Origin of the sequence: Janthinobacterium aestuarii (assembly GCF_046113285.1) — a bacterium.
Taxonomy (GTDB): Bacteria; Pseudomonadota; Gammaproteobacteria; order Burkholderiales; family Burkholderiaceae_D; genus Janthinobacterium.
On the sequence record NZ_CP142524.1, the window covers coordinates 515525 to 1430757 of the forward strand.

The 915233-nt window shown below is 63.1% G+C and carries 821 protein-coding genes, 9 tRNA genes, 1 other RNA gene and 6 pseudogenes (2 of these 837 running past the window's edge); 442 read left to right on the forward strand and 395 right to left on the reverse strand.

Going from position 1 to position 915233, the window contains the following annotated elements:
* The 17 genes from leuS to OX462_RS02320 all read left to right on the forward strand — a co-directional run.
* Nucleotides 1-1588 carry the 3' portion of a leucine--tRNA ligase gene (gene leuS / locus OX462_RS02240; RefSeq protein ID WP_070311735.1) on the forward strand. The gene continues 1052 nt to the left of window position 1, outside the view, so only the last 1588 of its 2640 coding nucleotides appear in the window; its start codon lies off the left edge, out of view; its stop codon occupies nucleotides 1586-1588.
* Nucleotides 1589-1590: 2 nt separating this feature from the next.
* Complete coding sequence (gene lptE / locus OX462_RS02245) at nucleotides 1591-2181, forward strand: LPS-assembly lipoprotein LptE (RefSeq protein WP_070311734.1); 591 nt, start codon at nucleotides 1591-1593, stop codon at nucleotides 2179-2181.
* Nucleotides 2182-2191: 10 nt separating this feature from the next.
* The gene (gene holA, locus OX462_RS02250; RefSeq protein WP_058048018.1) at nucleotides 2192-3208 is read left to right on the forward strand and encodes a DNA polymerase III subunit delta; all 1017 of its coding nucleotides are present in this window, start codon (nucleotides 2192-2194) and stop codon (nucleotides 3206-3208) included.
* A gap of 11 nt (nucleotides 3209-3219) precedes the next feature.
* Nucleotides 3220-4503, forward strand: a complete 1284-nt coding sequence (locus OX462_RS02255) for a glutamate-5-semialdehyde dehydrogenase (RefSeq protein ID WP_409027669.1) — start codon at nucleotides 3220-3222, stop codon at nucleotides 4501-4503.
* Between the two features lie 70 nt (nucleotides 4504-4573).
* On the forward strand, nucleotides 4574-5011 hold the full coding sequence (locus OX462_RS02260; protein WP_070220518.1) for a CopD family protein: 438 nt from the start codon (nucleotides 4574-4576) through the stop codon (nucleotides 5009-5011).
* Between the two features lie 10 nt (nucleotides 5012-5021).
* Nucleotides 5022-5636: a 2-hydroxychromene-2-carboxylate isomerase gene (locus OX462_RS02265; protein WP_070220516.1), complete on the forward strand. Its 615-nt coding sequence runs from the start codon at nucleotides 5022-5024 to the stop codon at nucleotides 5634-5636.
* A gap of 238 nt (nucleotides 5637-5874) precedes the next feature.
* On the forward strand, nucleotides 5875-7077 hold the full coding sequence (locus tag OX462_RS02270) for a THUMP domain-containing class I SAM-dependent RNA methyltransferase (protein ID WP_373631582.1): 1203 nt from the start codon (nucleotides 5875-5877) through the stop codon (nucleotides 7075-7077).
* A 189-nt stretch (nucleotides 7078-7266) separates the two neighbouring features.
* Nucleotides 7267-8547 (forward strand): multidrug effflux MFS transporter, encoded by a 1281-nt coding sequence (locus OX462_RS02275; RefSeq protein WP_200880291.1) that lies wholly within the window; start codon nucleotides 7267-7269, stop codon nucleotides 8545-8547.
* Nucleotides 8548-8750: 203 nt separating this feature from the next.
* Entirely contained in the window at nucleotides 8751-10904 is a 2154-nt protein-coding gene (locus OX462_RS02280; RefSeq protein WP_070220757.1) for an HDOD domain-containing protein, read from the forward strand.
* 5 nt (nucleotides 10905-10909) lie between these two features.
* Nucleotides 10910-13114, forward strand: coding sequence for an EAL domain-containing response regulator (locus OX462_RS02285; protein ID WP_070220512.1), 2205 nt, complete (start codon nucleotides 10910-10912; stop codon nucleotides 13112-13114).
* A gap of 2 nt (nucleotides 13115-13116) precedes the next feature.
* Nucleotides 13117-14691, forward strand: coding sequence for an SEL1-like repeat protein (locus OX462_RS02290; protein WP_240453464.1), 1575 nt, complete (start codon nucleotides 13117-13119; stop codon nucleotides 14689-14691).
* Between the two features lie 270 nt (nucleotides 14692-14961).
* On the forward strand, nucleotides 14962-16041 hold the full coding sequence (gene rfbB, locus OX462_RS02295) for a dTDP-glucose 4,6-dehydratase (RefSeq protein WP_070220508.1): 1080 nt from the start codon (nucleotides 14962-14964) through the stop codon (nucleotides 16039-16041).
* Complete coding sequence (rfbA, locus tag OX462_RS02300; RefSeq protein WP_070220506.1) at nucleotides 16041-16934, forward strand: glucose-1-phosphate thymidylyltransferase RfbA; 894 nt, start codon at nucleotides 16041-16043, stop codon at nucleotides 16932-16934. The genes rfbB and rfbA overlap by 1 nt, the downstream gene beginning before the upstream one ends.
* 44 nt (nucleotides 16935-16978) lie before the next feature.
* Nucleotides 16979-17524 carry a dTDP-4-dehydrorhamnose 3,5-epimerase gene (gene rfbC / locus OX462_RS02305; RefSeq protein WP_070220504.1) on the forward strand — a complete coding sequence of 182 codons (546 nt, stop codon included), beginning with the start codon at nucleotides 16979-16981 and terminating at the stop codon, nucleotides 17522-17524.
* Nucleotides 17525-17563: 39 nt separating this feature from the next.
* Nucleotides 17564-18436, forward strand: coding sequence for a dTDP-4-dehydrorhamnose reductase (gene rfbD, locus OX462_RS02310; RefSeq protein WP_409027670.1), 873 nt, complete (start codon nucleotides 17564-17566; stop codon nucleotides 18434-18436).
* 246 nt (nucleotides 18437-18682) lie between these two features.
* Nucleotides 18683-18756: transfer RNA gene (locus tag OX462_RS02315), tRNA-Gly, on the forward strand.
* Between the two features lie 340 nt (nucleotides 18757-19096).
* Nucleotides 19097-20254 carry a Fic family protein gene (locus OX462_RS02320; protein WP_121670606.1) on the forward strand — a complete coding sequence of 386 codons (1158 nt, stop codon included), beginning with the start codon at nucleotides 19097-19099 and terminating at the stop codon, nucleotides 20252-20254.
* A gap of 18 nt (nucleotides 20255-20272) precedes the next feature.
* Here the strand turns inward: OX462_RS02320 and OX462_RS02325 are convergent, their stop codons facing one another.
* The 12 genes from OX462_RS02325 to OX462_RS02380 form a co-directional block, all read right to left on the reverse strand.
* Nucleotides 20273-21262 carry a tyrosine-type recombinase/integrase gene (locus OX462_RS02325; RefSeq protein ID WP_240453463.1) on the reverse strand — a complete coding sequence of 330 codons (990 nt, stop codon included), beginning with the start codon at nucleotides 21260-21262 and terminating at the stop codon, nucleotides 20273-20275.
* Nucleotides 21263-21281: 19 nt separating this feature from the next.
* On the reverse strand, nucleotides 21282-21506 hold the full coding sequence (locus OX462_RS02330; protein ID WP_121670604.1) for a DUF4224 domain-containing protein: 225 nt from the start codon (nucleotides 21504-21506) through the stop codon (nucleotides 21282-21284).
* A 10-nt stretch (nucleotides 21507-21516) separates the two neighbouring features.
* On the reverse strand, nucleotides 21517-22131 hold the full coding sequence (locus tag OX462_RS02335) for a hypothetical protein (RefSeq protein WP_205602302.1): 615 nt from the start codon (nucleotides 22129-22131) through the stop codon (nucleotides 21517-21519).
* A complete protein-coding gene (locus OX462_RS02340; RefSeq protein WP_121670603.1) occupies nucleotides 22128-22367 on the reverse strand; it encodes a hypothetical protein in 240 nt (79 codons plus the stop codon). Before OX462_RS02340 ends, OX462_RS02335 begins: the two co-directional genes overlap by 4 nt.
* Nucleotides 22361-22513: a hypothetical protein gene (locus OX462_RS02345; protein ID WP_162995787.1), complete on the reverse strand. Its 153-nt coding sequence runs from the start codon at nucleotides 22511-22513 to the stop codon at nucleotides 22361-22363. The genes OX462_RS02340 and OX462_RS02345 overlap by 7 nt, the downstream gene beginning before the upstream one ends.
* On the reverse strand, nucleotides 22510-24348 hold the full coding sequence (locus tag OX462_RS02350) for a replication endonuclease (protein ID WP_409027671.1): 1839 nt from the start codon (nucleotides 24346-24348) through the stop codon (nucleotides 22510-22512). Before OX462_RS02350 ends, OX462_RS02345 begins: the two co-directional genes overlap by 4 nt.
* Nucleotides 24338-24691, reverse strand: coding sequence for a hypothetical protein (locus tag OX462_RS02355; protein WP_034745810.1), 354 nt, complete (start codon nucleotides 24689-24691; stop codon nucleotides 24338-24340). Before OX462_RS02355 ends, OX462_RS02350 begins: the two co-directional genes overlap by 11 nt.
* 101 nt (nucleotides 24692-24792) lie before the next feature.
* Nucleotides 24793-25194 carry a hypothetical protein gene (locus OX462_RS02360; RefSeq protein WP_409027672.1) on the reverse strand — a complete coding sequence of 134 codons (402 nt, stop codon included), beginning with the start codon at nucleotides 25192-25194 and terminating at the stop codon, nucleotides 24793-24795.
* 120 nt (nucleotides 25195-25314) lie between these two features.
* Nucleotides 25315-25578 (reverse strand): Ogr/Delta-like zinc finger protein, encoded by a 264-nt coding sequence (locus OX462_RS02365; protein ID WP_034745818.1) that lies wholly within the window; start codon nucleotides 25576-25578, stop codon nucleotides 25315-25317.
* Entirely contained in the window at nucleotides 25575-25763 is a 189-nt protein-coding gene (locus OX462_RS02370; protein WP_035825591.1) for a hypothetical protein, read from the reverse strand. Before OX462_RS02370 ends, OX462_RS02365 begins: the two co-directional genes overlap by 4 nt.
* Nucleotides 25764-25800: 37 nt before the next feature.
* The gene (locus OX462_RS02375; protein ID WP_035820909.1) at nucleotides 25801-26004 is read right to left on the reverse strand and encodes a hypothetical protein; all 204 of its coding nucleotides are present in this window, start codon (nucleotides 26002-26004) and stop codon (nucleotides 25801-25803) included.
* Nucleotides 26005-26014: 10 nt separating this feature from the next.
* On the reverse strand, nucleotides 26015-26218 hold the full coding sequence (locus tag OX462_RS02380) for a YlcI/YnfO family protein (protein WP_409027673.1): 204 nt from the start codon (nucleotides 26216-26218) through the stop codon (nucleotides 26015-26017).
* 73 nt (nucleotides 26219-26291) lie between these two features.
* Between OX462_RS02380 and OX462_RS02385 the strand changes: the two genes are divergently transcribed.
* Together OX462_RS02385 and OX462_RS02390 are read left to right on the forward strand one after the other, a co-directional pair.
* The gene (locus tag OX462_RS02385) at nucleotides 26292-26744 is read left to right on the forward strand and encodes a helix-turn-helix domain-containing protein (protein WP_409027674.1); all 453 of its coding nucleotides are present in this window, start codon (nucleotides 26292-26294) and stop codon (nucleotides 26742-26744) included.
* 334 nt (nucleotides 26745-27078) lie between these two features.
* Nucleotides 27079-27657: a hypothetical protein gene (locus OX462_RS02390; protein ID WP_409027675.1), complete on the forward strand. Its 579-nt coding sequence runs from the start codon at nucleotides 27079-27081 to the stop codon at nucleotides 27655-27657.
* Between the two features lie 368 nt (nucleotides 27658-28025).
* Here OX462_RS02390 and OX462_RS02395 read toward each other — a convergent pair whose 3' ends face one another.
* The 14 genes from OX462_RS02395 to OX462_RS02460 form a co-directional block, all read right to left on the reverse strand.
* Nucleotides 28026-28859, reverse strand: a complete 834-nt coding sequence (locus tag OX462_RS02395) for a hypothetical protein (protein WP_409027676.1) — start codon at nucleotides 28857-28859, stop codon at nucleotides 28026-28028.
* A gap of 748 nt (nucleotides 28860-29607) precedes the next feature.
* The gene (locus OX462_RS02400) at nucleotides 29608-30879 is read right to left on the reverse strand and encodes a phage late control D family tail protein (protein ID WP_409027677.1); all 1272 of its coding nucleotides are present in this window, start codon (nucleotides 30877-30879) and stop codon (nucleotides 29608-29610) included.
* A complete protein-coding gene (locus tag OX462_RS02405; protein WP_409027678.1) occupies nucleotides 30876-31484 on the reverse strand; it encodes a phage tail protein in 609 nt (202 codons plus the stop codon). Before OX462_RS02405 ends, OX462_RS02400 begins: the two co-directional genes overlap by 4 nt.
* 15 nt (nucleotides 31485-31499) lie before the next feature.
* Complete coding sequence (locus tag OX462_RS02410) at nucleotides 31500-34370, reverse strand: phage tail tape measure protein (protein WP_409027679.1); 2871 nt, start codon at nucleotides 34368-34370, stop codon at nucleotides 31500-31502.
* The gene (locus OX462_RS02415; protein ID WP_071650284.1) at nucleotides 34371-34484 is read right to left on the reverse strand and encodes a GpE family phage tail protein; all 114 of its coding nucleotides are present in this window, start codon (nucleotides 34482-34484) and stop codon (nucleotides 34371-34373) included.
* A gap of 8 nt (nucleotides 34485-34492) precedes the next feature.
* Complete coding sequence (locus tag OX462_RS02420) at nucleotides 34493-34801, reverse strand: phage tail assembly protein (RefSeq protein WP_409027680.1); 309 nt, start codon at nucleotides 34799-34801, stop codon at nucleotides 34493-34495.
* A 39-nt stretch (nucleotides 34802-34840) separates the two neighbouring features.
* Nucleotides 34841-35350 carry a phage major tail tube protein gene (locus OX462_RS02425; RefSeq protein WP_409027681.1) on the reverse strand — a complete coding sequence of 170 codons (510 nt, stop codon included), beginning with the start codon at nucleotides 35348-35350 and terminating at the stop codon, nucleotides 34841-34843.
* 60 nt (nucleotides 35351-35410) lie between these two features.
* Complete coding sequence (locus OX462_RS02430; RefSeq protein ID WP_409027682.1) at nucleotides 35411-36586, reverse strand: phage tail sheath protein; 1176 nt, start codon at nucleotides 36584-36586, stop codon at nucleotides 35411-35413.
* Nucleotides 36587-36616: 30 nt separating this feature from the next.
* On the reverse strand, nucleotides 36617-37105 hold the full coding sequence (locus OX462_RS02435; protein WP_409027683.1) for a hypothetical protein: 489 nt from the start codon (nucleotides 37103-37105) through the stop codon (nucleotides 36617-36619).
* 2 nt (nucleotides 37106-37107) lie between these two features.
* Nucleotides 37108-38361: a phage tail protein gene (locus OX462_RS02440; protein ID WP_409027684.1), complete on the reverse strand. Its 1254-nt coding sequence runs from the start codon at nucleotides 38359-38361 to the stop codon at nucleotides 37108-37110.
* The gene (locus tag OX462_RS02445) at nucleotides 38358-38978 is read right to left on the reverse strand and encodes a phage tail protein I (protein ID WP_409027685.1); all 621 of its coding nucleotides are present in this window, start codon (nucleotides 38976-38978) and stop codon (nucleotides 38358-38360) included. Before OX462_RS02445 ends, OX462_RS02440 begins: the two co-directional genes overlap by 4 nt.
* Nucleotides 38971-39882 (reverse strand): baseplate assembly protein, encoded by a 912-nt coding sequence (locus OX462_RS02450; protein WP_409027686.1) that lies wholly within the window; start codon nucleotides 39880-39882, stop codon nucleotides 38971-38973. Before OX462_RS02450 ends, OX462_RS02445 begins: the two co-directional genes overlap by 8 nt.
* Entirely contained in the window at nucleotides 39879-40214 is a 336-nt protein-coding gene (locus OX462_RS02455; RefSeq protein ID WP_409027687.1) for a GPW/gp25 family protein, read from the reverse strand. Before OX462_RS02455 ends, OX462_RS02450 begins: the two co-directional genes overlap by 4 nt.
* A 5-nt stretch (nucleotides 40215-40219) precedes the next feature.
* Nucleotides 40220-40891, reverse strand: a complete 672-nt coding sequence (locus OX462_RS02460) for a phage baseplate assembly protein V (RefSeq protein WP_409027688.1) — start codon at nucleotides 40889-40891, stop codon at nucleotides 40220-40222.
* Nucleotides 40892-41057: 166 nt separating this feature from the next.
* Between OX462_RS02460 and OX462_RS02465 the strand changes: the two genes are divergently transcribed.
* A complete protein-coding gene (locus OX462_RS02465) occupies nucleotides 41058-42014 on the forward strand; it encodes a hypothetical protein (protein WP_409027689.1) in 957 nt (318 codons plus the stop codon).
* Nucleotides 42015-42050: 36 nt separating this feature from the next.
* On the opposite strand, the gene OX462_RS02470 is transcribed toward OX462_RS02465, so the two are convergent.
* The 10 genes from OX462_RS02470 to OX462_RS02515 all read right to left on the reverse strand — a co-directional run bounded on the left by OX462_RS02470 (nucleotide 42051) and on the right by OX462_RS02515 (nucleotide 47879).
* Nucleotides 42051-42530, reverse strand: a complete 480-nt coding sequence (locus tag OX462_RS02470) for a phage virion morphogenesis protein (RefSeq protein WP_409027690.1) — start codon at nucleotides 42528-42530, stop codon at nucleotides 42051-42053.
* A complete protein-coding gene (locus OX462_RS02475; RefSeq protein ID WP_409027691.1) occupies nucleotides 42527-43015 on the reverse strand; it encodes a phage tail protein in 489 nt (162 codons plus the stop codon). The genes OX462_RS02470 and OX462_RS02475 overlap by 4 nt, the downstream gene beginning before the upstream one ends.
* Nucleotides 42999-43511 carry a lysis system i-spanin subunit Rz gene (locus tag OX462_RS02480; protein ID WP_409027692.1) on the reverse strand — a complete coding sequence of 171 codons (513 nt, stop codon included), beginning with the start codon at nucleotides 43509-43511 and terminating at the stop codon, nucleotides 42999-43001. Before OX462_RS02480 ends, OX462_RS02475 begins: the two co-directional genes overlap by 17 nt.
* Entirely contained in the window at nucleotides 43508-44068 is a 561-nt protein-coding gene (locus tag OX462_RS02485) for a glycoside hydrolase family 108 protein (protein ID WP_409027693.1), read from the reverse strand. Before OX462_RS02485 ends, OX462_RS02480 begins: the two co-directional genes overlap by 4 nt.
* A complete protein-coding gene (locus OX462_RS02490; protein WP_035820867.1) occupies nucleotides 44068-44439 on the reverse strand; it encodes a hypothetical protein in 372 nt (123 codons plus the stop codon). Before OX462_RS02490 ends, OX462_RS02485 begins: the two co-directional genes overlap by 1 nt.
* Before the next feature lie 65 nt (nucleotides 44440-44504).
* Nucleotides 44505-44714 carry a tail protein X gene (locus OX462_RS02495; RefSeq protein WP_409027694.1) on the reverse strand — a complete coding sequence of 70 codons (210 nt, stop codon included), beginning with the start codon at nucleotides 44712-44714 and terminating at the stop codon, nucleotides 44505-44507.
* Nucleotides 44714-45217, reverse strand: a complete 504-nt coding sequence (locus OX462_RS02500) for a head completion/stabilization protein (protein ID WP_409027695.1) — start codon at nucleotides 45215-45217, stop codon at nucleotides 44714-44716. Before OX462_RS02500 ends, OX462_RS02495 begins: the two co-directional genes overlap by 1 nt.
* Before the next feature lie 95 nt (nucleotides 45218-45312).
* The gene (gpM, locus tag OX462_RS02505; protein ID WP_409027696.1) at nucleotides 45313-46029 is read right to left on the reverse strand and encodes a phage terminase small subunit; all 717 of its coding nucleotides are present in this window, start codon (nucleotides 46027-46029) and stop codon (nucleotides 45313-45315) included.
* Complete coding sequence (locus tag OX462_RS02510) at nucleotides 46029-47048, reverse strand: phage major capsid protein, P2 family (protein ID WP_409027697.1); 1020 nt, start codon at nucleotides 47046-47048, stop codon at nucleotides 46029-46031. The genes gpM and OX462_RS02510 overlap by 1 nt, the downstream gene beginning before the upstream one ends.
* A gap of 45 nt (nucleotides 47049-47093) precedes the next feature.
* Complete coding sequence (locus OX462_RS02515) at nucleotides 47094-47879, reverse strand: GPO family capsid scaffolding protein (RefSeq protein ID WP_409027698.1); 786 nt, start codon at nucleotides 47877-47879, stop codon at nucleotides 47094-47096.
* A 136-nt stretch (nucleotides 47880-48015) separates the two neighbouring features.
* On the opposite strand from OX462_RS02515, the gene OX462_RS02520 reads away from it, so the two are divergent.
* From OX462_RS02520 to OX462_RS02530, 3 genes are read left to right on the forward strand one after another with little or no spacing between them, the layout of a single operon-like run.
* The gene (locus OX462_RS02520; protein WP_409027699.1) at nucleotides 48016-49815 is read left to right on the forward strand and encodes a terminase ATPase subunit family protein; all 1800 of its coding nucleotides are present in this window, start codon (nucleotides 48016-48018) and stop codon (nucleotides 49813-49815) included.
* Nucleotides 49812-50882 carry a phage portal protein gene (locus OX462_RS02525; RefSeq protein ID WP_409027700.1) on the forward strand — a complete coding sequence of 357 codons (1071 nt, stop codon included), beginning with the start codon at nucleotides 49812-49814 and terminating at the stop codon, nucleotides 50880-50882. Before OX462_RS02520 ends, OX462_RS02525 begins: the two co-directional genes overlap by 4 nt.
* Nucleotides 50879-51094, forward strand: coding sequence for a hypothetical protein (locus tag OX462_RS02530; RefSeq protein ID WP_409027701.1), 216 nt, complete (start codon nucleotides 50879-50881; stop codon nucleotides 51092-51094). Before OX462_RS02525 ends, OX462_RS02530 begins: the two co-directional genes overlap by 4 nt.
* 582 nt (nucleotides 51095-51676) lie before the next feature.
* Here OX462_RS02530 and vsr read toward each other — a convergent pair.
* Nucleotides 51677-53053: a DNA mismatch endonuclease Vsr gene (gene vsr, locus OX462_RS02535; protein ID WP_409028718.1), complete on the reverse strand. Its 1377-nt coding sequence runs from the start codon at nucleotides 53051-53053 to the stop codon at nucleotides 51677-51679.
* A gap of 23 nt (nucleotides 53054-53076) precedes the next feature.
* A complete protein-coding gene (locus OX462_RS02540; protein WP_409027702.1) occupies nucleotides 53077-54159 on the reverse strand; it encodes a DNA cytosine methyltransferase in 1083 nt (360 codons plus the stop codon).
* A 700-nt stretch (nucleotides 54160-54859) separates the two neighbouring features.
* Here OX462_RS02540 and trmB point away from each other — a divergent pair.
* Nucleotides 54860-55540 carry a tRNA (guanosine(46)-N7)-methyltransferase TrmB gene (trmB, locus tag OX462_RS02545; protein WP_409027703.1) on the forward strand — a complete coding sequence of 227 codons (681 nt, stop codon included), beginning with the start codon at nucleotides 54860-54862 and terminating at the stop codon, nucleotides 55538-55540.
* A gap of 156 nt (nucleotides 55541-55696) precedes the next feature.
* On the forward strand, nucleotides 55697-56716 hold the full coding sequence (gene galE, locus OX462_RS02550; RefSeq protein WP_070220498.1) for a UDP-glucose 4-epimerase GalE: 1020 nt from the start codon (nucleotides 55697-55699) through the stop codon (nucleotides 56714-56716).
* Between the two features lie 178 nt (nucleotides 56717-56894).
* Here galE and OX462_RS02555 read toward each other — a convergent pair whose 3' ends face one another.
* The 8 genes from OX462_RS02555 to gcvA form a co-directional block, all read right to left on the reverse strand.
* Nucleotides 56895-58181, reverse strand: a complete 1287-nt coding sequence (locus tag OX462_RS02555; RefSeq protein ID WP_070220497.1) for a Glu/Leu/Phe/Val family dehydrogenase — start codon at nucleotides 58179-58181, stop codon at nucleotides 56895-56897.
* Between the two features lie 277 nt (nucleotides 58182-58458).
* Nucleotides 58459-59439, reverse strand: coding sequence for a LysR family transcriptional regulator (locus OX462_RS02560; RefSeq protein ID WP_070290862.1), 981 nt, complete (start codon nucleotides 59437-59439; stop codon nucleotides 58459-58461).
* Between the two features lie 44 nt (nucleotides 59440-59483).
* The gene (locus OX462_RS02565; protein ID WP_070290863.1) at nucleotides 59484-59966 is read right to left on the reverse strand and encodes a hypothetical protein; all 483 of its coding nucleotides are present in this window, start codon (nucleotides 59964-59966) and stop codon (nucleotides 59484-59486) included.
* A complete protein-coding gene (gene recQ / locus OX462_RS02570; protein ID WP_070220494.1) occupies nucleotides 59966-61789 on the reverse strand; it encodes a DNA helicase RecQ in 1824 nt (607 codons plus the stop codon). The genes OX462_RS02565 and recQ overlap by 1 nt, the downstream gene beginning before the upstream one ends.
* 6 nt (nucleotides 61790-61795) lie before the next feature.
* Complete coding sequence (locus OX462_RS02575; protein ID WP_070220493.1) at nucleotides 61796-62641, reverse strand: undecaprenyl-diphosphate phosphatase; 846 nt, start codon at nucleotides 62639-62641, stop codon at nucleotides 61796-61798.
* Nucleotides 62642-62796: 155 nt separating this feature from the next.
* Nucleotides 62797-63945, reverse strand: coding sequence for an MFS transporter (locus OX462_RS02580; RefSeq protein ID WP_070290864.1), 1149 nt, complete (start codon nucleotides 63943-63945; stop codon nucleotides 62797-62799).
* 32 nt (nucleotides 63946-63977) lie between these two features.
* Nucleotides 63978-64748, reverse strand: a complete 771-nt coding sequence (locus OX462_RS02585) for a DeoR/GlpR family DNA-binding transcription regulator (RefSeq protein ID WP_409027704.1) — start codon at nucleotides 64746-64748, stop codon at nucleotides 63978-63980.
* A 95-nt stretch (nucleotides 64749-64843) separates the two neighbouring features.
* The gene (gcvA, locus tag OX462_RS02590; protein ID WP_121670571.1) at nucleotides 64844-65776 is read right to left on the reverse strand and encodes a transcriptional regulator GcvA; all 933 of its coding nucleotides are present in this window, start codon (nucleotides 65774-65776) and stop codon (nucleotides 64844-64846) included.
* Nucleotides 65777-65999: 223 nt separating this feature from the next.
* Here gcvA and OX462_RS02595 point away from each other — a divergent pair, with 223 nt between their 5' ends.
* From OX462_RS02595 to OX462_RS02620, 6 genes are read left to right on the forward strand one after another with little or no spacing between them, the layout of a single operon-like run.
* A complete protein-coding gene (locus OX462_RS02595; RefSeq protein ID WP_070220755.1) occupies nucleotides 66000-66773 on the forward strand; it encodes an SDR family NAD(P)-dependent oxidoreductase in 774 nt (257 codons plus the stop codon).
* Nucleotides 66774-66833: 60 nt separating this feature from the next.
* Nucleotides 66834-67115 carry a hypothetical protein gene (locus tag OX462_RS02600; RefSeq protein WP_070220486.1) on the forward strand — a complete coding sequence of 94 codons (282 nt, stop codon included), beginning with the start codon at nucleotides 66834-66836 and terminating at the stop codon, nucleotides 67113-67115.
* 51 nt (nucleotides 67116-67166) lie between these two features.
* Nucleotides 67167-67511 carry a carboxymuconolactone decarboxylase family protein gene (locus OX462_RS02605; protein WP_070311714.1) on the forward strand — a complete coding sequence of 115 codons (345 nt, stop codon included), beginning with the start codon at nucleotides 67167-67169 and terminating at the stop codon, nucleotides 67509-67511.
* A 35-nt stretch (nucleotides 67512-67546) separates the two neighbouring features.
* Nucleotides 67547-68257, forward strand: coding sequence for a cupin domain-containing protein (locus tag OX462_RS02610; protein WP_409027705.1), 711 nt, complete (start codon nucleotides 67547-67549; stop codon nucleotides 68255-68257).
* Nucleotides 68218-69330, forward strand: coding sequence for a flavin monoamine oxidase family protein (locus OX462_RS02615; protein ID WP_409027706.1), 1113 nt, complete (start codon nucleotides 68218-68220; stop codon nucleotides 69328-69330). The genes OX462_RS02610 and OX462_RS02615 overlap by 40 nt, the downstream gene beginning before the upstream one ends.
* A 26-nt stretch (nucleotides 69331-69356) precedes the next feature.
* Complete coding sequence (locus tag OX462_RS02620) at nucleotides 69357-70385, forward strand: alcohol dehydrogenase (protein ID WP_409027707.1); 1029 nt, start codon at nucleotides 69357-69359, stop codon at nucleotides 70383-70385.
* A 9-nt stretch (nucleotides 70386-70394) separates the two neighbouring features.
* Here the strand turns inward: OX462_RS02620 and OX462_RS02625 are convergent, their stop codons facing one another.
* From OX462_RS02625 to OX462_RS02655, 7 genes are all read right to left on the reverse strand, one after another.
* Complete coding sequence (locus OX462_RS02625; protein WP_070220477.1) at nucleotides 70395-70655, reverse strand: YkgJ family cysteine cluster protein; 261 nt, start codon at nucleotides 70653-70655, stop codon at nucleotides 70395-70397.
* Nucleotides 70656-70792: 137 nt separating this feature from the next.
* Nucleotides 70793-71662, reverse strand: a complete 870-nt coding sequence (locus OX462_RS02630; RefSeq protein ID WP_409027708.1) for a head GIN domain-containing protein — start codon at nucleotides 71660-71662, stop codon at nucleotides 70793-70795.
* Nucleotides 71663-72953: 1291 nt separating this feature from the next.
* On the reverse strand, nucleotides 72954-74060 hold the full coding sequence (locus OX462_RS02635; RefSeq protein WP_409027709.1) for a TniQ family protein: 1107 nt from the start codon (nucleotides 74058-74060) through the stop codon (nucleotides 72954-72956).
* The gene (locus OX462_RS02640; protein ID WP_409027710.1) at nucleotides 74057-75010 is read right to left on the reverse strand and encodes a TniB family NTP-binding protein; all 954 of its coding nucleotides are present in this window, start codon (nucleotides 75008-75010) and stop codon (nucleotides 74057-74059) included. Before OX462_RS02640 ends, OX462_RS02635 begins: the two co-directional genes overlap by 4 nt.
* 3 nt (nucleotides 75011-75013) lie before the next feature.
* On the reverse strand, nucleotides 75014-76918 hold the full coding sequence (locus OX462_RS02645) for a TnsB C-terminal domain-containing protein (protein ID WP_409027711.1): 1905 nt from the start codon (nucleotides 76916-76918) through the stop codon (nucleotides 75014-75016).
* On the reverse strand, nucleotides 76915-77607 hold the full coding sequence (locus OX462_RS02650) for a hypothetical protein (RefSeq protein ID WP_409027712.1): 693 nt from the start codon (nucleotides 77605-77607) through the stop codon (nucleotides 76915-76917). Before OX462_RS02650 ends, OX462_RS02645 begins: the two co-directional genes overlap by 4 nt.
* Nucleotides 77608-77895: 288 nt before the next feature.
* Complete coding sequence (locus tag OX462_RS02655; protein ID WP_409027713.1) at nucleotides 77896-78123, reverse strand: BcepMu_gp16 family phage-derived protein; 228 nt, start codon at nucleotides 78121-78123, stop codon at nucleotides 77896-77898.
* Between the two features lie 182 nt (nucleotides 78124-78305).
* Here OX462_RS02655 and OX462_RS02660 point away from each other — a divergent pair.
* Nucleotides 78306-78734 (forward strand): annotated as a pseudogene (locus tag OX462_RS02660) (transposase); the annotation flags it as partial.
* Between the two features lie 395 nt (nucleotides 78735-79129).
* Here the strand turns inward: OX462_RS02660 and OX462_RS02665 are convergent.
* The 4 genes from OX462_RS02665 to OX462_RS02680 all read right to left on the reverse strand — a co-directional run bounded on the left by OX462_RS02665 (nucleotide 79130) and on the right by OX462_RS02680 (nucleotide 84926).
* Complete coding sequence (locus OX462_RS02665; protein ID WP_409027714.1) at nucleotides 79130-80344, reverse strand: restriction endonuclease; 1215 nt, start codon at nucleotides 80342-80344, stop codon at nucleotides 79130-79132.
* Nucleotides 80345-80906: 562 nt separating this feature from the next.
* On the reverse strand, nucleotides 80907-83057 hold the full coding sequence (drt3b, locus tag OX462_RS02670; RefSeq protein WP_409027715.1) for an antiviral reverse transcriptase Drt3b: 2151 nt from the start codon (nucleotides 83055-83057) through the stop codon (nucleotides 80907-80909).
* Complete coding sequence (gene drt3a / locus OX462_RS02675) at nucleotides 83054-84286, reverse strand: antiviral reverse transcriptase Drt3a (RefSeq protein ID WP_409027716.1); 1233 nt, start codon at nucleotides 84284-84286, stop codon at nucleotides 83054-83056. Before drt3a ends, drt3b begins: the two co-directional genes overlap by 4 nt.
* Nucleotides 84287-84716: 430 nt before the next feature.
* Nucleotides 84717-84926 carry a hypothetical protein gene (locus OX462_RS02680; protein ID WP_409027717.1) on the reverse strand — a complete coding sequence of 70 codons (210 nt, stop codon included), beginning with the start codon at nucleotides 84924-84926 and terminating at the stop codon, nucleotides 84717-84719.
* 567 nt (nucleotides 84927-85493) lie between these two features.
* Here OX462_RS02680 and OX462_RS02685 point away from each other — a divergent pair.
* From OX462_RS02685 to OX462_RS02700, 4 genes are all read left to right on the forward strand, one after another.
* Entirely contained in the window at nucleotides 85494-86144 is a 651-nt protein-coding gene (locus OX462_RS02685; protein ID WP_326459767.1) for a TetR/AcrR family transcriptional regulator, read from the forward strand.
* Between the two features lie 170 nt (nucleotides 86145-86314).
* Nucleotides 86315-86965 (forward strand): protein-L-isoaspartate O-methyltransferase family protein, encoded by a 651-nt coding sequence (locus OX462_RS02690; protein ID WP_070220472.1) that lies wholly within the window; start codon nucleotides 86315-86317, stop codon nucleotides 86963-86965.
* A gap of 13 nt (nucleotides 86966-86978) precedes the next feature.
* The gene (locus OX462_RS02695; RefSeq protein WP_034788759.1) at nucleotides 86979-87302 is read left to right on the forward strand and encodes a rhodanese-like domain-containing protein; all 324 of its coding nucleotides are present in this window, start codon (nucleotides 86979-86981) and stop codon (nucleotides 87300-87302) included.
* A gap of 146 nt (nucleotides 87303-87448) precedes the next feature.
* A complete protein-coding gene (locus OX462_RS02700) occupies nucleotides 87449-88789 on the forward strand; it encodes a TolC family outer membrane protein (RefSeq protein WP_070290871.1) in 1341 nt (446 codons plus the stop codon).
* 68 nt (nucleotides 88790-88857) lie between these two features.
* Here the strand turns inward: OX462_RS02700 and OX462_RS02705 are convergent, their stop codons facing one another.
* Nucleotides 88858-89325, reverse strand: a complete 468-nt coding sequence (locus OX462_RS02705; RefSeq protein ID WP_070220468.1) for a DMT family transporter — start codon at nucleotides 89323-89325, stop codon at nucleotides 88858-88860.
* 93 nt (nucleotides 89326-89418) lie between these two features.
* Here OX462_RS02705 and OX462_RS02710 point away from each other — a divergent pair, with 93 nt between their 5' ends.
* Nucleotides 89419-90324 carry a LysR substrate-binding domain-containing protein gene (locus OX462_RS02710; RefSeq protein ID WP_070290873.1) on the forward strand — a complete coding sequence of 302 codons (906 nt, stop codon included), beginning with the start codon at nucleotides 89419-89421 and terminating at the stop codon, nucleotides 90322-90324.
* Nucleotides 90325-90328: 4 nt separating this feature from the next.
* Here the strand turns inward: OX462_RS02710 and gloA are convergent, their stop codons facing one another.
* The 4 genes from gloA to OX462_RS02730 form a co-directional block, all read right to left on the reverse strand.
* The gene (gloA, locus tag OX462_RS02715) at nucleotides 90329-90736 is read right to left on the reverse strand and encodes a lactoylglutathione lyase (RefSeq protein ID WP_070290874.1); all 408 of its coding nucleotides are present in this window, start codon (nucleotides 90734-90736) and stop codon (nucleotides 90329-90331) included.
* Between the two features lie 112 nt (nucleotides 90737-90848).
* Nucleotides 90849-91271 carry an OsmC family protein gene (locus OX462_RS02720; RefSeq protein ID WP_070220462.1) on the reverse strand — a complete coding sequence of 141 codons (423 nt, stop codon included), beginning with the start codon at nucleotides 91269-91271 and terminating at the stop codon, nucleotides 90849-90851.
* A 101-nt stretch (nucleotides 91272-91372) separates the two neighbouring features.
* A complete protein-coding gene (locus tag OX462_RS02725; protein ID WP_409027718.1) occupies nucleotides 91373-92683 on the reverse strand; it encodes a PQQ-dependent sugar dehydrogenase in 1311 nt (436 codons plus the stop codon).
* A 51-nt stretch (nucleotides 92684-92734) separates the two neighbouring features.
* A complete protein-coding gene (locus OX462_RS02730) occupies nucleotides 92735-93001 on the reverse strand; it encodes a hypothetical protein (RefSeq protein ID WP_070220458.1) in 267 nt (88 codons plus the stop codon).
* A 263-nt stretch (nucleotides 93002-93264) separates the two neighbouring features.
* On the opposite strand from OX462_RS02730, the gene OX462_RS02735 reads away from it, so the two are divergent.
* From OX462_RS02735 to can, 7 genes are all read left to right on the forward strand, one after another.
* Nucleotides 93265-94236, forward strand: a complete 972-nt coding sequence (locus tag OX462_RS02735; RefSeq protein WP_227742053.1) for an NAD kinase — start codon at nucleotides 93265-93267, stop codon at nucleotides 94234-94236.
* A 47-nt stretch (nucleotides 94237-94283) separates the two neighbouring features.
* Complete coding sequence (gene recN, locus OX462_RS02740; RefSeq protein ID WP_070290876.1) at nucleotides 94284-95951, forward strand: DNA repair protein RecN; 1668 nt, start codon at nucleotides 94284-94286, stop codon at nucleotides 95949-95951.
* A gap of 143 nt (nucleotides 95952-96094) precedes the next feature.
* A complete protein-coding gene (gene hemH, locus OX462_RS02745; RefSeq protein ID WP_409027719.1) occupies nucleotides 96095-97204 on the forward strand; it encodes a ferrochelatase in 1110 nt (369 codons plus the stop codon).
* Between the two features lie 344 nt (nucleotides 97205-97548).
* Nucleotides 97549-98085 (forward strand): nucleotide exchange factor GrpE, encoded by a 537-nt coding sequence (grpE, locus tag OX462_RS02750; RefSeq protein ID WP_034788734.1) that lies wholly within the window; start codon nucleotides 97549-97551, stop codon nucleotides 98083-98085.
* Between the two features lie 91 nt (nucleotides 98086-98176).
* The gene (gene dnaK / locus OX462_RS02755) at nucleotides 98177-100120 is read left to right on the forward strand and encodes a molecular chaperone DnaK (protein WP_070290878.1); all 1944 of its coding nucleotides are present in this window, start codon (nucleotides 98177-98179) and stop codon (nucleotides 100118-100120) included.
* 161 nt (nucleotides 100121-100281) lie between these two features.
* On the forward strand, nucleotides 100282-101415 hold the full coding sequence (gene dnaJ / locus OX462_RS02760) for a molecular chaperone DnaJ (protein WP_034745985.1): 1134 nt from the start codon (nucleotides 100282-100284) through the stop codon (nucleotides 101413-101415).
* Nucleotides 101416-101551: 136 nt separating this feature from the next.
* A complete protein-coding gene (gene can, locus OX462_RS02765; protein ID WP_034788731.1) occupies nucleotides 101552-102223 on the forward strand; it encodes a carbonate dehydratase in 672 nt (223 codons plus the stop codon).
* An 18-nt stretch (nucleotides 102224-102241) separates the two neighbouring features.
* On the opposite strand, the gene OX462_RS02770 is transcribed toward can, so the two are convergent.
* A complete protein-coding gene (locus OX462_RS02770) occupies nucleotides 102242-102727 on the reverse strand; it encodes a tetratricopeptide repeat protein (protein ID WP_409027720.1) in 486 nt (161 codons plus the stop codon).
* Between the two features lie 211 nt (nucleotides 102728-102938).
* On the opposite strand from OX462_RS02770, the gene OX462_RS02775 reads away from it, so the two are divergent.
* The 4 genes from OX462_RS02775 to OX462_RS02790 all read left to right on the forward strand — a co-directional run bounded on the left by OX462_RS02775 (nucleotide 102939) and on the right by OX462_RS02790 (nucleotide 106587).
* A complete protein-coding gene (locus tag OX462_RS02775) occupies nucleotides 102939-103823 on the forward strand; it encodes a TauD/TfdA dioxygenase family protein (RefSeq protein ID WP_409027721.1) in 885 nt (294 codons plus the stop codon).
* 82 nt (nucleotides 103824-103905) lie between these two features.
* Nucleotides 103906-104871, forward strand: coding sequence for an ABC transporter substrate-binding protein (locus OX462_RS02780; protein WP_409028719.1), 966 nt, complete (start codon nucleotides 103906-103908; stop codon nucleotides 104869-104871).
* Nucleotide 104872: 1 nt separating this feature from the next.
* Nucleotides 104873-105718, forward strand: coding sequence for an ABC transporter ATP-binding protein (locus OX462_RS02785; RefSeq protein WP_070311703.1), 846 nt, complete (start codon nucleotides 104873-104875; stop codon nucleotides 105716-105718).
* Complete coding sequence (locus OX462_RS02790; protein WP_070311702.1) at nucleotides 105715-106587, forward strand: ABC transporter permease; 873 nt, start codon at nucleotides 105715-105717, stop codon at nucleotides 106585-106587. Before OX462_RS02785 ends, OX462_RS02790 begins: the two co-directional genes overlap by 4 nt.
* Here OX462_RS02790 and OX462_RS02795 read toward each other — a convergent pair whose 3' ends face one another.
* Nucleotides 106588-107481, reverse strand: a complete 894-nt coding sequence (locus OX462_RS02795) for an HTH-type transcriptional regulator ArgP (RefSeq protein ID WP_409027722.1) — start codon at nucleotides 107479-107481, stop codon at nucleotides 106588-106590.
* A 143-nt stretch (nucleotides 107482-107624) separates the two neighbouring features.
* Here OX462_RS02795 and OX462_RS02800 point away from each other — a divergent pair, with 143 nt between their 5' ends.
* Complete coding sequence (locus tag OX462_RS02800; RefSeq protein WP_409027723.1) at nucleotides 107625-110063, forward strand: penicillin-binding protein 1A; 2439 nt, start codon at nucleotides 107625-107627, stop codon at nucleotides 110061-110063.
* A gap of 4 nt (nucleotides 110064-110067) precedes the next feature.
* A complete protein-coding gene (locus tag OX462_RS02805; protein ID WP_070220436.1) occupies nucleotides 110068-110691 on the forward strand; it encodes a trimeric intracellular cation channel family protein in 624 nt (207 codons plus the stop codon).
* 23 nt (nucleotides 110692-110714) lie between these two features.
* Here OX462_RS02805 and gabD read toward each other — a convergent pair whose 3' ends face one another.
* A complete protein-coding gene (gene gabD / locus OX462_RS02810; RefSeq protein WP_121670564.1) occupies nucleotides 110715-112169 on the reverse strand; it encodes an NADP-dependent succinate-semialdehyde dehydrogenase in 1455 nt (484 codons plus the stop codon).
* Nucleotides 112170-112341: 172 nt separating this feature from the next.
* Here gabD and OX462_RS02815 point away from each other — a divergent pair, with 172 nt between their 5' ends.
* The 3 genes from OX462_RS02815 to OX462_RS02825 are packed head-to-tail and all read left to right on the forward strand — an operon-like array spanning nucleotide 112342 to nucleotide 115662.
* The gene (locus tag OX462_RS02815) at nucleotides 112342-114237 is read left to right on the forward strand and encodes a beta-propeller domain-containing protein (protein WP_409027724.1); all 1896 of its coding nucleotides are present in this window, start codon (nucleotides 112342-112344) and stop codon (nucleotides 114235-114237) included.
* A gap of 49 nt (nucleotides 114238-114286) precedes the next feature.
* Complete coding sequence (locus OX462_RS02820; protein ID WP_070311697.1) at nucleotides 114287-114853, forward strand: sigma-70 family RNA polymerase sigma factor; 567 nt, start codon at nucleotides 114287-114289, stop codon at nucleotides 114851-114853.
* The gene (locus OX462_RS02825; protein ID WP_070290889.1) at nucleotides 114850-115662 is read left to right on the forward strand and encodes a hypothetical protein; all 813 of its coding nucleotides are present in this window, start codon (nucleotides 114850-114852) and stop codon (nucleotides 115660-115662) included. Before OX462_RS02820 ends, OX462_RS02825 begins: the two co-directional genes overlap by 4 nt.
* 4 nt (nucleotides 115663-115666) lie before the next feature.
* Here the strand turns inward: OX462_RS02825 and OX462_RS02830 are convergent, their stop codons facing one another.
* On the reverse strand, nucleotides 115667-116812 hold the full coding sequence (locus OX462_RS02830; protein ID WP_409027725.1) for an MFS transporter: 1146 nt from the start codon (nucleotides 116810-116812) through the stop codon (nucleotides 115667-115669).
* Between the two features lie 282 nt (nucleotides 116813-117094).
* On the opposite strand from OX462_RS02830, the gene OX462_RS02835 reads away from it, so the two are divergent.
* The 9 genes from OX462_RS02835 (at nucleotide 117095) to OX462_RS02875 (ending at nucleotide 127205) form a co-directional block, all read left to right on the forward strand.
* Nucleotides 117095-117859: a gamma-glutamyl-gamma-aminobutyrate hydrolase family protein gene (locus OX462_RS02835; protein WP_409027726.1), complete on the forward strand. Its 765-nt coding sequence runs from the start codon at nucleotides 117095-117097 to the stop codon at nucleotides 117857-117859.
* 54 nt (nucleotides 117860-117913) lie between these two features.
* Nucleotides 117914-119284: a glutamine synthetase family protein gene (locus OX462_RS02840; RefSeq protein WP_035822563.1), complete on the forward strand. Its 1371-nt coding sequence runs from the start codon at nucleotides 117914-117916 to the stop codon at nucleotides 119282-119284.
* A gap of 11 nt (nucleotides 119285-119295) precedes the next feature.
* On the forward strand, nucleotides 119296-120756 hold the full coding sequence (locus tag OX462_RS02845) for an aspartate aminotransferase family protein (protein ID WP_409027727.1): 1461 nt from the start codon (nucleotides 119296-119298) through the stop codon (nucleotides 120754-120756).
* 195 nt (nucleotides 120757-120951) lie between these two features.
* Nucleotides 120952-122100 (forward strand): ABC transporter ATP-binding protein, encoded by a 1149-nt coding sequence (locus tag OX462_RS02850; RefSeq protein ID WP_409027728.1) that lies wholly within the window; start codon nucleotides 120952-120954, stop codon nucleotides 122098-122100.
* Between the two features lie 7 nt (nucleotides 122101-122107).
* Nucleotides 122108-123037, forward strand: coding sequence for an ABC transporter permease subunit (locus OX462_RS02855; RefSeq protein WP_409027729.1), 930 nt, complete (start codon nucleotides 122108-122110; stop codon nucleotides 123035-123037).
* Nucleotides 123034-123885: an ABC transporter permease gene (locus tag OX462_RS02860; RefSeq protein WP_409027730.1), complete on the forward strand. Its 852-nt coding sequence runs from the start codon at nucleotides 123034-123036 to the stop codon at nucleotides 123883-123885. Before OX462_RS02855 ends, OX462_RS02860 begins: the two co-directional genes overlap by 4 nt.
* Before the next feature lie 30 nt (nucleotides 123886-123915).
* Nucleotides 123916-125403 (forward strand): aldehyde dehydrogenase, encoded by a 1488-nt coding sequence (locus OX462_RS02865; RefSeq protein WP_070290895.1) that lies wholly within the window; start codon nucleotides 123916-123918, stop codon nucleotides 125401-125403.
* Between the two features lie 175 nt (nucleotides 125404-125578).
* Nucleotides 125579-126871 carry a type II toxin-antitoxin system HipA family toxin gene (locus OX462_RS02870; protein WP_254679545.1) on the forward strand — a complete coding sequence of 431 codons (1293 nt, stop codon included), beginning with the start codon at nucleotides 125579-125581 and terminating at the stop codon, nucleotides 126869-126871.
* Between the two features lies 1 nt (nucleotide 126872).
* Nucleotides 126873-127205, forward strand: a complete 333-nt coding sequence (locus OX462_RS02875; protein ID WP_409027731.1) for a helix-turn-helix transcriptional regulator — start codon at nucleotides 126873-126875, stop codon at nucleotides 127203-127205.
* A 6-nt stretch (nucleotides 127206-127211) separates the two neighbouring features.
* Here the strand turns inward: OX462_RS02875 and panB are convergent, their stop codons facing one another.
* From panB to OX462_RS02905, 6 genes are all read right to left on the reverse strand, one after another.
* Entirely contained in the window at nucleotides 127212-128087 is an 876-nt protein-coding gene (gene panB / locus OX462_RS02880; RefSeq protein ID WP_175445216.1) for a 3-methyl-2-oxobutanoate hydroxymethyltransferase, read from the reverse strand.
* Between the two features lie 108 nt (nucleotides 128088-128195).
* Nucleotides 128196-128672, reverse strand: a complete 477-nt coding sequence (folK, locus tag OX462_RS02885; protein WP_409027732.1) for a 2-amino-4-hydroxy-6-hydroxymethyldihydropteridine diphosphokinase — start codon at nucleotides 128670-128672, stop codon at nucleotides 128196-128198.
* Nucleotides 128672-130051 carry a polynucleotide adenylyltransferase PcnB gene (pcnB, locus tag OX462_RS02890; protein WP_230501830.1) on the reverse strand — a complete coding sequence of 460 codons (1380 nt, stop codon included), beginning with the start codon at nucleotides 130049-130051 and terminating at the stop codon, nucleotides 128672-128674. Before pcnB ends, folK begins: the two co-directional genes overlap by 1 nt.
* Complete coding sequence (locus OX462_RS02895) at nucleotides 130044-130715, reverse strand: histidinol-phosphatase (protein WP_070220747.1); 672 nt, start codon at nucleotides 130713-130715, stop codon at nucleotides 130044-130046. The genes pcnB and OX462_RS02895 overlap by 8 nt, the downstream gene beginning before the upstream one ends.
* Nucleotides 130715-131383 (reverse strand): DnaA regulatory inactivator Hda, encoded by a 669-nt coding sequence (hda, locus tag OX462_RS02900; protein ID WP_058048421.1) that lies wholly within the window; start codon nucleotides 131381-131383, stop codon nucleotides 130715-130717. Before hda ends, OX462_RS02895 begins: the two co-directional genes overlap by 1 nt.
* A 76-nt stretch (nucleotides 131384-131459) precedes the next feature.
* Nucleotides 131460-132542: an AI-2E family transporter gene (locus tag OX462_RS02905; RefSeq protein ID WP_326458754.1), complete on the reverse strand. Its 1083-nt coding sequence runs from the start codon at nucleotides 132540-132542 to the stop codon at nucleotides 131460-131462.
* A gap of 188 nt (nucleotides 132543-132730) precedes the next feature.
* Between OX462_RS02905 and purM the strand changes: the two genes are divergently transcribed.
* Nucleotides 132731-133774, forward strand: coding sequence for a phosphoribosylformylglycinamidine cyclo-ligase (purM, locus tag OX462_RS02910; protein ID WP_034788683.1), 1044 nt, complete (start codon nucleotides 132731-132733; stop codon nucleotides 133772-133774).
* 64 nt (nucleotides 133775-133838) lie between these two features.
* Here the strand turns inward: purM and OX462_RS02915 are convergent, their stop codons facing one another.
* Both OX462_RS02915 and OX462_RS02920 read right to left on the reverse strand, forming a co-directional pair.
* A complete protein-coding gene (locus tag OX462_RS02915) occupies nucleotides 133839-135170 on the reverse strand; it encodes an MFS transporter (RefSeq protein WP_409027733.1) in 1332 nt (443 codons plus the stop codon).
* Between the two features lie 118 nt (nucleotides 135171-135288).
* Nucleotides 135289-136905: a GMC family oxidoreductase gene (locus OX462_RS02920; RefSeq protein WP_409027734.1), complete on the reverse strand. Its 1617-nt coding sequence runs from the start codon at nucleotides 136903-136905 to the stop codon at nucleotides 135289-135291.
* Nucleotides 136906-137068: 163 nt separating this feature from the next.
* Here OX462_RS02920 and OX462_RS02925 point away from each other — a divergent pair, with 163 nt between their 5' ends.
* Nucleotides 137069-137926, forward strand: a complete 858-nt coding sequence (locus tag OX462_RS02925; protein ID WP_409027735.1) for an IclR family transcriptional regulator — start codon at nucleotides 137069-137071, stop codon at nucleotides 137924-137926.
* Nucleotides 137927-138049: 123 nt separating this feature from the next.
* On the opposite strand, the gene OX462_RS02930 is transcribed toward OX462_RS02925, so the two are convergent.
* The 5 genes from OX462_RS02930 to OX462_RS02950 form a co-directional block, all read right to left on the reverse strand.
* Entirely contained in the window at nucleotides 138050-139276 is a 1227-nt protein-coding gene (locus tag OX462_RS02930; protein ID WP_070290904.1) for a 6-phosphofructokinase, read from the reverse strand.
* A 109-nt stretch (nucleotides 139277-139385) separates the two neighbouring features.
* The gene (locus OX462_RS02935; RefSeq protein WP_070311680.1) at nucleotides 139386-141434 is read right to left on the reverse strand and encodes a sodium:solute symporter family protein; all 2049 of its coding nucleotides are present in this window, start codon (nucleotides 141432-141434) and stop codon (nucleotides 139386-139388) included.
* Nucleotides 141431-141745 carry a DUF4212 domain-containing protein gene (locus OX462_RS02940; RefSeq protein WP_409027736.1) on the reverse strand — a complete coding sequence of 105 codons (315 nt, stop codon included), beginning with the start codon at nucleotides 141743-141745 and terminating at the stop codon, nucleotides 141431-141433. Before OX462_RS02940 ends, OX462_RS02935 begins: the two co-directional genes overlap by 4 nt.
* Nucleotides 141738-143276 carry a sensor histidine kinase gene (locus tag OX462_RS02945; RefSeq protein ID WP_409027737.1) on the reverse strand — a complete coding sequence of 513 codons (1539 nt, stop codon included), beginning with the start codon at nucleotides 143274-143276 and terminating at the stop codon, nucleotides 141738-141740. Before OX462_RS02945 ends, OX462_RS02940 begins: the two co-directional genes overlap by 8 nt.
* On the reverse strand, nucleotides 143273-144007 hold the full coding sequence (locus tag OX462_RS02950; RefSeq protein WP_409027738.1) for a response regulator: 735 nt from the start codon (nucleotides 144005-144007) through the stop codon (nucleotides 143273-143275). The genes OX462_RS02945 and OX462_RS02950 overlap by 4 nt, the downstream gene beginning before the upstream one ends.
* A 254-nt stretch (nucleotides 144008-144261) precedes the next feature.
* Here OX462_RS02950 and recA point away from each other — a divergent pair, with 254 nt between their 5' ends.
* From recA to OX462_RS02985, 7 genes are all read left to right on the forward strand, one after another.
* The gene (gene recA / locus OX462_RS02955) at nucleotides 144262-145365 is read left to right on the forward strand and encodes a recombinase RecA (protein WP_070220389.1); all 1104 of its coding nucleotides are present in this window, start codon (nucleotides 144262-144264) and stop codon (nucleotides 145363-145365) included.
* 227 nt (nucleotides 145366-145592) lie between these two features.
* The gene (gene recX / locus OX462_RS02960) at nucleotides 145593-146048 is read left to right on the forward strand and encodes a recombination regulator RecX (RefSeq protein ID WP_034788658.1); all 456 of its coding nucleotides are present in this window, start codon (nucleotides 145593-145595) and stop codon (nucleotides 146046-146048) included.
* A gap of 155 nt (nucleotides 146049-146203) precedes the next feature.
* Nucleotides 146204-147742, forward strand: coding sequence for a methyltransferase regulatory domain-containing protein (locus tag OX462_RS02965; RefSeq protein WP_409027739.1), 1539 nt, complete (start codon nucleotides 146204-146206; stop codon nucleotides 147740-147742).
* Between the two features lie 278 nt (nucleotides 147743-148020).
* Nucleotides 148021-148581 (forward strand): DUF2889 domain-containing protein, encoded by a 561-nt coding sequence (locus OX462_RS02970; RefSeq protein WP_070220385.1) that lies wholly within the window; start codon nucleotides 148021-148023, stop codon nucleotides 148579-148581.
* Between the two features lie 75 nt (nucleotides 148582-148656).
* Nucleotides 148657-149826 carry an ADP-forming succinate--CoA ligase subunit beta gene (gene sucC / locus OX462_RS02975; protein ID WP_070220383.1) on the forward strand — a complete coding sequence of 390 codons (1170 nt, stop codon included), beginning with the start codon at nucleotides 148657-148659 and terminating at the stop codon, nucleotides 149824-149826.
* 13 nt (nucleotides 149827-149839) lie between these two features.
* Nucleotides 149840-150721, forward strand: coding sequence for a succinate--CoA ligase subunit alpha (gene sucD, locus OX462_RS02980; protein WP_034746085.1), 882 nt, complete (start codon nucleotides 149840-149842; stop codon nucleotides 150719-150721).
* 215 nt (nucleotides 150722-150936) lie between these two features.
* Nucleotides 150937-151401, forward strand: coding sequence for a pilin (locus OX462_RS02985; protein ID WP_409027740.1), 465 nt, complete (start codon nucleotides 150937-150939; stop codon nucleotides 151399-151401).
* A 21-nt stretch (nucleotides 151402-151422) separates the two neighbouring features.
* Here the strand turns inward: OX462_RS02985 and OX462_RS02990 are convergent, their stop codons facing one another.
* The gene (locus tag OX462_RS02990) at nucleotides 151423-152145 is read right to left on the reverse strand and encodes a flagellar brake protein (protein ID WP_409027741.1); all 723 of its coding nucleotides are present in this window, start codon (nucleotides 152143-152145) and stop codon (nucleotides 151423-151425) included.
* A 163-nt stretch (nucleotides 152146-152308) separates the two neighbouring features.
* Between OX462_RS02990 and OX462_RS02995 the strand changes: the two genes are divergently transcribed.
* Complete coding sequence (locus tag OX462_RS02995; protein ID WP_409027742.1) at nucleotides 152309-152689, forward strand: DUF6713 family protein; 381 nt, start codon at nucleotides 152309-152311, stop codon at nucleotides 152687-152689.
* Here OX462_RS02995 and moaC read toward each other — a convergent pair whose 3' ends face one another.
* Nucleotides 152690-153196 carry a cyclic pyranopterin monophosphate synthase MoaC gene (gene moaC / locus OX462_RS03000; RefSeq protein ID WP_070220374.1) on the reverse strand — a complete coding sequence of 169 codons (507 nt, stop codon included), beginning with the start codon at nucleotides 153194-153196 and terminating at the stop codon, nucleotides 152690-152692. It abuts the gene before it with no gap.
* Between the two features lie 185 nt (nucleotides 153197-153381).
* Here moaC and OX462_RS03005 point away from each other — a divergent pair, with 185 nt between their 5' ends.
* A complete protein-coding gene (locus OX462_RS03005; protein WP_070220741.1) occupies nucleotides 153382-154971 on the forward strand; it encodes a M48 family metalloprotease in 1590 nt (529 codons plus the stop codon).
* A gap of 3 nt (nucleotides 154972-154974) precedes the next feature.
* Here the strand turns inward: OX462_RS03005 and OX462_RS03010 are convergent, their stop codons facing one another.
* The 4 genes from OX462_RS03010 to OX462_RS03025 all read right to left on the reverse strand — a co-directional run bounded on the left by OX462_RS03010 (nucleotide 154975) and on the right by OX462_RS03025 (nucleotide 157287).
* Entirely contained in the window at nucleotides 154975-155565 is a 591-nt protein-coding gene (locus OX462_RS03010) for a DUF2946 family protein (protein ID WP_070220372.1), read from the reverse strand.
* Nucleotides 155558-156595: a YheT family hydrolase gene (locus OX462_RS03015; protein ID WP_070220370.1), complete on the reverse strand. Its 1038-nt coding sequence runs from the start codon at nucleotides 156593-156595 to the stop codon at nucleotides 155558-155560. The genes OX462_RS03010 and OX462_RS03015 overlap by 8 nt, the downstream gene beginning before the upstream one ends.
* Nucleotides 156595-157020, reverse strand: coding sequence for a YybH family protein (locus OX462_RS03020; RefSeq protein ID WP_070220368.1), 426 nt, complete (start codon nucleotides 157018-157020; stop codon nucleotides 156595-156597). The genes OX462_RS03015 and OX462_RS03020 overlap by 1 nt, the downstream gene beginning before the upstream one ends.
* Nucleotides 157021-157092: 72 nt before the next feature.
* Complete coding sequence (locus OX462_RS03025) at nucleotides 157093-157287, reverse strand: zinc-finger domain-containing protein (RefSeq protein WP_070220739.1); 195 nt, start codon at nucleotides 157285-157287, stop codon at nucleotides 157093-157095.
* Between the two features lie 258 nt (nucleotides 157288-157545).
* Here OX462_RS03025 and OX462_RS03030 point away from each other — a divergent pair, with 258 nt between their 5' ends.
* The 11 genes from OX462_RS03030 to OX462_RS03080 all read left to right on the forward strand — a co-directional run bounded on the left by OX462_RS03030 (nucleotide 157546) and on the right by OX462_RS03080 (nucleotide 168778).
* Nucleotides 157546-158292 (forward strand): AzlC family ABC transporter permease, encoded by a 747-nt coding sequence (locus OX462_RS03030; protein ID WP_162995784.1) that lies wholly within the window; start codon nucleotides 157546-157548, stop codon nucleotides 158290-158292.
* Nucleotides 158285-158635: a branched-chain amino acid transport AzlD family protein gene (locus OX462_RS03035; RefSeq protein WP_070220364.1), complete on the forward strand. Its 351-nt coding sequence runs from the start codon at nucleotides 158285-158287 to the stop codon at nucleotides 158633-158635. Before OX462_RS03030 ends, OX462_RS03035 begins: the two co-directional genes overlap by 8 nt.
* 77 nt (nucleotides 158636-158712) lie before the next feature.
* The gene (locus OX462_RS03040; RefSeq protein ID WP_409027743.1) at nucleotides 158713-159924 is read left to right on the forward strand and encodes a phosphoglycerate kinase; all 1212 of its coding nucleotides are present in this window, start codon (nucleotides 158713-158715) and stop codon (nucleotides 159922-159924) included.
* 113 nt (nucleotides 159925-160037) lie between these two features.
* Nucleotides 160038-161486, forward strand: coding sequence for a pyruvate kinase (pyk, locus tag OX462_RS03045; RefSeq protein ID WP_070220360.1), 1449 nt, complete (start codon nucleotides 160038-160040; stop codon nucleotides 161484-161486).
* Nucleotides 161487-161568: 82 nt separating this feature from the next.
* Nucleotides 161569-162633, forward strand: coding sequence for a class II fructose-bisphosphate aldolase (fba, locus tag OX462_RS03050; RefSeq protein ID WP_010401625.1), 1065 nt, complete (start codon nucleotides 161569-161571; stop codon nucleotides 162631-162633).
* Nucleotides 162634-162739: 106 nt separating this feature from the next.
* A complete protein-coding gene (locus OX462_RS03055) occupies nucleotides 162740-163633 on the forward strand; it encodes a phosphoribosylaminoimidazolesuccinocarboxamide synthase (protein ID WP_070220356.1) in 894 nt (297 codons plus the stop codon).
* Between the two features lies 1 nt (nucleotide 163634).
* Entirely contained in the window at nucleotides 163635-164132 is a 498-nt protein-coding gene (purE, locus tag OX462_RS03060; RefSeq protein WP_070220354.1) for a 5-(carboxyamino)imidazole ribonucleotide mutase, read from the forward strand.
* A gap of 15 nt (nucleotides 164133-164147) precedes the next feature.
* Nucleotides 164148-165344 (forward strand): 5-(carboxyamino)imidazole ribonucleotide synthase, encoded by a 1197-nt coding sequence (locus OX462_RS03065; RefSeq protein ID WP_409027744.1) that lies wholly within the window; start codon nucleotides 164148-164150, stop codon nucleotides 165342-165344.
* Nucleotides 165341-166360 carry an L-threonylcarbamoyladenylate synthase gene (locus tag OX462_RS03070; RefSeq protein WP_070220350.1) on the forward strand — a complete coding sequence of 340 codons (1020 nt, stop codon included), beginning with the start codon at nucleotides 165341-165343 and terminating at the stop codon, nucleotides 166358-166360. The genes OX462_RS03065 and OX462_RS03070 overlap by 4 nt, the downstream gene beginning before the upstream one ends.
* Nucleotides 166361-166601: 241 nt before the next feature.
* Nucleotides 166602-167993 (forward strand): SGNH/GDSL hydrolase family protein, encoded by a 1392-nt coding sequence (locus OX462_RS03075; RefSeq protein ID WP_409027745.1) that lies wholly within the window; start codon nucleotides 166602-166604, stop codon nucleotides 167991-167993.
* Between the two features lie 98 nt (nucleotides 167994-168091).
* Nucleotides 168092-168778 carry an OmpW/AlkL family protein gene (locus tag OX462_RS03080; RefSeq protein WP_409027746.1) on the forward strand — a complete coding sequence of 229 codons (687 nt, stop codon included), beginning with the start codon at nucleotides 168092-168094 and terminating at the stop codon, nucleotides 168776-168778.
* Between the two features lie 39 nt (nucleotides 168779-168817).
* Here the strand turns inward: OX462_RS03080 and OX462_RS03085 are convergent, their stop codons facing one another.
* A complete protein-coding gene (locus OX462_RS03085; RefSeq protein WP_070290921.1) occupies nucleotides 168818-169324 on the reverse strand; it encodes a flavin reductase family protein in 507 nt (168 codons plus the stop codon).
* A gap of 177 nt (nucleotides 169325-169501) precedes the next feature.
* On the opposite strand from OX462_RS03085, the gene msrA reads away from it, so the two are divergent.
* On the forward strand, nucleotides 169502-170035 hold the full coding sequence (gene msrA, locus OX462_RS03090; protein ID WP_409027747.1) for a peptide-methionine (S)-S-oxide reductase MsrA: 534 nt from the start codon (nucleotides 169502-169504) through the stop codon (nucleotides 170033-170035).
* A 22-nt stretch (nucleotides 170036-170057) separates the two neighbouring features.
* Here msrA and OX462_RS03095 read toward each other — a convergent pair whose 3' ends face one another.
* Nucleotides 170058-171293, reverse strand: a complete 1236-nt coding sequence (locus tag OX462_RS03095) for a class I SAM-dependent methyltransferase (protein ID WP_409027748.1) — start codon at nucleotides 171291-171293, stop codon at nucleotides 170058-170060.
* 127 nt (nucleotides 171294-171420) lie between these two features.
* Nucleotides 171421-172629 (reverse strand): pyridoxamine 5'-phosphate oxidase, encoded by a 1209-nt coding sequence (gene pdxH / locus OX462_RS03100; RefSeq protein ID WP_070220338.1) that lies wholly within the window; start codon nucleotides 172627-172629, stop codon nucleotides 171421-171423.
* A gap of 113 nt (nucleotides 172630-172742) precedes the next feature.
* Here pdxH and OX462_RS03105 point away from each other — a divergent pair, with 113 nt between their 5' ends.
* Entirely contained in the window at nucleotides 172743-173600 is an 858-nt protein-coding gene (locus OX462_RS03105; RefSeq protein ID WP_409027749.1) for a tRNA threonylcarbamoyladenosine dehydratase, read from the forward strand.
* A 24-nt stretch (nucleotides 173601-173624) separates the two neighbouring features.
* On the opposite strand, the gene thpR is transcribed toward OX462_RS03105, so the two are convergent.
* The gene (gene thpR, locus OX462_RS03110; protein ID WP_409027750.1) at nucleotides 173625-174143 is read right to left on the reverse strand and encodes an RNA 2',3'-cyclic phosphodiesterase; all 519 of its coding nucleotides are present in this window, start codon (nucleotides 174141-174143) and stop codon (nucleotides 173625-173627) included.
* A gap of 94 nt (nucleotides 174144-174237) precedes the next feature.
* On the opposite strand from thpR, the gene OX462_RS03115 reads away from it, so the two are divergent.
* Entirely contained in the window at nucleotides 174238-174702 is a 465-nt protein-coding gene (locus OX462_RS03115; RefSeq protein ID WP_034780576.1) for an FKBP-type peptidyl-prolyl cis-trans isomerase, read from the forward strand.
* A gap of 85 nt (nucleotides 174703-174787) precedes the next feature.
* Nucleotides 174788-175720 (forward strand): cysteine synthase A, encoded by a 933-nt coding sequence (cysK, locus tag OX462_RS03120; protein ID WP_099409091.1) that lies wholly within the window; start codon nucleotides 174788-174790, stop codon nucleotides 175718-175720.
* Here cysK and OX462_RS03125 read toward each other — a convergent pair.
* Complete coding sequence (locus OX462_RS03125) at nucleotides 175681-176976, reverse strand: SGNH/GDSL hydrolase family protein (protein ID WP_409027751.1); 1296 nt, start codon at nucleotides 176974-176976, stop codon at nucleotides 175681-175683. The genes cysK and OX462_RS03125 overlap by 40 nt on opposite strands.
* A 99-nt stretch (nucleotides 176977-177075) precedes the next feature.
* On the opposite strand from OX462_RS03125, the gene OX462_RS03130 reads away from it, so the two are divergent.
* Together OX462_RS03130 and OX462_RS03135 are read left to right on the forward strand one after the other, a co-directional pair.
* Nucleotides 177076-177981, forward strand: a complete 906-nt coding sequence (locus OX462_RS03130; RefSeq protein WP_409027752.1) for a LysR family transcriptional regulator — start codon at nucleotides 177076-177078, stop codon at nucleotides 177979-177981.
* 89 nt (nucleotides 177982-178070) lie between these two features.
* On the forward strand, nucleotides 178071-178472 hold the full coding sequence (locus OX462_RS03135; protein ID WP_230501879.1) for a ribosomal maturation YjgA family protein: 402 nt from the start codon (nucleotides 178071-178073) through the stop codon (nucleotides 178470-178472).
* Between the two features lie 6 nt (nucleotides 178473-178478).
* On the opposite strand, the gene OX462_RS03140 is transcribed toward OX462_RS03135, so the two are convergent.
* The 3 genes from OX462_RS03140 to OX462_RS03150 form a co-directional block, all read right to left on the reverse strand.
* Nucleotides 178479-181292, reverse strand: coding sequence for a M16 family metallopeptidase (locus OX462_RS03140; RefSeq protein ID WP_409027753.1), 2814 nt, complete (start codon nucleotides 181290-181292; stop codon nucleotides 178479-178481).
* A gap of 78 nt (nucleotides 181293-181370) precedes the next feature.
* A complete protein-coding gene (locus tag OX462_RS03145; RefSeq protein WP_070220322.1) occupies nucleotides 181371-181724 on the reverse strand; it encodes a conjugal transfer transcriptional regulator TraM in 354 nt (117 codons plus the stop codon).
* Entirely contained in the window at nucleotides 181725-182453 is a 729-nt protein-coding gene (locus tag OX462_RS03150) for a P-loop NTPase family protein (protein WP_070220320.1), read from the reverse strand.
* Between the two features lie 212 nt (nucleotides 182454-182665).
* Between OX462_RS03150 and OX462_RS03155 the strand changes: the two genes are divergently transcribed.
* The gene (locus OX462_RS03155; RefSeq protein WP_070291064.1) at nucleotides 182666-184438 is read left to right on the forward strand and encodes a GGDEF domain-containing protein; all 1773 of its coding nucleotides are present in this window, start codon (nucleotides 182666-182668) and stop codon (nucleotides 184436-184438) included.
* Here OX462_RS03155 and OX462_RS03160 read toward each other — a convergent pair.
* A complete protein-coding gene (locus tag OX462_RS03160) occupies nucleotides 184428-184910 on the reverse strand; it encodes a CinA family protein (protein WP_070220318.1) in 483 nt (160 codons plus the stop codon). The genes OX462_RS03155 and OX462_RS03160 overlap by 11 nt on opposite strands.
* A gap of 223 nt (nucleotides 184911-185133) precedes the next feature.
* Here OX462_RS03160 and OX462_RS03165 point away from each other — a divergent pair, with 223 nt between their 5' ends.
* The 3 genes from OX462_RS03165 to OX462_RS03175 are packed head-to-tail and all read left to right on the forward strand — an operon-like array spanning nucleotide 185134 to nucleotide 190355.
* Complete coding sequence (locus tag OX462_RS03165) at nucleotides 185134-185751, forward strand: TOL_0243 family YfiR-like periplasmic protein (protein ID WP_162995783.1); 618 nt, start codon at nucleotides 185134-185136, stop codon at nucleotides 185749-185751.
* Nucleotides 185752-187782, forward strand: a complete 2031-nt coding sequence (locus tag OX462_RS03170) for a sensor histidine kinase, YfiR-like protein-associated (protein WP_409027754.1) — start codon at nucleotides 185752-185754, stop codon at nucleotides 187780-187782. It begins immediately after the preceding gene.
* Nucleotides 187779-190355: an EAL domain-containing protein gene (locus OX462_RS03175; RefSeq protein ID WP_409027755.1), complete on the forward strand. Its 2577-nt coding sequence runs from the start codon at nucleotides 187779-187781 to the stop codon at nucleotides 190353-190355. The genes OX462_RS03170 and OX462_RS03175 overlap by 4 nt, the downstream gene beginning before the upstream one ends.
* 1 nt (nucleotide 190356) lies before the next feature.
* Here OX462_RS03175 and thiL read toward each other — a convergent pair whose 3' ends face one another.
* Nucleotides 190357-191337: a thiamine-phosphate kinase gene (gene thiL, locus OX462_RS03180; protein ID WP_409027756.1), complete on the reverse strand. Its 981-nt coding sequence runs from the start codon at nucleotides 191335-191337 to the stop codon at nucleotides 190357-190359.
* 89 nt (nucleotides 191338-191426) lie between these two features.
* On the opposite strand from thiL, the gene OX462_RS03185 reads away from it, so the two are divergent.
* Entirely contained in the window at nucleotides 191427-192035 is a 609-nt protein-coding gene (locus tag OX462_RS03185) for a hypothetical protein (RefSeq protein WP_409027757.1), read from the forward strand.
* Here OX462_RS03185 and OX462_RS03190 read toward each other — a convergent pair.
* Nucleotides 192032-192553, reverse strand: a complete 522-nt coding sequence (locus OX462_RS03190) for a MarR family winged helix-turn-helix transcriptional regulator (RefSeq protein WP_409027758.1) — start codon at nucleotides 192551-192553, stop codon at nucleotides 192032-192034. The two genes, OX462_RS03185 and OX462_RS03190, sit on opposite strands and share 4 nt — an antisense overlap.
* Nucleotides 192554-192675: 122 nt before the next feature.
* Here OX462_RS03190 and OX462_RS03195 point away from each other — a divergent pair, with 122 nt between their 5' ends.
* The 4 genes from OX462_RS03195 to OX462_RS03210 all read left to right on the forward strand — a co-directional run bounded on the left by OX462_RS03195 (nucleotide 192676) and on the right by OX462_RS03210 (nucleotide 197359).
* Entirely contained in the window at nucleotides 192676-193863 is a 1188-nt protein-coding gene (locus OX462_RS03195) for an MFS transporter (RefSeq protein WP_409027759.1), read from the forward strand.
* A gap of 39 nt (nucleotides 193864-193902) precedes the next feature.
* Nucleotides 193903-194496 carry an SMI1/KNR4 family protein gene (locus OX462_RS03200; RefSeq protein ID WP_409027760.1) on the forward strand — a complete coding sequence of 198 codons (594 nt, stop codon included), beginning with the start codon at nucleotides 193903-193905 and terminating at the stop codon, nucleotides 194494-194496.
* Nucleotides 194480-194842 carry a hypothetical protein gene (locus tag OX462_RS03205; protein WP_217494230.1) on the forward strand — a complete coding sequence of 121 codons (363 nt, stop codon included), beginning with the start codon at nucleotides 194480-194482 and terminating at the stop codon, nucleotides 194840-194842. The genes OX462_RS03200 and OX462_RS03205 overlap by 17 nt, the downstream gene beginning before the upstream one ends.
* 198 nt (nucleotides 194843-195040) lie before the next feature.
* A complete protein-coding gene (locus OX462_RS03210) occupies nucleotides 195041-197359 on the forward strand; it encodes an NADP-dependent malic enzyme (protein WP_070220307.1) in 2319 nt (772 codons plus the stop codon).
* Nucleotides 197360-197410: 51 nt separating this feature from the next.
* On the opposite strand, the gene OX462_RS03215 is transcribed toward OX462_RS03210, so the two are convergent.
* Both OX462_RS03215 and OX462_RS03220 read right to left on the reverse strand, forming a co-directional pair.
* Complete coding sequence (locus OX462_RS03215; protein WP_409027761.1) at nucleotides 197411-198280, reverse strand: hypothetical protein; 870 nt, start codon at nucleotides 198278-198280, stop codon at nucleotides 197411-197413.
* 69 nt (nucleotides 198281-198349) lie between these two features.
* Complete coding sequence (locus OX462_RS03220; protein ID WP_409027762.1) at nucleotides 198350-199186, reverse strand: universal stress protein; 837 nt, start codon at nucleotides 199184-199186, stop codon at nucleotides 198350-198352.
* 411 nt (nucleotides 199187-199597) lie between these two features.
* On the opposite strand from OX462_RS03220, the gene OX462_RS03225 reads away from it, so the two are divergent.
* Nucleotides 199598-200413, forward strand: a complete 816-nt coding sequence (locus tag OX462_RS03225; RefSeq protein WP_070290941.1) for a class I SAM-dependent methyltransferase — start codon at nucleotides 199598-199600, stop codon at nucleotides 200411-200413.
* 6 nt (nucleotides 200414-200419) lie between these two features.
* Here OX462_RS03225 and OX462_RS03230 read toward each other — a convergent pair whose 3' ends face one another.
* From OX462_RS03230 to OX462_RS03240, 3 genes are all read right to left on the reverse strand, one after another.
* Nucleotides 200420-200920 (reverse strand): hypothetical protein, encoded by a 501-nt coding sequence (locus OX462_RS03230; RefSeq protein ID WP_070220299.1) that lies wholly within the window; start codon nucleotides 200918-200920, stop codon nucleotides 200420-200422.
* A gap of 64 nt (nucleotides 200921-200984) precedes the next feature.
* Complete coding sequence (locus OX462_RS03235; RefSeq protein WP_409027763.1) at nucleotides 200985-201731, reverse strand: M56 family metallopeptidase; 747 nt, start codon at nucleotides 201729-201731, stop codon at nucleotides 200985-200987.
* Nucleotides 201732-201738: 7 nt separating this feature from the next.
* The gene (locus tag OX462_RS03240) at nucleotides 201739-202155 is read right to left on the reverse strand and encodes a GNAT family N-acetyltransferase (protein ID WP_409027764.1); all 417 of its coding nucleotides are present in this window, start codon (nucleotides 202153-202155) and stop codon (nucleotides 201739-201741) included.
* Between the two features lie 145 nt (nucleotides 202156-202300).
* Here OX462_RS03240 and OX462_RS03245 point away from each other — a divergent pair, with 145 nt between their 5' ends.
* Nucleotides 202301-202693 (forward strand): Imm10 family immunity protein, encoded by a 393-nt coding sequence (locus OX462_RS03245; protein WP_070290944.1) that lies wholly within the window; start codon nucleotides 202301-202303, stop codon nucleotides 202691-202693.
* A gap of 69 nt (nucleotides 202694-202762) precedes the next feature.
* The gene (locus OX462_RS03250; protein WP_070311647.1) at nucleotides 202763-203341 is read left to right on the forward strand and encodes an NnrU family protein; all 579 of its coding nucleotides are present in this window, start codon (nucleotides 202763-202765) and stop codon (nucleotides 203339-203341) included.
* A gap of 144 nt (nucleotides 203342-203485) precedes the next feature.
* On the opposite strand, the gene OX462_RS03255 is transcribed toward OX462_RS03250, so the two are convergent.
* A tRNA-Leu gene (locus OX462_RS03255) sits at nucleotides 203486-203572 on the reverse strand.
* 174 nt (nucleotides 203573-203746) lie between these two features.
* Here OX462_RS03255 and OX462_RS03260 point away from each other — a divergent pair.
* Nucleotides 203747-204511: an SDR family oxidoreductase gene (locus OX462_RS03260; protein ID WP_409027765.1), complete on the forward strand. Its 765-nt coding sequence runs from the start codon at nucleotides 203747-203749 to the stop codon at nucleotides 204509-204511.
* Nucleotides 204512-204590: 79 nt separating this feature from the next.
* Here OX462_RS03260 and OX462_RS03265 read toward each other — a convergent pair whose 3' ends face one another.
* Together OX462_RS03265 and OX462_RS03270 are read right to left on the reverse strand one after the other, a co-directional pair.
* Nucleotides 204591-205907, reverse strand: coding sequence for an enoyl ACP reductase FabMG family protein (locus OX462_RS03265; RefSeq protein WP_409027766.1), 1317 nt, complete (start codon nucleotides 205905-205907; stop codon nucleotides 204591-204593).
* A 263-nt stretch (nucleotides 205908-206170) separates the two neighbouring features.
* Nucleotides 206171-208534, reverse strand: coding sequence for a DNA polymerase II (locus tag OX462_RS03270; RefSeq protein WP_409027767.1), 2364 nt, complete (start codon nucleotides 208532-208534; stop codon nucleotides 206171-206173).
* A 132-nt stretch (nucleotides 208535-208666) separates the two neighbouring features.
* On the opposite strand from OX462_RS03270, the gene OX462_RS03275 reads away from it, so the two are divergent.
* Nucleotides 208667-210346: an AMP-binding protein gene (locus tag OX462_RS03275; protein WP_409027768.1), complete on the forward strand. Its 1680-nt coding sequence runs from the start codon at nucleotides 208667-208669 to the stop codon at nucleotides 210344-210346.
* Between the two features lie 74 nt (nucleotides 210347-210420).
* On the opposite strand, the gene OX462_RS03280 is transcribed toward OX462_RS03275, so the two are convergent.
* The 8 genes from OX462_RS03280 to hutC all read right to left on the reverse strand — a co-directional run bounded on the left by OX462_RS03280 (nucleotide 210421) and on the right by hutC (nucleotide 221138).
* On the reverse strand, nucleotides 210421-211401 hold the full coding sequence (locus OX462_RS03280; protein ID WP_409027769.1) for a choice-of-anchor A family protein: 981 nt from the start codon (nucleotides 211399-211401) through the stop codon (nucleotides 210421-210423).
* 199 nt (nucleotides 211402-211600) lie between these two features.
* A complete protein-coding gene (locus tag OX462_RS03285) occupies nucleotides 211601-213325 on the reverse strand; it encodes an ArnT family glycosyltransferase (protein WP_409027770.1) in 1725 nt (574 codons plus the stop codon).
* A 152-nt stretch (nucleotides 213326-213477) separates the two neighbouring features.
* Nucleotides 213478-213747, reverse strand: a complete 270-nt coding sequence (locus OX462_RS03290) for a type B 50S ribosomal protein L31 (RefSeq protein WP_034746247.1) — start codon at nucleotides 213745-213747, stop codon at nucleotides 213478-213480.
* A gap of 305 nt (nucleotides 213748-214052) precedes the next feature.
* Nucleotides 214053-215315 carry a transcription termination factor Rho gene (gene rho / locus OX462_RS03295; RefSeq protein WP_034746249.1) on the reverse strand — a complete coding sequence of 421 codons (1263 nt, stop codon included), beginning with the start codon at nucleotides 215313-215315 and terminating at the stop codon, nucleotides 214053-214055.
* 155 nt (nucleotides 215316-215470) lie between these two features.
* Nucleotides 215471-215797: a thioredoxin TrxA gene (trxA, locus tag OX462_RS03300; protein ID WP_070224200.1), complete on the reverse strand. Its 327-nt coding sequence runs from the start codon at nucleotides 215795-215797 to the stop codon at nucleotides 215471-215473.
* 314 nt (nucleotides 215798-216111) lie between these two features.
* Nucleotides 216112-216570, reverse strand: coding sequence for a response regulator (locus OX462_RS03305; RefSeq protein WP_070224201.1), 459 nt, complete (start codon nucleotides 216568-216570; stop codon nucleotides 216112-216114).
* Between the two features lie 73 nt (nucleotides 216571-216643).
* Nucleotides 216644-219967, reverse strand: a complete 3324-nt coding sequence (locus tag OX462_RS03310) for a PAS domain-containing hybrid sensor histidine kinase/response regulator (RefSeq protein WP_070224301.1) — start codon at nucleotides 219965-219967, stop codon at nucleotides 216644-216646.
* Between the two features lie 451 nt (nucleotides 219968-220418).
* Complete coding sequence (gene hutC / locus OX462_RS03315) at nucleotides 220419-221138, reverse strand: histidine utilization transcriptional repressor HutC (RefSeq protein ID WP_409027771.1); 720 nt, start codon at nucleotides 221136-221138, stop codon at nucleotides 220419-220421.
* 181 nt (nucleotides 221139-221319) lie between these two features.
* On the opposite strand from hutC, the gene ada reads away from it, so the two are divergent.
* The 3 genes from ada (at nucleotide 221320) to OX462_RS03330 (ending at nucleotide 224812) form a co-directional block, all read left to right on the forward strand.
* A complete protein-coding gene (gene ada / locus OX462_RS03320; protein ID WP_070224302.1) occupies nucleotides 221320-222375 on the forward strand; it encodes a bifunctional DNA-binding transcriptional regulator/O6-methylguanine-DNA methyltransferase Ada in 1056 nt (351 codons plus the stop codon).
* Nucleotides 222372-223061 carry a 2OG-Fe(II) oxygenase gene (locus OX462_RS03325; protein ID WP_070224203.1) on the forward strand — a complete coding sequence of 230 codons (690 nt, stop codon included), beginning with the start codon at nucleotides 222372-222374 and terminating at the stop codon, nucleotides 223059-223061. The genes ada and OX462_RS03325 overlap by 4 nt, the downstream gene beginning before the upstream one ends.
* A gap of 74 nt (nucleotides 223062-223135) precedes the next feature.
* Nucleotides 223136-224812 (forward strand): mechanosensitive ion channel family protein, encoded by a 1677-nt coding sequence (locus OX462_RS03330; protein WP_070311642.1) that lies wholly within the window; start codon nucleotides 223136-223138, stop codon nucleotides 224810-224812.
* Nucleotides 224813-224854: 42 nt separating this feature from the next.
* On the opposite strand, the gene OX462_RS03335 is transcribed toward OX462_RS03330, so the two are convergent.
* From OX462_RS03335 to OX462_RS03375, 9 genes are read right to left on the reverse strand one after another with little or no spacing between them, the layout of a single operon-like run.
* Nucleotides 224855-225358 (reverse strand): hypothetical protein, encoded by a 504-nt coding sequence (locus OX462_RS03335; RefSeq protein WP_409027772.1) that lies wholly within the window; start codon nucleotides 225356-225358, stop codon nucleotides 224855-224857.
* A 13-nt stretch (nucleotides 225359-225371) separates the two neighbouring features.
* Nucleotides 225372-225896: a hypothetical protein gene (locus tag OX462_RS03340; RefSeq protein WP_409027773.1), complete on the reverse strand. Its 525-nt coding sequence runs from the start codon at nucleotides 225894-225896 to the stop codon at nucleotides 225372-225374.
* Nucleotides 225871-226368 (reverse strand): hypothetical protein, encoded by a 498-nt coding sequence (locus OX462_RS03345; RefSeq protein ID WP_139143575.1) that lies wholly within the window; start codon nucleotides 226366-226368, stop codon nucleotides 225871-225873. Before OX462_RS03345 ends, OX462_RS03340 begins: the two co-directional genes overlap by 26 nt.
* A gap of 13 nt (nucleotides 226369-226381) precedes the next feature.
* Nucleotides 226382-226891: a hypothetical protein gene (locus OX462_RS03350; protein ID WP_070308411.1), complete on the reverse strand. Its 510-nt coding sequence runs from the start codon at nucleotides 226889-226891 to the stop codon at nucleotides 226382-226384.
* Between the two features lie 7 nt (nucleotides 226892-226898).
* On the reverse strand, nucleotides 226899-227354 hold the full coding sequence (locus OX462_RS03355) for a hypothetical protein (protein ID WP_139143574.1): 456 nt from the start codon (nucleotides 227352-227354) through the stop codon (nucleotides 226899-226901).
* A gap of 47 nt (nucleotides 227355-227401) precedes the next feature.
* Entirely contained in the window at nucleotides 227402-227917 is a 516-nt protein-coding gene (locus OX462_RS03360) for a hypothetical protein (protein ID WP_070224208.1), read from the reverse strand.
* 13 nt (nucleotides 227918-227930) lie between these two features.
* Nucleotides 227931-228455 carry a hypothetical protein gene (locus OX462_RS03365; protein WP_409027773.1) on the reverse strand — a complete coding sequence of 175 codons (525 nt, stop codon included), beginning with the start codon at nucleotides 228453-228455 and terminating at the stop codon, nucleotides 227931-227933.
* Nucleotides 228430-228900: a hypothetical protein gene (locus OX462_RS03370; protein ID WP_409027774.1), complete on the reverse strand. Its 471-nt coding sequence runs from the start codon at nucleotides 228898-228900 to the stop codon at nucleotides 228430-228432. Before OX462_RS03370 ends, OX462_RS03365 begins: the two co-directional genes overlap by 26 nt.
* A complete protein-coding gene (locus OX462_RS03375; protein WP_139143572.1) occupies nucleotides 228875-229945 on the reverse strand; it encodes a hypothetical protein in 1071 nt (356 codons plus the stop codon). Before OX462_RS03375 ends, OX462_RS03370 begins: the two co-directional genes overlap by 26 nt.
* 125 nt (nucleotides 229946-230070) lie before the next feature.
* Here OX462_RS03375 and OX462_RS03380 point away from each other — a divergent pair, with 125 nt between their 5' ends.
* From OX462_RS03380 to OX462_RS03420, 9 genes are all read left to right on the forward strand, one after another.
* Entirely contained in the window at nucleotides 230071-230685 is a 615-nt protein-coding gene (locus OX462_RS03380) for a GNAT family N-acetyltransferase (protein WP_409027775.1), read from the forward strand.
* A 67-nt stretch (nucleotides 230686-230752) separates the two neighbouring features.
* Nucleotides 230753-232426 (forward strand): amidohydrolase, encoded by a 1674-nt coding sequence (locus OX462_RS03385; protein ID WP_409027776.1) that lies wholly within the window; start codon nucleotides 230753-230755, stop codon nucleotides 232424-232426.
* Nucleotides 232427-232553: 127 nt separating this feature from the next.
* Entirely contained in the window at nucleotides 232554-234257 is a 1704-nt protein-coding gene (gene hutU / locus OX462_RS03390; protein WP_121670522.1) for a urocanate hydratase, read from the forward strand.
* A gap of 19 nt (nucleotides 234258-234276) precedes the next feature.
* Nucleotides 234277-235836 (forward strand): histidine ammonia-lyase, encoded by a 1560-nt coding sequence (gene hutH, locus OX462_RS03395; protein ID WP_070291008.1) that lies wholly within the window; start codon nucleotides 234277-234279, stop codon nucleotides 235834-235836.
* Between the two features lie 20 nt (nucleotides 235837-235856).
* A complete protein-coding gene (hutG, locus tag OX462_RS03400; protein WP_409027777.1) occupies nucleotides 235857-236660 on the forward strand; it encodes an N-formylglutamate deformylase in 804 nt (267 codons plus the stop codon).
* Entirely contained in the window at nucleotides 236645-238021 is a 1377-nt protein-coding gene (locus tag OX462_RS03405; protein ID WP_409027778.1) for a formimidoylglutamate deiminase, read from the forward strand. Before hutG ends, OX462_RS03405 begins: the two co-directional genes overlap by 16 nt.
* Nucleotides 238021-238596: a HutD/Ves family protein gene (locus OX462_RS03410; RefSeq protein WP_409027779.1), complete on the forward strand. Its 576-nt coding sequence runs from the start codon at nucleotides 238021-238023 to the stop codon at nucleotides 238594-238596. Before OX462_RS03405 ends, OX462_RS03410 begins: the two co-directional genes overlap by 1 nt.
* A 12-nt stretch (nucleotides 238597-238608) precedes the next feature.
* Nucleotides 238609-239835 (forward strand): imidazolonepropionase, encoded by a 1227-nt coding sequence (gene hutI, locus OX462_RS03415; RefSeq protein ID WP_070291012.1) that lies wholly within the window; start codon nucleotides 238609-238611, stop codon nucleotides 239833-239835.
* Nucleotides 239836-239916: 81 nt separating this feature from the next.
* A complete protein-coding gene (locus tag OX462_RS03420) occupies nucleotides 239917-241362 on the forward strand; it encodes a glycine betaine ABC transporter substrate-binding protein (protein WP_409028720.1) in 1446 nt (481 codons plus the stop codon).
* Nucleotides 241363-241373: 11 nt separating this feature from the next.
* Here OX462_RS03420 and OX462_RS03425 read toward each other — a convergent pair whose 3' ends face one another.
* A complete protein-coding gene (locus OX462_RS03425; protein WP_034746290.1) occupies nucleotides 241374-241553 on the reverse strand; it encodes a hypothetical protein in 180 nt (59 codons plus the stop codon).
* Between the two features lie 215 nt (nucleotides 241554-241768).
* Here OX462_RS03425 and OX462_RS03430 point away from each other — a divergent pair, with 215 nt between their 5' ends.
* Nucleotides 241769-241906 carry a hypothetical protein gene (locus OX462_RS03430; protein ID WP_409027780.1) on the forward strand — a complete coding sequence of 46 codons (138 nt, stop codon included), beginning with the start codon at nucleotides 241769-241771 and terminating at the stop codon, nucleotides 241904-241906.
* Nucleotides 241907-242109: 203 nt separating this feature from the next.
* On the opposite strand, the gene OX462_RS03435 is transcribed toward OX462_RS03430, so the two are convergent.
* The 4 genes from OX462_RS03435 to OX462_RS03450 all read right to left on the reverse strand — a co-directional run bounded on the left by OX462_RS03435 (nucleotide 242110) and on the right by OX462_RS03450 (nucleotide 244949).
* Nucleotides 242110-242634: a GNAT family N-acetyltransferase gene (locus OX462_RS03435; RefSeq protein ID WP_070224219.1), complete on the reverse strand. Its 525-nt coding sequence runs from the start codon at nucleotides 242632-242634 to the stop codon at nucleotides 242110-242112.
* Nucleotides 242631-243575, reverse strand: coding sequence for a DMT family transporter (locus OX462_RS03440; protein ID WP_070224220.1), 945 nt, complete (start codon nucleotides 243573-243575; stop codon nucleotides 242631-242633). The genes OX462_RS03435 and OX462_RS03440 overlap by 4 nt, the downstream gene beginning before the upstream one ends.
* 342 nt (nucleotides 243576-243917) lie before the next feature.
* On the reverse strand, nucleotides 243918-244367 hold the full coding sequence (locus OX462_RS03445) for an outer membrane lipoprotein (RefSeq protein WP_034780449.1): 450 nt from the start codon (nucleotides 244365-244367) through the stop codon (nucleotides 243918-243920).
* Nucleotides 244368-244520: 153 nt separating this feature from the next.
* Nucleotides 244521-244949, reverse strand: a complete 429-nt coding sequence (locus tag OX462_RS03450; RefSeq protein WP_070224221.1) for an Mpo1 family 2-hydroxy fatty acid dioxygenase — start codon at nucleotides 244947-244949, stop codon at nucleotides 244521-244523.
* On the opposite strand from OX462_RS03450, the gene OX462_RS03455 reads away from it, so the two are divergent.
* Both OX462_RS03455 and OX462_RS03460 read left to right on the forward strand, forming a co-directional pair.
* Nucleotides 244948-245988, forward strand: a complete 1041-nt coding sequence (locus tag OX462_RS03455; protein ID WP_409027781.1) for a hypothetical protein — start codon at nucleotides 244948-244950, stop codon at nucleotides 245986-245988. The genes OX462_RS03450 and OX462_RS03455 overlap by 2 nt on opposite strands.
* A 66-nt stretch (nucleotides 245989-246054) precedes the next feature.
* Complete coding sequence (locus tag OX462_RS03460) at nucleotides 246055-246567, forward strand: DNA-deoxyinosine glycosylase (protein WP_121670512.1); 513 nt, start codon at nucleotides 246055-246057, stop codon at nucleotides 246565-246567.
* Between the two features lie 15 nt (nucleotides 246568-246582).
* Here OX462_RS03460 and OX462_RS03465 read toward each other — a convergent pair whose 3' ends face one another.
* Both OX462_RS03465 and OX462_RS03470 read right to left on the reverse strand, forming a co-directional pair.
* Nucleotides 246583-247791 carry a hypothetical protein gene (locus OX462_RS03465; protein WP_409027782.1) on the reverse strand — a complete coding sequence of 403 codons (1209 nt, stop codon included), beginning with the start codon at nucleotides 247789-247791 and terminating at the stop codon, nucleotides 246583-246585.
* A 106-nt stretch (nucleotides 247792-247897) separates the two neighbouring features.
* Entirely contained in the window at nucleotides 247898-248764 is an 867-nt protein-coding gene (locus OX462_RS03470; RefSeq protein ID WP_070224224.1) for an HDOD domain-containing protein, read from the reverse strand.
* 289 nt (nucleotides 248765-249053) lie between these two features.
* Here OX462_RS03470 and OX462_RS03475 point away from each other — a divergent pair, with 289 nt between their 5' ends.
* Complete coding sequence (locus tag OX462_RS03475; protein ID WP_409027783.1) at nucleotides 249054-249644, forward strand: DNA-3-methyladenine glycosylase; 591 nt, start codon at nucleotides 249054-249056, stop codon at nucleotides 249642-249644.
* Here OX462_RS03475 and OX462_RS03480 read toward each other — a convergent pair.
* Complete coding sequence (locus OX462_RS03480; protein ID WP_409027784.1) at nucleotides 249641-251338, reverse strand: methyl-accepting chemotaxis protein; 1698 nt, start codon at nucleotides 251336-251338, stop codon at nucleotides 249641-249643. The genes OX462_RS03475 and OX462_RS03480 overlap by 4 nt on opposite strands.
* A gap of 64 nt (nucleotides 251339-251402) precedes the next feature.
* Nucleotides 251403-251861 carry a cache domain-containing protein gene (locus OX462_RS03485; RefSeq protein ID WP_034780434.1) on the reverse strand — a complete coding sequence of 153 codons (459 nt, stop codon included), beginning with the start codon at nucleotides 251859-251861 and terminating at the stop codon, nucleotides 251403-251405.
* 281 nt (nucleotides 251862-252142) lie between these two features.
* Between OX462_RS03485 and OX462_RS03490 the strand changes: the two genes are divergently transcribed.
* From OX462_RS03490 to OX462_RS03510, 5 genes are all read left to right on the forward strand, one after another.
* The gene (locus tag OX462_RS03490) at nucleotides 252143-253507 is read left to right on the forward strand and encodes a KamA family radical SAM protein (RefSeq protein ID WP_409027785.1); all 1365 of its coding nucleotides are present in this window, start codon (nucleotides 252143-252145) and stop codon (nucleotides 253505-253507) included.
* Between the two features lie 2 nt (nucleotides 253508-253509).
* Complete coding sequence (locus tag OX462_RS03495; protein ID WP_409027786.1) at nucleotides 253510-254859, forward strand: MFS transporter; 1350 nt, start codon at nucleotides 253510-253512, stop codon at nucleotides 254857-254859.
* The gene (locus OX462_RS03500) at nucleotides 254804-255652 is read left to right on the forward strand and encodes a fumarylacetoacetate hydrolase family protein (protein WP_070291020.1); all 849 of its coding nucleotides are present in this window, start codon (nucleotides 254804-254806) and stop codon (nucleotides 255650-255652) included. Before OX462_RS03495 ends, OX462_RS03500 begins: the two co-directional genes overlap by 56 nt.
* Nucleotides 255652-256218: a carboxymuconolactone decarboxylase family protein gene (locus OX462_RS03505; protein WP_409027787.1), complete on the forward strand. Its 567-nt coding sequence runs from the start codon at nucleotides 255652-255654 to the stop codon at nucleotides 256216-256218. The genes OX462_RS03500 and OX462_RS03505 overlap by 1 nt, the downstream gene beginning before the upstream one ends.
* A 90-nt stretch (nucleotides 256219-256308) precedes the next feature.
* Nucleotides 256309-257856 (forward strand): S1C family serine protease, encoded by a 1548-nt coding sequence (locus tag OX462_RS03510; protein WP_240453456.1) that lies wholly within the window; start codon nucleotides 256309-256311, stop codon nucleotides 257854-257856.
* A 70-nt stretch (nucleotides 257857-257926) separates the two neighbouring features.
* On the opposite strand, the gene OX462_RS03515 is transcribed toward OX462_RS03510, so the two are convergent.
* The 3 genes from OX462_RS03515 to yjgA all read right to left on the reverse strand — a co-directional run bounded on the left by OX462_RS03515 (nucleotide 257927) and on the right by yjgA (nucleotide 259910).
* Complete coding sequence (locus OX462_RS03515) at nucleotides 257927-258595, reverse strand: alpha/beta hydrolase (protein WP_409027788.1); 669 nt, start codon at nucleotides 258593-258595, stop codon at nucleotides 257927-257929.
* Nucleotides 258592-259221, reverse strand: a complete 630-nt coding sequence (gene mog, locus OX462_RS03520; RefSeq protein ID WP_099409141.1) for a molybdopterin adenylyltransferase — start codon at nucleotides 259219-259221, stop codon at nucleotides 258592-258594. Before mog ends, OX462_RS03515 begins: the two co-directional genes overlap by 4 nt.
* Nucleotides 259222-259310: 89 nt before the next feature.
* Nucleotides 259311-259910, reverse strand: coding sequence for a ribosome biogenesis factor YjgA (gene yjgA, locus OX462_RS03525; protein ID WP_070224233.1), 600 nt, complete (start codon nucleotides 259908-259910; stop codon nucleotides 259311-259313).
* Nucleotides 259911-260002: 92 nt separating this feature from the next.
* Here yjgA and pmbA point away from each other — a divergent pair, with 92 nt between their 5' ends.
* Nucleotides 260003-261355 (forward strand): metalloprotease PmbA, encoded by a 1353-nt coding sequence (gene pmbA, locus OX462_RS03530; RefSeq protein ID WP_230501975.1) that lies wholly within the window; start codon nucleotides 260003-260005, stop codon nucleotides 261353-261355.
* Nucleotides 261356-261401: 46 nt separating this feature from the next.
* On the opposite strand, the gene OX462_RS03535 is transcribed toward pmbA, so the two are convergent.
* The 3 genes from OX462_RS03535 to OX462_RS03545 form a co-directional block, all read right to left on the reverse strand.
* Nucleotides 261402-262544, reverse strand: a complete 1143-nt coding sequence (locus OX462_RS03535; protein ID WP_409027789.1) for a cytochrome-c peroxidase — start codon at nucleotides 262542-262544, stop codon at nucleotides 261402-261404.
* Between the two features lie 388 nt (nucleotides 262545-262932).
* A complete protein-coding gene (locus OX462_RS03540) occupies nucleotides 262933-264642 on the reverse strand; it encodes a methyl-accepting chemotaxis protein (RefSeq protein WP_409027790.1) in 1710 nt (569 codons plus the stop codon).
* A 368-nt stretch (nucleotides 264643-265010) separates the two neighbouring features.
* The gene (locus tag OX462_RS03545) at nucleotides 265011-266135 is read right to left on the reverse strand and encodes a M14 family metallopeptidase (RefSeq protein WP_086137170.1); all 1125 of its coding nucleotides are present in this window, start codon (nucleotides 266133-266135) and stop codon (nucleotides 265011-265013) included.
* Between the two features lie 141 nt (nucleotides 266136-266276).
* Between OX462_RS03545 and OX462_RS03550 the strand changes: the two genes are divergently transcribed.
* Nucleotides 266277-266531, forward strand: coding sequence for a hypothetical protein (locus OX462_RS03550; RefSeq protein ID WP_070224236.1), 255 nt, complete (start codon nucleotides 266277-266279; stop codon nucleotides 266529-266531).
* 235 nt (nucleotides 266532-266766) lie between these two features.
* On the opposite strand, the gene paaX is transcribed toward OX462_RS03550, so the two are convergent.
* Nucleotides 266767-267696: a phenylacetic acid degradation operon negative regulatory protein PaaX gene (gene paaX, locus OX462_RS03555; protein WP_409027791.1), complete on the reverse strand. Its 930-nt coding sequence runs from the start codon at nucleotides 267694-267696 to the stop codon at nucleotides 266767-266769.
* Nucleotides 267697-267963: 267 nt separating this feature from the next.
* Between paaX and paaA the strand changes: the two genes are divergently transcribed.
* The 20 genes from paaA to OX462_RS03655 all read left to right on the forward strand — a co-directional run bounded on the left by paaA (nucleotide 267964) and on the right by OX462_RS03655 (nucleotide 288404).
* Nucleotides 267964-268953 carry a 1,2-phenylacetyl-CoA epoxidase subunit PaaA gene (gene paaA, locus OX462_RS03560; RefSeq protein WP_070311619.1) on the forward strand — a complete coding sequence of 330 codons (990 nt, stop codon included), beginning with the start codon at nucleotides 267964-267966 and terminating at the stop codon, nucleotides 268951-268953.
* Nucleotides 268954-268981: 28 nt separating this feature from the next.
* Nucleotides 268982-269266: a 1,2-phenylacetyl-CoA epoxidase subunit PaaB gene (gene paaB / locus OX462_RS03565; protein WP_034746356.1), complete on the forward strand. Its 285-nt coding sequence runs from the start codon at nucleotides 268982-268984 to the stop codon at nucleotides 269264-269266.
* Between the two features lie 14 nt (nucleotides 269267-269280).
* Complete coding sequence (gene paaC / locus OX462_RS03570) at nucleotides 269281-270033, forward strand: 1,2-phenylacetyl-CoA epoxidase subunit PaaC (RefSeq protein WP_409028721.1); 753 nt, start codon at nucleotides 269281-269283, stop codon at nucleotides 270031-270033.
* Complete coding sequence (gene paaD, locus OX462_RS03575; RefSeq protein ID WP_070224241.1) at nucleotides 270033-270560, forward strand: 1,2-phenylacetyl-CoA epoxidase subunit PaaD; 528 nt, start codon at nucleotides 270033-270035, stop codon at nucleotides 270558-270560. The genes paaC and paaD overlap by 1 nt, the downstream gene beginning before the upstream one ends.
* A 40-nt stretch (nucleotides 270561-270600) precedes the next feature.
* The gene (gene paaE / locus OX462_RS03580) at nucleotides 270601-271680 is read left to right on the forward strand and encodes a 1,2-phenylacetyl-CoA epoxidase subunit PaaE (RefSeq protein ID WP_070224242.1); all 1080 of its coding nucleotides are present in this window, start codon (nucleotides 270601-270603) and stop codon (nucleotides 271678-271680) included.
* A gap of 74 nt (nucleotides 271681-271754) precedes the next feature.
* Nucleotides 271755-272546: a 2-(1,2-epoxy-1,2-dihydrophenyl)acetyl-CoA isomerase PaaG gene (gene paaG, locus OX462_RS03585; RefSeq protein WP_070224243.1), complete on the forward strand. Its 792-nt coding sequence runs from the start codon at nucleotides 271755-271757 to the stop codon at nucleotides 272544-272546.
* Nucleotide 272547: 1 nt separating this feature from the next.
* On the forward strand, nucleotides 272548-274113 hold the full coding sequence (gene paaH / locus OX462_RS03590) for a 3-hydroxyacyl-CoA dehydrogenase PaaH (RefSeq protein ID WP_070224244.1): 1566 nt from the start codon (nucleotides 272548-272550) through the stop codon (nucleotides 274111-274113).
* Nucleotides 274106-274558, forward strand: coding sequence for a hydroxyphenylacetyl-CoA thioesterase PaaI (paaI, locus tag OX462_RS03595; RefSeq protein WP_070224245.1), 453 nt, complete (start codon nucleotides 274106-274108; stop codon nucleotides 274556-274558). The genes paaH and paaI overlap by 8 nt, the downstream gene beginning before the upstream one ends.
* A 47-nt stretch (nucleotides 274559-274605) precedes the next feature.
* Entirely contained in the window at nucleotides 274606-275934 is a 1329-nt protein-coding gene (paaK, locus tag OX462_RS03600; protein WP_070311615.1) for a phenylacetate--CoA ligase PaaK, read from the forward strand.
* A 22-nt stretch (nucleotides 275935-275956) separates the two neighbouring features.
* Entirely contained in the window at nucleotides 275957-277162 is a 1206-nt protein-coding gene (gene pcaF, locus OX462_RS03605) for a 3-oxoadipyl-CoA thiolase (RefSeq protein WP_070291034.1), read from the forward strand.
* An 84-nt stretch (nucleotides 277163-277246) separates the two neighbouring features.
* Entirely contained in the window at nucleotides 277247-278398 is a 1152-nt protein-coding gene (locus OX462_RS03610) for an ABC transporter substrate-binding protein (protein ID WP_070311614.1), read from the forward strand.
* 72 nt (nucleotides 278399-278470) lie between these two features.
* On the forward strand, nucleotides 278471-279349 hold the full coding sequence (locus tag OX462_RS03615; protein ID WP_070224249.1) for a branched-chain amino acid ABC transporter permease: 879 nt from the start codon (nucleotides 278471-278473) through the stop codon (nucleotides 279347-279349).
* A complete protein-coding gene (locus OX462_RS03620; protein ID WP_070224250.1) occupies nucleotides 279346-280329 on the forward strand; it encodes a branched-chain amino acid ABC transporter permease in 984 nt (327 codons plus the stop codon). Before OX462_RS03615 ends, OX462_RS03620 begins: the two co-directional genes overlap by 4 nt.
* Nucleotide 280330: 1 nt before the next feature.
* Nucleotides 280331-281086 (forward strand): ABC transporter ATP-binding protein, encoded by a 756-nt coding sequence (locus OX462_RS03625; RefSeq protein WP_070311613.1) that lies wholly within the window; start codon nucleotides 280331-280333, stop codon nucleotides 281084-281086.
* Nucleotides 281086-281817 (forward strand): ABC transporter ATP-binding protein, encoded by a 732-nt coding sequence (locus tag OX462_RS03630; RefSeq protein ID WP_070291038.1) that lies wholly within the window; start codon nucleotides 281086-281088, stop codon nucleotides 281815-281817. The genes OX462_RS03625 and OX462_RS03630 overlap by 1 nt, the downstream gene beginning before the upstream one ends.
* 102 nt (nucleotides 281818-281919) lie before the next feature.
* Nucleotides 281920-282534 carry a phenylacetic acid degradation protein PaaY gene (gene paaY, locus OX462_RS03635; RefSeq protein ID WP_070224253.1) on the forward strand — a complete coding sequence of 205 codons (615 nt, stop codon included), beginning with the start codon at nucleotides 281920-281922 and terminating at the stop codon, nucleotides 282532-282534.
* A gap of 96 nt (nucleotides 282535-282630) precedes the next feature.
* Nucleotides 282631-284682: a phenylacetic acid degradation bifunctional protein PaaZ gene (gene paaZ / locus OX462_RS03640; RefSeq protein WP_409027792.1), complete on the forward strand. Its 2052-nt coding sequence runs from the start codon at nucleotides 282631-282633 to the stop codon at nucleotides 284680-284682.
* Between the two features lie 405 nt (nucleotides 284683-285087).
* On the forward strand, nucleotides 285088-286350 hold the full coding sequence (locus OX462_RS03645) for a hypothetical protein (RefSeq protein ID WP_070291041.1): 1263 nt from the start codon (nucleotides 285088-285090) through the stop codon (nucleotides 286348-286350).
* A gap of 10 nt (nucleotides 286351-286360) precedes the next feature.
* Entirely contained in the window at nucleotides 286361-286768 is a 408-nt protein-coding gene (locus tag OX462_RS03650; protein ID WP_070291042.1) for a type 2 periplasmic-binding domain-containing protein, read from the forward strand.
* 61 nt (nucleotides 286769-286829) lie between these two features.
* A complete protein-coding gene (locus OX462_RS03655; protein ID WP_409027793.1) occupies nucleotides 286830-288404 on the forward strand; it encodes a methyl-accepting chemotaxis protein in 1575 nt (524 codons plus the stop codon).
* A gap of 78 nt (nucleotides 288405-288482) precedes the next feature.
* On the opposite strand, the gene OX462_RS03660 is transcribed toward OX462_RS03655, so the two are convergent.
* The 12 genes from OX462_RS03660 to OX462_RS03715 form a co-directional block, all read right to left on the reverse strand.
* Entirely contained in the window at nucleotides 288483-289706 is a 1224-nt protein-coding gene (locus OX462_RS03660; protein WP_409027794.1) for a M24 family metallopeptidase, read from the reverse strand.
* Between the two features lie 45 nt (nucleotides 289707-289751).
* Nucleotides 289752-290288, reverse strand: coding sequence for a type II secretion system protein (locus OX462_RS03665; protein WP_409027795.1), 537 nt, complete (start codon nucleotides 290286-290288; stop codon nucleotides 289752-289754).
* A complete protein-coding gene (locus OX462_RS03670; RefSeq protein ID WP_257217990.1) occupies nucleotides 290275-290658 on the reverse strand; it encodes a type II secretion system protein in 384 nt (127 codons plus the stop codon). Before OX462_RS03670 ends, OX462_RS03665 begins: the two co-directional genes overlap by 14 nt.
* Before the next feature lie 5 nt (nucleotides 290659-290663).
* Complete coding sequence (locus OX462_RS03675) at nucleotides 290664-291146, reverse strand: type II secretion system protein (RefSeq protein WP_071654440.1); 483 nt, start codon at nucleotides 291144-291146, stop codon at nucleotides 290664-290666.
* A complete protein-coding gene (locus tag OX462_RS03680) occupies nucleotides 291143-293035 on the reverse strand; it encodes a secretin GspD/PilQ domain-containing protein (protein ID WP_409027796.1) in 1893 nt (630 codons plus the stop codon). Before OX462_RS03680 ends, OX462_RS03675 begins: the two co-directional genes overlap by 4 nt.
* Complete coding sequence (locus OX462_RS03685; protein WP_409027797.1) at nucleotides 293032-293571, reverse strand: hypothetical protein; 540 nt, start codon at nucleotides 293569-293571, stop codon at nucleotides 293032-293034. Before OX462_RS03685 ends, OX462_RS03680 begins: the two co-directional genes overlap by 4 nt.
* A complete protein-coding gene (locus OX462_RS03690; protein WP_409027798.1) occupies nucleotides 293568-294194 on the reverse strand; it encodes a hypothetical protein in 627 nt (208 codons plus the stop codon). The genes OX462_RS03685 and OX462_RS03690 overlap by 4 nt, the downstream gene beginning before the upstream one ends.
* Nucleotides 294182-294730: a hypothetical protein gene (locus tag OX462_RS03695; RefSeq protein WP_409027799.1), complete on the reverse strand. Its 549-nt coding sequence runs from the start codon at nucleotides 294728-294730 to the stop codon at nucleotides 294182-294184. Before OX462_RS03695 ends, OX462_RS03690 begins: the two co-directional genes overlap by 13 nt.
* Nucleotides 294721-295524: a hypothetical protein gene (locus tag OX462_RS03700; RefSeq protein WP_409027800.1), complete on the reverse strand. Its 804-nt coding sequence runs from the start codon at nucleotides 295522-295524 to the stop codon at nucleotides 294721-294723. Before OX462_RS03700 ends, OX462_RS03695 begins: the two co-directional genes overlap by 10 nt.
* Nucleotides 295511-297208 carry a GspE/PulE family protein gene (locus OX462_RS03705; protein WP_409027801.1) on the reverse strand — a complete coding sequence of 566 codons (1698 nt, stop codon included), beginning with the start codon at nucleotides 297206-297208 and terminating at the stop codon, nucleotides 295511-295513. The genes OX462_RS03700 and OX462_RS03705 overlap by 14 nt, the downstream gene beginning before the upstream one ends.
* Before the next feature lie 22 nt (nucleotides 297209-297230).
* Nucleotides 297231-298424, reverse strand: coding sequence for a type II secretion system F family protein (locus OX462_RS03710; RefSeq protein ID WP_409027802.1), 1194 nt, complete (start codon nucleotides 298422-298424; stop codon nucleotides 297231-297233).
* Nucleotides 298425-298666: 242 nt separating this feature from the next.
* Complete coding sequence (locus OX462_RS03715) at nucleotides 298667-301198, reverse strand: M4 family metallopeptidase (RefSeq protein ID WP_409027803.1); 2532 nt, start codon at nucleotides 301196-301198, stop codon at nucleotides 298667-298669.
* A 673-nt stretch (nucleotides 301199-301871) separates the two neighbouring features.
* On the opposite strand from OX462_RS03715, the gene OX462_RS03720 reads away from it, so the two are divergent.
* Entirely contained in the window at nucleotides 301872-302528 is a 657-nt protein-coding gene (locus tag OX462_RS03720; protein ID WP_070224268.1) for a hypothetical protein, read from the forward strand.
* A 53-nt stretch (nucleotides 302529-302581) separates the two neighbouring features.
* On the opposite strand, the gene argH is transcribed toward OX462_RS03720, so the two are convergent.
* Nucleotides 302582-303979 carry an argininosuccinate lyase gene (argH, locus tag OX462_RS03725; RefSeq protein ID WP_070288641.1) on the reverse strand — a complete coding sequence of 466 codons (1398 nt, stop codon included), beginning with the start codon at nucleotides 303977-303979 and terminating at the stop codon, nucleotides 302582-302584.
* Nucleotides 303980-304244: 265 nt separating this feature from the next.
* Here argH and OX462_RS03730 point away from each other — a divergent pair, with 265 nt between their 5' ends.
* On the forward strand, nucleotides 304245-304442 hold the full coding sequence (locus OX462_RS03730) for a hypothetical protein (protein ID WP_070224271.1): 198 nt from the start codon (nucleotides 304245-304247) through the stop codon (nucleotides 304440-304442).
* Nucleotides 304443-304607: 165 nt separating this feature from the next.
* On the forward strand, nucleotides 304608-305033 hold the full coding sequence (locus OX462_RS03735) for a GNAT family N-acetyltransferase (RefSeq protein WP_409027804.1): 426 nt from the start codon (nucleotides 304608-304610) through the stop codon (nucleotides 305031-305033).
* A gap of 24 nt (nucleotides 305034-305057) precedes the next feature.
* On the opposite strand, the gene OX462_RS03740 is transcribed toward OX462_RS03735, so the two are convergent.
* Both OX462_RS03740 and OX462_RS03745 read right to left on the reverse strand, forming a co-directional pair.
* Entirely contained in the window at nucleotides 305058-306446 is a 1389-nt protein-coding gene (locus OX462_RS03740; RefSeq protein ID WP_162995779.1) for a YfcC family protein, read from the reverse strand.
* 18 nt (nucleotides 306447-306464) lie between these two features.
* Nucleotides 306465-307601 carry a succinylglutamate desuccinylase/aspartoacylase family protein gene (locus OX462_RS03745; RefSeq protein ID WP_409027805.1) on the reverse strand — a complete coding sequence of 379 codons (1137 nt, stop codon included), beginning with the start codon at nucleotides 307599-307601 and terminating at the stop codon, nucleotides 306465-306467.
* A 199-nt stretch (nucleotides 307602-307800) separates the two neighbouring features.
* On the opposite strand from OX462_RS03745, the gene OX462_RS03750 reads away from it, so the two are divergent.
* The 3 genes from OX462_RS03750 to OX462_RS03760 all read left to right on the forward strand — a co-directional run bounded on the left by OX462_RS03750 (nucleotide 307801) and on the right by OX462_RS03760 (nucleotide 312996).
* Entirely contained in the window at nucleotides 307801-308802 is a 1002-nt protein-coding gene (locus tag OX462_RS03750; protein WP_099409166.1) for a MurR/RpiR family transcriptional regulator, read from the forward strand.
* 32 nt (nucleotides 308803-308834) lie between these two features.
* Nucleotides 308835-311594, forward strand: coding sequence for a TonB-dependent receptor (locus OX462_RS03755; RefSeq protein ID WP_070288637.1), 2760 nt, complete (start codon nucleotides 308835-308837; stop codon nucleotides 311592-311594).
* A gap of 148 nt (nucleotides 311595-311742) precedes the next feature.
* Nucleotides 311743-312996 (forward strand): cyanophycinase, encoded by a 1254-nt coding sequence (locus OX462_RS03760; RefSeq protein WP_070224311.1) that lies wholly within the window; start codon nucleotides 311743-311745, stop codon nucleotides 312994-312996.
* Here the strand turns inward: OX462_RS03760 and OX462_RS03765 are convergent.
* Both OX462_RS03765 and OX462_RS03770 read right to left on the reverse strand, forming a co-directional pair.
* The gene (locus OX462_RS03765; protein ID WP_409027806.1) at nucleotides 312987-314189 is read right to left on the reverse strand and encodes a DUF418 domain-containing protein; all 1203 of its coding nucleotides are present in this window, start codon (nucleotides 314187-314189) and stop codon (nucleotides 312987-312989) included. The two genes, OX462_RS03760 and OX462_RS03765, sit on opposite strands and share 10 nt — an antisense overlap.
* Before the next feature lie 8 nt (nucleotides 314190-314197).
* Complete coding sequence (locus tag OX462_RS03770) at nucleotides 314198-314800, reverse strand: TetR/AcrR family transcriptional regulator (protein WP_409027807.1); 603 nt, start codon at nucleotides 314798-314800, stop codon at nucleotides 314198-314200.
* A 213-nt stretch (nucleotides 314801-315013) separates the two neighbouring features.
* On the opposite strand from OX462_RS03770, the gene OX462_RS03775 reads away from it, so the two are divergent.
* From OX462_RS03775 to OX462_RS03835, 13 genes are all read left to right on the forward strand, one after another.
* Nucleotides 315014-316456, forward strand: a complete 1443-nt coding sequence (locus OX462_RS03775) for an IgA Peptidase M64 (protein ID WP_409027808.1) — start codon at nucleotides 315014-315016, stop codon at nucleotides 316454-316456.
* Between the two features lie 428 nt (nucleotides 316457-316884).
* The gene (locus OX462_RS03780; protein WP_070224279.1) at nucleotides 316885-317070 is read left to right on the forward strand and encodes a hypothetical protein; all 186 of its coding nucleotides are present in this window, start codon (nucleotides 316885-316887) and stop codon (nucleotides 317068-317070) included.
* Entirely contained in the window at nucleotides 317067-317852 is a 786-nt protein-coding gene (fabI, locus tag OX462_RS03785; RefSeq protein ID WP_409028722.1) for an enoyl-ACP reductase FabI, read from the forward strand. The genes OX462_RS03780 and fabI overlap by 4 nt, the downstream gene beginning before the upstream one ends.
* 10 nt (nucleotides 317853-317862) lie before the next feature.
* On the forward strand, nucleotides 317863-319308 hold the full coding sequence (locus OX462_RS03790; RefSeq protein WP_409027809.1) for an efflux transporter outer membrane subunit: 1446 nt from the start codon (nucleotides 317863-317865) through the stop codon (nucleotides 319306-319308).
* Between the two features lie 18 nt (nucleotides 319309-319326).
* A complete protein-coding gene (locus tag OX462_RS03795) occupies nucleotides 319327-320400 on the forward strand; it encodes an HlyD family secretion protein (protein WP_070224282.1) in 1074 nt (357 codons plus the stop codon).
* 2 nt (nucleotides 320401-320402) lie between these two features.
* The gene (rbbA, locus tag OX462_RS03800; RefSeq protein WP_409027810.1) at nucleotides 320403-323144 is read left to right on the forward strand and encodes a ribosome-associated ATPase/putative transporter RbbA; all 2742 of its coding nucleotides are present in this window, start codon (nucleotides 320403-320405) and stop codon (nucleotides 323142-323144) included.
* Between the two features lies 1 nt (nucleotide 323145).
* On the forward strand, nucleotides 323146-324270 hold the full coding sequence (locus OX462_RS03805) for an ABC transporter permease (protein WP_070224284.1): 1125 nt from the start codon (nucleotides 323146-323148) through the stop codon (nucleotides 324268-324270).
* A 48-nt stretch (nucleotides 324271-324318) separates the two neighbouring features.
* Complete coding sequence (locus tag OX462_RS03810; RefSeq protein WP_409027811.1) at nucleotides 324319-326583, forward strand: DUF3141 domain-containing protein; 2265 nt, start codon at nucleotides 324319-324321, stop codon at nucleotides 326581-326583.
* 9 nt (nucleotides 326584-326592) lie between these two features.
* On the forward strand, nucleotides 326593-328008 hold the full coding sequence (locus tag OX462_RS03815) for a bifunctional enoyl-CoA hydratase/phosphate acetyltransferase (protein WP_121670481.1): 1416 nt from the start codon (nucleotides 326593-326595) through the stop codon (nucleotides 328006-328008).
* Complete coding sequence (locus OX462_RS03820; protein WP_409027812.1) at nucleotides 328005-329222, forward strand: acetate/propionate family kinase; 1218 nt, start codon at nucleotides 328005-328007, stop codon at nucleotides 329220-329222. The genes OX462_RS03815 and OX462_RS03820 overlap by 4 nt, the downstream gene beginning before the upstream one ends.
* Before the next feature lie 215 nt (nucleotides 329223-329437).
* Nucleotides 329438-329914: a hypothetical protein gene (locus tag OX462_RS03825; RefSeq protein WP_070224288.1), complete on the forward strand. Its 477-nt coding sequence runs from the start codon at nucleotides 329438-329440 to the stop codon at nucleotides 329912-329914.
* A 163-nt stretch (nucleotides 329915-330077) separates the two neighbouring features.
* The gene (locus OX462_RS03830) at nucleotides 330078-332408 is read left to right on the forward strand and encodes a DUF8189 domain-containing protein (RefSeq protein ID WP_409027813.1); all 2331 of its coding nucleotides are present in this window, start codon (nucleotides 330078-330080) and stop codon (nucleotides 332406-332408) included.
* A gap of 34 nt (nucleotides 332409-332442) precedes the next feature.
* The gene (locus tag OX462_RS03835; protein WP_409027814.1) at nucleotides 332443-332790 is read left to right on the forward strand and encodes a hypothetical protein; all 348 of its coding nucleotides are present in this window, start codon (nucleotides 332443-332445) and stop codon (nucleotides 332788-332790) included.
* Here OX462_RS03835 and OX462_RS03840 read toward each other — a convergent pair.
* The 5 genes from OX462_RS03840 to OX462_RS03860 all read right to left on the reverse strand — a co-directional run bounded on the left by OX462_RS03840 (nucleotide 332787) and on the right by OX462_RS03860 (nucleotide 341093).
* Nucleotides 332787-332975, reverse strand: coding sequence for a helix-turn-helix domain-containing protein (locus OX462_RS03840; RefSeq protein ID WP_121670477.1), 189 nt, complete (start codon nucleotides 332973-332975; stop codon nucleotides 332787-332789). The genes OX462_RS03835 and OX462_RS03840 overlap by 4 nt on opposite strands.
* Nucleotides 332976-333159: 184 nt before the next feature.
* Nucleotides 333160-335514, reverse strand: a complete 2355-nt coding sequence (gene parC / locus OX462_RS03845; protein ID WP_070288627.1) for a DNA topoisomerase IV subunit A — start codon at nucleotides 335512-335514, stop codon at nucleotides 333160-333162.
* Between the two features lie 48 nt (nucleotides 335515-335562).
* Nucleotides 335563-337374, reverse strand: a complete 1812-nt coding sequence (locus OX462_RS03850) for a hypothetical protein (RefSeq protein ID WP_409027815.1) — start codon at nucleotides 337372-337374, stop codon at nucleotides 335563-335565.
* A gap of 12 nt (nucleotides 337375-337386) precedes the next feature.
* Nucleotides 337387-339096 (reverse strand): molecular chaperone HscC, encoded by a 1710-nt coding sequence (locus OX462_RS03855; protein ID WP_070288625.1) that lies wholly within the window; start codon nucleotides 339094-339096, stop codon nucleotides 337387-337389.
* Entirely contained in the window at nucleotides 339096-341093 is a 1998-nt protein-coding gene (locus OX462_RS03860) for a DNA topoisomerase IV subunit B (RefSeq protein ID WP_230502052.1), read from the reverse strand. Before OX462_RS03860 ends, OX462_RS03855 begins: the two co-directional genes overlap by 1 nt.
* Nucleotides 341094-341555: 462 nt before the next feature.
* Here OX462_RS03860 and kdpF point away from each other — a divergent pair, with 462 nt between their 5' ends.
* The 7 genes from kdpF to OX462_RS03895 all read left to right on the forward strand — a co-directional run bounded on the left by kdpF (nucleotide 341556) and on the right by OX462_RS03895 (nucleotide 350641).
* Entirely contained in the window at nucleotides 341556-341645 is a 90-nt protein-coding gene (kdpF, locus tag OX462_RS03865; RefSeq protein WP_034746483.1) for a K(+)-transporting ATPase subunit F, read from the forward strand.
* Nucleotides 341645-343450 (forward strand): potassium-transporting ATPase subunit KdpA, encoded by a 1806-nt coding sequence (kdpA, locus tag OX462_RS03870; protein WP_409027816.1) that lies wholly within the window; start codon nucleotides 341645-341647, stop codon nucleotides 343448-343450. Before kdpF ends, kdpA begins: the two co-directional genes overlap by 1 nt.
* Nucleotides 343451-343459: 9 nt before the next feature.
* Nucleotides 343460-345544: a potassium-transporting ATPase subunit KdpB gene (gene kdpB, locus OX462_RS03875; protein WP_409027817.1), complete on the forward strand. Its 2085-nt coding sequence runs from the start codon at nucleotides 343460-343462 to the stop codon at nucleotides 345542-345544.
* 10 nt (nucleotides 345545-345554) lie between these two features.
* Entirely contained in the window at nucleotides 345555-346130 is a 576-nt protein-coding gene (gene kdpC / locus OX462_RS03880) for a potassium-transporting ATPase subunit KdpC (RefSeq protein WP_070288621.1), read from the forward strand.
* Between the two features lie 179 nt (nucleotides 346131-346309).
* Nucleotides 346310-349051, forward strand: coding sequence for a DUF4118 domain-containing protein (locus OX462_RS03885; protein WP_409027818.1), 2742 nt, complete (start codon nucleotides 346310-346312; stop codon nucleotides 349049-349051).
* A complete protein-coding gene (gene kdpE, locus OX462_RS03890; RefSeq protein ID WP_034746496.1) occupies nucleotides 349048-349746 on the forward strand; it encodes a two-component system response regulator KdpE in 699 nt (232 codons plus the stop codon). Before OX462_RS03885 ends, kdpE begins: the two co-directional genes overlap by 4 nt.
* Before the next feature lie 145 nt (nucleotides 349747-349891).
* Nucleotides 349892-350641: a TorF family putative porin gene (locus tag OX462_RS03895; protein WP_409027819.1), complete on the forward strand. Its 750-nt coding sequence runs from the start codon at nucleotides 349892-349894 to the stop codon at nucleotides 350639-350641.
* An 87-nt stretch (nucleotides 350642-350728) separates the two neighbouring features.
* Here the strand turns inward: OX462_RS03895 and OX462_RS03900 are convergent, their stop codons facing one another.
* Genes OX462_RS03900 through OX462_RS03910 form a run of 3 tightly spaced genes read right to left on the reverse strand, consistent with a single transcriptional unit; the run spans nucleotide 350729 to nucleotide 352600 of the window.
* Nucleotides 350729-351247, reverse strand: a complete 519-nt coding sequence (locus tag OX462_RS03900) for a P-loop NTPase family protein (protein ID WP_409027820.1) — start codon at nucleotides 351245-351247, stop codon at nucleotides 350729-350731.
* A 10-nt stretch (nucleotides 351248-351257) separates the two neighbouring features.
* A complete protein-coding gene (gene dapA, locus OX462_RS03905; protein WP_409027821.1) occupies nucleotides 351258-352295 on the reverse strand; it encodes a 4-hydroxy-tetrahydrodipicolinate synthase in 1038 nt (345 codons plus the stop codon).
* Nucleotides 352292-352600, reverse strand: a complete 309-nt coding sequence (locus OX462_RS03910) for a hypothetical protein (RefSeq protein WP_409027822.1) — start codon at nucleotides 352598-352600, stop codon at nucleotides 352292-352294. Before OX462_RS03910 ends, dapA begins: the two co-directional genes overlap by 4 nt.
* Before the next feature lie 218 nt (nucleotides 352601-352818).
* Between OX462_RS03910 and OX462_RS03915 the strand changes: the two genes are divergently transcribed.
* Together OX462_RS03915 and OX462_RS03920 are read left to right on the forward strand one after the other, a co-directional pair.
* Nucleotides 352819-353820, forward strand: a complete 1002-nt coding sequence (locus OX462_RS03915) for a gamma-glutamyl-gamma-aminobutyrate hydrolase family protein (protein ID WP_409027823.1) — start codon at nucleotides 352819-352821, stop codon at nucleotides 353818-353820.
* Nucleotides 353817-354914: an alginate lyase family protein gene (locus OX462_RS03920; RefSeq protein WP_409027824.1), complete on the forward strand. Its 1098-nt coding sequence runs from the start codon at nucleotides 353817-353819 to the stop codon at nucleotides 354912-354914. The genes OX462_RS03915 and OX462_RS03920 overlap by 4 nt, the downstream gene beginning before the upstream one ends.
* On the opposite strand, the gene OX462_RS03925 is transcribed toward OX462_RS03920, so the two are convergent.
* From OX462_RS03925 to OX462_RS03960, 8 genes and pseudogenes are all read right to left on the reverse strand, one after another.
* Nucleotides 354911-357382 (reverse strand): TonB-dependent siderophore receptor, encoded by a 2472-nt coding sequence (locus OX462_RS03925; RefSeq protein WP_409027825.1) that lies wholly within the window; start codon nucleotides 357380-357382, stop codon nucleotides 354911-354913. The two genes, OX462_RS03920 and OX462_RS03925, sit on opposite strands and share 4 nt — an antisense overlap.
* Nucleotides 357383-357477: 95 nt before the next feature.
* Nucleotides 357478-358284: a FecR family protein gene (locus OX462_RS03930; protein WP_409028723.1), complete on the reverse strand. Its 807-nt coding sequence runs from the start codon at nucleotides 358282-358284 to the stop codon at nucleotides 357478-357480.
* Between the two features lie 27 nt (nucleotides 358285-358311).
* A pseudogene (locus OX462_RS03935) lies at nucleotides 358312-358794 on the reverse strand (sigma-70 family RNA polymerase sigma factor); the annotation flags it as partial.
* A gap of 236 nt (nucleotides 358795-359030) precedes the next feature.
* Entirely contained in the window at nucleotides 359031-360161 is a 1131-nt protein-coding gene (locus tag OX462_RS03940; RefSeq protein ID WP_409027826.1) for a YbdK family carboxylate-amine ligase, read from the reverse strand.
* Nucleotides 360162-361349, reverse strand: a complete 1188-nt coding sequence (locus OX462_RS03945) for a cation:proton antiporter (RefSeq protein ID WP_409027827.1) — start codon at nucleotides 361347-361349, stop codon at nucleotides 360162-360164. It abuts the gene before it with no gap.
* Nucleotides 361350-361662: 313 nt separating this feature from the next.
* Nucleotides 361663-362832, reverse strand: a complete 1170-nt coding sequence (locus OX462_RS03950) for a vWA domain-containing protein (protein ID WP_409027828.1) — start codon at nucleotides 362830-362832, stop codon at nucleotides 361663-361665.
* Nucleotides 362826-363443 carry a GNAT family N-acetyltransferase gene (locus OX462_RS03955; protein ID WP_409028724.1) on the reverse strand — a complete coding sequence of 206 codons (618 nt, stop codon included), beginning with the start codon at nucleotides 363441-363443 and terminating at the stop codon, nucleotides 362826-362828. The genes OX462_RS03950 and OX462_RS03955 overlap by 7 nt, the downstream gene beginning before the upstream one ends.
* Nucleotides 363444-363473: 30 nt before the next feature.
* A complete protein-coding gene (locus OX462_RS03960; RefSeq protein ID WP_034746522.1) occupies nucleotides 363474-364343 on the reverse strand; it encodes an AAA family ATPase in 870 nt (289 codons plus the stop codon).
* Between the two features lie 233 nt (nucleotides 364344-364576).
* Between OX462_RS03960 and OX462_RS03965 the strand changes: the two genes are divergently transcribed.
* A complete protein-coding gene (locus OX462_RS03965) occupies nucleotides 364577-364906 on the forward strand; it encodes a c-type cytochrome (protein ID WP_046684254.1) in 330 nt (109 codons plus the stop codon).
* A gap of 14 nt (nucleotides 364907-364920) precedes the next feature.
* Nucleotides 364921-365262 carry a c-type cytochrome gene (locus OX462_RS03970; RefSeq protein ID WP_409028725.1) on the forward strand — a complete coding sequence of 114 codons (342 nt, stop codon included), beginning with the start codon at nucleotides 364921-364923 and terminating at the stop codon, nucleotides 365260-365262.
* 14 nt (nucleotides 365263-365276) lie between these two features.
* Here the strand turns inward: OX462_RS03970 and norR are convergent, their stop codons facing one another.
* A complete protein-coding gene (norR, locus tag OX462_RS03975; RefSeq protein ID WP_070288612.1) occupies nucleotides 365277-366833 on the reverse strand; it encodes a nitric oxide reductase transcriptional regulator NorR in 1557 nt (518 codons plus the stop codon).
* A gap of 150 nt (nucleotides 366834-366983) precedes the next feature.
* Here norR and nirK point away from each other — a divergent pair, with 150 nt between their 5' ends.
* From nirK to OX462_RS03990, 3 genes are read left to right on the forward strand one after another with little or no spacing between them, the layout of a single operon-like run.
* The gene (nirK, locus tag OX462_RS03980) at nucleotides 366984-368480 is read left to right on the forward strand and encodes a copper-containing nitrite reductase (protein ID WP_409027829.1); all 1497 of its coding nucleotides are present in this window, start codon (nucleotides 366984-366986) and stop codon (nucleotides 368478-368480) included.
* Between the two features lie 32 nt (nucleotides 368481-368512).
* Nucleotides 368513-369190 (forward strand): iron-sulfur cluster repair protein YtfE, encoded by a 678-nt coding sequence (gene ytfE, locus OX462_RS03985; protein WP_409027830.1) that lies wholly within the window; start codon nucleotides 368513-368515, stop codon nucleotides 369188-369190.
* A gap of 14 nt (nucleotides 369191-369204) precedes the next feature.
* Nucleotides 369205-371475, forward strand: a complete 2271-nt coding sequence (locus OX462_RS03990; RefSeq protein ID WP_409027831.1) for a nitric-oxide reductase large subunit — start codon at nucleotides 369205-369207, stop codon at nucleotides 371473-371475.
* Between the two features lie 5 nt (nucleotides 371476-371480).
* Here OX462_RS03990 and OX462_RS03995 read toward each other — a convergent pair whose 3' ends face one another.
* On the reverse strand, nucleotides 371481-371903 hold the full coding sequence (locus tag OX462_RS03995; protein WP_070218599.1) for a DUF1841 family protein: 423 nt from the start codon (nucleotides 371901-371903) through the stop codon (nucleotides 371481-371483).
* 304 nt (nucleotides 371904-372207) lie between these two features.
* Between OX462_RS03995 and OX462_RS04000 the strand changes: the two genes are divergently transcribed.
* Nucleotides 372208-372354 carry a hypothetical protein gene (locus OX462_RS04000; RefSeq protein WP_409027832.1) on the forward strand — a complete coding sequence of 49 codons (147 nt, stop codon included), beginning with the start codon at nucleotides 372208-372210 and terminating at the stop codon, nucleotides 372352-372354.
* Complete coding sequence (gene mqo, locus OX462_RS04005; protein WP_409027833.1) at nucleotides 372347-373945, forward strand: malate dehydrogenase (quinone); 1599 nt, start codon at nucleotides 372347-372349, stop codon at nucleotides 373943-373945. The genes OX462_RS04000 and mqo overlap by 8 nt, the downstream gene beginning before the upstream one ends.
* Nucleotides 373946-374045: 100 nt before the next feature.
* On the opposite strand, the gene OX462_RS04010 is transcribed toward mqo, so the two are convergent.
* Nucleotides 374046-374678, reverse strand: coding sequence for an RNA pyrophosphohydrolase (locus OX462_RS04010; protein WP_409027834.1), 633 nt, complete (start codon nucleotides 374676-374678; stop codon nucleotides 374046-374048).
* A 204-nt stretch (nucleotides 374679-374882) separates the two neighbouring features.
* On the opposite strand from OX462_RS04010, the gene OX462_RS04015 reads away from it, so the two are divergent.
* Both OX462_RS04015 and OX462_RS04020 read left to right on the forward strand, forming a co-directional pair.
* Nucleotides 374883-376622 carry a proline--tRNA ligase gene (locus tag OX462_RS04015; RefSeq protein ID WP_409027835.1) on the forward strand — a complete coding sequence of 580 codons (1740 nt, stop codon included), beginning with the start codon at nucleotides 374883-374885 and terminating at the stop codon, nucleotides 376620-376622.
* The gene (locus OX462_RS04020) at nucleotides 376619-377236 is read left to right on the forward strand and encodes a lytic transglycosylase domain-containing protein (protein ID WP_409027836.1); all 618 of its coding nucleotides are present in this window, start codon (nucleotides 376619-376621) and stop codon (nucleotides 377234-377236) included. The genes OX462_RS04015 and OX462_RS04020 overlap by 4 nt, the downstream gene beginning before the upstream one ends.
* Before the next feature lie 211 nt (nucleotides 377237-377447).
* Here OX462_RS04020 and OX462_RS04025 read toward each other — a convergent pair whose 3' ends face one another.
* Together OX462_RS04025 and ffh are read right to left on the reverse strand one after the other, a co-directional pair.
* On the reverse strand, nucleotides 377448-377843 hold the full coding sequence (locus OX462_RS04025) for an SWIB/MDM2 domain-containing protein (protein WP_071650146.1): 396 nt from the start codon (nucleotides 377841-377843) through the stop codon (nucleotides 377448-377450).
* Between the two features lie 436 nt (nucleotides 377844-378279).
* Nucleotides 378280-379647 (reverse strand): signal recognition particle protein, encoded by a 1368-nt coding sequence (ffh, locus tag OX462_RS04030; protein WP_034746567.1) that lies wholly within the window; start codon nucleotides 379645-379647, stop codon nucleotides 378280-378282.
* 239 nt (nucleotides 379648-379886) lie between these two features.
* Between ffh and OX462_RS04035 the strand changes: the two genes are divergently transcribed.
* The 9 genes from OX462_RS04035 to OX462_RS04075 all read left to right on the forward strand — a co-directional run bounded on the left by OX462_RS04035 (nucleotide 379887) and on the right by OX462_RS04075 (nucleotide 390596).
* Complete coding sequence (locus OX462_RS04035) at nucleotides 379887-380396, forward strand: sigma-70 family RNA polymerase sigma factor (RefSeq protein WP_099410760.1); 510 nt, start codon at nucleotides 379887-379889, stop codon at nucleotides 380394-380396.
* Nucleotides 380393-381385, forward strand: coding sequence for a FecR domain-containing protein (locus tag OX462_RS04040; RefSeq protein ID WP_409027837.1), 993 nt, complete (start codon nucleotides 380393-380395; stop codon nucleotides 381383-381385). Before OX462_RS04035 ends, OX462_RS04040 begins: the two co-directional genes overlap by 4 nt.
* 115 nt (nucleotides 381386-381500) lie before the next feature.
* Complete coding sequence (locus tag OX462_RS04045) at nucleotides 381501-383699, forward strand: TonB-dependent siderophore receptor (RefSeq protein ID WP_409027838.1); 2199 nt, start codon at nucleotides 381501-381503, stop codon at nucleotides 383697-383699.
* A gap of 116 nt (nucleotides 383700-383815) precedes the next feature.
* Nucleotides 383816-384097 carry a hypothetical protein gene (locus OX462_RS04050; RefSeq protein ID WP_083287002.1) on the forward strand — a complete coding sequence of 94 codons (282 nt, stop codon included), beginning with the start codon at nucleotides 383816-383818 and terminating at the stop codon, nucleotides 384095-384097.
* Nucleotides 384094-385797 carry a PepSY-associated TM helix domain-containing protein gene (locus OX462_RS04055; RefSeq protein ID WP_409027839.1) on the forward strand — a complete coding sequence of 568 codons (1704 nt, stop codon included), beginning with the start codon at nucleotides 384094-384096 and terminating at the stop codon, nucleotides 385795-385797. Before OX462_RS04050 ends, OX462_RS04055 begins: the two co-directional genes overlap by 4 nt.
* Nucleotides 385794-386135, forward strand: a complete 342-nt coding sequence (locus OX462_RS04060) for a DUF3325 domain-containing protein (protein ID WP_070218591.1) — start codon at nucleotides 385794-385796, stop codon at nucleotides 386133-386135. The genes OX462_RS04055 and OX462_RS04060 overlap by 4 nt, the downstream gene beginning before the upstream one ends.
* Before the next feature lie 91 nt (nucleotides 386136-386226).
* Nucleotides 386227-387414 carry an efflux RND transporter periplasmic adaptor subunit gene (locus tag OX462_RS04065; protein ID WP_099410762.1) on the forward strand — a complete coding sequence of 396 codons (1188 nt, stop codon included), beginning with the start codon at nucleotides 386227-386229 and terminating at the stop codon, nucleotides 387412-387414.
* Nucleotides 387415-387419: 5 nt separating this feature from the next.
* Nucleotides 387420-389414: a MacB family efflux pump subunit gene (locus OX462_RS04070; protein ID WP_409028726.1), complete on the forward strand. Its 1995-nt coding sequence runs from the start codon at nucleotides 387420-387422 to the stop codon at nucleotides 389412-389414.
* Between the two features lie 192 nt (nucleotides 389415-389606).
* Nucleotides 389607-390596 carry an ABC transporter substrate-binding protein gene (locus OX462_RS04075; RefSeq protein WP_409027840.1) on the forward strand — a complete coding sequence of 330 codons (990 nt, stop codon included), beginning with the start codon at nucleotides 389607-389609 and terminating at the stop codon, nucleotides 390594-390596.
* 68 nt (nucleotides 390597-390664) lie between these two features.
* Here the strand turns inward: OX462_RS04075 and OX462_RS04080 are convergent, their stop codons facing one another.
* Nucleotides 390665-391273, reverse strand: a complete 609-nt coding sequence (locus OX462_RS04080; RefSeq protein ID WP_409027841.1) for a hypothetical protein — start codon at nucleotides 391271-391273, stop codon at nucleotides 390665-390667.
* 263 nt (nucleotides 391274-391536) lie between these two features.
* Here OX462_RS04080 and OX462_RS04085 point away from each other — a divergent pair, with 263 nt between their 5' ends.
* From OX462_RS04085 to OX462_RS04110, 6 genes are all read left to right on the forward strand, one after another.
* Complete coding sequence (locus OX462_RS04085; RefSeq protein ID WP_070288603.1) at nucleotides 391537-392340, forward strand: cytochrome C assembly family protein; 804 nt, start codon at nucleotides 391537-391539, stop codon at nucleotides 392338-392340.
* Nucleotides 392337-392591 (forward strand): PP0621 family protein, encoded by a 255-nt coding sequence (locus OX462_RS04090; RefSeq protein WP_070218586.1) that lies wholly within the window; start codon nucleotides 392337-392339, stop codon nucleotides 392589-392591. Before OX462_RS04085 ends, OX462_RS04090 begins: the two co-directional genes overlap by 4 nt.
* Before the next feature lie 119 nt (nucleotides 392592-392710).
* A complete protein-coding gene (locus tag OX462_RS04095) occupies nucleotides 392711-393790 on the forward strand; it encodes a sigma 54-interacting transcriptional regulator (protein WP_409027842.1) in 1080 nt (359 codons plus the stop codon).
* Nucleotides 393768-394379 carry a 1,6-anhydro-N-acetylmuramyl-L-alanine amidase AmpD gene (ampD, locus tag OX462_RS04100; protein WP_070310136.1) on the forward strand — a complete coding sequence of 204 codons (612 nt, stop codon included), beginning with the start codon at nucleotides 393768-393770 and terminating at the stop codon, nucleotides 394377-394379. The genes OX462_RS04095 and ampD overlap by 23 nt, the downstream gene beginning before the upstream one ends.
* 391 nt (nucleotides 394380-394770) lie before the next feature.
* On the forward strand, nucleotides 394771-397722 hold the full coding sequence (locus OX462_RS04105; RefSeq protein WP_070218583.1) for a ribonucleoside-diphosphate reductase subunit alpha: 2952 nt from the start codon (nucleotides 394771-394773) through the stop codon (nucleotides 397720-397722).
* Nucleotides 397723-397840: 118 nt separating this feature from the next.
* Nucleotides 397841-398992: a ribonucleotide-diphosphate reductase subunit beta gene (locus OX462_RS04110; protein WP_034780261.1), complete on the forward strand. Its 1152-nt coding sequence runs from the start codon at nucleotides 397841-397843 to the stop codon at nucleotides 398990-398992.
* A gap of 718 nt (nucleotides 398993-399710) precedes the next feature.
* Here the strand turns inward: OX462_RS04110 and OX462_RS04115 are convergent.
* A complete protein-coding gene (locus tag OX462_RS04115; protein ID WP_409027843.1) occupies nucleotides 399711-400733 on the reverse strand; it encodes a hypothetical protein in 1023 nt (340 codons plus the stop codon).
* A 367-nt stretch (nucleotides 400734-401100) separates the two neighbouring features.
* Between OX462_RS04115 and OX462_RS04120 the strand changes: the two genes are divergently transcribed.
* Nucleotides 401101-401634 carry a YggT family protein gene (locus OX462_RS04120; protein ID WP_227742044.1) on the forward strand — a complete coding sequence of 178 codons (534 nt, stop codon included), beginning with the start codon at nucleotides 401101-401103 and terminating at the stop codon, nucleotides 401632-401634.
* 69 nt (nucleotides 401635-401703) lie between these two features.
* Here the strand turns inward: OX462_RS04120 and OX462_RS04125 are convergent, their stop codons facing one another.
* The 8 genes from OX462_RS04125 to OX462_RS04160 form a co-directional block, all read right to left on the reverse strand.
* On the reverse strand, nucleotides 401704-402642 hold the full coding sequence (locus OX462_RS04125) for a carbohydrate kinase family protein (RefSeq protein ID WP_034780255.1): 939 nt from the start codon (nucleotides 402640-402642) through the stop codon (nucleotides 401704-401706).
* 11 nt (nucleotides 402643-402653) lie between these two features.
* Nucleotides 402654-403913, reverse strand: coding sequence for a DUF3426 domain-containing protein (locus tag OX462_RS04130; RefSeq protein ID WP_409027844.1), 1260 nt, complete (start codon nucleotides 403911-403913; stop codon nucleotides 402654-402656).
* Nucleotides 403914-403921: 8 nt separating this feature from the next.
* A complete protein-coding gene (gene prmA / locus OX462_RS04135; RefSeq protein WP_070310144.1) occupies nucleotides 403922-404866 on the reverse strand; it encodes a 50S ribosomal protein L11 methyltransferase in 945 nt (314 codons plus the stop codon).
* Nucleotides 404863-406278, reverse strand: a complete 1416-nt coding sequence (accC, locus tag OX462_RS04140) for an acetyl-CoA carboxylase biotin carboxylase subunit (RefSeq protein WP_070222157.1) — start codon at nucleotides 406276-406278, stop codon at nucleotides 404863-404865. Before accC ends, prmA begins: the two co-directional genes overlap by 4 nt.
* Nucleotides 406279-406379: 101 nt before the next feature.
* Complete coding sequence (gene accB, locus OX462_RS04145; RefSeq protein WP_070222155.1) at nucleotides 406380-406844, reverse strand: acetyl-CoA carboxylase biotin carboxyl carrier protein; 465 nt, start codon at nucleotides 406842-406844, stop codon at nucleotides 406380-406382.
* 91 nt (nucleotides 406845-406935) lie between these two features.
* A complete protein-coding gene (aroQ, locus tag OX462_RS04150; protein WP_034746628.1) occupies nucleotides 406936-407373 on the reverse strand; it encodes a type II 3-dehydroquinate dehydratase in 438 nt (145 codons plus the stop codon).
* A gap of 82 nt (nucleotides 407374-407455) precedes the next feature.
* Entirely contained in the window at nucleotides 407456-408010 is a 555-nt protein-coding gene (locus OX462_RS04155; RefSeq protein ID WP_070222153.1) for a TlpA family protein disulfide reductase, read from the reverse strand.
* Between the two features lie 19 nt (nucleotides 408011-408029).
* On the reverse strand, nucleotides 408030-408668 hold the full coding sequence (locus OX462_RS04160) for a hypothetical protein (protein ID WP_070222151.1): 639 nt from the start codon (nucleotides 408666-408668) through the stop codon (nucleotides 408030-408032).
* 115 nt (nucleotides 408669-408783) lie between these two features.
* On the opposite strand from OX462_RS04160, the gene mpl reads away from it, so the two are divergent.
* The 9 genes from mpl to OX462_RS04205 all read left to right on the forward strand — a co-directional run bounded on the left by mpl (nucleotide 408784) and on the right by OX462_RS04205 (nucleotide 418180).
* Nucleotides 408784-410160, forward strand: a complete 1377-nt coding sequence (mpl, locus tag OX462_RS04165) for a UDP-N-acetylmuramate:L-alanyl-gamma-D-glutamyl-meso-diaminopimelate ligase (protein ID WP_409027845.1) — start codon at nucleotides 408784-408786, stop codon at nucleotides 410158-410160.
* Entirely contained in the window at nucleotides 410157-410741 is a 585-nt protein-coding gene (locus tag OX462_RS04170) for a YqiA/YcfP family alpha/beta fold hydrolase (protein ID WP_409027846.1), read from the forward strand. The genes mpl and OX462_RS04170 overlap by 4 nt, the downstream gene beginning before the upstream one ends.
* Nucleotides 410738-411352, forward strand: coding sequence for a chorismate--pyruvate lyase family protein (locus tag OX462_RS04175; protein WP_070222145.1), 615 nt, complete (start codon nucleotides 410738-410740; stop codon nucleotides 411350-411352). Before OX462_RS04170 ends, OX462_RS04175 begins: the two co-directional genes overlap by 4 nt.
* Before the next feature lie 2 nt (nucleotides 411353-411354).
* On the forward strand, nucleotides 411355-413442 hold the full coding sequence (locus tag OX462_RS04180) for a ribonuclease catalytic domain-containing protein (protein WP_409027847.1): 2088 nt from the start codon (nucleotides 411355-411357) through the stop codon (nucleotides 413440-413442).
* A 137-nt stretch (nucleotides 413443-413579) separates the two neighbouring features.
* Nucleotides 413580-414437, forward strand: a complete 858-nt coding sequence (locus OX462_RS04185) for an energy transducer TonB family protein (RefSeq protein WP_099410775.1) — start codon at nucleotides 413580-413582, stop codon at nucleotides 414435-414437.
* Between the two features lie 11 nt (nucleotides 414438-414448).
* Nucleotides 414449-415276 carry a shikimate dehydrogenase gene (aroE, locus tag OX462_RS04190; protein ID WP_409027848.1) on the forward strand — a complete coding sequence of 276 codons (828 nt, stop codon included), beginning with the start codon at nucleotides 414449-414451 and terminating at the stop codon, nucleotides 415274-415276.
* Nucleotides 415258-415998 carry a monofunctional biosynthetic peptidoglycan transglycosylase gene (gene mtgA, locus OX462_RS04195; RefSeq protein ID WP_409028727.1) on the forward strand — a complete coding sequence of 247 codons (741 nt, stop codon included), beginning with the start codon at nucleotides 415258-415260 and terminating at the stop codon, nucleotides 415996-415998. Before aroE ends, mtgA begins: the two co-directional genes overlap by 19 nt.
* A 221-nt stretch (nucleotides 415999-416219) precedes the next feature.
* The gene (gene corA / locus OX462_RS04200; protein WP_034746658.1) at nucleotides 416220-417185 is read left to right on the forward strand and encodes a magnesium/cobalt transporter CorA; all 966 of its coding nucleotides are present in this window, start codon (nucleotides 416220-416222) and stop codon (nucleotides 417183-417185) included.
* Nucleotides 417186-417463: 278 nt separating this feature from the next.
* Nucleotides 417464-418180 carry an HAD family hydrolase gene (locus tag OX462_RS04205; RefSeq protein WP_070290488.1) on the forward strand — a complete coding sequence of 239 codons (717 nt, stop codon included), beginning with the start codon at nucleotides 417464-417466 and terminating at the stop codon, nucleotides 418178-418180.
* Between the two features lie 2 nt (nucleotides 418181-418182).
* On the opposite strand, the gene hemL is transcribed toward OX462_RS04205, so the two are convergent.
* Complete coding sequence (gene hemL / locus OX462_RS04210) at nucleotides 418183-419472, reverse strand: glutamate-1-semialdehyde 2,1-aminomutase (RefSeq protein WP_121670446.1); 1290 nt, start codon at nucleotides 419470-419472, stop codon at nucleotides 418183-418185.
* Between the two features lie 59 nt (nucleotides 419473-419531).
* Nucleotides 419532-420389, reverse strand: coding sequence for a bifunctional hydroxymethylpyrimidine kinase/phosphomethylpyrimidine kinase (locus OX462_RS04215; RefSeq protein WP_035822099.1), 858 nt, complete (start codon nucleotides 420387-420389; stop codon nucleotides 419532-419534).
* 96 nt (nucleotides 420390-420485) lie between these two features.
* On the opposite strand from OX462_RS04215, the gene OX462_RS04220 reads away from it, so the two are divergent.
* The 6 genes from OX462_RS04220 to OX462_RS04245 all read left to right on the forward strand — a co-directional run bounded on the left by OX462_RS04220 (nucleotide 420486) and on the right by OX462_RS04245 (nucleotide 429662).
* The gene (locus tag OX462_RS04220) at nucleotides 420486-420638 is read left to right on the forward strand and encodes a rubredoxin (protein ID WP_010401308.1); all 153 of its coding nucleotides are present in this window, start codon (nucleotides 420486-420488) and stop codon (nucleotides 420636-420638) included.
* An 84-nt stretch (nucleotides 420639-420722) separates the two neighbouring features.
* Nucleotides 420723-421145, forward strand: a complete 423-nt coding sequence (locus OX462_RS04225; protein WP_099410777.1) for a response regulator — start codon at nucleotides 420723-420725, stop codon at nucleotides 421143-421145.
* 36 nt (nucleotides 421146-421181) lie between these two features.
* Nucleotides 421182-421547, forward strand: a complete 366-nt coding sequence (locus OX462_RS04230; RefSeq protein WP_070222135.1) for a response regulator transcription factor — start codon at nucleotides 421182-421184, stop codon at nucleotides 421545-421547.
* A gap of 26 nt (nucleotides 421548-421573) precedes the next feature.
* Entirely contained in the window at nucleotides 421574-422179 is a 606-nt protein-coding gene (locus OX462_RS04235; RefSeq protein WP_346428562.1) for a chemotaxis protein CheW, read from the forward strand.
* Complete coding sequence (locus OX462_RS04240; protein ID WP_121670444.1) at nucleotides 422179-424416, forward strand: methyl-accepting chemotaxis protein; 2238 nt, start codon at nucleotides 422179-422181, stop codon at nucleotides 424414-424416. Before OX462_RS04235 ends, OX462_RS04240 begins: the two co-directional genes overlap by 1 nt.
* A 41-nt stretch (nucleotides 424417-424457) precedes the next feature.
* Nucleotides 424458-429662 carry an Hpt domain-containing protein gene (locus OX462_RS04245; protein WP_409027849.1) on the forward strand — a complete coding sequence of 1735 codons (5205 nt, stop codon included), beginning with the start codon at nucleotides 424458-424460 and terminating at the stop codon, nucleotides 429660-429662.
* A gap of 123 nt (nucleotides 429663-429785) precedes the next feature.
* Here the strand turns inward: OX462_RS04245 and OX462_RS04250 are convergent, their stop codons facing one another.
* A complete protein-coding gene (locus OX462_RS04250; protein ID WP_409027850.1) occupies nucleotides 429786-431249 on the reverse strand; it encodes a cryptochrome/photolyase family protein in 1464 nt (487 codons plus the stop codon).
* Between the two features lie 386 nt (nucleotides 431250-431635).
* Here OX462_RS04250 and OX462_RS04255 point away from each other — a divergent pair, with 386 nt between their 5' ends.
* The 6 genes from OX462_RS04255 (at nucleotide 431636) to OX462_RS04280 (ending at nucleotide 436375) form a co-directional block, all read left to right on the forward strand.
* Complete coding sequence (locus tag OX462_RS04255) at nucleotides 431636-432238, forward strand: YqgE/AlgH family protein (protein ID WP_070222127.1); 603 nt, start codon at nucleotides 431636-431638, stop codon at nucleotides 432236-432238.
* Nucleotides 432235-432633, forward strand: coding sequence for a Holliday junction resolvase RuvX (ruvX, locus tag OX462_RS04260; protein ID WP_227742041.1), 399 nt, complete (start codon nucleotides 432235-432237; stop codon nucleotides 432631-432633). Before OX462_RS04255 ends, ruvX begins: the two co-directional genes overlap by 4 nt.
* A gap of 39 nt (nucleotides 432634-432672) precedes the next feature.
* Nucleotides 432673-433197, forward strand: coding sequence for a bifunctional pyr operon transcriptional regulator/uracil phosphoribosyltransferase PyrR (gene pyrR, locus OX462_RS04265; protein ID WP_070222125.1), 525 nt, complete (start codon nucleotides 432673-432675; stop codon nucleotides 433195-433197).
* Nucleotides 433190-434155 (forward strand): aspartate carbamoyltransferase catalytic subunit, encoded by a 966-nt coding sequence (locus tag OX462_RS04270; protein WP_034746695.1) that lies wholly within the window; start codon nucleotides 433190-433192, stop codon nucleotides 434153-434155. The genes pyrR and OX462_RS04270 overlap by 8 nt, the downstream gene beginning before the upstream one ends.
* A 24-nt stretch (nucleotides 434156-434179) precedes the next feature.
* A complete protein-coding gene (locus tag OX462_RS04275; RefSeq protein WP_409027851.1) occupies nucleotides 434180-435481 on the forward strand; it encodes a dihydroorotase in 1302 nt (433 codons plus the stop codon).
* A gap of 147 nt (nucleotides 435482-435628) precedes the next feature.
* Entirely contained in the window at nucleotides 435629-436375 is a 747-nt protein-coding gene (locus OX462_RS04280; RefSeq protein ID WP_070300501.1) for a lysophospholipid acyltransferase family protein, read from the forward strand.
* On the opposite strand, the gene OX462_RS04285 is transcribed toward OX462_RS04280, so the two are convergent.
* From OX462_RS04285 to OX462_RS04315, 7 genes are all read right to left on the reverse strand, one after another.
* A complete protein-coding gene (locus tag OX462_RS04285) occupies nucleotides 436372-437136 on the reverse strand; it encodes an ABC transporter permease (protein ID WP_070222119.1) in 765 nt (254 codons plus the stop codon). The genes OX462_RS04280 and OX462_RS04285 overlap by 4 nt on opposite strands.
* 2 nt (nucleotides 437137-437138) lie before the next feature.
* Nucleotides 437139-438383 (reverse strand): ABC transporter substrate-binding protein, encoded by a 1245-nt coding sequence (locus OX462_RS04290; protein WP_070222116.1) that lies wholly within the window; start codon nucleotides 438381-438383, stop codon nucleotides 437139-437141.
* A gap of 20 nt (nucleotides 438384-438403) precedes the next feature.
* A complete protein-coding gene (locus tag OX462_RS04295; RefSeq protein ID WP_070222114.1) occupies nucleotides 438404-439192 on the reverse strand; it encodes an ABC transporter ATP-binding protein in 789 nt (262 codons plus the stop codon).
* A complete protein-coding gene (locus tag OX462_RS04300; protein ID WP_409027852.1) occupies nucleotides 439189-440268 on the reverse strand; it encodes an acyl-CoA dehydrogenase family protein in 1080 nt (359 codons plus the stop codon). The genes OX462_RS04295 and OX462_RS04300 overlap by 4 nt, the downstream gene beginning before the upstream one ends.
* A 1-nt stretch (nucleotide 440269) precedes the next feature.
* Entirely contained in the window at nucleotides 440270-440824 is a 555-nt protein-coding gene (locus OX462_RS04305; RefSeq protein WP_409027853.1) for a carboxymuconolactone decarboxylase family protein, read from the reverse strand.
* 129 nt (nucleotides 440825-440953) lie between these two features.
* A complete protein-coding gene (locus OX462_RS04310) occupies nucleotides 440954-441874 on the reverse strand; it encodes an AraC family transcriptional regulator (RefSeq protein WP_070222108.1) in 921 nt (306 codons plus the stop codon).
* A 93-nt stretch (nucleotides 441875-441967) separates the two neighbouring features.
* Complete coding sequence (locus OX462_RS04315; RefSeq protein WP_409027854.1) at nucleotides 441968-442807, reverse strand: symmetrical bis(5'-nucleosyl)-tetraphosphatase; 840 nt, start codon at nucleotides 442805-442807, stop codon at nucleotides 441968-441970.
* Nucleotides 442808-443255: 448 nt separating this feature from the next.
* Between OX462_RS04315 and OX462_RS04320 the strand changes: the two genes are divergently transcribed.
* The 4 genes from OX462_RS04320 (at nucleotide 443256) to waaA (ending at nucleotide 447371) form a co-directional block, all read left to right on the forward strand.
* Nucleotides 443256-443564: an H-NS histone family protein gene (locus OX462_RS04320; RefSeq protein ID WP_070290469.1), complete on the forward strand. Its 309-nt coding sequence runs from the start codon at nucleotides 443256-443258 to the stop codon at nucleotides 443562-443564.
* Between the two features lie 90 nt (nucleotides 443565-443654).
* Nucleotides 443655-445037, forward strand: a complete 1383-nt coding sequence (locus OX462_RS04325) for a phosphomannomutase/phosphoglucomutase (protein WP_409027855.1) — start codon at nucleotides 443655-443657, stop codon at nucleotides 445035-445037.
* Nucleotides 445038-445041: 4 nt separating this feature from the next.
* Nucleotides 445042-446064: a lipopolysaccharide heptosyltransferase I gene (waaC, locus tag OX462_RS04330; protein WP_409027856.1), complete on the forward strand. Its 1023-nt coding sequence runs from the start codon at nucleotides 445042-445044 to the stop codon at nucleotides 446062-446064.
* Nucleotides 446065-446096: 32 nt separating this feature from the next.
* The gene (waaA, locus tag OX462_RS04335) at nucleotides 446097-447371 is read left to right on the forward strand and encodes a lipid IV(A) 3-deoxy-D-manno-octulosonic acid transferase (protein WP_409027857.1); all 1275 of its coding nucleotides are present in this window, start codon (nucleotides 446097-446099) and stop codon (nucleotides 447369-447371) included.
* 126 nt (nucleotides 447372-447497) lie between these two features.
* Here waaA and OX462_RS04340 read toward each other — a convergent pair whose 3' ends face one another.
* The 11 genes from OX462_RS04340 to miaB form a co-directional block, all read right to left on the reverse strand.
* Nucleotides 447498-448421 carry a M48 family metallopeptidase gene (locus OX462_RS04340; protein ID WP_070310185.1) on the reverse strand — a complete coding sequence of 308 codons (924 nt, stop codon included), beginning with the start codon at nucleotides 448419-448421 and terminating at the stop codon, nucleotides 447498-447500.
* A 44-nt stretch (nucleotides 448422-448465) separates the two neighbouring features.
* Entirely contained in the window at nucleotides 448466-449206 is a 741-nt protein-coding gene (locus tag OX462_RS04345; RefSeq protein WP_034746739.1) for a lysophospholipid acyltransferase family protein, read from the reverse strand.
* 16 nt (nucleotides 449207-449222) lie between these two features.
* The gene (gene gmhB / locus OX462_RS04350; protein ID WP_083287342.1) at nucleotides 449223-449810 is read right to left on the reverse strand and encodes a D-glycero-beta-D-manno-heptose 1,7-bisphosphate 7-phosphatase; all 588 of its coding nucleotides are present in this window, start codon (nucleotides 449808-449810) and stop codon (nucleotides 449223-449225) included.
* Entirely contained in the window at nucleotides 449810-451912 is a 2103-nt protein-coding gene (gene glyS / locus OX462_RS04355; protein ID WP_409027858.1) for a glycine--tRNA ligase subunit beta, read from the reverse strand. The genes gmhB and glyS overlap by 1 nt, the downstream gene beginning before the upstream one ends.
* Before the next feature lie 37 nt (nucleotides 451913-451949).
* The gene (gene glyQ, locus OX462_RS04360) at nucleotides 451950-452864 is read right to left on the reverse strand and encodes a glycine--tRNA ligase subunit alpha (protein WP_070290459.1); all 915 of its coding nucleotides are present in this window, start codon (nucleotides 452862-452864) and stop codon (nucleotides 451950-451952) included.
* A 146-nt stretch (nucleotides 452865-453010) separates the two neighbouring features.
* Nucleotides 453011-454600: an apolipoprotein N-acyltransferase gene (gene lnt, locus OX462_RS04365; RefSeq protein ID WP_409027859.1), complete on the reverse strand. Its 1590-nt coding sequence runs from the start codon at nucleotides 454598-454600 to the stop codon at nucleotides 453011-453013.
* Between the two features lie 16 nt (nucleotides 454601-454616).
* Nucleotides 454617-455495, reverse strand: coding sequence for a CorC family transporter (locus OX462_RS04370; protein WP_034746750.1), 879 nt, complete (start codon nucleotides 455493-455495; stop codon nucleotides 454617-454619).
* A 117-nt stretch (nucleotides 455496-455612) separates the two neighbouring features.
* Nucleotides 455613-456038, reverse strand: a complete 426-nt coding sequence (locus OX462_RS04375) for a DUF4259 domain-containing protein (protein WP_409027860.1) — start codon at nucleotides 456036-456038, stop codon at nucleotides 455613-455615.
* A 171-nt stretch (nucleotides 456039-456209) separates the two neighbouring features.
* A complete protein-coding gene (gene ybeY, locus OX462_RS04380; RefSeq protein WP_409027861.1) occupies nucleotides 456210-456680 on the reverse strand; it encodes an rRNA maturation RNase YbeY in 471 nt (156 codons plus the stop codon).
* Nucleotides 456664-457728 carry a PhoH family protein gene (locus tag OX462_RS04385; RefSeq protein ID WP_034746759.1) on the reverse strand — a complete coding sequence of 355 codons (1065 nt, stop codon included), beginning with the start codon at nucleotides 457726-457728 and terminating at the stop codon, nucleotides 456664-456666. Before OX462_RS04385 ends, ybeY begins: the two co-directional genes overlap by 17 nt.
* Entirely contained in the window at nucleotides 457725-459092 is a 1368-nt protein-coding gene (miaB, locus tag OX462_RS04390) for a tRNA (N6-isopentenyl adenosine(37)-C2)-methylthiotransferase MiaB (RefSeq protein ID WP_070310193.1), read from the reverse strand. The genes OX462_RS04385 and miaB overlap by 4 nt, the downstream gene beginning before the upstream one ends.
* A gap of 650 nt (nucleotides 459093-459742) precedes the next feature.
* Here miaB and OX462_RS04395 point away from each other — a divergent pair.
* Nucleotides 459743-460069 carry a hypothetical protein gene (locus OX462_RS04395; protein ID WP_034746769.1) on the forward strand — a complete coding sequence of 109 codons (327 nt, stop codon included), beginning with the start codon at nucleotides 459743-459745 and terminating at the stop codon, nucleotides 460067-460069.
* Between the two features lie 166 nt (nucleotides 460070-460235).
* Here OX462_RS04395 and OX462_RS04400 read toward each other — a convergent pair whose 3' ends face one another.
* Both OX462_RS04400 and OX462_RS04405 read right to left on the reverse strand, forming a co-directional pair.
* On the reverse strand, nucleotides 460236-461081 hold the full coding sequence (locus OX462_RS04400) for an HDOD domain-containing protein (RefSeq protein ID WP_070221006.1): 846 nt from the start codon (nucleotides 461079-461081) through the stop codon (nucleotides 460236-460238).
* Nucleotides 461078-461416 (reverse strand): hypothetical protein, encoded by a 339-nt coding sequence (locus tag OX462_RS04405; protein WP_070221004.1) that lies wholly within the window; start codon nucleotides 461414-461416, stop codon nucleotides 461078-461080. Before OX462_RS04405 ends, OX462_RS04400 begins: the two co-directional genes overlap by 4 nt.
* Nucleotides 461417-461623: 207 nt before the next feature.
* Between OX462_RS04405 and OX462_RS04410 the strand changes: the two genes are divergently transcribed.
* From OX462_RS04410 to OX462_RS04425, 4 genes are read left to right on the forward strand one after another with little or no spacing between them, the layout of a single operon-like run.
* Nucleotides 461624-463189: a sensor histidine kinase gene (locus tag OX462_RS04410; protein WP_070221002.1), complete on the forward strand. Its 1566-nt coding sequence runs from the start codon at nucleotides 461624-461626 to the stop codon at nucleotides 463187-463189.
* 13 nt (nucleotides 463190-463202) lie between these two features.
* Nucleotides 463203-463790, forward strand: a complete 588-nt coding sequence (locus OX462_RS04415) for a DUF1697 domain-containing protein (RefSeq protein ID WP_070290442.1) — start codon at nucleotides 463203-463205, stop codon at nucleotides 463788-463790.
* On the forward strand, nucleotides 463790-464191 hold the full coding sequence (locus tag OX462_RS04420; RefSeq protein WP_409027862.1) for a DUF3224 domain-containing protein: 402 nt from the start codon (nucleotides 463790-463792) through the stop codon (nucleotides 464189-464191). Before OX462_RS04415 ends, OX462_RS04420 begins: the two co-directional genes overlap by 1 nt.
* Nucleotides 464188-464367 carry a hypothetical protein gene (locus OX462_RS04425; RefSeq protein WP_409027863.1) on the forward strand — a complete coding sequence of 60 codons (180 nt, stop codon included), beginning with the start codon at nucleotides 464188-464190 and terminating at the stop codon, nucleotides 464365-464367. The genes OX462_RS04420 and OX462_RS04425 overlap by 4 nt, the downstream gene beginning before the upstream one ends.
* Before the next feature lie 71 nt (nucleotides 464368-464438).
* Here the strand turns inward: OX462_RS04425 and OX462_RS04430 are convergent, their stop codons facing one another.
* On the reverse strand, nucleotides 464439-464843 hold the full coding sequence (locus tag OX462_RS04430) for a PEP-CTERM sorting domain-containing protein (RefSeq protein ID WP_409027864.1): 405 nt from the start codon (nucleotides 464841-464843) through the stop codon (nucleotides 464439-464441).
* A gap of 333 nt (nucleotides 464844-465176) precedes the next feature.
* Here OX462_RS04430 and OX462_RS04435 point away from each other — a divergent pair, with 333 nt between their 5' ends.
* Genes OX462_RS04435 through OX462_RS04450 form a run of 4 tightly spaced genes read left to right on the forward strand, consistent with a single transcriptional unit; the run spans nucleotide 465177 to nucleotide 467303 of the window.
* Nucleotides 465177-465530: an ArsR/SmtB family transcription factor gene (locus OX462_RS04435; protein WP_070310209.1), complete on the forward strand. Its 354-nt coding sequence runs from the start codon at nucleotides 465177-465179 to the stop codon at nucleotides 465528-465530.
* 7 nt (nucleotides 465531-465537) lie between these two features.
* The gene (locus OX462_RS04440) at nucleotides 465538-465963 is read left to right on the forward strand and encodes a YeeE/YedE family protein (protein WP_070310211.1); all 426 of its coding nucleotides are present in this window, start codon (nucleotides 465538-465540) and stop codon (nucleotides 465961-465963) included.
* A gap of 8 nt (nucleotides 465964-465971) precedes the next feature.
* Entirely contained in the window at nucleotides 465972-466403 is a 432-nt protein-coding gene (locus OX462_RS04445; protein WP_230502148.1) for a YeeE/YedE family protein, read from the forward strand.
* Nucleotides 466404-466445: 42 nt separating this feature from the next.
* On the forward strand, nucleotides 466446-467303 hold the full coding sequence (locus OX462_RS04450; RefSeq protein WP_409027865.1) for a ChaN family lipoprotein: 858 nt from the start codon (nucleotides 466446-466448) through the stop codon (nucleotides 467301-467303).
* Here the strand turns inward: OX462_RS04450 and OX462_RS04455 are convergent, their stop codons facing one another.
* Nucleotides 467304-468131 carry an IclR family transcriptional regulator domain-containing protein gene (locus tag OX462_RS04455; RefSeq protein ID WP_083287340.1) on the reverse strand — a complete coding sequence of 276 codons (828 nt, stop codon included), beginning with the start codon at nucleotides 468129-468131 and terminating at the stop codon, nucleotides 467304-467306.
* 165 nt (nucleotides 468132-468296) lie between these two features.
* Here OX462_RS04455 and OX462_RS04460 point away from each other — a divergent pair, with 165 nt between their 5' ends.
* The 18 genes from OX462_RS04460 to OX462_RS04545 all read left to right on the forward strand — a co-directional run bounded on the left by OX462_RS04460 (nucleotide 468297) and on the right by OX462_RS04545 (nucleotide 490181).
* Nucleotides 468297-468995: a 3-oxoacid CoA-transferase subunit A gene (locus OX462_RS04460; protein ID WP_070220986.1), complete on the forward strand. Its 699-nt coding sequence runs from the start codon at nucleotides 468297-468299 to the stop codon at nucleotides 468993-468995.
* A gap of 11 nt (nucleotides 468996-469006) precedes the next feature.
* Nucleotides 469007-469648: a 3-oxoacid CoA-transferase subunit B gene (locus OX462_RS04465; RefSeq protein ID WP_409027866.1), complete on the forward strand. Its 642-nt coding sequence runs from the start codon at nucleotides 469007-469009 to the stop codon at nucleotides 469646-469648.
* 34 nt (nucleotides 469649-469682) lie between these two features.
* Nucleotides 469683-470885, forward strand: coding sequence for a 3-oxoadipyl-CoA thiolase (gene pcaF, locus OX462_RS04470; RefSeq protein ID WP_070290427.1), 1203 nt, complete (start codon nucleotides 469683-469685; stop codon nucleotides 470883-470885).
* A gap of 153 nt (nucleotides 470886-471038) precedes the next feature.
* Complete coding sequence (locus tag OX462_RS04475) at nucleotides 471039-472334, forward strand: MFS family transporter (RefSeq protein WP_070221044.1); 1296 nt, start codon at nucleotides 471039-471041, stop codon at nucleotides 472332-472334.
* A gap of 90 nt (nucleotides 472335-472424) precedes the next feature.
* Nucleotides 472425-473120: a fumarylacetoacetate hydrolase family protein gene (locus tag OX462_RS04480; RefSeq protein ID WP_070290426.1), complete on the forward strand. Its 696-nt coding sequence runs from the start codon at nucleotides 472425-472427 to the stop codon at nucleotides 473118-473120.
* 18 nt (nucleotides 473121-473138) lie between these two features.
* A complete protein-coding gene (locus OX462_RS04485) occupies nucleotides 473139-473462 on the forward strand; it encodes a thioredoxin family protein (RefSeq protein WP_409027867.1) in 324 nt (107 codons plus the stop codon).
* Nucleotides 473463-474047: 585 nt separating this feature from the next.
* Nucleotides 474048-475346: an MFS transporter gene (locus tag OX462_RS04490; RefSeq protein ID WP_070310222.1), complete on the forward strand. Its 1299-nt coding sequence runs from the start codon at nucleotides 474048-474050 to the stop codon at nucleotides 475344-475346.
* A 247-nt stretch (nucleotides 475347-475593) separates the two neighbouring features.
* Nucleotides 475594-476613: an ABC transporter substrate-binding protein gene (locus OX462_RS04495; protein WP_099410802.1), complete on the forward strand. Its 1020-nt coding sequence runs from the start codon at nucleotides 475594-475596 to the stop codon at nucleotides 476611-476613.
* A gap of 203 nt (nucleotides 476614-476816) precedes the next feature.
* The gene (locus OX462_RS04500) at nucleotides 476817-478991 is read left to right on the forward strand and encodes an ABC transporter permease (RefSeq protein WP_230502165.1); all 2175 of its coding nucleotides are present in this window, start codon (nucleotides 476817-476819) and stop codon (nucleotides 478989-478991) included.
* Nucleotides 478988-480073: an ABC transporter ATP-binding protein gene (locus tag OX462_RS04505; RefSeq protein ID WP_409027868.1), complete on the forward strand. Its 1086-nt coding sequence runs from the start codon at nucleotides 478988-478990 to the stop codon at nucleotides 480071-480073. The genes OX462_RS04500 and OX462_RS04505 overlap by 4 nt, the downstream gene beginning before the upstream one ends.
* Entirely contained in the window at nucleotides 480070-480903 is an 834-nt protein-coding gene (locus OX462_RS04510) for an inositol monophosphatase family protein (RefSeq protein ID WP_076573113.1), read from the forward strand. Before OX462_RS04505 ends, OX462_RS04510 begins: the two co-directional genes overlap by 4 nt.
* 111 nt (nucleotides 480904-481014) lie before the next feature.
* Complete coding sequence (locus OX462_RS04515) at nucleotides 481015-482115, forward strand: porin (protein WP_083287339.1); 1101 nt, start codon at nucleotides 481015-481017, stop codon at nucleotides 482113-482115.
* A 70-nt stretch (nucleotides 482116-482185) separates the two neighbouring features.
* Nucleotides 482186-483175, forward strand: a complete 990-nt coding sequence (iolG, locus tag OX462_RS04520; protein WP_083287742.1) for an inositol 2-dehydrogenase — start codon at nucleotides 482186-482188, stop codon at nucleotides 483173-483175.
* A gap of 12 nt (nucleotides 483176-483187) precedes the next feature.
* Nucleotides 483188-485134 carry a bifunctional 5-dehydro-2-deoxygluconokinase/5-dehydro-2-deoxyphosphogluconate aldolase gene (iolC, locus tag OX462_RS04525; protein ID WP_409027869.1) on the forward strand — a complete coding sequence of 649 codons (1947 nt, stop codon included), beginning with the start codon at nucleotides 483188-483190 and terminating at the stop codon, nucleotides 485132-485134.
* Complete coding sequence (iolD, locus tag OX462_RS04530; RefSeq protein ID WP_409027870.1) at nucleotides 485131-486960, forward strand: 3D-(3,5/4)-trihydroxycyclohexane-1,2-dione acylhydrolase (decyclizing); 1830 nt, start codon at nucleotides 485131-485133, stop codon at nucleotides 486958-486960. Before iolC ends, iolD begins: the two co-directional genes overlap by 4 nt.
* Before the next feature lies 1 nt (nucleotide 486961).
* The gene (gene iolE, locus OX462_RS04535) at nucleotides 486962-487876 is read left to right on the forward strand and encodes a myo-inosose-2 dehydratase (protein ID WP_409027871.1); all 915 of its coding nucleotides are present in this window, start codon (nucleotides 486962-486964) and stop codon (nucleotides 487874-487876) included.
* Nucleotides 487873-488667 (forward strand): 5-deoxy-glucuronate isomerase, encoded by a 795-nt coding sequence (gene iolB / locus OX462_RS04540; RefSeq protein ID WP_409027872.1) that lies wholly within the window; start codon nucleotides 487873-487875, stop codon nucleotides 488665-488667. The genes iolE and iolB overlap by 4 nt, the downstream gene beginning before the upstream one ends.
* Before the next feature lie 14 nt (nucleotides 488668-488681).
* Entirely contained in the window at nucleotides 488682-490181 is a 1500-nt protein-coding gene (locus tag OX462_RS04545) for a CoA-acylating methylmalonate-semialdehyde dehydrogenase (RefSeq protein ID WP_409027873.1), read from the forward strand.
* A gap of 30 nt (nucleotides 490182-490211) precedes the next feature.
* Here the strand turns inward: OX462_RS04545 and OX462_RS04550 are convergent, their stop codons facing one another.
* From OX462_RS04550 to OX462_RS04605, 12 genes are all read right to left on the reverse strand, one after another.
* Entirely contained in the window at nucleotides 490212-491798 is a 1587-nt protein-coding gene (locus OX462_RS04550; protein ID WP_409027874.1) for a histidine-type phosphatase, read from the reverse strand.
* 95 nt (nucleotides 491799-491893) lie between these two features.
* Nucleotides 491894-493516 carry a histidine-type phosphatase gene (locus OX462_RS04555; protein ID WP_409027875.1) on the reverse strand — a complete coding sequence of 541 codons (1623 nt, stop codon included), beginning with the start codon at nucleotides 493514-493516 and terminating at the stop codon, nucleotides 491894-491896.
* 80 nt (nucleotides 493517-493596) lie between these two features.
* Entirely contained in the window at nucleotides 493597-494997 is a 1401-nt protein-coding gene (locus OX462_RS04560) for an alkaline phosphatase family protein (RefSeq protein WP_070220788.1), read from the reverse strand.
* A 240-nt stretch (nucleotides 494998-495237) separates the two neighbouring features.
* Nucleotides 495238-496257 carry a LacI family DNA-binding transcriptional regulator gene (locus OX462_RS04565; RefSeq protein ID WP_121670411.1) on the reverse strand — a complete coding sequence of 340 codons (1020 nt, stop codon included), beginning with the start codon at nucleotides 496255-496257 and terminating at the stop codon, nucleotides 495238-495240.
* Between the two features lie 161 nt (nucleotides 496258-496418).
* On the reverse strand, nucleotides 496419-498893 hold the full coding sequence (locus OX462_RS04570) for a TonB-dependent siderophore receptor (RefSeq protein ID WP_409027876.1): 2475 nt from the start codon (nucleotides 498891-498893) through the stop codon (nucleotides 496419-496421).
* A gap of 73 nt (nucleotides 498894-498966) precedes the next feature.
* Nucleotides 498967-499971, reverse strand: a complete 1005-nt coding sequence (locus OX462_RS04575) for a FecR family protein (RefSeq protein WP_070300266.1) — start codon at nucleotides 499969-499971, stop codon at nucleotides 498967-498969.
* Nucleotides 499968-500495 carry a sigma-70 family RNA polymerase sigma factor gene (locus OX462_RS04580; protein ID WP_070223020.1) on the reverse strand — a complete coding sequence of 176 codons (528 nt, stop codon included), beginning with the start codon at nucleotides 500493-500495 and terminating at the stop codon, nucleotides 499968-499970. Before OX462_RS04580 ends, OX462_RS04575 begins: the two co-directional genes overlap by 4 nt.
* Before the next feature lie 180 nt (nucleotides 500496-500675).
* Nucleotides 500676-500752 (reverse strand) — tRNA-Met (locus OX462_RS04585).
* A 59-nt stretch (nucleotides 500753-500811) separates the two neighbouring features.
* Nucleotides 500812-500888: transfer RNA gene (locus OX462_RS04590), tRNA-Met, on the reverse strand.
* Between the two features lie 227 nt (nucleotides 500889-501115).
* Nucleotides 501116-502063 (reverse strand): tRNA (adenosine(37)-N6)-dimethylallyltransferase MiaA, encoded by a 948-nt coding sequence (gene miaA / locus OX462_RS04595; RefSeq protein ID WP_409027877.1) that lies wholly within the window; start codon nucleotides 502061-502063, stop codon nucleotides 501116-501118.
* A 99-nt stretch (nucleotides 502064-502162) separates the two neighbouring features.
* Complete coding sequence (gene mutL, locus OX462_RS04600) at nucleotides 502163-504076, reverse strand: DNA mismatch repair endonuclease MutL (RefSeq protein ID WP_409027878.1); 1914 nt, start codon at nucleotides 504074-504076, stop codon at nucleotides 502163-502165.
* 143 nt (nucleotides 504077-504219) lie between these two features.
* Nucleotides 504220-505158, reverse strand: coding sequence for a peptidylprolyl isomerase (locus OX462_RS04605; protein WP_409027879.1), 939 nt, complete (start codon nucleotides 505156-505158; stop codon nucleotides 504220-504222).
* Nucleotides 505159-505406: 248 nt separating this feature from the next.
* On the opposite strand from OX462_RS04605, the gene OX462_RS04610 reads away from it, so the two are divergent.
* Together OX462_RS04610 and OX462_RS04615 are read left to right on the forward strand one after the other, a co-directional pair.
* Nucleotides 505407-506057 carry a VTT domain-containing protein gene (locus tag OX462_RS04610; RefSeq protein ID WP_070223029.1) on the forward strand — a complete coding sequence of 217 codons (651 nt, stop codon included), beginning with the start codon at nucleotides 505407-505409 and terminating at the stop codon, nucleotides 506055-506057.
* A 208-nt stretch (nucleotides 506058-506265) separates the two neighbouring features.
* A complete protein-coding gene (locus tag OX462_RS04615) occupies nucleotides 506266-507246 on the forward strand; it encodes a carbonic anhydrase (protein ID WP_409027880.1) in 981 nt (326 codons plus the stop codon).
* A 98-nt stretch (nucleotides 507247-507344) separates the two neighbouring features.
* Here OX462_RS04615 and OX462_RS04620 read toward each other — a convergent pair whose 3' ends face one another.
* The 3 genes from OX462_RS04620 to tsaE are packed head-to-tail and all read right to left on the reverse strand — an operon-like array spanning nucleotide 507345 to nucleotide 510045.
* Entirely contained in the window at nucleotides 507345-508181 is an 837-nt protein-coding gene (locus OX462_RS04620) for a D-hexose-6-phosphate mutarotase (RefSeq protein WP_409027881.1), read from the reverse strand.
* A 14-nt stretch (nucleotides 508182-508195) separates the two neighbouring features.
* Nucleotides 508196-509593 carry an N-acetylmuramoyl-L-alanine amidase gene (locus tag OX462_RS04625; protein ID WP_070223035.1) on the reverse strand — a complete coding sequence of 466 codons (1398 nt, stop codon included), beginning with the start codon at nucleotides 509591-509593 and terminating at the stop codon, nucleotides 508196-508198.
* Nucleotides 509557-510045, reverse strand: a complete 489-nt coding sequence (gene tsaE, locus OX462_RS04630; RefSeq protein WP_070312279.1) for a tRNA (adenosine(37)-N6)-threonylcarbamoyltransferase complex ATPase subunit type 1 TsaE — start codon at nucleotides 510043-510045, stop codon at nucleotides 509557-509559. Before tsaE ends, OX462_RS04625 begins: the two co-directional genes overlap by 37 nt.
* A gap of 78 nt (nucleotides 510046-510123) precedes the next feature.
* Between tsaE and queG the strand changes: the two genes are divergently transcribed.
* Entirely contained in the window at nucleotides 510124-511215 is a 1092-nt protein-coding gene (gene queG / locus OX462_RS04635; protein WP_409027882.1) for a tRNA epoxyqueuosine(34) reductase QueG, read from the forward strand.
* Nucleotides 511216-511221: 6 nt separating this feature from the next.
* Here the strand turns inward: queG and OX462_RS04640 are convergent, their stop codons facing one another.
* A complete protein-coding gene (locus OX462_RS04640; RefSeq protein WP_230502195.1) occupies nucleotides 511222-511566 on the reverse strand; it encodes a DUF3052 family protein in 345 nt (114 codons plus the stop codon).
* A 242-nt stretch (nucleotides 511567-511808) separates the two neighbouring features.
* Here OX462_RS04640 and OX462_RS04645 point away from each other — a divergent pair, with 242 nt between their 5' ends.
* Complete coding sequence (locus tag OX462_RS04645) at nucleotides 511809-512360, forward strand: PadR family transcriptional regulator (protein ID WP_409027883.1); 552 nt, start codon at nucleotides 511809-511811, stop codon at nucleotides 512358-512360.
* Between the two features lie 22 nt (nucleotides 512361-512382).
* The gene (locus tag OX462_RS04650; RefSeq protein ID WP_409027884.1) at nucleotides 512383-513210 is read left to right on the forward strand and encodes a siderophore-interacting protein; all 828 of its coding nucleotides are present in this window, start codon (nucleotides 512383-512385) and stop codon (nucleotides 513208-513210) included.
* 95 nt (nucleotides 513211-513305) lie between these two features.
* Here OX462_RS04650 and OX462_RS04655 read toward each other — a convergent pair whose 3' ends face one another.
* Both OX462_RS04655 and OX462_RS04660 read right to left on the reverse strand, forming a co-directional pair.
* The gene (locus OX462_RS04655; RefSeq protein ID WP_070287725.1) at nucleotides 513306-513890 is read right to left on the reverse strand and encodes a response regulator transcription factor; all 585 of its coding nucleotides are present in this window, start codon (nucleotides 513888-513890) and stop codon (nucleotides 513306-513308) included.
* A gap of 26 nt (nucleotides 513891-513916) precedes the next feature.
* Nucleotides 513917-515941, reverse strand: a complete 2025-nt coding sequence (locus OX462_RS04660; RefSeq protein ID WP_070287727.1) for a sensor histidine kinase — start codon at nucleotides 515939-515941, stop codon at nucleotides 513917-513919.
* A 136-nt stretch (nucleotides 515942-516077) separates the two neighbouring features.
* On the opposite strand from OX462_RS04660, the gene OX462_RS04665 reads away from it, so the two are divergent.
* The 6 genes from OX462_RS04665 to OX462_RS04690 all read left to right on the forward strand — a co-directional run bounded on the left by OX462_RS04665 (nucleotide 516078) and on the right by OX462_RS04690 (nucleotide 521166).
* Nucleotides 516078-517070 carry a TRAP transporter substrate-binding protein gene (locus OX462_RS04665; RefSeq protein ID WP_409028728.1) on the forward strand — a complete coding sequence of 331 codons (993 nt, stop codon included), beginning with the start codon at nucleotides 516078-516080 and terminating at the stop codon, nucleotides 517068-517070.
* A gap of 119 nt (nucleotides 517071-517189) precedes the next feature.
* Nucleotides 517190-517762 (forward strand): TRAP transporter small permease, encoded by a 573-nt coding sequence (locus tag OX462_RS04670; RefSeq protein WP_070312269.1) that lies wholly within the window; start codon nucleotides 517190-517192, stop codon nucleotides 517760-517762.
* Nucleotides 517759-519039, forward strand: coding sequence for a TRAP transporter large permease (locus OX462_RS04675; RefSeq protein ID WP_070223052.1), 1281 nt, complete (start codon nucleotides 517759-517761; stop codon nucleotides 519037-519039). The genes OX462_RS04670 and OX462_RS04675 overlap by 4 nt, the downstream gene beginning before the upstream one ends.
* 425 nt (nucleotides 519040-519464) lie before the next feature.
* Nucleotides 519465-519965 (forward strand): methylated-DNA--[protein]-cysteine S-methyltransferase, encoded by a 501-nt coding sequence (locus OX462_RS04680; protein ID WP_409027885.1) that lies wholly within the window; start codon nucleotides 519465-519467, stop codon nucleotides 519963-519965.
* A complete protein-coding gene (xerD, locus tag OX462_RS04685) occupies nucleotides 519962-520879 on the forward strand; it encodes a site-specific tyrosine recombinase XerD (RefSeq protein WP_409027886.1) in 918 nt (305 codons plus the stop codon). Before OX462_RS04680 ends, xerD begins: the two co-directional genes overlap by 4 nt.
* 80 nt (nucleotides 520880-520959) lie before the next feature.
* Entirely contained in the window at nucleotides 520960-521166 is a 207-nt protein-coding gene (locus tag OX462_RS04690; RefSeq protein WP_070223057.1) for a hypothetical protein, read from the forward strand.
* Between the two features lie 66 nt (nucleotides 521167-521232).
* On the opposite strand, the gene OX462_RS04695 is transcribed toward OX462_RS04690, so the two are convergent.
* Genes OX462_RS04695 through OX462_RS04705 form a run of 3 tightly spaced genes read right to left on the reverse strand, consistent with a single transcriptional unit; the run spans nucleotide 521233 to nucleotide 526727 of the window.
* Entirely contained in the window at nucleotides 521233-522510 is a 1278-nt protein-coding gene (locus OX462_RS04695) for a TolC family protein (protein WP_409027887.1), read from the reverse strand.
* Nucleotides 522497-525601, reverse strand: coding sequence for an efflux RND transporter permease subunit (locus OX462_RS04700; protein ID WP_409027888.1), 3105 nt, complete (start codon nucleotides 525599-525601; stop codon nucleotides 522497-522499). The genes OX462_RS04695 and OX462_RS04700 overlap by 14 nt, the downstream gene beginning before the upstream one ends.
* Nucleotides 525594-526727, reverse strand: coding sequence for an efflux RND transporter periplasmic adaptor subunit (locus OX462_RS04705; protein WP_409027889.1), 1134 nt, complete (start codon nucleotides 526725-526727; stop codon nucleotides 525594-525596). Before OX462_RS04705 ends, OX462_RS04700 begins: the two co-directional genes overlap by 8 nt.
* Before the next feature lie 238 nt (nucleotides 526728-526965).
* On the opposite strand from OX462_RS04705, the gene OX462_RS04710 reads away from it, so the two are divergent.
* Both OX462_RS04710 and OX462_RS04715 read left to right on the forward strand, forming a co-directional pair.
* Complete coding sequence (locus tag OX462_RS04710; RefSeq protein ID WP_070287908.1) at nucleotides 526966-527646, forward strand: response regulator transcription factor; 681 nt, start codon at nucleotides 526966-526968, stop codon at nucleotides 527644-527646.
* Complete coding sequence (locus OX462_RS04715; RefSeq protein ID WP_409028729.1) at nucleotides 527639-529036, forward strand: sensor histidine kinase; 1398 nt, start codon at nucleotides 527639-527641, stop codon at nucleotides 529034-529036. Before OX462_RS04710 ends, OX462_RS04715 begins: the two co-directional genes overlap by 8 nt.
* Here OX462_RS04715 and OX462_RS04720 read toward each other — a convergent pair.
* From OX462_RS04720 to OX462_RS04735, 4 genes are all read right to left on the reverse strand, one after another.
* Entirely contained in the window at nucleotides 529028-529339 is a 312-nt protein-coding gene (locus OX462_RS04720) for a hypothetical protein (RefSeq protein WP_070287737.1), read from the reverse strand. The two genes, OX462_RS04715 and OX462_RS04720, sit on opposite strands and share 9 nt — an antisense overlap.
* On the reverse strand, nucleotides 529339-530061 hold the full coding sequence (locus OX462_RS04725; RefSeq protein ID WP_070223069.1) for an MgtC/SapB family protein: 723 nt from the start codon (nucleotides 530059-530061) through the stop codon (nucleotides 529339-529341). Before OX462_RS04725 ends, OX462_RS04720 begins: the two co-directional genes overlap by 1 nt.
* 358 nt (nucleotides 530062-530419) lie before the next feature.
* Nucleotides 530420-533533, reverse strand: coding sequence for an efflux RND transporter permease subunit (locus OX462_RS04730; RefSeq protein ID WP_409027890.1), 3114 nt, complete (start codon nucleotides 533531-533533; stop codon nucleotides 530420-530422).
* 3 nt (nucleotides 533534-533536) lie between these two features.
* A complete protein-coding gene (locus tag OX462_RS04735) occupies nucleotides 533537-534775 on the reverse strand; it encodes an efflux RND transporter periplasmic adaptor subunit (RefSeq protein WP_070223073.1) in 1239 nt (412 codons plus the stop codon).
* A gap of 393 nt (nucleotides 534776-535168) precedes the next feature.
* On the opposite strand from OX462_RS04735, the gene OX462_RS04740 reads away from it, so the two are divergent.
* Nucleotides 535169-537703 carry a sensor domain-containing protein gene (locus OX462_RS04740; RefSeq protein ID WP_409027891.1) on the forward strand — a complete coding sequence of 845 codons (2535 nt, stop codon included), beginning with the start codon at nucleotides 535169-535171 and terminating at the stop codon, nucleotides 537701-537703.
* On the opposite strand, the gene OX462_RS04745 is transcribed toward OX462_RS04740, so the two are convergent.
* On the reverse strand, nucleotides 537700-538677 hold the full coding sequence (locus OX462_RS04745) for an endonuclease/exonuclease/phosphatase family protein (RefSeq protein WP_070223077.1): 978 nt from the start codon (nucleotides 538675-538677) through the stop codon (nucleotides 537700-537702). The two genes, OX462_RS04740 and OX462_RS04745, sit on opposite strands and share 4 nt — an antisense overlap.
* Nucleotides 538678-538714: 37 nt before the next feature.
* Here OX462_RS04745 and ybaK point away from each other — a divergent pair, with 37 nt between their 5' ends.
* From ybaK to eutC, 21 genes are all read left to right on the forward strand, one after another.
* Nucleotides 538715-539206, forward strand: a complete 492-nt coding sequence (ybaK, locus tag OX462_RS04750; protein ID WP_070223079.1) for a Cys-tRNA(Pro) deacylase — start codon at nucleotides 538715-538717, stop codon at nucleotides 539204-539206.
* Between the two features lie 97 nt (nucleotides 539207-539303).
* Nucleotides 539304-539948: a glycerol-3-phosphate 1-O-acyltransferase PlsY gene (gene plsY, locus OX462_RS04755; protein ID WP_409027892.1), complete on the forward strand. Its 645-nt coding sequence runs from the start codon at nucleotides 539304-539306 to the stop codon at nucleotides 539946-539948.
* A 90-nt stretch (nucleotides 539949-540038) separates the two neighbouring features.
* A complete protein-coding gene (locus tag OX462_RS04760; protein WP_409027893.1) occupies nucleotides 540039-540710 on the forward strand; it encodes a DsbA family oxidoreductase in 672 nt (223 codons plus the stop codon).
* Nucleotides 540711-540780: 70 nt separating this feature from the next.
* Nucleotides 540781-541071, forward strand: a complete 291-nt coding sequence (locus OX462_RS04765) for a DUF427 domain-containing protein (protein WP_070223083.1) — start codon at nucleotides 540781-540783, stop codon at nucleotides 541069-541071.
* A gap of 48 nt (nucleotides 541072-541119) precedes the next feature.
* A complete protein-coding gene (locus OX462_RS04770) occupies nucleotides 541120-542079 on the forward strand; it encodes a DUF2157 domain-containing protein (RefSeq protein WP_230502233.1) in 960 nt (319 codons plus the stop codon).
* Nucleotides 542076-543737: a GDYXXLXY domain-containing protein gene (locus OX462_RS04775; protein WP_268993876.1), complete on the forward strand. Its 1662-nt coding sequence runs from the start codon at nucleotides 542076-542078 to the stop codon at nucleotides 543735-543737. The genes OX462_RS04770 and OX462_RS04775 overlap by 4 nt, the downstream gene beginning before the upstream one ends.
* Before the next feature lie 102 nt (nucleotides 543738-543839).
* Entirely contained in the window at nucleotides 543840-545084 is a 1245-nt protein-coding gene (locus OX462_RS04780) for a metal-dependent hydrolase (RefSeq protein ID WP_409027894.1), read from the forward strand.
* Between the two features lie 106 nt (nucleotides 545085-545190).
* Nucleotides 545191-546942, forward strand: a complete 1752-nt coding sequence (locus OX462_RS04785; RefSeq protein WP_409027895.1) for a cation:proton antiporter domain-containing protein — start codon at nucleotides 545191-545193, stop codon at nucleotides 546940-546942.
* Between the two features lie 81 nt (nucleotides 546943-547023).
* Nucleotides 547024-547932 (forward strand): ion transporter, encoded by a 909-nt coding sequence (locus OX462_RS04790; RefSeq protein ID WP_070287754.1) that lies wholly within the window; start codon nucleotides 547024-547026, stop codon nucleotides 547930-547932.
* A 37-nt stretch (nucleotides 547933-547969) separates the two neighbouring features.
* Nucleotides 547970-548950: a 3-oxoacyl-[acyl-carrier-protein] synthase III C-terminal domain-containing protein gene (locus OX462_RS04795; protein WP_409027896.1), complete on the forward strand. Its 981-nt coding sequence runs from the start codon at nucleotides 547970-547972 to the stop codon at nucleotides 548948-548950.
* Between the two features lie 10 nt (nucleotides 548951-548960).
* On the forward strand, nucleotides 548961-549998 hold the full coding sequence (locus OX462_RS04800; RefSeq protein WP_070287759.1) for an NAD-dependent epimerase/dehydratase family protein: 1038 nt from the start codon (nucleotides 548961-548963) through the stop codon (nucleotides 549996-549998).
* The gene (locus OX462_RS04805) at nucleotides 549991-550821 is read left to right on the forward strand and encodes an MBL fold metallo-hydrolase (RefSeq protein ID WP_070287761.1); all 831 of its coding nucleotides are present in this window, start codon (nucleotides 549991-549993) and stop codon (nucleotides 550819-550821) included. The genes OX462_RS04800 and OX462_RS04805 overlap by 8 nt, the downstream gene beginning before the upstream one ends.
* Nucleotides 550818-552113 carry a F390 synthetase-related protein gene (locus OX462_RS04810; RefSeq protein ID WP_070287763.1) on the forward strand — a complete coding sequence of 432 codons (1296 nt, stop codon included), beginning with the start codon at nucleotides 550818-550820 and terminating at the stop codon, nucleotides 552111-552113. Before OX462_RS04805 ends, OX462_RS04810 begins: the two co-directional genes overlap by 4 nt.
* Nucleotides 552110-552748 carry a phosphatase PAP2 family protein gene (locus OX462_RS04815; RefSeq protein WP_409027897.1) on the forward strand — a complete coding sequence of 213 codons (639 nt, stop codon included), beginning with the start codon at nucleotides 552110-552112 and terminating at the stop codon, nucleotides 552746-552748. The genes OX462_RS04810 and OX462_RS04815 overlap by 4 nt, the downstream gene beginning before the upstream one ends.
* Entirely contained in the window at nucleotides 552745-553860 is a 1116-nt protein-coding gene (locus tag OX462_RS04820; protein WP_083287334.1) for a sterol desaturase family protein, read from the forward strand. The genes OX462_RS04815 and OX462_RS04820 overlap by 4 nt, the downstream gene beginning before the upstream one ends.
* Nucleotides 553857-554972, forward strand: coding sequence for a fatty acid desaturase family protein (locus OX462_RS04825; RefSeq protein ID WP_409027898.1), 1116 nt, complete (start codon nucleotides 553857-553859; stop codon nucleotides 554970-554972). The genes OX462_RS04820 and OX462_RS04825 overlap by 4 nt, the downstream gene beginning before the upstream one ends.
* A gap of 67 nt (nucleotides 554973-555039) precedes the next feature.
* Nucleotides 555040-555594 (forward strand): GbsR/MarR family transcriptional regulator, encoded by a 555-nt coding sequence (locus OX462_RS04830; protein WP_409027899.1) that lies wholly within the window; start codon nucleotides 555040-555042, stop codon nucleotides 555592-555594.
* Nucleotides 555591-556235, forward strand: coding sequence for a DUF4166 domain-containing protein (locus OX462_RS04835; RefSeq protein WP_409027900.1), 645 nt, complete (start codon nucleotides 555591-555593; stop codon nucleotides 556233-556235). The genes OX462_RS04830 and OX462_RS04835 overlap by 4 nt, the downstream gene beginning before the upstream one ends.
* Nucleotides 556232-557695 carry a TIGR01777 family oxidoreductase gene (locus OX462_RS04840; RefSeq protein ID WP_409027901.1) on the forward strand — a complete coding sequence of 488 codons (1464 nt, stop codon included), beginning with the start codon at nucleotides 556232-556234 and terminating at the stop codon, nucleotides 557693-557695. The genes OX462_RS04835 and OX462_RS04840 overlap by 4 nt, the downstream gene beginning before the upstream one ends.
* A gap of 86 nt (nucleotides 557696-557781) precedes the next feature.
* On the forward strand, nucleotides 557782-559170 hold the full coding sequence (locus OX462_RS04845; protein WP_409027902.1) for an ethanolamine ammonia-lyase subunit EutB: 1389 nt from the start codon (nucleotides 557782-557784) through the stop codon (nucleotides 559168-559170).
* 9 nt (nucleotides 559171-559179) lie between these two features.
* On the forward strand, nucleotides 559180-559953 hold the full coding sequence (eutC, locus tag OX462_RS04850; protein ID WP_409027903.1) for an ethanolamine ammonia-lyase subunit EutC: 774 nt from the start codon (nucleotides 559180-559182) through the stop codon (nucleotides 559951-559953).
* On the opposite strand, the gene tsaD is transcribed toward eutC, so the two are convergent.
* Complete coding sequence (gene tsaD, locus OX462_RS04855; protein ID WP_409027904.1) at nucleotides 559954-560994, reverse strand: tRNA (adenosine(37)-N6)-threonylcarbamoyltransferase complex transferase subunit TsaD; 1041 nt, start codon at nucleotides 560992-560994, stop codon at nucleotides 559954-559956. It abuts the gene before it with no gap.
* A 210-nt stretch (nucleotides 560995-561204) separates the two neighbouring features.
* Here tsaD and OX462_RS04860 point away from each other — a divergent pair, with 210 nt between their 5' ends.
* A complete protein-coding gene (locus OX462_RS04860) occupies nucleotides 561205-561612 on the forward strand; it encodes a nitrite reductase (NAD(P)H) small subunit (RefSeq protein WP_162995774.1) in 408 nt (135 codons plus the stop codon).
* Between the two features lie 150 nt (nucleotides 561613-561762).
* Here OX462_RS04860 and OX462_RS04865 read toward each other — a convergent pair whose 3' ends face one another.
* Nucleotides 561763-562824, reverse strand: coding sequence for a 3-deoxy-7-phosphoheptulonate synthase (locus OX462_RS04865; protein ID WP_070287774.1), 1062 nt, complete (start codon nucleotides 562822-562824; stop codon nucleotides 561763-561765).
* Nucleotides 562825-562974: 150 nt separating this feature from the next.
* A complete protein-coding gene (locus tag OX462_RS04870; RefSeq protein WP_139143760.1) occupies nucleotides 562975-563652 on the reverse strand; it encodes a hypothetical protein in 678 nt (225 codons plus the stop codon).
* A 159-nt stretch (nucleotides 563653-563811) separates the two neighbouring features.
* On the opposite strand from OX462_RS04870, the gene ybiB reads away from it, so the two are divergent.
* The 10 genes from ybiB (at nucleotide 563812) to OX462_RS04920 (ending at nucleotide 574858) form a co-directional block, all read left to right on the forward strand.
* The gene (gene ybiB, locus OX462_RS04875) at nucleotides 563812-564804 is read left to right on the forward strand and encodes a DNA-binding protein YbiB (protein ID WP_409027905.1); all 993 of its coding nucleotides are present in this window, start codon (nucleotides 563812-563814) and stop codon (nucleotides 564802-564804) included.
* A gap of 56 nt (nucleotides 564805-564860) precedes the next feature.
* Nucleotides 564861-566075, forward strand: coding sequence for a BaiN/RdsA family NAD(P)/FAD-dependent oxidoreductase (locus tag OX462_RS04880; protein WP_409027906.1), 1215 nt, complete (start codon nucleotides 564861-564863; stop codon nucleotides 566073-566075).
* 182 nt (nucleotides 566076-566257) lie between these two features.
* A complete protein-coding gene (gene rpsU / locus OX462_RS04885) occupies nucleotides 566258-566470 on the forward strand; it encodes a 30S ribosomal protein S21 (protein ID WP_008451879.1) in 213 nt (70 codons plus the stop codon).
* 196 nt (nucleotides 566471-566666) lie between these two features.
* Nucleotides 566667-567119, forward strand: a complete 453-nt coding sequence (locus OX462_RS04890) for a GatB/YqeY domain-containing protein (protein WP_070287781.1) — start codon at nucleotides 566667-566669, stop codon at nucleotides 567117-567119.
* Nucleotides 567120-567248: 129 nt separating this feature from the next.
* A complete protein-coding gene (gene dnaG / locus OX462_RS04895; protein WP_409027907.1) occupies nucleotides 567249-569045 on the forward strand; it encodes a DNA primase in 1797 nt (598 codons plus the stop codon).
* Between the two features lie 464 nt (nucleotides 569046-569509).
* On the forward strand, nucleotides 569510-571750 hold the full coding sequence (rpoD, locus tag OX462_RS04900; RefSeq protein WP_070287785.1) for an RNA polymerase sigma factor RpoD: 2241 nt from the start codon (nucleotides 569510-569512) through the stop codon (nucleotides 571748-571750).
* Between the two features lie 109 nt (nucleotides 571751-571859).
* Nucleotides 571860-571938, forward strand: a tRNA-Ile gene (locus OX462_RS04905).
* 547 nt (nucleotides 571939-572485) lie between these two features.
* The gene (locus OX462_RS04910; protein WP_409027908.1) at nucleotides 572486-573589 is read left to right on the forward strand and encodes a GmrSD restriction endonuclease domain-containing protein; all 1104 of its coding nucleotides are present in this window, start codon (nucleotides 572486-572488) and stop codon (nucleotides 573587-573589) included.
* A complete protein-coding gene (locus tag OX462_RS04915; RefSeq protein ID WP_409027909.1) occupies nucleotides 573586-574266 on the forward strand; it encodes an MAE_28990/MAE_18760 family HEPN-like nuclease in 681 nt (226 codons plus the stop codon). Before OX462_RS04910 ends, OX462_RS04915 begins: the two co-directional genes overlap by 4 nt.
* Nucleotides 574267-574522: 256 nt before the next feature.
* Complete coding sequence (locus OX462_RS04920) at nucleotides 574523-574858, forward strand: FKBP-type peptidyl-prolyl cis-trans isomerase (RefSeq protein ID WP_409027910.1); 336 nt, start codon at nucleotides 574523-574525, stop codon at nucleotides 574856-574858.
* Between the two features lie 108 nt (nucleotides 574859-574966).
* Here the strand turns inward: OX462_RS04920 and OX462_RS04925 are convergent, their stop codons facing one another.
* Nucleotides 574967-575680, reverse strand: a complete 714-nt coding sequence (locus OX462_RS04925; protein ID WP_070224350.1) for a YjjG family noncanonical pyrimidine nucleotidase — start codon at nucleotides 575678-575680, stop codon at nucleotides 574967-574969.
* A 129-nt stretch (nucleotides 575681-575809) separates the two neighbouring features.
* Between OX462_RS04925 and OX462_RS04930 the strand changes: the two genes are divergently transcribed.
* Entirely contained in the window at nucleotides 575810-576535 is a 726-nt protein-coding gene (locus OX462_RS04930; protein WP_409027911.1) for a pyridoxine 5'-phosphate synthase, read from the forward strand.
* A gap of 120 nt (nucleotides 576536-576655) precedes the next feature.
* Here OX462_RS04930 and OX462_RS04935 read toward each other — a convergent pair whose 3' ends face one another.
* The 4 genes from OX462_RS04935 to OX462_RS04950 all read right to left on the reverse strand — a co-directional run bounded on the left by OX462_RS04935 (nucleotide 576656) and on the right by OX462_RS04950 (nucleotide 579891).
* Nucleotides 576656-577423 (reverse strand): BPSL0067 family protein, encoded by a 768-nt coding sequence (locus OX462_RS04935; RefSeq protein ID WP_409027912.1) that lies wholly within the window; start codon nucleotides 577421-577423, stop codon nucleotides 576656-576658.
* Nucleotides 577424-577548: 125 nt separating this feature from the next.
* On the reverse strand, nucleotides 577549-578040 hold the full coding sequence (locus OX462_RS04940; RefSeq protein ID WP_070287796.1) for a DUF4265 domain-containing protein: 492 nt from the start codon (nucleotides 578038-578040) through the stop codon (nucleotides 577549-577551).
* A gap of 288 nt (nucleotides 578041-578328) precedes the next feature.
* Nucleotides 578329-578991: a hypothetical protein gene (locus OX462_RS04945; protein ID WP_175444717.1), complete on the reverse strand. Its 663-nt coding sequence runs from the start codon at nucleotides 578989-578991 to the stop codon at nucleotides 578329-578331.
* 180 nt (nucleotides 578992-579171) lie between these two features.
* Nucleotides 579172-579891: a Crp/Fnr family transcriptional regulator gene (locus OX462_RS04950; protein ID WP_035828139.1), complete on the reverse strand. Its 720-nt coding sequence runs from the start codon at nucleotides 579889-579891 to the stop codon at nucleotides 579172-579174.
* Between the two features lie 498 nt (nucleotides 579892-580389).
* Between OX462_RS04950 and OX462_RS04955 the strand changes: the two genes are divergently transcribed.
* Nucleotides 580390-582078: a methyl-accepting chemotaxis protein gene (locus tag OX462_RS04955; RefSeq protein ID WP_409027913.1), complete on the forward strand. Its 1689-nt coding sequence runs from the start codon at nucleotides 580390-580392 to the stop codon at nucleotides 582076-582078.
* Between the two features lie 10 nt (nucleotides 582079-582088).
* Here the strand turns inward: OX462_RS04955 and OX462_RS04960 are convergent, their stop codons facing one another.
* Nucleotides 582089-582307 (reverse strand): oxidoreductase-like domain-containing protein, encoded by a 219-nt coding sequence (locus OX462_RS04960; RefSeq protein ID WP_070224406.1) that lies wholly within the window; start codon nucleotides 582305-582307, stop codon nucleotides 582089-582091.
* Between the two features lie 362 nt (nucleotides 582308-582669).
* Here OX462_RS04960 and OX462_RS04965 point away from each other — a divergent pair, with 362 nt between their 5' ends.
* Nucleotides 582670-584232, forward strand: coding sequence for a DEAD/DEAH box helicase (locus tag OX462_RS04965; protein WP_409027914.1), 1563 nt, complete (start codon nucleotides 582670-582672; stop codon nucleotides 584230-584232).
* Between the two features lie 327 nt (nucleotides 584233-584559).
* On the opposite strand, the gene OX462_RS04970 is transcribed toward OX462_RS04965, so the two are convergent.
* Together OX462_RS04970 and OX462_RS04975 are read right to left on the reverse strand one after the other, a co-directional pair.
* Nucleotides 584560-585801, reverse strand: coding sequence for a GumC domain-containing protein (locus tag OX462_RS04970; protein ID WP_070224358.1), 1242 nt, complete (start codon nucleotides 585799-585801; stop codon nucleotides 584560-584562).
* A 103-nt stretch (nucleotides 585802-585904) separates the two neighbouring features.
* Nucleotides 585905-587812, reverse strand: coding sequence for a polysaccharide biosynthesis protein (locus OX462_RS04975; protein ID WP_070224359.1), 1908 nt, complete (start codon nucleotides 587810-587812; stop codon nucleotides 585905-585907).
* 601 nt (nucleotides 587813-588413) lie between these two features.
* Here OX462_RS04975 and OX462_RS04980 point away from each other — a divergent pair.
* The 13 genes from OX462_RS04980 to OX462_RS05040 all read left to right on the forward strand — a co-directional run bounded on the left by OX462_RS04980 (nucleotide 588414) and on the right by OX462_RS05040 (nucleotide 602139).
* The gene (locus OX462_RS04980; protein ID WP_070224360.1) at nucleotides 588414-589742 is read left to right on the forward strand and encodes a nucleotide sugar dehydrogenase; all 1329 of its coding nucleotides are present in this window, start codon (nucleotides 588414-588416) and stop codon (nucleotides 589740-589742) included.
* Between the two features lie 17 nt (nucleotides 589743-589759).
* Nucleotides 589760-590821: a Gfo/Idh/MocA family protein gene (locus OX462_RS04985; protein ID WP_070224361.1), complete on the forward strand. Its 1062-nt coding sequence runs from the start codon at nucleotides 589760-589762 to the stop codon at nucleotides 590819-590821.
* Between the two features lies 1 nt (nucleotide 590822).
* Nucleotides 590823-591404, forward strand: coding sequence for an acyltransferase (locus tag OX462_RS04990; protein WP_070224362.1), 582 nt, complete (start codon nucleotides 590823-590825; stop codon nucleotides 591402-591404).
* Nucleotides 591405-591418: 14 nt separating this feature from the next.
* Nucleotides 591419-592495: a DegT/DnrJ/EryC1/StrS family aminotransferase gene (locus tag OX462_RS04995; RefSeq protein ID WP_070224363.1), complete on the forward strand. Its 1077-nt coding sequence runs from the start codon at nucleotides 591419-591421 to the stop codon at nucleotides 592493-592495.
* Nucleotides 592496-592504: 9 nt separating this feature from the next.
* Nucleotides 592505-593767, forward strand: coding sequence for a lipopolysaccharide biosynthesis protein (locus tag OX462_RS05000; protein WP_070224364.1), 1263 nt, complete (start codon nucleotides 592505-592507; stop codon nucleotides 593765-593767).
* Nucleotides 593768-593785: 18 nt separating this feature from the next.
* Nucleotides 593786-595114 carry a hypothetical protein gene (locus OX462_RS05005; protein WP_070224365.1) on the forward strand — a complete coding sequence of 443 codons (1329 nt, stop codon included), beginning with the start codon at nucleotides 593786-593788 and terminating at the stop codon, nucleotides 595112-595114.
* Nucleotides 595111-596205 (forward strand): glycosyltransferase, encoded by a 1095-nt coding sequence (locus tag OX462_RS05010; protein WP_070224366.1) that lies wholly within the window; start codon nucleotides 595111-595113, stop codon nucleotides 596203-596205. The genes OX462_RS05005 and OX462_RS05010 overlap by 4 nt, the downstream gene beginning before the upstream one ends.
* Before the next feature lie 130 nt (nucleotides 596206-596335).
* Nucleotides 596336-596980, forward strand: a complete 645-nt coding sequence (locus OX462_RS05015) for a PIG-L deacetylase family protein (RefSeq protein WP_070224367.1) — start codon at nucleotides 596336-596338, stop codon at nucleotides 596978-596980.
* Nucleotides 596965-597834, forward strand: a complete 870-nt coding sequence (locus OX462_RS05020; protein ID WP_071653569.1) for a UDP-3-O-(3-hydroxymyristoyl)glucosamine N-acyltransferase — start codon at nucleotides 596965-596967, stop codon at nucleotides 597832-597834. Before OX462_RS05015 ends, OX462_RS05020 begins: the two co-directional genes overlap by 16 nt.
* A 9-nt stretch (nucleotides 597835-597843) precedes the next feature.
* Entirely contained in the window at nucleotides 597844-599070 is a 1227-nt protein-coding gene (locus tag OX462_RS05025) for a glycosyltransferase family 4 protein (RefSeq protein WP_070224369.1), read from the forward strand.
* Between the two features lie 70 nt (nucleotides 599071-599140).
* Nucleotides 599141-600301, forward strand: coding sequence for a DegT/DnrJ/EryC1/StrS family aminotransferase (locus OX462_RS05030; protein WP_409027915.1), 1161 nt, complete (start codon nucleotides 599141-599143; stop codon nucleotides 600299-600301).
* Nucleotides 600298-600888: a sugar transferase gene (locus tag OX462_RS05035; RefSeq protein WP_070224371.1), complete on the forward strand. Its 591-nt coding sequence runs from the start codon at nucleotides 600298-600300 to the stop codon at nucleotides 600886-600888. Before OX462_RS05030 ends, OX462_RS05035 begins: the two co-directional genes overlap by 4 nt.
* Nucleotides 600889-600981: 93 nt before the next feature.
* On the forward strand, nucleotides 600982-602139 hold the full coding sequence (locus OX462_RS05040) for an acyltransferase family protein (RefSeq protein ID WP_070308414.1): 1158 nt from the start codon (nucleotides 600982-600984) through the stop codon (nucleotides 602137-602139).
* 352 nt (nucleotides 602140-602491) lie between these two features.
* Here OX462_RS05040 and OX462_RS05045 read toward each other — a convergent pair whose 3' ends face one another.
* The 3 genes from OX462_RS05045 to OX462_RS05055 all read right to left on the reverse strand — a co-directional run bounded on the left by OX462_RS05045 (nucleotide 602492) and on the right by OX462_RS05055 (nucleotide 604681).
* Complete coding sequence (locus OX462_RS05045) at nucleotides 602492-602848, reverse strand: acyl-CoA synthetase family protein (RefSeq protein WP_071650279.1); 357 nt, start codon at nucleotides 602846-602848, stop codon at nucleotides 602492-602494.
* Nucleotides 602802-603125, reverse strand: coding sequence for an AMP-binding protein (locus OX462_RS05050; protein WP_071650280.1), 324 nt, complete (start codon nucleotides 603123-603125; stop codon nucleotides 602802-602804). The genes OX462_RS05045 and OX462_RS05050 overlap by 47 nt, the downstream gene beginning before the upstream one ends.
* Before the next feature lie 659 nt (nucleotides 603126-603784).
* Complete coding sequence (locus OX462_RS05055) at nucleotides 603785-604681, reverse strand: sulfurtransferase (protein ID WP_409027916.1); 897 nt, start codon at nucleotides 604679-604681, stop codon at nucleotides 603785-603787.
* Nucleotides 604682-604818: 137 nt separating this feature from the next.
* On the opposite strand from OX462_RS05055, the gene dnaE reads away from it, so the two are divergent.
* Nucleotides 604819-608358 (forward strand): DNA polymerase III subunit alpha, encoded by a 3540-nt coding sequence (gene dnaE / locus OX462_RS05060; RefSeq protein ID WP_230502684.1) that lies wholly within the window; start codon nucleotides 604819-604821, stop codon nucleotides 608356-608358.
* A gap of 65 nt (nucleotides 608359-608423) precedes the next feature.
* On the opposite strand, the gene OX462_RS05065 is transcribed toward dnaE, so the two are convergent.
* The 4 genes from OX462_RS05065 to OX462_RS05080 all read right to left on the reverse strand — a co-directional run bounded on the left by OX462_RS05065 (nucleotide 608424) and on the right by OX462_RS05080 (nucleotide 611282).
* A complete protein-coding gene (locus tag OX462_RS05065) occupies nucleotides 608424-608654 on the reverse strand; it encodes a DUF6139 family protein (RefSeq protein ID WP_070224376.1) in 231 nt (76 codons plus the stop codon).
* A 118-nt stretch (nucleotides 608655-608772) separates the two neighbouring features.
* Entirely contained in the window at nucleotides 608773-609771 is a 999-nt protein-coding gene (locus tag OX462_RS05070) for a VirK/YbjX family protein (protein ID WP_162995766.1), read from the reverse strand.
* Between the two features lie 46 nt (nucleotides 609772-609817).
* Nucleotides 609818-610357, reverse strand: a complete 540-nt coding sequence (locus OX462_RS05075; RefSeq protein WP_121670361.1) for a universal stress protein — start codon at nucleotides 610355-610357, stop codon at nucleotides 609818-609820.
* A 103-nt stretch (nucleotides 610358-610460) separates the two neighbouring features.
* A complete protein-coding gene (locus OX462_RS05080) occupies nucleotides 610461-611282 on the reverse strand; it encodes a MipA/OmpV family protein (RefSeq protein ID WP_409027917.1) in 822 nt (273 codons plus the stop codon).
* A 156-nt stretch (nucleotides 611283-611438) separates the two neighbouring features.
* Between OX462_RS05080 and OX462_RS05085 the strand changes: the two genes are divergently transcribed.
* The 4 genes from OX462_RS05085 to OX462_RS05100 all read left to right on the forward strand — a co-directional run bounded on the left by OX462_RS05085 (nucleotide 611439) and on the right by OX462_RS05100 (nucleotide 615823).
* The gene (locus OX462_RS05085) at nucleotides 611439-612125 is read left to right on the forward strand and encodes a response regulator (RefSeq protein ID WP_070310519.1); all 687 of its coding nucleotides are present in this window, start codon (nucleotides 611439-611441) and stop codon (nucleotides 612123-612125) included.
* Nucleotides 612122-613510: a sensor histidine kinase gene (locus tag OX462_RS05090; protein ID WP_083287510.1), complete on the forward strand. Its 1389-nt coding sequence runs from the start codon at nucleotides 612122-612124 to the stop codon at nucleotides 613508-613510. The genes OX462_RS05085 and OX462_RS05090 overlap by 4 nt, the downstream gene beginning before the upstream one ends.
* 119 nt (nucleotides 613511-613629) lie before the next feature.
* Entirely contained in the window at nucleotides 613630-615225 is a 1596-nt protein-coding gene (locus OX462_RS05095; protein WP_409027918.1) for a sensor histidine kinase, read from the forward strand.
* Nucleotides 615212-615823, forward strand: coding sequence for a response regulator transcription factor (locus OX462_RS05100; RefSeq protein WP_409027919.1), 612 nt, complete (start codon nucleotides 615212-615214; stop codon nucleotides 615821-615823). The genes OX462_RS05095 and OX462_RS05100 overlap by 14 nt, the downstream gene beginning before the upstream one ends.
* Nucleotides 615824-615838: 15 nt before the next feature.
* Here OX462_RS05100 and OX462_RS05105 read toward each other — a convergent pair whose 3' ends face one another.
* From OX462_RS05105 to OX462_RS05120, 4 genes and pseudogenes are all read right to left on the reverse strand, one after another.
* Entirely contained in the window at nucleotides 615839-616939 is a 1101-nt protein-coding gene (locus OX462_RS05105) for a glycosyltransferase family 9 protein (RefSeq protein WP_070224383.1), read from the reverse strand.
* A 58-nt stretch (nucleotides 616940-616997) separates the two neighbouring features.
* On the reverse strand, nucleotides 616998-618731 hold the full coding sequence (gene msbA / locus OX462_RS05110; RefSeq protein ID WP_070287849.1) for a lipid A export permease/ATP-binding protein MsbA: 1734 nt from the start codon (nucleotides 618729-618731) through the stop codon (nucleotides 616998-617000).
* A gap of 51 nt (nucleotides 618732-618782) precedes the next feature.
* The gene (locus OX462_RS05115; RefSeq protein WP_070224385.1) at nucleotides 618783-619994 is read right to left on the reverse strand and encodes an O-antigen ligase family protein; all 1212 of its coding nucleotides are present in this window, start codon (nucleotides 619992-619994) and stop codon (nucleotides 618783-618785) included.
* Between the two features lie 254 nt (nucleotides 619995-620248).
* Nucleotides 620249-621487: pseudogene (locus OX462_RS05120) on the reverse strand (malic enzyme-like NAD(P)-binding protein); the annotation flags it as partial.
* 206 nt (nucleotides 621488-621693) lie between these two features.
* On the opposite strand from OX462_RS05120, the gene OX462_RS05125 reads away from it, so the two are divergent.
* The 3 genes from OX462_RS05125 (at nucleotide 621694) to OX462_RS05135 (ending at nucleotide 623919) form a co-directional block, all read left to right on the forward strand.
* Nucleotides 621694-622719 (forward strand): LacI family DNA-binding transcriptional regulator, encoded by a 1026-nt coding sequence (locus tag OX462_RS05125; protein WP_070224387.1) that lies wholly within the window; start codon nucleotides 621694-621696, stop codon nucleotides 622717-622719.
* A gap of 114 nt (nucleotides 622720-622833) precedes the next feature.
* Complete coding sequence (locus tag OX462_RS05130; RefSeq protein ID WP_070224388.1) at nucleotides 622834-623313, forward strand: hypothetical protein; 480 nt, start codon at nucleotides 622834-622836, stop codon at nucleotides 623311-623313.
* A gap of 66 nt (nucleotides 623314-623379) precedes the next feature.
* The gene (locus OX462_RS05135; protein WP_230502344.1) at nucleotides 623380-623919 is read left to right on the forward strand and encodes a hypothetical protein; all 540 of its coding nucleotides are present in this window, start codon (nucleotides 623380-623382) and stop codon (nucleotides 623917-623919) included.
* A 4-nt stretch (nucleotides 623920-623923) separates the two neighbouring features.
* Here the strand turns inward: OX462_RS05135 and OX462_RS05140 are convergent, their stop codons facing one another.
* The 20 genes and pseudogenes from OX462_RS05140 to OX462_RS05235 form a co-directional block, all read right to left on the reverse strand.
* Nucleotides 623924-624553: a LysE family translocator gene (locus OX462_RS05140; RefSeq protein WP_070287857.1), complete on the reverse strand. Its 630-nt coding sequence runs from the start codon at nucleotides 624551-624553 to the stop codon at nucleotides 623924-623926.
* Between the two features lie 79 nt (nucleotides 624554-624632).
* Entirely contained in the window at nucleotides 624633-625415 is a 783-nt protein-coding gene (locus tag OX462_RS05145; protein WP_409027920.1) for an AraC family transcriptional regulator, read from the reverse strand.
* A gap of 257 nt (nucleotides 625416-625672) precedes the next feature.
* Nucleotides 625673-626500, reverse strand: a complete 828-nt coding sequence (locus OX462_RS05150) for an IS5 family transposase (protein WP_070308615.1) — start codon at nucleotides 626498-626500, stop codon at nucleotides 625673-625675.
* Between the two features lie 346 nt (nucleotides 626501-626846).
* Nucleotides 626847-627092: pseudogene (locus OX462_RS05155) on the reverse strand (IS3 family transposase); the annotation flags it as partial.
* Nucleotides 627093-627414: 322 nt separating this feature from the next.
* Nucleotides 627415-628824 (reverse strand): hypothetical protein, encoded by a 1410-nt coding sequence (locus tag OX462_RS05160; protein WP_409027921.1) that lies wholly within the window; start codon nucleotides 628822-628824, stop codon nucleotides 627415-627417.
* An 11-nt stretch (nucleotides 628825-628835) separates the two neighbouring features.
* On the reverse strand, nucleotides 628836-629267 hold the full coding sequence (locus tag OX462_RS05165; RefSeq protein ID WP_409027922.1) for an OmpA family protein: 432 nt from the start codon (nucleotides 629265-629267) through the stop codon (nucleotides 628836-628838).
* A gap of 258 nt (nucleotides 629268-629525) precedes the next feature.
* Nucleotides 629526-630457: pseudogene (locus OX462_RS05170) on the reverse strand (IS3 family transposase); the annotation flags it as partial.
* 85 nt (nucleotides 630458-630542) lie between these two features.
* Nucleotides 630543-630755, reverse strand: a pseudogene (locus tag OX462_RS05175) (helix-turn-helix transcriptional regulator); the annotation flags it as partial.
* 181 nt (nucleotides 630756-630936) lie between these two features.
* Entirely contained in the window at nucleotides 630937-631536 is a 600-nt protein-coding gene (locus tag OX462_RS05180) for a hypothetical protein (RefSeq protein WP_409027923.1), read from the reverse strand.
* Nucleotides 631521-632192, reverse strand: a complete 672-nt coding sequence (locus tag OX462_RS05185; RefSeq protein ID WP_409027924.1) for a hypothetical protein — start codon at nucleotides 632190-632192, stop codon at nucleotides 631521-631523. The genes OX462_RS05180 and OX462_RS05185 overlap by 16 nt, the downstream gene beginning before the upstream one ends.
* A gap of 142 nt (nucleotides 632193-632334) precedes the next feature.
* A complete protein-coding gene (rng, locus tag OX462_RS05190; RefSeq protein WP_070224392.1) occupies nucleotides 632335-633798 on the reverse strand; it encodes a ribonuclease G in 1464 nt (487 codons plus the stop codon).
* Nucleotides 633799-633841: 43 nt separating this feature from the next.
* The gene (locus OX462_RS05195; RefSeq protein WP_070224393.1) at nucleotides 633842-634462 is read right to left on the reverse strand and encodes a Maf family protein; all 621 of its coding nucleotides are present in this window, start codon (nucleotides 634460-634462) and stop codon (nucleotides 633842-633844) included.
* Between the two features lie 8 nt (nucleotides 634463-634470).
* A complete protein-coding gene (gene rlmH / locus OX462_RS05200; RefSeq protein ID WP_034747108.1) occupies nucleotides 634471-634941 on the reverse strand; it encodes a 23S rRNA (pseudouridine(1915)-N(3))-methyltransferase RlmH in 471 nt (156 codons plus the stop codon).
* Between the two features lie 6 nt (nucleotides 634942-634947).
* Nucleotides 634948-635637 (reverse strand): ribosome silencing factor, encoded by a 690-nt coding sequence (gene rsfS / locus OX462_RS05205; RefSeq protein ID WP_409027925.1) that lies wholly within the window; start codon nucleotides 635635-635637, stop codon nucleotides 634948-634950.
* Complete coding sequence (locus OX462_RS05210) at nucleotides 635638-636321, reverse strand: nicotinate-nucleotide adenylyltransferase (RefSeq protein ID WP_071653767.1); 684 nt, start codon at nucleotides 636319-636321, stop codon at nucleotides 635638-635640.
* Nucleotides 636306-637220 carry an oxygen-dependent coproporphyrinogen oxidase gene (hemF, locus tag OX462_RS05215; protein ID WP_409027926.1) on the reverse strand — a complete coding sequence of 305 codons (915 nt, stop codon included), beginning with the start codon at nucleotides 637218-637220 and terminating at the stop codon, nucleotides 636306-636308. Before hemF ends, OX462_RS05210 begins: the two co-directional genes overlap by 16 nt.
* A 129-nt stretch (nucleotides 637221-637349) precedes the next feature.
* Nucleotides 637350-638900, reverse strand: a complete 1551-nt coding sequence (locus OX462_RS05220) for a class I SAM-dependent methyltransferase (protein ID WP_409027927.1) — start codon at nucleotides 638898-638900, stop codon at nucleotides 637350-637352.
* A gap of 70 nt (nucleotides 638901-638970) precedes the next feature.
* Entirely contained in the window at nucleotides 638971-639786 is an 816-nt protein-coding gene (locus OX462_RS05225; protein WP_409027928.1) for a hypothetical protein, read from the reverse strand.
* Between the two features lie 113 nt (nucleotides 639787-639899).
* Entirely contained in the window at nucleotides 639900-641168 is a 1269-nt protein-coding gene (gene purD / locus OX462_RS05230) for a phosphoribosylamine--glycine ligase (protein ID WP_121670351.1), read from the reverse strand.
* A 164-nt stretch (nucleotides 641169-641332) separates the two neighbouring features.
* Nucleotides 641333-642058, reverse strand: coding sequence for a YebC/PmpR family DNA-binding transcriptional regulator (locus tag OX462_RS05235; protein WP_070224399.1), 726 nt, complete (start codon nucleotides 642056-642058; stop codon nucleotides 641333-641335).
* 143 nt (nucleotides 642059-642201) lie between these two features.
* On the opposite strand from OX462_RS05235, the gene OX462_RS05240 reads away from it, so the two are divergent.
* The 4 genes from OX462_RS05240 (at nucleotide 642202) to OX462_RS05255 (ending at nucleotide 647254) form a co-directional block, all read left to right on the forward strand.
* Nucleotides 642202-644685, forward strand: coding sequence for an alkaline phosphatase D family protein (locus OX462_RS05240; RefSeq protein WP_409027929.1), 2484 nt, complete (start codon nucleotides 642202-642204; stop codon nucleotides 644683-644685).
* A gap of 206 nt (nucleotides 644686-644891) precedes the next feature.
* A complete protein-coding gene (locus tag OX462_RS05245) occupies nucleotides 644892-645812 on the forward strand; it encodes a DMT family transporter (protein WP_409027930.1) in 921 nt (306 codons plus the stop codon).
* A 29-nt stretch (nucleotides 645813-645841) separates the two neighbouring features.
* Nucleotides 645842-646231, forward strand: coding sequence for a methylglyoxal synthase (locus OX462_RS05250; RefSeq protein WP_034786684.1), 390 nt, complete (start codon nucleotides 645842-645844; stop codon nucleotides 646229-646231).
* Between the two features lie 93 nt (nucleotides 646232-646324).
* On the forward strand, nucleotides 646325-647254 hold the full coding sequence (locus OX462_RS05255) for a quinone oxidoreductase family protein (RefSeq protein ID WP_070224409.1): 930 nt from the start codon (nucleotides 646325-646327) through the stop codon (nucleotides 647252-647254).
* Between the two features lie 181 nt (nucleotides 647255-647435).
* Here the strand turns inward: OX462_RS05255 and OX462_RS05260 are convergent, their stop codons facing one another.
* Nucleotides 647436-648065 (reverse strand): DUF4136 domain-containing protein, encoded by a 630-nt coding sequence (locus tag OX462_RS05260; protein WP_070310311.1) that lies wholly within the window; start codon nucleotides 648063-648065, stop codon nucleotides 647436-647438.
* Between the two features lie 198 nt (nucleotides 648066-648263).
* Here OX462_RS05260 and pepN point away from each other — a divergent pair, with 198 nt between their 5' ends.
* The 3 genes from pepN (at nucleotide 648264) to OX462_RS05275 (ending at nucleotide 652247) form a co-directional block, all read left to right on the forward strand.
* The gene (gene pepN, locus OX462_RS05265; RefSeq protein WP_409027931.1) at nucleotides 648264-650918 is read left to right on the forward strand and encodes an aminopeptidase N; all 2655 of its coding nucleotides are present in this window, start codon (nucleotides 648264-648266) and stop codon (nucleotides 650916-650918) included.
* Nucleotides 650919-651053: 135 nt separating this feature from the next.
* Entirely contained in the window at nucleotides 651054-652055 is a 1002-nt protein-coding gene (locus OX462_RS05270) for a class 1 fructose-bisphosphatase (RefSeq protein ID WP_034747152.1), read from the forward strand.
* A 116-nt stretch (nucleotides 652056-652171) separates the two neighbouring features.
* Nucleotides 652172-652247: transfer RNA gene (locus OX462_RS05275), tRNA-Thr, on the forward strand.
* 74 nt (nucleotides 652248-652321) lie between these two features.
* On the opposite strand, the gene OX462_RS05280 is transcribed toward OX462_RS05275, so the two are convergent.
* From OX462_RS05280 to OX462_RS05290, 3 genes are all read right to left on the reverse strand, one after another.
* Entirely contained in the window at nucleotides 652322-652732 is a 411-nt protein-coding gene (locus OX462_RS05280; RefSeq protein WP_070310315.1) for a cupin domain-containing protein, read from the reverse strand.
* A 77-nt stretch (nucleotides 652733-652809) separates the two neighbouring features.
* Nucleotides 652810-653637 (reverse strand): AraC family ligand binding domain-containing protein, encoded by an 828-nt coding sequence (locus tag OX462_RS05285; protein ID WP_409027932.1) that lies wholly within the window; start codon nucleotides 653635-653637, stop codon nucleotides 652810-652812.
* Nucleotides 653638-653785: 148 nt separating this feature from the next.
* Nucleotides 653786-655660 (reverse strand): amidohydrolase, encoded by a 1875-nt coding sequence (locus OX462_RS05290; protein ID WP_409027933.1) that lies wholly within the window; start codon nucleotides 655658-655660, stop codon nucleotides 653786-653788.
* Nucleotides 655661-655905: 245 nt separating this feature from the next.
* On the opposite strand from OX462_RS05290, the gene OX462_RS05295 reads away from it, so the two are divergent.
* Entirely contained in the window at nucleotides 655906-656604 is a 699-nt protein-coding gene (locus tag OX462_RS05295; protein WP_409027934.1) for a YoaK family protein, read from the forward strand.
* 8 nt (nucleotides 656605-656612) lie between these two features.
* The gene (locus OX462_RS05300; RefSeq protein ID WP_409027935.1) at nucleotides 656613-659687 is read left to right on the forward strand and encodes a sensor histidine kinase; all 3075 of its coding nucleotides are present in this window, start codon (nucleotides 656613-656615) and stop codon (nucleotides 659685-659687) included.
* Here the strand turns inward: OX462_RS05300 and OX462_RS05305 are convergent.
* Complete coding sequence (locus OX462_RS05305) at nucleotides 659661-660293, reverse strand: response regulator (RefSeq protein WP_409027936.1); 633 nt, start codon at nucleotides 660291-660293, stop codon at nucleotides 659661-659663. The genes OX462_RS05300 and OX462_RS05305 overlap by 27 nt on opposite strands.
* A gap of 199 nt (nucleotides 660294-660492) precedes the next feature.
* Here OX462_RS05305 and OX462_RS05310 point away from each other — a divergent pair, with 199 nt between their 5' ends.
* Together OX462_RS05310 and OX462_RS05315 are read left to right on the forward strand one after the other, a co-directional pair.
* Nucleotides 660493-661179: a hydrolase gene (locus OX462_RS05310; RefSeq protein WP_035828118.1), complete on the forward strand. Its 687-nt coding sequence runs from the start codon at nucleotides 660493-660495 to the stop codon at nucleotides 661177-661179.
* A 72-nt stretch (nucleotides 661180-661251) separates the two neighbouring features.
* Nucleotides 661252-661530 carry a XapX domain-containing protein gene (locus OX462_RS05315; RefSeq protein WP_121670343.1) on the forward strand — a complete coding sequence of 93 codons (279 nt, stop codon included), beginning with the start codon at nucleotides 661252-661254 and terminating at the stop codon, nucleotides 661528-661530.
* Nucleotides 661531-661574: 44 nt separating this feature from the next.
* On the opposite strand, the gene OX462_RS05320 is transcribed toward OX462_RS05315, so the two are convergent.
* From OX462_RS05320 to OX462_RS05330, 3 genes are all read right to left on the reverse strand, one after another.
* Nucleotides 661575-662219, reverse strand: coding sequence for a response regulator (locus tag OX462_RS05320; RefSeq protein ID WP_409027937.1), 645 nt, complete (start codon nucleotides 662217-662219; stop codon nucleotides 661575-661577).
* Between the two features lie 8 nt (nucleotides 662220-662227).
* A complete protein-coding gene (locus OX462_RS05325; RefSeq protein WP_409027938.1) occupies nucleotides 662228-662980 on the reverse strand; it encodes a sensor histidine kinase in 753 nt (250 codons plus the stop codon).
* A gap of 156 nt (nucleotides 662981-663136) precedes the next feature.
* Nucleotides 663137-664117, reverse strand: coding sequence for an alpha/beta fold hydrolase (locus OX462_RS05330; protein ID WP_083287040.1), 981 nt, complete (start codon nucleotides 664115-664117; stop codon nucleotides 663137-663139).
* A gap of 184 nt (nucleotides 664118-664301) precedes the next feature.
* Here OX462_RS05330 and OX462_RS05335 point away from each other — a divergent pair, with 184 nt between their 5' ends.
* The 7 genes from OX462_RS05335 (at nucleotide 664302) to OX462_RS05365 (ending at nucleotide 673326) form a co-directional block, all read left to right on the forward strand.
* Nucleotides 664302-664715, forward strand: coding sequence for a DoxX family protein (locus tag OX462_RS05335; protein ID WP_217494569.1), 414 nt, complete (start codon nucleotides 664302-664304; stop codon nucleotides 664713-664715).
* Nucleotides 664716-665047: 332 nt separating this feature from the next.
* Nucleotides 665048-665401 (forward strand): ElaB/YgaM/YqjD family protein, encoded by a 354-nt coding sequence (locus tag OX462_RS05340; protein ID WP_070223505.1) that lies wholly within the window; start codon nucleotides 665048-665050, stop codon nucleotides 665399-665401.
* Between the two features lie 241 nt (nucleotides 665402-665642).
* Nucleotides 665643-668054, forward strand: a complete 2412-nt coding sequence (locus OX462_RS05345; RefSeq protein ID WP_070223503.1) for a catalase — start codon at nucleotides 665643-665645, stop codon at nucleotides 668052-668054.
* A 188-nt stretch (nucleotides 668055-668242) separates the two neighbouring features.
* Nucleotides 668243-669937, forward strand: a complete 1695-nt coding sequence (locus OX462_RS05350) for an MFS transporter (protein ID WP_070287897.1) — start codon at nucleotides 668243-668245, stop codon at nucleotides 669935-669937.
* The gene (locus OX462_RS05355; RefSeq protein ID WP_240453437.1) at nucleotides 669924-671099 is read left to right on the forward strand and encodes an HlyD family secretion protein; all 1176 of its coding nucleotides are present in this window, start codon (nucleotides 669924-669926) and stop codon (nucleotides 671097-671099) included. Before OX462_RS05350 ends, OX462_RS05355 begins: the two co-directional genes overlap by 14 nt.
* Nucleotides 671096-672490 carry an efflux transporter outer membrane subunit gene (locus OX462_RS05360; protein ID WP_121670339.1) on the forward strand — a complete coding sequence of 465 codons (1395 nt, stop codon included), beginning with the start codon at nucleotides 671096-671098 and terminating at the stop codon, nucleotides 672488-672490. Before OX462_RS05355 ends, OX462_RS05360 begins: the two co-directional genes overlap by 4 nt.
* A gap of 95 nt (nucleotides 672491-672585) precedes the next feature.
* Nucleotides 672586-673326, forward strand: a complete 741-nt coding sequence (locus tag OX462_RS05365) for a hypothetical protein (protein WP_121670338.1) — start codon at nucleotides 672586-672588, stop codon at nucleotides 673324-673326.
* A 30-nt stretch (nucleotides 673327-673356) separates the two neighbouring features.
* Here the strand turns inward: OX462_RS05365 and OX462_RS05370 are convergent, their stop codons facing one another.
* From OX462_RS05370 to OX462_RS05425, 12 genes are all read right to left on the reverse strand, one after another.
* On the reverse strand, nucleotides 673357-674328 hold the full coding sequence (locus OX462_RS05370; RefSeq protein WP_070223494.1) for a hypothetical protein: 972 nt from the start codon (nucleotides 674326-674328) through the stop codon (nucleotides 673357-673359).
* A gap of 131 nt (nucleotides 674329-674459) precedes the next feature.
* Nucleotides 674460-677576 (reverse strand): efflux RND transporter permease subunit, encoded by a 3117-nt coding sequence (locus tag OX462_RS05375; protein ID WP_409027939.1) that lies wholly within the window; start codon nucleotides 677574-677576, stop codon nucleotides 674460-674462.
* Between the two features lie 9 nt (nucleotides 677577-677585).
* A complete protein-coding gene (locus tag OX462_RS05380) occupies nucleotides 677586-678755 on the reverse strand; it encodes an efflux RND transporter periplasmic adaptor subunit (protein ID WP_070310345.1) in 1170 nt (389 codons plus the stop codon).
* A 13-nt stretch (nucleotides 678756-678768) separates the two neighbouring features.
* Nucleotides 678769-680184 (reverse strand): efflux transporter outer membrane subunit, encoded by a 1416-nt coding sequence (locus tag OX462_RS05385; protein ID WP_409027940.1) that lies wholly within the window; start codon nucleotides 680182-680184, stop codon nucleotides 678769-678771.
* Entirely contained in the window at nucleotides 680181-680903 is a 723-nt protein-coding gene (locus tag OX462_RS05390; protein ID WP_070223491.1) for a CerR family C-terminal domain-containing protein, read from the reverse strand. The genes OX462_RS05385 and OX462_RS05390 overlap by 4 nt, the downstream gene beginning before the upstream one ends.
* Nucleotides 680904-681165: 262 nt before the next feature.
* A complete protein-coding gene (locus OX462_RS05395; protein WP_121670334.1) occupies nucleotides 681166-682527 on the reverse strand; it encodes a hybrid sensor histidine kinase/response regulator in 1362 nt (453 codons plus the stop codon).
* Nucleotides 682528-682669: 142 nt separating this feature from the next.
* Complete coding sequence (locus OX462_RS05400; RefSeq protein WP_070223489.1) at nucleotides 682670-683404, reverse strand: 2OG-Fe dioxygenase family protein; 735 nt, start codon at nucleotides 683402-683404, stop codon at nucleotides 682670-682672.
* Between the two features lie 103 nt (nucleotides 683405-683507).
* The gene (locus OX462_RS05405) at nucleotides 683508-685544 is read right to left on the reverse strand and encodes a TonB-dependent receptor (RefSeq protein WP_409027941.1); all 2037 of its coding nucleotides are present in this window, start codon (nucleotides 685542-685544) and stop codon (nucleotides 683508-683510) included.
* Nucleotides 685545-685558: 14 nt separating this feature from the next.
* Nucleotides 685559-686047 carry a DUF6702 family protein gene (locus OX462_RS05410; protein ID WP_409027942.1) on the reverse strand — a complete coding sequence of 163 codons (489 nt, stop codon included), beginning with the start codon at nucleotides 686045-686047 and terminating at the stop codon, nucleotides 685559-685561.
* 264 nt (nucleotides 686048-686311) lie between these two features.
* On the reverse strand, nucleotides 686312-687280 hold the full coding sequence (locus OX462_RS05415; RefSeq protein WP_409027943.1) for an IS1595 family transposase: 969 nt from the start codon (nucleotides 687278-687280) through the stop codon (nucleotides 686312-686314).
* Between the two features lie 175 nt (nucleotides 687281-687455).
* The gene (locus OX462_RS05420; protein ID WP_409027944.1) at nucleotides 687456-687917 is read right to left on the reverse strand and encodes a MarR family winged helix-turn-helix transcriptional regulator; all 462 of its coding nucleotides are present in this window, start codon (nucleotides 687915-687917) and stop codon (nucleotides 687456-687458) included.
* A gap of 21 nt (nucleotides 687918-687938) precedes the next feature.
* The gene (locus OX462_RS05425; protein ID WP_409027945.1) at nucleotides 687939-688814 is read right to left on the reverse strand and encodes an aldo/keto reductase family oxidoreductase; all 876 of its coding nucleotides are present in this window, start codon (nucleotides 688812-688814) and stop codon (nucleotides 687939-687941) included.
* Nucleotides 688815-688944: 130 nt separating this feature from the next.
* Between OX462_RS05425 and OX462_RS05430 the strand changes: the two genes are divergently transcribed.
* Nucleotides 688945-689883 (forward strand): LysR family transcriptional regulator, encoded by a 939-nt coding sequence (locus OX462_RS05430; protein WP_070310358.1) that lies wholly within the window; start codon nucleotides 688945-688947, stop codon nucleotides 689881-689883.
* Here OX462_RS05430 and OX462_RS05435 read toward each other — a convergent pair.
* A complete protein-coding gene (locus tag OX462_RS05435) occupies nucleotides 689868-690689 on the reverse strand; it encodes a sugar phosphate isomerase/epimerase family protein (RefSeq protein ID WP_409027946.1) in 822 nt (273 codons plus the stop codon). The two genes, OX462_RS05430 and OX462_RS05435, sit on opposite strands and share 16 nt — an antisense overlap.
* Nucleotides 690689-691528, reverse strand: a complete 840-nt coding sequence (locus OX462_RS05440) for a phytanoyl-CoA dioxygenase family protein (RefSeq protein ID WP_409027947.1) — start codon at nucleotides 691526-691528, stop codon at nucleotides 690689-690691. The genes OX462_RS05435 and OX462_RS05440 overlap by 1 nt, the downstream gene beginning before the upstream one ends.
* Nucleotides 691529-691637: 109 nt before the next feature.
* Here OX462_RS05440 and OX462_RS05445 point away from each other — a divergent pair, with 109 nt between their 5' ends.
* Nucleotides 691638-692597 (forward strand): LysR family transcriptional regulator, encoded by a 960-nt coding sequence (locus OX462_RS05445; protein ID WP_227742026.1) that lies wholly within the window; start codon nucleotides 691638-691640, stop codon nucleotides 692595-692597.
* 3 nt (nucleotides 692598-692600) lie between these two features.
* Here the strand turns inward: OX462_RS05445 and OX462_RS05450 are convergent, their stop codons facing one another.
* Complete coding sequence (locus OX462_RS05450; RefSeq protein WP_409027948.1) at nucleotides 692601-693671, reverse strand: M29 family metallopeptidase; 1071 nt, start codon at nucleotides 693669-693671, stop codon at nucleotides 692601-692603.
* A gap of 315 nt (nucleotides 693672-693986) precedes the next feature.
* Here OX462_RS05450 and OX462_RS05455 point away from each other — a divergent pair, with 315 nt between their 5' ends.
* Nucleotides 693987-694406 carry a hypothetical protein gene (locus OX462_RS05455; protein WP_083287041.1) on the forward strand — a complete coding sequence of 140 codons (420 nt, stop codon included), beginning with the start codon at nucleotides 693987-693989 and terminating at the stop codon, nucleotides 694404-694406.
* 330 nt (nucleotides 694407-694736) lie between these two features.
* Here OX462_RS05455 and OX462_RS05460 read toward each other — a convergent pair whose 3' ends face one another.
* The gene (locus tag OX462_RS05460) at nucleotides 694737-696239 is read right to left on the reverse strand and encodes a hypothetical protein (protein ID WP_070310371.1); all 1503 of its coding nucleotides are present in this window, start codon (nucleotides 696237-696239) and stop codon (nucleotides 694737-694739) included.
* Entirely contained in the window at nucleotides 696236-697108 is an 873-nt protein-coding gene (locus tag OX462_RS05465; RefSeq protein ID WP_409027949.1) for a hypothetical protein, read from the reverse strand. The genes OX462_RS05460 and OX462_RS05465 overlap by 4 nt, the downstream gene beginning before the upstream one ends.
* Before the next feature lie 223 nt (nucleotides 697109-697331).
* Here OX462_RS05465 and OX462_RS05470 point away from each other — a divergent pair, with 223 nt between their 5' ends.
* The 3 genes from OX462_RS05470 (at nucleotide 697332) to OX462_RS05480 (ending at nucleotide 700061) form a co-directional block, all read left to right on the forward strand.
* On the forward strand, nucleotides 697332-698072 hold the full coding sequence (locus OX462_RS05470) for a hypothetical protein (protein WP_409027950.1): 741 nt from the start codon (nucleotides 697332-697334) through the stop codon (nucleotides 698070-698072).
* Nucleotides 698073-698143: 71 nt separating this feature from the next.
* Complete coding sequence (locus OX462_RS05475) at nucleotides 698144-699025, forward strand: hypothetical protein (protein WP_409027951.1); 882 nt, start codon at nucleotides 698144-698146, stop codon at nucleotides 699023-699025.
* Nucleotides 699026-699131: 106 nt separating this feature from the next.
* Nucleotides 699132-700061: a hypothetical protein gene (locus OX462_RS05480; RefSeq protein ID WP_409027952.1), complete on the forward strand. Its 930-nt coding sequence runs from the start codon at nucleotides 699132-699134 to the stop codon at nucleotides 700059-700061.
* Nucleotides 700062-700117: 56 nt separating this feature from the next.
* Here OX462_RS05480 and acpA read toward each other — a convergent pair whose 3' ends face one another.
* Nucleotides 700118-702238, reverse strand: a complete 2121-nt coding sequence (acpA, locus tag OX462_RS05485) for an acid phosphatase (protein WP_409027953.1) — start codon at nucleotides 702236-702238, stop codon at nucleotides 700118-700120.
* A 164-nt stretch (nucleotides 702239-702402) separates the two neighbouring features.
* On the opposite strand from acpA, the gene OX462_RS05490 reads away from it, so the two are divergent.
* Both OX462_RS05490 and OX462_RS05495 read left to right on the forward strand, forming a co-directional pair.
* Entirely contained in the window at nucleotides 702403-703671 is a 1269-nt protein-coding gene (locus OX462_RS05490; RefSeq protein ID WP_409027954.1) for a cytochrome-c peroxidase, read from the forward strand.
* A 149-nt stretch (nucleotides 703672-703820) separates the two neighbouring features.
* A complete protein-coding gene (locus OX462_RS05495) occupies nucleotides 703821-704150 on the forward strand; it encodes a hypothetical protein (protein WP_070312834.1) in 330 nt (109 codons plus the stop codon).
* Nucleotides 704151-704207: 57 nt separating this feature from the next.
* On the opposite strand, the gene OX462_RS05500 is transcribed toward OX462_RS05495, so the two are convergent.
* From OX462_RS05500 to phaP, 5 genes are all read right to left on the reverse strand, one after another.
* Entirely contained in the window at nucleotides 704208-706271 is a 2064-nt protein-coding gene (locus tag OX462_RS05500; protein ID WP_343251869.1) for a sensor domain-containing diguanylate cyclase, read from the reverse strand.
* Between the two features lie 173 nt (nucleotides 706272-706444).
* Entirely contained in the window at nucleotides 706445-708145 is a 1701-nt protein-coding gene (locus OX462_RS05505; protein ID WP_070218019.1) for a methyl-accepting chemotaxis protein, read from the reverse strand.
* 126 nt (nucleotides 708146-708271) lie between these two features.
* Nucleotides 708272-710080 (reverse strand): ABC transporter ATP-binding protein, encoded by a 1809-nt coding sequence (locus OX462_RS05510; protein ID WP_070218017.1) that lies wholly within the window; start codon nucleotides 710078-710080, stop codon nucleotides 708272-708274.
* A complete protein-coding gene (locus OX462_RS05515; protein ID WP_409027955.1) occupies nucleotides 710070-711821 on the reverse strand; it encodes an ABC transporter ATP-binding protein in 1752 nt (583 codons plus the stop codon). The genes OX462_RS05510 and OX462_RS05515 overlap by 11 nt, the downstream gene beginning before the upstream one ends.
* Nucleotides 711822-711986: 165 nt before the next feature.
* Complete coding sequence (phaP, locus tag OX462_RS05520) at nucleotides 711987-712847, reverse strand: TIGR01841 family phasin (protein WP_409027956.1); 861 nt, start codon at nucleotides 712845-712847, stop codon at nucleotides 711987-711989.
* 382 nt (nucleotides 712848-713229) lie between these two features.
* Between phaP and OX462_RS05525 the strand changes: the two genes are divergently transcribed.
* From OX462_RS05525 to OX462_RS05580, 12 genes are all read left to right on the forward strand, one after another.
* Entirely contained in the window at nucleotides 713230-714504 is a 1275-nt protein-coding gene (locus OX462_RS05525) for an amidohydrolase family protein (RefSeq protein WP_409027957.1), read from the forward strand.
* A gap of 36 nt (nucleotides 714505-714540) precedes the next feature.
* Nucleotides 714541-715059 carry a GNAT family N-acetyltransferase gene (locus OX462_RS05530; protein WP_409027958.1) on the forward strand — a complete coding sequence of 173 codons (519 nt, stop codon included), beginning with the start codon at nucleotides 714541-714543 and terminating at the stop codon, nucleotides 715057-715059.
* A gap of 8 nt (nucleotides 715060-715067) precedes the next feature.
* Entirely contained in the window at nucleotides 715068-715598 is a 531-nt protein-coding gene (locus OX462_RS05535) for a GNAT family N-acetyltransferase (RefSeq protein WP_409027959.1), read from the forward strand.
* Nucleotides 715599-715770: 172 nt separating this feature from the next.
* Nucleotides 715771-717015 (forward strand): ABC transporter substrate-binding protein, encoded by a 1245-nt coding sequence (locus OX462_RS05540; protein ID WP_409028730.1) that lies wholly within the window; start codon nucleotides 715771-715773, stop codon nucleotides 717013-717015.
* A 120-nt stretch (nucleotides 717016-717135) separates the two neighbouring features.
* Nucleotides 717136-718026, forward strand: a complete 891-nt coding sequence (locus OX462_RS05545; protein WP_070289259.1) for a carbohydrate ABC transporter permease — start codon at nucleotides 717136-717138, stop codon at nucleotides 718024-718026.
* Complete coding sequence (locus OX462_RS05550) at nucleotides 718014-718841, forward strand: carbohydrate ABC transporter permease (RefSeq protein ID WP_409027960.1); 828 nt, start codon at nucleotides 718014-718016, stop codon at nucleotides 718839-718841. Before OX462_RS05545 ends, OX462_RS05550 begins: the two co-directional genes overlap by 13 nt.
* Before the next feature lie 10 nt (nucleotides 718842-718851).
* Nucleotides 718852-719892 (forward strand): NAD(P)-dependent alcohol dehydrogenase, encoded by a 1041-nt coding sequence (locus OX462_RS05555; protein ID WP_409027961.1) that lies wholly within the window; start codon nucleotides 718852-718854, stop codon nucleotides 719890-719892.
* A gap of 2 nt (nucleotides 719893-719894) precedes the next feature.
* Nucleotides 719895-721031, forward strand: a complete 1137-nt coding sequence (locus tag OX462_RS05560; RefSeq protein WP_083287619.1) for an ABC transporter ATP-binding protein — start codon at nucleotides 719895-719897, stop codon at nucleotides 721029-721031.
* A gap of 35 nt (nucleotides 721032-721066) precedes the next feature.
* On the forward strand, nucleotides 721067-721957 hold the full coding sequence (locus OX462_RS05565; RefSeq protein ID WP_070289188.1) for an AraC family transcriptional regulator: 891 nt from the start codon (nucleotides 721067-721069) through the stop codon (nucleotides 721955-721957).
* Between the two features lie 17 nt (nucleotides 721958-721974).
* On the forward strand, nucleotides 721975-723450 hold the full coding sequence (gene xylB / locus OX462_RS05570) for a xylulokinase (RefSeq protein WP_409027962.1): 1476 nt from the start codon (nucleotides 721975-721977) through the stop codon (nucleotides 723448-723450).
* A 226-nt stretch (nucleotides 723451-723676) separates the two neighbouring features.
* Complete coding sequence (locus OX462_RS05575) at nucleotides 723677-725305, forward strand: methyl-accepting chemotaxis protein (RefSeq protein ID WP_409027963.1); 1629 nt, start codon at nucleotides 723677-723679, stop codon at nucleotides 725303-725305.
* Nucleotides 725306-725473: 168 nt separating this feature from the next.
* Entirely contained in the window at nucleotides 725474-727282 is a 1809-nt protein-coding gene (locus tag OX462_RS05580) for a putative bifunctional diguanylate cyclase/phosphodiesterase (RefSeq protein WP_409027964.1), read from the forward strand.
* On the opposite strand, the gene OX462_RS05585 is transcribed toward OX462_RS05580, so the two are convergent.
* The 8 genes from OX462_RS05585 to OX462_RS05620 form a co-directional block, all read right to left on the reverse strand.
* Nucleotides 727269-727637, reverse strand: coding sequence for a DUF3325 domain-containing protein (locus OX462_RS05585; RefSeq protein WP_070221888.1), 369 nt, complete (start codon nucleotides 727635-727637; stop codon nucleotides 727269-727271). The two genes, OX462_RS05580 and OX462_RS05585, sit on opposite strands and share 14 nt — an antisense overlap.
* Complete coding sequence (locus tag OX462_RS05590; protein WP_409027965.1) at nucleotides 727637-729259, reverse strand: PepSY-associated TM helix domain-containing protein; 1623 nt, start codon at nucleotides 729257-729259, stop codon at nucleotides 727637-727639. Before OX462_RS05590 ends, OX462_RS05585 begins: the two co-directional genes overlap by 1 nt.
* Nucleotides 729256-729591 carry a DUF3649 domain-containing protein gene (locus tag OX462_RS05595; RefSeq protein WP_409027966.1) on the reverse strand — a complete coding sequence of 112 codons (336 nt, stop codon included), beginning with the start codon at nucleotides 729589-729591 and terminating at the stop codon, nucleotides 729256-729258. The genes OX462_RS05590 and OX462_RS05595 overlap by 4 nt, the downstream gene beginning before the upstream one ends.
* A 2-nt stretch (nucleotides 729592-729593) precedes the next feature.
* A complete protein-coding gene (locus OX462_RS05600; protein ID WP_409027967.1) occupies nucleotides 729594-730340 on the reverse strand; it encodes a DUF4198 domain-containing protein in 747 nt (248 codons plus the stop codon).
* A 59-nt stretch (nucleotides 730341-730399) separates the two neighbouring features.
* Entirely contained in the window at nucleotides 730400-732661 is a 2262-nt protein-coding gene (locus tag OX462_RS05605; protein ID WP_409027968.1) for a TonB-dependent siderophore receptor, read from the reverse strand.
* A gap of 274 nt (nucleotides 732662-732935) precedes the next feature.
* Entirely contained in the window at nucleotides 732936-735359 is a 2424-nt protein-coding gene (locus tag OX462_RS05610) for a TonB-dependent siderophore receptor (RefSeq protein WP_409027969.1), read from the reverse strand.
* Between the two features lie 85 nt (nucleotides 735360-735444).
* The gene (locus OX462_RS05615; protein ID WP_409027970.1) at nucleotides 735445-736539 is read right to left on the reverse strand and encodes a FecR family protein; all 1095 of its coding nucleotides are present in this window, start codon (nucleotides 736537-736539) and stop codon (nucleotides 735445-735447) included.
* A gap of 8 nt (nucleotides 736540-736547) precedes the next feature.
* On the reverse strand, nucleotides 736548-737042 hold the full coding sequence (locus OX462_RS05620) for a sigma-70 family RNA polymerase sigma factor (protein WP_176741193.1): 495 nt from the start codon (nucleotides 737040-737042) through the stop codon (nucleotides 736548-736550).
* A gap of 168 nt (nucleotides 737043-737210) precedes the next feature.
* Here OX462_RS05620 and OX462_RS05625 point away from each other — a divergent pair, with 168 nt between their 5' ends.
* Nucleotides 737211-738842, forward strand: coding sequence for an alpha-D-glucose phosphate-specific phosphoglucomutase (locus OX462_RS05625; RefSeq protein ID WP_070289196.1), 1632 nt, complete (start codon nucleotides 737211-737213; stop codon nucleotides 738840-738842).
* A gap of 111 nt (nucleotides 738843-738953) precedes the next feature.
* On the opposite strand, the gene OX462_RS05630 is transcribed toward OX462_RS05625, so the two are convergent.
* Nucleotides 738954-740492 (reverse strand): POT-type proton-dependent oligopeptide transporter, encoded by a 1539-nt coding sequence (locus tag OX462_RS05630; RefSeq protein WP_162995845.1) that lies wholly within the window; start codon nucleotides 740490-740492, stop codon nucleotides 738954-738956.
* A 118-nt stretch (nucleotides 740493-740610) separates the two neighbouring features.
* Complete coding sequence (locus tag OX462_RS05635; RefSeq protein ID WP_409027971.1) at nucleotides 740611-741180, reverse strand: GNAT family N-acetyltransferase; 570 nt, start codon at nucleotides 741178-741180, stop codon at nucleotides 740611-740613.
* A gap of 100 nt (nucleotides 741181-741280) precedes the next feature.
* Here OX462_RS05635 and OX462_RS05640 point away from each other — a divergent pair, with 100 nt between their 5' ends.
* On the forward strand, nucleotides 741281-741820 hold the full coding sequence (locus OX462_RS05640) for a PadR family transcriptional regulator (RefSeq protein ID WP_070289199.1): 540 nt from the start codon (nucleotides 741281-741283) through the stop codon (nucleotides 741818-741820).
* Nucleotides 741817-743055 carry an MFS transporter gene (locus OX462_RS05645; RefSeq protein ID WP_409027972.1) on the forward strand — a complete coding sequence of 413 codons (1239 nt, stop codon included), beginning with the start codon at nucleotides 741817-741819 and terminating at the stop codon, nucleotides 743053-743055. The genes OX462_RS05640 and OX462_RS05645 overlap by 4 nt, the downstream gene beginning before the upstream one ends.
* Nucleotides 743056-743059: 4 nt before the next feature.
* Here OX462_RS05645 and OX462_RS05650 read toward each other — a convergent pair whose 3' ends face one another.
* The 3 genes from OX462_RS05650 to groES form a co-directional block, all read right to left on the reverse strand.
* Nucleotides 743060-743569, reverse strand: coding sequence for a hypothetical protein (locus OX462_RS05650; RefSeq protein WP_254679478.1), 510 nt, complete (start codon nucleotides 743567-743569; stop codon nucleotides 743060-743062).
* A gap of 185 nt (nucleotides 743570-743754) precedes the next feature.
* Entirely contained in the window at nucleotides 743755-745404 is a 1650-nt protein-coding gene (groL, locus tag OX462_RS05655; protein WP_070221899.1) for a chaperonin GroEL, read from the reverse strand.
* 50 nt (nucleotides 745405-745454) lie between these two features.
* Nucleotides 745455-745745, reverse strand: a complete 291-nt coding sequence (gene groES / locus OX462_RS05660; RefSeq protein WP_010400979.1) for a co-chaperone GroES — start codon at nucleotides 745743-745745, stop codon at nucleotides 745455-745457.
* A gap of 524 nt (nucleotides 745746-746269) precedes the next feature.
* On the opposite strand from groES, the gene OX462_RS05665 reads away from it, so the two are divergent.
* The 5 genes from OX462_RS05665 (at nucleotide 746270) to OX462_RS05685 (ending at nucleotide 748535) form a co-directional block, all read left to right on the forward strand.
* On the forward strand, nucleotides 746270-747016 hold the full coding sequence (locus tag OX462_RS05665; protein WP_409027973.1) for a hypothetical protein: 747 nt from the start codon (nucleotides 746270-746272) through the stop codon (nucleotides 747014-747016).
* Between the two features lie 156 nt (nucleotides 747017-747172).
* Nucleotides 747173-747436: a hypothetical protein gene (locus tag OX462_RS05670; protein WP_034747342.1), complete on the forward strand. Its 264-nt coding sequence runs from the start codon at nucleotides 747173-747175 to the stop codon at nucleotides 747434-747436.
* Nucleotides 747436-747747 (forward strand): cell division protein ZapA, encoded by a 312-nt coding sequence (locus OX462_RS05675; RefSeq protein ID WP_034747344.1) that lies wholly within the window; start codon nucleotides 747436-747438, stop codon nucleotides 747745-747747. The genes OX462_RS05670 and OX462_RS05675 overlap by 1 nt, the downstream gene beginning before the upstream one ends.
* 54 nt (nucleotides 747748-747801) lie before the next feature.
* Nucleotides 747802-747979: non-coding RNA, 6S RNA (gene ssrS, locus OX462_RS05680), on the forward strand.
* Nucleotides 747980-748070: 91 nt separating this feature from the next.
* Nucleotides 748071-748535 carry an EVE domain-containing protein gene (locus OX462_RS05685; RefSeq protein ID WP_070289203.1) on the forward strand — a complete coding sequence of 155 codons (465 nt, stop codon included), beginning with the start codon at nucleotides 748071-748073 and terminating at the stop codon, nucleotides 748533-748535.
* Nucleotides 748536-748543: 8 nt separating this feature from the next.
* On the opposite strand, the gene lgt is transcribed toward OX462_RS05685, so the two are convergent.
* Nucleotides 748544-749368 (reverse strand): prolipoprotein diacylglyceryl transferase, encoded by an 825-nt coding sequence (lgt, locus tag OX462_RS05690; protein ID WP_099408843.1) that lies wholly within the window; start codon nucleotides 749366-749368, stop codon nucleotides 748544-748546.
* A gap of 79 nt (nucleotides 749369-749447) precedes the next feature.
* Nucleotides 749448-750359, reverse strand: coding sequence for a LysR family transcriptional regulator (locus tag OX462_RS05695; protein WP_409027974.1), 912 nt, complete (start codon nucleotides 750357-750359; stop codon nucleotides 749448-749450).
* A gap of 173 nt (nucleotides 750360-750532) precedes the next feature.
* Here OX462_RS05695 and ilvD point away from each other — a divergent pair, with 173 nt between their 5' ends.
* Together ilvD and OX462_RS05705 are read left to right on the forward strand one after the other, a co-directional pair.
* Nucleotides 750533-752398: a dihydroxy-acid dehydratase gene (gene ilvD / locus OX462_RS05700; protein WP_121670309.1), complete on the forward strand. Its 1866-nt coding sequence runs from the start codon at nucleotides 750533-750535 to the stop codon at nucleotides 752396-752398.
* A gap of 220 nt (nucleotides 752399-752618) precedes the next feature.
* Entirely contained in the window at nucleotides 752619-752930 is a 312-nt protein-coding gene (locus OX462_RS05705) for a c-type cytochrome (RefSeq protein ID WP_070221905.1), read from the forward strand.
* Between the two features lie 21 nt (nucleotides 752931-752951).
* Here OX462_RS05705 and OX462_RS05710 read toward each other — a convergent pair whose 3' ends face one another.
* Nucleotides 752952-753959 carry an NAD(P)H-binding protein gene (locus tag OX462_RS05710; RefSeq protein WP_409028731.1) on the reverse strand — a complete coding sequence of 336 codons (1008 nt, stop codon included), beginning with the start codon at nucleotides 753957-753959 and terminating at the stop codon, nucleotides 752952-752954.
* 108 nt (nucleotides 753960-754067) lie between these two features.
* On the opposite strand from OX462_RS05710, the gene OX462_RS05715 reads away from it, so the two are divergent.
* Nucleotides 754068-754970, forward strand: coding sequence for a LysR family transcriptional regulator (locus tag OX462_RS05715; protein ID WP_409027975.1), 903 nt, complete (start codon nucleotides 754068-754070; stop codon nucleotides 754968-754970).
* Here the strand turns inward: OX462_RS05715 and OX462_RS05720 are convergent.
* The 5 genes from OX462_RS05720 to folD all read right to left on the reverse strand — a co-directional run bounded on the left by OX462_RS05720 (nucleotide 754963) and on the right by folD (nucleotide 760252).
* Nucleotides 754963-756105, reverse strand: coding sequence for a branched-chain amino acid ABC transporter substrate-binding protein (locus tag OX462_RS05720; RefSeq protein WP_070289205.1), 1143 nt, complete (start codon nucleotides 756103-756105; stop codon nucleotides 754963-754965). The two genes, OX462_RS05715 and OX462_RS05720, sit on opposite strands and share 8 nt — an antisense overlap.
* 382 nt (nucleotides 756106-756487) lie before the next feature.
* Nucleotides 756488-756862: a DUF2486 family protein gene (locus OX462_RS05725; RefSeq protein WP_409027976.1), complete on the reverse strand. Its 375-nt coding sequence runs from the start codon at nucleotides 756860-756862 to the stop codon at nucleotides 756488-756490.
* The gene (locus OX462_RS05730) at nucleotides 756859-757284 is read right to left on the reverse strand and encodes a DNA polymerase III subunit chi (RefSeq protein ID WP_070311793.1); all 426 of its coding nucleotides are present in this window, start codon (nucleotides 757282-757284) and stop codon (nucleotides 756859-756861) included. The genes OX462_RS05725 and OX462_RS05730 overlap by 4 nt, the downstream gene beginning before the upstream one ends.
* A gap of 5 nt (nucleotides 757285-757289) precedes the next feature.
* The gene (locus OX462_RS05735; RefSeq protein ID WP_409027977.1) at nucleotides 757290-759359 is read right to left on the reverse strand and encodes a M3 family metallopeptidase; all 2070 of its coding nucleotides are present in this window, start codon (nucleotides 759357-759359) and stop codon (nucleotides 757290-757292) included.
* 47 nt (nucleotides 759360-759406) lie between these two features.
* Nucleotides 759407-760252: a bifunctional methylenetetrahydrofolate dehydrogenase/methenyltetrahydrofolate cyclohydrolase FolD gene (gene folD, locus OX462_RS05740; RefSeq protein ID WP_070311789.1), complete on the reverse strand. Its 846-nt coding sequence runs from the start codon at nucleotides 760250-760252 to the stop codon at nucleotides 759407-759409.
* A 788-nt stretch (nucleotides 760253-761040) separates the two neighbouring features.
* Here folD and aceE point away from each other — a divergent pair.
* The 3 genes from aceE to lpdA all read left to right on the forward strand — a co-directional run bounded on the left by aceE (nucleotide 761041) and on the right by lpdA (nucleotide 767279).
* On the forward strand, nucleotides 761041-763737 hold the full coding sequence (gene aceE / locus OX462_RS05745) for a pyruvate dehydrogenase (acetyl-transferring), homodimeric type (RefSeq protein ID WP_099408847.1): 2697 nt from the start codon (nucleotides 761041-761043) through the stop codon (nucleotides 763735-763737).
* A gap of 94 nt (nucleotides 763738-763831) precedes the next feature.
* A complete protein-coding gene (gene aceF, locus OX462_RS05750) occupies nucleotides 763832-765493 on the forward strand; it encodes a dihydrolipoyllysine-residue acetyltransferase (protein ID WP_409027978.1) in 1662 nt (553 codons plus the stop codon).
* A 10-nt stretch (nucleotides 765494-765503) separates the two neighbouring features.
* Nucleotides 765504-767279, forward strand: coding sequence for a dihydrolipoyl dehydrogenase (gene lpdA, locus OX462_RS05755; protein WP_409027979.1), 1776 nt, complete (start codon nucleotides 765504-765506; stop codon nucleotides 767277-767279).
* Between the two features lie 299 nt (nucleotides 767280-767578).
* On the opposite strand, the gene OX462_RS05760 is transcribed toward lpdA, so the two are convergent.
* Nucleotides 767579-767791, reverse strand: a complete 213-nt coding sequence (locus OX462_RS05760) for a hypothetical protein (protein ID WP_139142974.1) — start codon at nucleotides 767789-767791, stop codon at nucleotides 767579-767581.
* A 180-nt stretch (nucleotides 767792-767971) separates the two neighbouring features.
* Here OX462_RS05760 and OX462_RS05765 point away from each other — a divergent pair, with 180 nt between their 5' ends.
* Complete coding sequence (locus OX462_RS05765) at nucleotides 767972-769141, forward strand: hypothetical protein (protein WP_139142975.1); 1170 nt, start codon at nucleotides 767972-767974, stop codon at nucleotides 769139-769141.
* A gap of 23 nt (nucleotides 769142-769164) precedes the next feature.
* Here the strand turns inward: OX462_RS05765 and OX462_RS05770 are convergent, their stop codons facing one another.
* Nucleotides 769165-769884, reverse strand: coding sequence for a TetR/AcrR family transcriptional regulator (locus tag OX462_RS05770; RefSeq protein ID WP_070312825.1), 720 nt, complete (start codon nucleotides 769882-769884; stop codon nucleotides 769165-769167).
* A gap of 144 nt (nucleotides 769885-770028) precedes the next feature.
* Between OX462_RS05770 and OX462_RS05775 the strand changes: the two genes are divergently transcribed.
* The 3 genes from OX462_RS05775 to OX462_RS05785 are packed head-to-tail and all read left to right on the forward strand — an operon-like array spanning nucleotide 770029 to nucleotide 774358.
* A complete protein-coding gene (locus OX462_RS05775; protein WP_409027980.1) occupies nucleotides 770029-771228 on the forward strand; it encodes an HlyD family secretion protein in 1200 nt (399 codons plus the stop codon).
* Nucleotides 771229-771234: 6 nt separating this feature from the next.
* Nucleotides 771235-772833 carry a DHA2 family efflux MFS transporter permease subunit gene (locus OX462_RS05780; RefSeq protein WP_070223738.1) on the forward strand — a complete coding sequence of 533 codons (1599 nt, stop codon included), beginning with the start codon at nucleotides 771235-771237 and terminating at the stop codon, nucleotides 772831-772833.
* A gap of 52 nt (nucleotides 772834-772885) precedes the next feature.
* Nucleotides 772886-774358, forward strand: a complete 1473-nt coding sequence (locus OX462_RS05785; protein WP_409027981.1) for an efflux transporter outer membrane subunit — start codon at nucleotides 772886-772888, stop codon at nucleotides 774356-774358.
* A 9-nt stretch (nucleotides 774359-774367) separates the two neighbouring features.
* Here OX462_RS05785 and OX462_RS05790 read toward each other — a convergent pair whose 3' ends face one another.
* Nucleotides 774368-775285, reverse strand: a complete 918-nt coding sequence (locus OX462_RS05790; protein WP_409027982.1) for a LysR family transcriptional regulator — start codon at nucleotides 775283-775285, stop codon at nucleotides 774368-774370.
* A 112-nt stretch (nucleotides 775286-775397) separates the two neighbouring features.
* Here OX462_RS05790 and OX462_RS05795 point away from each other — a divergent pair, with 112 nt between their 5' ends.
* The 5 genes from OX462_RS05795 to OX462_RS05815 all read left to right on the forward strand — a co-directional run bounded on the left by OX462_RS05795 (nucleotide 775398) and on the right by OX462_RS05815 (nucleotide 780992).
* Nucleotides 775398-775997 (forward strand): short chain dehydrogenase, encoded by a 600-nt coding sequence (locus OX462_RS05795; RefSeq protein ID WP_070223736.1) that lies wholly within the window; start codon nucleotides 775398-775400, stop codon nucleotides 775995-775997.
* A gap of 129 nt (nucleotides 775998-776126) precedes the next feature.
* A complete protein-coding gene (locus OX462_RS05800; RefSeq protein WP_409027983.1) occupies nucleotides 776127-777848 on the forward strand; it encodes a dipeptidyl-peptidase 3 family protein in 1722 nt (573 codons plus the stop codon).
* A 153-nt stretch (nucleotides 777849-778001) separates the two neighbouring features.
* Nucleotides 778002-778706, forward strand: coding sequence for a hypothetical protein (locus OX462_RS05805; RefSeq protein WP_409027984.1), 705 nt, complete (start codon nucleotides 778002-778004; stop codon nucleotides 778704-778706).
* A gap of 104 nt (nucleotides 778707-778810) precedes the next feature.
* A complete protein-coding gene (locus tag OX462_RS05810; protein WP_121670300.1) occupies nucleotides 778811-779542 on the forward strand; it encodes a BON domain-containing protein in 732 nt (243 codons plus the stop codon).
* Between the two features lie 157 nt (nucleotides 779543-779699).
* Nucleotides 779700-780992: an MFS transporter gene (locus OX462_RS05815; protein WP_409027985.1), complete on the forward strand. Its 1293-nt coding sequence runs from the start codon at nucleotides 779700-779702 to the stop codon at nucleotides 780990-780992.
* 58 nt (nucleotides 780993-781050) lie between these two features.
* Here the strand turns inward: OX462_RS05815 and OX462_RS05820 are convergent, their stop codons facing one another.
* Nucleotides 781051-783210, reverse strand: coding sequence for a prolyl oligopeptidase family serine peptidase (locus OX462_RS05820; protein ID WP_409027986.1), 2160 nt, complete (start codon nucleotides 783208-783210; stop codon nucleotides 781051-781053).
* A gap of 174 nt (nucleotides 783211-783384) precedes the next feature.
* Between OX462_RS05820 and OX462_RS05825 the strand changes: the two genes are divergently transcribed.
* Together OX462_RS05825 and OX462_RS05830 are read left to right on the forward strand one after the other, a co-directional pair.
* The gene (locus OX462_RS05825; RefSeq protein ID WP_409027987.1) at nucleotides 783385-784431 is read left to right on the forward strand and encodes a lysozyme inhibitor LprI family protein; all 1047 of its coding nucleotides are present in this window, start codon (nucleotides 783385-783387) and stop codon (nucleotides 784429-784431) included.
* Nucleotides 784432-784434: 3 nt separating this feature from the next.
* A complete protein-coding gene (locus OX462_RS05830) occupies nucleotides 784435-784938 on the forward strand; it encodes a hypothetical protein (protein ID WP_099408859.1) in 504 nt (167 codons plus the stop codon).
* 1 nt (nucleotide 784939) lies between these two features.
* Here the strand turns inward: OX462_RS05830 and OX462_RS05835 are convergent, their stop codons facing one another.
* From OX462_RS05835 to OX462_RS05860, 6 genes are all read right to left on the reverse strand, one after another.
* A complete protein-coding gene (locus tag OX462_RS05835; RefSeq protein WP_409027988.1) occupies nucleotides 784940-785344 on the reverse strand; it encodes a hypothetical protein in 405 nt (134 codons plus the stop codon).
* Between the two features lie 295 nt (nucleotides 785345-785639).
* Nucleotides 785640-788027: a BACON domain-containing protein gene (locus OX462_RS05840; RefSeq protein WP_409027989.1), complete on the reverse strand. Its 2388-nt coding sequence runs from the start codon at nucleotides 788025-788027 to the stop codon at nucleotides 785640-785642.
* Nucleotides 788028-788734: 707 nt separating this feature from the next.
* Nucleotides 788735-788810: transfer RNA gene (locus OX462_RS05845), tRNA-Lys, on the reverse strand.
* A gap of 68 nt (nucleotides 788811-788878) precedes the next feature.
* Nucleotides 788879-790645 carry a GspE/PulE family protein gene (locus OX462_RS05850; protein WP_409027990.1) on the reverse strand — a complete coding sequence of 589 codons (1767 nt, stop codon included), beginning with the start codon at nucleotides 790643-790645 and terminating at the stop codon, nucleotides 788879-788881.
* 47 nt (nucleotides 790646-790692) lie between these two features.
* Nucleotides 790693-791481 carry a class I SAM-dependent methyltransferase gene (locus OX462_RS05855; RefSeq protein ID WP_099402931.1) on the reverse strand — a complete coding sequence of 263 codons (789 nt, stop codon included), beginning with the start codon at nucleotides 791479-791481 and terminating at the stop codon, nucleotides 790693-790695.
* Nucleotides 791482-791569: 88 nt separating this feature from the next.
* Nucleotides 791570-792082: a glycine zipper 2TM domain-containing protein gene (locus tag OX462_RS05860; RefSeq protein ID WP_070224495.1), complete on the reverse strand. Its 513-nt coding sequence runs from the start codon at nucleotides 792080-792082 to the stop codon at nucleotides 791570-791572.
* 401 nt (nucleotides 792083-792483) lie between these two features.
* Between OX462_RS05860 and OX462_RS05865 the strand changes: the two genes are divergently transcribed.
* From OX462_RS05865 to OX462_RS05885, 5 genes are all read left to right on the forward strand, one after another.
* A complete protein-coding gene (locus OX462_RS05865; RefSeq protein WP_034747450.1) occupies nucleotides 792484-792882 on the forward strand; it encodes a barstar family protein in 399 nt (132 codons plus the stop codon).
* Between the two features lie 156 nt (nucleotides 792883-793038).
* On the forward strand, nucleotides 793039-793647 hold the full coding sequence (gene purN / locus OX462_RS05870; RefSeq protein WP_070289225.1) for a phosphoribosylglycinamide formyltransferase: 609 nt from the start codon (nucleotides 793039-793041) through the stop codon (nucleotides 793645-793647).
* A gap of 21 nt (nucleotides 793648-793668) precedes the next feature.
* A complete protein-coding gene (locus OX462_RS05875; protein ID WP_070312812.1) occupies nucleotides 793669-794988 on the forward strand; it encodes an RsmB/NOP family class I SAM-dependent RNA methyltransferase in 1320 nt (439 codons plus the stop codon).
* A 122-nt stretch (nucleotides 794989-795110) separates the two neighbouring features.
* On the forward strand, nucleotides 795111-796469 hold the full coding sequence (locus tag OX462_RS05880) for a mechanosensitive ion channel family protein (protein ID WP_070312811.1): 1359 nt from the start codon (nucleotides 795111-795113) through the stop codon (nucleotides 796467-796469).
* A 172-nt stretch (nucleotides 796470-796641) separates the two neighbouring features.
* Nucleotides 796642-797811, forward strand: a complete 1170-nt coding sequence (locus OX462_RS05885) for a DesA family fatty acid desaturase (RefSeq protein WP_409027991.1) — start codon at nucleotides 796642-796644, stop codon at nucleotides 797809-797811.
* 132 nt (nucleotides 797812-797943) lie between these two features.
* Here OX462_RS05885 and rpmG read toward each other — a convergent pair whose 3' ends face one another.
* From rpmG to radC, 3 genes are all read right to left on the reverse strand, one after another.
* The gene (rpmG, locus tag OX462_RS05890; protein ID WP_010400929.1) at nucleotides 797944-798111 is read right to left on the reverse strand and encodes a 50S ribosomal protein L33; all 168 of its coding nucleotides are present in this window, start codon (nucleotides 798109-798111) and stop codon (nucleotides 797944-797946) included.
* Nucleotides 798112-798133: 22 nt separating this feature from the next.
* Complete coding sequence (gene rpmB, locus OX462_RS05895) at nucleotides 798134-798370, reverse strand: 50S ribosomal protein L28 (RefSeq protein ID WP_010400928.1); 237 nt, start codon at nucleotides 798368-798370, stop codon at nucleotides 798134-798136.
* A 247-nt stretch (nucleotides 798371-798617) separates the two neighbouring features.
* Complete coding sequence (gene radC, locus OX462_RS05900) at nucleotides 798618-799292, reverse strand: RadC family protein (protein WP_070224500.1); 675 nt, start codon at nucleotides 799290-799292, stop codon at nucleotides 798618-798620.
* A gap of 120 nt (nucleotides 799293-799412) precedes the next feature.
* On the opposite strand from radC, the gene OX462_RS05905 reads away from it, so the two are divergent.
* From OX462_RS05905 to OX462_RS05930, 6 genes are all read left to right on the forward strand, one after another.
* Complete coding sequence (locus OX462_RS05905; RefSeq protein WP_070224501.1) at nucleotides 799413-799868, forward strand: FKBP-type peptidyl-prolyl cis-trans isomerase; 456 nt, start codon at nucleotides 799413-799415, stop codon at nucleotides 799866-799868.
* A 9-nt stretch (nucleotides 799869-799877) separates the two neighbouring features.
* Nucleotides 799878-800825, forward strand: coding sequence for a 4-hydroxy-3-methylbut-2-enyl diphosphate reductase (gene ispH / locus OX462_RS05910; RefSeq protein WP_070224502.1), 948 nt, complete (start codon nucleotides 799878-799880; stop codon nucleotides 800823-800825).
* A 295-nt stretch (nucleotides 800826-801120) separates the two neighbouring features.
* Nucleotides 801121-802050: a branched-chain amino acid ABC transporter permease gene (locus tag OX462_RS05915; RefSeq protein ID WP_121670291.1), complete on the forward strand. Its 930-nt coding sequence runs from the start codon at nucleotides 801121-801123 to the stop codon at nucleotides 802048-802050.
* A 31-nt stretch (nucleotides 802051-802081) separates the two neighbouring features.
* Nucleotides 802082-803299: an ABC transporter permease subunit gene (locus tag OX462_RS05920; protein ID WP_121671178.1), complete on the forward strand. Its 1218-nt coding sequence runs from the start codon at nucleotides 802082-802084 to the stop codon at nucleotides 803297-803299.
* A 12-nt stretch (nucleotides 803300-803311) separates the two neighbouring features.
* Nucleotides 803312-804085, forward strand: a complete 774-nt coding sequence (locus OX462_RS05925; protein WP_034747484.1) for an ABC transporter ATP-binding protein — start codon at nucleotides 803312-803314, stop codon at nucleotides 804083-804085.
* Nucleotides 804082-804801 carry an ABC transporter ATP-binding protein gene (locus OX462_RS05930; protein ID WP_121670290.1) on the forward strand — a complete coding sequence of 240 codons (720 nt, stop codon included), beginning with the start codon at nucleotides 804082-804084 and terminating at the stop codon, nucleotides 804799-804801. Before OX462_RS05925 ends, OX462_RS05930 begins: the two co-directional genes overlap by 4 nt.
* Nucleotides 804802-804954: 153 nt before the next feature.
* Here OX462_RS05930 and OX462_RS05935 read toward each other — a convergent pair whose 3' ends face one another.
* The gene (locus OX462_RS05935; RefSeq protein WP_070224506.1) at nucleotides 804955-805521 is read right to left on the reverse strand and encodes a phasin family protein; all 567 of its coding nucleotides are present in this window, start codon (nucleotides 805519-805521) and stop codon (nucleotides 804955-804957) included.
* Between the two features lie 351 nt (nucleotides 805522-805872).
* On the opposite strand from OX462_RS05935, the gene OX462_RS05940 reads away from it, so the two are divergent.
* From OX462_RS05940 to pbpG, 3 genes are all read left to right on the forward strand, one after another.
* On the forward strand, nucleotides 805873-806799 hold the full coding sequence (locus tag OX462_RS05940) for a DMT family transporter (protein ID WP_409027992.1): 927 nt from the start codon (nucleotides 805873-805875) through the stop codon (nucleotides 806797-806799).
* 14 nt (nucleotides 806800-806813) lie between these two features.
* Nucleotides 806814-807533, forward strand: a complete 720-nt coding sequence (locus OX462_RS05945; RefSeq protein WP_409027993.1) for a nitroreductase — start codon at nucleotides 806814-806816, stop codon at nucleotides 807531-807533.
* A gap of 177 nt (nucleotides 807534-807710) precedes the next feature.
* The gene (gene pbpG / locus OX462_RS05950) at nucleotides 807711-808784 is read left to right on the forward strand and encodes a D-alanyl-D-alanine endopeptidase (RefSeq protein WP_070224508.1); all 1074 of its coding nucleotides are present in this window, start codon (nucleotides 807711-807713) and stop codon (nucleotides 808782-808784) included.
* A gap of 105 nt (nucleotides 808785-808889) precedes the next feature.
* Here the strand turns inward: pbpG and OX462_RS05955 are convergent, their stop codons facing one another.
* Entirely contained in the window at nucleotides 808890-809669 is a 780-nt protein-coding gene (locus OX462_RS05955; RefSeq protein ID WP_046685991.1) for an IclR family transcriptional regulator, read from the reverse strand.
* A 153-nt stretch (nucleotides 809670-809822) separates the two neighbouring features.
* Between OX462_RS05955 and OX462_RS05960 the strand changes: the two genes are divergently transcribed.
* From OX462_RS05960 to OX462_RS05995, 8 genes are all read left to right on the forward strand, one after another.
* Entirely contained in the window at nucleotides 809823-810206 is a 384-nt protein-coding gene (locus OX462_RS05960) for a diacylglycerol kinase (protein ID WP_409027994.1), read from the forward strand.
* A gap of 130 nt (nucleotides 810207-810336) precedes the next feature.
* Nucleotides 810337-811341, forward strand: coding sequence for a sulfate ABC transporter substrate-binding protein (locus OX462_RS05965; protein WP_099408867.1), 1005 nt, complete (start codon nucleotides 810337-810339; stop codon nucleotides 811339-811341).
* Nucleotides 811342-811385: 44 nt separating this feature from the next.
* Nucleotides 811386-811952, forward strand: coding sequence for an RBBP9/YdeN family alpha/beta hydrolase (locus tag OX462_RS05970; RefSeq protein ID WP_326456402.1), 567 nt, complete (start codon nucleotides 811386-811388; stop codon nucleotides 811950-811952).
* A 43-nt stretch (nucleotides 811953-811995) separates the two neighbouring features.
* Nucleotides 811996-812634, forward strand: a complete 639-nt coding sequence (locus OX462_RS05975; protein WP_070224512.1) for a peroxiredoxin — start codon at nucleotides 811996-811998, stop codon at nucleotides 812632-812634.
* A 279-nt stretch (nucleotides 812635-812913) separates the two neighbouring features.
* Entirely contained in the window at nucleotides 812914-813723 is an 810-nt protein-coding gene (cysT, locus tag OX462_RS05980) for a sulfate ABC transporter permease subunit CysT (RefSeq protein WP_070224513.1), read from the forward strand.
* Nucleotides 813720-814646, forward strand: a complete 927-nt coding sequence (cysW, locus tag OX462_RS05985; protein ID WP_409027995.1) for a sulfate ABC transporter permease subunit CysW — start codon at nucleotides 813720-813722, stop codon at nucleotides 814644-814646. The genes cysT and cysW overlap by 4 nt, the downstream gene beginning before the upstream one ends.
* A gap of 1 nt (nucleotide 814647) precedes the next feature.
* The gene (locus tag OX462_RS05990) at nucleotides 814648-815718 is read left to right on the forward strand and encodes a sulfate/molybdate ABC transporter ATP-binding protein (protein WP_071075790.1); all 1071 of its coding nucleotides are present in this window, start codon (nucleotides 814648-814650) and stop codon (nucleotides 815716-815718) included.
* A 13-nt stretch (nucleotides 815719-815731) separates the two neighbouring features.
* The gene (locus OX462_RS05995; RefSeq protein WP_070224514.1) at nucleotides 815732-816664 is read left to right on the forward strand and encodes a CysB family HTH-type transcriptional regulator; all 933 of its coding nucleotides are present in this window, start codon (nucleotides 815732-815734) and stop codon (nucleotides 816662-816664) included.
* Here OX462_RS05995 and OX462_RS06000 read toward each other — a convergent pair.
* Nucleotides 816661-817014 (reverse strand): MmcQ/YjbR family DNA-binding protein, encoded by a 354-nt coding sequence (locus OX462_RS06000; RefSeq protein WP_409027996.1) that lies wholly within the window; start codon nucleotides 817012-817014, stop codon nucleotides 816661-816663. The two genes, OX462_RS05995 and OX462_RS06000, sit on opposite strands and share 4 nt — an antisense overlap.
* The gene (locus tag OX462_RS06005; protein WP_070224516.1) at nucleotides 817011-817622 is read right to left on the reverse strand and encodes an immunity protein Imm33 domain-containing protein; all 612 of its coding nucleotides are present in this window, start codon (nucleotides 817620-817622) and stop codon (nucleotides 817011-817013) included. Before OX462_RS06005 ends, OX462_RS06000 begins: the two co-directional genes overlap by 4 nt.
* Nucleotides 817623-817960: 338 nt before the next feature.
* Here OX462_RS06005 and OX462_RS06010 point away from each other — a divergent pair, with 338 nt between their 5' ends.
* On the forward strand, nucleotides 817961-818518 hold the full coding sequence (locus tag OX462_RS06010; protein WP_227742023.1) for a PEP-CTERM sorting domain-containing protein: 558 nt from the start codon (nucleotides 817961-817963) through the stop codon (nucleotides 818516-818518).
* A gap of 84 nt (nucleotides 818519-818602) precedes the next feature.
* Here the strand turns inward: OX462_RS06010 and OX462_RS06015 are convergent, their stop codons facing one another.
* The 3 genes from OX462_RS06015 to OX462_RS06025 form a co-directional block, all read right to left on the reverse strand.
* Nucleotides 818603-821026 (reverse strand): TonB-dependent receptor plug domain-containing protein, encoded by a 2424-nt coding sequence (locus tag OX462_RS06015; RefSeq protein ID WP_409027997.1) that lies wholly within the window; start codon nucleotides 821024-821026, stop codon nucleotides 818603-818605.
* A 294-nt stretch (nucleotides 821027-821320) separates the two neighbouring features.
* Nucleotides 821321-822367, reverse strand: a complete 1047-nt coding sequence (locus tag OX462_RS06020) for an aldo/keto reductase (RefSeq protein ID WP_121671176.1) — start codon at nucleotides 822365-822367, stop codon at nucleotides 821321-821323.
* Nucleotides 822367-823416: a quinone-dependent dihydroorotate dehydrogenase gene (locus OX462_RS06025; RefSeq protein ID WP_409027998.1), complete on the reverse strand. Its 1050-nt coding sequence runs from the start codon at nucleotides 823414-823416 to the stop codon at nucleotides 822367-822369. The genes OX462_RS06020 and OX462_RS06025 overlap by 1 nt, the downstream gene beginning before the upstream one ends.
* 203 nt (nucleotides 823417-823619) lie before the next feature.
* Here OX462_RS06025 and OX462_RS06030 point away from each other — a divergent pair, with 203 nt between their 5' ends.
* Nucleotides 823620-826943, forward strand: a complete 3324-nt coding sequence (locus OX462_RS06030; RefSeq protein WP_409027999.1) for a S41 family peptidase — start codon at nucleotides 823620-823622, stop codon at nucleotides 826941-826943.
* 1044 nt (nucleotides 826944-827987) lie between these two features.
* Here the strand turns inward: OX462_RS06030 and OX462_RS06035 are convergent.
* The 3 genes from OX462_RS06035 to OX462_RS06045 all read right to left on the reverse strand — a co-directional run bounded on the left by OX462_RS06035 (nucleotide 827988) and on the right by OX462_RS06045 (nucleotide 830120).
* Nucleotides 827988-828710: an arginyltransferase gene (locus tag OX462_RS06035; RefSeq protein ID WP_070224525.1), complete on the reverse strand. Its 723-nt coding sequence runs from the start codon at nucleotides 828708-828710 to the stop codon at nucleotides 827988-827990.
* A gap of 84 nt (nucleotides 828711-828794) precedes the next feature.
* Nucleotides 828795-829511 (reverse strand): leucyl/phenylalanyl-tRNA--protein transferase, encoded by a 717-nt coding sequence (gene aat, locus OX462_RS06040; RefSeq protein ID WP_409028000.1) that lies wholly within the window; start codon nucleotides 829509-829511, stop codon nucleotides 828795-828797.
* A 30-nt stretch (nucleotides 829512-829541) separates the two neighbouring features.
* A complete protein-coding gene (locus OX462_RS06045) occupies nucleotides 829542-830120 on the reverse strand; it encodes an NUDIX hydrolase (RefSeq protein ID WP_034747557.1) in 579 nt (192 codons plus the stop codon).
* A 196-nt stretch (nucleotides 830121-830316) separates the two neighbouring features.
* Between OX462_RS06045 and OX462_RS06050 the strand changes: the two genes are divergently transcribed.
* Together OX462_RS06050 and OX462_RS06055 are read left to right on the forward strand one after the other, a co-directional pair.
* Nucleotides 830317-830393, forward strand: a tRNA-Met gene (locus OX462_RS06050).
* 141 nt (nucleotides 830394-830534) lie between these two features.
* Nucleotides 830535-830611: transfer RNA gene (locus tag OX462_RS06055), tRNA-Met, on the forward strand.
* A gap of 46 nt (nucleotides 830612-830657) precedes the next feature.
* Here the strand turns inward: OX462_RS06055 and OX462_RS06060 are convergent.
* Complete coding sequence (locus OX462_RS06060; RefSeq protein WP_409028001.1) at nucleotides 830658-831458, reverse strand: helix-turn-helix transcriptional regulator; 801 nt, start codon at nucleotides 831456-831458, stop codon at nucleotides 830658-830660.
* Between the two features lie 110 nt (nucleotides 831459-831568).
* On the opposite strand from OX462_RS06060, the gene OX462_RS06065 reads away from it, so the two are divergent.
* Nucleotides 831569-832795 (forward strand): MFS transporter, encoded by a 1227-nt coding sequence (locus OX462_RS06065; protein ID WP_409028002.1) that lies wholly within the window; start codon nucleotides 831569-831571, stop codon nucleotides 832793-832795.
* Here OX462_RS06065 and OX462_RS06070 read toward each other — a convergent pair.
* The 5 genes from OX462_RS06070 to OX462_RS06090 form a co-directional block, all read right to left on the reverse strand.
* Nucleotides 832792-833589, reverse strand: coding sequence for an anti-sigma factor family protein (locus tag OX462_RS06070; RefSeq protein WP_409028003.1), 798 nt, complete (start codon nucleotides 833587-833589; stop codon nucleotides 832792-832794). The two genes, OX462_RS06065 and OX462_RS06070, sit on opposite strands and share 4 nt — an antisense overlap.
* Entirely contained in the window at nucleotides 833586-834107 is a 522-nt protein-coding gene (locus OX462_RS06075; RefSeq protein WP_409028004.1) for an RNA polymerase sigma factor, read from the reverse strand. The genes OX462_RS06070 and OX462_RS06075 overlap by 4 nt, the downstream gene beginning before the upstream one ends.
* 21 nt (nucleotides 834108-834128) lie before the next feature.
* Nucleotides 834129-834494: a COG4315 family predicted lipoprotein gene (locus OX462_RS06080; RefSeq protein ID WP_409028005.1), complete on the reverse strand. Its 366-nt coding sequence runs from the start codon at nucleotides 834492-834494 to the stop codon at nucleotides 834129-834131.
* Between the two features lie 57 nt (nucleotides 834495-834551).
* Entirely contained in the window at nucleotides 834552-835463 is a 912-nt protein-coding gene (locus OX462_RS06085; RefSeq protein WP_409028006.1) for a DNA-3-methyladenine glycosylase 2, read from the reverse strand.
* Nucleotides 835464-835529: 66 nt separating this feature from the next.
* Nucleotides 835530-836537 (reverse strand): XdhC family protein, encoded by a 1008-nt coding sequence (locus OX462_RS06090; protein ID WP_409028007.1) that lies wholly within the window; start codon nucleotides 836535-836537, stop codon nucleotides 835530-835532.
* A 100-nt stretch (nucleotides 836538-836637) separates the two neighbouring features.
* Here OX462_RS06090 and OX462_RS06095 point away from each other — a divergent pair, with 100 nt between their 5' ends.
* Nucleotides 836638-836778, forward strand: a complete 141-nt coding sequence (locus OX462_RS06095; RefSeq protein WP_162995759.1) for a hypothetical protein — start codon at nucleotides 836638-836640, stop codon at nucleotides 836776-836778.
* 31 nt (nucleotides 836779-836809) lie between these two features.
* Here the strand turns inward: OX462_RS06095 and OX462_RS06100 are convergent, their stop codons facing one another.
* The 14 genes from OX462_RS06100 to OX462_RS06165 all read right to left on the reverse strand — a co-directional run bounded on the left by OX462_RS06100 (nucleotide 836810) and on the right by OX462_RS06165 (nucleotide 853822).
* Entirely contained in the window at nucleotides 836810-837913 is a 1104-nt protein-coding gene (locus OX462_RS06100; protein ID WP_409028008.1) for a M48 family metalloprotease, read from the reverse strand.
* Nucleotides 837914-837925: 12 nt separating this feature from the next.
* Nucleotides 837926-838375, reverse strand: a complete 450-nt coding sequence (dut, locus tag OX462_RS06105) for a dUTP diphosphatase (protein ID WP_070289098.1) — start codon at nucleotides 838373-838375, stop codon at nucleotides 837926-837928.
* 32 nt (nucleotides 838376-838407) lie between these two features.
* On the reverse strand, nucleotides 838408-839628 hold the full coding sequence (gene coaBC, locus OX462_RS06110) for a bifunctional phosphopantothenoylcysteine decarboxylase/phosphopantothenate--cysteine ligase CoaBC (protein ID WP_409028009.1): 1221 nt from the start codon (nucleotides 839626-839628) through the stop codon (nucleotides 838408-838410).
* 17 nt (nucleotides 839629-839645) lie between these two features.
* Entirely contained in the window at nucleotides 839646-840155 is a 510-nt protein-coding gene (lspA, locus tag OX462_RS06115; protein ID WP_070224538.1) for a signal peptidase II, read from the reverse strand.
* 196 nt (nucleotides 840156-840351) lie between these two features.
* Nucleotides 840352-843252, reverse strand: a complete 2901-nt coding sequence (gene ileS / locus OX462_RS06120; RefSeq protein WP_409028010.1) for an isoleucine--tRNA ligase — start codon at nucleotides 843250-843252, stop codon at nucleotides 840352-840354.
* A gap of 67 nt (nucleotides 843253-843319) precedes the next feature.
* Nucleotides 843320-844291 (reverse strand): bifunctional riboflavin kinase/FAD synthetase, encoded by a 972-nt coding sequence (locus tag OX462_RS06125; RefSeq protein WP_230502563.1) that lies wholly within the window; start codon nucleotides 844289-844291, stop codon nucleotides 843320-843322.
* Between the two features lie 190 nt (nucleotides 844292-844481).
* Nucleotides 844482-845693, reverse strand: a complete 1212-nt coding sequence (locus OX462_RS06130; RefSeq protein ID WP_070289101.1) for a tetratricopeptide repeat protein — start codon at nucleotides 845691-845693, stop codon at nucleotides 844482-844484.
* Between the two features lie 78 nt (nucleotides 845694-845771).
* Nucleotides 845772-846203: an ExbD/TolR family protein gene (locus tag OX462_RS06135; RefSeq protein ID WP_176741207.1), complete on the reverse strand. Its 432-nt coding sequence runs from the start codon at nucleotides 846201-846203 to the stop codon at nucleotides 845772-845774.
* 105 nt (nucleotides 846204-846308) lie between these two features.
* Nucleotides 846309-846737 carry an ExbD/TolR family protein gene (locus OX462_RS06140; protein WP_034754165.1) on the reverse strand — a complete coding sequence of 143 codons (429 nt, stop codon included), beginning with the start codon at nucleotides 846735-846737 and terminating at the stop codon, nucleotides 846309-846311.
* A gap of 5 nt (nucleotides 846738-846742) precedes the next feature.
* Entirely contained in the window at nucleotides 846743-847675 is a 933-nt protein-coding gene (locus OX462_RS06145; protein ID WP_166448878.1) for a MotA/TolQ/ExbB proton channel family protein, read from the reverse strand.
* Nucleotides 847676-847761: 86 nt separating this feature from the next.
* Entirely contained in the window at nucleotides 847762-848418 is a 657-nt protein-coding gene (locus OX462_RS06150) for an energy transducer TonB (RefSeq protein ID WP_034754161.1), read from the reverse strand.
* A 539-nt stretch (nucleotides 848419-848957) separates the two neighbouring features.
* Nucleotides 848958-850559, reverse strand: a complete 1602-nt coding sequence (locus OX462_RS06155; protein WP_121671175.1) for a SpoVR family protein — start codon at nucleotides 850557-850559, stop codon at nucleotides 848958-848960.
* On the reverse strand, nucleotides 850559-851827 hold the full coding sequence (locus OX462_RS06160; RefSeq protein WP_070289103.1) for a YeaH/YhbH family protein: 1269 nt from the start codon (nucleotides 851825-851827) through the stop codon (nucleotides 850559-850561). The genes OX462_RS06155 and OX462_RS06160 overlap by 1 nt, the downstream gene beginning before the upstream one ends.
* 72 nt (nucleotides 851828-851899) lie before the next feature.
* Complete coding sequence (locus OX462_RS06165; protein ID WP_034754154.1) at nucleotides 851900-853822, reverse strand: PrkA family serine protein kinase; 1923 nt, start codon at nucleotides 853820-853822, stop codon at nucleotides 851900-851902.
* A 570-nt stretch (nucleotides 853823-854392) separates the two neighbouring features.
* Here OX462_RS06165 and OX462_RS06170 point away from each other — a divergent pair.
* Together OX462_RS06170 and OX462_RS06175 are read left to right on the forward strand one after the other, a co-directional pair.
* Entirely contained in the window at nucleotides 854393-855424 is a 1032-nt protein-coding gene (locus tag OX462_RS06170) for an adenosine deaminase (RefSeq protein WP_070312160.1), read from the forward strand.
* Nucleotides 855425-855460: 36 nt separating this feature from the next.
* Nucleotides 855461-857992, forward strand: coding sequence for an ABC transporter permease (locus OX462_RS06175; RefSeq protein WP_409028011.1), 2532 nt, complete (start codon nucleotides 855461-855463; stop codon nucleotides 857990-857992).
* Here OX462_RS06175 and OX462_RS06180 read toward each other — a convergent pair.
* On the reverse strand, nucleotides 857989-858996 hold the full coding sequence (locus tag OX462_RS06180; protein WP_070312156.1) for a response regulator: 1008 nt from the start codon (nucleotides 858994-858996) through the stop codon (nucleotides 857989-857991). The genes OX462_RS06175 and OX462_RS06180 overlap by 4 nt on opposite strands.
* A gap of 3 nt (nucleotides 858997-858999) precedes the next feature.
* Nucleotides 859000-860352 carry a sensor histidine kinase gene (locus OX462_RS06185; RefSeq protein WP_409028012.1) on the reverse strand — a complete coding sequence of 451 codons (1353 nt, stop codon included), beginning with the start codon at nucleotides 860350-860352 and terminating at the stop codon, nucleotides 859000-859002.
* 132 nt (nucleotides 860353-860484) lie between these two features.
* Here OX462_RS06185 and cqsA point away from each other — a divergent pair, with 132 nt between their 5' ends.
* Entirely contained in the window at nucleotides 860485-861729 is a 1245-nt protein-coding gene (cqsA, locus tag OX462_RS06190; RefSeq protein ID WP_409028013.1) for an alpha-hydroxyketone-type quorum-sensing autoinducer synthase, read from the forward strand.
* A gap of 6 nt (nucleotides 861730-861735) precedes the next feature.
* On the opposite strand, the gene OX462_RS06195 is transcribed toward cqsA, so the two are convergent.
* Genes OX462_RS06195 through OX462_RS06205 form a run of 3 tightly spaced genes read right to left on the reverse strand, consistent with a single transcriptional unit; the run spans nucleotide 861736 to nucleotide 863889 of the window.
* Nucleotides 861736-862203 (reverse strand): MarR family winged helix-turn-helix transcriptional regulator, encoded by a 468-nt coding sequence (locus OX462_RS06195; protein WP_070312152.1) that lies wholly within the window; start codon nucleotides 862201-862203, stop codon nucleotides 861736-861738.
* A gap of 57 nt (nucleotides 862204-862260) precedes the next feature.
* Nucleotides 862261-862608, reverse strand: a complete 348-nt coding sequence (locus OX462_RS06200) for a GIY-YIG nuclease family protein (protein WP_409028014.1) — start codon at nucleotides 862606-862608, stop codon at nucleotides 862261-862263.
* A gap of 12 nt (nucleotides 862609-862620) precedes the next feature.
* On the reverse strand, nucleotides 862621-863889 hold the full coding sequence (locus OX462_RS06205; protein ID WP_409028015.1) for an MFS transporter: 1269 nt from the start codon (nucleotides 863887-863889) through the stop codon (nucleotides 862621-862623).
* Between the two features lie 132 nt (nucleotides 863890-864021).
* Here OX462_RS06205 and OX462_RS06210 point away from each other — a divergent pair, with 132 nt between their 5' ends.
* Both OX462_RS06210 and rmuC read left to right on the forward strand, forming a co-directional pair.
* Nucleotides 864022-864417 carry a group II truncated hemoglobin gene (locus tag OX462_RS06210; protein ID WP_070224562.1) on the forward strand — a complete coding sequence of 132 codons (396 nt, stop codon included), beginning with the start codon at nucleotides 864022-864024 and terminating at the stop codon, nucleotides 864415-864417.
* A 4-nt stretch (nucleotides 864418-864421) separates the two neighbouring features.
* The gene (gene rmuC, locus OX462_RS06215; protein WP_409028016.1) at nucleotides 864422-865798 is read left to right on the forward strand and encodes a DNA recombination protein RmuC; all 1377 of its coding nucleotides are present in this window, start codon (nucleotides 864422-864424) and stop codon (nucleotides 865796-865798) included.
* 9 nt (nucleotides 865799-865807) lie between these two features.
* Here the strand turns inward: rmuC and OX462_RS06220 are convergent, their stop codons facing one another.
* The 12 genes from OX462_RS06220 to OX462_RS06275 all read right to left on the reverse strand — a co-directional run bounded on the left by OX462_RS06220 (nucleotide 865808) and on the right by OX462_RS06275 (nucleotide 888900).
* Nucleotides 865808-866662 (reverse strand): MHFG family PEP-CTERM protein, encoded by an 855-nt coding sequence (locus OX462_RS06220; RefSeq protein WP_409028017.1) that lies wholly within the window; start codon nucleotides 866660-866662, stop codon nucleotides 865808-865810.
* Nucleotides 866663-866984: 322 nt separating this feature from the next.
* Complete coding sequence (gene glp / locus OX462_RS06225) at nucleotides 866985-868832, reverse strand: molybdopterin molybdotransferase MoeA (RefSeq protein WP_409028018.1); 1848 nt, start codon at nucleotides 868830-868832, stop codon at nucleotides 866985-866987.
* A gap of 62 nt (nucleotides 868833-868894) precedes the next feature.
* On the reverse strand, nucleotides 868895-870016 hold the full coding sequence (moaA, locus tag OX462_RS06230) for a GTP 3',8-cyclase MoaA (protein WP_409028019.1): 1122 nt from the start codon (nucleotides 870014-870016) through the stop codon (nucleotides 868895-868897).
* A 99-nt stretch (nucleotides 870017-870115) separates the two neighbouring features.
* The gene (locus OX462_RS06235) at nucleotides 870116-872209 is read right to left on the reverse strand and encodes a site-2 protease family protein (protein WP_409028020.1); all 2094 of its coding nucleotides are present in this window, start codon (nucleotides 872207-872209) and stop codon (nucleotides 870116-870118) included.
* 11 nt (nucleotides 872210-872220) lie between these two features.
* Nucleotides 872221-873588, reverse strand: coding sequence for an efflux RND transporter periplasmic adaptor subunit (locus OX462_RS06240; protein WP_070289116.1), 1368 nt, complete (start codon nucleotides 873586-873588; stop codon nucleotides 872221-872223).
* Entirely contained in the window at nucleotides 873585-879557 is a 5973-nt protein-coding gene (locus OX462_RS06245) for an Ig-like domain-containing protein (RefSeq protein WP_409028021.1), read from the reverse strand. Before OX462_RS06245 ends, OX462_RS06240 begins: the two co-directional genes overlap by 4 nt.
* 1 nt (nucleotide 879558) lies before the next feature.
* Entirely contained in the window at nucleotides 879559-880572 is a 1014-nt protein-coding gene (locus tag OX462_RS06250) for a tetratricopeptide repeat protein (RefSeq protein WP_409028022.1), read from the reverse strand.
* 65 nt (nucleotides 880573-880637) lie between these two features.
* Nucleotides 880638-881486: a phage tail protein gene (locus OX462_RS06255; protein ID WP_070220194.1), complete on the reverse strand. Its 849-nt coding sequence runs from the start codon at nucleotides 881484-881486 to the stop codon at nucleotides 880638-880640.
* 34 nt (nucleotides 881487-881520) lie between these two features.
* Nucleotides 881521-882303 (reverse strand): efflux RND transporter periplasmic adaptor subunit, encoded by a 783-nt coding sequence (locus OX462_RS06260; RefSeq protein ID WP_409028023.1) that lies wholly within the window; start codon nucleotides 882301-882303, stop codon nucleotides 881521-881523.
* A complete protein-coding gene (locus OX462_RS06265; protein ID WP_070289119.1) occupies nucleotides 882300-883799 on the reverse strand; it encodes a TolC family protein in 1500 nt (499 codons plus the stop codon). Before OX462_RS06265 ends, OX462_RS06260 begins: the two co-directional genes overlap by 4 nt.
* A 501-nt stretch (nucleotides 883800-884300) precedes the next feature.
* Nucleotides 884301-885641: a chromate efflux transporter gene (gene chrA, locus OX462_RS06270; RefSeq protein WP_409028024.1), complete on the reverse strand. Its 1341-nt coding sequence runs from the start codon at nucleotides 885639-885641 to the stop codon at nucleotides 884301-884303.
* An 88-nt stretch (nucleotides 885642-885729) separates the two neighbouring features.
* A complete protein-coding gene (locus OX462_RS06275; RefSeq protein WP_409028025.1) occupies nucleotides 885730-888900 on the reverse strand; it encodes an Rne/Rng family ribonuclease in 3171 nt (1056 codons plus the stop codon).
* Between the two features lie 691 nt (nucleotides 888901-889591).
* On the opposite strand from OX462_RS06275, the gene OX462_RS06280 reads away from it, so the two are divergent.
* From OX462_RS06280 to OX462_RS06295, 4 genes are all read left to right on the forward strand, one after another.
* The gene (locus OX462_RS06280) at nucleotides 889592-890587 is read left to right on the forward strand and encodes an RluA family pseudouridine synthase (RefSeq protein ID WP_070220186.1); all 996 of its coding nucleotides are present in this window, start codon (nucleotides 889592-889594) and stop codon (nucleotides 890585-890587) included.
* Nucleotides 890588-890692: 105 nt separating this feature from the next.
* Nucleotides 890693-891352 (forward strand): HAD-IIIA family hydrolase, encoded by a 660-nt coding sequence (locus tag OX462_RS06285; protein WP_409028026.1) that lies wholly within the window; start codon nucleotides 890693-890695, stop codon nucleotides 891350-891352.
* Nucleotides 891349-891726 carry a Rieske (2Fe-2S) protein gene (locus OX462_RS06290; protein ID WP_180338519.1) on the forward strand — a complete coding sequence of 126 codons (378 nt, stop codon included), beginning with the start codon at nucleotides 891349-891351 and terminating at the stop codon, nucleotides 891724-891726. Before OX462_RS06285 ends, OX462_RS06290 begins: the two co-directional genes overlap by 4 nt.
* 41 nt (nucleotides 891727-891767) lie before the next feature.
* Nucleotides 891768-892769 carry a S49 family peptidase gene (locus OX462_RS06295; RefSeq protein WP_070220183.1) on the forward strand — a complete coding sequence of 334 codons (1002 nt, stop codon included), beginning with the start codon at nucleotides 891768-891770 and terminating at the stop codon, nucleotides 892767-892769.
* Nucleotides 892770-893146: 377 nt separating this feature from the next.
* On the opposite strand, the gene OX462_RS06300 is transcribed toward OX462_RS06295, so the two are convergent.
* Nucleotides 893147-893521: a hypothetical protein gene (locus OX462_RS06300; RefSeq protein WP_409028027.1), complete on the reverse strand. Its 375-nt coding sequence runs from the start codon at nucleotides 893519-893521 to the stop codon at nucleotides 893147-893149.
* Nucleotides 893522-893766: 245 nt separating this feature from the next.
* On the opposite strand from OX462_RS06300, the gene OX462_RS06305 reads away from it, so the two are divergent.
* The 11 genes from OX462_RS06305 to OX462_RS06355 all read left to right on the forward strand — a co-directional run bounded on the left by OX462_RS06305 (nucleotide 893767) and on the right by OX462_RS06355 (nucleotide 905140).
* Nucleotides 893767-894477 carry a pseudouridine synthase gene (locus tag OX462_RS06305; RefSeq protein ID WP_409028028.1) on the forward strand — a complete coding sequence of 237 codons (711 nt, stop codon included), beginning with the start codon at nucleotides 893767-893769 and terminating at the stop codon, nucleotides 894475-894477.
* Nucleotides 894478-894565: 88 nt separating this feature from the next.
* Nucleotides 894566-895564: a fumarylacetoacetate hydrolase family protein gene (locus tag OX462_RS06310; RefSeq protein ID WP_409028029.1), complete on the forward strand. Its 999-nt coding sequence runs from the start codon at nucleotides 894566-894568 to the stop codon at nucleotides 895562-895564.
* Between the two features lie 139 nt (nucleotides 895565-895703).
* Nucleotides 895704-896897: a flagellar biosynthesis protein FlhB gene (gene flhB / locus OX462_RS06315; protein WP_070220176.1), complete on the forward strand. Its 1194-nt coding sequence runs from the start codon at nucleotides 895704-895706 to the stop codon at nucleotides 896895-896897.
* Nucleotides 896894-898990, forward strand: a complete 2097-nt coding sequence (gene flhA, locus OX462_RS06320; RefSeq protein WP_070289125.1) for a flagellar biosynthesis protein FlhA — start codon at nucleotides 896894-896896, stop codon at nucleotides 898988-898990. Before flhB ends, flhA begins: the two co-directional genes overlap by 4 nt.
* A gap of 312 nt (nucleotides 898991-899302) precedes the next feature.
* On the forward strand, nucleotides 899303-900631 hold the full coding sequence (flhF, locus tag OX462_RS06325) for a flagellar biosynthesis GTPase FlhF (protein WP_070220172.1): 1329 nt from the start codon (nucleotides 899303-899305) through the stop codon (nucleotides 900629-900631).
* On the forward strand, nucleotides 900624-901487 hold the full coding sequence (locus tag OX462_RS06330; RefSeq protein ID WP_070220170.1) for a MinD/ParA family ATP-binding protein: 864 nt from the start codon (nucleotides 900624-900626) through the stop codon (nucleotides 901485-901487). Before flhF ends, OX462_RS06330 begins: the two co-directional genes overlap by 8 nt.
* A gap of 45 nt (nucleotides 901488-901532) precedes the next feature.
* Complete coding sequence (locus OX462_RS06335; RefSeq protein ID WP_010400804.1) at nucleotides 901533-902264, forward strand: RNA polymerase sigma factor FliA; 732 nt, start codon at nucleotides 901533-901535, stop codon at nucleotides 902262-902264.
* Entirely contained in the window at nucleotides 902246-902992 is a 747-nt protein-coding gene (locus OX462_RS06340) for a flagellar motor protein (protein ID WP_046685945.1), read from the forward strand. The genes OX462_RS06335 and OX462_RS06340 overlap by 19 nt, the downstream gene beginning before the upstream one ends.
* Nucleotides 902993-902997: 5 nt before the next feature.
* Complete coding sequence (gene motD, locus OX462_RS06345; RefSeq protein WP_070220198.1) at nucleotides 902998-903786, forward strand: flagellar motor protein MotD; 789 nt, start codon at nucleotides 902998-903000, stop codon at nucleotides 903784-903786.
* Between the two features lie 62 nt (nucleotides 903787-903848).
* Nucleotides 903849-904211, forward strand: a complete 363-nt coding sequence (locus tag OX462_RS06350; protein WP_070220168.1) for a translation initiation factor Sui1 — start codon at nucleotides 903849-903851, stop codon at nucleotides 904209-904211.
* Nucleotides 904212-904282: 71 nt separating this feature from the next.
* Nucleotides 904283-905140, forward strand: a complete 858-nt coding sequence (locus OX462_RS06355) for a hypothetical protein (protein ID WP_409028030.1) — start codon at nucleotides 904283-904285, stop codon at nucleotides 905138-905140.
* Between the two features lie 165 nt (nucleotides 905141-905305).
* On the opposite strand, the gene OX462_RS06360 is transcribed toward OX462_RS06355, so the two are convergent.
* From OX462_RS06360 to flgA, 4 genes are all read right to left on the reverse strand, one after another.
* Nucleotides 905306-905869, reverse strand: coding sequence for an FxDxF family PEP-CTERM protein (locus OX462_RS06360; protein WP_070220166.1), 564 nt, complete (start codon nucleotides 905867-905869; stop codon nucleotides 905306-905308).
* A 427-nt stretch (nucleotides 905870-906296) separates the two neighbouring features.
* Nucleotides 906297-906764: a flagellar protein FlgN gene (locus tag OX462_RS06365; protein ID WP_070220165.1), complete on the reverse strand. Its 468-nt coding sequence runs from the start codon at nucleotides 906762-906764 to the stop codon at nucleotides 906297-906299.
* 8 nt (nucleotides 906765-906772) lie between these two features.
* Nucleotides 906773-907081 carry a flagellar biosynthesis anti-sigma factor FlgM gene (gene flgM / locus OX462_RS06370; protein ID WP_034754089.1) on the reverse strand — a complete coding sequence of 103 codons (309 nt, stop codon included), beginning with the start codon at nucleotides 907079-907081 and terminating at the stop codon, nucleotides 906773-906775.
* Nucleotides 907082-907192: 111 nt separating this feature from the next.
* On the reverse strand, nucleotides 907193-907888 hold the full coding sequence (flgA, locus tag OX462_RS06375; RefSeq protein ID WP_070220163.1) for a flagellar basal body P-ring formation chaperone FlgA: 696 nt from the start codon (nucleotides 907886-907888) through the stop codon (nucleotides 907193-907195).
* Between the two features lie 190 nt (nucleotides 907889-908078).
* Between flgA and flgB the strand changes: the two genes are divergently transcribed.
* From flgB to flgJ, 9 genes are all read left to right on the forward strand, one after another.
* Nucleotides 908079-908531: a flagellar basal body rod protein FlgB gene (gene flgB / locus OX462_RS06380; RefSeq protein WP_070220161.1), complete on the forward strand. Its 453-nt coding sequence runs from the start codon at nucleotides 908079-908081 to the stop codon at nucleotides 908529-908531.
* Between the two features lie 2 nt (nucleotides 908532-908533).
* The gene (gene flgC, locus OX462_RS06385) at nucleotides 908534-908935 is read left to right on the forward strand and encodes a flagellar basal body rod protein FlgC (RefSeq protein WP_034754081.1); all 402 of its coding nucleotides are present in this window, start codon (nucleotides 908534-908536) and stop codon (nucleotides 908933-908935) included.
* Between the two features lie 15 nt (nucleotides 908936-908950).
* Nucleotides 908951-909649: a flagellar hook assembly protein FlgD gene (locus OX462_RS06390; RefSeq protein WP_070220159.1), complete on the forward strand. Its 699-nt coding sequence runs from the start codon at nucleotides 908951-908953 to the stop codon at nucleotides 909647-909649.
* A gap of 54 nt (nucleotides 909650-909703) precedes the next feature.
* On the forward strand, nucleotides 909704-911251 hold the full coding sequence (locus OX462_RS06395) for a flagellar hook protein FlgE (RefSeq protein ID WP_070312132.1): 1548 nt from the start codon (nucleotides 909704-909706) through the stop codon (nucleotides 911249-911251).
* Between the two features lie 75 nt (nucleotides 911252-911326).
* Nucleotides 911327-912070 carry a flagellar basal-body rod protein FlgF gene (locus OX462_RS06400; RefSeq protein WP_034787153.1) on the forward strand — a complete coding sequence of 248 codons (744 nt, stop codon included), beginning with the start codon at nucleotides 911327-911329 and terminating at the stop codon, nucleotides 912068-912070.
* A gap of 60 nt (nucleotides 912071-912130) precedes the next feature.
* Complete coding sequence (gene flgG / locus OX462_RS06405) at nucleotides 912131-912913, forward strand: flagellar basal-body rod protein FlgG (RefSeq protein WP_070220155.1); 783 nt, start codon at nucleotides 912131-912133, stop codon at nucleotides 912911-912913.
* Nucleotides 912914-912963: 50 nt separating this feature from the next.
* Nucleotides 912964-913614: a flagellar basal body L-ring protein FlgH gene (locus OX462_RS06410; protein WP_070220153.1), complete on the forward strand. Its 651-nt coding sequence runs from the start codon at nucleotides 912964-912966 to the stop codon at nucleotides 913612-913614.
* Nucleotides 913615-913616: 2 nt separating this feature from the next.
* Complete coding sequence (locus OX462_RS06415) at nucleotides 913617-914732, forward strand: flagellar basal body P-ring protein FlgI (RefSeq protein WP_070220151.1); 1116 nt, start codon at nucleotides 913617-913619, stop codon at nucleotides 914730-914732.
* A 10-nt stretch (nucleotides 914733-914742) separates the two neighbouring features.
* Nucleotides 914743-915233, forward strand: the 5' portion of a protein-coding gene (gene flgJ, locus OX462_RS06420; RefSeq protein WP_099408912.1) for a flagellar assembly peptidoglycan hydrolase FlgJ. Its footprint extends 436 nt past the window's final position; only the first 491 of its 927 coding nucleotides appear in the window; it begins with the start codon at nucleotides 914743-914745; its stop codon lies off the right edge, out of view.

Below are 915233 nucleotides of genomic sequence, written 5' to 3' on the forward strand. Positions count from 1 at the left end.
GGCGCACGACGAACGCGATTTCGGCTTTGCCAAGAAATACAATCTGCCGATCAAGCAAGTGATCGAAGTCAAGGGTCAGGAGTTCTCGACGGACGCCTGGCAGGAATCGTATGGCAGCAAGGACGGCGTCTGCATCGCCTCCGGCAAATACGACGGCCTGCATTTCGCGTCCGCCGTCGATGCGGTGGCCGCCGACCTGGCGGAGCTGGGCCTGGGCGAAAAGAAAACCACGTTCCGCCTGCGCGACTGGGGCATTTCGCGCCAGCGCTACTGGGGCACGCCGATTCCGATGATCCATTGCGCCGACTGCGGCGTGGTGCCGGTGCCGGAAAAAGACCTGCCGGTGGTGTTGCCGGAAGACTGCGTGCCGGACGGCACGGGCAACCCGCTGAACAAATATGAAGCCTTCCTGCAGTGCGACTGCCCGCAGTGCGGCAAGCCGGCGCGCCGCGAGACGGACACCATGGATACCTTCGTCGATTCGTCGTGGTACTACATGCGCTATACCTCGCCAGGCTCGAACGACGCCATGGTCGACGCGCGCAACGATTACTGGATGCCGATGGACCAGTACATCGGCGGCATCGAACACGCCGTCATGCACTTGCTGTACGCGCGCTTCTGGACCAAGATCATGCGCGACTTCGGCCTGGTCAAGTTCGACGAGCCGTTCGTCAACCTGCTGACGCAAGGCATGGTGCTCAACGAAACGTACTTCCGCAAGGACGCCGCCGGCAAGACTACCTGGTTCAACCCGGACGACGTGCGCTTGTCGCTCGATGACAAGGGCCGTCCGCAGTCCGCCGTCCTGGTAGCCGACGGCCAGCCCGTGGAAATCGGCGGCACGGAAAAAATGTCGAAGTCGAAGAACAACGGCATCGACCCGCAAGCGCAGATCGAGCAGTACGGCGCCGACACTGCCCGTCTGTTCACCATGTTCGCCTCGCCGCCGGAACAGACCCTGGAATGGTCGGGCAGCGGCGTCGAAGGCGCGAACCGCTTCCTGCGCCGCGTGTGGAACTTCGGCTATGCCCAGTCGGCAACGATCCAGGCCGCACTGGCTGGCGGCGCCGCACCGGCCACGGGCGACGCGCAGAAAAACCTGCGCCGCGAATTGCACAAGCTGCTGCAGCAAGCCGATTACGACTTGAAGCGCATCCAGTACAACACCGTGGTGTCGGCCTGCATGAAGATGCTCAACACGCTGGAATCGGCCAAGCTGGACGATAGCGCGCAGTCGAAGGCCCTGATCGCCGAAGGCTTCTCGATCTTCCTGCGCCTGCTCAATCCCGTCGCGCCGCACATCACCCATGTGCTGTGGCAGGAACTCGGCTACGCTGGCGTGCACGGCGATCTGCTGAACGTGGCATGGCCGCAGGTCGACCCGCAAGCGCTGGAGCAGTCCGAGATCGAGATGATGATCCAGGTGAACGGCAAGCTGCGCGGCTCGATCACGGTAGCCAAGGATGCGGACAAGGCCAGCATCGAAGCGGCCGCGCTGGCGTGCGAAAGTGTGCAGAAGTACGTCGAGACCACGCCGAAGAAGATCATCGTCGTGCCAGGCAAGTTAATCAGCATCGTGGTGTAATCATGACGACTTCCTCTCAAGTATCGCTGTTGGGCCGCCGCGCCGTGCTGGCGTTGGGCCTGACCGTCCTGCTGTCGGCCTGCGGCTTTCACTTGCGCGGTTCGAACGGCAGTTTCATGCTGCCGTTCGCGACGATGTACATCGGCTTGCCCGAGTCGTCGCCGCTGGCGATCGGCCTGAAGCGCTATATCCGCGCCATTGGCAGCACGGAGGTGGTCAATACCAGGGATGGCGCCGACGCCGTCCTTGAAGTGCTCTCCGATCCGGAGACAAATCGTACCAAGACCATTTTGTCCCTGAACACCAGTGGCCGCGTACAAGAGTATCAACTCGGCTATTCGATCAATTTCCGCGTGGTGGACAAGGCCGGCAACCAGTTGCTGGCGCCGACGACCATCAGCCTGGTGCGCCCCATCACCTTCGACGACAGGCAGGTACTGGCCAAGGAAACCGAGGAAGCGGCGCTGTACCGCGACATGCGCAACGACCTGGTGCAGCAGATCATGCGCCGCCTGGCCGCCATCAAGCCGGTGCTGCCGGCCATGTCGGTGGCGCCGGTGACGCCGGCCGCGCCGGCCGCCCCGCAGCAGTAACGGGGACGCCATGCAATTGCGGATAGACGCGCTCGATGGGCATGTGGCCAAGCCGCTGGCGCAGCTGTATGTGATCACCAGCGACGAACACTTGCTGGCGCTGGAAGCGGCCGACAAGATCCGCCGCGCGGCGCGCGCGCAGGGCTACTCCGAGCGCGACGTGCTGACGGTGGAGCGCAGCTTCAAGTGGGGTGAACTGCTGGCGGCGAACCAGGAGCTGTCGCTGTTCGGCGATAAAAAACTGATCGAACTGCGCATCCCCACGGGCAAGCCGGGCAAGGATGGCGGCGCGGCGCTGCAAAGCTACGCGAAAAACCTCAGTCCCGACAACCTGACCCTGATCACCTTGCCCAAGCTGGATTGGGCCACGCAAAAGGCGGCCTGGGTCGCCAGCCTGCAGCAGGCGGCCGTGTATATCGACATTCCGAATGTGGAACGGGCACAGTTGCCGGCGTGGATATCGCAGCGCCTGGCCGCGCAGGGGCAAAGCGCCGAGCGTGCCAGCATCGACTTCATCGCCGAACGGGTGGAAGGTAACTTGCTCGCGGCGCACCAGGAAATCCAGAAACTGGGCTTGCTGCACGCAGCGGGCAAGCTGACGTACGAACAAGTGCAGGACGCGGTGCTGAACGTGGCCCGCTACGATGTCTTCAAGCTGTCCGAAGCCATGCTGGCCGGCGACCCGGCGCGCCTGGTGCGCATGCTCGAAGGCTTGAAAGGCGAGGGCGAGGCGCTGCCGCTGGTCTTGTGGGCCGTCTCCGAGGAAATCCGCACGCTGTTAAAATTGAAGGCCGGCATGGCGCAGGGGCGTCCATTGGGCGCGCTGCTGAAGGAATACCGCATCTGGGGTCCGCGCGAGCGGATGATGGAACCGGCCCTGCGGCGCATTTCGCTGCCCGTGCTGGAAGCGGCGCTGCAGCAGGCGGCGCAGGTGGACAAGATGATCAAGGGTTTGCGCGCCAAGGGCTACGCGGGCGATGCCTGGGACGCCATGCTGCAACTGGGACTGAAGATCGCCCGAGGCTAGTTTTTTACAATATGGATACGAGCATGGACATCACAGAATATATGCAGGACGTGGGCACGCGCGCACGCGCCGCTTCGCGCGCCATGGCGCGTGCCGACAGCGCCACGCGCAACCGCGCCTTGACCCTGATCGCCGCCGCCATCGTGCGCGATGCCGATCTGCTGCGCGCGGCCAACCAGCGCGACCTCGATGCGGCTGCTGCCGCCGGCCTGGCGCCGGCCATGCTCGACCGCCTGACCCTGTCCGACGCCGCCATCGCCACCATGGTCGAAGGCTTGACGCAAATCGTGTCGCTGGCCGACCCGATCGGCGAAATCTCGAACATGAAATTCCGTCCGACGGGCATCCAGGTGGGCCAGATGCGCGTGCCGCTGGGCGTCATCGGCATCATCTATGAAGCGCGTCCGAACGTGACGGTGGACGCGGCCGGCCTGTGCATCAAGAGCGGCAACGCGACGATCTTGCGCGGCGGCTCGGAAGCGATTCACTGCAACCGCGCGCTGGCCAAGCTGGTAGCCGAGGGCTTGCTGGGCGCCGGCCTGCCTGCCGATGCCGTGCAAGTGATCGACACCACCGACCGCGCGGCCGTCGGCGCCTTGATCACCATGCCGCAGTATGTGGACGTCATCGTGCCGCGCGGCGGCAAAGGCCTGATCGCGCGCCTGATGGAAGAGGCCACCGTGCCGATGATCAAGCACCTCGACGGCATCTGTCACGTCTACATCGACGCCAAGGCCGATATCAGGAAGGCGATCAATATCGGCTTCAACGCGAAGTGCCACCGCTACGGCACCTGCAACACCATGGAAACCCTGCTGGTGGCGCGCGCTATCGCACCGGCCGTGCTGCCGCAGCTGGCCGAACTGTACCTGACCAAACAGGTGGAACTGCGCGCCGATCCGGAAAGCCATGCGATCCTGGCCGCCGCCGCTTATCCGCACCTGGTAGCGGCCACCGAGGAAGACTGGTCCACCGAATACCTGGCCGCCATCCTGTCGGTGAAGGTGGTCGACGGCATCGACGAAGCGATGGACCACATCAACCGGTATTCCTCGAAGCACACGGAGTCCATCATCACGGAAGACTACAGCGATGCGCTGCGCTTCCTGCGCGAAGTCGATTCCGCCTCGGTGATGGTGAACGCCTCGACGCGTTTCGCCGACGGCTTCGAATACGGCCTGGGCGCCGAGATCGGCATCTCGAACGACAAGCTGCACGCGCGCGGCCCGGTGGGCCTGGAAGGCCTGACCTCGCTCAAGTACGTGGTCTTCGGCCACGGCGAAGTACGCAAATAGTCTCATTCGCGGGCGGCCCACAAGGCGGCCCGTGCTCTTGTTTCTCTCCACCTCTGACACTGGGAACCCCATGCTCTTTCTCTGGACCAAAGCCTTCCACATCATCTTCGTCATTTCCTGGTTCGCCGGCCTGTTTTATTTGCCGCGCATCTTCGTGAACCTGGCGATGGAGACGGAAACGGTGGCCACCGAGCGCCTGCTGCTGATGGCGCGCAAGTTGTACCGCTTCATGTCGCTGCTCGCGCTGCCGGCGATGGTGCTGGGGCTGGCGTTGATGTGGATGCTGTATGGCGGGAGCCAGGGCGGCATGAAGATGCCGGGCTGGATGCACGCCAAACTGACGTTCGTGGTGCTGCTGCTCGGCTATCACCACGCTTGCGGTTCCATCCTGCGCAAGTTTGAAAAAGGTCTCAACAAGCGCAGTCACACCTGGTTCCGCTGGTTTAATGAAGTGCCGGTGGTGATGCTGCTGGCCGTCGTCGTGCTGGTCGTGGTCAAGCCTTTCTAAGGGAGTCGAAATGAGTGCAAGCCAGAGCAAAGTCGTGCAGTATTTTTTTGCGCCCCACTCGCCATGGACCTACCTGGGGCATGCGCGCCTGATGGCCATCGCCGCGAAGACGGGCGCACAGATCGACGTGCGTCCCTTTGACCTGGGCAAGGTCTTCAGCGTCTCGGGCGGCCTGCCGCTGGCCAAGCGCGCACCGCAGCGCCAGGCGTACCGCCTGGCCGAACTGGCGCGCTGGTCCGCCTTTTTGCAGGTGCCATTGACCCTGCAGCCGAAGTTCTTCCCCGTGTCGCCGGAAGCGTCGGCCAAGCTGATCATCGCCACGCGCCTGGCGCATGGCGTGGAAGCGTCGCTGAAGCTGGCGCACGCCATCATGCGCGGTCTGTGGGCGGAGGAGCGCAACATCGGCGACGAAGAAACCCTGGTACAGATCGCGTTTGACGCCGGTTTCGACGGCCGCCAGTTGCTGAAAACGTCGGAGACGGCCAGCGTGCAGGCGGAATACGACGCCAACACGGAAGCGGCCACGGCCGCCAGCGTGTTCGGCTCGCCGTGGTACATCGTCGATGGCGAAGGGTTCTGGGGGCAGGACCGCCTCGATTTTGTCGAGCGCGCGCTGGCGAAATAATTATGGAAAGATGTCAATGTAGGTCGGATTAGCGCTTTGCGCGTAATCCGACAAGCTCAGTCGGCAGCGGTGTTTGTCGGCTTACGCCCTGGCGGGCTAAGCCGACCTACGCCAACCTACGTCGACCTGCGCCGACCTGCGCAAGATATTGGATGTAGGTCGGATTGGCGCTGCGCGCGTAATCCGACAAGTTTTGAAATTTTTAGTTAATTGTTTTTTAACGGATAAAAGGTACACCATGGCTTCATATTTTTGCCCATGCCCGCGCGGCATGGAAGCGGCGCTGGCCGAGGAACTGGGCGAGATCGCTCAGGATAGTGCGACCATGAAGGTGCACAACCAGGTGCCGGGCGGCGTCCATTGCTCCGGCGACCTGCTCGATTCCTACCGCATCAACCTGCATTCGCGCATCGCTTCGCGCGTGCTGATGCGCATGGCCCATTCCGGCTACAAGACGGAAAACGATATTTACGACCTGACCCTGGCGCAATCCTGGGAAGACTGGTTCGGCGTGCACCACACGATCCGCGTTGACGTCACGGCCGTCAAATCGCCGCTGCGCAGCCTGGAATTCACGACATTGAAAATCAAGGATGCGATCTGCGACCGCTTCCGCGACCAGTTCAACGAGCGTCCATCGGTCAACACCAAGACGCCGGACATGCGCATCGTCGGCTTCCTCGACGCGCATACCTTCACCGTCTATCTCGACACCTCGGGCGAAGCCTTGTTCAAGCGCGGCTGGCGCGAAGAGACGGGCGACGCGCCGCTGCGCGAAAACCTGGCCGCCGGCCTGCTGCGCGTGTCGGGCTGGAAGCCTGGCATGGTGCTGTTCGACCCGATGTGCGGTTCCGGCACCATCCTGGCCGAAGCGGCGCAGATGCTGCAAGGGATACCGCCGGGCGCCTCGCGCCAGTTCGCGTTTGAAAACTTCCACGACTTCGATCCGGCGCCGTGGAATGCCATGAAAAACGCCATCAAGGTCAATCCGCTGCCGGCCGAACCGACCATTTTCGGCAGCGATATCTCGGGCGACATGGTCGCCATGACGCGCCATAACCTGCGTTGCGCCGGCGTGCGCTTCGACGTGCCCCTGAAACAGATCGAGGCGCAGGAAGTCAAGCCGCCGAGCGACGTGCCGGGCATCATGCTGACCAACCCGCCGTACGGCGAGCGTATCGGCGTGCGCGGCGACAGCACCATCCCGGAAGATGAACTGTCGACGTCGTTCTATTCGGCCATGGGCACGACCCTGAAGCAGCGTTTCGCCGGCTGGACCGTGTTCCTGTTCACGGCCGACCTGGGCCTGCCCAAGCTGCTGCGTCTGAAGGAAGCGCGCAAGACGCCATTCTTCAACGGTGCGCTGGAATGCCGTTTGTTCCGCTTTGATATGGTCGCCGGCTACAACCGCCGCGAAGAAGCCAAGCCAAAAAATAACTGATCAAACCTGCTGCGCGTCGGCATAGGCGGCCTGTGATGCTCGCCGTACTCGTGTACGGCTGCGCTTCTCGGCCAGCTCTCCCTTCCGCTCGCGACGGTTTTATCAGCTATTTTGGCGTCTGTAGACGTCTGTAGTAACGCAGTACCTCGCGCGGACCGCAACCGGTCCGCGCGCCACTTTGGATCCGCCATGTTTCCCACCCCTCCGGCCGATGTGCCGCCCGACCCGGTCACGCCCGTTCCGCCTCCCACACCGAGCCACATGGCGCCGCTGAGCCGCGGTGCGCTGGCGATGATGCTGGCCGGGCTGTCGATGCTGGGTCCCCTGTCGATCGATACCTATCTGCCCGCGTTTGGCGCGATCCAGGGTTCGCTGCAGGCGTCGCCGCTGGAAGTGCAGCAGTCGCTGACGTTCTACATGCTGGCCTTTGCCGGCATGGTGCTGTGGCATGGCGCGATCTCGGATACCTTCGGCAGGCGCAACGTCATTCTCGTGTCGCTGCTGATGTTTGCCATCGGTTCGCTGGGCTGCGCTTCGGCGCACACGGTGCATTACCTGTGGTTCTTCCGCATCATGCAGGGCGTCTCGGCCGGCGCCGGCGTGGTGATCAGCCGTGCCATCATCCGCGACCTGTATGCCGATGCGGCGGCGGCGCGGCTGCTGTCGCTGGTGACGATGATCTTTTCCATCGCGCCGGCCGTGGCGCCGATTCTCGGCGGCTGGATCGTCATCTGGTTCGACTGGCGCTCGATCTTCCTGTTCCTCGCCTTCTACACGGTGGTGCTGCTGGCGTTCTGCTACTGGCGCCTGCCCGAAACCCTGCCGATGGAAAAGCGCCAGCCCTTCAATCCCCGCTTCCTGGCGTCGAGCTATGGCCAGATCCTGCGCTCGCCGCTGTTCCACATCAAGGCCGGCATCGTCGCCCTCAATTTCGCGGGCCTGTTCCTGTTCATCACGGCCGCGCCGGAAATGCTGCCCAAGCAGCTGGGCCTGGGGCCATCGCAATTCGCCTGGCTGTTCATTCCCTGCGTGAGCGGCATCTTCATGGGCGCCGCGGCGGCCAACCGCATCGCCGGCAAGGTCACGTTCGCGCGCCAGATCGGCATCGGCTTTGCCTTCCTGCTGTGCGCCGCCAGCGTCAATGTCGTGTATCACCTGTTCCTGCCGCCCTCCTTGCCCTGGTCGGTGCTGCCCCTGTTCTTCTATACCTTCGGCATGTCGCTGGTGGGCCCGGGCGCGACCCTGCTGGCGCTCGACCTGTTCCCGCACATCCGCGGCACGGTGGCCTCGTGCCAGTCGTTTGCCAGCACCTTGCTGGGCGCCGTGGTGGCCGGCGTGATCTCGCCGCTGCTGTCCGGTTCCGTGCTGTGGCTGGCGTCGGGCCAGCTGGCGTTTACGGGCCTGGCGCTGGCGCTGTGGCTGATATCGCGGCGCTTCCGCCACCGTTTGCTGGGTTCCTTCAAGGCATAAGTTTCCATCGCAGAACGCTGGATTTATTTCAACTTAATTTTCTATATTGCAAGTAATATCCGGCGCTTATGATAAGATGACTGCTTTTCCCGGCATCCTCTCAGGCGACATTTTTTGGGTTACAGGAGTGGAGGATTCCTCTGAACGTGGCCGCGCTTCGCTGCTGAGCGCTCTTCCTTTTCAAACCGGCAATGCCTGATACGATGCATCAATCTGATCAAGATATTCGCAATCGCCTGCTGATTGCCCGCCTGCCGGCCATGCCGCAGATCCTCCTCAAACTGATCGCCCACCTGCAGGCCGACGATGCCGGCATGCCGGAGCTGGCCGCGCTGATCGCCAAGGATGCGGGCATGACCAGCAAGATCCTCGGCGTGGCCAGCAGCTCGGCCTACCATCGGCAGAGCAAGGTCGTCAGCCTGGAACAGTCGCTCGTGTCGCTGGGCACGGACATGATCAAGACCCTGGTCATCAGCGAATCCGTCTTCCAGACCTTCAACAGCTTTCCCCATTCCGGCAGCACGGATTTGCGCGCCTTCTGGAAAAGTTCGCTGTCGGCCGCCGTCATGGCGCGCGCGCTGGCCAAGGCCATGGCCTATCCGCACGTCGAGGAAGCATATCTGGCCGGCTTGCTGCACAACGTGGGCCGCCTGGCCCTGCTGGCCACGGCGCCGAAGGAATACGCGTTCAATTTCACGGCGCGCGACGATGCCGCCCTGTGCGCGGTGGAGCAGCGTACCTTGCAGATCACGCATGCCGAAGCGGGCGCCTGGCTGATCGAGCGCTGGCATCTCGATTCCTTCCTGGCCGACAGCGTGCTGTATCACCATGAGCCGCTGGCGCGCCTGGAAGCGAGCCATCCCCTGATCCGCATCGTGCGCCTGGCGCACCTGCTGTGCTGCCATGCCGACGATGCGGAGTCGATCACGCAGGCGGCAAGCCTGTGCGCGCTGGACGTCGAGACACTGGACGAGCTGGCCGGCAGCGTCGCGCGCCAGGTGGAGCAGGCCGCGCAGCACCTGGGCATCGACCTGGCCGGCGCGGACGATATCGCCACGCCGCCCGCCTATGCGCCGCCAGCCGTCGATCCGGTGCAGCGGCGCCTGTCCGACGAAGTGCGCAATATGGTGCTGGTGTCCGAAGTGGGCCAGACCTTCGCCCGGCAGCAGGGCGAGAGCAGCCTGCTCGAAGCCATCACGCGCTCGGCGCGCATTCTGTTCGATTTCGACACCGCCGTCATCCTGCTGCAAAACCCCACCGGCCATGCGCTCGTCGGCGTGGCGGCGGGCGAACATCAGCAGCGCCTGGCCGGCTTCTCGATCCCGCTGGCCAAGGGCGGCCTCCTGGCCGCCTCGGCGCTGGAGTGCCAGCTGGCGTTCCTGAAACGCGACATGCCGGCGCTGGGCATCGTCGAGGAGCAGCTGTTCCGCATTCTCGGTACCGACAGCCTGGTCTGCGTGCCCTTGGCGTCGGGCCAGCGCAGCCTGGGCGTGCTCATTGGCGGCGTGGCGGCGTGGCAGATTCCCGCTTGCCAGAAGCGCGAGGGTTTTCTGCGCGCGTATGCCAACCAGGCCGCCACGGCGCTGGAAACGGCCATCAGCGCGCGCGGGCTGGCGCGGCGCCAGCTCGATCACGTGACCGAGGAATACCGCGCCGCGTCGCGCCGCGTCGTGCACGAAGTGAATAACCCGCTGTCCATCATCAAGAACTATCTGAGCGTGCTCGATCACAAGCTCGAGAAGCAGGAGCCGGTGTCGGGCGAAATGGCGATCCTGAACGAGGAAATCGACCGGGTCGGCCAGCTGATCGGCGGCCTGGCCGATCTGCAGCCGGCGGCTGCCAGCGGCGTGACCGATTGCGCGCGCGTGGTCGACGATGTGCTGCGCCTGTTCCGCGCCACCGACTTCCTGCCGCCGAAGATCGAGGTGGTCACGCGCATGCAGGACGCGCCATGCGAGGTGGAGGCCGATGCCGACATGCTCAAGCAAATCCTGCTCAACCTGCTGAAAAACGCCGTCGAAGCGCTGCCTGATGGCGGGCGCATCGAAGTGGCGAACCGTGGCCACGTGAACCGCGACCGCCGCCTGTACCTGGAGCTGTGCGTCAGCGATAATGGCGCCGGCCTGGCGCCGGACGTGCTGGCCAATCTGTTTTCCCCCGTGCGCAGCAGCAAGGCAGGCGCGCATCACGGCCTGGGCTTGTCCATCGTGCATGACCTGGTCACGCGCCTGCATGGCGTGATTGGCTGCCGCAGCAGCAAGTCCGGCACCTCGTTTGAAATTTTACTGCCCATTCCCTTGCCGGCAAGCGCTGCAGCCGCGCTGCCCTCGCCCGGCAATACCGCCATGTCTTCGTAACGTCCATGAACTCCTCCGCCATTCCGTTTGACCTGGAAAACAGCCCGCGCATTTTGCTGGTCGACGACGAGCCCCGCCTGCTCGCCTCTCTCCACGAATTGCTGAAGGACCGCGGCTACCAGCTGCACACGGCCACCTGCGGCAGCGAGGCGCTGGCGCAGTTGTCGAAACTGCGCTTCGACCTGATCCTGCTCGACTTGCGCCTGCCCGACATGAGCGGCCATGAAATCATGGACCACATCAACCGGCGCGGCATCGAGGGCGACGTGATCGTCATGAGCGGCGACGTCGGCATCGAGGCGGCCATCGGCGCCCTCAAACGCGGGGCCTACGATTATCTGCGCAAGCCCTACAGCCGCGAGGAGCTGCTCAAGACGGTGGAGAACGCGCTGCAAAAGAGCCAGCTGGCCCTGGAGAACGAGCGCATCGCGCTGCAGCTGGAAAACTCGGAAAAGATGTACCGCTACCTGGTCGACAGCTCGCCCGACATCATCTATACGCTCAACCACGAAGGCCGCATCACCTTCATCAACGACCGGGTGCACCAGTTGCTGGGCTTTAGCCGCGAAGAGCTGATCGGCAGCCATTACTCGATTCTCGTGCACGATGAAGACCAGGAGCGGGCGCGCTATGCCTTCAACGAGCGCCGCCTCGACGAGCGCGCCTCGCGCAATGTGGAACTGCGCCTGAAGTGCCATAGCGGCAGCGGCAGCGACCGGACCTTCAACAACACCCTGATGACGATTCCGCTCAACTCGATCGGCATGCACGGCCACGATCAGGAAGCGAAAAAGCAGGAGTACTTCGGCACCTACGGCGTGGCGCGCGACATCACCGACCGCAAGCGCGCCGAGGAAGTCATCTCTTACCAGGCCTATCACGACATCCTGACGGACCTGCCGAACCGCATGCTGTTCAAGGACCGCCTGGGGCTGGCCGTCATCCAGGCGCGGCGCAAGCTGACGGAACTGGCCGTGATGTTCATCGACCTCGATCGTTTCAAGCTGGTCAACGACACCCTGGGGCACGTGAAGGGCGACGAGCTGCTGCAGCAGGTGGCGCTGCGCCTGAAGGATTGCCTGCGCCGCGGCGATACCCTGGCGCGCCAGGGCGGCGATGAATTCACCATCGTGCTGCCGGAACTGCGCGACCGCCAGGATGCGCGCCTGATCGCCGACAAATTCCTCGAATGCCTGCACCAGCCGTTCGACCTCGATGGCAACCAGGTGCATATTTCAGCCTCCATCGGCATCGCCATCTATCCGGGCGACGGCGAGACCATCGACGAGCTGCTGCGCCACGCCGACATCGCCATGTACCAGGTCAAGGCGCTGGGCAAGAACGGCCACAGTTTCTATCACGAGTCCATGCTCGACGTGTCGCACCAGAAGATCGCGCTCGAGCAGAGCCTGCGCAAGGCGCTGGAGCTGAATCAGCTGGAGATGTATTACCAGCCGCAGGTGGACGTGATGACGGGCCGCATCGTTGGCGCCGAAGGCCTGATGCGCTGGAACCACCCGCAGCGGGGCTTGCTGACGGCCGGCGAATTCCTGCCGTTCGCCGAGGAAAACGGCTTGATGCTGCCGATCTCGGACTGGATGCTGGGCGCCCTGTGCCGCGACCTGGTGCAGTGGAACGCGGCTGGCGGCGAAGCCGTGCGCCTGTCGCTCAATTTGTCGCCGCAATACCTGGACCGGGGCGACTTTTTCGAGAAGATGCGCGGCGCGCTGACGCGCTACGGCATCGCGCCGGAAAAGATCGAGGTCGAGATCACGGAAAACATCTGCATCCGCAACCCGCAGTACGCGATCGAGCAGTTGAACAAGCTGTGCCAGCTGGGCGTGTCGGTGGCCATCGACGATTTCGGCACCGGCTATTCCTCGCTGTCGTACCTGCATCGCTTCCCCATCCACACCATCAAGATCGACCAGTCGTTTGTGAAGGAAATCCACGACGAGCACGGACACTATCCCGTCATCCTGGCCATCATCTCGATTGCGCGCGGCCTGGGCCTGCACCTGATCGCCGAGGGTGTGGAGACGGAAGGGCAGGCGCGCTACCTGCAGGACAAGGGCTGCACCACGATGCAGGGCTATCTGTACCACCGGCCCATTTCGCTGGGCAGTTTTATCGGCGTGCTGCAGGAGCAGAACCGCCTGATCGCCGATGCCGCCCCCGCGCCGTCCCCGACGCTGACCATCGAGGCTTGACCGTGTCGCTTGCCGATCCCCGCTACACGGCTGCTCATTACACGGCTGACTACCTGCGCCTGAAAGGACTGGCCGAGAAAGGCAATGCGAACGCCCAGCACAGCCTGGGCTTCATGTATTTCAATGGCCAGGGTATCGAACAAAGCTATGCGCTGGCGCTGCACTGGTACGGCCTGGCTGCCGCGCAGGGACTCGAGCATGCGCAATACAACCTGGGCGTGATGTGCCAGAAGGGCCAGGGCGTGCCGCAGGATTTTGCGCAGGCGGCGCACTGGTACCAGCAGGCGGCCGAACAGGGCTACGCGGCGGCCCAGTACAACCTGGGCTGGCTGTATGCCAAGGGCCAGGGACTCGCGCAAGATAGCGGGCAAGCCATGCTGTGGTTCAGCCGCGCGGCGGAGCAGGGCGACGCGGGCGCGCAAAACAACCTGGGCATGATGTATGACAATGGCAAGGGCGTGCCGCAGGACTTCGTGCAAGCCATCGCCTGGTACCGCAAGGCGGCCGAACAGGGCTATGCGCGTGCGCAGTTCAACCTGGGCCTGCGCTACGACAATGGCCAGGGCGTGCGCCAGGATCGCCAGCAGGCGACGGCCTGGATGCGCAAGGCCGCTGAGCAGGGTTATGCGCCGGCCCAGTTCAACCTGGCGCTGCGCTATGAAAATGGCGACGTGCTGCCGCAGGACAGCCGGCAGGCGATCAGCTGGTACCGGCGCGCAGCCGAGCAGGGCCACGCCAGTTCGCAGTTCAACCTGGGCCTGATTTACGACAATGGCCAGGGCGTGCCTTGCGATAAACAGGCGGCGCTGGAGTGGTATGTCAAGGCGGCGGGACTGGGTCATGCGGCGGCCCAGCACAACCTGGGCCTGCATCATGAACATGGCGCCCACGATTACGCGCAGGCGCAAGCGTTTTACCGCCAGGCCGCCGAGCAGGGCTTCCCCGCCGCGCAGTATCAGTTGGGACTGCTGCATGAGCATGGACAGGGCGTGCCTGCCGATGCGCAGGAAGCCATCTTCTGGTACCGCAAGGCGGCCGACCAGGGACATGTGCGCGCGCAGTTCGACCTGGGCCTGCGCTATGAGCATGGCCAGGGTGTGCCGCAGGATCTGTCGCTGGCGCTGGAATGGTACCGCCGCGCCGCCGAGCAGGATTACGCGCCGGCGCAATACATGCAGGGCGTCTTGCACGACCGCGACGATGGTCCTGCACCCGACAGCCAGCAGGCATGCGCCTGTTACTGCCGCGCCGCCGCCCAGGGCCACAGCCTGGCCCAGTTTGCGCTGGGCCTGCGGCACGACAATGGCCAGGACGTGCCGCAGGACTATGCCGCTGCCTGGGACTGGTATGCGCTGGCCGCGCGCCAGGGCCATGCGCGGGCGCAGATGAATCTGGGCCTGATGGCCGCAAGCGGCCAGGGCGCTCCGCTCGATTTGCAGCAGGCGTATATCTGGCTGTCGATGGCCTCGGCGGCCGGCGTGGCCGGCGCGGAAAAATCCCTGCGCCAGACGGCGGCGCGCATGCGCGAGACGGATCTGAACCAGGTGCGCGAGCGCCTGGAAGCGCTGGCCGATTAATTCACGCTCTCATTAAAATCGTCGCGCGCCACGCTGGCATTGAGGATGCCAGGTATGTCAAGAATGGGTCTTTATTTTACTGAAAACGGTTAACGCCATCTTCAAGAAAGATTGCGCATATTAATCCCGAATGAGAGTATCATAATATTCAAAAAAAAATATCAAACACATAATACTCTGTCGCAGTAGTACGTTCAGTCAGGTCGTCCATCGACGATTGCACACTCGGGAACGCCTGTGAATTCGTTCAAGTGAGCAAAGGAAAGTAATATGATTTTAGTGACTGGTGGCGCCGGCTTCATCGGTTCCAACTTTGTAAGAGACTGGCTGGCGCTCAACGATGAGCCTGTAATCAATTTTGACAAACTGACCTACGCTGGCAATCTCAGCAATCTGGCCAGTCTGGAGCAAGACCCGCGGCATATCTTCGTACGCGGCGATATTTGCGATACTGCCCACGTCTCCCGCCTGCTGGCCGAACACCAGCCCCGTGCCATCGTGCATTTTGCCGCAGAGAGCCATGTCGATCGCTCGATCCATAGCCCCGGCGAATTCATTACCACCAACGTCAACGGCACCTTCAGCCTGCTCGAGGCCGCACGTGCTTACTGGTCTGGCCTGACAGGCGACGCCAGGGACGGCTTCCGTTTCCTGCACGTCTCGACCGACGAGGTGTACGGCACCCTGGGACCGAACGACCCGCCATTTACGGAAACGACGCCGTATGCGCCCAACAGTCCCTATTCGGCATCGAAAGCGGCGTCCGATCATCTGGTGCGCGCGTATTTCCATACCTATGGCATGCCGGTGCTTACCACCAACTGCTCTAACAACTATGGTTCCTTCCATTTCCCGGAAAAACTGATTCCGCTCATCATCAGCAATGCCCGTGCCGGCAAGGCCTTGCCTATCTATGGCGATGGTATGCAAGTGCGCGACTGGCTGTACGTGGGCGACCATTGCGCGGCGATCCGCCGCGTCCTGGAAGCGGGACGCCTGGGCGAGGTCTACAACGTGGGCGGCTGGAATGAAATGGCCAATCTGGAAGTCGTGCATATCTTGTGCGACATCCTCGATACGCTCGATCCCAAGGCGTCCGGCAGCTATCGCGAACAAATCACCTACGTACTGGATCGCCCAGGCCACGACCGTCGCTATGCCATCGACGCGCGCAAGATCGAGCGCGAACTGGGCTGGAAGCCGGCCGAAACCTTCGCCACTGGCATCCGCAAGACCGTCCAGTGGTATATGGACAACCAGGTCTGGGTACGTGATGTGCAGTCGGGCGATTACCTGAAGTGGGTAGAGAAAAATTACGCGGCACGCGACACAGCCGAGGAGCAGCAATAATGGGAAACGCCATCGAACGCAAGGGCATCATCCTCGCAGGCGGTTCCGGCACGCGCCTGTACCCTGTCACCATGGCCGTGTCGAAGCAGCTGCTGCCCGTGTATGACAAGCCGATGATCTACTATCCGCTGACCACGCTGATGCTGGCTGGCATACGCGACATCCTGATCATTTCCACACCACAAGATACGCCGCGCTTCCAGGAGTTGCTGGGTGACGGCAGCCAGTGGGGCATCAAACTCAGCTACGCCGTGCAACCCACGCCGGATGGCCTGGCACAGGCGTTCATCATTGGCAAAGAATTTGTCGGCAATGCGCCATCGGCCCTGATTCTGGGCGACAACATCTATTATGGCCATGACTTTGAAACGCAGTTGCGCGTAGCCTCGGCACGCACCAGCGGCTCGACCGTGTTCGCTTACCATGTCACCGATCCGCAACGCTATGGCGTGATCGATTTCGACGCGCAACGTCACGCCGTCAGCATCGAGGAAAAGCCGCTCAAGCCAAAATCGAATTACGCCGTCACCGGCCTGTATTTCTACGACAGCCAGGTCTGCGACATCGCCGCCAGTATCGTGCCTTCTGCGCGTGGCGAGCTGGAAATCACGGATGTCAACCGCGCCTACTTGGAACGCGGCCAATTGAACGTCGAATTGATGGGCCGCGGCATGGCCTGGCTTGATACGGGCACCCATGAATCCTTGTTGGAAGCGGGCCAATTCATCGCTACCATTGAAAACCGCCAGGGCTTGAAAGTTGCCTGCCCCGAGGAAATCGCTTACCGCAAGGGATATATCGATGCCGCCAAACTGGAGCAGCTAGCCCGGCCGTTGAAGAAAAACGCCTACGGTCAATATCTGTTGCGTTTGCTCGACGACAAAATATTCTGAGGTGCGCTGCGCTTTCCACCTAGTTCATACGATACCGATATACCATGCAAATCCAGACCACAGCCATACCTGACATATTGATACTCGAACCGACGGTATTCGGTGACGACCGCGGCTTTTTCTATGAAAGCTTTAACCAGAAGCGCTTTGCCGAACTGACCGGCGTTACGCGCTCTTTCGTGCAAGACAATCATTCCAAGTCGGCCAAGGGGGTGTTGCGCGGCCTGCATTATCAGATCCAGCAGCCGCAAGGCAAACTGGTGCGCGTCACCGCCGGCGCAGTATTCGACGTCACTGTCGACCTGCGTAAAAATTCGCCAAGCTTCGGTCGCTGGGTCGGCGTGGTGCTGTCGGCTGCCAACAAACGCCAGCTATGGATTCCCGAAGGCTTCGCCCACGGCTTCCTGGTAACCAGCGACAACGCTGAATTTTTGTACAAAACCACCGATTACTGGGCGCCGGAATTTGAGCGTAGTATCTTGTGGAATGATCCGGCAATCGGCATCGACTGGCCGCTGGACGGCGAACCGCTCTTGTCGGGCAAGGACAAAGCCGCGACGTTGCTGGCCCATGCCGACGTCTTTGCCTGAGCACGGCAAGACAGCCGTGCCGCATTCACTGGAACAATTATGATCCGTATCTTAATTACAGGAAAAACCGGCCAGGTTGGCTACGAACTGGAACGCAGCCTGCAAGGCCTGGGAGAAATCATCGCGCTCGACCGCAGGCAGATGGATCTGGCCGATTTGACCCAGGTACGCGACATGATCCGCCGCCTCAAGCCGACGCTGATCGTCAACCCGGCCGCCTACACCGCCGTCGACAAAGCGGAAAGCGAGCCAGAGTTGGCCATGCGCATCAATGGCGAGGCGCCGGCTGTCATGGCCGAGGAAGCAAAAAAATTAGGTGCTGCAATGATTCATTACAGCACTGATTATGTCTTTGATGGATCGAAAAACGGTCCCTATGTCGAGACCGATCCGACGTGCCCTGTCAATGTGTACGGCAGTAGCAAGCTGGCCGGCGAACAGGCGATCCAGGCAGCCGGCATCCCGCATCTGATCCTGCGCACCAGCTGGGTCTACAGCATGCATGGAAAGAACTTTCTGCTGACCATGCTCCGCCTGGCGCAGGAGCGCGACGAGCTCAGTATCGTTTCCGACCAGGTCGGTGCACCCACCTGGAGCCGCACCATCGCCGACACCACCGCGCATATCGTGGCGCAAAGCGTCGTTGCCACGAACCGCCAAGCGTGGTGGGACAAACGCTCTGGTTTATATCACTTGACGGCACAAGGACAAACCAGCTGGTTCGGCTTCACTGAGGCGATCATGGCACATGCCTCGATTGCCAAGAAGCCGCGTCTCAGACCGATACTCGCGCAAGCCTACCCGGTACCCGCACGGCGGCCTGCCAATTCGGTGCTGTCTTCGGAACGGTTGAAGAAGGCCTTCTGCGGATTGCCGCAGTGGCAGGATGCGTTGAAACTATGCCAGGACTGAGGATATAAAACATGTAAGAGAAACAATTGCCGTTGTAAAGCTGAACTAGCGGGGCAAGCCAGGTCCCGAGCTGCTCAGGCGGAGCCGACAGAATGCTGGTCAACTACCGGAAGTCCAAAGACCTGATCGTTGAAAACGATATCCATGTTTGCCATATGGTCCAGGTCCTGAAGAGGACGTCGCAGCCATGCGCGGCACTTCACAAATTTGCCAAGTACTCGCCATCCCGCGTAAAATGCAGGCTTCGCGGGTGTAGCTCAATGGTAGAGCAGAAGCTTCCCAAGCTTACGACGAGGGTTCGATTCCCTTCACCCGCTCCAATGAAAAACGGCGAAAAACTGTTTTCGCCGCTCCACAAAGCAAAAATTGCTCCACAAAAGGCGCTCAGGCGAGCTTTTCAGGGCCATGGTTGGATTGCCGTTTGTGCAATAAATTTCACTCATTTCAATTGTTGTATAAGCAATTTCTCCATCTGTTCGCGGATGAGAAACTTGCATTAAAAGCCACAATCCTACCCGGAATTTTAGATGTCTTGACTTGTGAGTTTGGATTATTACATATGTGATATTCAGCGATGACGCGTAAGTATATGATTTTTAGGTGTATTATCTTGAAAATTCAACTTAATCTTTTGCGCCATTTAAGAAAAGCAGGATCGCTATGCCAGACTTCCAACACTTTGACCTGAAACTTTTAAATCCGTCGTTCGACTCACCACTTGTCGATGTTCTCACGGAACTGGAACACTTGCGGCGATTGCAACTTGGGGGCACAACGCCCGCGTCAACCTTCTTCCAGCTCAAGCATATTTTCCACATGCTGGAAAGCCTCGGGTCTGCGCGAATCGAGGGCAACCATACGACTCTTGCAGACTACGTCGAGACTTCGGTGGAAGGGGGCACGAACGATAGCGACCAGGTGCGCGAGATCTCCAACATCGAAAAGGCGATGCAATATATCGAGGATGTGGTGACGCCGAATTCTGCGGTCTCGGAACACTTCATCCGGGAGCTGCACGCGCTGGCAGTGCATGACCTGGAGAGAGAGGGCGACCGCACGCCTGGCGCATATCGAACGGGAGCGGTCCGCATTGCGAAGTCAGACCACCTTCCGCCAGATCCTGTCCTTGTACCTGGTTACATGGAAGAGCTGATGGGGTTCATCAATCGAGATGATCCTCCCAAGTATGCCTTGATCAAGGTTGCCTTGGCACACCATCGTTTTGGTTGGGTCCATCCCTTTAGCAATGGCAATGGGCGCGTCGTGCGTTTGATGACCTATGCTCTCCTGATCAAGTACGGCTTCAACGTCAAGACCGGCGGACGGGTGTTGAACCCGACCGCTGTTTTTTGCAATGACCGCGAGCGCTACTATGCGATGCTTTCATGCGCGGACAAGGGAACAGATGAAAGCCTGGATCGCTGGTGCACTTACGTTTTGCAAGGCATCCTGGATGAACTGCAAAAAGTGGACCGGCTGACCGACTACACTTTCTTGAAGGAAAAAATCCTGATTCCCGCGCTTGCCTATTCGGTCCAGCGGCAATTGATTACGCATGAGGAGCAGGCGATTTTGCTTGAGGTGGTAAAGCTGGGCACCGCAAAATCTGGCGATCTGGCCAAGGTGATGCCTGGGCTAAATCCAGCTCAGCGCACCTACCAGATCAGGCGCCTGGTGGAGGGTAAGATGTTGCAGCCCATTAAGCCTGGCGCACGCCAGTACACGATGTGCTTTACGAATAACTACCTGCTTCGCGGGGCCATCAACGCGCTGTCGAACGAGGGCTTCATCTCCGCATCCTTGCTTGGCCCTGCGTAAGCAGGCATGCAACGCGGCTTACCGCGTCGGCTCGACGATCTTCCCGCGTCGCAGGTAATGCCGTTGCGTGGTCCTCACGCTATCGTGCCCTAAAAGATCGCTGGCCGCCTGGTCTCCGTGTTGGTCCGAGGTGTCGTCGGCGGCTTTTGCGCGGAGGTCATAGAACCAGAATTTTTTGATCTCCGGTAGCAATTCGGGATTCTTTTCGGCAGCCAGCTTTTTCGCTGCATCGAATTGCGAGCGCAGCGCCGGACCCGTCAGGCGCTTGCCGTGGGCATTCACCAGCAACGCGGCAGTGACGATGCTGCGTGTCGCCTTGCGTGCCTTGATGCGCTCAATCAAGGCGGCGAGTTCGCCGACAACCTTGATGCGCAAGGGCTGTTTGGTTTTCTCTTGTGTTACGACCAGGTAGCCACCGATGATGTCGCTTTCGGTCATCTTCAACGCGTCGGCAGGCCGCTGGCCAGTCAGGTAGGCAAGATCCATGGCGTCGCGCAAAGGGGCGCCCGCATGCCCCCATACCGCCTCGAATACTGCATCTGTGATGTACACGGTGCGCTTGGGCAGGGAGTGGCCCTGTATGCCCTCGCATGGGTTTGGCAGGTCGGTATAGCCCCAGCCGCGCGCATGGTTCCACATGGTCGAAAACACGCGCTTGCAGCGATTCGCCGTAGTTGGTTTGTCTGCACGATCGTCCAGGAACTGGCGTATGTGCATCGGCTTGATCTGCGCAAGCGGCGCCTCGGAAAATGCCGCCAGCAAGTGCTTGATGTCGGAGCGGTACATGCGGGCTGAGCTGGCGGCAAGCTTGGGCACCGCCTCGACCAGATAGCGCTTCTCGACATCGGAGAACGTCGCGTTGGCGATGACCTCCACCACGATGTTCAGTTCAGCATATTTTTTCAGCGCCAGGATGAAGTCGGGCCCAAGTGGAATTTCCTTGCGCGGCTTGTCCTTGGTGTACATGTAGTAATACACCTTGCCGCTGCGCTGCGTGCGCGGGTGCATGCACGGCGGCATATTCAAATTACGTGTGTTTCGTCGACCCATTTTTATTGATCCTTGGCATTACCCATGTTTTTTCCCGTGGCGCTTCCTTGCGCCCCTCAACTGCAGCGACCGCGACAACCGGCCGCCCGATGGCGTTGACCCAAAAGGGGAGGCCCATCTTCCGCAGCGCCTCAATTTGCTTCGTTTTCATCTTCCGGCCGGTCAGGGCGCAGATCTCATCCATGGACAGGAACGTGCTCATATGGATTTCCTTATGCTTGCACCGCGCAGCGTTGAGCCAGGGCCACCAGCCAATGCGCCAGCTCGGGCGGCGTATGCTCGCGTTCCGCCTTGCCGCATTCCGGCCGCCAGCCCGGATCTCCTTTCCGGCGCCGCTCGCCGGCGCGGTTGCGGCCGGACGGGGCGATCACATGCGACGCGTCGCCCAGGACGATGGGCATAGCTGGTATTTGAGCGGGCGCACAGCCGACGATGTACAGCAAGGTGGCCTTTTCCGCGCGGTGGCCAAACGAGCTTTGGAAAATCGGCAGCGTCCAGCCGCCAAATTTGTCCCGCTCGCCGATCGCTGGCAAGCCGCAATGAGGCCAAAGGGTCGAGCGCTTCGGGTGCTCGAGCACGCCGCCGAACTTGCGCACCTGGGCGACGGCCCACACCGCGAGTTCCTTTTCGTCCGGGCGCGGCCTGGCCAGGTGGCGCAGCGTGCCCCAGGAACGGCAAGGCGGATGCGCCACCACCGGCACACCACCTGGCCAGGCGCGGGCGTCGCGTTCCGCATCCCAGGCGTCAACAGCCGGCATGGTCTTGTAGATCGAATTGGCGCGCACGAACAAGGCCGCCACGGCCGGTACTGAGCGTTCCGCCGTCATGCTGGGCACCCCACGGGCGCGATTGCCTTCTTGACCGCCTCGATGGCGCCCAGCGGCACGGCGCGGAACATGCCCGGCCACTGGTGGTCCAGCTCCACCCACGCATGCAGCTCGCCATTGCCGACATCGCGGCGCAGGTCGTTGACGGTGCCGGCTTGGTAGCCTTCATCGGTATCGAATGTCACGCGGTCGCCCAGGGCGATTTGCCGCGGCGAATTGGTCAGGGTGTTCAGCATTGCGGTGCTCCTTTCAGTTTGGCGGTAACGCCGCACACGCCGAAGTGGTCGAGGGCGGCCTGGATCGCGTCGCCGCTGGAAGCGGCAATCGCGGCGTATTCAAAGCGTTCGGTTTGCGTGCGAACGATCACGGCATAGGTGCTCATGTGCCATTTCCTTCATGGGGTGGGTTGTCGGGGACGATCAGCCGGGGATAGGGGCAGGCGTTGACGGCCGCCCAGGCGGCAATCAGGGCTGTTTTTGCCTCGTCGGACAGATTGGGCACGGGCGCCGCCGGCGGCGTGGCCGGGGCAGGGCGGTCGGGGTGCGTACAGTTATTTACACGAGTCCGAGGAACGGCAACCCCAACAGCCACCGCGCGCGCGCCTGTGGCCTGTACCGGCGTCCACGTATGGCGCACGGACTTGAAGACCACGCCGATGAGGTCGCTGCAGCGCACGCCGTAGGGCGTGGTGCGCAGCGTTTCGCCGTAGCGGCCGATGACGGTCTTTTCGTCCTTGGCCAGGGTGACGACCAGTTCCTTGCGCGGCACCAGGGCGCCGCCCTGGGCGCGCAGGTATTCGGCCCAGCAGGCGCGCTTTTCGCCGTCGATCTTCTGCACGGCGTCCCAGGCGCGGCGCATGGCGGCCGGGGCTTCGTTGAGCATGCTTTCTTCGATGCGGCGCAGTTCGCGCCACACGGTGACGGGCGCGCCGCCCCATTGTTGGAATTGGCGGATGCCCCAGCATGCGGCCCAGGATTCGACGCGCGCCGAAGGCGTCAGCTCGATGTCGCCTTCGGTGTCCGCCGTGACGACATAGCCTTCTTTCGTCTTGTGCTCGGCCACGCCGTCGATGTTCTTGGCCACGTACTTGGCGATATAGCCGGCGGCGCTGCCCTTGGTCCAGTCGATGCGCTTCACGTCCAGGCGGCGCGCGAAGGCGCCCGGTTCGCCACGGTCCACGCGCCAGGCGTAGCGCTTCATGATTCGGATGGCGCGGCCGGCCACGTCCTGCAGGTGGGCCGTCTTGTATTTCGCGGTCGGACGCACGAACAGCAGCAGATGCCAATGCGGGCAGCCGTCATGATGCGGCTCGGCGATGCGAAAGCCGTACAGGCCGATGCCACGGCGCGCCAGTGCGGAGCGGCACAGCGATGTCATCTTGCCCAAATACGCATTGGCCTCGCGCGGCGTGGAACCGTCGAACTTGTCGTTCGGCTTGCCGCTGTGCTGCATGGCGTGGAAGCGCGATGGGCACGTCCAGGTGATGAAAATGCCCTGGTCGCCGCACTCGCGGGCGATCTGCTCGAAGCCGTTGATGCGCAACATCAGCTCGCCGCGCCGGATGGCCTTGTTGGCAGTGGTCTTCTCGGCCAGCTCGGCGATGCTGAATTGCTGGCCATTCTCGTTCTGCACCAGGGTGGCGGCCAGCGCTGCCGCATTGCGGCGGTTTTGCGCAAGGCGCGACAGAACGGCGTCGTTGCTGGCGTAGGGCTCGCCGCGATAGTTCACGTAGCCCAGGCGGATATTGCCCGCTTCAAAGGCGCGCTTGACGCGCTTGCGCAGTTGGCGGCGCCACCAGCGGGCGTCCACCAGGCGGGCGATGGTGTCGGCCAGCGCGTCGAACTCGGGCAGCTCGATGCCATACGAGGCGCATTCGTCTTCCATGATCTGCAGGGCGTGCGTGTCGGACACGGCCATCCACAGCATTTTGCTCACGCCGGCCGCTGCACGCTCGGCGGTGGCCACAATGTCGGCATCGCTCTGCGACAGGTCGACGCCGGCCGGCACATACTGTTCGGCAAACTGGCGCACAAAGCTGGTGGCGACGGATTCATAGACTTTATGCCAGGACGACCAGGCCATCTTGGCCAAGGCGGCCGTGATGACGCGGTTACGCCATTTGTAGGGAATGCGGGCCAGTTCGGGCGCGAACTGGGCGGAGCGCAAAAAGGCTTCGTGACGCTGCGGGGCAGGCAGCAGGATTTGTTTAGATTGCATTCAATAGTCTTTCGTACACACGGATAGCGGCAGAGGTGGCGGCGCGCAGTTCGATGCGCTCTTCCTCGGTAAATGAATGGATGGGCGATTCCCAGCGGTCGGCGTCCATGCCGGCGGCGATCAACACGGAACGGCGCGCGCCGCGCGGCGACAATCCCCATGCCTGGGCCATGAAGGGCGCCAGGTTGCGCGGCTTGATGCTGCGTAGCTGGGCCTTGGCTTCGGCGATGGCGGCCAGCGCATGCCCGGCGCCTGGTGGCGTCGGCATGTCCTTGTCGCGCGCGGCCAAAATTTCGGCGGCAGGCTGGAAGGACAGGTGATTGTCGATAAGGGACGCCGGCATGGTTCAGTCCTTGATGAAGCCAATGGCCCGCAGCACGCCGGGGGCAATGACGATCAGGAGCGACAGCAGCCAGATGCCGCAGGTCTTGGCCAGGCGCAGCATCAGCGTGCTCCTGCCTTGAAAAAATGTTCTGCCCAGTACGGAAGCGTGTGCGATGCGCCGCTGCAGTGCCGGGAACCCGCTTCAGTGGCGAAAATGTAGTTCACCTCAATGGGCAGCTTGCCGACCAGGGCGCGTTGCTTGGCCGGCGCGAAAAAGCCGTCACGCTCCAATCCCTGCGCATCGCTGACGATGAAGGTGAGATTGGCCGCGCCGTAGGCGTGATAGGTCTTGGCAATCTCATGGATGCGGGAGGTCAGCGCCGCGATGCCGATGCCCGCGCTGGCTTGCAGCAGAAAACACGTCGGTGCCACGGGGACAATACAATTTTGCAAGGTCGGGCGGATCGTGCTTGATGCCATGGATGTGCCGGCATGACTGGTGGCGTGCAGCGTGTTTTCCATCGGTTTTCCTTATTTCAGGTTGAACGAATCCCGCACGCTCAAAAGGGAGCGCTGCAGGGCACTGCAAAAGAGGGGAGTTACGGCGGCCGGGTTACGGCGGCGCGAGGATCGGGATAGCCATCAGCAGCCCGCAGTCAGGTCCAGGGCCAGCTGGCTGGTGGCTGCCGCGCGCGCATGTTGGGACATCGGGATGCGGATATCCGGCTTGGGCATGGCGGACAGCGAGAGGGTGCGCAGTACTTCCAGGCCTGCCACGAAGGAGTGCCCGCATTCGGGGTTCTGGCACATGTAGGTGATTTCCTTGAACATGGCGGACATCGTGCGGCTCTTGACGGCGCGGACGGTGTATTCGCAATGCGGGCAGGGCAGGCCGATGACTCTCATTTCAGCTTTCTTTCCACTTGGTACAGGGCGCGACCGCGACCCGTCATGTTTTTCGACTGTATGCGTAAGCGCGACTTGACGAGCCATTCAGCCGCCTGATCGATACTTGCCAGCCCCTGGCGTTGGCGCACGAGTTCCAGCACCGCGCGCTCTTCGTCATTGAGGTGAATTTGATGGTCTGGCATTTTCTGTAACTTTAGAGTTGCTCAAAAGTGACTCGGTTTAAACGCTGCGACGCTGTACGCTGTCGATAGTGGCGTCATCCAAGGCTATCACGGCCAAGGCTTCACGCATCACGATCTGGCGCACCAGCACCGCAAGCTCTTCGCCCTGGTAGTTGGCAATCGAGGAAACAAGCTGGTGCTCGTAATCGTCCAGGCGCAGCATGACGCGGTGGCTGCGGATACGTTTTGCATCGGGGTACATGACGTTGTCCTTAGTGAATGGATTTGGAAGCGAGTTCACGCTTGTAATCGGCGAGGCCGCGAAGGATCAGGAAACGCAAAAACCAGGCACGGGAGCGCTCAAGTTTTTCTGCGTAGGCTTCGACCTCATTCACCTCGTCCGATGTCAGACGGACGCCAAGAGGCTTAGTCGTGACGCCCTTGGCAGTGCGCCTCGCTATGGATACGTTTTTCATAATGTTATGATGTGTAATCGCTACAGGATGGCGTAACTATAGTATGTCAAAACATACTTTTCAATATAGATGTATGGATAAAAATATTTTTGGTGATAGGTTAAGGCAGGAGCGAACACGCTTGGGTCTTACACAAGAAGCGTTCGCGGCAATTGGTGGCGTGAAAAAACTCGCTCAAATTAACTATGAGCAAGGAAAGACCTTGCCTGATGCTAGCTATCTGGTCGCGTTGGCAGGCGTAGGGGTCGACATTTCGTATGTGATGCTTGGAGTGCCGACCAATAATTCTTTGACTGACGATGAGAACGAGTTGTTGGTGGGATATCGGCACCTGGATTTGCGGGGAAAAGCACGAGTACTAGGTGTTATAGAAGGAATTGCAGAGCCAGCAGTTACACCACCTTCCAGATCAGTCGAGCGCAATACGCAAATGGTTTTCCACGGTAAAGTTGGCCAGCAAATCCATGGCGATATTACTGCTCCCCAAACGATCAACGTTGGTCGCAAAAAAAAATCACCTACGTAAAGCGCGGCGGAAAGATAGGCTATCGTTGGTATGGTCAGCAGTTAGATGGAAAGTTACAGCTCTAGCGCCTTTGCTCTTTGCGTGCTGCTGGCCGCAACATAGATGCGAAACGATGCCTTCCATGGTCAATGAGATTGTCAATAATTCATGTTACTTCAATGGCAAGGCATATACCGTCGGTGTTGTAATTGAGACAGTGCGAGGTATTAAATGCGAGTGCGCTTCAGCAACTTCTGATGGCCTACCAACTTGGGTGAGCTCAACGTGGAGTTAGCTATCTAAACTAAGCTATGACGCAGCCATTCGGGCGCGTTTCTCTGGATGAGGCCAGATTATGAAAGACGAAGTGCAATCAGGCTACAAGCCTGTACAGGACGATGTGCTGAAGACCTTGGGCGTTGCGGTAATTGCGGGACAGGGTGTCGAGCGCCTGATGAGTACTTGCCTGACGTTCCCATTGCACGGCGAGCCACTACAGACTGTGGAACAGCTTCAGACGCTGCTTGAGCGGCATTCGAAAGCCACTTTGGGGCAACTGCTCAAAGCGCTGCGACAGCGTTTGGATCTGCATCCGACCTTCGACGGCCAGTTGGATCGCTTCCTCCATTCCCGCAACGTCATCGCGCATCGGCTAGATGACGTGCCCGGCGGTTTTGACCTACATTCCGATGAAGGACGGGGACGGTTAAAGGCTTTCCTGCTCCAGTACATGGATGACGGTCAAAACGTCAGCATGGTATTGCTTGGTGTGTTGCGGGAATGGGCACGTCAAGAGGGTATTGATCTTCCCAGCGAGCACCATATGAGCCAGCGAATGCAGAACCTACTTGACTCCAATATCGTGCCGAACCTTGAAGAATTGATCGGGTCTAAAGAACGTAGCGAGCATCCCAAAGTCTCAAATGCGGACTAACGTGTCCAACCTGGCCGGCTGCAACCGACCTCTCTTCGGTGGGAGCACTTCTTAATCGACAACCCTCCGCCGCATCGGCATTTTGTGCCTTGAGCTAGGCGCTAATGCCGCAATTAGCGGGCGGCAGTACCTCGCCTCATTGCCTCGACGTTGCCCACTTTCGCCAAAGTCACGGATCTCTTAGCATTACTTAGGTTGAGTTTTTACACTGGAGCAGACTGGCAGCAACCGACCAACAGCCTCCATTCGGAGATATGTGAAACTTGTTTTCTCATATTTTTTATTCTCCACAATGAAGCGCTGCAGGCGTCTTGGTTCAGTCTGTCAAATACAATCGACAGCGGCATACCTTGACCGGAAAGTAATCTTCAGTGGATTTCCGTGCGACTAAGTAAATAATTGGTCAAATCCGCTAATTCCTGCATAAGCATTGGAGGATGCGAGATCGGGGCTAGCCCGTGAGCATCAGCCATACGGATCTGTCTAGCTTCTTCTAACAGCCGCATCTGGCTGGGACTAAGAAAACCTGAGGCAGCGAGTTCACGAATAAGCGAGTGTGGAGCGACACTGGATCGCCCGGCACTTCCGCGACTCAATGCCGCTCGCCTCAAAATTGCTTCCAACGCCGCCCATAGGATCAGCATCGCTGCTCTGCGTGCGCCAACGCTATTTGCTTTATATGACTCTTCAAGCATATCCCGAATTTGTGCAAGATTCGGTTCTCGCTCATCTAAAATTTTCTGCGGAGGACGCTGAGTGGATTCTTTATTGGAAAGACGCAAAGAATCAAGCACGCCATTTTCGAAGGACGCTATTACGCCTGAGGCAAACACAACTTGACTGGATCCTTCGCCAATCAGGGAGCACCCGCTTTTACGCGCAAGCGTCATGAATTCCGGTCTAGTAGTTGCCCTCCACAATGTGATGTCTTCCAAGAAGAGCGGCGATGACGGGGCATTGGTTCGATCAGATCCCTTAGACTCAGGCCTCATCGAAATTTGAATTTCGTGCAGTCGAGGAGACTTTGCAACCGGAGTGCGAAGAAACGTCAGTTGAATTTCCCCATATCGCAAAATTAAGGGGTTCAACTTACGAGACGTCTCGTGTGGCGTACCGCATTCGTCCAGTACATCTGTAGGGCTGGAGCTCAGCACTACTGGCCCCAGCTCTCCAGATTTCAAGAAATTTTGTATTTTTGCCATTTCTAGGCCCAACGTTGAATTGCGATTTTGAGTAACTTGAACTCGAACATCCTACCATTTGCTAAGTGTGCAAGGGAGTCCTCAGTATCGACAGCGAGCATATAAACTGTCGCCATGTCTAGTTTCTCGATCCATGACTGTCTAATCTTAGGATCCTTTATACAAATTTCCATTGCTTTCTTAATCGCAGCTTTAACGAGGTTTTCCGCTGTGCCGCTAAATACTGAGCTGAACATTACACGGCCCTCGTGATCTGGCCTCAAGGCGAGTTCGATGCCATTTACTTCGATGTGGCATCCTTTCACAACCCAGTCGGGCGCAATTTTGTGGGGGCTACACATCCAACCGCCAAGTATGATAAGGAATCATTCAGCTACCTTTAGGGGCAATTTTTTCAACGAAGCTTCCGCGTCAGGATATGACGTTTTTGTTTGATCGATAATGCTCTAGTGTAAGGCTAAGCTGGCTCGGTCACAACGTGATTAGACTTCTGCAGAAGATTTTGGTTTTTTTAAAATTCCCGTTGATGCCAATTTCTTCTTTTTTTGCCACGTAATCTTTTTAGACGATCCTAAGGAGTACGCCGGCGCGCACATGCTGGTCCAGGTTACGCGAGATGCTAAGCTCCTACACTGTACAGCGTAAGAGCTCGGCATCTCGCATCTAACGTAGGAGTGATCTGGATGAAAAAAATTCATCTTCCTCAATAGGGCGAAAGCAGCCTTTGAGCGGAAGTAAACACCCAAATTCATGCCGTTTCTGCGCCGGATGCCGCGTGCGAAGGTTTCCACGGTTCCTCGCTGTTCTCGCGGATGATGTCCCGCACTTCTTCGATAAGCTTCCAAGTGTGCAATGCTGCCCGCTTGGCGGCCTGCTTGCTCTTGTAAAGATGCTCCAGCGTCTTGAGCGTGCCCGAAGCACCAGCCTGCTCCTGCCCCGCCTTTTTCTTCTTCGCCGCCACATCCTCCCATTTGGCCACCACGCCCGTGATGCCTTCGTCCGGGTCTTTCTCTTCCTCACGCTCGGCCTCCACCGCTTCCGTCTTCGTTTCAAACTCCACGCGCGTGGTAAAGCCGTTGCCGCCCAAGGTGTGTGTGACCTTGACCGATAGCCATTCGGTGGCGTCGATCTCGGGCTTGAAACCTTGCACGGTCACGGGCGATTGCGGGAACACGGCCGGGTTGCCCAGGGCCAGGCTCATTTCAAAGGTGGCCAGGCCGCGCAGGATGCGCTGCCATTCGGCGACGGCCGCCGCGCGCGCGTCCGTTTCGTTGGCGAAGGTGGTGCGCAGGCGCTTGCTGTTGCCGGGCACGCCGGCCACGACGCTGCGGCGGCGCGCGTAGCGCTCGTCGTGCCAGAAGGCTCGCACGCCCGTGTAGGCGTCGCTTTCGGCGCTGTGGTAGCGGTGGCCGTCGCCCAGGGCGCGCGTGATGTCGATGACCGGCAGTGCCTTGCCGCTGGCGGTGCGGCTCTGGTTGATGGGGATGAAGAGCAGGGTGTCATTTTTGACGGTGGCCACCGCGTCGTATTTCCTGCCCAGCCGGCGCAGGAAGGCCGCATCGCTTTCGTGGGTCTGGTCGATGTGCTCGATGGCGGTGTCGCGCAGGCGCGCCGACACGCTAGAGGCCAGCTCGTTGCGAAAGGCGATGGCCTCGATGATGGCGCCCAGGGTGGTCTTGTGAAAGCTGTGTTCCTGTTGCTGCTTGAAGGTGTCGATCAGGTTGGCCGACCTGGCGCGCAGGGTGATGGTGTCGGGCGCGCCGCTGTGCTCCACCTCGTCGACGGTGAACTTGCCCATGTCCACCAGGCCGGTGGCTTGCCAGCCCAGCGCCAGGGCGATCTGCGCGCCGCGCGGCGGCAGGGCCAGCTTGCCGTCGCTGTCGTCCAGTGCAATGTCGAGCTGGTCGCTCTCGTCGCCACGGCACAGGGTCAAGGTTAAATTGATTAGCCGCGGTGAAACGATGGCCGTCAAATCCTTGTCCTCGATGCTGACCTTGAAGGCGGGGATATGCTCGCTCATTTGAACTTGTCCGCCGCGTTGCCGATGGCGCCGCTGATGCTGCCGCCGATCTTGTCTTTCAGCTCGCTGACCACGCCGCCATATTTCGACGTGATGCCGCCGACCACGTTGCCCACCACGCTGCCCACGGCATTCTTGGCCGCGCCCGCGATGCTGCTGGTCATGCCGTCGACGCTGAGCATGTTTTTCAGGTCGCCGATGTCGCCCAGGCCGACCATGGCCAGCACGCCGTCGTCGTCGCGCTTGAGCGCAATCGAAAACTCGACGCGCCGCGCGCCGCCGCTGCCGTCGAGGATGCTGCGCCCCTCGGTCATGCTGGTGATGCGGTAGGAGCCGAGTATGCGCCCCGTGCCCTGGATCAAAATCCACGATTTGCCCGTGTCGGCCATCATGCGCAACGCATCGAGCGAGTACAGGGAGCCGGTCAGTTCCGGCGCCACCCAGCCCGACAGGGTGATGGTGTCGTCGCCGGGCCCCACGTACTGGTGCGCGTCGCGCAGGCCCACGCGCGCCGTGCTGGCGTGCTTCCATTCCGTTTGCCGCTGCAGCTCGTGATACGCCAGCGTCGGCAGGCTGAACACGAACATTCCTAAAATCATCATCATGGTGTTTTTTCCTTGTTAATCGTGGTCGCGCAGGGACGAGCGGATGCGCGCCGCCTTTTCGCGGTCGCGTTGTTCCATGGCCGCATACACGGCCCGGGCGATGGCCTGCGGATCGGAACCGGCTTGCGCCTGGATGGTGATATCGATCTTGTCGCCCTGGATGGTCATTCCGGCGCCGAACCCGCCCTGGGCCAGCGGCGCGCGAGTATCGAAGGCGCTGGCGGGCAAGGCCGTGGCCGTGCCGATGGCGATGCCGGCGCCCAATTGCGTCAGGCGCTGCGCCAGGCCGGATACCTTGGCAATCGGTGCGCCCTCGCTGCGGTCCAGGCCCACGGCCAGGCCTTGCATGGTGTAGTCGCCGAGCTGGGCAAACACACGGCTCGGGCTGTGGATGCCCAGCTTTTCCTTGAACCAGGCAATGGTGCTGGAACCGGCATTGCTGATGGCGTCCTTGACGGCGCCCATGGAACCCGTGATGCCGTTGACCAGGCCGCGCAGGATGTTGGCGCCGAATTCGGTGAACTGGGCCGGCAGCTGGATGCCGAACCAGCTCAACACGCCCGAGAATGCCTGGTAAAACACGCCGACCGGTGACCAGTTGATAATCAGGGCGGTGATGCTGCCCATGCCGCCGACACAGACCGCGCGCAGGCGCGACCAGATGTCGGCAAAGAAGGCGGAAATGGGCGCCCAGGATGCGGTGATGCGCTGCAGGATGCTGGCGCCAAACTCGCTGAATTTGGCCGGCAGCGCGATGCCGAACCAGCCCAGCACGCCCGCGAAGGCGCGATAGAACAGGCCCAGCGGTGACCAGTTGACGATCAGGCTGCTGACGCCGCCTATGCCGCCGGCAAAGGCAGTCTTGATGTGCGACCAGATGCCGCTGAAAAACGCCTTGATCGGCTCCCAGTATTTGTAGATCAGGAAGGCGGCGCCGGCAATGGCAGTCACGGCCAGGCCAATCGGGTTGAGCATGAAGGCGCGGCCCAGCCACAGCACGGCGCGGCCCGCCCACATGAAGGCGCCGCCGAGGCCGCGCAGGATGGGCGTGAGCACGCCGCCCGTCACGCCCATCTTGGCGAACATGACGTGCAGCATGGCATACGGGCCGATCAGCGCGGCAATGCCCAGCATCAGCGGGCCGAGCACCAGCAGCAGGCCGGCCAGGATGGCAAAGGCGGTAATCATGACCTTGGCCACGGTCGGGTTGCGCTCCATGAAGCCGTTCAGGCGCGTGATGGCACTGATGGCCATTTCCAGTCCCTGCGCGTACAGCGGCAGGATTTTTTCGCCCATGGTCAGTTTCAAGTTGGCCAGCTTCGACTGCGCCTCCAGTTCCTTGCCGGCGGCCGAGTCGCGCCCCAGCTTTTCCAGCCGGCCGATATCGGCGGCGCCACGGTTGAGCTTTTCGTTCTTGTGGATTTGCCCGCGCTGCAAATACATCTGCGAATACAGGTTCGAAGCGGTGCGGTTCGAAAAGATGCTGCCGATGGCGTCGAGCACCTGGTTCTTGTCTTTGATGCCTTTCTTGGCCAGTTGCGGCAACAGCACCTTTTCCATCCATTCAAACTGATTTTCGCGGAACAGCTCGGAACCCAGCAGCGCGCCAGGATTGAGGAAGGAAAGTTGTCCCGCTTTATCATGCGTGACCTTGCTTTTGTCGCCGATCAGGCCAAATTCTTCCAGTTTCCTGGCCGAGCGCTTGGTGGTGCGGCCCTGGTACAAGTTCTGGTAGGCGCTCATCAGGGACGTGCCGACGCGGTTGCCGCTCATTTCCTGCACCAGCGGTTCCATCTGGTAGTAAAAGGCGTCATCCTTCAAGCCCTTGGCCGCGATGCCGCCCGTCTTGATCATGTTCAGCCATTCATTCGGCCCGACGCGCCCGCCCGTGGCGGTGATGACCTGCTGCACGATGTTGGCCTGGGCTTCGAACTTTTCCTTGCTCTCCAGGCCGCCGCGCAGCTCGATGACCTTGAGCATGTCCATGAACTTGCGTTCGTTGTCGGCGCCCTCGGCCTCGCCAAAGAAGGCGTGGTTGGCAAATTTCATTTTTGCCAGGGTAGGGGCGACCATTTCCGCGTGGTGCACGTCGGCAAAGGCGCTCATGCCGTCGCGCATCAACTGCAGGTTGTCGAGCTGGCTGGTGCCGTAGGTCTTCATGTTGCGCGCGAAGGCGACGGCCTCGGCTGATACCTTGTCGCCCAGGCCCAGCGCGTTGACCCTGCCCACTTCCGTTTGATAGTGCTTGGCCTCGTTCAGCCCCTTGACGACGGGTGCGCCCAGCACGGCGCCCGTGGCGGTAGCACCGGCGCCGGCCATGGCCAGGTTGCCCGCCTTGTTGCGCAGCTTGTCCGCATGCTGGGTGGCATTGGTGACGCGCTGCTGCTTGGCGGCTGACGCGGCCAGGCGCTTTTGTTGCGACGCCAGCTCAACGTTGGTCAACTGGATACTGTTCTTAAGCCACTCCTGGGCCTTGCCCAACTGGCGCGTGTCGATGCCGGCCTCCTTGAGGCTGGCGCGCAGGGCGCGGAATTGCTGGCTCTGTTCTCGGCCTTTCAGCGTCAAGGCCTGCGTGACCTTCGTCGCCGCCTTCAAATCACGCGTCATGGCGCGTGTAGGAGACTCGGTCTGTTTTATGCTTGCGGCCAGCTCTTTTACTTTTTTTTGAGCTTCTTTCAGCTCAACCCCCGTTGTTCGAATACCGCTATGTAGTTCGCGGAATTTCCCAAGGTTCCTTTGCTGCGTGTTCAGTTCACGCAAGCGGTCGCTGGTGGCCTTCAAGGCCTTGGCCGTGTCGCTGGAGCCGCCCATGATTTTTTTCAGCGGGCCGGTAATCTTGTCCAGTGCCGCAAATACCACCTGTAATTTCAGATCCCGACCAGCCATCTATTCCGCTCCGCTTCGTTGCCGGGCGCGTTCGCGCCAGGCCATCAGTTCATCAATCGTAAAGCCGTCCATCGCCGCCGGCGTCCAGTGGAAGACGCCGGCAATGTCGGCCATGGCGTCTTCTACTTCGCCGGGGATACCGAAAGGCGATCGGCTTTGCTCGCCAAAAAACCGGCAACCTCGGCGCCCACGGCCAGCAGGTCGGCCGGGTCCATGTTGGCGATGTCGTGCGCCGTCAAGGTCGGCTCGGTGATGCGCGGCAGCACGATCTGCAGGGCCGACACGTTCAGGTTGGCCAGCTCGATCAGTGAAATGCCGCGCAGCGCGCCGGCCTTGGGTTTACGCACGGTGAGCGAGGTGATGAGGCTGTCGCCACGCTTGATCGGTTCGTCCAGATCGATGACGGCGCTGTTTTGGGTATCGTTGTGCATAGTGTTGTCCTGGTAGAGTGGTGGTGAGTAAAAAAGGGATTACAGGCCGATGGCCTTGCGGATGGCCGCGTTGGTGTCGCCGCCGCCGAAGTTCTCGGTGCCGCTCATGAAGTCCAGTTCGATGACGGTGGCGCCGTCGATCAGCAGCTTGTAGTAGCTGCAAGCCATGGTGTATTTGTGCGTGGTGTCGTCGCCCATCTTGGCCGCGCCCATGTCGATTTCCTTGTAACGGCCGCGCACGACAACCTCGACGGCGGCGACCGTGCCGTCATCGTCTTCCTGGTAGGCGCCGGCAAAGCGCAGTTGCACGGCGCCGTGCGCGTGCGCGCCGTACTGCTTCAGCGCTTCGGCGATCAGGCCGCCGCCGCTCCATTCGAGCGACAGCGCCTCGTTGCCGAAGTCGACGGACACGGGGCCGCTCATGCCGCCGGCGCGGTACTCCTCCATCTTGCGACTCAGTTTCGGCAAGGTGACCTCCGGCACCATGCCCAGGAAGGACACGCCGTTTTGAAACAAGTTGAAATTTTTCAGTTTGCGGGGCAGGCCCATAGTGTTCTCCGTTGTTCAGTTGCGCCCGCGCGGGCGCGGGCAGGGTGGTGATGTGGGCGATTACGCGGCGATGCGCGAGGCGAAGTCGGCCAGGTAGCGGTCGGTAATGCGCTGCTGGAAGCGCAGGTTTTCCAGCGGCGGCACGGGCGTGTAGTCGTAGTCGATGGCCAGCTTGCCGTCTTTCAGCGCCGTCTTGTCGTTGTACTGCTCGTCATACCAGGCGTGGCCGTCGATGATGTAGCCTTGCAATTTCAAGTCGCGGAATTTGGCGTTGATGCTTTCCAGCATGTCGCGCACCAGCGACGGGTGCAAGGGCAGGTCGACAAAGGTGAAATGTGCCTCGGCGATGGTGTCGGCCAGCACTTGGGCCGTGCGCGTGTAGTTCTCGAAATAAAAGAAGCCGCCCGGCGCCTCGCAGGTGCGCGAACCCCAGAAGCGGTAGCCACCCATGTTAATCAGGGTGGTCACTTCCTTGGCGTTGAGCACGCCGGCGTCGGTGGCCGGGTCTTGCAGGTCGAAAAATACGTCCTGGGTTAAGCCGGTCGGGCCGTTGATGACGACGTTCGACAGTGTCTTGTGCCAGCCCGTTTCCTCGTCGATCTTGGCGCGCAGGCCCATGGCGTAGGCCACGGCGGAAATACTCGCCTCCTCGTCGATGGCGGTATCCCAGTTCACAAAATCGGGCCAGATAATCATGACCTCGCGCTGGCCGAACTGGCCGCGATAGGTGGTGGCGGCCACCACGTTGCTGCAGCCATACGCGGAGGCATACACGAAGCTGCGCAGTTGCTGCGCCACGCTGGCCAGGGCGTTGGTGACGGCCTTGGTATCCAGGCCCGGCGCGCCCAGGATGCGCGGTTTCACGCCCAACTTGCTTTGCGCGGCCAGCAAGGCTTTCACGCCCAGGTATTTGCCATCGGGCGACACGCCGCCCACCACGTTGGTGGTGGTTTCCGCTTCCGTCTCGCCTTCGGCCACGCGCACGACGATGGTCAGGGGCTTGGTTTGCGCGGCAATCGCTTCCAGCGCGCGATACAGGGTGCCCGTCTTGCCGGCCTTGCCCATGGCGGCCAGCACGTTGGTGACGAGCACGGGCGTGTCGAGCGGGAAAGCGGCCGGGTCGGCGTCGTCGGCCGTGGCGATCAGGCCCAGCACGGCCGTGGAAACGGTGCGGATGGGGCGCGAACCCTCGTTGATTTCAATGACGCGCACGCCATGGTGGTAGTCGGTGGCCATGTGGCTCTCCTGGTGAGTGGTGAAAAAGCGTTATTGGGGCGCGGCCGTAGCCGCATCATCGAAGGCGCGCCGGGCCTCTTGCGGCAAGGCGTCGGCGATGCGCTGGAATTCGGCGCTGACGGCCGCCTGCAGGGCGTCCATATCCTGCGCGGCGGCGACCGTCTGGCAGATGGTGATGTCGAGCAGGCAGGCGCGCGCGGCCGTGATGGCGCGCACCGTGTCCGCGTCGCCGTCGGCCATGGCGGCAAAGCCGATGCCGGCCAGGCGGTTGAGGATGGCGTCACGACGCGCGCGAACGGTATCGAGATAGGCGGCGGACACTCGCGCGTAGGGCATGGCTGGCGGCGGCGTGGTGCGCAACGTCCCTTTGACAAACTTGAACGATCCGCCCGATGCGCGGGCGGCATGGGCGGCCAGGTGGTCCGCCTCGGATACCTCAAACACATCGGACGGGATATCCTGGTACGTGATGTTGACGGGGTAAAAAAAACCTGTGCTCGGTGAATATCTGACGGACATGATTAGTTTCCAATCGCAAAGTAGGATGGGGTGATGCCGGCCGACAGCGCATTTCCGTTGTAGGTGAACAGCCGACAGCCCGTTTTTGTCCTCATACCGACGTTGATGTTGCTGGGCAGACTGGACCCGCTTCCGCCTTGCCCTTCATATCCAGTGAAGACGTGAAAACACGCGTTTGGAAACGGAATCGGAAAGATCACGTCGACATAGCCAGATTCCGGTGTCTGCGCTCCGCCGCCCCATTGCAGGATCATGCCGCCGGGTTGTTTCTGGTAGCCGCTCGAAGACAACATTGCCGCAAAGTCGGCATTGCGCCACAGCTCGGCGGTCGAGTCGATGACTTGCCAAACCTTTGCCCCGGTCGCCATGAGGGTCAGGAATTGTCCCGGCTTGATTGTGATGCTCGGCACGCTGCCGACATCAAATCCAATGCTCACGCCTGGCGCGGCAAGAATGGTGCCGCTATTGAACAGTCCGAAGAACTTGACGCACTTGCCGGAATTGTTGGGAATGCCAAGCGATACCGGGTCGGGAATGGTGATGGCCTTGCCCGCAGTCGGGAAGTACAGGGCGCAGCCCATATCCTCGGCGGTGAGCGAACGGCTTTCAGTGACCTCGGCATAGCGCACCAGGTTTCCTTGCGCGCGCTGCACAAAGTCGGCATTGACCAGTTTTTTCGACGCGTCAAATTTCGGCGGTGTCACGATCTCCTTCATGCTGTATTGCGGATGCGGGTCCAGAGCGGCCAGGTGTTTGGCCAGTTGCGCATCGCCGTAGGCGCGGACAACGATGTCCTGCTCATCGGCATACTGGCGCGTGGCCAGGATGACGGACGGATCGATTTTCAGCTCGATGGCGGCCGTGCTGGCGACGATCAGCACCACGCGTACCACCTGCGTGCGGCCGCTGCCCTCGACCATCAGGGGCTTGTAGCTGGGCGGGCAGTTGGCAACCGCACACAAGTCGCCCGCCTCGTCGTAGATGCCGATTTCGCGCAGCCACCAGCCGCCCACGTCCTCGGGCAAGACTTGCTCGACGATGATCTGGCTGGCGTTGGCCGGGTCGATGGCGAGCTGGTTCAGGTCGGCGCGGCGCATTTCGCGCACCAGCGCCTTTTGCAAGCGGTCGGGGATCGGCAAGGCGCCGTTGCCGTCGCCCACGCCCATTTTTTTCAGTTTCAGGGTTTGGCCCAGGGCGATGGCGTTGGCCAGCTTGGCCTCGCCCACCTGCGTCAGAATGGCAAAGTATGTGCTCATGGATAGATGGTCATGGTGTCAATGGTATGGGGTGCGCCGCCCTGTAACAGCGTGCCGCGCACTTCGATTTCTTCGGCGATCCACGGATAAACCGTCATCGCATCGCCGTGATAGGTACTCAAGCCGATCCGCACCTGGCCACGGGTTTCCAGATACAGCGCCAGGCCCGTCAAATGCCGGCTGACGGGCTTGGCGTCGGCGATCAGGCGTTCCATTTCCTGAAACATGGCGTCCGTGATGCCTGTATCCAGCACGCCGACGTCAAGGCGGAAGGTGCCCGGCACGCCTGGCGGCGTGGTCTGCCACCATTCGGTGATGCGGATCAAATAGCCCAGGGATTCGACCACGCGGCGCACGGCGGCAATCGTACCCTTGTGCTTGTGGATGAAGTAGGACGCCTTGATCGTGCCGCGCTTGACCGATTCGGGCCAGGCATCGTCCCAGCGGTCGACGGAACAGGCCCAGGCCAGGAACGGCAGCAGGGCGACCGGGCAGCGGTCGGCGTTCCACAGGTCGCGCAGCGGCACGGGCACGTTGACCAGCTCGGCGCAGGCCACGGCAATGGCGCGCTCCAGCGCCGTGGTGTTGGGCGGCAGGGTGGGCACGGTCTTATTCATCGAGCACGACCACGTTTAAATGGATGGCGGTGCAGCGCGCGGCCTGGGTGGCGTCCAGCTCGATGTCTGCCGCCGGGCTGGTCAAGACGACCTTGCGCACGCCTTCGACGTGCACGGCGGCGCTGCAGGCGGACCGGTAGATGCTGTGGCCCAGCGGGCGGCGCGGCTGCGACACGCGCATGGCGTTGGCGCGCGCGGCGGCCAGCAGAATCGGCACTTCCGGGCCGACGCCGATAAACAAGGTGGCCTCGATCTGGTAGTCGATGACCTGGGCGGCCTGCACGGTGAGGCGGTCGCCCAGGGGACGCACTTCCTCGGCGTTGAGCGCGCGCGTCACGGTGCCCAAGAGCGCGGCATCGGCGATGCCGGTGTCGTTGTTCGCCAGCACCGTGACGGTGACGCTGGCCGGCGCGGGGCTGGTGGCGCTCGCGTCCTTGACACGGCCGTCGCTGCTGCGGGCGTGGAATTCGTAGGACGCCTTCGGGCCGGCCACGGACAGACCGTCCGGCGCTTCCTGGATGCGCAGGCGATAGGCGTCGTTGTCTTCCATGACGGCCGCCACGGGCGGCAGGGCGCTGGGATTGGCTGGCGTGATGACCAGGCGGGCCACATTGACGTTGGCGCCGAGCTGGTCCAGGTCGCCGTCGAGCGCAAACGCCAGCATGACGGCCTTGCCGGCCTCGTTGACGCGGTTGCGCAGGATGGTTTCCTGATACGCGTTTTCTTCCAGCAGCTTGGTGGCCGGTTCCGATTCCAGCTCCAGGAGGGCCGTGACGGCCGCGCGCTCGGCTTCCGGCAGCAGGCTGACCAGGTGGGCTTTGCGCGTGGCGAGGATGGCTTCGAAGTCCAGCACCTCGACCACGCTGGGTGCCGGCAATTGGGTCAGGTCGATAGGCGTGCTCATACGGCGCCGCCTTGCTTGACGGGCACGGCCAGGGTAATGCCCTGGCCATTGGCGGTGCCGTCGAGCAGCAGCGCGATGGCGCCGTCCGTGTCGCGCGTGAGTTGCACGCTGGACAGTTGCAAGCGCGGTTCCCAGCGGCGCAGGGCAAAGGCGGTGGCGGCGTAGATGCGCAATTGCGTCGCGCTGTTCAAGGGCTGGTCGATCAGCTCGGGCACTTCGGAACCATAGCGGCGGCGCCGGATGCGCGAGCCGATGGGCGTGGTGAGAATGTCGGTGACCGACTGGCGCAGGTGGCCCAGGCCCGTCAGGCTGCGCCCGGTGGTGGCGTGCATGCCCATCATGTTTGCGGCCCGCCCGACTGGTCGCCGCCGGCCTTGACGCCGCCGTGCTGATGCTTGGCCAGGCTGATGGCGCCGGCCAGCACGTCCTCGCTGGCCTTGATTGTCCCTTGCACGGCCATGGCCACGCCGCCAGCGGCACCGGCCTTGGCGTTCACGCCGCCGTTCAGGGCGGTGGCGCCGTTGACGGTGGCCGCTTGCATGACGATCAGGTTTTTCATGACGGTCAGGTCGCCCGTGCAGATGGTGCTGGGCGCGTTCGACGTCACCTTGTCCGCGGTGATGGTGGCTGTGCCTCCGGGCAGCGTGGCTGTCAGGGCGTGGGCCGCATGGTCGTATTGCACCACGGCGCCGTCGGGGTAATGCGTGGTGTGGATGGTGGGATTGGTTTCGGGGGCGTCAAATTCCTGGGAGTACAGCGCCGGCACGATGACGCCGCGCGTCAGGTCGCCGCCGGGGGAAAAGACGATGACCTGTTCGCCGACGGTGGGCGCCGACCAGGTGCGCGTGCTGCCGGCGCGTCGGGTCGCCCATTTCAGCCATTCAGTGGTGAGTGTCGGCCCCAGCCGCACGCGCGCCTTGGCCCCTTTGACCTCGGCGATGGTGCCCAGGCGGATCAGGTTTTGCAGCAAGCGGAGGAGGTCGGACAGGTCGGCGTTCATGCAGTGCATGTTGCCGAAGTCCGCGTGCGGATGCACGCGGGGGCGGGTTGATATAAGAAATAATAACTTCTTTGTGACTTTTCAAAAAATAATGTTTAATATGGTGGGCTGCAAAAATTGCACGTATAAAATTTAGTTATGAAAATTAAATATCTTATGGGGAAGTAGAAATAATATGGAATTTTTATCTTATTTTGGCGTTGATAGTAAAACCAAAATTTATATTTTGGCGATATCATTTTTTCCAATTGTTGTTGTGTTGCTTAGTTATTTTTGGCCAAGGTCAATAGACGCATTTAAAGATTTTGTGTTTTATGTGGCATCCGGTGTGGTTGACCCATTTTTTGTAAGGAAAGAAGAAAGTCCAGAGATTTCTAAATTGAATCAAGATATTAAGGCTCTTAGGGATGGTAATGATGAGCTTTTGAAACATTTGAAATTGTATTCTATAGTGGGTCCCCCAAAGCCATTTGCTACGATTGATGAAACAATATCCTCTTCTCAGAATAACGATCTAGCTATATCGGATGACGATGATTTTGATGATGTTGTTGAAAAAGCCTTAATAAAAAAAGTTGTTTCCGGTGGAGAGGGGCTCGCATTGGCAGATTTGTTGAAGATCAGGGATGCTGCAAACGAGGAAGCTAAAAAAAGGGCTCGTGGTATGAGCCTTCAACGAACTGTAGAGCAACAATTGGATAGTGCATCAAGTATTAAGCGGGCAATGATAAATCTGTTTGTGGCAGTAAGTATTTTAATAACCACGATGATGGTTTTTAAAATAGGATTTGTGGATGCTGATCTTCAAAAAGTAATTCTTGGGCTTTATGTGAGTTTGGCTACATTCATAGTTTATGTTTATCGTTCATCTAATGCTCGCGCTTTGGTATTGTTGGCAATAAAGGAGGACTCAAAAAAATATCATGACGTTGAAAAGTTTATTCAGCGGCTCAAGCCCTATGCTTCTCCAACTGATCGGGATGTGGATGTTATTAAATTGCTTCTATTAAATAGAGCTGAGCGTGAAAAAAATTCTGAGCACCCGTATGAGCTGGTTCTTAAGGGGGTATCAAATTCTAATATTCTATTAAAGGGCGGAAAGGTTTTGGAAAGTATTGGAAAAAATAAGTAGTTATTTTTAAATTTTTCTAGAATTGGACTTTAATTTTCAATGTTTTTGTTGGGGATTTAAGTAATTAATTAATGAATTACGGATCACTGCTGAATCAAATTTATTTAATCCTAGCAGTGATCTCGTCGGATATTTGTATGCCGGGCCATTTTTTTTAGATACGCGATCTTGCTGGCCAAACTGATGCACATGCGCCACGCGCGCCACCCAGCCAAAGAACCCGACCTCGATCTGCTCACCGCTTGCCTTCACTTTCAGGTGTTTGGCGGTGCGAATCTTGGCGAACATGGCTGCCTTTTGCCGCTTGATGCGCCCATTCTTTCCCTTCAATTCCTTGCGCCGCTTGCGCGCCGGATAGGCCGTGCCGTCCGGCCCCTGCTGCGCCTTGATGCGCTGCGCCTGGCTGCGGCGCAGGTCGATGGCCACCTTGTGATTGATGGCGCGGCGCTGGGCCGGCTGCAGCTTGGCCAGCAGGGCGCCGGCCCAGGCTTCCAGGGCGTGCAGGTCGCCGCTCATGCCGTCGCCTCGGGCGTGCGCCATTCGGCCAGCAGGGTCTCGCCGTCATACAGCTTCCAGAACTCGTCGGCGTAGGCCGGCATGTGCTGTATCTCGGCCAGGTGCTTGATGTCCAGGCGGCCAGCTTCGCCGGTCTTGACGGCGACGCGCTCGGTCAAGTCCAGCTTGATCGAAATATCGACCGTTTCATGGTTGTTGAAATCGACCTCGAAGGCGATGCCGTGCTTGCGGGTTTCCTCGTTGGCCATCAGGTCGAGCTGGTGGACTTTCAGCCAGGCGATCAGGGCCACCATGATGGCGTCGGCGTCGCCCGCGTAGTCGGTCACGATCAGGTTGAGCTTGAAGCGGTATTCGAAGGAGAGGGAGGCGGTGGTCGACGCCACCACGTTGCCCTCGTCGGCGAAGACCAGCAGGCGGTCGGGGTCGCGCTGCAGGTCGGGGATGGCGGCGGCCAGGTGCTGGCGCAGGCTATTCGGTTTGTACATGGTAGGTGTTCCTTATTGTGTTGTAGGCGTCGATGCAGGCGTTCAGCTGACGGGTGGCGTCGTCGCCGTCGCCGGCAATGGCGTCAAGAGCTGCCGCAATCGCCGGGTCAAGTTCGGCGCGCGCTTGGTGCCGATGGCCTGCGGCAGCGGCGGAATCTGCAGTGGCGGCGCACTGGCCGTCGGCAATGGGGATTGACAGGCGCACAGCGCCGCTGCGCACGTCATCGTTAAAACGGTCACGCTCGGTTTTCGCATGGGTTTGCTCCTGGGTGAGGTGGTCGGCGCGTTGCGCCAGGGCGACGCCGGCCGCGCGCTCCAGCGTCAGCACGCGGGCGGTGGCCTGGGCCAGTGCGGTGGCGGCGCTGGTCTTGCTGGTGGCCGCCTGCTGCTGCAGCTCGGCAATGGCGACATCCTTGCGCCAGCCCTGCGTCGTCCAGCCCGCGATGGTGCCGCACAGGAGAACGGCGGCCAGCGGGCGCCAGGTGGTCGCGCTCACATGGCCACCCGTTCCTTGATCCAGCCGAACAGAAAACGGCGTTGGGTCTTGTTGGCCTCGGTGATGTCCAGATAGCGCGCCGCCTGCAGGCCGTTCAGGGCGCGCAGCAGCACGCTGGCGCCGTCCTGGCCGCGCCACTTGAGGAAAGCGGCCAGCGCGCCCAGCGACTGCGCGCCCAGGCGGCCGTCGACGAACAGAGCCGGATAGCGGGCGCCCGTGTCGTTAAAACCGTTCAGCCAGCGCTGCAGGAACTCGGCCGCGCGGTGTGGTCCCATGTTCACGCCCGTGTCGATCAGCTCGGCGCCGATGCCGGCATGGATGGCCAGCACCTGGTCGAACTTCGGTTCCGTGATATAGCGCGCCGTGTAGATGGCGCGCGCCACGGCCACGGGCAGATCGCGCATCGGCCCCGCGTAGCCGTTGGCGCGGGCCACGACGACCGTGATGCCGTAATTGGTTTCGCCGCCCGCATCAAGAGGGTCATTCACATAGCCGCCTTCGGTGCGCAGTATGGCGTCGATGGTGCGCGCGATGAGTGGATTGTCGAGGGGGGCCATCAGTGTTCCTTCGCGTCTTTGACCAGCTCGGCGATGTCCTTGTCGCTGCGGCGCTGGAACCACAGGGCTACGGCGCGCGATACCCACCAGCCGGGCGCGCCCACGATCAGATCGATGGCGGAGGCGTTGACCATGGCGCCAATGGCGGGGAGCTGGGCGCACAGCAGCTGATACACGGTGCCGCCCAGCAGGCACGAGAACACGCCCGCGCAGGCCAGGCGGGCGACGAACTCGCCCTTGTTGAAGGTGCCGTCGCTGTTCAAGGGCGGCAGCACGATGTACAGCATGGCGGCGCCGACCATGCCCAGCGCCGCCTTGAAGCCGTACAGTTTGACCAGGGTGGCGAAACCACCAAACGATTCTGCGGACATTGCTTGATACTCCGGGGTGAGGGGTGAGAGATTTTTCATAATGGTAAAAATGGTGGATTGCTGCGTTAATCCCATAGCTGCACGATGTCAGCAAGCTGGCCCATGCTGGGCGCCGGCTCGGGCAGGGTGACGACCAGGCCGGCCGGCAGCACGGCGCCGTGGCGCGCCAGCGCGGGATTCAGGGCCAAGGCCTGCTCGACATATCCCGCGCCGTCGCCCAGGTAGCGCCACACCAGGGCGTCTACCGTGTCGTGCTGCTGCGTGCGCACCTGCATCAGATCAGTTCCACGGTCAGGTGCGTGCGGCCGACCATATCGGCGATGGCCCATTGCGCATTGCGCCGCTGCGCGCCGGGGGCGTCGTCGAGCCACTCCATGCTTTTCTTGTCGCTGACGGACGTGGCCGTGCTGTCGTAGTCGCGGTAACGCTCGATCAGGTCAGCTTTCGCCGTGCTGTAGACGGCGCGCCGGTACTGCGCCAGCAAGCGGGATTCGCGGTTGATGCGCGTGGCCGGCACGTCCACCAGGGCGGCGATACCGGTAGCCGCTTGCTTGCCCTGCCAGTCGGCCAGTTCGCGGTTGACCTGCAGGATGGCGTCCACGACGGCTTGCACCAGGCGCGCGTCGGTGACGGTGCCGTCCAGGCGCATGGCGTCGCGCATATCGGTGAGAAGGATGTCGGGAAACCAGCCGTCGTTCTCGATGACGCCAGGGGCCGGTGCTGGTGGCGCCGGGGCGGTGCCGGGCTGGATTGACGGGGGCAGGGCCATGAAGGACATACGGGGCTTTCAAAAAATAGGGCGGTGGACGGGGTTCATCAGGTCAAAGGGTTGGCCAGAATTCCCCCGTGCCGCCGTGCTGCGGGGGATGCTCTTTACGTGGAACCGGCCGCGCGCTTGAGGCGCCGTTCCAGCCGTTCCATATCTTTCTTGACGCCGCACGACTCGGACAAAGCGCGCGCGCGTTTCAACTGGCCCATGGCCGTTTCCGCTTGCTGCACCAGCGCCGGGGCGATGTCCGTGTCGTCGGCCTGATCGAGCACGGCGATCATGGCCAGGCCCATGGCCTTGTGCAGCTTGGCGCGTGCCTGGTCGGGCGCGTCGCTGGCGGCCGTCAGCTGTTCGACGGTGCCCAGCACTTGCGCCGCGTGCTGTGGATCGGCGGCCAGCTTGCCGTGCAAATAGCCTTCGGCAAACTCGTCCAGCATCAGGGTGGCGATGTCGCGGCTGTAGCCGTCGGGCAGGGTGAACTTGTGCGCCAGCGCGTATTCGGCCATGACCAGGGCGCGCGCGTACTCGCCCGTGTCGATGTGCCACACCAGCAGGGTGGCAAACACGTCATCCTGGGCGCCCTTGCCGCCGGCCAGCACGCCGTCGATCCATTGCGCGTAATCCGGCAGCAAGGTGGCCTTGACCTCGATCTTGCGTTCGACCGACTGAATGGCTTTCAGGCGCCGGCGGTCGTCGGCCAGCTTGTAGAGCATCAGCTCGTAGGCCGTGCCGGTGGTGACGCCTTGCGGCGCGGCGGCGCCGGCCGTGCGCTCGGCCAGCATGCGCGCGCGGTGGCGCAGGGCGGGGGATTGGTTCGCCATCACTTGTCTTTCAGCTCGATGTTTTCCACCAGCGCGGCCAGGCCCAGGTCTTCGATCACGTAGGCGTCGTTCGACGACTCGTAATTTTCGATGCGGTCGCGCTTGGGCTCGTCCACCACGCGGCGGCGGCGCGCGCCGTCCTGGAAGTAGATCGACAGATTGTCGAAGCGCGTAATCAGGATCGCGTTGTCCGGGAAGTAGGGCACGCGCGCGGCCGGCAAGCCGCCGATGCGTTTCTGGCTGATGATGATGTCGGCCGCCAGGGTTTCCGTGGGCGCCTGCTTGGTGTTCACCAGCGGGAAATATTTATCGTTCAGCAGCTTGCGCCCGACGATGGCCACCAGATTGGTGTCTTCCTGATACCACGGGTCCAGCAGGTTGACGGCATCGGTGACGGCCGCGTCGAGGTTGGCATAGTCGGCGCCGTCCGCGTCGCCGATGATGACCTTGCCCGGCATGCCGGCGGCGACCAGGCCCAGCACGCGCTCGGGCGCCTGTTCGCGCAGGTGCTGCAGCCAGCCCTTGTTCACGTCCTGCAGCAGCGGGTTGGCGGCCAGGTCGGTGGTGGCCATGACTTTCACGCCATTGAAGCCGATGACGATGCGGTCGAGCGCCTGGCGCGTCAGGATGGCATTGGCCACGCGGGATTGAAAGTCTTGGAACTTGGCCCAGGCGTCCAGCTTGGCATAGCTCAAATGCGTGTCGAAGTTGGTTTGCTCGCAGCGGTACTTCGAGCTGTCCATGGTGGACAGGTCGCGCGTTTCGCGTTCCTTGTCCTTGGTGTTGGTGCGGCTGGCAATCGGGCCGGACACGCCCAGGCCCAGCTTTTCGCCTTCCTGCTCGCCCACGCCGATGATGTTCACTTTCGACAGGAACTCGCTCGATTCCTGCATCTTGTTTTCCAGCTTTTGCTGCACGCTGGGCGTGACGCTGAAGGTCTTGGCCACGTTGTCTGTGTCGTTCAGTTGGCCCAGGCGGGTTTCATACTGGCCAAAGACCTGGCGCGTTTGCTTTTTCATATATCGGTGCTCCGTTGTTGAATGGGGTAAAAAGGGCGAGGGCGCTTAAAACTCGGTCTGCACGGCGCCGTTGTTGCCGGTGGCGGCCGGGCGGCGCGGGCCGTTGCCGGGCGCCTCGTCCATCTGCGCCTTGAAGGCGGCCAGCTCGTCCTGCGTGGCCTGCAATGCCGTTTCGGCCTTTTCCAGGCGCGCCAAGGTGCCCAGGTAGTTGTCGTTGGCGGTGACGACGTGGCCGGCCAGCGCTTCCACGGCTTCGCTGATGTCGGCGAACTGCGCGGCGTCGGCGCCGGATTTATGGGAGAAGCGCGACAGCAGGTTTTTCACGGCGTCGGCCAGCCTGATGCCCTGCTCTTCGAATTCCAGCTCGACCTCGACGGCCGAGGTAAACAGGTTGGTGCTTTGCTGCTTGCGGCTGGCGGAGAATTGCAGCGCTTCGGTGCCCAGGCTGGCCGGACTGTCGGTGACGCCCAGGCCGACCAGATAGGGCTGCGCCGAGTCGGCAAAATCGGGTTGAATTTCCAGGCTGGTGTACAGCTTCTGTTTCGCCTTGTTGATGGCCACCAGTTCCGGCGTGGGTTCGATCTGCGCGAACAGGGCCAGTTTCTTGCCGCTGTCGGTGTCCACCTCTTCGGCCTTCACCGCGATCACGTCGCCGTAGGCCTTGAATTGGCTGTCGGGCAGGATGCCCCGGATGTGTTCGAGCCAGATGCGCGCGCCGTAGGTTTTCGGGTTGTAGGTGGCGGCGAGCTGCTCGATGGTGGCGCGGTCGATGTTGCGGCCGTCCGTGGTGGCGCCTTCGGTGGCGACGCGGAAGAATTTCGATTTGGACATGGTGGGCGTTCTCGGTTGATCGGATAACGCCATGGTCAACGTCTTGGCCCGGCGATTCAATGCGGGGCGGGTTGCTATGGCCCATAGCGACTTTTGCCTTTCCCCGCTCCGCGCGCGCGCGGCCTACGCTGGCGGCATGTTAGGAATCCATCAAACCCCTGAAGAAAAAATCGCCGAACTGGCCGTGCCCGAATCCGAGCCGCGCCGCGCCGCGCGCGCCCTGTACTGGAAGGGCTGGCGCATTTCGTCCATCGCCTGCCACCTGGGAATCAAGCGCAGCACCATCAATAGCTGGAAGCTGCGCGACGAGTGGGACAAGGCGCAGGCCATCGAGCACGTGGAGGCGGCGGCCGAGCTGCGCCTGGTGAAACTGATCGAAAAAGAGGTCAAGAGCGGCAGCGACTACAAGGAAATCGATCTGCTGATGCGCGCTATCGTGCAGGCGGCGCGCGTGCGCCGCTATGAGCAGCCGGGCGGCAACGAGGTCGATCTCAACCCCAAGCTGGCGAACCGCAATGCCGGCCCGAAGAAGAAGCCGACGCGCAACGACTTCAGCGACGAGCAGCGTATTCAGCTGCTTGACGCCTTCCAGGACTCGCTGTTCGATTACCAGAAAGTTTGGTATCGCAACGGCGACCAGCGCACGCGCGCCATCCTCAAGTCCCGCCAGATCGGCGCGACCTGGTATTTCGCCCGCGAGGCGCTGGCCGACGCGATGGCGACGGGGCGCAATCAAATCTTCCTGTCCGCCTCCAAGAGCCAGGCGCACGTCTTCAAGCAATACATCGTGCAGTTCGCGCGCGAGGCGGCCGGCATCGAGCTGACGGGAGATCCCATTGTGCTGCCGAACGGCGCGCACCTGTATTTTCTGGGAACCAACGCGCGCACCGCGCAGGGCTACCACGGCAATTTCTACTTCGATGAATTCTTCTGGACGCAGAATTTCCAGGAGTTGAACAAGGTGGCCTCGGGCATGGCCATTCACAAGAAGTGGCGCAAGACATATTTCTCGACGCCATCCTCGACCATGCACCAGGCCTACCCGTTCTGGACGGGCGAGCTGTTCAACAAGCGCCGCGCCAAGGCGGATCAAGTCAACATCGACGTGAGCCACGGCCGCCTCTCGTCGGGCTTCACGGGCGAGGACAAGATCTGGCGCCAGATCGTCACCATCCTGGACGCCGAGCGCGGCGGCTGCAACCTGTTCGACATTGACGAGCTGCGCAACTTCGAATACAGCCCGGACCAGTTCGACAACCTGCTGATGTGCAACTTTATCGACGACTCGGCCTCGGTCTTCCCGCTGGCCGAGCTGCAGCGCTGCATGGTCGATTCCTGGGTCGAGTGGGACGACTACAAGCCCTTGCTGGGCCTGCGCCCGTTCGGCAACCGGCCCGTGTGGATCGGCTACGACCCGGCCTTGAACGGCGACAGCGCCGGCTGCGTCGTGCTGGCCCCGCCCATGACGGCCGGCGGCAAGTTCCGCATCCTGGAGCGCCACCAGTGGCGCGGGCAGAGCTTCGAGGATCACGCCGACGCCATCCGTCAGATGACCCAGCGTTACAACGTCGAATACATCGGCATCGATACCACGGGCATGGGCATCGGCGTGCTGCCCATCGTGCGCGGCTTTTTCCCGGCCGTCACCGCCCTGAACTACTCGCCCGAAGTCAAAACCCGCATGGTCTTGAAGGCCAAAAACATCATCAGCAAGGGCCGGCTGGAATTCGACGCCGGCTGGACCGACATCGCGCAATCGTTCATGGCCATCCACAAGACCCTGACCCCCAGCGGGCGGCACGTGACGTATGTCGCCGGCCGCAGCGATGAAACCGGCCACGCCGATCTGGCGTGGGCCTGCATGCACGCCCTCGATCACGAGCCGTTCGAAGGCACCACCGACAACCACCACTCTTTCATGGAGATTTATTCTTGAGCAAAGCACGACACTTGCGCGGCCGGCAGGCCGAGGGCGCACCATCCACAGCGGCCACGGCCACGGCCACGGCGCCGGCCGCCGCCGGCATCGAGGCGTTTTCCTTCGGCGACCCCACGCCCGTGCTCGAGCACGCCGACATTCTCGACTGCTTCGAATGCTGGAAGAACGGCCACTGGTACGAGCCGCCCGTCAACCTGGCCGGCCTGGCCAAGTCGTTCAATGCCGGCGTGCATCACAGCAGCGCCATCCACTTCAAGGCCAACGTGCTGGCGTCCACCCTGATTCCCAGCAAGTACCTGTCGCGCGATGGTTTCAAGCGCATGGCCCTGGACTTCCTGACGTTTGGCAATGCCTACCTGGAAGACCGGCCCAGCCGCAGCGGCAAGGCGCTGGCGTACCAGCATGCGCTGGCCAAGTACATGCGGCGCGGCGTGGACTTGGACACGTATTTCTTCGTGAACGGCTACCAGGCCGTGCATCAGTTCGACAAGGGCCGCGTGTTCCACCTGATGGAGCCGGACGTCAATCAGGAGCTGTACGGCGTGCCGCAGTACCTGAGCGCGCTGCAATCGGCCTGGCTCAACGAGGCGGCCACCTTGTTTCGCCGCAAGTATTACAAGAACGGTTCGCACGCCGGTTTCGTGTTCTACATGACCGACGCGGCCGCCAACACCCAGGACGTGGACAACCTGCGCCAGGCCATGCGCGACAGCAAGGGGCCGGGCAACTTCCGCAATCTGTTCATGTACGCGCCGAACGGCAAGAAGGACGGCATCCAGATTCTGCCGGTGTCGGACGTCGCCGCGAAGGACGAGTTTTTCAACATCAAGAGCGTGACGCGCGACGACCAGTTGGCCGCGCACCGCGTGCCGCCCCAGCTGATGGGCATCTTGCCGAACAATGCGGGCGGCTTCGGTGCGGTGGAACCGGCCGCGCGCGTCTTCGCGCGCAATGAGCTGGTGCCGCTGCAGGCGCAGTTCATGGCGATCAACGAGTGGGCCGGCGTGGAAGTGGTGCGCTTCGCCCCGTATGACCTGGGCCTGGGCAAGGAGGGCGCGCAATGAGCGACCACATCGACAACACGGACAAGATCATCTTTGCCGAGGTGGCGCGCGGCCTGGCCGCCGTGCGGCGCCGGCCCGCCCTGGTGGCGCACGGCTGCTGCCACTACTGCGACGAGCCGCTGGCGCCCGCGCTGTTGTTCTGTGATGTGGACTGCCGCGATGACTACGAGAAGGAGCAGGCGGCCAAGGCGCGCGCCGGCCGCACAGGATGAACGTCACGCCGCGCTAGCCAGCTGGGCTGGGCCGCGACAGTCCAGCCGCGCCGAAGCGCCCCAGCCACCACAGAAGCCGCCCATGAGGCGGCTTTTTCACGTCCCGACGAATGACGTTGCTCTTAGAGCAAGAAAAAGGCCCGTTTCGGCCCGGCGCGCGCAGTTGTCCCCCCTCCACACCTGCCCGCTAGTTAGGGGTCTTTTGACTCAAATTTGCGCCATGGCCGAAGGCGCATGAAGACTGGCGCGGCGGGACGAAGAGGGGGCATGCGATTTGACGCATTTTGACGCACTTTGAGAGGTTTTTTTTGTGGCCTACTATTTACCGTGGGAATGGTGTGTTTCGCGCTGTGGCGGGCGTTAATCGTGGTTGAAATGTACTTCCGTGGTTGGTTTGGTGTGATGTTCGTGATGATCGGGGGAGCGGATTTCGTCCTGAATTTACCGCAGGACGAAATCGCGTATTGATGGTTTTTTACTGAGGGAAGAACTTTGCTTTAGATGGAGCACAACGCGCGGGTAATCCAGCTTGAACAACGTATCTAATTCCGTCAGCGCCTACGTTGATTCAATGCTGGACGACTAATTATCACTCTTTAAATAATCATCGACTTCGATATCCAGTGCGTGGATTTCGTCATGGTGTACATTACAAAGGGTGATGAGATTTTCCGCTGTGTTAGCACCGCCGCTCACGTGGTGCACTCGATGATGCAGTTCCAAAATCTTGCGTGGGTCAGAGGGCGAAACGTCACTGTGCTTCCAAAAACACTTCTGGCAAGCCATCCCGTCTCGCTGAAGTACGACAACACGAACTGCGTCCGGGATTCGGCGATCGTGGGCAGGCAACTGCCGATCCTCCTCCAAGACATAGACGCCAATAGGAAGATCTTGGCGACCTTGTGATCGCGTCACCAAGGGCCATCCTAGCTGTGTCCTCAACTCCCTTGCACGCCGCGCCCATTCGGTTTTGTCACCTGAAACGTACCTAAGTTCCTCACCAGTAACCTGTTTGCCAATATTTTGCCGCAGGAAGGCAAGAATCTTGTCCTGAACGGATGCATTTGACTTCCGAATAGTTTTTGATAAGTTCCAGCGGTAAGCAGCCTCAAGATCTTGAGTGTCCCGCATCAGTAAATACTCCTCTGGCTTCATTGACGACAATGGCCTGCCGTCAATTTCTATCAAAGTATCTTCTTCCTCTGCTTCGGCCAGCTCTTTTGCGGTAAGGCCACTTAAGATCGACCAGCCGAGTTCAACGCGCAATTCTCTTACCCTGCGTGCCCACTCACTGATCCCTGACACGACCATTAGCTCGTCGCCGTGGATGATCTTTTGAGGGTACGACTTTAGATAAAAAATGATGCGATCACGTGCTGCCGGAATGTCTTGATTAATCAACGAACTGCCAAGATCACGGAGTAAATGAAACGCGGGAACCAGAGCCAAGACCTTGTGCCTTAGGTCATCATTTTGCAGATCGACCCCGAAGTTCTTAAGGGCCTCTGCTAACTGAGTTCTAATCAGCTCAGGGGTATTTTTGACTGGTCTGCGCGCCATTTGGATCCGATCTTCTAGGGTTTTAATTAATTCGTTTACACATCGCTCGGCGTCGTCCTTTAACTCATGTTCCCAAAAACGAACCACTGTCCATCCAAGCTCGACAAGTCCGGTATTTACATTTTGATCGCGCAGAGAGTTCTTAGTAAGCTTCTCAGACCAAAAAACGGAGTTGGTCTTCGGTTTCTGACCGTGGATAGGGCAAGCATGCCAGAAACAGCCATCGATGAAAACGGCAATTTTTGCTGAAACGAATACTAAATCGGGCTTGCCGAGTAGTCTTCTTCCGAGACGATATCGTAGGCCCCGCGCCCACAGAGCTTTACGAAATTTGACTTCCAGACTTGTATCTTTGTTTTTTACTCTGGACATGCAACGACTTCGTTGCTGTGGCGTCATCACGTCTGTCACACGATATCCAGTCAGGCGGCCTTTTTAATTTTTGTCGTGTCCAACATTTCCCTGACCATTTTAGAAATGGCACCAGCAAACGGAGGGCAAACAGCATTACCAATTTGGCGTGCGACTTCGGTCTTACTTCCGGCAAACTCGAAATCGTCAGGGAACCCCATGAGACGTGCAGCTTCCCGATGGGTAATTGGTCGGTGTTTTACAGGATGGAGGTATCGACCTTTTTCAGGTTTGAAGAACTCGGTCCTGATGGTGACCGATGGCTTGTCCCACCAAAGGCGACCGAACAAATCCGTTCCTCCTGAAGTCTTGCGAACCCAACAGTCAGGTGTCAACTCAGGCGCATTCTTAAAGAGGTCAAATCGGTTACCACCTGGGGGAACAACCTTGTACCGAGCCAAACTTTTTGCCGTTGGATTTCGCCCAAAGTGAAGGTTTAAATGCCCTTCGATATCACGAATTTCAACGCCGACAGGATCAGGAAGATCGCCAATAGCATCCTTCACCGTAACCCAGTCGGGCAGGCCATCTTTGGCGCCTGGCGCAGAGCGCGTTTGCTGTGGGGGAAAAGCTGGACGAGCAACCCCAGCTTTCGCGTGCCATCCAACAATGACTGCGCGGCGCCGCACTTGTGGGGCACCAAAGTCAGCGGCATTCAATATTGCTGCCTCAATCTCGAAGCCCATTTTTTCAGCGCGACGAGAAATATCCTCGAACTCTGAGGACTTGAGCAATTCTTTGACGTTCTCCATCACGAATATCTTGGCCCCGCTGGCCTTAACAATATCCATGTACGGTTCCCACAACGCACGGCGAACATCGCCTTCGCGGTTTTTGTTCAACAGACTGAAACCTTGGCACGGGGGGCCGCCGATCACAACGTCTGCCTGAGGAATGGTTGGCTTGCTTTCTAACCAGACTTCAATGTTTCCCGAGACCGATTTGCCACCGAATGCATCCTCATGGGTCTTAATCGCGGCAGAGTCATTGTCAACTGCAAGAACGCACTTGAAGCCGCCACCAAAGCGTTTGTCAACGAAGCCTAGCGTCATGCCGCCAGCTCCGCAAAATAGGTCAATTACTCGATATGTCATTGGTTGTTTCTCTTGCAAGTTGCATCAGTGAATCTGGGGAGCGAAGCCATAATTATGGCTTGCATTGCGTGCCACACCCAGCTTTTTTTGCGAATTCCGCATCAAACAACTGTATAAAACAACAGTTGTTTGATGCGGGACAAAAAGTCGAACGCGAGGGATCTTCACTATCGAACTGGGCTACGGCTCGACCGGATGTGGGTACGCAGTGATTCCGTCTTTGTTTTGGTAATGCGTTATTGGCTGAAGAGGGCATACGCAAGAAGTTTTGCGCCGATGAGTAAGTGTCATTTTGACATTTTTCGTGATGCCGCATAAAACGAGTTTACTACATCGCTGCGTTCACTGCCCCGCATCTCCGCGCGCTTTGGGCTTGCGTCTGAAGATCCTTTATTAGTTAAATTAGCAATGCAGTCCTTGGATCGGTACCATTTGGATGAATAGTTTGCTCCACAAACGTAAAATGCACCGCATGGGTGCTGGCTTGTGCGGCTGCTATAATGTCACTTTTGCGGAGCAGAAACGGGCCGCAAGCCCGCATGGTTGTTGAGTTCCTTGTCGAGCTTCCCAAGCTTACGACGAGGGTTCGATTCCCTTCACCCGCTCCATTTTTCGCTGGCGCCTGGCTTGATGCGGCGCGGCTACTTATTTCTCCATTCCCATGTCTTCTGATACCCCAGCAAACGGCCCGGCGCGGCCGATGATGTACGATCCGACCGAACACCGCATCCGCAGTTTCGTCACCCGCGCGGGACGGCTGTCTGTCGCGCAGGCGCGCGCGCTTGAGACCTTGGGGCCGCAGTTCCTGTTGCCATTCGCCAAGGAGTCCATGGACTTCGAGCAGGTGTTCGGCCGCAAGGCGCCCGTGATCCTGGAAATCGGTTTCGGCATGGGCGCGACGACGGCGCATATCGCCAAAGCCATGCCGGAGAAGGATTTCATCGGCGTCGAAGTGCATACGCCTGGCGTCGGCAGCCTGTTGAAGCTGATCGGCGAAGAGTCGCTGACGAATCTGCGCTTGCTGCAGCACGATGCGGTGGAAGTGCTTACGCACATGATCCCAGCCAATTCGCTGGCCGGCATCCATGTGTTTTTCCCTGATCCATGGCACAAGGCGCGCCACAACAAGCGTCGTTTGATCCAGTCGCCATTCGTCAAGCAATTGACCGACCGCCTGGCGCCGGGCGGCTATCTGCATTGCGCCACCGATTGGGAAGATTACGCGGTGCAAATGCTGGACGTGCTGGGCGCCGAGCTGCAACTGCGCAATAGCGCCGATGCCTATGCGCCGCAACCGGCATATCGTCCGCTGACCAAGTTTGAAAACCGCGGTTTGAAGCTGGGCCATGGGGTGTGGGATCTGGTGTTCATCAAGAAATAAACGCATTATGGCGGCTTGCCCACCCCTGCCATTTGCATAAAAATGAAGCCTGCCGCAGCAATGCGGCGGGCTTTTTTATTACTTGCGCAGCCTTGTGCGGGCTTGGCAAAGCGGGGAAATTCCGCTAGTCTTATCTTTTTTGCATTGATTGATATTATGTCCAAGAAAATACTCGTGACCGGCGCATCCGGTTTCATCGGTTCGCATACCTGTATCGAATTGCTGGCTGCCGGTTTTGAGGTGGTCGCGGTGGATAATCTGTGCAATAGCGCGCGCGAAGCGATGGCGCGCGTGGAGCGCATTGCCGGCAAAAGCGTGCCCTTCTATGAAGCGGACGTGCGCGACCGCACGGCCATGGCCGCCGTCTTGCGCGAGCATGCCATCGATGCGGTGATCCATTTCGCCGGCTTGAAAGCCGTGGGGGAGTCCGTGGCCCAGCCGCTGATGTACATGGACAACAATGTGTCGGGCACCGTGGCGCTGCTGGAAGTGCTGGCGGCGGCGAACGTGAAGCGTTTTGTGTTCAGCTCGTCGGCCACCGTGTATGGCGATCCGGAAGCCTTGCCGATCGTGGAATCGTCGCGCCTGTCCGTGACCAATCCGTACGGCCGCTCGAAGCTGATGGTCGAGGAGATCCTGGCCGATCTCGTGCATGCCGATGCGCAATGGCAAGTCGGTGTATTGCGCTACTTTAATCCCGTCGGCGCGCATGCCAGCGGCTTGATCGGCGAAGATCCGGCCGGCATCCCGAACAATCTGATGCCCTTCATCGCCCAGGTGGCCGTGGGCCGCCGCGAGCGCCTGGCCGTCTTCGGCAACGACTACGACACGCCGGACGGTACGGGCGTGCGCGACTACATCCACGTGGTCGACCTGGCGCTGGGCCATGTGGCGGCGTTGAACCGCCTGTTCTCCACCGAGGGCGGCTTTACCGTCAACCTGGGCACGGGTCACGGTTATAGCGTGCTTGATACCGTACGCGCCTTCGAGGCCGCCAGCGGCCGCAAGGTGCCATACGACATCGTGCCGCGCCGCCCCGGCGACATCGCCAGCTGCTACGCCTCGGCCGACAAGGCGAAGCAATTGCTGGGCTGGCAAGCGCAGAAAAACATCGACGACATGTGCCGCGACCACTGGCGCTGGCAGCACCAGAATCCGCAAGGCTACGCGGCGTAAAAAAGTCCGCCAGATACAAAAAATCCCGCTCACACGCAAGTGTGGCGGGATTTTTTTAACAGCGCCAGTAACTCAATGGCGCCTGAAAAATGTCTGGGGCCAGGCGCAAATCCGAAGACAGTACGCCAGTACGGCGAGGGGCAGGCAACAACGCCCCGGGCATTTTCTCAGGCAGCCATTATGGATACAGGCCGCGTACTTCGCGCGCCTGCAGCACGCGCGTGCACGCCAGGATGAAGGTGGCGGTACGCATCGACACTTTCTTCTCTTGCGACACTTGCCATACCGCGTCGAACGCTTCGCGCATGATGCGGGTCAGGCGGCTGTTGATTTCTTCTTCCGTCCAGAAGAAGCTCGAGAAGTTCTGCGCCCACTCGAAGTAGCTGACGGTCACGCCGCCGGCGTTGGCCAGCACGTCTGGCACGATCAGCACGCCGCGGTCGGTCAGGATGTCGTCCGCTGCAGGCAGGGTCGGGCCGTTGGCGCCTTCCAGGATGATCTTGGCGCGGATGACTTGTGCGCGTTCGGCCGTGATCTGCTGTTCCAGCGCGGCCGGGATCAGGATGTCGCAATCGATGCCCCAGAAATCTTCGCGCGGCACGAATGCCTCGGCGCCCGGGAAGCCTTCGACGCTGCCCACTTCGGCCACGTGTGCCAGCAATTGCGGGATGTTCAAGCCGCCGGAATGCACGACGGTGGTCTTGTGGTCTTGTACCGCGACCACTTTCGAGCCGGCTTCAGCGAACATGCGGGCAGCGACGCCGCCCACGTTGCCGAAACCTTGCACGATGACTTTCGCGCCTTCGAGCGACATGCCGACCTTGGCGGCCGCATCGCAACCGACGACGAACACGCCGCGGCCCGTCGCATCGCGGCGACCCAGGCTGCCGCCCAGCGAGATCGGTTTGCCCGTCACCACGCCGGTCGACATATTGCCGCCGATCATGGCGTAGCTGTCCATCATCCACGCCATGACTTGTTCATTCGTGTTGACGTCCGGCGCCGGGATATCCTTGTTCGGTCCGATGATCATGCTGATCTCGCTCGTGTAGCGGCGGGTCAGGCGTTGCAGTTCGTTGCGCGACAGGGTCTTCGGATCGACGCGGATACCGCCCTTGGCGCCGCCGTATGGCACGTTGACCGCCGCGTTCTTGACCGTCATCCAGGCCGACAGGGCCATCACTTCCGACAGGGTCACGTCCTGGTGGAAGCGTACGCCGCCTTTACCCGGGCCGCGCGACAGATTGTGCTGCACGCGGTAGCCTTCGTAGTGGGCAATGGTGCCGTCATCGCGCTCGATAGGCACGTCGACCGTCAGGATGCGCTTTGGACGCTTCAGCGTTTCCACCCAGCGCGACAGGTTGCCCAGGTACGGCGTGACGCGGTCGATCTGCTCGAGGTAGACGCCCCATGGGCCCAGGTCTTCAGGATTGAGGTAGGAAGGAAGTGCGTGCTTGCTGGTCATGCTTGATAAGCTCCTGGACAAAACGGTGGTGTAATGCCGAAAAATCTACTGCGCGTCGTGCTTTGCGGCCGGCGATGCTCGCTGTACCTTGGTACAGCTGCGCTTCTCGGCCACAAATCACTGCCGCTCGCTACGATTTTTCCTGGCATTCAAAAATGCTGTGGTAGGCGCAATCAATTGAGTTGCGCGCAGCGGAACCGCATCGTAGGCGATAGCCTCATGCCCCGGCCAATGCTTTGTGCGCATCCGGTTATGCATTTATTGCATAGTTAGGAGGTCAGGATGGAATGGTGGTGACAGCCGCGCGCCGGCGTTTTTTTCCGCCGCGCGCGGCGCTTTCCTGCACCTGCACCAGGTATTGCCACAGGCTTTCGACGATCTGCTTGCCGGGGCGCAGGCTGGACGGGCGCTCGCGGTACAAGCGGATTTCCAGCTCGATTTCCCAGCCAGGCGCGCCGCCGTCGGCGCGTGCCAGGTGCTTGTATTTGACGTCGCGCATGACGGCCGATTCGGGCAGGAAGGCGATGCCGCGGCCTTCCAGCGCCATCATTTTCAAGCCTTCGGCCATGTCCGTTTCGTAGCAGGTTTCCAGGAACAGGGGCGCCTTGGCGTCGGCCAGCAGCAGTTCCACCATGCGCCCCAGGTAGGCGTTGTTGGTGTAGGAGAGGAAGGGCAGCGGCTCCCTGGCGCTGCCGGGCAGGACGAAGTCCGGCACCTTGTCCTGGCCGCAGCGCGCATATGCGCGCAGGGTTTCGCGGCCCATCACCAGCATGTCGTAGCGGCCCGGATCGAGCTGCACCGGCTGGCGCGGATGGTGATAGCACAGCAGCAGGTCGCAGCCGCCGTCGACCAGCTGCAGTACGGCGTCGTGCACGTTCAGGGCCATCAAACGGCTGTTGATCGGCGCAAAACCTTCTTCCAGCGCCGTCAGCCATTTCGGCATGAAGGTCAGCGACAGGGTGTGCGGCACGGCGAAGTCGACGCTCGTTTGCGTGGCCGCGCGCTTGCCGCGCAACAGGGCGCGCACGCCGTTGATCTGCCCCAGCATTTCCAGCGCCTGCTCGTAGAACACGGCGCCAGCGGGCGTCAGCCGCGTCGGGTACGAGGTGCGGTCGACCAGGTCGATGCCGAGCCAGTTTTCCAGCGACTGGATGCGCCGCGAAAAGGCCGGCTGGGTCACGTGGCGCAGGGCCGCGGAACGGCTGAAATTATGCGTTTCAGCGAGCGAGATGAAGTCTTCCAGCCATTTGGTTTCCATCGCGGCGGCGTTCTCTTGTCAAGGGCAGGGGCTAGGTGGAGTGGTCAGGGCGTCTCGGCCGATGCCGCCGGCCGGTACAGCGATGCCGGCAGGCCGAAGAAGGAGGGCGGACCCAGGGTCGTGCCATCGAGCGAGCCACCCGCGTTCAAGGCCTTGTTGATGGCCGACAGCAAGGAGCTGCGGTCGGCGAGATTTTTTATCAGGGCGCGCGGGCCGTTGTGGAAAGTATGCTGGGCGATATCCGCGGCGACGACAAAGATCGGCTCGCGGCGCAAGGGGAACTCCACCCATTCGCCGTCCTCGTCCTGGGCGCGGAAGGTGGCGGGCAAGGTCATGTTTTCGGCGCCGGGAAGGTGCGACACCAGCACCAGGCCGAAGGCTTCCGGCACCACGTCGGCCAGGCGACGCACCGTCAGGTCGTCGCCGACCAGGGTACGTACTTGCGCTTCCACCGCGTCTTCTGCGTCAGGCTGGGCGCCGAGGATTTTCACGGCCTGGTAAATCAGGTCGGGCGAGAGTGCTTCCATTAAATCATCTCCAGGATCATGGCGACGATTTCGTCGCCGTACGAGGCCAGTTTTTTCTCGCCCACGCCGCTCACGCCGCGCATCTGCTCGAGCGAGGTGGGCTTGGCCTTGGCGATTTCGCGCAGGGTGGCGTCGACGAAAATCACGTAGGCGGGCACGTTGTGGGTGCGCGCCGTTTCCACGCGCCACCAGCGCAGTTTGTCGAAGATCGCCTGCTCGCTGGTGGACAAGTCCGTCTCGACATAACCCTTCGCCACGCTGGTGCTGCGCTTGCTGGTTTTCACCGGTTTCTGGTACTGGCGCAGCTGCACCTTCTGGCCGCCCTTGAGCACGGGGCGCGAGGCGTCCGTCAGTTTCAGCGAGCTGTATTGTTCATGGTCGACCGAGACGAGGCCGAGCGCGATGGCTTGGCGCAAAATCGATTTCCATTCCGCTTCGCCCAGGTCCGAGCCGATGCCGAAGACCGACAGCGAATCGTGGTGCCAGGTCTTGATGCGTTCCGATTCCACGCCGCGCAACACGTCGATCACGTGGCCGCCGGCGAAGCGCTGGTCGACGCGGTAGATGGCCGACAGCAGTTTTTGCACGGGCACCGTGCCGTCGAACGACACGGGCGGCACCAGGCAGGTGTCGCAATTGCCGCACGGCGAAGCCGGTTCGCCGAAGTATTCGAGCAATCGCATGCGGCGGCAGCTGAGCGTTTCGCACAGGCCCAGCATGGCGTCGAGCTTCACGCCCAGCACGCGCTTGAAGGTGTCGTCCGCTTCCGATTCGTCGATCATGCGCCGCTGCAGCACCACGTCCTGCAAGCCGTACGCCATCCAGGCGTTGGCGGCCATGCCGTCGCGGCCCGCGCGCCCCGTTTCCTGATAATAGCCCTCGATGCTTTTCGGCAGATCCAGATGCGCGACGAAGCGCACGTCGGGCTTATCGATGCCCATGCCGAAGGCGATGGTGGCGACCATGACGATGTTTTCCTCGCGCAGGAAGCGCGCCTGGTTGGCGCTGCGCTTGGCGTACTCCATGCCGGCGTGATAGGGCAGGGCGCGGATGCCGCTCTGGTTCAGAAATTCCGCCGTCTCTTCGACTTTTTTGCGCGACAGGCAGTACACGATGCCGCAGTCGCCCGCGTGTTCCGTGTTGATGAAGTCGAGCAGCTGCTTGCGGCCATTCGCCTTTTCCACGATCTGGTAGCGGATGTTCGGGCGGTCGAAGGACGAGACGAACTGGCGCGCGTCTTCCAGCTGCAGGCGCAGCGCGATTTCAGCGCGCGTCTGCGGGTCGGCCGTGGCCGTGAGCGCGATGCGCGGCACGTCCGGGAACTGCTCGTGTAGCACCGACAGCTTGATGTATTCGGGACGGAAGTCGTGGCCCCACTGGGCTACGCAGTGCGCCTCGTCGATGGCGAACAGGGAGATCTTCGACGCCTGGAACAGGTCAAGGCAGCGCTGCGTCATCAGGCGCTCGGGCGCCACGTAGACGACGTCGATGCCGCCCGTGCGCACCAGGCGCTCGATGCGGCTCGCTTCTTCGTAGGTCTGGGTGGAGTTCAGGAAGGCGGCGCGCACGCCGACTTCTTCCAGCGCGTCCACCTGGTCCTGCATCAGTGCGATCAGCGGCGAGACGACGACGCCGACGCCATCGCGCAGCAGCGCGGGAATCTGGTAGCACAGCGACTTGCCGCCGCCCGTGGGCATCAATACCAGCGCGTCGCCGCCATGGCTGACGTGGTCGACGATGTCGGCTTGCTGGCCGCGGAAGGCCGGGTAGCCGAAAACGGTTTGCAGCAGGTGCAGCGCGCGCTGGTTAAGATCTTGATTCATAGTGCCTTATTCTGCCCAAACAACCCAGCCGTAGTGGGCGCTGGCCAACACCAGCAAGCCGAACACAATGCGGTACCAGGCAAAAAACGTGAAGTCGTGCGAGCTGATATAGCGCAGCAGCCAGCGCACGCACAGGAAGGCGGAAATGAAGGCGGCCACGGTGCCCAGGCCGAACAGGGGCACGTCGGTGGCCGACAGGATGTCGCGCGCTTTATACAGAGAATAGGCGGTGGCCGCCAGCAGGGTGGGGATGGCCAGGAAGAACGAGAATTCGGTAGCCGTCTTGCGCGACAGTCCCAGCAGCATGCCGCCGATGATGGTCGAGCCGGAACGGCTGGTGCCGGGAATCAGCGCGAAGGCCTGCGCGCAGCCCACTTTCAATGCGTCGAACGGCGTCATTTCGTCGACCGAGTTGACGCGCACGGTGACGGGATTGGTGCGCGCGCGACGCTCCACCAGCAAAATCACGATGCCGCCGATGATGAAGGCCATGGCGACCGGAACGGGCTTGAAAAGCGCATGCTTGATCATCTTGCCGATAGCCAGTCCGATGACCGCCAGTGGCAGGAAGGCGATGGCCACGTTCAGCACGAACTTGCGCGACTTCGCTTCGCTGCCGAAGGTAGACAGCACGCTGCCGATGCGCTGGCGGTATTCCCAGCATACGGCAAGGATGGCGCCGGCCTGGATGGCGATCTCGAAGACATCCATGACTTCTTTCGAGACATCCTTGGTAAAGTCGAGCAGGCTGCCGGCCAGGATCAGATGTCCCGTGGACGAAATCGGCAAGAATTCGGTAAAACCTTCGACCAGCCCCATGATGATGGCTTTTAGCGCAAGAATGAGATCCATAGATGTATAAACGGGTATAAGTGGCAGGATGGGGTAAGTGCGTGGCGCCCGCAATGTGCGCGGGGTCGAAGCTTACCATGCCGCAGGCCCGTCGAGCCGATTTGGGCGCTGTCGGGCGGCGCTTTTTTAGCATCGTCCGACAGGCAGAAGGAGGATCAGGAACGTTGTTTGGCCGGCGCCACCAGGCGTGCGCTGGCTGCCACCAGCAGCAGGGCGGCGCCCAGCATGGCGAAGGCGATATTCAGGCTGGTGGCGTGCGCCACGAAGCCGATCACGGCCGGACCAGCCAGGATGCCCGCATAGCCGATGGTGGTGATGGCCGCCACCGCCAGGCTGGCCGGCATGGCATGTTGCTGGCCCGCCGCCGTGAACAGGATGGGCACGATGTTCGCCGCGCCCAGACCGATCAGCACGAAGCCGGCCATGGCCAGGCTGGCATGCGGCGCCAGCACGGCCAGGAAGAAGCCTGCCGCCGCGCACAGACCGCCGAAAGTGAGCACCCGCTTGCCGCCAAAGCGTGTGACCACCTTGTCGCCCGTGAAGCGGCCCACCGTCATGGCGATGGCGAAGGCGGCGTAGCCGAGACCGCCCTTGGCTTCTTCCACGCCGCGCGTGGTGGTCAGGAACAGGGCGCTCCAGTCGAGAATCGCGCCTTCGGCCAGGAAGACGATAAAGCACAGCAGACCGATGAAAATGACGGCGCCATGCGGCATGACGAACAGCGGCGTCTTTTCGCCGGAGGCGGACGCCGTCGGCAGCAGATGGCCTTGCGCCGCGCCCAGCACGCCGCACAGCAGCAGCATCACCACCGCGCAGGACCAGGCCGGCGTCAGTCCCAGCCACAACAGCAGGGCCATGCAGGCCGCGCCGGCAAAGCCGCCCACGCTGAACAGCGCATGAAAACCCGACATCATGGCGCCGCCGTTGGCTTTTTCGATGATCACGGCCTGGATATTGATGGCCACGTCGAAGGTGCCCATGGCCGCGCCGAACACCAGCAGCACCAGGCCGAGTTGCAGCGGCGTGGCGGCCAGCGCCAGGCCGGGCAGGATGGCGGTCAGCAGCAGGCCGGCGCCGACAATGACCTTGCGGCAGCCGAAGCGGGCCGTGAGCATGCCCGTAAACGGCATCGCGCACAGCGAGCCGGCGCCCAGGCACAGCAGCAAAATGCCGAGCGTCGCTTCATCGAGGCCCAGGCGCGCCTTGGCATAGGGAACCAGGGGGGCCCAGGCGGCCATGCCGAGGCCGGCGGCGAAGAAAACCAGGCGCGTGGCGCGTTGTTGCAAGGTGCCAGTGAGATGCATGGGGGAGCTTTTCAAGAGTCGGGGTGGATAAGTCAGGCGTGGGCGCGCAACACTTGCACGCCCAGCCGTTCAAAGGCAGCCGCGTGGGCAGCGTCGGCATCGGCTTCGAGCACCAGGTGCTGCAGCAGGCCCGTGGCCAGCACGCCGAAAGGCGCGGCCGTGCCCAGCTTGTCGCTGGTGACGGCCACGACGACCGCCTTGCTGGCGCCGGCGATGCTGCGCTTGAACTCGGCCTCGTCATAGTTGAACGCCGTCACGCCCGCGTCCGCGTCGGCGCCGCAGGCACCGAGGAAGCACAGGTCGGGATGCATGCGCTCGACCGTGCGCAGCGCTTGCGGACCCAGGCTGGCGCCGGCGCGGCGGTCGACCCGGCCGCCAGCCATGATCAGCTCGATTTCGGGACGCTCCATCAGGACCATGGCGATGGACGGCGCATTGGTGATGACAGTGAGCGCCAACTGCGGCAAGGCGCCGGCGATGGCAAGGTTGGTCGAGCCCGCATCGAGAAACAGCACCTGGCCCGCGCGCACGAGGGACACGGCGGCCTGCGCCAGGCGCGCCTTGCGTTCCGGCGCTTCCTGTTTGCGCTGCGTCAAGGTGCCGCCATCGGGCGCCAGCGGCAGGGCGCCGCCATACACGCGCTGGCACAGGCCGGCCGCCGCCATCTCGCGCAAGTCGCGCCGTATCGTGTCTTCGGACACATCGAGCTGGCGCGCCAGGTCCAGCGCCAGCACCCTGCCGTCGGCATGTAATTGTTGCTGGATCAATGCGTGGCGTTGTTTGAGGAGCAGAGTGGCGGACATATGAACTTATAAACGTGCAAGAATGTGCATGAATATACGCAAACGTGCAGACGCGGTCAATGCTTATCTGCGCGTCACGGCGGCCAACGGCTGGCTTACCGTGCAACCGCGGCGGCCTGCTTGCCTGCCTCTTCCAGCAGCCAGCCGCGAAAGGTCGCCAGGCGCGGCAGGCCTGCGGACTCCGGCCGGTAGACCACGTAGTAGGCCAGCGGCGAAAGAAAAGTCATCGCGCCGCACAGGCGTACCAGCCGCCCGGAGGCGATATCGTCATGCGCCATCACGCTGCGCGCCAGCGCCACGCCATGGCCCTCGGCCGCCGCCTGCAGCACCGCCGCCGAATTGTTGATCTTCATGCCGCGCGAGGCGGCGCTATCGCGCACGCCCGCCTTCTGCAGCCACGCTTCCCACGTTGGAAAATCGCCATGGCCATCCATCGACAGGTCGTGAATCAGCGTTTGCCGCGCCAGGTCGGCCGGCTGCCGCAATGGCGCATGCTGTTGCAGAAACGCGGGCGAACACACGGGATAGACTTCTTCATCCATCAATTTGTCGGCGCTCAGTCCCGGCCAGTTGCCGGTGCCGTAGCGCACGCCGATATCGATGCGTTGCGAGACGAAATCGACGGGCTTCAGACTGGTATCGAGCCGCACGTCGGTTTCCGGGCAGACCGATTGAAAGCGTTCAATCCGTGGCAACAGCCACTTGGCGGCGAAGGCGGGACTGACGGTCACCGTCAGCACCCCGTTGAGCGAACCTTCCTTGAGCCTTTCCAGACCCAGCAGCAAGCGATCAAAGCCGGCGCGCAAATCCGGCAGCGCGCGCTCCGCGGCCTGCGTCGCCACCAGCCGCGTCTTGCCCGCCGTGTGTCGATGGAACAGCGGCGCGCCCAGCCAGTCTTCCAGGTTGCGCACCAACTGGCCCACGGCAGCGGGGCTGACGTTGAGTTCAGCGGCGGCGGCTGAAAAGCTCTGGTGGCGGGCGCTGGCTTCGAATGCCCGCAAGGCGTTCAGATGGATCGGTGTCTTCATGATTTTCTTCCATGGTGTCGCGTGATTGTGCGTCTCTGCGTGGCTATTTTAGTCACTCCGCAGCCGTGCCACTAAAGATTTTCTTTCAATGACTGACATTTAATCTGGTTTGTTCCCGTTCGCCGCCAAGCGCAGAATGCATTGCATCGCGGCAGTACACAACTGCCCGGAAGTTTTTCTTCAACAGCGCCTGCCTGACGGCGGGCATAGGAAAGGAATGAAAATGAGCAAGCAATTCGAAGGCAAGAAACTGCTGGTCGTGGGTGGCACCAGCGGCATGGGTCTGGCGACGGCACGCGTGGTGCTGGAGCAAGGCGGCAGCGCCGTGATCGTCGGCCACCGCGCAGAGAAAACCGAAGAGGCGCGCAAGGCATTGTCGGCGCTCGGCACGGTGTGGGCGGTGACCGCCGACCTGTCGAGCGACGCGGGCCTGGCCGCGCTGCTCAAAACGCTGGACGAACAGCATGCGGACATCGATCTGCTGGTCAACGCGGCAGGCGTGTTCTTCCCCAAACCGTTCCTCGAACACGGCGCCGCCGACTACGACCAGTATATGAATCTCAACAAGGCCTTGTTCTTCATCACGCAAAAGGTGGCCGCGCACCTGGTCGCCGGCGGACGCCCTGGGTCTATCGTCAACATCGGCTCGATGTGGGGCAAGCAGGCGATCGCCGCCACGCCATCGTCGGCGTATTCGATGGCCAAGGCCGGCCTGCACTCGCTGACCCAGCATCTGGCGATGGAACTGGCATCGAAGCAGATTCGCGTCAACGCCGTCTCGCCAGCCGTCGTGCAGACGCCGATCTACGAAGGTTTTATTCCGAAGGCGGAGGTCCATGAGGCGCTGCAGGGCTTCAACGGTTTCCACCCGATCGGCCGCGTGGGCACGCCGCTGGACGTGGCGGAAGTGGTGGCGTTTCTGCTGTCCGACAAGGCCGCCTGGGTGACCGGCGCGGTGTGGGACGTCGATGGCGGCGTGATGGCCGGCCGCAACTAAATACCTGGGGCAAGCCCGCCTTGCCCGCCTTTTCTTCACCTGATCATCAAGGAGCATCGCATGGCTTATCTGCAAATCACCCTCAAGATCGCCAACGCCAACCGCGCCGCGGCGGCTGGCGTCTATCAGCAGTACAAGGCGCCGTTCCTGGCCGGCATCGCGGGCGCGCAGTCGAAGCAATTGCTGATCCGCGAGGAAGACGTGCAAGTGCTGCATGGCTTCGACAGCGTGGGCAACGCCAATGCCTATCTGCAAAGCGCGCTGTTCAACAGCGACGTGGTGGTGGCGCTCACGCCGCTGCTGGACGCGGCGCCCGACGTGCGCATTTATACCGTGGCGTAAGCGGGCACCCGCCCGCTGCTACCTACTATTCCCTTTTTTGGAGCAAAAATCATGATGCAAGACTGGAACACCTACCGCGACTCCCTGCTGGAAAAAGTCGGCGATTACGCCGCGCAGAGCCCCGACGTGATGCGCGGCGTGATGGCCATCGACGGCGCCGCCGCCAAGACCGGCCACCTGGCGCCGAAGATCCACGAACTGATCGCGCTGGCGGTGGCCATCACCACGCGTTGCGACGGCTGCATCTCGGTGCACACGAGGAAAGCGGTGGAAGCCGGTGCGACCCTGGAAGAAATTTCCGAAGCGCTCGGCGTGGCGATCGCGCTCAATACGGGCGCCGCGCTGACGTATTCGGCGCGCGTGATGGAAGCCTACCAACAGCTGCCGAAGCAGTAAGCGCTGGCCGTTTTTTTCAACTGTGGAAGTTTGTCATGCTGATCAATGCCGATTTTTCGCGCCCCGTCATCCTGGCGCCGCACCAGTACCGCTGGGTCGCGTCGCCGCAGGGCGGCGTCGAGCGCATCATGCTCGATCGCATCGGCGCCGAGCAAGCGCGCGCAACGAGCATCGTGCGCTATGCGCCCGAATCCTTCTTCCCGCTGCATCGGCATCCGGGCGGCGAGGAAATCCTGGTCCTCGACGGCACGTTTTCCGAAGACGGCGTGGATTATCCCGCCGGCTGGTATTTGCGCAATCCGCCCGGCTCCAGCCACCGGCCGTCGAGCGGCGCGGGGGCGGTGATCTTCGTCAAGTTGCAGCAGATGCAGCCGCGCGAACAGCGCCACGTCCGCATCGACACCCGCGACCCCGCCAACTGGCGCGAGCAGCGGGGGCGGGCCGTCTGTCCGCTGTTCGACGATGCTGCCGAGCAGGTCAGCCTGCAGCGGCTGATGCCGCATGAAGCCTTGCTGGCCGAGGCAGGCGGCAGCCAGGAACTGCTGGTGCTCGAGGGCGAGGTGCGCGCACGCCAGCATGCCTGCGCGCCGCGCAGCTGGATGCGCCTGCCTGCCGGCACCTTGCCCGCCATCGTTGCCGGTGCGCAGGGAGCCACCGTTTACCTGAAAGTCCGGCATGTGGCGGACACGACTTTGAAAGGATCAGCATGCAACACGCACGCATCATCATTATCGGCGCCGGCCTGAGCGGCCTGTACGCGGCCCACTTGCTGGAGCGGCTGGGCGTGGCCAATGTCGTCGTGCTCGAAGCGCGCGATTTCATCGGCGGGCGTATCGCCGGCATGCAGGCAGCTGGCGGCAGCGACCGCTTCGACCTGGGCCCGGCCTGGTTCTGGCCCGAGCAGCAGTGCGCGCTGCACCAGCTGGTCGACGGGCTGGGGCTGCAGCGCTTCGCCCAGTACGACCAGGGCGACATGCTGTACCAGCGCGCCGCAGGGGAGGCGCCGGTGCGCATGCGCACGTACGCGAGCGCGCCGCCATCGATGCGCCTGATTGGCGGCATGAATGCGCTGACCGATGCCTTGCACGGCACCTTGCGCAGCACGCGCATCGTCACCGGACAACAGGTGCTGCGCCTGCGCCATGCGGCCGAGCACGTCGAAGTGGCGAGCGCGGATGCGGCGGGCGCCGTCACCGCGTGGCGCACCGGCCACGTGCTGCTGGCATTGCCGCCGCGCCTGGCTGCCGCCGGTATCGCGTACGAGCCGGCCCTGCCTGCGACGCTGGCGCGCGAGTGGACCGCCACCGCCACCTGGATGGCGCCCCATGCGAAGTACGTCGCCGTCTACGAACGGCCGTTCTGGCGCGAACAGGGCTTGTCCGGTTCGGCGCGCAGCCAGAGCGGGCCGCTGGGCGAGATCCATGATGCCTCGATGCCGGGCGGCAGCGCTGCCCTGTTTGGTTTCCTGGCCGTGCCGGCACGCACGCGCCAGCGCCTGGACGATGGGGTCTTGCTGGCGCATTGCCGGGCCCAGCTGGTACGGCTGTTCGGCCCGCAAGCGGCCGCGCCGCGCACCGATGCCATCAAGGACTGGTCGCAGGATGCGCTGACCGCCACCGCCGCCGACCTCGACGCCGGCGGCGAGCACGGTCACGCCCCGGCAGCGGCGCCTGCGGCCGGTCCCTGGCAGGGCCGCCTGACGGCCATCGCCAGCGAATGGTCGCCGCGCTTTCCCGGCTATCTGGCCGGCGCGGTCGAGGCGGCCGCTCTGGGCGTGCAAGCCTGGCAAGCGGCGCAGCAGCGCCCGGCGATTCCGTGACTTAACTCAACGAAGGAGAAATGAAGATGAAAGCCACTTACCGCGCCATGCAAGTGAGCCGCCCCGGCGTGCTGGAACTGGTCGAGCGCGCCACGCCGCTGCCTGGCGTGGGCGAAGTCTTGATCGCCGTCGAAGCCTGCGGCATCTGTGGCGCCGACAGCGCCGATATCGACGGCGCCGACCCGGCGCTGCAGCCGCCGCGCGTGCCCGGTCACGAGGTGGTCGGGCGCATCGTCGCGCTGGGCGAACACACGCCGGGCATCTGGCAAATCGGCCAGCGCGTCGGCGTCGGCCGTCTGGGCGGCCACTGCAACGCCTGCCCGCCCTGCCGCCAAGGCCGTTTCCAGTTATGTCAGGACCAGCCGTTCGTGGGCGCCAGCCGCGACGGCGGCTATGCCGAGATGATGCTGGCGCGCGCCACCGGCCTGGTATCCATTCCCGGGCAGCTTGATGCGGAAGAGGCGGCGCCCATCCTGTGCGCCGGACTCGCCACCTTCAATGCGCTCAAGAAGAGCGGGGCGCAGGCGGGCGATACGGTCGCCATCCTGGGCATCGGCGGCCTGGGGCATATGGCCTTGCAGTATGCGCGCCGCATGGGCTTCAAGGTGGTGGCGATCGGGCGCGGCGGCGATATTGCGCAGGACGCGCTGGAGCTGGGCGCGCACGAGTATGTCGACAGCCTGACCGAGGATGCGGCCGCCGTGCTGCAAGCGCATGGCGGGGCGCAGGCGGTCATCACCACCGTCTCCAGCGCGGCCGCCGTGACGGCGCTGATGGATGGCCTGGCGCCAGCCGGACGGCTGGTCGTGCTGGGCGCGGGCAAGGATCCGCTGCTCGTGTCTTCCGGTAAATTGGTGGTGGGCGAACGCGGCGTGCTCGGCTCGATCACCGGCACGCCGTATGACAATGAAAAGACGCTTGCTTTCAGCGTGCTGGCCGACGTGCGTCCGCGTATCGTAACCATGCCGCTGGAACGTGCGGCCGAAGCCTGTCAGCGCATGCAGTCCGGGGACGTCAAGTTCCGCATGGTGCTGACCATGTTGCCGAAGGCCTAGGCATTCTCTTCAAGTCTGCGGCGCCGTTGCCTGCTCCAGGTCGTCGAGCCAGCGTATCGCCTGTTCGCGGCTGGCGCCGCACATCTCTGCCGACGGCTGCAATCCTGCGCAGAACGCCGGCCGTTCCGGCTGTCCGAAAATGCGGCAGCGGCTATCGTCTCCCAGCTGCACGCAGCGGACGCCAGCGGGTTTCCCGTTCGGCATGCCCGGTATCGGACTGGTGATGGAGGGAGCGATGCAGCACGCTCCGCAGTGGTCGCGGCAGTTCATGGTTATTCTTTAGTGGACGACCAGCTTGCCATCCGGCTGCCAGGGAGCAGGCGCAGGACGGCATGGCGATGGCTGGAAAGGGATCAGGGGCCGACAGTATAGCAAGTCGGCGCGGCCTGCCGCTTCCCGCCGCTTGCCTAGCGCACGATGCTGACGCGCTTGCCCGACAGGGTGCGGCGGGCCGGATCGCCATGCACGGTGATGCGGCCGGAACCGCTGGCGCGGGCGTTGACTTCATTCTGGACGGTCACGTCGATGTCGCCGGAACCGTTGCTCGCCAGATAGGCAACGTCGCTGCGCAGGGAAGCCAGGTTGATGTCGCCCGAGCCATTCACGTTGGCGTCGAGACGCTGCACGGCGCCGCTGGCGCTGATGCTGCCCGAGCCGTTGACGGCCACGTTGACGCGTTCGCCGCGTACATTGCCCAGCTGTATGCTGCCCGAACCGTTTTGCACCGCGTCCGTGTTGCCGCTGGCGAGGGCGGCCGCGTTGATGCTGCCCGAGCCATTGTTGGCCACGTCGAAGCGTCCCACGGTGCCCGACAATTCGCTCTTCATCGAACCGCGCTGCTCCAGGCTGAAATCGTCGCCATTGAAACCGCTGGCCACCAGGCGGCCCGAGCCGGAAATGGTGATCTTCCTCAATTGCGGCGTTGTGTAGATGACGTGGATGCCATTGCTGCTGCGAATGTTCGTATCGCTCCAGATGCGCAGGGTATTGCCGCTCACTTCGCTATGGATGCGCGGCTGCAGGTTGCTGTCCGCTTCGATCACCAGCGACGTTGCCGGCCCCACGCGCACGTCGATCTTGATATCGATGCGCTTCATGCTGTCGATGTCGAGCGTGTTGATGTTGCTGACCTGACGCACGTCGCGGCTCATTTGCTCGTTGCCCTGAATGGCATTGCCGCCCGAGTCCGCATGGCGCACTTCGCCATCGTTGGAATTGATGACGATGGCGCAACCGCCGAGGGCAACGGCACAGCACAGGGCCAGCAAGGTACGCATGGTGTTTCCTTTATGATTGTTTTAGGTCAGGACAAGAAATAAGCCGGCTGCCGCGCCGCGGCTGCCGTGCTGTCGATGCCAAGATAGCAAAGCGCCTGTCTTTGCTGAACGCCAATGCGATGAACTGCGCAAAACGGGGGATGAAACGCATTCTGGTTCACCCAGCGCCATGGGGCAGCGTTGGACGACACATAAGTTTGCACCTGAAATTATGTAAAAACAGGGACTTACGAATTTCGGCGACACATAAACTTGCACTGGACGACAGATAAGCTTGCACTACGGTCTGAAAGCGACACATAAGCTTGCACTCTACTAATCGATCAAAAGATACGTTCACTCTCCTGCGGCATACCCGCTGGCATACAGTTTCAAGATGTTGGCGAAATGACTGTACTGCCGCTTGCGGCTGTTCCCTACGAGCTTGAGCGCACTATCGAAAATTGGATGCTTACCATGCCTGCGAGTTGCATGCTGATGCGCTGTATGTCGTGGATGGCGTGCCAGAGGCGCTAACATATGCTGGCTGGCACGCTTTCGTATCGTGGATGTTGCATAGTCTCAATGAGGCGGAATCCGCAAGGAATTTCAGACACACAGTAACTCAATGTAGTCTCAAATCGTGCCGTTAAGCTTTTTTACGTAGCCTTGAATGCTTCATTAAAGACAAAGGCAAGGCGTGCTCATCCTTACTATACACATTGAAGATGAAGCTGCTCAGACGCCAGGCCTATTGATTCTTTCTGCCGTCTTGCCAAGCTAGCCAGCCATGCCGGTGCGCATGCGCATCGTGTAAAGCATGGTGCCATGGCCCGTAGCGTTCATGATATCGGACTACGGCATGATGGAATTCCGATGAGTCGATATGTCCACGCAAATCGTAACGGCCAGTCAGGTTCGGCGGATGTATCCCATCCAGTGCGTTAACGAGTAGCTTCCAGTCTATGATGCTGTCGCACGCGATAGTAACGCTACGCGGTAGCGTTAGAAACCATGCGGCCAACCGTATGGTTAGCTGGGATCGGTCGATAGCCGGGCCAGTCTTGCCCAGCATCGGCAGCACAGTGGAGTGGACAAACTGATTACACCATTCCACCCGAAAATCTGAGCGCTCCAGATACAGCTCAGTCTTGCCATCCTCGCCCACCATGCCAATGCTGATGAGGTCGCAGTTCACTGGATCGGTATATTCAGTGTCAAGGAAAATTAGCATTTAGTCCTCACATGTAATATGCAGTATGGTGCACCTTTCTTTGTCACTCGTCTGTTTCTCATGGCTGATCTGGTAGCGTTAAAGCTTCTGAACTGGCCGAGCTCGTGGTCTAAATGAGCAGTCAGGTACATCAGGATATAGGTAAAGGATTTCGGTCTGTGAAAATCCGTGCTTTCGGAGTTCTCTTTCCGTTATTGCAATTTTCTGCTGACGACTGCCGTCATCTGGCCAGTTGATGGCACCTCTCGTGATTAGCCGCGTTAGCTTGGCGGGCGGCATCTTCAGAATTATGCAAACTTCGCTCTTGCTTAGATGGGATAGTCGAGACTCCGCTGCGCCGATTTGGGTCAGTGGCCAAACTTGACTCAAGACTTCCTCACCGAAGCGGTTGAGCGAGGAACTTCCTGATAAAAATGGTAATAACTGAATGCGCGGACCCGTAACGGGAATGCGCGGCACAACCTGAGCCGCCACATGCTCGAACGCCGCGACTTCGTTCCGGAAGAATGCAACGGCAATTTCGAGCCGGGCATATTCGTTGGCCGGGCTATCGTCCAGTTCATCGAAACGCTCCAGGGCACTCCAGAATTCAAGCACGCTGTTCACTGCAGCGGCGTCGGCTGACTTCAGCAGTTCTTCTATTGTTTGCATGACCTCAATGTTTGCAGGCGCACCGCGCATCGTCAGCAAAGAGGTCTGACAATGATTGCATACGTCGATTTCGCTTCTGCCGATCGATGGAATCCGTTTGCAATGAACGCAACGGTCTACCAAGAGGCACTTGTGCCGAGTACAGGCTGCAAAAGGACGGACCAGCCATTGCTGTCGCCAGTACGGAAACTCAGTCAAGCAAGCTGCGCAGAATGCTCTTGCATCATCCCGCCGAAAGCAGCGGTCAGGTATCTCAACTGCGTGATATCGGCGCGATGACCGTCTTGATGATGAAGCGCGCTTGAGCGAAAGTGCTGCCGCGTCATCCGTCAGGCCAAGTTGTCTGACGATAGCGATGAATCGACCAGGGTCGATAATTGCAGCGCGCAAACTTGGCTCATTGATTAGCATGCCGCTCCCAGCAAGTAGCTGATACACAGATGCGTGGCCGTTTTCTTTGGCTGCACGTATCAAGATGCTTGCGGCGGTTTCGTCCTTGAATGGGATTGGGCGGAAGAGTAGGCGGTTCGTCATGCGCGCCTCCGCATCGCCGTCGCTAGTGCGCCATGTGATAGCCGAAATGGATTTTCGTTGACGATGCTTGCCTCCGCCGTTGTGCCACAATCCCACGCCGCAGCAAAATTCTCAAGGATCACATGTTCTGTGCCTGATGTTAGCGCTCCTAGGGCAGCTTGTTTGATCAGCGCGACTACGAAGGATGGAATTCCCCCGGTCGCTGCGTATATTTGCGTTGCGCTGTAGAGGCTATCAAATTGAGGCAGTGATGCGAGTGCAAGCCGCTGCTTCGCCTTTCTGATCGCCTCATCCATGAATGGGACTAACTCGCCCGGATTGCTTTGATCCCCCGGCATCAGTGGCAACAAGTGAAATCGCATGGGGAATCGGCGTGCTAACTGAGCGTCTTCAGACAGAATCGGTTCGAAGACGGGATTACCCACAAGGCAAAAAGAGATGCCTGTGCGATTTACCAACGTCTTGATCCAATTGCGGACTTGATTGTTTGTTATCGATGACTGGCTCTTATCGCCAAACAAGTTATGCATTTCATCTGCGAACACCAAGATCGTTTTCGACCTTTCCAACAGAGTGCATAATCGTTCAGTGAGGTATTGCGCTGATTTCCCAGAGGTCGATGCGTTCGCACCGAGCGCGCTAAGCATGCTAGCAGCGACAGATCGGACGGTAGCCGGTGATGGGATTTCAAAATAAAAGGCTGGAACAATCGTCTTTTCAACGTGGGCGTCGCATTCCATTGAAATCGGCATACGGGCTAGAAGTGCGCGGCTGACTGTGGTTTTCCCCAGCCCAGCCTCGGCAAGAACCAGACTCCCAACCGGTTCAAGATAATGCCGGGATTTCAAAACGCATTCCTCGATTCCCAGCACTGCTTTCTCGAAAGCAGCGTGCAGAATGATGACTTTATCGAGTTCAGCCACGCGTGCTATTAGACTTTCATTTAGCATGGCCTACTCCGTGTCGAGAGATTTGATCGTTGGAATGACATTCCACCTCGCCTTCGCAGTACTCTGAGGGGAGGATAAAGGCTCAGGAGCAAGCGTACTTTTAGGACTATCGATCTGCTTAACCCGCTCAAGCTCGCTGCATTCACTGGCGGTCGATTTTGCATCGGTTTTACTTAGCTTGCGGCCAACGCCATTGGTCAGCTTACGAAGCCACTTCTTTGCCGCTTCGCTTTCGTGCTGAATTCGCGACATCAGCGTCCAGCGAGCAATACGGTTGGCGTTCGTGCCGAACCGCTTTCTGTCTGCATCGGAAAGTGCCTTTTTGATCTTCATTGCCTCTAAATGTGCAAACAGCGTTAGAGCGTCCGTGTAGTCCGGGTCAGTTGATTCTGCCATCAGGTATTCACCGCTCAAAGAAGGGTTCTCGAAGAAAACGGTTTGCAGATTCAACTCGTCGATTAAGATCGTGATCTTCGAATTACCTTGCGCTTCAAGAGCAATAAGAGCATGTGAATAGTAGTGCAGCCCTTCGAACTGAACCCGGCCACCATGGATGGTTCGCTCATATGGCCGTCTTGCCAGAATATCCACCTCTGCAGCCGTTAATTTCATTGGCCCCATCACACCCGCTTTTTCTTCCCATGCTATGACTGGCGCACGAAGCGTTCGTGAGTGAACTGTCTTGTGATAGACCTCTTTAATCCACTCGTCGACAAAGGACTTGACTTGCTGAATGGTGAACCGCGCATTTCGACTGGAGTCGTAGTCACCTCGTGCCGCAGGACTAGAAAAAGTCGTGCCCGCCAAGCTTTGTATCAACGCATTGGTTAAAGTTCTGAAGAAGGATTCCACGTGCGCTTTTCCATTCGGGTCTCGCGACTGTGCTGGCGAAATTGTTATCTTCAGCGTGCCGCATACCAAGATAAATGCTGAGTTCGCAAATTCGACACCATTGTCAGGAATGACTAACGTCGGGATGCCATACCTGACCAGCATGTCCTTGAGTGCAGCTAGCGCTGTAGTCGCGCTGGGATCGTACATGCTGATGTACGTGCCAACAATGCTCCGGGTATGCACATCAAGAACGGTAGTAAGGAATGGCCGTCCGAGTACGTCGCCAGTATCAGGATCAACGACCAGCACGTCCAGCTTGTGGGTATCCATTTGAACGATTGATAGACAATTTCGTGCTTTGATTGTTCTCCCTGCTGCACGTGCAATCTTGCTTGCGGCCAGCGGGCCCAACTGCGCGGATGCGACCGTATGCGGATCAAGTTGTTTTATCCGTCGCTGAATTGTACGGATAGATGGGAGTGCGACTTTGCTGGCATGAGAGTCGCAAAGACCAAGCTGTGCAGCTCTGCCGATGACCTGACTGTGCACTGCATCGCCACCGCCACGTTCACGCCGCAGGAACTGCTCCTCAATAGCCTCAGAAATTAGTTGCTCGACTTCGACAGCGAAGCGAATTGTCCGATTTCCGCGGCGAGAATATCTTGGCGGGAGAGATTCCTCCTTTCGCTGCTTGAAGTTAGCGATCCAATATGACACTGTTCTAACCGATGGCGGCTTTGCATCGGAAAGGTCCGCGCAAACAGTTCTGATTACCTCAGCCAGCGGTGCCCTCGCGGTGGGATGTGGCAGTGTTCGTATCGCTGCTTCAATATAACGATATTTTATGACGCTCGCATGGCTGCTGTACGTGTTGATAACTGCGTTGGTCGCGTCGCTGACATCAAGCGATCCTTGAATTTGCAGATCAAGAAATTTCGCATATGGCATCCGGTGGACTTGCCCGCCCGCACTGCTTGAGTAGCGAACCGTACCATCTGCTATGAAGCTGATCTCGAATCTTGCACCGTGTATGGTGAATCGTGTTCCCAGTTTCGGTTCAATAACGGATTTCATCTAACACCTCGCGATTTAAATGCATTGGCAGTCGGTTGAATGAAAGACCACAGCTGATGAAAGCTCAGAAAATCGATTATTTGCGCGGGTAGCCCATGTAGAGCCATCAGTTGATAGGCTGCTTCAAACGTACAGTTAGCATCGTGTGCAAGCAGCGATCTTGCGATGTCGGTCTGCGCTTGAGAGAAAGCTTGCAGGTGGCCGCGCGCATAACGTTGTAATAGCTCTTCCAATACCGGCGGGCTCGGTAAACTGTGTATGTCGATTAATCGGAAGCCGACGCCTGCTTGGCCCAGTACGTCTCGCATGAACGTGAACCGCTCCACGTCAGCTTTGGGAAGATGTTCGATAGATGGCTTTACCTCATGGACCTCGATTTGGCCACAAGTCGTCCGAATCAAGAAATCTGGATGTGCGAATCTTCCGCTTGGCAAGCAGACTCGAATTGCCTGTGTTCTATATTCTTGAACACTTGGAGAGCGTTCGAGAACTACCGCGTATGCAAGTTCGAGTCGACTTTCCAGCGGGATACTGCCCCCGCATTTGGTACTTGGGAATAGTGCAGTTCTTCTGCCCCTGCCACCCTGTCGGATTTTTCGGTCACCATGAAGGATACGGGCAAGGCTTGGCTGCTTTTGGAAAGCTTGGGATATTTGAATAAGTAGATCAGCAGATGTCGCTTTGGGCATAGGGTACTTCTGCGAAGCGACCCCGGATGGTGGAGTACGGCGTTGGTCGTAGAAAATTCCAGACATAGTTATCTTCCGAGAAATAGGTTGCACGGTACCGCTGCCCGCATGGGCGTACGCTACCGCGACGCGCCAACAAAAAAACGAAGGCGTGACTTGACTCTGGGTTGCATTCGGAAGAAACTACGGGTGCGAACCGTTGTGAGTGTCTTTCGATACTGCAACCGCAGGCGGACCCGAGAGGGTCCGTTTGTGTTTGGGCGGATAGGTTTGCTTCTTTAGTTCCTCCTATTCTTGATAGCGGCTTGTTGAAAAATCAAGATCAGGCTCTGTAATTCCATTCTTCATGCCCAAACGTACAGCGATAGTGTGACTTTTTCCGCGCGAAGGAACGCTGTGGCCTCGCAGAACTTGATACACCAAAGACGGACTGAATCCATTCTGTCTTGCCCACTCGGCAACAGAGACGCCGCGAAACTTGAAGTCTTGCAGTACGTCGTTAGCGGTGCGGTTCATAGATGTGCTCCAGTTTCTTGCTCAGTTGTGAGGGAACATACACGTTTATAAAAGTTCGCGCAAGTTATTGATTACATTGCACTTATTAGATTATTGTCGATGTATTTTTCTTACATTTCGACAGAATTTCATCTCATATTTCGCAAGATTGTTATCTGGATGATGCTTTGTAATTTGTTGTAATCGAGGCCGAAATACGCGGCAAACCGCCGCATGAACTACAGCAGGTACGAAAGCAACGATCACGACCATTGCTCGACGTTTCCCGCATCTGGCTACGCGCCACGCTTGAAAAGCTGTTGCGCAAGTCGGACACGGCGGCGGCGATCCGGTACGTGCTCAACCTGTGGCCGGCGCTGCAGCGCTACTGCAACAACGGCATCATCGAGATCGACAACTCGTGCGCCGAGCGGGCCCTGCGTGGTGTCGTCACCGGCTGGCGCAACTATCTGTTCGCCGTTACCGACAGCGGTGGCGAGCGCGCCGCCGTCATCTACTCACTGATCGGAACGGCCAAGCTCAACGACGTTGACCTCGAGGCCTGGCTGCGCCATGTGCAGGCCAATGTCGCCGATCATCCGGTCAATCAGGTCGACGACTTCCTGCCCTGAACTGCGCCGCGCAGTTCCCTTCGGTTTAAACAACACGCCGCTTCCCAGCGGTGTGATGCCATCATCTTCTAATTCATTGCCGGGTTCAAGACAGCGCTAGCTTTACGTTTACGGTGAAAGTGTTAAACGCTCTCGCTCGTCCTATGCGATAAACGGATCAAGGTGTGCTGATCGTGGTGGAGTGTCTTCAAAATCGCTCGCGAACGTGGCAATTTCGGTTGCCGCTTGAGCGCTTGTCTAGTGTAAGACGCGCTCCAGATGTCTATACGCGATCTTGGCCAGCATCGCCGCCTCAATACGGGTAATTGACTCTTTGCTCGTCGAGTGAGATGAGGATCAATTCGTTGCGAGCTGGGTAGCTAACAAATGCTCCGGGCAATGCCGCAACCGAAAAACTAATCCCAGAAATCGTAGTCGCGGGGACGACCATCCCATTCCTGATATAGCGCGCGGTTGCCCCAGTAAGACGCCCTGCCATCCATCACGGATCGAGTAGCACGAAACACTGTTTGCGTGTACTGATCCTGGAGGTAGGTGCCATCCAGTACTGGCATTCGTTGGCCTCGTTGCTCATCTCCTGAAATACATTTACTTGGGATCTGAGCCAGTAATGCCGATGTCTGGGTCTCCTTCAAGACGACGCAGAATGAAGTGTCTCCTCTTCCTCCAGCTAATAGACGGGGCGAGGTTCCGGCCAGCCGAATTTTTTCCATTAGCGGACGGAATGACTCAAACGCGAGCGCGCGATTGCGGGCTGTTCTTGCAATTTGCGCAGATTCTTCACACCACGCTTGTATGTCGGACCTTTCGACTAACTGAAGCAAATTTCGCTCACGAGCCCTGAATGCAAATTCTTTAACACCAGGCAGATACCTGGATGTGGTGACAAACAGCCCATGGTTCGCATCGGCACGTTTCACATGGGCCTCGAGCGCAGCGACTGCCTCTAAATGAATCGGCCGATTCGGCGCATATCTCTTAATCTGAACAAGCGTTAAGATATCTCCAAGCGGATCAGTCTGCCACAACCTTAGGTCAACCCCTTTGTCGCCAGACCGAGGCCCTAGTTCGGTCTTCCAACCTTTGGCCGCAAAAATACTACTGATAAGCTTTTCGAACTCGCGTGGAGGAACGCGGTGAAAGTCATCTGGATGATCTGCGAAGTATTGATAAAGGTCTCCGCTTACATCCGCTGAGTCTGCCTCAATGAGTCTGCACATCCATCGCCACTGCGCGTATCGGTCAAACTCCTTCTGTAATGCGGAGTTTTCGTCGATTAGCTGATAACAGGCAGTCCCCATGTTTTCGAGGGTAATATAGACGCCGATTTTTTCTAACTCATTGCTCAACTCTTGAGCATTGTCATCGTCCCAATTCAATGAGGACATTACCGGCCCATCGGAGCAAAGAAGCAGAATTGGTCCGCCTTCGCCTGGATCATCGTCGTAATGTTTGAGTGGATCTTTGTGGGCAGAATCGACCCAAAGCTCGTGACGCAGAGCCCAGTTCTCCGTGATCTCCTTAGCCTGCGCGATTAGCGCGTCCAAATGTGCATCCGGGTTTCTAGACATTTTTTGTTGCGCGTTTTTGTGCCATCCTGATTTTCTCATCAGCTTTGTGTCGACCTAAAGTCGTCGCCCTTTCCTGTCAAGAGCTCTCCGCCGGTTTGAGCGAGTGATGGTACCGAGTTTAGCAAGGGCAACGCCTTCAGGCTGATTGAAACATATCTTTACCCGGGTATGGGGGTAGCACCCATCGCCCAGTCAACCATCAGGGGCACGATTGCTTGGCTCATGCGTTACTAGCGCATCCCAAATACCATCCTCAAAGCGCTTTCGACATTAGGCGTCTTACTAGCGACGGATTTTGTGCTTATTCCGTCTGCGAAGTATGCAGCGCAGCGACATCTCACCATCGTAGAGGAAACTCGCACGCAGCCGATCAGAAGCGTTCACAAACAGGTTCTTGAGCAACAAGGAAAGCATCTCAAGAGAAAACACAATGCAGAGTCGATAATCGAGGGACCGATTGGCAGGGCAGAATCGTGTGTGCCTCCGTCGAACAGACCAGAGGCATAGCAAGCCAGAACAGCGCCCGTGTAACCCCGTGAGAGGTATAGCCAAGGAACCCAAAAGGGTACAATGCAATCAGTCCATTTACATAGTACAGACTTCAGTATGCGGAGCGCAACTCCTTTTTTTGTAATACCGTACGAAGATCAATCATTCCATCCCATCTATAGAACCAATCCCCTTCCTGAACAGCTTCGAAAAACGCTTTAGCACGCAGAGCAAGGTCAGTGCTATGATTCATTTCTACCACCGACTTCGCAAATGCCAATCGAGTTGCCGCATCATAAAATGGACATCTAATTACATCAAACACTAATAGAATATTTTCTGCCTTTTGACAGAAAGGAGAATAAGTTTTTGATTTGAAATTAGAAAGGCCATCAAGAATATAATTAGCTAAAGCTTTCTTTGATTCTAAAAAATTTGAACTATTTCCCATGTAGCGCAAAATTGATACTATCTCAAAGTAAGATAATTTATCTTTCCGCCTATCGCCCTCTATTATTTTCCCATCATTAATTTTAATATCAAAAATATTTAATAGTGAAGCCTCGCTAATTTTGTAATCACTGCCAAGTGAATCCATTATTACCAACAAATTAGATATCTCAACTATCTGAGGTTGGCCGGGGATTAATAAAGATTCAATAATAGTAAATATCTCATCAAAAATATATTTTTTTGTATTTTCTGCATTATCCCGTGGCATATCATCTACGGTACTCTTGATCAATAAAACAAATTCACTTAACTGATAAGTTGAGCGGACTCTCGGCGACATTGCAAAAACAAAAAGAAAAATATTTGTTAGCTGAGATATGAATTTCCAAAGCTTTTCAGATTTGGAAGGCTTTAGATTTTTTACATCAATTCTCGCCAATAAAACCCTGAGTCGCCGGATCAATCCGGAGTGGAAGTATGACGATACGTAGTCGAACGTAGTATCATGCGTAGTTACGATTAGTTTTAAATCGCGAATATAATTGGCTGCAACCGAGTCCGGGTACTTTAAGTATTTAGGAAATAGAATTTTTCCGTCTTTAGCGCCCTTTCCCACAGGCTCTGTCCCCTCAGCGGTTGCGGACACTGCTGTGGTGCCAGGTGCCATTACGGTTAGAGTGAATGCACCTGGCGTTGACGCGGTGGTGGAAACAGGTGGTGGTGCAGGAGCGTCTTCGTAGCAATTTTCCTGTTCCACTTGCTCCGTAAGACCATCAAAAAGGCGATCAATTATGCGAGCAGCCTCCACTTTCGCAAGTGTTTGCTTATTAGAAAAAGGACGAGTTAAGTTTCTAGTTTTGTTCTCATTAAAATAAAGCTTATACTTAGCCAAAAATATCGACAAACTCCTTTCTATATCACCGAGAAAATCTTTATCGTTGGAGAAAAGATAATAATCATCAACATATCGGCAAATTTGATAGTCTTTCCCATGCACCTTTCCATTTTTCTCCAATTCCTTTTCTAGGTCCAAATCAATCTTCTGGAAAATAATCTCGGCAAAAATTCGAGATGTTTCGGGTCCTACAATGATCCCATTGGTTTCATTGTAGTTGGAGTGCTGCATAATTTTATCTAAATCATTTTCGAACGCACTAGCATTCCCGTTACTTTTTGCAAATTCTTTACTTTTTACTGCCCATGAAATGGTGTGCGTATATATATGATAAAAACATTTAGAAACATCTAGACTTCGAAAATGTCGGTATCGCTTTTCTAGATCATGGAAACGCTTAGAGTCGAAAAATCGATATGCCATATTGTAGTCACCGTAGGCAAAGTATGATGACGCAGTAGTCGGCTGACGTTCGAACCCATCGCCGGCCAGTTCGACATCAGCGTGTCTACTCTTAAATCTTCTCCCAACATTTTTTTCAAAATAATGCTTGGCAACTCTTACAGGTTTACGAATAGAAAATGAACTACGGGCACAAAGATGTAAAATCAACGAATCGTATTTTTCGTAAATTGGTACGTACCGCAATTGAATTGCCGGATGCATGATAGATAGCAACCTGGCAGACGTATCACTTTTAATTACTTCATAATTATAAGGGAGAGTATAAGCCTTAATTTGAAAGAAACATCTCTGTATTTCTTTATCTAGTTTAGCGTACGTTCCATCTGCAATTCTAGAATAAAAAGAATCGTTGGAGAAAAAAATTGGCAATTCGTAAGGCAGAACTTCAGTTAAAAGTATTCTGTTATAGTCCGATTTTTTAAATAAGATCTTTTTGATGTTTTTATTCATTTCCAGCACCGAGCAATTTTTATAAGCGTTTCACGACCAAAGTCATATTTCAATTTACGTTCGTATCCAGTGAGGAATGAGTATCGCGCTAATTTTGCTCGATCAGCTTGAGTCATGGCCAAGGTTAATGCTTTTCCTAAAGCGCCACTTTTTGCAAATATTGCGCTTCGAGTAAATCTGTCCAATTCGGAAAGTTGAATTTTAACAATATTTATATCAGCTTTCGGATAGTTAAAGAATATCCCCGAGTAAAGTTGCCCATGCTTTGCTGAGCTTTTCATGGCCACGTTCGCGGTGAGAAATTTCAGTCTTAATGAACATAGCGCAATATCTCTGCTTTTCGCTAGATCATGCAAGCACCGCATGATTTTTGTTTTCATTTTCTTTATTTTCTTTTCCGCTATTTTTATCGTTAATCGCGGCTGTATATCATTTCCAATTTTTTCGGCGGCGCGTCCTGCAAATGTGTACCCAAGATAATCAAATTCGGATACCCCTCCGCCACATGAAAAAATCTTTCCATCGTGATAGATTATTTTTTCTTTTTCAAAATTCAGAATTAGAGGTTTTGGTAACAACTCCTTTACCTCTTTTATAACTCTTTCAGGATTTTCATAAGTAAAAACAATCATATCATCGACATATCTCGCGTAATAATAGACACCTGGAATACGCGTAACTAACTTGTCGAAATTTTTTAACGCAATTTCAGATAATGTTGCGCTGACTCCCAGTCCTCTCGGCAGACCACCTGCTTCGGTGAAAGCAGGTGTTCGAGTAAGCAAATCCAAAACACGTTTTGTATGATAACTAGGACGTGGATCAACTTTGATGACATTGATTAGATTTTTGCAATCAATATTATCGTAGAATTTTTTAATATCTAACTTGATGACGAAATATGGGACAGTCTCATTAAGCAACGATACTACTTGATCTATGATTTGCGAACGCGATGCTTGCTTGGCATCATGAAGCCGAGAGAGATTATCGGATAGCTTCCTGAGCGCATAGGTGTCTGTTCTATTTGTAGTTTTATATATAAGCTCGCCGTGACTGGCGATTTTGCACTGGTCTTTAAATGCAAAGCCAGTATGATGAATTTCGTTAGAAATCTGCTCTAAAACTTTCTTGTAGTCACTTTTACGCCGGCCAAGATTGTGCTTCCTTGGGTCCGCTTTCGTAGTTAATTTGAGGAAGTTTGATGCCGAAAAATTCTGATCTAGCATAAGAATGAGACATCACAAAGTGTTGGGGGTGCAACAATTATTGTTTAAAGTTTCTTTTTGGTAAAGTTTTATCTGCGCCAAACGTATTTTCGTTGCTTTTCGATACTTGTGTTGACTGACCGCGACGACAGAACTACCCTTGCTAAGAATCGAGGAACGGTTTAAGGGGCGGGGCAAGCGATGCCCTGAATATTCCATCTCTGTGCCGGTTTACATGAGAATTTTCGCTTGAACGCTGGAACAACTCTTCCATCCGCTCCTAAGCACGGCCTGCCCGCGGATACTCAATCCACAAGTCTCTGTTCATCTGGTAGATGCGTTCGTCATCGTCAAGAAAGAGCCAAGGTCTCACCCCTGGCTGCAGATGATTAAAGTCTTCCAACGCCGCAACCTCACATCAATGTCATCAAATGCCTCGATGATCTCGACTTCATTTGGCAGCCTTCGCCTCAGTCTCACGCACCTCAGCGATCCCTTGGAAAATAGTGTCATATTTGCTCAGCTTCGTAATCGTCAAACTTAAACGGCGGGAACTGACGTGAAACTCTACAAAGAATGGTGTGACGCCACCAAAGAAAAGAAGAGCCGCCAGCGCCATTGGACCTACGTCGAAAAGCCAGATGGGCGCGATAAGATTCATGAGCATCTTGTCGTCGCAGTTTGCTCGCACTGTGACAAGCTCGAACGAATAGCTGAAGATATCGGCTTATGAATACCCAATGATTAAGAGCATAAGCTATAGCCCTTCGCTGGATGACATTCCCAGGCCAAACAAGCCGAGTGCCCGCGTATGCTATCCGTACGATTCGCGGTGGACTTCACGACCGTTACTTCTTCACTACCTCAGACCGCTATAATGGCCTTGCAAAGCATGTTTGGCCGGTAACCTAAGGCTTTTTGCATCGGGATGGAGGCATGAGTACGAGGTTATGCGGCATTGTGGTTGCAGGAGTCGTCAGCAACTTGCATCCGAGCTTTGCATCGCGTGCAGGTTTATGCGTCGTCGCGTGCAACTTTATCTGTCGTCCGTGCAAACTTATGTGTCGCCCAACGGGCAGGTGCCAGAGGAGGTGTCGCCAACGCCGGCACGGAGCGTACAATACCCGTGTTCGGCGTGCTGGGCGGTGCCCCGCGTCGCCCGTGCTTGACCTTGCCCGTAGACAGGGCTACTATTAATGACTCAAAAGTAAGTTATTTGGAAAGACACATGCAAGCCCCGATTGATACCAAGCCCCGCTGGGAGCGGCGCAAGGATGCCCGCCCGCAGGAATTGCTCGCCGCCGCCCTCGACCTGTTTGTCGAACGGGGCTTTGCATCGACGCGCCTGGAAGATGTGGCCAAGCGGGCGGGCGTGTCGAAAGGCACCCTGTACCTGTACTTTGAGAATAAACAAGAGCTGTTCAAGGCCGTCGTGCGCGACAATATCGTGCAGTCGATCGGCGAGGCGGAAGACAGCATGGCCGCTTCGGACAGCACCAGCGCCGAATTGTTGCGCAAGGTAATGATGCAGTGGTGGGAAGAATTCGGCGCCACCAAACTGGCCGGTTTGACCAAGCTGATGCTGGCCGAAGCGAACAATTTCCCGGAACTGGCGCAGTTTTACAACGAAGAAGTCGTCGCGCGCGGCAATGGACTGATCGTCAGTCTGCTGGAACGGGGCATGCAGCGGGGCGAATTCCGCCAGATCGATCCCGTGCTGGTCAGCACCATCCTCAGCGCACCCGTCACCATGCTCATGATGTGGACGCACTCCTTCGTGCCGTGCGAGGTCAAGGATATCGATCCGCTCGCCTATATGGATGCCTTTATCGACATGAGCTTGCGCAGCCTGCAGGCGGAGGCGCCCGGGAAAAGCTGATGCACCGGGCCTGGCTACTACCGTTCAGTTACCCCTTTTCCAAGGTTCGCCCCCCCAAATCTGCAGATCGTCGCAAATTTCCTCCATTCCCCGCCTTTATGGTTAACATGTGCTTTCAGCCAGTTCAACGATAAAATGGCGGATTATTACTTCACTTACCGAGTCCAAAGATGAATATCGAACAAGCCCGCTTCAATATGATCGAACAGCAGATCCGTCCATGGGACGTACTGGATATCGACGTGCTGGAGCTGTTGAACGTGGTCAAGCGTGAAAATTTCGTGCCGGCCGCCTATAAAAACCTGGCCTTCGTCGATACGGAAATTCCACTGGGCGGCGGCGAATGCATGTTCACGCCAAAGCTGGAAGCGCGTATTTTGCAGGACGTAGCCGTCAAGAAGCATGAAAATGTTCTGGAAATCGGCACCGGCAGCGGTTACATGGCCGCGTTGCTGGCGCACAAGGCGCGTCATGTGACGAGCGTGGAAATCGTTCCCCAATTGAAAACCCTGGCCGAGCAGAACCTGGCCGCCAACGGCGTGACCAACGTGACCGTGGAACTGGGCGACGGCGCCCAGGGCTGGAGCAAGGGTGCACCCTACGACGTGATCGTCGTGTCCGGCGCCCTGGCCGTGCTGCCGGAAGCGCTGTTGCAACAAGTCAAAGTCGGTGGCCGCATCCTGGCCATCATCGGCGAAGCGCCGATCATGTCGGCGCACCTGATCACGCGCAGCTCGGACAAAGCCTATGACACGCGCAAGCTGTTTGAAACCAATGTCACGCCGCTGCAAGCCGTGGCACCGTCGCATTTCCAGTTCTGAGGCGACCGATTCGATGGAGCATTTGAGTGCACCGCAGCTGGCCGCCTGGCTGGCTGACCCTTCCCGCCCGCGTCCGTTCTTGCTGGACGTGCGGGAACAGTGGGAGTTCGACCTGTGCCACCTCGACGGTGCCACCTTGATGCAGATGAACTCGATTCCCGCGCGCATCGATGACCTCGATGAAGACGCCGAAATCGTCTGCATTTGCCATCACGGCATGCGCAGCATGCAAGTGGCGGCCTTCCTGGAGCGCAATGGTTTTGGCAAGATCAGTAATTTGACAGGCGGCGTGCATGCCTGGGCGCTGCAAGTCGACAGCGCCATGCCGAAATACTAAGTGAATTCGCAGTAGATGCACTTCCAGGCATGTTTTTCTGCATGCCTGCGGAGGCCTGTACCCCGCTCCTGCCGGCGCGGCCGCCAGGCAGGCTGTAACCGATTTTTGATTCCATCAACTTTTGACGACTCCAACGGAGAAATGCAATGCGGAAACCCCTTATCGCCGTGCTGATGACCAGCGCCTTTGTCTCGATGACATGCTCGCTGCAAGCGCAGGCGGCCGATCTCATCCAGGTGTACCAGCAGGCGCTGGCCAATGACGCGCAGTACGCCAGCGCGCGCGCGGCCCTGTCTGCCGGGATGGAGCGGGTTCCGCAGGGGCTGGCAGGCTTGCTGCCGCAAATCTCCGCCTCGGGCAGCAATACGCGCGGCAATCAGGAACAGATCATCCAGAACAATGGCGGCAACAAGATCACTTCGCCGTCCGTCAACGTCCGCGCGAACAGCTACAACCTGACCCTGGCGCAGCCGCTGTTCCGCTGGGACCGTTGGGAAACCTACCAGCAAAGCAAGCTGGCGCAGGCGATTGCCGAAGCGCAATTTGCGCAAGTCCAGCAAGACTTGATCACGCGCGTGGCGCAAGCGTATTTCGACGTGCTCAGCGCGCAGGACAACCTGGGCGCCACGCAGGCGCAAAAAGTGGCCACGACGGAGCAGCTGGCATCGGCCAAGCGCAACTTCGAAGTCGGCACGCAAACAATTACCGACACGCACGAAGCGCAAGCGGCCTATGACCTGGTGGTGGCGCAGGAATTTGCCGCCATCAATGACCTGGCCAACAAGCGCAGCGCCCTGCAAACCATCATCGGCGAAGCGCCGACGAGCCTGGCGCCAATGCGCGCGGGCGTGGTCATCAGCGCGCCGGAACCGGCCGCCATCGAGCCGTGGGTGAGCTCGGCGGAAGAGCAGAACTACAGCGTCGTCACGGCCCAGTTCAACGTGGAATCGGCCAAGCGTGACATCGGCCGCAACCGCGCCGGCCACTATCCGACCCTGGATCTGATCGCCAACACGGGCCACACCTACACGTCCGGTGGCGGCAATGGCAGCGGCAATAACAACAACGCCATCGGCGTGCAGTGGAGCATCCCCATCTTCAGCGGCTTTGCCGTGACGAGCAAGGTGCGCGAATCGATCGCGCTGGAAAACAAGGCCCGCAACGATCTGGAAACGGCACGCCGCACGGCATCGCAAGGCGCGCGCCAGGCGTTCCTCGGCGTCAACAGCGGCCTGGCGCAAGTCAAGGCGCTGGAAGCGGCGGAAGTGTCGAGCAAGTCGGCGCTGGAGTCGAACCAGCTCGGCTATCAAGTGGGCGTGCGCATCAATATCGACGTCTTGAATGCGCAGAAACAATTGTTCTCGACGCAAAAAGACCTGTCGAAAGCCCGCTACGACACCATCATGAACGGCTTGCGCCTGAAGGCCGCCGCCGGCACCCTGAAGGAAACGGACTTGATGCCCGTCAACGCCTTGCTCGTCAAGTAAGCGCGCTCTGCTCTACATGAAAACCAGCCCCGGCAACGGCGCTGGTTTTTTTTCGCCTTGACGTGTGCTCACACGGCGCGGCTGTTGGCGAACTGGGTCAGCACGACACCGGCCACCACCAGGCCCGCGCCGGCCCAGTGCAGCGGAGAAATATGCTTGACGGCAAAACCCAGCAAGCCGTAGCGGTCGATGGCCAGCGCGGCCAGCATCTGCCCGCCGATGACGGCTGCCATGAAGGGGCCGGAACCCATGCGCGGCGCCAGCATCAGCGCGGCCGTAATATAAAACACGCCGGCCGCGCCACCGAGCCAGGACCAGCCCGGCCCGCGCACGGCGAGGTGCAAATCGGGCGCCGGCACCCGCCAGGCCAGCATCACGAGCGACGCGAGCACGGCGCTGACGGCCAGCGAGGCGATGGTGGCCCATAGCGGGTGGCCCAGATTGCGGCCCAGCGCGGCGTTCGCGCCCGCCTGGAAAGGGACGACGGCGCCGGCCAGCATGGCCAGCGGGGCAAACAAGGTGATCCATCCGTGCATGTGTGACTCCCTGCGTGTTGAGTTGATGGCGTCATCGTATTATGCTGTCATTATTAAATCCAATTCGTATTTTGTCAGCTAACTATGCATCAAATGAATAATCTGCGCGCCGTCGATTTGAACTTGCTGGTGATCCTGGATGCGCTGCTGAGCGAACGCCATCTGTCGCGCGCGGCGGAACGCCTGCACATGAGCCAGCCTGCCGTCAGCCATGCGCTGGCGCGCCTGCGCCATCTGCTCGACGACCCGTTGCTGCTGCGCGGCAAAGGCGGTTTCCAGCCCACGGCGCGCGCCCTGGAATTGGCGCGGCCGCTGGCCGAAGCCCTGCAGAGCGTGCGCTCCGTGCTCGGTGGCGCCGTCTTCGAGGCGGCCACGGCGCAGCGCGTGTTTCGCCTGGCCATGTCGGATTACGGTGCGGCATTGATCTTGCCCGCTTTGCTGCGGCGTTTGCGCGTGGAAGCGCCCGGCATCGACGTGGCCGTCAGCTATGCCAGCCGTTCTGCCGTGGTGGCCGGCGTGCAGGATGGCGAGATCGATCTGGCGCTGGGCGTGTTCCCGCAACTGCCCGAGCAGTTGCACAGGGAAACCTTATTCGAGGAAACGTTCATGTGCGCGCTCGATCCGGCCAGCCTGGCGCCGGGCGAGAGCTTGAGCTTGCAGACCTATCTGGCGCGCCCCCATGTGCTGGTGGCGTCCGGCGAAGGCGGCATGGCGGCCGAAGTCGATGCAGCGCTGGCGCAACTGGGCCAGGCGCGCCGCATCGCCGTGCGCGTGCCGTACTGGACGGTCGCACCGGATGTCGTGATGGGGACGGATCTGATATTGACGGTGGCGCGGCGTGCCTTGCAGGGCATTGAGGCGCAGGGGCTGGCGCTGTGCTCCGCGCCGTTTGCCATCGCGCCGTTTGCGTTTGAAGCGATACGGCACCGCCGCACGGACGGCGATGCGGGGATCGCCTGGCTGCGTGCGGCCATTGCGTCGGCCGCCGAGCCAGGCTGAGGTGTTACAGGCCTCCGCCCTGGCCGTCGAACTTGCGCTCGATCAATTCGATCTTGTAGCCATCCGGGTCGGTGATGAAGGCGATGACCGTGTTGCCGCCCTTGACGGGGCCCGGTTCGCGCGTGACGTTGCCGCCGTTCGCGCGTGCCGCGTCGCAAGCGGCGACGATATCGTCGGCCGAGATGGCGATGTGGCCATACGCCGTGCCCAGCTCGTAGCTGGTGGTGCCATAGTTATACGTCAGTTCCAGTTCCGCGTGGTCGGGATTCGCGCCATAGCCGACGAAGGCCAGCGTGTACTGGTATTCCGGATTGTCGCTGGTGCGCAGCAGCTTCATGCCCAGGACGTTCGTGTAAAAGTCGATGGAGCGCTGCAGGTCGCCGACCCGTAACATGGTGTGCAAAATACGCATCGTAAATCCTTGAGGGTGAGAGGGGAATGGCAGGATTTTATGCGTTTTACGGCTTTCTTGCCGAGACCGCCCTTGCCGCCCGCTGGTACCGGGGCGGCGGACGGTGGCGGGCTTACTCCAGGCGGGCGTCCAGAGTGATTTCTGTGGCCAGCAACTTCGATACGGGGCAGCCGAGCTTGGCGCGCAGGGCCGCGTCCTGGAACGCTTCGTCGGTGGCACCGGGGATGGTGGCCACCAAGGTCAGGTGCACGGCCGTGATGGCATAGCTGCCATCGATTTTTTCCAGGCTGACGTCGGCTGTCGTTTTCAGGGCCGTGGCGCGCAATCCCGCCTCGCCCAGTTGGCCGGACAGTGCCATGGTAAAGCAGGCCGCGTGGGCCGCGCCGATCAGTTCTTCCGGATTGCTGCCGGGACCGTCTTCGAAGCGCGTGTTGAAACCATAGGCCACATTGTCGAGTGCGCCGCTTTGGGTGGAAATAAATCCTTTGCCATCCTTAAGGCCGCCACTCCAGACGGCTGATCCTGTTTTTTTCATGATGTACTCCTTGCGTGGTTCGAAGGTCCATCATGCGCGTGGCATCCTTGCCCTTCCGTTCGTTGCGCCACACAGGGGGCGCATGCGCGGCGCCAATGTGTTCACGGCGCCGGCGTGACGCGCCAGATGACATTGCCCACGTCGTCCGCCACCAGCAGCGCGCCCGCCTTGTCGACGGCCACGCCGACGGGGCGTCCCTGCGCCTTGCCGTTGCTGTCGAGGAAACCGGCGACGACGTCCTGCGGCGGCCCGCTGGGTACGCCATCGGCGAAGGGCACATAAATGACTTTATAGCCGCTGAAGGGCTTGCGGTTCCACGAGCCGTGCTGGCCGATGAAGGCGCCGCCCCGGTAGCGTTCCGGCAGCAGCGTGGCATCATAAAACGCCAGTCCCAGCGAGGCCGTATGCGCGCCCAGCGCGTAGTCGGGTGCAACAGCCGTGGCCACCAGTTCGGGACGGGGCGGCTTGACCCGCGCATCGACGTGCTGGCCGAAATAACTGTAGGGCCAGCCATAGAAGACCCCTTCCTTGACGGGCGTCATGTAGTCGGGCACCAGGTCGTTGCCCAGCTCGTCGCGCTCATTGACGGCCGTCCAGAGGGCGCCCGTCCTGGGCTGCCAGGCCAGTCCCACGGGATTGCGCAAGCCCGTCGCATACACGCGAGCCTTGCCCGTCGCCCGCGTGAATTGCCAGATGGCGGCGCGGCCATCTTCGGCCGCCATGCCGTTTTCGCCCACGTTGCTGTTCGAGCCGACGGCAACATAGAGAAATTTGCCGTCGGGGCTGGCGACGACGTTTTTGGTCCAGTGGTGATTGATGGGGCCGCCCGGTAAATCCATCACCTTGACGCCGGGCGCCGTGATGGCTGTCTGGCCTTCCTTGTAAGGAAAACGCATCAAGGCGTCGGCATTGGCGATGTACAGCTCGTTACCCACCAGGGCCATGCCGAATGGCGAGTTCAGTCCTTGCAGGAACACGCTGCGCGTCTGCGCCACGCCATTCGCGTCGACGCCGCGCAGCAGGGTGATGCGGTTGGCGCTGGGCGTGGCCGCGCCCGCCTTTTTCATCTGCATCTGCATGATGGCGCCCTTGATGCCCTTGCTGTCGTCCGGTTTCGGCGGGGCGTTCGTTTCCGCCACGAGCACGTCGCCATTCGGCAAGACGTACAGCCAGCGCGGATGGTCGAGGTCGCGCGCATACGCATGGATGGCCAGGCCCGCCGCGACAGCGGGGTGCTGTGCGGTCGTCCAGCGCTGCACGGGCGCCACATTCACGGTGGGAATCAGCTGCTTGTCCGGTGCGGGCAGGGTGGGCTGCGGGCCGAAGCCCACGGGCATGGCGGGCACCTGGGCATGGGCGAGATGGGCGCCGCAGGCAGTGGCGAGCAGGAAGGAACAGGCGTAACGGTGCATGGCGTACTCCGGAGCATGAACAGTGCGGGTAGCAGAGCGTGACCGTTGGAGTCAGCGCGCCTTCTTTGGTTCCAGTTGCGCGTCGGGACGGGCTTGCTGCGGCGCGGCGGGCTTGACCTTTTCCACGCCCGGCTGGGCGTGCAGGTCCGTATCGACCAGTCCCTGCTCCAGGTCGCTGGCCGCCTGCTGCATGATCTTGCGTGGGCGCACGTTCTGCGCATCGGGCGATTCGTCGCGCTCGTGCGGCAGACGGTCGATACCGTCATTCTTGACCTTTTCATCGGTATTGATCTTGCGTTCGCTATGCTGGGTAACCATACGGCCTCCTGACAGAAGAATTGACGTGGGATCAGTGTCCTGCCGCAGCCAGGCTGCCTGCAAGCGGATTTGTCCATCCAGGGAGCGCTGGCGCACGCATGGATGATTCTTTTTCTGCGCTACACTGCGTGCAACACCAAGAACGCCCCTTGCGGGCACACGGCAGCCGCACTATACTGTGGATATATACAGTACCATGCGATGGCGGCGTGCGACGCGACAGCCTGGGGCGGCTTGCCACCGAATTCATTACCGAGATTTTTATGCCCGTCGATAACTACGCCGACCAGCGAGCCGAACAGCCAGCCGCGACCTTGCCAGCCCCGGGCGAGCGCTTCAACCTGGGCGCCAAGACCATTGCCCTGGTCGTGCGCCAGAATACGGATGGCATTGCCGAGCCCGTGAAAAGCATCGTCGATTTCCTGCAAGTGCTGGGCCACACGGTGGTCTTCGAGGCGGAGACGGCCGCGCACCTGAACCTGGCGTTTCCCGGCGTGCGCGCCATGTCGCCGGCCGAGATCGGCGCCGCCGCCGATTGCGCCATCGTCATGGGCGGCGATGGCACCATGCTCGGCATTGCGCGCCAGCTGGCGCCATTCGACGTCCCCTTGATCGGTATCAATCAGGGGCGCCTGGGTTTCATGACCGATATTCCGCTTGAGCGCATGCTGCCCGTGCTGGCGCAAATTCTCGGCGGCCGCTTCAAGGCCGAGCGCCGCACTTTGCTCGAAGGCAGCGTGCTGCGCGACGGCGAGTCGATTCACGTGGGCATGGCCGTCAACGATGTCGTCGTCTCGCGCGGCGGCGGCGCCGGCATGGCCGAATTGCGCGTCGAGGTCGACGGTCACTTCATGTACAACCAGCGTTCGGATGGCTTGATCATTTCCACGCCCACGGGCTCGACCGCGTATTCGCTGTCGGCCGGCGGCCCGCTGCTGCATCCGACCCTGGGCGGCATCGTGCTCGTGCCGATCGCCCCGCATGCGCTGTCGAACCGCCCCATCGTCTTGCCCGATTCCAGTCAGATCGTCGTGGAAATCGTGCGCGGGCGCGATATCAGCGTCAATTTCGACATGCAGACCTTTGCCAGCCTGGTGCAGCAAGACCGCATCCTGATCCGCCGTTCGCCCCATACGATTACTTTCCTGCATCCGGAAGGGTGGAGCTACTACAACACCCTGCGTGAAAAACTGCACTGGAATGAGTACCCGTCGGGCGAGGGCAAGCTCAGCTAATAGTTTCTCCACCTCAACCCGCGGTGCGCCGCCTAACCACAGAAGCCATGCTCCATACACTGTCCATTCGCGATTTTGTCATTGTCGATACCATTGAACTGGAATTTTCCGCCGGCTTCAGCGTGCTGACGGGCGAGACGGGCGCCGGCAAGTCCATCCTCATCGATGCGCTGACTTTGGCGCTGGGCGGGCGCGGCGACGCCAGCGTGGTGCGCGAAGGCGCGGCCAAGGCCGACATCACGGCCGATTTTTCCGTCAGCGAAGTGGCGCAGGCCTGGCTGGTGGCGCATGAATTCGCCAACGACGATGGCGGCGCCCTGCTGCGCCGCGTGATCGACAATGCGGGCCGCTCGAAGGCGTATATCAACGGCATTCCCGCCACGGCCGCCCAGCTGCGCGAACTGGGCGACATGCTGGTCGACATCCACGGCCAGCACGCGCACCAGTCCTTGCTGAAAAGCGAAGCGCAGCGCGCCTTGCTCGACGGCCAGGCGACGGCGCGCGAAGCGGGCGCGGAGCAGGATGCGCGGCAAGTGGCGGCGCTGCACAAGCGCTGGCGCGCCCTCGTGCGCCAGCGCGAGGAATTCGAAACGAATGCCGCCAACGTGCTGTACGAGCGCGAACGCCTGGAATGGCAAGTGGGCGAACTGGAAAAGCTGGCCGCCAAGCCCGGCGAATGGACGGAGATCACGAACGAGCACAGCCGCCTGTCGCACGCGGCCAGCCTGCTGGAGGGGGCGCAGGAAGCCCTGGCGATCATTTCCGAGTCGGAAGACCATCCGATCGTGTCGCAACTGTCGGCCCTGAACCAGAAGCTGGGCAAGCTCGTGTCCGTCGATGCGGAATTGCAGCCGATCGTCGACCTGATCGAGTCGTCGCGCATCCAGCTGCAGGAATCCGTGTACGCGCTGAACAATTACCTGGACCGCGTGGAACTGGATCCGGAGCGTCTGCACCAGCTCGACGCGCGCATGGAAGCCATGCACAGCACGGCCCGCAAATTCCGCGTCACGCCCGAAGAGTTGCCGGAGGAACACGCCAAGCTGTCGGAAAAGCTGCAGCACCTGGCCGACGCTTCCGATATCGAGGGCTTGCTGCGCCAGGAAGCGAAGATCGAGGCCGAGTACCGCGCCGTGGCCGAGCGATTGTCCGCCACGCGCCGCGCCGCCGCCCTGGAGCTGGGGCAAGCCGTCACGCGCGCCATGCAGGAACTGAGCATGACGGGCGGCAGCTTCGAAATCGCGCTGCACCCGTGCGATCCGGCCGCCCACGGCCTCGAGCAAGTCGAGTTTCTCGTTGCAGGCCATGCGGGCACGGCGCCCCGTTCGCTGGCCAAGGTAGCGTCCGGCGGCGAACTGGCGCGTATCGCGCTGGCCATTTCCGTCATCACTTCGCACGCCACCACCACGCCGACCCTGATCTTCGACGAGGTCGACAGCGGCATCGGCGGCGCCGTCGCCGAAGTCGTGGGGCGTTTATTAAAACGCCTGGGGCAGGGACGCCAAGTGCTGTGCGTGACCCACTTGCCGCAAGTGGCCAGCCAGGCCAATCAGCATTTCCAAGTGGCAAAAAGCACCCTGGACAACGGCAAGACGGCCTCGCGCATCGACATGCTCGACGCCAAGGCCAGGGTGGAAGAAGTGGCGCGCATGCTGGGCGGTCTGGAAATCACGGCCACCACGCGCAAGCATGCCCGCGAATTGCTGGCGATTTGAACGCAGGCTTAAATCCGGGGTCAGACCCCCGGATATGTTGGCGTTGAGCTTGACGTTAGCGGCATCGAGGGTCTGACCCCCGATGTTGACGCAATGTAACTATAATAACTGCCTAATCCATCCAACGCCTTCGAAGAGCCTTCATGTCATTTCAAACAGAACCGCCGTACACGCATGGCAGCATCGACCGCAGCGCCGTGGTGCTGGTCAACCTGGGCACGCCCGATGCGCCGACCTCGTCGGCCGTGCGGCGCTACCTGAAGCAATTTTTGTCGGACCCGCGCGTGGTGGAGATACCCCGCCTCGTCTGGTGGTTCATCCTGAACCTGATCATCTTGCCATTCCGCTCGGGCCAGTCGGCCAAGAAATACGCGTCGATCTGGACGCGCGAGGGCTCGCCCCTGAAAGTGCATACGCAAAAGCAGGCGAAATTGCTGGCCGGCGCCCTGGCCGAACGTGGCCACGATGGTGTGACCGTGGCCATGGCCATGCGTTACGGTTCGCCTTCCTTGCCCGACGTGCTGGCCCAGCTGAAAAGCGAAGGCTGCGAGCGCATCGCCATTTTGCCGGCGTATCCGCAATACTCGGGCACGACGACGGGGTCCATCTACGACGCCGTATTCGCCCATTACGCTACCGTGCGCAATGTGCCGGAATTGCGTTTCATCAAGCAATATCACGAGCACGACACATATATCGACGCCTTGCGCGATTCCGTGCTGAACCAATGGGAAGCGCATGGCCGTCCGGAAAAACTGGTGATGAGTTTCCATGGCGTGCCCAAGCGTACCTTGCTGCTGGGCGACCCCTACCACTGCCAATGCCTGAAAACGGCGCGATTGCTGGCAGAAAAGCTGAAATTAACTAAAGAGCAATACGTGGTGACCTTCCAGTCGCGCTTCGGCAAGGCCGAATGGCTGCAGCCGTACACGGCGCCCACCCTGGTGGCGCTGGCGCAGCAGGGCGTCAAGCGGGTCGACCTGCTGTGTCCGGGCTTTACCAGCGATTGCCTGGAAACGCTGGAAGAGATCGCCATGGAAGCCAAGCATGATTTCGAGGCGGCCGGCGGCCAGCACTTCCATTACATCGCCTGCCTGAACGAAACGCCGGCCTGGATCGCGGGCATGGCGGAAATTGCGGAGCAGCATATGATCGGCTGGCCGACGATGAAGACGGCGCCGCAGCGCGACGCGGACAAGAAGGCGGGCGAGCAGGCGCGTGCGGCGGCGCTGGCACTGGGCGCGGCGAATTAAAGATAATTAATTTTTTCACAATCAAAAGCCGCGCTTGCGCGGCTTTGTCATGTGTGGCGCGACAAAAGTACTATCCAGATAGCAACGCCGCCAGTGGCGATGGCCGTGGCGGGGCTGGTAGAATGCCCGCTTTGCCCGGGGAAGCCTGGAAAATCAAGGGGGCGCGCACGGCTCACTGGCCGAAATGGGTCGCCTTTTGTAATAAGCTGTAACATGAATCGCTGTAATTCTGGTTTTGCCGTGTATACCCCTTGAAACAATAGGATATAGCCCCATCTGCCCGTTAGTGTTGTAAAGATAGTTAGACTAACTCATTTAAGTCATTGATTGTAGGAGCTTTCTAGATGCAAGATCAGGAAAACCAAGCTGTACCTAATCCGCAAGCGGACGCCGCGGCGACTGCCCCATCGACTCCCGCAGAGCCTACTTTGGAAGAGCAGCTGGCGAGTACCGAAGCGCGTCTTGCAGAGATGCACGATGCCTTCATGCGCGCCAAGGCCGATGGCGAAAATATTCGCCGCCGTGCGCAGGAAGATGTTGCTAAAGCGCATAAATTCGCAGTGGAAAGCTTTGCCGAAGCCATGGTGCCGGTGAAAGACAGCCTGGAAACGGCGCTGACGGTGGAAGCACCGACCATCGAATCGCTGAAAGAAGGCGTCGAGATGACCCTGAAGCAACTGAACGCCGCGTTCGAGCGTAACCGCCTGGTGGAAGTCTTGCCAGTGCAGGGCGAAAAGCTCGATCCGATGAAACACCAGGCCGTTGCCGTGGTGCCAGCGGAGCAGGAAGCCAATACCATCGTATCCGTCCTGCAAAAGGGCTATATGATTGCGGACCGCCTGCTGCGTCCAGCCATTGTCACGACCGCGCAAGCAAAATAATCAGAGTGCGGCATCAAGCAAGCCTTGAAACCATGCCGCTTTGCCACATATAAGAACCATCTGAAATCTAGCAAATAAAAGGAAAAAAATCATGGGTAGAATTATCGGTATCGATCTGGGAACCACGAATTCCTGCGTTTCCATCATGGAAAACGGTCAACCAAAGGTAATCGAAAACGCTGAAGGCGCACGCACGACGCCGTCGATTATTGCTTATCAAGAAGATGGCGAAATTCTCGTCGGCGCGCCAGCGAAACGCCAGGCCGTGACCAATCCGAAAAACACGCTGTACGCAGTCAAGCGTCTGATCGGTCGCAAGTTCGACGAAAAAGAAGTGCAAAAAGACATCGCGCTGATGCCGTACCAAATCATGAAAGCCGACAACGGCGATGCATGGATCGGCGTACGCGACAAAAAACTGGCGCCGCCGCAAATTTCGGCTGAAGTCCTGCGCAAGATGAAGAAAACGGCAGAAGACTACCTCGGTGAAGAAGTCACCGAAGCCGTCATCACCGTGCCTGCGTATTTCAACGACTCGCAGCGTCAAGCCACCAAGGATGCCGGCCGTATCGCTGGCCTGGACGTCAAGCGCATCATCAACGAGCCAACCGCAGCAGCGCTGGCGTTCGGCCTGGACAAGACCGAAAAAGGCGACCGTAAAATCGCCGTGTATGACTTGGGTGGCGGTACGTTCGACGTGTCGATCATCGAAATCGCAGATGTTGATGGCGAGAAACAATTTGAAGTGCTGTCGACCAACGGCGACACCTTCCTGGGCGGCGAAGACTTCGACCAGCGCGTCATCGATTACATCATCGACGAGTTCAAGAAGATCAACGGCATCGACCTGAAAAAAGATCCGATCGCCCTGCAGCGCATCAAGGCTTCGGCCGAGCGCGCGAAGATCGAATTGTCGTCGTCGCAGCAAACCGAGATCAACGAGCCGTACATCGCCATGGCGAACGGCGCGCCGGTCCACTTGAACCTGAAGATGACCCGCGCCAAGCTGGAATCGCTGGTGGAAGAGCTGATCACGGCCACGATGGAACCATGCCGCACCGCCATCAAAGATGCAGGCGTGAAAGTGTCGGACATCGATGACATCATCCTGGTCGGCGGTATGACCCGTATGCCGAAGGTGCAGGAAAAAGTGAAGGAATTCTTCGGCAAGGATCCACGCAAGGACGTGAACCCGGACGAAGCCGTTGCCGTGGGCGCAGCGATTCAAGGTTCGGTCCTGTCGGGCGAACGCAAGGACTTGCTGTTGCTGGACGTCACTCCTCTGTCCCTGGGTATCGAAACCCTGGGCGGCGTGATGACCAAGATGATCCACAAAAACACGACGATTCCGACCAAGTTCAGCCAAGTGTTCTCGACGGCCGACGACAACCAGCCTGCGGTGACCATCAAGGTCTTCCAGGGTGAGCGCGAAATCGCCGCCGGCAACAAGGGTCTGGGCGAATTCAATCTGGAAGGCATCCCGCCAGCATCGCGCGGCACGCCACAGATCGAAGTGACCTTCGACATCGACGCCAACGGCATCTTGCATGTCGGCGCGAAAGACAAGGCCACCGGCAAGGAAAACAAGATCACGATCAAGGCCAATTCCGGCTTGACCGAGGCTGAAATCCAGAAGATGGTGAAAGACGCCGAGCTGAACGCGGAAGAAGACAAGAAGGTCAAAGAATTGGCCGAGTCGCGCAACCAGGCCGATGCTCTGGTACACTCGACCCGGAAATCCTTGACCGAATACGGCGACAAGCTGGATGCGGGCGAGAAAGAGAAGATCGAAGCGGCGATCACCGACCTGGAAGCAAGCATCAAGGCGGGCGACAAGGCTGAGATCGACGCCAAGGTGGAAGCACTGTCGAGCGCATCGCAGAAACTGGGCGAAAAAATGTATGCCGACATGCAAGCGCAGCAAGCTGCCGGCGGCGCGGAAGGTGCACAGCAAGCTGCTGGCGCATCGGACGCAGGCGCCAAGCAGGACGACGTTGTTGACGCTGACTTCAAGGAAGTCAAAGACAGCAAGTAATTGTCTTGCGCTCCCATGAACCGGGGGCAGCCGGGCTGAACGCTACATCGCGGGATTAGCCGCGAAGACCGGCCGAGCCGAGTCGCTGCCCAGTGCAGCACTCGACTCGGCTTTTTCGTGTAATTTTTACATCAGTAGATAGACTGCAAGGTGCCGACAACATGGCAAAGCGTGATTTTTACGAGACACTCGGTGTCGCAAAAAATGCTTCGGAAGAAGAGATCAAAAAGTCTTACCGTAAACTGGCGATGAAATACCATCCGGACCGCAATCCGGATAGCAAGGAATCGGAAGAAAAGTTTAAGGAAGTCAAAGAAGCCTATGAGATGCTGACCAATCCGGAAAAGCGCGATGCGTATGACCGTTATGGTCACGCCGGCGTGGATCCGAACATGGGCGGCGGTGGCGGCTTCGGCGGCGGTGCTGGCGGCTTTGCCGACAGCTTCGGCGATATCTTCGGCGACATCTTTGGCGGTGGCGGTGGACGCAGCCGCAATGCGGGACCACAGGTGTACCGTGGCGCCGACTTGCGCTACAACCTGGAAATTACGCTGGAGCAAGCTGCGCACGGCTTCGACACGACCATCCGCGTGCCGAGCTGGGACAAGTGCGACACTTGTCATGGCAGCGGCGCCAAGCCGGGCACCTCGCCGACCACCTGCGGTACTTGCGGTGGCCACGGCCAGGTGCGCATGCAGCAAGGCTTCTTCAGCATCCAGCAAACCTGCCCGAAATGCCATGGCAGCGGCAAGGTCATCACCGACCCCTGCACGCCGTGCGGCGGCGCCGGTCGCATCAAGCGCAACAAGACCCTGGAAGTCAAAATTCCAGTCGGTATCGACAACGGCATGCGTATCCGTTCGTCCGGCAACGGCGAACCGGGCACGAATGGCGGCCCGTCGGGCGACCTGTATGTGGAAATCCACATCAAGCCGCACGCCGTGTTCCAGCGCGAAGGCGACGACCTGCATTGCGAAATGCCGATCTCGTTCACCAAGGCAGCTTTGGGTGGCGAAATCGAAGTGCCTACCCTGAACGGCAAAGTGTCGTTCACGATTCCGGAAGGCACCCAGTCGGGCAAGACCTTCCGCCTGAAAGGCAAGGGCATCAAGGGCGTGCGCTCCGGTTACGCGGGCGACCTGTTCTGCCACGTGGCCATCGAAACACCGGTGAAACTGACGGAAAAACAGAAAGACCTGCTGCGCGACTTTGAAAAGTCGACGACCGAGGGCGGTGCCAAGCACAGTCCGCAAAGCAAGACCTGGAAAGACAAGGTCAAGGATTTTTTTGAATAAGCACACGTAACACCATGCGCCGGGATGCTGAAACATCCCGGCGTTTTTTTCATCACGACTGAACAATGTGCGCGCATCGCCGGCCTATGGGCGCGATCTGCGGCCAATTCAGTCGTACGCACACAATGGGAGCGATATGACCGAACAGAAAAATGGCCCGGCCCTGGCGGAACTGCTGCAGCGTAACCGCCGCTGGGCCGACTCGATGGTGGCGAAGGACCCGAACTTCTTCAAGAACCTGGAAGCGCAGACATCGCCCGAATACCTGTGGATCGGCTGCTCCGACAGCCGCGTTCCCGCCAACGAATTGCTGGGCATGGCGCCTGGCGACGTGTTTGTGCACCGTAATATTGCCAATGTGGTCGTGCATTCCGACCTCAATTGCCTGTCCGTCCTGCAATTTGCCGTGGACGTGCTGAAAGTCAAACATATCATCATCGTCGGCCATTATGGCTGCAAGGGCGTGCATGCTGCCATGACGGGCACGCGCATCGGCCTGGTCGACAACTGGCTGCGCCACGTGCAGGACGTGGGCCAGAAGCACGAGCGCTACCTGGGCGACGTGCTGACGAGCCGCCAGCGCGGCGACCGCCTGTGCGAACTGAACGTGGTCGAGCAAGTCTTGAACGTATGCCAGACCACCGTCGTGCAAGATGCGTGGGAACGGGGCCAGGAACTCAGCGTCCATGGCTGGGTCTACGGCTTGAAGGATGGCTTGCTGAACGACCTCGAAGTGACGGTCACGGCCGGCCACGAGCTGGCGCCGCGCATGGCGACCCGCCTGGCCCGCTACGAAGCAATCGCGTAAGCGGCGCTGGCGCCGCGTCTATGGCGCGGCGCCTTCCAGGCGGTCCAGATAATCGGCCGCCTCCCGCACGCCCTCCTGCGCCGCCTGGCGCAGCCAGGTTCTGGCCTGGGGAAGGTCCTGCGGCGTGCCCCGGCCTTCGGCCAGCGCCACGCCATAGTGATAGCGCGCCAGCCGCGCATAGGCGGCGTCATCGTTGGTATGGGCGCCGCGCCGCATCAGCGCCGTCGCCTGCGCCAGGTCCCTGGGCACGCCGATGCCCGTTTCATACAGCTGGGCCAGCCAAATCATCGAATACACATCGTTCCAGCGCCGGATGCAGTCTTCAAAGATGGCGACGGCCGCCGCATGGTCGCCCGTCTTGTCGGCCGCATAGCCGTATAAACACTTGATGCGCTTGTCGCTGTGCACATAGGCTTTGTAGCTGAGATCGCCTTCATCCTGGCTGTCCTGGGCGTGGACGGGAACAGCGAACAGAACGGCGAGCATCAGGGCGTAGGTGCGCATGGTTTTCCTGGTCGATGGTTGAAGATTGGCAGACAAGCAAGTTGCGTGCTAGCTCCCTTTCCGGGCAAAGCCGGTGCCGCTGTGCCCTTGCGTGACAGCGCCTGTTGCAGCATGGCGCAACGCGCCGCGCATATCCATATAGTAAATGCTTCGTTTGCAGGGAACGCAGGCCGGCATACAGTGGACTTCCCCAGACTCTAGTCGAGTTCCCATGTCGGCCGTCCTGAAATCCGCGTTTTCTTCCAGCCAGTTCCGCATCGAAACGTTCGATGCGCCGCTCGGCGCGCAAGTGCTGGGGCTGGACCTGGCGCAGCCGCTGTCGCTGGGCGACTTCCAGCGCCTGCACCACGCCCACCTCGACCATCACGTGCTGGTGTTCCGCGACCAGCGCATCACGCCGCAGCAGCAAGTCGATTTCAGCCGCCGCTTCGGTCCCCTGCAAATCCACGTGCTGCGCCAGTTCCAGCTGCCTACGCAGCCGGAAGTGCTGATCATCTCGAACATCGTCGAAGATGGCCAGCCCATCGGCCTGGGCGATGCCGGTCACTTCTGGCATTCGGACCTGTCGTACAAGGAAGTGCCCAGCCTCGGCTCCATGCTGCACGCGCAAGAGTTGCCGGACGAGGGCGGCGATACCGTGTTTGCCAACATGCACCTGGCCTGGGAAAGCTTGCCGGCCGCGCTGCGCCACGCCGTACGCGGCGCCCGCGCCGAGCACAGCTACCTGAGCCAGTATGAGGAGTTGCGTCGCCGTAACCCGTGGCGGCCCGCGCTGACGCAGGCGCAGATCGATGAAGTCAAACCCGTAACGCACCCTGTGGTGCGCGTGCATCCGGAAACGGGACGCCGTGCCCTGTTCGTCAGCGAACATTTCACCACGCGCATCGTCGGCCTGCCCGCCGATGAAAGCCGCGCCCTGCTCGACGAACTGTTCGCCCACAGCGTGCGCCCCGAGCACCTGTATGTGCACCGCTGGCAGCCGCACGACCTGGTGTTCTGGGACAACCGTTCCCTGATGCATCTGGCGACGGGCTGCCCGCCCGAGCAGCGCCGCAAACTCTACCGCACCACCATCGAAGGCGATGCGCCGTACTGATTTTTTGACTGTTGATCTGACCCAAGGAGTGTCCATGTTGCCGATCTTGACCTTTTCCCGCCGCCTTCTCGCCGCCATCGCCATGCTGTGCATGGCCATGCCCATGGCCCGGGCCGAAGGGCAGATCCGCATCGCGGGCCAGCACGGCATCACCTTCTTGCTGCTCAATATTGCGCAGGAACAAAAACTGATCGAAAAGCATGGCAAGCAGCAGGGCGTCGACGTGAAAGTCGAGTGGATTACCCTGTCCGGCGGCCCTGCCATCAACGACGCTTTGTTGTCCGGCAATATCGATATCGCGGGGGCGGGCCTGGGGCCGCTGCTGACGATCTGGGACCGCACCAAGGGACGGCAGAACGTGCGCGGCGTGGCTTCGCTCGGTAATTTCCCCTACTATTTGATCAGCAACAACCCGAAGGTAAAAACCCTGGCCGACTTGACGGACAAGGACCGCATCGCCTTGCCCGCCGTCTCCGTGTCCGTCCAGGCGAGGATATTGCAAATGGCCGTGGCGAAGCAGTGGGGCGACAAGGAATTTGCCCGCCTGGATAAAATCACGCAAACCCTGCCGCATCCGGATGCGGCCGCGGCCATCATCGCCGGCGGCACGGAATTGAGCGGCCATTTCGGCAATTCGCCGTTCCAGGAGCAGGAACTGGCGCAGAATCCGAACGCCCACATCATCCTGAATTCGTATGACGTGCAGGGCGGACCCAGCTCGTCGACCCTGCTGTATGCGACGGAAAAGTACCGCAAGGACAATCCGAAGACGTACCGCGCCTTCATCGCCGCCCTGGCTGAAGCGGCGCAGTACGCGAGCAGCAATCCGCAAGGCGCGGCCGACATCTATATCAAGGTCAATAAAAGCAAGGTGGACCGTAATCTGCTGCTGAAAATCTTTGCCAATCCGCAAGTGCAATTCAAGATCGCGCCGCAAAACACCTATGGCCTGGCGCAATTCCTGCACCGCGTGAGTGCCATCCGCAACCTGCCCGACAGCTGGCGCGATTACTTCTTTGACGACCCTGCCATCACGCAAGGAGGCTGAAATGAACGCGCCTGCTTTTCACCTCGTACGTCCTCCGCTTGCGCTGGAGCCCTTGCTCAGTGTCAAACATGTCAGCCTGGAATACCGCACGGAACAGCGCACCGTGCGCGCCACGCACGACGTCAGTTTCGACGTGTTCCGCGGCGACCGTTTCGTGCTGCTGGGGCCATCGGGATGCGGCAAGTCATCCTTGCTGAAAGCCGTGGCCGGCTTCATCGCGCCGCGCGCGGGCAGCATCGCCATGCAGGGCGTTCCTATCAGCAAGCCGGGGCCGGAGCGCGTCGTCGTGTTCCAGGAATTCGACCAGTTGCCGCCATGGAAGACCGTGCTGGAAAATGTCATGTTCCCCTTGCTGGCCAGCAAGCGGCTGGACAAGCAGGCGGCCCGCGAGCGTGCCCATCACTGGATCGCCAAGGTGGGCCTGGCCGGCTTTGAAGATGCTCATCCGCATACCTTGTCGGGCGGCATGAAGCAGCGGGTGGCCATCGCGCGCGCCCTGGCCATGCAGCCGGAAGTGCTGCTGATGGACGAGCCGTTTGCCGCGCTCGACGCTTTGACGCGGCGCAAGATGCAGGAAGAGCTGAGCCGCCTGTGGGAAGAGCTGCGTTTTACCCTCGTCTTCGTCACGCATTCGATCGAAGAAGCGCTGGTGGTCGGCAACCGCATCCTGCTGCTGTCGCCCCATCCGGGCCGGGTGCGCGCCGAACTCAACAGCCATCAGTTCGGCTTGCACAGCGCGGGCAGTACGGAATTTCAGGCTGCCAGCCGCCGCATCCACGGCTTGCTGTTCGATGAGGAAGTTGTTCCTGTTCCGCAAGCAGCTGGCGCGCAGCGGGAGGCCGTATGAGCGCGCTGCTGGAGCCGCCCATCCGCCAGGAATTCGTCTATGCGGCACCGCCGCCCGCCGGCGTCACCGTCGAGCGGCCATTGTCGCGCTGGCAGCGCTGGAGCCAGCACGCGCTGTGGCGCAAGGTCTTCATTTTGCTCAGCCTGGCCCTGCTGTGGGAAGGGGCGGCGCGCTGGACGCAGAACGATTTATTGCTGCCCAGCTTTATCCAGACGGCGCAGGCGTTTATCGGCGGCATCGCCAGCGGTGAATTGCTCACGCGTACGGCCGCGTCCCTCGTCGTGTTGCTGCAAGGCTATGCGGTGGGCGTGCTGGCCGCCTTCGTGCTGACCTTGCTGGCCGTATCGAGCCGCATCGGGCGCGACCTGCTGGAAACCCTGACGGCCATGCTCAATCCCTTGCCGGCGATTGCGTTGCTGCCGCTGGCCCTGCTGTGGTTTGGGCTGGGGCGCGCCAGTTTGATCTTTGTCATCGTCCATTCCGTGATGTGGCCGCTGGCCCTGAACACGTATGCGGGCTTCCAGGGCGTGCCCGAGACCCTGCGCATGGCGGGCCGCAACTACGGCTTGAACGGCTTGCGGCTGGTGCTGCACATCCTCGTGCCGGGCGCCTTGCCGTCCATCGTCTCGGGCTTGAAGATAGGCTGGGCGTTCGCCTGGCGCACCCTGATCGCGGCCGAGCTGGTATTCGGCACCACGTCGGGGCAGGGCGGCCTGGGCTGGTACATCTTCCAGAACCGCAACGAGCTGTACACGGACAAGGTGTTTGCGGGCCTGGCGGCCGTCATCGTCATCGGTTTAATCGTGGAAAACATCGGTTTTCGCACCCTGGAGCGCGTCACCTTGAAACGCTGGGGCATGCAGCGATAATTATCTCAGCATGGTGCGCGCCGCCGCGATGATTTGCCGCGACAGGTGCTCCATGCGCGGCGACTGCACCTTCCACGTGTGCCAGTACAGGGCCACGTCGGCCGGTGTCTTGGGCGTGAGCATTTCCACGAGTTCGCCGTCCGTGTTCGCTTTCAGCAGCAATTCCGGCACCATGCCGTAGCCGAGGCCATAGCGGATGGCGTTGAAGTGCGAGGTGGCGCCCGGCACGTAATGGCAGGGGTAGGCGCCTTCGGGCAAGCCCAGCGCCTCTAGCAGGAACGACGACTGCAGGGTGTCCTTGCGCGTGTAGGCGACGACGGGCGCCGTGCGCGCCGCCTTGCGCGTCAGCCCGTGCGCAAACCACTGCTGGCGGAACGCTTGTGTGGCCACCAGCCAGTAGCGCATCACGCCCAGCGGTTCGGCCGTGCAGCCGCGCATGGGTTTGGCTTCCGTGCTGATGCAGCCGATGGCCATGCCCGTTTCCAGCAAGGTATACGTGTGGTCCTGGTCTTCCACGGTCAGGTCCAGCAGCACGCGTTCGCGTATCAACACCTCGGACAGGGCGGGAAAGAACCACGTGCCCATCGAATCCGCGTTCAGCGCCAGCACCAGGGTCAGCGGGGCATCCTGCTGCACCGCCAGTTCCGCCTGCAAGTCCGCTTCCAGCAGCTTGGCCCGCTTCAGATACTGCATCAGCCGCTGGCCCATGCGCGTGGCGCGCGCGGGACGGCTGCGCACGATCAGCGCATTGCCGAGCTGGCTTTCCAGCGCCCGCACCCGCTGCGAAATGGCCGGCGACGTCAGGTGCAGCCGCAGCGCCGCCTGCTCGAAACTGCCCGTTTCGACGACGGCGCGGAACGCTTCCGTGTGCTTGGGATTGAGATCCATGACCACTGCCTAACATAAGAAAAATTTATCAATACTAAATAATACTTACTTTTCATAAGGATGGGTGTGTTGCAGTGCACAATGCCTCTTTGATGGAGTGCCGCGTACGCGTATGCAGCGCGGCCTCCTGGCAGCAAAGGAATCACCTCATGGAAGCACAAGCGCAAGATACAAAGCCCCGCAAGCCGTCATCGAAACTGGCACGCAATCTGAAATTCGGCCTGGGATTGACCCTGGGCCTGGGCTTGTCCGCAGCGCTGGCGGGCGGCTGGTGGCTGCGCCAGGCATGGCAGGACTTGCCGCCCGTCGAGCACCTGGCGCAGTACAAGCCCGCGCTGCCGCTACGTATTTTTTCCAGCGAAGGCGAGCTGCTGGCCGAGTACGGCGAAGAGCGCCGCGAATTCCTGCCCCTGAAGGAGATCCCGCTGCGCATGCGCCAGGCCTTGCTGGCCATCGAGGATGCGCGCTTCTACGAGCATGGCGCCGTGGACTTTTACGGCTTGACGCGCGCCACCCTGGCCAACGTCGTCACGGGCCACCATGCGCAGGGCGCCAGCACCATCACCATGCAGGTGGCGCGCGACTTTTTCCTGTCGCGCGAAAAGACGGTGCAGCGCAAGCTGACGGAGATGCTGCTCGCCTACAAGCTGGAACAGCACTACGGCAAGGACAAGCTGCTGGAACTGTACATGAACCAGATTTACCTGGGCGAGCGCTCCTACGGCTTTTCCGCCGCCTCGAACATCTATTTCGACAAGCCGCTGGCCGACGTCAGCATTGCCGAAGCGGCCATGCTGGCCGGCTTGCCGAAAGCGCCGTCGGCGTATAACCCCGTCGCCAATCCGCAGCGCGCCACCGTGCGCCAGCATTACATCCTGCAGCGCATGCGCGAACTCGGCTACATCACGCCAGCCGAATACGACGCGGCCGTGGCGGAAAAACTGGCCCTGAACAAGGACCGCAACAGCTCCGTGCACGCAGCCGCGTATGCGGTCGAGGAAGCGCGTCAGCTGATCGTGCAAAGCTATCCCGAAGGCGCCTACAGCATGGGCCTGGACGTGACGACCACCATCCGCATGGCGCCGCAGCGGGCGGCCGACAAGTCGCTGCGCGATGGGCTATTGAACGCGCAGGCGCGGCGCGGCTATCGCGGCCCGGAAGCGCGCCTGGCCGCCTCCGCAGACAGCGTGGCGCGCCAGCTGGCCGCCTACCCGGACAGCGGAGAAGTGCGCGCCGCCCTGGTGCGCAAGGTCGAGACGAGCGGCAAGCGCCAGCTGACGGCGCAGCTGCGCAATGGCGACGAGATCGTGCTGACGGCATCGGACGCGCGCCTGGGCGGCAAGCTGCCACTCGACGGCAAGCGCGCCATCGTTGAAAACAGCGTCATCCGCGTGGTGCACGACGCGGCGAAAAAGCGCTGGCTCGTGAGCCAGCTGCCCGAGATGGAAGGCGCGCTCATTTCCGTCGAGGCGCACAGCGGCGAAATCGTCGCCATGGCGGGCGGCTTCGATTTCTACCGCAACCACTACAACCACGCCATGCAGGCCTACCGCCAGCCCGGTTCCAGCTTCAAGCCCTTCGTGTATTCGGCGGCGCTGGAAAAGGGCTATTTTCCCGGCACGGCCGTGGATGATACGCAGCGCCTGCTGCTGCCGCGGGAAACGGGTGCGCAGCCGTGGCGTCCGCGCAATTACGGCAACAACTATGAAGGCTTCATCAGCGTGCGGCGCGGTCTCGTGCGCTCGAAAAACCTCGTCGCCGTCAGTCTGATGCAGGCGGCCGGCCCCGGCTACGTGCAGCACTACGCCACGCGCTTCGGTTTCGAGGGCGCACGCAATCCCGTCTCGCTGCCGCTGGCGCTGGGCGCGGGCGCCGTCACGCCGCTGCAGCTGGCGCAATCGTATGCCGTGTTCGCCAACGGCGGCGTGCAGATGCCGCCAAAGCTGATCAAGGAAGTGCGCAGCCGCAGCGGCGCGGTGCTGTTTTCCGACGCGGCGCCGCGCGCCAAGGGCGAGCCGGCACCGGGCACGCAGGTGATCTCCACGCGCAATGCCTACGTCATGGACAGCATGCTGCGCGACGTCGTCAAGAGCGGCACGGGACGCGGCGCGCTGGCGCTGGGACGCGGCGACGCGGCCGGCAAGACGGGAACCTCGAACAATGCCTATGACGCCTGGTTCGCCGGTTATTCCTCGGGCCTCGTGTCCGTCGTCTGGCTAGGCTACGACCAGCCCAAGAGCCTGGGCAACGCCACCGGGGGGACGCTGGCGCTGCCCGTCTGGCGCGACTACATGCAGGTAGCCGTGCAGGGCCGCCGCGAGCAGGTGCTGGCCGAACCGCCTGGCCTGGCCCTGCTCGATGGCGACTACGTGTATGCCGAATACCTGGCCGGCGACTGCCTGAAGGATAACTTCGCCTTTATCCACAGCAGCGTCGGCTGCGGCAGCGGCGGTGCCGATACGCGCATGGCGCACGGTGACGCTGGCGCTGGCGGCGATGGCGGCTCCAGCACGGGCACGAATGAAGCGCGCACCCTGAGCGAAGCGCGCGAACGCGAACAAATTCTCAAATCATTTTCGGAAGAGTAAGACCATGCTGTTATATACGATCTACCTGGTGGCGATTGTTGCCGAAGCGATGTCCGGCGCCATCATGGGCATGCGGCGCGGCATGGATTTGTTCGGCATCTGCATGATCGGCACCGTCACGGCGCTCGGTGGCGGCACCGTGCGCGACGTGCTGCTGGGGCACTACCCGCTGGGCTGGATCGCGCATCCCGAATACCTGTTGTTTACCATCGGCGCGGCCATTGTGACGGCCTTTGTCGCGCGCTATCTGCACCATCTGCGCGCCATCTTTTTGCTGGTCGACGGCCTGGGCCTGGTAGCGTTTTGCGTGATCGGCTGCGACATCGCCATGTCGGCCAAGATGCACCCGGCCATCGTCGTGCTGGCGGGGATGATCACGGGCGTCTTCGGCGGCTTGCTGCGCGATATCCTGTGCAACCAGATTCCCCTCGTGCTGCAGCGCGAAGTGTATGCCACCGTGGCCCTGTTTACGGGCGCCCTGTATGTCGGCCTGCTGCACTTCAAGGTCGACAGCTCCGTGGCGCAGCTGTCGTCCATCGGCGCGGGCTTTCTGTTCCGCTTCCTGGCCTTGCACTTCGAGTGGCGCCTGCCGAATTTCAACGGTGACCGGATCCGGGGATTCGAATAGCGGCGGCGCCGTCGGGCATATCGTTAAATACCGCCCATGCAGATGTATTTGATGACCAGGTAATCGTCGATCCCGTACGACGATCCCTCCCGGCCCAGGCCCGACTGCTTGACGCCGCCGAACGGCGCCGCTTCCGTCGAGATCAGCCCCGTGTTCACGCCCACCATGCCGGATTCCAGGCCTTCGGCGACCTTCCAGATGCGGCCGATGTCGCGCGAATAGAAATAGGACGCCAGGCCAAATTCCGTGTTGTTGGCCAGGGCGATGACTTCCTCGTCCGTCTTGAAGCGGAACAGGGGCGCCAGCGGCCCGAACGTCTCTTCGCTGGCCACCAGCATGTCGCTCGTCACGTCGGCGATCACGGTGGGCTGGAAGAAGTTGTGGCCCAGCGCATGGCGCTTGCCGCCCAGTAGCAGGCGCCCGCCCTTGGCCAGTGCGTCGGCCACGTGCTGCTCCACTTTTTTTACGGCCTTTTCCTCGATCAGCGGCCCCTGCGTGACGCCTTCGTCGGCGCCGTTGCCCACCTTGAGTTTTTGCACGGCCGTCACCAGCTTTTGCGCAAAGGCCTCGTACACGCCATCCTGCACGTACAGCCGGTTGGCGCACACGCAGGTCTGGCCCGCGTTGCGGTATTTCGAGGCGATGGCGCCTTCCACTGCCGCATCCAGGTCGGCGTCGTCGAAGACGATGAACGGCGCATTGCCGCCCAGTTCCAGCGACAGCTTTTTGATCGTCGGCGCGCACTGGCGCATCAGCATGCGGCCCACTTCCGTCGATCCCGTGAAACTGAGCTTGCGCACCAGGGGATTGGACGTCATCTCATCGCCGATCTCCTGCGACGAGCCCGTGATGACATTGAACACGCCCGCAGGCACACCCGCGCGTTCGGCCAGCACGGCCAGCGCCAGCGCGGAAAACGGCGTCATGCCGGCCGGCTTGACGAGCATCGGGCAGCCGGCCGCCAGCGCCGGTCCTGCCTTGCGCGTGATCATCGCGGCCGGGAAGTTCCAGGGTGTGATGGCGGCGCACACGCCGATCGGCTCCTTCGTCACGACGATGCGCCGGTCCGGCCACGGCGACTGCAGGGTGTCGCCCGCGACGCGCTTGCCTTCTTCGGCGAACCATTCGATGAAGGAGGCGGCGTATTGCACTTCGCCTTTGGCTTCGAGCAAGGGCTTGCCCTGTTCCGCCGTCATGATCAGCGCCAGGTCGTCCGCGTTTTCCAGTATCAGGTCATTCCAGCGGCGCAGCACGGCTGCGCGTTCCTTGGCCGTCTTCTTGCGCCAGGCGGGCCAGGCGGCGTTGGCAGCGCTGATGGCGTTCCTTGTCTCCTGCGTGCCCATCACGGGCACATGGCCGATCACTTCACCCGTGGCGGGATTGCGGACGTCGGCGTGCTTGCCGCCGTCGGCATCGAGCCATAGTCCGTTCAGGTAGCATTGCTGGCGTAGCAGCGTGGGATCTTTCAGTGTGAGCATGGCAGACTTTCAGCAGTGGTTGCGTGATCGTCCATGGTAGTCCTTTTTGCCGGGCGCACGATTGCGTCCCACGCGCGGCGTCTGGCCTTCAAAAATAGTTGACCTTTTTTAACCCCGTTTCGCCGCGCATGCCGTTTCATGGTCATTACCCCAATCAACCGGAGCAGAAGCGATGTCCAGCGCCCACAAGATCATATTGATGCTGTCCCTGCTGCTGTCGGCAGGCAGCCATGCCGCCGGCACGGCGCCGCGCAAGACCCTGGCGCCGTTCGCCAGCGAGCAGGCCTTGAGCAGCTACCTGCAGCAACTGCAGGCGCGCCAGGCGGCCTTGCTGCGGGAGCAGCAGAAACTGCAGCGCGCCACGGCGCAGTACATGTCGGCGCCGCCCGCACCGCCGCCAGCGCCAGCGCCGATGGTGGCGAAAACGGCGCCGGCGGCGTCGGCAGAAGCGGCCGAATCCGTCACCAATGTGCAGACGGCGGGCGTGGACGAAGGCGGCATCGTCAAGCTGCACGGCAAGCACCTTGTGATGCTCCGGCGCGGCAAGCTGTTCACCGTGCAGGTGGGCGGCAATGCCCTGCAGCCCGTCGCCTCGCTCGATGCATTCGCGCCGGGCAGCGACCCGTCGGGCAGCTGGTATGACGAGATGCTGATCGATGGCGACACGGTCGTGGTGATCGGCTACAGCTACAGCCGTGGCGGCACGGAGATCGGCCTGTTCGACATCGGTGCGGATGGCAAGCTGGCCTATCGCGCCACGTATCATTTGCGCTCCAACGATTATTATTCGTCGCGCAATTACGCCAGCCGCCTGATCGGCGGCAAGCTGGTATTCTATTCGCCCCTGTCGCTGAACCTGCGCCGGGGCGACCCGTTTGGCGGCTTTCCCGCGCTGCGCCGCTGGCGTCCCGACGCCGTACCGTCCGACTTCAAGCGCATCGCCCCGGCCACGCGCATTTACCGCACCGATGAAGAGCCCGAACCGGGCTTTGGTCTGACCCTGCATACGGTCACCGTGTGCGACCTGGCGCAGCGCGACATGCGCTGCGAAGCGACCGCCGTGATGGGGCCGCAGGGGCGCGTGTTTTATGTGTCGGGCGAATCTGTTTTCGTGTGGACGACGCGCCGGGGCAGCGATTCGGGCGTGTTCCGCATTCCCCTCGACGGCTCGGCGCCCAGCGCCCTGAAGGTGGCTGGCGCGCCCGTCGACCAGTTCTCGTTCCTGGAAAGCAGCGACGGCCACCTGAACGTCCTGCTGCGCGCCGAGGGCCAGGGCGACGCGATGTGGGATGGCACGCGGGGGCGCGGCGACATGGCCCTGCTGCGCGTGCCATTGGCGTCGTTTTCCGATGGCCGCGACAGTGCGCCGGCCGGCAGCTACCAGCCGCTGCCCGGCGGTGGCGGCTACGCCTTGCAGAACCGCTATGTGGGACCCTATCTGTTGTACGGCAATCCCGGCAATGCAGGACGCCGCAAGGCCGACCAGGCCTGGCCACGCCAGCCCCTGTATGCACTGCGCTGGGCCGATGCGGGCAGCGTGCAAGCCTTGTCGCTGCCGCACGGCGTGGAGCGCATCGAGGCGCTGGGCAATGACGCCGTGGTGATCGGCGCGCAGGGCAGGGATCTGCACTTCAGCACCATCGGCCTGGGGGCGCAGGCGGCGGTCGCCACGCGCTACATCCGCGCCGATGCGGCGCAGGGCGAGTCGCGCAGCCACGGCTTTTTCTACAAGCCGCAAACGGCCGGCGAGGGCTTGATCGGCCTGCCCATCCTGGGCGCGGACGAACGGTCTGGCCTCAACAAGTCAGCCGCCTCCGTCCTGTACCTGCGCAACAGCGGCCTGCAATTGAGTGAACTGGGCGCGCTGGCGGCGCGGCCCGGTCCGGCACCGGACGACGGCTGCCGCGCGTCGTGCATCGACTGGTACGGCAATGCGCGTCCGCTGTTCCTGCAGGGCCGCGTCTTCGCCTTGCTCGGCTATGAACTGGTGGAAGGGGCGCTCAAGGAGGGACAGATCCGCGAAGTGCGCCGCGTCAGCTATGCGCCCAATGCCTCCTCTTTGCGCTGAAGGCGCAGGGAAATTGTCGCCGCCGCGTAGTTCGGCTACACTGGTCCGCATGCCCGACACTTTATTGACCGCGACGGATGAAGACCTGATGCTGCGCTACAGCGCCGGCGACCTGCCGTCGTTTCGCGAGCTGTACCGGCGCCACAGCCAGGGCCTGTACCGCTTCGTGGCCTGGCGTTCGCCGCGCCGCGCGTGGGTGGACGAGATCGTGCAGGATGCGTGGGCCAGCCTGCATGCGGCGCGCGCCGGCTACCAGCCGCAGGCGGCGTTTCGCACCTATCTGTACCAGATCGCGCGCAACCGCCTGATCGACCTCCTGCGCCAGCGGGAAGGACAGGACCACGGCGAGGCAGGCGAACTGGCGGACGAGGGCGCATCGCCGCCGCAGTCGCTGGAGCAGAAACAGCAGCACGCGCGGCTGCATGCGGCCATCGCCGCGCTGCCGGCGGAACAGAAGGAAGCGCTGGTGCTGCAGCAGTTCAGCGGCATGAGCATCCTCGAGATCGCCGCGGTGACGGGGGCGGAAGCGGAAACCGTCAAGAGCCGGCTGCGCTACGCCATGCAGAAATTGCGCGCGGGCTTGGACAGCGCCGCTGGCGCGGGAGGACAGGCATGAATACGCACAATCACGACGAACCGAATGACGAGGAATTGACCGCGCTGCTGGCCAGCCTGCCGCAGCCGGCGCCTTCCAGCGCGCTCGATGCGGCCATCCTGGCCGACGCGGAAAAAGCCTTGCACCAGCCGGCAGCGGCCAATGACAGCGCCGATGGCGTGCTGCGCACTCTGCCGGCCAAGAAATCACCGGACTACCTGCAGCGCTGGCGCGTTCCGCTGGGGCTGGCCGCTGCCGTGCTGCTGACGGTAAACCTGATCGGCGTGGACTGGTTCGGATCGAAGCCGGCGCAGTTTCCCGTGGTCGGGGAACCGGTCACGCAGGAGGTGATGCGGGAAGCCGCACCGGCCGCTGCACCTGCGATTGAGTCCGCGCCACCGCCGCCGGCACCGCGCGCCATGGCCAAGGCGGCACCGAGGCCGCCGGTGCAGGCCGAGCCGGTAGCAGCCGTGCCGTCAGCACCTCCGCTGGCGGCGACCGTACCCGTGGCTCCTCCTGCGCCGCCGCCACCACCGGCGCCTGCTGCGGCAATCGAGCAGCAAGCCGCCATGCAGGCCGAGGCCAGCCTGCAGCGTCAGGCGCCGGTGCAGCGCGCGCTGGCCATGCCCGCTCCCGTGGCGGCCCGCTCCGCGCCGCTGCCGCCGCCCGCAAAGCTCGACGCTGGCGTGTGGCTGGTGAAGATCGACGCCCTGCTCAAGGCGGGCGAGGGTGCCCTGGCGCACGAGGAGTGGACGGCGTTCCGGCAGGCGTATCCCGACTATCCGGTGGCCGAGGAGCTGCGGCAGCGGCTGGAAAAAATACCGAAGTAGCGCGTTACACGATCCCCTTCCTGCGCTCCCACACGGCGCTGCCCACGAAAATGGCGCAGCACACCCACATCACGGCCGGCAGGGCGTTTACGCCCGCCGATTGCATCAGGACGCCCGTCAGCAGGGGACCGCCGCCGCTCGTGATACCCCAGGTGGCGTTGACGATGGCGCTGGCGCTGGTCAGCGACAGCCCCGTAAACCGCTCGCCGCAGGCCACCAGCGCCAGCATGTAGATGCCGCCCGCGGCCGCGCCCAGCAACAGCAGCAAGGTCCACCACAGCCATGGCGTGCCGACGGCGAACGGCAGCAGCGGCAGCAGCAGGCAGACGGCCACGCCGCAGCCCGCGTGCACCCTGGCGCGGCCGAAACGGTCGGCCATCCAGCCCAGCGCGAATTGCAGGCCCGTATCGCCCACCAGCACCACGGTGGCCGACAGCAGGGCCAGGTCCGTGCCGATGCCGTGCTCCATCGCATACAGGGGCAGCAAGCTCAATGCCAGCGTGTCGAACAGGGCAAAGAAGGCGGCACCGAGCACGATCATCGGCATGCGCGGCAGGATCAGGATCCACTGCACGCCGTGTTCTTGCGGTTCCTTTCCCGGGCCGCTGTTCGAGATCAGCATCAGGCCCGGCACGGCCAGCAGAAACAGCAGGCCGCAGGCGGCGAAGCTCCACGCAATCTTGTCGTTGAAGAGGGCCACGAGGGCGGGGCCGATCAGCTGGAAGAAGGTAAAACTGGTGGTGTACATGGCGACTACGCGGCCGCGCGAATTGTCGGGCGCCAGGCGGTTGACCCACGCTTCGCCGATGGTAAACAGCACGCCCATGGCGCCGCCGAACAGGAAGCGCAGCACGCTCCACGCCAGCAGGTGGTCGCTGAACTGCATGGCGATCGTCGCCAGCGACGCCACCCAGACGGCGCCCAGCATGGTGGCGCGCGCACCGAAACGCCCCACCCAGCCCGAGACGAACGGCGAGGCGGCCAGGATGCCGAGGGCGCTGACGGCCGTGATCATGCCGATGATGTCCGTGCCCACGCCGCGCTGGTGCAGGGTCAGGGCGGTGAGCGGCATGGTGGCGCCCAAGCCCAGGCCGACCACGCCGATGCTGACCACGAGGGCGAAGAAGTCGCGCCATGGCATGGTCTTCATGGCTGCCCCCGCAAGGGATAAAAGGTGTTCGGAATGGCGGGAAAACGGTGTGGATGCATGGGAAAGTAGGCAACTGTGCCTGCGGCGCTGGTGTTTGGCGCCGGACGGGCATATGATGATTTTAATAAAGGCAATATTGCAAAGCCGTAGTGTAGGCGATGTGCGCCGCCAGTGGCCACGTCCATCGGTGTGGCCGACTCTACCGGCTCTGCTGTACAGTGAAGCGAGCGGCAGCGCTGTCATGGCGCTGTCATTGGATCGTCACGCCAGCGAGGTAGCACCATGCGCCATCCCATCGTTCTCGTTCCCGCCTGCCAGCGCCAGCTGGGCAGCCATGCCTGGCACATGGCGCAGGACAAATACCTGCACGCCGTGCTGCGCGGCGCCGGCTGCATGCCGCTGCTGCTGCCCGCCCTGGGCGCTGACGCGGACCTGGAAGCGGCGCTGCGGATCGCCGACGGCGTCATGCTGACCGGTTCCGCCTCGAACGTCGATGCGCGCCTGTATGGCGAAGAGATTCTCCACCCCGACCTGCCGCAGGACCCTGCGCGCGACGCCACCACCTTGCCCCTGATCCGCGCCGCGCTGGCGCTCCAGTTGCCGCTGCTGGCCATCTGCCGCGGCTTCCAGGAAGTCAACGTGGCCCTGGGCGGCAGCCTGCACCAGGCCGTGCAGGCGGTGCCGGGAATGCAGGACCACCGCGAGAACGTGCTCGATCCGCTGGCGCGCCAGTATGCGCCCGCGCACCGCATCAAGCTGATGCCCGACGGCGTGCTGTCACGGTTGCTGGGCGGCGAGAGCGAAATGATGGTCAATTCCCTGCATGGCCAGGGCATCGCCCGGCTGGCCGATGGCTTGCTGGTGGAAGCGCTGGCCGACGATGGCCTGGTGGAAGCGTACACGGTGGCCAGCGCCGCCGGCTTTGCGCTGGCCGTGCAATGGCACCCGGAATGGCAGGTCGAGGACAATCCGCAGTCCATGCGGCTGTTCGGCGCCTTCGGCCAGGCTTGCCGCGACTACCAGGAGCAGCACAGAAAGACAGAATGACAGGCGCACCGCCCGCAGTACGCGGTGTTTGATCAAGACCAGCGAGAGGGAAACATGGCAATACGCGAAAATTTCACTTATACGGATATGGATTTGTGGCTCAATGAAAAGCGCGTCACGGAAATTGAATGCCTGGTACCCGACTTGACGGGCGTGGCGCGGGGGAAGATCCTGCCGCGCGGGAAATTCACCCAGGAACGCGGCATGCGCATCCCGGAAGCGGTACTGGGCATGACGGTGACGGGCAATTACCCGGTCGACGATGGCGGCTACGACCGCGCCATTTCCAGCACCGACCGCGACATGATTTTAAAGGCCGATCCCACCACCATCACCATGGTGCCGTGGGCTACGGACCCCACCGCGCAAGTCATCCACGACTGCTATTTTGCCGATGGCGCGCTGGTCGATTTTGCTCCCCGCTCCGTGCTGCGGCGCGTGCTGAAACTGTATGCGGACAAGGGCTGGAAGCCCGTGGTGGCGCCGGAGCTGGAGTTCTACCTGACGGCGAAAAACACGGACCCCGACTTGCCATTGAAGCCGCCCATCGGGCGCAGCGGCCGGGCCGAAACGAGCCGCCAGGTGTACAGCATCGACGCCGTCAATGAGTTCGATCCGCTGTTCGAGGACATCTACGATTATTGCGAACTGATGAACCTTGACGTCGATACGCTGATCCACGAAATCGGCGCGGGGCAGATGGAAATCAACTTCCTGCACGGCGATCCGCTGGGCCTAGCCGACAAGGTCTTCTTCTTCAAGCGCACCTTGCGCGAAGCGGCCTTAAAACACGATATGTACGCCACCTTCATGGCCAAGCCCATGGCGGGCGAGCCGGGTTCCGCCATGCACGTGCACCAGAGCGTCGTCGATGCGAAGACGGGCCTGAACATCTTCAGCAACGAGGACGGTTCGGCCGCGCCCATCTTCAAGCATTACATCGCGGGCCTGCAGCGCTACATGCCGTCGGCCATGGCCATCGTCGCGCCCTACGTGAATTCCTACCGCCGCATCGTGCGCCACACGGCCGCGCCGATCAACATCCAGTGGGGCCTGGACAACCGCACGGTGGGCTTCCGCGTGCCCGAGTCGGGCGTGCAGGACCGCCGCGTGGAAAACCGCATCATCGGCGCCGACGCGAATCCCTACCTGGCCCTGGCCGTCACGCTGGCCTGCGGCTATCTCGGCATGACGGAGCAGCTGGAAGCGACGCCGATGATGGTGGGCAGCGCCTACGACATGAAATTCGAGCTGCCGCAAGGCTTGCCCGAGGCCCTGCAGCTGCTGCGCGCGGAAGACAAGCTGCGCACGGTGCTGGGCGAGCGCTTCATCGACGTGTATGCAGCGATCAAGGACCTGGAGCACCAGGAATTCATGACCGTCATCAGTCCGTGGGAGCGCGAACACCTGTTATTACACGTTTAAAAGGAACACGCATGAGCACATCCAACAATCCGCTGGCGCCGAGCGCCGCTTTTGTATCGTCCGTGGCGCAAAAGAACGCGGCGCCGCAGGTGTACGACACGGCCGCCATCCAGAAAATGGACTCGGCCCACTACCTGCATCCGTTCACCGATTTCCAGGACCTGGCAAGCAAGGGTGCCAGGGTGATGGTGCGCGGCGACGGCGTCTACCTGTGGGATAGCCAGGGCAAGAAGATCGTCGACGGCATGTCGGGCCTGTGGTGCGTGAACGTGGGCTACGGCCGCACGTCGATCTCGCAAGCCGTGTACAAACAGATGGAGACGCTGCCCTTCTATAACAGCTTCTTTGGCACGACGAACGTGCCGGCCGCGCAGCTGGCGGCCAAGCTGGCGCAGATATCGCCGCCGCAGTTCCAGCACGTGTTCTTCACCAGTTCCGGCTCGGAAGGCAACGACACGAATTTGCGCATGGTGCGCCGCTACTGGGATATCCTCGGCTACAAGGAGCGTCACACCATCATCAGCCGCCACAACGCCTATCACGGCAGCACGGTGGCGGGAGCATCGCTGGGCGGCATGGACGGCATGCATGCGCAGGGCGGCTTGCCGATACCCGGCATCGCGCATATCGGCCAGCCCAATTACCTGGAATCGGGCCACGGCTTGTCTCCGGAAGCCTTCGGCTTGAAAGCGGCTGGCTGGCTGGAAGACAAGATCCTCGAAATCGGCGCCGACAAGGTGGCCGCCTTCATCGGCGAACCGGTGCAGGGTGCCGGCGGCGTCATCATCCCGCCATCGACCTACTGGCCCGAGGTCCAGCGCATCTGCGACAAGTACGGCATCTTGCTCATCGCCGATGAAGTCATCTGCGGCTTCGGCCGCCTGGGGCGCTGGTTCGGCTCCGAGCTGTTCGGCATCAAGCCCGACCTGATCACGTTCGCCAAGGGCGTCACCTCGGGCTACGTGCCCCTGGGCGGCGTGCTGGTGGGCGACAGGGTGGCCAAGGTATTGATCGAGCAGGGCGGCGAATTCACGCACGGTTTTACCTATTCCGGTCACCCCGTGGCCTGCGCGGCCGCGCTGGAAAACATCCGCATCATCGAGGAAGAGCAGCTGGTGGCGAAGGTGGCCGAGGACACGGGGCCGTATCTGAAGCAGTGCTTCGCCAGCCTGGGCGAGCATCCGCTGGTCGGCTATGCGGACAGCTGCGGCCTGGTCGCGGGCCTGAACCTGGTGCGCCGCAAGGGCGCCACCGTGCACGACAACGAGCTGTTCGACGAGGGCCAGGGCGTGGGCATGATCTGCCGCGGCCATATGTTCGACAACGGCGTCATCATGCGCGCCGTGGGCGAACGCATGATCGTCGCCCCGCCCCTGGTCATGACGCGGGCGCAGATCGATGAAATGGTGGGCTTGATACGGCTGTGCCTGGACAAGACGTATGCGGACGTGAAAGCGAAGGGCTGGGTTTAGCTCTGAGCTGGCTTAAATACCGGGGTCAGACCCGCCGGGTCTGACCCCAGTCTTTGCCGTTGGGTTTTTACCCAAATAAGCAGCATCTATGCATTTTTTGGACCGCAAAGGCGGCAGTTCCGCTAAACTTCCATCCTGGCCGCTCCTGTAGTGGCCAGTTTTTCATTTTGACACCCTCTTACCCAAAGCACCCACATGACGATAGCAACACCTGCCGCGTCGGCCAGCGACGCCCAAGCGCCTTTCTTGCTGATTGATCAGCTGGTCAAGGAATTCGATGGCGTGCGCGCCGTCGATGGCATTTCCGTGACGATCAACAAGGGCGAGATCTTCGCCCTGCTGGGCAGTTCAGGCTGCGGCAAGTCGACCCTGCTGCGCATGCTGGCCGGTTTCGAGACGCCGACCTCGGGGCGCATCGCCCTGGCGGGCAACAGCATCGTCGACGTGCCGCCGCACCAGCGGCCCATCAACATGATGTTCCAGTCGTACGCGCTGTTCCCCCACCTGTCCGTGTGGGACAACATCGCTTTCGGCCTGCGCCGCGACGGCTTGCCGAAAGCGGAAGTGGCGGCGCGGGTCGAGCAGATGCTGGCGCTGGTGCAGCTGGGCCAGTACGCGAAGCGCAAGCCGCACCAGCTGTCGGGCGGGCAGCAGCAGCGCGTGGCGCTGGCGCGCAGCCTGGCCAAGCGTCCGCAGTTGCTGCTGCTCGACGAGCCGCTGGGCGCGCTCGACAAGAAACTGCGCGAACGCACGCAGATGGAACTGGTCAACATCATCGAGCAGGTGGGCGTGACGTGCGTGATGGTCACGCACGACCAGGATGAAGCCATGAGCATGGCCACGCGCATCGCCGTCATGAGTGAAGGGCGCATCCTGCAGGTGGGCGCGCCCGGTGAAATCTACGAGACGCCGAACTGCCGCTTCGTCGCCGACTTCATCGGCAGCGTCAACCTGTTCGACGGCCGCATCACGGAAGACGAACCCGATCACGTGATCATCGACACGCCCGATGGCCGCCACTATGTCGCGCATGGCATCACGGGCAACCTGGGCATGGATGTCTCGGTGGCAGTGCGCCCCGAAAAGATCGGCATCCAGACCGAACCGCCCGCCTTGGAAGAACGGGCTGCGCCAGCGGAACACGGCTACAACTGCGCCCAGGGCGTGATCGTCGCCATGGCGTATTTTGGCAATGAAACGAGCTACCACGTGCACCTCGACAGCGGCACGGTGGTGAAAGTCTCGCGCACCAACGCGGCCCGCCACGACGCCGCGCGCCTCGAGCGCGAGCAGCGCGTGTGGGTGTGGTGGGATGGCGCCGACATCGTCGTGCTGACCAGCTGAGGCCATCATGACGTCCATTTTGCAATCGCTGCGCAAGCTCGTCACCCTGCGTTGGGTCACTGGGCGCACCGCCGTCATCGCCGTGCCCGCGCTGTTCCTGACGGCCGCCTTTTTAATACCGTTCCTGATCGTGCTGCGTATCAGCCTGTCCGACATGGACACGGCGGGCAGCCCGTTCGGCGGCTTGCTGTCGTATGTCGACGGCATCGTCGTGCTGAAGGTCAAAATCGCCAACTATCTGTTCATCGCCGCCGACGAACTGTATCTGCTCACCTACCTCAGTTCCATCAAGTACGCGGCCATCACCACGGCCATTTGCCTGTTCATCGGCTACCCGTTCGCCTACTTCATGGCGCGCGCCAGGCCGGCCATCCGCCCCGTGCTGATGATGCTGGTGATGCTGCCGTTCTGGACTTCGTTCCTGCTGCGCGTGTATGCGTGGAAGGGCATCCTGGCCAACCACGGCTTGCTCAACGATCTCTTGATCGCGCTGGGCGTGGTGAGCGAACCGCTGCACATGATGAACACCTCGTTTTCGCTGGTCGTCGGCATGGTGTATGCCTATCTGCCGTTCATGATCCTGCCCCTGTACGCCAATCTGGTCAAAATGGATGTGCGCTTCCTGGAAGCGGCGGCCGACCTGGGCGCCACGCCCCTGCAGGCGTTCTGGCGCATCACCGTGCCGCTGTCGAAGTCGGGCATCATCGCCGGCGCCATGCTGGTGTTCATTCCGTCCGTCGGCGAATACGTGATTCCCGAGCTGCTGGGCGGCCCGGAAACCCTGATGATAGGCCGGGTGCTGTGGGATGAGTATTTCACGAATAACGACTGGGCCATGGCCTCGTCGGTGACGGTGCTGGTGATCCTGCTGATCCTCGTGCCGATGGCCATTTTTAACAAATACAAGACCGACCAGGACGCGGAGGAGCGCACATGAACGGACGTACCTTCCTGCAGCGCTGGTTCGGGCGCGGCTGGCTCTCGCTGGGCTATTTGTTCCTGTACCTGCCCATCATCGTGCTGATCGTCTTCTCGTTCAACAGCTCGCGCCAGGACATGGTGTGGAGCGGCTTTTCGCTGCGCTGGTACAGCGAGTTGATGAGCGATGCGGAAATCATCTCGGGCTTCGGTTTATCCCTGAAGATCGCCTTCATGTCGGCCACCTCGTCCGTCATCCTCGGCACCTTTGCCGCCTTTGCCTTGAGCAGTTACCAGCGCTTCCGCGGCCGCACGGTGTTTTCCGCCATGGTCAGCGCGCCCTTGGTGATGCCGGAAGTGATCATCGGCCTGTCCCTGCTGCTGATGCTGGTGTCCATGCAAAAGGTCTTCGGTTTCCCCGAGCGGGGCGTGCTGACCATCTGGCTCGGTCACACCTTGCTGGGCATGGCGTATGCGGCCGTGATGGTGCAATCGCGCCTGCAGGAAATGAGCAAGTCGCTGGCCGAAGCGGCCATGGACCTCGGTTGCCGCGCGCACCAGGTGTTCTTCCTCGTGACCCTGCCGAACATCACGCAGGCATTGGCGTCTGCCTGGCTGCTGACGTTTACCCTGTCGCTGGACGACGTGGTGCTCTCCGCTTTCCTGTCCGGCCCCGGTTCGACGACGATGCCGCTGGTGATCTTCTCGCGCGCGCGCCTGGGGCTTGACCCGCGCGTGAACGCCATCGCGGCGCTGACGATCCTCGTCGTGACGATTGCCGTGATCGTGTATGCCGTGATGCTGGCGCGCGCCGACCGCAGACGCCGCAAGCAGATGTCCGCGGCGTATTCGGCGGACCAGGAGTAAGCTGCTTGTAAACTGACACAGGAGACGACCATGACGGAAAACACCAGTTGGCATGCACGGGCCGCAGAGATCAAGATCGATGGGCGCGCCTTCATCAACGGCGAACGGGTCGCGGCCAGGTCAGGCCGGACTTTCGACAACCTGTCGCCCATCGACGGGCGTCTGCTGGGGCAGGTGGCCCGCTGCGACGGCGCCGACGTGGAGGCGGCCGTGCAGGCCGCGCGCGCCGCTTTTGACGACCGCCGCTGGGCCGGGAAATCGCCGGCGCAGCGCAAGCGGGTATTGATCAAGTTCGCCGACCTGGTGCAGAAATACGGTCCCGAGCTGGCCCTGATGGAAACCCTGGACATGGGTAAACCGATCAAGTACAGCCAGAGCGTGGACGTGGGCGCCACGGCCAACTGCCTGCGCTGGTATGGCGAGGCGATCGACAAGGTCTACGATGAAATCGCCCCGACGCCCGCCAACAGCCTGGCCCTGATCACGCGCGAACCGGTGGGCGTCGTCGCCGCCATCGTGCCGTGGAATTACCCGATGATCATGGCTGCCTGGAAGATCGCGCCCGCCCTCGCGGCCGGCAACAGCGTGATATTGAAACCGTCGGAAAAATCGCCGCTGACGGCCCTACGCCTGGCCGACATCGCGCTGGAAGCGGGCGTGCCGGCGGGCGTGTTCAACGTGCTGCCCGGCTACGGCAACGAGGCCGGCGCCGCGCTGGCGCTGCACATGGACGTCGATTGCATCGGCTTTACGGGTTCCACGCGCACGGGGAAACTGATCGTGCAGATGGCGGGCCAGTCGAATCTGAAACGGGCGTGGACGGAACTGGGCGGCAAGTCCGCCAACATCGTGTGCGCCGATTGTCCGGACCTGGACAAGGCCGTGGCGGCCGCCGTCGGCTCCATTTTCTTCAACCAGGGCGAAAGCTGCAATGCGCCTTCGCGCCTGTTCGTGGAAGAATCGATCAAGGAAAAATTCCTCGCCAAGGCGCTGGCCATGCTGCCCCGCTTCCAGCCGGGCGATCCGCTCGATGAAGCCACCGTCATGGGCGCCATCGTCGACGCCACGCAGATGCAAACAGTGATGGGCTATATCGCGTCCGGCAAGAACGAAGGCGCGCAATTGCTGGGCGGCGGCGAGGCCGTGCGCCTTGATACGGGAGGCTATTACGTGCAGCCGACCATCTTCGGCGTGGACGCCGGCATGACGATCGCGCGCGAAGAGATCTTCGGGCCCGTCCTGTCCGTGTTGGGCTTTACGGATATCGCCGAAGCCATCCAACAGGCCAACGCCACGCCGTACGGCTTGCAGGCGGCCGTGTGGACCTCGGACATCAGCAAGGCCATCCAGACGGCGCGCGCCCTGCGCGCGGGCACCGTGCACGTCAACCAGTACGATGGCGACGACATTACCGTGCCGTTCGGCGGCTACAAGCAGTCGGGCAACGGACGCGACAAGTCGCTGCACGCACTGGACAAGTACACGGAGCTGAAGACGACGTGGATACAGGTGGGATAATTTCTATAAGGGTGCTTAAAAGGGCTAATTAAGAGTATTTTCGGCTTAAAATAGTCCTTTTAGGTGCTATTAAATTTTTCATGGCGCTGCACTTGCTAAAATTTGGATCGTATAAGTGCTAATTTAAGGATAAACTGAACACAATTAGCTACTATAAGATCCAATTGGAGCGGCCATGCAATGCCATTTTCAAATTTTTCATGATGATGCGTGGCACGATTGCGCATCGCTGACTTTGCTTGAGCCTGCAGGCGGCAATCCACGTACCGCTGCCCTGTTCGAGTATGACCTCGATTATGCCTTCTTCAAGCTTGAGAGTGGGCCTGTCTCGCTGCGTTTTCCCGTCACGGCAGAGATGCAGAAGCTGGCGCAATGGCCAGCCTTTATCTTTGACCTGATTCCCCAGGGAAGCGGACGGACATATCTGCTTGGGCAGCTGCAGCTGGCCGATGGTCCGGCTGCCGATTTTCCTCTGATGTGCGCCGGCGCGTTCAATCCCGTCGGGCGCGTGCGCATTGCCGAGGCCGTGCAGTACTACGCACAACATATGCATCGCCATGACCAGGGCAAGCCGCTGAGCGGCTTTTCACTGGACGAGATCATAGGTCGCGGCGATGCCTTCAATGAGCGCATGCTGATGCATGGCATGCTGGCCGCCGGCAGTCTGGGGGTGCAAGGAGCGGCGCCGAAATATCTGCTGACCACTGACCATGCCGGTCTCTGGCATGCCGATGGCGCCCTGGCGGACCAGGACGCGGCTGCCCATTTCATCGTCAAGCGTCCGCGCGGAAAGACCGCCAGCGACGCCAAGGTATTGCGGAATGAGGCCGCATACATGACTGTGGCGCGCGCGGTGGGCTTGCGCACCGAAGGCCAGTTGCGCTACCAGGACGATACTTTGTTCATTCCCCGTTTTGACCGCCGCATCCTCGATGGAAAAGTGCTGCGACTGCATCAGGAAAGCGCCGCTTCGCTGGCAGGTATCGTCGGCTTTGAAGCCACGCCCAGCCAGTTCGACCTATTGCAGGCGCTGCGCGCCGTCGTCAGCGACAAGACTGCGGAAACCATCGAATTTCTCAAACGCGATATCTTGAACCTGGCCATGCGCAATACCGATAATCACGCACGCAATACGGCGGTGCAGCAAATTGGTGCCGAGGTGCGCCTCACGCCGCTGTTCGATTTTGCACCGATGTACCTGGACCCGGATGGCATACCACGCGCGGCGCGCTGGTATCACCCGGATACCAAAAACGAGCTGCATGACTGGACGACGATACTGGCTACGATCGGCATGCCGGACGTGGAGCGCCAGCAGATCCGCCTCGCGCTATACGGATTTTCCCAGCACCTGGTTGCGCTGGAACAGCATATGCGGGAGGCTGGCGTGGATGATGACATCATTGCTTTCCTCCGGCCACATATCGCCGGGCAGATCGAACAGCTCAAGGCATTGGGAGAGCACTGACATGGCGCGTACGAAAAAGACCGTTGACAAGGAAGAGTTGCGGCAGCGCAGGGCAGTGCTTTACGAAGCCATTGAAGCAGGAGCCGTCACGCTACAGCATGCCGTCAAGGAAATGCGCGCCATCTCGCGCATGACGCAGGCAGAGTTTGCGACGCATCGGGGCGTGAGCACGAAGGTTATCAAGGAGATCGAGAGCGGCAAGGGCAACCCGACCATCCAGACGCTGAACCGTATCGGGCAATTCTTTGGCCTGGAGGTGGCCTTTGTACGGACAGAAACGCTGCGCGAAAAAAAAATCGTCCCGGCGAGTGCCGGGGCGATATCACCTCAATAGACTAGATCAGAAGCAGTGTTCCAGCGCCGGGAAGCTGCCGTCCTTGACGGCTTTGACATAGCCGGTGACGGCGTCGTCGATGCTGGCCGCGCCTTCCATGAAGTTGCGCACGAAGCGCGCCTTGCGGCCTGGGAAGACGCCCAGCATGTCGTGCATGACGAGGACCTGGCCCGAGCAGTCTGGGCCGGCGCCGATGCCGATGGTGGGAATCGTCAGCATGTCGGTCACTTCCTTGCCCAGCTGCGACGGCATGGCTTCCATCAGCACGATGGCGGCGCCCGCGTTTTGCAGCACCAGTGCGTCGTTTTTCAGCTCGGCGGCGCTTTCCGTGCTCTTGCCCTGCACCTTATAGCCGCCCAGCTGGTGCACGAATTGCGGCGTCAGGCCGATGTGGGCGCAGATGGGGATGCCGCGCTCGGTGAGGAAACGGACGGTCTCGGCCAGCCAGGCGCCGCCTTCGATCTTGATCATGTGCGCGCCCGCCTGCATCAGGATGACGGCGTTGGCGTAAGCCGTTTCAGGCGTGCCGTATGCGCCGAACGGCAGGTCGGACAGGATCATGGCCGACTTGCTGCCGCGCGCGACGGAAGCCGTGTGGTAAGCCAGTTCGGCCACGGTGACGGGCAGGGTGGAGTTCAGGCCGTTGCAGACCATGCCGAGCGAATCGCCGATCAGCAGGATTTCCACGCCGCAGCGGTCCATCAGCGACGCGAAGCTGGCGTCATAGCAGGTCAGCATGGAGATCTTTTCGCCGGCGGCGCGCAACGTGGCCAGGGTATGGATGGTCACGGCCTTGTTGGCGACAGGCTTGGATGGCGCCGGCGCCGGTGTGGCGGCCTTGTCTTTTGCGGCCAGATCTGTTCCTTGCAAATAAGCGGACATAGGTATTCTCTAGAGTGAAAGGGGGGTGATGCTATTGCGACGCCGCTAGTGTAGTACTTTATAGGGCGGCGTGCAGGGGCGGCATTGTAGAGCAATGCCGCGCGGCGCTCAGAGCTGGCTGATGGCCTGGTCTGCCACGCCCGCCAGGTAGCCTTGCGCCGGGCCGAGGCCGGGCACGGCGATGGCCGGCGCCAGGGCCAGCAGCGGCACCAGCACGAAGGCGCGCTCGGTGAGGCGCGGATGCGGTACCGTCAGGGTGGCGCTGGCGATCTGTGCATCGCCGTACAGCAGCAAGTCCAGGTCCAGGGTGCGCGGGGCGTTGCGGTAGGGCCGTTCGCGCCCGTGCGCCGCCTCGATGGCGTGCAGGGCCAGCAGCAGTTCCTCCGCCGGCAGGGTGGTCGCGATGCGCGCCACGGCGTTGATGTAGTCGTCGCCGCTGGAATCGATGGGTGCCGTGCGGTAGCTGGCCGAGGCGTCCAGCAAGCTGGCGCCGGGCAGGTGCGCCAGACGCGCGATCGCCTCCTGCACATTCGCGCGCGCGTCGCCCAGGTTGGCGCCGATGCCGATGTAAGCGATCACTGACATTATTCGCCGCTGCTGCTGCCGGTGGTGGTGCTTCCTCCGCCTGTGCCCGTCTTGCTGCGCGTGCTGCGGCGCGGCGGGCGCTTCTTCTTGACGGCGCCCGGCGCGGCATTGGCGCTGACGAGCAGCGCTTCGCGCGTTTCCTCGTCGCCTTCATAAAAGGCCGTCCACCATTCGCCGATGTCCGCGTCGATCTCGCCCGAGGCGCAGCGCAGCAGCAGGAAGTCGTAGCCGGCGCGGAAGCGCAGGTGCTCGAGCAGTTTGTACGGCGCCTTGCCGACCCGGCGCTCGAAGCGGGGCTGCATCGACCAGATGTCGCGCATGTCGGAACCGATCTTGCGCTGCAAGGCCAGTTTTTCCGTCTGCGAATCGAGCACGTCGTCGGCCGCCAGGTGCAGCGCGGGAATCGTCGACTCGCCGGCGGCGCGGTAGGCCGTCCATTTTTCCAGCACCTGGTGCCACAGCAGCGAGGCAAACAGGAAGCCCGGCGAGACGGTCTTGCCGGCGGCGATGCGCTGGTCCGTGGCGTCCAGCGCCAGGGTGACGAATTTCGCGCCCAGCGGCTGTTCCAGCACCACGTCGAGCAGCGGCAGCAGGCCGTGATGCAAGCCTTCCTTGCGCAGCTGCTGCAGGCAGGCCAGCGCGTGGCCGCTCATCAGCAGTTTCAGCATTTCATCGAACACGCGCGGCGCCGGCACGTTGTTGATCAGCGGCGCCATGACGGGAATCGGCGCGGCCGTGTGCGGCTCGATGGTGAATTTCAGCTTGGCGGCGAAGCGCACCACACGCAGCATGCGCACGGGGTCTTCGCGGTAGCGCTCTTCCGGCTTGCCGATCATGCGCAAGGTCTTGGCGCGGATGTCTTCCACGCCGCCGTGGTAATCGAGCACTTCCTGCGTGGCCGGGTTGTAGTACATGGCGTTGATGGTGAAGTCGCGGCGCAGCGCGTCTTCGTGCTGCAAACCGAAGGTGTTGTCGCGCAGGACGCGGCCATGTTCATCCTTGGGCGCCGAATCGGCGCCGGCGCCGCGGAAGGTCGTCACTTCCAGCAAATCCTGGCCGAACATCACGTGCACGATCTGGAAGCGCTTGCCGATGATGAAGGCGCGGCGGAACAAGCGCTTGACCTGTTCCGGCGTGGCGTTGGTGGCGATGTCGAAGTCCTTGGGTTTGACGCCCAGCAGCAGGTCGCGCACGGCGCCGCCGACGACAAAGGCCTCGAAGCCCGCTTCCTGCAGGCTGCTGGTGACGCGGATGGCATTCGACGATACCAGTTTCGGATCGATTCCGTGTTGCGCAGGACCGAGCACGATGGGTGCCGTGGTGTCGCGCGCTGCCTCTTTTTTAACGCCGAGGATCTTGCGGATGAATTTTTTAATCATTGAATAAGTGGAGTGATGGCCAGCCGTGGAGGGATGCGTGTGCGCTCAAAGCGGTGTTGGGATTGGTCGCGACCGGGTGGGTCACGACCGACAGCAAGGGAATATCGTTGTGCGAATCGCTGTAAAAATAGCTGCGCTCGAACTGCCCCAGTTCCTTGCCCATCTTTTCCAGCCAGGCGTGGGTGTGGGTCAGCTTGCCCGCGCCCAGGGTCGGCGTGCCCAGCAGCTTGCCGGTGACATTGCCTGCGTCGTCATATTCGGGCATGGCAGCCAGCAGGTGCTCGACGCCCAGTGCATCGGCGATGGGTTTGGTGATGAAATGGTTGGTGGCCGTGACGATGGCCAGCAGGTCGCCCGCGTCCTGGTGCTGTTTCAGCAGGGCAACGACTTCCGGGCGGATGGCCGGCAAGACCACTTCGGCCATGAACTGGCGGTGCAGCGCTTCGAGGCGTTCGCGCGGGAATTGCGCCAGGGTGCCGAGCGAGAATTCCAGGTACTCCACCGGATCGAGCGTGCCGGCCTGGTATTGCGCGAAAAATTCGTCGTTGCGGCGGGTGAATTCGGCGGCGTCCACGGCACCGATGCGTACCAGGAATTCGCCCCACTCGTGATCCGAGTCGATGGGCAGCAGGGTGTGGTCGAGGTCAAACAGGGCCAGATTCATCATTCTTTCGCTTCCGCCTGCAGCAACTCGCGCAACAATGGCAAGGTGATCGGGCGTTGGGTTTCCAGGGAGTAGAGGTCGAGAGAGTCCAGCATCGTCGACAGCGAACGCATGTCGCGCCGGAAATGGGACAGCAGATAGGGTAACACGCCGGGCGACAAGGTCAAGCCGCGGGTGGTGGCCGCCTGGGTCAGGGCGGCGATTTTTTCATCGTCCGTCAAGCCGTGGATCTGGTAGATCAGGCCCCAGCCCATGCGCGTGCGCAAATCTTCGCGCACGGGCAGCACGGCCGGCGGCACGGCGCCGCTGCACACCATGAACGCCTTGTTGGCGCGGATTTCATTGAACAGGGCAAAAGCGTCGATCTGCGCCAGCGGCGACAGCTTTTCGCAGTCGTCGAGCAGGTACAGGTCCACGTCGGGCGAATACACGAATTCGGACTCGATCGAGAATGGCGAAATGTAGCGCGCGCGCTCGGTGCTGGCCAGTGCCTTGAGCAGGTGGCTCTTGCCGGCGGCCAGTTCGCCCCACAGGTAGGCAAAATGTTCGCGCGACGTGCGCGCGGCGAACTGGCGCATCAGCTGCGCCACTTCGGCATTCTGTCCCACCTCGAAGGTATCGAGGCTGTGCGCCTGGTCTGTGCCTAAATCGAGCACCAGTTGTTTCATGGCGTACGCCTTGTCCTGTTTTTCATTACTGCATGTGCATCGTGGTATTGCTAGGTTGATATGATATCCGCTTTTACTAGGTATTATAGAAGCTGCTGGAGAGGTAGTGGCGTCTTAGATGCTTAAAAGCGACCATCAGGACGGCAGAAGCGGGTAAAGCGAGCAAAACGCCGACGAAACCGAACAATTGTCCGAAAGCCAATAAGGCGAAGATCACGGCCAGCGGGTTCAGGCCGATGCGCTCGCCCACCAGGCGCGGCGTGAGGAAAAAGCCCTCGATGACCTGGCCGCAGCCATAGATGACGGCCACGGCGATGACGCCGCTCCAGTCGGCAAACTGCAGCAGGGCGGCGATCAGCGCCAGCATCAGGCCCAGGCCGAAGCCCAGGTAGGGGATGAACACCAGCAAGCCCGTGATGATGCCCACAGGCAATGCGACTTCAAAACCGGCGATGGCCAGCGCCACCGAGTAATAGGTCGCCAGCACCAGCATCACGAGCAACTGGCCGCGCAGGTATTGCGCCAGCAGGGTGTCGACTTCCTGCGCCATGCCCACCGTACGGCCGACCCAGCGGCGCGGCACGGCGCCGGCGATGCGCGCCAGCATGGGATGCCAGTCCAGCAACAGATAGAACAGCACCACGGGAATCAAGACGACGGTGGCCAGCCAGCCCAGCACGGCCGTGCCGCCGATGCGGGCCGAGGCGAGTACCGTGCTCCAGATTTCATCGCCGCTGGTGGCCATCTGCTGGCTCAGCATGCGTTTGATGCCCGTGCCGTCCAGGCGTACGCGGATGCCCAGGTCGCGCAGTTTCGGCGCCAGGAACTCGTTCGCCTTGCTCAGGAATTGCGGAATCTGCGCCTGCAGCAGCGGGATTTCCTTTTGCAACACAGGCACGACGATCAGCACGAGCGCCGTGATGGCGAGGAAAAACAACACTACGACGACCAGCACGGCCAGCGGACGGGGCACGTAAAAGCGCCGGTAATGCAGGCGCTGCAAGCGGTCCACGCCGGGATTGAGCACGTAGGCGAGGATGGCGGCGGCCAGGAAGGGCGTCAGGATGGGGCCCAGGCTGACGAGCAGCAGCAAGAATGCCAGCCAGACCGCGATCCAAAATGCTGTTTGCTTCTGTTCGGCGGTGATGGCGAATGGCATGTAGTTTGTGCTGTTGCGTTAAAAAAAGGCAGTTAATTACGAAATGGCGGGGCAGTTTGATAAAATAGCGTCTTGATCGACCGAATTCACCCGCTGGCGCCCTGCCGCACGATGTTGAAAAACATGCTTGCGCGCGCGTGCCGGCGGGTATCCGCCTTCTATTTTACCGCCTCCGCTGCCACCACACCATGAACCAGACTTCTAATGTTTCCCTTTCCTACCGTGACGCTGGCGTCGATATCGACGCAGGCGACGCTTTAGTCGAAGCAATCAAGCCGTTTGCCAAGCGCACCCTGCGCGAAGGCGTGATGGGCGGCCTGGGCGGTTTTGGCGCCATGTTTGAAATCAGCAAGAAGTACAAGGAACCGGTGCTGGTCTCGGGCACCGACGGCGTGGGCACGAAATTGCGCCTGGCGTTCGAACTGAACCGCCACGACACGGTCGGCATCGACCTCGTCGCCATGAGCGTCAACGACATCCTCGTGCAAGGCGCCGAACCGCTGTTCTTCCTCGATTATTTTGCCTGCGGCAAGCTGGACGTGGCCATCGCCACCGACGTCATCAAGGGCATCGCCCAGGGTTGCGAACAAGCGGGTTGCGCGCTGATCGGCGGCGAAACGGCGGAAATGCCGAGCATGTACCCGGCCGGCGAATACGACCTGGCAGGTTTTGCCGTCGGCGCCGTGGAAAAATCGAAAATCATCGACGGCACCAAGATCGCCCCGGGCGACGTGGTGCTGGGCCTGGCCTCGTCGGGCGTGCACTCGAACGGTTACTCGCTGGTGCGCAAGATCATCGAAGTGGCGAAGCCGGACCTGGAAGGCGACTTCCACGGCCGTAAACTCGCCGACGTGCTGATGCAGCCGACGCGCATCTACGTCAAGCCGTTGCTGGCGCTGATGGACGCTATGGAAGTGAAGGGCATGGTGCACATCACCGGCGGCGGCCTGGTGGAAAACATCCCGCGCGTGCTGCAGCCTGGCCTGGTGGCCGAACTGGACTCGAAGGCATGGACCATGCCGCCGCTGTTCACGTGGCTGCAACAGCACGGCGGCGTGGCTGACGCCGAGATGCACCGCGTCTTCAACTGCGGCATCGGCATGACCGTCATCGTTTCGCAGGAAAACGCGGACGCCGCCATTGCCCAGCTGCAAGCGGCCGGCGAAACCGTCTCGCGCATCGGCACCATCCGCGCCCGCGTGGGCGACGAGCACCAGACGATCGTGATCTAAGTTTCAGCACGCATGGAAAAGGCAGGCGCTCGGAAGAGGCCTGCCTTTTTTACGCCCGGATGTCTTACCGCGCGTGCGCCGTCTTCATGCGGCCGTCCGGTTGCGAGCCGCCCTTGCCGATCATGGCCACGCTGACGGCCGAGACGAGGGAGGCGAACAGGATGTAGCCGACGATGTGCCACGGCTCGCCATTGCCCGTCTTGAGCAGGTAGGTGGCGATGATGGGCGTCAGGCCGCTGGCGAAGATGCCGGAGAACTGGTACACGAAGGAGATGCCCGTGTAGCGCACCCTGGCGTCGAACAGGTCGCAGAAGAGGGCCGCCTCCGGGCCGTACACGGCCGAATACAGCACGCCCAGCGGGATGATCACGGAACACCACAGCAGCAGCGGATTGCCGGCGTGGTGCAGCATGATCCAGAAGGCGGGGATGGCCGACACGCCCGTGATCAGGGAGCCCCGGAAGAACACCTTGCTGCGGCCGATGCGGTCCGACAGGCGGCCGAAGAAGGGGATGCAGAAGCACATCACGACGGCCGACGCCATCACGCCCATCAGCGCTTCCGTGCGGTCTATCTTGATGGTGTTGGTCAGATAGGTGATGGAAAACACGCCGAAGATATTGAAGAACACGCCGTCGATATAGCGCGCGCCCATGCCTTTTAATACATTGCCCGGATAGCGCTTCAGCAGGTCGAAGAATGGAATCTGCGTCTCCGCGTTCTTTTCCTTGACGGCCTGGAACTCGGGTGTTTCCATCACGTTCAGACGTATCCACATGCCGATGAAGACGAGGGCCGCCGACAGGATGAAGGCCACGCGCCAGCCCCAGGACAGGAATTGCGCGTCCGTCAGGCTGTACGACAGGATGGCCACCACGCCGGAGGCGAGGCACAGGCCGATGGCCAGGCCGATCTGCGGCAGGCTGGCGTAGAAGCCGCGCTCTTTTGGGGGCGCATATTCATACGCCATCAGCACGGCGCCGCCCCATTCGCCGCCGAGGCCGATGCCTTGCAGCACGCGAAGGAACAGCAGCAGGCCCGGCGCCCAGTAGCCGATGTGGTCATAGGTGGGCAGCACGCCGATCAGGAAAGTGGAGATGCCCATGATCATCAGGGTCATGACCAGCATGCTTTTGCGGCCGATCTTGTCGCCGAAGTGGCCGAAGATCACGCCGCCGATGGGACGCGACAGAAAGCCCACGGCGAAGGTGCCGTAGGCCAGCATGGTCGAGACGAGCGGATCGCCGCCCGGGAAATACAGTTTGCTGAACACGATGCCGGCGACGACGCCGTATAAAAAGAAGTCGTACCACTCGATGGTGGCGCCGATCACGCTGGCCATCACGACTTTCCGCAGCTCTTGGGCTTTTTTCGGATTGCTGGGATTGTTGTCCATATCTAGTCTCCAATCGATATCGATTATGTGTTTGATGCCTGGCTTGTCGCCGGGTCATTGGAGGCGGGGCCGCCTGCCCGCCGCTGACATCCTCCTTGTCGGGAATGGAATGGGTGGGTCAGGCTGCCTGCGGCAGCCGCACGGCGTCCGCCAGGATCATGTCGGCCGCTTTTTCGGCGATCATGATGGTGGGCGCGTTCGTATTGCCCGAGACGATTTCCGGCATGATCGACGCGTCGACCACGCGCAGGTTCTGCATGCCGTGCACGCGCAGGCGCTCGTCGACGACGGCCATGGCGTCGTGGCCCATCTTGCAGGTGCCGCTCGGGTGATAGATCGACTGGCTGAAGCGGCGCGCCGCATCCAGCAGCTGCGCATCCGTCTCGAACTGCGGGCCGGGCACGAACTCTGAAATGATGTGCGGTGCCAGCGACGGCGCGGCGGCGATCCTGCGGGCCACGCGCAGGGCGGCAATCGCCGTTTGCTGGTCGCGCGGGTCGGACAGGTAATTGGGATAAATGCCAGGGTAGGCGAGGGGATCGGCGGACTTGATCGACACGTGGCCGCGGCTGTGCGGACGCAGCTGGCACACGGACGACGTAAACGCGGAAAACGGATGCGCGCCTTCGCCCGGCTTGTCGGCGCTCAGCGGCTGCATGTGGAACTGGATGTCGGGCCGCTCCACTTCGGGCGAGGATCGGGTAAATACCGTCACCTGGCTGGCTGCCAGAGTGAGGGGGCCGGAGCGGGAAAACACATATTGCATGCCCACCCACAGCTTGCCCCACAGGCTGTTGACTTCATCGTTCAGGGTTTTCAGGCGCGTCTTGAAGACGAGGCGGATTTGCAGATGGTCTTGCAGGTTCTGTCCCACGCCGGGCAAGTCGTGCACGAGCGGCACGCCCACTTGCTCGAGCAGCGTGCGTGGCCCGACGCCCGAGCATTGCAGGATTTGCGGCGAGCCGATGGCGCCCGCGCATAAAATCACTTCGCCGCTGGCGCGCGCCTGGCGCAGCTGGCCATCCTGCCGGAACTCGATGCCGACGGCGCGCTTGCCCTCGAACAGCACGCGCGTGATTTGCGCGCGCACTTCCACGCGCAGATTGGCGCGCTTGCGGGCGGGCCGCAAAAAGGCTTTGGCTGTGCTCCAGCGCAAGCCCTTGCTGGCCGTCTGCTGGAAGTAGCCGACGCCTTCCTGCGTGGCGCCGTTGTAGTCGGCATTGAAGGGGATGCCGCTTTCCGTGGCGCCGGCGATGAAGTGTTCTGCGATGGGACGGCGCAGCCGCAGGTCCGACACTTTTAACGGGCCGCCCACGCCGTGGTAATCGCTGGCGCCGCGTTCCTGGTCTTCCGATTTTTTAAAGTAGGGCAGCACCTCGGCATAGCTCCAGCCTGCGTTGCCCAGTTCGGCCCAGCGGTCGTAATCCTCTTTCTGTCCGCGCACATACAGCAAGCCGTTGAGCGAGCTGGAGCCGCCCAGGACCTTGCCGCGTGGCCATTGCAACTGGCGCCCGGCGATGCCGGCGTCCGCTTCCGTACGGTAGCACCAGTCCAGCTTCGGGTCGTGCATGGTCTTGAAATAGCCGACCGGCACGTGTATCCAGGGATTGTTGTCCTTGCCGCCAGCTTCCAGCAGCAATACCCGGTGGTTGCTGTCGTGCGACAGGCGGTTGGCCAGCACGCAGCCGGCGGAACCGGCGCCGACGACGATGTAATCGTAGTGTGTTTGCAACATGGTGCTTGTCTCCTGCGTTGCGGTATCAGCTTGCCTCGGCGGGCGTTTTTTGCGATACACTGGTCTTTATTGATTATTTTTGGAACGTCTGGTTCCATTTATAAAAGACGCGCAGCACCGGGACAAGCGGAAACCGCCGCATACGCGAGAGGTGAAACAGAACATGCATGATGCGTTTCAAAAACGGCAGGCCGAGGCCGAAGAAGATAGCCCGGCGGGTGGAGCGGTTGGGGCCGGCGCGGCGGCCAGCCATGGCGACGAGGCGCGCGGCTTGCGCGTGCTGCGCCTGATCGAGCACCTGGCCAGCGCCAGCCAGCCCCTGACCCTGTCGCAGCTGGCGGCGCGCATGCAGGTGCCCAAGGCCAGCATGATGCGCCTGCTCGATACCCTGGAACAACATGGCTATGTGCTGCGCACGCCCGTGGGACGCGGCTATGTACCGGGTGCCGCATCGACCAACCTGGCGCTGGCGACCTTGCGCAACAATGCCCTGATCCGCGTGAGCCGCAGCATCCTGGGCAGCCTGGTGGCGGCCACGGGCGAGACGTGCAATCTGGCCATTCCCGAGAGCAATGCGATCGTCTACGTGGACCGCGTGGAAACGCAGGAACCGCTGCGCCTGCACCTGGTGCTGGGCACGCGCGCGCCCATGCATTGCACGGCCAGCGGCAAGCTGTTTTTGGCGCACATGAGTTTGCTGGAGCGGCGCGCATTGCTGGCCATGCTAAACCTGCAGGCGCGCACGCCGAAAAGCATCACGGATCCCGTGCTGCTCGAGCGCGAGATCGTGCGCATCGCGCGGCTGGGCATCGGCATCGACGACGAGGAATTCGTGCACGGCATGGTGGCCGTGGCCGTGCCCATCTGCGCGGCGGACGGGCGCATCGTGGCGGCCGTCGCCTGCCACGCGCCCGTGGCGAGAAAGTCCGTGGAGCAGCTGATGCAGCACATGCCAGAGCTCAAGGAAGCGGCCGTGAAACTGCGGCCGCTGCTGCTGGCAGAAACGGTTCACAACACCTAACAAAACCGTAGCGAGCGGATGTGAATCGTGACCGAGACGCGCAGCTGTGCTGGGCACGGGGCCGCCGAGGCAGTGAGCATCGCAGGCCGCGACGCGCGACGCGCAGTAGGTTTGGTCAGGTGTTTAAGGTTTCAGGACCTTCGCCACCTTGGCCGCCCGCAGGCGGAATGCATCGGGCATGCCCGAACCCAGCAGCGGGCGCAGATACAGGCGGAAAGCATCGGTCACGTCCGTGCCGCTGGCGCTGATGAACTCGTCTTCCATGGTGCGCGTCTTGCCCGCGACCTCGGTCAGCGGCAGCAGTTCGTAGTCGACGGAATAAAAGCCCGTGCGCTTGATGGCGACGGAGCCGTCGCGGTCGCCCCACATGGCGAACTGCACGGCCTTCTCGCCCACTTCGCGGGCTTCGCGCTGGTCGACGTCGGAAACGCAGCCGATGAAGGAGCGCTGCAGATAGCCGAAGGTATCGCCGCGCACGCGCTTGATGCCGAGCTTGGCCTTGATTTCGTCGCACAGCAGGTCGGCCAGCGCGCCCGTGCCCGACAATTGCACATTGCCGTGCGCATCGCGTTCCACCTCATTGCCCACCTGCCTGGCCAGCAGGCTGGCGATCGGCTCGCCCGATGCATCGTGGATGCCTTCCGACACGGCGATCACGCAACGGCCATACTTTTCATAGGTGGCCTTCACGTCGGCAAGGAATTGCTCCAGCACGAAGACGCGCTCGGGCAGGTAGATCAGGTGCGGGCCATCGTCGGGGAACTTCTTGCCCAGCGCCGAGGCGGCCGTCAGAAAGCCCGCATGGCGGCCCATCACCACGCCCACATAGACGCCGGGCAAGGCCGCGTTGTCGAGGTTGGCACCGGCGAACGCTTGCGCGACGAAGCGCGCGGCCGAGGGAAAGCCGGGCGTGTGGTCGCTGCCCACCAGGTCGTTGTCGATGGTTTTCGGGATGTGGATGCAGCGCAGCGGATAGCCGGCCTTGTGCGCTTCCTCGCTGACGATGCGCACCGTGTCGGACGAGTCGTTGCCGCCGATGTAAAAGAAGTGCTCGATTTCGTGCGCGCGCAGCACTTCGAAGATTTGCTGGCAGTAGGCGATGTCGGGCTTGTCGCGCGTGGAACCGAGCGCCGAGGACGGCGTGGCGGCCACCAGTTCCAGGTTGTGGCTGGTTTCCTGCGTCAGATCGACGAACTCTTCATTGATGATGCCGCGCACGCCATGCAGGGCGCCATACACGCGCGTGACGTGCTGAAAACGCCGCGATTCGAGCACCACGCCCACCAGCGACTGGTTGATGACGGCGGTGGGGCCGCCTCCCTGGGCAACAAGAATTTTTCCAGACGGCATGGGATCTCCTCGTAAATAAAGCGGCCCTCCAGCCTACTCCTTTTTTAGCGGGACGCTGTCTTTTCCCTATGCCGCAAGGGGAATTGATCTGGCGGGCCGGCCTGCCTATTCATTCCGGCGCCCGGATATGCTCGACCAGTCCCCTGCTGCGCCGTCCCGGCGCCGGCGTCAGCCAGCTGACGAGGATGGCGGCGGCCAGGCCGGCCGGCACGCCGAAGATGCCGGCGGAAATCGGTGCGATATGGAACCATTGTCCGCTGGCATTGCCTCCCAGCATGGTGCTCGTATGCAGCATGTAGTACAGGCAGACGCCAAAACCCGTCAGCATGCCGGCCAGCGCGCCCTGGTAATTGGCGCGTTGCCAGAAGACACCGAGCACCAGCGGCGGGAACAGGGTCGAGGCGGCCAGGGAGAAGGCTACGCCCACCAGCGACAAAATGTCGGCCGGCTTTTGCGAGGCCGCATAGGCGGCGATGAAGGCCACGGCCAGCAGCAGCAGTTTGGAAATCGTCACGCGCTTTTGCGTCGAGGCGCTGGGATCGACCACCTTGTAATAGACGTCGTGCGACAGGGCGTTCGAGATGGCCAGCAGCAAGCCGTCGGCCGTCGACAGGGCGGCGGCCAGGCCGCCGGCCGCCACCAGGCCGGAAATCACATAGGGCAGGCCGGCGATCTCGGGCGTGGCCAGCACCAGCACGTCGGCGTCGATGGAAATTTCCGCCAGTTGCACGATGCCGTCGCGGTTGACGTCGACGATGCTGATCAGGGGACTGAGCTTGTCCACGTTGGCCCAGTACGATACCCAGGTGGGCAGGTTCGCGTATTGCGTGCCCACCAGGGCCGAGTAAATATCGTACTTGACCAGCACGGCCAGCGCGGGAATCGTGAGATAGATCAACAGGATGAAGAACAGGGTCCAGAACACGGAGACGCGCGTTTCGTGCACGGACGGCGTGGTGTACGATCGCATGAGGATGTGGGGCAGGGCGGCCGTGCCCAGCATCATGCAAAACACGAGGGCCAGGAAATTGTTGCGCTTGATATCGGATTGCTCGCGGTCGGCGGCGGGAAACGGTTGCGCGTGCGGAATGATCGGCTCGGCGCGTTTCTGGTTTTGCGCCTGCATGGCCTGCCACAGCACGCGTGCCTCGTCGGGGCTTTTGGGATAGGCGATCAGGTAGCGCTCCGCGTTGCGGATGTCAAACAGCGAGGTATTGCGCTGGCGCAAACTGTCGAGCTGGCGCTGGGCCGCCAGGCGGCCTTGCTCCCAGGAGCCGGGCAAGCCGTCGATGCGCGCCTGGTAGCTTTGCGCGCGCTGGCGGAAGATGGCCCGCACTTCGTTTTCTTTCGGGTCCGTTTCCAGCACGTGTTCGCGCGCGCTTAGTTGCGGCAGCACCTTGCCGTAGGCGATCTGCGGCACGGGATTGTCCGCATGCTTGACCGACAGCCACATGGCGGGAATCAGAAAGGCGACGAGGATGATGATGTACTGCGCCACCTGCGTCCAGGTGATGGCGCGCATGCCGCCCAGAAAGGAGCAGACGAGGATGCTGGCCAGGCCCAGGAAGATGCCGACGGAAAAATCCACGCCCGTGAAGCGCGAGGCGATCAGGCCGACGGCGTAGATCTGCGCCACGACATAGGTAAACGACACGATGATGGTGGCGGCCACGGCCACCACGCGCACGCTGGCGCCCCGCTTGTCGGTGCCGCTGCCGTAGCGGGCGGCGAGGAAATCGGGAATCGTGTATTGGCTGAACTTGCGCAGGTAGGGGGCGATCAATAGCGCCACCAGGCAATAGCCGCCCGTCCAGCCCATGATGAAGGCCAGGCCGTCGAAGCCGTTCAGGTACAGGCCGCCCGCCAGGCTGATGAAGCTGGCGGCCGAAATCCAGTCGGCGGCCGTGGCCATGCCGTTGAACATGGCCGGCACCCGGCGCCCCGCCACATAGTATTCGGTGACGTTCGAGGTGCGGCTGATGACGCCGATGGTGGCGTACAGCGTGATGGTGACGAGCATGAACAGGTAGCCGATCCACGCGCGCGGCATGCCTTCCTGTTCCAGTACCGACAGGGCCAGCAGGAAGGCGGCGAAACCGGCGGTAAACAGCAGGTAGTAGCGGCACAGGCGCGCAAAGAAGCTGCGCTGGCCGCTCATGCTTGCTCCTCGGCATGGAATTCCCGGTCCAGGCGCCGCATGCGCCAGGCATACAAGGCGATGATGGCCAGGTAGACGAGCGAGGCGCCCTGGGCCGCCATGTAGAAGGGCAGGGGCCAGCCGAACAGGTTCAGGTGCAAGAGCTCGCGCGCATAGAACACGGTCAGGAAGCCCGTCAGTAGCCAGACCAGCAGCAGGATGGCCGTCAGGCGCCGCGTCTTGCGCCAGTGCACATCGCGGCGCGCCTGCAGCTCGGGGCCGGGCGCGCGCGCGGGCTGCAGTGGCGCTGCGGGAAGGCTGGGCTTATCCATACGTGATGTCATCCTCTTCTGGCGCTTCCGGCAACAGCAGGGCGATGCTCAGGCGCAGCAGGGTGCCTGGCAGCTTGGGCGAAGTGGCGCGCGGATTGTTAAAAATATCGACTTCGGCGCCATGCTGCTGCGCAATCTCGCGCACGATGGCCAGGCCCAGGCCGCTACCGTCGACATTGCTGCCAAGAATGCGGTAAAAGCGCTCGAACACGTGGGCCCGTTCTGCCGGCGCAATGCCGGGCCCCGTATCTTCCACTTCCAGGATGGCCAGTTCCAGGGTGCTGCGCACGCGCACCGTGACGCTGCCGCCAGCTGGCGTGTAGCGCAAGGCATTGTCGATCAGATTGCTCAGCAGCTCGCGCAGCATCATGGCATTGCCGGAAATCATGATCGAATAGGCGGGCTGTTCGAAGCCCAGGTCGATATGCTGGGCAAACGAGGCTTGCACCCAGTCCTGCACCACGCCGCGCGCCAGTTCGCTCAGTTCGATCGGCTCGAACGCCGTGCCCGCCTGCGGCTGGTTTTCCGCGCGTGCCAGGGCCAGCAGCTGGTTGACCAGGCGCGTGGCCGCTTCCGAGCTTTTCGCCAGCTGCAGCAGCGAGCGGTGAATCTCGTCGTGGTCGGTCTGGCGCAGGGCCAGCTCCGATTGCATGCGCATGCCGGCCAGCGGCGTCTTCATCTGGTGCGCCGCATCGGCGATGAAGCGTTTCTGCATGTCGATCGACAGCGACAGGCGCGCCAGCATCTCGTTGAGCGAACCGACCAGCGGCGTGATTTCCTCGGGCACCTGGCCCGATTCGATGGGAGATAAATCGTCGGGCGGCCGGGCGCGTATGCGTTCCTGCAATTGCGCCAGCGGCGACAGCCCGCGCGCCAGGGCGAACCAGACCAGGGCCAGGATCACGGGCAGGATGATGAACTGCGGCAAAATCACGCCCTTGATGATTTCATTGGCCAGCTGGGCGCGCTTTTCCAGCGTCTCGGCCACTTGCACCAGCGCGCGGTGCGGATCATCGTCGTTGCCGGCAGGAATATCGAGATAGCTGAACGCCACGCGCACGGGCGTGCCGTGGATGGTGTCGTTGCGAAACAGCACCATGCCGCTGCGGTATTTGTCGGGGTCCTGCGGCGGCGGCAAGTCGCGGTCGCCGTCGAGGTATTCGCCGCGCGGACCCACCACCAGGTAATACAGGGTATCGACGTCATCGCCGCGCAGGAAGTCGCGGCCCTTGTTATTGCTGTTCTTGTCCGGCACGCGGCGCAGCAGCGCGCCGTCGGCCTGCTTGACCTGTTGCGTCAGCACGGTGACGCTGTCTTCCAGCGCATGGTCGAAGGGCTGATTGGCGATGCCCTTGGCCACCAGATAGGTGATGGCGATGCTCATCGGCCACAGCAGCAGCAGGGGCGCCAGCATCCAGTCGAGGATTTCGCCGAACAGCGAATGCTCGATGGTGTCGTCCTGCTCCGTCGTGGGCGGCTCGAACCAGTCGTCGTCGCCCGGCTCGTCCGCTGGCGCCTCGCGCGCCTTCACTTGCTGGCGGACCCGCTGGCCGGGGCTGCCAACTCGCCCGCTTCGGCGTTCAGGCGCGCCGCTTCCGAGTATTTTTCCAGGCAATAGCCAAGGCCGCGCACGGTGGCAATGCGCACGCCGCCCACCTCGATCTTCTTGCGCAGGCGGTGCACATACACTTCGATGGCGTTGTTCGACACTTCCTCGCCCCATTCGCACAGGTGGTCGACCAGCTGCTCTTTCGAGACGAGGCGGCCGGTGCGGCCCAGCAGGATTTCCAGCAAGCCCAGTTCGCGCGCCGACAGGTCGAGCATCTGGTCGTTGATGTAGGCGCTGCGCCCCACCTGGTCGTAGCTGAGGGGACCATGCTTGATGATGGTGGCGCCGCCGCCGGCGCCGCGGCGCGTCAGGGCGCGCACTCTTGCCTCCAGTTCCGACAGGGCGAACGGCTTGGCCATATAATCATCGGCACCGAGGTCGAGGCCATTCACGCGTTGTTCGATGGAATCGGCGGCCGTCAGGATCAGCACGGGCAGCAGCGAGGCGCGCGCGCGCAGGCGGCGCAGCACTTCCAGGCCGGACATCTTCGGCAGGCCCAGGTCGAGGATCAGCAGGTCGAATTCCTGGGTGGACAGGGCCGTATCGGCTTCCTGCCCATTTTTGACGCAGTCGATGGCATAGCCCGACTGGCGCAGCGAACGGGTCAGGCCATCGGCCAGTACGCTGTCATCTTCGGCAAGTAAAATACGCATGGTGAGACTTCCTCGGCTTGCGGCATAGAAGCTTGTATTGTGTTTCATTTCCCGCAAGGTGGCGAGTTTTTGTGAAAAACCAGGCTTGTATTGATCTGTTTCAAAACAAATCCACGTTCCGCTTGCATTGATCACTGTTTTTTTATACAGTACTGTCTGTGTAAAGAATTTAACCCACTGGCGCTATCGCAGGCTGCACGGTTCACGTAGATGCGTCACGTGAATCCGCAACTGTAGAACGGCTGAAAGAACATATGGACGATAAAAAAGCTGTAGTACCCGCATCGGAAAAAGCCAAGGCGCTCGCCGCCGCACTGGCGCAGATCGAGAAGCAGTTTGGCAAAGGTTCGGTCATGCGCATGGATGCCAGCGCACCGATCGAAGAAGTGCAAGTCGTGTCGACCGGTTCGCTCGGCCTCGATATCGCGCTGGGCGTGGGCGGCTTGCCGCGCGGCCGCGTGGTGGAAATCTACGGTCCGGAATCGTCGGGTAAAACCACGCTGACCCTGCAAACCATCGCCGAAATGCAAAAACTGGGCGGCACCTGCGCCTTTATCGATGCCGAGCACGCGCTCGACGTCGGTTACGCGCAAAAGCTGGGCGTGAACCTGCATGAATTGCTGATCTCGCAACCGGACACGGGCGAGCAGGCACTGGAAATCTGCGACGCCCTCGTGCGTTCGGGCAGCGTCGACCTCGTCGTCATCGACTCCGTGGCCGCACTGACGCCACGCGCCGAGATCGAAGGCGACATGGGCGATTCCCTGCCAGGTTTGCAGGCGCGCCTGATGTCGCAAGCGCTGCGCAAGCTGACCGGTTCCATCAACCGCACGAATACCCTGGTCATCTTCATCAACCAGATCCGCATGAAGATCGGCGTGATGTTCGGTAGCCCTGAAACGACCACGGGCGGCAATGCGCTGAAATTCTACGCCTCCGTGCGCCTGGACATCCGCCGCACCGGCTCGATCAAGTCCGGCGATGAAGTGATCGGCAACGAAACCAAGGTCAAGGTCGTCAAGAACAAGATCGCGCCGCCGTTCAAGGAAGCGCACTTCGACATTCTGTACGGCGCCGGCACCTCGCGCGAAGGCGAAATCCTGGACCTGGGCTCGGATGCCAAGATCGTGGAAAAATCCGGTTCGTGGTACAGCTACAACGGCGAACGCATCGGCCAGGGCAAGGACAACGCCCGTGCCTTCCTGCAAGAGCGTCCGGCGCTGGCCCGCGAAATCGAAAACAAGGTCCGCGCTTCGCTGGGCGTGCGCGAACTGCCGCCGCTGGCCGCTGAAAAGCCGGAAAAAGCGGATAAGGCCGCCGACAAGGCTGCCAAGGCTGCGGAAACCAAGGCAGAGTAGGTCGGATTAGCGCGGCAAAGCCGCGCGTAATCCGACAACACCACAGACATCAACAATGTTGTCGGATCAGACGTCAACAATGTTGTCGGATTACGGCCCAAGGGGCCTAATCCGACCTACGCATGGCTTGTTGCAAGGTGTGACCATGATCGCCGTCCCGCGCTGTTGCGCCGGGCGGCGATTGTGTTTGGGTGATGTGATTGTGGAATGAAAGACAAGGTGGGTGTATGGCCGCAGTACAACTAAGCCTGAAGGGCAGGGCGCTACGCTTTCTGTCGATGCGCGAACACAGCCGCATGGAATTGCGGCGCAAGCTGCAGCGCCATGCGCAGGAAGGCGACGACGTGGAAGCCTTGCTCGACAGCCTGGAACAAGCCAACTGGCTGTCGCAGGAGCGCTTTTCCGAGTCGCTGATCCACCGCCGCTCGGCCCGTTTCGGCAACAGCCGCATCATGGCGGAACTGCAAAGCCATGGCATCGGGGGCGAAGCGTTGCAGGAACTCAAGGCGGGCCTGGCCGAAGGGGAAGTGGCGCGCGCCTGCGAGGTGTGGCGCCGCAAGTTTGGTCAGGTGGCGCAGGATGCCGAGCAGCGCAACAAGCAGATGCGTTTTTTGATGCAGCGCGGTTTTTCGCAGCGCGCCGTGCAGGTGGCCTTGAAGGGGCTGGATCCCGACGAGGAATAGCTCATCCAGGGCTGCCCGGCCGCCACGCCGTGACGCCAAGAACTGCGCTTTCAAACATCGTCTGATTCCAGTATGGTGACGCCGCGTGATCGGGTATGCTGGCGCTCGAACGCTGTGCGATGCGCGCAGCACCACTGATCGTGACAGGATGCAAGATGAGCAACTGGAATGCCGGCTATGTGGCCGAAATCGCCTATACCTATGGCTATTACGAAGAATTGAACCCTCTGCGCCTGCGCCTGCCCTTGCTGGCCGCCGGCCTGGCCTTGCCGGCCAGCGGCACGGCTTGCGAGCTGGGCTTTGGCCAGGGCATCAGCGCCAACATCCATGCGGCGGCGTCCGCCACGCGCTGGCATGGCAATGATTTCAATCCGTCCCAGGCCGCCTTTGCGCAGGAGCTGGCCAACGTGGCCGACGCTGGCGCGCAGTTCACGGATGAATCGTTCGCGCAGTTTTGTTGCCGCGACGACTTGCCCGATTTTGACTTTATCTGCCTGCACGGGATCTGGAGCTGGGTTTCGGCGGAAAATCGCGCGCTCATCGTCGACTTCCTGCGGCGCAAGCTGAAGGTGGGCGGTGTCGTCTTCATCAGCTACAACACGCAGCCAGGCTGGGCCGCAATGATGCCGATGCGCGACTTGCTGGCCGAACATAGCCGCGTCATGAGCGCCCCGGGCCAGGGCGTGCTGGCCAGAGTCGCTGGCGCCATCGATTTCGTCGACAGGATGATCGCCACGCAACCGCGCTACCTGGACGCCAACCCGCAACTGGCGGACCGCTTCGAAAAACTCAAGGCGATGGATGGACATTATCTTGCCCATGAGTATTTCAATGCCGATTGGCAGCCTATGGCCTTTTCCAGCGTCGCGGCCATGCTGGGCGAGGCCAAGCTCGAGTTCGCCGCGTCCGCCAACTATACCGCTCTGGTCGACATGCTGAACCTGACGGCTGAGCACCAGCAGTTCCTGGCCGAGATACCCGATCCCATTTTTCGCGAGACGACGCGCTCCTTCCTCGTCAACGAGCAATTCCGCAGGGATTACTGGGTCAAGGGCGCACGCAGGCTGACGCCGTTCGCCCAGGCCAGTGCCTTGCGGGCCGTGCGCGTGATGCTGGCCGTGCCCCGCGACGAAGTGGTGTTGAGCGTGCATGGCGTGCTGGGCGACGCCGATATGGACGAGCGCGTCTATGCGCCCGTGCTGGACGCCATGGCTGACCATCGCGTGTACACGATAGGCGAACTGGAGCAGCAACTGGCTGGCAGCGAAGCCAGTCTGGCGGCCTTGCTGCAGATCATGCTGGTACTGGCCAGCAAGGGCAGCGTGTCTGCCGTCCAGGACGAGGCCGGCATCGCCGCTGCGCGGCCGCAGACGGCACGCCTGAATGCACACTTGCTGGAGCAGGCGCTGGCAAGAACCGATTTGCACATCCTCGCCAGCCCCCTGACGGGCGGCGGCGTGGTTGTATCGCATTTACAACAGCTCTTCCTGTGGGCGAAACTGCAAGGTTGTCCAACGCCGCAAGACTGGGTGCGCACGACGTGGCCCGTGCTGCTGCGCCTGAAGCAGCTGATGACGAAGGATGGGCAGCCCTTGTTGACGGAAGAGGAAAACCTGGCCGAATTGTTGGCGCAGGCACAGTATTTTTCCGCGCGCATCTTGCCTGTTTTACGCGCACTGGGTGTGACTGACTGAGGTACGGTGCCGGCCAGCCTGCCGGTGCCGGCAAGCCTGCTGCCAAGTTATTTGAATTGCGAATGATCGTCATTGATTTTGCGATTTTCGTTAATGATTTGCGGCGGGCGGCACAAGCAATAAAAAATTATGTTGCGGCGCAACTAGCGCCCTGTGTGCTACACTTTTAGGGTTTTTGCGGCGCCGCAGGTGCGGTTGCTGTTCGTAGAAGCTGCGAACAGAGTGCTTTAGGCACATGGCTGCTTACTAATTATGGCCGCGCAAGCGGCATCGGTCTTATGCCCCTGTCAACTCCCGTATCCCGGCGCGCCCTACGGCACTCCCGCGTTATCGACGTCCAAGCGTATATGCGCGACGACGGCCTGTGGGATATTGACGCCCATATCACCGATATCAAAAGCTATGACGCGACCCTGGCCTCCGGCCCCCGTCCCGCCGGCGCCCCTCTGCATGACCTCCATTTACGCATTACCGTCGATCGCGCACTGACCATTGTCGAGGCCGAAGCTGCCTCCGATGCCGTGCCCTATCCCGGTTTTTGCGATACCATCGGCCCCGCTTACAGGGCGCTGATCGGATTGAATTTATTGAAGAATTTCCGCCGCGACTTGAAACAGCGCCTGGCGGGAATCGCCGGCTGTACCCATTTGACCGAACTGGCGCAAGTCTTGCCGACTGCGACGGTTCAGGCATTTGCCGGCGATGTCTGGTCGACCCGTGACGGTGCGAATGCTGACTTATCGCATGAAAAGCCGTTTCAACTCGACAAATGCCACGCCCTGCGCACCGATGGCGGGGCGGTTGCACAGTATTACCCGCGCTGGGTAGCCAAAGCGTGACCCCGGCGCTGTATTTCCTGTTTTTTTGCACCACTAACCGTATTTTTACACATCAGTATCAGAAGGGAAGCCAGCATGAAAATCCATGAGTATCAAGCCAAAGAAATCCTCCGGCAGCACGGAGTGACGGTACCACGCGGTATTCCGTGCATGTCCGTCGAAGAAGCCGTCAAGGCTGCGGAAACCCTGGGCGGCCCGGTATGGGTTGTCAAGGCGCAGATCCACGCAGGTGGCCGCGGCAAGGGCGGCGGCGTGAAAGTGGCAAAATCGATGGAACAGGTCAAGGAATACGCTGACCAGATCATGGGCATGCAGCTGATCACGCACCAGACCAGCGCCGAAGGCCAGAAAGTCAACCGCCTGCTGGTGGAAGAAGGCGCCGACATCAAGCAGGAACTGTACGTTTCGCTGGTCACCGACCGCGTTACCCAGAAAATCGTCCTGATGGCATCGTCCGAAGGCGGCATGGACATCGAAGAAGTGGCCGAGAGCCACCCTGAGAAGATCCACCACGTCACCATCGATCCGGGCGTTGGCCTGACCGATGCCCAGGCAGACGACATCGCCGCCAAGATCGGCGTGCCTGCCGGTTCCATCGCCGACGCGCGCGCCAACCTGCAAGGCCTGTACAAAGCCTACTGGGAAACCGACTGCTCGCTGGCCGAAATCAACCCGCTGATCGTCACCGGCAGCGGCAAGGTCATCGCCCTGGACGCCAAGTTCAACTTTGACCCGAACGCCCTGTTCCGTCATCCGGAAATCGTCGCCCTGCGCGACCTGGACGAAGAAGATCCAGCTGAAATCGAAGCGTCGAAATTCGACCTGGCCTACATTTCGCTCGACGGCAACATCGGTTGCCTGGTGAATGGCGCCGGCCTGGCCATGGCCACCATGGACACGATTAAACTGTTCGGCGGCGAGCCAGCCAACTTCCTGGACGTCGGCGGCGGCGCCACGGCAGAAAAAGTGACCGAAGCGTTCAAGATCATGCTGAAAAACCCAGGCCTGAAAGCCATCCTGGTGAACATTTTCGGCGGCATCATGCGTTGCGACGTGATCGCTGAAGGCGTCATCGCCGCAGTGAAAGCCGTTTCGCTGAACGTACCGCTGGTCGTGCGCATGAAGGGCACCAACGAAGACCTGGGCAAAAAGATGCTGGCCGATTCCGGTCTGCCTATCATCGCAGCCGACACCATGGAAGATGCAGCCAAGAGCGTCGTTGCCGCTGCTGCCGGTCAAGCTTAATTAAGGAATCAACATGTCCATTCTGATCAATAAAGATACCAAAGTCGTTACCCAAGGGATCACCGGCAAGACCGGCCAGTTCCATACCCGCGGTTGCCGCGACTACGCGAACGGCAAAGCTGCCTTCGTGGCAGGCGTGAACCCGAAGAAAGCCGGCGAAGATTTCGAAGGCATTCCTATTTTCGCTAACGTTACCGAAGCGAAAAAAGAAACCGGCGCCAACGTTTCCGTGATCTACGTGCCGCCAGCAGGCGCGGCAGCGGCGATCTGGGAAGCTGTCGAAGCTGAAATGGATCTGGCCATTTGCATCACCGAAGGCATTCCTGTCCGCGACATGATGGCCCTGAAAGACCGCATGGCTAAAGCCAACAGCAAAACCTTGCTGCTGGGCCCTAACTGCCCAGGCCTGATCACGCCAGACGAAATCAAGATCGGCATCATGCCAGGTCACATCCACAAGAAGGGCCGTATCGGCGTCGTTTCCCGTTCGGGCACCCTGACCTATGAAGCAGTGGGTCAGCTGACCGCACTGGGCCTGGGCCAATCGTCGGCAGTCGGCATCGGCGGCGACCCGATCAACGGTCTGAAGCACATCGACATCATGAAGATGTTCAATGATGATCCAGATACCGACGCGGTCATCATGATCGGCGAAATCGGCGGTCCGGACGAAGCCAACGCGGCTTATTGGATCAAAGACAACATGAAAAAACCGGTCGTCGGCTTCATCGCTGGCGTAACGGCTCCTCCAGGCAAGCGCATGGGCCACGCCGGCGCGCTGATCTCGGGCGGTGCCGATACGGCGCAAGCCAAGCTGGAAATCATGGAAGCTTGCGGCATCACCGTGACCAAAAACCCGTCGGAAATGGCGCGTCTGCTGAAAGCCATGCTGTAATTTCAGCCTGATTCATGCAGTATAAAAAAAGGAGCTTCGGCTCCTTTTTTTTGTCCGCAAGACAGGCCGATTCCCGCCCTGGGGCGACGGCGCTGGTCCGAATCCGCCCAAATGCGTCGCTTTTCTTTCCATGCCTGCCAACGCCGCCCCGGGGCGCCGCTGGCATGGCGCTTGCACCATGCACGGCGTGACCAACTGCACTCCGGGAGGATGCGATGCGCGCGCAAAGCGGATTTACCCTGATAGAACTGATGATCGTGGTGGCCATCGCCAGCATCCTGGCGGCCGTGGCCATTCCCCAGTACGGCGACTATACGATGCGGGCCAAGGTCAGCAACGTGCTGGCCGCTGCCGCGCCCCTGAAGACGGCCGTGGCCCTGTGCGTGCAGGAAAATGGCGGCGAGGCGGCCGCCTGCAGCACCCCCACCGAAGCCGTGCCCAGCGCCATCCCCGTGTTCAGCCCGACGCGTGAAGTGGCCGGCGCCAAGGTCGACAAGGGCAATATCGAGCTGACCCTGGCGGGCGACCTGGGCAGCGGCTTGGGCGGTCAGAAGGTGAACATGGAGTTGCAGCTCGGCACCAGCAGCCTGAGCTGGTTTAACAGCACCAGCGTGACGAATGCGGCAGCCAAGGAAGCGATTACCCGCACGAATATTCCCAAGGTGGTGGCGACGCAGTAAGCGGCACCTGCCGCGCCCGTGTCAGACGATTTTTTGCCGGTCCGCGATCAGCGCTTCATAGGTGAGGTTTTGCAGCAGCGTGTAGTGGGTCGGTTCCAGGTCGATGAATTGCACGCCATACGTATAGATTTCGGACACTCCGGCGGCGTGGCCATTGGACGGCTTGCCCACGCTGACGTTCTGGATGCGGGCGCGCGTGTTGACGCGCATCTGATGCTTGTTCGGCTGCACCAGCAGGGTAAAGCTCAGTGCGACGCCTTCTTCATCGGGCGTGAGCATGCTGGGTGCCTCGATCAGCGCGCCCGAGACGCTGAGGTTGACGATGAACACGGGCACGGCCGCCACGTCGCGGTAGCTCAGCTGCGCGGGAATCTCCACCTTGACGCGCATGGCCGTGCGCAGGCTGGTGCCCTGGATGGCGTCGGGAAAGCTCAGGTGCACATAGTTGAGCGGACGGCCGAAGAGGCGCAGCACGCTGCACGCAAACGAACAGACGGTGACGCCGGAAAACACGCGGATGGTCAGCTTGTCGCCTTCGTTGAGCACGATGGAGGCGCCGTTTTCCATGGGAATCTTGACGATCAGGTATTCGTCTTTCACATAGCCGATCACGGTCGAGAAATGCTGGATCGGTTTGATGGTGCGGTGCGTGATGAACTGGATGCGTCCCCCCACCTGCAGATTCATGGCCTCGAATTCGAAGTCCTGGAGCTTGCTTTCCGCGGCGGGCGTGTTGCTTGTCATGCGATGCTCATCTGTATATGGTCGACTCGCAGTATGCATGATTTCTTGATGAAAAAGCATTCCTATCAATGAAATTCACTTTCGCATCGAAAAATACCATGGGCACGTGCCGGTGCGCGGTGCAGGCTTTACAATTGCGTCAATATTGACGAATGTAAATCTTATGCCACGCAGCTACTTCTGGACCATGTTGTTCCTGATCCTGCATCAAATCGACGCTGCCTACTGGAACGAGTGGGAGATGTTTCACGTGCCGGGCGGCGTACAGGGTTTTCTCGTGTTTAACCTGGCGGCGATTGCCGTGGTGCTGGCCGGTTACCGGCACGTGCTGCTGGCCACCCCGCGAGCGCCCCTGTATGCTTGTGCCTGCGCCGCGCTGGGCGCGGGCACCTTTCTCATTCACGCCGGCTTTGCGCTGGCGGGACTGGAACAGTTCCACCTGCCCCTGTCGGTCGCCATCATCGGGCTGTGCCTGGCATGCGCCCTATGGCTGCTGCGCGACGTGCGCCGCATCCGGGGCCGGCTGGCGCGCCAGGCGGCATAGTTACACTTCCGCGTGCCAATCGCCCGACTTGCCGCCATGCTTTTCCAGCACGCGCACGTTGGTCATGACCATGCCCCGGTCGACGGCCTTGCACATGTCGTAGATCGTCAGCAAGCCGATCTGCACGGACGTCAGCGCTTCCATTTCCACGCCCGTCTTGCCCGTGGTGTCGACCTGGGCGCGGCAATGCACGCTGTTGGCCGCTTCATCCACGTCGAAATCGACGGTGACGCGCGTGAGGGCCAGCGGGTGGCACAGGGGAATCAGGTCGCTGGTGCGCTTGGCGCCCATGATGGCGGCGATGCGGGCGATGCCCAGCACGTCGCCTTTCTTGGCGTTGCCGGAAATGATCAAGGCCAGGGTGGCCGGCTGCATGCGGATGGTGCCGGCGGCCACGGCGCTGCGGCGCGTGTCCTCCTTGCTGCCCACGTCGACCATATGGGCTTGGCCCGTAGCGTCGAAATGGGTCAGTTCCCCGGCGGGGGCTTGCTTGTCTGCTGTTGTCATGGCGTCAAAATAGGTGAGGAACGGGGGCGCGGCAGGCCGGATCACGGCCCCATGCCACTGGCATGGCGCGTGGGAATGGGCGCCGCTAACAAGGTATGATAGCACCCGTGAATTCAAAAACTCCCCTTCCGATCGTACTTGAAAACGCCGCTGCGGCATGGCTGCGCCGCTTGCGGCGCGCATCCGTGCTGGCTGCATTGTCGCTGGCGGCGCCCTGTGCGCTGGCGCAAACCTATACGTCCGCGCCAGCGGCGCCATCTGCCGGCGCGGCGGCCAAGCCGGGAAGCGGCTGGACGCCCCTGGCCGTGCCGCCGGCGCCGAACCTGCCGAACCTGGGCGATACCTCGCGCGAAGACCTGTCGCCGGCGATGGAGCGCAAGATCGGCGAGGAAATCATGCGCGGCATCCGCGGCGACCGCGACTATCTCGATGACGCGCCTTTGCTCGAATACCTGAATACCTTCGGCAACGCGCTCGTGGCGGCGCGCCCCAGCGTGCGCGGCGAAACGAATTACGACTATTTCTTCTTTGCCGTGCGCGACCCCCAGTTGAACGCGTTTGCCTTGCCGGGCGGTTTCATCGGCGTGCACTCGGCCCTGGTGCTGGCGGCGCAAACGGAGGCGGAACTCGCTTCCGTGCTGTCGCACGAGATCGGCCACGTGGCGCAGCGCCATATCGCGCGCATGCTGGGCCAGCAGCGCCAGGATGCCCTGATGCCGCTGGCCGCCATGCTGCTGGCGGCGCTCGCGTCGCGTGCGGGCGGCGACGTGGCCATGGGCGTGTTTGCCGCCGGCCAGGGCCTGGCCATCCAGCGCCAGCTCAATTTCGGCCGCGACGCCGAACGCGAGGCGGACCGCATCGGTTTCCAGATCATGGGCGAAGCCGGTTTCGACACCACCGGCATGGTGGCCTTTTTCGGCCGCATGCAGGCGGCCAGCCGTTCGTACAGTGACCTGATGCCCGCCTATCTGCAGACCCACCCGCTGACGACGGAACGCATCGCCGACATCCAGGCGCGCATCCGCGAGCAGCCGTACAAGCAGCGTGCGGACAGCCTGAGTTTCCACCTGGCCCGCGCGCGCGCGCGCGTGCTGCAGGATGAAAGCGTGCAAGGCTTGCTGAACGCCAAGGCCGTCTTCAAGACGCAGCTGGAACAGCAAAGCCGCTTCCAGGTGACGGCCGCCCATTACGGCTTGTCCTTTGTCGCCGTCAAGCAGGGCAAGCCGGCGGAGGCGCAAAAGGAACTCGATGCGGCCAATGCCGCCCTGCACCAGCCGGCCGGGCCGAATGTGCTGACGTCGGGCGGCACGCAGGGCCCCAATTCGCTGCTGGCGGCGATGGGGCTGGAAGTGCTGTTGATGCCGGCGCAAAAGAAGGAAGTGGCGCAACAGGCTTTGAAGGCGGCCGATGCGGCGCGCCAGCAGTTTCCCCTCTCGCGCGGCATTGCCCACCAATATGCGGAAGCGCTGATGGCTGCCGGCAAGCTGGAGCAAGCCACCTTGTACCTGCGTGAGCAGGTGCAGCTCTACAAGGAAGAGCCGGAACTGTACGATTTACTGGCGAAAGCCTATGCGGATCAGGGCAAGATGACCTTGCAGCATATGGCGCTGGCCGAATCCTACGTGCTGCAGGGCGCCACCATGGCCGCGCTGGACCAGCTGACGATCGCCCGCAAATCGACGGACGCGACCTTTTATGACCAGGCCGTGATCGATGCGCGCGAGCGCGAATTGCAGGAAAAGCGCCGCGAGCAGATCAAGGACCAGAAGGGCTGACTCCTATTCGGCTTGCGGCATCGGCTGGAAGTCGAAGGTTTGCGGCACGGCGTCGTAGCGCAGCGGCTGCACGGCGATCTCCTTGCCGTTATGCAATAGGGTCAGCTTGCCCCGGCGCTCTTCCAGCCACGCCAGCAAGGCCTCGTCGCTGGCCACCTGACCATCGACGTGCAGGGCGTCCAGCACTTGCGCCATGTCGCGGTCATCGACCTGCGCCACGACCTCGCCCTGGCGCAAGATCAAGACGCCGTTGTCGCACCAATACACCTGCTCGATCTGTTCCAGCGGCGCGCCCGTCTGCAAGACAAAACCGTGCTGCGGGTCGCTGCGGGCGATGTAGGGCGTCGCTTCCAGATTTACATACACGCGCTGCGGGCCGTTCTGGAAGAACCAGCAGCCTCGTTCGTCATGGCCGTAATTGCGGTTGATAAATCCCAGTAGGGCTTCGTGGGCGATCTTGTCGCCAGGCAGTTGTCGCTGTTGCGCATGCTGGTCGCGCATGCGCCAGTGGCCGCGCGCGTCCAGGCCCAGCCAGCCGTAGCAGTGCGGTACGTTCGGCCATTTGGCCAGGGCCTGTTTGACGAGTTCATCCATGTGTAGCGTTTTCCGTGTGCGTTTGCGAACTGCCAGCGTGACAGGTTTGCGGGGCCGGCGGCGCCATGTTGCCGCCCTCAAAAAAATGGAGCAGGCGCTGTGGCAGCCAGCGTGTGCTGCCCGGCAACTTGCCTGCCGCAAAGCCGACGTGGCCGCCGTGGCGCGGATACTCGAGCGTGACCGTCGGCGCGGCGCTGCGCGGCAGGAAGCGCCCGGGCAGGAAGGGATCATTCTGCGCATTCAGCACCAGGGTCGGCACGGTGATGTCCTGCAAGACGTGCTTGGCGCTGGCGCGGTGCCAGTAATCGTCGGCGTCGCGGTAGCCGTGCAGGGGCGCCGTGACGACATTGTCGAAGGCGTGCAAGTCGCGCGCGGCCAGCATGGCGTCGCGCGCGAACAGGCCGGGAAACTGTTCCAGCTTGGCCAGGCATTTCGGTTTGAGCGTGTTCAGGAACATGCGCGTGTAGAGCCGGTTCGCGCCCGAAGACAAGGCCTTGCCCCCTTGCGCCAGGTCCAGCGGGGCCGACACGGCCGCCGCCGCATCGATGAAATCGGCCTGGTGCTGCGACTGGCCCAGCCAGCACAGCAGGGCGTTGCCGCCCAGCGAGACGCCGGCCGCATAAAATTTCCCCGTGGCGCGCGGGCGCAGGCGCTGCACGATCCAGTCCACTTCCTGCGCATCGCCCGAATGGTAAAAGCGGGGCGCCAGGTTCGCTTCGCCCGAGCAGCCGCGAAAGTGCGGCACGGCGCCCGACCAGCCGCGCGCGGCCACCTCGGCCATCAGGGCGCGCGCGTAATGGCTGTTCGACGAGCCTTCCAGGCCGTGGAACAGCAGCACGAAGGGCTGGCCCGGCTGGCCGTCGACCAGGTCGACGTCGACGAAGTCGCCATCGGGCGCTTGCCAGCGTTCGCGGCGGAAGGCCACGGCCGGCTTGGCGAGGCACACGGCAGGATAAATCGTCTGCGCGTGGCCGCCAGGCAGCCAGAGCGGGGCGGTATAGGGGGCGTTGTCAATAAGCGGCAAAGACATCAGTGCAGTATCTGCGTTCCCGTGGCGTCGGCCGGCGCGCCGCCCGGGGCGATGGACGCGTGGTGCAGCACGATGCGCCAGCCGCGCGGCGTTTTCACATACACATTCGTCGCCAGCAGATGCGCCGGTGCGCCGTCTTCATTTGTGACGCCTTCGATGACCGTGTGCACCGAACTCATCAGATTGTGCGTTTCATGCAGCTGCGCCGGCACGATGTGCAGGCCGCCGCCCGCCAGGATGGTTTCCCACGAGGCGCGGATGGCGGCATGGCCGATCAGGCGCGCGCCGCCCGGGTGGATGCAGACGATTTCTTCATCGTCGGCCCATAGCGCCATCAGCGCTTCGAGGTCGGCGCGGTGCAAGGCATCGTAGAACGCCGCTTCGACTTCCGCGGCGCTGCCATTGAGTTCTTTCAGACGTTTCATGACGACTCCGGGCTGAACGGTATAACTTGATGCACATAAAAACGGCGCGCTGGGGGCGCGCCGCTGGGCAGTTTAATGATGGCCGGCGCTGGCGCCTTCCTTCAGGGTGTAGGCCGTGCCGCAGTACGGGCACTTGGCGATACCGTCCTTGTTGAATTCCAGAAACACGCGCGGATGCGATGACCACAGCGGCATGGCCGGGTTAGGGCAGTGGGCTGGCAAGTCTTTACCGTCGAGTTCGACCGCTGGCTGGGTGGTTTTTGTCATCTTGTCATGCTCCGTGAGGCTGTATGGATGGAAGTCGGCTGCTGCCAAAAGTACGATTTTAACGGATTCAGGCAGACAGCAAAAATCATGGCTAAAATGGCGGCTTGATCATCTTCGGCTGCGGCGCGGGTTTTCGCGGAAATATGGCGGCTGCAGCGCCACACTGACTGGATTTGCCTTGCCGGTATCACCGTTGCCGCCCTTGTCGTCTTGCACCATTGTTGTGCAGTTACCACACTCAGCCTGCCGGGGGCTCGCATGAACACCCGCGTGAACGCCGTCCCGGCCAGCAGCGATCATGCCGTGCTGAAAGATGCCTGGCGCGCCGGCCTGAACCTGGGGGCGCCCACCCTGCTGGGCATCGCCGCCTGGGGCATGGTGGTGGGCGTGGCCATGGTGAAAAGCGGCCTGACTGTCGCGCAGGCGGGGGCCATGACCCTGTTTGTCTTTGCCGGCTCGGCCCAGCTCGCATCCTTGCCCCTGCTGGCCGCGCAAGCGCCCGTGTGGGTGATCTTCGCCACGGCCCTCGTCGTTAATTTGCGTTTTGTCATCTTTTCCGTGCTGCTGGCCCCGCATTTCGCCCATCTGCCGTGGCGCCAGCGCTTTGCGCTCGGCTATGTGGCCGGCGACATCACCGTGGGCCTGTTCCTGCAGCGTTACCCGCACGAAACGCCGGACCCGGCCAAGCTGCCTTTCCTGAAAGGCTTGATCTACCCCAACTGGCTGGCCTGGCAAATCGGTTCCTTCATCGGCATCGTGCTGGGCGCCGTCGTGCCGGCCGAATGGGGGCTGGGTTTTGCGGGCACGCTGGCGATCCTGTGCGTGACGGTGCCGCTGATTCTGAGCCGCGCCGCCCTGTGCGGCGTGCTGGTGGCGGGCACGGTGGCCGTGCTGGCGTTCAGCCTGCCGTATAAGCTGGGCTTGCTGGTGGCCGTCGTGGTGGGCATGGTCAGCGCCATGGCCGTGGAAGAATTGACAGAAAAATGGACAAAACGCCATGTTTGACGGCATAGCCTTGGGCAGGGCCGATGTGTGGATCGCCATCGCCGTGCTGGTGGTGGCGACTGCCGCCACGCGCAGCACCTTCTGGCTGATCGGCCACCACATCACCATTCCGCGCCGCGTGGGCGAGATGCTGCGCTATGCGCCGGCCTGCGCGCTGGCGGCCATCATTGCGCCCGACATGCTGATGGAAGGGCCGCAAGTGCACTTTGACTTGTCGAATCTGAAACTCTTGTCGGGTATTGCCGCTACGCTCTTTTTCGTGATTCGCCGCAATATGCTGCAAACCATCGTGTTCGGCATGCTGGTTTTCACGGGCTTGCGACTGTTGCATGTTTTTCAGTAAAGCAGGACAAATCGGCGATTTGGTCTGGTCATTGCGGTAAAATAGCGCACTTCCTTCCACTCGTCATCTGGATCGCCATGTCAGCTGTTCTCAACTTCATCCGTCTGCAAGATTTGATCGCCCAAAATGCACTGCAAGGCAAGCGCGTATTCATCCGCGCCGACTTGAACGTCCCGCAAGATGACAGTGGCAAGATCACCGAAGATACGCGCATCCGCGCTTCGGTGCCGGCCATCCGCGCCGCCCTCGACGCTGGCGCCGCCGTCATGGTGACGTCGCACCTGGGCCGTCCGACGGAAGGCGAGTTCAAGCCGGCCGACAGCCTGGCGCCCGTGGCCGCCCGCTTGTCCGAGCTGCTGGGCCAGGAAGTTGCATTGAAACAAAACTGGGTCGATGGCGCCGGCCTGGAAAACCTGGCTGCCGGCCAGGTCGTCCTGCTGGAAAACGTGCGCGTCAACAAGGGCGAAAAGAAAAACAGCGATGAGCTGGCGCAAAAAATGGCGAAATTGTGCGATATCTACGTCAATGACGCGTTCGGCACGGCCCACCGCGCCGAGGCGTCCACGCACGGCATCGCCAAGTTCGCGCCCGTCGCCTGCGCCGGCCCGCTGCTGGCCGCCGAACTCGATGCACTGGGCAAAGCGCTGCACGCGCCAGCCCGCCCGCTGCTGGCCATCGTTGCCGGTTCGAAAGTATCGAGCAAGCTGACCATTTTGAAAGCCCTGTCCGACAAGGTCGATAACCTGATCGTCGGCGGCGGCATCGCCAATACCTTCATGAAAGCCGTTGGCTTGAACGTCGGCAAGTCGCTGGTGGAAGCGGAACTCGTCGACGAAGCGAAAGCCATCATCGACATCATGGCCAAACGGGGCGCGCAAGTGCCGATTCCCGTCGACGTCGTGTGCGCCAAGGAGTTTTCGCCGACAGCCGCTGCCACCGTCAAGGACGTGGCCGACGTGGCGGATGACGACATGATCCTCGATATCGGCCCGAAAACGGCCGCCCTGCTGGCGCAGCAGATCGCCGCCGCCGGCACCATCGTGTGGAACGGCCCCGTGGGCGTGTTCGAATTCGACCAGTTCGGCAACGGCACCAAGACCCTGGCCCTGGCGATTGCCGAGTCGAAAGCATTTTCGATCGCCGGCGGTGGCGACACCCTGGCGGCGATTGCCAAATACGATATTACGGATAAAATCAGCTATATCTCGACGGGCGGTGGCGCTTTCCTGGAGTTCCTGGAGGGCAAGACACTACCGGCAGTGGAAATCCTGATGCAACGCGCCGGCTAAGACGGAGCGTTCAGCAGTTCAGTACCAAGCGCAGCCTGACCGCTGCGCTTTTACCTTGCCGGCGGCTGTCTCAAACCGGCCTTGCTCACCTTCGCTCGCGCACAAGGATTCCTATGCCACGTGGTACAAAAATCGTAGCAACAATCGGCCCCGCCTCCACCGACTTCGATATCCTGGTCAAAATGATACGTGCGGGCGTCGACGTGGTGCGCTTGAATTTTTCCCACGGCAAGGCGCAGGACCATATCGACCGCGCCGCGCTGGTGCGCCTGGCGGCGGCCGAGTGTGGCCGCGAAGTGGCCATCATGGCCGATATGCAAGGGCCGAAGATTCGTGTCGGCAAGTTTGAAAACACGCGCATTCAGCTCGAAGCGGGCGAGCGCTTCATCCTCGACGCCAAGTGGGGAGAAAACGGCGAGCTGGGCAACCAGGAACGGGTCGGCCTCGACTACAAGGCCTTGCCGCGCGACTTGCACAAGGGCGACGTGCTGCTGCTGAACGATGGCCTCATCGTGCTGATCGTCGAGCGCATCCACGGCAGCGAAATCCACACCACCGTCAAGATCGGCGGTGAGTTGTCGAATAACAAGGGCATCAACCGCCAGGGCGGCGGCCTGTCCGCGCCCGCGCTGACGGCCAAGGATATGGAAGATATCAAGACGGCCATGAGTTTCCAGGCCGACTATCTCGCCATTTCCTTCCCGAAATGCGCGACCGACATGGAAATGGCGCGCCAGCTGGCCAATATCGCGGGCGAACCGTACCACCACAAGCCGATGATGATCGCCAAGATCGAACGGGCGGAAGCCATTCCTGCCCTGCAAGAGATTCTCGACGCCTCCGACGGCATCATGGTGGCGCGCGGCGACCTGGCCGTGGAAGTGGGCAACGCGGCCGTGCCGGCCCTGCAGAAGCGCATGATCAAGATGGCGCGCGCGTCCAACAAGCTGGCGATCACGGCCACGCAGATGATGGAATCGATGATCGTCAATGCCGTGCCGACCCGCGCGGAAGTGTCCGATGTAGCCAATGCCGTGTTGGACGGCACGGATGCCGTCATGACGTCGGCCGAAACGGCCTCGGGCAAGTACCCGATCGAGACGGTGGAAATGATGGCCGCCATCTGCGTCGAAGCGGAGCAGTCCGAATACAACAAGCTCGATGCCGACTTCCTCAACGTCACGTTTACCCGCATCGACCAGTCGATCGCCTACGGCGCGCTGTTTACAGCCCACCACCTGCGCGTGAAAGCCATCGTGGCGCTGACGGAATCGGGTTCCACCGCCTTGTGGATGAGCCGCCACAGTATCGATACGCCGATCTATGCGCTCACGCCGAGCGTCACGACTTTGCGCAAAGCCGCGCTGTACCGCAATGTTCGGGCGTATCATCTGATGCAGAACGCTCCCAGCGCGCAGGTGCTGAAGCAGGCGGAAGAGCTGCTGGTGGCGCAGGGCATCGTCAAAAAGGGCGACATGATCGTCGTCACCTGGGGCGAGCCGATGGGCCAGGTGGGCGGTACGAATGCATTAAAGATTGTGACAGTCGGCGAATTTGAATAAGGCCCAAGAATTCAGGCGCCGGCGCGGTTATTGACCACCGCGAAGCGCCGCAACGGTTTCTATTGTTATCTGGAGTATTACCATGTCTCTCGTATCCATGCGTCAACTGCTGGACCATGCCGCCGAAAACGGCTATGGCATTCCTGCTTTCAACGTCAACAACCTGGAACAAGTGCAAGCCATCATGGCTGCCGCCGATGCGCTCAACAGCCCGGTGATCATGCAGGCGTCTGCTGGCGCGCGCAAGTACGCCGGTGAAGCGTTCCTGCGCCACCTGATCGACGCCGCCGTCGAAGCGTATCCGCACATCCCCGTCGTCATGCACCAGGATCACGGCCAGTCGCCGGCCGTCTGCATGGCCGCCATCCGCTCGGGTTTTACTTCCGTGATGATGGACGGTTCGCTGGAAGCGGACGGCAAGTCGGTCGCGTCGTACGAATACAACGTGGAAGTGTCGCGTGAAGTGGTGAAATTCTCGCACGCCATCGGCGTGACGGTGGAAGCGGAACTGGGCGTGCTCGGTTCGCTGGAAACCATGAAAGGCGACAAGGAAGACGGCCACGGCGCCGACGGCACCATGACGCGCGAGCAACTGCTGACGGATGTGGCGCAAGCGGCCGATTTCGTGCAGCGCACCCAGTGCGACGCCCTGGCGATCGCCATCGGCACCTCGCACGGCGCCTACAAATTCACGCGCAAGCCGACGGGCGACATCCTGGCCATCGACCGCATCAAGGAAATCCACGCGCGCATCCCGAACACCCACCTGGTGATGCACGGTTCCTCGTCGGTGCCGCAGGAATTGCTGGCCATCATCCGCGAATTTGGCGGCGACATGAAGGAAACCTACGGCGTGCCAGTCGAAGAAATCCAGGAAGGCATCCGTCACGGCGTGCGCAAGATCAACATCGACACCGATATCCGCCTGGCGATGACGGCCGCGATCCGCAAGTACCTGTTCGAAAACCCGTCGAAATTCGACCCGCGCGACTTCCTGAAGCCAGCCCGCACCGCCGCCGAGCAAATCGTGCGCGCGCGCATGCAGGCTTTCGGCTGCGAAGGCCAGGCGTCGAAAATCAAGGTCATCACGATGGAAAAAATGGCCGAGCGCTACAAGGCCGGCGAGCTGTCGCAAATTGTGAAGTAAAATTCTGTCTGGAACGGGCCGGAAGCAATGCTCCGTGCCCGATTTTCTCGACCGGCGGGCGCCTTCCCTGCCTGCCGGTTTCGTTTCATCCAACTATTCCCCCGCTATGAACAGCCTCTATCAGACTTCCATCCATTCCCTGCCATTGCTGGGCCACGGCAAGGTCCGCGACAACTACGCCGTTGGCGACGACAAGATCCTGATCGTCACCACGGACCGCCTGTCGGCCTTCGATGTCGTCATGAATGAGCCTATCCCCGGCAAGGGCAAGGTCCTCAACCAGATGAGCGATTTCTGGTTCGAGAAACTGGGCCATATCGTGCCGAACCACCTGACCGGCGTGGCGCCGGAGTCCGTGGTGGCGCCCGAGGAAGTGGAGCAAGTCAAGGGCCGCGCCGTCGTGGCCAAGCGCCTGAAGCCCATCATGGTCGAGGCAGTCGTGCGCGGCTACATCATTGGTTCGGGCTGGAAAGATTACCAGGACACGGGCAGCATCTGCGGCATCAAGCTGCCAGCCGGCCTGCAACAGGCGGAAAAGCTGCCGGAACCGATCTTCACCCCGGCGGCCAAGGCCGAACTGGGCGAGCATGACGAAAACATCAGCTTTGCGGAAATGGAAGAGCGCATCGGCGCGGAACTGGCCGCCAAGATGCGCGACGTCGCCATCGCCTTGTACAAGACGGCCGCCGAATATGCGGCCACGCGCGGCATCATCATCGCCGACACCAAGTTTGAATTCGGCCTGGACGACAACGGCGTCATGCATCTGATGGATGAAGTGCTGACGGCCGATTCCTCGCGCTTCTGGCCAGCGGACTCGTATCAGCCTGGCATTTCGCCGCCGTCGTTCGACAAGCAATTCGTGCGTGACTATCTGGAAACACTGACCTGGGGCAAGACCGCACCGGCGCCGGCGCTGCCGGCCGACGTCATCGAAAAAACCCAGGCCAAGTACTTTGAAGCCATCGAACGCCTGACGGGCGAGAAGCTGAAGGCCTGAGATGAGCGAGCAGAATAAGCCGCTGGTCGGCGTCATCATGGGTTCGTCTTCGGACTGGGACGTGATGCAGAACGCGGTCGCCATCCTGAAACAGTTTGGCGTGCCGTACGAAGCGCAAGTCATTTCCGCGCACCGCATGCCCGATGAGATGTATGCGTATGCGAAAAGCGCACGCGCGCGCGGCTTGCGCGCCATCATCGCCGGCGCCGGCGGCGCCGCCCACCTGCCTGGCATGGTGGCGGCGATGACCATCGTGCCCGTGCTGGGCGTGCCCGTGCCGTCGAAGTATTTGCGCGGCGAAGATTCCATGCTGTCGATCCTGCAAATGCCCAAGGGCGTGCCCGTGGCCACCTTCGCCATCGGCGAAGCGGGCGCGGCGAATGCGGCGCTGACGGCCGTGGCGATGCTTGCCGCCAACGACGACGCCCTGGCCGAGCAGCTGGAAGCCTTCCGTGCCACGCAAACGGCCGCCGCCAAGGCCATGGTCTTGCCTGAATAATGTGCTTGAAAAATAATGAATAGTAAATCGACTTCCCCATTGCTGCCCGCGGCCAACCCACCGGCATGGCTGGGCGTGATGGGCGGCGGCCAGCTCGGCCGCATGTTTGCCCAGGCCGCCCAGAGCATGGGCTACCAAGTGGCCGTGCTGGAACCATCGGACGCCTGCCCTGCGGGGCAGGTGGCGCAGCGCCTGGTCAATGCCGGCTACAGCGATGCGGCCGGACTCGACGCCCTGGCCGCGCAGTGTCTGGCCGTCACCACGGAATTCGAGAACGTGCCGGCCGACAGCCTGTCGCGCCTGGCCGAACGCGTGTTTGTGGCGCCCAACGCCCACGGCGTGTCGGTGGCGCAAGACCGCATCGCGGAAAAGCGTTTCTTTGTCGCCTGCGCCCCGAAATCGGGCGTGCTGCCGGCGCCGCATACGGTGATCGCCACGCAGCTTGACATCGACGGCATCGCCGACGACTTGCTGCCAGGCATACTGAAAACCGTGCGCATGGGCTATGACGGCAAGGGCCAGTTCCGCGTGCGCACGCGCGACGACGTGCGCGCCGCCTTCGCGGAAATGGGCGAGGTAACTTGCCTGCTGGAAAAGATGCTGCCGCTGGCCTATGAAGTGTCCGTGCTGACGGCGCGCGGCGTGGACGGCGCATCGGTCGTGTATCCGATCGCCGAAAACGTGCACCGCGACGGCGTGCTGTTTACTACCACGGTGCCGGGCCCGAACGTGTCGGACGACTGCGCCGCCAGGGCGCAGCGGGCGGCGCAGGCCATGGTTGCCGAACTCGGCTATGTCGGTGTGCTGTGCATCGAATTTTTCGTGCTGGAAGATGGCAGCCTGGTGGTCAACGAAATGGCGCCGCGTCCGCATAACAGCGGCCACTACACGATGGATGCCTGCGTCACCAGCCAGTTCGCGCAGCAGGTACGCGCCATGGCGCGGCTGCCGCTGGGCGAGGTGCGCCAACATTCGCCGGCCGTGATGCTCAACCTCCTCGGCGACGCCTGGTTTGCCGACGGCAGCGATGTCGCCAGCGAGCCGGCCTGGGACCGCATCCTGGCTTTGCCGGGCGCGTGTCTGCACCTGTACGGCAAGGACGATCCGCGCCGTGGCCGCAAGATGGGTCACCTGACCTTCATCGCCGCTACCTTGCAAGAGGCGCAGCAGCGCCTGCGCGACGCTTGCCTGATCCTGGGAATCGCGCCGTGAGCGTGCCCGCACACGACCTGGCGGCGGCGGCCGCCGTGCTGGAAGCGGGCGGCCTCGTCGCTTTCCCGACGGAAACCGTGTACGGCCTGGGCGCCGATGCGGAAAACCCGGCCGCCGTGGCGCGCATCTATGAAGCCAAGGGCCGTCCCTCGGACCATCCCGTGATCGTGCACGTGGCGCCGGGCGCCGACCTGGCGCACTGGTCCGATGATATTCCGGTCGAGGCGGAACAGCTGGTGGCCGCCTTCTGGCCCGGTCCGCTGACCCTGATCGTCAAGCGAGCCGCGCATATCCCCGATGCCGTTTCCGGCGGCCAAGATACGGTGGGCTTGCGCTGCCCCTCGCATCCGGTGGCTATCGAACTGCTACGCACTTTCAAGGGCGGCAACGGCGGCCTGGCGGCGCCGTCGGCGAACAAGTTCGGCAACGTCAGCCCCACCACGGCGCAGCACGTGCGCGATGAATTCGCGGCGGAGCTCGACAGCGGCTTGCTGGGCCTGGTGCTCGACGGCGGGCAGAGCGACGTGGGCATCGAGTCGACCATCGTCGACCTGTCGCGCCTGGCCACGCACGGTCCCGTGTTGTTGCGTCCCGGCCATATCAGCAGCGAGCAGATCGCCGCCGTCATTGGCCGCGCACCGGCCGTGGCCGACGCGGCCGCACCGCGTGCCTCGGGCACCCTGGAATCGCACTATGCGCCACACACGCCTGTTGCGATGCAGCACAGCGACGACGTGCGCGCCACCTTGAACCGCCTGCTCAATGACGGGCGCCGCGTGGCGCTGATCCACTACTCGGATCTGCCGCCGGCCAGCGCCAGCGTGCGCCTGGCCGCCAGCCCGGAAAACTACGCACATGCGCTGTATGCCTCGCTGCGCACGATGGACCAGGTCGGCGCCGAGCTGATCCTCGTCGAAGCGCCACCGACGGGCCCCGCGTGGCTCGGCGTCAACGACCGTTTGCGGCGTGCCGCGTTCGGCTCAAGTGGTATCTTGCAGCAATTCCTGTCCGTCTGAAAAAAGCCCCGCAAGGGGCTTTTTCTTGATGCAGCGCAATAGCAATGCTTGCCACGAAACATAGTAAATCCTCCATAATTCAGCAGATCGCCCGGCCATCACAGGGCGCAGGCGGTGTTGTTATTTCGTTGATTTTTAAAGCATATTTTCTATACAAGCCTCATGAACGATGGCATATTAGTTGGGTAACGAATAGCACGCCCGTTCGTTTAGAAACCATAAAAAAGACCGAGGAGACAAAATGCATCAAACAAAATTTGCGCTGGCCGTGCTGGCTGCGGCTGTCCTTGCAGGTTGCGGCGGCGCCAGTGGCGGTGATCAAACCTTGAAAGTCAAGTACACGGCGCAGGTGTCGTTCGGCGACAGCCTGTCCGATGTCGGTTCGTATGCCGTGGGCACAGTGCTGGCGAAAGGTGGCGGCAAGTTCACCATCAATGGCGACAATACCAAGATCAATCCTGAACTGACAGGCAAGAACTGGACCGAGCACCTGGCCGCGCAATTCGGCCTGGCCGCCCCATGCGCCGCCGAGACTGGCCTGGAAGGCAATGCGGCAAAAGGCTTGTCCGTGCCACGCGTCAAGCATCCGGGCTGCTACGGCTACGCCATGGGAGGTTCGCGCGTGACCAACCCCGTCGGTCCGAACAACAAGTTGACGGGCAGCGAGCTCGGTGCCCTGACCGTGCCCGTGGTGACGCAGATCGCGAACCACCTGGCTGCTTCCGGGGGCAAGTTCAGCGGCACAGAAGCCGTCTTCGTGATGGCGGGCGGCAATGACGTGCTGTTCCAGCTCGGCGCATTGCAGGCCGGTGCGACGGCGGCCGGCAAGACGGCGGGCGCCGATGCGGGCGCCAAGGCTTTTGCCACCAATTTAACCATGGCCCTGGCCGCCGGCGCGCCCAATCCCGCCACGGCGGCCGCCTCCATCGGCGCCGCCATCCAGACGGCCAGCGCGGCGCCTGGCGCCACCTCGGCGACCATCGTCGGTGCCGCCGTGCAAGCGGCCGTGATTGCCGGCAATACGGCGGTAGGCGCGCTGGAAGTGTATGGTCCGTTGGTCACCAAGGCGCAAGCCGATGCGACGGTCACCGGCAATGCTGCCGGCGCCAAGGCCGGCGCCGATTATGCGGCGGCCCAGGGGCCGTTGCTGATTGCCGCCATGAAACAAGCGGGTACTGAACTGGTGGCGCTGGTCAAGGATCAGATCATCGCCAAGGGCGCCAGCTATGTCATCGTCAACAACTTGCCGGACGTGGCCGGTACGCCATCGGGCTTGAGCAAGGATGCCAATACCAAGACGCTCATCAATGCCATGGTCAGCGCCTTCAATGGCGAACTGAGCGGTGGCCTGAGCGGCAATGCGAAAGTCTTGCTGGTCGATGTGTTTGCCGTCAGCCATGACCAGGGCGTCAACCCTGGCCCGTATGGCTTGACCAATGTCAGCGAGACGGCGTGCGACCTGACCGCACCTGGCAATATCCTGGGCAGCTCGCTGGTGTGCAATGGCTCGAACCTGAAAGCGGGCGACGTCAGCCACTACGCGTATGCCGACGATGTGCACCCTACGCCGTTCAACAACCTGTTGCTGGCCCGTTATGTGGCCAAGGACATGGTCGTGCGGGGCTGGCTGTAAGGAATCGCCGCGCCAGCCGCGTCCCGGGGACGGGGCTGGCGCCGGCAGCGACAAGACTGGATAGCCCGGCTATCCGCACATAATGATCAGGAGACAAGATGAAAAATCGTTTGAATACCGCTGTACGCGTGCTGGCCGCCGCCGCCGCGATGGCCATGGCGACGGGCGCTTCTGCGCAAAGCGCAGGCACCTGGATGGCCAAGGTCGGCCTCAACAAGATCACGCCCCACGTCGATAGTGGCGACATTTCCGCGCCGGCACTGCCGGGCACGAAGGCCGACGTCAAGGCGGATACCAAGCCCATCCTGACCTTTGCCTACATGATCACGGACAATATTTCCGCTGAAATGATCCTGGGCGTGCCGTACAAGCATGACCTGATGGGCGATGGTGCCATCAAGGGCACGGGCAAGCTGGGGACGGCGGAAGCCTTGCCGCCGACGGCCTTCATCCAGTACCGTTTCTTCCAGCCCAATGCGATGATCCGTCCTTACGTGGGCGCGGGCTTGACGTATGCATATTTCCAGAAGGAAAAAGGCTCGGGCCAGATGACGGCCTTGCTGGATCCGGGTGGAGCGCCCGTCACTTACCGCATGGACAACAAGCTGGCAGGCAGCCTGGTGGTCGGCAGCACTGTGGCGATCAACGAGCGCTGGTTTGCCGACGTGGCCGTGGTCAAGACCTTCCTGAAGACCAAGGCGAAATTCTCGACGGGGCAGACGCAGGATATCAAGCTCGATCCGCTCGCCGTGAGTGTCAGCATCGGGTATAAATTTACCCTGTAAAACAAAAAATCCGCCTCGGCGGATTTTTTTTTGTCCCGCTCAGGCTGGCGGTGTATTGAACTTACCATTGTGGAAGATCAAGGGCGGCTGCGCGGCAAACGCGCATTGTTCTACTTCGCCCACGAAAATGACGTGGTCGCCTTCTGGATAGCGGCTGCGGTTGTGGCATTCGAACCAGGCCGACGCGCCTTTCAGGATGGGCTGGCCCGTGCGCGACAGTTCGTATTCCACGTCATCGAAGGGATTCGGCGTGCGCCGTGCAAAGCGCTGCGCCAGTTCCGCCTGCTCGGCGCCCAGCACATTGATGACGTAATGCGAGTTGCCGCTGAAAATCGGCATGCTGTTCGCCACCGTGCCCAGACTCCACAGCACCAGCGGCGGCGACAGCGAGACGGAATTGAAGGAACTGGCCGTCAGACCGCGGAAACTGCCGTCGGCCAGGCGCGTCGTGATGACCGTCACGCCGGTGGCAAACTGTGACAATGCCTGCCGAAAATGTGCCGTATCGAATTCTTGCGCTGGCGCGCGGGGAGAGCGTGTGTTCATGGGTGACCTGTCTATTTGCTGACATTATGCCAAAAATCGGCCACGCCAGCGCAATCGTGGCCGGCATGCCCCTTATGTGCGGTGCATCACGCGCCGTTTCAAGCGGCACTGCAGGCCATGGCGCTTTGCGTTACAGTAATGAAATGATACGTCGCACAGGCGTTGCGGGAGGACATCATGAACCAACAGACGGAAGTGGCGGTATTCGGCGGTGGCTGTTTCTGGTGCCTCGCTGCCGTGTATGGGGAAGTGCGCGGCGTGACGCGCGTCGAGTCCGGCTACACGGGCGGCACGGTGCCCAACCCCGGATATGATCAGGTGTGCTCGGGCGAGACGGGCCACGCGGAAGTGGTGCGGCTGGAATTCGATCCCGCCGTCATCCCTTACCACGACTTGCTGGAAATCTTTTTTACCTTGCACGACCCTACCACCCTGAACCGGCAGGGCAATGATGTCGGCACGCAATTTCGCTCCGTCATCCATTATCAGTCGGCGGAGCAGGAAACCGTGGCGCGCAAGGTGCTGGCCGAGATGGCCGGCGTGTGGGATGCACCGATCGTCACGCAGCTGGCGCCGGCATCGGTCTTTTATCCGGCCGAGGATTACCACCAGAATTATGTCGAGCAGCATCCCTTGCAGGGCTACTGCGCCCTCGTTGTCGTGCCCAAGGTGGAAAAATTCCGCGCCATGTACGCCGAGCGCCTGAAGTAAGCGCCCCGCGTGGGCATCAGGATCAGGTCGCCAGCAGGGGCGCCGGCCTGGCGTCCTGCGCATACATGTAGTTGCGCGACCAGGGCAGGGTGGAGGAGCGCCGGCCCGCCTTCACGCAGACGATCTGGTACAGGCTGATCAAATCTTGCTCGAAGGCATAGGCGCAGCCGGCCAGGTAGACGTGCCAGATGCGGAAGCGCCGTTCGCCCGCCAGTGGACGGATCTGCTCGGCGTTGGCTTCGAAATTTTCCGTCCACAGGGCGCAGGTGCGCGCATAGTGGCGCCGCAGGTTTTCCACGTCCAGCACTTCCAGCCCCCCTTGCTGCATGGTTTTCAGGACATTGCCGATATGGGCCAGTTCGCCGTGCGGAAACACATATTTTTCGATGAATTCGCCGCCGCCATACGGCGTTTCGCCATTCTCCGGGTCGGTCGAGGTGATGCCGTGGTTCATCGCCATGCCGTCCGGCGCCAGCAGCTTGTTGATGATGGAAAAATAATCGGGCAAATGTTTCAAGCCCACGTGCTCGAACATGCCCACGCTGGTGATGCGGTCGAACTGGCCCGTGACGTCGCGGTAGTCTTGCAGGCGGATGTCGATCAGGTGGGCCAGGCCGGCCGCCGCCACGCGCTCGCGCGCCAGCGCGTACTGGTTTTCCGACAGGGTCACGCCCACGCAGCGGGCGCCATATTGTTGGGCGGCACGCATGACGAGCGCGCCCCAGCCGCAGCCGATGTCGAGCAGGGTCTGGCCCGGTTGCAGCTGGATTTTCTTCAGGATATGGTCGATCTTCTTGACTTGCGCCTGCGCCAGCGTTTCATCGCCGTGTTCGAAATAGGCGCAGGAATACACGAGGGCGGGGTCGAGGAATTGCTCGTAGAAGGCATTCGACACGTCATAGTGGTAGCGGATGGCTTCGGCGTCCTTGCTCTTGTCGTGCGTAAAGCTGCGCACGATGCGGGCCAGCTTGCCTTCCGGTTTCAAGGTGTTGCGCGCCAGGGCATTACAGATGGCAATCATGTCCTGGGCCGTGCCCTTGACTTCGATATTGCCTTCCACATAGGCCGAACCCAGGTTGGCCAGCGAGGGGTTCAGCAGATAGCGGGCCGAGGCGACGGTCGGCAGGCGGATGGTGACTGTGGGCGTTTCGCTGGACAGGTCGACATGCTGGCCGTTCCACAATTCTATGCGCAGCGGCAAGGCAGTCTTGCTGCGGATACCGGCAATCCAGGACTTGAGTTGGTTTTGTACAAACAAAATAGCCTCCAATGAAGCGGCCGCTGTTGCGGCCGCAAATTGAGAAACAATGTCATTTAGTAACTTCTACCCTCATAGCCTACACCGATATTGACCAGCTTGCTTTGCGCCGCCTTGACTGTCCTGCTTATGGTTGCAAGCGTTGCATGCTCCATTGCCCGTCAGCACCGCGTGTAAACACGATGCGGTCGTGGAAGCGCGAACGGCGCCCCTGCCAGAATTCGATGCGTTCCGGCTGCAAACGGTAGCCGCCCCAGTGGGCCGGGCGCGGCGGTGGCGCGTCGCCGACGGCGGCCGCCACGGCCTCGTAATTGCTTTCCAGTGCGGCACGGTCGGCGATAGGGGCGCTTTGCTGCGAGGCAATCGCCGACAAGCGGCTTTGCACGGGGCGCACATTGAAATACTCGTCGCTCTCGGCGGCCGTGGTTTTCACCACCGTGCCCTCGATGCGCACTTGCCGCTCCAGCTCGCCCCAGAAGAACAGCAGGGCGGCGTGCGGGTTGTGTTCGAGCTGCTGGCCCTTGTCGCTCTGGTAATTCGTGTACCAGGTAAAGCCGCGCTCGTCGAACTGCTTGATCAGCACGATGCGCGAGCTGGGCTTGCCGTCGGCACTGACGGTGGACAAGCTCATGGCGTTCGGCTCCAGCACCTGGGCTTTGACGGCCTCGGCAAACCATTTCTGGAACTGGGCGATGGGATCGGCCAGCACATCCGTCTCGCTCAGGCTCGATTGCACGTAATCGGTGCGCATGGCCGCCAGCACGGCGGCCGCGTCCGGCTGGGCTGCCGTTGCGGGCGCCTCGGGAGCGATGCCGCGGCGGCGCTGCATGGCTGTGCCCAGCTGCTCCATCTGTTGCGCACTGAACAGGCGTTTGGCCATCGGTGCCAGCTGGCCCTCTTCCTTGCTCATGTGGGCCTGATAGGCGGCCACATAGTCGCGCACGCCATGGGCGGACAGTTGCACGCCCGTGCCGGCCGCGATGGCGTCCAGTTCCGGGCGCAGGGTCAGCCAGGCCTGGTCCATGCGTTGGTGGTCGGCCAGGATTTCCGGCACCAGGGTCACCAGCAGGGCCGCATCGTCGCCCGTGGCCGTGGCCTGCAGCATGGGCATCAGGTCCTGCTCTTCATCGTCATGGTGCAGATGGGCGGCCTTATTGAAATATTGCAACACCGCCTTGGCCGCCTGCTGCGCGTCCGCCGTGTTGCCATGCTGCACCAGGTGGGCCAGCAGGTTTTGCAGGGTCGTCAGTTGCTTGCGGATCTTGTCGTGGCAATGCTTGAGCACGGCGATGGGCTGGTCAAAGCCGGGAACGGAGTCGAACAGGGGAGCGGTCATGGCGAGTTCTCGTGGTGAACGGTGTGGGGGCGCGGCGACAAACGGAGCTTGTCGCTGTGTCAATTCGGCTATTTTAGAATATCCGCCAGCGCAGTGTCCGTTAAAATGGCGCCATGCATACCTCCACCAATGAACTAATTTCCATGGACTTGACCGAGATCGATTTTGAACGGCGTTTCGGCGGCATAGCCCGCCTGTACGGCGCCCCCGCGCTGGAACGTTTTCGCGCGGCCCACGTGTGTGTGATCGGCGTGGGCGGCGTCGGTTCCTGGATCGTCGAAGCGCTGGCGCGCAGCGCCGTCGGCCGCCTGACCCTGATCGACCTCGACAATGTTGCCGAATCGAACATCAACCGCCAGATCCAGGCCATGAGCGACACCATCGGCAAGGCCAAGATCACGGCCCTGGCCGAACGCATCGAACTGATCAACCCCTTGTGCCAGGTCACGCAGATCGAGGATTTTATTACCCCCGATAACCTGGAACAGTTGCTGGGCGGACGCGATTTCGACTACCTGGTCGACGCCATCGACAATGCCAAGGCGAAAGCAGCCGTGATCGCGTATTGCCGCGCGCGCAACATCCCCATGCTGACCATCGGCAGCGCGGGCGGGCAGACGGATCCGACACTGATCGCCGTGCGCGATTTGTCGAAGACGGAGCAGGAACCGCTGCTCAAGAGAGTACGAAAACTGTTGCGCACCGAATATGGTTTCCCCCGTGGCGTGAAAAACAAATTCAATGTCGATGCCGTGTTTTCCATGGAGCCGTTGAGCACGCCAGAGAGCGCGGAAGCGTGCGCCATCGATGGCAGCGCGCCTGCCGGCGTCACGGGCCTGAACTGTGCCGGCTTCGGTTCCAGCGTGGTGGTGACGGCCAGCTTCGGCATGGTGGCGGCCGCCCATGCGCTGAAAAGCTTGCGCCAGGACAAACTGGCCGCCGAGCCAGTGGCGGTGCCGGACGCCGCCTAAGCCACACCGCTTAAGCCACGCCGCTTAAACCAGTTTGCGGCTGGCCAGGATGCGGTAGTCGCCGTTGCTTTTCAGCGATTCCACCAGCACCAGTTCATCCGCCTGCCAGGCGATGGGCGCGAAGTCCTGGCTAGCCGGCGGCGGCGCCTGGCGCGCCAGGGTCACGTGCGGCGTAAAACGGTCGTGCTCGAAGCGGGGCGCCAACCCCTGTTGCGCCAGCGCGCGCATGCAGGCCGCGCGCAAGTCCAGCAGGGCCGGCGAGGGCTGCGCCAGGGCGGCCCAGGCCAGCGCCAGCTGCGTGAAGTGGCTGGCGTGATCGAACAGCAAGGGCATGGGGCGCGCCGGCAATTGTGCCAGGATAGCCAGCAGGGCCGGCAGGTCGCTGGCCGGGTGCTGGCCCAGGAAGGCCAGGGTCAGGTGCAACTTGTCCGCGCGCACGGGTTTGCCTTGCAGGCGCGCCTGCCAGGCGGCCAGCGCCGCGCGCGTGGCCGCGTCGGGCCACAGCGCGTAAAACAGGCGGGGGCAATGGGTATCGGGCGACAAGTTTTTCCTATCGTTGCGGCGGTTTGCTATGATTGGCGTTCCCTGCCTCTTGCATTGGCAGGGATCTCACCGAAACTCACTGAAAGAATACATCATGACGCGTAGCTCCGTTTTGTTTGCCCTGATCTGCTCCGTCGCCGCGTCGCTGGCGCAGGCACAGGCGCCGGCGCCTGTTCCCGCCTCGGCCGTCTCGCTGAGCCCTGGCCCTGTCGCCGATAAATTGATTCTGATCGACAACAAGGTCGGCACGGGCAAGGAAGCGTCCGCCGGCAGCAACGTCACCGTGCACTACACGGGCTGGCTGTATCGTCCCCTGGCGAAAGATTCGCGCGGCAAGAAGTTCGACAGCTCCGTGGGCCGTGGCCCGTTCGACTTCCCGCTGGGCAAGGGCATGGTCATCAAGGGCTGGGACCAGGGCGTGGCCGGCATGAAAGTGGGCGGCAAGCGCACCCTGATCATTCCAGGCGAACTGGCTTACGGCCCGCGCGGTGCCGGCAATGGCGACATTCCGCCGAACTCGGCACTGATCTTCGACGTGGAACTGCTGGACGTTAAGTAATTGTTCAGTTTGGCGGCGGCGCATGCTCGCGCTGCCGCCAAAACGCGGTAGACTGGATTCTTCTGTAATTGCTGTGGAGACTCCCATGAACATCGCCAACGACGTCACTGAACTGATCGGCAACACCCCCCTGGTGCGCATCAACCGCATCGCCGCCGGCAGTGTGGCCACCATCCTGGCCAAACTCGAATTCTACAATCCCGCGCACAGCGTCAAGGACCGCATCGGCCTGTCCATGATCGTCGCCGCGGAAGCCGCAGGCAAGATCCATCCCGATACCGTCATCGTCGAGCCCACCAGCGGCAACACGGGCATTGCGCTGGCCATGGTCTGCGCCGCGCGCGGCTACCGCTGTACCCTCGTCATGCCCGATACCATGAGCCGCGAACGGCGCATCCTGCTGCGCGCCTACGGCGCCGAGCTGGTGCTCACGCCCGGCAGCGAAGGTATGCTGGGCGCCATCCGCAAGGCCGAGGAAATGGTGGCGGCCGACCCGCGCTATCTGATGTTGCAGCAATTTAATAATCCCGCCAACCCCGCCATCCACCGCGCCACGACGGCCGAGGAAATCTGGCGCGACACGGATGGGCAAGTCGACATCGTCGTCGCCGGCGTAGGCACGGGCGGCACGATTACCGGCATCGGTGAAGTGTTGAAGGAGCGCAAGCCCGGCCTGCAAGTGATCGCCGTGGAACCGGAAGCGTCGCCGATGCTGTCGAAGGGTACCAAGGGGCCGCATCCGATCCAGGGCATCGGCGCCGGTTTCGTGCCGCAGATACTGAACACGGCCATCTACGACGAAATCATTTGCGTCAAGAACGACGACGCCTTCGCCACGGCGCGCCTGGCCGCCAGCGATGAAGGCTTGCTGGTCGGCATCTCGTCGGGCGCCGCCCTGTGGGCCGCCCTGCAAGTGGCGCGCCGCCCGGAAAACGCGGGCAAGACCATCGTCACCATCATCCCGTCGTTCGGCGAACGCTACCTGAGCACGGCCTTGTACGCTGGACTCGGCGATTGATTTTTATTAAGCAGCAGCGGCAGGTCTATCCCTTCCGCCAGCGCCCGGTTGCCCGCATCGCCCGGGTGCAGATGGTCGCCCGAGTCGTAGGCGGGCAGCAGGCGCAGCGGATGGGCGGGATCGCGCGCCAGTGCGTCGAAGTCGAGCACGGCGTCAAACAGGCCGCTGGTGCGTATCCACGCGTTCAATTGCTGGCGCAGCGCATCTTTTTCCTTTTGATAGTAGTCGCTCAATGGCGTGCCGGGCAGGGCGCCTGCGAACGGCGTCACAGTGGCGCCGATGACGCGCACGCCGCGGCTGCGCGCCTGGGCCACCAGCTGCGCGTAGCCGCTGCTTAATTCTTCCAGTGTCGGTCTTTGTGCCCGAGGCGCGAACGCCGTGCCGGGCCAGCTGATGTCATTGATCCCCAACAAGACGACGACCGTGCGCACACCGGGCTGCGCCAGCACGTCGCGCTCGAAGCGGGCCAGGGCGTTCTCTCCCATGCCGTCGGACAACAGCCGTCCACCGGAAATGCCCGCATTGATCACGGCCACGCCGTGCGGCGCCAGGCGTTCGGCCAGGAAATCGGGCCAGCGCGCATCGATCCCCAGGCTGGCGCTGGCGCCATCGGTGATCGAGTCGCCGAGGATGGCCACCGCTTGCGCCCCCGGCGCCGCCTCCACCTCGATGGCACTCAGTAAAAGGCGCGCCGTGGTGGTCTGCACGCCGGGTGCGTCATCGATGCGGAGGGAGCGCGTCTGGTCCTGCGGCGCAATCCACGCCGTCTCGCGGCCATCCCAGTGAAACGTGGCAGTCGCGCTGGGCTGCGGCAGGTGCACGCTCACCGTCAGGCGCGCCAGGTCCGGCACGGACAGGTCGATGGGGTCGCTGACGAGCGGCGCGCCCGGCGCCATGGTGGCCGCCGGCTGGCCGGAAAACGTCAGCGTGCGCAGGCTGCCCGCTTCGATGGCCGAACCGGAAGCGGCCAGGGCCACGGTGGCCGCGCCGATGCGCAGCGGCACCTTGCCGTAGGCATTCGACAGCACGATGCGCACGCGCGGGCCGCCCACGCTGAGGCGCGCCACCTGGCGCACGGTCTGTCCGTGCAGCACGGCGGGCACGTTGGCGGGAAGCACAAAGTCGCTGCCCCACACGGCTTGTGGGCTGGCCGTCCAGCTGGCCAGCCAGCTGGTATCGGCGTTGGCGGCCTGGGCAGGGCTGGCGCTGAATGCCAGGCTCAGCAGGGCGGCGGGGAGGGTGGGAAATCGTTGCATGGCGGCTCGCTTTATCAAGGGGAATGTGCGCATGATGAAAGCAAAGCCATTTATGTACTAGACTATCCTATCGAAGAACATTTATGAGTTGAATTCACAATGGCCAGACTGGAAGTGAACCGTTCCGGCGAGCTGGAAGTGTTTGTGCGCGTGGTCGAGCTGGGCGGCTTTTCCGCCGCCGCGCGCGCCTGCGGCATGACGCCGTCGGCCGTCAGCAAGCTCGTGTCTCGGCTGGAAGAGCGCCTGGGCGCGCGCCTGTTGAACCGCTCCACGCGCCAGCTGCAGCTGACGGCCGAAGGCTGCGGCCTGTATGAACGGGGGATGCAGGTGCTGGCGGCGCTGGACGAGGCCGAGCGCTGCGCGGGCGTGCAGGATGTGCCGCGCGGCAAGATCAGGGTGAATGCGAACGTGCCGTTCGGCCAGCATTTTTTGCTGCCGCTGGCGCCGCTGTTTCTTGAGCGCTATCCCGAGGTGACGCTCGACATCGTGCTCACCGATGAAGTCGTCGATATCCTCGAACAACGCACGGACGTGGCCGTGCGGGCCGGCCCCCTGAAAAGCTCCAACTTGCTGGCGCGCAAGCTGGGCCAGACGCGCATGGCGATCGTGGCGGCACCAAGCTACCTGGCGCGGCGCGGCACGCCGCGGGCGCCGGCCGAGCTTGCATCGCATAATTTGCTGGACGCCAATTACGCGCGCGCCCGCTCGGGCTGGCCGCTGCGCTTGCCCGAAGGCGATGTCGTCGTGCCGGTCGTTGGCAATGCGCAGGCCAGCGATGGCGAAGCCTTGCGGCAACTGGCGCTGGCGGGACTGGGCCTGGCGCGCCTGGCGGCCTTCCAGGTGCGTGCCGATATCGCGGCGGGCCGATTGCAGGCCGTGCTGGAAGCGTTCAACCCCGGCGACAGCGAAGACGTGCATGCCGTCTTCGTGGGTCAGGGCGGGCACGTGCCGCTGCGCGTGCGCGTTTTTCTCGACTTCCTGGCACAGCATGTCGACCTGGCTTGATGCGATAGGCTGCAGGCGGACACGGCCGCGCAGTACAATATCGGACGGGCCGCAATGGTTCGGCCCGTATTGTGCCTTTGAATGGAAATATGTTCCTGGTAAAACCTGAACGCCGCCGCCTGCTGCAGGTGGGCGCAACCGTGGCTGTCATCGCGCTGGGCCTGGCCTCGCGCGCCTATCCCCAATTCCTCCCCGCCGCGCTCGGCAAGTATCCGGGCGACGCCCTGTGGGCCATGATGATCGTCTTTGCGCTGGGTATCTTCGCCACGCGCATGCGCACGTGGCAGCTGGCGCTGACTGCGCTGCTGATCTGCTTTGCCGTGGAATTCGGCCAGCTGGTCCAGACGCCCTGGCTCGTGGCGCTGCGCGCGCATCCGCTGGGGCATCTGGTGCTCGGTTCCACCTTCGGCTGGGGCGATTTGATCGCCTACACGGCGGGTGTGGCGATCGCGGCGCTGGTGGATAAAGCGGCGCTGTTCAAGCGCCGCTAGTCCCGGTTACTTGACGTTCCCTTCCGCATCGCGCAGTTCCACGGGCGCCAGTTTCAGCTTGCTCAACTGCGGCGCGATCTTCGCCTGGTCGCCCACGCCGATGACGATCAGCTTTTCCGGCTGCAGGTATTTTTTCGCCACCTGCTGCACCTGCTTGTCCGTCACACCCGCAAAGCGCTGCGGCAAGGTCGCGTAATAGTCGAGGCCCAGGCCGTAGATATACGTGTTGGCCATGCTGGCGCTGATGCTGGCATTCGTCTCGAACTGGCCCGGCAGCGACAGCACCTGCGAATTGCGCGCATTCGACAATTCCTTGGCCGTCAGTGGCTTGGCGATCATGGCGCGGATTTCCTTGAAGGTTTCCGACACGGCCGCGCCCGTCACGTCGGTGCGCACGCCGGCCGCGATCGAGAACGGTCCCGGCTGGCTGCGGTACTGGAATTGCGAGCGCACGCCATAGGTGTAGCCCTTCTCTTCGCGCAGGTTATTGCTTAGCCGACTCGTAAACAAGCCGCCCAGCGCCGCGTTCATCACTTGCAGCGGCGCATAGTCGGGTGTCGCGCGGGCCACGGCGATGGTCGACAGGCGCACGGCCGTCTGCGGCGCACCCGGCTTGTCGACGAGGATCAGCCTGGCTTTCGTCGTGGCCGGCGCCGCCGTCACGGACGGCGCCACCGCGCCCGCCTTCCAGCTGCCGAACTTGGCTTCGGCCAGTGCCTTCAATTGCGCCGCATCGATGTCGCCCGAGACGATCAGCGCCGCATTGTTGGGCACGTAATGCTGCTGCCAGAACGCCTGCAGGTCGGCGCGGCTGGTGGCTTTCAGGGCCGCTTCCGTGCCCAGCTGGATGGTGCCGTACGGATGTTGCGGGCCGTACAGGGCGGCCGCTTCCACGCGGGCCGCCACGGCCGCCGCGTTTTCGCGCTGCTGCGCCAGTTCGCCGATGCGGCTGGCGCGCTGGCGTTCCACCTCTTCTTGCGGGAATTGCGGGTGCTGGACCACGTCGGCCAGCACGTCGAGCGCTTGCGGGAAGGTGGTTTTCAGCGACGTCAGCTGGGCGAACGAGGCATCCGCGCCGGAACCCGTGCCCAGAAAAGCACCGAGTTGCGCCACGTCATCGGCTATCTGCGGCGCGCTGCGCGTACTGGTCCCTTCCTGCAGCAATTGCGCCGTAAAGCCCGACAAGCCCGGCTGCGCCAGCGGATTGGCGCCCGAACCGCTCTTGATGACCAGCTGGCTGGACACGAGCGGCACGGCCGGGTTGTAGTTGTGGATCACGGTCAAGCCATTGCTCAGGGTGAAGGAGGTCGCTTGCGGCAGCACGATCTTCGGCGCGGGACCGGCCTTCGGCACCGCGTTGCGCCATGGCTCGTCCGCGTTGATGGCCGTGCCTGGCGCCGGCTTGACCTTGCCCGGCGCCGGCGTCGCCACTTCCGGACCCAGGTCCGGCTTGCCCGGTACTCCATACACGACCACGCGCGCCTGGTTTTTCAGGTAGGTGTCGACGGCGCGCTGCACGCCGGCCGCCGTCACCTGGCGGTAGCGCTCGATATCCTTGCCCAGGTAGCCGGGGTCGCCCAGGTACTGGTTGTACTGGTTCATCATGTTGGCATTGCCACCCACTTTTTCCACCTGGCTCAGCATGGCTGTTTCGATGCTGTTGCGGGCCCGTTCGATTTCCTTCTCGCTGGGCCCCTGGGCGCGCAATTGCTCCAGCTCCGCCTGCATGGCTTGCTCGATTTCCTCGGGCTGGTGGCCGGGGCGCGCCGTCACGTCGAGGGTGAACACGGAGGTGAGGGCGTTCGAGCTCTGGTTGGCGCCCACGTCCTGCGCGATCTGCTTGTCGTACACCAGCGATTTATATAAACGGCTGGACTTGCCGCCGGCCAGTATCTGCGCGGCCATCGACAGTTCCGCATCGTCCTTGGCATAGGCGGACGGCGTCAGCCAGGCCATGAAGACGCGCGGCAGCTCGACCCGGTCCTGCACCACGATGCGGCGCTCCTGCGTGATGGGCGGCGTCACGACGTCGGGCTTGGCCACGGCGGGGCCGCTCTTGAAGCTGCCGAAGTATTTATTGACCAGTTCCTTGGTCTTGGCCTTGTCGATGTCGCCCGCGATCACCAGGCTGGCATTGTTGGGACCATAGTATTTGGTGAAGAATTCCTTGATGTCGGCCAGTTTCGCGTTCTGGATGTCCGCGTGCGAACCGATGACGCTGGCGTAATACGGGTGGCTCTTCGGGAACAGCTGGTGGTACAGGGCTTCCTGCACGATGCCGTAGGGCGCGTTTTCCACGCTCTGGCGGCGCTCGTTGCGCACCACGTCCTGCTGGTTCGTCAGCGCCGTCTGGTCGAGGACGTCGAGCAGATAGCCCATGCGGTCGGAATGGGCCCACAGGGCCAGTTCCAGCTGGTTCGACGGCACCGTGTCGAAATAATTGGTGCGGTCAAAATCCGTGCTGCCGTTCGAATCGGTGGCGCCCGCGCCTTCGAGCAACTGGTCGGCCATGCCGCGCGGCACGTGCTTGGTGGCGGCAAACATCATGTGCTCGAACAGATGGGCAAAGCCCGTCAGGCCCGGCGCTTCATTCGCCGGTCCCACGTGGTACCAGATGTTGACGGCCGTGACGGGCAATTTATGGTCTTCCACGAGGATCACGTCGAGGCCGTTCGGCAAGGTGTATTTTTCGTAGGCGACATTGGGCACGGCCGTGGCTGCCGTCGCGGCAGCGGCGCCGGCGGCGTGGGCGAGCGTGAGCGGGGCGCCGTACAGCGACAGCATCAGGGCGGGAATGGCCAGCAATTTGATCGGTTTCATGCATGCTTCCAGGCTAGGGTGGGGAAGACGCTGCGGCCCGCTCGTGGCTGGCCCAGCGCGATGGTGCTACGGTCGGTGCTACGGTTGATACAGCAGGGCCGCGCCGCCCAGCACCAGCAGCGCGCAGGCGAGCGAGACGATGGCCGCCGCGCCCAGCAAACGCCATTCGCGCGGCGTAAAAAGGGGGACAGGCCCGGGCGCTTGCTGCATGGGCTGCGGCATGGCTGCGGCCGGTTCGGGCGGCAAGCCGCCCGTGGCGCGCGCCTGCGCCGCCAGCGCCTGCGTGGCGGCGTCCAGCAGGGCCAGCTGGCGCTCGACGGTGTCCGCCAGCACGGCTTCGTTCAGCGCCACGAGGGCGAATATCGGGTCGTCGACGTCGACCTTGATGCCCGTCTTGTCGAACACGTGGCTGCGCAGAGTGTGCCGGTCCATCTACCACTGCACCTTGTCGAGCTGTTCGAAGATGTCGCGGTAGACGACCTTGATGCGCTGCTTTTCCATGATGTTGAACTTGTCGTTCTGCAGCACTTCCTGCATCGTCAGGCGCGCCGTGTTCATTTTCTTGACGTCCGCGCCGAAGGTGTCGGGGTTGCGCTGGCTCAAAGTGATGCTGCCTTTTACGCGCGCGCGGTTGTCGGCATACGACTGCGATTCGACGAATTGCTTGCCGGACGCCGATTGCAGCAGGCCGAAGTGTTCGTTTTGCCACAGCACCAGCGGCACCTTCGTCGCTTGGGCCGTCGCGACAAAACCCGTAGCCGTGTCGTGCAGGGTGTCGCCGCCGCCGACGATGGTGTGGATGTACACCTTGCGGCCCGATTCTTCCAGCAGCGAAAAACAGTCGTTTTCCAGCAGGTAGCCCATCAGCGGCGAAAACGTGTTCGCGCCATTGTCGATCACGCAGTTGCCGTCCGTGTCGAGGATGTCGATCATCAGCGCGTCGAAGCGTTTCGGATCGATGTTGCGCGCATCCGTCATCACGGGCACATGCTTGACGTTCATCGCCTTGTAGCGCGAGAACGTGGCGTTTTCCTGATCGGTGTCGTAGCAGCGCAGCGGCGTGTCGTCCTTGCCGCCTATCCACTGGGCCAGCAGGGTCGAGACGAGGGTCTTGCCGATGCCGCCCTTGCCCTGCAGGATGAAATGTACCGTGTTTTGCATTGCGACTACTCCAAGTTGTTGCGTCAGTGACAATCAAAGATCCGTGACAGCGGCGCTGGCGCCCGGGCAGGCCACGACTGGCATTTTTACCACAATCCTTTGCAAAGATGCCATGCGCGCGCGCGAATCTGGTTATGATGTTAATCAGGATACCATTGATACAAAGCAAGTTTTGTGTGAAAAATGCACCCCAGAGTGTGAACGAGGACGCAGTGCCGATCTCCAGTCTCGATAAAGCCGACATTGACCGTTTGAATCAGCAAGCCCTGTCCTGTCTGATCGGCAACCGCCGCCAGGCACGCCGGCTGGCGCAGATGGCGCTGGCGGCGGCGCAACGGCAACAGTATGCGCGCGGCGGCGCATATGCGGAACTCAATCATTGCTGGCTGTCCTATTATGCGGGCGAAACGGAGCCGTCGTGCGAGCGTCTGCGCGACTATTTCAAGCACACCTGCGACCTGGAAGGCGGCATGGAAGTGGCCGCCCTGCAGGGCGCGTACGCGAGCCGGCGCGGCGACTTTGCCGATGCCGAGCAGCATTTCCTGCAGGCGCGCAGCCAGGCCGCGCAGATCCCCGACTCGCTGCACAAGTTCATGCTGTACGCGCGCCTGGGCGTCGATGCCCTGAACCGTGGCGATACGCAGGACGGCCCGCGCAATTTCCTGCTGGCGCTCGACATCGCCGAGCGTTTCGGCAGCCCCGCGCACCGGGTCAACAGCCTGTCGAACCTGGCGTCGTCGCAGCATGACCTGGGCAACGATGAAGACGCCATCCCCCTGCTGGTCGAGGCGCTCGACATCATCGGCACGCAAAAGCTCAAATACCAGCAAACCATCGTCTCGGCCAACCTGGCCATGTGTTTATTAGCCACCGGCAAGCCGGCCGAGGCGCTGGCGCTGGTCGAGCCGTTTTACGAGTGGCCGGAAGAAGACCTGGCCGTGCGCGCCTTCCTGTTCTGCATCGCCGCCCATGCCGCCATCCTGCTGCGCCAGCCCGAGAAGGCCTTGCAATTGCTGCTGCGGGCCGAAGACTATGCGCGCCGGGGCCAGGACCTGGAGGAGCAGATGCATGCATGGCTGGTGCGCGGCAAGCTGGACCTGCACGCGGGCCAGACGGCGCAGGCGCTGGCGTCCCTGACGCAGGCGCACAGCCTGCTGAGCTGGACGCGCAATCCGTTTCACCAGCAACAGATCCTGCGCGGCCTGGCCGACATCAATTCCCAGCTGGGCGAATGGCAAACCGCGTACGGTTTCCTGCAGCAATACCAGGCCGCGTACGAGGCCAGCAGCAAGTCGGCGCGCGCCTCGCGCAGCCTGATGCGCAACCTGGAAAAGGAAATGCACAGCCTGAAGGCCGAGCGCGACAAGGCGCTGGAGCTGCAGGCGGCGCGCGAATCGGAAAACGTCAAGCTCGAGCACCTGAACCGCGAACTGGCGCACCAGATCCTGCACGTCAATTCCTTGCAGGACAGCCTGAAGGAGCAGGCCATGCGCGACCACCTGACGGGCTTGTACAACCGCCGCCATTTCGAAACCTGCCTCAATGCCATCCTGCACGAGGCCGACGCGGATGCGCCCGTGGCCATCGCCATCATCGACCTGGATTTCTTCAAGCGCGTCAACGACACCTACGGGCATAATTTTGGCGACGAAGTGCTGATCCAGTTCGCGCGCCTGGTGGAAGGCCAGCTGCGCGGCAGCGACATGGTGTGCCGCTATGGCGGCGAGGAATTCTGCCTGCTGTTGCGCGAAGCCGACAGCCTCATCGCGGCGCACAAGATCGATGATATCGCCGCGCGCTACCGCCAGCTGCTGATCCAGCAGGCGCCGCACAGCTTGACGGGCTGCACCTTTTCAGCCGGCATTGCCGAATATCCGCGCCACGGCGCCGGCCGCCATGAATTGCTGATGCGCGCCGACAGCGCCCTGTACGCGGCCAAGCAGGCGGGCCGCGACCGCGCCTGCATCGCCGGCGCTACTGAATAAAACGCAGCAGTTCCCGCAAGGCGTGCGCCACCGCCTGCTCGCGCACGGCCTGCCGGTCGCCCGCGAACACCAGCCGCTGCGTCTGCACGCGCCCGTCCATGGCCCAGCCGAAGCAAACGGTGCCGACGGGCTTGCCCGGCACGCCGCCCGTGGGGCCGGCGATGCCCGTGGTCGAGACGGCCACCTGGGCCTCGCTGTGGGCCAGGGTGCCTTGCGCCATGGCGGCCGCCACTTCCTCGCTGACGGCGCCGTGTGCGGCGATCAGTTCGGCGGGCACGCCCAGCATGCCGGTCTTGGCCCCGTTGGAATAGGTGACGAAGCCCCGTTCGAACCAGGCGCTCGAGCCCGAGATATCGGTGACGGCCTGCGCCACGCCGCCGCCCGTGCACGATTCGGCCGTGGCCAGCAACAGGCCTTTCGCCTGCAAGGCCAGGCCGACGGCGGTGGAGAGGGGGACGAGTTCCTTGCTCATGGATGGCTCCTGTGTGCGGTGAAAATGGTGGCAAGACTGTAGCATGGCCGACGGTAAAAGAAACTTTCCCCGGTCACAGCGAAAATGCGTACACTCTTTTATACATTTGCTACCACTTCGGGCCGGCAGGCGCTCTGTCGCTGCGCCACCCTGGTGCGCATCGCTCGAACAGGCAGGCGGCATGGTGCCGCGCCTTCATATGCATTATCTTTACTCGGTTGTCATGGCAATTCTGAACTGGACCTGGTGGCGTCATCCTGGCCCCCTGCGCCGCCCTGTGCGCGGCGCTGCTCGCCGCTCCCTGCGCTGGGGCTGGCTAATGCTGCTCCTGGGCGTGCTGTGCGCCGATGCGCGGGCGCAGGTGCCGGGGGAGCTGGAACGCCAGGTGAAGGCCGGATATCTGTACAAGTTTGCCGGCTATGTCGAGTGGCCCGACGGCAGCTTTGCCCGGCCCGACTCCCCGCTGGTGATCGGCGTGGCGGGCGCCGATGCGCTGGCCGAGCAGCTCGAACAGAGCGTGGCCGGGCACAGCGTCAACGGCCGCGCCGTGCAGGTGAAAAAAGTGCGCCGCGGCGACGCGCTGGCCGGACTGCACGTGCTGTACCTGGGCGCGCTGGATAAAATGGCGCTGCAGGAAATGCTGGCCGCCAGCCGTGGCCTGGCGTTGCTGACGGTGTCCGATTCGGATGAGGTCTACGCGATGGGCAGCATGATCAATTTTGTGATGGCCGAAGACAAGGTGCGCTTCGACGTGGCGCTGAAACCCGTGGCGCAGGCGCATATCCGCATCAGCGCGCGCATGCTGCTGGCCGCCTACCGCGTGCAGACGGGAGGCGCCTAGATGATACGACTGCGTTCCATCCGCCACAAGCTGATGTCGGTGGTCTTGCTGACCACCCTGGTGGCGCTCGTCATTTCGCTGGCCACCATCGTCGCCTACGACTTGCGCGCCTACCACCGCAATCTGGTGGCCGACATCAGTACCCAGGCCGAACTGCTCGGGCACATGAGTTCGGCCGCGCTGGCCTTCGACGACGAGCGCCTGGCGCTGGAAAACCTCAATCTGATGCGCATCCGCCCGCGCGTGACGGCCGGCGCCCTGTACAAGGCCGACGGCAGCCTGTTTGCCAGCTACCGCGCGAATGAACGCTTGGGCGAGCTGCCGGCGAAGGCGGGCAAGGAAGGCGTCAGCATCGCGGGCAAATCCGTCGAATTGTTCAAGCCCATCGTCGACAATGGCGAGCTGCTGGGCACCGTGTATCTGCGCGCCGATTACGAGCTGGCAGGCCGCACGGCCGATTACCTGGCCATCGCGCTGGGCGTGACGGTGCTGGCGCTGCTGGTGGCCTTGCTGCTGCTGCGCCGCCTCGATTTCGTCATCACGCAGCCCATCCTCGACATCGCCGACGTGGCGCGCGAAGTGATCGAGACGGGCGACTACTCGCGCCGCGCGCGCAAGCTCAGCGTCGACGAGGTGGCGCAGCTGGTCGATTCCTTCAACAAGATGCTGGCCGAGATCGAGCTGCGCACGCAGGCGCTGGAGCGCTCGAACGGCGAGCTGGCGCGCGAGGGCGAGCAGCGCACCCAGGCGCAGCAGGAAGTCATGCGCCTGAACCAGGAGCTGGAAGTACGCGTGCACGAGCGCACGATGCAGCTGGAAATGACGAATGGCGAACTGGCCATGGCGATGGAAGAGGCGCGCAGCGCCAACTATGCCAAGTCGGCGTTTTTGTCGTCGATGAGCCATGAATTGCGCACGCCGCTCAACGCCATCCTGGGCTTCGCGCAAATCCTCAGTTCCGACCGCCTGCCGTCGACCCTGGAGCAAAAGAAGGAGTTCGCCGGGCATATCCTGAAATCGGGGCGCCACCTGCTGACCTTGATCAATGAAATCCTCGACCTGGCGAAGGTGGAATCGGGCACCGTCAGCCTGTCGCTCGAACCGGTGGGCCTGGACGCCATCTTGCAGGAGTGCCGCGACATGATCGCGCCGCTGGCCAGCCAGCGCGGCATCGGCATGACCTTTCCCGACGCTTGCCCCCTGAACGTGCTGGCCGACCGCACGCGCCTCAAGCAGATTCTGTTGAACCTGCTGTCGAATGCGCTCAAGTACAACCGCGAGCAGGGGCAGGTGGCCATCGATTGCGCGCCGCAGGCGGACGGACGGGTGCGCATCAGCGTGCGCGATACGGGCGTGGGCCTGGACGGCGAACAGGTGGCGCTGCTGTTCCAGCCCTTCAACCGGCTGGGGCAGGAGGGCGGCACGGAAGAAGGCAGCGGCATCGGCCTGGTGGTCACCAAGCGCCTGGTGGAGCTGATGGATGGCAGCATCGGCGTGAGCAGCGCGCCCGGCGAGGGCAGCACCTTCTGGATCGAGCTGCGCGTGGTCGACGCCTTGCCCGCACCCGACCTGCTGGCCTTGCCGCGGCCCGACCTGGCCGGGGCGCTGCTCGATCACAGCGCCCCCGTGACCTTGCTGTACGTGGAAGACAATCCCGCCAACCTGACCCTGGTCGAGGAAATCGTCCGCTACTGCCCGCAATTGCAGCTGCTGACGGCCACGGATGGCCGCCTGGGCGTGGAAATGGCGCGCACGCACCTGCCGCAGCTGATCCTGATGGACATCAATCTGCCGCACGTGAACGGCACGGAAGCGCTGAAGCTGCTGCGCGCCGATCCCCGCACGGCGCACATTCCCGTCATCGCCCTGACGGCCAACGCCATGCCGGGCGACGTCGAGCGCAGCATGGCGCTGGGCTTTTACCGCTACCTGACCAAGCCGATCAACCTCGATGAATTTACCGAGGCGATCAACAGCACCCTGGCCTATGTGGCGCAGCAGCGCCGGCAGAAGGGAACAGGCGCGCCATGATCAGCCAGGCCGATATCTATGCGGCGAAAATTCTCATCGTCGACGACCAGGACGTCAATTTGCGTCTGCTCGAGCATTTGCTGCAAAGCGGCGGCTACACGGCCATCAGCAGCACCCTCGACGCGCGCGCCGTGGCCGGCCTGCACCAGCGGCACCAGTTCGACCTGATCATCCTCGACCTGGTGATGCCCGGCATGAGCGGCTATGAGGTGATGGATGCCTTGCGTCCGCTGGAGCTGGAAGGCTATCTGCCCGTGCTGGTGATCGCCGCCGACCCGGACGCCAAACTGGCGGCGCTGGAAGCGGGCGCGCGCGACTTCATCAGCAAGCCCTTCGACGCGCTCGAAGTGCTCACGCGCATCCGCAACATGCTTGAAGTGCGGCTGCTGCACCGCGCCGCGCGCCACTACAACACCTTGCTCGAACGCACGGTGAGCCAGCGCACGGCCGAACTGCAGCGCTTTCGCGGCGCCATGGACGCCACCACGGACGCCATCTTCCTCGTCGACGTGCTGGGCATGACCCTGGTCGACGTCAACGACGGCGCGTGCCGCCTGCTCGGCTATGCGCGCGCCGAACTGCTGGCGCTGGCGCCCGGCAGCCTGCTGCCGTCGCCGCCGGCCCCGCCGCTGGCCGCGCTGCCGGGCGGCCCGGCCCACCTGGCCACGGAAGTGACGGAATGCGAACTGGTGCGGCGCGACCTGAGCCTGATACCCGTGGAGCTGGGCTGGCACTGGTATGCGCAGGCGCCCGTGATGGGCGGGCAGGCTGCGGGCGGCCTGCTGCTGATCGCCGTGGCGCGCGACATCAGCGAGCGGCGCCAGGCGCAGGAGCGCCTGAAGCACCTGGCCCATTACGATGGCTTGACGGGGCTGCCGAACCGCAGCCTGTTCTACCAGACCCTGGCCCAGGCCGTCGAACTGGCGCAGGAAAAAAGCTGGCGCATCGTGGTGCTGTTCATCGCGCTGGACCGCTTCAAAAGCATCAACGACACCCTGGGCGCGGCGCTGGGCGACGAACTGCTGCGCCAGTTCAGCAACCGCCTGGTCGAATGCGTGCGCCTGCGCGACACGGTGGGGCGTCTGGGCAACGACGAATTCGCGCTGATACTGACCATGAGCCGCAACCAGCAGGAAGCCGTGGCCGTGGCCAACCAGGTGCGCGAAGCCCTGCGCGCGCCATTCGACTTGCGCGGCCACGCGGCCACCCTGACGGCCAGCATCGGCATCGCCATGTATCCGGACGACGCCACCGACCCGGAAACGCTGATCAAGTACGCGAATACGGCCATGGGCGGCGCCAAGCAGGCGGGCCGCGACGGCTACCGCTTTTTCACGGCCGGCATGAACGTGCAGGTGCTGGCGCGCCTGGACCTGGAACTGGCGCTGCGCCATGCGCTCGAACACGAGCAATTCATCCTGTATTACCAGCCGAAGGTGGATTTGCGCACGGGCCGCATCAGCGGCGTGGAAGCGCTGCTGCGCTGGCGCCGCCCCGGCTACGGCCTGGTGGCGCCGGCCGAATTCGTGCCCGTGCTGGAAGACACGGGCCTGATCGTGCGCGTGGGCGCCTGGGTGATCCAGGCCGCCTGCCGCCAGATCGCCGAGTGGCGCGACAGCGAAGTGGGCCCCGTGCACGTGGCCGTGAACGTGTCGAGCCGCCAGTTTGCCGAAGGCGACCTGGAAGGCGAAGTGACGCGCGCGCTGACGCGGCACAACGTGGCGCCCGAGCTGCTGGAGCTGGAACTGACGGAAACGGCGCTGATGTCGAACGCCGAGCGCACCATCGTCGTGCTGGGAAAATTGAAGAAGATCGGCGTGAAGGTGGCCATCGACGATTTCGGCACCGGTTACTCGAGCCTCGCGTATCTGCAGCGCTTCCCTATCGACAAGCTGAAAATCGACATCGCCTTCGTGCGCAACATCACCAGCAACCCGAACGACGCGGCCATCGCGCTGGCCATCGTCAGCATGGCGCACAGCCTGAAACTGAGCGTGGTGGCCGAGGGCGTGGAATCGCGCCCGCAGCTCGAATACCTGCGGCGCAACCGCTGCGACGAAATCCAGGGCTTTTATTTCAGCCGCGCCCTGCCGGCGCTGGAACTGGGGCAGATGATCGCCGCGGGCGCCGGCCTGCCGCCTGGCCACGACCCGGCCGCCCAGCCGGCGCAAACCCTGCTCATCGTCGACGACGACGTCAACGTGCTGTCGTCGCTGCACCGCCTGTTCCGTCCCGAGGGCTACCAGATCCTCACGGCCAGCACGCCGGCCGAAGGGTTTGAAATGCTGGCCCTGCACCGGGTGCACGTCATCGTCTGCGACCAGCGCATGCCGAGCATGAGCGGCACGGAATTCCTCAGCAAAGTAAAAGAGCTGTACCCGGAAACCATCCGCATCATCCTGTCCGGCTACACGGGCCTGGAAGCCGTGCTCGACTCGATCAACCGGGGCGCCATCTACCGTTTTTATACGAAGCCGTGGGACGACATCCAGCTGCGCGACAACATCCGCCTGGCCTTCCAGCACTACTGGATGGTGAACCAGCCGGGGCTGGCGCGCGTGGCGGTGCGCTAGCTCAGTCGCTGAAGTGGTCGAACGAGCTCAGTTGTAAATCCAGCGGCTGTCCGGCCGCATCCACCAGCCGCAAGCCTGCATGCGTCTCGATGCGGCCCACGCGCGTGGCGGGCGTGCCGCAGCTGATCGCCAGTGCGGCGATGGCGTCGCGCGACGATGCGGGCGCCGTGAAGCACAGTTCATAATCGTCGCCGCCGGCGGCCGTGTAGCGGCGGCGCAGGCCTGTTTCCTGCCGCGCCAGCACGGGGCCGGCCGGCAGGGCGTCGACGTCCAGGGTGGCGCCCACGCGCGACGCTTTCAAGATGTGACCGAGGTCGCCGACCAGGCCGTCCGAAATGTCGATGGCGGCATGCGCGAGGCCCGCTTCGGCCAGCGCGCAACCGAGCGCCACGCGCGGCGTCGGTGTGTGCATGCGCGCGCCTGCAGTGGCCAGGTCGGATGGCGATAATTCCTGTTCCATGCGGTAGCCGGCCAGTGCCAGGCGCGCGTCGCCCAGGGTGCCGCTGACCCAGATGTCGTCGCCCGCCACGGCCGCGCTGCGGCGCAGGGCCTGGCCCGGCGCCAGTTCGCCAAACACGGTGATGCAGATATTCAGGGGCCCCTTGGTGGTGTCGCCGCCGATGAGTTCGCAATCAAACGCGTCGGCCAGCGCGAACAGGCCGTCGGCAAAGCCGGCCAGCCAGGCGCGTTCCGCTTGCGGCAGGGCCAGGGCCAACGTGAATGCCACGGGACGCGCGCCCATGGCGGCCAGGTCGGACAGGTTCACGGCCAGGCTTTTGTGGCCGAGCATGCGGGCGTCGGCGCCGGCAAAGAAGTGCCGGTCCTCGACCAGCATGTCCGACGAGATGGCGATCTGCTTGCCGGCCGCTGGCGTCATCAGCGCGCAATCGTCGCCGATGCCCAGGGTGGCGCGGCCGGGGCGCTGGCGCACGAAATAGTGTTTGATCAGGTCGAATTCGGAAAGCGCGTCGTGTGGGGCCATGGCGTGGTCTGTTCGTTGAATGATGGTGTGGCCCGGCTATTATAGGCTGGCCTACAATACAGGCCTTTGTCACTGCCGAGCAACTTGCCATGCCCCTTTCCGATATTCACGACTTACTGCAATCCTGGCTCGACCACGGCTGGCTGCGCGACCCGCAAGCCGTCGGCCTGGCCACCTTTGAGGCGCAGGAGCTGGCGGCGCGCGGCTTCGACGCCATCAGCGACGGCGGCCAGCTGTGCCTGTACGAGGACGAGCGCCTGTTCCGCAGGGGCAAGCGGCCCGTGCAGGCGTCGTTCAAGGCGTATCTGCAGCGCGGCCAGCTGGGCGCGAATGGCCTGGACCTCGGTTACCAGGTGCGCCTGGCCGGCTTCCTGCGCGCGGCGCGGCAGCCCTTGCCCGCGTTTCGCGTGCTGCTGGAACAGGGCGGCCGCAGCGGCGCCCTGCTGTTCGACAGCGGCCTGGTGCTGCAGTTTGCCGCCAATTTGCGCGGCAAGCCCCGCCATTATTATCTGACCCTGGTCGAGGGGCACGTGGCCGACGCCGAGCTTCCAGACCGCGACAGCGATATCGACTTGCGCGCGGCCAGCGTGGGCCATGTCCAGGCCCTGTACGACAGCCGCGATCCTGCCGACCTGCAGCGCCTGGCCCGGCGCGGCAATGCAGCGCTGCGCGAGCTGGCGCAGCTGCTCGCTGCTTAGCCCTTCTTCGCCTGTGCCATGCCGTGCAGCAGCTTGGCCAGCAACTGGTCGAGCTGGCGCTGCTCGTCCGCGTTCAAGGCCGACAGCATGGCGCGCTCGTTCTCCACATGCAGCAGCACCAGCTTTTCAATCAAGGCCAGTCCCTGGGGCGTGAGGGCCACCAGCACGCCGCGCCGGTCCGTCGGGTGCTTCTGCCGTTCGATCAGGCCGGCCGCTTCCAGCCGGTCGATGCGGTTGGTCATGCCGCCCGAAGACAGCATGGCCGCCTCGTACAGGGCCGTCGGCGTCAGGCTGTAGGGCGCGCCCGAGCGGCGCAATGTCGCCAGCACGTCGAATTCGCCCGGCTGCAAGCCGTGTTCGGCGAACAGGGGATTGAGCCAGTCGCGCGCCATCAGCTGCGCCACCGTGCCCAGCTGTCCCACCAGCTGCATGGCGCGCGTATCCATCTGCGGCAGCTCGCGCTGCCATTGTGCGGCGGCAAATTGCGCGCGCGTGTGTTCTTGCGGGGGAGTTGTCATGGGGTATGCATTTATCTCGACCTCAAGATAGATTTCTATCTTTATGTTAAGATACTTTTCATCAAGTGATTATGTCACGCATTAAACCATGTGCCTCCCTGCGAGGCAAGGACTACTCTGCCATGCCTGTTGAACGCCCCGTCTCTTCCCCGCTGCCCTCGTCCGCCCTGCTGGTGGCCGCCATCATCCTGCTGGGCCTGAATTTGCGCCCCATCCTGGCCGCCATCGGTCCCTTGCTCGACAGCATCCAGGCCAGCACGGGCCTCAGCAATGCCGACGCGGGCTTGCTGACCACCGTGCCCGTGTTCGCCATGGGCGTGTGCGCGCTGGCGGGCGCCCAGCTGCAGCGCCGCCTGGGCGTGGCGCGCGGCATCGGACTCGGCATCGCCATCATCGCTGCCGCCTGCGCGCTGCGCTGGCCCCTGCACGGCAGCGGCGGCCTGATCGCCACGGCGGCGCTGGGCGGCCTGGGCATCGCGCTGGTGCAGGCCTTGCTGCCGGCCTTCATCAAGCGCCATTTCCCCGAACGGGCGGGCCAGTTGATGGGCTTTTATACGACGGGCATCATGGGCGGCGCGGCCATTGCCGCCGCGTCCGCCTCACCGCTGGCGCAAAGCTGGGGCTGGCAAGCGCTGCTGGCCCTGTGGGCGCTGCCCGCCGTGGCCGCCGCGCTGCTGTGGCGCCGCGCCGCCGCCTCGCGCGTGGAGGTGACCGGCGGCGCGGGCGCCAGCCTGCCCGTGGGCAGCCGCCGCGCCTGGCTGCTGATGGTGTTCTTTGGCATCGGCACGGGGGCGTACACGCTGGTGCTGGCCTGGCTGCCGCCGTTTTATACGGAACTGGGCTGGAGCGCGGCCGACAGCGGCTTGCTGCTCGGTGGCCTGACCCTGGTGGAAGTGCTGGCGGGACTGGTGATTTCCAGCATCATCCACCGCTTTCCCGACCGCCGCATCCTGTTATTGTCGGTCTTGCTGGCAGTGCTGGCCGGCCTGGCTTGCCTGATCGTGGCGCCCGCGCAGCTGGCCATTCCCGCCGTGATCCTGCTCGGCTGCGGCATCGGCGCCCTGTTTCCCCTGTCGCTGATCGTCAGCATGGACCACGTGCGTGACCCGGCCGGCGCCGGCGCCTTGCTGGGCTTCGTCCAGGGCGGCGGCTACATCATCGCCAGCAGCATGCCCTTCATCGCCGGCCTGATCCGCCAGCATTCGTCCAGCCTGGCCCAGGCGTGGATGGTGATGGCGGGGGGCGTCGTGCTGTTGCTGCTGATCGCCGTGCGCTTCGCGCCGGGGGCGCGGCTGGCCGGTGCGCGCTAGCGTGCGCATGGCGTATCGGCCAGCTGATATATTTCGGCTATGAACATCGTCGACCACTATTTAGCCGGCTTGCGCCAGGCCATGCCGCCCGAGCCGCTGGCGGAGCTGGCGCTGGCCAGCGGCGCCAGCGCGATGCAACTGGCCAGCTTGCGCCAGGCCTATCCGCTGTGCCCGGACAGCCTGCTGCGCCTGCTGGGCCAGTACAACGGCACCTATTACCAGGAGTATCCCGGCGGCATGGTGCTGGTGTACATGCTGGGCTCGGACGTGTTCGAGTATCCGTATTACCTGAGTTCCGTCGAACAGATCCTGGAAGACCGGCAAGCGAACCAGCGCAGCATCGCCGATATCTACGGCCATTACCTGGAAGACGACCCCGGCATCGTCGACACCCGCATCGACGCGGGCATCCAGCAGGGCCAGCGCCTGTGCTTTTCGCATTGCATGAACAATGGCGGCTCCTCGCGCCTGTATGTCGATTTCACGCCCACGGCGTCGGGCAAGGTGGGGCAGGTCGTGCGCTTCCTGCACGATCCTGATAGCTACCAGGTCATCGCCGACAGCTTCGACGCGTATCTGCAAATGCTGATCGATGACGATTACGGCTTCCTGATCGATGACAATTTCGAATAAGCGCGCCGCGCCGCCGTCCCTGCTGCCCGCCAACCGCCGCATCGTGCTGTCCGGCGAGGATGCGCTGCGCATCCTGCGCGAGATCGAATTTTTGTTGATATCGCTCCATAACATCGGCCGCCATTATTATCCCGACGGCGACGATGACGGCGCCGATGCCCTGCGCCGCGCCCGGTATTGCGCGGAGACGACGCGCTTCATCGACGAGGAGCAAGCGACGACGCGCCTGGCCCTGATGCGCCGCATCCTGTCCGCCCCATTTGACACCAGCCTGGGTGACGACGACATGGACGATCTCGAGCGCGCCGTCGCCGCGCTGCCGCTGTGGCGTGCTCCCGGCGACTGATCATAAAAACTAATTGAAATCTAAAATTTGATAGTTTTTCCTGTTCAGGACGTTTGTGCCGCCGGACGGCCTTACAATGCTAGGTTATGCGTTTTCGTGATATCAGACTGTGGCTAGCGGAAAATACCTAGCTAATTGAAAGAATCGGTCTGATAAAATCCGGAACACCCGATCGACCAAACAGGAAGGCAGCACAGCATGGATTCGTCATCTGATAAAAAAGAAGAATTGCGTCAACAATTGCGCTTGGCCGCACTCGAGTATCACGAGTGCCCGCGCCCCGGCAAAATCAGCGTGACGCCGACCAAACAACTGACCAACCAGCGCGACCTGGCACTGGCCTACTCGCCAGGCGTGGCGGCACCGTGCGAAGAAATCGTCATCGATCCGGCGAATGCCTATAAGTACACGGCGCGCGGCAACCTGGTGGCCGTCATCACCAACGGCACGGCCGTGCTGGGACTGGGCAATATCGGCCCGCTGGCCGCCAAGCCGGTGATGGAAGGCAAGGGCGTGCTGTTCAAGAAATTCGCCGGCATCGACGTCTTCGACATCGAAATCAACGAATCGGATCCCGATAAACTGGTCGACATCATCGCGTCGCTGGAACCGACCTTCGGCGGCGTGAACCTGGAAGACATCAAGGCGCCCGAGTGCTTCTACATCGAGCGCCAGCTGCGCGACCGCATGAAGATTCCCGTCTTCCATGATGACCAGCACGGCACCGCCATCATCGTCGGCGCGGCCATCCTGAACGGCCTGAAAGCCGTCGGCAAGAAGATCGAGGACTGCAAGCTGGTGGTCTCGGGCGCGGGCGCGGCGGCATTGGCCTGCCTGGACCTGATCGTCGACCTGGGCTTCCCCCTGAAAAACATCTACGTCACCGATCTGGCCGGCGTCGTCTACAAGGGCCGCGCGGAACTGATGGATCCGGACAAGGAACGCTTCGCGCAAGACACGCCGCTGCGCACCCTGGGCGAAGTCATCCCGGACGCCGACATCTTCCTCGGCGTTTCCGCCGCGGGCGTGCTGAAACAGGACATGGTGCGCAAGATGGCGCCGAACCCGCTGATCCTGGCGCTGGCCAACCCGAATCCGGAAATCCTGCCGGAAGAAGTCAAGGCCGTGCGCAGCGACGCCATCATCGCCACGGGCCGTTCGGACTATCCGAACCAGGTCAACAACGTGCTGTGCTTCCCGTACATCTTCCGCGGCGCCCTCGATTGCGGCGCCACCACCATCACGCGCGAGATGGAAATCGCCGTCGTGCACGCGATCGCCGACCTGGCGCATGCCGAGCAGTCCGACATCGTCGCCACCACCTACGGCATCAGCAACCTGTCGTTCGGCCCTGAATACCTGATCCCGATGCCCTTCGATCCGCGTTTGCTGATCAAGATCGCGCCGGCCGTGGCCAAGGCGGCCGAGGATTCCGGCGTCGCCACGCGTCCGATCAAGGACTTGCAGGCGTATGCGGACAGCCTGCAGCAATTCGTCTACCGCAGCGGCACCTTCATGAAGCCGCTGTTCCTGATGGCCAAATCCACGCCAGCCGAACTCAAGCGCATCGTCTACGCCGAAGGCGAAGAAGAGCGCGTGCTGCGCGCCGTGCAAGTGGTGGTCGATGAAAAACTGGCGCGTCCCATCCTGGTGGGCCGTCCGCCCGTGCTCGAAGCGCGCATCCAGAAGTTCGGCCTGCGTCTCAAGCAAGGCGTCGATTTCGACGTCATCAACCCGGACTTCGACGAGCGCTATCGCGATTACTGGAACACGTACTACGCCATGACCAGCCGCAAGGGCGTTACCGAGGAATACGCGAAGCTGGAAATGCGCCGCCGCCACACCCTGATCGGCTCGATGATGATCCACAAGGGCGACGCGGACGGCATGATCTGCGGCACCTTCGGCACCACCCAGCTGCACCTGAAATACATCGACCAGGTGCTGGGCAAGCGCGCCGGCAGCAACGTGTATGCGGCCATGAACGTCTTGATCATGCCGGAGCGCCAGCTGGTGATGGTCGACACGCACGTCAATGAAAACCCGGACGCCGAGCAGCTGGCCGAGATCACCATCATGGCCGCCGAAGAGATGACCCGTTTCGGCCTGTCGCCGCGCGCGGCCCTGCTGTCGCACTCGAACTTCGGTTCCAGCGACAGCGCCTCGGCGCAAAAGATGCGCGCCGCCCTGGCCATCGTCAAGGAACGTGCGCCGGACCTGGAAATCGACGGCGAAATGCACGGCGATACGGCCCTCGACAGCAAGCTGCGTCAAAAGATCATGCCGAATTCGGCACTGAAGAACGACGCCAACCTGCTCGTCATGCCGAACATCGAATCGGCCAACATCGCCTACAACCTGGTGAAGACGGCGGCCGGCAACGGCATCGCCGTGGGTCCGATCCTGCTCGGCTGCGCCAAGCCCGTGCACATTCTGACGCCATCGGCCACCGTGCGCCGCATCGTCAACATGACGGCCTTGTGCGTGGTCGACGCAGTGGCCCAGCGTAAGGTCTAAGCGTTAGCTGCACATGAAAAGCCGCCCCATCCGCAAGGAGGGGCGGCTTTTTTACGTCGGTGGGACGGGCAGGGCCGTGGCGGCCGGCTGGCGGCGCAGGTAATAGTGGCGGTACAGCATGATCTCGCCCCATACCAGCAGCAGCGCGACCAGCGCGAACAGGGCCAGCGTGATCTTGAGCGAGTTGAAATACGCGCCGGCCTGGCGCTTGATGGCGTCGACGAAAATCATCGGCACTGACTTGTCGAGTTTGCTGAAGTCGGCCTGGCGCGCCACGTCGGTGGTCAGGCGCACGGCCAGGTCGGTGCCCAGCGCGGCCAGCTCGCCCGTCGCCTGGCCACGGAAGTTGGCGCCCTTGAGCGCTTCGCCGAGCAGGCCGACCCTGGCGATCAGCTGTTCCTGCAGCACTTGCGTCAGCAGCACGCTGCCGCGGCGCAGGATGAATTCATTGATCCAGCGCGCCTTGCTGCGTTCCCAGTAGCTGCTGGACGTGGGCTGGTAATACATGCCTTGCACGTAGGGTTCGAGCAGGCTGCGCACGCTGATGGGCTGGCCCGGGGCGATCAGCTTGACCTGCTGCTCCAGGTAGACGCGCAGCGCCGGCATCTGCGCTTCGACCACCGGCTGCAGGTCGCGCTCGAGGGCCTGGTTGACCATGCGGTGTGCGCTGTGCACGGCGCCAAACCCGCCGCCGAGGAGCGGCAGCGCGAGCAGGATCAACACATAGCTGAGCTTGGCGGCCACATGCCAGGCGCGCGGACGGCGCACGAGCAGGCATTTTCTGGCCAGCTGGTAGCAGATGCCGAGCGCCAGCACAAAGCCGAGCATGCCATACAGCAGCATCGATGGCAGGGCGGTCCACAGCAGTTCACTGCCGAACGGCGCCAGGCTGCTGCCCCAATTGATCATTTGTTGCTTCATCTACATTGCCTTGATATGGAAAATAAGGCAAGTATAGCCATTGTGCAACAGAACGTGGCGCGCGGGACCTCAGTGCGCCATCAGCACGGGCAAGGTCATCTGGCGCAGCACCGTTTCCGTCACGCCGCCCAGCAGGATTTCGCGGAAGCGGGCGTGGCCGTAGCCGCCCATGACCAGCAGGTCCGCATGCACTTCGGCCGTCATGGCCAGCAGCGCCGCGCCGACGTCGCCCGTGGTGACGGCGGGGCGCACCTCGACGGGCACGCCATGGCGGCTCAGGTAGGCGGCGATGTCGGCGCCCGGATGGCGGGCCGGCTGTGCGTGGCCGGCCGGCGGGTGCAGCAGGGCGAGCACCACCAGGCGCGCCGCGCGCAGCAGGGGCAGGGCGTGGCCGACGGCGCGCGTCGCTTCCATGCTGCCATCCCAGGCCACCACCACGGTGTTGTCCACTTGCGCGAATTGACCGCTGCGCGGCACGATCAGCACGGGACGGGCCGCGTTCAGCATGACGTAGGGCACCAGGTCGCTCATGGCGCCGGGCAGCGCTTCGCTGGCGTCGTGCTGGCTGAGCACCGTCAAGTCGCTGTAGCGGGCGCTGACGGCCAGGCCGCCATCCTCGTGGTCTTCGATCAGGCGCCGCTCGAGCGAAACGGCGCCCGCCTGGCGCGCCAGCGTTTCAAACTGGGCCAGCGCCTGCTCCGCCTGTCCGTGCAGGGCGGTAATTTGCGCCGCCACGGCGCCGCCGCGCATGCCGCGGTTGTTTTCCAGGGTAAAGCGCGATACGCCCGTCATGGCGGCGCCGATCAGGTGCGCCTGGTGCGTGTGCGCCAGCCGCGCCGCGATGGCGACGCGCTGCGGCGCATGGCGCGACAGGTCGGCGTGGACGAGGATGGATTTGTAAGCCATGGTGTCATTCGCTAGTCAGGGTGGCAACAAGGCTAGAACGGCAACACGGGCAAGTCCAGCATTGCCGTGCCGGCGGGCGGTTTTCTTATGCGGGGCTTGACGTGGGTCAAAAAAACACGGGCGAGGGCCTTTCGCAAGGCGATAGCCAGGAGATTGCGAGCTGTTTGATATGCATCAAAATGCGGGGTCCGCCACCAGCCATAATGGCCTTGAACTCCTTGCCCTTCCAGTGGTCTGCATCGGCGCCGGCGCCATCTGTCCGGCACTTCCTTGTGTGACGCAACAACGCTGGCCGTGGCGGGAGTTCACTTCTCGGGCTTCCAGGCCTTCTCGTATTCTTTTCGGCCAGCACGCGCAGTGTGGCGCCTTGCCTGGAGTCATGCTACATTCGCGTCCTGTTTTTCTGAAAGGATGACGATGCCTTTAGGTAATAACGGTAACAACTTCTTGCAGCACAATCAGCAAGCCTGGGATGCCCAGGCTGCACGGAACAGCCCGTGGTCGCAGCCCGTCGACAGCGCCACCATCGCCGCGGCCCGTGCCGGGCAGTGGCAAATCCATCTGACGCCCGGTCCCTTGCCGGCCGGCTGGCTGGGCGAGGTGCGCGGCAAGCGCATCCTGTGCCTGGCCGGTGCCGGCGGGCAGCAGGCGCCCGTGCTGGCTGCCGCCGGCGCGCACGTCACCGTCTTCGATCTGTCTGAACAGCAACTGGCGCAAGACCGCATGGTGGCCGAACGCGACGGCTTGCAACTGGCCACCGTCCAGGGCGATATGCGCGATCTGGCCTGCTTTGCCGACGCCAGCTTCGATGTCATCATCCACCCCGTGTCGAACCAGTACGTGCCCGATATCGCCCCCGTGTGGCGCGAATGCGCGCGCGTGCTGGCCGATGGCGGCGTGCTGCTGAGCAGTTTCTTCAACCCGGCGGTGTTCATCGGCGACCGCGATCCGCAATGGGCACAGCAGGGCTTGATACGGCCCCGTTTCGTGCTGCCGTATTCGGATGTGGAGGATATGGATGCCGATGCGCTGGCGGCGCGCATGGAAAAGGGCGAGGCGCTGGTCTTCGGCCACGGCCTGGACAGCCAGATCGGCGGCCAGCTGGCGGCGGGCTTCGTGTTGGCCGGTTACCACGAGGAAATGCATCCCCACCCGCGCTTTGAAATTGAAAAATTCCTGCCCAGCTTTATCGCCACGCGGGCCGTCAGGCTGGCGCGCGCGCTATAGCGATCATTAGTTGTACGGCTGCAAGTCCAGCCAGACGGCGTACGACAGGCGCTTGCCGTTCCACAGGCCGCCGCCGCGGATGACGGCGTCGCACGAGGTCAGCTGGCCCACCAGATCCATGCGGCCCAGGTTGCGGCGCAGGCGCAGGGCGTCGTTGTGCGACAGGTAGCCCACCAGCAGGCCGTCGATGAAGACGGCGATGGCCTTGTCCTGGAACGGGTTGGCATCGTCGCAGACGAGCAGGGCCAGGCATTTTTCTTCCGCGTTGCCGGGGCCGTGTTCGCCGGCCAGCCTGGCGATGGCGGGTTGGTACATCGCTTCGTTTTCCACTTCCGACGCAAAGCGCCCCTCGTCGCTCCAGTGGTGCGCCGGTGCGCCCGCAGGGATCGCCGGCACGTACTGGCGCACGGACACGAGCGGCTTGTGCAGCGGTTTGACGGGCGTGCGGCCGCTGAAGACGTAGTACAGCAGGGCGATGACGATCACGATGGCAAGCAGGTAAAGCATGGTATCTCTCTGATTTCTAAGGGGGAAGCCGGGATCGCGGGCATGCCGCGCGGCGTTGCCGCTACTATAGCAAGTTCGCCGCCCGGTCCCGGGTAAATCTGGCCATCAGATGACGCCGCCGGCGCAGCGCCAGCGGATCGTTCAGCACGATGGGCGAGGCGCCCGTCAAGCCCGAATAATACTGGCCGTGCCGGCGCAGGACGAAGGCATAGTCGCGCAGCGCGTGGCCGTGCGCCAGCATGCGCGCATCGCAATCGACCTCGATGGCAAAGCGCAGCCGGTGCAGCTGCCACCACAGGGGCACATTCCACGGCATGATCACGATCAAGGCGTAGGCCAGGGCCAGCAACTGCGGATCGCGCGCGGCCAGTCGGCATTGTGCATGCGCCAGCAGCAGCGCTTGTTGTTGGGGAGGAATCAGTTGCAGCCAGACGGGCATCACGATGCGCGGTCGCAGCAGCCCCGCCACGCAGGGGCCGATGCCGCCGCTTAAGTGCACTGGCGTGCCCAGCAGCGATGTTTTCTGCCAGCGGCGCTGGTGCGACAGCAGCCAGATGCTGCGTAGCGCCAGCAGCAAGAGCATGCCGCTCGATAAGACAAACCAGCCCAGTTTCAGCTGCGCCTGCTCCGCCGGCATGGCCTTCAGCACGCCGGGCAGCCACGCCAGAGGCAAGATGACGGACGCGGCGATGGCCGCCAGCCACAGCCAGCGTGTCGTGCGCCCGCGCCGTTGCCGCGCGCGCTCGGCGCGCCAGGCGGTAGCGCTCAACAGCAGCGCCAGCACCATGCAGCACAGCAGCCAGACCGGCATCGGGCGCCTAGCGCTTCAGCTCCATGCCGACGGAGGCGGGCGCCGTATGCTTGAAACCGAACTGCGCGTACAGGTCTTGCGCCTGGCCATCGGCGATCAGGCTGACGTACGCGCTTTCCGGCACGTCGCTGTCGATGAACTGGCGGATTTCGCGCATGATCAGCTTGCCCAAGCCCTTGCCCTGGTGGGCCGGCAGCACGGCGATATCGACGACCTGGTAAAAACAGCCGCCATCGCCGATGACCCTGCCCATGCCGACGACCTCGTCGCCATGCAGCACTTGCACGGCAAACAGGGAATTCGGCAAGCCCTTGGCCGCCGCCTCCGCGGTTTTCGCGCTCAGCCCGGCGGCGACGCGCAGCTGCTGATAGGTGGCGATGGAGGGAATGGCCAGGCGGGTGGTGTAGGGCGATGCGGCGGTCAAGACGGTCTCCTGTGAATTGGTTGGAGCGGCAATTATAGGCGGCCATGCGTTTCTGGGGCGGCACGCTTTATTCGCCGCGCCCTATGTCGTGCGCGGCGCTTTTGCGCTATGGTGGCGTCATTCATTTATTTGTTGAAAGCATGCCATGTCCGCAGGATTTACCGCCACCGAGTTGTCCGTCATCCATGAAGACGACGCCCTGATCACCACCCTGGCCGCGCCAGCGGGCAAAGGCGAGCCCGTCTACCTGATGCTGCAGCGCGCCGATGAATACGACGAGCAGGACGTCGCTACGGGCATGGACGAACCGTATATTGAATATGGCGGCCAGGAATTTGCGTGGTATGGCCACATGCACGCCGTGATCCTGCATCCGAACCGCCTGTCCGTGCAGATGGATGCCGAGGCCGCCATGCAGATGGATGACGACGGCCAGATCGACGTGCGTTTCAACTTGACGCCCGAGCGCTACGCCCAGCTGCAGCAGGCGCTGCGCACCACGTTCGAGGGCTGCGACTACTATCGCGAAGAACGTTGATCTGCGCGGACGGCGCCGGCCACGGCGTCGCGTATGCTCGATAGCGGGCATTGACTGGGGGAGAATAAGATGACGGTGCTGATACTCGGTTTGCTGCTGTTCCTGGGCTTGCACTCGGTACGCATCGTCGCCGACGGCTGGCGCAGCGCCCAGCTGGCTCGCCTCGGCGAAAAGCGCTGGAAGGGGCTGTACTCGCTCGTGGCGTTTGCCGGCCTGGGCCTGATCATCTGGGGCTACGCCCTGGCGCGCCAGCAGCCGCAGGTGCTGTGGACGCCGCCCATGGGCTTGCGCCACGCCAGCGGCCTGTTGATGCTGTTCTCGCTGATTTTGCTGGCGGCGGCCAATGTGCCGCGCAACCGCGTCAAGACCCTGGTGCACCACCCCATGCTGCTCGGCACGCAACTCTGGGCCGTCGCGCATCTGCTGGCCAACGGCAACGTGGCCGACGTGCTGCTGTTCGGCGGCTTCCTCGTCTGGTCGTCGGTGGATATGGTTTCCGCCGTGCAGCGCGACCGCGCGGCCGGCGTGGCATACCAGGGCGGCACCGTCCAAGGCACCCTGATCGCCATAGTCGCGGGCTGTGCGCTGTGGCTGCTGCTGGCGTTCTGGCTGCACGGTGTGCTGTTTGGCGTGCGGCCGTTTGGGTAGCGGGATGGAGCAAGCGAGGGAGCGTGGCCTGCGACGAGCTGAGCGACAAACCGGGCGCGGCCAGGGCGTTTACATAAAAAACATAAAAAAACCCGCAGCATCTGGCGATGGGCGGGTTTGATCAGGTGCAACTAAAGTGTTCTGTGGTGCCGGGAGCCGGAATCGAACCGGCACGCTGTTTCCAGCGCGGGATTTTGAGTCCCGTGCGTCTACCTATTCCGCCATCCCGGCAACGCGAGACGCATTATCACTGATTTGTCACAATCTGGCAAGTTTTATGCTTGGCGTGCGTTTTGCCCAAGCCTGCAGAATCTGTGACGATGCCGATTCCAGCGCAAGAAGCGGAGTGCCGCGCCTGGCTTGCCGGCCTATCTTTTCCCTTTCATCCACATGAAGGGGACGCAAATGTTACAACTGGAAAATAAGGTCGCGATCATCACGGGTGCCAGCTCGGGCATTGGCCATGCGGCGGCGCGCCTGTTCGCGCGCGAGGGGGCGCGGCTGGTGCTGGTGGCGCGGCGGCAGAAGGAACTCGATGCGCTGGTGGCGCAGCTGGCGGAAGGGGGCGCGCAAGCCGTGGCCTGTGCCGGCGATGTGGCCGACGCGGCATGCGCGCAAGCGGCCGTGGCGCTGGCGCTGCAACGCTTTGGCGGCCTCGATATCGCCTTCAATAATGCGGGCACCCTGGGACCCATGGGGCCCACGCAGGAAGTTGCCCTGGAAGACTGGCGGGCGGCGGTCGACACCAATCTCACCAGTGCCTTCCTGGCCGCCAAATATCAGCTGCCCGCCATGGCGGCGCGCGGCGGCGGCTCGCTGATTTTTACCTCGACCTTTGTCGGTCATACGCTGGGCATGTCCGGCATGGCCGCGTATGCGGCCAGCAAGGCGGGCGTGATCGGCTTGACCAAGGCCCTGGCGGCCGAGTATGGCACGGCGGGTATCCGCGTGAATGCCCTGCTGCCGGGCGGCACCGATACGCCGATGGGGCGCGCAGTGGCGAATACACCCGAAGCGCTGGCCTTCGTGGCGGGCTTGCATGCGTTAAAACGTCTGGCTACGCCGGACGAGATCGCCCGCTCGGCGCTGTACCTGGCGTCCGATGCCTCGAGCTTCACCACCGGCACGGCGCTGCTGGCCGATGGCGGCGTGTCCATCGTGCGCGCATAAAGCACGCGCAGAAACGCCGACGGCCCGGGGATGAGCCGGGCCGTCGGTTGTGTGCGCTACATCAAGCTCAGTTTCAAGCTCAGTTGTGAACCGAGTTCAGCTGACGCGCGATGATGTCGTGGTTGAGCCAGATGACGGGCGCTGGCGGCTCCGACATGGTGTGGAACATCAGCGGGCCCGTGCCTTCCAGCACCAGCGAGCTCAGGTGATCGGTGATCAGTTCCTTGCGGTCCTTGTGCAGCTTGGTGATGTCGTCCGAGGTGCCGATCATGACGTCGGCCAGCTCTGGCGTGTTGTCCATCGGCCAGGCGGCGAAGTTGCGGAACTGCACGCTGGTGGCGTCGCCGTTGTAGGCGGCGATACGGTCGAGCAAGTCTTGCAGCGACACGCCGTCTTCCAGCAAGCTCTGGCAGATTTTCCACTGTTCTTCGGCCCAGGCAGCGCCGCCTTCTTTTTTCAGCGCGTCGAGCAGGGGGAACAGCGACAGTTCCACGCCGACGAAAATGTCGGAGGAATTCGTGCGGATTTCCGGGCAATTGAAGACGGTCGCCTTGATGCCTTTTTCCCACGCGGCCTTGGCCACGTTTTCCAGGCGCATCTTGGCCAGGCCTTGCGTGTAGTTGCTGTAGGTTTGCCACTGGTATTTGCCGTCGATCAAGATCTCGGTGCCGTGGTAGCCGTAGGCGCTGTAGCGCACCTGGCCGCCCGTTTGCTCGATGCGGGCGCGGATGGCGGCGCTGCCGTCGATCAGGTGCTGCAGGGTGTTGGCCGTGACTTCGTCGAAGTTCATCAGGATCAATTTACCCAGGTCGCTGTCGAGCAGGGCGCGCGAAGACATGAAGCGCTCGCCGCGGCCTTTGTAGATGCGGTTGGCGATCGCCAGGAAGACTTTGACCTTGGGAATGCCGCCGGCCATGGTGTGGGCGAAATACACATTGCTGCCGTCAGGAATCAGGCTGTCCAGTTCGGCCATGGCTTTCGCCACGGACGCGCTGAAGCGGGCGATGCCGGCTTCGCGGCAGCGTTCGATCTGCGCCCAGTCCAGCTTGTCTTCCTGCCAGCTTTTCAGGGTCATGTCGGCCAGCAGGGCCGTCGGCGTCGGTTCGCCGGCGGGCGCGTCGAGGTCGAAACCGGCCATCAGCGGCACATTGATGATGCGGCCGCCCAGGTTGGCTTCGGCTTCGGCCAGCTCTTCCGCGTTCAGCGGGCGCAGCGCCATGTTTTCATCGCGGCGGCCGACCGTCATACCGACGATATTCATGCCCGCCTTGCGCGCTTCGTCCAGCAAGCCATTCACATAGCCGCGGCCGAACAGCTCGCCGAACAGCACAAAGGTGTCGCCCTTGCGGAAGATATTTTTTTGCGGGATGTCTCTCAGGGACGTGATCTCGGTCATGGTGTCAATTCATTCAAAAATTAGCAGGGCAGACGGCTGGTGCTGCTGCCCGCTGGTTCAACATAGTGTGAAATTATGCGCCATTTCAGCGGGGAAAATCTTCTTGCGAATGATTCTCGTCTGGAATGGCATCTTCTTCTTCATGCAGCTCTTATTCTTTCGCCAAGGCGTATTTTACGCTGCCCCGGCGCACAGCGCCCGCGGACTGGCCCGGCAGGCGCCGATATTACCTCAGCTTGGCCGCGCAGGTCAGTAAAATTGATCTAAAACAAATCCTGCTGCCCCGACACGAGGCGCGAAAAATCGTCGCCGAGGAAGGGCAGTATCGCGTCGGCCACCGGCTGCAGCTGGCGCGTCAGGTAATGCTGGTAGTCGATGGGCGAGCGCTGGGTTTCCAGCGGTTCCGGTCCCGCCACGGTGATGACATAGCTGATCCAGCCGCCGTTCTGGTATTGCAGCGGCCGGCCCTGCGCCAGGTTGTAGGCGTCGGCCGTGCGCGCCGCGCGCACGTGGGGCGGCACGTTGCGCTGGTAATCGTCGAGCGGGCGGCGCAATCGCTTGCGGTAGACCAATAAAGCGTCGAATTCGCCGCGCACGGTGCGCGCCACGTAGTCGCGCACATAGTCCTGGTAGGCGGCGCGCTGGAAGATGCGCAGGTACAAGGCTTGCTGGAATTGCTGCGCCAGCGGCGTCCAGTCGCTGCGCACCGTTTCCAGGCCCTTGTAGACCATCTGTTCGCTGCCGTCGGGCTTGCCCACGAGGCCCGCGTAGCGCTTCTTGCTGCCTTCTTCCGAGCCGCGGATGGTGGGCATCAGGAAACGCCGGTAATGCGTCTCGAATTCCAGTTCCAGCGCATTCTCGAGGCCGAACTCCTCGCGCAGATGGGCGTCCCACCAGGCGTTCACATGCGCCACCAGGGCGCGGCCGATCTTGCCCGCCTCTTCATCCGTATGCGCTGTTTTGAGCCACACAAACGTGGAATCCGTGTCGCCATAGATCACCTGATAACCCTGCTCGGTGATCAGCTCGCGCGTGCGGTGCATGATGTCGTGGCCGCGCAGGGTGATCGACGAGGCCAGGCGCGGATCGAAAAAGCGGCAGCCGCTGGAGCCCAGCACGCCGTAGAACGCGTTCATGATGATCTTTAACGCTTGCGACAGCGGCGCGTTGCGCTCGCGCTTGGCCGTCTCGCGCCCTTGCCACACCTGTTTCACGATGGCGGGCAGGCAATGTTTTACGCGTGAAAACTGCGCGCCCCGGTAGCCGGGCACGGTATCGGCCTCGTCGCCGCCCGTGCCCACCACCAGGCCCACGGGGTCGATCAGGAAAGTGCGGATGATGGACGGGTACAGGCTTTTATAGTCGAGCACCAGCACGGAATCGTACAGGCCCGACTGCGAATCCATGACGAAGCCGCCGGGGCTGTTTTCGCCCGAGATATCGCCCAGGTTGGGCGCCACATAACCCTGCCGGTGCATCAGCGGCAAATACAAATGTTCGAAGGCGGCCACGGAGCCGCCGCTGCGGTCGGCCGCCAGGCCCGTCACGCTGGCCCGCTCCAGCAGGAAGGTCAGCAACTCGGTCTTGGCGAAGATGCGCGTGACCAGCTCGCAATCCTTGAGGTTATAACGGGCCAGCGCGGGCTTGTCTTCGCGGAAACGCCGGTCGATCTCGGCCATGCGCTGATAGGGATTGTCGATGGACTTGCCTTCACCCAGCAAGGTCTGCGCCACGTTTTCCAGGCTGAACGAGGAAAAGTTCCATGTCGCCGAGCGCAAGGCTTCGATGCCGTCGATGATCAGGCGTCCTGCGGCGGCGGCAAAGTAATGCTCTTGCTTGCCGCCATGCTCGCGCCATTCCATCACGGCGCCGCCGCGTCCCAGTTTCAACGGTACCTGGTAGCGCTCGGCGTGTTCGCGCAGCACGCGCAAGTCGAATTGCACCAGGTTCCAGCCGATGATCGCGTCCGGATCGTGCCGCTCCATCCACGTGTTCAGGCGCTCGAGGATCTGTGCGCGGCTGTCGCAGTATTCGAGGTCGAAGTCGAGTAGCTCATCGCCGCCGTTTTGCGGCCCCAGCATGTAGACCTGGCGCTGGCCGCAGCCTTCCAGGGCCAGCGAATACAGCTCGCCATGGGCCGTCGTCTCGATATCGAGCGAGGCCAGTTTCAAGCTTGGCCGGTAGCCGGGCGCCGGTTTCAGCTGCACGTCCTGCCCTGTTTCCGCGCTGAACGTTACCGGCGCCGTAATGAAACGCTCCATCAGGTAGCGCTCGGGCGGGCGGATGTCCGCTTCGTACACGTCGATGCCGTGCGCGCGCAACTGCTTTTCCAGCTTCAGCAAATGCCGGTATTGCTTGCAGTACAGGCCCAGCACGGGACGGTGGTGAAAATCGCACAGCGACAGGGGCCGCAGTTCGGCATGGCGCTCGCCGCGCAGCAGCTGTTGCGCTTGCTCCTGCTGCTCCATGGGGATAAAGGCGACGGCCGTCTGCACGGGCAGGCGCACGTGGCGGGGCCCGGCGTCCGTTGCCAGCCAGAAATCGACCTCCGTGCCGGCGGGCGTGTCGCGCCAGTGGCGGGTCAGGATGAAGCCCTGTTCGGGCGGGTGCTGCGTGTTGCCTGTCATGGTGCCGTGAATGTCGGGTGTGCTGGCCTGCACATTACAGCAAGCTGGTGCAGGGCGGTTGCGGTTGCGGCTATAATTTTTGTAGTCGATGACCATAAGAAGAGCGCGTCGCGCCGTTACCCTGGAGACAGCATGCAAGCAATGAGTTATGTACATGGCGCCCACGAGACGCCGTTGATCGGCGAAACGATAGGCGCTTACCTGGACGGCATCGCCGCCCGCTACGGCCAGCACGACGCCCTGATCGTGGCGCACCAGAACGTGCGCTGGACGTATCTGGAATTCCAGCAGCGCGTGCACCGCCTGGCCGCCGGCCTGCTGAAACTGGGCTTGCAGCCGGGCGACCGGGTCGGCATCTGGTCGCAGAATTGCGCCGAATGGGTGCTGACCCAGTTTGCCACGGCGAAAGCCGGCTTGATCATGGTCAACATCAACCCCGCCTACCGGCGCTCGGAACTCGAATACGTGCTCGACAAGGTGCAGTGCAGCGCGCTGATCCTGTCGCCCAGCTTCAAGTCCAGCGATTACCTGGCCATCGTGCAAGACGTGGTGCCGGAAATCGCCCGTTCGCGCGCCGGCGCCCTGCAGTCGCCGCGCTTGCCGCAATTGCGCCACGTCATCCGCCTGGGCGCGGCCGCCACCCCCGGCATGCACAATTTCGACGCGGTGATGGACGGCATTGCCGACGCCGACCTGGCGCACCTGGAAGAAGTGAGCGCCACCTTGCAGTTTGACGACGCCGTCAACATTCAGTTCACGTCCGGCACCACGGGCGCGCCGAAGGGCGCCACCTTGACGCACCACAATATCCTGAACAACGGTTTCTTCATCGGCGAAGCCATGCGCCTGACGCAGCAGGACCGCTTGTGCATTCCCGTGCCCCTGTACCACTGCTTCGGCATGGTGCTGGGCAACCTGGCCTGCGTCACGCATGGCGCGGCCATGGTGTTTCCCGGTGAAGGCTTCGACCCGAAAGCCGTGCTGGAAACGGTGCAGGCCGAGCGCTGCACGGGCTTGCATGGCGTGCCGACCATGTTCATCGCCATCCTCGACCATCCTGATTTCAAGCAATACGACCTGTCGAATTTGCGCACCGGCATCATGGCCGGTTCGCCTTGTCCGATGGAAGTCATGACGCGTGTTATCGAATTGATGCACATGGAGGAAATCACGATTGCGTATGGCATGACGGAAACGTCGCCCGTCAGCTTCCAGACGTCGATCGAAGACCCGCGCGAGATGCGCGTCTCGTCCATCGGCCGGGTTCACCCGCACCTGGAAGTGAAAATCATCGATGCGGAAGGCCGCATCGTGCCGCGCGGCGAAAAGGGCGAATTGCTCACGCGCGGCTATTCCGTGATGCAGGGCTACTGGGGCGATCCTGAAAAAACCAGCGAAGCCATTGACGCGGCGCGCTGGATGCACACGGGCGACCTGGCCGTTATCGACGCAAACGGCTTTTGCAGCATCGTCGGCCGTTCGAAGGACATGGTGATACGCGGCGGCGAAAACATCTACCCGCGCGAAGTCGAAGAATTCCTGTACCGCCACCCGAGCGTGCTCGACGTGCAATGCGTGGGCGTGCCGGACGCCAAGTATGGTGAAGAACTGTGCGCCTGCATCATCCTGCGCCCGGGCACGCAGGCCACCAGCGAGGATATCCGCGCCTTTTGCGACGGGCAAATCGCCTATTACAAGATTCCCCGCTATGTGCGCTTCGTCGAGGAATTCCCCATGACGGTGACGGGCAAGATCCAGAAATATGTATTGCGCAAGCAGGTGGCGACGGATCTGGGCTTGAGCACGGAATAAGTTTTTCGCCCGCCCATAAAAAAACACCGGGATGCTCGCGCGGCCCGGTGTTTTTTATTGATGCGGCGTCAAGCTCAGGCCATCGCGGCTTGCGGTGCGCGCGCTGGCGTGCGGCGGCGCATGAAGGCCAGCAAGCCCAGGCCGGCCAGCAGCATGGCGTAGGTGCCTGGCTCAGGTACGGCCGACACGTTGACCGTGTTGAAGCCGGAACCGTTCATCGCGACGTGACCACGATTGATCGAGCTGACCGAATTGGCGATCAGGGTGCCGTTCATGTCGCCCGAACCCGAGAACGCGCTGTGCGGCGCCAGGATGCTGCCGTTGATGCCGACGTTCTGCAGGTTAGTGGTGGTGGCGTTGGCGAAGTTGAACAGCGTGCGGTTGGCGAAACTGGCGAAATTGTCGAAGCCGCCGCTCATGGTGATGTTGGTGGCCGTGCCGTTGATGATGATGCTGGCCGTGCTTTTCAGCGAGGACAGGTCCAGCGTCAGGTTATGCAGGTTCGACGCATCGATGTTGAAAATATTCACGTCGGCGTTGACATTGCCGACCAGGGTCATGTTGCCGTACTGCGAGATCACGGTGCCGTTCGATTGCAGCTTGGCCACGTCGCCCGACAGGGTCGTCAGTTGCTGCTTGGCGCCCGCGAAGTCCAGGGTGGAGGCATTGCCTTTGCTGATGTTGTCTTTTGGAAACCATTGTGGCGCCGTCAGGGTGGCGTTGGGGTTGCTGACGCCGTACACGGCCGAACCGCTGAGCGTGCCCCAGCCCGTGTTCAGGTTGCCGCCAGCAACGACCGAATTGACGGCGCTGCCTGGCTTTTTATTCGTGCCGACATTGTAGTTGTCCAGATAGATATTGCCGCCAGCGGCAATGCTGCCGCCGACGCTGGTAAAACCGCTGGCGCCGCTGCTGCCGATGTTGCCAAAGATAAAGGCCGAATAGCCATTGGCGACGCCGAGGTCGACCACGGTGGCTTGGGCCGAAGCGCTGAAGGCGAAGGCGAACAGGGCGGTGCTGATGAGCGGCAAGGTACGGGTAGCAAATAATTTCATGGACAATCTCATAGTCAAATTAGGGGACGATTCGGGCGGGAAAGCAACACACCGCCATCGCGCAGCCGGCTATTATAATATAAAAAACAATGTTAGTTCAATTTAGGTAATTAACTATATTTTAAGGCAACACTTTTCCTATAGTCAGCAATTGTCTGGCGGACATAAAAAAACCGGGGCTGGCCCGGTTTTTTGCTGTTTATCTGACGCGCTGGTACAGGCGGAAGCGTTCCACGTCATCCGTGGGGCGGCGTCCTTCCCACAGCTTGATCCAGTCCGCACCGTGGTGTTCCGGCAGCTTTTCCTTGTTATCCGGAACTTTAATGCTGTCTTGCAACAAGAACACGTCGCAATGCTGTTGGCCCACATTGGCAAACGGCAGGTGGCCGTAGTAGGCGAACGAGGCGCGCTGGGCGGCGCCGACATTGCTGTTGATGCAAGTAGTGCCCGGCGGCAGGTGGACGGAAATCTGGTGCGCGACGCTGGCGTAGCTCTTGCTGTAGTTCAGCGGCGGCAGGAACAGGGTCATGATCAGCACCCAGATCAGGATCAGGCCGCCGGACGACAGCACCACGGCGCGCCACAGCACGGCTGGCTGGCGCGAGATGCGCCAGTGCACCAGCGCCACCCAGCCCGCGCTGGCGCAGGCGGCGACGAAGAAGGCCAGCAAGTCCAGTGCGGGCTTGAAACCTGGCATGAGTTTCAGGGCGTTATGCGACAGTTTCGGCGGCCAGCCGGTCAGGATGGCGAACCAGAACAGCCACAGCGCGAGGGCGCAGATGGTCAGCACCATCACGGAGAACCAGTCGATGGCGTTGATGGCGCCCCGTTTCATGGTCAGCAAGCCGAACGCGGCCATCACGGCCAGCGGCGGCAGCAGCGGCAGCAGCTGGCTCGGGTCGGGATCGGGATGGCACAGGCCCAGGATGGCCAGCATGGCGACAAAGGTCAGCGGCACGACGATGTGCAGCACGTGGTGCTGGCGGCGCCAGGCATACACGGCCCAGGCGGCGAACGGCCAGGCGGGCCAGAAGAACCAGATGCCGACACGCCAGAAGTATTGCAGGCTCTTCAGGCTGGGGGCGCTGAACTGGCGGTAATTCCATTCCATCCACGCTTGCAGCGGCGAATGGCCGTATGGCTGCAGCAGTTCGCCCGGCAGCAGCCAGACCAGGGTCAGCGCGATGCCAATCAGGATGGCCAGCGCCAGGTGGCGCACGCTGCGCAGCAGCGGCAGGCGCAGGAAGACGGTGCACAGCAGCAAGGCGATGCTCAGCGCCGCCGGCGTGATCCAGCCGCGCGCGAGGGTCAGGCCGCCCAGCGCCAGGCCCAGCAGGGCCGCATTGCGCACGGACGGGCCTTCCACGTAGCGCACGGCGCGGTACAGCAAATAGGCCATCAGGGACACGTACAGCGCTTCGGCCGTGATGTCGTGGCTGTGCTGCAGCAGGCCCAGGCAGCCCAGGTAGATGAGCACGGCGGCATCGGCCAGGGTGCGGCCGAAATCGTCCGGCTCGGGTTGGCCGCCGAAGGCCAGGCGCAGCGGCTGGGCGTCGTTGCGCCGGCCCAGGTTGAAGGCGGTGTACCAGACGGACAGGGTGCTGACGACGAAGATGCCGATGGTCGACATGCGCGCGCCAAAGACGTCGCCGTCAATCCAGCCGAACAGCTTGATGAAGATGGCGCCCAGCCAGAAGGCCAGCGGGCCTTCATCGAGCAGCGACAGGCCGGCGATGTTGGGCCACAGCCAGTCGTTCAGGCCGCCATGCGCCATGGTCCACATGATGCCGAAACTGGCGGCATCATCGTTCTTCCACGGTTCGCGGCCGATCAGGCCAGGCAGGATGTACAGCAGGCCGAGCGCAAACAAGGCCCATCGTGGCAGCGCGAGTGTGGCAGCGGCGGGAAGGCGGACTGGCTTCATCGATAATCGGTATCAGAATGGTGGCAAGACGCGACGAATGGCGTCGGGTATGCGCGAGTATAAAGTAAAGCGGCCAAAGACAAAAAAGGCAGCCGTGGCTGCCTTTTCTCTGGCAGCCGGAGCTGCCCTGTTTTGCCGCAAAGCGGCAAAAATCAGCCTGCTGCGACTGCGGTTTTCGAGCCAACCGAACCGAACTTCTGACGGAACTTCTCGACGCGACCGGCGGTATCGACGATTTTGTGCTTGCCCGTGAAGAATGGGTGCGATTCAGCCGAAACCTCGATCTTCACCAGCGGGTATTCTTTACCGTCGTGGGTGATTTTTTCGCGGGTTTGGATGGTCGAGCGGGTAACGAATTTGAAATCGCACGACAGATCGTGGAAAACAACTTCGCGGTATTCTGGATGGGTATCGACTTTCATGGTCTTCTCTCTAGTTTGGTAGCCAAACAGCACTTCGTCGGTCGTCCTGCTTCTTGACCCGATTGCCGATCACTTGCCAGGTTTAAAATAATGCAACCGTCGATTATATAGCGCTTTCGGGGCGCAGGCAATAAAAAAGCCGCCCGAAAGCGGCTTTGCATGATCGCGTGTGCTTACGCCGGGCGCAACGTAGGTCGGATTAGCGCGCTAGCGCGTAATCCGACACCACCACCGTCTTCGCCAACAATGTTGTCGGATTACAGCCCTGCGGGCCTAATCCGACCTACGATACACGGCAGGGGAATTTAGCCGCCCCGGCGCATCATGTCGAAGAATTCGGCGTTGTTTTTGGTCGCCTTCATCTTGTCGAGAATGAACTCCATCGCCTCGATCTCGTCCATCGAGTACAGCAACTTACGCAGGATCCAGATTTTTTGCAGCTCGTTCGGCTTGATCAGCAGTTCTTCGCGGCGGGTACCCGATTTGTTCAGGTTGATTGCCGGGTAGACGCGTTTTTCGGCCAAACGGCGTTCCAGATGCACTTCCATGTTGCCGGTACCCTTGAATTCTTCAAAGATCACGTCATCCATGCGCGAACCCGTTTCGATCAGCGCCGTGGCGATGATGGTCAGCGAGCCGCCTTCTTCGATATTGCGCGCGGCGCCGAAGAAGCGTTTTGGACGTTGCAGCGCGTTCGCGTCGACACCACCGGTCAGGACCTTGCCCGAGGCAGGAATGACGGTGTTGTAGGCGCGCGCCAGGCGGGTGATCGAGTCGAGCAGGATGACCACGTCTTTTTTCATTTCGACCAGGCGCTTGGCTTTTTCCAGCACCATCTCGGCCACTTGCACGTGGCGCGTGGCCGGCTCGTCGAAGGTCGAGGCGACGACTTCGCCGCGTACCGAGCGTTGCATTTCGGTCACTTCTTCCGGACGTTCGTCGATCAGCAGCACGATCAGCGTGATGTCCGGGTGGTTGGCCGTGATCGCATGGGCGATGTGCTGCAGGATCACGGATTTGCCGGATTTCGGCGACGCCACCAGCAAGCCGCGCTGGCCTTTGCCGATCGGGGCGATCAGGTCGATGATGCGGCCGGTGATGTTTTCCTGGCCATTCATTTCACGTTCCAGGCGCAGCGGCTCGTTCGGGTGCAGCGGCGTCAGGTTTTCAAACAGGATGCGGTGTTTCGACATCTCCGGCGATTCGCCGTTGACCTTGTCGACTTTGACCAGTGCGAAATAGCGTTCGCCATCTTTCGGGGTCCGTACCTCGCCTTCGATCGAATCGCCGGTGTGCAGATTGAAGCGGCGGATTTGCGAAGGGGAGATGTAAATATCGTCGGTGGACGCCATGTAGCTGGCGTCAGGCGAGCGCAGGAAGCCGAAGCCGTCAGGCAGCACTTCCAGGGCGCCGTCGCCAAAAATCTGTTCGCCGGACTTGGCGCGTTTTTTCAGGATAGCGAACATCAGCTCCTGTTTGCGCAAGCGGGCTGCGTTGTCAATGTCAAGACCGATCGCCATCTCAAGCAGGGCGGATACGTGTAGGGCCTTTAGTTCGGATAAATGCATATGTGTTGAGTGTCCCGAGACGGGATGTAAAGGTAGGGGAGGGGACTGCGTGGCGTTGATTAATTATTGGGGAAGGCTGTGCACGAATGAGGCAAAGCCGCTTCCCGGTCTATCCAGTCAGGCGGCGCTGCGGGCGCAGCGCTGCCCATCATACATTAAATGTTGCTGTCGACGAAAGCGGTCAACTGGCCCTTGGCCATGGCGCCCACTTTTTGAGCAGCTGCAGCACCATCCTTGAACAGGATCAGGGTCGGGATGCCGCGGATGCCGAACTTGGCAGGTACCGCCTGGTTGGCGTCCACGTCCATCTTGGCGATCACGATGCGGCCGGCGTATTCCTTGGCCACTTCTTCCAGGATCGGGGCGATGGCCTTGCAGGGACCGCACCATTCCGCCCAGAAGTCGACCAGTACTGGCAACTCGGATTTCAGGACGTCTGCTTCAAAAGATGCATCGCTAATGTGTTTGATATTTTCGCTCATATTTTCCTCAAATGAGGGTGGGATCAATAATGCCTGGAATTCACCATACGCTGGTTCGCCATCCATGCTTCCTGGAATGCAGTGAGAAGATGGGGGCAATGGGCACAAATTCAATGTTCTTGGAAGGTGCGACCAGAGGTATGCAGGCGGGGATGGCTGAAATAATAACCCATTTTTTCAAAGCGTGGCGATTATTGCAGAAAAACTTGAGGCATATCGCCAGCATATCGCTCCAGCGCGTGCCGCCAGGGCGGCAAAGCCGCATGCCTGCTGGCTTGCGGCGCCGTGTCCCGCCTCCCGGCCTGGCTCCGCGCTCAGGCTTGCGCGCCGGCCTGACGCGCCGTGTGCTGCAGTTGCAAGTTCACCATGAGCTGCAATTCCGCGCTTTCCATCGGCTTGCGGAAGGTGCCTAATATATGCAGGCCGTTGGCCATGGCCAGGCGTTCGGCCGCCAGGCGCACGGCCGAATGCAGTCCCGACAGCAGGACTACGCCGCCGCGGAAGCCGTTTTCAGCCGCCATGCGCAAAAATTCGATGCCGTCGATATCGGGCATGGACAGGTCGCAGATCAGCAGGTCGGGCTGGTGCTGCTTCAGAGTGGCCAGCGCCTGTTCGCTGTGCGACTCGCAGCGGATGTCGAACGGGCCCATTTGCTCGAGCATGTCGCTGAGCACGTCGAGCATGAACACGTCGTCGTCCAGCAGCAATACGCGCAATGGCGCCAGGCCTGCTTCGCTGTGTTCACGGCTTGCTTGGTTTGATACAGTAGTCATCGTCCTGTCTTCCTATTGATATGCTGCATCGCTGTCGATGCCGATACCTTGCCTTAACGGAATTTGGCGGTAGCTAATCGTCATTGGCAAAGCTGGTGTTATTCATGATTTGTTCGGTAATCTGTTCCAGCAGGGGCCACAGGCGCGCGACGATGTGCCGGGCCCGTTCTGCCTCGTCGGCCGCTTCGCCTGGCGCCAGGGTTTCCAGGTTGTGGCACAGCTCGGCCAGTCCCAGGGCCCCCACGGTGCGCGCCGACGACTTGATGCGGTGTCCCAGTTCGCGCACCTGGTGCACGTCGCCGCGCGCCAGGGCCGCATCGATGTCGCCAAAGCCGTCCTGCGTCGTCTGCAGGAACTTGAAGGCGAATTTGCGCACCTTTTCCGGGTTATAACCGAGCAGCTTGGCCAGGATCGACAGGTCGATCACCTGCGGGTCGCCCGCCAGCGTCGTCTTGAAGGCGGGCGCGGCGCGGCTGCGCGCCGGTGGCGGCGGCGTGTCGCGCGCCGGCAGCCAGCTGGCGATGGTCTGGTACATCATGGCCGGCTGGATGGGCTTGGAAATGAAATCGTCCATGCCCGCGTCCAGGCAGCGCACGCGGTCTTCGCTGGTGGCCGTGGCCGTCATGGCCAGCACGCGCAGGTGCGCCAGCTGCGGGTCGGCGCGGATGTGGCGCGTCGCCTGCAAGCCATCCATCAGCGGCATCTGCACGTCCATCAGCACGCAGTCGAACTGGGTCTGGCGCAGCAGGTCGAGCGCTTCCTCGCCATTGTTGGCCAGGCAGACGGAGGCGCCCGCTTCTTCCAGCAATTCCAGTGCCACCTGCTGATTAAACGTGTTGTCTTCCACCAGCAGGATGCGCGCATGCTTGAGCGTGCGCATCACCAGGGCCGCGTCGGCGCTGGCGCGCATGGCCGCCGCCGTCTGCACCATGCTGTCGAGCATGGCGGGCGCCGCCTGGTCGGAAATGCCCAGGTTGGCCGTGAACCAGAAGGTGCTGCCGGCGCCGGGACGGCTGTCGACGCCCACGTCGCCGCCCATCAACTGCGCCAGCTGCTTGCAGATGGCCAGGCCCAGGCCCGTGCCGCCATATTCGCGCGTGGTGGAGGTGTCGGCCTGCTGGAAGGACTGGAACAGCTTGCTCATTTCATCCTGCGACAGGCCGATGCCGTGGTCGCATACTTCAAAGCGCACCAGGCAGTGCCTGGCGTCCGCCACCACCTTGCGCACCTTCACGGTGATGCTGCCCTGTTCGCTGAACTTGATGGCGTTATTGGCGTAGTTGATCAGCACTTGTCCCAGGCGCAGCGGGTCGCCCACGAGCACGGCCGGCAATTGCGGGTCGATTTCAAACAGCAACTCCAGGTTCTTGCCGGCGGCGCGCGGCGCCACTACCGTCATCAGCGTTTGCACGACGTGGTCGAAACTGAAGTTGACGCGCTCGATTTCCAGCTTGCCCGCCTCGATTTTCGAAATGTCGAGAATGTCGTCGATGATGCCCAGCAGATGTTCGCCGGCAAAACGGATTTTTTCCAGGTAATCGCGCTGGCGCGGTTCCAGGTCCGTTTTCAGGGCCAGATAGGCCATACCGATCACGCCATTCATCGGCGTGCGGATTTCATGGCTCATGTTGGCCAGGAATTGCCCCTTCGCCAGGCTCGCTTCTTCGGCCACCTGCTTGGCCTGGTCCAGCTGCTCCGTGCGCTGCGCCACGCGCTCTTCCAGATGTTCATTGAGTTCGCGCAAGGCGCTCTCGCTGCGCTTGTGATACGTGATGTCCGTCAGGCTGGCCACCACCATGCCCACCTTGCCGTATTCATCGCGGATGGCCTCGGTATTTACGGACAGCCACGACAGGCTGCCGTCGGGCTGTTGCACACCCATCAGCACGTCACGCATGGCGACACCCGTCGACAGGGTGATGTGCACGGGATGGCTGCGCTGGTCGAAGGGGGAACCGTCTTCGTGGATCGCTTGCCACAGGCTGTTGCCGGCTGGACTGGCCGCCAGCATGCGCTCGGCAGCGGCATTGCTTTCCAGTATGTGGCCGTGGCTGTCCTGCACCACCAGCCCGTTCGTCACGGCGCCGAACACGGACGCCATGCGCTGGCTCGAGTTCGACAGCGCGATCGACGCCTGGCGCCGCTCCGTGATGTCGGTGATCATCGCCAGGGTGCCGCCCGGCTCGCCGTTGTCCGACTGGATGCTGGTGCTCGACAGCAAGCCCCACAGGCTCGACTGATCCTTGCGGAAGAAGCGGAAATCGACCTGGTCCGGCTGGCTGGCGGCACTGCCGTGGCTGGCCAGGCGGCGCTGCATCAGCAGCTGGCTGTCGCGGTCCATGAAGTCGAGCAGGGGACGGCCCAGCATTTCCTGCACCGTGTAGCCGAGCATGTGCGCCATCTTCGGGTTGACGAAGGTGGTCTTGCCATCCGCATCCGTCATCCAGATGCCTTCGGCGGCCGTCTGCACGATCAGGCGGTAGCGTTCGGAACTGGCGTGCAGCGCTTCCTCGGCGCGTTGCCGCTGCGTCATGTCGCGCAGCGAGACGATGGAAAATACTTGCCCGGCCATGCGCAGCGGCGACAGGCTGACCTTGGCCGGGAAGTGCGTGCCGTCGCGGCGGCGCGCCATCATCACCCGGCCCGGCAGGCTGTGCCGCGCTTGCGGGTCGCCCACGGAGTGGCTGGCCGTGCTTTCCGGTACCAATTGCTCCAACGACATGCCCGTCAATTCGGCCAGCGGATAGCCGAAGCAGCGCGCGCCGATCTGGTTGGCGTAGTGCACCTTGCCTTCGACGTCGGCCACCAGCATGGCTTCGGGCGCCGCTTCCAGCATCGAGCGCATGCGCGATTGCTCATCCTGTTTGCGTTCGCTGATATCGCAGACGATGCCGCTGGCCTGCGTGGCGGCGCCATCCGAGGCGCGTGTCAGCACGGCGCCGCGCGCCAGCAGCCAGCGCCAGTGGCCGTCGCTGTGGCGCAAGCGGAATTCGCAATTGAAGGTGCCGGGCGCCTGGCCATCCAGATGCTGGCGAAAGGCCAGGCTCAGGCGCGCGCGGTCGTCGCGGTGCACTTCGGCCAGCCACTCGTCCAGTGCATGGTCGAGCCTGGCGCTTTTGTCGCCCAGCACGTCCTGGTACTGGGGCGCGAACTGCAGCCGGTCGGCCTGTCGCCGCCAGGTCCAGCCAGCCATGGCCGCGCCGCGCAAGGCTTGCCCGGCGTCCTGTTCGGCCAGGGCATGCGCGGGCAGCAGCAGGCGGCGCAACTGTTGCCGCAGCCGCCAGGCTTGCCAGCAAGCCACTCCCGCCAGGGCGGTGGCGCTGGCGGCAGCGTAAGGCCATAGCAGTGTTGGCGCCATGCCGTGTACCGCCGCCTGCACCGGCAAGGAAAGCGTCATGCCTGCCGCCAGCATCGTATGAGCGAGACGACGCAGCGCAGGGCGCCGTCGGCGTGATGCGCTGAAACTCGTGTGGCTGCAATACGACAAATGCATCCCTTTCTGGGGCATGATGGAACTGGGCTGACAGTGCATGATGCGCGCTCAAATAAACGCCTGCGGCGCTTTCTGGCGGCAACTATAGCATCGAATATTTGCTCGGGGTATTTAAGTTCTGAAACAGCCAAAACGGGATTTTTTTTGCCCCGGAATGGCTGTTTTTTTCGCGATTTGGTGAGAATCTGAGAGAAAGTCGGCGCGAAATCGTGCTACGGAATCAGCGATCTGTAGAACACCTGATAAAACCGTAGCGAGCGGCAGCGATTTGTGGCCGAGAAGCGCAACCGTGCTTGAGCACGGTGAGCATCACAGGCCGCAAAGCGCGACGCGCAGTAGGTTTTTTCAGGTGTTCTCAGGTGAAACTTCCGGCAAACTGATAGCGGTGCCCGGGATGCCACATGGTGGCGATCGAGGCGATCTTGCCGCCCGAGCGCGTCTGGCGGCGCAGGACCAGGCATGCCTGTTTCGTGTCGATGGCCAGCATTTCCGCGATGTCGCGCGGCGCCGACAGTGCTTCGATGCTGTAGGTGGCGCCTTGCAGGGGCGCGGCGGCCATCAGGTATTCGTTCGGCGTGATGCTGGAAAAATCCTGCGTCATGTAGTCGGGCGCGCACTCGGGATTGACCCAGCGGTCTTCCACCTGAATCGGCACGCCGTTTTCAAAATGCACGATCAGCGAATGAAACAGCGGGTGTTCCGGCGGCAGGCCGAATTGCTTGGCCAGCAAATCCGAGGCCTTGGTACGCTCCAGCAATTGCAGGCTGCTGCGGTGGATATGCCCGCGCGCCCGCACTTCATCGGCGATACTTTTGATTTCCAATAAGGTCGCCTGGTATTTTTGCTGTGCCACATAGGTGCCCGATCCCTGGCGCCGCGTCAATATTTGCTCGCTGGTGAGTTCGCGCACGGCGCGGTTGACCGTCATGCGCGAGACGCCGAATTGTTTCACGAGGGCTTGCTCGGAGGGAATCACGTCGCCTTCCTTCCAGCGCCCGGCGGCGATGCCGGCCAGCAGAAAATCCTTGATGCGCTGGAAAATGGGCGTATTTTCCTGGGTAGTATGATCGTCCAATGCGGTTTCTCCGAGGCGCGGGCAGGGCGCGCCGCCGGCTGGAGGCGCGATGGCCGATTTTAGCACCGAGCACGATGCCTGCCGCCAGCCTTTTTTTGAATTCAAAAGCAAGCGCCGGAGTGTGGCGCGCGCGGGTGCTGGCTATGCTGGTGACTTATTATTGATTTGCACGGAGTTCGCCATGGAACACGCTTACCTGACTGACGATGAACGCTGGGACGCCCTGCAGCGGCGCGCGCCCGATGCCGACGGCGTCTTTTATTACTCGGTGCGCACGACGGGCGTGTATTGCCGCCCTTCCTGCGCGGCGCGTCCCGCCTTGCGCCGCAACGTGGCTTTTCACGCCACGTGCGAGCAGGCGGAGGCGGCCGGTTTCCGCCCCTGCCTGCGCTGCAAGCCGAACTTGCCGCCCCTGGCCCAGCGCCAGGCGGCCATCGTGGCCGACATCTGCCGTTTGATCGATGCCAGCGACGAGCTGCCCGACCTGGACGCGCTGGCGCAGGCGGCCGGCATGAGCCGCTTTCACTTTCACCGCGTCTTCAAGGCGCACACGGGCATCACGCCGAAAGCCTACGCGGCGGCGCGGCGCGGCGAGCGCCTGAAGGCCGGCTTGCAAGGCGCGGCGAACGTCACGGAAACGTTATATGCGGCCGGCTTCAACTCCAGCGGCCGTCTGTATGCCGCCACGCCCGGCTTGCTGGGCATGACGCCGGGCGCATTCCGTGCCGGCGGCAGCGGCGCCGTGATCCGCTTTGCCATCGGCGCCTGTTCGCTGGGCGCCATCCTCGTGGCCAGCACGGACAAGGGCATCTGCGCCATTTTGATCGACGACGACCCGGAACTGCTGCTGCGCGACTTGCAGGACCGCTTTCCGCAAGCCGAGCTGCGCGGCGCCGAGCCTGACTATGAACAGACGGTGGCGCAGGTGGTGGGCCTGGTCGAGGCGCCGGCGATCGGACTGGACTTGCCGCTGGACGTGCGCGGCACCGTGTTCCAGCAGCGCGTCTGGCAAGCCTTGCGCGAAATTCCCGCCGGCAGCACGGTCAGCTATGCCGAGCTGGCCCGCCGCATCGGTGCGCCGAAAGGCGCGCGCGCCGTGGCGGGCGCCTGCGCCGCCAATGCCCTGGCCGTCGCCATCCCCTGCCACAGGGTGGTGCGCAACGATGGCGCCTTGTCCGGTTACCGCTGGGGCGTGGAACGCAAGCAGGCGCTGCTGGAACGCGAGGGCGAACGGTGAGGGCGCTCGATTGGCGGCAGATCGAGGATGAGCTGAATCAATATGGCTGCGCCGTCGTGCCGGGCTTGCTCAATCCTGCGCAGTGCGCGGCGCTGGCAGCGCAGTATGACGATGCGTCGCGCTTTCGCAGCCGTGTGGTGATGCAGCGCCATGGCTTTGGACAGGGCGAGTACCAGTATTGGGCGCATCCGCTGCCCGATGTGGTGGCCGGCCTGCGCGAACAGCTGTACGGACCGCTGGCGGCGATTGCCAACCGCTGGCACGCCAGCATGGGTCTGGAGACGCGCTTTCCCTCCAGCCACGCCGATTTCCTCGCGCGCTGCCATGCGGCGGGGCAAACGCGGCCCACGCCCTTGCTGCTGCGCTACCGCGAAGGCGATTACAACTGCCTGCACCAGGACCTGTATGGCGAGCACGTGTTTCCGCTGCAGCTGGCCGTGCTGCTGTCGCGCCCGCAGGACGATTTCACGGGCGGCGAGTTCGTGCTGACGGAGCAGCGCCCGCGCATGCAGTCGCGCTTGGAGGTCGTGCCCTTGATGCAGGGCGACGCCGTGATCTTTCCCGTGGCGCAGCGCCCCGTCAACGGCAAGCGCGGCAGTTACCGCGTCAACATGCGCCATGGCGTGTCGCGCCTGCGCTCGGGCATGCGCCACACCCTGGGCATCATTTTTCATGATGCGAGCTGAACGGTAGGTGCGGCGCTTGAGTTTCCGCAATTACATGGCATGATGGTTACTCCCTGTCACTTCTCACTGTTGCCATGTCCGCGTTGCTCCGCCTGTTATGCCTGTTGATCATCTTCCTGCTGCCCGCAGCCCATGCGGACGAGGGCGCATCCTCGCTCGTTGCGGAAGCCGCGACCGCCATCGCGCCGTCGCAGGCCGCCCCCGTCAAGACGGCGCCATTGATGTTTGCCAACCGCAAGGTATTCGTCTTCCGCGCCGCGCTGGCCGGCTATCCGCCCGATGAACGGGCCATCGGCGCGCAGCGCCGCCTGGAAAGCGTGCTGGCGAAAAACGGTCCGCTGCAGGCGAGCACGCGCATGATTCCAGAAGGCACGCAAGTGCTGCTCGACGGCGTGCAGCTGTTCGTCGTCGTGCCTGGCGACGTCAACTTGCTGGCCGGTGACACGACGGAAAGCGTGGCGAAAACGGCCGCCGGCGAGTTGAGCAAGGCCGTGTTTGACTATCGTGAACAGGGCAGTTGGCGCTACCTGGCGATCGCCGCCGCCGTGTGCGCGGCCGCCACGCTCGTGTTCTGGCTCGTGTGGATGGGCTTGACGCGCTTGTACCGCTGGGCCAAGCGCCGCAGCGGCATCCTGCTCGCTTCGCGCCTGCGCGACGTGCGCCTGAAAAATGTGCGCGTGCTCGACGCCGAACACTACATCGCCTTCGCGTATCAACTGCTCAGCGCCGTGCTGTGGGGCTTGCGTCTGATGGCCACGTATCTGTGGGCCGCCTTCGTGCTGGGCCGCCTGCCTTACACGCGCTCCTGGGGCGAAAGCCTGAGCGGCTACCTGTTCGACGTGGCGGCTGACGTCTTTCACGCCATCATCGGTGCCTTGCCGGGGCTGGTGCTGGTGTGCGTGATCTTCGCCATCGCGCGCCTGATCGCCGCCACGGCCGCCTCGCTGTTCAAGCGCGTGGAAAGCGGCGAATTGCAGATCGGCTGGCTCGACAAGGACACGGCCCTGCCCACGCGCCGCATCGCCAGCGTGGTGATCTGGCTGTTCGCGCTGGCCATGGCGTATCCGTATTTGCCCGGCTCGCACACGGCCGCCTTCCAGGGCTTGTCCGTGCTGGTGGGCTTGATGGTGTCGATCGGCGCGTCGAGCATCGTGGGCCAGGGCGCCAGCGGCCTGATCCTGATGTACACGCGCGCCCTGCGCAAGGGCGAATATGTGCGCGTGGGTGACTGCGAGGGCACGGTGGTCGAGTTGGGCATGTTCGAGACGCGCCTGCGCACGGGCCTGGGCGAGGAAGTCGCCTTGCCGAACGCCTGGGTGATGTCGCAAACGACCAAGAATTATTCGCGCGCCCAGCCCGGCGGCGGCTTCGTGCTCGACTCCACCGTCACCATCGGCTACGCCACGCCGTGGCGGCAAGTGCACGCCATGCTGGAACTGGCAGCGTCGCGCACGACGGAACTGTCGACCACGCCGAAACCGTACGTGATGCAGCTGGCCTTGCAGGATTACTATGTGCAATACCGCCTCGTCGCCTACGCCAGTGCCGAAGTCCCCCGCCAACGCGCCGAAGTGCTGAACCGCTTGCACCAGAACATCATCGACGTCTTCAACGAATTCGACGTGCAGATTACCTCGCCGCACTACATCGACGACCCGAAAGAGTCGCACGTGGTACCGCCCGGTGAATGGTTCAGGGCGCCGGCGAAGCGGGGGGAGGAATCGATTGAGGTGGTTCCGCCCAAGTCTTGAACGCGAGGCGTGGTCTGTACGTGACGGATGCAATGGCACGCGCTATCTTGATTTTTCCTCGGGAGCGCAGGTATTCTTGCCATTTGTCAGCTGAATCACCTGGAAACCCCCGGCGGGTGCCGTGAGCAGGCAGAAATCTGCGGAGTAGCGCGAAGTGGGATCGGACGCGGAGGGCGGCCTTCCCAGGAAGGATACGCCATACACTTTTCCCGACACCAGCGGCGCGGCATCGCTGCTCTCGGCCCCCTCGGGAGCCTTGCCATAGCGCACGCATCCCTTGTTTGGCAGACGATAGCTGGGATCGCCAAACGAGGCATTCGGAAACATGACCGTCCATACATCTTTCCAGCCATTCGGCCCAGCCGTGCTGATCGTCAGCATCTTCAGGCTGACTGGCCCCCTTGAGCGTTCCTCTTCGCTGGCAATTTTGAAGCAGGGAAGGCCAGCCTCCGTCATGACGGCGGCAGTGCCCATGCGCGACCACGCCGAGGCATTGATGCTCGTCAAGGTCGCCAGCAGACAAAGAATAAGGTGGCGGTGATTCATGGCATGCCTTGCGTTATCGGGAAGAATTTCTGGCTGGGCACGTATCATCCATCCAGGCTTGTGTATCGCTTTTGATGACGACGAGGCGTGGCTTGGCAGAGACCTGCTGTATGAGACAGAACTTTGCCACATATCCATAGGTAGGATCGGCAGGATCGGCTGGCCTGCCATTCAGAAATACCTCGTACACCCTGCCGGTCTTCAATTCAGGCGCGGGCACGGCGTCGGCATGTGCCGGAATATTCCCATAGGGAATGCAATTTGTTGAAGACAGCGGAATTTTCTTACCGTCCGTCATGAGAAACCCCCATATTTCCGTCGTTGGCTTGACCGTCACGTCGGACACGCTCAAGGCGCCGAGGAAGGGCTGGCCGTTGCGCCCCTCTTCCTGTTTGGAAATGCTAAAGCAGGGCACGCCATTGACCGAGGTAACTTCGGCATCGGCCATGCGTGAGCGCGCGTAGCCGTTCATACTTGAGAGCGCGAGCAGTATGAACAGCGTTGGATTGATGCTAGCGGGGCGTTGGGCAGACTTCATCGATCCAGGCCTGCATGTCGCTGTTGATGGGAATGATTTGCTGGCCGCCAGTCGCCGTAGTTTTCACGCAGAATTTGCCTTGATAGCCATAGGTTGGATCGGACGGATCTTTGGGGCTGCCATTCAGGAACACATGATAAAAATGCCCGGGCATCAGTTTTTCAGCGCGCATGCCCGTCGCACCGGCAGGCACGATTCCATAGCGGATGCATATGCTGGCGCGGATGGGTAGCGGCATCTCTGGAGGCATGGAGAATCCCCATACTTCTTTTACTGGTTGCACGGACATGTCTGAAACCATGAGTGCGCCAAGAAATGGCAGGCCATTGCGCGTCTCTTCCTTTTTTGTAATGGAGAAGCACGGCATGCCGTTGCCAGAGTGAATGAGGGCATCAGCGATGCGCGACCACGCCGAGGCATTGATAGTCGTCAGCGTGGCAAGCAGGAATAGCAGTGTGTGACGATATGGCATGGCGATCCTTGCACTATCTGATGTGCGAATGCTCCGGGCAACTATCCTGTTTCCACGCTGGCGTGTCGCTGCCAATGGCGATGATTTTTCGTTCACCAGTGGCCGTGGCTACTATGCAAAACTTTCCCATGTAGCCATAGGTAGGGTCTGCAGGATCATTTGGTCTTCCATTGAGGAAAATGCTGTAGACCCGTTCTGTGTGCAGTTCAGGGGCGGGCATGCCGTTCGCTCCTTGGGGAAGGTCACCATACCGAAGGCAGCTTTTTGACGAGAGCGGTACTTTTTTTCCACCAGTCATATAAAAACTCCACACACCAACGACGGGCTTTTCTGACAGGTTTGAAATGCTGAGTGCTCCCAGGAGTGACTGGCCGTTACGCTGTTCTTCCGTCTGCGAGATTGTGAAGCAGGGGGTGCCATTCACTGAACTGATTTCAGCATCGGCGATGCGTGATGTTGCACAGGCATGCAGACTGAGGAACATGAGCAATATGAACAGGGCATTCTGCTGCAAGGACATCATGTTTTTCCTATTTCTGAACGGGGCAGATTTCATCTATCCAGGCTTGGCTATCTCTGTCGATACGAAGAATCTTGCGCTCCCCGGAGATGCCGGTGATTAAGCAAAATTTCCCGACGTAGCCGCGAGTAGGATCTGAAGGATCGGCTGGCCTACCGTTCAGGAAGACGTCATACATGCGCCCCGTTTTCAGCGGCGGCGCTTTGGGCGGCTTGACCTCTGCCTTTGCTGGAGCAAGCCCATACAAAAGGCAGGACTTGGCATGCACAGGAATAGTTGCTGTTCCCGGTAAAAGAAAAGACCATACTTTGACTGCGGGCTTGGCGGATACATCTGTCAGTACGACCGCACTAATCTGCGGAAGCCCGTTGCGTGCTTCTTCTTGTTGCGAAATGGTGAAACAGGGAATGCCATTTTTTAGCTGTACTTCCGCGTATGCCATGCGGGAGGTGGCCGAGGCACTCATGCAGGTCATCAAGGCGAGTACCAATAGGCTCTTGTGGCAGATGGGCATTATTGGCCTTTTTGTGCTGGGGTGTTTGCCGGGCAAATTTCGTCTATCCAGGCCTGCATATCGCGTTTGATGGGAATGACCTGTTGACCACCGTTAGTTGTCGCGATGAGACAGAATTTCCCTTTGTAACCACGGGTCGAGTCAGACGGGTCATCCGGCCTGCCATTCAAGAAGACGCTGTACATCCTGCCTGTTTTCAACATCGTCGCGGCAGTCGATTCGGCTCCTGCTGGTACTTGGCCATACAAATAGCAGGTTTTTGCATGCATGGGTAGGGGCGTCGCTCCAAGGAGAATGAAGGACCAGACCTCTACAGGCGGCTTTATGGAGATATCGTAAACCATGAGTGCGCCCAGCATTGGCGTTCCATTGCGGCGTTCTTCTTTTTTTGAAATGGTAAAGCATGGTATGCCTTTGAAAGCGCTAATCTCGGCTTCGGCCATGCGCGACCACGCCGAGGCATCCATGCTCGTCAAGGTCGCCAGCAGACAAAGAATAAGGTGGCGATGATTCATGGCATGCCTTGCGTTATCGGGAAGAATTTCTGGCTGGGCACGTATCATCCATCCAGGCTTGTGTATCGCTTTTGATGACGACGAGGCGTGGCTTGGCAGAGACCTGCTGTATGAGACAGAACTTTGCCACATATCCATAGGTAGGATCGGCAGGATCGGCTGGCCTGCCATTCAGAAATACCTCGTACACCCTGCCGGTCTTCAATTCAGGCGCGGGCACGGCGTCGGCATGTGCCGGAATATTCCCATAGGGAATGCAATTTGTTGAAGACAGCGGAATTTTCTTACCGTCCGTCATGAGAAACCCCCATATTTCCGTCGTTGGCTTGACCGTCACGTCGGACACGCTCAAGGCGCCGAGGAAGGGCTGGCCGTTGCGCCCCTCTTCCTGTTTGGAAATGCTAAAGCAGGGCACGCCATTGACCGAGGTAACTTCGGCATCGGCCATGCGTGAGCGCGCGTAGCCGTTCATACTTGAGAGCGCGAGCAGTATGAACAGCGTTGGATTGATGCTAGCGGGGCGTTGGGCAGACTTCATCGATCCAGGCCTGCATGTCGCTGTTGATGGGAATGATTTGCTGGCCGCCATCCGCCGTAGCTCTCACGCAGAATTTTCCTTGGTAGCCATAGGTTGGATCGGACGGATCTTTGGGGCGGCCATTCAGAAATACGCTATAGAAATGTCCTGGAATAAGAATTTTTGGTTTAATTCCTGTAGCAGTAGGGGGCAAATCTCCATAACGAATGCACGAATCTGCATGGATTGGAATAGGCCAATCTGGAGGTACAGAGAAAGACCATACCTTCTTGACGGGTTGAACGGACAGATCGGAAACGATTAATGCCCCGAGCATTGGTGTGCCATTGCGTGCCTCCTCCTTTTTTGTAATGGAAAAGCACGGTATTCCGTTTGAAGTAGTGACGACAGCATATGCCATACGTGAAAAGGCGGATCCGTCAGGGGATATCGAATAAAGGCTCATGGTCGATATTATTGCCAGGAAGATTTTTTGGACTTTTTCGATTTTTAAAGAAATCACCGAGTACCTCTTCAAAAGTTTTTTGAGAGTTCTTATATTTCTGTTGGACCATTGCTTCAGTAGAATCTAAAAATTTCAGCACAAAGTAGTCTGCAATTAAATCTCCTTGAGCTTCCATATTGTGATCGGCCAGTTTTTGATTTGCTAGCAAAATGTATGTATAGTCCAGGCCGAGACGAATGGCACCACGTATCTTTACTGGATAGTTGAGTTGATACTGCCAAATATGAACCATTTCGTGGATGAACCAATGCTTCCGATGATCATCCTCCTTTGAGAAATCCTCCCGATACTCCGACTCATGAAAATATATCTCCCCATCCGGCGTCATGGCCACGTTCTTCGGCTGTAAACCGAACCACAAATACGGTTCGCCATGCACCTTGACCTTGCCATAGTCGATCGCATCCTGGAACAGCATCCACGCCATGTCGATCTCGCCCCTGGTCAGCGGGCGAACCTTGTCCTTCACTTTCACCTGCTTGACGGACGAACCGACGTCCTTGTCGGTCGTCTTGATGCCTTCCAGCGGGACGAGCTTGACGGCTGGCGCCGCGTGTTTCGGGGCGGCGGCGCAGCATGGCGATTTGTCCGCGTGCGGCAGGAATTCGGCCTGGGTAATTTGCTCTTCCCGCTTGCTGGCGATGCGCCCCGTGCGTCCCTTCGCATCCGTCGTCCCCGTCCACGTTTCGCCATTGCTCAAGGTGAGCCGGTAGTCGGCGTGCGCCAGCGGCACCTTGTTTTGCGAGACGAATTCCAGCTGTTCGTCGTAGCCGCAGCACCAGCATTCGTCGGGCTGGCCGGCCAGGCGGTGCAGTTCGCAGCCGCTAGTCGCGTTGCGCAGGGTGGCGCCCAGCACGGGCTGGCCGTCGGCACTGAAGGTGACGATCATGCTGTCGAAGCGCGCGCCCAGGCTTTTCTTTTGATGGGCCACGAGCTTGAAGAACACGTCGCACGCGGTGGTGCTGATGACATGGTGCCTGGCCATGGAACCTCCGCGATAAAACGCCAGCGTAGGCCAGCGGCGGCGGGGAGGTATTGACTGGGCGCAAGGCTTGGGCGCTTGCGTTAAGATGCCGGGCGTCGCAAGATACAACGAACAGAAAGAGAACCATGTCCAGCGCACCCCATACTGAAGCATCGCAAGCCGCCCGCAGCCTGGCTGCCGCCCTGATCGGCGACCCGTTTTACCGCGCCGTCACGGTGGCCTGCGGCGACGACGAAACGGCACGGCTGGCCATGCTGGAAGCGTATTTTGCGCTGGCGCTGACCGAGGGCGAGCAGGCGGGGCGCGTCGACCTGGCCGATGCGGTAGGCAATGGCGCCGCCATCTGGACGACGGATGCGCCGGCAGCCCAGCGTCAGGCCGCCTACGCGCAGCGCGAAGCAGCCTTGCGCGTGCTGCTGGGAGAGCAGGGCTACGCGCATTTCACGGCCATCGTCGGGAACATGGAGCACGCGCTGGCGCCGCATGGTCTGCAGGACGCGTGGTATCTGTCGATCGCCGGCATCGCCCCGGACGCACAGGGGCGGGGACTGGGTGCGTCCGTGCTGGCGCCGGGCCTGGCGGCCGTCGATGCGGCGGGCGCCGCGTGCTTCCTGGAGACCTACAACGAGCGCAGCCTGCCGTTTTATGCCCGCCTGGGCTTCGTGGTGGCAGGGCGTTATGCGGAAGCCGTCACGGGCTGCGATTACTGGCTGATGCTGCGGCAACCCACTGCTGCCTGATTGACCATTTTGCCAATTTCTATACACTCGTCTTTTCACTCATTTATTAAAAGACCTGGAGATGGAAATGCCGACCCTGCCACTGCGCCACACCCTGCTCGTTCTCGCCTGCCTGGGCACCTTGGGCCAGGCCCATGCCGACACGGTCATCAACAATGCGAATGGCTACACGCTCGACGCGCATGGCAAGGTGGTGCGCTTCACGGCGCTGGCCTTTGACGACGCTGGAAAACTCCTTGCCGTCGGCAGCGCCGCGCAGGTGAAGCGCAAGGCGGCCAAGGGCGCCCTGCACGTCGACGTGCGGGGAAAAACCGTGCTCCCCGGCCTGATCGACGCGCACGGCCACGTGTTCGGCCTGGGGACGATCGCCAGCGGCGTGATGTTGTACGGTTCGTCGTCGCTGCCGGCCGCCGTGCAAGCCGTGGGCGACTTCGCCCGCGCGCATCCCGAGCGCAGCTGGGTCGTCGGCAGCGGCTGGAACCAGGAAATCTGGAAGCTGGGCCGCTTTCCCACGGCCGCAGAACTCGATGCGGTGGAAAGCGCGCGGCCAGTGTGGCTGCGCCGGGTCGATGGCCACGCGGGCTGGGCCAACAGCCGCGCGCTGGCGCTGGCCGGCATCACGCGCGCCACGCAAGACCCGGCCGGCGGCAAGATAGTCCGCGATGCGGACGGCAACGCCACCGGCGTGCTGGTCGACAGCGCCATGGACTTGATGGATGCCGTGCTGCCCAAGCCGGGCGACGTGGAAAACCGCGCCGCCCTCGATGGCGCGCTGTCGCAGCTGTCGCAGGCGGGCCTGACCAGCGTGCACGATGCGGGCATCGGCCAGATGCAGGACCGGCTGTTCCGCGACTACGCGGACCACGGCAAGCTGAAGGTGCGCGTCTACGGCATGATTGCCGATACCACGGAAGATTTTGACGCGCTGTCGAAAAGCGGCCCATTAAAAGGCTATGCGCGCGACATGTACGCCTTGCGCGCCGTCAAACTGCTGTCCGACGGCGCCCTGGGCAGCCGCGGCGCGGCCCTGCTGGCGCCGTACAGCGACGATCCTTCCACCCGCGGCCTGCTGTTCTACAAGGACGCTGCCATGCGCGCGAAGATGGAAAAAGCCATGCGCGCCGGCTACCAGGTGAACGTGCACGCCATCGGCGACGCGGGCAACCATCAAATCCTCGACGGCTACCAGGCCTTGACCGCGCAATACCATAGCGCGGGCCTGCGCCACCGTATGGAGCACGCGCAGGTGGTGCAGTTGTCCGACATCCCCCGTTTCAAGGCGCTGGGCATCGTGCCGTCGATGCAGCCCACGCACGCGACGTCCGACCAGAACATGGCTGAGCAGCGCGTCGGCCACGAACGCATCAAGGGCGCATATGCGTGGCGCACCTTCCTCAAGCAGGGTTCGCACATCGCCTGCGGTTCGGATTTCCCGATCGAGTCGCCGAACCCGTTCGAGGGTATCCACGCGGCCGTCACGCGGCAAAACAGCGAGGGGTTCCCGACCGGCGGCTGGTATCCGCAGCAAGCCATGACGGTCACCGAGGCGCTGCGCTGCTTCACCTTGGACGCGGCCTGGGCGGCGCACCAGGAAAAGGTCATCGGCACGCTGGAAGCGGGAAAATGGGCGGATTTCATCGTCGTCGACCAGGACCTGTTCACCGTCGAGCCCAAGGCCATCGGCAAGACGCAGGTGCTGCAGACGTGGGTGGCGGGCAAGCGCGTGTTCGAGAAAAAATGAGGGCCGGGGTCAGACCCGTCGGGTCTGCCCCCAAAAGAAAACCTGTTGACTTGGTTGTATAGACAACCTATGCTGGGAGTACAGGAGCGGGCTAAATACGCCCGCTCGCACCCTACGAGGAGACAGCATGAACAGCACAATGGACACCGATCCACGCTTTGATGCCAGCCGTACCATCCGCGCCCCGCGCGGCACGGTCATGGCTTGCAAGAGTTGGCAGGCCGAGGCGGCCTACCGCATGTTGCAAAACAACCTGGACCCGGAAGTGGCGGAAAATCCGCAGCACCTGGTCGTCTACGGCGGCATCGGCCGCGCGGCCCGCAACTGGGCCTGTTTCGACCAGATCCTCGCCTCGCTGCGCGAACTGGAAGACGACCAGACCCTCCTGATCCAGTCCGGCAAGCCGGTGGGCGTGTTCCAGACCCACGCGGACGCGCCGCGCGTGCTGATCGCGAACTCCAACCTGGTGCCGAAATGGGCGAATTGGGAACACTTCAACGAACTCGATCGCCAGGGCCTGTTCATGTACGGCCAGATGACGGCCGGCAGCTGGATTTACATCGGCACGCAGGGCATCGTGCAGGGCACGTATGAAACCTTCGCCGAAGCGGGACGCCAGCATTTCGGCGGCGACTGGGGCGGGCGCTGGATCTTGACGGCGGGCCTGGGCGGCATGGGCGGCGCGCAGCCGCTGGCCGCCACCATGGCGGGCGCCGTCTCGCTCAATATCGAATGCCAGCAAAGCAGCATCGACTTCCGCCTGCGCACGCGCTACCTGGACAAGCAGGCGGCGAGCCTGGACGAAGCTTTGGCGCTGGTGAAATATCACACCGAACGCAAGGAAGCCATTTCCATTGGCCTCCTGGGCAACGCGGCCGAAGTGCTGCCGGAACTGGTGCGCCGCGCCAAGGCGGGCGGCCTGGTGCCGGACCTGGTGACGGACCAGACGTCCGCGCACGACCTGGTCAACGGCTACCTGCCGCGCGGCTGGAGCGTGTCGGACTGGAAGGCGGCGCAGCAAGACCCGCAGCGCCACGCGCGCCTGACGGTGGCCGCTGCCGATTCCTGCGCCGCCCACGTGCAGGCCATGCTCGATTTCCACGCCATGGGCGTGCACACTGTCGATTACGGCAACAACATCCGCCAGGTGGCGTTTGATCAGGGCGTGCAGAACGCCTTCGACTTCCCCGGCTTCGTGCCCGCGTATATCCGCCCGCAGTTCTGCGAAGGGCGGGGGCCGTTCCGCTGGGTGGCCCTGTCGGGCGACCCGGAAGACATCTATAAAACGGATGCGAAGATCAAGGAGCTGTTCCCGCACCACAAGCAGGTGCACCACTGGCTGGACATGGCGCGCGAGCGCATCGCCTTCCAGGGCCTGCCGGCGCGCATCTGCTGGCTGGGACTGGGCGAGCGCCACATCGCCGGCCTGGCCTTCAACGAGATGGTGCGCACGGGCGAACTGAAGGCGCCCATCGTCATCGGCCGCGACCACCTGGACACGGGTTCCGTCGCCAGCCCGAACCGCGAGACGGAAAGCATGAAGGACGGCACGGACGCCGTCTCCGACTGGCCGCTGCTGAACGCCATGCTGAACACGGCCGGCGGCGCCACCTGGGTCTCGCTGCACCATGGCGGCGGCGTGGGAATGGGGTATTCTCAGCATGCGGGCATGGTCATCGTGGCCGACGGCACGGACAGCGCGGCGAAACGCCTGGCCCGGGTGCTGGTCAACGACAGCGGCTCGGGCGTGATGCGCCATGCCGATGCCGGCTATGAAACAGCGGCCGCCTGCGCCAAGCGCAACGGCCTGATTCTTCCCATGCTTCCTTGAGACCTTGATGCGAATGACTATGACACAGCATGCCAAAAGTTGGACCCTGAAACCGGGCGCGATGACCCTGGGCGACCTGCGCGCCGTCTGGGCCGCGCCCGCCAAACTGATCCTCGCCGCCGAGGCCTATCCCGTCATCGAGGCGTCGGCCGGCGCAGTGCAGGCCATCGTCGCCAAGGGCGATGCGGCCTACGGCATCAACACGGGCTTCGGCCTGCTCGCCAAGACGCGCATCCCCGATGAAAAGCTCGAGCAATTGCAGCGCAACCTGATCCTGTCGCACTCCGTCGGCACGGGCGAACTGCTGTCGGACGCCGTCGTGCGCCTGATCATGCTGATGAAGATCGGCAGCCTGGCGCGCGGCTTTTCCGGCGTGCGCCCGCTGATCGTCGACACCCTGATCGCCCTGTACAACGCGGGCATCATGCCGGCCATTCCCGCCAAGGGCTCCGTCGGCGCCTCGGGCGACCTGGCACCGCTGTCGCACATGACCCTGGCCATGCTGGGCGTGGGCGAGGTGCGCGTCAACGGCGAATTGATGGCGGCGCCCGATGCCTTGGCGCAGGCGGGCATCGCGCCCGTCGTGCTGGCGGCGAAAGAAGGCCTGGCCCTGATCAACGGCACGCAGGTGTCGAACGCGCTGGCGCTGCATGGCCTGTTCATGGCCGAGCGTCTGCTGGAAGCGGCCATGGTCACGGGCGCGCTGTCGCTCGACGCGGCCAAGGGCAGCGATGCGCCGTTCGACGCGCGCGTGCACGCCGTGCGGGGACAGCCGGGGCAGATACTGGCCGCGCAGATGTACCGCCAGCTGGTAGCCAACAGCGCGATCCGCGCCTCGCACCTGGAAGGCGACGAGCGCGTGCAGGACCCGTACAGCCTGCGCTGCCAGCCGCAAGTCATGGGCGCTTGCCTCGATCTGATCGGCAACGTGGGCCGTACCCTGCTGATCGAAGCCAATGCCGTCACGGACAATCCGCTGATCTTCCAGGATGGCCCCAACGGGCAGGCGGAAATCGTCTCGGGCGGGAACTTCCATGCCGAGCCGGTGGCCTTTGCCGCCGACACGCTGGCGCTGGCAATTGCCGAAATCGGCGCGCTGGCCGAGCGCCGCATCGCGCTGCTGATCGACGCCACGTTGTCCGGCTTGCCGCCGTTTCTCGTGCGCGACCCGGGCGTCAATTCCGGCTTCATGATCGCCCACGTGACGGCCGCCGCGCTGGCGTCGGAAAACAAGTCGCTCGCCCATCCGGCCAGCGTCGACAGCCTGCCCACGTCCGCCAACCAGGAAGACCACGTGAGCATGGCCACGTTCGCCGGGCGCCGCCTGGACGACATGGCGCACAACACGGCCGTCATCGTCGGCATCGAGTTGCTGGCCGCCGCGCAGGGCATCGATTTCCACCGTCCGCTGAAAACCTCGCCGCACCTCGAACATGTGCACCACCAGCTGCGCCAGAAGGTGCCGTTCTTCGACGCCGACCGCTTCTTCGCGCCCGACATCGAGGCGGCCAAGCAGATGGTGCTGCAGGGCGAATTGAGCAGCACCTGCAAGAATTTGTTCGCCCCGCTGTACGCTTGAGCGGGCGCAAGGAGACAAGCATGGATTTCCGCTTCAACGAAGGCAGCATCCCGCTGCTCGTGTCGATGCCCCACGTGGGCACCGACATACCGGACGATATCGCCGCGCGCATGACGCCGCAGGCCCTGATCAAGGCCGACACGGACTGGCATTTGCGCGAGCTGTACGGTTTTTTGCAGGAGATGGACGCGTCAGTACTGTCGGCGCGCTGGTCGCGCTACGCCATCGACTTGAACCGCCCGCAGGAAGACACGAATCTGTATCCGGGGCAGGATACGACGGGCTTGCTGCCCAACGATACCTTCCACCGCGAGCCGCTGTACCTGGCCGGCAAGGAGCCCGATGCGGCCGACGTGCAGCGCCGGTTGCAGCGCTACTGGGCGCCGTATCATGCGCAGCTGCGCGCGGAACTGGACCGCCTGCTGCGCGTGCATGGCGCCGTGGTGCTGTGGGATGCCCATTCCATCGCCTCGCATGTGCCGCGCTTCTTCGACGGCAAGCTGCCCGACCTGAACTTCGGCACGGCCGATGGCGCCAGCTGCGATGCGGGCCTGACGTCCGCCGTGGTGGACATCGCGCGCGCGCAGGATGCATTTACCGTGGCCTTGAATGGCCGCTTCAAGGGCGGGCATATCACGCGCCATTACGGCCAGCCGGACAAGCGCGTGCATGCGATCCAGCTCGAGATGTGCCAGTGCCTGTACATGAATGAACCTGGCATGGACGAGGCGGCGCCATTCGGCTACCGGCCCGACCTGGCGGCCCGGGTGCAGCCGCTGCTGCGCCAGATGATGGAAGCGGCCGTGGCATGGGTGGCGCGTTGAGTACCTGTCTGTTCGCGCGCCACGCGCTGCTGCCGCAAGGCTGGCGCCGCGACGTGCTGCTGGAATGGGATGCGGCCGGCGACTTGACGCAGATTACAGAGAGCGTCGCGCCACCGCCCGGCGCGGAAGTGGCCGAGTATGTCTTGCCCGGCATGGTCAACCTGCATTCGCATGCCTTCCAGCGGGCGCTGGGCGGCATGACCGAAGTAGCTGGCGATGCGCTGGACAGCTTCTGGACCTGGCGCGACTTGATGTACCGCTTCGCGCGCCACATCACGCCGGCGCAGCTGGAAAGCATCGCCGCGCAGCTGTTTGCCGAATGCCTGCGCCATGGCTACACGTCCGTCTGCGAATTTCACTACCTGCAGCGCGATGCGGCTGGCGCCCTGTATGCGCGTCCCGCCGAAACGGCTGAACGGGTGCTGGCCGCGGCGCGCGTCAGCGGCATCGGCATGACCATGCTGCCCGTGCTGTACAGCCATGCGGGCTTCGGCGCACAGCCCCTCAAACCCGAGCAGGCGCGCTTCCGCACGGGTGCGGACGATGTCTTGCGCATCGTCGAGGCGCTGGCGCCGCAGCGGGGCGGGCAGGTGGAAGTGGGCTTTGCGCCGCATTCGCTGCGCGCCGCCGGCGTGGCGCAGATCCGCGAAGTGGCGCAAGCGCTGCCCGCGGATCGCCCTATCCACATCCACATCGCCGAGCAGCAGGGCGAGGTGCGGCAGTGCCTCGACTACAGCGGCCGGCGCCCGGTGCAGTATTTGTACGACCAGCTCGACGTCGATGCGCGCTGGTGCCTCGTGCATGCCACGCATGTGCAGCCCGACGAGGTGGCGCGGATGGCCGCCAGCGGCGCTGTCGCGGGCCTGTGCCCGACGACGGAGGCGAACCTGGGCGACGGCCTGTTCCCGCTGGCCGAATTCATCGCCGCCGGCGGGCGTTTCGGCGTCGGCAGCGACAGCCACGTGTCGCAGTCGCCCGTGGAAGAATTGCGCTGGCTCGAATACGGCCAGCGCTTGCAGCGCCAGCAGCGCAACGTGGCCGCCACGCCGGAGCAGCGCCATGTGGGCGACTATCTGTGGCAGGCAGCCTTGCGGGGCGGCGCGCAGGCGGCCGGACGCAAGCTCGGTGCTTTGGCACCGGGCTGCCGCGCCGATGTGCTGGTGCTCGACGACGCGCATGTGAACCTGTGCGGCGTGGCCATCGCCGACGTGCTGGGCAGTTTTATTTTCTGCGGCAACGACAAGCTGGTGCGCGACGTGCTGTGCGGCGGCCAGTGGCAGGTGCGCGATGGGCGCCACGTGGCGCAGGACGCCATCGCCACCGCCTACAAGCGCGCCCTGGCGCAACTGAGGGCGCTCTGATGGCGACTTTCATCCCACAGGAATACCTGCGCGCCGCGCCGTGGAAAAACGGCGGCGGCAGCACGACGGAAATCGCCATTTCTCCGCCGGACGCCGGTTTCGACGATTTTGACTGGCGTATCAGCCTGGCGACGATCACGGCCAGCGGGCCGTTTTCCAGCTTTCCCGGCATTGACCGCAGCCTGATGCTGGTCGATGGCGACAGCGTGCAGCTGACGCTCGACGGCGCGCGCAAGGTGGTTTTGAGCGCGGCGCAACCGATGCTGTGGTTTCCCGGCGAGGCCGCCGTGGAGGCGCAGGTCAAGGGGCCGACGACGGATTTCAATGTGATGACGCGGCGCGACCGCTGCCGCCATCAGCTGGAAAAAATCACGGCGCCGGGCAAGCTGGCGCGGCGCAGCGCGGCGACCCTGCTGTTTGTCGCCGGCGAAGGCCACGTGCTGGCGCGCGGTGGCGAGCAGCAGTTCGCGCTGGCCCGCCATGACGCGCTGCTGCTGGACGCCGACGACGCGCCGGACTGGCGGCTCGACGCCTTGCAGCGCACGGCCGTGTTCCGCGTCGACCTGTTCATCTAGGAGAGAAAAGCGATGCAAGACTGGGATATGGTCATCCACAACGTCCACCTGGCCACCATGGAACATGGCTATGGCGAACTGCTCGACGCGGCCATCGCCGTCAAGGATGGCCGCATCGCCTGGTTCGGTCCCGGCGACGAGCTGCCGGCCAGCGGCGCGGTGCTGCACGACGGCCAGGGCTGCTGGCTGACGCCCGGCCTGATCGACTGCCATACGCACATCGTCCACGCGGGCAACCGCAGCGACGAATTCGAGGCGCGCCTGAATGGCGCCAGCTATGAAGACATCAGCCGCGCCGGCGGCGGCATCATGTCCACCGTGCGCGCCACGCGCGCGGCCAGCGACGATGAATTGCTGCGGCAAAGCCTGCCCCGCGTGCTGGCGCTGCTGGCCGAGGGCGTGACGACCCTGGAAATCAAGTCCGGCTACGGCCTCGATGCGGACAGCGAGGCGAAGATGCTGCGCGTGGCGCGCCGCATCGGGCAAGAGCTGCCGGTCACCGTGCGCACCACGTTTCTTGGCGCGCACGCGCTGCCGCCCGAATACGCGGGACAGGCCGATGCGTATATCGAGCTGCTGTGCGCGCAGATGCTGCCCCGGCTGGCCGGCGATGGACTGGTTGACGCCGTCGACGCGTTTTGCGAGCGCATCGGCTTTACGCCGGCGCAAACCGAAACGGTGTTCGAGGCGGCGCAGGCGCTGGGCCTGCCCGTCAAACTGCATGCGGAGCAGCTGTCGGACCTGGGCGGCGCGGCGCTGGTGGCCCGCTACGGCGGCCTGTCGGCCGACCACCTGGAATTCCTGTCGGACGAGGGCATCGCCGCCATGGCGCGGCATGGCACGGTGGCCGTGCTGCTGCCGGGCGCGTATTATTTTTTGCGCGAAGTACAGCAACCTCCCATCTCAGATTTGCGCGCGGCCGGCGTACCGATGGCCGTGTCCACCGATTGCAATCCGGGCACGTCGCCGATGACGTCATTGCTGCTGGCGATGAACATGGCGTGCACCTTGTGGCGCTTGACGCCGCAGGAAGCGCTGGCCGGTGTTACGTGCCATGCGGCGCGCGCGCTGGGCTTGCAGCAGGAAACGGGCAGCCTGGCAGTGGGCAAGCGCGCCGATTTCGCCCTGTGGCGCATCGCGCGCCCGGCCGACCTGGCGTATGCGCTGGGCCTGAACCCGTGCGCGGGCGTGGTGCACGGCGGTGTCTGGCGCGCGCCGGTGGTAAGCTTGCCGGATTGATCATCCGTCCTGGAGCGCCGCGTGCGTGCTGCTTATTTGCCGTTTTACTTGCTGTTGTTACTAGTCTTCGCCGCCGCGCCCATGTCCTCCCTTGCCATGGACGGCGGCACCCTGAAGGTGGGTTCGAAGCGCTTTACGGAATCGTACATCCTCGGCGAGATCATCCAGCAGAGCGCCGCGCCGCACGTCAGGGCGCAGCACCGCCAAGGCCTGGGCAACACGGCCATCGTGCTGGCCGCGCTGCAGGCAGGCAGCATCGACGTATATGCCGAATACATGGGCACCATCGCCAGCGAAATTCTCAAGCACGACAAAGCCATCGACCTGGCGCAGATGCGGCGCGAGCTGGCGGCGCTCGGGCTGGGCGTGGCCGTGCCGCTGGGCTTTAACAATACGTATGCGCTGGCCATGCGCGGCGATGAACAATCCATCGCCAGCCTGGCGCAGCTGGCGCAGCACCCGGCCTTGACATTCGGCCTGTCGCATGAATTCATCGGCAGGGTCGATGGCTGGCCGGGGCTGGCCGCGCGCTATGGACTGCCGCAGCGCCCGCGCGGACTCGATCACGGCATCGCCTATGAAGCGCTGGCGCAGCGCCAGGTGGATGTGATCGACATCTATTCGACGGACGCGAAGATCCGCCAGTATGGCTTGCGCGTGCTGGCTGACACGCAGCAGTATTTTCCCCGCTACGACGCCATGCTGCTGTACCGGCTCGACGTGCCGCAGCGCTTTCCTGCTGCCTGGCAAGCCTTGCAAGGGTTGCAGGGGCGCATCAGCGAGGGCGACATGATCGCCATGAATGCGGCCGTGGAAATCGACGGCAAGAGCTTTGCCGGCGTGGCGCGGCAGTGGCTGGCATCGGGCACGCGGGCGAACAAACCGGCCGCCGCGCGCAGCGGTTTGCTCGATAAAATCATCGGCGACGATCTGTGGACCCTGACGCGCCAGCACCTGACGCTGGTACTGCTGTCGGTGGCCCTGGCGTGCCTGATCGGCATTCCGCTGGGCGTGCTGGCGGCGTTTTCGGCGCCGCTGCGGCAAACCGTGCTGGCCTTCGTCGGCGTGCTGCAGACGGTGCCGTCGCTGGCCCTGCTGGCGATATTGATTCCCGTGCTGGGCATGATCGGATTGGTGCCAGCGCTGGTGGCGCTATTCGTGTACGCCTTGCTGCCCATCGTGCGCAACACGTGCACGGGCATCTTGCAGGTGCCGCAAGGCTTGCGCATGGCGGCGCTGGCGCTGGGCTTGAGCCGGCGCGACCGCCTGCTGCATGTGGACTTGCCGCTGGCCTTGCCCGTGATGCTGGCGGGCGTGAAAACGGCGGCCGTGATGAGCGTGGGCACGGCCACCATCGCCGCCTTCATCGGCGCGGGCGGCTATGGCGAACGCATCACCATCGGCCTGGCGCTGAATGACAACGACATGCTGCTGGCCGGCGCGATCCCCGCAGCCGTGCTGGCCCTGCTGACGCAAGGCCTGTTCGAACTGGTGGAGCGTTGGGCCGTGGCCGGCCGGCAGCGCTGACGGCATCACGGTTACAGCGAGTGCAGTTTCGAGCGCACCGAGACGACGGCCTGGTGCAGGATGCGTTCGGCCTGGAAGTCGTTTTCGCGCTGTTCGGCGATGGCTTGCAAGTCGCGCGTGTAGCGTTCCAGGCGGGAACGCAGGTAGGCGCGGTAGATCTTCATGACGAGCGGTTTGGCAGAGACATTCATGATGTGGCTCCCGGATGCGAAATGATGCGTTCATTTTGTGTGAGCGGAATGCCGCCACTTTGCGTCATATCAAACGCCATGACCCCGTCAAATTGGCGCGTTTGACATTGCGCAATGCCCCCAACGTCGCAGATGCCACACTGAATCTCCCCTGCTCGCCTGGACATCATCAGCCGCGAGCCCTGATCCCATCAAGCATACTCAAGGAGCGTCGCATGGTCATTTTTGCCGTGGTTGCTGGCTGCATCGCCTGCCTGACAGTGTACCAAATCTATAAAAATTCGCAGGGTGGCAGTGGGGTTGCGCAACAACATATCGGCTTGCACGGCACATTGATTGAACCACGGAAATAATCAGTGTCATCCGAGCGACACTTGGTGACACTTGGTTAGCAGATTTAAGTCAAATGTAAGGCCCGGTAAGCAAATGTAAAGGTCTGCGCCATCGCAAGCAGCTGCGTTTATATTGATAACCGTTGATTGCATTCTCCCCCTCCCACTTGACAATGGGTTCACCCCGCGGTGCCGCTAGCCCGCGGGGATTTTTTTTGGGGAACTTACTCTGACGGTTCCAATGCAATGGCTTTCGGCGTGCCCGCCGACAATTGCGTCAAGGCATCGCCAGCCACGCGGCAGATGCGCCAGTCCGGCATCACGTCCGCGCCCATGCCCTGGTAGAAGTTGATCGCGTTTTCATTCCAGTCCAGCACCGACCATTCGAAGCGGCCGCAATCGCGTTCGACGGCCAGTTGCGCCAGCGCCACGAGCATCTGCTTGCCATAGCCCTTGCCGCGCACCGATTGCTTCACGTACAGGTCTTCCAGGTACAGGCCCTTGCGGCACAGGAAGGTGGAAAAGTTGTGGAAGAACAGGGCGAACGTCACTACTTCACCATGTTCCTCACCGACCAGCGCTTCGCACGCGGGGTGCTTGCCGAACAGGCTGTCGTGCAGCATGGATTCCTTGGCGATCATCATGTGTTCGAGTTTTTCAAACACGGCCAGTTCATGGATCATGCCGAAGATGGCGGCCACGTCGGATGCGGTCGCGGGACGGATGGCGAGGGAGGAAGAGGTGCTCATGTTGCCTTTGCGGATGAAGTGGTGGAAAGAGAGGAAACGGCAGCCGTCTTGCGCGCGCCCGACGTCAGGGCCCATGCCACGCTGGACAGGCACAGCACCATGCCCACCCATTCGATGGGAGCGGGCCGGTAATGTTCGAACTGCACCGACAGCAGCACGGAAATGACGGGCGTGACGACGCCGATATACACGGTCTTTTGCGTGCCGATGCGGGCGATCAGGGTGAAATACGCGCTGAAGGCGATCACCGAGCCGAAGAGGGCCAGGTACAACAATCCCATCCAGTAACTGGGGCGCGTGGGCAGCTGCCAGGACTGGCCTGTGGCGATGGCCCAGCAGGCCACCATCAAGGTGCCCCACAGCATGGTCCAGGCCATGGTCAGCATCACATTGCCTGACTGTTCGCGCACTTTCATGACGAGGGCGTTGCCTGCCGTGCTGGAGACGGTGGCCACCAGGGCCAGCATGAATCCGAGCAGGAAATGCCCGTTGCCGCCACCGAGGATGTCGTGCAGCGCCGCGCCGATGGACTGGTAAAACAGCAGCACGATGCCGCAGATGGCAACGAACGCGGCGCAGCAGGTGCTCCAGGTGATCGGTGTGCCGAAGGCAATGCGGTTGAGCAAGGGCGTCCAGAACACCATTAGCGCGAACAGCACGCTGACGAGGGCCGACACCAGGTATTGCTCCGAACTATACGTACACACATAGCTGAGGGCAAACGAGGCCAGGCCCTGCAGCAGCATCCATTTTTGCGCGCGCCAGGGCAGGCGCAGGCGGTCGCCGCGCACGGCGCACCAGGCAAACAGGGTGGCGGACGCGAGACCAAAGCGGTAGACCACGGAAACGGCGGGGGCGACGTCGCCCAGCTGCAAGGTGATGGCCCAGAAGGTGGAGCCCCAGATCAGGCAGGCAATGATGAACAGGAGAGGAGAGGACATCGCGCAAGTATACGGGCATCGCGCAGCGATGGCGAGCGGGCATAGTGCAGCGATGGCGAGTGCGGTCGAGCTTGCTCGATGTGTTGCCAAGAAACACCAGGCATTGAGCCAGCGCAGTGCTTCTGAAAAATATTGAATTTATGAAAATATTTACATTAATATCAAGTAAATATTTTCCGGATTGCATCTTTGAAGGGGACCGCCATGCCAGCCTCACTGCACATCAAAGTATGGAGCGTGCTTGTGTATGTCGTCGTGACTGCTGTGATTGCCATCTGGCTGCACCCTTCTGCCTTGCTCGCTGCCGGCGCATTCGGCTGAGCGCATGCGCCGGCAAGCAGATCAGTGGGTGACGCGGGTCTTGCGGCCGTCCGACAGCAGGCGCACGCGCTCGCCGGGGCGGAACAGCTCGTCGGCGTCTTGCACGATGGCGCGCATGTCGCCATTGTCCAGGCGCACGGTGATTTCCAGGCCGGGTTTGTTGGACGCGTTCGCTTCTATGCTCTTGCCGGCCATGCCGCCGGCGACGGCGCCGAGGATGCTGGCCGCAATGGCGCCCTTGCCGCCCCCGACTGTCGAGCCGGCCACGCCGCCCAGCGCCGCGCCAGCCAGCACGCCGGTGCCCGTTTCGCCCTTGTCGATGGTTACCTGGCGCACGGATTCAACCGTGCCCATGCGAACCGATTGTTCATTCTGCGCCTGGCGCGCGTTGTAGACATTTGCCGAGTTCGGTTGTACGGCGCAGCCGGCCAGGGTGGCGAGCAATGCCACTGCAATAATTGGTGCTTTCATGTAGGACTCCCTTGGACAAAAGTTGGTTGCCGATTGCGTCGACCGGCAGATGATGACTTATCATAAGGACACTTGCCTAAGATAACTAGTTGCGAATAGTAAAAATCTGTTACTGGCCCCGCGTGACCGAGTGGCCACGTGACCGCCTGCCGCTCAATACGCCAGCCGCAGGCGCCGGTACAAAAATCCCAGCACGAAGAGCGGACCCACCAGCAAAAAGCGCAAGTCGTCGAGAAACGACGGCTTCTTGCCTTCGATCTGGTGGCCGATGAACTGGCCTATCCAGGCCAGCACGAACAGCGCCAGCGACGCGGGCAGGATGGTCAGCGGCGGCATGAGCAGCAACAGGCCCAGCATGGCGGCCAGCATCGCCAGCATGCCCGCCGCAAACGGGCGCGACAGCTTGTAGTAATAGTATAAGGCCAGGATACTGCCGAGCAGCGCCACGCTGGGATGCACGCTCCACAGCAGCCCCAGCAAGCTGAAAACGATCAGCGGCACGCACACGATGTGCACCCATTCATTGACATGGTTGCGGTGGCTTTCGCCATACTGGGCCAGCAGGGTGTCGATGGTGCGCATGGGCGGTCTCTTGTGTGGTGTTCTGGCTGGAAATTCTACACCGGAACTCAGGCAACCGAACGCAGCGAACCGCCCGCAGAATTGTTATATTGGAAATTCTGGGCTATTATTTCCAATTGGAAATGTTTTCACTCACTGCACAGATGGAATAAAGGTATCCGTGACATTGCAAGCCAGCCACCCTGATTACCAGCGCTATTCGATGGCGTCCCTGCAACAAGCCCTGTCCGGCGCCGACGGAGCCGATGCGGCACGGCGCCAGCGCATCGAAGCGGAAATTGCCCAGCGCCAGCAGGATGACCATGCGGCAGAACAGCGCCAGTGGGCCGCGCGGCCGCAGGACAAGCCGCTCGATCCGGCCACTGCCGCGCTCAAGGAAGCAGCCGGCCCCTTTCTGCGGTCTGCGGGCTATGTGTTGCTGTTCGCATGGGTGGTGTTGCGAGTTGCGGGCTTGCTGGAAACCTTGCAGACAGGTAGCCGGACCTATGTGTTTGGCAATCTCGGTTTGCTGATCTTTGGTGCCTGCCTGGTGCGCGGCAAGCTGCGCGCGGCAGTCTGGCTGCGCTGGCTGGCGGTATTCTGGATCGTGCCTGCCGTGCTGGCGATCGATTTCCTGTTTCTGCAACCGATGTCCCTGACGGTGATGCAATTCAAGCTCGCACCCGGCTATCGTATCTGGTCGGTGCTGGAAGCCGTGCTGTCATTGTGGGTCATTCATTACCTGTATCGTCAGCTTGGTATGCCTGCCGTCATGGCCGCCTGCGATGCCAGGGGCTACAAGCGACGCGATCTGCGCATCCCTGCCATCTGCGGCCTGATCCTCGGCATGGCTGGCGTGGCTTTCCAGCTGCATGCCTCCCATGGAGATATGGCTACGCAGGCGCGTGCGATCGTGGCGCAGCGCTATGGATCGGGCTACCAATACCATGTCAACGGCGTCGGCAATGCCGTCACACCGCAAGGCAGATTTCATACGGCACAGGTACTGGTGTGGGATGACAAGGGCATCATGTCTGTGCCCGTGCAATGGCCCCAGTAAAATAGGCGCTGCCCCCACTTCTGCAGGATGCCGCTTTTGACCCGCTTATTGTCTGTTGAACCGGCCATGCCGGACCCGCGCAAGCGCTGTTTCGCCCCTGTCGTCGATGCCGGCACGCGCCTGCTGATACTGGGCAGCTTGCCCGGCGAAAAATCGCTGGCGCATAGCCAGTACTATGCGCACCCGCAAAACAAGTTCTGGATGCTGCTGGGCGAAGTGCTGGGCGTGGAGTTGACCAGCCTGCCCTATGAAGAGCGTTTGGCCACCTTGCTGGCGCACGGCGTGGGCCTGTGGGATGTGGTGGCGCAGGCGCAGCGCGCGGGCAGCCTGGACAGCAATATCCGCGCCCGCGACGACAATGACCTGGTCGCCCTGGCCGCCAGCCTGCCGCGGCTGCACACGATCGCCTTCAACGGCGGCACGGCCGCCAAGCTGGGCCTCAAGGTGCTGGGTGAGCACGCGCAGCGTTACCGCATCGTCAGCTTGCCGTCGAGCAGCCCGGCGTACACGCTCGCGTATGCGCAGAAATTGCAGGCGTGGCTGTCGCTGCGTGGCCAACCGGAGCCGGCCGCGCGTTAATCGTGTTGCCGGCCTTTACGCAGGCGCGTACGGCTGCGCTTCCAGTGGTTGCCCCTTGGCATCGAATCTCAGCGCCACGGACAAGTTGGTGACGCCGATGGTGGCCAGCGCGTCGCAGATGTCGTCGACTTCGTCCTGCAGGTCGGCGGCCAGGTCCAGCGGCTTGTCGGCGCTGTGCAGCAGTGCGCCGCCCGCCGTGCTGACGTTGACGCGCAGCAGCATTTCACCGTGTTCATCGGCCGGGCCGACGACCACCGAGACGTCACCGGCGTCCACCTTGTTTTCCGCCAGTGCATGGTTGATGCCGGACATCATCTGCAGCATCGCATATTCGCTCATGCCTTGTTCCTTGCCGCCGTGGAACAAGTCCTGGTAGAGGAAGCTCACTTCCAGCGCGCTGCCGGCCGGCGCCAGGCAGCGTTTCACCAGGTCGCCCACTTCCGTCGTCCACTGCTGGTAGCGGGCCATGCGCGCGTCAAACCAGGCGTCGAGCGCCGCTTCATCCTTCGGTTCCGCATAGAACGGGTCGTCCACGCGCTTCAAGGCAAAGCCCAGCAGGAAGCGCAGTTCGACGGCCGTGTCCTGCGGGCCGAAAGCCGTCTCGCTCCAGCCGACGATGCTGCTTTCCAGGCCCGGCGTGGCGACGATCTTCTTGTCCGTCATCGACGAATAGGCATCGCGCACCATCTCATGCAGATGGCTATAGGTAATGCGGTCGATTTCATCGAGGTCATAGGCGTGGCTCATCAAGACCACCTTGGCTTTGGCGCTTTCCAGTTCTGCTTGCTGGAAACTTTTCACCAGCGCTTCGAACGCGTCCTGGTCCTGGAAACTGTCCGCTTCTATCAGGCCGCCCGTGCTTTGTACCAGCAAGGGCACGACGAAGGCGTTGATTTCCATGGCAGGGGCGTTTTCGCGGCGGATCACGGAAATGGACGCCGCTTCCTCGATATGGCTGCGCAAATACTGGTAGGCGCCCACGTCTTCGTACTTGGAACGCTCGATGGCGTCGTACAGGATTTCATCCTTCTTTTGATTCAAGGCCTTGCGGATCAGGCGGCCGAATTCGACGGCTTGCTCGGCCAGCACCGTGCCCTGCGATTCGCTGTCTTCCTGCTCCGCCAGGTTCAGGGCCATCGTGCACAGCATGCGCGTGACGGATTCGTCCTTGTCTTCAGGCGTGTTGGCGGATTTACGGGGGACAGGGCGCTTATTTTTGGGCATGGCGATCAACAGGTTAAGGAATACGGGTCAGGCAAACGGAAACGGGCGCCAGGGTTTTACCGGGCGCCGGGATGGATCATACAGGCGGACGCGGCCGCCTGATACTTCAATGGTCGGTATCGAACATCTCGTGCAGCTCGTCGAGCAGGTCGGCGGCTTCTTCCTGCGACAGGCCAAGATGTTGGCATGCAAGCTCACCGCCCTTGTCCCACTCGAGCGAGGTACTGTTCCCATGGTAGCGCTGAATGCCCTTTTCGGCCAGCAGCGACAGGGCGACGAGCGAGCGGATGGCATCGTCCGTGGACGGGTCGGCCAGCACCGTGTAGTCGTGGTGGTGCAAAATCGCCCAGGAAACGTCGGAGGACAGGCCCCAGTTGCGTGCCAGCAAGCAGCCAATGGCTGCGTGGTTGGTCTGGTGGCGCGCGTCTTCCAGGGCCGTAAAACAATTGTGCGCATCGTTGGCCGCCGCCGCGTACGTGTTGACATAGTCGGGGAAGCGGTTCATCAGCAGGGGCACGCCGATGTCGCAGAACAGGCCGAAGGTATGCGCGATATCGGGTGGGGCGATGCGCAGCTTGCGCGAGGTAAATACCAGGGCGCGCGCGCGCTTGGCCGATACATCCCAGAAGTGGGTCAGTTCCACGCCTTCCGCTTCCAGCGCCTGGCGCGCCAGCAAGCCCGTCATCATGGCGCTGCACTGGTTGATGCCGAGAAAGTTGATGCCTTGCTCAACGGATTTGGCCTTGCGCGCGGCGCCATAGAACGGCGAATTCGCCAGTTTCAGCAGGGCGCCCGACATGCCGACATCGTCGGCGATGATGCGCGCGATGCGGCGCGGCGACGGGTCTTGTTCGGCCAGTTCGCGCTGCAAGTCGACCAGCAGGCTGGGACGCGGCGGGATACGGATGGAACGCATCAAGGCGTCAACCGGATCTTCCTGCACTACCTGCTTTTGCGCTGCCGCTCTCATCATCACGCTTTCATCATCATTTTTGTGCCCGGTGCTTATTCTGTGCGCGCTGCCGCTGCCCGCTTCATGAGCGTCTGGCGCAGTGCCCGACGATTATCGCTGTTTATGGGCGGCAATAGTTCACATCTGCAATATATTGTCGCAAAAATCCCTGTTTTGGCCTGCTCCCGTTGCGATTTCCGTCATGTCAGGACGTTATTCAGTCAGGAAATAATGATTAAAAGATCAAGTTTTATTTGTTTTCAAGGCGGGAGTGAGGCGTGCGGCAACAGGGCAGCGATACAATTGCCGGATGAAAAAAATCCTCGCGGGTATCGATTTTGCGGACGATTCCAGTAGCGTGGCGCGCCAGTTGATCGGCGTGACCGTGCTGGTGGACGGCGTGGGCGGGCGCATCGTGGAAACGGAAGCGTATGACCGGCTGGACCCCGCCTCGCACACGTATGGCGGCATGACGCCGCGCAATGCGGCCATGTTCGGCCCGCCCGCGCACGCCTATGTCTACCGTTCGTACGGTATTCACTGGTGCCTGAACTTTGTGTGCCGCGAAGCGGGCCATGGCGCGGGCGTGTTGATCCGCTCCATCGAACCGCTCGTGGGACTCGATACCATGCGCGAACGGCGCGGCGTCGAGGATGCCCGGCAGCTGTGTTCTGGGCCGGGCAAGGTGTGCCAGGCGCTCGGTGTGAGCCATCTGCAGAACCGGCTGGCGCTCGATGCGCCGCCGTTCATGCTGCTGGCCCGCGAGGACGAGGTTGCGGTACAGGCGGGGCCGCGCATCGGCATTTCCAGGGCGATGGAGACGCCGTGGCGTTTCGTGCTGGCAGGCTCACGCTACCTGAGCAAGCCGATGCGCGCGCCTGTCATCGAGTTACCTCGCTAGCCACGCCGGCGCTGGGGCGCATCCTTGGCGTTACGCATGCCGGGCTTGCCGCGCAGCGGACTGTGCAGCGCGCGCCGGTCCTGGGGCGGCGTCCTGGCGGGGTCTTGAAAGGCGTCGTCGTCCGCGCCGGCGGGCGTGGCCGGCGCGGCTGGATCCAGGGTAAAGACGCTGACCGCCGCCGACAGTTTGACGGCCTGGTCCTGCAAACTGGCCGCCGCCGCCGCCGCCTGCTCCACCAGGGCCGCGTTTTGCTGCGTGACGTCATCCATTTGAGCGACGGCCTGGTTTACTTCCGTGATGCCCGACGCCTGCTCGGCGCTGGCCTCTTTCACGCGCTGGATGATCTCGTTGACTTGCTGCACCGAGGCCACGATGGCGCCCATGCTGTCGCCCGCCTGCTGCACGGCCACGCTGCCGCCGTCGATGGTGGTGACGGAGGTGGCGATCAGGGTCTTGATTTCCTTGGCCGCCTGCGCCGAGCGCTGCGCCAGGGTGCGCACTTCCGACGCCACCACGGCAAAGCCCCGGCCTTGTTCGCCCGCGCGCGCCGCCTCCACCGCCGCATTCAGCGCGAGGATATTGGTCTGGAAGGAAATACCATCGATCACGCCGATAATATCCACGATCTGGCGCGAATTGGCGCGTATCGTCGCCATCGTCGCCACCGCCTGCTGCATCGATGCTCCCCCTTGCACGGCCAGGGTCGACGCTTGTCCCGCCAGCTCGCAAGCCAGCTGGGCATTGTCCGCATTGTTGTTGACGGCTGCCGTCAAGGTTTCCATGGCGCTCGATGTTTCTTCCAGCGAACTGGCTTGCATTTCCGTGCGCGCCGACAGGTCCAGATTGCCGGTGGCAATTTCGCGCGAGGCCGTGTCGATCGATTGCACGGCGCCCGTGATGGTGCGCAAGGTCTGGTTCAGGTGGGCGATGGTCTGGTCCAGTACGCGCGACGTGGCGGCGATTTCGTCATTGCCCGGCTTGGGGGCGCCGGCCATCAGCTTGCCCGCCGCCAGGTCTTGCACGGCGTCGGCAATGCCGCGGATTTCCACCAGCATGGCGCGGCGCACCAGCATGGTCACGACGATGGAGACGAGGATGGACAGCAGGACCGTCAGCAGCAGGCTCCAGCCCAGGCTGCGGAACTCGGCGCTGGCCGTCGCGTGGGCCTGGCTGCTGAGCGTTGTTTCCAGGGCAGACAGTTGCGCCAGCTGCGTATTGAACTGGACGAATTCGGTTTCCGCCTTGAGCATGGAGTTGGTGGCGATCGACTGGTCCATCTGCGCCATTTCCATGGTTTCCAGTACCGCCTTGCGATAGCCGGCCAGGGCCGTGATGGCCGCATCGACCAGAGTGCGCTCGGCGCCCGTGGCCGAGGAACGCAGCGTGCCCAGTTGGGCGCCGATGGCCGCGTGGCGCGCCTTGATCTGTTGCTCCAGCGCATCGAGGCGGGCCTTGGCGAAGCTGCCATTCGTCCATGACAGCAGCTGGTACATATTGCCATGTACGTGCTTGGCCTCGCCTAGTACGTCCGCGGCCGCCTTCAAATGCGTGATGCGTACCCGCACCATGTTTTCCAGCGAGGCATTTTGCCGCACCATGCCATACCAGGCACCGCTCGAGCTGAGTATCAGCAACAGCAAGACCAGGGTGGGCGCCAGCAATAATTTTGGTCCGATGCGTAATTGATTGAGCATGCTTGACTCCTGGCTATGGCTGATCAAACCGCAGGCGGCGCGCGGCGTGCACGCCGCCCCTGCCTTATTTTTTGTAGATGCCCGCTTCCAGCACTACATCGTTGACGCGCAGGATGTACGTGGTTTTCGGCTCGATCTTGCCGCTGGTGGGATTCTTGTATTGGTAGTCGACCCAGCCCTTGCCCTGCTTTTGCGCCAGCTCGATGATTTCACGCCGATATTTCTTGCCATTCGCATCGGGCACATCCGTCAAATCCTTGCCGACGATGGAAGGATTGATCGGGTGGGCCAGCACGATGCCCGTCTTGATGTCGCGCATGTCCACGTACAGCGAGCCCTGCACGAAGTCCGGGTCTTTCGCCGTGATTTTCTTCATCATTTCTTCCTTGCCATGCGCCTTCATGAAGGCGGCGCCCCGTTCGGCCATGGCGATGGCGTCTTTTTCCGTTGGTTCGACCGCGGCACTGACGCTGCCGCCGGCAAATGCCAGGCACAGCAGGCTACCCGTGAATAAGCGTTTCATGAAAGCTCCTTGTGATATCGAGGGATGTGTTGCCAAGCCGTAATTTACGTCGCCGACAGTCCCATCAAATTGCGGTGGAACAAACTTAGGTGTTGCTTGTAGGCAGCATGCAACGTATCGACCGCTTGTTGATATGTAGCAATTTGGTTCTTATAGGCAAGAACTATGATGACTTTCACAGCATGCCGAGCTGGACTGGCATGGAGAGGAAAAAGCTGGAATTGGCCGATATACGGCCGATTTCATGAAAGTTGTCGCCATTTACAGGCAAGGAGCTGATCGTGTCCGCACTCATTACCGAGCCGTTTGCACCCAAGTTCAAGCCGTATACGCGGCAAACCATTCAACAGGCGCGGCAGTGGGAATGGCTGCCGGAAGAGCAGCGCGAAGCCGTGCAGGTGGTCTCGCACGTCCTGCCGTTTCGCACCAATGAATATGTGCTTGATCAATTGATCGACTGGAACAACATCCCTGACGATCCCATCTACCGCCTCGTCTTTCCCCACCGCGACATGCTGCCGCCGGAGCAGTACGCGCACCTGCGCGACCTGGTGCTGGTGCAGCGGGACAAGGCGGCCATCGACGCCTATGTGCATGGCTTGCGCCTGGGAATGAATCCCCATCCTGCCGGGCAGATGACGCATAACGTGCCGAGGGTCAACGATGCGCCCGTGCGCGGCCTGCAGCACAAGTATGCGCAGACGGTGCTGTTTTTCCCCAGCGCGGGGCAGACGTGCCATGCATATTGCACCTTCTGTTTCCGTTGGCCCCAGTTCGTCGGCATGGACGACATGAAATTCGATGCGCGCGAATCGCATGAGCTGGCCGCCTACCTGAAACTGCATCCGGAAGTGACGGACGTGCTGATCACGGGCGGCGACCCGATGATCATGAACACGCGGCAACTGGCAGCTTATCTGGAACCGCTGCTGGCGCCGGGCCTGGAGCACATCCAGAACATTCGCATCGGCACCAAGGCGGTAGCGTATTGGCCGCAGCGCTTTGTGTCCGACCGCGATGCGGACGACTTGATGCGGCTGTTCGAGCGCATCGTCAAGGCGGGCAAGAACCTGGCCGTGATGGGCCATTACAGCCATGCCGTCGAGTTGCGCCAGGACATCGCGCAGCAAGCCGTGAAACGCATCGTTTCCACGGGCGCCACCTTGCGCATGCAGGGGCCGCTGATCCGCCACATCAACGAAGACCCGGCAAGCTGGGCTGAGCTGTGGCAGACGGGTACGCGCCTGGGCGCGATTCCGTATTACCTGTTTGTGGAACGGGATACGGGCCCGCGCGGCTATTTCGAGTTGCCGCTGGCGAAGGCGCACGAAATTTTCCAGGCCGCCTACCAGATGGTGTCGGGCCTGTCGCGCACGGTGCGGGGACCGTCCATGAGCGCCTTTCCCGGCAAGATCGTCATCGACGGCATCGTCACCATCAATGGCGAAAAACTGTTTGCCCTGCAATTCTTGCAGGCACGCAACCCGGACTGGGTGCGCCGGCCGTTCTTTGCGAAATTCGATGCGGAAGCGACGTGGATGGACGATTTGAAACCCGCGTTCGGCCACGATAAATTCTTCTTCGAGACGGATGACCCTGTGCCGCAGCTGCCGCATAAAATCATCCGCCTGGCGCAGGCTGCCTGAGCATGCCTGCCGCCGGTGCGCCCGCCCGTTCCGGCGTGGCCGTGTTTTGCCTGGTGTTCCTGCCATTCGCGCTCGGGCATTACCTGTCGTGTCTGCTGCGCGGCGTGAATGCCGTGCTGACGGCGGAATTGCTGGGCGCCATCGCCCTGACGCCAGCCCAGCTGGGCCTGCTGACCAGCGCCTTTTTTCTCGCCTTTGCGCTGGTGCAATTACCGGTCGGCATGGCGCTGGACCGCTACGGCCCTCGCACCGTGCAACTGTGGCTGCTGGCGCTGGCGGCCCTGGGCGTGTGGTTGTTCAGCCGGGGCCACAGCTTTGCCGAGCTGATGTGGGCGCGCGCCCTGATGGGGGCGGGGCTGGGCGGCTGTTTCATGGCTGCCGTGAAAGCGATCTCGTGCGCCATCGCGCCGTCGCGGCTGCCCTCCGTGCATGGCTATCTGATCGCCGTGGGTGGCCTGGGCGCGGCCACGGCCACCATGCCCGTCAAGCTGGCCCTGCATTACACGGACTGGCGCGGCGTGTTCCTGGGGCTGGCGCTGGCGGCGCTGGCCGTCGGCTTGCTGATCCGCCTGCTGTCGCCGGCCATGCCCGCGCCTGCCGCAGGCATGCACAAGGTGAGCAAGGTCAGCGTCTGGAGCGTGTACCGCGATCCCGGCTTTCGCCGCACCATCGCGCTGATCCTGTTGCCGCACACGGTGTTCTTTGGCGTGCAGGGCTTGTGGGTGGGGCGCTGGCTGGCCGACGTGGGCGGCTTGTCCGATGACAACGTGGCGTATTTGCTGTACCTGGGCATGGCGGCCGTCATCTTCGGCGCCATCGGCATGGGCATGCTGACGGAATGGGCCGGGCGGCGTGGCATTGCGCCCATGCAAGTGGCGGCCGTGGGCATCATCCTGTTTGTCGCCGTGCAAGCGGCGATGGCGTGTAATGTGGTGCCCAGCCTGCCGTTGCTGTCTGTGCTGTTTACCTTGCTGGGCACGGTGACGGGCCTCGAGTATGCGATCGTCGCGCAAAGCATGCCGACCAGCCTGACGGGCAGGGCGGCCACCTGTCTGAATTTGCTCATTTTTACGGGCGCCTTCCTGGTGCAGGCGGGTTTTGGCCTGATCCTCGGCTGCTGGCCCCTGAACGGCTTGCAGCAGTATCCGCCGCAGGCGTATCAGGCGGCGTTTGGCGTGCTGGCGGCCTTGCAACTGCCGGGACTTGCGATGTTTTTCATCAACCGCTACAGGCGTGTCGGGCCATCCGGTAAAATGGCAGCCTGCACAGCGGCAATGATCAACTCCAAGGAAGACTATGAAACTCGTTCGTTATGGACGTCCAGGCAAGGAAAAACCGGGCCTGATCGATGAAGAAGGCAAACTGCGCGACCTGTCCGGCGTGATTGCCGATATTGACGGCGCACAACTGTCCGACAAGGCCTTGCGCAAGCTGGCCAAGCTCGACGAAAAGACCTTGCCCCTGGTGCGCGGCAACCCGCGCTTCGGCGTGCCGCTGGCCAAGGTCGGCAAGTTCATCGGCATCGGCCTGAACTACGCGGACCACGCGGCCGAATCGGGCATGCCGATCCCGGCCGAACCCATCGTGTTCATGAAGGCCATTACTTGCCTGAACGGTCCGGACGACAATGTCGTGCTGCCGAAAGGCTCGAAAAAGACGGACTGGGAAGTGGAGCTGGGCGTGATCATCGGCACGCGCGCGCAGTACGTGAGCGAAGAGGACGCCTTGAAATACGTGGCCGGCTATTGCGTCGTCAACGACATTTCCGAGCGCTCGTTCCAGCTGGAACGGGGCGGCCAATGGGATAAAGGCAAGGGCTGCGACACCTTCGGCCCTGTCGGCCCGTGGCTGGTGACGCGCGATGAAGTCATCGACGAGCAGGACCTGGACCTGTACCTGGAAGTCAACGGCAAGCGCATGCAGACTGGCAATACGCAAACCATGATCTTCACGGTGGCGCAGATCGTCAGCTACCTGTCGCAATTCATGACCCTGGAACCGGGCGACGTGATCGCCACGGGCACGCCGCCGGGTGTGGGCCAGGGCCGCAAGCCGCAGCGCTTCCTCAAAAAAGGCGACAGCCTGCGCCTGGGCATCGCCGGCCTGGGTGAACAGCAGCAGGACGTGGTCGCCTGGACTGCCTGATGGCCGGTAGCGATATCGACCGCTTGCCCGCGCTGCCTTTGGCGCAGCTGGACCCGCAGCAGCGCGCCGCCGCGCAAGCCATCATCGAAGGTCCGCGCGGTGCCCTGTACGGCCCCTTCGTGCCGCTGATCCGCAGTCCCGAGCTGATGGAAACGGCGCAGCGCATGGGCGAGTATTTGCGCTACCGCAGCGCCATCGGCACGCGGCTGTCGGAGCTGGCGATCCTGGTGACGGCGCGCCAGTGGGACCAGCAAGTCGAGTGGGCCATCCACGCGCCGCTGGCCGTGCAGAACGGTATCGCGCAAGCGGCCGTGGACGCCATCGCCGCGCGGCGCGCGCCGCTTGCCCTGAAGGAAGACGAGCAAGCCGTGCATGACTTCTGCATCGAGCTGCAGCAAAACAAGCGCGTCAGCGACGTCACGTATGCGCGCGCGCTGGCGCTGTTCGGCGAGCATGGCGTGGTCGACTTGATGGGCATCAATGGCTATTACACCTTCCTGGCCATGGTGATGAATGGCGCGCAGACGGCCGTGCCGGCCTTGGGCGTCACGCCTTTGCCCGATTAGAATAGTTCTTCGGCAAAGATGGACAAAGTGTAATGAAGTTGAAATTATTCAATATATAATTTTGCTTCCCTTCCATTGCCCATTAGCTCAATGAAAACTCGTCCGTGCATCACCCTGATGGGCCGCGCCTTCCTGGCGCTGGCCCTTTCTTTTTCCCCCTTGATGACGCTGCGGGCGCTTGCCGCCGAGACCACCGCCAGCGCTTCGGCGCTGGAAAATTCCGTCGTCAAGGTGTTTTCCACCCTGCGCGGGCCGGACCCGTATAAACCGTGGAGCAAGGCCGCGCCGCAGGAGGTGACGGGCTCCGGCGTCGTCATCGAAGGCCGCCGCATCCTCACCAATGCGCACGTGGTCGGCTATGCCAGCCAGGTGCAGATCCAGGCCAATGGCGCGGGCGACAAGATACCGGCCACCGTGCTGGCCATTTCGCGCGGCATGGACCTGGCCTTGCTGAAGATCGACGACGACAGTTTTTTCGCCAGCCACAAGGCGGTGCCGCGCGCCAATGTCTTGCCCGACGTGCGCGATGCCGTGCTGGCGTATGGCTATCCGACGGGCGGCACCTCGCTGTCGATCACCAAGGGTATCGTGTCGCGCATCGAATTCGTGCGCTACAACTTTCCCGTCTCCGGCCTGCGCATCCAGATCGATGCGGCTATCAACCCGGGCAATAGCGGCGGCCCCGTGATTGCCGGTGACAAGATGATCGGCCTGGCCTTTGCGGGCATGCTCAATGCGCAAAACATCGGCTACATCATCCCCAACGAGGAAATCGAGCTGTTCCTGCGCGACCAGGAAGGCGGCGCGCCCAAGGGCAAGCCGGCCATGCGCGACGTGACGCAAACGCTGGAAAACCCCGCGTTGCGCACCTACCTGAAACTGGCCAAGGGTGTCGAGGGCGCCGTCGTGATGACGCCGGCCAGCAAGGATGCCGCCTATCCGCTCAAGGAGTGGGATGTCATCACGCATATCGGCGATTTTCCGGTCGATAACCAAGGCATGGTCAAGCTGAATGCCAACAGCCGCGTGCGCTTCCAGTACCGGGTGCAGCAGTTGGCGAAAGACGGCGAATTGCCGTTGACGGTGGTGCGCCAGGGCGCGCCCCTGAAAATCAAGGTGCCCGTCTCGGCGGCGCACCCGATGCTCATCAGCGGCCTGCAGGGCAGTTATCCTTCCTATTTCATCTTCGGCCCCATGGTGTTTTCGCGCGCCACGACGGAATTCATGGCGGCGCCCAATGGCAACCCGGCGATCTTGGGCGGCATGGCGTTCGCCGGCAATCCGCTGGCCACGCGGCGCGGCGATGCGCCCGATGCCGAGCGCGAAGAGCTGGTGGTGATCGCCGCGCCGTTCTTCCCGCACAAGCTGATGAATGGCTACAGCACCCGTTTCTTCTCGGTCGTCGATTCCGTCAATGGCGTGCGCGTGCGCAGCCTGGCGCACCTGGTGGCCTTGCTGCGCGACCAGACCGATGAATTGCTGACATTCCGCTTTCAGCAGCGCGATGCGGAAATGGTCGTCGTGCCCCGCAAGGAGATGCTGGCCGCGACGGAATCGGTGCTGACGGACAACGGCATCCGCTCGGAAGCGTCGGCCGACATGCTGAAAATCTGGAATGCAAAAACGCCGGCGAACTGATCGTTCCCGGCGCTTCGTACTTTACGTACAGGTACAACAACAGGCGCGGCGCACACCGCGCCTGTTTTTTTTAAGCCAATACTTTTTTCAGCCACGCGCCGATGGCGTCGATTTCTTCCTGGCATAGCGAGTGCTGCATCATGTATTCATGCCATTCCACCTTGTAACCCATGCCGGTGAGCAAGTCGCGCGACTGCTGCGCGCGGCCGATCGGCACCACGGGGTCGGCTGTGCCATGCGCCATGAAGATCGGTGTTTCCAGGCTGGCTGGGGTGCGCTCAAGAGCCGTCTTGTCGGCCAGGGGCAGGTAGCCGGACAGGCACATCAGGCCGGCCAGCGGTTCCGCATGGCGCAAGCCCGTCTGCAAGGTCATGGCGCAGCCTTGCGAGAAGCCGGCCAGGATGATGCGGCTGGCGGGAATGCCGCGCGCCTTTTCGCGCGCGATCAGCGCTTCGATCTGCGCCTGCGAGGAGCGCAGGCCGCCCTCGTCTTCGCGGCGCACGAGGTCGTTTACGAGGATGTCGTACCAGGCGCGCATCACATAACCGTTGTTGATGGTGACGGGCATGGTGCCGGCGCTGGGGAAGATGAAGCGGATGGCGGGGCAGCCGCGCAGGTCCAGCTCCTTCACCAGGGGCACGAAATCGTTGCCGTCGGCGCCCAGGCCGTGCATCCAGATGATGGAAACGGTGGGATTCGGTGCGCTGTCGAGTTCTATGGTTTCCAGCAAGGTGCTCATGTATTTTCCTCAGGTAATGGTTGCGCCGGACGCAGCGCCGATTTGGGACGGAAGGCCTTGCAGATGGCCGGGTCGGTTTCCATGTAAGGACCTCCGATGAGGTCGATGCAATACGGCACGGCGGCAAAGATGCCGTTCACCAGTTGCACGCCGTCGGCGTCTTTCAAGCCTTCCAGGGTTTCCTTGATGGCTTTCGGCTGGCCCGGCAAGTTCATGATCAGGCAAGCGCGCTCGGGCGTTTCGCGGATCACGGCCACCTGGCGCGACAGGATCGCCGTCGGCACGAATTGCAGGCTGATCTGGCGCATCTGTTCGCCGAAACCGGGCATTTCCTTGGTTCCGACGGTCAAGGTCGCATCCGGCGTGACGTCGCGCCGCGCCGGACCCGTGCCGCCCGTCGTCAGGATCAGATGGCAATGGTTCAGGTCGACCATGTCGATCAGGGTGTTTTCAATTTGCGAGCGCTCGTCCGGGATCAGGCGCTTTTCCAGGCGGAACGGCGTGCGGATGGCGGCGGACAGCCAGCTTTCCAGGGCGGGGATACCCAGGTCTTCATACACGCCGCCGCTGGCGCGGTCCGAGATCGACACGAGGCCGATAATCAATTCGTCTTCTATCGTGGTCATGGGCACCTCTCTATGTCGTAAAAAAACCGGGCTGATCCCGGTTTTTCGCTGCTTTCGGGGTCAGACCCGCCGGGTCTGACCCCAGTTGCTTATTCGTCTTCTTCTTGCTCAACGCCATCTTCATCGGCATCTTTCTTGCCGCTGTTGTTCTTCTTGGCGATCTCTTTCAAGATCTGGAAAATTTCGCGGTAGGCTTTCGGCGGCTTGTTCTCGGCTTGCTCCTTGCGGGCATTGCGGATCAGGGTGCGCAGGTGCTGCACGTCCAGTTCCGGGTTTTCCGACAGCAAGACCGTGAGCGCCTTGTCATCTGTCAACAGCTTGTCGCGGCGGCGTTCCATCGCGTGCATATTGGCCGTGTCGGCTTTCGACAAGCCTTTCCAGCTATCGATGGTGCGTTGGATGGCGGCAACTTCTTCTTCATCCAGGGTGCGCATTTTCTTGCCCACGTATTGCAGCTGACGGCGGCGGCCTTCGTGATCCTTGATTTGCTGGCATTCGAGAATGGCGTCGCGCACGTCTTCCGGCATCGGGACGCGCTTGACGCGGTCGCGTGCCTCATTGACGAGTTCTTCGCCCAGCTTTTGCAGGACGGTCATCTGGCGCTTGAGTTCCGATTTCGACGGACGTTCATATTCCTGTTCGAATTCGGTGGATTGGAAGCCGCAAGCTCCCCGGTTTGGATTTGGCATGATAAGGCGGGATTGGCCGCGTAGGCCGCACCTGTAAACTGTAAACGACTGCTATGATAACCTTTTTAGCGGCTTTCCGAAGAAAACAGCGCATGAACGACTCCGTATTTACCCATAGTCAAGAGCAATTGCAGCAACTGGCCCGTGATGTGTTGTCTTTTGCGCGGGAAGCGGGCGGCACCGACGCTGCCGTCGAGGTCAGCGAAGGCGGCGGCCTGTCCGTTTCTGTACGAAAAGGCAAGATCGAGACGATCGAGCAAAACAAGGACAAGGGCATGGGCGTGACCGTGTTTGTCGGCAAGAAACGCGGCAATGCCAGCACCTCCGACTTTTCGCCGTCCGCCCTGCGCGCCACGGTGGACGCCGCCTACAATATTGCGCGCTTCACGGCCGAGGACGATTGCGCGGGCCTGGCCGACGCCGACATGCTGGAAATGTCCCCCCGCGATTTGCAACTGTTCTATCCCTGGCTCATTTCGACCGAGGAAGCCGTCGCACTGGCCCAGCGGGCCGAGGCGGCCGCGTTTGCCGTCGATCCGCGCATCACGAACAGCGAGGGCGCCAGCGTGCACGTGCAGCAATCGCACTTTGTGTCCGCCAATTCGCGCGGCTTCATCGGCGGCTACCCGTTTTCGCGCCACACGCTGTCCGTGGCACCCATCGCCGGCAAGGGCGCGAAGATGCAGCGCGACGACTGGTATTCGTCCGTGCGCGACGCCGCCAAGATGTCGAGCCCGGAAGCCATCGGCCGCTATGCCGCCGAGCGCGCGCTGTCGCGCCTGAACGCGCGCAAGCTGGGCACGCGCACTTGCCCCGTGCTGTTCGAGGCGCCGCTGGCGGCCGGTTTGCTCGGTACCTATGTGCAAGCGACCTCGGGCGGCGCCCTGTACCGCAAATCCACATTCCTGAACGATTCACTGGGCACGCAGGTGCTGCCGTCGCACGTGCACATCTTTGAAGATCCGCACGTGATCGGCGGCGTCGGTTCGGCGCCGTTCGACGAAGAAGGTGTGAAAACCGTCAGCCGCGACGTCGTCAAGGATGGCGTGGTGCAAGGCTATTTCCTGTCGACTTATACGGCCCGCAAGCTGGGCATGCAGACGACGGGCAACGCGGGCGGTTCGCACAATCTGTACCTGACCTCGAGCCTGACGGCCGCCAGCGACGATTTTAGTGCCATGCTGAAAAAACTGGGCACGGGCTTGCTGGTGACGGAACTGATGGGACAAGGAACCAATTACGTGACAGGCGACTATTCGCGCGGCGCGTCCGGTTTCTGGGTGGAAAATGGCGTGATCCAGTATCCGGTGGAAGAAATCACGATTGCCGGCAACATGAAGGACATGCTGCGCAACATCGTTGCCGTAGGCGCCGACGTGCTGCGCCGCGGCACCAAAGAGACGGGTTCCATCCTCATCGAGAGCATGGTGGTGGCCGGCGGCTGAGTGCTTGGGGACCCGCCGCGGCTACGCCGCGCAGGCGGCCCATGCTTTACTGCTGGACTTGATAGCCATCCGTCAGGGTGGCCAAAAATTTCACCATATCTTCGATCTCGCCCGCCGTCAGCGCCGGCGCCATGCCGCGCTTGCGGTCGAACGGCGCTTCGCTGACGTTGACGTTGACGCGGTATCTCGCGGGTACGTCATTGAATTTCTGCACTTTCCCTTGTTGGTCGCGCGGATACCATTCTTGCGGATGCGTATCGCGCCGCACATAGAAGCGCAGGGCATCCGTCAGGTTGTCGAACACGCCGTTGTGGAAAAACACCTGGCGCGTGGCCACATTGCGCAGGCTGGGCACCTTGAAGGCGCCGCACAGCTCGCCTTTCAGCGCCAGGTCCGTGCGGTCGGGACCGCACAAGCCCAGATCGAAATACGCGGGGTCGGCCGTGGCGGGAATGCGCGTATTGCGCGGCACGCCCAGATTGTCGAAACTGAAGTCCGTAAACAAGGGCGGCGCGCCATGTTCGCCCCGCACGCTGGGGTGGCAAGCGGCGCAATTGCCCTTGCGTTCATCGTTGAACAGGGCCAGGCCACGCAATTCCGCCAGCTCCAGCGGAACCTTGTTGGCCAGGTAGAGGTCATATTTGGAATCGTAGCGGTGGAAGTCCGGCTCTTCCTGCTGGAATTGCTGCAAGGCATAGGTGATGCGGCGGAATGCTTGTTGCGGTTGCGTAAAGATGGCAGCGCCAAAGACGTGCCGGAATGCTTCCGCGTAACTGCCGTTGCGCAGCCGTTCCACCACTTCATCCGTGCTGGCATTGGCCATTTCGTGCGGTGCCAGGAAAGGCCGTTCCGCCTGTTCCGCCAGGCTGGCGGCGCGGCCGTCCCAGTTGATGCCGCCGTTGGGTGCGCCTTCCCCATCAAAGCGGAAGGGCGGAGTGTGTTCCAGGTAGCGCAGCGATGGCGTAGCGCGGTAGCCGTGCGCCTGGCCATCTGCGCCCCCCAGTTGCACGGCCAGCTTGTTGGCTGGCGCGTAAGCATGGGCCGGGTCATGGCAACTGGCGCACGCCTGCTTGCCCGAGGCGGACAGGCTGGCATCGTGGAAGATGCGCCGCCCCAGCTGTGCGGCAGGGCTGAGTTCGGCCGCTGCGCCCGGCATGCCGGGCAAGCCAAGCAACAAAGATATGCACACGTGTGCAATTCGGGTCGGTGAAAATCGCGCCTCAGCGCGTGGCTGGTCTTTGATGGTCATAGGTGGGGTCGCTATCGGCAAGGGGAGGGACAGACAATGCTGCGCCCAGTATAGGCAGCAATAGCCGGCGTGGCAACGATTTGCGATGCTGCGCTGCGCCATGGTTTAGAGCCTATCCCAGTAGTGAGCGTCTTCTGCTGGCAGTTCATCAGGAGCGCGGACAAGGCGTGAGGAGGACGCGTGGCGAGCCACGCGACGACGATCAACGCAGTTCCCGCTTCTGAGGGCCGCCAGCAGGGGATGTATTCATCTACTGGGATAGGCTCTTGGTGCCGCCCGCCGTGCCGGAGGGCGGCACGGGCGGCTGGCCGCGGCACGGTCAGTACGGTCAGTATTGTTCCCACTCGCCTTCCGCCACCATGGCGGGCGCGGCGCTCTTGCGGCTGGCGGGGGCGTTGGCGACGAGCCGGGGCTGGGCCGCCGTGGCGGCTGCGGGCCGTGGCGCCGGCTTTGGCTCCGGCCGCGATGCTGGCGCGACTGGCGCCAGCGCCTGTGTGCCGTCGAGTTTGAACACGCTGACGGCTTCGGCCAGGATGCCCGCTTGATCCTGCAGCGCTTCGGACGCGGCGGCCGCCTCTTCCACGAGGGCTGCATTTTGCTGGGTCACGGCGTCCATTTCCGTGATGGCCTGGTTGATCTGTTCAATGCCCGCTTCCTGCTCGTTGCTGGCGGACGTGATCTCGGCCATGATATCCGTGACGCGCCGCACGCTATTGACGATTTCCTCCATGGTGCTGCCCGCCTGGTTCACGAGGGTGCTGCCAAGACTGACCTGGTGCACGGAATCGTCGATGAGGATCTTGATTTCCTTGGCGGCGGAGGCGGAGCGGTGGGCCAGGTTGCGCACTTCCGTGGCGACCACGGCAAAGCCCCGTCCCTGTTCGCCTGCCCTGGCTGCTTCCACGGCCGCATTCAGCGCCAGGATATTGGTCTGGAAGGCAATGCCGTCGATAACGCTGATGATGTCGACGATTTTCTTCGACGAGGCATTGATGGAATCCATGGTCGTGATTACTTCCGCCACCACCTGGCCGCCCTTGCTGGCCACGCTGGAGGCCGATTGCGCCATCTGGTTGGCCTGGCGCGCGTTTTCGCCATTCTGCTTGACGGTGGACGTCAGTTCTTCCATCGACGAGGCCGTTTCTTCCAGCGAGCTGGCTTGCTGTTCCGTGCGCGAAGACAGGTCCATATTGCCGGAGGCGATTTCACGCGAGCCGTGGGCGATGGCGTCCGTGCCATGGCGCACGCGGGCCACGATGCCTTGCAGATTGTCATTCATCTCTTTCAAGGCGCGCAGCAGCTGGCCCGTTTCATCGTTGCCGCGCGCGTCGATGCTGACCGACAAGTCGCCGGCCGCCACCCGTTGCGCCACCTGGACGGCTTCGGCGATGGGCCGGCTGATGGAACGGCTGATCAGGATGGCCAGCGCGATGGCAATGGCCGTCGCCGCGATGGACAGGGACAAGGTCAGGATGATGGCCATGCGCCCATCGGCGGCGGCTTGCTTGCCTTCGCTTTCCATCAGCGATTCCTGGAAGCTGGTCATGGCCGCCAGGGCCGTCAAGAATTTTTCTTGCGGATAGCGCAACTGCGTCAACAGGAAGATGCCCGCCGTTTCTGATTTGCCTTCTTGTAATAGCTTGATGTTCGCATCGCGCGTCCTGGCATAGCTTTCGCGGCTGCTCATCACGGCCTGGAGCAGTTCCTGGCCCTTGGGCGTGTTGATCATGGTTTTCAGGCGCGCCAGCAGCTCCGTATTCTTTTTGATCGAGGCCTGAATCTTGGTCACGGAACTGCTGACTTCGTCGGCATCGTTGGCGCCGATGATGGCGATGCTCAGCAGGCGGGCCTGGATATTGACCTCGGACTGTATCGTATTCGACAACATGACCTTGACATAGCGGTCGTTGAGAATTTTTTCCGTCGAGGTGTTGATGTTGCGAATGCGGCTGATGGAAACAAATGCCACCATGGCAAGCAGGACAATGATCAAGCCGAAACTGACGGCCAGGCGGGTACTGATTTTAAGCTTATACATAGGTCATTCATCCTCGGCGAAAAGCGGAAAGCGTGCGCAGGGAATCGTCCCGCGGACAGGCTGTGTCCATTCAAGACGATGCTGATGCGGTCAGTTTGCGTTACAGAAAGCTAATTCGGCAGGGACAGGGCCGTGGATGCGTATTGCCGGTGGCCGGGAAGTCATTGGCGACCCGCCCGGCGAGATATTCTTGCGGGGCAGCGCAGCGTGGCGCGGCCCGATTCTGTTGCTTAGTGTAGGACGATAATTTCTGACAGGCAAGATATTAGGAAAAAAATCCGCTCGGCCAGCAACGCTTGTCGTGCGGTCAAAAAAAATGCCCCGGCGAGCGGGGCAAGGGATCAGGCAGGCCGTGTCGGCCCAGGCGCTCAGGCGCGCAAGGTGGACAGGATAGGTTGCAGCACGGCCGCGCCCAGTGCGGCGCTGCGGGCGCCGCTCCAGCCCGTTTGCGGGTCGGGATCGTTGGCGTTGTCCTTGAACGGCAATTCCAGGGTCAGCGACAGGCAGCCGAAAGCGTGCGTGATGTGGGGCGAGCCCATGGTCAGCACTTCCGGCGTGAACGGGCCGTCTTCATAGCCATGCTCATCCTGGAAGTCGGGGCTGGCCACCTTGAAGTCGGCGATGAAGCGCTCTTGCTCGGCCTTTTGTGCTGGCGTGAAATTTTCCAGCGCATCGCTGCCGGCCACGAAGACGTAGGGCAAGCCTTCGTCACCATGCACGTCGAGGAACAGGTCGCAACCGATTTCATGCATTTTCTGTTTCACCAGGAACACTTCCGGGCTGCGCTCCATGGTCGGCGTCATCCATTCGCGGTTCAGGTTGGCGCCGGCCGCGTTGGTGCGCAGGTTGCCGTGCACGGAACCGTCCGGGTTCATGTTCGGCACCACGTAGAAGACGGCGTCCTGCAGGCACTGGCGGGCAAAGGGATTGGCCTGGTCCAGCAAGGCTTCAAGCATGCCTTCGACAAACCACTCGGCCATCGTCTCGCCCGGATGCTGGCGCGCGATGACCCAGACTTTTTTCTCGGCATCGGCGTCGCCGACGACCAGCAGATTCATGTCGCGGCCTTCCACCGTGCTGCCCAGGTCGATCAGGCGCACGAGCGGCGACGCTTGCGCGCTGTCGATCAGGGCCAGGTGGCGGTCCCATGGATACGGTTCGAAATAGGCGTAGTAGACGCTTTCTTCCTCGGGGGTGTGTTCGATGGTCATCACCGTGCCGTCAAAGCTGGTCGGCACGCGGAACCAGGTTTCGCGGTCGTAGCTGGCCACGGCCTGGTAGTCTTTCCAGCCGTCCGGGTAGGCGGACTTGCCGGCATTCATGAAGCGGATCGTGCACGCCTCGCCTTGCGCGCCTTGCAGGCGGAAGTAAAACCACTGCGTGATGTCGGCGTGGGAATCCTTGCGGATGTTCAGTTCGATGGACTGGGCATCGTCGGCGCGCAGCACCTCGATCGCGCCGGCGTCGAATTGCTGGCTGATTTTAATGGTCATGAGTGTTCCTGATAAAAACGTATGGGTTTTGCATCGTGTGCAATGGCGCGATGATACCTGTTTTGCGGTGGCCTTTGTGCTGGCGCAAACGATGACGGACATGCTTTGCTAACGTGGAAGCTCCGACATGGGGAGATCATCATGGACGACCATAGCAACCACATACGCGAACTGGAAAAGAAAATCAGCGCCCTCAGCGACGCGCTGGCGCACCTGGGCAAGGGCACGACCTTGCAGGAATTGCTGCGCATCATACGTTTCCCCGGCTACACGACGCCGGCCGAATTCACCTTCAACGTCGCCATCCTCGACACCATGCTGGTGCAGGCCAATGCGCTGGAAAAGCTGGGGCAGGATTTGCTGGCGGGGGCCAAGCAGGTGGTGGCAAAACAGTGAGCAGGCGGTGACTTACAACACCTAACAAAACCGTAGCGAGCGGAAGGGAGTTGTGGTTGAGAAGCGCAACTGTACGAAGGTACAGTGAGCATCGCAGGCCGCAAATACCGACGCGCAGTAGGTTTTGATAGGTGTTCTTATTCCTGAACACCTGAAAAATGGCCAGGGCAAGGCGCAGGGCCGCAGGCAGTACGAACGTACGCCCAGGCCCTGCAACGCCGCCATGGACGTTTTATCAGGTGTTCAGTCCGCCGAAGCGTTCGTAAAACCACGGCTCCACGTCCGGCGCGTGCTCATCCTCGCGACGCAGGGTGGCCAGGATGTGTTCCTCAGCAGGTGCATACGTGATGCGGTACAGGTCGCGCGCCAGCGCATAGGCTTGCGTGCCAGGCCACGGTTCGGGCAGCAGCTCGACGGGCAGTTGCGGGTCGTGCAACTGCACGCGGCGGTAGGCGTGCGTCAGCAGCGAGCGGATGACGAACGCCTGCTCCGCATCGAACACGGGTTCTTCCTGCAGCAGGGTCAGCAGCGGCTGGAAGCTGGCGATGAATTTTTCGTAGCCGGCCATCACTTCCGACAAGTCCCAGCATTCGCCCACCATGTCGCGCAGGGGCCGCGTGCTGACACCCGGCAACTCTGTTGTGTGGCAGACATACAGCTTGCCCTGCACCTCGTTGCGCACGAGGATATCTTCCAGCGCCTCCGCATTGCTGGCCGGATGGCCAAAGATGCCGGGAGAGATCAAGCCGTAGCCCGCCCACAATAATTCCTTGCGCAGCGCGCCCCGTTCGGCGGCGCCGATGCTGCCGGCCGGACCGATCACCAGGGTCCAGCTGCCATCCCAGTGCACGACCAGCGGCGCGTAGATGCGGCGGTAGGCGCGTTCGAAGCGGGCCAGCGCCTCCGGGCGTATCGCATAGGCGCTGCGGCGGCCGTCGCGCTGCGAGCTGAGCCAGCCTTCCTGCGCCAGGCGGAACACGCTGGTGCGCAATAGCCGGTCATTGACGCCGAATGGCGCCAGCAGTTCGATCAGGCTCCCCAGCCAGATGGCGCCGCCGCGCGGCACGATGGCGTCGCCGAAGATGGTCATCACCAGGGACTTCGAGCGCGGTGGGTCGCTTTCCAGGAAATCGGCTATCCATGCCGTGCAGCGGGTGTTCTTCATGTGGTTCCGGTCTGGCCGTGTTGCGGTCGGTTCAATAAAAGCAGCAGTTTACTTGGCTGCGCGGGTAGCGCGGCAATAATTTGCCGGAAGCGCGGGTAGCGCCCCATGGTGTTTTCTCATAAGCAATATCATACGCACAAAAAAGCTGCACAAGATACGATTTTTTAAAATGATTCACATCAAGTGTATGCAAATCGTTTTTTGTATCGTATTATCTGTTTATCGCACCGCGTTGCTGCGCAAAATCAAAGACATGGGAGACACATCATGTACGCACAAATGGTTGAAACCGGCCTCAAGAACGTCCGCTCCATCGACGACATGGGCCAGGAAGAGCGCGCTTTCCAGGCGCGCATCGACGAAGGCATCAAGATCGAGGCCAAGGACTGGATGCCGGACGCCTACCGCAAGACCCTGATCCGCCAGATTTCGCAGCACGCGCACTCGGAAATCGTCGGCCAATTGCCCGAAGGTAACTGGGTCACGCGCGCACCGACCCTGAAACGCAAATCGATCCTGCTGGCGAAGATCCAGGACGAAGCGGGCCACGGCCTGTACCTGTATAGCGCCGCGGAAACCCTGGGCGTCTCGCGCGACGATTTGCTCGCTGCCTTGCACTCGGGCAAAGCCAAATATTCCAGCATCTTTAACTATCCCACCCTGTCGTGGGCCGACATGGGCGCCATCGGCTGGCTGGTCGACGGCTCCGCCATCATCAACCAGATTCCCCTGTGCCGCTGCTCCTACGGTCCGTATGCGCGCGCCATGATCCGCGTCTGCAAGGAAGAATCGTTCCATGCGCGCCAGGGCTACGACATCATGATGTCGCTGTGCAAGGGTACGCCCGAGCAGAAAGCCATGGCGCAGGATGCCTTGAACCGCTGGTGGTGGCCGTCGCTGATGATGTTCGGCCCGTCCGACGCCGCCTCCGTCAACAGCGCCCAATCGGCGCAATGGCGCATCAAGCTGTTCTCGAACGATGAATTGCGCCAGCGTATGGTCGACCAGACCGTGCCGCAAATCGAATACCTGGGCCTGACCGTGCCCGATCCCGACCTGAAGTTCAACGCGGAAACGGGCCATTATGAATTCGGCGAGATCGACTGGGCCGAGTTCAACAATGTCCTGAAGGGCAATGGCCCGTGCAACCGCGAGCGTTTGCAAACGCGCGTGAAAGCGTATGAAGACGGTGCATGGTTCCGCGATGCCTTGGTCGCGTATGCAGACAAGCAAGCCGCTAACAAAGCAGCAGCGTAATTACATAAGACAGATAGGGGATAGCAACATGAGCAAAGAATGGCCTTTGTGGGAAGTTTTCATCCGCAGCCAGCACGGCCTGGCGCACAAGCATGTGGGCAGCCTGCACGCTTCCGACGCCACCATGGCGGTCAACCATGCGCGCGACGTCTACACGCGCCGCAATGAAGGCGTGAGCATCTGGGTGGTGCGCGCGGCCGATATCGTCGCCAGCAGCCCCGGCGACAAGGGCGCCCTGTTCGAACCGTCGAACAGCAAGGTGTACCGCCATCCCACCTTCTTCCCGATGCCGGAAGAAGTCAAGAACCTGTGATGGGAGCGCCTGCAATGGATGACAAGGTCAACTACCTTTTGCGCCTGGGCGACAATGCCCTGATCCTCAGCCAGCAGCTGTCGCAGCTGTGCGGCAAGGGACCGGCGCTGGAAGAAGACATGGCGCTGACCAACGTGGCGCTCGATCTGTTGGGCCAGACGCGCTTGTGGTTCAGCTATGCGGCCGAACTGGAAAACGCGGGCCGCGACGAGGACGACATCGCCTTCTTGCGCGACGCCCACGATTTCAAGAACTGCCTGCTGGTCGAACAGCCGAACGGCAATTACGCCGACACCATGATGCGCCAGTTCTTCTTCGACAGCTGGCACTACTTCCAGCTGCTGGAACTGACGAAATCGACGGATGGTCGCATCGTCGATGTGGCGCAAAAGTCGATCAAGGAAGTGACGTATCACCTGCGCCGCAGCGGTGACCTGATCGTGCGCCTCGGCGACGGCACGGCGGACAGCCATGCGAAAACGCAGGCCGCGGCCGACAAGCTGTGGATGTACACGGGCGAGATGTTCACGTACGACGCCGTCGACCAGGCCATGGTCGCCGCCGGCATCGCGCCGCCATCGGACATCCTGCGCCAGGCCTTCCTCGAGCACGTGGCCGAGATCTTCGCCGAAGCGACATTGACCATGCCGGCGCCTGACGCCTGGATGCAAAAGGGCGGCAAGCAGGGCACGCACACGGAGCACCTGGGTTTTATTCTGGCCGAGATGCAGTTCCTGCAGCGCGCCTATCCCGGGGCGGAGTGGTAATGAACACGCCCATGGCAGCGCTGGACGCGGCCCAGGTCTGGGCCTGGCTCGGCGATGTGCCTGACCCGGAAATCCCCGTCATTTCGGTGGTGGACCTGGGCATCGTGCGCGCCGTCGACGTCACGGCGGGCGACGCGTGTACCGTGACGATCACGCCCACGTATTCGGGTTGTCCGGCGATGCAGGTGATCGCCGACGCCGTCACGGATGCCTTGCGCAGCCATGGCGTGGCCAAGGTGACCCTGGTGAACCAGCTGGCGCCCGCCTGGACCACGGACTGGATGAGCGAGGCGGGCAAGGCCAAGCTGAAAGGCTACGGCATCGCCCCGCCGCAGCAGCAGGTGATCGATATCAGCGGCTTGCGTGGTGGCGTGAAACGGCAACCGATGCCCAAGCTGGACGTCATTTGCCCGAACTGCGGCTCGACGCATACGCAGCTGACCAGCCAGTTCGGCTCCACGCCGTGCAAGGCCCTGTACAAATGCCTGGCTTGCCGCGAACCGTTTGACTACTTCAAGTGCCACTAAAAAAATCAGGCACACGTTCCGAAGAAACTGGAGATGAAGCATGAGTAAATTTTATCCGCTGCGCGTAGCGAACGTGCGCAACGAAACACGCGACACCATCGCCGTCACGTTCGACGTGCCGTCTGAACTGCAGCAGCAGTTCCGCTTCCAGCAGGGCCAGCACCTGACCCTGCGCACCAATATCAATGCGGAAGACGTGCGCCGTTCGTATTCCATCTGTTCGGCGGTGCAGGACGGCACCCTGCGCGTGGCCATCAAGCGCACGCCGGGCGGCGCTTTCTCCACCTGGGCCAACGACACCCTGAAAGCCGGCGCCACCATCGAGGTGATGCCGCCCATGGGACACTTCAACGTACCGCTCGACTGCGTCAACCGCAAGCACTACCTGGCATTCGCGGCCGGCAGCGGCATCACGCCCATCCTCTCCATCATCAAGACGACCCTGCTGACGGAACCCCTGAGCCGCTTCACCCTGTTCTACGGCAACCGCGCCTCGTCCTCCGTCATCTTCAAGGAAGAATTGACGGACCTGAAGGATGTGTACCTGGAGCGTTTGAACCTCGTCTACGTGATGAGCCGCGAGCAGCAGGACATCGAATTGTTCAACGGCCGCATCACGCAAGAAAAATGCGAACAGTTCCTGCAGCACTGGATCAAAGTCGAAGACTACGACAACGCGTTTATTTGCGGCCCGGAAGACATGATGCTCGGCGTGTCCGCTGCCCTGCAGGCGGCCGGCATGCCCAAGCAGAATATCAAGATCGAACTGTTCGCCGCCAGCATCCCGAAAAACGCCCACAAGCCGCGCGCCCAGCTGGCTGCGGATGCTGTGCAGGAAACGGAAGTGACCGTCATCATGGACGGCAACCATACCACCTTCATGATGGACAAGGACAAGGAGTCCATCCTCGACGCGGGACTGCGTCAGGGCATCGACATGCGCTACTCGTGCAAGGGCGGCGTATGCTCGACCTGCCGCTGCAAGATACTCGACGGCAAGGTCGAGATGGACGTCAACTACGCGCTGGAAGACTATGAAGTGGCGCGCGGCTTCGTCCTCAGCTGCCAGAGTTTCCCGCTGACCGACAAGGTCGTCGTCGACTTCGATCAGGCAGAATAAAAGCCGGGGTCAGACCCGCCGGGTCTGACCCCAGATTTCCGCTGCGGGCCAATAAATAAAAATAGCGAGATGCCATGACCTACCAAAACATCCTCTTCACCATCGAGCAGGGTATCGCGACGCTCACCCTGAACCGTCCCGACAAGCTCAATAGCTTTACGCAAGCCATGCACGAGGAAGTGCGCGACGCGATTGCGCAAGTGAACGCCGACAGCACCGTGCGCGTCTTCGTGCTGACGGGCGCGGGCCGCGGCTTTTGCGCGGGCCAGGACTTGTCCGACCGCGCCGTGGAACCGGGTTCGAAGGGCGTGGACCTGGGCGAATCGGTGGAAAAAAACTATGCGCCGCTGGTGCTGGCCTTGAAAGCCCTGGCTATGCCCGTGATCTGCGCCGTCAACGGCGTGGCCGCCGGCGCGGGCGCCAACCTGGCGCTGGCTTGCGACATCGTCATCGCCGGCAAGTCGGCCAGTTTCGTCGAAGTGTTCTGCAAGCTGGGCCTGATTCCGGACACGGGCGGTACCTTTTTCCTGCCACGGCTGATCGGTTCGGCACGCGCCATGGGACTGGCCATGCTCGGCGAAAAACTGACGGCGGAAAAGGCCGAGGACTGGGGTTTGATCTGGAAATGCGTGGATGACGCGCAGCTGGCGGAAGAGACGCGCAAGCTGGCCGTGCACTTTTCTACCGCACCGACCAAGGGCCTGGCGTACACCAAGCAGGCGCTGGCTCTCAGTGGCGCCAATACCCTGCCGCAGCAGCTTGCGCTGGAAGCGCGCATGATGAGCGATCTCGGTAACAGCGACGATTACCGCGAAGGCGTGGCCGCCTTCATGGAAAAACGCACACCGCAATTCAAGGGACACTGATATGGCAGCTTTGGACAACAACAGTATCGTCGCCGTCATCGGCAGCGGCGCCATGGGCGCCGGCATCGCGCAGGTGGCCGCTGCCGCCGGCTACAGAGTCAAACTGTACGACACGCGCGCGGAAGCGGTGAGCAAGGCTTTGCTTGATATCGGCAAGATGTATGCGAAGCTGGCCGAGAAGGGCCGCATGACGTTGGACGAAGCCACGGCCGCCACCGCGCGCCTGCAGGCGGCCGGCAGCCTGGCCGATGTGAGTGATTGCGCCCTGGTGGTGGAAGCCATCGTGGAAAACCTCGACGTCAAGCGCGGCCTGTTCGCCGAACTCGAAGCGTTGGTCAGCGACGACTGCATCCTGGCGACGAATACCTCGTCGATCTCCGTCACGGCCATCGCCGCCAAGCTGCGCCGGCCGGAACGCCTGGTCGGCATGCACTTCTTTAATCCCGTGCCCCTGATGGCGCTGGTGGAAGTGATCAGTGGCCTGGCCACCAGTGAACAAGTTGCCGCCACCGTCTACGACACCTCGATCGCCTGGGGCAAGAAGCCCGTGCATGCGAAATCGACACCGGGCTTCATCGTCAACCGTGTCGCCCGTCCGTTTTATGCGGAAGGCTGGCGCCTGTTGAACGAGCAGGCGGGCGACCCCGCCACCATCGACGCCGTGCTGCGCGAAGCGGGCGGCTTCCGCATGGGGCCATTCGAGCTGATGGACCTGATCGGCCACGACGTGAATTTCTCCGTCACGCAATCCGTGTTCGGCGCCTACTTCAACGACCCGCGCTTCACGCCATCCGTGCTGCAGCAGGAAATGGTCAACGCGGGATTCCTTGGCCGCAAATCGGGCCGAGGCTTTTATCTGTACGGCGAAGGCGCGGCTGCACCCGTGGCGCAGGCGGAAAGCGCGCAAGCGGCCCCGGAATTCGTCGCCCTGTCGGCCGCCATCGGCGGCGATGGCCGTGGCCACAGCGGCATCATCCGCAGCCTGGTGCAGCGGCTGGAGCAGGCGGGCGTCACCGTCAGCCGCCGCGTCATGCAGGAAGGCCAGGCGCATGACGAGGCGCCGGCCCTGCATTGCCATGGCGCCGCGATCTATCTGACCGATGGGCGCAGCGCCACCCAGCGCGCGCACGACAACCAGCATCCGGACACGGTGCTGTTCGACCTGGCGCTCGATTACGCCAGTGCAAAGCGCATCGCCGTGGCCCGTGCCGACCAGTGCAGCGACGACGCCTACGCGGCCGTCGTCGGCCTGTTCCAGGCAGCCGGTTTCACCGTCACGCGCCTGGACGACGTGCCTGGCCTGGCCGTCATGCGCACCGTCGCCATGCTGGCCAACGAGGCGGCCGACGCCGTCAACCAGGGCGTGTGCACGGCGGATGCCGTCGATATCGCCATGCAGAAGGGCGTCAATTATCCGCGCGGACCGCTGGCCTGGGCCGATGCGGTCGGCGTTCAACAGATCGTGACCGTGCTGCACCACCTGGCGCAAGGCTATGGCGAAGACCGCTACAGGGTCTCGCCGCTGCTGCGCCGCAAACTCGCCAATGGAGCACCGTTTCATGCATAAGGAAGACCATATTCACGCTGCTCAGGCTTTGGCCGAAGCGGCTGCCGCCTCCATGCTGTCGCGCGATAACGCCACCGCCGCCATGGGCATCGCCCTGGCCGACGTGGGTCCCGGCCATGCGCGCATGACGATGACGGTGCGCGCCGACATGCTCAATGGCCACCAGACCTGCCACGGCGGTTTCATTTTTGCCCTGGCCGACAGCGCCTTCGCCTTCGCCTGCAACAGCTACAACATGAATACCGTGGGTGCCGGCTGCACCATCGACTACCTGGCGCCGGGCCGCGAAGGCGACGTGCTGACGGCGCACGCCGTCGAACAGGCGCTGGCGGGCAAGAGCGGCGTCTATGACGTCAAGGTCAGCAACCAGGAAGGCCGCGCCGTCGCGCTCTTCCGGGGCAAGTCGATCCGCGTGGCGGGCGAAGTCATACAAGAGCAGGCTTGAACTGCCGGAACCGATTGAATAGTTAAAGAATTAAACAGGAGACAATGATGGTCCAACGTACGCCTTCCCCGAATGACCTCGAGCCGATCGAGCGCGCCAGCAAGGATGAACTGCAGGCGCTGCAGCTCGAACGCATGAAATGGACGCTCAAGCACGCTTATGACAACGTGCCCCATTACCGTGCCGCTTTTGACGAAGCGGGCGTGCATCCGGACGATCTCAAATCCTTGTCCGATCTTTCCAAATTCCCGTTCACGGACAAAAAAGTCTTGCGCGACAATTACCCGTTCGGCCTGTTTGCCGTGCCGCGCGAGCAGGTGGTGCGCATCCACGCCTCGAGCGGCACCACGGGCAAGGCCACGGTGGTCGGCTACACGCAGAACGATATCGACACCTGGGCCAATGTGGTGGCGCGCTCGATCCGCGCCGGCGGCGGCCGCGCGGGCGATATGGTGCATATCTCGTATGGCTACGGCCTGTTCACGGGCGGCCTGGGCGCGCACTACGGCGCCGAGCGCCTCGGCTGCACGGTCATCCCGATGTCCGGCGGGCAGACGGAAAAGCAGGTGCAGCTGATCCAGGATTTCAAGCCGTCCATCATCATGGTCACGCCTTCCTACATGCTCAACATCATCGAGGAATTCACGCGCCAGGGCCTGGACCCGGCCGAATCGTCGCTGAAGGTGGGCATTTTCGGCGCCGAACCGTGGACGGACGCCATGCGTTCGGAAATCGAAGCGCGCGCTGGCATCGACGCCGTCGACATCTACGGTCTGTCCGAAGTGATGGGGCCTGGCGTGGCGTCCGAATGCATCGAGAGCAAGGACGGTCCCGTCATCTGGGAAGACCATTTTTACCCCGAGATCATCGATCCGGAAACGGGCGAAGTGCTGCCGGACGGCGAAGAGGGCGAACTGGTGTTTACCTCCTTGTCGAAAGAGGCGCTGCCCATCATCCGCTACCGCACGCGCGACCTGACCCGCTTGCTGCCGCCGACGTCGCGCTCGATGCGCCGCATCGGCAAGATCACGGGCCGCTCCGACGACATGCTGATCATCCGCGGCGTGAACGTCTTCCCCACGCAGATCGAAGAGCTGATCCTCAAAATGCCGAAGCTGGCGCCGCAGTACCAGCTGGTCGTCACGCGCGACGGCCACCTCGACAAGCTCGAAGTGATCGCCGAACTGCGCATCGACCTGACGGCCACCCTCTCGGCCAGCGAAACGGACGCCCTGGCGCGCGAACTGGAACACCGCATCAAGACGCACGTGGGCGTGAGCACGCGCGTGCGCCTGGTGGCCGCCGCCGGCATCGAACGCACACTGACGGGCAAGGCCCGCCGCGTGGTCGACCAGCGCCCGAAGATTTTCTCCTGATAGCCCGAACAAGGAAGCAAACATGAACGAAGCCTTTATCTGTGACGCCGTGCGCACACCTTTCGGCCGCTACGGCGGTGCCTTGTCCAGCGTGCGCGCCGACGACCTGGGCGCGCTGCCGATCGCCGCGCTGATCGCCCGCAACCCGTCCGTCGACTGGTCCGCCATCGACGACGTGTTCTACGGCTGCGCCAACCAGGCGGGCGAAGACAACCGCAACGTGGGCCGCATGGCCGCGCTGCTGGCGGGCTTGCCGGCGGCCGTGCCGGCCAATACCATCAACCGCCTGTGCGGCTCCAGCCTGGACGCCGTGGGCATGGCCGCCCGCTCGATCAAGGCGGGCGAGGCGGAACTGATCATCGCCGGCGGCGTGGAAAGCATGACGCGCGCACCGTTCGTGATGGGCAAGGCCGACAGCGCGTTCTCGCGCGCGGCGAAAATCGAAGACACGACCCTGGGCTGGCGCTTCGTCAACGGCAAAATGAAGGCGCAGTACGGCATCGACACCATGCCGGAAACGGCGGAAAACGTGGCCGTGGAATTTGGCATCAGCCGCGCCGACCAGGACGCGCTGGCCTTGCGCAGTCAGCAGCGCTGGGCCGCCGCCAACGCGGCCGGCGTGTTCGATCGCGAAATCGTGCCCGTCGCCGTGCCGCAAAAAAAGGGCGAGCCGAAGATGGTGACGATGGATGAACATCCGCGCCCCGATACCTCGCTGGAAATGCTGGCGAAACTGAAAGGCGTGGTGAAGGCGGATGGCACGGTCACGGCCGGCAATGCCTCGGGCTTGAACGACGGCGCTTGCGCGATCTTGCTGGCGTCCGCCGCCGCCGTGGATAAATACAAACTGACGCCGCGCGCAAAGGTGCTGGGCATGGCCACGGCCGGTCTGGCGCCGCGCATCATGGGCTTCGGTCCGTCGCCGGCCTCGCGCAAGGTGCTGGCGCAGACCGGCCTCACCATCGAGCAGATGGACGTGATCGAACTCAATGAAGCGTTTGCCGCGCAGGCCCTGGCCGTCACGCGCGACCTGGGCCTGGCCGACGATGCGGCCCACGTGAACCCGAATGGCGGGGCGATTGCCATCGGCCACCCGCTGGGCGCATCGGGCGCGCGCCTGGTGATGGCGGCGCTGAACCAGCTGGAACGCACGGGCGGGCGCTATGCGCTGTGCACCATGTGCATCGGCGTGGGGCAGGGTATTGCTGTCGTCATTGAACGCGTATAAAAAAGTAAAACAACAAAAAAGGCGCAGGCTTGTAAAAAAGCGCCAACCATAATTGACCGTAGTGCCAACCTGGTGGAGACCATAATGATTGCCAATATCTTCAAGAAAACCCTGATCGCCGGCGTGCTGGCCATGACTGCCGCGGGTGCGTACGCGGCCGACAACATCAAGATCGGTTCCGTGCTGTCCGTCACGGGCCCTGCCGCCTTCCTGGGCGACCCGGAACTGAAAACCCTGCAGCTGTATATCGAGAAAATCAATGCGGCCGGCGGCGTGCTGGGACGCAAGCTGGAACTCGTGCATTACGACGACGGCAGCGATGCGGCCAAGGCCAACGGTTTTACCAAGCGCCTGATCGAGTCGGACAAGGTCGACGTGCTGATCGGCGGCACCACCACCGGCGCGACGATGGCGATGGCGCCGCTGGTGGACCGCGCCAGCATGCCGTTCATCTCGCTGGCGGGCGCCGTGGTCATCATCGATCCGGTCAAGAAATGGGTTTTCAAGACGCCGCATACGGACCGCATGGCGGCCGAGAAGGTGTTCGAGGATATGAAGAAGCGCGGCATCAGCAAGGTGGGCCTGCTGTCGGAAACGAGCGGCTTCGGCGCCTCGGGCCGCAAGGAATCGCAGATCGTCGCTTCCAAATATGGCATCACCCTGGTGGCCGATGAAACCTACGGTCCGAAAGACACGGACATCACGGCGCAGCTCACGCGCATCAAGAATACGGCCGGTGTGCAGGCCGTCTTCGTGTTCGGCCTGGGCCAGGGCCCGGCGGTCGTGACCAAGAACTACGGCCAGCTGGGCATGGCCGCGCTGCCGCTGTACCAGTCGCATGGCGTGGCGTCGGACGAATACCTGAAGCTGTCGGGCAAGGCTGCCGAAGGCGTGCGCCTGCCGACGCCGGCACTCTTGATCGGCGCCATGCTGCCCGACAGCGACGCGCAGAAGGCCGTCGTCGTCGGCTACGACAAGACGTATAAAGACCGCTACAAGATCGATCCGTCGACCTTTGGCGGCTATGCGCTCGACGCCCTGAACCTGTCGGTGGACGCCATCAAGCGCGCCGGCGGCACGGACCGCGAAAAAGTGCGCACGGCACTGGAACAGACCAAGGGTTTTGTGGGCACGACCGGCGTGTTCAACATGTCGGCCAAAGACCACATGGGCCTGGACCTGTCGGCTTTCCGCATGGTGGAAGTGAAGAACGGCGAATGGCAATTGTCGAAGTGATGTAAGCCGGAGTACCTGCGCGAGGCCGCCCTCGAAGGCGGCCCGCGCATAGCCGAACATAATGGAGACACCATGGAAGTCGCACAATTTCTACAATTTCTGTATTCCGGGATGACGGTCGGTTCCGCCTACGCGCTGGCGGCGCTGGGCTTTACCATCATCTACAACACCAGCGGCGTGATCAATTTCGCGCAGGGCGAATTCATCATGCTGGGCGGGATGCTGGCCGCCGTGATGTCGGCCGCCGGCGTGCCGCTGCCGCTGGCCATCATCCTGGCCGTCATCGCCACCGGCATCGTTGGCCTGTTGATGGAAAAAGCCGTGATCGAACCGGCGCAGAACGCGCAGGTCATCACCCTCTTGATCATCACCATCGGCGCTTCGCTCGTGCTGCGCGGCCTCGTGCAAATCTGGCTGGGCAAGGATACGCACTCGCTGCCGGCCTTTTCCGGCGACGCGCCGATCGAATTTCTGGGCGCCAGCCTGCTGCCGCAAAGCCTGTGGGTGCTGGGTGTGACCGTCGTCATCGTGCTGGTGCTGGGCTGGTTCTTCGGCCGCACGCTGATGGGCAAGGCCATGCTGGCCACCTCGCACAACAAGCTGGCCGCGCAACTGGTGGGCATCAACACGCGCAAGGTCCTGCTGTTCTCGTTCGGCCTGTCGGCCCTGCTGGGCGCGGCGGGCGGCATCCTCGTCGCACCGATCACGTATACCTCGTATGACGCGGGCATCATGCTGGGCCTGAAAGGTTTTGTCGCCGCCGTCCTCGGCGGCCTCGGTGGCGGCGCGGGCGCCATTGCCGGCGGCCTGATCCTCGGCATCGCCGAAGCCATGACGGCCGGCTACATCTCCTCGGCCTACAAGGATGCGGTGCCGTTCGTGCTGATTCTGTTGATCCTGTTCTTTCTGCCGCAAGGCTTGTTTGGCGCTAAAAATTCGGAGCGTGTATGAAGAATTTCCTTACCCGCTCGCGCCATGGCGGCTTGCTCTTGCTGGCGCTCGTGCTGGCCATTTTGCCGCTGTTCCTCAGCAATGCGTTCTACTATGACGTGGCGATCCGCATCGCGCTGAACGCCATCGTCGTCATCGGCCTGAACCTCTTGATGGGCTATACGGGCCAGATCAGCCTCGGTCACGCGGGCTTCTATGGCCTGGGCGCGTATGCGTCGGCCGTGCTGACCACGCATTATGGCTGGCCGCCGCTGGCCGCCCTGGCCGCCGGCGCCGTTGCCACGGGCCTGCTGGCGCTGCTGCTGGCGCGTCCCGTACTGAAACTCAAGGGCCATACCCTGGCCATGGCGACGCTGGGACTGGGCATCATCATTTCCATCGTCATCAACAACGAGACGCAATGGACGGGCGGTCCGGACGGCATCGGCGTCTCCGCCTTCAGTGTCGCCGGCCTGGAAATCGCCGGCGAAAAATCATGGTACCTGGTGTGCGCCGTGCTGCTGTTGCTGGTCACGTGGCTGGCCCTGAACCTCATCGATTCGCCCGTCGGCCGCGCGCTGCAGGCCATCCACGGTTCGGAAGTGGCGGCCCGCGTCGTCGGCGTCGACACGACGCGCTTCAAGGTGCGCGTGTTCGTGCTGTCGGCGGTGATTGCCAGCATCGCGGGCAGCATCAGCGCCCATTACATCGGTTTCATCACGCCCAACCTGGCCGGCTTCTTCCACTCGATCGAGCTGGTGACGATGGTGGTGGTGGGCGGCATGGCGTCGATCTTCGGTTCCATCATCGGCGCCGCGCTGCTGACGGTCTTGCCGCAACTGCTGTCCAGTTTTGAAGGCTGGGAAACGGTGGTGTTCGGCGTGATCCTGATGGCGACCATGATCTTCATGCCCAAGGGCCTGGTGCCGAGCCTGGCCAGCCGTTCGCGCAAGCGTTCTGCCACGCCGAAAGCACCGCCTCAATCTGCACGGGAGGTGTGAGATGCTGACGATTAACAACCTGAGCAAGAGCTTCGGCGGCGTGCATGCGGTGCAGGATGTGAGCTTTACCGTCAAGGAAGGCAATATCCACTCCGTGATCGGGCCGAACGGCGCCGGCAAGACGACCCTGTTCAACCTGATCACCGGTGTCTACACGCCGACCAAAGGCGAGATCCTGCTCAATGGCGAGAACGTGGCCGCCATGTCGCCCGATGCGCTGGCGCGGCGCGGCATGAGCCGCACTTTCCAGAATCTGCAGGTGTGCATGAACATGACGGCCATCGACAATGTGATGGTGGGCGCGCACCTGCGCCTGAACCAGAACCTGTTCGCCTCCATGCTGCGTTTGCCTTCCGTGCGCCGCGCGGATGCGGCCTGCCGCGACGAGGCGGCGGGCCTGATGGAATTTGTCGGCGTCGGCCGGCATATCGATGACGAGGCGGGGCAGATGTCGTATGGCGCATTAAAACGCCTGGAAATCGCCCGTGCGCTGGCGGCCAAACCGAAGGTGCTGCTGCTCGACGAACCGGCCGCAGGTCTGAATCATACCGAGACGGGCGAGATCGAAGCCCTGATCCGCAAGGTGGCGCAATCGGGCGTGACGGTGGTGCTCGTCGAACATGACATGAAACTGGTGATGAATCTGTCGGACCATATCCTGGTGCTCGACTATGGCAAGAAGCTGGCCGAAGGGACTGCCGCCGAAGTGCGCGCCAATCCCGACGTGGTGGCGGCATACCTGGGAGTGGCGGCATGATGAAGATGGAAAAACCTCAGACACCGCTGGTGCTCGATATCGCCGGCCTGACCAGCCATTACGGCCGCATCCAGGCCCTGCACGGCATCGACCTGCAAGTGCGCCAGGGCCAGCTGGTGGCGCTGGTGGGCGCCAATGGCGCCGGCAAGACGACCTTGCTGCGGGCGATCTCCGGCGTGCAGCCGATCAGCGCCGGCAGCATCGCCTTCGCCGGCCAGGACGTGAGCCGCATGAGCGCCGACAAGCGCGTGCGCGCCGGCATCTGCCAGGTGCCGGAAGGGCGGCAAGTGTTCGGCCCCATGACGGTGGAAGACAATCTGCGCCTGGGCGCGTTTACACGCCCCGCACAGGACGTGGCGGGCGACATGGAGCGCATGTACGGCCTGTTTCCGATCCTGAAGGAAAAGCGCCTGCTGCTGGCCGGCACGCTCTCCGGAGGACAGCAGCAGATGCTGGCCATGGCGCGCGCGCTGATGGGCCGCCCGCAACTGCTGCTGCTCGATGAACCGAGCATGGGCCTGGCGCCGCTCCTGATCGCGGAAATCTTCCGCATCGTGGCCGAGCTGCGCGACCAGGGCATCACCATCTTCCTCGTCGAGCAGAACGCGCATGCGGCCTTGTCGATCGCGGACGTGGGCTATGTGATCGAGACGGGCGCGATTACCCTGTCCGGTCCCGGTCCCGAATTGCTGCACAACGAGCAGGTACAGAGCGCGTACCTGGGTATGTGAAGACAGCAGCGGAGGGCCGGGGTCAGACCCGCCGGGTCTGACCCCAGTTTTCCGCTGCGTCTAGTAATAGCGTGCATGGCGCGCAGATGAATAGGAGTTTGCATGGTCAAAGTCTACGAAATCAACGGCGTCACCCCCGTCGTCCACCCCAGCGCCTATGTGCACCCGTCGGCCGTGCTGATCGGCGACGTGATCGTCGGTCCGCGCTGCTATATCGGTCCGCTCGCTTCGATCCGCGGCGACTTCGGCCGATTGATCCTGGAAGAGGGGGCGAACCTGCAGGACACGTGCGTCATGCACGGCTTCCCCGGCTGCGACACGGTAGTCGAAGTCGATGGCCATATCGGCCATGGCGCCGTGCTGCACGGCTGCCGCATCGGCCGCAATGCGCTCGTCGGCATGAACGCCGTGGTGATGGACAACGCCGTCATCGGCGAGGAATCCATCGTCGCCGCCATGAGTTTCGTCAAGGCGGGCATGGTCGTCGCACCGCGCAGCATGGTCGTGGGCACGCCCGCCAAGGTGATCCGCACGCTGACCGACGATGAAATCAAATGGAAAAGCTCGGGCACGGGCCAGTACCACGAACTGGCCGTGCGCTCGATGCAGACGATGCGCGAAGTGGAAGCGCTGACGCAAGTCGAGGCGAACCGCCAGCGCCTCAATTTCGAATCGGCCTTGCCGCTGCATTTGCACAAGAACGCCTCGGCGCAATAAACCATATGAGCGTAGGTCGGATTAGCGGGGCAGCGCCCCGCGTCATCCGACACCACCACCAACGTCACCAACACCCTCGTTTTACGGAGAAACCACATGGCTCACATATCCACCCTGCAAAGCCTGATCGCCGGCCGCTGGCTGGGCGAAAGCGCCGCCGTGCCCCTGCACAGTGCCTTGAACAACCGCGTCATCTATCATACGCATGCGGAAAAGATCGACTTCGACGAAGCCGTCACGTATGCGCGCAAGACGGGCGTGCCGGGCCTGATGGCGCTCGATTTCCAGCAGCGCGCCGCGCGCCTGAAGGCGCTGGCCCAGTACCTGGTCGAGCGCAAGGAAGAACTGTATGCGATCTCGCACCTGTCGGGCGCCACGCGCGCCGACAGCTGGGTCGACATCGAAGGCGGCACGGGCACCCTGTTCGCCTACGCCAGCATGGGCAGCAACGAGCTGCCGTCGTCGAACGTGCTGCACGAAGGCCCGGCCATCGCGCTCGGTAAAAAAGGCGGTTTCGCCGGCACGCACATCCTGGTGCCGCGCGGCGGCCTGGCCGTGCACATCAACGCCTTCAACTTCCCCATCTGGGGTCTGCTGGAAAAATTCGCGCCCAGCTTCCTGGCGGCCATGCCCTGCATCGCCAAGCCGGCCACGGCGACCAGCTATCTGACGCAGGCCGTCGTGCGCATGATGCATGAATCGGGCTTGCTGCCGGCCGGCAGCTTGCAGCTGGTGATCGGTTCCACGGGCGACTTGCTGGACCGCCTGAATGGCCAGGATTTCGTCACGTTTACAGGATCGGCCGCCACGGCCGCCAAGCTGCGCACGAATTCCAACCTGATCGCCCAGTCCGTGCCTTTCAACGGCGAAGCCGATTCGCTCAATTGCGCTATCCTGGCACCGGACGTCACGCCCGACGACGTGGAATTCGACCTGTTCGTCAAGGAAGTCGTGCGCGAAATGACGGGCAAGTCGGGCCAGAAGTGCACGGCGATCCGCCGCATCATCGTGCCCGAGCACCTGATGGACGCCGTCGGCTCGCGCCTGCGCGAGCGCCTGGCCAAGGTGGTGGTGGGCGACCCGTCCATCGAAGGCGTGCGCATGGGCGCGCTGGCGTCGAAAGAGCAGCAAAACGACGTGGCCGAACGGGTCGCCACCCTGTCGCAGGGTAATGAAGTGGTGTTCGGCGCGGCCGACGGATTCAATCCGCTCGGCGATGGCGCGCAGGACGGCAGCTTCTTCTCGCCGACCCTGCTGATGTGCCGCGATGCCTTCGGCAACGATGCCGTGCATGACGTGGAAGCGTTCGGCCCCGTCAGCACCATGATGGGCTACCACGATATCGACGAGGCGCTGGCCCTGGCCGCGCGCGGCAAGGGCAGCCTGGTGAGCACCCTGGTGACGCGCGATCCGAAGATCGCCGCGCGCGTGGTGCCGCAAGTGGCGGCCACGCATGGCCGCGTGCACGTGCTCGAGCGCGTGGCTTCCGTCGATTCGACGGGCCATGGCTCGCCCCTGCCGCAACTGAAGCACGGCGGCCCTGGCCGCGCGGGCGGCGGCGAGGAACTGGGCGGCGTGCGCGCCGTGCGCCATTACCTGCAACGGGCGGCCGTGCAAGGCTCGCCGACCATGCTGGCGGCGATCACCGGCGAATACGTGCGCGGCGCGGACGTCAACGAAAGCCCGATCCACCCGTTCCGCAAGCACTTCGAGGACTTGAAGACGGGCGACTCGCTGCTCACGCACCGCCGCACGGTCAGCGAAGCGGACATCGTCGCCTTCGGCGGCATCTCGGGCGACTTCTTCTACATGCACTTCGATGAAATCGCCGCGAAGGAATCGCAGTTCGGCAAGCGCATCGCCCACGGCTACTTCGTGCTGTCGGCCGCCGCCGGTCTGTTCGTCTCGCCTGGCGTCGGTCCCGTGCTGGCCAACTACGGTCTGGACAACCTGCGCTTCGTCGCGCCGGTGGCGATTGGCGACACCATCCGCGCGCGCCTCACGTGCAAGCGCAAGGTCGACCGCAACCGCAAGGACGTGTTTGGCGTGGGCCAGGGCGTGGTCGCGTGGGACGTGCAGGTGACCAACCAGAACGAGGAACTGGTGGCCAGCTATGACATCCTGACCCTGGTCTCCAAGCGCGAGTAAGTCCGAGAGTAAGCGTCTCCGGCAGGACCGGTGTGAATGGCGCCACCCGCGAACTTCGCGCGGGTGGCGCTTTTTTTATGGGGGTTCTTTTGCTCTTGAATTATCCATAAGTGTATGAAAAATATAGGCTAAGTGTGGTTTTGCACAGCGTGCTATTTAGATAAACCCCTCTAGAACGCGTGCTTTTTTCATCAAAAGCGGCGAATTCGCTCATTGCCGCAAGAAAACTTTCCAACGTAAAACCTTTTCTATGTAGCATGGTTTTACTCACTGGTCACGCCGCCATGCACGCCCAAGGCGATGGTGGCGCGAAAAAAAACGGACCCGGCCTTTTGCGGCTGGTGAACCCTCGACCGCGAGTTCCATTCCACGATTAACGTTCACCGCTACGGGTATTTAATTACTATGAATAAACACGTCCTGATTTTCCTGTTGGCCATGCCCCTGGCCATCAGCCATGCCTACGCCGAAGAGGCCGTTGGTCCCGCCGTCAAGATCAGCGGTTACGGCACGGCCGCCCTGACCATGGCCGATACGGACAACGCGCAGTTCGCGCGCCCGAACCAGGCTGCCGGCGCCGGCCGCACCGCCCGCACGGGCGTCGATTCCAACCTGGGACTGCAGGCCAATGTCACCGTCAACCCGTGGCTGTCGGCCACCGTGCAGGGCCTGGCGCGCAAGGATGGCGAAGATGATGTCGGCGCCGAACTGGCGTGGGCCTTCGCCAAGGCCAAGGTATCGGACAGCTTCAGCGTGCGCGTCGGCCGCATGGGCCTGCCCGTCTTCATGATTTCCGATTATCGCAACGTGGGCTATGCCAACACCATGCTGCGCCCGCCCGGCGAAATGTATTCGCAGGTACCGCTGAACAGCATCGACGGCATCGACGCCACCTACCAGTTCAGCGCGGGCGATACCAGCATCACCACGCAGCTGGCGCTGGGTCGCACCAAGGCCACCCTGGCCACGGGTCCCGCTTCGACCGTGCAGGTGGAGGGCAAGTCCATCGTCGCCCTCAACGTGGTGGCCGAGCATGGCCCCGTCACCGTGCGCTTCGGCCGGGCCGAGACCAGGTTGACGATCAACGATTCGCCGAGCCTGAACACCCTGATGGGCAGCTTGCGCGCGGCCGGCAGCGGCTACCGGATCGCCCAGCTGGGCGCCCTGGCCGATGCGCTGGAAGTCAAGGACAAGAAGGCGTCGTTTACCTCCGTAGGCCTGGGCCTGGACTGGAACAATGTGCTGCTGCAGTCGGAATATGCGAAGCGCAAGACGGACAGCTATGTCAGCGACAGCACCTCGTGGTATGTGATGGGCGGCTACCGCATCGGTGCCTTCCTGCCCTACTACAGCCACGCCAGCCTGAAGGCCGATGGCCGCGTGAACAACACCGTGCCCGCATCCTGCCCTGCCGGCTATCCGGCCGCCTGTACGCCGACCCTGCGCGCCCTGTCGGCCGGCGTCGAGACCCTGGCCACCATGCGCAACCAGCTCGAGCAATCGACGGACAGCATCGGCGTGCGCTGGGACTTCCACCGTTCGGCCGCGCTGAAAGTGCAGATCGACCGCATCAAGCCGAAGAATGGCCCTGGCCTGTTCGTGCAAGCCAAGCCGGGCTTCCATGGTCCCGTCACGGTGGCTGCCGCCGCCATCGATTTCGTTTTCTGAGGAGCGCCGCATGAAACCATTGATCTTGAATGTGGCTGCCTTGCTGGCGCTGTCGACCGCCGTTCCCGCCATGGCCGAAGTGGTCGTGGTGGTCAATCCGAAAAGCGCCGCTGGCGCCATGACGAATGAACAGGTGGCGCAATTCTTCCTCGGTAAATCGACGGCCATGACGCCGATCGACCAGCCGGAAAGCGCCCCCGTGCGCGCCGAGTTCTACAAGAAGGTGACGGACAAGGAACCCTCGCAAGCGAAGGCCCTGTGGTCCAAGCTGGTCTTCACGGGCAAGGCCACCTTGCCGAAGGAAGTGGCCAATAGCGCCGACGTGAAGAAGGTCGTGGCTGCCGATCCGAAAGCCATCGGCTATATCGAAAAGAGTGCCGTCGACGCCAGCGTCAAAGTGGTGCTGACGGCGCCATAAAGCCGGCCCGGGCCGCACGCCATGCGGCGGCCCGATAATTCATCAGAATCAGGAGACAGCAATGAGCATCAAACGCAAGATATGGGCGCTGCCTGTCGTCTCGGCCGTGATTTTCGGGCTGGGACTGGCCGTCAGCGCCTACCTGTCCACGGCCACGCTCAATTCCATCCACGCCACGGAAAGCGCGGACTATCCCGTGCTTGACATGGCCAAGTCGCTGACCCTGGACGTGGCCGCCGTCGGCGACGCCCTGCGCGACGCCGTCAGCGAAGGCGACAAGGAACGTATCGGGCAAGTCGCCGGCCAGGCCGTCAAGCTGCGCGAAAAACTGGCCGCCTTTGCTGCGATCCCCGGCCAGCGCGAGCACGGCGCGCGGCTGGCCAGCGAATTCGATGCCTACTATGCGCCGGCCCTGAGCGCGGCGCGCATCATGCTGGAAATGGAAGAGGGCGACCCGCAAGCGACCGTGGCGCGCATGCAGGGCGCGCTGGCGGTGCTCAATGCCGACCTGGCAAAGACCAACGAACAGGCGCAAGCGCAGTTCAGGCAGGGCATAGAACGCAGCGCGGCCAATGTGCGCAATGCGCTCAATACCAGCATCGCCGTGGCGCTGGCCGTCATCGTCTGCCTGGTGGCCGTGTCGCATTTCGTCGTGCGCGCCATCTGGCAGCAGCTGGGCGGCGAACCCGAATATGCGCGCCAGATCGCGCGCGCCGTGGCCGATGGCGACCTGTCGATGCACATCGTGACCGAGGCGGGCGACCAGGACAGCCTGCTGGCGGCGCTGAAGGACATGCGCGCCAAGCTTGGCGGCATGGTCTCCGATATCAAGGCGTCGGCCGAAACCATCCAGGTGGCCAGCGCGGAAATCGCCCAGGGCAATGCGGACCTGGCCGCGCGCACGGAATCGCAGGCGGGCAGCCTGGACCAGACGGCGCGCAGCATGGACAGCCTGACTTCCACCGTGCGCGACAACGCCGCCAACGCGGGCCAGGCGCATGCGCTGGTGGTGTCGGCATCGTCGGTTGCCGTGAAGGGCGGGCAGGTGGTCAGCCAGGTGGTCACCACCATGGGCGAGATCAACGATGCATCGAAACGCATCGTCGACATCATCGGCGTCATCGACGGCATCGCCTTCCAGACGAACATCCTGGCCTTGAATGCGGCCGTGGAAGCGGCGCGCGCCGGCGAACAGGGGCGTGGTTTTGCCGTAGTGGCGTCCGAAGTGCGCAACCTCGCGCAGCGCAGCGCGGCGGCGGCGCGCGAGATCAAGCAACTGATCGGCGATTCGGTGGCCAGGGTGAATGTCGGCTCGAAGCTGGTGGACGAGGCGGGTCTGACCATGGGCCAGATCGTCGATTCCGTGAAAAAGGTGGCCGACATCATGGCCGAGATCAGTGCCGCGAGCCAGGCGCAGAGTGCCGGCATCGGCGATATCGGCGTGGCCATCGGCAGCATGGATCAGATGACGCAGCAGAATTCCGCGCTGGTGGAAGAAGCGTCGGCGGCGGCTGAATCGCTGCAGGAACAGGCCGTGCAGCTGGGCACGGCGCTGGCCGTGTTCAAGCTGGCGCAGGGTGCTGTGTCGGATTACGCGCTGCGCGCTAATCCGACCTACCAGGTATTGGCGGTGTAGGTTGGATTAGCGCAGCGTAATCCAACACAGCGGTGTAGGTTGGATTAGCGCAGCGTAATCCAACACAGGAGCGCCGGCTTACGTGCGCAAGCCGAACGGATCGTCGATGCTGTGCGCCGGTTGCGTGAACCAGCGCGGTCCGTTTTCCGTCATATAAAAATGGTCTTCGTGGCGGATGCCGAATTCGCCGGGGATGCAGATCATCGGCTCGTTCGAGAAGCACATGCCCACGTCGAGCGGCGTCGTGTCGTTGCCCACCAGGTAAGGCCACTCGTGGATATCGAGGCCGATGCCGTGGCCCGTGCGGTGCGGCAGGCCGGGCAGCTTGTAGCCGGGGCCGTAGCCGTCCGCTTCCAGCGAGACGCGCGCGGCGCGGTCCACGTCGCCGCACGGCACGCCCAGTTGGGCGGCCGCGAATGCGGCGGCTTGCGCGGCCTTTTCGCTGTTCCATACGCTGCGCTGGCGCTCGCTGATCTGTCCGAAAACATAGGTGCGCGTGATGTCGGAGATGTAGTTCATCACCTGGCAGCCCGTGTCGATCAGCACCGTGTCGCCCGCCTTCAGGGTCTGCACGTAGTTGACGCCATGCGGATAGGCGGTCGCCTCGCCGAACAGCACGATGCAGAAGTACGAGCGGGGCGCGCCCACCTTGCGGTGCGCGCGCTGGATGAACTCCTCCACTTCCACCGTCGTGATGCCTTCGTACAGCATGCTGGCCGTGGCCACGTGCACGGCCAGGGTCATGTCCATCACGCGCTGCATCAGGGCGATTTCCGCCTGTGATTTTCTGCTGCGGCAGTACGCCGTCACGGTGCGCGCGTTTTCCAGCGCGTAGCCGGGGGCCAGCGGCTTGATGCCGTCGTAGATGAAGAAGGCGGCGCTTTCGCAGATGCCCACGCGCGGCGGTTGATTCGCGTCCTGGGCGATTCCCATGCGCGCCAGCACGTCGACGAACAGCTGGTACGGGCTTTCATGCTCTTCCCAGCAATTGACCTTGCCCTCGATGAGCATGAAGCCTTGCAGGGTGCTTTCCTCGAAGGCGGGAGCGATGTATTCGATGTCGCCGCTGGCCGGCAGGATGGCGCCCACCATGCGTTCGCTGGCATACCATTTTGTGCCCGTGAAATAGGTGAGGTTGGCGCCCGCGTTCAGGTAGATGGCGGCGATGCCCTGTTCGCGCATGAACGCTTGCGCCTTGGCGATGCGTTGCGCATGTTCCTCCTTGCCGATGGCGACCATGCCGCCCGTCATGTCCGACAGCGATGCCAATGCCTGTTCGATGGAAGTGCCACCTATGCTCATGCCTGCTCCTTTGCTCGATGCTGAATATGGAATGCGGGCATGATATCAGTTCGCGCCTTTCGGCTTGAGGCCGGGCGCGCCGCCGGCCGCATCGGGCGGAGCCAGCACCAGGTCGTGCGGATACGTGAAGTGCCAGTCCGCGTAGCGCTGCTTGCGGCGCAGACTGGCGTCTTCGTCAAGGAAGTTGTCCTGCTTGATGGGCAGCTGCGGCGACAGCGAATGGATGCCGACGATGCGTCCCTCCTGCCGCAGCACGCCCCATTCCGCCTTGCCCGTGACGGGGTCCGCATACAGTCGGCGCAAATGGCGCCGGGCGTTGGCAAAACGCGGGTCGCGCAGCAGTTCCTGCAGGGTCAAGGGATAGCGGGGCCGCCCGTCGGCCGGCGTGCTGTCGTAGTAGCGGCCCAGCGCGTTGCGGAATTCATGACCGATGAACAGCAGCTCGCGCTCCTTGTCGCGCCGCGCGGCCGTGGCAAACAGTTCGCCGGCCAGCACCAGGCCCACGCCCATGAAGGCCACCAGCATCAGGGTCCAGATATACGCGAAGCCCCGCGTGCGGCGCTGGAAACTAGAGCTGTTCAAACGGGATGCCCTCGCGCGTCTTGCCCTTGGCGCCGCTGCGCACGTCGGCCACGCCGCCGATCTCGCCATTGGGCGAAGGGATCAGCTGCCAGGTGGCCGCCGACTCCGTGACGGGATCCAGCGGTACGCTGCGGAAGTAATGGTGGGTCACCAGGTCGTCCAGCGCAGCCGGGTACTCTCCCTTGTCGGCATAGTATTTATCGAGGCCGCTCCTGAGCACCTGCAGGTTTTCCTTCAGGGCGACTTCCTTCGATTTTTCCACCGAGCCGAAATAGCGGGGGATGGCGATCGTCAGCAGCAGCGAGATGATCGCCAGCACCACCAGCAGTTCGACCAGCGTAAAACCGCGGCGTATGGTCGGGGTATGCATGGCGGTCACCATTGATTGAGCGGCACGCCGTTCAGGCCCACCTTGGTCGAGCGCGAGGCGACGTCGAACACGTCTTCGCCTTCGCTGGGATTGTCGGGCGGCGAGGCATAGGCGCGCTTGCTCCAGCTGTCGGCCGCACTGCCGGCTTCCCTGGGCTGGAACGGGTCGCGCGGCAGGCGGCGCAAAAAGTAGATGTTCTGCTTCGACGGGCTGCGCTGGTCGGGCACGCCCTCGACCAGTTCCTCGAGTTTTTTCGGATAGCCCGATGCGCCCAGCGACAGCTTGATGCGGCCATTGTCCGACGCGCGCTTGTAGGCGTCGATCGCTTCGCGCATCTCGATCAGGGCGCTGCGCAATTGCTGCTCCTTGGCCCGTTGCAAGGCCACCTGCGCCATCGGCACGGCCACCGTGGCCAGGGTCGCCATGATGGCCAGGGTGATCATCAGTTCGATGAAGGTAAAGCCCCGCTCTTTCACTGGCCACCTCACTGGCCACCTTTGCCGGACTTGTCGCCGGCCGCGGGCGCTTCGTCGCCACCCGTCATGGGCGAGCCGGCGCGCGGTGGGGCTTGCTCGGGCGCGGCGATGGCTTCCTGGGTGCCGCCCACGCTGGCGCGCCCGCCCACGGACGCCTCGGTGCCCGAGTTGAATTCGGCCGTCATCAGGTCCGGGCGGCGGATGCTGCGCAGCAGGCGCGGCGTGATCGACAGCACGATCTCGCTGCGCATGGCGTCGTCCTTCTGGCTGCCGAACAGGCGGTTCAGCACGGGCAGCTCGCCCACGCCGGGCACCTTGTTGGCCGTGCCCCGGTCTTCGTCGCTGATCAGGCCCGCCAGCACCTGCGTCTCGCCATCTTTCAAACGCAACACGGTCGAGGCGCTGCGCGTGCCGATCTGGTAAGCCTGCGTGCCCGTTTTGCTGATCACCTCCTTGACGACGTTCGATACTTCCAGGTTGATCTTGATGGCCACTTCATCGTCCAGGTAGACGTTCGGTTCCACGTCGAGTTTCAGACCCACGTCGATGTAGTTGACGCTGTCGGAACTGACGCCGTTATTCGTCGTGACGGTAATGACCGGCACGCGGTCGCCGATGAGGATCTTCGCCTTTTCCTTGTTGCGCACGCGGATGCGCGGGTTGGCCAGGATATTGCTGTCGCTGTCCGTCTTGTTGGCGTTGAGGGTGACGCCGCCGATGCCCAGGTTGATATTGTCGCCATTGATGCGGTGCAGGTCCGCCACCTTCAGGCCGCCCAGGCCACCCGTGCTGCCTGCGACGCCGGCCAGGGTCAGGCTGGCCTGGTCGGGCCAGCGCACGCCCAGCTCCATCAGGCGCGTGCGCTTGACCTCCAGCACCTCCACTTCCAGCATCACTTCCGGGTCGGCCAGGTCCTGCACGTTGATGATGCGCTCGGCCATGCGCACCATTTCCGGCGTATCGCGCAGCATGATGATGCCCAGCCGTTCATCGGTGACGACATCCTTGGCCTTGAGCAGGGTCTTGATGGAAAACGCCACCGTCTTGACGTCCGCATTGGCGAGGAAAAAAGTGCGTACCACCAGCTGCTGGTAATCCTTCACCTTTTGCGGCGTGTTCGGGTAGATCGTGATCGACTTGTCGCTGGTGACGCTCTGTTCCAGCTGGTTCGCGCCCAGCAGCATGGCAATCGCCTCTTCGATGCTGGTGTCGCGCACGGAAATGGTGGCGCGCAGGGCCGGGTCGACCTCCTTGTCGAAGACGAAGTTCAGGCCCGACACCTTGCTGAGAAGATCGAACACGGAGCGCAGGGGCGCGTCGCGAAATTCCAGGGTCACGGGTTTGCGGTAGGCGGCCGCCAGCTTGCCGCCGGCCGGACGGCTTTTGGCCAGCTCGTCGCCGATGCGGCCTTTCAGGGCCAGCGCCTCGCGCTGCGCGGGACGTTCCTGCAGCACCTGGCGCAAGGCTTCCTGCGCCTGCGCGACATTCGCTTCGCCGCCGCGCTGGTAGCTGGACTGCGCCTCCTGCACCAGCTTGCGGTGCCGTTCATCCTGCGCCACGCCGGCCAGGCCCCGCTGCGCCACGTCGTTGCTGGCGTCCAGCGCCAGCGCCTGCTGGTACAGCGCTTGCGCTTCGGGCAGCTTGCCCTGCTGGCGCAGCGCCTCGGCGCGGCCATTGAGGTTGTTCAGCGCGCGCATCCTGCCGTTGGTGACGGCGATGCGGTACTTGGCGTTGGTCGGTTCGGCCTGCGCCGCCTGTTCCAGCAGGGCCAGGCCCTGTTCCGTGCGGCCGGCGCCCAGCATGGCCTGGCCGTCGGTATAGGCCTGGTTGCCGGCGCAGGCGGCCAGCAGGGACAGCATCGGCAGCAGGGTAATGCCAGTACGTGGTGTGCGTCGTTTCAATTGATATCCCCTACGGCGAGTGTCTGTTTCAGGTTGAGCGGCAGATAGGTAAATTGCAGGGCGCCCTGCACCACGCCGTCGAAGCGGTAGCGCTCTTCGAGCGTGTCGCCGGGCCGCGCCACCACGTTGCGTTCGCCCGCCTGCAGGAAATAGGCGGCCTTGCCTTCGTCGACGAAACGGCCAAGGAACTGGAAGGGCAAAGGTGGCGGTGCGTTCGCATCGACAGCGGCGACAGTGCGCGTGGCCTGCGCCGCCTGCTGGTCGAGCATGATCTTTTTCGGCGTCTCCGGCTGCCAGCTTTGCTTGGCGAACAGGGTGGCCGCTTCCTCGTCGTCGAGGCCCCGGCGCGGTTCGATAGACAGTGCGCGATTGGCTGGCGCAGCGGCAGTGGCGACGACGAGGGGCGCGACCGCCACCCGTTCCACCTGGCGCGGCGTGGCCGTGGCCGGCCCCACGATGCTGCCTTCGTCCTCCGGCGCGAAGAGGGCGGCCAGCAAGGTCGCCACGGCGGCACCCCCCAGTACGGCTTTTTTCATCGGCGCGCCTCCGGCTTCTTGACCAGCAGGATGAACTGGATGCGTGCATCGATCTCGCCCGCTTCGATCTGCTCGCGTTTGAACAGCACGGAATCGAGCGTCAGCGTGGGCAACGCTTGCAGGGCGTCGACGATAAAGGTTTGCAGCTGCGCGTATTCGGCCTTTACGGGCAAGGTGATCTGGTAGCGCAAAAAGGCCGTGTTGCCGTCTTCCTGCGGCTTGTAGTCGGCCTTGGCCAGGGTAACGCCGCTCTTCTGCGCCACTTCCAGCAAGGCCTTCAGCTGCTCGGGAATGCTGTCGTGCGCGGGCAGGTAGGCGTGAAAGGCGGCCAGGCTGTCGGCATCGGCATCGGCGTCGAGCGTGACGGACGCCGGCGGCAGCGCCGCCTGTTTCGCCATCACGGCCAGTTGCGCGCGCAATGGCTGCTGGCGTCCGGCCAGCGCCTCGCCCTGCTGCATGGCGACGGCGGCCAGCGCCAGGCTTGCCGCGCCGATGGCGCTGGGCCAGCCCAGGGCACGCCACAGACGCTGCGCTTCCCACGCCAGGCGCGGGGGCAGGCGCAGTTGCAGGCGCGGCCGGGCCACGGGCGTGCCGGCTTTTAACAGGGGTTTTATTGCCGCCATTGCGCCTCCAGCTGAAAACGGTAAGGGTGTGCGGGCGCGTTCGCGTGACTGTTCATCTCGTGCTTGAGCAGATACACGGAGCTGAACATGGGCTGCTGGTTCAGGAAGGCCAGGTAGTTGAGCATGTCTTGCGGGGTTTCCGCCTCGGCGGCGATTTTCAGCACGCTGGCGCCATCCTGTCCCTGCTGCGCATTCAGGTCTAGCCCCAGCAGGGCCACGCGCACGTCGCGCGGCGCCTGCACCGTCCTGACCAGGCGCGTGACGGGCAGGTTGAGCTGGCGCACGGCGGCGGCCACCTGTTTCAGTTCGAGGTCGCGCTCGCGCTGCTGGCTTGCCGAGAGCGGAGCACGCACGGGACGCGCGGGCTGCAGCTGCGCCAGCTGCGCTTCCAGGCGCCGCGTTTCCTGCGCCTGCACCAGCCAGTACCCGGCGGCCGGCAGCAGCAGCAAGCCGCCCGCCAGGCACAGGGCCAGACGCCAGCCCTGGAACGTCCGCGCGGCGCCGGGCGGCAGGAATTCCAGGCGGCTCAGGCCCATGCGACCTCCCGCATCAGGTGGGCGGCGCCGGCCACGGCGATGGGCACGAAGCGTTCCGGCACGTTCGCTTGCGGCACGCCGCTCAAGTCGATCAGGGCCACGTGTTCAATGGCGTCGAGCTGCGGCGCGCGCAAGTTCCAGCGCCGCCACGCCCGGTCCAGTTCGTCGCCCCAGGCCGCGGCGCAGGGCTGGCTGTGCAGGGCCGTGATGCGCCCGCCGCCGCCTGTCGCCAGCAGCAGCCGTCCCGCTTCCACCAGGGCGAAGGCGGCAGGTTTGCTACCGGCAGGTTTGCCGCCGGCGATGCTGCGCCAGGCCGGTCCGGCGATCGGTTCGATGGACAGGCAGCGCCGGCCATGCGCGGCCGCCGCGTCCTGCACGCCTTGCAGCAGGGCCGTATCGATGCCGCAGGCCAGGCGCGGCGTGCCGTATGGGGCGTCGTCGGCGACCAGGCGCCAGGCGCGCGCACCCTCGCCATACACGGCGCCGAACTGGCTGTGCAGGAAGCGCTGGGCGCTGCTCCGGTCGAGCAAGGCACCGCTCCACGGTACCATCAGCATGGCGCACCAGCGGCTGGCCAGGCTGACGGCCAGCGGAATTTTTTTGCCGCCATCGTGTTCAAGCCAGCCGCGCAGGGCGGCCAGCGCCACTTCCCAGCTAGCGTCGGGATTCGCAATGGGCAGGTGGAAGGCGCTGTCGGGCAGGGGACGGCTGGCGCGGCGCTGCACGCCGTGCAGCCCGTGCGGGGCCAGGTGCAGGCACACGGTGGCGCGGGTAAGGCGTTCAATAAGTGACACGATTGAGCTCCGCTAAAGTGGTTTCGCCGCGCCGCACGAGGTCGAGGCCCGCCTCGCGCGCCAGGCGGAAGCCGTTGCGCGCCGCCTCTTCCTTCATCTGGCTCAGGGGCGCGCGCGTGCAGATCATTTCGCGCATCGTATCGCTGAGCATCAAGACCTCGGCGACGGCCTTGCGGCCCTTGTAGCCGGTGCCGCGGCAGTGGCCGCAGCCCTTGCCGGCCATGAATTGCCAGTCCTGCACCTGATGCAGGGCCAGGCCGCTGTCGCGCAGCTGCTGCGCGTCGGCCAGCACCTCAGCGCTGGCGTCGACGGCGCAATGGGCGCAATTGAGGCGCAGCAGGCGCTGCGCCACGATGCCGTTCAGGGCGGCCGCAAAGCTGTAGGCATCGACGCCCATGTGCAGGAAGCGGCCGACCACATCGAACACGTTGTTCGCGTGCACGGTGGTAAATACCAGGTGGCCCGTGAGCGCCGCCTGCACGGCGATCTGCGCCGTTTCGTCGTCGCGGATTTCGCCGATCATGATCTTGTCGGGATCGTGGCGCAGGATGGAACGCAGGCCGCGCGCGAACGTCAGCCCCTTCTTTTCGTTGACGGGTATCTGCAGCACGCGCGGCAGCCGGTATTCGACGGGGTCTTCGATGGTGACGATCTTGTCGCGGCCCGTGTTGATTTCCGTGATGGCCGCGTACAGGGTGGTGGTCTTGCCGGAACCGGTGGGCCCCGTCACCAGCAGCATGCCGTGCGGCTTGGCGGCCAGGCGGCGGATCTGTTCGATGGCGTCCTCGTTCAGGCCCAGGCTTTCCAGGCGCAGCGCCTGCGCCGCTTCCGTCAGCGCGCGCCGGTCGAGCAGGCGCAGCACGGCATCCTCGCCAAAGATATTGGGCATGATGGAAACGCGAAAGTCGATCTCCGCCCCCTTTACGCGCACCTTGAAGCGGCCGTCCTGCGGGATGCGGCGCTCGGCGATGTCGAGGTCGGCCATCACCTTGATGCGCGAGATGATCTGCTCGGCCATCTGCAGCCCCTGCACCTGGCCCGCCTGCACCAGCACGCCGTCGACGCGGTATTTGATGACCAGGCTGGCCACGTCGCATTCGAGGTGGATGTCGCTGGCCTGGAATTTCAGGGCATCGTAGATGGTGGAGTTCACCAGTTTCACGACCGGGCTGCTGTCTTCGCTGATGCGGATGAGCGAGATGTCTTCGATGCTCTGGTCGAGTCCTGGCAGATCATCGCCGTGCTGCATTTCCTGCATCGCCTGCTGCACGCTTTCCTGCTGCTGCAGGTAGGCGGCCAGGTCGTCCGGATGCGCCAGCGCCACCGTGAAGGGCGTGGACAGGGCGAAGTCGGCCCATTGCAGCAGGTCCTCGCTGAAGGGATTGCCGATGACGAGCACGGGCGGCGCGCCCGGAACGCCAGGTTGCAGCAGCACGCAGTCGCGCTGGGCGCAATCGGTGTAGGGCAGCAGGGCAAAGGCGGGCAGGGCGGCCTGCAGTTCGGCCATCGTCCAGGCCGGATAGCGGAACAGGGCGGCCAGCTGGCGCAGGAAGACCTCGGGCGGCAGGGCCGCCGTTTCCTGCAGCACGGTCATCTGCGGGCGGCCCTGTTCCAGCGCACTGGCATGGGCGCGGCGCAGCATGGCCGCATCGAGCACGACCCGTTCTTCGTCGCGCGCGTTCATGGCCGCACCTTCACGATAAGGTTCAAGACAAGCTCCCCGCCAGTTCAAAGATCGGCATGTACATCAGCACCACCACGCCGCCGATCACCACGCCGATGATGGTCATCAAGAGCGGCTCGAGCAGGCGCGAAGCCCAGTCCACCCAGCGGGCGAATTCCTCGTCGTGGAACTTGGCCGAGCGTTCCAGCATGTCGCCCAGGCGGCCCGTATTTTCTCCCACCTTCAGCAGCGATTGCGCCACCGGCGTGGCCATGCCGGCCTGTTCCAGCGCGGTGGAAAACGGCATGCCTTCCTGCACCGCGCGGCGCGCCTGCGCCAGCTGCTCCTGCTGCGCCGGCAGCAGCATGGGGCCGACCATGGCCAGCGCCCTGTGCAGCGGGATGCCCGCGTGCAGCAGCAGGCTCAGGGCGCGGTAGAAGCGCGCCAGGCGGAATTCGGCCGCCTTCCCGGCCAGCACGGGCAGGCGCAGCAGGCGCAAGACCAGGGCCTGGCGCGCGCCGGCATTGGCAACGCCGAAGACCACGGCGCCGACGGCGGCGGCCAGCGCGCCGGCGCACAGCAGCGGATGCGCGGCCAGGGTCTGGCCAAAACCGAGCAGCATCTGCGACATCCAGGGAATTTCGTGGCCCGAGCTTTCGTAGACGACGCTGAATTTGGGCACCACATAGCCGAGCAGGAACAGGGTCACCAGGCCGCCGACGACGAGCAGCATGCACGGGTAGATGGCGGCGGAAATGAGTTTTTTGCGGATGGCGTCGAACTGCAGCTGGTAGGCGACGAAGCGGGCCAGCGCCTCGGGCAGGTTGCCCGAGCGTTCGGCCGCGTGCACGGTGGCGATGTAAATGTCGGGGAAGATGTCGGGGAAACCGGCCAGGGTGTCGGAAAAGCTTAGGCCCTGCTGCAGGGTGAGCACGATGGCGGCCAGGGTGCTCCTCGCGCCCGGGCGCGTTTCCTTGTTGTGCAGGGTGGCCATGGCCTCGCCCAAGTTCAGGCCCGCTTCGAGCAGGGCCAGCAGCTCCTGGCTGAATTGCAGCAGGGGCAAGCCCTGTTTGCCGGGGCGCAGCGCGGCGCCCGCGTCCGGCGCGGCGTCGTCATCGACGGCCAGCACGCGCCAGCCGCCGCGCACGGCCGCGCGGATCGCCTCGGCCTCGCTGGCGGCGTCGATGGCCAGCGCCTGGCTGCCCGCCGGGCCCTGCACCTGGAGGTGGAACTGCATGGCCGGCTCAGGCGAGCATGGTGGCAGGCGTAAAAATGGACAGGCTGGAATGGGGGAAAGCGCGTGCGGACAAGGTCGAAGTAGGCATCGGTCAGGAACCATCCAAAAAAGTTCAATTCGTCGCGGGTACCGGCAGCAGGCAAGATGCAATCACTGCCTCAGGGTAGACTGGAATTGCCAGGAAATCAATCGTGCTGTGCGGGCAAGCCTCGTTTCGATGACTTGCCCGCATGTTCAGCCGCTTACTGGGTAACCAGGCTGACCTTGTCGATCACGAACGAGGTTTGCAGCGACGCGTCCTCGGTGGCGGCGAACGAGATCTGCACGGTCTGGCCCTTGTAGGCGATCAGGTCGAAAGTGCGGATCTGGTAGCCGGCCGCCTTGTTCACGTTCGAGTACGAGGCCAGGGTGCCCAGCACCGTGCCGGCGCTGTTCTTCACGGTGACGACCAGCTTGTCGTACACGGTATTGCCCGTTTCCGCCGTGTCGATATGCAGCGCGAAGCTCAAGCTGGCGGACGTGGCGGCGGCCGGAATGGCCACGCTTTGCGTCAGCGATTCGCTGGCCGTGACGCCATTGCCGCCCAGCCAGGCGTACTGCGTGCCTTCGTACGCGGTTTGCCCCGTAAATGTGCCGATGGCGCCGGTGGTGCCGCTCCAGCCCGTGGCGCCGGCCTCGAAGCCGCCGTTCGTCACTCTTTCGGTGGCGCTGCTGGTGCCCACCGTCAAGGTGGCGTTGTTCGACGTGGCCGTCACGGCGGGCGACGAGGAATCCGTCACCGTGGCCTTGAACACGGCGCCGCTGTCGGCCGCCACGGCCGTGAAGCTGTAGGCCGGCGACGTGGCGCCGCTGATCACGGCGCCGTTGCGGTACCACTTGTAGGTGTACGGCGCCGTGCCGCCGCCCGCGCCCACGGCGAACGAGGCGGTGGCGCCCGGTGCGACGGTGATGCTGGCCGGCTGGCTGGTGATGGTCACCGCGCCGCCCGTCGTCGATTCATCGACGTCGGTACCCACGTTGATGGCCGCATACGCGCGCTTGACGGCGATCGATTCCGCGCTGCCCACGCCATACAGTTCCTCGGCTGCCTGCAGCACCTTGTTGCGCGCGTCGGCGTAATTGGTCGACGAGGTGAACTTGGTGGTGGCGGCCTTGAACCAGATGCGGTAAGCCTTGTCGCTGCCGATACCGGTCATGGCCAGCGGGCTTTTGTTCAGGTAGGAGCTGTAGTAATCGCTGCTGGACGTGGAGTTCGAGCCTTGCGACAGGAAGTAGAACATGCGGTTGTTCGGACCGCTGCTGTAGTGGACGTCGAGGTTCTTGATGGTGCTGCTCCACGCATTCGGGCTGCTGCCATCCTTGCTCGGCTTGTACAGCCAGCGCAGCGGCTGGCCGTTCTTGGCGATCTCCTTGCCCGTCATCCAATCGTTGCCCGTGTTCGGAATCGTGGTGCCCGTGCCACCGGCGCGCGCATACGCTTCCACCATCTCGCCGGCGATGTCCGAGCTCGATTCGTTCAAGCCGCCCGACTCCTGCGAGTAGATCAGGCCCGAGGTGGCGTCCGTGATGCCGTGACCCATCTCATGGCCGATCACGTCGATGGAGCCGAGGTTGTTGAACGCGCTGCCGCCGTCGCCGATGTACATGCATTTGCAGTTGCCGTCGTAATAGGCGTTGTCGTAGGCCGTGTTGACGTGGGCGGCGATGTGGGTGGCCGTGTTGTTGCCGTCCAGGCTGGACCAGCCCAGCACGTTCTTGTGCGTGTCGTAGGTGTTCATCAAGCCCCACATCGCATTGACGGCCGCCGTCTGACCGTTGGCGTTGGTGGTGCTGCCGCCGCTGATGTATTGCTGGCCGTCGCCCCAGGTATTGCTGGTGTTGCTGTACACGCTGCCCGAGGTGGTGCCGTGGTTGGCATTCGTGATGGCCATGCCGCCGAAGCTGCCACCCGTGCCGCGGCTGGGGTCCTTCATGGTGTAGGTGCTGCCCGTGAGCGTGGTGTTGAGCGGCACCTGGCCGTTGTACTGACTGTTGCCGATGCCGGCGACGGTTTTCAGGGCTTTCCATTGGCGCAGGATGCGGCCATCCCGGGCGCTGACGATGGTGTCGTAGTAGACGGGCTTGCTGCCGCTGATCATGCGCGTCTGCACCAGGTAGGCCAGCTCGTAGTGGTCGACCACGTCCTGCACGTCGAGGGCGTTCAGCGCGGCTTCCGATTTGTTCTCGGCGCCGGCCACGCGCACGGTTTTCATCACGGGATAGATCAGCAGCTGCGCATGCGGCGGCACATGGTCGACGGCCGGCACGCCGATGCTTTTTACGGCAGCGGCGATGGCGGCGGCGGCGCTGACGGCCGGCGTGGTGTCGATATCGGTGGTGGCGCTGCGGGTGACGGAATTGACGCCGCCGCTGCCGAGGCCCGACGCGCGGTCCGACACGGATTCGCTGACGATGTCGCCGGCGCTGTTGCTGACCACCACCGTCTCGGAACCGAAGACGGGCAAGCCCTTGTAGGTGTGCTGTACGCGGCTCACGCGCGTGCCGCTGACGCCCGGATGCTGGGCGCCGACGGCAAAGCCATGCTCGGTATTCAGACCGCGGCTGCGTGCCTGCGCGGCCAGCTTGTTGACCAGGCTGGCGGTCTCTTGTGGAGAAGCCAGGGCGACCGGCGCGGCCATCAGGGTCTGTGGCAGCGGGGTGGCGGCATCGGCCGTGGTGGCCATCAGCGGCAGGGCGGCGATGGATGCGGCAACTATCGTCAAACGTAAATTCATTTCTGCTCCATGGTATCGGTTAAGGAAATGGTGAATGAGCTGGCCGCGATGCCTGATGGCCACCCCGGCGCGCCTGGCGGCGGGCGGATAGCCTGCCGTTTTGTGATGGCATGACGCCGGGTAGGGGGACACTAAACTTGTCGAGATCGCCATGTCAAAAAATTCAAGAAATGGGTCACCAGGCGATTTTTTGTTAAGAATTGAACATTTATCGGCGTCGCATCGTTGGAAAGTTTGATCTACCACAAGCTGCAACTTTTGTTTTGGACTACTACCCCTATTGGCGCGCTCTGTTGGAAAAACACTGTTGCCTTTTCTAAATGTTGCGATCTACACTAGCTCTTCGCATTGCTCTCAGCGGAGCACGCGAAGACAAAAAAAGCGCACGCGGCAATGACCGCGTCCAGATACAGCGCATCGGGAAAAAAATCGGGAGTTTCACATGACGTCAGTTCTGTTTTCTGCTGTTGGTTTCAGCCATTTCCCCTCTGGAGCGGCACTCATGCTGCATCCGCCTTCCTAGCGGCCGCCAGCCGGCTCTTCCCCCGCGAGGGGATTCTTTTCTGTAAGTCCGACCGTGCCGCCCGGCGCGGCCGCTGGCGCAGTGCATCTTTTTTTCAGGAAGGGTTGCCGGCTCCTGGTGCGTGCACCGGAATCACCGGCCCGACGAACTATGCTTTCGATAGCGACCAAAGTGGAACAGATCGTGATGGAATCGGCCTTTCTCAGCGAGGGATTGGGCCGTGGCTTGCTCAACCTGTCGGAGCTGGCGCGCCAGCTGCAGCCGCAATTGCAGACCGACTTATGGAAACCGGTGGGGCAGGCCGCCGTGGTGATGGCGCTGCGCCGCCTGGCCGAGCGGATGCCGCAGCAGAAAAACGGCGAGATCGTGCTGGCGCACCGCGCGGGCGAACTGTCCACGCGCAGCGAATTGATGGTTGTTACCTACCGCTATTCCGACCAGACGTATGCCTGCCAGCGCCAGTTGCTGGCGCTGGCAGCGCCCCAGCGGGGCACATTCATCACCATTACGCGCGGCGTCAACGAGGTGATGGTGATCTGCAGCCGTTCGCTGCACGCGCTGGTGGAAGAGGTGTTCGGCGAAGAGCAGGAACTGGCGCGCCTGGAGCGGGTGACGGCCGTGACCCTGCACCTGGCGGCCGAAACCTGCTATACGCCGGGCGTGTATCACGCCATCCTCAAGCGCCTGGCCTGGGAGCGCATCAACCTGATCAACATCATTTGCACGTATACGGAGCTGACCTTGCTGCTGGAAGCGTCTCAGACGGGCGCGGCTTTTTCCGTATTGTCGAAAATCGTCGCACAATGAAAAAGGCCCCGCTGCAATCGCTGCAGCGGGGCGCTTGCCGGCAAGAACCGGTTTTATTTTTCCAGCTGCGTGCGCACGCGGGCGATCGCTTCGCGTACCTGGCGTGGCGCGGTGCCGCCCACGTGGTCGCGCGCGGCAACGGAGCCTTCCAGGGTCAGCACCTCGAATACGTCTTCGCCGGTCAGCGGCGAAAACGCGCGCAGCTGCTCCAAAGACAGGTCGGCCAGGTCGCAGCCGGCATCGACGCAGGCGCGCACGGCCAGGGCCACCGCTTCATGGGCGTCGCGGAACGGCAAGCCTTTCTTGACCAGATAGTCGGCCAGGTCGGTCGCCGTGGCGTAGCCTTGCAGGGCCGCCGCGCGCATCGCTTCCGGTTTCACCGTGATGCCGCCGGCCATGTCGGCGAAGATGCGCAGTGTGTCGATGACGGTGTCGACCGTGTCGAACAGCGGTTCCTTGTCTTCCTGGTTGTCCTTGTTGTAGGCCAGCGGCTGGCCTTTCATCAGGGTCAAGAGGCCAATCAGGTGGCCGTAGACGCGGCCCGTCTTGCCACGCGCCAGTTCCGGCACGTCCGGGTTTTTCTTTTGCGGCATGATCGACGAGCCGGTGCAGAAGCGGTCGGCGATGTCGATGAAGCCGATGCGTGGGCTCATCCAGATCACCAGCTCTTCGGCCATGCGCGACACGTGCATCATCAGCACGGCGGAGGCGGCGCAAAATTCGATGGCGAAGTCGCGGTCCGAGACGGCGTCGAGCGAGTTGTGGCACACGTCGTCAAAGCCCAGCGTTTTTGCCACGCGCAGGCGGTCGATGGGGAAGGTGGTGCCGGCCAGGGCGGCGGCGCCCAGCGGCAGGCGGTTGACGCGCTTGCGGCAGTCGGCCATGCGCTCGGCGTCGCGGCCGAACATTTCGACATACGCCAGCATGTGGTGGCCGAAGGTGATCGGCTGGGCCACCTGCATGTGGGTGAAGCCCGGCATGATGGTGTCGGCATGCTGCTCGGCCAGGTCCGTCAGCGCGCTGCGCAACGTCGCCAGCAGGGCGCTGATGTCGTCGATGGCGGAACGCACGTACAGGCGGATGTCGGTGGCCACCTGGTCGTTGCGCGAACGGCCCGTGTGCAGGCGCTTGCCCGCATCGCCTACCAGTTCGGTCAGGCGTTTTTCGATATTCAGGTGGACATCTTCCAGGTCCAGCAGCCATTCGAACTGGCCGGCGGCGATTTCCTGCGAAATTTGCGCCATGCCGCGCTGGATTTCAGCGTAGTCGGCCGGGCTGATGATGGCTTGCGCATGCAGCATTTCCGCATGGGCCAGCGAACCTTCGATGTCGAACAGCGCCAGGCGCTTGTCAAAAAATACAGAAGCTGTGTAGCGCTTGACGAGGTCCGAGACCGGTTCGGAAAACCGGGCCGACCAGGCTTCGCCCTTTTTGGAGAATTGATCAGTCATGAAAGAAGTCCTTTAGTGTACGGCGATTATAAACAAGGTTGGCCGGCGGTAGGGCTTTTAGGGGTTTGCAGGGCGCCGAAATGGCCAGGAATGGGGCTGGCCAGCCTCAAATGCCACGCCGGGTGCCTGTTGTGCGTTTCATCCGGGCTTTTTGTATTCTGTCCCGCGAATCGTGCGTTTGGTCGCAATCCGATGGCGGTTCAGGGGGGATCGGCCTACAGTTCAATCATCGCAGCACACAACCAGCCACCCAAAGGACACCATCATGAACATCGCTAAAAACATGGAAGCCATCTTCGTTGCCATCATCGCCGTCGCTGCCGCCACCAGCCTGGCCACCGCTGCCGTGCCGAAGTTCCGCGCCGCGCCGGCCCCCATCGCCGCCAGCGCCGATCAAGCCACCATGCACACGGTGTACGTCAGCGCCAAGCACTTGAGCGCCGAAGAAAAAGCTGCCCTGTAAGCGCGGCAGTGCCATGCAGGCAGTACAAGAAGCATCGGCAGCAAACAGCAACACCGCATCACGGACAGGCAGAACGGGCGGCGCCCCCGGTTCTATCGAGCCCTGGTGACAGCCGCAGCAAAAAGGCCGATGATCGTGTTTTTCAACGATAGCAGGGCCAGCGCGATGTCACATTTGATGATCAGCACCGACAAGGCGGAACTCGACGTTCCAGCCATCCACCATTTTCTCAGCACGCAATCGACATGGGCCATCGGCATCCCGTTGGCTACCGTACAGCGCGCGATCGACCATTCGCTCTGCTTTGGCGGCACGCTGGACGGCCGTCAGGTGGCGTTTGCCCGCGTGGTCACCGACTACGCCACGTTTGCCTATCTGGTCGACGTGTATGTGCTGGAAGAATACCGCGGCCGCGGCTACAGCCAGCGCCTGATGGAGGCGGTGACGGCGCATCCCGGCTTGCAGGGCCTGCGCCGTTTCATGCTGGCCACCAGCACGGCGCATGATTTGTATGCGCGCTACGGCTTTACGGCGCCGCTCAGGCCGGAGACGCTGATAGAGCGGTATGTGCCGGATATCTACCAGCGTTGATTGCCTGAGCAGCTGGACCGGCGCTCACTGCCAGTGCATCAGGCACGGCGGAATCAGGAGCAGCAGCGCCAGCACCAGGTAGATCAGCTGCAGCGGGATCATCCACTTGGCCCACGTGATCCAGGGCACGCGCGCCAGCGCCAGCACGCCGACGGTGATGCCGGAGGTGGGGATCATCGGCGTGGTGAATTCGCCGAACTGGAAGGCCAGGATGGCCGTCTGGCGCGTCACGCCGACCAGGTCGGCCAGCGGCGCCATGATGGGCATGGTCAGCGCCGCCTGGCCGCTGCCCGAGTGGATGAAGAAGTTGATCACCGACTGCATGAAGAACATTTTTTGCGCGGCGAAGACGGGACTCGACGAAGCCACCAGGGGCGTCAATGCATGCAGTATGGTGTCGATGATCTGCGCGTCGCGCGCCAGGATCATGGTGCCGCGCGCCAGCGCGATGACCAGCGCCACGCTGACCATGTCGCGCGCGCCCTGCACGAAGGAGGCGACCAGGCTGTCCATGTCGAGCCGGCCGACCAGGCCGACGATGATGGCCATCACCAGGAACAGGGCGGCGATTTCATCGATGAACCAGTCGTACTTGACGACGCCGACGACCATCGTCAGCAGGGTCGCCATGAAAATCCACAGCACGGCGCGGTGCGTGCGCGTCATGCCGGCAAAGCTGTCCAGGTCCATCGAATGCTCGCTGCGCTTTTCGATATCGAGCAGGTAGGTCGGGCTTTTTTCCGGATGGCGCTTGATGCGCGCCGCGTACCACATCAAAAACACGATGCTGACCGCCGTGGCGATGGCCCACACGATCAGGCGGTAGCCGATGCCGGAAAAGATCGGCACGCCGGCGATGCCCTGCGCGATGCCGACGTTGAACGGATTTAAAAAGGCGGCGGAAAAGCCCACCTGCGAGCCGATGAAGGGTATCGACACGCCCGTGATGGTGTCGTAGCCCAGGGCCAGGGCCAGCGGCACGAAGATCAGGATGAATGGAATCGCTTCCTCGTTCATGCCGAAGGTGGCGCCGCCCAGCGAAAACATCGTAAAAAAGACGGGGATGATGGCAGCGCGCACGAAGCGCGAACTGGTGTGCGCCTTGGCGATGGCCTTGATCAGCGAATCGAAGGCTTCCGTCTTTTGCAGCACGGCGAAGGCGCCGCCGACGATCAGCACGAAGCCGATGATCAGGCTGGCGTCGACGAAGCCCTTGATGGGCGCCATCATCAGCGCGGCCAGGCCCTGCGGCTTGTTGGCTACGTAATGAAACGTGCCGGGGATGATCAGCTGCTTGCCGTTGACCAGCTGGGTGTCGAATTTCCCGCCCGGCACCAGCCAGGTCGCCAGGGCGATCATGGCCAGGATGGCGCACAGCAGGACGAAGGTATTGGGGAGCTTGAATGTTCTCATGGCGCTTTTTTGTGACACTTATTGGCTCAGCAGGCTGCCGCCGCGGAAGGCGATGCTGCCTGCGACCTTGCCGACGTTCATGCCGCGCAGGACGTGGCGGTGGGCGCTGCGCGCAAAAAAGACGCCGGCGACGGTGCAGCGCAAGGTCGTCGTCTCGCCGCTGACGGGGTCGATCAGGTCGGCCACCGCGTCGCCGGCGGCCAGCACGTCGCCCATTTCCCGCAGGTAGACCAGCACGCCGTGATGCGGCGCGAGAATCGGTTCCACGCCCGCCAGCGGCGTTGGCGTACATTGCGGCACGGGCAGGTCGTCGCCGGCGCCGGCGATGTCCAGCACGCCCTCGATGGCGAGAAAGCGCAGCAGGGCGGCGGCGTCGCGTTCGGCCAGGGCGTAGCTCACCTCCACCTCGCCGCGCAGTTCGACGGTGGTCGACAGGCAGGCGGCGGGAATCGGATAGCGGCCTCCGAAGTGCGCGTCGAGATCCCACCACAAGCGGCTGCAGGCTTCGTCGAACGGCTCTTCGCCTGCCGCCAGTTCCAGCAGCACGGCGCGCGCGCCCAGGAGCGCGGACAGGGGCGCGATCTGCGCCGCCAGCGGCGTGCCCGTATAAATGTGCAGGGCCGCCTCGTTATCGCAATGCAGGTCGAGCACAATGTCGGCGTCGATGGCCATGCCCAGCAGGGTTTTCTTCAGCGTCTCCGCATCCGTGCCCGGCCGCCAGGCGGCGACGGCGGCGCGCGCGTGCTCGCGTATCAGCGCCACGTTGGCTTGCGCATCCTGCCCCAGCTGGCCATCGAGCGTGGTTTTCAGTTCATCGGCCACGTGGCGGTAGGCGCGGTTGAAGTTGATGCCGGTGGTCAGGTCGAAACGGCCGAACGGCGCGCCATGGATGGCTTGCGCCAGGCCGATCGGGTTGGCGGCCGGCACCAGGATGATTTCGCCGTGCACCTTGCCGGCCGCTTCCAGCGCCAGCAGTTCTCGGCGCAAAAATTGCGACACCAGCATGCCCGGCACCTCGTCCGCGTGCAGGGCCGCCTGGATGTAGACCTTCTTGCCGCTACGGCTGGTGGCGGCCGCGGTGCCGAAGTGGAAGCTGCTCAATTGGCATGACATGCTGGCGTGCGCGGTGGAGATGGAATGCTGTTGTACTTGCATGGTGGGCGCCCCGAAAAGGTGCATGGTTGATGGATTCCGGTCGATTATGTAGCAATATTTTCACGAAGTAAATCAATGAAAATCCTTTTACAAATATTTGTTGAGTTTTCTTTTTGATATGAGTACAGTAAGTTCCAGCGACCCGATTTCCCCCTCCGCCAGTGATCAGCAGTGCCCAAGAATACAGGCCGCCAGTGATATGAGAGCATCCGCCAGTCCTGCCAGAAGCAGCGCCCCCACGCCACTTGCCACCACGCTGGCGTCGCCCGATGCCGCCTTCGCGCAATCGCCGCTGGGGCAGGCGCTGATGCACGTGCTGGCCGGCGGCTCGGCTTCGCAGCGGCAGATCGCCGATTACCTGCTGCGCAACCAGATGCGCGTGACGGCGCTGGGCATCGAGGAACTGGCCGACAGCTGCCAGGTGTCGACGGCCACCATCAGTCGCTTCGCGCGCGATATCGGTCAGAAGAATTACTCGGCCATGCGCGGCGCCATGGCCGAAACCCTGCAATCGCTGCTGCAGCCGGTCGACAAACTGCGCCGCACGATAGAACGGCGCGCGCGCGCCACCTCGCCCATCACGGAAAGCCTGGAATATGCGGCCGCGAACATCGCCGCCACGTCCGATGCCCTGTCGCCGCCCGCCATGCTGGCCGTGGTGCGCCGCCTGACGCGCGCCAAGGTCGTGTACGTGATGGGTTTCGGCCTGTCGGCCAACCTGGCGGGCATGCTGGTGCAGCATCTGCAGCCGTTTTGCCCGCACGTGGTGGAAGTGGTGGGCATCGGCGGCTCGGAAGTGGCGGCCGGTCACCTGGTCAACCTGACGGCGCAGGACGTGCTCGTGGTGATCTCGTTCCCCCGCTACACGCTCGACTGCATCGGCCTGGCCAGCTTTGCGCGCGACCGCGGCGCCTGCATCGTGGCGCTTACCGACTCGCCCGCGTCGCCCCTGGCCGAACTGGCCGACCACGCGCTGTATGCGCAAAGCACGCATCCCGTCCTGCCCAGCAGCGCCAGCACGGCGCTGGCGATGATCGAGGCGCTGGCCGTGGCGCTGATGGTATCGAACAGGAAGAACGTAGAAAAAGCGGCCCGCTTGAGCGAAGTCATCTCCGCCTATCTGTATGGCGGCGAACATGGCGTGCAAGGCGCGCGGAAAACAGCTTCAAAGCAACGCAAGGCAGTCCCAAAATCATTATAAAAATCAGGCATCAACATCCGGGGAGAATGACAATGCAGATGAAAAAACAGGACGGCGGCTCCTTGCCGCGCGAATCGGTGCTGGCGCAAGGCGTGCGGCTGGCGCTGGGGGCCCTGAGCGTGTCGGCGGCGCTGGGCATGCTGGCCGGCGGCGCGCAGGCGCAAGAGCAGGGGCCGGATGTGGAGCCGGCGCCGAAAAAAATGCAGCGCGTGGAAATCACGGGGTCGGCCATCAAGCGGCTGGAGTCGGAGACGGCGCTGCCCGTGCAGATCATCACGCGGGCCGAGATCGAAAAGGCGGGCGTGACGACGGCGGCCGAGCTGATGGCGCGCGTCTCGGCCAACGTGGGCGGCCTGACCGATGGCGTCAGCATCAACGTGGGCGGCGACCAGCGCGGCTTCAACAGCGCCAATCTGCGCGGCGTGGGCACCTCGTCGACCCTGGTGCTGCTCAATGGCCGGCGCATGGCCAACTTTGCCTCGCCCGGCGACGATGCGGGCGTGGACCTCAATAACATTCCCGCCGCCGCCCTGCAGCGTGTGGAAGTGCTGCTCGACGGCGCCTCGGCCCTGTACGGCACGGACGCCATCGGCGGCGTCATCAATTTTATTACGCGCAAGGATTACCAGGGCGTGGAGCTGAACGCCTACGGCAGCGGCACGCAGGAAGGCGGCGCCGGCAAGCGCACGGCCAGCATCACGGCCGGAACGGGCGACCTGGCCACGGATGGCTACAATATCTTTGCCGTGGTCGACCTGCAAAAAACCGACCGTCTGAGCACCTCGCAGCGCAAGTTCATTCCGCACCTGCAGGTGCCGGAACGCCTCGGCCATTTGCTGTCCAGTTACACCAGTCCGGCAAATATCCGCCTCTCCAGCGACCAGCGCGACTACCTGCAGGAGCAGGGCTTCCTGCTCAATGGCCAGCCGATCACGAATCGCCTGATTAATCTGTCGATTCCGGGCTGCAGCGGACCGGCCAATGTGTACCTGCCTGCCGGCACGGGCGGCGTCGATGCGTGTACCTATAACTACATGGGCGACACCGAGCTGTATCCGAAAACGGACAAGCAGAACCTGCTCACGCGCGGCGTCCTCAAATTGAACAACGATCACCAATTGTATGCGGAGGTGGCGCTGAGCCGCTCGCGCAGCTATTACGTGGGATCGACAGCGCGGCCGGATGGCGAAATCGACGCCAGCATGGTGCCGCAGCTGAACGCTGCCGGGTTGACCGGCACGCTGGCCCTGCGCATCCGCCTGAACGAAGCGGGCATGCGCACCAGCGAATTGACCAGCGAAAGCCAGCGTTACGTGGTGGGCGCCACCGGCACCGTGGGCGGCTGGGATTACGACGTGGGCTTGAATCACAGTGTCAATGTGGTCAGGGACAAGGACACGCACGGCTACCTCCTGGCAGACCAGCTACAAAAGGGCATCACGGATGGCACCATCAATCCCTTCGGCCCCTCCAGTGCGGCGGGCAAGGCGCTGCTCGAGAGCATCCAGGTCAACGACGAAGTGCGGCACGCGCGCGGCGTCATGGATGCGCTCGATTTCAAGGTGTCGCGTGCCTTGATGTCCATGGGCGGCGGCGACATGGCGTTGGCGGTGGGCGGCGAAGTGCGGCGCGAGCGCACGGATTTCCGGCCATCCGCATTGCTAATGAGCGGTAACATCACCAACGATGACGCGCCCGAAGGCGGCGTGGCCACCAGCGACAGCCGCAACGTGCAGGCCATCTATAGTGAATTGCTATTGCCGTTTAGCAAGCAATGGCAGGCGCAGCTGTCCGGCCGCTATGACCATTACCAGCAAGTGGGCGGCGCCCTCAGTCCGAAGATCGGCCTGACCTACATGCCCAGCAAGGAGGTGCTGCTGCGAGCCTCGGCCGGCAAGGGCTTCCGCGCGCCGTCGATGTCGGACCTGCATCGGCCCACTGTCTACAGCCAGACGGCGACCCTGCCTGATCCCGTGTACTGCGAAGCCGAGAACAACGACTACTCCGTCTGCGCCGACAACTGGCGTACGCGCCGCTACAGCAACGACAAGCTGAAACCGGAGCGCAGCCGCCAGTTCACGGCCGGCGTGGTGCTCGAACCCGGCCAGCACTGGACCTTCAGTGCCGACTACTGGAACATCAGGCGCACGGATTTGATCAGCGAAATCGGCGACGACATCATCCTGTCCAACCTGTCCAAGTACGGCAACCTCGTACACCGCGACGAAGACAATGGAATCCGCTACATCGAGCTGCGCAAGGAAAACCGCGGTGCGCAAAAAGCCTCGGGCATCGATATCACGGCCGACCTGCATGGCGTGAAAACGGCGTGGGGACGCTTTGGCGGACATCTGAGCGGCACCTATGTGCTCGGCTCAAAAATCCAGACCAGCCCTGGCGATGTCTTCATCAGCAATCTGAACAAGTTCGTCACGGACGGCGTGGTGCAGCGCTGGCGCCATACGATCACCCTCGACTGGGACAATGGCCCGTATTCGGCCAGCCTGTCGAACACGTATTCGAGCGGCTACGATGACCAGAACTCGGCCATCAACACGGACGACGGCAGCGTGGTCAAGCCGAACCGCGTGAAGGCCTACACGCTGTGGGACATGTCGGGCGCGTATGCGGTCAGCCAGCAGTTCAAGCTGCGCGCCGGCATACAGAATCTGTTCAATACCAGTCCGCCATACTCGAACCAGGCATTTTTCTTCCTGTCCGGCTATGACCCCAGCTACGCCGACCCGCGCGGCCGGCGCTTCTACGCCAGCGCCAATTACAGCTTCAAGTAAAAAACTGGAGATACCGCAACAACGCTGTCATATGCGGCAAGTAGTATCGTAGTTCGATGCAGTTGGGTGGCAGGCAGCAGTTTTGGCAGCAAGGGCGCGCGCCGGTATCAACAAGTGCGCGCCCCTTTCCTTGTATTCGAAAGGCATCATGAAATTATTCTCAATCCGGTACCACACCTTTTGCGCCGCGCTGCTGTTCGCGCTGGCATTGTGCAGCTTCCATGCCGTGGCGGCGCCCGGCGGCAGCGCCATCGGCAGCGCGCCGCAGGGTACGCTCGTCATCATCGGCGGCGGCCTGCGCGCCGACAATGCCGAAGTGTGGCAGCGCATCGTCAAGTTGTCGGGCGGTCCGGGCGCGCGCATCGCCGTGCTGGCCTCGGCCGCGATGAACCCGGAAAAATCGGGTGAAAGCATCATCAGGAAGCTCAATCAATATGGCGCGGACGCCTTTTTCGTGCCGCTGGCCGTCAAGCTGGCCAACCGCGATTACCGCAAGGCGGCCGAAGATCCGGCCATCGTCACGCAGATCAAGTCGGCCACCGGCATCTATTTTGCCGGCGGCGACCAGGGGCGCATCACGCAAGCGTTGCTGCGCCCGGACGGCAGCCGCACGGCCGCGCTGGAAGCCATCTGGTCGGTCTACCGCAACGGCGGCGTGATCGCCGGCTCCAGCGCCGGCGCGGCCATCATGAGCACGACCATGTTCTACGATGCCAAACCCGTGCTCGACATGCTCAAGATGGGCGTCACGGATGGCCGCGAGATCGCGCCTGGACTGGGCTTCATCGGCAGCGACGTTTTTGTGGACCAGCATCTGCTGGTGCGCGGGCGCTTTGCGCGCATGATTCCCGTGATGCTGAAAAAAGGCTATCACCTGGGACTGGGTATCGATGAAAACAGCGCCATGGTGGTCGACGCCATGCGCGACGTGGAAGTGATCGGCTACAGCGGCGCCCTGCTGATCGACCTGTCGGGCGCCATCAGCGACCGCGGCGTGAAAAATTTCAATATCAGCAATGCTGCCATCAGCTATCTGGACCGGGGCGACAAATTCAACCTCGTCACGCGCGTGTTTACGCCCTCGCCGGACAAGGCCGACAACAAGCTCGATCCGAACCAGCCCGACATGCGCGAACCCGTGTTTACCAACGATATCCTCGGCAACAACGCCGTGCTGGACCTGATGGGCAACCTGATCGACAACGCGCAGCAGGAAGCCATCGGCATCGCCTTCGGCAACCCGCGCGACCCGTACCCGGAGCTGGGTTTCGAATTCCGCTTCAGTAAAACGGTCAACAGCGTCGGCTACAGCTCGACCGAGGCGGAAGCGTATTCGGTGCTCAAGCTGCGCCTCGACATCCGCCCCATCCAGCTGCGCCAGCCGCTGTACCGCTACAAGTAGCTTGCACTGGCGCGCCGCCAGCGCGGCCACGCGGCGATCGTCAGGGCCCGCAGCAGCCATTCGACGGGGCCATAGGCGTGGCCGCGCAGCCACCAGCGGCTCAGGGGCAGCTGCAGGCTGAAGATGATGAGGGCCAGCGCCAGCGCGCCCAGCGGCGAGACGCTGCCCATCAAGCGTGCGCCATACGCGAGGAACAGCCAGGCGCAGACGGCTGACTGCAGCAGGTAGTTCGACAGGGCCATGCGGCCCGTATCGGCCAGCAGCGCAAACAGCGTGCCGTCGCGCAGCCGTTCGAACAGGGTCAGCGCGCATGCCAGGTAGGCGCCCGCCAGCAGCGGCGCGCTCGCCAGGCCCACGGCCAGTCCCGCCACCTGCCATGCCTGGCTCTCGCCATACACGGAGGTCCACGCATATACGGCGGCGCCGGGCAGGCCTGCCAGCGCGCCGGCCCGCAGCAGGCGGCGGCGCAGCGGCAGATAGTCGGCCGCGTGCAGCAGCATCTCGCGCTTGCCGGCGGCCAGGCCGCACAGGAACATGGCCAGCGCGCACGGTGCCTGCACCAGCAGCAGGACGATCCAGATGTCGCTCAGTTCGCGCAAGTGCTGACTGACGACGGCGGCCGGCGTGGCGCGGTAGGCGGCCAGCGCCGTTGCCGCCTTTTGCGCCATCGCCACGGCGTTGTCCGCCGCGTCGCCCGCCGGCTGCAGGCTTTGCAGCCAGGCCATGCCTGCCCAGAACGCGGCGCAGACGGTGACGAGCACCAGGGCCAGGCACAGTGCCTGGCGTTCGCCGCAACGGTGCAGCGCCAGCAGCACGATGCCCAGCACGGCGTAGGTGGTCAGTATGTCGCCATGAAAAAGGAACACGGCATGCAGGGCGCCGATCAGCCACAGGCCCGCCTGCCGGCGCAGCATGCGCGGCACGAACGGCGCGTCGGCGCGCGCGGCCGCCTGCATCTGCAAGGTGAAGCTGTAGCCGAACAGGAAAGAAAACAGCAGGTAGAACTTGGTCTCGAACAGCAGCGCGACGAGGAAATGCGTGGCACGGTCGACGCCGCCGTGAAAGGCGGGATCGGTCATGCCCAGACCGAACCACGGTGTGGCGAAGGCGCCGATATTGACCACCAAAATGCCGAACAGGGCGCAGCCGCGCAGGGCGTCGACATCGGCAATGCGCGCGGGCGGGGTTGGCATGGCGGCGCTCATGCCAGGGCAGGGCGCAGGAAGCGCGCCAGCAGCAGGTGCAAACTGGCGCGCTGCGCCAGCGGTGCATAATCGGGATCGACGGCGACCCGGTTGAAGATGCCGTCGATCAGCGCGGCGATCCAGCCGGCCGTTTGCGCGGCGTCCAGCGCGGCGTCGATCTGGCCTGCCGCCGCCGCCTCCGCCAGCAAGGTTTGCAGGCCGCCGCGCAGGCTGGCGTCGTTGCGCGCCACCCTGGCCGCGATGTCCGTGTCGCGCATCGCCTCGGCGGCAATGTCCAGCGCCAGTCCCGCAAAGTCCCCGTCGGCCGCCAGCGCCAGCACCAGGTCCATGAAGTCGAGCAGGGCGCCGTACGCATCGGCGCTGCCTTGCACGCCGGCGAAATAGGCGGCCGTCTCGCTGCCTTCCTGGTCGACGATGGCGGCGATGATGGCTTGCTTGGTGGGGAAATAGTGAAACAGGTTGCCAGGACTCATGCCCGCCTGCGTGCAGATGGCGGCGGTGCTGGTCTGGTGAAAGCCCTTGCGCGCGAAGCAGTGGCGCGCGGCGGCGAGAATGGCGTCGCGGCGGGCCGCGTGTTTATCGGGATCGATGGTGCGCATGGTGGTTGGCTGTCCTTTTGTTTAATCGACTAGTCAGTCTAATATAAATGGATTGCGCGGCGCGGTCAAGCGGGGCGTGAAATGGATGCTTTGCAGTGCCGATTCCTGTCGCTACAATGTGCCGCACCGGATTTTTCCATGCCCGCCGCTGGCGCCGCTGTTTGTTCGGAAAACCGCTTCTTTTACCCGTTTTTCTACCGTGTTAGGAATGAGATGCAGCAGACCCCGATTCGATCCTTCCTGTGCGCGCTGGCGCTGGCCGCCGGCATAGTCCCTGCCGCGCAAGCGGCCAATGCTGCCCAGCCGGCCACCATGCGCCTCGATTACCAGCACAGCGGCAATGCGCTGGGCGAGCACTATGCGGTCGAACGCGTGCTGGTCGAGCCCCTGCCATGGGCCGGTAACCTGGCGCGTCCCATCGACGACAGCAACCGCGGCAACAATATGCTGGAAGTGGTCGACATCAAGTCGGGCAAGGTGCTGTACTCGCGCGGCTTTTCCACCATCTTCGGCGAGTGGGCCAGCACCGACGAAGCGAAAACCACCACGCGCGCGTTCCAGGAATCCGTGCGCTTCCCGCAGCCCGAGCACCCCGTGCGCGTGCGCATCCTCAAGCGCGACGAACGCGGCCTGTTTTCCATTGTGTGGAGCACCGACGTCGATCCTGCCGCGCAGGACGTGATCCGCAAGCAGCCGCCGGCGCCCGTCAAGCCGATCCCGATCCGTGTCGAAGGCCCCTCGTCCGAGAAGGTCGATCTCCTGATCATGGGCGATGGCTACACGGCCGCCGAAATGGGCAAGTTCGAAGCGACGGCGCGCAAGCTGGCCGAACACCTGTTTACCGTCTCGCCATTTCGCGAGCGGGCCAATGATTTCAACGTCTGGGCCATGGCCGCGCCGACGCAGGAATCGGGCGTGTCGCGCCCATCGACGGGCGTGCATCACGCCTCGCCGCTGGGCACGCGCTACGACATCTTCGGCAGCGAGCGCTATGTGCTGACGACGGACAACCGCGCATTGCGCGACCTGGCGCAGTACGCGCCGTACGAATTCATCGAAATCCTCGTCAATAACGATACCTACGGCGGCGGCGGCATCTTCGGCCAGTTCAGCACGGCGGCAGCGAACAACGACTGGGCCAACTACCTGTTCGTGCATGAATTCGGCCACCATTTCGCCGGCCTGGCCGACGAGTACTACACTTCGCCCGTGGCCTACCAGTCGAACGGCGAGCGCCAGGAGCCTTGGGAGCCGAACGCCACGGCGCTGCGCGATCCGGCCAAGCTGAAATGGAAGAGCCACGTCAAGGCCGGCACGCCGCTGCCGACGCCCTGGCCGAAGCAAGCGTACGACAGCCATGCGCGCGAATACCAGAAGCAGCGCGCGGCCCTGCGCGCGGCCAACCGCCCGGAAAGCGAGATGAGCGATTTGTTCAAGGCCGACCTGGCATACACGCAGCAGCTGTTCTCGAAGGCGCCGCAGCGCCATGCGGTGGGCGCCTTCGAAGGCGCGAACTATGAATCGTCCGGCTACTACCGTCCCGAGATGCAGTGCATCATGTTCGACCGCAGCGAGACCTTCTGTTCCGTATGCCAGGATGGCATCAGCACCATCATCGACTTGTATTCGCGTCCCGCCACGGTGCCGGGAAAATAATGCCGTTCATGTCGTTGGAGTAAGCATGGCGGGCCATGTTGCATCGCAATAGCATGGCCCCCCGTTTCACCGTTCCCCGCCTTGCGCCGCCCGCCACGGCGCCGCGTAGTTTGTTTTTCAGGCAATTCCCCCTTCTTTTGCTCGGCCGCCTTTCTGTGCGCCAGCCCCGCGATATTATCAAATAAGCACCGCGATTCGATTGCTTGTCAATTAGTTCATTTAAATAATATTGATGTAGAATTTGATGTATATCAATGTTGCATCGCCGCAATCGCACTTATAGTTGACCTAGCTCAAAAACGATAAGCATGCGGACCGGACTCATCGCGAATCACGTATCTAAATGCTGTAGAGTAATTTTCGCCCTGTACCAGTTCCCCGAGAATGCACTGGTGCCGGCCTCGAATTTCAGTGACGGAAGCCGATTCATGAAGATGCAGACCCCCGCGCCTGACGCGTGCAATACCCTCCATCCCCACACACCGATTGCCTTGCCGTATGCGCGCGCCGGCGGCGTGACCCTGGCCATGAGCGCGGCCGCCACGCGTGCCGGCGCGGTGCGCTGCGTGCAGGCGGCCACGCCGTGGCCCGCCTTGCGTCCGGTCCAGGCATGACGGCCGGCTTGCACCCGCACTTGCCTTTGCAGGGCAAGCGTGGGCTGGTGGTGGGCATCGCCAATGCGCAAAGCATCGCATGGGGCTGCGCCAGCGCGCTGCGCGCGGCCGGTGCCGAACTGGCCGTGACCTGGCTCAATGACAAGGCCCGTCCATACGTGGAGCCGCTGGCGCAGCAAGTGCAGGCGGCCATCATGGCGCCGCTCGACGTGGCCGTGCCGGGTCAATTGGAGGCGCTGTTCGCGCAGATCGGACGGCAGTGGGGCGCCATCGATTTCGTCGTCCATTCCATTGCCTACGCGCCGAAACAGGATTTGCATGGCAGGGTCACGGACAGTTCGGCCGACGGTTTCGCGCAGGCCATGGATGTCTCCTGCCATTCCTTCATGCGCATGGCGAAGCTGGCCGAACCCCTGATGCCGGACGGCGGCAGCCTGATGACCATGAGCTACCTGGGCGCCGAGGAAGTCATCGCCGACTACGGCCTGATGGGGCCCGTGAAGGCGGCGCTGGAAGCGTCGGTGCGCTACCTGGCCGCCGAACTGGGGCCGCAAGGCATCCGCGTCAACGCCATTTCGCCGGGCCCACTGGAGACGCGGGCCGCTTCCGGCATCGCCCATTTCGACCGCCTGATGGCCGACGCCATCGAACGCTCGCCCATGCGCCGCCTGGCCACCATCGAGGACGTGGGCGCGCTGTGCGCCTTCCTCGCCGGCGACGGCGCGCGCGCCATCACGGGCGGCACCCTGTATGTCGATGGCGGCTACAACATTCTGAATTGACTGGAAGAAGATGACCATGGCTGTTTCTACTTTGTCCAACCGCGCCAGGACGGCCGCGCTGGCCACCGCGCTGGCCCTGGCCGGCTGCGCCTCGCTGGCGCCGCCGTACGCGCCGCCGCCGCTGCCCGTGGCGGCGCAGTATCCGGAAGCCGATCCGGCCGGCGCGCAGGCGCCCGACGTCGCCTGGCAAGCCTACTTTGCCGACCCGCGCCTGCAGGCGCTCATTGCGCAGGCGCTGGCCGGCAACCGCGACATCCGCATCGCTGCCCTGCGCGTGGAAGAAGCGCGCGCCGCGTATGGCATCCAGCGCGCGGAGCAGTTCCCCACCATCGCGCTGGGCGCCTCCGGCAGCCGCGCACGCGTGCCAGACGACCTGAGTCCGACGGGCCGCGCCATGACGAGCGCGCAGTACCAGGCGGGCTTGAACGTGAGCGCCTGGGAACTCGATTTCTGGGGCAGGGTGCGCAGCCTGAAGGACAGCGCCCTGCAAACCCTGCTGGCAAGCGACGAGGCGCGCCGCGCCGTCGGCGTGGCCCTGGTGGCGCAGGTGGCCAATGGCTATCTGGGCTTGCGCGAACTCGACGAGCGCGTGGAACTGGCGCGCGCCACCGTCGACAGCCGCGCCGAATCGCTGCGCATCTTCACGCGCCGCTTCGAGGTGGGGTCGATCTCCAAGCTGGACCTGACGCAGGTCGAAACCCTGCTCAGCCAGGCCCTGTCGCTGTCGGCACAGCTGGAGCAGGCGCGCGCCGTGCAGGCGCATGCGCTGGCCCAGCTGGTGGGCGGCCCCGTCGACCTGACGCCAGTGGCTGGCGAGGTGCGCCGCTTTGACGACGCCAGCGTGCTGCAGCCGCTGCATGCGGGCCTTCCCTCGGCCTTGCTGACGCAGCGTCCCGACCTGATGGCGGCCGAGCACCAGTTGCGCGCCGCGCAAGCCAATATCGGCGCCGCGCGCGCCGCCTTCTTCCCCACCATTTCGCTGACGGCGGCTTATGGCACGGCCAGCGCGGAATTGAGCGGCCTGTTCGACTCGGGCAGCGGCGCCTGGAATTTCGCGCCGCGCCTGGTACTGCCGATTTTTGACGCGGGCCGCATCCGCGCCAATATGGACCTGGCCGAGGTACGCCGCGACGTGGCCGTGGCCAATTATGAAAAGAGCGTGCAGGGCGCCTTCCGCGAAGTGGCCGACGCGCTGTCGAACCGGCGCTGGCTGGCGCTGCAGGTCGATATCGGCAAGACCACCTTGGCCGCGCAGAGCGAACGCGCGCGCCTGGCCAAGCTGCGCTACGACAATGGCGCCGCGCCCTACCTGGAAGTGCTCGATGCACAGCGCGACCTGCTGACGGTCGAGCAGCAGCTGGTGCAGACGCGCCGCGCGCTGCTGTCCAGCCAGGTCAGCCTGTACGCGGCCCTGGGCGGCGGCGCACCCGCACCCGCCGCCGCTTCCACCCACTAATTTGATCGCCCCGATACCATGAATGCTCAACTGAAGAAAAAACTCATCCCCGCGGCGCTCGTCGTGGCCGTTCTCGTGCTGGGCTACGTGGCCTGGCAAAAAATGCGCCCCACGGGCCCTGGCGAAGGTTTTGTCAGCGGCAATGGCCGCATCGAGGCGACGGAAGTCGACGTCGCCACCAAGCTGGCCGGCCGGGTCAAGGAGATCCTCGTGCGCGAGGGCGACTTCGTCAAGGCGGGCCAGCCGCTGGCCACCATGCAGGTCGACTCGCTGACGGCCCAGCGCGACGAGGCGCGCGCGCGCCAGCAGCAGGCGTCCGATGCCGTGGTCGGCGCGCAGGCGCAGGTGGCCGTGCGCGAAAGCGACAAGGCGGCCGCGCTGGCCATGGTGGCGCAGCGCGAAAGCGAACTCGATGCGGCCAGGCGCCGCCTGGCCCGTTCCGAAACCCTGTCGAAGGAAGGCGCTTCCTCGGTGCAGGAACTCGACGACGACCGCGCCCGCGTGCGCAGCGTGGCCGCCGCCCTGAATGCGGCCAAGGCGCAGGTGACGGCGGCGCAGGCGGCCATCGATGCGGCAAAAGCGCAGGTGGTCGGTTCGCGTTCCGCTGTCGTGGCCGCCGAGGCGACCACGGCGCGCATCGATTCCGACCTGGCCGATGGCCAGCTGACGGCACCGCGCGACGGCCGCGTGCAATACCTGGTGGCGCAGCAGGGCGAAGTATTGGCCGGCGGCGGCAAGGTGCTCAACCTGGTCGACCTGTCGGACGTCTACATGACCTTCTTCCTGCCCGAGACGGCGGCCGGCAAGGTGGCGATGGGCGGCGAAGTGCGCCTCATCCTCGACGCGGCGCCCAATTACGTGATTCCCGCGACGATTTCGTTTGTCGCCGCCAGCGCGCAGTTCACGCCGAAGACGGTGGAAACGGCCAGCGAGCGCCAGAAGCTGATGTTCCGCGTGAAGGCGCAGATCAGCCGCGAGCTGCTGCAAAAGCACCTGGCCCTGGTCAAAGTGGGTTTGCCGGGCGTGGCCTGGGTGCGCCTCGATGCGAAGCAGCCCTGGCCCGCTGAACTGACGGCCAAGGTTCCGCAGTGAGCATGGACGTGACTTCCTTTGTCGTCAGCATCAAGGGCGTCAGCCAGCATTACGGCAAGACGGTGGCGCTCGACGGCGTCGACCTCGACGTGCCGGCCGGCCGCATGGTGGGGCTGATCGGCCCCGATGGCGTGGGCAAATCGAGCCTGCTGTCGCTGGTGGCCGGCGCGCGCGCCGTGCAGCAGGGCAGCGTGATGGCGCTGGGCGGCGACATGCGCGATGCGCGCCACCGCGACGACGTCTGCCCGCGCATCGCCTACATGCCGCAAGGCCTGGGCAAGAATCTGTATCCGACCCTGTCGGTCGAGGAAAACCTGCAGTTTTTCGCGCGCCTGTTCGGCCATGACGCGGCCGAGCGCCGCCGCCGCATCGACCAGCTGACCCGCAGCACGGGCTTGCAGCCCTTCCTCGCGCGCCCGGCGGGCAAGCTGTCGGGCGGCATGAAGCAGAAGCTGGGCCTGTGCTGCGCCCTGATCCACGATCCCGACCTGCTCATTCTCGATGAGCCGACCACCGGCGTCGATCCGCTGGCGCGCGCCCAGTTCTGGGACCTGATCGCCGGCATCCGGGTGCAGCGCCCGCAAATGAGCGTGATGGTGGCCACCGCCTACATGGACGAGGCGCAGCGTTTCGACTGGTTAGTCGCCATGGATGACGGCAAGGTGCTCGATACGGGCACGCCGGCCGAACTGCTGGCGCGTACCGAAAGCGGCAACCTGGAAGCGGCCTTCATCAAGCTGCTGCCCGAAGCCAAGCGCGCCGGCCACCAGCCCGTCGTGATCACGCCGCTGGACGCCGCCAGCGCGCAGGACGTCGCCATCGAGGCCAAAGACCTGACCATGCGCTTCGGCGATTTTACGGCCGTCGACCATGTGAATTTCCGCATCGGCCGCGGCGAGATCTTCGGCTTTCTCGGTTCGAACGGCTGCGGCAAATCGACCACCATGAAGATGCTCACGGGTCTGCTGCCGGCCACGGAAGGCAAGGCCTGGCTGTTCGGCAAGGAAGTCGATTCCAACGACATCGACACGCGCCGCAGGGTCGGCTACATGTCGCAGGCGTTTTCCCTGTACAGCGAACTGACGGTGCGCCAGAACCTGGTGCTGCACGCGCGCCTGTTCCACGTGCCGGAGGGCGAGATCCCGGCGAGGATCGACGAAATGGCGCAGCGCTTCGACTTGCGCGCCGTGATGGACGACTTGCCCGACAGCCTGCCGCTGGGCATACGCCAGCGGCTGTCGCTGGCCGTAGCCATGGTGCACAAGCCGGAAATGCTGATCCTCGACGAGCCGACGTCCGGCGTCGACCCCATCGCGCGCGACAATTTCTGGCGCCTGATGATCGAGCTGGCGCGGCGCGACCGCGTCACCATCTTCATTTCCACCCACTTCATGAACGAGGCCGAGCGCTGCGACCGCATCTCGCTGATGCATGCGGGTAAAGTGCTGGTCAGCGATGCGCCGGCCGAACTGGTGCGCAAGAAGGGCGCGCCGTCGCTGGAGGCGGCCTTCATCGCCTACCTGGAAGAGGCGGGCGGCGGCACGGCAGCGGCGACAGTGCAGGAAACGCCGGCGTCCGTGCCGCAGGAAACGGCACCGGCGCCGCAGCACCGGCGCAGCCGTTTCAGCGTGAGCCGCATGCTCAGCTACATGTGGCGCGAGGCGCTGGAATTGCGCCGCGACCCCGTGCGCCTGACCCTGGCGCTGGGCGGCTCCGTGCTGCTGCTGTTCGTCATCGGCTTCGGCATCAGCCTGGACGTCGAAGACTTGAGCTATGCGGTGCTCGACCATGACCAGACGACCCTGAGCCAGAATTACACGAACAACCTGGCCGGCTCGCGCTACTTCGTCGAGCGCCCGCCGCTGCGCGACTATGCCGATATCGACAAGCGCATGCGCAGCGGCGAACTGTCGCTGGCCATCGAGATCCCGCCCGGCTTCGCGCGCGACGTGCAGCGCGGCGCGCCGGCGCAGGTGGGCGCGTGGATCGACGGCGCCATGCCGATGCGCGCCGAAACCGTGCAGGGCTACGTGCAGGGCATGCATCAGCTGTGGCTGGCCGACCAGGCCTTGCACCGCTACGGCATCACGATGAGCAATCCCGTCGCCATCCAGACGCGCTACCGCTACAACCCGGACGTGAAAAGCCTGCCCGCCATGGTGCCGGCCGTGATTCCTCTGCTGCTGCTGATGCTGCCGGCCATGCTGGCGGCGCTGTCCGTGGTGCGCGAAAAGGAACTCGGTTCCATCATCAACCTGTACGTGACGCCCGTCACGCGCCTGGAATTCTTGCTCGGCAAGCAGGTGCCCTACGTCGTGCTGGCCATGTTCAACTTCGTCCTCATGGCCCTGCTGGCCGTCACGGCCTTCGGCGTGCCGATCAAGGGCAGCCTGCCGACCCTGATCGGCGCCACCTTCATCTTCAATATCTGCGCCACGGGCATCGGCCTGTTCGCCTCGACCTTTACGCGCAGCCAGATCGCGGCCCTGTTCGTGACCATGATCGGCACCATGATCCCGGCCATCCAGTTTTCCGGCCTGCTCAATCCCGTCTCGTCGATGGAAGGCGTGGGCAAGGCCATCGGCCTGATGTACCCCGCCACGCACATGCTCAATATCAGCCGCGGCGTGTTCAACAAGGCGCTGGGCTTTGGCGACTTGCACGCCTCGTTCTGGCCCCTGCTCGTCGCCATTCCCGTGATCCTCGGCGTGACGGTGGCGCTGCTGAAGAAACAGGAGAGCTGATATGCGCCACCTTGAAAACATCTACCGCCTGGGCGTGAAGGAAATCTGGAGCCTGATCCGCGATCCGATGATGCTGATCCTGATCCTCTACACGTTCACCCTGGCCATCTACGTGGCCGCCACGGCCAAGCCGGAAACCCTGCACATGGCCTCGATCGCCATCGTCGACGAGGATGGCTCGCCGCTGTCCGCGCGCATCGCCTCGGCCTTCTTCCCGCCCCAGTTCACGCCGCCGGCCATGATCAACCAGAGCCAGGTCGATGCGGGTCTCGATGCGGGCCGGTACACCTTCGTGCTGACGATCCCGCCCAAGCTGCAGGCCGACGTGCTGGGCGGGCGCCAGGCGGAATTGCAGCTGAACGTGGACGCCACGCGCATGAGCCAGGCCTTCAGCGGCAGCGGCTACATCCAGCAGATCGTCGCTGGCGAGATATCGGAATTCGCCAAGCGCTACCGGGGCGCAACCGTCTCGCCCGTGGAGCTGGTGATGCGCGCGCGCTTCAACCCGTCGCTGAGCCAGGCCTGGTTCGGCTCGCTGATGGAGCTCATCAACCAGGTGACGATGCTGTCGATCATTTTGACGGGCGCGGCGCTGATACGCGAGCGCGAACACGGCACCATCGAGCATTTGCTGGTGATGCCCGTGACGCCGGCCGAGATCATGCTGGGCAAGGTCTGGTCGATGGGCCTGGTGGTGCTGCTGGCCGCCGCCCTGTCGCTGAACCTGGTGGTGCGCGGCATGCTGCACGTGCCGATCGAAGGCTCGATCGCGCTGTTCCTGTGCGGCGCGGCCCTGCACCTTTTCGCCACCACCTCGATGGGCATTTTTCTGGCCACCGTGGCGCGCAGCATGCCGCAGTTCGGCATGCTCCTGATCCTCGTGCTGCTGCCGCTGCAGATGCTCTCGGGCGGCAGCACGCCGCGCGAAAGCATGCCCGAGCTGGTGCAGAACATCATGCTGATCGCCCCGACCACGCATTTCGTCGAATTGAGCCAGGCGATCCTGTACCGGGGCGCCGGCATCGACGTGGTGTGGAAACCGTTCCTGGCCCTGCTGGCCATCGGCACGGCCCTGTTTACCTTCGCGCTGGCGCGCTTTCGCAAGACCATCAGCCAGATGGCGTAGCCCCCGCGCCGGAATGGTCCGGCGTTTTTTTGCATGAAAAGGATAGCCATGACAACCGAAGCTGCACCATTTTTCTCCACCGGCGGCTTGCCGTCCCTGGGCATGCTGGGCGATTATGCGCGCGACTCGTGGCAGCGCATCGTGCTGTACGCGGACGTGATGCGCCGGCGCGGCAACCAGTACCAGGAGCACCTGGCCGAGGAAGTGCCGAACGTGCTCGACTTCCCCGCCGAACTGGTGATGTCGGGCCTGGAGCTGGCGCGCCCCGTCAACTACGGCCTGGCGCGCATTTTGACGCCCGATGCGCCCGAACCTGAGCCATCGAAACGGCCGTTTGTCGTCGTCGATCCGCGCGCCGGCCACGGTCCCGGCATCGGCGGCTTCAAGGCCGAGAGCGAGATCGGCGTGGCCCTGCGCGCCGGCCACCCGTGCTACTTCATCGGCTTCCTGCCCGATCCCGTGCCGGGACAGACGGTGGAAGACGTGATGCATGCCGAGGCGGCCTTCCTGGAAAAAGTCATCGCCCTGCATCCGCTCAGCGAAGGCAAGCCCGTCGTCATCGGCAATTGCCAGGCGGGCTGGCAAATCCTCATGACGGCGGCCATGCGCCCGGAATTGTTCGGTCCCATCATCGTGGCCGGCGCGCCCGTGTCCTATTGGGCCGGCTGGCATGGCCGCAACCCGATGCGCTACGCTGGCGGCCTGATGGGCGGCAGCTGGGCCACGGCGCTGGCGGGCGACCTGGGCAACGGCCGTTTCGACGGCGCCAGCCTGGTGCAGAATTTCGAAAAGCTCAACCCGGCCAATACCCTGTGGAGCAAGCAGTACAACCTGTACGCGAACATCGATACGGAAGCGCCCCGCTACCTGGAATTTGAAAAATACTGGGGCGGCCATGTGTTCCTCAACGACGTCGAGATGCAGTACATCGTCGACAATCTGTTCATCGGCAACCGCCTGGCCACGGCCGAATTGATCACCTCCGACGGCGTGCGCCTGGACTTGCGCAATATCCGTTCGCCCATCGTCGTATTCTGCTCGAATGGCGACAACATCACGCCGCCGCCGCAGGCGCTGGGCTGGATCACGGACCTGTACCGCGACGACAAGGACGTGCTGATGCACGACCAGACCATCGTCTACGCCGTGCATGACAGCATCGGCCACCTGGGCATCTTCGTCTCGGCCAAGGTGGGGCACAAGGAACACCAGAAATTCGCCAGCAATATCGACCTGATCAACCTCCTGCCGGCCGGTATCTACGAAGCACGGATCGTCGACAAGACGCCCGACACGCCGAATGCCGACCTGGCCAGCGGCGATTATGTGCTGCAGGTCGAGCACCGCGGCATCGAGGACGTGCGCGCCATCGTGCAGCCTAGCGTGGAAAACGACCGCAAGTTCGCCGCCGCCGCGCGCGTATCCGAGGTGAACCTGGCCCTGTACCGCACGTTCGCGCAGCCGTGGGTGCGCGCCATGGTCACGCCGCAGACCGCGCGCTTCCTGCAGCTTGCGCATCCGCTGCGCGTGTCGTACGAGCGCTGGACCGACCACAATCCGCTGGCCAGACTGGTGGCCAGGGAGGCGGAAAAAGTGCGCGCCCATCGCCAGCCGGTATCGCCCGACAACCCGCTGCTGGCCATGCAGGAAGCCGTCTCCGGCGCCATCACGGCCGGTTTGAACGGCTGGCGCGACTGGCGCGATACTGTGCAGGAAACCACCTTCGACCTGGTGTACGGCTCGCCCCTGGTGCAGGCGCTGACGGGACAGACCATCGGCGATGCCACGCCGCCGCGCCCCCATCCCGGCATCTCGCCCGAGCATTGCGAATACGTGCGCTGCGAAACGCGCAAGATGGACGAGGACATGCAGCGCGGCGGCCTGGTGGAAGCGGCCGTGCGCGCGCTGTTCTACATCTACCGCTTCCGCATGATCGCCGACGAGCGCAGGGTCAACCTGGCCCTCAAATTGATCAAGCCGCAATACCGGCAGGAGGTCAGCATGGAGGAATTCCGCGGCATCGTGCGCCAGCAGGCGCGCCTGATGCTGCATGATTTCGATGCCGCCATCGCCGCCTTGCCGGCCTTGCTGTCGCGCGCCGATCCGGACGACATCGGCGCGCTGGCCGAATGGCTGCAGCAAGTGCTGCAGGTGCCCGAGCCGCCGACGCCGGACGAGGAAGCAAGCCTGCAGCAGATGCTGGACGTCTTCGACCGCGCAGTCAAGCAGCAGGCGCAGGCGCTGCCGCCGGACGCGCGCGCATCCCATGCCGGACCCAAAGCCAAACCGGCCAAACACATTACCTCTGCCTAGAAGACCACGATGACTACTACCCAAGACGATGATCTGCATATCGTGCGTAACCGCACCTTCGACCAGATCGCCATCGGCGACACTGCCAGCATCACGCGCACCCTGAGCATGGACGATATCGCCCTGTTCGCAGTGATGTCGGGCGATGACAACCCGCAGCACCTCGATACGGAATTTGCCGCCGCCACCCGTTACCAGGGCGTGATCGCGCACGGCATGTGGGGCGCTTCCCTCATATCCGCCGTGCTGGGCACGCGCCTGCCCGGCGCCGGCACCGTCTACACGGGCCAGACCCTGCGTTTTTTGCAACCCGTGCGCGTGGGCGATACCTTGGCCATCAGCGTTACCGTCACGGCGCGCGAGCCGCGCAGCCGCCACGTGACCCTGGCTTGCCGCTGCGTCAACCAGCATGGCGCCGTGGTGCTCGACGGCGAGGCGCAGGTGATCGCGCCGGCCGAGCAGATCGAGCGGGCGCGCGCCACCTTGCCCGAAGTGCGCCTGCATAACGGCGACGGCACGCGGCGCCTGCTCGAGCACGCACGTACGCTGGGGCCGATCCGGGTCGCCGTGATCCACCCCTGCGATGAACTGAGTCTGTCTGGCGCGCTGGACGCGCATGCGGCCGGCCTGATCACGCCCGTGCTGGTGGCGCCGCGCGCGCGCCTGGAAGCGGTGGCGCTGGAGGCGGGCCTGAGCCTGGCCGGCATCGCCATCGAGGACGTCGAGCATAGCCATGCTGCCGCCGCGCGCGGCGCCGAACTGGCGGGCAAGGGCGAAGTCGAGGCGCTGATGAAGGGCAGCCTGCATACGGACGAACTGATGTCGGCCGTGCTGTCGGCCAGCGCCGGCCTGCGCACCAAGCGCCGCATCAGCCACTGCTTCCTGATGCAGACGCCCGCCTATCCGCGCCCTTTCATCATCACGGATGCCGCCATCAATATCGCGCCCAACCTGGCCATGAAGGCCGACATCGTGCGCAACGCCATCGACCTGGCGCACGTGATCGGCGTGGCCTGCCCGCGCGTGGCCATCCTGGCCGCCGTGGAAACGGTGAACGCGGACATGCCGGCGACTTTGGACGCGGCCGCCCTGTGCAAGATGGCCGACCGCGGACAGATCACGGGCGCCATCCTCGACGGCCCGCTGGCTTTTGATAACGCCGTGTCGATCGCCGCCGCCACCGTCAAGGGCATCGTCTCGGAAGTGGCGGGCCGCGCCGACATCCTGCTGGTGCCAGACCTGGAAAGCGGCAACATGCTGGCCAAGCAGCTCGAGTACATGGGCGACGCGGACAGCGCCGGCATCGTGCTGGGCGCGAAGATCCCCGTCATCCTCACCAGCCGCGCCGATTCGCGCGCCAGCCGCATCGCCTCGTGCGCCATCGCCGTGATGCTGGCCAACCATTACCGGAGCACGCCGCCATGAACGCGCCAACCACCCACGCCGACGGCACCCTGATCCTGGTGCTCAATTGCGGCTCGTCGAGCATCAAGTTCGCCCTGTTCGAGCAGGCGGGCGGCGTGCTGCCGCAGCAGGCGCAATGGAGCGGCAAGGTCGAAGGCATCGGCCGCGAAAACGCCACCTACCGCGCCGGCGGCCTGCCGGCGGTGGCCTTGCAGCTCGATGCGGAGCAGCCGCATCATGCGGCGCTCGAATACATCCGCGCGCAAGTGGTGGCGCAGCTGGACGGGCGTGCGCTGCGCGCCGTGGCGCACCGCGTGGTGCATGGCGGCAGCAAGTACTTCGCCCCCGTGCGCATCGATTTCAAGGTATTGGCGGACCTGAAAAGCTATGTGCCGCTGGCGCCCCTGCACCAGCCGTTCGCGCTCGAGGCGATCGAGGTGCTGCTCACATCGCGGCCCGACATCGCCCAGGTGGCGTGCTTCGACACGGCCTTCCACCACACGGTGCCGCAGGTCGAGCAGATGCTGGCCCTGCCTTACGATGCGTGGGAGCGGGGCTTGCGCCGCTATGGTTTCCACGGCCTGTCGTACGAATACCAGTCGCTGGTGCTGGAGCAGCGTTTCGGCGCTGTCGCGCGCGGCAAGGTCATCGTGGCCCACCTGGGCAGCGGCGCCAGCCTGTGCGCCATGGACAATTTGCACAGCGTGGCCACCACCATGGGCTTTTCCGCGCTCGACGGTCTGATGATGGGCACGCGCTGCGGTTCGCTCGATCCTGGCGCCGTGATCTACCTGATGGAAATCGAAAAGCTGTCGCTGGAAAAAGTGGCGCATGTGCTGTACCACGAGTCGGGCTTGCTGGGCGTGTCCGGCGTGTCGGCGGACCCGCCGGTCTTGCTGGCGCAGCAGGACCGGCAAGATGCGACGGGCGAACGCATCCGCGCCGCGCTGGCCTTATATATCCGCCGCATCGTGCGCGAGATCGGCGCCCTGACGGCCGTGCTGGGCGGGCTGGACATGCTGGTGTTTACGGCCGGCATCGGCGAGCACAGCGCCGAACTGCGCCAGCGCATCTGCGCCGAGCTCGGTTTTATCGGCCCCGTGCTCGATGCGCAGGCCAATGCGCGCAACGCCAGCCTTATCTCCACCGATGCCAGCCGCATCGTGGTGGGCGTGGAGCCGGCCAACGAGGAGTGGGTGGCGGCGCGCCACGCGGCGCTGGCCGTGGGCGCATGAGGATCTGAAGCGTCAGGCCGCGCTCGATGGGAAATTTGCCGATTTGCATATATTTCTCGTTGAGTGCGCTACCGCACTGTGTGGTTTGCCAGTTATCTTTACTATGAAGTCATGCCATTGCGCTACATCAAGAAACAGCGCGATGCCTGGCAAATTTTGAACATTTTGCCCGCCTTTAGTAAGAATAAAATTAAACCATATTGAAAGGTCTCATCATGAACAAATTACTCGCCGCACTGATCGCTACCCTGTTTGCTACCGCCGCCTTCGCTCAAACCGCGCCGGCCACGGAAGCTGTCGTGAAAGCCCAGGCTTCCGCGCAAAAAGACGTCAACAAGGCTGCCGCTTCGGAAGCCAAAGTCGATGCCAAGGCTGACGCCAATGTCGCCAAGGCCGAGATGAAGGCTGACGAAAAGAAAGCTGACGCCCATCACAAGGCGAACAAAACCAAAGCCAAGGCCCATGACAAAGTCGTCAACGCCGATGCGGAAGACAAGCTGAAAGCGGAAGCCAAGGCAGACAAAACCGATGCCAAGGCCGATGCGAAAGCCACCAAGGCTGCCGTAAAAGCGAACGCCAAGGTCGCCAAGGAAAAAGTGGAAGCGAATGCCGACAAAGCCCTCGCCGCCACCAAGACGGAAGAAGCCAAGGCCAAAGCCGACGCTGAAGTCAAGGCCGCCGCCGCCAAGTAATTCCCCGTTTGCGGGCCACGGCCCGCAAGCCAAAAAGACAGCTTCGGCTGTCTTTTTTTCGTCTGCCACTTTTTTCGGGCACCGCTTGCCAGTCTTGATCTGGCACAAATGCTCCTCTTTTCGCCGTGCCATAGTGAATTGGCAAACAGACGAAGGAGACACCATGAGCACCGCTAAAACGAAAAAATTACCGGCCACCGGTTCGGCCGAAGGCGCGCCGGCCATGCAGTCCATGCAGTCCATGCCGGTCGAGGGCGACGTGCATGCCGGTACTGATGCGGCGGGCGCCGACGCCATGCCGGGGCCGCGCCTGGGCATGTCGTACGCGGACCAGGCGGCGCTCGCGCAGGGCGCGGCCGCGGCGAACGGCGGCGACATGCCGGGCGGCGGCATGCAGCAGGCATCGCAGGGCATGGCCGGCGCCAGTTGCATGCACGTGGGCGATGGCGGCGGCATGGGGGGCGACCGCGATGGCGGGGGCGGTGGAGGCGGCATGGGCGGCGACGGCGGCGGCCAGGGCGGCGGTACGCCGCAGGTGCGCACCTGCGCCACGATGGACGTGCATCGCCGCCTGCTGACGGAAGATCCATCGTATGCGAACATCCGCGCCGATATTGAAAACCAGGCTGGCATGTACGAGGGCGCCGGCAGCAGCGCCGGGCGTTCCGGCGTGACGCAGATACCGGTGGTCGTGCACGTGGTGTGGAATACGGCCGCGCAGAATATTTCGGATGCGCAGATCGCCAGCCAGATCGACGTACTGAACCGTGATTTCCGGCGTGTCAATCCCGATGTGAACAGCACGCCGGCGCCGTTCCTGCCGCTGACGGCCGATGCGCGCGTGGAGTTCGCGCTGGCCACCATCGATCCGCATGGCGCGGCCACCAGCGGCATCGAGCGGCGCCAGACGACCGTGGCCTCGTTTGGCGCCGACGATGCCGTCAAATCGCAGGCGACGGGCGGCATGGATGCCTGGCCGGCCGACAGCTACCTGAATATCTGGGTGTGCCAGCTGGGCGGCGGCTTGCTCGGCTACGCGCAGTTTCCCGGCGGCCCGGCCGCCACCGACGGCGTGGTGATCCTGCAATCGGCCTTCGGCACGACGGGAACGGCGGCGCCGCCGTTCCACCTGGGGCGCACTGCCACGCATGAAATCGGCCACTGGCTTAACCTGAACCATATCTGGGGCGACGACGGCACCGGCTGCTCGGGCACGGACAACGTGGCCGACACGCCGAACCAGGGCGGACCGAACACGGGCCAGCCTTCGTTCCCCCACATTTCCTGCAGCAACGGGCCGAATGGCGACATGTTCATGAACTACATGGATTACGTCGACGATCCCGCCATGTTCATGTTCACGGCGGGCCAGGTGGCGCGCATGCAGGCCTGTCTCGACGGTCCGCGCGCCAGCATCGGCACGGGGACGGGCGGCACGGGCGCTACGCCGCGCCAGAGTTCTTCCCCCGTCGTGGCCTGGGGCGCGAACCGCCTCGACGTCTTCGTGCTGGGCACCGACCGCGCGCTGTACCACAAGGCCTGGAACGGCACGGCCTGGGCGCCGTCCATCACCGGCTATGAAGGGCAGGGCGGCATCTGTACCAGCGCCCCGCAGGTGGTGTCGTGGGCGCCGAACCGGCTCGACGTGTTCGTCACGGGCACCGACAGCGGCTTGTTCCACAAATGGTGGAACGGCACGGCCTGGGGCCCGTCCCTGACCGGTTACGAAGCGATGGGCGGGCTGTGCGTGGGCGACCCGCGCGCCGTGGCCTGGGGGCCGAACCGCCTCGACGTGTTTGTCGTCGGCACGGACCGCGGCCTGTATCACAAGTGGTGGAACGGGGCCGCCTGGGGGCCGTCGCTGACGGGCTACGAAGCCATGGGCGGCATCTGCCTGGGTCAGCCGGAAGCCGTGGCGTGGGGGCCGAACCGCCTCGACGTCTTCGTCATCGGCACGGACCGGGCGCTGTACCACAAGTGGTGGGACGGCACGGCCTGGGGACCGTCGCTGACGGGCTACGAGCGCCTGGGCGGCATTTGCACCTCGTCGCCGAAGGCGGTGGCGTGGGGGCCGAACCGGCTCGACGTCTTTGTCACGGGCACCGATGGGGCGCTGTACCACAAGTGGTGGGATGGCGCGAAATGGGGGCCTTCCAACGACGGCTTCGAACGTCTGGGCGGCATCTGCGTGGGCGAGGTGGAAGCCGTGTCGTGGGCGCCCAACCGGCTCGACCTGTTCGTCATCGGCACCGATAGCGCCCTGTACCACAAGGCGTGGAACGGCAGCGCCTGGACGCCGTCGCTGACGGGCTTTGAAAGCCTGGGCGGCGTGTGCACTTCGCGCCCGCGCGCCACGGCCTGGGCGGCGAACCGCCTCGACGTGTTTGTCACGGGCACGAATGGCGCCCTGTTCCACAAGGCCTGGAACGGTACGGCCTGGTCGCCTTCCGTGAGCGGCTATGAAAGCCTGGGCGGCGTGGTATCGTGTTTCTGACGTCAATGCGTCAATGCGTGAAACGGGAGGCGGCATGCACGGTATGACAACGGCTTTGCCCAGCGGCAGCTGGACGCATTCCTTCGAGGAGGATGCCGACGGTATCGAGGTGTACCGGCCCACGGCCACCTTCGCCTTTCCTCCCAGCCGCAAGGGGCGCAAGGTGCTGGAGTTTGGCGCGTCCGCCGGCACCATGGCGCAAGGGGAGGCGACATTGACGTCGATGGCGCCCGGCCCCGACGACCGTCCCCGCGCCGGCCCCGTTACCCGGCTGGTGCCCCTGGGCATGGGCCGCTATGCCCTGAGTGATGCTGGCGGGGCGCAGGACGTGATCGACATCGTCGAAGCGACGCCCGACGTGCTGCGCCTGGCGCGGCGTTAAGGCTGGCCGCGCAACTTGTGCGCGAGCGCCGTGCGGTTGCCCACGCCCAGTTTCTGGTAAATCGCATGCAGCTGGTTGCGCACGGTGGCCGGCGACTTGCCCAGTTCCCTGGCGATGCTTTTATACGGCAAGCCTTCGGCCGCCTTGGCCGCCACCAGCCGTTCTGCCGGCGTCAGGCGCTGCATGGCAGCCTGCCTGAAACGTTGTGTGTCATCCTTGCTCTCCTGTCCGTAAGCAGCATGCCGGTGGCATGCCTGCAGGGATAACGGGAGCACGGCGCCTATCTGTAAAATTATTTTCTCTGCTGCCAGATGCGATGAACGAAAAAAAAGACAGGCGTACCTGTCTTTTCGTGTGGCTGGGTGGCGCTCAGCCGATGGCTGCCATCGAGACAGGCTTCAGCTTGGCCGCCAGCGCCTTGCCCTTCTTGGCGCGCTTGCCGAAGTGCTCGGCCAGGGCCGTGGCGCCCAGCGACGCATCCTGCGGTTTCGAGGCCCGGCCGATGCCCGAGACCACCACGCCGCGCTGCGTGATCGGCTGCACGGCCAGCAGCTTGTCCTTGGCATCGAGGTCGATCAGCTTGACGCCGGTGCCGCCCTTGGACAGGGTTTTCATTTCATCGAGGCCGAACACCAGCAGGCGCGCGCCTTCCGTCAAACAGGCCAGGGCGCTGGCTGCCTCGGGGATGACTTTCGGCGCCAAAGGCACGTCGCCATCGTCCAGGGTGATGAAGGCTTTGCCGCCTTTCAGGCGGCTCGTCATGTCGCCCGCCTTGGCGATGAAGCCGTAGCCGGCGCTCGACGCCAGCAGCAAATTGGTGGCGCCATTGCCCGCAAAGTAGTGCAGGATGCGCACGGCGTTGCCCGGCGTGCCGCCGCTCAGGTCGCACAAGGTCGTGATCGGCACGCCGTCGCCGCGCGCGTTGGGCAGCGCCGAGACGGGCACCGAGTAGATCTTGCCGTTGTTGCCAAAGCCCAGCAGGGTGTCGACCGTGCGGCACTCGAAGGCGCCATGCAGGCTGTCGCCCGCCTTGAACGTGAACTGCGCCGCATCGTGGCCGATGCCGGTACGCGCGCGCACCCAGCCTTTTTCCGAGATGATGACGGTGACCGGTTCATCGACCACTTTTTGCTCGGCCACGGCTTTCTGCGCTTCCTCGATCAGGGTGCGGCGCGCGTCGCCGAACTGCTTGGCATCCGCTTCGATCTCGCGGATGATGGCGCGCTTCATCGAGCCCGGGTTGTCGAGCAGGTCCTGCAGCGATTTTTCTTCCTTGCGCAGCTCGGCCAGTTCCTGCTGGATCTTGATCGTTTCCAGGCGCGCCAGCTGGCGCAAACGGATTTCCAGGATATCGTCGGCCTGGCGCTCGGACAGTTTGAACGCCTCGATCAGGGCCGCTTTCGGCTCATCCGAATTGCGGATGATCTGGATCACCTTGTCGATATTGAGCAGGATCGCTTCGCGTCCTTCCAGGATATGGATGCGGTCCTTGACCTTGCCCAGTTTGTAGCCGGTGCGGCGCGTGACGGTCTCGAAACGGAAATCGATCCACTCGCGCAGGATGTCGCCCAGGCCTTTCTGGCGCGGACGGCCGTCGCCGCCTATCATCACCAGGTTGATCGAGGTCGACGATTCCAGCGACGTATGCGCCAGCAGCATAAGCATGAATTCCGTCTGGTCCTGGTTTTTCGACTTCGGCTCGAACACGAGGCGCACGGGCGCGGCGCGGCCCGATTCATCGCGGATGGTGTCGAGCGAATTGAGGATCAGCGCCTTCAGGGCCACCTGGTCCGGCGACAGCGCCTTCTTGCCCAGCTTGATCTTCGGATTCGTCAGTTCCTCGATTTCTTCCAGCACCTTTTGCGAGGAGGTGCCCGGCGGCAGTTCCGTCACGACGGCTTGCCACTGGCCTCGCGCCAGTTCCTCGATCTTCCAGCGCGCGCGCACCTTCATGCTGCCACGGCCGCTCGCGTACATGTCGGCGATCTGCGAGGGCGGCGTGATGATCTGGCCGCCGCCGGGGAAATCGGGGCCGGGCATGATGGCCATCAGCTCGGCGTGCGTCATCTTCGGATCGCGGATCATGGCGACGGCCGCTTTCGCCACTTCGGCCAGGTTGTGCGACGGGATTTCCGTCGCCAGGCCCACGGCGATGCCGGAGGCGCCATTGAGCAGCACCATCGGCAGGCGCGCCGGCAGCAGCTTCGGTTCTTCCGTCGAACCGTCGTAGTTGGGCTGGAAATCCACCGTGCCCATGCCGATTTCATCCATCAGCAGCTTGGCGATCGGCGTCAAACGCGCTTCCGTGTAACGCATGGCCGCGGCGCCGTCGCCGTCGCGCGAGCCGAAGTTGCCCTGGCCATCGATCAGCGGGTAGCGCAGGGAGAAATCCTGCGCCATGCGCACCAGCGCGTCGTACACGGACTGGTCGCCGTGCGGATGCAATTTACCCAGCACGTCGCCGACCACGGCCGCCGATTTGCGCGGCTTGGCCGTGGAATTCAAGCCCAGCTCATTCATTGCATACAGGATGCGGCGCTGCACGGGCTTCTGGCCGTCGCACACGTCGGGCAGGGCGCGGCCCTTGACGACGGAGATGGCGTAATCGAGATAGGCGCGCTCGGCAAAGGTGGACAGGGTCAGCGCTTCGCCGTCGAATACCGGTTCATCCGGCTCGATCGGCTCAGGCTGGGCATCGTCAAATAAATTGGTTTGTGTGGACATGGCGCTTGTTTCGGTGTTAAGTGGTTGCGGTTGAATTCATGGGGGCGATTATGACAGCCCGGATTTGGAAAAGGATTTGCCGTAGGTCTTGTAGATGTAGCACATGGTGAAATACAGCACGGCCAGGGCCAGCTCCACGCTGTTGTGCATCATCTGCATGGCGCGGATGGCCGGGGCCTGGCCGGCCAGCACGACGCTGGCGAGGGACGGCACCAGCACCACCGGCCAGATCGTCTTCCATTTGAAATCGGTGGGGGAAAACAGCAGGCCGGCGCACGACCAGGCATACAGCGCGGCGCCCACGAGGGCGGCCGGCAGCAATTGCAAATACAGTTGCAACAGCAAGCCCGCACAGCCGATCAGCCATGCCGCGCGCAGGCGGGGCAAGAGCGCCTCCGGCCAGCCGCAATCGCCATACAGGCCGGTGGCGCTGCGCAGGGCCAGCGCCGCCAGGCAAAACATCATCGGCATGGCGTCGCCGATGGCCAGCGCCGACTGGCCCTTGCCGCTCATGAACATGGCGGCAAACAGCGACATGCCCAGAACCAGGAGCAGCAGCATGCCATGCAGCAGCTGGCGGTTCATCGCATACGCGAGCAGGGCCGACGCGCACAAGCCGGCCGCAGTGACGAGGCGCACGGTCTCGCTGCGTTCGGGCAGGAACAGCATCAGCGTCAGCAGCAGATAGGGCGCGATCCAGCCCAGCTGCCGCAAGCCGGGCCGCTGCCACAGCACGGGCAGGCGGTCCTGCAGCGCGTCCTGCAGCGAATCCAGGCGCGCGAACAGGGGCGCCGGCCAGCGCAAGGCATGCATGGCCAGCAGAGTAAAGGCCAGCGCCTGGAAACCGAGCAGGCTGGCATAGGCGGCCGCGTCGCCGAGCTTGAAGCCGGCCGCATCGAGCACGCCCGCGAGCATGAAGTGCAGCACGAAGCCCAGGCCGCCCGACGCGAGCGCCGTCTGCTTGAAGTAGCGTTTGCCATGCACGGCGTGTTCCCACTGCTCGAACAGGTCCGTATCGAGCTTGTAGGCCAGCATCTCGCCATGCTGCCAGCGTATCGCGTGCAGCAGTTCGCGCAGCTGCAGCGTGAATTTTTGGTCGAACAGCTGGCGCGCATAGGCGCTTGGTGCCTGCTGCGACATGATGCAGTCCAGGCCGGGGTAGCTGTCGCGGTTGTCGCTGAAATGGGCGAACGAGCGGTCGGCCCGGTAGCGCTGCACGGCGCTGCGTACCAGGTCCGCATGGCTGCGCGCCAGGTAGGAAAAGTCGTGGTCCCAGCCCAGCTGTTCGAACAGGGCTTGGCGCAGCGCCAGGTCATAGCCGGCGCTGGCGCAATAGCGCAGCGCGCACAGCTCGAATTCCTCGCGCACGTCGAGGTTCAGCATGGCGTCGTCCTGCAGCATGCGGGCCAGCGCGTCGCCCGCATCCGCATGCCGCATCCATGCCAGGCAGCCTTGCCACAGATTGGCCGCTTCCTGCGCCGGATCGGTGGCGAGCACGCCCCATAGTTCCGGCGGCGGTGCCTGGTCCTGGGCGATGACGCCCCACAGTTCCGCAGGTGCCTGCTGCGCGGGCTCGTCGATGATGCCCCACAGGTCGGCCGGTTCCATGGGCGGCGCTTCTGGCGCTTGCGCCGCTGCCGTTTCGGCTTCGGCCGCTTGCGCTTCCGGCAGTTCATCAGCAAACAGATGCGCATGGCGCAGCGCGTATTCATACGCTTCGCGCAGCTCCTGGAAGGCGGCAGGATCGTCTTCGGGCCGCGTCACCTTCAGGCGCTTCGCGTACGCGCGCTTGAGGGCGCGCTCGTCGCCGGTCGGCTCCGTGCCGAGGATATCCCACAGGCCGCGCTGGCCGTTGTGCATGCCGCCGTCCATTTACAGGAAGCTCTCGCTCTCGACCTGGCGCAGCACCTCGTCGAGGGCCTGGCGCGCCTTGCGGATGGTGGCCGGGTCCTGCGTTTCCAGCGCGGCCTGGAAATTGGCCGTGTGCGCCGCCAGGTACTGGCGCACGTCGCCCAGCGACTGTTCATACAGGCGGTCGGCGCGCGTGACGAGGGTGCGGTTTTCCATCTGCTCGCGCGGGTGGATCTTCAGGTCGGCCAATTCCGCAAAGCGCTGCTCGATCTGTTCCGGCGTCATCACGCCCGCGTTGTCGCTGATGATCATCTTGTGGCGTTCCTGCGTGGCCAGCACCGTCACTTCCGCTTCCAGCACGCCGCTGACGTCGTAGGTGAAGCGCACGTCGATGCCGATCTCGCCCGCCTTTTTCGCGGGGATCGGGAAGCTGATCTTGCCGAGGAAGACGTTGTCGGCCACCAGGCGCGACTCGCCCTGGAAGATCGCCACGTTGATTTCCTTCTGGTTGTCGTGGATGGTGGTGATGTTTTCCGTGCGCGAGACGGGTACCACGGAGTTGCGCTCGATGATGGGGAGGTAATGCCCGCCCTCATACTGGTTCGCGCCGACCTGGCGCGAAATCGAAATGCCCAGCGAATACGGCGCCACGTCCGTCATGACCACTTCGTCGAGGGCCGCGTCGCGCATCTTCAGGCCCGCCTGCACGGCGGCGCCCAGCGCCACGGCTTCGTCCGGGTCCAGGTGGATGGCGGGGAAGCGGCCGAACATGCGCGAGACCAGTTTACGCACCAGCGGCATGCGCGTGGCGCCGCCGGCCAGCACCACTTCATTCAATTCCGCCGCGCGGATGGTGGCGTCGCGCAGCGCCCGTTCCACGGGCAGGCGCAAACGGGCCAGCAGCGGCTCGCACAATTGCGCCAGCTTGTCTTCGCCGATCTCCCAGCTGTATTCCTTGTCCTGGTAGCGCGTGGCCATGCGCACGGACGGCTGGTCCGACAGCAATCGCTTGACGCGCTCGGCTTCGTCGCGCAGCAGCTGCTGCTGGCGCGGGTCGAGCAGGCGGCTGCCGACGGCGTCGCGCAGGCCGCTGCCTTCCATGAAAGCGTCGACCAGCACGGTGACGAAGTCTTCGCCGCCCAAAAAATTGTCGCCGGCCGAGGCGCGCACTTCCATCACGCCTTCGAACAGTTCCAGGATCGACACGTCGAACGTGCCGCCGCCCAGGTCGAAGACGAGAAATTTGCTTTCCTGTTCCTTGTCGCGGATGCCGTAGGCCAGCGCGGCGGCCGTCGGCTCGTTGAGCAGGCGCTCCACGCGCAGGCCCGCCAGCTGGCCGGCGATGCGCGTGGCCTTGCGCTGCGCATCGCTGAAATACGCGGGCACGGTGATGATGGCTTCCTCGACCTTGTGGCCCAGGAAGGCTTCGGCATCTTCCTTCAGCGCGCGCAGCACCATCGACGACAGTTCTTCCGGGCGGAATTGCTGCGTGCCGAGGGTGATCTTCTTTTCGCTGCCCATGTAGCGCTTGAAGACGGCCGCCGTCAGCTGCGGGTGCGTCTGCAGCCGTTCGCGCGCGGCGCGGCCCACCAGCACGGTGCCGTCGTCGTCGATGCTCACGCATGACGGCGTCAGGTGTTCACCGAGCGCATTCGGGATGATGGAAGCCTTGCCGTCGCGCCAGATGGCGACCAGGCTGTTGGTGGTGCCCAGGTCGATGCCGATGATCATCAGATATCCGCCTCCGCCTCATTGCCGTGTTCCTCGATCCAGGCGCGGCGTCCTGCCGCCTCGCCCTTGCCCATCAACATATTGAAGCGCAAGGCCGAGGCCATGTGGTCGATTTCACCGAGCGTGACGGGCAGCAAACGGCGCGTGTCCGGGTTCATCGTCGTTTCCCACAGCTGCTCGGCGTTCATCTCGCCCAGGCCCTTGAAGCGCGAGATCGACCAGGCGCCCTGTTTCACGCCTTCCTTGCGCAGCTTGTCCTCGATGGCCAGCAGTTCGCCATCGTCGAGCGCATAGATCTTCTGCATCGGCTTCTTGCCGCGCGCCGGCGCGTCCACGCGGTACAAAGGCGGACGGGCGATGCAGATGTGGCCCTTGTTGATCAGGACGGGGAAGTGCTTGAAGAACAGGGTCAGCAGCAGTACCTGGATGTGCGAGCCATCCACGTCCGCGTCCGACAGGATGCAGATCTTGCCGTAGCGCAGGCCCGACAGGTCGGGCGAGTCGCCCACGCTGTGCGGATCGACGCCGATGGCCACCGCAATGTCGTGGATCTCGTTATTGGCGAACAGGCGGTCGCGGTCCGTTTCCCACGAATTGAGCACCTTGCCGCGCAGGGGCAGGATCGCCTGGAATTCCTTGTCGCGGCCCATCTTGGCCGAACCGCCCGCCGAGTCGCCCTCGACGAGGAACAGTTCATTGCGCGCGATGTCCGACGATTCGCAGTCGGTCAGCTTGCCGGGAAGGACGGCCACGCCCGAGGATTTTTTCTTTTCCACTTTTTGCAGCGAGCGCTGGCGCGACTGCGCCTGCTTGATCACGAGCTCGGCCAGCTTCTTGCCGTAATCGACGTGCTGGTTCAGCCACAGTTCCAGCGGCGGCTTGGTGAAGGTCGAGACGAGGCGCACGGCGTCGCGCGAATTGAGGCGTTCCTTGATCTGGCCCTGGAATTGCGGGTCCAGCACCTTGGCCGACAGCACGAACGATGCGCGCGCGAACACGTCTTCCGGCAGCAGTTTCACACCTTTGGGCAGCAGCGAGTGCATTTCGACGAAATTTTTCACGGCGCCGAACAGGCCGTCGCGCAAGCCCGATTCGTGCGTGCCGCCATTCGAGGTGGGAATCAGGTTGACGTACGATTCGCGCACGATGGCGCCTTCTTCCGTCCACGCCACGACCCAGGCCGCGCCTTCGCCTTCGGCAAAGCCTTCCGAGTCCGGGCCAGCGTATTGCGCGCCTTCGAACAGGGGAATCAGGGTTTCGCCATTCGATACCTGCGCCAGCGTTTCGGTCAGGTAGCCGCGCAAGCCTTCCGCGTACTGCCACGTTTGCGTGTCGCCCGTCTTCGCGTTGGTCAGCGTGACGGTCACGCCCGGCAGCAGCACGGCTTTCGAGCGCAGCAGGCGTTGCAGCTCCGTTTGCGAGATGTTCGGCGAATCAAAGTATTTCGCATCGGGCCAGGCCGTGACGCGCGTGCCGGATTTTTTGCCGTCGCGCGGGGCGGGGCGGGAACTCAGGGGCTCGATCACGTCGCCGTTGGCAAACACCATGTGGTGCAAGCCGTTGCCATCGCTTTCCTTGCGCCAGACGGTGATTTCCAGGCGCGTCGACAGCGCATTGGTGACGGACACGCCAACGCCGTGCAAGCCGCCCGAGAACGCGTAGGCGCCGCCCGAACCCTTGTCGAACTTGCCGCCCGCGTGCAGCCGCGTAAACACGATTTCCACCGTCGGCACGCCTTCTTCCGGGTGCAGGCCGACGGGAATGCCGCGGCCATTGTCTTCGACGGTGATGCTGCCATCCGTGTTCTGCGTGACGGCGATATGCGTGCAATGACCGCCCAGCGCCTCGTCGGAGGCATTGTCGATCACTTCCTGAATGATGTGCAGCGGATTTTCAGTGCGGGTGTACATCCCCGGGCGCTGCTTGACGGGTTCCAGTCCTTTCAGGACACGGATGGATGATTCGCTGTAGTCGGATGCTGGTTTTTTAGTGGCCATACGTGTTCAAGCTAAGTAAAGACAGTGGTTGGAACGCCAGGCCAGGGCACTGCGGGCGCAATGACAGCGGCGGCGATAACTGTATGAATATACAGTATATCCCGTCCAGCGTCACTGGGGGAGGGCAGTGCGGCAGGCTTGGCGTCCTTGTGCGGACGCTCGCGCATTCTATCTTGTCCGGCGAGCAATAGCGCTACTCCAAGGCAACAACAGTGCGCCGCGCGCGTGGTTTTGCGCCAATTGTGATGGATTTTATGCGGTAAAGCCGCCTTTTTTACATCTTGTTTACAGCTGCCTTCCCAGTCTTTACGAATTTTTTAGACCCTTTTGGCTAATCTGCTCACTATCAAAACAAACCTGAATGAGGGTGGGAATGGATATCGTGTATCTCGGCTTGATTGCCGTGTTTTTCGTCGTGGCGGCCGGCTTTGCCGTCGCCTGCGACAAATTAGGGAGCGTCAAATGAACGCGTTTTATGTGCTGGGCGCCGTCGTCTCGGCCGGCCTGCTCGTGTATTTGCTGGTGGCGCTGCTGAAGGCGGAGGAACTGTGATGACGACGCAATCGATATTGTTGTTGGTGGCCTTCCTGACCGTGCTGCTGGCCGCCGGCTATCCGCTGGGCCTGTACATGGCCAGGGTGGCCGGCGATGGCCCCGTGCGCGGCCTGGGCTGGCTGCAAAAACTGGAAAACCTGCTGTACCGCTGGTCCGGCCTGCCCGCCGACAAGGCCATGGGCTGGAAAAGCTATGCCATCGCCCTGATCGTCTTCAATACCGTGGGCGCCGTCTTCGTCTACGGCCTGCAGCGCCTGCAGGGCTTCCTGCCCCTGAATCCCCAGGGCCTGGGCGCCGTCAGCCCCGATTCCTCGTTCAATACCACCGTCAGCTTCGTCGCCAACACCAACTGGCAGGGCTACGGCGGCGAACAGACCATGAGCTATCTGACGCAGATGCTGGGCATGGCCTGCCAGAATTTCTTTTCGGCGGCCACCGGCATCGCCGTGATCTTCGCGCTGGTGCGCGGCTTCGCCTCGCGCTCGGGCAAATCGATCGGCAATTTCTGGGTCGACCTGGTGCGCTCGACCCTGTACATCCTGCTGCCGCTGTCCCTGGCCCTGTCCGTCGTCTTCATGGGCGAAGGCATGATCCAGAATTTTTCCGCCTACAAGGAAGTGACCCTGCTCGACCACGTGGCGTATGAGACGCCGAAAACGACGGCCGACGGCCAGCCCGTGCTGGACGCCGCCGGCAAACCCGTGATGGAAGCGCAAGTGGCGGCCACGCAGACGATCGCCATGGGCCCCGTCGCGTCGCAGGAATCGATCAAGCTGCTGGGCACGAATGGCGGCGGCTTCTTCAATGCCAACTCCTCGCATCCGTACGAAAACCCGACCGTGCTGTCGAACTTCCTGCAGATGCTGGCCATCTTCATCATTCCCGCCGGCCTGTGCTTCACCTTCGGCCGCATGGTGGGCGACATGCGCCAGGGCTGGGCCGTGCTGGCCGCGATGACCCTGATCTTTGTCGTCATGACGGCGGGCGTGATGAGCGCCGAGCAGCAAGCCAATCCGGCGTTGCAGGCACTGGGCGTGGACCAGCAGGCCAGCAGCCTGCAATCGGGCGGCAATATGGAAGGCAAGGAAACGCGCTTCGGCATCAGCTCCTCGACCCTGTTCGCGGCGGTGACGACGGCCGCATCGTGCGGTGCCGTCAATTCCATGCACGATTCCTACATGCCCCTGGGCGGCATGGTGCCGCTGCTGCTGATGCAGTTCGGCGAAGTGATCTTCGGCGGCGTGGGCACGGGCCTGTACGGCATGCTGATGTTCGCCATCCTGGCCGTCTTCATCGCCGGCCTGATGATAGGCCGCACGCCTGAATACCTGGGCAAGAAAATCCAGGCGTATGAAATGAAGATGGTGTCGCTGGCCATCCTGATTACGCCAGCCCTCGTATTGACGGGCACGGCGATCGCCGTGATGGTCGAACCGGGCAAGATCGGCGTGGCCAATCCGGGCGCGCACGGTTTCTCCGAGATCCTGTACGCCTTCACGTCGGCGGCCAACAACAACGGCAGCGCGTTTGCGGGCCTGTCCGCCAACACGCCGTTCTACAACGTGATGCTGGCGATCGCCATGTGGTTCGGCCGCTTCGGCGTGATCGTGCCCGTGCTGGCGGTGGCCGGTTCGCTGGCGGCCAAGCAGCGCCTGTCGCCCAACGCCGGCACCATGCCCACGCACGGTCCCATGTTCATCGGCCTGCTGATCGGCGTCGTCGTGCTGGTTGGTGTATTGAATTACGTTCCCGCGCTGGCCCTGGGCCCGATCGTCGAACACCTGCAACTTTTCATCAAATAAGAGGCTACCATGTCACGCACAAGCCTGACTTTGTTCGATTCCGCACTGATTGGCCCCGCCATCGTCGATGCGTTCAAAAAACTCGACCCCCGCACGCAATGGCGCAGCCCCGTGATGTTCGTCGTCTATGTGGGCAGCATCATCACGACCTTGCTGGCGACCCAGGCCGGGATCAGCGGTGGCCAGGGTGAAGCGCCGTTCGGCTTCATCGTCGCCGTCGCCGTGTGGCTGTGGTTTACCGTGCTGTTCGCGAACTTCGCCGAAGCGCTGGCCGAAGGCCGCAGCAAGGCCCAGGCGGCCTCGCTGCGCGCCCTCAAGCAGACGGTGATGGCGAAGAAAATGCAGACGCCGAAATACGGCACCTCCTGGCTGCCCACGCCGGCGACCGACCTGCGCAAGGGCATGACGGTGCTGGTCGAGGCGGGCGACGTGATCCCCGCCGACGGCGAAGTGACGGCCGGCGTGGCCTCCGTCGACGAGAGCGCCATCACGGGCGAATCGGCGCCCGTCATCCGCGAATCGGGCGGCGACTTTTCCGCCGTCACGGGCGGCACCCGCGTGCTGTCCGACTGGCTGCTGGTGCGCGTTTCCGTCAACCCGGGCGAAGCCTTCATCGACCGCATGATCGCCATGGTCGAAGGCGCCAAGCGCCAGAAGACGCCGAACGAGATCGCCCTGACGATTTTATTGGTGGCCCTGTCGATCGTGTTCCTGATCGTCACCGTGACCCTGCTGCCGTATTCGCTGTTTTCCGTGGCGGCGGCCGTCACCGGCACGCCGGTGACGATCACCGTGCTGATCGCGTTGCTCGTGTGTTTGATTCCGACCACCATCGGCGGTCTGCTGTCGGCCATCGGCGTGGCCGGCATGAGCCGCATGATGCAGGCCAATGTGATCGCCACCTCGGGCCGCGCCGTGGAAGCGGCCGGCGACGTGGACGTGCTGCTGCTCGATAAGACGGGCACCATCACCCTGGGCAACCGCCAGGCGTCGAGCTTCGTGCCGGCGCCCGGCGTGACGGAACAGCAGCTGGCCGACGCGGCGCAGCTGGCCTCGCTGGCCGATGAAACGCCGGAAGGGCGCAGCATCGTCGTGCTGGCCAAGCAGAAGTTCAATATCCGCGAACGCGAAATGGCCAGCCTGCACGCCACCTTCGTCCCGTTCACGGCGCAGACGCGCATGAGCGGCGTGGATATCCCAGGCGAGCAGCAGGTGCGCCAGCTGCGCAAGGGCGCGGCCGATTCCATGAAAAAGTACGTGGAAGCGCTGGGCCAGCCGTATCCGGCCGAGGTGGGACGCGCCGTCGACGACATCGCGCGCCGCGGCAGCACGCCGCTGGTGGTGGTGGACGACGGCCGCGTCATGGGCGCCGTGGAACTGAAGGATATCGTCAAGGGCGGCATCAAGGAGCGCTTCGCGGAACTGCGCCGCATGGGCATCAAGACCGTCATGATCACGGGCGACAACAAGCTGACGGCGGCCGCGATTGCCGCCGAAGCGGGCGTGGACGATTTCCTCGCCGAAGCGACGCCGGAAGACAAGCTCAAACTGATTCGCAGCTACCAGTCCGAAGGCCGCCTGGTGGCGATGACGGGCGACGGCACCAACGATGCGCCCGCGCTGGCCCAGGCCGACGTGGCCGTGGCCATGAACTCGGGCACGCAGGCGGCGAAGGAGGCGGGCAACATGGTCGACCTCGATTCGAACCCGACCAAGCTGCTGGAAATCGTTGAAATCGGCAAGCAGATGCTGATGACGCGCGGTTCGCTGACGACGTTCTCGATCTCGAACGACATCGCCAAGTACTTCGCCATCATCCCGGCCGCCTTCGTGGGCACTTATCCGCAATTGAAGGCGCTCGACATCATGCATTTGGCCAGTCCCGCCTCGGCCATCATGTCGGCCGTGATCTTCAATGCCCTGATCATCGTCGTGCTCATTCCGCTGGCGCTGAAAGGCGTGCAGTACCGGGCCATCGGCGCGGCCAGCCTGTTGCGCCGCAACCTGCTGATCTATGGCCTGGGCGGGATTATTTTGCCCTTCATCGGGATCAAGCTGATCGACATGCTGCTGTCCGCCCTCAATTTAGTCTAAAGGAACCATCATGAGCACTATCGTACGTCCCGCCCTGGTCCTGTTTGCCGCGCTGACCGTGATCTGCGGCGTCGTCTATCCGTTTGCCACGGCCGGTATCGGCCAGCTGGCCTTCAACGATGAAGTCAACGGCAGCATCGTCGAGCGTGGGGGCAAGCCCGTCGGCTCGATGCTGATCGGCCAGTCCTTCACCTCGCCCAAGTATTTCTGGGGCCGGCCGTCGGCCACCGCGCCGATGGCCAATAACGGCGCCGGTTCGGGCGGCTCGAACCAGGGGCCGACCAATCCGGCCCTGGTGGACGCCGTCAAGGCGCGCATCGCCGCCCTGCAGGCGGCCGATCCCGGCAACCGCAAGCCGATCCCCGTCGACCTGGTGACGGCGTCGAGCAGCGGCCTGGACCCGGAAATCAGCCTGGCGGGCGCCCTGTACCAGGCGCCCCGCGTGGCCCGCGTGCGCGCCGTGCCGCTGGCGCAGGTGGAAAACGCCATCGCCAAGGTGCAGAAAACCGCGTATATCGGCTTTTTCGGCGAACCGCGCGTAAATGTGCTGGAACTGAATCTGGCGCTCGATGCCATGGCAAAGTAAGCTGGCAACGGTGCGTAGGTCGGCAAACGTTGGCCTGGATCGGCGTAGGTCGGCGTAGGTCGGCTTAGCGCAGCGTAAGCCGACACCACCACCAGCCAGGCCAACGATGTTGTCGGATTACGCGCGCCCTTCGGACGCGCTAATCCGACCTACAATGCCCAAGAAGATTAAAATACAACATGCTCCCCAACGACAGCCAACGCCCCGACCCTGATGCCCTGCTGGCGCAAGTGCAGGCGCAGGAACAGAAAGCCGCGCGCGGCCGGCTGCGCATCTATTTCGGCGCCTCGGCCGGCGTCGGCAAGACTTACGCGATGCTGGCGGCCGCGCGCAAATTGCTGGCCGACGGCCAGGACTTGCTGGTGGGCGTGGTGGAGACGCATGGGCGCCAGGATACGGCGGCCCAGCTGGACGGCTTGCCCGTGCTTCCGCTCAAAGCCATCGAGTACCGGGGCAAGACCCTGTACGAGTTCGACCTGGACGAGGCCCTGCGCCGCGCGCCGCCGCTGATATTGATGGATGAACTGGCCCATTCGAACGTGGCCGGTTCGCGCCATCCGAAGCGCTGGCAGGACGTCGAGGAATTGCTGGCGGCTGGCATCGACGTGCTGTCGACCGTGAACGTGCAGCACCTGGAAAGCCTGAACGACGTGGTGGGCGGGATCACGGGCGTGCGCGTGGCCGAGACCCTGCCCGACACGGTGTTCGACCGCGCCGATGAAGTGGTGCTGGTCGATATCCCCGCCGATGAACTGCTGCGCCGCCTGAAGCAGGGCAAGGTGTATCAGCCGCAGCAGGCCGAACGCGCATCGCAGCATTTTTTCCGCAAGGGTAACCTGATCGCCCTGCGCGAGCTGGCCTTGCGCCGCACGGCGGACCGGATCCAGGATGACGTGCAGGCCTACCGCGTTGAAAAATCGATCAACCCCGTATGGAAGACGGGCGCCGCGCTGCTGGCCTGTGTGGGACCGCACGCGGGGGGCGAACACGTGATCCGCAGCACGGCGCGCCTGGCCAGCCAGCTGAACGCGGAATGGCACGCGCTGTACGTGGAAACGCCGCGCTTGCAGCGCTTGCCGGCGGGCCAGCGCGAACGCATCCTGAAAACCCTGAAACTGGCGCAGGACCTGGGCGCGCGCACGGCCATTGTGCCGTCCGCCGACATCGCCGGCGCCGTGGTCGAGTATGCGCGCGGCGCGAATATCTCGAAAGTCATCGTGGGCCGTGGCCGCGGCCGTGCGCTGGCGCGCCTGTGGCAGGCGCCGCCGGCCGCCCGCATGGCCAGCCTGGCGCCCGATATCGATTTGATCGAGGTGGGCTTGCCGCCGGCCGATACCACGCCCCGGCGCGCGGCGGGCGACGACGCGGACGCGCCGCGCCGGCCCGCGCGTCACTGGCGTTACATCCTGGCCGCCGGCGCCAGCCTGGGCACGGCCCTCGCGTCGGTCCCGCTGCAGCCCTACCTGGACCTGGCCAACATCGCCATGCTGTCCCTGCTGACGGTGGTGCTGCTGGCCGTGCGCCTGGGGCGCGGGCCGGCGGCATTGGCCAGCCTGGTGGGCGTGGCCTGCTTCGATTTCATCTTCGTGCCGCCCCGTTTCTCGTTTGCCGTGGGCGATTTCCAGTATGTGATCACGTTTGGCGTGATGCTGGCCGTGGGCCTGATCACGGGCCACCTGACGGCCGGTCTGCGCTTCCAGGCGCGCGTGGCCTCGCACCGCGAAGCGCGCGCCCGCGCCTTGTACGAATTCTCGCGCGAATTGTCCGGCGTGCTGCAGACGGAGCAGATTTTCGACATCACGAAAAGCGCCATCGAACGGGCGTTCCGCGCGCGCGCCACCTTGCTGCTGCCCGATGACGAGGGCAGCTTGCAGGCCGCGAACGGCGGCGAACCGCTCGATATCGGCATCGCGCAGTGGGCCTTCGACCATGCGCAGGCGGCGGGGACGGGCACCGATACCTTGCCGGCTTCGCCCATTTTCTACCTGCCGCTGATCGCGCCGATGCGCACGCGGGGCGTGCTGGCGCTGCTGCCGCTCGATGGCGCGCAGCGCGGTCGCTGGCTGCTGGTGCCGGAACAGCGCCAGCACCTCGATACTTTTGCCGCGCTGGCGGCCATCGCCCTCGAACGCGTGCACTACATCGACGTGGCGCAGGGCGCGCTGCTGCAGATGGAATCGGAGCGGCTGCGCAATTCGCTGCTGGCGGCCCTGTCGCACGACTTGCGCACGCCCTTGACGTCGCTGGTGGGCCTGGCCGAATCGCTGGCGCTGTCCCGGCCTGCGCTGTCGCCTGCGCAGCTGGACATGGCGCGCTCGCTGCAGTCCGAAACCGTGCGCATGAGCGCCCTGGTGGCGAACCTGCTGGACATGGCGCGCATCGAGAGCGGCCAGGTGCGCCTGAATTTGCAATGGCAGGCGCTGGAAGAAGTGGTGGGCAGCGCGCTGCGCGCCAGCGGCCCGCAATTGCAGCAGCACGCCGTGCAGACGCAGCTGGCGCCGGACCTGCCGCTGGTGCGCTACGACGCCGTGCTGATCGAGCGCGTGCTGTGCAACCTGCTGGAAAACGCGGCCAAGTACACGCCGCCGGGCAGCACCATCACGGTCGCCGCCGGCGTGCATGGCCAGTTCCTGCAGGTGACGGTGCTTGACGATGGCCCGGGCCTGCCGCCCGGCCGCGAAGAAGCCATCTTTGAAAAATTCACGCGCGGCGAGCGCGAATCGAACAAGCCGGGCGTCGGGCTGGGGCTGGCCATTTGCCGCGCCATCGTCGAAGCCCACGGCGGCACCATCCATGCGCAGCCCCACACGCCGGGGCAGGGCGCCGCCATCGTCTTCAGCCTGCCGCTGGGCACGCCGCCGGCGCCGCCGGAGATCGAGCTCGATGACGCCAACGACCATGAAACAGGAAAACCAACATGAACGAACCTTCCGCCACCGCCTTGCTGGTCGAGGATGAACCGCAAATCCGCCGCTTCGTGCGCGCCGCGCTGGAAGACGAGGGCTGGCAGATTTTCGAGTCCGCCACCATGCAGCGGGGCCTGATCGACGCGGGCACGCGCCGGCCCGATCTGATCGTGCTGGACCTGGGGCTGCCCGACGGCGACGGCATCGACTTCATCGCCGACATCCGCAAATGGTCGGCCGTGCCCATCATCGTGCTGTCGGCGCGTGTCGACGAGCAGGACAAGATCCGCGCGCTCGATGCCGGCGCCGACGACTATCTGACCAAGCCTTTCGGCGTGGGCGAGCTGCTGGCCCGCGTGCGCGCCACCTTGCGCCGCCAGCGCCAGCCCGCCGCCAGCGATGATGGCGTGGTGCAGTTCGGCGACGTGCGCGTCGACCTGAAGGACCGGCTGGTGACGCGCAACAAGCAGCTGGTGCACATGACGCCGACGGAGTTCCGCCTGCTGTCGGTGCTCGTAAAGAACGCTGGCAGGGTGGTCACCAATCCGCAGCTGCTGCGCGAAGTGTGGGGGCCGTCGAACAGCGAAAACGGCCACTACCTGCGCATCTACATGGGCCATCTGCGCCAGAAGCTGGAAGCCGATCCGGCCCAGCCGCAGTACCTGCTGACGGAAACGGCCGTCGGTTACCGCTTGCTGCTGCCGCTCTAACTCCTGTTATTTCCCCTGTTTGAAAACAGGCGCCGCGCGCGCCGGGGGGACGCTTTACTTAAATTTTTGCAGCGAATTTTTGCAGCGGCGGGCCAGCTGCGCCATGTTGGCAAAGGCCCATACCACCCATGAAGAAGAAAAAACCATGAATAAAATGCTACTTGCACTTGCCGTCGCGACCGCCTTTACAGGCAGCCTGGCCCACGCGGAAGAGGCCAAGCCCGACAATGAAGTCAGTTTCAACGTGGCCGGCGTGTCCGACTACCGTTACCGGGGCATCTCGCAGACGCGCCTGAAGCCCGCGCTGCAGGGCGGCGTGGATTACGTCAATAACCCGACGGGCCTGTATGCGGGCGCCTGGGCTTCCACCATCAAGTGGACCAAGGATGCGGGCGGCAGCGGCGACGTGGAAGTGGACCTGTATGCGGGCAAGCGCGGCCAGTTGGGCGGTGATGTCGGCTATGACGTGGGCGTGCTCGCCTATGTGTACGCCGACAACGGCTTGACGCACGTCGCCGGCCTGGCCGACGCGGACACGCAGGAAGTCTACGGCCAGCTGTCGTTCGGCCCCGCCTATATCAAATATTCGCACGCCGTCTCGAACCTGTTCGGCATCGTCAACAGCAAGAACAGCGGCTACCTCGATATCGGCGCGACCATCGACCTGACGAACGGCTGGACCGGCAACCTGCATGCGGGCCACCAGAAAGTGAAAAACAATGATGCATCGAGCTACACGGACTGGAAAGTGGGCGTCACGCGCGACTTCGGCTTTGTTTCGGGCGCGCTGGCCGTGATCGGCACGAACGCGGGCAAGTCGGCGTATGCCTCGCCCGTGAATGGCAAATTCATGGGCAAGACGGCGCTGCAGCTGACGGTCAGCAAGACGTTTTAATTGACAGGGGAGGGAGAGGCGGCGCATGCGCCGCCTTTTTTGCGCCACGGGGTCAGACCCGTCGGGTCTGACCCCAGCTGTCGAGAGCTATGCTGCGCGGTGATGGTTGTCGAAGACGGCGCAATACAGCTGCCCCAGGCCGACCACGCGGGCGTCTGGAATCTGCGCGGCCAGGGCATGGGCGGGCGCGGCCTGCGAGTCCGTTGCCAGCAGGACGCGCAGGCCGGGATTGACGCTGCGCGCGTGCGCGATGCGGCGTGCCAGGCCCGCCTGCGCGTCGGCGTCGGCGACGCCGGCTAGCGGCACCACCAGTACGCGCGCGGCGATCAGGGCCGAGCGGCTGCCCATGGAGTCGCGGCCTTCGCTGTCGATGACGATGTCGTGGTAGCAGTGCACCAGGTGCTCGAGCTCCGGCTGCAAGCCCTTGGCGCTGATGGCGCGCGCCATCAGGCGCGGCCGCGTCAGGCTGTCGTGCATGGCACCGTCGTGCAGGTTCCTGGCTTGCGCCATGGCGCCCTGACGCGGATCGGCATCGAGCAGCAATACCTTGCGTCCGGCCAGCGCGCGCGAGGCGGCCAGTCGCCCGGCCAGGATGGATTTCTCCATCCCCCCGCGTTCATCCGTGATGGCGATGATCATCTTGGCGCACGGCTGGCATGATGTTGGCAGGGGAAACCAGCTGCAGCAGACAGCCTTCGCGCGGTGCATCCCTGTCGCTCGCGGTCCATGCAGGCAATTCCATCAGAGGCTCCAGCGCTTCGGCCAAGGCGGCCTGGCCGGCGGCCGACATGGGCGTCATCGGCAGGCGCAATGCGTCGCGCACCTTGCCCTGCATGGCCAGCGCCGCCTTCACGGGAGCGGGATTCGGTTCGGCAAACAGCAGGCGGATGACGGGCAGCATGGTCTTGAACAGGGCGCCGGCGGCGCCGTGGCGTCCCTGCCTGACGAGGTGGTACAGCTGCGCATACAGGTCGGGGCGCACCTGGGCGGCGGCCGACATGGCGCCGTGGCCGCCCATGGACAGGCTGGCCAGCAGCAGCGCATCGTCGCCGCACAGCACATCCAGACGGGTGTCGAGCAGCAGTTCGCCCAGCTGCTGCAGCTTGCCGCCCGCTTCCTTGATGGCGACGAAGTGCGAGTCGCGCGCCAGCAGTGCCGCCGTTTGCGGTTCGATATTGACGCCCGTGCGGGCCGGCACGTTGTACAGCACGATGGACTGGTCGGTGGCGGCGGCGATGGCCTGGAAGTGGCGCACGATGCCGTCCTGCGAAGGGCGCACGTACGCTGGCGCCGAGACCAGCAAGCCTGCCAGCGGATGGTCGTTGTAGCGCTGCACCGTGGCGACGACGCTGCGCGTATCGCTGCCGCCTATCCCCATGACGACGGGGAAGCGGGGGCCGACGGCTTCGAGCACGCTGTCGAGCAGCATGCTCTGTTCCGCAGCGCTCAGCATGGCCGCTTCGCCCGTGGTGCCGCACACCACCAGGCCATCGATGCCGCTGGCGGCCAGTTCGCACGCGAGCTGCTGGGCCGCGTCGAAGTCGATGTCGCCATCGCCGTCGCAAAATGGCGTGACCATCGGCACCCAGATGCCCTGGAAGTGCGCGGTGATGCGCGATGACGACATCGCCTGCTCGCAGGAGTACTGGTTCATAGCGATTTCCCCTGGCTGATGCGGCCAAATTCCGCCGCCGGCAGCAGGCGCATGACGGCATCCATGGTCAGGCGCAGGGCCGGTTCCGTGACGCACAGCCAGACTTTCATGCGCTCGGCATGATCGACCGCTTCGACGCGCATGAACGACAGCATGCCGCCGCAGGTCCGGACGACCAGCCGGCGCAGCTCGGCCAGGCAGGACTTGTCGACCGTGATGTGCATGAGGAAGGTGGGCAGGCGGGGATGACGGTGGGGCAGTGCTTGATGCGCTTGATGCGTTTGCAGGCGTGAATGGGGTTCCATGGTGGCTTTGCAGCGGTGGTTGAGGTAAGTTCAAGATTAGCAGCGGGGGCGTAAAGATTCTCTAAAAAGCGGGCCCGCCGACGTAAACGGGCTGTATGCAGGCGGCGTGAGTGTGTTGCGCAGAGGCCCCGCGCATGTGCTTTTGTTACAAAATTGAATCGTGCTTTCGGAGACAGGGGTTTATATTGAAAACGTCTCCGCTTTCAGTCAGCCTTGCCATGTCAGACGAAAAAGATCCCCTGCATCCCCCTTCCACCGATCCCGCAGCGCCAACGCCGTCCCGGCCCGACCGGGTGGGCCGCCGGGCGCCCGATGATGAGCACCGCGCGCGCGATGCCGCGCCGCGCTACCTGAAGGATAACGACACGCCGCTGGCGCTGGCCTGGCGTGTGATCTCGTCGCGCTACCGCTCCATGCGCGACAAGGCCAGCCGCGATTTCATGCGGCGCACCCTGCGCATCGGCATCTCGGCGCGCATTTTCCACCCCGAGCCGGGCGCCACTGGATTACGCAGCAAGAACCTGCAATACCTGGAAGAGTCGATTGCCCAGTGGGTCATGTCGCGCGACGTGCTGGTGTTCATGATCCCGACGGTCAATACCAGCGGCCAGCTACACCCGAGCAATATCACCCTGCGCCACTATGCGCGCCACCTGGACGGCCTGGTGCTGCAGGGCGGCGCCGACGTCTCGCCGCAGACGTATTCCGAGGCGGCCACGCGGCCCGAATGGAACGGCGACCGCGCGCGCGACCTGTACGAGCTGGAACTGCTGCACGAATTCGTCGATGCGGGCAAACCCGTGCTGGGCATTTGCCGCGGCTGCCAACTGATCAACGTGGGCTTTGGCGGTACCCTGTACCAGGACATCGCCTCGGACGTGGAAGGTGCGGCCTCCCACGTCAACGACCTGTATGACCGCCACCGCCACACCATCGTCTTCCCGAAAGGCTCGTCCCTGGCGGGCATGTTCCCGAAGACGGGCGAGGCGCTCGTCAATTCCATCCACCACCAGTCGGTCAAGGACCTGGGGCGCGACGTCACTGTGGAAGCCTATTCGCAAGGGGACAACATCGTCGAGGCCATCCGCTACCAGCGTGCCCGCTTCGTCATGGGCTTGCAGTGGCACCCGGAATTCCATTCGGCGGGCGGCGTCGAGCTGCTCGATTGCACGCCCATCCTCGATAACTTTTTGCGCGCGGCGCGGGAGACGCGGTTTTGAGTACGCATCTGATCCGCCGGCGCGCCGTGCTGGCCGGCCTGCTGGCGCTGCCCCTGGCGGGCTTGCGCGCGGCGCCGCGCCCGCATGAAGGCGCGCCGCCGTTTGCGCTGACGTCCGCCGCGCGCGCACGCACGCTCAAGGCGCGGGTGGCGCCGGCCATCGCCGAACAGGTGGTCAAGGCGGCGCGCAAGGACGCTGCGCGGCCCGTACACCTGATGGCGCAGGTGCGCACGGGCGGCTTGCTGAAGGGAGAGGGCGGGCGCGAGACCAGCCAGCAGGCGCAGGAAGACTGGCGCCAGGCGCGCTTGCAGGCGCTGGCCTGGCGGCTGTCGGGCGAGATGCCGCATTTCGAGGCGGCGCGCCAGCTGCTGCTGGCCTGGAGCGGCAGCTATCAGCCCTCGTTCAGCCCTGTCGACGAGACGGAACTGGCCAGCCTGCTGATGGGATTTGACCTGGTACAGGAGCGCTTGAACGGCGTCGAGCGCGAGCAGGTGCAGGCGTTTTGCCGCACCCTGGCGCACGGGTATCTGAGCGATCCGATCAAGGTGGGAGGCCCGTCCACGGCGCGCAACAACTGGCACAGCCACCGCATCAAGATCGGCACGGCCGCCGCGTATGTCGCGGGCGACGCCTTGCTGGTCGCGCGGGCGAAGGAACGCTTCCTGGCGCATGTGCCGCGCAATATCGGCGCCGGCGGCGTGCCCTTCGACTTCGAGCAGCGCGACGCCCTGCATTACACCACCTACAGCCTGGAGCCGCTGCTGACCACGGCCCTGATGGCGCAGGCGCATGGCGACGACTGGTATGGCGCGCCGGAAGCGCGGCGTCTGGCCGAGGCGCTGGCCTGGCTGGCGCCGTATGCGCAGGGCAAAAAGACGCACGAGGAGTTCGCGAAAAGCGCCGTGCCCTTCGACCGCAAGCGCGTGGCCGCCGGCGAAAAGGGCTTTACGGGGAACTGGGAGACCAAGGGCGCCGCCAATGTGTATCTGCTGGCGGCGCGCTTCGATCCCGCTTACCTGTCCCTGGCGCTGGAATTGCGCCCGCCAGCCTGGGCGCTGGCGCTGTACGGCAGTGAGTTAAAACTTGCTGGTTAAAACTTCGTGCGGACGGTGAACATCACGTTGCGCGGTTCGCCGTAAAAGCCCGTCTGGAACAGGCCCAGGCCCGTAAAGTACTTCTTGTCCAGCAGGTTGTTCACGTTCAGGCTGGCCGTGACGTTCTTGCTGATCTCGTAGCGCGCCATCAGGTTGACCAGCGCGTAGCCGCCCTGCTTGATGCGTGAATAATCCTCGATGGCGGGATTCCAGATATTGCCGTAGTAGCTGCTTTGCCAGTTGATGCCGCCACCGACGGTCAGCTTGTCCAGGCTGGCCGGCAGGCGCCACGATCCTTGCACGCGCACCAAATGGGCAGGCTGCGTGGTTTGCAGCATGGTGGAAAAGACATCCTTGCCATCCGCGTCGCGCACGTGGGTGTAGGTATAGCCGGCGCTCAGCTTCACATCCTTCATCACTTCGCCCGTCACTTCCATTTCCACGCCGCGGCTGGTGACGCCGTCGATGGCTCGATACGCTTCCTCGCCGTTGACTTCACCCACGGAGCTGGCCACATTGCTCTGGCGGATCTGGAACAGGGACGCGCTGGCATTGACCTTGCCATCGAGGTATTCGGCTTTCACGCCCGCCTCGATACCTTTGCCGCGCACGGGGGCGAGGAAGTTGCGGTTCACATCGCGGTTGCTTTGCGGAGCGAAGATGCTGGTATAGCTGCCGAAGAGGGAATACGTCTTGTCGAGGTCATACACGACGCCCGCATACGGGGTGATGACGTTGCTTTCCTCGATGCGCGAGGTGATGCGTGCGGTCTTGGGGTCGAAGAAGCTGCGGTCCTGCTCCTGCCTGTAGTTGCTCACGCGCGCGCCGACGATGACGGACAGCGCGTCGGCCGGATGCAGGCGCACGGCACCATACAGGCCGCTCTGGCGCGTGCTGTCGTTGTCGTTGCCCAGACGGCTAAATGCGGGTTCCGCATACTGGCCGCGCCAGTCGAAATAGCTGCCTTCGACGGGTGGGTAGACCGATTCGTAGACGGGGCCATCCTGCTTTGCCGTCGAGGTGGAATAGCCGAGCATCGCTTCATGGCGGCGGCCGAAGGCGGTAAACGGCCCGCTGGCGTCGACGTTGACGGTGGTCTGGCGGCGGTCACCCTTGTATTTGCCCATGAAGAAATAGGCGCCTTCGCCCGTGACGGGGTCGGGATTGCCGCCGCTGGCCGAACCGAGCACGCTGTCATGCTTGCTGCGCAGCTGGTTGGCGCTCAGTGTCAGTTTCCACGCGTTGGCGAACGTGTGTTCGAGCGACGAGAACAGCGTGGTGTTCTGCATGTCGCGGCGGCTCCAGCCGGTGGCCGGGTTCCACGCGGTGGGGAAATCCGTGCGCGAGCCGTCGGCCAGCAGCACGGGGAAGCCCGTCCAGGTCGAGCCGCGCGGCTTGTAGTCCTGGTGCGTAAAGCCGGCCGTCAGCAGCGTCACGGGTGTCAGGTCCGCCTCGACGATGCCGTAGGCGACGGATTTTTGCTGCGTGTAGCGGTCCAGGTAGGAGTGCTTGTCCTGATAGGCGCCGACCAGGCGGCCGCGCACCGTGCGGCTGTCGTTCAGGGGACCGGAGACATCGGCCTCGCCCCGGTAATTGTCCCACGATCCCGCGCCCAGGGTCGCCGCGCCCTCGAAGCTGGCAGTGGGACGCTTGCGCACCATGTTGACGGTGGCCGACGGGTCGCCCGAGCCGCTCATCAGGCCCGTCGCGCCCTTCAGCACTTCGATGCGGTCGTAGATGGCCATGTCGCTGTTGGTCGTGCCCCAGTCGTACACGCCGTCATAGATGGCCGAGACGCCGTCGTACTGGAAATTGGTGACGGCAAAGCCGCGCGCCTGGAAGCTCCAGCGGTCGCTGTCATAGTTTTGCACGCTCACGCCATTGACGTTCTTCATGACGTCGGAGACGGCGTTGCTGTTCTGGTCATCCATCTGCTGGCGCGTGACGATGGTCAGCGACTGCGGCGTTTCGCGCTGCGTCAGGGCCAGGCCCGTGGCGCCGCTGGCGGGGCCGCCCGTGTAGCTGCCCGTGCCGCTGGTGGCGGCGCTGCGCTCGGCCGACGCCACCACGGTGACGCCGCTCATGACGGCCATGCCGCGGCTGTCCGCCGTGGGAGTAGTCGCGCCGGCGGGGATCTTTTGCAGCAGGTAGCCGCCATTCGCCTGCGGCACGGCTTGCAGGCCGCTGCCGGCCAGCAGCACGCGGAAGCCATCGTGCAGACTGTAGCTGCCTTGCAGGCCGGGGCTGCGCAAGCCTTGCGTGGTATCGCTGGAGAAGGACAGCAGGATGGCGCTGTCGCTGCCGAAGCGCGTCAGCACGTCGCCCAGCGCGCCGGCCGGAATGCTGTAGGCGCGTACTTGCCGGCTTTGCGCCTGGGCTGGTGCCGGCAGGGCCAGGGCCATGCCGATCTGCGCCAGGGTGCAGGCCAGAACGGTACGGGTAAGGAGGGAACGCGAAGCGTGGTGCATGGAATAAAGCCTTTCGTGGATGCGCAAGATGGAGACTGCCTATCTTCCAGGTCACGCGAGCACGGTAAAACAGCTCACTTTGCAGAAAATATTTTTCAGCGGGCCGCCAGTTCGATGCGCACCACCTGATGCCCCCAGAAGCGCGTGACGGTATTGCGCCGCAACTGCAGGCTGGCGCTGACGGCGTCGACGATGGCATCGACGTCGGCCAGCGGGTAGGAGCCGGACACGCGCAAACCGGCGACGGCGGGCGTGCAGTCCAGCGGCTGCTCGCTGTAGCGCGACAGCTCGGCGAGGAAATCGGCCAGGCGCATGTCGCGCGCCACCAGCATGCCATCGAGCCAGGCGCCGCCGTACGGCGCCAGCGCCTGGCGGTGATAACCGTCACTGTCGAAATGGGCGCCTTCGCCGGGGCGCAGCAGCAGGCGCTGAGCACCATCGCCGGCCAGCACGGCGACGGCCCCTTCCAGCACGTCGCCGCTGGCATAGCCATCGTGCAGGCGCACGGTGAAACGCGTGCCCAGCGCCTGCAGCCTGCCGTGCGGCGTGCCGACGAAGAACGGGCGCTGCGCCGCATCCTTGCCGGTGGCGATGAAGATTTCGCCGGCCAGCAGGTCGATGCGGCGCTGCGCGCCGTCGTAAGCGATATTCACGGCGCTATTGGTATTGAGGGTGAGCCGCGTGCCGTCGGCCAGGGTCACGACGCGGCGCTGATTGATGCCCGTGCGGTAGTCAGCCGTCCAGCTGCGCCATGGGCCACGGCGTTCGAATGCATACAGCGAGGCGCCGCAAGCCAGCAGCAGGGCCAGCGTCTTGACGGCCTGGCGGCGCGGCGCGTTCGCTTGCACGCCGGCGCGCAGCAGGGTCGCGTGCATGCCGGGCGGCAGGTGCTCGTGCTGCATTTGCAGCTGCTGCCACGCCTGCGTGGCGCTGCCGGCCCGCTGCAGATGGCGTTTTACTGTCGCCAGCGAGATGCCGAGCCGGTGCGCGATGTCTTCCTGCGGCAGTTCGTCGAGCTGGCGCAGTAAAAAAGCCCGTTTGGCGGGGGGCGGCAGGCCGTCGAGCATGCGGTCCAGTTCAAATACGGTGGCCAGCAGCAGCGCGCGCTCCTCGGGCGAGGGCGCATGCAGGGGCGGCAGCTGGGCCAGCACGTCGAGGTACGCCTGTTCGAGTTTCTGACGGCGGTAATGGTTGAACAGCACGCGCTGCGCCACGGTGGCGAGAAAGGCGCGCGGCTCGCGCGCGGCGACGGCGTCTTCGCGGTCGAGCAGGCGCATGAAAGTATCGTGCGCCACATCGGCCGCGCAGGCCGTGCTGCCGAGTTTTTTGCGCAGCCAGCCCTGCAGCCAGCCGTGGTGGTCGGCATACAGTGTCGCGATGTCCTGGCGTTGTAGCGGCTTTGCCAGCGGCATCGCATTCCCCTTGCGTTTTTAAACAATAATAAGAATCATTCTCATTGTAGCAAGCGGGGACGGCGGCTGTAAATGACGGGCAGGCACGCTGTGGTTTTTTGGTTGACGAACGGTAGGTCGGATTAGCGGGGCCGCCGAGGCGCGCAAGCGCGTAATCCGACGCCACCAATAGCGCTCACAATGTTGTCGGATTACGCCCGACGGGCTAATCCGACCTACGTTACCAGGCAGCAAAGTCAGTAGTTCATCGGCTCGCCACGGAAGCAGCGGATGGCCGAATCGACCATGCCCTCGGCGCTGCCCTGCAGGCTGTGCTGCTTGCGCAGGTATTGCGCGTCGCTCCACTGCTTGGCCACGTCCGACAGGTGTTTCAGGGCCGGCGTGCTGCCCAGCGCCTCGGCGTGCGGTTCCATCTTGCGCAGGGTGGTCATGATGTCTTCGCGCAGCGACATCGTCTCGTAGGTTTTCGGATGCGTGATCGCGCCATCGAGGCCGAAGCGGCAGGCCTGGAAGCGGTTGTAGTTATATACGAGGTAATCGTCTTCCACGGGCGGCGCTTCGCGGCGTTCGAGCAGGTAGCGGCACAGCGCCTGCAGGTAGGCGGCCAGCGCGGCGGCCCGCTCCACTGTCAGCGGCGTGTCGCAGACGCGCAGTTCGATGGTGCCGAATTCCGGCTTGGGACGGATATCCCAGTAAAAATCCTTCATGCTCTTGATGATGCCCGTGTTCTCCATCTTGGCGAAATACTCGTTGGAGAACTGGTCCCAGCTAAGGGTGAACGGTGCGCGCCCGCTCATGGGAAAGGCGAACACGGAATTCAAACGGGCCGAATCGAACAGGGTGTCGCGGCCCTGCACATAGGGCGAGGAAGCCGACAGGGCGATGAAGTGGGGGATGTAGCGGTTCAGCGAATGCAGCAGGAACATGGCGTCGTCGCCCGAGGCGCAGCCGATGTGCACGTGCTGGCCGAAGATGGTGAACTGCTTGGCCAGGTAGCCGTACAGTTCCGAAATCTCCTGGAAGCGGGGCTTGGAAAAGATCTTTTGCGACGACCATTGCTGGAACGGGTGCGTGCCGCCGCCCGCGATGCCGATATTGAGCTTGTCGCCGGCCGTGATCAAGGTGTCGCGGATTTCCTGCAGCTGCTCCAGCAGGGGGCCATGATGCGTGTGCACGCTCGAGTTAATCTCGATCATGCTCTCGGTGATTTCCGGCGTGACGTTGCCGGGAAACGGTTTCTTGTTCAGCAGATGCAGCAGGTCGGGGCTGGCGGCCGTCAAGTCATAGTCCGACAGGTTCACCAGTTGCAGTTCGAGTTCGACGCCGAAGGTCAGCGCGGCCGATTGGCCAAAGGGTTCCAGCGGCATTTAGCGCTCCTTGATTTCGTGGGTTTCTTTGGCCAGCATCAGCACGCGCTGCACCAGCACGGGGCCGATCAGTTCCAGGCCCAGGGTGATGGCGGCCAGGGCGTTCAATTCGTCGCCGAAGTTCACGCCGTGCTGGCGCGCGTGTTCGAGCAGCAGGATGATGAAGACGGAGACGGGCGTCAGGGCCACGCCCGTCAGCACGCCCTTGCGCCAGGAAATGCCGCTCACATGCGAGAACGCGGCTACGCCGGCGACCTTCGTCAGCAATCGTCCGCCGACGACGGCCAGGGCCAGTCCCGCGCCGGCCGTCACGCTGGCCCATTCCAGGGTCGAGGCGGCATACACGAACAGCAGCACCGTCAGCAGCTCGCCCATGGCGCCGAAATTGCGCTGCGCCTGGCTGAAGGCGACCCTGCGGTGGCGCGCCACCAGGCCGAAGGTGAGGGTGGCCAGCAGCGGCGACAGGCTGGTGGTGTAGGTCAGGGCGACGAGCAGCATCACCGACAGCGCGAACGCCACGGTGGCGTCCTGCGCCATGTTGCCCAGGCGGCGCAGCATGGCCGGCACGACGATGCCGAAGACGGTGCCGGCGGCCACGGAGGCGGCCAGCACGGCGGCGCTGCTGCTGCTCGCCTCGATCAGGTCGGTGGAACTCTGGAACATCCAGAAGCCGACGATGATGTTGAACGTGAAGACGGCCAGCACGCAGTTCAGGGCGGTGAGGTGGACGATGCGTTCCGTGACCTGGCCCGAGCTGCGTTCCTCGTTGATGACGCGCATGATGGTGGCCGGCGAGGTGGACATGGCCAGTGATGCGAGCAGCAGCGCCGTCTTCGAGGTGCTGCCGAATTCGATGCCGATGAAGTAGACGACGGCAAAGGTCAGCAGGGATTCGACCAGGCCCGTGACGGCGATCCACGGATTGTTCTTCAGCCAGCGCAGGTTGATGCGGTAGCCGACCTCGAACAGGATCAGGCCGAAAGCCACGTCGGCCAGCACCAGCATGGGGCCGGCGTCCGTCTGCGGCAGGATGCCTACCTGCGTCTGCGCGAGGACGAAACCGATCACGCCGTAAAAACTGATGCGCGGCAGGCCCGTCCAGCGGTGGCCGAATTCGCCCACCACCCAGGCCAGGGTAATGGCAAACGGCCAGGACAGGTCGGCGGCGATCGAGATCAGACTTTGCATGCTCATTCCTTTGAAATTGGCGCTGGCACCGGCCGGCAGCACGGGGGCTGGCGCGGCAAGGTCTTGGTGCAGCGGTGGTGCATAGTTTGCGCAGAGCGATGCGCCGATTCTACCGGAGCAGAGGGCGCGCACGATGTGCGCAATCGAACAGTGTCGCGACCATGGCGGCCGCGCACGGGATGCAGCAGGGTGGGGCAGGGCTGGTATCGGCGTATGCTACCCGCCCGCGGCGGAGATGCTCCGCACGGTAGTGCCGTGTCGCAGTGTACGGCATGGCGGCCCCCTGCCGCCATGGACTTTTTGTTGCGTGCTTTTATTTACTGAGCAGACGCATGCCCCGTTCCAGCCCGTCGATCGACAGGGGGAACATGCGGTTGTTCATCAACTGCCGCATCACGCCGATCGACTGGCGGTACTGCCATAATCCCTCCGACTCCGGATTGAGCCAGATGAATTTCGGGAACGCCTGGGTAAAGCGCGCCAGCCACGCCGATCCCGCTTCCTCGTTGTTGTATTCGACGCTGCCGCCCGGCTGCAGGATTTCATAGGGGCTCATGGTGGCGTCGCCGACGAAAATCAGCTTGGTATCGGGCGGGTATTTGCGCAGCACGTCCCAGGTGGGAAAACGCTCGGCATTGCGGCGCCGGTTGTTCTTCCACAGATAGTCGTAGACGCAGTTATGGAAGTAAAAGAACTCCATGTTCTTGAATTCCGTCTTCGCCGCCGAAAACAGTTCCTCGGTGCGCTCGATATGGTCGTCCATGCTGCCGCCCACGTCGAGCAGCATCAGCACCTTGATGCGGTTCTTGCGCTCGGGCCGCATCCTGATGTCGAGGTAACCCGCGTTGTTGGCCGTGGCGGCGATGGTGGCGTCGAGCGCCAGTTCGTCTTCCGCGCCTTCGCGCGCGAATTTGCGCAGGCGGCGCAAGGCCACCTTGATGTTGCGCGTGCCCAGTTCGCGCTCGCCGTCGTAATCCTTGTAGCTGCGCGCTTCCCACACCTTCACGGCCGTGCGGTTGCCGCCCTTGCCGCCGATGCGGATGCCTTCCGGATTCGTGCCGCCATTGCCGAACGGCGAAGTGCCGCCCGTGCCGATCCACTTGCTGCCGCCCTCGTGGCGCTCCTTCTGTTCCTTCAGCAGCTCGTTCAGGCGGTCCATCAGCTTGTCGTAGCCGAATTTTTCCAGCTGCGCCTTCTGCTCTTCGGACAGCTCGCGCTGCATGCGTTTGAGCAGCCAGTCGAGGGGAATCACCGCGTTCGTGTCGAAAGCCGCATTGACGCCCTTGAAGTACTGGGCAAAGGCGCGGTCGAACTTGTCGAAATGGGCTTCATCCTTGACCAGGGTCAAACGCGCCAGATAGTAGAAATCGTCCATCGAGGCGTCGATGACGTTCTTTTGCAGCGCTTCAAGAAGGGTCAGAAATTCCTTGATCGAGACGGGAATCTTCGCATCCTTGAGCGTGAAGAAGAAATCGATCAGCATGGCGCCTGCTCTCCCGCGCGGGGCAGTGCGGCAATGGGGCGCTGCGCCAGCTTGTAGCGCAGGTGGGCGGCAATTTCCGGCCACTCGCCGCGCGTGATGCTGTACATGACGGTGTCGCGCACGGTGCCGTCGCGGCGCAGCGCATGGTGGCGCAGCACGCCATCCTTTTTCGCGCCCAGGCGCTCGATGGCCGCCTGCGAGGCGTGGTTGAAATTGTCGGTGCGCAGGCCCACCAGCGCGCAGCCGAGGTTATCGAAGGCGTGCGCCAGCAGCAGCAATTTGCAGGTGGTGTTGACGTGGCTGCGCTGGCAGCGCTTCGCGTACCAGGTGTAGCCGATTTCCAGGCGGCCGATGGCCGGCACCACGTCGTGGTAGCTGGTGGTGCCGAGCACCTCGCCGCTGGCCGCGTCGATGACGGCAAAGGCGAAGCGCGAAGGGCGCATCTCGATGCCCTTGAAAATGTACTGGTCCACCTGGTCCGGCTCGGGCACGGAGGTGACGCGCAGATTCCACAGTTCCCCATCCATGGCCGCCGCGCGCAGGCCGGGCGCGTGGTGCGGCGCCAGTGCCTCGAGGCGGATGCCGTGCAGTTCCAGGGGGACGAAGACCATGTCGGGGCTGATATCGTTCACCGGCGCTCCTTAGCGGTTGGTGCGCGACATGAACATCAGGCGCTCGAACAGGTGCACGTCCTGCTCGTTTTTCAGCAGCGCCCCGTGCAGCGGCGGCACGACGGCCTTGTTGTCCTTGCTGCGCAGCGCTTCGGCTGGGATGTCCTCGGCCAGCAGGAGCTTGAGCCAGTCGAGGAATTCCGACGTCGACGGCTTTTTCTTCAGGCCCGGCACGTCGCGCACCTCATAGAAGGTTTGCAGCGCCTGCGCCAGCAATTCCTGTTTCAGGTGCGGGTAGTGGACGGCGACGATCTGCTCCATCGTGTCCTTGTCCGGGAATTTGATGTAGTGGAAGAAGCAGCGGCGCAGGAAGGCATCCGGCAATTCCTTCTCGTTGTTCGAGGTAATGATGACGAGCGGACGGTGGCGCGCCGTGACCATTTCGCGCGTCTCATACACATAGAATTCCATGCGGTCCAGTTCGCGCAGCAGGTCGTTCGGGAATTCGATGTCGGCCTTGTCGATCTCGTCGATCAGCAGTACCACCGGTTCGGGCGCCGTGAACGCCTGCCACAGCACGCCCTTGACGATATAGTTCTGGATGTCGCGCACGCGCTCGTCGCCCAGCTGCGAATCGCGCAGGCGCGATACGGCGTCGTATTCGTACAGGCCCTGCTGCGCCTTGGTGGTCGATTTGATATGCCATTGCATCAGCGGCATGTTCAGCGCGGCGGCCACTTCCTCGGCCAGCATGGTCTTGCCCGTGCCCGGTTCGCCCTTGATCAGCAGCGGGCGTTGCAGGGTCAGCGCCGCATTCACGGCCAGTTTCAGGTCGGCGGTGGCGACATAGCTGTCGGAACCTTCGAAGCGTTGGCCTTGCTGGGTGTGCTGTGCTTGCATGAGCGGTCTGCCAAAGTAGGGAAATGGTGAGTATAAACAGAACTGTGGCGCGCTGCCACGCGGACGGCCTGTGCCTGCCTGCCGACAATGCGGGTTTTATAGGTGGACTTGCAAGAATATCTTGGCTAGAATCGGCAAGCAGCAGATTAATTGTCAACCTTAATTGTCAACACATAAAATCAATAAAAACCAGCACTGGCGTTTCTCCGATTACCTTTGTTCACATTGCCACTATGAAAAAAATATTTGCACTTCTCGTGCTTGCCGGCATAGCAAATGCCGTCACAGCGGCTGACATTGTAGGAAACGCCAAGGCAGCCCCTGCCAAGGTGGAAATGTGTATCGGCTGCCACGGCATCCCCGGTTACAAGGCAACCTTCCCCGAAGTGTTCCAGGTTCCGATGATCGGCGGCCAGCCGGCAAAATATATCGAGAATGCGCTGCAAGCCTACAAGAAGGGCGACCGCAAGCACCCCAGCATGAAGGGCATCGCCAGCAGCCTGTCCGACCAGGATATCGCCGATGTCGCCGCGTACTATGCGCAACAAGCCAAGCCGAACTGAGGACCAGCCAGATGATGAAAACACTACTCGCCGCCCTCGTTTACGCCACCGTCTCGTTTTCCGCCAGCGCCGCCGGCAATATCAACACGGGCAAGGCCCTGGCCGAAAAATACAGCTGCGCCACCTGCCACGGCAAGGATTACGGTTCGCCCATCGACCCGTCCTACCCGAAACTGGCTGGCCAGCACAGGGATTACCTGGAACACGCCTTGACGGCGTATAAGCGGGGCGACAAGGCCAACGGCCGCAACAACGCCATCATGACGGGCCAGGTAAAACCGCTGAGCAACCAGGACATCAAGGACCTGGCCGCCTACCTGCACAGCTTGCCGACCACCCTGGTGACCCACCGCTGAGCGGTAACGCCGGTTCAGGCTTTCAGTCCGACCCGGCGCGCCAGCTTGTGCAGATTGCTGGCGTCGAGTCCCAGCTGCCGTGCGGCAGCGGCCCAGTTATCCTGATGCAGCACCAGCGCTTGCCGGATGGCCTGGCGCTGGCTCGCTTCGACGATCTGATGCATCGATAGCAGCGGCGCCGCCGGCATCGTGCACGCAGCTAGCACTGGCGGCAGCGCGTCCGCGCCGGCCGGCGCTTCCAGCGCATCGAGGTCGAGCATATCCGTTTCCAGCGTTACTATCTCTTTGCGGTCCGCGCCGCGGATCACGGCTTTCAGCGCGGCCCGGCTGATCACATGTTCCAGTTCGCGCACGTTACCGGGCCAGCGGTAGTGGCACAAGGCGTTTTCCGCCGCGGCGGACAGGCGCAGGCTGCGCAAGCCCAGGCGCGCGCGGTTCAGTTCCAGGAAACCGCCGGCCAGCAGCAGCACGTCATTGCCCCGCTCGCGCAGCGGCGGAATCGGCACGGGATAGACGGATAAACGGTGGTACAGATCGGCGCGGAACGAGCCGTCGCGCACATGTTCGCGCAGGCTGCGGTTGGTGGCGGCGATCACGCGCACGTTGACCCGGCGCGGCCGGTCCGCGCCCAGGCGCTGGATTTCGCCATTTTGCAAGGTGCGCAGCAGCTTGGCCTGTATCGACAGCGGCAATTCCCCCACTTCATCGAGAAACAGGGTGCCCCCTTCGGCCGCCTCGAAACGGCCGGGCCGATCGCTGACGGCGCCGGAAAACGCGCCGCGCACATGGCCGAACAACTCGCTCTCGGCCAGCGATTCCGGCAAGGCCGCGCAATTGACGTGGATCAATGGCTTGCCGGCGCGGCGCGACAGCCGGTGCAGGCGGTGCGCGCACAATTCCTTGCCGACGCCCGTCTCTCCCAGCAGCAGCACGGGCAGTTCGGAATCGGCGACCACCTGCAATTCGTGCAGCAAATGCGTGATGGCGCTGCTCTGGCCGACGAAGTCGTGTTCCTCGCGCGGGGCCTGCGCATCGGCCAGCATGGCGCCGCCCGACAGGCGCAGCGCGCGGATTTCCGTCTCCAGGCGGGTCACGCGCACGGCCGCCTCGATGGCGCAGGCCAGTTCGCCCAGGTCGCGCTGCGCCTGCGTATCGAAGGTGCCCACCCGCAGCGCGTCGAGCGTGATCACGCCCCAGCGTTCGCCTTCCAGGTCCAGCGCCATGCCCATGCAGTCGTGCACGGGCAGCGGTTCGCCGGCCCGCTCGGCGATCAGGCCGTCGTAGGGATCGGGCAGCGAGCTGTCGTGATGGAAGCACAGCACGCCGCGCCGCTGCAGGATGGCGGCCAGGCGCGGATGGTCGGCGACGGCGAAGCGGCGTCCCAGCGCGTCGCTGGCCAGGCCGGCCATCGCCACGGGGCGCAGGTGCTCGCCATCGAGCTTGAGCAAGGCCACGGCCTCGCAGCCGAAGTGTGCGCGCAGGCTGCCCACCAGGCGCTGCAGGCGCACGGCCACGGGCAGGTCGGCGACCAGGTCGGTGAGCAGCAGCAGGTGGATGGCGGTGGTGGTCATAAGTACCATGCAGGGTACAACGGACCACGCTTGAAAAGGGTCATGATGACCGTGCATTTTTCAAATCGTTGATTTAAAACAAGTTTTTCCTGGCACACGGATTGCCTAGGTAAGGGTGCCGAACCGGCATACAAGACCAAGGAAAGCCTGATGAAAACGACTCCCTCCCTCCGCGCCATTGCCGCCGCCGTCTGCGTGCTGGCCATGCCCCTGTCCGTGCAAGCCCAGGCGAGCCTGCCGGCCAGCGCCGCCGCCACTGCGGCCGCTGTCAGCCAACCCTCTGCCGCCGCCGCGCTCAAGCGCTATGAACTGCAAACCAATATCGTCGACGGCAAGATGGTGTTCATCGATGCCAAGGGCCAGGTCAACCCCGTGTTGGCGGCCAAGGTGGGCGACACGGTCGAACTGGTGCTGAAAAGCGGCGAAGGCGCCGAGCACGATCTGCTGATCCCGGAACTGAACGTGGCATCAAACAAGTTCAGCGCCAACAGCGGCAGCACCACCGTGCGCTTCAAGGTCACGCGCGCGGGCACGTTCACCTATTACTGCTCGATTCCCGGCCACCGCCAGATCGGCATGGAAGGCAAGCTGGAAGTCGCCGGCACCTCGCTGGCCGAAGCCGGGGCACAGAAGGCCGCTGGCGCCGGCAACGCTGCCGGCGAAGCGAGCCAGGCCGCGGCGCTGGCCCTATACACGCCTGCGCCGTCGCCGATGCGCGGCCCCGATCCATCGGCCGTCAGCGTGGCCGCCAACCCGGCGCAGGTGCCTTCCGCCATAGGCGCGCGCGCGCCGCAAACCCTGAAATACCGCATGGAGACGGTGGAACTGCCGGGCAAGCTCGATGACGGCACCAGCTTTACCTACTGGACCTTCAACCGGCAAGTACCGGGCCCGATGCTGCGCGCGAAGGTGGGCGACACGGTGGAACTGACCCTGTTCAATGCGAAAGACAGCAAGATGATCCACTCGATCGACCTGCACGCGGTGACGGGCGGCCATGGCGGCGGACAGCACACGCAGGTGGCGCCGGGGCAGGAAAAGACGGTGACCTTCAAGGCGCTCAATCCGGGCCTGTTCGTCTACCACTGCGCCACGCCGCTCGTGCCGCAGCATATCGCGGCCGGCATGTACGGCATGATCCTGGTCGAACCGGAAGGCGGCCTGTCGAAGGTCGACCGCGAGTATTACGTGATGCAGGGCGAGATGTACACGGGCCGTCCGCACGGCGCCCCCGTGCACCAGGAACCGAACCTGGAAAAAATGGCCAATGAGCTGCCCGACTACTACGTCTTCAACGGCGAAGTGGGCGCCCTGAGCAAGACGCACAAACTGCAGGCCAAAGTCGGCGAGACCGTGCGCATCTATTTCGGTGTCGGCGGCCCGAACAAGATTTCGTCGTTCCACATCATCGGCGAGATCTTCGACAAGGTGTACAGCGAAGGCTCGATCAGCAGCCCGAAAAACGACGTGCAAACCACGCTGGTGGCGCCGGGCGGCGCGACCATCGTCGAACTGAAGGTACAGCATCCTGGCAGCTATCTGCTGGTTGACCATGCGCTGTCGCGCGCCGGCAAGGGCGCCGTGGGCGTGCTGGAAGTGACGGGCGAAGCCGTGCCCGGCGTCTACCACGCGGGCGCCGTCCAATAAAACAACCCCCCATTCATCATCAAGGAACTGCTATGGAAATGATCGACCTATCCCTGGGCCAGCTGGCCCGCCGCATCCCCGGCGCCACGCGCCTGTTCGATGCGCACCGCCTCGATTTCTGCTGCGGCGGCAACAAGACCCTGCGCGCGGCGGCCGAAGCGGCCGGCGTGGACGCGGCGCCCATCGTCAAGGAACTGCAAGTGCTGGCCGGACGGATTGACGCCAGCGGCGAGCGTGACTGGCAGGACGCCCCGGCCGCCGAGCTGGTGGAACACATCCTGGCGCGCTACCACGTCGTGCATCGCGAGCAGCTGCCCGAGCTGATACGCCTGGCGCGCAAGGTCGAGCAGGTGCATGGCGACCGCGCCGACTGTCCGCACGGGCTGGCGGAACACCTGTCGGCCATGGCGCAGGAACTGGAAAGCCATATGCGCAAGGAGGAAGACGTGCTGTTCCCCATGATCGTGCGCGGCCAGGGCCCCCGGGCCGGCGCGCCCATCAACGTGATGCGCATGGAGCACGACGACCATGGCGTGGCCTTGCGCGCCATGGAGGCGATGACGAACGATATCACCGCGCCAGCCGGCGCCTGCACCACCTGGCGCGCGCTGTACACGGGCCTGCGCACCTTCCGCGAAGATCTGATGGCGCACATCCATACTGAAAACAATATCCTGTTCGAGCGCTTTGCGCCGGCCGTGGTGCACTGACAAAGGAAAGACCCATGGGGCCCTACAAAAAACTCTGGTTCACCCTGATCGGTGTGCTGATCGTGACGTTTTCGCTGCTCGGCTACTACGGCACGGAAGTGTATCGCCAGGCGCCGCCCATCCCCGCGCAAGTGCTGGCGCAGGATGGCCGGCAACTGTTCGACCGCGAGGGCATCCTCGACGGCCAGACGGCCTGGCAATCCGTCGGCGGCATGCAGCTTGGCTCCATCTGGGGCCACGGCGCCTACCAGGCGCCCGACTGGACGGCCGACTGGCTACACCGCGAACTGACGGCCTGGCTGGAACTGGCCGCGCAAGAGCAGCATGGCAAGGCGTACGCGGCGCTCGACGGCCCCGCGCAGGCGGCGCTGCGCGAAGCGCTCAAGCTGGAATACCGCGCCAACCGGGTCGATGAAGAACAAGTACTGCATCTGTCGGCGCGCCGCGTGCAAGCGATCGCCAGCACGGCGCACTATTACGACCAGCTGTTCTCGGACGCGCCTGCGCTGCACGCCAGCCGCGAGCATTTCGCCATGAAGGAAAACACCTTGCCCAGCGCCGCGCGGCGCGCGCAGATGACGCAGTTCTTCTTCTGGACGGCGTGGGCCGCCGCCACCGAACGTCCGGGCCAGAAAGTGACCTATACGAACAACTGGCCGCACGAACCGCTGATCGGCAACCAGCCGAGCGGCGAAAACCTCGTCTGGTCGGTCGCCAGCGTGGTGGTGCTGCTGGCCGGCGTGGGCTTCCTCGTCTGGGGCTGGGCCTTCTTGCGCGACCACGACGAAGCGCTGCCGGCGGCCGGTCCGCGCGATCCGCTCACCACGTTCGCGCTGACGCCTTCGCAGCGGGGACTGGGCAAGTACCTGTTCCTCGTGGTGGCGCTGTTCATCTTCCAGGTCTTCATCGGCGGCTTTACGGCGCATTACACGGTGGAAGGACAGCAGTTCTACGGCATCGACGTGTCGCGCTGGTTCCCGTATGCGCTCACGCGCACCTGGCATATCCAGGCGGCGCTGTTCTGGATCGCCACGGGCTTCCTGGCCGCCGGCCTGTTCCTCGCCCCGCTGATCAATGGCGGCAAGGACCCCAAGTGGCAGCGCCTCGGTGTCGACGTGCTGTTCTGGGCCCTCGTCGCGGTCGTCGTCGGCTCGTTCATCGGCAATTACCTGGCCATCGCGCAAGTGATGCCGCCCGAGTGGAATTTCTGGCTCGGCCACCAGGGCTATGAATATGTGGACCTGGGACGTTTGTGGCAAATCGGCAAATTTGTCGGCATTCTGCTGTGGCTCGTGCTGATGCTGCGCGGCGTCGTGCCGGCCCTGCGCCAGCCGGGCGGCGACAGGAACCTGCTGGCGCTGCTGACCGCGTCCGTGGGCGCCATCGGGCTGTTCTACGGCGCCGGCCTGTTCTACGGCGAACGCACGCATTTATCCGTGATGGAGTACTGGCGCTGGTGGGTGGTGCACCTGTGGGTGGAAGGCTTTTTTGAAGTGTTCGCCACGACGGCGCTGGCCTTCATCTTCTCGACCCTGGGCCTGGTGTCGGTGCGCATGGCCACGACGGCCAGCCTGGCGTCGGCCTCGCTGTTCATGCTGGGCGGCATACCCGGCACCTTCCACCACCTGTACTTTGCCGGCACCACCACGCCCGTGATGGCCATCGGCGCCAGTTTCAGCGCGCTGGAAGTGGTGCCGCTGATCGTCTTGGGCCACGAAGCGTGGGAAAACTGGCGCCTGAAGGAGCGCGCGCCGTGGATGGAAAACCTGCGCTGGCCCCTGATGTGCTTTGTCGCCGTCGCCTTCTGGAACATGCTGGGCGCCGGGGTGCTGGGCTTCATGATCAATCCGCCCGTGGCGCTGTACTACATCCAGGGGCTCAACACGACTCCCGTGCATGCGCATGCGGCGCTGTTCGGCGTGTACGGCTTCCTGGCGCTGGGCTTTACCTTGCTGGTGCTGCGTTATCTGCGGCCCGACTACCGCTTCAGCCCTGCGTTGATGAAGACGGCGTTCTGGGGTTTGAACGGGGGACTGGCGCTGATGATCTTTACCAGCTTGCTGCCGATTGGCATCATCCAGTTCCACGCCAGCGTGACGGAAGGCCTGTGGTATGCGCGCAGCGAAGGCTTCATGCAGCAGCCTTTGTTGCAGAACCTGCGCTGGATACGCACCTTCGGCGACGTGGTGTTCATCGTCGGCGCCGTCGCCATGGCACTGCAGGTGGTGCTGGGGTTGCTGGACAAGGCGCCGAAGGCAGCTGTACTGCAGCCTTCAGCGGCATAGCCCGGTTAACGCCTGCGGACGCAGTCGATATACGCGTCCGTATCCGGCGGCAAGCCCGAGCGCTGCGAAGCCCAGATCATCTGGCCCAGACATTCCATCACTTCGTGCTGGGCCGCATGGGCCGAATCGAGGCGCTGGGTCAGTTGCTGGACGGCCGGGCGGATGCCGCGCGGCTGGTCCACCTGTACCTGCTCCGTGATCGACAGATGCATGGACAGGTGCAGGAAAGGATTGGCCTGGCCCCCTTCGACGGAGTAATCGCGCGCCAGCGCCGCTTCGACGTCGGAGAGCTCGTTTTCATACTCGGGATGTTCGAGGATCCAGTCGAGCGCGATGGCTTCCATCGGCGTGAGGATTTCGTGGGCGCGGTGCTTGCGCAAGGTGTCGCAAAAGAAGCGGCGCACGTCGTCGGAAGAGGGGTTGAACATGGCTGTAGGACTGTGGCTAAGGGGCAGCCGGCATTGTACCGCGTACGTCAATTCAAGGCATCGGAGATGCCCTTTTTGCCGTCCGGCGTCCGCTTTCGTGACCCGATAGTCACCGCAATTTAATACCCTGCAGTAAGTATTATCCACTACCGCCACGGCCCGGCGGCGCCAAATAACGGTGATAAAATCGCCGCTCTTGATATTTGCTCTGGACACGACGGCGATTTTGTTGCCATTGCGTGCTTCCATTGCCCGCACCTTTGCCACCAGATCTTGCTCCTGGCTTATCCCGGAGCGCGGCAGCATGCCTATCACCATCAACCTTGACCTGTCCGGCCGCCCTGGCGTTCCGGCTGGCCGGCTGTTTTTCATTCAACACAGCGATGGTGCCGCCACGGTGGCGCGCAAGAATCATCCTTCAGTATTCATAAACGGAGTTACGTATGCGTAAATCGCTATTACTTTTGATGTCGTGCCTGATCCTGGCGGCATGTAACAAGACCCCTCCGGCCTCGTCCGAAAAACCGGTCGACGTGCTGCTGATCGGCGCCGGCACCATGAGCGCCACCCTGGGCAGCATGCTCAAGGAACTCGATCCCTCGCTGACGATGGAAATGGTCGAGCGCCTCGATTCCGTGGCCGCCGAAAGCTCGGACGCGATGAACAACGCAGGCACGGGCCACTCGGCATTTGCCGAACTGAACTACACGCCCGAAGCGGCCGACGGCAGCATCGAGACCAAGAAAGCCGTTGCCATCAACGAGCAATTCGAAATTTCCAAGCAATTCTGGGCCTATCAGGTGGCCAACAAGCACCTGGGTGCGCCGCAAACCTTCATCAACAACGTGCCGCACATGGCCTTTGTGTGGGGCGACGACAATATTGCCTTTTTGAAGAAGCGCTACGCCGCGCTGCAAAAGGAAAACCTGTTCAAGGGCATGCTGTACTCGGAAGACCAGGCGCAGATCGAGCAATGGGCGCCGCTCGTCATGCAAGGGCGCGACAAGGGCCAGAAAGTGGCGGCGACGCGCATGGAGATCGGTACCGACGTCAATTTCGGCAACCTCACGCGCGGTCTCGTGAAATACCTGACGGACAGCCACGGCATGGTGCTGCACCTGCGCCACCAGGTGGAAGACATCCGGCGCGGCGCCGACGGCGTGTGGAACGTGACGGTGAAAGACCTGGCTGCCGGCAAGGAAAAAACCATGCGCGCCAAGTTCGTCTTCATCGGCGCCGGCGGCGGTTCTCTGCCGCTGCTGGAAAAATCGGGTATTCCTGAAGCCAAGGGCTACGGCGGCGTGCCGGTGGGCGGCCAATGGCTGGTGACCACCAATCCGGAACTGGTGGCGGCGCATGCGGCCAAGGTCTACGGCAAGGCGTCCGTCGGTTCGCCGCCGATGTCCGTGCCGCATCTGGACACGCGCATCATTGATGGCAAGAAAGCCCTGCTGTTTGGACCGTTTGCCACCTTCTCGACGAAGTTCCTGAAAAACGGCTCGTGGATCGACTTGCCTGCCTCGATCGGCACGGGCAATGTGAAACCGATGCTGCAAGCCGGCTACGACAATATTCCGCTGACGAAGTATCTGGTGGAACAGGTCATGAATACGCCGGAAGACCGCCTGAAGACCCTGCGCGAATACTTGCCGAACGCCAAGATGGAAGACTGGACCCTGCAAAACGCCGGCCAGCGCGTGCAGATCGTCAAGGATGACCCTGTCAAAGGCGGCTTGCTGCAGTTTGGCACGGAAGTCGTCGGCGCCGCCGATGGCAGCATCGTCGCCTTGCTGGGTGCTTCGCCAGGCGCCTCGACCGCGCCGCCCATCATGATCAAGGTGCTGCAAACGGCCTTCAAGAGCCGCCTGGCCACGCCGGAATGGCAAGCGAAGATGGTGGAAATGGTGCCGTCGTACGGTCAAAAGCTGAACAACGACCCGGCCCTGGCCAACAAGATCCGCCATTACAGCAGCAATATCCTGGGCTTGAAAGCCATCACGCTCGACGTTCCCGCTGCTGCGCCAGCGCCGGCGGCAAACTAAGCCAGCCTGACCGGCAGGGGAGTTTCCTGCCGGCATGAAAAAAGGGGCAGCCTGTTCAGGCTGCCCCTTTTGCGTGGGAGCGTGCGTTCATTGCGGCGGACTACTCCTTGCCCGGCAAGATCAGCTCCGGCGTACACCCTTCGGCGGCGATGCCGTCGCAAGGCTTGGCCAGTGCCGCGCCGTCCTGTGCCCGTGGCGCATAGGGCTGGCGCAGGTAGCGCGACGTGTGGCGGTGCGCTTGCTGTGCGTTGCCATGCACGGGCCAGGTCAGGAAGCGGGACAGCTCCTGCAAGGCGCGCTGGTACACATCGCGTTTAAATTCAATGACGACATCGAGCGGGACCCAGTATTCATGCCAGCGCCAGGCGTCGAACTCGGGATGGTCGGTCAGGCGCAGATTGACGTCGTTATCGCGCGCGCACATTCTCAGCAGAAACCAAATCTGCTTCTGGCCACGGTAATGGCCGCGAATCTCGCGCTTGATGAAGTGGTCTGGCACTTCATAGCGCAGCCAGTCGCGGGTGCGGCCGACAATTTTGACGTGTTCCTGTCTGAGTCCGATTTCCTCTTCAAGTTCGCGAAACATGGCTTGTTCCGGTGTTTCGCCATATTTGATACCGCCTTGCGGAAACTGCCATGAGTGCTCGCGCACCCGCTTGCCCCACCACACCTCGTTCTGGGCGTTTAGCAGGATGATGCCGACGTTGGGCCGAAACCCTTCACGGTCGAGCATAATGCACCTCAAACTTTCTGCGACAGTGCGTCCTTTTTTACATAATTACCCACAACTTCGCAAGCCGGTGACCTTTTCGGGGTGCGAAAAGCGCCGGAATCGCACCAATTGAGCGCATTTGTGTAAAGTATGGACGCATCAGCCAGCTAATCCTTTAAAATTAGGTTGATTATAACCCTCTCTTTTTAAAAAGAATTCACCGTTATGCGCGCCTCCCGTTTTTTTATTTCCACACTTAAAGATGCACCTTCTGACGCGGAAATCGTCAGCCACCAATTGATGATGCGTGCAGGCATGATCAAACGCCTCGGTTCCGGCATCTATACCTACATGCCGATGGGCTTGCGCGTGATCCGCAAGGTGGAAGCCATCATCCGTGACGAGATGAACAAAGCCGCCGCCATCGAACTGCTGATGCCGCTCGTGCAGCCGGCCGAACTGTGGCAGGAAACGGGCCGCTGGACCAAGATGGGCGACGAACTGATGCGCGTGAAAGACCGCCACGGCCGCGAATACGCGATCCAGCCCACGTCGGAAGAAGTCATCACGGACGTCGTGCGCACGGAAATCAAGTCCTACCGCCAGTTGCCGTTGAACTTTTATCACATCCAGACCAAGTTCCGCGACGAGCGCCGCCCACGTTTCGGCCTGATGCGCGGCCGCGAATTCACCATGAAGGACGCGTATTCGTTCGACCGCGACCTGGCCGGCATGCAGGCGTCGTACAAGGTCATGTTTGACGCCTACACGCGCATCTTCACGCGTTTCGGCCTGAAATTCCGCGCCGTGGCGGCCGACAACGGCGCCATCGGCGGTTCCGGTTCGCATGAATTCCACGTCATCGCCCACACGGGTGAAGACGCGCTTGTGTACTGCCCGACGTCCGACTACGCCGCCAACATGGAAGCGGCCGAAGCGCTGCCGCCAGCGGGCGAGCGCCCGGCCGCCAGCCAGGCGCTGACCAAAACGGCCACGCCGGACACCGTCAAGTGCGAAACCGTGGCCGCCTTGCTGGGCATCGAGCTGTCGCGCACCGTGAAAACCATCGCCCTGACGGTGGAAACGGCGGGCAAGGATGAAAAAATCACGAAACAGCATTTCATGCTGCTGCTGCGCGGCGATCATGAATTGAACGAGATCAAGGTGGGCAAGGTTGCCGGCCTGGCCGGTCACCGTTTCTCGACGGAAGCGGAAATCCTGGAAGTCTACGGCACCATCCCCGGCTACCTGGGCCCGATCGGCACGAAGGCACCGGTCACCGTGGTGGCGGACCGCACGGTCGCCCACATGAGCGACTTCGTCTGCGGCGCGAATGAGGCCGGTTTCCACTACACGGGCGCCAACTGGGGCCGTGACGTGGCCGAGCCTGCCATCGTGGCCGACTTGCGCAATGTCGTCGCCGGCGACGCGTCGCCGGACGGCCAGGGCGCACTGGCCATCGAGCGCGGCATCGAAGTGGGCCACGTGTTCCAGCTGGGTACGGCGTATTCGGAAAGCATGAAAGCCACCTTCCTCGACGAGAACGGCAAGCCTGCGCCGCTGCAGATGGGTTGCTACGGCATCGGCGTGACGCGCATCCTGGGCGCCGCCATCGAACAAAACTTCGATGACAAGGGCATCATCTGGCCCGCCTCGATCGCGCCGTTCGAAGTCGTGCTATGCCCGATGGGCATGGATCGCAGCGAACTGGTCAAGGACGAGACGGAGAAGCTGTACGCGGCCCTGCAAGGCGCTGGCGTGGACGTCATCGTCGACGACCGCGGCTTGCGCCCTGGCGCCATGTTCGCCGACTGGGAACTGATTGGCGTGCCGTACCGCATCGTCATCGGCGAACGGGGCCTGAAAGAAGGCAAGCTGGAATACCAGGGCCGCCGCGATGCGGAAGCGACCGGCGTGGCGCCGGACGAGATCGTCGCCTTCATCCAGGGCAAAATGGCGCAGTGAAGCGCTTATCGGTAAGCAAGGCGGCCGGCGCGCTCGCGCTGGCCGCCGGCCTGGCCTGCGCCTTCACGGCGCAGGCCGGCAACCAGAAGGAGGAGGCGCTGGCCGACTCCGTCCGCCTGGCCCTGTCGCATGCGATCCGCGACGAACGCCCGCCGCAGCCCAAATTTGCCACGCCCGCCGAGCTGCAGCGCTACCAGCAATGGCTGGCGCAGATGTCGCAGCGCTTGCAGCGCAAGCTGCCGGACGCCCAGCTGCGCACGGAATTCCTGGAAACCGTCTGGTACGAAGCGCGCCGCGCGGGCCTGGAACCGGCCCTGGTGCTGGGTCTGATCCAGGTGGAGTCGGCCTACCGCAAATATGCCGTTTCGCTGGCCGGCGCGCGCGGCTACATGCAGGTGATGCCATTCTGGACGGGCGTCATCGGCGACCATGACCGCAGCAAGCTGTTCCACATGCAGACGAATCTGCGCTACGGCTGCGCGATCCTGCGCATGTACCTGGATATGGAAAAGGGCGATTTGTACCTGGCGCTGGGCCGGTATAACGGCAGCCGGGGCCGGGCCGAGTATCCGAATGCGGTAAGGGCGGCTTGGAAGCAGTGGGAAGTCAAATAAAGGCTGGGGTCAGACCCCCGGCAGCGTTGGCGCAGGGCTCTGTATTAACGGTGTTGAGGGTCTGACCCCGGGTGAATGGGGCGGACGTAGGTCGGATTAGGTCTGAAAGACCGTCATCCGACAACATGGTTGACCCCGCAGCAAAAAAATGCCCCGCTCGCAGTAAAGCGGCGGGGCACTCACACGGCGTAGACGCCCTGTGCGTATCTGATTATTTCAAATGATCGGAGATCAGTTTCGTCATTTCAAACATGGAGACTTGGGCTTTGCCGCCGAAAACAGCTTTCAGCTTGTCGTCCGCATTGATCATGCGGCGGTTGGCCGGATCTTGCAGATCGAGTTTTTTGATGTAATCCCATACCTTTTTGGTCACTTCCGTGCGCGGCAGTGGTGCTGCGCCAACAACGGCGGCCAGATCTTTCGATGGCGTCATTGCTTTCATGAATGCTGCGTTTGGCTTGCGTGGTGTTGCCGGTGCTGCCGCTTTCTTCGCCGCTGCTGGTTTAGCTGCTGCCTTGGCTGCGGGTGCTGCTTTCTTGGCGGCTGCAGGCTTGGCTGCTGCTGCTTTGGCTGGCGCTGCTACTGGGGTTTTTTTGGCTGTTGCCATCTTCGAGCCTCCTTAACAAACACATGGGAAATTGCGCAATTAATCGCACGGCTAATATTGGTGTGGATTTACCTTGTATGCAAGTGTTTTTCACGTTTTCACGAGGAAAAAGCAGGGAAATGGCAATGCTGTCGCCCGGGCGCACCGCTTGGGAGCGCAGAACGGGGTTTTTACCCGTAAATGGCATGGTTGCTGGCTATGCGGGGAGGGGCGCTGCGGAGGGAGGGAAGCGTGATGCCGGACACATGAAAATGCAATCCGGCATTATTTGAAACGGTGTTTTTTGATCTATCGACTTTCGATACGCGGCGTAAAAAAGGCCTTCAAAATCACAGCGAGCGGAGGTGATTTGTGGCGGAGAAGCGCAACCGTACTTTAGTACGGTGAGCATCGCCGGCCGCAAGGACCACCGCGCAGCGGATTTTGAAGCCTTCTACTACCTCATGCCAGGCATCATGCCCTTCATACTGCGCATCATCTTCATCATGCCGCCGCCCGACAATTTCTTCATCATCGTCTGCATCTGCTCGAATTGCGTCAGCATGCGGTTCACTTCCTGCACCTGCACGCCGGCGCCGGCGGCGATGCGGCGCTTGCGCGTGGCCTTGATCAGTTCAGGCTTGGCGCGTTCCTGCGGCGTCATCGAATCGATGATGCCGCACATGCGGCGCACCTGTTTATCGGCCTGATCCATGTTCTTGCCGCCCGCCGCCTGCTGGAACTGGGCCGGCAGCTTGTCCATCAGGTTGGCCATGCCGCCCATTTTCTTCATCTGGCCCAATTGCGCCTTGAAGTCGTTCATGTCGAACTTGCCGCCGACCTTGATCTTTTGCGCCAGATCGGCCGCCGCCTTGCTGTCGACGCCCTTGCGCGCCTCTTCGACCAGCGCGAGGATGTCGCCCATGCCGAGAATGCGGTTGGCCATGCGGGTCGGATCGAATGCTTCCAGGCCGTCGAGTTTTTCCGAGACACCGGCAAACTTGATCGGTTTGCCCGTGATGTGGCGCACCGACAGGGCGGCACCGCCGCGCGCGTCGCCATCGAGCTTGGTCAGCACGATACCGGTCAGCGGCAGCGCATCATTGAAGGCCTTGGCCGTGTTGATGGCGTCCTGGCCCAGCATGGCGTCGACAACGAACAGGGTTTCGATCGGTTTCACGGCGCCGTGGACGGCGGCGATTTCGCGCATCATCTCTTCGTCGATACCGAGACGGCCCGCCGTATCGATGATCAGCACGTCGTGGTAGTGCTTTTTCGCCCAGTCCAGCGCGGCCAGGGCGATATCGACCGGCTTGTCCGTGCTGGTGGACGGGAAGAAGTCGGCGCCGACCTGGGCGGTGACCGATTGCAGCTGGGCGATCGCGGCGGGACGGTACACGTCGGCCGAGACGGTCAGCACTTTCTTCTTCTTTTCTTCCTTCAGGTACTTCGCCAGCTTGCCGACGGTGGTGGTTTTACCCACACCTTGCAGACCGGCCATCAGGATGATGGCGGGCGGCTGTTGCGCAAAGCTGATCTGCGACGCTTCCGGTCCCAGGTCGGCGCCCATCAGGGCGGCCAGCTCGCGCTGCACCACGCCAACGAGGGCCTGGCCTGGCGTCAGCGAGGAAATGACATCCTCGCCCATGGCTTTTTCTTTGACTTTGGCGATGAATTCGCGCACGGCGGGCAGGGCGACGTCGGCTTCGAGCAGCGCCAGGCGCACTTCGCGCAGCATGTCGGCGGTGTTCGCTTCGGTCAGGCGCGCCTCGCCGCGCATGGTCTTGACGACTTTGGCAAGCCGTTGGGTGAGATTATCTAGCATGATGAACCTGCAATGAAAAGCTTGGGAGTGGGCGGCGCAAGCCGGACGATGGCCGTCATTTTACCTTATCGCGGGTGGCTGGCGGTCCCGCGCAGCAGCGCCTGGCGGTTGGCCGGCTTTTGAATGAGTTGGTATTTCTGCCAATGCCGCGATTGCATGAAAGTCAAAAACACGGTTAAAATGAGAATAATTCTTATTTACATTCGTGGGCGCGTCGCGCCAGACCGGAAAGGGATGCCATGTCGGCCGCCGATTTTGCACAGCAACAAGACCTGCACGCGCTCTACAGCAGCCATCACGGCTGGCTGCAGGGCTGGCTGCGGCATAAGCTGGGCAATGCGGGCGACGCGGCGGATCTGGCGCAAGACACCTTCATCAGCGTGCTGACGGCCGCTTCCGCGCCGCAGATCCGCGAAGCGCGGCCTTTTCTCGCCACCGTCGCGCGCCGCCTGGTGGCGCACCGCTACCGCCGGCAAGTGCTGGAAGACGCCTACCTGGAGGCGCTCGCCTGCCTGCCGCCCGAGGTGGTGCCCGCGCCGGAAGCGCGGCTGCTGGCGCTGGAAGCCTTGCAGGAGATCGACCTGGCCCTCGACGGCTTGCCGGGTCCCGTGCGCACGGCGTTCTTGCTGGCGCAGCTCGAAGGCCTCAGCTATGCCGAGATCGCCGCGCGTCTGAACGTGTCGGCCAGCTCGGTCAAGCAATACCTGACGCGCGCCAACCGCCAGGTGTTTTTCTCGCTGCCGGCATGAGCACGGCGGCAGAACCGGCGGCACCGCCAGCCATTCGCGAGGACGTGCAGCAGCAGGCGGCCGAGTGGCTGACCGTGCTGATGTCGAGCGAGGCCAGCGAAGCGCAGCACGCCGCCTGGCAGCGCTGGCGCGCCGCCGACCCGGAACATGAACGGGCCTGGCGGCATATCGAAGCGGTATCGCGGCGCTTCAACGGCTTGCACCGCGGCGCGGCCGCGCAGGCGCTGGCCGGCACGCAGCGCAAAGCCGTCAACGGCAAGCGGCGCCAGGTGCTGGCGTGGCTGGGCGTGGCGGCCGGCGGCGGCATGCTGGCCGCGCAGACGGGCGCCTGGGACGGCGTGCGCACCCTGCGTGCCGACTACCGCACGGCCACGGGCGAGCGGCGCGAGGTGGTGCTGGACGATGGCAGCGTGCTCAGCCTGAATACGGGATCGGCCGTCAACGTGCGTTTCGACGCCAGCCGCCGCCTGATCGAACTGCTGGGCGGCGAGATCCTCGTCGTTAGCGGCCACGGCGCCGGCAGCGCCGCGCCTTTGGTGGTGGCCACGCGCGAAGGCCTGGTGCGCGCGCTGGGCACGCGCTTTGCCGTACGCCAGCAGGATGACTACAGCACGGTGGACGTGTTGGAAAGCGCCGTTGAAATCCGTCCCCGCGACAGTGCCGGCGCGCCAATGCTGCTGGCGGCCGGGCGCGGCGTGGCATTTTCCCGCCAGACGCTGGACGCGCCGCACGCCATCGCTGCGTATGCGCATGCCTGGTCGCGCGGGCAGCTGATCGTCGACGACGTGACCCTGGGCGATTTCCTGGCCGACCTGGCCCGCTACCGCCCCGGCGTGATCGACTGCGCGCCGGCAGTGGCCCAGCTGCGCCTGTCGGGCGTGTTCCCGCTGGCCGACACGCAGCGCATTTTGAACATGCTGCCCAACTCGCTGCCGGTGCAGGTCCGCAGCCGCACGCGCTATTGGGTCAGTGTCGAGCCGGCGTCATAGCACGCTGCGCAGAAATATTTAGCCATCCGGCTGCCCGTTTTTCGTTTTCGCGGCACCTACAAGGTAGGCGCCTGTTTTTTACCGTCTCATGACGCCATTACTATCAGGAACTTTCATGTCGCACGCTTTGCCTTTTGTCAGTTTGCCATCCTCTCACTCCTCACTGCGTCCGCTGGCGCAAGCTGCCGCGGCCCTGTGCCTGGCCGCCAGCCTGCCGGCGCTGGCGCAGCAGGCGCCAGCCATTCCCGCGACCGAGCAAACCATGCTCGGCGTGTCCGTCACGGCGGGGCGCGATGCGACGACGGAAGGCAGCGGCTCCTACACGACGGGCGTGAGCAACACGGCAACCAAGCTGAACCTGTCGCTGCGCGAAACGCCGCAGTCGGTCAGCGTGCTGACGCGCCAGCAGATCGACGACCTCGGCATCACGACCCTGGACGATGCCGTGCAGTCGATCACGGGGCTGGTCATGCAAAAAGGCAACTTTACGGGCGATTCGGGCAGTTTCAGCGCGCGGGGCTTTCCAATCGACAACATCCTGTTCGACGGCTTGCCTACCAGCCTGGGCGCGAACGGCACGTTCAATGGCGACAATGACGACCTGGCCATCTATGACCGCATCGAGGTGGTGCGCGGCGCCACGGGCTTGATGACGGGCAGCGGCACGCCCAGCGCGGCCATCAACATGGTGCGCAAGCGCCCGACGGCCACGCCGCAAGCGTCGTTCTCGGCCAGCATCGGCAGCTGGAGCAACTACCGCCTGGAAGCCGATGCGGCCAACGCGCTCAACGCAGCGAAGACCCTGCGCGGGCGCATGGTCGTCACGGTGCAGGACAAGAAGGATTTTGTCGACGTGCTGCATGGACGCAATCACCAGCTGTACGGCATCATCGAGGCCGATCTGCGTCCCGATACCACGTTGACCGTGGGCGCCCACTACCGCAAGACCGATAACGACGGCGTGACAACGGGCGTGGTGACGGCCGCCGACGGCCGCTTTTTGCATTTGCCCCGTTCCACCTACCTGGGCAGCGATTTCGACGGCTGGCGCCAGACCGATAAAACCATCTTCGCCGAACTGGAACACCGCTTCGCCAACGGCTGGAAGGCCAAGCTGGCGGCCACGCGCAAGACGCCCGAGATCGACACGACCTTTTCCGGCATCAACCGCCGCGGCGACACCCTGCGTTTCAATTCGCAAAGCTACCGCGCCGAACTGGCCAACACCAGCTATGACGCCTATGCCAGCGGCAGCTACAGCCTGTTCGGCCGCGAGCACGAGCTGACGGTCGGCGCCAGCCACCGCCGTTCGTCGAAAAACAGCTATGGCGGCTGGGCGCCGTACAGCTGGGGCGCGGCTGCGCCCGTGCTCGACCCGTTCCACTGGGACGCGGGCAGCGTGGCGCGCCCCGTCATCAATTACGCGCAGTGGCGCACGGCCAGCATTACCGAGCAAAGCGGCGTGTATGCGGGCACGCGCCTGCGCCTGACCGAGCCGCTGTCGCTGGTGCTGGGCGGGCGCGTGAGCTGGTACAAGGACGATGCCGGCTACTCGGTGGCGCGCGAATTCACGCCGTACGCCGGTGTCGTGTATGACCTCGACAAGCAGCATTCCGTGTACGCCAGCTGGACCGAGATCTTCCAGCCGCAGGCGTCCACCGATGCCAATGCGCAGCCGTTGAAGCCGATCAGCGGCACCAACTATGAAGCGGGCGTGAAAGGCGAATACTTCGGCGGCGCCCTCAATGCCAGCGCGGCCGTGTTCCAGATCCGCCAGCAGAACCGCGGCGTGGACGACCTGGCCGGTCCGAATCCCTGCCCCGGCAGCACCTGGGGCTATTGCCAGCGCGCGTCGGGCGAAGTGCGCAGCGAAGGCGTGGAACTGGACGTGGCGGGCGCGCTGACGCCGGACTGGCAGCTGTCGGCCGGTTTTACGTATGTGAAGGCGCAATTCACGCGCGACAGCGATCCGGCCAATATTGGCAAGGATTTCAACAGCCGCTATCCGCGCCAGCAGCTCAAGCTGGCCACCAGCTACCGCCTGTCCGGCGCGGCACAGGGCTGGCGCGTCGGCGCGTCGGTGTACGGGCAGGGCGCGACCGAGTCGAGCGACGGCACCTACCATCTGCGCCAGGGCCGCTATGCGATCGTGGGCCTGAACGCGGCCTGGCAGATCGACAGCCGCGCCGAGCTGCGCCTGAACGTCAACAATGCGCTGGACAAGCGCTATTACCAGAGCATCTATTCCGATGTCTTCGGCAACCTGGTCGGGGCGCCGCGCAACGTGATGCTGACATTGAACTACAAACTGTAAACAATCACTTTTGAATGACCTATCTTGATGAAGGATGCATGGCTTATGGATGTGCAGTTGAATCTGGCCCACGCCAGTAATGGCGTGAGCCGGCGTATGCCACGGGGAGTGCCGCGATGATGAAGTCGGCCAACATGATGTTGTTCTCGCGCGTGCTTGCCGCCGTCTTTGGCGGCTATGCGCTCACGTCCGGCGTGGCCGTGCTGCTGGCGGCCGTGCTGCCGCTGTCGCGCGCCGAAGCCGTGCTGACGGCGACCCTGAGCGCCTTTGTCGTCTACACCTGCGCCGTGATCTGGGTCTTTGCCGTGCAGGACCTGCGCCGCGCCTGGCTGGGCATGCTGTTGCCAGCGATCCTGTGCGGCGGCATCGGCCTGCTGCTGTCGCGGGGTGCAGCATGAACGCCGTCAAGGCAGACAAAGTGGTGAAAACGCCGCAGCAGGGCGGCCTGCGCCAGGCCATGGCCTGGCTGCATACGTGGAGCGGCCTGTGGATTTCCTGGCTGCTGTTCGCCATCTTCCTGACCGGCACCCTGGCCGTCTTCGACGACCCGATCGGGCACTGGATGACGCCCGAACACGCGTTGGAAGAAGCGGCGCATGCGAACGATCCGCCGTTGCCGAAGGTCACGGACCGTGGCCACCGCCTGGAGCTGGCGCTCGATTTCATGGCGAAGGAACACCCGAAGGCGGACATGTGGGAAATCTGGCCCGTGCAGCGCCCCGGCCACGGCCTGTCCGCCTACTGGTTCCAACCCAGCGGCGGCTATGGCTCGGCGGAGCTCGATCCGCTGACGGGCGCCGTCATCGAACATGCGCGCGAGGCAACGGAACGGGAAACCATCGGCGGCCACCATTTCGTCGATTTCCACTACGAGCTGCACGCGGGGCGCATCGGCGTCTGGATCGTCGGCATCACCACCATGATCATGCTGGTGGCGCTCGTGAGCGGCGTCATCACGCACAAGCGCATCTTCAAGGATTTCTTCACCTTCCGCCCGGCCAAGGGCCAGCGCTCGTGGCTCGACGCGCACAACGCCGTGGCCGTGCTGACCTTGCCGTTCCAGTTCATGATCGCCTACACGGGCCTGGCATTTTTCAGCGATGACTATGTGCCGGCCCCCGTGGCCGCGCAATACGGCATGGACAATCCCAAGAAAGCCTTTTTGAGCGACTGGAACGACGCGGGAAAACCCGTGAAGACGGGCCAGCCGCTGGCCATTCCCGCGCTGGAATCGTTCGCGCAGCGCGCCGAACAGTCCATCGGCCAGGAAATCCGCGCCGTGGTACTGGACAATCCGAACGACGCCTCCATGCGCGTGTGCATGTACGGCTGGAATGAAGAGACGGATACGATGGAACGCATCAGCGCCAACACGGGCAGGGCTTGCTATGCGCTGGCCACGGGCGAGCAGACCGCCTTGCGCCTGCCCGGCGCGTCCGACACGGGCGGCGCGGGCCTGACGCGCTCCGTCATGTCGAATCTGCACATGGTGGGTTTTGGCGGCACGCCCATGCGCTGGCTGTACTTCTTCTGCGGCCTGGCCGGCACGGCCATGATGGGCACGGGTGCGATCATGTTCATGGTCAAGCGCCGCCAGAAGTCGGGCGGCGAGTTCGGCGCTTACACGCAGCGCGTCTACCGCGTCATCGAATGCCTGAACGTGGCGGCGATTGCCGGCCTGTCCATCGCCTGCGTGGGCTTCCTGTGGGCGAACCGTTTGATCCCCGTCGGCCTCGAGCACCGCGCCGGCTGGGAAGTGCGCGCCTTCTTCGGCGTGTGGTTTTTGATGCTCGTGCACGCCTGCGTGCGCGCGGAAAAGCGCGCGTGGATCGAGCAACTGGGCTTGCTGGCCGCCCTGTGCCTGCTGCTGCCTGTGCTCAATGTCCTGAGCACGGGCGACAACCTGGCGGCGCAAATCGCGCGCGGCGACTGGGAAAGCGCCGGCGTGGAGCTGGGCAGCATGGCCTTCGGCCTGCTGGCCGCCTGGGGCGCGTGGAAAGTCCACCAGCGCAAGGAAAAACCGGTGAAAAAGGCTGCTGCCAAGGAAAGCGCTACGCCCTCGGTCAGCCTGCACGTCACTACGGAAGGACAGTCATGATTAACACCATCCTGTGCGCGCTGGGCCTGTCGTATGCGGGCATGGCCAGCCTCTCCCTGGCGATGGACCGCCACCATGGCCAGGTCTGGGGCAGGGACGCGGCGCCGAACGTGCGGCGCGCGCTGCAGCTGGCGGGTGCCGTCCTGCTGGCGCTGGCCATCTGGCCTTGCGTGGCCGGCTGGAGCGCCACCGTCGGCGTCGTCGCCTGGCTGGGTTTCATTTCGGCCGGCGCGCTGCTGGTGGCCCTGCTGCTGCCGTATGCGCCCCGATTGCTGTTGCGTAGTTCCCTGCTGGCAGCCGTCGCCGCGCTGGCAGGTCTTGTGACGTTCCTGCGGTGATGTCCACCGCTATTTTCAAGGATAGACCGATGTATTTTTCACGTTTGGCGACACCGATTTACTGTATCTGCAACCGCAAGGCGGCTTCCTGATGGCGGCCCGCCTGCCTTCGCGCCGCGCCCGCATCCTCGGCGGCGTGGTCTTGCTGGCGCTGTTTGGCGCCGGCGCACTGTGGGCCACGCGCGGCCCGGCCACCGTGTTCGACACGGCACCCGTCAAGCGCGGCAATATCGAGGCCAGCGTCACGGCCATCGGCACCCTGCAGCCGCAAACCTATGTCGACGTGGGTGCGCAGGTGTCGGGCCAGATCACGCGCCTGCACGTGCAGCCCGGCAGCGCCGTGGAAAAAGGCCAGTTGCTGGCCGAGATCGACCCCAGCGTGCAGCAAGCCACGGTCGATGCGGGCCGCGCCGCCCTGGCGGGCTTGCGCGCGCAGCTGGCCGACCAGCAGGCGCAGCACCGCCTGGCGGGCCAGCAGCACGTGCGCCAGAAGCAGATGGCCAAGTTCGATTCGACGCCGCTGGCCGACCTGGAGACGGCCGAAGCCACCCTGGCGTCGGCCGGCGCCAAGATCGACCACCTGAAGGCGCAGATAGACCAGACCCAGGCCAGCCTGAAGGCGGACGAGGCGCGCCTCGGCTATACGCGCATCTACGCGCCCATGGCCGGCAAGGTGGTGGGCCTGGACGCGAAGGAAGGGCAAACCCTGAACGCCACCTACCAGACGCCGAACATCCTGCGCATCGCCGACCTGTCGGCCATGACCGTATGGACGGAAGTGTCGGAAGCGGACGTGCGCCGCGTGCGCCCGGACATGCCCGTGTACTTCACCACCCTGGGCGGCGACCAGCGGCGCTGGAGCGGCAAGGTGCGGCAAGTGCTGCCGGCGCCGCCGGTGCCCGGTGGTTCCGCCGCCGGCACGGCCCTGGCGCCGTCGACCAGCAAGGTGATCTTGTATACCGTGCTGTTCGACGTCGATAACGCCGATGGCGAATTGATGCCGCAGATGACGGCGCAAGTGGTGTTTGTCACGGCAGCGGCGAACAATGTGCTGGCCGTGCCCTTGCCGGCCCTGAAACCATCGACGGAAGAAGGCGCCAAGCCGGGGCAGTTCACGGCCCGCGTGATGGATGCGGACGGCAAGGTCGATACGCGCGCCGTCACCGTGGGCGTGCGCAACCGCCTCAGCGCGGAAGTGCTGCAAGGCTTGCGCGAAGGCGAATTGCTGGTCACGGGCGAGCAGCCGGCCGGCAGCGGCAGCAGCAGGTTCCAGCTGTGAGCGCGATGAGCGAGGCCGCGTCGCTGGGACAAGCGGGACAGCCGGACCAAGCGGCGCCGTTGATTGAATTGCAAGGCATCCGCAAGCGCTACGGCGGCCATGATGGCGCGCCGGCCGTGGAAGTGCTGCGCGGCCTGACCCTGGCTATCGGCGCCGGCGAATTCGTCGCCATCGTCGGTGCGTCCGGTTCCGGCAAGTCGACCCTGATGCATTTGCTCGGGTGCCTGGACCGGCCCAGCGACGGCAGCTACCGCTTCGCCGGCCAGGACGTGGCCAGCCTGAATCCCGATGAACTGGCGTGGCTGCGGCGCGAGGCGTTCGGCTTCGTCTTCCAGGGCTACCACCTGATCGCCACCGAATCGGCGCGCGAAAACGTGGAAGTGCCGGCCCTGTACGCGGGCATGCCGGCCGCGGCCCGCCACGCCCGCTCGGAAGCGCTGCTCAAGCGCCTGGGCCTGGGCGAGCGGCTCGATCACCGGCCAAACCAGTTGTCGGGCGGGCAGCAGCAGCGCGTGTCGATCGCGCGCGCGCTGATGAATGGCGGGCGCATCATCCTCGCCGATGAACCGACGGGGGCGTTAGATAGCAGCAGCGGCACCGAAGTCATGGCCCTCTTGGGCGAACTGGCCGACGCGGGCCACACCATCATCCTCATCACGCATGACCGCAAGGTGGCGGCCCAGGCGCGCCGCGTGATCGAGATCAGCGACGGCGAAATCATCGCGGACTCGGGCGCCATCGCCATTCCCGCCACATCGACGGCCCTGCCGCCGCTGGACATGTCGCGCGCCGCGCACGACACGGGCGCGTCGCTGGGCACGGAATTGCTCGATGCGGCGCGCGCCGCCTGGCGCGTGCTGTGGATCAACCGCTTCCGCACGGGCTTGACCCTGCTCGGCATCGTCATCGGCGTCGCTTCCGTGATCGTCATGCTGGCCATCGGCCTGGGCACGCGCCAGCAAGTGATGGCGCAACTGGGCGCCTTCGGCTCGAACTTGCTGTACATGGCGTCGCGCGGCGAAAGCTCGCGCATCCCCGGGCGCAGCATCACCCTGGCCGACCTCGATGCGCTCAAGGACGTGCCGGGCATTTCCCACGTGCTGCCGAATGTCACGGGCAACAAGGTGATACGCCACGGTAACCTCGACGTGCAGACCTATGTGCGCGGCACGGGGCCGGCCCTGCCGCAGATCCAGACCTGGCCCGTGGCCAAGGGCGGTTTCTTTACCGAGGAAGACGAGCGCGAAATGGCCACCGTGGCCGTGCTGGGCGCGCACCTGGCCGAAAAGCTGATGCCCGACGTGCCCAATCCCGTGGGGCAGAGCATCCTGATCGGCAATGTGCCGTTCCAGGTGATCGGCGTGATGAGCGCGAAAGGCGCGCTGACGGGCGAGAAGGATGAAGACGACGTGCTGCTGCTGCCGTTTTCCACGGCCGGCATCCGCGTCTTCGGCCAGCGCGAGCCGACGTACACGGTGATGGCGGTGGACGACGTCAAGCGCGTGACGGAGGTGGAGGCGGCGGTCGACGCCACCATGTTCGAGCGCCACCGCATCCGCGACTACGGCATCAGCAATGCGGCCGCGTCGATCGCCGCCGAAGCCAAGACGCAGGACAACATGACCATGATGCTCAGCCTGATCGCCGCCGTCTCGCTGGTGGTGGGCGGCATCGGCGTCATGAACGTGATGCTGATGACGGTGCGCGAGCGCACGCGTGAAATCGGTATCCGCATGGCGACGGGCGCGCGCCGGCGCGACATCCTGCGCCAGTTCCTCACCGAAGCCGTGCTGGTGTCGGTGGTGGGCGGCGTGGCCGGCATCGTGGTCGGCGTGACGGTGGCCGGCCTGCTGCTGGTCTGGGACGTGCCCGTGATCTTTTCGCTCAGCGCCATCGCCGGCGCGTTTGCCTGCGCCGTGGTGACGGGGCTGGTGTTTGGCTTCATGCCGGCGCGCAAGGCGTCGGGACTCGATCCGGTGGTGGCGCTGGCGGGACAGTAACGCTTCATGCAGCCGGGCTTGCTGCTCCCGGATTCGCCTGTCTTTGCGCTGCTGCAACAGCGCCAAGGCAGGCTTTCCATAAAAAAGATTGCTCCTGACTCAACACACGGTACTATCTCCCCATAATAAAAAAGCAGTGTTTCGCGTAGTTCTGCCCATGCGGGCACACACCAACCACCACAGGAGAAGCCGATGTACAAGAAATTGACCTTGAAAACGGGTATCGCCGCCGCCCTCATGCTGGCGTTCGGCATGGGCGCCGTGCAGGCACAGGCGCAGGAAGTCGTGCGCCTGGGTAACTTGAAATTCGCCCACTACGGCGCCGTGTCGTACATCAAGGAAATCGCGCCCAAGTGCGGCATCAAGGTCGAAGAGCATGTCTTCGCCAAGGGCCTCGACGTGATGCAGGCAATTATCGCGGGCGAGCTGGACGTGGGCGCGACGGCGTCCGAAGCGGCCATTTCCGGCCGCGCCGGCGGCGCGCCGATCTATGTGGTGGCCGGTTTTGCCAAGGGCGGCGCGCGCCTGGTGGCGGGCGCCGGGCAAAAGATCGCCAGCGTCAAGGAACTCAAGGGCAAGCGCGTGGGCGTGACGCGCGGCGGCATCCAGGAAGTGCTGCTGCTGGCCGAGCTGTCGCAGGCGGGCCTGACGTATTCGGAAACCAAGGGCAAGGACGTGCAGCTGGTGTTTCTCGCCTACGCCGACTTGAACCAGGCGCTGATGGGCAAGAATATCGACGCCATGATGCAGTCGGAGCCGCAATCGTCGCAGGCGATCAACAAGGGATTTGGCACCGAAGTCATCAAACCGTACGACACGCCGATCGGCGAGCCCGTGCGGACCATGGTGATGACGGAAAAGTTCTACAAGGAACGCCGTCCCGTGGCGGAAAAATTCATGCGCTGCTTCGTCGAAGCGACGAAAACCTTTATCGACAACAAGGCGACGGCGGAAAAGTATGTGCGCGAAGTCGTGTTCCGCGGTCAGATCACGAAGGATGACTTCGACGACGCGATCAGCAATTCGCCGTATTCGTACGACATCTCGCCCGAGCATATCCAGGTCACCACGGACGTGATGGTGAAAACGGGCGTGGGCCGCATGACGAAACCGCCCGTGGCCAAGGACTGGGTCAAGACGGACTTGCTGGAGCAGGCGAAAAAGAGCCTGAACGTGAAGTAAATCAGGCAACCATTAAAAAAACCTCCGTGCCAGCGATGGCGCGGAGGTTTTTTTGTGGAGGCGTGGCCTTAGCGGGCGTTAAAACCCATCCAGCCTTTTTCCGTCTGCCGGAAGCTCAAGGTGTAGATGCGCGTCAGCTCATCGCCCTTCTTGAGCTGGCGGCTGATGATGGCGCCGTAATTGTCTTGCACGAGCTGGTCCGACCATTGCAGCAGGTTCTCGAAACGCTCGGCCGTCATCGCCGCCTGGCGCGCCAGCAGCGGCGCGGGAATCGCCTTCTTTTCCTGCTGCTGCATCCAGAATTCGCGGAACACCTTGTTTTCGCCGCCCATGCCGCGCGCCATCAGGCCCAAACCCATGGTCATGCCCACGGAGCCGTCCGTCTTGGCCTGCGCTTCGAGCTTGTCGGCCACGTCGGCCAGCAATTCCAGGTAGCCCACCTTGGCGCGCAGCACGGCCGAGCCCTTGATTTCATATTGCTCGTTCTCTTTCCAGCCGTTCAGCTTTTCCAGCTTCGCGATGTCGAAGTAATCCCTGTACAGGTCATAGCCCTGGATCGAGGTACGGAAATACTCTTCATACGTGGATTGTGACGGCGCATCTTTCATGCAGCCGCTTAATATAGTGCAGGCGGCCAGCAGCAGGCAGGTCCAGGAAATTTTTTTGAAAGAAAACATGGCGGTGGGGGGCGAGTGGCGAAAAGTGAAAGATTGTTGCTCTATGGACATAATTATAGGGCTGGCTCATCCAGATGGCAACGTGGCCGTGACGCGGCGGCAGTGCGCCGCAGGAAAGATTGCCGAAATCTTGAGGGTGCGCCACCCCGCCGCGCCCGAGGCACGATATCATGGCAGGCTTGCGGTATCGGCTGGCGGCGAATTGCCTGCAGCCCATACTGTCGCTTGAATCGCGCTTGCCGGCTATGGTGTAAACTTAAACTATGCAGATCTATTTCTTTTTCATCGCCGCCCTGTTGTACGCGGCGTGCGCCGTGCTTCCCTCGTCCCGTGCCCGGCTCATTGCCGGCCTGACCGGCGTCGCCTGGCTGGCGCACGCCGCCACCCTGTGGTTCGACCTGATGGCGCCGGGCACCTTGCGCTTCGGTTTTTCCGCCATGCTGTCGGCCGCGCTGTGGGTCTCGGTGGGCGCTTACTGGATAGAGAACCGCAATTTCAGCCTGGATGGACTGCGCCGCATGGTCATGCCCAGCGCCGTCATCGCCATCGGCCTGGCCTGGGCCTTTCCCGGCAGCCAGGTCAGCATGGAAGGCAAGTCGGCCGTCTTCGGCTGGCATATTGCCGTGGCCGTGCTCGCCTACAGCACCTTGACGATCGCCGCCTTTCACGCCGTGCTGATGGCGCTGCAGGAATCGCGGCTGCATACGCGCAGCGAAAGCCGCGGCTTCATCGGCACGGCGCTGGACCAGCTGCCCGCCCTGCTGACGATGGAAAAGCTGCTGTTCCGCATGATTGGCCTCGGTTTTATTTTGCTCAGCCTGACCGTGCTGTCGGGCATCGTGTTCTCCGAGCAATTATTTGGCAAGGCGCTCAACTGGGATCACAAATCCGTGTTTACCATGCTGTCGTGGCTATTGTTTGCCGCCCTGCTGGCGGGGCGCCGCTTTCGCGGCTGGCGCGGCAAGACGGCCCTGAGTTTTACCCTGGCCGGTTTCGCCACCTTGTTGCTGGCCTATGTCGGCAGCCGTTTTGTACTGGAAGTGGTTTTACACCGAGGATTCGCATGACACGTGTTTTATTCTGGCTGGCGCTGGTGTTCCTGGTGCTGTTTGCTATCCGCAGCAAGATCCGGGGCATGCAGCAGCGCGCCCGCGCGCAGCAGCCGCCGAATCCGTTTGCGCCGCCGGGCCGGCCGCAGGAATTGCCCGATGCCGAGCTGATGCTGTGCTGCGCCCATTGCGGCGTCTACTATCCGGCCTCGGAAAACGTGCAGGCCAAGGGTCACGATTACTGCAGCCACGCGCACGCCACCGTGTAAGGGCAAGCGCGCAGCTTCGCGCGCGTTGCTCATCCGTATCGTAACGACCTCCGGCATTCGTCCGGCGTAGCATCTGCAGCAGGCGGTTCGCCACCGCCATTGCAGAAAGGCGCGCTCCCATGTCCAGTCCCCGCACCAGCCAGCAGACCGTGACCACCGCCGGCATGCCGCCGGCGCCGCAACTGAGCGGTAATTCCTTGCCCATGCAGGCGCTGCGCGCGCAGATAAGCCGCATCGCCCGCTGCGGCGCGCCGGTGGCCATCCGCGGCGAATCAGGCACGGGCAAGGAACTGGCGGCGCGCGCCATCCATGCGCAGGGCGCGCGCGCCGGCTTCCCGTTTATCGCCGTCAACTGCGGCGCCATACCCGAAGCGCTGATGGAAGCGGAATTCTTCGGCTGCCGCCCGGGCGCCTACACGGGCGCGCTGCACGAGCGCCAGGGCTTGTTCCAGGCGGCCCATGGCGGCAGCCTGCTGCTCGACGAAGTCGACGACCTGCCGCTGGCCATGCAGGTGAAACTGTTGCGCGTGCTGCAGGAGCGCCGCGTGCGCAAGCTGGGCGGCAGTGCCGACGAAGCCGTCGACGTGCGCATCCTGTGCGCCAGCCAGCATGGCCTGGCGCGCGGCGTGGCCGCCGGCACCTTTCGCCAGGATCTGTTTTACCGCCTCAATGTGATCGAACTGGCGCTGCCGCCGCTGCGCGAACGGCGCGGCGATCTGCAGGTATTATGTGAGGTGATCCTGGCGCGCCTGTCGCCACGCCGGGCCGTGAGCCTGGCGCCGCCCGTGCTGGCGGCCCTGGCCGCGTATGCGTTTCCCGGTAATGTGCGCGAACTGGAAAACGTGCTGGAGCGGGCGCTGGCCTTTGCCGACGGCGGCGTGATCGCGCTCGACGGGCTGGCCTTGCCATCCGCGCCGGGCAGCATGCCGTTGCGGGCGGCGCCGGCATTGCCGGACTTGCCGGAACGGCAACTGTGCCTGCCCGGCATGGCGGCATATGGCGTGGGCCCGGTCCTGCCGCTGGACGTGTATTTGCGTCAGGCCGAGCGCGACATGATCATGCAGGCGCTGGTCCAGGCGCGTTATCACCGCGCGCGGGCGGCGCGCCAGCTGGGCCTGAGTGTGCGCCAGCTGCGTTACCGCATGCAGAAATTGACGATACAGGAAGCCTTACTTGATGAGCGGATGGACGATAGATGAAGATGGCTGGTGCGACGGCGCGCTGCGCTATGACTCGCCGTACTGCGATGCGCGCCCGGACGGTGCGCAAGTCGACTTGCTGGTGATTCATAACATCAGCTTGCCGGGTGGCCGCTTTGGCGGGCCGCATGTGTCGGACTTGTTTACGGGCCGGGTAGATTATAATGCCGATCCTTCCTTCGCCGACCTGCGTGGCTTGCAGGTGTCGGCGCACTTTTTTGTGCGGCGCGATGGTGCGTTGTTGCAATATGTTTCTACTGATCAACGTGCCTGGCATGCGGGCGCGTCCGTGTTCGAAGGACGCCCGCAGTGCAATGGCTATTCCATCGGTATCGAAATGGAGGGCGCGGACGATGTGCCTTTCCAGCGGCGGCAATACCATGTGCTGGCGGCGCTGACGGCGGCGCTGGTGGCGCGCCACGGGCTGTCCCATGTGCGCGGCCACGAGCATATCGCACCGGGAAGGAAGACGGATCCGGGGCCGTTTTTTGACTGGCATTTTTATCAAGAGTGCTGGCTGGAAACCCTGCGCGGGCAGCCTGCGTTAGCGCTTACTTCGCGGGGATTGGGCTTTCCATCCATGCCCTGAAAAGTCAACCGAAATCGTATATGAAAATACAAAAAATTACGCCGGCGGATGCTGGAAAACTATTGCATCGCCCTTCGATGGGCACTACAATTAGTGCAGAAGTTGGATGTAAAGACTATATCTAGTGCCATCACAGACGTTTTCAGAATTATTGTCAAAGCTATCCGGATTGCTGATAAAGCACTGGAACTGGCGGTTTATCACCCTTGATCGTGTTTCGCGCCAGCCGGGCAGTACGGTGTGGCGCTATGGATACTGACCTGTTTTATGCATTATAAATTTACTATTTAGCAACAAATACCTGAAGAAACCCTGACCATCGGGCGTTCTATTCAACAACACACGCGGCAGCAAAACTGCAGGCTGACTTTAGCTGACAACGGGAGCTTCAATGCAATCACCACAAGATATTTCCATCCATCCAACGCCAGTATCGCCAGCGCCAGGCGCGGCCAACAGCGTGGCGAGCACGGGCGCGGCACTGGGCGACTATCGCATCATCCGCCGCAACGGCGCGGTGGTGGCATTTGAGCCTTCGAAGATCGCCATCGCCATGACCAAGGCGTTTTTGGCCGTTAACGGCGGCCAGGGCGCCGCCTCGGCACGCATCCGCGAACTGGTGGAGCAACTGACGGACGGCGTCGTCGCCGCGCTGGTGCGCCGCCATCCGGGCGGCGGCACCTTCCATATCGAAGACGTGCAAGACCAGGTGGAACTGTCGCTGATGCGTTCGGGCGAGCACGATGTGGCGCGTGCCTACGTGCTGTACCGCGCCAAGCACATGGAAGAGCGCCGCCTGCAGAAGGAAGCGCAAGGCGCGTCCGCACAAGTTTCCGCACCACAATTAAATGTCACCGACAACGGCGTGCGCCGCCTGCTGGACATGCAGGAAGTGCGCGACCTGATCAACGCCGCCTGCGCAGGCCTGGAAAAGCACGTCGATGCCGACGCCATCCTGGCTGAAACGGTGAAGAACCTGTACGACGGCGTGCCCGTCGAAGAGCTGCACAAGTCGGCCATCCTGGCGGCGCGCGCGCTGATGGAAAAAGACCCGGCCTACAGCCAGGTCACGGCCCGCATCCTGCTGCACACGGTGCGCAAGGAAGTGTTCGGCAAGGAAGTGCCGCAAGCGGCCGCCGCCGCCGAATATCTGACGTATTTCCCGCAATATATCGCCAAGGGCATCGCCGCCGAGCTGCTGAACCCGGTACTCGCCAGTTTCGACCTGGAGCGCCTGGCCAAAGCCATCGTCGCCGACCGCGACTTGCAATTCGGCTACATCGGCCTGCAAACCCTGTACGACCGCTACTTCCTGCACATCCAGGACGTGCGCATCGAAATGCCGCAGGCGTTCTACATGCGCGTGGCCATGGGCCTGGCGCTGAACGAGGCGGACCGCGAAGCGCGCGCCATCGAGTTCTACAGCCTGCTGTCCTCGTTCGACTTCATGAGTTCGACCCCGACCCTGTTCAATTCGGGCACCCTGCGCTCGCAGCTGTCGTCGTGCTACCTGAGCACCGTCTCCGATGACCTGGAAGGCATCTACGACGCCATCAAGGACAACGCGCTGCTGGCCAAGTTTGCCGGCGGCCTGGGTAACGACTGGACGCCGGTGCGCGCCCTGGGCGCCCACATCAAGGGCACCAACGGCAAGTCGCAAGGCGTGGTGCCGTTCCTGAAAGTGGTCAACGACACGGCCGTGGCAGTCAACCAGGGCGGCAAGCGCAAGGGCGCCGTCTGCGCCTACCTGGAAACCTGGCACATGGACATCGAGGAATTCCTCGACCTGCGCAAGAACACGGGCGACGACCGCCGCCGCACGCACGACATGAACACGGCGAACTGGATTCCCGACATGTTCATGAAGCGCGTCATGGAAAAAGGCGATTGGACGCTGTTCTCGCCGTCGGACACGCCAGACCTGCACGACAAGGTCGGCAAGGCTTTTGAGCAGGCTTACCTGGGCTACGAAGCCAAGGCCGCCGCCGGCGAAATCCGCGTCTTCAAGAAGATCGCGGCGCTGGATCTGTGGCGCAAGATGCTGTCGATGCTGTTTGAAACGGGCCACCCATGGATCACGTTCAAGGATCCGTGCAACATCCGCAGCCCGCAGTCGCACGTCGGCGTCGTCCACAGCTCGAACCTGTGCACGGAAATCACGCTGAACACGGGCCCTGACGAAATCGCCGTCTGCAACCTCGGTTCCGTGAACATGCCGGCGCACATGAAGGAAGGTAAGCTCGATCACGTCAAGCTGGCCAAGACCATCCGCACCGCCATGCGCATGCTGGACAACGTCATCGACATCAATTACTACGCCGTCGACAAGGCGCGCAACTCGAACATGCGCCACCGTCCGGTCGGCATGGGCATCATGGGCTTCCAGGACTGCCTGCACATGATGCGCGTGCCGTTCGCCTCGGACGCCGCCGTGTCGTTTGCCGACACCTCGATGGAAGCCGTCTGCTACTACGCCTACCTGGCGTCGACGGAACTGGCCGAAGAGCGCGGCCGCTATGAATCGTACGCCGGTTCGCTGTGGGACCGCGGCATCCTGCCGCAAGACTCGGTCAAATTGCTGGCCGAAGAGCGCGGCGGTTACCTGGAAGTCGATTCCTCGTCGGCCATGGACTGGACGCCGGTGCGCGAGCGCATCGCCAAGTTCGGCATGCGCAACTCGAACTGCGTGGCGATCGCCCCGACGGCGACGATTTCGAACATCATCGGCGTCTCGGCCTGTATCGAGCCGACGTTCCAGAACCTGTACGTGAAATCGAACCTGTCGGGCGAATTCACCGAGATCAACGGTTACCTGGTGCGCGACCTGAAGGCGCGCGACCTGTGGGATGAAGTCATGATCTCCGACCTGAAATACTTCGACGGCTCGCTGGTGAAGATCGACCGCATCCCGCAAGACCTGCGCGATATCTACGCCACCGCCTTTGAAGTGTCGCCAAGCTGGCTGGTGGAAGCGGCTTCGCGTCGCCAGAAGTGGATCGACCAGGCCCAGTCGCTGAACATCTACATGGCTGGCGCTTCGGGCAAGAAACTCGACGAGACCTACAAGCTGGCATGGCTGCGTGGCCTGAAAACCACCTACTACCTGCGCACCATCGCCGCCACCCACATGGAGAAATCGACTTCCAAGACGGGCGCGCTGAACGCCGTGGCAGTCGACGGCGGCATGTCGGCCAGCGCACAGAGCGCCCAGGCAGCCGTTGTGGCGGCAGCAGCAGTGGCCGTGGCGCCGGTAGTGGCGGCGGCGGCGGATGACGCCGATGGCGAAGCCTGCTATCTGCGTCCCGGTGATGACGGTTTCGAAGAGTGCGAAGCCTGCCAGTAAGATTTTAGTTGTCAGCCCAGAACTTCTGGGCTGATTCAATGTTGTCAATGTCCGTATTGTCCGATTCAACGGGCCTGTTGCGGATCGCCGGCTCGCCGGCATGGAAAGGAAGAAGAATATGTCGTTGTCTTGGGATGATGAAACCACGTCGGCAGCTGTGCCGCGTCCGGCGCAGCAAGCGCCGTTGGGAAATACCGAATTGAACCTGCCGGCCGGCGCCGAGCCGTCCGAAGCGAACGCCGAGCAAGTGGCGCGCCGCGTGAATGCCGACGACAAGCGCATCATCAACGGCAAGACGGACGTCAACCAGCTGGTGCCGTTCAAGTACAAGTGGGCGTGGGACAAATACCTGGCCGGCTGCGCCAACCACTGGATGCCGCAGGAAGTGAACATGCAGCGCGATATCGAGCTGTGGAAAAACCCGAACGGCCTGACGGACGACGAGCGCCGCCTGGTCAAGCGCAACCTGGGCTTCTTTGTTACCGCCGACTCGCTGGCCGCCAACAACATCGTGCTGGGCACCTACCGCCACATCACGGCGCCCGAGTGCCGCCAGTACCTGCTGCGCCAGGCGTTCGAGGAAGCGATCCACACGCACGCCTACCAGTACATCGTCGAATCGCTGGGTCTGGACGAAGGCGAGATATTCAACGCCTACAACGAAGTCAAGTCGATCCGCGACAAGGATGAATTCCTGATCCCGTTCATCAACACCCTGACCGACCCGGCCTTCGTCACCGGCACGGTGGAAAACGACCAGAAGCTGCTGAAATCCCTGATCGTGTTTGCCTGCCTGATGGAAGGCCTGTTCTTCTATGTCGGCTTCACGCAGATCCTGGCGCTGGGCCGCCAGAACAAGATGATGGGCGCGGCCGAGCAGTACCAGTACATCCTGCGCGACGAATCGATGCACTGCAACTTCGGCATCGACTTGATCAACACGATCAAGATGGAAAACCCGCAGCTGTGGACGGCCGCCTTCCGCGAAGAGATCAAGGACCTGTTCATGAAGGCCGTGGAACTGGAATACGCGTACGCGGAAGACACCATGCCGCGCGGCGTGCTGGGTCTGAACGCGCCGATGTTCAAGGGCTATTTGCGCTTCATCGCCAACCGCCGCGCGCAGCAGATCGGCATCGAGCCGCTGTTCGCCCAGGAAGAAAATCCATTCCCGTGGATGAGCGAGATGATCGACATGAAGAAGGAACGCAACTTCTTCGAGACCCGCGTGACCGAGTATCAAACGGGTGGTGCGCTGAACTGGGAGTAATCCTTTTTCAGGCTACGCCAACAAGCGCCGTCATCGTGACGGCGCTTTTTTTTTGCGTGCGTGGCGGCGCAAAAATGCGCGCATCATCGGTGCATGCGACGAGGCCTGCGCCAGGATTTCCGGATGCCGCGCATGGCCGCATCGCACACCCGAAAAAGCATTTCCGGAGACGCTGGCGGCGGCATTTGCCGCGCGATTGTGCGATAGCACGCGTATCGTGCAAAAAAGCGGGCGAAAACGTGTCGTGCCGGTTGCGCATTGACAAGGTTTTCGTGTACTTTATGAGATTGCAAATGCGAGCGTTAGAATGCGGGGTTTTTTAACCAGCGCGGTAGCGAAAAAACCTCGCAAAACAGGGATACAGATTTACACGGATATGCACAAAACCACACCGTTTTCGTCTGCCGCCGTGCCCGAATTTTTTCAGGCATGGCGGTTTTTTATTTGACGCATCGGTGTTGTGGCGAGCGCGATGCGAGGAGCGAAAAACGCACGGCATCGAAAACGAATGACCGAATTCAGACTTTGCCACCAGCTGCGAGATAAAGCAGGGTGGCACCGACGATGGCTGAAGTGCTGCAAACGTGAGGAGTTGCAGCAGTTCAGCTGGTGCCGAATTCATTAGCGCAAACGACCGTTTGTGCCGATGAATAATTCGCCTGGCCTATCCCTGTGGTGGGTCGGACGGGTTTAAATCTTGTAGCTTAAATTTCTCATCTCAGATGAAGGAGAGACAAATGGCAACAGCCGCTAAGAAATCAGAAGTAAAGAAACCAGCCGCCAAGGCTGCTCCTGCCGCGAAGAAGCCGGCAGCCGCAGCGAAGACGGTTGCCGCTAAACCAGCTGCCAAAGCCGCAGCGAAACCAGCAGCAAAACCGGCCGCCAAAGCCGCAGCCAAGCCTGCAGCAAAAGTGGCTGCCAAGCCAGTAGCGAAAGCCGCAGCCAAACCAGCGGCCAAGCCAGCAGCAAAAGCCGCAGCAAAACCTGCAGCCAAGGCAGCAGCCAAGCCTGTAGCGAAAAAAGCCGCAGCCAAACCAGCGGCCAAGCCAGCAGCAAAAGCCGCGGCAAAACCAGCCGCCAAAGCAGCGGCCAAGCCAGCAGTGAAAAAAGCCGCAGCGAAACCTGTAGCCAAGGCAGCATCCAAGCCGGCCGCCAAGGCAGCAGTCAAGCCAGCAGCGAAAAAAGCCGCAGCAAAACCTGCAGCCAAGCCGGCCGCCAAAGCCGCAGCGAAGCCAGCAGCAAAAGCTGTCGCCAAGCCAGCAGTGAAAAAAGCCGCAGCGAAACCTGCAGCCAAGGCAGCAGCGAAGCCGGCCGCCAAAGCGGCCGCCAAGCCAGCAGCGAAAAAAGTCGTCGCCAAGGCAGCAGCCAAGCCAGCAGCCAAGGCAGCGACCAAGCCAGCAGCAAAAGCAGCAGCGAAGCCAGCGGCAAAAGCGGCAGCCAAGCCAGCGGCCAAGGTCGCAGCGAAGCCGGCAGCCAAGCCAGCAACTAAGGCAGCAGCCAAGCCAGCGGCCAAGGTAGCGGCGAAGCCAGCAGCCAAGGCAGCAACGAAGGCCGCAGCCAAGCCAGCAGCCAAGGTGGCAGCGAAGCCGGCAGCAAAAGCGGCAGCCAAGCCAGCGGCCAAGGTCGCAGCGAAGCCAGCCGCCAAAGCAGCAGCGAAACCTGCCGCCAAGGTAGCAGCAAAACCTGCAGCCAAGCCAGCGGCCAAGGTAGCAGCGAAGCCGGCAGCAAAAGTTGCAGCCAAGCCAGCGGCCAAGCCGGCAGCAAAAGCAGCAGCGAAACCTGCCGCCAAACCAGCCGCAGCGCCAGTCGTGGCAGCCGCACCAGCAGCAGCGCCGGCAGCAGCTCCAGCGGCACCAGCCGCCGTGGCCGCCAAGCCAGCCGCCAAGAAGGCCGCGCCTAAAAAGGCCGCACCGAAGAAGGCAGCTCCTGTCGCCAAGCCATCGGCACCTATCGCACCTGTAGCAAAAACCGTGTTGGCACCGGCTGCAGCCTGGCCATTCCCAACCAGCACCCGCCCATCGTAATTCCAACGATACGGGTGCCTGGATGAGGCAACACGCCGCTGTGTGACTCAATCACACAGCGGTTTTTTTTTTGGAGAATTAGTCGTGCTGATCGTTATCCTTACATTGATCGTTGATACCATCGCCACCTTGCTGGGCGGCGTGTTGCTGCTGCGCTTCTGGATGCAGGCGGTGCGCGTGCGGCCGCCCTCGTCGGTGGCGCAATTCACGTTTCAATTGTCCGACTGGCTGGTGCGCCCCCTGCGCCGCGTGGTGCCGGGCGTGGGCGGGTATGACTGGGCCAGCCTGATCGGCGCCTTCCTGATCGTGCTGCTGGCCAGCTCGGTGCTGTTTATTTCCGGCGCTCCCGTCGAAGTTGTGCTGCTCAAGTCGCTGCAACGCTTCCTGCAATGGATACTCTACGGTTTCATGGCCTTGCTGATCATCGAAGCCATCTTCAGCTGGGTCAACCCGCATGCGCCGCTGGCGCCGTTCGTACGGGCCCTGAACGAGCCGCTGCTGCGTCCGATCCGCAAGGTGGTGCCGCTGGTGGGCAGTCTGGATTTGTCGCTGCTGGTGGCGCTGATCCTGCTGCAGATTGCGCAAGTGCTGGTGGGGATGATTATTGTGCTGCGATGATGGTGATGTGAGGCGTAGGTCGGCTTAGCGTAGCGTAAGCCGACATCCCCCACGAACCCGACCTACATATTAATAGCGGTAACCGAATGCCGCTTCGAACTGCTCGGCGATGCTCTCCGGCGTAAACACATGGTTTTGCGCGCCCTGGGTAGCGATCTTGATGGCGCCCAGCAGGCTGGCCAGACGGCCGCTGGTTTCCCAGCCCAGGTCGTTGGTGATGCCGAACAGCAAGCCGGCACGGTAGGCGTCGCCGCAGCCGGTCGGGTCCAGCACTTCCTTGGCGGTCACGACTGGAATGTCGATGCGCTTGCCGTCCGTATAGATCTCCGAACCTTTTTCGCCACGCGTGACGATCAGCGCTTCCAGGCGGCTGGCGATGTCCGGCAGGGTCAAGCCCGTGCGTTCCATCAACATTTCCATCTCATAATCGTTGGCCGACACATACGTGGCCTTGTTGATGAAGTCGATCAACTGTTCGCCATTGAAGCGTGGCAACTGCTGGCCCGGATCGAACATGAAGGGAATGCCCAGCTCGGCCAGGTCGGCGGCGTGCTTGAGCATGCCCTGGTCGCCGTCCGGCGAAATGATGGCGACCTTGGCCGGGCCTGCATTGGCGATCGGGTTTTCATGCGCGAACGACATGGCGCCCGGGTGGAAGGCGTTGATCTGATTATTGTCCGCATCGGCCGTGACGAAGCACTGCGCGTTGTAGCTGTCGGCCTTGATCAGGATGTTGGCGGTGGAAATGCCCAGCTTTTGCAGGCGCTCCAGGTAGGCGGCACTGTCTTGCCCCATCACGCCGACGATGCGCGGGTCGCCGCCCAGCATTTTCAGGCTATAGGCGATGTTGCCCGAGCAGCCGCCGAACTCCGTGCGCATGGTGGGCACGAGGAAGGAGACGTTCACCTTGTGCAGCTGGTCGGCCAGCAGGGATTCGCCGAAGCGGCCAGGGAATTGCATGATGGTGTCGGTGGCAAGCGAGCCGCAGATCAGCGATGTTTTGGTCATGATAGTGCCTGTTAAGGGTAAAAGATGGCGATATGGTAGCCAGACGCCGTGAGCTGGTCTAATGCAAAATACAGTTTGATGGTTTGTTCCGAGCGCGGCGCAAACCCCGCGTTCACGTCGATAGTGGCCGGCAGATAGTCGCGCGGCGCGATCACGCGGCGCAAGAGGGGCTTGTCGTTCGCGTCGTTGAGGATCAGTTCGATGCTGGGCCAGGCTTGCACGCTGCGGCTCTGGTTGCGCAGCAGCGAGACGTAGGAAAACGTCTGTTCCTTCAGGGTCTGCAGCTCGCCCTGCTCGATGGCCAGCGCCTCGATCTGCGCCGGCAAGTCGACCTGGCAGCCGCTGAGCTTGCACAGCGTGACCAGGGTCGGCTTCCACTGCGGAAATTGCGCCGCCAGCGGATTGCGGAAGGTGGTCATTACCTGCAGGAATAATAAAAGCAGCAGTACCACCGAGCCGGCGGCCATGGCCACGCGCAGGGCCTTGCTGCTCTGTTCGCGGCGCCGGCCCTGGGTGACGAAAGCCGGTTCGTCGTCGGCTGGCGGCAGGACCGGTTCTTCCTGCTCATCGGCTGGCGCCGGCGCAACGGCGGCGGGCAGCGGCGTGAAGGCATGGTCGGCCAGCGTGGGTTCGCGGCGCGCGGGGCTGGCTGCGGCAGGCGCAGGCGGCACGGGCTTGTCCAGGCTGACTTTTTCGGTCGCGGGCGGCGCCGCTGCGGCGCCAGTTTCCAGATTCGGTTCGCGGCGGCTATCGCGCAAATACGTGGCAAAGGCGGGCGCGTCATCGACCTGGCGGCGCTTGAAGGGCGCCATTGGCTGGGGCAACGGTGCTTCGGGCAGCTCGGCCGGTGTTTCTGCCGGTGTTTCTTCGGGGAGTTCGGGTGGTGCGTCGGCTGCTGCCTCTTCAGGCAGGCTGACGTCGAGATCCAGCTCGATGTGCTCGCCATCGTCCGCGTCATCCTTGAGCTTCGCCGTTTCCGGCAGGATGCCAAACGGGTCAAACGAGGTGTCGAAGTCGAGGGAGTAGATGGGTTCGTCGTCCGTGGCGGACGGCAGGCTGTTGTCGGCCAGATAACTGCTTGACGGCGGGGCGGCAGTACCGGGAGCGGATGTTAAAAACGGCGATGCCGCGGCTGGATCGACCAGCGCGGCATTGCCGTCAAACACTTCCCTGCACGTGCCACAGCGCACGATGCCCCCACGTAACTTCAACTGGTCAGCAGCGACCCGAAATATCGTGTTGCAATGGGGGCATTTGGTGGCGAGGGCCATTGCTGTGCTTATGCACCTTCCGCGCGGGGCGCAGGCGCTTGCGTTGCACCCAGGCGGCCATGCAGGGCCACCCAGCCGTCTTGCTCGGCCCATACACCCAGCTGGATGAACGGTGCGTAGGCAGCGGCCACTTCTTCCGCCTGGCGCGCCAGCACGCCGGACAGGATCAGGGCGCCGCCGTCGGCGACACGGCCCGAGAGCATCGGCGCCATCAGCTTCAATGGGCTCGACAGGATATTGGCGACGACGATGTCAAACTTGGCCGTGGCGTGTGCCGACGTGGCAAACGTGTCTGGCAAGAAATATTCGATCTCGCACTGGTTGCGCTCGGCATTGTCGCGCGCCGATTCGATCGCTTGCGGGTCGATGTCGACGCCGGCCACCGTTTGCGCACCGAGTTTCTTGGCCACCATGGCCAGGATGCCGGAACCGCAACCGTAGTCGAGCACGGTCTTGCCTGGGGCCGGATGGGCTTCCAGCCATTCCATGCACAGACGCGTGGTCGGATGGCTGCCCGTGCCGAAGGCCAGGCCCGGGTCCAGTTCCAGGATCAGACCGCTTGGATCCGGTGCCTCGTGCCAGCTGGGCACGACCCAGATATTCTTGCCGATGTGAATCGGTGCGAATTGCGACTGGGTCAAACGCACCCAGTCCTGCTCTTCCACGGGGCGCATGCTAAAGGCGGGCACTTCCGTCATGCCGACCGCTTGCGCAGCGGCGGCCACGATGGCGGCCTGGTCGGCGTCGACGTCCGTCAGCGCCACCACGCGGCTGCGTTCCCACGCCGCTTCCTTCGGTTCCATGCCGGGCTCGCCAAACAGCGGCTGCTCGGCATCCGTGCCTTCATCGGCGTCTTCCACCGATACCGACAGGGCACCCGCTTCCATCAACGCGTCGGACATGGCCTCGGCGTTGTCACGGGCGATTTCGATGACGATTTCCGTCCAGCTCATGCGCCCGCCTTGATTTCGGACTTCTTGGCGATGCTGGGGCTGCCGCCATTCAGGTTCTTGCCCAGGTCCGGCATGTCGGCCAGCTTCTGTTCCAGATAGTGAATGTTGGTGCCGCCTTCGATGAAGCGCGCGTCGATCATCAGTTCGCGGTGCAGGGCGATATTCGTGTTGATGCCTTCGACCACCATTTCGGACAGGGCGATCTGCATGCGGCGGATCGCTTGTTCGCGCGTGGCGCCGTAAGCGATCACTTTGCCGATCATCGAGTCGTAATGCGGCGGCACATAGTAGCCGGCGTAGGCGTGCGAGTCGACGCGGATGCCAGGGCCGCCCGGCGCATGCCAGGACACGATCTTGCCTGGCGATGGCGTGAACTTGAACGGGTCTTCCGCATTGATGCGGCACTCGATGGCGTGACCCGACAGCAAGACGTCGCGCTGGCGGAAACGCAGTTTTTCGCCGGCGGCGATGCGGATCTGTTCCTGCACGATGTCGATGCCGGTGATCATCTCGGTGACGGGATGCTCCACTTGCACGCGGGTATTCATTTCAATGAAATAGAACTCGCCGTTTTCGTACAGGAATTCAAACGTGCCGGCGCCGCGGTAGCCGATCTTGCGGCATGCTTCGGCGCAACGGTCGCCAATTTTCTCGATCAGTTTGCGCGGGATGCCCGGCGCCGGTGCTTCTTCGATCACTTTCTGGTGGCGGCGCTGCATGGAGCAGTCGCGCTCGCCCAGCCAGACGGCGTTCTTGTGTTCGTCGGCGAGGATCTGGATTTCCACGTGGCGCGGATTTTCCAGGTACTTCTCCATATACACTTCAGGGTTGCCGAAAGCGGTGCCCGCTTCCGTCTTGGTCATCGCCACGGCGTTGATCAGGGCCGCTTCCGTGTGCACCACGCGCATGCCGCGTCCGCCACCGCCGCCGGCGGCCTTGATGATGACCGGGTAGCCGATCTTGCGGGCAATTTGCACGATCGCTTTCGGATCGTCCGGCAACGCGCCTTCGGAGCCGGGTACGCACGGTACGCCAGCCTTGATCATGGTTTGCTTGGCCGATACTTTATCGCCCATCAGGCGGATCGATTCGGAGCGGGGACCGATGAAGACGAAGCCCGATTTCTCGACGCGTTCGGCAAAGTCGGCATTTTCCGACAGGAAGCCATAGCCTGGGTGAATCGCTTGCGCATCCGTCACTTCAGCGGCGCTGATGATGGCGGGCATGTTCAGGTAGCTCAGGGTCGACTGTGCCGGGCCGATACAAACGGATTCGTCGGCCAGCTTGACGTATTTCGCGTCCTTGTCGGCTTCGGAGTGGACTACAACCGTTTTAATGCCCATTTCGCGGCAGGCGCGCTGAATACGGAGGGCAATTTCACCACGGTTGGCAATCAGGATTTTTTCAAACATGGTAGGTTCGCGTATGTCTGTGAGAGCCGGCGAGCCGGCGAAACAACAAGTGTGAGGGGCTAAAACTGCAAACGGCCGTTGCCGGCCGTGTGGACTGGGTTTTAGCCGATCACAAACAAGGGTTGACCGAATTCGACCGGTTGGCCGTTTTCGACCAGGATCTGGGTCACGACGCCGGCTTTATCGGAGTCGATTTCATTCAGCAGCTTCATCGCTTCGATGATGCACAGGGTATCACCTTCCTTGACGGTCGAGCCCACTTCAACATAGGCGGCGCTGCCAGGAGCGGAGGAACGGTAGAAGGTGCCGACCATCGGCGACTTGACCACATAGCCCGTTGGCTCGGCGGCGACCACGACGGCAGGTGCCGCAGCGGGAGCGGCGGCTGGCGCGGCTGGCTGGTATTGGGCTTGCATGCCTTGCGGCTGCATCATGACCATCTGGTTTTGCGGCATGGCCGACGATTTGACGATGCGAACCTTGCTTTCGCCTTCGGTAACTTCCAGCTCTGCGATATCCGATTCGGCGACCAGGTCGATCAAGGTCTTGAGTTTTCGTAGATCCATGTAAAACCCCTAGGAATGTAGTTTGTTTTATGAGTGATGCGGTGATGTCCAAGAGCCTATCGCCGCGCTAAATGCGTGCAGATCGCGTAGATTAACGTTTTTTAAGCGCAAAGTCGATGGCAAACCGATATCCATCGATACCTAGCCCGCAGATCGTCCCCTGCGCGATCGCGCTGAGAAATGAGTGATGTCGAAACGTTTCGCGTTGATAAATATTCGAGATATGGACTTCCACGAACGGGATGGCGACCCCGGCCAGCGCATCGCGCAAGGCAACGCTGGTATGGGTCAGGCCGCCCGGATTGATGACGATGGCATCGATCCCTTCCGCTCGCGCGGCATGGATGCGGTCGATCAGCGCGCCTTCGTGGTTGCTTTGAAAGCAGACCAGGTCGGCACCGGCCGCCATGGCTTGCGCCATTGCTGCCTGCTCGATATCGGCCAAGGTGCTGGCGCCGTAGACCTCAGGCTCGCGCGTTCCCAGCAAATTCAGGTTGGGACCGTTGAGCAGAAGGAGGTTTTTTGCCATGTATGGAAGACCGTTTTAGCGAAAGTTCCGCATTTTGCCGCCAAAGATACGCATTGGCAAGAGAAAAAAGCACGCTCCGAATTTACAATTTATCCAGATCGGCGCGCAACTGATCAAATTTCAAGCGGCCCAGATAGGTCTTTTTGACTTCGCCATCGGCGCCGATCAGCACCGTAAAGGGCAAACCGCCCGTGGCATTGCCAAAATGGCGCGACAGGTCGGTGCCGCTCATGCCGGAGACATACACGGGATAGGCAATCTTGAATTTGCTGGCAAAAGTGGCAATATTGCTGGCCGAATCGATGCCGATGCCGATCACCTGCAGGTTTTTTGCCGCATAGTGGCCTTGCACTTCGGATAACTCCGGCATTTCTTCCACGCAAGGAGGGCACCACGGCGCCCAGAAATTGACCAGCAAATTCTTGCCTTTCCATTGCGACAAGGCTTGCGTGGCGCCCGCCGCGTCCGGCAAGGACAGCGCATACAGCTCGTTGACGGGGCCCGTCGCGCCTGGCGCGATCGTGGTCGTCAGCGGTCCCGCTGCTTTCGCTTTTTCCTTGCTTAAACCGACGTAGGCGCCCATGCCGCCAAACATCAGCGCGACGATGGCGCAGGCGATCCAATTCTTTTTTGTCATAACTTTATCTATATCAATGTTAGTCGGCGGCCGGCACGCCATCGGCAAGGCTGGCGGCCAGCAGGCTGCGGAGCCCGGCGATATCGGTGCGCAGCACCTTGCCGTCGGCCTTGGCTTTCAGCGCGCCGCGCATATCGTCGAGCTCATACATGGCGGCGTGCACGCCTTCGTTTTTCCACAAGAAACTGGCTGTCTCGACCGCATCATAACGTGCTCCCTTGAAATGCGGGCTTTCCGACATGTCGAGCACGACATTTTTATTCAGCAGGAAGATGTGGATTTCCTTGGCGCTCTCGGCAAACAGCTGCAAATAGATCTCGTCGTGGGGGCCGGCCGTGCCATTGAGCACGGGGCCGCTGAGCAGGGGATGAAATTGTTGCAACGCTTCCATGACCTGCAGCGCAATCGTGCGCAGCTGGAACAGCCGTGCCGGCTGGCTGTCGGCCAGGAACAGGGCATTGTATTGCCGCACCTGTTCTTCGATCATGTCGTTGTCAGGCAGTACATTGGTCAGGTTCGGCGCGTCACCGAGGACTTGCCGCGCCGCCTTGCGCTTGGCGCTGCCATAGTCGGCGCCATCCTGCGCCACGAGGCGCGCGGCAGCGGCGGCGATTTCCAGGCGCAACTGCGCGCTATCGTCAAATGCATCGTTCGTCATGAGCGAGATGATACTCCGAAGCGGAAAAAGTCATGGCGTCAGGTAAAATCCTGCACTTGCTGTTTTTTATCTCACCGTCTTACTTACTTAAGCGTGCACCTTTCGCACTGATCACATGCATATTCATATTCTCGGTATTTGCGGTACCTTCATGGGCGGCCTGGCTGTCCTGGCCAAGGAAGCCGGCCATAAAGTCACCGGTTGCGATGCCAACGTCTATCCGCCGATGAGCACTCAGCTGGAATCGCAGGGAATCGAACTGATCCAAGGATTCGATCCGGAACAGACCAAGCTGAACCCGGATTTGTATGTGATTGGCAATGTCGTCTCGCGCGGCAACCCGCTGGTGGAAGAAATCCTCAACCGCAGCCTGCCCTATGTATCGGGCCCGCAATGGATCGGCGAACACATCCTGCGCAATCGGTGGGTGCTGGCCGTGGCCGGTACGCATGGCAAGACGACAACATCAGCCATGCTGGCCTGGATACTCGAAGACGCTGGCTACGCGCCGGGCTTTTTGATCGGCGGCGTGCCGATGAATTTTGGCATTTCCGCGCGCCTGTCCGGCAAGATCGACGGCAAGAGCGCCGAGTCGGACTTCTTCGTCATCGAAGCCGACGAATACGATACGGCCTTCTTCGACAAGCGCAGCAAGTTCGTGCATTACCACGCGAAGACGGCCGTCATGAATAACCTGGAATACGATCACGCCGACATCTTCCCCGATCTGCACGCGATCGAGACGCAATTCCACCATCTGGTGCGCACCGTGCCCGGCATCGGCCGCCTGGTGTACAACGGCGACGAAGCATCGCTGCAGCGCGTGCTGGCGCGCGGCTGCTGGAGCGAACAGGAAAGTTTTGGTCAAGATGCTCACTGGCAACTGCAAGAGCAGGCCGACGGCAGCTTCGACGTCTTCTTCAATGGCCAGCAGGAAGGCCATGTGGCCTGGGCGCTCACGGGCAAGCACAACCGCAGCAATGCGCTGGCGGCCATCGCCGCCGCGCGCCACGTGGGCGTGCCCATTGCCCAGGCGTGCGCCTCGCTGGCCACGTTCGAGAGCGTCAAGCGCCGCATGGAAGTGCGCGGCGTCGTCAACGACATTACCGTGTACGACGATTTTGCGCACCATCCAACGGCCATTGCCACCACCGTGGGCGGCTTGCGCCAAAAAATTGGCAGCAGCGGCCGCATCCTGGCCGTGCTGGAACCGCGCTCGAACACCATGAAGCTGGGCGCCATGAAAGAGGCGTTGCCGGGCAGCCTCAAGGATGCGGACCTGGTATTCGGTTTTGGCAGCCATGCCGCGCTGGGCTGGAGCCTGGGCGACGCGCTGGCGCCGCTGGGCAAGATTGCCAGCGCCTATGAAGACATCGATACCCTCGTGGCCGCCGTGGCCGCCAGCGCCCGTCCAGGCGACCAGATCGTGGTCATGAGCAACGGCGGCTTTGGCGGCGTGCACCAGAAATTGCTGGAGGCGCTGGGCCGATGATTCTGTACCTGCATGGATTTCGCTCGTCGCCGCTGTCGATGAAGTCGCGCCTGCTGGCCGCGCAGATGCAGGCGCTGGGCCGCGAAGCACAGTGGCTGTGCCCGCAATTGCCGGCCTCGCCCAAGCTGGCCATCGAGCTGGCCCTGTCGCTGGTCAAGGATGCGGCGCCGGCCGACCTGACGATTATCGGCTCCTCGCTGGGCGGCTATTACGCCACCTGGCTGGCCGAGCGGCTCGGTTGCCGCGCCGTGCTGCTCAATCCTGCCATCGTGCCCCTGATCGACCTGGAGCAGCATGTGGGCGTGACGACGGAGTTTCATTCGGACAAGCCATTCGAGTTCAAGCGCGAATACATCGCCGAGCTGGGAACCTTTGCTGTAGAGAAAATTACTAAGCCGCAACGCTATTTCCTGATTGCCGCCACCGGCGATGAAGTGCTCGACTACCGCGACATGGTGGCGCATTATCAGGGTGCGCGGCAGTGCGTCATCGACGGCAGCGACCATGGCATCAGCGAATTTGCCGCATACCTGGCGCCCGTGCTGGCCTTTTGCGGCATCGACGCGGACTCTGCCCAGTGAGGCCGGGTTCGCTGCGGCAGGCGCAATGGCATGCGCACGTGAACGCCGTCAATGCGCCGCCGGCCTTGCGCCACTGGCTCACGGGCGGCGGTTCGCTGACGGCCAAGCTGAAAGCGCATAGCCAGGCGTTCCGCGTGCAATGTTTGCATCAGGAAACGGCACGCTGCTTGAGCGACGAGGCCGCCATCATTGGTTTGCACCGTGCGGGCCGGGTATGGGAGCGCGAAGTGCTGTTGCGTTGTGATAACAGACCGGCCGTGTTTGGCCATACCGTCGTGCCCATGCAGGCGACGGCCACGGACTGGCCTTTGTTTTCCGCGCTGGGCGAGCGTTCGCTGGGCACGACGCTGTTTGGCGACCGCATGGTACGCCGCGGTGCACTGGAATTTGCCCGTTTGCGCGCCGGCCATCCGCTGGTGCAGAGGGCGCAGGCGGCACTGGCATTGGAAGGGAGGCGCTTTGATGCCAAGTCGCTGTTTTTTGCCCGCCGCTGCCTGTACCAGCGTCACCAGGGATTGCTGCTGGTAACCGAAGTATTTTTGCCGGCGGTGCTCGAGTTGACGTCCGTCGCTCGCACCGCTGCAACCGACACACTAATAAACAAAGCATAACAATGAATCTATTTTTTGAAGAATCCGGCGATTTCAAGGTCGGCACGGTCCTGTCGCAAGCGGGTGAAGCGTATCAGGTCGAGATGGCCAGCGGCAAGCGCACCAAGGTCAAGGTCAAGGACGTGCTGCTGCAGTATGAAAAGCCGGCCCCGGCCGAGTTGCTCGAGCAAGCCAAGGCTGTTGCCGCCGAGATCGATCTCGATTTCCTGTGGGAAGTGGCGGGCGAAGACGAGTTCGGCTTTGCCGAGCTGGGCGCCGAGTATTTCGGCCATGCCCCCTTGCCGCCGGAAGCGGCCGGCTTGATCCTCGCCCTGCATTCGGCGCCCGTGTATTTCTACAAGAAGGGCCGTGGCCGCTACAAGGCGGCGCCGGAAGCGTCCTTGAAGGCGGCATTGGCCGGCATCGAAAAGAAAAAGCAGCAGGCCCTGGTGCAGGCAGGCTATGTGGAAGAGCTGAAACAGAACCGCTTGCCCGCCTCGATGCAGCCCATGGTGCTGCAATTGCTGTTCAAGCCGGACAAGAACACGATTGAATACAAGGCGCTGGAAGCGGCGTGCACGGAATTGCACACGACGCCGCCGCGCCTGATGCTGGCTGTCGGTGGTATCGCTTCGCCGAAAGACTTGCACCTGTCGAAGTTCCTCTTCGAAAACTTCCCGAAAGGCGCCGGTTTCCCCACCGTGCCCGTGCCCGCCGTGACGGCCAAGCTGCCGCTGGCCGACGTGGCCGCCTTCTCGATCGACGACGTGACCACGACCGAGATCGACGATGCCTTCTCCGTGCAACCGTTACCGGATGGCACCGTGAAAGTGGGTATACACATCGCTGCGCCGGGCCTGGGCATCCGTCCGGAAGACGTGATCGACAAGATGGCGCGCCAGCGCATGTCGACCGTCTACATGCCGGGCGACAAGATCACCATGCTGCCGGACGAAATCGTCAATGCGTTTACCCTGGCGGAAGGCACGACGTGCCCGGCCCTGTCGCTGTACGCCACTCTGGACCCGAAAGCCGACTGGGCCGTGGTCAGCACGCAGACGCGCGCCGAACTGGTGCCGATCGCCAGCAACTTGCGCCATAACCAGCTCGACGACCTGGTCAACGAGGAAACCCTGGCCAGCGGCGAGGGATACTATCCGCACAAGGCCGATTTCGCTGTGCTGTGGCAATGGGCGCAGCAGCTGGAACAGGGCCGCATGAAGAAGCGCGAAGCGTTCGGCCTGAAGCCGGAACAGAATAACCGCGTCGATTTCAACTTTTATGTGGAAAACGACATCGTCACCGTGGCGCGCCGCAAGCGTGGCGCGCCGCTGGACAAGATCGTCGCCGAATTGATGATTTTTGCCAACAGTACCTGGGGCAAGATGCTGCACGACCATGGCGTGCCCGGCATCTACCGCAGCCAGGGCGGCGGCAGCGGCAATAGCTGGGCGGCAAAGATGCAGGTGCGCATGGTCACCCATGCGGCGCCGCACCAGGGCCTGGGCGTGGATCAATACGCGTGGAGCACCTCGCCCTTGCGCCGCTACACGGACCTGGTGAACCAGTGGCAAATCATCGCCTGCGCCGAGCATGGCGTGACGGCGCCGCTGGTGGCCCCGTTCAAGCCGCGCGATGCGAACCTGTTCGCCATCGTCTCGGCCTTCGACGCCGCGTATGCAGCGTATGGCGATTTCCAGTCGAATATGGAACGCTACTGGTGCTTGCGCTGGCTGCACCAGGAAAACGCGCGCCAGGTCGATGCCGTCGTGCTGAAAGACGAGATTTTGCGCCTGGTCGACATTCCGCTGGTCATCAAGCTGCCGGGCATGCCATCGGTGGCGCGCGGTGCGCAGGTCAAGCTGGATCTCTTGCGCTGGGATGAAGTCGACCTGAGCATCGAAGCGCGCTTGCTGGAAATCGCCGCCGTGCCCGATGCGGCGGCCGATGCCGAGCTCGACTACGAAGAGGAATCGGACGACGAAGGCGCGGAAGAGGGCGACGCGGCGGCGGAGGCCTCGCCGGAAGCGGCGAACCAGGTCAGCGACGCGGACGCGGAAGTGGCGGAACTGGCCAGCGAAGACGTGGTCAGCGAGCCCGAGGTCAAGTAAGGCTGCGGGGCGGCGTGAAAAACGGGACTAAAACTGTTTCCCGCGTCGCCCTTTGACGTAGAATTCAGCCATCTTGTATGGTGTGCTTGTTGCTAACTGGGTTGCGCGTGAAGTCTTTCCGAGAGAATCGTTTCCTGATGATCGCCGTGGCGGTATCGCTGCTGGCGCACGGCGCCTTGCTGGCGATGCATTTTGTCGCCCCGCCCCCGCAGCGGGCCGTCGCCACCGATCCCGGCCTGGAAGTAATACTGGTCAATGCCAAGCATGCGGACAAGCCGCTGAAGGCCGATGCCCTGGCACAAGCCAACCTCGACGGTGGTGGCCAGGCCGACAAGGGCCGCGCCAAGTCGCCCTTGCCCGACATGCGCAAGGTGGAAGAGGGCGACAGCGTCAAGGCCAGCGCCCGGCGCATCGCCGAGCTGGAGCAGAAGCAGCAGGAACTGCTGACGCAGGCGGCCAAGGCGACGCCCTACAGCGCCGCGCCCGTCACGGAAAAAGACAAGCCCAATCCCCTGGCCTCCGGTTCGGACTTGATGGAAAGCAGCAAGGCCATCGCCCGCATGGCAGCCGAGATCAGCCAGACCGTGGAAGACCAGAACAAGCGCCCGCGCAAGACCTTTATTACGCCCAGTACGCAGGAGGTCGGCTATGCCATGTATTACAAGACCTTGCAAAAGCGTATCGAGGAAATCGGCACCCTGAATTTCCCGCAAAACAATGGCCGCAAGATGTATGGCGAACTGGTCGTCTACATCCCCATCTTCCAGGACGGCACGATTTACCAGAAAGAGGGCGGCGTCCGCGTGGAAAAAAGCTCGGGTAATCCCGCGCTGGACGCGGCAGCCCTGGCCATCGTGCGCCGCGCGGCGCCGTTCGGCCGTTTCCCACCGAATATGTTGTCGAGTGATAAAGATGACCTGTGGGTCGTCATCACCCGTTTCAAATTTACCCGCGAAGAAAAAATGGAAGCTAACCTGACTGGCGGCAGCAATTGAACAAGCAAGAGATGAACCCCGATCAATATTGCGTCTTCGGCAATCCCATCGCCCACAGCAAGTCCCCCCTGATCCACGCCGCGTTTGCCCTGCAGACAGGACAAGCGTTGGTCTACGAGCGCCGCCTGGCTCCGCTCGACGGCTTCGCGCTGGCGGCCCGCACGTTTGCCGCCGAGGGCGGCAAGGGCGCGAACGTGACGGTGCCCTTCAAGCTCGACGCGTGCGCGCTGGCCACCGCGCTGACGCCGCGGGCCAGGGCCGCCGGCGCCGTCAATACCCTGCGTTTCGATGGCGACACCATTCTTGGCGACAATACCGATGGCGCGGGCCTGGTGGCCGACATCGTGCGCAACGCGGGCGTGAGCATTGCCGGCAAGCGCGTCCTGCTGCTGGGCGCGGGCGGCGCGGCGCGCGGCGTCGTGCTGCCCTTGCTGGAACAGGGGCCGCAGGAAATGTTCATTGCCAACCGCACCGTGGCCACGGCCGAGGTTTTGGTGGCGCAGTTTGCCGACGCGCTGGCGCACCCCGAGCAACTGCGCGCCGGTGCTTTCACGCAGCCGGAAGGCGTCTTCGATATCGTCATCAATGCCACCTCGGCCAGCCTGGCGGGCGACTTGCCGCCCGTGCCGCCCGGTATCTTCGGCAGCCGCACCCTGGCGCTGGACATGATGTACGGCGCCCGGCCCACCGTCTTCATGGATTTTGCCGCCCAGCATGGCGCGCAGGTGCGCGACGGCCTGGGCATGCTGGTGGAGCAGGCGGCCGAAGCGTTTTACGTGTGGCGCGGCGTGCGGCCGCAGACGCAGGATTTGCTGGCGCAATTGCGGGGCAGCCTGTGAGCGCCGGCAAGAAGGGCACGCGCAAGAGCGGCCGTGGCTACGGCTGGATCAAGTGGCTGTTCATCGTGCCCGTGCTGGCCTTCATCGTCGTGCAACTGTATTTCTTCCTGCAAATCTGGTGGTGGGTCGACCATAACCCCTCCAGCACGGCTTTCATGCGCGAACAGTTGTCTGTCTTGCAGGAAAAGAATCCGAATGCCACGATCCAGCAGACGTGGGTGCCGTACAACCGCATTTCGAACAATCTGAAACGGGCCATCATCGCCTCGGAAGACGCGAATTTTTCCGAGCACGAAGGCGTGGACTGGGAAGCCTTGCAAAAGGCATATGAAAAGAACAGCAAGAAGCAGAAAGTCGTGGCGGGCGGCTCCACCATCACGCAGCAGCTGGCGAAGAATCTGTTCCTGTCCGGTTCGCGCAGCTATGTGCGCAAGGGCCAGGAACTGATCATCACGTATATGCTGGAAAACCTGATGGAAAAGCAGCGCATTTTCGAGATTTATCTGAACGTGGTGGAATTTGGCACGGGCACCTTCGGCGCCGAGGCGGCCGCACGCCACTATTACAAGGTCAGCGCGGCGGGCTTGAGCGCGGCGCAGGCGGCGAAATTGGCCGTGATGCTGCCGAACCCCCGCTTTTACGACCGCCACCGCGACACCGGTTATCTGAACCGGCGTACGGGCGTCATCCTGCGCCGCATGGGGGCGGCGGAATTGCCTTGATGGCGGGGCGATTCCTTTGCATAAAGTTAAAGCTGCCTGATTGGCACTATTGCGGCGCAGCATCTTAATCGCCTCCCTTGGTGCACCGCCGCACTTTTTCCGTGAAAAAGCCGTGCCGGGGGTGGTCGTGAAAAGGCCTTTGCGGGTACACTTGCGCTGTTTTCATTTTTGGCGCCAGCGCCAGCACATCACGATAACCCCACATCCGGCTGAGAGCGCGCATGATCAATGTCTTTGTATTACAGAATGGCCGGCTCAACCAGGTGCCGATCGACAGCCGCGCAGACCTCGAAAATGCCGAACCGGTGTGGGTCGACCTGACCGACCCCACCGATGATGAACGGGCCTGGGTCAAGGCCATCTACAACGTCACCCTGCCGGGCGAAGACGAAGTCAAGGATATTGAGGCGTCGGCCCGCTATTACGAAGCGGAAAACGGCGACTTGCACCTGCGCACGGATTTCTTGCGCGAAGAGGACGACGGCCCGTCGCGCGTCATCACCGTGGCCTTCATCCTGGCCCGCAAGATCCTGTTTTCCATGCATACGGACGACTTGCCCGTGTTCCGCCTGGTGCGCATGCGCGCCCGTTCGCGGCCCGGCTCGATTGCCGACTACATGGACGTGCTGCTCGACCTGTACGCCACCGATGCCGAATATTCGGCCGACGTGCTCGAAGGCATCTACCAGAACCTGGAAGAAGTCAGCACGCGCGTGCTGCAAAAGGAATTTACCGATGCGCACGCGGCCGAAGCGCTGAATGCCATTGCCCACGAGGAAGATTTGAATGGCCGTATCCGCCGCAACATGATGGATACGCGCCGCGCCGTGAGCTTCCTGATGCGCGGCCGTTTGCTCAATTCCGAGCAGTTCGAGGAAGCGCGCCAGATTTTGCGCGACATCGAATCGCTCGATGGCCACACCTCGTTCCTGTTCGACAAGATCAACTTCCTGATGGACGCCACCGTCGGCTTCATCAACATCAACCAGAACAAGATCATCAAGATATTCTCGGTGGCCAGCGTGGCCTTCCTGCCGCCTACCCTGATCGCCAGCGTGTACGGCATGAACTTCAAGCTGATGCCGGAGCTGGAATGGTCGTTCGGCTATCCATGGGCCTGGGGCTTGATGATCACCAGCGCCATCGCGCCCTTCCTGTACTTCCGCCACCGCGGCTGGCTGAAATAAGCAGCATCGCCGGGACGCTCCCGCGTCCCGGTTTCAAGGCGAGCGCAGCAAATCCAAAAATCAGCGATAATCACTGGTATTGCGTGGTATTGAATTGGTATCTACGTTGCCTGTGCTGAGCCAGTCTTTTCCCCGTAGTCTGCCTTTTGCAGAAAAGTATCGTCATTGAGCCGTTTTCTGCGTGGCAGCGTCCGCCTGTTCCACCTATGATCGTTGCGATGCCAGCCTTGGCCGGCCGGCCGCCGCATTTCCCGTCACCGTTGTCTTCTGGAGAGTCCATGCCTGATACCGCCATCACCCCACCGCGCTTCACCCATCTGATCAGCGACTGCGATGGCGTGCTGATCGACAGCGAAGCCGTGGCCCTGCAAGCGCTGCTGGAGTTGCTGGGGCCACGCCTGCAGAACCTGCCCGAGGGCGTCACCCTGCAAGGCTTGATCGAGCCGCGCCTGGGCCAGCGCCTGGTGCCGCTGATGCAGGATATCTACAAGGAACTGGGCTTGCCGCAATTGCCGGCCGACGAGATCATGGCCATCGGCAACGCCGTCGATGCCGCTTGCGACGCGCAATTGCGCGCCGTGCCCGGCGTGGCGCAGGCGCTGGCCGCCATTGCGCTGCCCAAGGCCGTGGCCTCGAACAGCGTCAGCGCGCGCGTGCTGTCGGCACTCGAACGGACCAGCATGGCGCCGCTGTTCGACAAGCGCGTGTTTACGCCCGACCTGGTGGGTCATGCCAAGCCGCATCCGGGCGTCTACCTGGCGGCGGCTGCCGCGTTTGGCGTGCCGCCGAGCCAGTGCCTGGTGCTGGAAGACAGCGTGACGGGCGTGACGGCCGCCGTGGCGGCGGGCATGACGGTATTGGGATTCATCGGCGGCGGGCATATCGCCGCCGGCCAGGAAGATAGGTTGAAAGCGGCCGGTGCGCATGTCGTGTTCAACGACATGGCCAGGCTGCCGGCGCTGGTGGCCGCGGTGATGGACACCGCGACCGTATAACCTTACGCCAGCTTGGCAAACACCTTGCGCGCGGCAGCGATGGTGGCGTCGATGACGGCGTCATCGTGCTGCGCCGAGACGAAGCCCGCCTCGAAGGCGGCGGGCGCGAAGTACACGCCTTCGTCCAGCATGGCGTGGAAGAAGGCGTTGAACTTGCTGCGGTCGCCCGCCATCATTTCCGCGTAGCTGGTCGGCGGCGTTTCGCTGAAATAGATGCCGAACATGCCGCCGATGTAGTCGGCGCAGAACACCACGCCCGCTTCCTTGGCGGCGGCGGTCAGGCCTTCGGTCAGGCGCTTGGCCGTGGCGCCCAGCTGCTCGTAGAAGCCCGGTTGCTGGATCAGTTTCAGGGTGGCCATGCCGGCCGCCACGGCGACCGGGTTGCCGGACAAGGTGCCGGCCTGGTAGACGGCGCCCAGCGGCGCCATGTTGTGCATCAGCGCCGCGCTGCCGCCGAAGGCCGCCACCGGCATGCCGCCGCCGATCACCTTGCCCAGCGCGGTGAGGTCGGGCTGGATGCCGTACAGCGCCTGCGCGCCGCCCAGGGCCACGCGCAAGCCGCACATGACTTCATCGAAAATGAGCAGAGCGCCGTGCTGCGTGCACAGCTCGCGCATCGCCTGCAGGAATTCTGGCGTGGCTTTTACCAGGTTCATGTTGCCGGCCACCGGTTCGACGATGACGCAGGCGATCTCCGCGCCGAAGCTGTCGAAGGCGTCCTTCAGCTGTTCCACGTTGTTATAGTCGAGCACCAGGGTGTGCTTGACAAAATCTTCCGGCACGCCGGCCGACGTCGGGTTGCCGAAGGTGAGCAGGCCGCTGCCCGCCTTGACCAGCAGCGAATCGGCGTGGCCGTGGTAGCAGCCTTCGAACTTGACGATCTTGTCGCGTCCCGTGGCGCCGCGCGCCAGGCGCAGGGCGCTCATGGTCGCTTCCGTGCCCGACGACACCAGGCGCACCTGCTCGATCGACGGCACCAGACGCGTGATTTCCTCGGCCATCAGCACTTCGCCTTCGGTCGGCGCACCGAACGACAGGCCCAGCGCGGCCGCATCCTGCACCGCCTTTACCACTTCCGGATGGGCGTGGCCGACGATGGCCGGGCCCCACGAGCCGATGTAGTCGATATAGCGCTTGCCGTCCGCGTCCCAGAAGTACGGGCCTTCGGCGCGCGTGATGAAGCGCGGCGTGCCGCCCACGGAGCGGAAGGCGCGCACGGGCGAGTTGACGCCGCCTGGCGTGGTTTTTTGTGCGCGGGCAAACAGGATGTCGTTCTGTGAAGTCGTCGTCATGATAATCGTGCCTTGAGAGTGGATCGTTGTCTGTGTCGTCTGTGTTTGTCTGGACGGGATTATTGGGCGCCGCGCTGGCGCTGCTGCCGGAACAGCCGGTTCGGCACCAGCTTGCCCATGCCGTGGCGCTGCGCGTGCGCCAGCGCGCCGGCCGTGAATTCCTGCGCCGCCACGACCACTTGCGGCACGTCGTCTTCGTTTTCGGCCAGGGCCAGCAGGGCGGTGGCCGCCGCCGACAGGGTGCTGCCGGCGCCGTTGAAGATGCCTGGCAAGTGCTGCCATTCGTCGTGGCGCACCACGCCGTCCTCGCCGAACAGGGTATTGGCGCGCAGCTTGCCTTCGCCCGTGCCGGACTTGCTGGCATCGGCCGGCATGCCGGTGACGAGCACGTATTCGCAGCCCAGCGCCACCAGGTAATCGACGTCGTTTTGCAGGGTGTCGTCCGGGTCGGCGTCGCGCCAGGTCTCGGCCAGGCGCTCCAGTTCCACCGGCGAGAGCACCAGCAGGGTCGTTTGCGGGATCAGCAGCTGGCGCACGGCGGTGAGGATGTCCTCGTCGTCCATGCCCTGTTCCGGCAGCGCCGAAATGAAGGGATCGAGGATCAGCGGCACGTTTGGATAGTCGGAGACGATTTCGGCGATGGCCGTCACGTTTTCCACGCTGCCCAGCGCGCCGATCTTGATGGCGGCCACGGACATGTCTTCCAGCAGCACGCGCGCCTGGTCGGAAACCCAGTCCGGGTCGACCGCCTGCACGTCTTCCACGCGTGCCGTATCGCTGATCAGCAGGCCCGTGGTGACCGACAGGCCATGGCAGCCGAAGGCTGAAAATGTGGCCAGATCGGCCTGGATACCGATCGCGCCGACCGGATCGGACACGCCGAAGCTTAATATGAGGGGAGAAGTTTGGTTTTGCACGGCGGGTAGATTAAGATACCTAATTCAGCATTTTACTTGATTGAAGGGTGGCAGAACGTGAGTAGCAACGAAACAACGCAGCAATTCCAAACGTGGATGTGTCTTATTTGCGGCTGGGTTTATGATGAAGCGGCCGGCTTGCCCGACGAAGACATCGCTCCCGGCACGCGTTGGGCCGATGTTCCGATGAACTGGACCTGTCCTGAATGCGGTGCGCGCAAGGATGATTTCGAGATGGTAGCGCTGTAATCAATCAGGTCCACGGGATGCCGCTGCCGCACGCAGGTGTCGCGGCTGCCTGTGCTATGGTATGAAAAATTGTCGAATAATCACATGACGCGATCTTCCTTGCCAGAGGCGCCGTCCGATGCCGTGTGTGCCGGCGTCACGGTACTCGTCATCGACGACAGCGCGACGATACGCAGCGCTGCCGCGAAGATACTGGGCGAGGCCGGTTACCGCGTGGTGGTGGCGGAAAACGGCTTTGCGGCCCTGGCCAAGATCGCCGACTGCCAGCCGGCGCTGATCGTGTGCGACATTGTGATGCCGCGCCTGGACGGCTACCGCACCTGTGCGCTGATCAAGGCCAGCGCGGCGTATCACGCCACGCCGGTGCTGATGCTGTCGTCGAAGGAAGGCTTGTTCGACCGCGCGCGCGGCGCCATGGCGGGCGCCAGCGCCTGCCTGGCCAAGCCGCTGGCGCGCGAGGCGCTGCTGGAGGCCGTGCGGCTGCACCTGGCCGGGCATTTTGAGTAAGTGTTTTTATTGATTGACAACGCAGCAAGGAAGCAGATGGCCATACACACAATTCTGATCGTCGATGACTCGCCGACAGAACGCTACTACCTGAGCGAGATGCTGGTGCGTGCCGGTTATGCCGTCCTCACGGCGCAGGACGGCGCCGACGCGCTGGCGCAACTCAAAGAGGCCAGGCCCGACCTGATCCTGATGGACGTGGTGATGCCCGGTGCGAATGGCTTTCAGATCACGCGCGCGATTGCGCGCGATCCCGAACTGCAGGACGTGCCGGTGATTATCTGTTCCAGCAAGAGCCAGGAAACGGACCGCATCTGGGGCTTGCGCCAGGGCGCGCGCGATTACCTGGTCAAGCCGGTGGTCGAAGCCGAGCTGCTGGCCAAGATCGCCGCGCTTTCCTGAGCATGCAAACGATGCCAGGTCTCGGCGTGTCCACAACGGCCTTTGCGCCTGCCGCTGCCGCCGTGCCATCCTTCGAGTCGGGCGCGCGGCAGGGGCGCTTGCGCCAGTATCAGCTGCAATTGATCGAGCGGATACAGGCTGCGCGCAGCGGCGCGCTGGCGGCGCGCAAGGAACTGGGCGTGATGCTCGGTGGCCGGCCCTGCCTGCTCGACCTGACGCAGCTTGGTGAAATCGTCATTGCCGCCGGCGTGCAGATCCAGGGCGTGCCGCTGGCGCAGGACTGGTACCTGGGCCTGGCGGCCATGCGCGGACGCCTGACGGGCGTCGTCGACCTGGCCCGCTACATGGGCGAACCGGCTTGCGCGCCCGGCATTCACTGCCGCATCATCACTTTTTCTCCGCGCCTGGGCCTCAATTGCGCACTGCTGGTCGAGCGCGTACTGGGCTTGCGCCAGCTGCGCACGATGCAGCCCGTCTCCTTGCCGCATGCACCGCCGTCGTGGGCGGCGCAGGCGCTGCGCGACAGCGAAGGGCAGCAGTGGCTGCGCCTGGACCTGGCGCAGCTGGCGCAAGCGGAACGCTTCCTCGATGCCGGCTTTGGCGGCCTCGCCGACTACAAGGATATTTGCTGATGGGCGCCCATTCCCCCATTCTGGCGGCCGCCATGCCCGAAGCGGAGCACGCGCCCGGCGAGCCGGGATCGGCGGCCGACCTGCCGCTGCGCCTGCGCGACGCGCTGGGACGGCGCAAGTCGCTGGCCAGCGCGCCGGTGCGCGACTTGAAGCTGCCGCTGATCGGCCATTTCCCGCTGCAAAAGCAGCTGAGCATCCTGTCGACGGTGATGGCCCTGAGCCTGGCCGCCAGCCTGCTGTTCGTGGGACTGAACACGCGCAGCGGCAATATCGCCTCGGCGCAGACGCAGCTGGCCAGCGATGCGCTGATGCATTCGCAGCGCATCGGCAAGGCCGCGCCGAACGCCGTGCAAGGCAATCCGGAAGCGTTCCGCCAGCTCGAGGAAAGCCGCAATGAACTGAACCAGGATTTCCGCCTGATGCTGCGCGGCGGGACGTATCACGGCCGCGATATCGGCGAGTCGCGTTCCGCCCTGCTGGCGGCCGTGGCCGACGCGCGCAAGAAGTGGGCCAGCAGCGACCGCGCGGCCAGCACCATCCTGCGCCTGAAACCTGAGCTGGGCGAATTCGACAAGACCTTGCAGCAATTGAACGCGCTGTCGCCGGCGTTGCTGGCGCAGACCGAGGAAGTCGCGGCCCTGAAGGTGCAGCGCGGCGGCAATGCGCGCGACCTGGCCGTCATCGGCCGCCTGATGATGCTGAGCCAGCGCATGAGCCGCAGCGCCAGCGAGTTCCTGTCGTCGGGCAGCATCAGCTCGGAAACGGCGTTTTCGCTGGGGCGCGACACGACGTATTTCCGCACCGCCGTCGAAGGGCTGTTGAATGGCAGCGTGCCGCTGCAACTGGCGCCCACGCGCGACGCCGAACTGCGCGACCGGCTGGTGGCGCTGAAAGCCAGTTTCGACACTTACCAGAAGCTGGTGTCGTCGATACTCGACCGGCTCGATAAATTCAGTTCGGCGAAAAGCGCCGAACAGCTGATCTTCAACGAGAACGAAGACCTGCGCCAGCGTTTGACCCTGCTGCAGCAGATGTACCACGTGAACCAGGAAACCCTGGGCATGGCCTTCTGGATGATGGTCGGCGGCGTGTTGCTGACCCTGATCGCGGCGGCCGGCATCGGCAGGGTGCTGCTGCAGGACTCCGTCAACCGCACGCGCGACGCCGAGCGGCGGCGCCAGGAGGCGGAAATCCTGCGCCTCCAGTCGCAGGGAAAAGAGGAAGCGGCGAAGGCCAGGAATGACCAGAACCAGGCGGCCATCCTGCGCCTGATGAACGAATTGCAGAAGGTCGCCGATGGTGATCTGACGGTGCAGGCCACCGTGTCGGAAGACATCACGGGCGCCATCGCCGATTCCGTCAACTACACGGTCGAGGAATTGCGCGGCCTGGTGGGACGGGTGACGGCGACGGCCGAACAGGTCAACCGCGCCTCGACGCAGGCGCAAAGCATCTCCAGCAAGCTGCTGATCGCGTCGCAGCAGCAGTCGCGCGAAATCCAGGGCGTCAGCGCCACCGTGGTCAAGATGGCCAATGCGATTACCGACGTGTCGAAGTCGGCCAGCGTCTCGGCCGACGTGGCGCGCCAGTCGGTGGCGGCGGCGCAGCAGGGTTCGACGGCGGTGGAAAACGCCATCAAGGGCATGCATGAAATCCGCGAGCAGATCCAGGATACGTCCAAGCGCATCAAGCGCCTGGGCGAATCGTCGCAGGAAATCGGCGAAATCACCGAGCTCATTTCCGACATCACCGAGCAGACCAATGTGCTGGCGCTGAACGCCGCCATTCAGGCCGCATCGGCCGGCGAGGCGGGGCGCGGCTTTTCCGTCGTCGCCGAGGAAGTGCAGCGCCTGGCCGAACGCTCGGCCGCGGCCGCCAAGCAGATCGGCGCGCTGGTGCGCACCATCCAGGCCGATACCCAGGATGCGACGCGGGCGATGGAAACGTCCACGCAGGGCGTGGTCGAGGGCGCGCGCCTGTCCGACGCGGCCGGAGCGGCCTTGAACGACATCAGCCAGGTGTCGAAACACCTGGCCGAACTGATACAGGGCATCTCGTTCGCCACCGGCACGCAGGCCGGTTCGGCCAGCGGCGTGGCCTTGAATATCCAGCATATCCTGAGCGTGACGGAGCAGACGCAGGACGGCACGCAGCAAACGGCGCAGTCGATCCATAAACTGTCGATGCTGGCGCAGGAACTGAAAAACTCGGTGTCGCGCTTCCGCGTCGCCGCCTGAACGTCGCGCCAAGCCAGGGCGATTTCTTTACCGAGGCATGCATGAGCACACCAGATAGTCCACAGCAGTCCAAGCCGTTCGACAGCGAACCTTTGTCCTGGGTGATGGTGGAAATCCGCGAAGCGCTGGGCCGCTCGAAAACGGCCCTGTTCGAAGCGGGCGGCCGCGAACGCGAGGAACGCGCCACGGCCCTGCAGCATGCGCGCTCGCACCTGCACCAGGCGCATGGCGCGCTGGTGATGGTGGACGTGGCCGGCGCCAGCCTGCTGACGGACGGCGCGGAACGGGCGCTGGCGCGCTTTCGCGACGGCAGCCTCGAATACACGCTGGACCATGCGCAGATCGTCGCCGCACTGTATCAGGCCCTGACCGAATACCTGGAAGACCTGGTGGCCGGCACGCCGCCGCAGCCGGCGCGTTTGTTCCCCTACTACCGCGACCTGCAAACCCTGCTGGGCGCCGAGCGCATCCACCCGGCCGACCTGTTTTTTCCGCCCTCCGCCATGCTGGAAGGGCAGGCCATCGCGCTGGCCGACACGCCGCCCGTGGCGGACTATCCTGCCTGGCGCGGACGCTTTGAAAAATCCCTGCTGCCCTTCCTGAAGGCGCAGGATGATGGGGTGCGGCGCCAGCACGCGGGCGAGCTGCACGCCACCTTGACCCTGGTGGCCGACGCGCAGCAGGAAGCGCCGGCGCGCACTTTCTGGTTCGCCATGCAGGCGTTCGCGGGGCTGGCGGCCAGCGGCGAGGGCATGGGCACGCTCAACGTCAAGCAGCTGTTCGGCCTGATCAACCTGCAGTTGCGCCGTCTGGCGCAGGGCACGGCCAGCCTGCCCGAAGCGATGCTGCGCGACGCCCTGTTCTTCATCGCCGCGGCGCCCGAGCCGACGCCGGAGGCACGCCAGCTGCGCGCCGCTTTCGCCCTGGACGGCATGCTGCCCGCCGACGTGGAAACGCGGCGCTACGGCCAGGTCGACCAGGATGCCCTGCAAGGCGCCCGCGCGGCCCTGGCGCAGGCGCGCGCCAGCTGGAGCCGCCTGGCGCAAGCCGACCTCGATCCTGCCCTGGGCCCGGATTTTGAAGCGTCGCTGCAACAGGTGGCGGCACATGTGGAGACCTTGAAGCAGCCGGCCCTGGCCAGCCTGCTGCGCGAATGCGCGGCCGTGGCGCGGCAAGCCGTGGCCAGCGGGCGCAGCGCGGCCCTGGAGAATGAAATCGGCATGGCGCTGCTGTTTGCCGACACGGGACTGGAGCAGCTGCGCCGCCTGCCCGACGATTTCGCCGGCAATGCGGAAACCATCGCCGCGCGCCTGCAGGCGCTGCTGGCTGGCGAAGCGCCGCCGCCCGTCACGGCGGGCGAGCTGTCGCGCCAGATCGAGCAGGGCCAGACCGTGGCCGCGCTGGCCGAAGACATGAAGACGGGGCTGCGCCAGGTGGAAAAGGTGCTCAACGCCTACTACGCGGATGCAGCGGGTGCGGGGACGGCGGGGCCACTCGATGGCGTCGCGCCCGTGCTGGAGCAGTTGCAGCGGCAGCTGGCCGGGCTGGGACAGGACGACGCGCGCGTCGCCGTGCTGCAGGTCGATGCGGCCGTGCGGCAGCTGGCCGGTGGCGACGCCAATGCGCACGCCGAAGCGCTCGACGAGATCGCGCAAAATGTCAGCGCGCTGGGCTTTTTTGTCGATATGCTGGGCCGCAACGCGCAGGCGGCCAGCGGGCGTTTCCATTTCGATGCGGCCGCCGGCACTTTCCGCGCGCTGCCATTTGAAAAAGTCGCCGCCGCCGGCGCTGTACCGGTACCTTTGCTCGACCAGGCCCTGGCGCCCGCAGCACCCGCCGGCATGGATGCCGCGCCGGCCGTGACCGATGTCGACGCGGAGATGCTCGACATTTTCATCGCCGAAGCGCGCGAAGTGCTGGCCTTCATCGACACCACCCTGGCCTTGCCGCGCGAGCAGGCCGCCAGCGGCGACCACCTGGCCATGCTGCGCCGCTCGTTCCATACCCTGAAAGGCAGCAGCCGCATGATCGGCCTGGTGCAGTTTGCCGAAGCGGCCGGCGCCATCGAGCGCGTCATGAATACCTGGCTGGCCGAAGCGCGTCCCGCCAGCGACGACTTGTTTACCTTGCTCAATTACGGCTGGTACCAGCTCAGCGAATGGGTGGCCGAACTGGAAGGTGGCGCGGGGCGCGAGCGCGAGGCCGGCATGCTGCTGGCGGCGGCCGAGCGCGTGCGCGAAGGGGGGCCGTTCGAACTGCGCAAGCCGCGCCCGGCCGCGCCGTTGGCCGGCAATGGTAATGTGATCGGACTTCCTTTGGCCACGGCGCCCGCGCTCCACGAAGCGCCGGACGATCACCTCAAGCACGTGGGCGAACTGCGCATCAGCCTGCCGTTGTACAACATCTACCTGGCCGAGACGGATGAATTGCTGCGCGTGCTCACGCGCGATTTCGGCGAGTGGCGCCATGAACCGCGCGCCGTCAGCGCCGAGGCGCTGCAAGCCGTGCATACGCTGGCGGGGACGTCCGGCACGGTGGGCTTCCAGTCCCTGCGCGACCTGGCGCACGCGCTGGAAACGGTGATTGAAACGGTGGTGCCGCCGCTGGCCGGCCTGCGCGCCGAACAGCACGACGTGCTGGAGCAGGCCACGCAGCGCATCGGACAAATGCTGCAGGCGTTCGCGCTGGGCGACCTGGCGCCAACGCAGCCGGACATGATCGAAGCGCTCAACACTCTGTGGCGCGCCTTGACGGCGCCGCCTGGCGAAAGCAAGGAAGACCGCCTCGACGCCCTGTTTGCGGACGCTTACGCCAGCATCGTCGGTACGCCGGTGCAGCCTGCCGAGCCGCTGGCCGAAGTGCCGGCGCCGGCGCCAGCGCAGGCGCAGGCGCCGACGCAGGAGAGCGGCGCCAGCGACGACCTGTTCGATGCCGGTTTCGAACACGCACCGCCATTGGAGCATGCGGCGCCGGAAGCGCCGGCACCGGCCATCATGCCGGCCGATGCGGCCGCGCTGCTGGCGGCGAGCGCCGGTATCAGCGATGAACTCGACCTCGATTTATTGTCCGTCTTCCTGGAAGAGGGCGCCGACCTGCTGCCGCAGATCGGCGAGGCGCTGCGCAGCTGGCAGCAGCAGCCGCACGACAGCGGCCAGGCGCAGATGCTGCTGCGCACCCTGCACACCGTCAAGGGCAGCGCGCGCATGGCCGGCGCCATGCGTCTGGGCCAGCATGCGCATGAAATCGAGACGCATATCGAAAACATGCTGCACGCGGGCACCGCCACGCCGCAAGCTTTCGAGGAATTGCTGGCCCATTACGACCATGCGCTGCACCTGTTCGAGCAGCTGCAGCAACCGTTGCTGCCCTTGCCGGGCATGGAAGACACCCCGGTGGCCGAACCGAAGGCGGCGCTGGTGCGCGTGCGCGCCGATATCCTCGACCGCCTGGTGAACCAGGCCGGCGAAGTGTCGATCACGCGCTCGAAGATGGAAAATGAAGTGGGCGTGCTGGGCGCTTCGCTGTCCGAGTTTTCCGATAACCTGGCGCGCCTGCGGCGCCAGTTGCGCGAAGTGGAAATGCAGGCCGAATCGCAGATCGCTTCGCGCATGGCGGTCGGCAGTGAGCGCGAATTCGACCCGCTCGAATTCGACCGCTTTACGCGCCTGCAGGAACTCACGCGCATGATGGCCGAAAGCGTCAACGACGTGGCCTCGTTTCATGAAAACCTCAGCCACAGCGTCGATGCGGTGACGGACGACCTGGTGCTGCAGGCGCGGCTGACGCGCGAGCTGCAGCGCGACCTGATGCAGATCCGCATGGTGCCGTTTGCCAGCATCGCCGAACGCCTGTTCCGCGTGGCGCGGCAAAGCGCCAAGGAAGTCGACAAGCGCGTCAACCTCGACATCCGCGGCGGCGGCGTGGAAATCGACCGCAGCGTGCTCGAACGCATGGCCGCGCCCTTCGAACACCTGCTGCGCAACGCCATCGTGCACGGCGTCGAGCCGCGCGATGCGCGCCTGCTTGCTGGCAAGAGCGAGACGGGCGAGCTGCTGGTGCAGGTCAGCCAGCAGGGCAATGAAGTGGCGATCGCTTTTTCCGACGACGGCGCGGGGCTGGACCTGGAACGCATCCGCGCCAAGGCGCACGGCGCCGGCCTGGTGCCGACGGATGCGCCTTTGAGCGACGCGCAGGCGGCCGAGCTGATTTTCACGCCCGGATTTTCCACCGCCGACAGCCTGACGGAACTGGCAGGACGCGGTTTTGGCATGGACATCGTGCGCTCCGAAGCGCTGGCCCTGGGCGGGCGCGTGGAAACGCAGACGCAGGCGGGCCTGGGCATGCGCTTCACCATCCACCTGCCGCTGACCCTGGCCGTCACCCAGGTGGTGCTGCTGGCGGCGAACGGCAAGACGTATGCCTTGCCGTCGGTGCTGGTCGAGCAGGTGCTGCACCTGAAAGGGGAACAGCTGGAGCAGGTGCGGGCGGCCGGGCGCATCGAGTCGCACGGGCAGTCGCTGGCGCTGCATCACCTGTCGGCCATGCTGGGCGAGACGCCGGCGGAGCAGGCCACGCAGCGCCATGCGCCGGTGCTGTTGCTCCGGAATGGCAATGACAGGCTGGCCTTGCAGGTCGATGACGTGGTGGGCAACCGCGAGGTCGTGGTCAAGCACGTGGGGCCGCAACTGGCGCGCATGCCGGGCATCGCCGGCGCCACGGTGCTGGGCACGGGCGACATCGTGCTGATCCTCAACCCGGTGGCGCTGGCGCAGCACCTCGAGCACCATCCGGAACTGCTGTCGCAATATGCGCTGGCCAGCCGCGAGCAGCACGCCGCTTCCAGCGTGCTGGCCGTGCCAGCCGTGCGCGTGATGGTGGTCGACGATTCGCTGACGGTGCGCCGCGTGATGCAGCGCCTGTTCGAGCGCGAAGGCTACCAGGTGCTGCTGGCCAAGGATGGCCTCGATGCGCTGGAGCAGCTGCATGCGCTGGAACCGGCCGCCATGCCGGCGCTGCTGCTGGTCGACGTGGAAATGCCGCGCATGGACGGTTTTGATTTGACGCGCAATGTGCGCAGCGACGACAAGACGCGCGCCATCCCCGTCATCATGATCACCTCGCGCAGCGCCGACAAGCACCGCGCGCATGCATTTGAACTGGGCGTGAATGCGTATTTCGGCAAGCCGTTCCAGGAAGATGAATTGCTGGCCGAGGTGGGACGCTTGCTGGCCGACGGCGTGGCGTAAGCCGACGCCGTCACAAGCGCCAACGATGTTGTCGGATTACGCGGGGCCTTGCCCCGCTAATCCGACCTACGCTCTTTACGACAGCGTAACCCGACATCACCGCAATGCCAATCAATTACCTGCTTACCCCACCACCTTCACCACGGCATAGCGCTCCAGGGTCTCCTTGCGCGCCTCGTCGTGCTGCACGATGGGTTCCGGATAGTCGCGTCCCAGCACGATGTTTTTTTGCTCGAGCAGCATGCGCGGCACCAGCCAGGGCGCGTGGATTTCCTTGTCGCCCAGCGCCTTCAGCTGCGGCAGGTAGCGGCGGATGAAGCGTCCGCCGGCGTCGAATTTTTCCGACTGCGTGATGGGATTGAAGATGCGGAAGTAAGGCTGCGCATCGCAGCCGGACGACGACGCCCATTGCCAGCCGCCGTTGTTCGAGGCCAGGTCGAAGTCGTTCAGATGCAGCGCGAAATACGCTTCGCCGCGGCGCCAGTCGATGCCCAGATCCTTGATCAGAAAGCAGGCCGTGACCATGCGCAGGCGGTTGTGCATATAGCCCGTCTGGTTCAGCTGCGCCATGGCCGCGTCGACCAGAGGATAGCCGGTGCGGCCCTCGCACCAGGCAGCAAAGGCGGCATCGGCCTCGGCTCCCGTTTCCCAGGCGATGGCGTCGTAGGCCGGTTTGAAGGCGCCGCCTTCCACGTGCGGGTTCTGGTACAAAATCATGGCGTAGAAATCGCGCCAGATCAGTTCGGCCAGCCACACGGGCGCCCCATCGCCGCCGCCGCCGCGGTCCATCAGGTCGACCACGGTGCGCACCAGATAGCGCAGCGACACGGTGCCGAAGCGCAGATGCATGGACAGGTAGGACGGTCCCTTCAGGGCGGGAAAATCGCGCGCCACGTCATAGCGGGCCACGCGCGGCAAAAAATCCTCGAACAGCGCGCTGGCGCCCGACATGCCGGTGGGGATGGCCAGTGCGGCCAGGTTGCTGGCCTCGAACCCCAGTTCGCCCAAGCTGGGCAGGGGCGACGGCGTGCCGGCGCGGGGCGGCGCCAGGCTGGCCGCATGCGGCTCGATAGCGAACGGCGCCAGGCAGGCGGGTTCGGCGCGCATTTTCTTCAGCCAGGCATTTTTATACGGCGTGTAGACGGTGTAGGGTTTGGCCGAGAGCGTCAATACCTCGTCCTTTTCAAAGATGACCTGGTCCTTGAAGCTGAACCACAGGCGCGCGTTGTGCGTGAGCGCGGCGGCCACCGTGGCGTCGCGGGCGATCGCCTGCGGTTCGTAGTCGTGGCTGGCAAAGACGGCGTCGGCGTTCAATTCGGCGGCCAGGCGCGGAATCGCCTCGGCCGCGTCCGCGTGCAGCACGATCAGGTCACCGCCCAGCTGGCGCAGCTCGGCGGCCAGCTCGGCCACGCTGGCATGGATGAAGTCGATCCGCCGGTCGCGGCGCGGCAGGGCTGCCAGGATGGCGGTGTCGTATACGAAGACGCAATGTACGGCCTGGCTTTGACGCAGGGCGTGATGCAGTGCAGCATGGTCAAACGCGCGCAGATCGCGGCGGAACCACACCAAGGAAGTCTTAATTGTCATTATTTCGCGTGTTCAAGGTCAAAGATAGGCGATTTTTTGCCGTCAACAGGGCTTTATGGCCGCTCGCGTCGCGCCTTCGGCATCGCTGCGGCGGCAATTCAGTGTAAACTAGCGGGTATGTTCGCGGTACTTTATGTGCGACAGCGATTTTGCAATCAATTTTACAATTGGCATTGAAATGCGCCTGCAGGCATAGCGAATTGATCATTAATTTATAACATAACAAGAATAACGCCTGGCACCACGGTGCGCGCCGCCCAAGATATGCGGCCGCTTGCGCCGGGCGTACGATAGCGGGGTAAGCGAGACTTGCCAGCAAGCCCACAGAGAGAGCATCGCGTATGAAAAAGAGTAAAATCGACCAGACTCTACCAGGACATCGTCTGATGCAGGGTGTGGGAGAGCCGGCCGCGACCGGTTCCTCCACCCTGAATCTGGCGAACCATTTCCTGATTGCGATGCCGGCCATGCAAGATCCGATCTTCGGCGGCACGGTCGTGTACGTGTGTGAACACAATGAAAACGGCGTGCTGGGCGTCGTCATCAACAAACCCACCGACATGACCATGGAAGTGCTGTTCGACCGCATCGACCTGAAACTCGAGGCTGGCAGCGACACGCCCATCATCAACGAGCCGATCATGTTCGGCGGCCCCGTGCAGGATGACCGCGGCTTCGTGCTGCACACGCCGGGCGCGCGCTATTCCTCGTCGCTGACGGTGACCGATGAAGTGGCGTTTACCACCTCGATCGACGTGCTCGAAGCCGTCGCCAAGGGCGATGGCCCCGAGCGCATGCTCGTCTCGATCGGCTACTCGGGCTGGAGCCCGGGCCAGCTGGAAGACGAGATCGGCCGCAACGGCTGGCTGACGGTAGGCGCCTCGGCCGATATCCTGTTCGATTTCCCCATCGAACAGCGCTACGTGGCGGCCATCAAGTTGCTCGGTATCGATCCCCTCATGCTGGCGAGCGAGGCTGGCCACGCATGAGCGGTGACGCCATCGACACCATCCTTGCCTTCGATTTCGGCTTGAAACGCATCGGCGTGGCCATCGGCAATACCATGATTTGCCAGGCCAAGCCGCTCAGCGTGATCACGGCCACGGCGAACGAGCCGAAGTTTGCCGCCATCGATAACCTGATCAAGGAGTGGGGCGCCAGCCGCATCGTGGTGGGCTTGCCCAGCCACCCCGATGGCACGGAACACGAGATGAGCGCGCGCTGCCGCCGTTTCGCCAACCAGGTGCATGGCCGCTTCAACCTGCCCGTGGAACTGGTCGACGAGCGCTATTCCTCGGCCGTGATCGCCGCCAAGCGCGGCGAAGTGATCGATGACCGCGCCGCCGCCATCATCCTGCAACAGTATTTCGACGCGAATTATTAATCTGACCCTAGACTCCCTCCCTGAATGATTAAGAACTCTATGCCGCATCCTGCGAATCCTTCCCAACTCGACGCCGAGGCCCTGTATGCAGATTTGCTGCAGCAGGTGCGGAGCGGCCTGGCGGGCATCCCCAACGTGGCCATCGTCGGCATCCATTCGGGCGGCGCCTGGCTGGCTGAACGCCTGGCGCGCGATCTGAATCTGCTCGACCGTCTGGGCGTGCTCGACGTGTCCTTCTACCGCGACGACTTTGCCCAGAAGGGCTTGCATGCGGACGTCAAGCCGACGCAAATCAGCTTCGACGTGGCCGGCGCCACCATCCTGCTGGTCGACGACGTGCTGTACACGGGCCGCACCACGCGCGCGGCCATCAACGAATTGTTCGACTATGGCCGCCCGGCCAAGATCATGCTGGCGGCCCTGGTCGACCGCGGCGAACGCCAGCTGCCGGTGGCCGCCGATTTCGTGGCCGCCTTCACTGCCGTGCCGCCGGGCCAGGCCCTGGTCCTGAAGCAAGCCGACGATGGAAAATTCACGCTCACCATAGATAACAACCATGCTTAATCCGCAACTGAATAAACACGGCGAACTGCAACATCTGCTGACGATCGAAGGCTTGCCGAAGTCTATCGTCAACCATATCCTCGACACGGCTTCCTCGTTTGTCGGCATTTCCGACCGCGACGTGAAAAAGGTGCCGCTGATGCGTGGCAAGAGCGTTTTCAACCTGTTCTTTGAAAACTCCACGCGCACCCGCACCACCTTCGAAATCGCCTCGAAGCGCCTGTCGGCCGACGTCATCAACCTGAACATCCAGGCCTCGTCGGCCAGCAAGGGCGAATCGCTGCTCGACACCATCGACAACCTGTCGGCCATGCATGCCGACATGTTCGTCGTGCGCCACGCGCAGTCGGGCGCGCCCTACCTGATCGCCAAGCACCTGATCGACACGAAGCAGCCGCACGTCCACGTGGTCAACGCGGGCGACGGACGCCATGCGCACCCGACCCAGGGCTTGCTCGACATGTACACGATCCGCCACTACAAGAAGGATTTCACGAACCTGACGGTGGCCATCGTGGGCGACATTTTGCACAGCCGCGTGGCCCGTTCCGACATCCATGCGCTGACCACGCTGGGCGTGCCGGAAGTGCGCGCCATCGGCCCGCACACCCTGCTGCCGGGCGGCCTGGAACAGATGGGCGTGCGCACCTTCACCAATATGGATGAAGGCCTCAAGGGCGTGGACGTGATCATCATGCTGCGCCTGCAGAATGAACGCATGAGCGGCGCGCTGCTGCCGTCGGCGCAGGAATATTTCAAGAGCTATGGCCTCACGCCCGAACGTCTGGCGCTGGCGAAACCGGATGCCATCGTCATGCATCCGGGCCCGATGAACCGCGGCGTGGAAATCGATTCGGCCGTGGCCGACGGTCCGCAGGCGGTGATCCTGCCGCAGGTGACCTTCGGTATCGCCGTGCGCATGGCGGTAATGAGTATTTTGGCTGGTAATCAGGGCTGATAGCCCAAGGACGAGTAAGCGAGCATGACGACACTACATATCAAGAACGGCCACCTGATCGACCCTGCCAACGGCATCGATGGCTTGCAAGACCTGTTTATCGCCGACGGCAAGGTGCTGGCCGTGGGCAGCGCCCCTGCCGGCTTCACCGCCGACACCACGTTTGACGCGGCCGGCCTGGTGGTTTCCCCCGGCCTGGTCGACCTGTCCGCGCGCCTGCGCGAGCCGGGCTACGAATACAAGGCGACCCTGGAATCGGAACTGCAGGCGGCGCTGCAGGGCGGCGTCACGAGCCTGGTCTGCCCGCCCGACACCGACCCCGTGCTCGATGAGCCGGGCCTGGTGGAGATGCTGAAATACCGCGCCAAGACGCAGAACAAGGCCCACGTGCACCCGCTGGGCGCGCTGACCATGGGCTTGAAGGGCAAGTCGCTGACGGAAATGGCGGAACTGACGGAAGCGGGCTGCATCGGCTTCGCGCAGGCGGAAGAGCCGATCGAGGACACCACCGTGTTGCTGCGCGCCATGCAATACGCGAACACCTTCGGCTACACGGTCTGGCTGCGCCCGCAAGACCCGCACATCGGCCGTGGCGGCATCGCCCACAGCGGCCCGCTGGCGTCGCGCCTGGGCTTGTCCGGCGTGCCCGTGATGTCCGAAACCATCGCCCTGCACACGATTTTCGAATTGATGCGCGCCAGCCGCGCGCGCGTGCACCTGTGCCGCATCTCGTCGGCGGCGGGCCTGGAACTGATCCGCGCCGCCAAGGCCGAAGGCTTGCCCGTCACCTGCGACGTGGGCGTGCACCATGTGCACCTGACGGACGCCGACATCGGTTTCTTCGATCCGAACGCGCGCGTCACGCCGCCGTTCCGCAGCCAGCGCGACCGCGATGCGATCCGCGCCGGCCTGCTCGACGGCACGGTCGACGCCATGTGCTCGGACCACACGCCCGTCGACGACGATGAAAAACTGCTGCCGTTCGGCGAAGCGTCGCCCGGCGCCACGGGCCTGGAACTGCTGCTGTCGCTGGCCCTGAAATGGGCCGACGACTACGCCTTGAACCAGCCGCAAACGGGCGAGCGTCCGCTGGCGCGCGCCGTGGCCAAGGTCACGTCCGATGCGGCGCGTGTCGCCGGCATCCCGGCCGGCAGCCTGGCCGTGGGCGAAGCGGCCGACATCTGCGTCTTCGATCCCGCCGCGCGCTGGACCGTGTCGTCGGCGTCGCTGGCCAGCCAGGGCAAGCACACGCCTTTCCTCGGCTATGAGCTGAGCGGCATCGTCAAGGCGACCATCGTTGCCGGACAGGTGGCGTTTCAGCGCTAATTTTTTGTATCGGAGCCGTAGGTCGGATTAGCGGTACGCGTAATCCGACAAGTCCATGGCGGCTCCTGTCGGCTTACGCAGCGCCTCGCGGGCGCTGCCAAGTCGACCTACGCAGCTGCATGGCTTTGCTTCCAACCTTGGTGTCATTTGAAACTTCTGCTTACCTACCGCCTCGCGCGCATCGCCATTCACCTGAGCTGCGGCATGGCCAAGAGCGCCGTGCTCTTTCCCTGGCTGGACCTGGAAGGGCGCAACCGGCGCATCCGCCGCTGGTCGACGCAGCTGCTCGACATCTGCGGCGTGCACGTGGCGCAGCCGGCGGACAGCGTGCCGGCACTCGACCATGCGATGATGGTGGCGAACCACGTCTCGTGGCTCGACATCTTCGTCATCAATGCCGTCCACCCTTGCCGTTTCGTCGCCAAGGCGGAAATCCGCGCCTGGCCTATCCTCGGCTGGCTGGCGGGGCGCGCCGGCACCATCTTCATTTCACGCGGCAGCAAGCGCGACCTGCGCCTGATTTTCCAGGGCCTGGTGGACAAATTGACGGCGGGCGAACGCATTGCGTTTTTCCCCGAAGGCACGACCGCCGCGCAAGGGCAGATCCTGCCGTTTCACGCCAACCTGTTCGAGGCGGCCATCGACGCGCAAGTGCCGGTGCAGCCGTTCGCGCTCGTGTATGTGGATGACAAGGGGGCGCTGCACCACGCCGTCGACTTCATCGGCGACATGAGCTTTGCGCAAAGCATGGTGGCGATCCTGAGCGGCCCTCCGATCACGGCGCGGCTGACCTGTCTGGCGCCAGTGGCGACGTCCGACGCGCACCGGCGCGAACTGGCGGCGGCAACGCAGGCGGCCGTGGCCGCTGCGCTGCCGCTGGAAAAGGCGGCCTAGTTTTTGACGTGCAGCCAGCGCGCATGCGCGGCGCGGGCCAGGTAGTCGAGGATGAAGCCTAACATCCCGATCAGCACGATGGCGGCCATCAGCTCCGAATACGCGAGGCGGTCGCGCGTGTCGAGGATGAAGTAGCCGAGGCCGGCCGATACGCCCAGCATTTCCGCCGGCACCAGCACGATCCAGATGATGCCGATGGCCAGCCGCACGCCCGTCAGGATATCGGCCGTGATGCCCGGCAAAATCACCTTGAAGACGATCTCGCTGCGCGTGGCCGACAGGCTGCGCGCCAGCAGCAGCCAGTTCGGGTCGAGCCGCGCCACGCCGGCCGCCGTATTGAGCAGGATGGGCCAGACGGCCGCGAACGCCAGCAGGAAGTACACGGGCGCGTCGCCGACGCCGAGCACCATCACGGCGATCGGCATCCACGACAGCGGCGAAATCATGCGCAGCAGCTGGAACAGCGGCATGGCCGCGCCGGAAAAGCTCTTCGACATGGCCACCAGCACGCCGAGCGGCACGCCGATGACGATGGCCAGCCCCAGGCCCACGGCGACCCTTTGCAGGCTCAAGACCACGTGCAGCCAGATATCGGAACCACCGAGCATTTCCCTGAACGCCAGCGCCGTGGGCAAGGGCGCGAAGGCGGTGGCGATCGGCGTGGATTTCTCCAGCGCCGTCACGCCCATGGACCACAGCAGCAAGGCACAGGCCAGCCCCACCAGGGGCAGGCCGAACTTCGTGAACAACTTGCTTGCCATCGTCAGACCGCCACGGTTTCGCTGCGCAGCAGGTTGGCCGGCAAGCCGAAGGCGGCCGGGCCGCCGACTGCCGTGATGGCCTTGCGCACGAAACGGTCATCGACCAGGTCGCGCGCGGCGAATTTCGGATCGAGATTCGCCAGGAAGCGCGTATCGCCCTCCACCTTGGTGCGGCCGATGGCGCGCACCAGTTCTTCCGTGTACGAGGCGAATGGATAGGGCTGGAAGTCGATGCGGCGCTGCTGCCAGTTCTTGTGCACGATCAGGCCCTGCTTTTCATAGCCGGCGTAATCGGTGGTGGCCAGCACCTTCGTCAGCACCTGCAGCGGATGGGGCGTGTAGCGGTGCTCGCCCACGTTCGACAGCAGCTTGGCCGTATCGACCTGGTTCGAACGCGTCCACAACTGCGCCTTGACGATGGCGTTGGTGACCTTTTGCGCCCATTCCGGGCGCGTGTTGATGTCGCGCTCGGACAGGAAGGTGACGCAGCACGCATGGTTTTTCCACACGTCGCCCGAGAAGCGCAGGATCTTGCCGATGCCGGCGTTTTCCGCCGCCGCGTTGAAAGGCTCGGCCACGATGTAGCCGGCAATCGACTTGCTGGCCAGGGCCGAGACCATTTCGGCCGGCGCCAGCACGATCAGGTTGACTTCATTCGGCTTGATGGCCGCGTTGCGCGCGCGCGTGACCGGCGTCAGGCCATTCGAGGACAGGATCTGCTGCAGCAGGATGTTGTGGATCGAGTACCAGAATGGAATCGCGACCGTGCGTCCGCCCAGGTCGGAGACCTTGTTGATCTCGTTGGCCACGGTCAGCGCGGAGCCGTTGACGTGGTTCCAGGCGACGACTTTCGCGGGGAACTTGGCGCCGTAGCGCACCCACAGGGTGGCCGGCGACAGCAGGTGGATGACGTTGACCTGGCCGGCGACGAACGCTTCGATGATCTGCGCCCAGCTGCGGAACAGGCGCGGCGTTTCCGCCTGCAAGCCTTCCGCCTCGAACAGCTTGCGCGCGTGGGCGACGAGCAGCGGGGTGGCGTCGGTGATCGGCAGGTAGCCGATTTTTACGGGCTGGTCATCGCCTTTCGGGCCTTGCTGGGCCATGGCGTCGCCGGCGAACAGCAGGGGAGAGGCGACGCTGGCCGTGGCCAGGGCCGACATGCGCAGAAAGTCGCGCCGCGTCAGGCCGCAGTCGCAATCGGAGGAGGCGCAGATATGCAGGGGTTTGTTATCGTGTGGGAGGGACATGAAGGTTCCAGTAAAGTGCATTAGTGGGCGGCGTGGGCCTGATCTTGCTGTTGCAGCGCTTGCAGGGCGTCGAGGATGTCCATCTTGAGGGCGATCACGTCGGCGCTGTGGCCGATGCGCGGCTGGTCGATGGCGACGGACCATTCGCGCACGATGTTGCCCGGCTTGCCTCCCATGAGCAGGATGCGGTCGGCGACGAGGATGGCTTCGTCGATATCGTGCGTGACCAGCAGCACGGCCGTGTGCCAGCGGTGCACCACGTCGACCAGCAGCGACTGCATCTCGGCGCGGGTGATGGCGTCGAGGGCGGAAAACGGTTCGTCGGCGAACAGCAGTTCCGGTTCGCGCGCCAGCGCGCGGGCCAGCGCCACGCGCTGCGCCATGCCGCCCGACAGCGCGGACGGATACAGTTTTTCGCGGCCCTTCAGGCCCACCGCTTCGATGGCTTGCGCCACGCGCGCCTCGTGCGCTGCGCGCGTGAGCTGCGGCTGGTGCTTGAAATCCAGACCGAAACCCGCGTTGCCCGTGACGTTCAGCCAGGGCAAAAGGCTCGCCTGCTGGAACACGAGGGCGCTGCGCGGGTCCGGTTCGCGCATGGGCGCGTCCAGGAATTGAATGGCGCCCGTCGATGGCGGCTGCAGGCCGGCCAGCACGCGCAGCAGGCTCGATTTGCCGCAGCCGCTGCCGCCCAGCAGGCAGACGATCTCGCGCTTGCGCACGCCCAGCGAGACGTGCTGGAACACGGGCGTGCTGCCCGCATAGGAAAAGCTCAGGTCCTGCGCCTGCAAGGCCCAATCAGCAACGCTCATGCCGGGGCTCCCGCTGCCGCCTGCTGGCTGTCGAACAGCTGCAAGGCCGATTGCAACTGCGTCAGGCTGGGGGTGACGATGGGGATGAACGACGACTCGCGCCAGCGGCGGGCAAAGCCCTGCTGTTCGGCGTTCAGGTAGGCGCGCCCGCCCATGGCTTGCAGTTCCAGCATCAGCGCCTGCTGCAGCACGTCGGCCAGCTGTATGCGCAGGCGGAACATGGCCGGCGCCTGCGTCTTGAAGCGGCCGTCGTGCACGCCGGCCAGCAGGGTGGCGACGGCGCTTTCCAGTGTCGCTTGCAGCGCTTCGATGCGTGGCGTGAGCTGGTTGCGCGAGCCGGCCGAGATTTGCGCCGCCTTTGCCAGGCTGGCGCGCGCCAGGCCGATCGACAGGCCGCACTGCATGCCGAGGAACGATGGGCGCACCTGCGGCAGCCAGGCCGGCGCGTTGTCGCTGATGATGTCCGCGGCGGGGATGTGCACCTGCGCCAGCTTGACGGAAGCCGTATTGCTGCCGCGCAGGGCAATCAGGTCCAGGTCATCGCTGCGCCTGACGCCCGCCGTGCCGCTGTCGAAGGCGACGATGACGGGCGGCGCGCCGTCGTCGGGCGCCACGGCGGCCGCCGCGACAAAGCCAGCCTTGCGCAGGTTGGTCACCCAGGCCAGGCCGCCGTTGACGAGCAAGCCGTCATCGTGGCGCGCGCCCGTGATTTGCAGCTGTTCGATGCCGGACAAGAATTTCATCGCGTTCGACAAACCGCTGGCGCCTGCCTGCGTGCCGGCCAGCAGGCCGGGCAAACGGCGCTCGGCCAGTGCGCGGTTCTCGCTTTGCAGCAGGAATTCGATGAAGCAGCGCTGGCCCCAGAAGACAAAGGCCGCCGTCACCGATTGCCCGGCCACCTTGGCGATGGCGTCGATGGCGTCGCGCACGTCGCCGCCCGCGCCGCCGTGCTCCTGCGGCACGCCGATGGCCAGCAGCTTGTCGCCAGCGAGGGCGGGCAAAACGGTTTCAGCCAGCTCCGGCGATTGGTCGAGCTGGTCGGCATGCATGTGCAGCCAGTGAGTGAGGTTCGCCATGTCAGACGGCGCCAGGCAGGTAGGGCGTCAATTGGGAATTGACGGGCGTGCCGGCCAGGCTGTTGGAGAAATTGCACAGGGTGGCCAGGCTGATGCCCAGCACGACTTCGAGCGCCTGCTGTTCGTTGTAGCCGGCGGCCAGGAAGGCTTGATATTCGGCGTCGCTGACGGCGCCGCGCGTGACGATGACGGCCGTGGCGAAGGCGGCGACGGCGTCGAGCTTCGTATCGCCCGTCGGCTGGCCGTGCTGCAGGGCGCGCACCGTGTCCGGTGTCTGGCCCGCTTTTTTCAGCGAGATGGCGCTATGGCCGGCGATGCAGAAATCGCAGCCATGGATGCGCGCGGCCGTGATCTGCACCACTTCGCGCTCCATCAGGGTCAGGCTGGCGCGCGCATTGATGCCGGAGACGGTCAGATAGGTTTCCAGTGCCAGCGGGGCATTGGCCAGCACGCCGATCAGATTGGGCAGGAAGCCATTGTTGGCGATGGCCTTTTCCACGAAGGGGCGGCTGTCGGCCGGGGCGGTATCGAGAGTGTGCAGCGTCAGACGGGACATGGGGTACCTTGCTAAGTTAGTAAGTCACCCGGTCATTATATCGGCCATGCCGTGCACGCAACAGACGTCAGCGTCGTCCTTTTGTGCTCGTTCGTCTGCGATTGTGTGATCCTTGATTCCGGCAGGCTCCTAGCTGGCCAGCTGGCGCAATCGCTGGTCGCGCCGGTAGGCGCCCGGCTGCTCGCCCGTGACCCGCTTGAAGGCGCGCGTAAAGGCGGCGTGCGAGCGGTAGCCCACCAGTTCGGCGGCGCGTTCGACGGAGACGCCGTCGTGCAGACGCCGCGCGGCGATCTTCATGCGCAGCAGGAGCAGGAACTGGGCCGGCGAGTGGCCACTGGCGCTGGCGAAATGCTTGCAGAAGCTGGCGCGCGACATGCACGCTGCCTTGGCCATGTTCTCGATCGACCAGTCGTCGGCAGGGGCGTCGAGCATGCGTTCGAGCAGTGGCGAAAATGCGGGCTGGTGCAGCAGCGACAGCAGGCCGGCCGCCACCTGCTCGCCCTGCGCCACATGGCGGATCAGGTAAAAGAACAGCAGTTCGACCAGGCGCGCGATGAGCGGCGACGGCTGTTCCGGATCGCCGCCTGCTTCGGCGAGGATCAGGTCGAACAGCGCGGCGGCAGCGCTGAAGGCGGGCGCGTCGCCGCGTATCAGCAGATACGGCGGGAACGAGTCGACGATCAGCGCGGAGAGAGCGCCGCGAAATTGAAAGAAGCCGCAGGCCAGCGCAGTCGCCGGCTGCTGCGTGGGCGTTTGCAGCGGCAGCATCGCTTGCGCGCTCGCCGCCTGCAGCGGATCGCTGTGGGGACTGAGGAAGTGCGGCAAGTCGCGCAGCAGGAAGACGCCGTCGCGCGGGCCGAGCGCAATGGGCGCCGCGCCGTCGAGGTGCAAGTAGCAATGGCCATCGAGCACCAGGTGAAAGCTGCCCAGTTCCCGCCCCGCCGTGGAAGCGCGCCAGCGGCCGCAGTACTGGCCCACATGCAGGACGGCGGTGTCGAGTTCCAGGCTGCCGAGCAGCCAGCGCGCCAGTCTGTCGGTATCAGGATGCATGGGATCGCAAAGGCAAAAGCTCCATCATACGGGCCAGACGCGGCAAGGCCAACGACCGATTTCGACTAAGCATATGCGCGCCAAGCTTGGCGCTTACTGCTTGCCGCCGTGCTGCTGGAACGCGGGGCAGTCGACTTGCAGCAGCGAGCGGTCTTCCAGGCACACGGCCGACAGTTTCCCGCCCCAGACGCAGCCGCTATCGAGTCCGATCAGGTGCGGCCGTAGTAGCAGTCCCAGCGCCGACCAGTGGCCGAAGACGATGGTGTCGCCGGCGCTGCGCCGGCCCGGCACGTCGAACCAGGGCAGCAGGCCGGAGCCTGGCGGCGGGCTGCCGCTTTCCTTCATCTTGAAATCCATCACGCCGTCCGGCGTGCAAAAGCGCAGCCGCGTCATGGCGTTGACGATGCAGCGCAGCCGGTCGGCGCCCTGCAGGTCGTCGCGCCAGGCGGCCGGCTCGTTGCCGTACATGGTGCGCAGGAACGCCACCCAATCGTCGCTGCGCAGCATGGCGGATACCTCCCCGCTCAGGGACAGGGCCTGGGCCGCGCTCCATTGCGGCAGCAAGCCCGCATGCACGAGCACATGGCCATCGTGTTCCAGTGCCAGTGGCCGCTGGCGCAGCCAGTTGATCAACTCCTCGCGGTCGGGTGCATCGAGGATGTCGGCGAGGGTGTCGGACGCATGCTCGGGCCGGATGCCGTTGGCCACGGCCAGCAAGTGCAAGTCATGGTTGCCCAGGACGCTGTCGGCCAGGCCTTGCTGCGCCAGGGCGTGCACGTGGCGCAGGGTGGCCAGCGAGGCCGGGCCGCGATTGATCAAGTCGCCCGCGAACAGCAGGCGGTACGGACCGCCCGCTGCCGCCTGGATCCGTTCGATCAATTCGACGGTTTGTGCATGACAGCCTTGCAGATCGCCGATAAAGTAAGTTTTCATATGTGCCGGGGTGAAGTGAACTACGCGCCTGCATTATAAGCATGCCCGCCCTTTGGCGTTGGGGCATTTCTGGCAGGTGCCCGATTGCGCGCATGGCCGGCGGGAAGAAAAACGCGGGCGCCGATTATGCCGCATGGGAATTTGATTCAGCGGTATGTCACGCTGCCGTATCACGCTGCCATATAGGAGTAATAATCCGCCTGCATGCTAGGAGTAATAATCCGCCTGCATGCCGTTCAGGCACGCGGGAATGCCATTTGATTCATGGTTATTCATTTTTCATGCGGGCTTCCGGTATATTCTTCATTTAATCTTAATGTTGGCCCGCCAAATAAATCGAGGGCCGTGATTCAATTGATGATGGATTATGCGTTGGTGCACAGATATTTATGCAATGTAGTATATTCCACGTGATTTTATTATTTAAATGAATATAAAGGATGTACCAATGGATCTGTCTACGATGACGATGCTGGAATTGCGCAAACTGGAAGATAATGTCAAACAGGAATTGAACAGCCGCGAGCGCCAAGACTTGAACAAGGCGCGCGAACAGATCATGGCCATCGCGCAGCAAGCCGGCATTCCGCTGAAACAGCTGATACTCGATGGCTTGCACCCGCGCACGGGCAAAGTCGCGGTGCGTTACCGTCATCCTGAGAATGCGGCCGAGCAATGGACAGGCCGTGGCCGTCAGCCGCTGTGGGTCAGGCAGTGGGTGGAATCGGGCAAGTCGATCGATCTGCTGCGCGTATAATTCGGTATACTCTTGGCGTAGTGGCAAGCCGCCAGCCGCGCGCTGCACCTTGCCAGGCACCTTATTGACCCTACTTATACCGGCCACACCATGCTCCCATTGTCCAGAACGATCTTCAAGGCCTACGATATTCGCGGCATCATCGCTAAAACCCTCGATGCCGGCGTGGCCCACAAGATTGGTCAGGCATTTGGCCAGGCCGCCCTGGCCAAGGGCGAGCAGCGGGTCGTGATCGGCCGCGACGGCCGTCTGTCGGGACCGGAATTGACGGCGGCGCTGGCGCAGGGCTTGCAAGCGGCGGGCGTCGACGTGATCGACCTGGGCGTGGTGGCCACGCCGATGGTCTACTTCGGCACGAATGTGCTCGACACGCGCTCCGGCATCATGGTCACGGGCAGCCACAATCCGCCCGACTACAACGGCTTCAAGATGGTGCTGGCCGGCGAGGCGATCCACGGCGAAGCGATCCAGGCGCTGTACCACAGCATTGTCGCGCACGACGGCAGCGCCAGTGCCAAGCCGGGCACCTATGCCACGCACGATATCCGCGCCGCCTACCTGGAGCGCATCCTGGGCGACGTCAAGCTGGCGCGCCCGATCAAGATCGCCGTCGACTGCGGCAATGGCGTGGCCGGCGCGTTCGCGGGGGACCTGTTCCGCGGCATGGGCTGCGAAGTCATCGAACTGTTCTGCGAAGTCGACGGCCACTTCCCGAACCACCATCCGGACCCGGCGCACCCGGAAAACCTGCAGGACCTGATCCGCTGCCTGGCCGAGACGGATGCCGAAATCGGCATCGCCTTCGACGGCGACGGCGACCGCCTGGGCGTGGTCACCAAGGATGGCCAGATCATCTACCCTGACCGCCAGATGATGCTGTTCGCGGCCGACGTGCTGACCCGCCATCCTGGCGCGCAGATTTTGTACGACGTGAAATGCACGCGCCACCTGGCGCCGTGGATCAGCAAGCATGGCGGCGTACCGCTGATGTACAAGACGGGCCACTCGCTGGTAAAAGCCAAGCTGCGCGAAACGGGTGCGCCGCTGGGCGGCGAAATGAGCGGCCATATCTTCTTCAAGGACCGCTGGTACGGTTTCGACGACGGCATGTATTCGGCCGCGCGCCTGCTCGAAATCCTCACGCGCGAAGCGGATCCGTCGGCTTTGCTGAATTCCCTGCCGCAGTCCGACAGCACGCCGGAACTGCACCTGGAGCTGAAGGAGGGCGAGAACGTCGCGCTGATGGACGTGCTGCGCCGCGACGCCGTCTTCCCCGGCAATGAACAGATCATCACCATCGATGGCTTGCGCGTGGAATACGCGGACGGCTTCGGCCTGGCCCGCTCGTCGAACACCACGCCAGTGATCGTCATGCGCTTCGAAGCGGAAACGCCGGCGGCCCTGGCGCGTATCCAGGGACAGTTCAAGAGCGTGATCCTGGCCGCCAAGCCTGACGCCGTGCTGCCGTTCTGACAGCATGGCCGCTCAACCTGGCGCACAGGCGCCCTTGAAAATCCTGCTGGTGCGCGTGTCCTCGCTGGGCGACGTGCTGCATAACCTGCCGATGGTGGCGGACATCGCCCGCCATTTCCCGAATGCGACCATCGACTGGGTGGTTGAAGAGGGCTACACCAGCCTGGTGCGCCTGAACGCGCGCGTCAATACCATTTTCCCGTTCGCGCTGCGGCGCTGGCGCAAGAGCCTGGGCAAGAAAGAGACGCGCGCGGAAATCGCCGCCTTCTTCCGCAGCCTGCGCCAGACGCGCTACGATTATGTGTTCGATACCCAGGGCTTGCTCAAGACGGGCATCATCATGGGCGCCGCGCGCCTGGCGCCGGGCGGACAGAAGGTCGGCCTGGCCAATGGCAGCGAAGGCTCCGGCTACGAAGGCATCTCGCGCCTGTTCCACACCAAAAGCATTCCGCTCGACCCGCGCACGCACGCGGTAGCGCGCGGCCGCCTGGTCGCTGCCGCTGCACTCGGCTACACGATCGACACGCCGGCCGATTTCGGCTTGCCGGAAGTCTCGCGCAACGAGCCGCGCCCGGACTGGATGGGCGAAGCTCCCTACTGCGTGTATTTCCACGGTACGGCGCGCGACGCCAAGAAATGGGCGCCGGAAAACTGGATCGCCCTGGGCCGTGCCTTGGCACCGATGCCGATTTTGCTGCCCTGGGGTTCGCCCAGGGAAAAGGCGGAAGCCGAACAACTGGCGGCCGGTCTGCCGAACGCGCGCGTGCTGCCGAAACTGTCGATGGACGACGCCACCCTGCTGGCGCGCCACGCGGCGCTGGTGATCGGCGTCGACACGGGCCTGACGCATATCGCGGCCGCCTTCGTGCGCCCGACGGTGGAAATCTATGCCGATTCTCCGCTGTGGAAAACGGAAGGCAACTGGTCGCCGAACATCATCAACCTGGGCGACAAGGGTACGCCGCCCGGCGTGCCGGAAGTGCTGGCCGCGGCACAACGCCTGCTGACCGAACATCCTCCCGCCTGACTTCAACCGCCTGACCTTAACATTCAACAATCATGCGACTTCTTTATACCCTTGCCTGGTGGCTGGCCTTGCCCCTGGTGCTGGCGCGGCTGTGGCTGCGCGGACGCCAGGAACCTGGCTACCGCCAGCACTGGGGCGAGCGCCTGGGCTTTTACGGCCGCCAGCCGACAACGGCTACAGACACCATCTGGCTGCACGCCGTCTCCGTCGGCGAGACGCGCGCGGCCGAGCCGCTGATCGATGCGCTGCTGGCCGCCTGGCCCAGGTGCCGCATCGTCCTCACGCACATGACGCCGACGGGGCGCGCGACGGGCAAGGCGCTGTTCGCCAAACACGGCGCGCGCCTCGTGCAAAGCTATCTGCCCTACGACACGGGCGCCATGCCGGCCCGTTTCATCCGCCATTTCACCCCGCGCATCTGCATCCTGATGGAGACGGAAGTGTGGCCGAATCTGATCCACCAATGCAATCGCTACAAAGTGCCCGTGGTGCTGGCCAACGCGCGCTTGTCGCAGCGTTCGCTGGGCAAGGCGCAGCGTCTGGGCAAGCTGATTGCCGATGCGGCGCGCGGCATCACCCTGGTGGCGGCGCAGACGCAGGACGATGCCGATCGCGTGCGCCAGCTGGGCGTGCAGGACGTGGTGGTCACGGGCAGCATCAAGTTCGACGTCGTCGTGCCCGAGGCGGCCCTGGCGACGGGGGCAGCGCTGCGCGCCGCCATCGGTGCGCGCCCCGTGCTGCTGTGCGCCAGCACGCGCGAAGGCGAAGAGCAGCTGATCCTCGATGCGTATATCCGCGCCAGCTTGCCGGCGCATGCGCTGCTGCTGATCGTGCCGCGTCATCCGCAGCGCTTCGACGAGGTGGAAAAATTGATCGCGGCGCACGGCCTGGCCGTGCAGCGCAGGTCCGGCCTGGCGCAGGACGATGTGGTGGCGGCGGGCACGCAGGTGCTGCTGGGCGATACCATGGGCGAGATGTTCGCGTATTACGCTGCCTGCGATTGCGCCTTCGTCGGCGGCAGCCTGCTGCCGCTGGGCGGGCAAAACCTGATCGAGCCGGCGGCCCTGGGCAAGCCCGTGCTGATCGGCCCGCACACCTTCAACTTTGCGCTGGTCACCGAGCAGGCGATTGCCGCCGGCGGCGCCGCGCTGGTGGCGGATGCCGACGCGCTGATGGCGCAGGCGGCGGCGCTGCTGCAGGATCCCGCGCGTTTATCGTCGATGGGTCAAAAGGCGCTGGCGTTTGCCAGCCAGCACCGGGGCGCCACGCCGCGCACCATCGCGGCGATTCAACCGCTGCTGCGGTGACGGCGGCGCGGCCAATAATGTTGTCGGATTACGCGCTAGCGCTAATCCGACCTACTTCCATCATGGCAGCTGTAGGTCGGATTAGCGCAGGGCGCGTAATCCGACAGTCGTGGCCAACAATATCGTTTACGCGAACAACACAGGCAACTCCTGCGAGCGTTTTCTGAGCGCCTGCTTGGCCCCATCGTAATCGGGATAGATCGATTCCACGGTGGCCCAGAAGCGGGGGCTGTGGTTCATTTCCAGCAGGTGCGACAGTTCGTGCGCCACGACGTAATCGATCAGCGGCAGGGCGAAGTGGATCAGGCGCCAGTTCAGGCGGATCTTGCGCTCGATGGTGCAGCTGCCCCAGCGCGTGCCGGCCGACGACAGTGACAGCGAATCGTAGCGCACGCCCAGCTTGTCCGCATACAGGTCCAGCCGTGCTTCGAACAGCTGGCGCGCCTCGTGCTGGAACCAGCCTTTCACTTTTTCCTTCAATTGCTGCTCGCTGCCCGTGGGCGTGACCCACACGTGCAGCTCATTGGTGTCGCGCTGAAAGCTGGCGCGGTGGCGCGGCGCCTGGTGCAATCGCAAGGTGATCTCGCCACCGAGGTAGGGCAGCACGGCGCCATCGACCCATGCCACGGGCGGGCGCTGCTGGCGCTGCACCTTGCGCTCGCCCCGTTCCAGCAGCTTCGAGACGATCCAGCCTTGCTTGGCGCGGATGGCGTTGTCGATTTCGGCCAGGGTGACGCGCTTGGGTGCCGTGACGCGCAAGCCGTTATCGTCGATCATGAAGCCGATGGAACGGCGCGTGGAGCGGCGCAGGGCGAATTCGACGAGGTGGCTGCCCAGCTGCAGCTGGCGCAGCGGCGGGCCATCGGCGGTGCGTGGCGGGGAAGGCAGGGGAGGCGGGGCAGGGCGAACGATGGGCGGCGCGGGCGCCACTACCGGTGGGGCCACGGGCGGCGCTGGCGGTGCCGTGGGGCGCACCGCCGGGGGCGTGCTGGTCGAGACGTCATGCGCGAACAAATCCAGTTGCTGGTCGCCGACCTTGATGGTCTTCATCTGCTGGCGCAGGGTCGGCTCCTGGATGACCGCGCTGATGCCGTCTAGCCAGCGTTGTAGGCGTGAGGCGAAATGACGCGCATTTCTGATTCTATCCAATTTTCCACCTGTTGCATCATGCTGTCCGGGGTTTGCCCTTCCGGCGAAATCGGTTTGCCTATCGAGACGGTGATCAGCCCCGGGCGTTTGAGGAATGACTGCTTGGGCCAGCACTCGCCTGAATTGTGCGCAATCGGCACCACCACGGCGCCCGTGGCGATGGCCAGACGCGTGCCGCCGCTCTTGTACTTGCCCGCCTGGCCCACGGGAATGCGGGTACCTTCAGGGAACATGATAATCCATTGGCCATCGGCCAGCCGGCGCTTGCCATGTGCGACCACGCTCTTGAACGCATGCTTGCCCTGCTTGCGGTCGATGGGGATCATGCGCAGCAGCGCCATGGCCCAGCCGAAGAAGGGGATGTACAGGATCTCCTTCTTGAACACATACACGAGCGGACGGGGCAGGCTTGGCAGCAAGAAGATGGTTTCCCATGCCGACTGGTGCTTCGACAGCACGATGGCCGGCGCGTCCGGGAAGTTCTCGGCGCCCTTGACTTCATAGCGGATGCCGCAAATGACCTTGGCGCACCACAGGATAAACACATTCCAGCGCGAGGTGACCCAATAGCGCTTGTTGTAGCTCAATGGCGCGGCAAAAAAGCACACGCAGGCCCAGACGATGGTGGCCACGATCATGATGATCATGAACAGCAGTGATCGCAGGAACAGGGAAATATTACGCAATGCGGTTCTCCGAAGATTAGATACTGAATGCCACGGTGGGCGCCGGTGCGGCGGGCGCCTTGAGCAGGTGGTTCACGACGGCGGCCAGGTCGGGGAAGACCTGAGTGCCGGGCGGCAGGCCACCCGTCTCGTTGGTTTTTTCGCCCTTGCCCGTCAAGACCAGGTAGGGCACGCAGCCGCTGATGAAGCCGGCCTGCAGGTCGCGCAGCGAATCGCCAACGGTGGGCACGCCTCGCAGGCTGGTGTTGTAGCGCTGCGAGATTTCATGAAACATGCCCGGTTTCGGCTTGCGGCAGTCGCAATTGTCCGCGCCCGCATGCGGGCAAAAGAAGATGGCGTCGATATCGGCGCCCACCTGCTGCGCCAGGGTGTGCATCTTCTGGTGGATCGCGTTCAGCACCGTCATGTCGAAGTATTCGCGCGCGATGCCGGACTGGTTCGAGGCGACGACGACGCGATAGCCGGCCTGGTTCAGGCGGGCTATCGCTTCGAGCGAACCGGGGATGGGCAGCCATTCGGCCGGCGACTTGATGAAGTCCGGCGAGTCATGATTAATGACGCCGTCGCGGTCGAGAATAATCAGTTTCAGCGCCGGAGTGCCCATTATGCCGCCAGCTTGGAAATGTCGGCCACGCGGTTCATCATGCCGTGCAAGGACGACAGCAAGGCCAGGCGGTTGTTGCGCAGGGCGACATCCTCGGCCATCACCATCACGTCGTTGAAGAAGCCGTCGACGTCATCGCGCAGCTGCGCCAGGGTTTGCAGGGTGCCGGCGAAATCGCCCTTGGCAAAGGCCGCGTCGACTTCCGGCTGCACGCGCGAGACGGCGGCGGCCAGTTTTTTCTCCGCCTCGTCCTGCAGCAGCGCCACGTTGACGCCACCGGCGGCGACCTGGCTCACGGCTTCCTCGTTCTTTTTCAGGATGTTCGTGATGCGCTTGTTGGCCGCTGCCAGCGAGGCGCTTTCCGGCAGCGCGGCAAACGCCTGCACGGCTTCCAGGCGCTGCACGATGTCGTCCAGGCGGTCCGGGTTCTGCGCCACGACGGCTTCGATTTCATTCGGCGAGAAACCGCGCTCGCGCAGGATGCCGCGCAGGCGGTCCAGCATGAAGGTGGTCACATCCGCGACGGGGTCCTTGAAGCCGGGCACCGACGCGAACTGCGCGGCGGCGTCCGCCAGCAAGCCCTGGATCGACAAGGGCAGGCGTTTTTCCAGCAGCATGCGCAGCACGCCCAGGGCGTGGCGGCGCAGCGCGAACGGGTCCTTGTCGCCCGTCGGCGCCAGGCCGATGGCCCAGATGCCGACCAGGGTTTCGAGCTTGTCGGCCAGGGCCACGGCGGTGCCGGTGGCGGTGGACGGCAGGCTGTCGCCGGCAAAGCGCGGCTGGTAGTGTTCGGAGGCGGCCAGCGCCACTTCTTCCGGTTCGCCGTCATGGCGCGCGTAGTACGTGCCCATGATGCCTTGCAGTTCGGGGAATTCGCCCACCATGTCGGTCAGCAGATCGGCCTTGGCCAGCAGGGCGCCGCGTTCGGCCAGCGCCACGTCGTAGCCCAGCTTGGCGGCGATGGCGCCGGCCAGCGACTTGACGCGCTCTGTGCGGGCCGCTTGCGTGCCCAGCTTGTTGTGGTAGACGACGTTGGCCAGCAGCGGCAGACGCGATGCCAAGGTCTTCTTCTTGTCCTGCTCGAAGAAGAACTTGGCGTCGGACAGGCGCGGGCGCACGACGCGCTCGTTGCCGCCGATGATGTGCTCGGGCGTGTCCGTCTCGATGTTCGAGACGATCAAAAAGCGCGAGCGCAGCTTGCCTTCGCTGTCCGTCAGGGCGAAGTATTTCTGGTTCGTCTGCATCGTGAGGATCAGGCATTCCTGCGGCACGGCCAGGAATTCTTCCTCGAAGTGGCACTCATACACGACCGGCCATTCGACCAGGGCCGTGACTTCATCGAGCAGCGCTTCGGGCATCAGCACCTGGTCGGCGCCGGCCTTGTCCAGCAGCTGGGCGCGGATGCGCTCCTTGCGTTCCTCGTTGCTGGCGATGACGCTGGCGTTGAGAATCAGCGACGGCGCATAGTTTTCCGCGTGCGCGATGGTGATCGGTTCGCCGTCGGTGAGGAAGCGGTGGCCCAGGGTGGTGCGGCCGGCCGTCAAGCCCAGCAGGGTCAACGGCAGGATATTGATGCCGTGCAGGGCGATCAGGCTGTGGGCCGGACGCACGAATTGCACGGTGCTGCCGTCCGGACGCTGATAGCTCATCAGTTTTGGAATCGGCAGCTTGGCGGCCGATTCCGTCAATGCGGCCTGCGCCCCCGTGGCGAGCTGGCTGCCCGGCGCCGTGTAGGTGTAGAAGAAGCTTTCCGCCTTGCCGTCGGCGGCGCGTTCCAGCTCGGCCACCGTCAGATCGGGGAAGCCCAGCGCGGCCAGTTTCTTGGCCAGCGGCGGCGTGCCGTTGCCGTTCGCGTCCAGCGCCACGGAGACGGGCAGGACTTTTTCGCGGATCGATTTGTCGGGCGAGACTTCGCGCACGTTGGTGATGGAGACGGCCAGGCGGCGCGGCGAGGCGTAGCTGGTGGCGACGCTGTCGGCTTCCAGGAAGTCGCGCGATTTCAGGCCGTTGACGATGCCGGCCGTGAAGGCGGCGCCCAGTTTGGCCAGCGCTTTCGGCGGCAGTTCTTCGGTCAGCAGTTCGATGAGCAGTGTTTGGTTCATGGTGTTCTTGTCAGGTACGGCGGTGTGGAGGCTCGAATTAGGCGGCGGCTTGGTCTGCGGCGGGCAGCATCGGGAAACCGAGGCGTTCGCGCGAGTCGTAATACGCTTGCGCCACCAGGCGCGACAGGGTGCGCACGCGGCCGATGTAGGCGGCGCGTTCCGTCACCGAGATGGCGCCGCGCGCGTCGAGCATGTTGAAGCTGTGCGAGGCCTTCATGATCTTCTCGTAGGCGGGCAGGGTCAGTTGCAGTTCGATCAGGCGCTTCGCTTCCGCTTCGTAGTTGCCGAACTGTTCGAACAGCAGGTCCGTGTTCGCGTGCTCGAAGTTGTAGGTCGATTGCTCCACCTCGTTCTGGTGGAAGACGTCGCCGTAGGTCAGTTTTTTCGTAATACCGTTTTCTTCCCACTCTGTCCACACCAGGTCATACACGTTTTCCACGCCCTGCAGATACATGGCCAGGCGTTCGATGCCGTAGGTGATCTCGCCCAGCACGGGCTTGCAATCGAGGCCGCCCACTTGCTGGAAGTAGGTAAATTGGGTCACTTCCATGCCGTTCAGCCAGACTTCCCAGCCCAGGCCCCAGGCGCCCAGGGTCGGGCTTTCCCAGTCGTCTTCGACGAAGCGCACGTCATTCTGCTTCAGGTCCAGGCCCAGCGCGGCCAGCGAACCCAGATACAGGTCGAGGATGTTTTCCGGCGCCGGCTTCAACACCACCTGGTACTGGTAGTAGTGCTGCATGCGGTTCGGGTTTTCGCCATAGCGGCCATCTTTCGGGCGGCGCGACGGCTGCACATACGCGGCGCGCCACGGTTCCGGGCCGATCGCGCGCAGGAAGGTACCGGTGTGGAAGGTGCCGGCGCCGACTTCCATGTCGTAAGGCTGGAGCAGGGCGCAACCTTGCTTGTCCCAATAGGTTTGCAAGGTCAGGATAATTTGTTGAAATGTGAGCATCGTATGAGTTCGCCGCGCGGGAGACTGCGCGCTGTTAAGGTTTGCTTGAAGCCCGCACGCCGCTAACAAGCGCGTCCGGGCCGGGGTTTTGCTAATTTTAGCGGTTTTTACGGGCCCACTGTGACTCTTCGGGCAATATCGGCCGCTTATTGCTGCGCGGCGCGGCCACGGCGGGCGGCGCGCGACAGCAGGAAGGCCGTCAGCAGGGCCAGCGCGGCCAGGGCCAGCACCAGTTTGTTGCCGTACAGAATGTATGGCGTCATGCCGCCCATGCCCTGCACCTTGGCCGCCAAGGTCGCTTGCTGCTCCGGCGGCAGCAGGCTTTGCACCACGCCCTTGCCGTCGATGACGGCGGTGGCGCCCGTGTTCGTCGAGCGCAGCATGGGGCGGCCCGTTTCCAGGCTGCGCATCTGCGAAATCTGCAGATGCTGGGGGATGGCGATCGAGTCACCGAACCAGGCCAGGTTCGAGATATTCAGCAGCACGGACGCCGACTGCTTGCCGTGGCGGTGGGCGCTGGCCAGCTGGCCGGCGATTTCCTCGCCAAACAAGTCTTCGTAGCAGATATTCGGCAGCACCAGCTGGTCGCGTACCTGCAGCGGCGCCTGCACCTCGGCGCCGCGGCCCATGTCGCCCAGCGGGATGGCCATCATGGCGACGAACCAGTGCAGGCCGGGCGGCACGAATTCGCCGAATGGCACCAGATGGTGCTTGCGATACTGGTAGTACGGTCCCGGCGTGCCGTTGGGCGTGATGCCCACGGCCGCATTGTAGAAGCGCTGCTGCTCGTCGAGCACGGGCATGCCGACCAGGATCGTGCTGCCCGTCTGCTGCGCATACGTCGCCAGGCTATCGAGATAGCCGGGCGGCAGCTGGTGCGGCAGCACGGTGACGGCCGTTTCCGGCGTGGCGATCAGGTCGGCCGGCGCGCTGGTGATGGCGCTCTGGTACATCTGCAGGGCGCCCAGCACGAAGCCGGGGTCGAATTTCTGCTGCTGCGGCACATTGCCCTGCAACAGGCGCACGGTGATGGGGCGCCCGACCGGGTGGGTCCAGTTCACGTATTGCAAGCCAACGCCGGCCGCGTACAGGGCGATGACGCCGCCCAGCGCGCTCCAGCGCGTGCGGTGCAGGGGGTGGACGAGCAGCAGCAGGGCGCCGGCGGACAGCGCCGCCAGCCAGCCCAGGCCGTACGATCCGACGATGGGGGCAAAGCCGCCCAGCGGGCTGGCATTGTGGGCGTAGCCGGTGGCCAGCCACGGAAAACCCGTAAACAGCCAGCCGCGCGTCCATTCAAACAGGGCCCACGTGGCGGGCAGCACCAGCAAGGTCATGGCGGGCAGGGACAGCACCCAGCGCTGGCGCAGCCAGGCGGCCACGCCCATGGCCAGGGCCACGTAGATGGCCATCAAGAGGGCCAGCAAGGCCACGGCGATGGCGGCGATCGGCGCGGCCATGTCGCCATAGCGGTGCATCGAGATATACAGCCAGTGCGTGCCGGCCGCGCACCAGCCGAAGCCGTAGGCCCAGCCGATCAGCGCGCCGGCCTTGACGTTTGCCGCGCGCAGCACCTGGTAGAACAGCACGCCCAGGCTGAGGATTTGCAGCGGCCAGTAGCCGAAAGGGGCGAACGCCAGCACGGCGACTGCGCCGGCAACAAAGGCAGTCAGCATGCGCGCCCAGGTGCTGCGGGGCGGTTTGGCGGGGGCGTTGGGGTCGGCGCGTCTGAAACGCATTTACAGCACGCGCATGTCAGAGTTCCAGTTCCGGCACGTTGGGCAGGCGCTCGACGAGCAGCACGTGCACCTGGCGCGCATCGGCGCGCAGCACCTCGAAGCGCAAATTGCCCAAGTCGAAGATGTCGCCCTTGTGCGCCATGCGGCCCAGGTACTTCGACACGAGGCCGCCGATGGTGTCGACGTCGTCGTCGACCAGGTGGCTGCCCACTTCTTCGTTGAACTGTTCGATCTCGGTCAGCGCCTTGACCCGCCAGCGGGGACCGAACTGGCCTTCCTTGAGCGAGAGGATATTGTCCTCCGCTTCGTCGAAGTCGTATTCGTCCTCGATATCGCCGACGATCTGTTCCAGCACGTCTTCGATGGTGATCAGGCCGGCGACGCCGCTGTACTCATCGACGACGATGGCCATGTGATTGTGGTTGGCGCGGAAATCGCGCAGCAGCACATTCAGGCGTTTCGATTCGGGGATGAAGATGGCGGGGCGCAGCATGTCACGCACGTCGAAAGTTTCTTCTGCGTAATAACGCAGCAAGTCTTTCGCCAGCAGGATGCCGATGACCTTGTCGCGCTCGCCTTCGATCGCGGGGAAGCGCGAGTGGGCGGTGGACAGGACTTCCGGCATCCATTCCTCGATCGGCTTGCTGATGTCGATGACATCCATTTGCGAACGGGGAATCATGATGTCGCGCGCACAGAGATCCGACACCTGGAACACGCCTTCGATCATCGACAGGGCGTCGGCGTCGATCAGCTTGCGTTCATGCGCATCGTGTAGAACTTCGAGCAATTCTGCACGGTTCTCTGGCTCGGGGGAAATGAGTGCGGTCAGGCGTTCAAACAGTGACCGGTGGGGCTTGACGTCAGTTCTGACGCCACTAGGGTGCTCGGGCATAGGAGGCGTGAGCCGTTGTTGCGAAGGGATATAGGATACACCAAAAGTGGGGGAATACCGGATTTCCCCGCTTTTGATGCAAATTTAATACGTTGAAGTGCGCCGTTGCGCGATCTTTTACGCCGCTTCCGGGCCCAGCACGCGCGCGCGCAAGTGCGCCACGTCGGCCTGCCAGTCGGCGAAATGCTCGCTGTCCTGCCACAGCTGGCGCAGTTCCGACGCTTCGGCCGTGATCTTGTCGAAGGCCAGGCGCGCCTTTTCCAGCAGCGGCGGCGTGACTTTCTTCTTGCAGGCGGCCACCCATTCGTCAACCTCGGCCGTGGCCGGGTCGTCCTCGCCCGGCTTGCCCAGCAGGCGCGCGATCACTTCCAGCGCGGCCAGCGCCTCGGCGGCGAACGGCGCTTCCAGTTCCGCTTCCTGGCTGTCGATGACGTTGTCGAGCGTTGTCTCGACCAGTTCCAGGGTTTTATATTCGTGCAAATCCTGCGCCCAATCCATGGCGTAGTCGTTGCCGAAGGCGTCAAGTGCCCAGGTGCCCATCATGTGTCCTTGTGTGTGCGTTGGCGCTATTTGTACGCAGGTCAGACGTAGGTCAGATTAGCGCAGCGTAATCTGACACTGTGGTGCTCCGGTTACGTTGACGGATGTTGTCGGCTTACGCCCTGCGGGCTAACCCGACCTACCCGACCTACCGACCGCCCCAATCTGCGCGGTTTATTTTGGGTCCGCGTACGGATCGGCAATGCCGAGTTTGGCCAGGATCTCCGCCTCCAGCCCTTCCATCTCTGCCGCTTCCTCGTCATCCATGTGGTCGTAGCCCTGCGCATGCAGCACGCCGTGCACGATCAGATGGGCCGTGTGTTCTTCCACGCTCTTCTTTTGCTCGGCCGCTTCCTTTTCCAGCACGTCCGTGCACAGGATGATGTCGGCGCGCGTCGGCTCGTCGTCATTCAACTCTTCGCCTTCGTTGTAGGCGAACGTCAGCACGTTGGTGGCGTAGTCCTTTTCGCGGTAGTCGCGGTTCAGGCTGCGGCCTTCTTCCGCGTCGACGAAGCGGATGGTGAATTCGGCCGGGGCGAACAGGGCCGCCTTGACCCAGCGGCGCACTTTCGGGCGCGTGATCAGGGTTTCCAGACGGGCATCCGGGTATTGCACGGACAAGGACAGTTTATTTTTTTCGGACATTTTTGGCGGCGGCTGGTTTCAATAAGGAGGGCAGGTGGGCGGCGTCGGCATTGGCCGCCTGCGCCGTTTCATAAGCGTCGACGATGCGCGCGACGAGCGGATGGCGTACCACGTCGGTGCTGTTAAATTGCGTGAAGCCGATGCCGCGCACGTCTTTCAATACGTGCACGGCGTCGATCAGGCCGCTCGTCTGGCTCTTGTGCAGGTCGACTTGCGTCACGTCGCCCGTCACCACGGCCTTGCTGCCAAAGCCGATGCGCGTCAAAAACATCTTCATCTGTTCGACGGTGGTGTTTTGCGCCTCGTCGAGGATGACAAACGCGTGGTTCAGGGTGCGCCCGCGCATGTAGGCCAGCGGGGCGATCTCGATCACCTGTTTTTCAAACAGCTTCTGCGTGCGGTCAAAGCCCAGCAAATCGTACAGCGCGTCGTACAGGGGGCGCAGGTAGGGGTCGACCTTTTGCGCCAGGTCGCCCGGCAAAAAGCCCAGGCGCTCGCCCGCTTCGACGGCGGGGCGCGTCAGGATGATGCGCTTGACGGCGTCGCGCTCGAGCGCGTCGACGGCGCAGGCGACGGCCAGGTAGGTCTTGCCCGTGCCGGCCGGACCCACGCCGAAGCTGATGTCGTGTTCGAGGATGTCGCGCAGGTAGGCGATCTGGTGCGGCGTGCGTCCGCGCAGGTCGGAGCGCCGCGTTTTCAGCACGGGGCTGGCGATGTCCGGTTCCACAAAAGTGCTGGCGGGCGCGTTGGCGTGGTGTTCCGAGGCGGCGGACAGGCCCGCGCGCTGTTCCACCAGGGCCAGTTGCACTTCTTCCAGCGGCACGACCTTGTTGGCGATGGCGTAGAACTGTTCGAGGATTTCCACGGCGCGCTCGGCGTTGCTGCCGCCGACGATGAATTTCTCGCCGCGGCGGAAGATCGTCACGTCGAGGGCGGCGGAAATCTGGCGCAGGTTTTCATCGAGCGGTCCGCACAGATGCGCCAGGCGCGTGTTGTCGAGCGGCTCGGGGATGAAGTAATGCGGCTGTATCGGGGCTTTGGTTTTCAACTGGCTCTTTTCAATGCAGGGGCGCTGGCGACAAGTTCGCCGCGCAGGGTGTAGGAGTGGCTTTCGGTGATGCGCACGTCGACCAGCTGGCCGATCAATTGCAAACCGTCCGGGCCGGCGTCGAAATTGACCACGCGGTTGTTCTCGGTGCGGCCTTGCAGTTCGCTATCGTCTGTATCCTTTTTGGAACGGCCTTCGACGAGGATGGTTTGCACCGTGCCCACCATGGCCAGGCTGTATTTGCGCGTGTTGGCATCGATGGCCGCCTGCAGCTGCTGCAGCCGGGCCAGCTTGATCTCGTGCGGCGTGTCATCTTCCAGGCTGGCGGCCGGCGTGCCGGGGCGCTTGCTGAAGATGAAGCTGTAGCTGTTGTCGAAGCCCACGTCGGCGATCAGCTTCATCATGGCGTCGAAATCGGCCTGCGTTTCGCCAGGAAAGCCCACGATGAAGTCGGACGAAATGGCCATGTTCGGGCGCACGGCGCGGATGCGGCGGATGATGGACTTGTATTCGAGGCCCGTGTAGCCGCGCTTCATGGCGCCGAGGATCTTGTCGGAACCGTGCTGCGCCGGCAGGTACAGATGGTCGACCAGCTGCGGGATCTTCGCGTAGGCGTCGATCAGGCGCTGCGTGAATTCCTTCGGGTGGCTGGTGACGAAGCGCATGCGTTCGATGCCGGGAATGTCGGCCACGTATTCGAGCAGCAGGGCGAAGTCGGCGATCTCGCCGCCTTCCATCGCGCCCCGGTAGGCATTCACGTTTTGCCCCAGCAGGGTGATTTCCTTGACGCCCTGGGCGGCCAGGCCCGCCACCTCCGTCAGCACGTCCTCGAAGCGGCGCGACACTTCCTCGCCGCGCGTGTAGGGCACGACGCAGTAGCTGCAATATTTGCTGCAGCCTTCCATGATGGAGACGAACGCCGAAGCGCCTTCCACCTTGGCCGGCGGCATGTGGTCGAACTTTTCGATTTCCGGGAAGCTGATGTCCACTTGCGCATCGCCGCTGGCGCGGCGCAGTTCGATCATCTGCGGCAGGCGGTGCAGGGTTTGCGGGCCGAACACCATGTCGACATACGGCGCGCGCTTGACGATGGCGTCGCCTTCCTGCGAGGCCACGCAGCCGCCCACGCCGATCAGGAGGTGCGGCTTGGCCAGTTTCAGCTCGCGCAGACGGCCCAGGTCGGAAAACACTTTTTCCTGCGCCTTTTCGCGCACGGAGCAGGTGTTGAGCAGGATGACGTCGGCGTCTTCCGGCGTGTCGGTGCGCACCAGGCCATCGGAGGCGCCCAGCACGTCGGCCATCTTGTCCGAGTCGTACTCGTTCATCTGGCAGCCGAAGGTTTTAATGAATACTTTTTTCTGCATGGAGTCGGGCGCTTATCGGTAAATGTGGCGGCAAACAAGATGGGTGGGCAGGATGCTGCGGCGCAGGGGGCCGCTCAGGGTTGGGCGCGGTGGATGACCGGCCGGGCGCCTCTGGCTGCCCGGTGGCAGGCTCGCTGCAAGTTCAGGCCATAGTTTAGCGTAAATCGCCGGCACGGGCCATGTCGTGCTGATCTTGCCGGCAAGGTTGCGATGTGAACAAGGCGCCCGGAACGGCGATGCTGAAAAGCATTTATTGCTGTACGGCACCATTGATTTGTAACAAGTTGCTGCAAAGCCTTGTGTGCGCCCGCTGGCATCCTAATGTGTTGAAATAGCATCGTTGCCAAGCCAACCAGCAGATTGATTGATATTTAACAATCAGGAAGTTTGCGCGAGGCGCAGATGCTGCGTGTTTGGACTAGTATATTGTCTTATATGCAATTCATTTTGGTGGGTTGCAGTGCTTTTACTCACGCGGCAAGTTGCGTACGTTGGCCGGGCGTGGCTGTGCGAGTCCTGTGCGGGCAGTGCGATAAGGAAAAAGGCGGGGGAAGGCTGAATCAGTTGGAAGGACGTTTATTTAAACACTCTAAGCCAGCCTTAAGTTCATATCGGCATTATTTTCTACATTCACCAGACGAGGAAAAATCATGGCACATCATGCATTAGCATCGCAAGAGAGTTACAACCCGAACCACCTGCTGGATATTCTGCTGAGCAAGATGCAGCTGAAGAATGATGCAGCCCTGTCGCGCCTGCTTGAAGTGGCGCCACCGGTCATCAGCAAGATCCGCCACCACCGCTTGCCGGTCGGCGCCTCGCTGCTGATCCGCATGCACGAAGTGACGGGCATGAGCATCCGCGACCTGCGCGACTTGATGGGCGACCGCCGCACCAAGTATCGTCTGTCCGACGCCCAGGGCCGTCCAAAAGCGGAAGACCGCGGCGATGCGCAAGAATCGAATTACGCGCACTGATGTGGCGGTTGCGCGCTGACTGTGCCGCTTGCGTAGCTGCTGGCGGCAACAGGCTGGCGTGGACCGGGCAGCATGGACCGGGTAACATGGAGGTATTGCAGTACCGATAACGGCTTTCGCTTCGCAGCGAGAGCCGTTTGCGTTTGCGGCCTTGTGAGGATGTTGATCAGCTCAGCAGTGCCGAGGTGATTTCGTCGTAGCGCAGTTCCGTTTCGCGGAACAGCTGCAGATACGCGTCTTCGCCCAGGCCCAGCGCATCCCAGGCCACCGGCGAGACGCGCGGCACCATGTCGTCGCCTGCCTGCGCCAGGTCGAGCGCGCAGACAATCGCATGGGCCACGTGGATCAGCGACGCGAGAAAGCCTGCCCCCGGCGCTTCCGGCTGCAGGTAGTTGCCCAGCGCCAGGCGCATGGTGTCGGAAAAGTTCCAGTGTTCGGCCAGGGCCACGGCCGCCTGCACGTGGTCCACGCCCAGCACGGCCTGTTCCGCTTCGAGCAGGCTGCAATCGTGCGCGGCCTGGTGTGCGATGACTTGCGCGTAGTGCGCGGGAAAGCTGCTGACCAGCACCAGCCGTCCGATGTTGTGCAGCAAGCCAGCCGTGAATGCGTAATCCTGGTTGAAACGGATCTGCCGCGCCAGCACCTTGGCGCAGGCGGCCGTCGCCACCGAATGGCGCCAGAAGGCCTTGTCGTCGAAACCGGGGCAGCGGCCTTCCGGGAAGCAGCCCGTGATGGCGGCCGAGGTGATCAGGCTGCGCGTGGTCTGGAAGCCCAGGTAAGTGATCGCCTGCTGGATGGTGGTGGCCTTCACTTGCAGGCCATAGTGCGATGAGTTGGCCAGGCGCAGGGTTTTTGCCGTCAGCGCCTGGTCATACGACACTTTTTTGGCCAGCACGGAAATATCGACGTCTTCCTGGTCTATGCTGTTGAGCAGTTCCATGACGACGGCGGGCAGCGAAGGCAGGTCATCGAGGTGGGCGACGATATCGTCGAGCGTCAGCTGGGTGCTCATGCGGCCTCTCCCGTGCCCAGGCGGTAAGCCGTGACATAGTTGCGCAGCAAGGTGGTGGCCGCATCGAGGGGATCGTCCGGGTCATGCTTGCGGAACAGGTAGGCCAGCCGTTCGCTGTCGGCCGCCTGCTGCGCGGCGATTTCTTCCGGCGACGGGGGCGGCGCCTGGATCGGCAGCATGTCGATGTTGTGGCGCGGCATCAGAGCCAGCATGTTTTCCGTCAATACCGCGCCTTGCGGCAACAGCACTTGTCCATGCGCATCGAGCAAGACATCCGACAAGATCATGCCGGGACGAACTTGTTCCAGGGGTAGATGTTGATGCGTGACCGCCATGACGACTCCTTAGATGATTGCGGGATATTACCATTGCCATGACGCAATGTCTCAACCTGCATCAAAGTCTCTATCGAAACTGGGAATGCTGTAAATCTTGCCAATAAGCATGTCATACCGTACATTTGAATCAGGCCCTTGCATTGCTGACGTATCTGCGCCCGCGCCGCGGGCTGGCGGCTGGCCTGGCCCGGGGAGTGTTGATTGATGGTGAGTATCCAAGTCCGGCTGACCCTGCTTTTTGTCGTGATCGTCACCTTGGTGCTGGGCATTTCCGGCAGCTATACCCAATATACCTTGAGCAAGGAACTCGAATCGGGCAGCGCGCGCCTGCGCAGCGGCGTGCTCACGCGCTTGCAGACCAGCTTGCCGTCCGCCCTGTGGGACCTCGACAAATCCAAGGTCGACAGCATCGTGGCGGCCGAAATGCTGCCGCCGGAACTGGTCGGCATCCGCGTCTATGACGCCTCGGTCGGTTTGTTCGCCGGCGAAGTGCGCGACGCGGCCGGCACGCTGGTGCCGCTTGAGGCGGACGTGGCCATGGGCGGCACGCCCGTCGAGGCGCCGCTGGTGTTCCGCGACGCCGTGGCGGCGGCCTCGGGCGGCAAGCCGGTGATCGTCGGCAAGGTCATCGTCAATTTCAGCCGCGCGCAGATCGATGCGGCCTTGCGCAGCGAAGTGCGGCGCAAGGTACTGGAAGTGTTGCTGCTTGACATCATCCTCGTGGGCGCCCTGGCGCTGAGCCTGCGCATCGTCTTCGACCCCCTGAAGCAGTTACGCGACGGCTTGTTCGACCTGGCCACGCGCGGCAGCGACGAGGTCGAAGAGCTGCCGGAAAGCCGGCGCGACGAACTGGGCGACGTGATCCGCGGCTTCAATGCCGTGCAGCGCAAGCTCAAGTCCATCATCGAAGGCAGCCGCGAGGCGGAAGACATGGCGCGCCGTTCGCAGCAGGCAACGGCGCAGGCCATGGACGAGCTGCGCCGCGCGCAGGAATCGTTGCTGCAGTCGGAACGCCTGGCCTCGCTGGGCAGCCTGGTGGCCGGTGTGGCGCACGAAATCAATACGCCGGTCGGCATCGCCCTGACCAGCGCTTCGGTGCTGAAGGAAGCCACCGATGACATCAGCGCGGCGGTGGCAGGCGGCAGCGTGAAGAAGACCGACATCGTGCGCTACCTGGAAACGGCCGGCGAAAGCGCGCGGCTGATCATGAACAATGCCTACCGGGCCGCACACCTGATCCACAGCTTCAAGCAGATCGCCGTCGACCAGGTCAGCGAGGCGCGCCGTTTGTTCGAATTGCGCGACTATATCGGCGAGGTGATCTCGAGCCTGCAGCCAACCCTGAAAAAGACGCGCATCAGCATCGATATCGATTGCCCGCCTGACATCATGCTCGACAGCTATCCGGGTGCGCTGGCGCAGGTGCTGACCAACCTGGTCTTGAACTGTGTCGAGCACGCCTTCGATGCGGACACGGCGGGCAATATCCATATCGGCGTGCGCCGCGACGGCGACGCGATCGCCATGCAGGTGCGCGACAACGGCCGCGGCATCGCGCCCGACATGCTCGACCGCGTGTTCGATCCGTTTGTCACCACGCGGCGCGGGCAGGGCGGCACGGGGCTGGGCTTGAATATCGTGTTCAACTTGATTGCCAAGCAGTTTGGCGGCACCATCACGGTCAGCAGCACCTTGGGGCAGGGCGCGACGTTCCTGCTGCGCCTGCCCACGGTGACGCCGTTGCCGGAAAGCACCAGCAGCCAGGCATAGTCAAGGAGATGACATGGCACAGATAGAAAACAGTCAGCAAGTGGCGCTTTTGCGCGGGATCAATGTGGGTCGCGCCAAGCGCGTGGCCATGGCCGACCTGCGCAAGCTGCTGGGCGACCTCGGTTTTGCGCAGGTGCGTACGGTACTCAACAGCGGCAACGTCGTGTATGACGGGGGGGCGGTGGCGCCGGCCGAGGCCGCTGCCCGCATCGAGGAAGCGCTGGTGCTGAAACTGGGCGTGGCGGCCAGGGTGACGGTGCTGTCGGCCAGCCAGTTTGCCGAACTGGTCGAACAAAACACCCTGGCGCCGGCGACCGATGCGGCACGCCTGCTGACCTTGGTGCTGAACAATCCGGCCGACGTGCAGCGCCTGACGCCGCTCTTGCAGCAGTCGTGGCAGCCCGAAGCGCTGGCGCTGGGCCGCTGGGCCGCGTATGCCTGGTGTCCCGATGGCGTGCTGGCCAGCAAGGTGGTGGCGGCGCTCGGTGTGCTGCTGGGCGACGGCGTCACCTCGCGCAACTGGGCCACCATGCAAAAATTATATGCGCTGCTGAACGGAGCGGATGCGGCAGCCATATCCTCATTTACCAAGGAGCACTGATGCCTTCCATTTCAGGGGCATTCGACGTCATCATCCGTCCGGAAGCCTTGTCTGACACGGCCGCGCAGTCGGGGCTGGGACGCTTGTCGCTAGCCAAGCGCTACCACGGCGCCCTCGACGCCAGCGCGCAGGGCGAGATGCTCAGCGCGCGTGCCAGCGTGACCGGTTCGGCAGGCTATGTGGCGCTGGAATGGGTGGAAGGCACTTTGGACGGGCGCCACGGCAGTTTTTATTTGCAGCACAGCGGCAGCATGACGCGCGGCGCGCCCGCCTTGTCCGTGACGGTGGTGCCCGATACGGGCACGGGCCAGTTGCAAGGACTCACCGGCAGCCTGGCCATCCGCATCGAGGAGGGCAAGCATTATTATGATTTTACATATGACATTGTTGAGACGCCATGAACTGGGATATCGTCAAGGGCGTCTTGATCGTGCTCGTCGCCATCAGCGCGGTGGTGACGGCCTTCGTGCTCATGTCCGCCTCGGGCCCGGACAAGGCGGGCTGCATCGCGCGCGCCCTGAAGTCGGGCATTCAGGTGGGAAATATCGAACGGGTCTGCCGCCTGCTCGATAAATGAGGATGCCATCAAAAAACATTCCGCACCAGGCGGAATGTTTTGCAGCAGCGCACTTGCCAGCGCAGGCGCTGTCAGTTGTCGAATTTTTCCTGTTTTTCGCCGTGCAGGCTCAAGGCCACCAGGCCCAAACCCACCAGCAGCATCGAGTACATGCTCGCTTCCGGCACGGCGGCCGGTACGCTGGTTTGCTGTGCGGTCGCGGCCGTCGTGGGCCTGGGCGGCGCCAGGGCCGCATGGCGCGCGCCACTGCTGCTCCAGTGCGGTGCCGCCGTCGCGGTGCTGCTGGCCAGCAGGCGTGCATACGGCAAGTCCGGCGTTTCCCAGCCAGGATTGTTATTCAAGCTGATGCTTTCATCGATCGTCACGCGTTCGCCGGCTTCCTGCTTGCCGGCCGTCGTGTCGCTGACTGCCGCCATGCTCCCCGTGCTGGCCGACAGCGCCAGCAAGGCCACGCATAACGGCTGATAGATTCTCATCGTGCTCTCCCTGTTGTTCACCGCGCGGCGCAGCCGAAACCGGCTAGCGCATGGACGGACAATTCGCCTGTACGGGGGCGTATCATGATTTTTCTGCTGTTCTCCCATTACAGCATAAATCGTGACATTTTTGATACGTTTATTTCCTCTTTATTACGAATATTTGTCATTTTGATAGCGTAAACATGATCGCTGCCGCACACTTTGCATAAGCACGCTATCGCCGAAAAACACTGTTGTTTTTTTGTGCGAATCGCCAGCAGGAAAACAATATATTGATTAGTATATTGTTTATCGCACGCTATTCAATATGACCGCCTGTGGGAGGGCACGATGGAGACAGTTGCAACACAACACGCCGAATACAACCTCGACGCCATGCGGGGTTCGGCCTACAAGGCCAGCTCGCTGCTCAAGGCCATGGGCAATGCCGACCGGTTGATGCTGCTGTGCCAGCTATCGCAGGGCGAGCATTGCGTCAGCGACCTCGAGCAAAAAGTGGGCATCGGCCAGCCGACCCTGTCGCAGCAGCTGGGCGTGCTGCGCGAAGAGATGCTGGTGGCCACGCGGCGCGATGGCAAGCAGATCTATTACCGCGTCGCCAGCGCGCCCGTGCTGGCCGTGCTGCAAGTGCTGTACGCGCAATTTTGCGCGCCGCGCCCCCCGTTCAACGACGAAGCCGACTGATCCTGCCATGACTATCGACTGGCCGCACTTCACGCCATGGGCCGCGCTGGCCGGCGGCATGCTGATCGGTCTGGCGGCGGCGCTATTGATCTTGTTCAATGGCCGCATCGCCGGCATCAGCGGCATCGTCGGCGGCTTGCTGCGCCCGCGCAGTGGCGACCTGGGCTGGCGCATCGCCTTTCTCGCCGGCCTGATCGGCACGCCCCTGCTGTGGCAGTTGTGGCAAGCCTTGCCGCCCGTGCAGATCGACGCCGGTACGCCTGCCCTGATCGCGGCGGGCCTGCTGGTGGGCGTGGGCGTGCGCTACGGCGCCGGCTGCACCAGCGGCCACGGCGTGTGCGGCCTGTCGCGCCTGTCACCGCGTTCATTGGCGGCCACGTGTGCCTTCATGGCGGCCGGTTTCTTCACCGTGTATCTGTTGCGCCATCTGTGAGCAAGCTTATGAGCAAGCTCATCCTTTCCCTGTTGAGCGGCCTCGTCTTTGGGCTGGGCCTGATCGTCTCCGGCATGGCCAACCCGGCCAAGGTGCTCGGTTTCCTCGACCTGGCCGGCGCCTGGGATCCGTCGCTGGCGCTGGTGATGGGCGGCGCCATCGGCGTGGCCCTGCCTGCCTTCTGGCTGGCGCGCCGGCGCAGCAATTCGCTGCTGGGCGAGCCCATGCAATTGCCCGCGTCGCGGCGCATCGACCGGCGTTTGCTGCTGGGCAGCCTGGCCTTTGGCGCGGGCTGGGGCATCGCCGGTTTCTGTCCCGGCCCCGCCCTCGTGTCGCTGCTGGCGGGCCAGCCGAAGGCCTGGCTGTTTGTGATCGCGATGCTGGCCGGCATGCTGCTCTTTGAAGTGCTGGAGCGCCGCAAGGCACCTTCGCCGGCCTGAGACGGTACAATCTGGCGCATCGCCACTCTGGATACTGCTTACATGAAGACCGTGATTTTCCGCGCCGGCGCGCGCGCCGCCCTGCTGTGCAGCGTGCTGGCGCTGTCCGCCTGCGGCGGCTTGCTGAAGAAGGAAGCCCCGCCCCCTCCCGCGCCAGTGGCCGACACCTTGCCCAATCCGCAAGTGCTGCTGCTCGGCGAAGTGCATGACAATGCGCAAGGCCATCGCCTGAGGGTCGCGGAATTGCAGCGCCGGCTGGCGGCCGGCTGGCGTCCCGTGATCGTCATGGAGCAGTTCGACCGCGAAAACCAGGCCTTGCTGACGCGCGCCGCGCGCGATTGCGCCGACCCCGATTGCATCATCCGCGTGATGGAACAGCCGCGCTGGGACTGGAGCTTGTACCGGCCCGTGCTGGACCTCGTCATCAGCTACCAGCTGACCCTGGTCGCCGGCAACCTGTCGCCGGCCGATGCCTCGCGCATCGTGCGCGACGGTATCCAGTGGTCCATGCCGCCCGCCATGGTAGCCACTTACCTGGCTGCGCCCGTGCCGGCCGATATTCTGGAAGGGCAAAAGAAGGAAGCCCAGGCGGCCCGCTGCAATATGCTGCCCGACATGATGATCAACGGTGTCGTCAACGCCCAGGTGGCGCGCGATATCTGGATGGCCAAGCTGATCCGCGACCAGGCGCCGCGCGACGTGGTGCTGATCGCCGGCAATGCGCATGTGCGCAAGGATATCGGCGTGCCCCGCTGGCTGAAGCTGGCCGACCCGCAACTGAACCTGCGCAGCATCGGCTACCTGGAACAGGGCGTCGCCGGCTACCAGGGCACGTTCGACCTGACGCAAACGATGCCGGCGCAGCCGCGCCCGGACTTGTGCGCCAAATTCAGGAAATAATCACTGCTGCACCCGCACCAGGGCGCTGACCCGGCTGGCCGTGTCGAGCAGTTTCGGCAGGCTGTGTTCCAGCAGGTGCGCCACGGACGGCCCCGCCGTCTGGCCGCTGACGTTGATCGCCGCCACCACCTTGCCCGCCCGGTCGAACACGGGCGCGGCCAGGGCGATCAAGCCCTGTTCCAGCTCTTCCTGCACCAGGCACCAGCCCTGGCGCCGCACTTGCGCAATCTCTTCCATCAAGACCTCGATATCGACCTTGGTCGCCGGCGTGATCTTCAGCAGCGCCATTTTCGACAGCCGTTCGCGCAGCGCGTCGGGCGCCAGGCCCGACAGCAGCACCCTGCCCATCGAGGTGCAGTAGGCGGGCAGGCGGCTGCCGATGCCCAGGTTGATCGACATGGTGCGGTGCGCGGACAGGCGCACGACATACACGATGTCGTCGCCGTCGAGCACGGTGGCCGAGCACGACTGGCGCAAGGTCTGCATCAATTCTTCCAGCAGCGGCTGCGCCTGCGTCCACACGGGCAAGGATGACAGATAGGCGTAACCGAGGTCGAGCACCTTGGGCGTCAAACGGAACAGCCGCCCATCCGCTTCCACGTAACCGAGATGCAGCAAGGTGTGCAGGATGCGCCGCGCGCCCGCGCGCGTCAGCTGCGCCCGTTCCGCCACTTCGCTCAAGGTCTGCTGCGGCGCGTCCGCGCCAAAGCTGCGCAAGACGGCAAGGCCCCGCGCGAACGATTGCACATAGCTGTCGCCGGGACGCGGCGCGCCGTCGGCATCGGCGGTGTCGTCGGTGGAAAGAGAGGTGCTGCTGCGTGCGGTCATGGCATTTCCAATGGGGCAAGGTGGCAATTATAGCCATGGCGCTGGCGAAAACGGCAAATTGACAAGCGCCCCGATCAGGCATATTCTCACGAATAAGTTCTAAATACGAATATTTGTTCGTTATACGAACAAATGGCTAATGAGTTTGATTGGGAGGAGACCGCAATGATCGACAAACTGCGTTCCAGCGTGCTTGATGCGCTGGCCGATATCCACGATGGCGCCACCGTCATGATTGGCGGCTTCGGCGGCGCGGGCCAGCCGGCCGAGCTGATCGACGGCCTGATCGCCCAAGGCGCGCGCGACCTCGTCATCGTCAACAACAATGCGGGCAATGGCGACACGGGCCTGGCCGCCCTGCTGAAAAACGGGCAAGTGCGCAAGATCATCTGCTCGTTCCCGCGCCAGGCCGATTCCCACGTCTTCGATGGGCTGTACCGCGCGGGCAAGCTGGAGCTGGAATTGGTGCCGCAGGGCAACCTGGCCGAACGCATCCGCGCCGCCGGCGCCGGCATCGGCGGCTTTTTTACGCCCACGGGCTACGGCACGGACTTGGCCAAGGGCAAGGAAACGCGCGAAATCGACGGGCGCATGTATGTGTTCGAGTCGCCCATCCACGCCGACTTCGCGCTGATCAAGGCGGAGCAGGGCGACCGCTGGGGCAACCTGACCTACCGCAAGACGGCGCGCAACTTCGGCCCCATCATGGCCATGGCCGCCAAGGTCAGCATTGCTTCCGTGCACGAGGTGCTTGACTTGGGCAGCATCGACCCCGAACACGTCATCACGCCGGGCCTGTTCGTGCAGCGCATCGTGCAAGTGCCGCGCACGGCCACCGGCCCCGCCGGCTTCAAAGCAGCCTGAGGAAAATCAACATGAATAAATGGAATCGAGACCAGATGGCGGCCCGTGTGGCGGCCGATATCAACGAAGGCGCCGTCGTGAACCTGGGCATCGGCTTGCCGACCCTGGTGGCGAACCACTTGCCGGCTGGCGCGGAGATCATCCTGCACAGCGAAAACGGCGTGATCGGCATGGGCCCCGCGCCCGCGCCGGGCGAGGAGGATTACGACCTGATCAACGCGGGCAAGCAGCCCGTCACCCTGCTGGCGGGCGGCAGCTATTTTCACCACGCCGACAGCTTCGCCATGATGCGCGGCGGCCACCTGGACATCTGCGTGCTGGGCGCGTTTCAAGTGTCCGCCACGGGCGACCTGGCCAACTGGCACACGGGCGCGCCCGACGCCATCCCCGCCGTGGGCGGGGCCATGGACCTGGCCATCGGCGCGAAAAAAACCTGGGTCATGATGGAATTGCTGACCAAGGGCGGTGAAAGCAAGCTGGTGCAGGCCTGCAGCTATCCGCTGACGGGCATCGGGTGCGTGAGCCGCATCTACAGCGACCTGGCCGTGTTCGACCTGGGACCCGCCGGCGCCACCGTCGTCGAACTGGCCGATGGCCTGAGTTTTGAACAGTTACAAGCCTTGACGGCCGTGCCGCTGACGGACGCGCGCTAACTCACCATCAATACACTTTCTTGGAGGAAAGAACATGACCCACGCATACATCTGCGACGCCCAGCGTACGCCCTTCGGCCGCTACGGCGGCGGCCTGTCCGGCGTGCGCGCCGACGACCTGGGCGCCGTGCCCATCCGCGCCTTGATGGCGCGCAACCCCAATGTGGACTGGACGGCCGTCACGGACGTGCTGTACGGCTGCGCCAACCAGGCGGGCGAGGACAACCGCAACGTGGCGCGTATGGCCGCCTTGCTGGCGGGATTGCCCGACAGCGTGCCGGGCGCCACCCTGAACCGCCTGTGCGGCTCGGGCCTGGACGCCATCGGCAGCGCTGCCCGTTTCATCAAGAGCGGCGAAGCGGGCTTGCTGGTCGCCGGCGGCGTGGAAAGCATGAGCCGCGCGCCGTTCGTCATGGGCAAGGCCGACAGCGCCTTTTCGCGCGGCATGAAAATGGAGGACACGACCATCGGCTGGCGCTTCATCAATCCGCTGATGAAGGCGCAGTACGGCGTCGATTCGATGCCGGAAACGGCGGAAAACGTGGCCAGCGACTTCGGCATCAGCCGCGCGGACCAGGATGCGTTTGCCCTGGCCAGCCAGGTCAAGGCCCTGGCGGCGCAGCAGGCTGGCGTGTTCGACAGCGAAATCTGCCCCGTCAGCATTGCACAGAAGAAGGGCGATCCCATCGTCGTCGCCCGCGACGAGCATCCGCGCGCCACCACGCTGGACACCCTGGCCAAACTGAAACCCGTCGTGCGCGCGGACGGTACGATTACGGCCGGCAACGCATCCGGCGTCAACGATGGCGCGGCGGCCCTGCTGCTGGCCGACGAGGCAAACGCGGCCCGCTTTGGCCTGACGCCGCGCGCCCGTGTCGTGGCCATGGCCACGGCCGGCGTGGCGCCGCGCATCATGGGCATCGGCCCCGCGCCCGCCACCCTGAAAGTGCTGGCCATGACGGGTTTGAGCCTGGCCGACTTCGACGTCATCGAACTCAACGAAGCGTTTGCCGCCCAGGGCCTGGCCGTGCTGCGCCAGCTGGGTGTGCCCGACGACGATCCGCGCGTCAACCCGAACGGCGGCGCCATCGCCCTCGGTCACCCGCTGGGCGCGTCCGGTGCGCGCCTGGCCATGACGGCCGTCAACCAGCTGCATCGCACGGGCGGGCGCTATGCGCTCTGTACGATGTGCATCGGCGTGGGCCAGGGCATCGCGCTGGTGCTGGAACGGGTCTGATTCCATGCGCCTGATGGCGAAAAATAGTTGCCGGCGATACGTATTAACCCGTATGCCGGCCGGCTTTTTGACCCTGATCAAGGGCGTATGATGCAAAACCAGCCCGGGTAACCTGGCTGGCGTTGGCTTTTTCACACGAACAAGAAGATTGATATGACATCCCACGATACTCCGCATGACGTTGCGCAGCTGACTTCCCAGCAGCGCATCAAGGCCATCATTGGCGCTTCTTCCGGTAACCTGGTCGAATGGTTCGACTTCTACATTTACTCGTTCTGCGCGCTGTATTTCTCGCACGCCTTCTTCCCTTCCGGTAACTCGACCACGCAGCTGCTGCAGACGGCCGGCATCTTTGCCGCCGGCTTCCTGATGCGCCCCGTAGGCGGCTGGCTGTTCGGCCGCATCGCCGACAAATACGGCCGGCGCCAGTCGATGATGATTTCCGTGCTGATGATGTGCGGTGGCTCCCTGATGATCGCCGTCATGCCCACGTATGACACCATCGGCGCCTTCGCGCCGTTCCTGCTGCTGGTGGCGCGCCTGTTCCAGGGCCTGTCCGTGGGCGGCGAATACGGTACCAGCGCCACCTACATGAGCGAAGTGTCGGAATCGGGCAAGCGCGGCTTCTTCGCCTCGTTCCAGTACGTGACCCTGATCGGCGGCCAGCTGCTGGCCTTGCTGGTGCTGGTGGTCTTGCAGCAACTGCTGACCCTGGAAGAGCTGCGCGCCTGGGGCTGGCGCATCCCGTTCGTGTTTGGCGCCCTGGCGGCCCTCGTCTCGCTGAACCTGCGTAAATCCCTGACGGAAACGACCACCGCCAGCGAGCGCAAGGACAAGGACGCGGGCAGCCTGCGCGGCTTGCTCAAGCATAAGCGCGCCTTCATCACGGTGCTCGGCTTTACGGCCGGCGGTTCGCTCGTGTTCTACACGTTCACCACCTACATGCAGAAATACCTGGTGAACACGGCCGGCATGGATACCAAGACGGCCAGCGCCGTCATGACCTGCGCCTTGCTTGTTTACATGATTCTGCAACCGGTGTTCGGCGCCTTGTCCGACCGCATCGGCCGCCGCACCTCGATGCTGTTCTTCGGCGGCCTGGCCACCCTGTGCGTGCTGCCCATCATGCATGCCTTGAAGGATATTTCCAGCCCGTACGCGGCGTTCGGCCTGATCATCATCGCGCTGGCCATCATCAGCTTCTACACGTCGATCAGCGGCCTGATCAAGGCGGAAATGTTCCCCGTCGAAGTGCGCGCGCTGGGCGTGGGTCTGTCGTATGCGGTGGCCAACGCGATGTTCGGCGGCTCGGCCGAATACGTGGCGCTGCAGTTCAAGGCCTGGCACGTGGAAGAGTATTTCTATTGGTACGTGACCGTCATGTGCCTGATTTCCTTCATCGTCGCCATCCGCATGCCGGACCCGAGCCGCTCGGGACTGCTGAAGTAACGTTGTCGTAAAATGGGGGACACTGCGTGGGGGACACTGCGGTGTCCCTTTTTCATCGCCGCCTTTTTATCGTGCCGATCAGGAGTTTTCATGTCGTATGTCATTCCCGCACCTATCCAGCCCAGCGTTCCCGTCATCGGCAGCGTTGATACTTTCCCCGTCCACCGCATCTATTGCGTAGGCCGCAACTATGTCGAGCACGCCAAGGAAATGGGCCACACGGGCCGCGAGGCGCCGTTTTTCTTCATGAAGCCGGCTGACGCCGTGCTGCCCGTGCCAGCCGGCACGACGGGTGAGCTGCCGTATCCGGCGCAGACACAGGATTTCCAGCACGAGATGGAACTGGTGGTGGCCATCGGCAAGGGCGGCAGCGATATCGGCGCGGCCGATGCGCTGAGCCACGTGTGGGGTTATGCGATCGGCCTGGACATGACGCGCCGTGACGTGCAGGGCGCAGCGAAAAAACTGGGCCGTCCATGGGACACGGGCAAGGCCTTCGAACACTCGGCGCCCATCGGCCCCATCTCGCCGGCCGCGCAGGCAGGTGACGTCCAGCATGCCGCCATCACCCTGCACGTGAATGGCGAGCTGCGTCAAAGCAGCAGCATCGATATGCTGATCTGGAACGTGGCCGAAACCATCGCCGACCTGTCGACCTACTTCACCTTGCAACCGGGCGACCTGATCTACACGGGTACGCCGGCCGGCGTGGCGGCCGTGCAGCGCGGCGACGAGCTGGTGGGCGCCATCGATGGCCTGGGCGAACTGCGCGTGAAAGTGGTCTGAGCGGACAAGGAGGGCGGCATGATGAACGACACATATTCCGTAGCACAACCGACGCGCGCCGAGATCGACGCCCTGGCGGGGCCGGCCCTGCTGGAATTCGGCACTGGCTGGTGCGGCCACTGCCGCGCCACCGAGGCGCCGCTGGCCGCCGCGTTGGCGCAGCACCCCGAGGTAGCGCATATTCGCGTGGAAGACGGCCCCGGCCGCGCGCTGGGGCGCTCATTCCGCGTGAAACTGTGGCCGACCCTGATTTTCCTGAAAGATGGCCAGGAAGTGGCGCGCCTGGTGCGTCCGCTCGACAGCCGCGAGATCGAGCAGACTTTTGCATTGATCGATGCGTAGGTCAGTATAGGTGGGCGTAGGTCGGCGTAGGTCGGCTTAGCGCAGCGTAAGCCGACACCACCGTACATGCTCCATCACAACTTCTTGCCGCACCGCAGCACTGCGCGTATGATAAGCCGCTTACAGCAAGATCAACCGCATCCTGCGTGATGCAGCGCGATCATCGCCGGCCCGCTCCACCCGGAGGGGCCGCAGGCAAGGATTCACCACAAATGACCGATGCCGCGATGCCGACGCGCGGGTCTGGTACGGAATGCCTGGCGATACGCCGGGCCTGATACACGTCGCCCATCCCCTGACGCCTTTCCTGCCGTGCCCCGGGTAACCGGATGGCGCACGACCGTTGTTTCTCTAAATCAGCACTGATCACGGCGCGATAGCGCGCGTTGGTACACCGTTGTCTGCCGTTAACAACGGCGTGTTGCGGCGTGGAATTTGTTTGCGAATTTAATAGCAATTTCGCAGCAAATACGCCCGCGCACAGCTATGATATGTGAACCGCGCGCCTAGACAACGTGCTGTGCTGCTGCCTGAAAAAACATCCAGAGAATGGCCTTTAGACACCCTCCCCAAGGAGCGCAGTAAATGAGTAAGCCCCGGAGCACCCCCCCCAAGAAAAATTCCCCCGGCACGGTGCTGTTCGCCAGCCTGATCGGCACCACCATCGAGTTCTTTGACTTTTACATCTACGCCACCGCCGCCGTGCTGGTGTTCCCGAAACTGTTCTTCCCCGCCGGCGACCCGTCGGCCGCCGTGCTGCAGTCGCTGGCCACGTTCGCCATCGCCTTCTTCGCCCGCCCCATCGGTTCGGCCGTGTTCGGCCACTTCGGCGACCGCATCGGCCGCAAGGCCACTCTCGTGGCGGCTTTGCTGACCATGGGTATCTCCACCGTCATCATCGGCTTGCTGCCGACGTATGCCGCCATCGGCACCCTGGCGCCGCTGCTGCTGGCGCTGTGCCGTTTCGGCCAGGGCCTGGGCCTGGGCGGCGAGTGGGGCGGCGCGGTGCTGCTGGCGACGGAAAACGCGCCACCGGGCAAACGCGCCTGGTACGGCATGTTCCCACAGCTGGGCGCGCCGATCGGCTTCTTCCTGTCGGGCGGCATCTTCCTGCTGCTGAGCGAAACCATGACCGATGAGCAGTTCTTCAGCTACGGCTGGCGCATCCCGTTCCTGGCCAGCGCGCTGCTGGTCATCGTCGGCCTGTACGTGCGCCTGAAGATCACGGAAACGCCGGACTTCCAGAAAGTCATCGACAAGAACGAAGTCGTCAAGCTGCCCGTGGCCACCGTGTTCCGCCAGCATGGCCGCATGCTGTTCCTGGGCACCATCATCGCCCTGGCTACCTTCGTGCTGTTCTACCTGATGACGGTGTTCGCGCTGAGCTGGGGCACGACCAAGCTGGGCTTCACGCGCAAGGAATTCCTCGTCGTGCAACTGTTTGCCGTACTGTTCTTCGCCCTGACGATACCGTTGTCGGCCGTGCTGGCCGACCGCCGCGGCCGCCGCGCCACCCTGATCTGGGTCTCCGTCGCCATCGCCATTTTCGGCCTGGTGCTCGCGCCGATGTTCGGTTCGGGCGTGACGTGGGAAGTGACCGTCTTCATGGCTGTCGGCCTGGGCCTGATGGGCATGACCTACGGACCGCTGGGCACGATGTTGTCCGAGCTGTTCCCGCCCGAAGTGCGCTACACGGGCGCCTCGTTGACGTTCAACCTGGCGGGCATCCTCGGTGCCTCGCTGGCGCCGTACATCGCCACCTGGCTGGCCACCAACTATGGTCTGCAGTACGTGGGCTATTACCTGTCGCTGGCGGCCGTGCTGACCCTGGGCGCCTTGCTGATGGTGGGCAAGCCGCGCGCGGGCAAGGAAGCCTGGCAGTAACACACCTCTGATCCCGGAGCATCCGAAAGCCGCCAGCTGCAACCAGCTGGCGGCTTTTTTTGTCGGTAAAACGCCACGCCGCACGCCTGCCGAGATTCTTGTTGACAGTCAAAATCGGCTGGTGGTAAGGTGTGCACACGTGTGCAATACAGTGCAAGGCCTTAAAAAGCACATCCCGGGACAGTGACACCGCAAGATAGCGGTGCGGTCTGAAGTACCACAACGATAACGAACTTGGAGTGAGACGATGAAGATGCGCAATGTTGCGATTGCTATAAGCCTGGCCCTGCCGATGACGGCCATGGCCGCCGAGGAACGCCTGTCCGTGCTGTGCTCGGCCGACATGGAATGGTGCCAGCTGATGAAGAACCGCTTCGAGGCGGAAAGCAAGATCAAGGTATCGATGATCAGGAAGAGCGCGGGGGAAGCCTACGCGAAGATCCGCGCCGAAGCGTCGAACCCGAAATCGGACATCTGGTGGGGCGGCACGGGCGACCCGCACCTGCAGGCCGCCGCCGAAGGCTATACGGAAGAATACAAGTCGCCCACCCTGCCCAAGCTGCAGCCGTGGGCGCTCAAGCAGGCCGAGACGGCCAAGTACCGCACCGTCGGCATCTACATCGGCATCCTGGGCCTGGCCTACAACGAAAACGTGCTGAAGAAGAAAAACCTGCCGCCGCCCCAGTGCTGGAAAGACCTCGTCAAGCCCGCCTACAAGGGCGAGATCGAGATGGCCAACCCGAACTCCTCGGGCGCCGCCTACAACGCGCTGGCCACCGTGGTGCAGCTGTTCGGCGAAGAGGAAGCCTTCGATTTCCTGGCGAAAATGGGCCAGAACGTCAGCAAGTATCCGAACGCGGGCGTGGCGCCGGGCGAGGACGTGGGGCGCGGCGAAGCGGGCGTGGCCATCGGCTTCATGCATGACCTGATGAAACTGACCGTGGCCGGCTTCCCCGTGAAGGTCTTGCCGCCCTGCGAAGGCACGGGCTACGAGATCGGCTCGATGAGCATCGTCAAGGGCGCGAAAAACATGGAGCAGGCAAAGAAATTCTATGAATTCGCCCTGCGTCCCGACGTGCAGAGCGAAGCCGTCAAGGCGCTGGCTTTCCAGATCCCGTCCAACGCGGCCGCCACCATTCCCGCCGCCTCGCCGCGCCTGGAAAACATCAAGACCATCAACTACGACTTCGCCAAGTATGGCGCGTCGGACACGCGCAAGCGCCTGCTGCAACGCTGGACCACGCAGATTTATTCTGCCGGCAATTAACGCGCGCCAAAACTTACTGCGCGTCGCGATTTGCAGCCTGCGATGCTCACTGTGCTAGCGCACAGCTGCGCGTCTCGGCCGCAACTCACTGCCGCTCGCTACAGTTTTGGCAGGCGTTAAACCTATATCAATTGTTCAAAACGTCTGGAAAACAGGGCGCACCGCGCAACAGAATTTCAGACGTTCATAGTTGGATGAAACTCATGAAAAAGATATTTTACGGCTGGCTGCTGGCCGCTTTGGCAGCGTTGTGCCTGTTGCCCTGGCAGCAGCAGGAAGCGGGACTGTTCGCCGGCGAATGGCTGCGCGACGGCCAGTTCTTCAGTGAACGTGGCGCGCCGGCCGTGCTGCACGTGCTGTCGTTCGGCGCCTGGCCGCTGGGCGTGTTCTTTGCCCTGATCGCCGCCAGCGCCGCGCTGGTGGCCGCCAATCCCCACCGCAAGACCCTGGGCCTGGGCCAGATCGCCCTCGGTGGCGCGGGCCTGCTGTGGCTGGCATGGCTGGGCTGGGGGCCGCTGGCCGCCGGCACCGGCCTCGGTTTCGGCGCGCTGCTGCTGGCGCTGTGCCTGCTGTTCCTGCTGACCTCGGGCGCCGCCGCCTGCGGCGTGTGCCGCGGCGACGCCTTCGTGGCCGGCGCCATCGGCCTCATCATCTGCCTCATTTCCCTGTTCGTGCTGTTCCCCGTCGCGCTGATCCTGGTGAGCGCCGGCCAGCCCATGGACGATGGCGGCACGGGCGCCGCCGCCCTGGCGCGCCGCCTGGCGGACCCCGGCATCTGGAGCCTCAATTGCGTGGCCGGTCCCGGCCGCTGCGGCGTGGCCTGGAACACCCTGGCGCTGGCCTTGCTGACGGGCGTCTCGGCCACCTTCCTCGGTCTCGTGTTCGCCCTGCTGGTGACGCGCACCAATGGCCGCTGGGTACGCCCCATGCGCGCCATCACCATCTTGCCGATCGTCACACCGCCGTTCGTGCTGGGCCTGGCCCTGATTTTGCTGTTCGGCCGCAACGGCGCCATCACGGGCCTCGTCGGCGAGTTGTTTGGCATCGAGCAAAGCCGCTGGCTGTACGGCATGACGGGCGTGTGGCTGTCGCAGATGCTGGCCTTTGCGCCGATCGCCTTCATGACATTGATCGGTGTGGTCGAAGGCGTCAGCCCCTCGCTGGAAGAAGCGTCGGGTACCCTGGGCGCGAGCAGTTGGCAAACCTTCGTCAAGGTCTCCTTGCCCTTGATGCGTCCCGGCATCGCCAATGCCTTCTTGCTGTGCTTTATCGAAAGCATGGCCGACTTCGGCAACCCGATGGTCTTGGGCGGCAACTTCCACGTGCTGTCGACGGAGATCTTCTTTTCCGTGGTGGGCGCCTCGAACGACCAGGGCCGCGCGGCGACTTTGGCCATCGTGCTGCTGACGTTTGCCGTGGGCGCCTTCTTCATCCAGAACCTGTGGCTGGGCAAGAAATCGTATGTGACGGTGACGGGCAAGGCCGACCACGGCGGCCACGCTTCGCTCAACCCGCGCCTGAAAACCACTTTGTGGACCATCGCCCTGCCATGGTTCGCCTTCACGGCCCTGATCTACGGCACCGTGGTGGCGGGCGGCTTCGTGAATAACTGGGGCCAGGACAATGCCTTCACCTTGCGCCATTACATCGACGCCTTCGGCATCACGGCGGGCGCTTCCGGCTGGCACTGGACGGGCCAGGCCTGGCCGTCGCTGTTCACCACCCTGACGATTTCGGCCATCGCCGCGCCCTTGACGGCCTTTGTCGGCATCCTGTCGGCCTGGCTGCTGGTGCGCCAACAATTCGCCCTGAAGAGCGCGTTCGAGTTCGGCACCATGCTCAGCTTTGCCATTCCCGGCACCGTCATCGGCATCAGCTACATCCTGGCGTTCAACTCGGCGCCGATCGAGTTGACGGGCACGGCGACGATTCTGATCCTGTGCTTTGTCTTCCGCAACATGCCGATGGGCTTGCGCACGGGCATCGCCGCCATGCGCCAGCTCGACGGCAGCCTGGACGAGGCGTCGATCACCCTGGGCGCCAGCAGCTGGACCACCATGCGCAAGGTCATCCTGCCGCTGCTGCGCCCGGCCATCGCCTCGGCCCTCGTGTATGGCTTCGTTCGTTCGATCACGTCGATCTCGGCCGTCGTCTTCCTCGTCAGCGCCGATTACGACATGGCCACGTCCTACATCATCGGCCTGGTGTCGAACGGTAACTACGGCACGGCCATCGCCTATGCCACGGTGCTGATCGTCATCATCCTGCTGTGCATCCAATTGATCCATTTGCTGGTCGGCAAGCGCCGCCTTCGCCGCGTCAGCGCCGAAAAAACGCTGCCGGCCGCCGTTCCCAACCTGGAAAAGAGCTACGCATGAACCACTTTACTACCCAAGCAACAGAGCTTGCCGCGCTGGAATTCGATGGTGTTACCAAGCGCTACGGCAAGGCCCTGGCCGTGAACGATGTGTCGTTCACGATCGCGCCGCGCACCATGGTCACCCTGCTGGGTCCCAGCGGCTGCGGCAAGACGTCCACCCTGCGCCTGATCGCGGGCCTGGAACGCGTCAGCGCCGGGCGCATCCTGCTGGCCGGCGAGGACGTCACCTTGACTTCCGCCGCCGAGCGCGACGTCAGCATGGTGTTCCAAAGTTATGCACTGTTTCCGCACATGACGGTGCTTGACAACGTGTGCTACGGCTTGACCGTCTCGGGCGAGACCAAGCCGCGCGCCATCGAACGGGCGCAGGAAAGCCTGCGCCTGGTGGGCCTGGCCGACTTTGCCGCGCGCTTCCCCAACGAGTTGTCGGGCGGCCAGCAGCAGAGGGTGGCCGTGGCCCGTTCGCTGGTGCTGCAGCCCAAGGTCTTGCTGCTGGACGAGCCGCTGTCGAACCTCGACACGAAACTGCGCCGCCGCGTGCGCGACGAGATCCGCGACATCCAGGTCAAGCTGGGCTTGACGGCCGTGTACGTCACGCATGACCAGGAAGAGGCGCTGGCCATTTCCGACCAGATCATCGTCATGAACCGCCAGGTGATTGCGCAAAAGGGCACGCCGTACGAGCTGTTCGAGTCGCCGGCCGACAAGTTCGTCGCCGACTTCATCTGCAACGCGAACATCGTCGATGGCGTGATCGAATCGGTGGCCGACGGCAAGGCCGTCTGCGTCATGGGCAAGCTGCGGCTGCGCCTGCCATGCCGCAGCCAGCGCAGCGGCGAAGCGAGTTTCGCCGTGCGTCCGGAAGCGATCCTGCTGTCGCCCGCGCAGCCCGACAGCGCCATGGTGGTGCGCGTGGCGCGCGCCACTTACCTGGGACGCGAAATGCAATACACGCTCGAGACACCGGTCGGCGAACTGTTTGCCGTCTCGCACGACTTGAGCCAGATTTTCACGCAAGGCACATCGGTCGCCATGACCGTACACGAACATGGCGCAGCCATCATTGGAGGACAAGCATGACAGATATGACACAGGCAGCGGTACTGGCCGACGCGGCCACGCTGGAACGCTATGCCTACGCCCGGCACATCATCGGCCAGGCGGGCGAGATTGCGCTGGGCATGTTCCAGCGCCGCACGGAACTGGTGATCGAGGAAAAGGGCTTGCAGGACATGGTCAGCATCGCCGACCGCATGGTCGAGGATTTCCTGCGCGCGCAGATCGCCGAGCGCTTCCCGGAAGACGCCGTGGTAGGCGAGGAGCGGGGCGGCGGCGCGTCCGACGCGCGCTGCGTATGGGTCATCGATCCCATCGACGGCACGGCCTGTTTCGTCAACGGCATGCTGGCCTGGTGCGTGTCGATCGGCGTGCTGGTCGACGGCCAGCCCGCCATCGGCGCCGTATACGACCCGAATGCGGACGAGCTGTTCCACGCCTGCCTGGGGCAGGGCGCGCATGTGACGGCGAAGGCGGGCGAAACGCGGCTGCGCATCAACGACGTGGCCAGCCTGCAGGGCGGCGTGCTGGGCGTGGGCTTTTCGCACCGCGTGGGCACCGATACCTTTTTGCCCTTCCTGCTCGACGTGCTGGAAGAGGGCGGCATGTTCATCCGCAACGGTTCCGGCGCGCTGATGATCGCCTACGTGGCGGCCGGGCGCCTGATCGGCTATTTCGAGCCGCACATCAATTCCTGGGATTGCCTGGCGGGCATCGTGCTCGTCAACGAAGCGGGCGGGCGCTGCAATGATTTCCTCGCCGATAACGGTCTGGAAAAGGGCAACCCCATCCTGGTGGGCGGCCCCCGCTTGTATCCGCAACTGGCGGCGCTGGCCTTGCCGCGCTGTACCTGAACACATTGACTGGAAAGGGAGGGCAGGCGTCCGGCGAGGGACGCATGTAGTGGCAACACGCTGTTGAGCATCATGAGTAATCCACCACCATAAAAACAAGCAGGAGACAAAATGAAAAACGGGATGAAAAAGAGCACCATGCAGTTGAACAAGATCGCCGCCGTATTGTTGCTGGTCGCACCAGGTTGCGTGCTGGCCGAATCGAGCGTCGTCGTGTACGGCCGCATCCACGCGGGCTTCGACCGTATCGAAACGTCGAGCTCGGCCACGGCGCCGAATGGCGAGTCGGTATCGCGCGTATCGGACAATTCCTCGAAGATCGGCTTCCGGGGAAGGGAAGATTTGGGCAATGGCAACACGGCCTTCTTCCAGATCGAGGGCAATGCCAAGCTCGACGATGGCACGGGCGCCATCAATAGCAAGGATACCTTTGTCGGGCTGGAAAACCCCGCCTATGGCCGCATCGCGCTGGGCCGCTTCGCCACGCCGATCCGCCAGATCAACGGCTACACCAACCGTTTCGTGGGCGAAGGCATCCAGGATGACGCCAACATTTCGCAGCTGGGCGGCGAAGGCTTCAACCGCCGCAGTTCGAATGCCGTCAGCTATCGCACGCCCGTGGTACAGGGATTCAGCGCCACGATTTACCGCGCCAGCGAAAACGAGGCATCGAACGGCGACCGCATCTATTCGGGCATCGTGCAATACGCAAACGGTCCCGTGAAGGGCGCCGTCGGCTATGAAAAGCACAAGGACTTGCGTCCCGGCTTCAGCGAAAAGATGTTCCGCGCCGTGGGCAATTACAACTTCGGCGGCGGCGACGTGGGCGTGGCCTGGAACCGCATGGTGTATGACGTGGCCGGCGGCGACTTGCAGCGCGACTACTTCACCATCACGGGCGCCTACAAGGCGGGCGGCGGTGCCTTCATCGGCCGTTTCGGCGTGGCAGGCGATGTGTCGGGCAGCGCGCCCAACGGCAGCAGCGTGACCATCAAGGCCACCACCCTGGTGCGCGGCGACGACAGCGGCGCCAAGCAGGCGACTTTGGGCTACGAGTATTACTTGTCCAAGCGCAGCACCGTCTACGCCTACTACACGCAAACCAATAACGACAAGAACGCCAACTACACGTTTGGCGGCAATGCCTTCGCCGCCACCAAGAAGGGTGCCAAGCTCAGCGGTGTAATGCTGGGCGTCATCCACCTGTTTTAACTTTTTTAGCCCGGATTTGCACACGTGTGCATTTCCGGGCCAAGCGATACCGACTATCAAGGAGATGGAAATGATTCAAGTGGCATTGTTCGGCGCCGGGCGCATCGGCCGCATTCACGCCGGCAATCTGGTACGCCAGCCCGGCGTGCGCCTGAAATACGTGGTCGACGTGCATGCGGGCGCGGCGGCGGAAGTGGCGGCCCTGCATGGCGCCAGCGTCGCCAGCGTGGACACTGTGCTGGCCGACCCGGCAGTCAAGGCCGTGCTGATCGCGTCGAGCACGGATACGCATGCGGACCTGATCGTGCGCGCGGCCGCCGCCGGCAAGGCCATCTTTTGCGAAAAGCCCGTCGACCTGACGCTGGAGCGCGCGCGCGCCGCCGCCGCCGCCGTCAAGGAGGCAAAAGTGCTGTGCATGATCGGCTTCCAGCGCCGCTACGACCCCACGTTTGCCGCCGTCAAGCAGCGCATCGCGGCGGGCGAGATCGGCACGCCGGAGATGCTCATCGTCACCAGCCGCGATCCGGGCCCGCCGCCCGTCAGCTACATCCAGGTGTCGGGCGGCATCTTCAAGGATATGCTGATCCACGATTTCGACATCTTCCGCTGGATACTCGACGATGAAGCCGTCAGCGTGCATGCCACGGGCAGCTGCCTGGTCGATCCGGCCATCGGCGCGGCGGGCGATCTCGACTGCACGGCTGTGACCATCCGCACGGCGAAGGGACGCTTGTGCCAGATCAATACCACGCGCCGCGCCGCCTACGGCTACGACCAGCGTTTCGAAGTGCTGGGCAGCGCCGGTATGCTGCAGGCAGGCAACCACAAGCCGACGGAAGTGACGGCCTATGGTGCCGTCAACGTCAGCGTGGACAAGCCGGAAGACTTTTTCCTGGAACGCTACCGCGCCGCCTACGCCAGCGAAATGGCGCACTTTTTCGACGCCTTTGCCCATGGCGCGGCGCTGCGCACCACCGTCCACGATGGCTTGAAAGCCCTGGAACTGGCCGAAGCGGCCACCGTGTCGTGGCGCGAGCAGCGCATCGTGCAACTGTCATAAGGAAACAATGCCATGAAGAATACGACTGAATTTGCCCAGGGTAGGGCGCTGGACGTGATCTGCCTGGGCCGCCTGGCGGTGGACCTGTACGCGCAGCAGATCGGCAGCACCCTGGAAGACGCGACGAGTTTCGCCAAGTACCTGGGCGGCTCGTCGGCGAATATCGCCTTCGGCACGGCCCGGCTGGGCTTGAAATCGGCCATGCTGTCGAAAGTGGGCGACGACCACATGGGCCGTTTCCTTACCGATACCTTGGCGCAGGAGGGCTGCGACGTCAGCCATGTCGGCATCGACCGCGAACGGCTCACCGCCCTGGTGATGCTCGGCATCAAGGACAAGCACACCTTCCCTCTGATCTTTTATCGCGAAAATTGCGCCGACATGGCCATCGACGCATCGTCGGTGGATGCTGCCTTCATTGCATCGAGCAAAGCGTTATTAATCACCGGCACGCATTTTTCCACCGCCGCCATGCACGCCGTCAGCACGCAGGCATTGCAGCTGGCCCGCGCCAATAACGTGCGCACCGTGCTCGACATCGATTACCGGCCCGTGCTGTGGGGCTTGTCGGGCAAGGCGGACGGCGAAACGCGGTTCGTCTCGAACGACGGCGTCACCAAACATCTGCAGGCGATCCTGCCGCAGTTTGACCTGATCGTCGGCACGGAAGAGGAATTCATGATCGCCGGCGGCGGCACCGACATCATGGCGTCCTTGCGCGCCGTGCGCAAGGTGAGCAGTGCAACCCTGGTGGTCAAGCGCGGGCCGCTGGGCTGCGCCGTCATCGAGGCGGCCATCCCTGCCGGTCTCGATGAGGCATTCAACTATCAGGGCGTGCGCGTGGAAGTGTTGAACGTGCTCGGTGCGGGCGATGCCTTCCTGTCGGGCTTCCTGAAAGGCTGGCTGCGCGGCGAGGATTACGAAGCGTGCTGCCGCTATGCGAATGGCTGCGGCGCCCTCGTCGTGTCGCGCCACGGCTGCGCGCCGGCCATGCCGTCGCCCGTCGAGCTCGACTATTTCCTGGCCAACGCGGCCAAACTGACCCGTCCTGACCAGGATGCGACCTTGTCGCGCCTGCACCGCACGACGGTGGCGCGCAAACAGTGGAATGAGTTGTGCGTATTCGCGTTCGATCACCGCACGCAATTCTTTGAGCTGGCCCAGCAGGGCGTGAGCGACGAAGCGCGGATTTCAAAGCTCAAGCAAGTGTTCGTGCAAGCCGTGGGCCAGACGGAGGCGGCGCGCGGCTTGCAGGGCGGCACGGGCGTGCTGATCGATGACCGCTATGGTGTCGACGCGCTCAACGATGCGACGGGACGGGGCTGGTGGATAGGCCGTCCCGTCGAGATGCCGGGCTCGAATCCCTTGCAATTCGACTGGGGCCGTTCGCTGGCGTCGCGCTTGACGCAGTGGCCGAAGGAGCACGTGATCAAGTGCCTGGTGCAGCTGCATCCCGACGATACGCCGGAAAACCGGCTGGAACAGGAAGCGCAAATCAAGGGCTTGTACGACGCGGCGCAAATCACGGGCCATGAATTACTGCTGGAAATTATTCCTGCCAAGTCACTGCCCCAGCACGACGATACCGTGTATCGCGCGGTGAAACGCCTGTACAACCTCGGCATCTACCCGGAATGGTGGAAACTGGAAAGCATGTCGGCCCAGCAATGGCAAGCCATCGATGCCCTCGTGCAGGAGCGCGATCCGTATTGCCGTGGCGTGGTATTACTGGGCTTGAACGCGCCCATCGCCGCGCTGGCCGCCAGTTTCGAGCAGGCCAGTGCCAGCACCACCTGCAAGGGTTTCATGGTGGGCCGCACCATCTTCCAGGAACCGAGCCGCCGCTGGCTGGCCGGCGAACTCGACGATGCGGGCCTGATCGCCGCCGTGCGCGCCAATTTCGAACAGCTGATCAGCTTGTGGCAACGCACGCGCAACCGCCTGGAGCGTGCCGCATGAGCGCCACCATCAGATTGACCATGGCGCAGGCGCTGGTGCGCTACCTGTCCGTGCTGCGCACCGAGGATGGCGAACCCTTGTTCGGCGGCGCCTTTGCCATCTTTGGCCACGGCAACGTGGCGGGCCTGGGCGAGGCGCTGTACCAGTACCGCGAGCAATTTCCCACCTACCGCGCCCACAATGAGCAGGCGATGGCGCACTCTGCCATCGCCTATGCGAAAGCCCACATGCGCCGGCGCATGATGGCCGTCACCAGTTCCATCGGTCCCGGCGCCACCAACTTGCTCACCGCCGCCGCGCTGGCCCACGTCAACCGCCTGCCGGTCTTGCTGTTGCCCGGCGACGTGTTCGTCTCGCGCGCGCCGGACCCCGTCTTGCAGCAGCTGGAAGATGCTTCTGACGGCAGCGTCTCGGTGAATGACGCTTTTAAACCTTTATCACGCTATTTCGACCGCATCGTCTATCCGGAGCAATTGCTGACGGCCTTGCCGCGCGCGATTGCCGCCTTGACGGACCCGGCCGTCTGCGGACCCGTCACCTTGTCCCTGCCGCAGGACGTGCAGACGATGGCATATGACTACCCGGAAGCATTCTTTGCGCCGAGGACCGTGCGTTTCCGCGCCGTGCCGCCCGTCGAGCAGGAACTGGAAGAGGCGGCCGTCTTGCTGCAAGCGGCGAAGCAGCCGCTGATCGTCGCCGGCGGCGGCGTGCTGTACGGCCAGGCCGGCGCCGCCTTGCAGGCGTTTGCCGAACGCCACGGCATCCCCGTGGCGGAAACCCAGGCGGGCAAGAGTTCTTTACCGTGGGACCACCCCTTGCAGCTGGGCGCCATCGGCGTCACCGGTTCGCCCGCCGCGAATGCGCTGGCGGCGGACGCGGACGTGGTGCTGGCCGTCGGCACGCGCCTGCAGGATTTCACGACCGGGTCCAACTCCCTGTTTGCGCAGGCGCAGCTGGTGAGCCTGAACGTCAACAGCTTTGATGCGCTGAAACGCCGCGGCCTGGGTGTACAGGCGGACGCGACCCTGGGCTTGCAGGGCTTGTCGCAAAGGCTGGCGCACTGGAATAGCGCGGGCCAGTGGCTGGAGCGCGCGCAGCAGTCAGGCAACGCCTGGCGCGATACCGTGCTGGCCATTACCGGCAAACGCGAGGTGGCCGGCTTGCCGTATGACGGCGAAGTCATCGGCGCCGTGCAGCGTTCCGCAGTCGATTCCACCACCCGCGACATCGTCGTCTGCGCGGCCGGTACCTTGCCGGCAGAACTGCATAAACTGTGGCGGACAAGCACGCCGGGCGGCTACCACATGGAGTACGGCTACTCGTGCATGGGCTATGAGATCGCCGGCGGCTTGGGCGTCAAGATGGCCAAGCCCGATGCCGAAGTCATCGTCATGGTGGGCGACGGCAGCTATCTGATGATGAATTCGGAAATCGCCACCTCCGTCATGCTCGACAAAAAACTCATCATCGTCGTGCTCGACAACCGGGGCTACGGCTGCATCAACCGCCTGCAGCAGGCCTGCGGCAATGCCTCGTTCAACAATATGCTGCCCGACAGCGCCCCGCGCATCGACTTTGCCCTGCATGCGCAGTCCTTGGGTGCGCTGTCCGAGCACGTGGCCGACATTGGCGAACTGGAACAGGCCATGCTGCGCGCCCGGGCAGCTTCGCGCACGTATCTGATCTGCATCGACACGGACGACACGCGCACGACGCAGGAGGGCGGCTGCTGGTGGGAAGTGGCCGTGCCCGAGGTCTCCACCCAGTCCGGCGTGCAAGCTGCGCGTGCCCGTTATGAAAACGATCGCCTGAAACAAAGGAATTGAAATGACTACCTGGAATGTACGTATCGGCATCAACCCGATCTCGTGGATGAACGACGATTTACCGAGCCTGGGCGGCGAAACGCCCCTGGAAACGGCGCTGAAGGAAGGCGCCGAGATCGGCTACGTGGGTTTTGAACTGGGCAACAAGTTTCCGAAAGATGCCCCGTCCCTGAACGCCGTGCTGGGCAAATACAATCTCGCCTGCGTCTCCGGCTGGTATTCGGGCCGCCTGGCGCACCGCTCGGTGGAAGAAGAGATCGCCTCCGTCGGCCCGCACTTGCGGCTGCTGGCCGACAGCGGCGCCACCGTCATGGTCTACGGCGAAGTGGCCGACGCCATCCAGGGCGAAGCGCGCCCCCTGTATAAACGCCCGCGTTTCCAGTCGCAGCAGCAATGGCAGGACTACGCCGATAAACTCACGGCGTTTGCGCAGCACCTGCTGGCGCACGGCGTGCGCCTGGCCTACCACCACCACATGGGCGCCTACGTGGAAACCCCGGCTGATGTGGATCAATTGATGGCCCTGACGGGGCCGGAAGTGGGCTTGTTGTTTGATACGGGTCATATCACGTTTGCCGGCGGCGACGCGCTGGCGGTGCTCAATAAACATATCGACAGGATTTGCCACGTGCATTGCAAGGATGTGCGCCCGAACGTGGTGAAACTGGCCCGCAATGGCCACTGGAGTTTTTTGCAGGCCGTCATCAATGGCGCCTTCAGCGTGCCGGGCGACGGCTGCATCGACTTCCCGGCCATCCTGACGCGGCTGTATCTGCATGGCTACGCGGGCTGGCTGGTGGTGGAGGCGGAGCAAGACCCGGCCGTCGCCCCCAGCTACGCATACGCGAAGATGGGCCACGATTACCTGGCAAGCCTGGTCGACGCGATTCCGCGCCTGGGCCGGGAGGCGGCATGAGCCCGCTGCTGGTGAAAGCGGGGCAGGGACAGACCATCGTCGAGGTCACGCCCGCATCGGCCGGCTGGACGCATGTGGGCTTTGCCGCGCACAGGTTGCAAGCCGGCGAACACATCAGCCTGGAGACGGGCAGCCGCGAACTGTGCCTCGTCGTGCTGACGGGCACGGTCACGGTGCAGGCGGGCGATCACGTCTGGGAAGGCATCGGCAAGCGCGCCAGCGTCTTCGAGGACGTCTCGCCCTACGCCGTGTATGTGCCGCTGGACACCACGGTGCGTATCACGGCCGTGAGCGCCGCCGAGGTGGCCCTGTGCAGCGCGCCGGCCACGACCCACCGTCCGGCGCGCCTGATCGAACCTTCCAGCATGACGCGTTCCGTGCGCGGCCAGGGCGCGAATACCCGCTACGTGTGCGACATCCTGCCGCAGACGGAAGCAGCGGACGGCTTGCTGGTGGTGGAAGTCGTCACGCCGTCCGGCCACTCGTCGAGCTATCCGCCGCACAAGCACGACAGCGACAATATTCCAACCGAAAGCTCGCTGGAAGAAACGTATTATCACCGGCTGAACCCCGAACAGGGCTTTGCGTATCAACGCGTCTACACGGATGACCGCAGCATCGATGAAGCCATGGCCGTGGAAAACCACGACGTGGTGATGGTGCCGCGCGGCTACCACCCCGTGACCGTGCCGTATGGCTACGATGGCTATTACCTGAACGTGATGGCCGGCCCGAAACGCGTGTGGCATTTTAAAAACGACCCGGCCCATGACTGGCTGATGACGAAATAACCAAGGACAAGACAATGACGACCCCGATGATCGGCCACTTTATTGGTGGCAACCCCATGGCCTCGCGCACCGAGCGCACGAGCGACGTGTTTAATCCTGCCACGGGCGCCGTGACGGCCAAGGTGGCGCTGGCCACGCCTGCCGAACTGAATGCGGCTGTGGCCGCCGCCCATGCGGCGTTTCCCGCCTGGTCGCAGACCTCGCCGCTGCGCCGCGCCCGCGTCATGTTCAAATTCAAGGAGTTGCTGGAGCAAAACGCCGACAAGCTGGCCGAGCTGATTACGCGTGAACACGGCAAGGTCTTCACGGATGCGAAAGGGGAAGTCACGCGCGGCATCGAAGTGGTGGAATTTGCCTGCGGCATCCCGCAACTGATGAAGGGCGAGTATTCGGAGCAGGTGGCCGGCGGCATCGATGCCTGGTCGATCCGCCAGGCGCTCGGCGTGTGTGTCGGCATCACGCCGTTCAACTTTCCCGTGATGGTGCCGATGTGGATGTTCCCGATGGCGATTGCCTGCGGCAATACGTTTGTATTAAAGCCGTCGGAACGCGACCCGTCGGCCAGCCTGCTCTTGGCGCAGCTGCTGACGGACGCCGGCTTGCCCGACGGCGTCTTCAACGTCGTGCAGGGCGACAAGGAAGCCGTCGATGGCTTGCTGCACCACCCGGACGTGCGCGCCGTCAGCTTCGTCGGTTCCACGCCGATCGCCGAGTATATCTATGCGACGGGCTGCGCGCAGGGCAAGCGCGTGCAGGCGCTCGGTGGCGCGAAAAACCACATGGTCGTCATGCCCGACGCGGACATTCCCCAGACGGTCGATGCCCTGATGGGCGCCGCGTTTGGTTCGGCCGGGGAGCGCTGCATGGCCATTTCCGTCGTCGTGGCGGTGGGCAATGTGGCGGATCAATTGGTGGAAGCCCTGGTGCCGCGTATCGCGGCGTTAAAGATCACGCAGGGCATGGATCTGTCGGCCGAGATGGGTCCCGTGGTGACGCAGGTGCACAAGGAGAAGATCGCCGGCTATATCGCGCAAGGTGTGGAAGAGGGCGCCAAGCTGGTGGCCGATGGGCGCGGCTTCGTGCTGCCGGGCCATGAGCACGGCTTTTTCCTCGGCGGCAGCCTGTTCGACCACGTCACGCCGGACATGACGATTTACAAGGAGGAAATCTTCGGCCCCGTGCTCTGTATCGTGCGCGTGCCCGATTTTTCCACCGCGCTGGACCTGGTCAATGCGCATGAATACGGCAACGGCACGGCCATCTACACGCGCGACGGCAACACGGCGCGCGAATATACGCACCGGGTGCAGGTGGGGATGGTGGGCGTGAACGTGCCGATTCCCGTGCCGATGGCCTTCCACAGCTTCGGCGGCTGGAAGCGCAGCCTGTTCGGCGACCACCATGCGCACGGCCCGGAATCGGTGCGTTTCTATACGAAGCAGAAGGCGGTGACGCAGCGCTGGCCGGCCTCGACGGCGGCCGGCGCCGAGTTTGCCATGCCGACCCTGAAGTAAAGCGCGCTGGCGGCGCGCAGTATCAGCGCGTCAGCGCGCCGCCACGTGTCCGTAGCAGGTTTTCAGTTTTGCGTAGTCGTAAAAGACGCTGCCCGGCGCGATGCGGGCGCCGTCGCAAGCGGCCTGGAAGTCCGTTTCCTTTTCGTTGTACAGCAGGCGCACGATGAGCTGCCCTGCGTCGTTGCGGTACACATCCCACTGCATATTGGCCGCCAGCGGCGAGACGTTCTGGCCGCGCCATGGATTGTTTTCATAACTGTAACTGACCGATGCCGGCAAGGGGGCCAGCGCCTGCTGCAAGCCCATGGCCGACGCGAGCGGAATGATCATCTCGGCGTGCGTGAAGCGCAGCTTCGCCGCGTGGCGCACATCTCCCCTGGCCAGCGCATCGACCTCATTGAAAAAATCGTCGCGCAAGGCCAGCGCAAAGCGCCACGTCACACCGCTGCTTTCCTTGGTGGCCGGTCCCTTCTGGTAAAAATCCTCGTGGTCGGCGATATACGCGTAGTAGCGCGCATCCTCGGCAGGCATGTAGCGGCTGAAATCGACCGGCACTTCATGCCGCATGCCGGCCGCGATCGCATACAGCTCATACAGTTTTGTCGCGGCCGCATTCAGGCTGCGGATCACGGTCTTGCCGCTGCCCGTCATGGTGCGCGTGAACTTGCCGTCGGCGCTGGTGAAGGTGTAGCTGCCCGTGTCCGCATAGCTGGCGCGGCCGCCTTCCAACTGGTCGAGGAAGGCGGGAGAAAACAGCCGTTCGAGCATGTGGCGCGCATGCGCGGTCGCCGCAGGCAGCCTGGCCGGGGCGCCCATCAGCGCATCCAGCTGCTTGCTTCGTTCATAGTACTGGTAGGCCTGGCTGGCGGCATAGGTGGCGTAATACGGGTTGGCCGGATCGGTGACGCGGTCCGTCTGCGGCGCCAGCTTGTGCGCGTACAGCAGGAAGCGGTTGACGCCATCGGGCTGCAATATCGGCTGTACCGCGGGCTTGCGCCCCTGCGGATATGGCGCCGGCGCGGGCGGCAGATACACCAAGGGTGTCAGCGCTGGCGCGTGCTCGAGCAGCGACTGCGTGAAGAAGCGCGAACTGTCGCGCGCGCGGTCCACGCCGGAATGGATGGTGACGAGCTGTCGCGGCGCCGTCGCCGCGTCTTGCCCCACTTGCGCAAACAGGGTGGGCAGGCGCGCCAGCATGCGCACGGCCAGCTGCCGGTGCTCGTCGATACCCGTCTGCGACAGATTGCCGTAGCCGGGCCGCTCGATGCCGGCCACGCCATAACCGAGCAAGGCATTGGCCTTCATCAGGGCCAGGATGTCGGGGCCGAGTTCGCGGCCCAGGGGCGTGAGCGCATCCTGCGCGGCGGCCTGTTGCCACATCGCATACAGGGCCGCGTCGTTCTTCATGCTGGTGAGCCCGCGCGAGCCGTGGCGCGCCACCAGTTGCGTGTAGATGGGCTGGAAGCCGTCCGGCGGCGCGGCATAGGTCGCCGGGTCCTGCTGCGGCGCATACGGCGTCTTGGTCTGGTAATGGCCTTCGACGGCCAGCGTGGGACCGGCGCACATGGCGAGGGCCAGGGCCAGCGGGATGCTGGCCAGGGGAAGCGATGGAGGCATGGGAGTCCGTGACGTGATGAGTTCCTGGGCGCAAGCCTAGCATCAAACGTCAATCAGGCGGGCACGGCTGGAGCCGGCCCGCCCACGCTTCCCGCTTACTGCGCCACGTGGCCGTAGCAGGTCTTCAGCTTCGCATATACATAGAAATGGCTGCCGGCCGCATGGCGCGCGCCATCGCAGGCGGCCTGGAAGTCGGTTTCCTTTTCGTTGTACAGCATTTTTACCAGCACATTGCCGCTGGCGTCGCGGTACACGTCCCACTGCATGTTGGCCGCCATCGGCGCCACGTACAGGCCGCGCCAGCTGCTGTTGTCATAACTGTAGGTCTGCGCCGCCGGCAGCGCGCCGACGACGGTCTTCAGGCCCATGGCCGTGGCCAGCGGGATGATGGCTTCCGCATGCGTGAAGCGCAGCTTGGCGCCGTGCGACAGGTCGCCGCGCGCGATGGCGTCCACTTCCGTGAAGAAGTCGTCGCGCAGCGCGCGCACGTAGTTCCAGGTGACGCCGGCGCTTTCCGTGGTGCCGGGACCCTTGTTGTAGAAATCCTGGTAATCCTGCACGAAGGCCTGGTACTTGGCCGCGTCCGACGGCATGTACTGCACGAAGTCGGCTTTGACCTCGTTCGTCATGCCGGCCATGATGGCGTACAGGTTGTACAGCACGGAAGCGGCATCGGCCAGGCCCTTGATGGTGGTCTCGCCGTCGCCGGTGACGGTATTGGTGAACTTGCCGTCGTCGCTGGTGAAGCTGTAAGTACCCGTATTGGCGAAGCGGTAGGTGCCGTTGTCGATCTTGTCGACAAACGCCTTGCTAAACAGCCGTTCCAGCACTTCACGGCCCAGGGTGCGCGCCGTGGCGTCCGTGTCGATGGCCGTGTACTTGGCCAGGAAGTCGGGGCTTTTCAGGTAGTTCTGGTAGGCCTGGCTGTCCTGGTAGGTCTGGTAGTAGCCGTCGAGGGCATCGGTGACGAGGTCCGTCTTGGGCACCAGCTTGTGCGCATACAGCAGGAAGCGGTTGGTGCCAGCTGGCTGCGCCACGGGCTTGCCGGCCGGGTAGCCGGCGGGCGCGGGCGGCAGGGTGATCAGCGGCGCGACGTTGGGTGCCGTGGCGGCCAGCGACTGCGCAAAATACGCGGCGCTGTCCTTGGCGCGGTCCACGCCGGAACTGACGGTGACGATCTGGCGCGGCGCGCTGGCGGCGTTCGCGCCCAGTTGCGTGAACAGGGCGGGCAGGCGCGCCAGCATGCGCACGGCCAGCTGCTTGTGCTCATTGATGCCCGTCTGCGACAGGTTGCCGTAGCCGGGCGCCGTGATGCCGTCCACGCCGTAGCCGAGCAGCGCGTTGGCCTTCATCAGTTTCAGGATGTCGGCGCCCAGCTTTTGCCCCAGTGGCGTGAGCGCATCGTCGGCGGCGGCCCTTTGCCAGACGTTGTAGAAGGCGGCGTCGTACTTCATGCTCGACAGGCCGCGCGAACCGTGGCGCGCCACCAGTTCGGTGAACACGGGCGCGTAGCCGGCCGGCGCGGCTTCATACGTGGCCGCCTCCTGCTGCGGCGTGTACGGCGTCTTGGTCTGGTAATAGGTGGCTGGCGGCGGCGTGACAGGAGGCGTCACCGGCGGCGTGACAGGGGGCGTTACCGGCGGCGTTGTCTCGCCGCCGCCACAGGCGGCCAGGGAGAGCATCAGGATGGACAGGGGAAGATGGCGTGCGTGCAGCATGGCGTTTCCTTTGGATGTGAGTTGCCCGGGCGCGCCGCGCAGGACGGCGCACCCAGGGAAGACAGGCAGGATGGTGGAATTTAGAGCTTGAGGGCCTTGGCCAGGCTGTTGGCGCGCGCATCGCGCTCGCTCAATGGCGCCAGGCCATGGCGTTCCTCGATGAACTTCAGGATCGACACGGTTTCATACTCGGTATGGTCGATATGCCCGCCTTCGCTGAACGGCGAGATGACGAGGGCGGGGATGCGCGTGGCCGGGCCGAAGCGGTCGCCTTTGGGCGGCGCCACGTGGTCCCAGAAGCCGCCGTTTTCATCGGTGGTGACGATGATGACGGTATCCTTCCATTGCGGGCCTTCCATGATGGCGTTGATGATGGCCACGCCCTCGTCGTCGCCGGCCGCCACGCTCGATTTGTCCATCCCCGGATGCATGTTCTTCTTGCCCATGGGCTTGTAGAACGAGACGGGCGGCAGCTTGCCCGCCTGGACGTCGGCGATCATGTCGGAGCGGTCCTTCAGGTGCGTGGCGCGCTGCTGCGGGCTGTCGATGAAGCGCTTGAAGTAGGTGAACGGCTGGTGGTGATACGAGAAATCGTCGGCCTTCTTGCCCGACTTGGTCGAGGCGACGGCGATGTCGTAACCGTCCGCATAATAGACCCAGGATATGCCCTTGTCCGTCAGGCGGTCGCCGATGGTGGGCATGGTTTGCGGCGGCAGGAAGGTCTGCTTCTTGGTCGGGTCGAACAGCAGCGGGCCCTGCATGGTGTTGACGGCGTAGCCGTCCTGCGTCACTTCCGCTTCCTCGCCCTTCTTGTGGCCCGTGCCGCGCTCATCCTGGGCGACGATGGACTTGGGCGCGTTCGGGAACACGGGCGTGCAGGCGCAGGTCAGCCACATGTGGTTGAGGAAGGAGCCGCCATAGGCGGACTGGAAAAAGCGGTCGGCCAGGGTGTAGCGCTGCGCCAGGGCCCACAGTTTGAGCTTGCTGCCGTCGAAATAGCCCATGGGCAGGGCGCCCGTGTTGCCCTCGACGACGAAGCGGTCGTTCTTGCCGTCGTTGATCTGGCGCTTGTGCGTCCAGAATGCGTGCACGGGACTGGCCGTCTTGTCGCCCAGCGACACGCTCGGCTCCATGTGGAAGGGCGCGTTGGCGATGTCGCCCTTGAAGCGCTGGTCCAGGCCGCCCTTGTCGAGCGCCACGGCGGGCAGCATCGCATAGGGCTTGCCGTCGGGACCGGTCTGCGTGGTGGTGTCCGGCGAGCGGCCATTGGCGATGCCGTCGGCGCCGGGGAAGGTACCGAACAGGTGGTCGAAGCTGCGGTTTTCCATGTACACGACGACGATCTGGCCGATCTTCGCCAGCTTCGGATCGGCGGCGGCACTGGCAGCCGTATTGTGCTGCATGCCGGCGGGGGTGGTGCAGGCCGCCAGGCCGATGGCCCCGGCGCCGAACAGGGCGATTCTTAGAACGTGGTTCAACATAATGGTCTCCTTGATACGCCTCCGTGGACGGGGCGCTTTTTTTAGTGGTATGGCCAGAACAGGCTTTTTGAAGAAGTTGCACACGTGTGCAGCACGCGTGTGCAAACAGTAACCCGGATTTTTTTCGATGTCAACAAGTACAGGCGGAGGATGAAAAAGTGTGGAAAACGGGGAACGGCGGGCGCTGCGGGGCGGTGGGGGCGGGCAGACGGCGTTGCGCCATCTGCCGTATTGAGTCGCTTAGCGCGTCGTGCCGCGCCGCACCAGCGTGACGGGGACTTCCTTCAGGCGGCCCGGCATGGCGAATTTTTCCATGCGCTCGACCAGGCTCTTGACGGCGCGGCGCGCCAAGTCGCCCGCATCCTGGCGGATGGTGGTCAGCTGGTAGGCGTCGAGCGCCGCCATGGGAATGTCGTCGAAGCCGATCACCTGCAATTGCGCGGGCACGTCGATGCCGTACTTGCTGCGCGCCGCGTCGATGAAGCCGCAGGCGATCAGGTCGGTGGCGCAAAAGACGCCGTCGGGCAGCTTGCCCGAGGCGAGCAGGGCGTCGGCCGCTTCCTGGCCCGCCTGGTAGCCGATGGCGTCGGCCAGGTATTCGCCGGCCGTGCAGCGCTTCTTCGCCACGGCCGGCGCCAGGTGGTCGAGGAAGGCCTTGCCGCGCGCGATGCCGCTGAAACTGCTGGCGCGCGTGTTGACGAAGGCCAGCCGTTTGGCGCCGCTGTCGAGCAGGGTGCTGGCCGCCAGTTCGCCGCCATGGCGGTTGTCGCTGTTGACCACGTCCACGCCCTTCAGGTCGCGCGCGCGGTTGATCATGGCCACCGGTACTTGCCGCTGCAGGTATTCCGTCGCCACGGCGGACGGCGGCGAGCCTGACGTCATGATGACGCCGGAAATCTTGTAGCTGAGGAGGATGCGCAGCAATTCGCTGAGGCGTTCGGGATCTTCCGCATTCATCAGCAGCGGCACCAGCGCATGTTCGCTCAGGCTGCGCGTGACTTCGCCCAGCAGGGCCACGCGGAACGGGTCCGTGAAGCCCGTGATGACGACGCCCACCAGATTGCTTTGCCCCTGGTTCATGCTGCGCGCCAGGATGTTGACCTGGTAGCCCAGCGACTGCGCCGCTTCCATCACGCGGGCCCGCGTTTCGGGCGCCACGCTGGCGCCGGGCGTGAATGTGCGCGAGACGGCGGAGCGCGAGACGCCGGCCCGTTTGGCGACGTCCACCGAAGTGACCCAGGACTTGTCTTTTTGTTCCATTGACGGTGTAGATGATTGAGAGGCCGATGCACGATGCGGTGCGGCGCAACGCCGCGCCATCATCTTAGCCGAAAATCCCGGCCGCGGCGCGAACTGAATGCCGGTGGCACTATCAGTCACGCGGCGCGGCCGGCATGCCGGCCCTCAGCTTTTCAATCGTCCTACCACTTCGGCGTGTACTTCAGGGTGAACTGCACGTTGCGCGGGTCGCCATAATAGTTGTTCGACCCGGTGGTGTTGTAGGCCGGGATGATGTAGCGCTTGTCGAACAGATTGTTGACGTTGACCGACAGGGCCACTTGCGGCGTGGCTTGCCAGCCCAGGCGTGCATTCCAGATCGAGAAACCGGCAACCTTGAACGTGCGTTCGGTATCGACCGTATGGCTTTGCAGGCTGGTGCCGGCGCCCACGCTGAACTTGTCCCACGCGCCGGGCAGGGTATAGCTGGACCAAAGGCGCAGCATGTGCTTCGGCGTCCACGTCGAAAAGACCTGGCCCTTGTTGTCCGGATCGTCGAGGTAGGTCGTCGTCGTGTAGGCATAGCCGGCCGACAGCTGCAGGCCGCGCGCCACTTCGCCCGACACTTCCGCTTCCAGGCCCTGGCTGCGCACCTTGCCCGAGGCGCGCGAGCAGTACCAGCCGTCGCAGGCGAAACCGGCAGCGTAGTCGGTGACGGCGCGGTCCTTGTGGTCATAGCGGAATACGGCCAGCGAAGTGTTGACCTTGCCATCCACCAGTTCACCCTTGATGCCGCCTTCGTAGCTGCTGCCCGTGATCGGCTTGAGGGTGCGGCCGGCCACGTCGTGGTTCGTCTGCGGCTGGAACACGTCCGCATAGCTGGCGTAGGCCGACCATTGCGGCGTCAATGCATAGATCAGGCCCACCGATGGCGTGAACCTGGCCGTGGCGCGGGTGGCGTCGCGGTAGCCGTCCGGCGTGGCATACAGGAAGTCGTACCAGCTGAAGCGTCCGCCCAGCAGGGCTTTCAGCTTGCCCGTCAGCTGGCCGTTCCAGGTGGCGTACAGCCCTTTCTGGCGCATGTCGTAGGTGCTGTAGCTGCTCACGCCGCGCGCGGCGATGCTGTCGAAGTCCTGCCACGGGCGATGGTGCTTGATGTTGAAGATATCCGCGCCCGTTTCCCACGCGCGCGCATAGCGGTCGTTCGACGTCATGCTGACATAGCTGGCGCCGGCGACGACTTCCTGCGCGATGCCCAGGCCGTCGAATTTGCCTCGCACGAAAGCGTCGATGCCGCGCTTGCGATTGTCGAAATCGGTGGAAAAGTCGCCATAGCGCGCGCCGCTGCCGTCGGGTTTGATGGCGAAGGCCGTGCGCTGGTGCGTGGAGCTGGTGCTTTCATTCATGCCCAGCGCCGAGGCCTTCAGGCTCCATTGCGTATTGAAGTGGTGTTCCAGGTCCAGGTAGACGGTGCTTTGTTCCACCAGGCTGCGGTTCCAGTCGGCGCCCGTGAAGGTGGAGCGCGGCAGCGGCAGTGCGCTGCCGTCAACGTAGCGGGGCAGGCCGATGAACGTGGGGCGGCCGTAGGCCTTGACATGGCTGGCGGCCAGGCCGACCGTGGTGGCGGGCGCCAGGTCGTAGTCGATTGCCGCGTACAGGGTGCGGCTCTTGCTCCATACCTGGTCGATGAAGGAGTGGCTGTCGTCCTCGTCGACGATGGCGCGTCCGCGCAGGGTAGCTTCCGCGTTCAGGGGGCTGCTGATGTCGACCTGGGCGCCATAGTGGTCCCAGGAACCGGCGCGCCCCGTCAGCGTGATCGCGCGTGTGGCCAGCGGGCGCTTGCGCACCAGGTTGACGGAACCGCCGGGGCTGCCCGTGCCAACGAGCATGCTGGAAGCGCCGCGCAGCACTTCCAGGCGGTCGTAGATGACCATGTTTTCCTGGCCCCAGTTACCCAGCGCATAGGTGTTGCGGTCGATCGGCACGCCGTCGTATTGCCATTGGTCGATCTGGAAGCCGCGCGCCGTGATGACCACGCCCGGGCCCACGCCATGCACGCCCACCACGCCGGTGACGTTGTTGACAGCTTCGCGCAAGTCCGTGATGCCCTGGTCGTCCAGGCGCTGGCGCGTCAGCACGCTGACCGATTGCGGGATGTCCTTCATCGCCTGTTCACCCTTGCCGATGGTGAGCTTGCGCGCCGTGTAGGAACCGCTGCCTTCCGTGGTGGCGCCTTGTTCGGCCTGGCCGACGATGGTAATCGAGGGCATGGTGCGCTCGCCCGCCGAAGCGGAGCTTGCCGCCGCCGTGGGGGCGGACGCCGGTGCGGCCACCAGCACATAGCCGGTGGACGTCTTGCCGATGGCATAGCCGCTGCCGCGCAGCAGCATGGCGAAGCCGTCGTCGATGGCGTAGCTGCCTTGCAGGCCGGCCGTCTGCAGCCCCTGCACCTTGGCCGCGTCGATGACGATGGACACGCCCGCCTGCTGTGCATAGCGGTTCAGGGCGCCGGCCAGCGGGCCGGCGGGAATGGCGTAGCTGGCGACCGCCGGCACGGCCTGGGCGGCTGCCTGGGCATGCAGGGCGGCGCCAGCGAGCAGCATGGCCGCCAGGGCCAGCGGGCGCAGACGCGTGCGCAGGGTGTTCGGGGAGGAAACGGCAACGACTTGAGCGTACATGGTGACAGCCTTTTTTGAATGATCTCAGCTGCCTTGACGCGCGAGATGCGCCAACACGAACCTGCGTGGCAAATTATTTTTTTGCGGTGCCAGTGCTTGGCGCGTCGACCATCACCAGGTAGCGCGTCAGCATGCGGATGCGCAGTTGCGGGAAATTGTCGATCAACAGCTGCAGCGCCTTGTCCGTGTCGTCCAGCGGCAGCACGGCCGCCACGCGGATGCCGGCGATCTGCGCGCGGTCGTAATGCAGCTGGCCGGGACGGTGGCGCGCCAGCTCGTCGAGCACCTCGGCCAATGGCTGGTCGTCGACCACCAGCTGGTGCGCGTGCCACGCTTGCTGCACGCTGACCGCATCGATGGTTGTTAGCGGTCCGACGCCATCGCCCGTGATGCGCGTGCGCTGGCCCGCCCGCACCACGACGGCAGGATGTTGCGGCACCTGCGCCGATACTGTCGACTCCAGCATGTTCAGGATGGTGGCGCCGTCTTCCCGGCGCACGCTAAAGCGCGTGCCCAGCGCGCGGATCGCCGCCTGCCTGCTGTCGACGATGAAGGGGCGCTGCACATCCTTGGCGACGTCGACGAGGATGTCGCCACGCACCAGTTCCACGTGCCGCTCGCCCGCAGTAAAGCGCACGTTGACGGCGCTGCCGCCGGCCAGGGTGATCCGGCTGCCGTCGGCCAGGATGTGCGACTGCCATTGCCCTGTGGGGCTGCGCAGGTCGGCCAGCAGGTAGGCGGGGCGCTCGCTGGCGACCATGGCCGTGCCCAGCACCAGCATGGCGACGGCACTGGCGGCGGCCAGCTGGCGCAGGCGCTGGCGGGGGCGATCGGGGGAGATGGCGGCCAGGGCGGCCCGGGCGGGGCGATGGTCGCCGCCGGCCGGCTCGCGCACGGCGTGCAACTGGCGCAGCAGGTTTTCCATGCCGGCCGCTGCGTTCGCGTGCAGCGGGTCGGCCGCCTTCCATGCGGCGAAGCCGGAGCGTGCCTGTTCGCGCTCGGCCGGGTCGTCGGCGCTCAGGCGCACGATCCACTGCGCGGCCTGTTCGGCTGTCGCGTCGGTGCGCGCGCCCTTCATGCCGCCATGGCCGGGCAGGCGTGGCGGCAGGCCAGCAAGGCTTGCACCAGGTATTTTTGCACCATGCGCGTGGAGACGTTCAGCTGCGCGGCGACGGCGGCCTGCGGCTGCTCTTCCAGGTAGTGCAGCAAGAAGGCGTCGCGCGCCCTGGCGGACAAGCCGGCCAGCGCCGTGGCGATCTGCCCGAGCGCCTGCACTGCCATCAGGATCTCGTCTGGCGACGGCGCGCCGGGCAGGCTGTCGGCCAGCAGGGCCAGTTCCGCCAGGTAGCTGCGTTCAAGTACCTGCCGGCGCGCGCGGTCGAGCAGCAAGCGCTTCGCCGTGGTGGACAGATAGGCGCGCGGCTCGCGCATGCCGAACAGGGCGTCGCGCGAGGCGATGATGCGCACGAACGTGTCTTGTGCCACATCGGCCGCGCCATGCGGACAGCTGAGCTTTTTGCGCAGCCAGCCCACCAGCCAGCCATGATGCTCGCTGTAAAGCGACTGCACTTGCTGTTGCAGGCTGGGTTGGATGGCGGACATGGGGAATGAATAATATAAATGAGAATTATTCTCATTGTAAGCGCCAGCGGCGTCTCGCCACAATCCCCGATTGCATGCGGAGGGGGCGGGTGTTGCGCGCAGGCCGCATGCGCGGCGGCCGGAAATGAAAAAACCCGCCGCTGCACGGGGCAGGGCGGGTTCATCAATGCTGCAAATTCTTGGTGGTGATAGGTGGACTTGAACCACCGACCCCAGCATTATGAATGCTGTGCTCTAACCAACTGAGCTATATCACCAAACAGACCGGTCAGACCGGATGCTGGTTTTGACCAGGTGAAACCTGATCGATGTTCTTTGGTGGTGATAGGTGGACTTGAACCACCGACCCCAGCATTATGAATGCTGTGCTCTAACCAACTGAGCTATATCACCCAACAGCCGAGCATTATCCAGTCTTCCGATTTCCTTGTCAATGCTGGCGCAAAAAAATGTGCGGGTTTTTCGTGGTGGATTGTTGTATGGCTATTTCAGCAACGCTTGAATCTGCGCCAGCATGGCCGCGGCCGGGTCACGTCCCAGGCAATCGATGACGATGCGTTCCGGCATCGAGCGTAACCTAAGTCGAGCCTAGCGCTTGGCCAGTTGTTGTGTGGCGACGCTTATGTCAGCAAAGGGGCGATTTGTGCCAGCATGGCATTGGCCGGATCAGCTCCCAGGCAATCGATGACGACGCGTTCCGGCATCGAGCGCAGCCATGTCAGCTGCCGCTTGGCCAGCTGGCGCGTGGCGATGATGCCGGTCTCGCGCAGCGCGGCGCGGTCGATGCGGCCGTCGAGGTATTCCCAGGCCTGGCGGTAGCCCACGCAGCGCATCGAGGGCAGGCCCGGGTGCAGGTCGCCGCGCCGGCGCAGCTGCTCCACTTCATCGAGCAGGGCGTCGTTTTTCAGCATCAGGTCGAAGCGCGTGGCGATGCGCGCGTGCAGCACGGCGCGGTCGGACGGCTCCAGCGCGAACGATTGCAATTGAAATGGCAGCACGGTCTTTTCGCGGCGGTCCAGCAGGGCCGACATGGGCTGGCCGGACAGGGCGATGATTTCCAGCGCGCGGCCGATGCGCTGCGCATCCTGCGGCGCCAGGCGCGCGGCCGTGACGGGGTCCTGCTCGGCCAGGCGCGCATGCATGGCGGGCCAGCCGATGGCGGCCGCGTCTTCTTCCAGCCGGGCGCGCAGCACCGGATCGGCGCCGGGCAAGTCGTCGAGGCCATCGGCCAGGCCCTTGAAGTACAGCATGGTGCCGCCGACGAGCAGCGGCAGCTTGCCGCGCGCGGAGATGTCCGCCACCAGACGCAGGGTATCGTTGCGGAACTGGGCCACGGAATACGCATCGAGCGGGTCGATGATGTCGATCAGATGATGCGGTACCTGGGCCAGTTCTTCTTGCGACGGCTTGGCCGTGCCGATATCCATGCCCCGGTAGACGAGGGCGGAATCGACGGAAATGATCTCGGACGGGATGGCTTGCGCGATGGCCAGCGCACTGGCCGTCTTGCCGCTGGCCGTGGGGCCCATGATGGCGACGGCCAGGGGGAGATGTGGGGTGTTTTGCATGTTGACTCGTGTAAGGTGGTGCGTAGGTCGGCTTAGCGCAAGCGTAAGCCGACGTGATGCCGCCGCTGCAGTGTCGGATTACGCTTGCGCTAATCCGACCTACTGGCCGCGCAGGAACAGCTTGTCTAGCGCGTTGATCTCGACCTGCACCCAGGTGGGCCGGCCATGGTTGCACTGGTCGGCGCGTTCCGTGCTCTCCATCTGGCGCAGCAGGGCGTTCATCTCTTGCACCGACAAGATCCGGTTGGCGCGCACGGCTGTGTGGCAGGCCAGGGTGCCCAGCAATTCGTTCTGGCGCTCGATCAGCACGCGCGAGCCGCCGTATTCGCGCACGTCGCGCAGCACGTCGCGCGCCAGGGTTTGCGCGTCGGCGTTCTTGAGCAGGGTCGGCACGGAGCGCACGGCCAGGGTGGTGGGCGACAGGGCGGCGATGTCGAAGCCCAGCGCTTTCAAGGTGTCCTGGTTTTCATTCGCCGTCGACACTTCGATGGCGTCCGCATAGAACGTCACGGGGATCAGCAAGGATTGCACCTGCATGTCCTGGCCGGAGACCTGGGCCTGCAGCGCGTTTTTCAGCTGTTCGTACAGGATGCGCTCGTGCGCCGCGTGCATGTCGACCAGCACCAGGCCCTTGGTGTTCTGCGCCAGGATGTAGATGCCGTGCAGCTGGGCCAGGGCAAAGCCCAGCGGATATTCTTCGCGCGCCATCGCTTCGGGCGAGGCGATGTAGGGCTCCGCCTGCGTGACCGGCGAGTTGGCGGCACCTGCGCCGCCGCCGAACAGGGCGCCGTAGGCCGCCGTGTCCTGGGCCACGCCTGGCGCGTCGGCAAAGAAGGGGCGGGCCGCGCCGGGCGAGGCGGGCGCGAAGGTATTCGTAAATTGCGCGCCGAACGAGGTCTGCGTCTGCTCGCGGCGCCAGATGCCGGGGCCGCCATTAGCTGAGCCGGCGTCGCCGCCGCCCAGGGTGGAGGCTGCCGGCAGCGGTGCCGGCACGCTGCCGAAGGCCGTGGCCGATGTCTGCGCCAGCGCGCGCTGCACCGCGTGGAAGACGAACTGGTGCACGGAGCGGCTGTCGCGGAAGCGTACTTCGATCTTCGACGGGTGCACGTTGACGTCGACCAGGGCCGGGTCGAGGTCGAGCGCCAGCACGTACGACGGGAAGCGGTCGCCGTGCAGCACGTCTTGATACGCCATGCGCACGGCGTGCACGAGCAGCTTGTCGCGCACGAAGCGCCCGTTGACGTAAAAGAACTGGCCGTCGGCGCGCGCCTTCGACGCCGTCGGCAAGCCGGCAAAGCCGTGAATGCGCAGGCTGCCGGCCGACTCGTCCAGCGCCAGGCGCGCTTCGGCGAAGTCGTTGCCCAGGATGTGGGCGCTGCGCTTGGCCAGTTCGCTGATATTCCACTGGTCGATGGTGCGGCCGTTGTGCGACAGCGAGAACGACACGTCGGGCCGCGCCAGCGCGATGCGGCGCACGACTTCGGCGCAATGGCCGTACTCCGTCTGCTCGGATTTGAGGAATTTGCGCCGCGCGGGCGTGTTGAAATACAGGTCCTGCACGTCGACCGTGGTGCCGTGCGCGCCCGACGACGGCGACACGCTGCCGTTGTGCGAGCCGACGATTTCCCACGCATGGGCCGCATCCATCGTGCGCGAGGTCACGGTGACGGCGGCCACCGAGGCGATCGAGGCCAGTGCCTCGCCCCGGAAGCCCAGGGTGCCGACGTTTTCCAGGTCGTGCAGCGATGCGATCTTCGAGGTGGCGTGGCGCGCCAGGGCCAGCGGCAGCTGGTCTTTGTCGATGCCGCGCCCGTTGTCGGTGATCGCGATGCGTTTCACGCCCCCTTCTTCCAGCCGCACCGTGATCTGCGTGGCGCCCGAGTCGAGCGCGTTTTCCAGCAGCTCCTTGACCACGGCCGACGGCCGCTCGACCACCTCGCCGGCGGCGATTTGCGAAATCAACTGGTCAGGCAGGGCCTGGATCGGGCGGTGGGGCGTGATGGGAGCGTTCATGCCTTAATTATACCGGGGTCAGACCCGCAACGCCGCCTACGCAAAGCGTAGCGCCAACGTACTTGGGGTCAGACCCTCAACACCGTTAACACAAAATTTGGCGCTAACGTACCCGGGGGTCTGACCCCAGCCTTGATCCATATTTACTTCGCCACCTCCCGCACCGGTATCGGCGCATTGCACAGGTCGACGTGGCCGGCCGTGACCTTGCTCCATGGGCCGCCGCGATGGCGCTGGGCTTCCAGCACGGCCTGGTAGGCGGCGCTGTCGGTGCGCATCACTTCCAGGTTCACGCGCTGTTCCGGTGGCACGCTGGCGGCCAGGCGGATGGACTTGATCGGCACGTTTTTCTCGGGGCTGTCGTAAAAGCCCATGGGCGCCGTGCCGCGCGGCAGGGTGGACAGCAATGGCATGCCGGAGACGACCCGGCCGACGACCGTGATGTCGCGGTCCAGGTGGCGCGGCGACTGGCCGATGACGGCGTACAGCTCGGTGCCGCCGCCGCTGTCGCTGGCGCTGTCGCGGCCCACGCCCACGGTGGCATAGCAATGCGTGAGCCAGGCCGTGCCGGTCTTCGGGTCGCGCGCGGATGGAAAACCGTTCGAATGGCCGACCTGCGGCGCATAGCCGTCGACGTCCGGCAGACGCGTGAAGCTCTTGACGTTTTTCAATGGCACGGTGAATTCGCCGGGCAGGGTGCGCTGGGCGTGCTGGATGGGCTTGGGATTTTTCTCGTTCGGATCGCCCCACTGCGCCACCCAGTTGTCCTGCGCGCGCGTGATGGCCAGGCCGTCGTAATACTGTTCGGCCACCAGGGCCTTGATGTTGGCCACGTGCTTCGGTGCGAAGTCGGGCGCCAGTTCGATCACCACGCGGCCGGCGGGAATGTCCAGGTACAGGGTGTTGTCCGGGTCCAGCGCACGCCAGTCGGACGGTTTCGAGGCCTTGATCACGTCGGCCAAGGTTGCCTTGGCGGGCAGTTCGGCGGGCGCCTTGATCTGGACAGGGGCCGCGTGGGCCGTCAGATGTGCAAGGCCCAGTACGGTGGCCATGGTCAGGCCGCTCAATGGGTGTCGATACATGTTTTCTCCTGGTGGGCGCGGGTTGCGCCGTGGAGAAAGTGTATACCGGAATGGCAATATTTCGCTGTAAAAACATTGCAGATGGCAATCCTGACAGTTGCCTGCCGATATGGCGTTTCCTTAACCTTTACTTAAAATGCCACATCGCCAAGGGCGCTGCCGAATTAATCACGAAATATCGGCCCGGGGACTGCCGTTGCGCTGGCCGGGTGGTGTATGATTCCGCCGCTACCTTTAGGGAAAAATATATGGATTTTGTGCAATTCCTCGACATGATCGTGCATGTCGACAAGACGCTGGGCCTCTTGATCGAGCAGTACGGTACTCTCGTGTATGCGGTGCTGTTTGCCATTATTTTTTGCGAGACAGGCCTCGTGGTGCTGTTTTTCTTCCCTGGGGATACCTTATTGTTTATCGCCGGCGCGTTTTGCGCGACGGGACAGATGCACCTGGGCTTGCTGATCGCCTTGTTGGTGACGGCCGCCGTCACGGGCAACACGCTCAATTACTGGATAGGCGAGGCCATCGGGCAAAGGGTGTTTACCCACGATTACCGCTGGATCAACAAGGATGCCATGCGCCGCACGCATGAATTCTTTGAAAAGCACGGCGGCAAGACCATCATCCTGGCCCGTTTCGTGCCGGTGGTGCGCACCTTCGCCCCGTTCGTGGCCGGCATTTCCGACATGACGCATGCGCGCTTCCAGATGTACAACGTGACGGGCGCCCTGTTGTGGGTGGTCGGTCTGGTGACGGCGGGCTACTTCTTCGGCAATATTCCGTGGATCCGCGACCACCTGACCTTGATCGTGCTGATCGGTGTCGGCGCCGCGGTCGTGCCGGTGGTACTGGGCGGCTTGTGGAAACTCTACAAGCGCATGGTCGGCAAGTCGGCCTAAGGCCGCATGGATCCGGGGCAAGCGCGCTGCGGCACAGCCCGCAGCCGGCCCCGGATCCCGTTTTTCTCTCCGTTGTTTCTGTATTACGCCTGCGCTGATTCAAGTTTTGTTGCTTTCCAGCCGTAAACCAGAAGGTATTCTCACTTTCTGGATTTCCATGCGACATTTGAGCGCCCTGTTAGCTTGCAGCCTTGCCGCGATGGCGGCCATGGCAAGCGCCAAAGATGCCCCCGCTTCGGCGAGCGCGGCCGCCTCCGCGCCCATGTCGGCGTCGGCGCGCGCGGCCGCCATGAAAACCCTGACCGAATCGGTGAAGGGCAAGGAGGCCAAGGCGCCTGTCGTCGTCGCGCCCACGGCGCGCGAGAAGGAAGAAGCGGCCGAAGTCGACCTGTCCGAACGCATCGCGGCGCGCCTGGCGGAAATGCGCGCCACCCAGGCGGCCCGCGCCGCCGCCCGCGCCAAGCGCGCCGCCGTGGTGAAGGCGGCGGCGCCGCCACCGCCGCCCGTGGCGCGCGGTACGCACTGGTCGTACGAGGGGGAGAGTGGTCCGGCCAACTGGAGCAAGATCAATGTCGACTGGGCCAAGTGCGGCAATGGCAACCGCCAGTCGCCGATCGATATCCGCGATGGCATGAAGGTCGAGCTCGAGCAGATCAGCTTTGACTACCACCCGTCGTCGTTCAATGTGGTCGACAATGGCCACACGGTGCAGGTGGGCGTGAGCGGCGGCAATTACATCACGGTGCAGAACCGCATGTTCGAGCTGCAGCAATTCCATTTCCACCGTCCGTCCGAAGAGCGCATCAATGGCAAGGCATTCGAAATGGTGGTGCACCTGGTGCACCGCGATGCGGAAGGCCGGCTGGCGGTGCTGGCGCTGCTGCTGGAGCGGGGCGCGCCGCAAGCGACCATCCAGACCGTATGGAACAACCTGCCGCTGGAAAAATTCGACACCATGCAGCCGACCATCCTGCTCGATCCCGCCGAGATGCTGCCGGCGCGGCGCGACTACTACACGTATATGGGATCGCTGACTTCGCCGCCGTGCAGCGAGGGCGTGCTGTGGCTGGTGATGAAGCAGCCGGTGCAGGCGTCGCCGGCGCAGATGGCGCTGTTCAGCCGTTTGTATCCGCTCAATGCGCGCCCGGTGCAATCCGGTAACGGACGCATCATCAAGGAATCAAACTAAGAGCGCCTGAAAAAAGCCCATGGCGTTGTTGCCATGCCTCGTCGTACATGCGTACTGCCTTCGGCAAGGCGCCTAGCCCTGGACTTTTTCAGTCACTCTTACATAAATTCGAGGCGCTGGCGGCCGGTCCATTCGGCGCCGGCGGCCAGCAGGTCGGGCTGGATCAGGGCAGGCTCGATGCAGATGAAGCGCTGGTACTCGTCGTCGCCCAGGTCGGGCAGGGCGGCCGCGTCCTGCGCGCCGGGGTTCCACACGACGGCATCCGTGAAGCCCTGCTGCTCCAGGCGCAAGGTGTGGCCGCCGGACTGCAGGGTCAGGGCGCCCGGCAACTGGTAATAGATGCGGTCCAGCTTGTCCGAAAATTGCAACTCCTCTTCCGCCTGCAAGGCATCTTGCGGCGTCTCATCCGAATAGCGCACGCGCTGCAGGCCGCCAACGCGGGCCTCGCTCAATCGATCGATCGCAAAATAGCTGTGCAGGGCGGCCGAGAACGGAAACGCCTGTTCGCCCGTGTTGTGCACGGACAGGTGCAGTTCCAGCGATTGGCCTTGCACCGCCACGCGCAGGCGCAGGCTGAAGGCCCATGGCCAGCTGGCGGCGATCGCCTCCGGCAGGTCCGTGTGCCGCAGGATGAATTGCGCCCACGCGTCGCCATTGGCGTCGCCCGTCGATTCCAGCTGCCAGGTCGCCACGCGCGCAAAGCCGTGGCGCATGCCCGTGCCGCGCGCGCCGAACTGGGGGAAGATCACGGGCACGCCGCCCCGGATGGCGCGGCTGCCGTCGAGGGCGGAATCGCGGCTGCAGAACAGGCGCTCCTGGCCATCGCTGGTTTGCCACGAGACCAGGTGGCCGCCGTACAGGGTGACGGTCGCCTGCGCGCCATCGGCGGCGCGGATGGTCACGGCCGGCAGCTGGCCAAAGGTGCTGTTGCTCATGCTAGGCTTTCATGTCAGGTCAAACGGCTTTTCGCCAGCGGCGGATTCTTCGCAAAATAATTCTTGATGCCCGTGACGATGGCGTCGGCCATCTGGTCCTGGTAGCCGTTGTCGGTCAGCTTGGCTTCTTCCTCCGGATTCGAGATGAAGGCCGTCTCGATCAGGATGGACGGGATGTCCGGCGCTTTGAGCACGGCGAAGCCGGCCTGCTCGACGGAACCCTTGTGCAGGCGGTTGATGCCGCCGATTTCGCGCAGCACGGCCTTGCCCAGCTTCATGCTGTCATTGATCTGCGCCGTCGTCGACAGGTCGAGCAGCACGCTGGCCAGCTGCTTGTCGTGGTTCTTCACGTTCACGCCGCCGATCAGGTCGGCCTGGTTTTCCTTGTTGGCCAGCCAGCGCGCGGCCGTCGAGGTGGCGCCCTTTTCGGACAGCACGAAGACGGACGAGCCGCGCGCCGTCGGCTGGATGAAGGCGTCGGCGTGGATCGAGACGAACAGGTCGGCCTGCACCTTGCGCGCCTTTTCCACGCGCATGCCCAGCGGGACGAAGAAGTCGGCGTCGCGCGTGAGCATGACGCGCATGTTCGGCTGCAATTCCAGCTTGGTCTTGAGGCGCTTGGCGATGGCCAGCACCACGTCTTTTTCGCGGCTGCCCCGGCTGCCCATGGCGCCAGGGTCTTCGCCGCCGTGACCGGGATCGAGCGCGATGGTAATCATGCGCACCACTTTCTGGCCCGGCAGGGGGCGCGCTTCGGGGCGCTGTTCCGGACGCAGTTCGGGCACGGGCGGCACGGTGGGCGCCGGCGGCGTCACGGCGGCCACGGGCGGCTTGCCGCTCTCGGGCAGCGGCAGCGCGGGCGGCGGCGTATGCGTGTCGGCCATAGGCGGCTTGGCGGGGTCGCTCGACCAGTCGCCCTTTTCGATCATCTGCGCGATCAGGTCCGGCTCGCGCACGGGATACAGGTCGAAGATCAGGCGGTGGTTGTAGGAGCCGGCCGGCGGCAGGGTAAACAGCTGCGGCGTGACTTCCTCTTTCAGATCGAACACGAGGCGCACGACATTGGGGCGGTTCTGGCCCACGCGCACCTGCTTGATGTACGGGTCGTTCGACTGGATCTTCGCCACCAGGCCCTTCAAGGTGGGATTGAGTTCCAGCCCTTCGATGTCGACCACCAGCCGTTCCGGATCCTTGACGATGAAGTGGGTCGCCTTGAGGATGCTGTCGTTTTCCAGGGTGACGCGGGTGTAGTCCTCGGCCGGCCAGACGCGCACGGCGAGAATTTGCGCCGCCATCGCCGACATGGGCGCGAACACGGACAACAGCAGGGTGCCGCCGGCCTTGAGCACCGTGCGCCGGGTGATGGGCGAGGAGATCAAAGGTTCGGGGCGAATTTGAGACGGTGAAGGCATGACAGACCCAATTCAGAAGACGCTTGCAATTCTACATCACGTCCTGTACCCGCAACGTTCAAATAAATATTCAGGTCGGCCGGCGGCAGCACCGGTTCGGCTTTCTCCGGCCATTCGACGATGCAGATATTGCGGCCGTCGAAGTCTTCGCGAAAGCCCGCGTCGAGGAATTCCTCGGCACTGCCCATGCGGTACAGGTCGAAGTGGATGACGTTGACGCTCTGGCCGTCGAGCCGCACCGTGTACGGTTCGGACAAGGTGTAGGTGGGGCTTTTGACGTGGCCCGCGTGGCCGGCCGCGTGCAGCAGGGCGCGCGTGAGGGCCGTCTTGCCGGCGCCCAGGTCGCCGTGCAGGTAGATCGCCAGGCCCGGCGCCAGCGCGCGCGCCAGCGCGGCGCCCAGCGCGGCGGTGCCGGCTTCGTCGTGGAGGTGGGCTGTGAAGTGTTCGGTCATGATCTTCCGTATCGCATAAAATGGAGGCTGCTGTCATTGTAACCGCCCGCGCGCCTGCCGTTTTCCGTAAAGTCCCCTATGTCCGCCACCACCACCGATCTCGCCGTCCTGGCGCGCACCATCAAGGAATGGGGGCGCGAGCTGGGTTTTGCCGAGGTGCGCATCGCCGACGTGGACCTGTCGCACATGGAAGCACCGTTGCAGGCCTGGCTCGATGCAGGGTATCACGGCGAAATGGATTACATGGCCAGCCACGGCATGAAGCGCGCGCGCCCGGCCGAACTGGTGCCGGGCACGGTGCGTGCCATCAGCGCGCGCATGAACTACCTGCCGCCGGCGCTGGGCCCCGACTGGCGCGCACACGAGGCGGCGCGCGACGCCGACCCTGCGGCGGCCGTGATCTCCGTGTATGCGCGGGGCCGCGACTATCACAAGGTGATGCGTTCGCGCCTGCAGCAGCTGGCCGACCGCATCAAGGGCGCGATCGGCGATTTCGGCTACCGCGTCTTCAGCGATTCGGCGCCCGTGATGGAAGTCGAGCTGGCGCAAAAAGGCGGCTTGGGCTGGCGCGGCAAGCACACTTTGCTGATCAACCGCCAGGGCGGTTCCTTCTTTTTCCTCGGCGAGATCCTCATCGACGTGCCGCTGCCCGTCGACCCGCCCGAGACCCCGCGCTGCGGCCAGTGCTCGGCGTGCATCACGGTGTGCCCGACGCAAGCCATCCTGGGGCCGTACCAGCTCGACGCGCGGCGCTGCATCTCCTACCTGACGATTGAGCTGAAGGGCGCGATTCCCGTCGAGATGCGCCCCCTGATCGGCAACAAGGTGTACGGCTGCGACGATTGCCAGACCGTCTGCCCGTGGAACAAGTTCGCCCAGCGCGCCGTCGTGCCCGACTTCGACGAGCGCCACAGCCTGGGCAGCGCCGGCATGGTGGAGCTGTTCGCCTGGACGGAAGAGGAATTCAACCGCCGCATGGAAGGCAGCGCGATCCGCCGCATCGGCCACGAACGCTGGCTGCGCAACCTGGCCGTCGGCATGGGCAACGCGGCCGCCAAGGCCCGGGGCCAGGCCGACATCGTCGCGGCCCTGCTGTCGCGCCGCGCGCATCCGTCGGCCATCGTGCGCGAACACGTCGAATGGGCGCTGGCGCTGCACGGCATCGCCTAGCGTTTTTTAAACCTGCTTCAGGCGCAGCGCCGACCACTCGCTGTCGATGGCGATCATCGCCACGCTGTCGAGACCTGTTGCCTGCGCATACAGGCGAATATCGTCGCGGTGGATATCGCTGCCCGCCTTGATGCCACCCTTGCGGTAGGCCACCCAGACCGCGCCGCCCGGCGCCAGCCGCGCCTGCGCCGCCGGCAGGAACTGCTCCAGTTCCGCGCGGCTGCGCGCGAACAGCAGTAGCCAGTCGGCGTTCTCTCCTTCGCTCACCCGCCGTTCGGCCGGCAACTGCGCCAGCAGGGCGGCATGCTCGCCGCCGTCATTGAGCACGGCCAGGGCTCTGGCATTTTTCACAACCATTTTCTCAGCAACAGTTTTTTCAGGCATGGCATCGGCGTGTCGATTGGGAAAAGACGAGCATAGCAAATTTCTCCTTGACTTATCGATATATCGTTATAAAATAGCGATACCTACTAACGATATATCTTTAAAGAGAAAACATGAGAAACTCACACCACGCAGAACACGGCCATTGCGGCCAGCATCACCATCACCATCAAGGCGGGCATCGCCACGAACACCATCACGAATACTTCATGCACGGCCGCGGCCCGCGCGGCTTCGACGAGCGCGGCGACGGCATGGGCCATGGCGGCCCCGGTGGCCGGGGCGGGCGCGGCGAACGGGCCGAGCGCGTCTTCGGCCGCGGCGATCTGCCGCTGATCGTGCTGGCGCTGATCGAAATCAGCCCCCGTCACGGCTACGAAATCATCAAGGCCATCGAAGAGCGTTGCGGCGGCGCGTATGCCCCCAGCCCCGGGGCCGTGTATCCGACCTTGACCTTGCTGGAAGAGCAGGACCATGTGACGTCCTCCGAAAGCGCCAGCGGCAAGAAGCTCTACACGATCACGGAGCTGGGGCGCGCCTATCTCGACGAGAACCGCGCCCAGGTGGACGGCATCCTGGCCCGCCTCGACATGTTTGCCCGCGTCCAGGCACGCAACGCCTTGCCCGAGCGCGTGCGCCAGGCCATGCACACCCTCAAGCATGCGCTGTTGCTGAACAAGACCAGCTGGAGCGAAGCGGAAGCCGAGCGCGTGTCCGCCGTGCTGGAGCAGGCGGCGAACGCCATCGTCGACGGCCACTGAGCCCACTTTACAAGGACAAGCAATGACTACTGCCTCACCTGCAATCCCACGCCCGCATGCCATCGAGCGCGTGCGGCATGACTTGAAACTGCGCGTGCTCACCGTCGTGCGCACCGAACAGCTGACGCCGCACATGCGCCGCATCACGCTGGCGGGCGACGACCTGGACGGCTTCGTCTCGCCCGCGCACGACGACCACGTGAAACTGTTCTTCCCCGCCCCGGGTCAGACCACGCCCGTGTTCCCCGTACTGGGCAATGGCGCCAATCCCATCGAGTATGCGGAAGGGCCGCGCCCCATCGCCCGCAATTACACGCCGCGCCGCTACGACGCCGAACGGCGCGAGCTGGAAATCGACTTCGTGCTGCATGGCGATGGCCCCGCAGCCAGCTGGGCGGCGCAAGCGGCGCCCGGCCAGACCCTGGGCGTGGGCGGGCCGCGCGGCTCGATGCTGGTGCCGCTCGACTTCGACTGGTATGTGCTGGTGGGCGACCAGACGGCCTTGCCGGCCATCGCCCGCCGCCTGGAGCAGCTGCCGGCCACGGCGCGGGCCATCGCCGTGATCGAGATCGTCGAAGACGGCGAGCAGATCGCGCTCGAGTGCGCGGCGCAGCTGGACGTGCGCTGGGTGGCGCGCAATGGCCGCCAGGGCCCGCTGCTGCTCGACGCCTTGCGCCAGATCGCGCTGCCGTCAGAGGGCGACGGCTACGTGTGGGTGGCGTGCGAGCATGCGCAGGTGCAGGGTTTGCGCGGGCATTTTATTGACGCCGGGGTGCTGAAGCAGCATCTGCATGTGGCCAGTTACTGGAAGCATGGGGCGGCGGAGCACCATGAGCATCACGATGCGTGATGGTGGTGATGGTGGTGTCGGGTTACGCGCTTTGCGCTAACCCGACCTACGCCGACCTACGTTGCAATATACGGCGTAATCCAACGTTACCGCCATTACTTCAACAACCCCGCCAGCTCCACCGCCGTCTTGACCTGCATCTTGTCGAAGATATGCGCGCGGTGGACTTCCACGGTGCGCATGCTGATGCCCAGCTTGTCGGCCACCACCTTGTTCATCTTGCCCGCCAAAATCAGGTCCAGCACTTCGCGTTCGCGCGTCGACAGGGTGGCCAGGCGCGCGTGCACGGCGGCCAGTTCGCCCGCCTGGCGCGAGTTGGCCAGGCCCTGCTGCACGCGGTCCATCAGGTCGTTGTCGTTGAACGGCTTTTCAAAGAAATCGAAGGCGCCCCGTTTCAGGCTGTCGACGGCCATCGGCACGTCGCCGTGGCCGGTGAGGAAAATCACGGGCAGGCGCGCCGTCAGGTCGCGCTTGACCAGCTGGTCGAACAGGGCGATGCCGTTCATGTCGGGCATGCGCACGTCGAGCAGCACGCAGTCGCCGGCGGCGTCGAAGCCGCCGTCCAGGCTATCGAGAAATTGCTGGGCGCTGGCGTAGCTGCGCGCCTCGATGCTGCGCGAGGCGGCCAGCCAGGAGAGGGAGTCGCGCACGACTTCTTCGTCGTCGATGATGTGTAGCATGGTGTCTCCGGCTTGTCGGTTATTCGTTATGCGTTATTGCCTGGTGCGGCGCGCGGCGCGGCCGGCACGCTGAAGGTAAAGATGGTACCGCCAGCGGGGTTGGCGCCGAAGGTCAGCGCGCCGCCGTGAAATTCGATGGCAGTGCGGCAGATGTTCAGGCCCATGCCCATGCCTTCGGACTTGGTCGAGAAAAACGGCGAAAACAGCCGCTCGGCCACGTCCACCGGGATGCCGTGGCCATGGTCGATCACGTCCACCGTCACCATGCCTTGCTGCGCGTCGTGGCTGGCCCGCAGACGCATGATACGCCGTCCGGGCGCCGCATCCTGCATGGCTTCGATGGCGTTGCGCGTCAGGTTCAGCAGCACTTGCTCGATCATCACGGGGTCGGCGCGCAGCAGCGGCAGGTCCGGCGGCAGCTCTTCCTGGATGGTGACATAGTATTTGCGCGCCTGCAGGTCGATCAGCGCGCGGATGCCGTCGATCAGGGTGCGCAGGGCGATATCCTGGCGCTGCGGTTCGCTCTTGCGCACGAAATCGTGCACGCTGCGGATGATCTGGCCGGCCCGCTGCGCCTGCGCGCTGGCCTGTTCCAGCGCCGGCTTCAGGGTGCCCGGATCGACGGGGGCGTCATGCTCGATGGCGCGGCGGATCAAATTCAAGGCCCCTGTCGTGTAGCTGGAAATGGCCGCCAGCGGCTGGTTCAGTTCATGCGCCAGCATCGACGCCAGCTCGCCCATGGTGGCCAGGCGCGAGCTCGTTTGCAGCTTTTCCTGCTGCTGGCGATTGAGCTCCTCGACGCGCTTGCGGTCCGAGATGTCGAGCACGGAACCCATCCAGCCCGTCTGCTGGCCATTCTTGTCCACCAGCGGCGCTTCGAAGATCAGCACGGGCACGCGCGTGCCGTCCGGGCGCTGGAAATAGGTTTCGAACTGCGGCGTGGGATTGCCGGCCAGGGCCTTGACGAAGCGCTGCTGGTATTCCTCCAGCGCCTCCGGCACCCAGTAGGGCATGGGCGGCAAACGGCCCAGGATTTCCTCGGGCGGATAGCCGACGATCTGGCAAAACGCGGGATTCACGTAGGTGACGCGGCCTTCCAGGTCGCGCGCGCGCATGCCCGTCACCAGCGAGTTTTCCATCGCCGTGCGGAACAGCATCTGCTGGCGCAGCGCGCCTTCAGCCACCAGGCGGCGCGAGATGTGGCGCCACAGGGCCAGCAAGCTCCACAGCAAACCCAGCGACAGGGCGATGACGGAGCCGACCAGCAGATTGGGCAGCAGCTTGGGCTGGCTTTTCACGCTGTCGGTAAACAGGGTGATGGTGGCGCCGGGCACGTCGAGCGCGCGCTTGTGCGTGTACACGCCGTGGCCGGGGCCGGCGGCGGCGCGCCGCGCCAGCACCTTGTCGTCGCGGTCGATCAGCGAAATCTGGTTATCCTGCGCAAACCACCACGGCACCATTTCATCGAGCAGGCTGCTGATCTGATAGGTGGCCACCAGGCTGCCGACATAGCGCTGACCATCGAACAGGGGCTGGTGGTAATCCATCAGCATGGCGCCCGGCGGCGCATCGGGAAAGCCCGTCTGCTGCGAAGGCTGGGCGTATTGGCCCCGGTGCAGGCGGCGCGCATTGTCGGCCGCCGTCAGCGAGGCCGGCGCAAACGACAGGGCGTGCGGCAGATTGTTGTCGCTGGTGGCCAGCACCTTGCCGTTGGTATCGAGCCACAGCACGCGCTGCAATTCGCGGCCATTGCGCAGCATCTGCTGCAGCCGTTCGTGCACTTTTTCCGCCGACAGGGAGCCGCTGGCGATGTCCACGCCCAGGTTGAACAGGCTTTCCTCGTTGCGCGCCAGCTGGAAGCGGATGGTCTGCTCCACCCACAGCGTATCGGCGATCAGCTGCTCCTGGCGCTCGTTGCTTTCCATCTGGCGTGCCTGCCAGGGTAGCCAGAACAGGATGGACAGGAACAGCAGCAGCAGGATGACGGGCAGCAGCCAGCGCATCGGACTCGATAGCTTGAAGCGGCGCGCAAGGGTGGGGGGAGTCGGCATGGCTGGCAGGGTAGCGGCTTATCGGGAACCGGCTATTGTGGTTAACCACAATAGCCGAGGCAGTTTCTTTGGCACAATATTCAAGTAGACAAATAATAAAGTTTTTCTAAACACCATTCAGGAGACAAAAATGCAGATGAAAACCATGTTCGTCGCGCTGTGCGCGGCCATCGGCGCCACCGCCGGCGTCCACGCTTACGCGCAAGCCCCCATCGTCATCAAGTTCAGCCACGTCGTGGCCACGGACACGCCAAAAGGCCAGGCCGCCGAACGTTTCAAGCAGCTGGCCGAAAAAGCCACGAATGGCAAGGTCAAGGTCGAACTGTACCCGAACAGCCAGCTGTACAAGGACAAGGAAGAACTCGAAGCCCTGCAGCTGGGCGCCGTGCAGATGCTGGCGCCGTCGCTGGCCAAGTTCGGCCCGCTGGGCGTGAAGGAATTCGAAGCGTTCGACCTGCCCTACATCTTCCCCGCCAAGACGGCGTTGTACAACGTCACCGAAGGTGAAATCGGCAAGAGCCTGCTGAAAAAACTCGAACCCAAGGGTATCACGGGCCTGGCCTACTGGGACAATGGCTTCAAGGTGATGTCGGCCAACAAGCCGCTGCATACCCCGGCCGACTTCAAGGGCCTGAAAATGCGCATCCAGTCGTCGAAGGTACTCGATGCGCAGATGCGCGCGCTGGGCGCCAACCCGCAAGTGCTGGCCTTCTCGGAAGTGTATCAGGCGCTGCAGACGGGCGTGGTTGACGGCACGGAAAATCCGCCATCGAATATGTACACGCAAAAGATGCATGAAGTGCAAAAGCACGTGACCGTGTCCAACCACGGCTACCTGGGCTATGCCGTCATCGTCAACAAGAAATTCTGGGATGGCTTGCCGCCTGATATCCGCACGCAGCTGGAAAAAGCCATGCGCGAGGCGACCACGTTTGAAAAAGCCATCGCCCAGCGCGACAACGATCAGGCCCTCGACGCCATCAAGAAAGCGGGCAAGACCCAGATCTATACGCTGACGGTGCAGGAACAGGCCGAGTGGCGCAAGGCGCTGGCGCCCGTGCAGAAAGCCATGGAAGGGCGCATCGGCAAGGATCTGATCTCGGCCATCAACAAGGAAAGCGCGAAGTAAGCAACTTGCTGTAGCGCACCGCCTGGTGCGCCGGGCAGGGTCTTCCCTGCCACTGGCTTGAGTGACTCCTGCGCGTCCTGCGCGGGAGTCCGTGTACCCGCATTCATTGAAAGTCCACCATGAAATTTCTGGATCACCTGGAAGAGTGGCTGATCGCGTCCCTGATGGGCGCCGCCACCTTCATCATCTTCGTCGCGGTCGTGCACCGCTACCTGGCAGGCTTGCCGATTCCGGGCCTGCAAGACTTCCTGATTCAAATCAATACCAGCTGGGCCCAGGAACTGTGCATCTACATGTTCGTCTGGATGGCCAAGTTCGGCGCCGCGTATGGCGTGCGCACGGGCATCCACGTGGGCGTCGACGTCCTGATCAACCGCATGAACCCGCGCTGGCGCGACCGTTTCATCGTCTTCGGCCTGGGCGCCGGCGCCCTGTTTACCGGTATCGTGGGCACCCTGGGCGCCAGCTTCGTGTGGTCGATCGGCCACACGGACCAGACTTCGGCCGACATGGAAATACCGATGTGGCTGGTCTACCTGGCCGTGCCGCTCGGTTCTTACCTGATGTGCTTCCGTTTCCTGCAGGTGATGGTGCATTTCATCAAGACGGGCGCCTTGCCGAAACACGACCACTCGCACGTCGAGGGCCTGGAAGATGAACTGACGGCGGAAGAAAAAGGAGCCAAGGCATGAACGCGCTGATTATTTTTGTGCTGCTGCTGGCACTGATGCTGACCGGCATGCCGATCTCCATCTCGCTGGGCCTGACGGTATTGACGTTCCTGTTCACCATGACCAGCGTGCCCATCGAATCGGTGGCCCTGAAGATCTTCACGGGCATCGAGAAATTCGAAATCATGGCCATCCCGTTCTTCATTTTGGCGGGTAACTTCCTCACGCATGGCGGGGTGGCGCGGCGCATGATCAACTTCGCCAGCTCCATGGTCGGCCACTGGCACGGCGGCCTGGCGCTGGCCGGCGTGATGGCGTGCGCGCTGTTTGCCGCCGTCTCCGGCTCCAGCCCCGCCACCGTGGTGGCGATCGGCTCCATCATCCTGCCGGCCATGGTCAAGCAGGGCTATCCGCGCGGTTTCGGCGCCGGCGTCATCACGACTTCGGGCGCGCTGGGCATCCTGATCCCGCCCTCGATCGTGATGGTGATGTATTCCGTCAGCACGAACACGTCCGTGGGCAAGCTGTTCATGGCGGGCGTGATTCCCGGCATGATGCTGGCCATGCTGCTGGGCCTGACCACGTGGTTCTTGGCGCGCAAGCACAACTATCCGCGCATGCAGAAGGCCAGCTGGGGCGAGCGCTTCGTCACGTTCAAGAAAAGCGCCTGGGGCCTGCTCTTGATCGTCATCGTCATGGGCGGCATCTATTCGGGCGCGTTTACGCCCACGGAAGCGGCCGCCATGGCTGCCGTGTACGCCTTCATCATCGCCGTCTTCGTCTACAAGGACTTGAAGATCAAGCAAGTGGGCAAGGTCTTGCTCGATTCGGCCGCCATGTCGGCGATGCTGTTGTACATCATCACCAATGCCGTGCTGTTCTCGTTCCTGATGACCAGCGAAAACATCCCGCAGGCGATGGCCGAATGGATCACGGGCAAGGGCCTGGGCGTGATCAGCTTCTTGCTGGTGGTCAACGTACTGTTGTTGTTGGCTGGTAACGTCATGGAACCGTCGTCGATCGTGCTGATCATGGCGCCGATCCTGTTCCCCGTCGCCATGAAGCTGGGCATCGATCCCGTGCACTTCGGCATCCTGATCGTGGTCAACATGGAAGTGGGCATGTGCCATCCGCCCGTGGGCTTGAACCTGTACGTGGCGTCCGGCATCACCAAGATGGGCATCTCGGAGCTGACCGTGGCCGTGATGCCGTGGCTGCTGACGATGCTGGCCTTCCTGGGCTTGATTACCTACGTACCACAAATCTCGCTGTGGCTGCCAAATTTAATTTACAACTAAAACAGTTGTCCCCTTCATGGTGCAAAAAAAGTCGATCCTGCCGAACAAATGCGCTATGATGGGCAGCCTTAAGGGGAAACACGTATATGCATATGCGCCCCGGTAGCAAGGCTGAAATACAGAATTGGCAACAAGGTTAGTGGGGGAGTGGTCTATAAAAACGGTATTGATACCGGGGATATATTGAGGAGACACACGTTTCACAGAAGTTGTTGAGTCATAGCTGTCTGCGGCCACAAGCCGGCACCGGCGGACCCAAACGACCGGGAACGTGAAGCAATATTTGAAGCGCACCGACTGGTGCGCTTTTTTTTCGTGCGCAGGAAACGTCCGCCGGCACGCCCAAAGTCGGTGCATAATTCCCGTGGCGCGGTTTCCGGCGCCGGCAAGTTGCATATATGCCACACTTGAATAATGATCAGCAGATGAAAAAACAACAGGGCAGTGAACTGTTCAGCGCCATCGTGGCCGCGCCGTTCGGCGCCATGGGCGTGCGCGCGCAGGACGGCCAGGTATGCGAACTGGTCTACCTGCCGCCGCACTTTGCCGAGAAAGATCCGCAGGATGCCGTCTCCGAGCGGGCGTGCGAACAACTGGCGCGCTATTTCCGCGACCCCGATGCGCCGTTCGACCTGCCGCTGGCGGGCCTGGGCAGCGCTTACCAGCAACGGGTATGGGCGGCGATCGCCGGTATCCCGCGCGGCCAGGTGCGCACGTATGGCGACGTGGCGCGCCTGATCGGCTCGGCCCCGCGCGCCGTCGGCCAGGCCTGCGGCGCCAACTGGTTTCCCGTGGTGATCCCTTGCCACCGCGTGACGGCCGCCGGCGGCCTGGGCGGTTTTGCCCACCATGACGATGCGACCGGCTTCCACCTGGGCGTCAAGCGCTGGCTGCTGGCGCATGAAGGCGTGGAAGCTTACCGATGATGAACAGTCTGCTGGCGCCCGACAACGCCACCCTGATCGACGAATTCTGCGACAGCCTGTGGCTGGAAGACGGCCTGTCGAAAAACTCGCTCGATGCCTACCGGCGCGACATGCGGCTGTTCGCCCGCTGGCTGGAAGTGGCGCGGCCCGGGCGCGAGGGCCTGTACGAGGTATCCACGGCCGACATCGAGGCGTATTTCGCCGCCCGCCACGACGAAAGCAAGCCGACGTCGTCGAACCGGCGCCTCTCTGTGCTCAAGCGTTTTTACCAGCTGGCCTTGCGGCACAAGCATATCGCGGCCGACCCATGCCTGAAGATGGTGTCGGCCAAGCAGCCGGCGCGCTTCGTGCATACCTTGAGCGAAGCGCAGGTGGAAGCCTTGCTGGCGGCGCCCGACGTGAGCACGCCGCTGGGCTTGCGCGAGCGCACCATGCTCGAACTCATGTACGCGAGCGGCTTGCGCGTGTCGGAACTGGTGGACTTGCAATCCGTGGAACTGAGCCTGAACGATGGCGTGCTGCGCATCACGGGCAAGGGCAGCAAGACGCGGCTGGTGCCGTTCGGCGAACAGGCGCGGCTGTGGATCGAGCGCTACCTGAAGGAGGCGCGCGGCGTGATTCTCGACGGGCAGATGGACGACGCGCTGTTCGTCACGCGGCGCGGCGGCGCCATGACGCGGCAAATGTTCTGGGTCATCATCAAGAAACACGCGCTGAACGCGGGCATCACGGCGCCGCTGTCGCCGCATACCTTGCGCCACGCGTTCGCCACGCATTTGCTCAACCATGGTGCGGACTTGCGTGTTGTGCAATTGTTACTGGGGCACTCCGATATTTCCACCACGCAGATTTACACGCATGTGGCCCGTGAACGGCTGAAACTGCTGCATGCGCAGCATCATCCGCGAGGCTAAACATTTGGAGTTTGCTCCAACTACGTCATAATGTGCCTTATATGCTTATCTGTAACATCTAAAAACTAAAGAGGTAGTAAATGGCCAAGACAAATTTCCAATACGAAAAACGGCAAAAAGAGCTGGAAAAGAAGAAGAAAGCCGAGGAAAAAGCCAGGCGCAAGCTGGAAGCGAAGAACAATCCGAAGCCGGCCGACGGCAGCGAGGGCGATGAGCCGGAAGCGGACGACGCAGACGTCGACGCTGATCCAGCCGCCGCTGGCGACGCTCCTGCCCAGCCGCAGTAATTCCCCTGTTTCTGACGACCGGTGCGGCATGGCCGCGCCGGTCTCCCCGCGTTTTTCCTTCCCCCGCTACAAGCGCGGCCGCTGGCCGATCGCCAGTTGCAGCTGCGTGCTGGCGATGGCCGCATCGGCGCGCGCCTGCACATAACCCTGATATGCCTCATCGGCCGAACGCTGCGCCGCCAGCCATTCCAGCAGTGAGGCATTGCCACTGAAGTAGGACAGGCGCATGCCGTCGACCACCTTTTGCGCATCGACCAGCACGCCGTCGCGGTAGCGCGCCAGCCTGTCCTGCGCCGCACGCAGCTGCCGCTGCGCCGTGCGCACCTGCGTTTCCGCCGTCAGTTCCGTCTGGCGCAGGGCCAGCATCGCTTGCGTCACGCCCGCTTCGGCCTGCACCACGTCACCCTTGTCGCGCCGCGACAGGGGGATGGGGATGGCCAGCGATACGCTCAAGGCGCGCGAGCGCGGCGACCCGTCGACGGGATTGCCGCTGGCGTCAACGCCGTCATGGTAGCCGCGCGCGGCGGCCAGGCCCACGGTGACGGTCGGGTCGACCGAGCGGTTGGCGCGCACGAGCGCCGCGCCGTCGCGCAGATTGTCCACGGTGGCGCGGGCGATGCGCACGTCGCTGCGCTCGCGCAGCGCCTGCGGCACCAGGGTGCTGGCATCCTGGTCGGCATACGCGGCGAAGTCGCAGGCCAGCTGCGCGTCCGGAAACAGGCTGTCGAACTGGCGGCCCAAGGGGGGCGACAAATTCAACATGGCGCTGTCCGCCTCGCTGCGCGCCTGCGCCAGCTCGGCCTGGAACTGGTCGCGTTCCACGCGCGACTGCAGCAGCTCGATGCCGCCCACGTCGCCTGCCTTGCGCCGCACGGCATTCGCGTCGACGACTTTCGACAGGGCCGCCATGGTCTGCTCCTTGCGCGCGAGGACCTCGCGCGTGCGGCACGCTTCCGTGAACGCGGCGGCGGCCGTGCCATACAGTTCGCTTTTGAAGCCGGCCACCGCTTCCTCGGCCAGCGCGACATGGCTGTGCGCCGCCTTCAAGCGCGCGGCGCGCTTGCCGCCCGTCTCGATGGCCATGCTGATGGCCGGATTCCACGTGACGGGGCGGTGCTCGACGCTGCGCACGGTCTCGCGCGTGGCGCCCAGGGTGAATTCGGGATCGGGACGCAGGCCGGCGATGCCGATGCCGGCCTTGGCCGAGACGATGTCTTCCTGCTGCGCCTGCAATTCCAGGCTGTGGCTCTCCACGGCGGACAAATAGGTCTCGAAGGTCAACGGGGCGGCGCTGGCGCAGGGGGCGATCAGCCAGGCCGCCAGCAGGACTTTAAAACGTGTCATGGTTCACTCCTTCGGTATCGATCCGGCGTTGTTGTACATACGCCTCGATCAGGTAATACAGGGCCGGCAACAGCAGCAGGGTCAGCGCCGTCGCCGTCACCAGACCGCCCACCACGACGGTGGCCAGCGGGCGCTGCACGTCGCTGCCCAGGCCCGTGGCCAGCATGGCCGGCGTCAGGCCCAGGGCGGCCACGGTGGCCGTCATCAGCACGGGACGCATGCGGTCGCGCGCGCCTTCCAGCACGGCGTCGCGCAAGCTCATGCCTTCGTCCGCGCGCAAGCGGTTGATCTGCGCCAGCATCAGCACGGCATTGAGCACGGCCACGCCGAACAGGGCGATGAAGCCGACGGCGCTCGACACGTTCAGGGTCATGCCGCGCAGGTGCAGCGCGGCCAGGCCACCGAGCATGGCCAGCGGCACGGCCAGCAAGACCAGCGCGGGCTGGCGCAGGTTGCGGAACTGGCCAAACAGCAGCAGGAACATGGCGCCCAGGGTCATCGGCAGGATCAGGGCCAGGCGGCTTTGCGCGCGCTGCAGGTTTTCAAACTGGCCGCCCCACTCGACGCTGATGCGCTGGTGCTCGTTGGCCACGGCTTGCGCCACCAGCGGGCGCGCTTCGGCCAGGAAGCCGGCCAGGTCGCGTCCGCGGGCATTGAGGCGCACGATGATGTGGCGCCGCCCCATTTCGCGCACGATCACGCTTTCGCCCGAGGTGGTGCTGATGGTGGCCACCTGCGCCAGTGGCACCCTGGCACCGTTGGCGGCCGTGAGCTTCAGGCTGGCGATGGCGTCCGGGCTGGAACGCGTGGCGGGCGGGAAGCGTACGGCGATGTCATAGCTTTTCTCGCCCACGTAGACCTGGCCGATGGGCGCGCCGCCGATGCCGGTGGCAATCAGGTCGGCCACGTCGGCCGCATTGATGCCGTAGCGGGCCGCCTTCGCGCGGTCCAGTTCCACCTTCAGGTTGGGCAGCGGCGGCTCCACGTCCACGGCCACGTCGGAGGCACCGGGGACGGTTTTCAGCACATTGGCCACCTTGCCGGCGATGGCGCGCACCTCATCGAGGTCGTTGCCGAAGATTTTCACCGTCAGGTCGCTGTGCGCGCCCGACAATTTGTCCTGCACGCCATCGATCATCGGCTGCATGAAGGCGACTGTGACTCCGGGCATGCGCGCGAAGCGTGCGTTCATTTTCGCGATCAGCTGCTGCTTGCTCATGCCCGACTTCCAGCTTTTATAGGGATGCAGTCCCACGCTCGCCTCGATGTGCGACGGCGTCCAGTAATCGGTGCCGTCGTCGTTGCGTCCCGTCTGCGTGACGATGGTCGACACTTCCGGGAATTCCAGCGCGGCGCGCCGCAGTTCGCCGGCCATCTCCGACGCCTTGTCCAGGGTGATCCCGGGCGGCATCTGCACCTGCAGCCACAGCGACCCCTCATCGAGATAGGGCAGGAAGTCGCGGCCGATGCTGCCGCCCAGGATGGCAAGCGCTGCGAGCGATCCTGCGCACACCATCGCCACCCAGCGCTTCTTGCCCACCATGCGTTCGAGGAAGCGGCCATACGCGCCCGTCAGCTTGTCCAGCACGCGGTTATGGAAGGTGCGGCGCGGCTTGCGCAAGGCCAGCCAGGCCAGGCCCGGGATCAGCACCAGCGCCACCACCAGCGCGCCCACGAGCGCCGCGCCCACCGCATAGGCCATGGGCGAAAACAGCTTGTACTCGATGCGCTGGAAGGCGAACAGGGGCAGGTAGGCGGCGATGATGACGGCCATGCCGAACATGATGGGCCGCGCCACCTGCAGGGTCGCGTCGATGGCGTCCTGCAGGGTGAGGGGCCGCTCCTGTTCCCGCTCGCGGCGGCGCAGCATGTTTTCCAGCACCACCACGGAACCGTCGACGAGGATGCCGAAGTCGATCGCCCCCAGCGACAGCAAATTGGCGGGAATCTTAAAGTGGTGCATGAAGATAAAGGCGATCAGCAGGGCCAGCGGGATCGTCAGCGCGACGATGGCGGCCGCGCGCGGGCTGCCCAGATACAGCAGCAGCACGAGGGCGACGAGCAGCATGCCTTCGCCCAGGGTATAACTGACCGTGTGCAGGGTGGCGTCGATCAGCGAGCTGCGGTCCAGGTAGGGCACGACCTTGACGTCCTTCGGCAGCACATTCGCATTCAAATCGTCCACGGCCGCATGGATGCCGGCCAGCGCTTCGGACGGGTTGAAATCCTTCAGCAGCAGGGTGATGCCTTCGATGGTGTCGGGGTTGTCGTCCTTGCCCAGGATGCCGCGCCGCTCCACGTTGCCGTAAGCGAGCTTGCCCAGGTCCTTCACCAGCACGGGCACGCCGTCCTTGCTGCTGACGACGACGTTGCCCATGTCGTCGAGCGAATGCAGCAGGCCCACGCCGCGCACCACGTACGATTGCTGGCCGCGGTCGATCACGCTGCCGCCGCCGCTGACGTTGTTGGCGTTGATGGCGTCCTTCACCTGCGCCAGCGAGAAGCCGTAGCTGTCCAGTTTTGCGGGATCGAGTTCCAGCATGAACTGCGTCGTCAGGCCGCCGAAATTGCTGACGTCGGCCACACCGCGCACCTGCTGCAGGCGCGGGATCACGGTCCAGAACTGCAGCTCGGACAGTTCGCGCAGGGAGCGTGTTTTCGACTCCAGCGTGTAGCGGTAGATTTCGCCCGTGGGCGAGGTGTAGGGATCGAGTCCCGGCTTGGCGTCGTACGGCAGGTTCACGCTGGCAAGGCGCTCCTGCAGCCGTTCGCGCGTGAAGTAGCCGTCGCTGCCATCCTCGAACACCACGGTGATCAGCGACAGCGCGAACAGGCTGCGCGTGCGCAGCACGTGCATGCCTGGCGTGCCCAGCAGGGCGCGCTCGAGCGGAATGGTGATCTGCTGTTCGATTTCCTCGGCGCCCAGGCCCGGCACCTGCGTGACGATCTGCGAGGTCACGTCGGCGATGTCGGGATAGGCTTCGATGGGCAGCTGCTTCCAGCAGTAGACGCCGTAGACGGCGACGAACAGCAGCACCAGCCAGACGATGCCGCGCCGCTGGCAGCAGGTGGCGATGAAACGGTCAATCATTGAGCAGCACTCCTTCCTTGACGACGATGCGTTCGCCCGCTTTCAGGCCGGCGAGGATTTCCACCTGTTCTCCATGGCTGGCGCCCACTTCCACCGTGCGCGGCGTGAATACCAGCGGGCTGCGCTCGACCATCACGCGCGTCGATGGCCCGCTTTGCAGCACGGCGGCCGCGGGCACGAGGAGGGCGCGGCGGCTGGCGCCGGCGAATCCCGCGTGGGCAAACATGCCCGGCTTGAAGGTGCCGGCGCGGTTGTCGATGGCCACGCGCACTTTCACCGTGCGTGTCTCGGGATCGAGCACGGCGCCCACATACGCGACCTTGCCCTCGAAAGCCTTGCCGGGCCAGGCGTCGACGGTGATGCGGGCCGTCTGGCCCACGGCCACTTGCGCCAGGTCCCTTTCGGCCACGTTGGCCGACAGCCACACGGTGGAGAGATCCGCCACCGTCATGACGGGCGCGTTGATATCGTTCCAGTAGCCGCCCTGGGCGCCTTCCATGGCGATCACGGTGCCGGCGATGGGCGAACGCAGCACGTAGTCGCGGCGGGTGCCGCGTGTGCCGCGCGCGCCGGCGCCGTACTGGGCCAGCTTGTCGGCGCTGGCCTGCGCGTCGCTGCCCGCCTGCGCAAAGGCCGCCTGGGCCGCCTCATACTCCTTGCGCGCGGCGATTTCCGCCTCGAACAGGGTTTTCTGGCGCTCCAGTTCCTGGCGCGCCAGCAGCAGGGCGGACTTCGCCTTGCTGTCGTCCGCGTAGGCGGCACTGAGTTCCGCCGAGTCGAGCGTGAACAGCGGGTCGCCCGCCTTCACGCTGTCGCCCAGGGCGCGCTGCAAGCGCGTGATGCGCCCGGCCAGGGGCGGCGTGATCTTCACCAGTTTTTCCGGCATCGCTTCGATGCTGCCCGGAGCCTCCGTCTGCGTGGCGATCTCCTGTTCCTGCACGGCGGCGATCTGCAGGCGCTGGCGCAGCGGCGACATCCTGTCGACGGCGATGCTGCCGTCGTCCAGATGCATCGATTGGACGGGCGGCGTGGCTGCCGCCGTCGGTTTGGCGCAGCCGGCCAGGGCCGAGCAGGCGAGAGCGAGGGCGCAGCTGGCGCCCAGGGCGTTGCGGGTGGTCGTGTTCATCCCGTGTTTCCTTGTTATTGATGGTGATGGGGCATGCGTGGATGCCGTGCCCAGGCGGGCGGTCAGAGGGGAGCGCGGGCAGCGGTATGACAGCGCCGGAAAAGCATAGCAATGTGCTCCTGAAGAAGCGCCCAAGAACGCCTGAATCATTCTTCAGGTTGCGTGCGCGCGCGGTGTGGCGCGGTAAAATGCAAGGATGGAAAATGCGGGAAAACACAGCACAATGGGAAAGGCAGGCATGAGAATCCTCCTGGTGGAAGACGACCGCAAGGCGGCACGCCTGCTGGCCCGTGGCTTGCAGGAAGAAGGCTTTGTCGTCGACGTGGCGCACAGCGCGGAAGAGGGCGAGGATGAAAGCTACGCCGTCGACTACGACGCGATCGTGCTGGACTGGATGTTGCCGGGCAAGCAGGGCATCGATTTTTGCCGCGATTTGCGCGCGCGCGGCATCCAGACGCCCGTGCTGATGCTCACGGCGCGCGACGCCACGGCCGACCGGGTGGCGGGCCTGAACACGGGCGCCGACGATTACCTGACCAAGCCGTTCGAATTCGAGGAGCTGCTGGCGCGCATCCGCGCCTTGCTGCGCCGCTCCGACATCAGCCGCCCGCTGGTGCTGGCGCTGGCCGACCTGACGCTCGATCCCGTCAGCCACCAGGCGACGCGGGCCGGCGCGCCGCTGGTGCTCACGCCCAAGGAATACGCGATTCTGCTGATCCTGCTGCGCCAGGCGGGCGAGGTGGTGAGCCGCGCGCGCCTGGCCGAGCAGATCTGGCAGGCTGACCTGATCGGCATCGACAACCTGATCGACGTCCACGTGCGCAACCTGCGGGGCAAGGTCGATGCGCCGGGCTTGCCGCCCCTGATCCACACGGTGCGCGGACGCGGCTTCCGCCTGGCGGAAAACCATGGTGGCTAGCTTTCGCAAGCGATTGCTGCTGGTGCACCTGGCCGTCATCCTCGCCATCGTCGCCTCCACGGCGCTGGCCGGCTACTGGGGCTTGTCGCGCGCCGTGCATGGCCAGCTCGATGCGGCCCTGCTGGCGCTGGCCGAGACGGAAATGGCCATGCTGCCGGCCGCGCCGCGCCAGCCCGTGCAGGTGCACGAGGTGGCGCCGGGCCTGGCGCCGCCGTCGTTGACGCGGCTGGACCGCCTGGTGCAGATCATCGATGGCGAAGGCCGCGTGCTGGCGCGCAGCCGCAACCTGGAGGCGGCGCAACTGCCGGCGCCGCCCGCCCTGCTGGCGCGCCTGGCGGCCGGCGAGACCGTCTTCGAAACCTTGCCCAAGTTCGGCGAGGAGCCGCTGCGCATGGTCTCGATTCCCGTGCCCTCGTCCGGCGCGCGCCTGGCGGTGCAAGTGGCCGGTTCGCTCGACGACACGAATCACGTGCTGGCCGCGGCCACCGTGCTGTTTGGCGCCATGGCGCTGGCCTTGCTGGCGGCCGTGGGCCTGGCCGGCGAAATGCTCACGCGGCGCGTGCTGGGCGCCATCGACGACGTGGTGGACCAGGCGCATTCGATCGGCGAGGCCAGCCTGCACCAGCGCCTGCCCCATCCCGGCACGCAGGACGAGATCGGCCGCCTGGTCGATACCCTGAACGCCATGCTGGACCGCCTGGAGCACGGCTACGATGCGCAGCGCCGCTTCACGGCCGATGCTTCGCACGAACTGCGCTCGCCCCTGTCGCGCCTGCGCACGGAAATCGAAATTACCCTGCGCCGTCCGCGCGAAGCGCCCGAGTATGTGGACGCGCTGGCGTCCTGCCTCGATGAAGTGCAGCGCCTGACGACCCTGGTGGAAGAACTGCTGATGCTCACGCGCCTGGACGTGGGGCAGGAGCGCAATGCCGTGGAAACCATCGCGCTCAATCCGCTCGTGCGGGCGGCCGCACAGCGGCTGGAAAAGCCGGCGGCGCAGCGCTGCATCCGCATCGTCTTCGATGACAGTGTGGCCGTGCACGCGCGCGTGGCGGCCGGCCCCGTGGACCTGGTGCTGGCCAATCTGCTCGATAACGCCGTGAAGTTTTCGCCACCCGATAGTGTCATCAGCGTGCACGTGGCGCGCGAGGGCGAACATGCGCTCGTTGGCGTGGCGGACGCGGGACCGGGCATCGGCGTGGAAGACTTGCCGCATCTGTTCGAGCGCTTTTACCGTGGCGCCCAGGCGCGCGCGGGCGAGGCGCCCGGCTTCGGCCTGGGCCTGGCCCTGTCGCAAGCGATCGTGCACGCGTACGGCGGCAGCATCGAGGCGCGCAACCGCCCGCAAGGCGGCGCGCTGTTCATCATGCGCCTGCCCGCGTCAAGCTGAGGGGGCGACGCCTTCCCAGCGCACCTGCCGCACTTGCGGCCAGGCGCCCGCGCGGTTGACGAAGCGCACCAGCACGGCGCGCTGCACGGCCTGGCACAGCACCGTGGCGATCAGCCGCACCACTTGCCGGGCTTCGTCCCAGCTGCGCAGCATCTGCGACGGCGCCAGGCCCGCGTCTTGCAGTTCGGCCAGCAGCAGGCGCACCACGTGGTCGGCTTGCGCCGCGGGGCAGGTGACGGTCAGGCGGTAGGTGGCCATGACGGGACCGCGCCTGGCAAACCAATGGAAGAATTTTTTCATCATCACACTCCCCGTTCAGCGACAAATTCCGCGTTGTTCACGAGCGCCCAGCGCACGGCCGAGACGCTGCCTTCCAGGCTCACCTGGCTGACGATCTGCTCCAGCAATCCCAGGCTGGACAAGGGCGTGAGCAGGTCGGCCCGCACTTCGATGCGCCCGGCCTGCGCCGCGTCTTCGCTGTGCAAGGACTGCAGCATCAGCGCCGGCATGCCGCTGATCAAGCGCAGCATCAGCTTGCGCACCTGGACTTCCTGCTCCGCCTCGCACACGGCCGTCACGCGATAGATGCTTTCCGTCTCGATGCCCGCTTCGCTGCCGTGCGCGTTGATCCGTTGCGCCAGGTGGCGCAGCACCAGGTTGGCGATCAGCACGAAGCCCGTGCCGATGGCCGCTTCCAGGGCAAACCCCAGGCCGCACAGGATGCCGATGGCGGCCGAGCACCACAGGGTGGCGGCCGTGTTCAGGCCGCGCACCGTCATGCCCTCGCGCATGATGACGCCGGCGCCGAGAAAGCCGATGCCCGACACCACCTGCGCGGCGATGCGCATATGGCCGGAGGCATCGCCTTCGAGCACGGAAACCATCACGAACAGCGAAGCGCCGACGGACACCAGCGCATTCGTGCGCAGCCCCGCCATGCGCTGGCGCAGCTGGCGTTCGGCGCCGATCATGGCGCCCAGGGTCAATGCCGCGGCAACGCGCAGCGCAAAGTCAAATACCACCATCAGTTTCTCCCGGCTGGGGAGGAACAGGCGAGTGCAAGGGCGAAGACAATCCGCCCGCAAGGGGGCAGCAGACGATCACGGTGGAACGATGAGGGGGAAGTGGCGGCGAGAGAGTACCGCCGCTGGTAAAACCGCACCTTGCCGAGGGCAGGGCGGGCGGAATGCGCGCGTCTTGCCTAAGGCCGATCGCCGATGGTCAATCGACTACTGTCACTGGAACAAGCACCCACGAGTCACTCCATATCATTGATAACGGGGACAGTCTAGCCAGTGGTGCCGCTTTGGTCAACTGAAGCTCTCTTCAGGCAGCCGCCGCGTCGTCCCCGCCAATGCGGGGACGGTGAAGGCGACCGGTCAATCAGTGGGCGTGTGCTTTGCCATCATCGGCGGATTCGGCATGCTCGCCGCCGCCGAAAAAGCGCGCGGCGCGCTTGCCCAGGCTGTCGAGATAGGTGTAGGCGACGGGCACCACCACCAGGGTCAGCAGGGTCGAGGTGATGACGCCGCCGATGACGGCGCGGCCCATCGGCGCCTGCGATTCGCCGCCGTCGCCCATGCCGATGGCCATCGGCAGCATGCCGAACACCATCGCCAGGGTCGTCATCAGGATGGGGCGCAGACGCACTTGCCCCGCTTCCATCAGCGACTCGAACTGACCCAGGCCTTCGCGCTGGCGCTGGTTGGTGAAGTCGACCAGCAGAATCGCGTTCTTCGTCACTAAGCCCATGAGCATGATGAAGCCGATCACGGAGAAGATGTTCAGGGTGCTGCCCGTGATCAGCAGCGCGGCCAGCACGCCGATCAGGGACAGCGGCAAGGACACCATGATGGCGATCGGCTGCAGGAAGCTGCCGAACTGCGAGGCCAGCACCAGGTAGATGAAGATCACGGCGATCCCCAGCGCCATCATCGCGCCGCCCATGGTTTCAGCCATCTGCTGCGCATTGCCGGCCACGTCGAAGCGCACGCCCGGCGGCAGGTCGATGGACTTGATGGCCTTCTGCACGTCGGCGTCGACGTCGCCGGCAGGGCGGCCCTGCACGCCCGCATAGATGGCGACCCGGCGCTGCAAGGCCTGGCGTTTGAGCACCTGCGGACTCGAGGACGGCACGAAGTCGACCACCTGGCGCAGCGGAATCATGACGGGCTTGCCGTTCGCATCAAGCTTGCTCGACGCGAGCGACAGGTCGGCCAGGTCGGCCACCTTTTGCCGGCCCGATTTGGGCAGCTGCACGTTGACGTCGTAGTTCTGCCCGTCGGACGCCAGCCAGTGGCTGACCGTGTCGCCCGCCACGAACGGCCGCAAGGCATTGCCGATCTGCTGCACCGACAATCCCAGGTCGCTGGCCAGTTCGTTGTTGATCTTCACGGTGGTCGACGGATTGGCGCCTTCCTGGCTGTATTCCATGTCGGCCAGGCCCTTGATGTTGCGCATCTTGTCCATCAGGGTGTGCGCCACGGCATCGAGCTTGCCTTCGTCCGTGCCGAGGATGGCGATGAAGATGGGACGCTGGCCGACGGACAGGGTGATGCCGGCGATCGGCGCCAGGCGTTCGCGGATCAGTTTTTCCAGTTCCTGCTGCGAGCGGCGCCTGTGTGTCTTGATGTCCGTCAGCTTGAGGTTCACCTCGGCCGTGTTGCGCCCATCGGGCGTGCCGATATTGGCCACCAGGCTGTCGATCTCGGGAAACTCCTTCAGGGCCGTTTCGATCTGGCGCACCTTGGAATCCGTGTATTCGAGGCTGGAGCCGACGGGCGTCTTGAAGCGCAGGTTGACCCAGCCCTGGTCCGTCTCGGGGAACATCTCGCCGCCGATCATGGGCACGAGCATCAGGCTGCCGACGAACAGCGCCACGGCCGTGGCCAGCGTGGTCTTGCGCCAGCGCAAAGCGACTGCCAGCACCTTGCCGTACCAGACGTGCAGGCGGTCGATGCCCGTCTCGATCCAGGCCATGAAGCGGCCCAGCCACGGCGCGTACTTGAAGCGGTCCTTGACGGGATCGCGCCAGACGGACGACAGCATGGGGTCGAGCGTGAAGCTGACGAACAGGGAAACGAGCACGGCGACGGCCACGGTGATGCCGAACTGCAGGAAGAAGCGGCCGATGATGCCGTCCATGAAGGCGACGGGCACGAACACGGCGACGATGGCGAACGTGGTGGCCATTACGGCCAGGCCGATTTCATTGGTGCCGTCGTTGGCCGCCTTGTAGTGGTTCTTGCCCATGCCCAGGTGGCGCACGATGTTTTCGCGCACGACGATGGCGTCGTCGATCAGCAGGCCGATGCACAGGGACAGCGCCATCAGGGTCAAAAAGTTCAGCGTGAAGCCGAAGGCCTTCATGGCGATGAAGCTGGCCAGCACGGAGATCGGCAGGGTCAAGCCCGTGATGATGGTCGAGCGCCACGAGTGCAGGAACAGGAAGACGATCACCATGGTCAGCACGGCGCCTTCGATGATGGTGCGCTTGACGTTATTGAGCTGGCTTTGCACGCGTTCCGATTCGTCGTCCAGCACGCGCAGGGTGATATCGGGCGGCAGGCTCTTTTGCAGGTCCGCCGCCACTTTCAGGATGCCGGTACCCACTTCGACCACGTTGGCGTCCTGCACCTTGGTGATTTCCATGGTCACGGCTTGCTGGCCGTTCATGCGCGAAATCGACAGTTCTTCCTGCTCGCCGTCGACGACGGTGGCCACCTGGTCCAGGTAGACGGGACCGATGGCGCGGCGCGCCACGATGATCTTGCCGAATTCGCGCGCATCCTTGATCTTGCCTTCCACGCGCACCAGCTGCTCTGCCGCGCCATGGCTGATCGAGCCGGCCGGCAGGTTGGTATTCGTCGCCTGGATGGCGCGGATGACTTCATCGACGCCGATGCCCTGGGCATTGAGCTCGATCGGCTTCATGCTGATGAGGATCTGGCGCGCGCGCAGGCCGCGCAGCTTGACTTGCCCCACGCCGGCCACGCCCTGGAAGCGTTTGCTGATGATCTGCTCCGTCATGGTCGACAGCGCGCGCAGGTCATGCCCGGTCGAGGTCAGCACGATGGTGGCGATGGGGCGCTCGTTGTCGCCCTCGGCGCGCGCGATGAACGGGTCCTTGGCTTCCTTCGGGAAGCGCGGGCGCACCAGGGCCACCTTGTCGCGCAAGTCCTGCATGGCCTTGTCCATATTGGTCGACAGCTCGAATTCCAGGTAGACGCCGGCGCGTCCTTCCCACGAATTGGCGCGGATGGTCTTGATGCCGCTGACGGTGTTGACGGCGTCCTCGATGGGGCGCGTGATGTCGTTTTCCACGGCTTCGGGCGAGGCGCCCGGGTAGTTCACTTCAATGGCGGCGAACGGGAACTGCACGCTGGGCATGCTCTCCACGCCCAGGCCACGGTAGGAGAAGATGCCCAGCACCACCAGCGCCACCATGACCATGGTGGCGAAGACGGGGTTTTGAATACTGACTTTGGTCATCCACATGGCTTAATCCTTCCGTGCCAGCACGGCCGCCGGCGCGGCGGGGGCGGGGCCGGTGGCGGGCGCGGCGAAGGTCACGCTGTGGCCCGGTTTCACGCCATCGAGCCTGGCGATGATGACTTTCGCGCCCGGCACCAGGCCCGACTTGACCTCGGCATAGCCTTCGTCCTCGTTGCGCAGTCCCAGGGTGACGGGCTGCGCGACCACCTTGTTATTCACCAGCGCATACACGACGGGGCCCTGCTTTTCGTTGCGCACGGCCGTCAACGGTACCAGCGGCGCGACGATTGATCGCTCGGTGACGATGCTGCCCTTGGCGAACATGCCGCCGCGCAGCGCGCCATCGCCATTGTCGACGGCGATGTAGACGAGCATGGCGCGCGAGCCGCTCTCGGTGGTGGGGTTGATGCGCGTGACCTTGCCGGCGAAGTCGCGCGCGCCGAAGCCGTCGACCTTGAAGCGCACGTCCTGGCCCAGCTTGATGCGGGGAATCTCCGCGCTGGGCACGGGCGCTTCCAGGGTCAGCTGGGCCAGGTTGACGATGGTGTAGACGGGCATGTCGGGCGCGACTTTTTCGCCCGCCTGCAGGTGGCGCTTGCTGACGATGCCGGCCATCGGCGCGCGGATCACCGTGTCGGCCAGCGCGATGCGGGCGATGTCGACCATGGCGGCGGCGGACTTGACGCTGGCGCGCGCCAGGTCGACGGAATTCTGCGTCGTGTCGTAGGCCGTCTGCGAAATGTATTTTTGCTTGAGCAGCGCCTGGCTGTTCGCCTCATTCTTGGCCGCCATCGACAGGCGCGCCTGCGCTTCGTCCAGCATGGCTTGCTGCTGCGTCAGGCGGGCGCGCAAGTCGGCCGCGTCCAGGCGCACGAGGACTTGCCCGTTGGCTACTTGCTGGCCTTCCTGCAAGGTCGTTTCCTGGATCACGCCGGAAACCTTGGCCTTGATGGTGGCCTGGGTCACGGGGGCCAGCGAACCGGACAGGGGCAGGCTGATGCTGAGGGCGCGCGCATCGATGGCGGCCACGTCGCCCTGCGCCAGTTCATGCACGGGCGTCTTTTCCTGTTCCTTCTTCTTGCTCGCCTGCTGCTCGGCCGCCTTGGCGGCCTGCTGCTTCGATTGCATCACCGTCCAGCCGCCGCCGGCCAGGCCCAGCACGACGAGGATCAAGAGGGGCGTGCGCCAGCGCCGGCGGCGCGTGGCGGCAAGGGGAGAGGCGGGGGGCAGGGTCTCGTTTTTCATAGGTTTTTTTTTCCAGGAGCGGCGCAGGGCTTCGGCGCCAGGTCTCGGTGCGGCCGGCCTGCGGCAGGCCGGGGGAATTCGGGTAGCGCATCACCGTGGCGGCCGCAGACGACACGCCTGCCGCTGCGGCCGTTCACGGCGATGCGCATGTTGCCACTTTAGGAAGATTCAAGTCCGGCCGCCATCGCCGTGCGACAGATTGCACAAAATCGGGGCTGGAATGCAAAAAACGGCGACCAAAGACCACCGCCAGCATGCGCGCCGTCCACGTCACGATGCTTGCGCCTTCTCAAGAAGCCGATTCGCCGGCGCGCAAGAATGGTCGGGATGGTTGCGCTACCGGACAGGTCATTTGCCCGCCGGTTGCAGCGCGGCCGCGCCACGGGGGGGCTGATGTCTGATCGGATTGCCGGAGCCGCCCCCTCGCCGGGCCGTTTGCTGGCCGCGGCCGAACCGCAGGCGGGGCCGGCCGGCAAGGCGCTCGACTTGCTGTCCATCATCGTTGCCGCCGTCGAACAGGCGCCCGGCCTGGCCGTGCGCGGTATCGACCGCGACGGCATCGTGCGCTACTGGAGCGCGGGTGCGGCGCGCCTGTATGGCGTGGCGGCCGAGCTGGCGCTGGGCCAGCCGTGGGCCAGGGTGGCCGCTTCGCTGCCCGGTGCCGCCACCCTGGCCGAGGAAGTTAGCGGCGAACTGGCGGCCGTGTGGGAGAGCGGCAAGGCGCGCGGCATGCGCCTGTGGAAACTGGACGCCGACGGGGCCGCGCCGCGCTGCATCTGTTCCACCGTGTTTCCGGTCATGCAGTCCGGAAGGGTGCGGCAAGTGGTCTGCATCGATGCCGACATCACGCCCAGCGGCCAGGATGACGCGGCGCAGGGCGCCCTGCTGCTGATGGGAGACAATTTCCGCCAGCTGTACGAGAAGTCGGCCGACGCCATCGTGCTGCTGCGCGACGAGCACATCGCCGAGGCGAATCCGGCCGCCATCGCCCTGTTTCAATGCGAAGACCGGACACGCCTGCTGGGGCGCCGCCTCAGCGACTTTTCGCCCTTGCGCCAGCCCGATGGCGCATTGTCCTCGTTGCGCGGCACGCAGCTGGCGGCGCAGGCCCATGCCGACGGCAACTGCCGCTACGACTGGCGTTACCAGACGTGCACGGGCCAGCTGTTCTGGGGCGAAGTGCTGCTTACGTCCGTCACGCTCGACCATAGCTATCTGTTTTACGCCGTGATCCGTGATATTTCCTCGCGCAAGCTGGCCGAGCGGGCCCTGTACCTGTCGGCGCAGGTGGTCGAGCATGCGCGCGAGGCCATCGTCGTGATGGACCCGCAGCAGCACGTCGTCAGCATGAATCCCGCGTACAGCGAGATCAGCGGCTACAGCCTCGACGACATGCTGGGCAAGCCCTTCGTCCCGCACGGCGTCGAGCCGGACGTGCCCGCATTTTTCGACCACGTGTGGGACGAAGTCGATGCCAACGGTTACTGGCAAGGCGACATCGTCGGCCAGCGCAAGGCGGGCGGGCGCTATCCGGCCTGGCTGTCGCTGACGGCCATCCGCGACCCGCAGGAGCAATTGAGCAATTATCTGGCCATCCTCAGCGACATCAGCGAGCGCAAGAAAAACGAGGAGCACACGCGCCACCTGGCCGAGCACGATTTCCTGACCGACTTGCCGAACCGCGTGCTGCTGCTCGACCGGCTGTCGCTGGGGCTGGCGGCCGCGCGGCGCAAGCTGAGCATGCTGGCCATCCTGTACCTGGACCTCGACCATTTCAAGCACATCAATGACAGCATGGGGCACCACGTGGGCGACTTGCTGCTCAAGGAAGTGGCGCGGCGCCTCGTGCGCTGCGTGCGCGGCGTCGATACCGTCAGCCGGCATGGCGGCGACGAGTTCGTCATCATCCTGGCCGAGGTGGGCGGCATCGACCAGGTGGCCCACGTGGCGGCCAGCCTGCTGCATGCCGTCACGCAACCCTATCAGCTGGGCGAGTACGAATTGCATGTGTCGACCTCGATCGGCGTGGCCATCTTTCCCAGCGACGGCGACAGCATCGATAGCCTCGTGCACAACGCCGACATCGCCATGTACCACGCCAAGGAAAGCGGGCGCAACAATTTCCAGTTTTTCAATGCCGAGATGAATGCGCAAATCGTCGAGCGGGCCAGCCTGGAGCAGGGCTTGCGCGAAGCGCTGGGGCGCGACGAGTTCGTGCTCGAATTCCAGCCCGCGCTCGATGTCGCCAGCGGGCAAATCCTCGGCGCCGAAGCGCTGTTGCGCTGGCGCCACCCGCAACTGGGCGTGCTGCCGCCCGAGCGTTTCATTGCCGTGGCCGAGGAATGCGGCTTGATGGTGTCGATCGGTAACTGGGTGCTGCAGCAAGCCTGCCGCCGCGCGCGCGCCTGGCACGATGCGGGCCATGCCTGGAGAGTGGCCGTGAATCTGTCGCCGGCGCAGTGCCTGCACAATAACTTATTGCTCAGCGTGCAAGAGGCGCTGGCCGTGTCGGGCTTGCCCGCCGCCTGCCTGGAACTGGAAGTGACGGAGTCCTTGCTGATGAAAGGAGGCGCGCGCCTGGCCGGCGTGCTGGCGCAGCTGCGCGCGCTGGGCGCCAGGCTGGCCATCGACGACTTCGGCACCGGCTATTCGCGCCTGGCCAATCTGCGCCATTACCCGGTGGATCAACTCAAGATCGACCCGTCGTTCCTGCCGGCCGCGGCCGATGGCGCGGTCGGCGAGTCCGACACGGCCATCGCCGCCACCATCATCGCCATGGCGCGCGAGCTGCAATTGACGGTGATCGCCGAAGGCGTGGAAACGGCGCAGCAGCTGGCCTATCTGCGGGGGCAGGGCTGCCAGCAATACCAGGGGCGCTTTGCCAGCGCGCAAGTCGCGGGCAGCACGCTGGCGAAGTTATTGAATTAGTCAATGTTGCCCAGCAGCTTGATGCGTGCCAGCACCTGGCCATGGTCGGAGGCATGCGGCAAGCCCAGCAGCAAATGGTCGTTGAGATACGTCACTTCCTGCAGCACGCCGATGGCGCGCGGCGAGGCGGGATGAAAATGTTCGGACACGAGGATATGGTCGATCGTCATGTAGGTGCTGTCGTGAATATTCGTGTAGCCCGCGTGGCGCAGGGCGTCCTGGCGCAGCTGGATGGCGTTGGCGTCGTACAGGCGCGCGCGCATTTCCATGCCCGGTTCGCACGGCGCGCCGGCGCCCATGACGATGGCCGTCGTGACGGCATTGGCGATGTCGTTGAAGTCGCCCAGCACGATGCGGGGACGGCCAGTGTGGCCCAGCTCGCTTGCCAGCACGCGCAGCGCCACGGCTTCCGCGCCGCGCCGCTGCAGCGAGCGCAGGTTGGCCAGCGCGTAGGCGATGGCATCGTTGCCGTCGCCATGGCGGTAGTCGGGCCGGCGCGATTTCAAATGCACGACGACCACGTCCGTGAGTTGTCCGCCCGGCAAGATGACCTGGACATGCAGGGGCGCGCGGGCGAAGCGGCAGGCGTTGTCGTCGGCGGGCTGCCTGTCGGCGGACACGGTCACGCCGGCGGGAAAATTCGCCCAGGCAACACCAGTGCCGGCCAGCGGCAGGCGCGACACCAGCGCTACCGTGGGCAGCATGCGTCCGGCAATATCCATCGCATCGTAGCCGGCCAGCGTGGCTTCGCGGTAATGGCGCGTGCGCGACAGCACGTCGCGCAGGGCCGCCTGCGAGAAAATTTCCTGGAATCCGATCACGTCGGCGTCGAGCAGGTCGATCTGCCGCGCCGTCCATTCCGCCTTGGCCTCGTATTGCGCCGGGCTCAACGGTTCCAGGTTGTCATACAATTTCGCCCCGGCGGGGGCGAGGTTGCAGACATTGAATGTGGCAAAGCGGATTTCTTCCTGCATAATTAGCACTCCTCACTGAACGATCAGCGTATCACGCATGGCTAAAAAAGAGCATATTTCCGAAACCCAGGCGACGCAGCTGCTGCGCAAGCATCAAGTCTCCTTCGAAGAACACCCGTATCCGTACGAGGAGCACGGCGGCACCAGCGTCTCGGCGCGCGAATTGGGCGTGCCGGAACACGCGGTGATCAAGACCCTGGTGATGCAGGACGAGGCGGCCAAGCCGATGATCGTGCTCATGCATGGCGATTGCAAGGTGTCGACCAAGAACCTGGCGCGCGGCATCGGCTGCAAGTCCGTCGAGCCGTGCAAGCCCGAAGTGGCGCAGCGCCATTCCGGCTACATGATCGGCGGCACCTCGCCCTTCGGCACCAAAAAGACCATGCCCGTGTACGTGGAGCAATCGATCCTGGACTTGCCGCGCATTTACATCAATGGCGGGCGGCGCGGTTTCCTCGTCTCGCTGGCGCCGCAGGTCTTGCTCGACTTGCTCAAGGCCAAGCCGGTGCAGTGCGCGCTGCAAGATTAAGAAAACCAGACGCCGCCCTGTCCCTGGACTGGACGCTGGTGTATATTCTGCTGCGCCAGCCTCGATGCTGGTGTAATAAACACAATAAAGGGAAGAAATGAATCCAGTAATCACAACCGTGGCAATGACAGTGGCCGCTTACTTGCTCGGCTCGATATCGTTTGCCGTGGTGATGAGCAAGGTCTACGGCATTGCCGATCCGCGCACCTATGGCTCGAAAAACCCGGGCGCCACCAACGTGCTGCGCAGCGGCAACAAGGGAGCGGCCATCATGACCCTGCTGGGCGATGGCGCCAAGGGCTGGCTGGCCGTGTTCCTGGCCGACCATTTTGCCAGCGCGCTGGGCGTGGGCGACATGGCCGTGGCCCTGGTGGCCATCGCCGTCTTCCTCGGCCACTTGTGGCCCGTGTTCTTCCGCTTCGTCGGCGGCAAGGGCGTGGCCACGGCCCTCGGTGTGTTGCTGGGCATTAATCCCTGGCTGGGCCTGGCGACCCTGGCCACCTGGCTGATCATCGCCTACGCGTTTCGCTATTCCTCGCTGGCAGCGCTGGTGGCGGCCCTGTTCGCGCCGTTTTACTATGGCTTGCTGTTCGGCGTCGATCCCATCTTGCTGGCCGTCATCGTCATGAGCGTGCTGCTGGCCTACCGCCACAGCCAGAACATCGCGAACTTGCTCTCTGGTAAAGAAAGCAAGATCGGCGGCAAGAAGGATGGGGCCAAGGTGCCCGTGCAGAAAAAGTAAGCGCTTGATTTCCCGCGGCCCGCACGCATATGCTGTGCTTGCGGCGCCGCGCGGTGCGGCCGCCACCGACTCGCGCAAAGGCTGCCCACCATGACCGTTTCCACCACCTCCGTCACACCCACCCCTATCCGTATCGATTTCGTTTCCGACGTTTCCTGCCCCTGGTGCGTGGTGGGCCTGAAGTCGCTGGAGCAGGCGCTGGCCAAGCTGGACGGCACCGTCCAGGCCGACATCCACTTCCAGCCTTTCGAACTGAACGCGAATATGCCGCCCGAGGGCGAGGATATCGGCGAACACATCGCCCGCAAATACGGTTCCACCCCGGAACAGATGGCGCAGTCGCGCGAATCGATCCGCGCGCGCGGCGAACAGCTGGGCTTTACGTTTGCCATGGACAAGCGCGGGCGCATCTACAACACCTTCGATGCGCACCGGCTGCTGCACTGGGCTGCTCTGGAAGGGCGCCAGAAGGAACTCAAGATGGCCTTGTTCGATGCCTACTTCACGCAGGGCCAGGATCCGTCCTCGCACGAGGTGCTGCTGGCTGTGGCGGGCAAGGTGGGCCTCGATACCGCGAAAGCGGCCGAAGTGCTGGCGTCCGATGCCTATGCGGACGAGGTGCGCGCGCAGGAGCGCTTCTATCAGCAGAACGGCATCAATTCCGTGCCCGCCGTCATCATCAACGAGCGCCACCTGATTTCCGGCGGCCAGCCGCCCGAAGTGTTTGAGCAAGCCTTGCGCCAGATCATCAGCGGCGCCTGAACGGGGCGCCAATGGCGCGCGCCAAGGCGGGCTTTTTCGGCTACACTCGGCAAAGAAGGAGGATAGTCAAATGCCAACAGCCAGCTGGAATGGCGCCGTCATCGCGCAAGCCACCGATGCGCAGGTGCAAGTCGTTGAAAACAATGTGTATTTTCCTTTGTCCAAGGTGACGCAGGAGTATCTGCGTCCCAGCAGCCACACGAGCGTCTGCCCGTGGAAGGGCACGGCCAGCTATTACGATGTCGTTGTCGATGGCCAGACGAACGCCAACGCCGCCTGGTATTACCCCCAGCCCAAGGATGCCGCCAAGCAAATTGCCGGCCACGTCGCCTTCTGGCGCGGCGTGAGCGTCGAGCGCTGACCTGACTCCCCCTATTTCCTGACAAAGCCCTGACAAAGAAAGCAGACGATGGATTTACGCCTCGCCGTGTACCAACTCGCCTCGGCCCATGCGCTCGATGCCCAGCAAACCCGGCAGTTGCAGGAAGCGGCCGGTTTCCAGCGCGAACCGGCGCGCCTGGCCTACTGGCTGCCGCGCGGCGTGGCCGTGCTGGGCGCCGCGCTGCTGGGCATGGGCCTGATCTGCTGGGTCGCCGCCAACTGGGAAGACCTGGGCCGCATGGGCCGCTTCGCCCTGCTGCAAGGCGTGTTTGCCGCCGCCTGCGTGGGCGCCTTCGCCGTGCCCAAGGCGCGCATACCGCTGCTGCTGATGGCCTTGCTGGCCATCGGCGGCCTGTTCGCGTATTTCGGCCAGACCTACCAGACGGGCGCCGATCCGTGGCAGCTGTTCGCCCTGTGGGCCGTGCTGGCCTTGCCCCTGTGTTTAGTCGCGCGCAGCGACGTGCTGTGGACGCCTTGGATGCTGGTGCTGGCCACGGCCGCCGCCCTGTGGATGCAGGCGCATGCGCGCCACAGCTGGCGCATCGATTCGGCCGACCTGTCCATTTTCGTCAGCGGCTGGCTGGCCGTGCTGCTGGCCTGTGCGTTTGTCTCGCCCCTGCTGGCGCGCTGGACGGGCGCCGGTGTCTGGGCCTTGCGCCTGGGTCTGGTACTCGCCACCATCCTTATCACGGGCACGGCCGTCAGTGCCCTGTTCGGCAATGAGATCGAATCGCCGTACTGGGCCGGTCTCGGCTTGCTGGCCGTCGCCGCTGTCCTGCTGGCCACGCGCCGCTACTTTGACGTGTTCGGCCTGAGCGCCGTCGCGCTCGGTATCAATACCTTGCTGGTGGGAGGGCTGACGCACGTGCTGTTCAACGGTCATGGCGATGGCGTCGGCGCGCTGGCCACGCTGGGCTTGCTGGCAGCCGTGCTGCTGGCGCTGACCGTGCAAGGCATTCTGTGGCGCACGCGCCAGGAGGCGGCATGAGCAAGATGAACACTCAGCGCGACGATGCGCTCGGCACCCTGATCGACGATGCCACGCGCGCCGGCCTGTTGCCGCCCAACGCCAGCCGCCCCGTGCAGGATGTACGGCCGTGGCCGCTGGTGCTGATGACGGCCTTCGGTGCCTGGCTTGCCGCCATTCCCCTGATGATTGCGCTGGGCGTGGGCCTGGAAAGCGTCGTGCGCCACGGTCCCGGCGCGTATGTCGTGGCCGCCATCGTGCTGGTGGTGTCCGTCCTGCTGATCCGCACGCGCGGCGTGGCGCTGTTTGTCGAGCAGCTGGCCGTGCCCTGTCTGCTGGTGGGCGGCGGCTTGCTCGGCTACGCCTTGTACCGCGACTATTCCACGCAGACGGCGTCGCTGCTGCTGTGCCTGGCAACCCTGGTGGTGGCCGCCGCCTTGCCGCGCGACTGGCTGCGCGTGCTGCTGGGGCTGGTCGCCTGCGGCTTGCTGGGGCTGGGCATCGTCGACAGCACGCGCGACTGGATCTTCGACAATGATCCGACGCAACTGTATCTGGCCTGGATGCTGGCCCTGGCACTCTGGCTGGCCGCCCACTGGCTGCAGAAGCAAGCCTTCAACGATGGCCGCGGCGCGCCCATTGCCGCCTTCCTGGAATCGCTGTCGACGGGGTGGGTCCTGGCCATCTTGCTGGGGCTGGTCTTCTGGTCCGGCATGACCTTCATGCTGGGCGGTGCCTTGGGCGGCGGCTTCACGGGCGAAGTGGCGCGCGAAGTGAGCAGGCACCATGCCGGCGCCTGGTATGCGCAAGCGTTGAACGGCGTCTCGCTCGTGCTGGCCACGGCGGCGGCCGCCTGGACGGGCTGGCGCTGGCCGGCGCTGCGCCAGTTGCCCGCCATCGGCGTGGCCCTGGTGCTGATCGTGCTGGCGTGGTTCATGCCGGCGCTGGGCCCCGTGCTGCTGATCCTCGCGTATTGCGTGACGAGCGGGCGTACACGCGTGGCCGTCGCGGCCGCGCTGGCGGCGGCGTGGATCATCGGCAGCTTTTATTACCAGCTGGCCTGGCCGCTGGCCAGCAAGGCGGCGCTGCTGGCCGTGGCCGGCGCCGTGCTGTGCGCCCTGTCGTGGCTGGCCACGCGCGGCGCCGTGCTGCACCTGGTGGAAAGCAAACCGGCGGACGTGGCGGTCGAACGCCGCTTCTTGCGCCTGGGTGCGCTGGGCGGCTTGCTGCTGGTGCTGCTGGTGGCCAACATCGGCATCTGGCAGAAGGAGCAGCTGATCGCCAAGGGCGAGGCCATCTTCGTGGCGCTGGAACCCGTCGATCCCCGCTCGCTGATGCAGGGCGACTACATGCGCCTCAATTTCGTCAACCTGGGCGTCCTCTCCACGTTGGCCAGCGTGGAGCGGGCGCCGGGCCGTCCCTTCGTGGTGGCCCGGCGCGATGCGCGCGGCGTGGCCGAACTGCTGCGCCCGTACACGAGGGAGGCGCTGGCGCCCGGCGAATTCCTGCTCGAGCTGACGCCGAAGGATGGCAACTGGGTGCTGGTCAGCGATGCCTGGTTCTTCAAGGAAGGCGAGGCGGCGCGCTGGGAAAAGGCCCGTTACGGCGAGTTCCGCGTGCTGCCCGATGGCCGCGCCTTGCTGGTTGGCATGCGCGGGGAAGATTTACAGGCGCTGTAGCCGCTTGATTGCACAAACCAATGGCAGAATCCGGGGGCGTACCCTGAGGGTACAACCCCAGTCTTTGCTCCTGGGGGGGGCCGCATCCTGTAAAATTGCCCGATGGATAATATTACGCATTCGGTCATCGGCCTCGGGGTCGGCGAACTGGTACACCGCAGCCTGCCGCCCGAGCCGCAAGCCCCCGCACAGCGCACCCGGCGTGCGCTGTTTCTGTTTACGGCCTGGTTTGCCAGCAACGCGCCCGACCTGGACCTGGTCCTCACGAAACTGCTGCCGCGTCCGTTCGGCTACATGCTGCATCACCGTGGCCACACGCATACCTTGCTGCTGGCCTTGCCGCAGGCGCTGCTGTTGCTGGCCCTGCTGTGGCTGCTGTGGCCCGGCGCACGGCGCTTGCTCAAGGAAAGCGTGCCCGCCCGCGTCGGCCTGGCGGCTTGTCTGCTGCTGGGATTTTGCTTGCACATGGGCATGGATTTCCTCAATTCCTATGGCTTGCACCCGTTCTATCCGTTCGACAGCCGCTGGCTGTATGGCGACATGGTCTTCATCGTCGAACCCATGTTCTGGGTGCTGCTGGGCGTGCCCGTGATCATGTCCTTGCGCTACGGCATCGTCAAAAGCGTGCTGCTGGCGGGGCTGGCGGTGGCCCTGTGCTTCTTTACCTATAAAACCTATCTGGCGCCCGCCGCGCTGGCCGTCTTGCTGGCGCTGGGCGCGGTGCTGGCCGTGCTGCAAGGGCGGGCCGGCGAGCGGGGGCGGGGACCGCTGCTGCTGGCCTTCGCGCTGGCGGCCACGTTTATCGGCACGCAGGGCGTGGCGTCGGCCATCGGCCGTACGCGCATCGAGGCGGCCGTGCAGCAGCTCGATCCGGGCACGCGCGTGTGGGACGTGGCGATGACGGCGTTTCCCAGCAATCCGCTATGCTGGATCTATGTCTCGCTCGACAGCAAGACGGACGTGTACACCCTGCGGCGCGGCACCCTGAGCCTGCTGCCCGCATCGCTGGCGCCCGCCGCCTGCCCGGCCGGGCTGGCGGAAAACAGCAAGCAAGGACGGCAACTGGCGCCCGGCATCGCCGTCTCCGCCCAGGCGGCGGGCAGCCTGGCCGCTCTGCGTGCGCTGCAGGAAGAAAATTGCTATGTCGACGCCTGGTTCCGCTTTGCCCGCATGCCCCGGTTGAATGCGGACAAGCTGACGGACGTGCGCTTCAACCCCGGCATGTTGCCCAATTTCACGACCGTCGAGCTGCAGCAGTTCCGCGGCCGGCCATGTCCCGCCTATGTGCCGGGCTGGGACCGCCCCCGCGCCGACATGCTGGCGCCGCCGCAAGCGGCGCGCCCGTAGCGGATTTGTTGCCTTGTGGGAAAATATCATGTGTGCACATACTTCTCTGTCGCCCAGCATGCGACAATTATCAATTCGGCATGGATGTCATTGAGTTAGGATTATCTTGGAAGAGCAACACGCCTTACCGTATCTGCGGGAAACCCTGCTGTTTCTCGCCCTGGCCGGGATTTTTATTCCGCTATTGCAACGCCTGAAAGTCAACCAGGTGCTCGGCTTCCTGGCCGTGGGCGCCCTGTTCGGCCCGTTCGGCTTCGGCCTGTGGGCCGGCGACTTCCCATGGCTGACGTATTTTTCCTTCGTGCGTGCGGAGCAGGTCAGCGGCCTGGCCGAGCTGGGCGTGATGTTTTTGATGTTCATGATCGGCCTGGAACTGTCGACGGAACGGCTGTGGGCGCTGCGGCGCTGGGTGTTCGGTGCGGGCGTGGGGCAGGTGGCGGTCAGCGCCTGCCTGATCGGCGGCGTCGCGTATTACTTCGGCTTGTCGCTGGAAGCGTCCATCGTGCTGGGACTGGTGCTGTCGCTGTCGTCGACGGCCGTGGTGATGCAGCTGCTCACGGACCAGCGCTCCCTGCAGACGCCGGCCGGCCAGGCGGGCTTTTCCATTCTGATGTTCCAGGATCTGATGGTGGTGCCGCTGTTCATCCTGATCGACGTGTTCGCCAGCGGGCGCAGCGACGACCTGGCGTACCTGCTCAGCTTTGCCGCCGTGAAATCGGCGGGTGCCATCCTGCTGATCTATCTGCTGGGACGCCGCGTGATTCGCCCGCTGTTCCAGTTTTTCGTCAAGAAACGCCAGCCCGACGTGTTCATGGCCTTGACCCTGCTCAGCACCCTCGGTATCGCGGGCCTGACGTATCTGGCGGGCCTGTCGATGGCGCTGGGCGCCTTGCTGGCCGGCCTGCTGCTGGCGGAAACGGAATTTCGCCATGAAGTGGAAGTGACGATCGAGCCCTTCAAGGGTTTGCTGATGGGCCTGTTCTTCATGTCTGTCGGCATGCAGATCGACGTGCGCGAAATCCTCAAGTCGCCCATTCTGATTCCCCTGGCCGTGCTGAGCCTGTTTGCCTTGAAAACCCTCGTCATCAGCGTGATTTTCCGCATCGGCGGCTTTCACTGGGGACGCGCCGTGGAAACGGGCGTGCTGCTGGGGCAGGGCGGCGAATTCGCCTTCATCGTCGTCGCGTATGCGCTCGGTACCAAGCTGATCGGCCCGCAGGTGGCGCAGTTCGTCATGCTGGTGGTGGGCCTGAGCCTGTTCGCCACGCCGGCGCTGGCCAAGGCGGCGCGCGCCTTCGGCAACTGGTGGGAACAGCGCCACCACCACCAGCTGGCCGACCTGGCGCACGGCGCGCTGCCGCCGCAGGGCAGCACCGTCATCATCGCCGGTTTCGGCCGGGTGGGGCAGTTGCTGGCCAAGGTGCTGACGGAGCAGGATATCGCGTATGTGGCGATTGAAAACGATGCGCGGCTGGTGACGACCCTGCATCCGCGCGGCTTTCCCGTGTATTTCGGCGATGCGTCGCGCGCGGAACTGCTGCAAAAGGTCAATGCGGACCGCGCCGCCGCCGTGGTGCTGACGATGGACCATGCGGCCTCCGTGCTGCATGCCGTCAAATCGATCCGCCGCGAATATCCGCTGCTGCCCGTGTATGCGCGCGCCCGCGACGAGGCGCATGCGGTGGCCCTGATCCAGGCGGGCGCCACCCTGGTCGTGCCCGAGGCGCTGGAATCGGCGCTGCAGCTGACGGCCACCGTGCTGCACACGGTGGGCCTGTCGGAAGCGCGCACGACGGACATCGTGCAGGCGGAGCGCGACCGGCGCAATGCCGTGCTGCTGGCGAAAAAATTGTCGTAGGGCAAACCTTAGTGCAAACGTGCGTGTCGCCGTGCTTTGTCAATTATCTATACAATAATAGTATATGAGCACACTACCCACATGAAAGCCGCGACGAAGAGCGGCGCGGCACCCCTGACGCCGCAGCAACTGGCGGCGCAGGAAACGCAACAGAAATACGGCAAGCCCGAGCGGGGCTGGCGCGAGCGGGTGTACACCGTCATTTTCGAGGCGGAAACGCGCACGGGCCGCGCTTTCGACCTGCTGCTGATCGCCGCCATCCTGATCAGCGTGACGGTGGTCGTGCTCAGCAGTGTCGCCTCCGTGGCCGAGCGCTACGGCACCTGGCTGACGGCGCTCGAATGGTTTTTTACCATTTTATTTACCATCGAATATTTCGCCCGCCTGTCGTGCCTGCAGCATCCGGTGCGCTACGCCAAGAGTTTTTTCGGCATTATCGACTTGCTGGCCATCGTGCCGACCTATATCGGCTTGCTGCTGCCCGGTGCGCACGTGCTGATCGACGTGCGCATTTTGCGGCTGCTGCGCATGTTCCGTATCCTCAAGCTCACGTCGTATGTGCATGAATACACGGTGCTGGGGCGGGCCTTGCTGGCCAGCCGGCGCAAGATCCTCATTTTCTTGTCTTTTGTCATGATGGTGGTCTTTCTGCTGGGTACTGTGATGTATGTCGTGGAAGGGCCCGATAACGGTTTCAGCAGTATTCCCACGTCGATTTATTGGGCCATCAGCACCATGACCACGGTCGGTTTCGGCGATATCACGCCGCGCACCGACATCGGGCGCACCATCGCTTCGCTGATGATGCTGCTCGGCTGGGGCATCCTGGCCGTGCCTACCGGCATTATCAGTGCCGAAATGACGGTGCAGCGCAGCTCCAAGCTGGTCACCACGCGTACCTGCCCCACGTGTCTGAAAGAAGGGCTCGATGACGATGCCAATTTCTGCAAGAACTGCGGGGTTGCATTGCCGCCGCTGGCACGTGATTAATTCATAACCCTATTTACTTTACTTTGTTAAGGCCAACATGATTCCAGTTCGCCTGATCGCGACGGGCAAAGCCGTGCCGTCGCATAGTGTGACTTCCGCCAGTCTGGACCTGAAATTGGGTCATCCGGCTGGCTATACCCTGCGCAAGAGCGGCGTGCTGTCGCGCTTTGTCGCCGCGCCCGATGAATCGCAAAGCCAGCTGGGCGCCGCCGCCCTGCTCGACGCGCTGAAAAATGCCAGCCTGGTTCCGGCCGACATCGACTTGCTGATCTGCGCCTGCGGCGTGCCCGAGCAAGCGTTGCCGAATACGGCCTGCTTCGTGGCCGAACATGCCGGTTTGCCGCCAGGCACGCAAAGCTTCGACGTCAACGCCAGCTGCCTCAGTTTCATGGCCGCTTTCCGCGTGGCTGCATCCATGCTGGCCGGCGGCGCCTACCGGCGCATCGCCATCGTTTCGTCCGATCTCGCCTCGCGCGGGGTCGACTGGAGCGAGCCGGAAGCGTCGATGATCTTCGGCGACGGCGCCGCCGCCGTCATCGTCGAGCGGGGCGACGGCAGCGCCGGCATCCGCGCCTACAAGATGGGTACGTATCCGGAAGGGCGGCGCTACTGCGAAATTCGCGGCGGCGGCACCGAGCGCAACCCCCGCAACGGCTGCGAACCGGGCGACTACCTGTTCCGCATGGATGGCAAGGCCGTGTTCCGCCTGGCCGTCAAGGTGATGCCGGATTTCCTGACGGAACTCATGCAGGAATCGGGCGCCGGACTGGATAAAATCGACGTGGTCGTGCCCCATCAGGCCAGCCCGCTGGGCCTCGCGCATGCGGCGCGCATCCTCGACGTCCCCGATGCTAAAATCATCAAGATCTTTGAAACGCATGGCAACCAGGTGGCCGCGTCCCTGCCCACCGCCCTGCACGAGGCGGTGATGACGGGGCGGGCCGTGGCAGGCCAGCGTTTGCTGATGATGGGTACGGCCGCGGGCCTGACCATCGGCGGCATGATTCTTGACCTGTGAAGGTGGTGCGATGAGGCGGATACTGGTCACGGGAGCGACGGGCGGCTTGGGGCGCAATGCCGTGCGCACCCTGCTGGCGCAGGGCGTGGAAGTGCGCGCCACGGGCCGCAACGCCGCCGTGGGCCGCGAGCTCGAACGCATGGGCGCGCAATTCGTGGCGCTCGACCTGGCGCAAGCGACACCGCGCCAGGTCGACGAGCTGGTGCGCGGCATGGACGCCGTCTGGCACTGCGCCGCGCTGTCCTCGCCGTGGGGCGCGGAGCGCGACTTCATCGCCGCCAACGTCACGGCCACGGCCCAGCTGTTGCGCGCGGCTGCCGGCCTGCACGTGGCGCGCTTCGTGCACATCTCGACCCCGGCCATCTATTTCGACTACCGCAACCGCTACGAGGTGCCGGAAACCTTCCGCCCCGACGCTTTCGTCAACGCGTACGCGCGTTCGAAGGCGATGGCGGAAAAACTGGTGCAGGAGTGCGTCGACCGCCACCGCGGCATGACGTGCGTGATCCTGCGCCCGCGCGCCATCTTCGGCCCGCACGACCAGGTGCTGATCCCGCGCCTGGCGAGGGTGCTGCAGGAGCGCGGCGGCAAGCTGCCGCTGCCCAATGGCGGCGCGGCCACCATCGACGTCACCTATGTCGACAATGTCGTGCACGCGATGTGGTTGGCCACCGTGCACAAGACCATCGCTTCGGGCGCCGCCTTCAACATCACGAATGGCGAGCCGGCGCGCCTGTGCGACATCTTGCGCAGCCTGTTCTGCGATCATCTGCAGCAGCCGTTCGAAATCGTCAGCGTGCCTTATCGCGTGCTGGCGCTGGTGGCGCGCCTGATGCAGTTCGCCTCGCGCTTCACGCGCCGCGAACCATCGCTCACGCCCTACAGCATCGGCGCGCTCAGTTTCGACATGACGCTCGATAACGCCAAGGCCCGCAAGGTGCTCGGCTACCGTCCCGTCGTCAGCCTGCAGGACGGCATCGCCCGCACGGCGCAGTGGATGCGCCAGGAAGCGGCGGCGCACAAGGTGGGCAAGGAGCGCAATGGCTAGCATCACCGCATTTCGCGTCGGCCACTGCACCCATCCGTCGTGCATGGTCTTGAAAGGCAGCGGGCTGGCCAGCCGTTGCTTCCCTTCGCGCGCCTACCTGATCGAAACGCGCGCGGGCCTGTACCTGTGGGACACGGGGTATGCCGAGCACTTCCGCGCCGCCACGTCGAAAGGCGTCTACCGCATGTATGCGTGGGTCACGCCCATCTCGTTCGACGAGAATGAGTCGTTGCACGGCCAGCTGCGCGCGCATGGCGTATCGCCCGGCGACATCCACACCTTGCTGCTGTCGCACTTCCACGCCGACCATATCGCCGGCCTGCGCGATTTTCCCGGCGCGCGGCTGATGGCCTCGAAAACTGGCTGGGACGCCGTGCGCGGCCTGTCCGGCGTGTCCGCCGTGCGCCAGGCCTTCGTGCCCGAGCTGCTGCCAAACGATATCTCTGACCGCCTGGCGTTTGTCGAAAGCGTGCCCGAGACGGCCTTGCCGGCCGCCTTGCTGCCGTTCACGCACGGGCGCGACGTCAGCGGCACGGGCGAGATCTACATCGTCGACTTGCCCGGCCACGCGGTCGGCCACCTGGGCGCCTTCGTGCTGCAGGACGGCGGCTGGACCCTGCTGGCGTCGGACGCGGCCTGGGTGCCGGAAAGTTTCCAGCAGCTGCGCGGACCGTCGGAACTGTCGTTCCTTATCCAGCACAAGCGCGCGCCGTATTATGAGACGTTGAAGCGCCTGCACCAGCTGCACCAGTCGGGCCAGGCGCAGATCCGCATCACGCATGAAGACAGCAACGATTATTTGCCAGTGGCGGGCCGCCCGTGAAGCGAATTTTCTGGCTGTTGCTGTCGTACTGGCGCACGCGCCGCCTGCGTTTCGCAAGCCGCGCGCAGCTCGACGCCTACCAGCGGGAGCAACTGGCCCGTTTCATCGACGTGCTGTGCGCGCGCAGCGCTTACTTCGCCCCGTTCCGCGATCTGCCGCTGGCGCAGTGGCCGACGATGAACAAGGCGCTGATGCTCGAGCATTTCGACGCCATGAACACCGAGGGCGTCACCCTGGCGCAGGCGATGGACGCGGCCATGGCGGCCGAGCATAGCCGCGACTTTACGCCGGCCGTGGGCGACATCACGGTGGGCCTGTCGTCGGGCACCTCGTCGCGGCGCGCCGTGTTTACCGTCAGCCCCCGCGAAAAGGCCCAATGGGCGGGCGTGATGCTGGCCAAGGCGCTGCCCGACGGCCTGTTTTCCGGCGAAAAGGTGGCGCTGTTCCTGCGCGCGAACAGCAATCTGTACACGGCCGTGCGCTCGCCGTGGCTCACGTTTGCCTTTTACGACCTGTTCGCACCGTTCGACAGCCTGTGCGCGCAGCTGGCGCGCTATCAACCGTCCGTCATCGTCGCGCCGGCCCAGGTGCTGCGCCAGCTGGCGCTGCGCGTCATCGACGGCAGCCTGGTGCTGGCGCCGAAAAAAGTCATCTCCGTGGCTGAAGTGCTGGAAGCGCAGGACCGCGCGCTGATCGTGCAGGCGTTCGGCGCCGTGCATGAAATCTATCAGGCGACCGAGGGTTTCCTCGCCAGCAGCTGCGAACACGGCGTGCTGCACCTGAACGAGGAATACGTGCACATCGAGCCGCAATGGCTCGATGCGGAACAGCGTCGTTTTGTGCCCGTGATTACGGATTTCACGCGCATCACGCAGCCCATCGTGCGCTATCGCCTGGACGATATCCTGGTCGCGCGCGCCACGCCATGCCCGTGCGGCCGCGCCACGCGCGCCATCGACGGCATCGAAGGGCGCTGCGACGACATGCTGCTGCTTCCGTCTGCACGCGGCGGCGCCGCCGTCGCCGTGTTTGCCGACGTCTTGACGCGCGCGTTCGCGCAAGCCTTGCCGGCGGACGCCGACTACCGCCTGCTGCAATCGGGCGACAGCGCCTTGCAGCTGCACGCGGCCCTCGACGACGCTGGCCTGGCTGCCTTGCGCGATCACCTGGCAACGGTGCTGCGTGGCCTGGCCGTGGCCGTCGACAGCCTGGCCTGGACGACGAGCGGCGAACTGCCTCCCTTTGACCCCACCATGAAACGGCGCCGCATCCGGCGCCTTGCGACCGCATGAATCCTTCTTCCATGACCGTACGCTGCCGCCTGCTGCATTTGCTGGCCGGCTGGGGCAGCGTCGGCCTCGTGTATTTTTCCAGCGATGTGCTGCAAGGGCAGGGGATACTCTTGCCGGAAACGGCGCTGGACCGCGCCATTCCCTACAGCGACTCTGCCATCTGGCTGTATCTGTCGTTTTTCATCCTGATCCCCTACGCCTACCTGGCGGCCGATGCGGCGAGGGTGCGCTGGCTGGCGCGCGCCATGGCGCTTTCCGCCGTCATGTGCGGCGTGGTCTTCCTGCTGTATCCGACGACGCTCGCGTATCCGCCCGTGGGCGAGGGCAGTGCCTGGAGCACGCAGGCGCTGCGCATGCTGCAGGCGGCGGATTCCGCGCAAAATTGCCTGCCCTCGCTGCATGGCGCCCTGACATTGTTGTGCGTGTGGGCCCTGTGCGACAAGCGCCATCTGCTGCGCTCCGCGCTGGCCGTGGTGCTGGGCGTGGCCATCTGCTACGCCATCATCGCGCTGCGCCGGCACGTGAGCATCGACCTGGCCGCCGGCCTGTTGGTCGGCATCGCTGGCGGCATGCTGGCGAAAATGCAGGTATTCTGGACTGCTCACCGCGTCATTTCTACTGAAACCGCATCATGATGAACCCCTTTGCCCTTTCTTTCCTTGTCATGCTGGCCTTCGTGCTGGCCGAACTGCTGATCCTCAAATGGGTACGCAAGACCCCGGTGCCGTGGAAGGACGTGATCTTCAACCTCAATTCCGGCCACATATTGATGTGGGTGTTCCGCGGCGTGGAAGTGGCGGCGTTCGCCCTGCTGCTGCGCCATGTGAACCTGCACATCGTCGACCAGTGGCCCGTGGCCGCGCAGTGGGTGTTCGCATTCTTTGCCTGGGATTTGTGCTTTTACTGGATGCACCGGCTGCACCATAAGATCCCCTTGCTGTGGGCCGTGCACGTGGTGCACCACCAGGGCGAGCATTTCAACCTGTCGCTGGGCGTGCGCAATTCCTGGTATTCGTCGCTGACGAATTTCCCCTTCATCGCCATCCTGGCCGTGCTGGGCGTGCCGCTGGAAATCTTCCTTGTCGTCTCGTCCCTGCATTACACGGTGCAGTTCTATAACCACAATGCGCTGGTGAACAAGTCCGGCATTCTCGATAGCTTCATGGTCACGCCCTCGCACCACCGCGTGCACCATGGCACGGACAAACGCTACATCAACCGCAATTTCGGCGGTACCCTGCTGCTGTGGGACAGGCTGTTCGGCAGCTTCCAGCCCGAACTCGAAGGCGTGGAAATGCGCTATGGCGTGAAGGGCATGACGCAAACGCATAATCCGCTCCTGGCCAGCAACGGCAAGCTGTTCAAGTGGCTGCGCGCGCGCTTTCCCCACTGGCAGTCGCGCGGCACTTTCGAGGTGCCCGAACTGTTCATCGGCATCGGCGGCGTGATCCTGTTTGGCCTCGTGATCTATTACGTCAACCACGAAGCGGTGCTGGCCGGCGCGCAGCAAGCGATCCTGTTCGCGCTGATTTTTGGCGGCACCTTGGCGCTGGGCGGCCTGTCGGATGCGCGCCGCTGGGGCGCCATTGCCTGGGTGCTCATCGCCGTGGCCATGCCGGCCCTGTATCTGGGCTGGTATGGCGCGCGCGACGTGTGGGGCATGGTGTTCCTGGCCGCGCTGCTGGCGCATGGCCTCGACGGCGCGCGCCGCCTGTGGTGGCCGGCCGCGGCGGGGACGCGCGCGTGACGCCTGTGCCTTCCCTGCCGCCGCTGCGCTTCCAGCCCGCCCGCGATTCCGCCTTCCGCCGCGAACTGCGCGCGCGCGCCGACGCCTACCTGGTGGCCGAAGGAAAACACCGCTTCGGCGACTGGCGCCTGCACGCGAAAACTGTGTTCCTGGCCGCGCTGACGGCGGGGCTGTATGCGCTGGCCTTGAGTGCCGGCGACACCTGGCCGTTTGTCGCCAGCTATGTCGCCTGCCTGGTCGCGGCCATGGCGCTGGCCATGAATACCCTGCACGACGCGGCCCACAGCGCCGTCTTCCGCCAGGGGCGCCTGAATCGCATCCTGATCCGCCTCGTGGGCTTGCCCGTAGGCGTGGACACGGATTTCTGGACCATCCGCCACGTGCATTTCCATCACACGTATGCGAACGTGGAAGGCTATGACCTCGATACGGAGCCGAACCCCTTCCTGCGCCAGACGCCGTTCCAACGCTGGGCGCCCCAGTACCGCTATCAATACCTGTACTGGCCCGTGGTGGCGGCCCTGTCGCTGCCGTATCTGAACTGGTATGGCGACTGGCTGGACCGCTTCGGCAAGACGCCCGTGGCCGCGCACAGCCGCTTGCAGGGCTGGCGCGGCTGGCTGTCGTTCCTGGGCTGGAAGCTCGGTCACGTGGCGCTGGTGCTGGCGCTGCCCATGTGGGTGCTGCAGCAGCACGGCATCGGCTGGGGCGTGGTGCTGGGCGCGTATTTCGTGGGCCAGATGCTCGCCTCGTGCGCGCTGGTGGCGCTGATCCTCGGCACGCACTGGGCTGAAGTGGAGTTTTTCCAGCCGGGGCAGGACGGCACCTTGCCGCACGACTGGTACCAGCACACGTTTTACACGGCCTGCGACTGGACGCCGAAGCCGCGCGCGCTGCGCTGGCTAGGCTACTGGCTCGGCGGCCTGAATCTGCACCTGACGCACCATTTGTTCCCCACCTGGAGCCACCGCCACTACCCGGCGCTGGCGCGCATCCTGGCCGAACTGGCGCCGCGCCACGGCCTCGTGTACCGCGAACTCGGTTACGGCCAGCTGCACGCCTCGCAGCAAGCCTTCCTGCGCGCCATGGGCCAGCCACCCGCACAGTCCTGACGAATCGCGCTTGACTGGGATTCTGTTTCGTCTTACATTTCTGTAACGACAGAAATAAGAGAAAACCATGGAATTGAGTCCGACCACGCAAAAGTATATTCTGCACTGGGGTGAAATGGGCACCCGCTGGGGCGTCAACCGCACGGTGGCGCAGATCCACGCGCTGCTGTTCCTGGCCAATGAACCGCTGACGGCGGAAGACATCGCGGCCAGCCTGAACGTGGCCAGGTCCAACGTCAGCAACAGCCTGAAGGAATTGCAAAGCTGGGGCCTGGTGCGCATCACGCACGTGATGGGGGACCGGCGCGACCATTTCCTCGCCCTGCAGGATGTGTGGGAAATCTTCCGCGTCATCATGGAAGAGCGCAAGCGGCGCGAGATCGACCCCACCCTGACGGTGCTGCGCGAATGCGCAATCGAGGGCGAGCACGATGCGGCGATACCGCCGGAAACGCTGGCGCGCATGGGCGAAGTGCTGGCCTTCCTGGAAATGCTCAGCTCCACCTACAGCGACTATAAAAACCTGCCGCCGGCGACCCTGCAGCGCATGCTGTCGATGGGCGGCAAGGTGGCCAAGTTCCTCAGCCCGGACGACAAGCCGGGCAAGCCGGGAAAAGCATGAGCGGCCCCTCCGAAGGAGAGCTGTTCAAGAAGGTCATGGGCGAGCGATGGCTCGCCCTGCACCCGGACATCCGCCGCCGCTTCGAGAAAAATCCCGCGCCGGGCCAGCCCCTGTATTACCGGGGCGAGCTCAGTGAGCTCACGAGCTCGCGCCTGGGCAAGGTGCTGGGCTGGCTCACGCGCCCCTTCATCGACGGCGCCCTGATCCCGCATGACGATCACGACTTCCCCGTCGATATCGAAGTGTATTCGCGCCCCGGCTGCCCCTTCATCTTCAAGCAGCGCACCTACCGCCTGCATGGCCGCGCGCCGATCCGCTTCACGTCCTACATGGCCGAAAGCGCAAAAGGCGAAGTGCTCGAATACGTGGGCATGGGGCTGGGCATGAAGCTGGTGCTGCACGTGGAAGATGGCAATCTGCATTTCACCAGCGACGGCTATTTTTGGGATCTTTTCGGCTGGCGCCTGCCGCTGCCCGGCGTGCTCACGCCCGGCAAGACCTATCTGTGCCACCGCAACGATACGCCGCAGCAGTTCAACATCCGCATCGAGATCCGCCACGCCCTGTTTGGCACCACATTCACCCAGGTCGGCGTGTTCCGCGAATCCGCCGCGCCGGAAATTCACAAGGAGACACCATGAATACGCATTTGCTGGCCCTGCAACTGATGGCGGCGCAAGGCTGCCTGGGCGCCTTCGACACCATCTATCACCATGAAATCACGGAAGCGCTGCCGCAAAAGGCGTCGGCACGCCTGGAGCTGACCATCCATGCCACGCGCGCGCTGATCTACAGCCTGCTGTTCGTGGGCCTGGCCGCCTGGGAGTGGCATGGCGCCTGGGCCTGGGTGCTGGTCATCGTGTTTGGCGTGGAAATCGTGCTGACCCTGTGGGATTTCGTCGTCGAAGACCAGACCCGCCTCTTGCCCGCCACGGAGCGGGTCACGCACACGGTGCTGGCGATCAACGCGGGCGCCTTCATCGCCCTGCTGGCCCTGAACAGCAGCGACTGGGCGACCTTGCCGACGGCCCTCGTATGGCAGCCATATGGCTGGCTCAGCGTCTTCCTCGCCCTGTGCGGCGCGGGCGTGGGCCTGTCCGGCCTGCGCGACGCGTACGCCGTGTGGCAGCTGGGCCGGCGCAAGGTGCAGGAGAAGCAGGAGCAGGAGGAGCACCTGCATTTTGCCGCCGCGCCGCAGTCCGTGCTGGTGACGGGCGCCACGGGTTTCATCGGCCAGCAGCTGGTCAGCGCCTTGCTGGCCGACGGCCATGCGGTGACGGTGCTGACGCGCCAGCCGAAACAGGCCGCGTGGACGTTTAACGGCCAGGTGCGCTGCATCCGGTCGTTCGACGAGCTGGCGGATGCACGGCGCATCGACATGGTGGTCAACCTGGCCGGCGCGCGCATCGTCGGCAAGCGCTGGACGGATGCGCGCAAGGCGGCCCTGCGCCGCAGCCGCGTGGCGCTGACGCAGGACCTGGTGGCGTGGATCGCCCGCGCCCAGCACAAGCCGAGGGTACTGCTGTCGGCGTCGGCCATCGGCTACTACGGCGTGCAGCCGCAGGGCGACGCCACGGAATTGACGGAGGACAGCGCGCCGCAAGCCATCTTCATGTCGCAGCTGTGCCAGGAATGGGAAGCGGCGGCGCGCCAGGCGGAGCAACATGGCGTGCAGGTGGGCTGCATGCGCTTCGGTCTCGTCTTCGGCCACCAGGGTTCGCTGCCGCAGATGCTGCTGCCGGTCCGTTTCGGCGTGGGGGGCCCGCTGGGCAGCGGCAAGCAGTGGGTCACGTGGGTGCACGTGCGCGACGTCATCCGCGCCATCGCCCATCTGGCGCGCCGCAGCGAACAGGGCGCGGTGAGCGGCGCGTATAACTTCTGCGCGCCGGAAGCGATCGAGCAGCGCCGCTTTGCCCAGGTGGCGGGCACCGTGCTGCACCGCCCCAGCGTCGTGCCCACGCCGGCCTTCGTCATGCGCGCCTTGCTGGGCGAGCAGGCAGACTTGCTGGTGGAAGGCCAGCGGGTCGCCCCGCGCCGGCTATTAGCCGACGGCTTTGTCTTCCGCTATCCGCAGCTGGAAGGGGCGCTGCGCAGTTTGTGACGTGGGGTGGTATCGCGTTGCTCCGGGCGTAGAATAGGCATGCTCCGGGCTCAGACCCGGCGGGTCTGACCCCACAGGAGAAGTCCATGCCCCGTTTCAGCCATACGATAGACAGCCATGTTTACCAGTTTGCCAGCCTGAAGAAGCTGCTGGCCAAGGCCACGCCGCCCCGTTCGGGCGACGTGCTGGCCGGCGTGGCGGCCGCCAGCGCGCGCGAGCGGGTGGCGGCGCAGCTGGCGCTGGCCGAGGTGCCGCTGTCGGCCTTCCTCAATGAAGCGCTGGTGCCGTATGAGGACGATGAAGTCACGCGCCTGATCATCGACACCCACGCGCGCGCCGCCTTTGCGCCGATTGCCCACCTGTGCGTGGGCGACTTTCGCGACTGGCTGCTCGATGACGCGACGGATACGCAGGTGCTGTCGCAAGTGGCCGCCGGCATCACGCCGGAAATGGCGGCCGCCGTCTCGAAAATCATGCGCCTGCAGGACCTGGTGCTGGTGGCCCGCAAGTGCCGTGTCGTCACGGCTTTCCGCAATACCCTGGGCCTGGAAGGGCGTCTGTCCGCGCGGCTGCAGCCGAACCACCCGACGGATGACGCCACGGGGATTGCCGCATCGATGCTCGATGGCTTGATGCTGGGCAGCGGCGACGCCGTGATCGGCATCAATCCCGCCACCGACAATGTGGCGCAGGTGGTCTCGCTGCTGCAGCTGCTCGACGCCGTCATAGCTCAATATCAGATTCCCACGCAGTCCTGCGTGCTCACGCACATCACCAATACGCTCGAGGCGATACGCCGCGGCGCACCCGTCGACCTGGTGTTCCAGTCGGTGGCGGGCACGCAGGCGGCCAACCGCAGCTTCGGCATCGACCTGGCCCTGCTGGCCGAGGGACAGGCGGCGGCCCTGTCGCTGGGGCGCGGCAGGGTGGGCAGCAACGTCATGTATTTCGAGACGGGGCAGGGCAGCGCCCTGTCGGCCGGCGCCCACCACGGCATGGACCAGCAGACGTGCGAGGCGCGCGCGTATGCGGTGGCGCGCGCGTATCAGCCGCTGCTGGTCAATTCCGTGGTGGGCTTCATCGGCCCCGAATACCTGTACGACGGCAAGCAGATCATGCGCGCGGGGCTGGAAGACCATTTCTGCGCCAAGCTGCTTGGGCTGCCCATGGGCTGCGACGTGTGCTACACCAACCACGCGGAAGCGGACCAGGACGACATGGATGCCTTGCTGACCATGCTGGGCGTGGCCGGCTGCAATTTCATCATGGGCGTGCCGGGCGCGGATGACATCATGCTCGGCTACCAGAGCACCTCGTTCCACGACGCCCTGTATGCGCGTCGCGTGCTGGGCCTGCGTCCCGCGCCCGAATTCGCGGCCTGGCTGGCGCGCATGCAGATCACGAATGCGCAGGGAAATCTGAACACGGCGCTGGCGCCGGCCTTCCAGGCGGCCCTGCTGCGCCTGGACGATTAGGGAGCATACATGGACGAGAAAACCCCGTGGCAAACGCTGCGCGCGCATACGGCGGCGCGCATCGCGCTGGGACGCCGCGGCGTGAGCGTGCCGACCAGGGCGCAGCTGGCGTTCCAGCTGGCCCACGCGCAGGCGCGCGACGCCGTGCACCTGGCGCTCGATGGCGAAGCCCTGGCGCGCGACTTGGCCGCGCAGGGGCAAGCCTGCGTGCAGCTGCACAGCGCCGCCGCCACGCGCGCCGACTATCTGCAACGCCCCGACCTGGGGCGCCGGCTCGACGATGCTTCACGCGCGCGGCTGGATGGTGGCGCCAAGGGCGTGGATCTGGCGCTGGTGGCGGCCGATGGCCTGTCGGCGCTGGCCGTGCAGCGCCACGCGGCGCCGTTCCTGGCCGCTTTGTGCGCACGGCTGGCGCTGGAAGCATGGACGTTGTCGCCACTGCACATTGTGGCGCAAGGGCGGGTGGCCGTCGGCGACGAGGTGGGCGAATTGATCAAAGCGCGGGCCGTGCTGGTGCTGATCGGCGAGCGGCCGGGCTTGAGTTCCCCGGACAGCCTGGGCCTGTACCTGACGTGGGCGCCCAAGGCAGGCTTGCTGGACGAGCGCCGCAACTGCATCTCGAACGTGCGCCCCGAGGGGCTGGCGTATGCGCCAGCCGCGTACCGGCTGCACTACCTGCTGTCGCAGGCGTTCAGCCGGCAGTTGTCGGGCGTGGACTTGAAGGATGAGACGGTGGAAGAGGGCGCGGCCCTGGCGGGCGCGCGCAATTTCCTGCTGGCGTGATCAGACTTCGCGGATTTCGTCGAGCGGCCAGCGCGGGCGCACGTTGAACGAGTAATCGTGCTTGGCGGCGTCGGGGTTGATCTGCAGGCGCATGGCGCCGGCAAAGGCGATCATGGCGCCGTTGTCCGTACAGAATTCCAGCTCCGGGTAATACACTTTAAAACGCTTCTTGGCGGCGGCCGCATTGAGCGAGGCGCGCAGCTGCGCGTTGGCGCCCACGCCGCCGGCGATCACCAGGCGCTTCAAGCCCGTGTGCTTGAGGGCCGATACGCACTTGGCCGTCAGCACGTCGACGATGGCGTCGACGAAGCCCCGTGCGATGTTCGCCTTGTCCTGCTCGCAGATATTGGCGATGACTTTTTCTTCATGGTTTTTCACCACCGTCAGCACGGCCGTCTTCAGGCCGGAAAAGCTGAAGTTGAAATCCTTCGAATGCAGCATGGGGCGCGGCAGTTTATACGCCAGCGGGTCGCCGAATTCGGCCAGGCGTGAAATGGCGGGACCGCCCGGGTAACCGAGTCCCAGCAGCTTGGCCGACTTGTCGAACGCCTCGCCGGCCGCATCATCGAGGGTTTCGCCCAGCATCGTGTACTGACCCACGCCATCGACGCGCATCAGCTGCGTGTGGCCGCCCGACACCAGCAGGGCGATGAAGGGGAATTCCGGCGGCTCGGACGCGAGCAGCGGCGACAGCAAATGGCCTTCCAGGTGGTGGATGCCCAGCACCGGCTTGTTGATGGCCAGGCCCAGGCTGCAGGCGACGGACGATCCCACCAGCAGCGCGCCGGCCAGCCCCGGGCCTTGCGTGTAGGCGATGGCGTCGATTTCGGACAGGGTGATGCCGGCCTTCGTCAGGGTCTCTTCGAGCAGCGGGATGGCGCGGCGGATATGGTCGCGCGACGCCAGTTCCGGCACCACGCCGCCATACTGCTCGTGCATGGCGACTTGCGAATAGAGGGCGTGCGACAGCAGGCCGCGTTGCGTGTCGTACAAGGCCAGGCCGGTTTCGTCACAGGAGGATTCGACGCCAAGAACAATCATGAAGGTACTGAATAGGGAGGAGTAATCCGCCATTGTAAAGGAAAGCCGCGCAGTCCACCGTGCGGCCGGCGCACCATTTCGGCGGCAGTGTGCACTTGCGCAGTGCGGCGCGGGCCGGTTTTGCCCGGGATTTTGGCTGCTTTGCGCCTGGAACGGCATTGGCACCGCTCTTGCTTAGACAGGCGTGTGCCTTTTTCAAGGGAGCTTGCGATGCCGGAACAATGGAAAATGATTTGCCGCCTGAAGGACATGCCGCTGGCGGGCGCGCGCATGGTGCAGCGGGGGCTGGCGTGGCAGGATTTGCCCGGCGTGGCGCTGTTTCGCGCGGTGGACGATACGGTCTACGCGCTGCTCGACACAGTGCCGTGCCTGGGCGGCCCGCTGGCGCATGGGGTGCTGATGGAGAAAAACCTGATGGGTCCGAAGAACAGCTGGATCATCGAGCTCGATTCGGGCCGCCTGGTGGCGCCCGTGCAGGGCATGGCGCGCCTGTACGCAGTGCGCATCCTGGACGGGCGCATCTACCTGGACATCAATGAACTCAATATCCCGGCCAGCAAGGCGGAGCAGGCGCTGGCGGGATCGTTCGCCGTGCTGCCGCATGTGCAGATGGCGTGATGAAGGGAAAAGCAAAAACGGCGCACAGGGCGCCGTTCTTTGTCTGCAGTGATGTGTCGGCTTACGCGCTACGCGCTAAGCCGACCTACGCGGCTCAATTCGTAGGTCGGATTAGGCGCAAAGCGCCGTAATCCGACAACATCGCCGGCATTATTTTGGGCGATTGACCAAATGCGCATGCGCATCGCGCAGCATGGTGGCCGTCGTGTCCCAGTCGATGCAGCCGTCCGTGACGGAGCAGCCGTAGGTCAGTTGCGACAGGTCTTGCGGGATCTTCTGGTTGCCGCCGACGATGTTCGATTCGATCATCACGCCCACCAGCGAGCGGTTGCCCTGGCGGATCTGGTTGACAACGTCGCCCATCACCAGCGGCTGCAGCTCCGGCTTTTTATAGCTGTTCGCGTGCGAGCAGTCGACCACCAGGTTGGCCGGCAGCTTGGCCTTGGCCAGCGCCTGTTCGGCGATGGCGATCGAGACGGAATCGTAGTTCGGGCGGCCGTCGCCGCCGCGCAGCACCACGTGGCCGTACGCGTTGCCGCGCGTGCGCACGATGGCGACGTTGCCTTCGGCGTTAATGCCCAGGAAGGAGTGCGGGTGCGCCGACGACAGGATCGCGTTCACCGCGATGCTGATGTCGCCATCGGTGCCGTTCTTGAAGCCGACCGGCGTCGACAGGCCCGATGACATTTCGCGGTGCGTCTGCGATTCCGTCGTGCGCGCGCCGATGGCCGTCCAGGCGATCAAGTCGCCCAGGTATTGCGGCGAGATCGGGTCCAGCGCTTCGGTGGCGGTGGGCAGGCCCAGTTCGCACACGTCGAGCAGGAATTGGCGCGCCTTTTCCATGCCTTCGTTGACCTTGAACGAATCGTCCATGTACGGGTCGTTGATATAGCCCTTCCAGCCCGTGGTGGTACGCGGTTTTTCGAAATACACGCGCATCACCAGCAGCATCGTGTCCTTGACTTCCTCTTGCAGCGCTTTCAGGCGGCGCGCGTAATCGAGGCCGGCGACGGGGTCGTGGATCGAGCACGGACCGACGACGACGAACAGGCGCTGGTCCTTGCGGTCGATGATGTTGCGCAGCGCTTCGCGGCCGCGGCTGACGGTGTCGAAGGCGCTTTCCGACAGGGGCAGCTTGGCGTGCAGTTCGGCCGGTGTCGGCATGGGCGCGAAAGAGGTGACGTTGATATTTTCGATGTCTGGCGTATTCATGATTCTGGCTCGGCTTTCGCTATTGCGTTCTTTAAGAGGCAATAGTGTAGCGGAAATGCGGCCTGGCGGCGGGGATGGGGCCAAAACGGGAATGCATGAGTTGTTTTTATGGCAGGGCCGGCACGCCGCCGGCCCCATGCTCCCGGACGCTCAATGGCCGCCGGTCACGCTGGCGCCAACGCTGTAGCGGGCGATGCGCTGGTAGTTGCCGGGCAGCTCGGGCGGCCGGGGCAGGCCGGGATGGCGCCGCACGTGCGCGAGGATGGCCGTTTCATGCTGGCGTATCTGTGCGTCCAGACAAGCGATTTGCTGGCACAACAGGGCGTGCAGCGCATGCTGGCCAGCCTGCAGATGGGCGTCGAGGCGCGCCGACTCCTGCTTGCGCACGCCTGCGATGGCGTGCAGGCGGCGCAGCCACAAGCGCAGTTCCACGTAGGCGGGCGAGGGCGGCGTCCAGCCAGCGGGGCGTTTGTCCTCGCAGTAATTGGCCAGCACCACGGCGCCGTGCGCCGCGTCCTCGGGCAAGCCTTGGCCGCGCAGATAGTCTGCCAGCTGCGCGGGCTGGGCATCGCAGACCAGCATGCCCATGTCGGCCAGCATGCGTGCTGGCGTCTCGCTGTACGGGGCGTCGAGGCGCATGCAGACGCGCAAGCCCATGACGGGCACGTCGTTCCTTTGCAGCCAGCTGCGCAGCCAGCGGTAGCCGGCCATGTCGTTTTCCAGCACCTTGCACAGCACATCGCCGCCCGAGCGCAGCACGGCTTTCAGCAGCAGTTTGCCCGTTTCGATGCCGACGAAGGCCGTTTCCTGTTTGATCGCGTGTTCCATGATGAGTTCCCCCTGTGCAGTCTTATACGCAGCGGCGGCGCGTTTGGATGCAGGCGCGAAGCACATTCATCAAAAAAATAGCTGGAAAGACTGTTGCATCGGCGCCTATGGCATCCTTCAGCCCGTCTGCACGGGGAAAAATCCGTGTAAGCTGGCGCCATGACGACTGTTTCCATCCCCCATACCGATGTGGCCGGCGAGCCATTCCCTGCAGCACGTTTCATCAAAGAAATAGGACGCGGCAAGAACGGCGCGCGCAGCATGACGCGCGACGATGCTCGCGCCCTGTACCGCGCCATGCTCGAGGGCCGCGTGTCGGACCTGGAACTGGGCGGCATTTTGTTGTCGATGCGCATCAAGGGCGAGTCCGTGGACGAGATCGCCGGCTTCCTCGACGCTGCCGAAGCCTCGTTCGTCCCGCTGGCCGCGCCGGCCGGCGAGTTCGCGCCCATCATCATTCCCAGCTACAACGGCGCGCGCAAGATGGCGAACCTGACGGCCTTGCTGGCGCTGCTGCTGGCGCGCGCGGGCGCACCCGTGCTCGTGCATGGCGTGACCAGCGACCCGGGCCGCATCACGACGGCCGAGGTGCTGGCCGCGCTGGGCGTGCCCGCCTCGCTCGACCATGCGCAAGCCGAGGCCGCCATGGCGCGCGGCGAAGCGGCCTTCCTGCCGATCGAGGCGCTGGCGCCGCGCCTGGCGCACATGCTGTCGCTGCGGCGCGTGCTGGGCGTGCGCAATTCCACGCATACCCTCGTGAAAATCATGCAGCCGTTCGCCGTTCCCGCCCTGCGCCTGGTGTCGTACACGCATCCCGAATACCTGGAAATGCTCGGTGAATATTTCCTGACTGCCTGCGATCCCGCGCGCGGCGACGCCTTCCTGATGCGCGGCACGGAAGGCGAAACGGTGGCCAACGCCAACAAGGCGCAGCAGATCGACTGGTTCCACGACGGCGAGCGCACGGTGCTGGTGGAAAAGCAGTTGCTGGTCGAAGAGTTGCCGCATTTGCCGGCCGAGCGCGATGCGGCCACCACGGCGGCCTGGATCGCGGCCGTGCTGCGCGGCGAGGTGCCCGTGCCGCCGTCAATCGCCGAACAGGTGGAGCAATGCTTGACGACATCGCGGCAGATTGCGGCACGGCCGCGCTAGCCGCGCCGCCGCAGTTTACAATGGCGTCTTTGTAATCAGCGGTGACCGGAATTCTTATGGCAAAACAATTTGATGTGGCAGTGATCGGCGCGGGCGCGGCCGGCATGATGTGTGCGGCTGTTGCCGCCCAGCAAGGCAAGCGCGTGGTGTTGATCGATCACGCGGCCAAGCTGGCCGAAAAGATCCGCATCTCGGGTGGTGGACGTTGTAATTTCACTAATATCAACGCCACCCCGCAAAATTTCCTTTCGGAAAATCCGCATTTCTGCAAGAGCGCGCTGTCGCGCTACACGCCGCAGGATTTCCTCGCGCTGGTGAAAAAATACCGGATCGGATACCACGAAAAGCACAAGGGCCAGCAATTCTGCAATGAATCGGCCGAGCAGATCATCGACATGCTCAAGGACGAGTGCGCCGCCGGCGGCGTGCACTGGCGCATGCCATGCAAGATCGACAATGTTGTCCAGCAAGCGGACGGCGGCTTCGTGCTGCAGACGGACAGCGGCGACATCGAGACGGCCAGCATCGTCATCGCCACGGGCGGCCTGTCGATCCCGAAGATCGGCGCCACCGACTTTGCCTACCGCATCGCCAAGCAATTCGACCTGGCGATGGTCGAGCCGCGTCCGGCCCTGGTGCCGCTGACGTTCGACCCGGCCAGTTGGGCGCCGTTCGCGGAATTGTCCGGCATCGCGCTGGAAGTCGATGTGGAAACGGGCAGCCTGAAAGGCCGCAAGGCCACGGGCGCGCGTTTTCGCGAAGATTTGCTGTTCACCCATCGCGGTCTGTCCGGTCCGGCGATTTTGCAGATTTCCAGCTACTGGCTGCCGGGCGAACCCATCGTCATCAACCTGCTGCCGGAAGTGGACGTCGCGCAGACCTTGATCGAAGGCAAGGGCACCCTGAAGAAGCAGCTGGGCAATATCGTCGCGCAATGGCTGCCGCAGCGCCTGGCGGACTGTTTGCTGGCCGTCAATGGCCTGGCGCCGGATGCGCGCATCGCCGACATGCCCGACGCGCAGCTGCGCAAGCTGGGCCAGGCCATCAATGCCTGGTCCATCGTGCCCAACGGCTCCGAAGGCTACCGCAAGGCGGAAGTGACGCGCGGCGGCATCGACACGCGCGAGCTGTCGCAGCAGACCATGATGGCCAATAAGGTGCCGGGCCTGTATTTCATCGGCGAATCGGTCGACGTGACGGGCTGGCTGGGCGGCTACAACTTCCAGTGGGCCTGGGCTTCCGGCGTGGCGGCAGGTATTGCCTTGCAGTAAGCAAGTCTGTAGGATGGGGTTCTGGCGCCCGGTGCGCCGCCCCCGGTGCGTGGTTTACGCCACATTCCGCCAGTGACTGCAGGCCGCATGCCGCACGCAAGTGGGGAGGGGCTTCCCTTTCGCAATAAAAGCTGCTACTATCTATCTCTTCCTATACACCACCTCAACGGTTTGAATTTTACATGACCACTATTCGCCTTAAAGAAAACGAGCCGTTCGAAGTCGCAATGCGTCGCTTCAAACGCACCATCGAAAAAACGGGTCTGCTGACCGAATTGCGCGCACGCGAATTCTACGAAAAGCCAACAGCTGAGCGCAAGCGCAAGCTGGCAGCTGCTGTCAAGCGTCATTACAAACGCATCCGCAGCCAACAACTGCCGAAAAAATTATTCTAAGACTGTTCAGTCAGAACCAACCCGGGTAGTTCGGCGCATTGTTCGCCACGGGTTTTGTTTTGATTCGCCTGGAGTGATACTTCAGATGAGTCGCATACCCGCTCCGGTTCGCCGCAGCGGGTTTTCGCTTTTGTGGCCCGTACTTGTTTCTGGCCGCGCACGAGCACCGTTCCCATACTGACCAACGAGGATTGCCATGAGCTTGAAAGAACAAATTACCGAAGACATGAAAAACGCCATGCGCGCCAAGGAAGCGGGCAAGCTGGGCACGATTCGCCTGTTGCTGGCGGAAATCAAGCGCAAGGAAGTCGACGAGCGCATCGAGTTGACGGATGCCCACGTGACGGCCATCGTGGAAAAGATGATCAAGCAGCGCAAGGATTCGATCACCCAGTTCGAAGCCGGTGGCCGCGCCGACCTGGCCGACATCGAAAAAGCCGAGCTGGTGCACCTGATCGGCTACATGCCTGCCGGCCTGTCGGATGAAGAAGTGGCGGCCGAAGTGGCTGCCGCCGTGGCCGCCTCGGGCGCCGCCGGTCCGCAAGACATGGGCAAGGTCATGGCCATCGTCAAGCCGAAGCTGGCCGGCCGCGCCGACATGACCGTGGTCTCCGCCCTGGTCAAGAAAGCCTTGACGCCAGCCGCGTAAGCAACAATAGTAGCAAAGGCTGCCAGCCGTCGCGCTGGCAGCCTGTTAACAGCCCACACGTTGACCTGGCTCAACCTCCGGCCACGTGCGGTAGTATAGTCTGACCTATAACAAGACCCGCCCTCGCCAGTGATACCTCAATCCTTCATTTCCGATTTGCTCAACCGCGTCGATATCGTCGATGTCGTGGGCCGCTATGTGCAACTGAAAAAAGGCGGCGCCAATTTCATGGGCTTGTGCCCGTTCCACAGTGAAAAATCGCCCAGCTTTACCGTCAGCCCCACCAAGCAGTTCTATCACTGCTTCGGCTGCGGAGCGCATGGCACCTCGATCGGCTTCCTGATCGAGTACTCGGGCATGGGCTTTGTCGATGCCGTCAAGGACCTGGCGCAAAACGTGGGCATGGTCGTGCCGGAAGCGGACGACAAGATCCCGCCTGCCCAGCGCGCGCAGATCCAGGCGCAAAGCCTGGCCCTGTCCGACGCCATGACGCAGGCCTGCGATTATTACCGCGGGCAATTGCGCCACGCGCCGGAAGCCATCGCCTACCTCAAAAACCGGGGGTTGACGGGCGAAGTGGCCGCTCGCTTCGGCATGGGTTTCGCACCGGGCGGCTGGGATAACCTGCGTTCCGTCTTCCCCGACTACGACGTGGTAGCCCTGGCCGAGGCCGGTCTCGTGATCGACAAGGTTGATGAAGTAGGCAACAACCGCAAGCGCTACGACCGTTTCCGCGAACGCATCATGTTTCCGATTCGCAATACCAAGGGCCAGGTCATCGCCTTTGGCGGCCGCGTGCTCGACCATGGCGAGCCGAAATACCTGAATTCCCCGGAAACCCCCTTGTTTTCCAAGGGTTTCGAACTATATGGGCTGTTCGAGGCGCGCCAGGCCATCCGCGACGCCGGCTACGTGCTGGTGACGGAAGGGTATATGGACGTGGTGGCGCTGGCGCAGATGGGTTTCCCGCAAGCGGTGGCCACCCTGGGCACGGCGTGCACGCCCACCCACGTGCAGAAACTGCTGCGCCAGACCGATAACGTGATTTTCAGCTTCGATGGCGACAAGGCCGGCCGCCGCGCGGCGCGCCGCGCGCTGGAAGCGAGTTTGGCCCACGTGTCGGATAACAAGACGATCAAATTCCTGTTCTTGCCGTCGGAACACGATCCGGACAGCTATATCCGCGAATTCGGCGCCGAAGGTTTTGAGCAGCAAGTGCATGAAGCGATGCCGCTGTCGCAATTCTTGCTGAAAGAAGTGTCGGGCGAGCATGATTTGTCGGAACCGGAAGGGCGCGCCCGCGTGCAGTTCGACGCCAAGCCCCTGCTGCAGCTGATGGCGCCGTCGTCCCTGCGCCTGCAGATCGTGCGCGGCCTGGCGCAGTTGACGCAGTCCACACCGGCCGAGATCGAAGCCCTGTTCGAGCTGGCCAAACCCGTTGCCGTGGCGCACCGCGCGCCGCCGAAATCGGGCCGTCCCGTGCCCGTGGGCCTGGAATTGAAGATCATGCGCATGCTGGTGGCGCATCCGCCCTTGACCCTGCGCATCGACGAGGCGGCCCTGACCGCCTTCCAGCACCTGGGCCCGGATGCGGCGCACAGCCTGGGGCAACTGGTGGCTGTGGGCCAGGCGCTGGGCGAGCACGGCAGTTTTGCCGCGCTGGCGCAGCAGTTGAAGGAGCTGGGCAGCGAATACGACGAGATCATCGGCGAGATCGCGGCCGGCACGGAATCCGATTACGACAGTGAATTGTCGTGGCTGGTGAGCACCATCCGCGAGATCAAACTGAATGCCTTGAAGGCGGAATTGCAGCAATTGTTTGCGTCGGGTTTGCCATCGGAGAAAATTGGTGTACGCTACCGCGAAATCATGCAGGAGCAAGGCGAGCTGGAACGCGAGCGCGATGCCGAGTTGGTGAATCGCTAACCTTGCCCTGAGGGTATGTCGCGCACTGGAAAAACATTTTTCGCGTGCTATAATTAAATGCTAAGTATTGTGTGCTTTGGCAAGCTAGTTCTGTTTCGTAAATAGTATTTGTTTTCAGTAAGTTAGGCTCTTGATCGGCGCGGTGGATCGTGTCGGCAGCCAGGGCCAACTGGCGCTTTCGGCGTTGCGGGCAAGGCTCGCAGACGCTGGCAAGCCGCGCCAGGCTCTCGCTCCCAACGCGGTCGATGCAGGAATTTTTGCCGAGGCGGCTGGCAACAGCCGGTGGACAGGAATTGCTGCGCTTCCCGCGGATCGTGGCCGATGAGGTGTAAGTAACGTAACAGTGTCGAATTTGCGTAGTCGGCAGGTTCGAAGATGGTGGTTCCCGCAGGTAGACAGGGAACTGGCAGCAAACTTTATCCTAATCCACCGTAAAGCAAGTCGTTGTGTAATCGAAAGCGCCTGTGCCAATCAAGAAACCCGAATCCAAAGCGGCTGCAAAGCCCACTAAAGTTACCACGAAAGCCGAAAAGGCGCTCGACCGGCCAGAAGCGCGCGTGACCAGCGCGCCCGTGGTCAGCCAGACCACCGACGCCGCTACCCTGGCGGCCATCGATACGTCCGGTTATGTCTTGCCGTCGGTAAAAGTGCCAGGCCGCCGCGGCCGCAAGCCCAAAGAATTCCAGCCAGAAAATGATGAAGTCGCCGCCCTGAACGCCGTCGAGCGGGCCGAACTGAAGGCCGTCGACAAGGCCAAGGCCAAGGACCGCAAGGCGAAAGAGCGCGCGCTGCTGAAGGATGCGTTCTCGTCCGACACGGAAGCGAGCGAGGAAGAACTCGAGCGCCGGCGCCAGAAACTCAAGACCCTGATCAAGTTCGGCAAGGAACGCGGTTTCCTCACGTATGCGGAAATCAACGATCACTTGCCCGAAAACATTGTCGATCCGGAAGCCATCGAAGGCATCATTGGTACCTTCAATGACATGGGCATCGCCGTCTACGAACACGCGCCCGATGCGGAAACCTTGTTGTTGTCCGATAACGTTGCCGTCGTCACCAGCGATGACGAGGCGGAAGCGGCGGCCGAGGCCGCATTGTCGACCGTTGATTCCGATTTCGGCCGCACCACCGACCCCGTGCGCATGTACATGCGCGAGATGGGCTCGGTCGAGTTGCTGACGCGCGAAGGCGAGATCGAGATTGCCAAGCGCATCGAAGATGGCTTGAAGGACATGATCCAGGCCATTTCCGCCTGTCCCGTGACGATCGCCGAGATCATCGCCGCCGCCGACCGCATCGCCAACGAAGAGATCAAGATCGACGAAATCGTCGACGGCCTCGTCGATGAGAACGAACCGGTCGCCGCCGCTCCTGTCGTGTCCGCTCCCGTCGAAGAAGACGAGGAAGAAGGCGAAGCGGAAGAAGAGGAAGAGGAAGAAGAGGAAGAAGCGAGCGCTTCGGGCGCCGCCGGCTTCTCGGCTGAGCAGCTGGAAACCCTGAAACGCACGGCGCTGGAAAAATTTGCCGTCATTTCGCAGCAGTTCGACAAGATGCGCCGCGCCTTCGAAAAAGAAGGCTACAACTCCAAGCCCTACGCTAAGGCGCAGGAAGCCATTTCGCAAGAGTTGCTGGGCATCCGCTTCACGGCCAAGGTCGTGGAAAAGCTGTGCGACACCCTGCGCGGCCAGGTGGATGAGGTGCGCCATATCGAGAAACAGATCCTCGACGTGGCCGTGAACCGCTGCGGCATGCCGCGCGCCCACTTCATCAAGGTCTTCCCGGGCAATGAAACCAACCTCGACTGGGTCGATGGCGAAGTCAACGCAGGACACGCGTACAGCGCCATCCTGGGCCGCAACATTCCGACCGTCAAGGAACTGCAGCAGCGCCTGATCGACCTGCAGGCGCGCGTCGTCTTGCCGCTGCCGGACTTGCGCAACATCAACCGTCAGATGGCGGCCGGTGAAATGAAGGCGCGCAAGGCCAAGCGCGAAATGACGGAGGCCAACTTACGCCTGGTCATTTCGATCGCCAAGAAATACACGAACCGGGGCCTGCAATTCCTCGATTTGATCCAGGAAGGCAATATCGGCCTGATGAAGGCCGTCGACAAGTTCGAGTACCGCCGCGGCTACAAGTTCTCGACGTATGCGACCTGGTGGATCCGTCAGGCCATCACGCGCTCGATCGCCGACCAGGCGCGCACGATCCGCATTCCCGTGCACATGATCGAGACGATTAACAAGATGAATCGTATCTCGCGCCAGATCCTGCAGGAAACGGGCGCGGAGCCCGATCCGGCCACCCTGGCGATCAAGATGGAGATGCCCGAGGACAAGATCCGCAAGATCATGAAAATCGCCAAGGAACCGATTTCGATGGAAACACCGATCGGCGACGACGACGATTCGCACCTGGGCGACTTCATCGAGGACAACAACACCCTGGCCCCGGCCGACGCAGCGCTGCACGCCTCCATGCGGGGCGTGGTCAAGGACGTGCTCGATTCCCTGACGCCACGCGAAGCCAAAGTGCTGCGCATGCGTTTCGGCATCGAAATGTCCACCGACCACACCCTGGAAGAAGTGGGCAAGCAATTTGACGTGACGCGCGAGCGCATCCGCCAGATCGAAGCCAAGGCGCTGCGCAAGCTGCGCCACCCATCGCGCTCCGACAAGCTGAAAAGCTTCTTGGAAGGCAACTAGAAGCCAATAGGGCTTGACGTACGCCCCTGATACCCCTATCCTCGCGTGTCCGTTTCCAAAACGGCCGCGCGAGGCGGGTTTTCAACAGCGCCGCCAAGCCGCAGTCCCCGGGCCTCTAGCTCATGCTTGGTTAGAGCAGCGGACTCATAATCCGTTGGTGCCGTGTTCGACTCACGGGAGGCCCACCAGAATTTGTAGCAATAGAATTAGCCCCGGCGGGTAACTGCTGGGGCTTTTTTTATGCGCGACAATCACCGCAAGGTTTGCTATTCGGACAGACTAGCTGGCTTTTTCACTAATTTCATCTTTATTTCGGTACGGAGTACATAAGAGGCGTTGCGTACTTTGCCTGCCGTTCAATTTTGTATTTGCAATTGAGTACGCCGCAGGTCATCACCGTTTTTCAATACGGTTATGGTTGTGCTTGTGTATGAATTGCGGACGTGACCCTGCCAGATGTTATTATTTGCAATTAAGTACGCTACAGGTCATTATCGTTGTTCAATGCGGCTATGGTTGGGCTTGTGTCTGAATGGCGGATCTGACCCTGCCACACAATGACAACTCGCTGGCTATGAGGGGCTGGGGATTGTTTGCCAGCATGCTAATTTTTCACCTGGTCATCTAGCTTAATGCGTGTCAAAATTGGCATTGTTGATGCTTGGAAATTAATTTAGCGTGAATAAAAAATCTAGTAGAAATTTTTACGCAATTCTTATTAAAGGGAAATAATAAATGACTAATTCATTAGATAGCGAACTTTTGGCTGCAGAGCAGGCAATGTCTACTGACTCCTATTCAATGTCTATTGGGGAGCTGATTTCTTCTTATGTCGGAGGTGAAATTGAAGTTAACCCTGCATTTCAGCGTTTTTTTCGTTGGACAGACTTTCAGAAGTCGCGGCTGATTGAGTCGTTTTTGTTGGGATTGCCGGTCCCGCCGATATTTGTTTATCAAAGAACATCGGGGCACTGGGAACTGATTGATGGATTGCAACGTGTTTCCACTATCCTACAGTTCGTAGGGGAATTAAAAAATAAGAGCGGGGATTTAATTGACCCGTTAACTTTGACTGAAACAAAATACATGCCATCGTTGAAAGGTATGATATGGAAAGAAACGCCAGATAACTTAAAAGTTCTTCCAGATGCATTGAAATTGAAATTTCGAAAAGCTCGTATTGACGTTAAGATAATAATGCCGAAAAGTGCAGAGTTGAGTAAGTACGAATTGTTTGATAGGTTGAATACTGGTGGAAGTCAAGCAACGTCGGCAGAAGTAAGAAATTGTTTAATATTGATGAAGGATGCTTCTTTCTTCGAATGGTTGAGTGATTTGGTTGACCATCCATCATTTGTTAATTCAATTCCTCTTACTGAAAGAGCAGAGGCGGAGCAATATCGAATAGAGTTACTTGTAAGATTTCTGATTTTGCAAGATACATCGGTCGAGGAAGCTAAAGCAATCCCTGATTTGGAAACATATTTGAATGATAAAATTCTGGAGATGGCATCAAATCCTAACTTGGACAGAAAAGAAATTGCAGATAAATTTCGAAAAACATTCGACTTGTTGTTTAATATTTTTGACGAAGGATCATTCAGGCGTCTAAATATTGCCAAAGGTGCGCATGTTGGGCCATTCTTACTTGCGGCTTTCGAGGTAATTGCTATGGGCGTCGCCAAAAACTTGGATAACGTGGTTGCGAAGGGGGATGTTTGGTTAGAAGAAAGAATCAAGCAACTTTGGGAGAAAGAATTAATTGTTAAAAGTATCGGTCTAAGTTCATCGCGCCGTTTGGGGCAAACTATACCCCTTGGCCGGAGTCATTTTCAGTGAAAATTCGTACACTTGATGAGCTTAGCCAGCGATTAGCTGAGTCAATCAGCTGGCGAAAACATGAACTTCAAAATCTAAGTTCGTTTTTCAAAGATAATAAAAAACCGCTAATTCCATTGGTGAAAGGAGCATTGCTTCTTACTTATGCACATTGGGAGGGTGGTATAAAAGATATGTCACAGTGTTACCTTTTGTTTGTTGAGAAACAAAAGTGTTTGCGCAAAGATTTGCAGCCGTGTTTTCTAGCGTTAGCATCGATTGCTGCAATAAAGACGGCTGCTCCATCTAAAAGCCTTTTGCCATATCTGCAAGCTGTGGACTATGTTTTAAACTCAAATGAGCATCGATATTCTTTGCCAAATATTCAACTAATTGACACAGAGAGTAATTTATCTACGAAAGTTTTTCGCAATATTTTGATGTGCGTCGGACTCGATGATCGATGGTCTTCTTTTGAGCTGAAACAACGTACCATTGATGTTGCGCTTTTAAAGGTACGCAACGAGATCGCTCATACAGGGCGTACGGACAGAGATGAGATCGATCTTGCGGATTTACTACATAATGTAATGGAGCTTCTCGAAACGTTCAAGACTGAAGTTGAGAATGCAGCCGCCATTAAAAGATATCGGCTAGATTGGAATGTAAGAGAAATTTTGCCTGGAACTCCGAAGTAATGAATCACTGAGTCGAAAAATCACAGAGACACAATACTTCTATGTGGTTTGTATTGTTGTGTATGATGCATTAATTTACTGACGAATTTGAGAGCAAGGTCGAGCATGTGTCTCATAATCCATTGGTGCCGTGTTCGACTCACGTGAGGCCCACCAGAATTTGCAGCAATAGAACAAGCCCCGACAGGTGACTGCCGGGGCTTTTTTCGTGCTGTCGTACAATCGCGGCATTGCGATTTATCGAGGATGAAACGAGATGACGGCTGAAGTGAAGATTGACGATATCGTGGTGGGCAACGGCAAGGCGGCGGCGCGTGGCGCGCTGGTCACGGCCCATTACCGGGGCTGGCTGGACGATGGCACGGAGTTTGATTCGTCGCACAAGCGGGGCGAGCCTTTTCGCTGTGTGTTGAGCAATAACAAGGTCATCCAGGGTTGGATTCTGGGTTTGCACGGCATGCAGGTTGGCGGCACGCGCAAGCTGTGGGTGCCGGCGGCGCTGGCGTATGGCGAGCGGCAGGTGGGTTTGATACCGCCGAACTCCAATTTGATCTTCGAGATCGAATTGCTGGAAGTGCTGACGCGCGATTGATCGCTTGACGCGCAATCAGGTGGGCAGGGCGCTTGCCTACACTCTACGCGAACAGCGGCGTGTTTTCGTGCCGCTGCCCGCATATCCAGGCGGTGCGCTTGTGGAAGATCAAGCCTGTTTCAAGTTGACCTGCATCATCTCCAGCGCTGGCACGACGTCGTGCAGGCTGGCCACTTCACAGGTGGGGATGGCGGCCGAGGTGTTGGCCATGCCGTCCGGGTTGAACCAGCAGCTGGCTATGCCGTAGCGGTTGGCGCCCAGGATGTCGGCGTCCAGGCGGTCGCCGATGATGATGGTCGTTTCCTTGCTGAACGCGCGCGCCATGTTGGCCGCGTAGTCGAAGAAGCGCACGTCCGGCTTGGCGTGGCCGCACGCTTCGGAGGTGGCGACGAAGGAAATGTAGTCGCCCAGGCCGGATGCGGCGATGCGGCGGTTCTGGATGGCGTCGACGCCGTTGGTGATGATGCCCACTTCGCCGATGCGCGACAGCGTTTCGCACACCTGTTTTGCACCATCGATGAGCACGACCGTGTCCGGCAGCGATTCCAGATACAGGCGGCTGGCCAGTTCCGGGTCGATGGCGATGCCGTTCAGTGCGAACGTCTTGCGGAAGCGCTCCACCTTCAGGAAATCCTTGCTCACCTCACCCGTCTCGAAACGTTTCCACAGGTCGACGTTGATCGCCTGGTACTGGGAAAACAGTCCGTCGATGCCGTCACGCAAACCCAGTTCGTGCATGGTGTGCAGAAACGAGCGTTTTTCGGACGCCCGGAAGTCGAGCAGGGTATCGTCGAGGTCAAACAGGAATAGCTGGTAGGTCATGGTAAGTATTGAAAGCGTGGAACTTGTCTTGCATCGTAGCACGTAGCGCTGAGTTCGGTTGGCCGTGCCCTGTGCGGGCGATCCGCTACAATCGCTGCCAGACCCGTCACTTTCACTTCATTGCCTCCCATGACCCAGCTCTCCGTCAACGTCAATAAAATCGCCCTGCTGCGCAATTCGCGCGGCCGCAATTTCCCGGACCTGCTCGCGTTTTCCGCGCGCTTTCTCGACCTGGGCGCCGCCGGCATTACCCTGCACCCGCGCCCGGACCAGCGCCATGCGCGCTACGATGATGTTGCCCCGTTGCAGCGCTTGTGCGCGGAACGGGGACGCGAACTCAACGTGGAGGGCTATCCGGCGGCGGAATTTCTGCAGGTCGTGAAAGACGCGCGCCCGGCGCAATGCACCTTGGTGCCCGATATGCCGGGCCAGCTGACGTCCGATCACGGCTGGGACATCGAACGGCATGCGGCGCTGTTGCGTCCCGTCATTGCGGAATTGAATGACCTGGGCATCCGCGTCAGCCTGTTCGTCGATGCCGACTATCCGGCGCTGGAATGGGCGCGCGAGGTGGGCGCGGCGCGGGTCGAGCTGTACACGGAACGGTTTGCCGAGAGTTATGGCGGCGGGCAGGCCGAGGCCGTGTTTGACACGTATCGGCAGGCGGCGCGGCGGGCGCAGGCGCTGGGGCTGGGCGTGAATGCGGGGCACGACCTCGATTTGCACAACCTGGCGCGCTTCCTGGACATTCCCGGCATCCTGGAAGTGTCGATCGGCCACGCGCTGGTGGTCGAATGCATCGAGCAGGGCATGGACAAGGTGCTGGGACGCTACCTTGAGATATGTCAATCGTAGGGCTGCCGCACATCGAACGCGCTTGCCGCTTGCTGACCTTGCTTACCAGTCATTTCTGAATGGATTTTTGCATGTTTGACGCAACTGCGGGGAGTGGCTTGAGGAGTGGTATTGAGCGCACTATTTGCACTGAAAACTGACTATTTTCGTTTGCTGTGTAATGGCTGCAACGCACTGTTTGACGCCTGGCAAAGCCATGCGCAGGTAGCGTTCGGTACCGGCATACAGGCAGTCCACCTGAAACAGATACTCAGGTGCATCAAAATTGATGTCCCAGCGTTGATGCAAGGTGCCGTTGCGTGTCCATTCCTTGTCCGGGGCCAGGATAGGCAACGCTTCGCCAGCTGCTGGCGGCTGATCCGCCGGATAGGACAGCACGCGTACGCCATCGAGTTTGCTGGCCGGCAGGTTCCAGCTTGAGGGAGGCGCTTGCGGGCAAGAAACGGACGCAATGGGGGCTGCGGCAACTGGCCGCATCGCCGCGGCAGCGATGACCAATGTCGCCAGTGCGAGCGGCTTCATTCCACTACCGAATAGAGTTCGGGACGATTCGATGCCCCCGCCGCCGAACGGCCGAAGTAGATCACGCGGGCGGCTGGGCTTGTGGTTACGCCACTGGTCGAAAATTGCTATGCCGCCAGGCACCTGGCGGATGAACAGCGCCGCATGATTGCCCTGCCGCAGATTCTGATAGCGGCCGTTGACGAAGGTGGCAATCACTGTACCTTTCGCGATACCGCCTTGTTCCAGCAGATCCGGCACCTTGTCTCCTTCGCGCCAAAGCGATGAGGCACGGGCGCCGGTGAGGTGCCTGACCAGGGTAACGCACTCGCCATTTCCCACGAACTCTTTTTGCTTCGCATAATCGGCACGCGCAATGTAGGGCATAGCGTTGCTCTCTGTGGCTGACGACAGGGGGAGCGTATGCAAGGCGCGGGCAAGCAGCTTGATGTGTGCCAGAGCAATACAGAACATTGACATGTGTCATGGCCCCGCCTGGTGCACGGACAACCTTACATATCCACCCACCAGTTGAGCAAGGTTTCATCATCGTCGTCATCGAGGTTGACGTAGATATTGGCGAAGTACCATTCCACGCCCGTTGCTTCTCGGAAGGCGTCGAAGGGACCGTTGACATTGTAGATGCCGTGGTGTCCCGGCACGCTGAAGGTGAGGTTGCCCTTGTACTGGCCATCCAGGGTGCCGCCCAGCTGGCTTTGCACGTCGCGCTCGAGCTGGTCCACTGCTGCTTGCGGCACATCGTCGGCGTAGATCTGGATGCAGAAGTTGCCGCCGCGCTTTAAGACTTCGGCGGGGGCGAGCGGGTTGGCGATGTTGACGATGTCGCCGCGCGCCAGGTTCAGGGTCAGGCCGGGCGAGGCCAGCAGTTCGTAGACGTGTTCGTCGATCTGGCGCGCGGGCAGGGTTTCATACACGGGACCGCTGGTGTTTTCGCCTGCCAATACGCGGATGTGCGGCAAGCCTTCGCAATTGATGTCTTCCATTTATTCTTTCATAGTGCCGGCGCAATGCGCCGCAGGACGCCAGGTAGGGGTATATGGCAATATTGTACCGGCTAGGTGTTTGCTGGCGGGGTATGCAACGGTGCAGACGGGGAAACGCAATCGGGAATGCCGTGCCGGCAGGTGGTTGTTTATGTGGCCTGTGCGGTTCGAAGTGCCAGTTATGCGCCCTTGTCGCAATGCTTGGCCTGCGGCGTTTCAAGAACACGGAATATGCAAAAGGCACGCCGCAGCGTGCCTCGATATCATGCCAGGCGGGTTGGCCTCAGCTTAGAAGCGGTAGCTGGCACTGATGCGCAGCACTGGATACGCCTTGAAATCCTTGACCTTGTCGGACAGTTTTTCGTTTTCAGCGGCAACGTCCGTTTTCAGGGCGGCACAGACCAGCGGGTCGCAGCCGGTATTGTGCAGCGAGGTTTTCGGCGAACCCTGGAACAATACGCCGATGTCGCTGGAAATGCTCCAGCCGGCCTCTTTCACCGGGTTGCCCCAGCCGATGCCGATGTAGGGTGCGACCTTGCGGAAATCGATGGTACCGTCCAGCTGGCCAGCGCTGGCCGCCGTATAAGTGTTGCCGTTCAATGTGTAGCTGCCGCTTTTGTTCGGCTTGCCTTTGGCATCGATTTTATTGCCGTTGTACACGACGCCGGCGCTCACGCGGAACGCGCCGTCCATGGGGAAGTAGTCGAGCAAGGCGTCGAAGGTGCGCAGCTTGAGTTTCAGCTTGTAGTCGACGTCTTCGGTGCTGGAGTCGTAGGAGTAATTCAGGAAGCCGACGCCAAAACGGGCATTCAGATTCGATTGCAGCGGCACGCTCAGGTGGGCGCCGACGCCAGTCGTACCCAGGTCGGCGGCGATGGCGATTTCTGCCTGGGCTTGGCTTGCGCAGAACATGCCTGCCAGCAGGGCGGCGATCAGGTATTGCTGTTTCATGCTTACTGACTCCAGTCGTTGATCTAATTATGTACGCGATAAATTACCCAATTGAAACCAAAGTTTCAATTGGGTAATTTCAACGAGAATAATAGAGGCTGGATTGTTGCCAAGCAAGACGAAGTGGCAAATGGTGCTACAAAGGTGTTGCTTTCCTGCCGCATCAGCTTGCGACGTGGCTTAATTGTGTGCGCTGATGCCGCTGCGGAATTGTTCGAAACCGGCGCGTGCGGCTTTATAGCAATTGCCGGCGGCCGCTTCCAGGCCTTCGCGGTCGAGCACTTCGACCGTGCCGCGACGGTACTGGATCAGGCCTTCGTCCTGCAGCTTGCGCGCCGTGACGGTGACGCTTTCGCGGCGCACCCCCAGCATGTTGGCCATGGTGTCTTGCGTGACCTTCAGTTCGTTCGACAGGGAACGGTCGAGGCGGTCCAGCAGCCAGCGGCACAGTTTTTGTTCGATGCTGCAATGACGCCCGCCCACCACATTCTGCGCCATTTGCGCAAACATGGCGCTGGTGTAGCGCATCAGCAATTGCGCCAGCGCGCCGCCTTCGTTGAACACTTCGCGCAGGAAGGCGGTTTTCAGGCGGTAGCCGTAGCCTGCCGTCTGTACGATGGCGGTGCAGGTGGCGCGCTCGGCTTCGTACAGCACCACGCCAGCCACGCCTTCGCGGCCGATGACGGCGATCTCGGTGGTGGCGCCGTCTTCCATCACATACAGCAGGGAAACGATGGCGTTGGTGGGGAAATACGTGTATTCAATCTTGCCGCCGCAATCGAACAGGTGCTTGCCGGCAGGCAAAGCGACCAATTCCAGCTGGCAAAACAGGCGCTCCAGATCGGCGCGCGACAAGGCGCGCAGCAATTCGTTCTGTTGGGCGCCCGTGATGCTGATCATGGGTGTGGCCGGAGCGGCTTGCCAGTTGTGCTGGGCGGCTGCGTGGCTATTCGTTGCTGGTGTCAGGTTGCTATAAGCTTTGTACATGGTAGGGCCTCGTCTTCTGATTTTGTTGGATGGCGCTGCTTTTCTGGCTTGCTAGCGTTGTGCTGAATCTTGTATCCACTATAGAACCAGGGGGCACTGACGGGCATCGGATGAGCCGACGTGCTTATGTAGGCTAGGAACATTGCCCCGTGTCATCCAACTCCTACGCCTGCTCTTCATTTTCCCGTTTGGAAACAATCGTGTTTGGACAAAAATGCGGCGCGCTGCCCGCTACACCTGAACTTTGGCCGCATGCCGCGATCAAACCACTCTGCGCTGCAGTGCGTCGGTGATAAAATGTTGCCTTGTGGAAATTTAACCGGCGTTTCGGTATGAGCCGCCGCATTACCTGCGCCGTGTTGGTGCGCGCCTGTCTTGTCCCGTTTACCTGTTAATGAAGGAACGCAACGCATGAAATGGTTTTTTGATCTGAAAATTGCCACCAAGCTGATCTTGTCGTTTGGCGCCGTGCTGCTGCTGACGGCCGCGCTGGGCGTGTCGGCGATCTTTTCCATGGCGCGCATCAATACCGCGTCGACGGACCTGTCCGACAACTGGATGCCCAGCGTGCTGGCGGCCATGTCCATGCGCAGCGATGTCAGCGATTTCCGCCGCTGGGAACTGGCGCACATGCTGGCCGCGCAGGATGCCGACATGGCGCAGAACGAAACGCGCATGACGGAAACCCAGGCCAGGCTGAAGGCCGATGCCGACAAGTACCGCGGCCTGATTTCCGAACCGGGCGAGAAGGACGTGTTCGAGCGCTTCCTGGCACTCAACGATGAATTCATGCGCCTGCACGCAACCATGCTGAGCCTGTCGCGCGAGATGAAAAAGGAAGAGGCGCGCGCGCTGGCCGTGGGACCGTCGGCCCAGGTCATGACGGACATGATGGCGGCGCTCGATAAACTGGTGGCGATTAACACGGACGGCGGCGTGCGCTCGAGCGCCAGCGCCGACGCAACCTATGCGGCCTCGCGCGCCAGCCTGATCGCCTTGGTGGCGGGCATCGTCATCATCGGCATGCTGCTGGCGCTGTGGGTGGCGCGCAGCGTGGCGCGTCCGCTGATCGAGGCCGTCGGCGTGGCGCGCCGGGTGGCGGCTGGCGACTTGACGGCGCATATCGTTGTGCGATCGCAAGACGAAACGGGGCAATTGATGCAAGCCCTGAAAGACATGAATGCCAGCCTGCAAAACCTGGTGGGCCAGGTACGCGGCGGCACCGATACCATCGCCACGGCGTCGAGCCAGATCGCGGCCGGCAACCAGGATCTGTCGTCGCGCACGGAAGAGCAGGCCAGTTCGCTGGAAGAAACGGCTTCGTCGATGGAAGAGCTGACCTCGACCGTGAAGCAGAACGCGGACAATGCGCGCCAGGCCAACACCATGGCGCAGACCTCGTCGAGCATCGCCATCGAGGGCGGCAAGGTGGTCAGCGAGGTGGTGGGGACGATGGCGTCGATCAATGCCTCGTCGCGCAAGATCGTCGACATCATCGCCGTTATCGACGGGATTGCTTTCCAGACCAATATCCTGGCCCTGAATGCGGCCGTCGAGGCGGCGCGCGCAGGCGAGCAGGGGCGCGGCTTTGCCGTCGTCGCCACGGAAGTGCGCAACCTGGCGCAACGCTCGGCCGCGGCGGCCAAGGATATCAAGGTGCTGATCGGCGATTCGGTCGAGAAAGTCGAGGCGGGCTCGAAACTGGTGGATCAGGCGGGCCGCACGATGGATGACATCGTTGCCAGCATCACCCGCGTGACGGACATCATGAGCGAGATCACGGCCGCCAGCAGCGAGCAGAGCGCCGGTATCGAGCAGGTTAACCAGGCCATCACCCAGATGGACCAGGTGACGCAGCAAAATGCGGCCCTGGTGGAAGAGGCTGCCGCGGCGGCCGAGTCGATGCAGGAGCAGGCCGCCAGCCTGAGCGAGGTGGTCAGCATCTTCAAGCTCGATGCGGCCAGCGCCGCCGCAAACCGGCCGCGTGCGCCTGTCAAGGCTGTCAAGGCGTCGGCAGCCGTGACGCCGGCACCGGCGCCGCGTCAACTGGCCAGCACGGCGCGCCGCGCGGCGCCGGTGGATGAGTGGGAAAGCTTTTAATTGAATTAAGTTAAGCGCGCTTGCGCGGCTTCCTGACGCTCTGGGTGGCGGGCGCGGCAGCGGCTTGCTGGCGCTGTTGCCACGCCCTCAGGGCATCTTCGTAGGCGGCCAGGTCTTCCTGGTACATTTCCAGTACGCAAAAAGTGCAGCCGCTGTGGCAGCACTCGTCATTGCCCGGTTTGCTGGGCGGCTGCGGTTGCGGATCGTGGGATAAAGGCGGGGTGGGCATGGTAAGGGCAGGGACGGCGGAGCTGGCATCGGAGCCGGCATGATACGGCATCCCGGAGGTCTATTGCTGGAACGCTTTTTGCTCAAAAATCACGGTTTCCGTGTACAGTTGCGGTGAATTAGGGTATCGTTTACAGCACTGATATTGTATCTTCTGCGCGCGATGTTCCGCCGGCGCGATCTCCGCCGCCATCGCAGCACATCTCTTCGACGCTCCCGCATACGCCATACAGCATGTCCCGGAGCACGGAGGTGCCGCAAGAACAATGATCCATGGCTTGCAAGACGGAGCTGCCTGTGCCCCGAAATGTTGTTTATTGAGAAAGCATGGCTTCCGCAGTGCGGAGGCACACCAGAAAATTTATGTCTGAAACCGAATCGACTCCTACGCCCAGCCCGGCGATTGCCCCTGAAGCGGCGCCCGTCGCCGCTGCGCCTGCGCCTGCACCTGCACCTGCACCTGCCGCATCCGCTGCTCCCAGCCTGACTTTTGCCGACTTTGGCCTTGCGCCTGAAATCCAGCGCGCCTTGACCGACCAGGGTTACACCCATCCGACACCGATCCAGGAACAAGCGATCCCCGTGGTGCTGCAAGGCCGCGATGTGATGGGCGCCGCGCAAACGGGCACCGGCAAGACGGCCGGTTTTTCCTTGCCGATCATCCAGTTGCTGATGGCGCACGCCAGCAGCAGCATGTCGCCGGCGCGCCACCCGGTGCGCGCACTGATCCTCACGCCGACGCGTGAGCTGGCGGTGCAGGTGGCCGAAAACGTCAAGGCCTACGCCAAGCACACGCCGCTGCGCTCGACCGTCGTCTTCGGCGGCATGGATATGAAGCCGCAAACCGTCATCCTGCGCGGCGGCGTGGAAATCGTCATCGCCACGCCGGGCCGCCTGCTCGACCATATCGAGCAAAAGAACATCAGCCTGAGCCAGGTGCAGATGCTGGTCATGGATGAGGCCGACCGCATGCTGGACATGGGTTTCCTGCCGGACTTGCAGCGCATCATCAACTTGTTGCCGAAACAGCGCCAGAACCTGATGTTCTCGGCCACGTTCTCGCCAGAAATCAAGAAGCTGGCCGCCACCTTCCTCAACGATCCGCTGACGATCGAAGTGGCGCGCAGCAACCAGACGGCCGACAAGGTCACGCAAGTGGTCTACAAGGTGACGGAAGACCAGAAGCATGCCCTGGTCGCCCATCTGCTGCGCCAGCGCGACCTGAAGCAGGTCATCGTATTCTCGAACACCAAGATCGGCGCTTCGCGCCTGGCCCGCGTGCTGGAGCAGGAAGGCATGAGCGCCACGGCGATTCATGGCGACAAGAGCCAGCAGGAACGCATGGCGGCGCTGGAGGCGTTCAAGAAGGGCGAGATCGACGTGCTGGTGGCGACCGACGTGGCGGCGCGCGGCCTGGATATTTCCGACCTGCCTTGCGTCATCAACTTCGACTTGCCGTACAACGCGGAAGACTATGTGCACCGTATCGGCCGCACGGGCCGCGCCGGCGCCTCGGGCGACGCCATTTCGATCTACTCGGATAAGGACGAGCGCTTGCTGGCCGATATCGAGAAACTCATCAAGCAAAGCATCAAGCGCGGCGAATTGACGGGCTTCAACCCGGCGCCCGCCCGCAGCGGCGACAGCGAGCGCCGTCCGCCACGCCGCAGCGAAGGTGGCGAGGCACGCCCGGCGCGCGCCCCCGAGAGCCGCCATGCCGGCGATAGCCGCGACAGCCGCTCCGCGGAGCGCGGTGCGCGTCCCGCTTTTGGTCCCGGCGCACGCCGCGAAAAGGCTGATCCCTGGTTCCTCAAGCCATATGAGCCGGCCAAGGCCGCAGCCCCGGCTGCCGCCAGCATGGCGCCTACTGCGGCCAAGCCGAAGCAGAAAGTGGCGGCATTGCTGGGTGGTTTGCTGAAGCAATAAGGAGCATCGCCAGAAAACAGCGTTTGCTGGCGTACCATGCAATTGCCAGAAAACGTTCCGACGCCACTCTGTTGTAGACGTGGCGGCGTCATGATTGTCCTGGCAGCGGTATTGACTTGCGCGCCATCGCATCAGGTATTTTCATGCCGATGCGATGGCGCGTTTTTTATTTTGGTGCGCACTGGATGTTGCTGAATGGCAGGAAAGCGGAGTGGTACGCCAGTGGCTTTTAATCAAGCAGCGTTTGAGGGCGCTTGTTTGCCAGTTCGGCAGGCCGGACTGGGTAATCTTGCGGCAGATAAATACCATACTGCCGACATCACATCGTTAGTTGGCTAACTGCTCGCGGTTCGCTAACCACCATTGCCGTCCCAATGCAATCAGGCAGCCGAGAAAGAGTCCGAGCAAGGCACTTACCACCAGGGCCGTTGACAATCGTGTAGTGCGGTTTTCGGGCAAACTCGGGCCGGCGATGAAGCGGCTTTTTTCCAGATACAAATTGAGCGAGTTCTGATTGTCGATTGTGATTTTGTTGTACACTTCCTTGACCAGTTCGTCATTCAGGTCTTTGGATTTGAATGCGTGTTCCTTGCTCGCTTCCAGTGCGCGTAGCACTGCCTCGCCTGACTTGTTGGCGTCGAGTGTCGCTTTGGCACTATCGTAGTAATCACGCAATAACAGATATTGTTGCTGTTCCCGTTTAGCCTGATAAATGGCTTCTTGCGCCGCACTGGCCTCGACCTCGGCACTCATCAGTTGCGTTACTGGCGACAGGTAACGTGAGTTTTCATCCGTCACGGTGACGACTTGCGATGTATTTTGCACTTCGGCCTTCGGGTGGCGTGCAACGATTTGTTTGAGGTCGTTGATGCGCCTGCTGTATTCCGCCAGTTTCTGCTTGCTGCCAATGATGTCATTGTCAAGCTTGGTGATTTTTGCGGTAATTTCCAGATGCTTGAAGCGCAGCGAATCCGTATAAATCAGATAAACAATTGTGTCCATGGTGTAACGGCCCAGCAGGGCGACGATACGTTGCGCCTCTTCCGGGGTACTGGCTTCGTAGCTGATGCGTAAACCGATCACATTATTGCTGTTCTCTTTCGGTTGCTCCATCAAGTCCTTGGCATCGAGTTTGGTGAAAGGGAAAATGGGTTCGATGATGGCGTTCAGGTTTTTTTCGCTGGTGATGTTCTTGCGCAGAGTAGCGATCCCGGGAGCATTTTCGAGTTTGACGGCCTGTACAAAGTCATCGAAGCGGCCGCGACTGCCAAATGCTGCTGAATAGCGCTTGTAGTCGCTGAGCTGAATGCCGAAGCCTGCATCCTTGACGTCTTTTGTCCTTGCCGTTTTTTCTGGTTGCAAGGGGATGGGGCCGCCAAATTGCAGGAATCCGTCACTCTTATACTTGGCCCAATACACGGTGCTGCTCACGCCCAGTGCGATGGAGGCCACTGTCATGCCGATAATCATGCGACGCGCGTGCCACAGCGTGCTCAGAAGCTCGGTTGGGGAAATCAGCGCGCCATCCTGTTTGCTCGTGCGTTGAGTGAATTTTTCCTGCGTTTCCATATGGTTTCTCAAATTGTGTGTGGATGAATAATATGCCCGAAGGAGCCAAGCAGGCTACTCACTAGGCGGCCGGCTTGGTACTTCTACCAGGCCTGCGTTGTAATCAGTGCGGCGCCTGCGTTTTGTTTTTTTCGGACCAGATCAAATCTTCAATACCGCATTGTGGCGCATATTCCTTTACCGCCTTCAGTAGTACCATACGCACATCTTCGTAGGCGAAACGTGCGCAGGCATCATCGAGTTCGCGTAGCAGTAGCTGCAATTCCGCGTGCGGTATTTCGGATTCCTGCGCGCGCATGATCAGTGGGTGTTCGGTGCCTTCGACATTGTCACCGATGAGAAGTTCTTCGTACAGCTTCTCGCCGGGCCGCAGGCCGACATGGACGATTTCGATGCCGTCCGGAGCCGACTTGCTCTTTACTTCCAGGCCGCTCAAATGCACCATGCGTTCGGCCAGATCCACGATCTTGACGGGCTCACCCATGTCAAGCACGAAGACGTCACCGCCTTCTCCCATTGCGCCAGCCTGCAGCACCAGTTGCGCCGCCTCAGGAATAGTCATGAAATAGCGTGTGATTTCGGGGTGCGTCAGAGTAATCGGGCCGCCCGCCATGATCTGTTTGCGGAAGAGCGGCACGACCGAGCCGGACGATCCCAGTACGTTACCGAAGCGCACCATGCAAAAACGCGTCTTGCCACGTTCCTGTGCAAATGCCTGCAAAATCAGTTCAGCCAGGCGTTTTGTCGAGCCCATTACATTCGTCGGACGTACGGCTTTGTCTGTTGAAATCAGGACGAAGCATTTGACGCCAGCGTCCATCGCCGCGCGTGCGATACTCAAGGTGCCGAAGACATTGTTGCGCACGCCTTCAATCGGATTGTGCTCCACCAATGGCACATGCTTGTAGGCTGCCGCGTGATATACAGTTTCGACCTGGAAGGTGCGCAGGATCATTGCACACTTTTCCGTGTCCAGTACGGAGCCAAGAAAGGGCACCAACTCGAGTTCCAGAGCGTGCGCGTGCTTGAGTCCCTTCAGTTCCTGTTTGATCGAGTACAGTGCGAACTCGGACATTTCCAGAAGTATGAGTCTGGAGGGGCGCAGGCGGATGATCTGACGGCACAGTTCGGAGCCGATCGACCCGCCCGCACCAGTCACCAATACTGACTTTCCGGTGATGCAAGTGGCGACCAGGTCTGTGTCCGGGGCCACCTGGTCACGTCCCAGCAAGTCCTCTATCTCAATGTCGCGTACGTCCTGCAGGCGAAGTTCACCGTTGACCAGGCTGGCAACAGGTGGTGTCACCTTGATCTTGACTTTGAGGGATTCGATTTTGTCGAGAATGTGTTTCTGCTGGCTCTTCGGTATCGATGGCATGGCCAGCAGAACTTCGCTGATGTTCAGTTTGCCGATCAATTTGGGCAGGCTCGATGGGGGATAAACCCGGATGCCGGCAATCGACGCGCCTTGCAGTTCGGTTTTGTCGTCGATGATCGCAACCGGAAGGTATTCGCGACCGCCGCGCAGAACACTTGCCAGTTGTGATCCTGCCTTACCAGCGCCATAAATGGCTACGCGCACCGTCTGTTTCGGGCTTTTTACGTGCAATAAAAAGCCACGGGTCAGAAAGCGACTGGCCACGACGTAAGTAATTGCGCTGATCCAGTAAATGCCAAAGACGCCTCGCGAAAGCCCTGTCATGTGGGTGGCGAACGCGGCCAGCGCTACCAGGCTGGCTACCGACAGCGTGACGCCAAGAATGACAACATAGACGATCTTCTGGTCAATGAAGCGTATCACGGCCCGATACAAGCCGAGGCGGATGAAAATAGGGATTGAAACCAAGGGAGCTGCAATTATGAGCCATAAATAACTGCGGTAGACGTCAGCGTTGATGACGTCATACCGGAGGATAATCGCCAAACAAAAAGTTAAAGGTAATAAGAAAAAATCTGCCGTTATGGCGATAATTTGTTTTTGGAATCTGGATAAATCAAGAAATATTTTCATTTTACTCACTGATGAGTCGCCGGGTAGTCAATTTGCAGGTAATCGACCCGTACAATTTCATGTGCTTTCATATATATATAATGAATGGAGACTCATTTGCCGAATGGGGGCTTGGGTATCGAGTCCGTGCGCGCATGGTGATGGTGTAACTGTTCTGAGGCCTCAATCTTGGTGGTGCCGTGAATTTATAGGCCTGATACATCTTATAGGGAGCTGTGCGCGGCAGATATTTTCGACCTGTGATGATAGCGTGCCGGGGGCGGTTCCGCAATGATCATCAGGCGTGCGCGGATGCAGAATTGCTTGTGTTACCATGAAAAAGTGTAACTTTATGTGACCAGGCAGGGCATGATTTTTCCTGTCTATAGTAGTAAAAGCGTCACATTAGCCCATGGCGCGCCCCTGTGTCGCGGCCCTTTTCCGCTCCGAGGCCTATCCAGATAGGCTCGGAGTCGTTATACTGGACCACCGTTTTACAATCTGGCTCTCCTCTTTCTTTATATCATCTTTCTTTCTTGATGTCCTAACGTGCGGCATGTGTCCGTTTCGTTTTTTCGGGGTGGTGTAATTGTTGTAATTATATAAGAATTTAAACCTAAAAATGAACGATAGCAAAAACAAGAAGTTTCTAAATGAACTTATTTCGAAATTCGAAAATAGCAATGCGGTTATCGGCATTGTGGGTTTGGGCTATGTTGGCCTGCCTTTGATGCTGCGTTATGCTGATGTCGGTTTCAAGGTGCTGGGTATCGATATCGATAAGGTCAAGGTCGATAAGCTGAATCAAGGAATAAGTTACATCGAACACATCTCCGCCGAATCCATCAATGCGGCGCGTGCCAAGGGTTTCGAGGCTACCACTGATTTTTCGCGCGCCACTGAGGCCGATGCGTTGATTATCTGCGTGCCCACTCCGCTGAACGATTACCGTGAGCCAGACCTGAGCTATGTCCTGAGTACCACAGAAGCGCTGGTGCCGCATATGCGTGCAGGCCAGATCGTTTCGCTGGAAAGCACTACTTACCCTGGAACCACCGATGAAGAACTTAAGCCGCGTATCGAGGCTGGCGGTTTCACGGTCGGTGAAGAAGTATTTCTTGTGTTCTCGCCCGAGCGCGAAGATCCGGGTAACCAACATTTCGAAACCCGAACCATTCCGAAGATTTGCGGCGGCACCACCGAGGCCTGCCAGCAGGCTGGCATCGCACTTTACAGCCCCGCCATCGATACCGTCGTGCCGGTCAGTTCGACACGCGCGGCCGAGTTGACCAAGTTGCTGGAAAATATACACCGTGCTGTCAATATCGGTTTGGTCAATGAAATGAAGATCATTGCTGACAAGATGGATATCGACATTCATGAAGTCATTCGTGCCGCGGCCACCAAGCCTTTCGGCTTTACCGCCTATTATCCGGGCCCTGGCCTGGGCGGCCATTGCATCCCGATCGACCCGTTCTACCTGACGTGGAAAGCGCGTCAATATGGTCTGCACACCCGCTTCATTGAACTCGCTGGCGAGATTAACAGCGACATGCCCCATTGGGTCATCAGCAAGCTGGCCGATGCCCTCAATGAGCGCTCGCGTTCGATCAAGGGCAGCAAGGTGCTGGTTCTGGGTATTGCCTACAAGAAGAATGTGGACGATATGCGCGAGTCGCCATCGGTGGAATTGATGGAGATTCTGCGTGACAAGGGCGCCGATATCGCTTACTCGGATCCGCACGTGCCGGTCTTCCCGAAGATGCGCGAACACCATTTTGAATTATCCAGTGTTGAACTGACCGCCGCCACAATCGCCTCCTATGATGTGGTGTTGCTGGCGACCGATCACCGTGCCTTTGATTACGCCTTGATTCAGGAGCACGCAAAATTGATCGTCGATACGCGTGGTGTCTACCTGACGCCGGCGTCGAACGTTGTCAAAGCCTAATTCCGAAAGATTATTGAATGCGCCATTTCCCCCCTCCGGTCACTGACCGCAAGATCCGCTTTGCCCTGCTCGGCTGCGGACGCATTGCCAAGAATCATTTCGGCGCGATCCAGCAGCATGCTGACCGTTGCGAACTCGTCGGCGTGTGCGATATTAATCCGCAAGCGCTGGCCGAAGCTGCCGCTAGCACGGGCGCCACGCCTTATGCCAGCCTGACCGAGATGCTCGCGCATTGCCAGGCTGATGCGTTTATTCTGACGACGCCGTCCGGTATGCATCCGGAGCAGGCGATTCAGATTGCCGAGGCTGGCTACAGCGTCATCACCGAAAAGCCGATGGCAACCCGCTGGGACGATGCCAAGCGAATGGTCGAAGCCTGTGATGCTGCCAACGTGCGGTTGTTTGTTGTGAAACAAAATCGCCGTAATGCGACCTTGCAGTTGCTTAAGAAGGCCGTCGAGGAAAAACGTTTCGGTCGTATTTACATGGTGAACCTGAATGTTTTCTGGACCCGCCCGCAGGAATACTATGACAGTGCGAAATGGCGCGGTACATGGGAATACGACGGTGGCGCCTTCATGAACCAGGCCAGCCATTATGTCGACCTGATCGACTGGGTCATCGGCCCCGTCGAGAGTCTGCATGCCTACACCGCCACGCTGGAGCGCGATATCGAGGTCGAGGACACCGGCGTCATCAGTCTGCGCTGGCGTAATGGTGCGCTCGGTTCGATGAACGTGACCATGCTGACCTACCCGCGCAATCTGGAAGGCAGCATCACCATTCTGGGTGAAAAAGGCACAGTACGTATCGGTGGTGTTGCCGTCAACGAAGTGCAGCATTGGGAGTTTTCCGAGCCGCACCCGGATGATGAGAAGGTCAAGGAAGCCAGTTATCAGACCACGTCGGTATATGGTTTTGGCCATCCGCTGTATTACGACAATGTCATCAAGGTATTGCGTGGCGAAGCCGAACCAGAGACGGACGGCCGTGAAGGCTTGAAATCGATGGAAGTGCTGATCGCCACCTACCTTTCAGCGCGTGATGGCAAGCGTGTCGCATTACCGCTGGAGTATTAAGATGGCGGCCACAATACATTCGAGTGCAATCGTAGACGCTGGTGCAACGATTGGGGACACTACCCGCGTCTGGCATTTTGTTCACGTTTGCGGTGGAGCACGCATCGGTGCAGGCTGTTCCTTGGGGCAAAACGTTTTTGTCGGCAATGACGTTGTCATTGGTAACAACGTCAAAATCCAGAACAATGTCTCCGTGTACGATGCCGTGACCATCGAGGACGACGTGTTTTGTGGTCCCAGCATGGTATTTACGAATGTGTACAACCCGCGCTCGGCGGTAACGCGCAAGGATGAGTATCGCAAGACGCTGATCAAACGCGGCTCCACGCTGGGTGCCAATTGCACCATTGTCTGCGGCAGCACTGTAGGGGCTTATGCTTTCGTTGGCGCGGGCGCCGTGATCAATCGAAACGTTCCGGACTTCGCCCTGATGGTGGGCGTGCCGGCGCGTCAGGTTGGCTGGATGAGCCGTTTCGGCGAACGGCTGGCGCTGCCTCTTACCGGCGACGGCGAAACCGTTTGCGAGCACACTGGCGAGCGTTATACATTGCAAGATGGCATCTGCGCCTTAATCAACAACTAACATTAAAGTCCAACATGGAATTCATCGATCTCAAGGCGCAATACGTAGCCCTGCGTGACAAGGTTAACGCACGCATTCAGGCAGTTCTCGATCATGGCCAATATATTATGGGTCCGGAAGTCAAGGAGCTGGAAGGCAAGCTGCAGGAATATACAGGGGCGAAACATTGCATCACTGTTGCTTCGGGTACCGAGGCGCTGCTGATTGCGCTGATGGCCATCGGCGTCAAACCGGGTGACGAAATCATTACCACGCCATTCTCCTTCATCGCCACGGCCGAAGTGATCGTGCTGTTGGGCGCCAAGCCTGTATTTGTCGACATCGAACCTGACACTTGCAATATCAACGCGGCTCTGATCGAAGCTGCAATCACGCCACGCACGCGCGCCATAATGCCAGTTTCCTTGTATGGTCAACCGGCTGACATGGATGAGATCAATGCTATCGCGGCGCGTCATGGCCTGGTAGTTATCGAAGACGCGGCGCAAAGCTTCGGCGCGACGTACAAGGGCCGCAAGAGTTGCAATCTGTCGACGATAGGCTGCACGAGCTTTTTCCCGAGCAAGCCCTTGGGCTGTTACGGGGACGGCGGCGCTATTTTTACCAGTGACGATGCGCTTGCCCAGGCCATGCGTGAAATTCGGGTGCATGGTCAGTCGAAACGCTATGTGCATACGCGTATCGGCGTTGGCGGCCGTATGGATACGTTGCAATGTGCGGTGGTACTTGCCAAGCTCGAACGTTTTGAATGGGAGGTGGCGCAGCGGCTGGAAATTGGTCAGCGCTACAATGAATTGCTGAAAAATAAAGTCGAGACGGTCAGCCAGCGTGCCGATCGCAGCAGCGTGTACGGCCAGTTTACCGTGTTGGTCGAGTCGCGCGATGCTGTTCAGGAACGCCTGAAGGCCGCTGGTATTCCTACTGCGGTACATTATCCAGTACCCATGCATTTGCAGCCAGCTTATGCCGGCTTCGGCGACAAGGGTGCCTATCCTCATGCCGAGCGCGCTGCACAGCGCGTGATGAGTCTGCCGATGGGGCCAGACTTGACTGCACAGGAGCAGGAACAGATCATCGTTGCGTTGGCATAAAGAGGACGCATGAAGTTACAGCGGCAACTGGGGCTCGCGCTCTTGATTCAAGGCTTCGGTGTGGTTGCGACTTTCCTTGTCTCAGTGGTGGTCTCACGTCGCTTTGGACCCGAGGGCCAAGGTTATTTCAGTACTTACCGTTCGTGGATCGACTTGATCTCCGTGTTAGGCCTGTTTGGCTTCTCCCAGGCGCTGACCTTTCACATCAATGCAGGGCGGATCAGTGCGCGCCGCGCTGCGGGATTGATCGTGCACTATGGCCTGGCTCTGGCAGCGCTATTGCTGCTGCTGGGAGCGTTTGGGGGAAATTATTTAGCTCAGGCGACAGCATTAAGTCTGCGCGATGTCTGGCTGATGTGTGCCTGTGCGCTGGCGATGGTGCTGCACGGTTTATTCCGCGCCGTTGCTCTGAGTAACTCCAGCCCTCTGCTGTTTAATCTGATTACAGCAAGCCCCGGCTTGATTTGCCTGCCGCTGATATTTTTTCTTGGCATAGGTAACGACTTCACCATACTGCCCCAATTGCTCATGTGGAGTTTCGTTTGTGCTGCCTTGTGCGCCAGCGCCGAAGTAGGGCGAACGGCAGGTTTCGACTTGCGTGGAGGGGGAGCGTTGGGGGCCGACTGCCGTATCTTGATGAAAGAGGGCGCTTGGTCTTTCATTCCAGCTATTACCACTACAATTGTACCTGCACTGACTTTCTGGATGTTGGCGCGGGCTGCGGGCAGCCATACTGAGGCTGGCTATTTTGGTATGTCGTTGCTGTTTTTGAATGCCATGGTGACTGCCTTGAATATGGTCGCGCCGGTGCTATACAACCATTGGTCGAAGAAGGGTAACGGCGCCGTTGCGCAGGCCGAATATGAAAAGCTGGCGCTCGGTTGCAGCCTGTTGGGCATACTTGCTCTTCCTCTCGGATGGTTAGCGCTGCCACCGATGATTTCCATGGTTTTTGGCGCCGGTTTCGCCCCTGCAGGTGCTTCTGCACTTTGCTTCATTGGCGCCAGTTTTTTCTGGCTGCACAATCGTATCTTGCCGCCGATGTTGATGGCACAGGGACATCACCAGAGTGTTGCTTATGCCAATATCGTGCGCTCGGTTTTCATTGTTCTGGCCATTCTTGTTTTGCGGCCGACCAGCGCCCGTGACATCGCCCTGTGTTGGGTCGCTGGAGAGGTGTGCTGTTTCGCTTATATGGCATATTGCCTTAAGAATATTTTTAGCTGCAGTTATGGCCGCCTGATTGGCTTTCCATCGGCCTTGCATACCTGACCAGGATTCGCTTTTACCATGATCTCTTTCCTGTCGGCATTGGTTCTTGTGCCCAGTATTCTGTATTCGATATCGAAATCCCGCTACTATGCTATTTTATTGATGGCATTGTTTTATTACACGCTATCAATCAACGAGGCATCCATTGAGGCGGCCTATGGTACTCGGGTGCTGTACGCCGGCATGCTGTTTCTTTTTGCCTGTAATGTCTTGTTCTGCGTGTTTCTATACCTGCTGGGCGGTTGGCTTCTGCCGCGCGGCAGCTCTTATCGGAAACTGGTTTTTGACGAACAAGCTTGGAAACGGCTCTTTTTTCTGGTTACCGGGATATTTGTCATCATTGCGTTAATCAAGGCCCGTAATGGCCTCGATTTCTTGATGCTCAATTGGTCGGAGCAGCGCAGCGAAGGCCTCACTTTGCTTGATGGCGTATCCAATTTGCTGGGACTCGTGGCATTCTCCCTTGCTCCCGTGTTCTATAAAAGCCGCATCAGATTTGTTTTGCTGGTGCTTTGCTGCTTGGGCGTCTTCATGGTAACCGGCTCGCGGGCCATGTTGTTCTGTCTTGGTGGCTATTTCTACTATGAATTGTTTTTATCTGATCGCATCAGTTTTTCTCGCCGCTTGTACGTTTTGCTCGGTGGCGCAGTGGCCGCGCTGTCGATGCATGTACTGTCGCGCGCTGCGCGTGGCATCGGTTTGAGCGCTATGCTGAGCATGGATTTTTCAAGCCTGCTCGATGCGATTGGCAGCTCCGTTGACGGGGGCGGTCTTTTCGGCGGCGAAGACAATATCATGAAGTATTACTTTTACATTGTACACAAGTACCTCGAAGGCTGGAGTGCTGGTCCAATGCCCACCTTGCATCGGGCCTTGCTTATTCTGTTGCCGCGCGAACTGGCCGATATTCCCCTCAAGCCGTTGGACGTAACCTATCAGGTCTGGACCGCCGCCTTGAACGATGGATTATTCAACGATAATCCTTGGTTAACAGAAATGATCGATAGTTCGCATCAAGGTATTCCCGGGTCCCTTCACTTTTTGATTTGGGGTGATGCGCTGCTCAACGCTGGCTGGTTCGGTGCCCTTCTTTACCCGTTGCTATTCGCATTTTTACTGACGGTATTTGAGTCGTTGCTGCAGCGGGCGCCACCAGCCATGACGGCAATCCTTCTTGGACTTGGGCTGCCAGCATTGCTGATGATTGCTCGTGGAAATATCGTGATTGGCCTCGGTTATATTATTTATCCGCTGCCTCTTATTTACCTGATTTGCCGGTTGATGGAGTGGACCGCCAGAGGGGCGCCACATTGGCAAAAAACCGACAACAACAAAAACGAAATATGAAAATAGCCATTCTTGGACCAGCCAATTCTATTCATGTTAGCCGCTGGTGCAATGCACTGGCACAGCAGGATATCGAAGTACACTTGGTCACTCAGCACGATTTTGATGTTCATCAGTACTCTGATCGCGTACGCGTTCATCTGCTGCCTTACCGTGGCGGAAAGGGCTATTTCCTGAATCGGCGCGCCTTGGGCAAGGTGCTTGCAGAGATGTCGCCGGATTTGCTTAATTGCCATTATGCCAGCGGTTACGGCACCTTGATGGCAGGGGTCTGGCGCGGACCTTCGCTGTTGTCGGTATGGGGGGCGGACGTCTACGAATTCCCCTACGAGTCGCGGTTCAAGATGTGGTTGATCAAGCGCAATTTGAGGGCTGCCAGCCGCATCGCTTCCACGAGCCATGTCATGGCGGAGCAGACGCGCTCGTTGTGTCCCGAGTTGGCCCCGATTTTTGTCACGCCGTTCGGTATCGACACCGCGCGATTCGTGCCAGTACCGAGAGCAGCTGACGGGCGCCTGGTGATTGGCACCGTCAAGACGATGGCGAAAAAGTACGGTATCGATATTCTCATCCATGGCTATGCGTTATTGAGGCAACGCTTGCAAGACGAAAAAGCAGATGATTTGCTCGGGCGTCTTGAACTGTTGCTGGTCGGTGGTGGGGGCGAGACTGCAGTGTTGCAGGCGCTGGTTGCGCAGCTGGGACTTGAAGCCAGTGTTACCTTCGCGGGGCAGGTTGACCACACAGCCGTACCGGACTGGTTGAACCGCCTCGATATCTATGTGGCGGCGAGCCGCAACGACAGTGAGAGCTTCGGCGTGGCGATTCTGGAAGCGTCGAGCTGTGCATTGCCGGTGGTGGTATCGCGTATGGGAGGGTTGCCGGAGGTGGTAGCCGAAAATGAAACGGGCTTGATCATTCCAAACGAAAACCCGCAAGCGCTGGCAGACGCCTTATACCTGCTGGTGCAAGATAGTGCCTTGCGCAACCGTCTTGGCGTGGCAGGACGTGCCAGGGTGTGCCAGCAATTTTCCTGGGATCATTGTGTGACATTGATGCGCGATGCCTATAGACAGACTGTGGCGGCGTAAGTAGATCTACGGCGCTGGCGTGTCGGAAGGCTTCGGGTTTATTATCGATGCTGTTGTAATGCTTCCAAGTAGGAGTCACGGCCAGTGCCAAGTGCGGCGTTTCTAATAATTTATTGAAGGTGCAGATTACATGGCTGATATCCATAGAGTAAAAACTTTGCTGGTGCTTGCACCGCATACCGACGACGGCGAATTCGGCTGTGGCGGAACGATTGCGAAATATGTCAGCGAAGGCTGGCGTGCCGTATACGTGGCATTTTCTGCAGCGGAGCAATCGGTGTTACCCCATTTGCCGCGTGACATCTTGCGCAAGGAAGTCAAGGAAGCCACCTTGGTGTTGGGTATCGCTCCTGAAGATTGTATCGTGCTCGATTTCGAAGTTCGCAAATTCCCCGAGCAGCGTCAGGCTATTCTCGACGAAATGGTCAAGCTGAATCGCGAGCTGCAGCCCGATTTGGTATTTTTACCTAGTCCTAACGATACCCATCAGGATCACCATGTGATTGCGCATGAAGGTTTCCGCGCATTCAAGCGTACCACCATGCTTGGCTATGAAGTGCCATGGAACAATCTCGATTTCCGCACGAGCTGCTTCGTACACCTTAGTGAGCAGGATGTGGGCAAGAAGGTGGAGTCGCTGGCGCGCTACCAATCGCAGGCACATCGCGTGTACGCTTCTGCCGAGGTGGTGAAGAGCCAGGCCGTTTTCCGTGGTACCCAGATCGGTACGCAATATGCAGAATCATTTGAGGTGATCCGATGGATAATCGCTTAAACCGCCCCGCCACGGCAGCCTGGCTGGCCTCGGCACTGGGCCGTACTTTGCACGGCAGCGACCTGCCTATCATGGAAATTCGTTCGGTCGATCACGTCACGGAAGGTGCATTGGTATTTTCCAAGGCGGACCGTGAACTCGGCTCCGTCGCCTGCACGGTAATCGGTCCGCTTTCCATGGCGCGGGATGGCCTGGCCTTGATCGAGTCCGATAATCCACGCCTCGATTTTGCGCTGGCACTGCGCCTGCTGCAAGTCAAGATCGGCTTTTGCGAGCACACGGAACCACCGCGTATCCACCCTAGCGTACGTGTCGGCCGCAATACGGTGATCGGCAATGGTGTGGAAATCGGTGAGGGTACGGAGATCTATCATAATGTCGTGATCGCCGATGGCGTACGTATCGGCCGTAACTGCCTGATCAAGTCTTGCGCTGTGATCGGCGAAGAAGGCTATGGTTTCGAGTCCGATGCATCCGGACGGCCGATTCGTATCCCCCATCTGGGAAGTGTCATCATTGGTGACGACGTCGAAGTTGGTAGCCTCACGACAGTATGCCGCGGCACCATCGGCAATACCGTACTGATGGATGGCTGCAAGATCGACGATCATGTGCACATTGCTCACAATGTTGAAGTTGGTGCCGATGCGATGGTGATTGCCTGTGCCGAAGTGAGCGGCAGCGTAGTGATCGGCGCCGGCGCTTGGATTGCGCCGAATGCCTCCATTCTCGAGAAGCGCAAGATTGGACCTGGAGCGGTGGTTGGATTAGGCGCCGTGGTTGTGAAAGACGTCGAGGCCGGAATAACCGTGGCTGGCAATCCAGCTCGCCCCTTGATCAAAAAAAGTCCTTAGACTGTTTTCATGAATATATTGTTGATCAATCACTATGCCGGTAATCCCCATTACGGCATGGAATACCGTCCCTATTATCTTGCCCGTGAATGGGTCAGGCAGGGGCACAATGTGACTATCGTCGGCGCGGATTTCTCGCACCTGCGCCGCACCAATCCTGTGGTTGACCGTGCTCTTGCGCGTGAAGAGGTGGATGGTATCGAATACCGTTGGCTGCGTAGCCCGAAATACGACGGGAATGGCAGCGGCCGCGTACTCAACATGTTTTCCTTTGTGGCGCAGATGCTGTTCTACGGGCGACGCATCGGCAAACTGGTCAAGCCAGATCTGGTGATCGCGTCTTCGACCTACCCGCTCGATATCTTTCCGGCCAAACGCATCGCCGCTCAATGCGGTGCCAAACTATGTTTCGAGGTACACGACCTGTGGCCGCTCAGCCCTATTGAGTTAGGTGGCATGTCGCCGCGCCATCCATTCATCATGCTATTGCAGTACGCCGAGAACTGGGCATACCGCACTGCTGACAAGGTGGTTTCCATGCTGCCCAAGGCGCTCGAACACATGATGGCACATGGCATGGCGCGTGAGAAATTTGCCTATGTCCCGAACGGCATTGACGTCGATGAATGGCGTGCGCCCGAACAGGCGCCAAACTTGCCGGTGCTTGAACAGATCGACGCGCTCAAACGGGGCGGGGCGCGCGTGGTCGGCTATGCCGGTTCGCATGGCCCGGCCAATGCGATGGACAATGTCCTTCTGGCGGCGCGCCTGTTGGCTGACCGGCCAGTGGTCTTTGTCCTGGTCGGTGATGGTTCGGAAAAACGCAAGCTGCTGGCCATGAAGACCGAGTTCAAGCTCGATAATGTGCACTTTTTCGATCCTGTTCCGAAACAGTCGATCCCGGCCCTGCTGGAAAAGATGGATGTGGTATTCATCGGCTCGCAACGGGTGCCTATTTACCGTTTTGGGGTCAGTCCAAATAAAATGATGGACTATATGATGGCCGCCAAACCGATCATTCAGGCCATTGAGTCGGGCAACGACCCGGTCGGTGAAGCCGGCTGCGGACTGACCATTTCTCCTGGCGATCCGGCTGCGCTGGTGCATGCCATTGAAAGCCTGCTGGCATTAAGCGACGAGGAGCGGGCGGACATGGGCCAGAAGGGCCGGCGGTTTGTGCTGGAAAACCATACCTATCCCGTGCTGGCCCAGCGCTTCATCGACGCCTGCCGATAGAATCGTTTCATTGATCGCATAACTAAGGCGCCGTAAAGGGCGTTCGTTATGCCAACCTGAGGTATTTATTTTGACGACAGAACAAAAATTCCTGCCCTTCGCATTACCTGAAATCGGTGACGATGAAATTGCCGCCGTAGTCGAATGTCTGCGTTCCGGCTGGGTCACGACGGGCCCGAAGACCAAGCAGTTCGAACAGGATTTCGCCGCCTATATCGGCGATGGTGTCGAGGCGATCGCTGTCAATTCGGCCACCGCCGGTTTGCACCTGGCCCTGGAGGCGCTCGGCGTCGGTCCTGGCGATGAAGTGATTGTGCCAACCATGACGTTTACCGCCACGGCGGAAGTCGTGCGTTACATGGGGGCCGATCCGGTTTTTGTCGACACCGACCCGGTCACGCTGAACCTGTCGCTGGAGGCGATTCGTGCGGCCATTACGCCACGCACGAAAGTCATCATGCCTGTTCACTACGCCGGCCTGGCCTGCGACATGGATGCCATTCTGGCGTTGGCGCGTGAACACAAATTGCGTGTCGTCGAAGATGCTGCGCATGCGTTCCCAACGCGCTATAAAGGACGTTTGATCGGTACCCTGGACAGCGACGTCACCGTGTTCAGTTTCTATGCCAACAAGACGATGACTACAGGTGAGGGTGGCATGGTCGTCACGCGCGACGCTGACATCGCCACCCGCATCAAGATGATGCGTATTCACGGCATCAGCCGCGATGCCTTCGATCGTTTCGTCTCGAAGACCCCGGCCTGGGCCTATGAAGTAGTTGCGCCTGGCTACAAATACAATCTGACCGATATCGCTTCAGCGATGGGCATCCATCAGTTGCGCAAGATCAATGCGTTTTCGGCCCGCCGCCAGCAACTTGCGCGGCGCTATTTTGAGGGGCTGGCGGATCTGCCGTTGCTGCTGCCGGCCGAGGCTGCTGATGGTGGCGAACATGCCTGGCACCTGTACGTCGTACGCTTGACCTCTGCGGCGCCGATTGGCCGCAATGAGCTGATCCAGAAGCTGTCCGACCACGGTATTGGCACCAGCGTCCATTACATTCCGTTGCACCGTCATCCTTACTGGCGTGATACCTATCATCTTGCGCCGGAACAATTCCCCGAGGCGGAGGCGGCCTATCATGCGATGGTCAGTTTGCCTTTGTATACTGCCATGACGGATGAGGACCAGGAACGGGCGATCCGCACGCTGCGCGAGTTGCTGTGTTGATCAAACGTATTTTCGATGTCATCGCGGCGCTGTGCGGTTTGCTGCTGCTGGCGCCGTTGTTGGTGCTGATTGCCGTATGGGTGAAACTGGACTCCGCGGGACCGGTGTTTTTTCGCCAAGAACGGGTGGGGCAGCATGGTGTCCTGTTTCGTATTTTTAAGTTCCGTACGATGACGGTTGGCACGGAAGCGCAGGGGCAGATCACCGTCGGGCGCGACGCGCGCATCACTGGTGTCGGACACCGGCTGCGTCACTACAAACTTGACGAGTTGCCGCAACTGCTCAATGTGCTCATCGGTGATATGAGCCTGGTCGGGCCGCGGCCGGAAGTGCCGAAGTATGTGGCGCTGTACACGAGTACGCAACGCGAGCTGGTACTTTCCGTCAAGCCAGGAATTACGGACCTCGCGTCGATCACGTATCGTGATGAAAATCGCCTGCTGGGTGAATCGGCCGACCCGGAGCGCACCTACATCGAGGAAGTTATGCCGGTCAAGCTGCGCTTTTATGAAGAGTATGTACGTCAGCGCTCCTTGGCGCTGGATGTGCGTATTATTTTCATGACTATCGGCAAGCTGATTCGCTGAATGAATGGCACGCGGTAGCCGGACGTTGCCGCCGCGTTGTCAGCCCTCACGCTATGGGGCTGATCTGCATAACCTTTACTCTCCATTGTCACGATGAAATCTACGGACCAGATCCAGATACCATTTATCCAGGCACTACGCGGCCTGGCTGCTATTGTTGTCGCAATTTACCATACTACGTCGCATGTACCTGTCGGACCTAATAATGCCACATCACAATGGTTCTTCGCGTCCGGACCTGCCGCCGTGGATTTATTTTTCATGCTGAGCGGTTTTGTCATGGTGCTTTCCACGCAAAACAAGGAACCTTCCCTGGAGAATACTTTCCGCTTCTGGATCAATCGTTTTTTCAGGATTTGGCCTACGTATTTCGTCATCACGCTTTTATTTTGCCTGACAGAAGTGATTGTGCGAAAACACATGAATGCCAGCCTGATTGCCGATTGGGAATTACATGCCTGGACGGCGGTAGGGATTCTGCGTTCGATGCTATTTTTACCTCTGGATTACGCGGCTGGCGCACCCTATTTCGGTGGCGCGGTGTTGCATGTCGGCTGGACGATGAACTACGAGATGTATTTCTATTTCATATTGGGTGGTTCGCTCTTCTTTGGCAGGTATCGATGGCTGGCTTTTTTTTCCTGGATAGGAGTAACGCTGATTGCTCCGCTTTTCCTGATAAATCCCTGGTATCATTTTTTTGATGTCACCGCATATCATGACTTTCGGCCAGGTTATTTAAACCTGATTACCTCGCCGATTATTTGGGACTTTGTTGCCGGAGTCGTTATCGGACTGGTCTATATCTCACGCCTGCGCATACGCAACATACAGGCCCTGTACATGGCGCTGATGCTTGCCATGTGTATCGCCACCTGGAATATTCTTGGTGGGATGCCGAGACATTTTGGCTTTCAGTTCTGGAGCGGTCCTCTTGCACTAACATTTGTATTTCTTGCCTTGTTGAACAAGGAGCAGGAGATAGCCATACCAGCGCCATTGTTATGGCTGGGTAAGATATCTTTTTCTTTGTATCTGGTCCATCCCTTGGTGATTGCTCCCGCATATTTTCTTACCCGGGGAACAGAGATTGAGAAATATACCTACGATTTCCCTTTTACCATGCTAGTTACCGCAACTTCAATTGCTCTTGCCTGGATAAGCTACGAACTTCTTGAAGTCCGGCTCAGTTCTTTATTAAAGAGAAAAATAATCGGCAATCGTTTTACACTGCGCTTGAAGCAGGCCTGATTCCGAACTGCGATATCTTTTGGTGAGCTACCAAGCGAATAGCGATTTTTCACGTCCTCACCGGGAGATGACTGTAGCATCCGTGATAGGAATCATGCTTGTCGTGGGCCGCTGGCGTAGGTGCGGCGGGAGCATTTCCGATACCAGCAGTATTGCTTTCACCCTGTGCTCGATGGAATATACATTCGAGTTTGATTCCGAATTCCAAACGCACGGGATGGAAACTTGACGTATTTGGAAAATTTCAACGCCTGCGTTACTGCACAAGGTTTTTATTTCTGTAACTTTCGGCAAGCACTTGCCGATCTATCTTGCGATTAATCGATACCGGAAGCGATGTCGTGACGATCAGTTAGGATGGCACCATGTAACTGGGGAGCATCTGGTTCAACTTCTTTTTGTAAGCATCGAGTATCTCTTTGTCCGGCAATCCATTGTCTCTCACAAGGAAACCTAGCAAGCGCCCTACCGTACCATCGGGCCGACGTAGCGCCACGGCGGCGGCACTTGCGATCCCATCCAGGCGCTGTAGGGCATGGTCGATATCGGACAATTCTATGCGGAATCCATTAAACTTTATTTGATCGTCGATACGTCCACGGCAAAATACCAGACCACTGGCGTCAATCTCGCCCAGATCGCCATTGCGGAAGGCGCGATGATCACGATGTTCGAAGAGTTTTTCGGCGTTCAATCGAGGGTTGTTCAAGTACCCCCCTCCTCATGACATGATTGCTTGCGATGCATAGTTCTCCATTCTGGGTATCAAGAAAAATGTAGCCGCCTGGTTTGCTGTACCCAACAGGCAAGGGATTGTGTTCAGCCAGCAAGGCGTCATCACCGACGATCCAGGTACTCGCGACGGTCGCCTTTGTCGGACCATAAGTATTGATGATAATACTGTTTGGGAAACGCTCCCGGAGACGTTTGGCAGTGGCATGCGCCAGCAGTTCGCCGCAAAACAGAAAAGTTTTCAGGATCGGCAAGAAGTCCTATACCTTGATAGTTATTTTCTCGATATGCAATCCACCATAGTCTTTGGTGCATGCAATTCTATTGTTTTTATATTATAGGTAATAATAAGGACAATGCCATCGTCAAATGTGGAAATTCTGTCGGCACTATCTTCAATAAAGCTTCCTGCGATTGAATACGCCCGGCGCCGGGTATTCAACGCTAACTAAGCAGAGTGACAAATCTGGCATGACGATGAGGGGAAATCTATGCAAATATTTCGTGCAGGCGGCTGTTATACGCATTGACATACGTGATCGGGGTCTTGCGCGCGAATGCCGAACTGCAGCTTGGTGCCTTGATGGCGGATGCTGGCTTTCCTGATGAAGGCCCGATAGGCGGCACGACCGCCGGTGGTCAGCCGTGCATCGTGAGTGATGGCGGTGCAATTCGCAATGCAACTGCGTCTTGGTTCCCGTTTCTTTACTGGTGTGAAATGGGGGGACGTGCTGCTGGCATGAGTGCCGTTACAGATAGGCCGCGCAGTTTCCCTTGCGATGCGTGCTTGATCAGCGCCACGACCGCGTCGTGCAGCACGCTATCCAGCGGGACTGCACATTGCGGGAATGAAGCGTGTTACCCCTGTGGTCGAGGACCGAGCCAAATGAAATGGCATCTGCCTCTTGCAGGTTTATGCGCTATTCTTGCCAAAGCAATGCGGGCAAGACACCTCATACACATATTCCGGCGCCAGTTGCTGGCGCGGCGTAACGACGGCGCGGCAGACGAAACACTGCACGGTTTCCGTCGGTTCCAGTTTCGGGTTCAGGGCCGTGCGGTAGTCGAACACGAAGCAGTCGCCCGTGTAGTGCTCGCCGCCCACTTCTTCAAAATATTTCAGGATGCCGCCGTCGAGCTGGTACACGCTGTCGTAGCCGATTTCCTTCATGTGGATGGCGGCCTTTTCGCAGCGGATGCCGCCCGTGCAGAAGGTGACGACGGTCTTGCCTTCCAGTTCGTCCTTGTGGGCGGCGGCGACGGCCGGAAATTCCGTGAACTTGTCGATCCGGTAATCGAGCGTGTTGTTGAACGTACCCACGTCCACTTCAAAGGCGTTGCGCGTTTCCATCATGACCACGGGTTTGCCCGCATCGTCGACGCCGGCATCTAACCAGCGCTTGAGCGTATGCGCGTCGACGGACGGGGCGCGGCCCAGTTCCGGCTTGATCAGCGGCATGCGCATGGTGATGATCTCCTTTTTCAGCTTGACCAGCATGCGTTTGTGCGATTGCTCGTTCGACAAGCTTTCCTTCCATTCCAGATCGGCCAGGCGCACATCGCTGCGTACCCAGGCGAGGAAGCTGTCGATATGCTCGCGTGTGCCCGACAGGAACATGTTGATGCCTTCGGGCGTCAGCAGGATCGTGCCTTTCAGGTCCAGCGCCAGGCATTGCTCCTGATACAAGGGACGCATGGCTTCCGTATCGTCCAGCGTGATGAATTTATACGCGGCGATATTGACAAACGTGGCGGCGGGCTGGCTGGCGGCGGCGGAAACGGCGGGTGTTGCTGGGGTGATGGCTTGCATGATGGCGATCGGCTTAGACTGAACAGCCGATATTATAAGCCCGACAGGCCAGGCGGGATACCCGGTCCGTACGCGCGACGCGGTAGAATAGACCCCATTGAATTTTGCACGAAACGGTACACAGGATGGAAATGGTAATGCAAGAGGCCGGCGCTCCGGCAGGTTCACAGCAAGCGATGCAGCCCGGTCCGGCTTTCGTCCACTTGCGCGTGCACTCGGAGTATTCGATCGTCGACGGCCTCGTGCGCATCGACGACGTGGTCAAGGCGGCGGCAAAGGACAAGCAGGTGGCGCTGGCCGTCACCGACCTGTCGAACCTGTTTGGCATGGTCAAGTTCTACAAGGAAGCGCGCGGCAAGGGCATCAAGCCCATCGTTGGCGTCGACGTGTGGATCACGAATGACGACAACCGCGAAAAACCGTCGCGCCTGCTGTTGCTGGCGAAGAACCGCATGGGCTATCTGCAGCTGTGCGAACTGCTGTCGACGGCCTGGCTGACGAACCAGTACAAGGGCCGCGCCGAGCTGCGCATCGAGTGGCTGCAAGCGCTGGCGACGAATACCTACGACCTGTACCCGGGCGAAAGCGCGGCCAATGGCCTGATCGTGCTGTCGGGCGCGCATTTCGGCGACGTCGGTATCGCCATCGAGAACGGCAACCTGGCCCTGGCCGAACGCAATGCGCAGCGCTGGGCCGAGATTTTCCCCGGCCATTTCTATATCGAAATCCAGCGCGGCGGCCAGGCCAACCAGGAAGCGCAGGTACGCCATGCGGTGGCGCTGGCGGCCAAGCTGGGCTTGCCCGTGGTGGCCACGCATCCCGTGCAATTTATTTCTCCTGAGGAATTCATTGCCCACGAAGCCCGCACCTGTATCGCCGAAGGTGAAATGCTGGCCAACGCCAAGCGGGTGAAACGCTTCAATGACAGCCAGCGCTTCCTGTCGCAGGCCGACATGGCGGAATTGTTCGCCGACCTCCCGGCCGCGCTGGCCAATTCCGTGGAAATCGCCAAGCGCTGCAATCTGACCTTGACCCTGGGCAAGCCGCAATTGCCGAACTTCCCCACGCCGCCAGGCATGACGATCGACCAGTTCCTCGTGGCCGAATCGCAGGCCGGCCTGGAAAAGCGTTTGATCCAGCTGTATCCGGACCCGGAGCGCCGCGAAAAGGAGCGTCCGCGCTACGAATCGCGTTTGAAATTCGAGACAGACACGATTTGCAACATGAAGTTCCCCGGCTACTTCCTCATCGTGGCCGAGTTTATCCAGTGGGCCAAGGAAAACGGCGTGCCCGTCGGTCCGGGCCGCGGTTCGGGCGCCGGTTCGCTGGTGGCGTATTCGCTGCTCATTACCGACCTTGATCCATTGCAATACAACCTGCTGTTCGAGCGCTTCCTGAATCCCGAACGCGTCTCGATGCCCGACTTCGATATCGACTTTTGCCAGGAAGGGCGCGACAGAGTCATCCAGCACGTCAAGGATTTGTACGGCAAGGAGGCAGTCTCGCAGATCGCCACCTTCGGTACCATGGCGGCCAAGGGCGCGATCCGCGACGTGGGCCGCGTGATGGATTTCGGCTACAACTTCTGCGACGGCATCTCGAAGCTGATTCCGTTCAAGCCCGGTAAACCCGTGTCGATCGCCGATGCCATCGAGGAAGAGCCGCTGCTCAAGGAGCGCCTGGAAAACGAGGAAGAGGTCAAGCAGCTGCTGGACCTGGCGCAGCAGGTCGAAGGCATCACGCGCAATATCGGCATGCACGCGGGGGGCGTGCTGATCGCCCCGGGCAAGCTGACGGACTTCTGTCCGCTGTACACGCAGGGCGGCGATTCGGGCGTCGTGTCGCAGTACGACAAGGATGACGTGGAGGCCGTCGGCCTCGTGAAGTTCGACTTCTTGGGTCTGACCACGCTGACCATCCTCGACCGCGCCGTGCGCTACATCAAGCAGCTCGATCCCGCGCAGGCGAACTTCGACCTGGCGACCTTGCCGCTGAACGACAAGCCGTCGTACGACTTGCTGACCAAGGCCAAGACCGTGGCCGTGTTCCAGCTCGAGTCGCGCGGCATGCAGGGCATGCTGAAAGACGCGCGTCCCGACCGTTTTGAAGACATTATCGCGCTCGTGGCGCTGTACCGTCCGGGCCCGATGGACCTGATTCCGGATTTTTGCAAGCGCAAGCACGGCGAACGTTTCGATTATCCCGATCCGCGCACGGAATCGATTCTGTCCGAAACCTACGGCATCATGGTGTATCAGGAGCAGGTGATGCAGATGGCGCAGATCGTCGGCGGCTACTCGCTGGGCGGCGCCGACATGCTGCGGCGCGCCATGGGCAAGAAGAAGGCCGAAGAGATGGCCGAGCACCGCGAGATCTTCCGCGCCGGTGCGGCGAAAGACGGCTTGACGGCGGAAAAGGCCGACGAGATCTTCGATTTGATGGAAAAGTTCGCCGGCTACGGTTTCAATAAATCGCACGCCGCCGCCTACGCCCTGCTGTCGTACCACACGGCGTATCTGAAGGCGCACCACACGGCCGCCTTCATGGCCGCCAACTTGTCGCTGGCCATGGACGACACGGACAAGATCAAGATCCTGGTGGAAGACTCGCTGGAAATCTGCAAGCTGACCTTGTTGCCGCCCGATATCAACGAATCGGACTACCGCTTCACGCCGAGCGGCGCGCCGCCGTCCGTGAGCGGCAAGAAAGTCACGCAGATCCGTTACGGCCTGGGCGCCGTGAAGGGCTCGGGCCAGAATGCCATCGAAGCCATCATCGCCGCGCGCGAGGCGGGCGGGCCATTCACGAGCCTGTTCGATTTCTGCAAGCGCGTGGATAAAAAACAGATCAACCGCCGCACCATCGAGTCGCTGATCCGCAGCGGCGCGTTCGACTGCCTGAAGGTCGACCGCGCCATTCTGCTCGCATCCGTGGCGTTCGCCATGGAATGCGCCGACCAGGCGGCCAAGGCGGCCAACCAGGTGAGCCTGTTCGGCGGCGACGACAGCGACATGGTGGCGCCGCCCGAGTACGTCAAGGTGCCCGTGTGGACAGATAAACAGCGCCTGACGGAAGAAAAGATCGCGCTGGGCTTCTACCTGTCCGGCCACCTGTTCGATTCGTATGCGCCCGAGGCGCGCCGTTTCGCGCGCACGAAATTGTCGGAACTGTCGCCGTCGCGCGAGCCGCGCATGATGGCCGGCGTCATCACGGGCTTGCGCACGCAGATGACGCAGCGCGGCAAGATCCTCATCGTCACGCTCGATGACAAGAGCGGCACGGTGGAAGTGACGGTGTATGGCGAACTGTTCGACGCCAACCGGAAAATCTTCAAGGAAGATGAATTCCTGGCCGTCGTGGGCAAGGTATCGGAAGACCGTTTTTCGGGCGGCTTGCGGATCACGGCCGAGAGCGCTTTCGACATCATCGCCGCGCGCGTGCAATATGGGCGCCAGCTGGGCCTGACCTTGCCGGCCACCCTGGACGCCAAGCGCATCCGAGACGTGATCATGCCGCACCGGGCCGAGACGGGCTTGCCGATCGCCGCGCGGGTCAGCCCGCAAGGCGTCAGCTGCGTGCTGCAGTTTGGCGACGAGTGGAAAGTGGCGCCATCGGATGAATTGCAGATGGCGCTGGAGCAGATGCTGGGTGCGCAAGAGGTGGCGGTCGAATACTGACCGGCACCGCCCGGCGCAGACAACAAAGCCAAACCGCAGACATGCTGGTTTGGCTTTTTTTACGTTTACATGTCTTTCAGGCCCGTGATCGCATAGCCCTTGGCGGCGATCTGCTGGTGCGGCTGTTCGATATGGTAGTCCGGCAATATCTGGGCATCGTCGGCCACTTCGCTGGCGCGTACTTCGAGCTGCCAGTCGGTATTGGTCACTTCTTCCGGAATGAGTTTTCCTTCCGGCACGGCGAGGTAGGAAAAAATGCCGTCGTGCTCGGCCCGGCGGTAGATGTCTACGCGCATGAATGCCTCCTAGTAAGCGTTGGGGGAACCGGCGCACCGTAATGCGTACCGATAGCGCTAGCGTAACAGGATTGCGCCGTGCACGGGTTGTAGCGTGTGCCGCAGGTGGGGGCGGCGCTCAGGCGACAACGGAAGCGTAGTCGTCGTCATCGAGCATGGCCGCTTTCCGCGCCTCGCTGGCGGCGGCCGCAGCACCTGCCGTGGCGGCTTGCATCGGGCTGCGATGGGCGTCGAGGCCGCTGCGCAGGCTGGCGATCATGGCCAGCGTCAATTCGTGGCGCTTGCGTGCTTCCGAGCGTTTTTTGGAAGGAATGTCTTGCAGCGCCGGCAAGGGCAGGTTTTCGCACGCTAACTCAAAATCGCCATCCTGGCGCACTTGCGCACCCAGTTCTTGCCATAGCGCATTGTAGTCGGCGAACAAACGGCCTTTCTTGGCGGAGTGGTGTACGGCGCGGTTGATATTGCCGACAAGAAGCATCTTGCGGCAGCCATGTTCGTACCCCAGTTGGCGCACCAGGCGCACCATCAGGGTCTTGGGACGCATGCCGTGCAAGTCGCGCGTTGCCTCGCGCACGCGGTGTGCGCTTTCCTCGCCCTTCGGGCCTTGCAGGCAGCCGATGCGCATGCCCAGGGTGGCGCGCAACTGGCTGCCGAAGAAGGAAAAGGCGATCGAATAGAGGACGTCGTCGTCATCCACCAGTTGCAGCACCATCTCGCCTTCGCGGTCCATCGGATGTAGCGAACATAGTTGCAGGTGGTAGGACGCGCCCGACTTGCCCGCCACTGTGCCCAGGCGTACGGGCCCGTGCGCCGCTTGAGCCATCAGCTTGCCCCAGCCTTGCTGCAAGATGAAATGGTAGTGTTCGGCCAGCAATTCCACGCGCTGGTGGCAATTCAAGGTCAGGCTCAGGTAAGGCCGGTAGACCTTGTGGATCATGTGCGGATAGGCATGTACCAGATCATGAAACACCGGATGCGAGTTCAGCAGTTGCAGCCATAGTCGGGTTTGGCGCTGTTGCACGCGGGCGCGCAGATGCAGCTTGAGCAGTTCACGCCAGCGGCGCATGCCGCTCGGCATCGCCATCAAGCCGTCAGACAGGGTAATAGTTGGCATCATCGTGCGCATGTCCATGATAAAGGAGGAGCGTCGAAGCCGTTCCGGCTCAGACGGGTACAGGGCTGCTGACGCCCTCGTGGTTTGCCAGCAGGATGGTGGTGCCGCGGCTGCCCCGCGCCAGCTTGCCGGCCAGTCCGCCTGAAAACCGGCGCGGCCAGCCGCCTTGCTTGTGTGCTGGCAAGACGACTTCGTGGCAACCCAATAGCTCAGCCGTATCGAGGATCGTAAACAGCGGCTCGCCGGCGAAAATGTGGGTGCTGAAATCGATATGAGAGCGGCTCAGGTAGAGTCCCGCCTCGTGCATCATGTGCTGCGTGGCCAGGTCAAGGGCATCGCATTCGTTGGCGCTGTGCCGGGGCAGGCCATCGGCGCAGCGTCGCGGCGCCGGTGTCACGTGCAACAGGCTGACGCATACTTTGATGCCCCATTCCTGCAGGCGCCTGGCGTAGCGCGCACCGTAGATGATGTCGCTGGCGCGCTTGACGGGCAAGAGCAGCAGCAAGGTATCCTGGCCCGGCTTGCCGCAGGCGCCCTCGGCGCTGTCCGGGGCGCGGGTGCGTTGCGGGGCAAGGCGCGATGCATGCATGGAAAAGATGGCCGTGGTGGAAAAACCGTGTCATCTTATCCATGCCCGTATCCGCTGTAAATTGGCGAAACAGCGTACGGGTTTCCCTTATGTTCGCGTGTTGTTAATAGCGGTAAGTGACATACACGGCGCCGATCGGCGATGTCTTGCGCTGCACGATGGGGCTCTTGGCCGCGTCGCCCAGACGGCTCTCGACGCCGATCAGCGTATTGATGCCCCAGCGTGCATCGAAGCGGTGTTCCCAGTTGACGGTGGCTTGCGCTTCATAGAAACCGCCCTTGGGCGTGTATTGCTTGAACGAGGTATTGGCGGCCTGGGTGGCCGTCACGCCATACATGGTCTGCACGTACTTGCGCTCGCCCCAGCCCAGCTGGCCGCCGATGGTCACGCTGTCTTGCTGCACGCCCCTGGCATCGGCCCGGCCGTAGATCTGTCCTGTGGCGCCGAAATGCACGTTCGCGCCATTTTCGCGGTTCGACAGGGGAATGTCGCTCGTGACGCTCAGCGACAGGCCCGGCAAAGGCGAATAACCGGCACTGAGCAGGGCGCTGGCGTTGCCCTTGACTTCGCCCATGCCCTTCAGGTAATCGCTGCCGCCCCAGCCGTTGGCGCCCGTGCGCTTGTGGTCTTCGCGGTTGCCGCGGTAGCCCAGTGCTGCGCTGTAGCTGAAGGGGCCTGCCTGGCCGCCATAGCCGATGCCGCGCGACGTGCTGAAGAACAGGCCATTGGCCATGGCGTAATCGAGGATGATCAGCGGCGAGGCCGACAGCTTGTCGGCGCCGGAATAGCTGGACACGGCGGCGACGCCGCCGCCGATGGTGAAGACATTTTCCGCCGGCGGTTCGGCCGCCGCGGCGGCCAGCGGGTTGAGGATCATGCCGCTGGCAAGTGCCAGCGAGGTCAGCAGGGTTGTGGGTGCGTGCATGGAAGTTTCCGTCAGATGAGAACCGAGTCCGGAGTGGCTCGATTGACTGCCGGTAGTATCTGTCCTTGCCATGAAGGAAAAATGAGCCTTTTATTAAGATTGCATGAAGAGCGCTTCTTTACCCTTTCTTCAGCTTGCGGTGGTTTAATACCCACCATGAAGATATTGCTGATTGAAGATGATATGGACCTGGGCAACGGCGTGCGGATCGCCTTGCGCGACCAGGGCATGCAAGTGGTCTGGGTGCGCAGCCTGGAAGATGCGGCGCGCAGCATCGAGCACGACAGTTGCGAGCTGGTGCTGCTGGACCTGGGCTTGCCCGATGGCGATGGCCTCGATTTGCTGGCCCGGCTGCGCGCGGCCCGCTTGCCCGTGCTGATCCTCAGCGCCCGCGACACGCTGGAACAGCGCTTGCGGGGCCTCGATGGCGGCGCCGACGATTACCTGGTGAAGCCCTTCGTGCTGGCCGAGCTGCTGTCGCGCGTGCGCGCCCTGGCGCGCCGCAGTTATGGCTTCGACGGCGACACCATCGAGTTGCGCGGCCTGCTGCTGCAGGTGCCCACGCGCCGTGTCAGCGTGCATGGCCGGCCCGTGGAGCTTACGGCCAGTGAATATGCCTTGCTGAAGACCTTGCTGATGCGCGCCAACCGGGTCATCACGCGCCGCGTGCTGGAAGAACATATCCTGCCCGGCGGGCTGGCCAATGCCAGCAATACCCTTGACGTGCATATGGGCAACCTGCGCCGCAAGATAGGCGAAGGCTATATCCGTACCGTGCGCGGCGTCGGCTATGTCATCGACCAGCAGGGCGAATCATCCACCCAATCGGGTGCCGGCGCATGATGGGGCGTTTCTGGGCCATGCTGCGCCAGCCTACCCTGGTACGCCGCCTGATGATGGCGCAAATGCTGATGCTGACCATGGTGTGGAGCCTGGCCGTGGCGTATGTGCTGGTCGAGGGCGCGGATGAAGCGAGCACTGTCAGCCGCGGCGTCCTGCATGCCATTATCAGCGTGGCCGATAACCTGGCCGAGCAGCCGCAGCGCCAGGAACAAAGCTTGCGCGCCATCGACGAAGCCCTGCGCGAGGAGTTTGAAACGGGGCAGGTGCCGGAACTGGCGCCGCGCATCCTGGTCTGGCGCGAAGGCAAGCTGGTCTACAAGTCGCCCGATGCGCCCAGCGGGATCCGCAGCGCCGGCCCGGAACAGATGGAAGTCGTGTACATCAAGGGCCAGGCCTGGCGCAGCCGCAGCCTGGCCGAGGGCGGCACGCGCGTGACGGTGCTGGAGGCGGGAGGCGCCTGGCAATTGTTCATCACCATCAATTCACGCGGTTACTACCTGCTGCCGTTGCTGATCAGCTTGCCGTTCCTGCTGGTGCCGGCCTGGCTGTCGATCCGCCTTGCCATGCGCCCGTGGCGCAAGCTGGCGCAGGAGGTGGCGGCGCGCGGGCCGCAGGATTTGCGTCCGCTGACCTTCAAGCCGCCGCATGGCGAACTGGCGGCACTGGTTGACAATATCAATGCGCTGCTGCAGCGGGTCGATGCCAGCGCTGCGCGCGAACGCAGCTTCATCGCCGATGCCACGCATGAGCTGCGCACGCCGCTGGCGGCCATGCGTGTCAATGTCGAGGCCTTGCAGGGCCAGGTACATGATGCGCGCCAGCAAGAGCTGCTGGACGGTATCTTGAACAGCGGCAACCGGGCCGCGCGTCTGGTGGGCCAGCTGCTGCAGCTGACGCGCAGTGAAGTGCAGGCGGGCGCGGGCGAGTTGCCGCGGCGCCAGGCGCTCGATACCTTGCTGCAAGATCGTCTGGCGGCCCTGTCCGGCCTGGCCCAGGCGGGCGAGATCGAGCTTGAATTGCAAGCCAGCGTCTCGCTCAGCGTGCCCGGACAGCGCGAGAGTCTGGTGTCGCTGATCGACAACCTGGTGGAAAACGCCATCAAGTACAGCCCGCGCGGCAGCAGCGTGACGGTGTCGCTGCATGCGGAGCGGGGCCAGGCCGTGTTGCATGTGGCCGATCAGGGACCTGGCATCGCGCCGGCACTGTATGACCGCGTGTTCGACCGCTTTTTCCGCGCGCCGCAGCAGGCGCAGCCAGGCAGCGGCCTGGGCTTGTCCATCGTCGCTTCCGTCGTACGCCAGCATGGCGGCACGATTCAGTTGCACAGCGGTAACGGTGGCCTGGGTTTGCTGGTCGAGGTGCGCTTGCCCCTGGCCGTAGCCTGACCGCGCTGGCAGGCTTTGCGATATTGCCTGAAAATTATTTCATGTGCCTATAACGCAAGATGGCATGGCGTGGCGCACGCTTGCGATGCATAATGCGGAACAGTTTAAAAAACACCGTTATGCGCCCCTTCCTGTCCCGCTACCTGCCGTATCCCGCCTTTGTCGGCCTGTACCTGCTGTTTGACTGGGCCACGTATATTGACCCGATGTACGGGCTGAACATCACCCCGTGGAATCCCGACCCCGCGCTGGGTCTGGTATTTTGGCTGATCCACGGCCGCAAGGCGGCGCTGCCATGGTTCATCGCCCTGGTGGCCGGCGAGGTGCTGGTGCGCGGCATGCCGGCTGGCCTGCCCCTGACCTTGCTCTGTTCGGCGTGGCTGGTGCTCGGCTATGGCGGTATCGGCGCAGTCTTGCGCCGCAGTTTCAGCAGCAGCGACATCTTCGACAACCGGCGCCGCCTGAGCGCCTGGGTTCTCATCGTGCTGCTGGGCACCGCGCTCAATGCAATCGGCTATATTTCATTGCTGTCGCTCACGGGGCGCATACCGTCCGCCGAATGGGGCACGGCAGTCTGGCGTTTCGGCATCGGCGATACGGTCGGCATGCTGGTGTCGATGCCGCTGATCTGGGTGCTGTTCAGCGAGCGCGGGCGTGAGCGCCTGCGGGCCGCCGTCTGGCGCTGGGAAACCCTGGCGTACCTGGCCCTGGCCTGCTTCGTGCTGTGGAGCGTTTTCGGTTCCATCGTGCGTTCCGAATACAAGCATTTCTATTTTTTGTTTCTCCCCGTCATCTGGGCCGCCTCGCGCCAGGGCTTGCATGGCGCCGTGCTGGCCGTGTTTGTATTGCAGCTATGCATCATCACCCTGGTGAAATGGACGCATGCCGTCGATATCCAGTTTTATGAATTGCAACTGCTCGACGCCGTGCTGGCGCTGGTGGGCTTTTTTATCGGCATCGTCGTCGATGAAATGCGGCAGGTGGCCGACGAACTGAAGCACACGATGCGCCTGGCGGCGGCCGGCGAAATGGCGGCCGCCCTGGCGCACGAGCTGAACCAGCCGCTGACGGCCTTGTCGACCTATGGCAAGGCGTGCGAATACCTGCTGGAACGGGGCGAGAACGGCGCCTTGCTGCAGGGCGCCATCGGGCACATGATCGTTGAATCGGGACGCGCCGCAGACGTGGTGCGCCGCCTGCGCGACTTTTTCCGCACCGGCGCGATGCAGCTCGAGGCGGTGCAGGCGAGCGCCTTGATCGAGGGCTTGGCGCGCCAGTTCGCGCCGCTGTTCCATGAGCATGGCATCGAGCTGGCACTGGCGCCGCCGTCGCCGCTGGCCGTCAATGCGGACCGCCTGCAAATCGAACTGGTATTGCGTAACTTGCTGGCCAATGCACAGGATGCGGTGATGGCCCAGCCGCGCGGCCAGCGCCGCATCACGGTGTCGGCCGAGCCGCTCGAGGGCGGGCGGCTGCGCCTGTCCGTGGAAGACAGCGGGCCCGGCATTTCCAACAGCCTGGCCGCGCGCCTGTTCGAACCGTTCGTCTCGACCAAGGCCAGCGGCCTGGGGCTGGGGCTGGTACTCAGCCGCAGCATCGTCGAAGCGCATGGCGGCCAGCTATGGGCCGAAGTGGGCAAGCATGGTATGTTTCGTTTTATCCTGCCTCTGGCGCACGCCAGTGCGGGCGCCAGGGGAGAGTATGGTGACAAGTAATTTGACGGTGTTTATCGTGGACGACGATCCCGCCGTGCGCGATGCGCTGGGTTTGCTGTTGGGCATACGCGGCTACCGCACGGCGCTGTTTTCCTGCGGCGAGGATTTCCTGCACAGCTGGCGGCCCGAGTGGGCCGGTTGTCTGCTGATCGATATCCGCATGTCGGGCATGGATGGCCTGAGCCTGCAGCGCCGCTTGCTGGAGCTCAAATGCATGCTGCCCATCATCATCATCACGGGGCACGGCGACGTGGCCCTGGCACGCCAGGCATTCAAGGCGCAGGCCAGCGATTTCCTGGAAAAACCATTTGACCATGACAAGCTGCTGACCGCCATCGATGAAGCATTTTCACGCGAGGCGCAGGCGCGCGGCCAGTTGCAGCGCCAGGTGGATGGGCTCGCCTTGCTGCGCGCCTTGACGCCGCGCGAGCGCGAAGTGATGCAGTTGGTGGTGACGGGCCAGCACAACCGCGATATCGCCCCGGCGCTCGGTATTTCCGTACGCACGGTGGAAGTGCACAAGGCGCGCCTGATGGACAAGCTGGGCGTCGATAATGTGGCCGACCTGGTGCGCATCAGCATGCTGGGCACCGGCTAGCCGAGGAAGAGCTCTCTAGGCGATTGCCTTCAATACCTGATCGCTTGAAATCGCCTTGACCCAGTCGCTGCGCCGCGCCACCGTGATGACGGTGCTGTTGGCGCTGTCGAAGGGGGCCCATTCAGGATTCTTCTTGCGCATCAATGCCACCACGGGCACATGCACGGCGTTTGCCAGATGCATGATCGATGTTTCCACCGAAATAATCAGGTCGCATTGCGCCAGCATGGCCGGCAGTTGGAAAAAGTTGTCGACGGCACTGAAGGCCTGCGTACGCGGCAAGTTGTGCGCCTGCACGACGGCATCCACCTTGGCCAGTTCCTGCGGCATGGCATTGATCAGGAAGCAGGCATGCTGCCATTTCGGCATCGCTTGCATGCGCGTGATCAGCTCGGCAATGCGCTCCAGGGGCCAGCCGCGCTTGTGCGACTTGGCAAACGGGTTCAATAGCACGAGCGGACCCTGGCGCGGGGCAAAGCCCCAGGCGGCCAGCTGCTCTTGCGCCTGCTGCAATGCGTGCTCGGGAATGTGCACGAAGGGATAGCGTTCGGCCACGGGAATGTCGAGTCCCGTCAATTGATGGAACCAGTCCGCATACACGCTGCTGATATGGTGTTCGCCGGCATCCTGTCCCGCATACGAGGCCAGCACGGCATCGATCTTGCGGTAGGCGAGGTAATGCCAGGGGCGCAAGGGGCTGAACGGCTTGCGCGTGCCGATCACCAGCCCGTGCGGGCTGATCGCGCGGGCGAGGTCCGCATATTGCTGTGGCCGTACGTGGGCCAGCGACACGACGACAGGATAGTGCTCCGCCTTGGCTTCGCGCAGCGACTCTTCGTACAGCGCGGGGCTGTAAGTCTTGCGGTACACCTTGGAAAACAGGCCCGACTGTTCCACCCAGTCATACAGCGAATAGGTGCGCAAGCTTTCCCATTGTTTGGCGTCGGACGTGCGTCGGACTTCATCGACCCACAGGTGGATCTGGATATGCGGGTAGGCCGCGGCAAAGGCGCGGAAGCCGTTTTGCAGGTAGGTGAAGTCTCCCAGCGCCAGATGGGCGATGAACAGAATTTTGTCCGACTTTTGTAGCAGTTCGGCGGGAATCAAGGGCGTCATGTATCAGTACGATTTCAGGTATTCATTCGATGGTGTCATACCACTGGGTGGGATGGTGTCATGCCACTTGCTGGGAAAATTGCAGGCGGTGCAGATTGGCATAGGCGCCGTTGGCGTCCAATAATTGCTGGTGACTGCCGGTTTCCATTATTTTCCCATGTGACAATACCACGATACGGTCCGCCCGTTCAATTGTTGATAGGCGATGAGCAATAACTAAGGTGGTTTTTCCTTGCATTAGGTGTTCCAGTGCCGCTTGCACGGCCCGTTCCGCCTCCGTATCCAGTGCCGAGGTGGCTTCATCGAGAATCAGGATGGGCGCATCCTTGTAGATCGCGCGGGCAATGGCCACGCGCTGGCGCTGGCCGCCGGACAGGCGCGACCCATTGTCGCCCAGGCGCGTTTCCAGGCCGTCGGGCAAGCCGTCGATGACGTCCGACAGGAAGGCTGCCGCGGCCGCCGCCTCAATGCGCTGCCGGTCCGGGGCCGCATCGCCATACGCGATATTGGCGGCCAGGGTATCGTCGAACAGCACCACCTGCTGGCTGACCATGGCGATCTGGCTGCGCAGGCTGGTCAAGGCGATGGCATCGATATTCTGTCCATCGAGCAAGATTTCACCGCTGCTGACCGAGTAAAAGCCGGGCAGCAGGCTGACCAGGGTCGATTTGCCGCCGCCGGACATGCCGACAAAGGCGACCGTTTGTCCCGGCGCGATGTTCAGGTCGATGTGTCGCAGGGCCGGTTCCGGATGTCCGGGGTAGGCAAAGCTCACGTCCTTGAACTCGATGCGGCCTTTGCTGCGGCCGGCCAGCGGCTTGCCGCCCGTGCGTTCCGGTGTCTTGTCGATCAGCAAAAAGACTTCTTCGGCGGCGGCCATGCCGCGTTGCAGGGGACCGTTGACTTCGGCCAGTTGCTTCAACGGCGTCAGCAGCATCAGCATGGCCGTGATGAAGGATACAAAGCCGCCGACCGTGATCTGCCCCTGCTCCGACTGGAACAGGGCCATCACGATGACCAGGGCCACGGCGGCGGCCGTAATTACCTGCGTGATGGGCACGGTGGCGGAAAAGGTCGTGGTCATGCGCATGCTGTAGCGGCGCAATTGTTCGGCGCGCTCTTCGAAGCGCGCTTTTTCGTAGGCCTGGCCGCCGAAGATCTTGATCACTTGCTGCGCGCGCGTGGTTTCTTCGATGACCTGGGTCAGCTCGGCATTGACGGCCAGCGAGTCGCGGTTGAGTTTTTTCAGGCGCTTGCCCGTGGTGCGCACGACGATGGTCAGCACGGGCAGCAGCACCAGGGTCACCAGGGTCAGTGCCCAGTTCAGGTACAGCAGCCATGCCAGCAAGCCCAGCACGGTCAGCGAGGAGCGCACGATCGAGGTAAACACCTTGGTCACCATCTCGATGATCTGCTGCACCTCGAACATGATGGAGTTGATGACCTTGCCCACCGTGTGCGTGTTGTAGAAGTCGATGGGCAAGTTCAGCATGCTGGCAAACATCCGGCGCCGCAATTCGTTGAGGATGCGCGTGGAGACATAGCTCATCAGGTAGCTGCTGGCAAACGTCGACGCGCCGCGGATGGCAAAGATGCCGATGACGATCAGCGGCACCAGCCAGAAGGAAAAACGCACTTTGCCGCCAAAACCATTGTCGAGCAGCAGCTTGAGCGCATACGGCAGCAGCGGTTCCGTGCCCGCCGTGACGACCATCGCCAGCAGGGCCAGGGCCAGGTGTTTCTTATAGGGCGCGTGCAGCGCGGTAAGGCGCTTCAGGTCGGGCGTGAGCATCGGTATGATTCCTTGCAGGGGACAGCAAAAACGGTCAGGCGAAAAACGAGCTCAAGCGGTGCGCTCTTGCTGGCGCAACAGGGCCCACAATATCACCATCGGGAAGACCAGCATGATGATGCCGATATTCAGGGTGAGCGAGCTCGTCGTAAGGCCAAAAATCAGGTAGCAAGTGCATAGCACCACGCCGGCCAGTGCATAGGGCTGGGCAGCGGGGGAACTCTGGCGCAGGGAGCGTGCAAACAGTGCCAACGGTACAAGGAAGAGCGCCAACAAGGCCAAGACACCGATAATGCCGCGTTTGACCATCGTATCGAGGTAGTCGTTATGGGCATTGGTATGCCTGCGTATGGAAATGTTTGCCTTACCTTCCGCCACCAACATCGATTTTTGTTCCATGTAACCGTTGCGACCCAAGCCTGTCCAGGGGCGTTGCTGGGACATATCGATCGCGGTGCGCCACATTTCGAGACGTTGCCCGATGGAGGTATCAACTTCCCCGCGGTCCTCAAATGTGTGAATGTTGGAAATGCCAAGAGTAATGCGCTCTTTTACCGTCGAGTGGGGCAAAACGTAGGCCACGATGGACAGGCCCGCCAGGGCCAACAGTCCCATCATCAGATAGCGTTTGCCATGCTTTTTGCTGTGATGTACGACGAAGAAAATCAGGCAGACGGGCAAGGCGATCCAGCCGCCGCGACTGCCGCTGATGATGGAGCCGACGATGCCTGCCAAGCAGCCCAATAGCATGACGGCTCTCCATAACCAGCGGTGAGCTTGCATGCTGGCCCAGTCGAGCCCGCACATGGCCAACATACCCAGCAAGATGCTGATATTGCCATAGTGAATCGCGTTACTGGTTGCTGCGAGAGGGCGCGGCATATCCTGAATAAAAAATTGCCACATCGCCAATGCTGTGCCAGCAATGGCGCCGACGGCTAAGCCTGCCCACCAAGCCTCCGGCCGTGGCGGATACGCAATGAGCAACAACAGGACGGGTATGGCCAGCAGTGCCCGCAATGGAATGTCGAGTTCGCGGGCAGGATCTGCGTGGTACAGCATGTTGGCCGTGAAAATACAGAAATACAGCAACAGCGTGCCCAGCATTAGATAATCCTGGCGTTGCAGGTTCAGGCGGGGACGTTTCCATAGCAACCAGCTGCTGGCCAGCAGAAGAACCAGCGCGCCAAGGGAATATCCGCTGGTGACAGGCAACGCCAATGCCGAAAAGAGAAAAACACAAACAGAGGTCAAGCCGAGCATGAATATCCTTGGTAACGCACGTCGTCGCCATTATGGCAACTGTAGCAACATAAAGTAGGCGTCATTGTAATCGAAGGTTCATGCAAAAACGCCGACGTAAAAATTGCTTTTTTGAAATCAATTCGCCAAGCCCAAGGGTATAAACGAAAAAACCATGGTTTTGAACCATGGTTTTTTTGTAAGCAATGGTAACTTGCTGTAATTTTGTCAAGGCAAGGCGGGCCTTGCCTTGCGCATCAGGCGGTAGCCGGCACGCGCGTCGCAACGCCGGTGGCGATGGCCGCTTGGGATACGGCAGGCGCGACCCAGCTGCGCAGACGCTCGTCGAACGGTGACGGGATCAGTTGCAACGGCGTCAGGGCGCTGCTCTCGTGGCCTGGCAACGGCTCCTTGGCCAGCGCGGCAATGGCGCGCACGCAGGCCAGCTTCATCTCTTCATTGATGGTGGTGGCGCCCACGTCGAGCGCGCCGCGGAAGATGTACGGGAAGCACAGCACATTGTTGATCTGGTTCGGATAATCCGAGCGGCCCGTGGCCACGATGGCGTCGTCGCGCACGGCGTGCACTTTTTCCGGGGCAATTTCCGGATGCGGATTGGCCAGGGCGAAGATCAAAGGCTTGGCAGCCATCGATTCGACCATCTGTGCGCTGACCACGCCGCCCTTCGAGACGCCGATGAAGATGTCGGCGCCGACCATGGCGTCGGCCAGGTCACGGTCGCTCGTATCGTTCGCGTAGCGCGCCTTGTTCTCTTCCATGCTGGCATCGCGGCCCGGGTAGATCACGCCCTGGCTGTCGCACACTTTCAGCAGCGACTTGTTCAGGCCCAGCGAGACGAGCAAGTCCAGGCAGGCGATCGAGGCCGCGCCGGCGCCCGAGACGGCCACTTTCACATTGCCGATATCCTTGCCCACCAGCTCCAGGCCGTTCAGGATGCCGGCCGCGACGATGATGGCCGTGCCGTGCTGGTCGTCGTGGAAGACGGGAATGTTCATGCGCTTGCGCAATTGCTGTTCGATGTAGAAGCAGTCGGGCGCCTTGATGTCTTCCAGGTTGATGCCGCCGAAGGTCGGCTCCATGCGCACCACAGTGTCGATGAACAGGTCGGGGTCGTTCTCGGCCAGCTCGATGTCGAACACATCGACATCGGCGAACTGCTTGAACAGGCAAGCTTTGCCTTCCATCACCGGTTTGCTGGCCAGCGGGCCGATATCGCCCAGGCCCAGTACGGCCGTGCCATTGGTGATCACGGCCACCAGGTTGCTGCGCGACGTGTAGGTGCCGGCCGTGCGCGGATCTTCCACGATGGCTTCGCAGGCGAAGGCCACGCCCGGCGAGTACGCCAGGGTCAGGGCGCGGGCGTCGCCCAGTGGTTTGGTGGGCGTGACGGAAATCTTGCCTGCGCGGGGTTGTGCGTGATAGGCGAGGGCGGCTTCTTTCAGGTTGAAGGTTTCGCCGTTCTGTTCGGCATGCTTGCTGTGCGAAGTAGACATAGGAATTCTGGGAGGGGCAACCAGGCCCGAGTGGTAAGTCCGAGCCATGGTATGCAAGCGTTTGCACGCTGTCAAGGCTGGAATGTACTTAAGCGTACCAAAACCGCTTTGGGCAACGGCTTTATTTCAATGCAAGCGTTTGCTCGGTTTTTGACGAAATGGGGAATTTTTACGATAAAATCACAGTATTGCGATCCGGGAAGCCCATGACAAACAAGAACCCCACCTTAAGCGACGTTGCGCGGGCCAGCGGCGTGCACTTTTCCACCGTGTCGCGCGTGATGAACCCGGCAACGCGGCAAATGGTCAGCGCCGAGGTGGCCGCGCGCGTGCTGGCCGAAGCGGGCCGCCTCGGCTACCGGCCGAACCGCGCCGCCTCGACCCTCGTCACGCGCAAGTCGCGCATCATCGGCGTGGTCTTGCCCGACATCACCAACGCTGTTTTCCCGCCGATTTTGCTGGGCATCGAAGAGGGCTTGCGCAAGCATGGCTACCTGGCCATCGTCGCCAATGTGGGCGCCGACGAGGAAGAGCAGCTGTTCGTCATCAACCGCCTGCTGGGGCAGCAGGTCGATGGCCTGATTTTGGCTACCGCACGGCGCGACGATCCCGTCATCAAGATGTGCATCGACCAGAATGTGCCCGTCGTCACCGTCAACCGCAGCGACGAGACGGGTGTCGCTTCCTGCGTCGTCAGCGACGACGTGGTCGGCATGCGCCTGGCCGTGGAACACTTGCTGGCGCTCGGTCACCGCCATATCGCGCACATTGCCGGCCCGGAAAACCTGTCCACGGGCCACGTGCGCCGTCTCGGTTTCCTGGCCGCCATCCAGGCCAGCGAACTCGACCCCTCGCAAGCGTTCGTCTTTGAAAGCAGCGGCTATTCGCGCGAATGCGGCAAGGCGGCCCTGCTGGAACTGCTGCGCCAGTCGCCGCAAACGACGGCCGTGGTGACGGGCAGCGACCTGGTGGCCCTCGGCTGCTACGACGCCATCCGCGAACTGGGCTTGAGCTGTCCCGAAGATATTTCCGTGGTGGGCCACAACGACATGCCCTACATGGATATGATCCGTCCGCCTTTGAGCACCATCCGCATCCGCCACCACGGCATCGGCACGGAAGCGGCCCGGCTGATCCTGCAAACCATCGCCTCGCCCGACTCCCCGGTGATCGACGTGCGCCTGAAGCCCGAGCTGGTGGTGCGCGAGTCGACGGCGCCGCCGCGCGCCTGAGCCTGCCACTTGTTGCCCTTCTTTTGCCAGAGTATGTTTAAATCTTGATATTGATATTAATCAAGACAACGCCATGCAGACGACGGAAAAGCATGCACAGCAGGGAGGCCGCTGATGCCGAAGAATTTCGGCATGCCCGGCAGCGCCTGGCGCTATGCACTGGGCAGTGACTATGGTTATTGCTCGCCGCTACTCGAAGGCATTGAATTTGAAAACGAGTGGGTGACGATACGCGAATCGGCGATCCGCATCCGTGCCGGTTATGCCTGGGATGGCTGTTCGCCCTGTATCAGCGTGCTCGGCCTGTTTTATGTGGGCACGCCCGATGGCGCGCAGCACCTGGGCTTGCCCGCCACCTACCATGCCAGCCTCGTGCATGACGTGCTGTGCCAGTGGCGCGCCGAGATGCCCGTCACCCGCGCGCAGTCGATCGCCATTTTCCACCAGTTGCTCAGGGAGGTGCGCTTCCCCCTGGCGGGACTGTATGCCGGCGCCGTCTTCCTGTTCGGGCCACGGCGTGGCTTCATGCGGCCCGGTGCGCGCGCCGTAGTGGCCGCCCCGCACCCGCCAGGCGCAACATTAAAGCGGCGCTAACGCCGCCGCCGACGCGCCATGATGTTAAACTGGCGCCCCTCATCGTTTCTCTTGCCCTCTACCGCCATGACCAAAACCAACACGCCTTCCCCGAAACGCCGCGAAGAGGGCGTCGCCAAACTGACCGTCAATCCCTTCCTCGATGCCGAGTTTTACGCGCGCATGCGCGACTACACGGAGCGCGACGCAGCCATCATCAAGGAATTGAAGGCAATCGCCGAGATCCGCGCCGGCAACAAGCAGCCCGATCCCCGCCTGGCGCCGTCGCTGGCCGCCTTGCGCAGCACCGTCAAGAAAGGCTTGAGCTTTGGCGACATGCTCGAGCGCATGGCGGCCGGCAAGGAAAAGGGCTTGTGGGAACCGTGGATGACAACCTTCGGCATCGAGATCCGCGCCGTCAACTACGGCGCCGGCCCGCGCAACGCCTGCCTGGTGCTGGACTTGGCCGCGAATGCCCCCGCGCACGCGATGTTCGCCAAGGCCGGCATCCAGAACTGGCGCAGCCTGGCTGCCGACGACTGCTCCGTCGTGCGCTCGGAAAAAGCGACGGAAACCACGCCGTTGAAAGTGTACGCCGTCTTTTACCTGGATCCGCTGCCGGCCTGATCCGTCAGACACTGCTGCTGGCGACATTTACCAGCAGCAGCACCGCCAGCACGATCAGCATTACGCCCGACAGCCGTTCCAGCAATGGCAGGGCGCGCGCGAGGCGCTGCCGCAGCGCGCCATTGCCGATGGCCAGCGCCACCGCCATGTCCCACGCCAGCACCGCACACACCATCCACACGCCATACAGCACGACCGAGCCGCTGCCCGTTTGCCGGCTGGCGACGACGGACGCTAGACTCACGTAGAACAGCGCATTCTTCGGATTCAGGATGGCAGACAGGAAACCCATGCCCAGGCCGTTGCGCCAGTGCGCCTTGCCGGGCGTGGCGGCCGGCGCTGCCGTCAGCGTCGTGGTGCCCGCATGGCGCAGGAATAGGCCGCCCAGGTACAGCAGATAAGCGCAGCCCGCCAATTGCACGGCGATAAACAGGGGACTGCCTGGATGCAGCACGGCGACGCCGCCAAACGCCGCCACGATGAACACGCCATTGGCCAGTGCGATGCCGATGCACGCTGGCATGGCGCCGCGCCAGCCGTGCGCCAGCGCGCTGCGGGCGACGAGGAAAAAATCGGGCCCCGGCGACAGCAGCGCGAGGAAGTGGGCAGCGGCGATAAGGAGAAAATCCTGCATGAAACGCGACTCCGGCAATGGCGATGCGCGAGTATGCGGGGGGACGCTCCGGTCTGTATTGAAGAAAATTGCAGGCACTTCAGCCGCGATAGCGTCCCGGCGTGATGCCGGCATGCGCCTTGAAGACGCGCTGCAGGTGGCTCTGGTCGGCAAACCCCAGCGCGCAGGCGATGTCGGCCAGGGCGTTGCCCGCCTGCAAGTCGCTGCGCGCGCGGTTGACGCCCAGATTCAGCTGGTACGCATGCGGCGTCATGCCGGTGGCGGCACGGAAGGCGCGGATCAGCTGGTAGCGGCTCATGCCGGCCATTTCGGCCAGTTGCGCCAGGCTGGCCAGCGGTTGAGACTGCAGCTGCTGCACTACCGGGCGCAGTTGCATCGGGATGCGGGCAGCGTGCGAGGGGAGGGGGATTGCCCCGCCGGCATCGGCACAGGCGTGTAGCAAGGCCAGCAGGGCCTCTTGCTTGGCGGCCGCGGCTGCGGGCGAAAACAGCAGCGCATTCATGGCACAGAACTGCGCATACAGGACAGGTTCGTGCAGTACGCTGGCGCTGCTTGCATCCAGCCGCGGCACGTGGATTTGCAGCCACTGCGCATCGAGATGCAGCATCTGGTAGCTCCAGACGGCGTCAGGCAGGGGATTGCAGGCGTGCACGCAGCCGGCCGGCACCAGCACCAGGGTGCCATTGCCAAGAGCCACCTTGCCCTCTTTGCTGCCCGTAAAGATGCTGCCGCCCGAATCGACGGCGCCGATGGAAAACGTGGGATGGCTGTGCGGCTTGTAGCACGCGCGGCTGTGGCAGGCGCGCCGGCTCTCCACGTGGGGCATGGCCGGGTCGCGCCAGAAGGCGGTGGTGCCGGGCATGGCTACATCAGAATGACGTCGTACTATTTTTTTGATGTCTAGTATGGTCCATTGATGTCTATGTTTGTCATATAAGTATTTGATTTAATTGATTTTATGTCTTTCATCATCTATTGACGTCTAGTAATGTTGTCACTATTATGTGTAGCTAGTCGTGTAGCTACACATAATGGATGAGATATGACATTAAAAATCAAGAAGAGGGATGGTCTGGACGCCATGCAGTTGCAGCATTGGCTAAGGAACGGTTTAATAACTTAGCGGAAATTTAGTCGACGCAGCAGCAACGAACCCATGGCCAGGTAAATCATATTTTCCGAAACATCAAGGCGCTGCTCGTAGTCGCGCACCAAGCGCCGGTAACGCATCAGCCATGCAAACGTTCGCTCGACCACCCAGCGCCTGGGTTGAACAGCGAAACCTTGCTGCCCTTGCAGGCGCCGCACGACTTCCACCGTGAAGTCAAGAAACGCAGCCTTGTCCATCAACTGTTTGCGGTCATATGCCGCATCCCCAAACAGATGCTTCACCCATGGCCAGCGTTTAATCAGGCCGTCGAGCACCATCTGAGCACCAGTGGAGTCGGCAATATCGGCTGGGGTCAGGTTCATCGCCAGTAAGCGACCGTCCGTGTCGACCGCGATATGGCGTTTGCGCCCGCTGAGTTTCTTGTGGGCGTCATAGCCTCTTGTTCGTGCCCCTGGCGCTTTCACGCTCTGGCTATCGACAACACCGGCACTCGGCAGCACCTCCCGTTCATTGCACATACGATCGAGCATCAGCGCCAAGTCATGAATGGTACGAAACAGCATGCGCCGCATCAGCCGCCGAAACCAGTAATAAACCGTCTGATACGGCGGGAAATCATTTGGCAGCATGCGCCACTCGCATCCGGACCGTACCATGTAACGCAGCGCATTGATCACCGTGCGCAAATCCGTTTTGCGAGGTCTTCCCGTCTTCGCTTGCCTTGGCAGCAGCGGTGCGATCAGACGCCACTCTTCATCTTTCACATCTGTGGGATAGCCACGTTTAAGTGCCGTCCTCACCTGCTGATGCCGGCTTCGATTCTCTTGCGTCCACATCGTCAATCACTCCAAAACATCAAAGATGCTTTGACCTGAAAGTTGCTATAAAGTTTTTAAACCGTTACTTAGTTTGGCGCGCCTTGATAAACGCGTTTCGGTGAATTTTATTTGACCCGCATTACAGTGTCAATTACATAATGAATTAGTTTCGACATTAGCTATCGAAAAGCCACCATTATCGATAGTCAGTTGACGTAGCAAGTACTGGGCAAAATGGCTGTTATCTTTCCATTGCAGAATTTTTCTCTGCCATGAATGCCACAATCGCCATCGGATTACTCCTCTTCAAGCGGTTCCAGCCCAAGCGCGCTTTCCGGCTCACGGCCCCAGTTTTTTTAAGTCAGTCCACTCCCATCTTTAGCCGACCGATCTCGCCGTACAGCTTGTCCTCGGGGATGCTTTCATCGATCGGCTTGTGGCCGCGCTTGGTATCGAACAACGCACCGGCGTTCTCCAGGATTTCCTTTTCCCACAGGCCTACCAGCACCTGACGCACGCCGAACTATTGTGCGATCTCCGTCACCGTCTTGACGCCGCGAACGGCCTCCAGAATGACCTTGTGCACTTTCCGCTTCTTTGCTTCCGTCATTGCCCGTTATCCTCCGTTGAGGACCATAGCTTAAACTGCTGTCTCAAATAGTGGATACACTATTTTCTTCAAGCGTGTACATTGGGAATTGACGATATGAAATGGCTTCTAGACAGATAGGTCTTTGTATCACTATTAATGTCGCGTCGTATTCAGACCTGACCTGTATTTTCCGTTACTTGGTTTTCTGCTGGGGCCAAGAATCTAGCGGCGATTTTTTACATTACTAATTCTCCAAGCATCGCACTAACAAAAATTATGGTCGTTTCTAAAGGGCAAGCATCAGATTGCCCTTTTTACATGTCTAGCATATCAAAATTTTTCAACCAAATGCACGTCCTACCGCATCCCGGGTTAGTGCTTCTACAGCATTCAAAAATCCTACGTTTTCCACAACGTTATAGCCTATCAGTCGGATATTTTCCCCGTCATCAAGTACTAAATCATGCCCGCGTTGTTCAACTTGTTGCTCATGTACGCTTTTGCTGTAGCTACCGCCTCCACCCCAACCTATGCCGAAAAACGTAGCCGAAGCTGATCCGCCGACGGAAAAGTCAGATTTATAATCGTGCGCCCAATCTTGCTGAGAGTGGAATTCCAACCGAAACCCGCGGGCAACGATGAGATGGGTTGGCAAATAACGGAGCGTCCCTTTCAAGCCTAGAAAACGCTCGAATACGCGACGATTTGGCGCAAGTAGTGGATGTGTGAAAAGGCTAGCTGTGAACCAAGCAGACATATCCAATTGAAGCGCTTGCAGCGACTTTGCGGCGACCGTGATTGATTGTGTATGTTTAAAATCGTCCTTGATGGCTTGGTGACTAGATGCATTAGCCTTGAACGAAATCGGCCCCCATCCACCACTTCCTGAAGCATTCCAATCAGTCGTAATTGAAGAGTTCGCTTGGCTGAGCTTACTTACTGCGTCTGTGAACTGGCCAGTCTGACCGGTTGAAATTGTGTCGATAGTTGGGAGCACGCGCGTTATCTGCCGATTAGCGAATGCAGAAGAGTCGTTATCCGCAAGGCGCGCAAAATAAACTGGGTTAAACTTAGCTTGTTCTTCCATGTACATGCGGTCGTCATAACGAGGATAGCGAGTACGGGATGCCGGACTGCAGAACTTAGCGAAGGCATCCACAACCTGTTGGTGCGAAGGATCTGGGTATTGTCTGATTCGTAGACCCTCTATCAGAGCCTGATTGCGGTGCATCGTCTTTTCGGATGAGTATATTTCGGTACTGTCCGGCTGCCCATCAAGCCAGTGCTGTAGGGCAACTAGATCGCCCTTGGGAGTCATCGTCGAGTCGGCGAAGATCTGCCAATTTAAATAGAGACGTTGCCTTAGAATGTTAATATGGCTCTGGAGATTGGTGTTCGCCGTAGTATATTTATCGATTAGAACTAACGTGGCTGGGTCAAGTTCCTTAATCTCCACTAAGGCCAACAGCTCCGAAATAAATGCATAATATTCCACAGAAAGAAGCGCCAATGGATTGGTTAGCAGTAAATTTGAAACTGGCAGCGGTGCAATAGTCATATCACCATACTGACCAATATTCCCCAACGAATAGTAAATATACTCTTTGCTAATATCGAAGGGCACTGCAGTTGCTTGAATTTGCAGATAAGAATTTGCCGCAAGCTGGCCCATTCCTTTTTTTACTATGCTATAAAAGTGATCTAGCGTAATTCCGTAATCTGTCAAAACGTCAACTTCTGTTATAGCCATGTCACTTCTCCTTAATTTTTATTTAACGTCACTCTGACGCATCTGTTGTACGGCTCCGGTACTCCATCCTTGGTTGGAAATGGTGGGTTTATTTCACCCTGCCAACTAACTTGAAATCTATAATTGGCTGTCTTAATCGATTTTTTTAAAAAATGGTCTACAGCGAACGCACGTCTTTTCGATAATTTAAGGTTATAGGTAGCGCGTCCTGTACGATCGGAATGTCCAACTATAGTTATCAAGCTTGGACCGGAAGAGCTAATATTGAAGACAAGATCGTTTAACACCAAAATAGCTTCGTGAGTTAAAATGTAAGAATCGTTAGTAAAATATACGTGACAATTTTGTTGCGCCTGGGAATTTTGTGCAAGTGCGTTTATCGCGATTAGACTAGTCGTCAGGAGAAATTCTTTGACTACGAAATGAATGTTTTTGTTTAGCACTAATTGCTCCCGATAGGCGCGTCGGGTAAATATAACTTATATATTATTTTTTGCTACTTTTTTTAATGATCTCAAGGTACAAATTTTGGTATCGGTTGATAATTATCAAATAATTCATACCGCAATCCAAGCTGAGAACACATCAGAACTATTTCTTGAGGCCCTTGACAGGATGTTGAATTAGTTACCTGGCCCGTCAACTAGCCGGGCCGGTAAACGTTGTTCAATCAGTCCACTTCCACACCGTCATTGTAGTGGTCAACCCATCCCGGACACTACGTTAAGTTTTTCTTCGGCGACGGCCGGTGGCAGTCCCTGGTTGAACTGATGTGGCCGTATCCAGTTATACCGGTGCATCAGGTAATGGCTAATGTCCCGTTGTGCTTCCTGTGCCGTCATGTAACCAGTTGACGGCAGCCATTCCGTTTTGACGCTGCGGAACAGCCGTTCCATCGGGGAGTTATCCCAGCAATTTCCCCGCCGGCTCATGCTCTGTCGTATCCGATAACGCCATAAGCGCTGACGGAATTTTCGACTGGCGTACTGGCTACCTTGATCCGAATGCAACAGCAGCCCCTGTGGTCGACCTCGCTGCTCGTAAGCCATTTCCAGCGCTTGCACAACAAGGTCGGCGTCGGGTCGTAGCGAGAATGCCCAGCCCACCGCTCGGCGAGCGAACAAATCCAACACCACTGCCAAGTAATACCATCGGCCTTGCGCCCAGACATAGGTGATGTCCCCGCACCAGACCTGATTTGGCGCCTCGACTGTGAATTCACGATTGAGGTGGTTCGGAATATCGACCCGCTCCACCGTAGCCTGCTTATAGGCATGGCTGCCAGGCTGCTTGCAGATCAGCCCCAACTCTTCCATCAAACGACTGACTTTGAAGCGGCCAATTGCTGTGCCTTCCTCGCGCATCATGCCCATGATGCTGCGGCTTCCCGCCGAACTGCGACTCTCGACGAACAGCTCGTGCACGCGGCTACGCAATGCCATGCGCTCAACATCAATGTGGCGGGCGCGCTCCCGATATGCATACAGGCATGACCGCGCTACGTCGAACACCGCGCAGATCAACTCGATTGATTCGTCACCACAAATCTGATCGATTACCTCGTACGTTCTATCCCTTCCGACATCAAGAGCGCGGTAGCCTTTTTTAAAATGGACTTCTCCCGCTCGAGACGCTGCGGTCAGCACGGAGATGAGCAGTTTCATGTCGATGCTGCATTTGGAGCGGGATACGTAGGTGCTTGCATCGATCCATGCTTGCAGCTCTGACTCTCTCCATGCGACGGAGCGTGGGCCGAGTGATATCGGCGCAGGCAGGGTGCCTTCTTTTACTCCTTTCCAAATTGTCGATGCGGCGTATCCGATTTTGGCCTTAACCTGAGGCAGGCGCAGCATGCGGTCGTTGGAAGTGTTGTGAGCACGTTTCACGAACTCGACTAGCTCTGGGCGAAGTACAGTGGTAGCGTTTTTCATATTTAACTCCTAGCGGTTTCTGGAAAGATTCAGGCCCGAATCGAGTTCAGATTGTCCAGGTTTGCCCATTGCCGGGCATCTGCTAAGAAGTGGCGCAGTAAACGGAGAGCAAAACGAAAAACGCCTCTTGGCATTTGCAAAGAGGCGGGATTTGTGCTAAATATTGATTTTTAAGGAGCTTCTATGTGGCCGGGATTGGTCGTTGGTCATGAGTTAACATGCGATAGCCGCTATTAACCATCTGTACGATCTGTACGGCATCTAGGATGTGGGATTCCAAATTGGCATGGAAATGTCGGGCCCAGTCGCTTATGTAATGGTTGCGTGACGCGAAAATACCGATTATCCCGGCGATTTCTGTGGGGTCGTCGTAACCTTGCAGTGTGAGCTGTGCCAACGTATGCAGGGCTTTCAGGTAGCTGGTGCTACTTGGGAAGGCATCGTCTTTTTTATTATCCCCCACGCTAACCCGCTGATTAGATGACAGGGTGTTTTTGAAGCGCTGGAAGCGAGGTTCCTTAGCCAGCCCTTTGGCTATCAGGTCAAGATGTATGCGGTTGAGTTCTGATAAAAGGATTTCTTGCTGAAGTCCTATCGGACCGAGTGAATCAATCAGAACAGCCCGCCATACCACCTCATGCTGCTGGATCTTGTCTGTGGAGTTTGCAGCGCGAAAAAACTTCATATGCTGAAAAGCATCGCTTTTTGTCGTGTGCACGACCTCGAAGTCCCTGCTTTCTCTATTGCTCTTCCATCCCTCGGCCATCAATGCTTTGCGCATTTTCTCTGCCAAGTCAGCAAGTGCTGATACCTGTCCATCAGGAGGAATGCTGCAATCAATCGCGACCCGACGAGGCCCAGCGTCATTGCGTCAAAGGGGGCAGGTGCCTTCAATGAAGGCTTGTTTGAGGGATGTGAGTGCCGCACCTGCTGAAATTGCGGAATGGGAACGTACGGCGGCTTGCGATATCCGAACAATGCTTCGTTGGCGAGGATATGCGGATATCGGTCCAGCTGGCGCGAGTAGCCTGACGATTGCCGTTTGTAATGCTTGCTGCTTACTTCAGTGCGGCGGTAGTCCTCCGAGATAGGGCGTTTCAGAGGGAAAAACCACGAGTCATTTTTCTCGATGAGCTTGGGCAGTTCTTGCTCCTCTGGCGACAACCAGACCGGTAGCCCGAATTCTGAAGCGCAAGCGCCATCGTGGTCCAGCTTAAGGCCAGGTGGTTGTTCACTCAGCGAGTGGGATAGATCTTCATCTTCATCAGCGACATGACCTTTGTAAGCCTCCCCATATTCGCTGTTGAGCCGGAGGAATAGCCAGGCCCAATCGTCTGGGCCGTAACTTGCCTCCTCTTTATTTAATTCAAATGGTGTTGCACCTGTGCTCAGCTTAAGGCGCAAGCCATTCCGCGCCAGGTTGTAGAACTTTTCCATTAATCGTTTTTCTCTGGCTTGTAGTATTTTCCTGCGATTTAGATAATCTGAAGCAACGGAATTGTGTGTAGCTAAACGTGTAGTTATAGACTATTTTTGCAAAAAAATTTATTCAAGTATTTGATTTTAAAGGAAGAATATATCACATCAAAATCACGTCGTACTGCTCCTGGTGGTAGGCGTTCTCCACCTGCAGCGAGATTTTCTTGCCGATGAAGTCGCCCAGCATGGCCAGGTGCTGCGATTCCTCTTCCAAAAACAGATCGACCACTTCCTGCGAGGCGAGAATGCGGAATTCGCGCGGGTTGAACTGTTTTGCCTCGCGCAGCAGTTCGCGCAGAATTTCATAGCAGATCGTGCGCGAAGTCTTCACTTGTCCCTTGCCGGCGCAGGCGGGGCACGGTTCGCACAAGATGTGGGCCAGCGATTCGCGCGTGCGCTTGCGCGTCATTTCCACCAGGCCCAACGGCGAGAAGTTGCTCACCGACACCTTGGTGCGGTCGCGCGACAAGGTGCGTTTCAGTTCGGCCAGCACGGCGCTGCGGTGCTCGGCGTTGTCCATGTCGATGAAGTCGAGGATGATGATGCCGCCCAGGTTGCGCAGGCGCAGCTGGCGCGCGATGGCGTGCGCCGCTTCCAGGTTGGTCTTGAAGATCGTGTCGGCGAAATTGCGCCCGCCGACAAAACCGCCCGTGTTGACGTCGATGGTGGTCATCGCTTCCGTCTGGTCGACGATCAGGTAGCCGCCGGACTTCAAATCCACGCGGCGGCCCAGCGCGCGCAAGATCTCTTCTTCCACGCCGTACAGGTCGAACAGGGGGCGCTCGCCCGTGTAGTGCTGCAGGCGCGTCAGTTCGCTGGGCGTGTAGATTTCCGCGAATTCGCGCAGTTTTACATAGTTTTCGCGCGAATCGACCTGGATGGTGGCCGTTTCATCGCCGACGAAGTCGCGCAGCACGCGCTGCGCCAGGCTCAAGTCCTGGTGCAGCAGGCTGGTGGCGGGACGCGTGCGCGCGCCGTGCGTGATCGTGCTCCAGGTTTTTCTCAGGTAGTCGACGTCCGCCTTCAGGTCCGCGTCGGACGCGTCTTCGGCCATGGTGCGCACGATGTAGCCGCCTTTTTCATCGGGCGGCAGCAGGCTTTGCAGGCGCACGCGCAGCTGTTCGCGCTCCGCTTCCTTTTCGATTTTCTGCGAGATGCCGATGTGCTTGTCTTGCGGCAGATAGACCAGCATGCGCCCGGCGATGGAAATCTGCGTCGACAGGCGCGCGCCTTTCGTGCCGATCGGGTCCTTGATCACCTGCACCGTCAGCACCTGGCCGTCAAACAGGATTTTTTCGATCGGCGCCGGCGTCGCGTTCTGGCCGTCGTGGCCGCGCGCTTCCCAGATGTCGGCCACGTGCAGGAAGGCGGCGCGTTCCAGGCCGATGTCGATGAAGGCCGACTGCATGCCCGGCAACACCCGCACCACTTTGCCGGAGTACACATTGCCGGCCAGGCCGCGCGTGAGCGTGCGCTCGATGTGCAATTCCTGCACGGCGCCCTGCAGGATGAGGGCGACGCGCGTTTCTTGCGGCGTGATATTGATCAGGATGTCTTCGTTCATGGGGGCGCGGGAGTGGAGGCAACGAATGACATCATACCCGGGATCAGGGCAGGGGCAAACCTGCCAGCCGTAGCAACTGTGCAGTTTCGTACAGGGGCAGGCCCATGATGCCGGAATGGCTGCCTTCGATATGCTCGACGAACAGCGCGGCGCTGCCCTGGATGCCGTAGCCGCCGGCCTTGTCGTACGGTTCCGGCGTGGCGCAATAGGCGGCGATCGAGGCGGGCGAGAGCACGCCGAAGCGCACTTGCGATACCTGCGTGCGCTGTTCGGCGAAATCCTTGTAGTGCACGGCGATCGAGGTCAGCACCTCGTGCGTGCGGCCCGACAGCTGCTGCAGCATCGCCACAGCTTCCGCCCGGTCGGCCGGCTTGCCGAGGATGACGCCGTCGATGGTGACGGTGGTGTCGGCCGCCAGCACGGGGCGCGGGGTCAGGTGGCGGCGGCGCACCAGGTCCCAGGCGAAGGCGGCTTTTTCATTCGACACGCGGGCGACATAGTCGAGCGCCGATTCGCCGGGGAGGACTTCCTCGGTGACGTCGGCGCCGCGCGGGCCGTCGCTGCGCAGCAGCAGCAATTCGAAATCGATGCCGATCTGGCGCAGCAGTTCGCGCCGGCGCGGGCTTTTGGAGGCGAGGTAGATCTTGTGATCAGCCGTTTTCATGGGGGAGTTCAGACACGGTGGTAAGGGTGGTTTTGCGTGATCGACCAGGCACGATAGAGCTGCTCGGCGAGGATCACGCGCACCACGCCGTGCGGCAAGGTCATGCTGGAAATGCGCAGCATGCCTTCGGCACGCGCCTTGAGTTGCGGATCGAGGCCGTCGGCCCCGCCGATCAGGAAAGCCGTGTCGCGGCCATCCTGCTGCCACGCCATCAATTGCTGCGACAGGCCGACGCTGGTCAGATCCTTGCCGCGTTCGTCGAGGGCGATGATGCGCACGCCCTTGGGCAGGACGGCTTCGATGCGCTCGCGTTCGAGCGCCATCGCCGTGGCGGCGGTCTTGCTGCCGGAGCGCTCCACCGGCTTGATTTCTTTCAGCACGATGCGCAATTCCGGCGGCATGCGCTTCGCGTATTCCGCGAAGCCCGTCTCTATCCAGGCCGGCATTTTATGGCCGACCGCAGCGATGATGAGCTGCATCGAGGCTTACGCTTCGACTTTTTTGATACGCTTGATCACGGTTTTTTCCGGTGCAGCATCGGCTGCCGGCTTGGCCGCGCGTGGGGCGCGCACTTTTTTCTCCGGCAGCGCTTTCAGCGCTTTCACGGCAGCTGCTTCGGTCTTGGTAGGCGCGACTTTCACGGTCTTGCCGACGGCTTTGGAAGCGGTGGCTTTTTTCGCCGGGGCTTTCTTGGCGGCGGTGGCAGCGGTGGCTTTCTTCGCTGGCGCTTTCTTTTCGATCACGGGCGAAGCTTCCACATTGGCCTTGCTTGCCGCCAGATGGCCGCTGACCTTTTTCGGCTCGTCGCCGGCCGCTTTTTTCGGCGCGCGCTTGGCGGCGCCCAGCTTGACCGGGGTGTCGCCCCAGATTTCTTCCAGGCGGTAGTAGGCGCGGATAGGTGCTTGCATGATGTGGACGATCATGTCGCCCAGATCGACCAGCACCCATTCACCGGTTTCCTCGCCTTCCATGCCGATGATTTGACCGCCAGCGTCCTTGACCTTGTCGCGCACCGAGGCGGCCAGCGCCTTGGTTTGACGGTTCGAGGTACCGGAGACGATCGCGATGCGGTCGAACAGGCTGGTCAGATGACTCGTTTCGAAGACGGCGATGTCTTGGCCTTTGACGTCTTCCAGGGCGTCAACGACGAGGGTTTGCAGTTTTTTGATGTCCATTTAGCTTTTGTATAAATTATGTTGTTCAATATAGTCTAGCACTAGCGGGGAAAGAAGCGAGTTTGCCCGATTCCCCCGTTGTAATGCCGCACGTATTTCGGTGGCGGAGATATCCACCGCGAAGTCCTGTGCCAGATAAGTCAGACCGTGCGGCGTGTTGCGGATGCTTTTCAGAGACCCCAGGCGGCGCGAAAACTCGTCGGCGACCACTTGCGGTACTGCTGTGTCATTCAGCGCGAAGCCGGGGCGGGCCGCGACGCAGATATGCGCGTATTCAAATAATTGCTGCCATTCGCGCCATGTCGCGAGCCGCTGCAGCTGGTCGGCGCCCATCAGGAAAACGATGGAAGCGCGCGGTCCCAGCTCGGCGCGTACCTGGCGCAAGGTATCGATGGTGTAGCTGGCCTGGCCATGTTCGCTGCGCTCGATTTCCTGGCGGTCGATCACCACAGGCAGGGGCAGGCCTGCAAAGGCCAGGCTGGCCATCTCGGCGCGCTGCTGGCCGGTGGCGCCCAGCTTGCTCTTTTGCCAGGGCGCGCCGGCCGGAATCACGCGCAGTTCGTCGGCGTGCAGCAGGCTGGAAAAATGCGTGCCCAGCGCGACGTGGCCCATGTGCACCGGATCGTAGCTGCCACCGAGTAGCGCCACGCATGCCGTACCACTTTCCTTCACGCCTGCAGCCAGTCGCGATGCACGAGGAAGTCAGTATACAACGCCGCTTCGGGACTGCCCGCTTCCGGGTGCCAGTCATAGCGCCACTTGACCAGGGGCGGCATCGACATCAGGATCGCCTCGGTGCGTCCACCCGATTGCAGGCCGAACAGGGTGCCGCGGTCGAACACCAGGTTGAACTCGACATAGCGTCCGCGTCGGTAGCACTGGAAATCGCGTTCGCGTTCGCCGTACGGCGTGTCCTTGCGGCGCGCCAGGATCGGCACATAGGCGTCGATGAAGGCGTCGCCTGCGCTGCGCAGCATGGCAAAGCTGTCGTCAAAGCCCAGGGCGTTGAAATCGTCGAAGAAGATCCCGCCGGCGCCGCGCGCTTCGCGCCGGTGCTTCAGGTAGAAATAATCGTCGCACCACTGCTTGAACTTCGGATGCAGTTCGCCGCCGAACGGCGCCAGCGCGTCATGGCACACCTGGTGAAAGTGCTTCACATCGCCCGCGTCGCCGTAGTACGGCGTCAGGTCCATGCCGCCGCCGAACCACCATACGGGTTCGCCACTGGCATTGACGGTACTGAAAAAGCGCACATTCATGTGGACCGTGGGCGCATACGGATTGCGCGGATGCAGCACCAGCGACACGCCCATCGCTTCCCATGCCTTGCCGCCGAGTTCAGGGCGCGCGGCCGCGGCCGATGGCGGCAATGCGGCGCCGGTGACGTGCGAAAAATTCACGCCGCCCCGCTCGAACACATTGCCTTCCTCGATCAGCCGCGAAATGCCGCCGCCGCCCTCGGGGCGCTGCCAGGCATCGGTCAGGAAGGGCTTGCCGTCCTGCGCTTCGAGCGCCTGCACGATACGGTTTTGCAAATCGAGCAAGTAGGCCTTGACGGCCGAAGGAGAGGGAGTTGACGACATCGCGTGGGCCGACGAGGCCGAAATAAAAAAGTAAGGACGGATTGTACCCTGTTACGCGTTTTTGTGATAGGGCGGCGCTTGCGCTGTGGTTTTGGGCTGGCCGCGCACACCGTCCGCGGCCAGCGCCTTCTACAGCACGCGCAATTGCTGCAGCACGGGCAGCGTGTCCCGCATGAATTCCTCGATGGCCGCGTTGAGCAGCTGCTGGTGCGCCGCCTCGTCGGCGCATGCAGCGCCATCCTTGAGCAGGCGGCGCCCGCAGCGCCCCATGGCGGTGGCCGCCTGCGCCTGCAGGGTGGCCAGGTCCGGCTGCTCCCGCTCCTGGGTCAGCAGCGAAAACAGCAGCCGGTCGATGAATTCCGTATCGATACCGCTGCCTGTCAATGGCGAGCACAGGATGCGGTAGTCGTCGCCGTAGCGCTGCTGCGCGCCGACGGTCTGGTTCAGGCGGCGCGCGGCTGCGTCGCCGCTGTCGGCGTGCGCCTGACTCGGGAAATACATCACGACCTGGCCGCCGGTGACGAGCATGGCCGCCACCTCCGCCAGGCTTTGCACGCTCTGTCCGGGCAAGGAGGGCAGTGCGGCCAATTCGGCCAGGCTATGCGGGCCGTTGGCCAGCGCGTCGCAGACGGCGCCGTAGACCTGCTCGTTGCCTGTCACGACGCCCGCCTTGGTCTGGAAGGTGAAGGTCATTTTTGCGCGCGGTACCAGCATGGCCAGGTGCACGTCGGCGTAACATTCGGCCTGGCGCACGGCCCCCATGCGGCGCGCGCCCCGTACCAGCACGTCCTTGCGGAAGCTGGTATTGAGAAAATAATCCTTCATCGTTTCGCGCCTGGCCGCATCGGGCAGCAAGTCGATGGTGGCTTGCTGGTCGGCGTTCAGGTACAGCTCGGGAAAGGCCAAAGGCAGGTCGGCGGAGCCGGCAAAATCGAGCTTGGCGCGCGCCACATCGCGCATCACGTCGGCGTGGTACAGCGGTTCCCAGTCCTGGTTCAGATACTCATGCACGCTGTAATGGGGATCGCTGTTGATGAGCGCATTGAGGCGCGGCGCGAGTGCGGGATTGTCCGCGATGTAGCCAGCCTGCAGATTCTGCAGCTGTTGCACATAGGCGATGCCAGCCTGCATTTGCATGTCGCTGCGGCCGGGGAAGCTGGCGGCAAACTCCAGCAGCAGGCGTTGCAGCGGCAGGGCGGAACTCCATCCCGGCATGGCGTTATAGCTGAGCGAAACGATGCCGCCCGGTTTCAGGTAGCGCGCGATGAAGTCGACGATGTGCTGGCGGTTCTCCCGGTTGACCCAGGTGTAGATGCCATGCAGGGTAATGAAGTCGAACTGCGGCAGATCGGCCACGCGGCCCTGCGCCAATTCTTCAAAGCTGTTCTCCAGCAGGGTCAGATTGCCCAACTGTGCCTTTGCCGCCAGGGCGCGTGCGCCGGCGACATGGGCCGGATTGAAATCGTTGCCGTAGAACTGGCCGTTAGGGTTGGCGGCGGCCAGCACGTTGAGCGTCTGGCCGCGCCCGAAGCCCAGTTCAAAGTAGGTGTAGGGTTGGTCCAGGGGGACCGGTTCGATGCCGTTGAGGATGCAGCTGAAATTGAGGTGATGCGGACTCAGGTCGCTGTAAAAACCGTTGGTGTACTCGATATCCGACACGTATCCTTCATTCCAGGCCATGGTTTCCCCGCATTGGTGGCAAAACGGCAGTATGCCATCATCACCGCCGGCGCGGGAAGTGCGCCGTGGTTCAGCGCGCCGGCGGCGCGGCGCCGTCCTGCTCCACGGTGACGGACAGGTCCGGTCCGGCGCCGGGCAGGCGCGCACTTTCCACGGCCTGCGCGGCGCGCTGCTGCAGATCATGCCGTTCGGCGCCCTGCTCAGCGGTGGAGGCGGCGGGACTGGGCACTTGCTTGCTGATCATGGCGCTGGCCGCAAAGGCCAGTACCAGCAGTATCAGCGCGGCCTTCACCCAGGTTCCAGGGCGCGCATGGGCGGGCAGCTCGCGGCGGGTCTGGCGCGCGGCGGCGTCGACGATGATGACGGCCAGTTCCGAGCCGCGCTGGCGGGCGCGCAGGCGCAGCGCTTCAAATTGGGGCGCGGACAAGGTGCCTTGCCGGAGCATGTCGCACAGGGCGGCAACCGGCGAGGCGAGCAGGCGGTCCGCAGGCAAGCTGGCGTGCGCGGCGTCGCGCTGCCACTGGTCGATCAGGTCCTCGTCGTACAGGGTGTCAATGGCCTGGCGGTTGACTTGCCGCAGCGCGTCGGCGGCCAGTTGCTGGCGCTCGAGCAGGGCCGCGCCGCCATGCTGGCGCGGCAGGTCGCGCACCCGCTGCAGGAAGCCGTGCTGCGGCAGCAGGTCCGTGAGCAGCAGCCATGCCAGGGTGTCGACCAGCCCCGCGTCAGCGGCCAGCTCCGGCACGTCGATATCCTCTTCTTCGTTATGGCTGCGTTGCAGTTCGATAATGTCCAGTTCGGCGATGGCGTCGTCGAGTTCATCGTCCGTGATCAGGCCGAGCTGGCGCACCTGGGCGAGGGCGGGGTGGAGTTTGCTGGGGCTGGACATGGGCTGCATCTTAGCGCAACGCCGGTTTTCCCGGCGCGCCAATATGAACGGGGCCGGGGCGGATGACTTCCGCGCCGGCCCCGCCGTTTTCCGCAAAGCGGCGTGCTGGGTGCTTAGTGCTTCAGGCCGCGCCAGCCGATGTCGCGGCGGTACTGCGCGCCGTCGAAATGGATTTTTTCCACGGTTTCATATGCCTGCTTCTGCGCCATCTTGATGCTGTCGCCCAGGCCCACCACGCACAGCACGCGCCCGCCGTTGGTGACCAGGCGTTCGCCGTCGATGCGGGTGCCCGCATGGAAGGTGACGGCGTCCGGCGTTTCGGCCGGGATGTCGCCGATCGGCGTGCCCTTGACGGGATCGTCAGGGTAGCCGGCGGCGGCCATCACGACGCCAACGGCCGTGCGGCGGTCCCATTCCAGTTCCACGGCGTCCAGCGTGCCGTTGACGGCGTGTTCCATGACGGTGACCAGGTCGGTCTTCAGGCGCGCCATGATGGGTTGCGTTTCCGGGTCGCCCATGCGGCAGTTGAATTCCAGCGTCTTCGGCGTGCCCTTGTCGTCGATCATCAGGCCCGCGTACAGGAAGCCCGTGAACGTGATGCCGTCCTTGGCCATGCCCTGGATGGTCGGAACGATGATTTCGCGCATGACGCGCGCATGCATGGCCGGCGTGACGATCGGCGCTGGCGAATACGCGCCCATGCCGCCCGTGTTCGGGCCCTGGTCGTGATCCTTCAGGCGCTTGTGATCCTGGCTGGTGGCCAGCGGCAGGATGTTCTTGCCGTCGCACATGACGATGAAGCTCGCTTCTTCGCCGGCGAGGAATTCCTCGATGACGATGCGCGCGCCGGCGTCGCCGAACTGGTTATCGGACAGCATCATGTCGACCGCCTGGTGCGCTTCTTCCAGGGTCATGGCAACGACGACGCCCTTGCCGGCGGCCAGGCCGTCGGCCTTGATGACGATCGGCGCGCCCATGGCGTCGACGTAGGCATGCGCGGGAGCGACGTCGGAAAACGTCTGGTAGGCGGCCGTCGGGATGCCGTGGCGCTGCATGAAGGCCTTGGCGAAGTCCTTCGACGACTCCAGCTGTGCCGCTTCTTTGGTCGGGCCGAAGATTTTCAGGCCGCGCGAGCGGAACAGGTTGACGATGCCGGCCGCCAGCGGCACTTCCGGGCCGACGACGGTCAGGCCGATGTGTTCCTGCTGAACGAAGTCGGCCAGCAATTGCGGGTCGCTGATGTCGAGATTGACCAGGCGCGCATCGCGCGCGGTGCCGCCGTTGCCCGGTGCGACATACACCATCTGTATGCGTTCGGACTGGGCCAGTTTCCAGGCCAGGGCGTGTTCGCGGCCGCCAGAGCCGACTACCAGAATTTTCATAGGGACCGTTCGTTCAGTGTGGGTTGCAGGGCGGCGGTGCCGCCCTTGTTTAACATATTGCCTGGCACGCGGTAAAAATGTTCAGGGCAAGGCGCATGGCCGAAGACAGTACGGCTAGTACGGCGAGGCCATGCAACGCCGCCATGGACTTTTTTACCCCGTGCCTAGTTTTCGATGAGGGCGTTGGTGAAGACTTCCTGGACATCGTCCAGCAATTCCAGCGCATCGATCAGTTTTTGCATCTTGACGGCGTCGTCGCCCGCGTAGACGGTTTCCGTCGCCGGCTTCATGATGACTTCGGCCACTTCGGCCTTGAAGCCGGCCGCTTCCAGCGCTTCCTTGACGGCGGCGAAATCGTGCACGGGCGTGACCACTTCGAAGCCGCCTTCTTCATCGGCGATGACGTCGTCGGCACCCGCTTCCAGGGCCGCTTCCATCAGCTTGTCTTCGTCGGTGCCCGGCGCGAACAGCAGCTGGCCGCAATGCTGGAACATGAAGGCGACGGAGCCTTCGTTGCCCATGTTGCCGCCGTTCTTGTTGAAGGCGTTGCGCACCTCGGCCACCGTGCGGACCTTGTTGTCGGTCATGCATTCGACGATGACGGCCGCGCCGCCCACGCCGTAGCCTTCGTAGCGCACTTCTTCATAGTTGGCGCCATCGACGCCGCCGCTGCCGCGGTTGATCGCGCGCTGGACGTTGTCTTTCGGCATATTGGCGTCAGCCGCCTTGTCGACGGCCAGGCGCAGGCGCGGATTGGTGATGGCGTCGGCGCCGCCCATGCGGGCCGCGACCGTGATTTCCTTGATCAGGCGCGTCCAGATTTTGCCGCGCTTGGCATCGGTGGCAGCCTTTTTATGCTTGATATTGGCCCATTTGCTATGTCCTGCCATGTCGAATCTTCCTTAGACGGGTGTTCAATTGTGGCCGACATTTTAGCATATCGGCCCCCTGCGAAGCGGCATGGCTCCGTCATCAGGATGACACAATCTGTTGCTAAAGTGACGCGCTTTCACCATATCGAGGGCGCGACATCATGGCAAGTCAAATGGACAGGCGGCAATTTCTGAAATTGGGCGGCTTTATTACGGTTTCCGTGGCCACCGTCGGCCTTGCCGCCTGCGGCAGCACCGATCACAGCGATCCTGGCGTGCCGCTGGCCTCGGGCAGCGACTGGAAATTCCCGCAAAGCGTGGCCTCGGGCGACCCGCGTCCGGATAGCGCCATGCTGTGGACGCGCGTCGTGCCCGCCAGTTTCGACGCCGTCGCGCCCGCCGTGGCCGGCAAGTCGGACGTGGCCGTGCGCCTGATCGTCAGCGCCAGCGACAATACGTCCGCCCTGGGCGGCAATACGGCCCTGGCCGGCACGCCCATCGTCGACGCCAAGCTGCCCCTGAAAGCCGATTTCGACAATACGCTGCGCCACAAGGTGACGGGCCTGCAGCCGGGCCAGGTGTATTTTTACCAGTTCATCGCCGGCGACGTGCGCTCCAATGTGGGCCGCTTCAAGACGGCGCCCGCCGCGACCAGCGACGTGTCGCAGCTGCAGTTCGCCTACCTGACGTGCCAGGACTGGAGCATCAACCATTGGGGCGCGCTGTCGCACATCGCCGCCAACGAATCGCTCGATTTCATCGTCCACCTGGGCGATTACATCTATGAAACGGTGGGCGAGGCCTTCCAGAGCGGTGCCGTGGAAAGCCGCCACGACCAGCTCAAACTACCCGACGGCACGTATAAAAGCGGCACGTCCGGCGCGAAATACGCGACCACGGTGGCCGATTACCGCTACCTGTACAAGAAATACCGCACCGATACGCGCCTGCAAGCCGTGCACGAGCGCTTTGCCTTCATCGCCATCTGGGACGACCATGAATTCACGGACGACGCCTGGCAGGATGCCTCCACCTACGAAGGTATCGCGGCGCTTGATGGCAGCGATTTGCACCAGCCGGCCCGCCGCCGCAGCGCCAACCAGGCATGGTTCGAATACATGCCGGCCGACGTCACGTTCGATGCGGCCGCGACAACGTTCCAGAACATCCAGATCTACCGCGATTTCCAGTTCGGCAAACTGATGCAGCTGGTGATGACGGACGAGCGCCTGTACCGCGCTGACCACGCGATCGCCGAATCGACGATCAACCCGGCCACGGGCAAGCCGCTGGGCAGCATCGGCAGCCGCTACCTGGTGCCGCAGGCGCTGTTCGACAGCGTGGAAGGGCAGAAAATGGCGGCTGCCACCAAGGCCGGCGCCGACCCGCTGGCGGCTGTCGGCATGCTGGGCAGCACCCAGCGCGACTGGTGGAAGGGCAAGATGAAGGCGGCGACGTCCACCTGGAAACTGTGGGGCAATGAAGTGTCCCTGCTGCGCATGGGCTTGAATGGCACGGATGCGATTGCCACCTTGCTGGCGCTGGGCGCCATGTCGAACGTGGGCCAGGCCATCGCCAGCACCTTGCCGCTGGTGGGCGGCAGCGTGCCGCTGGCCTGCGCCATCGTGGCCGCCTCGACGGCCGGTGCATCGCAGTCCGTGGCGCAGGCGGCGGCCATGGCGATTGCCGGCGCGCCCGCCAACGCCGGCGCGCAGGGCGCCGCTGCCGTCGGAGCCGGCTTGAGCGCGGCCCAGGCCGGCATCACGGTAGCCGCCTACAACAGCGGCTCGCCTGCGGCCGCCGCGCAAGTGATCGCCTTCGGCTGGATCAAGCCCGACGTGCAGGCCAAGGGCGCGGCGTCCAGCTTTGTCGCCGCGTCGGGCCAGCAAGCGGCGCTGGCGCCGTTCTTCACGCGCTTTCTGCTCAATTGCGACCAGTGGGATGGCTACAACAGCGAGCGCAAGAATTTGATGGCGCATCTGAAAAACAACGCCATCGGCAATGTGGTCGCCATTACCGGCGATATCCACTCGTTTTTTGCCGGCACGGTCAGCGACGACTTCGACGCGGCCGGCGGCGGCACGCCTGTCATGGTGGACCTGGTCTCGGCGGGCGTCAGCTCGGATTCCTTCTTCAGCTATCTGAAGTCGGCCGCTGGCGCCTTGGGCGACATCGGCACTCTCGTCAGTTATCCGTTGGCCATTCCCGTCACGGGCCTGGGCACGGTCAACCTCGACGTCAACCTGCTCGACTACACCATGGGCAAGACGGCGCCCACCGTCGACAGCCTGCTGGAGCAGTTGCGCGTGCAGCTGCGCGGCGCCCTGGCCGCCAAGGGCGTGCCGGAAGCCCAGCTCGATGCGACGGTCGCTGCCGTGCAGGCTGGCTTGAAAGCGAACACTGACTTCAGCGTGACCCTGCTGGGCCTGGCGCAGCAATTATCGGGCCTGGGCAACAATCCGTGGATCAAGCACCTGAATACGGATGCGCAGGGCTACACGGTGGTCACCTTGACGCCAGGCAAGCTGGTGGCGCAGTTCAAGCAGGTGAATAAACTGATCGGCACCGCGGCACCGTCGAACGTGATTGCGCGCGTGACGACGGCCACAGTGACGGCAGGCGCGGCGGCGGTGGTGGTGGCGTAAAGGGTAGGTCGGATTAGCGCGGCCATGCCGCGCGTAATCCGACAACATGGTTGGCGGGGATGGGGGGCGGGTTACGTTGCGGTGGTGTCGGGTTACATTGCGGTGGTGTCGGGTTACGCCCTTTGGGCTAACCCGACCTACGCCCGACCTACGCCGACCTACGCCCCACTCACGCCGCCTTTGGCTTTTGCCATTACAATCTGGGCATGAGCTCCAGTTCCCCGCAAGCAACCCCTCCATCTATTCCCCGTTCCGTCTATCTCGGTGGCCTGGCCATCGCCGTGGGCGGGGCGGTGCTGTTTTCCACCAAGGCCATCGTCGCCAAGCTGCTGTACCGCTACCAGATCGACGCCGTCACCCTGATCGCCTTCAGGATGATCTTTTCGCTGCCCGTGTTCGCCGTCATCGCCTGGTGGAAGATGCGCACGGAGCCGCCGTTATCAAACAGCGACCGCTGGCGCCTCGTCGGGCTGGGCCTGGTCGGCTATTACCTGTCCAGCTATCTGGACTTCCTGGGCCTGCAATACATTTCCGTGGGGCTGGAGCGCCTGATCCTGTTTCTCACGCCCACCTTCGTGCTGCTGATTACCACCGTGTACTTCAAGCAGCGCATCAGCCGCTTGCAGTGGCTGGCCTTGCTGACTTCGTATTGCGGCATCGTGCTGGTGTTCGTGCACGACTTGCAGGGCGGCGCCAGCAATGTGGCGCTCGGTTCCACCCTCGTACTGGGCTCGGCCTGTTCGTATGCCGTGTATCTGCTGGGCTCGGGCGAGCTGGTGAAACGTATCGGCTCCATGCGCCTGGTCAGCTACGCGATGTGCGTGGCCAGCTTTGCCTGCATCACCCAGTTTTTCATTTTGCGCCCCGTCGAATTGCTGATCCAGCCCATGCCCGTGTATGGCTTGTCTTTGCTCAATGGCATCTTTTGCACGGTGATGCCCGTCTTCATGACGATGATCGCCGTCGAACGCATCGGCGCGCCCGTCGCTTCGCAGGCGGGCATGATTGGCCCCGTGTCGACCTTGTTCCTCGGTGCCATGATCCTCGACGAACCGATCACCAACTGGCAACTGGCTGGCACCAGCCTGGTATTGGCCGGTATTTACTTGCTGTCGAAAAAGAAATAATTCCTTCACTCACTGAAATGGTCCGCACCATGAAAACACGCATCGCCCTGATTGCCCACGACAAGAAAAAAGATGACATGATTACCCTGGCGGGCGAATACCTGGATTTCCTCAAGGGCTGCGAACTGTCGGCCACGGGCACGACGGGCGGCCGCCTGATCAACGAGCTGGGCCTGGCCGTCGAGCGCAAGCATTCCGGCCCGTTCGGCGGCGACTTGCAGATCGGCTCGCTGCTGGTGGAAGGCTTGATCGATTGCGTGATCTTCCTGCGCGACCCGATGACGCCGCAGCCGCACGAGCCGGACATCAACGCCCTGGTGCGCGCCTGTGACGTGCACAACGTGGCGTGCGCAACGAATTTGTCGTCGGCGCACCTGGTGCTGTCGCAGCTGCAGGCGCGGGCCAGCGCGGCCGCCTGACGTTTTTCCCGATTCTTCTTCAAGGAGCATATTGTGAGCGCAACGATTACCACCAAAGCCATCCGCGTACAGCGCGTGGGCGGCCCGGAAGTGATGGAATACGTGGACGTGGAACTGCCGCCGCCCGGGCCCGGCGAAGCGCGCGTGAAACACGAGGCCATCGGCCTCAATTTCATCGACGTATATTTCCGCACGGGCTTGTATCCGCAGCCGCTGCCGAATGGCTTGGGCGTCGAGGGCGCGGGCATCGTCGAGGCGGTGGGCGAGGGCGTCACGGAAGTGAAGGTCGGCGACCGGGTGGCCTATGCGGCGCGCATCAATGGCGCCTATGCGCAGCAGCGCAACCTGCCGGCGGCCCTGCTGCTGGTGCTGCCCGAGCGCATCGGTTTCGATACGGCCGCCGCCATGATGCTGCAAGGCTTGACGGTGCAATACCTGTTCCACCGCACGGTGGCGCTGAAGGCGGGCGATACCGTCCTGTTCCACGCGGCCGCGGGCGGCGTGGGCCTGATCGCCTGCCAATGGGCGAAGGTGCTGGGCGTGAACCTGATCGGCACGGCCGGTTCCGATGAAAAGGCGGCGCTGGCCAAGGCGCACGGTGCGGCCCACGTCATCAACTACAACACGGAAAACTTCGTCGAGCGCGTGCGCGAGATCACGGGCGGCAAGGGCGTCTCCGTGGTCTACGATTCCATCGGCAAGGATACGTTTACGGGTTCGCTCGACTGCCTGGCGCCGCTGGGCATGATGGTCAGCTTCGGCAACGCCTCCGGTCCCGTGCCGGCATTTACGCTGAGCGAACTGGCGTCGCGCGGCTCGCTCTTCATCACGCGCCCGGCCCTGTTCAGCTATGCCTCGAACCGCGCGAACCTGGAAGAGATGGCCACTTCGCTGTTCGGCGTCGTCAGCAGCGGCGAAGTGCAGATCGAGATCAACCAGCGCTACAGCCTGGCCAATATCGCCCAGGCGCACACGGACCTGGAAGGGCGCAAGACGACCGGTTCGACCATCATCGTGCCATGAGCGGCGGCAGTGACGGCACGCCGAAATTCGGCCGCCTGCTGATCGTGCTGTTATTGGCCGTGGCGCTGATCGGCGCGCTCACCTTTGCCGCCGAGGCGTATTACTCATAGGCATAAAACAGGCATGAAAAAACCGGCTGGCGCATCGCTGCACCAGCCGGTTTTTTTGTCTTGCCACGAAATTATTCTATTTTCACTTCGACCTTGCGTGGCACGCCACTCTGGCCGGGAAAGTCGGCAAAGGCGCTCGCTACCATGGCTGGCATCACTTGCGAGGTGGCGCGCTTGTTGCTGGTCGATTGCACGGTCACGTCGTAGAGTTTCTTGCCGTTGCGGTCATTGATCGTGATGCGCAATTCGCGTTCGTATTTGTGGCGCACGCTTTCCTCGATATCCATCGGGCCATACCAGTACGGGTTGTAGCCGAAGCGGCCATAGCCTGGCCATGCGCCGTAGCGGTAGCCGTAGCGGCCAGGCCAGTAGCCAGGACCATACCAGAATGGGTCGGTGGCTTGCAGCACGCGCTCAGGATAGTCGACGGTGGAAAAATGCATTGCCACGCGCAAATTGGCTGCCGCAGGGCCGGAAGCCTCGCCGAAGCCGTGCTTGGCCAGTTCCGCGCGCACCAGGTTCTGGTAGCTGCGGTATTCCAGCGTGTCATTTTCGGCATCTGGCGTTTCAAACGCATACGATTTGTCCTGCAATTGCGCAGGCCACTCATGGAAGACGGTCACATCGCTGCGTATGGTGGTGGCGCATCCGGTCAGCAACACGGTCAATGCGGCCATCATGATGGTGAGATATCGTTTCATTGCATGACCTCCTGATTAGTAGACGCAATTCATCGCTTAGTATTATAAGAATAGTTCTATTTGTTTCTATTCATTATTACAGAATGTTACCTGGTATGTCGGCGTGTAAGGGAATCCAACATTCCTGAGCTGAATCGCGACCATCGGGGGCTGGTGTTGGTAAAATAGGCTTTTGCCTCCGCTCCCACCCAAATCCCTATGCGCACAGACAGCCCTCAGACGATTTACCGCAAAGATTACACGCCGCCCAGCTTCCTGGTCGACAGCGTCGAACTTGGTTTCGATCTTGATCCCGCCCGCACAGTGGTGGCGAGCCGGATCCGCATGCGCCACAACCCGGCCAGCACCAGCCGCAGCATCGAATTGCACGGCGAACACATCGAACTGGTGATGGTGCGCCTGAACGGCAAGCAGCTGAAACCGTCGCAATACAAGCTGACGGCCGGCATGCTGACCATCCCCAAGGCCCCGGACGATGTTACGCTCGATATCGAGACCGTGCTGGCGCCGCAGGACAATACCTCGCTGTCCGGCCTGTACGTGTCGAACCATAATTTCTTCACGCAGTGCGAAGCGGAAGGCTTCCGCCGCATCACCTTCTTCCCGGACCGCCCGGACGTGATGGCCAAGTACACGGTCATGCTGCGCGCCGACAAGGAACACTATCCGGTGCTGTTGTCGAACGGCAACCTGATCGAAGAGGGCGACCTGGGCGACGGCCGCCATTACGCCAAGTGGGAAGACCCGTTCAAGAAGCCGTCCTACCTGTTCGCCCTGGTCGCCGCGCGCCTGGTATGCCAGGAAGAGCGCTACACGCTCCAGTCCGGCCGCGAAGTGCTGCTGCAGGTGTGGGTGGAAGAGGGCAACCTCGATAAGACCGATTACGCCATGCAGTCGCTGAAAAACTCGATCCGCTGGGACGAGGAACGCTTCGGCCTGGAGCTGGACCTCGATCGCTTCATGATCGTCGCCGTGGGCGACTTCAACATGGGCGCCATGGAAAACAAGGGCCTGAACATCTTCAATACCAAGTACGTGCTGGCCAATCCGCGCGTGGCGACCGACGTCGATTACGCGGGCATCGAAGCGGTGGTGGGCCACGAGTACTTCCATAACTGGACCGGCAACCGCGTGACGTGCCGCGACTGGTTCCAGCTGTCGCTGAAGGAAGGCTTGACCGTGTTCCGCGACCAGGAATTCTCGGCCGATATGATCGGCACGGACACGGGCCGCGCCGTCACGCGCATCGACCAGGTGCGCACCCTGCGCCAGGCGCAGTTCCCCGAAGACGCGGGCCCGATGGCCCATCCCGTGCGTCCCGACTCTTTCGTCGAGATCAATAACTTTTATACGGTCACCATCTACGAGAAGGGCGCCGAAGTGGTGCGCATGTACCAGACCCTGGTCGGCCGCGACGGTTTCCGCAAGGGCATGGACCTGTATTTCGAGCGCCACGATGGCCAGGCCGTGCAGTGCGACGACTTCCGCGCCGCCATGGCGGACGCGAATGGCCGCGACTTTACCCAGTTCGAACGCTGGTACAGCCAGGCCGGCACGCCCGTCGTCACCGCTTCCACGCGCTACGACGCCGCCAGCCGGACGTTCGAGCTGACCCTGGCGCAAAGCTGCCCCGCCACGCCGGGCCAGCCGAAAAAACTGCCTTTCCACATTCCCGTCACCGTCGGCTTGCTGGCTGCCGATGGCAGCGACCTGCCGCTGCACGTGGATGGCGTGGCGTCGAACGGCGCGGCCAGCGTCGTGCTGGAATTGACGCAGGCGTCGCAGACCTTCCGCTTCACGCATGTGACGGAAGAACCCGTGCCATCGCTGCTGCGCGATTTTTCCGCGCCCGTGGTGCTCGAATACGGCTATACCGATGCGGAGCTGCTGCACCTGTTCCGCCACGACAGCGATCCCGTGAACCGCTGGGAAGCGGGCCAGCGCCTGGCCATGGAGCGCCTGCTGAAACTGACCGCCGCCGTCGCCGCCGGCGAGACCCTGGCGCTGGACGACACCTTCATCGCAGCGCAGCGCGCCTTGCTGGCCGACGACACCCTCGATCCTGCCTTCCGCGAGCTGGCCCTGATCCTGCCGTCGGAAACCATCATCGCCGAGCGCATGGCGCAAGTCGACCCGCAGGCGATCCATGCGGCGCGCCAGTTCATGCGCCGCACCATCGCGGCAGCCCTGAAACCTGAATTGCTGGCGCAATACCACGCCAACCAGACGCCGGGCGACTACAGCCCGGACGCCCTGTCGGCCGGCAAGCGCGCGCTGAAAAACCTGGCCCTGTCGTATCTGCTGATCGCGCCCGAAGCGGCTGAGCTGGACCTGGCGCGGCTGCAGTTCGACAATGCCGGGAACATGACGGACCGCGCCGCGGCGCTGGCGGCGCTGATTCATTCCGGCTCGCAGCCGCATGCGCAGGCGGCCTTGACCAGCTTCTATACCGACTTCGAGAACGAGGCGCTGGTGGTCGACAAGTGGTTCGCCATGCAGGCGGCCGCGCCGACGACCGACGTGCAAGCCGTGCGCCAGTTGATGACGCATCCGGCCTTCACCTTGAAGAATCCGAACCGCGCGCGCAGCCTGATTTTCAATTTCACCAACGGCAATCCATCGCAATTCCATGCGTCCGACGGCAGCGGCTACGCCTTCTGGGCTGAGCAAGTCATCGCACTGGACGCCCTGAATCCGCAGGTGGCCGCGCGCCTGGCGCGCTCCATGGACCGCTGGCGCCGTTACGTGCCGGCGCTGCAAAGCCACATGCGCACGGCGCTGGAGCAAGTCGCCGGCCAGGCCAGTTTGTCGAACGACGTGATGGAAGTCGTTTCCAAGGCATTGGCAAATTGACGGCTGTCGGATGACGCCCTGCGGGCTGATCCGACCTACACGGCGTCATGATTTCGTAGGTCGGCTTAGCGCCAACGGCGCGTAAGCCGACAATCACCGCACGAGACGTATTTAAAACACTAACGAAGGGGTTTCATGAAACGCATCAGTCTTACGCAATACCTGGTTGAAGAGCAGCGCTCGAACAACAGCATTCCGGCCGAACTGCGCCTGCTGATCGAAGTCGTCGCGCGCGCCTGCAAAACCATCAGCCACGCCGTCGGCAAGGGCGCCCTCGGTGAAGTGCTGGGCACGGCCGACACGGAAAACGTGCAGGGCGAAGTACAGAAAAAACTCGACATCATCTCCAACGAGATTTTGCTCGAAGCGAACGAATGGGGCGGCCACCTGGCGGCCATGGCGTCGGAAGAAATGGAATCGATCCACCCGATCCCGAACCGTTATCCGAAGGGCGAATACATGCTGCTGTTCGACCCATTGGACGGCTCGTCGAACATCGACGTCAACGTCTCGATCGGCACCATTTTCTCGGTACTGAAGGCGCCGGACGGCATGGGGCAGCCGACGGAGCAGGATTTCATGCAGGCGGGCAGCAAGCAAGTGGCGGCCGGTTACGCCGTGTACGGCCCGCAAACCATGCTGGTGCTGACCTTCGGCAATGGCGTGAATTGCTTCACCCTGGACCGCGAGATGGGTTCGTGGGTGCTCACGCAAAGCAATATGCAGATTCCGCCGACGACGAAGGAATTCGCCATCAACATGTCGAACGCGCGCCACTGGCATCCGCCCGTGAAGCGCTATGTCGACGAACTGCTGGCCGGCGACACGGGCCCGCGCGGCACCAATTTCAACATGCGCTGGATCGCCTCGATGGTGGCCGACGTGCACCGCATCCTGAACCGCGGCGGCATCTTCATGTACCCGGCCGACCTGCGCGACACCTCGATGCCGGGCAAGCTGCGCCTGATGTACGAAGCAAACCCGATGGCCTTCATCGTCGAGCAAGCCGGCGGCGCGGCCACCGACGGCCAGCAGCGCATCATGGACATCGCCCCGCACAAGCTGCACCAGCGCGTGCCCGTTTTCCTCGGCTCGAAGGACGAAGTGGCCCGCGTCACCGCGTATCACGCCGAGTAAAAAGCCGCACTTTTCCACGATTTTCAGCGGCCCGCAGCCGGGCTGCTAAAAAAATGCAAAAAAGTTCGCGTTGACACTAGCAAATTTTGTGCATTGTTTGTAGAATGTGGGTCTTCGCCGTTGTAGCTCAGTTGGTAGAGCAGCACATTCGTAATGTGAAGGTCGCCAGTTCGATTCCGGCCAACGGCACCAGGTTTCATCAGAAAGCCCGCTGACTTGCAAAAGTCAGCGGGTTTTTTGTTTTTGTCACTGTTATCTTTCCTGCTTCAGATCCACTGATCGTTCTCCACAGTGCGCTCGCCCGCGTCGCCGTCGCCCGTGTTGACCACGCCGCGCGGCTCGATCAGCAGCAGCCTGGTTTCGGCGAGGGCGCACGGTTTATGTTCGACACCCTTGGGCACCACGGCCATCTGGCCGGCAGTGAGCACGATGGCGTGTCCTTCCGCGTAGCCAGGGCCGCGCAGGGCGATGCGCAATTCGCCGTCCAGCACGATGAAGGTTTCATCCGTATCGGCGTGCCGGTGCCATTGGAATTGGCCCAGTACCTTGACGACCTTGAATTGGTAGTCATTCATTTCGGCGATGACGCGCGGCTGCCAGTGCCCCTCCAACAGGGAGACCTTGCCTGCCAGGTCGATGGACCGGCCCTGGCCGCGCGTGGTGGTGGTGATAGTCATGCTGTGCTCCGTTCAAGTGGCGATACAGCCAGAATACGCAGGCGCCTGCCGGCCGTATTGAACGATCGTGGGTGTTTTCAGTCCTGGCCGATGCCGCTGGCGTAGCGCAGCCAGCGGCCAGGCGTCAGTCCATGGGTTTTCAGGAAATGTCGCGTCATGTGGCTCTGGTCGGCAAAGCCCGCGGCCATGGCGGCCGAGGCGAGCGTGCTGCCTGCCAGCAGCAGGCGCCGCACCCTCTCCAGGCGCCGCATCGTCAGATAGCGGTAGGGGCTGGTGCCATAGAACACGCGAAAGTCGTGCGACAGGCTCCAGCGGTCGCGTCCCGTTGCCGCTTCAAGCTGCGCCAGCGTGACGGCGTGGGTGCAGTGCGCCTGCAAATAGTCGCGCGCGCGCCGCGCCGCCAGGAAGTCGCCTTTTGGACGTTGCGCCGGCGTGCCGGCCGCCGCCGCCAGCGCATGCGCCAGCTCGGCCAGCGCCTCGCTCTGTTCCAGCGCTTCGAGCGGGTGGCAGTCGTGCGGCAGCAAGGCGGACGTGGCGGCCGCCAGGCGGGAATCGGTCGACACGCCGCCTTCAATGAAGGGCAGCGCGCGTCCGCCCAGCACATCCTGGAGCAGCGCCGGTTCGATATACAGCATGCGGTAGCGGAAGCCGGCGTCGGTGCCCGCCTGGCCATCGTGCGCCTCGTCCGGGTGCAGGATCATGGTATTGCCGGGCAGGCTGTCGCGCTGGCCGCGGCGGTAGCTGAAACGCTGCACGCCCGCCAGCGTGCGGCCGATGGCGTAAGTGTCGTGGCGGTGCATGGCATAGGCCTTGCCCTTGAACGATGCCTCGATGCGTTCGACCCCTTGTACCGGTTCGGCGCACTTGACCCAGTCGCTGCGCGCTGGCGTTGGTGCTCGCTTCATGGTGTTTGTCCGTGGATGCCCGCCCTGGTTGCCGATTGCTGACTGTACCCGCCGCACGCGGGGCTGTCCACGAAAACCGCCGAATCAGAAATGATGCCTGATCCCCGGCGCCACGCCCGTCAGCAAGGGCAGTCGCTGCACCCGCGCCTCAAAACGCAAAGCAGCTGCACCCCAGCGCGCCCCAGAAGCCGGAATGGCTGGAGACGGGCACGGAACTCTTGCGCGCCACGTCGTGGGCGTGGGCGTGCACGCCGCAGGCGCCCTGGCACTGGTGCTGTTGCATGGCGCTGGTCTTTTGCGGCGGCGCGGCGCGGTAGTGGCCGGCCACGTTTTTCACGGGCGACCAGTCGGGCAGCACGGGGATGGCTGGCGGCGCCAGATGGGAAAATTCCGCCTGGCCGTAGACGATCTTGCCGCCGACGATGGTGAGCACCGATTCGATCGACTTGATCGCCTCTTCATCGATGCTGAAAAAATCCGCGCTCAGCACGGCCAGGTCGGCCAGCATGCCTTCCTGGATGCGGCCCTTCTTGCCTTGCTCGCTCGAGAACCAGGCGCTGCCCGCCGTCCACAGTTCCAGCGCCGTGTCGCGCGACAAACGGCTGCCCGCGTCGTACAGGCGCAAGCCGCCCACGGTGCGGCCCGATACCAGCCAGTACAGCGCCGTCCACGGGTTGTAGCTGGCGACCCGGGTGGCGTCCGTGCCGCCGCCCACGGGCACGCCCGAGGCCAGCATGCGGGCGATCGGCGGCGTGGCCTTGGCCGCTTCCGCGCCGTAGCGGTCGACGAAGTATTCGCCCTGGAAGGCCATGCGGTGCTGGATGGCGATGCCGCCGCCCAGCGCCTTGACCCGGTCGATGTTTTTCGGCGTGATGGTTTCGCAGTGGTCGAACATCCAGTGCAGGCCGTCGAACGGGATATCGCGGTTGACCTTTTCAAAGACCGTCAGCATGCGGTCGATCGATTCGTCGTAGGTGGCGTGCAGACGGAAGGGCCAGCGTTTGCAGACCAGGTGACGCACCACCTTTTCCAGTTCGTCGTCCATGCCGGGCGCCAGGTCCGGGCGCGGCTCGAGAAAATCCTCGAAGTCGGCGGCCGAAAACACCAGCATTTCGCCGGCGCCGTTATGGCGGTAGTAATCGTCGCCCTGGCCCGGCGTGACCATCTCCGTCCATTTTTCAAAATCCTCCAGTTCGCGGCCCTTGTTTTGCGTGAACAGGTTGTAGGCGATGCGGATGGTCAGCTGCTCTTTTTGCGCCAGTTCCTCGACCACCGCGTAGTCTTCCGGATAGTTCTGGAAGCCGCCGCCCGCATCGATGGCGCTGGTCAGCCCCAAGCGATTGAGTTCGCGCATGAACTGGCGCGTGGAATTGACTTGCAGTTCGCGCGGCAGGGTCGGGCCCTTGGCCAAGGTCGCATACAGTATCATCGCGTTCGGCCGCGCGATCAGCATGCCCGTAGGGTTGCCGGCCGCATCGCGCACGATCTCGCCGCCGGGCGGGTTCGGCGTATTTTTGTCGTAGCCGACCACGCGCAGGGCGGCGCGGTTCAAGAGGGCGCGGTCGTACAGGTGCAGGATGAAGACGGGGGTATCGGGCGCGGCCGCGTTGATTTCGTCGAGGGTCGGCATGCGCTTTTCCGCGAACTGGAATTCGTTCCAGCCGCCGACCACGCGTACCCATTGCGGGTTTGGCGTGCGCAAGGCTTGTTCCTTGAGCATGCGCAGGGCGTCGGCCAGCGAGGGCACGCCTTCCCAGCGCAGTTCCAGGTTGTAGTTCAAGCCGCCGCGGATCAGGTGCAGGTGCGAGTCGTTCAGGCCGGGAATGACGGTGCGGCCACCGAGGTCGATCACGCGGCTGTCCGGCTTGCGGTGGCGCATGACGTCGTCGGCATCGCCGACGGCGAGGAATTTGCCGTCGGCGATGGCCACGGCGCTCGCCTGCGGGCACGACTTGTCGACGGTGTGGAGGCAGCCGTTGATCAGTATCAGCGGCGCGGCGGAGGAAAGGGTCGGTTCGGTCATGATGCGGCTCCATGGTGGCAATGCGGGGGGAGGCCGGGGCGCGGCCAGGATCTGCGGTCAGTGTAGCCCAGGGCCCGGGAGCGGACACGGGCCAAAAGATCAGGTATGGCAGGTATGGCGGCGTGCCGACTGGTCTAAGGGCGGGTGCGGCGGCGCGCGACATGGATTACCATGCCGGCAGTAGCGGCTGGGCATGCGTCCGGATGCATTTTTTATCGCGGTTTACCGCATCGCAGGGAGTCCTCATGGATCAAGCACCACACAGCCGTTTATACGGCACCAGCCTGGGCTTTTTGGCCGGGTATGTCGATACGCTGGGCTTTATCGCCCTGTTCGGCCTGTTTACCGCCCATGTCACGGGCAACTTCGTGCTGATCGGCGCCGCGCTGGCCGAACCGACGCGCATCCCCATCCTGCTGAAAATCCTCGCCTTTCCCGCCTTTATTGCCGGCATCGTCGTCACGCGCCTGATGGTGCTGGCCATCGAGCGCCGCGGCGGTCCGGCGCTGACCCTGGCCTTCCTGCTGCAATGGATCTTGCTGGCCGGTTTCATGGTGTTCGGCGTGCTGGCCGAGCCGCTCGGCAAGGAAGTGGGCACGCTGGCGATGCTGGCCGGCTTGCTGGGCACGGCCGCCATGGGTGTGCACAGCGCCACCAGCCGTCTGCTGCTGGCGCATCTGGCGCCCACCTCCATGATGACGGGGAACGTGACGCAGATCGTGCTCGACACCGTCGACGTGCTGCGCGGCGCGGCCGATGGCGGCACGCGTGCGCGCTGCGGGAAGTTTTTCTGGCCGCTGCTGGCCTTTGCGCTGGGCGCCATCGCTGCCGGCTTTGGCTACCTGGTCTTCGGTTTCGCGGCGCTGGCCGTGCCGCTGGCGCTGCTGGGCGGCCTGATCGTGGTGGAGCAGCGTAGCGGTCGGACCGCCGTGCCCGTGTCCTGACAGCCGCCATGCGCGCCTTCCTGCTGTGGCTGATGTTCATGCTGGCCAGTCCTTGCGGGCTGGCCATCGATGCCGCACGCGGCATCCATCAGCTGCAGCACACGCGCTGGACGGCCAGTGACGGCGCGCCCGACGATATCATTGTCATGGCACAGGGCAATGACGGTTTCCTGTGGCTGGGCACGCATGCGGGCGTGCGCCGTTTCGACGGCTTGCGCTTCGAGCCCGTGCGCGTGCGCCAGGGCAGCTTTCCCGACACGGTGGCGCTGGCGCTCAAGCGCGCCGCCGACGGCGGCATGTGGATAGGCTGGCAAGTGGGCGGCATCAGCCACGTCAAGGATGGCGTGGTGCGCAATTATGCCGAGCCGCAGGGCGTGCAGGCGGGCGCCATCTGGGGCTTTGCCATCGGCGGCGACGGTGCCGTGTGGGCGGCCGGCGTGTCCGGCATCTCGCGCTTCGATGGCCGGCGCTGGCAGGCGATGGGACCGGCGCAGGGCTACACGGCGCAAAAGGCGTCCGCCGTGTTTGCCGACCGCGATGGCCGCATCGCCGTGTTCAGTGAAAAAGGCCTGTTCATATGGCAGGCGACGCAGTCGCGCTTCGCGCCGCCCATCGGCCGGCTCGACCTGCGCGCGCCGCCGCAGCAGGGGCCGGACGGCCGCATTTACTTGCTGGAGATGCGCGGCATCCGCATCATCGAGTCGCTGGAACGCTACGAGCAGCTCGATCATCGGTGGATTTACCGCGATACCAGCGGCACCAGCGGCAGCATGCTGGTCGACCGCGCGGGTACCTTGTGGTTCGACAGCCAGTACGGCTTGCACCGCACGCGCAGCGGCGGCGCGCTGGCGCCGGGGCAGCTGGGCATCAGCAGCGACACGGAATCGTTCCTGCCGCGCGATGGCTTGAGCAATGTCCTCGTCGGCTCCATGTGCGATGACAATGAAGGCAATGTCTGGGTTTCCACGTACGGCGGCCTGGACCGTTTCCGCCAGGCCGCGCCCGTGGTCCTGCGCACGCGTGCCGCGCCCGATGTGGCCGAAGTGTTCCGTACCCAGGAAATGCTGGCCGGGCCGGCAGGCGCGATGTGGCTGTCGCGCGATGATGTCCTGGGGCCGCTGCTGCTGGCGCGGGCCGACGGCACGGTGCTGCGCGCGCCGCGCCTGGGGCCCGTCAGCGCCATCCTGGCAGCGCCGGGCGGCCTGTGGGTGGCGACCCGCGCCGGCCTGCAGCAGCTGGCTGGCGAGGATGGCCGCGTGCTGCGCACGATCGCCTATCCCTCGGGCGCGGCCGCGCTCAAGCGCATGCGCGCCGGCGTGCTCGCGCCCGATGGCAGCATCTGGGGCGTGTTCAGCGGCGCCGGCATTTTCCAGTACCGCGACGGGGCCTGGCGGCGCGAACCGCTGCTGCCCGATGGCGGCGCGAAAGTGCCGCTGGCGCTGCTGGCCGACGCGGCCGGGCGCCTGTGGCTGTCGTATGCCGATGGCAGCGTCGCCATGCTGGAAAAGGGGCGGCTGCACGCCTTCGGTCCCGCGCAGGGCCTGGACCTGGGCAAGATTCCCATGCTGATCGAATACCACGGGCAGGTGTGGGCGGGCGGGCAGCGTGGCGTGGCGCTGTGGCGCGGCGGCCGCTTCGTCGCCCTGCGCAGCGAGCCGGCCAGTGCCACCGAGGGCGTGGTGGGCCTGCTGCGCGCGCGCGACGGCAGCCTGTGGCTCAATCATGGCAGCGGCGCCGCGCAGATTCCCGCCGCGCAAGTGGAACTGGCGCTGCGCGACGCCGCCCATGCCATGCGCGCCACCTCGTACGACGCCGTCGATGGCTTGAACGGCAGCATCGGCATGCTGCACAACCGCTCGGTGGCCGAAGCGGACGATGGCAAGATCTGGTTTTCGCGCCAGAGCGCGACGTTCTGGATCGATCCGCGCCAGGCGCTTGCGGCCTTGCCGGCGCCGCGCGTGGAAATCGGCGCGCTGCTGGCAGACGGCCGGCGCGTCGATCCGCCCGCAAGCGCGGGCCTGCAGCTGGCGGCCGGCACGCGCGACGTGCAATTTCATTACAACGCCGCCAGTCTGGGCACGCCGGAGCGTTTGCAGTTCCGCTACCGGCTCGACGGCTACGATACGCAGTGGCAGCAGGCGGGCGGGCGGCGCCTGGCGCAGTACACGGGCCTGGGTCCGGGCAGCTACCGCTTCGAAGTAATCGCGGCGAATGGCGACGGCGTGGACAGCGCTGTGGCGCAACTGCCGTTCCGCGTGCTGCCCGCCTTTTACCAGACCTGGTGGTTCCGCAGCCTGTGCGCGGCGCTGCTGCTGGCCGCAGCGTACGGCGCCTACCGCTGGCGGCTGCGCCAGCACGCCACGCGCCTGCAGGTGCGGATGGAGGCGCAACAGGCCGAGCGCGAACGCATCGCGCGCGAGCTGCACGATACCCTGCTGCAGGGCACGCAGGCGATGATCCTGCACTTTCACAATGCCAGCATGGCCATCGCCGAGGATGATCCCGCGCGCGCCGCCATGCTGCGCGCGCTCGACGATGCCGACCGCATGCTGGGCGAGGGGCGCGACCATGTGCACGACCTGCGCGCCGGCGACGATGGCGGCGCGCGCTGGAGCGCCATCCTGCGGCGCGAAGGCGAACGGCTGGCGGCGCAGCACGGCATCGTGTTCCGCTATGCGGAGGAGGGCGAGGCGCGCATGCTGCATGCGCGCGCCGCGCACGAAATCTACCGCATCGCCAGCGAAGCGCTGCGCAATGCCTTCCAGCACGCGCGTGCGCAGGTGGTCGAGGTGGCGGTGCGCTATGCGCGCGGCGGCATCGAACTGGTCGTGCGCGACGATGGCCAGGGCTTGCCGCCGGTGGTCGCGGCGAACGGACAGATTCCCGGACACTGGGGCATGCCCGGCATGCGCGAGCGCGCCGCCAGGCTCGGTGCGCGCCTGTCCGTGGACGGGCGCGACGGGGGCGGCACGCAGTGGCGCCTGCGGGTACCGGCGCGGCGCGCCTGGCCGGCGGCGCACGGGCCCTTGCGCCGCTGGTGGCAGCGCTGGCGCCGTTCAGGCGTCGAGGATGCCGCGCCGTAGCGCGATGGTGACGGCATGGGTGCGGTCCCTGGCGCCCAGCTTGGCCAGGATGGTGCTCATGTGCGCTTTGACGGTTTCTTCCTTGATCTGCAGCAGGGCGCCCGTTTCGCGGTTGGAATTGCCTTGCGCGACCTGCTTGAGCACGTCCAGTTCGCGGTTCGATAGCACGTCGCTGCAGGCATACAGGGCCAGCTCCGCCTCGATCTCGGGCGTGATGTGGCGCCGCCCCGCATGCACGTTCTGTATCGCCGCCAGCAATTCGTGGCGCAGCGCGCTTTTCAGCACATAGCCGCACGCGCCCGCGCGGATGGCGCGCAGCACCTGCGTATCGCCCTTGTAGGTGGTCAGCACGATGATGCGCGCCTGCGGATGGCGCGCGCGGATGGCGCCGATGGCGTCAAGACCGCTCATGCGCGGCATCTGCAAATCCATCAGCGTGACATCGGGCTGCAGCGCCTCAAATTGCTGCACCGCCTGCTGGCCATCGGTGGCCTGACCCACCAGCGCCACGCCGGGAAAGGCGCGCAGCAGGGCCGCGATGCCGTCGAGCAGCAACTGGTGGTCGTCGGCGATGAGCACGCGTATCGGTGCCGTATCGCTGCGCATGACGTTGCCTGGCAAAGAGGAGTGATCGATCAAGAGTCGTCGGAAGATGGTAAGCAAAAGGTATTTTACCGCAGCGCCCGCCAGCCTGCAGAGGGGGATTGCTCGGGGGGGAGCCTATATTTAGATAGTGGTGCGGGCACGCCGCCAGGCATACGATGCACGGCAGTACCCACTCAACCCTTTCTTCATGGATGACATCATGACCAATCCGAAACTGGAAGTCCTTACCCCCGACAATTGCCAGATCATCTTCATCGACCAGCAGCCGCAAATGGCGTTCGGCGTGCAGTCGATGGATCGCCAGGCGCTGAAAAACAATACCGTGGGCCTGGCCAAGGCCGCCAAGGTGTTCAACATCCCCACCATCATCACCACGGTGGAAACGGAAAGCTTCTCCGGCCACACCTATCCGGAACTGCTGGACGTTTTCCCCGGCAAGGATATCCTCGAGCGCAGCTCGATGAATTCGTGGGATGACCAGAAGGTGCGCGATGCGCTGGCCGCCAACGGCAAGAAAAAAGTCGTCGTCTCGGGCCTGTGGACGGAAGTGTGCAACAACAGCTTCGCCCTGTGCGCGATGCTCGAAGGCGATTACGAGATCTACATGGTGGCCGATGCATCGGGCGGCACCTCGAAGGAAGCGCACGACTACGCCATGCAGCGCATGATCCAGGCCGGCGTGGTGCCCGTGACGTGGCAGCAGGTGCTGCTGGAATGGCAGCGCGACTGGGCCCACAAGGCGACCTATGACGCCGTCATGGCCATCGTGCGCGAACATTCGGGCGCCTACGGCATGGGCGTCGACTACGCCTACACGATGGTGCACAAGGCGCCGCAGCGCATCCATGGCGAACACGCCACCCTGGCGCCGGTGCCGGCCAAGTAAACGCCGCGCGGCCATGCCATGCGCCGCGCGCCTGACCGTGCGCGGCGTTTTTTTTATTGAAAGGAATGCGCCATGAAGTTATATGTGATTTCGCTGGCCGTGGGCTTGCTGGTTGGCATCATCTATGCCGTCCTGCAGGTACGCTCGCCCGCGCCGCCAGCCATTGCCCTGATCGGCCTGCTGGGCATGCTGATCGGCGAACAGATCGTCCCCAGCGTCAAGCGCCTGATGGCGGGCGAAGCCGTGACGGTATCGTGGCTGCGCAGCGAATGCGTGCCGAAGATCAGCGGCGTGGAAGCGAAGCCAGCGCTGGCCAAGGCCGCGGCAAAGTTGGATGATGATGCAGCGTAAATGCCGGGGTCAGACCCGGCGGGTCTGACCCCGGTTCCCGGCAGCTAGAACGCGCCCAGCAAGCCGCGCCGGGCGGCCACCGTGGCCGCCTCGGTGCGGCTTGATACGTTGAGCTTGGTCAAAATATTATTTACGTGAAATTTGACGGTGCCCACCTCGATGCCGGCGCTGCGCGCGATCATCTTGTTGCTCTTGCCCGCAGACAGGTGCAGCAGGATGTCGTGCTCGCGTTTCGACAGGCGGTTCGCCTCGATGCGGCCGGCCTGCTGCGCCGCCAGTTCCGGCGGCAGGTAGTGCCTGCCGGCGGCCACCTGGCCGATGCACTGGGTCAGTTGCAGGAAGCCGGCATCCTTCAGCAGGTAGCCGCGCGCGCCGGCGCGCAGGGCCCGGTGCACGCTGTCCTCGCCCTGGTAGGTGGTGAGGATGACGATCTTCGCTTGCGCATCGTCCGCGCAGATGCGCTCGATCGCCTCGACGCCATGCATTTCCGGCATGTTCAAATCCATCAGCACCACGTCGGGCCGCAGCTCCCGGTACAGCGCCACGGCGGCGTGGCCCGTGCCGGCCTGGCCCAATAAGCGCAAGCCGGGCAGTGACGCGATCAGCGAGGCCAGGCCGGCCAGGATCAGCGGGTGGTCGTCGGCGATCAGCAGCGAAATAGGGGCAGCGTTGTCGCGGGGCGTGTGCATGCTTGTGCTCATGGTGCTGGCAGGGTGAAGTGGAAGACTGTGCCATGGGGCGCGCCGGGCGCATGCCACAGGCGGCCGCCATGCGCGTCGAGGATGCGGCGGCAGATGGCCAGGCCCATGCCCATGCCGTCCGGCTTGCTGGAATACAGGTCGTGGTACAGGCGGCCGGCTGCCTGCGGCGCGATGCCGGCGCCATTGTCGGCGATGCTGAAATGCTGCACGCCCTCATCGAGGCGCGAGGACAGCAGCACCGTGCGCGGCCGGCCACGGGTGCCCTGCAGGGCTTCGATGGCGTTCATCAGCAGGTTCAGGAGGACTTGCCGGAATTGCACCGGGTCGGCATGCAGCAGCGGGCGGCCCGGCGCCAGCCGCGTTTGCAGGTCGATGGCGTGGCGTTGCAGCGGCGCGCGCAGCAGCGGCAGCAGCTCCTGTACGGCGTCGTCGGCGACAAACTGCACATGGCTGCCCGGCGCATGGCAGGCCAGGCCATGCACGCTGCGCAGCACGGCGCTGGCATGGCTGCCGGCGCTGGCGACCAGGGCCAGCGCCGCGCGCGCCTCGTCGAGGCGGGGCGGATCGTGGTCGAGCCAGCGCAAGGCGGCATCGGCATTGAGCGCGATGGCCGCCAGCGGCTGGCGCACCTCGTGCGCGACCGATGCGGCAAATTCGCCCATGCCGCCCATGCCGCCCATGCCGCCCATGCGCTGGGCCTGCGCCAGGCCGGGGTCTTGCTGTTGAGGGAAATAATGCATGCTGGCCATCGCCGTGCTCCTGTGCTGTCGCGGCGTATGCCGTATTGCAACAAGTATGCATGGCATCGTCGCCGGGGCACTTATACGAATGGGGGAGGCGGACGGTTTTTTTGCAAGGCAGGGGCGGGAAACACCGCCGGGCGGGCCGGCGGTGCGAAGAGCGGATCAGGACTTGATAAAGGCCAGCAAGTCTTCGTTCAGGCGGTCCTTGTGGGTGGCCGGCAAGCCGTGCGGCGCGCCTTCATAGATGACCAGCCTGGCGTTCTTGATGAGCTTGGCCGCAGCCTTGCCGGAAGCGTCGATCGGCACGATCTGGTCGTCGCCGCCGTGCACGACCAGGGTCGGCACGGAGATTTTCTTCAGGTCGGCAGTGAAATCCGTCTCGGAAAACTGCTTGATGCAATCGTAGGCGTTCTTGATGCCGCACTGCATGCCCTGCAGCCAGAAGGTGTCGCGCATGCCTTGCGACACCTTGTTGCCGGGACGGTTGGCGCCGAAGAAGGGCACGGTCAGATCCTTGAAGAATTGCGAACGGTCGGCCAGCACGCCGGCGCGGATGCCGTCGAAGACGGACATCGGCAAGCCGCCGGGATTGGTGTCCGACTTGACCATCTGCGGCGGCACGGCGCCCACCAGTACGGCCTTGGCCACGCGCTTTTCGCCATGGCGGCCGATATAGCGCGCCACTTCGCCGCCGCCCGTCGAATGGCCGACCAGAGTCGCGCCCTTGATATCGAGCGCGTCGAGCAGGGTGGCCAGGTCGTCGGCGTAGGTATCCATGTCATTGCCCTGCCATGGCTGGCTCGACAGGCCGTGGCCGCGGCGGTCGTGCGCGATCACGCGGTAGCCGTGGCTGGCCAGGAACATCATCTGGTCTTCCCAGGCGTCGCCCTGCAATGGCCAGCCGTGGCTGAAGACGACGGGCGTGCCCGTGCCCCAGTCCTTGAAATGGATGACGGTGCCGTCCTTCACGGTGACCTTGTTGACGGTGAGCTTGCCCGGCGCGGCGGCGGCGGCAGCGGCAGGCTTGGCGGCGGCGCTGGCGCCACCGGCGGCCAGCAGGCCCGCACCGGCGGCGACACCGGCGACGCTGACGAGCAGCTTGCGGCGGGAATTGACTTCTTCGGCTTCGATTTTCTTCGACATGATGTTTTCCTTCGGGGATGGGGGAGGGGCCGCTTACGGCCTGGACCAGTGATGGCAGCGGCCAGTCTAGGCCTTCGCGCGCGCCGGCGCCTCTGCCAAAAGACCAGTCGCGCCGGGTCTTCCGCCTGCCTATGATGGCTGGCGGCGGCGCGCCGCGCCGCTTGCCTTTCCCACTGGAGCGAAGATGAAGAAACACTGGATGGCGGCGCTGGCCGGCCCCTTTTTACCCGATGCCGGCCTGCTGTTTGCGCGCGTGGCGGGCGTGCTGCTGGTGCTGCACGTGCACGGCTTGCCCAAGCTGCTGCATTTTTCCGAGGAACTGGCGCACATCGACGACCCGCTGCACCTGGGCCGCGCCGTCACCTTGTACTGCGCGCTGTTCGCGGAAATCCTCTGCCCGTTGCTGGTCGCCGCCGGCCTGCTGACGCGCCTGGCCTGCCTGCCCCTGCTGTTCCTGCTGGGCGTGTCGATGCTGCTCGTGCATCCGGACTGGAGCATCGCCGACGGGCAGTTCGGCTGGCTGCTGATCATCGTCTTCGGCACCATTGCCATCAGTGGCGCGGGACGCTATTCGCTCGATGCGCGGTTGCGGGCGTAAGCGGTGATGTCAACGATGTGTCGGGTTACGCTCCGCTAACCCGACCTACGCCTAAATAACACCATTTCACCCCGATCCCCGTCCGCCCCACCAGGCCGGCGGGGATTGTTATTTCCATCAGGAATTTAAGTCTGTGCCTCAAGGTGTGGCAGCGCACGGTGGCGCGCGGCGGGCGCGGTTAAGGTGGTGCCAACAGCTTGCTGCTGATCCAGTGTTTGATATGGCTCAGCCCGGCAGCGTTTAGCCGCTTCTTTTTCCCAGAAGCGAGGAGAATCATGATTCGGTCACGGCATCGAGCATGGTTGATTTATTCACTATTAAAGGAAACCATCATGAACGCGATTGAAAAAACCAGCTCCGAGATGAACGGCACCGCCCAGGAAACCCGCCAGGATTTGCACCGCACCATCGACAAGGTGGCTAGCCAGGCACAGCCTCTGGCCGACAAGGTCGCCACGCGCGCGCATGACAGCGTGGACCAGGTGGGCGACCGCATTGAGCAAGTCAGCGACACCGTCAGCAAGGCCTCGGAGCGCCTGATGGCGCGCGGCAAGCAACTGGGCGTCGCTTGCCAGCGCGCGGGCGAAACGGGCCGCGATTATGTGCGCGAGCGCCCGGCCATGTCCCTGCTGATTGCGGCCGCGGCCGGCTATGGCCTGTCGAAATTGCTGGGTTCGCGTAAATAAGTTTTACGCCTTCCTGGAAGCATTTGTCGTGGGCGCTGTTCCCTTCGCCGTCATGGCGGAGAGGGCCAGCGCCCACGCACACAAGGTAGTAGCAAGCAGTAAAGGAGAGTGATGATGCGCTCCATTTTGTTGTGGTTGATTGGCATACCTATTCCCATCATTATTTTGATTGCCCTGTTCGTGCGCTGAATGAGGGAGTTGTAGCGTTACTTCCCGGGGCAAACTACTCACAGGAGATGTAATGGCTACCACCAAGAAAACGCCGTCCACGGACGGTGCGGGTTCCGTATTGAGCAGCATGTCCGGCCCATCCGACAGCAATGCGCCAAACAGCCTGGGCACGGACAATGACGTGACCCGCGCGCTGCTGCAAAAGACGGCCGCCAGCCAGCAGCTGTCCGCCGCCATGGCCGACAATCCCAAGGAAGATGGCCAGTATGGCGAGGCGGCGCGCACGCCGATCGAAGGCGTGCATGTGGCGGCCGGCGAACCGCTGGCCACGGCCAGCACCACGGGCGAAACGCTGGCGTCGCCGAAGACGGGCGATGGCCAGCCCGCGCTGGGCGAGAATGCGCTGAATAGCTCGCTGGATGGCGCCCGCAGCGACGACAGCGGCTGCGTGCTGACGACCAACCAGGGCGTGCCCGTGGGCGACAACCAGAACTCGCTGAAGGCGGGCTTGCGCGGCCCCACGCTGATGGAAGATTTCATCCTGCGTGAAAAGCTCACGCATTTCGACCATGAGCGCATCCCCGAGCGCGTCGTGCATGCGCGCGGTTCGGCCGCCCACGGCTATTTCGAATGCTACAAGGAACAAAGCAAGCTGACGCGCGCCGCGCCGTTCGCCAAGGCGGGCAAGCGCACGCCCGTCTTCGTGCGCTTTTCCACCGTGGCCGGCGAGCGCGGCTCGACCGACACGGCGCGCGACGTGCGCGGCTTTGCCGTGAAGTTTTATACGGACGAGGGCAACTGGGACCTGGTCGGCAACAACATCCCCGTCTTCTTCATCCAGGATGCGATGAAATTTCCCGATGTGGTCCATGCGGTCAAGCCCGAGCCGCACAACGGCATGCCGCAGGCGGCCAGCGCACACGACACCTTCTGGGATTTCGCCTCGCTGTCGCCGGAAATCACGCACATGCTGATGTGGGTCATGTCCGACCGCGCCATCCCGCGCAGCTACCGCATGATGCAGGGCTTCGGCGTGCACACCTTCCGTCTCGTGAACGCCAAGGGCCAGTCCGTGTTCTGTAAATTCCACTGGTCGCCCATGGCCGGCACGCACTCGCTCGTGTGGGACGAAGCCGTCAAGATCAGCGGCGCCGATTCCGATTTCCACCGGCGCGACCTGTGGGAATCGATTGAATGCGGCGAGTATCCCGAATACGAGCTGTCGTTCCAGGTCTTCACGGAAGCGCAGGCCGAAGCGTTTCCCTTCGACGTGCTCGACCCCACCAAGCTGATTCCCGAAGAGGTGGTACCCCTGATACCCGTCGGGAAAATGGTCTTGAACCGCAATCCCGACAATTTTTTCGCCGAGACGGAGCAGGTGGCCTTTTGCACGGCGCACATCGTGCCCGGCATCGATTTTTCCAACGACCCGCTGCTGCAGGGCCGCATCCACTCGTATATCGACACGCAGATCACGCGCCTGGGCGGCGCCAACTTCCATGAAATCCCCATCAACTCGCCGCTGGCGCCCGTGCACAACAACCAGCGCGACGGCATCCACCGCCAGGCCATCAACCGGGGCCGGGTCGCGTACGAGCCCAATTCGCTGGCGGGCGGCTGCCCGTTCCAGGCCGGCGCCAGGGGCTTCAACAGTTTTCCCGCCTCCGCCGAGGGCGACAAGGTGCGCGGCAAGCCCGAGAAATTCGCCGAGCACTTTGGCCAGGCGAGGCTGTTCTGGATCAGCCAGACGCCGGTCGAGCAAGACCATATCGTGCATGCGTTCCGCTTTGAACTGAGCAAGGTGCAGACGGTGGCGATTCGCAAGCGCATCGTCGCCATGCTGCGCAATGTCGACGAGACCCTGGCGCAGCGCCTGGCCGATGCGCTGGGCCTGGCGCTGCCGCCCGTCATGCCGCCCGTGTCCATGCTGCCGATTCCTGCGTATCCGCCGTCGCCGGCCCTGTCGCTCTTTTTCCGCCCCGGCAAGACGGGCATCCATACCCTGCGCGTGGCCATCCTCGTCGGGCCGGGCAGCGATGGGGCGCAGGTGCGCAACATCTATGCATCCTTGCTGGCCGAGGGCGCCGTGCCGCGCCTGGTGGGCAGCCATCTGGGGAAAGTCGACACGAGCGGCGGCGCGCCGCTCGACGTGGAAATCTCGCTCGAAACGGGACCGTCCGTGCTGTTCGACGCCGTCGTGATACCGGATGGCCAGGGCGCCGTGCAGCAGTTGGGCAGCGACGCCAACGCGCTCGACTTCCTGCGCCTGCAATACCGGCACTGCAAGCCGATGCTGGCCATCGGCGCGGGCAAGGGCTTGCTGGACAAGGCTGGCGTGCCGGTGACCCTGCCCGACGGCAAGCCGGACCCCGCCATCATCGTCGTGCCGGCGGGCGACGTGGCGAAAGGCGTGGCGGCCTTTAAAAAGGCGCTGGCCGCGCACCGGGCGTTTGCGCGCGAAACGGATCCGCCCCGCGTGTGATGTCCGTTTGAGCGTCAGCGGGGCCGGCCTGGCTTGCCCCGTTGGCGTAACCGTGCGCAACAGTGCGCAACAATGTAAACAAGAAAAACGTCCTGCGATGATATGCTGCTGACTAGAACTGTTCATTTGCAACTATTTCTATCACTGCAGCAAAGAACGGCTTCAGCAAACCGGATCGCGATTACCGCATGGACAAGTACACACCTCGCACCTGGGGGCCGGGCGAACGTCCGACCTTGCCCGGGTCGCCATCGATGCCCGAACATTCGACGCCCAAGCGTGTCGCGTATTTCATCGTCGGCCTGATCGTCGCGCTGACGGGGGGACTCGGTAACGGCCTGGTGACGGCCAATTTGCTGAACCTGCAAGGTTCGCTGGCCGCCTATGCCTACCAGATGCAGTGGCTGCCGGCCGCCTACGTGATGACCATCGTGTCCATGAATCTGCTGCTGGTGAAGTTCCGCCAGCAATTCGGCCTGCGCCTGTTTACGGAAGCGTTCCTGGTGCTGTATGCGCTGGTGACGTTCGCCCACTTGTATGCCAATACCTTGCCGTCGGCCATCGCCGTGCGCGCCGCGCATGGCATGGTGGGCGGCGCGCTGGGCGTGCTGGGGCTGTACTACACCTTGCAGGCGTTTCCCGCGCGGCACCGCCTTAAAGGCGTGGTGCTGGGCCTGGGCTTTGCCCAGCTGGCGCTGCCGCTGGCGCGCATCTTCACGTCTGAACTGCTGCAGATCGGCGAATGGCACGGCCTGTACCTGTTCGAGCTGGGACTGGCCCTGCTGGCGCTGGGCTGCGTGCTGGCCCTGAAGCTGCCGCCCGGCGACCGCGTGCAGACGTTCGAGCCGCTCGATTTCCTCACCTTTATTCTGTTCGCGCCCGGCGTGGCCCTGCTGTGCGCCGTGCTGGCGCAGGGACGCACGGCGTGGTGGATGGAATCGGAGTGGGTGGGCGTGTGCCTGGCGGGCTCCATCGTGCTGATCGCCGCCTCGCTGGCCATCGAGCATAACCGCGCGCGCCCGCTGCTCAACACGCGCTGGCTCACCACGGGCAAGATCGCCAAGCTGTTTTTATCGGTGCTGCTGTTTCGCATCGTGCTGTCCGAATCGACGGGCGCCGTGGGCTTTTTGCAGGCGCTGGGGCTGAACACGGACCAGATGCAGAACCTGTTCATCGTGGTCCTGCTGGGCAGCGTGGCGGGCCTGGTGGTCAGCGCGCTGACGATCAATCCGGCCACCCTGAACCGCTCGCTGATGTTCGCGCTGCTGCTGATCGCAGCCGGCGCCCTGATCGACGCGCACGCCACCAGCCAGACGCGCCCCGTCAACATGTATGTCAGCCAGTTCCTGCTGGCCTTTGGCGGCACGTATTTCCTCGGTCCCACCATGGTGGCCGGCATGGGCGCCGTGATCGCCGAACCGCGCAACCTGGTGAGTTTTTCCGTAATGTTTACCATGACGCAGAACCTGGGCGGCTTGCTCGGGTCGGCCATCGTCGGCACCATCCAGACGGCGCGCGAGAAATACCATTCCAGCTACCTGGTCGAGCACCTCACCATGCTCGACCCGCAGGTGGCCGCGCGCGTACAGTCCGGTGCCGCAAGCTATGGCGGCGTGCTGACGGACCCGGCGCTGCGCAGCGCCCAGGGCGTGGCCCGCCTGGGCGCCGTCGCCACGCGCGAAGCCAATGTCCTCGCCTACAACGACGTCTTTTTGATGATCGCCGGCGTCGCCGTCGCCACCCTGATCTGGATGCTGGTCAGCCAGTTCTGGACCCGCATCACCACCGGCGCGCGCCGCCTGGTCGGCCCCGTGCGCGATGCGCAGACGGCCATGGCCATCGTCCCCATTACCAATTCGGAACCGAGCAATGACAGAAAATAACACCCCGCCGCCAGTACCGACGCCTGCACCGCCATCCGCACCCGCCGCCCCTTCCATGGCACAGCCGGACCGGCGCCACCAGTGGCTGTCCGCGCTGGCCTTTGCCGCCGTGGCCCTGGTGGGCGTGCTGATCGTGCTGTATGCGTGGCGTTTGCCGCCGTTCACCAGTCCCATCGTGACGACGGAAAACGCCACCGTGCGGGGGCAGGTGACCATCATCGGCACGCAGCTGTCGGGCTATGTGGTGGAAGTGACGGTGCAGGACTTCATGGATGTGAAGGAAGGCCAGCTGCTGGTGCGCATCGACGACCGCATCTACCAGCAGCGCTACGAGCAGGCGCAGGCGCAGCTGGCCGCGCAGCAGGCGGCGCTGTCGAACTGGGCGCAGCAGAAGGCCAGCGCGCAGGCGGGCATTTCCGTCAGCGAGGCGGCGCTGGCCAACGCGGAAGCGCAGGCGCGCAAGGCCAGCGCGGACTTGAGCCGGGTGGAGCAGCTGGTGGCCGACGGTTCGCTGTCGCAGCGCGAACACGACCAGTCGCGCGCCACGCAGGCGCAGATGGCGGCCGCGCTGGCGCAAGCCCGCGCCAATCTCGATATCGCCCAGCAAAGCGTGCATTCCGTGGTGGTCAACAAGCAGGCGCTGGAGGCTGCCGTGGCCAACGCGCAGGCGGCCGTCAAGGCGGCGAAGATCGACCTCGATAACACGCGCATCGTCGCGCCCTCCGACGGCCAGCTGGGCCAGGTGACGGTGCGCCAGGGTGCCTACGTCAATTCGGGCGCGCAGCTGATGGCGCTGGTGCCGCGCCAGATGTGGGTCATCGCCAATTTCAAGGAAACGCAGATGAACGGCGTGCAGGAAGGGCAAAGCGCCACCTTCCACGTCGACGCGCTCGACGGCGCCGTGCTGACGGGCCAGGTGGAGCGCATTTCGCCGGCCACCGGGTCCGAGTTTTCCGTGCTGCCGGCCGATAACGCGACGGGCAACTACCTCAAAATTGCCCAGCGCATTCCCGTGCGCATCCGCATCGATCCGGGCCAGGCGAATGCGCGCCGCCTCGTGCCGGGCATGTCGGTGGTGGTCAGCGTCGACACGTCGGCCGTGCTGAACGATTCGGCGGACAACCCGGCGCCCCCGCCTGCACCGAAGAAGGCCAAGCCATGAAGCGCCGTCACCTGCTGATGGCCGGTGTGCTGGCGCTGGCCGGCTGCGCCGCCAAGGCGCCGCCGCAGCCCGCATCGGCACTGCAGCTGCCGTCCGGCTGGCGCGCGCAAGCGATCGGCGCACCTGCGGCGACGGGTGCCCATGTCGAGCAACTGTGGTGGCAAGCCTTCGGCGATCCGGTCTTGAGCGACCTGGTGGGCGAGGCGCTGGCGCGCAATGGCGACTTGCGCGTGGCGCGCGCCCGGGTGCAGGAATACCGCGCACGCCTGGCGCAGGCCGACGCGAACCGCGCGCCCAATCTGGCCTTCGACGGTTCGCCCACGCGCACGCGCACCCTGGCGTCCAGCGGCAAGCCGTATGTGACGAATGTCTTCCAGGCCGAATTGCAGGCCAGCTATGAAATCGACGTGTGGGGCCGGCTGGCCAGTCTGAGCGACGCGGCCGGCGAGAGTTACCGCGCCGAGCAGGCCAGCCTCGATGCGGCGGCCCTGTCGATCGCCGCCAGCGTGGCGACCAGTTACCTGAATCTGCGGGGCCTCGACGCGCAGCTGGAGTTGACGCAATCGACCCTGCAGCTGCGCGAACAGTCGCGCGAGCTGGCGCGCAAGCAGTTCGAGGTGGGCTACAGCTCGCGCCTGGAATGGCTGCAGGCGCAATCGGAATACCATGCGGCGGCCGAGCAGGTGCCGCAGCTGCAGCGGCAGATCTTCGAACAGGAAAACGCGCTGGCCATCCTCGTCGGCGGCAATCCCGGCCCCATCGCGCGCGGCTTGCCGCTGGCCGGGCTGGCGGCGCCTGGCGTGCCGGCCGGTCTGCCGTCCGAACTGCTGCGCCGGCGGCCCGACATCGCGCGCGCGGAACACAACCTGGCGGCCGCCAACGCCAGCCTGGCCGCCACGCGCGACCAGCTGCTGCCCTCGTTCAAGCTGACGGCGGCCGGCGGCGGACAGGCGACGACCCTCACCGATTTCCTGCATGCGCCCACGGCCCTGTGGCGTCTGACGGCGCTGGCGGCCGGCCCCCTGTTCGATGGCGGGCGCGTGCAGGCGCAGACGGATGCGGCCGGCGCGCAGCGCGACCAGCTCGTGTACGCATATGAAAACGTGGTGCGCAACGCGTTCGCCGAAACGGAGAACAGCCTGGGCGCCCTCTACCGCCTCCAGCAGCAAGCCGTGGAAAACGACGCGCGCCGCGCCGCGGCGGCGGACACCCTGCGCATCGCGCATAACCGCTACCGCAATGGCTACGCCTCGTACCTGGAGGAACTCGACGCCCAGCGCACCCTGTACAGCGCCGACGTAGGGCTGCTGCAGCTGAAGACGCGCATCCTCGTCGCCTCGGTCGACTTGTACCGCGCCATGGGCGGCGGCTGGTCGGCCAAGGCGCAATAGATGCGTGTGCACGGTGCGGCCAGTGTAATATTCTGAGCAGGGAAAGCGGCGGCGCCGTGCCAGCTGCTCCCGTCACGAACGAACGAGGTCGCAGCATGACGATTTTTGGCATAGGCATCCACATCCTGATCGCGGTATTTTTTGCGATCCACGTGGTGCGCAACGGGCAGCAGCTGTACTGGCTGCTTATTTTATTCATGTTCCCGCTGCTGGGCAGCGTGGTGTATTTTTTCGCCATCTACCTGCCCAATTCGCGCCTGCCGCAAGGCGCGCGCAAGGTCGCTTCGGTGGCCGTGCAGGTGCTCGATCCGAACCGCGAATTGCGCGAGGCGAAAGCGGCTTTCGAGTACACGCCGACGGCGCAAAACCAGATGCGCCTGGCCAGCGCGCAGCTGGAGGCGGGCGATGCGCAGGAAGCGGCATCGACGTACGAAGCCTGCCTGCGGGGTGCGTTTTCATCGGACCTGGAAATTCGCCTGGGCGCGGCGCGCGCCTATCTGGAATGCGCGCGCGGCGCCGAAGCGCTGACGCACCTGGAATTCATCCGCCGCACGGATATCCATTTCCGTCCCGAGATGGTGTCCCTGCTGACGGCGCGCGCGCTGGCGCAAAGCGGGCGACAGCAAGAAGCGAAGGCGGAATTCGACGATGCGCTGACGCGCTACAACAGCTTCGAGTGCCGCGCCGAGTGCGCGATCTGGGCGCTGCAGCAGGGAGACAAGGTGCTGTCGGAGCGCCTGCTGCTCGATATCGACAGCGCCATGGCCCGCTGGAGCAGCCATACGCGGGCGATGTATGCGCCGCTGCTGGCGCGCCTGGAGGCGGCGCGCCGCTAGCCGGTTTGCCGGTGCCTGGCGCGGATACGCTTACACGCCAGGCACTGGATTCTTCCCTTCAAGCAGTTTGTACCCCTTGCCGTCGAAGCCATAGCGCGCGTGGCCGTTCAGTGGCGTGGCGATGCGCGGCGGGTCTTCGTCCGGCTTGACCTTGACGCCCGGCTTGATCTTTTCGGAGGCGCCCTTGAAGTCGATCAGCAAGTCATCGTAGGCGCCGCCATTGCGCGCTGGCGCGAAGCGCCAGTTCCCCTTGACCATCCAGCACTCGTCCGTTTCAGGTCCGCAGGCGCCCATATTGTCCGAGTACAGGTCGATGGCGCCATCGAGCGAGGTGACCTTGCCGTCGCCGATTTCAAACAGGGCCAGTTGCGTGATGGTGTAGCCCTGGCCCGTATAGCCGTAGCGGATCGCCAGTCCCGGCTTGTTCGCGCCCAGCATGACCCAGTGGACTTCGCCGAGCTGCCCCGACGAGCCCAGGGCGGCGATGTTTTCCAGGCGTTTCACGACTTGCCACTGGCCGTCTTCCGGTGTGCCCTTGGGCGCCAGGAAAAAGACATTCAGCAGCCCCGGCGAGGCATGCGCCGATTCGGCCGTGCCTTCCGTATTGGCCGTTTCCGCATTCGCCACCAGGATGGCGCTGCCATCAGGCAGCAGCTTGTGGCTGACGGCGCTGACCACGTAACTGAGCTTGTCGACGTGGTTGTCCGGATCGGGCAGGTCGGCCAGTGCATCGTCGCTGTCGTCGCGGTAGGCCTTGCCGAAGACGGCGCGCATCATGGTCGCTTCGCGCTCGCGCGCCTGCGGCGTGTTCATCGCTTCCGTCCTGGGCGCGGTGGCGGACGGCGGCGGCACGTGTTCGACCGATGCCGTTGCATCAGCGGCGGCGGGGACGGCGGCTGCCACGTCGGCTGCCAGGCCGGCGTTGGCGGGGGTGGTCTTGTCCGAGCAGGCGCCGAGCAGTGCGGAGACCATCAGCAGGACGAGCGGGGTGCGGTAATTCATAGGCAGGGCAGATTGCGGTCATGGAGAATGGGCGCAGTATGCCAGATAGATGAAAGCGAGGGAGCGCGGCCTGGCGGCCCGTCCCTCGCTTCCTTGCCCGCAGGGGGCGTTTTTGCAATCAGCCTTGGCGCTTATTTTTCCAGCGCCACCCTGTCATCGCGCCGCAGCGGCGCCTTCTGGCGGCGCAGTTTCGCCATGCCGCGCTTGAGCAGGTGCTCCAGGTCGTCGATGTAGGTGAACACGGCCGGCACCACCAGCAGGCTCAATAAGGTCGAGGTGATCAGGCCGCCGATGACGGTAATGGCCATCGGCGAACGGAAGCTGGGGTCGGCGCCCCAGCCCAGCGCCAGCGGCATCATGCCGGCGCCCATGGCGATCGTCGTCATCAGGATGGGCCGGCTGCGCTTGTGGCAGGCGTCGACCAGCGCGTCGAAGCGGTTCATGCCGGCCTGGCGCGCCAGGATCGCATAGTCGACCAGCAGGATGGAGTTCTTTGTGACGATCCCCATCAGCATGATCAGGCCGATCATCGACGGCATCGACAGGGCGCTGCCCGTGATCAGCAGCGCCACGAAGGCGCCGCCGATCGACAGCGGCAGCGCCGCCAGGATGGTCACCGGCTGCATGAAGTCCTTGAACAGCAGCACCAGCACGCAGTAGATGCACAGCACGCCGATCAGCATGGCCAGGCCGAAGCTGGCGAACAGCGAGGCCATTTCCTGCGCGTCGCCCAGTTCGGCGATCTTCACGGACGGCGGCAGATTCTTCATCGACGGCAGCGCGCGCGCTTCTTCATTCAGTTCGCCGAGCGTGCGCGAACCGAGTTCCACGTCGAGGGTGACGTTGCGGCTGCGGTTCAACCGGTCGATCTGCGCCGGGCCGCTTTCCATCGTCACCGTGGCCACGTTCGCCAGGCGCACGGGGCCGTTCTTGCCGGGCACGGTCAGGCGCTCGATGGCGGCCAGGTCGGCGCGCACGCTGTTGGGCAGCTTGACGCGGATCGGCACCTGCCGTTCGGGCAGGTTCATTTTCGTCAGGTCCGTGTCGTAGTCGCCGGCCGTGGCCACGCGCACGGTCTCGCCGATGGCTGCCGCCGTCACGCCCAGGTCGGCCGCCTTGGCGAAATCGGGGCGCACGATGATTTCCGGACGCACCAGCGAGGCGCTGGAATTGACGTTGCCGATGCCTTTCAGGCCGCGCAGTTCACGCTCGACCTTTTGCGCCGCGGCCATCAGCGCCACCGGGTCTTCCGAGCGCAGCACCAGCTGCATCTTGACGCCCGTGTCGGGCGGCCCCACCGTGAAGCGGGCGCCGGGGATCGTATCGAGCTTGTGGCGCAGCTGCGTTTCCAGGTCCGCCATCGATTCCTTGCGCTCCGTGCGATGCACGGTGGTCAGGGTCAGCACGGCGCGGCGCGCCTCGGCCGCCGCGCCGGGGGCGAAGGCGTCGCCGCTGGAGCCGCCGCCGATCGAACTGAAGACGCCCTGGATGCCTTGTGTGCGCATGGCCGCGTCGCGCGCCAGCGCTGCCACGGCCTGCGTTTCGCCGAGGGTGGAGCCGGGCGGCAGTTCCAGGTTGATCTGCGTCTGCGCGCGGTCGGCGGCCGGCACGAAACCGGTCGGCAGCAGCGGCACGAGCGCGATGGCGCCGACAAAGAACAGGGCCGCGGCGATGGCCGTGATGCCGCGGTGGTTCAGGCACCAGCGCATGACCGTCAGATAGCGCGTCATCAGCCAGCCGTCCTGTTCTTCCTTGTGCGGCAGCGGTTTCAATATGTAGGCCGCCATCATCGGCGTGAGCAGCCGCGCCACCACCAGCGAGGCCAGCACGGCCAGCACGGCCGTCCAGCCGAACTGCTTGAAGAACAGGCCGGGAATGCCGCTCATGAAGGCCGTCGGCAGGAACACGGCCACCAGCGCGAAGGTGGTGGCGATCACCGCCATGCCGATTTCGTCGGCCGCTTCCATGGCCGCTTCCATGGGCGACTTGCCCATGCGCAGATGGCGCTCGATGTTTTCGATTTCCACGATGGCGTCGTCGACCAGCACGCCGACGACCAGCGCCAGCGACAGCAGCGTGACGGTATTGAGCGTGTAGCCGAACCAGTAGATGCCGAGGAAGGCCGGCATCACGGACAGGGGCAGGGCGGCGGCGGCCACCAGGGTGGCGCGCCAGTCGCGCAGGAACCACCACACCACCAGCACGGCCAGCAGCGCGCCTTCGTACAGCAGTTCCATCGAACCGTCGAAGTTTTCCTCGACGGGGAAGGCATTGTCGATCGACTGCTGCAGCACCACATTCGGGTTTTCCTTTTGCAGGTCGGCGATGGCGTCGCGCGCGCCCTTGGCGACGGCCACTTCGCTGGCACCCTTGGTGCGGAATACCTCGAAGGCGACCACGGTCTTGCCATCCTGCTCGGCCAGCGCGCGCGGTTCGGCGATGGTGTCGCGCACGGTGGCCACCTGGTCCAGACGCACATGGCGGCCGTCCGGCAGCGGTACTTCCACGCGCGACAGTTCATCGGCCGTTTTCACGGTGGCGATGGTGCGCACCGACTGCTCGGCGCCGCTGACGTCGCCCCGGCCGCCCGGCGCTTCGCGCTGTACCAGGCGCAGCTGGCGCGAGACGTCGAGGGCGGACACTTTCAATGCCGCCATGCGCGCCTCGTCGAGTTCCACCTGGATTTCGCGGTAGACGCCGCCCACGCGGTTGACGGCGCCCACGCCGGGCACGGTCAGGAGGCGCTTGGCGACCGTGTTGTCGACGAACCACGACAGGTCGGGAGAGTCGAGCGGGTTGTCCACGCCGGGTTTTGCCGTGGCGATAAAGGTCAGCACCACGCGCCCGGCCGTGGACGCCTTGGTGACGGTGGGATCGCGCAGCTCGGCCGGCATGTCCGCCTTGACCCGCGCGACGGCGTCGCGCACATCGTTGACGGCTTCGGCGATCTGCTTTTCCAGAATGAATTCGACGGTCACCGTGACGACGCCATCGAGCACCTTGGTGTAGATGTTTTTCACGCCTTGCAGGGTGGCGACGGAGTCTTCGATCTTGCGCGCCACTTCCGTTTCCAGCTGGGCCGGCGCGGCGCCGGGCAGCACCGCGCTGACGGTGACGATGGGCAGTTCGATGTCGGGGAAATCCTGCACCGGATTGGCCTTGTAGGCCAGCAGGCCTGCCAAAGTCAGCAGCGCGAACAGCATGATGGCCGGGATCGGATTCTTGATCGAGAGGGAGGAAAAATTCATGGCCTCTCCTTACTTTTTCGCTGCGGCCGGCTTGGCTGCCACCGGGGATGCCACCGGGTTTTGCACATTCCGTACCAGGTCGCCGTCATTGAGGAAGCCGGCGCCGCTGACGACGATGGTCGTGTCGGCCGTGATGCCGCTCAAAATCTCGATGCGGTCGCTCAGGCGCCGTCCGGCCTGCACCTTGATCTGGCTGACCCGCTGGTCGGGATTGAGGCGGAAGACATAGCTGAAGCCGTCGCGCACGGCAATCGCCTGCTGCGGCACCGTCAGCGCGCCCGAGGTGCCCAGTTCAAATTCACCGCTGGCGTACATGCCGGCCTTGAACGGCGCATTGTTGCCCGTGCTGGCCGGCAGGTCCACGTACACGAGGGCGGAACGCGTCTGCGGATCGACCGTGGGGGCGATCATGCGCACCTTGCCCGTCAACACGCTGCCATTGGCCGCCTTCACCTGCGCCAGCGTCCCTGGTTTCAAATTGAGCAGCTCGGTGGCCGTCACTTCGGCGCGCCATTCGAGGCGGCCCTGGCGGATCATGCGGAACAGTTCCGTGCCGGCGCCCACCACCGAGCCCACGGTGGCCGAGCGCGAGGAGATGATACCGCTGTCGGGCGCCACCACCTGCGTGTATTTCAGGCGCAGCTGCTGCGACGCCAGCTGCGCCCTGGCGGACGCGATGCGCGCGTTGGCCGTCTGTTCTGCCGTCAGGTACTGGCTGATCTGCTGCGCGCTGATGGCGCCCGTGCTTTGCAGCGAGCGGGCGCGCTGCGCGTTGGCTGCCGCCTCGGCCGCATTCGCTTCCGCTTCCAGCACGGCGGCTCTGGCCTGCGCCACGTCGGCGTTCACCGTGTCGTTCGAGAACACGGCCAGCACCTGGCCGGCGCGCACGACGTCGCCGACATTCACGCGCACGTCGGTGAGGCGCAAGCCGTTCGACTCGCTGCCGATGACGGCTTCCTGCCAGGCGGCGACGTTGCCGTTGGCGCTCAGCTTGATGGGCAGGCTGGCCGTCTGCGGCTTGGCCGTGGTGACGGTCAGCGCGGGTTTTTGCGCCGCCTTCTTGTCCTTCGCCTCGTCGGCTGCCGTGGAAGCCGATGGGTACAGGGCCACGCCCGCGCCCAGCATTACGCAAAGGGCGGCCAGGGCGAATGCCGTGGGTGTCAAAATCAGTTTTTTCATGTTGTCGTATCCGTCAAGGTGCGTTGTTGGCGATGGCGCTGCTGCCGTTCCAGCCGCCGCCGGCGGCGCGGTACAGCGCCACCCAGGCGGCGCTGCGTTCGCGCTCGAGGTTGACCACCGTGTTTTCGGCGGCCAGGCGCGTGCGGCGGGCGTCTTCCAGTTCGATCAGGCTGGCCAGGCCGTTCCTGTAGCGGTCTTCGGTGGCGACGAACGACACGCGGTAGCCTTCCAGCGCGGTTTTGGCATGCTCGCTGCGCGCGTCCGTGCTGGCCAGGTTGACCAATGCTTCTTCCACTTCGCGCACGGCCTGGCGCACGCCGGCGCGGTATTTCACCACGGCTTCGTCGTAGCGCGCCGTGGCCGCGTCGACCTGGGCGCGGCGGGTGCCGCCGTCGAAGATGGGCAGGCTGACGGCCAGCGGGCCGATGCTCCAGGTGCTGGCCGTGATGCTGGTGCCGCCGGCGCGGATATTGCCCTTGCCGATCGAGCCTGCCAGGCTCAGGCGGGGATAGCGCTGCGCCTGCGCGCCGCGTACTTCGAAGCTGGCGGCGGCCACTTCGCGTTCGGCGCTGTAGATGTCGGGACGCTGGGCCAGGGTTTGTGCCGGCAGTTCCGCTATCGCCACGGGCGAGGGCAGGATGGCAGGGCTGGCCGCCAGCTTCTGGCGCAGCGACGCTTCCGGCATGGCCGACAGGGCGACCAGCGCCTTGATGTTCACGTCGCAGGCGGCGCGCTGTTCGATGGCGCGGCTGGCGCCTTCGGCGGCGCTGGCGCGGGCCAGGGCGGCGTTGGCGGGCGGCTGGAAACCGGCGCCGGCGCTCAGCTCCGTCAGGCGTGCCGAGTCGCGGCGCGAGGCCGCATCCTGTTCGGCCACGGCCTGCAACTGCTGGCAGGTGCGCAAGGCGTAGTACTGGTTCGCCACTTCGGCGGCCACCGAGACGCGGGCCTCATGCCAGAGCGCGCGCGCGCTGCCGTAGCGCTCCTGCGCCGCGTCGCGCGTGGCGCGGTTGGTCCCAAACACGTCGATTTCCCACGACGCCTGCAAGGCCGCCTGCGAGGTGGTGCCGCTGGGCTGGGCCGATTGCTGGCTGGTGCGCACCACGCTGCCCGTCGCGTCGAGCTTGGGCGCCAGCGCGGCGCCGCTGGCGATGCTGTCCGCGCGCGCCTGCACGATGCGCGTGCTGGCGGCGGCGATGGTGGGGCTGACCTGTTGCGCCTCGGTGATCAATTCCACCAGCAGGCTGTCGCCCTGGCCCTGCCACCAGCTGGCCAGGTCCGTCAGCTTGCCGTTGTGCGGCAGCGGCGCCTGCCACTGTGCGGGTGCGCTGGCGGCCACCGCGGCGGGCGGCCCTTGCAGGGCGCAACCGCCCAGCGCCAGCACGATGCCGGCGGCCAGGGCGCGTTGAACGGTGCATCGAATAATCGTCATGCTGGTCCTTCTGCTTGTCGTTGAGTGGTAGAGGGGGGAGTGGCCAGGCGCCGGCGTTCCACGTCGGCCATGGCCAGCGCGTAGTCGGTCAAGCGCGCCAGCCAGGTGTCGATCGCGTGCGGCGATTCCAGCAGTTGCGGGCGCAAGGTGTGCAGCACGTCGGCGCCCACCATGTGCTGCAGGGCCAGCGAGGCGATGGAAAACGCCAGCCGGTGCATGTCGTCGCTGTTGGCGGGCGCGCCCAGGTGGCGCGCCAGCACGCGCGTGAGCGCCTCGTGTTCGGCACGGATGTTCTGGTCGACCTCGCGCGCCCACAGGCCCGTCGGTTCGAGCATCTCGCGGCACCACAGGCGCATGCAATCGCGCGCGATTTCTCCCTGCTGCATGGGGGCGAGCAATTGCGCATAAAAGCCTTCCAGACTTTGGCGCAGGGTGAAATGCGGTTGCTCGTACAGGGCGATATTGTCTTGTGGATTCGATAGTTGATGGGAGAAGGCGGCGCGGTACAGGCCCGCCTTGTCGCCAAAATAATAGCGGATGGCCGCCGCGTTGGTGCCGGCCGCCTGCGCCAGTTCGCGCGTGGAGGTCTTGGCGTAGCCCTGCCCGGCAAACAGCCGGATGGCGCTATGCAGCAGGCGCTCGCGCGACTGCTCGCCATCGGAGCGGGGCTTGCGCCCGTCGTCGGCGCTTGGTGTTGGGGAAATGTTTTTTTCAATCATGTCGGAGATTTAATCATATATCTCAAACGATTGATATAACTAAATCGCTTGATTTAGTTAAGGAAAGATGAAGATGCGGTAAAACGCGGGCAAAAAAAAGCCCGCGAACTGGCGCGGGCTGAATCCAATGTTCAGGGAACGAATTGGAGGAGACAGTTCCACTATAGCGCTGAAAATGGTGCGGTGCAATACCGTAGAACTACTGTATTCATCTCTTGTTGATGGCAAAAAAACAGCATTTCATGCTGCGGCGCACAGAAACTCAGGCCTTGCTGCGCAGTGCCAGCGTGAAGGTGCTGCCGGAGCCGTAGTCGCTGTTGAAGAACAAGGCGCCGCCGATGGCGTTGGCCAGGTTCTGGCACAGGTACAGGCCCAGTCCCGCGCCTTCCACGTGGCGCGTGGAGGTGGAATCGAGTTGCGAGAAGGCCTGGAACAGCTTGGCCTGGTCTTCTTCCTTGATGCCGGCGCCGCTGTCGGCGATGCTCATTTCCGTCACCAGCATGCCGTCTTCCTCGCGCTGGGCCAGGCTGATGCGCACCGTGCCCTGTTCCGTGAACTTGATGGCGTTGTTGAGCAGGTTGATGAGGATTTGCGTCAGTGCGCGGCGGTCCGTCTCGATGATGGCGGGCGGCCGGCCCGCTTCGCCCAGCGCCATTTCCAGCGCCAGGCCCTTTTGCTGGGCCAGCGGGCGCAGGGTGTCGGCCACTTCGGCCATCAGATCCTGGCAGTGCACGGGTTCGATCGACAGGGTCAGTTTGCCCGCCTCGATCTTGGCCACGTCGAGGATGTCGTTGATCAGCGAGAGCAGGTGACGCGCGCTGGCGCGGATGGTGTTGAGCTGCTTGTCCTGGTCCGACGTCAGGGGGCCGGGCAGTTTCATCAGCAGCGCGCCCGTGAATCCAATGATGGCGTTGAGCGGCGTGCGCAGTTCATGCGACATGTTGGCGATGAAGGCGGACTTCATGCGGCTCGCCTCGGCCAGTTCCAGGTTTTTCAGGGCGATTTCGCGGTTGATGGTTTCCAGTTCGGCCGCATGGTGCGCCAGGCGCATGTTCAGCTCGATCACCTGGCGTTCGCGCGCCTGCAGTTCGCCGTTGACCTGCACCGCCTGTTCATATGTGGAAATGAGCAAATCGAGGATTTGCTGGCGCTCCGCATTGATGAAGTGCTTCTGGTCGCCCAGGTACAGGGCGATACCGATTTCGACATTCTGGTTCTTGCGCAGCTTCTGGTTCATCAGCATGTGGCTGATGCGGTTGAGCAGGTAGTCTTCCGCGTAAGGCTTGCGGATGAAATTGTCGGCGCCGCACTCGATGCCGCGGATGATGTCCTTCGGGTCATTGAGCGAGGTGACGAGGATCACGGGAATGTCGCGCAGGGTCGGGTCGGACTTGATGGCGCGGCACAGGTCGTAGCCATTCATTTCAGGCATGACGATATCGGACAGCACCAGGTGCGGCTTGCGCTCGCGGATGGCGGCCAGGGCCAGCTGGCCATTCGCCGCCACGCGCGCGTTATAGTGCAGCGACTGGATCAGGCGGCGCAAGCGCTCCGCCTGGGTCGGGCTGTCCTCGACGATCAGGATCTCGATTTCGTCAGGCTTGATTTGGTTGTTGGAGTCCACAGACCTCTCCTAGGATTTCAGTGTGGTGATGCTGGGCGCGGTGAGCGCGCAATATCGACATCGTATGACTATATCGGATTTAGGTCTGTAAAAGTAACTTCCAAGTAACTATTTTGCCCACAGGGAATGCTGTGGCCGCCTGTCAGTTTTCGCCCTGGAACTGGCCGGCGCGATAGGTCAGCACGAGGGTGTCGCGGTGGCCGTGTTCGCCGATGGGCTGGATCGGCGTCGATTCGTGGATCACGGCAGCGTCGTCGAGCAGCAGCAGCGACCATGGCTCGGTCAGGGTAAAGCGCTTGCCGTTGGGGCCCTCCGCTTCGAAGATGCGCGTCTCGCCGCCCTTGACCTGTTCGCGCCCGATCAGCAGCACGGCGACGAAATCGACGCCGTCGCGGTGCGCGCCTTCCGGCGTGGGGCGGCCGATGCCGTCGGTCGTATCGATGCGGAACTGGTGCGCCTCGATGAACCACGGCTGGCGGCCCTTGACCTGCGAGCAGGCGTCGCCCAGTGCGCGAATCAGCTGCTGCCAGGCCGCTTGCGCGACGATGGCCGGGTCGACCGGTTCGAACAGGCGGTGCATGCCGCCGTGCAGGGCGTTGTATTCCACCGGCTGCCAGTGCGGACGGTGCGCCGTCTGCGTCAGGCGCTCGCCATCCTGCACGAAGCACGAATGGCGCCGGCGCCGATAGCGGCCGCCATCCTTCAGGTAATTGTCCAGCGCCAGGGTATCCCAGCTTGGTTCCAGCGCGCGCAGCGCGTCCAGCGGGCAGCCGGCCAGCGCGGCCACGTCCTGCGGGCGCAGGACGGCATAGCCGTCATCGCGCAAGGCTTCCTTGACGTGGGACGGGGCGGTAAAGATCGGTGCGGAAGTGCTCATGGCGGTGCCGGCCGCAATGCGGCCTGTCTCAGTTTATCCAGCCTGGCATTCTACGACTTCGCGGCGTTTCCTGTGCAGTACGACAGGAATTATTCTTGTTGAGTTAAAAATTCTTTACCAGGGTCATACGCAGCGAGCGCGATTCCACCGGATGGAAGTGGATATCGTCCACGGGCTGCGCTTCGCCGGGCAGGCGCGAGGCATAGTAGTAATCGATGGCCGCGTCGCGCCGGTTGGCCAGGTTGTAGCCTTCCACTTCCATGTGCAGGGTCTTGTCGATCCGGTAGGCGATGCGCCCGTTCAAGCCCACGCTGGCGGCGGAGCGTACGCTGTTGTCTTCCACCAGGGGGCGCGGACCGAAGTAGCGCAGGCGCAAGGAGCCCGACCACGGTCCCGGCGGCGTCACCGTCATGGCCAGCTGGGCCACGCCTTCGATGGCGCCGGGGATGAAGTCGCCCGCCGGGTCGCTGCCGCGCGAGCGTGCGCGCGCATACGCGAGGTCCAGGTCCAGCGACAGCCAGCGGGCCGCCTTGTAGTAGCTGGAAAACTCGATGCCGTAGCGGCGGCTGGGGCGGCCCGCCTGCGTGGCGCCCGCATCGCCGATGAACAGCAGCTCGGAATCGAAGTCCAGGCGGTACAGCGACAGCGAGGTTTGCAGGCCGGCGATGGCGGCGCTGCGCAAGCCCAGTTCCAGGCCGCGCGAGCGCACCAGGGGCGTGACCTTGCCAGCCGCCTCGCCCGTCTTCGGGTCGACCGTGATGGTCGTGCCGCGCGCGTCGTTGCTGTGAAAACCGTTGCCGATGTTGACATACGCTTCCGTGTCGCGCCACGGCCCCGCGATCACGCTCAGGCTGGGGCTGAACAAATGGTCGCTGGCCGTGCCCGAATTGACGGCGCGGTCGCTGCGCACGTCGAAGCGGTAGGCATCCGCGCGCAGGCCGGCCACGGTGCGCAGCGATCGCGACCAGCGCGTGCTGTTTTCGCCATACACGCCGATGCTCGTTTCAACGAGATGGTCTTGCCGCGTGGTCGACAGGACCTGGCGCTGGCGCGTGTGGTACAGGCCATTGTGGATATTGTCGTTCTGTAGCTGCAGGCCGATGGTGGTGTCGCTGCTGCCCCTGTCCGTGTGCCGGTGCCAGGTGTGGCTGGCGTCGAGGCCGGCCGTCACGCGCCGGTCGGGCTGGGCGAACTGGTCGCCGTTGAGCGGATCGTCCATCGCATACGTAAAATTCGAGAACAGGGCCAGGCGGTTGGCGATCACGTACGCGCTGACCCTGGACGACACGTCGTCCGTCGTCTGGCGCCAGGCGCCCGACAGGCTGTAGCGCTGCGCCTTGCCGCCGTCGCTGGCATCGACGGCGTCGAAGCGGCCCAAGCTGCCGTCGCGCACGGCGCGCAGCGGAATCTGGTCGGTGGCGTTCCAGCTGGCGTCGTATGCCATGGCCGTGACGTTGAAGCCGTTGTTGGCATAGCCTTCGCTGTAGCGCAGCACGCCATTGCGCTTGCGGTAGCGGTCCGGCTGCGTGAACGGGCCATCGTTATGCTGCGCTTCGAGCGCGTACAGCAGGCTGCCGTCGCCCGCATCGATGGAGTCGGCCAGCAGGGCCCGGCGAAAGCCGTTTTGCCCGATGCCCGCGCTGGCGATGCCTTGCGTCAGGCGGTTCGCGTAGACGACGGACGCCGCACCCGCCGAGGAGAAATCGCCTTGCGCCGCCGCATACGGTCCCTTCTTGTAATCGAGGCGCATGGCCAGTTCGGGGATCAAAAAGTTCAGGTCCGTCCAGCCTTGTCCGTGGCCATGGCTGCGCTGGTTGACAGGCATCTCGTCGACCGTGGTGCGCAAGTCCGTGCCGTGATCGAGGTTGAAGCCGCGCAGGTAGAACTGGTTGGCCTTGCCCTCGCCGCTATGCTGGCTGACGATCAGCCCCGGCACGGCTTCGAGCAATTCGCCGGGCCGGTAGCTGGTGCGCGCGTCGAGCTGCTGTTGCGTGATGCTGCCCGCGTTGGCCGAATCGGCCACGCCCAGCTGGTTCAGGCGCGAACCGTCGACCAGCACGCGCTGGAAGAGGTCGTCGGCGTGGGCGGCGGTGGCGGAAAACAGGGCCGCGAGGAGGAGGGGAAGGGAGCGTGGCGTCATGGGTATGCCGGGAATTAGCGGATCGGCCATTCCGTGTTCTTGCGGTCGAAAATCAGCGTCTGGATGCTGCCGCTGTCCTGCACGTTGAGGGTATTGCGCTGGCTGGGCAGGAAGTCGGTCAGCAACTGGTTATGAATGCGCGTGGCGGGGGCCAGGCGCGTGCGTTCGATCTCCTGGAAGATCACCACGTTGTCGGCGTTGACCTTCATGCCGACCCAGTTCAGGCGCAATCGCCTGCCATCCGGCCCCACGAGGTAAAACTGTTTCTCGACATAGCGGCGCAGCGCCGCTTCGCTGTCTTCCTGGCTCAGGTCGAACCGGCGCTGGTACAGATTCGTCAGCAGCGCCTCGACGTCGTGGCCCGTGTAGGTGTGGACCACTTCCGTGCTGCCGCTGGCCGCGTTATAGCTGATGTCGGCGATGCCCATGTGGAAGTTATGGGCGGCGGCCGCCATGCTGATGCAGGCCAGCGTGACGGCCGTCAGCGCACGCCAGCGCTTCATGCCGCGTCGCCCTTGGCCGAGCCATTGCTCTTGCCTTTCAACGGCGGATGAAAGTCGCGCATCAGCTTCTCCTTGGGTGATTTTTCGCTCTTGAACAGTTCCACACGCGAAGGCGTGACCTTGCGCGCAGGAGGCGGTGCGGTAGGTCTTCGGGGGAGCAGAAAGGTATGCGCATGGTCACCCTGACGTTGTTGTAAGGAAATAGTGGCAACTATTCTATACGCAGGTTGGGGCCGTCCTTGTTTCTCTTTGCAATAAAGAAGGCTATGTCACCATCAGATGTGGGAATGCTCCCAGTGTTGCCTTCAATAATGTTTCCGGCGACCGGATACGCCCGGCGTCCAGTATCCAGCGCCAGCCCAGGTAATTCGGCAGGTAGCGCGTCGCCACGCCGTGAAAGGGGCGTAGCCATGCCCGCAGGCGGCTGTGATATGCATTGACGTTCTGTACATGCGCGGCGCCCTGCACGCGGATGCCTGCGCGCAAATTGACGGCCTGGTGGCTGATCCCCGCTTCCTTGGCAAAGGCGCGATAGGCGGCATGGCTATCGGTGAGCAACAGGATATCCTTGTCGATCATGGGCAATAAATAATGGCGCACCTGCGCCTTCGTCAGCGCCCCTTTTCCGGTGACGAAATCGAGGGTTTGTCCCGTGCGGTCGCGCGCCACCAGGATGCAGACCTGCTCATTGGAAATGCCACGCCGGCGGGCGTGACCGCCACGGCGGCGCGCCGCACGGGTCAGATGCCGCGATCCCTTTTCCGACTCCAGCACATACAGCTCGTCCGCTTCGGCGATGCCATGCAGGCAATGGGGCCGGTCCGTCTTGGCCAGGCTTAAAAACCGGTGGCGCCAGCGAAAGGTGGTGTTGCGGTGCACGTCCAGTTGTAACGCCGCCTTGCGCACGGAATCTGATGCCAGCAGGCAATCGGCGTAATCAAGCCACAGTGATTTATGGCGCAAGCGCGCCAGCGGCGTGCCGGTGAGCGCATTGAAGGTGCGGCCGCACGGCACGCAACGGTAGCGCTGCAGTCCGTGCGCATGGCCATGCAGGTGAGCATGACTGCTATTGCAGGCAGGACAGTGCAACCGCTGCCGGGCCACGCTTTCGATCAGTGCCGCGGCAGCGCCCTGCGGTGCGCTTCCTCGCAGCAGAGCGATGCCCGCCAGGCGCTGGCGACGGTTCAGTACGGCGAACTGGGCGATGAAGGTTTTCCATTGAGCTATCTGCATGAAAGGCTCCCGTTTGTCTGCGATGCACAGTCAGACAGCGGGGATACAGGAAGATTCCTGAACTTCCCCTACTTAACGGGGACAGAGCCATAAAGAAGGGCGGATGATGGACCGGCTTTTGCCGGGCGCCGTCAGGGCGATGCTTTATCTGATTTTGCTCGGGAAAGCAGCGCTTTTACTCACTTTTCATCAGGCTGTCGCGCAACAGGTTCAGTTGTTGTTTCATGTCCACAATCTGTTCCACGCTGCAGTGGCTGGCCGTCAGGATGGCTTCAGGCAGCAGGGCCGCTTCGTGGCGCAGCTGATCGCCCTGCTGCGTGAGGGAAATGATGACCTGGCGCTCGTCGCTGGCGGCGCGCGTGCGCGTCAGCAGCCCCGATTGCTCCATGCGCTTGAGCAAGGGCGTCAGGGTGGCCGAGTCCAGGAACAGGCGCTCGCCCACTTCCGACACCGTCAGGCCGTCGCGCTCCCACAACACCATCATCACCAGGTACTGCGAATAGGTCAGGCCGAGCTTGCGCAGGAGCTTGCGGTACAGCTTGTTCATGGCAAGCGAGGTCGAGTACAGCGCAAAGCACAGCTGGCCGTCCAGGCGCGGCACCTGGTGCAAGGGGTTGGGGGCGGTGGTGGTATCCATGGGCACAGTATATATAGTGCGCTACTTAGTTGCAAGCGACCCCAATGCCGCTAATGCCTGCGCGTCGAGCCTGAGCGCGCCGGCGGCGACATTCTCGCGCAGATGCGCCATGGACGAGGTGCCGGGAATGACCAGCATATTCGGCGCGCGCTGCAGCAGCCAGGCCAGCGCCACCTGCATCGGCGTGGCTTGCAGGGCGGCCGCCACCTGGTTCAAGGTATCGGACTGCAGCGGCGAAAAGCCGCCCAGGGGGAAGAAGGGCACGTAGGCGATGCCTTGCGCGGCCAGGGTGTCGATCAGCGCATCGTCTGCGCGGTGTGCCAGATTGTAGTGGTTCTGCACGCAGACGATGGGAGCGATGCGCTGGGCCTCGGCCACCTGACCGGCATCGACATTGGACAGGCCGATATGGCGCACCAGGCCTTCCCGCTGCAGCTGCACCAGTGTGGACAGCGGCTCGGCAAGCGACGAGCCGTCGGGGCCTTCCATGCCCGGCGCGCGCAGGTTGACCACATCGAGCACGTCCAGGCCCAGGTTGCGCAGGTTGTCGTGCACGGCGTCGCGCAGTTGCTGTGACGATGCGGCCGGCAGCCAGGACTGGTCGGCACCGCGCACGAAGCCGATCTTGGTGACGATGGTCAAGCCGTCGCGATACGGATGCAGCGCTTCGCGGATGATCTGGTTGGTGATGTGGGGGCCGTAAAAGTCCGACGTGTCGATATGGTTGATGCCCAGTTCAATGGCGTCGCGCAGCACGGCAACGGCGGCGGCGCGGTCCTTCGGCGGGCCCCAGACGTGCGGGCCGGCCAGTTGCATGGCGCCGTAGCCGAGGCGGTTGAATGCGATGTCGCAATGGGCGGGCGTGAATCGGTCGCTGGCGGGGTCATACGTGTGCATGGGAGCTCCTGTGTAGTGGTAAGGGACGGGAGCAGCCATCGTAAGGGCGATTGCGCTGTATGATAATCGGGTCAATCCGGCACGGGCTGTACTTATTTGCGCACAATCTCATCCCTTGAAAGCTCTCCTCATGCATGCAGACAACCCTTCCATGGCCGACCTGTCCGCCTTTGCCCTGGTGGCCGGGCACCGGGGTTTTCGCCAGGCCGCGCGCGCCAGCGGGCAGTCGGCGTCGGCGCTGAGCGAGGCGCTGCGGCGGCTGGAGCAGCAACTGGGCATCCGCCTGCTGGAACGCACCACGCGCAGCGTGACGCCGACGGCAGCCGGCGCGCTGTTGCTGACGCGTTTGCGTCCGGCGCTGGAGGAAGTGAGCAGCGCGCTCGACGTGCTGAACGACTTGCGCGACAGTCCGCGCGGCACCTTGCGCCTGAACGTGCCGGTCAACGCGGCGCGCTTCTTCTTGCAGCCCATGGTCGACCAGTTCCTGCGCGCCTATCCGCAGATCAGGGTCGAGCTGGTGGTCGATAATAATTTTGTCGATGTCGTCGCCAGTGGCTGCGACGCCGGCATCCGCTATGGCGAGCGGCTGGAGCAGGACATGATCGCCATCCCGATCGGCCCGCGCACGCAGCGCTTCGCGGTGGCGGGCGCACCGTCCTACCTGGCGCAGCGGGGCGTGCCCGTGCATCCGCGCGAGCTGCTGCAGCACGCCTGCCTGCTGGGAAAATTCCTCAGTGGCGCGATTCCCCCATGGGAGTTCGAACGCGATGGGCAAAAAGTGAGCGTGGAGCCGGACGGCCCCGTGATCGTCACGCCGACGGCGGCCGACTTCGCGGTCAGCATGGCCATCGCCGGCCATGGTCTGGTGTATCTGTTTGAAGAGTGGTTGCAGCCGTATATCGATGCGGGCCAGCTGCGGCCCGTGCTGGAAGACTGGGCGATGCCCTTTCCCGGCCCGTTTTTATACTATGCGGGCCGGCGCCACCTGCCGGCCCCGCTGCGCGCCTTCATCGATTTCGTGCAGGCCAATTTTGCGCAGCTTCCGCCGCTTGCTCAATCCGCAGGATAGCGCTGGCGTAAAAGCTGCAACATGGCGACGTTCTGTTCCCACGCATCCGTCACTGGCTGCTGCGTCCAGGGCAGCGTTTGCGTGTACGGCGCGGGGCCGAATTCCGGCGTGAACGTCATGCGCTCGGCGCCGGCCGCGCGGCGCAGCGCGACGATGGCATCCCACCAGGCCAGGTGGGCGTCGAGCGCCGGCTTGGCTTCCGGCGCGCGGAAGTCGGCCACCTGCGGACCCTGCGCATGGCCCACGCGCGCATGCACGTGGCGCACCAGCGGCAGCACTTGCGCCAGCGTGTGCGGCTGGTCTTCCAGCAGCGATTCGCAGGCGCAGCACCAGTGCGACAGGTCGGCCGTCAAAGGCAGTTCGGGATACTGCTGCAGATACGGCAGCAGCAGCATCGGGTGGCCGGAAAAGCGGCTGCGGTGGAGCTCGTGCACGATGGGCACGCCGTGCTTTGCCGAGATGGCGGCGGCCAGGTCGATCAATGCCGCGTTCTGCGCCTGGGTATAGTAATCCTTGCCCGTGTGCGTGTTGACCAGCACGGGGCGCGCCAGGCAGGCGTTTTCCAGCAGTTCCGCCAGGGCGGCGCGGTGCAGCGCGAAGTCGCTGTGGAACACGGTTTCCCATTGCGCGGCGATCAGCTCCAGGCCCGCATCGGCGATGCGCCCCGTCCACTCCTCGCGCAGGGCGGCGTCCAGCGGCAGCGACATTTCGATGCCGTCGAAGCCGGCCGCCAGTACCCTGTCGATGAAGACCTCGGGCGGCAGGTCGTTATTGCCCCAGTGGGCGGCAAAGACGTCGATGCGCATCAGACGAAGCCCCGCACGGGGAACGCCGCGTCGCGCTGTATCCAGTTGTGCGCCGCATATTCGGTCTGGCCGTCGGTGGCGTGCAAGGTGTAGGCGTGGCGCGAGACGGGCGAGCGGTTCGGCGCGCTGTAGTGGGGCAGCAAGCCGTGGAAGCAGACGAGGGCGCCCGCCTTCACTTCCAGTGGCACGGCCGTGCTGTCGTCGGGCCAGGGCATGGCGTCGAGTTTTTCCACGCGCACCTGGTCGCCGTTGCGGATGAAGCGTTCGCGCAGGGGACCGCGGTGGCCGCCCGGTTCGGCCCACAGGCAGCCGTTGTCCAGGGTCGCGTCTTCCAGCGCGAACCAGAATGTGGTCACGCTGATGGGCGTGGTCTCGAAATACGTGGCGTCCTGGTGCCAGCGCACTTCGCCGCCGATGCCGGGCTGTTTAAATATATACATCGATTGCCATACCTGCGCATCCGCCAGGCCCAGGTCGCGCGCCACTTCGGCCAGTTTCGGGTCGGCCGAAAAAGCGCGGAAGACGGGGTCCAGGTCGTGCATGGCGTGGCCGATCTTGTTGATCGACAGCGATTTCGCCTGCTTCAGCTGGCCGTCCGCGCCGAACGCCTCTTCCTCGAAGAAGCAGCGGATGGTGTTGTCGGAGGCGAGGAAATAATCGTTGGTGTTCTTCGCCTGGTCGCGCGTGGTGAAGATCGACTGGCTGACGCTGGGGTCGAATTCGTTGACAATCTGCTCGGCGCGCGCGCGCAGGGCGGCGATTTCATCCGTGCCCTTGAAATCGGGCAGGATGATGTAGCCGTCGCGTTGGTATTGTTCCTGTTGTTCGATCGTCAGCATGGCGGCGGCTCCGGAGATTGGTAGAAGGCGCCATTGTAGGATGGGGGCAGTGCGCAAACAATCGCCCAGTGGTTGACAGATTGTCGCCAAAGCGATGACAATCTTTGACATGGATCAACTAAAAGCGATGGAAATCTTTGTCGAGGTGGCGCGCCAGCGCAGCTTTACGGTGGCCGGGCAGCGCCTGGGGCTGACGCGCGCCATGGTCAGCAAGACCATCATGCAGCTGGAAGAGCGCCTGAACGCGCGCTTGCTGCACCGCTCCACGCGCGAAGTGAGTTTGACGGACGCGGGCCGCGCCTACCTGGCGCCGTGCATGGCCACCGTCAGCCAGGCGCAGGAAGCGGCGCGCATGGTGGCGCACGTGGCGCAGGCGGGAGCGGGGGCGGAGCTGGCCGGGCCGCTGCGCATCCAGGCGCCATCGAGCTTCGGCAGCGCGTGGCTGGCCGATGCCGTCGCCCGTTTCAGTTTGCTGCACCCGCAGGTGCGGGCCGAGCTGTTTGTCGACGATGCGCTGCTCGACCCGATACGCCACGGCTTTGACTTGACCATCCGCGTGGGCGGCATCCCGGACAGCAGCGCGCTGGCCATGCGGCCTTTGGCGCCGTGCCGCGCCGTGCTGTGCGCCAGCCCCGCCTATCTGGCGCAATGGGGCGTGCCGCAGACGCCGCAGGATTTATTGAAGCACCAGTGCCTGCATTTCAGCCATTTGACCGATGGCACGAACTGGCATTTCCAGCGCGGAGACGGGGAACAGCGCGAGGAAGTGAGCGTGCGCGTGCAGGCGGGTTTTACGGCGAATAACGGCCTGGTGCTGCACCAGGCGGCGCAGCGGGGACTCGGCATCGTCTACAGCACCACGTTTCTCGCCTGGCGCAACCTGCTCGATGGCAGCCTGCTGCCCGTGCTGTCCGGCTGGGACCTGCCCCTGAATCACTTGAGCGCCCTGTATCCGGCCAGCCGCCAGCCTTCGCCCAAGGTGCGCGCGCTGATCGATTTCCTGGTGGCCGAATACCAGCCCGTGCCGCCGTGGGACCGCGAGCTGGCAGCGGCCGGAGTTTTCAGCTGACGGTCAATTGAACGCGACCGGTTCCACCGTCCAGGCGCCATCGGCATACACGCGCTCGTCGTCCAGGTAGACGGCTTCGGTGACGGCGAAGATGTCGACGTGGTAGCGCGCATCCTTGCGCTTGAATTGCGGTTTTGTATACACGCCGTGCTTGGCGCCCAGCGACAGATGGATGCCGCACATGCGTTCATACGTGCCGATGTCGTTGACCAGCTGCTCGCGCGAAAAGGCGCGGTTCATGCCGAAGCCCAGTTCGCGCACCCACACTTCGCCCTCGTGCGCGCGGATGATCTCGAGCATGGCGGTAAATTCCGGCGTGGCGTGCTCCGTGCCCGTGACTCTGCCCTTGTCGATGATCAGGGTGATCGGCGTATCGGGGCGGTTGACCATGAAGTGCGTGTCGCCGAAGACGAAGATGCGCACGCGCCCGTTCACCGCTTCCAGGTCCTGCGCTTCCGTAAATACTTCGCCCAGGGGGAACTGGCCGCCGATATTGTTCATGCCGCTGTAGTCGCCGATATTGAGCTTGGCCGGTTCGAACGGGGAAGCAAACACCAGCTGCTCGCCGCCGCTGTCGACCATGCCGTGGCGGGCGCCGTCGATGCGCGCTTTCAGTGCATGGCCGACGCCGCGGTAATAGAACGGGTCGTAAGCCAGCGAGGCGATGTAGTGCAGCCCCTGTACGCCGGGCATGCGCGACAGATGCACGTGTTCGATCACTTTCAGGCCCCGCTTGAACAGTTCGATGCGGATGCGGAACGCTTCCAGGCGGAAGCTGGTCGACTGGATCAGCACAACGAGGCTGCCGGCCGGCAGTTCGGCAAACGCGGCCAGCACGGCGTCGGGCGTGACCTCGTCGAAATCGATGAAGGTGGCGTCCGGCAAGGCCTGGCGGTACGCTTCCGTCAGCACCACGTTGAGCCAGCTGCGCTTGTCGCAGACGATCAGGGACGGTTCGTCCGGGCGGTGGCGGATGGCCATGGCCAGCAGGTCGGCCACGTTTTGCGCGGCCACTTCGGTGGCGGCGGCGCTGATGGCGTCGAGCCGGCTGGTGTCATTCTCGGGAAGCGTCATGGTGCGAAGGTGGGGGCGTGAAGTAATCGCAGCATTATAAGGCGATTGCCCCGGCCGTCACCATTCCCCATCCGGCGGAGGACAGGCGGCTGCCGCGCCCCTGATTATCTTGTGTAGTGCTTTCCGGCAATGTATTATTTGAAAAATGGTATGAAACGGTATGACAGGGCATGGCAGCGAGCCTGGAAGCGGCCCGGCGCAGCGGCAAAGGCGCGCATGCGCACGGTGGCATGCTTTCAGTGAAGCAGGGACAACAAGCCAACAGGCGAAGACTAAGAGTGTGATGTGATGAGCATAATCGGACAAGATATTCCCATGGAGCGGCCGGATGCGGATGGCCGTGCTGCCGTGTTCGTTCCCGTCACAGGCGTCAAGGAAGATGTCCTGTTGACCATACGCAAAGGTGCGGCCATCGTCGGCTTTGCCAACCACGACCGCACCATTACCGTGTATTTTGAAAGCAACCGCTTTGACGACCCCGCGCTGGCCAAGTGGGAGCACAAGGCGCGCAAGGCCTACGACCGCCTGGTCGACAATGCGCCCACCGTGTCGAAACTGACCACCAGCCCCGCCAATTTCGAGCAGATCGGCTACATCAATGGCAAGGGCATCACCATCCGCCGCATGGAAAGCCTGCAGCGCTGGCTCGCGTATTCGGATGCGATGGATACGTGTCCGGCGATGGATATCATTCCGCGCACGGTTATTGCCAAGGCCGACGCGGTCAAGGTGTAAGAGCGGCTGATAAAACGCCCAAGGCGTTGTTGCCTGCCTCTCGCCGTACTGACGTACTGTCTTCGAGGCGGCGCCTAGCCCTGAGCATTTTCTCAGCCGCTCTTGGCGCGCTTACGAATGGTTGTACGAAAGGCCACAGTTTGTAGGCTTTCCCTCGGTCCTGGCGTACTGTCTTCGGGGCGGTGCTTGGCCCTGCATGCTTGCGCGGCCACTGTCGCGTGGGCTTGGAGTCAACAATGTGTCGGATTACGCGGGGCGTTGCCCCGCTAATCCGACCTACGCGACCTACGCGACCTACGCCTGACTTCGCTTCTTGCTTCTCGCTCCTTGCTACACCACGATGATATTCGCCTGCGCCTTGAGCGGGCAGGGCAGGGTATCGTCGAAGGTGATTTCGATGGCGCTGGCGACGAACATGCCGCCGATGTGCTGGGCGGCGATTTCGGGCGGCGTGCCGGGCTTGGTCAGGTTGACGTCCTGGGCGAAGACGAAGACTCTCCAGGTGCCGTAGACTTTTTGATCATATTGCAGCAGGGTGCGGTAAGCGCGCTTCAAGTCCAGGCTGCCTGCATAGACGCCGTCGTTGGCACCCGGGTCGAAGCCCAGGCCGTCGTCGGTCAGCGATTCGACGAAATACAGGCCCTGCGGCGCCTGGAACAGCACGAACGCATACAGCTCCGTGCCGCGGAAGACATTGCCGTTGTCGCGCTTGAAACTGGCGCGCAGCCACAACGGTTCGTAGGCTTGCACGACGGCGGGCGTATCCGTTTCCACCGGCCCCGCCACGTGGATGTTGACTTGCGTTTCGGTCACCGCATGCTGGTAGGTGGCGCCCGTGGTGAAACGATCGTACTCCCAGCTGATGTCGGCCGTGTAGGGCAGGCCCGCATTCGGCGCTTCCGGCAACACCCATTTCGCCACCACGCGCTCGGCCAGGGTCAGTTCGCCGGCGGCCGGTGGTGTTGCTTCCTGACCACGCCAGAACGGGTCGGCGATATCGGAGCAGGCGACGGCGATGGCGCCCGAGGCGATGGCCGAGGCCACGCCCGCCACCGTGAATTCGGGCTGGCCGGAGCCGGCCCCTTCCAGCGAACAGCAATGCACGTCGGGTTCCGTTTCCTCGAAACTGCCGCCCACGCTGAAGCTGGCCTTGCCGGAGCCGAGCGCGGCGGCAATGATGGCCACCAGCGCGGCGATGATGGCGATGATGATGGCGAGAACCTTCCACCACGGGTCGGAAAACGGCAGCTCGCCATGCGTGCCCGCATAGGCGGGGTTCGGCGTCCAGACGAGGGTCATGCCGGTCGGTACGATGGGGCCCAGGCCGGGCGGGCAGCGGCACTCCTTCCCATCCGTACCCGTGCTGCCCCAGCGCTTGCCCGGCAGATGGCCCTGCGGCTTGGACAGTTCCAGCGTGCCTTCCTCGACCGTACACGTGTAGGTGTTGGTCGTGCTGTCAAAGCGCGTCTGCGACACGAAGATTTGCTGGATCGAGCGGTGCGGCGTGTAGCCGTCCGCCTTGGCGACAAAGCTGACGAGCCTCTTGCCGGGCGCCGCATGCTGGAAATCGGCATCCCACATGACCAGCATGGCCGCGCCGGCGGGAATGCTGGCAAAGAAGAAGGTGCGCGCCACGGGCACGATGCCGGGGTCGCCCACGCTTTCCAGGTACACCGTGACATTCGTCAGGGCGCTGCCGGACATATTGGTGACGTGGGCGGCAATGCGCAAGCCATAGATGGCATTGTCGAAGATGCCATCGGGCAGCATGATATTGGTGACGGGCTCGATCGCGAACGGCCGCGTCAGCACCTGCAGGGGTGTGTCGCTCATGATGCTTGCTCCTCGGGGCTTTGCTGGTCTTGCGCTTGCTCTTTCTCCAGATCGGTGACGACATACGTGACGCCGCCCAGCAGCTTGCCATCCTGGGTTTCCAGCACGCGCAGCAGCGCATACTGGCGTGGCGGCAAGGCTTCGGCGCGCACGCTCAGATACACGGCCTGCGCCTGGCCGCGCGGCACTTCCAGCACCAGTGTTTGCTCGCCGGGCGCGTCGCCATTGCAATGGGGCGTACGCGCCAGGCCTGCGACCAGGTGTGCGTCCCTGGCCGGCTGCCATCGCTCAAGCCCGAGGGTGGCCAGCAGGCGCTCCGGCAACTCGCCGCCATACTCGATCTGCAGTTCCACTTTTTTCGTTTCGCGGGGCAGGGCCGCCACCGCGATGGCCAGCAACTGCGCGCGCCTGGCCGCCAGCACCACGTTGACGTTGCGCTGGGCGATCTGGTCATGCTGCTTGGGCTGGAAGGGAAAACCGTTGGGCAGCGGGTCGGGCAGCGGGTTGACGTCGCCAGGCCCGTGGGCCACGGCCAGCAGGCATTCGTGGCCGCCATTGACGATGACGGGCACCCACGGTACCAGGCACAGCACTTCCTGCGTGGCGCCGGGCGGCAGGTCGGCAAACGCGGAGCCGATCTGCGTGGCGGCGCCGACGGCGATCTGGCCGGAAGGATCGGCCCAGTAAAAGTCCACGCGCACGCCGTTCGAGGCGCTGTTGCCCGTGTTGTGCACGCGGCCCCACAGGTAATTGCTGGTGCCGGCAATGGGCGCGCCGGGCGGGCCATTCGGATCATTGCCGGGCACGACCCAGATATCGGCGCTGTCCCACCAGGGCTGGCCGTCCTCGATGATCAGGTGGGCTGACATGGCGTTCTCCTTGTCCTTGGGCTGTGCTTGTAGCTTAGGCCGCGGCGGTGGAATGGGGATTGATCGGTGTCAAGCCTGTATTGGCCTGCGTTTATGTGCAGCGTCATAAGGGGACATCAAGAGGTACAGCTGACAAGCGCTTCTAAATTTTTCTGTATCGGAAATAAGTGGTATCGGCGACGAAGGATGCGTTATTATTTGAAAGATAATTTAATGTGTCTGATTGCAATTTTTATGGGTGTGGATTTTATCGTCATCGCTGGATGATTTTCCCTATGGCACATGGGTGACGGATGAGAGGTATTTTGTGAGTCAGAAGATTGAATACCAATGTCAAGAATCGAGTTGCCAGTCGACATTTCCCTGGACCGTGAGTTTTTGTCCATTTTGTGGAAGGAAGCAAACTGCCATCAAGGTGAAAAAGGTTCCACCTGTATTCGTTGTGCCAATCGTTGATCAGGGAATGCCGTTGCCTATGAGTGAACAGGCAAGGCTTGGCGATTCCGGAGTTCAGAACGATAGCGTAGCGAAGGAACGAGTCTTGTCAAATCCGGCATTGTTGGATGATGGGCAGAAGAAGTTCAGTGTCCATATCGCAGACAGTATTTCAAATTCATATTGCGATAGCATCACTTTTGGTGTTTTGCTGCGGTATGGAAAAAGTGTTTTGGGATTGGATGTGAGGCGGGTGGAGGCGATTTTATCGTTGGCTTTGCAACGTTTGAATGTCGTTAATGAAAAAGAATTGTTGGACGAGCTTGATGCACTGTTGCATGTGTTTACAGACACTGAAAAAAAACTAGATAAAAAGAGTCGTGTCGACGCCTTGCAAAGTGTCTGCAAACCACGTCTAGGCGCGATGAAAGGTGTCGATCCAGAGATCGCGGAGAGATACATCAACGACTTTTGTCGCAAGCATAGTGTGATGCAGAGGTCAGGCATCTGGGGCTGGAAAATTTTGTAGTGTGATGGGATGGCGAAGACATGATCTGGTTTGATCGTTCAAATTACAATTTTTAAAACACCGAGGAATATATGAATCAATCCGATCTGGACTGGCTGAAGAACCGGGTAGCTGCGGCGGTAGATGATGATTTTTATCTGGATCGTGGTGAGGAACGGCGTATTAAAGAAGAGGCCGCCGCACGCGGCATCGTGAGCAGAGAAATAGAGTTGGTCATCCGTGAACAGTTAGATGAATATTCTGCGGTATCCGAGCGTGCTCTCGTGGAAGAGTTGGATAGGTTGTTGCATCAGTTCACTGATAACGACAAGAAGCTGGATCAGAAGGAAGAGCGTCTGGCACTGAGTAAAGTAGTGAATGCGGCATCTGGCAAACGTGTTGGACTGGATCCGCGAGTGGCGGAAGAATATGTGACTAGTTTTTGCAAGGCGAACGGAGCTTCGCGTTCGACGGATACAAAAAAATGGCTTGGTTCCCAGATGGGACTGGTACTTGTTGCCGTTGCAGTTATTGGTGCCGTCATCTTCTTCGCGACACGGTCATCGAAAGATGTTGCCCTAGCTACAGTGACGCAAGTCAGTGACAGTCGATCTGTGGATACGAAGGCGATTAAGCTCAATGAAAACGATCGTTCTGAAATCGACGATCAGTTGCGTCGTGCCTCTCTTTACGTTGAGAAAGCTCAATATACCGACCCGCCGGAAAGTTCGGCCAAGGCTTCCCTCGATCAGATTCGGCAGATTGACCCCGAGGGACAATATCGTGGCGAAGAGGTCAAGGGACTTGCTAGCAAGATAGTTGATCATTACATCAAACTGGCTGAAAAAAGTGCTGCATCGAATGATCTGGGTGCGGCTGCCAAGTGGTTAGCACGTGCGAAGCTGCTGAACCGTGATCGTGAGGTAATATTAGAAAAGGAACGAGCATTAGGGCTGGTGAAGACGGAGCGTTAAGTCTGCTTATCTCCGCCAGCAGAGATAAGCAGAGCTCGCACGATGGATGGGGCACACGATATAATCGTGTGCCCTGCCTTGTTGCATGAGTAGCAAAGGTAGGAACGTGTCTGAAACAGTGAATGAAGTATGCATCAACGCCGCCTGCGGCCGGACCTTGCCGCTGCGCGTGGCGCATTGTCCGTTTTGCGGCGCGCGCCAGGTGGCGCAAGCGCCTGTTCTGGAGAAGGTAGTGGCGCCGCCGCCGGTGCCGCGCATGCCGCCGCCGGTGCCCGTCGCCCCGCCGATTTCCACGCCGCAACCCGCGCCGCAACCCCCGCCGCAACCCGCTCCTCAGCCAGCTTCCGCTCCCCAGCCGGCCCCGCCGTCGGCTGCCGCGCCGGCCAAGGCGCCGCCCGCCAAGCCTGCCGGCAGGGGCTCGGTGCCGCCGCCGCGCCCGCCCGTGCGCTTGCGCACGTGGATCGCGGCGGCCGTGGTGCTGACCGGTATCTGGTTTTATAACAAGCCGGCCGACAAGCCGGCCAGCGTGGCGGAACAGGTCGAGGCCGCCACCGCGCTGGCGGCGCAGTGCGACCTGGATGGGGCGCGCAGCGCGCTGGCCGTGCTGAAAAGCGCCAAGGCGCCCGCCGCGCAGATCAAGCGCTTGCAGGCGAATATCAGCAAGTCCGCCGCTACTTGCGACAGGCAACAGCAGCGGGCGCAGGCGTGGGCGGCGCTGCAAGGCAGCGTCAACCAGGCCCTCGACGCGGGCAAGCCGGAGCTGGCCGCCAAGCGCCTGGCCGCCTATGTGAAGCGCTGGGGCGACGATCCCGACACCCTGGAACTCGACGCCAAAGTGAAAGTGGCGCAAGCCAGCGCCCAGCTCGACCTGGCCGACGCCTGCCTGGCCAAGGGCGACCGGATCTGCCTGGAAAACAGCCTGATCGCCGCCGAGCGCTACAAGCGGCCGGAGCTGGCGGCGCGCACGCAGGCGCTGCGCGCGGCCTTGTCGCAATTGCTCGAACGTTCGCTGCTCGATGCGTCCCCGGGCCAGTAGCGCCAACAACTAAAACGCCCGCCGCGGCCACGCCGGGCGGGTACACCTACTCAGCCCTACTCTTGCGGCACCAGCGCCAGCGCGGCGCTGAAGTCGCCCATCGGCTTGCCGCCGTTGGCCACCAGCGCCTTGTCGCGCGTGCTCAAGCCGTCGAGCACGGGCAGGGCGAAGCGGTGCGTGATGGCGCGCAGGATCGAAGCCGAATCGTATTGCGTATGGTCAACTAGTCCCTTTTTCACGTACGGCGAGACGAGGATGGCCGGCACGCGCGTGCCCGGGCCCCAGCGGTCGCCCTTCGGCGGCGCGGCGTGATCATAAAAGCCGCCGTTTTCATCGTAGGTGACGATGACCAGCATGTTCTTCCACTGCGGACTCTTCTTCAGCTGGGCGATGACGCTGGCGATGTGCGCGTCGCCGTCGGCCACGCTGGCGTAGCCCGCGTGCTGGTTCAAATTGCCCTGCGGCTTGTAGAAGGTCACGGGCGGCAGCTTGCCGGCGCCCGCGTCGGCCAGGAACTGGCTGTCGAAATCGCGCAGGTGGGCGGCCCGGTAGGCGGGCGCCTTCACGGGGTCCATGTTGGCAAAATAGTTAAACGGCTGGTGGTGGAACTGGAAGTTCGGCGGATTCGGGAAGCTGCCGGCGCGCGCGCTGGCCGTGGCCAGGGCCGTCGTGTCCTTCCAGGCGCCCGCATACCAGGCCCAGTCGATATTTTTGCCTGAGAGCAAGTCGCCGATATTCGTCTGCGTCTGCGGCGGCAGCGTGTTGGCCTTGCCCGTGTCCGCATACAGCTTGCTGCTGTCGGCCGATGCCGGGGCGTTGCTGCTGGGCTGGAACGGCGGCTGCATGGTGTTGACGGCGTAGAACATGCCCGTGCCGTCTGCCGGCGTCAGCGCGCCGTCGTTGGCGTAGGCGGGCGCGCCGTTCAGGACCGTGGTCGGCGCCGTGGCGGACGGCGTCAGGCGCACGAAGTTGCCGTTGGCGTCGACGTCGATCTTCGCGATCGAGCCCTTGGCCACCGAGGTGTCGGCGTTCGGATACGTGGGCGCGCAGGCGCAGATCAGATACTGGTGCGTGAGGAAGGAGCCGCCAAACGCGCCGATGAACAGATTGTCGGCCAGCGCATATTGTTTGGCGATGTCCCACAGCTGCATCTTGCTGCCGTCGTAATAGCCCATCGACAGGCCGCCCGCGTCGGAATAGGCCGCGAATTTGTCGTTGGCGCCGCCGTTGATCTGCATCTGGTTGTTATAGAAACGGTGCACGAGGTCGCGCGTGATCACCGATTGCGGCAGGTACAGGGGGCTGCCGGCATCGTCGATCTGGAACGGCTTGTTCGGCAGGTTGGCCGATTGCGCCTGCGTGATGACGGTGCTCTGGCCGGCTGCCGTCATGCCGCCCCAGGTGGGCGGCAGCACGGGCAGGGTGCTGCCGTCATAGTCTTTCTGCGGCACGTAGGCGGAAGTCGACGTGGGATTGACGCCCGGCACGCCGTTCGCGCCCGGGAACAGGCCGTACAGATTGTCGAAGCCGCGGTTTTCCGCGTAGATGACGACGATGGTCTGGATATTGTTCAGCGCCAGGGCGCCGTTCAGGGCGGCCAGCGCGTCGGCCGGTGCCGCCTGCGCGCTGGCGCTGGCGATCAAGGCCGTCACGCTGGCGTTTTCCGCCTTCAGTTTCGCCAGCTCGTCGCCGCTGGCCTTGTTGAAGTCGGACGCCAGGCCCGCTTCGGACACGCCGATGCGCGCGGCCAGCTTGCTGCTGGCGGCCGCAAAGTCGCCGCCATTGCCGTCCATGACCTGCGCCAGTTCCGTCGACAGGGCGCTGACGAAGGCGCTGTGGCCGGCGGGGGCGCGCAGCAGCAGTTTTTGCGTGACCTTGCTGCCGCTGTCGCCGATGGCTTCATGGCGGATGGCGTCCGTGCCGACGGTCACCAGCACGGCGCCCTGGCCGTCGAGCGTGTAGCTGCCGTCGGCGGCCGTGCGCACCGTTGGCGAGCCGCTGTCGCAGGTCAGCTTGGCGGTGCCGCTTTCCAGGCATACCTGGGCGTTTTCATAGTAGCTGCCGATCACCTGGCCCGTGGTGCTGGGCGTGATCGCATAATTGCTGCCGCAGGCGGCCAGGCCCAGCGACAGCAAGATTGGCAGGGGACGTAAGACAGGGCGAGCGTACGGTTTCATTGTTCATGCCTTCTGGGTGGAAAACGTCGCATGCTAGGCAGGCAATATGTCAGCTGCGTGACATGTCAGCGTCTGTTACATGACGTAATGTACGGACTTGATACATTACGTTTTGCAGGGACTTGTCACGCAGCGGTCACATACCGTTGCTACGCTGCCAGCCCATGATGAAAACGAAGCCCTCACTGCTGCTCGCCTTTGTAGCCGCCTGCCTGCTGGCCGCCTGCCATCCGGCAGCGCAAAAGGAAGCCGCGGCCAAGCCCGCCTATCTGGCGGGCGCCTACGCGCCCACCCTGCCACGCCAGCCTTCCGTGGCCCAGATGACGGCCATGGGCCGCGCCATGTTTTTCGAGCCCAGCCTGTCCGTGTCGGGGAAGATGTCGTGCGCCAGCTGCCACAGTCCCGAGCACGCGTATGGGCCGCCGAACGGGCTGGCGGTGCAGCTGGGCGGCCCGGAGCTGAAGGATGCGGGCACGCGCGCGGCGCCCTCGCTGCGCTACCTGCAGACTGCACCCGCATTCACCGAACATTTTCATGACGACGATGGCGACGACAGCGTCGATGCGGGCCCCACGGGCGGGCGCAACTGGGATGGCCGGGCCCAGTCCGGCCATGAGCAGGCGCTGGCGCCGTTGCTCTCCCAACGCGAGATGGGCAACCGCGACGCGGCCGCCGTCGTCGCCAAATTGCGCGCTGGCCCCCTGGCGGCGCAATTTCGCCAGACGTATGGCGCCGATATTTTCGAGCAGCCGGGCCAGGCCTTGCGCTGGGCGCTGATGTCGCTGGAAGTGTTCCAGGAAAGCCCGCTAGATTTCTATCCGTACACGAGCAAGTACGACGCCGTCTTGCGCAAGCAGGCCGTTTTGAGTCCGCAGGAAGCGCGCGGCCTGGCCCTGTTCAACGATGAGCGCAAGGGCAATTGCGCGTCCTGCCACATCAGCCAGATCACTTCCGGCGGCGCCTTTCCCCAATTTACCGATTACGGCTTGATCAATATCGGCGTGCCGCGCAATGGCAAGCTGCCCGTCAATGCGGACCCGGCGTTCTTCGACATGGGCTTGTGCGGCCCGGACCGCACCGACTTGATGGAGCACAAGGAGTACTGCGGCAGCTTCAAGACGCCGTCCCTGCGCAATGTCGCCCTGCGCAAGGTATTTTTCCACAACGGCAGTTTTGACAGTCTGGAGCAGGTGCTGCGCTTTTACGTGCAGCGCGATACGGCGCCGCAAAAATGGTATCCGGCAGAGCGAAACGGCAAGGTGCGCAAATACGACGATTTGCCGCCGGGGCTCGAGGCGAACGTCAACGTGGAAGCGCCGTTCGACCGGCTGCCGGGCCAGGCGCCGGCCCTGAACGAAGCGGAGATCGCCGACGTGATCGCCTTCCTGCATACCTTGACGGATGGCTATCGGCCGGCCCCCGCGGCACACTGAACGCATGCCAAAAAGATATCAAGATACCATTGCTTACAACTACGCTACAAAAGCCTGTTTTTATGTGCGTTAGCGCACGCTAGAAAATTTTAGGCAGGTGTATATTGCGAACTGATCTGTGTCTTTTGATAACAATGAAAGGGAATACCATGAAAGTAAGCAAAAATTGGATGACCGTGTGCGCCGCCGGCATGATGGTTGTGGCCCTGGCTGCCTGCCAGAAGAAGAGCGATGTCGCCGCCGGTCCTGCGGAACAAGCTGGCCAGAAGATCGATGCGGCCGCTGCCAAGGCTGAAGCCGACATCAAGGCCGCAGCAACCAAAGCTGACGCCGCCGTGAGCCAGGCCGCTTCCGATACGGGCGCCAAGATGGACCAGGTCGCCGCTGACGCCGACAAGAAAATGAGCGAAGCGGCCGATGCCGTCGGCAAGAAAGTGGAAAAAGCCGGTGAAAAGATGCAGGACGCCGCGCACAAGTAATCACCGTCATCACCGCGCCAGGACCAGCTAACGCCGGCCCGGTTCCCGCAGCTGTCGTCAGGTGACGGCAGCTGCGGCGACGCCATCGCCCCCTTGGCCGCCTGGCGTCAACGTCTGCGTTCCAGCCGTCTCCGGCCTGTCCGCCTCGTCCGTCCCCCCCAGTACCACGCTCAAATCGACAAAGCCGTCGCGCCACGCGCGTTCCAGGTCTTGCTCCACCACTTCCAGGGTCGTTCTTTCCACATGATGAAAACCGCGCAAGCCATACGCCCGGTTGCGCCCGTGCGCCTTGGCCAGGTACAGCGCCATGTCGATCAGGTTGACGCTGCGTTCCCACGTGAGCGGCCGTCCCAGCGGCGCCAGCGGATAGGGCGCAAAGCCCACGGACACGTGCACTTCGATGGTCTGGCCCTGGTAGTCGATGCGTTGCGCCGCCATGCCGTTGAGGATGCGCCGCGCGATCTCGTCGAGCCCGTCGCGCGCAACGGCCGGCAGGAAGGCAAGGAATTCCTCGCCGCCCCAGCGCACGATCATGTCCGTTTCGCGCAACACGTCGTGCAGGGTTTCGGCGATCGTCGTCAGCACCAGGTCGCCCGCCGCATGGCCGTAAGCGTCGTTGATGTGCTTGAAGTGGTCGACGTCGAGCAGGAACAGCGCGCCCACGACATCGTCGCCGGCATAGGCGGGCTGCGGCTTGCCCGCATGGCTGCGCATGAATTCCTGGAAATGGCGGCGGTTGTACAGGGCCGTCAGCGGGTCGCGCGAACTCTGGCGCTTGAGTTCCTGGTTTTTTACCTTCAGCTGCACGTTCGCATGGCGCACCTTGCGGTACAGCAAGCCAACGATGGCGGACGCCATGGCCAGTACCAGCGCCAGCAGCCACCACACGCGCTGCTGCAGACGGCGGTTGTCGATTTCGGTGCTCTTGAGCTGATTTTCGCGGCTCAGCAGCTCGATCTGGCGCTGTTTCTTTTCCGCCTCATACTTTTCTTGCAGTTCATACACGGCCTTTTGCCGCTGCTTTTCGAACAGCTGGTTGGAAATGCCGCGCTCGCGGTGGTACGCGGTGACGGCGCCGCGCAGGTCGCCCGCCTTTTCCAGCGCCATGCCGTATTCCAGCAGCACGGCCTGCATTTCCGGCTGGTTGGCCGTGCGTTCGTAGTAGGCCAGGCCCGTGGCCACGCTTTGCTTGCCTTCCTGCAGCCGTCCCTGGCCGATCAGCGCCTGGCCGATGTTCAGCCGCGCCGTCGCCTCCACCTGTTCATCGTTGACGAGGTCCGCCGCCGTGATCGCTTCATTTGCATAGCGCAAGGCGCGCGCGTAGTCGCCTTCCTTGAGATAGCTGTCCGACAGGTTGACGAGGGTGACGGCCACCATGCCGCGCGCGCCCAGCTGGCGTTCCAGCGCCAGGGCCGCCAGCAGGGCGCGCTGGCCCCGCTGCGGCTGCTGCGCGTCGAGCGCCAGCCCGTATTCCGTATTCTTTGCCTGCGCCATGCGGCCCGGTGACGCCAGTCTCGCGGAGACTGCCAGCAATTCGTCGAGCACTTCGAAGCCCTTGTCGTATTCGCGCATCTGCGTGTACAGCAGGGTAAGGGCATTCAGGGCGGCGGCCAGGCTGGACGGGGATTTGCTCTGGCGCGCCAGGTCGACGGCTGCCTGCAGCTTGGCCAGCGCAAACGGAAAATTGCCTTCCTCGGCCCACGACTGGCCCGCGCTGATGGTCGCTTGCACGCGCACGGGCAAGTCGTCCGTGCCATTGGCGATCTTTTCCGCCTCAAATGCCAGCAGGTGCGAGGCGCGGCGCTCGTTGCGGGCAAACGTGATGTAGGCCTTGTTGAGTATGCCTTTTGCCAGCGCCACGTCGCTCTTGTTCATGCGGGCGTAGGCAATCAGTTCCTCGGCCAGCTGCATGGCGATGTCGTTCTGCCCCAGGCGCATGCGGGCGTTGCTCAGTTGGGTAAGGAATTCCGCGCGCACGGGCAGGGGAGCGCTGCGCGCCTGCGTTTCGACTTCCTGCAGCCGTTGCAGCGCGCGCGCGGGCACGTAGCGGCCGTCGTCGCGCACGGCGGCAAGATACTGCTCAAGGTCGCTGACCTGGGCGTGTGCGGCAGGCGGCAGCAAGCAGGCCAATACCAGCAGCCAATGCGCCTTTCGCCATGATGCCCGTCTCTGTCTGCCTGCCAACGTCCCGCTCCCGCAATGACCACCTGTCTGTAACAGATTATATTCTGTTGCAATCCAGAAATATCATGCAGTGCGCGGAAATTTGCGAAAGTGCACACTTTGGCCGCACGTCAGCGCAGGGGCAGGGCGGCCGTGGCCGGCGGGCTGCCTTTCAGGCGGAAGATGGCGACGGCCGCGATCAGGGCTTGTGCCTGTTCCTGCAGGCTTTCGGCCGCGGCGGCCGCCTGCTCGACCAGGGCGGCGTTCTGTTGCGTGATGTTGTCCATCTGCGTGACCGCCTGGTTGACCTCGCTGATTCCCGCGCTTTGCTCGTGGCTGGCGCTGGTGATTTCGCTCATGATGGCGGCCACCTTCTGGATCGATTCCACCACCAGCGCCATGGTGCGCCCGGCCTCGTCGACGAGCTTGCTGCCGGCGTCGACCCGTTCCACGGAGGCGCCGATCAAGGTCTTGATCTCCTGGGCGGCGGCAGCGCTGCGGTGGGCCAGGCTGCGCACCTCGCCGGCGACGACGGCGAAGCCGCGTCCCTGTTCGCCTGCCCGCGCCGCCTCGACGGCCGCGTTCAGGGCCAGGATGTTGGTCTGGAAGGCGATGCCGTCAATGACGCCGATGATGTCGGCGATCTGGCTCGAGCTTTCCTTGATCGCGCCCATCGTGCTGACCACTTGGGCGACAACGGCGCCGCCCTGCACGGCGACGGCCGAGGCGGTGGCGGCCAGCTGGTTCGCCTCGCCGGCGTTGCTGGCGTTTTGCCGCACCGTCGCCGTCAGCGTTTCCATCGAGCTGGCCGTCTCTTCGAGGGAACTGGCTTGCGCTTCCGTGCGCGCGGACAGGTCCGCATTGCCCAGCGCGATTTCGTGCGTGGCCACCGACATTTCGCCGGTGCCGCTGCGGATGTCGCCGATCAGCCCCGTCAGGTTGGCGTTAATGGTGTTCATCGCATGCAGCAGCACGCCGATTTCATCGGCTCGTTCGATGACGGCGTCGATGCTCAGGTCGCCGCCGGCGATCAGCTGCGCCGTGGCGATCGCCTGGTCCAGGCTGCGCTTGATGTGGCGGTACACGAGGAACAGGCACAGCAGCGAGACCATGACGGATACCAGCAGCACGCCGACCGTCACGGAGTAGGCGGCCATGGTGCCGCTCATCGCCGTCTGCACGGCCGCGCTCGTGCGCTGGTCGAGCAGGGTGAGGAATTCATTCACCGGCTGCATGATCTTCGCCTTGTTGCTGTGGTATTGGGCATCGTGCATGATGGCGCGGGCCATTTCCAGGTCCGGCGGCCCGGTTTTGGTGAAGTTGCCGCTGCCGTCGTCGAAGCGGCCCTTGACGGCGTTCATGGCGATCACCTCGGTCTTGACCAGGCCGTCCGAATTGGCTTGCGCTTCGCGCAGCTTGGCGAATTCCTGCTCGCTGAAGCCGGCCTTGCGCATCAGTTCTGCCAGCGGCACGGCGGGCCCCGTCGATGCGGGCACGGGCACGCCTGCCGCCACGAAGTCCCAGTAGATGCGCTCGTAATGGGCGGGGCGCGGCTTCTTGCCATTGCGGATGTCGAGGATGTCCAGGTATTGCTGTTCGTACCTGGCGTCGCCGGTGACGACGTAGGTGCGGGCCAGCCGGGTCAGGTCGTCCGAGCTTTGCCGCAGTTCGTCGGCCAGCAGGTAGGACTGGTAGCGCGTTTCAGTGACGCGGTTCGCCTCGGCCTGCTTGCCCGCCACGCGGAACAGCGCCCACAGGCTGATGACGGAGAGCGCCAGGCTGAGCAGAAAAATGGCGGCAAAGATATTCCTGATCGACAGTTTGCTGCGCATGGTATCCCCCGGAAGTGTGGTTGGGGCCGTTGGCGCTGCCCGCCAGATGAATATACTCCCGTCTGTACGGCATTTTTAATGCCGTACAGAAAAAAAGTGGCGCCATGCAACGGCGCCCCATGGCTATCAAATTGCCAGTTGCTGCAGCAGGTAGAGGCGCTGGTACAGGCCGCCTTCGATCTGCATCAGTTCCTCGTGCGGTCCCGCTTCCGTGATGCGGCCATGGTTGAGCACGATGATACGGTCCGCTTCGCGGATGGTCGACAGGCGGTGGGCGATGGCGATGATGGTGACCTTGCCGCGCAACTCGTTGAGGGCCGTCTGCACGATCTGCTCCGTCTGGCTATCGATGCGCGACGTCGCTTCGTCGAGCAGCAAAATGCGCGGCTGGCCGGCCAGCGCGCGGGCGATGGCGATCAGCTGCTTCTGCCCCGACGACAGGCGCGAGCCGCCTTCGCCCAGCGGCGTGTCGTAGCCGTGTTCCAGCGCCGCAATGAAGTCGTGCGCATGCGCGGCGCGCGCGGCCGTCTCGATCTGCTGCTGCGTGTAGCCGCGGCCCATGTCGATGTTTTCGCGCGCCGAGGCGGCCAGCAGGAAGGGGTCTTGCGGCACCAGGCCCACGTCGGCGCGGAAGTGCTCGTTGTCGATGCTGTCGAGGGCGACGCCGTTGATGGCGATGCTGCCCTGCGTGACGGGGTAGAAGCGCAGCAGCAAGGAGAGCAGGGTCGACTTGCCGCTGCCCGTGTGGCCGACGATGCCGAAGAAGGCGCCTTGCGGGATCTGCAGCGACAGGTCGTGCAGCACGGGCTGGTTTTCCACGTAGGCGAAGGTCAGGCGGGCGATGTCGACGGCGGGCACGTCGCTGCCCGTTTTCGCCTGCCGCAGGGCCGGTGTCGCCCTTCCCTGTGCGTGTTCCAGCGCCTGCGCTTCGTCGAGCAGGGCCGAGACGCGCGCCGTGGCCACCACCGACTGCTGCAGCTGGCTGAATTGCATGGTGATCTGGATCAGCGGTTCGATCACGCGCGCGATGTAGCTGATGAATGCATACAGCACGCCCACTTCCACGGCACCCATGTCGCGGCGGCCGAAGCTGAAGATGACGACGGCCAGCAGCACGATGTTGAGCATGTCGAGCGCGGGGCGCAGCAGCCAGGCGTTGGCGCGCAATTCCTGCATGCGCGCCGTGTAGTGGTCCTGGTTGATGCCCGTGAAGCGCGCGCCGAAGCGCTTTTCCGCGTTATTCGCCTGCAGCACGCTCATGCCGCCGATCGATTCGGCGATCTGGCCGTTGATCTCGCTGCGCAGGGCGCGCGCGCGCGTGACGGCCGGCGCGCTCCAGCGCTGGTACAGGAAGACGATGAGCAGCACGGCCGGCAGCAGGGCCAGCACGATCAGCATCAATCGCCAGTCGAGGAAGGCCATGGCGGCCATGGTGCCGACCAGGACGATGGAGCTGTCGAGGATGACGAACAGCACCTGCACGTACAGCGATTTCACCGCTTCCGTGTCGTTGGTGACGCGGCTGACCAGCTGCCCCGTGATGGCGCGGTCGAAAAAACTCATCGGCAGGCGCAGCACGTGCTGGTAGACGGTTTCGCGCAGGCGCTGCACCGAGCGCATGGCCAGGCCGGACAGGCGCACCAGCTGCAGATAGCGCAGGCCGGAAGCGACCCAGCCCGTCAGCAGGCAGCCGCCCAGCAGCAGCGACATGCGCGTCCAGTCCAGGTGGCGCGGCAGCAGGTGCTGGTCGATCAGGGCCTTGCCTAAAATGGGACCCGTGACTTCCAGGGCGGCGGCGAGGATCAGCCAGAACGTGGCCCAGTACAAATGGCGCAGGTCGGGCGCGGCGGCGCGGCGCAGCAGGCCGATCGCCTGCGCGGCCTGGCGGCGCACGGATGGCGTGGCGGTGTTGGCTTGGTCGTTCTTAGATGGCATCGAGGCTGGCCTCCAGTTGTTGATAGCGCCACTGGCTGGCGTACCAGCCGTCGCGCTGCATCAGCGCGTCGTGGTTGCCCGTTTCCGTCACGTGGCCATCGCGCAGCACGAGGATCAGGTCCGCGTTGACGACGGCGCTCAGGCGGTGGCTGGCGATGATGGCGCTGCGCTCGGGGCGCTTGCGGCGCAATTCCTCCAGGTGCTGCAGGATGCGCGTTTCCGTGCCCGTGTCGACGGCGGACAGCGCATCGTCGAGCAGCAGCAAGCCGTTGTCGGCCAGCAGGGCGCGGGCAATCGCCACGCGCTGGCGCTGGCCGCCGGACAGGGTGATGCCCTTTTCGCCCACGTGGGTGGCATAGCCTTCGGGGAACTGCAAAATGTCCGCGTGGATGTCGGCCAGTTGCGCCGCCCGCTCCACTTCCTCGCGCGTGGCGCCGGGGCGGGCCAGCGCGATATTGTCGGCGATGGTGGCGGAGAATAAAAAGGACTCCTGCGGCACCCAGCTGATCGCCGCGCGCAGCGCGTGCAAGGTGTAGGCGTCCAGCGCGTGCCCATTCCACGTGGCCGTGCCCGATTGCGGCGTGACCTGGCGCAGCAGCACGCGCAGCAGGGTCGACTTGCCGCTGCCCGTCGGGCCGACCAGGCCCAGGGTCTGGCCCGGCTGCAAGCGCAGCGAAATGCCGGACAGGGCCGGCGCCGTCTGGCCCGCATACGCAAAGCCGACGTCCTGCAATTGCAGGGGGCCGGGCGTCAGCGTGGCGATGCTGCCATGGTCGTCGATGGCCAGCGGCGCGTCGAGCATCGGCTGCAGGCGCTGCCAGGCGGCGCGGCCCCGTTCGATCAATGACAGCACCCAGCCGGCGGCGAACATGGGCCAGATCAGCTGGCCCAGGTACATGGAAAAGCTCGTCAGCGCGCCGATGGTCAGCTGGTCTTGCCACACGAGGTAGCCGCCCAGGCCCAGGGTCAGCGCCGTGGCCGCCGTCAGGGTCAGGCCGACGGCCGGTTCGTACGCCGCTTCCCAGCGCTGCGCCGTCAGGCTGGCGTTGGCCGCGTGGCCGGCCAGGGTGGAGAACTGCTTGCTGCTGCGCTCTTCCAGGCCCAGCGCGCGCAGGGTGCGCACGCCCGACAAGGACTCTTGCACATGGTCGTTCAGCGCGGAAAAGCGTTGCAGCGAATCCGTCGACGCCGTATGGATATGGCTGGAAATGCGCCAGAAGGCCAGTCCCATCAGGGGGAAGGGCAAGAGGGCGATGCAGGCCAGGCGCCAGTCCACGCCCAGCAGCATGATGCCGAGCACCATCAGCAGGGTCAAAGTGCCGTCGAAACCGGCCAGCATGGCTTCGCCGGCGGCCATTTCGATGGCGTCGATATCGTTCGTCGCCAGCGCCATCAGGTCGCCCGTGCGATGGTTCTGGTAGAACGACGCGCCCTGCTGCGACATGCGCGTGTAGAAGCGCGTGCGCAGCATCACGCCCAGCTGGTAGGCGGCCTTGAACAGGGTGATGCGCCAGCCCACGCGCAGGAAGTAGATGACGACGCCGACGGCGAGCAGAGTCAGCAGTTCAAGCCACAGTTCGGCGGCCGTCATGCGGTGCGCGGCCAGCGCGTCGATGATGGCGCCCACGCGGCGCGGGATCCAGACGGTCAGTGTTGCCACGCCTGTCAGCATGACGGCGGCGGCGGCATACGCCGGCCAATGCTGACGCACGAAGCCGGCGATGAGCCTCGATAAACTCATGGTTACCTTTTGTTTTGAGTAATGGGGTGTCGCGGGGCGGAAGGACGGGCACGCGGACGGAAAGTACGCGTAGGATACAACAAGGCGGAAAAGCGCGCTGTGGACGAGCACGCAAAAAACGGGCCGTAGCCCGTTGTTTTGCTGCGTCAGTGCCGTGCGCGCGGCTTACTTGCGGCCGCTGCCTTTGCCGCCGCCCAGCATGTCGAGCTGTTTCGATGGCGTGCCCTTGGGCGCTGCCTTGGCTGCCGGCTTGGCCGCTGGCGCAGCGGCGTGCTGCACGGCGGCCCTGGCCACGGTCTTGCCGGCGGTGCTGGCCGGCTTGGCGGCGGGTTTGCTCGAAGGAAATGACTTCGCGGCTGGCTTGGCGGGGGCTGGCGCGGCGGCTTTCGCTGGTGCCGCTGCGTGCTTGGCTGCTTCAGGCTTGGCTGCCGGTTTGGCCGCCGGCTTGGCTTCCACCGCTTTGGCGGCGGGCTTGTCGGCGACCTTCTCGGCCGCCTTGGCAGGTGCTGCTTCCGGTTTGGCTGCCGGGGCGGCGGCAGGTTTGGCTACTTCAGCAGGCTTGGCGGCAACGGGGGAAGGCGCCGCGGCCGGTGCTGGTGCTGGTGCAGGCGCAGCGGCAGGCGCGGGCGCCGCGACGGCCAGGACAGGTTTGGCTGCGGCAGGAGCCGGGGCCGTTGCGGCGGCTGGCGCGACCGCATCGAGGCGGGCCTTGGCCGAGGCCAGCAATTCCGCCTGCGTGCCCGAGGCGATGCCGAACAGCTGGCGGCTGTAGGCCAGCACGCTCTCGATGCTTGGCTGCGCCTGGCTGGTGCTGTAGCTGAAGAAGTCGCGCGGGTCCTGCGTAACGAGCAGGTGCTGCGCCGTTTCCGCCGTCTGCGAGATGGCGGCCTTGCCGGCGTTCAGGTTCAGGGCGATGATTTTTTCGGCGCTTTCAAAGACTTTGCTGGTCAGAAGGCTGAAGATTTGCAGCTGGCTTTCCAGTTGCGACTTGGCGGCGCTGGAAAATTGTTCAGGAAGCGGAAACATATTTACTCCTTTGTACGGATTAAAATGCTGGCAAAACGCTCTGCAAAATCCCGAAAACCAGAGTTGGCCGCGTTTTGTAAAGTGGGTAGCGTGCTGAATAGCTGATCATAGACTTTTTATGATGCAACGCAATATGAATATTCTAGCGGTGATTCGAGTTAGTTGAAAGTTATTTTCTCAAGGGCGTGCGCCGTATGTTTTGCGCTATTCATGCGCCTGGCGGCATTTGCGGGAAGTTTGCGCGCGCGCAAAGCGCTGCCAAGGAATCTATGGCTACGCTTTTGCCAGTGCCTTGTTTCTTGCACTGCAACATCCGCGAGAAATATGTAAATGATCATTCACTGAAACACCAGACACAGTCGTCAACCGAAGGAGTGTCCGCATGGACCTAGTCATCCGCAATGCCAGCCTGCCCGACGGGCGCCGCGCCATCGATATCGCCATCGAGGGCGGCCGCATCGCCGCCGTCGGCCCCGCCTTGCCCGTGACGGGCGTGCAAGAGATCGACGCCGCCGGCGACCTCGTCACGCCGCCCTTCGTCGACGCCCACTTCCACATGGACGCCACGCTCAGCTATGGCCTGCCGCGCGTCAACGCCTCCGGCACCCTGCTCGAAGGCATCGCCCTGTGGGGCGAGCTGAAACCGCAACTGACGCAGGACGCGCTGGTCGAACGCGCCCTGCAGTATTGCGACTGGGCCGTGGCGCGCGGCCTGCTGGCGATCCGCTCGCACGTGGATATCTGCGACCCGCGCCTGCTGGCCGTCGAAGCGCTGCTCGACGTCAAGCGGCAAGTGGCGCCGTATCTCGATTTGCAGCTGGTGGCCTTTCCGCAGGACGGCATCCTGCGCAGTCCCGGCGCCTTCGATAATCTAAAACGCGCGATCGCCATGGGCGTCGACGTGGTGGGCGGCATCCCGCATTTCGAGCGCACCATGGCCGACGGCGCGGAATCCGTGCGCCTGCTGTGCGAATTCGCCTGCGAGCGTGGCTTGATGGTCGACATGCATTGCGACGAATCGGACGACCCGCTGTCGCGCCACATCGAAACCCTGGCCTTCCACAGCCAGCGCTTGGGGCTGCAGGGCAGGGTGACGGGCTCGCACCTGACGTCCATGCATTCGATGGACAATTATTATGTGAGCAAACTGCTGCCCCTGATCCGCGAGGCGGGCGTGGCGGCCATCGCCAACCCCCTCATCAACATCACCCTGCAGGCGCGTCACGACACGTATCCGAAGCGGCGCGGCATGACGCGCGTGCCCGAGATGCTGGCCGCGGGCATTCCCGTCGCCTTCGGCCACGACTGCGTGATGGACCCGTGGTACAGCCTCGGTTCCGGCGACATGCTGGAAGTGGCGCACATGGGACTGCACGTGGCGCAGATGACGGGCCAGCAGGCGATGCACGAGTGTTTTTTGGCCGTGACGGAGACGCCGGCGCGCATCCTGGGCCTGGACGGCTACGGCATCGCGCCCGGCTGCCATGCGGACTTGCTGATCCTCGATTGCGGCTCCACGGTGGAAGCGCTGCGCCTGCGCGCGGCGCGGCGCCTGGTGCTGCGCCGCGGGAAAGTCGTCAGCGAGGCGCCGCGCGCGCAATCGCGCCTGCATCTGCCGGGGCGGCCCGAGAGTGTGAACTTCCGCCTGGGGCGCTGATACAATCGACCATCACTTGTTATCGGGAGCACCGCCTTGAAAGAAATTGATATCCGTCCGGCCAATGAAGGCGATTTCGACGCCATGTGGGCCATCTTCCAGGTCCTGGTGGCCGCTGGCGACACCTATACATTCCCCGCCGGGACCACGCGCGAAGAGTGCCACGCCTACTGGTTCGGTCCCGGCGTGCAAAGCTTCGTCGCCGTGATGGGCAGCGAGCGCCTGCTGGGCATGTACAAGCTGGTGGCGAACCAGCCGGGCCATGGATCGCACGTGGCCAATGCCTCGTTCATGGTCGATCCCGCCGCGCAAGGCGTGGGCGTGGGCCGCCTGATGGGCGTGCACTGCATGGAAGAGGCGCGCCGCGCGGGCTACCTGGCGATGCAGTTCAACTTCGTCGTCAGCACCAACCTGGCCGCCGTCACCCTGTGGAAAAAGCTGGGTTTCACGGTGGTCGCCACCCTGCCGCTGGCCTACCGCCATGCGCAGCTCGGCTATGTCGACGCCTATGTGATGTACCAGCTGCTGACCGACCCGATGCAGTGGCCGGCATGAGCGGCGCCATGACAGAGCCGATTACCGTCATCGAGACGCCCCGTCTGCGCCTGCGCACCGCCGCCCTGGACGATGCGGCCTTCTACATGGAGCTGGTCAACGACCCGTCGTGGATCGCCAATATCGGCCAGCGCAACATCGACACGCTGGAAGCGGCCCGCGCCGCGCTGGAGTCGGGACCGATGGCGCAGTTCCGCGATCATGGCTATTCGCTGTACATCGTCGAGCGCCGCAGCGACGGCGTGCCGGTGGGCATGGCCGGCCTGGTGCGCCGCGACAGCCTGCCCGGCCCCGATATCGGCTACGCCATGCGTCCCGCCTACTGGGGCCAGGGCTACGCCTGGGAGGCGACGGCGGCCATCGTGCGGCATGCGCAGCACGTGCTGCGCCTGCCCACCCTGTACGGCATCACGTCGCTGCAGAACCAGGCGTCGATCAATCTGCTCAACAAGCTGGGACTGCGCTTCGAGCGCTTTACGCGCCGCCAGCCCGATGGTAGGGATACGAATGTCTACCGCCGCGATTTTCGTCTGGATTGAATGGACAAGGCGTATCGTCAGGCTGAAAAATAGTATTTAAAATCTGGCCGCTTTTGTAGTGGTGGCGCGCGGGCTTTGTTTTTATAGTTGGCATACCGGTGGAAAACCGCCGGACTATAAAAACTGGAGACTCGTGATGAAAATCGTTACTGCTATTGCATGGGGCGGCGTCATGTCCGCCGCCTGTGCATCGATGCCGGCGGCATCGGCGCAAAGCTGCTCGGTGCCCGTCCTCAAGGTGCTGGCGCAAAAAAGCCTGGGCCTGACTGTGATGGAAAAGACCCTGGCCGAGTATGAAAAGAAAAACGGCACCAAGGTGCAGATCAGCTATTTCGGCGAAAACGATCGCCGCTCCAAGGCCAGGCTCGACGCTTCCACCAAGGCCGGCTCCTACCAGATCTATTACATCGACGAAGCCAACGTGGCCGAATTCGCCACGGCCGGCTGGGTCGTTCCCCTGCTCAAATACCTGCCCAAGGACGCCGACTACGACGACTTCCTGCCGGGCCGCCGCGCCGTCGCCTCGTACAAGGGCGTGGCGTATTTCGCGCCCCTGATCGGCGGCAGCGACTTCCTGTTCTACCGCCGCGACCTGCTGGAAAAGGCCGGCATCGCCGTGCCGAAGACGCTCGACGAACTGGTCGCCGCCGTGAAAAAACTCAACAACCCGCCGAACGTGTACGGCTGGGCGGCGCGGGGCCAGCGCGGCTCGGGCATGAATGTGTGGCGCTGGGCGCCGTTCATGCTGGCTGCCGGCGGCAAGTGGGAAAACAATGGCGTGCCGGCCTTCAATTCGCCGCAGGCCGTGAAAGCCACCACCCTGTACCGCGAACTGTTCAAGTATTCGCCGCCGGGCGGCGCCACCTACGACTGGAGCAATGCGCTCGAAGCATTCAGGTCGGGCAAGGTGGCCTTCATGATCGAATCGACGCCGTTCGCCGACTGGATGGAAGACCCGAAAAAATCCTCGGTGGTCGACAAGGTAGGCTATGTGCGCCCGCCATCGCCGCTGCCATCGGCCGCGTATGGCCACGGCCTGGCCATCTCCGCCACGGGCGCGAAGGATGAATGCACGCGCCAGGCGGCCGGCAAGTTCATCGCCTGGGCCACGGGCAAGGAGCAGGAACAGGCGCGCCTGAAGGACAACGTCTTCAGCGACTACAACCGCAGCAGCACCATCGCCAGCGAGTACTTCCGCAAGCACGTCAAGCCGCAGATCCAGGCGGGCCTGACGGACACCACGCCCGTCTCGCGCGTCACCATCTGGCCCAGCCCCGAGTGGCCGGACATCGGCGACAACCTGGGCGTAGTTTTGGAGGAGGTGTTTACGGGCACGCGCGGCGACGTGCAAAGCGCGCTCGATGAGGCCAACGAGTACGCGACGGAAGTGATGCAGCGGGCCAGCAAGCGTAAATAAGCCCATATCGCCAACGACTCCACCAGCTAAAACCAGGGGTCAGACCCGACGGGTCTGACCCCAGCTCTTGCTTTTGGGGTAACGCCAGCGCTTGTCCGTTCTCGTTTGAAAGCTATGACCATGCCGCATACCATCCGCAAGAAACGCCACACCTGGCTGCCGGCCGTGTTCCTGACGCTGCCGCTGCTGGTCCTGCTGGTACTGGGCCTGGTGCCCAGCATCGCCGCCATCAACCTGGCCCTGCAAAACCGCGTGCTGCGCTACAGCGACAGCGACTACGTCGGCTTCGCCAATTTCATCCGCCTGTTCGGCGACCGCCGCTTCCTCAATGCCGTGCAGGTATCGGCCATCTGGGAAGTGGTCACCGTGGCCGGCTCGCTGCTCGTCGGCGTGCTGCTGGCCGTGTTCCTGTTCGAGAAAGTCAAGGGACGCACGCGCGATCTTCTCGCGCTGCTGCTGATCGTGCCCGTGCTGCTGCCGCGCGTGTCGGCCGCCTTCATCTGGAAGTTCATGTATTCGCCGCTGATGGGCATCCTCAACTGGCTGCTCGAATGCGTGGGCCTGGGCGGCACGGCCTTGCTGTCCGACCCGGCCACGGCCCTGTACGCGGTGGCGCTGGTCGATATCTGGCAGTGGGGCCTGTTCTTCGGCGCCGTCATCCTGAAGCTGCTGGAAACCCTGCCAGCCGAACCGCTGGAAGCGGCGCGCCTCGATTACGCCAGCACGCTCCAGGTGTATGCCTACATCGCGCTGCCGATGCTGAAGGTACCGATCATGAGCCTCGTGTTCATCAAGATGGTCGAGTCGCTGCGCTCGTTCGACCTGATCTACGTGATGACCAAGGGCGGCCCCGGCATCTCCACCGAAACGCTGGACATGTATGCGTACGCGCAAGGCATCGGCCTGATGGGCAAGGTGTCGTACGCATCGAGCATGGCCGTGCTGATGATGCTGGCCACGACTGTTATTTTCACTTTACTCTGGAAGCGGGTCGCCAAATGGGAAAACTGACTTTGACGCGCGGCGTTGGCGCCGTCACCACCACCGCCATCACCACCGTGATTATCCTGGTGGCGCTGTTTCCCATCCTGTGGGCCGTGCTCAATTCCTTCAAGGAGCTGATGGACATCGTCACGCCCGTGCCGCGCTTTTTCTTCAGCCCGACCCTGGCCAACTACCAGCAGGTGCTGGCCAGCCCCGAGGTACTCACGGGACTGGGCAACAGCGTGGCCATCGTCGGCGTGGCCGTGCTTGCCGGCGCCGTGCTCGGTGTGCCGGCCGCGTATGCGATTGCCCGCTATCCGATTCCGGCGAAGAAGGATATCCAGTTCTTCCTGCTGTCCCTGCGCTTTTTGCCGCCCGTGGCCGTCGCCATTCCGCTGATCTCGATCTGGATCGACCTGGGCCTGTACGACTCGCGCCTGTCGATGGTGGTGACGTATCTGCTGGTGACCCTGTCGACCATCATCTGGCTGTCGATTCCCGCGTTTGCCCGCATCCCGAAGGAGATCGAGGAAGCGGCCGCGCTCGACGGCTACGGTCCTTACCAGGTGTTCTGGCACGTGGCCCTGCCGGTGGCGTCGAAGACCCTGATGGGCGGCATCGTCTTCAGCTTCGTGCTGGTCTGGAATGAACTGATGATCGCGCTGGCGCTCACCTCGTCGAAAAGCATGACCCTGCCCGTGGTGGCGTCGGCGTTTACCTCGATGGGCCAGGAAGTGCCATGGGGCGTGGTGAACGCTTCCACCGTGCTGCTGGCGCTGCCGCCGCTGCTGTTCGTCGGCATCCTGGGACGGCTGCTCAACTCCATGCTCAAACATAAATAAGGAATTCATCATGCAAGCACTCGTACTGGAACAGGCGGAAAAAATCACCTTGCGCGACATCGACATGCCGCTCGTCGTCGGCCCGCGCGACGTGAAGATCAAGATTCATACTGTCGGCATCTGCGGCAGCGACGTGCATTACTTCAAACATGGCAAGATCGGCCCCTTCGCCGTCGAAGCGCCGATGGTGCTCGGCCACGAAGCGTCCGGCGTGGTGGCGGAAGTAGGGGGAGAGGTGACGCATTTGAAAGCGGGCGACCGCGTCTGCATGGAGCCGGGTGTGCCGCAGTTCGATTCGCCGGCCACCATGCGCGGCCTGTACAACCTGGACCCGGCCGTGCGCTTCTGGGCCACGCCGCCCATCCACGGTTGCCTCACGCCGTACGTCGTGCATCCTGCCGCATTCACCTTCAGGCTGCCCGACAACGTCAGCTTCGGCGAAGGCGCCATCGTCGAGCCGCTGGCCATCGGCCTGCAGGCGGCCAAGAAGGCGGCCATCAAGCCGGGCGACGTGGCGGTGGTCATCGGTGCCGGCACCATTGGCGCGATGACTGCGCTGGCGGCGCTGGCGGGCGGCTGCTCGCGCGTGATCCTGGCCGACCTGGTGCCGGAAAAGCTGGCCCTGTTCGCCGATAACGCGGCCGTGACCACGGTCGACGTGCGCCAGGCCAGCCTGGCCGACACGGTGCGCGTGCTGACGGATGGCTGGGGCGCCGACATCGTCTTCGAGGCCAGCGGCAGCATGCGCGCCTACGAGCACATCGTCGACTTGCTGTGCCCGAACGGCTGCCTGGTGCTGGTCGGCATGCCGCCGGATAAGGTGCCTTTCGATATCGTCGCCATCCAGGCCAAGGAAGTGCGCATCGAGTCGGTGTTCCGCTACGCGAACATCTTCCCGCGCGCCATCGCCTTGCTCGCCTCGGGCAAGATCGACGTGAAACCCTTCATTTCGCGCACCTTCGGCTTTGCCGACGGCGTGCAGGCGTTCGAGGAAGCGGCCCAGGGCCATCCGCGCGACGTCAAGATACAAATCGAACTGGCAGGAGACTGATCATGGCAAATATCGCCTGCAGGCAGCTGCACAAGACCTATGACCAGAAGACGGCCGTGCTGCAGCCGTTCGACCTGGAGATCGCCGACGGCGAATTCATCGTCCTGCTGGGGCCTTCGGGCTGCGGCAAGTCGACCCTGCTGCGCATGATCGCGGGCCTGGAAGACATCAGCGGCGGCGAGCTGCACATCGGCGGCGCCATCGTCAACGATTTGCCGCCCCGCGCGCGCAACGTGGCGATGGTGTTCCAGAACTACGCGCTGTATCCGCACATGACGGTGTACGACAATATCGCCTTCGGCCTGCGCCGCCTGAAGGTGCCGAACGACGAGATCGAGCGCCGCGTGCGCGAGGTGGCGGCCATCCTCAGCCTGGACAGCCTGCTGGAGCGCAAGCCGCGCGCCATGTCGGGCGGCCAGCAGCAGCGCACGGCCATCGCGCGCGCCATGATCAAGACGCCGCAGGTGTTCCTGTTCGACGAACCGCTGTCAAACCTGGATGCCAAGCTGCGCGCGCAGCTGCGCGCCGACATCAAGCGATTGCACCGGCGTCTGCGCACCACCACCCTGTACGTCACGCACGACCAGCTCGAGGCCATGACTCTGGCCGACAGGGTGGTGCTGATGAAGGGCGGGCATATCGAGCAGATCGGCACGCCGGCGGAACTGTACAACCATCCGCGCACCCTGTTCGCGGCTGGCTTCATCGGCACGCCGGCCATGAACTTCATCGATGGCGTCGTCGAAAAAGACGGCGGGCAAACGCTGCTCGTGTGCGCCGGCTACCGCTGGCCATTGACGTCGCCCCGCTTCGCAGCGCTGCAGGCGGGTGCGCGCGTGGTCTTCGGCCTGCGCCCGAACCACTTGCGCGCGGCGCAAGCGCAGGCACAAACGCAGCAGCCGTCAGGTACGCATGGCCTGGCGTGCGTGATCGACCTGGTCGAGCTGCTGGGGGCCGAAGCGCTGATCAGCTTCCAGTGCGGCGCCTTGAGCCTGTCGGCCCTGCTGCCGGCGAATGCGGCCAACAGCGCGGCGCAGGTGGGGCAGACCCTGGCGCTGGCCTTCGACGAGGAGCACATGCACCTGTTCGACGCCGACAGCGGGCTGGCCGTGGCGGTCGGTACTCAGGTAAGTGGTTAGAATAGCTGGCAACGAGACCGCGCAAGGGAACTGCCGTGACGCCTGACCTGGAACTGATCCACAAACCGATCCACGAATCGTTTCGCGCGTGGGCGCACGGCTTTCCGCACACCGTGGCGAAATGGCATTTTCATCCCGAGTACGAACTGCACTTCATCATCACATCGAACGGCAAATTTTTTATCGGCGACCATATCGGCAGTTACGGGGCGGGCAATCTGATCCTGACAGGGCCGAACCTGCCGCATAACTGGGTCAGCGAACTGCCGGAAGGCGTGGTCCTGCCCGAGCGCGATTTGGTGCTGCAGTTTTCCAGCGATTTCATCGAACGTTGCGCGCTGCTGTTCCCGGAAATGGCGCCCCTGAAAAGCCTGCTGGGCGAGGCCGCCAGGGGCTTGCAATTTCCCGATGCGCTGGGCCTGCGCCTGGTGCCGCTGATGAAGGAATTGACGACGGCGCAGGGCTTGCGCCGGGTCGAACTGTTTACGCGTTTGTTCGGCGAGCTGTGCGAGTGCCGCGAGCGGCGGCCCCTGGCCAGCGTGACCTATCTGGCGCAGGCGGGCCGCTACATGTCGTCGACCATCAACCTGGTGCTCGCCTACATCAAGCAGAACATCACGCTCGATTTTTGCGAGCAGGACGTGGCCGACGTGGCGGAGATGAACACCTTGAAATTCACGCGCTTTTTTCGCAAGCATACGGGCACCTCGTTCATTCAATACGTGAACCAGGAGCGCATCGCGCTGGCCTGCGAGCTGCTGATGAACACGGACATGAAGGTCACCGATATCTGCTACCGCACGGGCTTCAACAACCTTTCCAATTTCAACCGCCAGTTTTTGGCGCACAAGCAGATGTCGCCGTCCAAGTTCCGCTCCTGCCTGCTGATGAACATGCCCGAGCCGTCCGGCGACGGCCATTCTTAACTCTCTTTTGGAATCAAATGACTTATCTCGGTATCGATATCGGCACTTCCGAAGTCAAGGCCATCCTCACCGATGACGCGCAGACCATCCTTGCCAGCAGCGGCGTGACCCTGCGCGTCTCCAGCCCCCATCCCGGCTGGTCGGAACAGAATCCCGAAGACTGGTGGCATGCCACGCTGGACGTGATCGCCGCCATCCGCGCCGCGCAGCCGGTGGCGTTTTCCGGCTTGCGCGGCATCGCCCTGTCGGGCCAGATGCATGGCGCCACCTTGCTCGACAAGCAGCAGCACGTGCTGCGCGCGGCCATGCTGTGGAACGACACGCGCGCCTTTGCCGAATGCGTGGAACTCGAGGCGCTGGTGCCCGAGTCGCGCGCCATCACGGGCAACCAGGCCATGCCCGGTTTCACGGCGCCCAAGCTGCTGTGGCTGCAAAAGTACGAGCCATCGCTGTTCCGCGCCACGGCCAAGGTCCTGCTGCCCAAGGATTACGTGGCCCTGCGCCTGACGGGCGAGTATGTGTCCGACATGTCCGACGCTTCCGGCACCCTGTGGCTGGACGTGGCCAAACGCGACTGGTCCGAACGCATGCTGGCCGCCACGGGCCTCACGCGCGAGCACATGCCGCGCCTGGTCGAAGGCAGCCATGCCGCCGCGCAGGTGCGCCCCTCGCTGTGCCAGGAATGGGGCATTGCGCACGCGGTCGTGCTGGCCGGCGGCGCGGGCGACAACGCCGCGGCGGCTGTCGGCCTGGGCGTGGTGGAGCCGGGTGCCGGCCTGCTGTCGCTGGGGACTTCGGGCGTGCTGTTCGCCGGCAGCGACGGCTTCGCGCCTAATCCGGGCCAGGGCGTGCACGCGTTCTGCCATTGCCTGCCCGAGCGCTGGCACCAGATGAGCGTGATCCTCAGCGCCGCGTCCAGCCTCAGTTGGGTGGCGCGGCTGACGCAGTCGAACGACATCGGCGAATTGGTGACGCTGGCGGAAAACGTCGAGGCGCGCACGGCCCCCGTCTTCCTGCCGTATTTGAGCGGTGAGCGCACGCCGCACAACGACGCTTCCGCGCGCGGCGTGTTTTTCGGATTGTCGACGGAACACGGGCGCGCGGAACTGGCCTACAGCGTGATGGAAGGCGTGGCCTTTGCCATGGCCGACGGCAATGCGGCCCTGCGCAGCGCCGGCACGCATCTGAAGGAAGTGTCGTTCGTCGGCGGCGGCTCGCGCAGCCGCTTCTGGGCCCAGCTGTGCGCAAATGCCTCGGGCTTGCACGTGCTGCGCCACGATCACGGCGTGGCCGGCGGCACCCTGGGCGCGGCGCGCCTGGCGCAGATGGCGGCGACGGGCTTGCCGCCTGCGCAAGTGTGCACGCGCCCGGCCGTGCAGGAAACGGTGGCGCCGCAGGCCTCCGGTGTGCTGGACGAACGTCTGGCGCGCTACCGGCGTTTGTATCCGCTGTTGCGCGAAGAATTCGCGGGGGCGGCGGCGGCAACGCGCTGACGGGGCCGGCAAGATTGCCGGCCCGGCCATGCTGCGTCGGCGGGAATATGGCCAGACAGTCAATCTTCCCGTGTAATTTGTTGTTTCTATGTTGAAAGTGTTTCTCTAGCGAAAGCGCCGCTTGGTTTTTCGCGGGGCGGGCCGCATGATTTCCCTGTTTGGTGGGAATTGGATAGATTTGGCGACGCCTTTGTTGCCATCCTGTTCTTGCCGCCGGGAGAAACATATGCAACTCGCGAATCTGAAAATCTCCGTCCGCCTGGGTCTGCTGGGCGCCTTCTTCTTTCTTGCGCTGGTGTTCGTCGGCGCACGCGGCTGGAGCGCGCTCGACGCGGCCAGCGCGCGCAGCAACGAAGCCATGCAGCGCTCCGTGGCACTGACGGAAGCCGTCGACGCGGCGCGCAGCGCGCAGGTGGAATTCAAGATCCAGGTGCAGGAATGGAAAAACATCCTGCTGCGCGGCGGCGACGCGGCCGCCTTCCAGCGCTACCGCGAAGCGTTCGTCGCCAGCGGCGCGCAGACGCGCAAGGAATTGAAAGGCCTGCAGGCCATGATGGAGGCATTGAAACTCGATACCGCGCCCGTCGAGCGTGCGCTGCAGGCGCACGATGCGCTGGGCGTGAGCTACCTGGCGGCGCTGCAAAAATTTGACGGCGCGCGCGCCGACAGCGCCCAGACGGTCGATGCGCTGGTCAAGGGCATGGACCGCGAACCGACGCGGCAGATCGACGCCATCGTCGCGGCCATCGGCAAGCAGTCGCACGGCCTGATGGCGCAAATGAAGGAGCAGGATGACGCCGCGCACCGCAGCGCCAGCATCGCCATGCTCGTCACCGTGCTGGTGACCCTGGTCGTCGGCAGCGTCACCGTGTGGTGGCTGATCCGCAGCATCACGGTGCCGCTGGGCGCGGCCGTCGGCATCGCCCAGCAAGTGGCGGCCGGCGACCTGCGCGCCGTGGTGGCCGGCGGCAGCCGCGATGAAATCGGCGACCTGTTGCGTGCGCTGAAAGCGATGAGCGGCAATCTGGCCGCCATCGTCGGCAGGGTGCGCGTCGGCACGGACGCCATCGCCCTGGCGTCCGGTGAAATTGCCAGCGGCAATATGGACCTGTCGTCGCGCACGGAAGAACAAGCCAGTTCGCTGGAAGAAACGGCCGCCTCGATGATCGAGCTGACCACCACCGTGCGGCAGAATAACGACAACGCCGACCAGGCGCGCCAGCTGGCCGGCGGCGCGTCCGACGTGGCGCAGCGCGGCGGCGCGGCCGTGGCGCAGGTGGTGCAGACCATGAACCATATCAATGCCTCTTCGAAGCGCATCGTCGACATCATCGGCGTCATCGACGGCATCGCTTTCCAGACGAATATCCTGGCCCTGAATGCGGCTGTGGAAGCGGCGCGCGCGGGCGAGCAGGGACGCGGCTTCGCCGTCGTGGCCAGCGAAGTGCGCAGCCTGGCGCACCGCTCGGCCGCGGCGGCCATGGAAATCAAGCAGCTGATCGGCGAATCCGTGCGCACGGTGGAAGAGGGCAGCGTGCTGGCCGGCCAGGCCGGGCGCACAATGGATGAGGTGGTGAGCAGCGTGCAGCGCGTGAACGCCATCATCGGCGAGATCGCCGTGGCCAGCGTGGAACAGCGCGACGGCATCGAGCAGATCAGCATCGCCATCAGCCAGATGGATGGCGTGACGCAGCAGAACGCGGCCCTGGTGGAGCAGGCCGCCGCCGCCGCGGACGCGCTGCAGCAGCAGGCGGCCAGCCTGGCCGACGCCGTCAGCATCTTCAAGCTGCACGGCACGCCCGGCGTGGGCGCATCGGCCGGCGCCGCCCTGGCGCGAAAGCTGTCGCTGGCCTGAAGCCGGCGTGCCCTGCGCCGCTTGATGCCAGTCAAGCGGCACCCGATCAGGCAAATATCGCGCCAAAATTCTTATACTATTTCCTTTCAGCATGTATCTGCGCCCGGCCGCATGGCGCGCGTTGCAAAGGAAAACCATGTTCCCTACGTTCCGCCTGCCGGGTGACGCATGACGGCGCTGCTGCTGGCGCTGTGCCTGACCCTGACCATGGTGCTCGCCGTGCTGCTGGCCTGCCAGTGGCGCGCGGCGCGCACGTGGCGCATGCGCCATGCGACCGGCGCGGTGCTGCAGGCGGCGCAGGCGCGGCGCATGGCGGAGGCGCTGGCGCTGCTGCACGCCTTGCCGGCGGCCGTCATCGGCACCGACCACGACGGCGTGGTGCAGTATCTGAATCCCCGCGCCAGCGCCATGGGCGGGCTGTTGGGCGACGCTGGCCTGGGCCAGCCCGTGACCGGGCTGCTGCCGCTGTTCCATGACGGCACGCCCATCGATGCGGCGCGCCAGGTGCGCGACTGCGTGGCGCGGCAGGAGGTGCTGGAAGTGGCGCGCGGCGCCGTGCTGCTGCGCCATCTCGACGGCAAGCGCATCGACGTGCAGTACAGCTGCGCGCCGCTGGCGCAGGGCGGCGCGGTGCTGCTGCTGCACGATGTGTCGGCCCGCAGGCGCGCCGAGCAGCAGCTGGAATTCATCGCCCACCACGATGGCTTGACGGGACTGCCGAACCGCCTGCATTTCCAGATCCGCTTCGAGCACGGCATCGCCTACGCGCGCCGCCACCAGGGTTTGCTGGCCGTGCTGTTTGTCGACATCGACCGTTTTAAATCCATCAACGACAGCCTGGGGCACGACGTGGGCGACCAGGTGCTGACGGAGTTCGCGCGCCGGGTGCAGCAGTGCGTGCGCAAGGTCGATACGGTGGCGCGCCAGGGCGGCGACGAATTCATCATCCTGCTGACGGAACTGCGCACGGCGCACGATGCCGAACGGGTGGCCGAAAAGATCGTCGCCGCCATCGCCGCGCCCTTCGTCATCGGCGAGTACAGCCTGTCGGTGGCGGCCAGCGTGGGCGTGGCCCTGTATCCGGACGACGACGACGACGTCAATGCGCTGATCGAAAAGGCCGACCTGGCCATGTATGCGGCCAAGCGCCACGCACCCGGTACTTGCCAGCGCTATGCGCCGCGCATGCAGACGCAGTCGTATTCGCGCACCATCCTCGAGACGGCCCTGCGCCACGCGCTCGAACGCGATGAATTCGCCCTGTTCTACCAGCCGCGCATGGACTTGAAGACGCGCAGGATCACGGGCGTGAAGGCATTGCTGCGCTGGAAGCACCCGGAACTGGGCTTGATGATGCCGCTCGACTTCTTGCCGGTGCTGGAGGAAAGCGCCTTGATCCTGCCGGTGGGCGCCTGGGTGCTGGCCACGGCCGTGGAGCAGGCGCGCGGCTGGATTGCGCAGGGGCAGATGCTGACGGTGTCCGTCAGCCTGTCGGCGCGCCAGTTCTACCAGCGCGATATCGCGCGCAATTTCGCCGCCGCGCTGCAGGCGGCCGGCGTGCCGGGCCATTGCATCGAACTGGAAATCGCCGCCGGCATCCTGATCGACAGCAACCAGAACTGCGAGCTGATACTGCGCCAGTTCCGCCAGCTGGGCATGGCGATTGCCATCAGCGATTTCGGCACGGGCGACGCTTCGCTCACTTACCTGAAACGCTTTCCCACGGATGCCGTGAAGATCGAAAAGTGTTTCATCGACGACCTGGACAAGCCGGGCGGCGATGGCGCCATGGTGCGCGCCATCGTGGCGATGGCGCGCACGCTCGGACTGCGCACCATCGCCGGCGGCGTGGAAAGCGGCGAGCAGCTGGAACTGCTGGCCGAGATGGGCTGCGACGAGGCGTTCGGCTATTTTCTCGGCCGCGCCATGGCGCCCGAAGGCATCGAGGCGCTGCTCAAGTCGCCTAGCCCGGCCTGACGGACAGCGCCGCCAGCAGCACGGCGGCCAGCACGGCCGCGCCGCCGATGACGCGCGCCAGGCGCATGGCCTGGCGCGGCGCATACGGCAGCAGCCAGATCAGCAGCAAGCCGCAGCCCGTCAGGCTGCCGACCCAGTAGACGAGGCCATAGCCGCCGCCGGCGATGTGCATGGCCCAGGCCAGGCCGGCCGCCAGCGCCAGCCAGCCCGTCCACTGCAGGCGGCGGCGCAGCGGGGCGGGCGGTTCGGCGCCGCGCCCGTGCAGGTCGGCGTAGTGGCGGTCCATGGCCAGGCACAGCGAAGACAGGCCCGCGTAGCACAGCGCGAAGACGAGGAAATTGGCTAACAGTTCCATCAAGCGGCCTCCATCGTCGTCGGCGCCGGCTTGGCCGGTGCTGGTTTGGAGGCTTTCACGGGCAGCGGTTTCAATTTGAACGCCGCATACGCGAGGCCCAGGCCCAGCACCAGCACCACCAGGTCGAAGGCGGCCACCGCCACGGGGCCGCGCCCCAGGAACAGGGTCACGCCCAGGTGCGAATGGGTGGTGAAGACGTTCAGCACGGGCAGCGCCGCGAGCAGGAAGGCGCCGGCGGCCAGCTGCATGCGCCACATGGCACGCGACGGGCGCAGCTGGGCGATGATGGCGGCCAGGGCCCAGGCGCCGAAGAAGCAGGCGATTTCCTCTTTCGAGCGCTCCTCCATCGCCGCCGGCAGCAGGCGGTTGGCCCAGAAGTAGGCTCCGAAGGCGATCGGGATGCCGGCGATGGCGCCGATGTTGAGCGCTTCGACCAGGCGCAGGCCGAAGCTGGCGCGCTTGCCGGCGGCCAGCGCCTTGGCCTGCTTCTGGCGCGTCTTGACGGCCCACAGCAGGGCGCCCGTGGCGACCATGGCGCAGCCGGCCAGGCCGGAGAGGAAGAACAGGGCGCGCAGCAGCGGTCCGCCGAAATGCGCGACGTGCAGGCCGACCATCACGCCTTGCGTGGCGGCCGCGCCAGGCTGCGCCTCGCCATCGCTTGACAGCAGTTTGCCGGACACGCCATCGAATTCCATCGATGGCTGCTTCGACGACATGTCGCGTCCGCCGGCGCGCGTCAGCGTGATGGTGGCGTTGGCGTCGCCCGGATGGTTGACGGAGATGCGCTCGACCTTGCCGCCCCACTGCTGTTCCGCCTGGCGCACGAGGGGCGCGAGCGGCGTCAGCGGCGCGGTCACGCCGGCCGGCTTGCTGTCGCCCGAGCGGCCCGGGAAGGCTTCGGCGAAGAAGGCGTCCTGGTCGCCCTTGTAGGCGGCCGTGACGCCGGACGGCATGTACAGGAACATCAGGGTGACCAGGCCCGTGTAGGTGATCATGATGTGGTAGGGCAGGGCCAGCACGGCCGTCACGTTATGCGCGTCGAGCCATGAGCGCTGGCCCTTTTTCGGCCGGAAGGTGAACAGGTCCTTGAAGATGCGCTTGTGCGTGACGATGCCGCTGATGATGGAGACGAACATGAACATGGCGCAGAAACCCACGATCCAGCGGCCCCAGATGGCCGACATGTAGTGCAGGTCGAAATGCAGGCGGTAGAGGAATTCGCCGCCGCGCGTCTCGCGCGGCTTCGATAGCACCTGGCCCGTGGCCGGGTCGGCTTTTTCGCTATGAAAATTGCCGCGCCGTCCGCGTTTCTTTTCGCCCGGTTGCGACGGCTTGCTCCAGCCCAGCTGCGTGGCGGGGCTGCGCTCGCCGGGCAAGCTGATGAACCAGCGCGTGGCGCCTTCGGCCCGCTCTTCCATCGCCTGCTGCGCGACCTTGGCCGCTTCCTCGGTGCTCACTTCGCTGGCGGCGGCGCCGTGCAGCTCGGGCTGCATCCACAAGGTGATTTCATTGCGGTAGTAGCTGGCCGTGCCGGCGCAAAACACCAGCAGCAGGATCCAGCAGACGAGCAGGCCGGACCAGGTGTGCAGCCATGCCATCGACTGGCGGAAACCTTCTTTCATGCGAGACTCCAGGATAGTGCGCCCATTGACTGCAGGATGGCGGCGATGACGGCGGCCGGAATCAGGAGACCCAGCCACGCGCGCAGGGCGCTGCGCGTGGCGAAGACCCACATCACGGCGCAGGTGTAGATGGCAAACGACAGCAGGGTGGCCGTCATGACGGCTTCGGAACGGGCCATGGGCAGGCTCACCGACAGCAGCATGGTGACCAGTGCGGCCAGCACGTAGCCGCCAGCGATGGCGGCCACGCTGCGCGACGCCACGCCGAGGCGGTACATGACCCCGGCGGAGAGCCGCAGGCGCGGCATTTTAATGATGGCAGGCGCTTGCATGGTCAGTCGTGATCCTTGCTCGGCGGCTGGGCCGGGCCGGCCGGCAGCGGCGTGGCGCCGTGCGGCTGCACCAGGCTCAGGGTGGTCACGAACATGGCCTTGTCATACGCTTGCGCGCCGCGCTGTCCTGCCGTCTTGTCCGTGTGCTGCACTTCCAGCACATACGTGCCTTGCCAGGGCAGCGCGAAGCTGACCAGGCCTTGCGCATCGCTCCACGCTTCCTTGCCCCAGCCCGACTGCACCACGGCGTTGACCTTGGCCTGCGCCAGCGGCTTGCCCTGGTAGCTGACCTGGAACTGGCCCGGCGTGCCGGTCGGCACCAGGTCCAGGGTCAGCGCGGGTGCTTGCGCCTTGCCGTCGGCGATCAGGCGCGCGGCCGGCACCCACACGGTGCGCGTGGTCTTGCCCTCCTTTTTCTCTTCCCACGACGGGTAGGCGTTTTCCTCGACGATGATGCTTTCGCCGGCGCCCACCTTGCCATTGAGGAGGAAGGCGCCCGCCGTCTTGCTCGCCTGCAGCGGCTGCGCGCCCTTGGCCGACAGCCACGTCACGTTCTTGATGCTGAACTTGTCCAGCAGGCCGGGCGACGCTTCGCGCAGGTTGTCGCCGAATTCGCCGAAGTACACGCTGGCCGCCTTGCCGTCCTGCTGCAGCCAGATCTGGTGCGCGCTGGCGCTGCCGCAGGCGAGGGCCGCGCCCAGCAGGGCGGTGGCGAGGGCGCCGGGGCGCGCGATGGAAGCGATGTGCATGGTGTATCCCTTATCTTGCTTATCTTGTTATGTGAGTGGAAAAAGCGGCCGGCGGTGCATCAGTACTGGTAGCGCAGGTTCAGCGCCACGTTGCGCGGCTCGCCGTAATAGCCGCCGTTATAGAAGCCCACGCGGCGGAAATACGTCTTGTCGAACAGGTTGTTGACGTTCAGGCTGGCCGACAGTTTCGGGCTGATCTGGTAGCGCGCCATCAGGTTGGCCAGCACGTAGCTGCCCTGGCTGACGCGGATCTTGCTCTTGTTCGGCAGGGTGGCCATCGTCCAGATCTCGCTCTGCCAGTTCAAGCCGCCGCCGATGGTGAGATTTTGCAGCTCGCCCGGCAGGCGGTAGGTGGTCGAGACGCGCAGCATGTTGGTCGGCTGGATGGTGTTGGTCACCACGCCCTTGCCCGTCTTCGAGCTGCTGTGCGTGTAGCCTGCGAACAGCTGCCAGCCGCGCAAGGGGCTGCCCGACACTTCCGCTTCGTAACCTTTGCTTTTCGTGCCCTTGCCCGTCGATATATACGGACGGCTGCCGTCCGGCAGCACGAAGGTCGGCGGCACCGACTTGTCTTCCTCGCCCAGATTGTCCTGCTTGGCCTCATACACGGCGAACGAGGCATTGACGGCGCCGTCGAGGAATTCGCTCTTCACGCCCGCTTCCACGTTGCTGCCCGTGATCGGGTCGAGGAAGGCGTTGTTCTTGTCCTTCAGGTTTTGCGGCTTGAACAGGTCGGTATAGCTGGCGTACAGCGACGTGCTCTTGCTCACGTCGAGCACCAGGCCCGCATACGGCGTGACGACGTCGTCTGTTTTATACGCGGAGCTGCGCTTCACAAAACGGCCTTGGGTGTCGTAACGGTCGTTATACGTTTCCCACTTCGACACGCGCGCGCCGGCCAGCACCTTGACGCTGTCGGCGACGTTGATGCGCGTGGCGATGAAGGCGCCCGACTGTTTCGTGGTGGCGACGTCGCGCGCGCCCGTGCGCGTGAGCGCCGGCTCGGGCACGTCGCCCGTCCAGTTGCGGAAGTCGGGGATGGTGGTGGCGAACGGCAGCGGATCGGGCAGCAAGGTTTCATTCGTCGTGCCCTTTCGCTTCCAGCCGTTCACGCCCAGCACCAGGTCGTGCCGGCGGCCGAACAGGGGGAAGCTGCCATTGGCCGACAGGTCGAAATTGTCCTGCTTTTCCTCGTAGGGGAAGGCGCCGCTCCAGACTTCCAGGCCGCTGCCGTCGCGTTTCGGATAGCCGCTGCCGCCGTAGAACAGCTTGCCGTTCGAGGAGCTGTCGAGGCGCCCGTAGGCGGCCTTGAGCTTCCAGTCGCTGGCGAAGCGGTGCTCGAGGTAGACGTACTTGTTCTGGAACTCGCGTTCCCAGCTGCTCCACTTGGCCGCCATATTGAACGAGCGGGGCATGTTGGCCGGCGTGCCGTCCGCGAAGAACAGGGGCGTGGTGCCCCAGCTCGTGCCTTTCGGCGTGTTCTTTTGATAGTCGATGCCGGCCGTGAGCAACGTTGCCGGCGTCAGATCCGCCTCGACGATGACGGCGCCCGCCAGCTTGCGTTCCTTGTACAGGTCCATGTAGGAATGGCGGTTCTGGCCGGCCACCACGACTCTTCCGCGGATGCTGCCGTCCGCATTCAGCGGTGCGCTGATGTCGCCTTCGAGCCGGACCTTGCGCCAGGAACCGACGGTCAGGCCGGCCGAGGCGGAAAATTCCTTGCCGGGACGCTTGTGCAGCATGTTGATGGTGGCCGACGGGTCGCCATTGCCGCTGACCAGGCCCGTGGCGCCGCGCACGATTTCGATGCGGTCATAGATGGCCGTGTCGAACAGCGCATTCGACCCGGAATTGACGGCCACGCCGTCGATCTGATAATTGCCGATGGAAAAGCCGCGCGCGGAAAAACTCGTGCGTTCGCTGTCGTTTTCCTGCACCGTCACGCCCGTCGACTGCACCAGCACCTCGGCCAGGCTGTTCAAGCCCATGTCGTCCATGCGCTGGCGCGTCACCACGGAAATCGATTGCGGCGTTTCGCGCATCGACAGGCCCATGCGCGTGGCCGTGGCCATTTCCCTTGTCGTGTAGGAACCCGTGTGCTCCGTCGATGCCTTGTCTTGCTGGGCTTGCACCTTGATTTCGCTCAGGGTGGCTTCCTCCGGCTTGGCGCTCGTATCGGCGGCCAGGGCCGTGCCTGCGCCCAGGGCCGCCGCCAGCAATGCCGCCTGCACGGCGGCGGCCAGCGGACGCAGGGCGGTATTGCCAACGGTTGGGGAAAACGGGCCGGCCACCATGCCGGCCAGCGAAACTGCTCGCGCCATGAAACATCCTTCTTCTCGCATGCCCGCCGTCGGACGGCGGGCGTTTTTGGTAGGGGAGGCTTGCTTGGCGGTGTGGCCTGGCTGGCGCAGCGTGTCATCCAGCCATATGGCAGTCAGGCGACTGCGTGCAGACTCTGGCGAGTCTAAATGTGAATGAGAACTATTCTTATTATAGTGCGGGGTTGTGAGACATGCAAGAGTGCGATGTTGTAAACGCGCACGGCCGCCCGGTACTGGGGGCGGCCGTGGCGCGCGATGCTGGCTGCGCGGGCGCTTACAGCGCCGGCGTGTAGCGCACGGTGAGGATGATGTTGCGCGGTTCGCCGAAGTAGTTACCACGGCGCAATTCACCCGTGGCGGCCCAGTAGGTCTTGTCCGTTACATTGGCGATGCTGAGGCTGGCGCTCCAGTGGCGGTTGAAAATATACGCGGCGCGCGCGTCCCACACCGCGCGTCCGCCATTGCGGAAACGCACGTCGGGATTGTCATCGGCCCGGTAGACATAACCGCTTTGCGCCGAGACGCCGCCGCCCACCGTCCAGTGGTTCCAGGCGCCGGGCAGGCGGTAGCTGGTCGATACGCGCAGCATGTGCTTGGGCGTGACGGTGGGCGGCGTTTCGTCGCCTTCGCCGCGCGCGATATTGTAGGTGTAGCCGGACGACAGCTGCCAGCCCGGCAGCACTTCGCCGCTGGCGTCCGCGTCGATGCCCGTGCTGCGGATGGGGCGGCCATTGCGGTAGCAGCTGCCCGTCACGTCCCACTTCAGGCAATCGTCGTTGCTGGCCTCGTCGTACACGGCCGTGTCGCGCTTGTCGATGCGGAAAGCGGCCAGCGCCACGTTCAGGCGGCCGTCGTACAGCTCGCCCTTCACGCCCGCTTCATAGGTGTCGCCGACGACGGGTTTCAACGGTTGTCCGCCCAGCGTGTAGTACAGGCTCTGCGGCTGGAAGATGCTGGCGTAGCTGCCGTACACGGACCAGCGCTTGTCGAGGTCGAGGACCAGGCCCGCGTACGGCGTGAATTCGCGGCTTTCCTTGTAACGGCTGACGGGGTCGGTCTCCAGCTTGCCCGTGGTCTGCTTGTCGAACCAGCTCAGGCGGCCGCCCAGCAGCAGATGCAGGTCAGGCCGCAGTTCCCAGCGCGTGCTGGCGTAGGCGCCGTAGTGCTGCTCGTTCAGGTGCGGCAGCGAGTCCCAGGTCGGATGCGGGGGACGGGCAAGCAGCGTATTGTTCGGATGGAAGACGTCGAAGGGCAGGCCGGGCGAGGTCGAGGCCGCATGATCGTCGGTGACGGCGCGCGAGGCATTCATGCCCAGCAGTACCTCATGCCTGCCGCCCCAGGCCTGGAAGCTGCCGCCCACGTTGGCGTCCAGGCCCGTGGTGACGATATCCTGCTTGCGGTAGTTGACCGAGTACAGGCGCGCCCCTTGCTGCGTGGCGGGGGCTATGCTGCCGCGCACGATGGCCGCCTGCTGGTCGAAGGCCCCATACGTGCGGTTGAGGGCAACTTTGGCCTTCCAGTCGCCGCCAAAACGGTGTTCGAGGTCGGCGAACAGTTCACCGATGGTGGCGTCGTGGCGGTTCCAGTCCTGCGCCAGCGACGTCGAGCGCCGCACGGGCAAGGTCGCGCCGTCGCTGTAGCGGGGCAGGCCGAACAGCCAGTAGCCGTCCGTCACCGTGTGCTGGCGGCGCGCGCCGGCGCGCACGGTGGTGGCGGCGTCGAGGTCCGCCTCGACGATGCCGTAGAACAGGGGCATGCGGCTGTGCGCCGCGTCATAGAAGTAATCGCGGTCTTCATAGGCCACCAGCGCGCGCCCGCGCACGGTACCGGCCGCGTTCAGCGGCGCGCCTGCGTCGAGTTCGATGCGGCGCTGGTTCCAGCTGCCCGCGGTGGCCGTCACGTCCGCATGGGCTTCGGCGCGCGGGCGCTTGCGCACCAGGTTGGCCACGCCGCCCGGCGTGCCGGCGCCGACGATCAGGCCGGCCGAACCGCGCAGGATTTCGACGCGGTCATACACGGCCATGTCGGGGATCAGCCAGCCCGTGGCATTGTCGGAAATGCCGGGCATGCCATCGATCAGGTAAGACAGGGCATTGCCGCGCGACAGGAATTCATGCGAGCCGAAGCTGCGGTTCATGCGCGTCAGGCCCGTGCTTTGCTCCAGCACCTGGTCCAGGGTGAACAGGTTCTTGTCATCCATCTGCTGGCGCGTGACCACCGACACCGATTGCGGCGTGTCGCGCAGCGCGCGTTCCGCGCCCGCCAGGGTCACGGCGCGCGTCGTGTAGGCGCCCGTGCCTTCGCTGGTGGCCGTGCGCTCGCCATTGGCCGTCACGGTGATTTCCGACAGGGTCGCCGTTTCGCCCGTGGCCTTGGGCGCCGCCTTGATGATGACCGCATTGCCGTCGATCGAAGCCTGCAGCCCGCTGCCGGCCAGCAGACGATCGAGGCCGTCGCGCACGCTGAGCCTGGCGTTGATGGCGGGCGCCGTCTTGCCGGCCACCAGGTCGGGCGAAAACAGCAGTTGCAGATTGGCTTGCCGCGCCAGTTCATTCAGGGCTTGCCCCAGCGGCTGGGCGGCGATGGACAGTTTGACGGTGGGCAAAGTTTGCGCCTGTGCGGCGCTGAGCGTGCCCAGGGCCAGCATGGCGGCCAAGGCGAGGGGGGCAGGTTGCAGATTGAAGCGGGGGGACCACATGCGGCATTCTCCAGGTTACTTGTTGTCGATACACCTGGTAGACGCGGCAGTGGATAAAATCCTCACCTGCGAATGCGACTTATTTTCATTTATTTTGTTGCAGATGCATGGCGGGCGCCTGCGCAGGCATTGTTGCCGCCATGCGGATCTCGCTGGCAGTGCCGCTGTGCACGAGCTGCACGGGCAGCAGCTGGGGCAGGGCGGCGGCAAAGCGGTCGAGCTGGGTCAGGCTGAAGCTGCCGCCGATGCGCAGGCGCGCCACGGCCGGATCGCGCACGAGCAGGCCCGTGTCGCCATAGCGCTCGAACTCGGCCAGCGCCGCGCCCAGCGGCACGTTGTCGAAGGTGATCCTGCCGTCGCGCCAAGGCGCCACGCTGCCGGGCGCCAGGCTGGCGACGGCCGACAGGCGGCCGCCGGCATCGCTGCTGACGCCCTGGCCGACCGTCAGGTCGACTTGCTCTTGCCGCGCGCCCGCCACGCGCACGTGGCCATGCTGCACGGCCACGCGCAGCTGGCCGTCCTGGGCCAGGGTGTTGCGCACGGCAAACTGTGTACCCACCACCGTCACCGTCAAGGGGCCGCTGAGCACGTCGAACGGCTGCCCTTGCTTTGATTGCACCTGGAACAGCGCTTCGCCCTGCGCCAGGCGCACTTCGCGCCGCTGGCGGTACACGGTGACGTGCAGCTGCGTGGCCGTGTCGAGCTGCAGCTTGCTGCCGTCGGGCAGGGCGACGGCCAGGCGCTGGCCCCGCGCCGTGGCATACGACTGGCTGAACGTGGGTTGCTGCCACCACTGGTAGCCGCCCGCGCCCACGCCGAGCAGCAGCATGGCGGCGGCCGCATACGGCAAGGCGCGCAGCCAGTGCCGGCGGGGAGCGGACACTGGCGCAGGGGAAGCCTGGGGCACCGCCCAGCGCGCGGCGACGTGCGCGGGAATCCGGCGCACGGCGCGGTGCGTGTCTTTGAGCTGCGCATACTCCTGGGCGTGACGCGCATCGGCCGCCAGCCAGGCGGCAAACTCGGCTTGTTGCTGTGCATCGAGGTTGCCGCGCCGGCCAAACCAGCTTGCAGCGGCCAACGCCACACCGTCCTGCGTGGGGGCAAAGTCGGCGTACTCGCGCAAGTCCGCCTCGTCCTGGGCGGAGGGGCCGAAATCATGGCGGGGCGGGCGGGCGGTCATGGGCGCCATTATGTGGCTTCCCGCAAGGAATGCAACTGCAGCAACTGCGCCCGGCAACTGAGCATGCCGCGCGCGATATGTTTTTCCACCATGCTCACGGAAATGCCCATGCGCGCGGCGATCTGCGCGTGCGGCAATTCCTCGAAGACGTGCAGCACGAAGGCGTCGCGGCAGCGCGGCGGCAGGGCGTCGATGGCGGCCACGCAGGCTTGCCAGTCCTGGCTGCTTTCGAGCGCCTGGTCCGGCTGCAAATGCAGCGGTCCTGCCGGATGCGCCGCTTCCGGCAGGGCGTCAAGTTCCTCGTGCTGGCGCAGGGCGGCGCGGCGGTGCTGGTCGATCATCAGGTTGCGCGCCGTGCGGTACAGCAGCGCGCGCGGTTCGCGCACGGCCTGTTCGCCCAGCACGCGCGCATAGCTTTCCTGCACCAGGTCCAAGGCAGCCTCGCGGTTGCGCAAGCTGCGCCAGCAAAAGTTCAACAGTTCTTGGTAATAGCGTGCAACCACGGCGTCCGATGTCTGAGTCCGCAGCGAGGAATGCCGCATATGAGAATGATTCTCATTATACGATATACGGGGATGCGGCGTTAAGCGGCTTGCCGCACCGTGGCAGGCGTACAACGCTTTGTAGGGCGGCCGGCATCGGTTAACATGGGAAGTTAACAGGGAGGCAAGATGGCTATTCAAGTTATTAATACGGCGCCGGTGGCGGGCCAGCGGCCCGGCACCTCCGGCTTGCGCAAGAAGGTGGCGGTCTTCAGCGCCCCGCAGTACCTGGAAAACTTCGTGCAAAGCGTGTTCGACACGCTGGGAGACTGCCGCGGCCAGACCCTGGTGCTGGGCGGCGACGGGCGTTACTACAACCGCGCCGCCATCCAGACGGTGCTGCGCATGGCGGCCGCGCACGGCTACGCGCGCGTGCTGCTGGGGCAGGGCGGCATTTTGTCGACGCCGGCCGTCAGCTGCGTGATCCGCAAGCATGGCGCCAGCGGCGGCATCATCCTGTCGGCCAGCCATAATCCGGGCGGCCCCGATGGCGATTTCGGCATCAAGTACAACATCTCCAATGGCGGCCCGGCGCCCGAAAAGGTCACGGAAGCCATGTTTGCGCGCACGCAAACGCTCACCGAATACCGCATCAGCGACGCGGCCGACATCGACCTCGACGCCTTGGGCACTGTGCGCATCGAGCAGATGACGGTCGAAGTGATCGACCCCGTGCTTGATTACGCTGAACTGATGCAGCAGCTGTTCGACTTCGACGCCATCCGCGCCCTGTTCGCAGGCGGCCTGCGCATCTGCTTTGACGGCATGCACGCCGTTTCCGGCCCGTATGCGACGGCCATCCTGGAAGGCATGCTGGGGGCACCCAAGGGCAGCGTCATCAACGGCGTGCCGCTGGAAGACTTCGGCGGCGGCCATCCGGACCCGAATCCCGTCAACGCGCAGGAACTGATCGCGCGCATGGCCGGCGACGATGCGCCCGACTTCGGCGCCGCCTCGGACGGCGACGGCGACCGCAACATGATCGTCGGCCGGCGCTTCGACGTCACGCCATCGGACAGCCTGGCCATCCTGGCCGCCAACGCCACCGTGTCGCCCGGCTACCGTGGGGGCTTGAAGGGTATCGCCCGCTCGATGCCGACGTCGGGCGCGGCCGACCGGGTCGCCAGCGCGCTGGGCATCCCCTGCTACGAGACGCCGACAGGCTGGAAATTCTTCGGCACCCTGCTCGACGCCGGCATGGCCACCCTGTGCGGCGAAGAGAGCTACGGCACGGGTTCGAACCACGTGCGCGAAAAGGATGGCCTGTGGGCCGTGCTGTTCTGGCTTAACCTGCTGGCGGAGAAAAAACAATCGGTGGAAGACATCGTGCGCGCGCATTGGGCCACCTATGGCCGCAACTACTACTCGCGCCACGACTATGAAGACATCGACAGCGCTGGCGCGGCGCAGCTGATGGCGGCCGTGCGCGGCCGGCTGGCCGCCTTGCCGGGCCAGCAGTTCGATGGCTACACGGTGGCGCTGGCCGACGATTTCAGCTACACGGACCCCGTCGACGGTTCCGTGGCGACGCAGCAGGGCATCCGCATCGTCATGACGGACGGCGCGCGCATCGTGCTGCGCCTGTCCGGCACGGGCACCGAGGGCGCCACCCTGCGCCTGTACCTGGAGCGCTACGAGGCCGATCCCGCGCAGCATGACATCCCGACCCAGCAAGCGCTGGCGGGATTGATCGCCGTGGCCGAGCAAGTGGCGCAGATCCGCGCACGCACGGGGCGCGACGCGCCGACGGTGACGACGTAAAAAAAGGGCGCGTAGGTCGGATTAGCGTGGCATCGCCACGCGTAATCCGACGACATTGTCAGCAGCGTTGTCGGATTACGCCCTTTGGGCTAATCCGACCTACTTGTATGATTACGCCTTGCCCGGGACAGCCGCCTGGCGGTAGTTGTCCACCATCTTGTAGCGCTTCGCATACAGGCCGAAGGCCAGCATGGCGACGGCGGCAAAGGCGGCGAAGAAGAACATCTGGAAAGCCGTCACGCTGATGCCGCTCTCGGCGATCTTGCCGATCACGCCTTCATTCATGACGCTGCGGTTGACGATCAGCACCCACAGGTTGCCCACCGTGGTCGACAGGTTCCAGAAGCTCATGATGGCGCCCTTCATCGACACGGGCGCCTGGCTGTACGCAAACTCCAGGCCCGTGGCCGAGACCAGCACTTCGCCGAACGTCAGCAGGGCATACGGCAGGATCTGCCACATGATGGAGACGGCGTTGCCGCTGTCGAGGGCCAGCTGCAGCAAGCCGATGACGATCCACGCCAGCGAGGAAAAGCCGATACCGGCCGTCATGCGGCGCAGGGCCGTCGCTTCCAGGCCGAAGCGGTTGAGCATCGGGTACAGCACCAGGTTGTTGAACGGGATCAGCAGCATCACCAGCATCGGGTTCAGCGCCTGCATCTGCGCCGGCAGGAACCAGCTTGGTTTTTCCATGGTGTTCGCCTGCACGATCCACGTCGAGGCCTTCTGGTCGAACAGCGAGAAGAACGGCGTGACGAGGGCGAAGATGACGAGGATGCGCAGCACGGCGCGCACGCCTTCGACGGCTTCGTCCGGGTGGATGCCGCGCGCGCGTTCCAGCTGCATGGCCGTGCCGATGCTGCCGAAGGCCAGCAGCAAGACCAGCGCCGTACACGCGGAAATCACGAAGCCCCATTCGGGAATGCTGTAGAACGCGTACAGGGCGCCGATCACGCCCACGTAGGCGACGTACAGGCCGGGACGCGAACCGCCGTCGACGCGCGCCAGCAGTGCCGTGCGGGCCACGCGGGTGAACGAATCGGGATTCGGCGGCGCCGGCGGCACGTGCACGTATTTCTTGGCGCCCATCCAGAAGACGACGGTGGCGGCCAGCATCATCAGGCCGGGGATGCCGAAGGCGATCGACGGGCCGAAGTCGCGCAGGAACATCGGCATCAGCAGCGAGGCGAAGAAGGAGCCGAAGTTGATGATCCAGTAGAACAGGTCGAAGACCAGCTTGGCCTTGTGCTTGTTGGTCTGGTCGAACTGGTCGCCGACGAACGAGGCGACGAGCGGCTTGATGCCGCCGGAACCGAAGGCGATCAGGAACAGGCCGAAATAGAAGCCGTTGACGCTGTTTTCAAACAGGGCCAGGCAGGCGTGGCCCGCGCAATACACGAGGCTGAGCCAGAAGATGGTGTTGTACTTGCCGAAGAAGCGGTCGGCCAGCCAGCCGCCCAGCAGCGGGAAGAAATACACGCCGATGACGAAGGTGTGGAACACGTGCTTGGCTTCGCCCGTGCGCTGGTCGATCGGGATCATCAGCAGCAGGGTGCTGATGAGGAATGGCGTCAGGATGTTGCGCATGCCGTAAAAGCTGAAGCGTTCGCAGCCTTCGTTGGCGATGATGTACGGTATTTGCCGCGGCATTTTGCCTGTGGCGGTTTGTGTCTCGGCCGATGACATTGGCTCTCCCCCAAGTTTTTTTTGTAAGCCGCGATGCTAAGGCCTGCCGCGTTTGCTTGCAACAGAAAAAACGGCCTGTCCGCTATTTCGCAGGGATTTGTAAGGTATTGATTTTCATAAAGACATTACTTTCGGCACTTGCGCTTGCACTTGCACACGCCGGGCGCGGCAGCCACAGCTGCATTTGCAGCATGCCGTCCGATGCGGGGCCGTCCGCCAGGGTAAAGCCGCAGCCCAGGTACAGGGTCAATGCCGCGTGGTTGTCCTGCGCCACGGCCAGGCGCAGGCGGGCCAGTTCGGGGATGGCGCAGGCATGGGCGATGGCGGCCTGCAGCAGTTGTCGTGCAGCGCCGCGCCCGCGCGCCTGCGGCGCCACGTATACGCTCCACAGGCTGGCCTTGTCATGCACGACGGCGATCGGTTCGCGGCGCAGGCCGGCAATGCCGATCAATTGATCCTTGTCGAAAGCGCCAAATATTATTTGGTGGGGCGTGATGCGCAAGCGCTCGGCTATCCGTGCCAGCGGCAAGCCGCTCTCCGCCGCGTGCGTGGTGCAGAAGGCGGCGGGCAGTTCGGCGATGCCGGCCAGGCGCAGCGCGCGGTAGGCGGCAACGTCGTCGGGCGTCAGGGGGCGGACAATGATGGCGGACATGTGGGCGAGTATCGGGCTTCGATGCCAGAAAGTAAACCTTGCGTTGCTGCGTTTTCGACCATAAGATATATCTTATTGCGATATATCTTAAGGAATCATCATGTTCCATCTTCTGCACGGGATGCACCCCGTGCGCGCGGCAGCCCATGGCCAGGGCGATGCGCCAGGCACGCCTGGCCATTCCGTTGCCCGCGGACCGAAAATGTTTGACGCGGGCACCTTGCGCTACCTGGTGCTGCAATTGATCGCCGACAAGCCGCGCCACGGCTACGACATCATCAAGGCCATCGAACAGCGCGCCGGCGGCGCGTATGCCCCGAGTCCCGGCGCCATCTATCCGCTCATGCACGGCCTCGTGGGCCACGGCTATGTGGCCGTCAGCCTCGATGGCAACAAGAAGCTGCACAGCATCACGCCCGAGGGACGGGGTTTCCTGGAGGCGAACCGCGCCTATGTCGACGCGATTGCCGCCAGGGTCGATGCGCCGGCCAGCGCGGACGACGATTTGCGCCACCTGATGCACGAACTGAAGGCGGCCGTGCTGGCGCGCGGGCGCGCGGGCGAGCCGGATGCCGGGCGCCTCGATGCCATCCGCGCCATCCTGCGCCAGGCCCGTACCGATATCGAGGCGCTGGCATGACGGCCGCGCCTGTTCCCTTGCTGACGCCGGCGCGCGAGCGCACGATGCTGTGGCTGCTTGCGCTGACGCAATTTACCGTCATCATGGATTTCATGGTGATGATGCCGCTGGCGCCTCAGCTGATGCAGGCGTTCCACATCGGCCCGGCCGCCGTCTCGGGCGCCGTTTCCGCCTACGCCTGGTGCGCGGGCCTGTCCGGCTTGCTGGCGGCCACGTATATCGACCGCTTTGACCGCAAGAAGCTGCTGCTGACCATGTTTTGCCTGTTCACCTTGTCGAACCTCGCTTGCGCGCTGGCGCCGAACTTTTATGTGCTGCTGTGGTCGCGCGCGTTTGCAGGGCTGACGGGCGGCGTGCTGGGCGCCATGGTCATGGCCATCATCGGCGACGTGATTCCTTCCGAGCGGCGCGGCGCGGCCACGGGCATCGTCATGACCTCGTTTGCCATGGCGGCCGTGGGAGGCGTACCCATCGGCGTGGTGCTGGCCGCGCACTTTGGCTGGGCCTCGCCGTTTTTCCTGCTGGTCGTGCTGTCGCTGCTGGTCTGGCTGGGCGCGGCGCGCGTGCTGCCCTCGCTCACGGCGCACATGGGCGCCGCTCCCACGCCGCTGCGCCAGGTGCTGCCGAACCTGCTGGCGCTGTTCCGCGAGCGGCGCCACCTGAAAGCGTTCTCCTTGTCGATTGTCAACATGACGGCCGGCATGCTGGTCATTCCCTTCATTTCGCCCGTGCTCGTGGGCAATATGGGGCTGGCGCCGGCCGATGTCACCTGGGTGTATCTGGCGGGCGGCTGCGCCACGATCTTCACGGCGCGCCTGATCGGCCGCTGGGCGGACCGGGCCGGCAAGCAGCAGGTGTACCGCTGGGTGTCCCTGCTGTCGATTGCGCCGCTGCTGTTCATGACGCACTTGCCCCAGCTGCCGCTGCTGGGGCTGATGCTGGCGTTTCCCTTCTTTATGGCCCTCGTCTCGGGCCGCATGGTGCCGCTGCAGGCGCTGCTGACGACCATCCCGGAACCGCACAAGCGGGGCGCGTTTCTCAGCGCCAATTCGGCTCTGCAAAGCTTTGGCAGCGGCCTGGGCGCCTGGCTGGGCGGCCTGACCCTGCAGACGGATGCGGCCGGCCACATCAGCGGCTACGGCATCAATGGCTGGCTGGCGGCGGGCTTGTCGCTGTGGACGGTGTGGTGGGTGGCGCGCGTGCGCGGCGCGCCGCCGCAGGGCGCGCCGGCGTAGGCAGTTACTGCGTGGCGATGCGCTGCATGGGCGCATTGTCCTTGCGCCATTGTTCCAGGCTGATCAGCTCACCGCTGACGACGTCATCGACGAGGATGCGCTTGCCATCCTGGGAGACGACGAAACTCTCCCAGCGGTGCGCCGCGTCCGGCGTGTTTTCCACAAAGTTCAGGTCATAGTAGGGCTTGCCATCGATGAGACGCACGTCGGGCGACGTTTCCATCACGGCGCCGTGGGCGCGGCCGCCCGAAGCCTTTTCGATATGCGCCGACCAGGCCTTGATTTCCGGCAATGCCATCAGCGCATCGACGGCGCGCGCGCTCTGTTCTGGCGCCGCCTGGCTGCTCGCGGCCGGGGCATTGGTGCCGTGCGGCGCGCCTTGCTGGTGCAGGTAGAAAGCGCCGAGCCCGGCGGCCAGCAAGCCGGCCAGGATGCCGGCGATGATGGTGGTTTTGGAAGAAGAGGCGCGTGGCTGCATGATGGTGGCGTGAGAAAGAGGGACGATGGCGGCCATGCTAAAGCAAAACGTGCAGGCGGGCAATCGTTGAAATTTCTAAAAAGCAAGACGAAAAAAAGCCACCTTCCGTGGGAGGTGGCTTTCGGGGCCGCCGGGGAGGCGCTGGCAGCTTTTGGCCTGCCAGCCCTGTCCCGGCGTATGCGGCCAGGTGCGCCGTCGCCTGCGCGACTGGCCGCAGGACATTACATCATGCCGTCCATGCCGCCCATGCCGCCCATACCACCCATGCCGCCGCCCATGCCGCCGGCTGCCTTGTCGTCAGCGATTTCGCAGACCATGCAGTCGGTCGTCAGCATCAGCGAAGCGATCGAAGCGGCGTTTTGCAGCGCCGAACGGGTCACTTTGGCTGGGTCCAGAACGCCCATTTCCACCATGTCGCCATACGTGCCGTTGGCAGCGTTGTAGCCGTAGTTGCCCGCGCCAGCCAGGACGGCTGCCACGACGACCGAAGCTTCTTCGCCGGCGTTTTGCACGATCATGCGCAGCGGCTCTTCCATTGCGCGCAGGACGATCTTGATACCAGCGTCTTGATCAGGATTGTCGCCCTTGACCGTGATGTTGGCGCGTGCGCGCAGCAGGGCTACGCCGCCGCCTGGCACGATGCCTTCTTCCACGGCAGCGCGCGTGGCGTGCAGTGCATCTTCAACGCGGGCTTTCTTCTCTTTCATTTCGACTTCGGTGGCTGCGCCAACCTTGATCACGGCAACGCCGCCAGCCAGTTTGGCCACGCGCTCTTGCAGTTTTTCACGGTCGTAGTCCGAGGTCGCTTCTTCGATCTGTACACGCACTTGTTTCACGCGTGCTTCGATCGAGGCAGCTTCGCCGGCGCCATCGATGACGATGGTGTTTTCCTTGCCCACTTCGATGCGTTTCGCCTGACCCAGTTCGGCCAGGGTCACTTTTTCCAGGGTCAGGCCGACTTCTTCAGCGATCACCTGGCCGCCCGTCAGGACAGCGATGTCTTCCAGCATGGCTTTGCGGCGGTCGCCGAAGCCTGGTGCTTTCACTGCGCAGGTTTTCAGGATGCCGCGGATGTTGTTCACAACCAGGGTAGCCAGCGCTTCGCCTTCGATGTCTTCCGCGATGATCAGCAGTGGACGGCCAGCCTTGGCGACTTGTTCCAGTACCGGCAGCAGGTCACGGATGTTCGAGATTTTCTTGTCGCACAGCAGGACGAATGGGCTGTCCAGGACGGCAACTTGCTTCTCTGGGTTGTTGATGAAGTATGGCGACAGGTAGCCGCGGTCGAACTGCATGCCTTCAACGATGTCCAGCTCGTCGTTCAGCGACTTGCCGTCTTCTACCGTGATGACGCCTTCTTTGCCGACTTTTTCCATCGCTTCAGCGATACGCTCGCCGATCGAGTAGTCCGAGTTTGCCGAGATCGCGCCAACCTGGGCGATTTCCTTGGTCGTGGTGCAAGGACGGGCGATTTTCGCCAGTTCTTCGACGGTCGCTGCAACAGCTTTGTCGATACCGCGCTTCAGGTCCATCGGGTTCATGCCGGCGGCAACGAACTTCATGCCTTCGCGCACGATGGCTTGGGCCAGTACGGTCGCGGTGGTGGTGCCGTCGCCGGCGTTGTCGCTGGTGCGGGAAGCCACTTCCTTGACCATTTGCGCGCCCATGTTCATGAGCTTGTCTTTGAGTTCAACTTCTTTCGCTACCGACACGCCGTCCTTGGTGACGGTAGGGGCGCCGAACGAGCGCTCCAGCACGACGTTGCGGCCTTTCGGGCCCAAGGTGACTTTGACTGCGTTGGCGAGGATGTTGACGCCTTCGACCATCTTGGCGCGCGCTGCGTCGCCGAATACTACTTCTTTAGCTGCCATGTTCAATTCTCCTGAGTTTCGGGATGTATCTGTCTACAACGTGGAAACAATTACTTGACGACGATCGCCATGATGTCTTCTTCGCGCATGACCAGCAGCTCATCGCCGTCAACTTTGACGGTTTGGCCGGCGTACTTGCCGAACAGGACGCGGTCGCCCACTTTGACATCCAGAGGACGGACTTTGCCGTCGTCGAGAATCTTGCCATTGCCTACGGCAAGGACTTCGCCTTGATCCGGTTTTTCAGCAGCTGCATCAGGAATGATGAGGCCGGACGCAGTCTTGGTTTCCTGGTCGAGGCGTTTGACGATGACGCGATCGTTCAATGGGCGCAGATTCATACAAAACTCCTTAAAGTTCAATGGATAGGTGTTGCTAAATGAATACATGCCTGGCACAGCGCCAGGCGTGCTTTCAGTGACCGCCGTTGAAAGCAGCCCGCAACGGTCAAGCAAACCCCATGGCATCGGGTGCATGCCGGCGCTGGGCAGTGGTGGCATCGCGGCGTCGCCCGCCGCGTAGCGTTCCCTGCTGTTGCCCGGCAGACACCATCATGTCTTGAGGATTGCTACGAAAGAGTTTGTTAGCACTCTCTACTAACGAGTGCTAATTATAGGGACGGTAGGGGGCTTATTCAAGGGCTTATTCTCCGGGAAGATAAGCTTGGACGTTCTGCGCAGCCTGCATTTACGCAGGGTTTGCGCAAACGCAAGCCTCGTTCCCGGGCGTCAGCAACAGGCGCGACTCTAGCATGCCCGTCAGGCGAACGGCGTTCCTGTACGCACAGGAAACAGAGTTTTGCTATGGACTTTGATAAGATGATTGCAATTGCATATCAATATTCCCCTGTACCAGAAAGCACACCATGCCATCGACTCTTTCCCGTCCCGCCCTGCGCCTGCTCGGTGCCGCCCTCGTCGGCCTCGCCTGCCTGGGCAATGCCGCCGCGCAAACGCCCACGATTCTCGACGAGATCACCGTGGCGACCCTGACGCCGCTGGAAAAGGACATGCTGCTCAACGAGCTGTTCAACGACCTCAACAAGGACGACGACGACCAGGAAGCGCATGTGTGGGACAACGGCGGCGACCGTGGCGTGCGGGTGAAAGTCACATATAACTTCAGCAACTCCGGCATGACGGAACACAGCCTGAAGGCGCACATCTGCCGCGACCTGAAATTCGTCGTCACGGCGGGCGACAAGTCGCAAGACCTGAGCCGCCGTACGTGTTCGCAGAACAGCGGCCGTTGGGATGTGCAGGGCAAGGACCCGGCGCCCGTCGTGTATCCGCCTTTCCTGTCCGACGTGACCATCGCCAGGCTGAATGCGAAGGAACAGAAATCCTTGCTGACGGCCGCCGTGCGCACCTTGAAAGATGAAGAGGATGGCAAGAGCCGTGAATGGAGCAACAAGGGGCTGGGCAATGCCGTGCCCTTGCGCGTCACTTTGACGCCCTCGCGGACGGACGCCAAACCTGGCAGCTACCACCGTACTTGCCGCGACTTGACGATGGTGCTTGATGGCAAGAGCGGCAAGCAGGAATTGACGCGCCGCTCGTGCGAAAACCGCTATGGCGCTCTCGATATCGAACCCGATTACGTCGACGAGTAAAACGCTGGCATCGCGGCGCCGGCGGATGCGTGCAGATGGCGAAAAGCGCCGGAAAAAGCGTGTATTTCACGGCAACTGACCTGCATTGATGTAAATATGTGTGACAGCGGCGTGATTCGATTGACGCCCATGGAGCGTCCGCCCTATAGTGGCGGGATGATTTCCGAATTCAACGAATTATCCGACAAAATAGGCCTGCTGGCCGAAATGACCCATGCGCTGCGTCGTGAAAACGCGCAACTGCGCAAGGACAATGCCGCGCTGGCCGCCGAGAACGCCCTGTATGTGCAACGCATGCGCGAGGCGCAGGAGCGGGTCGAGGCGTTGCTGGAAAAAATTCCCGAACTGGTGCAAGCCGGCCTGGAGCAAGCCGCTTCGGAGGCGGGCGCCTATATTGCCGAGAACGAGAAGGAAGCGTAATGCCGCGTGTTGATGTCAATATCATGGGCCAGTCCTACAGCATGGTGTGCCGCGACGGCGAAGAGCGCGCGCTGCGCGAAGCGGCGATCTATCTCGATAGCAAAATGAAAGCCATCCGCGACGCGGGCAAGGTCAAGGGCAATGACCGCATCGCCGTGCTGGCCGCCCTGGGCGTGGCCGCGGAATTCCTTTCCGTGAAGTCGCCGCAAGGTCCGCTGTCGGAACTGACGATCCTGGAAGTGAAGCAAAAGATCTCGGCCATGCACACCGTTCTGGACAGCGCATTGACGCCCCAGGAAAACCTTTTTTAAGCGGACACGGTACGATTTGTCTTTGCGATGCGCGATCAAAGGAGTAAACTTGGGTCTACCCTGCGGTGTTCGCGATTGCCATATATTCCTTGAACCATTTATGCGCATCGGTTGCGAATTTTGTTTGATGGGAGTGAGCGTCGCTCGTTCGACGAACCCGAAATTGAACTAACGTGACCACCTTGAACCGTTTGGTTCGGGATGCCGGCATAGCGGCACAGGCGGGGCCCAATTTGCATTACATTTGTAAGTACAACTGAAAACGGTTGCCGCATCCTGCGCAACCGTTTTTTTTACGTCTGGCGCTTTCACACGGAGTCTGCATGAAACAATACTGGCTGATGAAATCCGAACCCGATGAAGTGAGCATCGACGACCTGATGGCCGCGCCCGGGCACACCATGCCCTGGTTCGGCGTGCGCAACTACCAGGCGCGCAACTTCATGCGCGACGGCATGCAGGTCGGCGATGGCGTGCTGTTTTATCACTCGAGCTGCCCGCAGCCGGGCGTGGCGGGCGTGGCCGAAGTGGCCAGCGGCGCGTATCCCGATCACAGCCAGTTTGAAGAGGGCGGCAAGTATTTCGATGCCAAGGCCACGCAGGAACAGCCGCGCTGGATCAGCGTCGACGTGCGGGGCCTGAAGAAGACGGCGCTGTTGCCCCTGTCCGAGATGCGCCAGATGCCGGAGCTGGAAGACATGCTGCTGCTCAAGAAGGGCAGCCGGCTGTCCATCACGCCGGTAACGCCGGCGCAATGGAAAGTGATTACAAGCAGGTTACAGGCTTAAACTGTTCATCAGGCAGCGCGGGCCTTGGTGGGCGGCGTGCCCATCACCTGGCTTTTATATGCCCACACCAGCAGCGCGATGGCGCCGACGATCATGGGCAAGGACAGCATCTGGCCCGACGTGATCGGCACGCCCAGCCACACGACTTCCCAGTCCGGCGTGCGGAAGTATTCCGTGAAGAAGCGCGCGCAGCCGTACAACAGGGTGAACATGGCGCCCACGGCCATGCGCGGACGCTGCTTGCGCGCAAACAGCCACAGGATGATGAACACCAAAATGCCATCGACCAGCATCTGGTAGATCGGCGACGGGTGCACGGGATACGGAATGCCCGGCCATTGCATGGCCCACGGCAGGGTTTCCGGGGCGATGCGGCCCGGCAGTTCGGCATTGATGAAGTTGCCCAGGCGGCCCGCGGCATAGCCGAGCGGCACCAGCGGCGCGATGAAGTCGAGCACGTCGAACAGGTTGCGGCCCGCCTTGCGGCTCCACAAGTACATGGCCAGGATGACGCCGAGGAAGCCGCCATGGAAGGACATGCCGCCATGCCAGACCATGAAGATCTCGAGCGGATTGTGCAGGAAGTATTCGGGACGGTAGAACAGTACTTCGCCCAGGCGCCCGCCGATCACTACGCCCAGCATGCCGTAGAACAGCATGTCGTCGAGGTCTTCCTTCTTCCAGCCCAGCACGGCGATATGCGGCTGCTTGATGCGCACGCGGCCCAGGATAATGAACAGGGCAAAGGCCAGCACATACATCAGGCCGTACCAGTGCACGGCAAGCGGACCGATCTGGATGGCTATCGGGTCGGGCATCGGGTGTATCAGCATGGGGTTTCTTTCTTTGTTTAAAGCCAAGGTTGCGTAGTATGGGGGCGCTGGCGGTTTTTTGCCTTAGCGGCCACTTAATTTAATCGGCGGCAGCGCTGATCTGCTTGCGCAGCAGCGCCAGGAAACCTTGCAGCACGGCGGACGGATTGTCGCGGCGCCAGGCCAGGCCAGTTTCCACCAGCGGCGTGGCGTCCTGCAGCGGCCTGTATTCTACGCCCGGGCGCATCAGATTCGATACCGATTGTGGCACAAGCGCGATGCCCATGCCAGCCGAGACGAGGCTGACGATGGTTTGCATCTGGATCGCTTCCTGGCCGATCTGCGGCGTGATGCCGGCCGCGCGGAACACGCCGAGGATCGCGTCGTGCAGGGCAGGCGAGATCGCGCGCGGAAAAATAATCAGGGGCAGGGGCGGCAGGTCGCGCAGGCGCACGGGGCCCGGCGTGTTCAGGATGGCGAGGCCGGACGGCGCGGCCAGCACCAGCGGCTCGGCCAGCACGGGCAGGTAATCGAGCTCCCCTTTCGCCTTCTCGGGCAGGGGCGGGATCAACAGGCCCGCATCCGTGCGCCCGTCCAGCAGTTCATCGAGCTGCAGGTCCGAGGTGGCTTCCTGCAGCGCGATCTGCACTTGCGGATAGGCCGTCTGGTAGGCGCGCAGCAGGGGTGGCAGCACGCTGTAGTCGGCCGAGGAGACAAACGCCAGGCTCAGACGACCCGCCTCGCCCTGCGCGGCGCGCCGCACCAAGGCGGGCAAGTCTTGCGCCTGCGCCAGCAGCCGGCGCGCCTCGGGCAGCAGGGCCGTGCCGGCCGGCGTCAGCTGCACTTCGCGGCGCGTGCGCACGAACAGCGGTGCGCCCAGCTGTTCTTCCAGGGCCATGATGGTTTGCGACAGGGGCGGCTGCGTCATGTGCAGGCGCGCGGCCGCGCGGCCGAAGTGCAGCTCCTCGGCGACGGTGACGAAATAGCGCAGCTGGCGCAGTTCGAGGTTCATATGCGTTTCCATGCAGATTGATTGCTGTGATATGCAAAACGACTCACAGGCACGTGCATCATATATTTGACAGTGGGGCGCGCGCAAGGCAATCTGGCGTACCCCCACTGTATGCAGGGTTTTGCTGGAAATCCGCGCAGTCAGGCATCAATCATCCTTGGAAGGACCCCATCATGCCGCAATACCGCTCCCGCACCACCACCCACGGCCGCAACATGGCTGGCGCCCGCGCCCTGTGGCGCGCCACCGGCATGAAGGACGGCGACTTCGACAAGCCGATCATCGCCGTCGTCAACTCGTTTACCCAGTTCGTGCCCGGTCACGTGCACCTGAAAGACCTGGGACAGATGGTGGCGCGCGAGATCGAGGCGGCCGGCGGCGTGGCCAAGGAATTCAACACCATCGCCGTCGATGACGGCATCGCCATGGGCCACGGCGGCATGCTGTATTCGCTGCCTTCGCGCGACCTGATCGCCGATTCCGTCGAATACATGGTCAACGCCCACTGCGCCGACGCCATGGTCTGCATCTCGAACTGCGACAAGATCACGCCGGGCATGCTGATGGCCGCCATGCGTATCAATATCCCCGTCGTGTTTATTTCCGGCGGGCCCATGGAAGCGGGCAAGGTCGTCAAGGTGGTCAACGGCACGCAGAAGATCATCAAGCTGGACCTGGTCGACGCCATGATCAAGGCGGGCGACAGCACCGTCTCCGACGCCGACGTGGCCGAGATCGAACGTTCGGCCTGCCCGACCTGCGGTTCCTGCTCCGGCATGTTTACGGCCAACTCGATGAACTGCCTGACCGAGGCGCTGGGCCTGGCCCTGCCCGGCAACGGCACGATTCTGGCCACGCACTCGGACCGCCAGCAGCTGTTCCTGCGCGCGGGCCGTCTGATCGTGGAACTGGCCAAGCGCCATTACGAGCAGGACGATTACTCGGTGCTGCCCCGTTCCATCGCCACCAAGGCCGCGTTTGAAAACGCCATGGCGCTCGACGTCTCCATGGGCGGCTCGACGAATACCGTGCTGCACCTGCTGGCCGCCGCGCACGAGGCGGAAGTGGAATTCACGATGGCCGACATCGACCGCATTTCGCGCAAGGTGCCTTGCCTGTGCAAGGTGGCGCCGATGACGGACAAATACCATATCGAAGACGTGCACCGCGCGGGCGGCATCGTGGGCATTTTGGGCGAACTGGCGCGCGCCGGCCTGCTCAACACGACTTTGCCGACGATCCACGCGCCGACCCTGGCCGACGCCATCGCGCAAAACGACATCATGTGCACGGATAACCCCGCCGTGCATGAACTGTTCCGCGCCGCGCCGGGCGGCGTGCCGACGCAGACGGCGTTTTCGCAGTCCGAGCGCTTCGCTGCCGTCGACACGGACCGCAGCACGGGCTGCATCCGCGACAAGGCCCACGCCTACTCGCAGGATGGCGGCCTGGCCGTCTTGTATGGCAATCTGGCGGAAAAGGGCTGCATCGTCAAGACGGCGGGCGTCGACGAAAGCATCTTGAAATTCTCGGGCAAGGCGCGCGTGTTCGAAAGCCAGGACGCGGCCGTCGCTGCCATCCTGGAAGACACCGTGCATGAAGGCGACGTCGTCATCATCCGCTACGAAGGCCCGAAAGGCGGCCCCGGCATGCAGGAAATGCTGTATCCGACCTCGTACATCAAGTCCAAGGGCCTGGGCAAGGCGTGCGCGCTGTTCACGGACGGGCGCTTCTCGGGCGGCTCCTCGGGCCTGGTGATCGGCCACGCCTCGCCGGAAGCGGCCGAAGGCGGTGCCATCGGCCTGGTGGAAGAGGGCGATTTCATCGACATCGACATCCCCGAGCGCACCATCAACCTGCGCATCACGGCTGCCGAGCTGGCCGCGCGCCGCGCCGCCATGGAAGCGAAGGGCGACGCGGCCTGGCTGCCCGTCGACCGCGAGCGCTACGTGTCGCAGGCGCTGCAGGCGTATGCCGCGCTGACGACGTCGGCCGACCGGGGCGCCGTGCGGGATCTGTCGCAGCTGAAAAAACGCTGATCTGTTGCGTCAGTACGACGGCCGGCCCCGTTTGACGATGCGGGGCCGCCTGTCGTTACATCGCCTTACAAACAACATGGTCATGGGCGCGCAGATGGGGCAGAATAGCTATGCCTTCTGACGACATTGCGTGACTACATTGAAACGCTTGATCTGGGCTCGTGGTGCATCTGCGGAAACACAGTAAAATGCCGCAGGAAGTAACTTTGGAGAAAAGACAATGAAACGTTTTATGTTGGTGAGTGTATTGACCGTATCGGCTCTGGCATCGCAAGCAGCGTTGGCCAATCCGGACCTGGCGAAAGCAAAGAACTGCATGGCTTGCCATGCGGTGAGCACGAAACTGGTGGGCCCTGCGTTCAAGGACGTGGCTGCCAAGTACGCTGGTCAGAAAGACGCGGAAGCCAAGCTCGCGGCGAAAGTCATGAAGGGCGGTTCCGGCACCTGGGGCGCGATCCCGATGCCAGCCAACCCGCAAGTGAGCGATGCGGAAGCCCATACCCTGGTTAAATGGGTACTGGCACAGAAATAATCTGTGCCGCAGTACCTGCAATTAGCGCGCCGGCAATCCCGGCGCGTTTTTTTTGCCCGCTGCCTTATGCAGATTGCCCATGCCCTCCAGTGTCGCCCGCACCGCCTCGTCGAGCGGCGTATGCGGCTCCTGGCCCAGCACGGCCAGCAGCCGCGCATTGTCCATGGACAAGGGCGCTTGCCACAGATAGCGCATCTCGCGCATTTCGCGCAAGGTCGCCACGAACGGCGACGCCAGCGCCACCAGCCACCACGGAAAACGCCGGATGGCGGGCGCCGCTCCTGTCGCCTGTTGCACCACGCGGACAATCGCCCCCGTCATTTGCCGGCCGTCGTGGTCCCAGTGGCCGGCCATGTGAAAGCGCGCAAACGCGGGCAAGGTGGCGCGTAAAGCCAGCAATTGCACCATCGTGCGCGCTACGTCGGGCAGGTAGGACCACTGGTGGCCCACGCCGGGTGCGCCCGGATACAGCACCTTGCGCACGGGTTGGCCCGGTTTCACCAGTCCCTGCGAAAACCAGTTATTGCCGGCACGGGGACCGAAGAAGTCGCCCGCGCGCACGATCAGCACGCGCGCGCCGTGCGTGCTGGCCCGTTCCAGCCGTGCTTCCAGTTCCACGCGGATGGCGCCCTTGCGCGTGAGCGGACGTTGCGGCGCGTCTTCCGCCAGCACGGGAAAGGCGTCCGGGCCGAAGTTGTACACGGTGCCGGGCAGCGCGATGGTGGCGCCTTCGGCCGTCGCCGCGGCAATCGTGTTGTCGAGCATGGGCAGCACCAGCTGGCCCCAGTTCCGGTAGCCGGGCGGGTTGACGGCGTGCACGATGACGGCGCAGCCTTTGGCGGCCGCCAGCATGTCAGTGCGCGACAGCGCGTCGCCGCGCAGCCACTCGATGTTATCTCGCCGTGGCGATGGCGTTTCTCCCCGCGTCAGGGCGCGCACCTGCCAGCCCGCCGTCAGTAGCTGGCGCACCATCTCGCCGCCGATGCCGCCTGTGGCGCCCAGTACCAATACTGTTTTCGTGTTCTCCATCATGACCTCCGTGTGGTTGATGGTGCCAGTATCTGCCGCGCAAGGCTAATTGGGAATTGACGAACATCGCGTACAAGCTATACATTTATGTATGACCAAGTTGACGCCATGAACCCATCCATTGCCTGGGAATACTACCGCTCCTTGCTGGCCGTGCTGAAGCACGGTTCGCTCTCCGGCGCGGCCCGCGCGCTGGGCATCACGCAGCCCACCGCCGGCCGACACATCGCGGCCCTCGAACAGGCGCTGGGCGCGACGCTGTTCACGCGCTCGCAGCAGGGCTTGCTGCCCACGGAAGTGGCCCTGGCGCTGCGTCCCCATGCGGAAACCATGGAGCACACGGCGGCCCTGATGGAACGCGCCGCCAGCAGCCAGGGGCAGGGCGTGGCCGGCGTCGTGCGCATCGCGGCCAGTGAAGTCGTGGGCGTGGAAGTGCTGCCGCCCATCCTGGCCCGCCTCCGCGCGCGCCATCCGGGCCTGACCATTGAATTAGTATTAAGCAACAAGGTGCAGGATTTGCTGCGCCGCGAGGCGGACATTGCCGTGCGCATGCTGCGGCCGCGCCAGGAGCAGCTGGTGGCGCGCAAGGTAGGCGAGATCGAACTGGGCCTGCATGCGCACGCCGATTATCTGGCGCGCCATGGCACGCCGGCGCGATTGCTTGATCTGGCGCAACACGCCGTCATCGGCTACGACGAGGCGAGTCCCTTCGTGCGCAACGCGGGCGCGGCCTTCCAAGGATTTTCGCGGGAAAACTTTGCCTGGCGCAGCGACAGCGACCTGGCGCAATTGGCCCTGATACGGGCGGGTGCCGGCATCGGCGTGTGCCAGGCAGGACTGGCGGCGCGCGATCCGGCCTTGCGGCGCGTGTTGCCGCAAGCGTTTTCGCTGCCGATGGAAACCTGGGTCACCATGCATGAAGACTTGCGCGGCAGCCTGCGCTGCCGCGCCACCTTCGACGCGCTGGCCGAAGGTTTACGCGATTACGTGGCTGAGCAGCCGCTTACTTGACGACTTCCATCTTGGTTTTCTTGCCATCCCGGTAGGTGAACAAGGTCAGCGCGCCATCCTTGATGTCGCCGTTGGCGTCGAATGAGATCGGACCCGTCACACCCTGGTAGTGCACCTTGGCCAGATACGGCAGGTAGACGGACGGTTTCGACGATTTCGCATCCTGCATGGCGGTGGCCATGGTCATCACGGCATCGTAGACGTATGGCGCGTACAGCTGCACTTCCATATTGTATTTCTGCTTGTAGCGGGCGCGGAAATCGTCCATGCCTTTTTGCTGTGCGCCCGTCACGCCGCCCGCTTCCGCGCAGGTGACCATGTCTTCGCCCACGGCGTCGCCCGCCAGTTTGCCCAGCGGTTCCGTGCACAGGCCGTCGCCGCCCATGAACTTGGCCTTGATGCCCAGCGCCTTCATCTGGCGCAGCATGGGGCCGCCCACGGAATCCATGCCGCCAAAGAAGATCAGGTCGGGATTTTTCGACTTGATGCTGGTCAAAATCGCATTGAAGTCCGTCGCGTTGGCATTGGTAAATTCCTTGCCGACGATTTGCACGCCAGGTGCCGCCTTCTTGGCGCCCTTGACGAACTGTTCCGCCACGCCCTGGCCGTAGGCCGTGCGGTCGTCGATGACGGCGATTTTCTTCGCCTGCAGCTTGCCCACGGCATACGCACCCAGGGTGCCCCCCAGCTTGTTGTCATTGGCCACGACGCGGAAGGCCGTGTTGAATTTTTGCTGGGTATAGGTCGGGTTGGTGGCGGCCGGCGAAATCTGCGGGATGCCGGCATTGAAGTAAATGCGCGAGGCGGGAATCGTCGTGCCCGAGTTCAGGTGGCCGACGACGCCGTTGACCTTGGCATCGACCAGCTTTTGCGCCACGGCCGTGCCCTGTTTGGGATCGGCCGCGTCATCTTCGGGCACCAGCACGAATTTCACGGCTTTGCCGTCGATCTTGAAGCCTTTGGCGTTCAAATCCTCGATGGCCATCTTGGCCGCGTTCTCGTTATCCTTGCCCAGGTGGGAGCTGGCGCCAGAGACCGGGGCGACGTGGCCGATCTTGATGATTTCCTGCGCGCCCGCATGGCCGGCAAAGGCGAGGGCGAGGGCGAGAGGAAGGACTTTGGTCTTGAGCAGCATAAACATTCTCCAATGGATAAAGATACGGCGGCGTCTCGTGAAAACCGCTTCGAATGGCGGTACGTGTGAAGAAAGGTACAACAAAAAACAGGCGGCGCAAAGCCGCATTTCGGGCTTTTTACATTTTGTCGCAACAATCACCAAAGTGAGGCGCGATGCACCGATTTCGCAGGCGCGAGCGCACCAAAGAATGGCGTTGGAGGAAAGAATAGGGTAGGTCGGGCAGGTCGGGGTAGGTCGGGTTAGCGCGCAGCGCGTAACCCGACATTGCGCGGCATGCTCATAACCCAACGGCAAGGACGGGGAATGCCGGGGTCAGACCCGTCGGGTCTGACCCCAGATTTTTGTCGGTGGTGAAATGGTCGCAACGACAGGTGTGTGCTTACTGAGCCGGCGGATGCAGATGCCCGAGCTCATGGCTGACCGCATGCGCAACGATCTGTTCCAGCGACTGCTGCAAATCTTCGCGCAGGGCGCCGCGCATGCCGATCAGGGCGTTTTGCAGGGCCGTCTGCAGCACGTGGGCGATGCGCTCTTCCAGCAAATGGTCGATCTTGCCCTGCACTTGATGCAGGATGCGCTGTGTGAGCCGCTGTTCGATGGCGTCCCAGTCGGGCTGCGCCGCCGCTGGCGGCAACGCCGGCGCTTCCTCGACGGCAGGCGCCGCTGCGGCGGGCGCGACGGCCTCGGCCACTTCCGGCCCCAGCAGCACCTCCGTCAGCAGGGGGATGCCCTGGTCGAATGGCTGCTGGCTCATGCTTTACCCGCGACGAAATGCGTCGGCTGCACGTCTTGCTGGCGGTAGTGCAGGAAGCGCTGGCGGCCCGCCTGCGCATCCTGTTCATCCATGGAGACGATCTCGAAGACGCGCTGGAAATCGGCGTAATTGGCGGGCGGCAGCTGCGACAGGTTGACGAGGATGTCGTGGTGCGGCAGCTCGGCCGCCGCGTCATCGGTCAGGATGATGGGCGTTTGCGGGGCCAGCGGGTCGCCGGCCAGCACGTGCGGCAGGAAATCCGTGGCGGAAATGGTCCACATGGCGCTGTTCAAGGCGTCGAGCTGGGTGCCATCTTGCACCAGCACGACCACCTTGTTGCCGGCCATATACGCCTTGCGTGCCAGACGGCAGGCGTAGGCCAGCTTGTCCGGCACGTTGCTGTGAAAATCGACGCGGCTCATGACGGTCAAGCGGCCATGCCGCTGTGGCGCAGCAGGGCGTCGATCGACGGTTCGCGGCCGCGGAAGGCCGTGAACGATTCCAGCGCGGGGCGCGAGCCGCCGACGGACAGGATTTCCTGCAGATAACGCTTGCCCGCCGCCGTGGTGGCGGCCGGTCCCAGCGCCCTGGCTTCCTCGAATGCCGCATAGGCGTCTGCGGACAGCACCTCGGCCCATTTGTAGCTGTAGTAGCCAGCCGCGTAGCCGCCGGAGAAGATATGCCCGAAGGAATTCTGGAAGCGGTTGAAGGCGGGCGGGATGATCAGCGCGAACTTGGCGCGCACGCCGTCGATCAGCTGCTGCACGCTCTGGCCCGTGCCGGCATCGTAGTCATAGTGCAGATGCATGTCTAGCAGGGAGAATTCCACCTGGCGCAGGGTTTGCAGGCCGGACTGGAAATTCTTGGCCGCCAGCATCTTGTCGTACAGCGCGCGCGGCAGCGGCTCGCCCGTGACGGCATGCGCCGTCATGTGTTCGAGCACTTCCCATTCCCAGCAGAAATTTTCCATGAATTGCGACGGCAGTTCGACGGCATCCCATTCGACGCCGGCGATGCCCGACACGCCCAGTTCGTCGACGACGGTGAGCATATGGTGCAGGCCGTGGCCGAACTCGTGGAACAGGGTAATGACTTCATCGTGGGTGAACAATGCAGGCTGTGCCTTGCCGTCGACCACGGCCGGTTCCGTGAAATTGCAGGTCAGGTAGGCGATCGGCGTCTGCACGTGCTGTGCGTCGGCGCGGCGGCCGCGCGCGTCGTCCATCCAGGCGCCGCCGCTCTTGCCGGCGCGCGCATACAGGTCCAGGTAGAACTGGCCCACCAGCTGGCCGTCGCGCTCGATGCGGTAAAAACGCACGTCCGGGTGCCAGACGGGCGCCGTATCCAGTTTGATCTCGACCGCGAACAGGTTCTGGATCTGGCGGAACAGGCCGTCGATCACCTTGTGTTCAGGGAAATATTGTTTGACTTCCTGGGCCGAGAACGCGTAGCGGCGTTCCTGCAGTTTTTCGGAGGCGTACGGCACGTCCCACGCCTGCAGTTCATCGATGCCCAGCTCTTCGCGGGCGAATTGCTTCAGTTCGGCCAGGTCCTTTTCGGCGAACGGACGCGCGCGCTTGGCCAGGTCTTCCAGGAAAGCGATGACTTGCGCCGGCGAAGTGGCCATCTTGGAGACCAGCGACACTTCGGCGAAATTGGCGTAGCCGAGCAGTTGTGCCTCTTCGTTGCGCAGCCGCAACAAGGTGACGATGTTGTGCGTATTGTCCCAGTCCTCTTTCTTGCTGAACACGTCGCCCTGGTCCGATGCCTTGGTGGCGTTGGCGCGGTAGATGGTTTCGCGCAGCGCGCGCTTGTCGGCAAATTGCAGGATCGGGTAATAGGACGGGAAGTGCAGCGAGAATTCATAGCCTTGCTTGCCGGCCTTTTCGGCCGCGGCGCGCGCGGCCGCCTTCACGTCGTCGGGCAAGCCGGCCAGGTCGCTTTCGTTCTCGACCAGCAACTTGTAGTCATTGGTGGCGTCGAGCACGTTTTCGGAAAAACGCGTCGAGACGGCCGCGTGTTCTTCCTGGATGGCGCCGAAGCGCTCTTTCTTGTCCTCGGGCAACTCAGCGCCGCCCAGGCGGAAGTCGCGTACGGCATTCTCGACGATGCGCCGGCGCGCCGGCGACAGGCTGGCGAAAGCGGGGCTGGCCTGCAATTGCTTGTATTTGCCGAAGAGGATTTCGTTCTGGCCCAGCTCGGTCAAGAACTCCGTCACCTTGGGCAGGTTGGCATTGTAGGCGGCGCGCAGTTCGGGCGTATCGATCACGCTATTTAAATGGTTGACGATGCTCCAGGCGCGGCCCAGGGTTTCGGCGATCTGGTCCTGGGGCGCGACGAAGTTGTCCCAGCTCACTTCTTCCATGGGCGCTTCCAGCTGCGCCACCGTGGCGCGTGCCTGGGCCAGGAGGGTATCGATGGCAGGCGTGACATGCTCGTGCGTGATCGCGTCGAAGCGTGGCAGGCCGGAAAAATCAAGCAGGGGATTGGTATTCATCGTCGCTTCCATATATTAAAAGGGGCGGTCATGCCGCCCCGGTGTTGTTACACGCGCTCGGCGGCCTCGACCGTGTTCATGAGCAACATCGTGATCGTCATCGGACCCACGCCACCCGGTACCGGGGTGATGTGGGAGGCGATTTCTTTCACTCCGGCAAAATCCACGTCGCCGCACAGCTTGCCGTCATCGTCGCGGTTCATGCCCACGTCGATGACGATGGCGCCCGGCTTGACCATGTCGGCCGTCAGGGTGTTGCGGCGGCCGACGGCGGCCACGACCACGTCCGCCTGGCGCGTGTACAGGCCCAGGTCCGGGGTCGCACTATGGCAGATGGTGACGGTAGCGTTCGCTTGCAAGAGCAGCAGGGCCATCGGCTTGCCGACCGTGTTGCTGCGGCCGATGACGACGGCGTGCTTGCCGCGCAAGTCGACGCCCGTGCTTTCGATCAGTTTCATGCAGCCGTACGGTGTGCAAGGGCGGAAGCCGGGCAAGCCCGTCATCAGTTCGCCGGCGCTCAGGACGGAATAGCCGTCCACGTCTTTCGTCGTGGCGATCGCTTCGATGACCTTGTGCGGGTTGATGTGCTTGGGCAACGGCATTTGCACGAGGATGCCGTGGATGGCGGGATCGGCGTTCAGGCTGGCGATGCGTGCCAGCAAGTCGGCTTCCGACAGGTCCGCTTCATATTTTTCCAGCACCGAGTGGAAACCCACGTCGCCGCACGCCTTGACCTTGTTGCGGACATATACCTGGCTGGCCGGGTCTTCGCCGACGAGGATCACGGCCAGGCCGGGCTGGGTGCCCTTGGCCGTGAGGGCGGCGGCGCGCGTGGCGATCTCGCTGCGCAGTTTTTGGGAGAGGGCGATTCCGTCGATCAGTTGTGCTGGCATGGTAGGGAGGCTGTGTGGGAGGGAAAAGACAGATTATAAAGCCGGGCGGGGCAAAGGGGCGGTTTTGGCTATGCAAAGGCGTAGCAGCAGCGGGCCGGAGACGCAGGCCCGAAAAAATGCCGATGGCGGCGTTGCAGCTCCTTGCCGTACTGGCGTACTGTCTGCGTCGCTGCGCCTTGCCCTCGACGTTTTTCAGGCCCGCTTGGCCCGGCATAAAAGCGGGCCGGAGACGCGAGCCTGAGAAAATGCCGATGGCGGCGTTGCAGCTCCTTGCCGTACTGGCGTACTGTCTGCGTCGCTGCGCCTTGCCCTCGACGTTTTTCAGGCCCGCTTGGCCCGGCATAAAAGCGGGCCGGAGACGCGAGCCTGAGAAAATGCCGATGGCGGCGTTGCAGCTCCTTGCCGTACTGGCGTACTGTCTGCGTCGCTGCGCCTTGCCCTCGACATTTTTCAGGCCCGCTTGGCCCGGTATGCCTGTGCGGACGACTGGGGCGTTAATGCGTTTTGCTGGTGTGCTGGTGGCCTAGGGAGCGCAAGGGCCTGCGGTTCTTTTGGCGCCGCTTTTGGCACTTTGATCACCCTAATTTCCGGACAGAATTTGCGGCAGTGCAGCATAAATTTCATAGGGTAATTTCATGATATGAAATGCTATATCGTAATTTGAAAAATACTAAATACGCTGTTAGAATCCCCACACTAAACCGACTTAATAGTAAATAATCAGCGAAATACCGTCCGACAGCGATCCGGAAAATCGGGGTGGGGCGTTCACAAAGGAGACTCAACAGATGTCAGCTCAACTGAACCAGGTAACGACACAGATCGGCACCGACCCGGATATGCAGGAAACCAAGGAGTGGCTGGACGCGCTCGAAGCCGTGCTGGAAAATGAAGGTCCGGAACGCGCGCATTACCTGATGGAGCGCATGGTTGACCTGGCCCGCCGCCGAGGCGCCCAGATCCCGTTCTCCAGCACCACCGCCTACGTCAATACCATCCCCACCAAGCAAGAAGCACACTGTCCCGGCAACCTGGAATACGAAGAGCGCCTGCGCTCGTGGATGCGCTGGAATGCCATGGCCATGGTGGTCAAGGCCAACCGCGCCGACGGCGACCTGGGCGGCCACTTGTCCTCGTTCGCGTCGCTGGCGAACATGCTGGGCATCGGTTTCAACCACTTCTGGCACGCGCCGACGGCCGACCATGGCGGCGACCTGCTGTACATCCAGGGCCACTCCTCGCCCGGCGTCTACGCGCGCGCCTTCCTCGAAGGCCGTTTGACGGAAGAGCAAATGCTGAACTTCCGCAAGGAAGTCGATGGCAAGGGCCTGTCCTCGTACCCGCATCCGAAGCTGATGCCGGACTTCTGGCAGTTCCCGACCGTGTCGATGGGCCTGGGCCCGCACATGGCGATCTACCAGGCGCGCTTCCTGAAATACCTGCACGCACGCGGCATCGCCAAGACCGACAACCGCAAGATCTGGGCCTTCTGCGGCGATGGCGAGATGGACGAGCCAGAGTCCTTGGGCGCGATCGGCCTGGCCGCACGCGACATGCTCGACAACCTGGTCATCGTGGTCAACTGCAACCTGCAGCGCCTGGACGGCCCCGTGCGCGGCAACACCAAGATCATCCAGGAACTGGAAGGCGAATTCCGCGGCGCGGGCTGGAACGTCGTCAAGGTCATCTGGGGCCCGGGCTGGGACGCCCTGCTGGCGCAAGATAAAGAAGGCATCCTGCAGCGCGTGATGATGGAAACCGTCGACGGCGAATACCAGAACTACAAGGCGAAAGACGGCGCCTACGTGCGCAAGCACTTCTTCGGCAAGCATCCGAAGCTGCTGGAAATGGTTGCCAACATGACCGACGACGACATCTGGCGCCTGACCCGCGGCGGTCACGATCCGCACAAGATCTACGCGGCCTTCAAGATCGCCCAGGAACACAAGGGCCAGCCGACCGTCCTGCTGGTGAAAACCATCAAGGGCTACGGCATGGGCAAGTCGGGCGAAGCGCGCAACACGGCGCACCAGACGAAAAAACTGGACGACGAAGCCATCCGCGAAATGCGCGACCGCTTCTCGCTGCCTATCCCGGACGACAAGCTGGCCGACATCCCGTTCTTCAAGCCGGCCGACGACGCGCCGGAAATGGTCTACCTGCACGAGCGCCGCAAGGCCCTGGGCGGCTACCTGCCGCAGCGCCGCCAGAAAGCGGAAGAAACCCTGCCCGTGCCTGGCCTGGACGCGTTCAAGAACGTGCTGGAAGCGACGCCGGAAGGCCGCGAAATCTCGACCACGCAAGCGTTTGTGCGCGTCATTTCGACCCTGCTGAAAGACCCGAATCTGGGCCAGCGCGTCGTGCCTATCCTGGTCGATGAATCGCGTACCTTCGGCATGGAAGGCCTGTTCCGCCAGATCGGCATCTACAATCCGAAAGGCCAGTTGTACGAGCCGGTCGACAAGGACCAGGTCATGTACTACCGCGAAGACAAGGCCGGCCAGATCCTGCAGGAAGGCATCAACGAAGCGGGCGGCATGAGCTCGTGGATCGCCGCGGCGACGTCGTATTCGACCAACGACCGCATCATGATCCCGTTCTACACCTTCTACTCGATGTTCGGCTTCCAGCGCATCGGCGACCAGGTATGGGCTTCGGCCGACATGCGCGCCCGTGGCTTCCTGATGGGCGGCACGGCCGGCCGCACGACGCTGAACGGCGAAGGCTTGCAGCACGAAGATGGCCACAGCCATATCTTCGCCGCGACCATCCCGACCTGCATGCCGTACGACCCGACCTTCAGCCATGAAGTCGCCGTCATCATCCAGGACGGCCTGCGCCGCATGATCGCCAACCAGGAAGATGTGTTCTACTACATCACGATCATGAACGAGAACTACGCCCAGCCAGGCATCAAGCCGGGCCAGGAAGAAGGCATCCTGAAAGGCATGTACAAGCTGCAGGAAGGCAAGGCTGACGCCAAGCTGCGCGTACAGCTGATCGGTTGCGGCACCATCCTGCGCGAATCGATCTTCGCCGCCGAATTGCTGGAAAACGACTGGGGCGTGGCCGCGGACGTATGGTCGGCGCCGTCGCTGACCCTGGTGGCCCGCGATGGCCAGGATGCGGAACGCTGGAACATGGTCAACCCGTCGAAACAGCAGCGCGTGCCGTACGTGACGTCGCTGATGCAGGACACGGATGGCCCGATCGTTGCCACGACCGACTACATGCGCGCATTTGCAGAACAGATCCGCGCCTTCATGCCGAAGGGCCGCACCTACAAAGTGCTCGGTACCGATGGCTTTGGCCGCTCGGACAGCCGCGCCAAGCTGCGCGAGTTCTTCGAAGTGAACCGTTATTATGTCACTGTGGCCGCGCTCAAATCGCTGGCTGACGAAGGCAAGATCGACGTGTCGGTGGTGGAGCAGGCGATCGCCAAGTACGGCATCGACGCGAACAAACCGAATCCGGTGACCCAGTAATCGTTGTGCGGACCCGATGATGCCAGGGCGGTGCGAAAGTGCCGCCCTGGCGTGTGTGCGGGTCCATCTGACAAATAAAATAACGGAGCAAGCTATGAGCATTGTGGAAGTCAAAGTCCCGGATATCGGCGATTTCAAGGAAGTCGAGATCATTGAACTGATGGTCAAGCCAGGCGACACGGTCAAGGTCGACCAGTCCCTCATCACGGTCGAATCGGACAAGGCCAGCATGGAAATCCCATCGAGCCACGCCGGTGTCGTCAAGGAATTGAAAGTCAACGTGGGCGACAAGATCGCCGAAGGCTCGCTGGTCCTGCTGCTGGAAGTGGCGGACGACGCCTCGGCCCCGGCGCCTGCCGCCGCTGCCGCCCCGGCACCTGCCGCTGAAGCCGCCCCTGCCGCCGCTCCTGCGGCCGCGCCTGCGCCTGCCGCCCCAGCCGGCGCGCCGGCCCTGGTCGACGTGACCGTGCCCGATATCGGCGACTTCAAGGAAGTCGAAGTCATCGAACTGATGGTCAAGGTCGGCGACACGATCAAGGTCGACCAGTCGCTGCTGACGGTCGAATCGGACAAGGCCAGCATGGAAATTCCATCGAGCCATGCCGGTATCGTCAAGGAATTGAAAGTCAAGGTCGGCGACAAGGTTGCCAAGGGTAGTCTGGTGCTGGTGGTGGAAACGACCGGTGGCGCTGCCGCCCCGGCCGCTGCTCCTGCCGCCGCGCCTGCGCCGGCCGCGCAAGCTGCCGCCGCACCAGCCGCCGCCGTCGCTTCGGCGCCGGTCGCTGCCGCTCCAGCCGCCGCACCTGCCGTGAACGGCAAGCTGGCGCACGCGTCGCCATCGATCCGCAAGTTCGCGCGCGAACTGGGCGTGGACCTGGCCCGCGTGGGCGGTTCCGGTCCGAAGGGCCGCATCACCCAGGAAGACGTGCAGAACTTCGTCAAGGGCGTGATGTCGGGCGCCGTTGCCGCACCAAATGCTCCAGCCGCTGCCAAAGGCGGTTCCGGCGTGGGCCTGGATCTGCTGCCATGGCCGTCGCTGGATTTCAGCAAGTTCGGCACGACCGAATTGCTGCCGCTGTCGCGCATCAAGAAAATCTCGGGTCCGAACCTGCACCGCAACTGGGTCATGATCCCGCACGTCACGCAGTTCGACGAAGCGGACGTGACGGATCTGGAAGCGTTCCGCGTCGACACCAACGCGGCCAATGCAAAGAACAAGGATGCGGCCAAGCTGACCATGCTGGCCTTCGTCATCAAGGCTTCCGTCGCCGCGCTGAAGAAATTCCCCGCGTTTAACGCCTCGCTCGACGCCAAGGGCGAAAACCTGATCCTCAAGCAGTACTACAACATCGGCTTCGCGGCCGACACGCCGAACGGCCTGGTGGTACCTGTGATCAAGGGCGCGGACCAGAAGTCGGTCTCGCAGATCGCCCGCGAAATGACGGAACTGTCGCTGCAGGCGCGCGAAGGCAAGCTGAAACCGGCCGACATGCAGGGCGCCAGCTTCACGATTTCGTCCCTGGGCGGCATCGGCGGCACGCACTTCACGCCTATCGTCAACGCGCCGGAAGTGGCGATTCTGGGTCTGTCGAAAGCCTCGATCAAGCCGGTATGGGATGGCAAGGCCTTCCAGCCGCGTTTGATGATGGGCACCTCGCTGTCCTACGACCACCGCGTGGTCGATGGTGCGATGGGCGCGCGATTCTCCGTGTACCTCGGCGAAGTCCTGGCCGACATGCGCAAAATTCTGCTGTAAGGAGCGATTGATGAGCACAGTAGAGGTAAAAGTACCGAATATCGGCGACTTCAAGGAAGTCGAAGTCATCGAACTGATGGTCAAGGTGGGCGACACCATCAAGGTGGACCAGTCCCTGATCACGGTCGAATCGGACAAGGCCAGCATGGAGATTCCATCGACCCACGCGGGCGTCGTCAAGGAAGTCAAGGTCAAGGTCGGCGACAAGATCGCCGAAGGCAGCGCGCTGCTGGTGGTGGAGGCGTCGGAAGGCGCGGCCGCTGCCGCGCCAGCTGCCGCTCCTGCACCGGCGGCAGCCGCTGCGGCCCCTGCGGCGGCACCAGTTGCCGCCGCCATCCCGGCCGGCAATTACAGCGGCCAGGTCGACATCGACGTCGACATGATGGTATTGGGCGGCGGTCCTGGCGGCTACTCGGCGGCGTTCCGCGCGGCCGACCTGGGCATGACGACGGTCATCGTCGAGCGCTACGCCACCCTGGGCGGCGTGTGTCTGAACGTGGGCTGCATCCCGTCGAAGGCGCTGCTGCACGTGGCATCCGTCATCGACGAAACGGCGCACATGTCCAACACGGGCGTGACGTTCGCCAAGCCGACGATCGACATCGACCAGGTACGCAAGTACAAGGAAGGCGTGATCTCGAACATGACGGGCGGCCTGGCCGGCATGGCCAAGGCGCGCAAGACGCAGGTCGTCACCGGCGTGGGCCAGTTCCTCTCCGCGAACCACATCGAAGTGACGGCAGGCGACGGTTCTAAAAAAGTCGTGCAGTTCAAGCAGGCCATCATCGCCGCCGGTTCGTCCGTGGTGAAGCTGCCGTTCGTGCCGGAAGACCCGCGTATCGTCGATTCGACGGGTGCGCTGGAATTGCGCCAGATCCCGAAACGCATGCTGGTCATCGGCGGCGGCATCATCGGCCTGGAAATGGCGACCGTTTATTCGACCTTCGGCGCGCGCATCGACGTGGTCGAAATGATGGATGGCCTGATGCAGGGCGCGGACCGCGACGCCGTCAAGGTATGGCAGAAGTTCAACGAGAAGCGCTTCGACAACATCATGACCAAGACCAAGACGGTCGCCGTTGAGGCGTTGCCGGAAGGCATCAAGGTCACGTTCGAAGCGGCCGAAGCGGGTGCCACGGCACCGGCACCGCAAGTCTACGACCTGGTGCTCGTCGCCGTGGGCCGCAGCCCGAACGGCAAGAAGATCGCTGCCGACAAGGCCGGCGTGAACGTCACCGACCGCGGCTTCATCGAAGTCGACAGCCAGATGCGCACCAACGTGCCGAACATCTTCGCCATCGGCGACCTGGTCGGCCAGCCGATGCTGGCGCACAAGGCCGTGCATGAAGCCCACGTGGCAGCGGAAGCTGCCGCCGGCCAGAAGTCGCACTTCGACGTCAAGGTGATCCCGTCGGTCGCCTACACGGATCCGGAAGTGGCATGGGCCGGCATCACGGAAGACGAAGCGAAAGCCAAGGGCATCAAGGTCGAGAAAGGCCACTTCCCGTGGGCCGCTTCCGGCCGCGCCGTGGCCAACGGCCGCGCCGAAGGCTTCACCAAGCTGCTGTTCGACGCGGAAACGCACCGCATCATCGGCGGCACCATCGTCGGCACGCATGCGGGCGACATGATCGGCGAAATCGCGCTGGCCATCGAAATGGGCTGCGACGGCACCGACATCGGCAAGACCATCCACCCGCACCCGACCCTGGGCGAATCGATTGGTATGGCAGCCGAAGTGTACGAAGGCGTGTGCACGGACTTGCCGCCGCCGCGCAAGCGCTGATGTTGTAGCGTTGTGACACTAAAAACCCCGCAAGCGATTGCGGGGTTTTTTATTGTCCAGATACGATTAAATACTTCACCGTTGGCAGCATCGTCGGCACGCATGTGGGCGACAGGTGAAAAATGAAGCGGCGAAATCGCGCTGACCATCGAAATGGGTTGCGACGGCACCGACATCGGCAAGACCATCCACCCGCACCCGACCCCGGGCGAGTCGATCGGCAGGTTGGCAAAAGCGCACCGAAGTGTACGAAAGCGTGTGCACGGACTTGCCGCCGCCGCGCAAGCGCTGATAAAAAATTAACTTTCAGTACAAAAAACCGGGATGTGTTCCCGACTTTTTTTATTTCCCTTGACCTTCAGCAGGGTAAAACGTGGCGCGGCAGCACCATGTGAAAATTGGTGAGTATTGCCGTATGGAAAAAATGGCAGAATGGCGGTCTGTAACCATGTTTTGCTTCTATGGACGCGTGCGATTTTTCCAGCAATGTTGCCAGCATGGGAGTCGGTCAAGTTCCGCTGTACCAGGAGCCTGTCCCAGCAGATGTATACATCCCTTGCTGGCGCCCCTCGGAAGCGGGGAGTCGTCGCGTGGCTCGCTACGCATCCTCCTCACGCCTTGTCAGCGCTCCTGATGAACTGCCAGCAGAAGACGCTCCTTATTGGGATAGGCTCTAAGAAAGTTTTGCAACGATGAGAAAATTTACCGCCCTTCATATCGCCGATGTCCGTTTGCGCCGGGCTGATGAGCAAGAGCAAGCCGTGATGCTGCATGCCTTGTACCAGGATGTGGCCGCTATCCTGGCGGCGGGCAAGAGGATCGATGCGATTTTCTTCACGGGCCAGCTGGTGGCGCCGGACGCCTGTGCCGGCACGACACCCGTGTACGTCTACGAATACTTCCTGCGCCCCTTGCTGCAGGCGGCCAGCTTGCCCGGTGCGCGTTTCTACCTGGTGCCGGGCAGCCGCGCGCAGGGTGTCGCCGCGGCGGCGCTGGGCAATGCCGGCTTCAGCTTTTTCTCTGCCGACGAGCACGCCAGTGCGGAGCAGCGCGCGCACTACAAGAATATCCACGCCGTGTTCCATGGCCACCAGCATACGGGCGATGCCAGCTCGCTGATGAAGTCGCTGGGCATTCTGTTCAAGAGCAATCCAGGCAGCCTGTACGGTGCGAATGGCCAGATGGCGGCATTTTCCGTGCTCGAGTTCGCCACGGGAGAGGCGGATGGCGGCGGGGCAGGCGCGCAGTGGACGGTGTCGCTGCGCGAGTTCGATGACGTGAGCAAGAGCTTCGCCCTGTCGGTGCTGTACACGCCGAATGGCCAGGAAACGGGGCAGGTGGATGCCGAGTATGTGTTTGCCACCTTGCTGCCGCAGCTGGCGGGCGATCGCGCCTATCTCGATGGCTTGCTGGGCAAGGCGGGCGCGCAACGGCGCGAGGACGCCGGCGTCGCTGCCGATGCGCGCGAATTCCTCATCGAGCTGGCGTTCGTGATGTTCGAAGCCAAGAGCGTGTTCCTCAGCGAGGTGGAGCTCGAGCGTTTTGTCAGCGACTATTGCGGCGTGAAGGGCTGGAGCATGGCGGCCGGGGACTGGCTGGCGCCGCTGTATGCGCATGGCTTGCTGCTGTGTGCCGATGGCCAGGTGGCGTTTTCCTTCGATTACTTCCGCACGTATTTCCTGGCGCAACGCTTTGAAACCTCGTTCGACCTGATGCGCTACGGCCCGGACCGCTACGATGGAAGTGAGTCTTCACTCAGCGTTGATGGCGTGTCGGCGGCCCAGCCTTTCCTGCGTGCGCTGGGCTTGAACGATGAACAGGTCGAAGCGGCGCTGCCGGAAGACTGCAGCCGCCCTGGCTGACTTCCGGGGCCAGCCGTGCCGCGTCAGTCCGCCAGCGGCTGGCGCAGGGTGCCGCGCAGGAACAGGTCCAGGCTGAGTGCAACCTTGGTGCGCAGCTGTGCGACATCCGGCTGCGCCTGTGGCGGGAATAGCAGGCGCGACATCTGGTCGCCCAGCAGGCAATTGAGCAGGTGCAGCGCCAGCATGGATGGCGTCAGCTCTGCGCGAAACAGGGGCGCGATGTCGGGGCGGCTGAAAAACTTGGTCAGCATCTCGCGCGTCTGTCCCGGTCCCACCTTGTAAAACGTTTCCGCCAGTTCCGGGTGCGTGGCCGCTTCGGCCACCACCATGCGATTGAGGCGGATCGCCGCCGGCATGGTGACCAGTTGCACGAACAGCAGGCCGAACTCGCTCAAAATGGCGGGCAGGGGCCGCATATCCGTTTCCAGCGCCGGCATGGTCGAGAAGTAGGCGGCGCGGCGCAATTCCACCACGGCATTGAACAAGCCCGACTTGCCGCCAAATTTCACGTAAATCGTGCGCACGGCCACATGGGCTTCGCGGGCGATCATTTCCAGGCTGACCTTCCCATACCCTTTTTCCAGAAACAGGCAGCCGGCCGTGTGCAGCAGGTTTTCCATGCGCGCTTCCATGTCGGCCGCGCGCGGGCGGCCGGCTGGCTTGCCGCAGCAGGAAAGCTCCTGGGCGGCGGCGTCGGATTCTGTATCGGTGGGCAAAGTATCGCTGAGGCCGGGATCGGACATGGTCTGGGTCTCTTTATAAGGTGGAAGGTAAGTGATGGCTCACACTGTAGTGCAAATTAAAATGAAATGCAATCGTTTCATTTCTTGACTTTGCCTTTTCTTTGCCCAATAATGAACCTATATCATTTCATTTTCGGAGCGAGTATGTCCAACCAGCCAGGCCAAGCAGAGCACAAGGTGCTGAGCGCCGTCCCACCCGCGGCCCCTGCCGCACCTTCCACGCCCGCCGCTTCCGCCAGCTCCGCACCACCGAATAACCGTGTGAAAATCATCGCCGGCCTGATCGTCCTCGTCGCGCTGGGCGCCGGCGCGCGCATGTGGTACCGCAGCCACTATTTCGTGGAAACGGAAAATGCCTATGTGGCCGGCCACGTGCATCCCGTCTCGGCGCGCATTTCCGGCGTCGTTACCAAGGTCTTTATCGACGACAATCAAATCGTGAAAGAGGGCGACGTGATCGCCGAACTCGATCCCTTCGACCAGCGCGTGAAAACCGAGCAGATCGCCGCGCAGATCGCCAGCGCCGAGCAGCAAGTGCTGCAAGCGGACGCGCAGATCGCCCAGGTGCAGGCGCAAGCGAGTGCCGCCCAGGCGCAAGTGGCGCAAGCCGATGCGCAATTGCTGCGCGCGAAACAGGATGCGGACCGTTATGGCCAGCTGTACACGAGCCAGATGAAAGCCGTCTCGAAGGCGGAACTCGACGCGGCCAACGCGGCCCGCTCGAGTGCCGTGGCCGACCTGGCCGCCCGCCGCGACAGCGCCTCGGCCGCCAAGTCGCAGATCGGTGCGGCGCAAGCTGCGCGCGACGTGGCCAAGGCACAAGTGGCCGTGCTGCGCGTGCAATTGAAGGACGCGGAACAGCAGCTGCAATACAACCGCATCCTGGCGCCCGTCGCCGGCCGCATCGGCAAGCGCAACGTGGAAACGGGCATGCGCGTGCAGCCTGGCCAGCAATTGACGGCCATCGTGCAGGACAACGTCTGGGTCACCGCCAACTTCAAGGAAACCCAGCTGGCCGACCTGCACCGCGGCCAGAGCGTGCACGTGACCATCGACGCCATGCCGGGCAAGAAACTCGTGGGCACCGTGGACAGCTTCGCTCCTGCCTCGGGCGCGCAATTCGCCCTGCTGCCGGCCGATAACGCCACCGGCAACTTCACCAAGATCGTCCAGCGCGTGCCCGTGAAAATCGTCTTCCAGCCGGAAGACATCAAGGGCATGAATGGCCGCCTGGTGCCGGGTATGTCGGTGATTGCCGAAGTGGAAGTGAACCAGCCTGCGTCGGACAAGGCCGAGGCCCCGCGCCACGCCGCCGCTCCTGCCGCACAGACCACCGCCCGCTAAGCTTCCATGAGCAGCTCCTCCACCACGCTGGCGAAGCCGCCAGCGTTTCCCGTGATTGACGAGAAAGTTTCCGGGCGCACCTGGCTGGCGGTCGCCGCCGGCATGCTGGGCGCCTTCATGGCGGTGCTCGACATCCAGATCACCAACTCCTCGCTCAAGGATATCCTTGGCTCGCTGTCGGCCACCCAGGAAGAGGGCTCGTGGATTTCCACGGCCTACCTGGTGGCGGAAATTATCGTCATTCCCCTCACCGCGCTGCTGGCGCGCGTGTTCGGACTGCGTACCTACATGATCGGCACCACCGCTTTCTTCCTGCTGTTCTCCACCCTGTGCGGCACGGCCTGGAACCTGGAAAGCATGATCGTCTTCCGCATGCTGCAGGGGTTCACGGGCGGCGCCCTGATACCGATGGCGTTCACCCTGGTGATGCTCAAGCTGCCGCCGTCGAAGCGTGCCGTCGGCATGGCCATCTTCGGCCTGACGGCCACCCTGGCGCCGGCCATGGGCCCGACCCTGGGCGGCTACCTCTCCGAGCTGTATGGCTGGCCCTCGATCTTCTACATCAACTGGGTGCCGGGCGTGCTGCTGATCGCCGGCATGATCTATGGCCTGGACAAGGAGCCGATGAAGCTCGAGATGTTCTGGAAGGCCGACTGGCTGGGCATCTTCTTCATGGCCCTGGGCCTGGGCTGCCTGACGATCTTCCTGGAAGAGGGCAATTCGAAGGACTGGTTCGACTCGGGTTTCATCATCACCTTCGCCGCGCTGGCCCTGACGGGCATCCTGGGCTGGGTCGTCACCAGCGCCACGCGCGCCGAACCGTTCGTCAACCTGGGCCTGTACGGCCAGCGTAACTTTTTGGTCGCCACCGTGCTGTCGGCCGTGACGGGCATGGGCCTGTACGGCTCGGCCTTTTTGCTGCCCCTGTTCCTGGGCCAGATCGCCGGCTATTCGCCGATGCAGATCGGTGAAGTCATCATGTGGGTGGGCTTGCCGCAGCTGTTCATCATGCCGTTTGTCGCCAAGCTCTCGTCCGTGGTGGACAACCGCATCCTGTGCTCGTTCGGTCTCTTGCTGTTCGGCGGCTCGTGCATGATGAATGCCTACATGGATGCGTCCACCGGCTACGACCAGCTGCTGTGGTCGCAGGTCGTGCGCGCGCTGGGCCAGCCCTTCGTCATGCTGACCCTGTCGAACTTCGCCATGAAGGGCATCGCGCCGAAGGACATGCCGTCCGCTTCGAGCCTGTTCAACATGACGCGCAACCTGGGCGGCTCGATCGGCATTGCCCTGCTGGCCACGGCCCTGAGCACCCGCGAACACTTCCACTCGCAGCGCCTGGGCGAGGCGATCAATGCCTATTCCAGCGCCACGCAGCTGCGCATCGACCAGCTGACGTCGTCGTTCATGGCCAAGGGCTATGACGCCGTCACGGCTGGCAACCAGGCCTTGCAGGCGATCGACGGCATCGTGCGCCGCGAGGCGTATGTGATGGCTTACAACGATGGCTTCTTCCTGATCGGCGCCATCCTGCTGGCCTGCATCGTGCCCCTGTGGCTGGCCGACAAACTCAAAGCTCCCGGTGGCGGTGGCGGCGGTCATTGACCGCGCCCGCATACACCTCAAGAACAAGAAGGTAATCATCATGCAAACCATCATGCAAACAGTAATGACGAAAATCGCGCTTGCCGCTTCCCTTGCCGTGGCGCTGTCCGCCTGCGGCACCGTGGGCCAGGATTTCACGGCCCCGGCAAACGTGGCCGGCACCGACACCTTCCGCCACGGCGCGGCCGCCGCGGATGCCGCGCAGCTGCCCAAAGAGTGGTGGCGCATCTACGGCGACGCGACCCTGAACCGCCTGGAACAGAGCGCGCTGCAGGACAATCCCAGTGTAAAAGCGGCCGGCGAGCGCCTGCTGCAGGCGCTGGCGCAAAGCGGCACGGCGCGCGCCAACCAGGGCCCGAGCGTGAACGTCAGCACGGGCATCTCGAACTCGCGCACCTCGGCCAACACTTCGCAGGGCCTGGCCCTGGGCAACCGCTCGATCAGCGGCAATAACTTCTCCGTGGGCGGCTCGCTGTCGTATGAAGTCGACCTGCTGGGCCGCGTGAAACGCATGGTCGAGGCGGCCGATTCGCAGGCGCTGGCGGCGCAGGCGGACCGCGACGGCGTGCTGCTGATGCTGTCGTCGCAAGTGGCCAGCAATTACTGGCAGCTGCGCGGGCTGGACGCGGAAATGGCGATCCTGAATGGCGCCCTGGACACGCGCCGCGAGTCGGCGCAGCTCGTCGAGGCGCGCTTCAATGCAGGGCTGACGAATGAGCTGGACCTGGCGCGCGCGAAAGTCGAACTGTCGAACGCGCAGGCCGACCTGCATGAAGTCAAGCGCCAGCGCAACCAGCTGGAAAACAGCCTGGCCGCCCTGACGGGCAAGCCGCCGTCGGCGCTGCAATTGCCGGTGGCCGCCGAGCCTTCCAGCCTGCCGCTGCCGCCAAGTATCCCTGTCGGCCTGCCTGCCAGCCTGCTGGCGCACCGTCCGGACCTCGTGTCCAGCGTGGCGGGCCTGCGTGCGGCGAACGCGCAAGTGGGCGTGGCAGAAGGCGCGTTTTACCCGTCGCTGCAATTGACGGGCAATTTCGGCTACGCCTCGGAAAAACTGCGCGACCTGGCGCAGGGCGGTTCGCGCCAGTTCAGCTTTGGCCCGCTGGCCCTGTCCCTGCCGATCTTCGACGGCGGCCGCAACCAGGCCAATCTGGACCTGTCCAAGGCGCGCTATGCGGAAGCCGTGGCGAACCATGAAACGAAGCTGCTGACGGCCTTGCGCGAAGTGGAAGACGCGCTGTCCGACGTGGAGCAGCGACAGTTGCAGGGCGATGCCCAGGCCCTGTCGCAGGCAGCGGCGGCGCGCGCCTACCTGGTGGCGCGCACGCGCTACGAGCGCGGCATCTCGACCTACCTGGACGTCACCGATGCCCAGCGCAGTTCGCTGGCGGCGGATCGCGCCGCCGCGCAGATCAAGACCCAGCGCCTGCTGGCGACGGTCGCCGTGGCGAGGTCTCTCGGCGCCGGCTGGCAGCCGGACGGCGAGCTGGCCAGGCTGGCGTCGGCGCCCGCCGCAAAGGCCAACTAAGTACGACGATTACGTGAGCGTGGCCGGTGGCGGTGTCGCCGCCGGCCCGTAGCGTTCCAGCAGAAAATCGATGAAGGTCGTCAGCTTCGGCGTGGGCTGGCGGTCGCGCGCATACACGAGGTGCATGGGGCGTGGCGCCGGCACGTAGCCGGCCAGCAGCGGCACCAGCCTGCCGGCGGCGATATCGCTGGCCATCAGGATCTCCGCCTGCATGACGATGCCGAAGCCGTGCAGGGCCGCCACGCGCAGCGCCTGACCATTGTTCGAGCGGAAGCGGCTCTCGCGCACGGGGCTGCCATCGTCGTCGCCGCTCCTGGCCAGGCGCCAGCGCACATGGCGCGTCCATTGCATGAAGTCCAGGCATTCGTGGCGCGCCAGGTCGGCCGGCGTGCGCGGCGTGCCGTGCTTTGCCAGATATGCGGGCGCGGCGCAGATCACCATCGCATACGGCCGCAGCACGCGCGCCACCATGGCGGAATCTTCCAGCTTGCCGATGCGGATGGCCGCATCGAACCCTTCTTCCACCAGGTCCACCATCCTGTCGTTCAGGTTCAGTTCCAGGCTCACTTCCGGATACGCATCGAGGTAGTCGGCCATCAGCGGCGCGATGCACTCGCTGCCGAAGGACACGGGCGCCGTGATCTTCAGCTTGCCGCGCGGCGCCGCGCGCATGGCTTCCGCACCCCGTTCGGCCGCATGGATGCTGGCCAGGATCTGACGGCACTGTTCCGCATACTGCTGGCCGATTTCCGTCAGGCTTTGCCGCCGCGTGGTGCGCGCCAGCAGCCGCGCGCCCAGCCGCTCTTCCAGGTATTTGATGTGCTTGCCCACCATCACGGGCGAAATCTGGAACGCCTCGGCGGCGGCCGTGAAACTGCCTGCATCGACGACGGCGACAAAAATCTCCATGCTGCGCAATTTATCCATGGCATCCCGATTGCAAACTATAGATTAGTAATCTTGTAAATTCTAGCGTATTTATTCCTTTTTGTAAGCGGCGCATACTGGCTCCATCGTTCAACCCACACAAGGAAGCAGCATGAAAATCGTCATCATCGGCGCCAGCGGCACCATCGGCACGGCCGTCGCCGCCCAACTGGCGCAACGCCATGAAATCATCGAAGTGGGCAGCCGCAGCGGCACGCACCAGGCCGACATGGGCGACATCGCGCAAGTGCGCGCCCTGTTCAAGCGCATCGGCAAGGTCGATGCCGTCGTCGTCACGGCCGGCAAGCTGCATTTCGGCCCGCTGAGCGAATTTACGCCCGAGCAATTCCGCCTGGGCCTGGACAGCAAGCTGATGGGCCAGGTCAACGTGGCGCTGGTGGCGCAGGAATACCTGAACGACGGCGGTTCGATTACCTTGACCAGCGGCATCGTGGCCGAGCAGCCGATCCGCTTCGGCACGGCCGCCAGCATGACCAACGCGGCCGTGGAAGGTTTTGTCAGGGGCGCCGCCATCGAGTTGCAGCGCGGCGTGCGCATCAATGTCGTCAGCCCGACGGTGCTGGCCGAATCGCTGGAGTCGTACGGCCCCTTCTTCTATGGCTTCGAGCCGGCCGCCGCCAGCCGCGTGGCCCTGGCCTACAGCCGCAGCGTGGAAGGGGCGCAGACGGGGCAGGTGTACAAGGTCTGGTAAGCCAGCGCTGCAGGCGGGGGCATTGGTGGATTACAATTTGCCTCACTTGGGTCAGTCCTGTCGATCGGAAAGTGCCACATTGCGGCACTTTCCCCCGCCGGGTCTGACCCCACATTTAACCGAGGCCCCATGAAAAAACTCCTGATTCCCCTGCTGATGGCTGCCGCCGTCGGCAGCGCCTGCGCCGCAACGCCAGCGACCCCGGCCACCGCGCAACAACTGACGGCCATGAGCGCCCGCTACGCACCCGTCGCGCTGACGGCCGACGTCACCCACCTGTCCGCGGGCGACCGCCAGGCCATCGCCAAGCTGGTCGAAGCGGCCAAGCTGGTCGACGTGCTGCAGCTGCGCCAGCGCTGGTCCGGCAATGAAGCGCTGTGGGCGGCCCTGAAGAAGGACAAGTCGGCCCTGGGTCAGGCCCGCCTGAATTATTTCTGGATCAACAAGGGGCCATGGTCGGTGCTCGACGCCCACGCCTCGTTCATGCCGGCCAGCTATGCGGGCATCGCCATTCCTTCGCACAAGCCGGAAGCGGGCAACTTCTATCCGCAGGGCGCCACCAAGGCCAGCCTGGAAACGTGGATGAACGGATTGCCGGCGGACGACAAGCAGCAGGCGCAATGGTTTTTTACCACCATCCGCGCGGGCAAGGATGGCAAATACCAGACCGTCAAGTATTCGGACGAATACAAGGTGGAGCTGAAACAGCTGGCCAAATTGCTCGACGAAGCGGCAGCCGCCACGGACAATGCATCGCTGAAGAAATTTCTGACCCTGCGCGCCAAGGCTTTCCTCGACAACGACTATCTGCCGTCCGACTTCGCCTGGATGGACCTCGATTCGCCCGTCGACATCACCATCGGCCCGTATGAAACGTATAACGATGAACTGTTCGGCTACAAGGCCGCGTTCGAAGCCTACGTGAACATCCGCGACCAGGCCGAGACGCAAAAGCTCAATTTCTTCGCCAAACACATGCAGGAGCTGGAAGACAACCTGCCGCTCGACGCCCAGTACCGCAACCCGAAAGTGGGCGCGCTGGCGCCGATGGTGGTGGTCAACCAGGTGTACGGTGCCGGCGACGGCAACATGGCCGTGCAGACGGCCGCCTACAACTTGCCCAATGACGAGCGCATCATCAGCGCGCGCGGCTCCAAGCGCGTGATGCTGAAGAACGTGCAGGAAGCCAAGTTCAAGGCCACCCTGACGCCGATCTCGAAACTGGTGCTCACGCCGGAAGCGCAGCAGGACGTCGATTTCAATTCCTTCTTCACGCACATCCTCGCGCATGAAATCATGCACGGCCTGGGCCCGCACGCCACCGTGGTTGACGGCAAGCCATCGACGCCGCGCCAGGACTTGAAGGAAGCGTATTCCACCATCGAGGAAGCCAAGGCCGATATCACGGGCCTGTTCGCGCTGCGCTACATGATGGACAAGGGCCAGCTCAACGACACCCTGGGCCAGGGCGAGGCGGCCGAACGCAAGCTGTACAACACCTTCCTCGCCTCCGGTTTCCGCACGCTGCATTTCGGCCTGACGGATTCGCATGCGCGCGGCATGGCCATCCAGATGAATTACATCCTCGACAAGGGCGGTTTTGTGTCGCTGGGCGACGGCAAATTCGGCGTCGATTTTGCGAAGATCAAGCAGGCCGTGATCGACCTGGACCGTGAATTTCTGACCATCGAGGCGACGGGCGACTATGCGCGCGCGCAAGCGATGATGACGAAATACGTGGTCATCCGCCCTGAGGTGCAGGTGGCGCTCGACAAGATGAAGGCCGTGCCCAACGATATCCGCCCGGAATTCGTCACGGCCCGCGCGCTGGATAAGGCGGCGAAGAAATAAGCTGACCTTGATTATTATCAGTCTGAAAAGCCGGTGCCTTGCGCACCGGTTTTTTTTCGTCTTTATTTGCGAAAAGTTGCCAGTTTTTCCTTGTGGAAATACATCCACCGCTTACTCTGCAGTGGTAAATCCTCCTTTCTTCCCGCTTATCCCATGTTGAAACCGCTCTTGCAGATGAGCTTGCTCATCGCTTTCTCCCCTTTGCCTGCCGTGGCTGCCGCCCAACTCACCGATTTGGAAACCCGCTGGCTGCAGGCGGGCCAACCCGTCATCGCGTTTGCGCGCGCGCAAGGTTTGCCCATCGATATCATCGTGCAGCCGCAGGATGCGCCCGGCGCCGTGCCGCTGGCGCTGGGCTACGAAGGGGGGCGCTGCAAGCTGGTGCTGTCCTTGCGCGGCAATGCGCAGGCGGACAGTGTCTTGGAAGGCGTGCCGCCCGCGCGCCAGGGCCTGATGATGGAAGCGATGACGGCGCATGAGATCGGCCATTGCCAGCGCTATGCGCAGGGCGACTGGCATGCCTTGCCGCGCGGCTTTGTCGAGCCGCGCAGCAGGCAGCGCGGCAAGTTGACTGCGCTGGCGCAGGAGCTGAGCGAGACGCGCCGCGAAGAGGGGTATGCGGACCTGGTGGCCCTGGCCTGGATGCATGGACGCCACCCCGGCCAGTATCAGGATGTGCTGGCCTGGATGCGCGGCGTGCGCGCGGCAGGCGAGGCTGCGGGCGGCGGTGTAGGCAGTTCCCACGCCACGCAAGGCTGGCTGGCGCTGGCCGATGGCGCAGGCGCATTTGATGGGGCCGTTTCACCATTTGAACAGGCGCAAGTATTGTGGCGGATGGGTTTGAGCGGCGACAAATAAACGGTGATTTTTAAGCGAATGGACTGTCAGCGTGTGCTGTCGCACGGAGCTTTGCGCGCGGCAGGGGTCTAATCTGGGCATCAACTAACCAGAGAGGAACCATCATGAACAAAATGATCGCACTCATGCTGGCCGCCAGTGCCAGCGCCCTGCTTGCCGCCGCGCCCGCGTATGCGCAGGATGCCTCGTACAAGAGTTTGACGGACAAGGCGTCAAGTGACTACAAGCAGGCCAAGGCCGCCTGCGACAGCCACAGCGGCAACGCGAAAAAAGTCTGCGTGGAAGAAGCCAGGGTGGCGCGCGCCAAGGCCGAATCGGATGCCGTGGCCCAATACCGCAACACGCCGCGCGAGCTGACCAAGGCCCGCAAGGATGTCGCCAATGCCGAGTATGACCTGGCCAAGGCCAAGTGCGGCGACCGCACGGGCGCCGATAAAACCACATGCATGAACGATGCCAAGGCGGCGAAGACGGCCGCTTTGGCCGACGCCAATACGGGCGCCAAGGCCGGCACCAACGTGGCGCAGAATCCGCCCGCCACGACGAAGGAAAATTGCGACGCCATGGATGCGACGGCCAAGGCCGCCTGCGTGACGCGCAATGCGGCCGGCAGCACCAAGACGGCCGTGGCCGACTCCGTCATCACCACCAAGATCAAGGCTGACCTCGTCAAGGACAATGACTTGAAGGCGCTCGACGTGCACGTGGAAACGGTGAATGGCGTCGTCATGCTCAGCGGCTTCGTGCCTTCCCAGGCGCAAGTGAAAAAAGCCGCCGACCTGGCCCGCAGCGTGGAAGGCGTGACGGATGTGAAGAATGGCTTGAAGGTGAAGTAAGCGCACTGTTTACAAGTATTGACACAGGAACTGGAGCCGCATACCGAGGGCGTGTGGCTCCAGTTTTTTTTGCTTGTATAAATTATGATCGTAATATAACATGGAAAATCTGGCCGGCGAGTGGTGCTCGGCATCCACTTTTTCTCATGAGGACGGCATGCTTTCTCTTCCCTTTTCGCAATGGCTGGCGCGGCGCGGCATCCACTTTGCCTGGGTCATCGTGGCCATTACTTTCCTCACGGCCCTGACGTCGTCGGCCGCCCTGGGCTTGCCAGGCGCGCTGATGCAGCCTCTGAGCCGCGAATTCGGCTGGGATGCCGAGCAGATTTCCTCGGCGCTGGCCGTGCGCTTCGTGCTGTTCGGTTTGATGGGACCGTTTGCCGCCATCCTGATGGAGCGTTTCGGCTTGCGCAATATCATCTGCGTGGCCCTGGGCCTGATCGCGGCCGGCATGCTGCTGGCCACGCGCATGACGCAGTTGTGGCACCTGGTGGCCTTGTGGGGCATCCTGCTGGGGCTGGGCTCGGGCATGACGGCGCTGGTCCTGAGCGCCGTGGTGGCCAACCGCTGGTTCGAGACGCACCGGGGCCTGGTGGTGGGCGTGCTGACGGCCAGCTCGGCCACGGGCCAGCTGCTGTTCCTGCCCGTGGGTGCCTGGCTGATCGAGCATTTCGGCTGGCGCACGGCCGTCATGCCCGTGTTTGCCAGCTGCGCCATCGTCGCCGTGCTGGCCTTCCTGTGCATGCGCAACCGGCCGCAGGACGTGGCCTTGCGCCCGTATGGCGCCGACCCGGCCACGCCCCTGATGGCGGCGCCGGCGGCCGCCATGACGTTCGCCACGCCTTTTTTGATACTGCGCAGCGTGGCTTCCAATCGTACCTTCTGGATACTGTTCGGCACGTTTTTCATCTGCGGCCTCAGCACCAACGGCCTGATCCAGACGCACTTCATTTCCCTGTGCGGCGACTCGGGCCTGTCCGCCGTGCCGGCCGCCTCCGTGCTGGCCATGATGGGCGCCTTCGATCTGTTCGGCACAATCTTGTCCGGCTGGCTGTCGGACCGCTATGACAACCGCAAATTGCTGTTCTGGTACTACGGATTGCGGGGCTTGTCGCTGTTCTGGCTGCCGTATTCGGAATTCACCCTGTACGGCCTGTCCCTGTTCGCCATGTTTTACGGCCTGGACTGGATCGCCACCGTGCCGCCGACCGTGAAACTGGTGGGCGCCACGTTTGGCCGGGAGCGGGCGGGCATGGTGTTCGGCTGGATCTTCGCGGGCCACCAGCTGGGCGCCGCCGTGGCCGCGTACGGCGCGGGCCGCATCCGCACCCTGATGCTGACCTACAATCCGGCCCTGTTCGCGGCCGGCGCCGCCTGCCTGCTGGCCGCGCTGCTGGTGCTGGCGATCCAGCGGCAGAAGGCGGCCGTGGCCGCCGTCCAGCCCGCATGAAAAAAGCCAGGCCCGCATGTGCGGAGCCTGGCTTTTCATTTCAAGAACGTTTCAGGATTTACTTGAGGTATTTGGCGAGCCAGCCCTCGACTTCGCTGTAGAAGAAACGGCTGTTCTCGCCTTTTAAAATCCAGTGGTTTTCATCCGGGAACACCAGCAATTTCGCCGGCACGTTCAGGCGCTGTTGCACGGCAAAGTTCATCAGGGCATTGTTGGCCGGCACGCGGTAGTCGAGCTCGCCCACGGTGATCAGGATGGGGGTGGTAAAGCCCGTGCCTTTTTCGTGGTTGCCCGCTTGCATGACCGGGCTTTGGTCGCGCCACACGGGCAGGTTCGACCAGACGGGGCCGCCTGCATTCGTTTCACGGCCGAAACCGCCATCGCTGGTGCCCCACTGCATGATCAAATCCATTTCGCCCGCGTGCGAGACGATGGCCTTGTAGCGCGTGGTGGTTGCCTGCAGCCAGTTGGCCAGGTGGCCGCCATAGCTGGCGCCGCCGGCGGCCAGTTTCGTGCTGTCGATGAACGGGTATTTCTTGATGGCTTCATCGACGCCCTGGTTGACTTCATCGCCCGGACCCTTCAATGGGTCGAACTGGATCGAGCGCGAGAATTCCTCGCCATAACCGGTGGAACCCTTGTAGTCGGTCAGCAGCACGACATAACCTGGCTTGGCCAGCAAGTGATAGTTCCAGCGCAGCACGAACTGGTCGCGCCACATGCTGGCCGCGCCGCCGTGGATGACGGTAAACAGCGGGTATTTCTTGTTCGGATCGAAATTCGCGGGCTTGACGAGCATATTGTGGATACGGCGGCCGTCGGCCGTCGTGAACCAGAAGTGCTCGGGCGCCTGCCAGTCGATCTTGTCTGCCTTGTCCGTATTGAAAGCCGTCAGCCGTTTCGGCTGCTTGCCGTTGAAGGCATAGATTTCCGGCGGGTTGATGCTTGATTCCCACACGCCGACGAGGGCCTTGCCGCCGCTGCTCAGCGAATTGATGGTACCCGTCGGCAATGATGGCTCTTCGCGCACGTCGCCGCCTTTGGCGTCGATCGAGTACAGCTTTTCCAGGCCCGCATGTTCATAGCTGAAGATGACGCGCTTGCCGCCTTCGGGCAGCACGTAGCGCGAAATCGAGCGGTCCAGCTTGGCTGTCAGGATGGTCGGCGCAGGGTTGCTCATCGGCCAGGCGAAGCTGGCCAGGCGTTTCACGTCATACACTTTACCGGGCGTTTGCGCGTCGCTCAAGGCGAACAGGGTCTTGCCGTCGGCGGCGAATTTCAGCGAGCCATAGCTGTGCTTGTCCTGCGTCAAGCGCTGCGCTTCGCCGCCGGCCACGGGCAGCAGATACAGTTGCGAAACCACGGCTTCGCGCTGCGCCGCATCGTGGTTGGTGGCCGCGTTGAAGACGACGGCCTTGCCGTCCGGCGTCCAGATGGCATCCAAGGATTGCCCCTCGTCGCCCTGGCCGCCGCCAAAGCCGGGCAGCGCCACCAGTTGCGTGCCCGACAGGATGTCGCGCGGCGTGTTTTCACCTTTCGTCTCAGGCTGCGCATCGACGATGAACAGGCGCACATGCTTGTCCGTCAGCCATTTGTCGAAATAGCGCGGCGCCGTCGTTTCATACGAACGGGCACTGACTTTGCGGTCCTTGCGCTCTTTCGCGCTTTGCTTGACGTCGGCCTCAGTCTTGTTGCCTGGATAGATGTCGCTGATGAACAGCAATTGCTTGCCGTCCGGGCTCCACTTTGGCATGCGCGCGCCCAGGGTGAGCGAGGTCAGGCGCTGTGCTTCGCCGCCGGCGGCCACGTCGAGGCGGTAGATCTGTCCCGCTTCATCGCCGTCGCGCTTGGCGACGAAGACCAGCTGGCGGCTGTCCGGCGACCATGCCACGGCGCTTTCGCCGCCCTTGGAATACGTCAGGCGACGCGCGGGGCTGTCATCAAGCAGGGACTTGATCCACAGGTCCGACCATTGCTCCTTGCTATCGTATGCACTGTCGACCACGGAAAACACGGCCCAGCGCCCGTCCGGGCTGGCGACGGGCGCGCCCACCCGTTTCATCAGCCACACGTCTTCATGCGTGATGGCGTGTCTGGCTTGCGTTTGCGTGGCGGCAACTGGGGTCGTGGCCTTGGTATCGGCGGCGTGAGCCAGCGAGGCGCAGGCTGCTGCGATCAGCAGAGAGCCGAGGGAACGGCGAAGACGGGGTGAGGTCATGGGCGTGGTCCGGGTAGTGAAAAAAGTACAGCGGGCAACATTATTGCCCATCGATTCGGCCGCTGCCAAGGCCATGAACCGTTACTTACCAGGCGGAAGCGGCGCGTATCGGGCGGGCAGCGCGTATCCGATCAGTTAAACTTGCCGCTTTATTCACGCTGGCGCTGATAGAACATGAAAATTTGTCTACCCTTATTGAAAACGGCCTTGCTGGGCGCGAGCTGCCTGCTGGCGGCCCCGGTTTTTGCCGCCGCCGCCGCACCGTACCCGAACACCAGCGCCATGGGCGTGGGTCATGCGGAAAGCACGGCCTGGTATGCGGGCTGCCTGAAGGTCAAGGATGCGGCGCCGCCGCCGGCCGACCTGCCGGCGCCGTCCGCCGTGGCGTCCTTGCAGCAATGCCAGGCGACGGACCTGTATTACGATACCAAGAGTATGTCCTCGCCCAAGCCGGCCGACTGGCGTCCCGCACGCCATTGCGCGATGGCCACGCAGAACAGCGCCGTGTTGATGATGCTGTACCAGAATGGACAGGGCGTGCAGAAAGACCCGCTGCTGGCGCTCAAGTATGCGTGCAGCATCGACGCGGCGCCGGCCGAGATGCAGGGCCGCATTGAACACTTGCAGCAGATCAATGCCAGCGGACGCGGCATGATCGACTTGTGCGACGACATCACCAGCGGCTACATGATGGGCGTGTGCAGCGCCATCGATGCGCGCCAGAAACAAAGAGTGCGCGCGCAGGCGACAGGCAAGGTCAGTGCAAGCATGCCTGCCGTGGCGCAAGCGTCGCTGCAAAAGCTGCAGGCGGCCGCAAGCAAGTTTGCCGACGCGCGCGCGGCCAATGAAACGGACTTGAGCGGCACGGCGCGCGCCGCCCAGAGCATTGCCGCCCGCACGGCCGAGCTCGATTTGCTGGCGCAGGACTTGCGTGAGTACGAAGGGGGCAAGTTGCCTGTCAGCATGACGAAAGAGCAGGCGGCGGCGCTCGACAAGGAACTCAACGTCATCTACGGCAAGCTGATGAAAAAGCCCGCGTCCACCTATGCGGGCGCCGTGGACAAGGACGGCATCCGCGCCACCCAGCGCCTGTGGCTGGCGTACCGCGATGCCTGGATGAATTTTGGCGCCGTGCGCTATCCATCCGTCACCAGCGAGACCTGGGCCGGCCGGCTGACGGCGCGGCGCAATGCGCAATTGCAAGACTTGCTGGAGAATTGACGCATGCGGGAAGCGTACTACCACGAAGATGACTATTGCATGATCGAACTGCTGCCGCTGGATAATTTGCAGCACTGCTTGACGCAGATGGGCGAGCAGCAGGCGTTCGCCGATGCCCACCGCAGCGGCGCCGGCTGGACGGACATGTACGTGATCAAGGCGCCACCGTCGCCACTGCGCGCGCTGGGCCTGACGGCCGAGCAGCTGCGCCTGGCGCTGGCCGATGCCTTGCCGCCGTATGACGCCGTCTACACGGGCTACAGCAGTTACCGCGTGGAATGCAAGAACGTGCTGGCCTTTGGCGGCGACAAGACGGAAACCCTGTTTGCGGGCCTGGACGAGCAGGGTATCGTGTGCGACCTGTGGTGCAGCGATGGCATGCCGCAACTGTTGCTGCTGCCCTTGAAAGAGCAGCTGTTGCTGGCCGATTGGGGCGCGGGGTTTGCGTGTCCGCTGGCCGATGGCGACTTGTTCGCCCGTTATCTGCAGGAATACGAACTCGGTTGATTTATTCGCAGGCGATGGCGTTCGGCTGCGCCACTTTGACCACGGACGCCAGGTGCGCCATGTCGTTGCCGTCGCCTTGCTCGACGTACGGTTGATACGTATCGATGACGATGCGCGCACGCGCTTGCCAGCCGCAATTGTCGGCCTGTCGCGCGGGCACGCGCAGCAGCCGGCGCGCCTGGGCGTCGTTGCTGAAACAAAACCATGCATCGTGCGTGGCGGCAGGGCGGGGCAAGCGCCCCCATTGCGCCTTGTCGGGCGCGAAGCAGACGCGGTTGCCGATGATTTCCAGGCTCATCTCGTCCGTACGCGCGCTGTACTGGCCGTCGAGCACGATGGGCGTTTGCGCCTGGGCTGGCAGCAACAAAGAGCACAGCAGGGGGGATAGCAGGGTGGCAAGTTTCACAGTGCGTCTTTCCGTATCGTCAGCAGATGCACCAGTATATCGGCACTGGCGGCGCACGATTGCATTGCTCGCGGGGAGATTCTTTCCGCATCCGTCACGCACTGCTTTCGCTCAGCTTGTCTCTGGTCGAATTTACGCAAAAAAGGGTTGGAAAATGCTAGTTTGCCAACCCTGTGCGTACTGCTGTCTTCGTGGCAGGAGGGGATTAATGGTTCCCGTTGCCATGGACAAGGAATACTATATTCAAAAGAACCTCAACCAGCCGAAGCAGGGAGTATTTCCGCCGCCACTCCCCTTATGGGCCTACTGGTACAAATACCAGCAGGGGGTCGTCTGTCTGGCCCACCATCATGAGTCCATCAGCGGAAATACCCAGGGTGCGGGTCATCAGGCTCCTCGCGTACCCGGCAAACTTGAAACTCTTGAGCAGCATGCCGTTTGCGTCGTGCACCCATACGTCGGCGCTCGAATACCAGCCTGAGATGCCGCAGTAAACGCGATCATCGCTGCCCACCTCGACGTTGTTGGGGTAGGCATCTCCGCCGCTGAGGCTGCCGATGAAGCTCAGGTCCGACGGTTTTACGCTGCTGCAGCGGTAAGGTGCAGCCGACGCGACATACAGGCGCATGCCGTCAGCGCTGACCGCGATGTCTTGTCCATTCGATGCGCCGTTGATGAAGCCGGCGGAGCCCGCCGAAGCGCTGAACAGGGCACCGCCACCAATATCGGCGTAGTCAACTACAATTGCGCTTACCGATGCCGGGCTATAGCCTGAATCTTGCAAGTAGAGGCGGCTTCCGTCGCTCGATGCTGCCATGCTGTCGGCGTTGCCGATCATGCCCGCCACGGCACCTGTGCTGGCCAGGTATGCCTTGCCGTCGGCTGCTGCCACAATCTCTACGCCATTTGGCCGCAGGGCCAGCAAGGCCGACGATTGCTGGACTGCTGCTGCCATTGGCCAACTGGTTTTTTTCGTCAGCGTAGCCAGGTCCACGACGATGATATTCCGATTGGCGGTATCGTAGGTGTAAAGATGCCGGCCATTCGGGCTGATGGTCATGTCTCCCATCGCGCCACCGAGGTTGCTGATGGTGCCGACTTGGGTGGCGGAATAGATGTTATACACATCGATATCGCCTGTGCCGTTGTTTGCATACAGCAAAGGTCGGATCGGATCGGTCTTGAGGTGGCTGTAGGTCTTCGTCAATTTCGTCGTGACGGCCGGCGTGACGCTTCCTTTCCAGATCGCAACATGCAGCTGCTCTGAAGTCTGAATACCATTCTCGCTGGCCAGGCTGACGGTGGCATAGCTGATGGCGTCGACCGGTAAAGTGGATGGATCGGCCGTCAGCGTCAGCGCATTTCCGCTGCGTTGCACGGACAGCCATGCCTTGTCGGAACTGGCAGTCCATGCAGGGGTTAGCCCGAAGTTGTCGCGCACGGTGACCTTGCGCGACAGGCGTGACCAGCCTGGGGTGGAAGACAGCCCGACGCCGACTTCCGAGAACAGCAGTTTGCGCGTATCGCGCTGGGCGGTGATGGTGACTGGTACCGAGATGGTATCGCCATTGACTTGCGTGCTCGCGGTCAAGGTCGTGGCACTGGTTCCGATGGGCTGGTTGGCGCCGATTTGCGAAAACACAATGCTGCTGCCAGCCTGATTCACCGTACCGCTGGTAGCGCTCGCGCCCAGCCATGCAGGCAGTGCCGAGAACGACCAGGGATAAGCGTTCGCCATGGTGTTGAGATTCAGCGTCAGGCTTGCTGTCGACGCAGGCGAGCGGCCATAAGGTCCTCCCAGCGTGATGCTGTCAATCGAGGACGTTAAGGTGGCTTTCGTCAAGTTCAGCGTGACAGGAACTTTGCTGTCGCTGACGTTCGGTGCGGTAATCGTTAACATTGCATCGTGTCGGCCGCTGGCAAGCTTGCCGTTCGCCGGGTCGACATATACCGATGCAATGGCAGGTGTGGTGCCGCTCGTCGGGGTCACTCCTAGCCATGCCGCGCTGGCGGTGGCTTTCCAGTTCGCCGCTAGGTTAGGTGCCGTAAATTTAACGGGCGCTGCCGCAATGGGAGCGCCGTTGATGCCATTGAAGGTAATCTGGCCGTGATCAATGGAAAAAGCGGCAGGCAGCAATTCGGCACTGACAGGCAGCGAGGCGATTTGCCCGTCGCTGCTTGTGACTACGATAGTGCCTGTCTGGACGCCAAATGTCAGCGCGGAAACATCGTAGCCGACAGTAAACGAGCTGACGCCGTTACCTGCTGCCGTCGAGAGCTTGATCCATGCCGCGTTCGTGTTCACAGTCCATGTGCGACTTTTCGCGCTGACGTTGACAGTGACGGGCGCTGGCGCCGGATTTCCCTCAGAAATGGTCGCGTTGAGAAGGCCAAGTGGCGCCACTGTCATTGGTGACAAGGGTATCGGCACGACAGTGATCGCATATGGCAACTGCATCGGCGAACCGGGGAAGTGTTGCGTACAAGCGGCATCCTTGCAAACTTTGACTGAAAAAGTGCCTGTATGTTTTCCGATGGGCAGCGTCGGCGCAGTCTGGAGCAGAATGCTGTAACTGCCTGGGCTTAGCTGGGAAAATTGTACCTCCGGCAGTATCACGCCTGTCGTATCGATGACGTAGGCGAACACACTGTTTACATTTTGAAATTCCGATGGCGTGTTCACAGTCGCTAGCAATGACAACGCCTTCGTGCTCCCCTCATCGGCGGTAGCGGCGGCCGTCGGCACGCTGAATGTCAATGTTGGCGTGGGCGTCGGGGTAACTGGCACCGGAGGGGCAACGCCGCTGCTTCCGTCGCCTCCACCGCTTGGGCTACCACCGCCGCCACAGCCAGCCATTAATGTGGTTGCGAGCAAGTATGCCAGTGCGCGCGAAATGCTGTACCTGAAAAGAACGGACGCCATTTTTGTCGGAGGTAATCATTAAGAGAGAGGCATTATTGCTTATTTCAAATTGTTTGAATAGCATTTAGTTGCCAATAATTAATTTCCTTTATTTATTTTCTTTTTTGCAAGTAATGGCATTCTCGACGCATTGCCTGTATGGCATCGTTGAAGCTGGCGAGCTGGATATGCTGGAGGGGAGGAAGCGCGTGCTGTATTTGCAACGAGCACGTTGGCATCGCGGTGGCGCGCCATTGCCATGGGCATGCGTCTTATTTCCTCACGGGTTTGGGAGTGTTGCGCAAGGCGCGGCTCAATGCTTGCTTGTCCGTCCTTTAGAAACATGGGTTAAGGCAGTGCCGGGAGAGTTTCTGCACTTGGCGGTGACCGGGGCACATTTCCCCCATGTGGGCAATATCACGGATAAAGACGCAAAAAAGGGTTAGCAAACGATAGTTTGCTAACCCTGATCTGTACTGCTGTATTCGTGGTAGGCCGTGCGGGATTCGAACCTGCGACCAACGGATTAAAAGTCCGCTGCTCTACCAGCTGAGCTAACGACCCGAAAGAGGCCGCATTATATATCAGTTGAAAAAGAATGCAAAGCATTCCTGCACGAAAATGAAGATGGCTCAATGCAGGGCGGCCGTGAGCTTCAGCACTTCGTCGATGCTGGTCGTGCCATCGATGATCTTGCGCGCGCCGGCGAGGCGCAGCGGCGTCATGCCGTCGAGGATGCTCTGGCGGCGCAAGGCGTGCAGGTCGGCGCCCGCCTTGATGAGCTGGCCGAACGTTTCCGTCACGTTCAGCAGTTCATAGATGCCGGCCCGCCCCAGGTAGCCGCTGTGGCGGCACAGGGGGCAGCCGGCGGGGCGGTACATGGCGCGGGGGCGTTCCAGCTGGCCGCCCGTCAGGCGCTGCCATGACGCGTCGTCCGGGGCGTCGCCCGGCTGTTTGCAGGCCGGACACAGGCAGCGCAGCAGGCGCTGCGCCAGCACGCCGATCAGGCACGCTTCCAGCAGATAGGCGGGCAAGCCCAGTTCCAGCAGGCGCATGACGGCCGAGGGCGCGTCGTTGGTATGCAGGGTCGACAGCACCAGGTGGCCCGTCAGCGCCGCCTGGATGGCCATCTCGGCCGTGGCCAGGTCGCGGATCTCGCCGACCATGATGATGTCGGGATCTTGCCGCATCAGCGCCCGCACGCCGTCGGCAAACGACAGTTCGATGCCGGCCTGGGTTTGCACCTGCATCTGGTTGAAGGCCGGCTCGACCATTTCGATGGGGTCTTCCACCGTGCACACATTGACTTCGCTGCCGGCCAGCGCCTTCAATGTGCTGTACAGGGTGCTGGTCTTGCCCGAGCCCGTGGGACCCGTCACCAGCACGATGCCGTGCGTGCGCGCCGTCAGCTGGCGCCAGCGTTCGGCGTCCGCGGGCGGAAAGCCCAGTTCGGCGAGACTCTTGACGGCCACTTCCGGATCGAAGATGCGCATGACGAGCTTTTCGCCGAAGGCCGTGGGCAAGGTCGACAGGCGCAGCTCGATTTCCTGCCCTTGCGCATTGCGCGTCTTGATGCGGCCATCCTGGGGGCGGCGCTTTTCCACCACGTCCATGCGCCCGAGCAACTTGATGCGCGCCGTCATGGCCAGCATGACGACGGGCGGCAATTGATAGGCTTGGTGCAGGCGGCCGTCGATGCGCAGGCGCACGAGGCCCGCGTCGCGCTTCGGTTCCAGGTGGATGTCGGACGCGCGCTGGGCGAACGCATACTGCCACAGCCAGTCGACGATGCGCACCACGTGCTGGTCGTTGGCGTCGAGGCTGGTCTTGTTGCGCCCCAGTTCCACCAGCTGCTCGAAATTGTGGCGCAGCGCCAGGTCTTGCGTGGATGCTTGCCTGGCCACCTTGACGGAGGTGGCCAGGCTGAAAAATTGCGCGATGGCGTCGGCGATGTGCAGCGGGTTGGCGATGACCAGGCTCAGCTTGCGCGGCGCCAGGTTGCCCAGCTGCGCCTGCCAGGCGAGCGCGTAGGGCTGGGCCGTGGCGATGACGATGCGGTCAAGCGTGCTTTCCACTGGCAGGATGTTGAAGCGGGCCGCATAGCCGGCCGTCATGACGTCGGCCACCTGGCTGAAATCGATGTGCAGGGGATCGATGCGCAGATACGGCAAGCTCGCGCGTTGCGCCAGCCACGCGCACAGGGTATCGAGCGTCAGTGCGCCGTGGGCGATGCTGCACAGCGGATGCAAGGCGGGCGCCGGCAGCAGGGCGGTCTGGGTTGCGATGGCGGCCGCTTGCGCTGCGTCGAGCAAGCCGTCTTCCTGCAGCCAGGCCAGCAGTTGCGGCAGTTCCAGTGGCGTGTCGGGCGAGATGGGAGAGGAAGGAGGGGAAGCGGGCATGGCCGGCGTCTTTCAGGACTGCCGGCCTAGCCTGGTAATGCCGGCGCTTACAGGGTGCTGACGATGCCCTTGACCCAGGACTTGGCGGGCAGCTTGGTCTCGGCGACGATCTGCTTGGCGCGCTCGAGCAGGGCGGCTTGCGCTTCGGCATCGAGTGCCACTTTCGTCTTGAATGCGATCGCCACCACGTTCCCATCATGGACTTCCGGCAGGCAGATCACCTGTGCAAACGCAAACTTCATCGCCTTGATGTTCTTTGCGTAGCTGGGATGGTCGCCAAACAGATTGACCGTCATGATGCCGTGCGGCGCCAGGCAGGCGCAGCAGGCGGTATAGAAATCGGCGCTGTCGAGCACGGGGCCGCGCGCCGTGGCGTCGTACAGGTCCACTTGCAGGGCGTCCAGGGTGCCGTGGTTGGCGTCGTCGTTCACGTAGTCGAGCGCATCCATCTCGCGCACGTGCAGGCGCTCGTCGTTGGGCGGCAGCTTGAACATCGAGGCACAGATGGTGATGACGGAAGGATTGAGTTCGATGGCCTCGACTTGCGCCTGCGGGAACTGGCGGTAGCAGAACTTGGTCAGCGCGGCCGTGCCCAGGCCCAGCTGGGCGAGGCGCTGCGGTTGCTCGATCCACAGCATCCACGCCATCATCTGCTGCGCGTATTCGAGCTCCGGCCAGTCCGGCTTGCGGATGCGCATGGCGCCCTGCACCCATTCCGTGCCGAAATGCAGATAGCGCACGCCATCCATTTCCGACAGGGTAACAGGGGCGTAGCGGGGCTTGCGCGCAGGGCGCGAGGATTCGACTTGTTCGATGGATTTTCGTTTGATAAGCATAAGGCGGCCTGAAAGTGTGCCGCATTATAGCCCGTGCCGGGGCGCCATAAAAAATGCCAGCCGCTGGGGCTGGCATGGTAGGGGCCGCTTATTGCTGTGCAGGTTCTATCGAGACCCGCAGGCGGATGCGCTCGCCCGGATCGTAGGACATGATGCTCGTGTAGTTGCGGCCACGGTAGTCGTAGGTGACCTGGTAGCCATTGTTGCGCGATTCCCAGTGGTCGACCTGGCGGCATTGCTTGACGGCTTGTTCCTGCATGCCGCCCTGGTAATTGTTCTGGTTGTCGACGCGGTCGCCCACGACGGCGCCGGCGATCGCGCCCGCCGCCGCTGCTGCCGTGCGGCCATTGCCGCCACCGACCTGGCTACCAAGCAAGGCGCCGGCGATACCGCCGACGATGGAGCCGCCAGCGCTGCGCTGTTGCGGCGGTGCCTGGACTTGCACGTATTCCGTACGGCATTCCTGGCGTGGACGGTTGATCTGTTCCACTTGCGGCACGACGCGTACGACCTTGCCGAAATCTTCAAAGTCGGCGGCCTGGGCGAGTGGCAATGTGCCGAGACAAACGGCTGACAACATCAATTTGGCTTGCAAGTTCATTTGTAACCTCGTTATCTAGAGAATCTTTCAGGGTATTTTTTACAACTTGGGACTATAGTAATCCCGCCAGACCGGGGCAAGTGTTTCGCATGGCAACAAAATGTAACAGCCCAAGCCCCTTGCCCCACAGTCTGTAACATGCACTTTCAATCGATACAAGATGTTGAAGTGACTTGAAACCAGCGGTTTGTAACAAATCTTGCGTTTGACATCATATTCGGGTTGATTCATGCAGGACAACACGTTACCCTAATACGCGTATGGCTTAGATAAAATCGCACTGAATCGCATAAAAGTTGATACAGATCGAATCACCGCGTGCGCATTGACCCGCGTGCGGGGATGCAATAAGAAGAGCAGCTAGAAAAAATCCATACATAACAGGTCGATTTGAGGGAAAAATGAGTTTGTTACTAACCGTGCCGCCCAACCTTGTCCAGTCCATCCGTGCCTTTCGCGTGACCGAATTACAAGACGAGGCGATCCGTCTCGGGCAGCACTTTTTATATGCGCATTGCAACGCTGGACAGACCAAACAACAAGTCATCGGCATTATTGCGGAAGCCTTCCTGTTTCCGAAAAACCTGGCGAAGAATTTCGATGCCCTGCGCCTGTGCCTGACGGACACCATGTTCAAGGCGGGCACGCAGACGGGCTTCCTGGTGGTGCTTGAGCAATTGCCAAATACGCAAAAATTCGACAAGGAAGCGCGCGAGATCCTGCTCGACGTGTTCCGCGACGCGGCCGACTACTGGGCCGAAAAGAAAGTCCCGTTCCGCGTCTTCTATTCGTTCGAGTAAGCACCTACTCACGCCGCGGAGGCGTCAAACCAGCCTTTCATGCCCTGATCGGGCGGCGTAATCGGGCAGCGGCGGCGGCCCGGTCGCTATGTTGCGCCGCAACAATAATAGCGGCCTTTCTTGGTTCGCATCGCCATAGCGGGTACAATGCGCGCTATGAAAAATATCGTTATCCTCATTTCCGGACGCGGCAGCAACATGGAAGCGGTCGTGCGCGCGGCGCAAGCCGAGCAATGGCCAGCCCGTATTGCCGCCGTCATCAGTAACCGGGCCGACGCCCAGGGACTGGTTTTTGCCGCGGAACATGGGATAGCGACGGCAGTCGTTGCCAACAAGGATTATGCCAGCCGCGAACAGTTCGATGCGGCGCTGCAAGCCGTGATCGACGGCTACACCCCCGACCTGGTCGTGCTGGCCGGTTTCATGCGCATCCTGACGCCGCCCTTCGTCGAACATTACGCGGGGCGCATGCTCAATATCCACCCGTCGCTGCTGCCTTTGTTCCCGGGCATGGCGACGCACCGCCAGGCGCTCGAGGCGGGCGTGACGGAACACGGCGCGACCGTGCATTTCGTGACGGCCGAGCTCGATCATGGCCCGGCCGTGGCGAGCGCGAAAGTCCCCGTCTTGCCGGGCGACACAGAAGACAGCTTATCGGCGCGCGTGCTGGTACAGGAACATCTGCTTTACCCGCGCGCCATCCGCCTGTTCATTGACGATAAACTGTCGGTCGAGCATGGCCAGGTCCGCGTGGACCCTCAATAAAATATTACAGGAAGAATAACAATGAGATTGCCACCAGCGATACTTGCCAATGCTGAAGAAGTATTGCGCGAAATTTTACGTTTCACGGCCCCGGCCGACACCACCTTGTCGCGCTATTTCCGCGACCATCCGCGCCTCGGTTCGCGCGAACGCGGCGCCATCGCCGAAGGCATCTATGCCGTGCTGCGCAATAAATCGTTCTTCACGGACTTCGCCGAAGCGGGCAGCGGCCCGACCATGCGCCGCCTGACCATCCTCGGCCTGGCCGAAGCCGTGGGCGCCGACTCCTTGGGCGGCCTGACGGAAGAAGAAGTGGAATGGCTGGAACGCATCACGCAGATCGACCGCAGCCTGATGCCGGCGAACATGCGCGCCAATATGCCGACCTGGCTGTTCGACAAGCTCATCGCCCAGTTCGGCGAAGCGGAAACCATGAAGCTGGCCGATGCGCTGAACGCGCCGGCGCCGCTGGACTTGCGCGTCAATTCGCTCAAGGCCACGCGCGAAGACGTGATGCTGGCCCTGGCCGAAGCGCCGATTCTCAGCACGCCGACGCCGTTTGCGCCGCTGGGCTTGCGCGTGATCAAGAAGCCATCGCTGCAAAACCTGCCATTGTTCCAGAGCGGCGCCATCGAAGTGCAGGATGAGGGCAGCCAGATCCTGTCGCAGATCGTCGGCGCCAAGCGCGGCGAGATGGTGGTCGATTTCTGCGCCGGCGCGGGCGGCAAGACCCTGGCGCTGGGCGCGCTGATGCGCAACACGGGCCGTCTGTACGCGTTCGACGTGTCGGAAAAACGCCTGGCCAAGCTCAAGCCCCGCATGGCCCGCAGCGGCCTGTCGAACGTGCATCCGGTGCAGATCGCGCATGAGCGCGATGCCAAGATCAAGCGCCTGGCCGGCAAGATCGACCGTGTATTGGTCGATGCCCCGTGCAGCGGCCTGGGCACCCTGCGCCGCAATCCGGACGTCAAATGGCGCCAGCAGCCGAACTCCATCGTCGAGCTGCAAGCCAAGCAGGCAGCCATCCTGGCCGGCGCGGCGCGCCTGGTCAAGGGCGGCGGCCGCCTGGTGTACGCCACCTGCAGCTTCCTGAACGAAGAAAACGATCAGATCGCCGAGCAATTCCTGGCGGCCAACCCCGACTTCACCCTGGTGCCGATGAGCAAGGTGCTGGCCGAACAGAAGATCGAGCTGGAAATGGGCGACTACCTGAAACTGCTGCCGCACCTGCACCAGACGGACGGCTTCTTCGCCGCCGTGTTCGAGCGCAAGGTCATGCCGAAAAAAGTCTACGCCGATGAAAAGCCGGCCGGCGACGTTGACGCTGAACCAGCCGAGTAAGCCTGTCACGGGTCGCCGCTGCACCCTGCAGCGGCGCCCTTCAATGCCGCCAGCCCGCCTGGCGGCATGGGATCACTCCCCATCCGTACCATCTTCGTCCCACCTTCCGGACCGCATCCGCCATGAATGAAACCCCGCTGCTCAACCTGATCACTGATTTTGTCGACGATTTCCGCCAACCGGCCATCCTGTGGCAGGCGCTGGTCATCCTTGCCTGCCTGGCGCTGAGCTGGCTGCTGGTGCGGCAGTTGCGCGTGTTCCTGCATAAGCGGGCGGAAGCGGCGGCCACGCCCGCCACGCCGGAAACCTTGCAGCGCACGGACAGTTTCATCCGCATTTTGACGCCCGTCCTGGCGGCCATGCTGCTGGGCATTGCGCAACATTTCCTGGCCAAGTTTCAGTCGGTGAACCTGCTCAGCATTGCCATCCCCCTGTGCACGTCGATGGCGCTGGTGCGCTTCGGCTTTTATGTGCTGCGCCGCATTTTTGCCCGTCATGGCGACATCAGTCCCACCATGTTGTTGCTGGAAAAGATTTTCACGGTGGTGGTGTGGGCCGGCATGGCCCTGTACATCACGGGCCTGTGGCCGGAACTGCATACCTTCCTGGAAAGCATCGTCGTGCCGCTGGGACGCAACAAGGTCTCCGTGGCTGCCATCTTGCAAGCCGCTATTTCGGTCGCCGTGCTGCTGGTACTGGCCATGTGGGCCGGCACCTCGCTCGACGAGCGCCTGATGAAAATGCAGGGTCTGCACACTTCCCTGCGCGTGGTGCTGTCGCGCATGGGACGCGCCGTGCTGATCCTCGTTTCCGTGCTGGTCAGCCTGTCGCTGGTGGGCATCGACTTGACGGTGCTGTCCGTGTTCGGCGGCGCCTTCGGCGTGGCGCTGGGCTTCGGCTTGCAAAAGATCGCCGCGAACTTCGTCTCCGGCTTCATCATCCTGCTCGACCGCAGCCTCACCATCGGCGACATGATCACGGTGGGTCAATTCACGGGCAAGGTCACGCAGATCAATACGCGCTATACTGTGTTATTGGGTGGTGATGGCGTTGAATCCATTGTTCCGAATGAAATGCTGATTTCCGGCGGCGTGCAAAACATGTCGCTGAGCAACCGCATGGTCTGGCTGTCGACGGCCGTGTCGGTGGGCTATGAAACGGATCTCGATGTGATCTTCCCCTTGCTGGAAGCGGCAACGGCCAAGGTGCCGCGTGTGTCGCAAAGCAATCCGCCTTCGGCGACGCTCGTGCGTTTCGGCGCCGACGGTCTCGACGTGCAGATCGGTTTCTGGATCGCGGATCCGGAAAACGGCACGGGCGGCGTGAAGTCGAATGTGAACCGCGCCATCTGGCGCACCTTGCAGGAACATAAGGTCACTGTACCGTTTCCGCAACGCGAATTGCGTATTGTTGGTACGCCTCCTGCCCCGCTCGCCAGCGCGGCAGACGGTGAGTCCCCGCCATCCGGCACCCAGCCTTAACCTCGCTGCCTGCCTCCGTTTTTGCCTGATAGCACCCATTAGGGCGTACAATCACGCCTAAAATTAACTCTGCCGGACCTCCAGAGTCACTGGAGCGACCGTGCGCACGCCCTGTCCACTTGGAGTAGTAGTAATGACATTGAGTTCCGTTTTACACGACGTTTTGCAGTTCATGGCCACTGGCATTACCGATCTGTCCGCATGGCAAGTTTTCCTGTACACCATGGTGGTCACGCACATCACGATCGCCAGCGTCACGATTTACCTGCACCGCCACCAGGCCCACCGGGCGCTGGAATTGCACGCGATTCCCAGCCATTTCTTCCGTTTCTGGCTGTGGCTGACGACGGGCCAGGTCACCAAGGAATGGGCGGCCATCCACCGCAAGCACCACGCCAAGTGCGATATGGAAGAAGATCCGCACAGCCCCGTAACGCGCGGCATCAAGAAAGTGTTCTGGGAAGGCGCCGAACTGTACCGCGCTGAATCGAAGAACATGGAAACCATGGCCAAATATGGCCACGGCACGCCGACGGACTGGATCGAGCGCAACCTGTACACCAAGTACAGCTGGCTGGGCGTGGTGTCGCTGTTCGTCATCAATTTCGTGTTGTTCGGCGTGATCGGCATTTCCGTGTGGGCTGTGCAAATGATGTGGATCCCCATCACGGCGGCCGGCATCATCAACGGCATCGGCCACTACTGGGGCTACCGCAACTACGACTGCGCCGACGCGGCCACCAACATCATTCCGTTCGGCATCCTGATCGGCGGCGAAGAGTTGCACAACAATCACCATACCTATGCGACGTCGGCCAAGCTGTCGTCGAAATGGTATGAAATCGATATCGGCTGGGCGTACATCCGCGCGCTGGAAATGCTGGGCCTTGCCAAGGTGAAAAAGCTGGCGCCGGAACCGAAGTTCTCGCACGGCAAGCTGGAAGCGGACTTCGAGACCTTGCAATCGGTCATCGCCAACCGCTACGACGTGATGGCCAAGTATGCGAAATCGATCAAGCATGCCTGGAAGGAAGAGCTGGAACACCTGAAGCACAAGGCCGAGCTGGAAAAGCGCTTCCTGAAATCGTCGCGCAAGCTGATGCAGCGCGAGCCGGGCAAGCTGGCCGACGCGCACCACGAGCAACTGTCGGAACTGTTCCAGCACAGCAAGGCGCTGGAAACCATGCACCACATGCGCGTGGAGCTGGGCGCCATCTGGGAGCGCTCGCACTTTACGCGCGAGCAATTGCTGCAGAAGCTGCAAGACTGGTGCGCGCGCGCCGAAGCGTCGGGTATCCAGTCGCTGCAGGATTTCTCCTTGCGCCTGCGCAGTTATGCATAGGTAAGCTGCCGCATATCGAGGCCCTGGTTTCCAGGGCCTTTTTTTCGTCCCGGCACAAGGGAAGGGGCGTAAAAATCAGGGCGAAAAAAAACCGCTCATCGGAGCGGCTCTTTTTACAGAACACAAGATCAATTACTTGATTTTGGTTTCTTTGTACGTGACGTGCTTGCGTGCTTTAGGATCGAATTTCATGATCTCCATTTTCGCAGGCGTCGTACGCTTGTTTTTGGTAGTCGTGTAGAAGTGACCCGTACCGGCGGTCGATTCTAACTTGATTTTGTCGCGGCCTGATTTTGCCATGATAGCTCCCTTATTCTGCTAATTAGACTTTTTCGCCACGAGCGCGCATATCGACCAATACGGCGTCGATGCCGACTTTATCGATGACGCGCAGACCGGCGTTGGACAAACGCAGGGAGACCCAGCGGTTTTCAGATTCAACAAAAATACGACGATTCTGCAAGTTAGGCAAAAAACGACGTTTGGTTTTGTTGTTTGCATGGGAAACATTGTTGCCGACCATCGGCTTCTTCCCAGTGACTTGGCAAACACGTGCCATGGCGCACTCCTTAAAGATATTCCAAATTGGAAAAACGAGAGTATATCCAAAATAAGCAGATTTATCAATGACTTGCGAAAAACAATTGTGTCATGTTGTATTGAAAAAATTTAACAATCTGACGTTTGCCTGTTCTACATAGGGAAGCCGCGGGTAAACCGCGTCGTTTACTGCTAGATAACAGTCCCTCTGCTGTCACGTATGTCCTTGTTTACACATGGTTAACTGTGAATCGGCTGGCGCCGGCTTAGATCTGGCCGTGCTCCGCAAACGAATGCACTTGCCGTCCGGCCACGACGAAATGGTCGAGGATGCGCACGTCCACCAGCGACAGGGCTTGCGCCAGCGCGCGCGTCAGTAATAGATCCGACTCGCTCGGTTCCGGCGTGCCAGACGGGTGGTTATGGGCCAGCATGACGCTGGCCGCGTTGTGCAGCAGCGCCTGTTTCACCACTTCGCGTGGATACACGCTGGTGTGGGTGAGGGTGCCGCGAAACATTTCCTGTGTCGTGATCAGGCGGTTCTTGACGTCCAAAAACAACACGTGAAACGCTTCATGCGCCAGGTTGCCCAGGGTCAGGCGCAAATAGTCTTTGACGGCGTGCGGCGAATTGAGGGCTTGTCCCGCCTGCAAGTCCTCGATGATGGCGCGCCGCGCCAGTTCCAGCACCGCTTGCAGCTGCGCGAACTTGGCGCTACCCATGCCGTGCACGGCGGAAAAACTCACGAGGCTGGCGCCAAACAGGCCCCGCAGGGAGCCGAAGTGCTCGACCGTGTCGCGCGCCAGCTCGACGGCGCTCTTGCCGCGCACGCCCGTGCGCAGGAAGACGGCCAGCAATTCCGCGTCCGACAGCGATTGCGCGCCATCCTCGATCAGGCGTTCGCGCGGCCGTTCGCCGGCCGGCCAATCCTTGATGCCCATGCTGTTCTCCTGTTTGGCACCGGCGCGCGCCCCAGTGTGGCCTTCTTTGACGAAGCCATGGGGCAGGCGCGGCCAGTGTGGCTTACAATATCGTTTTGCACCAGTTACCTGAAAACTACTATGTCCAACGAGCAACCAGCAGTCGTCACCGAAGCGGCTTACCTCACCCTGCATTATCGTCTTGCTACTGTTGACGGTACTGATATTGTCACTACCTTCAGCGGAAATCCTGCTACCTTGATGCTGGGACAGGGCCAGCTGGCGCCATTCCTTGAGCAGCGTCTGCTGGGCTTGCCTGAAGGCACGCACCAGACGTTCGAGCTGGCGGCCGGCGAAGGCTTTGGCGAGCGCAATCCCGAGCTGGTGCAGTCCGTTTCGCGCGCGACCCTGGACGAAAACTCCGTGCCGGGCGCCGACTACAAGATCGGCGACCTGGTCGACTTCGCCGCGCCGGGCGGCGGCCGTTTTGCCGGCGTGCTGCGCGAAATGCGCGAGGACTCCGCCCTGTTCGATTTCAACCATCCGCTGGCCGGCCAGCCGTTGCGTTTTGAAGTCAAGCTCATTTCGGTCCTGTAAGGAATAGCGATGGATAAAGAACTGTTACTGGCCCAGCCCCGCGGTTTCTGCGCTGGCGTCGACCGGGCGATCGAAATCGTCGAGCGCGCCTTGCAGCAATTTGGCGCACCGATCTACGTGCGCCATGAAATCGTCCACAACGCCTATGTGGTGGCCGACTTGCGCAACAAGGGCGCCATCTTCATCGATGACCTCGACGACGTGCCTGCTGGCAATACGCTCGTGTTTTCCGCGCATGGCGTGTCGAAAGCCGTGCGCGCCGAGGCGGAATCGCGCGGCCTGAGCATTTTTGACGCCACTTGCCCGCTCGTCACCAAGGTGCACATGGAAGTGGGCAAGATGCGCCGCGAAGGCCGCGAGATCATCATGATCGGCCACGACGGCCATCCCGAGGTGGAAGGCACGATGGGCCAGGCCGATATGGGCATGCATCTGGTGGAAACGCTCGAAGATGTGGCGAAATTGCAGGTCGCCAATCCGGAGAGCCTGGCCTATGTTTCGCAAACAACGTTGTCAGTTGACGACACCAGCGACATTATTGCGGCTTTGAAAGCGAAATATCCGAATATCGCCGAGCCGAAAAAAGGCGACATTTGCTACGCCACCACGAACCGCCAGGAAGCCGTGAAATTCATGGCGCCGCAAGTGGAAGTGGTGATCGTTGTGGGCAGCCCGAACAGCTCGAATTCGAACCGCTTGCGCGAAGTGGCCGAGAAGATGGGCACGCCTGCCTACATGGTCGACAATGCCTCGCAGATCGACCCCGCCTGGCTGGAAGGCAAGCTGCGCGTGGGTGTCACGGCTGGCGCCTCGGCGCCCGAGGTGCTGGTGCAAGCCGTCATCGACCGCTTGAAGGAGTGCGGCGTGAAGAGCGTGCGCCCCCTCGATGGCGTGCAGGAAGCCGTCACGTTCCCGATGCCGAAAGGCCTCGATGGCATCAAGCGCGACGTCGCCTGAGCCTGCGGGAGGATTGAGTATCGATGAAATAGTCACCTCAAAACAAAATTTAATTCGGAAATGATCGTTTTATTCCAAGTTTAGTTTTTGCAAAAGATCGTTATGATTGCCTCAAGCTTGAATATGTTGTCGTTATGACTAAGCAAGGTCACGCGCGTTTTGAGTGCGTGCACCATGCTGGTGAGAACGGTCCAGGGATGGCACTGCAGGATTTCTTCCTCCGGTGCCGTTTTTGTATCAGCGACATGTTCTGGTGGAAGTTGTTCCCGAAAAATGCATATTTGATAGGGCAATCATGGATACATTCATCCAGCAGATCATCAACGGCTTGGTGTTGGGCAGCATGTATGCCTTAGTCGCCCTCGGTTACACCATGGTGTATGGCGTGTTGAACCTGATCAACTTCGCCCACGGCGACGTGCTCATGATCGGCGCCATGGTGGGCTTGACCATTCTCAAGCTGCTGGGCATTTATGTGCCGGACTGGCCCGGCTATTTGAAACTGGCCACCGCCATCCTCGGCGCCATCCCCATTTGTATTCTGGTCAACATCTTCATCGAGCGGGTCGCCTACCGCCGCCTGCGCAACGCCCCCCGCCTCGCTCCCCTGATTACCGCCATCGGCGTCTCCATCCTGCTGCAAACCTTCGCCATGATGATCTGGACGCGCAATCCGCTGCCATTTCCCCAGTTGCTGTCGACCGACCCGCTGCACATCGGTGGCGCTGTTATTTCCCAAACGCAAGTATTGCTGCTGGCCCTGGCCGCCATTTCCATGGGATCCCTGGTCTTACTTATTGAGAAAACCAAGATGGGCCGCGCCATGCGGGCCACGGCGGAGAATCCTCGCGTGGCGGGCCTCATGGGTGTCGATTCCGACAAGGTCATCGTCGCCACGTTCGCCATTGGCGCCGCGCTGGCCGCCGTGGCGGGCGTGATGTGGGGCGCCAACTATGCCTCGGTAAAGTTTTCGATGGGAGCGCTTCCCGGGCTGAAGGCATTTTGCGCGGCCGTGCTGGGCGGCATCGGCAATATCTATGGCGCCATGCTGGGCGGCATCCTGCTGGGCCTCATCGAGAGCCTTGGTGCCGGGTATATCGCCTATCTCACCGCTGGTTTCCTCGGTAGCAATTACCAGGATATCTTTGCCTTCATCGTGCTGATCATCGTGCTGACCCTGCGCCCGTCCGGCATCATGGGCGAACGCGTGGCCGACCGCGCCTGACGTCATCCATAAAAACAAGGAGTTGACCATCATGGCACTACTCGATTTTGACGCTAAGAAAAATCCGACCAAAGCCTACGCCGGCATGCTGGGCCTGGCCGCGCTGCTGATGGTGTTCCCGTTTTTTGCCGCCCAGTTCGGCAATTCGTGGGTGCGCATCGTCGACATGGCCTTGCTGTACATCATGCTGGCCCTGGGCTTGAACATCGTCGTCGGCTTTGCCGGCCTGCTCGACCTCGGCTACATCGCCTTCTACGCCGTGGGCGCCTACCTGACGGCCTTGCTGGCGTCGCCCCAGTTCGCCATCCTGCTCGAATCGGTGGTAAATCAGTATCCCGTGCTGGGTGAAACCCTGGTGCAACTGATGGGGCCGGAAATCCGCGAAAACGGCGTCCACCTGTCGATCTGGATCATCGTGCCCCTGGCCGCTGCCGTGGCCGGTCTGTTCGGCGCCCTGCTGGGCGCGCCAACCTTGAAGTTGCGCGGCGACTATCTGGCTATCGTGACCCTGGGCTTTGGCGAGATCATCCGTATTTTCATGGGCAACTTGAATGAGCCCATCAATTTCACGAATGGCGTGCAAGGCATCAACATGGTTGACCCCATCCGCATCTTCGGCGTCAACCTGGCGGGCGAGGCGGGCAGCAACAGCACCGTGACGGTGGCCGGTTTTTCCATGCCGTCCGTGAACGCCTATTACTTTTTGTTTCTCTTCCTGTGCATCGCTGTCGTGTTCGTCACCAAGCGCCTCCAGCATTCGCGCCTGGGCCGCGCCTGGGTGGCCATCCGCGAAGACGAGATCGCCGCCAAGGCCATGGGCATCAATACGCGCAACGTCAAATTGCTGGCCTTTTCCATGGGCGCCTCGTTCGGCGGCGTGGCGGGCGCCATGTTCGCCTCGTTCCAGGGCTTTGTCGCGCCGGAATCGTTCTCCTTGACGGAATCGATCGCCGTGCTGGCCATGGTCGTGCTGGGCGGCATCGGCCATATCCCTGGCGTGATCCTCGGCGGCGTGATCCTTGCTTCGATACCCGAAGTGTTGCGCCATGTCGTCGAGCCGGCGCAGAAGGCGCTGTTTGGCGAGATCATCATCGACGCTGAAGTCTTGCGCCAACTGCTGTACGGTCTGGCCATGGTACTTATTATGCTTATACGTCCCGCCGGCTTGTGGCCATCGCCGAAGCACGAAGACCGGCCCGACCACGATGTCGACCAGCCCAACAAATCCACCGGCGTCGTGTCCGCGTAAGGGAGGGATAGCATGAGCGAACAGATCATTCTCAATATCGCTGGCGTAAATAAACGTTTCGGCGGCTTGCAGGCGCTCACCGATGTGGGCATTACCATCCGACAAGGGCAGATCTATGGCTTGATCGGCCCGAACGGTGCCGGCAAGACGACCTTCTTCAACGTGATCACGGGCCTGTACCAGCCCGACACGGGCACTTTCGAGCTGGCCGGCAAGCCGTATTCGCCGTCCGCGCCGCACAAGGTGGCCAAGGCGGGCATCGCGCGCACGTTTCAGAACATCCGCCTGTTTGGCGACATGACGGCGCTGGAAAACGTCATGGTGGGGCGCCACGTGCGCTCGCACCAGGGCGTGTTCGGCGCCATCTTCCGCCACAAGGCGGCGCGCGAGGAAGAAGCATCGATCCGCAAGCGGGCGATGGAGCTGCTCGATTTCGTCGGCATCGCCCAGTTCGCCAGCCGCACGGCGCGCTTCTTGTCGTACGGCGACCAACGGCGCCTGGAAATCGCCCGCGCGCTGGCCACCGACCCGCAACTGCTGGCACTCGACGAGCCGGCGGCCGGCATGAATGCCACGGAAAAGCTGGCCCTGCGCGAGTTGCTGGTGAAAATCAAGGCTGAAGGAAAGACCGTGCTGTTGATCGAGCACGACGTGAAACTGATGATGGGACTGTGCGACCGCATCACGGTGCTCGAGTATGGCAAGCGCATCGCGGAAGGCTTGCCGGCCGAAATACAACAAAACCCGGCCGTCATCGAGGCTTATCTGGGGGGATCGCACGCATGAGCAATATATTGAAGGTGGCGGGCCTGCACGTGGCTTACGGCGGCATAAAGGCCGTGAAAGGCATCGACCTGGAAGTCAACCAGGGCGAGCTGATCGCCTTGATCGGCGCGAACGGCGCCGGCAAGACGACGACCTTGAAAGCCATCACGGGCACCTTGCCTGCATGCAAAGTCGAAGGCACGATCAGTTACCTGGGCGAATCGCTCAAGGGCACGAAATCGTTTCACCTGGTGGAGCGGAAGCTGGCCATGGTGCCGGAAGGGCGGGGCGTGTTTACGCGCATGTCGATCCGCGAAAACCTCATGATGGGCGCCTACACGCGCACGGACAAGGTTGGTGTCGAAGATGACATTGCCAAGTGGTTCGACGTGTTTCCACGCCTCAAGGAGCGGGCGGCGCAGATGGCGGGCACCCTGTCGGGCGGCGAGCAGCAGATGCTGGCCATGGCGCGCGCCCTGATGAGCCATCCGAAGCTGCTGCTGCTCGACGAGCCATCGATGGGCTTGTCGCCCATCATGGTCGAGAAAATCTTCGAGGTGATCCGCAAGGTGTCGTCCGAAGGCATCACGATCTTGCTGGTCGAACAGAATGCCCGTTTGGCCCTGCAGGCGGCGCACCGCGGCTATGTGATGGATTCCGGCCTGGTCACCATGGGCGGCAACGCGGCGGCCATGCTCGACGATCCGCGCGTGAAGGCGGCGTATCTGGGGGAGTAAGGGCGGGAAAGTAAAAGCGCATAAAAAATGCCCCAGCAGGGCTGGGGCATAATGGCATCCGTCAGGGAAGTGCGGGATGGATGCCTGGAGGAGCTGGTACTAAAGTAACCCCCGAGGATTACTTAGCGGACCGCCGTGGCGGTCGCGCAGGAATTACTTGGCGGCAGCGCGCGGAACGACTTTTTCAGCCGCTTGCGTGAACTGGTTCACGGCCGAGGTCAGGTTCGCTTCGATGGCTTCGACGGCTTGCTTGCTGGTTTTCGAGAACTGCTCGTAGCCTGCATTGGCGTTGCCGATGGCGCTTTTCAGGATGGCAACGGCGTTTTCCGAACCGGCTGGCGCGTTCTTGGTGACTTCTTCCACCAGGGACAGGACTTTACGGTTGGTTTCAGCGATTTGCGTTTCAGCAGCTTTGCTGAACTCGGCTTGCGTGCCCGACGTGATGGCAGCCAGGTGACGGCCGTAAGCGATGGCTTTTTCGGCGCTAGGCTGGGCTTGAGCAGCGCTCAGCGAGAAGAATTCTTGTGGATCTTTTGCCGACAGCAATTGCTTGGCGGCGGCGGTCGATTCTTCCAGAGTCGCTTTGGCAGCGGTCAGGTTCAGTTCGACGATCTTTTCGATGCCTTCGAAGGCTTTGCCCGTCAGCGACGAGAACAGGGCGAATTGGGCTTCCAGGTTGGCTTTGGTAGCGGACGAAAATTGCTCAGGAATTGAAAACATATAAATCTCCAAAAAATCGAAATCTGGTTAATTTGATGCTGCGTGTACCGTTTGGGAAAGCAGGTGAATCTAAATTTTTCAAGCTGAACAAGAATTGTGCAACGCAACAAACCCTATTCTACGGCGAAAAAAAACGAAGTCAAGCGTTTCTTGTGCGATGCAACAATTGAATAGATTTGCATCAAAAGTCATTGTTTCTAAAGAGAAATATTTGATTTCTACGTGTCAATGGTTTATGTCTAAACTATCATTTCCAGTGGCTGCGGGGACGATCGCGGCGCAGCATGCTAGACTTTGCCTCCCGCACTGGCGCAGCTCTCCGGTGCCGATCCTGTTTCCCGAGTTGATACCATGTCCAATCTTCCCGCCGCGGCTGGCGCCAGCGGCAAAGCCTCCAAAACCCCTTTCCTGACGACCCTGGCACCGATGGCCTTGCCTGGTTTCTTCGTGTTGTTATGGAGCACAGGTTTTATCGTGGCCAAGTTCGGCTTGCCGTACGCACCGCCGCTGACCTTTTTGCTGCTGCGCTTCCTGGGCGTGCTGGTGATCCTGTTGCCGCTGGTGCTGCTGTTGCGCGCGCCGTGGCCCGTGGGGCAGTTCCGCCAGATCGCCGTGGCCGGCATCCTGATGCAGGCCGGCTACCTGGCTGGCGTCTGGTGCGCCATCAAGCTGGGCATGCCGGCCGGCCTGTCCGCACTGATCGTGGGCATGCAACCCGTGCTGACGGCCTGCGCCGCGCCGCTGATCGGCGAATCCGTGCGCCCGCGCCAGTGGCTGGGCCTGTTCTTTGGCTTGCTGGGCGTGGCCCTGGTCGTCTACGCGAAGATCAACCTCGTGGGCCTGACGGTGGAAAGCGTGCTGCTGTGCGTGTTCGCCCTGCTGTCGATGACGGCCGGCACCATGTATCAAAAACGCCACTGTCCGCAGTTCGACTTGCGCACCGGCACAGTGGTGCAGTTTGCCGCTTCCATCGTCGTGGTCTTGCCATTCGCCTTGTATTACGAAGGCTTGGACTTGCATTTCAGCAACGTCCAATGGACGGCGAATTTTATTGGCGCCTTGCTGTGGTCGGTACTCGTGCTGTCGATCGGCGCCATCTTCCTGCTGTTCGCCCTGATCCGCCGCAGCGACGCGACGAAAGTGACGGGTTTGCTGTACCTGACGCCGCCCACGACGGCCGTGATGGCCTGGCTGATGTTTGGCGAAGCATTTAATATGCTGGGCATCGCCGGCATGCTGGTGGCCGTGGTCGGCGTGGTGTTTGTAGTCAAGAAATAGCAGGGAGCAGCGCAGTGAGCAAGCCAGTATCTGAAACACAGGCGGCGCAGCAAGCCGTCGATAGCGTCATCCTGTCGCGCCGTTCGATCCGCGCCTTTTTACCCACGCCGGTGGCGCAGGACGATATCGCGCGCATCCTGGAAGTGGCGGCGCGCGCGCCCTCGGGCGCCAATATGCAGCCGTGGAAAGTCTACGTGCTGTCGGGCGAGGCGCGCCTGCGCCTGTCGCGCCGCATCCTGGCCGCCTACGATGCGCCGAAGGCGCCCGATGCGCCCGCGCGCACGGCGTCGTATACCTATTACCCGCGCCATTGGACGGCGCCGTTCATCGAGCGCCGCCGCAAGATCGGCCTGGACCTGTATCAGCTGCTGGGGCTGGAGCGGGGCGACACGGCCGGCATGGCGGCCCAGCATGGACGCAATTTCCAGTTTTTCGATGCGCCCGTGGGCCTGATCTTTACCATCGACCGGGTGCTGGAACAGGGTTCCTGGCTCGATTACGGCATGTTCTTGCAAAATATCATGCTGGCGGCGCGCGCGCGGGGACTCGACACGTGCCCGCAAGCGGCCTTCATCCATTACCATGACATCATCCGCGACGAGCTGGGCGTACCGGCCAGCGAAATGGTGGTATGCGGCATGGCCCTTGGCCATGCCGACCCGGACAAGATCGAAAACCGCCTGAGCACGGAACGCGAGCCGCTGGCCGGTTTTGTTAAATTCATGGACAAATAGACATTGCTGGCGATGGACGCCGGCAAACAGCCGCTCAAAGATGAGCTTGTTTGCTGATCACCAACGATTTGTATTTCAGTGCTGCAATAAATACTGTCGTAACTGTTAAATAGGCTTGCGAATACTCTGCATTTCGCTACACTGCAATAAGGCAACAGCTTCACGGGGAATTATCGAATGGCTAAGTTTAAACTTGCGCTGGGTATCCTGGCTTCCCTGCTGTTTGCATTGGCGCCGGCTGCGGCCGTGCACGCCAGGGAAGCGAACGGCAAATCCTCAGCCTCCAAGAAACACAACACCAAGAAAATCAAGATCGTGCTGCGCAAGGGCGCGACGGCCGCGCCACGCGAAAAGAGCGTGCGCCGGGTCGTCATGGTGCGCGGCAAACGCAAGGTCATCTATCAAAAAGTCAGCAGCGTGGCCGTGCCCATGGCCGCCCCGATGCCGACCATGGGCGACCTGGCGGGCCTGAACCTCACGCGCGATCCGCTCGATCTCAAGTCGAGCGTGGCGCTGGTGCTGGACCAGAACAATTCGGAAGTGCTGTTTGAAAAGAATTCGAATGTCGCCCTGCCCATCGCCTCCATCACCAAGATGATGACGGGCCTGGTGGTGGTCGAAGCGCACCAGGACATGGATGAAGTGCTGACGATTACGGACGAGGACGTCGACCGCGCCAAGTTCAGCAGCTCGCGCCTGAAAGTGGGCTCGCAATTGACGCGCGCGAATATGCTGCACATCGCGCTGATGAGCTCGGAAAACCGCGCCGCTTCGGCGCTGGGCCGCAATTATCCGGGCGGCTTGCCGGCGTTTGTCGACGCCATGAACAGCAAGGCGCGCCAGCTGGGCATGATGGATACGCATTACGTCGATTCCAGCGGCTTGTCGAAAATGAACGTGGCCAGCGCGCGCGACCTGGGCAAGCTGGCCATGGCCGCCTTCCGCCATCCGCTGCTGCGCGAGTACTCGACGGACCCGAAAGCCATCGTCGAAGCCAGCGGCCAGCCTATGCAGTTTGGCAATACGAATCACCTGGTGGCCAACCCGGGCTGGGAAATCGGCTTGCAAAAGACGGGCTTCATCAATGAGGCGGGACGTTGTCTGATGATGCAGGCCGTCATCGAAGGACGGGCCGTGATCATGGTCTTCCTCGATTCCAAGGGGAAACAGTCGCGTACGGCCGATGCGGGGCGTATGCGCAAGTGGCTGGAAGCACTCAAACCCGCCAACATGAGCCTGCCCGGCGGTTGATTAAGTTTCAATGCGAATGTCCAGGGCGGCGTCGACTGGGGTCAGACCCGTCGGGGGAATTTCCTCAACGGAGGAAATTCCGATCTTGTAAGACTGACCCCAGCTTTAGTCCTGTGGAATAAAACCCAGTGTGACGGAAATCTGATTCGCCGTTTCCACCAGGTCCACCAGCCACTCATCCTGCAGGCGGTCGGCGGGGGCGGAGATCGACAGGCCGGCGATCAGTTTGCCCGAATCGTCGCGGATGCCGGCGGCCATGCAGCGCACGCCCAGTTCCAGCTCTTCATTGTCGCGCGCATAGCCGCGCTCGCGCACCAGGCTCAGCTCGCGCTCGAGCTTTTGCAGATCCGTGATGGAATTCTTGTTGTGCCCGGCCAGCCCCGTGCGCGTGGCATACGCGCGGATGGCTTTCGGTTCATCGACGGACAGGAATAGCTTGCCCGTCGACGTCAGGTGCAGCGGGCCGCGGCCGCCGATGGCGCGCACCACCTGCATACCCGAGCGTTCGGAAAAGGCGCGGTCGATGTAGACGATCTCGTCGCCCTGGCGCACGGACAGGTTGATGGTTTGCTGGGTTTTCTTGTGCAGCTGGCGCATGAAGTCCAGCGCCGCTTCGCGCACGCTGAGGCGGCTTTTCACCACATTGCCCAGTTCCAGCAGGCGCATGCCCAGCCGATACGTGCCCGGTTCGATGCGGTCGACAAAGCGCGTCAGTACCATGTCGTTGAGGATGCGGTGCGCCGTCGAGGGGTGCAGGCCGGACACTTTCGACAATTCCTTCAGGCTGACCGGGTCGGAATATTTGGCCAGGGCATCGAGCAGGGCGACCATGCGTTCGATCACCTGGATCGTCGTCTTTGGGGCTGCGACCGGTTCAATTTTCATGATGGATTTGGTGCAATGCAGTATTCATGCATCTTTATACCATGATGTGAAAAAATAGTGAAATGTTCCGAGATATTCAGCGAATAAATTGTCACAATTCTCATGTTGGCCGTCATAATTGACGGCTGGATGGACTTTGAACCATGGAAAACTATGCAACCTGTCAATGAATTCAAGAGCAAAAGCGGCTTGAAACGGATTTTTTCCGCCTTTTTCTACTCGCTCGATGGCTTGAAGGCGGCCTGGCGCCATGAACACGCGTTCCGCCAGGAGCTGGGCCTGTTCGTCGTCGGCACCGTGATCGCCTTGCTGCTGCGCATCTCCTCCTTTGAAAAGCTGGTGCTGATCGGCGTGCTGCTGCTGGTGCTGATCGTCGAACTGATCAATTCGGCAATCGAAGCCGTGGTCGACCGCATCTCGCTCGAGCGCCATCCGCTGTCGAAAAACGCCAAGGACTTCGGCAGCGCCGCCGTGCTGCTGACCTGCATCCTGGCCTTTGCCACGTGGTCCGTGGTGCTGTTCAACCGCTTCTATTAAGCACTAAATCCCCGTTGCGCGCCGTCCATATGCGAAAATCGAATATCAAACGGCGAAACGCTTCGTTCTCTTTGCGGCCGCGGCGCCGTAATCTGGTGGCTCTGAAAGTTCAACCATACGGGGATCTTAGATGCTGTCGAAAAAAATCATCATTGCCGCCGCCATCAGCGCGTTTGCCGTTCTGCAAACGGCGCAGGCTGCCGATATCACCCTGCTCAACGTGTCGTACGACCCGACGCGCGAGCTGTACCAGGATGTGAATACGGCATTTGCCAAGGAGTGGAAAGGCAAGACGGGCGACAACGTCAAGATCAAGCAATCGCACGGCGGCTCCGGCAAGCAGGCGCGCGCCGTCATCGACGGCCTGGAAGCGGACGTGGTGACGTTGGCCCTGGCCTATGACATCGACGCGCTGGCCGAGCACAAGCTGCTGGCCGCCGACTGGCAAAAGCGCCTGGCGCACAACAGCTCGCCTTATACCTCGACCATCGTGTTCCTGGTGCGCAAGGGCAACCCGAAAGGCATCAAGGATTGGAATGACCTGATCAAGCCGGGCGTGTCCGTCATCACGCCGAATCCGAAAACCTCGGGCGGCGCCCGCTGGAACCACTTGGCAGCCTGGGGCTATGCCTTGCGCCAGCCGGGCGGCAGCGAAGCCAAGGCCAAGGATTTCCTCGGCAAACTGTATAAAAACGTGCCCGTGCTCGATTCCGGCGCGCGCGGCGCCACCACCACCTTCGTCGAACGCGGTATCGGCGACGTGCTGATCGCCTGGGAAAACGAGGCGTATCTCGCCGTCAAGGAACTGGGCCCGACCAAGTTCGACATCATCACGCCGTCCGTCAGCATCCTGGCCGAGCCGCCCGTGGCCGTCGTCGACAAGTTTGCCGACAAGCATGGTACGCGCAAGGTGGCCGAGGCCTACCTGAACTACCTGTACACGGACGAGGCGCAAGACATCATCGCCAAGAATTACTACCGTCCGGCAACGGACAAGGCGGCAAAGAAATACGCGTCGCAGTTCGCCAAGGTCAACCTGTTCACCATCGAGCAGGTGGCCGGCGGCTGGACGGCGGCACAGAAGGCGCACTTTGCCGACGGCGGCATCTTCGACCAGATCTACCAGCCTAAGTAATACCGGATGGCACGATTGCCAGACCGTTACTAAAAGGAACCATCATGGCGCTGCGCAGCTTTTCCGATTACCGGGTACTGATCGTGCCGGGCTTGCATAACAGCGGTCCCGAGCACTGGCAGAGCCGCTGGCAGCGCCTGTATCCGCAATTCGAGCGGGTCGAGCAGGATGACTGGAACACGCCCGACCTGGCCACCTGGTCGGCGCGCCTGGACCAGGTGCGGCGGCAAGATGCGCGCCCGACCCTGATCGTCGCCCACAGCTTCGGCTGCCTGACGACGGCGCACAGCCTGGCGCGCGACCCGCAGGGCGTGGCCGGCGTGCTGCTGGTGGGGCCGGCCGACCCCGACAAGTTTGGCGTGGCGAAGGCATTGCCGCAAAAGCGGCTGCCTTGCCCCGGCATCCTGATCGCCAGCCAGACGGACCCGTGGATGACGGCCGAACACGCGGCGCAGTGGGCGCGGCGCTGGAATTGCAAGTATATTGATGGCGGTGCGTTGGGCCATATCAACGCCGAATCGCGCCTTGGCGATTGGGTCTACGGCCAGGCGCAGCTGCAAACACTGTTTGATCTGGCACAAAGCGACAAGCGCCACCGTCAGGCAGCCTGATACGACGAACATCTTCGCCACACAACTTCTGAAGGAGATCACGATGACTTTACGCCTGGGCGATGTCGCCCCTGATTTTGAACAAGACAGCTCGATCGGTCCGCTCAAGTTCCACGAGTGGGCGGGCAATTCCTGGGTGGTGCTGTTTTCCCACCCGGCCGACTTTACCCCCGTGTGCACGACGGAACTGGGCCTGACGGCCAAGCTCAAGCCGGAATTCGACAAGCGCAACGTGAAAGCCATCGCCCTGTCCGTGGACGCGGCCGAGTCGCACAAGAGCTGGATCAAGGATATCGAAGAGACGCAAAATACGGTCGTGGGCTTTCCCATCATCGCCGACGTCGACAAGAAAGTGTCGGTGCTGTACGACATGATCCACCCGGAACAGTCCGTCACAGCCACCGTGCGCTCCGTCTTCATCATCGACCCGAACAAGAAAGTGCGGCTGATCCTCACGTATCCGCTCAGCACGGGCCGCAACTTCAATGAAATTCTGCGCGTCATCGACGCCCTGCAGCTGACGGACGGCTACACGGTGGCCACGCCCGGCAACTGGAACGATGGCGACGACGTCATCATTCCATTGACCGTGCAAGACCCGGACGTGATCAAGCAGAAATATCCGAAGGGCTTTACGGCCGCCAAGCCATATCTGCGCCTCACGCCGCAGCCCAACAAGTAATTCCGGGGTCAGACCCGTCGGGTCTGACCCCAGCATTTGTCTCGGGTATAAATATGTCTAAGAAGCAAAAACGCACCTCGCCGGTGCGTTTTTTTTCGTCTGCAGATTCTGCCGGCAAGTATGCAAAATCCATCTAAGCAAATGAGAAATGGTTAGTTCTTTTTATAACGATTGCATGTGATTATTGCGCCCTATAACTCAAAAATGTAATAAGAAGGGGTTTCCATGTCTGAAGCAACACTAGCGCCGCCCAAGGCGCGCGGAGCGCCGTTTCGGGTCATGCCGGGGTTTAAGCTGTCACTGGGCTTCACGCTCTTTTACCTGGCCTTGATCGTCCTCATTCCCTTGTCCTCGGTGTTCCTGAAAACCTTCACCATGACATGGGACGCCTTCTTCAGCGCCGTCACGTCCGAGCGCGTGATGGCCTCGTACCGATTGACGTTTGGCGCCTCGCTGATCGCCGCCCTGTTGAACGTGGTGTTTGGCGGCATCCTGGCCTGGGTGCTGGTGCGCTATAAATTCCCCGGCAAGCGCATCATCGACGCGCTCGTCGACTTGCCGTTCGCCTTGCCGACGGCCGTGGCCGGCATCACCCTGACGGCCCTGTATTCGTCTAACGGCTGGTTCGGCCAGTTCATCGAAGGCGTGCTGGGCATCAAGGTGGCGTTCACGCCGTTGGGCGTGGTGGTGGCGCTGACCTTCATCGGCTTGCCCTTCGTCGTGCGTACCGTGCAACCGGTGCTGGAAGACGCGGAAAAGGAACTCGAAGAAGCGGCCGCCAGCCTGGGCGCCAATTCCCTGCAAACGTTTATCCGCGTCATCTTCCCCACGATTCTGCCATCGTTGCTGACGGGCTTTGCCTTGGCCTTTGCCCGAGCCACGGGCGAGTACGGTTCCGTGATCTTTATCGCCGGCAACATGCCGATGGTGTCGGAAATCACGCCGCTGTTCATTATTACCAAGCTGGAGCAATACGATTACGCAGGCGCCACGGCCATCGCCGTGGTGATGCTGGTGGTGTCTTTCCTGTTGTTGTTGACGATTAACCTGCTGCAAGCATGGACGCGCGGAAAGGCGAAGAAATCATGAGTACGAATACGACTGCCGCCGCTGGCGTGGACACTGCGCGGCCGACAGCGCGCCGCTTCGAGCCGAATGTCGGCCCCGTCGTGCTGGAACCATTGTGGGTGCGCACGGTATTGATCAGCATCGCCTTGCTGTTTCTGACGGCTTTCCTGATCGTGCCCCTGGTGGCCGTGTTTGCGGAAGCGTTCAAGAAGGGCTGGGAAGCGTATATCGCCGCCATCATTGATCCGGACGCCATTTCCGCCATCAAGTTGACCCTGATCACGGCCGCCATCGCCGTGCCGCTGAACCTGGTATTCGGCGTGGCCGCTTCGTGGTGCATCGCCAAGTTCGAGTTCCGCGGCAAAAGCATTTTATTGACCCTGATCGACTTGCCGTTTTCCGTTTCCCCGGTGATTTCCGGCCTGATCTACGTGCTGATGTTCGGCGCCCAGGGCTGGTTCGGCCCGTGGCTGCAGGCGCACGACATCAAGATCCTGTTCGCCGTGCCCGGCATCGTGCTGGCCACCATCTTCATCACCTTCCCGTTCGTGGCGCGCGAACTGATCCCGCTGATGCAGTCGCAGGGCAGCGAAGAGGAAGAGGCCGCCATCGTGCTGGGCGCCTCGGGCTGGAACATTTTCCGCAGAGTCACCTTACCGAATATCAAGTGGGGCCTGCTGTATGGAGTGATCCTGTGTAACGCCCGCGCCATGGGCGAGTTCGGCGCCGTGTCCGTGGTCTCCGGCCATATCCGCGGCGAAACGAACACCATGCCGCTGCAGGTGGAGATTCTGTACAACGAGTACAACTTCGCCGCCGCGTTTGCCGTCGCCTCGCTGCTGGCCCTGCTGGCCCTGGTGACCTTGGCCCTGAAAGCCTTCATTGAGTGGCGTTTGAACGAGAGCGACGCCGACGATTCCGCCTTACGTTCCACGGAGCACTGATATGACCATCGCAGTTAAAAACATCCACAAGCGCTTCGGCGATTTCGTCGCCCTCGACAATATCTCGCTGGACTTTCCCGCCGGCGAATTGACGGCCCTGCTGGGCCCGTCCGGTTGCGGCAAGACCACCTTGCTGCGCATCATAGCCGGCCTGGAACATCCGGACAGCGGCCAGGTGCTGCTCGATGCGGAAGACGCGTCGAACCGCCACGTGCGCGAGCGGCAAGTCGGTTTCGTGTTTCAACACTATGCGCTGTTCAAGCACATGACGGTGTTCGAAAACGTGGCCTTTGGCCTGCGCGTGAAGTCGCGCAGCGAACGGCCGTCGGAAGACCAGATCCGCCGTAAAGTGAAAGATTTGCTGGAGTTGGTGCAGCTGGACTGGCTGGCCGACCGTTATCCGCCGCAACTGTCGGGCGGACAACGCCAGCGCATCGCCCTGGCGCGCGCCCTGGCTGTCGAGCCGCGCGTGCTGCTGCTCGATGAGCCGTTCGGCGCGCTGGACGCCAAGGTGCGCAAGGAATTGCGCCGCTGGCTGCGCCGCCTGCACGACGACTTGCACGTGACCAGTATTTTCGTCACGCATGACCAGGAAGAGGCGCTGGAAGTGGCCGACCAGGTCGTGCTGATGAACAAGGGTACCGTCGAGCAATTGGGTTCCCCAGAGCAAGTCTACAACCACCCGGCCTCGCCGTTTGTCTACGGCTTCCTCGGCAACGTCAACCTGTTCCACGGCCGCGTGCATGACGGCGTGATGGCGACGGGCGACGCCAGCTTCGAGGTGCCCGATTATGCGGGCGTGAGCGACAGCAAGGGCACGGCCTATGTGCGTCCGCACGACCTGGAAATCGACCGTTACACGCAGGGCGCCGAAGGCATCGTGGTGAAACTGAGCCGCGCCCATGCGATCGGCCCGCTGGCCCAGCTGGACTTGCAACGCGTCGATAACAGCGAGCTGATCGAAGCGGTGATGTCGAACGAGCGCTTCAGCCATTTGCAGCTGAAGGAAGGCGAAACCTTGGTAGTCCGCCCGAAACGCCTCCACGTGTTCGTTGAACCAACAAGAACCTAAAGGCTGAAAATATATGAACTTTCAACAACTGCGTTCGATCCGCGAAGCGGCCCGCCGCGGCTATAACCTGACGGAAGTGGCCAATGCCCTGTTCACGTCGCAGCCGGGCGTGAGCCGGCAGATCCGCGAACTGGAAGATGAGCTGGGCGTGGTGATTTTCGAGCGCAACGGCAAGCGCTTGACGGGCTTGACGGAGCCGGGCAAGGGCATTTTGAAGATCGTCGACCGCCTCCTGATCGAGGCGGAAAACCTGCAGCAGGCCAGCCTCGAATACAGCGGCCAGACCAGCGGCACCCTGTCGGTGGCGGCCACGCACACGCAGGCGCGCTATGCGTTGCCGAAAGTGGTGCAGGGCTTTCGCGCCGCCTTCCCCGACGTGCGCATCGCATTGCAGCAAAGCGCGCCCGAGCATATCGCGGAATGGGTGCTGTCGGGCAAGACCGATATCGGCATCGCTACGGAGGGCTTGAGCCAGTTCCCCGACCTCGTGTCGTTCCCGTGCTACCGCTGGAGCCATCTGATCGTCGTGCCGGACGGCCACCCGCTGCTCGAACATTCGCCGATCCGCCTGGAAGACCTGGCGAAATATCCGTTGATTACCTACGACAAGGGGTTCACGGGACGCGGCCACATCGACGATGCGTTCGCCAAGGCGGGCGTGACGACCGACATCATCCTCACGGCCATGGATTCCGACGTCATCAAGCAATACGTGGCGCTGGGCCTGGGTGTGGGCATCGTCGCCTCGATGGCCTTCGACCATGGCCGCGACAAAGGGTTGCGGGCGGTGGAAGCGTCGCATCTGTTCGCCACCAACACGACGCGCCTGGCCGTGCGCCGTGGTGCCTACCTGCGCGCCTACGCCTACGAGTTCATCCTGCAGCTGGCGCCGGACCTGACGCGCGAAGACATCGACCGCGCCATGGCGGGCGAGGAAGCCCTCTAGGCGATGGCCGCCTTTTGCGCGCGCGTCAGGCTGGCCACGGCGCGCGCGTAGCTATCCTGCACCAGTTCCGCCAGGTAATCGGTGGGGAAGCGCGCCACGTCGACGATGGTCACCCAGTGAAAGCGGCCCATGTAGCGGGCCGGTTTCACGCCCGGCATGTCCGTCAGTTCGATGAATCGTTCCGCGCTGACGCGCAGGCTGAAGCGCCACTGTTCCGGTGCGCTGGTCTTGAAATAGGCAAACTTCTTGCCGCTTACCTCATACACGAGGATGTTCGACGGCGCACCGTACAGCACGGCTTGCGCGCCGGGCAGGGCCGCGCAAAATTCCTTCAGTTCATCTGTTGTCATTCGTCCACCGCCATGAATTGTTGCGTGTTGCGGTCGAAGGCGTACGCCGCGCCGGCAGGGGCGTCCAGCAGCGCAATAAAACGGTCGTCCACGCTGAGCACGGCGCCCAGCGACACGAGGGCCACGTTGGCGCTGTCGTTGATGTAGTCGTCGCTCTCGTCGTTGGCCGTGAAGCGCCAGCCGCTGTCGTCGTCGTTGTCCGGCGCTTCGCGGTACAGGTAGCCGACGGGCGCGCCGTCTTCCAGCACGCGTTTCGTGACGAAGCACAGGCCCGCGTAGCGGTTGACGAGGTTATCGTCATCGTCGTGCTGGGTATTGATGATGTGGCGCGCCGCGAAGGCGATGGGGTCTTTGGCGCGCAAATCGGCGATGTAGCCGGGCATGTTGTCGAGCTTGCCCGTAAAGTGCCCATGCGGCTCGACCGTGTCGACCAGCACCCACATGCGCTCGGCGCCCGGCGCCTGCGGATCGTCGCTGTGGAAAGCGAAGATCAGCTTGACCACCTCGCCGGGGCGCACCTGGGCGATGGCTTCGGGCGGCGATTTATAGAATGTGTAGGGATGGCGCGCCGCCAGTTCGGCGGCGTCGGCCAGGTGCCAGCTGGGCATGGTTATCCGTCATCAAGAAGAGTAAACCCCATGGTAGCCGATTGCGTGTCAGGATGACCACGCATACCTGCAGGCTTGCCATTGCCGCTTGGCATGTGCTGATCTACAACAATCCTGCTTCCCCGACCAGCGCCCGGTCATGGCAAGGAGGGCGGCAAGCCCCTTCATAGCCGGACTCGGCAAGAAACTGATGAGACCGATTGAAAATACCAATGGTAAAATTTGTTTCTTTTATTGCATTTTGATTTCCTGAATGATATCTTTTGCTCAATCGCAAAAAAATATAACAAAAATATAATCAACATTGTGTTTTTTGAAATTTATCAATAGGGGAAATTATGAACACGACTAAACATGCTGTGCTGGGTCTCTGCCTTGCTGTCTCGGCTTGCCTGGCGCCATTGGCCCAGGCTGCGAACTGGGTGGAAATCACCGATCCCGCCATGAGCGGCTTCCTGGTGGGCGGCAAGACCGTCACCTACGGCAGCGTGGCAGCGGACTCGGTCTGGGTGTTTGACGGTGCCAACCCGTCTGGCCCGCAAAGCGCGGCCGCCATCCAGAGCTTGGTCAGCAGCAAGTTTGGTCTGCCATCCAGCGGCACCGGTTCCCTGGTCTTTGCCGCCCAGGGCGACCTGGAAAGCGGTAAGTCCGGTTCGTTCACCGTCAAGTCCAGCTTCGACTACCTGGCCGTGCACTATGGCCGTGGCGAACTGCTGTTCCACTGGGACGCGCCGCTGGCCGCCAATACGCTTATCACCATCAGCAATCTGCCGCGCGGCCTGAGCAATTTCCGCGCCTACAGTTCCGTCTCGGCCGTGCCTGAGCCAGCGACCTACGGCATGTTGATGCTGGGCCTGGGCCTGGTCGGTTTTGCCGCGCGCCGCCGCCGCGCCTGAGCCTGCAGCGCCTGCGGGCGCAAGACATGAAAAAAAGCCCGCGCATCGGAAGATGCGCGGGCTTTTTGCATGGCGGAGCGGTATTTACCAGCTATAGCCAGCCTTGGCGTAGTAATAGCGGCCGTTGAAACCGTTCGGCGCGAAGATGCTGTAAGGCTGGGTACCGTTGACGTTCAGGTTGCCCGCGCTCGTCACTTGCGCCGGATAGCGGTTGGTGACGTTGTCGATGCCGGCCACCAGGCGCCAGTTCTTGCCCAGTTTCACGGAACCGGACACGTCCAGCACCCATTGCGGGTCATACGTCTGGTCGAGCTTGACGTCGTTTTGCGGCACGGTGAAGCTGCCGTAGCGGGTCACGACGCCGTGCGCATTCCAGATGCCGAAGCCGTAGTCGGCCGCCAGGCTGAACTTGTCCTTCGGCGATGCCACCGTGATGCGGTCGATGCTCTGGCGGTCGATCAGTTTCAGGTTGTTGGCCGTCAGGATGTCCGGATTGCCGGCGATTTTCTGTACCGTGCTCTTGTTGTGGTTGTACGCCAAGGTGAGGTCGAGGCGGTCCTTGTCCTGCAGGTCGATGCGGTAGGTGCTGACGATGTCCACGCCTTCCGTGCGCGTATCGACGGCGTTGGTGAAATAGCGTCCCGAGCCCACAGGCGTGCCTTGTGCGGCCAGGACGTTTTTCAATGCATTGTTGAGGACCAGATTGGCCGAGAACAGGATGCGGTTGTCGATGTCGATGCGGTAGGCGTCCACCGTCGTGGTGAAGTTGCGGGTCGGCTGGAACTGCAGGCCCAGGCTGTAGTTGCGTGCCTTTTCCGGTTTCAGATCCTGTGCGCCCAGAGCGCGCGCCTGCGGCGTGTTGACGGCGAAGGTGCCCGTCTCGATCGGCGTGTTGACGCCGTTGACGACCTGGAAATTGGTGGTGGTGATGGTGTAGTACTGCTGCGCCAGCGACGGCGCGCGGAAGCCGCTCGACACGGTGCCGCGCAGGGACAGGGCGTCCGTGAACGCATAACGGGCCGAACCCTTGGCCGAGGTGGTGCTGCCGAAATCGCTGTAGCGCTCATGGCGCAGGGCCACGCCGCCCGACAGTTTCTTCGTCGCTTCCGCTTCCAGGTTCACATAGACCGACTCGTTGTGGCGCGAGTGGCTGCCCGCGTTGACAGGACGGAAGCCGGCAAAGCCTTGCGAACCGCCGCCCGTGTACGATGCTTCATCGCCGGCGCCGATGCTGTACTTTTCATGGCGCGCTTCGGCGCCCACGGCGACCGTCAGCGGGCCCGTAAAGTAAGACACGGGAAATTCGCGCGCCGCATCGAGGTTGAACACCGTTTGTTCGTTTTTCAGCGAGCCCGCATAGAAATGCGTGGGGCTGTTGGCGCCCAGCGACTGGTTGACCGTATTGTCCAGGTCCAGCTCGAACTTGTTGCTGCCGTAATTGAGGCTGGCATCCCAGCGCCAGCCGGCCGCTTCGCCGCGCAAGCCCGTCACCAGGGACTGGTCCGTCAGGGTGCTGTTTTGCAATGGCAAAAAGCCTTCCGGGAAGAGCGGCGTGCGCTGGACGAACTGCTTCGAATTATTCGGGTCCGTGATCAGCGCCGTGCGCCAGGTGGCGGCGGCCGACGTGTCGCGCTTGCCGTAGTTGCCGAAGGCATACCAGTCGAGGTTGTCGCTGATGTGGTATTCGCTGTTGAGGAAAATCGTTGCCGGCTTGCTTTCCGGGTCGCCATAGCGCTGGTTGACCTTGCCGTAGCGCGGTTCCAGCGGATTGCGGAAGTCGGCGCCGGCGCGGTTGGTCGGGTCGCGTTCCGCGACTTCGGCCGAGACGCGCACCCAGCCGTCCTCGCCCAGGGCGAAGCCGGCCGAACCCTTGATGGATTTTTGCTTGCCGTCGCGTTCCTGCGTCTGGCCATAGCCCACTTCGATATCGCCGCCGGCCGCGCCTTTTTTCAGGATGATGTTGATCACGCCGGCAATCGCGTCGGAACCGTACTGGGCCGCTGCGCCATCGCGCAGCACTTCCACGTGGTCAATGGCGGCCAGGGGAATGGCGTTCAGGTCGACCGGCGCCGAGCCGCGGCCCAGCGAACCATTGACGTTGACCACGGCCGAGGTATAGCGGCGCTTCCCGTTCACCAGTACCAGGGTCTGGTCGGGCGACAGGCCGCGCAACTGCGCCGGACGCACGGCGTCGCTGGCGTCGGCGCCCGTGGCGCGGGCAAAGTTCAGCGATGGCAGCAGGCGCGCCAGCACGGTGGCCAGTTCGCCCGAACCCGTGCTTTGCAGGTCACGCGAAGTGAGGATATCGATCGGCGATTCGGAATCGATGGTGCGGCGGTTCTTGGCGAAGGTGCCGGTGACGACCACCGATTGCAATTCGCCTTCGGCCGGCAGCTCTTGCTGCGCTTGCGCCTGCATCGGCAGGCTGAAGCAGGCGACCAGGCTGGCGGCGATCACGGTTTTTACGGGGAGGGCGGGACGCTGGGAGCGGGCGGTGCTTGAACTCATCGACGATATCTCTTCGGTTGTGGTTGCGCGGACCATGGCGGTCCGGTGATGCAATCAGATTAACAGTGGGCACGCGGCGTGCTTACGAATCGTTCTGTCTATCGATATGCAATAAATATCTGAAAGACGTCAACATGGTGCGCGTAGCGCATATGGCCTCGTTTCCAGCATACGACCGGGCACGGCAAGGCCGCAATGCTGCACAGCAGTAAATTGCTCAGTGTTGTATAAATGCGACTATCTGCGATGAGCGTGGGGAGCCTGGCGACGGCATGCGCCGCCAGACGGCGGGCCTTACTGTCCCGGATTGGGCAGACTGGCGTGGATGGCGTCGACGGCCGCCACCAGTTCCGGCGACAAGGTGAGGTGATGCGCATCGATATTTTGCTGCAACTGCGCCACGCTGGTGGCGCCGATGATGGTCGACGCGACGAACCAGCGCGAGTAGCACCACGCGAGTGCCAGCTGCGCCGGCGTCAGGCCGTGCGCGCGGGCCAGCGCCGCATATTGCCGGGCCGCCTCGATGGTGGCGGGGCGCACGTAGCGGGGACTCCAGCCGGCCGGGAAGCGCGTCAGGCGGCCCCTGGCTTGTGGATTGTCGAGGTACTTCGCTGTCAGCTGGCCGAACGCCAGCGGGCTGTAGGCCAGCAAGCTGACGTTCTCGCGGTGGCAGGTTTCGTCGAGCAGGCTCGTCTCGAAATGGCGCGCCGTCAGGTTGTACAGGTTCTGGATCGAAACGATGCGCGGCAAGCCTTTCAGCTCGGCCTGCTTGATGTATTCGCACACGCCCCACGACGATTCATTCGACACGCCGATGTGGCCGATCTTGCCTTCCTCGACCAGCTTGCCCAGCACGGCCAGTGTCTCTTCGATGGCGACCGACGCGTGTTCCTTGCGCGGGTTGTACACGCTGGCGCCGAAGATGGGCAGGTTGCGGCTGGGCCAGTGCAATTGATACAGGTCAATATGCTCCGTCTGCAGCCGGCGCAGGCTGTCTTCGACGGCAGCGCGGATGTTGACCGCGTCGTGATCCGTCTTGCCCTTGCGTATCCAGTGCATGCGCGAGTTCGGCCCGGCCACCTTGCTGGCCAGGACGATCTGACTGCGCCTGCCGCTTTTCTTCAGCCAGCTGCCGATGTAGCGTTCCGTGCTGCCCTGCGTTTGCGCACTGGCCATCACCGGATACATCTCCGCCGTGTCGACGAAGTTGATGCCCCGTTCGAGCGCGTAATCGAGCTGGCTGTGGGCTTCGGCTTCGCTGTTCTGCTCGCCGAAGGTCATCGTGCCCAGGCAGATTGTGCTCACTTCCAGGCTGCTGGCGCCCAGCTTGACCTTGGCGATCATTTCGCCTGTTTGCCGCGCAGCGCGCGCGCGCAATCCTTGATCAGGGCGGGACCGGCGTAGATCAGGCCGCTGTACAGCTGCACCAGCTGCGCGCCCGATTCGAACTTGGCCAAAGCATCCTTGCCCTGCATGATGCCGCCCACGCCGATGATGGGCAGGGCGTCGCCCAGTTCCGCCTTCAGCAAACGGATCACATTGTTCGACAGTTCAAATACGGGCGCACCCGACAGGCCGCCCGCTTCCGCGCCGTGCTGCATGCCTTCGACGGCACTGCGCGACAGGGTCGTATTGGTGGCGATGACGCCGTCGATCTGGTGGCGCGTGAGCGACTCGGCGATGCTTTTCACCTGCTCGCCATCCATGTCCGGGGCGATTTTCAGGGCCAGCGGCACGTAGCGCTTGTGCTTGTCGGCCAGGCGCGCCTGCGCTTCCTTCAATTGCGACAGCAGGGCGTCGAGTTCGGACGCACCCTGCAGCTGGCGCAAATTCTTGGTGTTCGGCGACGAGATGTTCACCGTCACATAGCTGGCATACGGGTAGACTTTTTCCAGGCACAGCAGATAGTCGTCGGCTGCCCGCTCGATGGGCGTGTCGGCGTTCTTGCCGATGTTCAGGCCCAGCACGCCGGCGCGCTCCTGGTAAAACTTCGACGCCTGCACGTTGGCGACAAACGCGTCCACGCCGCCATTATTGAAACCCATGCGGTTGATGATGCCCTGCGCCTGCGGCAGGCGGAACATGCGCGGTTTCGGATTGCCCGCCTGCGCGCGCGGCGTGACGGTGCCCACTTCGATCGAGCCGAAACCCAGGTCGGCCAGCGCGTCGATGTAGGCGCCATCCTTGTCCAGGCCGGCGGCCAGGCCCACGGGATTGGGGAAAGTGATGCCCATCACCGTGCGTGGGTCTGCCGCCGGTTTGCCGGCCAGCTTCGTCAGGCCCAGCGCGCTGGCGCGTTTCAGGGCGGGCAGGGTGAAATGGTGGGCCGCTTCGGCATCCATCGAAAACAGCAGCGGGCGGGCGAGGGAGTACAGGAATTTTTCAGACATGGGGCGCTTTGAGTAGGTGTGCGGGCCGCCGGGAAGGGCTGGCGGCGCGCGAAATAAGTGCCGTATTTTACCGTGTTCCGCGCGGCTGCCGGGTGTATAGTTCTTGTTGGTCTGATGCAATATTGATCCCTTGATAATCTGCATCGGGCCCTGGACTTTCCTGTTTCTTCCCTGTTCCCTTTACTTCATAAGCGAGACATCGATTGAAAAAGACACGCATCCTGACCGCCATCGCGGCCGCCAGCGCACTGCTGCTAAGCCACCCGGCCCTGGCCCTGCCCAATACGCAAGACACCCGCATGCTGAGCGAACCGGCCGTCTCCAGCCGCCACATCGCCTTCATCTATGCGGGCGATTTGTGGCTGTCCAACCTCGACGGCGGCGGCGCGCGGCGCCTGACGTCCGACCTGGGCGACAAATCGAATCCCGTGTTTTCGCCCGACGGCAGCCTGATCGCGTACAGCGCGAACATCGACGGCAATGTCGACGTGTACGTGATCGCGGCGGCGGGCGGCGTGCCGCGGCGCCTGACTTTCCACCCCGGTGTTGATCTGGCGCAAGCATTCACGCCCGATGGCCAGGCCGTGATGTTCACCTCGCCCCGCGCCGCCTTCAACAACCGCTTCCAGAAGCTGTTTACGGTACCCGTGGCGGGCGGCGTGGAAACGCAGCTGGAAATTCCGAATGCCTCGCGCGCCACGTATTCGCCCGATGGCAAGCGCATCGCCTACAACCCGCTGGCGCCGGCCTTCAAACAGTGGAAGCGTTACCGGGGCGGCACCAATTCCTGGCTGTGGCTGTTTTCGTCCAGCGACAAGTCGATTGAAAAAATCCCCCAGCCGACCACGCGCTCGAACGACGTCGACCCGATGTGGCTGGGCGACAGCGTGTACTTCCGCTCGGACCGCAACGGCGAATTCAACCTGTTTGCGTATGACGTCAAGACGAAAGCCGTGCGCCAGCTGACGCGGCACGCGGATTTCCCCGTGCTCAACGCGTCGGCCGCGAACGGCACCATCGTCTACGAGCAGGCCGGCTATCTGCATGCGTTCGACATCGCCAGCGGCCAGGCGCACAAGCTGACCATCGGCGTGGCCAGCGACCTGGGGCAGGCGCGCCCCCGCTGGGTCAAGAACGCGAAATACATCCGCGACGCGTCGATTTCGCCGTCTGGGGCGCGCATCGCGTTTGAATACCGCGGCGAGATCGTCACCATCCCCGCCGACAAGGGCGACGTGCGCAACCTGACGCAGACGGCCGGCGCCCACGAGCGCACGCCGATCTGGTCGCCCGATGGCCGCTCGGTCGCATATTTCTCGGACGAGTCGGGCGAATACGAGCTGCATGTGCGGGCGCAGGATGGCAAGGGCGCCGTGCGCAAGTTCAAGCTCAATGGCAGCGGCTTCTATGACAACGCCGTCTGGTCGCCCGACAGCAAAAAGATCGCGTTTGCCGACAATGGCTGGAGCATGTACGTGATCGACGTCGGCAACGGCAAGGTGCAAAAAATCGCCACGGAGCCGATGTATGGCGTGGACAAGAGCATGCGCGCCGCGTGGGCGCCCGATTCGCGCTGGCTGGCCTACACGCTCAATTCGCCCACCTACACGCGCAGCGCCTACATCTATTCCGTTGAGCAGAACAAGTCCATGCCCGTGACCGATGGCCTGTCCGACGTGGCCCAGCCCGTGTTCGACAAGAGCGGCAAATACCTGTACTTCTTCGCGTCGACCAACGCAGGCCCCAGCAACAACTGGTTCTCGCAGCAGAACGAAGACAACCTGGTGACGCGCACCGTGTGGATGGCCGTGCTGCGGCGCGACTTGCCGTCGCCGCTGATCAAGGAAAGCGACGAGGAAAAGGCCGCCGGCGCGGAGAGCCGGAAGGAGTCGGCGAAGGCCGAAGCCGAGTCGAAAAACGACGCGAAGAGCGAAGCGAAGACCGATCCGAAGACGGGCCGCGACGACCCGAAAGTGGCGGTGGCGCCCGTGGCGCCGATCAGCATCGATTTCGACGGCATCGCCACGCGCATCGTCGACCTGCCGCTGCCGGCCGCGCAGTTCTCCAGCCTGACGGCCGGCGCCGCGGGGCAGATCTTCCTGTTGCGCGAAAGCGACGGCAAGAAGGCCGTGCAGCGCTTCGATTTGAAGGAGCGCAAGGCGGAAACCGTGGTGGCGGAAGCGGACGACTTCGAAGTGTCGGCCGACGGCAAGAAGCTGCTGTACCGCCACAAGGACAACTGGGCCATGGGCTCCGCCACGGGCAAGCTGCTGGCGCCGGGCGAAGGCAAGATCAAGGTCGAAGCCATCGAAGTGAAAGCCGATCCGCGCGCCGAGTGGACGCAGATTTTCAATGAAGTGTGGCGCATCAACCGCGATTACTTCTATGACCCGGGCATGCATGGCGTGGACTGGAAGGCCATGCGCGACAAGTACGCCGTGTTCCTGCCCGAGCTGTCGAGCCGCGCGGACCTGAACCGCCTGATCCAGTGGATGTGCAGCGAACTGGCCGTGGGCCACCACCGTGGTGGCGGCGGCGACGACTTTATCGAGGCGAAGAAGGTGCCGGGGGGCTTGCTGGGCGCCGACTATGAAGTGAGCGACGGCCATTACCGCTTCAAGAAGGTGTATGGCGGCTTGAACTGGAATCCGGCCCTGCGCGCGCCGCTGACGGAGCCGGGCCTGAACGTCAAGGCGGGCGAATACCTGCTGGCCGTCGACAGCCGCCTTTTGTTGCCGCCGACCAACCTGTACAGCGCCTTCGAGAACACGGCAGGCAAGGCCATCGACCTGACCGTGGGGCCGTCAGCCGACGGCAAGGGCGCGCGCACGATCACCGTGGTGCCCGTGCCGGCCGAGGATGCCTTGCGCAACCGCGACTGGATCGAGGGCAATATGCGCAAGGTCAATGCGGCCACCAACGGCAAGGTGGCGTACGTGTACGTGCCCAATACGGCGGGGCTGGGCCACACCTACTTCAAGCGCTATTTCTTCCCGCAGGCGGACAAGCAGGCCATCATCGTCGACGAGCGCTTTAACGGTGGCGGCAGCGTGGCCGATTACTACATCGAGATCCTGCAGAAGAAGGAAATCGCCTGGTGGACCATGCGCTACGGCGCCGACATGAAGACGCCGTCCGCCTCGATCCAGGGACCGCGCGCCATGCTGATCGACGAGACGGCCGGCTCGGGCGGCGATCTGCTGCCGTGGATGTTCCGCAAAAATAACATGGGTCCGCTGATCGGCAAGGCAACGTGGGGCGGCCTGGTGGGCATCCTCGGCTTCCCCGTGCTGATGGATGGCGGCACGATCACGGCGCCGAACCTGGCGTTCTGGACGCGCGAAAATGGCTGGGGCGTGGAAAACGAAGGCGTGCCGCCCGATATCGAAGTCGAGCAAACGCCGGCCGACGTCATCGCCGGCCGCGATCCGCAGCTGGAAAAGGCGATCGAGGTGATCCAGGCCGAACTGGCGAAAAAGCCGCCCGTGCGGCCTGCGCGTCCGGCGTTTCCGGACAAGAGCAAGTAAGCTGAAGTGCAGGGGTCAGACCCTCGCGATTGTTCGCCGGTAGGTCGGATTAGCGCAGCGTAATCCGACACCATTGTTGGCTTTGCAGCGTCGGATTACGCGCTTGCGCGCTAATCCGACCTACCTTACATGATCGCCCGCTGTCCCTTGACGCGCTTCCAGCGCTGGCGAAGAACCCGCCCGTGCGGCCTGCGCGTCCGGCGTTTCCGGATAAAAGCAAGTAAGAAGCCTGAAGTGCATGGGTCAGACCCTCGCGATTGTTCGCTGGTAGGTCGGATTAGCGCAGCGTAATCCGACACCATTGTTGGCTTTGCAGCGTCGGATTACGCGCTTGCGCGCTAATCCGACCTACCTTACATGATCACCCACTGTCCCTTGATCCGCGCTTCCAGCGGCTGGCGAAGAACCCGCCCGTGCGGCCTGCGCGTCCGGCGTTTCCGGACAAGAGCAAGTAAGCTGAAGTGCAGGGGTCAGACTCTCGCGATTGTTCGCTGGTAGGTCGGATTAGCGCAGCGTAATCCGACACCATTGTTGGCTTTGCAGCGTCGGATTACGCACTTGCGCGCTAATCCGACCTACCTTACATGATCGCCCACTGTCCCTTGACGCGCGCTTCCAGCGGCTGGCGAAAAACCCGCCCGTGCGGCCTGCGCGTCCGGCGTTTCCGGATAAAAGCAAGTAAGCTGAAGTGCAGGGGCCAGACCCTCGCGATTGTTCGCCGGTAGGTCGGATTAGCGCAGCGTAATCCGACACCATTGTTGGCTTTGCAGCGTCGGATTACGCGCTTGCGCGCTAATCCGACCTACCTTACATGATCACCCACTGTCCCTTGACGCGCGCTTCCAGCGCTGGCGAAGAACCCGCCCGTGCGGCCTGCACGTCCGGCGTTTCCGGACAAGAGCAAGTAAGAAGCAAGTAAGCTGAAGTGCAGGGGCCAGACCCTCGCGATTGTTCGCCGGTAGGTCGGATTAGCGCAGCGTAATCCGACACTATTGTTGGCTTTGCAGCGTCGGATTACGCGCTTGCGCGCTAATCCGACCTACCTTACATGATCACCCACTGTCCCTTGATCCGCGCTTCCAGCGGCTTGAAGTTGATTTTATACGCCATCTTCGGGCTTTGTTCTATCCAGTAGCCCAGGTAGATGTAAGGCAGGTTCAGTTCGCGCGCCTGGGCGATTTGCCATAGCACGTTGTAGGTGCCGTACGAGGCGCCCGGCACGTCGGGATCGAAAAACGTGTAGACGGACGACAGGCCATCGGCCAGCACGTCGATGATGCTGACCATGCGCAGGGTGCCGTCAGGCTCGCGGAATTCCACCAGGCGCGTGTTGACCCGGCTTTGCAGCAAAAATTGCGCGTACTGGTCGCGGCTGTCCTGGTCCATGCCGCCGCCCGCGTGGCGCGTGCTCTGGTAGCGCAGATACAGTTCGTAGTGCTCGTCGAGGAAGGACAAAGTGGCCACGCCCGCCTGCAGGTTGGCGTGGCGGTTCCAGGCGCGGCGCTGGTTGCGGTTGGGCGTGAACGATTGCGTCACCACGCGCACGGGGATGCAGGCCTGGCAGCCGTCGCAATACGGGCGGTAGGTGAAAATGCCGCTACGGCGAAAGCCGTTGCGCACCAGTTCCGAATACACGTCGCTGTTGATCAGGTGCGAAGGCGTGGCCACCTGCGAGCGGGCCTGGCGGTCGTCCAGGTAACTGCACGGATACGGTGCCGTCGTGTAGAACTGCAGGGTGGCAAACGGTAGTTCGTTCAGGTGCGTCATGCTGATCCTGTCTGGTCTGTCCGCAGCAATGGAAATGTGCCTGGCGGTGTGCCTGGCGGTGTGCCTGGAGATATCATAGCTTTTTTACGCCGGTGGCGCAGCATGCCAATCGGTGATTTGCGCTGCTTCAATGGCGCTCCTCACATGGGCCAGGAAGCGGGCGCGCGAAATGGGCGCCGCGCCCAGCGAGGCCAGGTGTTTCGTTTCTTGCTGGCAGTCAATCATGGTCACGCCGCGGGCCTGCAAAAAGCGCACGAGGTGGGCCAGCGCGATCTTCGATCCATCCGAGACGCGGGCGAACATCGATTCGCCATAGAACATGCGTCCGATCGACACGCCATACGCGCCGCCCACCAGTTCGCCGTCCAGCCACAGCTCGGACGAGTGGGCGTAGCCCAGCTTGTGCAAGCCCGTGTAGCCGGCGATGATCTCGTCGGAAATCCAGGTGCCCGGGCCATCCTTGCGCGGCGCCGCGCAGGCGCGCATGACGGCGTCGAAATCGCCGTCGAAGCGCAGCTGCCAGCGCCCGTCCGTGGCAGCGCTGCGCTCGACCTTGCGGATGGCCTTGGCCAGGCTGTCGGAGACCTTGAAGTCCGCCGTCATCAGCACCATGCGCGGATCGGTGCTCCACCACAGGATGGGCTGGCCCTCGGAAAACCAGGGGAAGATGCCGTGCTTGTAGGCGTCGAGCAGGCGCGCGGGCGACAGGTCGGCGCCGGCTGCCAGCAGGCCGGGCGCTTCGTCGGTCAGGGCGCGCGAGACGTCGGGGAACGGGGTGTGGATGTCGAGCCAGGGAATCATGCGGCGTCAAAAATGGCGGGTGGTGGGGGCTTACTCGGCATCCGCGCGCGCCATCGGGCGCGTGATGTCGCCCGTATGCACACCATAGCTGCCCCCTTCGCGGATTTTCACGCGGTCGGCAAAGAACAGTTCCAATGTGGCGCGGATGGTGGGGAAGGCCAGGTCGTCCCACGGAATTTGCGCTTCCGTAAACAGCTGCACGTCCAGACTTTCGATGCCGGGCGCGAAATCGAGGTCGCGCAGGCGCGCCAGGTAGAACAGGTGCACCTGGTGCACGCGCTGCACGTTGAGCAGCGAAAACAGGGGACCCAGTTCGATATTCGCGCCCGCTTCCTCCACCGTTTCGCGCTCGGCCGCGTCGGACGTCGTTTCGTCGTTTTCCATGAAGCCGGCCGGCAGGGTCCAGTAGCCGAGGCGCGGCTCGATGGCGCGCTTGCACAGCAAGACCTGCAACTGGCCATCTTCTTCCCAGACGGGAATCGAGCCGACCACCATTTTCGGGTTCTGGTAATGGATGGCGTCGCAGTTGGCGCACACATAGCGGGGACGGTTGTCGCCTTCCGGAATGGACAGGCTGACAGGGTGGGCGCATTCGGAGCAGAATTTCATGGGCTGGCTTCGGAAAATGGGTGACTAGTGTAACGCTTACTGTACACCGATTGCGCGCTCTGTGGCGTGACGGGCAGACACAATGCCACCTGGTAATTGGCTGACCTTTTTTAATGTATTTTAATTTAATAGCTCTATTGCAGTCGAAGTTGAGATAGCTATTGCCTAAGCCACCCGTTTGCCCTTATAATTCGAGTGCGGGGTGGAGCAGTCTGGCAGCTCGTCGGGCTCATAACCCGAAGGTCACAGGTTCAAATCCTGTCCCCGCAACCAATACCGGAAAGCCGCTGATTCTTGCAAAAGATCAGCGGCTTTTTCCATTGCTGGTCACGGACACGCTCCGGTGGACGGGGCAGGCATGACATTGTCAATTCACGCCTTTACGCCGCGCAACAATCTGGTATATAATTCGAGTGCGGGGTGGAGCAGTCTGGCAGCTCGTCGGGCTCATAACCCGAAGGTCACAGGTTCAAATCCTGTCCCCGCAACCAATTCGAAGCCGCTGGTTCCTCGCAAGAGGGCCAGCGGTTTTTTCGTTTACGGCGCGAGGTCTTCTGCCAGCTGGCGCGCATACACGATCAGCCGCAAGTGGCGGTCCGCATCGATGGTCAGCGAAGTGTGTTCATACGCGACCTGCTCGCCGCCGACGTCCAGCTGGCGCACGCCGGCGCACGGCGCATGCACGTCATGGCGGCGCCACCATAGCTTGAATTCCGGCGAAACTTTTTCCAGTTCCTCCACCAGCGCGTGGATATCCGCTTCCTGCGTGGCGCGCGCATAGTCGCGGCGAAAGCTCGACAGCATCAGCGGCGCCTGTTCTTCCCAGGCCATGAAGCGCGAGCGCAGCAGCGGGTCGGTAAACAGCAACCATAGCAGGTTGCGGCGCGCCGGCACATGCGCGCCGAAGCCGAACAGGGCGTCCGCGTCCGCATTGAACGCCAGCACGTCCCAGCGCAGGTTGAGCACATACGCGGGATGCGCCAACTCGTGCATCAGGCGGCGCACGGGCGGCGGCACCACGCAAAACGTCTTGCCCTCTTCGGCTGGCGGACGCGCATGCGCCAGCAGGAACAGGTGGCGGCGCTCGCCTGCGTCCAGTTTCAGCACTTCGGCCAGCTTGTCGAGAAAGGCGCTCGAGACGCCGATGTCGCGCCCCTGCTCCAGCCAGGTGTACCAGGTCAGCCCCACGCCGGCCAGCGCCGCCACTTCTTCGCGGCGCAAGCCCGGCGTCCTGCGCCGCCCGCCGCCAGGCAAGCCTACGTCCTCGGGCGACAGCCGCGCGCGGCGCGCCTGCAGGTAGGCGGCCAGTTCGTGGCGGGTGCGGGCCAAAGTGCGCATGGTGGGGGTTTTCCGGTGAGCCTGTTGCTGCCAGTAATAGCATAAACAGTTAAATTGTAATTGTTTATATTGTATTCCAAAATGCCTGATTTCTTCCCGAAAGCGTGCCCATGTCTGACTATTCTTCCTCCCGTGCCGCAGTGCCTGCCGACTCCGCGCTGCCTGTCACCGTCTACCTGATCGCCGTGGGCGCGTTCGCGCTGGGCATGGCGTCGTATGTGACGGCAGGCCTGATGCCGATGATCGTCGGCGCCTTTTCCGTGTCCCTGGCGATGGCCGCTCAGCTGGTGACGGCGTTCACCCTGGCCTATGGCCTCGGCTCGCCCCTGGCCGTGGCCTTGCTGCCGGCGCGCGCGCAACGCTCCGGCCTGTTACTCGCCTTGGGCGTGTTCGTGCTGGCGAACGGGGCCAGCGCGCTGGCAGCAGGATTTTCCAGTCTGCTGGCCTGGCGGGCCATGGCCGGCATCGGCGCCGGCGTCTACCTGGCGCTGGGCATCGCGGCGGCGGCGGGCGTGTCGGTGCCGCGGCAGCGTGGCAAGGCCATCGGCGCGATCATGGGCGGCATGGCGGGCGGCACGGTGCTGGGCGTGCCATTGAGCTTGCTGCTGGCGCAGCAGCTGGGCTGGACGGCGGCCCTGTGGCTGGTCGCCATACTCGGTGCGCTGGCGCTGGCGGGCTTGCTGTGGAAGCTGCCCGCGCTGCCGGTGGCTCCGGCCATGTCGCTGCGCCGCAAGCTGGCCTTGCTGGCCGATGGGCAGGTGCTGGCCATTCTGCTCGTGTCGCTGCTGGCGGCCATCGCCAGCCTGGGCATGTACACGTTTATCGCGCCGCTGCTGGCGTGGTCCGCGCACGGCGCGGAAATTTCCACCACGCCCTTCCTGTGGGCGTGGGGCGTGGGCGGCATCGCGGGCAGCGTATTGGTGGGACCATGGGCGGACAAGGTGGCGGCGCCGAGACTGACTAGGCTCATCTTGCTGCTGCTGGCACTGGCCTTGTGCGCGCTGCCGCTGGCGGCCGGCTGGTCGGCGTGGCTGATGCTGGCGCCTATCGTGCTGTGGGGCGCGGCTGGCTGGGCCCTGCAAGTGCCGCAGAACCAGCAGTTGCTGGCCGTGCGCGCGCGGCAGGGCGACGGCAACCTGGCCATCGCCCTCAACGAATCGGCGCTGTACCTGGGCAGCGCCATCGGCGCCGCAGCAGGCGGGGTACTGCTTTTGCTGGACTGGCCCGTGTGGCTGCTGGCGGCCGGCGCCGCCCTGGTCGCCACCGCAGCGTTGCTGCTGCAATGGTGCGGCGTGAAATGGATTGCAGAATTCCGGAAAATGGAAGAGTCTGTTTAGTGACTTTCCAGCTGCGCGTACACGGCGTCGGCGATCTTGCCCAGCTCCTGTTTGGGCAGGCTCGCCGAGAGGGCATAGCCGAGCTGGCCGTCGATCCAGTAAAACACGCTCAAGTCCTTTTCCTGCGTGTAGCGGAAGGCCGTTTCCTGCTTGCCGGCCCGTTCTTTTGCCACGTACAGGGTCAGGCGCTGGCCTTTGCCATCTTCATACATGAATTGTGCCACGGGGCCGTCGCCATCGCCGGGCAGCAAACGCCCGCCGATCAGGTGGTAGCCGAGCGGCGACAGCGCAGGCGGCTGCAATTTGCTGCCCAGGCGTTTCGACAGCCATTGCACCAGGTGCGCCTCCTGTTCCGCGCCCACCTCGACGGGGTGGCGCACTTCGGGCGTGTAGACGGCATGGGCGATGGCGGCGCTGCGCGCCAGGGAGATGGGGCTGGCGCTGGCGCTCCGCATGTCACCGCCATCGCCGCCATCGCCGCGCAGCAGCCAGCCGCCCGCGCCGCCAGCGAGCACCAGCACGATGGCCGCTGCCGCCTGCATGGCGGGGCGCTGCCAGGCACCGTTCGCCGCCGGCGGGACCGCCGCCTGCAGCAGCGCCGGGGGCACAGCGTCGTCCAGCACGGGATCGAACAGGGCGCGCAATTGCCGGTTCTGCTCGCCCCACGCTTCGACCCTGGCGGCGTCTCCGGGATGCGCGCGCAGGTGGGCGTCGACGGCCGCGCGCTGGTCTTCGGGCAGGACGCCGTCGGCCAGGGCGTGCAATTGCGCTTCGCTGATGGCTTGCGTTGTCATTTCACGACTTTCAGGGTGGGTGGGCCGCTGCCCTGGCTGCCGGCAGGGCGGCCGTCGAGCAGGGTGCGCAGCTTGTCGCGCCCGCGCGACAAACGCGACATCACGGTGCCGACGGGGATGTCGAGGGTGGCCGCCACCTGCTCGTACGGCATCTGTTCGAGCGCGACGAGCAGGATCACTTCGCGCTGCCCCAGCGGCAAACGGGCCAGCGCCGCATCCATCTCGCCGATGGCGATGGCTTGCCCGGGCGCGCGCTCCGGCGCGGGCAGCACGGTATCGTCGTCGAGCTCCTGCAGCGCCAGGCCGGGACGGCGCAGCTGGTCCACGTGCAGGTTATGCATGATGGAGAAGAGCCAGGGCCGCATCTCGCCGACGCGCTGGTCCAGCTTGCGCCACGCCCGCTCCACGGTGTCCTGCACCAGGTCGTCCGCGTGCAGGGCGCCCGCCAGCGCGCGCGCATAGCGGCGCAGGCCGGGCAGGCACGCTTGCAGCTGACGGCTATCCTCTTGCGTGGTCATCGTGGCGGCGGGCAGGGGGGCTTACGGCTTGACGACGTGCCACACGTTCTTGAAATTGTCGCCGGCCACGTCGCCAGGCTTCTTGTCTTCCTTGTACAGGTACAGGGGCTTGCCCTTGTAGGTCAGCTGCATGGCGCCGTTGTCTTCGCGCTTGATGCTGCCATACGGGGCGGCGGGCGCCGCGTCGGTGGCGATGACGGCGGGCCAGGCGACCAGGCAGCCGCCGCTGCAGGCGCTCTTGCCGCTGTCGGCGACATCCTTGTCGAACACATACACGGTCATGCCGCTGGCATTGACCAGCATGCCGTTGGCGGGCATGACGTCGGCGGCGAAGGCGAGGGGGGCGGACAACAGGGCGGCGAGGGTGGCGATAGCAGTAAAGCGCATGATGATCTCCTTGATGTTTTGGGGGCTTGCAAGGGATAGACGCGCGGCGCGGCCCGTTTATTCCACCGCTGACGGATTATTTTTCGCATGCAGGCTGGCCCACAGGTGGGCGGCCGCCATGGTGCGGTGCGGCGCGTACTGGCGCAGCCACTGTTCCGTGCGCGCCATGTCCGGTTTCGTTTCTTCGCCGAGCAGCTTTTGCAGGGCGGCGCGGATCGCCACGTCGCCATGCAGCGAACAGTCGGCATAGCCGTAGCCGCGCAGCAGCGCGTAATTGACGGTCCACGGGCCGATGCCCTTCACGGCCAGCAGCGCCTGCGAAATGGCCGCTACGTCGCCGGAGGGCGGCAGCTCCAGCGACAGTTCCCCGTCATCGACGAGATGCGCCAGGCGCAGCACGGTTTCCGCCTTGGCGCGCGAGAATTTGCGGCTGGTCAAATCCTCGATGTCCAGCCGCGCCACGTCGCGCGCCTCCGGGTAGCACCACAAGCCGCTGCCATGCCGGCGCCCCGCCTGCAGAATAAACGTGCGGCGCAGGGAAATGGCGAACGGCAGATTGATCTGCTGGCCGATGATGGCCCAGGTCAGCGCCTCGAACGGGCTGGCCGATTGCACGATGCGCAAGCCCGGGTTAAGCCGGATCAACGGCGCCAGCAGCGGATCGGCGGCGGCCAGCTGCGCGAACGGCTGCGGGTCGATGCGCAGGCCGAGGATGTTGAGCAGGGCGCCATGCAGCGCCGTGTGCAGAGCGTCGCTGGCGCTGCCGTCGATCTCGGCGCGGCAGACGGCCGCGGCGTCCGCGAACGCCACGTCCAGCACGACGGGCACGCCGTGCAGCAGGATGCCCTTGCGCAGGCCCGTCGCGGTGACCTGTTCGGCCACGCCTTCCGTATCGCGGCTGTGAAAGGCGATGACGTCGTCGCGGCGGTAGCCGGCGGGCAGGGGGAGGGTCCAGTGCAGCAGGGTCATGGTGGCCAAAATCAGTGAAGGTAGCAGGGGCGCGCCGCCGGCGCACCGCGTTTCTTGCTGCGGTCCTTAGCGGGCGCAGATATCGGTGGTGGGCGGGCTCAGGGCCGCCGCGTGCTGGATCTGCAGCGCGTCGGGCACGCCATTTTTCACGGCCGTCAGTTCGGCCAGGATGGAAATGGCGATTTCGGCCGGCGTCTTGCTGCCGATGTACAGGCCGATGGGGCCATGCAGGCGCGCCAGCTGCTCGGCGCTGACGTCGAACTGCAGCAGCCGTTCGCGGCGCTTGGCATTGTTGGCGCGCGAGCCGATGGCGCCCACGTAAAACGCAGGAGATTTCAATGCTTCCATCAGGGCCAGGTCGTCGAGCTTGGGGTCGTGCGTGAGGGCGACGACGGCGCTGCGGCTGTCGAGTTTTAATTCCAGCACGAGGTCGTCGGGCATGGCGTGCAGCAGAGGCACGCCCGGTACGTTCCAGCCGCCCCGGTATTCCTCGCGCGGGTCGCAGACGATGACGTGGTAATCCATGGCCGTGGCGATCTGCGCCACGAAGCGCGACAGCTGGCTGGCGCCGATGATCAGCAATCGCCAGCGCGGGCCGTGCTGCGTGGTGAGCACCGCGTCTTCCAGGGCCAGCACGGCGCCCGGCGTGGCGCGCTGCAGGGTGACGGCGCCGCTGCGCAGGTCGAGGCGGCGCTCGACGAGTTCATGCGCTTCCAGGCGTGCCAGCAGTTCGGCCACCTTGCTGTCCGCGTGCAGCGGCTCGATGGCCAGTTCGATGGTGCCGCCGCAGGGCAGGCCGAAGCGGTGCGCCTCGTCGGCGCTGATGCCGTAGCTGACGATTTCCGGCAAGGTGCGCACGATGCCGTGCACGCGCACGGTGTCGATCAGGTCATCCTCGATGCAGCCGCCGGAGACGGAGCCGACCACCGTGCCATCGTCGCAGATGGCCAGGGTGGCGCCCACGGGGCGGGGGCTGGAGCCCCAGGTCTTGATGACGGTGACGAGTTCGCAGCGGTGCCCGGCGGCGAGCCAGGCGGCGCTGGTTTTCAGAACTTCGAGGTCGATGCTGTCCATGGGGCGCGGGAGTTACAAGCCGTATGTTTGCGGCAAAGTATGGAATATTCTTCAATATTGTGGCTATACTACGCTCTCCAACAGCCTGCGGAGAGTTTTCATGTCGAACGACCAAAAGACGCAAGATGACGGCATCCCCAAGTTTGGCAAACTGCTCATCGCCCTGTTCCTGGCGGTGGTATTTTGCGGCGCTCTGACCTGGGTCATGGGCACCTACTTCCCGAACTTCCCCGGCGCCTGAGCAAACCTGCTGCATCAGGCGCCTTTGGCGTTTAAGGCTTGAGCGGTTTCTTCGCCGCCTGCTTGGCGCGCACGTCAGTGACGGCGCGGTTGATCGCCGCCATGCGCGAGTTGGTGCCCGGGTGCAGGGCCGTGTAGCCGTTGGCGACCGTGGCCGGCACTTGCGTGGCCAGGCGCTGCCAGAAGCGGGCCGCGTTGTCGACATTGTAGCCGGCGCGCGCCAGCAGATAGATGGCCAGGGTGTCGGCTTGCACGTCGAGTTCCTGCGGCATGGCCTTGATGCCGGCAGCGCCCGTCAGCATCGATACGTCGGGCTGCACGGCGCCCAGGCTGTCGATGATGCTGCCGGCCGTACCCGCCGTGCGCTGGCTGCGCGCGTGGTCGAGGATGTTGTGCGCCATTTCGCGGGCGATGACGAAGGCGATGCCTTCATCGTTTTGCGCCGCATTGACCATGCCGCGCGTGAGCATGATGCGTGCGCCGTCCGAATATGCGTTGATATTGTCCGCATTGCCCAGGGCGACGCGGAAGGCGCAGGCGCGCGTGACGGGAATTTTGAGGTCTTGCTGCTGGCCGTCGCGGGCGATGGTCATGTTCAGGCTCGCGCTTTTCGAGGCCAGCGGGCCGACGATGGCGCCGAACGGGCCTTCCGCTTTCGGGCCGGCCGGCAGCGGCTTGCCTTCGGCGGCCAGCAAGCCGTCGCCCTTGCGCAAGCCGGCGCGCGCGGCGCCACTGCCCGGCAAGACGCTGGACACCTGCATCTGCTCGCCGTAGCCGAGGGCCGCCTGCGCCGCGTCGGCATAGATGCCGGGGTAGGAATACTTGTTCTGCGCCGTGAAGCCCAGCAGGTTGCGCGCATACGTCTTGCACAGGTCCGCATTATTGATCAGCAGGGGCGCCGACACTTTCGACAGACGGTCCTGCAGCGCCACCATCTTCACCAGTTCTTCCTGCGCCGCCCGTTGCTGCGCCGTCGGCGCGGACGCATCGGGCGCCGGCACGACGTTGAACGGGCCGCTGACATTCGTCGCCGGCGTGGTGCAGCCGGCCAGAATGGCCGCGCCGGCCAACAGGAGGGGAGTGGCCAGTCGGCGCAGCGAGGTTGGGGCTGGGATCAGATGGCGGAAACCTGGCATAAGTGTCAATCCTTAATGTTTGCCGGTGCTGCCAAAACCGCCAACACCGCGTTCGCTGTCGCCGAATTCCTCGACGACGTTAAAGCCCACTTGCAGCACCGGCACGATAATCAGTTGCGCCAGGCGTTCCATGGGATTGAGCGTGAAAGCGCTCTGGCCCCGGTTCCAGGTCGATACCATCAGCTGGCCCTGGTAATCGGAGTCGATCAAGCCTACCAGATTCCCCAATACGATGCCGTTTTTGTGGCCCATGCCGCTGCGTGGCAAAATCATGGCCGCATACGAGGGGTCGCCGATGTGGATGGCCAGGCCGGTCGGAATGAGCACCGTCTGACCCGCTTCGATGGTGATGGATTCGGCTATGCAGGCGCGCAGGTCGAGTCCCGCGCTGCCCGGGGTGGCGTAGGCCGGCAGCAGTTCTTGCATGCGGGCGTCGAGGATCTTGATGTCGATATTTTTCATGAATCTAAATGAGCTAAAGCGTATAAAAAAGATTATTTGAGCAGCGAATTCCTGGCGATCCGCTTCGAGATTTCCGAAATCAGCTGGCGCGCCAGGTTCAGTTTCGAGGCGCGCGGCAGCACGGTATGGCCTTCCTCGTCGAACAGGATGATGGTGTTGTCGTCCTGGCCAAACGTGTTCTGGCCGATATTGCCGACCAGCAGGGGAATGCCTTTTTTCTCGCGCTTGACCGAGCCGAATTCCACGAGGTTTTCCGATTCGGCGGCAAAGCCCACGCAGTACGGATAGCCGGCCAGGTTGGTGCGCGCCGCCACGGTGGCCAGGATGTCGGGATTTTGCACGAACTGCAGTTCGGGCACGGAGCCGTCGGCCTGCTTTTTCATCTTCTGGTCGCTGGCGTTGGCCACGCGCCAGTCTGCCACAGCGGCCACGGCGACGAAGACATGCTGGCCGTCGACGTGGGCCAGTACCGCATCATGCATCTGCTGCGCGCTTTGCACGTCGATGCGGCGCACGCCGAATGGCGCGTCCAGGGCCGTCGGGCCGGAAATGAGCAGCACCTCGGCGCCCGCTTCGCGCGCCGCGCGCGCCACCGCATAGCCCATCTTGCCCGAGGACAGATTGGTGATGCCGCGCACGGGGTCGATGGCTTCAAACGTGGGGCCGGCCGTGACCAGCACGCGCTTGCCCGCCAGGACTTTCGGCTGGAAGGCGGCGATCAGCTCCGTCAAGAGCTGTTCCGGCTCCAGCATGCGGCCCAGGCCAACTTCGCCGCACGCCTGTTCGCCGGCGGCCGGGCCGAACAGGGTGATGCCGTCGTCGCGCAGCTGCTGCACATTGCGCTGCGTGGCGGGGTTTTGCCACATTTCCACGTTCATGGCCGGCGCCACGAGCAAGGGCAGGTGGGCGGGACGGGCCAGGCACAGGGTCGACAGCAGGTCGTCGCACACGCCATGGGCGAGTTTACGCAGAAAATCGGCCGAGCACGGCGCGATCAGGATGGCGTCCGCATGGCGCGTCAAATCGATATGCGCCATGTTGTTGGCTATGCGGGCATCCCATTGGCTCGTGTGCACGGGGTGGCCGGACAGCGCCTGCATGGTCACGGCCGTGATGAAGTGGCTGGCGGCATCCGTCATGACCACCTGCACCGAGGCGCCGGCCTTCGTCAGCGCGCGGCACAGTTCCGCCGCCTTGTAGCAGGCGACGCCGCCCGAAAGTCCCAGGACGATTTTTTTGCCGGACAATTCCATGCCGTTCTCCCGCGTGTTTATTTGTTTACACGGCGCAGTTCATCGATGATGAACAGGGCCGCGCCGATGCAGATGGCGCTGTCGGCGATATTGAAAGCGGGGAAATGGCCCCAGCTTTTCCAGTGGAAGTCGAGGAAATCGACCACGTGACCGTACACCAGGCGGTCGATGGCGTTGCCCAGCGCGCCGCCGAGGATCAGCGCCAGGGCCCAGCAGAACATGCGCTGGCCGGCGTGCTTTTTCAGCAGATAGATGATGTAGATGGCGGCCGCCAGGGCGATGCCGGTGAAGAAATAGCGCTGCCAGCCGCCCTGGTCGGACAGGAAGCTGAACGCGGCGCCCTTGTTATACGCGAGCACCAGGTTGAAATACGAGGTGATGACCATCTCTTGCGCGTAGCGGAAGGTCTTCAGGATCGTGATCTTGGTGATCTGGTCGAACAGGATGACGATGGCGGCGATGCCCAGCCAGGGCACGAGCGACGCCGAGGAGGACGATTTCGATGAAAAACGGTTTTTAGTGGCCATATTTTTCCAGGGAAGATAAAGCCGCCGCCTGGCAGCAGGCGGCGGTTGGACTCATAGCATACAACGACGGGCAAAATCGTAGCGAGCGGCAGCGAGGCTCGGCGCCCCCGTTGGCCCGAGACGCGCAGCTGTACTTTAGTACAGCGAGCATCGCAGGCCGCAAATCGCGACGCGCAGTAGATTTTGACGACGTTGTTTAGGCGAAGCGGCGTTTCTCGCCCGCGCCAAACAGGTTGCTGACGCAGCGGCCACACAGGGTAGCATGCGCGGCGTCCGTGCCTACGTCCGCACGGTAGTGCCAGCAGCGCTCGCATTTCGGCGCCGTCGACGCTGCCACGACCACTTCCTCGGCCGCTTCGTCTGCTACTTCGGCCACGCTGGCCTGCGAGGTGATGAAGACGAATTTCAGGTCGTCGCCCAGGGTGGTCAACAGCTTGTACTTCATCGGCGCGGCCTTGATCGTCAGTTCCGCCTGCAGCGAGGAGCCGATGGCGCCCGAGGTGCGCAAGTCTTCCAGCTGTTTGGTGACGTCCGTGCGCACGGCGCGCAGGGCCGTGTATTTCTCCAGCAGGTCGGCCGCGTCCGACACTTCCGGCAGCTGCCACCAGGTTTGCGTGAAGATGGTTTCATCGCTGGCGGCATAAGCATCCGCGCCGGCGAAGACGGCCCACGCTTCTTCGGCCGTGAACGACAGGGCCGGGGCCATCAGGCGCAGCAGGCTTTGCGTGATGTGCCACAGGGCCGTCTGCGCCGAACGGCGCGCGTGCGACGTCAGGCCCGAGGTGTACAGACGGTCCTTCAGGATGTCCAGGTAGAAGCCGCCCAGGTCTTCCGAGCAGTACGTCTGCAGCTTCGACACGACGGGGTGGAACTCGTAGCGCGCATAGTTGTTCTCGATCTGCTGCTGCAGCGATGCCATGTTGGCCAGCGCATAGCGGTCGATTTCGAACATCTCCGCCACCGGCACGGCGTCCGTGGCCGGATTGAAGTCCGAGGTGTTCGCCAGCAGGAAGCGCAGGGTGTTGCGGATGCGGCGGTACGATTCCGTCACGCGTTTGAGGATTTCATCGGAGATCGACAGCTCGCCCGTGTAGTCGGTCGAAGCGATCCACAGGCGCAGGATGTCCGCGCCCAGGGTGTCCGAGATCTTTTGCGGCGCCAGCGTGTTGCCCAGCGACTTGGACATCTTCTTGCCTTCGCCATCGACCGTGAAGCCGTGCGTCAGCAGGGCCTTGTACGGCGGGCGGCCGTTCAGCATCGACGACACCAGCAGCGACGAGTGGAACCAGCCGCGATGCTGGTCCGAGCCTTCCAGGTACAGGTCGGCCGGGAATTGCAGCTGCGTCGAGTGCGAACCGTGGCCTTGCGGGCCGCCCAGCACCGTCTGGTGCGTGGCGCCGGAATCGAACCATACGTCCAGGGTATCCTTGTTCTTGGCGTAGATGGCCGCTTCGTCGCCGATCAGGTCTTTCAGGTCCAGCGCCTGCCATGCCTCGATGCCGTCTTTTTCGATCAGCTTGGCCACTTGCTCCAGCAGTTCCGGCGTGCGCGGATGCAGGTCGCCCGTTTCCTTGTGCACGATGAAGGCCATCGGCACGCCCCACTGGCGCTGGCGCGACAGGGTCCAGTCGGGACGGTTGGCGATCATGCCGTGCAGGCGCGCCTGGCCCCAGTCCGGGAAGAATTCGGTGTCGGCGATGCCTTGCAAAGCCGTTTCGCGCAGGGTCGCGCCGCCGTCTTTCGGCGTCACGTCCATGCCGGCGAACCACTGCGACGTGGCGCGGTAGATGATCGGCGTCTTATGGCGCCAGCAGTGCATGTAGCTGTGGTCGAACATCTTGACTTCGAACAGCGCGCCCGCTTCGCGCAAGGCGTTGCAGATCGGCATAGACGCTTCCCAGATGGTCATGCCGCCGAACAGGGGCAGGGTCGAGGCGAACTTGCCATCGCCCATGACGGGCTTGATGATGTCGTCGTCCTTCATGCCGTGTGCCTTGCACGAGATAAAGTCGTCCAGGCCGTAGGCTGGCGCCGAGTGCACCACGCCCGTGCCGCTTTCCGTGGTCACGTATTCGGCCAGGTACAAGGGCGACAAACGGTCGTAGAACGCGTCGCTCGCGTGCAGCGGGTGGCGGAAGCTGATGCCGGCCAGGGCCGCGCCGTCGCAGGTGGCGATCGTCGTGCCTTCGAGCTTGAAGCGCGCCAGGCTGGCGACGACCAGGTCTTGCGCCAGGATCAGCAGCAATGGCTGGCCATCGCGCTCGGTCTTCACCAGCGAATATTTGACTTCCGGGTGCACGTTGAGCGCCTGGTTCGACGGGATGGTCCACGGGGTGGTGGTCCAGATGACGATGAAGCCGTTATCGGTCGGCAGGGACGGCAGGCCAAAGGCGGCCGCCAGTTTTTCCGGCTCGGCGAACTTGAACCCGACGTCGATGGCGGGATCGCGTTTTTCCGCGTATTCCACTTCCGCTTCGGCCAGCGCCGACTGGCAGTCGAAGCACCAGTTGACCGGTTTCAGGCCGCGGTAGACATAGCCTTTTTCCAGCAGCTTGCCCAGCGCGCGCAATTCGTCGGCTTCATTGCCGTGCGCCATGGTCAGGTAGGGGTTGTCCCACTCGCCCAGCACGCCCAGGCGAATGAAATCCTTCTTCTGGCGCTCGACCTGCACGTTGGCGTAGGCGCGTGCCTTTTCCAGCACTTCAGCCGTCGGCAGGTTCTTGCCGTGCAATTTTTCGATCTGGATCTCGATCGGCATGCCGTGGCAATCCCAGCCCGGTACATACGGCGCGTCGAAGCCGGCCAGCGAGCGCGACTTGACGACCATGTCCTTCAGGATCTTGTTGACGGCGTGGCCCAGGTGAATGTCGCCATTCGCGTACGGCGGGCCGTCATGCAGGATGAATTTCGGACGGCCGGCGGCAGCCTTGCGCACGCGCTCATAAATCTTCTTGTCTTGCCATTGCTGTACCCATTGCGGCTCGCGCTTGGCCATGTCGCCGCGCATCGGGAATGGGGTTTCCGTCATGTTGACCGGGTATTTGCTTTCAGGCTTCTTGTTCTGCTTGGGCGTGGCTGGCTTGTTTTGATCGGACATAGTCTTCTTTAATGATATTGAATGGTTTGCGGCGGCAGGTGCCGCCAGGCGACGGAGTTGGCCGGCGTCAAATTCGGTCGGTGGCGGTAATGGCGCCGCTGCGCTGCTCAAAATAGGCGCGCGCCTGGTTCGAGTCGCGCTCGATGGCGGCCGTCAGGGTGGGCAAGTCGTCATACTTTTCTTCGTCGCGCAGCTTTTCCAAAAACTCCACGCGTACCAGCTTGCCGTAGCAGGACTGGGCGAAATCGAACAGATGCACTTCCAGCAAGACGCGGCCGCTGTCGTCGACGGTGGGACGCACGCCCAGGCTGGCCACGGCCGGCAGCGGTACTGGTCCCAGGCCGTGCACTTGCACGATGAAGATGCCGGACAGGGCGGGGCGGTGCGCCACGCGCAGGTTCAGGGTGGGAAAACCGAGGGTGCGGCCCAGCTTCTGGCCGTGGATGACGTGGCCGGAAATGGCGTACGGATGGCCCAGCAGCTGCGTGGCCAGCGGGAAATCACCGGCGGCCAGGGCCAGGCGCACGGCCGACGAGGAGATGCGCGTGCTGCCATTCATCACCGTCGGTAAAGTTTCTACGTGGAAACCATATTGGCGGCCCGCTTCCTGCAGCATGGCGACGTCGCCGGCGCGCCGGGCGCCATAGCAGAAGTCGTCGCCGACCATCAGCCATTTCACGTGCAAGCCGTCGACGAGGACTTTTTCCGTGAATTCCTGCGGCGTCAAGGCGGCGAACTGGGCGCTGAAGTGCTCGACGACGACCCGGTCGATGCCGGCGTCGTCCAGCGACTGCAGCTTGTCGCGCAGGTTGGCGATGCGCTGCGGCGCCTTCGACAGGTCGCCCGCGCGCTGCGCGAAGAATTCGCGCGGGTGCGGTTCGAACGTCATCACGGCCGCTTCGATGCCGAGTTCGGTGGCAGCTTCGCGCACGCGCGCCAGCAAGGCCTGATGGCCGATGTGGACACCGTCAAAATTGCCGATGGTCAGAGCGCAAGGCGCTCGTGCCTGGGCATTGGGAAGTCCGCGGAATACCTTCATAGGAATCTGATGAAAAACTGTGCCAAAAGGGGGATTATACGGACTGTTTCAGGGATGCACACCCGGCAGGGCGGCCGCAGGGGTAATTTCCCTGCTGAAATGATAAAAAGCGTTGCCGGCAAGGGTGCCGGCAACGCTTTTGGTGGAGGGCACTCGACTAGCTGCCCGACAATATCCTGGGGATATTATCTTATTTATTCATCAATGCCCAGTAGCGGGCCAGGTCAGCCGCGCCATCCGTGCCCTTGACGGCTTTGAGTGCCGTCGATGCGTTGGCTTTCTTGCCGGCGTGGATGTAGGCGATGCCCAGGTGCAGCTTGGCTTCTTCCGGATACTTGGCGGTGCCCAGTTTCACGGCGTCATTCATCAGGCCCAGGCCTTTTTCTGCCTGGCCGTCATAGACCAGGGCGAAGCCCAGCTTGCTCAAGCTGTCGGCGTCCTTGTTCTTGACGTATTCCGCTTCCGACTTGGCGGCGTTGGCCTTCAGGTCAGCCTGGGTCTTCAGGGCCAGGTCTTTCAGGCGCTGGTGACGGGCGGCATCGGCGCCGGTGCCCAGCACGCCTTTTTTGTAGCCCTGTTCGATGATGCTCAGCGCTTCGCCAGGATTGCCTGCTTGCAAGGCCAACTGGCTGATTTCCATGTATTCGGACGGCTTGGTGAACAGGCCGTTGGCCAGGCGCAGACGCTGGACGTCCAGGCCCAGGCGTTGCGAGAAGCCAGGCTTGCCGGAAACGCGGTTCAGCAGGTCGGCCCAGTAGCTGGTCTTCGGATAGCTGCCGGCCAGTTTTTCCAGGGTGGCCACGTAGCCGGCCTTGTCGTTCTGCTTCAACTGGATGTTGGCCAGCATTTGCAGGCTCGATTCCGAGTTGCCGCCGCGCGCTTGCAGCTCTTTCGCCGCTTCGGCGTAGTTGCCGCTGACGTAGTAGGTCTGGATCAGCAGTTCGCGCATCTGTGGATCTTCGCGGTCTTTCAGCGAACGTTTGATCCAGGTGATGGTGTTCGGCCAGTCCTTGGCGCGGTAGTACATGCCTGCCAGCGCTTGCGTGAATTTGGGGGCTTCGGCGGCGCTCAGGCGGCCGGAATTGATGACGGCTTCGAAAGCCTTGATGGCGGTGCCGTTGTCGCCGGCGGCGGCAGCGGCCGAGGCGCGCACGCGCTCGATCTGGTAGCTTTCAAAGGCGGTCTTGCCGCCGACGCTGTCAGCTTCGCGCAGCTTGGCCAGCGCTTCCTTGTTTTTGCCGCTGCTAGCGAGTTTTTGCGCTTCTTGCAGTGGCTTGCCCACTTCGGCACGCACGGTGTCCGCGGCGTATGCCAGCGAGCCCAGGCCGATTACGGGAGTTGCTGCGGTAAAACCGATAGCGGCCATGACGAGGCCGAGATGAGCGAGACGAAACTTGGACATAAGAAAGTCTTTCAGTAAAAAGCGAATAGGCAGGAAGTCCTGCCTATTCGGATGTAAAGAGAACCTGATTGCTGCAGCTTACTGGAATTGCTCGTTGCCGACCAGACCGATTTTGGTCACGCCCAGACGCTGCGCCGACGCCATCACACCGGCGACGACTTTGTATTCCACCAGCTTGTTCGGACGCAGATGCACTTCCGGCTGGTCTGCTTGCGCAGCAACGTTGCTCAGCTTGGCTTCCAGCGAAGCGCGGTCAGGAACGACCTGATTGTCCCACAAGATCGTACCGTCAAAATCGACATCGATCGTGACGACCACTGGTTCGGTTGTCGGTGGCGGCGGGGTGCCGACCGGCATGTTCAAGTTCACCGAGTGGTTTTGCTTAGGAATCGTGATGATCAACATGATAATCAGCACCAGCATCACGTCGATGAGGGGCGTCATGTTCAGTTCCATCATTGGTTCCGGATCCGCGCCTGGAGCGCTTCCCGAACCGACATTCATACTCATAGTGTTTCCTTTAAGAAGTCCAACGAAGCACCGGGCGAAACTGCCGCCCGGTCAGCTTCCGGCAGTGGCGTCCCCGTGTTGCCGGGACGCCGCTGCCAGTCGCTATCAGCCCTTGTCAGGTGGTTCGGTGATGAAGCCGACCTTCTGGATCCCGGCACGTTGGGTCGTGTAAATAACCCGGCCGATCGATTCGTAGCGTGTTTCTTGGTCGCCACGAACGTGTACTTCCGGCTGCGGTACTTTCACTGCTTCAACTTTCAGATAATCGAACAGTTCGCTCGTATCTTTCAGTTTCTTCTGGCCCAGATAAATCTCGCCATCCTTGTTGACAACGATGTTGACGTTTTCTGGCTTGCTTTGAAGGGCTTGGTTGGCCTCGATCGGCAGATCGATTTTCTGCAATTTGAGGACAACCGGACTGGTGATCAAGAAAATGATCAGCAAAACCAACATGATGTCGACGAGCGGCGTCGTGTTGATTTCTGACATTACTTGATCTTCATCTCCGCTGTCGGAGCCGACGGACATCGACATGATTCTTATCCGATCTTTTTAGCGCCGGCAGCACGGCCAGCTTCGCTGGTCGACATTGCGCCGGAGATCAGTACCGAGTGAACGTCGGCGCTGAACGAGCGTACGTCTTCCATTGCGGTTTTGTTACGACGCACCAGCCAGTTGTAACCCAGAACGGCAGGAACGGCGACCAGCAGACCGAAAGCGGTCATGATCAGTGCTTCACCAACTGGACCTGCAACTTTATCGATCGACGCGTTACCGGTCATGCCGATGTTGGTCAGCGCGCCATAAATACCCCAAACGGTACCGAACAGACCGATAAACGGTGCGGTCGAACCAACGGTTGCCAGGAACGACAGGCCATCTTGCAGACGCGACTGGACTTTGTCCGAAGCGCGCTGGATCGACATCGTCACCCAGGTCGACAGGTCGATTTGTTCCAGCAGGGCGCCGTCATGGTGAGCCGTTGCCTTGGTGCCCGATTCAGCGATGAAGCGGAATGGCGAGCCTTCGGTCAGGGTTGCCGAACCAGCAGCGATCGAAGGAGCTTTCCAGAATTTGGCAGCGGTTTCTTTCGCTTGCTTGAAGATCTTCATTTGATCCATCAGCTTGGTGATGATGATGTACCAGCTGCCGATCGACATGATGGCCAGGATGATCAGGGTGGCGCGTGGCACGAAGCCGCCGTCCCACACTGCTTGCAGGCCGAACGGGTTGTGGACTTCTTCGGTTTTGGCTGGAGCTGCTGCGTCAGCGGCTGGAGCTGCTGCGTCTGCTGCTGGAGCGGCTGCGTCAGCAGCTGGTGCTGGTGCTGCTGCAGCGTCTGCCGCTGGAGCCGAAGCGGCAGCCGATGCTGGCGCGTCAGCGAATGCCGGAGCTGCTACCAGAGCGGTAGTAGCGGTAACGGACAACAGAACCGCGGCAAAAAATGCGGACAAACGGGTATTCTTAAACATGCTTCCTCCAAAATTAAAAATAACAGATCGCTGAACGTAATGACAACGAAATCATAGTGTGAGACAGGGGATAACTGCCTCGGGTTTTAATCCAGCGACCAAACGTATTGCATTTGCTGCCAGCCTTGTTCCGGCTTGCCGTCAACTGTTGCCGGCTTAAATGTACAGCGGCTAATACCTTGCACTGCGGCTTTGTCCAGGTCTCTGAAGCCGCTGGACTTCACGATCTTCGAATCAGCGACCTTGCCGTCTACACCGATCAGGAACGACAGTGTCACCACACCGGTTTCCTCATTGCGCTGCGACGACTTTGGATAAGCCGGCTTTTCGCAGACACTGAAGTCAACCACGGCCGGCGTACGCACCGATTTGGCTGGTCCAGGAGTTGGCGCAGGCTGTGCAGGCGGTGCTGGCGGTGCCAATACATTCGTGGCTGGCTTCACGGCAGTCGTATTTGCAATCACGTTCTGCTGTGGTGGCGGCTGCTGCACGTTCACCTCGACTGGCGGAATGAATGGCGGCGGTGGCGCTTTCATTTCTGGCGGCGGTGGTGGCGGTGGAAGATCCTTCGGTGGAGGCGGTTTGACTTCCTCGATAATCTTGGTTTCAACCGGTTCCATCATTTTGGTGACCAACCGCTTGCCCAAGCCCGTCACGATCCCGTAAGCCGCGAGAACGTGCAGCAGGACAACGATAGTGATGCCTGTGTAGTTCTTGGGACTTTTCTCGTTCGAAAAATTCATGCCTGCTTTCTCCAAATACCATCTCTTGTCTTGCAACTGAACCCCAAAATGACGACACAAAGCTCCAGCCGTATCCGGGACGTCGCCGAATTATACATACGAATTCTTTATTTTACACAGATTTTTAACGCCTAAAACCGGTTAAATTTTTGGCGCTTTTGCGCCCTGAAAACGTACTTGCTTATGTCATCTTTGCACGCTTTCGGACATAAAAAAAGGCGGTCTTATCGGTTTTTTACAGCCGTTTTGGGCTACCACTGCTAAGTTCTCCGATGTGCCCATCTGGCGGAATTATATTTCGTGATATTCAATATGGAAACCGCTAAATTTGGAGGAAAATCTTTCCTTTTGGAAATGTTTTAGCTCGGAACCAGACCACTTAGCGGCACGCGCGCACCAAACGGGTGCGGAAGGGACTTTATCCAGGTCAAAAAAGGCGGTCCCGGCAGCCCTTTTGACGCCGCCAGGCCATACGGAATTCCTATGTAGGCATAGGAAACGCTTATATTCTTGCCATTGATTATTATCAATAAATCATTTCATGGCCGGACGGCAGGGTCGTCGCGCCGGTTGCGTTTTTCCCGCCGGCAATTCAAGGTGCCCAGGACGACGCCCTGCGGGTCGACCGTATCGAGGTGGACATCAAAGCCCCACAGCCGCGCCACGTGCTTGAGCACCTCGGCCGCCTGCTGGTTCAGCGGGCGGCGCTGGAACTGCGTGTGGCGCAAGGTCAATGCGCGGTCGTCGCGCGTATTGACGGACCAGACCTGGATGTTCGGCTCGCGGTTGCCCAGGTTGTACTGTTCGGCCAGCTGCTGGCGCACGTAGCGGTAGCCGGCATCGTCGTGGATGGCGGAAATGGCCAGCTTTTCATTCTTGTCGTCGTCGAGGACGGCAAAGAAGTGGAATTCGCGGATCAGCCGCGGCGACAAATACTGGGCGATGAAGCTTTCATCCTTGAAATTGCGCATGGCAAAGTCCAGGCTCTTGCGCCAGTCGCTGCCGGCCATGTCGGGGAACCATGCGCGGTCTTCGTCCGTCGGATGCTCGCAGATGCGGCGGATGTCGCTCATCATGGCAAAACCCAGCGCATACGGGTTGATGCCGCTGTAATACGGGCTGTCGATGGGCGGCTGGTAGACCACGTTGGTATGGCTTTTCAGAAATTCCATCATGAAGCCGTCGCCCACCACGCCTTCGTCGTAGAGCTGGTTCAATATCGTGTAATGCCAGAAGGTGGCCCAGCCTTCGTTCATGACCTGGGTTTGCCGCTGCGGATAGAAATACTGGGAAATCTTGCGCACGATGCGCACCATCTCGCGCTGCCACGGTTCCAGCAGCGGCGCGTACTTCTCGATAAAGTACAGCAGGTTTTCCTCGGGTTCGGGCGGAAAGCGGGGAGCGGCCTTGCGCTGGTCGTCCTCGTCGTCGTCCTCGTCGCGCCGGGGCAGGGTGCGCCACAGCTGGTTGATCTGCGACTGCACATAGGCTTCGCGCTCTTTCTGGCGCGCATATTCCTTCGCCATCGACAGTTTCGCCGGGCGCTTGTAGCGGTCCACGCCATAGTTCTGGATGGCGTGGCACGAGTCGAGCAGCAATTCCACGGCATCGACGCCATGGCGCTGTTCGCATTCGGCGATGTAATTCTTGGCAAACACCATATAGTCGATGATGGCGTCCGCATCCGTCCAGGCACGGAACAGGTAATTGCCCTTGAAGAAGGAGTTATGGCCGTAGGCCGCATGCGCGATCACCAGCGACTGCATGGTCAGGCTGTTTTCCTCCATTAAATAGGCGATGCACGGATTGGAGTTGATGACGATCTCGTAGGCCAGGCCCATCTGGCCCCGCTTGTAGCTTTTCTCGGTGGAAAGAAAATGCTTGCCGAACGACCAATGGTTGTAGGAGACGGGCATGCCGACCGAGGTGTAGGCATCCATCATCTGTTCGGCCGTAATGATTTCCAGCTGGTTCGGATAGGTGTCGAGGCCAAACTGTTTCGCTACGCGGCGGATTTCCTCGTGGATTTGCTCGATCAGCTCGAACGTCCATTCCGACTGCTCGGGCAGGGCGTTCGGGTGGCGCAGGCGCACGAACGGTTCGCCCGGAGTATTGCTGGCGCGGTCAAAGGCTGCACTCATCATTTCACCTGTTTCTTGAACAGTTCGCGGAAGACCGGGTAGATATCGGCCGGCGTGACGATCTTTTGCATGGCGAAATGGGCGTGATGGTCGAGCACGCCCGCATATTGCTCCCACAGGTTTTGCTGCGGGCCGTCGGTGATCTCGACATAGGTGTAGTACTGCACCTTGGGCATGATGGTATTGATCAGCAACTGGCGGCACAGCATGGAATCGTTGTCCCAGTTGTCGCCGTCGGACGCCTGCGCGACATAGCTGTTCCATTGCCCGGCGCCATAGCGTTCGTCGATGATGGTGTTGAGCAAGTGCAGCGCGGACGACACGACGGTGCCGCCGGACTCGCGCGAATTGAAGAATTCATGCTCGTCGACCTCCGCCGCCGCCGTATGGTGGCGGATGAAGACCACCTCGATCTTGTCGTAGACGCGCTTGAGGAACAGATATAACAGGATGAAGAAGCGCTTGGCCGTGTCCTTGCGCGATTCGTCCATGGAGCCGGAGACGTCCATGATGCAGAACATGACGGCTTGCGTCATCGGCTTGGGCACCTTGATGCGGTTGCTGTAGCGCAGGTCGAACGGGTCGATGAAGGGAATCGCCAGCAGGCGCGTGTGCAGGTGGTGGATCAGGCGGCGCAGTTCCGTGACGAGCGGGTCGCTGTCGGGCGCGCCTTCGTGCAGCAGGGCCGCCAGGTCTTCCTCGGCCTGCGCCAGCTGCTTGCGGGCGCCGCCGCCGACGGCGATGCGCCGGCCCAGCGCGCCGCGCAGGGAGCGCAGCACGTGGATGTTCGATGGGGTGCCCGACATATTGTAGCCGGCGCGCTGGTTCTTGAATTCCGTGGTGGCCGTCAGCTGGGTTTTCACCATGTGCGGCAATTCCAGGTCTTCGAAGAAATAATTCATGAATTCTTCGCGCGACAATTCGAAGATGAAATCGTCTTCCGTCGTCTCGTCGCTATTGCCCGCCTTGCCCCGCCCGCCGCCACCGCCGCCTTTCGGCCGGGCGATCTGGTCGCCTTTCAGGTATTCCTTGTTGCCGGGATTGACCACTTCCCATACGCCGCCATGCGCGTGGCCAAACGACGGTTCGCCCACGTCCTTGACGGGGATGCTGACCTTCTCGCCATTCTCGACGTCCGTGATCGAGCGCCCCTTGATGGCGCGCCCCACGGCATCCTTGATCTGGCCCTTGTAACGCCGCAGGAAACGCTCGCGGTTGACGGCGGATTTATTCTTGCTTTGCAAGCGCCTGTCGATAAGGTATGTCAAAGGGTGCCTCCTTGCTTCTCGTCTTGCGCGCCCCGCCGGTCGTCAGGCCGGAGCGCGCCTCCGCTGTCCGCGCTAGGATGACTTGCGTACTCGCAAGTACCATTCGCATAACAGGCGTACCTGCTTGGCCGTATAGCCTTTTTCCACCATGCGGGCCACGAAGTCGGCGTGCTTGTTGGCATCGTCGGCACTGGCCTTGGCATTGAAGGAAATTACGGGCAGCAATTCCTCCGTATTCGAAAACATTTTCTTTTCGATCACCGTGCGGAACTTTTCATAACTGGTCCAGGCGGGATTCTTGCCGCCGTTCGAGGCCCGCGCACGCAGCCCGAAGTTGACGATTTCGTTGCGGAAATCCTTCGGATTGGAAATACCCGCCGGCTTCTCGATCTTTTCCAGCTCATTGTTTAGCGATTCGCGATCAAAACTTTCGCCCGTGTCCGGATCGCGGTATTCCTGGTCCTGTATCCAGAAATCGGCGAACGTCACATAGCGGTCGAAAATATTCTGCCCGTATTCCGAATAGCTTTCCAGGTACGCCGTCTGGATCTCCTTGCCGATGAATTCCACGTAGCGCTGCGCCAGGTGCTCTTTAATATAGGAGAAGTAGCGCTGCTCGAGTTCCGGCGCGAACTGCTCGCGCTCTACCTGCTGTTCCAGTACATATAATAAGTGCACGGGATTGGCGGCCACTTCGGAATTGTCAAAGTTGAACACTTTCGATAGGATCTTGAAGGCAAAGCGCGTCGACAGCCCGTTCATGCCCTCGTCCACGCCCGCGTAATCGACATATTCGTGCATGGACTTGGCTTTCGGGTCCGTATCCTTGAGGTTTTCGCCATCGTAGACGAGCATCTTCGAGAAAATGCTCGAGTTTTCCGGGTCTTTCAGGCGCGACAGGATGGCGAACTGCGCCATCATGCGCAGGGTGCCGGGCGCGCACGGGGCTTTCACCAGCGAGGAATTGGCCACCAGCTTGTCATAGATCTTGATTTCGTCGGACACGCGCAGGCAGTACGGCACCTTGACGATATAGATACGGTCAAGAAACGCCTCGTTGTTGCGGTTGTTCTTGAACGTCTTCCATTCCGACTCGTTCGAGTGGGCGAGGATGATGCCGTCGAACGGTATCGCGCCGAAGCCTTCCGTGCCCTTGTAGTTGCCTTCCTGCGTGGCCGTCAGCAGCGGATGCAGCACCTTGATGGGCGCCTTGAACATTTCCACGAATTCCATCAAGCCCTGGTTGGCCAGGCACAGGCCGCCCGAATAGCTGTAGGCGTCGGGGTCGTCCTGCGCATAGTCTTCCAGCTTGCGGATGTCGACCTTGCCCACCAGCGAGGAAATATCCTGGTTGTTTTCGTCGCCCGGCTCCGTTTTCGAGATGGCAATTTGCTTGAGCACGGACGGATAGCGCTTGACGACGCGGAACTGGTTGATATCGCCATTGTATTCATGCAGGCGTTTCACGGCCCACGGGCTGGGGATGTTGCGCAGGTAGCGGCGCGGGATGCCGTAATCCTCTTCGAGGATGGTGCCGTCCTCTTCCTCGTTGAACAGGCCCAGCGGCGATTCGTTGACGGGCGAGCCTTTCAGGCAATAGAAGGGCACGTGTTCCATCAGCGACTTGAGTTTTTCCGCGATCGACGACTTGCCGCCGCCGACGGGCCCCAGCAAGTACAGGATCTGCTTGCGTTCTTCCAGGCCTTGCGCCGCGTGGCGGAAGTAGGAGACGACTTGTTCGATGACTTCCTCGGTGCCGTAGAACTCGCGGAAGGCAGGATAGATCTTGATCACCTTGTTGGCGAAGATGCGCGACAGGCGCGTGTCGTTGCGCGTGTCGACCAGCTGCGGCTCGCCGATGGCGGCCAGCATGCGTTCGGGCGCGCTGGCATACGTCAGCTTGTCCTTCTTGCACAGGGCCAGGTACTCGGTGAGCGACATTTCCTCTTCGCGGGTACGCTCGTAGCGTGCTGCATAGTTATCAAAAATGGTCATGTCAATGTCCTTTAATGTAAACCTGAACTGCCAGTCACCATGGCCGCCCGCCTGGCACTCGCCTGGGCTTGCCGTCTGAACTTTTCCTGTACCCCGTACCGATTTTTATTGTTGTTTCAAGCCCGGCTGTCTTTGCGAGTCCGGATTGCCCGGACCAAAAAACTGGCGCTTGATGCCGTGCGCTGACGTGGCCAGCCGGCTTTTTTTTCACTGTTGATAGCGCTTGTTGCACCTACCATTACCCCATGAAATTTATTATTGCTCTAAAGGATCAGGAAGTCAAAAGATATGTCAGCATATCCTTAATACTTGTTTGTAAATTGTTGATTTAATTGGATAAACCATCAAATTTTTCATCCATTTCAATGAACCTTTTTGTCCCTTTTAAATCATCATACGACAATTCGCCAGCGCGTGCCGGTGCGTGCCGTGGCGCTGCCGTTGCCGGCGCCACGGCGGTCGGGCGCCGGTGAGGCCGGCCATCTTGCGCTAAGATGCCTGCATGTCTGATGGCCCTGCGCGCCGCGCGCGCGTGCCAGCATTTTTATCGCCACCCTATAAGGAACACCCATGATGAACCCCCAATTGCGCGCGATCGTCCGCGGCATGCCGAAAGCCGAATTGCATATCCATATCGAAGGCTCGCTGGAGCCAGAACTGATTTTCGCACTGGCCGAGCGCAATGGCGTGCCGCTGGGCTATGAATCTGTGGAACACTTGCGCAGCGCCTATGCTTTTACGGATTTACAGTCTTTTCTCGACATTTATTACGCTGGCGCAAGCGTGCTCTTGAAAGAGCAGGATTTCTATGACATGACGCAAGCCTACCTGCGCCGCGCCGAAGCCGATAACGTGTTGCACACGGAAATCTTCTTCGACCCGCAAACGCATACGGCGCGCGGCGTGCCGATGGCCGACGTGATCAACGGCATCCACCGTGCCTGCCAGGACAGCCCCGTCAGCGCAGCCCTGATCCTGTGCTTCCTGCGCCACCTGAGCGAGGCAGAGGCGTTCGAGACCCTGGAAGATGCGCTGCCGCACCGCGACAAGTTCATCGGCATCGGCCTCGATTCCTCGGAAGTGGGCAACCCGCCCGAGAAGTTCACGCGCGTATTTGCCCGTTGCCGCGAGCTGGGCCTGCACCTGGTGGCCCACGCGGGCGAGGAAGGCCCGCCGGCCTACATCCGCACGGCGCTTGACGACTTGAAAGTCGAACGCATCGACCATGGCGTACGCTGCCTGGAAGACGCGGAACTGACGGCCCGCCTGGCGCGCGAACAGATCGCGCTCACCGTCTGCCCCCTGTCGAACACCAAGCTGCGCGTGTTCGACCAGATGCATGACCATAACCTGGTGCAACTGCTCGACGCGGGTCTGCTGGTGACGGTGAACTCGGACGATCCCGCCTATTTCGGCGGCTACATGAACGACAATTTCGACGCCATCTTCGACGCGCTGCCGCTGGGCCTGTCGCACGCGCAACGCCTGGCGCGCAACGGTTTCATCGCCGCCTTCCTGCCGCAGGCGCAAAAAGACGCGTTTCTTGCCACCGTCGATGCGTATTTCGCGCAGTACGCGGCCGCCCACGGCATCGCGCAATAACGCATCACAACCAACTCGCATAAAGACCCGCCGCCCATGTTCCGCCTCTCCCTGAAAATGACCGGCCGCGACTGGCGCGCCGGGCAACTGCGTTTCCTGCTCGTCGCGCTGATCGTCGCCGTGGCGGCCCTGTCGGCCGTCGGCTTCTTCGTCGACCGCCTGCGCGCGGGCCTGAACCGCGACGCGCACCAGCTGCTGGGGGCCGACCTCGTCATCAGCGCCGACCAGCCCGTCAATGCGGCCTGGCGCGCCGAAGCGCAGAAGCGCGGTTTTATCCTGGCCGACACGGTGACGTTCCCCAGCATGGCGCAGGCGGGCGAGGGCGAGCGATCGCTGTCGCAACTGGCGTCCATCAAGGCCGTCTCGCCCGGCTACCCGCAGCGGGGCAAGCTGAAAATCACGACCAAAGCGAGCGAAGCGCAGGATGCCGTGGGCCAGCCGACGGACCAAGTGCCCGCACCGGGTACCCTGTGGGTCGATGCGGCGATCCTGTCCAGCCTGAACGCGAAGCTGGGCGACACCCTGACCTTGGGCGACAAGGCCTTTACCGTCACGCAACTGATCGCCAGCGAACCGGACCGCGGCGCATCGTTCCTCAATTTCGCCCCGAGGGTGATGCTGCCCTTGAGCGACCTGGCCGCCACGGCACTGGTGCAGAACGGCTCGCGCGTGTCGTACCGGCTGCTGCTGTCGGCGCCGCCCGCCAAGGCGGCCGAGCTTGCGCAATATCAAACCTCGCTGGAAAGCCAGATCAAGGCGCAGTCCATCAAAGGCGTGCGCATCGAATCGCTGGAGTCGGGCAGCCCGCAGATGCAATCGACCCTGGACCGCGCCGACCGTTTTCTGTCGCTCGTCGGCCTGCTGTCGGCCATGCTGGCGGCCGTCGCCGTGGCCATGGCGGCGCGCCGCTTCATGCTGCGGCACCTCGACGCCTGCGCCATGCTGCGCTGCCTGGGCTTGACGCAAAACCAGGTCACGGCCATGTACATGATCGAATTTTTATTGGTGGGCCTGGTGGGCAGCGTGATCGGCGTGCTGGTGGGCTTCGGCGGCCACCTGGTGCTGCTGGAGTTGCTGGGCAAGCTCGTGCAGAGCGACTTGCCGCCCGTCTCCATGCTGCCCGCGCTGCAGGGCGTGGCAACCGGCATGCTGCTGTTGCTGGGCTTTGCCCTGCCGCCGATTTTGCAGTTGCGCAATGTCCCGCACAACCGCGTGATCCGCCGCGAACAGGAGCCGCCGCAGGCGCTGGCCCTGGCCACCTACGGCCTCGGCATTGCCGCCTTCGTCGTGCTGCTGTTGTGGCAGGCGGGCGACGTGAAACTGGCCTTGCTGACGGCGGCCGGCTTCCTCGGCGGCTTCGCGCTGTTCGGCCTGGCCGGCTGGCTGGGCATCAAGTCGCTGAAAAGCCTGCGCGGCGCCTTCAGGCATCAGGGCTGGCGCTTTGCCGTCACGTCATTGCAGCGCCGCCCGGGCGCCACCGTCATCCAGGTGGTGTCGCTGGCCTTGGGCCTGATGGCCTTGCTGCTGCTGACGGTGGTGCGCGGCGACCTAATGGTGGCCTGGCGCAACGCCACGCCGCCCGATGCGCCGAACCGCTTCATGATCAATATCCTGCCCGAGCAGAAGGACCCGATCGCCGCGCGCCTGGCGCAGGCGGGCGTGGCCAATGCGCCTTTGTATCCGATGATACGCGGGCGCCTGGTGGCCGTGAACGGCAACGCCATCACGGAAAGCACGTACGAGGATGACCGCGCCAAGGGCCTGGCCGACCGCGAATTCAATCTGTCGACGATGGCCACGATGCAGGAAGAAAACAAGCTCGTGGCCGGCAAGTGGTTCAGCGACAAGCCCGGCGCGCCAGCGGAGGCGTCGGTGGAAGAGGGCATCGCCAAGACATTGAAGCTGAAGCTGGGCGACAAGCTGCGCTTCGACATTGCCGGTCAGAGCGTCGAAGCGGCCATTACCAGCTTGCGCAAGCTGGAATGGGGCTCGATGCGCGTCAATTTCTTTGTCATCATCAATCCGGCCGCCATGGCGGACACGCCGCAGACGTGGATCACGGCCTTCCGCCTGCCGCCCGCGCAGGCGGACCTGGGCAACGCCCTGCTGCGCGACTATCCGAATTTGACGGTGGTCGACGTGGGCGGCGTGCTCAAACAAATTCAGGGCGTGCTGGACCAGGTGGTGACGGCCGTCGAATTCCTGTTTGCCTTTACCTTGGCCTCGGGCTTGCTGGTGCTGTATGCGGCCTTGATGGGCTCGCAGGACGAGCGCACGCGCGAAGCGGGACTGCTGCGCGCCCTGGGCGCCACGCGGCGCCAGCTGGCACAGGCGCAGCTGATCGAGTTTTCCCTCGTCGGCGCGCTGGCCGGCCTGCTGGCCGCATCGGGCGCGGCGGCCATGGGCTGGGCGCTGGCGACGTACCAGTTCAAGTTCGCCTGGAGCTTCGCGCCGGGCGTGTGGGCCTTTGGCCTGCTGGCCGGCGCCCTGTGCGCGATCGCCGGCGGCTGGCTGGGTTTGCGCAATGTCTTGAAACATCCGCCGCTGCAGACCTTAAGGGAAGGCTAAACAATGACGCCGTCGCCCGCGCCTGCGCGCAGAAATTGCGCGTAGGACATCACCGGCTGCCCCAGCTGGTGCGCCGGCACGTCGAACAGGGCCCAGAAATACGTCACGCCGCCCAGGCAGATGGTGGGCGCGGCGCAGTAGCGAAACCAGTTCTCGCCTATCTGCGCCGCGTACATGCCGTCGCTGTTGGCGTCGGAAAAGTAGGGAATCACGCGCATTTCCAGCAGGGCCTGCAGCAATGAATCGGGCGCGTCGCTGTCGCGCGCCATTTCATACTGCGTGTGCAGGCTGCGTTCCGTCTCGATGATCATCAGCTTGGCGTGGCCGTCGCGCGTGAAGAACAGGATGCCGCTGGGATTGGGGAAAATATAAAACTCGACGAAGCCGTGGCGCTGGCACAGCTCGTGCACGACGGCGGCCAGCGCCTCGTCTTGCAGGAAACTGTAGTCGTGCAGCATCAGCAGATCGCGCACGGTTTCGGATTGCTGCAGGAAGAATTCGCGCTGCAGGGCAACGATTTCCTGTTCCAGGATGTCGAGCGCATCGTCGTCGCTCTTCTTGATGTAGCGGTCGATCAAGCCCCGGTTGAAGGCCGTCACGGCCACCTTTTCATCGGCCGCGCCCGTAAATAGAATCTTCTTGCACGGCAAGTCGCGCACGGCCTGGCAGAATTCCAGGCCATTCATCTGCGGCATCGAATAATCGACCACCAGCACGGACGGCACGGCAAAGCGCTGCGCCTGGCCGCTGATGCGCCAGATGCGTTCGATGTCGAGCGCCACGTTGCACTGGTCGGGCGGCAGGTTTTGCGTGTCGAAATTGACGTGCAGCGGCGTCTCGCCCGGCTGCGTACTCTGGCGCAGCCAGTGCAGCGCGCTGCTCGTGTCGTGGAAAGTCTTGCGCGCCAGGCCGGGATCGAGCTGGAACGCCAGGCTTTTCAGGAAGGAATCGCTGTCGTCGATCAATACGGTCAGGGTCGGATGGGTGTAGACGGGCAGTTGCATGCGTCACCTCGCGCGGTGGATGGATGGAAAACGGTTGTGCGTGGGCACGGGCAGGGGCTGGGGAAATTCCAGCACGAAGATGGCGTAGGCGCCTTCGCGCGCGACGCAGCGGATGCGCGCCTGCCAGGCTTGCATGATTTGCCGGCACAGGGCCAGGCCGATGCCGCTGCCGTTATGCGAGGGATACGAATAGAAGCGGTCGAAGATCAGCGGCAGGCGGCTGGCCGCGATGCCGCAGCCCGTATCGATGAACAGCAGGCGCGGCACGGGATGGGCGCCATCGATGATGATGCGCACTCTTCCCTTGCCGGCGCGGTGGATGCTTTTCAAGGCATTGCGCAGCAGATTCAGCAGGATGACCACGCACAGCTCGGACTGGCCGGGAAACGTGAAATCGGCGCGCACGTCGACCTTGACGATGTCGCGCTGGGCCGTGCTGGTAAACGGGTAGCGGCGCAGCACGGCCGTCACGCTGTCGTGCATGGCCACCGCCTCGTTGGCTTCGAGCTTGCGGTTGACGGCGCTGGCGCTGAGCAGGAACAGATCGATCATGTGGTGCATATGGCGCACTTCGAACTGGATGCGCGCCAGCGCTTCCCGGCTGGCCTCGTCCGGCGGCTGCCCTTGCAGGTTTTGCCGCAGCCCGCGCTGCAGGCCGCGCACATTCGCCTCGACGCTGACGAGAGGCGTGCGTAATTCGTGCGCCACGCTGCCCAGGCCGGCCGCCAGCCCGGCCAGTTTCTCCTGCGCGCCCACGTTGCGGCCCACCTTGACGACGGACAGCACGGCAATCGTGAACCAGTGCACGGGCAATTGCTGCAAGACGTCGCGGCTGAGCAGGAAGGCGGGATCGCCGGCCACGGCAAACGCCAGGCAAGCCAGCAGGGTGCCGCCCAGGTAGGCCAGCACGGCGATGCGCGTATCGAAATGAAACAGCACGACCAGCGCCACCAGCAGCGAATGCGCCCACATGCTCGAGGCGTGGTTCATCAGGAACATATATGTAAAGAAAAACGGCAGTTCGAAGGTCAGCCCCAGGAACAGGTAGACGCTGAACCAGGTATTGCTGAAGCGGTCAGGCCACAGCGCGGGCAGGAACAGCAGGGCGGAGATGGTGCGCAGCAGCGGCGACTCGTATTCTTGCGGAAAGAAATAATGCCACAGCGCGTAGTACATGGGCATGCCCAGTGCACCGATGAGCGCCAGGGTGCGCACCTGAGCGCGCCGCACCGGCGTGTGTTCGATGGCGTCGTGGAAATGCAGGAAAGGCTGGAGCAGCTTGCCTTGCCACCGTTTTCCGGAAGGGGACTGCGCATGCATCATGATCAGAGGGGCGTGTTCGTTGAGGCGTGTCAATGCAACATGATCGGCGGGTTCCCTCTGTATCAGCACAATATCGGCACAACTGTTGAGCTGTATCAAACGCTTGCCGGATGACTCGCGCATGTTGGATGCGGTAGTTCCCACCGCAACCAATCAGGAGTTCCTATGATAAACGCTATTTCCCCTCTGCCGTCCCGCGCCATCCATGCCGAGCAAAGGATGCCCGCCTTCGTGCGCGCGCGCATGGATGAGCACTATGTCGAGCGCATCGAGAAGCTGCTCGGCGGCGAGCACTTGCATGAATGGCAAGCCGTGCCGGCCGGTGCGGTCATGCTGGCAGGCAATGATTACCTGAACATCGCCGGCGAGGCGGCGCTGCTGGCGGCCCAGGCGCGCGTCTTGCAGGGCGGCGGCGCCATGCTGATGTCGTCCGTGTTCCTGCAGGAAGGCAGCCGCCAGCACCGGCTGGAACACAAGCTGGCGGATTTTCTCGGCAGCGAGGCGTGCGTGCTGGCGCAGTCGGGCTGGGCCGCCAACGTGGGCTTGCTGCAAAGCCTGGCCGGACCCGGCATCCCCGTGTACCTCGACATGCAGGCGCATGCGTCGTTGTGGGAAGGCGTGCAATCGGCGCAAGCCGTGCCCGTCGCCTTCCTGCACAACGATGGCGCCCACCTGCAGCGCCAGCTCGACAAGCATGGCCCCGGCATCATCATCGTCGATGCGCTGTACAGCACCAACGGCAGCGTGGCGCCGCTGCTGGACATGGTGGAAATTGCCGAACGCAGCGGCAGCATGCTGATCGTCGACGAGTCGCACTCGCTGGGCACGCACGGCCCGCAGGGCGCGGGGCTGGTGGCGGAGCTGGGCCTGGCCGAGCGCGTGCATTTCCGCACGGCGTCGCTGGCCAAGGCGTTCGCGGGCCGGGCGGGGCTGATTACCTGTTCGGCCCGTTTCAAGGGCTATTTTTTGTCCGCCTCGCGGCCCGCCATCTTCAGTTCCTGCCTGCTCGAACACGAGCTGGCGTGGTTCGATGCGGCGCTCGACTTCATCCGCGCCGCCGATGGCCGCCGCGCCGCGCTGCACCGCCACAGCGTGCAGCTGCGCCAGGGGTTGACGGATCTCGGCTACAACGTCAGCGACGGCACCGAGCAGATCATCGCGCTGGAAGCGGGCAGCGAACCCGATACCTTGATCCTGCGCAAGGCGCTGGAACGGCACGGCATCTATGGCGCCGTCTTCTGTGCGCCAGCCACGCCGAAGAACCGTTCGCTGGTGCGCCTGACCCTGAATGCGGGCTTGCGCGAGGACGAGTGCGCAAGGGTGCTGGCCGCCTGCGCCGCCATCCGCGACGAGACGGGCATGGCGCGCTGGCCCTCGACGCGGCGCCTGCGCAAGCTGGCGCTGGTGTAGCGCGCGTCAGCCGTTGGCGGGCTGGTTGCCGGCGATCGTGCCCAGCAGCATGGACAGGGGCGCCAGCTGGTCCGCGCTGGCATTGCCCAGCAATTCCTGTCCCAGCGCCTGTGCCGTCGTATGCGCGTGCGCCAGCAATGCCAGTCCCGCCTCGGTGATGGCGGCGTAGCCGACGCGCGCATCGCGTGCATCGGCCTGGCGCGCCACCAGGCCGATTTTTTCCAGCGGCATCAGCGAGCGCGTGATGCCGGATGCCGTCAGCGCCAGGCGCTCGGCCAGGTCGATGCGGCGCAGGCGTCCGCCGGGCGCCCGCTGCAAGTGGTACAGCAATTGGTAATCGCTGAAGCTCAGGCCGTGCAGATTGCCCAGGATGCTGTCGAAGCGGCGCACGATGAGCGCCTGGGCGCGCGCCAGGCGCAGGCAAAAGTCCAGCGCGCCGCCGCCGTCCGGCGTCGGGAGAGTGTGTTCGGTCATGACATCCTTTTCATTTGCTGCGCAGTGCGTGAGTGCGCAAGTGTAAAGCATGGCCGCTCAATAGCGTGCTTGTCCCTGTTCCAGCAGCTGCGCCTGGTGCAGCGCCAGCAGGGCGTCCAGTTCGGCGTCCGCATCGAAGGCGGGATCGGCGGATTGATCGACGGTGTCGATGATGTCGAAGCGAAAAGCCGCCGCGCCGTCGCGCCGCCAGTCCGCCTGCAGGCGGGCGTTGCGGTGCGTACCCAGCGTGAGTTCGAAGCGGTGGCGGTTCAGCGCGCCGGGTGCGTTGCGGCTGCGTTCGAGCAGGGTGCGCCCGCTGGGCAGGTGGCGCAGCGCGATGATGCCCAGCGCGGGCGCTTGTTGCCGGTAAGCTGCTTTCAAGGCTGCTTGCTGTGTTTTATCCATGTTGTGATTTCCTTAAGCTTGGGTGACGTAATCGGTGCTTGCGATGTGGGCAATATCCGTGAACAGGGCGGCGGCGATGGCGGCGGCCAGCAGCAGGGCGCCGCCGACGCAGAACAGCTCGCCAACGCTCACGTGGCGCAGCAGCGCACCCGTGGCCGCCGCCGACAGGGGCGCCAGTCCCAGGAAGATGCCCATGAACACAGCCATCGCCCGGCCCAGCATGGCGGGCGCCACGCGCCGCTGTATCCACGTAAAGATGGCCACCTGCACATAGCCGCCCAGCACTCCCGTGACGGCCAGCAGGGCCGCGCCGTGCCAGGACGCGCCGATTTGTCCCAGCGCCATCAGCAGGCAAGCCACGACGGCGTCGACGAGCAGCAAGGTGGCGCCGAAATGGCGGCGCAGCCAGGCGCCGCCCAGGCTGGACGCCAGCATGCCGGCCAGGGTGCCGGCGCCGTGCGCGCCCATCAGCATGCCCAGCGCCGCGGCGCCGTGCAGGCGCTCGCTGGCCAGCACGGGCAAGGCGACTTGCAGCGGACCCATGACGAAGAATGCCACCACGGCCCAGTAGGCATAACAGCTGCGCAGGGGCAAGTCGCGCCACACCATGGCCAGGCCCGCCGCCATGTCGCGCCACATGCCTTGCGGCGCCGCAGCCGCAGCCAGGGGCCGTAGCTTGACTTGGCGCAAGGTCCACGCGGAAAACACAAACGTCAGCGCATCGATGGCGAAGGCGGCGGCCAGCGCCGCCATGGAGGTGTGCTGCCCGTTACCGTGGGCACCCAGCACGAGCGCCGCCAGCAGCGGACCGGCCAGCAAGGACAACTGGCGCGCACCCATCTGCAAGCCATTGGCTTTCTGCAACGTAGGTGCAGGCACGGCTTGCGGCAGGATGGCCGTGCCGGCCGGAATGCCGAAGGCGGACGCGATGCCCAGCGCCAGCGCGGCCGCATACGCGAGCGCCAGGCTGGCCAGGTCCAGCACCAGCAGTCCCGCCAGTGCCAGCAGGATGGCGGCGTTCGCATATTTGCTCAGCAGCAGCACGCGCCGGGGCGAATAACGGTCGGCGATGGTGCCGCCCAGCAAGATGAGCACGGCGCGCGGTGCGCCCATCAGGGCCACGGCGATACCGAGGCTGAGGCTATCGCCCGTCAGGCTCAGCACGAGCCAGGGCAGGGCCAGCAGGCTGAACTGGTCGCCCAGCATGGAGACGAGTCCGCCGCCCAGCAGCCAGCGGAAGTTGGTATTGCGCAGCAAATCAGTGTCTGTGGCGGTTGGCATATTCATCTTGTCCCTGTTTTAAAATTGCATGGTAGTTGATGAAAGCTTGATCAGTCAAGTATATTGCCATTTATTGCGGCAGGGAGCGCTGGCGCTGCATGGAGCGCCGATGCTTGCGCTATCATGGCGGCCATGACTGATACCACTGCCCCCACCCTGTACGAGACCATCGGCGGCGCCCCCGTGCTGCGTGAAATGGTCGACCGTTTTTATGACTTGATGGAACTCGAAGCCGAGTTCGCCGGCATCCGCGTCATGCATCCGCCCTCGACGGACGGCTCGCGCGACAAGCTGTATTTCTTCCTGACGGGCTGGATGGGCGGCCCGGATTTGTATATCGAGAAATTCGGCCACCCGCGCCTGCGCGCCCGTCACTTGCCGTATGCCATCGGCACCAGCGAGCGCGACCAGTGGCTGCGCGCCATGGCCTGGGCCATGGAAGACACGGGCATCGAAGAATCCTTGCGCGTGCGCCTGATGGAATCGTTCTATCAGACGGCCGACTGGATGCGCAATAAAGCTGACTGATCCCATGAGCCCAATCGAGTTCTACAGCCTGCTGGGCGCCGCCATCGCCGCCATCGTCCTGTTGCTCTTGCTGCTGCTGCGCCCGCGTGGCGCGGCCGGCGATGGCGCCACCACCCTGGCGCTGGTGCAGCAGCACCAGCAGCAAAGTCTGGAACGCATCGACCGGGTCGAGCGCGAAGTGCGGCTGCAATTGCAGGCGTCGGCGCAAGCGACGCGGCAAGATCTGGCGGCCGGCCTGGCGCAATTCCAGGCGGCGACCCTGCAGCAGCTCGACAGCCTGCGCACGCAGATGCAGGCGCAGGGGAAAGTGGGGCGCGAAGAGCAGGCGCAAAGCCTGGCGCGCTTTGCCGAAAGTACCAATCAGACCCTGGCCCAGCTGACGGAATCGAATGCGCAGCGCATGCTGGAAGTGCGCGCCACGCTGGAGAACAAGATCCGCGACTTGCAGGCCGACAATGGCGCGCGGCTGGAAGAAATGCGCAAGACGGTCGACGAGAAACTGCACGCGACGCTGGAAACGCGCCTTTCCGCCTCGTTCCAGCAAGTGTCGGAGCGGCTGGAAAAAGTCCACCAGGGACTCGGCGAAATGCAGCAGCTGGCGCTGGGCGTGGGCGATTTGAAGCGGGTGCTCACCAACGTCAAGACGCGCGGCACCTGGGGCGAAGTGCAGCTGGAAATGCTGCTGGAGCAGGTACTTACTGTCGACCAGTACGCGAAGAACGTGGAAACGTTGCCGGGCAGCGGCGCGCGCGTGGAATTCGCCCTGAAACTGCCGGGCATGGTCGACGGCGGGCCGCCCGTGTGGATGCCCATCGACGCGAAATTTCCCAAGGAACAGTATGAGCGCCTGGTCGAGGCGGCCGAGCGGGCCGATGCGGACGCCGTGGCCCTGGCCGGCCGCGAACTGGAGCGGGCCGTGCGGGGCGAAGCGAAAACCATCGCCGAGAAATACCTGGCGCCGCCGCTGACGACGGATTTCGCCATCCTCTTCCTGCCTACCGAGGGACTGTATGCGGAAGTGCTGCGCCGCCCGGGCCTGGCCGACGAATTGCAGCGCGTGCACCGGGTCAGCATTGCCGGGCCATCGACCCTGACGGCCTTGCTCAACAGTCTGCAGATGGGTTTCCGCACCCTGGCGCTGGAAAAGCGCTCGTCCGAAGTGTGGCAAGTGCTGGGCGCCGTCAAGACGGAGTTCGGCAAGTTCGGCGACGTGCTGTCGCAAACCCGGCTGACCCTGGAAAAGGCGGCGAAGAATATCGAAAGCGCGGAAGTGCGCAGCCGCCAGATGGCGCGCAAATTGAAATCCGTGGAAGCCTTGCCGGGCGAGGCGGCCGCCTTGCTGCTGGGTAAGGCGGACGGCGGCGCCGGCGACGGCGAGTAGCGCGCCGCCTCAGGCTGCCCGCGCAGTGCGGCGGCGCAGCGCGCTGTAGCCGATCAGCGCCAGTCCCGCCAGCAGCATGCCCCAGGTTTGCGGTTCCGGCACGGCCGGCAAGACGGTCGGCACCGTCGGTGGCAAGCTAGGGATGATCACGGTGGGCGGCACGATGATGCTGCTGCCCCGGTCCGGCGGCACGCTTCCGCCACCACCACCACCACCACCACCCATGCCGGCCGGCGGGCCGATATCGCTGACGGTACGCACGTAATCGAAGGGCAGGAAAGGAATGCTGGCCACCTCGGGCGGCATGGCGCCGCCCGTGAACGAGCCGCCGCGCAAGGCGTCGGGATTGTCGATCAGGGGCACGCCTGCCGTTTCCGGGGCGGCGGGCGCGGCGGCCGGTGGTGCTGCACCGCCGGGAGCAGCACCACCGGCCGCCGGCGGCGCCGACGCGGGCGCCTGCGTGATGCGGCTGACGTTGCGGCAAATCGTCGGCACCAGGATGCACTGGCCCTGCACGCAATACACGAGGCCCCGTTCCTGCATCTGCTCGTTCCAGCCCGCACGCGTGACGTTGCGGCAGACGCGGCCGGGGCCGAAATGCATGTCGCTGATGCGCGCGTTGTAATTGCCCTTGCCGCGGATGGCGTCGCGGCTGATCACCACGATCTCATCGTACTGGCGCGCGCGCATGCGCGCCTTCAATTGTTCGCGCACTGGCGGCGCGATATCCGTATAGCGGTCCACGGCCGCCACCACGTCACCCATGAACGGGTCGACGCCGGGACGGTTCCAGTTGCAGTTGTCCAGCACGTCGGCGCGGGCCACGCCTTTCGCATACGCGGGCAGGGGAGCCAGAGATAACATGCCGAATAGGACTGCTGCACCCAGCATGCAGGTGCTCGCCAACCATGGGCCGTGTTTCATTGTTAGTTTCCTCGTGAAAACAATATCAAAATTGAACTTTTGCGTGAGTTCGAATGTTATCACCGAAGAAACTTCAATATCAACTAATAAATAAAATTATTACAATTAGTGTTGTGTTTATTGATTTATTTTAATGAGAAATGATTAATATTTTTATCTCGGCGGGCGCAGGTGTGCCGCGCAGGAGGAAATTGATTGCGAAGGGGAAATGCAAACGGCCCGCGCAGGGCGGGCCGTCAAGGAGAGGGGGAGGGCAGTTGCTTTACATCAGGCCATGGAACAGCACAACGTCGACGAGGTCGCCGGCCGCCACGTGGCCTTGCGCTTCATGCAGCACGATCATGCAATTGGCTTGCGTCATCGAGCGCAGGATGCCCGAGCCTTGCGCGCCCGTCACGCGCACGTGCTGGCGCCCGTCCGCGCCGCGCTCGACGATGCCGCGCTGGTATTCCGTGCGGCCCCGTTTCTTGCGGATCGGTGCCTGCGCCGCCACCTGCAGCAGGGGCAGGCTGGCCGTGTCCGCGTCGGCGCCCATCAGGCGCAGCAGGGTGGGGCGGGCGAGGAAATAAAACGCCGCCATCACGGCCACGGGGTTGCCGGGCAGGCCCAGCAGCAAGGCCGTGTCGCCCTCGCTGGCAATCCGGCCAAAGGCCATGGGGCGGCCCGGGCGCATGTTGATCTGCCAGAAGGCCACGTCGCCGAGGCGGGCCAGGATGTCGCGCGTAAAATCGGCCGCGCCGCTGGACACGCCGCCCGAGGTGATGATGACGTCGGCCTTGGCGCAGGCGCCGCGCAGGGCCGCTTCCAGCGCCTGCGGATTGTCCTTGACGATGCCCATGTCGAGCACCTCGCAGCCGAGGCGGGTCAGCATGCCCAGCAGGGTGTAGCGGTTGCTGTCGTAGATGCAGCCCGCATCGAGCGGCTCGCCGATCGAGCGCAATTCGTCGCCCGTGGAAAAGAAGGCCACGCGCAGGCGGCGGCGCACGGGGACGGCGGCGATGCCCAGCGAGGCCAGCAAGCCCAGTTCGGCTGGCCCGAGTATCTTGCCTTGCAGCAAGGCCGGCTGGCCCTGCATCAAGTCTTCGCCCTTGAAGCGGCGGTTGTCGCCGGGGCGGATGCAGTCCGGCGCCAGCGTGATGCTGGTTTCATTGGCTTGCAGCACCAGTTCCTGCGGCACCACGCTGTCGCAGCCGTCGGGCATGACGGCGCCCGTCATGATGCGCGCGCATTGGCCGCGCCCCACTTTGACCGTGCCGGGACGGCCCGCCAGGATGGTGTCGACCACGGCCAAAGTCACTGGCGTGTCGCCGCCCAGGTCGGCACCATGCAGCGCATAGCCATCCATGGCGGAATTGTCGTGCGCGGGCACGCTGATGGGCGAGATGATGTCGGTCGCCAGCATGCGCTCGAACGCCTGCGGCAGCGGCAATTCCTCGATCCCGGCCACGGGTGCGACGGTGTCGGCCAGGATGGCTTGCGCCATCGGCACGCTCAAGCCCCGCGCCTGCAAGGCGGCCAGCTCGTCCGGGGTATTGATGTTGCCGAACGCGGCGCCATCCTCGAACAGCACTTCGGCCAGCTTCAAGGGGCCGTGCCAGGTGCGCATGCGGCGTTCGCCGCCGCGCAGGTAGGCATCGAGCTGGGGCAGGGCGGCAGTCTTGACGAGACAGAAGACGGGGTGCGGCCGGCGCACGGCCGATCCCGTCGCCGGATCGGTTTCCTCGGTGACGGCGATGGCCAGGTCGGCATCGTTCTCGACCAGGCCGGCGGCCAGGCGCGCGGCCAGGTCGGGCGGCAGCAGGGGTGAATCGCACGGCACGGTGAGCAGGTAGGGCGTGCCGGCGTGCCGCATGCCGCTGTGTAAACCTGCCAGCGGACCCAGCTGGCCCGGCAGCGCGTCCGGCCACACGGGCAGGCCGAAGCGCGCGTAATCGCCGGCATCGGCATGGACGCTGACGGCCAGCTGGCCCACTTGCGGCGCCAGGCGCTGCAGCACGTGGCGCGCCAGGGGCTGGCCATGCAGGGGCAGCATGCCCTTGTCGCGCTGGCCCATGCGCGTGCCCAGGCCGCCGGCCAGGATCAGGCCGGTAATGTCGTGTTTGTTGATCATGTCAGGTAGGAAAATGGGTGCATGCGCCATGGTAGCAGCGGCGGGCGCGCGCCGCGCCCGATTCAGCCGCCGATGTACGACATTTCCACTTTCTTTTTACCGTGCTCAAGCGCGCCGCCCGTCAAATCCGTCTGGCTGGTGCGCAATTGCGAATAGCGGTCGGCGCGGCCGCGCCACAGCTGCGCCACGGCCGAGGAAATTTCCGCGTCGCTGTTGCCGCCGCGCAGCAGGCTGCGCAAGTCGTGGCCGCTGCTGGCGAACAGACACGTGTACAGCTTGCCTTCGGTCGAGAGGCGGGCGCGGCTGCAGTCGGCGCAGAACGCTTGCGTGACGCTGGAAATGAGGCCGATTTCGCCGCCGCCATCGGCGTAGCGCCAGCGCGCCGCCGTCTCGCCCGTGTAGTTCGGGTCGATGGGCAGCAAGGGCATGTGTTCGCCGATACGGCGCACCACCTCGGCGGACGGAATGACTTCCCGCAAGTTCCAGCCGTTCGAGGCGCCCACGTCCATGTATTCGATGAAGCGCAAGATGTAGGGCGTGCCCTTGAAGTGGCGCGCCATGGGCACGATTTCCTGCTCGTTCATGCCGGCCTTGACGACCATGTTGATCTTGATCGGTCCCAGGCCCGCCGCATGCGCGGCATCGATGCCTTGCAGCACGTCGGCCACGGCGAAATCGACGTCGTTCATGCGCTTGAAGGTGGCGTCGTCGAGCGAATCGAGCGACACGGTGACGCGGTTCAGGCCCGCATCCTTCAAGGCTTGCGCCTTTCTGGCCAGCAAGGAACCGTTGGTCGTCAAGGTCAGGTCCAGCGGCTGGCCCGACGGCGTGCGCAGTGCGGCCAGCATGGCGATGAGCTTTTCGATATTCTTGCGCAGCAGCGGCTCGCCGCCCGTCAGGCGGATCTTTTCCACGCCGTGCGCGACGAACAGGCGCGCGATGCGCGTGATTTCCTCGAACGACAGCAAATCCGTATGCGGCAGATATACGTGGTTCTTGTCGAACACGTCCTTCGGCATGCAGTACACGCAACGGAAATTGCAGCGGTCGGTGATCGAGATGCGCAAGTCGTGCAGGGGCCGGCCCAGTTGATCGTTCAGCAGGCCTGTTGGCGCTTCCAGGGCGGCCGGGATGGCCGGTGCGGCCCGTCGCCGCTCCGTCATCATGATGATTTTTTCTGACATGAGCCTAATAATCTTGCTGTTTTTCTAATTCCGGCGCCGCATAAGGGCCGCCTGATTCGCTAACCATACCACGATCGGGGCGCGGTCGTCGGCGGCCGGCTAGAAACCCGCTTCGCGGCGCGCCACGCCCGCGGCCGCGCGCAGGAAACGCCATGCCGGCGCTTCCCATTCCCCGGCGATGGCGACCCTGCCGCGCCAGGCAGGGCTGCTGGCCGGCAGTTCGGCGTCCGCATCGAGCAGCACCCGGTATACGGCCTGTTCGGGATACAGCACGCCGTTCTTTTCGCGCACCAGCACGTCGCCGCCGAACAGCGCCGCCAGTTCCGGCTCGTTCAGGGTGCGGCTGGCATCGCGGTCGATGCTGGCCACGGTCAGGCGCAGGGCGGGGCCGGCCAGGCCGTCGGCGAGGAACAGGGCACGGTCGCCGCGCGCGATGCGCCGCACGGCATCCTGGTCGACGTAGGCCACCACCTGCCAGCGCCCGGCGCCCACCAGCGAACCCAGATATTCCTGCCCTTTGAGCCATTCGCCGGGCCGCAGGTCGGGATCGACGTCGACCAGCACGCCCGCGAACGGCGCCAGCGGCCGGTAGCGCTGCAAGTCCGCGCCCACCGTCGCATGCTCGGCGCTGGCGTAGGCCAGCTGGTCGTTCAGCACTTGCCAGTCCTTGCGGCTGGCGACGTCCAGGCCCGCCGCTGCCGATTGCCATGCCAGCAAGTCCTGGCGCGCGCCCGTCTCGCCTTCGCGCAGCGCCAGTTCGGGCGATGACAGGCGCAGCAGGGACTGGCCGGCGGCGACGCGCTGGCCATTGGCCACCGGCAGCGCTTCGAGCGCCGCGTGCGCGGGCGCGTAGAGCGCCAGGCGCGTCTGCGGCTGCAGCACGCCGGAGGTCAGCACCCGGTCCGGCCATGGCAGCATCAGCAGCAGCGCAAGCAGCGCGGCCAGGCCGGCGCTGCGCCAGGCGCGGCGGCTGTGCCGCAGGGCGTCGCGACGCGAGCGCCACACCTGCAGTTCGCGCCACAGCGGCAGCGCGACAAACCAGCAGATCTCGACGAGGAACAGCAGGATGCCGACGGCCTTGATGAAGAAGTGGTACACGAGTGCGGCGATGCCCAGAAACAGCACCAGCCGGTAGATCCATACGACCCAGGCGAACAGGATCAGGCCGGCGCGCCGGCGCGGCGGAAACGATTCCGGCGCCGGCTCGTTCAGCGCGAACAGGCGTTCGCGCAAGTCCCAGCGGGCCAACGCGAATGCGCGGCTGTGCAGGTTGGGCAGGCCCAGGTAATCGGACAGCAGGAAGTAGCCGTCAAAGCGCATGAAGGGACTGGCATTGATGGCCACGGTGGTGATCCAGGTGGTGGTCGAAAGCAGGAAGGCGACCTGCTTGGGGCCACCATCGGGCAGCCAGGTCCAGGCCAGCGTGGCCCAGGCGGCGATCATCAGTTCCGTCATGATGCCGGCGCCCGCCACGGCCAGGCGCTGCTCGCGGCGCGCCAGCTTCCACACTTCGTTGGTGTCCGTGTACGCCACGGGCCACATCACCAGGAAGGCCAGGCCCATGGTCGGCACGCGGCAGCCGTAGCGCTTGGCCGTCAGCGCGTGGCCCATCTCATGGCAGACCTTGGCGAAGGTGATGGCGGCGCCGTACAGCAGGGCACCATGCCAGCTCAGCGTGTCGAGCAGGGTGGCGGAAAAGCGTTCCCAGTCGCGGTAGGCGCCGGCCACTCCCAGCAGGCCGGCGGCCAGCGTCAGCCAGCGGAAGGCGGGCGAAAACAGCCACCCGAGGCGCGGCGCGAGCCAGTCCAGCCAGCGGTCCGGACGCACCAGCGGGATGCGGAAAAACAGGTAGTTATGCAGCAGCCATTGCTGCCAGCTGCCGCGCTGGCGCGTGGCCGCCATCGCCGCCGCGGCGCCCTGGCGCGGCTGCAGCAGCTGCTGCTCGCGCAGGAAGTCGAGCAGGCGCTCGATGGCGCCGCCATCGAGTTGCAGGGTGGTGCTTTGGTTGATGTCGTCGATGAGGGCCTGGGCGTCGTTGTTCTCCCAGCGGCGCAGCATCTCGAAGCTGGGCCAGTCGAGCTGGAAGAACAGGTTGCGCACGGGGTCGTGCAAGGTCCAGCTGGGCTGGCCGTCGGGCAGGCGTGGGCCGGCATGGATGGACAGCTCCTGGCGCAGCAAGGGTAAGGCGTGCATGCGGTTCCGTTCTACAGGGCGATGAACTGGCGGATGCTGGCCAGCGGCCGTCGCAGTATCCAGTAGAGCAGCGGCACCCGTTCGCCGCCCAGCTTGGCCGTGCCCTTCAGGCCGATGCGCTGGCCGGTGGCGCCGTCCAGCCTGGCGCGCACGCGGTAGGCATAGCTGCCGTCGGGGCGCGCGGTGGCGCGGTGGCTCATGTAGCGCACATACGCTTCGAGCGGCGTCAGCGGCGCGGCGGCCAGGTACAGCTTGAGCGGGGCCCGCTCGGCCAGCGGAATGGCGTCGCCGATCGGCACCCACGCTTCGATCTCCACGTCGTCGGCGGCCGCCACCTGCATGATGCGTTCGCCCGTCTGCACGGGCCGGCCTATCCATTCCGACGGGTCGTCGAACAGGGCGATGCCGGCATGCGGCGCCAGCACGCGCGAGCGCTGCGCCTGGCCCTCCAGGAACGCTGCCTGCGCCTGCTTCTCGGCGATCTTGCCCAGCAGCGCGGCCAGCTGCGTCTTGGCGCGCGGGTCGTTGAGTATCATCTGCGCCGTCTGCCGGTACTCGGCCTGCGCCGTGGCCAGCCCTTCGCGCGCGACGTCGAGGCGGCTGCCGATGGGCGCCTGGTCGAACGAGAACAGGGGCTGGCCGGCGCGCACGACCTGATTCGGGCGCACGGAAAATTCGGCGATCACGCCATCGAGGGGTGCGCGGATGGTGGCCGGATTGGCCGCCACCAGCTCGCCCGGCGCCAGTACCGTCAGGCGCACGGGAAACAGCAGCACCGCCAGCACTGCCAGCGCGGCGCCCAGCCGGCGGCGCCAGCGCTGGCCTTGTCCATCGCCCTGCCACCACAGCCGCAGCCGCGCCGGCAGCGCCGCCGGCGACCAGCGCGCGGGACCTTGCCTGGCGCGCCACGCATGCTGCCAGATATCGGCCCATTCGGTGAGCAGGGCCAGCTGCCCTGGCTGCAGCGGCGCGTCGCCGGCCAGCAGCAGGCCCGCCTGCCCGCCGGCGCGGCCCGTGGCGCGCAGCGGCACCCAGGTGACGGCCACGGGCAGCCATTCGTCCCAGGCGGCGGCGATGGCGGGCGGCAGTTGCGCGGCCTCGACGGCCAGCGGCGCGGCGTCCGCATGGCGCTCTGCCAGCGCCCGGCACAGCTGCCCGAGCCACTGGGCATACGGGGCGTTGGCTTCCACTTCCACCACGCCGGACAGGGTGTGCACGCCGCCGGCGTCGAACCACAGCGCCGCCTGGCGGTACGGCGCCAGCGCGCGGCTGTCGTTCACCAGCAGGAAGGCCAGTTCATTGGCGCTGGCCGCGGCGCGTGCGCGCTGGGCCAGTTCGAGCAAGGTCAGCAGGGGATCAAATGCCACCGCGTCGTTCATGCATGCGCTTTCGCCGCCGCCGCGCTACGCGACAACGCCGCCAGGCGCTCGGCGCCCGCGCCGTGCACGGCGCCCAGCTGCGCGCTCAGGCCGGGACGTCCCACGGGGTCGGCCGGGCCGACGTCGCGCGCCGAGGTCTTGATGACCTGGCCATCCCTGGTGATGACGATCTTGAAGGTCTGCACGGCGACGCGTCCCTGGGCATCGCGTGCCGTGACCGTGAAGTGCAGCGTGCCTTCGAAGCCCGGCGGCGCCGTTCCCTCGAAGCGCGCCGCGCGGCTGTCGAACCTGAGCCAGGCAGGCAGGGGCCTGCCGTCGGTCTGCTGCGCGCTGAGCTGGAACGGCGTGCCGCCGCCGGACTGCACGAAGGTGTCGGGCGCCAGTTGCACCGCGATACGTTCGCCGCTGCCGAACGCCTTGTCGCCGATCGGCACCTGCGAGAACAGCGCATCGCTGCGCGACGGCAGTTCCGGCAAGCCGGTCGGCGTGAAGGCCGTCAGCAGCATGGCGGGATTGGTCAGTGCGGCGATGCTGACGGGGGCCAGCGGGCTCCTGGCCACGTCGGCCCCGCGCCCACCGCTGGCGCCGCTGCTCGGGCTGAACAGCGCCAGCGTGTCCGGCGCCAGCACGCCGGGAAGGGCTCCGGCGGAAGCGCTGGCGGGGGCCTTTTCGGCAACCTTGTCCGCCGGCGCGGGGGCTTCCGGCAGCACGCGCACGGGCGGTACCACCACGGGCGGCACCACGACGGGCGGCGTCACCGGTACGCTCACTTGCGCCGCCAGGATGGCGCCGTTGTTGCCGGCCGTATCGCGCACCACCACTTGCACCTGGCCGGCGGCGACGCCGGCCAGCGACCAGCTGTTGCCGGCCACGCCAGCCACCTGCCAGCTGGCGCCGCCATCGCGCGAGACGAGTACCGATTCGCCCGCCGCCAGCGGCGCCGAGAGGTTGCCGCCAAGCACATTCTCGCCCGATAGCGTGGCCGAGGTGGCCGTGGCGACGGGGGCGACGGTGTCGAGCACATACGCTTGCGCGAAGGCGGGACCGTTGCCGGCGTCGTTGCTGACGCGCGCCATGAGGGTGCCGCTGCCGCCCAGCGTGACATTGATCGACCACGCCGTCGCGCCGCCGGTAGCCGCCGCGCTGCGCCAGCTGGCGCCGCCGTCGAGCGAGACTTCGACGCGCTGGCCGGCGGCCAGCGGCGCGGACAGCGTACCGCTGATCGTTTGCGCGGCCACGTTGGTGATGAAGTCGCTGTCGCTGGCGCCCGTGTCGGCCGACAGCGTGGTGCCGGTGATGCCGGTCGTGGGCGGGGTCAGGAGCGTGCCGATGGTGAGTTCGCCATTGCTGCTGTCGCTGGCGACGTTGCCGGCCAGGTCGGTGACGCTCGCCACCACCTCGTAGCGCTGGTTCAGGGCCAGCGTCAGCGTGCCGCTGAGCGGTACGGCGGTGGCCAGGTCCAGGCTCCAGACGCCCGCCGCGGGAACGACGGCATAGGTGGCGCCGCCGACGGAGACGGTCATGGTTTCGCCCGCCGACAGCGTCGCCGAGCCGCTCAGCACGGGCGTGGTGCTCATCGTCGCCAAGGTGGCCACGGTGGGCACGCCAGCTGCCGTGTCATAGATATACGCCTGGCTCGCCGTGACGCCGTCGTTGCCGGCCGTATCGGCCACCTTGACCAGCAGGGTGTTGCTGGAGGTCAGGGTCTGGCCGGCCAGCGACCAGGTGTTCTGGCCGACGGTGGCGGCGGCGGTGGCCCAGGTGGCGCCGTTGTCGAGCGAGACGAGCACGCGCTCGCCGCTGGCCAGGTTGGCCGACAGGGTGCCGCTGACGGTTTGCGCCGCCACGTTGGTGATGAAATCGGTGGACGAGGCGCCGCTGTCGGCGGAAAAAGCGATGCCAGCCACGCTGGTGGCGGGAGCGCTTGTGTCGAGCACGTAGGCCGTGCTGGTGGCAGCGCCGTTGTTGCCGGCCGCGTCGGTGACGCGCAGCTTCAAGGTGTCGCTGGCGGCCAGGGTGACGCCGGTCCAGGTCAGCGTGGTGCCGGACACCTTGCTGGTGATGTCGGTCCAGGTGGCGCCGTTGTCGAGCGAGCCGTAGACGATGTCGCCGGCGGCCGGCGCGCCGCTGAGGGTGGCGCTGATGGTTTGCGCCGCGGTGTTGGTGATCAGGTCGGTGCTGCTGGCGCCGGTGTCGGCCGACAGCGCGATGCCGCTGAAGCTGGTGGTCGGCGCCATGGTGTCGAGCACATAGGCTTGCGCGTAGGCGGTGCCGTTGTTGCCGGCGGCGTCGGTGACGCGCACTTTCAGGGTACCGCTGCCCGACAGCGTCTGGCCGGCCAGCGACCAGGTGTTGGCGCCGGTGCTGGCCGTGGCCAGGTTCCAGCTGCCGCCGTTGTCGAGCGAGACGTAGACGTTCTCGCCGGCCGCCAGGTTGGCCGCCAGCGTGCCGCTGATGGTCTGGGCCGCGGTCCTGGTGATGAAGTCGGTGCCGGAAGTGCCGGTGTCGGCCGAGAAGGTGGCGTTGGCCACGGTGTTGGTCGGCGCGGCGGAGTCGATGACGAGGTCCTTGTTGGCGCCCAGCGAGCCGGCCGTGCCCGGCGTGGCCAGCGTGACGTCGGCCGGCTGGTTGGCGCCGCCGGCATCGACGATGGTGGCGCCGTTGAGCACCAGCGCGGCGCTCGAGCTGTAGTCGAGATCGGCGCTGTTCTGGCCGGCGCCGACCGTGTAGCTGAACGTCAGCGTGCTGGTGCCCGAGCCGCCGGCATAGGTGGCCTGGCCGCCGCCGTCGAGCGCCAGGGTCGGCGTGCCGCCCGTGGTATCGACGTTGACCGCGGTGGAGAAGTCGACCGTGATGGTGATGGTCTGGCCGGCGCCGTAGGCGCCGTCGGCGGTGCTGGCGCCGACGCCGGTGACGCTGGGGTTGCTGCCGTCGACATTGACGCCGGCCGTGCTGCCGACGCTGTTGAGCGTGACCACGGCGTCGTTGCCGGCCGTATCGCGCAGCGTGCCGCCGTGGGTCGACAGTGCGCCGACCGTGATGCCGTTGGCGTCGATGTCGCCGCTGGGCACGGTGTAGCGGAACAGCAGCGCGCTGGTGCCGGAGCCGGACACGTAGTCGGCGTAGCGGGTAGTGGCGCCGACCACGAGGGCGATGCGCGGCGTGCCGCCGGTGGTGTCGACAAGGACGGCCTCGTCGAAGTTGACCGTGAAGTCCAGCGCGCCGCCGCTGTAGTAGGTGCCGTTGGCCGGCACCGCCACCGTGGCGACGGCCGGGGCGGTGGTGTCGACCTCGATCGTCAGCGCGGCCGAGGCGGCCGAGGCGTTGCCGGCGGTGTCGGTGGACACGACCGTGATGGTGTGGGAGCCTTCGGCCAGCGCGCCGGTGGTCAGCGTCCAGCCGCCCGCGCCGGCGGTGACGGTGCCCAGCAGCGTGGCGCCGTCGAACACGGTGACGGTGCTGCCGTTCTCGGCCGTGCCGCTCAGCGTCGGCGTGGTGTCGCTGGTGATGCTGTCGTTGTTCTGCACGCCGGTGTCGCTGGCCGTGGCCAGCACCGGTGTGCCGGGCGTGGCCGGCGTGCTGGTATCGAACATGTAGGCCTGGGTCTTGACGCTGCCTGTGTTGCCGGCGGCGTCGACGACCTTCAGCTGCAGCGTGTCGCTGCCGGCCAAGGTGACGCCGTTCCAGCTCAGGCTCGTGCCGCTGACCTTGCTGGTGATGTCGGTCCAGCTGCCGCCGTTGTCCAGCGAGCCGTAGACGATGTCGCCGGCGGCCAAGGTGGTGCTCAGGGTGGCGCCGATGGTCTGCGCCGCGATCTTGGTGATGAAGTCGCTGGCGCTGGAGCCCGTGTCGGCCGACAGCGCCAGGCCGTTGAAGGTGATGGTCGGCGCACCGGTGTCGAAGGTATAGGCTTGCGACAGCACGGCGCCGTCGTTGCCGGCCGTGTCGCTGACCTTGACCTTCAGCGTGCTGCTGGCGCTGAGCGTGCGGGCCAGCGACCAGGTGTTCTGGCCCACGGTGGCGCTGGCGGCGGCCCAGGTGGTGCCGTTGTCGAGCGAGACGAGCACGCTCTCGCCGCTGGCCAGGTTGGCCGACAGGGTGCCGCTGATGGTCTGCGCCGCCGTTTTGGTGATGAAGTCGGTCGGCGACGTGCCGGTATCGGCCGAAAAGCTGACCGTGGCCACGCTGGTGGTGGGCGCGGTGGTGTCGAGCGTGTAGTTCTGGAAGCTCAGCGAACTGTCGTTGCCCGCCGCGTCGGTCACCTTGAACATGATGGCGTTGCTGCCTGCGCCCAGGGTGGCGCCGTTCCAGGTCAGCGTGGTGCCGGACACCTTGCTGGTGACGTCGGTCCAGCTGCCGCCGCCGTCCAGCGACCCCCAGACCACGTCGGTGCCGGCCGGCGCGCCGCTGAGCGTGGCGGTGATGGTCTGGCCTGGCGTCTTGGTGATGAAGTCGGTGCTGTTGACGCCGGTGTCGTCCGACAAGGAGATGCCGGTGAAGGACGTGGTCGGCGCCGTGGTGTCGAGCGTGTAGCTGTGCGTGTAGGCGGTGCTGGAGCCGTCGGCGTTGGTGACGCGGGCCTGGAAGGTGCTGCTGCCGGCCAGCGTGGTGACGGTGCTCCAGCTGCTGGAGCCGATCGTGTAGGTGGTGGCGTCGCTCCAGCTGCTGCCGTTGTCATATGACACCTGGACCTTTTCGCCCGTGCTCAGCGTGGTCGACAGCGTGCCGCTGATGATTTGCGCGGCGGTCTTGGTGATGAAGTCGCTGCCGCTGGTGCCGGTGTCGTCCGACAGGCTGGCGCTGCTGACCGTGACCGTGGGCGGGTGCGAAATAGCCTTGACGTCGGTGATGTCGAAATTCTGGAACAGACCGAAATCGCCGGAACTGAACACCACCTGCTTGACGTCGTTGATCGGTTTGCTCAGGCCGGAATTGAGCAGGGTCTGCCAGCCGTTGGCCAGCGAGTTCACTGTGAGCGTGTCTGTGGTGTTGTTGCCATACGTTAAGTTGATCGTCAGCGAGCCGGTCAGGACGCCGACATCGAACGAGCTGATGTCGAAGGTGTAGCCGGAAGCGATGGTGACCGTCAGCCTGACTTCATTGGTGGGCCCCTGGTAGGCATACAGCCCGTCGGTGCCGTAGGTGCCGTCAATGCCCAGGCCGCCGGCGCTGGCGCCGCCGTAAAACGTGACGTTTTGGCCGTTAACCTGTTTGACCACGGTGGTCGAGCTGTAGTCGGCGTCGCTGCCGGAGAAGCTGACCTGTGTGAGCAGGCCCTGGTAGTCGGCGATGTCCAGCGCTTTGGCGTCGATCTTGCCGGCATGCGCTTCGAGCGTCCAGTTGCCGCCGATGGCTGCCGCGCCGGTGGCGTCCCGCGACGCCGCGACATCGGCGCCCGTGATGCGCGCCAGGTCGGCGATCAGCGGGTTATGGCCGCCGGCGGCGACATCGCAGCCATACAGCAGCAAGTCGCCGTCGGCGCTCAGGGCCTGGCCCAGCTGCGCCAGTTCCGATCGGACGGCAACCGACGACAGGGAGGCATCGGTCAGGCGCGCGGTGCCGAGATTGATGGTGCCTTCGGATCCATGCGACAGGATGTGGATCGCGTCGATTCCGCTCTGGCTGGCCGCCCATTGCGCGATCTGCGCCAGGCCGTCTCGGCTGCCGTCGAATTCGACGATGCCGACGCCGGCGCGCACGCCCGCCTCCAGGCTCTTGTAGTTGGCCAGCGAGGTGTCGACCAGCACCACTTCCTTCTTGCCCTGGTCCTTGGCCGGCTCGGCCGCGCGCACCGTCACGGCTGGCGGCAGCGGCAGCGGTGCGCTTTCGTGCGCCTGCGCCGCGTGGGCGGCGTCGGCCACGGCGCCGTCGAACATGAAGCGCTGCTCCAGCGGCAGCAGTTGCGAGGCGCGGCGCAGCGGACGGCGCACGGAAGTCGTTGCCGCGGCAGGGAAGAGGGGATGGTTCATGTCAGGCTCCTGGTGATACGTGACTGGCGCGCTTGAGCGGCGTGCCCGGGGCGGCGAATTGGGCGAGGTGGGCGTTGATCTTGCGGTCGAGCGCCGGCCGCCATGCGGGCGGCATGATGGCCAGCACCTGGTCTTGCAGCTGCCGCGCCTGGTCTTGCAGGGCGGGGTCGCTCAGGCGGCTGCGGGCGGCGCTGGCCCACAGATAGGTCTTGGCCAGGTTGGCGGCGCCGGGCGCGCCCGTATCGGCGTCGGGCGGCAGATGGGCGTACAGCGTCGCCGTGGGCAGGTAGGCGGGGACGTAGCCCTTGCTCGCCAGTTCTTCCAGTGCAAGCAGCGCCGCCTCGCCCTCGGCTTCGCCGCCTTCTCCCTGCGCTTGCATGATGGCCAGCTGGTAGCGCGCCTCGTCGACCTGGCGTTCCGCCGCCATGCGGTACCAGTGGCGCGCCATGGCCGCATCGTGCGGCACGTCGCGGTCGTTGCGCAGGTAATTGGCCAGTTTCAGCATGGCCGGCGGCGAACCGGCCTGCGCCGCCTGGGCGCACAGTGCCAGGCCGTGCGGCACGTCCCGGGCGACGTAGCGGCCGCGGACATAGAATTCGCTGGCCGAGCACAGCGAAATGAGGTGGCCGTTCGCGGCGGCGGCCAGGTAGCTGGCCAGCGCGGCGGCGGCATTGCCTGGCGTGTCCGGAGTGCGCATCAGGCAGTCGCCGGCGAAATGCAGGGCCGTCGGTATCTTGCCCTGGGCGGCCTTGCCGAACCACGCGCAGGCGGTGTCGGGGTCGGCTGGCCGGCCCCAGCCATTCTGGTGGAACTGGGCCAGGGTGAACTGGGCGAGGGGATTGTTCTCCGCGTGGCGCAGGAAGGCCGGGTAGGCGTTGGCATAGTCGCCCTTGGCCAGCAAGGCATATGCGGCTTGCAGCGGCAGGGCATGGTCGGCCGGCCGCGCGGCGCGCGCGCCCGGCGCCGCCAGCAGCGTCAGGGACAGCAAGACTTGAAAGAGGCGGTGTGGCTGCATGATGATTTCGGCGGCCGCTCCGCTCGGAGGCGGCCGCGCAACACAAGGTTAGGTGGCGAGGTCCGTCAGTTCGACTGCGGGTAGATGCCGACGGAGGCGATGTAGTAATACATGGCCATGGACGGCTGCATGATGCTGAACGCGGCGCCCGTGCCTGCAGGGCCGCTGACGGCTGCCGGCAGGGAGCCGTTCAGCGTCACCGGGGCGGTACCGGCCAGCGTAATGGCAGGCGAGCCGGCGGAGGTGACGGTAATGCTGCCGCCCAGGGAGCCGCCGCCCATGACCACGTCGGGTGCGCTGGTGTTATACAGCTTCGCCACCGGGGTATTTACCGCTCCCGGCACGCCGCCGGCCAGCGGCGTGGCCGACGCACCCGCGGCGCTGCTGGCTTTCAGCGTCAGTGTCAGCGCACTGGTATTGGCGGTGTAGGTCACGGGCGCCATCGAAATGGTGGTGGGCGTGCCGGTCGTCTGAGCCAGGTTGACCGAGCCGCTGACCTTGCTCAAGTCGACCGCCGGCAAGGTGTGCGCATGGGCCGGCAGATTGGCCATGGTCAGGGTGGCGCTGACGGTGCCTACCTTCTGGCCCACCGTGTAGCTGGTGTTGGCGTCGACGGTGCCGGCACCGATCACGGTGCGGCCGCGCAGGTCCGGCAGGTTGAAGGTGGTGTTGCCGCTGCCGCCATAGGTCGTGCCCAGCAGCGAGTACAGCGCGGCATTCTGGTTGACGTTGAGGGACTGGCCGTTGGCCGGCAAGTAGCCGTACAGGTCATTGCGGGTCCAGGCCATCACGCAGATGCTGGAAACATAGGGTTCGGCGGGGCAGGCATAGCTGGCTGTGCTCCAGCTGGCTGCGGCTGCGGCGACGGCAGCGAGCGTCAGGCAGCGGGCGACGCGGTGCGGACGAGATTTCATGGGCTCTCCTTTTGGTCTAAGCAGGGTGAAAAAATCATTTTGCCGGCGGCTGCATCAGCACCTTGCCGCTCATGCCGGCCACCAGCTCGCCGAAGCGCCCGTCGATGACGGCGCTCAGCTTGACGGACTGGCTGACGGGGTCGACGCGGGCGCCGATGCGCTGCACCTTGGCCGGATAGCTCTTGCCCGTTTCGTCGATGCTGACCTGGAAGGGCGTGCCGTTGCGCACCCAGCTCATCCAGCGAGATGGAATGATGAATTCCAGCACCAGGGTGCTGTCGTCCAGAATTTCCAGCAGGGCCTGGCCCGGCTGCACGTACTGCTGTTCGCGCGCCTTCTGCTCGGCGATGCGGCCGGCGAACGGCGCGACGATCTGGCATTTGCCCAGCAATGCCCGGTTGGCGGCCACTTCGGCCTGCGCCTTGAGCGCTTCGGCCCTGGAAATGTCGAGTTCGACCTTGCCCACGGAATTGAGGTCGGCGAGTTTCTGGTTGCCCTGCCAGTTGGTCTCGGCCGCCATCCGCGCCGCTTCCGCCTTGGCCAGCTGCGCCTGCTGCAGCACGCAGTCGAACTGCACCAGCAACTGTCCCTGCTTGAAGGCCGCGCCTTCCGGCAGCGGCAGGCGGTTGATCTTGGCGCCGATCTCGGCGGCCAGGGTGGTGTAGCGGCGCGGCGCCAGCTGGGCGCGGATTTCCCGCGTTTCCAGCGTGGCGCCGGCGCTGGCCGGCTGCGGCGCGGCGGCCAGCGCGGCGTGCTGCAGGGTCAGGGCCAGCGCGCCGGCCAGGGTCATGCGTATTGCGGGTGCGACCAACTTCATGGACGGTCCTCAGGCGATGGCAGCTGGGCCTGGTTCCAGGTCTGCAGCGATTGCGCGACGGCCGCCGTCAGTTCGGCCAGCGGCATGTCGGACGAGCCGTTGACCACCGGTTCCATGCCCAGGGTCGCTTGCAGGCGCGATGCGGCGGCCTGCGCGTTCGACAGTGCCTGGTAGCGGCGCAGCTGCGACAGGACGGCCGTGCTTTGCTGCGAAATGCGGTCCAGCGCCGACTGTTTCTGCGCCTCGGCCTGATTGGCGATGTGCTGGGCGATACGTCCGTCCACTTCGGCGATGGCGTCGGCGCGCTCATACTGGCGGGCCGTGTTGGCGTATTGCTGACGAGCAATATGAAGCTGGCTCAGCACAGCCATCTGCATGGCCATGCGGCGCTGGTTGGCCAGGCTCACGCCCGCGTCGGCCAGGCGCATCTGCGCCGGCGCCGATAACAGGCCCAGCAGGTTGAACGAGATCTGCGCGCCGGCCTCGTTCCAGTTCTGGTGGATCAGGTAATCGTCGTTGCTGTGCTTGACGCCATAGTTGAAGGACAGGCCGGGGAACAGCTTGAGCATGGCGCGCCGGGTTTCCTGCTGGGCGATGCGGGCGTTGTAGATGCCTTCGCGCAGGTCGGGATTGCGCAGCAGCGCCACTTCTTCCATTTTTTCGATCGGCTGGTTCAGCCAGGCCGTGTTGACGTCGCCGCCCGCTTCGACCACGCTATAGCCGCTGCTCAGCGGCAGGGCGGTCAGGGCCGCCAGTTCCACGCGCGCCGTCGACAGTTCCTGCTCGATGGTTTCCAGCAGGCGCAGGTTTTCCAGCAGCTGGCGCTGGTAGCGCAACGGTTCCAGTGGCGAACGGATGCGGTCGCTCTCCGCCGTGCGCGCATCCTTCAGGGCCGCTTCCGATTCGGCGATGGTGCTGCGCAGCAGGGGCACCAGCTTCTGCGCCGCCACCACGCGCCAGTAGGCGGTGCGCACGTCGAGTATCAGGTTGTGCAGGGCTTTGCGGCGGCGCTCGCCGGCGATCATCACGCGGTCCGCATTCTGCCGCGCCGCGTAGTAGCTCTGGCCGAAATCGAGCAGGCTCCAGGAAATGCCCAGTTCCGTGCTCAGCACCTGGCGGCTGGACGAGATGTAGGGATTGGCCAGCGACGGCGCGCCCGTGACGGAATCGACGCTGCGCGTGATCAGGTCATTGTTGCGGTCGCGGTAGCCGGCCGAGGCGATCAGCTTGGGCAGCATGTCGAACTGCCCTGCCTCGAAGGTGCCCATGGCCACGGCTTCCTCCATGGCCTTGTAGCGGCGTTCGGCGTTGTATTTGATGGCGCGGGCGATGGCGCCATCGAGGGTCAGGGGGCCGTTCAGCGCCTCCACGTCGCGCGCCAGGGCCGCCTTGTCGTCCTGCAGCGTGGCGCGGACCTCTGCCGTGGAAAGCTTGGCCGTGCCGACGTCGAGTGTCGAGCAAGCGCTCAGCAGCCATAAGCTGGCGCAGCCGAGCATGAGTGTCCTGATCGCGGAAGTGGGCATGGGATGATGTAATTGTTGAGCGCGCATTAATGGATATTCTCGAGGAAACTGCCGGGTTAATGACGGTGAAACAGTAATTTGCTTTCGAGTAAGTATATGACGTCGCACTCATTCAAATAATCAATTTTTCATTTGTTGCATATATGCCACATTTATTTATTTGAGAATGATATGTCGGGGGGGTGACAAATCGATCACGGTGTGGCTGTGCTCGCAGGTCGGGCGCAGCCGCGCAGAGCGTGGCGCCATGCCTGCCGGGTCCAGGTCTGGTTGCTGGCGTGAGAATGGGGAGATACTCAATTGCTGAAATAAATATTCTATTTATTAATGGTATATATATATGCCGCCAATTAAATTAACCTGCATCAAATCCTGATTATTAATAATAAGGAAATAATATCCTCCGCGCTTGTTGGTGGAGATTCTGTTGATGCCGGCGGGATGCGATGATTGTCTGGCGCGACGCTTCCGTGTTCAAGCCAGCCAGGCACGCGCCAGGCCGATGGCGGCGCAGACCAGCAGCAATTTGATGGTTCCCGCTTGAAACCTGATCAGCGCCACGCCGGCTGCCAGCGCGATGATCATCGCCAGCCAGTCCCAGTGGGGCAGCGGATTTGTTTGCCAGAACACATGGCGGCCAAAGAACAGGGCCAGGCTGGCGATGACGCCCACCACGGCCGCCGAGATGGCCGTCAACGGCGCGCTCAGGCGCAAATTGCCGCGCGACGCTTCCACCAGCGGCGCACCGGCCAAAATGAAGATAAACGAGGGCAGGAAAGTAAACCAGCTGGCGACGAACGCGCCGCATATGCCCGCCAGCCACAGCTGTTCTCCCGTCACGGCATGGCTCCAGCCGCCGACAAAGCCGATGAAGGCGACGATCATGATCAGGGGGCCGGGCGTCGTCTCGCCCAGCGCCAGGCCATCCATCATCTGCGCGCTGGTGATCCAGTGGTAGTGATCGGCGGCGCCCTGCACCAGATAGGGCAGCACGGCGTACGCGCCGCCGAACGTGAGCAAGGCGGCCTTGCTGAAAAACCCGCCCATCTGCGCCAGCGGCTGGTCCGCCCCGCCCGCCAGCGCCAGGCCCAGCCAGGCGAAGAAGGCCAGCCCTAGGCCCACGGCGGCCGTGCCAAGCAGGCGCGGCCAGCGGAAGCGCGCGTGGTCCGGCGTGGGCGTGTCGTCATCGATCAGGGCGGCGCCGTAGCGGGCCGCACCGCCATGCGAGGTACCGCTGGCATGAAAATGGCCCGGCAGCCAGCGGCCGCCCGCCATGCCCAGCAGGGCGGCGGCGAGCACGATCAGCGGAAATGGCAGCCGTAGCGCGGCGATGGCGACAAATGCCGCCGCCGCGATGGCGATCAGGCTGGGACTGCGCAAGGTGCGCCGGCCCAGGCGCCAGGCGGCCGCCAGCACGATGGCGACGACGGCCGGCTTGATGCCGTACAGGATGCCGGCGATGGCGCCCACGTTGCCATACGCCATGTAGAGCCATGACAGGGCGATCAGCACCAGCAGCGAGGGCAGCAAAAACAGCAGGCCCGCCACCAGGGCGCCGCGCGTGCGGTGCATCAGCCAGCCGATGTAGATGGCCAGCTGGGTCGCTTCCGGCCCCGGCAGCAGCATGCAGTAATTGAGGGCGTGCAGGAAACGCTGCTCCGAAATCCAGCGCCGCTTTTCCACCAGTTCCGCATGCATCATGGCGATCTGGCCGGCCGGGCCGCCAAAGCTGACGCAGCCCAGCTTGAGCCAGTACCAGAAGGCGCTGCGCAGGCTGACGGGGGCGGGAGGGGGAAGGTTGGCGTTCTCGTGCATGGCGGCTGGCTGGCAAAGGTGGGGACGTAAAAAAGGGGAAGCCTGAGCTCCCCCTTTCATCATTGGCGGCTGGGCGAACCCGGCGCGCTTATGGACGTTGCGTGTTGACCTGGATCAACGGCTCATCCGATTGCGGCGGCAATGGCTTGCGTTCGCGCGGCTTGCGCACGGGAGCGACTGCCTTGGCGGCCGCTTCCTGCGCCAGGCGCAGTTTTTCCGGATCGGTGGCAGCCAGGGTCAGGCCGGCCGAACCGAGCACTGCGTCCAGGTCCAGCGGCGCAGGCACCGGCGATGGAGCCGGTGCGGAGGCTGGACCAGCGACAGGCGCCGGTGCAGGAGCAACGACAGGTGCTGGTGCCGGAGCAGGTGCAGCTTCGGCAACTACCGGTGCGGCTTGCGCCACGGCCGGCGCCGCTTCGGCGACTGGCGCTGCTGCTGGAACTTCTTCAGCCACGACGACGGTTTCCACGACAGCAACCGTTTCCACGACCGGTGCCGCTTCGACGATGACTTCCGCTGGAGCAGGCGCTGGCGCCGGTGCAGCTTCCGCTTTCTCGGCAAAGCTGTACTCGGCAGCTGGCGCTGGCTCGGCAGCGGCTGGTTCAGCTTGCGCTGCAGCCACTTCGACAGGGGCTTGCGCTACGACCGGTGCAGCAACTGGCGCGGCTTCTTCAGCGGCAGGAGCGGCTTCCTCGACCTTGGCGATGTCCACCACCTTGGCCACTTCCACCACTTCCACCACTTCCACGACGGCAGCTTCCACCGGCGCCGCGACGGCGACGACAGCGGCGGCGGCCACGACGGCGACCGGCGCAGCATCCGTTGCGGCTTCCGGCGCAGGAGCGACCGTAAAGCTGATCACTGGCGTGTCCTGGCCTTCGTTTTCGCCGTTTGCCGATTCGATCAGCTCGCCCGTTTCGCGGTCGCGGCGGTTGCGGTTGCGGCCACCACGACGACGGCGGCGGCGCGGTTCTTCGCCTTCCACGTCGTTTTCCGTCTCTTCGCCTTCAGGACCGGCATTTGCCGGCGCTTTCAGCAAGCTCGTTGGCGCGGCGTCGGATTCGGGGCCGTTTGACGCCACGACCACGTTGATGGCGCTGGCGCTGGCGCCAACCAGGGCCAGTTCTTCAGCTTTCACTTCAGCAACAACAGCCTTGTCGGCGCGTGGTTCGCGGCCTTCGCGTGGCTGGCGTGGCGGACGCTCGGCACGTTCCGGACGCTCTGCGCGCTCGGGACGTTCCGCGCGCTCAGGACGTTCACCCCGTTCGCGTGGTGCCGCTGCCGTATCGCCGTTCTCGCGGGCTTCACGCGGTTCGCGTGGCGGACGCGGCGGGCGTGGCGGACGGGCCGCCTTTTCCAGTGCTTCCGCTTCTTTCGCCGCGTCGTCCTGGGCTGGGCGGCCCTGGCCAGGTTCGCGCTCTTCGCGGCCAGGCTTGCCGTTACGGCCACGGCCACGCGGGCCACGGCTGTTGCGGTCGCCACGGTCCGTGCCGGCCGGCTTGGCCGGTGCGACAGGGGCGGGCGCTGGCGCCACCGGTGCCGGGGCGCCGGTGAAGAAGCTGATGATCTTGGCGATCAGGCCTTGCGGCGCGGCAGGCGCGGCCACTGGGGCCGGTTTTGCTTCGACGGGCTTGCGCTCGACCAGCGGTGCCGGCTGGTCAGGGGTGATCGTCTTGACGACGGCTTCCTGGCGCGGCTTCGCTTCTTCCTTCTGGCGCTTGCTGTACGCCATGTCGGTTTCAGCGCTTTCGGCCAGGTTGTAGCTGGCCTGGCTGTCCTCCAGACGCGGATCGTCGTGCTTGATGCGTTCGAGCTTGTAGTGCGGCGTTTCCAGATGCTTGTTCGGGATCAGGATCACGGCGATGCGGTGACGGTTCTCGATTTTGAGTACTTCGCTGCGCTTTTCGTTCAGCAGGAAGGCGCCCACGTCCACGGGCACCTGCACGTGGATGGTGGCCGAGTTTTCCTTCATCGCCTCTTCCTGGATGATGCGCAGCACCTGCAGGGCGGACGATTCCGTGTCGCGGATGTGGCCGGTGCCGGAGCAGCGCGGGCACGTCACGTGCGAGCCTTCGGACAGCGAAGGGCGCAGGCGCTGGCGCGACAGTTCCATCAGGCCGAAGCGGGAAATCTTGCCCATTTGTACACGGGCACGGTCATGGTGCAGCGCATCCTTGAGGCGCTGTTCCACTTCGCGTTGATTTTTCGCCACTTCCATGTCGATGAAGTCGATGACGATCAAGCCGCCCAAGTCGCGCAAACGCAGCTGGCGGGCCACTTCTTCGGCCGCTTCGCAGTTGGTGTTGAAGGCGGTCGTCTCGATGTCCGAGCCGCGCGTGGCGCGGGCCGAGTTGACGTCGACGGAGACCAGCGCTTCCGTGTGGTCGATGACGATGGCGCCGCCCGATGGCAGCGGCACGGTGCGGCTGTAGGCCGTTTCGATCTGATGTTCGATCTGGAAGCGCGAGAACAGCGGCACGTCGTCGCTGTAGCGCTTTACGCGGTGCACCATGTCGGGCATCACGTGGCTCATGAACTGGTGCGCCTGGTCGTAGATCTCGTCGGTGTCGATCAGGATCTCGCCGATGTCGGGCTGGAAGTAGTCGCGGATGGCGCGGATGACGAGCGACGATTCCTGGTAGATCAGGAACGCGCCGTTGGCCGACTTGCCGGCGCCTTCGATGGCGCGCCACAGTTGCATCAGGTAATTCAAGTCCCACTGCAGTTCATCGACGTTGCGGCCGATGCCGGCGGTGCGGGCGATCACGGACATGCCAGCAGGCAAGTCCAGTTTATCCATGGTTTCGCGCAATTCCTGGCGCTCTTCCCCTTCCACGCGGCGCGATACGCCACCGCCACGCGGGTTGTTCGGCATCAATACCAGGTAACGGCCGGCCAGCGAGACGAACGAGGTCAGGGCGGCGCCCTTGTTGCCGCGCTCTTCCTTTTCCACTTGCACCATGATTTCCTGGCCTTCGCGCAGCGCTTCCTTGACGGAGGCGTTACGGACGTCGACGCCTTCGCGGAAATACGTGCGGGCAACTTCCTTGAAAGGCAGGAAGCCGTGGCGGTCTTCGCCATAGCTGACGAAGCACGCTTCGAGCGATGGCTCGATGCGCGTGATCACGCCCTTGTAGATGTTGGATTTGCGCTGTTCGCGCCCGGCTGTCTCGATATCGATGTCGATCAGTTTTTGTCCGTCGACAATCGCTACGCGCAGTTCTTCTTGCTGCGTGGCATTAAACAACATGCGTTTCATTTTTATAACTCCGCGACCCGTAGGCCATCTCAAAGCCGCTTCCGGGGAAGCGGCGAAGTACAGGGATATATGCGAGAACGGGAGTGCTGGCGGGGGAAATGCCCAGGCGTGCGGAGCAACAACGCGTACGAGGTATACGTTACGGCCGCAACAGGCGCGGTGAGGTCAATCGTCATGCCGAGTGCACGGGACACTTGCAACTCATCTGTAACAGCCCGGATGAGAATGAACTGCATCGGGGGCAGAGAATGCAAGTGGTCAGCAAATTCAGAGCCAAATCGTAAGCCGGCTCATTACAGGGATCGCGATGGCGAGGCTTGGCCTCAGCCTATTCATCGACAACCTCAGGTGACCGCATACGGGTTTGGCGAAAACGGCAAGCGTTATCAACTTCATCAACCCGCGAGCCCGACTCGATAAGTCGCGCTAACGGGTACTTATCCTTATAATCCCACACTCACTTCAGCATCTCCACGCGTTATCCGATTACAACTACGGTGCAACCTTGATTCGCGCAGGGATGGTGCATATACATTTTTTTCCACCGAATTTGCAATTTGGCGAGGCCGGTGGAGACGCCCCTGTGTAAAATGTGCTTTTATTCTTACACTCGCAGCAGCCAGGGCCGCAGCAAAAACAATTATATATTCAAAATGAAGGACTTAGAGAGATTTCTGGGAAGACATAGTAAATGAAGAGTCAAAATGATGTTGTTCCCCCTTCAACACCCCCGGTTCAGCCGCAAGCCCAATTCGTAACGATCGCCGAGGAAGAAGCAGGCCAGCGCATCGACAACTACTTATTAAGAGTGTGCAAGGGAGTGCCTAAAAGCCACATCTACCGGATCTTGCGATCGGGAGAGGTGCGCGTGAATAAAGGCCGTATCGATCAGCTGTACCGCCTCGCCGCCGGCGACGTGGTGCGCATTCCACCCGTGCGCGTGGCCGAAAAGGCGCCCACGGGCGCGCCGGCCGCCGAATTCAAGATCATCTTCGAAGATGCGCAGCTGCTCGTCATCGACAAGCCGGCCGGCGTGGCCGTGCATGGCGGCTCGGGCGTATCGTTCGGCGTGATCGAGCAATTGCGCGCCTCGCGCCCCGACGCCAAGTTCCTGGAACTGGTACACCGCCTGGACCGCGACACGTCCGGCTTGCTGTTGCTGGCAAAGAAACGCACGGCGCTGACCAACCTGCACGAGCAGATGCGCGACGGCCTTACCGACAAGCGCTACCTGGTGCTGGTGGCCGGCGACTGGAAGAATGCGCGCCAGCATATCAAGTTGCCGCTGCATAAATATACGACGGCCGAAGGCGAGCGCCGGGTGGCCGTGCAGGCCGATGGCCTGGCGTCGCACACGGTGTTTTCACTGTTGCATAAATATCACAACTTCGCCTTGCTGGAAGCGGAATTGAAGACGGGGCGCACGCACCAGATCCGCGTGCACCTGTCGTCGTCCGGTTTCCCCATCGCCGGCGACGATAAATATGGCGACTTTGCCCTCAACCGTGCCCTGTTGAAAGCCGACAGCACGCGCGGCGCCCTGAAGCGCATGTTCCTGCACGCGCACCAGATCACGTTTACACACCCTGAAACGGGCAAGACGATGACCCTGAACGCGCCGCTGGCTGCCGAATGCGAGCGTTTCTTGGTAAGCTTGGGCAAACCATTGGCCGTTGCCGCACGATAATTGGGAGTTACTTAACGATCTACCGCGTGCGCGCGACACTACTCACAAGGTAGTCAGTCGCCATCATTCATTCTCAAGGAGCCGGCGGCTATGCCGTCGGGAAACATGGCAAGAAAGCAATTTGATCTGATCGTCTTCGATTGGGACGGTACCCTGATAGACAGTACCTCGACCATCGTCAAGTGCATCCAGGCATCGGCCAAAGACCTGGGCTTGCCCATTCCCACCGAGTTGCTGGCCTCGCATGTGATCGGCCTGGGTTTGCAGGAAGCGATGCAGCTGGTGATGCCCGACGTGGAGCCGAAATACCATGCGCGCATGGCCGAGCGCTACCGCTATCACTATCTGTCGCGCGACCATGAGCTGACCCTGTTTCCCGGCGTACACGAGATGCTGCTGGAACTCTCGCAGCAAGCGTACTTTCTCGCCGTCGCCACGGGCAAGAGCCGTGTCGGCCTGAACCGCTCCTTGAATGCCGTCAAGCTGCTGTCCCTGTTCGATGCGACGCGCTGCGCCGATGAAACGTTTTCCAAGCCCCATCCGGCCATGCTGCAGGAACTGACGCGCGAACTGGGGCAGGATATGCGCCGCACCGTGATGATCGGCGACACCAGCCATGATTTGTTGATGGCAAACAATGCAGGTGCGGCCGGTATTGCCGTAGAGTATGGAGCGCATCCGGTGGCGCAGTTGCAGGCTTGCCATCCCCTGTATTCGGCCGCCACGGTGGCCGACCTGCACCAATGGCTGAGCGAGCACGCATGATGACTGATGTTGCGGAAGTGTTGATTTGTGCGGCAGACGCCGTGGCCGATGGCGGCAAGGGCGTGCGCTTTCCCGTCTCGGCCGGCGGCGAGGCGACCACGGGCTTTGTCGTGCGCCACGGCGGCAAGGCGTATGGCTACCTGAACCGCTGCGCCCATGTGCCCATCGAGCTGGACTGGGCCGAGGGCGAGTTTTTCGAGTCCAGCGGCTTGTATCTGATGTGTTCGACGCATGGCGCCATCTATGTGCCGGAGAGCGGCTACTGCGCGGGCGGCCCCTGCAAGGGCGGCCGCTTGCGTCCGATACCCGTGACCGAGCGCGACGGCCAGCTGTATTGGCAGCCCGACGAGTATGTCCAGCCGCTGCCGGCCTGAAGCCCGGTGCAGGCATTATTGCAATTTAAACAAAGTGAACCATGAGCGAAAACACGAATGACAAGCTGGACAGCAGCGCGCCAGCCGCCGGCCACGGCGCCCCTGCGGGCAACTGGGAGCGCGACGTGCTGGAAAAGCTGGTATTTGCCACTTTGCAAGAGCAACGCGCGCACCGCCGCTGGAGCATCTTCTTCAAGGTCTTCGGCCTGCTGATCGTGCTGTTTGCGCTGTGGGTGTTTTATGACTACAACACGGCCGACGACAGCGAGACCCTGGGCCGCCATACGGCCCTGATCGACATCAGCGGCGCCATCGAGTCCGAAGGCAGCGGCTCGGCCGCCGTCGTCATCCCCGCGCTGGACAAGGCGTTTTCCGATAGCGGCTCCGTGGCCGTGGTGCTGCATATTAATAGTCCGGGCGGCAGTCCCGTGCAGGCCGGCATGATCGTCGACGAGATGCAGCGCCTGCGCAAGGGCTATCCGGACAAGCCCTTGTATGTGGTGGTCGATGAAATGTGCGCCTCGGGCGGCTATTACATCGCGGCCGCCGCCGACCGCATCTACGTCAACAAGGCCAGCGTGGTCGGCTCGATCGGCGTGCTGATGGATGGCTTCGGCTTTACAGGCGTGATGGAAAAGGTGGGCGTCGAGCGCCGCCTGCTGACGGCGGGCGAGAACAAGGGCTTCATGGACCCGTTCAGCCCCCTGACGGAAAAGCACAAGGCGTATGCGCAAGGCATGCTCAATGAAATCCACCAGCAATTCATCGAGGTGGTGCGGGCGGGACGGGGCAAGCGCCTGAAGGAAACGGCCGATACCTTCTCGGGCCTGTACTGGACGGGGGCGAAAGCCGTGGAAATGGGCCTGGCCGACGATTTCGGCACGGTCGACAGCGTGGCGCGCGACGTCGTCAAGGCGGAAGACATCGTCGACTACACGCAACATGAAGGCTTGCCGGAGCGCGTGCTCAAAAAGTTTGGCGCCGCCATGGGCGCGGGCGCCATGAAGGCGGCCGTGCAGCAGTCACAACCGGCGTTGCGCTGAGGACATGACACTTGACTGGCAGGCAAGCCAGTCGAGAATGATTTTCAATAAGGTGGTAAATTGGCTTGAAAATGGGGCTGCTTGGGCTATAGTGAAAGCGTAGTTCTTTTCAAGGAGGGGCGATATATCAACTATGTTGTCAGTACTAACTTGATTGGCAAGTCTTGGAACTACTCGCCGCATCGCAGATGTGGTTTTGAGTGAATTTACATTCCTCACTAAAGTCCCGATGGGGCTTGGGAACGGCGGCGCAATGCCGCCGTTTCCTTTTGTTCCTCGTTCGTGCCGGATGGACCGGTGTTGCCGGATGTGGTGTCTGGGCGTGCTGGCAAGGCAGGCATGCGAGGGCAGGGCATGGCTGGTTGAATGGGCCGGTTTCAGGCGGCGCAGCCGTTGCAGTGCGCGGGCACGCTGCTTGCCTGCCGGGCCGGCGTCGCGATGGCGTTGGCGCCGGAACTGATGTCAGGCGGCGTGTCCGCCGCCATGGCGGGCGCCGGCACGTTCTCGGTTTCCGCATTCGTTTGCGCAAAACCGCCCAGCTCCAGCCAGCACATGAAATGGCATTGGGCCTCGGCATGCCAGTGCGACTGGCTTGCTGGCGACGGCGTTGCGCCCCCGTCCTGCTGCGCAGGAGTGTTGCTCCAACGCGCCACGCCGAGTCTGACCTTGTGCATGGCCGCCTGTTCCGTAGCGATGCGCTGGCGCATGTCGGCGATGCTGCCTTCTAAGGCGATGGTATCGGTATGCTTCATACAATGTCCTTGTGAGTCGTTGCCTGGTTATTATTCCTAAAGCTCGTTAGGCGGATTCCTAACGAAGTTTCAGTCTATCAATGCGATATTCCAAGCGCTTGATATTTCTCAAAGGAATTGACCATTTATATCGAAATCTCACCTTGCACTTCAGCTCATCTGTGCCTGCGCAAGGCTGGTGCGACCTCGGCGGCCTGGTACAGGGCCGCTTCACGCTGCCAGCCGCTTCTGGTAAAGTCACGCCCATGAGTAAATTATCCCTAGACCGCATCCTGCAATCGCAGGGTTTTGGCACCCGTAAATATTGCCGTTCCCTTATCGAAGATGGCGATGTCGTCATCGATGGCGTCACCCAGACCAGTTACCGCACCACCGTCGAGACCGACGGCCTGGTGCTGCACGTGTTCGAAGAAGAGTGGGTGTACCGCGCCCACCTGTACCTGGCGCTGAACAAGCCCGCCAACTTCGAATGCTCGCGCAAACCCAGCCATCATCCCGGCGTGCTGACCCTGCTGCCGGAACAGTTTACCTGGCGCGAAGTCCAGCCCGTCGGCCGGCTCGACCACGATACGACGGGCATGCTGCTGATGTCCGACGATGGACCCTTTATCCATGCACAATCGTCGCCGAAGCGTCACGTTCCGAAAATTTACCAGGCCACGACGCAAGAGCCCGTGACCGATGAGCTGGTGGCTCTGCTGCTGGCTGGCGTGCAATTGCACGACGAACCGGCCCCGCTGGCGGCCCTCGTCTGTCTCAAGCGCGGCGAGCACCAGCTGGAAATCGTGCTCGAGCAAGGCAAATACCACCAGGTCAAGCGCATGCTGGCCGCCGCCGGCAACCATTGCAGCGCGCTGCACCGTTCCGCCATCGGCAGCCTGACCCTGGAATCGCTGGGCATTGCGGAAGGCGAGTGGTGCTACCTGACGCCCGAGCAGATCGCTCTCCTCGCGTAAAACTCTTCTGACCGTCAAAGCCGGGAATATCCCGGCTTTTTGGCGTCTTTAGCCTTCAATTGCCTGCATTTGACGAAGTTTTCCCTACATGAAATTAGCAACCCTGAACGATGGCACGCGCGATGGCCAGCTGGCTGTCGTCTCGCGCGACCTGAAAACGGCCCATCTGGCCGACGGCATCGCCTCGACCCTGCAAAAGGCGCTCGACGACTGGAGCTTCATCGCGCCCCAGCTGGACTTGTTGTACCAGACCATCAATAGCGGCCGCGGCCATCGCGCCTTCGAGTTCGATCCCGCCAACTGCATGGCGCCTTTGCCGCGCAGCAGTTTGCGCGTGGCCGGCGCTTCTTATCTGCAGCAGATCGAACGGGCCTGCAAGGCGGCGGGAACTGAAGTGCCCGGGAATCTGCGCGAATCGCCGCGACTGTACCAGGGCGCCAGCGACGATTTTCTCGGCGCCCACGACGACATCATCCTGGCGCACGAGCAGTGGGGCATCGATTATGAAGCGGGCATCGCCGCCATCACGGACGACGTGGCCATGGGCTCGACGCCGGACCAGGCGCACCTGAACATCAAGCTGTTGATGCTGGTCAACGACATCACCTTGCGCAACCTGGCGCCCGACGAACAGGCGAGCGGCTACGGCTTCCTGCAGGCGAAGCCGGCCATGGCGTGTTCGCCCGTCGCCGTCACGCCAGACGAACTGGGCGACGCCTGGCGCGGCGGCAAAGTGCACTACGCCTTGCGTTGCAGCCTGAACGGCAAGTTGACGGGCCAGCCCCACGCGGGCGCCGACATGGCGTTCAATTACCCGCAAATGCTCGCCCATCTGTGCCAGACGCGCAACGCGCGCGCCGGCAGTGTGGTCAGCGCGGGCGGCGTCGCCAACAAGGAGATCAAGAAGGGATTTTCCAGCATCGTTGAGCGACGTAACCAGGAGATGATCGCCGATGGCGTCGCCAGCACGCCGTACTTGCTGTTTGGTGATGTTGTTCGTTTGGAAATGCTGGGCGATGACGGCAAGTCTCTGTTTGGCGCCATCGAGCAGACCGTGAAACAGGCCGAGGCGCGCAAGTCCCGCTAAGGTTACCGGAGAGTAAAGGAAATACAGGGGATTTGCCCCCCTGTTCCGCCGATGGCGCGCGCCCGCTTGAACCGATAATGCGTCATGCCCAGTCCGTATTGCGCCTAGCCAGGCTGCAGGACTTCACCGGAGTTGATTGATGTCGGAAGACAGCGACGCAGAAAAGACCGAAGCCGCGTCACCGAAGCGCCTCGAGCAGGCGCGTGAGGAAGGCGACGTTCCGCGATCGCGTGAAGTGGCCACGTTTACGGTGCTGATGGCGTCCGGCTGCTGTCTGTGGTTTGCCGGCGACGCCATCGTGCGGCGGCTGACGGCTGTCATGGTTTCCGGGCTGACCCTGGACCGGGAACAGATCCTCAATCCCGACGCGATGATGTTGCGCATCGGCTACGACGTGGGTTCCGTTCTGCTGACCTGCCTGCCGTACGCCGCGGCCATCATGCTCGTCGCCCTCGCGTCGCCCGTGCTGGTGGGCGGCTGGCTGTTCAGTTCCAAGGCGTTCACCCCCAATTTTGGCAAGCTCAACCCGATTCGCGGCCTGGGCAATATGTTTTCGAAGAATGCGCTGGTGGAGCTGCTCAAGGCCATCGCCAAGACCCTCGTCGTCGGCGTCGTCGCCTGGATGGTGATGCAGCATCAAAAGGATGCCGTGCTGGGCCTGTCGGTGGAATCCCTGCGCGCCGGTTCGGCCCATCTGATCAGCCTGCTGATCACGGCCTTCCTGCTGATCGTCGGCGCGCTGGGCCTGATCGCCGCCATCGATGGTCCGTACCAGATGTGGCATTACGCCAACAAGATGAAAATGTCCTTGCAGGAAGTCAAGCAAGAGGCGAAGGAGTCGGACGGCAATCCGCAGATCAAGGCGAAGATACGCCAGATGCAGCATGAAATGTCGCGCCGCCGCATGATGGCCGACGTGCCGACGGCCGACGTGGTGGTGACCAATCCTACCCACTACGCCGTGGCCTTGAAGTATGGCGAGAATTCGCGCGGCGCGCCGCAGGTGGTGGCCAAGGGTATCGACGAAGTGGCGGCGAAGATCCGCGAACTGGCGGGCGAACACAAGGTCGCCATCCTGGAAGCGCCCGCCCTGGCGCGCGCGCTGTACAAGCACACGGACATCGGCGACGAGATTCCCGAGGCGCTGTACGGCGCCGTGGCCGAAGTACTGGCCTACGTGTTCCAGCTGCGCAGCTACGGCAACGGCCATGGCGAGCGCCCCGACAAGCCGAAAAAACTCGACGTGCCGCCCGAGCTCGATCCGCTCGACCCCGCATCGCAGACCAAACCCGCGGCAGACGCGGCAGACAAGAATAAAGGAAGTACACCATGAACGGCCTGAGATTGCCAGCCTGGCTCAGCGGAATGGGCAACAACGCCAGCAAGGGTGTCGCCGCGCCGATCATCATCATCATGCTGCTGGCGATGATGGTGTTGCCGCTGCCGGCCTTCATCCTCGACATTTTCTTCAGCTTTAATATCGCGCTGTCCATCATCGTGCTGCTGACGGCGCTGTACACGGTCAAGCCGCTCGACTTCATGGCCTTCCCGACCATCCTGCTCGTGTCGACCATGCTGCGCCTGTCGCTGAACGTGGCGTCCACGCGCGTCGTGCTGACGGAAGGCCATACGGGCGCCGACGCGGCCGGTAAAGTGATCGAAGCGTTCGGTCACTTCTTGATTGGCGGCAACTACACGGTCGGTATCGTGGTGTTTATCATTTTGACGATCATCAACTTTACCGTCGTGACCAAGGGTGCGGGCCGTATTGCCGAGGTGGGCGCCCGCTTCGCGCTGGACGCCATGCCTGGTAAGCAGATGGCCATCGATGCCGACCTGAACGCCGGCCTGATCGGCGAAGACGAAGCGCGCCGCCGCCGCACGGAAGTGGCGCAGGAAGCGGAATTCTACGGCGCCATGGACGGCGCCAGCAAATACGTGCGCGGCGACGCCATCGCCGGCATCATGGTGACCGTCATCAATATTGTCGGCGGCCTGCTGGTGGGCTTGCTGCAGCATGACATGGGCTTTGCCGATGCACTGAAGAACTACACCCTGCTGGCCATCGGTGACGGCCTGGTGGCGCAGATTCCTTCGCTGATCATTTCCACGGCGGCCGGTATCGTCGTCTCGCGCGTGGCCAGCGAACAGGACATCGGCACCCAGTTGGTGGGGCAATTGTTTGCGAAACCGCAAGTGCTGTACATTACTGCCGGCATCATCGGCGGCATGGGCCTGATCCCCGGCATGCCGAACATGGTCTTCATCCTGCTGGCGTCATTGCTGGCCGGCTCCGCCTATTTGATCAGCAAGAAACGCACGCAGGAAAAAGCGGCGGCCGAAAAGCCGGCCGAAGCGCCGCCAGCCACGGTGGCGCCCGAGCAGGAGGAAGCCAGCTGGCAAGACATCATGCCCGTCGACACCCTGGGCCTGGAAGTGGGCTACCGTTTGATCCCCCTGGTCGACAAGACGCAGGGCGGCGAATTGCTCAAGCGCATCAAAGGCATCCGCAAGAAATTTGCCCAGGAAGTGGGCTTTCTGGCGCCGCCCGTGCATATCCGCGACAATCTGGAATTGAAGCCGTCCGCCTACCGCATCACCCTCAAGGGCGTGGAAGTGGGCGTGGGCGAAGCGTTCAACGGCCAGTTCCTGGCGATCAATCCCGGCATGGCCAGCGGCACCTTGCCGGGCCTGGCCACGAGCGACCCCGCGTTCGGCTTGCCTGCCACCTGGATCGACGCCAGCCTGCGCGACCAGGCCCAATCGATGGGCTACACGGTCGTCGATGCGGGCACCGTGGTGGCCACGCACTTGAATCACCTGATCACCTCGCATGCGTCCGAGCTGCTGGGCCGCGCGGAAGTACAGTCGCTGCTCGACCACCTGGGCAAGGATGCGCCGCGCCTGGTGGAAGACCTGGTGCCGAAGATGCTGTCGCTGTCGACCCTGCAGAAAGTGCTGCAGAACCTGCTGGCCGAGGGCGTGCACATCCGCGACATGCGCACCATCATCGAAACCCTGGCCGAGCATACGGTCCATACGCAAGACCCGAACGACCTGACGGCGCTGGTGCGCGTCTCGCTGGGCCGCGCCATCGTGCAGCAGCTGTTCCCCGGTGCGGCCGAGTTGTCCGTGATGACCCTCGACAGCCGCCTGGAGCGCCTGCTGATGCAGGCGATGGGCAATGGCGGCGACGGCGCCGGCATCGAGCCGGGCCTGGCCGATACCATCGCCCACCAGGCGGGCCTGGCCGCGCAGCAGCAGGAAGCGCTGGGCCTGACGCCCGTGCTGCTGGTGCCGGCGCCGCTGCGCGCCCTGCTGTCGCGCTTCCTGCGCCGCGCCTTGCCGCAGCTCAAAGTGCTGTCGCATGCGGAAGTGCCGGAAACCAAGACGATCCGCGTCACGGCGCTGGTGGGGGCGCAATAGTCGACAGCATTAGTACCGGGGTCAGACCCCCTCCAGCGTTAGCGCGGAGCTTTGCGTTAGCGTTAGTGGGGGTCTGACCCCAGCTTCTCAGCCCTTGCTTTTGGTCAAATAAACATCAATTTCCTGCCGGCAAACTGAATAACGGGTACTTTCCCGTCCTGTTCCTTCGATCATTTCCTGCAAGCATCGCTAATAATAGAAACTGTCCGGGTGATCTGTGTCCATGTGGAAGACAGCACCCAAGCAACAGGAGTCGATGATGGTCACACAGTTCAGCCAATATTGCGCCACCCCCGCCTTGGGAGGCCGGTCATGAATGTGAAGAAATTTACGGGCGCCTCGTCGCGCGATGCGCTGCGCAAGGTGCGCGAAGCATTGGGTCCCGACGCCGTGATCCTGTCGAACCGCCAGACCGATGGCGTGGTGGAAATCCTCGCGCTGGCCAATGACGATGCCGCTTCGCTGGCGTCGCCGCCGGCAGCGTCGGAAATGGCCCAGCCCCGTCCCCAGTTGCAGACCCAGTTCGCCACGCCGCAACGTCCGGCCGCCCCGGCCCAGCGCCCGGCCGCGCCACGTCCTGCCGCGCCGCGCCAGGCAGCCGGCGAGCCAGTGGACATGGCCCGCATGCAGCAGATGATGGCCAGCGCGCTGGCGCACGTCAAGGAAAACGCCGCCGCCGAGATGAGCGGCATGATGAATGAAATCCGCGCCATGCGCGGCATGATGGAAACCCAGCTGGCGGAAATTTCGTGGGGTTCGACGCAGCAGCGCGAGCCGCAAAAAGCCGTCGTGCTGCGCGAAATGCTGGCGGCCGGCTTCTCGGCCAGCCTGGCGCGCTACCTGATCGACAAGCTGCCCGCCGGCCTCGACGGTGCGCAAAGCATGCGCTGGATCAAGACCGTCCTGAGCCGCAACCTGAACACGGTCGCCAATGAAGACGCCATGCTGGAGCAGGGCGGCGTGTTCGCGCTGGTCGGCCCGACCGGTGTCGGCAAGACCACCAGCACGGCCAAGCTGGCGGCCCGCTGCGTGATGCGCCACGGCCCGGAAAAGCTGGCCCTGATCACCACGGACGCCTACCGTATCGGCGCGCACGAACAGCTGCGCATCTACGGCAAGATCCTCGGCGTGATGGTGCATTCGGTGAAGGACGAAGCGGACTTGCGCATCGCCCTGAAGGAACTCAAGAACAAGCACACGGTGCTGATCGATACCGTGGGCGTGAGCCAGCGCGACCAGATGGTGACGGAACAGGTGGCCATGCTGTCGGGCGCCGGCGCCGACGTGAAGCGTTTGCTGTGCCTGAACTCCACGGCGACGCAGGAAACGCTGAACGAAGTGGTGCGCGCGTATCAAGGCAGCGGCCTGGCCGGCTGCATCATGACCAAGCTCGATGAAGCGGCCTCGATCGGCAACGTGCTCGACGTGGTGATCCGCCAGAAGCTGAACCTGTTTTATGTGTCGAACGGCCAGCGCGTGCCGGAAGACCTGTACCTGGCCGACCGCGGCTACCTGATCGACCGCGCCTTCAAGCTCAAGCGCGACTCGGCGGCCACGCAGTTTTCCGACGCCGAACTGCCGCTCCTGATGGCGCAGGCGGCCGCCCGCAACAATGAAGCGCGCGGGGTGCACCTTGGCTAATTTCGATTTCGACCAGGCCGAAGGCTTGCGCCGCATGCTGGCCGGCCCGCAGCCGCGCGTCATGACGTTCCTCTCGGCCACGCCGCAGGACGACAAGGGCGCCATGCTGGTCAACCTGGGCGCTTCGCTCGCCTATGGCGGCAATGACGTGCTGCTGCTTGACGCCAGCGGCGGCAGCGATGGCGTGGCTGCACGGCTGGGACTGGCGCACGGCGCCAGCCTGCGCGACGTGGCGCGCCAGCAGTGCGGCCTGAACCAGGTCATCCATCAGGTGCCGCAAGGCTTCGGCGTGGCCAGCCTGGGCGCGCGCAACCACCTGATGGACAGCATGGACTATGCGGGCGAGGACGAATTGCGCCGCCTGGGCAAGACTTTCGAGGTGCTGGCGCGCCAGAGCGGCATCGTGCTGGTCGACGGCGTCGTGGCCGACGAGGGCGATTGCTTCCCCGTGCCCTTGATGGCCTCGTCGGATATCGTGGTGCAAGTGTCGACCAGCGCCACCTCGATCAAGGCGGCGTACTGCCTGATCAAGCGCCTGAGCCAGGAACTGGGACGCCGTCCATTCGGCATTCTCGTCACGGGCGCTTCCGAATCCGAGGCAAAAGTGGTATACGATAATATGGCACAGGCGGCGAGCCGCTACCTGGCCGTGAAGCTGACCTCGATGGGTTCGGTGCCTGCCGATGAATATCTGCACCGCGCGGCGCGCCTGGGCCGCAGCGTGGTCGATGCGTTTCCGCTGGCGGGCGCCTCGGTGGCGTTTCGCGGACTGGCCGAGCGGCTGGCCCGTTCGGCGGCGCCGGTGCTTGGCGGCACCTTGTACCAGACGGGGAGCCCGCACCAGTTCAGCGCCTGAATCGAACCGCAGCACCAGATAAGATGAGAAAACAATAAGCAGCCTATGTACACGGTCAAAGGGAAATCGAACAAGGACTATTTGCTGACGGAGCACATTCCGCTGGTGAAGCGTCTGGCGCACCATATGAAGGCGAAATTGCCGCCTTCGGTCGAGGTCGATGACCTGATCCAGGCCGGCATGATCGGCCTGCTCGATGCCATTAGCCGCTATGAAGAGACGCATGGCGCGCAGTTCGAGACGTATGCCGTGCTGCGCATCCGCGGCGCCATGCTCGACGAATTGCGCACCAGCGACTGGCTGCCGCGCAGCATGCGCCAGAACATGCGCAAGATCGAGGAGGCGATGAGCACCTTGCAGCAGCGCCTCGGCCATCCGCCGACGGAATCGGAAGTGGCGAAACTGCTGAAAATGTCGCTGGCCGACTACCAGGAAATGCTGGGCGACGGCGGCGGCCACCAGCTCGTGTATTACGAAGACTTTCATGATCCGGACGGCAATGACAGCTTCCTCGACCGCCACTGCGTGGACGAGGACAGCGACCCCTTGCGTTCCCTGCTCGATACCGATTTCCGGCAATCCGTGATCGATGCCATCGACGCGCTGCCACCACGCGAGAAAATACTCATGGGCCTGTATTACGAAGAAGAGCTGAACCTGAAGGAGATCGGCGCGGTGATGGGCGTTTCCGAATCGCGCGTCTCGCAGCTGCATACCCAGGCCGTCGCGCGCCTGCGCGCAACCTTGAGGGAGCAGGCGTGGACTGGTCCAGCGTAATCGGGCTGGCGCTGGCGCTGGCGGGCCTGCTGGTCGGCCAGGCACTGGAAGGCGGCAAGATGGCCTCCCTGCTGCAGCCGGCCGCCTTTGCCATCGTCATCATCGGCACCTTCGGCGCCGTGCTGCTGCAAACGCGGTTGCGCACTTTCGTGCGCGGCCTGGAAATGCTGCGCTGGGTCTTCCTGCCGCCCGCCGACACGCGCGCCGCGCTGGCGCGCGATATCGGGCAATGGAGTCTGACGGCGCGCCGCGACGGCCCGCTGGCGCTCGAGCGCCTGATGGAAAACACGGCCGACCGCTTCAACGCCAAGGGCTTGCGCATGATCGTCGATGGCATCGCGCCCGACAAGCTGCGCCAGCTGCTCGACGTGGAAATTTCCGCCTATGAAATGGCCGAGCGCCAGGCCGTCAAGGTGTGGGAATCGGCGGCCGGCTATTCGCCCACCATCGGCATCCTGGGCGCCGTGCTGGGCCTGATCCACGTGATGGAAAACCTCACCGACCCGAGCAAACTGGGCAGTGGCATCGCCGTGGCCTTCGTCTCGACGATTTATGGCGTGGGCCTGGCCAATCTGCTGTTCCTGCCGGTGGCGAACAAGCTCAAGGCCATCGTCTCGCGCCGCGTGCTGCAGTATGAAATCACGGCCGCCGTGCTGTACGACATCGCCACGGGCGACCATACGCGCATCATCGAAGAGCGCGTGTCCAGCCTGCTGCACGAGCACTGATCATGATGCGGCGTGCGCGCAGGAAGTATGACGAGGAACCGGACAACCAGGACCGCTGGCTGATTTCGTACGCCGACTTCATCACCCTGCTGTTCGCGTTCTTCGTCGTGATGTACGCGATTTCGCAAGTCAACGAGGGCAAGTACCGCGTCTTCCAGAATGCCATCGGCCAGGCCTTCAGCCTGGAAAAGGGCGCGCCGCCCATCATCATGGAAGCGCCGCAGGCGATCCCGTTGCCGAACCCCGCCCTGAAACGCCGCACGGAAGCGATCCGCCGCGAGCGCGAACACATGACGCGCCTGGCGCAGGACCTCACTTCCACCCTGGCGCCGCTGGTCAAGGAAGGCAAGGTGCGGGTCACGCAGACGAGCCGCGGCGTGAGCGTGGAAATCAATGCCAGCGTGCTGTTCGACCCGGGCGCGGCGCGCCTGACGGCGGAATCGGACCAGGCCCTGCGCGCCGTCGCCGTGCTGCTCAAGGATGACACGCACGACGTGCAGGTGGAAGGGCATACGGACGTGCAGCCGATCAGCAATTCCAATTTTGCCTCGAACTGGGAATTGTCGGCCGCGCGCGCCAGCGCCGTGGTGCGCCTGTTCATCGCCAGCGGCGTGCAGGCGTCGCGCCTGACGGCGGTGGGCCACGCCGACAATATCCCCGTGGCGCCCAACGAAACCCCGGAAGGGCGCGCGCGCAACCGCCGGGTCGCCGTGACGATCCTCTCGGGCATCCCGGAAACGGTGACGGAAGTGCCGACGGCGCCTGTGGCGCCGGCACCGGTTCCCGCCAACTGAACGCCGCCGCTTGCTACAAGCGCGGCCATCTTTCCTTTATTTCTACCTATTATCTCTCCATCATGAAAAGCAGCTCCCTGGGCGGTCTCGTCTATTCCACTGAAACGGGCCGCATGTGTCCCGCCTGCCGCCAGCCGCTGGCGCAATGCGCGTGCAAGGCGCAAGCCAGGACGGCGCCGGCGGGCGATGGCGTGGTGCGCGTGTCGCGCCAGACCAAGGGCCGGGGCGGCAAGAGCGTGACCGTGGTCAAGGGCTTGGCGCTGGACGCCATCGCGCTGGCCCTGCTGGGCAAGCAGCTGCGCACGCAATGCGGCTCGGGCGGCACGGTCAAGGATGGCGTGATCGAAGTGCAGGGCGACCATGTCGAAACGGTGATGGCGGCGCTGGCCAAGCTGGGCCACCAGCCGAAAAAGGCCGGCGGCTGAGCGTGCGGAGGCGTGCGGCCTGCTGCCGTGCGCCTGTGGTAACGTGCTTTTCCTTTTATGCGCGACCTCATATGAACAGCAAACTGACCGGTATCGCCATCGCCGCTGCCATCGCGGCAGTGCTGGCGCTCGTGTACTGGCCCGCACCCGATGGCGGCGCGCCGGACACTGGCGCCACCGCTGCCGCCAGCGCGCCGGCGGGACGCAGCCTGGCATCGTATTTGAATATCGACGCCACCCCGGTCGCCGATGCCGCGCCCGTTGTCGTGTCCCTGGCACAGCGGCTCGAACGCCTGGGCGCCAGCGGCAAGCCGGAGGACGCGTATGCGGCCTACAACCTGATCGACGACTGCATCGTCTTCCAGCGCGAAAACCGCTTGCCGGGGATGGAATTCGAGTTGGGGCGCGAGATGACGGTGGAAGAAAAAACCGCCCAGCAGCAGCTGTGCGCGGGTCTGACGCAGCGCCAGCGCGAGGACCGCCTCGGCTACCTGGCCACTGCCGCGCAAGGCGGCGTACCGGGCGCGGCTACCCTGTTCCTGTCGGAAGGTCCGTTCGGCGACCGCAGCGCGCTGCGCAACCGTCCCGATGATCCGCTGGTGCAGGCATGGAAGCGGCAAGCCATCGCCCAGCTGACGGCGCAGGCGGATGAGGCGGAACTGACCAGCGTGTCGACCCTGATGATGGCCTACCTGCGCGATGGCGACGTGGTGCAGAAAGACGCGCCGCAAGCGTATGGCTACCTGCTGGCCCTGCGCATGGTCTACGACGACATCCTCACGCCCGGCACCACGAATCCCTACCAGGACAGCTACTGGCACTGGCTGCAAAACGAGTTGACACCCGAGCAGCAGGCCGCCGCCCTGATCAAGGCGAATGGCATCGCCGCGAAATTCCGTCAGCATACGGGCCGGCCCACGCGCGGTTGAGTGCGTAGACCAGCCCCTGCACAGGGGGGCCCCTGCACAGGCTGGCCCCTGCACAGGCTGGCCCCTGCACAGGCTGGCCCGTGCATAGGCCAGTCCGTGCATGGCATCGCCGCACCGGCGCCAGGTCTGCCAGCTACGGCAGTGCTTGCAGGCGCCGGGTGCGGGTCAGGCAGCCGTCTTGCGGCGCCGTACGCTATACCCGATCAGACCCAGTCCCGCCAGCAGCATGCCGTAGGTTTCTGGTTCGGGCACGGCCGTAGTGATGGAAATGTCCAGCACGGAATCACGCACGCCGAGGCCGCTTGCTACGAGGGTATAGGTGCCAGGTCCCAGCAGGCCGTTGAAGGTGGAATGGGCGAAGCTGCCCAGTACGCCCGTGAACGTATCCGATTGCACCAGGTTGTTGCTGGAGTCGAACAAGTCAATGTTGACGCCAGTCAGGCGGGGACCGAATTCGCTGGCGCCCGTGACCAGCCAGGCGGCGTTGCCCGTGAACGATTGCACGCCGCTGCCGACCGTAAACGTGGTCGTTTGCAGCAGCGAGCCGCGCTCTGTCGTGAAGGTGTCGACGAACAAGGTGTCTTGCGCCAGCAGCGGCGTGGCCACCACGGCCGTCGATACGAGATGGTTGTAGAACACGGCTTGCGTCTCGGCCTGCGCGGCTGGCGCCAGCAGGGTGCAGCCGAGCAGCAGCGCCGCGCCAGCCTTGGTTACTGAGAGAGAGTTCATATCATGCTCCTGTGTACTTGCAGTTGAAGTGGTGTGCGTCATGGCGCAGCGCAAAAGCGCAAGCCGGACGCGTGCAATGGATTAGCTATGCCTGCGGGAATGATGTTCGTGTCGGCGAGGAAAGTCCCACCATGTATTGGTGCGGCGTATGCTAGGGATTAGCATATAGTCATCATTCCCCTCAAGTTTGAGCGTGCTCAAATGTGTGGGCGTGAAGGGGCGCGCTGTTGTTTCTGCGTGCGGCGTTGTGGCGGGAGTGCGGGCACGCCGGCTCTGCCGCAGCCTCCCTGGAGGGGCGGCGCGGCGATGATGTGCAGGATGGTCGTGATATGGGGCCGCTGTTCGGGACGGCGTCAGGCGTGCAGCAATGGCTTGTTGCTATGCCTGTCGCTGCTGTTGCCTGCGCTGGGGGAAGACGGGAGGCTGCTTAGCCGATGACGACGCGCCGGCTGGCCGTGTTTGCCATCGGTTGGCCGCTGGGGCCGTAGAAATTGCCGCTTTGGGCAGTGGGGCGCATGGCGTTCAGGGCGCCTTGCGTGTGCAGCATGTGTTTGTTGACCAGCAGGCTGTTCAGCCGGTTCTGCTCCTTCGCTTCGCGCGTCGTCTCGAGCAGGGCTTTCCACAGGGGCGCCGCCTCGGCATCGCTGGTGCTGACCAGCCAGTCTTCCATGCCCGCTTCGGCGGCCGTAAAGCCAGCTGCCGCCAGCGCCTGGTGGCGTTGCGCCGCCAGCTGGCTCAATTGCCCGACGAGCGCCGTCTTGCGGGCCGTGAGCTCCGTGATTGCATCGATGTCAGCCGCAACCAGATGCCGCTGTTCTTCTTTCATCAATGCCAGCAATGTGGTCATGAGCTGTTGCTCGTCGCGCAGGCTGGAAAACGGAGTCACTGATTGCATGAGGTAACCTATCTATTTCGTGAGTGCAGCAAGTCCTTGACCGTGTCGAGGAGACCGTCCGCCACTTTTTCAGAGTTGACCTGGAACTGGCCGTCGGCGATCGCCAGCTTGATGCGTTCGACTTTCTTCGTGTCGAACACGGCGCCGCTGCCGGCAGTTGCACTGGCCGCTAATGCCTGTCCTTGCGGCGACAGGCGTACATTGTCCGACGTTGTCGGTGTTGCCTGGGCTTTCTCGGCATTCCGGGCGCCCGAGGTATTCGCGGGCGCCACCGGCAGGCCGGGATTGCTTTTAATGGTGTTATCGGTAATTTTCACAGCGTGATCCTCGTCTGGTCGAAGTCAAAAAACTCCGGGATATGTGTCTTTATCGGCACCTTCTTCCGAAACTTTAGTGCACCAGACCACAATATCGCTGTCCATCCGAGTTTAAAAGGCGACCTCCACCATGCCGCCAGCCCGCGCCACGCCGCTGATCTGCTGGCCGCTCTGCGTGCGTACCTGTACCGTCTGACCGTCGCCGGCGCTGCCGATGGCGCGTCCTTCTGATGCCACTTGGAAACCGTTGCCGCTGGAAACGACGCGCACCAGCTGGCCCTGCATCACCACCGGCTTGCGGCGCAGGGTGTCGAGGCGCATCGGCGTGCCTGGCGGCAAGGAAATATTCGTGCTGGCGCCCACGACCTGGGCCATGTCTGTGGCGATGCCTGCCGGCAATGCTGCCAGGTCGCCCTGCATCGTCACCAGCTGGCTGGCATCGATGGCTTGCCCTTGCGCCAGCGGCACGGCGCTGGCCACATAGTCGCCCACGACGGCCACGTTCGCCTGCAGATAGATGGTCCAGTTGGAGGGGGCCGTGCAGCGCACGCCCACGGTCGTCTTGCCCCAGGCGCGCGCGCCTGGCGCCATGAAGGCTTGCGGTGCGGGGCAGGCGGCCAGGTTCAGGCGCGGATCGACGGCGCCGACGGTGACCGTCACCTTGCCCGGCAAGCCGTTGCTTTGCACTTGCAGGAATTGTTCCACGCTGTTGCGCAGCGCTTCCGGCGTCTGCCGGCCGGCGTTTTGCGCCTGCGCCAGCAGTGGCAGGGCGGCAAGAGCGAAGAAGAAAGCAAGCGGTGTTTTCATGGTATAGGCCTCTGGAATAGTGCCATGATAGTGCGCGCCGCCCCGTTTGAAGCGACGATTAAGGGGTAAAAGTACGGTCTGATCCGGCGATGGTCTTGCCGGCGGGCGCCGTACTATGTTTCCTGTCATCACTATACCGCCATCCTTCCGCCATCTCGGGCGCCAGTGGCAGATCTTTCCGGAGCCTGACATGATAGGGAAACTCGACGATTACATGCGCTTCAACGAGACGGCGCTGAGCCTGCGCTCGACGCGCCAGGAATTGCTCGCCTCGAATATCGCCAATGCCGACACGCCCAACTACAAGGCGCGCGACGTCGATTTCGCCAGCGCGCTGAAGGGAGCGATGGCGCGCAAGGATGGCGTGCAGCCGGCCCTGAAGGGCACGGCGCCGCAGCATATGCCGGGCAAGGGCGTCGCCGCCGCCGTGGGTGGCAGCACGGGCGGCAAGGTCGAGACCCTGGCCGACGGCACGCCGCTGCTGTACCGCGCGCCGGCCCAGGGCGCCGTCGATGGCAACACGGTCGACATGGACCTCGAGCGCAATGCCTTTGCCGATAACGCCATCCGCTACGAGGCGGCCGTAACGTTCCTCAACTCGCAGATCAAGGGCATGCTGACGGCCATCCAGGGAGGACAATAATCATGTCGCTATTTAATATTTTCAATGTTTCCGGTTCGGCCATGAGCGCCCAGGCGCAGCGCCTGAACACGGTGGCCAGCAACCTGGCCAATGCCGACAGCGCCACCAGCGCCACGGGCGAAGCCTACCGCGCCAAGCAGGTGGTGTTCGAAGCCGTGCCCATGGCCAATGGCGCCACGGCCGTCAAGGTGCAGAAGGTGATCGAAGATCCGTCGCCGATGAAGCTGGTCTACGACCCGAAGAATCCGCTGGCCGACGAGAAGGGCTACGTCACCATGCCCAACGTGAATACGGTCGACGAGATGGTCAACATGCTGTCGGCCTCGCGCTCGTACCAGACCAACGTGGAAACCATGAACGCGGCCAAGTCGCTGCTCCTGAAAACCCTCACCATCGGCCAATAAGGCTGACTGACCATTATGGCAACCATCGATACGAGCAAAACCGTCACCACCGACCTGATGGCGACGATGAATCCGAAGAAGACCACGGCCGCGAAGGGCAGCGTCGAGGAAGAAACGAACAAATTCCTGACCCTGCTGGTGACCCAGCTGCAAAACCAGGATCCGATGAACCCGCTGGACAATGCGCAGCTGACCAGCCAGTTGGCCCAGCTGTCCACGGTGACGGGCGTCAACAAGCTCAATACCACGCTGGAAACGCTCAAGACCAGCTACCAGCAAGCCGAATCCATGCAGGCGGCCAATATCATCGGCCACGGCGTCTTGACTGCAGGCAAGAGCATTAACCTGAGCAAGAGCGCGGCCCTGCTGGGCGTGGACCTGGCGACGCCGGCCGACAGCGTCAAGGTCACCATCTACAACAGTACGGGCAAGGAAGTCCATTCCATCGACCTGGGCCCGCAGGACGCGGGTACCTTGCCGCTGGGCTGGAACGGCTCCACGGCCGAGCTCGACAAGGACGGCAAGAACATCGTGCTGCCTGACGGCGCCTATACGTTCTCGGTGGAAGCCAAGCGGGGCGGCGCCAAGCTGACCGATGCGGCGGCGCTGATGTTCGGTTCGGTCGCCAGCGTGTCGACGGGCGCCGGCGGCGTGAAGTTGAATGTGCCGGGCGTGGGCAGTATCACCATGGCCGATGTGAAACAGATTTTGTAAGCCGCTCTTTTGTAGCGTAGACCCTCTACCCCTATTTTCTACCAGGAGAACACAATGTCTTTCCAACAAGGCCTGAGCGGCTTGAACGGCGCCGCCAAATCGCTGGACGTCATCGGTAACAACATCGCCAACTCGGCCACCGTGGGTTTCAAGCAATCGCAGGCGCAGTTCGCCGACATCTATGCCAACTCGCTGTATGGCGTGGGCGGCAACCAGCCCGGTATCGGCGTGTCCGTGTCGCAGGTGGCGCAGTTGTTCAACCAGGGTAACCTGGAAAGTTCGTCCAATCCGCTCGACATCGCCATCAACGGCGGCGGTTTCTTCCGCACCAGCGTGAACGGCGCCATCCAGTACTCGCGCAACGGCCAGTTCCAGGTCGACAAGAACGGTTTCATCGTCAATGCCCAGAAAGCCCAGCTGACGGGTTATCCGGCCGATGTGAACGGCAAGATCCTGGCCGGCGCCACCGTGCCGCTGCAGATCGACCCGTCCGACATGGCGCCGCAGGCGACCACCAAGGTCGATACCCAGGTCAACCTCGATTCCAATTCGGCCATGCCGACCGTGGTGCCGTTCACCGTGGGCGAGCAAAAGTCGTGGACCAAGCAATTCCCCGTGCCCGTCTACGATTCGCTGGGCAACTCCCACACCATGTCCAATTTCTACGTCAAGACGGGCACCAATACCTGGGATGTCTACACGGCCACTGACGGCAAGGAAATCACCAGCGCGAAAGTGGTCGCCGCTGCGCAAACCGATGCCGCCTCGCTGGCCGCGCGCGCCGCCTATCAGGCCGCCGTCACGGCCGTGCCGCTGGTGCCCGCCAATATCACGGCCGCCGCCGTTGCCTATGGCAATGCGGCCGGTGTCGCCATACGCACCGCCGCCGCCGCGGCCGGCGCCAGCCCCGCCCAGCTGGCCGCCATCAGCGCCACCTATGGCAGCGCCGTGCCCGATGGCGTCAATTCCAGCCTCACGCCGGACCAGATCGACAGCAGGATCTCCGCGGTGACGGAAGTGCCCGCCGTGAAGTCGGCGTCGCTGGTGTTCAACAGCGTCGGCAGCCTGGACAAGGCCGCCATGCTGGCGCTGACGCCGCCGCAAACCCTGCCGGTGACGGTCAACCTGCCCGTCTTCCCCGCCACGGGCGCGAACGCGAATCTGGCGATCAAGGTCGACTTCACCAATTCGACCCAGCTCAGTTCGTCCACCAGCGAAAAGCGCACCGTGGCCGATGGCTATGCGGCCGGCCAGCTGGACCGTTTCGTCGTGGGTTCCGATGGCGTGATCCAGGGCCAGTACAACAACGGCAAGACGCGCGACCTGGGCCAGGTGGTGCTGACCAAGTTTTCCAATCCGAATGGCCTTGAGCCGCTGGGCAACAATGCCTGGGCGGAAAGCTCGACCTCGGGCAGCCCGATGACGGGCGAGCCGAGCTCGGGCGGCCTGGGCGACTTGCGCGCCTCGGCCGTGGAAGTGTCGAACGTGGACCTGACGGCGGAACTGGTCAACATGATCACGGCCCAGCGTGCCTACCAGGCGAATGCGCAGACCATCAAGACGCAGGATTCCGTCTTGCAAACACTCGTCAACCTGCGTTAATAGTACCGGGGTCAGACCCGCCGGGTCTGACCCCAGCTTTCTGCCTTGGGTTGAAGGCAACAGGAGAAATAAAAAATGGACCGTCTCATCTACACCGCCGGCTCCGGCGCCAAGCACATCCTGGACAAGCAGGCGACCACGGCGAACAACCTGGCGAACGCCACCAGCACGGGTTTCCGCGCTCAGCTCGACTCGTTCCGCGCCGTGCCCGTGGTGGCCGATGGCATGATGCCGACGCGCGCCTTCGTCGTCGATTCGACGGTCGGTTCCGACTTCACGCAAGGCCCGATGCAGCACACGGGCCGCGCGCTCGACGTGGCCGTGGAAAACGGCGGCTGGATCGCGGTGCAGTCGGCCGATGGTTCCGAAGCCTACACGCGCAACGGCGCCCTGAAGCTCAATGAAAACGGCATGCTGCAGACGCAGTCGGGCCTGATGGTGCAGGGCGATACGGGCCCCATGGCCATTCCGCCCGGCGTGACGGTGGCCATCGCCAGCGACGGTACGGTGGGCACGATATCCACGGACGTGCCGCCAGGCCCGTCGACGGTGCTGGGACGCATCAAGCTGGTCAACCCGCCCGAGCAGCAACTGGTGCGCGGCGACGACGGCCTGTTCCGTCTGAAGGATGGCACGGTGGCGCAGGCCGACCAGGCCGTCAAGCTGACCACCGGTGCCCTGGAAGGCAGCAATGTCAGCCCCGTCGACTCCATGGTCAGCATGATCGCCCTGGCGCGCCAGTTCGAAACGCAAATGAGCTTGTTGAAGAATGCCGAGAATAACGCGGCGAAAGCCACCCAGATCCTCGCTTTGAATTGATGGGGACCACCGCATAATGGTCACATAGAAATAGTCTAGCGCTGTTATTGGAGAAAAATCATGATTCGTTCCCTTTGGATAGCCAAGACCGGCCTGGAAGCGCAGCAGACGCAGATGGACGTGATCGCCAATAACCTGGCCAACGTCAGCACCACGGGCTTCAAGAAGTCGCGCGCCGTGTTTGAAGACTTGCTGTATCAAAATGTGCGCCAGCCGGGCGCGCAATCGTCGCAGCAGACCCAGCTGCCATCGGGCCTGCAGATCGGCACGGGCGTACGCACCGTGGCTACCGAACGCATCCATACGCAGGGCAATCCCCAGGCGTCGGGCAATTCACGCGATGTGATGGTCAACGGCACGGGCTTTTTCCAGGTGCTGCTGCCGGACGGCGCCACCGCCTACACGCGTGACGGCTCCTTCCAGACCGATGCCAACGGCCAGCTCGTCACTTCCGAAGGTTTCGTCATCCAGCCCGCCATCACCGTGCCGACCAATGCGCTGAGCCTGACCGTGGCGCGCGACGGCACCGTCTCCGTCACCTTGCCCGACACTGTTGCGCCATCGCAAATCGGCTCGCTGCAGCTGACCACCTTCGTCAATCCGGCCGGTCTGGAATCGAAGGGCGAAAACCTGTACATGGAAACGGGCGCCTCCGGCGTGGCGCAGACCAACACCCCGGGCACCAACGGCGCAGGCGTGCTGATGCAGGGCTATATCGAAACGTCGAACGTCAACGTGGCCGAGGAAATGGTCAACATGATCCAGACGCAGCGCGCGTACGAGATCAACAGCAAGGCCATCACCACGTCCGATCAAATGCTGCAGAAATTGTCGCAACTTTAATTTTCATAGTCGTCATGCCATCCGCCGCCGGATGGCAGCGGAGGTTCGTCATGCAATACCCCATCATCGCCCTGTTGTCCGCAGTCCTGCTGTCCGGCTGCGCCATCACGCCTACGTCCATCGTGCAGTACCCGACCACCACGCGCGCGCCGATGCCCGAACCCGTGGTCGTCAGCAACGGCTCCATCTACCAGCCGTCGACCTACCGTCCCGCCTTCGAAGACCGCCGCGCGCGCCACGTGGGCGACACCATGACGATCGCCATCACCGAGCGCACGAACGCCGTCAAGGCGGGCGCCAGTTCCGGCAACAAATCGGGCAGCGTGGGCTTTTCCACGCCAGGCATGCTGCAGGGCCGTCTGGGCGGCACCGTCTCGGCGAATGGCGCCACCAAGTTTGCGGACGGCGACAACCAGTCCGCCAGCAACACCTTTTCCGGCACGATCGGCGTGACGGTGATTGAAGTGCTGCCGAACGGTAATCTGATCGTGGCCGGCGAGAAACAGATCGCCATGAACAAGGGCACGGAATTCATCCGCTTCTCGGGCATGGTCAATCCCGATACCATCGGCACGGGCAACGTCGTGCCATCGACCCAGGTGGCCGACGCGCGCGTCGAATACCGTACCAACAGTCAGATCGACCGCGCCGAAATGGCCTCGATGGCGTCGCGCTTCTTCCTCAGCCTGCTGCCGTTCTGATCATGGCCACTTTTACTTTCCCCCGCTTTGCCGCTGTTTTCGGCCTGGCCATCTCCCTGCTGGCGCCCGTGGCGCAGGCCGAGCGCATCAAGGACCTGGCCAGCATCGCCGGCGTGCGCCAGAATCAGCTGATGGGCTATGGCCTCGTCGTCGGCCTCGACGGCAGCGGCGACCAGACCACGCAAACGCCATTCACCATCCAGAGCGTGGCGGCGATGCTGCAGCAGCAGGGCATTAACTTGCCGCAAGGCACCAGTTTGCAGCTGAAAAACGTGGCCGCCGTGATGGTGACGACGGCCTTGCCCGCGTTTGCCCAACCGGGCCAGCTGCTCGACGTGACGGTCTCGTCGATGGGCAATGCGAAAAGTTTGCGCGGCGGCACTTTATTGATGACGCCATTGAAGGGCGCCGACGGCCAGGTGTACGGCATGGCGCAGGGCAACGTGCTGGTGGGCGGCGTGGGCGCGCAGGCGGCCGGCAGCTCCGTCGTCATCAATCACCTGAGCGTGGGCCGCATTTCGGGCGGCGCCACGGTCGAGCGTACCGTGCCTTCGGTGCTGGGCGCCAACAACACGATACGCCTGGAATTGAACGCCACCGATTTCGCCACGGCCAGCCGCGTGGTCGACGCCATCAACAGCCGCTACGGCGCCGGCACGGCCGCCGCGCTGGACGGGCGCGTGATCCAGGTGCAGTCGCCGGGCGGCAGCGACCAGCGCGTGTCCTTCCTGGGCCAGCTGGAAAGCATCGAAGTCAATCCGGCCCGCCTGGCGGCCAAGGTCATCATGAATGCGCGCACCGGTTCCGTCGTGATGAACCAGTCCGTGACCCTGGAAACGTGCGCCATTTCGCATGGCAACCTGTCCGTCACCATCAATGTCGAGCCGCAGGTAAGCCAGCCGGCGCCGCTGTCGGGCGGACGCACGGTGGTCACGCAGACGGCGCAGATCGATATCAAGAAGGAACCGGGCAAGGTGATGCTGGTCAAGGGCGGCGCTTCGCTGTCCGACGTGGTCAAGGCCTTGAATGCCATCGGCGCCTCGCCGCAAGACTTGCTGGCCATCCTGCAGGCGATGAAGGCGGCAGGTTCGCTGCGCGCCGAACTTGAAATCATTTGATGGACACGCCATGATCAGCCAAACCGACCTCAGCAATACCGCCGCCTATGACGTCAAGGGCATGGATGGCTTGCGCCAGTCCGCCAAGGCGAAGGACCCCGCCGCCCTGAAAGAGGCGGCCACGCAATTCGAAGCCATGTTCATCAACATGATGATGAAAAGCATGCGCGAGGCCACGCCGCAGGACGGCATCATGGATAGCCAGCAGAGCAAGATGTACACCTCGATGCTGGACCAGCAGACGAGCCAGAACCTGGCCAAGCGGGGCACGGGCCTGGCGGACGTGCTGATCCGTCAATTGTCGTCGTCGAACCAGGCGCTGGCCGCCGACGGCGCCGAAGCGCCGTCGCCCCGTTCGTCGAGCATGGCGCAGGCCCTGGCCGCGTTCCGCCAGCAGCAGGGCGCGCTGACCGAGGGGGCAGGCAGCGCCGCCGCCACCGGCAAGACCCTGAGCGACAAGGCCAACGCCACGCAGGCGCCGCACGTGCGCGCCTTCCAGGA

Bases quoted from the DNA above. Each gene is read 5' to 3' on its own strand.
- OX462_RS05780 (WP_070223738.1), top strand. From the start codon at position 771,235: ATGAGCAGCTCCTCCACCACGCTGGCGAAGCCGCCAGCGTTTCCCGTG.
- OX462_RS05505 (WP_070218019.1), bottom strand. From the start codon at position 708,145: ATGCGCAGCAAACTGTCGATCAGGAATATCTTTGCCGCCATTTTTCTG.
- OX462_RS05785 (WP_409027981.1), top strand. From the start codon at position 772,886: ATGCAAACAGTAATGACGAAAATCGCGCTTGCCGCTTCCCTTGCCGTG.
- OX462_RS02830 (WP_409027725.1), bottom strand. From the start codon at position 116,812: ATGAAGACCATGCCATGGCGCGACTTCTTCGCCCTCGTGGTCAGCATC.
- OX462_RS03130 (WP_409027752.1), top strand. From the start codon at position 177,076: ATGGCCAGACTGGAAGTGAACCGTTCCGGCGAGCTGGAAGTGTTTGTG.
- OX462_RS06045 (WP_034747557.1), bottom strand. From the start codon at position 830,120: ATGAAATTCTGCTCCGAATGCGCCCACCCTGTCAGCCTGTCCATTCCG.
- OX462_RS05115 (WP_070224385.1), bottom strand. From the start codon at position 619,994: ATGCTCGGCTTGACCTCTGTTTGTGTTTTTCTCTTTTCGGCATTGGCG.
- OX462_RS03645 (WP_070291041.1), top strand. From the start codon at position 285,088: ATGAATAAACACGTCCTGATTTTCCTGTTGGCCATGCCCCTGGCCATC.
- OX462_RS06125 (WP_230502563.1), bottom strand. From the start codon at position 844,291: ATGAAGGTATTCCGCGGACTTCCCAATGCCCAGGCACGAGCGCCTTGC.
- OX462_RS02400 (WP_409027677.1), bottom strand. From the start codon at position 30,879: ATGAGCGAGCATATCCCCGCCTTCAAGGTCAGCATCGAGGACAAGGAT.
- drt3a (WP_409027716.1), bottom strand. From the start codon at position 84,286: ATGCTAGATCAGAATTTTTCGGCATCAAACTTCCTCAAATTAACTACG.
- miaA (WP_409027877.1), bottom strand. From the start codon at position 502,063: ATGCAAAACACCCCACATCTCCCCCTGGCCGTCGCCATCATGGGCCCC.
- OX462_RS02330 (WP_121670604.1), bottom strand. From the start codon at position 21,506: ATGAGCACGTTCCTGTCCATGGATGAGATCTGCGCCCTGACCGGCCGG.
- OX462_RS03780 (WP_070224279.1), top strand. From the start codon at position 316,885: ATGAAGATGCAGACCCCCGCGCCTGACGCGTGCAATACCCTCCATCCC.
- OX462_RS04340 (WP_070310185.1), bottom strand. From the start codon at position 448,421: ATGAAGACCATCAAGGTCGGCGACCAGCAACTGGATTTGTTCGCGCAT.
- OX462_RS06080 (WP_409028005.1), bottom strand. From the start codon at position 834,494: ATGCGCTTTACTGCTATCGCCACCCTCGCCGCCCTGTTGTCCGCCCCC.
- rho (WP_034746249.1), bottom strand. From the start codon at position 215,315: ATGCATTTATCCGAACTAAAGGCCCTACACGTATCCGCCCTGCTTGAG.
- OX462_RS03730 (WP_070224271.1), top strand. From the start codon at position 304,245: ATGAACATCGCTAAAAACATGGAAGCCATCTTCGTTGCCATCATCGCC.
- aceE (WP_099408847.1), top strand. From the start codon at position 761,041: ATGTCAGCTCAACTGAACCAGGTAACGACACAGATCGGCACCGACCCG.
- OX462_RS06275 (WP_409028025.1), bottom strand. From the start codon at position 888,900: ATGAAACGCATGTTGTTTAATGCCACGCAGCAAGAAGAACTGCGCGTA.
- OX462_RS03035 (WP_070220364.1), top strand. From the start codon at position 158,285: ATGTTTGACGGCATAGCCTTGGGCAGGGCCGATGTGTGGATCGCCATC.
- OX462_RS04920 (WP_409027910.1), top strand. From the start codon at position 574,523: ATGACGGCTGAAGTGAAGATTGACGATATCGTGGTGGGCAACGGCAAG.
- OX462_RS05490 (WP_409027954.1), top strand. From the start codon at position 702,403: ATGATGAAAACGAAGCCCTCACTGCTGCTCGCCTTTGTAGCCGCCTGC.
- OX462_RS06365 (WP_070220165.1), bottom strand. From the start codon at position 906,764: ATGCAATCAGTGACTCCGTTTTCCAGCCTGCGCGACGAGCAACAGCTC.
- OX462_RS03215 (WP_409027761.1), bottom strand. From the start codon at position 198,280: ATGAAGCAACAAATGATCAATTGGGGCAGCAGCCTGGCGCCGTTCGGC.
- OX462_RS05365 (WP_121670338.1), top strand. From the start codon at position 672,586: ATGACGATTTTTGGCATAGGCATCCACATCCTGATCGCGGTATTTTTT.
- pcaF (WP_070290427.1), top strand. From the start codon at position 469,683: ATGACCCACGCATACATCTGCGACGCCCAGCGTACGCCCTTCGGCCGC.
- OX462_RS05820 (WP_409027986.1), bottom strand. From the start codon at position 783,210: ATGACCTCACCCCGTCTTCGCCGTTCCCTCGGCTCTCTGCTGATCGCA.
- OX462_RS06305 (WP_409028028.1), top strand. From the start codon at position 893,767: ATGAGTAAATTATCCCTAGACCGCATCCTGCAATCGCAGGGTTTTGGC.
- prmA (WP_070310144.1), bottom strand. From the start codon at position 404,866: ATGAGCTGGACGGAAATCGTCATCGAAATCGCCCGTGACAACGCCGAG.
- OX462_RS03745 (WP_409027805.1), bottom strand. From the start codon at position 307,601: ATGCAAGTACAACAGCATTCCATCTCCACCGCGCACGCCAGCATGTCA.
- pbpG (WP_070224508.1), top strand. From the start codon at position 807,711: ATGGCTAAGTTTAAACTTGCGCTGGGTATCCTGGCTTCCCTGCTGTTT.
- OX462_RS02640 (WP_409027710.1), bottom strand. From the start codon at position 75,010: ATGCTAAATGAAAGTCTAATAGCACGCGTGGCTGAACTCGATAAAGTC.
- OX462_RS03765 (WP_409027806.1), bottom strand. From the start codon at position 314,189: ATGCCAACCCCGCCCGCGCGCATTGCCGATGTCGACGCCCTGCGCGGC.
- OX462_RS02790 (WP_070311702.1), top strand. From the start codon at position 105,715: ATGAGCGCGCTGCTGGAGCCGCCCATCCGCCAGGAATTCGTCTATGCG.
- cysT (WP_070224513.1), top strand. From the start codon at position 812,914: ATGCCGGGGTTTAAGCTGTCACTGGGCTTCACGCTCTTTTACCTGGCC.
- OX462_RS04075 (WP_409027840.1), top strand. From the start codon at position 389,607: ATGTACAAGAAATTGACCTTGAAAACGGGTATCGCCGCCGCCCTCATG.
- OX462_RS03795 (WP_070224282.1), top strand. From the start codon at position 319,327: ATGAATGCTCAACTGAAGAAAAAACTCATCCCCGCGGCGCTCGTCGTG.
- hutH (WP_070291008.1), top strand. From the start codon at position 234,277: ATGACACAGCATGCCAAAAGTTGGACCCTGAAACCGGGCGCGATGACC.
- OX462_RS04940 (WP_070287796.1), bottom strand. From the start codon at position 578,040: ATGGAAGACATCAATTGCGAAGGCTTGCCGCACATCCGCGTATTGGCA.
- OX462_RS03425 (WP_034746290.1), bottom strand. From the start codon at position 241,553: ATGAATGTCTCTGCCAAACCGCTCGTCATGAAGATCTACCGCGCCTAC.
- rlmH (WP_034747108.1), bottom strand. From the start codon at position 634,941: ATGCAGCTCATCATCGCTGCGGTCGGCCATAAAATGCCGGCCTGGATA.
- OX462_RS04840 (WP_409027901.1), top strand. From the start codon at position 556,232: ATGAATACGCATTTGCTGGCCCTGCAACTGATGGCGGCGCAAGGCTGC.
- OX462_RS02850 (WP_409027728.1), top strand. From the start codon at position 120,952: ATGACGATAGCAACACCTGCCGCGTCGGCCAGCGACGCCCAAGCGCCT.
- OX462_RS04055 (WP_409027839.1), top strand. From the start codon at position 384,094: ATGAACGCCGTCAAGGCAGACAAAGTGGTGAAAACGCCGCAGCAGGGC.
- OX462_RS05000 (WP_070224364.1), top strand. From the start codon at position 592,505: ATGAAGTTACAGCGGCAACTGGGGCTCGCGCTCTTGATTCAAGGCTTC.
- OX462_RS05645 (WP_409027972.1), top strand. From the start codon at position 741,817: ATGACGGCCGCGCCTGTTCCCTTGCTGACGCCGGCGCGCGAGCGCACG.
- OX462_RS02410 (WP_409027679.1), bottom strand. From the start codon at position 34,370: ATGGCTGGTCGGGATCTGAAATTACAGGTGGTATTTGCGGCACTGGAC.
- OX462_RS05145 (WP_409027920.1), bottom strand. From the start codon at position 625,415: ATGCCCGGCACCACCGCCTTCTGGCGCGACCCGGCCATGCCCCACGTG.
- OX462_RS05330 (WP_083287040.1), bottom strand. From the start codon at position 664,117: ATGTCGAAGAAAATCGAAGCCGAAGAAGTCAATTCCCGCCGCAAGCTG.
- OX462_RS04665 (WP_409028728.1), top strand. From the start codon at position 516,078: ATGAAAACCATGTTCGTCGCGCTGTGCGCGGCCATCGGCGCCACCGCC.
- OX462_RS06415 (WP_070220151.1), top strand. From the start codon at position 913,617: ATGGCCACTTTTACTTTCCCCCGCTTTGCCGCTGTTTTCGGCCTGGCC.
- OX462_RS03950 (WP_409027828.1), bottom strand. From the start codon at position 362,832: ATGCTGATCGATTTCTTCTTCACGCTCAAGGATGCGAAGATTCCCGTC.
- OX462_RS05315 (WP_121670343.1), top strand. From the start codon at position 661,252: ATGAAGTTATATGTGATTTCGCTGGCCGTGGGCTTGCTGGTTGGCATC.
- OX462_RS03515 (WP_409027788.1), bottom strand. From the start codon at position 258,595: ATGAGCACCTTGCTGGAAACCATAGAACTCGACAGCGCACCGAATCCC.
- OX462_RS03265 (WP_409027766.1), bottom strand. From the start codon at position 205,907: ATGACCGAGATCACGTCCCTGAGAGACATCCCGCAAAAAAATATCTTC.
- rfbB (WP_070220508.1), top strand. From the start codon at position 14,962: ATGATTTTAGTGACTGGTGGCGCCGGCTTCATCGGTTCCAACTTTGTA.
- OX462_RS03815 (WP_121670481.1), top strand. From the start codon at position 326,593: ATGACTACTACCCAAGACGATGATCTGCATATCGTGCGTAACCGCACC.
- aceF (WP_409027978.1), top strand. From the start codon at position 763,832: ATGAGCATTGTGGAAGTCAAAGTCCCGGATATCGGCGATTTCAAGGAA.
- OX462_RS06180 (WP_070312156.1), bottom strand. From the start codon at position 858,996: ATGCAACTGCCCGTCTACACCCATCCGACCCTGACCGTATTGATCGAC.
- OX462_RS05830 (WP_099408859.1), top strand. From the start codon at position 784,435: ATGCGGGAAGCGTACTACCACGAAGATGACTATTGCATGATCGAACTG.
- OX462_RS02610 (WP_409027705.1), top strand. From the start codon at position 67,547: ATGCTGATCAATGCCGATTTTTCGCGCCCCGTCATCCTGGCGCCGCAC.
- OX462_RS03965 (WP_046684254.1), top strand. From the start codon at position 364,577: ATGAAAAAAATATTTGCACTTCTCGTGCTTGCCGGCATAGCAAATGCC.
- OX462_RS06100 (WP_409028008.1), bottom strand. From the start codon at position 837,913: ATGCCAGGTTTCCGCCATCTGATCCCAGCCCCAACCTCGCTGCGCCGA.
- OX462_RS03030 (WP_162995784.1), top strand. From the start codon at position 157,546: ATGAACACCCGCGTGAACGCCGTCCCGGCCAGCAGCGATCATGCCGTG.
- OX462_RS03245 (WP_070290944.1), top strand. From the start codon at position 202,301: ATGTCCGCAGGATTTACCGCCACCGAGTTGTCCGTCATCCATGAAGAC.
- OX462_RS04130 (WP_409027844.1), bottom strand. From the start codon at position 403,913: ATGGCCCTCGCCACCAAATGCCCCCATTGCAACACGATATTTCGGGTC.
- OX462_RS03410 (WP_409027779.1), top strand. From the start codon at position 238,021: ATGGCGACTTTCATCCCACAGGAATACCTGCGCGCCGCGCCGTGGAAA.
- OX462_RS06400 (WP_034787153.1), top strand. From the start codon at position 911,327: ATGGACCGTCTCATCTACACCGCCGGCTCCGGCGCCAAGCACATCCTG.
- OX462_RS05605 (WP_409027968.1), bottom strand. From the start codon at position 732,661: ATGGCGCGAGCAGTTTCGCTGGCCGGCATGGTGGCCGGCCCGTTTTCC.
- pepN (WP_409027931.1), top strand. From the start codon at position 648,264: ATGCGCACAGACAGCCCTCAGACGATTTACCGCAAAGATTACACGCCG.
- OX462_RS05055 (WP_409027916.1), bottom strand. From the start codon at position 604,681: ATGCAAGCCATCACCCCAGCAACACCCGCCGTTTCCGCCGCCGCCAGC.
- OX462_RS02280 (WP_070220757.1), top strand. From the start codon at position 8,751: ATGCATCAATCTGATCAAGATATTCGCAATCGCCTGCTGATTGCCCGC.
- OX462_RS04240 (WP_121670444.1), top strand. From the start codon at position 422,179: ATGGGCGCCCATTCCCCCATTCTGGCGGCCGCCATGCCCGAAGCGGAG.
- paaX (WP_409027791.1), bottom strand. From the start codon at position 267,696: ATGAAGAACACCCGCTGCACGGCATGGATAGCCGATTTCCTGGAAAGC.
- flgC (WP_034754081.1), top strand. From the start codon at position 908,534: ATGTCGCTATTTAATATTTTCAATGTTTCCGGTTCGGCCATGAGCGCC.
- OX462_RS03175 (WP_409027755.1), top strand. From the start codon at position 187,779: ATGATCAGCCAGGCCGATATCTATGCGGCGAAAATTCTCATCGTCGAC.
- OX462_RS02835 (WP_409027726.1), top strand. From the start codon at position 117,095: ATGCGCCATCCCATCGTTCTCGTTCCCGCCTGCCAGCGCCAGCTGGGC.
- recQ (WP_070220494.1), bottom strand. From the start codon at position 61,789: ATGAATCAAGATCTTAACCAGCGCGCGCTGCACCTGCTGCAAACCGTT.
- OX462_RS03900 (WP_409027820.1), bottom strand. From the start codon at position 351,247: ATGGAGAAATCCATCCTGGCCGGGCGACTGGCCGCCTCGCGCGCGCTG.
- OX462_RS04735 (WP_070223073.1), bottom strand. From the start codon at position 534,775: ATGAAAAACGAGACCCTGCCCCCCGCCTCTCCCCTTGCCGCCACGCGC.
- OX462_RS05915 (WP_121670291.1), top strand. From the start codon at position 801,121: ATGGATACATTCATCCAGCAGATCATCAACGGCTTGGTGTTGGGCAGC.
- OX462_RS05550 (WP_409027960.1), top strand. From the start codon at position 718,014: ATGGGAAAACTGACTTTGACGCGCGGCGTTGGCGCCGTCACCACCACC.
- OX462_RS04485 (WP_409027867.1), top strand. From the start codon at position 473,139: ATGATGAACGACACATATTCCGTAGCACAACCGACGCGCGCCGAGATC.
- OX462_RS05600 (WP_409027967.1), bottom strand. From the start codon at position 730,340: ATGCACATCGCTTCCATCGCGCGCCCCGGCGCCCTCGCCACCGCCCTG.
- OX462_RS05450 (WP_409027948.1), bottom strand. From the start codon at position 693,671: ATGACGCTTCCCGAGAATGACACCAGCCGGCTCGACGCCATCAGCGCC.
- OX462_RS02690 (WP_070220472.1), top strand. From the start codon at position 86,315: ATGAATATCGAACAAGCCCGCTTCAATATGATCGAACAGCAGATCCGT.
- OX462_RS03440 (WP_070224220.1), bottom strand. From the start codon at position 243,575: ATGTCCTCTCCTCTCCTGTTCATCATTGCCTGCCTGATCTGGGGCTCC.
- OX462_RS02370 (WP_035825591.1), bottom strand. From the start codon at position 25,763: ATGCCAGACCATCAAATTCACCTCAATGACGAAGAGCGCGCGGTGCTG.
- OX462_RS02265 (WP_070220516.1), top strand. From the start codon at position 5,022: ATGAGTGCAAGCCAGAGCAAAGTCGTGCAGTATTTTTTTGCGCCCCAC.
- OX462_RS03960 (WP_034746522.1), bottom strand. From the start codon at position 364,343: ATGCAAGCACAGCACACCCAGCAAGGCCAACGCTTCGAAGGTTCCGAC.
- OX462_RS05140 (WP_070287857.1), bottom strand. From the start codon at position 624,553: ATGCAGGATTTTCTCCTTATCGCCGCTGCCCACTTCCTCGCGCTGCTG.
- OX462_RS03420 (WP_409028720.1), top strand. From the start codon at position 239,917: ATGTCCTCCCTTGCCATGGACGGCGGCACCCTGAAGGTGGGTTCGAAG.
- OX462_RS05610 (WP_409027969.1), bottom strand. From the start codon at position 735,359: ATGTGGTCCCCCCGCTTCAATCTGCAACCTGCCCCCCTCGCCTTGGCC.
- OX462_RS02635 (WP_409027709.1), bottom strand. From the start codon at position 74,060: ATGACGAACCGCCTACTCTTCCGCCCAATCCCATTCAAGGACGAAACC.
- OX462_RS03210 (WP_070220307.1), top strand. From the start codon at position 195,041: ATGGATTCGTCATCTGATAAAAAAGAAGAATTGCGTCAACAATTGCGC.
- OX462_RS03895 (WP_409027819.1), top strand. From the start codon at position 349,892: ATGAATAAAATGCTACTTGCACTTGCCGTCGCGACCGCCTTTACAGGC.
- chrA (WP_409028024.1), bottom strand. From the start codon at position 885,641: ATGCACGAGAACGCCAACCTTCCCCCTCCCGCCCCCGTCAGCCTGCGC.
- OX462_RS02775 (WP_409027721.1), top strand. From the start codon at position 102,939: ATGTCGGCCGTCCTGAAATCCGCGTTTTCTTCCAGCCAGTTCCGCATC.
- gloA (WP_070290874.1), bottom strand. From the start codon at position 90,736: ATGCGTATTTTGCACACCATGTTACGGGTCGGCGACCTGCAGCGCTCC.
- OX462_RS04320 (WP_070290469.1), top strand. From the start codon at position 443,256: ATGGATCTGTCTACGATGACGATGCTGGAATTGCGCAAACTGGAAGAT.
- dnaE (WP_230502684.1), top strand. From the start codon at position 604,819: ATGCAAGAGGCCGGCGCTCCGGCAGGTTCACAGCAAGCGATGCAGCCC.
- OX462_RS05540 (WP_409028730.1), top strand. From the start codon at position 715,771: ATGTCCGCCGCCTGTGCATCGATGCCGGCGGCATCGGCGCAAAGCTGC.
- folD (WP_070311789.1), bottom strand. From the start codon at position 760,252: ATGCCAGCACAACTGATCGACGGAATCGCCCTCTCCCAAAAACTGCGC.
- OX462_RS02385 (WP_409027674.1), top strand. From the start codon at position 26,292: ATGGATAAAAATATTTTTGGTGATAGGTTAAGGCAGGAGCGAACACGC.
- OX462_RS02495 (WP_409027694.1), bottom strand. From the start codon at position 44,714: ATGCAGGTGCGCACGCAGCAGCACGACACGGTAGACGCCCTGGTGTGG.
- OX462_RS06300 (WP_409028027.1), bottom strand. From the start codon at position 893,521: ATGAAGCATACCGATACCATCGCCTTAGAAGGCAGCATCGCCGACATG.
- iolB (WP_409027872.1), top strand. From the start codon at position 487,873: ATGAGCCCGCTGCTGGTGAAAGCGGGGCAGGGACAGACCATCGTCGAG.
- OX462_RS02260 (WP_070220518.1), top strand. From the start codon at position 4,574: ATGCTCTTTCTCTGGACCAAAGCCTTCCACATCATCTTCGTCATTTCC.
- OX462_RS05800 (WP_409027983.1), top strand. From the start codon at position 776,127: ATGAAAAAACTCCTGATTCCCCTGCTGATGGCTGCCGCCGTCGGCAGC.
- OX462_RS02940 (WP_409027736.1), bottom strand. From the start codon at position 141,745: ATGGATAAGCCCAGCCTTCCCGCAGCGCCACTGCAGCCCGCGCGCGCG.
- OX462_RS03350 (WP_070308411.1), bottom strand. From the start codon at position 226,891: ATGATGTCCTTGCAGCAGAATGCCCTGTTCATATTGCTCATGTTCCTC.
- OX462_RS04255 (WP_070222127.1), top strand. From the start codon at position 431,636: ATGCAGGGTGTGGGAGAGCCGGCCGCGACCGGTTCCTCCACCCTGAAT.
- rfbC (WP_070220504.1), top strand. From the start codon at position 16,979: ATGCAAATCCAGACCACAGCCATACCTGACATATTGATACTCGAACCG.
- OX462_RS02485 (WP_409027693.1), bottom strand. From the start codon at position 44,068: ATGGCCCCCCTCGACAATCCACTCATCGCGCGCACCATCGACGCCATA.
- OX462_RS03810 (WP_409027811.1), top strand. From the start codon at position 324,319: ATGACAACCGAAGCTGCACCATTTTTCTCCACCGGCGGCTTGCCGTCC.
- OX462_RS05765 (WP_139142975.1), top strand. From the start codon at position 767,972: ATGAGAAAATTTACCGCCCTTCATATCGCCGATGTCCGTTTGCGCCGG.
- OX462_RS05295 (WP_409027934.1), top strand. From the start codon at position 655,906: ATGGATCAAGCACCACACAGCCGTTTATACGGCACCAGCCTGGGCTTT.
- OX462_RS02490 (WP_035820867.1), bottom strand. From the start codon at position 44,439: ATGTCCGCAGAATCGTTTGGTGGTTTCGCCACCCTGGTCAAACTGTAC.
- OX462_RS04610 (WP_070223029.1), top strand. From the start codon at position 505,407: ATGGATTTTGTGCAATTCCTCGACATGATCGTGCATGTCGACAAGACG.
- OX462_RS04040 (WP_409027837.1), top strand. From the start codon at position 380,393: ATGAGCACGGCGGCAGAACCGGCGGCACCGCCAGCCATTCGCGAGGAC.
- recA (WP_070220389.1), top strand. From the start codon at position 144,262: ATGGACGATAAAAAAGCTGTAGTACCCGCATCGGAAAAAGCCAAGGCG.
- OX462_RS02595 (WP_070220755.1), top strand. From the start codon at position 66,000: ATGAGCAAGCAATTCGAAGGCAAGAAACTGCTGGTCGTGGGTGGCACC.
- OX462_RS04290 (WP_070222116.1), bottom strand. From the start codon at position 438,383: ATGTCCCTCCCACACGATAACAAACCCCTGCATATCTGCGCCTCCTCC.
- OX462_RS05725 (WP_409027976.1), bottom strand. From the start codon at position 756,862: ATGAGCCAGCAGCCATTCGACCAGGGCATCCCCCTGCTGACGGAGGTG.
- OX462_RS02425 (WP_409027681.1), bottom strand. From the start codon at position 35,350: ATGGGCCTGCCCCGCAAACTGAAAAATTTCAACTTGTTTCAAAACGGC.
- kdpC (WP_070288621.1), top strand. From the start codon at position 345,555: ATGAGCACTATCGTACGTCCCGCCCTGGTCCTGTTTGCCGCGCTGACC.
- ispH (WP_070224502.1), top strand. From the start codon at position 799,878: ATGGATAAAGAACTGTTACTGGCCCAGCCCCGCGGTTTCTGCGCTGGC.
- OX462_RS06075 (WP_409028004.1), bottom strand. From the start codon at position 834,107: ATGACCACGCAAGAGGATAGCCGTCAGCTGCAAGCGTGCCTGCCCGGC.
- OX462_RS02335 (WP_205602302.1), bottom strand. From the start codon at position 22,131: ATGACGGCGGAACGCTCAGTACCGGCCGTGGCGGCCTTGTTCGTGCGC.
- OX462_RS04010 (WP_409027834.1), bottom strand. From the start codon at position 374,678: ATGCTCGACCGTGAAGGGTTTCGGCCCAACGTCGGCATCATCCTGCTA.
- OX462_RS03055 (WP_070220356.1), top strand. From the start codon at position 162,740: ATGAACAGCCTCTATCAGACTTCCATCCATTCCCTGCCATTGCTGGGC.
- OX462_RS02275 (WP_200880291.1), top strand. From the start codon at position 7,267: ATGTTTCCCACCCCTCCGGCCGATGTGCCGCCCGACCCGGTCACGCCC.
- hutI (WP_070291012.1), top strand. From the start codon at position 238,609: ATGCAAGACTGGGATATGGTCATCCACAACGTCCACCTGGCCACCATG.
- OX462_RS05340 (WP_070223505.1), top strand. From the start codon at position 665,048: ATGAACGCGATTGAAAAAACCAGCTCCGAGATGAACGGCACCGCCCAG.
- OX462_RS04295 (WP_070222114.1), bottom strand. From the start codon at position 439,192: ATGAGCGTTGCTGATTGGGCCTTGCAGGCGCAGGACCTGAGCTTTTCC.
- OX462_RS03125 (WP_409027751.1), bottom strand. From the start codon at position 176,976: ATGCAACGATTTCCCACCCTCCCCGCCGCCCTGCTGAGCCTGGCATTC.
- iolG (WP_083287742.1), top strand. From the start codon at position 482,186: ATGATTCAAGTGGCATTGTTCGGCGCCGGGCGCATCGGCCGCATTCAC.
- OX462_RS06005 (WP_070224516.1), bottom strand. From the start codon at position 817,622: ATGCCCAGCTGGCACCTGGCCGACGCCGCCGAACTGGCGGCGCGCCAT.
- glyQ (WP_070290459.1), bottom strand. From the start codon at position 452,864: ATGCTCACATTTCAACAAATTATCCTGACCTTGCAAACCTATTGGGAC.
- OX462_RS05410 (WP_409027942.1), bottom strand. From the start codon at position 686,047: ATGAAGCGCTGGCGTGCGCTGACGGCCGTCACGCTGGCCTGCATCAGC.
- accB (WP_070222155.1), bottom strand. From the start codon at position 406,844: ATGGATCTACGAAAACTCAAGACCTTGATCGACCTGGTCGCCGAATCG.
- OX462_RS04050 (WP_083287002.1), top strand. From the start codon at position 383,816: ATGATGAAGTCGGCCAACATGATGTTGTTCTCGCGCGTGCTTGCCGCC.
- mog (WP_099409141.1), bottom strand. From the start codon at position 259,221: ATGACCACGATAGAAGACGAATTGATTATCGGCCTCGTGTCGATCTCG.
- OX462_RS02865 (WP_070290895.1), top strand. From the start codon at position 123,916: ATGACGGAAAACACCAGTTGGCATGCACGGGCCGCAGAGATCAAGATC.
- rmuC (WP_409028016.1), top strand. From the start codon at position 864,422: ATGAGCCCAATCGAGTTCTACAGCCTGCTGGGCGCCGCCATCGCCGCC.
- OX462_RS04060 (WP_070218591.1), top strand. From the start codon at position 385,794: ATGATTAACACCATCCTGTGCGCGCTGGGCCTGTCGTATGCGGGCATG.
- OX462_RS04220 (WP_010401308.1), top strand. From the start codon at position 420,486: ATGTGTCTTATTTGCGGCTGGGTTTATGATGAAGCGGCCGGCTTGCCC.
- OX462_RS04405 (WP_070221004.1), bottom strand. From the start codon at position 461,416: ATGGCGGTCACGCATCAACATCTACCCCTGGAACAAGTTCGTCCCGGC.
- OX462_RS02560 (WP_070290862.1), bottom strand. From the start codon at position 59,439: ATGGAAACCAAATGGCTGGAAGACTTCATCTCGCTCGCTGAAACGCAT.
- OX462_RS03115 (WP_034780576.1), top strand. From the start codon at position 174,238: ATGACGCGTAGCTCCGTTTTGTTTGCCCTGATCTGCTCCGTCGCCGCG.
- OX462_RS03500 (WP_070291020.1), top strand. From the start codon at position 254,804: ATGAAACTCGTTCGTTATGGACGTCCAGGCAAGGAAAAACCGGGCCTG.
- OX462_RS03990 (WP_409027831.1), top strand. From the start codon at position 369,205: ATGGGGCCCTACAAAAAACTCTGGTTCACCCTGATCGGTGTGCTGATC.
- OX462_RS06205 (WP_409028015.1), bottom strand. From the start codon at position 863,889: ATGCCAACCGCCACAGACACTGATTTGCTGCGCAATACCAACTTCCGC.
- galE (WP_070220498.1), top strand. From the start codon at position 55,697: ATGTCCAAGAAAATACTCGTGACCGGCGCATCCGGTTTCATCGGTTCG.
- sucD (WP_034746085.1), top strand. From the start codon at position 149,840: ATGTCCATTCTGATCAATAAAGATACCAAAGTCGTTACCCAAGGGATC.
- OX462_RS06390 (WP_070220159.1), top strand. From the start codon at position 908,951: ATGGCAACCATCGATACGAGCAAAACCGTCACCACCGACCTGATGGCG.
- OX462_RS04995 (WP_070224363.1), top strand. From the start codon at position 591,419: ATGGAATTCATCGATCTCAAGGCGCAATACGTAGCCCTGCGTGACAAG.
- OX462_RS05640 (WP_070289199.1), top strand. From the start codon at position 741,281: ATGTTCCATCTTCTGCACGGGATGCACCCCGTGCGCGCGGCAGCCCAT.
- OX462_RS03080 (WP_409027746.1), top strand. From the start codon at position 168,092: ATGAAAAATCGTTTGAATACCGCTGTACGCGTGCTGGCCGCCGCCGCC.
- OX462_RS05370 (WP_070223494.1), bottom strand. From the start codon at position 674,328: ATGAATTACCGCACCCCGCTCGTCCTGCTGATGGTCTCCGCACTGCTC.
- OX462_RS03025 (WP_070220739.1), bottom strand. From the start codon at position 157,287: ATGACAAAAACCACCCAGCCAGCGGTCGAACTCGACGGTAAAGACTTG.
- OX462_RS06145 (WP_166448878.1), bottom strand. From the start codon at position 847,675: ATGTTTAAGAATACCCGTTTGTCCGCATTTTTTGCCGCGGTTCTGTTG.
- OX462_RS02515 (WP_409027698.1), bottom strand. From the start codon at position 47,879: ATGTCCAAATCGAAATTCTTCCGCGTCGCCACCGAAGGCGCCACCACG.
- plsY (WP_409027892.1), top strand. From the start codon at position 539,304: ATGAATCCAGTAATCACAACCGTGGCAATGACAGTGGCCGCTTACTTG.
- OX462_RS05385 (WP_409027940.1), bottom strand. From the start codon at position 680,184: ATGACGATTATTCGATGCACCGTTCAACGCGCCCTGGCCGCCGGCATC.
- OX462_RS02695 (WP_034788759.1), top strand. From the start codon at position 86,979: ATGGAGCATTTGAGTGCACCGCAGCTGGCCGCCTGGCTGGCTGACCCT.
- OX462_RS05280 (WP_070310315.1), bottom strand. From the start codon at position 652,732: ATGACTATCACCACCACCACGCGCGGCCAGGGCCGGTCCATCGACCTG.
- OX462_RS02780 (WP_409028719.1), top strand. From the start codon at position 103,906: ATGCTGTGCATGGCCATGCCCATGGCCCGGGCCGAAGGGCAGATCCGC.
- acpA (WP_409027953.1), bottom strand. From the start codon at position 702,238: ATGAAACCGTACGCTCGCCCTGTCTTACGTCCCCTGCCAATCTTGCTG.
- OX462_RS02985 (WP_409027740.1), top strand. From the start codon at position 150,937: ATGCGCGCGCAAAGCGGATTTACCCTGATAGAACTGATGATCGTGGTG.
- OX462_RS02825 (WP_070290889.1), top strand. From the start codon at position 114,850: ATGAATACGCACAATCACGACGAACCGAATGACGAGGAATTGACCGCG.
- OX462_RS03430 (WP_409027780.1), top strand. From the start codon at position 241,769: ATGGTCATTTTTGCCGTGGTTGCTGGCTGCATCGCCTGCCTGACAGTG.
- OX462_RS05770 (WP_070312825.1), bottom strand. From the start codon at position 769,884: ATGTCCGATCCCGGCCTCAGCGATACTTTGCCCACCGATACAGAATCC.
- OX462_RS03270 (WP_409027767.1), bottom strand. From the start codon at position 208,534: ATGACAGGCAACACGCAGCACCCGCCCGAACAGGGCTTCATCCTGACC.
- OX462_RS04700 (WP_409027888.1), bottom strand. From the start codon at position 525,601: ATGATTGACCGTTTCATCGCCACCTGCTGCCAGCGGCGCGGCATCGTC.
- OX462_RS02680 (WP_409027717.1), bottom strand. From the start codon at position 84,926: ATGAATCTTATCGCGCCCATCTGGCTTTTCGACGTAGGTCCAATGGCG.
- OX462_RS03715 (WP_409027803.1), bottom strand. From the start codon at position 301,198: ATGAATTTACGTTTGACGATAGTTGCCGCATCCATCGCCGCCCTGCCG.
- OX462_RS02510 (WP_409027697.1), bottom strand. From the start codon at position 47,048: ATGAAAAAGCAAACGCGCCAGGTCTTTGGCCAGTATGAAACCCGCCTG.
- OX462_RS04085 (WP_070288603.1), top strand. From the start codon at position 391,537: ATGCAGATCTATTTCTTTTTCATCGCCGCCCTGTTGTACGCGGCGTGC.
- OX462_RS03220 (WP_409027762.1), bottom strand. From the start codon at position 199,186: ATGGCTTACAAATCCATCCTCGTCCACGCCGACCTGTCGCGCCATGCG.
- OX462_RS02445 (WP_409027685.1), bottom strand. From the start codon at position 38,978: ATGAATAAGACCGTGCCCACCCTGCCGCCCAACACCACGGCGCTGGAG.
- coaBC (WP_409028009.1), bottom strand. From the start codon at position 839,628: ATGGAATTGTCCGGCAAAAAAATCGTCCTGGGACTTTCGGGCGGCGTC.
- OX462_RS04975 (WP_070224359.1), bottom strand. From the start codon at position 587,812: ATGAAAATATTTCTTGATTTATCCAGATTCCAAAAACAAATTATCGCC.
- OX462_RS04415 (WP_070290442.1), top strand. From the start codon at position 463,203: ATGGCACAGATAGAAAACAGTCAGCAAGTGGCGCTTTTGCGCGGGATC.
- OX462_RS05815 (WP_409027985.1), top strand. From the start codon at position 779,700: ATGCTTTCTCTTCCCTTTTCGCAATGGCTGGCGCGGCGCGGCATCCAC.
- OX462_RS03660 (WP_409027794.1), bottom strand. From the start codon at position 289,706: ATGAGCATAGGTGGCACTTCCATCGAACAGGCATTGGCATCGCTGTCG.
- OX462_RS04490 (WP_070310222.1), top strand. From the start codon at position 474,048: ATGAGTAAGCCCCGGAGCACCCCCCCCAAGAAAAATTCCCCCGGCACG.
- OX462_RS03710 (WP_409027802.1), bottom strand. From the start codon at position 298,424: ATGCAGTTCCACCTCCAGGTGCAGGGCCCGGCGGGCAGCCAGGCGCTG.
- paaD (WP_070224241.1), top strand. From the start codon at position 270,033: ATGAACACGCCCATGGCAGCGCTGGACGCGGCCCAGGTCTGGGCCTGG.
- OX462_RS03475 (WP_409027783.1), top strand. From the start codon at position 249,054: ATGAAAAAAATCCTCGCGGGTATCGATTTTGCGGACGATTCCAGTAGC.
- OX462_RS03495 (WP_409027786.1), top strand. From the start codon at position 253,510: ATGCCTGCCGCCGGTGCGCCCGCCCGTTCCGGCGTGGCCGTGTTTTGC.
- flhB (WP_070220176.1), top strand. From the start codon at position 895,704: ATGTCGGAAGACAGCGACGCAGAAAAGACCGAAGCCGCGTCACCGAAG.
- iolD (WP_409027870.1), top strand. From the start codon at position 485,131: ATGAGCGCCACCATCAGATTGACCATGGCGCAGGCGCTGGTGCGCTAC.
- rng (WP_070224392.1), bottom strand. From the start codon at position 633,798: ATGAACGAAGACATCCTGATCAATATCACGCCGCAAGAAACGCGCGTC.
- OX462_RS03480 (WP_409027784.1), bottom strand. From the start codon at position 251,338: ATGCTCAATCAATTACGCATCGGACCAAAATTATTGCTGGCGCCCACC.
- OX462_RS05860 (WP_070224495.1), bottom strand. From the start codon at position 792,082: ATGAACTTGCAAGCCAAATTGATGTTGTCAGCCGTTTGTCTCGGCACA.
- OX462_RS02380 (WP_409027673.1), bottom strand. From the start codon at position 26,218: ATGAAAAACGTATCCATAGCGAGGCGCACTGCCAAGGGCGTCACGACT.
- waaA (WP_409027857.1), top strand. From the start codon at position 446,097: ATGCGACTTCTTTATACCCTTGCCTGGTGGCTGGCCTTGCCCCTGGTG.
- OX462_RS03305 (WP_070224201.1), bottom strand. From the start codon at position 216,570: ATGACTACTGTATCAAACCAAGCAAGCCGTGAACACAGCGAAGCAGGC.
- OX462_RS03610 (WP_070311614.1), top strand. From the start codon at position 277,247: ATGATTGCCAATATCTTCAAGAAAACCCTGATCGCCGGCGTGCTGGCC.
- OX462_RS06290 (WP_180338519.1), top strand. From the start codon at position 891,349: ATGATGACTGATGTTGCGGAAGTGTTGATTTGTGCGGCAGACGCCGTG.
- OX462_RS05300 (WP_409027935.1), top strand. From the start codon at position 656,613: ATGCGCGCCTTCCTGCTGTGGCTGATGTTCATGCTGGCCAGTCCTTGC.
- OX462_RS05180 (WP_409027923.1), bottom strand. From the start codon at position 631,536: ATGCGCAAAGCATTGATGGCCGAGGGATGGAAGAGCAATAGAGAAAGC.
- pcnB (WP_230501830.1), bottom strand. From the start codon at position 130,051: ATGATTAAAAAATTCATCCGCAAGATCCTCGGCGTTAAAAAAGAGGCA.
- trxA (WP_070224200.1), bottom strand. From the start codon at position 215,797: ATGAGCGAAAATATCAAACACATTAGCGATGCATCTTTTGAAGCAGAC.
- OX462_RS05270 (WP_034747152.1), top strand. From the start codon at position 651,054: ATGAAACGCATCAGTCTTACGCAATACCTGGTTGAAGAGCAGCGCTCG.
- moaC (WP_070220374.1), bottom strand. From the start codon at position 153,196: ATGACAACAGCAGACAAGCAAGCCCCCGCCGGGGAACTGACCCATTTC.
- rpsU (WP_008451879.1), top strand. From the start codon at position 566,258: ATGACCACTATTCGCCTTAAAGAAAACGAGCCGTTCGAAGTCGCAATG.
- OX462_RS04740 (WP_409027891.1), top strand. From the start codon at position 535,169: ATGTCTGATCGGATTGCCGGAGCCGCCCCCTCGCCGGGCCGTTTGCTG.
- OX462_RS03450 (WP_070224221.1), bottom strand. From the start codon at position 244,949: ATGCGCACCATCGACACCCTGCTGGCCCAGTATGGCGAAAGCCACCGC.
- OX462_RS05085 (WP_070310519.1), top strand. From the start codon at position 611,439: ATGAAGATATTGCTGATTGAAGATGATATGGACCTGGGCAACGGCGTG.
- OX462_RS03750 (WP_099409166.1), top strand. From the start codon at position 307,801: ATGAGAGCATCCGCCAGTCCTGCCAGAAGCAGCGCCCCCACGCCACTT.
- holA (WP_058048018.1), top strand. From the start codon at position 2,192: ATGCAATTGCGGATAGACGCGCTCGATGGGCATGTGGCCAAGCCGCTG.
- OX462_RS02440 (WP_409027684.1), bottom strand. From the start codon at position 38,361: ATGAGCACATACTTTGCCATTCTGACGCAGGTGGGCGAGGCCAAGCTG.
- OX462_RS05070 (WP_162995766.1), bottom strand. From the start codon at position 609,771: ATGATGCCAACTATTACCCTGTCTGACGGCTTGATGGCGATGCCGAGC.
- OX462_RS05350 (WP_070287897.1), top strand. From the start codon at position 668,243: ATGGACAAGTACACACCTCGCACCTGGGGGCCGGGCGAACGTCCGACC.
- OX462_RS03150 (WP_070220320.1), bottom strand. From the start codon at position 182,453: ATGCAAAACACGGTACATTTCATCCTGCAGGGCAAGGGCGGCATCGGC.
- lspA (WP_070224538.1), bottom strand. From the start codon at position 840,155: ATGGCCACTAAAAACCGTTTTTCATCGAAATCGTCCTCCTCGGCGTCG.
- OX462_RS04430 (WP_409027864.1), bottom strand. From the start codon at position 464,843: ATGAGAATCTATCAGCCGTTATGCGTGGCCTTGCTGGCGCTGTCGGCC.
- OX462_RS03945 (WP_409027827.1), bottom strand. From the start codon at position 361,349: ATGCAAAGTCTGATCTCGATCGCCGCCGACCTGTCCTGGCCGTTTGCC.
- OX462_RS03085 (WP_070290921.1), bottom strand. From the start codon at position 169,324: ATGAACACACGCTCTCCCCGCGCGCCAGCGCAAGAATTCGATACGGCA.
- ada (WP_070224302.1), top strand. From the start codon at position 221,320: ATGGAACACGCTTACCTGACTGACGATGAACGCTGGGACGCCCTGCAG.
- OX462_RS05810 (WP_121670300.1), top strand. From the start codon at position 778,811: ATGAACAAAATGATCGCACTCATGCTGGCCGCCAGTGCCAGCGCCCTG.
- dnaK (WP_070290878.1), top strand. From the start codon at position 98,177: ATGGGTAGAATTATCGGTATCGATCTGGGAACCACGAATTCCTGCGTT.
- OX462_RS04315 (WP_409027854.1), bottom strand. From the start codon at position 442,807: ATGAAAACTTACTTTATCGGCGATCTGCAAGGCTGTCATGCACAAACC.
- OX462_RS04425 (WP_409027863.1), top strand. From the start codon at position 464,188: ATGAACTGGGATATCGTCAAGGGCGTCTTGATCGTGCTCGTCGCCATC.
- OX462_RS03720 (WP_070224268.1), top strand. From the start codon at position 301,872: ATGCTTTCGATAGCGACCAAAGTGGAACAGATCGTGATGGAATCGGCC.
- OX462_RS04035 (WP_099410760.1), top strand. From the start codon at position 379,887: ATGTCGGCCGCCGATTTTGCACAGCAACAAGACCTGCACGCGCTCTAC.
- ybeY (WP_409027861.1), bottom strand. From the start codon at position 456,680: ATGTCCGAAAAAAATAAACTGTCCTTGTCCGTGCAATACCCGGATGCC.
- OX462_RS03545 (WP_086137170.1), bottom strand. From the start codon at position 266,135: ATGACCATTAAAATCAGCCAGCAATTCGACGCCGGCGCGATCGAGGTG.
- paaA (WP_070311619.1), top strand. From the start codon at position 267,964: ATGTACGCACAAATGGTTGAAACCGGCCTCAAGAACGTCCGCTCCATC.
- OX462_RS06090 (WP_409028007.1), bottom strand. From the start codon at position 836,537: ATGGACAGCATCGACCTCGAAGTTCTGAAAACCAGCGCCGCCTGGCTC.
- gabD (WP_121670564.1), bottom strand. From the start codon at position 112,169: ATGCTCACACTGAAAGATCCCACGCTGCTACGCCAGCAATGCTACCTG.
- OX462_RS06220 (WP_409028017.1), bottom strand. From the start codon at position 866,662: ATGTTATCTCTGGCTCCCCTGCCCGCGTATGCGAAAGGCGTGGCCCGC.
- OX462_RS04025 (WP_071650146.1), bottom strand. From the start codon at position 377,843: ATGGCAACAGCCAAAAAAACCCCAGTAGCAGCGCCAGCCAAAGCAGCA.
- lptE (WP_070311734.1), top strand. From the start codon at position 1,591: ATGACGACTTCCTCTCAAGTATCGCTGTTGGGCCGCCGCGCCGTGCTG.
- OX462_RS02855 (WP_409027729.1), top strand. From the start codon at position 122,108: ATGACGTCCATTTTGCAATCGCTGCGCAAGCTCGTCACCCTGCGTTGG.
- yjgA (WP_070224233.1), bottom strand. From the start codon at position 259,910: ATGCCAAATCCAAACCGGGGAGCTTGCGGCTTCCAATCCACCGAATTC.
- OX462_RS05925 (WP_034747484.1), top strand. From the start codon at position 803,312: ATGAGCGAACAGATCATTCTCAATATCGCTGGCGTAAATAAACGTTTC.
- OX462_RS05130 (WP_070224388.1), top strand. From the start codon at position 622,834: ATGCCGAAGAATTTCGGCATGCCCGGCAGCGCCTGGCGCTATGCACTG.
- OX462_RS02990 (WP_409027741.1), bottom strand. From the start codon at position 152,145: ATGACAAGCAACACGCCCGCCGCGGAAAGCAAGCTCCAGGACTTCGAA.
- OX462_RS03335 (WP_409027772.1), bottom strand. From the start codon at position 225,358: ATGAATCACCGCCACCTTATTCTTTGTCTGCTGGCGACCTTGACGAGC.
- OX462_RS05475 (WP_409027951.1), top strand. From the start codon at position 698,144: ATGAATCAATCCGATCTGGACTGGCTGAAGAACCGGGTAGCTGCGGCG.
- OX462_RS04730 (WP_409027890.1), bottom strand. From the start codon at position 533,533: ATGTGGATGACCAAAGTCAGTATTCAAAACCCCGTCTTCGCCACCATG.
- OX462_RS03925 (WP_409027825.1), bottom strand. From the start codon at position 357,382: ATGCACCACGCTTCGCGTTCCCTCCTTACCCGTACCGTTCTGGCCTGC.
- OX462_RS03160 (WP_070220318.1), bottom strand. From the start codon at position 184,910: ATGAGCAAGGAACTCGTCCCCCTCTCCACCGCCGTCGGCCTGGCCTTG.
- argH (WP_070288641.1), bottom strand. From the start codon at position 303,979: ATGACTGATCAATTCTCCAAAAAGGGCGAAGCCTGGTCGGCCCGGTTT.
- OX462_RS02355 (WP_034745810.1), bottom strand. From the start codon at position 24,691: ATGCCGGCGTCCCTTATCGACAATCACCTGTCCTTCCAGCCTGCCGCC.
- OX462_RS04070 (WP_409028726.1), top strand. From the start codon at position 387,420: ATGAGCGAGGCCGCGTCGCTGGGACAAGCGGGACAGCCGGACCAAGCG.
- rpmG (WP_010400929.1), bottom strand. From the start codon at position 798,111: ATGGCAAAATCAGGCCGCGACAAAATCAAGTTAGAATCGACCGCCGGT.
- OX462_RS04870 (WP_139143760.1), bottom strand. From the start codon at position 563,652: ATGGAACACGCGATCAAACAGGAAACGGCCTTCGTCGGCATCGAAACG.
- OX462_RS04185 (WP_099410775.1), top strand. From the start codon at position 413,580: ATGATCGCCGTGGCGGTATCGCTGCTGGCGCACGGCGCCTTGCTGGCG.
- OX462_RS04710 (WP_070287908.1), top strand. From the start codon at position 526,966: ATGAGAATCCTCCTGGTGGAAGACGACCGCAAGGCGGCACGCCTGCTG.
- OX462_RS05225 (WP_409027928.1), bottom strand. From the start codon at position 639,786: ATGTCCAGCCCCAGCAAACTCCACCCCGCCCTCGCCCAGGTGCGCCAG.
- OX462_RS04460 (WP_070220986.1), top strand. From the start codon at position 468,297: ATGATCGACAAACTGCGTTCCAGCGTGCTTGATGCGCTGGCCGATATC.
- hemL (WP_121670446.1), bottom strand. From the start codon at position 419,472: ATGACGACGACTTCACAGAACGACATCCTGTTTGCCCGCGCACAAAAA.
- OX462_RS03705 (WP_409027801.1), bottom strand. From the start codon at position 297,208: ATGAACGCGCGCGACGAAGAACGGGTCGTGCTCGATGCGGCCATGCTG.
- OX462_RS03505 (WP_409027787.1), top strand. From the start codon at position 255,652: ATGGCCGGTAGCGATATCGACCGCTTGCCCGCGCTGCCTTTGGCGCAG.
- OX462_RS03345 (WP_139143575.1), bottom strand. From the start codon at position 226,368: ATGCCATATCGTCACACACTGCTATTCCTGCTTGCCACGCTGACGACT.
- OX462_RS04805 (WP_070287761.1), top strand. From the start codon at position 549,991: ATGGCTAGCATCACCGCATTTCGCGTCGGCCACTGCACCCATCCGTCG.
- OX462_RS05730 (WP_070311793.1), bottom strand. From the start codon at position 757,284: ATGAGCCGCGTCGATTTTCACAGCAACGTGCCGGACAAGCTGGCCTAC.
- OX462_RS06240 (WP_070289116.1), bottom strand. From the start codon at position 873,588: ATGAACGACGCGGTGGCATTTGATCCCCTGCTGACCTTGCTCGAACTG.
- can (WP_034788731.1), top strand. From the start codon at position 101,552: ATGACCGAACAGAAAAATGGCCCGGCCCTGGCGGAACTGCTGCAGCGT.
- OX462_RS03190 (WP_409027758.1), bottom strand. From the start codon at position 192,553: ATGACAACTCCCCCGCAAGAACACACGCGCGCGCAATTTGCCGCCGCA.
- OX462_RS02860 (WP_409027730.1), top strand. From the start codon at position 123,034: ATGAACGGACGTACCTTCCTGCAGCGCTGGTTCGGGCGCGGCTGGCTC.
- OX462_RS03760 (WP_070224311.1), top strand. From the start codon at position 311,743: ATGAAATTATTCTCAATCCGGTACCACACCTTTTGCGCCGCGCTGCTG.
- OX462_RS03260 (WP_409027765.1), top strand. From the start codon at position 203,747: ATGTTACAACTGGAAAATAAGGTCGCGATCATCACGGGTGCCAGCTCG.
- OX462_RS06070 (WP_409028003.1), bottom strand. From the start codon at position 833,589: ATGACAACGCAAGCCATCAGCGAAGCGCAATTGCACGCCCTGGCCGAC.
- OX462_RS05380 (WP_070310345.1), bottom strand. From the start codon at position 678,755: ATGAAAAAACTGATTTTGACACCCACGGCATTCGCCCTGGCCGCCCTT.
- flhF (WP_070220172.1), top strand. From the start codon at position 899,303: ATGAATGTGAAGAAATTTACGGGCGCCTCGTCGCGCGATGCGCTGCGC.
- dapA (WP_409027821.1), bottom strand. From the start codon at position 352,295: ATGAACCAGTACTCCTGCGAGCAGGCGATGTCGTCATCGCGCATCACC.
- OX462_RS02625 (WP_070220477.1), bottom strand. From the start codon at position 70,655: ATGAACTGCCGCGACCACTGCGGAGCGTGCTGCATCGCTCCCTCCATC.
- paaI (WP_070224245.1), top strand. From the start codon at position 274,106: ATGCATAAGGAAGACCATATTCACGCTGCTCAGGCTTTGGCCGAAGCG.
- OX462_RS03435 (WP_070224219.1), bottom strand. From the start codon at position 242,634: ATGAGCACCTCTTCCTCCCTCGCCATCCGTCCCGCGACCGCATCCGAC.
- OX462_RS02770 (WP_409027720.1), bottom strand. From the start codon at position 102,727: ATGCGCACCTACGCCCTGATGCTCGCCGTTCTGTTCGCTGTTCCCGTC.
- OX462_RS05575 (WP_409027963.1), top strand. From the start codon at position 723,677: ATGCAACTCGCGAATCTGAAAATCTCCGTCCGCCTGGGTCTGCTGGGC.
- OX462_RS05535 (WP_409027959.1), top strand. From the start codon at position 715,068: ATGACAGAGCCGATTACCGTCATCGAGACGCCCCGTCTGCGCCTGCGC.
- OX462_RS04820 (WP_083287334.1), top strand. From the start codon at position 552,745: ATGATGAACCCCTTTGCCCTTTCTTTCCTTGTCATGCTGGCCTTCGTG.
- OX462_RS04765 (WP_070223083.1), top strand. From the start codon at position 540,781: ATGCCAACAGCCAGCTGGAATGGCGCCGTCATCGCGCAAGCCACCGAT.
- OX462_RS05515 (WP_409027955.1), bottom strand. From the start codon at position 711,821: ATGAGTTTATCGAGGCTCATCGCCGGCTTCGTGCGTCAGCATTGGCCG.
- paaZ (WP_409027792.1), top strand. From the start codon at position 282,631: ATGGCTCACATATCCACCCTGCAAAGCCTGATCGCCGGCCGCTGGCTG.
- iolC (WP_409027869.1), top strand. From the start codon at position 483,188: ATGAAGAATACGACTGAATTTGCCCAGGGTAGGGCGCTGGACGTGATC.
- OX462_RS04680 (WP_409027885.1), top strand. From the start codon at position 519,465: ATGAAAAAACAACAGGGCAGTGAACTGTTCAGCGCCATCGTGGCCGCG.
- OX462_RS06210 (WP_070224562.1), top strand. From the start codon at position 864,022: ATGACTGATACCACTGCCCCCACCCTGTACGAGACCATCGGCGGCGCC.
- OX462_RS06295 (WP_070220183.1), top strand. From the start codon at position 891,768: ATGAGCGAAAACACGAATGACAAGCTGGACAGCAGCGCGCCAGCCGCC.
- OX462_RS03970 (WP_409028725.1), top strand. From the start codon at position 364,921: ATGAAAACACTACTCGCCGCCCTCGTTTACGCCACCGTCTCGTTTTCC.
- OX462_RS04555 (WP_409027875.1), bottom strand. From the start codon at position 493,516: ATGCTGCACGCACGCCATCTTCCCCTGTCCATCCTGATGCTCTCCCTG.
- OX462_RS06010 (WP_227742023.1), top strand. From the start codon at position 817,961: ATGAACACGACTAAACATGCTGTGCTGGGTCTCTGCCTTGCTGTCTCG.
- OX462_RS02320 (WP_121670606.1), top strand. From the start codon at position 19,097: ATGCCAGACTTCCAACACTTTGACCTGAAACTTTTAAATCCGTCGTTC.
- OX462_RS02540 (WP_409027702.1), bottom strand. From the start codon at position 54,159: ATGACATATCGAGTAATTGACCTATTTTGCGGAGCTGGCGGCATGACG.
- OX462_RS02470 (WP_409027690.1), bottom strand. From the start codon at position 42,530: ATGAGCGGCGACCTGCACGCCCTGGAAGCCTGGGCCGGCGCCCTGCTG.
- OX462_RS02965 (WP_409027739.1), top strand. From the start codon at position 146,204: ATGAGCAACTGGAATGCCGGCTATGTGGCCGAAATCGCCTATACCTAT.
- OX462_RS02375 (WP_035820909.1), bottom strand. From the start codon at position 26,004: ATGTACCCCGATGCAAAACGTATCCGCAGCCACCGCGTCATGCTGCGC.
- OX462_RS02325 (WP_240453463.1), bottom strand. From the start codon at position 21,262: ATGCACCCGCGCACGCAGCGCAGCGGCAAGGTGTATTACTACATGTAC.
- OX462_RS05425 (WP_409027945.1), bottom strand. From the start codon at position 688,814: ATGCACACGTATGACCCCGCCAGCGACCGATTCACGCCCGCCCATTGC.
- OX462_RS04250 (WP_409027850.1), bottom strand. From the start codon at position 431,249: ATGACAATTAAGACTTCCTTGGTGTGGTTCCGCCGCGATCTGCGCGCG.
- OX462_RS03355 (WP_139143574.1), bottom strand. From the start codon at position 227,354: ATGAGTGCCTCGGCCACCTCCCGCATGGCATACGCGGAAGTACAGCTA.
- OX462_RS04505 (WP_409027868.1), top strand. From the start codon at position 478,988: ATGAACCACTTTACTACCCAAGCAACAGAGCTTGCCGCGCTGGAATTC.
- OX462_RS04155 (WP_070222153.1), bottom strand. From the start codon at position 408,010: ATGACAAAAAAGAATTGGATCGCCTGCGCCATCGTCGCGCTGATGTTT.
- OX462_RS04230 (WP_070222135.1), top strand. From the start codon at position 421,182: ATGGCCATACACACAATTCTGATCGTCGATGACTCGCCGACAGAACGC.
- ybaK (WP_070223079.1), top strand. From the start codon at position 538,715: ATGGCTAAAAAAGAGCATATTTCCGAAACCCAGGCGACGCAGCTGCTG.
- OX462_RS02785 (WP_070311703.1), top strand. From the start codon at position 104,873: ATGAACGCGCCTGCTTTTCACCTCGTACGTCCTCCGCTTGCGCTGGAG.
- OX462_RS03225 (WP_070290941.1), top strand. From the start codon at position 199,598: ATGACGATGCCTTTAGGTAATAACGGTAACAACTTCTTGCAGCACAAT.
- OX462_RS02920 (WP_409027734.1), bottom strand. From the start codon at position 136,905: ATGTTGCAAACACACTACGATTACATCGTCGTCGGCGCCGGTTCCGCC.
- OX462_RS04125 (WP_034780255.1), bottom strand. From the start codon at position 402,642: ATGACCAAAACATCGCTGATCTGCGGCTCGCTTGCCACCGACACCATC.
- OX462_RS05150 (WP_070308615.1), bottom strand. From the start codon at position 626,500: ATGTGGACGCAAGAGAATCGAAGCCGGCATCAGCAGGTGAGGACGGCA.
- OX462_RS05590 (WP_409027965.1), bottom strand. From the start codon at position 729,259: ATGAAAGAAGGTTTCCGCCAGTCGATGGCATGGCTGCACACCTGGTCC.
- OX462_RS04440 (WP_070310211.1), top strand. From the start codon at position 465,538: ATGACTATCGACTGGCCGCACTTCACGCCATGGGCCGCGCTGGCCGGC.
- OX462_RS02390 (WP_409027675.1), top strand. From the start codon at position 27,079: ATGAAAGACGAAGTGCAATCAGGCTACAAGCCTGTACAGGACGATGTG.
- OX462_RS03455 (WP_409027781.1), top strand. From the start codon at position 244,948: ATGGGCGGTCTCTTGTGTGGTGTTCTGGCTGGAAATTCTACACCGGAA.
- OX462_RS05240 (WP_409027929.1), top strand. From the start codon at position 642,202: ATGGCAAGTCAAATGGACAGGCGGCAATTTCTGAAATTGGGCGGCTTT.
- OX462_RS04160 (WP_070222151.1), bottom strand. From the start codon at position 408,668: ATGACGAACGATGCATTTGACGATAGCGCGCAGTTGCGCCTGGAAATC.
- paaB (WP_034746356.1), top strand. From the start codon at position 268,982: ATGAGCAAAGAATGGCCTTTGTGGGAAGTTTTCATCCGCAGCCAGCAC.
- OX462_RS02500 (WP_409027695.1), bottom strand. From the start codon at position 45,217: ATGTCCTTCATGGCCCTGCCCCCGTCAATCCAGCCCGGCACCGCCCCG.
- OX462_RS03205 (WP_217494230.1), top strand. From the start codon at position 194,480: ATGACAATTTCGAATAAGCGCGCCGCGCCGCCGTCCCTGCTGCCCGCC.
- OX462_RS04620 (WP_409027881.1), bottom strand. From the start codon at position 508,181: ATGAGCAACAGCACCTTTGGCCAGCTGCCGGCCGTGACCATCCGCGCC.
- OX462_RS03860 (WP_230502052.1), bottom strand. From the start codon at position 341,093: ATGGCCACTAAAAAACCAGCATCCGACTACAGCGAATCATCCATCCGT.
- OX462_RS06025 (WP_409027998.1), bottom strand. From the start codon at position 823,416: ATGTCTGAAAAATTCCTGTACTCCCTCGCCCGCCCGCTGCTGTTTTCG.
- OX462_RS04225 (WP_099410777.1), top strand. From the start codon at position 420,723: ATGACGCGATCTTCCTTGCCAGAGGCGCCGTCCGATGCCGTGTGTGCC.
- OX462_RS04105 (WP_070218583.1), top strand. From the start codon at position 394,771: ATGCAATCACCACAAGATATTTCCATCCATCCAACGCCAGTATCGCCA.
- rbbA (WP_409027810.1), top strand. From the start codon at position 320,403: ATGGACGTGACTTCCTTTGTCGTCAGCATCAAGGGCGTCAGCCAGCAT.
- glp (WP_409028018.1), bottom strand. From the start codon at position 868,832: ATGATCAACAAACACGACATTACCGGCCTGATCCTGGCCGGCGGCCTG.
- OX462_RS05095 (WP_409027918.1), top strand. From the start codon at position 613,630: ATGCGCCCCTTCCTGTCCCGCTACCTGCCGTATCCCGCCTTTGTCGGC.
- miaB (WP_070310193.1), bottom strand. From the start codon at position 459,092: ATGCAGAAAAAAGTATTCATTAAAACCTTCGGCTGCCAGATGAACGAG.
- OX462_RS05560 (WP_083287619.1), top strand. From the start codon at position 719,895: ATGGCAAATATCGCCTGCAGGCAGCTGCACAAGACCTATGACCAGAAG.
- OX462_RS06000 (WP_409027996.1), bottom strand. From the start codon at position 817,014: ATGACAACAGATGAACTGAAGGAATTTTGCGCGGCCCTGCCCGGCGCG.
- OX462_RS05555 (WP_409027961.1), top strand. From the start codon at position 718,852: ATGCAAGCACTCGTACTGGAACAGGCGGAAAAAATCACCTTGCGCGAC.
- OX462_RS03200 (WP_409027760.1), top strand. From the start codon at position 193,903: ATGAACATCGTCGACCACTATTTAGCCGGCTTGCGCCAGGCCATGCCG.
- OX462_RS02365 (WP_034745818.1), bottom strand. From the start codon at position 25,578: ATGAGAGTCATCGGCCTGCCCTGCCCGCATTGCGAATACACCGTCCGC.
- OX462_RS04270 (WP_034746695.1), top strand. From the start codon at position 433,190: ATGCTTAATCCGCAACTGAATAAACACGGCGAACTGCAACATCTGCTG.
- OX462_RS05235 (WP_070224399.1), bottom strand. From the start codon at position 642,058: ATGGCAGGACATAGCAAATGGGCCAATATCAAGCATAAAAAGGCTGCC.
- OX462_RS03910 (WP_409027822.1), bottom strand. From the start codon at position 352,600: ATGGAACCCCATTCACGCCTGCAAACGCATCAAGCGCATCAAGCACTG.
- OX462_RS02630 (WP_409027708.1), bottom strand. From the start codon at position 71,662: ATGCGTACCTTGCTGGCCCTGTGCTGTGCCGTTGCCCTCGGCGGTTGC.
- OX462_RS02620 (WP_409027707.1), top strand. From the start codon at position 69,357: ATGAAAGCCACTTACCGCGCCATGCAAGTGAGCCGCCCCGGCGTGCTG.
- OX462_RS05305 (WP_409027936.1), bottom strand. From the start codon at position 660,293: ATGCGCAGCGATACGGCACCGATACGCGTGCTCATCGCCGACGACCAC.
- OX462_RS04560 (WP_070220788.1), bottom strand. From the start codon at position 494,997: ATGTTGAACCACGTTCTAAGAATCGCCCTGTTCGGCGCCGGGGCCATC.
- OX462_RS03285 (WP_409027770.1), bottom strand. From the start codon at position 213,325: ATGAAGCCAGTCCGCCTTCCCGCCGCTGCCACACTCGCGCTGCCACGA.
- OX462_RS02895 (WP_070220747.1), bottom strand. From the start codon at position 130,715: ATGAATCTGGCCCTGTTTGACCTCGACCACACCCTGCTGCCCATCGAC.
- OX462_RS02415 (WP_071650284.1), bottom strand. From the start codon at position 34,484: ATGGCCGACATTGCCGGCGTCTTCCACTGGACGCCGGCGGCGATGGAC.
- OX462_RS04545 (WP_409027873.1), top strand. From the start codon at position 488,682: ATGACGACCCCGATGATCGGCCACTTTATTGGTGGCAACCCCATGGCC.
- OX462_RS04795 (WP_409027896.1), top strand. From the start codon at position 547,970: ATGATTCCAGTTCGCCTGATCGCGACGGGCAAAGCCGTGCCGTCGCAT.
- OX462_RS04930 (WP_409027911.1), top strand. From the start codon at position 575,810: ATGACCCAGCTCTCCGTCAACGTCAATAAAATCGCCCTGCTGCGCAAT.
- OX462_RS05010 (WP_070224366.1), top strand. From the start codon at position 595,111: ATGAAAATAGCCATTCTTGGACCAGCCAATTCTATTCATGTTAGCCGC.
- OX462_RS05455 (WP_083287041.1), top strand. From the start codon at position 693,987: ATGGAGCGGCCGGATGCGGATGGCCGTGCTGCCGTGTTCGTTCCCGTC.
- OX462_RS04985 (WP_070224361.1), top strand. From the start codon at position 589,760: ATGCGCCATTTCCCCCCTCCGGTCACTGACCGCAAGATCCGCTTTGCC.
- rpmB (WP_010400928.1), bottom strand. From the start codon at position 798,370: ATGGCACGTGTTTGCCAAGTCACTGGGAAGAAGCCGATGGTCGGCAAC.
- OX462_RS02580 (WP_070290864.1), bottom strand. From the start codon at position 63,945: ATGCATCTCACTGGCACCTTGCAACAACGCGCCACGCGCCTGGTTTTC.
- OX462_RS06195 (WP_070312152.1), bottom strand. From the start codon at position 862,203: ATGACCGAACACACTCTCCCGACGCCGGACGGCGGCGGCGCGCTGGAC.
- OX462_RS04090 (WP_070218586.1), top strand. From the start codon at position 392,337: ATGACACGTGTTTTATTCTGGCTGGCGCTGGTGTTCCTGGTGCTGTTT.
- glyS (WP_409027858.1), bottom strand. From the start codon at position 451,912: ATGAACCAAACACTGCTCATCGAACTGCTGACCGAAGAACTGCCGCCG.
- OX462_RS02665 (WP_409027714.1), bottom strand. From the start codon at position 80,344: ATGAGAAAATCAGGATGGCACAAAAACGCGCAACAAAAAATGTCTAGA.
- purD (WP_121670351.1), bottom strand. From the start codon at position 641,168: ATGAAAATTCTGGTAGTCGGCTCTGGCGGCCGCGAACACGCCCTGGCC.
- OX462_RS04770 (WP_230502233.1), top strand. From the start codon at position 541,120: ATGGATTTACGCCTCGCCGTGTACCAACTCGCCTCGGCCCATGCGCTC.
- grpE (WP_034788734.1), top strand. From the start codon at position 97,549: ATGCAAGATCAGGAAAACCAAGCTGTACCTAATCCGCAAGCGGACGCC.
- paaK (WP_070311615.1), top strand. From the start codon at position 274,606: ATGGTCCAACGTACGCCTTCCCCGAATGACCTCGAGCCGATCGAGCGC.
- OX462_RS04990 (WP_070224362.1), top strand. From the start codon at position 590,823: ATGGCGGCCACAATACATTCGAGTGCAATCGTAGACGCTGGTGCAACG.
- OX462_RS03615 (WP_070224249.1), top strand. From the start codon at position 278,471: ATGGAAGTCGCACAATTTCTACAATTTCTGTATTCCGGGATGACGGTC.
- OX462_RS04575 (WP_070300266.1), bottom strand. From the start codon at position 499,971: ATGAAGGGCGCGCGCACCGACGCGACAGCCGAACAGGCCGCGCAGTGG.
- sucC (WP_070220383.1), top strand. From the start codon at position 148,657: ATGAAAATCCATGAGTATCAAGCCAAAGAAATCCTCCGGCAGCACGGA.
- OX462_RS05075 (WP_121670361.1), bottom strand. From the start codon at position 610,357: ATGCATGCATCGCGCCTTGCCCCGCAACGCACCCGCGCCCCGGACAGC.
- OX462_RS03850 (WP_409027815.1), bottom strand. From the start codon at position 337,374: ATGCACAACGGCCAGCGCGGCCTGTGGGATATCCTCGGCACGGAGCCG.
- OX462_RS05400 (WP_070223489.1), bottom strand. From the start codon at position 683,404: ATGAGCACTTCCGCACCGATCTTTACCGCCCCGTCCCACGTCAAGGAA.
- parC (WP_070288627.1), bottom strand. From the start codon at position 335,514: ATGTCCACACAAACCAATTTATTTGACGATGCCCAGCCTGAGCCGATC.
- OX462_RS04675 (WP_070223052.1), top strand. From the start codon at position 517,759: ATGAACGCGCTGATTATTTTTGTGCTGCTGCTGGCACTGATGCTGACC.
- norR (WP_070288612.1), bottom strand. From the start codon at position 366,833: ATGACCACCACCGCCATCCACCTGCTGCTGCTCACCGACCTGGTCGCC.
- OX462_RS02475 (WP_409027691.1), bottom strand. From the start codon at position 43,015: ATGTACAAACCGAATAGCCTGCGCCAGCACCTGGCCGCCGCCATCCCC.
- OX462_RS03550 (WP_070224236.1), top strand. From the start codon at position 266,277: ATGGACGACCATAGCAACCACATACGCGAACTGGAAAAGAAAATCAGC.
- purN (WP_070289225.1), top strand. From the start codon at position 793,039: ATGAAAAATATCGTTATCCTCATTTCCGGACGCGGCAGCAACATGGAA.
- OX462_RS03145 (WP_070220322.1), bottom strand. From the start codon at position 181,724: ATGGACCGGCACACTCTGCGCAGCCACGTGTTCGACAAGACGGGCATC.
- OX462_RS06085 (WP_409028006.1), bottom strand. From the start codon at position 835,463: ATGACCCTGCTGCACTGGACCCTCCCCCTGCCCGCCGGCTACCGCCGC.
- OX462_RS06410 (WP_070220153.1), top strand. From the start codon at position 912,964: ATGCAATACCCCATCATCGCCCTGTTGTCCGCAGTCCTGCTGTCCGGC.
- dut (WP_070289098.1), bottom strand. From the start codon at position 838,375: ATGAAAAATATCGACATCAAGATCCTCGACGCCCGCATGCAAGAACTG.
- corA (WP_034746658.1), top strand. From the start codon at position 416,220: ATGATCAATGTCTTTGTATTACAGAATGGCCGGCTCAACCAGGTGCCG.
- OX462_RS04445 (WP_230502148.1), top strand. From the start codon at position 465,972: ATGAGCAAGCTCATCCTTTCCCTGTTGAGCGGCCTCGTCTTTGGGCTG.
- OX462_RS05930 (WP_121670290.1), top strand. From the start codon at position 804,082: ATGAGCAATATATTGAAGGTGGCGGGCCTGCACGTGGCTTACGGCGGC.
- OX462_RS04935 (WP_409027912.1), bottom strand. From the start codon at position 577,423: ATGCCCTACATTGCGCGTGCCGATTATGCGAAGCAAAAAGAGTTCGTG.
- OX462_RS05015 (WP_070224367.1), top strand. From the start codon at position 596,336: ATGGCTGATATCCATAGAGTAAAAACTTTGCTGGTGCTTGCACCGCAT.
- pdxH (WP_070220338.1), bottom strand. From the start codon at position 172,629: ATGACCGCTCCCCTGTTCGACTCCGTTCCCGGCTTTGACCAGCCCATC.
- OX462_RS04955 (WP_409027913.1), top strand. From the start codon at position 580,390: ATGAAATGGTTTTTTGATCTGAAAATTGCCACCAAGCTGATCTTGTCG.
- OX462_RS03375 (WP_139143572.1), bottom strand. From the start codon at position 229,945: ATGGCCAGGCACCATGTCATCAGCACCACCGCGTGCGACGTGTTCTTC.
- OX462_RS05545 (WP_070289259.1), top strand. From the start codon at position 717,136: ATGCCGCATACCATCCGCAAGAAACGCCACACCTGGCTGCCGGCCGTG.
- OX462_RS06235 (WP_409028020.1), bottom strand. From the start codon at position 872,209: ATGCACGCCTTACCCTTGCTGCGCCAGGAGCTGTCCATCCATGCCGGC.
- OX462_RS05970 (WP_326456402.1), top strand. From the start codon at position 811,386: ATGGCGCTGCGCAGCTTTTCCGATTACCGGGTACTGATCGTGCCGGGC.
- OX462_RS05430 (WP_070310358.1), top strand. From the start codon at position 688,945: ATGCATGCAGACAACCCTTCCATGGCCGACCTGTCCGCCTTTGCCCTG.
- OX462_RS02530 (WP_409027701.1), top strand. From the start codon at position 50,879: ATGAGCGACCACATCGACAACACGGACAAGATCATCTTTGCCGAGGTG.
- OX462_RS03015 (WP_070220370.1), bottom strand. From the start codon at position 156,595: ATGTCTTTGCCGCTTATTGACAACGCCCCCTATACCGCCCCGCTCTGG.
- groL (WP_070221899.1), bottom strand. From the start codon at position 745,404: ATGGCAGCTAAAGAAGTAGTATTCGGCGACGCAGCGCGCGCCAAGATG.
- OX462_RS04420 (WP_409027862.1), top strand. From the start codon at position 463,790: ATGCCTTCCATTTCAGGGGCATTCGACGTCATCATCCGTCCGGAAGCC.
- OX462_RS03020 (WP_070220368.1), bottom strand. From the start codon at position 157,020: ATGAAACGTCTGAAAGAACTCAATGGCAGCGCCGCGGAAGTCGAAGCG.
- OX462_RS03165 (WP_162995783.1), top strand. From the start codon at position 185,134: ATGGCAATTCTGAACTGGACCTGGTGGCGTCATCCTGGCCCCCTGCGC.
- hda (WP_058048421.1), bottom strand. From the start codon at position 131,383: ATGAAACAACTGGTGCTCGATTTAGGCACAGACCAGGCGCACAGCCTC.
- OX462_RS04325 (WP_409027855.1), top strand. From the start codon at position 443,655: ATGCTCCCATTGTCCAGAACGATCTTCAAGGCCTACGATATTCGCGGC.
- OX462_RS02345 (WP_162995787.1), bottom strand. From the start codon at position 22,513: ATGAGCACCTATGCCGTGATCGTTCGCACGCAAACCGAACGCTTTGAA.
- OX462_RS05955 (WP_046685991.1), bottom strand. From the start codon at position 809,669: ATGAAAATTGAACCGGTCGCAGCCCCAAAGACGACGATCCAGGTGATC.
- OX462_RS04605 (WP_409027879.1), bottom strand. From the start codon at position 505,158: ATGTATCGACACCCATTGAGCGGCCTGACCATGGCCACCGTACTGGGC.
- OX462_RS03280 (WP_409027769.1), bottom strand. From the start codon at position 211,401: ATGAAATTATTTGCTACCCGTACCTTGCCGCTCATCAGCACCGCCCTG.
- OX462_RS03360 (WP_070224208.1), bottom strand. From the start codon at position 227,917: ATGAATCATCGCCACCTTATTCTTTGTCTGCTGGCGACCTTGACGAGC.
- OX462_RS05105 (WP_070224383.1), bottom strand. From the start codon at position 616,939: ATGACGCCCTTGATTCCCGCCGAACTGCTACAAAAGTCGGACAAAATT.
- accC (WP_070222157.1), bottom strand. From the start codon at position 406,278: ATGTTTGAAAAAATCCTGATTGCCAACCGTGGTGAAATTGCCCTCCGT.
- OX462_RS02420 (WP_409027680.1), bottom strand. From the start codon at position 34,801: ATGCACAACGATACCCAAAACAGCGCCGTCATCGATCTGGACGAACCG.
- OX462_RS05790 (WP_409027982.1), bottom strand. From the start codon at position 775,285: ATGGATAAATTGCGCAGCATGGAGATTTTTGTCGCCGTCGTCGATGCA.
- OX462_RS03010 (WP_070220372.1), bottom strand. From the start codon at position 155,565: ATGGATGAACTCGTCAAACAGGCCCTGGCCAAATGGCCGAACGTACCG.
- OX462_RS03140 (WP_409027753.1), bottom strand. From the start codon at position 181,292: ATGAAACCGATCAAATTGCTGGCCATTCCCGCCCTGATGCTGTCGCTG.
- OX462_RS04515 (WP_083287339.1), top strand. From the start codon at position 481,015: ATGAAAAACGGGATGAAAAAGAGCACCATGCAGTTGAACAAGATCGCC.
- OX462_RS05715 (WP_409027975.1), top strand. From the start codon at position 754,068: ATGAACCCATCCATTGCCTGGGAATACTACCGCTCCTTGCTGGCCGTG.
- OX462_RS06155 (WP_121671175.1), bottom strand. From the start codon at position 850,559: ATGAGTGCAGCCTTTGACCGCGCCAGCAATACTCCGGGCGAACCGTTC.
- OX462_RS04410 (WP_070221002.1), top strand. From the start codon at position 461,624: ATGGTGAGTATCCAAGTCCGGCTGACCCTGCTTTTTGTCGTGATCGTC.
- mqo (WP_409027833.1), top strand. From the start codon at position 372,347: ATGCGTAAATCGCTATTACTTTTGATGTCGTGCCTGATCCTGGCGGCA.
- OX462_RS03755 (WP_070288637.1), top strand. From the start codon at position 308,835: ATGCAGATGAAAAAACAGGACGGCGGCTCCTTGCCGCGCGAATCGGTG.
- OX462_RS05125 (WP_070224387.1), top strand. From the start codon at position 621,694: ATGACAAACAAGAACCCCACCTTAAGCGACGTTGCGCGGGCCAGCGGC.
- OX462_RS04860 (WP_162995774.1), top strand. From the start codon at position 561,205: ATGCCGGAACAATGGAAAATGATTTGCCGCCTGAAGGACATGCCGCTG.
- OX462_RS05710 (WP_409028731.1), bottom strand. From the start codon at position 753,959: ATGGAGAACACGAAAACAGTATTGGTACTGGGCGCCACAGGCGGCATC.
- OX462_RS04745 (WP_070223077.1), bottom strand. From the start codon at position 538,677: ATGCAGGAAGAAATCCGCTTTGCCACATTCAATGTCTGCAACCTCGCC.
- OX462_RS03770 (WP_409027807.1), bottom strand. From the start codon at position 314,800: ATGCGCACCATCGATCCCGATAAACACGCGGCCCGCCGCGACGCCATT.
- OX462_RS03670 (WP_257217990.1), bottom strand. From the start codon at position 290,658: ATGCATACCCCGACCATACGCCGCGGTTTTACGCTGGTCGAACTGCTG.
- OX462_RS06260 (WP_409028023.1), bottom strand. From the start codon at position 882,303: ATGAAGTTGGTCGCACCCGCAATACGCATGACCCTGGCCGGCGCGCTG.
- aat (WP_409028000.1), bottom strand. From the start codon at position 829,511: ATGATTCCCTGGCTCGACATCCACACCCCGTTCCCCGACGTCTCGCGC.
- OX462_RS05965 (WP_099408867.1), top strand. From the start codon at position 810,337: ATGCTGTCGAAAAAAATCATCATTGCCGCCGCCATCAGCGCGTTTGCC.
- OX462_RS03330 (WP_070311642.1), top strand. From the start codon at position 223,136: ATGTCCGCGTTGCTCCGCCTGTTATGCCTGTTGATCATCTTCCTGCTG.
- OX462_RS06250 (WP_409028022.1), bottom strand. From the start codon at position 880,572: ATGCAGCCACACCGCCTCTTTCAAGTCTTGCTGTCCCTGACGCTGCTG.
- OX462_RS05375 (WP_409027939.1), bottom strand. From the start codon at position 677,576: ATGAATTTTTCCTCCCTCTCGATCAAGAATCCGATCCCGGCCATCATG.
- OX462_RS02565 (WP_070290863.1), bottom strand. From the start codon at position 59,966: ATGGAAGCACTCTCGCCCGACCTGATTTACCAGGCCGTGAAAATCCTC.
- OX462_RS06035 (WP_070224525.1), bottom strand. From the start codon at position 828,710: ATGACGCACCTGAACGAACTACCGTTTGCCACCCTGCAGTTCTACACG.
- OX462_RS05695 (WP_409027974.1), bottom strand. From the start codon at position 750,359: ATGAACCTCGAACTGCGCCAGCTGCGCTATTTCGTCACCGTCGCCGAG.
- OX462_RS03790 (WP_409027809.1), top strand. From the start codon at position 317,863: ATGACCATGGCTGTTTCTACTTTGTCCAACCGCGCCAGGACGGCCGCG.
- ytfE (WP_409027830.1), top strand. From the start codon at position 368,513: ATGGAAATGATCGACCTATCCCTGGGCCAGCTGGCCCGCCGCATCCCC.
- OX462_RS04305 (WP_409027853.1), bottom strand. From the start codon at position 440,824: ATGTCCCGTCTGACGCTGCACACTCTCGATACCGCCCCGGCCGACAGC.
- OX462_RS02600 (WP_070220486.1), top strand. From the start codon at position 66,834: ATGGCTTATCTGCAAATCACCCTCAAGATCGCCAACGCCAACCGCGCC.
- OX462_RS03310 (WP_070224301.1), bottom strand. From the start codon at position 219,967: ATGACGCTTTCCTTGCCGGTGCAGGCGGCGGTACACGGCATGGCGCCA.
- OX462_RS02555 (WP_070220497.1), bottom strand. From the start codon at position 58,181: ATGACCAGCAAGCACGCACTTCCTTCCTACCTCAATCCTGAAGACCTG.
- recN (WP_070290876.1), top strand. From the start codon at position 94,284: ATGCTCCATACACTGTCCATTCGCGATTTTGTCATTGTCGATACCATT.
- OX462_RS02970 (WP_070220385.1), top strand. From the start codon at position 148,021: ATGCCCCTGTCAACTCCCGTATCCCGGCGCGCCCTACGGCACTCCCGC.
- OX462_RS05885 (WP_409027991.1), top strand. From the start codon at position 796,642: ATGGCCACTGGCATTACCGATCTGTCCGCATGGCAAGTTTTCCTGTAC.
- OX462_RS05615 (WP_409027970.1), bottom strand. From the start codon at position 736,539: ATGACCGCCCGCCCGCCCCGCCATGATTTCGGCCCCTCCGCCCAGGAC.
- OX462_RS03365 (WP_409027773.1), bottom strand. From the start codon at position 228,455: ATGAAGTCTGCCCAACGCCCCGCTAGCATCAATCCAACGCTGTTCATA.
- OX462_RS05630 (WP_162995845.1), bottom strand. From the start codon at position 740,492: ATGCCGCGGCAAATACCGTACATCATCGCCAACGAAGGCTGCGAACGC.
- OX462_RS04500 (WP_230502165.1), top strand. From the start codon at position 476,817: ATGAAAAAGATATTTTACGGCTGGCTGCTGGCCGCTTTGGCAGCGTTG.
- OX462_RS02950 (WP_409027738.1), bottom strand. From the start codon at position 144,007: ATGCGTATTTTACTTGCCGAAGATGACAGCGTACTGGCCGATGGCCTG.
- OX462_RS05720 (WP_070289205.1), bottom strand. From the start codon at position 756,105: ATGCTGCTCAAGACCAAAGTCCTTCCTCTCGCCCTCGCCCTCGCCTTT.
- OX462_RS04065 (WP_099410762.1), top strand. From the start codon at position 386,227: ATGGCGGCCCGCCTGCCTTCGCGCCGCGCCCGCATCCTCGGCGGCGTG.
- OX462_RS05995 (WP_070224514.1), top strand. From the start codon at position 815,732: ATGAACTTTCAACAACTGCGTTCGATCCGCGAAGCGGCCCGCCGCGGC.
- aroE (WP_409027848.1), top strand. From the start codon at position 414,449: ATGAACCCCGATCAATATTGCGTCTTCGGCAATCCCATCGCCCACAGC.
- OX462_RS06135 (WP_176741207.1), bottom strand. From the start codon at position 846,203: ATGAGTATGAATGTCGGTTCGGGAAGCGCTCCAGGCGCGGATCCGGAA.
- OX462_RS05675 (WP_034747344.1), top strand. From the start codon at position 747,436: ATGCCGCGTGTTGATGTCAATATCATGGGCCAGTCCTACAGCATGGTG.
- OX462_RS05135 (WP_230502344.1), top strand. From the start codon at position 623,380: ATGACCAAAACCAACACGCCTTCCCCGAAACGCCGCGAAGAGGGCGTC.
- OX462_RS05525 (WP_409027957.1), top strand. From the start codon at position 713,230: ATGGACCTAGTCATCCGCAATGCCAGCCTGCCCGACGGGCGCCGCGCC.
- OX462_RS05495 (WP_070312834.1), top strand. From the start codon at position 703,821: ATGAAAGTAAGCAAAAATTGGATGACCGTGTGCGCCGCCGGCATGATG.
- OX462_RS04300 (WP_409027852.1), bottom strand. From the start codon at position 440,268: ATGGCGAACCTCACTCACTGGCTGCACATGCATGCCGACCAGCTCGAC.
- hutG (WP_409027777.1), top strand. From the start codon at position 235,857: ATGGATTTCCGCTTCAACGAAGGCAGCATCCCGCTGCTCGTGTCGATG.
- OX462_RS04110 (WP_034780261.1), top strand. From the start codon at position 397,841: ATGTCGTTGTCTTGGGATGATGAAACCACGTCGGCAGCTGTGCCGCGT.
- OX462_RS03835 (WP_409027814.1), top strand. From the start codon at position 332,443: ATGCACGGTATGACAACGGCTTTGCCCAGCGGCAGCTGGACGCATTCC.
- OX462_RS04000 (WP_409027832.1), top strand. From the start codon at position 372,208: ATGCCTATCACCATCAACCTTGACCTGTCCGGCCGCCCTGGCGTTCCG.
- OX462_RS03995 (WP_070218599.1), bottom strand. From the start codon at position 371,903: ATGTTCAACCCCTCTTCCGACGACGTGCGCCGCTTCTTTTGCGACACC.
- OX462_RS02405 (WP_409027678.1), bottom strand. From the start codon at position 31,484: ATGATGATGATTTTAGGAATGTTCGTGTTCAGCCTGCCGACGCTGGCG.
- OX462_RS05220 (WP_409027927.1), bottom strand. From the start codon at position 638,900: ATGGCCTGGAATGAAGGATACGTGTCGGATATCGAGTACACCAACGGT.
- OX462_RS02340 (WP_121670603.1), bottom strand. From the start codon at position 22,367: ATGCTGAACACCCTGACCAATTCGCCGCGGCAAATCGCCCTGGGCGAC.
- OX462_RS03275 (WP_409027768.1), top strand. From the start codon at position 208,667: ATGCAAGCAATGAGTTATGTACATGGCGCCCACGAGACGCCGTTGATC.
- OX462_RS04720 (WP_070287737.1), bottom strand. From the start codon at position 529,339: ATGATGAAAAAATTCTTCCATTGGTTTGCCAGGCGCGGTCCCGTCATG.
- OX462_RS05320 (WP_409027937.1), bottom strand. From the start codon at position 662,219: ATGCACACGCCCCGCGACAACGCTGCCCCTATTTCGCTGCTGATCGCC.
- OX462_RS02255 (WP_409027669.1), top strand. From the start codon at position 3,220: ATGGATACGAGCATGGACATCACAGAATATATGCAGGACGTGGGCACG.
- OX462_RS04845 (WP_409027902.1), top strand. From the start codon at position 557,782: ATGCCCCGTTTCAGCCATACGATAGACAGCCATGTTTACCAGTTTGCC.
- paaY (WP_070224253.1), top strand. From the start codon at position 281,920: ATGGTCAAAGTCTACGAAATCAACGGCGTCACCCCCGTCGTCCACCCC.
- OX462_RS04760 (WP_409027893.1), top strand. From the start codon at position 540,039: ATGACCGTTTCCACCACCTCCGTCACACCCACCCCTATCCGTATCGAT.
- OX462_RS04045 (WP_409027838.1), top strand. From the start codon at position 381,501: ATGTCGCACGCTTTGCCTTTTGTCAGTTTGCCATCCTCTCACTCCTCA.
- OX462_RS04455 (WP_083287340.1), bottom strand. From the start codon at position 468,131: ATGACCGCACGCAGCAGCACCTCTCTTTCCACCGACGACACCGCCGAT.
- OX462_RS02815 (WP_409027724.1), top strand. From the start codon at position 112,342: ATGTCCAGCGCCCACAAGATCATATTGATGCTGTCCCTGCTGCTGTCG.
- hemF (WP_409027926.1), bottom strand. From the start codon at position 637,220: ATGTCGTCAACTCCCTCTCCTTCGGCCGTCAAGGCCTACTTGCTCGAT.
- OX462_RS03510 (WP_240453456.1), top strand. From the start codon at position 256,309: ATGAAAACTCGTCCGTGCATCACCCTGATGGGCCGCGCCTTCCTGGCG.
- OX462_RS02805 (WP_070220436.1), top strand. From the start codon at position 110,068: ATGCTGTTATATACGATCTACCTGGTGGCGATTGTTGCCGAAGCGATG.
- OX462_RS03485 (WP_034780434.1), bottom strand. From the start codon at position 251,861: ATGAAACGCTTATTCACGGGTAGCCTGCTGTGCCTGGCATTTGCCGGC.
- OX462_RS05825 (WP_409027987.1), top strand. From the start codon at position 783,385: ATGAAAATTTGTCTACCCTTATTGAAAACGGCCTTGCTGGGCGCGAGC.
- OX462_RS05585 (WP_070221888.1), bottom strand. From the start codon at position 727,637: ATGGAACTGTTAGCCAATTTCCTCGTCTTCGCGCTGTGCTACGCGGGC.
- OX462_RS05195 (WP_070224393.1), bottom strand. From the start codon at position 634,462: ATGAAAACGGCTGATCACAAGATCTACCTCGCCTCCAAAAGCCCGCGC.
- OX462_RS05390 (WP_070223491.1), bottom strand. From the start codon at position 680,903: ATGATTGAAAAAAACATTTCCCCAACACCAAGCGCCGACGACGGGCGC.
- OX462_RS05805 (WP_409027984.1), top strand. From the start codon at position 778,002: ATGTTGAAACCGCTCTTGCAGATGAGCTTGCTCATCGCTTTCTCCCCT.
- OX462_RS03885 (WP_409027818.1), top strand. From the start codon at position 346,310: ATGCTCCCCAACGACAGCCAACGCCCCGACCCTGATGCCCTGCTGGCG.
- OX462_RS03655 (WP_409027793.1), top strand. From the start codon at position 286,830: ATGAGCATCAAACGCAAGATATGGGCGCTGCCTGTCGTCTCGGCCGTG.
- OX462_RS03465 (WP_409027782.1), bottom strand. From the start codon at position 247,791: ATGCCCAAAAATAAGCGCCCTGTCCCCCGTAAATCCGCCAACACGCCT.
- OX462_RS04615 (WP_409027880.1), top strand. From the start codon at position 506,266: ATGGCAAGCGCCAAAGATGCCCCCGCTTCGGCGAGCGCGGCCGCCTCC.
- OX462_RS04830 (WP_409027899.1), top strand. From the start codon at position 555,040: ATGGAATTGAGTCCGACCACGCAAAAGTATATTCTGCACTGGGGTGAA.
- OX462_RS03065 (WP_409027744.1), top strand. From the start codon at position 164,148: ATGAATAGTAAATCGACTTCCCCATTGCTGCCCGCGGCCAACCCACCG.
- OX462_RS03915 (WP_409027823.1), top strand. From the start codon at position 352,819: ATGTCAGACGAAAAAGATCCCCTGCATCCCCCTTCCACCGATCCCGCA.
- OX462_RS05260 (WP_070310311.1), bottom strand. From the start codon at position 648,065: ATGAAACGATATCTCACCATCATGATGGCCGCATTGACCGTGTTGCTG.
- OX462_RS05005 (WP_070224365.1), top strand. From the start codon at position 593,786: ATGATCTCTTTCCTGTCGGCATTGGTTCTTGTGCCCAGTATTCTGTAT.
- OX462_RS04690 (WP_070223057.1), top strand. From the start codon at position 520,960: ATGGCCAAGACAAATTTCCAATACGAAAAACGGCAAAAAGAGCTGGAA.
- OX462_RS04205 (WP_070290488.1), top strand. From the start codon at position 417,464: ATGCCTGATACCGCCATCACCCCACCGCGCTTCACCCATCTGATCAGC.
- OX462_RS04670 (WP_070312269.1), top strand. From the start codon at position 517,190: ATGAAATTTCTGGATCACCTGGAAGAGTGGCTGATCGCGTCCCTGATG.
- OX462_RS03470 (WP_070224224.1), bottom strand. From the start codon at position 248,764: ATGATGAGAGCGGCAGCGCAAAAGCAGGTAGTGCAGGAAGATCCGGTT.
- thiL (WP_409027756.1), bottom strand. From the start codon at position 191,337: ATGGCCCCACACGACGCGCTTTCCGAATTCGACCTGATCAAACACTAT.
- flgB (WP_070220161.1), top strand. From the start codon at position 908,079: ATGATAGGGAAACTCGACGATTACATGCGCTTCAACGAGACGGCGCTG.
- OX462_RS06200 (WP_409028014.1), bottom strand. From the start codon at position 862,608: ATGGATAAAACACAGCAAGCAGCCTTGAAAGCAGCTTACCGGCAACAA.
- OX462_RS06175 (WP_409028011.1), top strand. From the start codon at position 855,461: ATGTTCCGCCTCTCCCTGAAAATGACCGGCCGCGACTGGCGCGCCGGG.
- OX462_RS03040 (WP_409027743.1), top strand. From the start codon at position 158,713: ATGTCAGCTGTTCTCAACTTCATCCGTCTGCAAGATTTGATCGCCCAA.
- aroQ (WP_034746628.1), bottom strand. From the start codon at position 407,373: ATGGCAAAAAACCTCCTTCTGCTCAACGGTCCCAACCTGAATTTGCTG.
- OX462_RS03385 (WP_409027776.1), top strand. From the start codon at position 230,753: ATGCCGACCCTGCCACTGCGCCACACCCTGCTCGTTCTCGCCTGCCTG.
- OX462_RS06335 (WP_010400804.1), top strand. From the start codon at position 901,533: ATGTACACGGTCAAAGGGAAATCGAACAAGGACTATTTGCTGACGGAG.
- lpdA (WP_409027979.1), top strand. From the start codon at position 765,504: ATGAGCACAGTAGAGGTAAAAGTACCGAATATCGGCGACTTCAAGGAA.
- OX462_RS03235 (WP_409027763.1), bottom strand. From the start codon at position 201,731: ATGCCGGTCTGGCTGCTGTGCTGCATGGTGCTGGCGCTGCTGTTGAGC.
- eutC (WP_409027903.1), top strand. From the start codon at position 559,180: ATGGACGAGAAAACCCCGTGGCAAACGCTGCGCGCGCATACGGCGGCG.
- hemH (WP_409027719.1), top strand. From the start codon at position 96,095: ATGTCATTTCAAACAGAACCGCCGTACACGCATGGCAGCATCGACCGC.
- OX462_RS05290 (WP_409027933.1), bottom strand. From the start codon at position 655,660: ATGACCGAACCGACCCTTTCCTCCGCCGCGCCGCTGATACTGATCAAC.
- OX462_RS03825 (WP_070224288.1), top strand. From the start codon at position 329,438: ATGAACAAATTACTCGCCGCACTGATCGCTACCCTGTTTGCTACCGCC.
- OX462_RS03185 (WP_409027757.1), top strand. From the start codon at position 191,427: ATGCCCCTTTCCGATATTCACGACTTACTGCAATCCTGGCTCGACCAC.
- OX462_RS03775 (WP_409027808.1), top strand. From the start codon at position 315,014: ATGCAGCAGACCCCGATTCGATCCTTCCTGTGCGCGCTGGCGCTGGCC.
- OX462_RS03380 (WP_409027775.1), top strand. From the start codon at position 230,071: ATGTCCAGCGCACCCCATACTGAAGCATCGCAAGCCGCCCGCAGCCTG.
- OX462_RS02460 (WP_409027688.1), bottom strand. From the start codon at position 40,891: ATGCACTGCATGAACGCCGACCTGTCCGACCTCCTCCGCTTGCTGCAA.
- msbA (WP_070287849.1), bottom strand. From the start codon at position 618,731: ATGCTCACGCCCGACCTGAAGCGCCTTACCGCGCTGCACGCGCCCTAT.
- OX462_RS02870 (WP_254679545.1), top strand. From the start codon at position 125,579: ATGCAATGCCATTTTCAAATTTTTCATGATGATGCGTGGCACGATTGC.
- OX462_RS04925 (WP_070224350.1), bottom strand. From the start codon at position 575,680: ATGACCTACCAGCTATTCCTGTTTGACCTCGACGATACCCTGCTCGAC.
- OX462_RS02645 (WP_409027711.1), bottom strand. From the start codon at position 76,918: ATGAAATCCGTTATTGAACCGAAACTGGGAACACGATTCACCATACAC.
- OX462_RS04960 (WP_070224406.1), bottom strand. From the start codon at position 582,307: ATGCCCACCCCGCCTTTATCCCACGATCCGCAACCGCAGCCGCCCAGC.
- OX462_RS03075 (WP_409027745.1), top strand. From the start codon at position 166,602: ATGCATCAAACAAAATTTGCGCTGGCCGTGCTGGCTGCGGCTGTCCTT.
- OX462_RS06280 (WP_070220186.1), top strand. From the start codon at position 889,592: ATGAAGAGTCAAAATGATGTTGTTCCCCCTTCAACACCCCCGGTTCAG.
- OX462_RS03540 (WP_409027790.1), bottom strand. From the start codon at position 264,642: ATGTATAAGCTTAAAATCAGTACCCGCCTGGCCGTCAGTTTCGGCTTG.
- OX462_RS02465 (WP_409027689.1), top strand. From the start codon at position 41,058: ATGGAATTTTTATCTTATTTTGGCGTTGATAGTAAAACCAAAATTTAT.
- trmB (WP_409027703.1), top strand. From the start codon at position 54,860: ATGATGTACGATCCGACCGAACACCGCATCCGCAGTTTCGTCACCCGC.
- dnaJ (WP_034745985.1), top strand. From the start codon at position 100,282: ATGGCAAAGCGTGATTTTTACGAGACACTCGGTGTCGCAAAAAATGCT.
- OX462_RS05160 (WP_409027921.1), bottom strand. From the start codon at position 628,824: ATGGCTATAACAGAAGTTGACGTTTTGACAGATTACGGAATTACGCTA.
- lnt (WP_409027859.1), bottom strand. From the start codon at position 454,600: ATGCGTTTCAGACGCGCCGACCCCAACGCCCCCGCCAAACCGCCCCGC.
- OX462_RS04980 (WP_070224360.1), top strand. From the start codon at position 588,414: ATGAACGATAGCAAAAACAAGAAGTTTCTAAATGAACTTATTTCGAAA.
- OX462_RS04965 (WP_409027914.1), top strand. From the start codon at position 582,670: ATGTCTGAAACCGAATCGACTCCTACGCCCAGCCCGGCGATTGCCCCT.
- OX462_RS03250 (WP_070311647.1), top strand. From the start codon at position 202,763: ATGACGGTGCTGATACTCGGTTTGCTGCTGTTCCTGGGCTTGCACTCG.
- OX462_RS06245 (WP_409028021.1), bottom strand. From the start codon at position 879,557: ATGAACCATCCCCTCTTCCCTGCCGCGGCAACGACTTCCGTGCGCCGT.
- OX462_RS02915 (WP_409027733.1), bottom strand. From the start codon at position 135,170: ATGGACAACAATCCCAGCAATCCGAAAAAAGCCCAAGAGCTGCGGAAA.
- OX462_RS04865 (WP_070287774.1), bottom strand. From the start codon at position 562,824: ATGAATACGCCAGACATCGAAAATATCAACGTCACCTCTTTCGCGCCC.
- OX462_RS03830 (WP_409027813.1), top strand. From the start codon at position 330,078: ATGAGCACCGCTAAAACGAAAAAATTACCGGCCACCGGTTCGGCCGAA.
- OX462_RS02435 (WP_409027683.1), bottom strand. From the start codon at position 37,105: ATGTCCGTCAGATATTCACCGAGCACAGGTTTTTTTTACCCCGTCAAC.
- OX462_RS03405 (WP_409027778.1), top strand. From the start codon at position 236,645: ATGGGTGGCGCGTTGAGTACCTGTCTGTTCGCGCGCCACGCGCTGCTG.
- OX462_RS02800 (WP_409027723.1), top strand. From the start codon at position 107,625: ATGGAAGCACAAGCGCAAGATACAAAGCCCCGCAAGCCGTCATCGAAA.
- OX462_RS02905 (WP_326458754.1), bottom strand. From the start codon at position 132,542: ATGCCATTCGCCATCACCGCCGAACAGAAGCAAACAGCATTTTGGATC.
- OX462_RS05595 (WP_409027966.1), bottom strand. From the start codon at position 729,591: ATGCAAGCGCCTGCCATCATTAAAATGCCGCGCCTGCGGCTCTCCGCC.
- OX462_RS03170 (WP_409027754.1), top strand. From the start codon at position 185,752: ATGATACGACTGCGTTCCATCCGCCACAAGCTGATGTCGGTGGTCTTG.
- folK (WP_409027732.1), bottom strand. From the start codon at position 128,672: ATGTCAGTGATCGCTTACATCGGCATCGGCGCCAACCTGGGCGACGCG.
- OX462_RS05665 (WP_409027973.1), top strand. From the start codon at position 746,270: ATGCCATCGACTCTTTCCCGTCCCGCCCTGCGCCTGCTCGGTGCCGCC.
- OX462_RS05100 (WP_409027919.1), top strand. From the start codon at position 615,212: ATGGTGACAAGTAATTTGACGGTGTTTATCGTGGACGACGATCCCGCC.
- OX462_RS02995 (WP_409027742.1), top strand. From the start codon at position 152,309: ATGCCACGCAGCTACTTCTGGACCATGTTGTTCCTGATCCTGCATCAA.
- OX462_RS04015 (WP_409027835.1), top strand. From the start codon at position 374,883: ATGCGCGCCTCCCGTTTTTTTATTTCCACACTTAAAGATGCACCTTCT.
- OX462_RS06395 (WP_070312132.1), top strand. From the start codon at position 909,704: ATGTCTTTCCAACAAGGCCTGAGCGGCTTGAACGGCGCCGCCAAATCG.
- OX462_RS02725 (WP_409027718.1), bottom strand. From the start codon at position 92,683: ATGCACCGTTACGCCTGTTCCTTCCTGCTCGCCACTGCCTGCGGCGCC.
- tsaD (WP_409027904.1), bottom strand. From the start codon at position 560,994: ATGATTGTTCTTGGCGTCGAATCCTCCTGTGACGAAACCGGCCTGGCC.
- OX462_RS04950 (WP_035828139.1), bottom strand. From the start codon at position 579,891: ATGATCAGCATCACGGGCGCCCAACAGAACGAATTGCTGCGCGCCTTG.
- xylB (WP_409027962.1), top strand. From the start codon at position 721,975: ATGACTTATCTCGGTATCGATATCGGCACTTCCGAAGTCAAGGCCATC.
- kdpB (WP_409027817.1), top strand. From the start codon at position 343,460: ATGTCACGCACAAGCCTGACTTTGTTCGATTCCGCACTGATTGGCCCC.
- OX462_RS04650 (WP_409027884.1), top strand. From the start codon at position 512,383: ATGACTACTGCCTCACCTGCAATCCCACGCCCGCATGCCATCGAGCGC.
- OX462_RS03445 (WP_034780449.1), bottom strand. From the start codon at position 244,367: ATGAAAGCACCAATTATTGCAGTGGCATTGCTCGCCACCCTGGCCGGC.
- OX462_RS02450 (WP_409027686.1), bottom strand. From the start codon at position 39,882: ATGAGCACGCCTATCGACCTGACCCAATTGCCGGCACCCAGCGTGGTC.
- OX462_RS03740 (WP_162995779.1), bottom strand. From the start codon at position 306,446: ATGAGAACATTCAAGCTCCCCAATACCTTCGTCCTGCTGTGCGCCATC.
- paaG (WP_070224243.1), top strand. From the start codon at position 271,755: ATGACCTACCAAAACATCCTCTTCACCATCGAGCAGGGTATCGCGACG.
- purE (WP_070220354.1), top strand. From the start codon at position 163,635: ATGAGCGAGCAGAATAAGCCGCTGGTCGGCGTCATCATGGGTTCGTCT.
- OX462_RS02820 (WP_070311697.1), top strand. From the start codon at position 114,287: ATGCCCGACACTTTATTGACCGCGACGGATGAAGACCTGATGCTGCGC.
- OX462_RS03340 (WP_409027773.1), bottom strand. From the start codon at position 225,896: ATGAAGTCTGCCCAACGCCCCGCTAGCATCAATCCAACGCTGTTCATA.
- OX462_RS03230 (WP_070220299.1), bottom strand. From the start codon at position 200,920: ATGCTTTACCTGCTTGCCATCGTGATCGTCATCGCCCTGCTGTACTAC.
- flgG (WP_070220155.1), top strand. From the start codon at position 912,131: ATGATTCGTTCCCTTTGGATAGCCAAGACCGGCCTGGAAGCGCAGCAG.
- OX462_RS04780 (WP_409027894.1), top strand. From the start codon at position 543,840: ATGGATAATATTACGCATTCGGTCATCGGCCTCGGGGTCGGCGAACTG.
- OX462_RS05650 (WP_254679478.1), bottom strand. From the start codon at position 743,569: ATGGCCGCCATCGTCCCTCTTTCTCACGCCACCATCATGCAGCCACGC.
- ybiB (WP_409027905.1), top strand. From the start codon at position 563,812: ATGACGACTGTTTCCATCCCCCATACCGATGTGGCCGGCGAGCCATTC.
- OX462_RS02360 (WP_409027672.1), bottom strand. From the start codon at position 25,194: ATGGAAAACACGCTGCACGCCACCAGTCATGCCGGCACATCCATGGCA.
- OX462_RS05420 (WP_409027944.1), bottom strand. From the start codon at position 687,917: ATGGATACCACCACCGCCCCCAACCCCTTGCACCAGGTGCCGCGCCTG.
- paaE (WP_070224242.1), top strand. From the start codon at position 270,601: ATGAGTAAATTTTATCCGCTGCGCGTAGCGAACGTGCGCAACGAAACA.
- OX462_RS03735 (WP_409027804.1), top strand. From the start codon at position 304,608: ATGTCACATTTGATGATCAGCACCGACAAGGCGGAACTCGACGTTCCA.
- xerD (WP_409027886.1), top strand. From the start codon at position 519,962: ATGATGAACAGTCTGCTGGCGCCCGACAACGCCACCCTGATCGACGAA.
- OX462_RS04835 (WP_409027900.1), top strand. From the start codon at position 555,591: ATGAGCGGCCCCTCCGAAGGAGAGCTGTTCAAGAAGGTCATGGGCGAG.
- OX462_RS05185 (WP_409027924.1), bottom strand. From the start codon at position 632,192: ATGGAAAAGTTCTACAACCTGGCGCGGAATGGCTTGCGCCTTAAGCTG.
- gpM (WP_409027696.1), bottom strand. From the start codon at position 46,029: ATGGCGAACCAATCCCCCGCCCTGCGCCACCGCGCGCGCATGCTGGCC.
- OX462_RS05735 (WP_409027977.1), bottom strand. From the start codon at position 759,359: ATGAATACCAATCCCCTGCTTGATTTTTCCGGCCTGCCACGCTTCGAC.
- purM (WP_034788683.1), top strand. From the start codon at position 132,731: ATGAACCAGACTTCTAATGTTTCCCTTTCCTACCGTGACGCTGGCGTC.
- OX462_RS03805 (WP_070224284.1), top strand. From the start codon at position 323,146: ATGCGCCACCTTGAAAACATCTACCGCCTGGGCGTGAAGGAAATCTGG.
- ileS (WP_409028010.1), bottom strand. From the start codon at position 843,252: ATGTCCGATCAAAACAAGCCAGCCACGCCCAAGCAGAACAAGAAGCCT.
- OX462_RS05685 (WP_070289203.1), top strand. From the start codon at position 748,071: ATGAAACAATACTGGCTGATGAAATCCGAACCCGATGAAGTGAGCATC.
- paaC (WP_409028721.1), top strand. From the start codon at position 269,281: ATGGATGACAAGGTCAACTACCTTTTGCGCCTGGGCGACAATGCCCTG.
- OX462_RS04880 (WP_409027906.1), top strand. From the start codon at position 564,861: ATGGCAAAACAATTTGATGTGGCAGTGATCGGCGCGGGCGCGGCCGGC.
- OX462_RS04970 (WP_070224358.1), bottom strand. From the start codon at position 585,801: ATGGAAACGCAGGAAAAATTCACTCAACGCACGAGCAAACAGGATGGC.
- OX462_RS05325 (WP_409027938.1), bottom strand. From the start codon at position 662,980: ATGGCCAGCATGCATTATTTCCCTCAACAGCAAGACCCCGGCCTGGCG.
- OX462_RS05625 (WP_070289196.1), top strand. From the start codon at position 737,211: ATGGCTATTCAAGTTATTAATACGGCGCCGGTGGCGGGCCAGCGGCCC.
- pyk (WP_070220360.1), top strand. From the start codon at position 160,038: ATGCCACGTGGTACAAAAATCGTAGCAACAATCGGCCCCGCCTCCACC.
- OX462_RS02615 (WP_409027706.1), top strand. From the start codon at position 68,218: ATGCAACACGCACGCATCATCATTATCGGCGCCGGCCTGAGCGGCCTG.
- OX462_RS05990 (WP_071075790.1), top strand. From the start codon at position 814,648: ATGACCATCGCAGTTAAAAACATCCACAAGCGCTTCGGCGATTTCGTC.
- OX462_RS05415 (WP_409027943.1), bottom strand. From the start codon at position 687,280: ATGCAGATAGCTCAATGGAAAACCTTCATCGCCCAGTTCGCCGTACTG.
- OX462_RS05345 (WP_070223503.1), top strand. From the start codon at position 665,643: ATGGCTACCACCAAGAAAACGCCGTCCACGGACGGTGCGGGTTCCGTA.
- cqsA (WP_409028013.1), top strand. From the start codon at position 860,485: ATGATAAACGCTATTTCCCCTCTGCCGTCCCGCGCCATCCATGCCGAG.
- OX462_RS04450 (WP_409027865.1), top strand. From the start codon at position 466,446: ATGAAGACCGTGATTTTCCGCGCCGGCGCGCGCGCCGCCCTGCTGTGC.
- OX462_RS05405 (WP_409027941.1), bottom strand. From the start codon at position 685,544: ATGACGCCACGCTCCCTTCCCCTCCTCCTCGCGGCCCTGTTTTCCGCC.
- OX462_RS05440 (WP_409027947.1), bottom strand. From the start codon at position 691,528: ATGCTGACGATCGAACAACAGGAACAATACCAACGCGACGGCTACATC.
- OX462_RS02685 (WP_326459767.1), top strand. From the start codon at position 85,494: ATGCAAGCCCCGATTGATACCAAGCCCCGCTGGGAGCGGCGCAAGGAT.
- radC (WP_070224500.1), bottom strand. From the start codon at position 799,292: ATGGGCATCAAGGATTGGCCGGCCGGCGAACGGCCGCGCGAACGCCTG.
- ampD (WP_070310136.1), top strand. From the start codon at position 393,768: ATGAGCGGATGGACGATAGATGAAGATGGCTGGTGCGACGGCGCGCTG.
- OX462_RS02710 (WP_070290873.1), top strand. From the start codon at position 89,419: ATGAATAATCTGCGCGCCGTCGATTTGAACTTGCTGGTGATCCTGGAT.
- recX (WP_034788658.1), top strand. From the start codon at position 145,593: ATGGCCGCAGTACAACTAAGCCTGAAGGGCAGGGCGCTACGCTTTCTG.
- OX462_RS05705 (WP_070221905.1), top strand. From the start codon at position 752,619: ATGAAACGTTTTATGTTGGTGAGTGTATTGACCGTATCGGCTCTGGCA.
- OX462_RS04725 (WP_070223069.1), bottom strand. From the start codon at position 530,061: ATGGTGGTATTTGACTTTGCGCTGCGCGTTGCCGCGGCATTGACCCTG.
- OX462_RS02925 (WP_409027735.1), top strand. From the start codon at position 137,069: ATGCATGATGCGTTTCAAAAACGGCAGGCCGAGGCCGAAGAAGATAGC.
- cysK (WP_099409091.1), top strand. From the start codon at position 174,788: ATGAACATCGCCAACGACGTCACTGAACTGATCGGCAACACCCCCCTG.
- motD (WP_070220198.1), top strand. From the start codon at position 902,998: ATGCGGCGTGCGCGCAGGAAGTATGACGAGGAACCGGACAACCAGGAC.
- OX462_RS05880 (WP_070312811.1), top strand. From the start codon at position 795,111: ATGAATGAAACCCCGCTGCTCAACCTGATCACTGATTTTGTCGACGAT.
- ffh (WP_034746567.1), bottom strand. From the start codon at position 379,647: ATGCTAGATAATCTCACCCAACGGCTTGCCAAAGTCGTCAAGACCATG.
- OX462_RS02605 (WP_070311714.1), top strand. From the start codon at position 67,167: ATGATGCAAGACTGGAACACCTACCGCGACTCCCTGCTGGAAAAAGTC.
- OX462_RS04695 (WP_409027887.1), bottom strand. From the start codon at position 522,510: ATGACACGTTTTAAAGTCCTGCTGGCGGCCTGGCTGATCGCCCCCTGC.
- mutL (WP_409027878.1), bottom strand. From the start codon at position 504,076: ATGAACGCTCCCATCACGCCCCACCGCCCGATCCAGGCCCTGCCTGAC.
- OX462_RS04180 (WP_409027847.1), top strand. From the start codon at position 411,355: ATGAATCTATTTTTTGAAGAATCCGGCGATTTCAAGGTCGGCACGGTC.
- OX462_RS05020 (WP_071653569.1), top strand. From the start codon at position 596,965: ATGGATAATCGCTTAAACCGCCCCGCCACGGCAGCCTGGCTGGCCTCG.
- OX462_RS03820 (WP_409027812.1), top strand. From the start codon at position 328,005: ATGAACGCGCCAACCACCCACGCCGACGGCACCCTGATCCTGGTGCTC.
- OX462_RS03195 (WP_409027759.1), top strand. From the start codon at position 192,676: ATGCCTGTTGAACGCCCCGTCTCTTCCCCGCTGCCCTCGTCCGCCCTG.
- OX462_RS02935 (WP_070311680.1), bottom strand. From the start codon at position 141,434: ATGAGCGGCCAGCGCAGCTTCTTTGCGCGCCTGTGCCGCTACTACCTG.
- flhA (WP_070289125.1), top strand. From the start codon at position 896,894: ATGAACGGCCTGAGATTGCCAGCCTGGCTCAGCGGAATGGGCAACAAC.
- OX462_RS05775 (WP_409027980.1), top strand. From the start codon at position 770,029: ATGTCCAACCAGCCAGGCCAAGCAGAGCACAAGGTGCTGAGCGCCGTC.
- OX462_RS05865 (WP_034747450.1), top strand. From the start codon at position 792,484: ATGAGTTTGTTACTAACCGTGCCGCCCAACCTTGTCCAGTCCATCCGT.
- OX462_RS03930 (WP_409028723.1), bottom strand. From the start codon at position 358,284: ATGCAGCACGAGCACCTGCCGCCCGGCATGCACGCGACCCTGCTGCGC.
- iolE (WP_409027871.1), top strand. From the start codon at position 486,962: ATGACTACCTGGAATGTACGTATCGGCATCAACCCGATCTCGTGGATG.
- OX462_RS04550 (WP_409027874.1), bottom strand. From the start codon at position 491,798: ATGCCTCCATCGCTTCCCCTGGCCAGCATCCCGCTGGCCCTGGCCCTC.
- OX462_RS04375 (WP_409027860.1), bottom strand. From the start codon at position 456,038: ATGATGGGCACCTGGGCACTTGACGCCTTCGGCAACGACTACGCCATG.
- OX462_RS04655 (WP_070287725.1), bottom strand. From the start codon at position 513,890: ATGCTACACATCATCGACGACGAAGAAGTCGTGCGCGACTCCCTCTCC.
- pmbA (WP_230501975.1), top strand. From the start codon at position 260,003: ATGAACGACTCCGTATTTACCCATAGTCAAGAGCAATTGCAGCAACTG.
- OX462_RS06285 (WP_409028026.1), top strand. From the start codon at position 890,693: ATGGCAAGAAAGCAATTTGATCTGATCGTCTTCGATTGGGACGGTACC.
- hutU (WP_121670522.1), top strand. From the start codon at position 232,554: ATGAACAGCACAATGGACACCGATCCACGCTTTGATGCCAGCCGTACC.
- OX462_RS02720 (WP_070220462.1), bottom strand. From the start codon at position 91,271: ATGAAAAAAACAGGATCAGCCGTCTGGAGTGGCGGCCTTAAGGATGGC.
- OX462_RS04565 (WP_121670411.1), bottom strand. From the start codon at position 496,257: ATGGAACAAAAAGACAAGTCCTGGGTCACTTCGGTGGACGTCGCCAAA.
- OX462_RS02930 (WP_070290904.1), bottom strand. From the start codon at position 139,276: ATGCCGTCTGGAAAAATTCTTGTTGCCCAGGGAGGCGGCCCCACCGCC.
- OX462_RS04910 (WP_409027908.1), top strand. From the start codon at position 572,486: ATGACTAATTCATTAGATAGCGAACTTTTGGCTGCAGAGCAGGCAATG.
- OX462_RS04800 (WP_070287759.1), top strand. From the start codon at position 548,961: ATGAGGCGGATACTGGTCACGGGAGCGACGGGCGGCTTGGGGCGCAAT.
- OX462_RS05580 (WP_409027964.1), top strand. From the start codon at position 725,474: ATGACGGCGCTGCTGCTGGCGCTGTGCCTGACCCTGACCATGGTGCTC.
- OX462_RS03135 (WP_230501879.1), top strand. From the start codon at position 178,071: ATGTTCCTGGTAAAACCTGAACGCCGCCGCCTGCTGCAGGTGGGCGCA.
- OX462_RS06065 (WP_409028002.1), top strand. From the start codon at position 831,569: ATGTCTGACTATTCTTCCTCCCGTGCCGCAGTGCCTGCCGACTCCGCG.
- OX462_RS04435 (WP_070310209.1), top strand. From the start codon at position 465,177: ATGGAGACAGTTGCAACACAACACGCCGAATACAACCTCGACGCCATG.
- OX462_RS05855 (WP_099402931.1), bottom strand. From the start codon at position 791,481: ATGCTTATCAAACGAAAATCCATCGAACAAGTCGAATCCTCGCGCCCT.
- OX462_RS05040 (WP_070308414.1), top strand. From the start codon at position 600,982: ATGAAATCTACGGACCAGATCCAGATACCATTTATCCAGGCACTACGC.
- OX462_RS05850 (WP_409027990.1), bottom strand. From the start codon at position 790,645: ATGCCCGCTTCCCCTCCTTCCTCTCCCATCTCGCCCGACACGCCACTG.
- rfbD (WP_409027670.1), top strand. From the start codon at position 17,564: ATGATCCGTATCTTAATTACAGGAAAAACCGGCCAGGTTGGCTACGAA.
- fba (WP_010401625.1), top strand. From the start codon at position 161,569: ATGTCTCTCGTATCCATGCGTCAACTGCTGGACCATGCCGCCGAAAAC.
- OX462_RS03625 (WP_070311613.1), top strand. From the start codon at position 280,331: ATGCTGACGATTAACAACCTGAGCAAGAGCTTCGGCGGCGTGCATGCG.
- gcvA (WP_121670571.1), bottom strand. From the start codon at position 65,776: ATGAAGACACCGATCCATCTGAACGCCTTGCGGGCATTCGAAGCCAGC.
- moaA (WP_409028019.1), bottom strand. From the start codon at position 870,016: ATGTCAGAAAAAATCATCATGATGACGGAGCGGCGACGGGCCGCACCG.
- OX462_RS04370 (WP_034746750.1), bottom strand. From the start codon at position 455,495: ATGCCCGAGCACCCTAGTGGCGTCAGAACTGACGTCAAGCCCCACCGG.
- OX462_RS06355 (WP_409028030.1), top strand. From the start codon at position 904,283: ATGAACAGCAAACTGACCGGTATCGCCATCGCCGCTGCCATCGCGGCA.
- OX462_RS05255 (WP_070224409.1), top strand. From the start codon at position 646,325: ATGGAATACGTGGACGTGGAACTGCCGCCGCCCGGGCCCGGCGAAGCG.
- OX462_RS04395 (WP_034746769.1), top strand. From the start codon at position 459,743: ATGGCACATCATGCATTAGCATCGCAAGAGAGTTACAACCCGAACCAC.
- OX462_RS04510 (WP_076573113.1), top strand. From the start codon at position 480,070: ATGACAGATATGACACAGGCAGCGGTACTGGCCGACGCGGCCACGCTG.
- OX462_RS05875 (WP_070312812.1), top strand. From the start codon at position 793,669: ATGAGATTGCCACCAGCGATACTTGCCAATGCTGAAGAAGTATTGCGC.
- OX462_RS05360 (WP_121670339.1), top strand. From the start codon at position 671,096: ATGAAGCGCCGTCACCTGCTGATGGCCGGTGTGCTGGCGCTGGCCGGC.
- OX462_RS04660 (WP_070287727.1), bottom strand. From the start codon at position 515,941: ATGCCGACTCCCCCCACCCTTGCGCGCCGCTTCAAGCTATCGAGTCCG.
- OX462_RS02735 (WP_227742053.1), top strand. From the start codon at position 93,265: ATGCCCGTCGATAACTACGCCGACCAGCGAGCCGAACAGCCAGCCGCG.
- OX462_RS04080 (WP_409027841.1), bottom strand. From the start codon at position 391,273: ATGTTTTCTTTCAAAAAAATTTCCTGGACCTGCCTGCTGCTGGCCGCC.
- OX462_RS03650 (WP_070291042.1), top strand. From the start codon at position 286,361: ATGAAACCATTGATCTTGAATGTGGCTGCCTTGCTGGCGCTGTCGACC.
- queG (WP_409027882.1), top strand. From the start codon at position 510,124: ATGTCCGCCACCACCACCGATCTCGCCGTCCTGGCGCGCACCATCAAG.
- OX462_RS04625 (WP_070223035.1), bottom strand. From the start codon at position 509,593: ATGCCTTCACCGTCTCAAATTCGCCCCGAACCTTTGATCTCCTCGCCC.
- OX462_RS02585 (WP_409027704.1), bottom strand. From the start codon at position 64,748: ATGTCCGCCACTCTGCTCCTCAAACAACGCCACGCATTGATCCAGCAA.
- OX462_RS04480 (WP_070290426.1), top strand. From the start codon at position 472,425: ATGTCGTATGTCATTCCCGCACCTATCCAGCCCAGCGTTCCCGTCATC.
- OX462_RS04310 (WP_070222108.1), bottom strand. From the start codon at position 441,874: ATGCATCCTGATACCGACAGACTGGCGCGCTGGCTGCTCGGCAGCCTG.
- OX462_RS05935 (WP_070224506.1), bottom strand. From the start codon at position 805,521: ATGTTTTCAATTCCTGAGCAATTTTCGTCCGCTACCAAAGCCAACCTG.
- pcaF (WP_070291034.1), top strand. From the start codon at position 275,957: ATGAACGAAGCCTTTATCTGTGACGCCGTGCGCACACCTTTCGGCCGC.
- OX462_RS03840 (WP_121670477.1), bottom strand. From the start codon at position 332,975: ATGCAGCGCCTGACGCCGGCAGAACGGCTGGTGGCGGCCAAGGCGGCC.
- OX462_RS05795 (WP_070223736.1), top strand. From the start codon at position 775,398: ATGAAAATCGTCATCATCGGCGCCAGCGGCACCATCGGCACGGCCGTC.
- OX462_RS05905 (WP_070224501.1), top strand. From the start codon at position 799,413: ATGTCCAACGAGCAACCAGCAGTCGTCACCGAAGCGGCTTACCTCACC.
- OX462_RS05285 (WP_409027932.1), bottom strand. From the start codon at position 653,637: ATGAAGCGAGCACCAACGCCAGCGCGCAGCGACTGGGTCAAGTGCGCC.
- OX462_RS03690 (WP_409027798.1), bottom strand. From the start codon at position 294,194: ATGGCGGCAATAAAACCCCTGTTAAAAGCCGGCACGCCCGTGGCCCGG.
- OX462_RS06170 (WP_070312160.1), top strand. From the start codon at position 854,393: ATGATGAACCCCCAATTGCGCGCGATCGTCCGCGGCATGCCGAAAGCC.
- OX462_RS05025 (WP_070224369.1), top strand. From the start codon at position 597,844: ATGAATATATTGTTGATCAATCACTATGCCGGTAATCCCCATTACGGC.
- drt3b (WP_409027715.1), bottom strand. From the start codon at position 83,057: ATGAATAAAAACATCAAAAAGATCTTATTTAAAAAATCGGACTATAAC.
- ruvX (WP_227742041.1), top strand. From the start codon at position 432,235: ATGAGCGGTGACGCCATCGACACCATCCTTGCCTTCGATTTCGGCTTG.
- paaH (WP_070224244.1), top strand. From the start codon at position 272,548: ATGGCAGCTTTGGACAACAACAGTATCGTCGCCGTCATCGGCAGCGGC.
- rsfS (WP_409027925.1), bottom strand. From the start codon at position 635,637: ATGGACATCAAAAAACTGCAAACCCTCGTCGTTGACGCCCTGGAAGAC.
- OX462_RS05080 (WP_409027917.1), bottom strand. From the start codon at position 611,282: ATGCACGCACCCACAACCCTGCTGACCTCGCTGGCACTTGCCAGCGGC.
- OX462_RS05460 (WP_070310371.1), bottom strand. From the start codon at position 696,239: ATGAGCGACACACCCCTGCAGGTGCTGACGCGGCCGTTCGCGATCGAG.
- kdpE (WP_034746496.1), top strand. From the start codon at position 349,048: ATGAACGAACCTTCCGCCACCGCCTTGCTGGTCGAGGATGAACCGCAA.
- OX462_RS03695 (WP_409027799.1), bottom strand. From the start codon at position 294,730: ATGGGCCTGAGCCGCCTGGAATTCCTGCCGCCCGGCGCCGCGCGGACG.
- OX462_RS04570 (WP_409027876.1), bottom strand. From the start codon at position 498,893: ATGTACGCTCAAGTCGTTGCCGTTTCCTCCCCGAACACCCTGCGCACG.
- OX462_RS05465 (WP_409027949.1), bottom strand. From the start codon at position 697,108: ATGTCAGCCCACCTGATCATCGAGGACGGCCAGCCCTGGTGGGACAGC.
- msrA (WP_409027747.1), top strand. From the start codon at position 169,502: ATGAACCAACAGACGGAAGTGGCGGTATTCGGCGGTGGCTGTTTCTGG.
- groES (WP_010400979.1), bottom strand. From the start codon at position 745,745: ATGAATCTGCGCCCATTGAACGATCGCGTCATCGTCAAACGCCTCGAC.
- flgA (WP_070220163.1), bottom strand. From the start codon at position 907,888: ATGAAAACACCGCTTGCTTTCTTCTTCGCTCTTGCCGCCCTGCCACTG.
- OX462_RS05435 (WP_409027946.1), bottom strand. From the start codon at position 690,689: ATGCGCATCGACGTCTTTGCCGCCCACTGGGGCAATAACGACCTGCCG.
- OX462_RS06150 (WP_034754161.1), bottom strand. From the start codon at position 848,418: ATGAATTTTTCGAACGAGAAAAGTCCCAAGAACTACACAGGCATCACT.
- OX462_RS04645 (WP_409027883.1), top strand. From the start codon at position 511,809: ATGCACGGCCGCGGCCCGCGCGGCTTCGACGAGCGCGGCGACGGCATG.
- OX462_RS05510 (WP_070218017.1), bottom strand. From the start codon at position 710,080: ATGCCATCTAAGAACGACCAAGCCAACACCGCCACGCCATCCGTGCGC.
- OX462_RS06310 (WP_409028029.1), top strand. From the start codon at position 894,566: ATGAAATTAGCAACCCTGAACGATGGCACGCGCGATGGCCAGCTGGCT.
- OX462_RS05065 (WP_070224376.1), bottom strand. From the start codon at position 608,654: ATGCGCGTAGACATCTACCGCCGGGCCGAGCACGACGGCATTTTTTCC.
- OX462_RS02840 (WP_035822563.1), top strand. From the start codon at position 117,914: ATGGCAATACGCGAAAATTTCACTTATACGGATATGGATTTGTGGCTC.
- OX462_RS06095 (WP_162995759.1), top strand. From the start codon at position 836,638: ATGTCGAACGACCAAAAGACGCAAGATGACGGCATCCCCAAGTTTGGC.
- OX462_RS02700 (WP_070290871.1), top strand. From the start codon at position 87,449: ATGCGGAAACCCCTTATCGCCGTGCTGATGACCAGCGCCTTTGTCTCG.
- OX462_RS04170 (WP_409027846.1), top strand. From the start codon at position 410,157: ATGATTCTGTACCTGCATGGATTTCGCTCGTCGCCGCTGTCGATGAAG.
- ilvD (WP_121670309.1), top strand. From the start codon at position 750,533: ATGCCGCAATACCGCTCCCGCACCACCACCCACGGCCGCAACATGGCT.
- OX462_RS02350 (WP_409027671.1), bottom strand. From the start codon at position 24,348: ATGCAATCTAAACAAATCCTGCTGCCTGCCCCGCAGCGTCACGAAGCC.
- OX462_RS06130 (WP_070289101.1), bottom strand. From the start codon at position 845,693: ATGTCCAAGTTTCGTCTCGCTCATCTCGGCCTCGTCATGGCCGCTATC.
- mpl (WP_409027845.1), top strand. From the start codon at position 408,784: ATGCATATTCATATTCTCGGTATTTGCGGTACCTTCATGGGCGGCCTG.
- OX462_RS02705 (WP_070220468.1), bottom strand. From the start codon at position 89,325: ATGCACGGATGGATCACCTTGTTTGCCCCGCTGGCCATGCTGGCCGGC.
- OX462_RS03105 (WP_409027749.1), top strand. From the start codon at position 172,743: ATGCATACCTCCACCAATGAACTAATTTCCATGGACTTGACCGAGATC.
- OX462_RS04400 (WP_070221006.1), bottom strand. From the start codon at position 461,081: ATGAGCACCCAGCTGACGCTCGACGATATCGTCGCCCACCTCGATGAC.
- OX462_RS02650 (WP_409027712.1), bottom strand. From the start codon at position 77,607: ATGCCCAAAGCGACATCTGCTGATCTACTTATTCAAATATCCCAAGCT.
- OX462_RS06265 (WP_070289119.1), bottom strand. From the start codon at position 883,799: ATGCTCGGCTGCGCCAGCTTATGGCTGCTGAGCGCTTGCTCGACACTC.
- OX462_RS04790 (WP_070287754.1), top strand. From the start codon at position 547,024: ATGAAAGCCGCGACGAAGAGCGGCGCGGCACCCCTGACGCCGCAGCAA.
- OX462_RS05355 (WP_240453437.1), top strand. From the start codon at position 669,924: ATGACAGAAAATAACACCCCGCCGCCAGTACCGACGCCTGCACCGCCA.
- OX462_RS04945 (WP_175444717.1), bottom strand. From the start codon at position 578,991: ATGAAACAGCAATACCTGATCGCCGCCCTGCTGGCAGGCATGTTCTGC.
- kdpA (WP_409027816.1), top strand. From the start codon at position 341,645: ATGACGACGCAATCGATATTGTTGTTGGTGGCCTTCCTGACCGTGCTG.
- OX462_RS04815 (WP_409027897.1), top strand. From the start codon at position 552,110: ATGAATCCTTCTTCCATGACCGTACGCTGCCGCCTGCTGCATTTGCTG.
- OX462_RS02875 (WP_409027731.1), top strand. From the start codon at position 126,873: ATGGCGCGTACGAAAAAGACCGTTGACAAGGAAGAGTTGCGGCAGCGC.
- OX462_RS05940 (WP_409027992.1), top strand. From the start codon at position 805,873: ATGTCCAATCTTCCCGCCGCGGCTGGCGCCAGCGGCAAAGCCTCCAAA.
- OX462_RS04465 (WP_409027866.1), top strand. From the start codon at position 469,007: ATGAATAAATGGAATCGAGACCAGATGGCGGCCCGTGTGGCGGCCGAT.
- vsr (WP_409028718.1), bottom strand. From the start codon at position 53,053: ATGACGCCACAGCAACGAAGTCGTTGCATGTCCAGAGTAAAAAACAAA.
- OX462_RS03855 (WP_070288625.1), bottom strand. From the start codon at position 339,096: ATGATCATCGGCATCGACCTGGGCACCACCAACAGCCTGGTCGCCATC.
- OX462_RS05245 (WP_409027930.1), top strand. From the start codon at position 644,892: ATGAGCTCCAGTTCCCCGCAAGCAACCCCTCCATCTATTCCCCGTTCC.
- OX462_RS03290 (WP_034746247.1), bottom strand. From the start codon at position 213,747: ATGAAAGTCGATACCCATCCAGAATACCGCGAAGTTGTTTTCCACGAT.
- OX462_RS04245 (WP_409027849.1), top strand. From the start codon at position 424,458: ATGAGCACACCAGATAGTCCACAGCAGTCCAAGCCGTTCGACAGCGAA.
- OX462_RS03370 (WP_409027774.1), bottom strand. From the start codon at position 228,900: ATGAGCCTTTATTCGATATCCCCTGACGGATCCGCCTTTTCACGTATG.
- OX462_RS05920 (WP_121671178.1), top strand. From the start codon at position 802,082: ATGGCACTACTCGATTTTGACGCTAAGAAAAATCCGACCAAAGCCTAC.
- OX462_RS06015 (WP_409027997.1), bottom strand. From the start codon at position 821,026: ATGAGTTCAAGCACCGCCCGCTCCCAGCGTCCCGCCCTCCCCGTAAAA.
- OX462_RS04890 (WP_070287781.1), top strand. From the start codon at position 566,667: ATGAGCTTGAAAGAACAAATTACCGAAGACATGAAAAACGCCATGCGC.
- OX462_RS03955 (WP_409028724.1), bottom strand. From the start codon at position 363,443: ATGGTCTTCGTCCCCCTGGAACTGCACGGCATCCGCCTCGAGGCACTG.
- panB (WP_175445216.1), bottom strand. From the start codon at position 128,087: ATGTCCGCTTATTTGCAAGGAACAGATCTGGCCGCAAAAGACAAGGCC.
- pyrR (WP_070222125.1), top strand. From the start codon at position 432,673: ATGCCGCATCCTGCGAATCCTTCCCAACTCGACGCCGAGGCCCTGTAT.
- OX462_RS02430 (WP_409027682.1), bottom strand. From the start codon at position 36,586: ATGGCCACCGACTACCACCATGGCGTGCGCGTCATTGAAATCAACGAG.
- OX462_RS06255 (WP_070220194.1), bottom strand. From the start codon at position 881,486: ATGAAATCTCGTCCGCACCGCGTCGCCCGCTGCCTGACGCTCGCTGCC.
- OX462_RS04775 (WP_268993876.1), top strand. From the start codon at position 542,076: ATGAGCAAGATGAACACTCAGCGCGACGATGCGCTCGGCACCCTGATC.
- OX462_RS02520 (WP_409027699.1), top strand. From the start codon at position 48,016: ATGTTAGGAATCCATCAAACCCCTGAAGAAAAAATCGCCGAACTGGCC.
- OX462_RS06165 (WP_034754154.1), bottom strand. From the start codon at position 853,822: ATGACCATTTTTGATAACTATGCAGCACGCTACGAGCGTACCCGCGAA.
- OX462_RS02285 (WP_070220512.1), top strand. From the start codon at position 10,910: ATGAACTCCTCCGCCATTCCGTTTGACCTGGAAAACAGCCCGCGCATT.
- OX462_RS05975 (WP_070224512.1), top strand. From the start codon at position 811,996: ATGACTTTACGCCTGGGCGATGTCGCCCCTGATTTTGAACAAGACAGC.
- OX462_RS04475 (WP_070221044.1), top strand. From the start codon at position 471,039: ATGACATCCCACGATACTCCGCATGACGTTGCGCAGCTGACTTCCCAG.
- OX462_RS02655 (WP_409027713.1), bottom strand. From the start codon at position 78,123: ATGAACCGCACCGCTAACGACGTACTGCAAGACTTCAAGTTTCGCGGC.
- OX462_RS03630 (WP_070291038.1), top strand. From the start codon at position 281,086: ATGAAGATGGAAAAACCTCAGACACCGCTGGTGCTCGATATCGCCGGC.
- OX462_RS03685 (WP_409027797.1), bottom strand. From the start codon at position 293,571: ATGAAAAAAGCCGTACTGGGGGGTGCCGCCGTGGCGACCTTGCTGGCC.
- OX462_RS06360 (WP_070220166.1), bottom strand. From the start codon at position 905,869: ATGAACTCTCTCTCAGTAACCAAGGCTGGCGCGGCGCTGCTGCTCGGC.
- OX462_RS05960 (WP_409027994.1), top strand. From the start codon at position 809,823: ATGCAACCTGTCAATGAATTCAAGAGCAAAAGCGGCTTGAAACGGATT.
- OX462_RS04495 (WP_099410802.1), top strand. From the start codon at position 475,594: ATGAAGATGCGCAATGTTGCGATTGCTATAAGCCTGGCCCTGCCGATG.
- OX462_RS03620 (WP_070224250.1), top strand. From the start codon at position 279,346: ATGAAGAATTTCCTTACCCGCTCGCGCCATGGCGGCTTGCTCTTGCTG.
- OX462_RS05250 (WP_034786684.1), top strand. From the start codon at position 645,842: ATGAAAACACGCATCGCCCTGATTGCCCACGACAAGAAAAAAGATGAC.
- kdpF (WP_034746483.1), top strand. From the start codon at position 341,556: ATGAACGCGTTTTATGTGCTGGGCGCCGTCGTCTCGGCCGGCCTGCTC.
- OX462_RS02845 (WP_409027727.1), top strand. From the start codon at position 119,296: ATGAGCACATCCAACAATCCGCTGGCGCCGAGCGCCGCTTTTGTATCG.
- lgt (WP_099408843.1), bottom strand. From the start codon at position 749,368: ATGCTGATACACCCGATGCCCGACCCGATAGCCATCCAGATCGGTCCG.
- OX462_RS04705 (WP_409027889.1), bottom strand. From the start codon at position 526,727: ATGAACACGACCACCCGCAACGCCCTGGGCGCCAGCTGCGCCCTCGCT.
- OX462_RS04285 (WP_070222119.1), bottom strand. From the start codon at position 437,136: ATGGCAAGCAAGTTGTTCACGAAGTTCGGCCTGCCCCTGGTGGGGCTG.
- OX462_RS05670 (WP_034747342.1), top strand. From the start codon at position 747,173: ATGATTTCCGAATTCAACGAATTATCCGACAAAATAGGCCTGCTGGCC.
- cysW (WP_409027995.1), top strand. From the start codon at position 813,720: ATGAGTACGAATACGACTGCCGCCGCTGGCGTGGACACTGCGCGGCCG.
- OX462_RS02730 (WP_070220458.1), bottom strand. From the start codon at position 93,001: ATGGTTACCCAGCATAGCGAACGCAAGATCAATACCGATGAAAAGGTC.
- OX462_RS06060 (WP_409028001.1), bottom strand. From the start codon at position 831,458: ATGCGCACTTTGGCCCGCACCCGCCACGAACTGGCCGCCTACCTGCAG.
- OX462_RS05635 (WP_409027971.1), bottom strand. From the start codon at position 741,180: ATGTCCGCCATCATTGTCCGCCCCCTGACGCCCGACGACGTTGCCGCC.
- OX462_RS05445 (WP_227742026.1), top strand. From the start codon at position 691,638: ATGGATCAACTAAAAGCGATGGAAATCTTTGTCGAGGTGGCGCGCCAG.
- tsaE (WP_070312279.1), bottom strand. From the start codon at position 510,045: ATGACCGAACACTTCACAGCCCACCTCCACGACGAAGCCGGCACCGCC.
- nirK (WP_409027829.1), top strand. From the start codon at position 366,984: ATGAAAACGACTCCCTCCCTCCGCGCCATTGCCGCCGCCGTCTGCGTG.
- OX462_RS04275 (WP_409027851.1), top strand. From the start codon at position 434,180: ATGACGACACTACATATCAAGAACGGCCACCTGATCGACCCTGCCAAC.
- OX462_RS04580 (WP_070223020.1), bottom strand. From the start codon at position 500,495: ATGTCCGCCATCCAACCCAGCCTGCAACAGCAAGTGCAGTCGCTTTAC.
- OX462_RS05310 (WP_035828118.1), top strand. From the start codon at position 660,493: ATGACCAATCCGAAACTGGAAGTCCTTACCCCCGACAATTGCCAGATC.
- OX462_RS05335 (WP_217494569.1), top strand. From the start codon at position 664,302: ATGAAGAAACACTGGATGGCGGCGCTGGCCGGCCCCTTTTTACCCGAT.
- OX462_RS03940 (WP_409027826.1), bottom strand. From the start codon at position 360,161: ATGCCGCTGGAACCCTTTGGCCAATCGGCCGCGCTGACCTTCGGCGTC.
- OX462_RS06350 (WP_070220168.1), top strand. From the start codon at position 903,849: ATGAAAAGCAGCTCCCTGGGCGGTCTCGTCTATTCCACTGAAACGGGC.
- rfbA (WP_070220506.1), top strand. From the start codon at position 16,041: ATGGGAAACGCCATCGAACGCAAGGGCATCATCCTCGCAGGCGGTTCC.
- waaC (WP_409027856.1), top strand. From the start codon at position 445,042: ATGGCCGCTCAACCTGGCGCACAGGCGCCCTTGAAAATCCTGCTGGTG.
- OX462_RS03460 (WP_121670512.1), top strand. From the start codon at position 246,055: ATGCCGGACCCGCGCAAGCGCTGTTTCGCCCCTGTCGTCGATGCCGGC.
- gmhB (WP_083287342.1), bottom strand. From the start codon at position 449,810: ATGGGCACTCCGGCGCTGAAACTGATTATTCTCGACCGCGACGGCGTC.
- OX462_RS04095 (WP_409027842.1), top strand. From the start codon at position 392,711: ATGTCCAGTCCCCGCACCAGCCAGCAGACCGTGACCACCGCCGGCATG.
- OX462_RS02270 (WP_373631582.1), top strand. From the start codon at position 5,875: ATGGCTTCATATTTTTGCCCATGCCCGCGCGGCATGGAAGCGGCGCTG.
- OX462_RS06140 (WP_034754165.1), bottom strand. From the start codon at position 846,737: ATGTCGATGTCCGTCGGCTCCGACAGCGGAGATGAAGATCAAGTAATG.
- OX462_RS05090 (WP_083287510.1), top strand. From the start codon at position 612,122: ATGATGGGGCGTTTCTGGGCCATGCTGCGCCAGCCTACCCTGGTACGC.
- OX462_RS02455 (WP_409027687.1), bottom strand. From the start codon at position 40,214: ATGCACGCCACCACCGGGCGCAGCCTGACGGGCCTGGGCCACCTGCGC.
- fabI (WP_409028722.1), top strand. From the start codon at position 317,067: ATGACGGCCGGCTTGCACCCGCACTTGCCTTTGCAGGGCAAGCGTGGG.
- OX462_RS02575 (WP_070220493.1), bottom strand. From the start codon at position 62,641: ATGGATCTCATTCTTGCGCTAAAAGCCATCATCATGGGGCTGGTCGAA.
- OX462_RS02395 (WP_409027676.1), bottom strand. From the start codon at position 28,859: ATGGCAAAAATACAAAATTTCTTGAAATCTGGAGAGCTGGGGCCAGTA.
- phaP (WP_409027956.1), bottom strand. From the start codon at position 712,847: ATGTTTCCGCTTCCTGAACAATTTTCCAGCGCCGCCAAGTCGCAACTG.